The following is a 922,746-nucleotide window of genomic DNA, read 5'->3' on the forward strand; positions in this document are numbered from 1 at the left end:
ATGATCACCGCGGGGCGCTGGTGGCGGCGAACCTGGTGCGGGGCAGGGACCGCGACGAGAAGGTGGCCCGGCTCCTGGAGCGGTTCCGGGCCTACACCGGCAACCCGGACCTCGCCGTCGACGAGACGATCCTCTCCGAGCAGCTCGTCTCCAACGACCGCAACCTCGGCATCTCCTACCTGATGCGCAGCCTCGGCATGCTGCACGGCGACATCGAGGAGAACCTCGCCGTGTACCTCTCGGCGTGCTCGGTGACGGTGACGGCCGTCGAGCTCGGCGTGATGGGCGCCACGCTCGGGCACGGCGGCGTCAACCCGGTCACCGGCGAGCGGGCGCTGGCCCGCGAGCACACCCGCAGCGTGATCAGCGTGATGAACATGTGCGGCATGTACGACGCGGCCGGTGAGTGGGCCCACGACGTCGGGATCCCGGCCAAGAGCGGCGTCTCGGGCGGGATCATGGCGACGATCCCGGACTACTTCGGCCTGGGCGTCTACTCCCCCGGCCTGGACCGGCACGGCAACTCCGTGCGCGGCGTCGCGGTGTGCCGGGAGCTGTCCGCGCGGTTCGGACTGCACGTGTTCGCCGACCCGTCGGAGTCCCGGTTCGGGCGGGTCGCGCAGCCGGACTGACCCGCACGGACGCCCGCGCCCCGCGCCGGCTCTCGCAGCGGCCTGCCGCCCACCCCCACGCACCCCGCGCCGGCGTGTCGCACCGGCTGCGACGGGTGCGGCACGCCGGCACGGGGTGCGACACGCCGGCACAAGGCGCGGGACCGGGACCGGGACCGGTCAGGCGCGGGCGAGCGGGAGCTCCGCGACGGTCCGCCAGGACCCGGGTTCGTGGGATCCGGCGAGCAGGTGCAGGCGGTCGACCCGCGCGTCGACGGGCAGGAGCGGGCGGATGCGGTCGGCGGCGTCCCGCAGCGCCACCTCCGACGCGTGCCGGCGGTAGCCGACGGTCAGGTGCGGATGCGGTTCGTGCTCCCCGCCGTAGGGGGGATGTTCCGGGAACGCCCGCGCCACACGGGCCGTGAGCTCGTCGAACGGCTCCGACGGGTCCGGCGCGAGCCACACGTACTCCGTACCGAACCAGCCGACGTCGGCGAGCCGGAACCGGAACGCCGGCACGTCGGACACCGCGTCCCGCAGCCCGGCCACGGTCGCGTCGTCGATCCCGGACGGCGCCGCGAACGGGTACAGCACCGTCACGTGCGCCGGGACGCCCGCCGACGCCGTGGGGTCCAGCACCGCCCGCAGCTCCCCCACGACCGGCTCTGCGTCCGGCACGAGCGCGAGCACGGCACTGCGCGTCGCGCCGTCCGGAACGGTGATCGGCACGATGGTGATCCTCCCCTCCGACGGCACGACCCCTCCGACGGCACGACCGGGACATCCGAACGCATCACCGGAACGGACGTGGCAGGCGGACCGGTCACACGCCGAGACGACGGGCCTCGTCGGCGTCGACCCGTCGCTCGGTCCCGCAGCTCGGACACCGTGCCTCGAGGCGGCTGGGGAACGGCAGGACCGGCACGAAGAACAGCGTGAACCGGTTACGGCGGCGGACGAGCGACTGCGGGCCGGGATGCCCGCACCGCCCGCACGCCAGTGGGACGAGGCCGAGCGGCCACTCCCTGCGCGACAGCCCGACGATCACCAGCACCGGTCCACCCGCCTCCGCTCGGACGACTGTGGCATTCGTCCGTATCAACGACACGGATGCCGCATTCGTGCCCCGCCGGCGGGCGGAGGCGGGACGGAGCGGGGCTACAGGGACGCGATCAGCCGGTCCACCCGCTCGTCGACGGCGCGGAACGGGTCCTTGCACAGCACGGTGCGCTGGGCCTGGTCGTTCAGCTTCAGGTGCACCCAGTCGACGGTGAAGTCGCGCCCGGCCGTCTGGGCGGCGGCGATGAAGTCACCGCGCAGCTTGGCCCGCGTGCTCTGCGGCGGGGTGTCCTTCGCGGCCTCGATCTCGCCGTCGTCGGTGACCCGGTCCACGAGGTCCTTGCGCTGCAGCATGTCGAAGATGCCCCGGCCGCGGCGGATGTCGTGGTAGGCGAGGTCCAGCTGCGCGACGCGGGCGCTGGCCAGGTCCAGGTTGTGCTTGTCCTGGTAGCGCTGCACGAGCCGGCGCTTGATCGCCCAGTCGATCTCGCGGTCGATCAGCGACAGGTTCTGCGACTCGACGGCGTCCAGCGTGCGGCCCCAGAGCTCGACGATCCGCTCCATGGTCTTGTCGCCGGTGCCGCGCTGCTCCATGTACTCGACGGCCTTGGAGTGGTACTCGCGCTGGATGTCCAGCGCGGAGGCCTCCCGACCGCCCGCCATCCGGACCGTCCGGCGGCCGGTGAGGTCGTGGCTGATCTCGCGGATCGCGCGGATCGGGTTGTCCAGCGTGAAGTCCCTGAACTGGACGCCGGCCTCGATCATCTCCAGCACGAGCGTCGCCGACCCGACCTTGAGCAGCGTCGTGACCTCGGACATGTTCGAGTCGCCGACGATCACGTGCAGGCGCCGGTAGCGCTCGGCGTCGGCGTGCGGCTCGTCGCGCGTGTTGATGATCGGCCGCGACCGGGTGGTCGCCGACGAGACGCCCTCCCAGATGTGCTCGGCCCGCTGGGACAGGCAGTACACGGCGCCCCGCGGGGTCTGCAGGACCTTCCCGGCTCCGCAGATCAGCTGGCGGGTGACCAGGAACGGGAGGAGCACGTCGGCGATCCGGGAGAACTCGCCCTGGCGGGCCACGAGGTAGTTCTCGTGGCAGCCGTAGGAGTTGCCCGCCGAGTCGGTGTTGTTCTTGAACAGGTAGATGTCGCCGCCGATGCCCTCGTCGACCAGCCGGCGCTCGGCGTCGACGAGCAGGTCCTCGAGGATCCGCTCGCCCGCCTTGTCGTGCGCGACGAGCTGGGTCAGGGAGTCGCACTCGGCCGTCGCGTACTCGGGGTGCGACCCGACGTCCAGGTAGAGGCGGGCCCCGTTGCGGAGGAACACGTTCGACGAGCGGCCCCACGACACGACCCGTCGGAACAGGTAGCGCGCGACCTCGTCCGGCGAGAGGCGCCGCTGACCGTGGAAGGTGCACGTGACACCGAACTCGGTCTCGACCCCGAAGATCCGACGCTGCATGCCCTTCAGGGTAGGCGTTGATGCACCTCTACTGTCAGAGGTGTGAACGAGTGGTATCGGCGTGCCGCCGGAAAATCCCGGCATCTGCGGGGCGGGCTGGCGACCGTGTCGGCGACCGACCGGGCCGTGACCGCGGCCGTCGCGAACCGTCCGTACTCGGGACTGGACGTCGCGCTGCGCCGGCTCACCCGTACGGCCGACCACAGCATCCTGTGGGCCGGTATCGCGGCGATCCTGGCCGCCCGGAGAGGGGCGAGCCGCAAGGCCGCCCTGCGCGGCATGCTCTCGATCGCGCTCACCAGCGGTCTGGCCAACGCGGTGCTGAAGCCGTCGTTCCCCCGTCGCCGACCGGCGGCCGCCGAGCTGCCCGACTACCGACGGATCCCCGACCCGCCCACGTCGTCGTCGTTCCCGTCCGGGCACGCCGCGTCCGCCGCGGCGTTCGCGACGGCCGTGGCGCTGGAGAACCGCAAGGTCGCACCCGTCGTCGTGCCGCTGGCCGCCGCGGTGGCGTACTCGCGGGTGCACGTCGGCGTGCACTGGGCCTCCGACGTGCTCGTCGGCGCCGGGATCGGGTCGGCCGTCGCGCTCGCGACGCAGCGCTGGTGGCCGGTGCGCACCTCCGACGAGGCCCGCGCCCGCCCCGTCGACACGGTCCCGGAGCTGCCGCGGGGCGAGGGGCTCGTGATCGTCGCGAACCCGTACTCCGGCCCGCCGGACTACGACGCGTCCGATGACGTCGCCGAGCGCCTGCCCGCCGCGCACCACCTCGTCGTGCGCGAGGGCGTCGACCTCGTCGAGGAGCTGGAGAAGGCGGTCGCCGAGCGGGGCAGCTGGGTCCGGGCGCTCGGCGTGGCGGGCGGCGACGGGACCGTCGCGGCCGTCGCCTCGGTGGCCGACCGGCACGGGCTGCCGCTGGTCGTGGTACCGGCCGGGACGCTGAACCACTTCGCCCGCGACGTCGGCGTCTACGACACCCAGGAGGCCGTCGACGCCACGCAGGCGGGCGAGGCGGTCGCGGTCGACCTGGCGCTCGTCGAGGCCCACCCCGGCAAGGGCGACGACCCGGAGGACCCCGCGGTCACCGACACCCGCTACTTCCTGAACACGGCGAGCGTCGGCTCGTACCCGGAGCTGGTCCGGCTGCGCGAGCAGCTGCAGAACCGCTGGGGCAAGTGGCCGGCGTTCGCGTTCGCGCTGGTCACGGTGCTACACCGCTCGGAGCGGGTGAAGGTCAGGATCGCCGACGAGTGGCACGACGTCTGGTTCATCTTCGTCGGCAACGGCCCTTACTACCCGCGTGGCGCCGTCCCGGCATGGCGCCCCACGCTCGACTCCGGCCTGCTCGACGTGCGCTGGCTGGCCGCCGACGTCCGGTTCTCCCGCCTGCGCGTGCTCGGCGCGCTGCTGCTCGGCGCGCTCGGGCACAGCCGCGTCTACCACCAGATGGAGGTCGCCGAGCTCGACGTCGAGCTCGCCGAGCCGAGCATGCTGGCCACCGACGGCGAGATCGTCACCGAGGCCGGCCGGTACACGTTCCGCGTCGCCCCGAACCCGATCCCGGTCTACCGGCGCGACGAGGAGCGCTGGTCCGGCCGCTCGCGTCCGTTCCAGGGCTGAGGGTGTCCGCGCACCCGCTGCTGCTGCGCGGCGCGCGCCTGCTGGGCGGCCCGGACGGGTGGGCGCACCGCGGTGAGCCGGTGGACGTCCGGATCGACGACGGCCGGGTCACCGCGCTCGGCGACCGCCTGCCCGGGGAGGGCGCCGAGGTCGTCGACCTGGACGGTCGCACGGTCGTGCCGGGCCTGTGGGACAACCACGTCCACATGCAGCAGTGGGCGCTGGCCCGCCGCAGGCTCGACGTGTCGTCGGCCCGGTCCGCGGCCGGGGCCGCCGCGCTGGTGGCCGACCGGCTGCGCGACGAGCCGCCCGCGGCCGGCGAGACGCTGGTCGGCTACGGGTTCCGGGACGCGCTCTGGCCGGACGCCGCGCACCGCGACGTGCTGGACCCGGTGGCCGGGGACGTGCCCGTCGTGCTCGTGTCCGGGGACCTGCACTGCGGGTGGCTGTCCTCGGCCGCGCTGGACCGCTACGGGCACCGCGACCACCCGACCGGGCTGATCCGCGAGTCCGAGTGGTTCGCCGTGACCGTCGCGCTCCAGGACGTGCCCGCGGATCTGCTCGACGGGTTCGTCGACGAGGCCGCCGCGGCCGCGGCGGCACGTGGTGTCGTCGGGATCGTCGACTTCGAGGCGCCCTGGTGCCTGCCGGACTGGGAGCGGCGGATCGCCGCCGGGACGGACGCGCTGCGGGTCGTCGCGTCGGTGTGGCCGGAACGCCTGGACGACGCGATCACCCGCGGGCTGCGCACCGGGGACGCGGTCGGCGAGCTGCTCACGGCCGGCCCGCTGAAGGTGATCACCGACGGGTCGCTGAACACCCGCACCGCGTTCTGCGTCGACCCGTACCCGGGGACCGCGGAACACGGCCTGCTGCTCGTGCCGCCGGACGAGCTGCAGCCGCTCCTTCGCCGGGCCACCGGGAACGGCCTGGACGCCGCCCTGCACGCGATCGGCGACCGGGCGAACACGCTGGTCCTCGACGCGTTCGCGGCCACCGGCGCGCGCGGGCGGATCGAGCACGCCCAGCTGCTCTCCGACGGCGAGGCGCAGCGGTTCGCCGAGCTCGGGCTCGTCGCCAGCGTGCAGCCGGAGCACGCGCTGGACGACCGCGACGTCGCCGACCGGCTGTGGGCCGGGCGCACGCACCGCTCCTTCCCGATGGCGTCGCTGCACGCGGCAGGGGTGCTGCTGGCGCTCGGCTCGGACGCGCCGGTCGCGCCGCTGGACCCGTGGGTCGCGCTGGCCGCGGCCGTGCACCGGAGCTCCGACGGCCGGGAGCGCTGGCACCCGGAGCAGGAGATCGGCCGGGACGTCGCCCTGGAGGCGTCCGCAGGCCCGGACGGCCCGATCGCGCCCGGCCGGCGGGCGGACCTCGTCGTCGCGGACGGCGACCCGGTGGAGTGCGACCCGGCGACGCTGCGCGCCATGCCGGTCGCCGGGACGCTGCTCGGCGGTCGCTGGACGCACCGCGAGGGCCTCTGATGGACCGGGTCGCGGAGCTCGTCGCGCGCTTCGAGTCGGCGGCGGCCCGCGCCGTCCCGTGGGACCTCGGCCGCACCTCCCGGAGCCGGGACCCGGACGCCGACCCGCTGGACGAGCTCGTCGTCGCGACCGTCGAGCTGCCCGGCGGCCCGCTGTCGCTGCTGCGCCCGGCCGATCCGGACGCGCTGGCGTTCGAGCCGGTCGGCCGTGACGTCGGCGGGGACGGGACCGAATGGCACCCGCCGCACTGGGCCCGGCTGTGGCCGAGCGCGACCGTCCTGGCGAGCGCCCTCGCGAACGACGAGCTGGACGGCGCCCGCGTCCTGGAGCTGGGCTGCGGTCTCGGCCTGCCGTCGCTCGCCGCCGCGCGGGCCGGAGCCCACGTGCTCGCCACCGATCTCTCCCCCGCCGCGGTGGCCCTGACCTCGGTCAACGCAGCCCACAACGGGCTCGACGTGGACGTCGCCGTTGCCGACTGGACGGCGCCGCCGGACGTGGTGACCGCGGGCGCGCCGTGGGATCTGGTGGTGGCCGCCGACGTCCTCTACGGGCAGTGGGCCGACAACCTGCTGGCCGACCTGCTCCCCCGGCTCGTCGGGACCGAGGGCGCGGTGCTCGTGACCGATCCCGGCCGCGAGCCGGCCGACCGCTTCCTGCACGCCGCCGACGCATGGGACGTCCAGTCCCGGGACGCAGGAGGGGGCGGCGTCGCGTTGCATCTGCTCCGCCTTTCGGACAGGTGACCGCAGCCGGATCGTGTGATCATCGGGTACACATCACCGTTGCACGCCGAAAGGAGTAGTCCCGTTCCTCGCCTCTCGCAGGCCGCCGCGTTCGCGGGCCTCGCCGTCACGTTCACGGTGGTGATGCTCGGCGCCACCCTCCCGACCCCGATGTACGCGCTCTACCAGCAGGAGCTGCGCTTCTCCCCGATCACCCAGACGGTGATCTTCTCCGTGTACGCGGTCGGGGTGCTCGCCGCGCTGGTGCTCACCGGTCGCTGGTCCGATCTCGTCGGGCGCCGGCCCATGCTGCTGGCCGGGCTCGGGTTCGCGCTGGTCAGCAGCGTGGTGTTCCTGCTGGCCGGGCCGGTGTGGGTGCTGCTGCTCGGGCGGTTGCTGTCCGGGCTGTCGGCGGGGATCTTCGCCGGGACCGCGACGGCGGCGGTGGTCGAGGCGGCGCCGGAGTCCTGGCGCACCAGGGCGTCCGCGGTGGCGACGGCCGCGAACATCGGCGGTCTCGGCCTCGGCCCGCTGCTGGCCGGGATCTTCGTGCAGTACCTGCCCGCGCCGCTGCACCTGTCGTTCGCCGTGCACGCCGTCGCCGTCGCGCTGTGCGTGCTGATCGTGTGGTCCGCGCCGGAGACCGTGACACCGACGCCGGGTGTGCGGCTGCGCCCGCAGCCGGTGCGCGTCCCGGCCGCGGTCCGGCCGGTGTTCGTCAGCGCCGCGACGGCCGGGTTCGCCGGGTTCGCCGTGACCGGCCTGTTCGCCGCGATCTCCCCGCGGCTGGTGTCCGAGATCGTCGGGAACCCGAACCACGCCGTCGCGGGCCTCGTCGCGTTCCTGCTGCTCGGGTCGTCCGCCGCGTCCCAGCTGGTCGCGAACCGGTTCGACGCCGGTGTCATGCTCCGGCTCGGCTGCGTCGGCCTGGTGGTCGGGATGGCGCTGGTCGGGCTGTCCGTCGCGACCGGCTCGATGGCCCTGCTCGCGACCGGCGCGGTCGTCGCGGGCGTCGGGCAGGGCCCGACGCTGTCCAGCGGTCTGAAGACCGTGAACGCGCGCGTGGACCCGGACCAGCGGGCGGAGGTGACGTCGTCGTACTTCGTGGTGCTCTACGTCGCGCTCTCCCTGCCGGTGATCGGGCTCGGCGCGGCGTCGCAGTCCTGGGGTCTGCGGACGTCCGGGATCGCGTTCTGCGCCGGGGTCGCCGTGCTGGCCGTGGTGTCGCTCGTCGCGCTGACCCTGCTCGCCCGCCGGTCCGCCCGCAAGGAGGCGGCCGCCACGCCGCGGTGAGCGAGCGCTCCGGGGTCAGCCCTTCGGCAGGTTCTGCACGTGCTGGAAGCCGAAGCGGCCCTTGATGCACAGGTGGCCGTGGGTCACCGAATGGTCCGACGGGCTCGTCACGTTCACGATCTCGTTGTTCTGGACGTGCAGCTCCAGGTTGCAGCCCACCCCGCAGAACGAGCAGATCGTCGTCGTGACCGTCTCGTTCTCGCCGTCCCACTCGTCGGCCTCGCGGAGCTCGTACTCGCGTACCGACTTCAGCGCGCCCGTCGGGCAGACGCCGATGCAGTTGCCACAGTAGACGCACGCGGAGTCCGGGAGCTCGACGTCGAACTCGGTGGCGATCCGGGCGTCGAAGCCGCGGCCGGCCGCCGCGATCGCGAACGTGAACTGCGCGTCCTCGCCGCAGGCGTTGACGCACTTGTAGCACATGATGCAGCGCGAGTAGTCCCGCACGTAGAGGTCGTTGTCGACCTTGACCGGCTGGTGCACGTTCTGCGCGACCGACCCGTCCGGGGCGTGGTGGTGCCCGGCGTGGCGGCGGTCCCGCTCCCCCGCCTCCGCCGGTGGCGCCGGTGGGCCGTAGCGCTCGACGTCGACGTCGTAGTCGCCGATCCAGCGCTGGACGTCCGCGCTCGCCTCGGACATGTCCGCCGACGACGCGAGCAGCTCCAGCACCATCTTCCGGCTGTGCCGCACCCGCTCGGTGTCGGTCCGGACCTCCATCCCGTCCTCGACCTTGCGGGCGCAGGACGGCACGAGCACCCGGGAGCCCTCGACCTCGACGACGCACACGCGGCACGCGTTGATCGGGTCCATGTTCGGCGCCCAGCACAGCGTCGGCGTGTCCGCCTGCTCCGGGCTGCCCTCGCCGTGCAGCGCGTCCAGGATCGTCGAGCCCTCCGGGACGCGGACCTCGGTGCCGTCCAGGGTCAGCGTGACCATCCGGCGGATCTGACCGAGCATGACCGGGCCGCCGGACAGCCGTTCCTCGGCGTGCGGCGAGGCCCCCGCCGGGTCGGCGACGGTCGGGCCGACGGCGCCGTTCGGGCGGGTCAGCGTCGTCGTGCGCTCCCCCGGCGGCGGCCCGTCGCCGGCGTCGGCCTCGGGACCGCCGTCGACGGACGGCGCGCCCCTGGTCGAGCCCCCGTTCGTCGCCGGGCCCTTGCCGGCCTGGTCACGCCCGGAATCGGTGGTGGTCATCAGTGCGGCACCTTCCCGTTGCGCGACGGCCCCGGAGCGTCGAGCAGGTTCAGCTGTATCGCCGACGTGATCGCGGCGGGCGCCGTCTGTCCCAGACCGCAGATCGATGCGTCCCGCATCACCCGCGCCAGGTCCTCCAGCAGCGCCAGCTCCGTCTCCCGCGAGCCGATCGGCGCGTCCCGCTCCAGGCGGGCCAGCACCTCCTCCTGGCGCACCGTGCCGACCCGGCAGGGCACGCACTGCCCGCACGACTCGTCGCGGAAGAACGCGGCGATCCGGCGGAGTGTGCCGGTCAGGTCGGCCTCGGTGTCGAACACGAGCACGACGCCGGACCCGACCGTCGCCCCGATCTCCCGGGTGCCCTCCAGCGTGAGCGGCACGTCGAGCTGGTCGGGGTTCACGAACCCGCCGGCCGCGCCGCCGAGCAGCACCGTGCGCAGCTCGCCCCGGGCGCCCCCGGCCTGGTCGAGCAGCTCGCGCAGCGTCGTGCCGAAGTCGACCTCGTAGACACCGGGCGTGCCGACGGCGCCGGACACGCAGAACAGCTTCGGACCGGTCGAGCGGTCCCCGCCGACGGACGCGAACGCCGGCCCGCCGATGTTCAGGATCTCCAGGACGTTGTACAGCGTCTCCACGTTGTTGATCGCCGTGGGCTTGCCGAACAGGCCGTGGGTGGCCGGGAACGGCGGCTTGTTCCGCGGCTCGCCGCGGTAGCCCTCCAGGGACTCCAGCAGCGCCGTCTCCTCGCCGCAGATGTACGCCCCGGCGCCGCGACGCAGCTCGATGTCGAACGCGAAGCCCTCGCCCATCACGTCGTCGCCGAGATAGCCGCGGTTGCGGGCGGCGTCGATCGCGTCCTGCAGACGGCGGGTGGCCAGCGGGTACTCGCCGCGGATGTAGATGTAGCCCTGGGTCGCGCCGGTGACGTACCCACCGATCGTCATGGCCTCGACCAGCCCGTACGGGTCGCCCTCCATGAGCACGCGGTCCTTGAACGTGCCGGGCTCGGACTCGTCGGCGTTGCAGATCATGTAGTGCGGGCGTTCCGGTGCCGCGGACACGCCCTCCCACTTCACGCCGGTCGGGAACGCGGCGCCACCGCGGCCGGTGAGCGAGGAGTCCTTGAGCTCCTTCACCACCCGGGTCGGGCCGAGGTCGATCGCGCGGCGCAGCGCGGAGTAGCCGCCCTGCGAGCGGTAGTCGTCCAGGCTCGACGGATCGACGACACCGATCCGGCGCAGCAGCCGCAGGTTCTCGTACGCACGGGTCTGCGGGGCGGAGACGGTCGTGTCGGCGAACCGCGCGTCGGCGCGGTCCGCGACCGGGTCGCCCACCGGCACCCGGGTCGCGGCCAGGACGTCGTCCGGCGTGGCCGGGGCCTGACTGAAGTCCGGCTCCCCGGCGCGCTGGTGCATCACGGCCGGTGCGCGCTCGCACAGGCCAAGGCACGGGCTGCGCACCCAGCAGGACGTCCCCTCCGACGGGGCGCCGGGCGACGCGCCGTCGGGGTCCGGGCCCGGCGCGTGCCCACCGCCCTCCGGCCCCAGCTCCTTCTCCAGCAGGGCGGCGATGTCCTCGCCGCCGTTCGGGCCGCACGCCACGTCGTCGCAGACGTGGACGGTGCGCGGCGCGCGGGGCTCGACCGAGAACATCGCGTAGAACGTGGCCACGCCGTAGATCTCGGCGGGCGGCACGTTCAGCGTCTGCGCGACGTGGTTCAGCGCGCCCTCGGAGATCCAGCCGGCCGCGTCCTGCACGGCGTGCAGCACGGGCAGCAGCAGATGGCGCCGCGCCCGCGCCCCGTGCCCGCCGTGCACCGACCGCGTCGGAACGTCCGAGTGGACGGGAGCGGGGACGTGCGTCGCGAACGCGGTGTCGATCGCCTCCCGCTCGGCCGCGCTCGGCTCGGCCGCCGACAGATGAAGATCCATTACGCTCCTGCCGCCGGCAGCGCGCCGGCTCCGTCGTTCTCGATCTTCTCGATCCGGACCGCGGTGGCCTTGAACTCCGACGTCCCGGACTTCGGGTCCCACGCGTCGTTGGTCAGCACGTTCACGTCCACCTCCTCGGTGAAGTGCGGCGTGAACGACGCCAGCCCGGGCCGCAGCGACGGGTCCAGCGACACCGGCGCCTCGACCGCCCCGCGGCGCGACACCACCCGGATCCGCTCGCCGTCGGCGATGCCGAGCTTCGCCGCGTCCTCGGCGTCCATCCGCAGCGACTCCGGACGGCGCAGCGGCGAGGAGTAGCCACCGGTCTGCACGCCCGAGTTGTACGCGTCCAGCACGCGGACCGTGGTGAGCCGGATCGGGAAGTCCGCGTCCAGCACGTCCACCGGTGCGACGTGCTCGACGGGCGTGAACGGCGCGGGCGTCCCGAGCTTCTCCGGGTCGCGCTCCCAGAGCCGGGCGTGCATCAGCGGGGTGCCCGGGTGCTCGAGGTCCGGGCACGGCCACTGGAGGCCGCCGAGCTCGTCGAGCCGCTGGTAGCTCATGCCGTGATGCCAGTTCAACGACAGCGACCGCAGCTCGTCCCACACCTGCTCGGCCGTCGGCTCGCCGAAGGAGTGCCCGAGACGGTCGGCCAGGTTGCAGATGATGTGCGTGTCCGGGCGCGCCTGACCCGGCGGGTCGATCGCCTTGCGGACCCGCTGCACCCGGCGTTCGGAGTTCGTGACGGTGCCCTCGTACTCGCACCAGTCCGCCGCCGACGGGAACACGACGTCCGCGAGCTCCGCCGTCGCCGTCCGGAAGATGTCCTGGACGATCAGGCAGTCCAGGCCCTCCAGCAGGTGCCGGGCGTGCGTGGCGTTCGCCTCGGACTCGGCCGGGTTCTCGCCGATGCAGTACAGCGCGTTCAGCTCGCCGCGCTCCATCGCCTCGAACATCTCCGAGAGGTGCATGCCCTTCTGCGGCGAGATCTCGCAGTCCCACGCCGTCTCGAAGCGGTGGCGCGCCTGGTCGTCGCCGAGGTCGTAGCCACCGGGCAGCTTCGCCGGGATGGCGCCCATGTCGCCGCCGCCCTGCACGTTGTTCTGTCCGCGCAGCGGCACCAGCCCGGATCCGTAGCGGCCCACGTGCCCGGTCAGCAGCGCCAGGTTGATCAGCGCGAAGACGTAGTCGGCCGCGTTGTGGTGCTCGGTGATGCCGAGCGTCCAGCAGATCTGGGCGCGGTCGGCGCGGGCGTAGGCGTGCGCCAGCTCCTTGATCGTCGCCGCGGGCACGCCGGTGATCTCCTCACCGCGCTCGAGCGTGTAGGGCTCGACGGTCGCCGCGTAGTCGTCGAAACCGGTCGTGGCGCGGTCGACGAACGACCGGTTCACCAGCCCGGCGTGGATGATCTCCCGGCCGATCGCGTTGGCCAGCGCGATGTCGGTGCCCACGTCCAGGCCGAGCCACGCGTCCGCCCACTGCGCGGTCGACGTGCGCCTCGGGTCCACGGAGTACATCCGCGCCCCGTTCCGGATCCCTTGCAGCACATGGTGGAAGAAGATCGGGTGCGTCTCGCGGGCGTTGCTACCCCACAGGACGAGAAGGTCGGCGTTTTCCGCCTCGACGTAGGCGGAGGTGCCGCCGCCGGCACCGAACACAGCCGTCAGACCGACGACGCTGGGAGCGTGTCAAGTGCGGTTGCAGGAGTCCACGTTGTTGGACCCCATCACCGCCCTGGCGAACTTCTGCGAGGTGAAGTTCATCTCGTTGGTCGCCTTGGAGCAGCTGAACATGCCGAACCGGTCACCCGGCACGCCCCGCAGGCCGTCCGCGGCACGGTCCAGTGCCTCCTCCCAGGTCGCCGGGCGGAGCTCCCCGTTCTCACGGACGAGCGGCTCGGTGAGCCGGACGTGGCGGGGACGACGTCGGTTGCGTGCCATCGGCGAACCTCCTGGCGAACACGTGTTGCAGGCCGTCTCCCACTGTAGGTCATGTAGAGATCCACATCACAGGACGCTCCAGAAAAGGTCCTGAGAGCGGACCGACGCTCGGCTTTGCCGGTACGGCAACTTGTCTTGCAGTAGTCGCACGGCCGGGCACATGATCTCGGCATGGATGACAACGATGTTCAGTACGACGTGGTCGTGGTCGGTGGCGGAGCGGCCGGGCTCTCCGGGGCCTTGCTGCTGGCCCGCGCGCGCTACCGCGTCCTGGTGCTCGACGACGGCACCCCGCGCAACGCCCCGGCCGACGGCGTGCACAACTGGCTGACGCGCGACGGCCTGCCGCCCGCCGAGATCGGGCGGATCGGGCGCGCGGAGGTGACCGGCTACGGCGGCGTCGTGCGCGACGCGCGGGTGACCGGTGCGCGGACCGGCTCCGGTGTCGTCGTCGTGACCAGCGGGGACGGCACCGAGTACCGGGCGCGCCGGCTGCTCGTGACCACCGGGCTCACCGACGAGATCCCGCCGGTCGACGGCCTGACCGAACGGTGGGGTTCCGACGTGTTCGGCTGCCCGTTCTGCCACGCGTGGGAGCACCGCGACACCCGGATCGGCGTGCTGTCCACCGGCCCGCACGACCTGATGAAGGTGCACATCGCCCGACGCTGGTCGGACGACGTGACCCTGTTCCTGCACACCGGGCCCGAGCCCGACGACGAGCAGTGGGCCGGGTACGCGACGGCGGGCGTCACGGTCGTCGACGGCGAGGTGGCCGGCACCGTCGTCTCCGACGGCAGGCTCACCGGTCTGCGGCTGGGTTCCGGGACGGTCGTGCCGGTCGACGCGCTGACGATCTCGCCTCGCGCGGTGGCGCGGGCCGGGTTCCTGGCCGGGCTCGGCCTGGAGCCGGTGGAGCACCCGTCCGGGCTCGGCGCGGCCGTGCCCGCCGGGCCGGACGGGAGCACGTCGGTTCCCGGGATCTACGCGGCGGGGAACGTCGTCGACCCGATGGCGACCGTGCCCGCCGCCGTCGCCGCCGGGAGCGTGGCGGCCGCCGGGATCGCCCGCGACCTGATCATGTCCGACCTGGCGACCGCCACCGGCACCGCCGCCGACGCCCGTGCCGCGGCCGACCCGTTCTCGGCCGCGTCCGAGGCGGAGTGCGCGACCCGTGTCGCCGGGGACCGGGTGCACGGTCTCGATGTCCCGGTCCGATAGGCGGCCGCGCCGTCCCCGAGCCGCGCCGTCCCCGAGCCGCGCCGTCCCCGAGCCGCGCCGTCCCCGAGCCGCGCCGTCCCCGAGCCGCGCCGTCCCCGAGCCGCGCGGTCCGCTGTGCTCCCGCGCGCGCCGTGATGCGCGCGGCAGCCGATCCTCCGCGCAGGAGGTCCGCGTGATGCGTACACGTCAGGGCCTCGCCATCCCGATCGTCGACGGGGGGCGTCCGCACGCCGCCGACCACGACAACGTGCCTCCCGATCGGTTTCGCGGATCGAGAGGTGCGTTGCGGCGGTCGCGGCAGCGGAAACGTGCCTCTCGATCCCGCCGAGGCATCGGGAGGCACGTCCCGGTCGTCCGGTAGCCGAACGCCCACGCCACCCTGCCCGGACAGGACGGCCGTGACCGGCGACGGGCGGGCGTCAGACCGGTGGGTGCCGGTCGGCCCACGGGCGGGCCGCCTCCAGTTGTGTGGCTAGTGCGAGCATCCGCCCCTCCGCCCCGATCCCGCCGACGAGCTGGACGCCGAGCGGCAGGCCGCCGGGCGTGATGTACAGCGGGACGGACATCGCCGGACGGCCGGTGATGTTCGCGAGCTGGGTGTACGGCACCGGTCCGAGGTTGCGGTCGACGAGCGTGTCGACGACGTTCGTCCGGCCCAGCAGCCCGGCGACCCGGCCGGCGAGCACGGCGCGGGCGAGCCTGCGCATCGGCTCCGGGGTGGCCAGCTCCCCGATCCGCCACGGTGGGCGGGACAGCGTCGGGGTGAGCAGCAGGTCGTAGCGCTCGTGGAACGCGGCCAGGCGGCGGGTGTGCTCGTTCCACCGCGCGTACGCGGACAGGTAGGTGGGCGCCGAGGTGGCCCGCCCGAGCGCGGCCATCATGCGCGTCTCGAGCTCGAACGCGTCGTCGGCGGCCCCGGTGCGTGCGCGGGCGTCGGCGACCTGATGGGCCATCGACGCGAACCACATCGTGAGGAAGTCGCGCGAGAGCTGCCGCTCGTCGACGCCGCTGCTCGCCGGTTCGACGGCGTGGCCGAGCCCGGTGAGCACGTCCGTCGCCTCGCGGACGGCGGCCAGCGCCTCCGGGTCGACCGTCCCGCCGATCGGCGACGCGGTGCTGACGCCGATCCGCAGCACACCGGGTTCGCGACGTGCGGCCTCGGTGTACGGCTCGTCCGGTGCCGCGAGCCGGTAGGGGGCGCCCGGCTCGGGTCCGACGAGCACGTCGAGCATCGCGGCGGTGTCCCGCACCGTCCGGGAGAGCACGCCCTGCACGGCCGCGCCGTGCATCCGCTCGGACTGGTGCGGCCCGTCCGGGACCAGCCCGCGACCCGGCTTGAGCCCGAACAGCCCGCAGCAGGCGGCCGGGATGCGGATCGATCCCCCGCCGTCGCTCGCGCCGGCGACCGGCACGATCCCGGCCGCCACCGCCGCCGCGGACCCGCCGGACGAGCCGCCCGGCGTGCGGGTGAGGTCCCACGGGTTGCGGGCGGTCGGGCCGGCGACCGGCTCGGTGATCGCCTTCGCGCCGAACTCCGGCGTCGACGTCTTGCCGAACACCACCAGCCCGGCGTCCAGCCAGCGCCGCACGACCTCGGAGTGCCGCTCGGCGGGGACCGTCGCGAGCGGCCCGGTCCCGGCGGCCGTCGGGACGCCTGCGTAGTGCTGGCCGAGGTCCTTGATCAGGAACGGAACGCCGGCGAACGGGCCCGACAGCGTCTCCGAGAGCCTCGCGCGGGCCTGGGCGTGCATCGGCCGCGCGATCGCGCCGATGCGTCCGTCCACCTCGGCGGCGCGGGCGGTCGCGGCGTCCAGCAGCTCGGCCGCCGAGACCTCGCCCTTCTCGACCAGTGCGGCCAGCCCGACGGCGTCGTACGAGCGGTACTCGGCGTAGTCCATGCCAGGGATCCTTGCGGCGCAAGGGCGCCGTGTCGATGGCCGGACGTCCGCTCGGTACGCACCCTGATCCGCAGAAGGCGCACCGGTCCGGCAACCGCGCGCAGCACGACGCGCGCGAACACCGGATCACCGCGCGTGGCGCCGGATCCCGCGCGGGCGGGGCACGTCCGGCGGGCGGTGCGGTCGTCGGGTCAGCGGCCGGGGCGTTCGTCCCGGGCTCTCGCGTACTCCTCGGGTGTGTTCACGTTCGTCAGCGACGCCAGGCCGGGGTCGTCCGTGACGAGCGCGGCGCGCAGCTCGTCCTCGGTCAGGTGACGCACACGGCACCGGTCGAACAGCGACGGCGGGCGCCCGTCGCCGGTCGCGGTCAGGTCACGGATCAGTCCGGTCAGCGACGTCCGGTAGACCGCCGCGAGCGGCTGGTGATGGCCGTGCGCGACCGGCAGCGCGACGTCGTCGTCGGCCCCGAGCGCGTCGAGCACGCAGGTCACGAACGCCGGAACCAGCAGCGGCATGTCGACGGCCGCCACGAATGCCCGATCCACCGTGTCCCCGACGGCCTCCAGGCCGACCCCGATGGCGGGCAGTGGGCCGAGGTCCGGCACCGGGTCGTCGACGACCTCGACGCCGTCGGCCAGTGCGGGCAGGTCCTGTGCGGCCGCGCGGACCACGACGAGCGGGCCGTCGACCGCATCGCCGAGCACGGAGACCGTCCGGGCCAGCAGCGGCGTGCCGTGCCAGTCCAGCCACGCCTTCGGGGTTCCCATCCGGGAGCTGCGGCCACCGGCGAGGACGATCCCGGCGGCCGGTCGCGACGGTGTTGCGGCCACGCGACGAGCCTATTCTGGAGCACGTACCCGAACCGAGGAGGCGCCATGGGCCGGCTGACCGTCCGCCGATCTGTCCTGCGGCTGACCCCCGACGGCGGGACGCGCTCCCGCCCGGACACGCTCGTCGCCGAGGAGCCGCTGGAGATCCGGGTCGGCGGCAAGCCCCTGTCGGTCACCATGCGCACACCGGGGCACGACGTCGAGCTCGCGCACGGCTTCCTGCTCACCGAGGGCGTGATCGGGACCGGCGACGACGTCGCCGTCGCGCGGTACTGCAACAGCGTCGACGACGAGGGTCGCAACACCTACAACGTGCTCGACGTCGATCTGGCCCCCGGCGTCGCGCCACCGGACGCGTCACTGGAACGGAACTTCTACACGACGTCGTCGTGCGGTGTGTGCGGCAAGGCGTCCCTGGACGCGGTGCGGCTCAAGACCCGCCACTCCCCCGCCGCCGACCCGCTCACGCTGGACCGCGAGGTGCTCGTCTCGCTGCCGGACCGCCTGCGCGAGCACCAGAAGGTGTTCGGCTCGACCGGCGGCCTGCACGCGGCCGGCCTGTTCCGGGCGGACGGATCGCTGATCGTCGCCCGCGAGGACGTGGGGCGGCACAACGCCGTCGACAAGGTGCTCGGCCACGTCCTGATGAACGGCGGGGTCCCCGCGACCGGGACCGTCCTGATGGTGTCCGGACGGGCGTCGTTCGAGCTGGTGCAGAAGGCCGTGATGGCCGGGGTGCCCGCACTGACCGCGGTGTCGGCGCCGTCGTCGCTGGCCGTGGAACTGGCCGAGGAGTCCGGAATGACGCTCGTCGGGTTCCTGCGCGGCGAGACCGGGAACGTCTACACCGGCGCGGAGCGCATCCGGGTCTGAGCGTCCGCGGGCATCCCGGGGCAGGGCCGCTCCCGCTCCGGCACCGGGCGGCGCCGCGCCCCGCCGATCACGACGTCGCGGGCCGCCCGGACGCCACCGGCTCCGGCTCCTCGTCCGGCGCCGCGTCCCGCCGCGAGCCGCCCATCGTCGTGGCTGCGACCGTGAGCACCACCAGCACGCACCCGGCGAGCTGCCAGACCGTCGGGCGCTCCCCCATCACGACGGCGCCGAGCAGCACGGCCAGCACCGGCTGGACCAGCAGCAGGGCCGCTGACGTGCCGGGCGGCAGCCCCGCGGAGCCGCGGGTGATCAGCACCCACGCGACGACCTGCCCGGCCAGCGCCAGCACCGCCAGCCAGAACCAGGACGCGAGCGGCAGGTCCACCGCGATCCCCTGGGTCGCGCCGCCGACGATCCCGGTCGTGAGCGCCGCCGCCACGGTCGCGGCCGCGACGGGCGTCACGACGTGCCCGCGAGCCGCCCGCGCGCTGGAGCGGCTCAGGTACAGGTAGCCGGCGTAGGCCAGGCCCGCCGCAGCGCCGAGGGCGGCACCCCGCACCGGCGACGGCATCGTCGTGTCGCCGCCCAGTGCGCCACCGGCCAGGGCGATACCGGCCAGCAGCACCGGTGCGGCGATCACCTGCCGTCGCGGCACGACCGTGCCCGCGACGGCGAGCGCGATCAGCGGGAACGCGATCACCTGCACGTTCAGCACGACGTTCGCGATCCCGGACCCGGCGTCCAGCACACTCTGCGTCCAGAGCAGGAAGTCCGCACCCAGCAGCGCGCCGCCCGCCAGGCCCCACCCGATCTGGCGGGCGCCGGGCGTCCCGAACCGGCGGGCCTCCCACGCGGCCAGCGGCAGCAGCACGGCGAGCGCGATGATGCAGCGCCAGAACGACGCCGTCGCGGCGCCGACGTCGGCGAGCCGCACGAGAACGCCTGTCGACGCCAGCGTCGCGGCACCGGCGAGCAGGGTCCGGGCGGAGGAGCGCATCGGGGAGGTCACGGCCTCCACGTTGCCTCCGCGGACCACAAAGATCCAATGAGTAGATCTGCGGTGCACTGCGTAGAATCGCTGCGTGATCGAGTGGGGTCGTCTGCGAGTGTTCGGGGCCGTCGCGGAGCACGGGTCGGTCGGGGCCGCCGCGGCCGCGCTGCACATCACCGGCCCCGCCGTCACCCAGCAGCTGCGCAAGCTGGAACGCGAGACCGGGCACCGGCTCGTCGAGCCCGACGGGCGGGGCATCCGGCTGACCGCGGCCGGACATGTGCTGGCCGGATACGCCGGGTCGGTCGCGGAATCGGTCGCCGACGCGGGTCGTGACCTGGCCGCGCTGCGGGACGAGGCGGTCGGCCCGCTGCGGATCGGGGCCGTGGCCAGCGCGTTGCGCGCTCTGCTGCCCGCGGCGCTGCGGTCGCTGGCCGCCGAGCACCCGCGGCTCGTCCCGACGGTGCGCGACGGCGAGGTCGTCGACCTGCTGCCCGCACTGCGGTCCCGGGACCTGGACGCCGTGCTGCTGGAGAGCTGGGACGACCTACCCGCCCGGCTGCCACCGGGCGTGCGGACGTGGGACGTGGACACCGAGGAGGCGCTGCTGGCGGTGTCCGCCGGTCACGGGCTCGCCGGGTCCGACCGGGTTCAGCTCTCCGCCACCGACGGCGAGATCTGGGTGAGCTGCCCGTCGGGTACCGAGTCCTACGAGGCGCTCGTCCAGGTGCTGCGCGAGTCCGGTGTCGAGCCGGAGGTGCGGTACCGGGTGGCGGACTTCACCACGCATCTCCGCCTCGTCGCGGCCGGCATGGCCGTCGCGATCGTGCCCCGCGGCGCGCTGGACCCGATCCCCGAGGGCGTCGCGCTCCGGCCGTGCAGCCCGCCGGTACGCCGCACGCTGGCCGTCGCCGTGCGGGAGAACGACGACACACCGGGCCTGCGCGCGTTCCGCGACGCGGTCGTCCGGGCCGCGCGGGAGCGGAACCGGGCGCCCGGCCCGGCCGGGACCTGACGGCGGAGCGCCCTGACCGGCAGCGGCCGCGACCGGTGCCCGCCGAGCAGCGGCGAGTCCCCACCGTCGGCCGGCTCGGTGCGACGCCGGTCGGGCGACGACCTACCCGAGCATCTCGCGCACCATCGGGATCACGCGGGAACCGTACAGCTCGACCGCCTTCATGCGGGCCGACACCGGCTGCGGGCCGACCGTGTAGATCAGGTCGAAGCGTCCGGCGCCGATCGCGCGGACCGAGCCGGCGATCTTGCGAGCCACCGTCTCCGGGGACCCGACGTGCAGCGCGCCGCCCTCGACGTCGGCCTCGAACCGGCCCCGCGACATCGGAGGCCATCCGCGCAGGGCACCGATCCGGTCCATCTGCGCCTTGTAGGGCGCGTAGAAGATCTCGCGGGCCTCGTCGTCGGTGTCCGCGACGAAGCCGGGCGCGTGCATCCCGACCGGCTTCGGCTCGTGCCCGAACTGCTCGACGGCACGGTGGTACAGGTCGACGTACGGCGCGAACCGCGCGGGCGGACCACCGATGACCGCCAGCATCAGTCCGAGGTCGTGACGGGCGGTGCGCACCACCGACTCCGGGGACCCGCCGACGCCGACCCACACCGGGATCCGGTGCCCGGCCGTCGGGAACACCTCGGCGCCCTCCAGGGCCGCGCGGGTGGTCCCCTGCCAGCTCACCGGCTTCTCGTCGAGCAGCCGGACGAACAGGTCCAGCTTCTCCTCGAACAGCACCTCGTAGTCGGCCATGTCGTAGCCGAACAACGGGAACGACTCGGTGAACGACCCGCGACCGACGATCACCTCGGCCCGTCCGTCGGACAGCGCGTCGAGCGTCGCGAACCGCTGGTAGACGCGCACCGGGTCGTCCGAGCTGAGCACCGTGACGCCGGACGAGAGCCGGATGCGCGACGTCCGCGACGCGATCGCCGCCAGCACCGTCTCCGGTGTCGAGATCGAGTACTCGGGACGGTGGTGCTCCCCGAGCGCGACGACGTCGACGCCCGCCGAGTCGGCCACCACGACCTCCTCGACGACCTGCCGGATCGCCACCGGGTGCGGCAACGGCTCGCCGTCGTCGCCCGCCGGGACGTCGCCGAACGTGTCCAGACCGAAGATCATCGCTGTTTCGCCTTCAGGTGCTTGAGGAGGTTGGCGGAGAACCGGTCCCCTGTCACCGCCATCGTCGACCGCATCGTGCGCTCCACGACCGGGGCCGCGAGCCGGGACAGCGGCAGGTCGACGTCGAGGCGCAGCCCGATCTCCAGGTGCGTCCCGCCCGGGGTGTCGCTCAGCGTGTAGTGGCCCTCCGCGCCCGCCCACTCGGTCACGCCGGCGGGCGGCTCGTGGGTGAAGTCGATCCGGACGCCCTCGTCGAACGTCATCCGCTCGGTGAACACCGGCTTGATGCCGACACCCATGACCGCCAGCCGCACCATGTGCCACCGCCACAACGAGCCGTCGTCCTCGATCCTCGACAGCAGCGGCGTCAGCTTCGGCAGCAGCACCGGGTCGACCAGCACGTCCCAGACGGCCTTGCGCTCGGCCGTGACCGTCGCCTCGGACGCGACGTCCGCCGAGAAGCGCGTCATTCCGGCAGCGCACCACCGGCGGCGGGGGTGTCGTCCCCGCCGGCCACGTCGGGCTCCGGCTCGCTCGTGCCGCGGTTCGCGGCAGGCAGCAGGTCGGTCAGCGCCGCACCGGAGATCCGGCGGAACGTCCGGCGCTCCCTGGCGCGGTCCAGCACGGCGACCTCGAGCGCGTCGGCGCCGAGCACCCTGGCCTGCTGCGAGCTGCCGTTCGACGCGGACGGGTCGGCTCCCGGCACCTGCAGCCCGCCGAGCGCGACCTCGATCGCGGCGGACAGCTCCAGGCCGTGCTCGTAGGTCTCGCCGAGCTTCGTCGAGATCGGCTCCGTCTGGCCGCCCATCACGACGTAGCGGGGCTCGTCGGTGATCGAACCGTCGTAGGTGATCCGGAACAGCTGGTCACCGTCCGGGTTGTGCCCGACCTCGGCCACGCACAGCTCCACCTCGAACGGCTTCTGCTGCTCGACGAACGCCGTGCCCAACGCCTGCGCGTACGCGTTGGCCAGCATCCGGCCGCTCACGTCGCGACGGTCGTAGGTGAAGCCCCGGAAGTCGGCCATCCGGATGCCGCCGGTGCGCAGGTTCTCGAACTCGTTGTAGCGGCCGACGGCGGCGAAGCCGATCCGGTCGTAGATCTCCGAGACCTTGCGCAGCGACGTGCCGCGGTTCTCCGCGACGAACAGGACGCCTCCGGAGTAGGTCAGCACGACGACACTGCGGCCGCGCGCGATGCCCTTGCGGGCGAGCTCCGAGCGGTCGCGCAGCAGCTGGTCGACGGAGGAGTAGAACGGCATCGTCATGGCGGGAGCGCTCCAGGTCTGTCGTGCGAGTGCGGGGTTCGGGGCGACTTGTCAGCCGCCGGGACGCGCGCGGCGGCCCTCGATGACCTGGTCGACCACGGCGGAGATCTCGTCCTCCGGGCGGCGCACCGCGCCCTGGGCGGTGATGCTCACGACGATCGGGTAGATCCGGCGCACCGTGTCCGGTCCTCCGGTGGCGGTGTCGTCGTCGGCCGCGTCGTAGAGCCCTTCCAGGGCGGTGCGGACGGTCGCGGCCAGGTCGCCCTCCGGGTCGCGGAGCTTCTTGATCGACGACTTCGCGAACACCGAGCCGGAGCCGACGGCGTGGTAGCCGAGGTGCTCGTCGTAGCGCCCGCCGGTGGGGTCGTAGGTCACGATCCGGCCGGCCTTCGACGGGTCGGCTGCCTCGACGTCGTAGCCGGCGAACAGCGGGACCACGACGAAACCCTGCATCGCGGCGCCCAGGTTCTGCCGGATCATCCCGGCGAGCTTGTTGGCCTTGCCGTCCAGCGACAGCGGGACGCCCTCGAGCTTCTCGTAGTGCTCCAGGTCCACGCTGAACAGCCGGACCATCTCCAGCGCGATCCCGGCCGAGCCGGCGATCCCGACGGCCGAGTGCTCGTCGGTGACGAAGACCTTCTCGATGTCGCGCTGGGCGATCGTGTTGCCCGCCGTGGCGCGCCGGTCGCCGGCGATGACGACGCCGCCGGGGAACGTGAGCGCGACGATCGTCGTGCCGTGCGGCACGCCGAGGTCCGAGGCCGGCGACCCGGCGTGACCAGGGACCACACCGGCACCCGGCATCAGGTGCGGTGCGGCGGACCCGACGAAGTCGGAGAACGACTGCGCGCCGGTCATGTACGTACTGAGCTGACCCGTGTGCTGCCCGGGAAGAATCCCGGGGGCGGCCGGCGGCCGGAACTCCATGGTCGGGTTCGTGCCTCTCCTCGTTCGGTGTGGCTCACTGCCTGACGACGGGACCGCCCCCGGCGGACCGGGGGCGGGGGGAAGCCTACTGGCCGCCCTTCTGCACGTAGGACCGGACGAAGTCCTCCGCGTTCTCCTCGAGCACGTCGTCGATCTCGTCGAGGATGGTGTCGACGTCCTCGCCGAGCTTCTCCCTGCGCTCCTGGCCGCTGCCCTCGGCGCCGTCCGCGCCCTCGTCGTCGCCGTCGCCACCGCCCTGGCGCTTCGTCTGCTCCTGCGACATGACGCTTCCTCCTCGCACTAGGGCCCGGCCACCGCGCGTTCCTCGCGCGACGGACCGGGTCCGGTACTCCTCCACCCTACCCACCGGTTCGCCGACACGCCCTACGTCACGTGCGACGACGTTCGGCGTGCCCCCCGAATCAGGTCAGCCCTGGGTGAGCTTGTCGACGAGCTCCTCCGCCGTCGACGTGGCCTCGAACAGCTCCCCGACGTGCCGCCGCGTCCCGCGCAACGGCTCCAGCGTCGGGATGCGCACCAGCGACTCGCGGCCCAGGTCGAAGATGACCGAGTCCCAGGACGCGGCCGCGACCTCGATGGGGTAACGCTTCATGCAGCTGCCACGGAAATAGGCACGGGTGTCCTCCGGCGGCTCCGTCATCGCGGCCATGACCTGCTCCTCGGTCACCACCCTGCGCATCGAGCCGCGGGTGACGAGCCGGTTGTACAGGCCCTTGGCCAGCCGGACGTCGGAGTACTGCAGGTCGACCATGGCCAGCCGCCCCGCGCCCCACTCCAGGCTGTCGCGCTCCCGGTAGGCCTCGAGCAGCTTGAGCTTGGCCGTCCAGTCCAGGCGGTCGGCCGTGGACATCGGGTCGCGCTCCAGGTCGTCGAGCACGCCGCCCCAGGCTTCCAGCACCTCGGCGGTGTCGTCGTCCACCTCGGAACCCTGGGTCTTCTCGACGTGCGTCGCGGCGCGCTCGTAGTACTCGCGCTGGATCTGGACGCCGGTGAGCTTGCGCCCGTCGGCCAGCTCCACCGTCTGCCTCAACGACGGGTCGTGCGACAGCTGCGCGACGGCCCGGACCGGCTCGGACAGCCGCAGGTCGTCGAACCGGCCGCCGTGCTCGATCATGTCCAGGACCAGCGCCGTCGAGCCGACCTTGATCAGGGTCGCGTACTCGGACAGGTTCGCGTCACCGATGATGACGTGCAGGCGGCGGTACTTGTCGGCGTCCGCGTGCGGCTCGTCGCGGGTGTTGATGATCCCGCGCTTGAGCGTGGTCTCCAGACCGACCTCGACCTCGATGTAGTCCGAGCGCTGCGCGATCTGGTAGCCCGGCTCGTCGCCCTGCTGGCCCAGACCGACGCGGCCGGCCCCGCACACCACCTGCCGGGACACGAAGAACGGCGTGAGCCCGCCGACGATCGACGGGAACGTCGTCGTGCGCGCCATCAGGTAGTTCTCGTGCGAGCCGTAGCTCGCGCCCTTGCCGTCGACGTTGTTCTTGTAGAGCTGCAGCCGCGGCGAGTTCGGCACGGTGGCGGCCCGGTTCGCCGCCTCCAGCATCACCCGCTCGCCCGCCTTGTCCCAGATCACGACGTCGCGCGGGGTCAGCACCTCGGGCGTCGAGTACTCGGGGTGGGCGTGGTCGACGTACAGCCGGGCGCCGTTGGTGAGGATGACGTTCGCCGCGCCGAGGTCGTCGAGGTCCTGGTCGAGCTGCGGAGCGAGCGACGGGGCGGACAGGTCGAAGCCGCGCGCGTCGCGCAGCGGGGACTCGACCTCGTAGTCCCAGCGCGCGCGCCGGTTGCGCGGGACGTCCGCCGCGGCGGCGTAGGCGAGCACGACCTGGGTCGAGGTCACCACCGGGTTGGCGGCGGGGTCGCCGGGCACCGCGATCCCGTACTCGATCTCCGTGCCCATGATGCGACGAGCGGTCATGCGTGAACCCCGGTCCTCCGGCGAGAGTGCATTCGCCGAGCCTAACCGCCACCGGGTCGCGTGCGCGGTCGGCGGCCATGATGCGTCCATGACGGATCCGGCCCGGGAACGGGTGGCGCTCTACGACGCGGACGGTGTCGTGATCGGCGAGGCGGACCGCGGCGAGGTCTACGCGCACTCGTGGTGGCACGGCACGACGGCGGTCGCCCTGCGCAGCACCGACGGTCGCCGGGTGCTCGTGCACCGACGCACCGACGACAAGCTCGTGATGGCCGGTCTGGTCGACTGCTGGGCCGGCGGGGTGATCGACCCGGGTGAGACGCCGGACACGGCAGCGGCCCGCGAGCTCGGCGAGGAGCTCGGCGTCACGGGCGTCCCGCTGGAACCGCTGTTCCGGATGGCGTTCGACGCGTCGGCGCTGGGCGTCGACACCGGCCCCGGCACCGGACCGCACGGCCTGCGTGCCCACGTGTTCGCCTACCAGGCGTTCTCCGACGGGCCGGTGGTCGGCCAGGCGTCCGAGGTGGCGGAGCACTGGTGGATGGAGCTCGACGAGCTGCGCTCCCGGATCGAGGACCCTTCATGGGCGTTCGTGCCCGACGGGCGGGAGGTCGCCCGCCGTTGGCTCTCCGGTCACGTCGGAGGTACCGACCGGTAACATCGTCCGGCCCGATCCCGACACGCCCCGCGGGGCCACGAGGGGATTCCCCGGAACCTCCGTGGCAACATCCCCGCAACGCCGTCGTCATCCCGCAGCATCCCGGAGTTCGCCATGGTCAGCATCTCGGTCTCGGCCCGCTCGTTGGCCGCCGCACGGAAGATCGATCCGGACGTCTCGACGGCCGCGGTGCAGGCCGCCGTGGAAGCCGCGCTGGAGGCGGACCGGCGCGAGGCGCAGCGCCGCAGTCACGATGCGGACGCCGCCCCGCGCTAGTTCCGCCCTCCGCCCCGGGACCCGAGCGCCGTCCGCTCCGTCGCGCATCTCGGGGTGCTCGAGCGCCGGCCGGCCGGACCTCAGAGGTTGATCATGTGGCCGGCCAGGCCGTGGATCGCCTCCTGCAGGCCCTCGGACAGCGTCGGGTGGGCGTGCACGTTGCGCGCCAGCTCGAACGCCGTCAGGTCCCACTTCTGGGCCAGCGTCAGCTCCGGCAGGAGCTCCGTCGCCTCCGCGCCGATGATGTGCCCGCCGAGCAGCTCGCCGTAGGTGTCGTCGCTGATCAGCTTCACGAAACCGTTCGGCTCGGCCATGCCCTGCGCCTTGCCGTTCGCGGTGAACGGGAACTGCGCGACCTTGACCTTCCAGCCCTTCTCGTCGGCGAGCTCCTCGGCCTGGGCCTGCGTGTAGCCGAAGCTCGCGACCTGCGGCTGGCAGAACGTCGCGCGCGGCATCATCACGTACTCGAGCTCCTGGGTCTCCGCCCCGGCCAGCGTTTCCGCCGCCACGACGCCCTGCGCCTCCGCGACGTGCGCCAGCATCAGCTTCGCCGTCACGTCGCCGATCGCGTAGACGTGCTCGACGTTCGTCCGCATGTGGTCGTCGATCGCGATGGCGCCGCGCTCGGTCAGCTCGACGCCGAGCTTGTCCAGACCGAAGCCGTCGACCCGCGGGGCGAAGCCGATCGCCTGGATCACCTTGTCGGCCTTGATCTCCTCCTGCTTGTCGCCGGAGGAGACGGTGACCGTGACGCCGGAGCCGTCGTCGACGATGGACTCGACCTTCGTCGAGGTGCGCACCGTCACACCGAGCTTCTTGTAGCGCTTGGCCAGCTCCTTGGACACGTCCGCGTCCTCCAGCGGGAGCAGGCGGTCCAGGAACTCGACGATCGTCACGTCGACGCCGTAGTTGGCCAGCACGTAGGCGAACTCGACGCCGATCGCGCCGGCCCCGGCGATGACCACCGATCCGGGCAGCTCGCGGGTGAGGATCTGCTCCTCGTAGGTCACCACGCGCTCGGAGAGCTCGGTGCCGGGGAGCAGCTTCACGGTGGAGCCGCTGGCGATGATCACGTCGCCGTAGGTGAGCGTCTCCGACCCGCCGTCGGACAGGTCCACCTCGATCTCGCCGGGCTTCGTGAAGCGGCCGAACCCGTCGAACTCGGTGATCTTGTTCTTCTTCATCAGGAAGTGCACGCCCTTGACCCGGCCGTCGGCGACCGTGCGGCTGCGGTCGAACGCGGCGCCGAAGTCGAACGAGACGTCACCGGAGATGCCGAACGTCTTCTGCTCGGCGGTGAAGATGTGGGCGAGCTCGGCGTTGCGCAGCAGGGCCTTCGACGGGATGCAGCCGACGTTCAGGCACACCCCGCCCCAGTACTTCTCCTCGACGACGGCCACGCTGCGGCCGAGCTGGGCGGCACGGATGGCCGCGACGTATCCACCGGGGCCGGCACCGAGAACGACGACGTCGAAATGAGGCATGTGCCCAGCCTAGGACCCGTGCGCCACCCCGCGCCGGGCCGGGCGAGCGGCGTCACGCGCTCGCGCAGCCGTCGGCCTCCTCGCCGTCGCAGGACTCCCCGTCGACCAGCCACAGCGGACCGTCGGACAGGTGCGCGACGAGTGCCTCGGTCGCCTCGCGCAGCGCGTGCTGCTGATCACGGGTCAGCGCGTCGAACACCGTCGCGCGGACCGTCGTGACGTGACCGGGCGCGGCGCTCTCCAGGACGGACATGCCCTCGTCGGTGAGGGCGGCCATCTGCCCGCGGCGGTCGGTCGGGCACGACGTGCGGGCGATCCAGCCGGCCTCCTCCATCCGCGCGACCGCGTGCGAGACCCGGCTGCGCGAGGACAGCGACGACGTCGCCAGCTCGCTCATCCGCAACGTCCGGCCCGGCGCCTCGGACAGCCGGACCAGGATCTCGTAGTAGGCCTGCGGCATCTTCGACTCGGACTGCATCTGCCGCTCGACACGCTCGGACACCAGCCGGTTCGCGGCCAGGAAGGCGCGCCACGTCCGCTGCTCGTCATCGTCGAGCCAGGGTGTGTGACCCACGACACCTCCCGGTAATCATTGAACGCTCAACTCGTTGGTACTAGTATCGCTCTCAACAAGTGAGAGTTCAACCAATCTCCGGAGGTCTCCCCCGATGACTGCAGCGTCCACCACCAGCATCCCGAACTACACCGTCGGCACGTGGGACATCGACGCGTCGCACTCGGCCGTGTCGTTCGTCGTCCGGCACATGATGGTCAGCAAGGTCCGCGGCAAGTTCGACGTGTTCGCAGGCGAGTTCACCACCGGTGAGCGCTTCGAGGACTCCACCGTCTCCGCGACGATCGACGCCCGGTCCATCGACACCGGCACCGACCAGCGTGACCAGCACATCAAGTCGGCCGACTTCTTCGAGGTCGAGACGCACCCGGAGTGGACGTTCCGCTCCACCGGCATCACCGCCGACGGCGAGGACTTCGTGCTGGCGGGCGACCTGACGATCAAGGGCGTCACCAAGCCGGTCCAGCTCAAGCTCGAGGTCAACGGGTTCGGCCCGGACGCGTGGGGCGGCACCCGCGCCGGCTTCACCGCCACCACCTCGATCAACCGCAGCGACTTCGGCGTCGACATCTCGATGCCGCTCGACGGCGGCGGCGTCGTCGTGAGCGAGAAGATCGGCATCGAGCTGGAGATCGAGGGCGTCCTGCGCGCCTCCTGATCCCACACCTCCGCGACCTGCAGAGGCCCCGGACCGGCTCCCGGTCCGGGGCTCGGTCGTGTCCGGGGCGGCTCGTGTCCGGGCGGTCCGCGGTCGCGTGCGACGCTCCGACACCCGGCGGCGTCGGCACCCGCCGGCCGTCCGGTCGTCCGGCCGTTCGCGGTCCGCGCCGGTTCCTGCCGGGGGTCGGTCGTAGGCTCGGTCGCGTGACCTCGTACCGGGAGTGGCGGCCGGCGGGACCGGTCGGCACGCTGCTGGAGTGCGCCTGGCAGTCCCGGACCGGGCCGGAGGTGGCCCGCGAACAGCGCGTGCTCCCCGACGGGTGCATGGACCTGCTGGTGCTCGACGGGCGCCTCGTCGTGGCCGGACCGGACACGGCGGCGCACACGGCACGGCCGTCGCCCGGCGCGGTGACGACGGGCCTGCGGTTCCGGCCCGGAGTCCTGCCTACGCTGCTCGGTGTACCGGCGGCCGAGCTCGTGAACCAGCGTGTGTCGCTGTCGGACCTGCCGCTCTCCCCCGCCGACGTGGACGTGACGGTCGTCGGCGAGGCCCCCGACGACCGTGGTGTTCATCTCGACGCGGCCCTGCTCCTGGACACAGCGTCCCGGCTGGTCGCCGCGGACCGCCGACGTCCCCTTCCCCGCCCGCTCCCCCGCTGGGCGTTGCGCGCACTCGCCCGCGGCGCGGCGACCACCGACGTGGCGGACCGGCTCGGCGTCACCACCCGCACGCTGCACCGCACCTGCGTCGCGACGCTGGGCTACGGCCCGTCGGTGGCCCGTCGGGTGCTCCGGTTCCGTGCCGCGGCCGCGCTGCTGTACTCGGGAGCCGCTCCCGCCGACGTGGCCGCCCGCACCGGCTACGCGGACCAACCGCACCTGTCCCGCGAGGTCAGGGCTCTGGCCGGCGTCTCACCCACCGCCCTCGCCGCGGGCTGAGCCGAACGCGTCCCGGGCCGCCCGGTGGCGCCGTCGTCCCGGCTCGACGCCCAGCCGCTGCGGCCCGGCCGGACGAAGCTGCGGCCCGGCCGGACGAATGCGTCGTCCGTCAGGCGCATCGGCACCGGCGTCACGCCCGCGCCGGCTCGCACGCCCCGCCCGCGCCACCGCCCTGCTCCGAGTTCGGCTCGAACGTGAGGTCACCTCGGGCGCGACCCGGCCGGACACTCCGTCCGCGTCATCGGCTACCGACGCCACATCCGTTCCGGTCGATGCCGGAACGCCGACCCTCGGGATCGCCACGCCGCAACGGATCGCCACGCCACAGCGCCGCGGGACCGCCGAAACGTGCCTGCCGATCGGCGTTGCGAATCGGTTGCGACGTTCTGGCTGTCCCGACCGCCACAACCCGCCACTCGATCCCGTCGAGGCGTCGAGTGCGGCGTTCCGGTCACCTGAGCTTCCTCCCGGAGCGGTGCCGGCCGCCGGCGCACGACGACCGGCCGCGCTGCCCTGCCCGGCCACGCCCGCACCCGATCCGGATCCCGCTCGCCGGCCCGAACGAGCGTGACGTTCGGACACTCCCGGCACGGGGACGTCACCGTCGTTCGACGGGCCGGGGTCAGGCCCAGGCGAACAGGTCGAGGCTCGTGCCGTCCGGGTCGCGGACGGTGGCGTAGCGCTGGCCCCACGGAGCGTCGAACGGGACGAGCTCGCTCTCGTATCCCGCGTCGACGACACGGGCGTGCGCCGCGTCCACGGCGGCCGGGTCGGGGAGCAGGAACGCCACGCCGACGCGTCCTCCACCGGGCGGAGGGGGCGTGTAGTCGGCGTGGAACGAGGCGACGGTGGCGTCGGTGTCGAAGCCGAGTCGCAGACCGCCGCGCAGCGTCACCTCCACGTGCGGCTCCGTGTCGGCGGACGCGGGGATGTCCAGGCCTATCAGGCGGTAGAACGCGAGCGAGCGCGGCATGTCGGAGACGACGATCCCGATCATGTCCAGCTGCGCGCCGATGGTCGTGTCGGTCATGGCGAGGACGGTAGAGAGCCGCGTCGCACGCGTCGTGAACGGATCGGACAGCCGGAACGGACCCGCGGCCGATGCCGACGGATCGGACTCCCGTAACGAACCGGGACGGCAAGGAGCTGTCCGTGCGCTTCGCCGACTTCCTCGAGATCGGCGACGACGGCGTGCTCCGCTCGCAGTGGCTGACGGTCGACTTCGCGCCGCCGTTCGCCTGACGCGCCGCCCGCAGCGCCGCCCCGACGCGACCACGCCCTCACGCGTCGGGCCCCGCCACGGATGCGGCGGGGCCCGACGTGCGAGCTGCGTCTACAGGTACTGACCGGTGTTCGACGCGGTGTCGATGGCCCGGCCCGCGGCGTCGTTCTTGCCGGTGACCAGCGTGCGGATGTAGACGATCCGCTCGCCCTTCTTGCCCGAGATCCGCGCCCAGTCGTCCGGGTTGGTCGTGTTGGGCAGGTCCTCGTTCTCGGCGAACTCGTCCACGATCGCGTCCAGCAGGTGCTGCACGCGCATGCCCGGCTGACCGGACTCGAGCACCGACTTGATCGCGGTCTTCTTCGCCCTGTCCACGATGTTCTGGATCATGGCGCCGGAGTTGAAGTCCTTGAAGTACAGGGTCTCCTTGTCACCGTTGGCGTAGGTGACCTCGAGGAACCTGTTCTCCTCCGACTCGTCGTACATCCGCTCGACGATCCGCTGGATCATGCCGTCCACACACGCCTGGCGGCTGCCGGAGAACTCGGCGATGTCGTCGGCGTGGATGGGCAGCGTCTCGGTGATGTACTTCGAGAAGATGTCCTTCGCGCCCTCGGCGTCCGGACGCTCGATCTTGATCTTCACGTCCAGCCGGCCCGGCCGCAGGATCGCCGGGTCGATCATGTCCTCGCGGTTCGACGCGCCGATGACGATGACGTTCTCCAGGCCCTCGACACCGTCGATCTCGGAGAGCAGCTGGGGCACGATCGTCGTCTCGACGTCCGAGGAGACACCGGACCCGCGGGTCCGGAAGATCGAGTCCATCTCGTCGAAGAACACGATCACCGGCGTGCCCTCGGACGCCTTCTCGCGCGCCCGCTGGAAGATCAGCCGGATGTGCCGCTCCGTCTCGCCCACGAACTTGTTGAGCAGCTCGGGACCCTTGATGTTCAGGAAGAACGACTTCGCCGCGTCGGGCGCGTCGTCCCCGCGGAACTTCGCGACCTTCTTGGCCAGTGAGTTCGCCACCGCCTTGGCGATCAGCGTCTTCCCGCAGCCGGGCGGGCCGTAGAGCAGGACGCCCTTCGGCGGGCGCAGCTCGTACTCCCGGAACAGCTCGCCGTGCAGGAACGGCAGCTCGACCGCGTCGCGGATCATCTCGATCTGGCCGGTCAGGCCACCGATGTCCTCGTACGCGACGTCCGGGACCTCCTCCAGCACGAGGTCCTCGACCTCGGCCTTGGCGATCCGCTCGTACGCGTAGCCGGCCCTGGTGTCGACCATCAGCGAGTCACCCGGCTTGAGCGGTCCGCTCTCCCCGTCCTCGCCGAGCTCGAACAGCGGCGCGGCCAGCCAGACCACCCGCTCCTCGTCCGAGTTGCCGATGACCAGACCACGCCCGGCCTGCCCGTCCTCGGTCGGCTTGGACACGATCTCGCGCAGCGAGTGCAGGTCGCCGATCTTCTCGAAGCCCATGGCCTCGACGACCGTGAGCGCCTCGTTCAGCCGCACCGACTGACCCGGGCGGAGCGTCTCGTTCTCCACCGCTGGCGAGACCGGCACCCGCATCCGGCGGCCCGAGGTGAACACGTCGACGGTGGCGTCCTCGTCGTACCGACCGAGGAAGACGCCGTAGCCCGACGGCGGCTGCGCGAGCCGGTCGACCTCCTCGCGGAGTGCGACGAGCTGGCCGCGCGCCTCCTTGAGCGTCTCGGTGAGCTTCTCGTTGCGGGCGTTCAGGGCGGAGAGACGGCTGGTCGCCTCCGACAGTCGTTGTTCGAGCACGCGGGCGTGCCGGGGGGTCTCGGTGAGCCGCTGGCGCAGCGTCGCGATCTCGTTCTCGAGGTATCGGATGTGCTCGGCAGCCTCAGCCGGACTGAGATCACCGTTCACCTGGTCACGCCTGCCGGGACCATCGTCGTAAGGGTTCACGGCAGCCTCCCTCCGTGTTCCGTTTCACCACGGTACCCGTTGGTAGGGCCCCGTAGCGGTGCGTCGAACCGGTGATCCCGACCTCAGCCGGACGGCACCTTGACGACACTCTGCGGCTCCGTGGACGTCACGTCACCGTCCTACAGGACGGGATTGTGTAAACATCTCGTGCCACACCGGAAGTCCCCGATCGCTCAGCGGGCGGTCGGCCTTCTCTGGGGCCGGGGCGGCGACACCCCGTCGGCAAGCCTGCGGGTGGTCACCAGGAACGCCGTGTGGCCGATCATCCGGTGCTCGGGACGGACCGCGAGACCGACCACGTGCCACGGCCTGACCAGCGACTCCCATGCCTGCGGCTCGGTCCAGCACTGCATCTCACGGAGCTTCTCGGTGAGCGTCGACAGCTGTGTCGTGGTCGCGACGTAGCCGACCAGTACCCCGCCCGGAATCAGGGCCGACCGGACCGCGTCCAGCACGTCCCACGGCGAGAGCATGTCCAGCACCACACGATCCACTTCGCCGGCGTGGTCACGGACGTCTCCCACGCGCAAGGTCCAGTTGGGTGGCGTCCCCCCGAAGAACGTCGTCACGTTCCGCTCCGCGTGCGGCGCGTGGTCCTCCCGGATCTCGTAGGACACGACCTGTCCCGTGGGTCCCACGGCCTGTAGCAGCGAGCACGTCAGCGCCCCCGACCCTGCACCCGCCTCCAGCACCCGGGCGCCGGGGAACACGTCGCCCCACATGAGGATCTGGGCCGCGTCCTTGGGGTAGATGACCTGCGCACCGCGGGGCATCGACAGCACGTAGTCGGACAGCAGGGGGCGCAGCGCGAGGTACGGCGTGCCGGCCGCGGACGTGACGAGCGAGCCCTCGGGGAGGCCGATCAGGTCGTCGTGCTGCAGCCCGCCGCGGTGGGTGTGATACACGCCACCCTCTTCGAGGGTCAGCGTGTACCTGCGCCCCTTCGGGTCGGTCAACTGCACGCGGTCGCCCGCGCGGAACGGGCCGCCGCGGGTCACGGGCTCGGTCTCGGAGACGGGTGGGACGACGTCGGGCACGGGGCGGAACGCTATCCGTGCCCCCGCTCCGCGCCCGGCACCGGGGCGATCACGCCTTCCGTCGAGGGAGCAGCAGCATCAGCGCGACGACGAGCAGCGCGGCGCCCGCGGTCAGCAACAGGCCGGGGCCGGAGCGCACCTTCGAACCCCACTCCCCGACGAACGGGATCGCGTACCACTCGACGCCGCGGACCTGTGTCGCCTGCACGGGCGTGCGGTCCGGCGACGGGTTCGCGTCGCCCTTCGTCCTGAACAGCGGGCCGGGGTCCACGCCGATCACGCGGTGGGTGACGGTGCGGGTCGCGCCGGTGGCCGGGTCGCGGTCGGTGAACGAGACGACGTCGCCGATCCGGATCCCGTCGATCGGCCGCGGCCGGATCACGACGAGCGTGCCGACCGGGAACGTCGGGCTCATACTCGGCGACTCGATCGTCAGCGCGGATCCGCCCACCGCGGCGGGCACCACGGCCACGGCCAGTGCGAGCGCGACGGCGGCGAGCAGCACCAGCGAGCCGAGCCAGGCGAGGAACCGGCGCAGCACCGACGGCCGGGCGGGGGCGGCCGGGCCGTCGGCGACCGGGTCCGAACCGGCCGCGGCGCGGGCGGCGGCACGCTCCTCGGGGGTACGGGCCACCCGCGGACGGATCCGCAGGGTGGCGTCCGGGGCGTCCGCCGGGAGACCGCGTGCGCGGCCTTCTGATCCTCTCCGGTCCCGGTCGTCCCCTGGCGACGGGTCGGCGGCGGAGTGTCGTGCCACACTGCCACTATAAGTGGTTCTTCGGACACGTTGCGTACACGATCGTGCAGTGACGTGCGCCGATGCGTCGCGGCGCCGCTCGCAGCCGGGTGATCGGCGCGGGCGGCACCGGGCCCGGCCTCGACGACACGATCCGGCCGATCACGACGAATGCGGGAGCCGGGCGGACAGGACTGTCGGACCCCTCGCCTAACCTCGTGCACGTGACGCGGGACGACGACGGGCCGGGCGCGGAACCGGCCGTCCGCCGCCCGCCGGCGCTGTCGCCGTCCCGCGCGTCGGATTTCAGGCGGTGCCCGCTGATGTACCGGTTCCGGGCGATCGACCGGCTGCCGGAGCCGCCCGGGCGCGCCCAGGTCCGCGGCACGCTCGTGCACGCCGTTCTGGAGCAGCTCTACGGCCTCCCGGCGGCCGAGCGGACGCCGGAGGTCGCGCACGCGCTGCTCGGGCCGGCGTGGGACGGGCTGCTGGCCGTCGAGCCGGATCTGGTCGCCGCGTTGTTCGACGGCACCGACGACCCGGAGCTCGCGCTGTGGCTGGACTCGGCGTCGGCGCTGCTGGACACGTACTTCACGCTCGAGGACCCGCGCACGGTCGTGCCGTCCGCCGTCGAGGAGCCGGTGGAGGTGGTGCTGGACTCGGCGTCCCTGCCGGCCGGGCTGCCGCTGCGCGGGTTCGTGGACCGCCTCGACCGGATCGACGGGGGCGGTATCCGGGTGGTCGACTACAAGACCGGCTCCTCCCCCGGCGAGTTCTACGAGCTCGGGGCCCTGTTCCAGCTGAAGTTTTACGCCCTGGCCGTGCTGGCGACACGCGGTGTGGTGCCCGCCGAGCTGCGCCTGCTGTACCTCGCCGACGGCCAGATGCTGCGCTACTCGCCGGACGCCGACGAGCTCGGCCGCTTCACCCGGCTGCTGGAGGCGATCTGGGCGGCCGTGCTCCTCGCGGGCGAGTCGGGCGACTTCCGGCCCAACCCCGGGAGGGCCTGCAGGAACTGCGCGTTCACGGAGCTGTGCCCGGCGTGGGACGGAACGCCGCCGCCGTATCCGGGCTGGCCGTCGATCACCCTGGAGGAGCCCGTCGAGCAGGCCGGGGCATGATCGTCTCGTGACCGACCTGTCCCCGTTCTACCTCCCCCGCGGCTCCGACGACGACGGCGAACACTTCGAGGCCACGTTCTCCACGACCGGTCCGTGGTTCTCCGACGCCCAGCACATGGGCCCGCCGTCGGCGCTGCTCGTCCGGGCGCTGGAGCGCCTCGACGACGGCCGGGCGCCGGACGCACCGGGGCTGGTCACGGCACGGGTCACGGTGGAGATCCTCGGCAAGGTCCCGGCCGGTCCGGTCGTGGTGTCCGCCGAGGTCGAGCGTCCGGGCCGGTCGATCCAGATGGCCGGGGCGACGATGGTGGCGGGCGGGCGCCCGGTGCTGCGGGCTCGGTCCTGGCGACTGGCGCGCGAGGACACGTCCTCGGTGACGACGGGCCTCGCGCCGGACATCCCCGGACCGGACACGGCGACCGTGCGCGAGGAGCGTCCGGACGGCTGGCTGCCCGGCTACGTCGACGCGATGGAATGGGCCTGGGTCACCGGCTGGCTGACCGAACCCGGTCCCGGACGGGCGTGGATCCGCCAGCGGGTGCCGCTCGTCGACGGCGAGGAGCCGAGCCCGCTGCAGCGCCTGATGGCGGTGGCCGACTCGGCGAACGGGATCGCGGCGCCGCTGGACGTCCGGAGCTGGTTCTTCCTCAACACGGAGCTGACCGTCCACCTGCACCGGGACCCGGTGGGCGAACGGTTCGGGCTGGACGCCGCCACCGTCGTCGGGCCGTCCGGGCTCGGCACCGCGTCCGCGGAGATCCACGACCGGGACGGCCACGTCGGGCGGATCAGCCAGGCCCTGACGGTCCGGCCGCGCTGACGGGCGGGCGCTCAGCGCCTGCCGACGCCGTTCGTGCCGTTGGGCTTGCCCTCCATGGCGCGGCAGGACCGGATCTCCGAGGTCAGGATCGCCGTGGCGCCGAGGCGGGCCAGCTTGTCCATCACCCGGTTCGTCTCCTTCGCGGGCACCATCGTGCGGACGGCGAACCAGTCCGGCTTGGACAGCGGCGAGACCGTCGGCGCCTGGAGACCGGGTGCGACTTTCTCGGCCTCCTCGAGCAGGTGGCGCGGGCAGTCGTAGTCCATCATCAGGTACTCGCGGGCCAGCACGACGCCGCGCAGCCGCTCGGCGAAGATCTGCTTCACGGCCGTGACCTCCGGGTCCTCCGGACGGTCGCTGCGCGGCTCACGCTCGATCAGGGTCGCGACCGACCGGGCGATCGGGTCACCGATCGGGACGAGGTTGTGCTGGCGCAGCGTGCGACCGGACGACACGACGTCGGCGATGGCGTCCGCCAGCCCGAGCTGGATCGAGATCTCGACGGCGCCGTCCAGCTTCACGATCTCCGCGCCGATCCGCTTGCCGGACAGGTACGAGCGCACCAGCCGCGGGTAGGACGTGGCGATCTTCTTGCCGTCCAGGTCCTCCAGCTTCCAGTCCTCGTTGGCCGGGGCCGCGAACTGGAACCGGGAGCCACCGAACCCGAGTTCCAGCACGGTCTGCACCTGGCTGCCGGACTCTTCCATGAGGTCGAACCCGGTGACGCCGAGGTGCAGGTCGCCCTTGCCGACGTAGGTGGCGATGTCCTTCGGCCGCAGGTAGAAGAACTCGATCTGGTTCTCCTCGTCGACCATGCTGAGGTCACGCTGGTCGGAACGCTGGCGGTAGCCGGCCTCGCGCATCATCGTGGCGGCCGGGTCGGCGAGAGTGCCCTTGTTCGGGAGGGCGACGCGGAGCATTGGGATCTCCAGGGTTGAGCGTGGAACGGTGGCGGCGCTGCGGGCGGGTCAGAGGAACTTGTAGACGTCCTCCAGCGACAGCCCACGATGGATCATCAGCACCTGCACCCGGTAGAGAAGCTGGGAGATCTCCTCGGCGAGCGCGTCGTCCTTCTCGTGCTCGGCCGCGATCCACACCTCGCCCGCCTCCTCCAGCACCTTCTTGCCCTGGGCGTGAACCCCGGCGTCCAGTGCGGCGACGGTACCCGACCCCGGCGGCCGCTCGGCCGCCTTCGAGCTCAGTTCGGCGAACAGGTCGTCGAAAGTCTTCACGTTACTTGACCCCTTTCGCCCCAAGTCTGACCGCTGCGTTGCGTACTCATCCAGCGCATCCGGGGGTCTGAGTCCGATGGAACACCGGATGCGCCGGGTGGCACACCGTCGGTGACCGATTACCCCCTGCCGTCCGGGTGAGGACCGCTCGTCGCCGGGATATGGCCGCTCAGGCGTGACCGGAGAGGTCGGCGTGGATCCGCACCAGGTCGTCGACCCCGACACCCTCCAGTGTCGCCCGCTGCGCCCGTCGCGGGCCACCGGGTACCGGGAGCTCGCAGGGGACGACGAGCACCGGGCACCCGGCCGCCTCCGCCGCCGTCGCACCGGCGGGCGAGTCCTCCACGGCCAGGCACCGCGACGGGTCGGCCCCGACGAGCGCGGCCGCCGTGGCGTAGAGCTCGGGGTCGGGCTTCGGGCGGGACACCTCGTCTCCGCACAGGGTGGCGGCGAAGTGGGCCCGGCCGAGCGTGTCCAGCGCCGTCTCGGTCAGCGACCGGACGGTGTTCGTCACGAGCACGACCGGCACCGCCGCCGTGTGCAGCGCGGCCAGCAGCTCCGGCGCGCCTGGACGCCACGGCACGCCCTCGGCGAACAGCTCGCCCGCCCGCGCGAACAACCAGTCGCACGCCGCGACCAGCTCGTCCTCCGACGGCCCGGGACGGCCCGCCTCCCGGAAGCAGACCCCGGTGGAGAACCGCAGCGACCCGCCGACCGTCTCGTGCCGGGCCGGCTCGGAGAGCGGCCCGGCACCGAGGTGCGCCATCAGGTCGTCGAGCGCCCGGTCCCAGAGCTTCTCCGAGTCGGCCAGCGTGCCGTCCATGTCGACCAGGACGGCGTCCATGGACGTCAGCTCTTCTCCGGGTCGTAGCCGAGGTTCGGACGCAGCCACTTCTCGATCTCGGCGACGTCCGTGCCCTTGCGCTTGGCGTAGTCCTCGACCTGGTCGCGCCCGATCCGCCCGACCGTGAAGTACCGCGAGTCCGGATGCGCGAACAACATGCCGGACACGGCGGCGGCCGGGGTCATCGCGTAGGACTCGGTGAGCGCGATGTCCAGCGACTCCGCGTCGAGCAGGTCGAACAGCTTCCGCTTCTCCACGTGGTCCGGGCAGGCCGGGTAGCCGAACGCGGGACGGATGCCGCGGAACTTCTCGTTCAGCAGCTCCTCCATCGGCTGGTCGGCGTCCGGCTCGAACCACTCGCGGCGCGCTTGCAGGTGCGCGTACTCCGCGAACGCCTCGGCGAGCCGGTCGGCCAGGGCCTTGACCATGATCGACCGGTAGTCGTCGAGCTTGTCCTCGTAGTACTTCGAGTACTTCTCCGCGCCCTGGATGGCGACCGCGAACGCACCGAGGGAGTCCCCCTCGGGCGCGACGTAGTCGGCCAGGCACCGGTTGTGCCGGTTCAGCGGCTTCTTCGTCTGCTGGCGCAGCATCGGCAGCCGGACCTCGCCGTCGGACGTGTCCAGCACGATGTCGTCGCCCTCGCCGTGCGCCGGCCAGAAGCCGTACACGCCGTGGGCCGAGAAGTGGTCGCCGTCGATGATCTCGTCGAGCATCGCGTTGGCGTCGTCGTAGAGCTCCTTGGCCACCGGCTCGTCGAGGATCTGCGGGAACTTGCCCTTGAGCTCCCAGGCCAGGAACAGGAACTGCCAGTCGATGTACTCGCGCAGTTCCGCGATCGACGGGTTCAGCTTCTTCGTGCCCTCGAACGGCGCGGCGGGCAGGTCGTCGAACGTGACCTCCTCGCGGTTCGCGCGGGCGTCGGCGATCTCCAGCAACGGCTTCTGCTCGCGGCCCTCGTGCTGCTCGCGGAGCTGCTGCTGGTTCTCGGCGTTCTCCTTGGAGAGCACCTCGCGGCGGTTCTCGTCGAACAGGTCGGAGACCACGCCGACGACGCGCGACGCGTCGAGCACGTGCACCGTGTCGCCGCCGTAGGCCGGGGCGATCTTGACGGCGGTGTGCTGCTTCGACGTCGTCGCCCCGCCGATCAGCAGCGGCAGCTTGAGCCCGCGGCGCTCCATCTCGGCCGCCACGCCGACCATCTCGTCCAGCGACGGCGTGATCAGGCCGGACAGGCCGACCGCGTCCGCGTCCTCGGCGACGGCGGTGTCCAGGATCGTCTGCGCCGGGACCATCACGCCGAGGTCGATCACCTTGTAGCTGTTGCAGCCCAGCACGACGCCGACGATGTTCTTGCCGATGTCGTGCACGTCGCCCTTGACCGTGGCCATGACGACGGTGCCGTTGCCGCGCTCCGAGGTCAGCTCGCCGCGGGCCTTGGCCTCCTCCTTCTCCTTCTCCATGAAGGGTTCGAGGTAGGCCACGGCGCGCTTCATCACCCGCGCCGACTTCACGACCTGCGGCAGGAACATCTTGCCGTCGCCGAACAGGTCGCCGACGATCTTCATGCCGTCCATCAGCGGGCCCTCGATGACGTGCAGCGGCCGCTCGGCCTGCGCGCGCGCCTCCTCGGTGTCCTCCTCGACGTAGTCGACGATGCCGTGCACCAGCGCGTGCGCCAGGCGCTCGGAGACGTCGTTCTCCCGCCAGGACAGGTCCTGCTGGCGCTGGGTGCCCTCGCCCTTGAACCGGTCCGCGGCCTCGACCAGGCGGTCGGTGGCGTCCTCGCGCCGGTTGAACAGGACGTCCTCGACCATCTCGAGCAGCTCGGGCTCGATGTCCTGGTAGACGGCGAGCTGGCCGGCGTTGACGATGCCCATGTCCAGGCCGGCCTTGATCGCGTGGTAGAGGAACGCGGAGTCCATCGCCTCACGGACGACGTTGTTCCCGCGGAACGAGAACGACAGGTTCGAGATGCCGCCGGAGATGTGCACGCCCGGGCAGCGCTCCTTGATCTGCGGGCAGGCCTCGATGAAGTCCTTGGCGTAGTCGTTGTGCTCGGACATGCCGGTCGCGATCGCCAGCACGTTCGGGTCGAACACGATGTCCTCGGGCGGGAACCCGACCTCGTCGACGAGCAGCCGGTAGGCGCGCTCGCAGATCTCGACCTTGCGGTCGGCGCTGTCCGCCTGCCCGGTCTCGTCGAACGCCATCACGACGACGCCGGCGCCGTAGGACTGCACGGTGCGGGCGCGGTCGAGGAACTCCTCCTCACCCTCCTTGAGCGAGATCGAGTTGACGATCCCCTTGCCCTGCACGCACTTCAGACCGGCCTCGACGACCGACCAGCGCGAGCTGTCGATCATGATCGGCCACTTGGCGACCTCCGGCTCGGTGGCCAGGAGGTTCAGGAACGTGGTCATCTCCTGCTCGGACTCGAGCAGGTCGGCGTCCATGTTGACGTCGAGCATGTTCGCGCCGCCGCGGACCATGTCGAGCGCGACGTCCAGTGCGCCGGTGTAGTCCTTCGACTCGATCAGCCTGCGGAACCGCTTCGAGCCGGTGACGTTCGTCCGCTCACCGATCATCACGAACCCGGTGTCCGGGCCGATCTCGAAGCGCTCCAGACCGGAGAAGCGGGTGCGCTCCGGCGGCGCGGCGGGCGTGCGCGGCGCGAGACCCTTGACCGACTCGGCGATGGCCGCGATGTGGTCGTGCCCGGTCCCGCAGCAGCCGCCGACGAGGTTGACCAGGCCGGACTCGGCGAACTCCTTGAGCAGCGCCGCCGTCTGGTCCGGGGTCTCGTCGTAGCCGCCGAACGCGTTCGGCAGGCCGGCGTTCGGGTAGCTCGCGGTGAACGCGTCCGAGATCTCGGCGAGCTCGGCGACGTGCGGGCGCATCTCGTCGGCGCCCAGCGAGCAGTTCAGGCCGACGATCAACGGCCGCGCGTGCCGCACCGACGTCCAGAACGCGTCGACGGTCTGCCCGGACAGCGTCCGCCCGGAGCGGTCCACGATCGTCACCGAGATCCAGACCGGCAGGTGCGGCGCGACGTCGTGCGCGGCCTGCAGCGCGGCCTTCGAGTTCAGCGTGTCGAAGATCGTCTCGATCAGCAGGACGTCGACGCCGCCCTTGTCCAGCGCGGCGATCTGCTGCGCGTAGGTGTCGTAGACCTGCCGATAGGTGACCGCGCGGTAGGCCGGGTCCTCGACCTTCGGGCTCAGCGAGAGCGTCACGTTCAGCGGGCCGATCGACCCCGCGACGAACTTCGGGTCGCCGGTCTCGGCCTCGGCCTCGTCGGCCGCCTGGCGGGCCAGCCGCGCGGCCTCGGCGTTCATCTCGTCGACGTGGCCCTCGAGGCCGTAGTCGGCCTGGCCGATCGTCGTGGCCGTGAACGTGTTCGTCGTGGACAGGTCGGCGCCCGCGGCGAAGTACCGTTTGTGTACGTCGAAGATGAGGTCCGGACGGGTGAGGTTCAGCAGGTCCGGATCGCCGTTGGTGTCCGTCGGATGGTCGGACAGCCAGTCCGCCTGGTAGTCCTCGGGGGACAGGCCGAGGCCCTGGATGACGGTGCCCCACGCACCGTCGATGACGCCGATACGCTGCCCGAGAATCTCTTTCAGCTTCTCGGTGCGCGCACGCACGCTCTCGACCCGCTCGGGGTCGGCCCGACCGGTCGTGATGTCGCCGTCCGTAGAGGTGCTCACCGAGTGATCCGCTCCCGTCGTTGCTGACACGGGAACTGAGGTTACCTGCTGACGGGGTACGAGCCGGGTTCTGAGCCCCGGGACCCGTAGGCTGGGGCGATGACCGAGCACGACCAGAGCCCTGGATCCGGCGGAACGGACGGCGAGGTGCCGTCCCTGGTCGACCCGGTGCTGATCGCGGCGTTCGAGGGGTGGAACGACGCGGGCGAGGCCGCCAGTACGGCGCTGGAGCACCTGGAGCTGAGCTGGGACGCCCAGCCACTGACCTCGATCGATCCCGAGGAGTACTACGACTTCCAGGTCACGCGCCCGCACGTGAAGCTGGCGGGGGGTGTCACGCGGAAGATCGAGTGGCAGACGACACGGTTGTCCTGGGCCACACTCCCCGGCACCGACCGGCACGTCGTGCTCGTCAGCGGCATCGAACCGAACATGCGCTGGCGCGCGTTCTGCCGCGAGCTGATCGGTCACGTCGAGCGTCTCGGGGTGACGAAGGTCATCACGTTGGGTGCGCTCCTCACCGAGGTCCCGCACACGCGGCCGACGCCCGTGAACGGCACGTCGTGGGACGCCGAGTCGCTCAAGGCGATGGGCACGGAGCCGTCGAACTACGAGGGCCCGACCGGGATCGTCGCCGTGTTCCAGCAGGCGTGCGTGGAGGCGGGTGTGCCCGCGCTGTCCTACTGGGCCGAGGTGCCGCACTACGTGTCCCAGGCCCGGGTGCCGAAGGCCGCCGTGGCGCTGCTGCGGCGGATCGAGGAGGCGCTCGACGTCGAGGTCCCGCTCGGCGCGCTGCCCGAGCAGGCCGAGGAGTGGGAGCGCACGGTCTCCGAGATGGCCGACGCCGACGACGAGGTGCGCGAGTACGTCCGTCAGCTCGAGGAGCAGGCGACGGAGTCCGAGGCCGAGGAGGCACGCACCGAGCTGGAGGAGACCAGCGGCGACGCCATCGCCGCGGACTTCGAGCGCTACCTGCGCCGTCGCGGGTCGTCCGGCGGCGGAGCCTGAGCACGCCCACCCTCGTCCGCCGGGCGGCGCTCTACGCGGGGGCGTTCCTCGGGCCGTTCGGCGGCGGCGTCACCGCCGCGATGCTGCCCGAACTGGGCGTCCACTTTCGTGTCTCGACGGGCACGGCGTCGACGTCGATCACGGCGTACCTGCTGCCGTTCGCGGCTCTGATGCTGGTCTCCGGCACGCTCGGCGAGCGCTGGGGCAGGCGCCGGACCGTGCTGTGCGGATACGCCGCGTACGTGGTGGCGTCGGCCGTCTGCGTGCTGGCGCCGACGTGGACGCTGTTCCTGACCGGGCGGGCGCTGCAGGGCGCGGCGAACGCGTTCACCACGCCGCTGCTGCTCGCCGTGCTGGCCGGGGCCGTTGAGCCGGACCGGCTGGGCAGGGCGCTCGGCTGGTTCGGCTCGTTCCAGGCGGCCGGGCAGACGTCCGCACCACTGGTCGGCGGGCTCGCCGCGGAGGTCGACTTCCGGCTGGCGTTCGTCGGGGTCGGGGTCGTGGCGCTGCTGCTCGGGCTGGCCGGGTTGCCGCCGACCCCCGTCACCGCCTCGGCGGACGGGCGGCGGCCGTCCCTGCGCTCGGCGTGGCGACCCGTCGTGATCCGGGCCGGGCTGGTCGCCGCGCTCGGATGGGGGTGCCTGGCCGGGCTGAACTTCCTGCTGGCGCTGCGGCTGGAGGACACGTTCGCGATCGGCCCCGGCGCGCGTGGACTCGTGCTGACCGGCCTCGGCGTGGCCGGGATCCTCACCGCCCGGATGATCGGCGGGGCGGTCGACCGAGTGGGTGCGCGCCGGTGCGTGCTGGCCGGGGCCGTGTCCGGTGCGCTGTTGATCGCCGGCGTCGGGATCGTGCCGGTGCTCTGGATCGTGGTGGCGCTGTGGACGCTCGCCGGGGTGTCCAGCCAGCTCGTGCTCGTCGGCGTGAACGCGCTGGTGCTGGGCGACGTCGGTCCGGGCAACACCGGTGGCGCCATGTCCGTGGTGCAGGCCCTCCGCTTCGGAGGCGGGTCGTTCGCACCAGTCGGGATCACGCCGATCTACCACGCCGACCCGATCGCCGGGTTCCTCGTGCCGGCCGGACTCCTGGCCGCCGGGGTGCCCGCCCTGCTGGCGACCCGCCGCCACGCTCCCGCTCCGGAGACGATCAGGTGACGGCGTGCGAGCGCAGGTCGTCGAGATCCACCCACTCCAGCGTCCTGGCGTGCGTCGCCTCGAGCACGACCGGTGGCGCCACGCCCTCGCGTAGCGCCTCGACCCACCGGCTCGCGCACAGGCACCACCGGTCCCCCGGCACGAGCCCCGCGAAGCCGAACTCCGGGCGCGGGGTGCTCAGGTCGTTGCCCTGCTCCCGGGAGAAGTCCAGGAACTCGGCGGTGACCCGGGCGCACACGGTGTGCACGCCCATGTCCTCGCCGCCGGTGTCACAGCAGCCGTTGCGGTAGAAGCCGGTCAGCGGGTCGGTGCCGCAGGTCTCCAGATCCCCGCCGATCACGTTGCGCGCCATCCGATCAGACCTCGATCCCGAGCAGCGCGTCCACCGCCTCGCGGGCGCTGCCGGGCCCGAACCGGTCGTCGTGCCGACGCGTCAGCGCCTCCTCCACCCAGGCGTCGACGGCGGCCAGCGCACCCGGCGTGTCCAGGTCGTCGGCCAGGTGTGTGCGGAGCTTCGCGATCAGCTCGTCGGAGGCCGGTCCGCGGTCCAGCGTCAGCGCCTCCCGCCAGCGCGCCAGTCGGGCCTGGGCGGTGCGGTGCAGCTCGTCGGTCCAGGAGCGGTCGGTGCGGTAGTGGCCGGCCAGCAGCGCCAGCCGGATCACGTTCGGGTCCACACCGGACCCGCGCAGCTTGGACACGAACACGAGGTTGCCCTTGGACTTGGACATCTTCTGACCGTCCAGCCCGATCATCCCGGCGTGCACGTAGTGCCGGGCGAACGGGTGCTCTCCGGTCAGCGACTCGGCGTGCAGCGCGCCGCACTCGTGGTGCGGGAACCGCAGGTCCGATCCGCCGCCGTTGAGGTCGATCTGCGGGCCGAGCCGGTTCAGCGCGATCGCCGCGCACTCCACGTGCCAGCCGGGTCGGCCGCGGCCGAGATCGGACTCCCACGCCGGTTCCCCGGGCCGCTCCATCCGCCACAGCAGCGGGTCCAGCGGGTCGCGCTTGCCGGCGCGGTCCGGGTCTCCCCCGTTGTTCCGGGAGAGGTCGATCATCTCGTCGCGGCCGAAGTTCGACTCGTAGCCGAAGTGCCCGGTCGACGACACGTCGTGGTAGACGTCCGGGTACTCCGGGTCGTCCAGGCGGTAGGCGGCGCCGGAGGCCACGAGCTTGCCGACGAGCTCGGCGATCTCCGGGATCGCCTCGACGGCGCCGATGAACTGGCGCGGCGGCAGCACCCGCAGCGACTCCATGTCCTCGCGGAACAGGGCCGTCTCGCGCATCCCGAGCACGACCCAGTCGTCCTGGTCCCGGGCGGCGCGCTCGAGCAGCGGCTCGTCGATGTCGGTCACGTTCTGCACGTAGTGCACGTCGTGCCCGAGGTCGCGCCACAGGCGGTGCACGAGGTCGAACGTCACGTAGGTGGCCGCGTGCCCGAGGTGCGTCGCGTCGTACGGGGTGATCCCGCAGACGTACATCGTCGCCCGCTCGCCGGGGGCCGTCGGACGGATCCGCTCGGTCGCGGTGTCGTACAGCCGCAGCGGCGGGCCGGCACCGTCGAGGAGGGGGACGTCGGCAGAGGACCACGTGCGCATGCCCGTCAACCTACGCGTCGGGTGGGCGCGTGGTCAGCACTCGCCGGGCACGTCACGGCCGCGGGGCGACACCTCCGTCCGTCGCCGCCGCCCCGACCGTCCGACGCGGGCGTTACCGTCCGGACGTGGACAGCGCTCCCCCGGACGTCGTCGCGGCGGGCACGCTCGTGACCGGGGAGGGCGACGAGCCGGGGCCGGGTTGGGTCGCTGTGGCGGACGGGCGGGTGAGCGCCGTCGGGACCGGCCCGCCGCCGCACCCGCCGCGGGTGTCCGGCGCCGTCGTCGTACCCGGGTTCGTGGATCTGCACCAGCACGGCGGGAACGCCGGGTCGTTCCCGTCCGGCGATCCCGAGGAGGCCGTGCGCGCCGTCGCGTTCCACCGCGCGCACGGCACGACGACGAGCGTGGCGAGCCTCGTCACGGACACCCCGTCCGCGCTGGAGCGGACGGTGCACGCGCTGTCCGGTCTCGTCGACGACGGCGAGCTGGCCGGGCTGCACCTGGAGGGTCCCTGGCTGGCGGCGGCCCGCTGCGGTGCGCACTCCCCGTCGCTGCTGCGCGACCCGGACCCGGCCGAGCTGGACCGGTTGCTGGCGCGCGGAACGGTCGCGATGGTGACGCTCGCACCGGAGCGTGACGGAGCGCTGGACGCCGTCCGGCGGGTCGTCGGTGCCGGCGGCATGGCCGCCGTCGGGCACACCGACGCCGACCACGACACCGTCCGGCGGGCGATCGACGCCGGCGCGCGGGTCGGCACGCACCTGTTCAACGCGATGGCGCCGCTGGACCACCGCCGTCCCGGGCCGGCCGGCGCGCTGCTCGCCGACCCGCGCGTCGTCGTCGAGATCATCGCCGACGGCGTGCACCTGCACCCGGCCGTCGTCGATCTGGTGCTCGCGGCGGCGCCGGGCCGGGTCGCCGCCGTCACCGACGCGATCTCCGCGGCCGGGATGCCGGACGGACCTGCTCGTCTCGGGCCGCTACCGGTGACCGTCCGCGACGGGATCGCGCGGGTGACCGGGACGGAGACGCTTGCCGGGTCGACGGCGACGTCCGACGTGCTGTTCCGCACGCTCGCGGCATCCGGGTCGCTGGCACGGGCGGTCGCCGCGACCTCCACGACACCCGCCGCCGTGCTCGGCCTCGACGACGTCGGCGTGCTGCGGCCGGGGGCCCGCGCCGATCTCGTCGTGCTCGACGACGACCTCACCGTGCGGCACGTCCGGCGCCGCGGACGTCCGGTCTGATCACCACCACTCGGTGGACAGCCGGGCCTCGATGTCGCGGACGTGCTCGCGTGCGCAGTCCGGGCAGAGCCGGCTCTCGCGGCCGCGCTCGTCGCGCTCCGTGGCCCAGAGCAGCGTCGATCCCTCGGCCCGGGTGCCGCACAGGGAGCACACGGTGTCCATGGCGGTCAGGATGCCGTCGCCGGTTCCGACGCGCGAGCCGCGCGTCTCCGCGCGAGCCGGCCCGCGATCGTCGCGCACACCATGAGCTGGAACTGGTGGAACAGCATCACCGGCAGCACGACGAGCGCCACGGTGTGCCCGGCGAACAGCACCCCGGCCATCGGCAGCCCGCTGGCCAGGCTCTTCTTCGAGCCACAGAACAGGATCGTGGTGCGGTCGGCCTCGTCGAAGCGCAGCAGTCGCGCACCGAGCGCGGTGACGGTGAGGACGACGGCCAGCAGCACGGCGTCGACGACGACCAGACCGGCGATCGCGGCCGGCGTCAGCTCACCCCACGTGCCGGCGACCACGCCGGCCCCGAACGCCGAGTACACGACGAGCAGGATCGACCCCCTGTCCACGACGTGCAGGGCTCGCCGGTGCCGCTGCACCCACTCGCCGACCAACGGGCGGGCGAGCTGCCCGGCGACGAACGGCGCGAGCAGGCGCAGACCGATGTCGGCCAGCGTGGACGCGGAGAAGCCACCGGACGTGGACAGCAGCAGCGTCGCCAGCAGTGGCGTCAGCACCACGCCGAGCACGTTGGACACCGACGCCGCGACGACGGCGGCCGGCACGTTCCCGCCGGCCAGCGACGTGAACGCGATCGACGACTGCACGGTCGACGGCAGGCAGCACAGGAACAGCACCCCGGCGGCCAGCGGTGCCGGCAGCAACCACGCCGGGAGCAGGCCCGCGGCGAGCCCGAGCAGCGGGAACACCACGAACGTCGCGACCAGCACGGTCGTGTGCAGCCGCCAGTGCCGCAGGCCGCCGAGCACCTGGCCGGTGGACAGCCGCGCGCCGTAGAGGAAGAACAGCAGGCCGATCGCGACGGTCGTCGCCACGTCCACGATCCCGGTGGCCGCACCGCGCGGCGGTACCAGGACGGCGATCCCGACGCATGCCAGCAGGAGCACCAGGAACGGGTCGATCCGCAGGCGGCGCAGCACGTTCCCGATCGTGCGCCGCGACCCGACCCGTCCGCGACCGGGGGTGACTCACTCCTCCCGGGAGCCCGCACCCCGCGCCCGCACGTGGGCGCGCTCCCCCTGACGTCCGAACAGGATCAGGAGTTCGACGGGGTCGGTCGCGTCGGCGGTGGCGCCCATCCAGTGCGGGACGTGCGTGTCGAACTCGGCGGCCTCCCCCGGTGTGAGCTCGATGTCCCGGTCACCGAGCACGAGCCGCAGGCGGCCGTTCATCACGTAGAGCCACTCGTAGCCCTCGTGGCTCTGCGGGTCCGGTTCCCTCGTCTCGCCGCGACGCGTCGGCGGGATGATCATCTTGTACGCCTGCATGCCGCCCGGACGGCGGGTGAGCGGCACGAACGTCCGCCCCCCGCGCTGGACCGGACGCAGGTGCACGCGCGGGTCACCGGTCTGGGGCGCGCCGACGAGGTCGTCCAGCGGCACCCCGTACGTCCGGGCCAGCGGCAGCAGCAACTCCAGTGTGGCGCGCCGTCCTCCGCTCTCCAGGCGGGAGAGCGTGCTCTCCGAGATCCCGGTCGTGCCGGACACCTCGGCCAGCGTCAGCCCGCGCGTGCGGCGGCGAGCACGCAGGCGTGGTCCGACGGCGTCGAGGACCGCGTCGAGATCGTCCGTCACGACGTCGATCATGCCAGAACAGCACTACCGCTTGCCACTATCGCGATCTGATCCGCGCTGTGATCCGGCGCCCGCGTGGGTGGCGGAGAACGCGCTCCGATCCGGGAACGCGCACCGACGCCGGGAACGCGCTCTGATCCGGACCACGCGCACGCGACCGGAGTACGCCCACGCCCGGGCACGCGCGTCCGCCGAACAGGAGCGCGTTCGGCGGATCAGCGCGCGTCCGGGGGCCGGCATGCGTCCGCCGGGAACGTCTGACCCGAACCGCCGGCCCGACGCCGGAAACGCGCCCTGATCCGGACCACGCGCACCCGACCGGAGTACGCCCACGCCCGGGCACGCGCGTCCGCCCAACCAGAGCGCGTTCGGCAGGTCAGCGCGCGTTCGGCAGATCAGCGCGCGACGGCGGACCGGAAGGCGTCCGCCGCGATCCGCCGGCCCGGCGCCGGGCACGCGCCCTGATCCGGACCACGCGCACGCGACCGGAGTACGCCCACGCCCGGGCACGCGCGTCCGCCCAACCAGAGCGCGTTCGGCAGATCAGCGCGCGACGGCGGGCCGGAAGGCGTCCGCCGCGATCCGCCGGTCCAGCACCGAGAACGCGCTGTGATCCGGACGACGCGCACCCGACCGGAGTTCGCGCGCGTCCGGGCGCCTGCGTCCACCCAACCGATGCGCGTTCTCGCGATCAGTGCGCTTCCCGCCGGTCGGCTAGGGTCCGTCGGCATGCGGTGGTGGGGACCGGTGTTCGTGGCGGCCGCGTGCCTGCTCGCGGGGTGCGGCGCGGGTCCCTCGGTGCCGGACCGGATCAAGCTGGCCGACGAGCTGCGGATCTGTTCGACCGGCGACTACCGACCACTCACCTCCCGGGCGGCCGACGGCACGTGGTCCGGCATCGACGTCGACATGGCCCACGACCTGGCGCGCGATCTCGGCCTCCGGCCGGTGATGGTGCCGACGACGTGGTCGACGCTGCTCGACGACGTCACGGCCGGGCGCTGCGACATCGCCGTCGGCGGGGTGTCGGTGACGCCGGACCGTGCCGCGAGGGGCGCGTTCACGATGCCCTACCTGTCCGACGGCAAGTCGCCGATCGTGCGCTGCCCGGACGTCGCGCGGTACTCGACGGTCGAGGACATCGACCGGCCCGGGGTGCGCGCGGTCGTCAATCCGGGCGGGACGAACGAGCGGTTCGCGAAGGAGCGGCTGACCCGCTCCACGCTCGTCGAGTACCCGGACAACGCGACGATCCACGACACGCTCGTCGACGGCCGGGCGGACGTCATGGTCACCGACGCGATCGAGGCGCGCTGGCAGGCGGCGCAACGGCCCGGCGTGCTGTGCGCCGTGCACCCCGACCAGCCGTTCACCGAGTCCGAGAAGGCCTACCTGCTTCCCGCAGGGGACCCGGCATTCGTCGAGCGGGTGAACACGTGGCTGCGCCGCGCGCTCGACGACGGCACCTGGCAGAGGTTCGCGACGCCGTGGCTGGGGTGACCGACGGCGGCGACCGCGTGCTGCACGCGGCGGTCGAGGTCGCCCGGGACGTTCTCGGGGACCGGCTGGAGGCCGCGTTCGCGATCGGCAGCCTGGCGCACGGTGGCTTCGCACCGCTGGTCAGCGACGTCGACCTGGCTCTCGTCCTGGACCGCGTGGACGCCGGGACCGCCTCCTCGATCGCGACCGTGCGGGACCGGACGATCGCCCGGTCGCCCTCGGATCTCGCCGAACGACTGTCGATCTTCTGGTCGGATCCGCGTGGTGTCCGCGACGGCCCCGGCGAGCACGACCGGCTGCCCGCGATCGACCGGCTCGACCTCCTGGACAGTGGCGTCCTGCTGTTCGGCACGGACTCCCGCGAGCCGGCGCATCGCCCGACGGCGGCGGAGCTCGTGCGGGAGGGCGCGGAGTTCGCGTGCGAGAAGTTCGACGACGCCTACCTCGCCCGCCTTCGCCGCGCGGACCTGCTCGTGCGGGAGGGACCGCGCCCGGTGACGAAGGCCGTCCTGTTCCCGATCCGGTTCCTGTACACGCTGGCCACGGGCAGGATCGGCCGGAACGACGACGCGGCCGCCTGGTACGCCGACCACGGCGCGCACCCGGCGCTCGCGCGAGAGGCGACGCGGTGGCGGACGGCCGGGATCGACGACGGGTCCGCGGCCGCCGAGCTGCTCCGTCAGCACCTGGTCGGTGTGCACGTCGAGTTCTTCCGCCGGTACGCAGCGGAGATGGCCGACGGAGGGCTCCCGCAACTGGTGGAGACCCTCCGGATGCGCGAGCGGGCGCTGGCACCCGCTGATCCCGCGGCGTGATCGGCGAGTGCGGAGCAGGGCGGCCACCAGCGGCCGGGTTCCTCCTCAGTGGCCGATCACGGTCATGACCGTCGAGGCGTCACCACCCGCACGCTCTCCATGATCGGCGGAACCGGCACCGGAGCGACACCGATGGCGCGGTACAGCCGGTCCCGCCGATCATGGGCTCGCCTCGCCCGTACCCCGGGATCGACGCAGGTGGCGCCCCGGCGACACCGGTGGCGCGATCCGACCGATCCCGCCGATCACCCCCGGGCGAGAGCCAACGGGCGAGCGCCGCGGCGGGCCGAGAGTGTCGGGGGTCGGGTGCACACTCCGGACGAACCGCACCCGATGCGAGGAGGTCTTCGTGCGGATCGTCGTGACCACACCGACCGGACATGTGGGATCCCGGGTCCTGCACCTGCTGGTACAGGCCGGTGTCCGCCCGGTGGCGCTGTTGCGTGACCCGGCACGGCTGGACCCGGAGTTGCGAGACCGGGTCGAGACCGTGAGGGCCGACCAGACCGACGCGGGCGCCGTGCGGGAGGCGACACGCGGGGCGGACCGGTTGTTCTGGGTCAACCCACCCGCGCCGCCGGACGCGGATCCGATGGAACAGCATGCGCGGGCCGCCGCCGCCGTCGCGGAGGCGGTCACCGCGAACGGGATCGGGTTCACGGTGTTCCTGAGCAGCGTCGGAGCCGAGAAGCGGCACGGCGCGGGCGACATCGACGGGCTCGGCCGGACCGAGGAGGCGCTGGACGCGACCGGAGCGGACGTCCTGCACCTGCGCGCCGGCTTCTTCTTCACGAACCTGCTCCTGCAGGCCGACGACCTGCGGAACGCGACGCTGCCCACGCCGTGGCCGCTCGACCTGCCGATGGCGTGGGTGGACCCGCGTGACATCGGGGACGTCGCCGCCGCACGGCTGCTCGCCGGCCCCGGGCACGGACGGAGGGTGCAGGCGGTGCACGGCCCGGATGCCCTGACGTTCGCCGAGGCCGGGACGATCATCGGCGGGGCGACGGGCCGCACGGTCGAGGTCGTGCGGATCTCCGGTGCCGACTTCCGGGCGGGACTGAGCGCCGCGGGCCTGGCGCCGCCGCACGTCGACGCCGTGGCCGGGATGTGGGAGGGCCTGTCCGACGGGTTCGTCGCGGAGGACCCGCGGGACGTCACGACCACCACCCCGACGACGCTCGGCGCGTGGGCGCACGCGCATCTCGCCGCCCTGTGATCTGCGTCATTCGATGAGCAGCGCGCGCAGGCGGCTCCGTCCCCCGGCAGAACCCCACCGGTCGAGGAGCCCTCCATGAACCGGCAGGACGTCACCGCCGAGCTCGCCACGCCGATCGCCGTCGCGGACCTGGTCGCCGCGTACGGCGGCCCCCGATGACAGGGGGCCGCCGTACGGCGGGTCAGCGCCGGCGCTTGCGCAGGTAGTCCGACACGACCTCGGCGCCGAGACCGTCCAGGCTCGGGTTCACGACCCGCCCCCCGCACCGGCGGGCGACCCGGTCCATGAACGCCGCCAGGCCCGGGTCGTCGCCGAGCACGAAGAACGTGAACTGCGCGTCCATCCCGGTCAGGCGGTCGATGCCGTCGATCGTGTTGCGGATCGTGTGCGGGGCGGGCGGGTAGTCGAAGAACGCCTCCCCGTCGCGCTCCAGGTGCGCCGTCGGCTCCCCGTCGGTCACGACGAGCACGACGGGCATCGCGTCCGGCTGGCGGGCCAGGCGCTGCTGGGCCAGCAGCAGGGCGTGGTGCAGGTTCGTGCCCTGCATGTACACGCCCTCCATGCCGACCAGCTGCCCGAGCTCGACGGTCTGTGCGTGCCGCCCGAACGTGATCAGCGACAGGTCGTCGCCGCGGAACCGGGTCGAGATCAGCTGGTGCAGCGCGAGTGCGGTGCGCTTCATCGGCACCCACCGGCCCTCGGCCACCATCGACCACGACGTGTCCACCAGCAACGCCACCGCGGCGCGGGTGCGCTGCTCGGTCTCCACGATCTCGACGTCCGAGACGTCGAGCGCGCGTGCGTCACCCCCGGCCCGTCGCAGCTGGGCGTTGAGCAGCGTCCGCGGCACCGACCAGGCCTCGGTGTCCCCGAACTCCCACGGCCGGGTCGCCCCGTTCGCCTCCCCCGCCGCGCCGGCCCTCCGGGTCTCCCGCTCCCCCTGGCGACCGCCGATCCGGTCCGCGACGTCGCGCAGCACGGACTGCCCGAGCGTGCGCAGCGCCTTCGGCGAGAGCAGCAGCGATCCGTCGGCGGCCCGCTCGAACAGGCCCTGACGCTGCAGCTCCCGCTCCAGCTCGGCCAGCGTCCGGGCACTGGCCGCAGCCTCCGGGCCGAGCATCTCGGCGAGCGCGTCGAGGTCGATGTCCTCCATCCGCGCTCCGGGATAGCTCTGCGCGAGCTGCTCGGCCAGGTTGTCGAGCTGGCCGAGCTCCTCCATCGCCCGGGTGGCCTCACCCATGCCCATCGGGTTGTCACCGCGGAAGCGGCCCTGGCCCTGCCAGTCCTCGCCGGGGCGCAGACCCTGCAGCTGGGCGTCGAGCTGCTGCAGCGACTGCGCGAGGCGGGGGTCCCCGAACGCCTGCTGGGCGAGCTCCATCAGCTCGGCCCGCTGCTCGGCGGACATCGAGTTCATCATCCGCTGGGCGGCCGCGGCACGGGCCGCGAGCAGGTCGACCAGCTCCTCTGTGTTCTGCGGGTTCTCCGGGAAGTGCTCACCATGCTTGCGCATGAACTCGCCGAACTGCTCGGTCGTGTCCTGGCCCTGGGCGTGGTTCGCGAGCAGGTCGTTGAGGTCGTCGAGCATCTCCCTGATGCGCTCGACGTCCTCCGGCGAGGCGTTCTCCATCGCCTGCTTCATGCCCTCGAAACGCTGGTCGAGCATCTCCCGGCCGAGCAGGTCCCGGATCTCCTCGTAGGCCTCGCGGGCGTCCGAGGAGCGCCAGTCGTACTCGTTCAGCTCCCGGACCTGGCCGCCGGTGTCGTTCGGCAGCGCGTCGAGCTGCATCTCCCGGAACCGGGCGTCGTCGGAGTCCTCGTTGCGCAGCGCCTCCCGCTCGGCCTCCGTCGCACGTTCCAGCAGCTCGCGGACCTGCTGGAGCGTGCCGTCGAGACGGTTGTCGCGCTGCAGGTCCCGACGACGCTCCCACACCTGGCGGGTCAGCTCGTCGAGCCCGTTGCGGCCTTCCATCCCCCGGCGGAGCAGCTCCTGCAGCGCCTGGCGCGGCGAGGAGCCCTCCATCACGTCGCGGCCGATCTGGTCCATCGCCTCGCGGATGTCGTACGGCGGGGCGAGCGGATCCGGGCCGCCGGCGTACGGGCCGTACGCGTAGCGCAGCCTCCTGCGCCGGGGATCAGCCATAGGACACCGTGTCCCCGTCGTCGGAGGAGTCCTTCGCCAGCTTGCGCGTGAGGAACAGGTACTCCAGCGCGAGCTCGGCTGCCGAGGCCATCGGGCCAGGGTCCTCGGTGCCGGACGCTCCGAGCTTGGCGGCGATCTCGGTCAGTGCGGCCACCTTCGGCAGGCCTGCCACGACGTCCTTCGCCGGGATCCGCTCGCCGGTCCTCACCGGGTGCGTGCCGACCTTCTCGACGAGGTCGTCGAGGTCGACGCCGCGCAGCGCGAACCGCGCGGTGTCAGCGGTGGCACGGCGCAGCAGGTGCTCCAGCACCTCGTCCTCGCGCCCCTCCTCGCCGGAGGCGAACTCGAGCTTGCCGCGCAGCACCGACGGCACGGACTCCAGGTCGACCGGCCGTGCGAACGCCCGCTCCTCGCCCGTGATCGCGGCACGGCGCAACGCCGCGGCGGCGACGGTCTCGGCGGCGGCCACGGCGAACCGCGCGGACACGCCGGAGCCCTGGTCGATCGCCGACGACTCGCGCAGGTGCCGGGTGAAGCGGGCGACGACCTCGATCAGGTGCCGCGGGACCTCCGCGGCCAGGTCGGCCTCCTGCTGTACCAGCGCGACCTCGGGCGCGAGCTCCAGCGGGTAGTGCGTGCGGACCTCGGCGCCGAACCGGTCCTTGAGCGGCGTGATGATCCGCCCGCGGTTCGTGTAGTCCTCCGGGTTCGCGCTGGCGACGAGCAGCACGTCCAGCGGCAGCCGCAGCGTGTAGCCGCGGACCTGGATGTCGCGCTCCTCCATCACGTTGAGCAGCGCGACCTGGATGCGTTCGGCCAGGTCGGGCAGCTCGTTGATCGCGACGATCCCGCGGTGCGCCCGCGGGACCAGTCCGAAGTGGATCGTCTCGGGGTCGCCGAGGGACCGTCCCTCGGCGACCTTGACCGGGTCGACGTCGCCGATCAGGTCGGCGACCGCCGTGTCCGGCGTCGCCAGCTTCTCGGTGTAGCGCTCGGAGCGGTGCACCCAGCCGACCGGCAGGGCGCCACCGAGCTCGTCGGCCCGCCGGCGCGAGGCCGGGGTGATCGGCTCGTACGGGTGCTCGCCGATCTCGGAGCCCTCGATGACGGGGGCCCATTCGTCGAGCAGGTTGCCCAGGGAGCGCAGCAGGCGGGTCTTGCCCTGGCCGCGCTCGCCCAGCAGGACGACGTCGTGGCCGGCGATCAGGGCCCGCTCCAGCTGCGGGACGACGGTGTCGGAGAACCCGACGATGCCGGGCCAGGGGTCGCGGCCCTCGCGCAGGGCCGCCAGAAGGTTGTCGCGGATCTCGTGCTTCACGCCCCGCAGCTCGTGGCCGGACTCGCGCAGGGCGCCGAGGGTGCGGGGAAGTTCGGTAGGTGTGACGGGCACGACGACCACGCTACGCCCGAGGGATCGCACCGGCGCGCCGTCGAACCGACGCCGTCACACGGTGTTCACGCCCGCCGTGCCGTCAGGCGTCCCGCGGGATCGACCACAGCCGGTCCGCGTCGCCCTCGACGACCCGGCCGCGGTACTTGTCGATCTTGCGGTCGATCAGCCGGAGGTTCTCGGTGAGCGTCTCCAGCTGGGCGACCACGTCCGCGCGGTGCGACTCCAGCAGCTCGAGCCGCTCGTCCTCGTTGCCCTCGCCGGCACCGACGAGCTCCGCGTAGCGCCGGATGAGCCCGATCGACATCCCGGTCGCGCGCAGCTTGGTGATCACCCGGATCCAGTCGAGGTCCGCGTCGTGGTAGCGACGGGTGCCGCCGCCGGTCCGCGACGGCGCCGTCGGCATCAGCCCGGCCCGCTCGTAGTACCGCAGCGTGTCGACCGTGACGCCGCTGTACCGGGCCGCCTCGGCGATCGCGAGCCCGCGCTCGGGGGCGGGCACCCACTTCGGGGACCTCCCGGTGTCCAGCGTCACGACGGGACTCCTCGCGCTTGATCTGGAGTGCGCTCCGGATCGTAGCGTCCTGAGCATGACGACCACACGGAGCGATCCCGAGATCCTGATCGTCGGAGCGTCCCGGGGACTCGGCCACGCCATGGCCGCCGAGTTCCTGGAGAGGGGGTGGAACGTCGTCGGCACGGTCCGCGGTACCGCCCGAACCGCGCTGCACGACCTCGCCGACGCCCACCCGGGCCGGGTCGGCGTCGAGACGCTGGACATCACCGAGCCGGACCGGATCGCCGCCCTGCGCGAGCGCCTGTCCGGCAGGCGGTTCGAGATCCTGTTCGTGAACGCCGGGACCACCAACGACGAGAGCACCCTGATCGGCGACGTGTCCACCGAGGACTTCGTCACCGTCATGGTCACCAACGCGCTGGGCCCGATGCGCGTGATCGAGCGGCTGCAGGACCTCGTGACGCCGGCCGGCCTGATCGGCGCCATGTCGTCCGGGCAGGGCAGCATCACGAACAACACCACCGGGCAGCGCGAGGTCTACCGCGGCAGCAAGGCCGCACTGAACATGTACCTCCGCAGCTTCGCCGCACGACAGGCCGACACCGGACGCGCGTTCGCGCTGATGGCGCCCGGCTGGGTGCGCACGGAGCTGGGCGGGCCGGGCGCCCGGCTCACGATCGACGAGAGCATCCCGAAGCTGGTGGACGTCCTGCTCGCCAAGCGGGACCGGCCCGGCGTCGAGTACCTCGACTACCTCGGGCGCACCGTGCCGTGGTGACCCCGGCGGGTACGCCCCGCTGACGATCCCGGTGCCGCACCCCTTCTCGGCGTGCCGCACCGGTTGCGACGGGTGCGGCACGCCGGTGCGGGGTGCGGCACGTGACGGAGGGGTCAGGGCAGCAGCAGCGCGACGAGCGGGGCGGCGATCAGCACGATCGAGCCGGCGCGGACGAGCACCCGGGACGCCCTCGATGGCGACGACGGCGGCGCCGTGATCCGCGCGATCCGCGCGTCCAGGGCATCGGTGAACGAGCTCAGCGCCGCGGCCGGCGCGGACCCGCCGACCGTCTTCAGGGCCCGGACGAGCTCGGCGCCGTCGCAGCGGTCCCGCCCGACGTCGTCGGCGCGCATCTCGATCAGCCGTGCGACGGCGAGCTGGGCGCAGACCATCCCGCGCACGAACGGCGCCGTCGCGCCCCACGCCACGAACGGGAGCACCACGAGGTCGTGGCGCTCGGACAGATGGGCCCGCTCGTGGGCGAGCACGGCGCGCACCCCCGCCGTGTCGAGACGGTCCAGCACGCCGGCCGACACGACCAGCCGGGAGCCGCGACCGGGCAGGCAGTAGGCGACCGGCACCGGGTGGTCGAGCACGCGGGTACCGGGGGCGGCCGGCCACGGCGTGGCGAGCACGTCGAGCAGATCGCGGTGCCGACGGCGGGTGCGCAGCGTCCGCAGCGTCGTCGTGACCAGGACGAACAGCAGACGGCCGAGCATGACCAGAGCGACCACCAGCGCCAGCAGGTGCACCACGCCGAGTTCCGGGAACCGGCCGGCGCCCAGCTCGGTCAGGGCGACCCCGCCCGCCACCAGCACGTTCGTCCCGAGCGGCGCGAGACCGAACGCGAGACCGGCGCCGACGAGCGACATGCCGCCGGAGAGCCCGATCGCCTGCCACAGCAGCAGCGCACCGACGGGGTCGCGCGACGGCCAGTCCGCCCGCGCCATGGCACGGCTGACCGGCTCGGCGAGTGCCACGCCGAGCACCAGGAGGCCCAGCGCCGTCAGCTCCATCGCTGCATCATCGTCGCAGGCGGTCAGTCCAGCAGGTCGCGCAGGTTCTTCCGCTCGTCCTCGGACATCGACCCGAGGAACCGCGCCAGGGCCGCGCCGCGATCCGACGCGCCGTCGAGCGCGTCGCTCATCAGCTCGGCGACGTGATCCTCACGGCTGGCCACCGGCCGGTAGTGGTGCGCGCGTCCGTCCCGGATCCGTCGCACCAGCTGTTTGCGCTCCAGACGGCCGAGCACGGTCAGCACGGTCGTCGTCGCGAGCTCCCGGTCGGCCAGCGCGTCCTGGACGTCCCGCGCCGTCAGGTCGTGCGTGGCCTCCCACAGCACACCCATGACGGCACGTTCCAACTCCCCGAGGCTCGGCACGCCTCCATCGTACGCCACCATTCTACGTGGCGTAGAAACCCTAGTACCGTGTCGAGCCGGGTCGGTGCCGGAGGGCAGCCGATCCGGTGACGGAGTGCCGTGCCCGCCGCCCCGGCGCCGCGCCCTTCGAGCAGGTCCACCCGTGGCGAGGGGCGCCGCGGGTGGCCCGCATGATGATCAGCCGTTTCGGAGAGGAAGCGTCGTCAGGCGACCGTTCCGCTCCACCTCCGCCGATCACGACCGGGCGGAGCCGGTGAGCGGTCGTACCCGCGCTGGGGTGGCGGCTGTCCCATGATCGGCGGGTCGGGAGCAGAAGCGTCGCCCGGTGACCGTTCGGCTCCACGTCTGCCGATCATGGCTGCGGACGGGGTCGCCTGACACTCGGCGCGGCACTACTGCCCGGTGAACTGCGGAGACCGCTTCTCGGCGCGCGCCGTGCGGCCCTCCTGGATGTCCTGGCTGTCCCAGCACCGCTCGAACTCGGCCGTCAGCGCGGCGACCGCGCCGTCCGGGTCCTCCGCACGGCCGAACGCGTTCGTCGCGGACTTGTTGTACGCGAGCGTGAGCGGCGCCATCGTCGCGATGTCCGCGGCCAGCCCGAGCGCGTCGGCCCGCTCCCCCAGCGAGTCGGCGAGGCCCCGCGCGTGCGCGGTCGGGGCGTCCAGCTGGGCGCACGCCAGCAGCAGGCTGCGCGCCGTCCCGCCGCCCGCGACCTGGACGAGCCGCTGGATCGTCCACGGGTCCACGGCCAGGCCGAGCCGTGCCGTCGGGAGACCGAACACGGCCGTCGGGGCCGCCATCCGCAGGTCGGCCGCGATCGCGAGCTGGGTCCCGGCACCGATCGCCGGGCCGTTCACCGCGGCGAGCACCGGCATCGGCAGGTCGGCGACGGCGTGCAGGGCGGCGTAGAGCGCGTCCCGGAACCCGTCGGTGTAGACCTCGCCGAAGTCGGCGCCGGAGCAGAAGCTGGTCCCCGACCCGGTCAGCACGACGGCGCGGGCGCCGACGGTCCGGACCTGCTCGGTGGCGTCGACGAGCGCACGGCACGTCGCGATGTCCAGGGCGTTGCGGCGTTCCGGACGGTCCAGCTCGATCAGCCCGACGCCGTCCTCCATCGACACGGAGAGCACCGGCGGAGCCTATGTCAGCCCGCGCCGCCGTCGCCCCGGGGAGTGGCCGGTCCCACCGGGTTGCCCGCCGTACCGCCGCCGCGGGCGCCGCCCGCCGTGGCCGGCTCGTCCGGATCCGGTTCCGACCACGAGCCGCCGGTGAGCTCGCGGGCCAGCCCCCCGGCGAGCTGGTCGATCCGTCGCAGCATGCGGGCGACGGCGAGCAGCGCGGTCCGGTCGGCCTCCGCACCCGCGGAGGCGGCCGCCTCCGCGGCGTCGATCAGCTCCTCCGCGGACTCGACGCGCGGCTCCGGACCGTCGTCGCCGCCGGGCCGGGGGCCGTAGCCGCGCAGCAGGATCCGGCGCAGGCCGTCCAGGTTGTCCCGCACCCTGCGGGCGGCCGGGTCCAGTGTGGACGCCCAGGCCGGGTGGTTGACCGCGCGGACGGTGACCGCGAGGTTCCGCACGTAGTGGTCCATGCCGCCGACCACCCGCACGGTGTGCCGCACCCCGCGTCGCAGCGGACGCCGGGAGAGCGGGTGCTCCAACGGGCGGGCCCGCGTCCGGACGGTGCCGAGCTCGGTGTCGAGCCGGCGTGCGACCTCCAGCGGGTCCTCACCCGGCCGCCGCAGCACCCGGTCCACGACGGCGGCCACGCCGTCCGACGTCGTGGTCAGCGCGTCGTCGAGTGCCTCGCCGAACGCGGTGCGCGAGCGGGTCGGCAGCACCAGGTACGCGGCCAGGATGCCGAGCACACCGCCCGCCGCCGTCTCCTCCACGCGCAGCACGAGCGTGGCCACCGAGAACTGGCCGATCACGCCGTACAGCAGCGCGAGCACCGCGGTGATCCAGAACGCCATCATCGCCTGGGAGACCCGCACCAGGTACAGCGCCAGGAACACGCACGCGAACAGCAGCAGCAGGCTGGCGACGAGGTTGCCGTCGACGACGAACGCCAGCAGCATCCCGGCGACCAGCCCGCCCGCCGTTCCGATCACCCGCGCCCAGCCGCGGCTGAGCACGTCGCCCCGGCTGGACGTGCCGGCGAACACGACGAACGCCGCGATCACGGCCCAGTACCACCGCGCGGGCGAGATCAGTTCCCCGGCGACGATCGCGAGGCTGGTCGCGACGCCGACCTGCACGGCCTGGCGGTTGTAGAGCCCTGGCCCGCTCGCGACGTCGGCCGGTTCGTCGGGCCCGCGCTCCCCGGGAGTCGGCTCCCCGTCGTCCGGCCGCACCTCGTGCCGGCCGGGACCGTCGTCGACGAGCTCGTGGCGGCCCGGGTCGTGATCGATCTCGTGCCTGCCGTGCGCCGGGAGCGCCTCGCCGGCGGGGCGTGGCGGGCCCTGCTCGTCGAGCCGGTCCCGCACCTGCTCGACGGTCGTCTGCACGGCGTCGGCGAGCCGGAGCACGGCGAACGCGATCCGCTGGACACGGGCGGCGGCGTCCACCCCGCCGGGCCGTTGCACGAGCCCGTCCACGGCGCCGCGGGCCGCGTCGTACAGGCTGGCGGACATCGCGTGCGGCGTGCCGACGGCCGTCGCGGCCACCAGGGCCCGGACGCCGTCGGCCAGTGCCGCGCGGTCGTCGGCCTCGAGCGGGTCGTGGTGGTCCACCATCCGGCGGGTGGCCACGGCCAGACGCTCCGCGGCCAGCTCGGAGTCCACGATCCACTGCCGCAGCCCGGCCCCACCGCCCGCACCCTCGGGCTCCGTGTCGTCGGACGGTCGACCGTCCATCGCCGACGCGTCCGGCCGCCCGTCGGCGTCGATGTCGTCCAACCGGTCCGCGACGAGCAGTGCCGTCTCGTTCAGTCGCGCCTGCCGCTCGCGGACCTCGTCCAGCGGGGGCGACGGCTCGTCGGACTCCAGCACCTCGAGCACGGACAGCGTGAGCGCGTGCAGGCGCGCCTCGAACGCCCTGACGAGCCGGTCCACGACCTTCTCCGGCGGAGCGGTGAACACGAGGCAGCGCAGGACGAACGTCGACCCGATCCCGAGCACCGCGCCGAACAGCAGGTACGGCAGCTCGCCGGTCCCGGCCTGCAGGAACAGCACGAAGAAGAACGGCATGAACGCGGCCATGCCGAGCGCCATCCCTCGCGGCCCGTACCGCCGGATCGCCACCGCCACGACCATGACCAGCACGAACACGGCGTCGGCAAGGATCCGGTGCGGTGCGAGCAGCGTGCTCACGGTGGCCGCGGCCGCCGCCGGCAGCACCATCAGCGCGGTGGTCACGCGCCTGCGGGCCAGCTTCGGCTCGTTCACCGCCAGGTTGCTGATCATCGCCAGTACGACGGCGAACATCACGACGGTCACCGGCTGCCCGGTCGCCGTGCGCAGCACGCTCATCAGCCCGGCCGCGACGATCATCGACGCGGTCGCCACCGAGGCGAGGTGCAGCCGGGTCAGGCCGGGGTCGACGGACGCCGCCCACGTCCGCAGCTCGGCCCACCTCGTCCGCACGGGGAGGAGTCTGACAGGTAGGCCCGACGGGGAGCCCGGGATCAGCTCCCGGCGGGCGGCGCCACCGGCACCCCGACGACCTCGCCGAGCGCGGCGGCCATCGCCCGCTCGCCCTGGGCGTTCGGGTGCACCGGCGCGGCAGGCGACGTCGGGACCAGGCCCTCCACCCACTTGCGGGGCGGCAGCTGGCAGACGTCGTGACCGATCGTCGGCGTGTAGGTGTCGACGAAGTCGACGCCCGCGTCGGCCGCCTCCTTCTCGAGCATGCCGTTCAGCTGCTTCTCGACGCCGCGCAGGTAGGCGACGTCGCCGGCGCTGAACGGGACGATCGGGAAGCAGCCGGGGCCGGTGTCCGGGAGGATCGTCGGGTACCCGACGACGGCGACGCGCGCACCGGGGGCCCTGTCCCTGATCTCGTCCAGGGCGTCGGCCACCTTCGACGCGGTGCCGTCGATCCGCCCGGTGAGCTCGTCCTCGCCGTCCTTGGTGAACGAGTCCCGGCAGGCCGCTCCGGCCAGGTTCGTCGGCGAGACCGTCGCGCAGCGCTGGATGATGTCCGCGAAGCCGATGTCGTTGCCGCCGATGGTGAGCGTGACCAGCTTCTCCGAGCCGTCCAGCGCGTCGAACTGCGGCGGGTTCGGGCCCGGCTGCACCGGCTGCGGGTCGGTGAAGTCGTCGGTCTTCGCGCCGCTGCAGGACACGTCGACGACGTCGGCGCCCGCCGAGTTGGCCAGCACCGACGGGTAGTTCTGGTTCGAGCGCAGGCACCCGGCGGGCTGCCCGGTCTGCAACGGGATCAGCGGCCCGGCCGCGTAGGAGTCACCGAGCGCGACGTAGCGGCCGACGGACTCGGTGGCCGTGTCCAGGTTGCGCGCCGACGCCGACGTGGCCAGCGTCGTCGGGGCCTCGGCCTGGGCGGGCGCGAGCGCACCCGTCCCGGCGGACGCGAGCAGCGTCATCGCGGCCACGGCGAACCACTGGGCGGAACGGGGGCGTCGCACGGGACACGGACCTCCTGCGGCGGTGAGTCGATCACCGGTTCAACGAGGGGTCCGTCCCGCGGTTACGCCACCGGCTGGGTGATCATCGAGCGCGTCCTGAGCAGCACCGACACCGCGACGACGGTCTGTCCGGCCAGCCACGCGAACGCCGCGCCGAGCACCCCGACCACGGGCATCGACACCCACCCGAGGGCCAGCGCGACCACCAGCGCCACCGCCGGGAAGGCGAGCGCGGCGCCCTGCCTGCCCGCCACGGCGGCCGACCGGGACGCGATCGTCACGACCGCGAACGGCACCGTCGCCAGCGCCAGCAGCACGAGCGAGCCGACCCCGGTGTCGCGGGCGTGCCGCCCGAACGCGGTCAGGATCCAGGGCGAGCCGATCAGCACGACCACGACGAGCGGCACGGCCGGCAGCAGCGCACGTTCGAGGGCGGTCCGCAGATCCGACGTGGTCGTCCGGACCGAGCGCCACACGACGACCGCCACCAGTACACCGAGCACCACCGCGACCGACCACGCCGCGGCGAACACACCGCCGCCGTCGGAACCGAGGCGGGCGGCGACGGCCGCGGGCACGGCGACGAGCGCCAGCAGCGGGACGACCGCTGCCCTCACCCGGTGAGCCGGCGCAGCGACAACGGCGCGACGAGCCGGTGGCGAAGGCTCGTCTCGTCGATCGTCTCCGGGCGCGCGGGCATCGACGCGAGCCGGGTCGCGGCGACCTCGCCCGGCTCCCCCGGGTCGCTCGGCGTCCCGGCGAGGAACGCCCACTCGTGCTCCTCGCACCCGATGTAGACCGCGCGGCCGCCGGTCGCGCCGAACACGGCGTCGAACCGCGTCCAGGCCGACTTCAGGGTGGCGTCCCGCCAGACGGCCGGGCTCCCGGCCTGGAACACGACGACGCCGCCGTCGGTCACCCGGTCCGCGCACGCCTGCACGAACTCCTGCTCGTAGAGCCGGTTGATCTGCGCGTCCGGCTCGTCCGGACGCTCGTCGGGCAGGTCGACGATGATCAGGTCCCACCGCTCGTCGGAGTCCAGGACGAACTGCCTGCCGTCGGTGTAGGTCAGGTGCACCGGACCGTCGCCGCGCTCGGCCGCGGCCAGCGACGCCGGCGTGTAGCCGTAGGGCAGGTGCTCCGCGCAGATCCGGACGCATTCGGTGTCGATGTCGACATGGTCGACGTGCGTGGCGCCCGCCTCGACGGCCATCTCGCTCGCCACGCCCTCGCTGGACCCGATGATCAGCACCCGGTCCAGGCGCCTGGTCAGCAGCGCACCCGGCCAGACCAGGGCCTCGTGGTAGGTGAGCTGGGTCTGCTCGGTGCTCTGCCGCTCGTCGTCGCAGAACAGGGTGACGCCGTGCGCGGTGTCCGCGACGACGACGCGCTGGAATCCGGTGTCCGCGCTCGTGTGGACGGGGCCCAGGCGCCAGGTGCGGGTCAGGCCCTCCGAGATCGGCTCCGTGACCGTGCGCGGGATGCCGCCGCGGTCCACGACCTGCAGGGACGTCTCGGTCGCGCCCATCCGGCGGGCGAGGTCGTGCACGGCGGCGACCGGGTCGGCCGCGTCGCCGCAGGTGAACACGTCGACGTGCATGCCGCCCAGCTCCGGCCAGGTGTGTACGGACGCGTGCGACTCGGCGAGCACCGCCACGACGGTCGCGCCCTGCGGGCTGAACCGCTCGGTCACGATCTGGCGGACCTGCGCCCCGGCCCCGACCAGTGACTCGCTCAGCGCGGCCCGCAGCAGTTCCGCGTCGTCCAGCCGTTCCGGATCGATGCCGCCGAGCTCGGCCAGCACATGCCGTCCCACTGGATGGGAGGACAGCGGGAGCGCCTTCTCCGGGGACGGAGCGTCGGCGGGATGGCCCCCCGCGACCTGCGCGGGGTGACCCTCGGTGATCGGGGCGGAAGGAGACGGTGACACGTCTGAAACCGTAACCGTCGACGTCGGACGTGTCCCGTCGCCCGGCGATCAGTGATCAGCGGCTCCACCCGGCGACCTGTCCGGACCGCCGGGCGCTCCGGCGATCACGACCGGCAACGGCCCGAACCCGTTGAAGCCGACCGAGGCGTAACTCGACGTGTACGCCCCTGCGCACAGCAGGTCCACGACGTCGCCGGCGGCCAGGTCCAGCGGCAGCGCGCACGGGGTGCGGCGGTAGATCACGTCGTCACCGTCGCAGGTCGGACCGGCCAGCACGACCGGACCGGACGGGCCGGATCGCGCCGGGGTACGCAGCGGATAGCCGATCGCCTCTCCCTCGGTCTCGGCCAGGCCCTGGTAGCGCCCGACGTCGAGGTACACCCAGCGGCGGTGGTCGACGCCCGGTCGTCGGGACACCCGCAGCACCCGGGTCCGCAGCACGCCCGCCTCGGCGACCACTGCCCGTCCGGGCTCCAGGAGCAGGTCGACCCCGTCCACGGTGCCACGATGCACGGCGTCGTCGACGGCGCTCCGGACGGCGCCGACGAACTCGTGCGGACCGGGCACGGGTTCGCGGTAGGGCACCGGCCACCCGCCACCGAGGTCCAGCTCCGGGCGGGCGATCCCGGCCCGTCCGGCCACGGACAGCGCGACCGAGACGGCGTCGGCGTAGGTCTGCGGGCGCGTCTGCTGGGAGCCGGCGTGGAACGTCACCCCGGCCGCGTCCAGCCCGGCCGCCGCCGCTCGTTCCAGCAGTCGCACGGCCTCGCCGGGCCGGGCGCCGAACTTGCCGAAGAACGGCGTCGCGGACCCGGTGTCCGCCACCAGCAGCCGCACCAGCACGCGCGCGCCGGGCGCCTCGGCGGCCAGTGCATCGACGTCCTCGGCCGAATCGGTGACGAAGCGTCGCACCCCGGCGGCGTGGGCGCGCGAGGCGGAGCCGGGCCCACGGACCGGGTTCCCGTGGCACAACGACGACGGGTCGGCCCCCGCGGCCAGGCACAGGTCGATCTCGGCGTGGCTCGCGACGTCGAACCCGGCGCCCTCGGCGGCCAGCGCGCGCAGCACCGCCGGCTCCGGACAGGCCTTCACGGCGTAGAGCAGCCGCGCCCCGAACGCGTCCCGCATCGCGCGGTACCGGTCCAGGACGACGGACGGGTCGAGCGCGAGCACCGGCGTGACGCCTGCCGTGTCGAGGGCGTGCTCCAGGGCGGCGGTCGGTTCGTGCACGCCGGTGATCCTCCCTCCCCCGGTTCGCGGGAGCGGAACGGCGCCATGGCCGCGGGGCGACCGCGCTCCTACGGTCCCGGAACCATGCAGCGGAGCACCGAGCGGATCCTGACCACCCACGTCGGCAGCCTGGGCAGGCCGCACGACCTGCTCGAGATCATGCGGGAGCGCGAGCACGGCCGCCCCTACGACGCGGACGGCTACGCCAAGCGGGTCACCTCCGCGGTCGGCGACGTGGTGGCCGAGCAGGTCCGCGCCGGCATCGACGTCGTCACCGACGGCGAGATGAGCAAGGTCAGCTTCCTGACCTACGTCAAGGACCGGCTCGCCGGCTTCGAGCCCGGGGCAGGCGAGAAGCTGATGCCGCCGTCCTGGCAGGTCGAGATCGACCGGTTCCCCGAGTACTACGCCGACTACCTGGGCAAGTACAAGGACCAGGTCAGCCCCATGATGACCATGGTCTGCACCGGCCCGGTCACCTACGACGGGCACGACCAGCTCGCGATCGACGTCGCGAACCTGAAGGCGGCCCTGGCCGACCACCCGTCCGTCACCGAGGCGTTCCTGCCGTCGACGAGCCCGTCCGGGTTCGGACGCAACGAGTACTACGGCTCCTACACCGACTACCTGTCCGCCGTCGCCGAGGCGCTGCGCGAGGAGTACCTCGGGATCATCGACGCGGGGTTCCTGCTGCAGGTCGACGACCCGTGGCTGATCGAGTACCTCTCGGAGAACCCGGCCACCACGCCGGAACAGCGGCGCCGCGACGCGGAGGCGCACATCGAGATCCTCAACCACGCGCTGCGCGACATCCCGACCGAGAAGATCCGCCTGCACACCTGCTACGGCCTGAACCACGGTCCGCGCGTCCACGACCTCGACTTCCGCGACATCGCCCCGCTGATGCTGAAGGTGAACGCCGGCGCGTACTCGTTCGAGGTCGCGAACCCCCGCCACCAGCACGAGTGGAAGATCTGGAAGGACGTCACGCTGCCGGAGGGCAAGGTGCTCATCCCGGGTCTGCTGGGGCACGCGACGAACTACGTCGAGCACCCGGAGCTGATCGCGGACACGATCGAGCTGTACGCCGGGATCGTCGGCAGGGAGAACGTCATCGCGGGCGCGGACTGCGGGTTCTCCTCGCGCGCGTCGTTCCACCCGGAGGTGCACCCGACCGTCGTGTGGGAGAAGTTCGCGGCGCTGTCCGAGGGCGCCCGCATCGCGTCGTCGCGCCTGTGGTGACCTGACGGTGTGACCGCACCGAAGCAGCAACGCCGTTCCCGCAGGATCGCCATGACGCCGGACGAGGTGACGGCGTTCCTGGACTCCGAGCGGACCGTCCGTGTCGCGACGAACGGCACGAACGGCCCGCATGCGACGCCGCTCTGGTACCTCTGGGACGGCGAGTTCCTGTGGCTGACGTCGCTGTCGCGCAGCCAGCGCTGGACGGACCTGATGGCCGACCCGCGGATCGCCGCCGTCGTCGACGCCGGGCACGACGACTACTCCCAGCTCCGCGGCGTCGAGATCCGCGGGACGGTCGAGGTCGTCGGTGAGGTGCCGCGGACCGGCGAACCGAACCCCGACCTGGCGCGGGTGGAGCAGGCGTTCGCCGACCGCTACACGGCCGGGCACGTCGTGATCGACGGCCGGCACGCGTGGCTGCGCCTGCGCCCGGAGAAGATCAGCAGCTGGGACTTCCGGAAGATCCCACAGGGCTGAGCCCGGCGATCGCGCCCGGGTCGGGACCGGCCGGCGCGGCCATGGTCACCGGTTCGGTGCGCTCGAGGGCCACCAGCGGCGCCGATCGACACCCGACCGCCGATCTACGGCGAGCGATCGCCTCGCGCGCGGGGCCGGCTCCCCCGACCCACAACCCCGTGATCGGCGGTTCGGGGCGGATCGGCGTCGCCCGTGGCTCCGATCGACGCCGGACCGGCGATCAGGGGCTGCCGGTGACCAGGGGCCAGAGGCCGTACTCCCCCGCGTCCAGGGCGGCGGTGCCGACGCGGTCGTTCCAGTACGCGTCGTTGCCGTCCTCGTCGCGCCAGGCCCACAGGCGGGTCGTGACCACACGCAGGTCGTGCTCGCGGGTGAACCCGATGGCGCCGTGCACCTGGTGCGCGATCCGGGCGACGGCGGTGGCCGCCTCGCCGCAGCGGGCCTTGGCGGCGGCGACGGCGAACGCGGTGGACGACGCGGCGAACCCGTTCTCGGCCGCGGTACGGGCGGCGGCACCGGACGCGGCCGCCGCGGCGGCGACCTCGCTGCCGGCCTCGGCGAGCTGCTGCTGCACGGCCTGGAACTTCCCGATCGGCCGTCCGAACTGGACCCGTTCCCCCGCGTAGCCGATCGACCGGGCCAGCGCCCCACGCGCCGCACCGGCGAGCAGCAGCGACCGACCCAGGGCCGCCCGCAGCGCCAGCTCCTGCGCCGCTCCGGGCGGAGCGGACCCGGACGCGAGCGGCGTGGCGCCGGAGTACATCAGCGTGTCCCGCGGCTCCTCGGCGACGTTCGTCCCCTCGGTGATCTCCGCGACCGACGGATCGAGCACCACCACCCGCTCCCCCACCAGCGCCACGACGGCCGCGACGGACCGGCCCCACGGCACGCGGGCCAGCGTGCCCGACACGGTGCCGTCGTCGGCGCCGGACAGCGCGCTGTCCGGCGCGCCACCGCCCGCGGCTGCTCCGGCGCCGGTGGACGACGCGCCGTCCGTCGCCGCGACGCCGACCAGCGGCCCGTCCGGGACCTCCAGGCCCGCCGCGTGCGCGAGCCAGCCGCCCAGCAGGTCGGTCTCGACGAGCGGCACCCGCGCGCCGTACGCGCCCGCCACCTCGAGCAGTGTGGCGGCGTCGTCGAACGAGCCCTCGGAACCGCCGGCGGCCTCCGGCAGCGTCAGCCGGGCCAGACCGGACTTCTCCAGCGTGGCCCACAGGCCGTCGTCGAAACCGGTGGCGTCCGCGTCGTAGGCGTCGTCGACGATCGACTCGGCGAGCTCGTGCAGGTCGGAGGAAGCCATCAGCGCAGTCCCATCCCCCGCGCGACGATGCCGCGCAGAACTTCGTTCGTGCCCCCGCGCAGCGTGAAGCCCGGCGCGTGCAGGACGGAGTCGGCCAGCAGACGAGCGAATCCCGACGACGCCCCGGGGTCCGGCGGGATCGACACCAGCAGCCGCGCCGCGTCGACGATCTCGTTCTCGAACCGGGTGCCCAGGTCCTTCACCAGCGCCGCGGCCAGCTCCGGCGCCTGACCGGACTCGAGGGCGCCCGCCACGGCCAGCGACATCCGCCGCAGCGTCCAGAGTCGCGCCACGAGCGAGCCGACCTCCCGGCGGGTTCCGGCGTCGACGTCCCCGGACGCCGTCAGCGCGCCGACCAGCGACGCCAGCAGCGGGTACGTCGAGAGGAACCGCTCGGGTCCGGAGCGCTCGAACGCCAGCTCGCCGGTCACCTGCTTCCAGCCGGACCCCACCGAGCCGAACACGCGCTCGTCGGGGATGAACACGTCGTCGAAGACGACCTCGTTGAAGTGGTGCGCACCGGTGAGCAGCGGGATCGGGCGGATCGTGATGCCCGGCCGGTCCAGCTCGACCAGCAGCTGCGAGAGACCGGCGTGCCGGTTCTCGTCGTCGACGGGTTCGGTGCGCACGAGCGCGAAGAACGCGTGCGCGTGGTGCGCGCCGGACGTCCAGACCTTCGTCCCGGACAGCGACCACCCGCCGTCGACCTTCGTGGCGCGGGTGCGGACCGACGCGAGGTCGGAGCCGGAGTCCGGCTCGGACATCCCGATGCCGAAGTAGATCTCGCCGCGCGCGATGCCGGGCAGGAACGCCGTCCGCTGCTCCTCGGTGCCGAACCGCATCAGCGACGGGCCGATCTGCCGGTCCGCGACCCAGTGCGCGGCCACCGGCGCACCGGCCGCGAGCAGCTCCTCGGTGACGACGTAGCGGTCCAGCGCGCCACGCCCGTGCCCGCCGTACTCGGTGGGGATCGTCATGCCGAGCCAGCCGCGCTTCCCCAGCCGCCTGGAGAAGTCGGCGTCCCAGCCGGACAACCACACGTCGGCACCGGGCGTCCAGGCACCGGCGTCGCGCTCGGCGTCGAGGAACTCCCGGACCTCGGCACGCAGCTCCGCCAGGTGACCGGGCAGCTCCACGGGTTCCGGAACGAGCTCGGGCAGCTTCGTGAGGGTCACGTCGCCATCCTCACCCACGAGCCGCGATAGAGCACCGTGACCCGGGGTACGTTCCCGGTATGAGCTCTGCCGCTACGACAGCCGATCACGAACGCAAGGTCCTCGACGCCGTCCCGACCGGCCTGTTCATCGGCGGGCAGTGGCGCGCGTCGGGGAACGGTGCCACCACGAAGGTGGAGGACCCCGCCACCGGTGAGGTGCTGAAGGAGGTCGCCGACGCGACCCCCGAGGACGGTATGGACGCACTGGCCGCGGCGCACGCCGCCCAGCCCGGCATCGCCGCCATGGCCCCGCGCGAGCGCAGCGAGATCCTGCGCAGGGCCTACGACCTGCTGCACGAGCGGATCGACGATCTCGCCCTGCTGATGACGCTGGAGATGGGCAAGCCGTTCGCCGAGGCGAAGGGCGAGGTCGTCTACGCCAGCGAGTTCCTGCGCTGGTTCTCCGAGGAGGCCGTCCGGATCGACGGCGGCTACCAGGTCGCACCGAACGGCCAGACCCGGTTCCTGACGATCCGCCAGCCCGTCGGCGTGTGCGTGTTCGTGACGCCGTGGAACTTCCCGCTGGCCATGGGCACCCGCAAGATCGCCCCGGCGATCGCGGCCGGCTGCGCGTCGATCATCAAGCCGGCGCCGCAGACGCCGCTGACGATGCTTGCGTTCGCGCAGGTCCTCAGCGACGCCGGGTTGCCGGACGGCGTGCTGAACGTGATCACCGCGACGGACGCGGGCGGCGTGATGGAGCCGATCATCCGCGACGGCAGGGCGCGCAAGATCTCGTTCACCGGTTCCACCCCGGTCGGCAAGAAGCTGCTGGAGCAGGCCGCCGACAAGGTGCTGCGGGCCTCCCTGGAGCTGGGCGGCAACGCGTCGTTCGTCGTGCTCGACGACGCCGACGTGGACGCCGCGATCGAGGGCGCGATGGTCGCGAAGATGCGCAACATGGGCGAGGCGTGCACCGCAGCGAACCGCTTCTACGTGCAGCGGGGCGTCGTCGAGGAATTCTCCCGCAAGCTCGCCGAGCGGATGGGCGCGCTGAAGGTCGGGCGCGGCACCGAGGAGGGCGTGAACGTCGGCCCGCTGATCGACCGCAAGGGCCTGGACAAGGTCGTCGACCTCGTCGCGGACGCCGTCGCGAACGGGGCCAGCGTGACCGTCGGTGGGAAGGCCCAGGACGGCCCGGGCTACTTCTACCCGCCGACCGTGCTCACCGACGTGCCGGCGGACTCCCGGCTCAACCACGAGGAGATCTTCGGGCCGGTCGCGCCGATCACCGTGGTGGACTCCGAGCAGGAGGCACTGGACGCGGCCAACGCGACCGAGTTCGGGCTGGTCAACTACGTCTACACGCGCGACCTGAACCGCGCACTGCGGATCGCCGAGAACCTGGAGAGCGGCATGATCGGGCTGAACACGGGGCTCGTGTCCAACCCGGCGGCCCCGTTCGGCGGCGTGAAGGAGTCCGGTCTCGGCCGCGAGGGCGGCAACGTCGGGATCGACGAGTTCCTCGAGACCAAGTACGTCGCGATCGGCTTCTCCGGCTGACGGCGTCTCCCGGGCGTCCGCGGCACGGACGCCCGGGAGCCGGTCAGGGGTTCGCCGGTGCGGCGGGTGCCGCCGGAGCGGCCGGTGCCGGAGCGCCCGCGGCCGGGCCATTCTGCCCACCGCCGGCGACCTGCGCGCCGTCGGCAGGGGCCGTGGTGTTCGCCTCGCCGTTGATCAGCAGGTCGGTCAGCTCCACGCCGCCGTTGAACGTCAGCATCACGACCAGCAGCACGACCGACGCGCCCGCGGCGACGGTCATGCCGCGCTGCGCGGCGCCGCCGGTGGTGAACCGTCCCCGGTTCGTCTCGACCACCCAGGCCCTGGCCCCGAACACGGCCAGCACCAGGGCGAACGAGAGCCAGGTCAGCAGCGCTCCACTCATTGCACGTCCTCGCTGACGCTCGGCCGGCGCTTCGCGGGAGCGCTGTGTTGATGATTCGCTCGCTGACGCTCGCTCATCGTCCCGGCACCGTCCTCACGAGAATCGCGTCGAACCCGTTGTCGTAGGTCGCGCGGTAGGTCCCGGACGCGATCAGCTGGTCCTTGATCTTCAGGCTCCAGCCGGGCGGCTGGTTGTACAGCACGACGCCCTGCTTCTCGATGGACCCGTAGAACAGGATCGTCGTCGGCTGGATCTGGTCGATGCAGCGCAACGGGTCGTTCGTGCCGTCGTAGAGCGAGGTGCAGCCCTCGACGCCCGGAGCCTTGTTGTGCTCGCCGATCCCCTCGAGGCCGTAGGGGCCGACCGGCGACAACGGCAGCACCAACGAGTCGGGTGGCGCCTGGTCGTAGGCCTGGCGCGTCATCGTCACGTCCTCGGTCGTGACGTCCATGTACGCGTCGTTGCCGCCGCGGATGAGCACGAGCAACGGCATCAACAGCAGCATGCACGCGGCCATCGCCCACTCCCGGCGACGGTCCGAGCGCACGAACGCGCGCAGCGCGTCCACACCGAGGATCGTCAGGACCGGCAGGCCGTACAGCACGATGCGCAGCAGCAGCTCGCCGCCGTAGCTCTGCACGGCCGCCATGCCCATCGGCACCACGGCCAGCAGGATCGGCACCAGGTCGCGGCGACGCTTCCAGTAGACCCAGGCCCCCGCGATCGCCAGCAGCCAGGTCAGACCCGGCATCAGCGCGCGGAGCATCTTCACCGCGATCTGGCCGGGGTCGCCCTGCAGCCGCTCGAAGAAGCCGGCCTGGACCGCACCGCCCGAGTCGTCCCCGCCGGTGATCATGCTGATCTGGGTCAGCCAGAAGTCGCGCGCCGCGATCAGGATGTAGACGATCACCGCCAGCGTTGCGATGATCACCAGCCCGCGACCGCGGAACCGGCCGACGACGGCGAGCACGACGAGCTGGCCGATGATGGCGAACGGCGTCAGCTGGTGTGTCGGCGCGACCGCGATCAGGCAGAGCGACGCGCAGAAGTAGATCAGCAGCAGCTGCCTGGCAGGCAGCGTCGGCTGGTTCGGTGGCGTCATCGTCGCGACGAGCCAGCGCCGCCAGCGCGGCAGCGGGGCGGCGTCCCGGTGCGGGCGGGGCCATCCCGGCACGCCCGCGGTGTCGGTCCGACGGGTGGCGAGCGGCCCGAGCGCGAACGTCAGCACGGTCAGCAGCAGCACGATGCCGGTGGCCTGCGGCGAGAAGTAGTCCTGCTCGATCCAGTTCAGGCCCAGGAACAGCCAGGCCGCGACCCACGGCGCGCGGCTGCCACCCAGCATCGAGCGGGCGAGCGCGTACACGCCGATCGCCCAGAACGCGACGACCGCGACCGGGAACCAGCGGATGACCGAGTCCAGGTTGTCGGCACCCGCCGCGTCCCGGAAGAACGCCCACTGGGCGAAGAACGCCGGCCAGAAGAAGCGCGCGTCGATGCCGGTCGGGGGCACGCCCGTCCCGGCCAGCGAGTCGACGAACCCGCCGATCAGCCACGCGGTCGTGAACCGGGCCTGCGGCATGACCACCGACGGCATGCCGAACGTGCAGAGGATCAGCACGCCGGTGGCCGCACCGAGCATCGGGATCCGCGGGCGCGGCGACCACAGCTCGACGACGCAGCACGCGACCGCCAGCGCCAGCGCCAGCCAGCCGAACGGGGACAGCACGGCCGCAAGGCCCCAGCCGCCCAGCTGGCTCAGGTCGGTGGTCGCGGCGGCCAGCGGCAGCAGCACCACGGACAGCACGGCGAGAACCGGGGCGCCCCAGATCCAGAGCGGGGACAGCGGGGTACCCGACGGGCCGGAGCCGTCCGGTGGATGGGGCGACGGCGCGCGGACCGCGCGGGTCGCGTCGCCGACGCCGCCCTCTGCGGGGCTCAGGAACTGCGTCGACTCGGCGCCGCCCTGGGCCGGCCGGACGGCGCGGGTCGCCTCGGCGGGGTTCGCCGACGTGGCCTGCTCCCTTCCGCGCCCACGGGTCTCCGACGTCACGACTTCACCTCCGGGTTCGCCCGGCGCTTCAGCCAGGGACGCACGAGCAGGAACAGCGCGCAGAGCGCCTGCACCACGACATATCCGAGCACGATCGGCATCAGGAGCGTGTCCAGCGGCACCGAGCCGAACGTCGCCAGCGGGATGAACGCCGCCACCGCCAGAATCAGCCCGGTGTTCGTCAGCTGGACCTTCGCGAAGCCCATCCCGTCGCCCCGCGCCTGTCGCTGGGCCAGATCGAACACCACGATCAGCCGGAACGCGAGCCCGACCATCAGCAGGGCGAGCGCCGGAGCGGCCGCCGCGTAACCCTCGCCGAGGATGGACAGCACCGGATGGCCCAGCACGGCGCCGAGCGCGAGCACCGGCAGGAACAGGAGCAGCATCCGGCGGCGCGCGGCCCTGGCGAGCTCGGCGGCGCGGTGCGGCTCGCGCGCGGTGTGCACGGCCAGCGAGTTCATGAAGAACACGGCCGCGATGTCGACGACCGTCACCGCCTGCCAGCAGATGAAGAACGCGGCGCCCGCCTCGTTGCCCAGGCGCAGGTTCACCAGCAGCGGGACCTGGTTGTAGAGCAGGGCGTTGCCGAGCTGGGCGAGCGCGGTCGGCCCGAGGAACCGCGCCATGTCGGCCCGCGACGGCAGCGTCCCCCCGGTGTGCGCGTTCGCGTACCGGCGGGTCAGCCACCAGACGACACCGGACCCGATCGCGATCCAGATCACGATCGGGATCACCCAGGACAGGACCATGCCCTCCGCCGCGTAGGCGGAGCCGAGCAGCAGGAGCATGCCGATCCGCACGACGGCGAACGTGCCGTTGCGCCAGACGGCGATCCACGGTCGCCCGAGCGCCACGACGATGAAGTCGTGCACGACGAACACGCCCCATCCGGCGCACGCGAGCACGAGCAGCAGCAGGCCGAAGCCGAACGAGCGGTCGCCGGACGCGGTCTCGGCGATGCTCGGGACGACGATCCCGTACACGAGCCCGACCAGCCCGGACAGCGGCATGATCAGCAGAAGGCTGCCCCAGACGAGGCGGACCGACCGCCGTCCGGAGTTCGGCAGCCAGCGCAGCAGCCCGACGCCGAGGTTGAGCTGCGCGACGCCGCCGATCAGCTGGAACGCGGACACGAACTCGGTCGCCTTGCCGACCTGCTCCTGCGGCATGATCCACGCCGCGATCAGCCAGGTGAGCAGGCCCGCCACCGAGCCGAGCGCGGACGCGATCGACAGCGCCAGGCCGTCGCCGATGCCGCCGTTCTCGCGGTTCGTGCCGGGCGGTGACGCCGGCGGCGGCATGTCCGGCCGGCCGACCGGGGTGAGCTGCTGGGTGACCGCGTCGTCCGGCGGGCCGCTCGGCATGACCGGGCGGAACGGGGCGCCGGCGTGCCGACCGGGGACGGTGGGTGGATCGAACGACCGGGTCGGCATGCGCCGCTGGTCGACCGGCCTCACTGCGCGACCACGGCGTGCCTGAACAGGAACGGCACGCTGAGCAGCGTGATCAGGAACAGCGCGACGCTCGGGTACCAGGCACCGAGCGAGACCATCAGCTGACCGACGATCAGCGTCGTCGCGACCCCGACGCCCACGGTCAGCAGCCACACGTGGGCGGCGGGGGCGCGGCGCAGGAAGCCTGCGGCCGCCCAGCCGGGCCCGAGCAGCAGGAACCCGATGGTCAGGAGCAGGCGCACCTCGCCGAAGGCCCCGCCCGAGATGCCGACCAGGTTGAGCGCGCAGGCGAGCACGCCGGCGACGATCAGCGCGATCGCCACGTACCTCCGCGCCGTACGGGCGCGGGTCAGCTCACCCGTGGACGGCATGCTCACCGCAGTTGTCTCCTTCGTCGCGGTACCTCGGGACGTGGTCCGTCACCGGGGGGCGAGGCGTTCAGGACGCCTCTTCGCCCCATGCGTACCGCACGCCCACCGAGTCGTTGCGAGCCGCCCCGTCGTCGGCGGCCTGGCGGTGCGGCCTCGGTCCGGGGGCGGGCTGCCGCGTGCGCCCGGCGGCGGCCTCCTCCGGCAGGACCGGCGGGACCGGCGCGGCGGCGGGCAGTGTCGGTGCGTCGACCGGTCCCGGCTGGACGGGCGACGCCATCTCGTCGACCGTTCCGGCGACCGGCACCGTCGTGCCGGTGACGCGGTTCGCCCGCCTCCGCTCGGCGGCGAGCGTCCGCAGGACCCGCGTGCCGTCGGCGAACGTCCTCAGGTTCGTCTGCCCGAACATCCGCTCCCGCTCCATCGACGGGACCTCGGAGATCGACAGGCCTGCCACCGCCACCCGGCAGTTCAGCACGGTCTCGATCTCGAACCCGTCGCCCCAGAGCATCGTGCCGTCCTGGTTCGGCGGCTCGTCGACACCCGGCAGGTCGAGCAGCGGGAGGATGTCCGCCCAGAACGCGTTGTAGCCGTAGCAGAGGTCGGTGTAGCGGGTGCCGAACAGGCGGTTCGCGACGCCGTTCAGGCCGTAGTTGCCGGTCTTGCGCAGCGCCGTGATGTCGTCGCTGCCGCCGCCGCGGACGAACCGGCTGCCCTTGGCGAAGTCCGCGCCGTCCACGAGCGCCTGCACGAACCGCGGGATCTCCTGGGGGTCGGCCGACCCGTCGGCGTCGAACATGACGAGCACGTCGCCGGTGGCGGCGGCGAACCCGCACGCCATCGCGTTGCCCTTGCCCTTGCGCGTCTGCATCACGATCCGGACGTCCGGCAGCACCCGGGCGGCCGTCTCGACGGTGCCATCGACGGAGTTGCCGTCCACGACCAGGACCTCGTGCACGGCAGGCCGGACGGCTGCGACGGCGGGCAGGACCACCTCGAGGTTCCTGGCCTCGTTGCGGGTCGGCACGATCACCGACACGCGTGGTTCGCGCGGGCGGAACTGCGCGGGGCGCTGTGCTGGGCGCTGGGTCACCGGTCTCCCCGATCGATCGGTCGTTGGCGCGCACGAAGGCGGGCTCTCGGTCCGGCGGCTGCAGCGACACCGGCGGGCTGGAGTTGGGTCAACCCGTGTATCTCTCCGGACCTCGGTCGCGTTACGTGACCCCCGTCGTTCCCCCGAACGGCCACGTACACCATTCGGAGCATAGTTCCTACTCTGGTCGGCGGGGACACTGCGACCGTTGCGCCGTACTCTACGGACCGCTCCGCGGCTCCCTCGACGCGCCCCGAGGCCGTCGGACCCTCGGGTGATCGTGGCCACCGGGGCCGGCGGTACCGTGTGACGCCCCTCGACATCGGCCCGACGCACGGGCCCGGCAAGGATGAGGTGTCCATGCGTCCCGGCGGTTACCAGCCCAGCGTCTCGGTCTGCATCCCCGTGTACAACGGTGAGACGTTCCTCGCCGAGACGGTCCGCAGCGTCCTCGACCAGACGTTCCGGGACTTCGAGCTCGTGATCCTGGAGAACGCCAGCCGGGACCGCAGCGCCGAGATCGCGACGTCGTTCCGGGACCCGCGGATCCGGGTCGAGTTCAACCGGGAGACGCTCTCCCAGCCGGACAACTGGAACCGCGCCGTGCAGCTCTGCCGGGCGCCGCTGGTCAAGCTCCTGTGCGCGGACGACCTGCTGCACCCGCGGTGCCTGGAGCTGCAGGTCCCGCCGATGCGCGACGACCCGGCCATCGCCGTCGTCGCCTCCCGGCGGCACATGATCGACGAACAGAGCCGGGTGATCGTCCCGCGGCGGGGGCTCGGCGGCGGGCTGGTCGGGACGCACAGCGGCAGCGAGGTGGCGCGGCGGGTGATCCGCAACGGCGCCAACCCGATCGGCGAGCCCGGCGCCGTCCTGTTCCGGCTCGAGCAGTTCGTCACGTCCGGCGGCTGGCGGACCGACCGCCGGTTGATCATGGACCTGGACTGCTGGATGCGGCTGCTGCAGTACGGCGACTTCCTCGGCGTGCCGGAGACCCTGGCCGCGTTCCGAATCCAGCGCGGCTCGGTCTCGGCCGAGAACGAGCAGGGGATCTACGACGAGCAGCGCATGCTCACCGAGGAGCTCGCCGGGTCCGGCGCGTTCGAGGTCGGCGGCCTGGACCGGGCGATCGGCAAGGTCGCCGCCCCGCTCGGACGCGCCCGTCGCAAGGCGCTGTTCCGCGTGTCCCAGCTCGCCGCCCGCAAGGACGAGTCGGCCGAGAAGGCCGCCTGACCTGACCTTTTCGACGGGCCGTACCGCCCCGGTCGGGCAGGCTCGACGAATTGCCACCTGCCACCCCTTTGCGGGAGCCATCACACCGCGTTCAATGAGCGGGTCCCCGGACGACGGAGCCGGGCGACCCGTTCGCGTGGGAGGCAGGTGGCGATGGAGACGCATGCGGTCGCCATGCACATGAGCGACGGGCTGGTGAACGGCGGGACGGCCCTGTCGTTCGGGGTCGTCGCGATCGTGGCGCTGGCGGTGGCCCTGTGGCGGGCCAGGGCCGATCTCGACGACCGGACGGCCCCGATGGCGGGCCTGGTGACGGCGTTCGTGTTCGCCGTCCAGATGATCAATTTCCCGATCCTGCCGGGTGCCAGCGGGCACCTGCTGGGCGGGGCCCTCGTCGCGATCCTGGTCGGGCCGTGGGTCGGCATGATCTGCATCTCGATCGTGCTGGTCGTGCAGTGCCTGCTGTTCGCCGACGGCGGTATCACCGCGCTCGGGACGAACATCACGAACATGGCCGTGATCGGCGTGCTGACCGGGTTCCTGGTCGCGACCGCCCTGCGCCGGTTCGCGCAGCGCTCGCGCGCCGGCCTGATCACCACCGCGTTCGTCGCGGCGCTGGTGAACACGGTCGTCGCGTCGCTCGGCTTCGTGCTGGAGTACGCGATCGGCGGTGCGGGCGGTGCGACGCTCGGCACCGTGTTCGTGCTGATGGTCGGCCTGCACGTGCTGATCGGGATCGGTGAGGGCGTGATCACGGCGGCCACCGTCGGTGCCGTCGCGGCGATCCGGCCAGACCTTGTGTACCTGCTGCGCGGCAGCGCGACGCCACTGGAACGCCGGACCGCGACGGCGGGCGGCGCCGACTCGACCGGGAGGGTCCAGTGACCGAGCGAGGAGTCCGCTCCACGCGGAACCGCCGCCCGATCGCGTTCTTCGCCGGGTTCCTGCTGGTGGCACTCGTCATCGCCGGCGCCATCTCCTACTTCGCCTCCGGCGACCCCGACGGGCTGGACTCCGTGACGCTGAACGGCTGCCAGACCGTCGAGGTGGACGGCGAGGAGCAGCTCCGGGGCACCTGCATCGCGCAGAACGAGGGCGACCACGCGCTCGGCTCCGGTCCGTTCGCCGACTACACGGTCGGCGGCGCCGAGGGCACGAACGGCGTCGCGGGCGTCGTCGGCGTGGTGGTGACGGTTCTGCTCGCGGGCGGTCTGTTCTGGGTGCTGCGCCGACGTGGCGGGTCCGGCGGGCCGGAGTAGTGGGCGCGGGACACGCCCATCCGCTCTTCCTCGACCGGGACTCCCCCGTGCACCGGCTCCCGCCCGAGGTCAAGATCGTCACGGCGTTCCTGGTGGTGGTCTGCGTCGTCGCCACGCCGCGGGAGGCGTTCGGCGTGTTCGCCGGCTTCGCCGTGCTGCTGGCCGCCGTGTGGGCGACGGCCCGGATCCGGCCGGGCTGGATCCTGAAGCGGTCGGTGATCGAGGCGCCGTTCGTCGTGCTGGCCGTGCTGCTGCCGTTCACCGGCCCCGATCCGACCGTCGAGGTGCTGGGACGGACCCTGTCCGAGCCCGGACTGCTCGGCGCGTGGAACATCCTGATCAAGGGCACGCTGGGGGTGCTGACGTCGCTGACGCTGGCCGCGACCACCCCGATGCGCGACCTGCTGCTCGGGCTCGAGCGCCTGCGCGCACCGGCGATCGTCACGACGATCGCCACGCTGATGCTGCGCTACGCGGACGTGATCACCGGGGAGGCCCGGCGGATGCGCCTGTCGCGCATCTCCCGCGGGCACGACCCCCGGTTCCTCTGGCAGGCCGCCGCCACCGCCCGCGGCGTCGGGGCGCTGTTCGTCCGCTCCTACGAGCGCGGCGAGCGCGTCCATCTGGCGATGCTGTCCCGCGGCTGGACCGGTGCGATGCCGCCGATGGCCGACGACCCGGCGACGGCCCGGCAGTGGGCCACCGGTCTGTCCGCCGCCGCCGTCGCGCTCCTGCTGGCCGGCACCGGATGGGCCCTGACGTGACCGGCGTTGGCGTCCCGTCCCTGCACGTGCACGACCTCGCCTACGCCTACCCGGACGGACATCAGGCGCTCTACGGCGTGGACCTGCACATCGCGTCCGGCGAGCGGGTCGCACTCCTCGGGCCGAACGGCGCCGGGAAGACGACGCTCGTCCTGCACCTCAACGGGATCCTGACGGGCGGGGAGGGCACCGTCGAGGTCGGCGGGCTCCCGGTCGAGAAGCGGAACCTGCAGGAGATCCGCCGCCGCGTCGGCATCGTGTTCCAGGACCCCGACGACCAGCTGTTCATGCCGACCGTCGCCGAGGACGTCGCGTTCGGGCCTGCGAACTTCGGGCTGCGCGGCCCCGAGCTGCGCGCGCGGGTGCAGGAGGCACTGCACGCCGTCGGGATGGCCGAGCACGGCGACCGGTCGCCGCTGCACCTGTCCGGCGGGCAGCGGCGACGGGTGGCGCTCGCCACCGTGCTCGCCTGCGACCCGGAGATCCTCGTGCTCGACGAGCCGTCGTCGAACCTGGACCCGGTGGCCCGCCGCGAGCTGGCCGAGGTGCTGCTGCGGCTGGACCGCACGATGCTGATGGTCACCCACGACCTGCCGTACGCCCTGCAGCTCTGCCCGCGCAGCGTCGTGCTCGACGGCGGCACCGTCGTCGCGGACGGGCCGACCCGGGAGCTCCTGGCGGACGACGAGCTGCTCGCCCGCCACCGCCTGGAGCTCCCGTTCGGCTTCGTCCTGGCCTGAGCGAGCCCACCCCCCTTTCCGAACGAACGGCACCTTCGAGCAAGGTGATTGCCCGAAGGTGCCGTTCGTTCGGGTAGGGAGGACGGGTCGGGTCGGCGGTCCGTGCGCGGCTGGTGTGGTGTCAGCCGCTCTGGCCGTTGGGGTGCGGGTGCACCCCGGGCGGAGGAGCGGCCTCGATGCCGACCGGCTGCGTCCGTCCCCGGTCCTCGACCGGCTCGGACGGCTCGTTCGCGGCCGGCACCTCCTTCTGGGCCGCGGCCGTGGCCTCGGCGACCTGGCGGGCGATCTCCGGGTCGGTGGACGTGTCGAACCAGTCCTTCACCGACTCGTCGTCCTCCGCGGGCCTGGACGCGGGGCCGTCGTCCGGGCTCGGGGTGTAGCGGAACACCCCGTCCTCCCCCGGTGCGCCGAGCATCCGCGTGAAGCCCTCGAGCGCCTTGCCGAAGTCGCTCGGCACGACCCACATCTTGCTGGCCTCACCCTGCGCCATCTCCGGCAGCGTCTGCAGGTACTCGTAGGCGAGCAGCTCGGGCGTCGGCTTGCCGGCCTTGATCGCGGCGAACTTCTTCTCGATCGCCTTCGCCTCGCCCTGCGCCTCGAGGTACTGGGCGGCACGACGACCCTGCGCCCGCAGGATCTCGGCCTGCCGCTCCGCCTCGGCCGCCAGGATCGCGGCCTGCTTCGAGCCCTCCGCGGTGAGGATCGCGGACTGCTTCTGACCCTCGGCGCTGCGGATGGCCGACTCCCGCTGGCCCTCCGCGTTGAGGATCATCGCCCGCTTCTCGCGGTCGGCCTTCATCTGCCGCTCCATCGACTCCTGGATCGACGGCGGCGGGTCGATGGCCTTGATCTCGACGCGGCCGACCCGGATCCCCCACCGGTTCGTCGCCTCGTCCAGCTCGCCGCGCAGCACCGTGTTGATCCGGTCCCGCGAGGTGAGCGTCTGCTCCAGCGTCATGCCGCCGACGACGTTGCGCAGTGTCGTCGTGGTGATCTGCTCGACGCCCGCGATGTAGTTCGCGATCTCGTAGACGGCCGACTTCGCGTCGTTGACCTTGAAGTACACGACGGTGTCGATGTTGACCGTCAGGTTGTCCTGCGTGATCACCGGCTGCGGCGGGAACGACACGACCTGCTCACGCAGGTCGACCCGTTCCCGGGTGCGGTCCACGAACGGCACCAGGATCGCCGGTCCACCCTCACGCGTGCTGTGGTACCGACCCAGCCGCTCGATGATGTACGCCCATTCCTGGGGCACGATCACGATCGACTTCACGACGACCGTGATCACCAGGATGAGCAGGATCACGACGACGATCAGCGTTCCCGCTTCCATCGGACTCCCCCTCCACCTTCTTCGCGCCGTCACCGGCGCCCGGTACCACGACCCCGGACGGGACCGTGGAGGTCTATTCGCCGCCGGGGAGCTCGTCCCGGCCGGTGACCAGCGCGACGGCGCCGGACACCTCCATCACGGTGGCCGTGGCGCCGGCCTCGATCACCTCGTGCCCGTCGAGCGACCGGGCCGACCACAGCTCGCCGGCGATCCGCACCCGTCCGCTCTCGCCGTCCACGCGTTCGACGACCTCGGCCTCGCGACCGGCCATCGTCCGGTGGTGCGTGTCAAGGGACGGGCTGCTCGCCTCCATCCGCCGACGGATCACCGGGCGCACGGCCAGCAGCAGCGCCACCGACACGACCGCGAAGACGACGGCGCTGCCCAGCCAGCCCAGCCCGAACGCGGCACCGACCGCCGCGGCGAGCGCGCCTCCCCCGAGCATGAGCAGGAACAGCTCACCGGAGATCGTCTCCGCGCCGACCAGCACCACTCCGGCGAGCAGCCAGATCAGCCCTGGTGACATGCCTCCACACTGCCAGAACCGCTGCCGGAGGGGTCCCGGATCGCCGGATCGTTATCCCTCGTGGGCCGCCGTCACGAAATCGATCAACCGCTCGACCGCGCCGATCAACGGCGTCTCCAGGTCGCGGTAGCTCGTCACGGCACCCAGCACCCGTCGTGCACCGTCGGCGGGTTCACCCCATCCGAGCGCGTCGCACACCCCGGTCTTCCAGTCCGTCCCGCGGGGGACCTTCGGCCAGGCGCGGATGCCGACCGCGGACGGCTTCACGGCCTCCCACACGTCGACGTACGGGTGGCCGGTGACCAGCACGTGCTCGCTCGCGACGGCGGCCGCCTGCCGGGTCTCCTTCGAGCCGTCGACGAGGTGGTCGACGAGGATCCCGAGCCGCCTGGCCGGGCTCGGGCCGAACTCGCGCACCGCGGCGGCGAGGTCGTCGACACCGTGCAGCGGTTCGACGACGACGCCCTCGACCCGCAGGTCGTGGCCCCAGACCGTCTCCAGCAGCGCCGCGTCGTGGATGCCCTCCACCCAGATCCGCGCGGCACGTGCGGTGCGCGCCCTCAGGTTCGCGACGTGCACCGAGCCGGACGCGGATCGGGCCGGTCCGGCGGGCTTCGCGGTGCCACTGCCCGCTCCGCCCGCGCCGGGCGGGGAAGGCCGCACGAGCGTCGCCGGGGCCCCCTCGTACAGGAACGCGGCCGGGCGGAGCGGGAACACCCGTCGTCCTCCGTGCCGGTTCTCGAGCGTCACGTCCCGGGCGTCGATCGCGACGACGGCGCCGCAGAATCCGCTCGCCGGATCCTCGACGACGAGCCCGGGCTCCGCGGGGACCTCCGGGATCTCCCGCTTCCGCACGGTCCGGGTGCCGCCGGCGTCGAACGCGCCGCGGTAGTCGTGCGGACGCTCGTTCCGCACGCTGCTCTCGGGAGTACGGGCCATCTCCGGAGTATCGCGGTCGGGGCCCCGCCACCCGGGTGCACGACACGCGGGCGTCGGCCGTTCACACGCCGCGACCGGAAGTCACCGCGGAGGCCGGGCTGTGCCACGGCCGTGTGGTCGTTAGCCTGACGATCGTGCCCCGTGCCTCAGCGACCCTGGCGGTGTGGGCCTCGGCCTGGCTGGCCGGGACCGCCGCACCGGACGACGTGCTGGACGCGCTGGCGCCGTGGTCCGACGCGCACGACGCGCTCGCGGCCGACGACGCCACCGCGTCCGCGACCGGCCTGCCCGGGCCGGGTCGGTCACCGACGTCGCTGGCCATGCTGCTCGCGGCGTTGCGCCGCACCGCCCCGCGCGGCCAGGCCCGTGTCGTGCTGCCCGCGCCGGGCGACGTGCGCGGGCTGCCGGGGCCCGGGTGGTTCAGCCGGGAGGCGACGACGGCCGGTGAAGGTGTCCTGTTCGCCGACGCCGGTATGGGTCTCGTCCCCGGCGCGATCGCCGACGGCGTCGTGCGCTGGACGGTCTACCCGGTCCCGGATCCCGGCCCGGTGCCGGAGTACGTGCCGCTGAACCAGGCCGAGCGGGACCTGCGCGACCAGGTCCGCACGTCGGCGTCGGCGCTCACCGATCTCGGCGTGGCCCGCCACCGGCCGGGCGTGCGCGAGGAGATCGCCGCGTCACTGCGCGCCCGCCCGCAGGCGCTGTGGCCGTCCGGGATGCCGCCGCAGGCGTTGCGCGTGCTGCAGCAGGCCGACGAGGTGGACGCGATCCTCGCCGCCGCGGCGGGCGACGACCCGGGCGGCGCGCTGTCCGCCTCCGCGGCCGACGCCCGCCGGGAAGCGTTGCGCCCCATCGAGACCGCGGTGCGGATAGCCCGACGCGCCGCGGTCGCCGAGGCGGTCCGCGTGCTGGTGTCGTCGGTCCCGCGGACCTGAGGCGTCAGCTCGGCCGCAGACGGTCCACGAGCGCCCGTGCCGCGGGACCCGACCCCGAGCCGGCCCGCCAGACCAGCATCAGCCGGGTGCGCACCTCCGGTCGCAGCGGCACGACGACCGGCTGCCGGTCCAGTGCCTGCACGGCGGGCGCGGTCGGGGCGGGCTCCGGGGCGATCGCGACGCCGACCCCGCGCGCGGCGAGGCGGATCAGCAGCGACATCGCGCCCGCCTCGAACGCGACCCGCGGCGCGACGCCGGCCGCCTCGCAGGCCCGGTCGAACGACGCCCGCAGCCCGTGCCCGACCGGCAGGCAGATCAGTGCCCGGCCGGCCAGCTCGTCGAGCCCGACGGCGGGGTGCCCGGCCAGCGGATCGTCCGCGCCGACGACCGCGACCAGCCGCTCGTCCTGCACGACGACGCCGTCGAGCCCGTCCGGGAGGTCGCCGGACGACCCGAGGACGGCGACGTCCAGGTCGCCTCCGCGCAGTCCGTGCAGGAGCGCGTCGGCGGTGTCCTCGCGCAGGGACACCGTCACGCCGGGATGCTCCACGGCGAAGTCGGCGACCGTGTCGGCCAGCACGGTGTCCGGCAGCGACGACGCCATCCCGACGGCGACGCGTCCGCACAGGAGCCCCCGCAGCGCGGCGACGGCCTCCCGCGTCCCCTCGACGGCCGCCAGCGCGGCACGGGCGTGCGGCAGGACCGCCCGGCCGGCCTCGGTGAGCGTCGCGGCGCGCGGCCCGCGGTCGAACAGCTGCTCGCCGAGCTCCCGTTCGAGCCGGCGCAGCTGCGCGCTGACCCCGGGCTGTGCGACGTGCAGCTCTGCCGCGGCGGCCGTGACCGTGCCGGCCTCCGCGACGGCGACGAGGTAGCGCAGGTGGCGCAGTTCCATAACTGTGGATGCTAGCGCCCAGATGAGACAGCTCTTCGACTTCTGCCACCGGCTCACCCAGGCTGGATCCATGACCACGACACGGCGCACCGGCCTCGCCGACGACCTGACCGACCTGCAGCCCGACGCCGTCGGCGCGACGCCCGCGGCATCCGGCTTCCAGCTGGGCGTCCGGCACCGCCCGGACGTGACCGTCGTGCCGCGGACCACGTCCGAGGTCCGGACCGCTGTCCGGGCCGCATCCGACCGCGGCCTGCCGGTGACCGTGCTGGCGTCCGGCCACGGCACCCGGGACGGCGCCTGCGGCGGGGTGCTGATCGACACGCGGCGACTGGACAGCGTCGCGATCGACCCGGTCGCGCGGACCGCCCGAGTCGGGGCCGGGGTCCGCTGGGGTGCCGTCGTCGAGGCCGCCGAGGCGCACGGCCTGCGCCCGCCGTCGGGCAGCTTCCCCGGAGTCGGCGCGATCGGCTACACGTTCGGCGGCGGCATCGGGCTGGTCGCACGGTCCGACGGCTGGGCCACCGACCACGTCCGCGCGTTCGAGGTCGTCGACGCCTCGGGTTCCGGTTCGGTGACCGCCGACTCCGATCCGGCCGCGTTCGCCCGGTTGCGCGGGTCCGGTCCGGCGCCCGGTGAGGTCGTCACGGCGATGACGATCGGACTGCTGCCCGCCGGCCCGCTGACCGGGGGCGCGCTCGTGCACGACCTCGGTGCGGTCGGTGAGCCCGGCGACCCGGCGGCGCTGCACGCGTTCCACGAGTGGACGCGTGACCTGCCCGACGACGTGACGGCCGGGATGTCGGTCGTGCCCTACCCGGACCGGGACGTCATCCCGCCCGCGCTGCGCGGTCGTCGCGTCGCGCGGATCGCGATCGTCGTGCGCGGGGACGCGGCCGCGGCCGGGCGGCTCGTCGCGCCGCTGCGTTCCGCCGTGCGGCCGCGCCACGACACGGTCGGCCCGCTGCGACCCACCGACGGGCACCGCGTGCACGCCGAGCCCGCCGATCCGCACGCCTACACCGGCGACAACGTGCTCGTGGACGACCTCGCCGCGGACGGCCTGGACGCCGTCGCGACACTCGACGGGCCGATGACCGTGGTCGGGATCCGGCACCTGGGCGGTGCGCTCGCCCGCCCGGCCGACGTTCCGGACACGGTCGACGGCCGGAACGCCGGATACCTGGTCTCCGCGCTGGCCCCTCTCGATCCCGAGCAGGCGATCGACGACCCGGCCGGTGCCGTGGCCGCCGCCGACCCGACGCGGGCGCTGGGACCGTTCGCCTCGCGTCGGACCGGCACGAACCGCGCCTTCGCCTTCGGCCCGCGCCCGTCCTGAGCATTCCCGTCCCGCGACCGCCGAGCGTGGGCGGCGGCGTCGGTCCGCCACCGCTCGCGCCGTCGCCGACGGCCTCCCCGGCGCCCCGCCAACCCCGCCGCTCGGCCGACTGCACCGGCTCGTGGGCTGCCGGCTCGCGGCCTTCCGCCGTGTGGCCGGGCGGCGTATAGGGTCCGCGCATGGTGCACCCGCCGCACGCCGATGCGGCCGTCGACGAGTCGCGACTCGAGGCGTGGGAGCAGCGGACCGACATGCCGCTCACCGTCGTCGCGTCGGTGTTCCTGCTGGTCTACGCCGTACAGGTACTCGCCACCCGCCCGGGCTATACCTTGTGGACGGTGCTGGAGGTCGCGCTCTGGGTGGTCTGGGGCGTGTTCGTCGTCGACTACGTCGTCCGTCTCGCGAAAGCCCGCCGCAGGGTCCGGTTCGTGGTCACGCACCCGATCGACCTGCTCGTCGTGCTGGCACCGTTCTTCCGGTTCCTGCGCCTGCTCCGCCTGCTCGCCGCCGTCACCACGCTCGGCAGGGTCCTGCGCGACGACTTCCGCGGCCGGGTCGGGACGTCGCTGGTCGTGGCCGTGTCGCTGCTGTCGTTCGTGGCCGCGCTCGGCGTGTACGAGGCCGAGCGGGACGCCCCGGACTCATCGATCACGACGTTCGGCGACGCGCTCTGGTGGGTCCTGACCACGATCACGACGGTCCGCTACGGCGACAGATACCCGGTCACCACCGAGGGTCGCCTCGTCGCGGCCGGGCTGATGCTGGCCGGCATCGCCGTACTGGGAACTGTGACGGCCGGGATCGCCAGCTGGTTCCTGGAACGCATCGGAGCCGAGGCGGCCGAGCAGTCCGCTCCCACCACACCGCCGGTCGGCCCGGGCCCTGCCGACTGGGACGCCGTACTCACCGAGCTGCGCGCCCTCCGCCGCCGCGTCGACGAGCTGGAGTGGTCGGCGCCGGAACGCCCCGGCCACCCTGCTCCCCCGCCGCACTGACCGTCCCCCTTTTTCGGCCAGCCCATGATCGGCGAGTGCGGAGCGGAGCGGCCACCGGTGGCCGTCTTCCTCCACTGTGACTGATCACGGTCGACCGTGACGTTCTTGCTGTGCGGATCCGTCACGGCTCGCGAGCGGCGACACCCTGCCGAGTCCGGCACCGGCCGAGCCGGCCCGCATCGGCGAACGCGCGCACAGCCGGAGAACGCACCCGGCCGGTCGCGCGCGTTCTCCGAATCGGTGCGCGTTCTCCGGATCAGCGCGCAAGCGCCGCACGGCCCTCCGGCCCCGAACCGCGACCGACGGGGTCGGAGAGGACCCGGCGCGCTACCGGCGGTACCGGGCTGTGATCAGGCGTCGCCGCCAACATCCCGGGCCGACGCGCGGAGGGCTCTGGCCAGGGCGCGGAGATCGTCCGGGTGGAGGCGCCCGGACGACCGTCCGCCGTCGACGTCCCGGACCTGAGTCGCGACCTCGGCGCGAAGACGTTCGATCTCGCGGGCCCCGATGTCCGCTTCCTCGCGGAGCCGTTCGACCTCGCGTGCGCGATCGTCCGACTCGACGCGGAGCCTTTCGACCTCGCGCCCCCGGTCGTCCGTCTCGGCGCTGAGCCGCTCGACCTCCTGGGTCCGGGCGTCGAGCTCGGTGCGGAGCCGGTCGGTCTCCCGCACAGAGGACTCGTGCTCGATCCGGAGGCGGTCGGCGTCCCTGGCGAGAGCGTCGCGTTCGGCCACGACCTCGTCGACGCGGGCGAGGGCCGAGGCGAGGGATGCATCGGCCGCATCGGCGCGACGGCGGTCCTCGGCCGCGCCGGCGTGAGCCGTTGCCAGGTCGACGCGCAGGGCGTCGGTGTCGGCCCGGGCCCGGCGCAACTCGTCGGTCACCTCGCTCGAGCGGCCCACGGCCGCGGTCCGCTCGGCGTCGGACCGCTGCGCGGCGGCGACGGCGTCGGACCGGTCCCGCTCGGCCTCCGCGGCCCGCTGCGACGCGCGGTCGGCCGCGTCACGGGCGCGTGCGGTCTCGGCGGTCGCCTCCTCCGTGCGGGCCCGCGCGGCGCCGAGCTCCTCGGTGGCGCGCATCGCCTGCTCGGCCGCGGCGCGGGCACGGGCGTCCGCCTCGTCGCGTTCGACGACGGCGGCGCGGGCCTTCTCGACCGCCTCCCGTGCCCGTGCGTCGGCCCGGTCCCGCTCCTCCTCGGCCCGCACGCGTTCCTGCTCGGCCTGCGCGGTCCGGCCGCGCGCCGTCTCCACGGCGTCGACGGCGTCGCGCTGCACCTCGTCGAGTCGGGCACCGGTGGCCTCCAGCGCGTCGACGAGACCCCGCACCGGCTCGGCGACGGCCGTCACGTGCTCGCGCAGCCGGTCCGCGTCCAGCGCGAAGGCGCCCGCACCGGAGTCCAGCCCGAGTGCACCGAGCGCCTCACGCTCGGCGCGGGCCATCTGCGCGCAGGTCTTCCCGCCCGGCCAGCGGGTCTCCTTGCAGAACGCGCGCGGCCTGCCACCGCGCGACCCCGGCGGGGGCAGTTCGGCCCGGCATCGGCTGTATCCGCAGCGCACGGCCCCGTCGTCCACGGGATCGACGCTACCAGTTCGAGGTTACAAAACATCAAACCAGATACACCCGCACTGAACCGTGTTCGGCGAACCAACAGAACCTGCATTTCGTTCGACACAAACATGCCTTGACACGTATATATCGAGTGCGGCATGTTCGTCGCCGTGGACGACGCCGTGTGGACCGCACTGGCCGACCCGCACCGCCGGGCGGTGCTGGAGCGCCTGCGCACCCGACCGCGGTCGGTCGGCGAGCTGGTGACCGAGCTCGGCCAGAGCCAGCCGGCCACGTCGAAGCATCTCCGGGTGCTCCGGTCCGCCGGTCTCGTCCGCGTCCGCGCCGAGGCCCAGCGGCGGATCTACGCGATCGACCCCGGACCGATGGCCGAGCTCGACGCCTGGATCGCGCCGTACCGCCGCCTCTGGAACGACAGCCTCGACGCCCTCGAACGCCACCTCGCCGACAACCCCGACGGTCCCGGACGCACCGGCGAGGACGACCGATGACGCCGCAGCACTACCCCGGCCGCTCCGTCGACGTCGACCGCGGCCCCGCCGATCAGGAGGACCGATGACCCCACACCACGACCTCGGCCGCTACGTCGAGATCGACGGACGCCCCGCCGTCCGTCTCGTCCGCCGCCTCCCCCACCCGCCGGAACGCGTGTGGGCGGCCGTGACCGACCCGTCGGAGATGAGGCACTGGTTCCCGTCGGCCGTCACGATCGACCCGCGCCCCGGCGGGGAGATGACGTTCGCCGACGACCCGAACACGCCCCCGAGCTCCGGCACGGTGCTCGAGTACGACCCGCCGCGGCGCTGCGCGTTCACCTGGGGCGACGACGAGGTCCACATCGACGTCGAGCCCACTGACGGCGGCAGCGTCCTCACCCTGACCAACGTGCTCGACGCCCGGGACGCCGCGTCGCGCAACGCCGCAGGCTGGGTCGTCTGCCTCGACGAGCTGGCCGGGTCCCTGGACGGCACCGGCTCCGGTGGCCCGCACTCCGACGGCGCCGAGCCGTGGCGCCCGCTCTACGACGCGCACGTCGAGGCCGGGCTGCCGTACGGCGCCGCGATCCCGGGCTGAGCCCGTCCTCCACCGGTGATCGACTCGTCGGCAGTGCGAGCGGACAGCGTTGTCCGTCCGCACTGCCGGACAGGTGATCACCCGTCGTGGCCGATGGGGGCCGGGTGTCAGACCGCCGGATCCGTCGTCCTCCAGCGACGTAGTGACGGGTTCAGCACGGCCTGCACGCCGACGACCACGGCGCAGGCCAGCCCGCCGCTGACCGCCGCGAGCGACGGCCCGACGAGCGCCGCGACGAGCCCGGCGCGCGCGTTCCCGATACCGGGACCGCCCGCACCGACCACGGTCTCCAGCGCCGTCACCCGCCCCAGGTACTCCCCGGGCGTCGCGAGCTGCACGAGCCCGCCGCGGGCGATCACCGACACGGTGTCCGCGGCACCGGCGACGGCGAGGCACGCGAGCGTCGCGGCGAAGCCGCCCACGACACCGAACGCGGCCAGCGCGAGACCCCACACGGCGGCGGCGGCGATCATCACCCGCCCGGGCCGGACCGCACGGGCGACCGACCCGGAGGCGAGACCCGCCGCCATCCCGCCGACCCCGACGGCCGAGTACAGGAGCCCGAGCGTGCGCGGGTCGTCGCCGAAGCGCTCCGCATTGACCAGCGGGAACAAGGCCACCGGCATGGACAGCACGACGGCGGCCGCATCCGTCGTCATCGCGCCACCCAGCACCGGACGGCCGACGACGAACCGGCAGCCGTCGACGAGTGCCCGCAGACCGGCGCGCGCCGCAGGCGCGGCCGGGTCCGACGCGGGCAGGCGGGCGACGCCGTAGAGCGAGACCAGCGTGCACACCGCGTCCAGCGCGTACGCCCAGGCCAGGCCGCCGGACGCCAGCACCAGCCCGCCGACGGCCGGCCCGCCGAGCAGCGCGACCTGGAACCCGAGATGGCTCAGCGCCACCCCGGCCGTCACCAGGTCGCGCGGCAGCACCCGGGAGACGAACGTGCGCCGCGCCGCCATGCCGATGGCGATCGCCGCCGTCTGCACCCCGACGAGCAGCAGCACGACGCCGGGAGGCCCTGGCCCGAGTGCGGCCTGCAGGACCAGCAGGCCCGCGGCGGCCGCGGACAGCGAGCTGGAGACCAGCACCAGCCGCTTGCGGTCGACGGCGTCCGCCAGGGTCCCGCCGACCAGCCCGAACACGACCATCGCGACGCCCGCCACCAGCCCGTGCGCGCCCACCCAGAGCGCGCTGCCGGTGGCCTGCCAGATCTGGAACGGCGCCGCGACGATGCCGACCTGGCTGCCGAACAGCGCCGACGACGACCCGAGCCACAGCCGCCGGAACGCCGCCGACGCCCGCAGCGGCCGGACGTCGAGCAGCCGGATCACGGCGACTCCAGGTGCCCGACGATCCGGTCCCGGAACGACTTGCGCCGCAGCGCCTCGGCGATGTCGGACACGACCCGGCCGAGCGGGTACGGCACCTCCGCCTCCAGGTCGGCCATCGAGGCCTCGGTGGCGCGCCACTCCGCCTCGAGGAACGGCACCGTCTCCCGCCCGCGGTCGGTGAGCGACACGGTCCGGGTCCGCGCGTCGGAGCCCGGCGCCGTCGCGACCATCCCCTGACGGCGCAGCGCGGCGACGGTCTGGCTCATCGCCGAGTGCGTCACGTCGATCTCGCGGGCGAGCTCGCGCACCGTCAGTGGCCCGAGGTGGTGCAGGCGGATGAGGACGATGGAGAACCGCGTCCGCACCGTGACGCCGCGCTCGGCGTAGAGCGAGGCGATGTCGTCGTCCATGTGCCGCAACAGATCCATCAACGGCTTGATGTGGCTCTGCCGGGTCGGGTCGTCGGCCGGGATCGTCACAGCGCTAATATAACAGCACTGTCAGAACAGGCCCTTGACCTCGATCCGGGTTCAGGTCGCACGCTTGCCGCATGGATCTCACCGAACAGACCGCGCGCTTCGACCGCGGCTACCGCGAGGGCACCCCGCCGTGGGTGATCGACGAGCCGCAGCCAGCGGTCGTCGGGCTGGAGCGCGACGGCGGGTTCCGCGGCTCGGTGCTCGACATCGGCTGCGGGACCGGCGAGCACGCGGTGTTCCTGGCCAGCCGCGGCTACGACGTGCTCGGCGCCGACGCCTCCCCCGCCGCGCTCGCCTGGGCGCGCAGGCGGGCGGACGAACGCGGCGTCGCGACCCGGTTCACGCAGGTCGACGCGCTCGACCCGGCCGGGCTGGGCACGTTCGACACGATCCTGGACAGCGCGCTGTTCCACGTGTTCGGCGCCGACGACCGGGCCCGCTACGCGCAGGGCCTGCTCGGGCTGTGCGAGCCCGGCGCGGTGCTGCACGTGCTCGCGCTCGCCCGTACCGACGCACCGCCGTTCGGGCCGGTGATCCCGCAGTCGGCGATCCGGGCGGCGTTCGACCGGCCGGGCTGGAGTGTCGAGGCGATCTTCTCGACGACGTACGGCGGCGTCGTCGCCGAGCACCAGGCCGCGGACATCGGGAAGCCGGCGGGCACCCGCGTCGACGTCCCGGCGTGGCTCGCGAGGATCCACCGCGTGGCGGTCCGGCCCGGCGGCTGAGCCGGAAGGCACGATCGTCCGGTGACCACGCCGACCGGACCGTCCGCCGTGCTGGCGAGCCTGCCACCGCCCCAGGAACCCGGAGACGCGGACTGGCCGGGCGTCGACGACCCGGACGCGCTCCGCGCCCTCGTCGCACGCTGGCTGGCGGGGTACGGGTCGGCGGGGACCCGCCGGACCTACGCCTACGCGCTCGGGCTCCCGGTGTCGTGGGCGGACGCCGTGACCGGTGCCGAGCCGGGCGACACCGGCGGTGCGCGCCCGCCAGCGGCGCCCCGCGGCCGTCTGCACCACCTGGCCTGGTTCCGCTGGTGCGCCGCCCGCGCGCTGGACCCGCGGAGGGCGACCGGGGCGCACGTGACCGCATGGCTGCACGCGCTGGACGCGGCGGGCGCCCGGCCGCGCACCAGGGCACGGATGCTGTCCACGGTCGCCGCGCTGTACGCCGACCTCGTCGAGCAGGGCGCCGTCGCCGGCAACCCGGCCGCGCTCAACCGCTCCCGGCTCGGACTGTCCGGAGCGTCGCGCGAGCCGTCTCCGACGATCCGGCTCACGGCCGCGCAGGTCAGGGCGCTCGTCGACGCGGCGGCGACGCTGCCGGACCGCACCCGGCACGCGGAGCTCTATCGCCGGCGCGCGGTGGCCGTCGTCGCGCTGCTGACGCTCGGGCTGCGTGTCTCCGAGGTCACCACCCTCGACCGCGACGACGTCGTGGTCACCGGTGGCGAGCGCGTCCTGCGGGTTCTCGGCAAGGGCGGCAGGCGCCGCGAGGTCTACCTGCCGGCCCCGGCGGCCGCGGCCGTCGACGCGTACCTGGCGCACCGGAGCCCGGACACCCGACCGATCCACCGTGGACGGTCCGGGCCCGGGGAGCCGCTGATCACCCGCCGGGACGGCACCCGCTGCACCCGGTTCGGGCTCTACGCGCTGCTGCGCCGCGTGGCCGCGCACGCCGGCCCGGAGCTCGACGGTGTCGCGGACCGGGTGCACCCGCACGCACTGCGACACGCCTACGTGACGATCGCGCTGGAACACGACGCGCGACTGCAGCACGTGCAGGCCGACGTCGGGCACGCGAGCGTCGCGACCACCCAGCACTACGACCGCGGCCTGCGACGACGCGCGGCCAGCGCCGCGGACGTCGTGTCGGAGGCGATCCACGGTACGGACGCGCTACCCCGACGCGAGTGACACGACGCCGATCCCGTGCACGCCGCCGGACGGCTCCGAGGCGGCGGCCGCCGCGTGCCCGGTGGTCCACACGTCCGGCGACCGGGTCACGCGGATCGAGGGGTACCTGGACACGGCGCAGCTCGCGCCGATCCTGGCGGTGCTCGGCCGAGGGGACGCGCTACGGCCGCCGGGTCGCCGGCACCGGGTACATCCGGATCCAGTCCACCTGCTCCTCGGCCGGGCGCATGGGCGTCCCGGTCGGGGGGAACATGTCCAGCTGTGCCCCGCCGTTGCTGCTGTCCTCGTCGGAGATCACCACGTTCAGGCGGCAGCGCTGGATCCCGTCGACGAACCAGGTCACCGAGTCCGGCTCCCAGTCCACGGCGTAGTTGTGCCACGCCGTCGTGTCCACCGGGAACTGGCAGCCGGTCTGGGTGCCGTCGTGGTGGGCGTTGATCTCGACGACCTTCGCCCCGACGTCGCGCTCGGCGTAGTCGATCTCGGACCGGGTGTAGTCGGCGGAGACCGGGAACAGCAGCGGCACGGCGTGATAGTCCTTGCCGCCTCCCGCCTGCGTCGGGAACGCGCGTTCCCGCACCTCGACGCGGCCGTACCGGAACCCGCCGTGCGCCGACGACAGCCCGCCGGTGACGCCGTCGGCGGTCCCGGTGACGGTCAGGTGCCCGTCGCCCTCCGTGGTCTGGGACCCGCAGCGTTGCCCGTGGCCCGAGTAGCCGGACGAGCACCCGTCGGGCAGGCCGGGCTGGGTCCCGAACTTCTGCCACTTGCCGAGGTCGACGGTGTCGCCGTCGAACTCGTCGGTGTCGACGGGGTCGGGTGTCCCCCAGTTGTTGCGGACCGCCGCCTGGGTCAGGTCCGGCGGGCCGGGCGGAGGGACCGGGGTGCTCGTCGCACAGCCCGTGAGCACGAGGACCGCGGCGATCAGGACCAGCGTCGCGCGCCTCACCGGCCCGCCCCCGGTCGCTGCTGTCGCGCGTACGCCTCCGGTGTCTCCCCGATCGCGGCGTGGAACTCGCGGACCAGGTGCGCCTGGTCCGAGAAGCCGAGCTCGCCCGCGACGTCCGCCCAGTTCACGACCTCGCCGCCGCGGACCCGCTCGGCCGCGTCCAGCAGGCGGTAGCGGCGCAGCATCCACGTCGGGGACACGCCCGCGTACTCGCGGAACAGGCGCTGCAGCGTGCGTGTCCCGACGCCGGCCGCGTCGGCGAGCTGCTCGACCCGGCGCAGTCCGCGGTCGGTCTCGGCGATCCGGGCGACGGCGGCGACCTCGTGTGCCGCCTCGACGCGGCCCGCGGGCGCCCGGTGCAGCACGGACGTGAGCGCGTCCGCCAGCGCGGCCACCCGGGCCGTGTCGTCGTGGGGCGCGGTCACGGCGTCGATCAACGCGGGACCCTCCAGACCGAGCGTGTCCTCGGGGCGCAGCACGCGGTCCGTGCAGTCCTGCGCCGGGAACGTCAGGAACGCGCCGAGCCCGCCGGGCCACGTCGTCGCGGCGATCGTCCAGCCGCGGCGGCGCAGCACCCGTCGGAACAGGTCGCGGGTGACGCCGTACAACCGTGCTTCGACGGCGTCGGGGTCGGCCTCGGTGCTGCCGATCGACAGGTTCGCGCCGGGATGGCTGAGCACGTCCTGGGTGTGCTCGACACCGGACGGCAGCGCCCAGCGCAGCACCCAGAACTGCCGGACGAGCCCGGTCAGCGGCTCCGGCGCCGGGAACTTGTGCAGGCCCGCGACCTCCGCGAAGCGTGACGGCGAGACGATCCCGCGGCTGTCGCGCTCGACCGGTAGCGGGTCGCGGGCCGGGCCGGATCGCGTCACGGCGCCAGCGTAGGGCCGCGGCGCCGACGGACGATCAGCCGTACTGATCGGCAGTCGTGGAGTACACGGTTCGCGCACCGAACGTCCCGCTCCACAGCTGGTGACCACCGGTCGTCAGCGGTCGGGCCGACGGGCCGGGACGCAGCAGTCCGTCGCGCACGGCGCCCCGTTCGCGGTGCACCCGGCCATCGGCTGCGTGCCGAGCCGGCGCGCAGGCCGTCCCTCGGTGTGCTCCTCCACGAGCTCGATCACCATGTCCGCGAACCGCGGGTCCGGACCGGCCGTCGACGCCCTGGCCAGCGCCATGCCGAGCTCCCCTGCCCGTTCGGACGCCTCGTTGTCCAGGTCCCATACGACCTCGACGTGGTCCGAGACGAACCCGACCGGCACCACGACGACGGCGTCGACACCCTTGGCGTGCAACGTGTCCAGATGATCGACGATGTCCGGCTCCAGCCACGGCACCTGCGGCGGGCCGGAGCGGGACTGCCACACGACGTCGAACTCGTCGGTGTTGACGCTCGTTCGGCCCGCGCTCCTCTCGGCGGCCAGCTCGGCGGCGACGAGCGCGGCCGCCTCCCCCACCTGGCGCGAGTAGCGGTGCCCGCCCTCCTCGGGGCGGCCGGCGGAGGCGTCCGCCGAGGTCGGGATCGAGTGCGCGGTGAACACGAGCCGCGCGGAGTCCCGCTTGTCCTCGGGCAGGTCCTCGAGCGCGGCGCGGACGGCGTCGGCGTTGGCACGCACGAAGTCCGGGTGGTCGAAGAAGTGTCGCAGCTTGACCAGCTCCGGGGCGTCGTCGCCGGCCGCCTCCCTGGCCCGCGCGATGTCCTCGTGGTACTGGCGGCAGGCGGAGTAGCCGCCGTACGCGCTCGTCGCGAACACGAGCGCGCGTCGCACGCCCGCCTCGGCCATCTCGCGCACCGCGTCCTGGGCGAACGGGTACCAGTTGCGGTTGCCGAACCAGACCGGGAGCTCGGTGCGCGACGCGATCGCGGCGACCAGCTCCCGATTGCGGGCGTTGATCGGCGAGACACCGCCGAAGTGCCGGTAGTGCTCCTCGACGGCGTCCAGGCGCTCCGGCGGGACGCCGCGGCCGCGCGTCACGTTCTCCAGGAACGGGCGGACGTCTTCCGGGGCCTCCGGACCGCCGAACGACAGCAGGAGGATGGCGTCGTACGGATCGGAGTACTGATCGGGCACGACCCCGATTAGACACCGGTCCCGCCGGTGCCCGCCTACCAGGCGCCCGGCTCGAACTCGGCGGTCATCTCCCGCCAGGAGACCGGCTCGTCGCAGTGCGCGCAGGTCATCCGCGGTTCGGCGGCGTGCCCGCAGCCGCGGTGCACCAGCCGGACCGGCGGCACGTCGTTCTCGTACCGGTCGCCCCACGCCATCAGCGCGACGAGCACCGGGTACAGGTCGGCCCCCTTGGGGGTGAGCGGGTACTCGTGGCGCGTCGGCTGCTCCTGGTACGGAACCCGGTCCAGGATCCCCTCGTCGACGAGCACGCGGAGCCGGTCGTTGAGCACGCCGGAGCCGAGCCCGAGCTTGGCGCGGAAGTGGTCGTAGCGGCGCTCGCCGCGGAAGCACTCGCGCAGGATCATCATCGTCCAGCGCTCGCCGATCACCGACCAGGTCCGGGCGACCGAGCAGTAGACGTCCTGCAGCTCGTCGTGCTTCATGGCCCGAGTGTAGGACACTTTTCGAGTCCCACCAGGTTGCAGGCCTCCCATCGGCTCGTTACGGTCGCACTCGAATCGAGTCCCACCCCTGAAGCGGAGGCCGACGATGCCCTACTACCAGTTCACCGTCCCCACCGGCGGCGCGACGCTGGCGCACAAGCCGGAGATCGCGGCGGCGATGACGAAGGTGCACAGCGAGGTGACCGGCGCGCCCGCCGCGTACGTGCACTGCTCGTTCGTCGAGGTGCCGCCGGGCAGCCTGTTCTCCGCCGGTGAGCCCGTCGAGGGGCCGAAGATGGTCGGGCTGATCCGGGAGGGCAGGTCGGAACAGGTCCGCACGCAGCTGATCACCGAGATCGCCGACGCCTGGACCGAGATCACCGGGGACCGGAAGAAGGACATCGCGATCTTCATCCACGAGGTGCCCGGCGCGAACGTGATGGAGGACGGCGTGATCCTCCCGGACGCCAAGGACGACCCGGGCGCGATCCTCTGACGCCTGCGCCCCACCCTCTCTCCGAACGAACGGCACCATCGGGCAATCTCATTGCCCGATGGTGCCGTTCGTTGTGACGGGGGACGTCACACGCCGACCGCGTGCACCCCGCCGTCGGCCATCACCATCGAGCCGGTCGTCGTCGGCATCCAGTCCGACAGCACGGCGCAGACCGTCTTCGCGACCGGCACCGGGTCGTTCATGTCCCAGCCCAGCGGGGCGCGCTCGTCCCAGACGCCCTCGAACCGGGCGAAGCCGGGGATCGACTTGGCCGCCATCGTCCGCACCGGGCCGGCCGCGACGAGGTTGACGCGGATCCCGTCCGGGCCGAGGTCGCGCGCCAGGTAGCGGGTCACCGACTCCAGGGCCGACTTCGCGACGCCCATCCAGTCGTAGGCGGGCCAGGCCTGGCGGTTGTCGAAGTCCATCCCGACGATCGAGCCGCCCGGCCCCATCAACGGCTTGCACGCCATCGCCAGCGACTTCAACGAGTACGCGCTGACCTGGATGGTCTGCGCGACGTCCTCCCACGTCGCGGACAGGAACGCGCCCTCGCCGAGCGCCCCGGCGGGCGCGAAGCCGATCGAGTGCAGGACGCCGTCGAGCTTCGGGTCGTCACCGAGGTGCTCGGAGACGCGGTCGGCGAGCGAGTCCAGCTGCTCGGAGTCCGACACGTCGAGCTCGACGACGGGTGCGGGCTCCGGCAGGCGCTGCGCGATCCGCTCCACGAGGCGCATCCGGCCGAAGCCGGTGAGCACGACCTGCGCGCCCTGCTCCTGGGCGATCTTGGCGGAGTGGAAGGCCAGCGACGCGTCGGTGATCACACCGGTGATCAGCAGGCGCTTGCCGTCGAGCAGTCCCATGGTGTCCTTTCGGGGTGCGAGCGAAGAGTTAGTGGCCCATGCCGAGGCCGCCGTCGACCGGGATGACCGCCCCGGTGACGTAGCCGGCGCCGGGCGACCCGAGCCACGTGACGACGGACGCGACCTCGGCGGCGTCCGCGAGCCGGGCGAGCGGGATCTGCCCGAGGATCTCCTGGCGGCGCTTGTCCCCCAGCTCGCGGGTCATGTCCGTGTCCACGAACCCGGGCGCGACGACGTTCGCCGTGATCCCCCGGCTGCCCAGCTCGCGCGCGACCGAACGGGCGAGGCCGACCAGCCCGGACTTCGACGCGGCGTAGTTCACCTGCCCCGCGGAGCCGGTCAGGCCGACGACCGACGAGATGAAGATCATCCGGCCGCCCTTGGCCTTCAGCATGCCGCGCGACGCGCGCTTGGCGACGCGGTAGGCGGCCGTCAGGTTCGCGTCCAGCACGGAGGTGAACGAGTCCTCGCCCATCCGCATCAGCAGGCCGTCGTCGGTGATGCCCGCGTTCGACACGAGCACCTCGACCGGCCCGTGCCGGTCCTCGACCTCGGTGAACGCGGCGTCCACCGAGGCGGAGTCGGTCACGTCGCACTGCACGGGCAGGAGCGCGTCGCCGACCTCGTCCTTCCCGGAGCGGTACGTGACCGCCACCTGGTCGCCCTGCTCGGCGAACGCGTTCGCGATCGCGAGCCCGATCCCTCGGTTCCCACCGGTCACCAGCACACTGCGACTCACGGCGGAGAACCTAACGTACGGGCGGGATCCCCGACGGGCCTCACCAGCTCGTGAAGCCTCCCTCGGCGAGCAGGTCCATGCCGGTCAGGTACGCGGACGCGTCGCTGGCCAGGAAGATCGTCGGGCCGACCAGGTCGTCCGGGGTGCCGAGACGCCCCATCGGGGTCTGGTCGCGGAAGCCCTCGACCTTGGGCTTCCACTCCTCCCCGGCGATCATCGCGACGGAGTCCGGGTCGGTCACGTCGGCCGGGATCGAGACGGCCCGGCGCCCGAGCTCCCGGACGCGCGCCACCGTCGTCGCGGATCCCTCGTCCTGGGCGGGCAGGTCCACGACGGACACGTCGGCCCCGTACTCCGCGAGACCGGCCGCGAGGCGCTGTCCGATCCCGCTGCCCCCGCCGGTGACCAGTACCGACCGCCCGTCGAGGCGGAACAGGTCCGCGCTCACCGGAAGTTCGACCGGACGCGGTCGATCACGACGTCCGGCTTCTCGACCATCATGTAGTGTCCGGCGTCCGGCACGTACTCCATGGTGAAGTTCGTGTAGTACTTCGGGATGTGGCTCGAGACGTCCGGCGGGACGACCGTGTCGCCCATCCCCCACAGGAACGTGATCGGCACGTCGGACAGCGTGTTGTCCAGCTGGTTGAACGGCGCGCTGGTCACCGACAGGTTCGCCCGGTACCAGTTGAACCCGCCGTGGACGTTGCCCGGCAGCATGAAGTGGTCCACGTAGATCTCGAACTCCTCCTCCGAGAGCAGCGGGGCCCGGTACGCCCAGTGGTCCAGGAAGTGCCGGAAGTACGTGGCACACGCCTCGCGGCTGGACGAGACCAGCTCGACGGCCATGTCGAGCTGCTGGAACTGCGAGTACCAGGACTCCGCGACGTGCGGCGCGTTCAGGTAGAACGGCCCGAACTCCGGCGTCATCGGGTCGAACGTCATCGCCTTGATCACCCGGTGCCGGTACTTGCGCACCAGCTTGTGCATCATCAGCGCGGCCCAGTCGTGACCGACCAGGAAGGCCTGCTCGATGCCGAGTGCCTCCAGCAGGGCGTCGATGTCGTCGATCGCCTGCTCCAGGGTGTAGAGCGAGGGATCGTTCAGGTCCGGCTTCTCGGAGAGCCCGTAGCCGCGGTGGTCCGGGACGATCACGTCGTAGCTCTCGGCCAGTGGGCCGATCACCTTGTGCCATTCCCACCAGAAGCCGGGCCAGCCGTGCATGAGCACCAGCGGCGGGCCGGACCCCTCACGGACGTAGTGCAGCGTCACCCCCGGGATCTGCTGCTCGTGGTGCGTGAAGTCCTCCGGTCGCCGGATACTCATCGCTCTCCCTTGAGCGTGGATCAGTGTGGCCGGCGTCACACTACGGTAGGCGACGACCCAACGCGATTCCCGCGGCGAGCCCGAGCACGAGCAGCGCGACGCCGCCGATCAGCCACGGTTTGCTGGCGTCGACCTCGCGTTCCTCGTAACCGAGCTGCTCGGAGAGGTCCTCGTAGACGCGTCTCAACTCGTCCTCGCTGGCGGCGGTGAAGAACTGGCCGCCGGAGAGCGTTGCGATCTGCTCCATCGCCGCGTCGTCCACGGCGACGGGCGTGCGGCCGCCGTCGAGGTCGATCGTGCCGTAGTCGGTGCCGAACGAGATCGTGGACACCGGGATCTGCTTGGCCGCCGACTCCTTCGCCGCGGTGAACGACCCGCGCGGCTCGTTCTCACCGTCCGGGCCGGGCACGGTCTGGGTACCGTCCGAGAGCAGGACGATCCGCGCCGGCGGCGGACCGTCCGCGTCCGGTGCCCCGGCCAGCGAGCGCGAGAACGTGTCGATCGACTGCAGCGCCGTGAACACGGCCTCACCGGTGGCCGTCGACTCGGCCAGCTGCAGGTTGTCGACGGCGCGCTTGACGGCGTTCCGGTCGGTCGTCGGCGACACGAGCACGGCGGCGGTGCCGGCGAACGACACGAGGCCCAGGTTCACGCCGGGGGTCAGCTGGTCGGCGAACGACTTCGCGGCTGCCTGCGCGGCCGCGAGCCGGGTCGGTGCGACGTCGGTGGCCTTCATCGACAGCGACACGTCGATCACGAGCATCACGGTGGCCCGGTTGCGCGGCACCTTCGCCATCGCCTGCGGTGCGGCCAACGCGATCGTGAGCACGGCCAGCGCCGTGATCAGAGCGACGGCCGGGACGTGCCGGACCCATCCGGGGCGCCGGGGCGCGACCGTCTCCAGCAGCTCCAGGTTCGTGAACCGCACGACGTCGCGGCGCCGTCGTCGCAGCAGCCACCAGTAGCCGACGGCCAGCGCCGCCACCACGAGCAGCCCCAGCAGCCACCACGGGCTGGCGAACCGCATGGTTCACCGCCCGCCGGGCGTCGGGGACTGCTTGCGCGCCACGGCGAACCGGACGATGTCGGCGACCCAGTCCCGGTCCGTGCGCAACGTCAGGTGCGCGGCCCCGCACCGGCGCAGCGCGGCCGAGACCCGGTCCCGGTGCGCGGACGCGGCGGCGGCGAACTCGCGGCGCAACAGCGGCGTCGTCTCGACCTCGCGCTGCCGCCCGGTCTCCGGGTCGGCGAGCACGACGGTCCCGACGTCCGGCAGCTCCAGCTCGCGCGGGTCGACCACCTCGATCGCCAGCAGCTCGTGACGGGCCCGCAGCGCGCGCAGCGAGCGCTCCCAGACCGGCTCGCCGAGGAAGTCCGAGATCACCGTGACCAGCCCGCGACGGCGTGGCGGTCGGCGGAGCTGGTCCATGGCGTCCGTCAGCACCTCGCCGCGGACCGCGCCCTCCCCGGTCGCGCGCGGGGTCGCCGCGACCCGCCGGACCAGGCCGCGGGCGTGCGCCAGGCCACCACGGGCCGGGAGGCGCTCGGTGCGCTCCCCGGTCGCGACGACGGCGCCGATCCGGTTGCCGCCACCGGTCGTCAGGTGCGCGACGGCGGTGAGCCCCGCCAGCACCAGCTCCCGCTTGTCCCGCTCCGCGGTGCCGAAATCCAGGCTCGGTGACAGGTCGACCACGACCCACGTCTCCAGCTCTCGGTCGGCGATCGTCTCCCGCACGTGCGGCGCCGTGGTACGGGCCGTGACCGCCCAGTCCATCCGCCGGACGTCGTCGCCCGCCTGGTAGGGGCGGGCCTCCCCCGGCTCGCTGCCCGGACCGGGGAGCAGCCCGGTGTGGTTGCCCTGCAACAGGCCGTCGAGGCGGTGCCGGACGGTCAGCTCCATCGTGCGCAGGCCGGCCTCCAGCCGGTCGCGCTCGACGGATCCGACGTCGGTCACGCCGCTCCGCCCGGCGGGGGCGGCATCGCAGGAGCCGGCGCGGCCGACATCGACGGCTGGGCACCCGGACGGGCACTGACCTGCGGCAACGGCACGGTCTGCAGGATCCGGGACACGAGGTGGTCGACCGGGACCTGGTCGGCGACGGCGTCGTAGGACAGCACGAGCCGGTGCCGCAGCACGTCCGGAGCGACCTCCAGCACGTCCTGCGGCAGCACGTAGTCACGGCCGCGGACGAGCGCGAGCGCGCGGGCGGCGGCGACGATGCCGAGCGACGCCCGGGGTGATGCGCCGTAGGCGATCCAGCCGGCGAGGTCGGTCAGGCCGTGCTCGCCGGGCGTGCGGGTGGCGACCACGAGCCGCACGACGTAGTCGACGAGCGCGTGGTGCACGAACACGTTCTCCGCCGACGTCTGCAGCCGGACCAGGTCGGACGGGTTGAGGACGCGCTGGGCGACCGGGGGCTCGGCGCCCATCCGGTAGATAATCTCGCGCTCCTCCTCGATGCCCGGGTACTCGATGAGCAGCTTGAACAGGAAGCGGTCACGCTGCGCCTCGGGCAGCGGGTAGACGCCCTCGTTCTCGATCGGGTTCTGGGTGGCCAGCACGAGGAACGGGTCCGGCATCGGGAACGTCTTGCCGCCCAGCGAGAGCTTGCGCTCGGCCATCACCTCGAGCATCGCCGACTGGACCTTGGCGGGCGCGCGGTTGATCTCGTCGGCGAGCACGAAGTTCGCCACGACGGGACCGAGCTCGATGTCGAACTCCTCGCGGCCCTGGCGATAGATGCGGGTGCCGAGGATGTCCGCGGGGACCAGGTCGGGCGTGAACTGCAGCCGGGAGAACGTGCCGCCGACGACGGTCGCGATCGTCTCCACGGCCAGTGTCTTCGCGACGCCGGGCACGCCCTCCAGCAGCAGGTGCCCGCGCGCGAGCAGGCCGACGAGCATGCGCTCGACCAACCGGTCCTGACCGACGATGACGCGCTTGACCTCGAACACCGCGCGTTCGAGCTGCTCGGCGTCGTGGGCGGGGGTGCTCGCCGGGGTCTCGGCCCCGCCTGGGTCGGATCCGCCGGCGGGCGTGGGAGTGCTCACCGTCGCATTGCACCGTGCACCGCGTGTAGCGGCGGTGAAGATCGCGGGACTCCTCCCGGCGTCACCGGATCACTCGAGGATCAGGATCGCCACCGCGACGAGCCCGACGACGACGATCACGCCCCGCAACACCGTCGGCGACAGCCTCTTCCCGATCTTCGCCCCGAGCAGGCCACCCACCGTCGAGCTGACCGCGAGGACCAGGATCACCCACCAGTCCACCGGCGCGACCACGGCGTAGATCGCGCCCGCGACGAGGTTCACGACGGCGGCCAGCACGTTCTTGAACGCGTTGAGGCGCTGGAGCGAGTCGGCCACCAGCAGGCCCATCGCGGCCACCAGCATGATCCCCTGCGCGGCCGTGAAGTACCCGCCGTAGACGCCGATCAGGAAGATCAGGAAATAGAGCAGCGGCGACGACTCACGCGTCACCGTGCGCTGCTTGAGCCGCGTGGTCAGCAGCGGCTGCACGGCCACCAGCACGATCGCCAGCAGCACGAGGACCGGCACGATCGTCTCGAACGCGTCCTGCGGGAGCGAGAGCAGCAGCACCGTGCCGCCGATCGCGCCGAGGAACGACGCGATCCCGTACCGGATCAGCCGCGACCGCTGGCCTTCCAGCTCCGAGCGGTACCCGAACGCCCCGGCGATCGTGCCCGGCGTCAGTCCGACGGCGTTCGACGTGGTCGCGACGAGTGGTGGGTAGCCGAGTGCGACCAGCACCGGGAACGTCACCAGCGTCCCGGACCCGACCACCGTGTTGATCGTCCCGGCCCACAGCCCGGCGAGCGCGATCACGACCGCGTGCCACCACTCCACCTGCCGCACATTACGAACCGCAACGGCGCGCGCGCTCGGTGGAGAGACGAGCGCCGCACCACGCGGGGGTGACTCAGACCATCCGTGTGACGGCCGAGAGGTGCTTGTACCGCACCGGGGAGACCTTCACCTCGGAGCCGGAGTACGGCGCCTCCAGCATCTTGCCGTCGCCCAGGTAGATCGCGATGTGGTACGTCCGGCCGTTCTCCGCCCAGGACAGCATGTCCCCGCGCTTCATCTGGTCGACCGGCACCTTCTCGCCGGCATTGGCCTGGTTCCCGCTGTAGCGCGGCAGGTCGATGCCGATCCCGGCGAACGCGTAGAGCATCAGGCCGGAGCAGTCGAAGCCCTCGTTCTTGTAGTCGCCGTGCGCGTCGCCCTCGCCACCGTCGCGGATGCCGACCGTCGGGCCCTTCTTGTTGCCGCCGCCCCACGAGTAACGCACGCCGATCTGCGACATCGCCCGGTCGATCACGGTCTCGACCGCGCCGGACCCGGTCTTGCGCGGTGCCGGGCCGGATGGCGCCGACTCCTCGCGCGCGGCCTCCCGGCTGCGGGCCGCGTCCCGGTCGCGACGGGCCTGCTCGGCCTCGGCGGCGGCCTGCTGGGCCTGGTACTGCAGGTAACGCTGGCGCTGGCCGCGCAGGGTGGCGTCCGAGTTCTGCGCCGCGTCCAGCTGCTGCTGCACGCTCGCCTGCTCGGCCGTGACGGCGTCGAGGCGCTGCCGCTGGTCGTCGGCGGCCTTCTCGGCGGCGGTCAGGGCCGCGTCGGCTGCGGCACTGGCCTCCTCGGCGGCGGCCTTGCGCCGGTCGGCCTCCTCCTGGGCGGCCCTGGCCTTCGAGTCCGCGTTCGCCTGCGTGACCTGCGCCCGCTGCAGCTGGTCCAGCGCGTCGGCCTGGTCCCGGCTGACCTCGTCGGTCAGCCGCGCGCGGTCCATCAGGTCCTGCGGGTCGGTGGCCCGGCTGAGCAGCCCGAGCGGTCCGAGGTCGAGCCCGTGGCCGTAGACGCCGGCGACGAACGCGTCCAGGCGGTCGCGGGCCGTGTTCACGTCGGCCGCGGCCTTCTCGGTCGCGGTCCGGGCGGCAGCGGCGGCGTCGGCGGCCGCGGCGGCCTCGCGGCCCGCCTGGTCGGACACGTCCCGCGCCTGGTTCGCGGACTCGTGCTGCGTGGCGACCTGGATCTGCAGGTCGTCCTGCTCGTCCGCGAGCTCGCCGAGCCGCGCGGTCAGGCGCCCGACCTCGGCGGACCGGGCGGCGACGTCGTCGCGGCTGCGCTGCAGGTCCTGGTCGTTCGGATTGGGCGGCGGCGTCGGCGGCGGGGGCTGCGCAGGGACGGCGTACGCGGCGGGCGACGCGACCGCACCGGTGCCGGGCGACCCCACCAGGACCGCGACCAACAGGGCGAGCACGACCGGAGCGCCCCTGCGTGTCACGTCACTCCCCCTCGGGTATGCGGCCCGGCAGGCCCTGTCGATCTCCACGAGCGATGCGCACCATGCCACCGAAAGCTCCCTGGTCCCCTGCGACACACCCGGCACGGGGATCGACTTCCACCACACGGGCGAGGCGGATGCGTCACATCCGGGCCGGTAGCGGTCGCATGCCTAAATAGGACGGGCGTACTATTTGGGCGTGAGGGGCCGCGCTGCCGCCCTCGGGGCGGTGCGCGAGACTCCCGGCAGACCCGAACACGCACCCGCTCCACCACCACGGGAGGAAGCCAGTGGCCAGCACCGACAGCTTCGGCGCTCGCGGACAGCTCGACGTCGGCGGCACCGGTTACGAGATCTTCCGACTGTCCGCCGTCGACGGCGCCGAGCGGCTGCCGTTCAGCCTCAAGGTCCTGCTGGAGAACCTGCTGCGGACCGAGGACGGCGCCAACGTCACGGCCGACCACATCCGTGCGCTCGCCGGTTGGGACCCGACCGCCGCGCCGGACACCGAGATCCAGTTCAGCCCCGGCCGCGTGATCATGCAGGACTTCACCGGCGTGCCCTGCGTCGTCGACCTCGCGACCATGCGCGAGGCCGTCACCGAGCTGGGCGGCGACCCGGCCAAGGTGAACCCGCTCGCGCCCGCCGAGCTCGTGATCGACCACTCGGTGATCATCGACGTGTTCGGCACGCCGGACGCGTTCGAGCGCAACGTCGACTTCGAGTACGGCCGCAACAAGGAGCGCTACCAGTTCCTGCGCTGGGGCCAGGGCGCGTTCGACGAGTTCAAGGTCGTCCCGCCGGGAACCGGCATCGTGCACCAGGTCAACATCGAGCACCTGGCCCGCGTCGTGATGACCCGGGGCGGGCAGGCCTACCCGGACACGCTCGTCGGCACCGACTCGCACACCACGATGGTCAACGGCCTCGGCGTGCTGGGCTGGGGCGTCGGCGGCATCGAGGCCGAGGCCGCGATGCTCGGCCAGCCGGTCTCGATGCTCATCCCGCAGGTGCTCGGCTTCAAGCTGACCGGCGAGATCCCGGCAGGCGCGACCGCCACCGACGTCGTCCTGACGATCACGGAGATGCTGCGGCGCAAGGGCGTCGTCGGCAAGTTCGTGGAGTTCTACGGCGAGGGCGTCGGCGCGGTGCCGCTGGCCAACCGCGCCACGATCGGCAACATGAGCCCGGAGTTCGGCTCCACCGCGGCGATCTTCCCGATCGACGAGGAGACGGTCCGGTACCTGAAGCTGACCGGGCGCTCCGAGGAGCAGATCGCGCTCGTCGAGGCGTACGCCAAGGAGCAGGGCCTCTGGCACGACCCGTCGAACGAGCCGGTCTACTCGGACACGCTCGAGCTGGACCTGTCCACCGTGGTCCCGTCGATCGCCGGGCCGAAGCGCCCGCAGGACCGGATCGAGCTCACCCAGGCCAAGGAGGCGTTCCGCTCCTCGCTGGGCGACTACGCGGTCGAGTCGACGTCCAGTGTGGACGAGTCCGAGAAGGAGAGCTTCCCGGCGAGCGACGCCCCCGCGCACAGCGGCGGCAACGGCGACGGCGCGCCGCGCCCCGCGGTCTCGGCCGCGGCGGGCGCGGGCGGGCGCACCAGCAAGCCCACCACGGTCTCGCTGAACGGCGCCGAGTTCGAGATCGACCACGGCGCCGTGGTGATCGCGTCGATCACGAGCTGCACGAACACGTCGAACCCGTCGGTGATGCTCGGCGCCGCGCTGCTCGCCAAGAACGCCGTGGACAAGGGCCTGGCCGTCAAGCCGTGGGTGAAGACGTCGATGGCGCCCGGCTCCCAGGTCGTCACGAACTACTACGACAAGGCCGGCCTCTGGCCGTACCTGGAGAAGCTCGGCTACCACCTGGTCGGCTACGGCTGCACGACCTGCATCGGCAACTCCGGCCCGCTGCCCGAGGAGATCTCGCAGGCGGTCAACGACGCCGACCTCGCCGTCGTCTCCGTGCTGTCCGGCAACCGGAACTTCGAGGGCCGGATCAACCCGGACGTCAAGATGAACTACCTGGCCAGCCCGCCGCTGGTGATCAGCTACGCGCTGGCCGGGACGATGGACTTCGACTTCGACGCCCAGCCGCTCGGGCAGGACACCGCCGGGAACGACGTGTTCCTGCGCGACATCTGGCCTGCGCCGGAGGACATCCAGAAGGTGATCGACGAGACGATCACCCAGAAGATGTTCACCGAGGACTACGCGGACGTGTTCGCCGGCGACGAGCGGTGGACCTCGCTGCCCACGCCGGAGGGCCGGACGTTCGAGTGGGACCCGCAGTCCACCTACGTCCGCAAGCCCCCGTACTTCGAGGGCATGGCCGACGAGCCGGCTCCGGTCGCCGACGTGTCCGGGGCCCGCGTGCTGGCGCTGCTGGGTGACTCGGTCACCACCGACCACATCTCCCCCGCCGGTGCGATCAAGCCGGGAACTCCCGCGGCCCAGTACCTCAACGAGAACGGTGTGGAGAAGGCCGACTTCAACTCCTACGGCTCCCGGCGCGGGAACCACGAGGTGATGATCCGCGGCACGTTCGCGAACATCCGGCTGCGCAACCTGCTGCTCGACGACGTCTCCGGCGGCTACACCCGGGACTTCACCAACGGCGGCGAGCAGGCGTTCATCTACGACGCCGCGCAGAACTACGCCGCGCAGGACACCCCGCTGGTCGTCCTGGGCGGCAAGGAGTACGGCTCCGGCTCGTCGCGTGACTGGGCGGCCAAGGGCACGGCACTGCTCGGCGTGAAGGCCGTGATCACCGAGTCGTTCGAGCGGATCCACCGCTCCAACCTGATCGGCATGGGCGTGCTGCCGCTGCAGTTCCCGCAGGGCGAGACGGCGTCGTCGCTCGGGCTGGACGGCACCGAGACGTTCGACATCAGCGGCATCACGGCGCTGAACGACGGATCGACGCCGAAGACCGTGCACGTGACGGCCACGAAGGACGGCGGCGAGACGGTCGAGTTCGAGGCCGACGTCCGGATCGACACCCCCGGTGAGGCGGACTACTACCGCAACGGCGGGATCATGCAGTACGTGCTGCGGGGCATGCTGGCGTCCTGACGCGCGCCGGTCGCCGTCCCGGCCCGCGGGGTCACCGCGGGCCGGGACGGCAGGCTCACGGCCGGTCGACCCACATCGAGCCGTAGAACATGTCCCGGGACAGGTAGCGCTGGACCCCCCGCACCTGCGGCACGGCGACCGTGGCGAGGTACCCGCGGGAGATCCAGGCGAGAGGGAGGTCGGCGTTCACCAGGCGCTCGACCTCCTGGTAGGCCCGGGTGCGCTCGGCGGGGTCCGACGTTCCCGCGGCGCGGTCCACCAGGGCGTCCACCTGCGGGTTGGAGTAGTCGCCGTAGTTGACGTTCCCGCCGGTCCGCACGAGGTTCCCGACGTACGGGAACGCGTTGTCGAACGACGCGACGTTGCTGGCCAGCCCGAACTGCCCGCTCTGCACGACCTGGGACGAGTACTGGGCCAGGTCGTAGAGCCGCACCTCCACTGTGATGCCGACGGCGGCGAGCTGGGCCTGGATGGCCTCGCCGAGCTGGCGGCGTGGCTGGGTGAGCGTCAGCACCACCGTCGGGTCCCCGCCGCCCGCGCGGTACTCGTCGACCAGCTGACGCGCCCGTCCCGGGTCGGGCGCGGGCCACTCCCGCGTGGCCGTGTCCGTGTGCAGCGGGCTCTCCTCGTCGAACAGGCTGCTCGCCGGGACGAGGTTGCCGCTGTAGAGGCTCGCGCTCAGGCCGCCCAGGTTGATCGCGCGTACGACGGCCTCGCGCATCCGGCGGTCGTCGAACGGCGGCCGGGTGGTGTTGAAGTGCAGCACCTCGCCCCCGTTGCCGGGCCCGTAGTAGACCTTCAGGCCGGGGTCGCGGAACGCGCGCACGAGCTCCTGGTTGTAGGCGCCGAAGATCAGGTCGACGTCCCGGTTCTGGATCGAGGCGTAGCGGGACTCGTTGTCCGGCAGCGGCCGGAACTCCAGGCGGTCCAGGTACGGCTGCCCCTGGCGCCAGTACGTCGGGTTGCGCTCGAGCACCATGCGGGAGTCCCGGGTCCACTCGACGAGCCGGAACGGGCCCGCGCCGACCGGATGGCGGCCGACGTCGGCGCCGTACGTCGCGATCGCCGCCGGCGAGACGACGACCCCGAGCGCGCCGAAGAACGTGGACTGCCCGAACAGGACCGGGAACGAGCCGAGCGGCGAGTCGAGCACGAACTCGACGGTCGACGGGTCGACGGCCCGCAGCCCGGTGATCCGCTTGGCGAACCGGTTCGCCGGCGAGGACGGCGTGTCGATGTGCCGGCGCACGTTCGTCACCACGGCGTCCGCGTCCAGCGGCGTGCCGTCGCTGAACCGCACCCCGGGACGCAGGCCCATGCGCCAGGTCCGGCCACCGTCCCCGGTGTCCATCGACCGGGCCAGGTACGGCTCCGCCGTGCCGTCCGGCGTCAGCCGCATCAGCGAGTCGTACACCGCGAACGCCGCCTGGTTCGTGTTCTGCACGACCGGGTCGAAGCTCACCGCCTCGCGGTCGGTGGCCAGCGTCAGCGATCCGCCGCGCTTCGGCGGGCCGTCGGCGGCCGGGTCGTCGCCGAACGCGTTGACCGCGCGCAGCTCGGTCGTCTGCTGGGCGGGCTGGGCCGCGCCGCAGGCCGCGAGCAGCCCGAGCAGGATCGCCGACACCACCGCCGCCGCGACCCTCCGGCCGCGCGATCGCCACCGCATCTCGTCCCCTTCCTCGTCGCTGAAGAACGGTCGTGCTCGGGCGCTCGCTGTCAGGTCGCGGCGGCCACCGTGCTGACACCGACCCCGCCCGGGGTGCGTGCGCCGTAGCGGGCCTTCTCCCGGTCCAGGTCCAGCGGCGTGCCCCGGCGCGTGCGCTGCTCGAACGCCGCGTCGTCGAGCAGCGCGGCCGGCACCAGCCAGGCCACCTCGAACTCCAGCCCGTCCGGGTCGCGGGCGTAGACGCTCTTGGTGGTGCCGTGGTCGGTGGCCCCGACGTAGGCGCCCTCCGCGGACAGCCGCGCCGACAGCGCCCCGAGCTCGTCGAGCGTGCCGACCTCCCACCCGAGGTGGTAGAGGCCGACGTGGCCGCGACCGGCCGGGTTGTCCGCGGCGTCGCCGATCGCGAACAGCCCGATGTCGTGGTCGTTAGACGATCCCGGCGCCTGCAGGAAGGCCGCGCGGCCCGGACGTTCCATCTGCACCCGGAAGCCGAGCACGTCGCGGTAGAACGCCACGCTGCGGTCCACCTCGCGCACGTAGACGACGGCGTGGTTGAGCGAGCGGATCACCGGTTCAGTCCCCGGCCGACGGCTGCGGTTCCGGCAGCGGTGGCGGCACCGCGCCGGCCTCCCGGATCGCCGGGTCGTCGTCGGTACCGAGCAACCGCCAGTCCTCGCCGTCCTCGAGGATCTTGTCGGTGCCCCGCAACGAGCGGAAGTCGTGACCGGGACCCGGCAGCGCCGGCAGCGGCGCCGACGGATCGTCGGCGAGCGCCTTCGCGGCGCGCAGCAACCCCTGACGCATCCGGATGATCGCCTTGTCGATCGTGCCGAGCCGTTCCTGGCTGCGGTCGTAGATCGGGCCCATCGACTCGGTGACCATGAGGTCCTGGCTGACGAAGTCCGCGACGCCGCTGAACGTGGTGGTGCGCTGCACCTCGCGGTCGATGTTGTAGTCGGCCTCGGCCAGGTAGTTGCGGGGCGTGATCCCGCCCGGCCGCCGTCCGCCGGGCCGGGCGAACGGACCGAAGCTGAACAGCGGGTCACCGCCGTGCCCGGCCGGGTTCGGCATCCGGCTCGACTCGAACGTGAACCGCCAGCAGTTGTGGTCGTCGATCGGCACCACCATGAGGTGGCTCGTGTTGTACGGCACGGCGGCGATGATCGTGCTGTACGGGAAGATGTACTCGGTGATCCGCACGTTGGTGTGCCCGTTCGGGGTCTCGCGCACGCCCGCGTAGCGGAACCCGTACCAGGTGTCGTGCACCTCCAACCGGGGCGCGCGGTCGTGGGCCCAGAACTTCCACGTGAGCCGGTTCGACGGGTAGCCGGGCTTGTCGCTGCCGTCGTCGGTGATGTCGTTCGCGCCCGGCCACGAGTGCAGCCACGAGATGTGCGCGGTGTCGACGTTGCCCTCCATCGTCTGCAGCCAGCTGCAGTAGCACTGCAGCTTGGCCGCCACGCGGAGGTCCTCGGGCAGCGACTCGGTGCCGAAGTCCCGGAACGGGGTCATGGTGTCCGGCGGGCCCATGTAGGTCCACACGATCCCGCCGGACTCGTGGGTCGGGTACGTCCGTGCGGTCACCCGTTCCTTGAAACTGCTCGTCGGCGGCTCCGACGGCATGTCGATGCAGCGGCCGTCGGCGTCGAACTGCCAGCCGTGGTACGGGCAGCGCAGCCCGCAGGTACCGCCGGGGCCGTCCTCGTTGCGTCCGAAGTAGAGCGACGCGCCGCGGTGCGGGCAGTTCTCCTGGATCAGGCCGACCCGGCCGGTCCGGTCGCGGAACGCGACCAGGTCCTCGCCCAGCAGCCGCACCCGGACCGGGACACCGGCCGGCTCGGGCAGCTCGTCGGACAGCAGTGCCGGGGTCCAGTAGCGCCGCAGCACGGCGCCCATCGGCGTACCCGGCCCGACCCGTGTCAGGATCTCGTTGTCGTTGGTGGACAGCATCGTCGGGCTCCCTCCCGCATCGGGGCCGAGGTGGTGGGGCCCACGGTGGTCGCGGTGCGACGACGGTAGGCAGGACGGGGCCGCGACCGGAAACAACGGGTGCTGCTGCGGCGTCATCACCACGGCTGATGATCCGGTCGGGCCCGGGTCTGGCGGCCGGCGCATCGCCGGCCGTCCAATGGGCGGGTGAAGAACGCGACGGCGCGGCTCGCGGGCCTCGACCTGAACCTGCTCGTCGTGCTGCGCGAGCTGCTGCGCCAGCGGCACGTCACACGCGCGGCCGACCGCGTCGGGGTGTCCCAGCCCGCCGCCAGCGCCGCGCTCGCCCGGCTGCGCCGGCACTTCGACGACGAGCTGCTCGTCCGGCGCGGCGGCCGATACGAGCTGTCGCCGGTCGGCGAGCAGCTCGCCGAGCAGGTCGAGACCGTCTGCGACGGCATCGAGGCGCTGTTCGCGACCGGCGGCGGGTTCGAGCCGGCCACCACCCGCAGGGAGTTCCGGATGGTGCTCCCGGACCACACGATCGCCCTGATGGGCGGGGAGCTGGCGGCCGCGCTGCACGGCGGGGCGCCACACGCCCGCCTGCACCTGATGCTGGCCAGGGCGGCACTCACGTCGACCATCGAGGACACGATCCACACCGTGGACGGTGTCGTGTCCCAGCCGACCGCGCGGTTCCGGATGCCGGAGATGCGGTCGGCGCGCCTCTACCGGGACCGGTGGGTGTGCGTGGCCGCCGCGGACAACGAGCGGTTCGGCAGGGACGTCGTCGACCTGGACGCCCTCGCCGGGGCGACGTGGGTGGTGCCGTACCACGACGACACGGACTTCCCGTCCGTCGTCCCGGTGAGCCGCGAGCTGGCCCGGCTCGGCCTGCGGCCGAGAGTGACCGTCCGTGTGGACAGCTTCCAGGCCGTGCCGCATCTCGTGGCCGCGTCCGGCCACGTCGCGCTCGTGCAGGAGCGGCTCGCCCTGGCGTGCGGCCTGCCGCTCCGCCTCCTGGACTGCCCGGGCCCGGGCGGCCGCTTCGAGGCACGGCTGTGGTGGCACGCCCGCAACGACGACGATCCGGCCCACCGGTGGTTCCGGGAGCTCGTCGTGCGGGTGGCCCGCGGCACGGTGCCCGACCGCGGCGGGTCGGCGCCCGGGTGACGCGACCGGCCGTGTCCGGTCCGTCCCCGTGTCACGGTTTGCCTCGTTCGTCCGCCCCACCTACCGTCCGGCGGAACCGAGCGAGGAGGCGACGTGGCCGTCCAGATCGTGGCGCTGCTGGTGTTCGCGGCCGTGTTCGTGATCGCCGAGGTGCGCCGCAGCCACATCGGCATCGTCATGTTCGCCGCGGCGTGCGGGATCGGCCTGCTGGTCGCCGGGCAGGGCCTGGACGAGATCCTCGAAGGATTCCCCGTCGACATCCTGATCCTGCTGGTCGGCGTCACGTTCTTCTTCGGGATCGCGAAGTCCAACGGCACGATCGGGCGGCTGCTCGACCTGGCGCTCGCCCGCGTCGGGGACAACGTGGCCGTGCTGCCACTCGTGTTCTTCGCGATCACCGGCCTGATCGCGTCGATGGGCTCGCCGCTCGGCGGGCTCGTGACGGCACCGATCGGCATGTCGGTCGCGGCCCGGCGCGGGATCGACCCGATGCTGATGGGCATCGCGATGGCGTGCGGCATCTCCGCCGGCGGGTTCGCGCCGATCAGCCTGTTCGGACTCGTCACGACCGGGACCGCGGCCTCGGCCGGCGTCCCGCTGAACCCGCTGGTGCTGTTCGCCGTCGCGATCGTGTCGAACGTGCTGCTGCTCGCGCTGGCCTACGCGCTGTTCGGGACCCGGGCAGCCGAGCGGCGCCGGACCCGTTCCGGCGCGACCGTCGCCGCCGGCAGCCCCGGGCTCGACGACCGCGAGCCGGCCGCGGCGGGGACCGTCACGACGCCCGGCGACGGCACCGGCGACGGCACCGGCGACGGCCGCGACGCCGCCGGTGCCGGGTCGTCCGGCGACGGGCCACCCCGGGAGCCCGGCTCGGGTCCCGAGGACGCCGACGGCGTCCCGCAGCCCCGGCCGTTCCGCCCGATCCACGTGGTCACGGTCGTCGCGATGGTCGGGCTGCTGGCGTCCGTCGTCGCGATCGCGCTGACCGGCGCCGAGCCGGACATCGGCGTGCTGGCGTTCGTGTTCGGCGCGGCGCTCACGCTGATCGACCCGCCGTCCGGGCGCAGCGCGCTCGCCGAGATCGACTGGTCGACCGTGCTGCTGGTCGGCGGGATCATCACCTACGTCGGCGTGCTGCAGGAGGCGGGCACGGTCGACATGCTCGGCGAGCTGGCCGCCGGACTGGCCGTGCCGCTGCTGGCCGCGTTCCTGGTCTGCGTCGTGTGCGCGCTCGTGTCCGCGTTCGCGTCGACGACCGGCATCCTGGCCGCGCTCGTGCCGCTCGCGATCCCGCTCGTGCAGCAGGGCGGCGTGCCCGGCTGGGCGCTGCTCTGCGCGCTCGGGGTGTGCTCGTCGCTGGTCGACGTGTCCCCGTTCTCGACGGTCGGCGCGACGATGGTGGCCAGCGCGACCGACCCGTCCGAGCGCCCGCGGATGACGTCGCTCCTCACCCGCTGGGGACTGTCCATGGTCGTCGTCGGACCGATCGCGCTGCTCGGCGCGCTGATGCTGCCGGCGATGGCGTTCTGACCCGCGCAGCCGCGTCCTCAGTGGAGGAGCGTCAGCAGCCCGTCGACGCCGCGGTGGAAGGCGGACCGGACGTCCTCGACGCCGTCGAGGTGGGCACCGGTCATGGCCCCGTCGCGCATCATGACGAAGTGCTGCGCGGCGTGCTCCGGCCTGCCACGCCGCGGTGAGTTGCCGAAGACGTCCGCGAACAGCCCGGTGAGCGTGGAGACGTACCAGGTGCGGTGATCGAGGATCACCCGGCGCACCGGATCGTCGGGATCGGGGTACTCGGCGGCCGCCTTGAGGAACGCGCAGCCGCGGAAGTCGGGCCGGACGAGGTCGTCGGCGACGACGGCCCCGATCGCGCGCACCGCGTCCGCCGGTGGCCCCGCGGCCCGGACGGCGGCGTCCACCACGTCCCGGGTGTGGGCGTCGACCCCACGCAGGTAGGCGAGGACCAGGTCCTCCTTCGACGGGAAGTGCCGGTAGAACGTCGCCCGTGTCGCCGGGGCCTCGGCCAGGATCCGCTCGACCCCGACCGCCCGGATCCCCTCCCGGTAGAACAGCCCGCTGGCCGTCGCCACCAGTCGTTCCCTGGCCTCGGACCGCGCTCGTCCGGCCGGGCCGTCGGCCGTGGTCCGCGTCGGCGTCGTCATGCGGGAAGGCTAACAGAAAGAACGATCGGTCTTGCATCGGCCGAACGGCCGTGCCAGCCTCACCGAGTGCAGAGAGAACGGTCTTTCTTCCTACGGAGGCGAACCCCATGACCACCACGACTCCCCCGCTCGTCGGCGCCACCACGACACCACTGCGCAGGCTCTACCTCATCCGTTTCGGCTTCGCACTGGTGTGGGCCGTGGCGTTGTTCCTCGTCGCGTCCCGCTCCGGCCCGGTGACCGCGGTCCTGCTCGTGCTCTACCCGCTGTTCGACGTCGGCGCCGCCCTCGTGGACGCGCGCTCGTCCCGGGATGGCCGTTCCGTGCCGGGACTCCGCGTGAACGTCGCGGTCAGCCTGGTCGCCGCCATCGGTCTGGCCGTCGCCGCCACCTCGGGCGACCCGGCCGTCCTGCGGGTGTGGGGGACGTGGGCCGTGGTCTCGGGCCTGGTCCAGCTCGTCGTCGCGCTGCGGCGACGCTCGCTCGGCGGCCAGTGGGCGATGATCGCGAGTGGTTCCCTGTCCACGCTGGCCGGAGCCGCGTTCGTCGTGCAGGCCTCCGCTCCCGACCCGGCACTGACCGGACTGGCCGGCTACGCCCTGCTCGGCGGGGTGTTCTTCCTCGTCTCAGCCCTGCGCCTCGGCTCGCGCTGACGACACTGACCGCCGTGACGTGCCGCTCGATCCGGTCGGAGAAATCGACCGGCACGGTACGGCGCCGACCACCGCCACAACGTGCCGACCGATCTCCGCAGGTTGTCGACCGGCACGTTCCGGTGGTGCACGGCCGCGCGAGGCGAGCTGCCGACGTCGGACAACGGGTGTGCGCCGCCCGCCGCCGGTTTCACGGCCCCGGTGAACCCGCACCCGTCGTGAAACCACGGCGCAACCGGGCGGGCGCACGCTCTGCGCCATGACCACAGTGCTGACGCCCCCACAGGGGGCCGCGCCCACCGGGACCCGGACCGCGGTGCGGACCGAGGGGCTCGTGAAGACCTTCGGCGAGCACCGCGCCGTCGACGGTATCGACCTCGAGGTTCGCCCCGGCGAGATCGTCGGCGTGCTCGGACCGAACGGCGCAGGCAAGACCACCATGCTGCGGATGCTCGCCACGCTGCTCAAGATCGACTCCGGCCACGCCGAGATCTTCGGTGTGAACGTCGCCGAGCAGCCGCACGTCGTGCGCCAGCTGATCGGCGTGACCGGCCAGTACGCGTCCGTCGACGAGAACCTGACCGGCTCGGAGAACCTGCGCCTGTTCGGACGGCTGCAGGGCCTGCGGGCGCCGAAGGCCAGGGAGACCGCCGCGACGCTGCTCGAGCGCTTCGACCTCACCGAGGCCGCGCACAAGCCGATCTCCCAGTTCTCCGGCGGCATGCGACGCCGCCTCGACCTGGCCGCGAGCCTGATCACGCGCCCGCCGCTGATCTTCCTCGACGAGCCGACCACCGGCCTCGACCCGCGCACCCGTGGCCAGATGTGGGACACGATCCGCTCCCTGGTCACCGACGGCGCGACCGTCCTGCTCACCACCCAGTATCTCGACGAGGCCGACCAGCTCGCCGACCGGATCGCCGTCATCGACCGCGGTCGCAAGGTCGCCGAAGGCACCCCGGACCAGCTGAAGTCCTCGGTGGGCCTGTCCACCCTGCAGCTGGTCACCGCACCCGAGGACGTCGTTCGCGCGGCGGGCGTCGTGCGCGAGTTCCGTGGCGTCGAACCGGCCACCGTCCCGGACGCGGGCCGCGTCTCGGTCCCGCTGGAGAGCGCCGACGAGGCCGCCGACATCCTGATCGCGCTGCGCGGCGCGGGTGTGGCGGTCTCCTCGGTGAGCGTGCAGAAGCCCAGCCTCGACGAGGTCTTCCTGGCCATCACCGGCCAGCCCACCGACACCGACGCAGAGGAGGAGGTCCGATGACCGCGCTCGCGACGCCCGTCACCACCCTCGACCGGCCCGACCCGGTCGCGGCCACCCGCCCGCATATCACGCTCGCCGAGACCGTCGAGCAGACCCTGTCCATGGCCTGGCGTGCCCTGATGAAGATGCGCCGCAACGCGGAGCAGTTCTTCGACGTCACGCTGCAGCCGATCCTGTTCACCGCGATGTTCGCCTACATCTTCGGCGGGGCGATCACCGGCAGCGTCGGCAGCTACCTGCCGCTGATCATCCCCGGCATCCTCGCCCAGACCGCGCTGACCGCCTGCATGGCGACCGGCGTGCAGCTGCGTGAGGACATGGACAAGGGCGTGTTCGACCGCTTCAAGTCCCTGCCGATGGCCCGGATCGCGCCGCTGGCCGGCCCGATGATCGCCGACCTGCTGCGCTACACGATCGCCGCCGTGATCACGTTCGGCGTCGGTCTCGCGATCGGCTACCGCCCCGAGGGCGGCGTGCTCGGCGTCCTCGGCGCGATCCTGCTGGTCGTCGTCTCCGGATGGTCGCTGGCCTGGGCGTTCACGTTCGTCGGCACGATCGCTCGCTCGGCCCAGGCCGTCCAGGGCATCTCGATGATGATCATGTTCCCGCTGACGTTCCTGTCCAACGCGTTCGTGCCGGTCGAGACCCTGCCGTCCGCGCTCCGCGCGTTCGTCAACGTCAACCCCGTCTCGCACGTCGTGTCGGCGACGCGCGACCTCGCCAACAACGGCGCGGTCACCGCGGAGGTCGGCTGGGCGCTGCTGGGATGCGCCATCGTCATCGCGATCTTCGCGCCGCTGTCGGTGTGGAGCTACCAGCGCAAGATCTGACTCACGAGAGGTTCACCAGGACGGCGCGTGCCCCGGCCAACAGGTCGGGGCCGCGCCGTTCCCCGTACTCCGCCTGGACCCGCGCGATCAGCCCGGGCGCAAGGCGTTCCGCGGTGTCGGCGGCGTTCGCCCAGGCCAGGGTCGGCGCCGACCGGCTGTAGGAGAACCGGTCGGCGAGCACGACGAGGCGCACGGCCGGCTCGACCGGCAGCGCGTCCCGTCGCAGACCCCAGAGGCCGATCCCGAACAGCAAGGTCCCGAGCACCGGGTAGTCCAGGTGCGGACGGGCCAGGTCGAACGCGTCCGGTGCCTTGGCGCGCAACTGCTCCCAGTACTCGGTGCCCTCGTCGCCGACACCGTGCACGGCGAACACGGCGACCCCGAGCGCGTCGCCGATCAGCACCCACGGCGCGAACGACGCCATGTCGATCGCGACGTCCGGGACGGCCAGGCGGCGCATCTTCTCGATCGCCCCGCGATAGCGCTCCAGCCCCGTGGCGCGTTCCCCGCCGGCCAGCGCGAGCTCCGCGGCGACCAGCTCCCAGCTGACCCTGCTCCGCAGCCCGGAGCGGCCCCGGCGGACCTGCTCGGCCTCGTCGAGCATCCGCTGCACGCCGGTGAGGTCACCGCGGACCAGCAGGTCCAGCGCGACCGTCGTCCGGCACTGGATCGCGTCGTCGGTGGCGTCCAGGCGGTCCAGGACCGGGATCGCCTCGCGGGCGTGGCGCGCGGCCAGCGCGTGCTCTCCGAGCTGCGCGTACATCTCCGCGAGCATCGAGTGCCTGCTGGCCCGGGTCCACGGGCCCTCGTCGTCGCGGGTCAGCTCCAGGGCACGGACGGCGGCCGGGATCGCGCCGGCCAGGTCGCCGTCGTTCTCCAGGGTGTGCGCCAGGAACTGCAGCGCCGTGCCGGCCACCCGGGGCTCGGGGCGCTCGCCGAGGCGTCGCAGCGCGTCCGGCGAGCCGTGCAGCCCGTCCTCGGTCGCCGCGACGAGCTCGAACCACGCCGTCGCCGACGGGCCCCGGACGTCCGGCCCGATCCGGGCCAGCAGCGCCCGGCTGTGCGGGAGCCCCTTGAGCGACATCATCCGGGCGTTGAGCAGCAGCATCGCGAGACCGGCCCCGACCTGCTCGGTCAGCTCCGACGGCGGCGTCCATCCCTCGACGGCGCACTCCACGGCGTCGGCCAGCCCGAGCACGCGGGTGTGGTCGCCGATGATCGACCAGTACGTGGCCAGCGCCGCCAGCAGGGCGAGCCCGGTGGCCGGTTCGGGCTCGGCCAGCGCGCGCCGCAGCACGTCGGCGAGGTTCGCCTCCTCGGCGCGCAGGACGTCCATGGCCGCGTACTGGCCGGGACCGTCCAGCTCGTCGAACTGCTCGACGGCGAGCCGGCGCGCCCAGGACCGCTGGGCCCGTTCGGCGTCGTCGCGCTCACCGGCGGCGTCCAGGCGCATCCGGCCGAACTCCCGCACGGTCTCCAGCATCCGGTACCGCACACCCCCGGCCTCGACGACCGTGAGCAGGGACTGCTCGACGAGCTCGCCGAGCAGGTCCCAGGCGTCCGGACCGAGCATCTCGGTCGCCGCGCCGCCGGTGAACCCGTCGTGGAAGACCGACAGCCAGGTGAGCGCCCGCCGGGTCGGCGCGTCGAGCAGGTTCCAGGACCACTCGATCACCGCCAGCAGCGTCCGGTGCCGGTCCGGTGCGGAGCGGTCGCCACCGCGCAGCAGCACGAACCGGTCGTCGAGACGGCTCCGGACGTCCTCGACGGACATCACCCGGACCCTGGCCGCGGCCAGCTCGATCGCCAGCGGCAGCCCGTCGAGGTGCGTGACCACGTCGGCGACGACGTCGTCGTCGAGCACGACGGACGGTCGCGCGGCCTCGGCCCGCTGCCGGAACAGCGCGACCCCGTCGGACCTACCGAGCTGCGCCAGGGGGTAGACGCGTTCCGCGGCGATCGCGAGCGGTGCCCGCGTCGTCGTCAGCACCCGCAGGTCCCGCACGCCCGCCACGAGGAACGCGACGAGCTCGGCGACGGCGTCGACGACGTGTTCGCAGTTGTCCAGGATCAGTAGCGTCGGCGCGCCGGCCAGGTGCCGCGCGATCCGGGCCCGCACGTCGGCCCGCTGCTCCCGGGTCAGCGTGCGCTGCTCGATGACCGAGTCGCGCACGCCGATCGCGGAGGCGACCTCGCCGACCACGTCCTCGGCGGCCCCGACACCGGCCAGCTCCACGAACCGCACGACCGGAAGGTCGGTCTCGCGACCCATGACGTGCGCGAGCCGGGTCTTGCCGAGACCGCCCGCACCGAGGATCGACACGACCCGGTTCCCGCCGAGCAGGCTCCGCAGGGCGCGGACGTCGGCGTCGCGGCCGAGCAGCGGCGCGGCGTCGAAGCGGACGCCGTCGTGCACCGGGCGGTCCGCGGCCAGCAGCTCGCGGTGCACGTCCTGCAGGAGGGGTCCGGGGTCGCTGCCGAGCCGTTCGGCGAGCTCGGTGCGGTGGCGCTCGTAGCGCTCCAGCGCCACCGCGGGCCCGCGCACGGCGGCCTCGCTGCGCAGGAGCTGGGCGAGGACGGCGTCGTCGTGCGCGCGTTCCTCCAGCAGCGGCAGCGCCTCGGCGTGCTGCCCGGCGCGTCCGAGGCCCATGGCCAGCACCCGGGCCGCGACGTCCGAGGGCGCCAGCGTCAGCGCGTCGCGGGCGGCGGCGACGGCGGCGTCCAGACGACCGTCCTCGTACGCGGAGCGGGCGGCCTCGACGAGGTCGGCGTGCGCGAGGACGTCGACCTCGTCGCGACCCAGCCCGAGCCGGTAGCCACGGGCGGTCCGCTCGATCACGCGCGCGTCCGTCGTGGCGCGCACGCGGGACACGAGGACCTGCAGCGCCTTCGTCGGGTTCGCGGGCGGGTCGTCGCCCCAGACGGCCTCGATCAGCGACTCGGCGGAGCGCCCGGCCGGACCGGCCTCCACCAGTGCCTCCAGCAGCGCACCCGGACGGTCGCCGACGACGGGTTCGCCGTTCCAGCGGACGTCGTCGAGCAGGGTCAGCGCGCGGGGCACCCGGCAAGCCTACGGGCGCCGACGACCGGGTTACCGGGTACGGACGCGAACCCGTCCCCGGCGATGATCGGCGGTTCGGTCCGGATCGGTGCGTGACCCCGCCCGGATCGGACGCCACCGCCGATCATGGGGTCGGGAAACGGGTTACCCCCGCAGGACGCCGTGCTCTAGGGTCGACACTGCGCCCCCGATGGGCCGACCGGGAAGGAGCTCGTCGCACCACCGCTCGGCCCGGCGGCGCTGTTCCTCTCCGGTACCCCTCGTGGCGTGACGTGCTGCTCTCCGGTGACTTCGCACCGAAGGAGCACCATGACCTGCACGTTCAACCACACGATCGTCGCCGCGCGCGACCGCGAGACGTCGGCACGGTTCTTCCGGGAGATCCTCGAGGCGTCCGAGGCGCCGTCCTGGGGCCCGTTCACGAACGTCGTGCTCGACGGCGGCGTGATGATCCAGTTCGCGGACCTGCCGGAGGACGCCTACCCGGAGATCCAGAACCAGCACTACGCGTTCCTCGTCGACGACGCGCTGTTCGACCGCGCGCTCGGCCGCATCCGGGAGCACGGCCTCGACCACTGGGCCGACCCGCAGCGCACCCGGCCCGGCGAGACGAACACCGAGCACGGCGGGCGCGGCGTGTACTTCCTGGACCCGGCCGGGCACTACCTCGAGATGATCACGCAGCCGTACCTCTAGGCCGGGTGCGTGGGATCGACCCACGGCGTGTGCGCCGGCTCGGCCACGGCGTCGATCTCCAGGTTCACGACGATCGGCTCCTGGCCGCTGCGGGTGAGCACGCACTCGAGCGGCTCGTCGTCGAGCGCGTTGATCTCCTGGTGCGGCACGAACGGCGGCACGAAGATGAACCCACCGGGACCGGCCTCGGCCGTGAACTCCAGGTTCTCGCCCCAGCGCATCCTGGCCCGGCCGCGGACCACGTAGATCACGCTCTCGAGCTCGCCGTGGTGGTGGGCTCCGGTCTTCGCTCCCGGGTGGATCGTGACCGTGCCGGCCCAGAGCTTCTCGGAGCCGGCGCGGGCGCCGTTCACCGCGGCCGCCCGGTTCATGCCGGGCGTCTGCGGGGTGTTCGTGTCCAGCGCGTCGCCGGGAATGACGCGGACGCCGTCGTGCCGCCAGTCGGTACTCACGCCTGCACGCTATCCGCGGTCCGCCCGGAACCGGAACGAGCGCTGCCCGACCTCCGTGTCCGGCGCGTCGAGGCCTGCGGTCCGGAGCCGCTCCGGCAGACCACCGGGGTCCACGCCGGTCATCGTGTCGCCGATGTGGATGATCCGGAACCGGAGGGTCACCAGGCTGTCGATGCCGGCGAACGTCCCGCCCGGTCGCAGCACCCGGGCGGCCTCGGCGAACAGCTTGTCCTGCAACGCGGGCGTCGGGACGTGGTGCAGCATCGTGAAGCAGACGACGGCGTCGAACGACCCGTCGGCGAACGGGAGCCGGGCGCCGTCGCCGTGCCGGACGTCCACGTCGGAGAACTCCCGGGCCAGGTCGGCGGCCATCGTGCCGTCCACCTCGACGGCGGTGAGCGACCCGGAGCGCGGGGCGAGCCACCGCGTCGTGACGCCGTAGCCGGGGCCGATCTCCAGCACGTCGCCGCCGAGATCGACGTCGTTCGTCGCCCACGGGAGCACGGAGCCGTGCATCCGCGCGGACCAGTCGTCCGACCGGCAGATCCGCCGGTGGATCACGTTCATCGCCATGACCAGCACGCTAGAGACCCGGAGACGGTGACCGGTAGCCGCTAGACTGCCGCATCGTGTCGCGTTCCGGTCATCCCGTCGGACTGACCGAGCGCGCCGACGGCGTCGCGCTCGTCGGGATGTTCCCGCTGGCCCGCGGGCACACGCTCCCGGAGCACCGCCACCCCACGCACCAGCTGGCGTGGGCGGCGACCGGCGTGCTGCGCGTCGAGATCCCGGACGAGCACGTCACCTGGGTACTCACGCCGACGCGGGCGCTGTGGATCCCGGCCGAGGTCGCGCACCGGACCGGCGCGACCGAGACCGCAGCCATGCGTGGCGTGTACCTGCGTCCGGCCCGCTGCCCGGTCGCGTGGAGCGAACCGACGGTGATCGGTGTCGCCCCGCTGCTCGCCGCGTTGATCGACCACCTCGCCCGCTCGGACCTCTCCCCGGACGCCAGGACCCGGGCCGAGGCCGTCCTGTTCGACGAGCTCAGCCCGGCGGCCCCACCCGGCGCGGGACCGGTGCGCCTGGCCTGGCCGCGCGACCGGCGGGCCCGGACCGTCGCGGACGCGCTGGCCGCCGACCCGGCCGACGACCGCGACCTCGCCGCGTGGAGCCGGATCACCGGCGCGTCGGAGCGCACGCTGGCCCGTCTGTTCACGGCCGAGACCGGCCTCGGCCCCGGCCGGTGGCGGGCCGTCGTACGGGTGCGCGCGGCGCTGGAGCTGCTGGCCGCGGGCGAGCCGGTCGGCACCGTCGCGCACCGGGTGGGATACCGGACCCCGAGCGCGTTCGTCGCCGCGTTCCGCCGTGAGGTCGGCTGCACCCCGGGCCAGGCCTTCGCCGCACCGTGACGGTCGAGATCGCACGCACGGTGGTGACACCGGCCGTCGAACAGCCACCAGTGCGATCTCGACGGGATCCGGCGTCCTCCCGCCGATCGTCGTCGAGCCGAACGGGCATGATCGCCGGAATCGGTCGGGACGCGCCGCCGGTGGCGCTCCACGTCCCGTTCCGCCGATCACGAGCCGGGCCCGCGACTACACGGCCGTGACCAGGCTCAGCGCGAACCGCTCGTCCTCGTCGACCCAGCGCCGGGTCGGCTCGAACCCCGCCGCGCCGACCATCGCGTCGATCGACTCGTGCCGGAACTTCGCCGAGATCTCGGTGCACATCAGCTCACCGGCCTCGAACGCGACGTCCAGGTCGAGCGCGGCGACCCGCACGGTCATGTCCCGCTCCGCGCGCAGCCGCATCTCGATCCACTCGTTCTCGGCGTCCCAGTACGCGACGTGCGAGAACGCGTCGACGTCGAAGTCGGCGCCCAGCTCGCGGTTGAGCACGTGCAGGACGTTGCGGTTGAACTCGGCCGTCACACCCTGTGCGTCGTCGTAGGCGGGGACCATCACGGCCGGGTCGGTGACCAGGCCGGTGCCCAGCAGCAGCTGCTCCCCCGGCGCCAGCACCGACCGCACGTGCGCGAGGAACTCGTGGCGCGGACCGGGCAGCAGGTTCCCGATCGTCCCGCCGAGGAACGCGATCATCCGCCGCCCGCCCGGCGTCGGTGCGCCGGGGAGCTTGTCCAGGTCACGGGTGAAGTCCCCGACCACGCCGTGCAGGTCCAGGTCCGGGTACCGCTCGGCGAGCTCGTCCAGGGCACCGCGCAGCGCCGACTCGCTGACGTCCTGCGGCACGTAGCTGCGCAGCGTCCCCTCGGCACGGAACGCGTCGAGCAGCAGGCGGGTCTTCGTCGAGGACCCCGACCCCAGTTCGACGACGGTCTCGGCGCCGGACGTGCGCGCGATGTCGGCCACCGAGTCGGTCAGCAGCGACCGCTCGGTCCGGAACGGGTAGTACTCCGCAAGATCGGTGATCCGCTCGAACAGATCGGAGCCCCTGGCGTCGTAGAACCATTTCGGTGGCAGTTCCTTGGGCCGTGCGGTCAGCCCGCGACGGGCGTCGTCGCGCAGCGCCGCATCGGCGTCGCCTTCGGTGAGGTGGACGTCGAGCCGGACAAGAGCGGTACCGGACGGTCCCGCGCTCTCGGTGGTCATCGTGCTCCCTCTGTTCCGCGCCCGCTCGCGGCCACCGGGTGCTCCGGTGTGTCGAGCGGGTACAGCTCGTGGTGACCCGGCCGGGCCACCACCAGGTGGCGGTCGGGCACCTGGGTCCAGTCGAGGTGCGCGTCCGTCGGTTCGGACGCCACCGTCACGGACGGCGCGTTCCCGTCGGCTGCGCTGACCGTGTGCACCGCCAGCGCGTGCCGCCAGGCCGTCGCCCAGATCGTCGTGCCGTCGGTGAGCAGCAGGTTCAGTCGCGAGCCCGGTGAGGCCTCGTCGACCGCGCGCACGGTTCCGGCGAGGACGTCCGCCGGGTCGTGCCCGGCGCGCAGGCGGTGCCGGACCAGCGCCCAGATCAGCGCCGCGTCGGTCGGCGCATCCAGCGTCATCAGGTCCAGCACCGGCAGCGTCGCCCCCAGCGCTTCCAGCGCGTCCGGCCAGCCGAACACCATCCCGTTGTGACTGAACAGCCACCGGTCCTCGGTGAACGGCGCGTTCGCCGTCGACACCACCGGCATGCCGGGGCTGGCCGCCCGGACCGCGCCGAGCACGCCGGTCGCGACGGTCACCCGCGCGACGGCCGCGAACGACGTGTCCGACCAGATCGGCTGGACGCTGCGCATCCGCACCGGCACACCCGCCGACCCGGCACGGACGGCCCGCGACGACACGTCGTCACCGGTCACGGCCGCGACCGGGTCACTCACACCGTCCCCGGACGCGAGGGGTGGGTACCAGCCCGCGCCGAACCCGTCGACGTTGATCGTGCCGCCGCCCCGCATGTCCGACGGCGCCCATGCCTGTTCGAGCAGCCCGTGCGGCGGTTCGAGCAGCACCTGCGAGAGCGTGCGCGGCGGACCCAGGTAGGCCAGGTGACGGCACACGCCTAGAGACCCGCGTCCGCGGGTCCGGCGTCGCGGGCCAGGCGGAAGCCCGAGAAGATCTGCCGCCGCACCGGGTGGTCCCAGTTGCGGAACGTCGACCGGATCGCGGACGCGTCGGTGCCGAACGAGCCTCCTCGCAGCACGGCGTAGTCACCGCCGAAGAACACCTCGCTGTACTCCGGGTACGGGAACATCGTGAAGCCCGGGTACGGGTGCCAGCCGGAGTCGCACCACTCCCAGACGTCGCCGATCATCTGGTGCACGCCGAGTGCGGACGCCCCGGCCGGATAGGAGCCGACCGGTGCCGGCTGCAGGTGGCGCTGGCCGAGGTTCGCGTGCTCGGCGCCCGGCTCGTCGTCGCCCCACGGGTAGCGCCGCGACCGGCCGGTCGCCGGGTCGAAGCGGGCCGCCTTCTCCCACTCGGCCTCGGTCGGCAGCCGCTTGCCGGCCCACCGGGCGTAGGCACGGGCCTCGTGGAACGACACGTGCACGACCGGCTCGTCGCCCGGTACCGGCTCGACCACGCCGAACCGCCGCCGCCACCATGTGCCGTCGGCGTCGCGGGTCCAGAACCGCGGGGCCTCCAGGCCCACCTCGATCCGGTGCGCCCAGCCCACGTCGGTCCACAGACGACGGTCGTCGTAGCCGCCCGCCTCGACGAACGCCGCGTACTGCGCGTTCGTCACCGGGTACGCATCGATCACGAACGCCGGCAGGTCGACGGTGTGCGCGGGCCGCTCGTTGTCCAGGGCCCACGGCTCGGTCGAGGTTCCCTGCACGAACGGCCCGCCGGGGACCAGCACCTCGGCCGGGCCGAGTGGCGTGGCCGGCCGCGGCGGGGCGGGCGCGTCGAGCAGCGGGCCGCCGTCGCGCAGCTGGTGCGTGGCGAGCATCGTCTCGTCGTGCTGCTGCTCGTGCTGCACGATCATCCCGAACGCGAACGCGTCGTGCTCCAGCCGCCGTCCGCGCAGCGGGCTCGCGCCGAGCGCGTCGAGCGCCTTCTCCCGCACCTCGCCGACGTACTGCCGCGCCTCCGACGGGGTGAGCAGCGGGAGCTCGACGCGGCTGGAGCGGGTGTGCTGGAACGCGTCGTACAGGCCGTCGATCTCGGGGCGCAGCGGGGCCCGACCACCGACGTCGCGGACCAGCCAGAGCTCCTCCTGGCTGCCGATGTGCGCCAGGTCCCAGACCAGCGGCGACATCAGTGGCGAGTGCTGGGTCACGAGCTCGGTGTCGTCGATGTCGGTCAGCACGGAGCTGCGGGCGCGGGAGCGTTCCAGCAGGTCGGCGGCCTTCGTCCGGAGCCTCTCGACCTGCTCCGTGCTCGCGTCGAGCCCGGTGCCCTGTGGGGTCACGGAGTCCGTCACGTCTCTCCTTCGTGCCTGGGTCAGGCGGGTGGTGTCGGACGTGCCCCGCGGCGCAGGGGCACGGACGTGGATCAGCGGGATTCGGACCGGTACAGGCCGGGCGGGAACGGGGTGTCCGGCCCGCCCGCCTCCAGATCGGTCTCGTGGGCGTCCGGCTCGTCGGCCGGGCAGAGGCCGCGCAGCACCCGCTGCTCGGTCACCTGCTCCAGCCGGTCGACGACGTCGGCCGGTCCCCACTCGAGCCCGTCGCCCGCCGTGGCGCCCCGCAGCACGTCACAGGCCAGCGGGAATAGCTCGGCCGCTGCACGGGCGAGCGGCGGGTCGGCGAGCGCGTCCCGCGCGGCGGGGACCCACCGGTCACGGGTCGGCTCGCAGATCTCCCGCACCCGGGACTCGATCTCCGGCGACGACGTCAGCGCCAGCAGGACCGCCGTGGGCAGCGCCCAGTCCCGGCCGGCCTGCCCGTCGACGTAGCGGACCTCGAGGTGCCCGTGCGGCCGGACCGGCGGGAACAGCGTCGAGATGTGGTAGTCCAGGTCGGCCGTCGTCGGGTCTCGCCCGAGCGAGCCGTCACGACGACGTCCGTCCACCCACTCGGCGAACGTCACCGCGGGCGGGACGTCCCAGTCGTCGGTACCGCGCACGCACAACAGCGGTGTGTCGACGACGCGCCCGGCCCAGGCCTGGGCCGGATCCGGTACGTCGAGGGGCGGCGGGGCGGTCCGGCCCGGGTCGAGGCTCAGCCAGCAGGCCATCCGCGTGGACTTCCAGCCGGTCCGGCGGCGGTGCTGGACGGGCGAGTTCGCGAACGCGGCGACGAGCGCCGGGCCCATCTCGTGCAGCGCGGCCCACCGGCCGGCGACCCGCTCCGCGGGACCGGAGTCCAGGCAGACCTGCACCGCCGACGTCGAGCACATGCCGCTGCGCCCGTGCGGACCCACGCGGTCGAACACGCACTCCATGGCGCGGTAGCGGGGAAGGTCCAGGATCCGGCGGGCGGGCCGCTGTGGATCGGCGGCACGGGGATGGACCTGCAGGCCGGCGTTGGCGAGCAGGGTGCGCAGGTGGCGCGCGTCCGCGTCGACGATGCGGGTGAGGGACCCGAGGTCCGGCAGCGGGGGGCTCGCGATCTCGACCTGGCCGCCGGGCTCGACGGTGACGTCGCATCCGGCCGGCAGGGGCGCCGCGGGCGAGGAGGGATCCAGGGAGACGGGGGCGTGCGGGCCGAGAGCGGCGCGCAGCGCGACGGGGTCGATCAGTGCCCGAGGGTCGTCCGGGCGGTGGGCCATCCATTCCAGCTCTACACCGACGAGCCGCGGTGGCCCGTGCTTGAAACAGACCGACGCGACGTACGCCTCGGCCTCGGCACGGCTGCCGAGCGGGCGCGAGACCGCGTCGTGTCGGGCGGCCGGAACGACGGCGCCCGCCGCCTCCCGCCGCATCTCCCCGGTCATGGAAAGGACGCTACCCCCGACCCCCGACAATCGCAGGAGCGTCGGGGAGGCGGTGAGACATCTCGCGACGTGACGGCACGGAGTACGGCCGTACGGAATACTGCCCCCATGCCCCGGGTCAGCTCGGACCAGCTCGCCGCGCGGCGACAGCAGATCCTCGACGGGGCCCGCACCTGCTTCGCCGACCACGGATACGAGGGCGCCACCGTGCGCCGCCTGGAGCAGTCGACCGGCCTGTCCCGTGGCGCGATCTTCCACTACTTCCGGGACAAGGAGGCGCTGTTCCTGGCGCTCGCCGAGGAGGACGCGCAGCGGATGGCCGACGTCGTCGCCGAGCAGGGCCTGGTGCAGGTGATGCGCGACCTGCTGCGCGCCGCGGAGGCGGGTGATGCGGACCGGAGCTGGCTCGGCACCCGGCTCGAGGTCTCCCGGCGGCTGCGCACCGACCCGGACTTCCGCGGCCGCTGGCAGGCCCAGTCGGCCGCGCTCACGGCGGCCACCCGGGAGCGCCTGGAACGGCAGGCGGCGACCGGCTCGCTGCGCGACGACGTGCCGGCCCCGGTGCTCGCCCGCTACCTGGAGCTCGTGTTCGAGGGCCTCATCTCGCACCTCGCCATGGGCCTGCCGGCCGACGACCTGGACGCGGTGCTCGACGTCGTCGAACACGGCGTGCGCGCCGCCGCCCGCCAGCAGGCCTGAGCACGCCCGGTCACTTCCGTCACCGGGTGGGCAGCACCACCGGGTCGTCGACGAGCCGGACGCGCTCCGCGGTCGCCCGCGCCCAGCGCCCCGTCGTCGCGGCCCCGAGCACGACGATCAGCAGGCCGCAGCCGAGCATCACCAGCCAGGAGGGCAGCGCCGCGTCGGTGAGCGACACTCCCCCGCCTGCTCCCGCCGTGGCGATCGTGCCGAGCACGGCGACGCCGAGCGTCGCGCCGACCTGACGGCTCGTGGACGCGACGGCGGCGGCCACGCCGGCCCGCGAGTCCGGCATGCCGGACACCGCCGACGTGGTGATCGGCGCGTTCACGAACCCGAACCCGACGCCGAACACGGCGAACGAGACGACCAGGTACCAGACCGGCGTGGCCGGACCGAGCCCGGTGAACAGCGCGCCCGCCGCGGCGATGCCGGTGCCGCCGATCAGCAGCGGCAGCCGGGTGCCCCGGGATCCGACGAGCCGGCCGGACACCGGTGGCAGCACGGCCGTCATGGCGGCCATCGGCAGGGTCAGCAGGCCGGCGTGCAGCGCCGACCAGCCGCGCACCTGCTGCAGGTAGAGCGCGGACAGGAACAGGAAGCCACCCATCGACGCGAACGCCGCGACGGCGACGACCGTCGCCCCGGTGAACGGGGCGCTGGCGAAGAAGCGCAGGTCGATCAACGGTTCCGGGTGCCGGCGCGCGTGCACGGCGTATCCGGCACCGGACGCGAGCGCGACCGCCACCACGCCGAGGATCAGCGGCGACGTCGGACCGTGCGCGGGCGACTCGATGATCGCGAACGTGACGCCGGCGAGCACGAGCGCCACCAGCACCTGCCCGAGCGGATCGATCCGGCGGGGCCGCTCGGCCCGCGACTCCGGCACGAAGCGGGCCGCGGCCAGGAAGGCCGCCACCACCACCGGCACGTTGATCCAGAAGATGGCCCGCCACCCGGCCGTCGCGACCAGGACGCCACCCAGCAGCGGACCGAGCGCCATCGACAGCCCGATGACCGCGCCCCAGACACCGATCGCCGACGCCCGTTCACGGCGCTCCGTGAACGTGTTCGTGATGATCGACATGGCGACCGGGTTGAGCATCGACCCGCCGACCGCCTGCAGCACGCGCGCCGCGATCAGCGTGCCGGTGCCGGTGGCCACGCTGCACAGCAGCGACCCGAGACCGAACAGCAGCAGCCCGGTGCGGAACACACGCCTGCGACCGATCCGGTCGGCGACCGAACCGGCCAGCATCAGCAGCGCGGCGAGCACCAGCGTGTAGGCGTCGACGGTCCACTGCAGTCCCGTGTAGCCGGCGTGCAGGTCGGTCGCGATCGCCGGCAGCGCCAGGTTGACGATGGTGTTGTCCAGCCCGACCACGAACAGGCTGCAGCAGCAGACGGCCAGGACCCGCAGCCGTCCCCGGCGGTCCAGGTCGTGCATGCGATCCTCCTCGGGCCCGGTCGGAGCGAGCGAACCCTTAGCATGCATCAACTTTCCGCCGGCGTCGGCGTGATGTCCTGCACCCCCGTGTGCTCAGACGGCCGCCGGACGGGCGGTGGTCTCGGCGAACTGCGTCCGGTGCAACGTGGCGTACCGGCCGCCGGCCGCCAGCAGCTCCTCGTGCGTCCCGGTCTCGACGACGACGCCCGCCTCGACGACGGCGATCCGGTCGGCCGCGCGCACGGTGGACAGGCGGTGCGCGATCACGATCGCCGTCCGGCCGACGAGCGCCTCGGCCAGCGCCTCCTGCACCGCGGCCTCGGACTCGGAGTCGAGGTGCGCGGTCGCCTCGTCCAGGATCACCACCCGCGGGCGGGCCAGCAGCAGCCGGGCGATCGTGAGCCGCTGACGTTCCCCGCCGGACAGCCGGTAGCCGCGCTCGCCGACGACCGTGTCCAGACCGTCCGGCAGCGAGTCCAGCAGGTCGCCGAGCCGTGCCCGTCGCAGCGCGTCGACCATCTCGGCCTCGGTCGCGCCCCACGACGCGTAGCGCAGGTTCTCCGCGATCGTCTCGTGGAACAGGTGCCCGTCCTGGGTGACCATGCCGACGTCCCGGCGGATCGCCGAGAACCGCAGGTCACGGACGTCGATGCCGGCCAGTTCGATCGCTCCGGAGTCGACGTCGTACAGGCGCGGGACGAGCGAGGCGATCGTCGACTTGCCCGCGCCGGACGACCCGACGAGTGCCAGCAGCCCGCCACCGGAGATCTCCAGGTCGACCCCGTGCAGCACCTCGCTGTGCACCCGCTGGTCGAGCACCGCGACCTCCTCCAGCGACGCCAGCGACACGTCCTCGGCGCGCGGGTAGGTGAACCGGACATCGCGCAGCCGCACGCCGACCGGTCCGTCCGGCAGGTCGCGCGCGTCGGGCCGCTCGGTGATCGTCGGGCGCAGGTCGAGCACCTCGAAGACCCGCTCGAACGCGACCAACGCCGTCATGATGTCGACGCGCGCGTTCGCCAGCTGGGTCATCGGCGTGTACAGCCGGGTGAGCAACAGCCCGAGCGCGACGACGGTGCCCGCCTGGATCGCGCCGGTCACCGCCAGGTAGCCGCCCAGCCCGTAGATCAGGGCCTGGGCCAGCGCGGACACCAGCGACAGCGCCGTCACGAACAGGCGCGAGACCATGGCCGACCGGACACCGATCGTCCGGACCCTGGCGACCTGCTCGCGGAACTCGTCCGCCTCCCGCTCGGGGTCGCCGAACAGCTTGACCAGCGTCGCGCCCGGCGCGGAGAACCGCTCGGTCATGGTGTTGCCCATCGCGGCGTTGAGGTCCGCGGCCTCACGGCGCAGCTCGGCGATCCAGTTCCCCATCCGCCGGGCGGGCAGCACGAACACCGGCAGCAGCAGGATCGACAGCACGGTGACCTGCCACGCCAGCGTGATCATCACGGCGACGGCCAGCACCAGCTGGATCGAGTTAGCGACGATCACCGACAACGTGGAGGTGATCGCGCTCTGGGCGCCGATCACGTCGTTGTTCAGGCGGCTGACCAGCGCTCCGGTCCGGGTGCGGGCGAAGAACGCGAGCGGCATGGACTGCACGTGGGTGAACACCGCCGACCGCAGGTCCGCGATCAGCCCCTCCCCCACCCGCGAGGAGAACCAGCGCCCGGCCAGGCCGACGATCGCCTCCAGCAGCGCCATGCCCGCGATGCCGACGGCCAGCAGGATCACCGTGCGGGTCGCGTCCGGCAGCTGGTTCGCCGCGACGATCGCGTTCACCACGCGCCCGGCGAGCAGCGGCGTCGCCACGCCGATCACGGCGGTCACCGTCGTCAGCAGCAGGAAGCAGGCCAGCCAGCGCTTGTAGGGGCGGACGAAACCCCAGATCCGGCGCCACGTCCCGGGTGCGATGGGCTTCGGCGCGTCGGCCGACCGGATCACGCCCTGCAGCATCGTCAGCCTGCGGTCCATCGCACTCCCCTCGCCGGTGGTGGTCGGCGACTCACGACGGTACGGCGCGGGACGTAGATCGGCGCGGGATCCGATCGGGGACGACGGACGACGGCGCCGCCGCCACGGGTGGTGGGAACACCCGTGACGGCGGCGCCGTGCGTTTCGACGACCCCGGGGTCGTTACTTCTTCTTGGTGCGCGTGGCTCCGCCGCGACCGCGCAGCGTCACCCCGGTCTCGGTCAGGACCCGGTGCACGAATCCGTACGACCGCCCGGTCTGCTCCGCGAGCGAACGGATGCTCGCACCCTTCTCGTACTTCTTCTTCAGATCGGCGGCGAGCTTGCCCCGCTGGGTACCGGTGATCCGGGCACCCTTCTTCAGATCGGCCATCGGCCCTCCTCATCCCCTCCGCGGATGCCCCCGCGGATCGCCGCCGTGGGCAGCGGCGATCCGGCCATGATGATCCAGAACCCGAGTTCTGGCCAGAACGCCGAGAACGGGATCGGTGAACGGTTACCCCATATGGATCACGTGGAGTTGTGCATCTGCATAGTCGATATCACGATCATGGTCGAGATCAGCTCGACCCGGTCCTGATCGGACCAGCGGATGATCGATTACCGGGGGGTCGGCGCGGCCCAGGAACTCGATTGCTGGTCCGATCAGGTGATTCGTCGAACCGGCCGCTCCCGACGGCCGAGCGAGCCCACTCAGGCCAGCTGCACGAGCTCCAGGTAGTCCTCGGTCCAGTGGTCCTCTGTCCCGTCCGGCAGGACGATCACGCGGTCCGGCTCGAGCGCCTCCACGGCCCCCGGGTCGTGCGTCACGAGCACCACCGCTCCGGCGAAGCGCCGCAACGCGTCCAGCACCTGCTCGCGGCTGGCCGGGTCGAGGTTGTTCGTCGGCTCGTCGAGGAGCAGGACGTTCGCCGCCGACGACACCAGCCCGGCCATCGCCAGCCGGGTGCGCTCACCGCCGGACAGCGTGCCCGCGGGCTGCTCGAGCTGCTCGCCCGAGAACATGAACGTGCCGAGGACGGTGCGCAGGCGCTGCGCGTCGGTGTCCGGCGATGCGTGCCGGATGTTCTCCCAGACCGTCGCGTCCATGTCGAGCGTGTCGTGCTCCTGGGCGAAGTAGCCGGTGCGCAGGCCGTGGCCGGGCACCACCTCGCCGGCGTCCGCGTCCTCGGTGCCGGCGAGCAGGCGCAGCAACGTCGTCTTCCCGGCGCCGTTCAGCCCGAGCACGACGACCTTCGACCCGCGGTCGACGGCGAGGTCGACACCGCTGAAGACCTCCAGCGAGCCGTACGCCTTGGACAGTCCTTCTGCCGTCATCGGCGTACGCCCGCACGGCGCAGGGTCCGGGAACCGGATCTTCGCGACGCGGTCGGCCTGCTGCTCCGGCTCCAGGTTCGCGAGCAGCTCGTCGGCCCGGCGGGCCATGTTCTTCGCCGCGACGGCCTTCGTGGCCTTCGCGCCCATCTTCGCGGCCTGGGTGTGCAGGACGGACGCCTTCTTCTCAGCGTTCGCCCGCTCGCGACGACGGCGCTTCTCGTCCGTCGCGCGCGCCTCCAGGTACCGCTTCCAGTCCATGTTGTACTGATCGGCCTCGCCGCGGGTGGCGTCCAGGAACCAGACCTTGTTCACGACGGCGGCGAGCAGGTCGGTGTCGTGGCTGATCACCACGAGCCCGCCCTCGTGGGCCTGCAGGAACCCGCGCAGCCAGGTGATCGAGTCGGCGTCCAGGTGGTTCGTGGGCTCGTCGAGCAGCAGCGTCGTGGCGCTCTGCGAGCCGCCGTCGGAGGCGGCGAACAGGATCCGGGCCAGCTCGACGCGGCGGCGCTGGCCGCCGGACAGCGTGCGCATGGCCTGGGCGAGCACGCGGGCGGGCAGGCCGAGGTTGGTACAGATCCGGGCCGCCTCGCTCTCCGCCGCGTAGCCGCCGAGGCTCGAGAAGCGCTCCTCCAGCCGTCCGTACTCGCGGACGAGCTTGTCGTTCTCCGTGTCGTCGACGACCTCGGCCATCGCCGTCTGGACCTTCTCCAGCTTGGACAGCAGCGTGTCCAGCCCGCGGGCGGAGAGCACGCGATCCTTGGCGGTGACCGACAGGTCGCCCTCACGCGGGTCCTGGGGCAGGTAGCCGACGGGCGAGTTCGAGCCGACCTGGCCGCTGTAGGGCTCACCCTGGCCGGCCAGCACGCGCATGGTGGTGGTCTTGCCGGCGCCGTTGCGCCCGACGAGACCGATCCGGTCGCCGGGCTGCACGCGCAGCGTGGCGCCGGAGAGCAGGATGCGGGATCCGGCGCGCAGTTCGAGGTCCGATGCGGTGATCACGAGAGAACAGGGCTCCAGAGACGGAGTGCGGTGGGGTGCAGAGAGGACGGGGGCGCACGCGCCTACTCGATCTGGACCACGCATCCAGGGTAGCGGCCGGTTCGACCGGTTTCGCGCCGTAGGGTCCGGCGCATGACCGACCTCACGCTCGCCGGCCGCTCCGCACTCGTCACCGGCGCCAGCCGGGGCATCGGGTACGGGGTCGCCGCCGAACTGCTCGCCCGCGGTGCGTCGGTCACGATCACCGGGCGCAAGCAGCCGGATCTCGACGACGCCGTGGCCTCGCTCGGTTCCCCGGACCGGGTGCTCGCCGTCGCGGGGAACGCCGGCGACGCCGCCCACCGCGCCGACGCCGTCGACCGGGCCGTCGCGCGGTTCGGGTCGCTGGACGTGCTGGTCAACAACGCGGGCATCAACCCGCAGTACGGCCCGCTCGTGGAGGCCGACCTGGGTGCGGTGAGCAAGACGTTCGAGGTCAACGTCGTCGCGGTGCTGGGCTGGGTCCAGGAGGCCTGGCGGGCGTGGATGGCGGCGCACGGCGGCTCGATCGTCAACGTCGCGTCCGTCGCCGGGCTGCGTTCGACGGGCGTGATCGGCGCGTACGGGGCGTCCAAGGCGGCGTTGATCCGCCTCACCGAGGAGCTGGCCGGTCAGATGGGCCCGACGGTCCGGGTGAACGCCGTGGCACCCGCCGTGGTGAAGACCCGCTTCGCGGAGAAGCTCTACGCGCACGACGAGGAGGGGGTGGCGGCCGGCTATCCCCTCAAGCGCCTGGGTGAGCCGTCCGACGTCGCCGCGGCCGTCGCGTTCCTCGCCTCCGCCCAGTCGGGCTGGATCACCGGCGACACCATCCGGGTCGACGGCGGCACGGTCGCCGCGGGCGCCTACCGGAGCGGCTGACCATGATCGGCGGGAGTGGCACCGGCGCGACACGGGTGGCGCGATCCGACCACTCCTGCTGATCACTGCGTCGGGGCCCGGCCACCGGCCCGCCATGATCGACGGAACGGGCACCGGCGCGCCATCGATGGCGTGGTTCGACCGATCGCGCCGATCATGCCGGCGGAGGCTGACCAGTGCCGTGTCGCGCAACGTCGGTGCCGGAATCGGCGGATCCGGGCGTTCGCAGGCACGGCGCCGCCCGCAGCTCCTACCGGGCGTCTTCGCACGGGCGGCAACGCCGCCTGCGGGCGCCCGGGCCTCCGAGATCGGTGCCGGACGTTTCGCGATGCGGCACTAGCCTCGCCGTGTGCCGCCGTCCTCCGCCAACGCCGACGTGCTGGTGCTCGGCGGCGGACCGGCCGGGCGGGCGCTGGCCGGGGAGTGCGCGGCGAGGGGGTTGCGCACGACGCTCGTCGACCCGGCGCCGGACCGGCCGTGGCGGGCCACCTACGGGGCGTGGGACGACGACCTGCCCGGCTCGCTGCCGGACGCGGTCATCGGATCGCGAGCGAGGGCACGGGCGTTCGGCACCGGGCCACACCTGCTCGGTCGCCGGTACGCCGTGCTCGACACGCGGGCACTCCGATCCGTTCTGGACGCGCGGATGGACGGGGTCCACGTCGTCGCGGCGCGTGGCGTCGCCCGCGGGGAAGGAGCGGACACCACGGCCGGACGGATGACGGCGGACGTCGTCGTCGACGCCACCGGCGCGCCACGGCGCGGGAACGTCGCCGAGCAGACCGCGTACGGCGTCGTCGCGCCCGAGGACGCCGCCGCGGAGCTGGTCGCGCCCGGCGAGGCGCTGTTCATGGACTGGCGTCCGGACCACGGGCACGACCGGTGGCCGACGTTCCTCTATGCCGTCCCCTACGGCGACGGGACGGTGCTGCTGGAGGAGACGTCGCTGGCCCGACGGCCCGGACTCGGGCTGCCCGAGCTCCGGGCACGGCTGCGCACCCGCTTGCGACGGTGGGGCATCGAGCCGGGCGAGGACGCGACGGAGGAGCGCGTCCGCTTCCCGGTCGACACACCCCGGGCCCCGGCGGATCCGATCGCGTTCGGTGCCGCCACTCCCCTGGTGCACCCGGCCAGCGGGTTCAGCGTGGCGACGGCCCTGACGCTCGCGCCCCGGGTCGCCGAGGCGCTGAAGGACGGTCTCGACGCCGGCGTCACGGCGAGCGGATCCGGCGCGCACCTGAGCACCGGCGGACCCGGCGTCGACGACGGATCCGGGCCCGTTCCGGGCGCGAGATCGACCGGCGCGGCGGGCCGGTCGAGAACCTCCGGCCGCGACCGAGCCGTCGCGGCGGCACGGGCCGTGCTGTGGTCCCCCGCCGCCGTCGCGGTCCACCAGCTGCGTCGGCACGGGCTGCGGACCGTGCTCGGCCTGCCGCCCGAACTGGTCCCGTCGTTCTTCGAGGCGTTCTTCCGCCTGCCGGAACACCGGTCCCGGGCGTTCCTGTCCGGCCGCGACGATCTCCCCGGGACGGTGGCCGCGATGGCCGGCTTGTTCCGCCATGCGGACCCTGCGGTCCGCGCTCGACTACTGCGATCGGCGGTGTGGCCCGTGGTATCCGGCACAACGCCCGCGGGTGACGTTCCGCGTGCCGGTGCGCGGGACCAGGGCTACCGGTAGTAGCGTCCGGGTACTCGGTACCGGGTACGGCCGGTACCGGGCGGCGCCCGGCTCCCCCTCGACGGGCGCGACCCCGGTCTCGGAGGAGGATTCCGATGTCCGCATACCGCACCATCGTCGTCGGCACCGACGGCTCGGCGACCTCGTTCGCCGCCGTCGAGCGCGCCGCGGGCGTGGCCGCCGACAGCGGCGCCCAGCTCGTCATCGTCTCGGCGTACACCCCGGCCAGCCGCGAGGACACCTCGGCGGCCGAGGACGCGCTGAAGGACGAGGCGTACCTCGTGACCGGCTGGACGCCGGCCGAGGAGGCGCTGCGCGAGGCGTCCGACCGGGCCCAGAGGGTCGGCGCGCCGAAGGTCAGCACGCACGCCGAGGACGGCGCCCCCGTCGACGTGCTGCGCAAGGCCGTCAAGGACCACAACGCCGACCTGCTCGTCGTCGGCAACAAGGGCCTGAACACGTTCTCCGGGCGGCTGCTCGGCTCGGTGCCGTCGGACGCGACCCGGCGCGCCGGGATCGACGTGCTCGTCGTCCACACCAGCTGAGCGTGTCGTCGGGAGGCCCCGAGCCGGACCCGGTCGACTGGTCCGGCATCGACTGGTCGGACCTCGACGGGTCGGTGCTCGACGAGTACATCCTCGGCGCGCCCCGCGAGTTCACCCAGACCGACCTCGTCGAACGCACCGGCCAGGACGGCGAGGAGGCGCACCGGCTGTGGCGGGCGCTGGGGTTCCCGGACCCCGACCCCGGGGAGCGGGTCTTCACCCGCTTCGACGTGGAGGCCGCGCAGGCGGTCGCCCGCCTGAGCGAGCAGTGGCTGCCGGACGCCGCCGTGCGCGAGGCGGTCGCCCGCGCCGTCGCCCAGTCGATGTCCCGGCTGGCCGAGTGGCAGGTCGGGATGCTGGCCCAGATCGTCGCCGCGCGCGTCGGCGAGCTGCGCCCGCGGGAGGCGGCCCGGCTCGCCGCGGACGTGCTGCCGGACCTGGAGCGCCTGCAGTCCTACGTGTGGCGCCGCCACATGGCCGCCGTCGCGTCGCGCTGGATCGCCGGGGCGGCCGACGCGAACCCGGACGAGGTCCGGGCGGACACCTGGCCGATGTCGGTCGGGTTCGCGGACATGGTCGGGTTCACCCGCACCACGCGACGGCGCTCGATGGGCGAGCTGTCCGAGATGATCGAGCGCTTCGGCGCCGTGACCGGCGAGGTGATCGCCGACGGGCGCGGGCGGATCGTCAAGACCGTCGGCGACGAGGTGCTGTTCGTGACCGAGCACCCCGCCGACGCCGCCGCGATCGCGCTCGGCCTGCGCGACCGGGTGGCCGCGGAGCCGTCGCTGCCCCAGCTGCGGATCGGCCTGGCGCACGGCATGGTGCTCACCCGCTACGGCGACGTCTACGGGGAGGTCGTGAACATCGCCGCACGGCTGACGTCGGAGGCCCGGCCGGACACCGCGCTCGTCGACGAGGAGATGCACGACGTGCTGCGCGACGACCCCCGCTTCGACCTGCGCCGCATCTCGCCGCGGACCACGCGCGGCTACTCGCACCTCAAGGCGTGGGTGCTGCGCGCGAACGCTTGACCTGAACCGGGGTCGAGCGTGTTCGGTGTACCCATGTCCGACGTACGGCCCGCCGAGGCCCTGCTGCCCGACACCGACGCGTCCCCGCTCGATCCGCCGTCGCTCGCGTCGTACCTGGACCGGATCGGCGTGACCGGACCGGTGCGGCCGGACCTGGCGACACTGCACCGCATCGTCACCGGCCACACGACGTCGATCCCGTTCGAGGCACTCGACGCCTACACCGGACGCACACCCGATCTGACCGCCGGCGGCCTGACGGCCAAGCTCGTCCGCGGTAGCCGCGGCGGATGGTGCTTCGAGCACAACGGGCTGCTCCGACGGGCGCTGGACGCGGTCGGGTTCCGCACCACCGGCCTGGCCGCGCGCGTGCGGTGGGGCGAGGCCGACACCGCGCCGCCGACCGTCCGCACCCACATGGCGCTGCTCGTCGATCTGCCGGAGGGCACCCACGTCGCCGACGCCGGATTCGGCGGCATGGTCGCCACCGGACCGCTACGACTGGAGCACGGGACGGAGCAGAAGACGCCGCTGGAGCCGTACCGGCTGCTGCGCGGCCCCGCCGAGGTCCCGGGGATCGACGGGGCCGTCACGTGGACCACTCAGGCCCTCGTCGGGGACGCCTGGCGGACGCTGTACACGTTCGAGCTGTCCGCGGCCGCCCAGATCGACTACGAGATGAGCAACTTCTATCTCGTGGCGCACCCGCGATCGCTGTTCCGCGCCAACCTGATCGCGGCGCGGCCGGGAGCGGACCGGCGGACGAACCTGTCGAACCGGACGCTCGCCGTGCACCACCTCGGCGGCCCGAGCGAGCAGACCGATCTCGACTCACCGTCGGCCGTCCGGGACGCGCTGGAGGAGCGCCTCGGGATCGACACGTCGGGCGTCGACGGTCTCGACGCCCGACTGGCCGGACTGTTCTAGACGCGGAAGCCGAGGGCGCGCAGCTGCTCGCGGCCGTCCTCGGTGATCTTCTCCGGGCCCCACGGCGGCATCCAGACCCAGTTGATCCGGACGTCGTCGACGAGCCCGCCGTCCGGGCCGGACGTCAGCGCGGAGCGGGTCTGCTCCTCGATCACGTCCGTCAGCGGGCAGGCCGCCGACGTCAGCGTCATGTCGACGACGGCCGTCGAGCCGTCCTTGTCGATGCCGTAGACCAGCCCGAGGTCGACGACGTTGATCCCCAGCTCGGGGTCGACGACGTCCTTCATGGCCTCGGTGAGGTCCTCGATCACCGAGTCGTCGCCGCCGGCGGCGGCAGGCGGCTCCGGCATCCCGGCCGCGCCGCGCACGACCTCGTCCTCGGTGCTCTGCTCGGTCGTCTCGCTCATGCCGGAGATCCCTCCGTCGCTATCGTCGCGTCGGTCCTGCTCACCGCGTCCTTGAACGCCATCCAGCCCAACAGCGCGCACTTCACGCGCGACGGGTACTTCGAGACGCCGGCGAACGCGATGCCGTCGCCGATCACGTCCTCGTCGCCCTCGACCTGCCCGCGGCTCTGCGCCATCTCCTGGAACGCGGCCATGATCTTCCAGGCCTCGCCGACCGGCTTGCCGGCGACGAGATCGTGCAGCACCGACACCGACGCCTGGCTGATCGAGCAGCCGAGCGTCTCGTAGGACACGTCGGTGACGACGTCCCCGTCCACCTTCACGCGCAACGTCACCTCGTCGCCGCACGTCGGGTTCACGTGGTGCGTCTCGGCGTCGTACGGGTCGCGCAGCCCGGACCCGTGCGGGTCGCGGTAGTGGTCCAGGATGATCTCCTGGTACATCTGCTGCAGCTGCATCTACCTCGCCACCCCGAAGAAGTCCTGGGCTGCGCGGATGCTGTCGGCCAGCTGCGCGGCCTCCTCCACGGTGTTGTACACCGCGAACGACGCGCGCGCCGTGGCCACGATCCCGAACCGCCGGTGCAGGGGCCACGCGCAGTGGTGACCGACGCGGATCGCGATGCCACGGTCGTCGAGCACCTGGCCCAGGTCGTGCGCGTGCACCCCGTCCACCACGAACGACACGGCACCGCCGCGCCCGTCCGTCGTGTCCGGCCCGACCAGCCGCACGCCCGGCACCTCACGGATGCCGTCCAGCGCCACCCGGGTCAGCTCGGCCTCGTGCGCCGCGACGGCGTCCATCCCGATGGCGGACAGGTAGTCCACGGCGGCGCCCAGACCGACGGCCTGCGACGTCATCGGCACGCCGGCCTCGAACTTCTGCGGCGGGGGTGCGTACGTCGACCCCTCCATGTGCACCATCTCGATCATCGAGCCGCCGGTGAGGAACGGCGGCAGCGCCTGGAGCAGCTCGGAGCGGCCCCAGAGCACGCCGACACCGGACGGCCCGAGCATCTTGTGCCCGGAGAACACGGCGAAGTCGACGCCGAGCGCGTGCACGTCCACCGACGAGTGCGGCACCGACTGGCAGGCGTCGAGCACGACGAGCGCGCCGACGTCCTTCGCCTTGCGCACCAGCTGTTCCACCGGCGCGACCGCACCGGTCACATTGGACTGGTGGGTGAACGCGACGACCTTCGTGCGCTCGGAGAGCTCCAGCGAGTCCGCGTCGATCCGACCTTCGTCGGTGACCGAGAACCAGCGCAGCGTGGCACCGGTGCGGCGGCACAGCTCCTGCCAGGGCACGAGGTTCGCGTGGTGCTCCAGCTCGGTGACCACGACCTCGTCCCCCGGCCCGAGCGCGAAGCGTTCGGAGGCGGGGTTGAGACCGTCCCGGATCGAGGCGTTGGACAGCCCGTAGGCGACGAGGTTGATCCCCTCGGTCGCGTTCTTCACGAACACGATCTCGTCCGGACCGGCGCCGACGAACGTGGCGATCCGGGACCGGGCGGACTCGTACTCGTCGGTGGCCTCCTCGGCCAGCTGGTGTGCCCCGCGGTGCACGGCCGCGTTGTGGTTCTCCAGGAACCGGCGCTCCGCGTCCAGCACCTGGCGAGGCCGCTGCGACGTGGCACCGGAGTCCAGGTAGACCAGCGGCTTGTCCTCGCGCACGGTGCGCCCGAGGATCGGGAAGTCCGCCCGGATCCGGGCGACGTCCAGTGTGGACGCCCCCGTCTCGGACAGTGCCGTCATGCCGGGGTCGCCGCCTTCGTGAAGCGCTGGTACCCGTCGCGCTCCAGCTCGTCGGCCAGCTCGGGCCCGCCGGACTCGACGACCCGGCCGTTCGCGAACACGTGCACGTGGTCCGGCGTGATGTGGTTCAGGATCCGCGTGTAGTGCGTGATCAGCAGGACGCCGTTCTCGCCGCTCTCGCGGTACCGGTTCACGCCCTCGGACACGACGCGCAGGGCGTCGACGTCCAGGCCGGAGTCGGTCTCGTCGAGCACCGCGATCTTCGGGTTCAGCAGGCCGAGCTGCAGCACCTCGTGGCGCTTCTTCTCACCGCCGGAGAAGCCCTCGTTCACCGAGCGGTCCGCGAACTCCTGGTCGATGTCGAGGTCGTTCATCGCGTTCTTGACCTCCTTGACCCAGGTCCGCAGCTTCGGCGCCTCGCCACGCACGGCCGTCGCGGCGCTGCGCAGGAAGTTCGCCATCGACACGCCGGGCACCTCGACCGGGTACTGCATGGCCAGGAACAGCCCGGCCCGCGCCCGCTCGTCGACGGTCATCCCGAGCACGTCCTCGCCGTCGAGCAGGACCTGCCCGGACGTGACCTCGTACTTGGGGTGGCCGGCGATCGCGTAGGCCAGAGTGGACTTGCCGGACCCGTTGGGGCCCATGATCGCGTGCGTCTCGCCCGCGCGGATGGTGAGGTTCACCCCGCGCAGGATCTCCTTCGGACCGTCCTCGGTGGTCACCGAGGCGTGCAGGTCCTTGATCTCCAGAGTGGACATCTGTGGTGGTGGCTCCGTCTCTCGGTCAGTATCAGGCGCCCGTCAGGGCGAGCTCGGCCTCGATGGCCTCGTCCAGCCGCTCACGCAGCTCGGGGACGGGGATCCGGTGCAGGATCTCGCGGAAGAACGCGCGCACGACGAGCCGACGGGCGTCGGCCTCGGAGATGCCGCGGCTCTGCAGGTAGAACAGCTGCTCGTCGTCGAACTTGCCGGTGGTGCTGGCGTGCCCGGCGCTGACGATCTCGCCGGTCTCGATCTCCAGGTTCGGGACCGAGTCGGCGCGGGCGTGCTCGGTGAGCACCAGGTTCCGGTTCAGCTCGAACGTCTCGGTGTTCTCGGCCGCCGCGCGGATCAGGACGTCGCCGATCCAGACCGTGTGCGCCGAGTCGCGTGACGTGCTCTGCAGCGCGTTCTTGTAGAACACGTTGGACGTGCAGTTCGGCACCGCGTGGTCGACGAGCAGGCGCTGCTCCAGGTGTTGCCCGGCGTCGGCGAAACCGAGCCCGAGCAGCTCGGCGTCGCCGCCGGGGCCGGAGTACCGGATCGTCGAGCTGACCCGCACCAGGTCGCCACCGAGCTGGACGGCCGTGGCGCGCAGCGTCGCGTCCCGGCCGACCGCGTAGTGCTCCATGCCGACGTGCACGGCGTCGTCCGCCCACTCCTCGGTGACGACGAGCGTCAGCCTCGAGGCGTCGGCGACCACGACCTCCAGGTTGTCGGCGAGCGCGCCGGAACCCCGGTGCTCGAGGACGACCGTCGCCTCGGTGTGCGGCGTCGTGCGGATCTGCAGATGGCCGGCGGCGGTGGCCCCCTGACCCGGGCCGTCCACGGTCACCGTGACCGCGTCGAGCTTCTGGTCGGGGGCGTCCAGCGTGACGATCGTGGCCTCGGCGAACGCCGACCACGCCGCGGCCGCGACCCGGTCGGCGGGAATCCCGCCCTCACCGAGCCGCGAGTCGTCGCGGCCGACGGTCTCGACGGTCACACCGGCGGTCTCCGTGACCGAGACCGGCGCCTTCCCGTCGTACGCCGCCGTGCCGTCGTGCAGGCCCTTGAGCCGGCGCATCGGAGTGAAGCGCCAGTTCTCCTCACGACCGCCGGGGACCTCGAACGCCTCCACGTCGAACGACTGGAACCGCTCCCCCGCGGAGGCGATCGGGACCTCGCCCTGGCCTTCCTTGGCGCCCTTCAGTTCCGGCGCGAGGCCGGCAACGTCCTGGGTCATCCGACGGAGCCCTCCATCTGCAGCTCGATCAGCCGGTTCAGTTCCAGCGCGTACTCCATCGGCAGCTCGCGCGCGATCGGCTCGACGAACCCGCGCACCACCATGGCCATCGCCTCGTCCTCGGTCAGACCACGGCTCATCAGGTAGAAGAGCTGGTCCTCCGAGACCTTCGAGACGGTCGCCTCGTGACCCATCGACACGTCGTCGTTGCGGATGTCGACGTACGGATAGGTGTCCGAGCGTGAGATCGTGTCGACGAGCAGCGCGTCGCACTTCACCGTCGAGCGCGAGTTCTTCGCACGCGGGTTGACCTGGATCAGGCCGCGGTAGGACGTCCGTCCGCCACCGCGCGCCACCGACTTCGAGATGATCGTCGACGACGTGTTCGGCGCCATGTGGACCATCTTCGCGCCGGCGTCCTGGTGCTGGTCCTCGCCCGCGAACGCGATCGAGAGCACCTCGCCCTTGGCGTGCTCGCCCATCAGCCAGACGGCCGGGTACTTCATGGTCACCTTGGAGCCGAGGTTGCCGTCGACCCACTCCATGGTCGCGCCCTCTTCGGCCTTGGCGCGCTTGGTGACGAGGTTGTACACGTTGTTCGACCAGTTCTGGATCGTCGTGTAGCGGCAGCGGCCGCCCTTCTTCACGACGATCTCGACGACGGCCGAGTGCAGCGAGTCGGTCTTGTAGATCGGCGCCGTGCAGCCCTCGACGTAGTGCACGTAGGCACCCTCGTCGACGATGATCAGCGTCCGCTCGAACTGGCCCATGTTCTCGGTGTTGATCCGGAAGTAGGCCTGCAGCGGGATGTCCACGTGCACGCCCGGCGGCACGTAGATGAACGACCCGCCGGACCAGACGGCCGAGTTCAGCGCGGAGAACTTGTTGTCACCGGCCGGGATCACCGAGCCGAAGTACTCCCGGAACAGCTCCGGGTGCTCCTTGAGCCCCGTGTCGGTGTCCAGGAAGATGACGCCCTGCTCCTCGAGGTCCTCACGGATCGAGTGGTAGACGACCTCGGACTCGTACTGCGCCGCGACACCGGCGACCAGGCGGGCCTTCTCCGCCTCCGGGATGCCCAGCTTGTCGTACGTGTTCTTGATGTCCTCGGGCAGGTCCTCCCAGCTGGCGGCCTGCTTCTCCGAGGAGCGCACGAAGTACTTGATGTTGTCGAAGTCGATCCCGGACAGGTCGGAGCCCCACCGCGGCATCGGCTTCGACCCGAAGATGTCCAGCGCCTTCTGCCGGAACTCGAGCATCCATTCGGGCTCGCTCTTCAGGCGGGAGATGTCGGCGACGACGTCCGACGAGAGCCCGCGGCGCGCACTCGCGCCGGCCTCGTCGGAGTCCGCCCAGCCGAAGTCGTACCGGCCGAGCGACGCGATCGTCTCCTCCTGGGTGAGCTCGTCGCGCACATCAGGAGTGGTCGTCATGGAGACTGCCTCCCTTTCGGGACCGTGGGGTCAGGACCCGCCTTCGGCGGGGCCGGCTTCTTCTTCCACCTACCGGGCCTGCATAGGTGGTCGCCGACTCCTCGCACGAGCGGACTCATCCCCATCGTGGTGGTGTCGTGCCGTCCGTCCGAGGAGTTCGGGATCCTCGAGCGGGACGTGTGTGGTGCACGCGGCGTCGCCGCGCGCGATGGTGGCCAGGCGCTGCACGTGGGTCCCCAGGAGCTCGGAGAACGCCTTCGTCTCCGCCTCGCACAGCTCCGGGAACTCGGCCGCCACGTGGGCCACCGGGCAGTGGTGCTGGCAGAGCTGCACGCCGAGCCCGGCCTGCCGGGTCTGGGCGGCGTAGCCGCGGGCGGTCAGCACCCTGGCCAGTGCGTCGGCGCGGTCGTCAGCACCGGTGATCTCGTCGCGGGCGCCGCCGATCAGGTCCAGCACTCGCTTGCGCGCGAACGCGTCCACGGCCTCGGTGCCGGCCCGCTCGGCCAGGAACCGCAGTGCGGAGGACGCCAGGTCGTCGTAGCCGTGCCCGAACCGGACGCGGCCCGCGTCGGTGAGCACGTACTCCTTGGCCGGGCGCCCCCGGCCACGCGGGCGGGCGCTCGGCTGCCGCCTGGCCTCCGCCTCGCCGTCGGTGATCAACGCGTCGAGGTGGCGGCGCACGGCGGGCTCGGTCAGCTCCAGCTCGGACGCGACGACGGCGGCCGTCACCGGCCCCTGCTCCATCAGCAGGCGGGCGACCGCGAGCCGGGTCCGGCCGTCGCCGGCCGCGACGGACGGAACCGGCAGGACGGCGTCCGGCCCGTGCCCGGAGGCAGGGTCGGCAGGCGCCGCGCGGCGGGTCCCGTTCGTTTTCACAACATCAGTGTTGCGGATATCCGCCCGTGAGGCAAAAGCACCCCCCTCGTCGTGACCCGACTCACCCGTACGGCCGGTACGGGGTGCAGGTCCGGACGGTCACCGACGGCCGATAACCTCGGGTGCATGGTGACGCCCGAGATCGCCCCGTCGGGGCGGGAGGACCTGCCCGTCGTCCGGGCGCGGTCGTGGGCGTCGCTGAAGGACCAGGCGAAGATCGCCAGGCGGCTCGGCCTGACCGGGGCGCTGCTGATGGGCGTCAGCGCACTCGGCTCCGGCGCGTTCCCGGTGCCGAACCCGCTGAACGGGCTGCGCGTGCTCGGCCTGCCGAGCCGCAACGTCACCGCCGCGATCGCGGTCACCTACGCCGGGCTCGGCATGGTCGTGCTCGCCTGGCTCTGGATCGCCCGGATGCTCAGCTCGCGCGGGGCCGTCGCGCCCGCCCCGGAGCGTCGCGAGCTCACTCGCACGGCGGTGCTCTGGGCCGTCCCGCTGGCGCTCGCGCCGCCGATGTTCTCCAAGGACATCTACAGCTATCTCGCGCAGTCCGCGACGCTCGCCCGCGGCATCGACCCGTACACGATCGGGCCGGCCCAGGCGCTCGGCATCGGCGATCCGCTGGTCGGCGGCATCCCGACGATCTGGCGGGACACCCCCGCCCCCTACGGCCCGCTCTTCCTCGGACTCGGCCGCGTGATCACGGCCTTGAGCGGGGAGAACGCCGTCCTCGGTGTCTACGAGCACCGGATACTCGCGCTGCTCGGCGTCGCGCTGCTGGTCTGGGTGCTCCCCCGGCTCGCCGAGCGGGCCAACCTGGAGCCGGGGCTCGTCCTCTGGCTGGGCGTGGCGAACCCGCTCGTGCTGTTCCACCTCGTCTCCGGCATCCACAACGAGTCGATCATGGTCAGCCTGATGCTGACCGGCCTGTACGTGGCGCTCGGCAAGGACGACTCGCCGCAACCCTGGTGGAAGATCACGCTCGGCTCGGTCCTGATCGTGTCCGCGGCCGCGGTGAAGCTGCCCGCGCTGCTCGCGCTCGGCTTCGTCGGCGTCTACCTGGTGCGCAAGCGCGGCATGCACGTCCGCGACTGGCTGGTCGTGGGCAGCGGGCTGACCGTCGTGGCGGCCGCCGTGCTCGGCGTGTTCAGCGCGGCCACCGGGCTCGGGTTCAACTGGCTCAAGGGCCTGTCCGCTCCGGGCGAGATCCGCAGCTGGATGTCCGTGTCGACCGACCTGGGGCTGCTGTCGGGCCAGATCGGGCGGCTGCTCGGGCTCGGCGACAGCACCGACGCGACGCTCACGCTGGGTCGCGGGATCGGCGGCGTCGCGATCGGGCTGGTCTGCCTGTACCTGCTGCTGAAATGCCTGCGCGGCACGCTCGACCCGGTGACCGGCACCGGTGCCGGACTGGGCGCCGTGGTGCTGCTCGGACCGGTCGTGCATCCCTGGTACCTGCTGTGGGCGCTGATCCCGCTGACCGCGACGCGGGCGATGCCGCACTACCGACGCGCGATCCTGGCGGTGTCCGTGCTGCTCGCGCTTGTCGTGCCGCCGACCGGTGCCGACTTCATCTTCCGCGCCTACCAGCTGCCGATGTCGATCATCGCCGGGATCGCGATGTTCGCCGTGATGCTGGTCTACGTCCGTCACCAGCTGCGCGCCGCGTCCCGGCAGACGGAGTTCCTGCTGTGACCGCACTGTCCGCCCGTGGCCTGACCAAGAGCTACGGTTCGACGACGGCGCTCGACGGCGTCGACCTGGAGCTCCCGTCCGCCGGGGTGCTGGCACTGCTTGGGCCGAACGGCGCCGGCAAGACGACGACCGTCGAGATCTGCGCCGGCCTGATGCGCCCGGACGCGGGGTCGGTGTCGGTGCTGGGCAGCGACCCGTCGTCGGAGTCGGTGCGCGCGCGGATCGGGACCATGCCGCAGGGCGGCGGCGCCTACCCGGGCGTGCGGGCCGGGGAGATGCTGCGGGTGGTCGCGGCCTGCGCCGCCCGTCCGCTGGACCCGGACTGGCTGCTCGACGTGCTCGGCCTCTCCGGACGGACGCGCATCCCGTACAAGCGGCTGTCCGGTGGCGAGCAGCAGCGGCTGGCGCTGGCGTGCGCCGTCGTCGGACGCCCGGAGCTGGTGTTCCTCGACGAGCCGACGGCCGGGATGGACCCGCAGGCCCGGCACCTGGTGTGGCAGCTCGTCGCGGCCCTGCGCCGGGACGGTGTGGCGGTGCTGCTGACCACGCATCTGATGGAGGAGGCGGAGGCACTCGCCGACGACGTCGTGATCATCGACCACGGCCGGGTCGTCGCGCAGGGCTCCCCCGCCGAGCTGACCGCCGGTGACCAGCAGGAACTCCGTTTCAAGGCCAGGGCCGGGATGGACCTGGAACCGCTGGACCGGAAGCTCCCGGACGGGTACGCGACGTCCGAGACGCTTCCCGGCCGCTACCGGGTGCAGGGCCGGATCGACCCGGCCGCGCTGTCCGCGATCACGTCGTGGTGCGCGGACCAGGGCGTCACCGCCGACGACGTGAAGGTCCACCGCCGAAGCCTCGAGGATGTCTACCTCGACCTGACCGGGCGGGAGCTGCGCTCGTGACCTCGTCCCCCACGTTCGCCGAGGGCACGTTCACGCCCGACCCGGGCCGCGGCTCGCTGCTCGGGATGCTGCGCGCCCAGGCGGGCATCGAGACCCGTCTGGCGCTGCGCAACGGCGAGCAGGTGCTGCTGACGATCCTCATCCCGCTCGTGCTGCTGGTGGGTCTCTCGCTCATCCCGCTGCTCCCGGTGCCCGTGCCCCGGGTGCAGACCGTGCTGCCGTCGATCCTGGCGCTGGCCGTGATGTCGTCGGCGTTCACCAGCCAGGCGATCGCGCTCGGCTTCGACCGGCGCTACGGCGTGCTGCGACGACTGGCCGCGACCGCCCTTCCCCGCTGGCTGCTGGTGTGCGGGCGGCTCGCCGCGGTGCTCGCCGTCGTGGTGCTGCAGGTGATCCTGCTGTGCCTGGTCGGGCTCGTGCTGGGCTGGCGGCCCGGCTCGACCGACCTGGCCGTCGCCGTGCCCGCCGTGCTGCTCGGTGCGGCGGCGTTCGGCGCGCTGGGCATCCTGCTCGGCGGGACGCTGCGTGCGGAGATCACTCTCGCGGTGGCGAACCTGGTCTGGTTCGTGCTGCTCCTGGCCGGCGGCATCGTCATCCCGCTGTCCGTGCTGCCCGGCCCGATGGCCGCGCTCGCGGCGGTGCTGCCGTCCGGTGCCCTGGCCGAGTCCCTCCGCGGGGCGATGGGTGCCGGCCCGTCCGCCGGCGCCGGACCGCTGGTGGTCCTCCTGGTCTGGGCCGTCGTCGCCGGGCTGGTGGCCGCCCGCACCGTCCGCTGGCGCTGACGCACGACGCGGAGCCGGGCACGACGTCTCGAGGCCTGTGATCCCACGGGCTGCGTGCGACGTCGGCCGCGATCGGGCCCTGTGCATCGCGGGTCACGGTGGCAGGACCACGACAGCGTTCCACTCGACGGATCGTGCCGATCGAGTGGAACGTTCGCGTGGCCGTCACGGCCGGAACGTTCCCGCCGATCCTGCCGGCCCGCCGAGCGGAACGTTCGCGCGGACCGGAGCCCCCTGCCCGGTCGCCGGCGCCGCGGGTCGAGAGCGACGCCGTGGTGGGACGGACGACCACAACATCGTGGCGCGCGGACGTGCATACCCGTCGACAGGCACGCAGCGGTCGATGCGACGACGCCATGGTGACGGCCGATAGGACACCGCCCGCCCATCCGGTCCGCTCCTGGTGGTGGCGGACGGTCGCCGGAGCGGCACGACCTACGATGGGGACGTGGCGCGACCCTCCTCGACCTCACGCATCCCGGCGACGCCGCACCCGGTGATGATCGCCCTCGCGATCGCGAACGTGGTGGCGCAGATCGGGATCGCGGTGACCGGGTCGGTGGTCCGGGTGACCGGGTCCGGGCTCGGCTGTCCGACGTGGCCGAACTGCAACCCGGGCAGCCTGATCCCGGTCGCGCACCCCGAGCTGCAGCCGCTGCACCAGTGGATCGAGTTCGGCAATCGGCTGCTCGGCGTGGTGGTGGTGGTCGTCGCGATCGCCTGCCTGCTCGGCGCGCTGACCACCCGGCCCCGACGGCGACGGCTCACCGTGCTCGCGGCGCTCATGCCGGCGGGGGTCCTGGCGCAGGGGGTGATCGGCGGCATCACCGTGCTCGCCGGGCTGTCGTGGTGGAGTGTGATGCCGCACTTCCTCGCGTCGATGGTGCTGGTCTGGCTCTCCGTCCTGCTCGTCTCCGCCGCACGGGAGGGTGACGCCCCGGCCACGCCCGCCGTGCCCGGAGCCGTGCGCGGCCTGGTCGCGGTCAGCACGGCCGTCCTCGCGGCGCTGCTGATCGCCGGAACGCTCGTCACGGCCGCAGGCCCGCACGCGGGGGACGCGGCCACCCCACGACTGGACGTCGCCGTGCCGGGGCTCGCGTCACTGCACGCCGACGTGCTGTTCCTGTACCTGGGCACGCTCGTCGGGCTCGGGTTCGCACTCCGCGCGGTCGGCGCCCCGGCCACACTCGGTCGCCGGTTCGGGGTACTCGTCGCCGTCGTGCTGGCGCAGGGAGCGCTCGGCGGGATCCAGTACGCGCTCGGCGTCCCGGAGCTGCTGGTGTCCCTGCACGTACTGGGCGCCGGCCTGGTGACCGCGGCCGCCTCGTCGGTCTGGTCCGGCACGACGACCCGCCCCGTCCCCGCGACGTCGACGACGCCCACCACCACAACCGACGCCGACCAGCGCCCCCTCGCCGACGCCACCGCCGACCGCCCGTAGCCCGCGCCACCGGATCGCGGGACCGAGACCGGCCCGTGCGCCGACTGGTGATCGACGGCTCCGGAGCGAAGCGTTCGCCCGCCGAACGCCCCGCTCCGCGAACGCGGATCACGGCGATGGCGCGGTCGCGGGCCAGCGCACCTCCAGACGTGCGCCACCGGTGGGCGCAGCAGCGGCCGCGACCGTCCCGCCCCGGCCCCGGACAGCGGCGTCCACCAGGGCCAGGCCCAGGCCGGAGCCGCGGCCCGACTCCGGCTCGAGGCGGGTGAACCGGTCGAACACGCGGGCGCGGTCGGGCCCGGGGATGCCGGGGCCGTCGTCGTCGACGACCAGCCGCACCCACCGCCCGGCCGGCAGGACCGCGATCCGGACCAGACCGCGCGCGTGCCGGGTGCCGTTCTCCAGCAGGTTGTCCAGCACCAGATCGACCTCGGCGGCACCCGCCGCGACGACGGCCGGGCCGGGGGTGATCAGCTCGATCGCCGGTCCGTCAGGGGTCCGCGCCCGCTCCACGGCCGAGCGGGCGGCCGCGACGACGTCCACCGGGCGGGCCTCCGGGCGACGGCCCGCGTCGGCACGGGCGAGCGCCATCAGGCCGTCGAGCAGCACGCTCAGCCGTCGCGCCTCGTGGGCGACCGACCGGAGCGTGTCCTCGGCCATGGCCGGGTCCGGGTGTGCGACGGCGACCTCGGCCTGCGCGCGCAGCGACGCGACCGGCGACCGCAGCTCGTGCGCCGCGTCTCCGGTGAAGCGCTCCAGACGGGAGGCGGCCTCGTCGCGACGGGCGAGCAGCGCGTTGATCTCCCCGGCGAGCGCCTGCAGCTCGTCCCGCGCCGGCGGCACCGGCAGCCGCTCCCCCGGCGCCAGCTCCGCCGCGGCACGGCGCATCCGGTCCACGGGCACCAGCGCGGCCCGCCCGGCCAGCCACGCCGTCAGGGTCACCAGCAGCGCCACAGCGACGGCGGCGAGCAGGAACCCGAGCACCGCCCGTGCCGCGACCACCGGCCCGCCGGCGAACAGGTCCGCGGAGGCCAGCACGAACCACGTCGAACCGTCGGCCGTGACGACCGGCGCCGCCGCCCAGCGGACCGGGCCGACGGGCCCGAGCGTCGTCGCGGGCTCGCCCGCGGACAGCGAGCGCATGGCGTCCTCCCGCACCGGCAGCGGCGGGCCGCCGTCGACGGGGTCACCGGCACGATCGACCACGCGCAGGGACGGACCCACCCGGTCCGCCGTCGCCGAACCCCCGAGCCGCTCCGCCCCGGCGGTGGCGCGGGCGGTCAGGTCGGCGTCGAAGCCGTCGAGCAGCACGTCGAGGGCGAGCCCGGCGCCGAGCCGCCCGAGCGCCAGCAGCGCGACCAGCGCCACCCCGCCGACGGCGAGCGTGATCCGCATGCGCAGCGGGCGGTGGGACCACCAGCGGCGCAGGCGGTTCATGGCGCACCGATCCGGTACCCGCGGCCGCGTTCGGTGTGCACCAGGTCCCCGGCTCCGGCGGCGGCCAGCTTCCGCCGCACGTAGCCGACGTAGACCTCGACGACGTTCAGGCTGACGGCATCGCCGTCGCCCCACACCTGTTCGCGCAGTGCGTCCTTCCCGACCACCGGCCCCGGAAGCGTCACCAGCGCGTGCAGCACCGCGAACTCGCGCGGGGACAACTCGACCGGTGCCCCACCCCACGCGACCGCACCGCTGCCCGGATCCAGCTCCAGCGCACCGACCCGGACCCGCGGAGCCGCACCGGGCGCGTCGCGACGGCGCAGCATCGCCCGCAGCTGCGCGACGAGCACGACGAACGAGAACGGTTTGACCAGGTACCCGTCCGCCCCCAGGTCCAGGCCGTCCGCCTGGTCGATCTCGCCGTCCTTGGCCGAGAGCAGCAGGACCGGGGTGTGCACACCGGCCGCCCGCAGGTGCTCGAGGACCCGGTACCCGGACAGGCCGGGCAGGATGATGTCCAGCACGATCGCGTCGAACGCGCCGGTCAGCGCCGCCTCCAGGCCGGACCGGCCGTCGGCGCACGCCACCACCGTCATGCCCTCGGCGGCCAGCCCGCGCTCCAGCGCGGCACGCACGCCGGGCTCGTCGTCCACCACCAGTACCCGGGTCACGAGCACGACGGTAGGACCTCGCACCGACAAAGACGGCGACGCCGCTCTGAGACCGTCTCAGCCGTCATACGTCAGGCTGTGCGTCATGGGGATGCGAGGACGCCGCCGCGCGGCGTGGACCGGGGGGATCGGGGCGGCCGTCGCCGCGCTCGTCGGGATCGGTGTGGCCGTGGCGCCCGGCGCCACCGCCGCGCAGGCGTTGCCGCCCGTGACGCCGGAGCAGCTCGTCGAGTCCGTCATGACCGCGCCGGACCCGGGGCCGCTGAACGGCACCGTGACCGTCGACAACGCGCTCGGTCTGCCCGCGCTGCCGGGCCTGCCGCAGGCCGCGAACGGCACCAGCACGGCGCGCGTGTGGTCCGGCGGGGACGGCAAGGCCCGCGCGTCGCTGCCGACGGCGCAGGGCGAGAAGACGTTCGTGTCGGACGGCACCACCCGCTGGGCCTACGACTCCGAGGACCGCACCGCGACGAGGAGCCCGCAGCGCGCAGGCGAGAAGCCGGGGCCCGACGCCACGGGACGGGGCGGTGCGGACGCCACCGATCCGGCGGCCGCGTCGCGGACCCTGATCGGCGACCTGCAGAAGACCAGCAACGTCGCCGTCGACGGCACCGGTGAGGTCGCCGGACGCGCCGTCTACCAGCTCGTGCTGACCCCGAAGCCGGGTGAGCGCACGCTGCTGCGCGAGGTGCGGGTCGCGGTGGACGGCGAGAAGCGGATCCCGCTCCAGCTCTCCGTCCTGACCAACGGGTCCGCGGACCCGGCGCTGCAGGCCGGCTTCAGCGACGTGACGTTCGGCCCGCAGGACCCGTCGCTGTTCACGTTCACGCCGCCGCCCGGCACGAAGGTCGAGGACGCGCCGGACCGTGGCGGGGCACCCGACCAGCGACGCGGACCCGGGCAGAAGCCGGACGCGAACACGCCCGGTGGCCCGAAGGTCGTCGGCGACGGCTGGGACACCGTGATCGTCGCGCAGCGGCCAGCCGGGAAGGACCAGCCACAGGGTCAGCAGGAACAGCGGCCGGGACCGGGCGGCCCCGACGGCGGGGTGGACCTGAACTCGCTCGGCACGCCGGTCAGCGGGGCATGGGGCACGGGCCGCCAGATCACGACGGCGGTCGGCTCGGCGATCATCACCGACGACGGCCGGGTCGCCGCCGGTGCGGTGCCGCCGCAGGTGCTCGTCGAGGCACTCGGCACGTGACCGATCAGCACGTGACCGGGATGTCGACGGAACGTCCCACGGAGGCCGGTGATCGTGCGACGAGCGCGGTCCCGGCCTCCGGGCCCGTCGCGGCCCGGGTGCGTGGCGTGCGGAAGACGTTCGGGCGCACGGTCGCCGTGGACGGGATCGACCTCGACGTCCCGGCCGGCTCGGTGTTCGGGATGCTCGGTCCGAACGGGTCCGGCAAGACGACGCTCATCCGCATGCTGCTCGGGCTGACGAGGCCCACGACCGGGTCGGTCGAGCTGCTCGGCCGCCGGGTTCCCGACGGGCTCGCGGCGACGCTGCCGGACGTCGGTGCCCTGGTCGAGGGGCCGGGCTTCCACCCGTTCCTGTCCGGACGGGAGAACCTGCGCCGGGTCGCCGCCACCGAGCCGCGGCTGGCGCCGTCGGGGATCCGCGGTGCCGTCGACGACGCCCTGGAGCGCGTCGGCCTGTCCGACGCGGCGGACCGCCGCTTCCGCGGCTACTCGCTCGGCATGAAGCAACGCCTCGGACTCGGTGCGGCGTTGCTGGTCCCCCGTCGGCTCGTCGTCCTCGACGAGCCGACGAACGGGCTCGACCCGGCCGGCACCCGCGAGGTGCGGACGATCGTCGCGGAGCTGCGCGCGGCGGGCGCGACCGTCCTGCTGTCGTCGCACCTGCTGGCCGAGGTCGAGGCGGTGTGCACGCACGTCGCCGTGCTGCAGTCCGGGTCGCTCGTCGTGTCCGGCGAGCTCGGCACGCTGCTCGACGCGGGCGGCGGCGGTCTGGAGATCGCCACCCCCGATGTGGACGCCGCACTCGCGACGCTGCGCGCGACCGGGGCGACGGCGTTCGCGCGGGGGCCGGAGACCGGCGGAGCCGGCGGGGCGGGGACGGCACAGCATCCCGGCGTGGTCGTCGGCGACGGCGGGCCCCCACCGCCCGTGCTGTTCGCCGCGCTCGTCCGCGACGGGATCGACGTGTACGAGGTGCGACGCCGCCGTCCGCACCTGGAGGAGCTGTTCGCCCGCCTGACCGAACAGGAGAGCTCGTGACCGCCGTCGCGGACGCCACGCCGACCGCCGATCCCCGTCCCGTTCCGCTGTGGCGGCTCTGCGCGGCCGAGATGCGGTGGGTGCTGCGCCGCCCCCGCACGCTGGTCATGTTCGGGCTGTTCGCCGTCGTGCCGATCCTGATCGCGATCGGTGTCGTGGTCGCCGACGGTGAGGGCGGACGCGGGCTGATCGGCTCCGTCGCCGGCAACGGGCTCGTGCTGCCGGTCGCGGCGATGACCGTCTCGTTGGCCCTGCTGCTGCCGTTGGCCGTCTCCACCGCGGCGGCGGACGCGATCGCGGGCGAGTCCCAGCACGGCACGCTGCGCGGACTGCTGCTGTCCCCCGTCGGTCGACTGCGACTGGCGGCGATGAAGGCGTTCGGTGTGCTCGTCGTCGCGGCGATCTGCGTGCTCGTGCTGGCCGTCGTCGGGGTGCTGGCCGGGTGGGTCGTGGTCGGGACGCCGGGTGCCGCCGCGGTCACGTTGTCCGGCACGACGTTGGGAGCAGGCGAAGCGCTGTGGCGGGTCGCGCTCGTTGCACTGTGGACGGTCGGTCAGCTGGCCGCCGTCGGGGCCGTGGCACTGGCGATCTCGGCGTGCACCGAGCACCCGCTCGTGGTGCTCGCGTCGGTGCTCGGCGGCGTGATCGCGTTCGGCGTGGCCGGGGCGATCCCGGCGCTCGACTGGTTGCAGCCGTACCTGCTGACGTCGGGCTGGTCGGCGAGCGCGGACGTGATCCGCGACCCGCTCCCCCTGGACGGACTGGGCCAGAGCTCGCTCGTCGCGCTCGTGTACCTGCTCGTCGGCGCCGCGCTCCTGGTGTTCCGGATGCTCCGCCGCGACGCCTGACCGGGCCGGGCCGCGACCTACCTGCCGCTCCGGACAGCCGAGGCGGTCCACCGGGCAGTGCGTCCGCCGCCCAGGTCCATGATCGGCAGAAGTGGACAGAGCGCGCCGCCGATGGCGCGATCCAGCCACTCCCGCCGATCATGGCCGGGCCCGGGCGACGGGGGCGGCTCACCTCCACCTCCGTGATCGGCGGAAGCGGTCACAGCGCGCCACCCGTGGCGCGATCCGGCCACTCCCGGTGATCATGGCCGGCCCAGGCGACGGAGGCGGCTCACCTCCGCCGTCCATGATCGGCGGAATCGGCACCAGCGCGCCACCAGTGGCGCGTTCCAGCCACTCCCGCTGATCATGGCCGGGCCAGAGCGGTGCCGGCTCGTTGCTCGGCGACGCGGCACCGGTCCATCTCGGGAGCGTCGCCCACCTCTTCGAGCGCCGTGATCAGCGGAACCGGCAGCGGCGCGCCACCAGCGGCGCGATCCGACCAGTTCCGCCGATCACGACGCGCCGCGGGGCGACATCAGGCCGGATCCCGTGGCGCGGGACCGGAAGTCGCCGACCGTCCGGGCGGCACGGCATGATCTGACGCCATGCGTGCGGTACAGGTGACGAAGGCGGGCGGTCCGGACGTGCTCGAGGTCGTCGACCTCCAGGATCCGACCCCCGGTCCCGGTGAGGTGCTGGTCGACGTCGCGGCGGCCGGGATCAACTACATCGACACCTACCAGCGCGAGGGCATCTACCCGATGGAGACGCCCTACGTCGCCGGGTTGGAGGGCTCCGGGAAGGTGACCGCGCTCGGCGAGGGCGTGCACGGCGTGTCGGTCGGCGACCGCATCGCGTGGGCCGAGACGTTCGGCAGCTACGCGCAGAAGATCGTCGTCCCGTGGGAGAAGGCCGTCCCGGTCCCCGACGGCGTCGACGACGAGCAAGCCGTCGGCGCGCTCCTGCAGGGCATGACGGCGCACTTCCTGGTGAACGACACCTACCCGGTGCAGCGGGGCGACACCGTCCTCGTGCACGCCGCGGCGGGTGGCGTCGGGCTGCTGCTCGTGCAGTTGGCCGCGGCCAAGGGTGCGCGGGTGATCGCCACCGTCTCCACCCCCGAGAAGGAGGAGCTCGCCCGCGGTGCGGGTGCGGCCGAGGTGATCCGGTACACCGAGGTCGACGACCTGGCCGCCGCGGTGCGCGCGTTCACCGACGACGAGGGCGTCGCCGCCGCGTTCGACAGCGTCGGGAAGACGACGTTCGACGCCAGCCTGGCCAGCCTCCGTCGTCGCGGCATGCTCGTGCTGTTCGGGGCGGCCAGCGGCCCGGTCCCGCCGGTCGACCCGCAGCGGCTGAACAGTGCCGGGTCGGTGTTCCTGACCCGTCCGAAGCTGTTCGACTTCGTCATCACCACCGGCGAGCTGCGCGACCGCGCCGCGGGCGTCTACGCCGCCGTCGCCGACGGGACGCTGGACGTGCGGATCGGGCACCGCTACCCGCTGGACCAGGCCCGGAACGCGCACGAGGACCTCCAGGCGCGACGCACGACGGGCAAGCTGATCCTGACGCCCTGAGGCCGACGCGGCGGCGCGGCGGGGCGTGCTAGGAAACGGTGTGCCCCCGCAGACGCCGTTCCACGATCTCCAGGCCTACATCGAGGTGCCCCGCCTGGCCGGGCTCGCGCTGTCCCCCGACGGTGAGCGCCTGATCACGACGGTCGCCGAGCTCGACCCCGACCGCACACGGATGGTCAGCGCGCTCTGGGAGGTCGATCCGCACGGTTCGACGCCGGCGCGGCGGCTGACCCGTAGCGCCGCGGGCGAGTCGAACCCGGTGCTCACCCCGGACGGCGACGTGCTGTTCCTGTCCGCCCGCCCGGACCCGGACACCTCCGGCGACGGCGGCGACGGCCCGGCCGCACTGTGGTCGCTGCCCGCCGGAGGCGGCGAGGCCCGGATCGTCGGCAGCCGCCCCGGCGGCGTCTCCGACCCGGTCGTCGCCCGCGACGCGGGCACGGTCCTGGCGACGTCCGCGACGCTGCCCGGCAGCATCACCGCCGAGGACGACGAGCGCAGGCGCGCGGCCCGGGGCGACGCCAAGGTGACCGCGGTGCTGCACACGGGTGACCCGGTCCGGCACTGGGACCACGACCTCGGTCCCGCAGAGCCCCGCCTGGTCGTCGCAGCGCCGGGAGCGGAGAGTCTGGAGTGGACGGACCTGACCCCGGCACCGGGCCGGGCACTGGACGAGACCGGGCACGACATCGCGCCGGACGGGCGCACCGTCGTCACCGCGTGGGACACCTCGTCGTCCGGGGAGCACCGGGCGGTGATCGTCGCGCTGGACACCGCCACCGGGCACCGCCGGATCCTGCTCGACGAGCCCGGCCACGACCTGCAGGCGCCGCGGATCAGCCCGGACGGCACGCAGGTCGCCGTCGTCCGCGAGGTGCTGCCGTCGGCCGACCACGCGCCGGAGATCGACCTCGTCGTGGTGCCGATCGAGGGCGGGGCCGCGCGGGAGGCGGCGCCCGGGTGGGATCGCTGGCCGTCCGCCGTGCGGTGGAGTGCCGACTCCGCGCACCTGATCGTCACCGCCGACGAGCGGGGACGCGCACCGCTGTTCCGGATCGACGTCGCGGCCGGCACGGTCACGCGGCTGACCGGCGACCACGGCGCCTACGCCGAGCCGTGCCCGTCGCCGGACGGACGCTGGGTGTACGCGCTGCGCCACGCCGTCGACGCCCCGCCCGCCCCGGTCCGGGTGGACGCGCACACCGCGGACGGCGAGCCGGAAGCACTGCTCGGACCGGCCGCCGATCCGGAACTGCCGGGACGGCTGACCGAGATCGAGACGACGGCCCCGGACGGCAGCCCGTTGCGCGCGTGGCTCGTGCTCCCCGAGTCCACGACACCCGCTCCGCTCCTCCTCTGGGTGCACGGCGGGCCGCTGTCCAGCTGGAACGGCTGGATGTGGCGCTGGAACCCGTGGCTGATGGCGGCCCGCGGGTACGCCGTTCTGCTCCCCGACCCGGCGCTGTCCACCGGGTACGGGCACGCCTTCGTCCAGCGTGGCTGGGGCGCCTGGGGCGATGCGCCGTACACCGACGTCCTGGCGCTCACCGACGCCGCCGAGCAGCGCGACGACATCGACGAGACCCGCACGGCCGCCATGGGCGGCTCGTTCGGCGGCTACATGGCGAACTGGATCGCCGGGCACACCGACCGCTTCCGCGCGATCGTCACCCACGCCAGCCTGTGGGCGCTGGACCGGTTCGTCCCGACCACCGACCACCCCGGCTACTGGCACCACGAGCTGAACGCCCGGATGGTCGCCGAGCACAGCCCGCACCGGTTCGCCGACGCGATCCGGACGCCGATGCTGGTGATCCACGGCGACCGGGACTTCCGGGTCCCGATCACCGAGGCGCTCGCGCTGTGGTGGGACCTGACCTCGCGTCAGGAGGACCCGGACGCGAACCCGCACCGGTTCCTGCACTTCCCGGACGAGAACCACTGGGTACTGGCTCCCCAGCACGCGGTGCTCTGGTACGAGACGGTGCACGCGTTCCTGGCCACGCACGTCCTCGGCGAACCGTGGGAGACGCCGGACCTGCTGCGGTAAGGAGTGCCCTACCCTCTGGGCATGTACCTGCCGGTCGACATGGATCGTGTGAACGAGGTGTTGCGCGAGCACGGCGTGGTCTTCGCGTTGGTCTTCGGCAGCCACGCGACCGGTACCGCAGGTGATCGCTCCGATGTGGACCTGGCCGTGTGGTCCGACCGGCCGATCGACGACTGGGCTCTTCGGGGCGCACTTCCGGACATCGTGGATCTCCTCGACCTGCGCCGGGCACCCGATGGGCTGGCCGGTCGGGTGGCGATGGAAGGCATCGTCGTGCTTGACGACCAGCCCACGGCCCGGATCCGTTGGCAGGCGGAGACCCGCAAGCGTCACCTCGACGAGGCGTTTCGGCGCGAGCGGTTCCGCCAGGACTTCGTCCGAGCCCATGGTTGATCGAGAGAGGCTGCTCGGGCTCGTGGCGCGGATCACGGCCCGGCTCGCGATCCTCGACGAGTACGCCACGCAGGATCGCGAGCCGCTCCTAGGCGACCGGGTCCGGATGGGTGACCTCAAATACACGTTCCAGACCGCCATCGAGGCCGGCATCGACGCCGCTCAGCACGTCGTGGCCGACCGTGGTCTCGGTGTCCCGCCGACCAATGCGGCCGCGTTCCGCTCGCTCGCTGACGCGGCACTCCTCGACGGCGAGCTGGCCGGCCGGTTGAGTGGTGCGGTGGGATTCCGCAACGTGCTCGTGCACGGCTACGCCGAGGTCGACGACCGGATGGTCATCGACCACCTTGACGACCTCCGCGATCTGCGGGAGTTCGTCGCCGCGATGACCCGGCTGTTGGACTGACCCTCAGACCAGGACCGGGAGTCCCACCGCCGCGTCCACGGCGATCGCCGCGAACAGCACGCACAGGTAGATGTTCGAGAGGTGGAACAACGGCATCGGCGAGACCTCGCGGCCCGCCTTGACGTTCGCGTGCAGCCGGTGCGCGCGGAACACGAAGTACGCGCCACCGGCAAGGGCTACCCCGACGTAGATCCACGACGTCGCGGGCAGGAGCAGCAGGCTCCACGCCGCCATCACCCAGCTGTAGATCACGATGCGCACCGACACCTGCCGCGGTGTTGCGACGACCGGGAGCATCGGCACTTCCGCCGCGGCGTAGTCCTCGCGGTAGCGCATCGCGAGCGCCCAGAAGTGTGGCGGCGTCCAGAAGAAGATCACGCCGAACATCACCAGCGCCGGCCAGCCGACGTCACCGGTCACGGCCGCCCAGCCGATCACCACCGGCATGCAGCCCGCCGCGCCACCCCAGACGATGTTCTGCGATGTCCGGCGCTTGAGCAGCAGCGTGTAGACGAGCACGTAGAACGCGATCGCGGCGACCGAGAGCCCGGCGGCCAGCCAGTTCGTCGTGAACCCGAGCCAGAGCGAGCTGATCGCCCCCAGCACCAGGCCGAAGACCAGCGCGTGCCCGGCGGGGACCTGGCCGCGGGCCAGCGGGCGCCGCGACGTCCGCTTCATCTTCTGGTCGATGTCCGCGTCGACCACGCAGTTCAACGCGTGCGCGCTGGCCGCCGCCATGGCGCCGCCGAACAGCGTCGCCACGATCAGCCAGATCGACGGGATCCCGCGCTGCGCGAGGAACATCGCGGGCACCGTGACCACCAGCAGCTGCTCGATGATCCGCGTCTTGGTGAGGCCGAGGTAGGCCTTGACGGTGTCCGTGATGCGCTGCCACCGACCGCGCGACGGGTCCGCCTGCGGTGACGTCTCCCGTCCCGGACGGGACACGGGTGCGCTCACGCGTTCACTACCTCGCTGTCGGATCGGTGGTGGTGCCGCCGGACGTTCGGGCTCCGGACTTCTACAGCGCGTCGATGCTAACCGGTGGTATGCCCGTCGCGCCCACCGGGTAGACCCCCCGTGTCGGGGATGTCGCGGGGGGTTCACCGTGGAGGTACCTGCTGGCAGAGGCCTTGAGCGATAGGGTGGCCGCGAGGACGGGACCGGCAGCGCGGGCGGCGTGATCCGCGTCGCCCGGCCGCCGTGTGCGGCCGCGCCGGACCCGACAACGAGCATCGACCAGAGCCGTCGACACAGAGCGTAGGAGTCATCGACTTGTCCAGCCCCGAAGGCACCACCCACGCCAACGCGGTCACCGCCGACTCCCCGCACGCCGGGCCGGCCGCCGTCGAAGCGCTCGTCACGCCCCACGTGCCCGACGACTGGACCGACCTGGACCGCCGCGCCGTGGACACGATCCGGGTGCTGGCCGCGGACGCGGTCCAGAAGTGCGGCAGCGGGCACCCTGGTACGGCGATGAGCCTGGCTCCCCTGGCCTACACCCTGTTCCAGCGCGTGATGCGGCACGACCCGTCGGACCCGGACTGGATGGGGCGCGACCGGTTCGTGCTGTCCGCCGGGCACTCCAGCCTCACCCTCTACATCCAGCTCTACCTGGCCGGTTACGGGCTGGAGCGCGAGGACCTGGAGAAGCTGCGCACCTGGGAGTCGCTCACCCCGGGCCACCCGGAGTACGGGCACACCCGCGGCGTCGAGATGACGACCGGTCCGCTGGGCCAGGGGCTCGCGTCCGCCGTCGGGATGGCGATGGCCGCCCGTCGCGAGCGCGGCCTGTTCGACCCGGACACGCCGGAGGGCGCCAGCCCGTTCGACCACCAGATCTACGTGATCGCCTCGGACGGTGACATCGAGGAGGGCGTCACCAGCGAGGCGTCGTCCCTGGCCGGGCGCCAGGAGCTCGGCAACCTCACGGTGATCTACGACGCGAACGAGATCTCGATCGAGGACGACACCACGATCGCGCTGTCCGAGGACACCGCGGCACGCTACGAGGCGTACGGCTGGCACGTCCAGACCGTCGACGGCGGCGAGAACGTCAGCGGCATCCTGGCCGCGCTGTCGGCGGCGCGCGCGGAGACGAGCAGGCCGTCGTTCATCCGCCTGCGCACGGTGATCGGCTACCCGGCGCCGAACAAGATGAACACCGGTGCGGCGCACGGCTCCGCTCTCGGCGACCCGGAGGTCCGTGCCGTCAAGGAGAAGCTCGGCTTCGACCCGGACCGGGACTTCGAGGTCGACGAGGACGTCCTCAAGCACACCCGGGCCGTCGGTGAGCGCTCGCGCGAGGCGCACGACACCTGGCAGGGCACGTTCGACGAGTGGGCGGAGCGCGAGCCGCACCGCAAGCAGCTGCTCGACCGCCTGCTCGCCGGCAGGCTGCCGGAGGGGTGGACGGACGCGCTGCCGCACTGGGACGCCGACGAGAAGGGCATCGCGACCCGCAAGGCGGGCGGCGAGGTGCTCAGCGCCATCGCCGACGTGCTGCCGGAGCTGTGGGGCGGCTCCGCCGACCTCGCCGAGAGCAACAACACGACGATGAAGGGCGCCGACTCGTTCGGCCCGAAGTCCGCGGCCACGACCATGTGGGCGGCGAACCCGTTCGGCCGCACGATGCACTTCGGCATCCGCGAGCACGCGATGGGCGCGATCCTGTCCGGCATCGCGCTGCACGGGCCGACCCGTCCCTACGGCGGCACGTTCCTGCAGTTCTCGGACTACATGCGCCCGTCGGTGCGCCTGGCCGCGCTGATGGACATCGACCCGATCTACGTGTGGACGCACGACTCGATCGGGCTCGGCGAGGACGGCCCGACCCACCAGCCGATCGAGCACCTGGCGGCGTTGCGGGCCATCCCGAACCTCGCCGTCGTGCGCCCCGGCGACGCGAACGAGACGGCCTACGCCTGGCGCGCGGCGCTGGAGCGGGTCGGCGGCGGCCCGACCGGGTTCGCGCTGACCCGCCAGAACGTGCCGACGTTGACCGGCACGAACTACGAGGGCGTCAACCGCGGTGGCTACGTGCTCGACGAGGCGTCCTCCGGCATCCCGCAGGTCGTGATCATCGCCACCGGCTCCGAGCTGCACCTGGCGACGGCCGCGCGGAAGATCCTGGAGGGCGAGGGCGTCGGTACCCGTGTGGTGTCGATGCCGTGCATGGAGTGGTTCGAGGCCCAGGACGACGGGTACCGCGAGTCGGTGCTGCCGTCCGCGCTGAAGGCTCGGGTCGCCGTGGAGGCCGGGATCGCCATGCCCTGGTACCGCTGGGTCGGCGACGCGGGCCGGATCGTCTCCATCGAGCACTACGGCGCGAGCGCCGACGCCGCCACGCTGTTCGAGAAGTTCGGTTTCACACCCGAGACCGTCGCCGACGCCGCGCGGCGGTCCGTCGCCGCGGCGTCGTAGAACCTCCTGATCGCCACGAGCAAGGGAGAGATGATGAGCAACGAGCGACTGGCCGCCCTCTCGGCGGCCGGCGTGTCCATCTGGCTGGACGACCTGTCCCGCGAGCGGATCAAGTCCGGCAACCTCGCGACGCTGATCACCGAGGACTCGGTCGTCGGCGTCACGACCAACCCGACGATCTTCGCAGGCGCGCTGTCCGACGGGTCCGCCTACGACGACCAGGTCCGCGAGCTCGCCGCACGCGGTGCGGACGTCGACTCGGCGATCCGCGAGATCACCGTCGCCGACGTCCAGCACGCCTGCGACGTGTTCTCCGGGACGTGGGAGAACACCGGCGGCGTCGACGGGCGCGTCTCGCTGGAGGTCGACCCCCGGCTGGCGCACGACACGCAGAGGACGGTCGCGCAGGCCGTCGACCTGTGGAAGGCCGTCGACCGGCCGAACCTGCTGGTCAAGATCCCGGCCACGGAGGAGGGTCTGCCCGCGATCACCCAGGCGATCTCCGAGGGCGTCAGCGTGAACGTCACGCTGATCTTCTCGGTCGAGCGCTACAAGCTGGTGATGGAGGCCTACGTCGCCGGCCTGGAGAAGGCCCAGCAGAACGGCCAGGACATCGCCGGGATCCACTCCGTCGGGTCGTTCTTCGTGTCCCGTGTGGACTCCGAGATCGACTCGCGGCTGGAGAAGATCGGCACCGACGAGGCGCTGGCGCTGCGCGGCAAGGCGGGCGTCGCGAACTCGCGGCTCGCGTTCGCCGCGTACGAGGAGGCGTTCAGCGGCGGCCGGTGGGACAACCTGGCCCAGCTCGGCGCGAACGCCCAGCGTCCACTGTGGGCGTCGACCGGCGTGAAGAACCCGGACTACCCGGACACGCTCTACGTCACGGAGCTGACCGTGGCGAACACGGTGAACACGATGCCGGAGAAGACCCTGCAGGCGTTCGCCGACCACGGCGAGGTCACCGGCGACACGGTGACCGGGACGGCGGGCGAGGCACAGAAGGTCTTCGACGACCTCGAGCGGGTCGGCATCGACCTCGCCGACGTGTTCGTGGTGCTGGAGGACGAGGGCGTCGAGAAGTTCGAGAAGTCCTGGACCGAGCTGCAGGACTCGGTCCGCGGGCAGCTCGACGCCGCGAAGTAGGGCGCCGGTGACCGACGGCGGTTCCGGGGACGGGTCGTCCGCTCCGGTGCGGGTGCACCTGGACGGCGACCCGTTCGCCGGTGCCGCCCGGCGGATCGCGGCGGAACTGGCCGACGAGACCGTCGCGTCCCGGCTCGCCGACGGCGACCCGTCCGCCGTCCCCGACGGCCACGCCGCCGACCACGCCGCCGACCCGAGCGTCTGGGGTCCGACGGCGGTCGGCAGGCTCGGGTGGGTCGACCTCCCCCGCGGGTCGCGGGCGCTCGTCGGGCAGATCGAGGCGCTCCGGTCGTCGTTCACGGCGGCCGGTGCGCACCGGGTGCTGCTGGTCGCCGGGCCCGCCGTCGCCGCGGGTGCCAGGGCGCTGGCCGAACGTACCGGCGCGCGGCTGACCGTCCTCGACGGGCCGGACCCGGTCCAGGTGGGCGAGGCGCTGGCCGGCGAGCTGGCCGAGACCGTGCTCGTGGTCGCCGACGCGGGCGGGGACGACGCGGTCGTCGCGGCCGTGCACCGGGTGGTCGCCGAGGCGCTGGCCGACGACCTGGCCAGCACGGACGGCGCCGACGACGACCCGGCCGCCCGCGCGACGCTCGCCGGGCGGACCGTCTACCTGACCGAGCCGGGCTCGCCGCTGGACGAGCGCGGGCGGGCGGACGGCTCCGTCGTGGTCACCGTGGACTCCGACGTGCCGCAGCGGTTCTCCGCGCTCGGCCCGTTCGGGCTGGTCCCGGCCGGGCTCGCGGGTGCGGACACCGGGCGGATCGTGGCGTCCGCGCTGGCCGCGCAGCCCGACCTGACCGACGACACGCCGGACAACCCGGCGCTGCTGCTGGCCGGCGCGCTCGTCGCGGCCCGCGGGTCGGTGCTCGTACTGCGCGGCGCCGAGGACGAGCCGGGCGCCGCCGCGTGGATCGCGCAGCTGGTCTCCGGTGCGGGCGGCCCGCTCGTCCTGACCACCGACGACGACGATCTCGACGACCTCGTCGCGCCTGCCGACCGGGTCGCCGTCGACGGCCCGGGGACCGACCGCGGCGACCCGCACGACACCGTCCCCGCCGTCGTCGAGGTGCAGGGCACGGGCGGCGGTCCCGGTGTGCGCGTCACGGCGGACCCGGGCGCCAGGACGTTGCTGTGGCAGGTGGCCGTCGCGGTCGCCGCACGGCGGCTGGGGACCGACCCCTACCCGGAGCCCCCGGACGTGGCCGACCCCGGACCGTCGGAACCCGTGGTGCGCGACGGCGGCGTGGAGGTCCACGCGAACGGATGGCTCCCCGAGGTCGGCACGGTCGGCGAGGCGCTCGCCGAGCTCGTGCGCCGGGCACCGGTCGGCGGCCACCTGGCCGTCGCGGCGTGGCTCGACCCGGAGTCCGACGCGTCGGTGGCCGTCCTGCGCGGCCTGCTCGCCGAACGCACCGGGCTGCCGACGACGTTCGGCTGGGCGCCGCGGTGCTGGCCCGGCGACGGGCAGCGGCACCTCGCCGGCAGCACGCGACCCGCTGTCCACTGTCACCTGTCCGGCGACGCACCCGACGCCGTCGAGGCGCCCGCGCTCGCGGAACTGGATAGCCTGCACGCGGCGCAGGCGCGGTCGGCGGTGGCCGCGCTGGACGAACGGGGACAACCGGTGCTGCGGCTGCACCTGACCGACCGCGTGGCCGGGCTGGTGACGCTGGCCAGGGCGGTGCAGGACCTGCCGGCGGACACCCGACGGCACTGATCGAGATCTGCTCGACACCGATCGACGAGAGCGTACGAGAGGAACACCGATGACCGGCGTGAACGGGGATCGGAACAACCCGCTGCGCGACCACCGGGACAAGCGGCTCCCCCGGATCGCGGGACCCTGCGGGCTGGTGATCTTCGGGGTGACCGGCGACCTGTCCCGCAAGAAGCTGATGCCCGCGATCTACGACCTGGCCAACCGCGGCCTGCTCCCGCCGGGCTTCGCGCTCACCGGCTTCGCCCGACGCGACTGGGACTCGGAGGACTTCGGCAAGGTCGTCTACGACGCGGTCCGCGAGCACGCCCGAACGCCGTTCCGCCAGGAGGTATGGGACCGGCTGGCCGAGGGTTTCCGCTTCGTGCAGGGCTCGTTCGACGACGACAACGCGTTCGACGAGCTGGAGCGCACCGTGCGCGAGCTCGACGAGCAGCGCGGCACCGGCGGCAACCACGCGTTCTACCTGTCGGTGCCGCCGTCGGCGTTCCCGGTCGTGTGCAAGCAGCTCGCCCGCTCCGGGCTGTCCCACGACGAGGGCGGCTGGCGCCGCGTCGTGATCGAGAAGCCGTTCGGGCACGACCTGCGCTCCGCCAAGGAGCTCAACGGCATCGTCAACGACGTCTTCCCCGAGGAGTCGGTCTTCCGGATCGACCACTACCTCGGCAAGGAGACCGTGCAGAACGTGCTGGCGCTGCGCTTCGCCAACCAGCTGTTCGAGCCGATCTGGAACGCCAACTACGTCGACCACGTCCAGATCACGATGGCCGAGGACATCGGCCTCGGCGGGCGCGCCGGCTACTACGACGGCATCGGCGCCGCCCGCGACGTGATCCAGAACCACCTGCTGCAGCTGCTCGCGTTCACCGCGCTGGAGGAGCCGACGTCGTTCTCATCGGACGAGCTGCGCGCCGAGAAGATCAAGGTGCTGAAGGCGGTCCGGCTGGCCCACCCGCTGAGCGAGACGACGGCGCGGGGGCAGTACTCCGGCGGATGGCAGGGCGGGGAGAAGGTCCCCGGCCTGAAGGAGGAGGAGGGGTTCAACCCCGAGTCCACCACCGAGACGTTCGCCGCGATCACCTGCGAGGTCGAGACCCGCCGCTGGGCCGGGGTGCCGTTCTACCTGCGCACCGGCAAGCGGCTGGGCCGTCGCGTCACCGAGATCGCGGTCGTGTTCAAGCGGGCGCCGCACCTGCCGTTCGACGCGACGATGACCGAGGAGCTCGGCCAGAACGCGTTCGTCATCCGTGTGCAGCCGGACGAGGGCGTGACGATGCGCTTCGGCTCCAAGGTGCCGGGCAACCAGATGGAGGTCCGCGACGTCACGATGGACTTCGGGTACGGCAGCGCGTTCACCGAGGCGTCCCCGGAGGCCTACGAGCGCCTGATCCTGGACGTGCTGCTCGGCGAGCCGTCGCTGTTCCCGGTCAACGAGGAGGTCGAGCGGTCCTGGGAGATCCTCGACCCGGTGATCGAGGACTGGGCCTCCCGCAAGGAGGGTCCCGACTCCTACGCCGCGGGTACCTGGGGCCCCGACTCGTCGACCCGCATGCTCGCGCGCACCGGCCGCCACTGGCGCCGGCCGTGACGTCCATGATCTCCACTCCGAACTCCGAGGGGCACACGTGATCATCGATCTGCCGTCGAGCAACACCTCGGCGGTCAACCGCAAGCTGGTCGAGCTGCGCGAGAGCGGCGGCGTGTTCGCGCTCGGGCGGGTGCTCACGCTCGTCGTGGTCACCGACGACGGGCCGGATCTCGAGAAGTCCATCGACGCGGCCAACCAGGCCAGCCGCGAGCACCCGTGCCGCGTGATCGTGCTCGCCCGCGGGCAGCGCAAGGCCGCGGCGCGGCTGGACGCGCAGATCCGGGTCGGCGGCGACGCGGGCGCCAGCGAGGTCATCGTGCTGCGCGGCTACGGCGCGCTCGCCGAGGGCGACGCCGGGGCCGGCATGGTGATGCCGCTGCTGCTGCCGGACGCGCCGGTCGTCGCGTGGTGGCCGGGCGAGGCGCCGGCGTCTCCCGCCGAGGACGCGGTCGGACAGCTGGCCCAGCGCCGGATCACGGACGCGCTGGCCGCGAAGAACCCGACGAAGGCGTTCGAGCAGCGCCGCAAGGACCACCACGAAGGCGACACGGACCTGGTCTGGACGCGCCTGACGCACTGGAGGGCGCAGCTCGCCGCCGCGATGGACGTCCCGCCGTTCGAGGACGTCACGGCGGCCGTCGTGGCCGGAGAGGCGGTGTCGCCGTCCAGCGAGCTGATGGCCGGCTGGCTGTCCGCGGCGCTCGGGATCAAGGTGAAGCGGTCCACCGTGGAGGGCAAGGCGGCCCAGGGGCTCGCACTGGTCCGGCTGACCCGGCCGTCCGGGACGATCGAGCTCGTCCGCCCGGACGGGAAGACCGCGAAGCTCACGCAGCCCGGCCAGCCGGAGCGCCGGATCGCGCTCGCCCGGCGCGAGGTGCCGGACTGCCTGGCCGAGGAGCTGCGCAGGCTGGACCCGGACGAGGTCTACCACGAGGCGCTGACCGGCGTCGGCCAGATCACCCGCGGCCGCACGCCGGTGAAGGTGGACGGATGACCGGCGCCGCGACCGCGCGGGCCGGCACCGAGGTCGCCGTCCACCCGGACGCCGAGGTGCTCGCGTCGGCCGTCGCGGCCCGGCTGGTCACGACGCTGATCGACGTCCAGGCCGCAGGCCGGGTCCCGCACGTCGTGCTCACCGGCGGCGGGGTCGGCATCGACCTCCTGCGCAGGCTGCGCGACCTGCCCGCCCAGCGGGCCGTGGACTGGTCGCGAGTGGAGCTGTTCTGGGGCGACGAGCGGTTCGTCGCGCCGGACGACGACGAGCGCAACGACAGGCAGGCCCGCGAGGCCCTGCTCGACCACGTCGGCGTCGACCCGGACCGCGTGCACCCGATGGGCGCCGACGACGGCTCGACCACCGCGGAACAGGCCGCCGCCGAGTACGCGACGCTGCTGGGCAGGCTCGGCAACCCGCGCTTCGACGTCGTCCTGCTCGGCATGGGCGGCGAGGGCCACACGCTGTCGGTGTTCCCGGACTCCCCCGCCGTGCACGCCACGTCGGACACCGTGGTCGCGGTGCACGACTGCCCGAAGCCGCCGCCGGACCGGGTGTCGCTGACGCTGCCGGTGCTCGACCGGGCGGACGAGGCGTGGGTCGTGGCCGCGGGCGACGCGAAGGCCGAGGCCGTCGCGGGTGCCGTCGGCGGGGCGCCGGAGGAGCGGTTCCCGGTGGGCGGAGCGCGCCGCGCCCGCACGACGCGCTGGCTGCTGGACACCGGGTCGGCGTCGCAGCTGCCGGGATCCTGACCGCCCGTCACGAACGGGCGGTTACCGCCCGGTAGCGGTGTGACATGATCCGCGATCCCGGGCGCCGCGGGAGTCCCGGCTCCTAGGGTCCGGTCGCATGCGCATCGGTACGCCCCTGACCCCGACGGCGACCCGCGTCCTGCTGCTCGGCTCCGGTGAGCTGGGCAAGGAGGTGGCGATCGCGTTCCAGCGGCTCGGCGTCGAGGTCGTCGCCGTGGACCGGTACCCGGGTGCCCCGGCGCACCAGGTCGCGCACCGCTGGCACGCGATCGACATGACCTGCGCGGTGTCGCTGACCACGCTGATCGAGCAGGAGCAGCCGGACTTCGTGATCCCGGAGATCGAGGCGATCGCGACGGCCGCGCTGGCCGACGTCGAAGCCGGTGGCACGACCGTCGTCCCGACCGCCCGGGCCACCCGGCTCACGATGGACCGGGAGGGGATCCGCCGCCTGGCCGCCGAGGAGCTGGGCCTGCCGACGTCGCCCTACGCGTTCGCCGACTCCCTGGACGAGGTGCGCGCGGCCGTCGCGCGGATCGGGACACCGTGCGTGCTCAAGCCGGTGATGTCGTCGTCCGGCAAGGGGCAGTCGACGATCCGGACCGAGGCGGACGTCGACGCGGCCTGGGACCACGCCCTCGCCGGGGCCCGCGTGCCGGACCCGCGCGTGATCGTCGAGGGCTACGTGGACTTCGACTACGAGATCACCCAGCTGACCGTGCGCGGCGCGGAGGGCACGGCGTTCTGCGAGCCGATCGGGCACCGGCAGGAGAACGGCGACTACGTCGAGTCCTGGCAGCCGCACCCGATGAGCGAGGCCGCCGCGGCCGCCGGCCGGGACGTCGCACAGAGGATCACCGACGCGCTCGGCGGACGCGGGATCTTCGGCGTCGAGCTGTTCGTGCGCGGCGACGACGTCCTGTTCTCCGAGGTCAGCCCCCGCCCGCACGACACCGGCCTGGTCACGATGGCCACCCAGCGGCTCTCCGAGTTCGAGCTGCACGCCCGTGCCGTGCTCGGGCTGCCGCTGGACGTCTCGCTGCGCTCGCCCGGCGCGTCGGCCGTGATCTACGGCGGCACCGAGACGAAGTCCCTGGTCTTCGACGGCGTCGGTGAGGCCCTCGCGGTTCCCGGTTCCGATCTGCGGTTGTTCGGCAAGCCGGACAGCCACCCGCGTCGCCGGATGGGCGTCGCCGTCGCGTCCGCCGACGACGTCGACACCGCCCGCGAGCGGGCCACCCGCGCGGCGTCGCTCGTCCGTCCGTCCGCCGCCGACGGGTCACCGGATCCGGGCTGACATGGCGCTCACGGCTGTCCGGTGCCCGCCGGAGCAGCCGTGGGTGCCATGTCGACGGTACCGGCCGTCGGTGTGCTGCCTGCGCACGTGCGTGTCACGCGCATCTCGCGGACACGCACGGCAAGCTGGCCGGGGTGAGGGCAGTCCCGGACCGAGCACGGAGGTGGCATGACGGACCGCACGGGCCTGGTGGTCGCCGGAGCGGGCGCACGCGGCGCCTACGAGGCGGGCGCGCTCTCGGTCCTGCTCCCCCGGCTGCACGACCTGTGGTCGGCGCCGTCGGTGTTCGTCGGCACCAGCGCGGGCGCGGTGAACGTGGCCGGCCTGGCCGGGCTCGCCCACCGCTCCCCCACGGACGCGACCGACGAGCTGGTCCAGCGCTGGCGCTCCGTGGACCTGTCCGGTGTGCTCGACCTGGCGCACTCGCTGCTCGGCGCCCTGTCCGGCTACGGCAGCCAGGTGGTACCGCTGGCCGGCCCGGCGCTCGCTCCGCTGCTCGGGTTCCTGGGCCTGCCGGACCGGCTCACGAGCCTTCTGGACACCGGCCCGCTCGAGGAGACGCTCAAGCCGCTCGTGGACTGGGACGCGCTGCACGCCAACGTCGACGCCGGGCTGGTCGACGCCGTCGCGGTCGTCGCCACCTCGGTGTCCACCGGCGGGACCGTCGTGTTCGTCGAGCACGCGGACGGCATGGTGCTTCCCGACGACGACGCGTTGCGCGACATCAGCTACGTCCGCACCCGGCTGACCGTCCGGCACCTGCTCGCCTCGGCCGCCGTCCCTGGCCTGTTCGAGCCGGTGTGGCTGAACCACCCGCCCGGCTGGTACGTCGACGGCGGCCTGCGGATGAACACGCCGCTCAAGCCGGCGCTGCGCCTGGGTGCCACCCGGCTCGGCGTGGTGGCGACGACGCCGGCCAGCGCGGTACCGGACGCGCCGGGGACGCCGGACCGGATGCCGGACGTCTTCGCCGTCGCCGCGATGGGTCTGCGCGTGGTGCTCGGCTCCGGTGTCACCGAGGACCTGCGCTCGCTGCTCGCGGTCAACGAGATGGTGCGCAGCCACCCGGGTTCCGACCCCCGGATCGAGATCCCCGCCTGGTTCGCCGGACCGCCCGCGGACCGCTCCGACGACCTCGCGCACCTCGCCGCCGACGTCCTCGGGCGGGTCCGCCCGCGCCTGCGTGATCCGGCGGTCTGGCTGCTGGACCGGTTCGTCGGCGGTGGCGCCGTCGACCACGGCGAGCTGATCTCCTTCCTGCTGTTCGACCCCGAGTTCGCCGCGGCGGCCGCCGAGCTCGGCGCCGAGCACGCCCGCACGGCCGACCGGCACCTCGCCTGATCCCGACTCCTCCGGGAAACACGCCGGAAACCGGGAGGTGATCTGGGCCGGTTGGAATGCGCCCATGCACCTGAGCCCCCAGGAGCGGGACAAGCTGCTCGTCCACCTCGCCGCCGACGTCGCCCGGGCCCGACGGGCGCGCGGTCTGCGGATGAACCATCCGGAGTCCGTCGCGCTGATCACCGACCACGTGCTCGAAGGAGCCCGCGACGGGCGCACCGTCAGCGAGCTGATGGCCTCCGGTCGTGAGGTTCTGGGTCGCGACGACGTGCTCGACGGCGTCCCCGAGATGCTGGACTCGGTGCAGGTCGAGGCCACGTTCCCGGACGGCACGAAGCTGGTCACCGTGCACGGGCCGATCGCATGATCCCGGGCGAGTTCCTGGTCGGCGACGAGCCGGTGGAGATCAACCCCGGTCGGGAGCGTGTGACGCTGGTCGTCGTGAACGCCGCGGACCGGCCGGTGCAGGTCGGGTCGCACTACCACTTCGCGGCCGCGAACCCGGGCCTCGACTTCGACCGCGCCGCCGCATGGGGTCACCGGCTCGACGTGCCCGCCGGGACGTCGGTCCGGTTCGAGCCGGGCGTCGAGCGGGAGGTGACGCTCGTACCGCTGGCCGGGGCGCGGCGGGTGCCGGGCCTGCGCCCGGAGGCGGCCGGGGACCTGGACGGTGACCGGTGAACGACCTGGACAGGGGCCGGTACGCCGACCTCTACGGCCCGACCGTCGGCGACCGGATCCGGTTGGCGGACACGAACCTGCTGATCGAGGTCACCGAGGACCGCAGCCGGGGTGCCGCGGCGGGCGACGAGGTGCTGTTCGGTGGCGGCAAGGTGATCCGCGAGTCGATGGGCCAGGCCGCCGTGACGTCGGCGCACTGCCCGGACCTGGTGATCACCGGAGCGGTCGTGCTGGACCACTGGGGCGTGGTCAAGGCCGACGTCGGCGTGAAGGACGGCCGGATCGTCGGCATCGGCAAGGCCGGCAACCCGGACACGATGGACGGCGTCGACGCAGGCCTGGTGATCGGGCCGGCCACGGAGGTGCTGTCCGGCAACGGACGGATCCTCACCGCGGGCGGCGTCGACGTCCACGTCCACTTCGTCTGCCCGCAGCTCGTGGACACCGCGCTCGCGTCCGGCGTCACGACGCTGGCAGGCGGCGGGACCGGCCCGGCCGATGGCACGAAGGCCACGACCGTCACGCCCGGCCCGTGGAACATCGCCCGGATGCTGTCCGCGATGGACCACCAGCCGGTCAACGTGCTGCTGATGGGCAAGGGCAACACCGTCTCCTCCGACGCGCTGCACGAGCAGCTGCGCGCCGGGGCCGGCGGGTTCAAGCTGCACGAGGACTGGGGCACCACCCCGTCCGCGATCGACGCCTGCCTGCGCGTGTGCGAGGAGACCGGCGTCCAGGCCGCGATCCACACCGACACGCTGAACGAGGCGGGCTTCCTGCAGTCCACGTTGGACGCGATCGGCGGCCGGTCGATCAACGCGTTCCACACCGAGGGCGCTGGCGGCGGGCACGCCCCGGACATCATCGAGGTGGTGTCGACACCGCACGTGCTGCCGTCGTCGACGAACCCGACGCGACCGCACACGGTGAACACGTTGGACGAGCACCTGGACATGCTCATGGTGTGCCATCACCTGAACCCGTCCGTGCCGGAGGACCTGGCGTTCGCCGAGTCCCGGATCCGGCCGACGACGATCGCCGCCGAGGACGTGCTGCACGACCTCGGGGCGATCTCGATGATGAGCTCGGACTCGCAGGCGATGGGCCGGATCGGCGAGGTGATCGTCCGGACCTGGCAGACCGCTCACGTGATGAAGGCGGCCCGCGGCGCACTGCCCGGCGACGGCGCGGCGGACAACGTCCGAGCACAGCGCTACGTCGCGAAGTACACGATCAACCCGGCCCGCGCGCACGGGATGGGCGACGAGATCGGGTCGGTCGAGATCGGCAAGCTCGCCGACCTCGTGCTGTGGGAACCGAAGTTCTTCGGCGTGCGCCCGGAGGTCGTGCTCAAGGCCGGGTTCGCGGTCTGGGCGCAGATGGGCGACGCGAACGCGTCCATCCCGACCCCGCAACCCGTGTTCGGACGGCCGATGTTCGGCCACGCGCCGTCCGTCGCCGCGCTCGGGTCGGTGGCGTTCCTGGCCCCGTCCGCGCTGGCCGACGGGCTGCCGGAACGGCTCGGGCTGGCGACGCCGTGCGTGCCGGTGGCGGACACGCGCTCGGTACGCAAGGCGGACATGATCGGCAACGACGCGACGCCGGACGTGCGGGTCGACCCGGACTCGTTCGAGGTGCGGATCGACGGCGACGTCGTCGAGCCCGCGCCGGTGTCCGAACTGCCGATGGCCCAGCGCTACTTCCTGTTCTGATGGGGCTGCGCTGATGGGTCTCGCGACGCTCGTCCTCGCCGACGCGCGATTCCCCGGCGGCGGGCACGTCCACTCCGGCGGGCTGGAGGAGGCGGTCGCCCGCGGCCTGGTCACCGGCGTCGACGACCTGGCGAGCTTCCTCCACGGCCGCCTGCGCACGGCGGGGCTGCTGACCGCGACGTTCGCGGCCGCGGCATCCCACCGGACCACGCCGTACGAGAGCTCCGCTCGCCCGGCCACCTCGGACGAGGGCTCCGCCGGGGCGATCGGGTCGGGCCCGGGGGCCGCAGCCACCGGGTCGGGCGAGCGCTCCGCTCGTCTCGCGGGGCCGGACGGGAGCTCCGCTCGTGCAACCGGCGCGCGGGCGCCGTGGAGCGTCCTCGACGCCGAGCTGGACGCGCGGACACCCTCGCCGGCCCAGCGCGACGCGTCCCGGGCGCAGGGGCGGGCGACGTTGCGGGCGGCCCGGGCGGCATGGCCGTCGCCGGTCCTCGACGCGCTCGTCGCCGTGCACCCGCGGCCGCACCATCCGTTGCTGGTCGGGGCGGTGACCGGGATCGCAGGTGAGCCGCCCGCCGAGGCCGCACGGTGCGTCGCCTACCTCGCCGTCAGCGGCCCCGCGTCGGCGGCGATCCGGCTGCTCGGGCTCGACCCGTTCGCGGTCAACGCGGCGCTCGTCGCGCTGGGCCCCGATATGGAGCGGGTCGTCGACGACGCCGTCGCGGCCGCGGACGGGCCGGTCACCGACCTGCCGGCGCCCGGGTCCCCGATGCTCGACCTCATGGCCGAGACCCACGTCCACCACCACACGGAACGGATGTCGCTCTTTGTCTCCTGATCACGGCCACGGCCATCTCGTCAGCTTCGACCCGACCGAGTCCGAACCCGACCGCCATCGTCCGACCCCGGGGCCCGGCCGGGCGTTCCGGATCGGGATCGGCGGACCGGTCGGCTCCGGCAAGACGGCGCTGGTCGCGGCGCTGGCCCGCTCGCTCGCCGGCACCGTCCGCCTCGCCGTCGTCACCAACGACATCTACACGACCGAGGACGCCGACTTCCTGCGGCGGGCCGGCGTGCTGGATCCATCGCGGGTCGAGGCGGTGCAGACCGGCTGCTGCCCGCACACGGCGATCCGCGACGACATCACGGCCAACCTCGACGCGATCGAGACGTTGGAGGAGCGCTTCGGCGACCTCGAGCTGGTGCTCGTGGAGAGCGGCGGCGACAACCTCACCGCCGTGTTCAGCCGGGGCCTGGTGGACGCGCAGATCTTCGTCGTCGACGTCGCGGGCGGGGACAAGGTGCCGCGCAAGGGTGGTCCGGGGGTCACCACGGCCGACCTGCTGGTGATCAACAAGACGGACCTCGCCCCGCTCGTCGGAGCCGACCTCACGATCATGCGCGACGACGCGGAGCGGATCCGCGGCGATCTGCCGGTGATCGCGCAGTCGCTGACAGAGGACCCGGCCGCCACGGAGGTCGGCGCCTGGGTCCGGTTCCGGCTCGCCGCGACCGCACCGGTGGCCGGATAGTGCCCCGTCGCGGAACGTCGGTCCCGGCATCGGCGGGTCCCGGTGTCGGCCGGTCGTCGCACCGGGCGTACCCGGTCCGGCCGCCGACGCCGCAGGCGGGCGTCCGCACCGCGGAGTTCCGGACCGCCGAGTCCCGGGCCGCCGAGTCCCGGACCGCCGAGTCCCGGGCCGCCGAGTCCCGGACCGCCGAGTCCCGGGCCGCCGAGTCCCGGACCGCCGAGTCCCGGGCCGCCGAGTCCCGGACCGCCGAGTCCCGGGCCGCCGAGTCCCGGGCCGCCGAGTCCCGGGCCGCCGAGTCCCGGGCCGCCGAGTCCCGGGCCGACCGTTCGCGGACGGGGCGCTAGGTGCGGGCACGGGCCGTCCTGGCCGTCGAACGCGGGCCGGACGGGCGGACCCGCGTCGCGGAGCTGCGCACCGGATCGCCACTGGCGCTGCTGCCGCGCCGGGGCACGGCCGCGGCACGCGAGACGGCGCTGACCGTGCACGTCGTGGGGTCCGCGAGCACGCCGCTGGCCGGCGACGACGTCGAGCTCGACGTGCACGTCGGCGACGGCGCGCACCTGGAGCTGACCGGCGTTGCCGCCGCCATCGCACTTCCCGGGCGGGACCGGCCGAGCTCGCTCACGATTCGGCTCACGGTCGGCGCCGACGCCTCGGTGCGGCACCGGCCGGAGTCGACGGTCGTCACGGCGCGCGCCGACCACCGCACCCGGTTCGAGGCGACGCTGCATCCGACGGCGTCGTTGTCCGCGAGGGAGACCGTGGTGCTGGGCCGCATCGGCGAGCGAGCCGGCCGCCTGACCACGTCGACCCGGATCCGGGAGGAGGGGCTCACCCTGTTCGCCCAGGACCTCGAGCTGGGCGACGCGCGGCTCCAGCGGTCGCCGGCCCACCTCGCCGGCCACCGGGTGCTCGCCCAGGAGGTCGTGATCGCGGCCATCGACCCGGACCGGACGTCCTGCGGCGACAACTGGTCGTTGGTGCCCCTCGGACGCCGCGGGAGTGTGGCCGCCGCCGTCGGCCGGGACGCGGTCACCGCGGCTCACGGGCTGGAGGCGGCACTCGCGAACCATCCCGCGGCCGAGGCGCGACGGCGTGGACCGGGCGATCGTGACGCCGGCGGGCACGCGTCCGGGCTGCACGCGTCTCCCCCGGACCTCGCAGAGCCCTCCCTGACGTCACACGCCGTGTAACCCCTGCGTGGCCGCCCGATGCCCTGCGACGTGCGCTCGGGCGGCCGCCGTTTCCGTCGCGGGTCGAGCGTGTGAAGAGTCGTGTGTGCACGGTCCGTGACGACCGGTCGTCCGCCTACCGTCGTTTCACCACGAACGGGCGGGAGGCGGGCATGACGGACACGGTCGACTCGGGAGCGGGCGGGAACGCGCCGGTCGCGACCAGCGGGGTCGCGGGCGAGATCAAGACGAGCTACGACGAGCGGCTCACGAACGCCGACCTCGCCCCGGTGCGCGAGCGCACCTGGGGTTCCTACAACTTCTTCGCGTTCTGGATGTCCGACGTGCACTCCGTCGGCGGGTACGTGACGGCGGGCAGCCTGTTCGCGCTCGGGCTCGCGGCCTGGCAGGTGTTCGTCGCGCTGATCGTCGGCATCGTGATCGTCTACCTGCTGTGCAACCTCGTCGCCCGGCCCAGCCAGACCACCGGGACGCCGTACCCGGTGATCTGCCGGTCGTCGTTCGGTGTGCTCGGGGCGAACGTGCCCGCCGTGATCCGGGGCCTGATCGCCGTCGCCTGGTACGGCATCCAGACCTACCTGGCGTCGCAGTCGCTGGTCGTCGTGATGCTGAAGCTGTGGCCGGGGATGGCGCCGCTGGCCGACGACGCGGGCGGCTTCGCCGGACTGTCCACACTGGGCTGGATCGCGTTCCTGGTGATGTGGGTGCTGCAGGCCGCCGTGTTCTGGCGCGGCATGGAGGCGATCCGCCGGTTCATCGACTTCTGCGGTCCGGCCGTCTACGTCGTGATGTTCCTGCTGGCCGGGTACCTGCTGATCGCGGCGGACGGGAACATCGACCTGAACCTGTCCGAGGACCTGGTCACCGGCTGGGCCTCGATCCCGATCATGCTCGGGGCGATCGCGCTGGTCGTGTCGTACTTCTCCGGCCCGATGCTCAACTACGGCGACTTCACCCGGTACGGGAAGACGTTCGGCGCCGTGAAGCGGGGCAACCTGCTCGGGCTCCCGCTGAACTTCGTCGTGTTCTCGGTGCTCGTCGTCGTCACGGCGGCGGCGACGGTCCCGGTGTTCGGACGGCTGATCGACGACCCTGTGGAGACGGTCGCGCAGCTGGACTCGACGTTCGCCGTGGTGCTCGGCGCGCTCACGTTCATGGTCGCGACGATCGGCATCAACATCGTGGCGAACTTCGTCTCGCCTGCGTTCGACTTCTCCAACGTCAACCCGCAGAAGATCAGCTGGCGGACCGGCGGGATGATCGCCGCCGTCGGCTCCGTCGTGATCACCCCGTGGAACCTGTACTCCTCGCCGGAGGTCATCCACTACACGCTGGACACGCTCGGCGCGTTCATCGGACCGCTCTACGGCGTGCTGATCGCGGACTACTACCTGGTCCGCAAGCGCCAGGTGGACGTCGACGACCTGTACACGCTGCGCCCGGACGGCCGGTACCACTTCCGGCGCGGCTACAACCCGGTCGCGATCGGTGCGACGGCGCTCGGTGCGGTCGCGGCCCTGCTCGTCGTGCTGCTCGGGTCGTCCGACGCGGCCGCCTACAGCTGGTTCATCGGGGCGATCCTCGCGTTCGTCGCGCACTGGCTGGTCTCCCGCCGCACGCACCCCGCGCCCGCACCGACCCCCTGACCACCACCCCCGGCCCACCCGCCGCCACCCGCAGCCGCCCGCCACCCGCCGCCCCACCGAACGAACGGCACCTTCGAGCAGTCACATTGCTCGAAGGTGCCGTTCGTTCCTGGTCGGGAGGGTCGAGGAGGGTGACGAGACCCGCGGCGGCGCGGCTACCGCTGCGCGGGCAGTACGTGCTCCCCGGTGCGGTCGGTGCTCAGGCAGAGCGAGCAGACGTGCGCGTCGTGCGCGACGCACGCCGTCATGTCCGGACGCTCCAGGTCCTGACCGCAGACGTGGCAGTGCAGGACCTCACCGGACGGGTTGCCGAGCTCGTCGTCCATCGGGACGTCGATGCCGTCGTCGGTGCGGCGCAGGTAGTACCGGCCGCGCGTGGCCACCGCGAGCACGGGCGGCAGTACCACCGCGAGCACGATCGCCACCAGCGGGGAGAACGGCTGCAGCCCCGACCCGAGCCCGCCGAAGAAGCAGACGATCGACAGCCCGGCCGCGACGATCATCGAGCCGAACCCGACCGGGTTGATCGCGTAGAGCATCCCGCGGCGGAACTCCGGGCGCATCGGCGAGAGCTTCAGCAGGTACTTGTTCACCGCGATGTCCGTGGCCACCACGACGATCCACGCCATGCCGCAGTTCGCGTAGAAGCCGAGGATGGTGTTCAGGAAGTCGAACATGTTCGCTTCCATCAGGATCAGCGCGATCAGCAGGTTCACGCCGAGGAACACGAGCCGGCCGGGGTAGCGACGGGTGACCCGGGTGAACGAGTTCGTCCAGGCCAGCGAGCCGGAGTAGGCGTTCGTGACGTTGATCTTGATCTGGCTGATCACGACGAGGATCACGGCCAGGGTCAGCGCCAGCCACGCCGGCATGATGTCGGTGTAGATCTGGACGAACTGGCGCACCGGCTCGTTCGCCGTCTCGGCGCCGCCGGCCACGTTCGCGATCAGGTACACGGCCAGGAACAGCCCGATCACCTGCTTGATCGCCCCGAAGATCACCCAGCCGGGACCGGCGAGCAGCGTCGCGGCCCACCAGCGCCGCTTGTTCTCCGGCGTCTTGGGTGGCATGAACCGCAGGTAGTCGATCTGCTCGGCGATCTGCGCGATCAGTGACAAGCACACGCCCGCGGCGAGCATCGTCGCGCCGAGGCTGGGCGTGCCGTTGCCCTCCTCGCCCTGGTAGGCGAAGAACTGTCCGACCGAGTCCGGATGGCTGACCAGCAGGTACACGAACGGCGCGACCATCAGCAGCAGCCACAGCGGCGTCGTCCACAGCTGCAGCTTGGACAGCAGCGACATCCCGTACACGACGAGCGGGAAGATGATCAGAGTCGAGACGGCGTAGCCGAGCCAGAGCGGGATGCCGAGCCCCAGCTCAAGGCCCTGGGCCATGATCGAGCCCTCGAGCGCGAAGAAGATGAACGTGAACGTCGCGTAGATGACGTTCGTGACCACCGAGCCGTAGTAGCCGAAGCCGCTGCCGCGGGTGATCAGGTCCAGGTCCATGTTGTAGCGGGCCGCGTAGTAGGCGACCGGGATCCCGGTCAGGAAGATCACGACGGCGAACACGAGGATGCCCCAGAGCGCGTTGGTCGTGCCGTAGGAGATGCCGATGTTCGCGCCGATCGCGAAGTCCGCGAGGTAGGCGATGCCGCCGAGCGCGGTCACGCCGACCACGCCCGGCGACCACTTGCGGTAGCTGCGCGGCGCGAACCGGAGGGTGTAGTCCTCCAGCGTCTCGTTCGCCGCGCCGACGGCGGCCGGCTGACCGCCGACCGGTGGTTCCGTACCGATCTGCGACGACTGGATGTCCTGGGACATACCCCACCTCCCGGGACGGCTGATGGGTTCCGTCCCTGGGAGGTGATGGTCGGTAGACGGTCACACGATCGGGTTTCCGCGGCGAAACGGCTGCGTGAACCGTTCCGTCCCCGAACGAACGGCACCTTCGAGCAATGTCATTGCTCGAAGGTGCCGTTCGTTCGGAAAAGGGGGTGGGCTGCGGCCCGTCGGCGGGGGTGAGCCGGTCAGCCCTGCTCGAGGCGGCCGTGCGTGTAGTCGTCGTACGCGGCGAGGTCGAGGAAGCCGTGGCCGGAGAAGTTGAACAGCACGACCCTCTCCTCGCCGGTCTCCTTGGCGGCCAGTGCCTCGTCGATCGCGCCACGGATGGCGTGCGCCGTCTCCGGGGCGGGGATCTTGCCCTCGGTGCGCGCGAACTGCACCGCCGCCTCGAACACCTTGCCCTGGGGGTAGGCGATCGCCTCCATGCGCTCGTCGCGGACCAGCGCGGACACCAGCGGCGAGTCACCGTGGTAGCGCAGGCCGCCCGCGTGGATCGACGGCGGCACGAAGTCGTGTCCGAGCGTGTACATCGGCATCAGCGGCGTCATGCCCGCGACGTCGCCGAAGTCGTAGTCGAAGCGGCCCTGGGTCAGCGTCGGGCAGGACGTCGGTTCGACGGCGAGCAGCCGCACCGTCTCGTCCGGCACGAACGGGAACGCGATCCCGCCCAGGTTGGAACCGCCACCGCAGGACGCGACGACGACGTCCGGAAGCCGCTCCCCCGCCAGCTCCAGCTGCTCCTTGGCCTCCAGGCCGATCACGGTCTGGTGCAGCAACACGTGGTTGAGCACCGAGCCGAGCGAGTAGTGCGTGTCCTCGCGGCCGACGCAGTCGCGGACGGCGTCCGAGATCGCGCTGCCCAGCGAACCGGGGTGGTCCGGCTCGTCCACCGGGGACGGCACCACCTCGGCTCCCCAGGTCTCCATCGCGATCTTGCGGTAGGGCTTCTGCTGGTAGGACGCCCGGACCATGTAGACCTTGAGGTCCAGGTCGAACTGGCTGCAGGCGAAGGAGAGCGCCGTCCCCCACTGGCCGGCCCCGGTCTCCGTCGAGAGCCGGGTGATGCCCTCCTGCTTGTTGTAGAACGCCTGCGCGACGGCCGTGTTCGTCTTGTGGCTGCCGGACGGCGAGACCGACTCGTCCTTGAAGTAGATCCGGGCCGGGGTGCCGAGCGCCTGCTCCAGACGGGTCGCCCGGACCAGCGGCGTCGGGCGCCACAGCCGCAGGATGTCGAGCACCTCGCCGGGGATGTCGATCCACGGCATGGCGCTCACCTCCTGCCCGATGCACGCCATCGGGAACAGCGGCGCCAGGTCGTCCGGCCCGACGGGCTCGCGGGTGCCGGGGTGCAGCGGCGGCTGCGGCGGTGTCGGCAGGTGCGGCGCCACGTTGAACCATGCCGACGGGATCTGGTCCGGAGAGAGCGTCCATCGACTCATCGGCGCAGCGTAACGGCACACTCGTCCACGTGAGTGTCTCGACGGACGATCCCGTCCGGTTGCCGTCCCCGTGCCTGGTCGTGCTCGTCGGGCCCGGAGCCTCCGGCAAGTCGACGTGGGCGGCCGCGGCCGTGCCTCCCGACCAGGTCGTGTCCAGCGACCGGCTGCGCGCGCTGGTCGGGGCCGGCGATGACGACATGGCGGCGAGCGAGGACGCGTTCGCCGTGCTCGATGACGTCGTGCGCCGCAGGCTGGCCCGCGGGCTGACGACGGTGGTGGACACGCTCGGCCTGGACGCGGGCCGGCGCCGGGGCTGGCTGGCGGCGGCCCGCGAGCACGGGACGGCGGCCGTCGTCGTCGCGTTCGACGTCCCGGCGGCCGAGTGCCGGGCGCGCAACCGGGGCCGGGAGCACCCGATCCCGGCCGCCGTGCTGTCCCGTCAGCTGTCCGGCTGGCCCGCCGTCCGCGCCGCGCTCGACGACGAGGGCTGGGACCGGGTCCTCACGCCGCGACCGGCCAGGGTGGTCCCGGACGCGTTCGCCGGTGCGGGCGAGGCCGTCGCGCGCCAGCGGTCCGACCCCACGCGGTTGCGGATCGGACTGCACGTCAGCCGGTTCGACCTGGGCCGGGACACCACGGGCCCCCGCCTGCGGCAGATCGCCTCGCACGCCGAGGCCGTCGGGGTGGACGCGATCTGGGTGATGGACCACTTCCGGCAGATCCCGCAGGTGGGCCGCGCCTGGGAGGACATGCTGGAGAGCTGGACGACGCTCGCGCACCTCGCGGCCTGCACCGAGCGCGTCGAGCTCGGGACGCTCGTCACCGGCGTGACGTACCGCAACGTCGCGCACCTGGCGAAGATCGTCGCCACGCTGGACGTGCTCAGCGGCGGGCGGGCCCGCTGCGGGATCGGCCTGGGATGGTTCCGGGCCGAGCACGACGCGTACGGCTGGGAGTTCCCGACGGTCGCGCAGCGGTACCGGCTGCTGGAGGACGCCTGCGAGCTGCTGCCGCGGATGTGGGGCCCGGGTGGGAAGCCGTACCAGGGGCGCGTGCTCGCCGTGCCGGACACGTCCTGCTACCCGCGGCCGCTGCAGGAACGCGTGCCGCTGCTCGTCGGTGGCGGCGGCGAGCGTCGCACGCTGCGCCTGGCCGCCCGGCACGCCGACGCCGCGAACGTCACCGGTGACCTCGCGACCGCGCGCCGCAAGGCGTCCGTCCTGCGCGAGCACTGCGCGGCCGAGGGCAGGGACCCGGCGGACGTGACGCTCACGCACCTGCACACCGCACTCGTCGGGAACGACGGTCCGGACCTCGACGAGCGCGTCCGCCGCCTGCGGCCCCGCAACTCCGACCCGGCGCGCTTCGCCGCGCAGGTGAACGCGGGCACCGTGGACGACCACATCGGACGCCTGCGGGAGCTGGCCGACGCGGGCGTCGGGGAGGTCATGATCGCGCTCCCGGACGTCGGCGACCCGGATGCGCTCGACCGCCTCGGACGGGTCGTCGCCGCGTTCCGGTAGGCCGGACGCCTACTCGACCCGGACGGCGACCTGCTCGTTGTCCAGCGTGTAGCAGACGTAGGAGTAGCCGAGCTCGTGCTTGGCCGTGTACTCCCACCAGGCGCGGGCCTCGTGCTCCTCCCACTCCGGGAAGTTGAGGAACTCGTCGAACAGCACGATGCTGCCCGGACGCAGGCGGGGCCCGACCTGGTCCAGCACGGTCACCGCGGACGAGTACAGGTCCGAGTCGACGTGCAGGAAGTCCACCGGGCCGGGATGCGACGACAGGAAGTCCGGCAACGTGTCCGCGAACAGCCCGACGACCAGGTCCGCGCCCGGCACCTCCGGCAGGCCCTCGACGGAGAACGCGCCGGTGCCGAACCCGGAGCGCCAGTGCTCCGGAAGACCCTGGAACGAGTCGAAGCCCCACACCCGGCCGTCGCCGCGCTGCGCGGCGATCGCGGTGAGCGTGCCGCCGGTGTAGACGCCGAACTCGAGCGCCATCCCGCCGGTCGGGGCCAGCGACAGCGCGTGCGCCAGCGTCTCCGACGGCGTCGGCAGCATCGTCGCGTCCGGCATGGACGCCCGCACGAAACGGGCGCTGGACGTGACCGCCTCCCGCTCCCCCGCCGCGATCATGCAGCGACGGTCGCGGATCTCGGCGGCCCGCACCTCGGCGACCGCACGGTCGACCTCGTGACGCAGGCGCTCGTCGAACGTGTCGCGCAACGCCGCCAGCTCGGTCCGCAGCGCCGCGGTCTGCGCGGCCGTGTGGCGGGCCAGCGCGTCGTCCACCAGGCGCCCGGCCGTGCGCCGCGCCCGCCGCAGCAGACGCAGGTCGGACAACGAGAGCGTCACAGCTCGCGCGAGGCGCGCAGCCGGGTCAACGCCTCCTCGAGGATCGCGGCGCCGTCGGCGTCCGAGCGCCGCTCCTTCACGTAGGCCAGGTGCGTCTTGTACGGCTCGGTGCGCGGCGGCGCGGGCGGCGCCTGCTCGTCACGGCCACCGGGGAGGCCGCAGCGCGGGCAGTCCCAGGTGTCCGGGATCTCGGCGTCGGCCGCGAACCAGGTGTCGTTCACGTGGCCGTTGGCGCAGTAGAACGGGACGCGCTCACGGGGAGCGGTCTCACCCCGCTCGGACTCGCCCATCGGGCCGGCGCCCACCCGGGTGCCGCGGATCGCATTGCCACCGGACATCGCCATGTCTGCCTCGACTCTCTCGACGCCAGTACGGGGTCAGCTCGTGGAGACGAGCAGACCGTTGCCGATGACCGCGATCAGCCAGATCAGGGCCACGAAAACGGTGTACCGGGAGATGTTGCGGTCCGCGGCGGCCGAGCCGGAGATGCTCGACTGCACGCCGCCGCCGAAGAGGCTGGTCAGCCCGCCGCCCTTGCTGCGCTGCAGCAGGATCATCACCACCAGCAGCAGGCTGGTGATGATCAGAATGATCTGCAGGGTCAGGAGCACGGGCCGCGGTTCCTCTCGATCGCTCACCGGAGTGGCCGAGGATACCCGCGCCGACCGGTGGTGTGACGCGGGCCCCTCGACACGGGGCCGGACGTGCTGCTAGGGCAGCGGGCCGCCTGCGGCGATCGCGCACAGCTTGGAGAACTCGTCGCCGTCCAGGCTCGCGCCGCCGACCAGGGCGCCGTCGACGTCCGCCTGCGCCACGATCTCCCCCACGTTCGACGACTTCACCGAGCCGCCGTAGAGGATGCGCACGCCCGCGGCCGCCGCGTCGCCCGCCAGCTCGCGCAGCGTCGTGCGCAGCGCTGAGCACACCTCCTGCGCGTCCTCCGGACCGGCCACCCGTCCGGTGCCGATGGCCCACACCGGCTCGTAGGCCAGCACGATCCCCGGCGTCCCGGCGATCTGCTCGGCGGACACGCCCTTCAGGTCCGCGCGCAGCTGGTCGGTGCAGTGCTGAACGTGGTTGCCGGCCTCGCGCACGTCCAGCCCCTCGCCCACGCAGAGGATCGGGGTCAGTCCGTTCGCCAGCGCGGCACGCACCTTCGCGTTGACCGTCTCGTCGGTCTCGCCGTGGATCTCCCGGCGCTCCGAGTGCCCGACGATCACGTACGTGCACCCGAGCTTGGCCAGCATCGCTCCGGACACGTCACCGGTGTAGGCCCCGGACTCGTGCGGCGAGAGGTCCTGCGCGCCGTGCACCATCCTGAGATCGTCGCCGTCGATCATCGTCTGGATGCTGCGGATGTGCGTGAACGGCGGGATCACCGCCACGTCGACGGCCTTGTAGTACTTCTCCGGCAGCGCGAACGCGAGCTTCTGGACCAGCCCGATGCCCTCGAGATGGTTGAGGTTCATCTTCCAGTTGCCGGCGATCAGCGGCCTGCGTCCGCCGTTGTCGTTAGCCACGTCAGCCTTCCTCCAGGACCGCCACACCGGGAAGCGTCGCCCCTTCCAGGAACTCGAGGGACGCCCCACCACCGGTGGAGATGTGCGAGAAACCGTCCTCGTCGAGCCCGAGCGCCCGCACCGCGGCCGCCGAGTCCCCGCCGCCGACGACGCTGAACGCACCGGCCGACGTCGCCGCGATGATCGCCTCCGCGACGCCGCGGGTGCCCTCGGCGAACGGTGCCATCTCGAACACGCCCATCGGGCCGTTCCAGAACACCGTCTTCGACGCGCGCAGCAGCGACGAGAACGTCGAGACCGAGTCCGGGCCGATGTCCAGGCCGGTCCAGCCGTCCTCGATCGACTCCACGCCGACGGTGCGGGTGTTCGCGTCCGCGGAGAACGCGTCGGCGACGACGACGTCCGTCGGCAGGACGATCTTGCCGGAGTCCAGCAGCCGCCTGCAGTCGTCGATCCGGTCCGGCTCCAGCAGCGACGACCCGACGGAGTGGCCCTGCGCGGCCAGGAACGTGAAGCACATCCCGCCGCCGACGAGCAGCTGGTCGACCTGCGGCAGCACCGACTCGATCACGGCCAGCTTGTCCGAGACCTTCGAGCCGCCGAGCACGACGGTGTACGGCCGGTCCGGTGACCCGGTCAGCGTGCGCAGCACCTCGACCTCGGACAGCACGAGCCCGCCGGCGTACGGCTCGAGCCGCTCCGCGACGTCGTACACCGATGCCTGCTTGCGGTGCACCACACCGAACCCGTCGGAGACGAACGCGGCGTCGTCGCCCCCGACGAGCGCGACGAGCTCGTCGGCCAGCGCGGCCCGCTCGGCGTCGTCCTTGGACGTCTCGCGCGGGTCGAACCGGATGTTCTCCAGCATCACGACCTTGCCCGCGGAGAGCTCCGGCTGCCCGGCCTCGAGCCTGACCACGCGGACCGGGACGTTCAGCAGGTCGCCCAGCCGTGCGGCGACCGGCGCCAGCGACAGGGACGGGTCGTCGCCCTTCGGCCGGCCCAGGTGCGCCGTGACGACGACCTTCGCGCCCGCCTCGGCGAGCGCCTGGATCGTCGGCGCGGACGCGCGGATCCGGCCGTCGTCGGTGATGTTCCCGTCGCCGTCCAGCGGGACGTTGAGGTCCGAGCGGACGAGGACGTAGCGCTCCCGCGGGTCCTCGTCGATGAGGTCGTCCAGCGTCCTCACAGCTTCGACGCCACCAGCGACGTGATGTCGACGATGCGGTTCGAGTAGCCCCACTCGTTGTCGTACCAGCCGACGATCTTGACCTGGTTGCCGATGACCTTGGTCAACGGCGCGTCGAAGATGCAGGACGACGGGTCGGTCACGATGTCCGAGGAGACGATCGGGTCCTCGGAGTAGCGCAGGACGCCCTTGAGCGGGCCCTCGGCGGCCGCCTTCATCGCGGCGTTGACCTCGTCGGCCGTCGTCTCCCGCTTGGCCTCGACGGTGAGGTCGGTGGCCGAGCCGGTGGGGATCGGCACACGCAGCGCGTAGCCGTCGAGCTTGCCCTTGAGGTGCGGCATGACCAGCGAGATCGCCTTCGCCGCACCGGTCGACGTCGGCACGATGTTGACCGCGGCGGCACGGGCGCGGCGCAGGTCCTTGTGCGGGCCGTCCTGCAGGTTCTGGTCCTGCGTGTACGCGTGGATCGTGGTCATCAGGCCCTTCTCGATGCCGACGAGGTCGTCGAGGACCTTCGCCATCGGGGCCAGACAGTTCGTGGTGCAGGACGCGTTCGAGATGATCGTCTGCGAACCGTCGTAGTCGGAGTCGTTGACGCCCTTGACGATCGTGACGTCCTCGTCGGTCGCCGGGGCCGAGATGACGACCTTCTTCGCGCCCGCGTCGAGGTGCTTCGCCGCGGCGTCGCGCTTGGTGAAGATGCCGGTGGACTCGACGACGACGTCCACGCCGAGGTCCTTCCACGGCAGCTCGGCGGGGTCGCGCACGGCGAGACCCTTGAAGCCCTTGCCGTCCACGACGATCTCGTCGTCGTTCGACGAGACCTCGTAGGGCAGGCGACCGAGGATCGAGTCGTACTTCAGCAGGTGCGCCAGCGTGGCGTTGTCGGTGATGTCGTTCACCGCGACGATCTCGATGTCGCTCGTGCCGGCGACGCGCTGGGCGTCCACCGCCCGCCAGAAGTTCCGGCCGATCCGGCCGAACCCGTTGACTCCTACGCGGACCGTCACTCTCGCCTCCAGGCCTGTCGTGCTCTACGGGTCGTACAACCGCCGACCCTAACGTCTGAATCGATCCTTCATGCCCGTCCGCGACCCGTGACCTGCGCCGCGCGACCCCGCGCCGCATGATGCCCGACCCGGACGACTCGGGCACCGCGGGGTGGCGGGCGCGTCACGATCGACGACCGTTCCGCTTGTCCTGTTTCACCGAGCGAGCCATTATCGATGTACAGGGCAGCCCGTCGAGACGGCGCGGGCGACCATCGACCTCGGCCACGGCCGTCGATCATCCGGAGTTGCTGCCCGTGCCTCGTCCCACGCGATCGTGGTGGAACGACCTGCCGGAACCCGACCGGCCCGACGAAGGGCTGCCCGTCGAGCTGAAGGTCCTGCTCACCGTCGACAGCCGGCGCGTCGTCCACGATGCCGCCGACGGGCTGCTGCCGGGCCGCTCGGTCCACTACTTCGACACCCCGCGGCTCGACCTCTCCCGCCGTGGCGTCGTCGTCCGGCTGCGGTCGGTCGGCGAGCACCGCGGAGACGCGACCGTCAAGATCCGCCGAGGTGCACCCGCCCGGCTGCCGAAGCCGTTGCGCCGCCACCGCGACCTCGCCGTCGAGATCGACACGTTGCCGGACGCGCGGCACTGGTCGGCGGCGCTGCGCAAGGAGATCCCGGCGGACGCCCTGCAGGACGTGCTGCGCGGCCGTCGCGAGCTCGGTGACGTGCTGTCCGGGTCGCAGCGGATGCTCTACGGCGCCTTGCCACGAGGCGGTCCGGACCTGTGCCGGCTGCGCCGCGTCGGCCCGGTGCGGGTGCGCCGCCTGAGGCTCGCGACGCTGGACTGCGGCTCGCGGGTGGTGGCCGAGACGTGCCGCTACCCGGACGGGAGCCGGCTGGTCGAGGTGTCCGCGAAGTGCCCCGCCGCGATGGCCGCCGTCGCCGCCACCGAGTTCACCGCGCTGCTGCGCGCCCTGCACGTGGACACGGCACCCGAGCAGCGCACGAAGACCAGCACCGCGCTGGACCTGCTCGCCCGGGCCCGCTGACACCGGTTGACGTCGGACCCGCCGGAGCGCACACTCTTCTTATTCAACGGGCGTTGAAAGAGAGGTGATCCCGATGGAGCGCACGACCTGCTGCATCGTCGGGGGCGGACCGGCCGGCATGGTGATGGGACTGCTGCTGGCCAGGGCAGGCGTCGAGGTGACCGTGCTGGAGAAGCACGGCGACTTCCTGCGCGACTTCCGCGGCGACACGGTGCATCCGAGCACGCTCGCCCTGCTCGACGACCTGGGGCTCGACGACCGGTTCGCGTCGCTGCCGCAGAGTCGGCTCGAGGAGGTGGCCCTGCCGGTCGACGAGCGGCAGACGATGCTGCGGATCGCCGACTTCCGGCGGCTCGCGCGGCTCGGCGTGCGGCACCCGTACATCGCGATGGTCCCGCAGTGGGACCTGCTGAACCTGCTCGCCGAGGCGGGCGAGCAGGAGCCGACGTTCACGCTGCGGATGAACACCGAGGCCACGGAGCTGATCCACGAGCCGGGCGGCCGCATCGGCGGCGTCCGCTACCGCACGGCCGACGGGACGACCGGTGAGCTGCACGCGGACCTGACCGTCGCGTGCGACGGCCGCACGTCGATGGCGCGCGCGGGCGCCGGCATGGACGTGACCGAGTACCCGGTCTCGTTCGACGCCTGGTGGTTCCGCCTGCCCCGCCACGACGGCGACGACCTGGCGGCGCTCTCGCCGCGGCTCGGCCGCGGCCGGGTCTGCGTCGTGATCCCGCGCGAGGGCTACTTCCAGATCGCCTACCTCGGACCGAAGGGTACCGACGCCGAGCTGCGCGCCGCGGGCGTCGAGGCGTTCCGGCGCGACGTCGCCGAGGTCGTGCCGGTGCTCGCCGACCGCGTCGACACGATCGCCTCGATGGACGACGTGAAGCACCTCGACGTCCGGCTGAACCTGCTGCACGACTGGCACACCGACGGGCTGCTCTGCATCGGCGACGCGGCGCACGCGATGTCGCCGATGGGTGGCGTCGGCATCAACCTGGCCGTCCAGGACGCCGTCGCCGCGGCGACCCTGCTCGCCGAGCCCTTGCGCGAGCACCGCGTGACCGGCCGCGACCTGGCCGCCGTCCGCCGCCGCAGGCTGCTCCCGACCCGGCTCGTGCAGGGCCTGCAGCGGTTCATGCACCGCAACACGGTCGACCGCGTCCTCACCGGCGACCAGGTCGAGCCGCCGAAGGCGTTGCTGCGCATCATGAACACCGTCCCGCAGGCCTCGGTCCTGCCGGCTCTGTTCATCGGCGTCGGCGTCCGGCCGGAGCGTGCTCCGGCGTTCGCCCGCAGGCCGGCGACACCGGTGGCCGCCCGGGACACCGAACCGGTCGAGAAGGGCTGATCCACCCCGGCGCGTTCGGCTGGACGCGCGTGGCGGGGCGCGCCATCATGGCGCCTTCCCGCGCGTCTCCTCCCCGCACGCGCGACCGGCCGGGCCCGCGCCCGGGAAGGAGCCCACCGGTGAGCACCGTCCCGCAGGAGGGTCGTCCGGACGCCGCAGGCGCGCCCGCGCCCCGCAACGGCCTCGGCCTGTCCGCCCTGATCCTGGGCATCATCGCGATCCTCACCTGCTGGCTCGTGATCGGCGGCCTGTTCGGCCTGATCGCGATCGTGCTGGGCGTGCTCGGCGCCGGCCGGGCCCGCCGCGGCCGGGCGACGAACCGGGGCGTGGCGATCACCGGCATCGTCACCGGTGCGCTCGGCCTGGTGGTCGCCATCGTGATCGTGGTGATCGGCGGAACCGCGTTCTTCAGCTTCGGCGGCGGCCAGGCCGTGGACTGCGTGAACCAGGCGGGCGGCGACCAGGCGAAGATCCAGCAGTGCGCCCAGCAGATGCAGCAGCAGATCCAGCAGCAGGGCGGCAGCGGTTCGGGCTACTGAGCTCGCCCAGCTCGCCGCGGCGCCGGTGATCGGCCGGTCTCCAGCTCCGCCCCCGCCCATGCCCGGTCGAGCAGGTCGGCGATCTGCCCCTCGTCGGTCGGACGCGGGTTCCCGTACGGGCTCGCCGCCGCCGTGGCCGCGACCCCCGCCATGTCCTCGCGGGCCGCACCCAGCTCGCGCAGCGACGTCGGTGCACCGAGCGACACCGCCAGGTCCCGGACGGCACCGGGCGCCGGCCGGCCCAGGGCCCGTCCGAGCGCCGCCATCGCGTCCGGCGCACGTCCGGCGTTGAACGCCAGGACGTACGGGAGGACGACGGTGTGTGTCGGCGCGTGCGGCAGGTTCAGCGCCCCGCCGAGCGTGTGACACAGCTTGTGGTGCAAGCCCATCGTCGTCGCGCCGAGGCACGCACCCGCCAGCCAGGCGCCGTACAGCGTGTCCGAGCGGCCGTCGACGTCCGTGGGGTCCTTCACGACCCGTGGCAGACCCGCGGCGAGCGCCGACTCCTCGGCCATCACCGACACGATCGGCGACCCGTCCGGCGCGTACAGCGCCTCCGCCGAGTGCGCCAGCGCGTTGATCGCGCTGACCACGGACAGCTCCGGCGGCATGGTCAGCGTCAGCTCCGGGTCGTAGACCACCGAGACCGGAAGCACCCGCGGGTCCCGCCCGGTGCGCTTGACGCCGCCCTCGGTCGTGCCCCAGACCGGGGTCATCTCCGAGCCCGCGTACGTGGTCGGCACGGCGACCACCGGCAGGCCGTCGGCCAGCGCCACGGCCTTCGCCAGCCCGACCGTCGATCCGCCGCCGACGGCGACGCAGCAGTCCGCCTCCGCCTCTCGGGCCGCGGTCACGGCCGCATCGGCCACCTCGGACGGGACGTGCATCACGGCGCGGGCGTGCACCCCGGCGGCGCGGTCGCCGATCAGGGCGGCGACGCGGTCGCCGAGCTCCCGGTGCCCCGGCGTGGACACCACGAGCGCCCGGCTCAGGCCCAGCTCGTCCAGCTCGGCCGGCAGCTCGGCCAGCCGGCCGGGCCCGAACAGGACCCGCATCGGCAGGGCGCGGTAGCGGAAGGCGGTCACGCCGGAATACTGCCCCACATCCCGGTCATCCGTTCCAGCGTGCGCCGGTGCGCGTCCTCCTCCTCGGCGGTCAGCTCCAGGGTGTCGTCGTCCGCGGAGCGCATGCGGCGCACGAGGAGCACCGTGTCGTCGGTGTCCACGAGGTCCAGCAGGCCGAGCACCCTGGCCAGCGACTCGACGAGCTCGACGGCCGACGGCGGGCCACCCGGCGGATCCGCCGCGTCCTGGGCGGCCGCGACCAGCGCCCGGGCCAGACCGCCGTCCGGGCGCAGCGCCAGCTCGTAGCCCAGCGAGGTGGCCGTGCGGCTGAGCACGGTCAGGTCGGCCGGCTCGACCTCGGCCAGCCCCAGCGGACGCAACCGCCTGCCGTCCGCGCCGACCCACCGCCGGCGGGTCGCCCGGGGCGCGTCGGCCGGGGTCGCCGTGACGCTCTCGCCGTTCTGCGTCGGGAGGAGCGCGGCGTGCACCCGGCCGAGCGCCTCCAGCGCGCGCCCTCCGGACACGACAGGGGGCAGGCGCAGCGGTCGTCGCGGATCGTTCTCCGCCGCGGCCAGCGTGAGCAGCAGCTCCTCGACGCGCACGAGCGCCCACAGCAGGTCGCCGTCCAGGTCCGGCACCAGGTGAGAACTCACACGGCCCCCTCGTTCCCCTCGATCATGTCGTGGTCCGGTTCCGGCGGTTCGCGCGGGGGCGCAGAATTTTCCCAGGCTTCACATCGCGGTCGGGTGCAGCCGGGGCCGGTATCCGGCCCGGAGCACCGCCAGCGTCGACGGCGGGGTCAGCACGGTGACGACGTCCTGCAGCGGTCGCGCGGAGCCGTACCCCTCGTGCGACCACGGGCGAGCGACGCCCGCGACGACGACGTGCGGGCCGCCGGGCAGCCGCACGAACGTCCCGTCCGGCAGCGTCGCGGCGGGCTCCTCCCTGGTCCGGCGCTGCCCGGACTCCAGCGCGCGCTCGACGTGCAGCACGTCGTCGATCCCCTCGGCCCGGGGCGGCGACACCAACCCGAGCTCGGCCGTCCAGATCCGTCGGAACTCCCGGTAGGCGGCGTACCGGCACTCGGCGCACGGCCGGTGACCCGCGGCCAGCGCCACGGCCTCGTCGAGGAAGAACAGCTCGGTGTAGCGCCCTGGGCGCAGCAGCGGGCGGCGCCGTCCGCGGAACGACAGCTCGCACACCAGCCAGCGGCGCACCTGCCCGCGGCGCACGATCCGGCCGTCGGCGTCGTGCAGCACGCCGCGGTTGCCGTACATCGTGCCGCGGGCCGCGACGGCGACCAGCTCGCCATCGGGGGTGACCCGGTTGCGGTACGGGCGGGTCGCGCTCAGCGCGGGTCCGGCACGGAGAACAGGGCCCGTGCCGGTGCGTCGGACTCCTCGGGGATCCGGTCGACGACGTCGAACAGCTCCATCGTGCCGGTCACCTGCAGCGCCCGGCGCACGGCCCGCGACGACCCGCACCGCAGCTGGAACCGGGTGCCGTCCTCGATCATGTCGCGGGTCTCGAGCAGGACCGACAGCCCTGCCGACCCGAGGAACGTGACACCGGACAGGTCGAGCAGCACCTGCGGCGCGGTGTCGCACCAGACACCGACCTCCGCACCCAGCTCGGGAGCGGTATCGGTGTCGATCTCGCCGACGGCGTGCAGCACGACCGCGCCGGTCGGGTGCTCGACCTGGTCGAGCCGCAACGCGCTCGACCGGCGTTCGACGACCTCCGGCACCACGTCCGGCTTCTCGTCGGACGGTTCTGTCATGCCGTTCCCCTCCTGACGACGGACGGCCCCCGACCCGATACCCGTGCAGAGTGGCAGGACGGCGGCCGCCGCGCAGCGCGAGCGGCCCTGCGAGACTCGACGGGTGACCGCCCTCCCCCCTCCGGTGAGCGCGTCGGACGTCGTCGCCGCCCGCGACCTGCTCGACGGCGTCGTCCGCACCACCCCGATGGCCGGCGCCAGGGCGCTGTCCGCCCTGACCGGAACGGCCGTGCACCTCAAGTGCGAGAACCTGCAGCGCACCGGCTCCTTCAAGATCCGCGGCGCGTACACCCGGATCGCCCGGCTGTCCGAGCGGGAACGGGCGGGAGGCGTCGTCGCGGCCAGCGCGGGCAACCACGCGCAGGGCGTCGCGCTCGCCGCGCAGCTGCTGGGCGTGCGGGCGACGGTGTTCATGCCGGAGCGGGCTGCGCTGCCGAAGGTGGACGCCACCCGCGGCTACGGCGCCGAGGTCGTGCTCGGCGGTGACACGGTCGACGACGCCGTCGTCGCGGCCGGCGAGGCGTCCGAGCGGACCGGTGCGGTGCTGGTGCATCCGTTCGACCACCCGGACGTCGTGGCCGGGCAGGGCACGGTCGGGCTGGAGATCCTCGAGCAGGTGCCGGACGTCGGGACGGTCCTCGTCTCGGCGGGCGGCGGCGGTCTGCTCGGGGGCGTCGCGGCGGTGCTGCGCGAGCGCAGGCCGGGCGTCCGGATCGTCGGGGTGCAGGCCGCCGGTGCCGCGGCGTGGCCGGGCTCGCTGGCGGCCGGGCACCCGGTCCGCGCGGGCGGGATGCGCACGATCGCCGACGGGATCGCGGTCGGACGGCCAGGCGACGTCACGTTCCCGCAGGTCTCAGCACTGATCGACGAGATGGTGACGGTCGACGAGGACATGATCGCCCGTGCGCTGGTGCACTGCCTGGAGCGGGCCAAGCTCGTCGTCGAACCGGCGGGTGCGGCCGCGGTCGCGGCGCTGATGGAGAACGCCGACCGGTTCGGTGCCACCGAGGGCCCGGTCGTCGCGGTGCTCTCCGGCGGCAACGTGGACCCGCTCGTGCTGCTGCAGGTGATCCGGCACGGCCTGGTCGCGTCGTCGCGCTACCTCGCGCTGCACGTCCGGGTGCAGGACCGCCCCGGCGCGCTGGCCGAGCTGCTCACCCAGGTCGGCACGCTCGGCGCGAACGTCACCGACGTCGCGCACTCCCGGATCGTCGGGGCGCTGCCGGTCGGGGACGTCGACGTCGAGCTCAGCCTGGAGACGCGCGGCCCGGACCACCGCGACGCGATCGTCGCCGGTCTGCGGGCCGCCGGGCACACCGTGGGCGGCTGATCAGGAACCGAATCCCTCGCGCTCGACGACCACCCGGTCGATCTCGCCGTCCCCGACGACCGTGCCGTCGCCGTCACGGGCGCTGACCGTGAACCCGAGCCGCCCGCCGGACGGCTCCTCGCGCAGCGACGCCTCGACGGTCACGAGGCCGCCCACCGGCGTCGGCCGCTTGTGCCGGATCCGCACCGCCGTCCCGACCGACGTCTGCCCGTCGCCGAGGTGCGGGCGCGCCGCCTGGACCGTCGCGGCCTCCATCCAGGCCAGCAGCCGCGGGGTGCCGAGGACCTCGACGTCGCCGCTGCCCAGCGCGACGGCCGTGTCGTCCACCGTAACCTCGTGGCTGGTGCTCATCGTCCCCTCCCTGGTTGCCTGTGATCACAGTGGAACACACCCGAGGAGGGGTCACCCGTGCGGATCGTCGACGTGATCGCGTTCCCGACGTCGTTCCGGCTCGCCCCTGACGAGCAGGTCACGCTCGGCATCGGGACGACCGTCAAGCGGGACGCGGTGATCGTCAAGGTGGTCACCGACGAGGGCGTGGTCGGCTGGGGCGAGGCCCATCACGGCCGTGCGCCGGGCACGGTCGCGCACCTGGTCTCGACGACGGTCCGGGAGCTGGTCGTCGGCCGCGACCCGCTGGACGTCGTCGGCGCGTGGGACGCCGTGTACCGGTCGCAGCTGGCCAGCCACGGCACCGGGGCCGCGGCGGCGATGGCGCTGTCCGGTGTGGACATGGCGCTGTGGGACATCCGGGGCAGGGCGGCCGGGATGCCGTTGTGCGCGTTGCTCGGCGGGGCGCGGCGGCCGGTCCCGGCGTACGCGGGTGGCGTCGCCATGGGGCACCAGCCGCCCGGTGACCTCGTCGCCGAGGCCGTCCCGCTCGTCGAGCAGGGCTACCGCGCGCTGAAGCTGCGGGTCGGCGACCGGCCGGACCGCGACCTGGAGCGGGTGCGGGCCGTCCGCGACGCCGTCGGCGACGACGTCGTGCTGCTCACCGACGCGAACACCGGCTACGACCTCGCCGACGTCCGCGCCGTCACGCCGGAGCTGGAACGCCTGGACGTGGGCTGGCTGGAGGAGCCGTTCCCCGCTCACGACCACCGGTCCTACGCCGCGGCCGCCCGCCTGACCCGGATCCCGCTGGCCGCGGGCGAGAACCACTACACGCGCTTCGAGTTCCACCGGCTCGTCGAGGACGGGGTCCTGTCGGTGCTGCAGCCGGACCTGTCCAAGGCGGGCGGGGTCACCGAGGTCGCCCGGATCGCGGCGATGGCGTCGGCGTGGAAGGTGCCGGTCCACCCGCACTCGTCGATGACCGGACTGAACATGGCCGCGACCATCCATCTGCTCGCCGCGATCGACAACGCCGGATACTTCGAGGCGGACGTGTCCCGTCCGAACCGGTTCCGCGACGAGCTGGTGTCCACGCCGTGGGAGCTCGCGCCGGACGGGACGGTCACCCCGCTGCCGGGGCCGGGCATCGGCGTCGAGGTGGACGAGGACTTCCTGCGCGCCCACCCGGTGATCGACGGGCCGAGCTACGTCCGGTGAGTGGTACGGATCACCCGGACACCTCACCGGGGTACCCTCGCCGGATGGGCGACGGAGCAGTCCGGGTGCAGCTCATCGGCCGCATGGCGGTCGAGGGCGCCCCGCACGGCCCGGTCCCGAGCGGACGGGCCAGCCGTCTGCTCGCCATGCTCGCGGTCCGGCACGGCGAGTTCGTCCCGGCGAGCACCCTGGCCGACCAGCTGTGGCCGGAGCGCCCCCCGGACCGGCCGGACCGCAACGTCGCGGCGCTCGTCAGCCGCCTGCGGCGCTCGCTGGGCCGGAACGCGATCGACGGCGGCCCGCGCGCCTACCGCCTCGTCCGCGGCCCGACGACGGTCGACCTCACCGAGGCGACCGATCTCGTGGCCGCCGCCGAGAGGGAGATGGCGACCCGGCCCGCCGTCGCGCTCGACGACGCCGGCCGTGCCGTCGAGCTGCTCGTGACCGGGACACCGCTGGCAGGTGAACCCGACGACGAGTGGGCCGACCAGGTTCGACGACGGGTGGAGACGGCACTGCGGCGCGCTCGCCGGTGCCGGTGGTCGGGTGCGCTGGCGGTCGGCGACCCGGACGTCGCGATCGACGAGGCGGGCCGCGCGCTGGACGCCGACCCGCTGGACGAGGACGCCTGTCGCGCGCTGATGCGCGCCCACATGCAGCGCGGGTCGACGGCCGCGGCGCTGGGGGCGTTCGACACGCTCCGCGAGGCGCTGTCCGCGCGGCTCGGCGTGGACCCGAGCGCCGAGACCCGCCAGGTCCACCTGGACGTCCTGCGCGGCGACGGCGTCCCGCCCGCCCGTTCCGGGGGAACCGCGCCACGGACGCCGGCCCCGGTCGGGCGGGAGGACGAGTTCGCCCGGCTCGTCGACATGTGGGCGGGCGCCGGGCAGGGACGGCGCTCGATCGCCCTGCTGCACGGCGAGTCCGGGATCGGCAAGAGCACGCTCTGCGAGGCGCTGTGCCGCGAGGCCGCCTCGACCGGCGCGGTCACCGTGACCGCGCGCTGCGCGGAGGCCGAGCGCTCGCTGTACCTGCAGCCGTTCGCGCAGTGCGTGCGCGAGATCGTCGCCCGGCACGCGCCCGGCGCCGCGGACCGGCTCTCCGGCGCCGAGCGCCGCGCGCTCGCCGCGCTCGTTCCGGAGCTGGACCCGGCGGCCGACTCGCCGTCCGGATCCGAGCTGCGGCACCGGCGCACGGTCGAGGCGCTCACGGCGTTCCTGGCGCACGTCGCGCGGTCGAGGCCGCTGCTGCTCGCCGTCGAGGACCTGGAGCACGCCGGGGAGACCACGCTCGAGGTGCTGCACCACCTCGCCGACCGGCTCACCGAGGTGCCGGTGCTGCTCGTGGTCACCGAGAACACGTCGGAGAACCGGCGGAGGGCGGTGGCGCTGGACGACGTCGCCGTCGACGTCGAGGTCGGGCCGCTCTCCCGGGACGCGGTCGCGCGACTGCTGCGCGAGGCCGGGTCGCAGCACGACCTGGACCGGTTCTTCACCTGGACCGGAGGGTCGCCGCTGCTGGTCAGCGAGCTGCTGCGGCACCCGGCGCCGTCCGGAGGCACGGGCCGTGACAGCGGAGCGCCCGACATCCCTGACACGCTGCACGACGCGCTGGCCCGCCGCCTGGCCGGTACCGCGGAGGACGTGCGGGAGCTGCTCGCCCAGGCGGCCGTGTTCGGCCGCGCGTTCACCGTCGACGACGTCGCCGCGCTCGCCCGGATCCCGGTCGAGGAGTGCGCGCACCGCTGCGAGCGGGCGCTGCGCGCCGGGCTCGTCGTCGCCCAGGAGCAGAGCTTCCGGTTCGCGAACGACATCCTGCGCGAGATCATCCACCAGGACACTCCCGCTCCGGTGCGGGTCAGCAGGCACCGCCGCGCCGCTCGCCTGTTCCCGGACCGGCCGGAGATCGCGGCCCGCCACCACGCCGAGGCCGGCGACCACATCGACGCCGCCAGGGCGTGGGGTGACGCCGCGGAGGCCGCGCACCGCGCGTTCGCGCACACCGAGGCCGAGCGGATGCTCAGCCGCGCCGTCGAGCAGGCCGACCTCGGCGGCGACCGCGCACAGGCCGCGCAGATGCGGCTGCGCCGCGGCACGGTCCGCTGCGACCTGGCCCGCCACGAGGACGCCCGCGACGACCACGAGCGCGCCCTGGACCTGGCCCGCGCGCTCGGCGACGAGAGCCTGGAGGCCCGCGCACTGGAGGGTCTCGGCTGGACGGCGCTCTACGCCAGGGACGCGATGGCCGCCGTCGACCTGGCCGAGCGGGCCGGGCACCTGGCCGAGTCCGCCGCCGCGGCGCCGGGGGCACGGCGCAGCTCGCTGCTGCTGCTCGGACGGGTCCGGCACTGGGACGGCGACTACGACGGCGCCACCCGCTCCTACGACGAGGTGCTCGAGGTCGGCCCCGCGGACACCCTGGCCGCGACGGCGACCGCCTACCGCGGTGCGCTGCTGCAGCACATGGACCGGTTCGCCGAGGCGAGGGCCGTGCTGGAACGCGCCGTCGTGCTGTGCGCGCGCACCGGCGAGTTCCGGACACTGCTGCAGAGCCTGTTCTTCTGCGCGCTGGCCCGCGGTGACGTCGGCGACTTCTCCGGCGCCCTGCGCTCGCTCGGCAGGGCCCGCACGTTGATCGACGAGGCGGGCGTCGACTACTACCGCGCCGGCATCGAGACGACGACGTCGTGGGTGTGGCAGGAGCTCGGCGAGATCGGGAGGGCCCGCGAGCACGCCGGGATCGCCGTCGGTCTGGCCCGCCGCGGTGGCGGCGCGCTCGAGCTGGAGCAGGAGCTGCACGCGCTGCTCGCGCTCGCCGACTGCGACCTGCTCGAGGGCCGCGACGACGACGCGGGCGCCGGCGTCGAGGCCGCCGCCCCGCTGCTCAAGGTGTCACTGCCGTTCCGGCCGCGCGCCGAGATGCGGCTGATCGAGATGCAGGCCCGGTGGGAACCGGAGCGGGCCGAGGAGCTGCTCGCCTACGCGCGGCGGTTCCGGTCGGCGAAGTACGAGGCGCTGGCGCTCACCCACCTCGGGCGTGACGAGGAGGCCGCGACGGCGGCCGCCCGGACCGGATCCGATCTCGTCGTGGCGTCCGTCGGCGCGTCGGCGACCCGCGCCGCGGCGCGCGACCGGATCTGCGCGGGCCTGCCGGCCGAGCTGCGGACGGCGTTCGCCGCGAGGGGGCGGCTGGGGACGCCGTCACCCGTCCTGCACTGAGCCCCGCACCGAGCCCGGCAGCTCGATCGTCATCGCGACGTGCGGCAGGCCCGCGTACGTCTCGGTCCCGACGGCGGTCCAGCCGAGGCGCTCGAAGAACCGCCGGTTCGGCACCTGGACGTGGGCCAGCATCCGGCTCCCGCCGAGCGCGCCCGCCGTGGCCACGGCGAACCGCACGAGCGGCCCGCCCGCGCCTGCCGAGCGCCGGTCGGACAGCACCGCCAGCCGGTCGCCCTGCCAGAGGCCGGCCTCGTCGGAGGAGCCCAGCGGGTAGAGGCGCACCGTTCCCACCGCGGCGTCGTCGGCGAACGCCAGCACGTGCAACACGTCCGGCCGCGCGTCCACCGCGTCCACATCGGACTCCGGGAACACCCCCTGTTCCCCGACGAACACGGAGTGCCGGATCCGGTGATGCTCGGCCAGCTCGTCCGCACCGGCGACCACCCGGCAGGTGATCTCCCTCGTCGACGGGCGCTCGGTCGCGCGGGTCACGACAGCCCCGCCGGGCGGGGCCCGATCTGCAGCAGCGTCTTGCCGCCGACCTGGCCGCCCCGCTGCACGGCGTCGATCGCCGAGCAGGCCTGGCAGCGCGCGCAGCCGGCCACGGCGTCGTCGGAGCTCATGCCGCGCAACGTCATGTGGTCCGCGACCCGCTCATAGACGTCCGCGCTGTACTCCGCCGACGGCGCCGGCACGTGTTCCATGAGAGAGCCCGCGACCGGGCGCAGCGGCACGACGAACGGGTACACGCCGATGTCCACCGCGCGACGGCAGCCCTCGACGGTGACGTCCGGGTCCTCGCCCATCCCGAGGATGACGTAGGTCGACACGCGGCCGCGGCCCCACAGCGCGACGGCCCGCTCCCACGTCCGGAAGTACGTGTCGATCCCGGTGCGCGCCTTGCCAGGAGCCACCCGCGCCAGCACGTCGGGATCGAACGACTCGATGTGGATGCCGACGGCGTCGGCCCCGCCCGTCGCGTGCACCTCGTCCAGGATCGCGAGGTCTCGCGGCGGCTCGAACTGGATCTCCACCGGAAGGCCGCTGGCGTCCTTCACGGCACGCCCGCAGCGGGCCACGTAGCGGGCGCCGCGGTCCGGGGCGGTGGAGCTGCCGGTGGTCAGCGTGACGTCGACGGCACCGTCCAGATCCCGTGCCGCCACGGCGACCTCGGCGAGCTGCTCGGGCGTCTTCTTCGCGATCGTCGCGCCGGAGGCGAGCGACAGCCCGATCCCGCAGAACCCGCACTGGTCGGACGTGTTCCAGTAGTTGCAGGCCTGCACGACCGTGCTGGCCAGCGAGTCCAGGTGCAGCAGCGCGATCTTCGAGTACGGCGTGCCGTCGGCCGTGGTGAGGTCGTAGAACCGCGGGCGACGCGACCGGGAGACGCCGGCCAGGCGCTCACCGTCGCGGTAGACGCCGTTGCCGCCGCCGTCCTCGAGCTTGAGCACGTACGGCGAGCGCGCGTCCGTCGGCACCGTGACCGGACGACCGTCCAGCCAGATCATCCCCGAGTCGGTCGGCCCCGCGCCGCCGGTCCGGGTCTCGACCGCGGTCTCCACCCGCAGGCCGTGGCTCTGCAGGGCGGCGACGAGCTCGCCGAGGTCGTCCGTCATGTGTCCTCCGCCGATCCGACATTCACCTTAGGATACGTTCATCAGCTATCGGAACCGTCGCGGTCGCGCGTGTCAAGACGCTCCGAGATCTCGCGGCGGCGGCGCTCCCGGTCGGCCTCCCACTCGGCCGTCGTCGCGAACGCGGTGTCGACGCCGTCCGGACCGGCCAGCGGCTCACCGGACACCGTGTCGAGCACCATCTCGGAGATGCGGAACGGCTCGTCGCCGAGGTACGGATCGGCCGTCGCGACGATCGTCGTGCCGGTCGCGAGGTGCATCTCGGCCACCCGCGTCGCCGACCGGTCCACCTCGACCCACGTGAGCCCGTCGGCACGCGCGGCGGCGATCCGCTCGGCGCGCCGCCACCGGGCCCGCGCGGCCGCCAGCTCGTCGCCGCGCAGCGAGCACGCGGCGGCCAGCAGCTCCGGCTGGACCACCGCGCGCTCCCCCGTCGCGCCGAGTCCGGACAGGAGCGCCGACGGCGCCGCCTCGAGCGCGACGAGCTCCTCCAGCGAGCCGGCGTGCTCCCGCAGGGCGTCGACGATCTCCCCGACGGCCTGCGCGGCGAGCTCGTAGGAGGCGCCGTCGGACAGCGCGATCGGCCACAACCGGTCCCCGGCGGCCCGCCATCGACGGCGCGCGTCGGCGATCCGTGGGTCCTCGTCGGTCACGCCGAACGCCGCGGGCAGCTGCACCGTGTCCTCCTGGTTCCCGAACCGCACATCCGTCCACTATAGTAAATGGGGTGGCGGATCGTGGATACCCGGTGAGCGGCTGATGCCGAAGACAGCAGTCGTGGCGCTGGGCGGCAATGCCATCACCCGGAGCGGCCAGTCGGGCACGTACGAGGAACAGGCGGAGAACGCGCGCGCGATGGCCCGCGCCGTCTGCGCGTTGCGGGACGCGGGCTGGAACGTCGTGCTCGTGCACGGCAACGGTCCGCAGGTCGGCAACCTGGCGATCCAGCAGGAGGAGGCGGCAGGCATCGTCCCCGGCCTGCCGCTGCACTGCGTCAACTCGATGACCCAGGGCCAGCTCGGCAGCATCATCTCGCTGGCGCTGCTTGCCGAGGGGCGCGGGCGCCTGACCGGCGTCGTCTCCGTGGTCACGCACGTGATCGTCGACCCGGACGACCCGGCGTTCGGGAAGCCGACGAAGCCGGTCGGGCCGTTCTTCACCGAGGAGCAGGCGAACGCGCTCGCGGCCGACCGCGGCTGGCAGATCGTGCGCGACGGCGACCGCGGGCACCGGCGGGTCGTGCCGTCGCCGAAGCCGGTCGGCATCGTGGAGGTGGACGCGATCCGCGCGCTGATCGACCAGCACATGATCGTCGTTGCGGGCGGTGGCGGCGGGATCCCGGTGATCGCCGGGGACCGCGGCCTGGAGGGCATCGACGCGGTGATCGACAAGGACTTCACGGCGCAGCGGATCGCGACGTCGGTGAACGCGGAGGCGCTGGTGCTGGTCACCGAGGTGCCGAAGGTGCAGCTGGACTTCGGCAAACAGACCCAGCGGGCGCTCACGGAGATGACCGTGAACGACGCGCTGCGCCACCTCGACGACGGGCAGTTCCCGGAGGGCAGCATGGGCCCGAAGGTCCGGGCCGCGGTCCGGTTCGTCCGGGAGGGCGGCACCACCGCCGTGATCACCACGGCGGAACGGGCCGGTCCGTCGCTGGACGCCGGGGACGTGCTCCCCGACACCGAGGTCGGCACCCGGATCGTCGCGACGGCGCGCCGGTGACCGCCGTCGTGCGGCTCGTCCGCGACACCTACCTGGACTCCGTCGTCCAGCTCTCCGGAACCCGGGCGATGAATGCCGTCGACGGCGTCGACTGGGCGGCCGCGGCGATGGCGACCGAGGCGAACCTGGCGACACTGACCGAGCAGGGCTTCGACCCGTCCGACTGGTCCGGCGCGACGGCAGGCGACCTGGTCCTGGCCGTCCGCGCGGACACCGACGACACGGCGGCCGCGGCCGAGCAGGCCGGGCGGGACGCGATGTTCGCCGCCCGCCCGTCGACGACCGGCGATCAGGTCGAGGCCGACCCGCCGTCGGTGCAGGACGCCGTCGGCCGGCTGCCGGGCAGCTCCGTGGCCGTCATCTCGGTGCCCGGCGACTACGCGGCGCTGGAGACGCACAAGGCGCTCTCCGCCGGCCTGCAGGTGCTGCTGTTCAGCGACAACGTCCCGATCGACGACGAGGTGGAGCTCAAGGAGCGCGCGACCGAGCTCGGCCTGCTCGTGATGGGCCCCGGCGCCGGCACGGCGATGCTGGGCGGCACGTGCCTCGGGTTCGCGAACGTCATGAACGACCCGGCGCAGCGCGAGCACACGGTCGCCGTCGTCGCCGCGGCGGGCACCGGCGCGCAGGAGGCAGCCGCACTGCTGGACCGTTTCGGCGTCGGTGTGACCGACGTGATCGGCCTCGGCGGGCGCGACCTGTCGAAGGCCGTCGGTGGTCCGATGGGACGGCTGGCGGTGCGGTCGCTGGCCGCGGCGGGCGACGTGGACGCGATCCTGCTCGTGTCCAAGCCGCCGGACCCCGACGTCGCACGCTCGGTGCTGGCCGAGACCGGGTCCACTCCCCTGGTCGCGTCCCTGATCGGGCTGTCGGACGCCGGCTCCGCCGACGAGGACCCACCGTCCGTGAGCCGTGCGTCCACCCTGGAGGGTGGCGTGCTGGAGACGCTCCGCCGCCTCGGGCGTCCGGTGCCGGACACGTCGGCCGGGCTCGCCGCCCGCGTCGACGAGGTGGTGCGCGACCTCCCCGCCGGGCGCACGCTCGTGCGCGGCCTGTTCTCCGGCGGCACGCTCTGCTACGAGTCGCTGGTCCTGCTCGAGCGCGCGCTCGGGCCGGTGTACTCGAACACGCCGATCGACAAGTCGCACGGGCTGCCCGCCCCGGAGGGCGCGCACGTCTGCCTCGACCTCGGCGAGGAGGAGTACACCCAGGGCCGCCCGCACCCGATGATCGACCCGGAGGCGCGCGTCGAGCACCTGCGGGCCCAGGGCGCGGAGCCGGACGTGGCGGTGATCCTGCTGGACGTCGTGCTCGGCTACGGCGCGCACCCGGACCCGGCGGCCGAGCTCGGTCCGGTCTGCCGGGACATCATCGCGGGCGGCGGGCCGCGGATCGTCGTCTACGTGCTGGGCACCGACAAGGACCCGCAGGGCTTCGAGCGCCAGCGCGCCGCCTTCACCGACGCCGGGTGCGTGGTCGCCGAGACGGCCGCACGGGCATCGCTCGCGGCGGCAGCGATCGCCTTGCGGGACAGCTCGATCGTCGGGCAGCAGCTGTGAGCGGCGACGGTCTCGCGCTCGTCACGCACTCGACGTCGCCGCGCGGCGGGATGCTGCACACGATGGCGCTCGCCGAGGCGCTGCACGCGGCCGGGCGCCCGGTGCACCTGGTCACCCAGGGCGAGCGACTGCACCGTCCGCTCGCCGTCCCGCACACGGTGCTGCCCGCGCCGGACCGGTCCGGGACGCTGTCCGACCGCGTGTTCGCCTCGATCGACGCGCTGGCCGGGGCGCTGAGCGGGCTCGCAGGGGAGTTCTCGGTGCTGCACGCGCAGGACTGCATCGCCGCCCGCGCGGCCGCCCGTGTCCGCGACGCCGGCGCGCCGGTCTCGGTCGTGCGCACCGTCCACCACGTCGACGACTTCACGACGCCCGCGCTCGTGCACTGCCAGCGCGCCGCGATCGAGGAGCCGGACCGCGTGCTCGTGGTCTCCCGGCAGTGGCGGCGGATCCTGCGCGACGAGTACGGCGTCGACGCCGACGTCGTCCCGAACGGCGTGGACACCACCCGGTTCGCGCCGGTCACGCCGCGGCGGCGGTCCTCGCTGCGGGCGTCGGTGGGCGCCGACGACCGGTTCCTGTTCCTGTCCGTGGGCGGGATCGAGCCGCGCAAGGGCACCCGCTTCGCGTTCGAGGCGCTGGCGCGCATGGACCCGCGCCCGGTGCTCGCCGTCGTCGGCGGCCACTCGTTCCAGGACTACGCCGCCTACCGCGAGGAGACGCTGGCCGCGCTGCCGTCGCTCGGGCTCGAGCTGGGTCGCGACGTGATCCTCCTCGGCACCCTGTCCGAGCAGGACCTCGGCGACTGGTACGGCAGTGCGGACGCGCTGGTGTTCCCGTCGGTCAAGGAGGGCTGGGGGCTGGCCGTGCTGGAGGCGATGGCGGCGGGCCTGCCCGTCGTGGCCTCCGACCTGCCGGTCTTCCACGAGTACCTGACCGACGGGCGGAACGCGCTGCTGCCCGCCGTCGCGGACCCGGAAGCGCTGGCCGCGGCCATGACGGCCGTGGCGGGCGACGAGTTGCTGCGTGGCCGGCTGCGGGCCGGCGGCCGGGCGACGGTGCCGCGTTTCACCTGGGAACGCAGCGCCCGGCGCCATCTGGAGATCTACGACGAGCTGACGACCGCCGCGGTCGGCTGACCTCGCGGTTACCGTGGAGCGATGGACCTGCTGGCCTGGTGGGTCGTCGCGACCGTCGGCGACTCCGTGTCCCGGCCGTTCCCGGCCGGGGAGAAGCTCTGGGTGCTCCCGCCGCAGTGGGGCGACGGCCGCTCGGACACCGTGCTCGTCGTCGGCAGGCGGGCCGGGGCCCCGGCGAACGGCCTGATCCGGACGGTCGTCCCGCGGCAGGACCTGGCCGCGTTCCGGGTCGGCGGCGTCTACAGCACGGACGTGCTGGACCGCCTGACCCAGCCGATCACGCTCGGCTGGCCCGCCCGCATGTGGGAGAGCCGCGACCAGGCGGCACGCGCCGCAGCCCTCTGGAACTCCTCGGCCGCCTGAGCTCAGTGGCCGTGACCGTGCCCGTGCTCGTCGTCGCGGTGGTCGTGCCCCGCGGGGCGGTCGGCGAGCGCCGACGAGCGCGACGCGACGTCGTCGGAACCGAGGCTGCCGGATCCGACGAGCACGTCCTCCAGCGCGGCCAGCCAGTGGTCGTAGTAGCGGAAACCCGGGTCGTCGATCCCGTGCTCGGCCTCCCACCGTCCGATCCGCGCGATCAGCCGGTCCCGGAACGCGTCCCAGGTGAACGCGCCCGCGTCGGACAGCGTGACGGCCATGCCGAACGCGCGGCTCTCCCACGGCTCGGCGAACACGAGCTCGCCGTTGCTGCGCGGCGGCGCGGCGGCACCCTCGACGTCCAGTGCCACGCTCACGCCTGCACCTCTGCCACGCCCACCATCGCGTCGCGCGTGACGATCCCGGCCAGGCGCTCGGCGTCCCAGTCCTCGGTCCCGGCGGGGCGCTGCGGCAGGATCAGGTAGCGGACCTCCGCGCTGGAGTCCCACACCTCGATCCGCTTGCCGTCGGGCACGTCGAGGCCCATCTCGTGCAGCACGGCACGCGGCTCGCGCACCACCCGCGAGCGGTAGGCCGGGTCCTTGTACCAGCTCGGCGGCAGCCCCAGCACCGGCCACGGGTAGCAGGAGCAGAGCGTGCAGACGACGACGTGGTGCACCTCGTCGGTCTGCTCCAGCACGACGATGTACTCGCCCTGTGGACCGGAGAAGCCCATCTCCTTGATCGCCGCGGTGCCGTCGGCCAGCAGCTGCGCCTTGTAGTCGGGGTCGGTCCACGCACGTGCGACGACCTTCGCCCCGTTCATCGGGCCGACGTCGTTCTCGTAGTTCGAGATGAACTTGTCCATCACAGCGGGGTCGATCATCTCCCGCTCGACGAGCAGTTGTTCCAGCGCCTCCGTGCGCAGGGCCGGAGAGATGCGGTCGGTCATGCGGCGTTCTCCAGGTAGGACTCGAACAGCTCGACGTTCAGGGTGAAGTCCTCGGCGTCGTCGCCCCACAGCTCGCGCGAGGAGAACGCGACGGTGTAGACGTGCTGGGCGTTCTCGCCCTCGAACACCGCGTGCGTGTCCGGCAGCACGTGGGCCGGGCGGATCGCCGTGACCGTCCCGGTGCGGCGCCGGGCGTAGCCCACGAGCTTCGTCGGCCCCGCCGGGTGCAGGTCCTTCGTGCGCACGGTGTCCCCGACGGCGAACGCGGGCGGGTCCTCGATCTCGCGCAGCGAGCCCGCGGCGGTCGGCTTGTAGTCCGGCTTCTGCGGCTCCGGGAACGCCGGTTCGGTGACGTCCTCTCCGCTGTTGCGCCGGACGCGGGCGTCGACGGCGCCGGGCTCGAGGATCCTCGAGTCGGTGAGCATCAGCTCGGCGGCGTTCAGCCAGCGGCCGTAGTAGCCGTCGGCGAGGTAGTCCAGCGGGTGCAGGCGCCCGAGCGCGTACCGGAAGGCGTCCAGGTTCTGCCCGGAGATCCGGCCCATCGTCAGGACCGTCATCGCGAACGCGCGGCCCTCCCACGGCTCGGCGAACGGTGGCTCACCGGCCTCCGGTGGCGACGCCGTGCCGAACCCCTGCATGCCGCCCATGTCGGCGATCGAATCCACCGTGTGCGTCCCCTCCGCGGGAAGTGTGCGGCCGGGCGGCGGGGAGCATCCCGCCGCCCGGCCGCGGGTCGTCGGCTCAGACGGTCCAGGTCTGCATGACCAGCGCGCCCTCGCGGCGGGCCGTCAGCTGCGCGTCCAGGACGTCCAGCGGGTTGATCGGCTTGACGCCCTCCATCATGTCGACCTCCCGCATGCCGTAGAGCATGGCAGCGGAGAACCGACAGGCGTAGACCTTGCCGCCCTCACCCATGAACGTGGTGAGCTGCTTGTTGTAGCCCAGGGCGCCGGGGAACGCCTCGTCGCCGACGGTCGGAAAGCCGCGGGACGCCGACGCCATCAGCGACCCGGGTCCGAACAGGACGATGCTGGTCTCGAAGCCCTTCCGGTTGATCCGGGTGGCGGTCAGCATGTTGACCAGACCGACCGAGCCCTCGAACGGCACGGTGTGCATGAAGATGTAGGCCTTCTCGCCGGACTCCGCCTGGATGTCCTCGAAGACCTTGTCCTCGTAGTCGACGATCGCGTCGCCCTTCTTGACCCGCTCGCCTACGACCTGAACCACGGTGGTTCTCCTTCGTCTCGGGTGTCACTGCACTTCAGGTGAGCGGGTGCCCACCACGTCATACGGCCGGGCCCTTGGCCTTCGGCGGATCCGCCCACGTCTGGCGGTGGCTGCCGGGCATGGCGCGCAGGATCCTGTGGCGCAGCGGCCACGGCAGCGCGCGGTAGACCGGTCCGAACACCCGCCGCCAGAACAGCTCGACCGGCCCGTGCGGCGGCGCCGGCCGCCGGGTGCCCGGGTAGCGCCTGGCCAACTGCTCGTGCGCGCCGACCATCAGGTAGTGCTGCGAGTTCTCGCGCAGCCACTTCGAGAACGCCATCTCAGAGCTTCCCGGCCTTGCGGAGCTCGTCGAGGCCGTTGGTGGCGGCGACGACGATCGGCTCGTTCAGCGCGCCGATGGCGGGCGAGTAGACGTTCTCCATGGCGGCCAGGTCGTGGAACGTGAAGCCGAACTTGACGGCCATCGCCAGGAAGTCCGCCCGCTCCTTGATCCCCTCCTGGCCGACCATCTGGGCGCCGATCAACCGCAGCGAGCCGGGCTCGGCGAGCAGCTTGACCTTCACCGGCTTCACGCCCGGGTAGTAGCGGGCCCGGGAGATGCCCTGTGCCTGCCCGACGACGTACGGGATGCCCAGCGCCGTCGCCGTCGTCTCGCCGAACGACGCGCCGCCGATCACCCACTTCCCGGCCGGCGTCCCCCACGGCACGTAGACCGCCTTGTACGTGCGCGACCCGCCGCCCGCGTTGTTCCCGCCCGCCTTGCCCTGGGCGTACGCGTGGCTGCCGGTCAGCCCCTGCAGCGGGACCCTGGTCAGGCCGTGCGGGATCTCGGTGCAGTCTCCGACGGCGAACACGCCGGGCGCCGAGGTGGCCATCCGCTCGTCGACGATGATCCCGCCGGTCGAGCCGATCTTGAGGCCGGCGTCCGCGGCGAGGCGCGCGTTGGGGACCTTGTGCGTCGCGACGACGACCAGGTCGCACGGGATCTCGCCGTCGCTCGTGTCGACGGCGGAGACCTTTCCCTGGCCGAGGAAGCCCTTGAGCGTCGTGTTGAAGTGGGCCTTCACGCCCATCTCGGTCCACGACTCCTCGACCGGCGCCATGATGTCCGGGTCGGCCATCTCGGCCAGCGGCCACGGGTTCGGGTCGACCAGGTGGGTCTCGATGCCACGGTGCGCCAGCGAGGTGGTCATCTCGGTGCCGAGCGGGCTCGCCTCGATCACCACGGCCGTCTTCACGGAGTCCAGGACCTTGTCCCACTCCATGGCCTTGCGGATGTTCTTGACGTAGTAGAGGTTCTCCAGGTCGCCGCCCGGCACGCCGGGGTCGGCGTAGTCGAACCCGGTGGCCAGGATCAGCGTGTCGTAGGAGACCCGGCCCTCGCCCTCGACGGTGACCGTCTTCCCCTTCGGGTCGATCGCCGTCACGGTCGTCTCGTAGTGGACGTCGATGCCGGCCTTGACGTACTGCTCCTTGGTGGCCAGGAACAGCTTCTCGAAGTCCGAGATCTCCTTGCCGTGCACGTACGGGATTCCGCACGGGCTGTAGGCGACGTCCTCGAACTCGGTGTAGACGACGACCTCGGCCTCCGGGTTCGCCGCCTTCACTCCACCGGCGGCGCCCAGGCCACCGGCCCCGCCACCCACGATCACCGTCTTGTGCGGCACGAAGACCCCTTGTCAGTCGCCGACTACGATGGGCCGGCTGTCAGCCGGTGTTGCACGCCTCGCCCGAGGTCGCTCACCATAGATGATGGTCGTTTACGATACTAATCGACATTGGCGTGTCAAGGAGATCCGATGGCCGGAGCGGCGACCCTGCCGGATGACGGCGCCCCTGCGGTCGGGGGCGAGGCGGAGCGCGACGCGATCGTGCGCGCGATCGGCCCCAAGGTCCGGCAGCTCCGCCAGGACAACGGGCTGTCCCTGCAGCAGCTCGCGCGACGTGCCGACGTCTCCGCCGCGGCGATCCACAAGGTCGAGCGCGGGGACATGGTCCCGACGGTCACGACGCTGCTGAAGCTCGCGTCGGCGCTCGGGCGGCCGATGGGGCATTTCGTCGACGGCGACGGGGAACCTCCCGCCGTCGCGCATCACGTGCACGCCGACGACCGCCCGGCCGCGCCGTCGCTGCCCGGCGTGGCGGAGTCCGTCGTGTCCGGCCCGCCGGAGCGGTTCACCGTGCGCGGCAGGATCACCGACGTCGAACCGGGCGCGGGGCTGGAACCGGACCGGCACGGCGGCGAGGACCTGCTGCTGGTGCTCGACGGCGCGCTGGACGTCTCCGTCGGCGACGAGCGGTACACCTTGTCCGAGGGCGACTCGCTGCACTTCCCGGCCGACCACCGCGTCCGGGTTCACAACGCGACGTCCGACCCGGCCCGCGTGCTCCGGGTGTCCAGCCGGGGCAACTGAGCCACCCCGATCCGCAGCCCGGCGAGCAGGCACGCCCCGGAGCTCGCCCCGATCGCGCTCAACCGGCTCTCCGCCCGTTCGTCCGCGCGTCCCGCGGCGAGCGAGACCAGGACGTCGTGGGCCGGGGCGAGGCTGTGACCGCGCGCGGCCCAGTGCAGGAACGCCGCCGCCGCTCCGGTCGTCCGGACACCGGCAACCGCTGCGTCCAGCCGGGCCTCCGCCGCCGTCCCCCACCGTGCCCGCGCGACGAGGACGATCCCGGCCAGCAGGTCGTCGCCCGCCGGGGTGAGCCCGGGCCCCCGACCCCCGAGCAACCCGGCCAGCTCCTCGACCGCCCCGCGCCGTGTCGCGACGTGAACGGGCCCCGGATCGGCCGGAACGTCCCCCGGGATCGCCGTCTCCCACGGCCGGGGCGTTGCCGCTACCGCCGGTCCGTCCGGACCGACACCGTCCGGTCGAGCCACGTGACCGGCGCTGTCGCGCGACCACGACGCCGGAAGCGCGCCCTGCCACGTCGGCACGTCGCAGCGCACGGCCCAGGTCCGCGCCGCGATCCGGCTCCCGTCGCAGGCCACCCGCTCCCCCGCGACCGCGGGCGGCAGCGGTCCGGAGCAAAGGTGCAGCGGACCGGGTTCGACGTCCGCCGACACGAGCGCGACCAACGCCCCGTCCAGCTCGAGGTAGACGGCCTTGCGGTGCACCGACTCCACGTGTCCCCGAGCCCCGGCCCGCGCCGCCTCACGCACCGCCACACCGCGAACCGCCGCACCCCGGATCGGCTGCGCTACCCCGCCCGCCCCGCTCACGGCCCGGCCCGCCATCGGGCTCGGCCGCCGAACCGAGTGGCGTGTTCGGGCGGTCCGGACGACCGGAACCCGCCACTCGATCCCGTCGAACCGGTCGAGTGGTGGGTTCGGGCTGGCCCGACCGCCGGAACGTCACACTCGACGCCCGGGATCCGCCGGCGGACACGGTCGCGCGGCATCGCTCAGCCTCGGGCCAGGTCCTTCAGCGCCTCGGCGAAGCAGGCGATCGGGGCCGTGGCGACGCCCGCCCCGACCTGGCCGGTGCCGCCGTGGGCCGCGAGGATGCCCGTCGTCACCTTCGGCGTGACACCCGACTCGACGACCCGACGAAGATCGACTCCCACCGGGGTGCCGGTGAACCCCATGGCGGGCAACAGGAACCGGCTCGACGTCCCGGCGCAGATCCGCCGGAAGCCCTCCGTCGCGGCTGCCGCGTCGGCCATCGTGCCACCCAGGAACGCGGCCACCGACGGCGAGTTGCCCGCCGCGGGCCCGCCCAGACCGGTCAGTTCCAGCACGGCGCTGTCGCCGATGTCCGGGGCGGCGTCGTCCGGGCCGTAGCCCGAGTAGTAGAGCGCCTCCCCCACCGGCGGCGCGTCCGTGACGTACCACCGCTCCGATCCGGACAGCCGGATGCCGAACGTGGTCCCGTTGCGCGCCATCGTCGTCACGATCGACGAGCCGGTCACCTCGCCCGCCCATGCGGTGAGCGAGCGGGACGCCGCCATCGCGAGCGTCAGGTAGAACAGGTGGTTCCCGCCGAGGAAGCGGGCGAACGGCTCGCGCTGGTCGTCGGGCAGCACGGCGATGTGCGGCAGCCAGGTGCGGGTGATCAGGTTCGTCGCGGCCTGGGTGCGCATGTGCAGGTCGTCGCCCATCGCGACGCCCTGCGCGGCCATGCCCATCACGTCCAGCGGCCCGGCCGCCTCCAGGATCCGGGCGATCGCGGGCCCGGCCACGTCGCGCAGCAGCCGCAGGCGCTCGACGGCGGCGTCGGTGTCCCGGCCGAACCAGGCCGTCTCGCCGGGGCCCTGGTTGATCGGCGCGAACGCCCGCCACGTCCCGGAGCCGTCGCCGGTGTGCTCCACGACCAGCACCGGAGCGGTGGGGCCGATCGCCGTCGCCATCGGCACCACCGTGTCGTGGTGGTTCGCCGGCTCCAGCGCGACGTCGCCCGCGGCCAGCATCGCGTCCGCGGCCGCGACGTCCGGTGCCCACCCCTCCGCGACGGCGGCGGCACGCATCGAGCGGCGCAGCGGGTCGCACACCCGGTCGTAGGTGATCGCCGGACCGCAGTGCAGCAGCGTCCGGTCCGCCATCCCTGGCACGACGTCGGACGCGGGCGCGACCGTCACCAGCGACGGCACACCGGTGTCCAGCCGCCGCACGACCTCGGCGTTCGCCGCGTCGATCTCGGCCGACCGCCTGCCGTACAGCGTGGTCAGCGCCCGGACGAGCTCCGGGTCGCCGCCGGCGGGCGGCCGCCAGTCCACGTGCACGACGGGCACGTCCTGGTCGCGCAGCGCGTCGGCGAACATCGGCAGCCCGACGTTGACGACCTCGACCTCCCGCGGCAGCGACGTGACCGGGGCAGTGCTCATGTCTCCTCCTGGGGGAATGCGACGGCGCGGGCCGCGGCGAGCAGGCGTTCGTCGGCGGCCGAGAACGCCTCTAGCCGCTGGCGCGCGGTGGTGGCGAGCGTGGCGGCCTGCTCCTCGGTGAGGGAGGCCATCCGCGTGACCTCCTGCGGGGCGGCCCCGCCGCGGGCGTCGCGGGACAGCACGATCGCCCACGGGTCGAGCAGGGCCGACAGGTCGTGCCCGGTCGTCCCGAGCGGGCGGCCGAGATGCTCGACGGCGGCCGCGTCGACCATCTCGCCGGTGATCGCGGCGCCCGGAATCCGTTCCCGGCTCGCCGCCCGCACCACCTTCCCGACGATCAGGTAGGCGGTGCGGTAGTCGATGTCGCAGGTCTGCACGAGGTGTTCGGCCAGGTCGGTCGCCTGGCTGTAGCCACGACGGACCTCCTCGGCCATCCGGTCGCGGTTCACCCGCAGCGTGCCGACGACACCGGTGGCCAGCTTCGTGATCCGCAACGCGAGATCGAGGGCGCGAGGCACCTCGCCGTAGGCGTAGATCAGGTTGTCGCTGCGCGCGGACGGGCTCTTGGACACCGCGAGGAACCCGCTGATCCGTCCGATCAGGACACCGCAGGCGCCGCGGATGATCGACAACGAGTACGGGTTCCGCTTCTGCGGCATGAGAACGCTGGCGCGCGTGAACCCGTCGGCCAGATCCACGAAGTCGAACTCGGCCGACGACCAGATCTCCAGGTCCTCGGCCAGCTTGGACAGTGTGGACACGAGGCTGGCGGCCGTCGCGAGGACGTGCACGAACCCGTCGACCTGCCACATGGCGTCGCGGGTGTGCTCGATGACGCCGGAGAAGCCGAGCGTGTCGGAGATGCCCTGGCGGTCGTCGAGCAGGCGGGTGCCGTTCACGCAGCCCGCGCCGCCGGGCGAGCAGTCCACCTCGTCCAGCTCGTCGACCAGCCGGCGCGCGTCGCGCAGGACCGGGTAGACGAAGGACAGCAGGTAGTGCCCGAACGTCGACGGCTGGGCCTGCTGCAGGTAGGTCTGGTCCGGCATGACGGTCTGCACGTGCTCGACGGACCGCTCGGTGGCCACCGACGCGAACCGCGCGGCCTCCGCGGCGAGCTCGGCGATCTGTTGCCGCACATGGAGACGCAGCGCGATCCGCACGGCCTCGCGCCGCGGGCGACCGGCGTGCAGCCAGCCGGCGACGTCGCCGATGCGGGACACGAAGTGCGCCTCGCGGGAGTTGTACGGCTCGCCGAGCGCGGGGTCGTACGGGAACTGGTCCGCCGGCGTCGCGTCCGCCTCCAGCAGCAGCCGCATCAGCTCCCGTTCGGCGTCCGGCGGCACCAGCCCGCGCCGGGCCAGGTCCAGCACGTGTGCCATGTCGGCCAGGTTCAGGCCGCGGTGCAGGAACGGCGCGTCCGCGTTCTCCAGATGGAACCCGGACTCGATCAGCTCCGGGGCTGCGCTCATCGACGTGCTCCTTCGGGGTCGGCCGGACCGGCGGGCGCGGGGATCCGCACCGGCTCCGGCACGAGGTGGGCGAGCGCCGACGAGACGCCGCCGGTGTGCCAGTACAGGACCGGCCCCGGCTCGCCGCCGCGCAGGCGGTCCAGCGCGACGGCGAACGCCTTGGCGCCGTACGTGTCGTCGAGCAGCAGGCCCTCGGTGTGCAGCGCGAACTCGGCCGCCGCCCGGTCCCGCGCGGACGCGACGCCGAATCCCGGCCCGCGCGCGTCGACGATCTCGAGTCGCGACGCGTCCGGTTCCGGTGTCCCGCACAGCTCGGCGCATCCGTCGGCTAGCGAGCGGACCGTCGCCTCGATCTCGTCGCGCGGCCTGGAGACCGACACCGCGAGCAGCCGCCAGCCCGCCGCGACGGCGGCCGCCCCGGCCAGCAGGCCGGCCGCGCTGCCACCCGAGCCGACGGCGATCACGACGAGCGCGGGCTCCGGCAACCGGCCCGTCGCGACCTGGTCGGTCAGCTCGGAGACGGCGCGCGCGAACCCGACGGCACCGAGCGCCGTCGAACCGCCGCGGGGCAGCGCCACCGGGTGCCTGCCGTCCGCCCGCAGCTGCGCCGCCCGCTCCTCGACGGCGGCGTCGACCAGATCGCGTCGCCCCTCGCCCGACGCGACGATCCGCGCACCGGCGGCGCGGGCCAGCGCGATGTTCGGGCTCGTTGCCGCGCACTCGGCGGTCGCGACGACGAGCTCGCAGTCCATCCCGGCCACCCGTGCAGCCAGCGCCGCCGCGGCGACGAAGTTCGAGTCCGGCCCGCCGCCGGTGACCAGCACGTCGCAGCCGCGGGCGACGGCGTCGCCGACCAGGAACTCCAGTGCACGGGCCTTGTTGCCAGCCACGCCGAATCCGGTCAGGTCGTCGCGCTTGATCCACAACGGCGCGCAGCCGAGCGCCGCGCGCACACCCCGCGCCTCGGCGACCGGTGTCGGCAGCAGGGCGAGCCGGGTCCGTGTGAGGCTCACGGGCCGGGCTCCGTGGAACGGGCCGAGGCCGCGCGCGCGAGCACGTCGTCGACCATCGCGGCCGCCACCCGCACCGGTGACCGTCCCGCCCACTCCCGGACCTCGTCGTCGGTGGCCACCCCGCGTGCCACCAGCTGTCCGGCCGCATCGGACCCGCCGTGGACCGACGGAGCGAGCACGTCGTGCATCAGCTCCTGTGCCGCGTTCCGGCCGAGCCGAGCGGTCAGGGCGGCGAGCAGGCGTTCCGAGCCGAGGTCGCCGTGCCGGTCGAGGTTGGCGCGCATGGCATCCGGGTGCACCTCCAGCCCGTCGACGAGCGTGCGCGCCACCGACAGCGCCGTCCCGGTCAGCAGGCACACCTCGGGCAGCGCGACCCACTCCGCCTTCCAGCCACGCCCGTCGCGTTCGTGCAGCGCCACCATGCCCTCCAGCAGCACACCGGACGACGAACGGGCGAGCCGGGCGAGCGTGTCCAGGTGCTCGCCGGCCTCCGGGTTGCGCTTGTGCGGCATGGTGATGCTGCCGACGGCGGCCGGGCTCGTCGGCTCGGACAGCTCGCCGATCTCCGGGCGCTGCAGCTCGACGACCTCGCCGCCGATCCGCGCGAGCGATCCGGCGACGGCGGCCAGCACGAACCCGAACTCGGCCACCCGGTCCCGGCTGGTCAGCCACGACATGCCCGGATCACCGAGCCCCAGCTCGTCGCAGAACGCCGTCCGGAGCGTGAGGGGGTCGGTGATCCCGTCGTGGAACGCCAGCGCCCCGACCGCACCCGCCAGCTGCCCGACGCTCCAGCGCGGCTCCCCGGAGCGGAGCCGGTCGAGGTGGCGACGTAGCTCGTCGGCCCAGGACGCCGCCTTGAACCCGAACGTCACCGGCGCGCCGGGCTGCCCGTGCGTTCGTCCGGCCATCGGCGTGTCCCGGTGGGTCCGCGCCAGCGCCAGCACGGACTCCTCGAGGGCGCACAGATCGGCGCGGACCTGCGCTCCGACGTCGTGCATCACGAGGCCGAACCAGGTGTCGGTGACGTCCTGCACGGTCGCACCGACGTAGACGTGCTCGCGCGCGGACTCCGGCAGTACGGCCCGCAGCCCGCGGATCAGCCCGAGCGTGGAGTGCGACGTCAGCCGTGTCTGCTCCGCGACGAACTCCAGGTCCAGGTTCTCGACGCGGGCGTGGTCGGTGATCGCCGACGCGGCGGCGGTCGGGACGATCCCGGCCCGCGCCTGCACCCGCGCCAGCGCGGCGATCACGTCGAGCCAGCGCTGCCAGCGGGCGCGCTCGTCGAATATCGCCTCCATCGCGGGCGTCGACCACAGGTGCGCGTAGACCGGGGAGTCGGTCAGGCGGGTGACCACGTCGGATACGCCTCCTTCACCAGCAGGTCGAGCGCGTCCCGGACGACCTCCAGCGACGACCCCCACGGCACGGCCACCCACGGTGCGCCGGCCTCGACGCCGTGCGTCAGCTCCTCCTGCTGCAGGCAGCACTTCGTCAGCAGCGGCCCGGAGGCGGGCGACGTGCGCGGGCAGAGGTCCACCCGGGGCGCGTCGGTGCCGTAGAACGCGTGGTGGATCTGTCGCGACCGTTCGCAACCCAGCTGTGTCCAGTCCGCACGGTCCGGATGCTCGTCCAGATACGACAGCCGCGCGCCCGGGATCTCCGCCCCGCCCCCGCGGCACGGCAGCAGGTAGTGCTCGGCCGGGTGCCGGGCGGCGAGCCCGGGCAGGTCGACGACCTCGGGCTCCAGCCGGATCGGCGGCCACGACTCGGTCACCGCGATCATCCGGCGCGCCTGGTCGATCAGCTTCGCCGGGTGCGGCGGAACCACCTCGCGGACGGTGATCGCCAGCGGGCGCGGGTCGAGGATGAAGTTGACGTGCTCGTAGCGCCCCTGCACGACGACGGCGCGCGCACCCGGCGCGTGCTCGCCGGCCGCGCGGGCGAGGTCGGACGGGATGGCCGTGTCGCACTCCGGGTCGTGGACGAGCGCGCACTCGTCGGGGCCCGCCAGCAGCCGCACGCCCGTGATCGGCGCGAACAGCGCGTCCGGCTCGTCCCGGTCCACCCCGACCAGCGCGACCGACCCGTCGCCCGGCAACACCGCGACGAACCGGGTCTTCCAGTACGCGTCGCGGCCGAGGAAGTGCGCGCGCAGCGACACCTCGTCGAGTCCGGTGGCGACGCGGGCGACCGACACGCCGCGATACCGCCCGGGGACGACGTTCGGGCCCGTCGTCGTCGCGCTCACGGGCACGTCCCCACGGGGCAGACGGCCGTGTCCGAGCGCAGCCCGAGCCGCAGCGTCTCCACCCCGAGCAGGTCACCGGTCGCGATGTTGCCGAGGTTCACGTCCGGACCGAACCGCCGCACCAGCCAGGCCTGCTGGGCCGTGCGCGGGGCCTCGAACACGACACGATCGACCCCGATGCCCTCCACCAGGGCCTCGACGACCGCGTCGCGCGGCCGGCCGTGCGTGTCGTAGATCCCGACGGTGCCGCTCGCCCGCCCCTCCGCGACGACGAGTGCCGCACCGGCGTCCCGGTCCGCCACGGCCTCGTCGCGCCAGGCGCCGGGGTCGGGCAGGTCGTCCGGGTCCTTCGTGCCGACCTCGGTGAGCACCGTGAACTGCCTGCTCGCGCGACGCACGAGGTCGCGCTTGTCGTCCGCTCCGATCGGCATCGTGCCCCGCGAGACCTCGACGTGTGTGAACCCGGCGCCCGCGGCCCAGTCCAGGCACGCGTCCACAACGCCCTGGCTCCACGCGATCTCCAGCATCGTGCCGCCCAGGCAGGTCGCGACGTGATGGCGACGCAGCACGGCCAGCTTCTCGACGACGGCGGCGTCCACATAGGCCGTCCCCCACCCGGTCTTCCAGATGTCGACGTACGGACCGGACCCGGCCAGCACGTCCGCCGCGCCGGCCGCCGTCACGCCGGTGTCGAGGACGTGGGTGAGGCCCCGGTCGCGCGGCTTGGACGCGCGTTCCGGCACGGACAGGAAGTTCGGCATGGCCACGCGTTCACCTTAGGTCAGATAGTGGATGAAGAACTACTATGGGAAACGTGCCGACCCTGGACGATCTCGCGAACTCCCTCCGCGCCCATCCCGGCTGGACCTCGAAGTCCACGATCGGGCTGGTCTCGGAGGTGCTCGGGCCCAGCGACTGGCAGGAGGGCCCCGGTGACGACGGGGCCGTCGTGCCGACCGCCGGCGGTCGTGTCGTGGCCTGCGGCGAGGCGCTGCTGCCCGCGTTCGTGGCCCGCGATCCCCGTGGCGCAGGCTTCGCCGCCGTGCTCACCAACGTCAACGACCTGGCCGCCATGGGCGCGGTCCCGCGCGGCATCGTGGACACCGTCGTCGCCGACGAGATGACCGCCCGCGCCGTCCTGGAGGGCATCCGGCACGCGTGCACGTTGTACGACGTCGAGGTGCTCGGCGGGCACCTGACCCGCCACGACGGCGAGCCGGCCGTGTCCGCGTTCGGCGTCGGCGAGGTCGACGTGCCGTTGTCGGTGACGCGGGCCAGGCCCGGCCAGAGCCTCGTCGTCGCCGCGGCGACGGACGGACGCATGCGCGCCGACTTCCCGTTCTTCCCGGCGTTCGAGCAGCGCGCCGAGCGCTCCGCGGGCGACGTCCGGACGCTCGCCCGGCTGGCGTCGACCGGAGCGGCCGTGGCGGCCAAGGACATCAGCATGGCGGGACTGGTCGGGTCGCTGGCGATGCTGCTCGAGTGGGGACCGCTCGGCGTGACGCTCGACCTGGACGCCGTGCCCGCCCCCGCCGGGGTGGCCCCGCTCGCGTGGCTGACCTGCTTCCCGAGCTTCGGCTTCCTGCTGTGCGTCCGGCCCGGCCGGGAGGGCGAGGCGCTGGCGGCGTTCCACGAGCGCGGGATCGCGGCCGCGGTCGTCGGAGAGCTGGACGACACGGGCCTGCTCGACCTGCGCCGCGGGACCGAGACCGCGACCGTGGTCGACCTGCGGACCGAACCGGTCACCCGTCTGGTGCGCCGGTGACCGCTCGCCTACCGTGCCACCAGCTCGAGCAGCTGCGCGCCGCCGACGGCGCCGGACGCGGCACGCAGCGCGACGTCCGTGGCGAGGCCGAACAGCCGTTCCATGCGGTCCTGGTCGCGCCAGACGTGCGTCATGGCGAAGTCGTTCCAGCGCTCCGGCGGGACGACGGCCGCGTCGCTGTAGTCCAGCTCCTGCCACGTGACGGCGAGCTCGAGAAGCTCCAGCAGCTCGTCGAAATCGGTCTCGACGAGCAGCAGCCGGTCGTGGTGGTGCGCGTGCCGGCGACGGTCCGCGCAGCGGCACCACGCGGCGTCGAGCGACAGGGTCGCCGTCAGGGGTTCCATCTGGGTCGTCATCGCGACACCTCCTCCTCTCGGGACGCGACGGGCGTGACGCGAAGCACGATGTCCGACGATGTTGCACGGTTGTTGCAGGGGAACGAGGAGGTCGTACGTGGAACGCACCGTCACCGCCGTCCGCGAGGAGGGCCTGCGCTGCCGGGTCCGCGCCGGCGCGTTCGATCTGGTGGTCGACGAACCGGAGTCGGTCGGCGGGACCGACAGGGGCCCGCAGCCGACCGAGCTGTTCCTCGCGTCCGTGGCGTCCTGTTTCACGCTGGCGCTGTCCTGGAGCGCGCGCAAACGCGACCTCGACCCGTCGTCGATCGAGGTCGAGACGACCGGGATCTACGACGGGCCGCGCTTCTCCACCGTGCGGATCGTCGCGAAGGTCGGGGGGCTGGAGGCGGAGGAGGTCGCGACGCTGGTCACGGCGGCCGAGCGGGTCTGCTACGTGACGAACACCCTGCGCAGGGCGCCCGAGATCGAGATCGACTGGGAGTGACGGTCGTGCTCCACGCGGGCACCGGACTCGTCGGCGACATCGCGCGCGCGGCGCGGCGGGCCGCGTCTTTCCGTGACCCGTTCCGCGGGGCCCGCGGTGATCAGCGGCGCGATCGCCGGACGGCTCGATGATCGGCTGGGTGGACGCGTCGGCGGGGGCGTCCGGGGACATGCTGCTCGGTGCGCTGGTCGGCGCCGGGGTGCCGGTTCGGGTGCTGCAGTCGGCGGTGGACTCCGTCGCGCCGGTGCCGCTGTCGGTCTCGTCGGTGGTGCGCGGCGGTCTGGCCGCGCTGCGCTGCTCTCCCTCGCTTCCGGACGCGCCCCCGGACTCGGCTCCGCACCCGGCTCCGCACCCGGCTCCGCACCCGGCTCCGCACCCGGCTCCGGACGGGCCGCACCCGCACCGGACGTGGGCCGACGTGTCCGCTCTGCTCGCCGCGTCGTCGCTGGCGCCGCCGGTGCGGTCCCGTGCCGAGGCCGCGTTCGGGGCGCTGGCGCGGGCCGAGGGGGCGGTGCACGGCATCCCGCCGGAGCAGGTCACGTTCCACGAGGTCGGGGCGCTGGACGCGATCGCCGACGTGGTCGGGGTGTGCGCCGGGCTCGTGCACCTCGGGCTCGAGCGGCTCGTCGTGTCTCCGGTGGCCGTCGGGTCGGGCCGGGTCGACTCCGGGCACGGGTCGCTGCCGGTGCCCGCACCCGCCGTCGTCGAACTGCTGCGCGGGGTCCCGACGCTCGCCGGCCCGGGTGATCGCGAGTCCTGCACGCCGACCGGAGCGGCGCTGCTGCGGACCTGGGCCTCCGACTTCGGTCCGCAACCGGCGATGGCCGTGTCGGACATCGGGATCGGAGCGGGCTCGCGCGATCCGGCCGGGCACCCGAACGTGCTCCGGCTGCTCGTCGGGCACCCGCCGGACGATTCCCCCGGGACGATCACGCTCCTGGAGGCCAATGTGGACGACCAGGACCCCCGCGTCTGGCCGACCGTACTGGCCGACCTCCTCGCCGCCGGAGCGGTGGACGCCTGGCTCGTGCCGATCACGATGAAGAAGGGCCGCCCGGCGCACACGGTCTGTGCGCTCGTACCGCCCGCTGCGGTCGCCGCGGCGCGCTCCGTGCTGTTCACCGCGACGTCGACGATCGGCATCCGGGAGTCGACGCGCTCCCGCACCGTCCTCGACCGGGAGATCCGCACGATCACCGTCCACGGCCACGCGATCCGGGTGAAGATCGCCCGCAACGCCGGGACGGTGGTCGACGCCCAGCCCGAGTTCGACGACGTCGAGTCCGCCGCCCGCGCCCTCGGCCTCCCCGTCCGCGTGGTGCTCACCGACGCCGTCCGCGCCGTCCCCGAGTCGTGGCACACCGAGCCACCTCACTGAGGGTACTGACGCCTCCGCCACGCTCATGATCAGCGGAACCGGCAGCAACGCGCCACCACTGGCGCGCCTCGACCACTCCCGCCGATCATCACCGACCCGCCGCTCATCCCGCAACCCATGATCGGCAGAACCGGCGACAACGCGCCACCAGTGGCGCACTTCAGCCACTCCCGCGGATCATCGCCGGCCGGCCCGCTCATCCCGCAACCCATGATCGACAGAACCGGCAGCAACGCGCCACCAGTGGCGCACCACGACCACTCCCGCCGATCATCACCGACCCGCCCGCTCATCCCGCAACCCATGATCAGCGGAACCGGCAACAACGCGCCACCAGTGGCGCACTTCAGCCACTCCCGCGGATCATCGCCGGCCGGCCCGCCCATCCCGCAACCCATGATCAGCGGAACCGGCAGTAACGCGCCACCAGTGGCGCGCCACGACCACTCCCGCCGATCACGACCCGGCCGACGCCCCTCAGACGCAGGGGCAGGCCGCGGCCACCCGCTGACATGGCACTCATGGCTGTCACGCATGCCGGTCGACAGCCACCAGTGCCATCTCAACCGGATTGCGCTCTCCGAGCCGGCGCACGGCGCGGCCACCCGCTCGTAGCTCGCCGTCGCAGGTCGCGGCGCACGGTGCAACGCCAGCCGGGCCCCGCCGGTCCGGTCTACGCCGGGTCACCGCGCCCCGCCCGACCCGGCGCCAGCTGGCGGGTCCGTGATCAGCGGAAATGGTCGGAAGGCGCCACCGGTGGCGCATCTCGACCAGTTCCCCCGATCACCGCCGACCCGCCGGACCCGCCCACTCACCCGGCAACCCCATGATCGGCGGAACCGGCAACACCGCGCCACACACGGCGCACCTCGACCAGTCCCGCCGATCATCGGGGCAGGGCGGCGACCCCGCAGCCCAGGCGCCGAGGAGCCCGCGAATCGTGGCGTGTCCCGACGTCCGCACCGCCCGTGCGCGTCAGGCGTCCCCGCTCCCGAGCTCACCGTGCGTCCTGCGCAGATCGATCGGAACCGTGGGAGGGTCTTGAACTCCACCGGGTGGGAGCGCCATCAGACCGTCGCGACGGCGTTGGTAGTCGATGATCCGACGTCGCCGCCGTTCTCGTTCGTGCTTGACCCAGTCGCCACCTTCCGACGCAATAGCCTCGAGAATACGTAGGGCAGCATTGATTCCGGACGAGTCGCGCGCGAGCTCGAGAAGTGTCCGCGGATCTTCCCTCAGCCGATCGATCAGTCCTTCGTCATAGTTTCCCACGACGACCCGGAGCCACTGCTGATTGTTCAACGTCAGGCGGAGCTCCTGGGAGAGGACCAGCTTGCCGGACGTCGATTCCTCGCTCTCGCGAGGTTGCGGAATCGAGCGCGAGGACGGTCCACTGCCGATTCGGATGCCCGCTTCCTCGACCTTCGCCGACGAGATCGCTTCGTAGCGGAACGAACTCCGGTTCTCATTGCTCATGATCCCCGATCCAAAGTCGAGATCGACGACTGCATGCCGGATTCCGCTCTCGCTCAGCAAGAATACCTGAAGAATGTACCGCGAATGACGTAGAGGGCCGAACAGAACCCTCGCTCGACAACCGGAAGAAGCACCTTCTACGAGGATCACACTACCGATCAGATCTCTGTTGGCGAATCCGCTCTGCCTCATCACCATCGCCTTGAGATAGGCTTTGTCGTAGTCGAGCCAGATGGCCATCTCCGCGTCTGTCGGCCGGTCTTCCATGCTCTTCCACCAGTCCGCGTACGCCTTCCGCTCCTCGCGTAGGCGCGCGGCAGCTTCTTCAGCGCGATGCGTCGCCGCCAACGTCCGCCGGACAAGCCGTGACCCGCCGATGATGATCATCACGGAGGCGCCGCCGAGTCCGAATGTGGTCGCGACTCCGGAGAAGGCCGACTGGGCTACCAGGTTACCGGCGAACACGACGAACCCTGTCATACAGGTCGCGATACCGGCGACGGTCGCCGCGATGACCCCGGGCAGGTGCCGGTGGTCCGCCGAAGAAGTGCGTAACCGTCCTTTTCGCCACTGCTCGGCGACACGATCGCACCGCCACCGGATCAACCATTCCACCTCGGCGACGCGGGGGACCGGATCGACCTCTCCGAACTGCGCTGCGATGTCGTGGGCAATCCATGCGCCGGCCACACGCGTGTCGTGGTTCCAGCGCCTCAGCCCCTCGGGATCCTCGGGCGCGTGCTTCGCGATCCAGAACTGGACGCGGCGCAACAACGCATCCGAGAACCCGGACCCGGTCGCAGGGTTGTATCGCCACTGCCGCTCCACACGGGGATGCGTGGTCTGCCGGGCGTCCAGGACCGATCTGCGTACCCGACCACGAACGACGTCGAGGCCGAAGGTGACCGCCACTCCCGATCCGACGGCGATCAGCAGGATCGCCAGGGCGAACAACCACGAACTCGCGCCCAGCAGGAGCGGGCCGCCCAGATACACACAGAGCAGGAGGAGGGCGGTGCCTCCTACGACCATCCACACCGCACCCGAGCTCTCATCCCGGTTCTCGGGCGGGGTGATGCGAGGCGGGATCGGCTTGTCCTCGAAGAACTTCCACACCCGATCGGTACGATCGTTGCCCATGCGCCGTCGCTCGACCTCGGCCGCGTCGTGCGCCTCCATCTGGTCCTGGAGGCCACCGGCAAGGATCATCTCCAGGTGACGTCGAAGTTCTTCGCGTCGCGCGGCCGGGAGCCTCGAGTATCGGTCGAGCGCCCGTGCGAAGGCCGCCGGATCTGGATCGACCTGCTGCTCCTGAGCGGTCAACGCCGACACCAGTTCGGCGACTACGTCGACCGCGACGGCCCAGCCGTCCGACGGCCGGTCCCGGACGACCGCGAACGCCTGCGCCAACTGATCGAACTCATCTCCGGAGAGATGGTCGAACGGTCTGTTACTCAGAACCGCCAGCGCCCAGTAGTACGCTACCTCATTTGACTTGTAGCCAGCCATGAAGGCCTCGCGGATCATTCCCTCCGCCTGGCGAGGCATATTGCCTTCGAGGTAGTTTCGTCCGACCCGGTACTTCTCTTCCCGCGTGGCACCAGAAAGCTGATAGAAGTTGGCGTCGCCGTGGACCACTCCTATCTGCGTATCGACGTGAGCATCACCCTCGGCGACGTTCGTATAAGCATTCTCCGCCGTCGTCGATGTCTCGGTCATTGAATCCCGCGCACGGCGTTGATCGCTTCGACGACCTTGACGGTCAGAGTCGACAGGCCCTCGACCAGCCCTTTGGCTCGCCTCATCATGATGATGAAGCGGCCCCGTTGCTGTTCATCGTCCAGCGGAAGGCACTCCGCGGCAGCGTCCACTTCTGCCCGGATCGCATCAGCGGTCGGCTCGTCGATCTCGTCCCGACTGCGGGCCCTCCGCAGCTCCACCTGAATCTCGTCGAGGAGCGCAGCCACGACGCGCGTCCCGGCGGACTGTGAGTAGGTGTCGCCGTCGGCATGATTGGCAGCTCTACCTTCCAACCGACCGATCTGGGCACCTACGCGTGCGTTGCCCTTCGCCACGTTCTTGTACGTGTCGCCCATACCGATCTGTGCCTCCCGACGCACGACCACGGCGTCCGACTCCATCCGACCGGTCGGACCGTGAAGGTGGTCGCTGTCCGGAGTCGACGCGTTACCGAGCAGACGGTCGCCGCGAGGCCGGGGCGGTGGATGGCGAACTCATTCGTCGTCGTCATCGTCGTCGGCGGCGGCGTCCTCCTCCATCCACCGCACGGCGAACGCGCAGATCTCCGCCGCGTCGGCGACGAACGAGACGGCGTCCCCGGCGAACCCCGTCCGGCCGCCGCCGGACTCCACGAAGTCGGACACGATCGTCGCGAACGTGCTCCGCGTGTCCCGGCCGGTGATCTCGGCGCCGGTGTCGAACTCCTCGATCAGGCGCCACACGACACCCTCCGGCGTCGCGAACGGCACCTCCCAGTGCACGACCGACTTGTACTCGAGGTCGGCCATGTGCTCGGCGTGGCGCAGCAGCGTCATCGTCTCGACGGGCGCGCCGAGCATCGCCACCTTCCCGCCCACCTCGACGAGCTTCGCGAACGGCGACCCGGGTCCGTAGCCAGGGTTCACCGGGTGGTCGGCGGTGAACCACTCGGCCCTGGCCCCGATCGCGGCGACCGACGCCCGTGGCGAGGCGCTCCGGACCGCGCCCGGCCAGGTGCGCACGAACTCCGGCAGCACGCCGTGCGCCCGGTCGGCGCGGCTGGACCGCGCGTCGAACGGGGGGATGTGCTTGCGCCACCGCCGGGGCACGCGCCCGTCGACGTCGAGGACCACCTCGTAGAGCGCGTTCCAGCCGGTGTGGGCCAGCACCGTGCCGCTGGACGAGACGACGTCGAGCAGGGCGCCGACGAGCGTGTCCGGGCCGTCGATCATCGGCCCGATCTTGGTCAGGGAGCTGTGCACGAGCACCGAGTCACCCCGGCGCAGACCCAGCGAACGCAGGTCGGAGGCGAGGTCGGCGCGCGTGGCGAAGGGCTTCCCGGACGCGGACACGATCCGGAACCGTAGCCGTGTCCGGTCGCGAACGGGCCGCGTCCCGACGGGGTGAACGCCATGGACGGACCACACCGGGCCGGGCACAGTGCCGTCCATGATCAATGATCAGGGCGCCGCACCGACCACGCGGGTCACCGGACGCCGGATCGTCCAGTACGTCCTGGACCTGTTCCTGGCGGGGATCGTGCTGTCGGTGCTCGGCCTGATCGGCAACCTGATCGCTCCGGGCGCGGGCTTCGACCAGCTGAGTACCGGCATGACCTCGCTGAGCAGGCTCACCGCGAGCGGCGGCTGGCCGTCCGCGGCGGCCTCCCTGCTGACGATCCTGGTGTGGCTGGCCGTCTTCGTCGGCGTGCCGATCTGGAGGGGCCGCACCCCCGCGATGGCGCTGCTCGGCCTGCGGATCGTGCGGACCGACGGCACGCGCCCCTCCGGCGGTCAGCACCTCGGGCGGGCGCTCCTGCTCGTCGTCGACGGGTTCGCCGCAGGACTCGTCGGCTGGATCGTGATGCTGTGTTCGCGGCGGCGGCAGCGGATCGGCGACCACGCCGCTGGCACGATCGTCGTCCGGGCCTGAGCCCGGACACGCGCCGGGCGCCGGCCGGGCGCCGACGGCTGCGACGGCGCCCGGCCTGACGGGCGTGCTGGCCGGCCGCGGTGCGGCCGGTTGACGATCCAACGACCGAACTGCGGTCCGGAGAACTGTCGCGGATCACGTTTCACCCCATCGGGTCGGGCGCGTCGCGGCACGGTCACACCCCGATCAGGTCGGCGAGCCGCGCACGGCTCCGAGCGGGTGAGCCGAACAGCAGCTCGTCGGTCTTCGCGCGCTTGTAGTGCAGGTGCGCGTCGTGCTCCCAGGTGTAGCCGACGCCGCCGTGGTAGCGGACCATCCCGTCGGCGACGGCGAACGCGGCCGGTCCGACCTGGACCCTGGCGACGGCGGCGGCCAGCGGCAGCCCGTCCGGGTCGTGGTCGGCGGCCCACGCCGCGGCGCGGGCGACCGGCGTCGCGAGCTCCGTCGCCGCGTACATGTCGGCCAGCCCGTGCTTGACGGCCTGGTACGAGCCGATCTGCCGTCCGAACTGTTCCCGCTCGGTGACGTAGCCGACGGTCTGCTCGACGGCGTGTCGCATCACGCCGACCTGCTCGGCGGCCACCGCGACGGCGGCCAGGTCGGCGACGCGGGCGAGCGCGGCCGTCGCGTCCCCCTCGAGCGGGACGGCCTGCGCGCCGTCGAGGTCGATCCGCGCCAGGCGCCGGGTCGGGTCGAGCGAGCGCAACGGCGTGCGGCGCACCCCGTCGGCTCCGGCGTCGACGCGGAAGAACCGCGGTCCGTCCCCGGTCTCGGCGAGCACGAGCAGCACGTCGGCGGCTGCACCGTCGAGCACCGGAGCGGCCCGGCCGGTGAGCCGGTCGCCGTCGGCCTTCACGGCGCCGCCCGGGTGGAGGATCCCGCCCGGTCCGGGTGCACCGGCCACGGCGACGGCACCGATCCGCTCACCGGACGCCAGGTCCGGGAGCAGCGACGTCTCTCCCGACGCCGACAGCAGGTCCACGGCCAGCACGGACGACCCGAGGAACGGCGACGGCACGAGGGCGCGCCCCAGTTCTTCCGCGACGACGGCACGATCGACGTGCCCCGCACCGGCGCCGCCCGCCGACTCGGGCACGGCCAGCCCGAGCACGCCGAGGTCGCGACCGAGCCGCCGCCACAGGTCCGCGTCGTACCCGGTCTCGGAGCCGAACGCCTCGCGCACCGAGGAGGAGCTCGCGTGGTCGGCCAGCAGGTCCCGCACCGCGGTGCGGAGATCCTCCTGCTCAGCGGTCGGAACGAGCTGCACGGCGTGCCTCCACGGTCGGTTCGCGCGGCAGGCCGAGTACGCGCTCGGCGATGATGTTGCGCTGGATCTCGTTCGTCCCGCCGGCGATGCTGCTCGCCGGCGCCGAGGTCATGCCGAGTTCCAGGCCCCCGCCGTCGACGTCGTCCTCCTCGTGCACGAGCGCACCGGCACCCGCCACGACCCCTGCAGCGTGCACCCCCCGGTAGGCCAGCAGCGCCCCGGCGAGCTTGCCGACCGACCCGCGCGCGCCGGGCGGGCTGCCCGCGGCCGTCTCCTGGTTCAGCAGCACGTTGTAGAGCTCCAGCGCGCGCTCGCTCGCGTACAGCGCGGCGAGCTCGTCGCGCACGGCCGGGTCGTCGGCGGTCCCGTACCGGCGGGCCGTCTCGGTCAGTGCGGCCGAGGTGACGCCGCGGCCGCGGCGCTGGCGCAGCCCGCTGATCGACACCCGCTCGTGGCCGAGCATCGTGCGCGCGGCGTGCCAGCCGCCGTCGACCTCGCCGAGCACCTCGTCGCCCGGCACCCACGCGTCGTCGAGGAAGACCTCGTTGAACGGCGCGTTCCCGGTCATGTCGACGAGCGGGCGGACCGTGACGCCGGGCTGGTCCATGTCCAGCACGAACATGGTCAGGCCCGCGTGCTTGGGCTTGTCCGGGCTGGTGCGCGCCAGCACGGCGGCGTGGTCGGCCCACTGTGCGTTCGACGTCCAGACCTTCTGCCCGGTCAGCCGCCACCCGTCACCGTCGCGGACGGCGCGGGTGGACAGACCGGCGACGTCGGACCCGGCGCCCGGCTCGGAGAACAGCTGGCACCAGATCTCCTCGCCGCGCAGCAGCGGCGTCAAATAGCGGCGGCGCTGCTCGTCGGACCCGAGGTCGACGATCGTGGGCCCGACCATGCCCATCCCGATCAGGAACGGGCGCCCCGGCATGTCGTACGAGGCGGACTCCTCGGCGAACGCCACCGACTCGGCCGCGCCGAGACCCTGCCCACCCCACTCGGCGGGCCAGGTCAGCCCGGCGTACCCGGCCTCGTAGAGCCGCACCTGGTAGTCGCGGGCGGCCGCCACGTCGGTGTGCGCCTCGGCGGGCGGCTCGTTCTCGGTCAGCCAGGCGCGCAGACGCTCCCGCCACCCGTCGTCGGTCATCGGGTCTCCTCCCACTGCTCCCGCAGCCGTCGCTTCGCCGACCTTGCCCGCCGGCGAGACGGGCAGCGGGTCACGCCGCAGCTCCACGGTCTTCGGGAGCTTGTACCGCGACAGCGTCCGGGCCGCATGCTCGACACCGCGTCGGCGTCCAGGTCCGCGCCCGTCGAGAGCTCGACGACGGCGTGCACCACGGTCTCCAGCTCGGGGAGCGACGACCGCAGCGCGGAGAACCGGTCGCCGGGACGCAGGCCGAGGCGGTCGTGCAGCGCCCCGCACAGCCGGGCGACCCGCGTGTGGTGCTCCGCGAACGACGTCCGGGTGCCGGTCCCGTGATCGACGACCGCGCTCCGGTCGGCGCGCCACCGCGCGACCCGGGTGAACTCGCGCGGGAAGACCAGTTCGTCCACTGTGCCCTCCCCGGCGTCGCGGATCCTCGGCCCGAGACTGCGCGCCGGGCGGCGATCATGTCAACGGTATCGGTCAGACCTTTCGCCGGTTAGTGTCGGCGACGGCGAGGGAGGGAGCACGCGATGGGTGAGCTGGACGGGCGGACCGCGATCGTCACCGGCGGTGCGCGCGGGATCGGGGCGTCGATCTCGCGGCGCTTCGCCGCCGAGGGCGCGGCCGTGGTGATCAACGACCTGGGTGGCGGTACCGACGGCAGCGGCAGCGACGCGAGCGCCGCCGAGCAGCTCGCCGAACAGATCCGCGCCGCGGGTGGCCGTGCCGTTGCCGACGGTGGCGACGTCGCGGACACCGCGACCGGAGCCCGGCTCGTCGACACCGCGGTGGAGCAGTTCGGCGGTCTGGACATCCTGATCAACTCCGCGGGCGTGCTGCGCGACCGGATGATCTTCAACATGTCCGACGACGAGTGGGACACCGTGATCCGCGTCCACCTGCGCGGGCACTTCTCGACCAGCCGCGCGGCGGCCGCGCACTTCCGGCAGCAGCGCAACCCGGACGGGCACTACCGGATCGTCAACTTCACGTCGCACTCCGGCCTGGAGGGCTCCCCCGGCCAGGCGAACTACGCGGCCGCGAAGATGGGCATCGTCGGGCTGACGTACTCGCTGGCGCAGGGCCTGGCCCGCTACGGCGTCACCGCGAACGCGATCGCCCCGGCCGCCGCCACCCGGCTCGTCGCGACCGTCGACCCGTCGAAGCGCGCCGTCCGGGACCGCCCCGCCGACGACGACCCCGCCCGCTCCCCGGACAACATCGCCGAACTCGCGCTCTACGTGGCCAGCCCTCGCGCGGACTGGCTGTCCGGGCGGGTGCTCGGCTCGTGGGGGTTCCGGGTCGACCTCTACGAGAACCCGACGGTCGTCGCCAGCGCCACGTCCGACGGTCCGTGGTCGTTCGAGGACCTCGCCGCGCAGCTCGAGGATCAGGCCCGTCCGCTGGCGGACGGCTTGCCGCGCAGCCTGTTCGCCGACCAGGCGGCCCGGAGCTCCTAGGTGGAGTACCCCACCGCTCACGCCCGGACGGCACCCGGCCGGGCGGCGGTGATCGACGAGCGCACCGGCACGACACTGACCTACGGCGCGCTGGAGGAGCGGTCGCGGGCCGTCGCGCACCGGCTCTGGGACGCCGGCCTGCGTCCGGGTGACCAAGTGGCGCTCGCCGTCGCCAACGCCCCCGAGTTCTACGAGTTCTGCTGGGCCGCCCACCGGATCGGGCTCTACTACACGGCGGTGAACACGCACCTCACGCCCGGCGAGGCCCGTCACGTGCTCACCGACTGCGGTGCGGAGGTCCTGCTCACCGACGGCACGCTCCCCGAACTCGACCTCCCGGACATCCGCCTGCGGCTGGCGCTCGGCGAGCCGCGCGCCGGGCACGAACCCTACGAGGACGTCGCGTCCGGGTCGACCGGCCCGCTCCCGCACGAGGGTGAGGGCGAGAAGATGCTCTACACGTCGGGCACCACCGGCGTACCGAAGGGCGTCGCCCGGCCGCTCACCGACGGCCCACCCGGCTCGGTGTTCCTGATCCGCCCGCTGATGCTGCGGATGGGGTTCGGACCGGAGTCGGTGCTGGTCAACCCGGCGCCGCTCTACCACTCGGCGCCACTGGGCTACGGCATGGGCGTGCACCGGCTCGGCGGCACGGTCGTGATCGACGGGCGCTTCGACGCGGCCCGGTGCCTGTCCGCCATGGAGCGGCACGCGGCGACCCACGGACTGTTCGTCCCGACGATGTTCTCCCGCATGCTCGCACTGCCCGACCACGAGCGCTACGACGTCTCCCACCTGGTCACGGCCGCGCACGGCGCCGCGCCGTGCCCGGTACCGGTGAAACGGCGGATGATCGACTGGTGGGGCCCGCGGATCGTCGAGTACTACGCGGGCACCGAGGGCGCGGGCATGACCATGATCGATTCCGACGAGTGGCTGGCCCACCAGGGCTCGGTCGGTCGCCCGGTGTCCGGGGCCGTGCACATCGTCGACCCGGAGACCGGCGACGAGCTCGGACCGGGCGAGACCGGGACCGTCTCGTTCACCGGTGGCGCGCAGTTCCGCTACCACGGCGACGACGCGAAGACCGCCGCCGCGTACGACGACGCCGGCCGGAACACGTTGGGCGACATCGGCCACGTCGACCACGACGGCTACCTCTACCTGACCGACCGCGCGTCGTTCACGGTGATCAGCGGCGGGGTCAACATCTACCCGCGGGAAGCGGAGAACGTGCTGCTCGAACATCCGCTCGTCGACGACGTGGCCGCGTTCGGCGTCCCGGACGACGACCTCGGCGAGGCCCTCGTCGCCGTCGTCGTGCTGGCGGACCCGGCGGCGGACGGGGAGGAGACGGTCCGCTCCCTCGCCGGGTGGTGCACCGACCGCCTGGCCAGGCAGAAGTGCCCGCGGCGCATCACGTTCACCGAGCGGCTGCCCCGCACCGAGACCGGCAAGCTCGCCAAGCGGACGCTGCGCGAGCACTACACCCGCTGACCACCCCCGCCCGCCACGACTGGTTCCCTGGGGAGCCCGGCGCACGGACCGGGTCCCCAGAGGAGGCGGCGGAAGCAGTGACGGACACGCACACCGATGTGGACCGGGTCGCGATCGTCGAGCGGGCGGTCGACGCGTACAACGCGAAGAACTGGGGCCGCTACGTCCTGTTCTTCCGCGAGGACGTGCGGTACTGCCACCACAACCGCGGCGTCGAGTTCTCCGACCGCGCCACGTTCCTGGCCGCGATGCGCGTGTTCGCCGGGGACCTCGCGCCGAACCGCACGCTCGGGCCTGCGGTCCGCTGTGTCCAGTCCGGTGACGTCGTCGTCCGTGAGCAGGTCTGGAGCGGCAAGGCGATCGCCGACTTCCCCGGCGTCGCGGGCGCAGGCGAGGACTTCCGGTTCGAGATCTGCACGGTGTTCGTGTTCGACGGCGACCTGATCGCCGAGTACCACGAGTACGGCTGACACCTCGGGCGGCGCGGTGCGAGATCGCGTCCGACGTCGATCTCGCACTGCGCCCGCGGACGCGACCTGCCCGACCATCCGACCGCCCTTCTCCCGGCAGCGACGAGCACGGCGTTACGCGCACGTGAAGCCGCGCCGTCCCGCGGGCGATTACGGAGCGAGGTAGGGTCCGCGCAGGACACCGGCGAACAGAATACGTGAATTCGCGATAACAGGGGGCATTCTCCATGCCAGGGTCGGACGCGACCAGCCGTAATCCCGACAAGGGATATGTAGCACTTCTCGGATGGAGCCTGAACGCCGTCGAGGCGCTCGACAGGTTCGACCGGCGCTATGTCGTCGTCGCTCCGGACTGGGCCGAGGAGTACTGCTCAGAGCACGAGATCCCCTACGTGCCATGGAACTTCGAGCGGCTCAACGACCGTTCGATGGAGATCGCCGAGACGCTCCAGCAGATGGGCGTCGACGTCGCGATCCCACTGTACGAGGAGACCGTCGAGTGGGCGGGCGCGATCAACTCGGTGCTGCTCGACAACCCTCGTCTGTTCGGCCAGTCGCTGCTGCTGCGCGACAAGTCGCTGATGAAGCGCCGTGCGCAGCTCGGAGGCATCCGGGTCGGGATCTTCGAGGAGGCCCACGACCGCGACGACGTGATCCGTTTCCTGAAGCGGGTCAACCAGACGCTGCTCAAGCTCGACGGCGACCCGAACGACCCGATCCACATCAAGGCGTTCGACAAGGCGGGCACGCTCGGGCACCGCGTCATCCGTACTCCCGACGAGATCGACACGATCCCGGACGAGGAGTTCCCGGTCCTCATGGAGTCGCATCTGGACGGCTGGGAGTTCGCCGTCGAGGCGTGGATCCACAACGGGAAGATCCGGTTCCTCAACATTTCCGAATATGTGCGTCTCGGCTATTCGGTGTTCGTTCCGGCCACGCCCGAACTGGAGCGTTATCGCGAGCAGATCACGCGCCAGATCGAGAAGCTCATCAAGACGTTCGACATCGAGTTCGGGTTCATCCACCCCGAGTACTTCGTCACCAGCGACGGCGAGATGTACTTCGGCGAGGTCGCCTACCGCCCGCCGGGCTTCAAGGTTTTCGAGCTCCTGGAGCGGGCATACGGGTTCAACGCCTACCAGGGACTGGTGCTGGCGTTCGACCCGAAGACGACCGAGGAGGAGATCGAGGCCTTCTTCCCGCGCGAGGTCGTCGACGCGACCGGACACGCCGGCTGCTTCGGTGTCTACCCGCGGCGGCGCGTGGTCAACGAGCTCGTCATCCCGGAGGAGACCGAGGACGACGACTACTACGAGTCGCACGACCTCACGGCCCCGCTGGAGGAGACTGTCACCAAGAGGACCGCGTTCGGCACCCACTGGGGCCTGCTGTACTTCTTCGGTGACGACCCGTACCGGATGCGGGAGCTGTTGAGCAAACAGGAAGAGCTCGACTTCTACGTCTGAGGTCCCCGGGACCGAGGACACTGGAGGAAGTGCGTGATCCCGAGCGCTCAGAGTGAGGACCAGGCGCTGGCCAAGCGTCTGGCCTCGCTCGACGACGCCACCCGCTCCCTGGCCGAGACCCGCGACTTCGGCAAGCACACCAAGATCCGCCGGATGTTGGAGGCGTTGCGCCGCACGTTGTCCCAGCCGGGTGGGCTGGCCGCCGTCCAGTCCCGCGCGCAGGCGCTGGACGAGGCTGGCCTGTTCCAGGGCACCGACTGGGCGTCGCCGGAGATCCTGATCCCGGCACTGGCCGGAACCGGGCTGCGCAACGGCGGCGCGGACACCGTCGTGCTGGAGACGGTCAGCGAGCTGCGGATGCTGGCGATCGCCTCCGGCGACTACGCGCACCCCGCGGTCTCGGCCGAGGAGGCACGACTGTTCGTCTCCCAGGTACTGGCGACGAACCTGTCCATGCTGTTCACGCCGCCCAGCGAGGCCGAGCGGGTGCGACAGGGACGGACCGCACAGCTCGTCCGTGACCTGTTCAGGTACCTGGCCGAGCAGGTCGGCTACGAGAGCGTCCTGGACAAGCTGGTCGAGGAGATCTGGCGGATCCTGCGGCAGCGGCCGATCCAGGTCGACCAGGTCCAGGCGATGATCACCCAGGTCGCGGTCTACCGGGAGGACCCGTCGATCGACATCGGGTCCGCGGGGCAGGGCATCGACCGGTTGATCTCGAGCCTGTTCGGGACGACCGAGGCCAGTCGCGAGGACCCGGGGATCGACGTGTACCGGTCCCGACTCGAGGCGCTGGACACGGCGGGCCTGCAGTACGAGGCCACCGGCTTCGCCCGGGCGATGCACGACACCGGGCTCGTCTCGCCGTACCACGCCGCGCTGCTGCGGTTCCTGGTCACCGAGAGCGACGGTCTGCTCGCCGAAGCGCTCGGGCTGTCCGACACCGGACGGAACTGCCTGCTGCGCTACCACAAGCTGGTCCACGCGCTGATCGACGCGGCCGTGCACCCGCAGACCGCGCAGTGCATCTACGGCCTGGCGCTCCTGCTGGACCGCGGCATCCTCTACGAGCCGCCGGTCGTCCCCGGCCTGTGGCGCCAGCTGACGTTGCAGATGTCGGACTGGGCCCGCGAGCGACTCCTGCTGGCGTTCGGCGACGCACCGTCCCCGGAGGCCCGGCTCCTGGCCGGGGTGCTGTCCATGCTGGGCCTCCCCCTCGGTGTCGGCCAGGGCGACAACCCGACGTGCCAGTCCGCGCGGGCGCTGTCCATGTGGGCCTACAACGACCCGGACTACCTCCTGCAGATGGTCACCTGGGCCGCCCGCGACGACGAGATCGTCATGCACTTCGAGGGGCAGCCGATCTCCTCCCGGGAGAGCACGGGCGGTGTCGCGGCGATGCTGCCGGTCGACCTGGACCCGGTGTCGCTGCTGGTGGTACCGCTGCTGGACCGGATCTACGCGGAGATGGGCCGTCGCTGCGAGGGCAGGCCCGGCGACCCGCACCGCTGGGTCAACCCGGAGTTCCACGGGTGGTGGGCGAGCCGCGGCTTCCACATCAACGTCGACGTCGCGACCGGCCAGCTGATCGATCTCGACGCGTTCGTCCGCGACTTCTACGCCGGCTACCACCCGCTGTACAACGGGAACCAGCCGCTGGTGCACCCGCAGCCGGCGGGCGTCGCGGTCACGGACAGCGCGGCACGCTACATCGGCTGGCACGCGATCACGATCCTGCGGGCCGCGCCCGACCCGGACGGCGTGATGCGGGTGTACTTCTACAACCCGAACAACGACAGCGGACAGGACTGGGGCGACGGCGTCGTGGTCGGGACCGCGGGCAACGGCGAGCGGTTCGGCGAGGGCTCACTGCCGTTCGACCAGTTCGTCTCGCGGCTGTACATCTACCACGTGGATCCGTTCGAGCGGGGTGCTCCGGAGCTGGTGCCGCAGGACGAGATCGATCGTGTGATCGGCTACGTCCGACGCTCCTGGGGTGCCGACCGTCTGCCGTCCGGGGTGCTGCAGGCGTCCCTCGACCAGGCCGCGGAGCGGGCCGAGGGGTAGGCCCGCACGGTCCGTCCGGTGCGTACCTACACCGGGCGGACGCCGCGACGCCGCGTCGGCAGCGTCGCGACCGCGACACCGGCCACGCACAGCGCGCCACCGGCCAGCGCCAGAGGCACCGGCACCTCGGCGAGCAGCAGCCAGGACAGCAGAACGACGATCGCCGGGACGGCGTACGTCGTGGCCGCCAGCCGGCCCGCGCTGGTGCGCGACAGCGCGTAGCCCCAGCACAGGAACGCCACGGCGGTCGGGAACAGGCCGAGGTAGAGCACGGTCAGCGTGGCCGACGACGGGGCCGTCGCGACGGCCGTCACGAGCGACGGCGCCCACGGCAGCGTCGCGGCCGTCCCGGCCACGCAGCCCATCCACGTCATGGTCAGCGCGTCCACCCGGCTCAGCAGCCGCTTCTGCCCGGTCGCGCTGGACGCGTAGAGCACGGCGGCGAGCAGGCCGAGCAGCACGCCCGTCGCATCCGCCCGGCCGGTGGACGTGGCCACCGTGATCACCACGACACCGGCCAGCGCCACCGCGACGCCGATCAGCAGCCGTCGCGGGAACCCCTCTCCCAGCAGCAGGCCGGCCAGCACGGCGACGAGCACCGGTGCGACGTTGACGAGCAGCGCCGTCGTCCCGGCGTCGAGGTGCGTCTCGGCCGCGTTCAGCGAGATGTTGTAGGCGCCGAACCAGGCCGCGCCCCAGACCAGAACCCCGACCAGCACCCGGCCGCGCGGGATCGACGGCGCCCGTCGCTGCCGGAACGCCCGCAGCCCGACCACGATCGTCAGCGCGACCGACGCGGCGACCTGACGACCGAGCGCGAGTGTGCCCGCGTCGTAGAAGTGCCCGGCGGCGCGGACGCCCACGAACGCCGACGCCCACAGCAGCACGGTCACGCCCGCGGCGATCGCGGGTCCGCGGACGGCAGCGGCGGTGGGGGTGGCGGTGATCGTCATGGGTCCAGCGTGACGCGCGCGACGATTCAGTACCAGCGACTTCTCCTGCCGCTGGATTCAGTTCCGCTGTACGGTCGCGGCATGCTCGACGCCCACCGGTTGCGCGTGTTCCGCTCCGTCGTGGCCAGCGGCTCGGTCGCCGCGGCGGCGGACAACCTCGGCTACACGCCGTCGGCGGTGAGCCAGCACGTGACGGCCCTGGCCCGGGAGACCGGGCTGACGCTGTTCGAGCGCTCCGGGCGCGGCCTGCGCCCGACGGCCGCCGGGTTCGTGCTCGCCGAGCAGGCCGACGCCGTGCTGGCGCGGCTCGGTGAGGCGGAGGCGGTCGTCGCGGACCTGCGCGCCGGGCGGACGGGAGCGATGTCGCTGGCCTACTTCCCGTCCGTCGGCGCGGCCTGGCTCCCGCACGTCGTGCGCAGGCTGACCGGCGAGTTCCCCGGTGTGCGGCTCGACCTCGCGCTGCGCGAGTTCCTGCCGGACGACCCGGCGCAGCGCGTGGACGTGCAGGTCGCCGTGGAGCGGCCCGGCTTCGACCCCGGGTCGGGATTCGCCGCCCACCACCTGCTCGACGACCCGTACGTCGCCGTCCTGCAGGACGACCATCCGCTCGCCGTGCGGGACGAGGTCGAGCTCGCCGAGCTGGCCGGGGAACGCTGGGTGGACAACGACGCGTACGACGGCTGGTGCCGCCGCAACCTGATCGAGGCCTGCTCGGCGGCCGGGTTCAGCCCGCCGTTCCACGTCGAGGCGCACGACTACCCGACGGCGCTGTCGTTCGTCGCGGCCGGGATCGGCCTGACGGTCCTCCCGGAGCTCGGCGCGATCCAGCTCCCGGCCGGGCTGCGCGCCGTGCCGATCGTCCGCCCGACGCCGGTGCGCACGATCCTCGCCGTCGTCCGCGACGCCGTCGCGGTGTCGCCGCCCGTTCTGGCCGCGCTGGACGCGCTGCGCGCCGTCGCACGCCCGGTCGTCAGCGCCGCGCCGGGGTAGCGACCCGGGTCGTGGTGCGCTGAGCGGACCGCCCGGCGGCCTCCACGAGGCCCATCCCGAGGACAAGCAGGACCGTGCACCCCACGGCGACGCCCAGCACGTCCGGTGTGGACGCGACCCGCTCACCGAACCAGACCAGGCCCGCGACGAGACCGACGAGCGGGTCCAGCACGAGGATCGGTGTCACGACGGCGACGGCGCCGCAACCCTGCTGCAGCGCGTTCTGGCTGAGCAGCACCGACCAGGCCCCGAGTGCGACCGTGGCGTAGAGCGCCGGGTGCGCGAACGGGGCGGTGAGCCCGCCTGCGAGCTGCAGCCCGACCTGCTTGAGCAGCACCGCGACGACGCCGTACCCGACCCCCGTGCAGGCGGCGACCGCCCACGCCCGACGAGGGGACCGTCGCGCCCAGACCACCGTGGCCACCATGACGGCCGCGCACGCGCCGGCGAGCGTGAGCACCTCGGGTCCGGACGGTCCGGTCCCGCCCCCACCGGTCGGAGCGAGCGCGGTGAGCATCCCGACCAGCCCCAGCAACGTGAGCGCGACACCCGCGAGTACCCACCGCGTTGGCCTGCGACCGAGCAGCAGGCGCTCGCACGCCGTCGTCGCCACCACACTGCCGATCAGCAGGCCCTGGACCAGCAACAACGGCCCGGTGGCCAGCGCCAGTACCTGGAGGCAGAGCCCGGCGACCGCCGCCGCGGTCCCGATCCACCACCAGCGCGCCCGCGCCAGCGTCCGCAGCAGGCGGGGGTCACCCGCCGCGAACGACGGGGCGGCGAGCGCGGCCCGGCGCTGTGCCACGCCGGACGCGCCGATCATCGTCGCCGCCAGCACGGCGGAGACCGGTGCGACGACGGACGCGTCGACCGTCACAGCCCGACGACCGACCGCTCGTCCGGGTCCGGCGGTCCGAGCACGGCCCGGACGGCGTCGACCGGGTCGGCCCCCGCGGGCCACAGCGACAGCGCACCCGGTCCCGCGCCGACCACCCGCGTCCGGTGCGCCCGGTCGATCGCGGCGGCGAGGGCGGCCGGGTCGCGGGGCCACGGCGCGAGGCCGGACTCCTGCAGCACCGTGGCGTTCGCCCGCCCGTGGCCGGGGATCGGCAGGTAGGTCACGGCGGGCAGCCCCGCGACGAGCGCCTCGGTCAGCGACAGGCCGCCCGCGTTGTGCACCAGCACGTCCGCAGCGGTCATCAGGTCCGGCACGTCGTCCCGCCAGCCCAGTGCCGTGACGCGCGGGTCCCCGCCGAGCCGCCGCCGCAGCACGTCATTGCGTCCACAGAGGACGAGGACGCACGCGGTCGGGTGGTGCAGGATCGCGTCGATCGTCCGCGGGACGTCCCCCATCCCGAGCGACCCGGCGCTCAGCAGCGCGACCGGGACGTCCGGTGGGAGCGCCAGGTCGGCCCGCACGCCGGGCCGGGCGCCCGCGCGGTCGACCTGCTCCCGGAACCCGGGCGCGCACAGCGGGCCGGAAGCGACGGCGTGCACCCCGTAGCGGCCGGCGTCGCGCGCGGTCGCCCGGGTGACCGTCAGGTGCAGGTCGACGTCCGGGTGGCACCAGAGGGCGTGCGCCGCAGGGTCGGTGAGGTACGTGACGGCGGTGGCGCCGAGCCGGCCGGACCGGCGCAGCTCCCCCAGCGTGCGACCGCCGAGCGGGTAGGTCGACACGACGACGTCGGCCCCGGCGGACCAGCGCAGGATCGCCGGCTCGGCGGACGTGCAGATCCCCTCGGTCACCCGCCGCACGGTGCCCGGGTGCTCCAGAGCGCGGAACACGCCGTCGAACACGGCGGGTGCGTGCTGCACGGTCGGCGCGTAGAGGTCGCGGAGCACGCGCCGGGCGGCGGCCGGGACGGCGTCCAGGTAGTCGTACGTCGCGACGTCGACACCGTGCAGGCTCAGCCGCCTGCTCAGCTCCCGCGCGGCGCCCTCGTGGCCCTGGCCGACCGTCGCGCCGATCACGACGACCCTCCCGGACCCGGTCGGCGGGCCGGCCTGCGCTCCCCCGTCGCGGGTGCCCCGCGCCACCCGCAGGTAGCGCCGCCGCAGGCGGCGGGCGTTCGGACTCCGGTCGGCCCGTCGTTCGGCCATGCTGGGGCCCACTCCCGTCTCCGCCGGACGTCGTCCGGCGACTGGCACGATCACGTGCGCCGAGACTGTCGACGCCAGGTGACGCCCGGACGTACGGCGGGTGGGAATCGGGTGAGAACCATGCGGACACCCGGCGGGGGTACTAGTACCCGCGGACGATGTCGCGGAGGCCGCTCCGACCTACCGTTCCCGGCGTGGACCACCACGACACCGGCGACGACCCGCGCGGACGTCCGGTCGTGCTGCACACGGCCCCGCTACCGGTCGCGACCGGTCCTGGACGCAGGCGGTCGTCCGTCGCCCGTGCCGCGGCCGCCGCGGCGGTGATGGCGACGCTCGCGGCCGGCACGACGGTCCTCGTCACCCAGGTCCTGACGCCCGCGGTGCCGGACGGTGAGCGCGCCCCACTGTGGTTCCAGCCGCCGTCGGTGTCCACCGCCGACGCCGGCCCCTCTCCGGCTCCGGTGCCGGGGCCCGGACGCCCGGTCGCGTTCGACGAGGGGACGCCTCCGGCGACGGCCGGCTCGAGCGCGCGACCGGCCGGCTCCGCACGCCGCGCGGAGCCGGACCACGACCACCGCGGCCCGGCGGCCCCGTACACGAAGCACGCCGTCGGCGACGACCGCTCCGGCCACGGCTCGGGCAGGTCGGGCTCCGGTTCGAGCTCCGGCAGCTCCGGTTCCGGGGGCCCTGGCCCAGGCGGTTCCGGCGGTTCCGGGACGAGTGGCGGCGGCTCGGGGACCGGTGGGTCCGCATCGGGCGGATCTGGCGGCCCGGGACCGGGCGGCGCGGGACCGGGCAGCTCCGGACCGGGGGGTGGGCGGCCGGAAAGCGCGCAGGTGAGCAACTCGGGACCGGGCGGCTCGGGCGGCGGGCGGCGGGCGGAGAGCGCACGGGTGAGCAACTCGGGACCAGGCAGCTCCGGCTCGGGCAGCTCCGGCTCGGGCAGCTCCGGTGGCTCGGGCTCAGGAAGCTCCGGCTCGGGCGGCTCCGGCCACTCCGGCAAGGACTGACCGGAGCCCCTGCGGTCGGCGCGCCCTCGCCCGTCCCCACATGATCAGCGGAACCGGTCCGAACGCGCCACCACTGGCGCGCCGGCGCCACTCCCGCCGATCATGACCGGCCGGGCGGCGCGTAGTCGGCCGGGGCCATCGCTCCAGGCGCTGCACCGCCCACCGGGCCACCGGGTCCGGTCGGCCACCCGAGCACGGGCCGACCGGGGCCACCCGGCAGTCGGCGCGCCCGTCCCGTCCCGTCCCGTCCCGTCCCGTCCCGTCCCGTCCCGTCCCGTCCCGTCCCGTCCCGTCCCGTACGGCATGATCAGCGGAACTGGTCGCAACACGCCACCAGTGGCGCGCTGACTCCACTCCCGCCGATCATCGCCGAGGCGGTCGGCCATGATCAGCGGAACCGGCCAGAACGCGCCACCAGTGGCGCGCCGGCGCCACTCCCGCCGATCATGACCGGCCGGGCGTCACTGCTCCAGGTGCCGTTGCGCCCACAGGGCGGCTTGGGTCCGGTCGGTCACGCCGAGGCGTTGGAAGACATGCGTCAGATGCGCCTTCACGGTCCGTTCGGCGATGTCCAGGCGACGGCCGATCTGCTTGTTGGACAGTCCTTTCCCCAGCAGCTCCAGCACGTCGCGCTCGCGGCCGGTGAGCCCGTCGTCGGACACGAGGGGGCGGGCCTGGGCTCCGCGGTCGATCAGCACCCGGGCCGCCTTCGCGTCCAGCGGCACGCCGCCGTCGACGACCTGGCGCACGCCGTCCAGGATCGCCTCCGGCTCGGCGTGTTTGAGCAGGTAGCCGTCGGCCCCCGCGTCCAGCGCGGCGAGCACACGCGCCTGCTCGGAGAACGACGTCAGCACGAGCACCCGCGCACCGGACGGACCGGTCTTGATCGCCTTCGTGGCGTCGACGCCGTCGGTGCCCGGCATGGACAGGTCCATCAGCACGACGTCCGGCTCCAGGTCCGCGGCGACGCGGACGGCCTCCGTGCCGTCGCGGGCGTCGCCGACCACCTCGATGTCGTCGGCCGTACCGAGCAGCTGGGCGAGCCCGTGGCGCACGACGGCGTGGTCGTCGGCGATCACGACACGGATCGTCGGGCGGCTCATGCGGCGGGCACCCGGACCTCCACGCGGGTGCCGGCCCCGGCTGCGGCCCGCACGGTCAGGCTGCCGCCCGCGTCGGCGAGCAGGTCGCCGAGGCTGCGCAGGCCGAGGTGCCCGTCGTCCTCGCGCTCGGCGTGCGTGCCGGCGTCGAAACCGCGCCCGTCGTCGTCGACCGTCAAGTGCCAGGACCCGCCGTCGCGGCGCAGCTCGATCTCCACGCGCTCCGCGCCGCTGTGGCTCACGACGTTGCGCAGCGCCTCCTGCGCGGCGCGGTAGAGCAGCGCGGCCTCGTCGTCGCGGGCCGAGCCGGCGTCGTCGAGGTCGAGGTCGATCGCGACGCCCCGGCGCTCCAGGCCGCCCGCCAGTTCCCGCAACGCGGGCTCCAGACCCTCGTCGGCCAGGTTCGGCGGGTAGATGTCGACGAGCAGCGTGCGCAGCGTCCCGACGCTGGCCCGCAGCCGCGCCGCCGAGTCCGTGACGACGGCGCCCGCCCGGTCGTCGGCACCGGGCTGCAGCCGGTAGGCGTCCAGCGAGTACGTGATCCCGGACAGCTCCTGGACGACGCCGTCGTGCAGGTCACCCGCGATCCTGCGGCGCTCGGCCGTGGACGCGTCGACGGCGTGGCGCAGCAGCCGCTCGCGCTGCGCCTCCCGCTGCTGCAGCCGCCTGGCCAGCACGTACGCAAGCGGCACCTGCACGAGCTGGAGCAGAAGCAGCGCCCCGATCGAGATCGGCGCGTACGTCCGCCAGGCCGCCCACCCGGCGTCGACGACCGAGTCGTAGCGGAAGTAGGACTCGAACAGCATCGGCCGCCCGTCCGTGTCGGTGATCCCGACGTGCACCTCCAGCAGCCGTCCGAACTGGACCTCGCGGGCGTTCTCCGGACGGGTCAGGTCGCTGACGTCGGCGTCCCGCCCGCCGGTCCGCAGCGTCCGCAGCTCCTCGTCCTCGAGCTCGTAGCGCTGCCCGATCAGTGCCGGCTCGTCGGAGTAGACGATCCGCCCGCTCGCGTCCCAGATCTTCGTGCGCACCAGCGAGCCGGACAGCACGAAGCGGTGGACGGCGGAGTTCAGCCGCGCCAGCGCGGCGGGGTCACCGCGCTCGACGTCGGCGGACAGCAGCGGTTCGACGACGCCCTTGCCGGTGAACCACGTGATGTCGCCGGCCTGGTCGGTCGCCGTGGCCGTGGCGTTCGCCCTGGCGAGCAACGCGATCCCGACGGCGAGGGCGAGCGTGACCAGCAGCCCGATGGCCGTGAAGCGGGCCACGAGACGCACCGGCGGCGCGGCCGGCCGCTCCCGTGACGGGGCGAGCGGCAGGGTGGTCGGACCCCGCTCCAGCACGTCGCGCCCGGTCATAGGCGGATCCTAGGTCGGACCTCGTCACCCGGACAGCTGTCCGGCGGTACTAGCCCGAAGGTCCGCTGTCGGTTGCGACCCCCTTCCGCCCACCGTTGTCGCCATGACCGGAGCAGCGTGGAACGGCGGCGTCGCAGCCGTCGTCCGTGGACACCGGCGACCGCTGGTGCTCGCGGCCGGTGCCGCGACGCTCACCCCGCTGCTGGAGCTGACCTACCCGTGGCCGCTCGCGCTCGCCGTCGACCACGTGCTCGACGGGCGGCCGTTCACCGGCGCACTCGCCACACTGGACGGCGTCGGTCCGATCGCCGTGCTCGGGGTGTGCGCGGCGGCCGTGCTCGTGCTGGCCGGCGTCGGCGCGCTCGCCGACCGGGCGGCCGTCGCCCGCTCGGAGCGCGCGGCCGAGCGCATCGGCTCCGATCTTCGACGGGCGGTGTTCGACCGTGCGGTCGCGCTGCCGGTCCGCTTCCACGACCGGCACCACAGCGGCGAGCTCGTCTCCCGCCTGACCACCGACGTCGGACGCGTCCAGGACGCGGTCACCGCGGCCACGCTCGTCGTGCTCGCCGACGGGCTGCTGGTCGGCGGCACGCTCGTCGTGCTGTCACTCGTCGCCCCCGACCTGGCGCTCGTCGCGCTGCTCGTGGTGCCGCCGCTCGCGGTCGTGGCCGTCGTGCACCGACGACGGGTGCGCGCCGCGGAGAGCCGTGCCCGCGCGGCGGCCGGTGGGCTGGCGGCGCTGGCCACCGACCTGATCGGCGCCGTCCGGATCGTGCAGGTGTTCAACCGCCGCGGCGCCGTGCAGGCCCGCTTCCGCGCGACCGACTCCGCCGTGCTCGACGCCCGCCTGGACGCCGTCCGGGTGCAGGCCGGCTGGGCGCCGCGGGCCGATCTCGTGCTGGCCGCCGGGACCGCGCTGACGCTGGTCGTCGGCGTCCTCGACGCCCGCGCCGGCGTGATCAGCACCGGCACCCTGCTGCTCGCGCTCGCCTACGTCCGCGACCTGTACGGCCCGATCCGGTCACTGGCCAAGCTCGCCGGGACGTTCGCGAAGGCCGGTGCCAGTGCCGCGCGGATCGGCGCGGTGCTCGACTCCACCGAGGTCGTCGCCGACGACCCGTCCGCACCCGCCGCTCCCCCGGTCACCACCGGCGTCGGGTTCCACGGCGTGCGGTTCGGGCACGACCCGGCCCGGCCGGTGCTCGACGACGTCGACCTCCGTCTCCCGGCCCGTTCCCTGACCGCGGTCACCGGACCCAGCGGGTGCGGCAAGACGACGCTGCTCCAGCTGGTGCTGCGCCTGCACGACCCGGACGAGGGTGCCGTGACCGTCGACGGCGTCGACGTCCGCGCCTGCTCGCTGGAGTCGCTGCGCTCCCGCATCGGCTACGTGCCCCAGGACCCGTCGCTGGTCACCGGCTCGATCGCGGACAACGTCGCGTTCGGCGGGCGCGACCTGTCCCGCGCGGCCGTCGTCGCCGCGGCCCGCGACGCCGGCGTGCTGGAGTTCGCCAACCAGCTGCAGTCCGGTGTGGACGCCGGGGTCGGCGAGGGTGGGCGGCGGCTGTCCGGTGGGCAGCAGCGCCGGGTCGCGATCGCCAGGGCCGTCGCCGGTGCGCCGCCGGTGCTGCTCGTCGACGAGCCGACGGCAGGGCTGGACCGGGCCGCCGCGGACACCGTGCTCGACGCGCTCGTCCGCGCCGGCCGCGGGCGCACCACCGTCGTCGTCACCCACGACCCGGCCGTGCTGGCCGTCGCCGACCGGGTCATCGAGCTCACCGCCCCGACGACCGTACGGAAGGAGGTGACCACGCGATGATGATCAAGTCTGCCGTCCTGGCCGCGACGTCCGTCCGTTCCCACGGCCGCCGCCGCACGCGGACCCGCAGCCGCACGCGTAGCCGCGGCTGATCCCGGTGACCGGGGACCGGGGGCATCCGGTCCCCGGTCCCCTCCGTTCGGAGACACCATGACCCTGCTCGACGCCCGCCCCGTCCACCGCACCCGCGTGGGCGCGCCGCTGGTGCCCGGCCTGCTCGCCTGGCGCCGGTTCGGCATCGGGTACCGGTGCGAGACGTGGCTGGCCTGGTCGGTCGCGCACGGCTCACCGGTCGTCGTGAAGCTGCCGCGGCCGGACCAGACCGAGCACCCGCGCGCCCGTCGTGCCCTGGACCGCGAGGCCGCCGTCCTGCGCGCGTACCCGCACCCCGACCTGCCCCGCCTGCTCGCCGACGAGCGCGACGCGGCCGTGCCGCACCTCGTCGTCGAACACGTGGACGGACCTGCGCTCGACGAGTTGCTCGACGAGACCGGCCCTGCGGACGACCACACGGTCCTGACGCTCGCCGCCCGACTGCTCGCGCCGCTGCGCTGGCTGCACCGCCACGGCGTCGTGCACCTCGACGTGAAGCCGGCGAACGTACTGGTCCGCGACGCGCACCCGATGCTGATCGACCTCGGCTCGGCACGACCGGCGGGACGGCCCCAGCCGCCGGGGCGCCCGATCGGCTCCCCCGGCTACGCCGCACCCGAGCTGGAGGCGGGCGACCCGGTCACACCGGGAATGGATCTCTACTCGCTCGGAGTCACCGTTGCCGAGGCGCACCGCGGCGAGCTCGTGTTCGACCCGGACACGCCGGCCGGGCTCCGTCCGGACCCCGCGTTCCCGGACGGCCCCGTCGGCGATCTGCTGCGGACCCTGCTGGCCCGCGACCCGGCCGACCGGCCGGTGGACTGCGACGCCGCCCTCGACCTCGTCCGCAGCGCGGCGGACGCCACGGGATGCCCACCCGTGACCCCCTCGTTCGTCCACCGCACCGGAGGAGCCCGATGACGACGACCACGACCCCCACCGGCCTGTCCGCGCCGGTCCGCGCGCTGCAGGCCACGACGACGCTCGTGCTGCTCGTGCTGGCCTGGCAGTTCGTCACGGCCGGGCAGATGATCCCGCGGGGCGGGCCGGAGGAGCTGCACGCCGCGGGCGCGATCGTGCTGCACGTGGCGTCCGGCCTGGCCGTGGTCGCCGCGTTCCTGCTGAACCGCACGGCCCGCGGGCCGTGGTGGCCGACGGTCCTGACGGCCGTCGTGTTCGTGCTGACGTTCGTGCAGGCCTACACCGGCAGCCACGGCGTCCTGGCCGTGCACGTGCCCTGCGCGATCGTGCTGACCGTCGGCTCGGTGTGGGTCGCCGCGTGGTCGTGGCTGGGGTCTACCGCTTCGGCTCGACGACGGTGACGGCGTTCCCGTCCGGATCGCGGGTCGTCGCGAACCGGACGAACTCCGATACCTCGGTGATCTCGTCGAACTCGGCGGCGGTGCTCGCCATGGCGCCCTCGAGATTCTCGACGGACAGCGTCAGCTGCCCCTGACCGGCCGTGACGTGCGCGTTCTGCGCGACCTGCAGCGTGACGTCGGTGCCGAGCGTCCACTCGTGGCAGCTCGGCATCGGCACCGAGTCCGCCGGGCGGCCGAGCAGGTCGGCGTACCAGGCGACGGCGCGGTCGATGTCCGAGACGGCGAGCCCGGCGAGTACGTGGGTCGGCTGCATGAGGTGGTCCTTCCGGTCGTGTCGGTCGTTCCACCAGTGCCGACCCACACCGCAGGCTCAACTCATCGGTGCGACCGTCAGAGATCCAGTCGCAGTCTCGGGCACCCCTTCTCCGCGCGCGACACGCAGATCATCATCGTGGCCTGCTCCTCGCGCTCGTCGTCGGTGAGCAGCGAGTCGCGGTGCTCCGCCCGGCCGTCCACGATCGTCGTCTCGCACGTCCCGCACGTGCCCTCGCGGCAGGACCAGTCCGGCAGCAGACCGTTCTCCTCGGCGACGGTCAGCACGCTGACGCCCACCGGCACGACGGCGGTGACCCCGGACGTCGCGAACTCGACCTCGAACGCCGCGTCCGGCCCGTCGGTCTCGATCGTCTTCGGCGTGAACCGCTCGACCCGCAGCGCCCCGGACGGCCACGCCGACATCCGGTCCGCGACGGCGTCGAGCAGCGGCTCCGGACCGCACGCGTAGACGAGCGTCCCCGGCTGCGGCGTGCCGAGCAGAGCGTCCAGATCGAGCAGCCCGGTCTCGTCCTGCGGTGCGACGGTCACACGGTCTCCGTGCGCGGTGAGCTCCCCGGTGAACGCCATCGACGACCGGCTGCGCCCGCCGTAGAGCAGCGTCCACTCCGCACCGGCCCGCTCCGCCGCGTCGATCATCGGCAGGATCGGGGTGATCCCGATACCACCGGCCACGAACACGTAGCGCGCTGCCTCGTCGAGCGCGAAGTTGTTGCGCGGCAGTCCGACCTCGACGACGTCGCCGCCGTGCAGCTTGTCGTGGACGTACTCCGACCCGCCACGGCCAGCCTGCTCGCGCAGCACCCCGATCCGCCAGCGGCGCTCGTCGCCGGGCTCGGAGCACAGCGAGTACTGGCGGACGATCCCGCCCGCCATCGTCACGTCCACGTGCGCGCCGGGCGTCCATGCCGGGAGCACGCTCCCGTCGGCGGGCACCAGGGAGAGAGACACGACGCCGTCGGCCTCGTCGCGGCGCTCCTCGACGATCATGTCCATGGTTGGCTCCCCCCGATGCGGGCGACGACGGTCTTGCTCGTGGTGTAGCTGTCCAGCGCGACGAGGCCGCGTTCCCGGCCGGTGCCGCTGAGCTTCGTCCCGCCGAACGGGACGGCGGTGGTGCCGCCGAAGTACTCGTTGATCATCACGTAACCGGCGTCGACGCGACCGGCCAGGCGCAGCGCCCGGTCGACGTCACGGGTGTGGATACCGGCGCCCAGCCCGTAGTCGGTGTCGTTCGCGAGCGCGACGGCCTCGTCCTCGCCGTCGAACGGCAGCACGGTGAGCACCGGGCCGAAGATCTCCTCACGGGCGATCCGCATGTCCGGCAGCACGTCCGTGAAGACGGTCGGCGCGAGGAAGTACCCGCGCTCCGGCAGGTCCCGTGCCGGGGTCGCGACCGTCGCGCCCTCGGACCGTCCGATCTCGACGTACCGGGCGACCCGGCGGTGGTGCTCGGCGGACACGAGCGGGCCGAGGTCCGGATCGTCGATCCCGGCGCCCAGCGTCAGCGCGCCGGCGCGCGCGACGATCCGCTCCACGAGCTCGTCGTGCACCGCGCGGTCGACGAGGAGCCGGGAGCCGGCATCGCAGTACTGCCCGGTGTTCGCCGTGAAGCCCACGACGATCTGGCGTGCGACGTCGTCGAGGTCGGCATCGGCGAACACCATCTGCGGGGACTTGCCACCGAGCTCGGTCACCACCGGCGTGACGTGCTCGGCGGCGGCACGCAGCACGGCGCGGCCGGTGGCGACCGAGCCGGTGAACGTGAGCGAACCGATCCCGGGGTGCGCGGCGAGCGCGGCGCCCGCCTCCGCCCCGAGTCCGGTCACGACGGTCACCGACCCGGTCGGCCAGCCCGACCCCTCGACGAGCTCCGCGAACCGCAGCGCGGTCAGCGGTGTCTGCTCGGCCGGCTTCACCACGGCCGTGTTCCCGGTGGCCAGGGCCGGGGCGACGCTGCGGCACAGCATCGACAGCGGCGCGTTCCACGGCACGATGTGCGCCGTGACGCCGACCGGCTCGCGCACGGTGTAGGCGAGCGCCCCGGGACCGACCGGGATCGTCTCGCCCTGCACCTTGTCCGCCGCGCCGGCGTAGTAGTCGAGGTAGCCGACGCATCCGGCGATCTCGCTGCGGGACAGCGAGAGCGGCTTGCCCGTGTCACGGGTCTCCAGCCGGGCGAACTCCTCGCGGTCCGCGTCCAGGGCGGCGGCGAGAGAGCGCAGCGCCCGGCCGCGGTCGGCCGGCGTCGTGGACCGCGTGCTCTCGAAGGCACGCCGGGCCGCCCCGACCGCCCGGTCGACGTCGGCCGCACCGCCGCGCGCGACGTGCGCGATCGTCTCCCCCGTTGACGGGTCCTCGACGGCCAGAACACCCGGTCCGCCGGTGCCGCACCCCGCGTCGGCGTGTCGCACCGGCTGCGACGGGTGCGGCACGCCGGGACGAGGTGCGGACGGCGGCAGCGTGGCCGTCATGCCGGGTCCGGGAACATACGCGTCATGTCGCCCTCGACGGCGTCGCCCGCCGGCACGCGGTCCACGCCGACCATCTTGTCGATCACCATGTTCTGGAACCGGTGCAGCGGTTCCTCGAACCGGAAGCACATCCGCCCGCCCCGGTAGGCCGGGTTGGACAGTCCTTCCTGGACCCGCTCGACGATCTCCAGGTCCTGGCGGTTGACCAGGTCCCAGAACTTCTCCAGCTGGTCGAGCCCCTCCGCATCGGCGGGCGACTCCGGGTGCGTGAGCAGCACCGCCGTCTCCACCGTCCGGTCCGGTGCGACCGGCTTGTTCAGCAGCACGAACGCGTGGTTGGGCAGCACGACGATCGCGCAGCTCGGGAACAGCCAGACGAACCGGCCGCTGTCCGCGTCGGTGCCGCTCAGCGAGCTCAGCGGCGCGAGACCGTCCCAGCCGCCCGCGTCGCCGTTGCTCGACACCGGCGTCGTGCACATGCCCGTGTACATCCCGGGGCCCTGCCAGCGGTAGTGGTCGGAGAACTTGGACACCTGGTTGAGCTCCGGGTGCACCCAGGGCAGGTGGTAGTACTCCATGAAGTTCTCGCCGACGAGCTTGTAGTTCGCGGAGACCTCGTAGGTGTTGCGGCGTTGCGGCATCCAGCTCTCGAGCCGGTAGTCGGCGAAGCGCTCCGGCAGGTCGCCGAGCTGGGTGGACAGCGGGCCGGCCCCCGGGTCGAGGTTGACGAACAGCAGGAAGCCCCACTCGTCGACGGAGACCTGGAGCAGCCCGTAGTCGGCCCGGTCGAAGTTGCGCGCGACGGACGTGTCGAACACGGCCTCCTCGCCCGCCGGCACGTCGGAGCCCTCGAACAGCGGCGTGCCCAGGCACGTTCCGTCCGTGTCGTAGGTCCAGTTGTGGTACGGGCAGCGGATGCGCCCGCGGTGCCCGACCTCGCGCGCGTCGGCGTCGAGCAGCTTCGTGGCGCGGTGGCGGCAGACGTTGTGGAATCCGCGCAGCTCGCCGTGCCGGTTACGGGTGACGATCACCGAGCGGCCGGCGACGTCGACGACGACGCACCGACCGGGCTTGTCGACGTCCGCGGTGAACCCGACGGCGACCCAGCCGCTGGTGAACACGCGCTCCTGCTCGAGCGCGAAGAACTCCGGCGAGGTGTACGCGTCCGGGATCAGGGTCGACGCGAGCTCGACCGGCAGCCGGGTCTGCCGGTAGATCTCCTCGTCGGTGAAGAGAGCCGGATCGATCGGCCGAGCGGGCAGGACGGAGTTCGGGTCGGTCGTCATCTCGGTGTCTCCCTTCGGTGTCAGACGTGGAACGAGCGGGGGAACGACGGGTCGGTCAGCGCCGGGCGCGTGACCCGGAACGCGTCGATCGGGTGCGACGGCGTGCGGTCCAGCGTCAGGTCGGCGAGCAGCTGCCCGATGAGCGCGGCGAACTTGAACGCGTGCCCCGCGCCGTTGGCGACGATCACCTGCGGGTGTTCCGGCAGGGCGTCGAGCACGAAGTTCTGGTCCGGCGGGACGGTGTAGAGGCAGGTCTTCGTGTACAGCTCCGGCCCGCCGAAGCGCGGGAGGTTCGCGTCGACGAAGGCGTCGTACCGCCTGCGCCGCACCGGGTCCGGGTCGAAGGTGCGGTCGTCGGCCGTGGTCTCGTGGCCGCCCATGTGCTGGCCGAGCTTCGTGGCGACCTCGCCGTAGACCGGGAAGCCGTAGAAGTTGTGCTCGCCGTGCCACATGAACACCGGGAACCGGGCAGGCGAGAACTCCGCCAGGTGCGGGGTCGCGTAGTAGGTGACCTGCTCCTGCAGGACGGTCAGCGGCAGCGACGCACCCGTCCCGGCGAGCACCCGGTTCGTCCAGGCGTCGCTGGCCACGACGACGCGGTCGGCGTAGAGGACCTCGTCGTCGGTCACGACGGCGACGCCGTCTCCGTCCGGTCGGACGTCGCGGACCGGCGTCCGCGCGCGGACCTCGGCGCCGTGCGCGCGGGCCAGTGCGATGTGGACGGCGTTGGACCGCGCGGCGTCGACGATGCCGGAGTCGGCCTGGTAGAGCGCCAGCAGGTCGCCGGACGCCCGGAACTGCGGCCATCGGGCCGTGAGCCCGTCGGCGTCGAGCAGCTCGTAGCCGACGCCGAAGCGGTCGAACATCGCGGTGTAGCCCTCGATGTTGCGGGCCCCGGTGTCGATGCCGCGCCGGGCGACGCGGTCCTCGATCACGAGCCCGCCGGTCTTGGTGACGATCTGCTGGCCGGACTCGGCCTCGACCTCGTCCCACGCCTTGTAGGCGGGCGCGGCGAGGGCGGCGTACTGCTCCTGGTGCTGGGCGAGCCGGATGATCCGGGAGTGGTCCTGGGACGCACCCCGCTGGTGGCCGAGCTCGAACTGCTCGATCCCGAGAACTCCCGGGCCGATCTCGGCGGCGAGCCGGTACAGAGCCGCCGACCCCAGTCCCCCGAGGCCGACGACGATGGCGCGGTAACTCACGTTCTCTCCTGCGCTGCCGGGGGTCTCCCGGCTCGGTGGTGGCGTACTGCCCGAAGTGTCGGCGGCGCCCACTGTTCGCGTCCATCGAAGGATTTCGTCGATGATCTTGTACTGTTCGTACATGATTGACCGGCGTCTCCAGGTGCTCCAGGCGATCGCCCGGCACGGCACCGTCACGGCGGCGGCGGAGGTGTGCCGGCTGACCCCGTCGGCGGTGTCGCACCAGATCCAGGCGCTGTCACGCGAACTCGGTGTCGGGCTGCTCGAGCCGGTCGGGCGGGGGGTGCGGCTCACGCCCGCCGCGCGCACGCTGCTCGATCACGGTCAGGCGCTGACCGCCCGGTGGGAGCAGGCGCGGGCCGACCTGGCCGCGCACCGGGCGGGCAGCGTCGGCGGGACGTTGCGGTTCTGCGGGTTCTCGACGGCCGCCGCTGCCGTCGTGCCGCAGGCGATGGAGCGGGTGCGGCTGCAGTACCCGTCGTTGCGGCTGCACCTGCGCGAGACGGAGCCCGCGCGCTCGTTCGACCTGCTGGCCGCGAACGAGGCGGACATCGCCGTGGTGGTCGTGACGACGAGCATCCCGCCGGTCTCGGACGAGGCGTTCTCCCAGCGGGCGCTCTACGACGAGCCGCTGGACCTGCTCGTCGGGCCGGAGCACCCACTGGTCGGGCACGACGAGGTGGGGCTCGCGGACGTTGCGGGCGACCCCTGGATCGGCAGCAACCCCGGACGGGCCTACCACCAGCTGGTCCTGCTGGCGTGCAACGCCGCGGGCTTCTCCCCCGACGTCGCGCACTACGCCGACGAGTGGGACACCGGCGCCGCGCTCGTCGCACGCGGGTTCGGTGTGGCGCTCGTCCCCCGGCTCGCGGACCTGCCCGCGCGCCACGACACCCGGCGGATCCCGATCAGCGTGGCGCCGGTCCCGATCCGGCGGGTGATCGCGGCCGTGCGGGCCGGGTCCGCCGAGCAGCCGACGATCGCGGCGGGGCTGGAGGCGCTCCGGCAGTCGACCGAGGCGCTCTTCCTGACCCTCGACGGGTCCTAGTGCCGTGTCGCGCAACGTTGGTGCCGGAATCGGCGGATCCAGGCGTTCGCAGGCAAGGCGCCGCCCGCAGCTCATACCGGGCGTCTTCGCAAAGGCGGCAACGCCGCCTGCGCGCGCCTGGGCCTCCGAGATCGGTGCCGGACGTTTCGCGATGCGGCACTAGGATCACGGCCGTGTCCGTTCCGGAGCTGACGTGGGACCAGGTGCTGTCCTGGCGGATGGAGCGGCACCTGCTCGACCGTCCCGCCGGCCTCGACCCGGCCGCCGTCGCCTGCCGTCTGGCCGGGATCCAGGCGCAGGTCGCCTCCAGTGCCGCACAGGCGGTCGCCGTCCGGCGCGCGGAGCGCACGGACGGGGTCGACGACGCGCTGGGCTCCCGCACGCTGATCCGGACGTGGGCGATGCGCGGCACGCTGCACCTGCTGCGACCTGCCGACGCGGCCGCGTTCCTGCCGCTGATCGCCTCGGCCCGCAGCTGGCTGACCCCGCCGTGGCAGCGGGAGTTCGCGACGGCCGGGCAGATGGACGCGATCGCCGAGGCCGTGTCGGCCGTGCTGCCCGGCGCCGAGCTGACCCGCGAGGAGCTCGCCTCGGCAGTCGTCGAGCACAGCGGGGACGCGTCGCTCGGCGAGAAGCTCACGTCCGGATGGGGTGCGCTGCTGAAGCCGATGGCCTGGCAGGGGCTGCTGTGCAACGGCACGTCCCGTGGCGGCCGGGTCACGTTCACGACGCCGTCGACGTGGACGGCCGACTGGATCGCACCGTCCGAACCGGACGTCGCCGTCCGGACCGCGCTGCCCGCCTACCTCGCGGCACACGGCCCGGCCGCACCCGAGACGTTCGGGCAGTGGCTGCTGCGCGGCGCGTTGCGCAGGTCCGTCACCAGGGGCTGGTTCACCTCGCTCGTCGACGACGGGTCGATCGCCCCGGTCCGGGTGGACGGCGAGACGCTGCACGCCCGCACCGAGGACCTCGACGCGCTGGCCGCGGCCGAGCCGTCGAGCCGCGTGCGACTCCTGCCGGCCTTCGACCAGTACGTCCTCGGCCCGGGCACGGGTGACACGCGGATCCTCGCGCCGGAGCGCCGCAAGCTGGTCAGCCGTGCGGGCGGCTGGATCGCCCCGGTCGTCGTCGTGGGCGGGCGGGTCGCCGGGACGTGGAAGGTCGACGGTGGGTCCCTGGACGTCGAGCTGTTCTCCGAGTCCGACCTCGTCGACCGGGACGCTCTCGACGCCGAGGCCGACGTGCTGGGCGACGTGCTGGGAGTGCGCCTGACCCCGTCGATCACCAGGGTCTGACGCCGGCCACCGGACCCCTCAGCGGACCGGGCTGCCGCCCAGGCGTCTGCTGATCTCGGACGACGTGCGCCGCACCCGTCCGGCCAGTTCCGGCCAGCTCTGTCCGCACGGCGGGTCGCACAGGTGGCGGAACGTGACGCTCACCGACGCGACGGCGGTCCCGTCCGGGCCGTGCACGGCGTGCGCGACGGACGCGAACCCGGGGCTGACCTCCCCGTCCTCGCAGGCCCAGCCGCGGCGGCGCTCCGCGGCCAGCACGGTGTGCAACGCGCTCAGCGACGCCGGGCCCCGGCCCGTCCGGCGTTCCAGCGGCGCACCGGTCGACAGCAGTGCGCGCAGCTGGTCGCGCGGGGTGCCGGCGAGCACGGCCCGCCCGGACGCCGTGAGGTGCGCCGGGAGCCGCACCCCGACGGCCGTGACCAGCCCCTCCGGTCGGCCGGGGCGTTCGCGCAGCAGGTAGAGCAGCTCGCGGCCGTGCAGGACGCCCAGGTGCGCGTCGTGACCGACGCGCTCGACCAGCCGTCGCAGCAACGGTCCGGCCAGCTTCTCCAACGGGTCGTGGCGCAGGTACGCCGACCCGATCTCGAACGCGCTCATCCCGAGCCCGTAGCGCTGCTGGTCCGGGAGGTGCACGACGAACCCGGCGGTCTCCAGCTCGGTGAGCAGGTGGTAGACGGTCGAACGCGGCAGGTCCAGCGCCGTCGCGATCGTCGTCGCGGGCATCGGACCGGGATGCGCGGCGAGCAGGCGCAGCACGGCGAGCCCGCGACGCAACGCCGGGACCGGCACGGGACACCCCCGAAGAGTCTGGAATCCGAGACACCAGCAGTCTGCACCCCCTCGTACCGGAGCCGGAAACGCGCTCAACTGGGCACATGCGACAGATGGCGGCACGCAGCTGGGCGACCGAGGCGGCACTGCGGATGCTGGACAACAACCTCGACCCCGCGGTGGCCGAGCGGCCCGAGGATCTCGTCGTCTACGGCGGCACCGGCAGGGCCGCACGCGACCACGCGAGCCTGGCCGCGATCCGCCGCTGCCTCGTCGACCTCGAGTCCGACGAGACGCTGCTCGTGCAGTCCGGTCGCCCGGTCGGCGTGTTCACCACGCACGAGTGGGCGCCGCGGGTGCTGCTGGCGAACTCGAACCTGGTCCCCGACTGGGCGACCTGGCCGGAGTTCCGGCGCCTGGAGGCGCTCGGTCTGACCATGTACGGCCAGATGACGGCCGGCTCGTGGATCTACATCGGCAGCCAGGGCATCCTGCAGGGCACGTACGAGACGTTCGCCGCCGTCGCCCGCACGAGGTTCGACGGGTCGCTGGCCGGCACGCTGACGCTGACCGCGGGTCTCGGCGGGATGGGCGGGGCGCAGCCACTGGCGGTGACCATGAACGGCGGCACCGCGCTCGTCGTCGAGTGCGACCCGTCCCGTGCGCACCGCCGTGTCGAGTCCGGCTACCTGGACGAGGTCGCGTCCGATCTGGACTCCGCCCTGGAGCGGGTGAGCGCGGCGCGGGCGAACCGGGAGGCGGTGTCCGTCGCGGTGATCGGCAACGCGGCCGAGCTGCTGCCGGAGATCCACCGCCGCGGCGCCCCTGTCGACGTCGTCACCGACCAGACGTCCGCGCACGACCCGCTGTCCTACCTGCCCGTCGGCGTCGAGCTGGAGGACTGGGCGGACTACGCGCGGACCAAGCCGGAGGAGTTCACCGACCGGGCGCGCGAGTCGATGGCGCAGCACGTCGACGCCATGATCGCCTTCAAGGACGACGGCGCCGAGGTGTTCGACTACGGCAACTCGATCCGCGGTGAGGCCGTCCTCGCCGGCTGCGCGCGGGCGTTCGAGATCCCCGGGTTCGTCCCGGCCTACATCCGGCCGCTGTTCTGCGAGGGCAAGGGCCCGTTCCGCTGGGCGGCGCTGTCCGGCGACCCGGCCGACATCGCGGCCACCGACCGCGCCGTGCTGGAGCTGTTCGGCGACGACGAGCCACTGGCCCGCTGGATGCGCCTGGCCGGTGACCGGGTCAAGCACCAGGGACTGCCGGCGCGGATCTGCTGGCTCGGCTACGGCGAGCGGGCGAAGGCCGGCGAGCGGTTCAACGACATGGTCGCGTCCGGCGAGCTGTCCGCGCCGGTCGTGATCGGGCGCGACCACCTGGACTCGGGCAGCGTCGCGTCGCCCTACCGGGAGACCGAGGGCATGGCCGACGGTTCGGACGCGATCGCCGACTGGCCGTTGCTGAACGCGATGCTGAACACGGCGTCCGGCGCGACATGGGTGTCGATCCACCACGGCGGCGGCGTCGGGATGGGCCGCTCGATCCACGCCGGCCAGGTGTGCGTCGCGGACGGGACCGACCTGGGCCGCCAGAAGCTCACCCGCGTGCTGACGAACGATCCGGGCAGCGGCGTCATGCGCCACGTCGACGCCGGGTATCCGCGCGCGGTCGAGGTGGCCGACGAGCGTGGCGTGCGGATCCCGATGCGGGAACGGGCGTGACGGCCACGGAGCTTCTCTCCGAGATCGCCGACGTCGGCCGGGACCCGGTGCGCGGCGGGTGGTCCCGGCACGTCGCGACGCCCGCCGAGTCGGACCTGACGGAGTGGTTCGTCGAGCGGGCCGGTCGCCGCGGGCTCGACGTCGAGCGCGACGGCAACGGCAACACGTGGGCCTGGTGGGGCGCACCGGGACCGGACGCGGTCGTCACCGGCAGCCACCTGGACTCCGTTCCCGGCGGCGGCCAGTTCGACGGTCCGCTCGGTGTCGCGAGCGCGCTGTCCGCCGTGGACACACTGTCGGACAGGGGGTTCCGGCCGTCGCGCCCGTTCGCCGTCGTCGTGTTCGCCGAGGAGGAGGGCGGGCGCTTCGGCCTGCCGTGCCTCGGATCACGGCTGCTGACCGGCTCGTTCGACGCCGACCGGGCCCGCGCGCTGCGGGACGCGGACGGGGTCACGCTGGCCGAGGCACTGACCACGCGCGGCGACGACCCGGCCCGGCTCGGGGCCGACCCGGACCGGCTCGCGCGGATCGGGACCTTCGTCGAGCTGCACGTCGAACAGGGTCGTGCGCTGGAGGTACCGGTCGGTGTCGGTTCGACGATCGTCGCGCACGGGCGGTGGCGGCTGCGGTTCACCGGCCAGGGCAACCATGCCGGGACGACGGCGACCGCGGACCGTCGCGACCCGATGATCCCGGCCGCCGAGACCGTACTGGCCGTGCGGCGGGCGGCCCGGGAGACGGACGCCCGCGCGACCGTCGGGCGTCTCGTACCACGGCCGGGCGGCACGAACGTGATCGCGTCCACGGTGGACCTGTGGCTGGACGTCCGGACGTTCACCGGGAGCCCGGAGCCGGTCGTCGACACGGTGCTGGCTGCCGCCCGGTGCGCCGCCCGGGCCGAGGGCTGCGCGGTCGAGTCCACGACGGAGTCGCTGGGCGGGGCCGTCACGCTGGACGAGGCGCTGGCGGCGCGGATGGCCGCTGCGATCCCCGGCGCCCCGTCGTTGCCTACCGCCGCCGGGCACGACGCGGGCATCCTCGCCGCGCACGTCCCGTCGGGGATGCTGCACGTGCGCAACCCGACCGGCGTCAGCCACGCCCCCGGCGAACACGCCGAGGACGACGACGTCGAGGAAGGAGTCCGCGCACTGGCCGACGTACTGGAGGAACTCGCCCGATGAGCGAGCGTCAGCGAGCGAATCATCGACCCAGCGCCCGCGCGAAGCGCCGGCCGAGCCCCGCCGAGGGCGGGCAATGAGCACGTACTGGTGCGAACACGCCTGGCTGCCGGAGGGCCCGGCGCGCGGCGTCGCGATCGACGTCGCGGACGGGCGCATCGCCGCCGTCCGGACCGGCGCGTCACGCACCGGCCCTGTCCTCGAGGGCGTCACGCTGCCCGGCTTCGCGAACGCCCACTCGCACGCGTTCCACCGCGCGCTGCGCGGCCACCCGTCGCCGGACGCGCGGTCGTTCTGGAGCTGGCGCGACGACATGTACCGGGTCGCGGGCCGCCTCGACCCGGACTCCTACCGGCGACTGGCCACGGCCGTGTACGCGGAGATGGCGCTGGCCGGGTACACGTCGGTCACCGAGTTCCACTACCTGCACCACGGCCCGGACGGGCGGCCCTACGACGACCCGAACGCGATGGGCCACGCGCTCGTCGACGCCGCGGCGGCCGCCGGGATCCGGCTGACGCTGCTCGACACCTGCTATCTCTCCGGCGGGTTCGGCGAGCCGCTCGGGCCGGTGCAGCGCCGGTTCGGTGACGCGCACGCCGACGCGTGGGTCGAACGCGTCGAACCGCTCGTCAAGATCGACGACGGCGACATGGTCCGGCTGGGCGCGGCTGTGCACTCGGTGCGCGCCGTCCCCGAGTCCGAGCTGCCCGTCCTGGTCGAGTGGGCGGCCGGGTGGCCATTGCACGTCCACCTGTCCGAACAGCCGGCCGAGAACGAGGCGTGCCTCGCCGCGTACGGGCGCACCCCGACGGCCGTGCTGGACTACGCGGGCGTGCTCGGCCCGAACACGGTGGCCGTGCACGCGACCCACCTGACCCCGGACGACGTCAACCGGCTCTCCGCGTCCGGTACCCGGGTGTGCCTGTGCCCCACCACCGAGCGCGACCTCGGCGACGGGATCGGGCCGGCGTCGGAGCTCCACGAGGCGGGAGTGGGGTTGTGCCTCGGCAGCGACAGCCACGCCGTCGTCGACCCGTTCGAGGAGGCCCGCGGCACGGAGATGCACGAGCGGCTCGCGCACCGGATCCGGTCGCGCTTCTCCCCCGCCGAGCTGCTCGGGTTCGCCACCGGGGACGCCGCGATCGCGGTCGGCGAACCCGCGGACCTGGTCACGGTCGCGCTGGACTCGGTCCGGACGGCCGGGATCGCCCCGGACGGCGTCCTGCACGCGGCGGGCGGCGCGGACGTCCGCCGGGTGATCGTCGGCGGGCGTGAGGTCGTGCGCGACGGCGTGCACCAGCTCGTCGACCGCCCGCAGGCAATGCTGGCCGAGGAGGTCGCCGCATGTCGACGCTGATCACCGGTATCGCCGAGCTCACCACGCACGACCCGGACGGCCCCGGGGGTGACGGGCCGTTCGCCGTCGTGCTCGACGACGGCCGGGTGGCCTGGACCGGACGCGCGGCGGACGCACCGGCCGCCGACGAGCGTGTCGACGTCGGCGGGCGCGCCGTCCTGCCCGGCTGGGTGGACAGCCACACGCACCTCGTGTTCGCCGGGGACCGCGGCGCCGAGTTCGCCGCCCGGATGGCCGGGCAGGCCTACGCCGCGTCCGGGATCCGCACGACGGTCGCCGCCACCCGCGCCGCGACCGACGACGCGCTGGCCGAAGGCCTGCGACGGCACGCCGACGAGGCCGCCCGCCAGGGCACGACGTGCCTGGAGACGAAGACCGGCTACGGCCTGACCGACGTCGACGAGGCCCGTGCCGCCCGGCTGGCCGCCGCCGTCGTGGACGAGGTGACCTTCCTCGGTGCGCACGTCGTGCCCGCCGACGTCGACCCCGCGTCCTATCTGGACGACGTGTGCGGGCCGATGCTGGAGGCCGTCGCACCACACGTCGGGTGGATCGACGTGTTCTGCGAGGACGGCGCGTTCGACGAGATCGCATCGGCCCGGGTGCTGACGGCCGGTGCGGAACGAGGACTCGGCCTGCGCGTGCACGGCAACCAGCTCGGACCGGGACCCGGGGTGCGGCTCGCCGTCGCGCACGGTGCCGCCGCCGTCGACCACTGCACGCACCTGACCGACGACGACGTCGAGGCGCTGGCCGCGTCGGACACCGTCGCCACGCTGCTCCCGGCCTGCGACCTGTCCACCCGCCAGCCACCCGCCCCCGCACGCAGGCTCGCCGACGCCGGCGCGACGGTCGCGCTGGCCAGCAACGCGAACCCCGGCAGCTCGTACACGACGTCGATGCCGCTGTGTGTCGCGCTGGCCGTGCTGCAGGGCGGGCTGACCGTCGAGGAGGCCGTGCGCGCCGCCACGCTCGGCGGAGCAACGGCGTTGCGCCGCAACGACGTCGGTACCCTCGCCGTCGGGGCCCGCGCCGACGTGCAGGTCCTCGACGCGCCGTCGGTCGCGCACCTCGCCTACCGCCCCGGCGTCCCGCTGACCCTCGCCGTGTGGAAAGCCGGACGCCGCCTCCCCCGCCCCGACGACCTTCTGCGAGAAGCATGAGCACGCTGGCCGACCCCGCCCCCTCGTCCGCCGACGCACCCGCCCCCTTGATCCTGGACGGTGCTTCGCTCACCGCACGCACGGTCGGCGAGGTGGCGCGCCGTCCCACCCCGCCCTCACTGCAGCTCGACGACGACGCCGTCGCCCGGGTCGGGCTCGCGTCGGCGCTGGCCGCCGACCTGAGCACGCGACGGGTCGTCTACGGGCGCACCACCGGCGTCGGAGCGAACCGGGTCGAGCAGACCGCGGGCGCCGACCTGACCGGCCACGGGCTGCGCCTGCTGCGCAGCCACGCGGGCGGTACCGGCAACCGGCTGTCCCCGCGGCAGGTGCGCGCGACCATGCTGGTCCGCCTGAACCAGCTGCTGAACGGGCACAGCGGGGTGTCGCCGGAGGTCGTCGGCGGGCTGGCCGAGGCGGTGCGGACGGGCGCGCGACCGGTCGTGCACCGGCTCGGCGCGATCGGGACCGGGGACCTCGCACCGCTGGCGCAGATCGCGCTGGCGCTCGCCGGCGAGGGGGCGTGGGAGGTCGGGCCTGCCCCGGACCCGGTCGCGTTCGGTGCCGGTGACGCGCTCGGATTCCTGTCCAGCAACGCCGCCACGCTCGCCGTGGCGTCGATCGCCGCGACCCGACTCGACGTCATCCTGGCCGCGAGCCACGTCGTCGCCGCGCTGTCCTACCTGGCGCTGGAGGGCAGCCCGGAGGCCTACGCGGAGCCGGTGCACCGCGCCCGCCCGCACCCCGGGCAGGTCCGCTGCGCCGAGCGGATGCGGGACCTGCTCGGCATGCGGGACACGCCGCCGAAGGGCCGCCGCATCCAGGACCCGTTCGGTCTGCGCGCGTTCCCGCAGGTCAACGGTCCCGCGCTGGACGCCCTGGAGTACCTGCACGCGGTGCTGGACATCGAGATGAACGCCGGCTCGGAGAACCCGCTGATCTCCGTCGAGCACGGGGACGCCTACCACCACGCGCACTTCCACACGGCGTACGTGGCGACGGCGCTGGACCAGGCCCGGGCCACCGTGCACCAGGTGGCGGAGCTGTCCGCGGCGCGGCTCGGTGATCTCGTCGAGCCCGACCAAAGCGGCCTGCGAGCGTTCCTCGCCGACGGCCCGCCGGGCAGTTCCGGCGTCATGATCCTGGAGTACGTGTCGCACGACGCCCTCGCGGCACTGCGCCAGGCGGCGCTGCCCGCGACGCTCGGCACCGCCGTCGTGTCCCGGGGGCTGGAGGACCACGCGAGCTTCGCGACCCAGGCGGCGCGAGCAGCGGGAGACGTCGCCGACGCCTACACCCGGGTGCTGGCCTGCGAGCTCGTCGCGGCCGTCCGTGCGCTGCGCCTGCGCGGCGACGACCTGTCCCACCTGCCGCTGGCACCGGCGTTCCGGCGGGCGCTGGACGCGCTCGACGACCGCACCGAGGACCGTCCGCTGACCCCGGACCTGGCCGCCGCCGCGGCCTTAATCACCGATCCGGGCTGGTCGGCAGTCTGACGGAGGCGGGTGGTCCCGCCGGCCGCGAGGGGGTACGACCGGCGGGACCCGACCGGTCGGCCTCCTCGCACTCTCCGGCGACCGGTTCGTCGTTGGCGTACCCGCTCTGCGCGGATCCACACATGCCGTCGGGCGATCCCCTCGGGCCCGCCGACGACACCGACCCGTTCCGAGACATCCCGCTGACATGGCACTGGTGGTTGTTCGATCATGGTCGGAACAGCCCTGAGCACCATGTCAGCCGGAGTCGATCATCCGAGAGGCGGGCGGGCGGCGACGGAGCGCTTCCTCGCGCACGTCCCGGTCAGGGAGAGCCGACTCTCAGGCGGGCACGCCACCGATCCCGACCTCGTTGCCGTCCGGGTCCCGGAACAGAGCCTTGTGCACGCCGTTGTCGTAGACCTCCTCGTCGGCCGGGGTGAGGCCGCGCTCCGCGGCGGCCGCGAGGAACCCGTCGAAGTCCGAGACGAACAGCGTCAGCTTCGCGTGGCCCGCGTCCCGCGGCAGGAGCTCCACGTAGACGTGCCGGTGCCCGGCGAGCGTCCAGACGTGCTCGGTGTCGTTGGGCTCGAACGCCTCGACGTCGCCGAACAGCCGGTCACCCCAGGCGACGGCGCGCGAGAGGTCGGTCACCGGGAGGCAGGCGAACACATCGATGTCCATGGAGGTCCGACCGCGGGCGGCGCCGGGACTCATCGCTCAGTCGTCGAGCCCGCCGCGCTTGACGAGCTGGGAGGCGATGACGTTGCGCTGGATCTCGTTCGTGCCCTCACCGACGATCATCAGCGGGGCGTCCCGGAAGTAGCGCTCGACGTCGAACTCCGTGGAGTAGCCGTACCCGCCGTGGATCCGCACCGCGTTCAGCGCGATCTCCATCGCGATCTCGGACGTGAACAGCTTCGCCATCCCCGCCTCCATGTCGCAGCGCTCCCCCGCGTCGTACTTCTCGGCCGCGAAGAGGATCAGCTGACGCGCCGCGGTGAACTTCGTGGCCATGTCCGCCAGGTAGTTCCCGATCGACTGGTGCTGCCAGATCGGCTTGCCGAACGACTCCCGCTCCTGGGCGTAGCGCAGGGAGTCGTCCAGCGCGGCCCGCCCGATCCCGAGCGCGCGGGACGCGACCTGGATCCGGCCGGTCTCCAGGCCCTTCATCATCTGCGCGAAGCCCCTCCCCTCGACGCCGCCGAGCAGCGCGTCGGCGGGCACCCGCATGTCGTCGAACGACAGCTCGCAGGACTCGACGCCCTTGTAGCCGAGCTTCGGCAGGTCGCGGGACACGGTCAGGCCGGGCCCGTGCTCGACGAGCAGGATCGACACGCCTCGGTGCTTCGGCTCGGCGGCCGGGTCGGTCTTGCACATCAGCGCGATCAGCTGCGAGCGCCGCGAGTTCGTGATCCACGTCTTCGCGCCGTTCACGACGTAGCCGTCGTCGGTCGGGGTGGCGTGCGTGCTCATGTTCTGCAGGTCGGAACCACCGCCGGGCTCGGTCAGCGCCATCGTCGCCCGGATCTCGCCGGTCGCCATCCGCGGCAGGTAGCGGTCCTGCTGCTCGCGCGTGCCGAACTCGACGAGCAGCTTGGAGACGACGGTGTGCCCGCCCATCGCGCCGGCCAGGCTCATCCAGCCGCGCGCCAGCTCGGCCGTGACCAGCGCGTAGCAGGGCATCGACACCGGCGCCTCACCCCACGGCTCCGGGATCGCCAGCCCGAAGATGCCCATCTCCTTCATCGCCTCGATGAGCTTCTCGGGGTACTCGTTCGCGTGCTCCATCTCGCGCACGACCGGGCGAACCTCGTGGTCGACCCACTCCCGGACCGTGTCCACCACGGCCCGCTCCTCGGTGGACAGCTGCGGCATGGGGTCCTCGCTTCCGTCGTCGGCTCGCGCTCCCCCGACCGTAGGTCATGTACGGCCAAATCACCATATGTATGGCCCGAATCAGATTTGTACGGTTCAATTGCGGCCATGGACAGGGTGGCCGTCTCCCTGCCGGCCTACCGCCGGCTGACCGAGCAGCTCCGCGGCGAGCTCGCCGACGGCGTCTACGACGACGGGACCCGCCTGCCCACCGAGGCCGAGCTGGCCCGCGACCACGCGGTGAGCCGCCAGACCGTGCGGCGGGCGATGCAGGATCTGGTGGCCGACGGCGCCGTCTACCGGGTGCCGGGGCGTGGCACGTTCGCGACGACCGACGGCGGGGACCGCTACCTGCGACGTCTCGGCTCGGTCGACGACCTGCTCGGGCTCGCGATCGACACCGAGCTCGAGATCCTCACGCCGCTGGAGCGCGCCGTCGACGTCGACGTGGCGAGCCGGTTGCGCCGCGACGACGACGCCGTCTACCGCCTGACGTTCCGCAGGCTGCACCGCGGCGACCCGATCAGCCACACCGCGATGTTCCTGATCCCGGAGATCGGCGAGGAGCTCACCGACGTCCCGGAGCTGACCACGCGGGGCGCGACCTCGGACACGACGGTGATCGGCCTGATCGAGCGCAGGCACCCGGGGATCATCGGCAGCGCCGACCAGAGCATCACGGTCGGCACGCCTCCCCCGGCCGCCGCGGCCGCGATCGGTACCCGGCCGGACGAGCCGGTGCTGCGGATCGACCGGATCTACCACGACACCCGCGACGTGCCGGTCGAGCTGGCGGTGAACTGGTACCACCCGTCGCGCTACACGTACCGGGTCAAGCTGCGCCGCAGCTGAACCCGCCGATCACCGCACCCGGAGCTCCCGTGCGGCCAGCGACGCGGCGAGGTCCGCGCGTGCGGCGATGCCGAGCTTGCGGTAGCAGCGGGTCAGATGCCCCTCCACCGCGCGCCTGCTGACGCCGAGCTCGTCGGCGATCTCCTGGTTCCCGACGCCACGTGCGGCCAGCCGCGCGACGTCCAGCTCGGCAGGGGTCAGCACGTCGCCCGCCCCGCGCCGGGGCCGCCCACCGGCGCCGACGAGCTCGGTGCGGGCGCGGTCGGCCAGCACACGGGCACCGCACTCGTCGGCGACGTCGAGCGCGCGGCGCAGCAGGTCGCGTGCCTCGGCGACGCGTTCCGCGGAGCCCTCGGCGATGAGCAGCACGGCCAGGTCGACGTCGCAGCTCGCACGGTCGAACAACCGGGGCGACGACGCGAGCTCGGCCTGCGCCTCCCGCAGCGTCGCCATCCCCTCCGGTCCGCCCTGCACCGCGCCGAGCACCCGCAACGCCACCCCGACGTGTCCGTGGGTTCCCCAGCGACGACACAGCGCGAGGTGCTCGCGCGCGACGACGAGCGCCTCGTCGCGCTCACCGAGGTCGTGCAGGAACCGGGCCGTGCGGCGGCGCCAGTCCAGCGTGGCCGGATTCACGACGCCGAGTTCGGTCAGGCGCCTCCCGGACTCCCGGGACGTCTCCAGTGCCTCGCGGCTCCGGCCGGTCGCGCCGAGCACCACGGCGCGGGCGTCGACCACCCAGTTCCACCGCCAGCTCCGCTGCGCCGACTCCGGTGCGCCCGGCCACAGGAGCCCGGCCGCCTCCTCCGGCTCCCCGAGCTCGACGAGCGCCAGCGCGGCGGCGTGCAGGACCATCAGCCGGGCCTCGCCGCTGACGGCCCCGGTGAGCACCGTCAGCGCGGCGCGGGCCTCCTCGAGTGCCTCGCGCATGCGCCCGCAGCGCAGGTTCACCATGGCGCGCAACGCGGACACGAACGCCCGGACGTCCGGCCGGTGCCGGAGCTGGGAGGACTCCATCAGCCGGTCCAGGATCGCGGCGACCTCGGCGTCGGACTCCGTCCAGGCCAGCAGGCCGAGCGCACCCATCCGGATCGGCTGGACGTGCTCGTTGTCCTCCATGCCCCCGGCGAGCACCTCGCGGACACGGCCGACGACCGCGGCAGCGTCGGTCCGCAGCCCGAGGGCGGAGAAGAACAGGTGAGCGCCACGCAGGGCGTCCGCCCCCGGCCCTGCGCCCAGCGTCTCCGGGTCGGTCCGGTCGACCCACTCCCAGACCCGACGGACCTCCCCGACGTCCTCGGAGGCCGCGTAGATCAGCAAGGCCTCCAGCACCCGTCGCAGCTCCCGGTCCTGCGGCGACTCCGCGTCCGGATCCCCGACGTCCGAGGCCAGGTCGGCGAGGCCGCGCTCGAGCAGCCGGACGAGTCCCGCGGCGTCCACACCGGACAGCAGCGGGACGGTCTGGGCCAGCACGCCCGCCCTCTCCCGGCCGGAGTCCAGAAGGGACAGCGCCTCGATGAGGTGGCCGTACGCCCGGGCAGGCGCGACGACGCGCTCGGCGACCCCGAGGTCCACCAGCAGCTCCGCGCGGCGCCGCCGGGCGGCCGGACCGGTGAGCGCACGCTCCAGGAACGAGACGGCGAGCGCGGGGTCGCCGCCCCGCAGCGCTCGGGACGCGGCGGCGTGCAGCAGCTCCACCACGCCTCCGTCGGCGGGCGGACCGGCGTGCAGGTACTGCAGGGCGACGCGCTCGGCGGGCGCCGCCCGGGAGTCCAGCACCCGGCCGGCGCGCGCGTGGGCGCGCTCGCGGCGTTCGGGATCGGTGGCGTCCAGCAGTGCGGTGCGGACGCCGGGCAGCCGGAAGCGCAGGACATCCGCCTCGAGAACGCCCACGTCGGCGAGCCGCGCTACGGCGCGCGACGTCGTCCCCCCGTCCAACCCGGCCACCTCGGCACACGTGGCGGGCGACGCGTCGTCGTCGAGCACCGCGACGGCGCGCGCCGTGTCGGCGACGTCGTCCGGCAGCTCGCTCAGGAGCGCGACGGCCGCCGCGCCCGCGAGTGCGGCGCCCGCCTCGCGGACGTGCGCGACGACGTCGTCCCCCGGTGCCGCCGCGAGCCGCACCAGGACGCCCCGCACCAGGCCTGCGATCCCGCCCGTCGCCTCCACGCATGCGGAGGCCACGTCCGGGGCCTGCGACACGCCGGGCGTCGACCGGGCCCAGCTCTCCACAGCCCGCACCGGGAGCGGCGCGGCGTCCACGACGGACGCACCGGGCGCGGTGCGGATCTCGTCCAGTGTGGTCGCGACCGGCCCGTCGGCCATCCCGTCCGGCACGGACACGACCACGAGCAGCGGAAGGCCCGCGGCCCTGCCGGCCATGCCGGACAGCCAGGCCACGGACTCCGCGTCGGCGCGGTGCGCGTCGTCGAGCAGCAGCGCCAGCGGGGCCGTCGCGGTGAGCTCGTCGACGAGCCGGTCCGCGGCGTCGGCGTCCGCGGTCCCGTCGTCGGCGAACAGTGCGCGGATCGCGCCGTACGGTTCGGTCCGTCCGGAGGGGGCGGCACGCCGGACGTCCACGCCACGGGCCTCGGCGTCCGCGGCGGCGACTCTCAGCAGCCGGGTCCGGCCCGCACCGGGCGCACCGGAGACGAGCACGACTCGGCCGCGTCCGGCCGCGGCGTCGGAGACGGCGCCGGAGAGCGCACGGGTCTCGGCGTCGCGCCCGACCAGCGGAGCCGTGGTGTCCGAGGCGGGCACGTCAGGCGGGTTGATGGGGCTCCGCCTCCCACATCCGGCACAGCGCGGACCGCCCGCTGACCCCGAGCTTGCGGTACACGGCCGTGAGGTGCTTCTCGACCGCGCGCACGCTGACCTCCAGATCGGACGCGATCTGCTGGTTGGTGCGCCCGGCCGCGGCCCGCGTCGCGACGCGGCGCTCGGAGCGGGTGAGCACGGCCGAGCTCCCACCAGCGGACGGCGGGCCGGGCGGGGCGACCTCCTGGGGAGCCGGGACGGCGGTGCTTCCGCGGTGCTCCGCGAGCGCCCGGCTCGCGCGCTCCCGCTCGCACCGGTCACCGGCGCCGGTCAGCACCGCGACCGCCTCGGCCAGCAGCTCCCCGGCCCGGTCCCGGTCCGGTCCGCCGAGCTCGCCCAGCGTGCGCAGGGCCCGGCCGAGCGACGTCGGCGCGCCCCAGGCCCTGGCGTGGGCGAGCTCGCGCTCGGCCATCGCGCGGGCCTCGGTCAGCCGGCCGCGGCTGCGCAGGATCTCGACGGCCCACAGCCGCCACGGCACCACGGTGCCCACCCAGCCGGCGCGCTCGAAGCGGCGGCCGGCGTCCAGGCAGTACTCGAGCGCGGAGACCGGCTCGCCCGCGTCGAGCGCGCCGCGGGCGCGGAGCATCTGCAGGCAGGCGCCGAACCCGGGAGGTACGGACGGCACCGACCCGTAGCGGGCCAGGATCCGCCGGGCGATCTCCGGGTCGTGCACGGCCGTCACGACCGGGGCGAGGACCAGCCCGGGAAGCAGCGAGTCGTCGACCAGCCCGTCCGCGAGCTCCATCGAGCGGCCGACCTGGTCACGAGCCTCCGCACCGCGCCCGGCGCAGGCGAGCACGGCGGCGAGCTCGGCACGGACGACGGCCTCGTCGACCCCTGCGCGCTCGGCACAGGCGTGGTCGGCCGCGACCGCCAGCCACGCGGGCAGCTCGTCCACGGCGTCCGCCATGCACAGGCAGCTGATCAGCGTCCCGACGGTGCTGTGCACGTGGTCGGGCGACGCGGGCTCGCGGGCCAGTGCGGCGCGCGCCACCTCGGCCACCCGGGCAGCGCCCCGGCGCCCGGCCACGGCGGCGGCGTGCAGCAGCACCGAGACGAGCTCACGCTCGCCTGGCGTGTCCAGCGTCAGCCCCTGCGGGCGCCGTTCCAGCTCGCCGAGCCGCCCGGCGGCCGCGTCCAGACCGGCCCTCGTACTCGTCTCGACGTAGCGCAGCCGGGCCTCCAGGCGCAGGGCGAGCTCGGTGTCGGGCTCCGGCCCGAGCTCCTCGGCGACGGCCCGGACCAGCGCGACGACCGACGGCGCCGCACCGTCCAGCGCGAGCGGGGTCACCCGGCACAGCGCGTCGGCTCGTGCGGTCGCGGAGTCCAGCAGCGGGACGGCCTGCACGATGCGCCGCAGCGCGAGCCCCGGATCCAGCCGGCGCTCCAGCGTGGCGAGCTCGACGAGCACGCGGGCCCGATCGGCGTCCGCGGGCTCGGCCAGCAGGGCGTGCCGCAGGTAGTGCACGGCCTCCATCGGCTCACCGCGGCGGCCTGCGGAACGGGCCGCCTCGCGCAGCACGTCGACCGTCCACTCCGGGGTGCTGCCGGTCAGCGCGAGCAGGTGCACCGCGATCCGGTCGGACGGGACGCCGTAGTCGCGCAACAGCGAGGCGGCACGCAGGTGGGTGTCCCGGCGCTCCGCGGCCGACCGCGCGGCGTCCAGCGCGTCGCCGACCGACCGGTGGCGCAGGTGCGGCTGCTCCCCCGGACCGACGAGCCCGGAGCGGCGGGCCGCGCGGTGCGCCGTCGCGGTGTCCGACGGGTCGAGACCGGACAGCCGACCGAGCATCCCGTCGTCCGCGACGTCGCCGACGGCCGCGACGGCGGCGAGGTAGGCCCGCACCGGCGCGGGGGCGTGTCGCACGGCGGACGCCATGCGGTCGCGCAGGCGGGAGGGAGAGCACTCCCGCACCCGCTGTTCGAGCTGCCCCTCCGGCCCGGCCGCGATCTCGTCGACGACCGCGTCCAGGAACAGCGGGTTGCCGCCGGACACCTCCGTGAGCGCGCCGAGCACGGACGGGTCGGCCCGGTCGCCGATCCGGGTCCTGGCGACGACGGAGATGCCCTCGAACGTCAGCGGGCGCAGGCGCCGGACGGTGTCCGCCCGGTCGACCAGCTCGGCCACGGCCGCGGCGGCCCGGTCGTCGTCGCCGGTGCCGGTGTCGCCGTCGAGCGCGGTGAGCACCATCGACAGCCGCAGGCCGGGCAGCCGCCGGGCGACCGACGACAGCCAGCGCGCCGACGGGACGTCGCACCGGGTCACGTCGTCGAGCAGCAGCAGCGCGGGCGCGTCCGCGGTGACGCCGGCGAGCGTGGCGTGCCGGGAGGCGAACCCGTCGCCGTCGCCGGGCGCGGCGGCCCGCGGCCGCACCGGTCCGGCGCCGAGAAGCCGGTCGGCGACGGCGAGTGCGGCGCCGAGACCGTCGTTCCCCCGCGCGCGCAGCACCCGCAGACCGCGCCCGGTGCCGCGTCGCGCGCACTCGTCGAGCAGCGCGGTGCGGCCGGACCCGATCGGGCCGGTGAACACGACCAGGCTCCCGGAGCCGTCGACCGCGCGGTCGACGGCGGCGTCCATCGCGGCGATCTCGTCGTCGCGGTCCTGCAGGGTGCGCGCCGACCGGTGCTCGCGGCGCGGCGCGGCCGACGAGCCCGTCGCACCCGCGTGAGCCCGGCCGGTCGCGTGGACACGACGGACCGCTCCCACGACACCCTCGGCGCTCATGCGACCCCCGGCACGGACGTGAACGAGTCGATCATGACCTTACCCTCTCTGCCGGGTCGGGATCTGAGACGGTCTCAGGCCACCGGACTACACGGCGGACCGGGAAAACACGTGTTTCCGGGATCCGGGAGATCACCGGGAGTCGCACGTTTCATCGGATACTGGTGGTATCCGGGGTCCGGCCCGGACAAGGTGCCGACATGCGCACCACCGAACGGGTAGACCATCACGGACACCGACCCCTGGGAAAGGGCGGCGGCAGTGAACTGTCGCGGACCGGAACGTGAACGGGAACCCGGATCGAGGGAGAGCGACGTGGAACCGGTCGCCGGTCTGATCGTGCGGATCTTCGACACCGGGTGGATGGAGCTGGGCCACCCGGATCGGCCGGACCGTCTGCTCTGCGACGAGTCCGGCACCGCCATGTGGATCGCGCTCTGTCAGACCGACTGGTCCGTCGGCGACGCCGCCGTCCATCTCGCCCGGCTGTGGGACGCCGACCCGTGGTGGGTCCGGGACATGATGCAGCAGTGGATCAACGACCTGCTGGAAGCCGGGATCGTCGAGCCCTGACCGATGTCGGTGGGGTTACGGTTCGGCGTCGGCGAATCGCACCTCCACCCCCACCGAAGTGGTCCAGGTCACACACCGCACCGCACCCCACCGAACCCCCGAACCCCCCGACCCACAGTGTTAGGCGGGTGACCATGGCCACGGTTTGCGGGGCTCGTCGCGTCCTCCATACGGTCGAATTCGCTCACGACGACGGGCCCCGGGCACAGGGACCTGATTCGTCGGGCGACAGGTTCCGTGAATGTTGGGGGAAGGAATTCCATGAGAGTCCTGTCCTATGACGCATCAGATCGCGATCGATTCCCTACGGATTCCACCAGCGCCTGCATGGTATCCCTCGATCGTGGACTCCGAGTCGTCGCGGCGAATCAGGAGATGTTCCGCCGACTCGGTGACATCGGTTCGAAGGAGGTGTGCGGCTCCTCTTTCTGCGAACTGCTCGACGCCAGCATCCGCACCAAGGTCCGCAGCCAGATGGAGCGCCTGCTGGACGGTCAGCAGGCCCGTTTCCGGGAGCGGTCGGTGGCCTTCACCGGGCCGGAGTCCTCCCTGCGTGGCGACCTGATGGCGACGGCCGTCGCCCGCGGGGCGGGCCGCGTCGAGGGGGTCGTCGCGACGCTGCGGACCGACGCGCACAAGGCGGAGGCCCCACGCTCCGCACCGCGGAAGATCCTGTCCGACATGGACGCCCGCATCCTCGAGGGAGTGGCGTCCGGCGCCTCGACCGTCCAGCTCGCCTCGACGCTCTATCTGAGCCGGGGCGGCGTCGAGTACCACGTCACCGCGCTGCTCCGGAAGATGAAGGTGAAGAACCGGCCGGCGCTGATCTCGAAGGCCTACTCGATGGGCTTCTTCGACCTGGGGTCGTGGCCCCCCCAGGTCGTTCCCGACCACGTGAAGTGACGACCGACCCCCGGACGGCGTGGGCACGCGTGCCCGGGGAGAAGGCGAGGGGAACTTCCATGACCGCTACCGAGAACCGACCCGACACGGCCGACCTGCGGTCGCGGGTGACCGAGCTGCACGCCACCCGTGAGGGCGCCCGGTCCGGACCGTCGGCGACGGCGACCGAGCAACAGCACGCCAGGGGCAAGCTGACCGTGCACGAGCGGCTGGAGATGCTGCTCGACGAGGGGTCCTTCCGCGAGATCGAGCAGCTCCGGCGGCACCGGGCCACCGGCTTCGGGCTCGAGGACCGCCGCCCGCACACCGACGGCGTCGTCACCGGCTGGGGCAAGATCGACGGACGGACCGTGTTCGTCTACGCCCACGACTTCCGCATCTTCGGCGGCTCGCTCGGGGAGGCGCACGCCGCGAAGATCCACAAGGTGATGGACCTGGCCGAGTCGGCGGGCGCTCCGCTGATCAGCCTCAGCGACGGCGCGGGCGCCCGGATCCAGGAGGGTGTCACGGCACTGGCCGGCTACGGCGGCATCTTCAAGCGCAACGTGCGCGCCTCCGGCGTCGTCCCGCAGATCAGCGTCATGCTCGGGCCGTGCGCGGGCGGCGCGACCTACTCCCCCGCGCTGACCGACTTCGTGTTCATGGTCCGGGACATCGCCCAGATGTACATCACCGGACCGGACGTCGTCACCGCGGTCACCGGCGAGTCCGTCACGCACGAGGAGCTCGGCGGGGCGGAGGTGCACGCCACCGAGTCCGGTGCGGGCGCCTTCGTCTACGACGACGAGGAGTCCTGTTTCGCCGACGTGCGTCACCTGGTCTCGCTGCTGCCGTCGAACAACCGCGAGCAGCCGCCGGTGGCGGCCTCCGCCGACCCGGCCGACCGCAGCACGGCCGCGCTGCTGGACATGGTGCCCGCCGACACCAACCGCGCCTACGACATGCGCGCGGTCGTCTCCGAGATCGTCGACGACGGCGACCTGTTCGAGGTCCACGCGAACTGGGCCACGAACATCGTCTGCGCGTTCGCGCGACTGGACGGGCACACCGTCGGGATCGTCGCCAACCAGCCGTCGTCGCTGGCCGGGGTACTGGACATCCACGCGTCGGAGAAGGCAGCGCGCTTCGTGTCCACATGCGACGCGTTCAGCATCCCGCTGGTCACGCTCGTCGACGTCCCCGGCTTCCTGCCGGGGACCGACCAGGAGCACGACGGGATCATCCGGCACGGCGCGAAGCTGCTCTACGCCTACTGCGCCGCCACCGTCCCGCGCGTGCAGCTGATCCTGCGCAAGGCCTACGGCGGCGCCTACATCGTGATGGACTCGCGGTCGATCGGCGCCGACCTGTCGCTGGCGTGGCCGAGCAACGAGATCGCGGTGATGGGTGCCGAGGCGGCGGCCAACGTCGTGTTCCGACGCGAGATCGCCGCCTCACCCGACCCGGAGGAGACCCGCGCGCAGAAGATCAAGGAGTACCGCAACGACCTGATGCACCCGTACCACGCGGCCGAGCACGGTCTGGTGGACGACGTCATCGACCCCGCGGAGACCCGCTCGGCACTCGTCGAGGCACTGGCCGTCCTGCGCGCCAAGCGCACCGACCTGCCGGTGCGCAAGCACGGCAACCCGCCGACGTGACGGTCGAGGCGGCCGAGTCGACGGAGCCGGCCGAGTCGACGGAGCCGGCCGAGTCGGCGGAGGCGGCCGTCCCCGCGCCGCGGATCCGGGTCACCTCGGGGAACCCGGGACCGGACGAGATCGCCGCCGTGACCGTCGCGCTGCTGGCGCTCGCGGCCGGCTCCGGGAACGGGCCGGACGGGTCCGACGACCTGCCGGTCGCGTGGCAGGCGCCGGACGTGTTCCAGTCACCCTGGAGCTGGGCGGGCTGACGGCGCGTCAGCCGGTCCCGGTCAGTGCACCGCGGCCGCTGACGCCCAGCTTGCGGTAGGCGCTGGTCAGCCGTTTCTCCACGGCACGGCGGCTGACCCCGAGCTCCTCGGCGATCATCTGGTTCGTCGCCCCGGCCACGACCCGCTCGACGACCTGGCGTTCGGCGTCGGTCAGCGGGTCGTCCGGGATGTCCGGGACGTCGGAGGACGGTGCACCGGGGACGGGACCGGCCGGTGGCTCGACGGTGCCGGGGAACGCGGACGGCGGACCGGACGACGACGGTCCCGGGCGCCGAGCGGCGACCGGGACCCGTTCGGTCCGCGACCGCTCGGCCAGCTCGCCCGCCGCCGACGCGGGGGCCGGGTCGAACGTGCCCGCGCCGGTGCCGCCCGCCTCGGCGACGCGGCGGCCGCCCCGGCGCAGCAGGTCCTCGCCCGCCGGGTCGCCCATGCCGTTCAGGTGCCTGCCGAGCGCGATCTCCGCGCGTCCCAGCTCGCCGGGGTCGGCGACATCGCCGAGCACCTCGATCGCCGCCCGCATCTGCTCGCCGCCGCCCGCCCCGCCGACCAGCGTCCCGCGCACCCGCAACGCCCGCCCCAGTGCGGGCGCGGCGCCCCACAGCTCGGCGAGCGCGAGATCCTCCTCGGCGTGCGCGATGGCCGCGGCACGCTCCCCGCGGCGGCGCAGCAGGCGTGCCGCCCAGCTCCGCCACGGGAACAGCGCGGGATTGGTCCATCCCAGGTGGTCCAGATGGCGCCCGCAGTCCAGGAAGCACTCCAGCGCCAGGTCGCACTCCCCGGCCAGCACGGCCGCCGCGCCGCGCGTCATCTGGTGGATCGTGTGGGCGACGAGCCCTCCGCCCGGTGGGCGGTCGTCCACGTACCGCCCCGGTGTCATCGCCCTGGTCCCGATCGCGGCCGCCACGATCGCGGCCTGCAGCGCCGTCGCGGGCGGACCCTCCGGGTCGCGCAGCACGGTGCCGGGCAGTGCCCGCGCTGCCGCGGTCCTGCCCTGCGCGAGACGCACGAGCGCCAGCTCGTCGGGCGACGACGACGGGCCCGGCGCATCGCGCGGCGGCTCCAGCCAGGTCTCGAGCGGCTCCGGTCGTCCGGCGGCCACCATGGCGAGGACCAGCAGGCTGCGCGGTCCGTCCCCGGAGGGCACGCCGCGCGCCGGGCGGAGCTCCCAGGCCGGCGTGATCCGCAGCAGGCGGTCGCCGAGGCGCGCGACGTCGCGGGCGGGCACCTTCCCGGACAGCGCGGCCGCGTGCACCAGCACGCCCGCCAGCTCGCGACCGGCCGACGTGTCCATCAGCGTCTCCGGCACGTCCAGCGCGGCGCGCAGCAGCTCGCAGGACGCGGCCAGGCCGGACGGGCTGTGCTCCTGCATCCGGCGGGCGCGGGCCCGGATCCGCAGACCGGTCGCGCGGTCGCCCTCGTCGGACAGGTCCGGGCCGGGCGGCCCGGCGGCGGGTGCGGCGTCGGCGTGGCGGATCGCGTCCCGCACCGCGGTCGGCGCGTCCCGGGCCAGCGCCGGGTCGACGAGCGTCAGCGCCCATGAGCGATCCCGGTCGGTGGCCAGGAGCGGGAGGGCCTGCGAGACGTGCCGCAGGGCCGTCGTCGGCTCGGTGGTCCGTTCCGCCGCCGCGAGCTCGACGAGCAGCACGCCACGCTCGTGCCCGGTCACGTCGCTGTCCAGCAGGGCACGTCGCAGGAGGCGCACTGACGTCTCGCCGCCCGCCTGCCCGCCGGGTCCGCCGCTCTCGGCGGTCACCATCTCCCCCGCGGCCGAGCGCAGCACCTCCACGGCCCAGCCGCCGAGCGGTGCGGCGACGGCCATCAGGTGCGGCGCCACCTCCCCGACCGGACGGCCGAGCTCGTGCAGCAGCGCCGCGGCCCGCAGGTGCAGCTCCTCGCGGTGGGCCGGGTCGACGGCGACGTCGTCCACCAGCGGGTGAGCCGTCCGGGTCGGGTCGTCGGCGCGGAGCAGACCCTGCGTGGCCAGCACGGCCGGGACGGTGCGCAGCTCCCGCGGGTCGAGGTCGGCGAGCCTGCGCAGCGCCTCGTGGTCGGTACCGGGACCGAGCACGGCCACCGCGCGCAGGTACCGGGCGGCCGGCCCGTCCTGACCGCGCAACGACTGCAGGAACCGGTCCCGCACCGCAGCGGGCCAGGTGTCGCGCACGTCGGCGACGCGGGCGGCCACCGGCCGCGCGCCCGCCGCGCGCAGCTCGCCCAGCACGGCGTGCAGGATCGCGGGTGAGCCGCCGGTCACGTCCCGGCACGCCGCGGCGAACTCCGGTTCCCCCGGCTGCCCGAACGTCTCGGCGACGACGGCGCGCACGGCGTCCGGGCCGAGCGCCCGAGTCCGCAGCTCCTCGGCCGCCCCGGCGAGCTGCCGGAACGGTGGCCGGGCCGTACCGGGGTCCCCGTCGACCGCGGTGACGACCAGCGCCACCGGCCGGTCCGGCGCGCGCACGGCCAGGTGGGCGAGCCAGCGCACGGACGGCTCGTCGGCCCACTGCAGGTCGTCGACGAGCACGGCGAGCGGCCGCTCCGCCGCGACGGTCTCCACCAGCTCCTGCAGGTCGCGGACCCGCGCGTGGGCATCTCCAGGATCGACCGGATCGACCGGCACCGCGCCCAGCGGGGGCGGAGGCTCGCCGCCCCATCCGGTGAGCCAGCGGTCGGAGTCCGGGCGGTCCGCCGTGGCCAGCAGCGGGTCGAGCAGCTGGTGGGCGACGCCGTAGGCGAAGTCGCGTTCCACCGGGTCGGCCCCCGCACGCAGCACGGTCAGCCCGGCCGCCGACGCGATCCCGGCGGCGGCGTCGGCCAGAGCGCTCCGGCCGGACCCGAGCGGCCCGGAGACCAGGATCGCGCCGCCCCGTCCGCCCGCCGCTCCGGCCGCCAGGGCGCGGAGCCTACGCAGTGCGGGCTCACGGTCGTGCAGCACGCGCCACCCCGACCGGCTCCGCGGGCTCGCCGAGCGACCGGAGCGCCCCGTCCGCCACCGCGAGCGGGCCCGGTGCGCCCCACTGGACGGCCAGCCGGTGCTCGTCGGCGGCCATCCGCCGTGCCGCGGCGTGCTCGCCGCAGGCCAGCAGCGCGGTCGCGGCCGCGGACCGCCACGGCATCATCGCCGGATTCACCCGCCCCCGGTCCAGCAGCAGCCTCCCGCACCGCATGAACAGCTCGCGCGCCTCCGTGATCCGGTACTCGCCGAGTCGCACCCTGCCACGGGCGTACTCCAGCAGTGCCGACCCGGGTCGGTCGCGGCCGATCGCGGTGTGCGCGAACGCCGTCGCGGCCGCCGCGATCCGGTCGCCGTCCTCGAGGTGCAGCAGCACCTGCACGGCCTCGACGAGCGGGGCGGCCGCGGCGGGCGGCGCCGCGGCGGCGCCGGCCGCGCGCAGGTCGAGCCGGGCGGCCTCGCGGTCCCCGCGGCGCAGACACACCAGCGCCGTCAGCGCGAGCACGGCGGGCGGGACATAGCGCTGCTGTGCGATCTCCATCAGCAGTTCGCGCAGCGCGGCGGCCGCCTCCTCCGGGTGGCCCGCCGTCTCCAGTGTGAACGCCGCCATCACGCGCGGCATCACCGGCTCGTCCCCGTCCGGCGGCGCCAGCACGCCCCTGGCCAGGCGGACCGCCTTCTCCCGGTCCCGTCCGCGGACGGTCAGCGCCCATGCCGCGCTCCCGCGGGAGGCGGGCGACGGCACGGAGCGGTCGTCCGGTCCGGTCCCGGCACCGGTCCGCTCGCGGGGCATGGTGCGCTGCTCGAACCCCAGGTCGTCGCACAGCCGGGACAGCGCGAGGAGATCATCGCGCGCCGGGTCGTCCGGCGGGCTCCGGCGCAGGGCGACGTCCAGCGCCCTGCGGGCGGCGGCGACGTCGCCGTCGGCGAGCAGCATGTCCACCGCACGGACGCCGTGCGGGCCGCCCGCCGTGTCGGATCCGGTCGCCGCCCTGGCCAGCACCCGGTGCGCGGCCCGCGGACCACGCCGGGCCCTGGCCAGTGCGAAGTCGACGAGCAGGGGTCCGCGCAACCGCTCCGGGACGGGCTCGGTCAGCGCGCGGGCGGCGACGGCGGCCGCCTCGTCGTGGCGGTGGGCGGCGCGGTGCCGGGCGGCGACCCGGCGCAGCAGCTCCGCGGCCCACGCCTCGCCGAGCACAGGGGCCGGGAGCAGGGCGCGGGCGACGTCCTCGTCGGGAAGCCCCGACCGCACGGCGAGACCGGCCGCCGTCGCGAACAGCGCGCGGCGGGTACCCGGTTCCAGACCGGCCAGCACCACGTCGGCGACGAGCTCGTCGGCTGGCACCGGGCGGTCCGGATCGGGCACCACCCGGACCAGCCCGGTCGCGACGAGCCGGGCCAGGGTCCTGGCGCAGCCGCCCGGACCGCCGATCCGCTCCGCGACCGGCCAGATGTCCGCCCCGCAGACGGCGACCGCACGCAGCGCGTCCACCAGCCGGGCGGGCAGACCGTCCAGAACGGACACGACCTGGACGCGGCGCGCGTCCGCGGCGCACCGCAGCAGCGTCGGCACGAGGCGGGCGGACGGCGGCTCGTCCGGGTCGAGCCGCCCCAGCGCCGCGACCAGAACGGCCGGGTTGCCCCCGGTCGCCCGGCGCGCGAGGACGGCGAACGCCCGCTCCGGGAGCCGCCCGTAGGAGTCGACGACGACGGCGCGCACCGCGTCCGCGGACAGCGCCCCCGTCCGCAGCACGACGTCGGACGGCCCAGCCGCGGCGACCGCCCAGTCGGCGTCGTCGTGGGTGCCGTTCACCGACACCATCAGGCCAACCGGTGCAGAGTGCCTGCGCCGCAGCATCATCCGCAGCCACTGCACGGACGCGTCGTCGGCCCGGTGCACGTCGTCGACGACGACCAGCACCGGTGCCGCCCTGGCCGCGTCGTGGACCACGCGGCACCATCCGTGCAGCACGGCGGGCCCGGTCCCGTCGATCCCCCGCAGGGCCTGTGCGCCGTCCAGCCGGCCGGCCAGGTCCCGGGTCACGCCGAGCGGGTAGCCGCTCTCGTCGGGCAGCGCGCGGGTGGAGAGCACCCGCACCCCGCGCGCCGCGGCACGCTCGGCGGCCCGCCGCAGCAGCGACGTCCGGCCGGTCCCCGGCTGACCCGTGACCGCGACGAACGGCGACGACCCCGCCACGAGCGCGTCCAGTGCACGGTCGAGTGCCCCGGTCTCGGCGTCGCGTTCGCGGAGCACCTGCCCGGTCACCGGGTCCGGACCCGCGCTCCGTCGACGATCGCCGCCAGCTGCGAGCGGTCGGTGACGCCCAGCTTGCGGAACGAGCTGGTCAGGTGCACCTCGACGGTGCGCAGCGTGACGAACAGCGCCTCCGCGATCTCGCGGTTGCGGGCTCCCTCCGCGGCCAACGCCACCACCCTGCGCTCGGCGCTGGTCAGCGGGTCCAGCGGCGATCCGGTCGGCGGGCGCATCCGGCCGCCCGCCTGCACGAGCATCGTGCGGGCGAGCGCCGCGGACGGCAGGGCGCCGCACTGCGCGGCGAGCGTCGCGGCGAGCCGCAGCTCCTCGCGCGCGACGTCGGTGTGGTCGGCGGCCAGCATCGCGTAGCCGAGACGCAGGTGGGCGAGTATCAGCTCCATCCGCGCGGGTGACCGGTCCAGCACCGAGACCGACTCGCGCAGCAGCTCGAGACCGGGCTCCCCCGGGGTGATCGCGCCGCGGGCGAGCAGTGCGAGTCCCCGGCTGCGGTTGGTGCCCCAGCGCAGTGCACCGGGCTCGCCGCGCTCCACCACCTCGGCCGCCTCCCGCTCACGGCCGGTGTCGTGGAGCAGCACGGCACAGTGCACCCACCACGGCGCCAGCACCGGGTTCGCGATCCCGGCCGCGTCCAGGCTGTCGCCGCACCGCCGGTAGACGGCGATCGCGCCGTCGGTATCGCCGGCGTCGTGGCTCGCCCCGGCCCGCGCCATCAGGTAGTGGTGGTACTCCCAGGCGAAGTCCTCCAGCCGGGGCCGGGAGATCCCGTCCAGCAGCGTGAGCGCGCCCGCCGCGTCACCGCGCAGGTGGCGGACGGTGGCCAGCGCGATCGTCGGGACCACCGTGTTGCTCTTCCACGCCTCCTGGGCCGCGACGTCCAGCGCGGTCTGCGCGTCGATCTCGGCCTCCACCAGCTCGGCCGCGACGAGGTGGTTGGCCGACCGCGTGCCGACGGCGAGGCTGTAGGTCCAGGCCGACGCCTGCTCCCGGCTCTGGGCGACGAGCCGGTCCAGGACGGCGGTGGACTCGTCGACCTCGTCGGCCAGCCGCAGCACCAGCGACGACGCCAGCACCGCCCATCCGCCGAGCGTCGCCTCGTCGACCAGCAGGACCTTCCTGGCGAGCTCGACGGCGTCGTCGGGCCGGTCGCCCTCCATCGCCATCGTCACCGTCATCATGGCCAGCTTCTGGCGCTCGGCGGGCGTACGACCGTCCGGAGTGGACATCCGGCCCATTCGGGCGATCGTGTCCGCGACGGTGCGCTTCTCGTCCAGCCCGACGACGAGCAGCGCGGCCTCGACGTGCGTGCGCAGCTCGGTGAGCTCCGGGCCGGGATCCGGCGGGAGCTCGGCGTCCATCGTGTCCAGCACGTCGCGCAGCACGCGCGCGGCGCGCGGGGCCTGCTGCACGGCGAGCGAGGTCATCGCCAGCTGGACCGCGACCTGCCCGCGGGTCGGCAGGTCCGGCGCGCGGCCGAGCGCCTCACGCAGGTGCGCGACGGCGCGGTGCGGGTCGTGCTGGCCGAGTGCCGCGGCCAGCCGGGAGCGCACGGCCACGTCGTCCGGCCGGTACGCGACGACCGGATCCAGGTAGCGCGCGACGGCCCGCCGGTCACCCCGCCGCCCGGCCGCGTCGGCCGCCTCCAGCAGCACGTCGGCCATCCACGGCTCGTCCGCGCCCGGCAGGACCAGCAGGACGGCGGCGACCACCTCGGCGGGCCGCCCGGCGTCGCTGAGCGCGCGGGCGCCGCGCCGCCGGAGGTCGTCGAGCGTGTCCGCGGGCAGGCGCCGCAGCACGGCCGTGCGCAGCAGGTCGTGGCGGAAGTCGGGCCGGTCCGGCGCGAAGACCTCGGTCCGGGTGAGCGTGGCGATCGCGTCGCGCACGGCGGCGGCCGGCACGCCGGACAGCGACCCGAGGACGGCGGAGTCGTCGGCCCCGACGACGGCGACCGCCGACGCCACGGCCCGCACGGCGTCCGGCGCGTCGAACACGTGCCGCTCCACCAGCCCGTCGAGCACCTGCCGTCCGAGCCTGCGGACGGTCGCGGTGGCGCGCTCCAGGTCGGTCGGCCCGACGCCGGCGACGAGCTGCTCGACGAGCAGCGGGTTCCCGCCGGACGCCTCGGCCAGCGCGTCCAGGAGAGGGCCGCCCGGGTGGTCGGTGTCCCCCGCGACGAGCAGGAGGCCTCGCGCCGCGGCCAGCCGCCCGACGTCGTCGCGGTCGAGCGGGCCGACCTCGACGACGTCGTCGCCGATCTGGGCGCCGATCGCGGACAGCCGCGACGGCAGCCCGCCCGCCTCGTCGGTGCGGGACGCGAGCACGACGGCCACACCGAGCCCGGCCGTCCGCCGCAGCAGGAACGCCAGGAACGCCACCGACGCGTCGTCCGCCCACTGCAGGTCGTCGACGACGAGCACGACGGGCGATCGGGCGGCGAGGTTGGCGGTGAGCCAGTACAGCCCGTGCAGGACCGGGTAGAGGTTCTCCGGCTCGGCCTGGCCGGATCCCTCCTCCAGCGCCGACCTGCTCCACCGCGCCCCGGCCTCGAGGAGCGTGGCGTCCTCGGCCGCGACGCCGGCGTACAGCCCGCGCACGACGGCGAAGGAGATGTCCGTGGCCTGCTCGCTGCCGCGGGCGGTCAGCAGCCGCACGCCGTCGGACACCGCGGCGCGGACCCCGGCGAGCAACGCCGACTTGCCGATGCCGGGCGGGCCGAGCAGCAGCCGCTGCGCAGGCCCGCCCGCCGCCGCGTCGGCGACCGCCGCCGCGAGACGTTCCGACTCCGTACCGCGTCCGATCAGACGGTCCCGATCACCGGACACGGCGGACATCCTCGGTTTACCTCCACGAGCGAACGGGCCCGAACCGGTTCGGGTTGCCCGAGGATCATGACCCTAGGCAATTGTGCCGTCCGTCGTGCGCCGGGTACACCGCTTCGGACTCGGCGACCGGGTCTCGCGCGCGAGATCACCCGAGTGCGGTCAGTCTCTCGCGCAGCATCGCGATGATCGCGGGCGCGTCGGAGGCGAGGAAGAAGTGTCCGCCGGGCCGCACGTGCAGGTCGAACGCGCCGGTCGTGTGGCCGCGCCACGCCCGCGCCTCCTCCTCGGTCGTCTTCGGATCGGCATCGCCGGTGAGCACGGTCAGCGGCGTCCGGACGGTGACGTCCGGCGCGCACCGGTAGGTCTCGATGGCGGTGTAGTCGCTGCGGATCGCCGGCAGCACCATCCGCAGGATCTCCTCGTCGCCGAGCAGCGACGTGTCCGTCCCGGCGAGCAGCTTGAGCTCGGAGACCATGCGGTCGTCGGACTGCTCGTGGACGTGCTCGTCGCGGGTCGTCGACGGGGCGCGCCGCCCGGAGGCGAACAGGTGGGCGGGCCCGTCGCCGTCGGCCTCGAGCCGCCGTGTCACCTCGAACGCCAGCGTGGCGCCCATGCTGTGCCCGAAGAACACCGTCGGGCGCCGCCGCACGGTGTCCCGCACGGCCGCGTGGACCTGGTCGGCCAGCACGTGCAGGTCGTCCGGGCTGGTCTCCCTGCGCCGGTCCTGGCGGCCCGGGTACTGGACGGCGAACACCTCGGCGACCGGTGACAGCTGTTCGGACACCGGGAAGTAGAACGAGGCCGAGCCACCGGCGTGCGGGAAGCAGACGAGCTGGACCGGCCGGTCCGGTGCCGGGTGGAAGCACCGGACCCACTGGCCCTGCTCGGTGGCGGTCGTCATGGGTCCTCCTCGTGACGGAACGTGCTCCCATTGCACCGGGCCGGACGCCGGTGAATCCCTAGTCCTGCCGGCTCAGTCCTGCCGGCTCCCGGCACCGTCCTCGCCGGTCCCGAGCTCGTCGTCGAGCATCGCGAACATGTCGTCGTCGGAGACCTCGCCGATGTCGTCGGACCCCGAGGTGTCCGCGGAGCCGTCCCGGTCGCGCAGACCGGCCCACTTCGTGCGCAGGACCTCGATCCGCCCGGCGACCTTGCGGTGGCCCGCCTCCTGGGCGCCGCTCCCGAGACCCGCGATCGCCCGCTCCAGCCCGTCGAGCGCGGCCAGCACGGCGTCCGCCCCGGTCGCCGGGGCGACGCCGAGCCGTTCCCGCAGGTGCGCGACGACGTCGGCAGGCGTCGGGAAGTCGAACATCAGCGTGGCCGGCAGCCGCAGCCCGGTGGCCGTGTTCAGCCGGTTCCGGTACTCGACGGCGGTCAGCGAGTCGAAGCCCAGCTCCTGGAACTGCTGCCGGGTCCCGACGGCGGAGGAGTCCGCGTGCCCGAGGACGTCGGCGGCCTGGCCGCGCACGAGCGTCAGCAGGACCTCGTCCTGCTCGGCGGCGCCGAGACCGGCGAGCGTCGAGGTGAGCGCGTCCGGGGACGGCGTCGATCCGGTGGCGGCGGCCCGACGGGCCGGGGTCCGGACCAGCCCGCGCAGCAGGGCGGGGACGTCGCCGGGACCGCGCAGCGCGGCCAGGTCGAGATCGACCGGCAGCACCAGCGCGCGCCCGGCCGCCGGACCGGCGTCGAACAGTGCGAGGCCCGACCCGACGGTCAGCGGGGCCATGCCGGAGCGCGCCATCCGCTCGGTCTCGGCGTCGCCGAGCGAGCCGGTCATGCCGCTGCCCTGCTCCCACGGCCCCCACGCCAGCGACAGGCCCGGCAGACCCGCGGCCCTGCGGTGCGCGGCCAGCGCGTCCAGGAACGCGTTGCCGGCCGCGTAGTTCGCCTGCCCGGCGCCGCCGAACACGCCGGCGACGGAGGAGAACAGCACGAACGCGTCGAGATCGCGGTCGCGGGTGGCCTCGTGCAGGTGCCACGCGGCGTCCGCCTTCGGCCGGAGCACCGTGTCCAGACGGTCCGCGTCCAGCGAGCCGAGCACGCCGTCGTCGAGCACGCCGGCGGTGTGGATCACGGCGGTCGGCTCGTGCGCGGCGACCAGGTCGGCGACCGCGCCGGCGTCGGCGACGTCGCAGGCCGCGACGGTGACCGTGGCGCCGTGCGACTCGAGGTCGGCCACCAGCTCGACCGCGCCGTCCGCGTCAACCCCGCGGCGGCTGACCAGGACGAGGTTCCGCACGTCGCGCTCAGTGACGAGGTGCCGGGCGACGATCCCGCCGAGCCCGCCGGTGCCGCCGGTGACCAGCACCGTGCCGTCCGGGCGGAACTCCGGGACCCGCTCCGGGTCCACATCGGCGTGGACGACGCGCGGGGCCAGCAGCGCTCCGCCCCGGACGGCGATCTGGGGCTCCGACGCGGTCGCGGCCACCGCCGCGGTCAGCGATCCCGTGCCCTCCCGGTCGAGGTCGACGAGCGCGACGACGCCCGGGTTCTCGCTCTGCGCCGAGCGCACCAGGCCCCAGACCGCGGAGGCGGCGAGGTCCGTGACGTCACCGCCATCGTCACCGTCATCGTCGCCGACGGCGGCGGCTCCGCGGGTGACGACGACCAGGCGGGACGCGGCGAGGGTCTCGTCGGCGAGCCACCGCTGGAGCAGGTCCAGCACCCGGCCGGTGTGCTCCCGCACCGCGGCCGTCGGGTCGGTCGCGACCGGGTCGGTCGCGACCGGGACGAGCACGACGTCCGGGACGGGGTCGAGCCCGGCGAGGCTCTCCACGTGCGCGGCGTCCAGGCCGAACGGGTCCTCGCCCAGCACGGCGACACTCGCCGCGTCCGCCGTGGTCGCCGTGTCCGGAGTGGACACCTCGACCCAGTCGACGGCGAACAGCGGGTCGCGGGACGGCCCTGCGGCGCGCATCTGCTCGGCGCTGACGGCCCGGGAGTGCAGCGCGTCGACGACGACGACGGGTGCGCCGCCCGCGTCCACGGCGTGCACGGACGTCGCGCCGTCGGCCGTCGGGGCCAGCCGCACCCGCAGCGCGGCGGCGCCGGACGCGTGCAGCGTCACGCCCTCCCACGAGAACGGAAGGGCCGCTCCCCCGCCGTCTCCACCGCCGTCGCCGAGCGAGGCGAGCAGCAGGGCGTGCAGGGCGGAGTCCAGCAGCGCCGGGTGCACCCCGAACCCGTCGGTCGCGTCGTCCGGGACCGTGACCTCGGCGAACAGCTCGTCCCCCTTCCGCCACGCGCCTCGCAGCCCCTGGAACAGCGGGCCGTAGTCGAACCCGGCGTCGGCGAGCGTGGTGTAGCAGGCGTCGGCCTCCAGCGGCTCGGCGTCCTGCGGCGGCCAGACGGCCGGGTCGAAGCCCGGTCCGGCCGTCGCGGCGGCCGGGACCACGGCGCCGGTCGCGTGCTGCGCCCAGTCACCGTCCTCCGGCCGCGACCGGACACCGATCGCACGGCGCCCGGCGTCGTCCGGCGCGTCGACCGTGACCTGGACCTGCAGCGAGCCGCGCTCCGGCAGGACGAGCGGATCGGCCAGCGTCAGCTCCTCGACGTGACCGCACCCGGCCTCGTCGGCGGCGCGGATCGCCATGTCCAGCACCGCCGTCCCTGGCACGATCACCTGACCGAACACCGTGTGCTCGACGAGCCAGGGGTGCGTGGAGCGCGCGATGCGGCCACTCAGCACGACCCCGCCGGAGGCGAGCTCGACGGACGCGCCGAGCAGCGGGTGCTCGGCCGCACCGAGACCGGCGGCGCGCACGTCGCCGCCCGCGGTACGACCGGACGGCCAGAACCACTGCCGCGCGAACGGGTAGGTCGGCAGGTCGACGCGCACGGCACCGGTGCCGTCGAACACGTCGTCCCAGCCGCCAGCCCGCCCGGCCGCGTACAGCCGGGCCCGCGCGGCGAGGGCCGCGTCGTGCTCGTCCTGGTCGCGGCGCAGGACGGGGACCACGAGCGCGTCCGTGACGGTCTGCGCGGCCATCGCCGCGAGCACCGCGTCCGGGCCGACCTCGAGGAACGTCGTGACGCCGTCGGCCTCGAGCGCCGCGACGCCGTCGGCGAACCGGACGGCCTCGCGGACGTGGCGCACCCAGTACTCCGGGTCGCACAGCTGTCCGGGCTCGGCGAGCGCGCCGGTCAGGTTGGACACGACCGGGATCTCCGGCTCGGCGTAGGTCAGCTTCTCGGCCAGCGTGCGGAAGTCGTCGAGCATGTCGTCCATCAGCGGCGAGTGGAACGCGTGGCTGACCTGCAGCCGCGTCGTCCGCCTGCCCTCGTCGCGGAACGCCGACCCGATCTCCGCCACGGCCGGCTCCGCACCGGACACGACCACGGACGCCGGGCCGTTCACGGCCGCGACCGCGACGTCGCCGGTCAGGTGCGGTGTGATCTCGTCCTCGCCTGCCGCGACGGCGAGCATCGCGCCGCCCGCCGGCAGCGCCTGCATCAGCGAGGCCCGCGCCGCGACGAGCCGGGCGGCGTCGTCCAGGGACAGCACGCCGGCCACGTGCGCGGCCGTGATCTCGCCCACGGAGTGCCCGCCGAGCCGGTCCGGGCGCACGCCCCACGACTCGACGAGCCGGTACAGCGCGACCTCGACCGCGAACAGCGCGGGCTGCGTCCAGCCGGTCTCGTCGAGCCGGTCACCGCCGTCCCACACGATGTCGCGCAACGACTCCCCAGGATCCAGCTCGGCGTCCAGCTCCGCGTCCAGTGCCGCCACGACGGTGTCGAACGCCTCGGCGAACACCGTGGACCGGTCGTACAGCTCCCGGCCCATGCCCGCGCGCTGCGACCCCTGCCCGGAGAACAGCGCCGCGAGGCCGCCGTCGTCGACGGTCCCGGTCACCACCCCCGGGTGCGACGTGCCGTCGGCCAGCGCCGCGAGCGCGTCCGGACCGGTGACGACGGCGCGGTGCGCGAACGCCGACCGCGTCGTCAGCAGCGAGTGCGCGACGTCGACGGGACGCAGCTCCGGGTGCCCGGCCAGGTGCTCGCGCAGGCGCGACGCCATGGCGCGCACCGTCTCCGGGGAGCGGCCGGACAGCACCCACGGGATCGGCCCGTCGGCCTCACCCGCGGGCGGGTCGGCAGCCGGGACGCCCTGCTCGAGGATCACGTGCGCGTTCGTCCCGGAGATCCCGAACGAGCTGACGCCCGCCCGGCGCGCGTGCCCGGTCTCCGGCCACGCCGTGTCGGCGGTGAGCAGCTCCACCGTCCCGTCCGACCAGTCCACGTGCGACGACGCGGTGTCCGCATGCAGCGTGCGCGGCAGCACCCCGTGCCGCATCGCCTCGACCATCTTGATCACACCGGCGACACCGGCCGCGGCCTGGGTGTGCCCGATGTTGGACTTCACCGACCCGAGCAGCAGCGGCTGTTCGCGCTCCGCGCCGTACGTGGCGATCAGGGCCTGGGCCTCGATCGGGTCGCCCAGCGTGGTGCCGGTGCCGTGCGCCTCGATCGCGTCGACGTCCGAGGTGGACAGTCCCGCGTTCGCGAGCGCCTGGCGGATCACCCGCTGCTGCGACGGGCCGTTCGGCGCCGTCAGGCCGTTGGACGCGCCGTCCTGGTTGACGGCGGACCCGCGGACGACGGCCAGGATCTCGTGACCGTTCCGCTCGGCGTCCGAGCGGCGTTCCAGCACGAGCATGCCGACGCCCTCGGCCCAGCCGACACCGTCCGCGTCGTCGGAGAACGCCTTGCAGCGCCCGTCCGGCGAGAGGCCGCGCTGGCGGGAGAACTCGACGAACGTGCCGGGCGTGGCCATCACGGTGACACCACCGGCCAAGGCGAGCGAGCACTCACCGGAGCGCAGCGCCTGTGCCGCCAGGTGCAGCGACACCAGCGACGACGAGCACGCCGTGTCCACCGTGACGGCGGGGCCCTCGAAGCCGAACGTGTAGGAGACCCGGCCGGAGGCGACGCTCGGCGAGCTGCCCTGGCCCTGGAAGCCCTCGAACTCGCCGCCGCCGAGGATCGAGCCGTAGTCGGAGTACATGACGCCGGCGAAGACGCCGGTGCTGCTGCCGCGCAACGACACCGGGTCGATCCCGGCCCGCTCCACGGCCTCCCACGTGGACTGCAGGAGCAGCCGCTGCTGGGCGTCGGTCGCGACGGCCTCGCGCGGGCTCATGCCGAAGAACGCGGCGTCGAACTCGCCCGCGTCGTGCAGGAACCCGCCGCGGCGGGTGTAGCTGGTGCCGGTGTGCTCCGGGTCCGGGTCGTAGAGCGCGTCCAGGTCCCAGTTGCGGTTCGCCGGGAAGTCGCCGATCGCGTCCGTGCCGTCGCCGAGCAGGCGCCACAGGTCCTCAGGGGAGGACACGCCGCCGGGGTACCGGCAGGCCATGCCCACGACGACGACCGGGTCGTCCGCCGTGGACGCCGCCACGGTGGCCGGGACGATCGCGTCCGCGCCGCCGAACAGCTCGTCGAGCACGTGGTCGGCGAGCGCGGTCGCGGTCGGGTGGTCGAACACGAGCGTCGCGGTCAGGCGCAGCCCGGTGGCGGCGGACAGGCGGTTCCGCAGCTCGACGGCGGTGAGCGAGTCGAAGCCGAGGTCGCGGAACGGGGTCGTGGCGTCCACACCCGCCGGGTCCGCGTGACCGAGCACGACGGCGATCTGCGTCCGCACCAGGTCGAGCAGCTCGTGACGGCGCTCGTCGGGGCCGAGCGGGCCGAGCCGGTCGGCCAGCCCGGCGACGGTCGCCGCTCCCCCGGCCGCCGCGCGGCGGGTCCGGTTGCGGACGAGCCCGCGCAGCACGGCCGGGACCTCGCCGAGCGCGGACAGCGCCGCGACGTCGAGCCGGACCGGGGCGATCAGCGCCGCGTCGGCGCAGAGCGCCGCGTCGAACAGGGCGGTGCCCTCCTGGGCGGACAGCGGCGGCATCCCGGAGCGGGCCAGGCGTTCGGCCTCGGCCTGTCCCAGCTCGCCGGTCATGCCGCTGCCCTGCTCCCACGGCCCCCACGCCAGGGACACCCCGGGCAGGCCGTCGGCGCGGCGGCGGGCCGCCAGCGCGTCGGTGAACGCGTTGGCGGCGGCGTAGTTCGCCTGCCCTGCGGCGCCGAGCAGGCCGGCGACCGACGAGAACGCGACGAACGCGGTCAGGTCGAGGTCGCGGGTGGCCTCGTGCAGGTGCCACGCCGCGTCCACCTTGGGCCGCAGCACGGTCGCGACGCGGTCGGCGTCCAGCGAGGCGAGCACGCCGTCGTCGAGTACGCCCGCGGTGTGCACGACGGCCGTCAGCGTGTCGCGGACGTCGTCGACGAGTGCGGCGACGGCGTCCGGGTCGGTCACGTCGCAGGCCCGCACGGTCGCCGTGGCGCCCATCGACGTGAGCTCGTCGACCAGGTCGGTCGCGCCGGGGGCGTCCGTACCCCGGCGGCTGACGAGCAGCAGGTGCCGGACGCCGTGGTTCGCGGCGAGGTGGCGGGCGAACCGCGCGCCGAGCCCTCCGGTCCCGCCGGTGATCAGCACCGTGCCGTCGGCGTCCCACGTGACGGGGTCGCCGTCGGCGGTATGCCGGGCCAGCCGGGCGGCGTGGATCTCGCCGCCGGACAGCGACAGCCAGGTCTCGTCCGAGCCGAGCGCCGTGGCCAGCACGTCCGATGACGGCTCGTCGTCGATCTCGACGAGCGCGAACGCGCCGGGGTTCTCGGTCGCGGCCGTGCGCACCATGCCCCCGACTGCGGCGGACGCGAGGTCCCCGGCGCGGGTGACGACGACGAGCCGGGACGGCTCGCAGCGCTCGGTCCACTCCTGCAGCAGCGCGAGGACGTCGGCGGTGCGGCGGTGGGTGTCCGCGACCGGGTCGTCGCCGGTCGGGGCGATCCCGACGACCGCGACGTCCGGGACGGCACCGCCGTCGGCGAGCGCGGCCGGACCGGCGTGGGCACTGACGGTGACTCCGGCCCCGCCCAGCACGTCGGCCAGTCCGAGCGCGTCGTCGCCGAGCAGCGCGACCTCCTGCGGCGCGGTGCCTCCCGTGACCGTCTGCCAGGTGAGGCCGAACAGCGCGTCGCGGGTGTCGGTGCCGGTCGGCTCGTCGCCGCGGACGGCGCGGGTGAGCAGCGACCCGACGGTCGCCACCGGGGCACCGGTGGGGTCGGCCACCTGCACGGTGACCGCGTCCGGTCCGGCCGGGGCGAGCCGCACGCGCAGCGCGGACGCGCCGGCGGCGTGCAGGGACACGTCCTGCCACGAGAACGGCAGAGCGGCCGTCCCCCCGTTCGCGAGCAGCATCGGGTGCAGCGCCGCGTCCAGCAGCGCCGGGTGCAGGCCGAACCGGCCCGCCTCCTCCGCGGTGTCGTCGGCGAGCGCGACCTCGGCGAACAGTTCGGTCCCGTCGCCGGAGTCCCGCCGCCAGGCCGCGGTCAGGCCCTGGAACGTGGGCCCGTAGGCGAATCCGGCGTCGGCGAACGCGTCGTAGCAGCCGTCGACGTCGATGCTCTCGGCACCGGACGGCGGCCACTCGGTCAGCCCGCCCGCGCCCGGCGCGGCGCCCTCGGACACCGCGCCGGTCGCGTGCTCGGTCCAGGCGTCGTCGCCGGCTCCCTCCGGACGGGACCAGATCCCGAGATCGCGACGGCTGCCGTCCGGAGCCCGGACGACGACCTGCACCTGCAGCGATCCGCTGTCCGGCAACACCATCGGCGCGCCGAGCGTGAGCTCGTCGACGCGGTCGCAGCCGATCTCGTCGCCGGCCCGCACGGCCATCTCCAGCAGCGCGGTGCCGGGCACGACGGTCCGGCCGAACACGGTGTGGTCCGCCAGCCAGGCGTGCGACCGCAGCGACAGCCGCCCGGTGACGACGAGCCCGTCGCCGGACGCGAGCCCGACGGCCGCGCCGAGCAGCGGGTGGTCGGCCGCGTCGAGCCCGGCGGCGCGGAGGTCGCCGGTGCCGCCGAGCGGCCCGGACGGCCAGAAGCGCTGCCGCTGGAACGCGTACGTCGGCAGCTCCACCGGCCGAGCGGCGGGCAGCAGAGCCGTCCAGTCCACGCCGACGCCGGCCGTGTGCAGGCGTGCCAGCGCCGTCAGTGCGGCGTCCGGCTCCGGGGAGTCCTTGCGCAGCAACGGTTCGACGACGGCGTCCCGGTCGAGCGTCTCGCGGGCCATCGCGGACAGCGTGCCGTCCGGCCCCAGCTCCACGAACCGGGTGACGCCCTCGGCCTCCAGCGCCGCGACGCCGTCGGCGAACCGGACGGCCTCGCGGACGTGGCGCACCCAGTACGCAGGGTCGCACAGCTCCCCCGACCCGGTCGGGGCGCCGGTCAGCGTCGAGACGACCGCGACCGTCGGGTCGGCGTAGGACAGACCCTCCGCGACAGCGCGGAACTCGTCGAGCATCGGGTCCATCAGCGGCGAGTGGAACGCGTGGCTGACCGGCAGCCGCGTCGTGCGGCGCCCCTGTCCGCGGAACGCCGACTCGATCTCGGCGACGGCGTCCCCGGCTCCGGACACCACCACCGACGACGGGCCGTTCACCGCCGCGACCGACACGTCGCCGGTCAGGTGCGGGGCGACCTCGTCCTCGGTCGCCTGCACCGCGAGCATCGCGCCACCGGTGGGCAGCGCCTGCATCAGCCGGCCGCGCGCGACCACCAGCCGGACCGCGTCCTGGAGCGGGAACACCCCGGCCACGTGGGCCGCGGCGATCTCGCCGATCGAGTGGCCGGCCACGACGTCCGGTCGCACGCCCCACGACTCGACGAGCCGGTACTGCGCGACCTCGACCGCGAACAGCGCGGGCTGCGTCCAGCCGGTCTCGCCCAGACGGCCGGCATCGACGCTCGTTCCGCCGACGCTCCTCTCGGAGTCGTCGCCCCACATCACGTCGCGCAGTGACGCGCCGTCCGGCGCCCCACCGGCGAGCTCGGCGTCCACGGCCGCGGCCACGGCGTCGAACGCCCCGGCGAACGCCGGGAACCGCGCGTACAGCTCCCGGCCCATCCCGAGCCGCTGCGACCCCTGACCCGCGAACAGCATCGCGGTACGGCCGGCGACGGTCGAGCCGGTAACGACCCGCGGGTGCGGATCACCGGCGATCAGCGCGGAGAGCGCGGCAGCGGGGTCGGCGGCCGTGTCGCTTCCGGCGGCCGGGTCCGCGGCGCCATCGGGCCCCGCGAGCACGACGGCCCGGTGGTCGAAGCGCGAACGCCCGGTGGCCAGCGACAGGCCGATGTCGGCGGGCCGCAGCTCCGGCCGGGCCCGCAGCATCGCGGACAGCTTGGCCGCCTGGCCGCGCACCGCGTCCGCGGAGCGACCGGACAGCACCCACGGGACGGGACCGGTCGCCTCGGCCGGCTCGCCGAGCTCCGGCTCGATCGCCGGCGTCGCGATCTCCGCCGACGCGGCCTGCTCCAGGATCACGTGCGCGTTCGTGCCGGAGATCCCGAACGAGCTGACCCCGGCCCGGCGGGCGCGCCCGGTCTCCGGCCACGCGGCCGGCGCGGTGAGCAGCTCCACGGTCCCGTCGGACCAGTCCACGTGCGACGACGCGGTGTCCGCGTGCAGCGTGCGCGGCAACGTCCCGTGCCGCATCGCCTGCACCATCTTGATCACGCCCGCGACACCGGCCGCGGCCTGGGTGTGCCCGATGTTCGACTTCACCGAGCCGAGCAGCAGCGGGCGTTCCCGCTCCGTGCCGTAGGTGGCGATCAGGGCCTGGGCCTCGATCGGGTCGCCCAGGGTCGTGCCGGTGCCGTGCGCCTCGACGGCGTCCACGTCGTCGGTCGACAGCCCGGCGCTGGCCAGCGCCTGCCGGATCACGCGCTGCTGCGACGGCCCGTTCGGCGCCGTCAGCCCGTTCGACGCGCCGTCCTGGTTGACCGCGGAACCCCGGACGACGGCCAGGACCCGGTGACCGAGACGCTCGGCGTCGGACTGCCGCTCCAGCAGCAGCATGCCGGCGCCCTCGGCCCAGCCCACACCGTCCGCGTCGTCGGAGAACGCCTTGCAGCGCCCGTCCGGGGACAGGCCGCGCTGGCGGGCGAAGTCCACGAACACGCCGGGCGTCGCCATCACCGTCACGCCGCCCGCGAGCGCGCGGTCGCACTCGCCGGAGCGCAGCGCCTGCATCGCCCAGTGCATCGCCACCAGCGACGACGAGCACGCCGTGTCCACCGTGACCGCGGGCCCCTCCAGGCCCAGCGTGTAGGCGACCCGGCCGGACGCGACGCTCGGCGAGCTCCCCGCACCCTGGAAGCCCTCGAACTCCGGGCCCGCCGTGGTCGCGCTGTAGTCGGAGTACATGACACCGGCGAACACACCGGTCGCGCTGCCGCGCAACGACACCGGGTCGATCCCGGCCCGCTCCACGGCCTCCCAGGAGGACTCCAGCAGCAGCCGCTGCTGCGCGTCCGTGGCCAACGCCTCGCGCGGGCTCATGCCGAAGAACGCGGCGTCGAACTCGGCGGCGTCGTGCAGGAAGCCCCCCTCGCGGGTGTACGACGTGCCGAGGTGGTCGGCGTCCGGGTGGTACAGCGCGTCCAGGTCCCAGCCGCGGTCGGTGGGGAACCCGGAGACGGCGTCCACGCCGTCCGAGACGAGCGTCCACAGGTCGTCCGGTGTGGACACACCACCCGGGTAGCGGGCGGCCATGCCGACGATCACGATCGGGTCGTCCGCGACGGCGGCGGTGCGGGTCGCCGTGACGGCCGGACCGTCGTCGGCACCCAGGAGGTCGTCGCGGATCACGGCGACGAGCTGCTCGACGGTCGGGTGGTCGAACACCATCGTGGCGGGCAGTCGCAGCCCGGTGACCGTGTTCAGGCGGTTGCGGAGCTCGACCGAGGTCAGCGAGTCGAACCCGAGGTCGCGGAACGCGCGGTCGGCCTCGACGTCGGCGGCGCCCGCGTGGCCGAGCACGAGGGCGACCTGGGAGCGGACCAGGTCGAGCAGCACGTCGCGGCGCTCGTCGGCGGTCAGGCCGGACAGGCGCTCGCGCAGCCCGGTGGCGGCCGCCGACGACGCGCCGGCGGCCCGGCGCGAGCGGCCCCGGATCAGCGAGCGCAGCAGCGGCGGCACCTCGCCCTGCGCGCGCAGGGCGGGGAGGTCGAGGCGGACCGGTGCGACGGCGGCGTCGCCGGTGCCCAGCGCGGCGTCGAACAGCGCGAGGCCGTCCTGTTCGGACAGCGGAGTGACACCGGAACGTGCGAGGCGCTCCGCCCCGGCGTCGCCGAGCGACCCGGTCATGCCCCGGTCCCACGGCCCCCACTGCAGCGACGTGCCGGGCAGGCCCGCGGCGCGGCGGTGCGCGACGAGCGCGTCGGTGAACGCGTTGGCGGCGGCGTAGTTCGCCTGGCCCGGGTTGCCGAACACGGCCGCCGCCGAGGAGAACACGACGAACGCGTCCAGCTCGCGGTCGCGGGTCGCCTCGTGCAGCGTCCACGCGGCGTCGACCTTCGGTCGCAGCACCGTCTCCAGCCGCTCCGGGGTCAGGGAGGCGACCAGGCCGTCGTCGAGCACACCGGCGGCGTGCACGACCGACGACACCGGGTGGGCGTCGAGCAGCGCGGTCACGGCGTCGGGGTCGGTGACGTCGCACGCGACGGCCGCGGCCGTGGCCCCGGCGTCGGCCAGCTCGGCGACCAGCGCGTCGGCGCCGTCGGCGTCCGGGCCGCGGCGGCTGACCAGCAGCAGGTCCCGCACGCCGTACGCGGACACCAGGTGGCGGGCCAGCACGGCGCCCAGGCCGCCGGTGCCACCGGTGACGAGCACGGTGCCGTCGCCGGGCGGGACGGTCGCGACGTCGTCCTCGGCCGGGGTCCGGCGGACGAGCCGGGCGGCCTGCACGGCGCCGTCGCGGACCCGCAGCTGCGGCTCCTCGCCGTCGAGCGCGGCGGGCGGAACCTCGGCCGGCGCGTCGGGATCGAGGTCGACGAGCGCGAAGCAGCCGGGGCTCTCCGACTGGGCGGACCGCACGAGCCCCCGGACGGCGGCGGCCGCCGGGTCCTCGCCGGATGTGGCACCGCGGGTGACGACAACGAACCGGACGCCGGCGTACCGGTCGTCGGTGATCCGGGTCCGGACGAGGTCCAGAGCGCGGCGGGTGAGCTCGTGCGTGTCGGCGACGACGTCGGTCCCCGTGCCGGCGAACGGCAGCACGACCGGTCCGGCGTGCTCCTCGGGCAACGCGCCGGCGTGCGGGCCCGCCAGCCCGAACGGGTCGTCGCCGACGACGACGGCCTCCACGTCCGGGGTGACCTGGTCTCCCGGAACCGGAACCCAGTCCAGGCGGAACAGGGCGTCCCGCACGACCGAGCCGGTCGTCCCACCCGCGACGGGAGCGGCACTCATGGCGAGCGACCGGACGTCGGCGACGGGCGCCCCCGCCGGATCGGCCGCGGCCAGGGTGAGCGCGCCGTCGTCGTCGCGGGACAGGCGCACCCGCAGCGCGGACGCCCCGGTCGCGGCCAGCGTGACGCCGTTCCAGGAGAACGGGACGCCGCCCGCCGTGTCGCCGGTCAGCAGCCATCCGGCGTGCAGCGCGGCGTCCAGGAGGGCCGGGTGCAGGGCGAACGCCCCGCCGTCGGCCTCCTCGTCGAGGGCGATGTCAGCGAAGATCTCGCCGTCGCGGCGCCAGGCCGCCCGCAGTCCGCGGAACGCCGGGCCGTAGGCGAAGCCCTCGTCGTCGCGGGCGTCGTAGAAGCCGGTGAGGTCGACGGCGTCGGTGCCGGACGGCGGCCAGACGGTGGCGTCGAACCCGGCGGCGGGGGCCGCGGGCACGAGCACCCCCGCGGCGTGCGGCGTCCACGGCGCGTCGACGTCAGGCGCGGCGTCGTTGCCGGCGTCCCCGTCGGCGCGGGCGTGCACGGTGACCGGACGGCGCCCGTCCGGGTCGGCGACGCCGGCCCGGACCTGGATCCGCACCGCGCCACGCTCCGGGATCTCCAGCGGCGCGGCGAGCGTCAGCTCCTCCACGCCGTCGCAGCCGACCTCCTCGCCCGCGCGCAGCGCGAGCTCCAGGAACGCGGTGCCGGGCAACAGGACCCGGCCGGCGACGACGTGGTCGGCCAGCCACGGCTGCGACCGCAGCGACAGCCTGCCGGTGAGCAGCAGGCCCTCCTCGTCGGCGAGCGCGACGACACCGGTGACGAGCGGGTGCCCGGTCGTGGCCAGTCCGAGCGCGCCGGCGTCGGCACCGCCGCGGGCGCCGGACGGCCAGAACGGGCGGTGCTGGAACGCGTACGTCGGCAGGTCGACGACGCGGGTGCCGGACGGCAGCACGGCCGTCCAGTCGACGTCGACTCCCCGGGTGTGCAGCGCGGCGACGGCGGCGAGTGCGGTGCGCTCCTCGGCGGTGTCGCGGCGCAGGGCGGGCACGGTCGCGACGTCCTCGGCGAGCGTCTCGCGGGCCATCGCGGACAGCGTGCCGTCCGGGCCGAGCTCCAGGAACGTGGTGACGCCGCGCTGCTCGAGCGCCGCGACGCCGTCGGCGAACCGGACCGGCTCGCGGACATGGCGCACCCAGTACTCCGGGTCGCCCAGCTCGCCGCCCTCGGCGAGCGCGCCGGTCACGTTCGAGACGACCGGGAGCGACGACTCGGCGTAGGCCAGGGACCCGGCGACCGTGCGGAACTCGTCGAGCATCGGGTCCATCAGGGGTGAGTGGAACGCGTGCGACACATCCAGCCGGCGGACCCGGCGGCCCGCGAACTCCGCCTCGATCGCGGCGACCGCCTCGGACGTGCCGGACACCACCACGGAGGTGGGCCCGTTGACCGCGGCGATCGACACGGCGCCGGTCAGGTGCGGGGTGACCTCGTCCTCGGTCGCCTGCACCGCCAGCATGGCGCCACCAGCGGGGAGCGCCTGCATCAGCCGGGCACGCGCCGCCACCAGACGGGCCGCGTCCTCCAACGAGAACACGCCCGCCACGTGCGCCGCCACGATCTCACCGATCGAGTGCCCACCCACGAACTCCGGCGTGACACCCCACGACTCGACCAGCCGGTACAGCGCCACCTCCAGCGCGAACAGCGCGGGCTGCGTCCACCCGGTCTCGTCCAGGTGCGTCCCGTCCTCGATCACGCCGGGCAGGTCCGGCAGGCACAGCGCCGCGACGGCCGCGTCGAACGCCGAGGCGAACACCGGGAACCGCGCGTACAGCTCGCGGCCCATCCCGGCACGCTGCGCACCCTGGCCGGTGAACAGCACCGCCGTGCGCCCGACCGTGGCCCGGCCGGTCACCGCCGACGGGTGCGGCTCGCCGCCGGCCAGCGCCGCGAGCGCGTCCCCGGCGTCCGGGCCGCCGAGCACGACGGCCCGGTGGGCGAACGGTGACCGCGCCGTGACCAGCGAGAACGCGACGTCGGCCGGGTCCTGCTCCGGGTTGCGGTCGAGGTGCTCGCGCAGTCGGGCGGCCTGGCCGCGCAGCCCCTCCGGCGACTTCGCGGACAGCACCCACGGCAGGACGCCCGGTTCCGGGTCCGCCACGTTCCCGGTCTCGACGACGGCGGGTGCCTGCTCGAGCACGACGTGCGCGTTCGTGCCGCTGATCCCGAACGACGACACGCCGGCCCGGCGGGCGTGCCCGGTCCGCGGCCACGGCGTCGCCTCGGTCAGCAGGGACACCGCCCCGGCCGACCAGTCGACGTGCGACGACGGCTCGGTCACGTTCAGCGTGCGCGGCAGCGTCCCGTGCCGCATGGCCATGATCATCTTGATCACGCCGGCCACACCGGCGGCGGCCTGCGTGTGGCCCATGTTCGACTTGACGGAGCCGAGCAGCAGCGGCTGCTCGCGGTCCCGCCCGTAGGTGGCGATCAGGGCCTGCGCCTCGATCGGGTCACCCAGCGTGGTGCCCGTGCCGTGCGCCTCGACGGCGTCCACATCGGACGGCGACAGGCCGCCCGCGGTCAGCGCCTGGCGGATCACCCGCTGCTGCGACGGGCCGTTCGGCGCCGTCAGGCCGTTCGACGCACCGTCCTGGTTCACCGCGGAGCCGCGGACGACGGCCAGGATCCGGTGGCCGTTGCGCTCCGCGTCGGACTGTCGCTCCAGCACGAGCATGCCCACGCCCTCGGCCCAGCCGACGCCGTCCGCGGACTCGGAGAACGGCTTGGACCGCCCGTCCGGCGCCAGGCCGCGCTGGCGGGAGAACTCGACGAACGTGCCGGGGCCGGGCATCACGGTGACGCCGCCGGCCAGCGCCAGCGTGCACTCCCCGCCGCGCAGCGCCTGCGCCGCGAGGTGCAGCGCGACCAGCGACGACGAGCACGCCGTGTCCACGGTCATGGCCGGGCCCTCGAAGCCGAACGTGTACGACACCCGCCCGGACGCGACGGACAGCGCGCTCCCCTGTCCGGAGAAGCCCTCGAACTCGGTGCCGTCGAGATGGGTCCCGTACCCGTTGTGCATGACGCCGGCGAACACGCCGGTCGCGCTGCCGCGCAACGACACCGGGTCGATCCCGGCGCGTTCCACGGCCTCCCACGACGACTCCAGCAGCAACCGCTGCTGGGCGTCCGTGGCGGTCGCCTCGCGCGGGCTCATCCCGAAGAAGTCGGCGTCGAACCCGGCGACGTCGTCCAGGAAACCGCCCGCACTGGCGTACGACGTGCCGTGGTGGTCGGGGTCGTCGTCGAACAGGCCGTCGAGCTCCCAGCCGCGGTCGGTCGGGAAGTCGCCGATCACGTCGGTGCCCTCGTCGAGCATCCGCCAGAGGTCCTCCGGCGACGTGATGCCGCCAGGGAAGCGGCAGCTCATGCCGACGACGACGATCGGGGCGTCACCGGCCCGCACACCGGGCACCGCCACGTCGGAGGTGGCCGCGTCGTCGCCGACGAGCTCGGCCAGCAGGTGCTCGGCCAGCGCGGTGACCGTCGGGTAGTCGAAGACGGCCGTGGCGGGCAGTCGCAGGCCGGTGGCCGCGCCGAGGCGGTTGCGGAGCTCGACGGCGGTGAGCGAGTCGAACCCGAGGTCGCGGAACGCGAGCGACGGGTCGATGCCGTCGCCGGACGCGTGGCCGAGCACGAGCGCGGCCTCGCCGCGGACGAGGTCGAGCACGGTCCGCTGCCGCTCGACGGGCTCGGTGCGGGCCAGGCGGGCGGCCAGACCCGTGGTGTCGTCGCCGCCGGTCGCGGCCGAGCGCCGGTTCCGGACCAGGCCGCGCAGCAGCGGCGGGACGTTCCCGCGGCGGCGCAGGGTCGCGAGGTCGAGACGGACCGGGACGAGCGCGGCGTCACCGGTCGCGAGGGACGCGTCGAACAGCGCGAGGCCCTCGTCGGCGCCGATCATCGGCATGCCGGACTCGGCGGCGCGACGCACGTCGCGCTCGTCGAGACCCGCCGTCATGCCGGCGCCCTGGTCCCAGGCACCCCACGCCAGCGACGTGCCCGGCAGCCCCTCGGCCCGACGGGCCGCGGCGAGCGCGTCGAGGAACGCGTTGCCCGCCGCGTAGTTCGCCTGCCCGGCGCCGCCGAACACACCGGCGACGGAGGAGAACAGCACGAACGCGTCCAGGTCCCGGTCGCGGGTGGCGGCGTGCAGGTTCCACGCACCGTCCACCTTGGGCGCCAGCACGGTGTCCAGGCGGTCCGGGGTGAGCGAGGCGAGCACACCGTCGTCGAGCACTCCGGCGGTGTGGATCACCGCGGTCGGCTCGTGCTCGGCGACCAGCTCGGTGACGGCGGCGGCGTCGGCGACGTCGCACGCGGCGACCGTGACGTCGGCGCCGAGCTCCTCCAGCTCGGCGACGAGCTCGGCCGCGCCGGACGCGGCGGCACCGGAGCGGCTGGTCAGCAGCAGGTTCCGGACGCCGTGCGCGGTGACCAGGTGCCGGGCGACGACCCCGCCGAGGCCACCGGTACCGCCGGTGACCAGCACCGTCCCGTCGGTGCTCCACGGGCGCGGCAGCGTGAGCACGATCTTGCCGACGTGGCGCGCCATGCTCATGAAGCGGAACGCGTCGCGGGCGTGCCGGACGTCCCACGTCCGGACGGGCAGCGGGGTCAGGGCGCCGTCGTCGAACAGGCCCATGAGCGTGGACAGCATCGCGCCGACCGCGTCCGGCTCCACCCAGGCGAGGTCGAACGCCTGGTAGGCGACGCCGTCCGGGGTGTCGTCGGCGTCGCGGATGTCGGTCTTGCCCATCTCCAGGAACCGGCCGTGCCCGTCGAGCAGCCGCATCGACGCGTCGACGAAGTCGCCCGCCAGCGAGTTCAGCACGACGTCCAGGGGGCCGTGGGCCGCGAACGTCTCCTCGAAGTCGAGCGTGCGCGACGACGCGATGTGGTCGTCGGCGACGCCGAGCCCGCGCAGGACGTCCCACTTGGCATCGCTCGCCGTCGCGAACACCTCGGCGCCGAGGTGGCGCGCGATCTGGATCGCGGCCATGCCGACGCCGCCGGCACCGGCGTGCACCAGCACCTTCTCGCCGGGCCGCACGTCGCCGAGCTCGCGCAGCGCGTGCCACGCGGTGAGGAACACGAGCGGGATCGACGCCGCGGTCTCCCAGTCCCAGCCGTCGGGCAGGTGGGCCAGGCGGCGGGCGTCGTCGACGGCGAGGTCACCGAGGCTGCCGGACACCATGCCGAACACGCGGTCACCGGGGGCGAGACCGGTGACGTCCGGTCCGACGTCGACGACGACGCCCGCGCCCTCGTGCCCGAACCGCCCGGCGTCGCCGGGGTACATGTCGAGCGCCTTGAGCACGTCGCGGAAGTTGAGGCCCGCGGCGCGGATCGCGACGCGCACCTGGTGGCCGGTCAGCGGTGCGCCGGCCTCCGGGTACGGGACGGCGGCGAGCCCGTCGAGGCTGCCGGGCGTGGTGGCGTCGATCCGCCACGGCGTGCCGGCCGGCGGGACGATCGCGGTGGACGCGTCGACGCGGGCGAGCCGGGCGGCGAGCACGGCTCCGTCGCGCAGCGCGACCTGCGGCTCGCCGGTGTGCGGTGCGGAGTGCAGCGCGGAGTGCAGGAGGTGCCCGCGCGCGGCCGACTCCGGGTCACCGCCGTCCGCCGCGGCGGGGGCCGGGGCGGCCGGGTCGGTGCCGGCCGGGTCGCGGTCGACGAGCACGATCGTGCCCGGGAACTCGGACTGCGCGGAGCGGACGAGGCCGTGCACGGCCGCGGCCGCGACGTCGGTGACCGGGTGGTCGGCCGCCGCGACGGCGCCACGGGTCACGACGGCGAGCCGCGTCCCGTCGAGGTCGTCGCGGGAGGTCCAGTCCTGCAGCAGCTCCAGCACGCTCGCGGTGAGCGTGCGTGCCGCGGCGGCAGGGTCGGGCGCGGCGGCCGGACCGTCGCCCGGGGCCCGGCGGAGGTCGGTGGGGTCGTCGCCGCACAGCGGGACGACGACGACGGCCGGGAGGCCGGCCGCGACCACCGCGTCCAGGTCGGACGGCCGGGTGACGGCGGCACCGGCCGCGGTGAGGTCGGCCGCGACACCGGTCGGGTCGTCGCCGAGCACGGCGACCGTCGCGTCGTCCGGCACGTCCGGCATCTCCGTGACGGGGGTCCAGTCGACCCGGAACAGCGCATCGCCGGCACCTCCGGCGGAACGTGCGGCGCCCAGCTGCTCGCCGGACACCGGGCGGACGGCGAGCGTGTCGACGGAGGCGACCGGGCGGCCGGCGGTGTCCGCGGCGGCGATGGCGACGGAGCCGTCGGCGGCCCGGGTGAGCCGGACGCGCAGTGCGGTGGCGCCGGTCGCGTGCAGCGTGGCGCCCTCCCAGGAGAACGGGAGACCGCTGTCGTCGCCGGTCAGCATCGCGGCGTGCAGCGACGCGTCCAGCAGGGCCGGGTGCAGGCCGAACGCGGCGGCGTCCTCGCCCGCGCCCTGCGGCAGGACGACCTCGGCGTAGAGGACGTCGCCGTCCTGCCAGGCCGAACGCAGCCCGCGGAACACCGTGCCGTACGCGAAGCCGGCGTCGGCGAAGCGGTCGTAGCAGCCGTCGGTGTCCAGCTCGCGGGCACCGGGCGGCGGCCACGCCGTCGCGTCGAACTCCGGGGCCGGGATGTCCTGCGTGGACAGCAGGCCGGTGGCGTGCTGCGTCCAGGACGCGTCGGTCCCGCCGTCGGCACGGGAGTGGATCGTGACCGTGCGTCGCCCGTCGTCGCCTGCGACGCCGACCCGGACCTGGGTGCGGACGGCCCCGTGGTCCGGCACGACGAGCGGCGCGGCCAGCGTGAGCTCCTCGACGCGGTCGCAGCCGACCTCGTCGCCTGCGCGGAACGCCATCTCCAGCAGCGCCGTGCCGGGGACGAGCACGGTGCCGTGCACGGCGTGGTCGGCCAGCCACGGGTGCGTGGCGAGCGACAGCCGTCCGGTGCAGACGACGCCCTCGCCCTCGGCGAGCTCGACGGCACCGTGCAGGATCGGGTGGCCGGTGGCGGCGAGGCCGAGCGCAGCCGCCCCGGCGCCGGGCCGGGCGCCGGTGGGCCAGTACGTGGAGTGCCGGAACGCGTACGTGGGCAGCGCGATCCGGCGCCCGCCCGCGTGGAACGAGGACCAGTCGACGTGCACGCCGGAGACGTGCATCCGGCCCAGTGCGGTCAGCGCCGCGGTGGGCTCGTCGCGGTCCGCGCGCAGCAGCGGGATCGTCTCCGCATCGGGCGCCGTCTCGCGGGCCATCGCGGACAGCGTGCCGTCCGGCCCGAGCTCCAGGAACGTCGAGACGCCATCGGCCTCCAGCGCGGCGACGCCGTCGCCGAACCGGACGGCCTCGCGGACATGGCGCACCCAGTACCCCGGGTCGGACAGCTCACCGTGCCCGGCGATCGCACCGGTCACGTTGGACACCACCGGGATCACCGGGTCCGCATAGGACAGACCGTCGGCGACGGCGCGGAACTCGTCGAGCATCGGGTCCATCAGCGGCGAGTGGAACGCGTGCGACACCGCCAGCTGCCGGGTCCGCCTGCCCTGCTCACGGAACTCGGACTCGACGCCCGCGACGGCGTCCGCGGCACCGGACACGACGACCGACGCCGGCCCGTTGACCGCCGCGACCGACACCTCGCCCGTGAGATGGGGGGTGACCTCGTCCTCGGTCGCCTGGACGGCCAGCATCGCGCCGCCGGCGGGCAGCGCCTGCATCAGGCGGGCGCGGGCCGCGACCAGGCGGGCCGCGTCCTGCAGGTCCAGCACGCCGGCCACGTGGGCCGCGGAGATCTCGCCGATCGAGTGGCCGCCCACGACGTCGGGCGTGACACCCCACGACTCGACGAGCCGGTAGAGCGCGACCTCGAGCGCGAACAGCGCGGGCTGGGTCCACCCGGTCTCGTCGAGGCGGCCGGAGCCGTCCTCGATCACCTCGACCAGGTCCGGCAGCCCCAGCGCCGCCACGGCCGCGTCGAACGCGGACGCGAACACCGGGAACCGCGCGTACAGCTCGCGGCCCATCCCGGTGCGCTGCGAGCCCTGGCCGGTGAACAGCACGGCCCGCTTGCCGGGCCTGGTGCGGCCCGTGACGATCCCGACGTCCGGCTCGCCGGCGGCGAGAGCGGTCAGGGCGCGGTCGATCCCGGCGCGGTCGTCGGCGAGCACGACGGCGCGGTGGTCGAACGCGGAGCGCGTCGTGGCCAGCGAGTGGCCGACGTCGGCCGTCCCGAGCTCGGGCCGCTCGTCCAGGAACTCCCGCAGCCGGGCGGCCTGGGCCCGGAGCGCGTCGGACGACCTGCCGGACAGCACCCACGCCGCCGGGCCGTCGTCCTCCGCCACGGAGGCGGCGGCGGCCGGGACGCCCTGCTCCAGGATCACGTGGGCGTTCGTGCCGGAGATCCCGAACGAGCTCACGCCCGCCCGGCGGGCCCGTCCGGTCTCCGGCCAGTCGGCCTGCCCGGTGAGCAGCTCGACCGTGCCGTCCGACCAGTCCACGTGCGACGACGGCGCGTCCACATGCAAGGTCCGCGGCAGCGTCCCGCGCCGCATCGCCTCGACCATCTTGATCACACCCGCCACACCGGCGGCAGCCTGCGTGTGCCCGATGTTCGACTTCACCGACCCCAGCAGCAGCGGCCGCTCCCGGTCCACGCCATACGTCGCGATCAGGGCCTGAGCCTCGATCGGGTCACCCAGCGTCGTACCGGTGCCATGCGCCTCCACCGCGTCGACGTCCGCCGTGGACAGACCCGCGGCGGCCAGAGCCTGGCGGATCACCCGCTGCTGCGACGGGCCGTTCGGCGCCGTCAGCCCGTTCGACGCACCATCCTGGTTCACCGCGGACCCGCGCAGCACGGCCAGGATCTCGTGCCCGTTCCGCTCGGCGTCCGAGCGGCGCTCCAGCACGAGCATGCCGACGCCCTCGGCCCAGCCGACACCGTCCGCGCCGTCCGCGAACGGCTTCGACCGGCCGTCGGCGGCGAGGCCGCCCTGCCGGGAGAACTCGACGAACGTGGCGGGCGTGGCCATCACCGTGACGCCGCCGGCCAGTGCCAGCGAGCACTCCCCGGAGCGCAGCGCCTGCACGGCCCAGTGCATCGCGACCAGCGACGACGAGCACGCCGTGTCCACCGTGACGGCCGGCCCCTCCAGGCCCAGCGTGTAGGCGACCCGGCCGGACGCGACGCTGCCGGCGCTGCCCTGGCCGGAGAAGCCCTCGTACGCGTCGTCGCCGTCCAGCAGCGACGAGTAGTCCCCGTACATTACGCCGGCGAACACACCGGTCGCGCTGCCGCGCAACGACACCGGATCGATCCCGGCCCGCTCCACCGCCTCCCACGACGACTCCAGCAGCAACCGCTGCTGCGCGTCCGTGGCGGTCGCCTCCCGGGGGCTCATCCCGAAGAACGCGGCGTCGAACTCGCCCGCGTCGTGCAGGAACCCGCCGTGGCGCGTGTAGCTGGTTCCGACGTGCTCCGGGTCCGGGTCGTAGAGCGCGTCGACGTCCCAGCCACGGCCGGTCGGGAACTCGGTGATCGCGTCGGCGCCGTCGTCGACGAGGCGCCACAGGTCCTCCGGGGACGCGACGCCGCCCGGGTAGCGGCAGGCCATGCCGACGATCACGATCGGGTCGTCCGTCGACGGCGTCGGTCCGGCGGGGACGATCACCTCGGAGTCCGCGCCGAACAGCTCGTCGCGCAGGTGGCCGGCCAATGCGGACAGCGTCGGGTGGTCGAAGATCATCGTCGCGGACAGGCGCAGGCCGGTCGCGGCGGAGAGCTTGTTGCGCAGCTCGACGGCGGTCAGCGAGTCGAACCCGAGGTCGCCGAACGCGCGGTCGGCGTCGATGTCGGCACCGGACGCGTGCCCGAGCACGAGCGCGGCGCTCCCCCGCACGACGTCCACCAACGCGTCGTGACGGGCGGCGCCGTCGAGCCCACCGAGGCGGGCGACGAGATCCGGATCGGCCGTCGCGGCACCGGCCGCCGCGCGGCGCGGCGCCGTGACCAGGCCACGCAGCAGCGCGGGCAGCGGATCGTGGCCACGCAGCGCGGCGAGGTCGAGACGCGCCGGGACCAGCGCGGCCCGGCCTGCCGACAGGGCCGCGTCGAACAGCGCCAGGCCCTGCTCGACGGTCAGCAGCGGCATCCCGGACCCGGCGGCACGGCGGACGTCGCGCTCGTCGAGACCGGCCGTCATGCCGGCACCCTGGTCCCAGGCGCCCCAGGCCAGCGACACGCCGGGCAGGCCGTCGGCCCGCCGGGCGGCGGCGAGCGCGTCCAGGAACGCGTTGCCGGCCGCGTAGTTGGACTGGCCAGCGCTGCCGAACACGCCGGCCGCGGAGGAGAACAGGACGAACGCGTCCAGGTCGCGGTCGCGGGTGGCGGCGTGCAGGTTCGCGGCGCCGTCCACCTTGGGCCGCAGCACGGCGTCCAGGCGGTCCGGCGTGAGCGAGCCGACCACGCCGTCGTCGAGGACGCCTGCGGTGTGGATCACGGCGGTCGGCTCGTGCTCGGTGACCACGGTGGCGACGGCCTCGGAGTCGGTGACGTCGCAGGCCGCGGCCGTGACGGTGGCGCCGAGCCCCTCGAGCTCCGTGACGAGCTCGGTGGCGCCGGGGGCCTCGGCTCCGGAGCGGCTGGTGAGGACCAGGTTCCGCACGCCGTGCGCGACGACGAGGTGCCGGGCGACGACCCCACCCAGCCCGCCGGTGCCGCCGGTGATCAGCACGGTGCCGTCGGCCGTCCACGGCGACGTCGTCCCCGTGGCGCGGTCTGAGCCGGCGCAGTCGTCGTGATCGGCTCCGCGGGTGCGGCCGGTGCCGTCGGCGTCCTCGGCGCGGTCGGCCGTGGTTGCGGTCGGGATGCGGCCCGCCTGGTCGACCGCGGCGCGGGCGAGGCGGGCCGCGCGGACCTGCCCGCCGCGCAGGACGAGCTGCGGTTCGTCGAGCGTGACCGCGCCGGCGAGCATCTCGGGGGACGCGGTCCCGGAGCCCAGGTCGATCAGCCCGAACGCACCGGGGTGCTCGGTCTGCGCGGAGCGGACCAGGCCCCACACCGCAGCGGCGCCGGGGTCGGTGACCGCGTCGTCGTCCACCGCGACCGCTCCGCTCGTGACGAACACGAGCCGCGAGCCGGCCGGACGGTCGTCGGCGAGCCACTGCTGCACCAGCGACAGCGCGCCGGCGGCGCGGGTGCGGACACCCTCCGGGGTGCCGTCGCCTCCGGCGGCCGGCACCAGGACGACGGCCGGGTTCACGTCGATGCCCGGCATGGCGTCGATCCGGCGGATCTCCCCCGGCAGCGCGGCGACCAGGCCGTCCGCACCGTCTGCGCCGTCTGCGCCGTCTGCGCCGGCGAGCACGACGAGCTCGGGGGCATCCCCGGAAACCGTGTCCGGCAGGGCGACCGGGGTCCAGGTCAGCTCGAACAGGGCGTCCCGGGTGATCGCGCCGACGGTGTCGGGGCCCGCCGGGTCCACGGGCCGGGCGAGCAGTCGTCGTACCGTCGCGACCGGGTGGCCGGACGGGTCGGCGGCCGTGACGGCGAGGCCATCCCCGTCCGGGCCGTCCGGGGCGATCCGCACCCGCAGCGCGGTGGCGCCGGTGGCGTGCAGCGTGACGTCCTCCCACGAGAACGGGAGGCCGGAGCCGAGCCCGGCGAGCAGCGCGGCGTGCAGGGCGGCGTCGAGCAGCGCCGGGTGCAGGCCGAAACCGGTGGCGTCGGCGTCCTCCGGCAGGGCGACGTCGGCGTACACGGTGTCGCCGTCCCGCCACGCGGCGGTCAGGCCCTGGAACGCGGGGCCGTAGCCGAGCCCGTCGGCGGAGAAGCGGTCGTAGCAGCCGTCGGTGTCCAGCGCCTCGGCGCCGGACGGCGGCCAGGTGGTCGTGTCGAACGCGGGCGCATCCGGTGCGACCGTGGCCAGGGTTCCGGTGGCGTGCAGCGTCCACGGCGCGTCGGCGAGGTCGCCGTCGGGTCGCGAGTGGATGGTGATCGGCCGACGCCCGGTCCCGTCGGCGGCACCGGCCCGGACCTGCACGGCCACCGCGTCCCGCCCGGCCGGCACGAGCGGTGCGGCCAGCGTGAGCTCCTCGACGTGCGCGCAGCCCACCTCGTCACCGACGCGGACGGCGAGTTCGAGGAGCGCGGTGCCGGGCAGCACGACGGTGCCGTGCACGGTGTGGTCGGCCAGCCATGGCTGGGCCGCGACGCTCAGCCGTCCGGTGCACAGCGCGCCCTCGCCGTCCGGGAACGTGACGGCGGCGCCGAGCAGCGGGTGCCCGGCGGCGCCCAGGCCGGCGGAGCGGACGTCCCCGTCGCTCGCGGTCCGGGCAGCCGGCCAGAACCAGCGGTGCTGGAACGCGTAGGTGGGCAGGTCGACGCGAACGGCACCGGTGCCGTCGAACACGGCGGTCCAGTCGACGTCCACGCCGCGGACGTGCACGGCGGCGATCGCGGCCACGACGGCCTGGCCCTCGGGGCGGTCGCCGCGCAGCAGCGGGATCGTGGTCGCGGCGCCGGTGAGCGACTCCGGTGCCATGGCGGACAGCACGCCGCGCGGTCCCAGCTCCAGGAACGTGGTGACGCCGCGCTGCTCGAGCGCGGCGACGCCGTCGCCGAACCGGACCGCCTCCCGGACGTGCCGCACCCAGTACTCCGGGTCGCCCAGCTGCCCGGCCTCCGCGACCGCACCGGTCACGTTGGACACGACCGGGATCGACGGCTCGGCGTAGCTCAGGGACCCGGCGACCGCGCGGAACCCGTCGAGCATCGGGTCCATCAGCGGCGAGTGGAACGCGTGGGACACGTCGAGGCGCCGGGTCCGCCTGCCCGAGAAGCACTCCTCGATCGCGGCGACGGCGTCCTCGGTGCCGGACACCACGACCGAGCCCGGTCCGTTGACCGCGGCGATCGACACCTCGCCCGTCAGGTGCAGTGCGATCTCCTCCTCGGTCGCCTGCACCGCGAGCATCGCGCCGCCCGACGGCAGCGCCTGCATCAGCCGGGCACGCGCCGCCACCAGACGGGCCGCGTCCTCCAGCGAGAACACGCCCGCCACGTGCGCCGCCACGATCTCCCCGATCGAGTGCCCACCCACGAACTCCGGCCTGACCCCCCACGACTCCACCAGCCGGAACAGCGCCACCTCCAGCGCGAACAGCGCGGGCTGGGTCCACCCGGTCTCGTCGAGACGGCCCGAGCCTTCCTCGATCACCTCGACCAGATCCGGCAGCTCCAGCGCCGCGACGACCTCGTCGAACGCCGACGCGAACACCGGGAACCGCGCGTACAGCTCCCGGCCCATCCCGGTCCGCTGGGAACCCTGACCGGAGAACAGGAACGCCGTCCGGCCGGGGACGACCGTGCCCGTGACGGCCGCCGGGTCGGTCTCGCCCGCGGCCAGTGCCGCGAGGGCGCGCAGCCGGTCCTCCGGCCCGTCGCCGACGACTGCGGTGCGGTGCTCGAACGCGGCGCGCGACGTGAGCAGCGACCAGCCGACGTCGGCCGGGCGCAGCGCGGTGTCCTGCTCGGTGCGGGCGAGCAGGCGGGCGGCCTGGTCGCGCAGCGCGGCAGGGGATCCCGCGGACAGCACCCACGGGACGACCGGCAGCTCGACGCGGACCTCGGCCGCGTCCGGGGCCGGCTCGCCCTGCTCGATCACGACGTGCGCGTTCGTCCCGCTGATCCCGAACGACGACACGGCGGCACGACGGGCGCGCCCGACCTCCGGCCACGCGGTCGCCCCGGTCAGCAGCTCGACGGTGCCGTCCGACCAGTCCACGTGCGACGACGGCGCGTCCACGTGCAGCGTGGCCGGCAGCACGCCGTGCTCCATCGCCATGATCATCTTGATCACGCCGGCCACACCGGCCGCGGCCTGCGTGTGCCCCATGTTCGACTTCACCGAGCCGAGCAGCAGCGGCCGCTCACGGTCCCGGCCGTACGTCGCGATCAGCGCCTGGGCCTCGATCGGGTCGCCCAGCGTCGTGCCGGTGCCGTGCGCCTCGACGGCGTCGACGTCCGACGTGGACAGTCCGGCGCTGGCCAGCGCCTGGCGGATCACGCGCTGCTGCGACGGGCCGTTCGGCGCCGTCAGCCCGTTGGACGCGCCGTCGGAGTTGATCGCCGACCCGCGCAGCGTCGCGACGATGCGGTGGCCGTGGCGCAGCGCGTCCGAGCGGCGTTCCAGCACGAGCACCCCGACGCCCTCGGACCACGCGACGCCGTCGGCGGCCTCCGCGAACGCCTTCGACCGGCCGTCCGGGGCCAGCCCGCGCTGGCGGGAGAACTCGACGAACGTGCTGGGCGTGGACATCACGGTCACGCCACCGGCCAGCGCCAGCGAGCACTCCCCCGCCCGCAGCGCCTGAGCGGCGAGGTGCATCGAGACCAGCGACGACGAGCACGCCGTGTCCACCGTGACGGCGGGGCCCTCCAGCCCGAGCGTGTAGGCGACCCGGCCGGACGCGACGCTGGGCGCGCTCCCGTTGCCGCGCAACGGCTCGTACTCGTCGCCGGCGACGGTCGGGCCGTAGTCGTTGTACATGACGCCGGCGAACACGCCGGTGCTGCTGCCGCGCAACGACACCGGGTCGATCCCGGCGCGCTCGAAGGCCTCCCACGACGTCTCCAGGAGCAGCCGTTGCTGGGAGTCGGTGGCCAGCGCCTCGCGGGGGCTCATGCCGAAGAAGTCCGCGTCGAACCAGCCGGCGCCGTGCAGGAACCCGCCGGACGTCACGTGCGTGTGGCCGGGGCGGTCGGGGTCCGGGTCGTAGATGCCGTCGAGGTCCCAGCCGCGGTCGGTCGGGAACGGGCCGGTGGCGTCGACGCCGTCGGAGACCATGCGCCACAGGTCTTCCGGCGAGGACACGCCACCCGGGTACCGGCAGGCCATGCCGACGACGACGATCGGGTCGTCCCCGGTCCGGGCCGTCGCGGGGACGGCGGTGGCCGGGACGATCCCGGCCGCGTCACCTCCGAGCAGCTCGTCGCGCAGGTGCTCGGCGAGCGCGTTCGGGGTCGGGTAGTCGAACACCATGGTCGCCGGCAGCCGCAGGCCGGTCGCCGCGTTCAGGCCGTTGCGCAGCTCGACGGCGGTCAGCGAGTCGAAGCCGAGGTCCTGGAACTGGCGCCCGGCCTCCACCTGGGCCGGGTCGGCGAACCCGAGCACGGTCGCGATCCGCTCGCGCACGAGGTCGAGCAGGGCCTCGCGACGGGCGTCGGCGTCGAGTCCGGCGAGACGGCCCGCGAGCCCGTCGGCGGTCTCGGTGACCTGCGCCGCCGCGCGGCGGGCGGGGGTGCGGATCAGACCGCGCAGCAGCGGTGCGACGTCGCCGCGGGCGCGCAGGGCGGCCAGGTCCAGGCGGACGGTCGCGAGCGCCGGCGGGCCGGCAGCGAGCGCGGCGTCGAACAGCGCGACGCCCTGCTCGGCGGACAGCGGCGGCATCCCGGAGCGGGCGACCCGCTCGGCGTCCACGTCGGACAGCGAGCCGGTCATGCCGGCGTCGCTGCTCCACGGGCCCCACGCCATCGACGTCGCGGGCAGGCCCGCGGCGTGGCGGTGCGCGGCCAGTGCGTCCAGGAACGCGTTGCCGGCGGCGTAGTTGGCCTGGCCGGGGCTGCCGAACGTCGCGGCGACGGAGGAGAACAGGACGAACGCGTCCAGCTCGCGGTCGCGGGTGAGCTCGTGCAGGTGCCACGCGGCGTCCGCCTTGGGCCGCAGCACGGTGTCGAGCCGCTCCGGGGTGATCGAGCCGACCACGCCGTCGTCGACGACGCCCGCCGTGTGCACGACGGCGGTCAGGTCCGGCACGCCGTCCAGGAGGGTCGCCAGCGCATCCCGGTCGGCGACGTCGCAGGCCGCGACGGTGACGTCGGCTCCGGCTCCGGTCAGCTCGTCGCGCAGCTCAGCGGCGCCGGGCGCGTCGGGGCCCCGACGGCTGGTGAGCAGCAGGTTCCGCACGCCGTGGTCGACGACGAGGTGGCGGGCCAGCACACCGCCGAGCCCTCCGGTGCCGCCGGTGATCAGGACCGTGCCGTCGGGGTTCCAGGTGACCGGCCCGGCGTCGGGCCGGACGCGGGTCAGGCGCGGGACGAGCACGTCGCCGCCGCGGATCGCCAGGTCGGGCTCGTCGGAGCAGGCGGCCAGCGCGGTGAGCAGCGCGTCGGCGGTGATCCCGGCGGCATCGGCCCCGGCGGCGTCCTCGGCGGCGGCGCCGGCCGCAGCGGCACCGGTTCGGGCAGCGTCGGTCGCGGTCCGGTCGGGCGCCGCTCCCGCATCCGCACCGGAAGATCGACGGTCCGGTCCGGATGAGGGCGGGAACTCGCCTCGATCCGGATCCGTCTGCTGATCATCGCCGGACCCGGACCCGGACCCGGTGAGACGAGCGCTGGTCGGGCCGTCGGAGCCCTTTCCGGTCGGGACCGCATCCCCGGGGGTCGCGCCCTCCGACGAGGCGCCGCCCGGAGCCGAACCGGCCCCAGCGCCCGAAGATCGACGGTCGTGTCCGGATCGGGGCGGGAACTCGCCTCGATCCGGACCCGTCTGCTGATCATCAGCGGACGCGGCGCCGGACCCGGAGCCCGTAGCGGTGGCCGGGCCGGCGCCTCCCGGCAGGTCCAGCAGCACCAGGCGGCCGGGGTTCTCCGTGCGGGCGGTGCGGACGAGGCCGTGGGTGGCGGCGCCGACCGGGTCGGTGCCGTCGGTGGCGCCACGGGTGACGAGCACCAGCCGGGACGCGGCGAACCGGTCGTCGGCCAGCCACTGCTGGACGAGCTCCAGAGTCCGGGCCGTGGTCGCACCCGGCAGCGGCCCGTCGGTCGGCACCTCGGCCAGGACCAGTTCGGGGACCGGCTGGTCGCCGTCGGCCAGAGTGGTCAGGTCGTCGTGGTGGGTCACGGCCACAGCCGAGTCGCGCAGGGCGTCGGCCGGCGCGGTGAGGTGGTCCCGTCGACCCGCCGCCGTCGCGACACCCTGCCGGATACCGGTGCCGACGTCGCCGATCACGGCGACCGCGTCGGGAACGCCGGTCGGGCGCTCCCCCAGCGCGACCCAGTCCTGGCGGAACAACGAGTCGCGGTGCGCGGCCGCTGTCTCGGCGACACCGGCGGGGACCTCGCGGGAGACCAACGACTCCACGGTCAGCACCGGGCCGCCGGCCGGGTCGTAGACACCGATGGCGACCGTGTCGTCGCCGGTCGCCGCGATCCGCGCGCGGACGGTCGTGGCGCCGGACGCGGCCAGGCGCACGCCCTCCCAGGCGAACGGCAGACCGCCGCGGCTGATCGCACCGAGGTCGGCGTAGGCGGCGGCGTGCTGCGCGGCGTCGAGCAGTGCGGGGTGCAGCCCGAACTCGGCCGGCTCGGTCCCGCAGTCGGGAGGGAGCGCGACCTCGGCGAACACCTCGGCCCCGTCGGAGCCCTCGCCCCGCCACGCCGCGCGCAGCCCGCGGAACACCGGGCCGTAGTCGAAACCGATGCCGGACAGGCGGTCGTAGCAGCCGTCCAGATCGACCGGCTCCGCACCGACGGGCGGCCACACCGTGGCATCGAACGTGTCCGCGGTGGACGGACCGGAGCCGAGGATGCCGGTGGCGTGCTGCGCCCATGGCAGGCCGTCGCCGTCGTCGGGCCGCGACCAGATGCCCAGCGTCCGCCGGCCGCGCTCATCGGCGGCACCGACCCGGACCTGCAGCCGCACGCCACCGCGCTCCGGTAGCACGAGCGGCGCGGCGAGCGTCAGCTCCTCGACGCGGTCGCAGTCCACCTCGTCACCGGCACGCACGGCCAGCTCGACGAACGCGGTGCCGGGCAACAGGACCCGGCCCTGCACGCCGTGGTCGGCGAGCCACGGGTGCGAGCGCACGGACAGGCGGCTGGTGAACAGCGCACCACCGTCGTCGGCGAGGTCGACAGCGGCGCCGAGCAGCGGGTGGTCGGCCGCGGCGAGACCGGCGGCGGCCACGTCGCGTCCGGCCCCGGCCGGGGTGGGCCAGTAGCGCCGGTGCTCGAACGGGTAGGTCGGCAGGTAGACGCGACGCGCTCCGGTGTCGTCGAACAGTCGGGCCCAGGTGACGGTGGCGCCGCGCACGTGCGCCTGCGCCAGCCCGGTGAGCAGCGACTGCTCCTCGTCGCGGTCCTTGCGCAGCACCGGGATCGCCGCGACGTCGCCGGTCAGCGACTCCTGCGCCATGCCGGACAGCACGCCGTCCGGGCCGAGCTCGACGAGAGTCGTGACGCCCCGCCCGACGAGCGCGGCGACGCCGTCGGCGAACCGGACGGTGCCGCGCACGTGCCGCACCCAGTAGTCGGCGGAGCACAGGTCCGCGACGTCGGCGACGGCGCCGGTCAGGTTGGAGATCACCGGGACGGTCGGCTCGGCGTACGTGAGGCCCTCGGCGACGGACCGGAACTCGTCGAGCATCGGGTCCATCAACGGCGAGTGGAACGCGTGCGACACCGACAGCCGCCGCGTCCGGCGGTCGGAGAGGCGCGACCCGATCGCGGCGACGGCGTCCTCGGACCCGGACACCACGACCGACGACGGGCCGTTCACGGCCGCGATCGCGACGTCGCCGGTCAGGTGCGGGGTGACCTCGTCCTCGCCTGCCGCGACCGCGAGCATGGCGCCGCCGCGCGGCAGCGCCTGCATCAGCCGGGCACGGGCCGCGACGAGCGCGCAGGCGTCCTCGAGGGACAGCACGCCGGCGACGTGGGCGGCGGCGATCTCGCCGATCGAGTGCCCGCCGACCATGTCCGGCACGAGCCCGAGCGAGGCGACCAGCCGGTACAGCGCGACCTCGACGGCGAACAGCGCGGGCTGCGCCCAGCCCGTCTCGTCCAGGAGCGCGGCGTCGTCGCCCCAGAGCACGTCGGCCAGCGGGGTGTCGGTGTGCGCGTCGAGCAGTGCGGCGACCTCGTCGAACGCCGAGGCGAACGCCGGGAACCGGGCGTGCAGCTCCCGTCCGGCGCCGAGTCGTTGGGAACCCTGCCCGGAGAACAGCAGCGCCGTCAGGCCCTCCCCGGCGACACCACGGGCCACCTCGACGGGCTCGTCCCCGTTCTCGCACAACAGGACCGCGCGGTGCTCGAACGTCGCCCGCCCGGTCGCGAGCGAGTACCCGACGTCCAGCGCGGAGCCGTCGGGCGCGAGGCGCTCCCGCAGCCCGTCCAGCGCCGTGGCCGTGCGGGCGGACAGCGCCCACGGGATCACGGCCGGGGGCTGCGGCGCGGTCTCCGACGGGGCGGCGACCGGCGCCTGCTCGACGATCACGTGCGCGTTCGTGCCGCTGACGCCGAACGACGAGACCGCCGACCGCCGGGGGCGGCCGGTGTCCGGCCAGGTGGCACCCGAGGTGAGCAGCTCGACCGACCCGGCGCTCCAGTCGACGTCGGTGGACGGGACGTCGGCGTGCAGGGTCGGTGGCAGCACGCCGTGCCGCATCGCCATGATCATCTTGATCACGCCGCCGACGCCGGACGCGGCCTGCGCGTGGCCCATGTTGGACTTGATCGACCCGAGCAGCAGCGGGCGCTCGCGGTCCTGCCCGTACGTGGCGAGCAGGGCCTGCGCCTCGATCGGGTCACCGAGGCTGGTGCCGGTGCCGTGCGCCTCGACGGCGTCGACGTCGCCGGTGGTCAGGTGCGCGTTCCGCAGTGCGGCGCGGATGACGCGCTGCTGGGCGGGGCCGTTGGGTGCGGTGAGCCCGTTGGACGCGCCGTCGGAGTTGATCGCGGTGCCGCGGAGCACGGCGAGCACGTCGCGGCCGTCGCGCTGCGCGTCGGACAGCCGCATCAGCACGAGCAGGCCGGCGCCTTCCGCCCAGCCGGTGCCGTCGGCGTCGTCGGAGAAGGACTTGCTGCGGCCGTCCGCGGCAAGGCCGCTCTGCGCGGTGAACGCCGTGAACGGGCCGGGCGTGGCCATCACGGACACGCCGCCGGACAGCGCCATCGAGCACTCGCCGCCGCGCAGCGCCTGCACCGCCTGGTGCAGCGCGACCAGCGACGACGAGCACGCCGTGTCCACCGAGACGGCGGGGCCCTCCAGCCCGAGCAGGTAGGACACCCGTCCGGACAGCACGCTGGCGGCGTGCCCGGTCGTCGCGTAGACCTCGACGTCGTCGGAGGCGTCCCGGATGACGTCGCCGTAGTTCTGCCCCGCGGTGCCGACGAACACGCCGGTGTCCCCGCCGCGCAGCGTCGTCGGGTCGATCCCGGCCCGCTCGAGCGCCTCCCAGGTGACCTCCAGCAGGATCCGCTGCTGCGGGTCCATCGCGACGGCCTCGCGCGGGGAGATGCCGAAGAACCCGGCGTCGAACCCGGCGACGTCGTCGACGAACCCGCCCTCCCGGGCGAGGCTCTCCCCGGCGGCGAGCCGCTCCAGGTCCCAGCCGCGGTCGGTCGGGAACGGCCCGACGACGTCGCGACCGGACGCGATGAGCTCCCACAGGTCCTCGGCGGAGCCGACCCCGCCGGGGTACCGGCAGCCGATCCCGACGACGGCGATCGGCTCCGCCGTGCCGGCGACCAGCTGCTCGTTCTGCTTGCGGAGCCGGTCGATCTCCTTGAGGGACGACCGCAGCGCCTCGACGTACTTCTCCGGGGACTCGCTCATCGCTCTCTCCGCTTCCGTTCTCAGTTCGCCGAGGTGCCGCCGGCGAGGCGCAGCAGCGCGTCGGCGTCCATGTCGTCGAGGGACTCGCCACCGCCGTCGGACGACGGTTCCGGCTGTGCCGCATCGGGAGCCGCGGCCGATCCGTTCTCCGGCTCCGCACCGGCGAGCGTCAGGACCATGTCCAGCAGGCCTGCCTTGCGCAGCCGTCCGATGGGGACGGATGCGATGGCCTCACGCAGGTGCGCGTCCGGGTCGTCGGCCGGTGCCGCCGCGTCCGCGTCGCCGAACAGGAGCGTGCCGACGTGGCGGGCCAGGTCGGCGGGCGTCGGGTGGTCGAACACGAGCGCCGCGGGCAGGGCGAGCCCGAGGGCCGCGCGCAGCCGGTTGCGCAGTTCGACGGCGGTCGCCGAGTCGAACCCGACGTCGCGGAACGCGCGCCCGGCCGGGATCGCGCCCGCGCCGTCGTGACCGAGGACGGCGGCCGCCTCGGTGCGGACGGCGTCGACCAGGGCACGGGACCGCTCGGAGGTCGGCAGGGCCTCGAGCGTCCGTCGCAGCGGGGGCGCTCCCGGTTCACCGGCCTCCGTCTCCTCGACCGGTCCGGCGAGCGCCGCGACGGCCTCGGGCAGCGACGAGAGCAGCGGGCTCGGGCGGGTCGCGGTGAAGTTGGGCGCGAACACGTCCCAGTCCATCCGCGTGATCGCCAGTGCCGCGTCGCCGTCGGCGACCATCTGCTCCAGCGCGGACAGCGCGTCGTCCGGGTCCATGGCCGGGACGCCCTGCCGGTGCAGCCGCTCGTGCACCTCCGGGTCGGTCGCCATGCCGACCTCGCCGAACGTGCCCCACGCGACCGACGACGCCGGCAGGCCCCGTGCGCGCCGGTGCGCGGCGAGCGCGTCGAGGTAGGCGTTGGCGGCGGCGTAGCCGGGCTGGCCGCCGCTGCCCCAGACGGCGGCGCCGGAGGAGAACACGACGAACGCGTCCAGGTCGAGGTCCGCGGTGAGCTCGTCGAGGTTCCGGGCGGCGGTCAGCTTCGAGCGCAGCAGCGCGGACATCTGGTCGAGCGTCAGCTCGGCGACCGGCGCGTCCCCGTCGGCGACGCCGGCGGAGTGCACGACGGCGGAAAGCGGCCGGTCGGACGGGACGTCCGCCAGCAGCGCGGCCAGGCCGTCCCGGTCGGCGGCGTCGCAGGCCGCGATCGTGACACCCGCGCCGAGCGCCTCCAGCTCGGCGCGCAGGTCCGCCGCACCGGGGGCGTCCTCGCCGCGACGACTGGTCAGCAGCAGGTGCGCCGCACCGTGCTCCGCGGCCCGGCGCGCGACCCGCCCACCGATGCCACCGGTCCCGCCGGTGACCAGCACCGTTCCGCGCCACGCCGGCGCGGGTCGCGGTGCCGCCGGTGCCGCGTGCACGAGCCTGCGGGCGAGCACGCCCTGCGCCCGGATCGCCAGCTGGTCCTCGCCGCCCGCGCCGGCCAGCAGGCCGCTCAGGCGGCCCGTCGCGCCGGGGTCCGGTGTGGACGGCAGGTCGACGAGCCCGCCCCAGCGGTCCGGGTGCTCCAGCGCGACGACGCGGCCGAGACCCCACAGCGTGCCCTGTTCCGGGTCGTCGACGGCGTCGTCCGGCCCGGCCGCGACGGCGCCGCGGGTCAGGCACCAGAGCGGCGCCGTGACGCCGGCGTCGCCGAGCGCCTGGACGAGCAGCAGCGTGCGACCCAGACCGGCGGGGACGCCGTCGTGCAGGGGTGCGGTGTCGCCGGCCAGCAGCGACACGACGCGGTCGACGGGGCCGTGGTCGGCGACGATCTTCTCCAGCTCGGTGGCCCACGCGGCGCGGTCGTCGCCGCCCGCCTCGAACCGGACGGTGTCGGCACCGAGCGCGTCCAGCACGTCGGACCACCGGTCGTCGGGCTCCGTCGGGACGACCACGAGCAGCCGCCCGGGGTCGGCGGCCGAGGGATCGGCGACGCGCGTCCAGTCGACGCGGTGGCGCAGCGCGTTCATCCGGGCGCGGGCCTGCGAGCCGGACCGCCACGCGGACAGCGCGGGAAGGACGGTGTCCAGCCCCTCGCGGATGCCCAGCGTCTCGGCGAAGGCGTCGGGATCCTGGACCAGCTCCCAGAACGCCGAGTCCTCCCCGGCGACGGTGACCGGCTTCGGCTCCGGCCAGAAGTCCGTGCGCTGGAACGCGTACGTGGGCAGCGTGACCGGCGCGTGGGCGCCGTCGAACGCCTCGGTCCAGTCGACGCGGGCGCCGTGCACGTGCGCCTCGGCAAGGGAGGTGAGCACGCGGGCGGGCCCGCCGTCGTCGCGGCGCAGCGTGCCGAGCACGACGGCGTCCGCGGTGCCGTCCGGGTCGGCGTCCTCCTGCGTCTCCCCGACCGGCCCGGCCAGCACCGGGTGCGGGCTGACCTCGACGAACACGCGGTGGCCCGCGTCGAGCAGGGCACGGGTCGCGTCCTGCATGCGGACGGTCTGCCGGAGGTTCGTGTACCAGTAGCCCGCGTCGGTCGCGGCGTCGGTGAGCCGCTCGCCGGTGACGGTCGAGTAGAACGCGACGTCCGGGACCTGCGGGGTGATCGGCGCGAGGACGTCGGCGAGCTCGTCGCGCACGGCCTCGACGTGCCGCCCGTGCGAGGCGTAGTCCACCGACACGCGCTTCGCCCGCACGCCCTGCTCCTCGGCGGCCGGCAGCAGCGCGTCCAGCGCGTCCGTGTCACCGGACACGACGACCGACGACGGGCCGTTCACGGCGGCGACCGAGATGGCGTCGCCCCACGGCTCGATCAGCGCGGTGACCCGCTCCACCGGGGCGGACACCGACACCATGCCGCCGAGCCCGGACAGGCGCGGCAACGCCCTGCTGCGCAACGCGACCACCCGGGCCGCGTCGTCCAGCGACAGCGCACCGGACACGCAGGCCGCGGCGATCTCGCCCTGCGAGTGCCCGACGACGGCGGCCGGCTGGACACCGTAGGAGCGCCAGACGGCGGCGAGGCCGACCATCATCGCGAACAGCGCGGGCTGCACGACGTCGACGCGCTCGAACAGCGCCTCGTCGCCGTCGCCGGACAACACGTCGTGCAGCGACCAGTCGACGTGCGGCTCCAGCGCGGCCGCGCAGTCGTCGACGGACGAGCGGAAGACCTCCGACGTGGCGAGCAGCTCGCGGCCCATCCCCCACCACTGGGCGCCCTGGCCGGGGAACACGAACACCGGTCCGGCCGGGTCCCCGATCGCCGTTCCGGTCACCAGCCCGGCCGCCGACGTGCCGTCGGCGAGCGCGGTCAGCCCGCGCTCGAGGGCCTCCCGGGTCTCGCCGACGACGACGGCGCGGTGGTCGAACGTGCTGCGTGCCGTGGCGAGGGCCCAGCCGACGTCCCCGGGCGACCCGCCGGCGCCGATCAGGTTGCGCGCCTGGGCCCGCAACGCCTCCGCCGAGCGGGCCGAGACGAGCCACGGCACGGGCCCCGCGGCGGCGTCCTGATCGGCTTCGGGCGACGACGGGACCGGCGCCTGCTCCAGCAGCAGGTGCGCGTTCGTCCCGCTGATCCCGAACGACGAGACGCCGGCCCGGCGCGGGCGGCCGGTGTCCGGCCACGCGGTGGTCGAGTCGAGCAGGCCGACGGCGCCGGACGACCAGTCCACGTGCGACGACGGCGCGTCCAGGTGCTGGATGCCGGGCAGCTCCCCGGCGTGCATGGCGGACACCATGGTGATCACGCCGGCCACCCCGGCCGCGGCCTGGGTGTGCCCGATCGCCGACTTCACGGACCCGAGCAGCAGCGACCGCTCCCGGTCCTGCCCGTAGGTGGCCAGCAGCGCCTGGGCCTCGATCGGGTCGCCGAGCGCGGTGCCGGTGCCGTGCGCCTCGACGACGTCGACCTCGGAGGCGGACAGGCCCGCGTTCGCCAGCGCCTGGCGGATCACCCGTTGCTGCGACGGCCCGTTCGGCGCCGTCAGGCCGTTCGACGCACCGTCGGAGTTCATCGCCGACCCGCGCACGACGGCGAGCACCGGGTGCCCGTTCGCCCGCGCGTCGGACAGCCGCTCCAGCACCACGACGCCGACGCCCTCGGCGAGCGTCATGCCGTCGGCGGCGTCCGAGAACGGCTTGCAGCGGCCGTCGGCGGCGAGCGCGCGCTGGCGGCTGAACCCGACGAACGCGTCCGGCGTGGCCATCACGGCCGTGCCGCCGGCCAGCGCCAGCGAGCTCTCCCCGCCGCGCAGCGACTGGCAGGCCAGGTGCATCGCGACCAGCGACGACGAGCACGCCGTGTCGATCGTGACGGCCGGGCCCTCCAGCCCGAGCAGGTAGGACACCCGGCCGGACAGCACGCTGGCCGCCGTGCCGGTGACCATGTGCGTCTCGGCCGTGTCCGCGCCGTTCGCGACGGTCTGCGCGTAGTCCTGGTAGGTGGCGCCGAAGAACGCGCCGGTCGTGCTGCCGCGCAACGACTCCGGGTCGATCCCGGCCCGCTCGAACGCCTCCCACGACGTCTCCAGCAGCATCCGGTGCTGCGGGTCCATGGACAGCGCCTCGCGCGGCGAGATGCCGAAGAAGCCGGGGTCGAACGCGGCCGCGTCGTGCAGGAACCCGCCCTGCACCGAGTACGTGTGGCCGGAGCGGTCCGGGTCCGGGTCGTAGAGCGCGTCGGCGTCCCAGCCGCGGCCGGACGGGAACCCGGTGATCGCGTCCACCCCGTCCAGCGCCAGCCGCAGCAGGGCGTCCGGGCTCGTGGCCCCGCCCGGGTAGCGGCACGCCATGCCGACGATCGCGATCGGCTCGCCCGCGCCGACGACGGCGGCCGTCGCCTGCGCACCGCCACCGCCGGTGCCGAGCGCGCGCTCCTTCAGTGCGGCGGCCAGCGCGGCCGGGTCCGGATGGTCGAACACGGCCGTCGACGGCAGGAGGAGCCCGGTCGCGGCGCCGAGCCGGTTGCGCAGGTCGACGGCGGTCACCGAGTCGAAGCCTGCGTCGCGGAACGCGCGGTGCTCGCCGAACGCGTCCGCGGAGGCGTGCCCGAGGACGGCGGCCGCCTCGGTGCGCACGAGTGTGAGCAGGTGCCGGTCCTGCTCGGCGTCGCTCATCGGAACCAGGCGCTCGGCCAGGTCGCCGCCGCCCGACGACGACGCCGTGGCACGGGCGTGCACCTCCGGGATCTCGTCGAACAGGTGCGAGGGCCGTCCGGCCGTGAACACGTCGTGGTAGACGTCCCAGTCGATGTCCATCAGCCCGACGACGGTCTCGTCGTCGTCGAGGACGCAGCGCAGGGCCGTCATCGCCCGGTCCGGGTCGAGGTACTCCAGGCCGGTGCGGCGGATGCCGTGCGGGTCGGACTCGGTGCGCTCCGGGTCGGCGTCCGGCCACTTGCCCCAGTGCACCGACGTGGCCCGCAGCCCGCGGGCGCGGCGCTGCTCGGCCAGAGCGGACAGGAACGCGTTGCCGGCCGCGTAGGCGGCGTGCGCGCCGCTGCCCCACATGCCGGCCGTCGACGAGTACAGGACGAGGTCGGTCTCCGGGTCGTCGACGAGCTCGTCGAGGATCCGGGCGCCGGTCACCTTGGCGTGCACGACGCGGGCGAACCCGTCGACGGTCGTCGAGTCCAGATCGGACAGTTCGATGACGGCGGCGGTGTGCACGACCGTGCCGACCGTCCGTCCCTCGTCGGCGAGGCGGGCGAACAGGGCGGCGACGGCGTCGCGGTCGGTGACGTCGACGGCCTCTGCGGACACCTGGGTGCCGGAGCCGGTCATCTCGTCGACCAGCTCGGCCGTGCCGGGCGCGTCGGCGCCGCGGCGGGACAGCAGGACGACGTGCTCGGCGCCCTGCGCGGCCAGCCACCGGGTCAGGCCCGGCGCCAGCGTGCCGGACCCGCCGGTCACGACGGTCGTGCCGCGCGGTGTCCAGGAGCGGGACGTGCCGGAGCCGGTGGCCCGCACGATGCGGCGGGCCAGCACGCCCGCGCCGCGGACGGCGAGCTGGTCCTCGCCGTCCAGCCGGCCGGACAGGACGGCGGCGAGCCGCTGCCCGGACCGGTCGTCGAGCCTCTCCGGGAGGTCGACGGTCCCACCCGGGCGCTGCGGGTGCTCGACGGCGGCCGTCCACCCGACGGCGGCGACCTGGCTCTGCAACGGGTGCGCGACGGTCTCGCCGGGTGTCGCGGCGACGGCGCCGCGGGTGAGCATCCAGCACGGCGCGTCGACGCCGGCGTCGCCGAGCGCCTGGACGAGCGCGACGGTCAGCGCCAGGCCGCGGGTCAGGCCGGCGTGGTGCGGGCTGTCCTGTTCGGCCGCGGCGAGCACGGACACGACGCCGGCGATCTCCGCGGGCAGCCGGTCGCGCAGCGCGGTCCGGTCCGTGCACGCGTCGTCGAGCACGAGGCGGTGCACGTCGGCGCCGTGGGCCTGGAGCGCGGCAGCCACGTCTGCGCCGTCATGGGCGCCGTCGGACGCGCCCTCGGACCCGTCGGCGGTCCCGTTCGCGGACACCAGGAGCCACGTCCCGGTGAGCGACGGGCGGCCGGGTTGCGCGGTGGCCGTCCACTCCACGCGGTAGCGCCATGCGTCGACACCCGCGCGGTCGGCACGGGCCCGTCGCCACGCGGACAGGCCGGGCAGGATCGCGGCGACCGAGTCCTCGTCGGTGCCGAGCGCGGCCGTCAGCGTCGGCAGGTCGGCCTGCTCGACGGCGTCCCAGAACTCGGCGTCGATCGCGTCCGGGGCCGCCTCGGCCTTCGCGGCCGACCCCGCCGTCCAGAACCGCTCGTGCTGGAACGCGTACGTCGGCAGGTCCACCCGGGACCCGCCGTGGACGACCGCGGAGAGGTCCACGTCCACGCCGCGGACGAACACCTCGGCCGCGGACAGCAGGAACCGGTCGTAACCACCCTGGTCACGGCGCAGCGAGCCGCCCGCCACGCCGGGCACACCGGCCGCGTCGACCACGTCCTGCACGGCCATCGACAGCACCGGGTGCGAGCTGGACTCGACGAACGCCCGAAACTCCCCCGCGACGAGCGCCTCGATCGCCCCGGCGAACCGGACGCGGCCGCGCAGGTTCTCGTACCAGTACGACGCGTCCATCGTGGACGTGTCCAGCCAGTCGCCGGTCAGCGTCGAGAACAACGGGACGTCGGAGGTGTGCGGGGTGATCGGTCCGAGCACGTCCAGCAGCTCGTCGTGCAGGTCCTCCACCTGGTGCGAGTGCGACGCGTAGTTCACCGGGATCCGCCGGACCCGCACGCCGTCGGCCTCCAGTGCCGCGCCGAGCTCGTCGAGCGCGTCCGGCTCGCCAGACACGACCACGGAGCGGGGGCCGTTCACGGCGGCGACCGAGACCCGCCCGTCATAGCGCGCCAGGTGGGCCTCGACCTCGTCGACCGGCATCGCCAGCGACGTCATGCCGCCGCGACCGGCCAGCGATCCGGCGATCGCCCTGCTGCGCAACGCCACCACCCGGGCGCCGTCGCGCAGCGACAGCGCACCGGACACGACGGCGGCCGCGATCTCACCCTGGGAGTGACCCACCACGGCGTCGGGCTCGACGCCGTGCGCCCGCCAGAGCGCGGCCAACCCGACCATCACGGCGAACGACGCGGGCTGCACCACGTCCACGCGGTCCAGCGACGGCGCGGTCTCGGTGTCGCGCAGCACGTCGGTTACCGACCAGTCGACGAACTCGCCCAGCGCCGCGTCGCAGTCCGCGATCCGGTCGGCGAAGACCCGCGACTCGTCCAGCAGCCGCGCGCCCATCCCGGCCCACTGCGAGCCCTGGCCGGGGAACACGAACACGGTCCGGCCCTCGACGTCCGCCACGCCGCGGGCGACCAGCGGCGACGACTCGCCTGCCGCCACCGCGCCCAGACCGTCGCGGGGATCGGCACCGGACGGCGCGACGACGACGGCACGGTGGTCGAACCGGGCGCGGGTGGTGAGCAGGGCGTGCGCGACGTCGCGCGGGCGCGCGCCGTCGGTCCACGGGACCAGCGCGGCGGCCTGGTCGCGCAGGGCCGCCGCGCTGTGCCCGGAGAGCACCCACGGCACGACGGCGGGCCCGCAGCTCGCGTCGCCGGTGCGCTCCGGCTCGTCGGACTCCGCGGGCGCCTGCTCCAGCACGGCGTGCGCGTTCGTGCCGCTGATGCCGAACGAGGACACCCCGGCGCGGCGGGGGCGGCCGGTGTCCGGCCAGTCGACCGGCTCGGTGAGCAGCCGCACCGACCCGGACGCCCAGTCGACGTGCGAGCTCGGCGCGCCCACGTGCAGCGTGCGCGGCAGGACGCCGTGCCGCAGCGCCAGCACCGTCTTGATCACGCCGGCGACCCCGGCGGCGGCCTGCGTGTGCCCGATGTTGGACTTCAACGAGCCGAGCCACAGTGGACGGTCGTCGTCCCGGCCGCGGCCGTAGGTGTCCAGGATCGCCTGCGCCTCGATCGGGTCGCCCAGCGTCGTGCCGGTGCCGTGCGCCTCGACGGCGTCGACGTCGGTGACGGCCAGCCCGGCCTGCTCCAGCGCCGCGCCGATCACCCGCTCCTGCGACGGGCCGTGCGGCGCGGTCAGTCCGTTCGAGGCACCGTCGGAGTTGACCGCGGACCCGCGCAGCACGGCCAGCACCGGGTGGCCGTTGCGCTGCGCGTCGGAGAGCTTCTCGACGACCAGGACGCCGACGCCCTCGGCCCACCCGGTGCCGTCGGCGTCGTCGGAGAACGCCTTGCAGCGGCCGTCCGGCGACAGCCCGCCCTGCGCGCTGAACTCCACGAACACCGACGGCTCGGCCATGATCGTGACGCCGCCGACGACGGCCAGCGACGACTCCCCGCTGCGCAGCGAGTGCGCGGCGAGGTGCAGTGCCACCAGCGACGACGAGCACGCCGTGTCGATCGTGACGGCGGGGCCCTCCAGCCCGAGCGTGTAGGCCAGCCGTCCGGACAGGACGCTCGCGGCCGTGCCGGTCATCGTGTGGCCGCCGAGCTCGACCTCGCCCTCGACCGCGGGCGAGCCCCAGTGGTACGAGCCGACGAACACCCCGGTCCGGTCGCCGCGCAGCGACGTCGGGTCGATGCCGGCCCGCTCCAGCGCCTCCCATGACACCTCGAGCAGGTGGCGCTGCTGCGGGTCCATCGCGGCCGCCTCGCGGGGCGAGATGCCGAAGAACCCGGCGTCGAACCCGGGCGCGTCGTCCAGGAACCCGCCGTGGTGGGTGGTGCTGCCGCCCTCGCCGGTCAGCGCGTCCAGGTCCCAGCCGCGGTCGACCGGGAACGTCGAGACGGCGTCCGTCCCGGAGTCCAGCAGTTCCCACAACCGTTCCGGGGAATCGACGCCGCCGGGCAGCCGGCAGCCCATTCCGACGATCGCGACCGGTTCGTTCCCTTGCGATTCCAGCTCGCCGATCCGGCGCCGGGCGCGTCGGAGATCCGCGGTGACCCGGCGGAGCGACTCGACGATTCTCTCCTGCTGGTCCTGCGATTCCCGCTGGGTGTCGTGTGGATCCTGCATCGCGGTGTCCTCATTCGTTCGCGCGGTGGGGCGGCGAATTCTCAGGCGGTTTCGAACTCTTCGTCGATGAGATCGAGCAGCTGGTCGACCGGGACCGAGTCGAGGTCGTCGTCGGACCGCTCCGGGTCCCGATCGGGTCCGCGTCGCAGTGCGGCGACGAGCGCGTCGAGACGGTCCGCGACGGCACGGCGCTCGGGACCGGACGGCGGCAGCGACCGCACGGCGGCCTCGAGCCCGGCCAGCTCGCTCTCGCAGGCCTCCTGCTCGCCCTCGGCGGCGACGAGCTCGGCGATCCGGCGGGCGGCCAGCTCCGGTGTGGGGAAGTTGAAGACGAGCGTGCTCTGCAGCGCGAGGCCGGTGTCGCGGGCAAGCCGGTCGCACAGCTCGACGCCGGCCAGCGAGTCGAACCCGAGTTCCTTGAACACGCTGCGCGCCCCGACGGTGTCCGTGCCGGAGTGGCCGAGCACCGCGGCCGCCCGCTCCCGCACGAGGTCGACCAGGTAGCGCTCCCGCTCGGCGGGGGCCATCGCGGCGATCCGCGGCGCGGACACGCTCGGACCCGGCTCGCCGACCGCGGCGACCGTGTCCACCGCGGGCGCGGTGGGAACGCCGTCCGGCGGCGGGGTCGGCCAGTACCGCTGGTGCCGGAACGCGTACGTCGGCAGGTCGACGCGCCGGGCGCCGGTACCGCGGTAGAACTCCGTCCAGTCGACCGGCACGCCGAGCGCGTGCAGCCGCCCGAGCGCGGCGGCGAACGCCTGCTCCTCCTCGCGGTCCTTGCGCAGCACCGGCACCACGTCGGCGGCCGGTCCCCCGGCCAGCGTGTCGCGGACCAGCGCGGACAGCGTGCTGCTCGGGCCGAGCTCGACGAGCACGTCGATCCCGTCGATCCTCAGCGCCCGGACGCCGTCGGCGAACCGGACGGGCTCGCGGACGTGCCGCACCCAGTACCCGGGATCGGCCGCCACGGCGCCGCCGAGCCGGCCGGTCACGTTGGACACCAGCGGCGTCGTCGGGCGGTGGAACGTCAGCCCCTCCACCGTCGTGCGGAAGTCCTGCAGCATCGGGTCCATCCGCGGCGAGTGGAACGCGTGCGAGACGGCCAGCCTGCTGGTCCGGCGGCCCTGCTCGGCCAGGTGCGTCGCGACGGCGGCGACGGCGTGCTCGTCGCCCGCGACGACGACGGACGCCGGCCCGTTCAGCGCGGCGATCGACACGTCCCCGTCGAGCAGCGGCCAGACCTCGTCCTCGGTCGCCTCGACGGCGACCATCGCGCCGCCGGCGGGCAGCGCCTCCATCAGCGTGGCGCGCGCGGCGACCAGGCGGACCGCGTCGTCCAGCGACAGCACGCCCGCCACGTGTGCCGCGGTGATCTCGCCGACCGAGTGGCCGCCGACGGCCGCCGGGCGCAGACCCAGCGACTCGACCAGCCGGTACAGCGCGACACCGACGGCGAACAGCGCGGGCTGGGTCGCGACGGTCCGGTCCAGCCGGCCGGCGTCGTCGCCCCAGAGCACGTCCCGGACCGGGTGTTCGAGCAGCGGGTCGAGCCGGTCGGTGACGGCGTCCAGCGCGTCGGAGAACACCGGGAAACGGGCGGCGAGCGCGCGGCCGGCGCCGAGCCGCTGGCTGCCCTGCCCGGAGAACAGCACGGCCGGCCGGCAGGCACGCGCCAGCGCCCTGTACTGCTCGACGGGGCCGTCGCCGGCGTCCAGCAGGACGGCGCGGTGGCGCATCGGGGTACGGGCCGTGGCCAGCGACCACCCGACGTCGCACGGGTCCGGCCCGCGCTCGTGCACGTGGGTCGTGAGCCGCTCGATCTGGGCCTCCAGCGCCTGCTCGGTGGAGCCGCTGACGACCCACGGCACGGCCGCGGGCCGGATGTCCCCCGGCGCGGGGTCGTCGACGGCGGGCGGCTCCTCGACGATCACGTGGGCGTTCGTGCCGCTGATCCCGAACGACGAGATCCCGGCGCGGCGGGGCCGGTCGGAGCGCGGCCACGGAACGGCGTCCGTCGGGAGCTCGACCTCGCCGAGCGACCAGTCGACCTGGCGGTTCGGGGTGCCGACGTGCCGGGTGCCCGGCAGCCGGCCGTACCGCATCGACTGGATGATCGTGATCAGGCCGGCCATGCCGGACGCGGCCTGCGTGTGGCCGATCACCGACTTGACCGACCGGAGCCACAGCGGCCGTCCGGGCGGACGGTCCTGGCTGTACGTCGCGAGCACCGCCTCGGCCTCGACCGGGTCGCCGAGCGCCGTGCCGGTGCCGTGCGCCTCGACGACGTCGATGTCGGACGGGGTGAGGCCGGCGTCGGAGAGCGCGTTCCAGATCAGCTCCTCCTGGGCGGGACCGCTCGGCGTGGTCAGGCCGTCGGAGGCGCCGTCGGAGTTCAGGGCGGAGCCCCGGAGCACGGCCAGCACGGTGTCGCCCGCCTTGCGCGCGTCGGACAGCCGCTTGAGCACGACGACGCCGACGCCCTCGGACCACGCGGTGCCGTCGGCGTCGTCGGAGAAGACCTTGCAGCGGGCGTCCGGGGCGAGCCCGCCCTGGCGGGAGTGCCCGACGAAACCGGCGGGCGTCGACATCACGCAGACGCCGCCGGCGAGCGCGACGCCACACTCGCCCGCGCGCAGCGACCCGGCGGCCAGGTGCATCGCCACCATCGCCGACGACGACGCCGCGTCGACGGTCAGGACCGGCCCCTCCAGGCCGAGGACGTGGGCGAGCCGCCCGGACAGCAGGCCCGGGGAGAGCCCGGTCAGCGCGTGTCCGGCCGTGTCGTCCGGCGAGGCGTGGGTGACCGCGATGTAGTCCGAGCCGCTGGCGCCGACGAACACGCCGGTCCGGGTGCCGCGCAACGACGCCGGGGCGACGCCCGACTGCTCGACGGCCTCCCACGCCGTCTCCAGCATCAGGCGCTGCTGGGGGTCTGTGGACAGCGCCTCGCGGGGGGACATGCCGAAGAAGTCCGCATCGAACCCGGCGGCGTCGACGAACCCGCCGCCGGTGGACTCGACGTGCCCCGGGCCGTCACCGGCGAGCGCGTCGAGGTCCCAGCCGCGGTCGTCCGGGAAGCCGGTCATCGCCTCCCGGTCGGACAGGAGCAGGTCCCACAGGTCGTCGGCGCCGCGCACGCCTCCGGGGTAGCGACAGGCCATCCCGACGACCACCACGGTCGCGGCGTCGGCTTCCCACGTCACGCCTCGCTCACCTCCTGGAGAGACTCCGAACACGACCCACCAGTGGTCCGTGCCCGGCGACCGTAGGGTCGCGGCCGCTGTGGTTTTCCCGAGGAATCCACTCACCGATCCGGCCAGGACTAGGGATTCCCCGGCGCCCGCCGTGGGATCAACTACGTGCTCGCTCGGGCCACGTGTCATTTCGGAGGGTGGTGCCCATGGGCACGCACGGACGACCGATCCTGTTCGTCAGCTACGCCGAGGCCGGTCTGCTCAATCCGCTTCTCGTTCTCGCCGGAGAACTGTCACGCCGGCAGATCCCGGATCTGTATTTCGCGGCCGACGACAAGGCGCGCGACGACGTCGAGGCAGCCGGTTCCGGCAGTCCGGTCGGGTTCATCCCGCTCGGCGACACCGAGTCGGCGATGTCCGCGGTCACCTGGGACGACGAGACCTACGCCGCGGTGACCCAGCGGGACCGGTTCGCGGCCCACCGCGCGGTGATCGAGCACTCGTTCGACCCGGAGTCCCGGTTCGCGAAGTACCGGGCGCTGGAGCGGGCCGTCGACGAGCTGCGGCCGGCCCTGATGGTGATCGAGAGCATGTGCCAGTACGGGTACGAGCTGGCGATCACGAAGGGCATCCCGTTCGTGCTGAGCGTGCCGTTCGTGCCGAGCAACGTCCTGACCTCGCACGTCCCGTTCGCGAGGTCGTACACGCCGGCCGGCTTCCCGGTGCCGCACTCCGGCCTGCCCGGCGCGATGACGCTCCGCCAGAAGATCACCAACCAGCTGTTCCGGCTCCGCACGCTCGCGATGTTCACCCGGCGCGGGACCCGGGAGGTGGTGGCGCGCGACAACCACGTCCGCGAGCAGCTCGGCATCGCGCCCGAGGCCCGGCAGATGATGGCCCGGATCGACCACGCGGAGCAGGTGCTCTGCTGGTCGGTGTCCGAGCTGGACTATCCGTTCCCGTTGCCGGACAAGCTCCGCCTGGTCGGCACGATGGTGCCGCCGCTGCCCCAGGCACCGGACGACGACGAGCTCGCCCCCTGGCTGTCCGCGCAGAAGTCGGTCGTCTACATGGGATTCGGGACGATCACCCGGTTGACCCGGCCGCAGGTCGCGTCGCTGGTGGAGGTGGCCCGCAGGCTCGACGCGGAGGGCCACCAGGTGCTGTGGAAGCTGCCCGCGACGCAGCAGGACCTGCTGCCGCCCGCCGAGGAGCTGCCGGAGAACCTGCGGATCGAGAGCTGGGTGCCGTCGCAGCTCGACGTGCTGGCCCACCCCAACGTCAAGGTGTTCTTCACCCACGCCGGCGGCAACGGGTACCACGAGGGCCTGTACTTCGGAAAGCCGCTGGTCGTGCGCCCGCTCTGGGTCGACTGCGACGACCAGGCGGTCCGCGGCCAGGACTTCGGCGTCAGCCTGACCGTCGACCGCCCCGAGACGGTGGACACCGACGACGTCCTGGACAAGATCCTTCGGGTGCTCGACGGGCCGTCGTTCACCGCGCGGGCCGAGCACTACGCCGGCCTGCTCCGCGACGCCGGCGGGCGCGCGGCCGCCGCCGACCTCCTGCTCGACCTGCCCGCACTGGCAACCGACTGACGGAGAACCCGATGTCCTTCACGCACCCGGTATCCAAGCCGTGGCTCGGCGGCAACGAGCTCGAGTACGTCACCGAGGCCGTCTCCGGTGGCTGGATCTCCTCGCAGGGCCCGTACGTGCGGCGCTTCGAGGAGGCGTTCGCCGACTACAACGGCGTGCCGCACGGCGTCGCCTGCTCGTCCGGCACGACAGCGCTGACGCTCGCGCTGCGCGCGCTGGACATCGGCCCCGGCGACGAGGTGATCGTCCCGGAGTTCACGATGATCGCGTCCGCGTGGGCGGTCACCTACACCGGTGCCACGCCGGTGTTCGTCGACTGCGGCGACGACCTGAACATCGACGTCACGCTGATCGAGGACCGGATCACGCCGCGTACGAAGGCGATCATGCCGGTGCACGTCTACGGCCGCCGGTGCGCGATGGAGCCGATCCTGGAGCTCGCCTACGAGTACAACCTGCGGGTCGTCGAGGACTCCGCCGAGGCGCACGGCGTGCGGCCGACCGGCGACGTCGCCTGCTACTCGCTGTTCGCCAACAAGATCATCACGGCCGGCGAGGGCGGCATCTGCGTGACCCGCGACGCGCACCTGGCCGAGCAGATGGAGCACCTGCGGGCGATGGCGTTCACCCGCGACCACAGCTTCCTGCACAAGAAGCTCGCCTACAACTTCCGCATGACGAACATGCAGGCCGCCGTCGCGCTGGCACAGACCGAGCAGCTCGACACGATCCTGGCCACCCGTCGCGACATCGAGAAGCGCTACGACGAGGCACTTCACGACGTCCCCGGCATCACGCTGATGCCGCCGCGCGACGTGCTCTGGATGTACGACGTGCGTGCCGAGGGCCGCGACGACCTGCTCGCCCACCTCAGGGAGCACGGCATCGACACCCGCGTGTTCTTCAAGCCGATGAGCCGCCAGCCCGGCTACCACGACCCCGGCTGGCCGTCGCTGAACGCGTCCCGGCTGAGCGAGGACGGCTTCTACCTGCCGACCCACACCGGTCTGACCGAGCAGGACCAGCAGACGATCACCGGCACGATCCGGGAGTACTACGGGGTGGCCGCATGACCGCCGAGGCGCAGGCGCCGACCACCGGCTGCCCGGTCGCGTTCCCGCTGCGCGAACCCGGGAAGCCGTTCCCGCCACCGGAGTACGGGCAGTGGCGCGACGGCGGCGAGCCGGTCCGTTCCGAGCTGCCCAGCGGCCCGGTCTGGCTGGTCACCCGCCACGAGGACGTCCGCGCCGTGCTCACCGACAGGCGGATCAGCGCGGACCCGTCGAAGCCGGGGTTCCCGAAGGCGTCCCGGACCGGCGGCGCGCCGTCGCAGGACGAGATCCCCGGCTGGTTCGTCTCCGCCGACCCGCCGGAGCACGACCGGTTCCGCAAGACGCTGATCCCCGAGTTCAGCGTCCGCACGATCCGCGAGCTGCGCCCGGAGATCCAGCAGATCGTCGACGAGCGCATCGACACCATGCTCGCCGCGGGCGACTCGGCCGACCTGGTCGAGGCGTTCGCGCTGCCGGTGCCGTCGCTGGTGATCGCCGGCATGCTCGGCGTGCCGCGGGCCGACCGGGACTTCTTCGAGGCGAAGACGCGGGTCCTGGTCACGCTCAGCTCGTCGGACTCCGAGCGCGACGCCGCGTCCGCCGCGCTGATGCGCTACCTCGGCCGGCTCATCCGGATCAAGGAGAAGCGCCCCGGTACGGACCTGATCAGCCGGCTCGTCGCGACCGGCAGGCTGACCCGCCAGGAGCTCGCCGGCGTGTCGATGCTGCTGCTGATCGCCGGGCACGAGACGACGGCGAACAACATCGGGCTCGGCATCGTCCAGCTGCTGGAGAACCCGGAGTGGATCGGCGACGAGCGCGTCGTCGAGGAGCTGCTGCGGTTCTACTCCGTGGCCGACCTGGTGGCGTTCCGGGTGGCGCTCGAGGACCTGGAGATCGGCGGTCGCACGATCAGGGCCGGTGAGGGCATCGTGCCGCTGCTGGCCGCGGCGAACCACGACGGCACCGCGTTCGACGACGCGTCGCGCTTCTGTCCCGAGCGCTCGGCCCGCTCGCACGTCGCGTTCGGGTACGGCGTGCACCAGTGCCTGGGCCAGAACCTCGTGCGGCTGGAGATGGAGATCGCCTACACGACGCTGTTCGAGCGGATCCCGGACCTGCGCCTGGCCGTCCCGGCCGACGAGCTCCCGGTGAAGTACGACGGCGTCCTCATCGGACTGCACGAGCTCCCGGTCACCTGGGCCTGAGCTCCGGACCGGCTGTCCCCACCCCGGCCACGTCCTGTGGTGGCCGGGGTGGAACCGATGATCCGCGATGCTGGAGCCCGTCGTTCGCCGGATGAACGATCCGCGCCGGAACCGGTGATCATGGCGCGCAGCGGCGGCGTCGCGGGACCGGGACGCCTACCAGGTCACCGGGAGTTCCGTCAGGCCGGCGGAGAGCTTGTCCGAGTGCACCTGCAGCTCGTCGACCGGCTTCGTCGGGGCCAGGCCGGGCAACTGCGTGAACAGCAGCGTGTACGCGATGCGCAGCTGCATGCGGGCCAGGGGCGCGCCGATGCAGTGCCACATGCCGTGGCCGAACGTCAGGTGCGGGTTCGACGGGCGGGCGATGTCGAAGACCTCCGGCTCGTCGAAGACACCGGTGTCGAAGTTGACGAGCGTGAAGTCGAGCAGCACCAGGTCGCCGGTGCCGATCACGACGTCGCCGACCGGCACGTCGGCCGTCGCGTAGCGCGGCAGCACCGATCCGCCGGCCTTGGCCGAGCGCAGGATCTCCTCGACACCGCCGCGCATCGCCTTCTCGTCGGCAAGAGCTGCCTCGAGCTGGTCGCGGTGGTTCGCGAACAGGACGACGCCGAGGTCGACGTGGCTCGCGACGCTGTCCAGGCCGGCGAACAGCAGGCCTGACGCGATCGGGCCGATCTGATCGTCGGGCATCTGCTCGGTCAGGCGGGAGATCACGTCGTCGCCGGGCTCGGTGCGCTTGCGCCGGGCGACGTCGCCGAGCAGACCGAACAGCCCGGACTGCGTCTCACGGACCCGGTCCGGGTCCATCTCACCCATCGCGGACAGGACCTCCACCAACCGCATCTGGTCGGCGGGCGGGATCCCGATCAGTGCACACAGGACGGTCAGCGAGAACGGCATGGAGAAACCGCCGTGCAGGTCGGCAGGGCTGCCCGCGGCGGCGAAGCGCTCCAGGCACTGCTCGGCGATGCCCTGCACGACCGGCTCCAGGTTCAGCACCCGCCGCGCCGAGAACTGCGGGGTCAGCAGCCTGCGCATCTGGCGGTGCTGCTCGCGGGCCGCGTCGACGTCGTCGGTGACGAGAAGGTCCAGGAACGGGTTGTCCACGTACCGCGGGGCGTTCGGCGGGTCGGCGTGCGCCCGGGCCAGACGCTCGTCGTGCAGCAGCTCCTTGAGCTGGTCGTGCCGGGTGACGAGCCACGCCTGGTCACCCGCCGGGGTGCGGACCCGGCAGACCGGGGCGCGCCGCTGCAGGTCGGCCAGCAGCGGGCTCAGCTTCAGTACCGACTGCGGCTCGCCGGCCAGAGAGGGAACGTCGGTGTCCGCCGTCGGAGGTGTCGTCAGGGTCATCGGTGGATCTCCTCGGTGTCCGGGGCCGGCAGGGACGCCAGCCAGTCCTCGATGGCGGTCGCCGTCAGCGACGAGTGCTCCATCGCCAGCGACAGGTGGTCCGCGTCGATGTCGCGGACCTCGTCGGCGGGCACGGCGGAGGTGTCGAGGATGAACCCGTCGACGTCCTTCGCGGCGCGCACCAGCAAGGTCGGCGCGGTCGTGGGCGGTGCCTGGATGTCGGTCATCGCCATGAACCAGTGCGCCATGGCCGACATGCGCGCGCTGTTCAGCGTCACCGACGGCGAGTCGATGTCGGCCAGGTAGAAGCGGGTGGTGCGGTCCAGGTCGTTGTTCTCGCCCGGGTCGTAGCGGATGGATGCGGTGTCCAGCAGGATCACGGCCTCCGGGCGCACGCCCCAGACGGACTCGAGCATCCCGGCGGCCAGGTAGGCCAGCGACCCGCCGGTGGAGTGCCCGACCATGACGAACGGGTCACCGTCGCTGGCCAGCAGCACGCTCTCGGCGACGATCCGGGCCGCGGCCTCGCTGGAGCCGGGCAGCAGCTCGCCGGGTGCGAAGCCCATCAGCGGCAGCGCGGAGACGTTCCGGCTGCCGCGGAAGTGCGCCGCGATCCGGGCGTACTGGTGCACGCCGCCGGTCGCGCCGGGGGCGCTGACGAAGATCAGCCGCGGGTCGGTGGCCCCCTCGGCGAGCGTCACCGGCTCGGAGAGCTCCTCCAGCTCGGCGGGCGAGTCGAACATCGGCCGCGTGTTCGCGACGGCCTTGAGCATCCGCATCGCCTCGACGAGCTTGCCCCCGCTGACGGCCGAGTGGAACAGGCCGACGAGCGTCTCGTCGCCGTGCTGGTCCGGTCGCGCCGTCACGGTCGCCTGGCCCGCACCGGCCGACGACGACCCCGGGTCCTCGTCGACGAGCTCGTGCAGCCTGCGGGCCAGCTTGACCGGCGTCGTGTTGTCGAACACGACCGAGCCGGGCAGCCGCAGGTCGAGCACCTCGCCGAGTTGGTTGCGCAGCCCGACCGAGGTCAGCGAGTCGAAGCCGAGCTCGAGGAACCCGCGCTCCGGGTCCACGTCGGACGGGTCGGAGTGCCCGAGCAGCCCGGCCGTGTAGCCGGTGACGAGCTCGACGAGCAGGCGCTCCCGGCCGGCGTCGTCGAGGTCGCGGAGCGTGTCGCGCACGGACCCGGTCGGGCGGCCCGCGGCCGCGGCGGAACGCCGGGTGCGCGGCACCAGGTCGCGCCAGAGCGCCGGCAGGCCCTCCTGGACCTGCAGCCCGGCGACGTTGATCCGGGTCGGGACGACGACCGGCTCCGGGCGGGCCAGCGCCGCGTCGAACAGCGCGAGGCCGTCGTCGGTGTCCAGCGCGGGCAGCCCGCCGCGGGCCATCCGCTCCAGGTCGGCCTCGCCGATGCCCTCGGTCATGCCGGCGCCGCCGCCCCACGGCCCCCACGCCAGCGACGTCGCGGGCAGCCCGAGCGCGTGGCGGTGGCGGGCCAGCGCGTCCTGCGCGGTGTTCGCGGCGGCATAGTTGGCCTGGCCGGCGCTGCCGAGGATGCCGGAGACGGACGAGTACAGGACGAACGCGGCCAGTCCCAGCTCGCGGGTCGCCTCATGCAGGTGCCACGCCGCGTCCGACTTCGGGCGCAGCACGGCGGCCATGCGCTCCGGCGTGAGCGAGCCGACCAGCCCGTCGTCGAGCACGCCGGCGGTGTGCACGACGGCGGTCAAGGGGTGCGCGTCCGGCACGGACCCGACCAGCGATGCGACGGCGTCGCGGTCGCCGACGTCGCAGGCCGCGACCGTGACCTCGGCGCCGAGCGACTCCAGCTCGACGCGAAGCTCGTCCGCACCCGGGGCGTCCGGGCCCCGACGACCGGCGAGCAGCAGGTGCCGCACCCCGCGGGTCGCGACGAGGTGGCGGGCCAGCAGCCCACCCAACCCGCCGGTGCCGCCGGTGACCAGCACGGTCCCGTCCGGATCCCACTCCCTGGCCGCGGCGTCCGCGGCGTCGGGCACGGCAGGCAGCCGCCCCAGCCGGGCGGCGCGCACGGCGTGGTCGCGCACGAGCAGCTCCTGCTCGTCGAGCAGGAGCACCTCGGGCAGCACGCCTGCCGAGCGGAACGTGTCGTCGATGTCGACGAGCAGGATGCGACCGGGGTTCTCGGTCTGCGCCGAGCGCACCAGACCCCACACGGCGGCCGCGGCCGGGTCGGCGACGGTCTCGCCCTCGTCGGCGACGGCGCCGCGCGTGACGAACACGAGCCGCGCGTCGGCGAGCCGCGGTTCCTCCAGCCACTCCTGCAGCAGCCCGAGCACGCGTGCGGTCACCGCGTGCACGGCGTCCGGACCGGGCTCGGCCGGGCCGACGACCGGGATCAGGAACACGTCCGGCGCGCGTCCACCGTCCCCGACGGCACCGCCGAGCGACTCCGCGTACGCGCCCACGGTCTCGTCGGCGCGGTGCATCGCGTAGCCGAGGTCCAGCTCGTCGTCGCCGACGACGGCCCAGCGCGTCCCCGAGGCACGCCCGGCCGGCTCCACCGGCGTCCAGTGCAGGCCGAACAGGTCACCCTGCCCGGCACGGGCCGGGGCCTCGCCCGGCTCGCCGAGGTGCACGGCGTCGGCGGTCAGGACGGGCGCCCCGCCGGTGTCGGCGACCGTGAGGGCGACGGCTCCGCCGCCGAGGTCGGTGATCCGTGCCCGGAGCGTGGTCGCTCCGGTGGCGTGCAGCGACAGCCCGGAGAACCGCGTCGGCTCGCCGGAGGCGCCCGGCACGGTCGCCACCCGCAGCGCCGACGCCAACAGCGCGGGATGGATCCCGAACCCGCGGTCGGCACCGGTCGGGGACGGCATTCCGACCTCGGCCAGCACCTCGCCGTCGCGGTGCCAGACGCGCCCCTCGGTGTCGCCGGTCGCCTCCGTCGCGTCCCGGGGCGGCCACGGTGAGCCGTCGGTCTCCGGAGCGGCGTCGTCCGCGGTGAGTACGCCCCGGGCGTGCTCGGTCCAGGCGGCGTCGTCGGAGTCCGGGCCGGAGGCGGGGCGCGCGTGCACGGTGACCGGCCGCCGACCGTCGGAGTCCACGGCACCGACGGACACCTGCAGCGCGACGGCGTCCCGGTCGCCGAGCACGAGCGGCGCGAGCACGTCGAGCTCGTCGACCCGAGGGAGGCCGCACTGGTCGCCGGCCCGGATCGCCATCTCGGCGAACGCCGTGCCGGGCACGGTGATCCGCCCGTCCACGCGGTGCGCGCCGAGCCAGGGGTGGGTGCGCGCGGACAACCGTCCGGTGAGGACGGTCCGGTCGGCGTCAGCGAGCACGACGGCGGCGCCGAGCAACGGGTGCCCGGCCGCGGTGAGGCCGAGCCCGTCCGGGTCGCCGGTGGTGGCGCGCAGCGTCGGCCAGTACCGCTCGCGGGCGAACGCGGTGGGCGGCAGCGCGACCGGGGTGGCGTCCGGGGTGAGCGTGCCGTCGAACACGGCGTCCCAGTCGACGCTGGTCCCGCGGGTCCACAGTGTCCCGAGCGCGGCGAGGACGGCCTCGTCCTCCGGGACGTCCTTGCGCAGCGCGGGGACGGCGGCCGCGTCCTGGGCGGTCTCGGCGACCAGCGCGGACAGCACGCCGTCCGGTCCGAGCTCCAGGAACGTCCGGACGCCGTCGGCGGCCAGCGTGGCGACGGCGTCGCCGAAGCGGACGGCGCGGCGGGCGTGCTCCACCCAGTACCGCGCGGAGCACAGCACCTCGGCCGGGGCGACGGTGCCGGTCACGTCGGACACGACCGGGATCTGCGGCGCGCCGAACGTGAGTCCGGAGACCACCCGCTCGAACTCGTCGAGCATCGGGTCGATCAGCGGCGAGTGGAACGCGTGGCTGACCGCCAGCCGCGACGTGCTCCGCCCCTCGCCGGAGAACCGGTCGCGCAGCGCGAGCACGGTGTCCTCGGCGCCGGAGACCACGACGGCGTCCGGCGCGTTCACCGCAGCGATCGCGGTGCGGTCGTCGAGCAGCGACACCACCTCGTCCTCGGTGGCGCGCAGCGCGACCATCGCCCCGCCCTCGGGCAGCTCCTGCATCAGCCGGGCCCTGGCCACCACCATGCGGCAGGCGTCGGCCAGGGACAGCACGCCGGACACGTGCGCGGCGGTGATCTCCCCGACGGAGTGGCCCGCCAGGTGGCCGGGTCGCACGCCCCACGACTCCACGAGCCGGTAGAGCGCGACCTCGACCGCGAACAGCGCGGGTTGGGTGAAGCGGGTCGCGTTCAGCTCGTCCTGATCGTCTCCCCAGACCACGTCCCTCAGCGACGTGCCCAGCTCGGCGTCGAGCAGGGCGACGATCTCGTCGAACGCGTCCGCGAACACCGGGTACCGGGCGTGCAGCTCGCGACCGGCGCCGAGGCGTTGCGACCCCTGCCCGGAGAACAGCACGGCGAGCCCGCCGGGACCGGCCGTGGGCACGGTGTCCCTGGTCGCCTCGGTCAGCTCGCCGTCGGCGTGGACCAGCAGCGCGCGGTGCGCGAACGCGCCGCGGCTCGTGGCCAGCGCGTGCCCGACGTCGGACGGCGAGCCGGTCGCGATCCCGTGGACGCGGTCCAGCTGCAGGTCCAGCGCCGCGGCGCTGCGCGCGGAGACCGGCCACGGCACGGCCCGCGGCCGCACCGCCGGCTCTCCGCTCTCCGGCGGCTCGGCCGGGGGGGCCTGCTCCAGGATCACGTGCGCGTTCGTGCCGCTGATGCCGAACGACGACACGCCCGCCCGTCGCGGACGGTCCACGTCGGGCCACGCGGCCGGCTCGGTCAGCAGCCGGACGGCGCCCGCCTCCCAGTCCACGTGCGACGACGGCGCAGCGACCCCGAGCGTGCGCGGCAGCCGCGCGTGCCGCAGCGCCAGGATCGTGCGGATCACGCCGGCCGCTCCCGCGGCGGCCTGGGTGTGGCCGAGGTTGGACTTCACGGAGCCGAGCAGCAGGGGGCGGTCCGGATCGCGGTCCTGCCCGTACGTCGCCAGCAGCGCCTGCGCCTCGATCGGGTCGCCGAGCGCGGTGCCGGTGCCGTGCGCCTCGACGGCGTCCACATCGGACGTTCCGAGGCCCGCTCCGGCCAGTGCCTGGCGGATGACGCGCTGCTGGGCAGGGCCGTTCGGGGCGCTCAGGCCGTTGGACGCGCCGTCCTGGTTGACCGCGGAGCCGCTGAGCACGGCCAGTACCGGGTGTCCGTTGCGGGTCGCGTCGGACAGCTTCTCGACGACGAGCAGCCCGATGCCCTCCGACCAGCCGGTGCCGTCGGCGTCGTCGGAGAACGCCTTGCAGTGCCCGTCCGGTGCGAGCCCGCCGTGCAGGCTGAACCCGGCGAAGTTCGACGGCGTCGCCATCACGGTGACCCCGCCCGCGACGGCGAGCCCGCACTCCCCCACGCGTACGGACTGCGCGGCCAGGTGCAGCGCGACCAGCGACGACGAGCACGCCGTGTCCAGCGTGACGGCGGGTCCCTGCAGGCCGAGCGCGAACGACACGCGACCGGACAGGACGCTCGCGGCCAGCCCGTTGCCCGCGTAGCCGCCCATGTCGTCGTCGGAGGCGAGCACGAGGTGCGCGTAGTCCTGGCCGTTCGTGCCGACGAACACGCCGGTCCTGGTGCCGCGCAGCGCGGACGGGTCGACGCCGGCACGCTCGAACGCCTCCCACGCCGTCTCCAGCAGGATCCGCTGCTGCGGGTCCATCGCCAGCGCCTCGCGCGGGGAGATGTCGAAGAAGCCGGGGTCGAACGCGCCCGCGTCGTCCAGGAACCCGCCGAGCTGCGTGGCGCTCGCGCCCGGCCCGTCGCCGGCCAGCGCGTCGAGGTCCCAGCCGCGGTCGTCCGGGAACGGGCCGATGCCGTCGCGGCCCTCGTCGAGCATCGCCCACAGCTCCTCCGGCGAGGACACCCCGCCGGGGAACCGGCACGCCATCCCGACGATCGCGACCGGTTCACCGCGTCCGGCCTCGGCGTCGGAGAGCCGCCTGCGCGTCTCGTGCAGGTCGGCCGTGACCCACTTCAGGTAGTCGACGAGCTTCTGCTCGTCCGGCCTCTGTCCGTCGGACATCGTGAACCTTCCTGACGATCGTGTCGGGCGCGTGTCGGGCGGCGAGTCAGGTCGCCTGCGACCGTCCGAGCTCGTTGTCGATGAAGGCGAGAACCTGCTCGGTGCTCGCCTCGTCCAGGCGCTCGCCGACCCCGCCGGTCGTGTCGGCGCCGTCGCTCGCGGGCTCGTCCCAGCGCGCCAGCAGCCTGCGCAGCCGTGCCGCGACCCCGGCCCTGGTGTCCTCGTCGACGCCGCCCGGGTCGAGCGCGTTCTCGAGACGGTCCAGTTCGGACAGTCCCGGAGCCGTACCGGCACCGGCAGAGCCGAGCACGGTCTGGGCCAGGTGGGCGGCGACCTCGTCCGGCGTCGGGTGGTCGAACACGAGCGTGGCCGGCAGGCGGGCGCCGGTCGCCTCGGACAGGCGCATCCGCAGCTCGACGGCGGTGAGCGAGTCGAAGCCCATGCGGCTGAAGTCCCGGTCGGCGGGCACGCCGTCGGTACCGGAGTGCCCGAGCACGGCCGCGGTCGCGCCGCGGACCAGCTCCCGCAGCTCCGCACGCTGGGCGTCGGCGTCGAGCCCGGAGAGGCGGCGCAGCAGGCCGTCGCTGCCCTCGGTCGCGGCCGCCGTGCGGCGACGGGCCCGCACCAGCGCGCGCAGCACGGCCGGGACGTCCCCGGTGGCCGGCGCGGCGGCGGCGAACCGGGCCGCTACGACGAACCGGTCGTCGCGGGCGGTCGCCACGTCGAACAGCGCGAGACCCTGCTCCGGGTCCAGCGGCGGCATCCCGGAGCGCTCGGTGCGCTCGCGCTCCGCGTCGCCGAGCGCCGCGGTCATCCCGGACTCCTGCGACCACGGCCCCCACGCCAGTGCCAGCGCCGGGAGCCCCTGCGCCGCACGGTGTGCGGCCAGCGCGTCCAGGAACGCGTTCGCGGCCGAGTAGTTGCCCTGGCCCGGGCCGCCGGTCACGCCGGCGACCGAGGAGTACGCGACGAACGCGGCCAGCGGCAGCTCCCGGGTGGCCTCGTGCAGGTGCCACGCCGCGTCCGCCTTCGGGCGCAGCACGGTGTGCACGGCCTCGGCGGACAGCGAGCCGATCGTCGCGTCGTCGAGCACGCCCGCTGTGTGCACGACGGCGGTCAGCGGGTGCTCATCGGGCACCGACCCGACCAGGTCGTCCACCGCACCGCGGTCGGCGACGTCGCAGGCCGTGATCGTGACCTCGGCCCCGAGCTCCTCGAGCTCCGTGCGCAGCTCGGCCGCACCCGGCGCGGCCGCGCCGCGGCGGCTGGTGAGCAGCAGGTGCCGCACCTTGTGGTGCGCGACGAGGTGCCGGGCGAGCAGCCCGCCGAGCCCGCCGGTGCCGCCGGTGACCAGCACCGTGCCCTGCGGGTCCCAGCTGCGGTCCGGCGTCTCCTGCTCCTGCGCCGCGACCAGCCGCGCGACGGTCAGCGCACCGTCGCGCACGGCGGCCTGCGTCTCCCCCACGTCCATCAGCCCGGTCACGGCGGACAGACCGTCCGTCCCGCCCGCCGGGTCCAGGTCGAGCAGCGCGACGCTGCCCGGGTCCTCGGTCTGGGCGGACCGGACGAGGCCCCACACCGGGGCGGCGCCGAGGTCGTGCACGTGGTCGTCCCGTCCGGCGGCGACGGCCCCCCGGGTCACGACGACGAGGCGGGACGCGGCCGTCCGGGCGTCACCGGACCAGGTCTGCAGCAGCTCCAGCACGGCGGTCGTGGTGTCGTGCGCGGCGTCCGGCAGCGCGCCCTCGCGCCCGTCCACCGGTGCGACGACGACCGGCGGCAGCGCCTCGCCCGCCTCCAGCAGCTCGGTCAGGGTGCCGGCCCGGGTCACGCCGTCGAGCTCCGGCAGGCCGGCGCCGAGCACGGCCCACCGCCCGGTGTCGTCGGTCGCCACGTCGGGCGCCGCGATCCAGTCGAGGACCAGCAGCGCGCCGTCGCCGGTCGCGTCGGGGCCCTCCTGCGGTGCGGCGGTCTCGCCCGGCGTGAGCGCACCGGCGGTCAGCACCGGAGCACCCTGCGCGTCCGTCGCGGTGAGCTCCCGGGTCCCGTCCCCGCGGTCGACGGCGCGGACCCGCAGCACCGCGGCGTCCGCGGCGTGCACCGCGAGGTCCCGCCAGGTGACCACGTCGGCTCCGTCGAGGCCGGAGCGGACGGCGGCGTCGAGCAGCGCGGGATGCAGCGTGAACGGCGCTCCTGCCGGGCGGTCGGCCGTCTCCAGCTCGACGAGCAGCGCGTCACCCGCGGTCCAGGCGCCGCGGACGGTGACCGGACCGAACGGGCCGGGCAGGTCGGTCGGCTGCGCACCCTCCGCCGGCCACACCGGGTCCGCGGCGGGCGGGGTCGTTCCGGTCGCGGCCAGCGCGCCGGTCGCGTGCCGGGTCCATCGCTCGTCGGTGCCGGACTCCGGGCGGCTGTGCACGTCGAGCGTGCGGCGGCCGTCGTCGTCCGGTGCGCCGACGCGCACCTGCAGCAGGCGGGCCTGCTCGCCGGACAGCGCGAGCGGCTCGGTGACGGTCAGCTCCTCGACGGTCGCGGCGTCCGCCTGGTCGCCGGCGTGCACGGCGATCTCGGCCAGGACGGCGGCGGGCAGCACCGCGTGCTCGCGCAGCCACGGCTGCGCCGCGGTCGAGACCCGGCCGGTCAGCAGCAGCTCGTCCGACCCGGCGACCGTCGTCGCGGCGCCGAGCAGCGGGTGACCACCGGCCCGCAGTCCGAGACCGCCCGCGTCTGCGGGCGCGACGGCCGCGGTGGGCCAGAACCGCTCCCGCTGGAACGGGTAGGTGGGCAGCGTGACCCGGCGCCCGCCGGGCAGCACAGCCGTCCAGTCCACGTCGACGCCGGCCACGTACAGCCCGCCGAGCGCCGTGAGAAGGGCACGCTCCTCGTCGGCGTCGCGGCGCAGGGCGGGGACGACGACGGCGTCGGGCTCCAGGCACGAGCGCGCCATCGCGGACAGCGCGCCGTCCGGTCCGACCTCCAGGAACGCGGTCACACCGCGCCCGGCCAGCTCCGCGACGCCGTCGGCGAACCGCACGGCCTCACGGACGTGGCGCACCCAGTGCTCCGGGTTCGACGGGTTCGGGTCGGCCGACAGGGACACCAGCGGCAGCCGCGGCTCGGCGTAGGTCAGGGACTCCGCGACGGCCCGGAACTCGTCGAGCACCGGGTCCATCAGCGGCGAGTGGAACGCGTGACTGACCCGCAGCCGGGTCGTCCGCCGGTCGGCCAGCTGCTCCTCGACGGCCGCGACGGCCGCCTCCGCGCCGGACACGACGACCGATGTCGGCCCGTTCACGGCGGCGATCGCCACGTCGTCGCCCAGCAGCGGCGTGACCTCGTCCTCGGTCGCCTCCACGGCCAGCATCGCGCCACCGGCGGGCAGCGCGGACATCAGCCGCGCCCGGGCCGCGACGAGCCGGCACGCGTCGGCGAGCGGGAGCACCCCGGCGACGTGCGCGGCCGCGATCTCGCCGACCGAGTGGCCCGCCACCGCCGCCGGGCGCACGCCCCACGACTCCAGCAGCCGGTACAGCGCCACCTCGACGGCGAACAGTGCCGGCTGGGTGAACCGGGTGTCGTCCAGTGTCTCCTGCTCGTCGCCCCACACGACCTCGCGCAGCGACGTGCCGAGCTCGGTGTCGAGCAGTGCCACGGTCTCGTCGAACGCCGCGGCGAACGCCGGGTACCGGGCGTGCAGCACCCGGCCCATGCCGACCCGCTGGGAGCCCTGCCCGGAGAACAGGAACGCGGTGTGGCACTCGGCCGCCTGCCCGCGCGCGACCTCGGCGGTTCCGTCGGCGTCGGCGAGCAGCACCGCACGGTGCTCGAACGGGGAACGGCCCGCCACCAGGGAGTACGCGACGTCGGCGATCGGTTCGTCCATCTCGGACAGACCGGCCGCGCCGGCGTCGAGCGCCGCCGCCGAGCGGGCCGACACGACCCACGGCACGACGGCGGGCGCCTCGCCCGCGTCCTGTGGCGCGCGGTCCGGCCCCTGCTCGAGCACGACGTGCGCGTTCGTGCCGCTGATCCCGAACGAGCTGATCCCGGCCCGGCGCGGGCGTCCGGTCTCCGGCCACGGCGTCGGCTCGGTCAGCAGCTCCACCGCTCCGGACGACCAGTCCACCCGCGACGACGGCTCGCCCACGTTCAGCGTCTGCGGCAGCGTGCCGTGGCGCATCGCCATGATCATCTTGATCAGACCGGCGGCGCCGGCGGCGGCCTGGGTGTGGCCGATGTTCGACTTGACCGAGCCGAGCAGCAGCGGGTGCTCGCGGTCCCGGCCGTACGTCGCGATCAGCGCCTGCGCCTCGATCGGGTCCCCGAGGACGGTGCCGGTGCCGTGCGCCTCCACGGCGTCCACGTCGGACGGTGCGAGACCGCCCGCCGCGAGCGCCTGGCGGATGACGCGCTGCTGGGACGGGCCGTTCGGTGCGGTCAGCCCGTTGGACGCGCCGTCGGAGTTGACGGCGGAGCCGCGGACGACGGCGAGGATCTCGTGCCCCTCGCGCTCGGCGACCGACTGCCGCTCCAGCACGAGCAGGCCGACCCCCTCGGACCAGCCGGTGCCGTCGGCGCCCTCGGCGAAGGACTTGCACCGCCCGTCCGGGGCGAGCCCGCCCTGCCGCGTGAAGCCGGCGAAGCTCGTCGACGTCGCCATCACGGTGACGCCGCCGGCCAGCGCCCGGTCGCACTCACCGGCCCGCAGCGCCTTCGCGGCCCAGTGCAGCGCGACGAGCGACGACGAGCAGGCCGTGTCGACGGTCGCCGACGGGCCCTCGAACCCGAACACGTAGGACAGCCGCCCGGACAGCACGCTGGCCGCCAGCCCGGTGCCCGCGTGTCCCTCGACGTCGTCCGGCGAGCGCATCAGCAGCCCGGCGTAGTCCTGCCCGTTCGTCCCGACGAACACGCCGGTCCGGCTGCCGCGCAACGCGTTCGGGTCGGATCCGGAGCGCTCCAGCGCCTCCCACGCGGTCTCCAGCAGCAGGCGCTGCTGCGGGTCCATCGCCAGCGCCTCACGCGGCGAGATGTCGAAGAACGCGGCGTCGAAGTCGGCGGCGTCGTAGAGGAACCCGCCCTCGCGGGTGGCGCTGCGGCCCTGGCCGTCGCCGGCGAGGACGCCGAGGTCCCAGCCGCGGTCGTCCGGGAACGGTCCGATCCCGTCGCGGCCCTCGGCCAGCATCCGCCACAGGTCCTCCGGCGACCCGACGTCGCCGGGCAGCCGGCAGGCCGTGCCGACGACGACGATCGGGTCGTCGTCGAGCTCGGCCGCCGCCGGCGTGACGGTCCGGGGAGCGTCGTCGCCGAGCAGCTCCGCGACGAGGTGCTCGGCCAGCGCGCGCGGGGTCGGGTGGTCGAACACGAGGCTCGGCGGCAGCGACAGCCCGGTGGCGCCGGCCAGCCCTCCGGACAGCTCGACGGCCGTCAGCGAGTCGACGCCGAGATCGCGGAACGCCCTGCCGGGCGTGATCGCGTCCGGGCCGGAGTGCCCGAGCACGGACGCCACCGTGCCACGCACGAGCTCCAGGGCGACGGCCGTTCGCTCGTCCGGGGACGCCTCGGCGAGCCGGGCCCGCAGCCCGGCGGCGGCGTCCGCGCGCTCGGCGCGGCTCCGGTCGGCCGCCTTCGCGATCTCGTGGGCCGCCGGCAGGTCGGCGAGCAGCGGGGACGGCCGCAGCCAGAGCAGCTCCTCCAGGTGCCGGGCGTCGGCCAGGTCGGCGACGACGACCGTCGGGTGCGGGTCGGCCGCGGCGCGGGCCAGCGCCCGCACGCCGACCTCCGGCGTGATCCGGCCGGCGCCACCGTCGTGCCCGTCCGCGGCCATTCCGCGGCCGGCCCAGCCGCCCCAGGCGATCGCGGTCGCCGGGTACCCATCGTCGGTGCGGCGCCGGGCGATCGCCTCCAGCCCGGCGTTGGCTGCCGCGTAGGTGGCCTGGCCCGGGTTGCCGACGGCGCCGGCGACGGAGCTGAACAGGACGAACGCGTCCAGCCGCCGCTCACGGGTGAGCTCGTCGAGCAGCAGCGCGGGCGCGACCTTCGCGTGGAACACGCCGTCGAACCGGTCCGGGGTGAGCCCGGTGAGCACGCCGTCGTCGAGGACGCCCGCCGCGTGCACGACGCCGGTGAGGTCGTCCCCGATGGCGTCGAGCACCGCGGTCAGCTGCGCGCGGTCGGCCGTGTCGCAGGCCGTGATGGTGACGCGGGCGCCGAGCTCCTCCAGCTCGGCGCGCAGCTCGGGAGCGCCGGGCGCGTCCTCCCCACGGCGGCCGAGCAGCACGACGTGGCCGGCGCCGCCCGCGGCGAGCCAGCGGGCGATGTGCCCGCCGAGCGCGCCGGTGCCGCCGGTGACCAGCACGGTGCCGGTCGGGGTCCACGGGTCGGTCTCGCCGTCGGCCACCGGGACCGGGGTGATCCGGCGGCCGTGGGCGCCGGTCGGGCGAAGGGCGACCTGGTCCTCGTCCCCGGCCAGCACGGCGCCGAGCCCGCCGGCCGTCGCGTCGTCCGGATCGGGCGGCAGGTCGACCAGACCGCCCCAGGTGAGCGGCAGCTCCAGCGCCGCGACCCGTCCCAGACCCCAGACGGAGGCCTGCGCGGGATCGGCGAGCGTCTCGCCGGGCAGCGCGACGGCGCCGCGCGTCACGGCATGGAGCGGCGCCTCGACCCCGGTGTCGGCCATCGCCGCGACGAGCGCCGCCGTGGCGGCGAGCCCGGCCGGCACGGCGTCGGCGTTCGGAGTGGTGTCGAGAGCGAGCAGGGAGACCACGCCGGTCAGCCCGGTGTCGGCGTGCTCGGTGAGCAGCGCGGACAGGGCGGCCCGGCCGGTCGACTCCGGCGCGACGTCGATCCGCAGGGCGTCCGGATCGAGTGCGGCGACGACGACGTCGACCCAGGGATCGGCGGCCGCCGGCTCCGGGACGAGTACGAGCCGGGCACCGGCGGCGGGCGCCGCCGCGGGCGCGGGCAGCGGCCGCCAGGTCTCGCGGTGCAGCAGGCGGGCGACGTCGGCGTCCGCGCGGCGCCGGGTGCGCCATGCCGCGAGCGCGGGCAGTATCGCGCCGAGGTGCTCGCCGTCGACGCCGAGGCGAACGGCCAGCGAGGCGACGTCGTCGCTCTCGACGGCGGACCAGAACTCGGCGTCCGCGCCGTCGCCGGCGGGAGCCGGATCGGCGAGCCGCGGCCAGAACCGCTCGCGCTGGAACGGGTAGGTCGGCAGGTCCGCGCCACGGGTGTCGCCGCTCAGGGTCGCCGTCCAGTCGACGTCGACGCCCGCGACGTGCAGCCGGGCCGCCGCGGTGAGCAGCGCGACCTCCTCGTCGCGGTCGGCACGCAGTGCCGGGGTGACGACCGTCCCGGCCGGGACCGTCGCCGCGGCGGGTGCGGACAGCACGCCGTCGGGCCCGATCTCCAGGAACGCGGTGACGCCGCGCCCGGCCAGCTCGGTCACGCCGTCGGCGAACCGGACGGGCTCGCGGGCGTGCCGCACCCAGTGCTCCGGGGTCGACGGGTCGGGGTCGGCCAGCAGCGACACCAGCGGCAGCTGCGGCTCGGCGAACGTCAGGAACTGCGCGACGGACCGGAGCTCGTCGAGCACCGGATCCATCAGCGGCGAGTGGAACGCGTGGCTGACCGCCAGCCGGGTGGTCCGCCGCCCCAGGTCGGCGACGTGCGCCACGATCCGCTCGACGGCGTCGGACGCCCCGGACACGACGACCGACGACGGACCGTTCACGGCCGCGATCGCCACGTGGTCGTCGAGCAGCGGGGTGATCTCGTGCTCGGTGGCCTCCACGGCGGCCATGGCGCCGCCGCCCGGCAGCGTGTCCATCAGGCGGGCACGGGCCGCGACCAGGCGGCACGCGTCGGCGAGATCCAGGACGCCGGCGACGTGCGCGGCCGCGATCTCGCCGACCGAGTGCCCGGCGACGGCGGAGGGCCGCACGCCCCAGGACGTGACGAGCCGGTACAGCGCGATCTCGACGGCGAACAGCGCGGGCTGCGTGACGCCGGTGCGCTCCAGCGCCCGGCGTCCGGTGTCGGTCTCGTCGCCCCACACGACCTCGCGCAGCGACGTGCCGAGCTCGGTGTCGAGCAGCGCGACGGTCTCGTCGAACGCGGACGCGAACACCGGGTACCGGGCGTGCAGCGCGCGGCCCATGCCGAGCCGCTGGGCGCCCTGCCCGGAGAACAGGAACGCCGCCGTCCGCGGCTCGGCCGTGCCGCGGGCGGCCTCGACCGTCCCGTCCGCGGTGGCGAGCAGGACGGCGCGATGCTCGAAGCGCGCGCGACCGGTCACCAGTGTGCGGGCGACGGCCGTGGCGGGCAGGCCGTCCGCGACCGACCGCACGCGCTCGACCTGCGCGTCCAGCGCGGCGTCCGTCTGCGCGGACACCGGCCAGGCCACGACGGCCGGCTCGTCGGCCGGTTCCGGTGCCGGGTCCTCGGCAGGCGCCTGCTCCAGCACGACGTGCGCGTTCGTGCCGCTGATCCCGAACGAGCTGACGCCGACCCGGCGGGCGCGGTCGGTCTCCGGCCACGGCGTCGGCTCGGTGAGCAGCGCGACGGTGCCGTCCGACCAGTCCACGTGCGACGACGGCTCGGTGACGTGCAGCGTGCGCGGCAGCGTCGCGTGCCGCATCGCCATGATCATCTTGATCAGCCCGGCGGCGCCCGCCGCGGACTGGGTGTGGCCGAGATTGGACTTCACCGAGCCGAGCAGCAGCGGGCGCTCCGGGTCGCGGTCCCGGCCGTACGTGGCCATCAGCGCCTGGGCCTCGATCGGGTCGCCGAGCGAGGTGCCGGTGCCGTGCGCCTCGACCGCGTCGACGTCCGACGTGGACAGTCCGGCGTCGGCCAGCGCCTGGCGGATCACGCGCTGCTGGGCGGGGCCGTTGGGCGCGGTCAGGCCGTTCGAGGCGCCGTCCTGGTTCACGGCGGAGCCGCGGACCACGGCGAGCACGCGGTGCCCGTTCGCCCGGGCGTCGGACAGCCGCTCCAGCGCCAGCACGGCGGCGCCTTCCGACCAGCCCGTGCCGTCGGCGGAGTCGGAGAACGCCTTGCAGCGCCCGTCCTGCGCGAGCCCGCCCATCCGGGAGAAGCCGGTGAAGTTCGCCGCCGTCGTCATCACTGTGACGCCGCCGGCCAGTGCCATCGTGCACTCGCCGGTCCGCAGCGCCTGCGCGGCGAGATGCACCGACACCAGCGACGACGAGCACGCCGTGTCCACCGAGAGCGCCGGGCCCTCCAGCCCGAGCGTGTAGGCGAGCCTGCCGGACGCGACGCTGACCGCGAGACCGGTGGTGGCGTGGCTCGCGATGTCGTCGGCCGAGCGCATGACCAGCCCGGAGTAGTCCTGGCCGCTGATCCCGAGGAACACCCCGGTGCTGCTGCCGCGCAACGAGTGCGGGTCGATGCCGGCGCGCTCGGCGGCCTCCCAGGCGACCTCCAGCACGACCCGCTGCTGCGGGTCCATGGCCAGGGCCTCGCGGGGCGAGATGCCGAAGAACGCGGCGTCGAACGCGGCGACGTCGTCCAGGAACCCGCCCTGTCCGCTGATCTCGGCGGCCTCGCCGCCGCCGATCGGCGGGTGCCTGTCCCACTCGCGGTCCGGCGGGAATCCGGTGATCGCGTCGGCGCCGGCGTCGAGGAGGTTCCACAGGTCCTCCGGCGAGGCGACCCCGCCCGGGAACCGGCAGCCCATGCCGACGACGACGATCGGGTCGTCGGCGTCCGCGGTCGCCGTGGGGGCCGGCGCGGCGCCGGCGGCGACGTCCACACCGGACAGTTCCTCGAGCAGGTAGGCGGCGAGCCGTTCCGGCGTCGGGTAGTCGAAGATCAGCGTGGCGGGCAGCGTCAGCCCGGACGCGGTGCCGAGCCGGTTGCGCAGCTCGATCGCGGTGAGCGAGTCGAAGCCGAGCCGGCGGAACTCCAGCCGGGCGTCGACGCCGTCGGCGGAGCCGTGGCCGAGCACGGTCGCGGCCTCGGTGCGGACGAGGTCGACGAGGAACGGCGCGCGCCCGTCGTCGGGCAGCGTGGCCAGCCGCTCGGCCAGCCCGGCCTTCGCGACGCCCGCCTGACCGGCGCGCCGGCGACCGCCGGACCGGACCAGGCCGCGCAGCACGGCGGGCACGGTGTCCGCCGAACCGGGCACGGTCGCGCCGGTGAGCCCGAGCGGCAGGATCAGCGGCTCGTCGGCGACGGTCGCGGCGTCGTAGAGCGCCAGGCCACGCTCGACGGACAGCAGCGGCATCCCGCTGCCCTCGCCGACCCGGTCGACGTCGCGGTCGGCGAGGTCGGTCGTCATGCCGGCGCCCTGCTCCCAGGCGCCCCACGCGAGCGACGTGGCCGGCAGGCCGAGCGCGCGGCGGTGCGCGGCGAGCGCGTCGAGGAACGTGTTGCCGGCCGCGTAGTTGCCCTGGCCGGGGCCGCCCATGACGCCGGCCGTCGACGAGTACAGGACGAACGCGGCGAGGTCGCGGTCCCGGGTCAGGTCGTGCAGGTGCCAGGCCGCGTCGAGCTTCGGCCGCAGCACGGCGTCCAGGCCGTCGGCGGTCAGCGACGCGACGGTGCCGTCGTCGAGCACGCCCGCGGTGTGCACGACGGCGGTCAGGGTCGGCACAGCGTCCAGCAGCGCGGCGAGCGCGTCCCGGTCGGCGACGTCGCAGGCCGCGACGGTCACGTCCGCGCCGGCCTCGAGGAGCTCGTCGCGCAGGTCCCCGGCGCCCGGGGCGTCGAGGCCGCGTCGGCTCGTCAGCAGCAGGTTCCGGACACCGTGCTCGGCGACGAGGTGGCGGGCCAGCGTGGCGGCCAGCCCGCCGGTGCCGCCGGTGACCAGCACGGTGCCGTCCGGGTCGAGCGCGGGCGGCACCGTGAGCACGATCTTGCCGACGTGCCGGGCGGAGCTCATGAACCGGAACGCGTCGACCGAGCGGCGCACGTCCCAGCTGCGGATCGGCAGCGGCTCCAGCGCTCCGGCGTCGAACAGGTCGACGAGCTCGCGCAGCATCGACCGGAGCCGGTCCGGGTCGACGGCGCCGAGGTCGAAGAACCGGTAGGTGAAGCCGTCCGGGAGGCCGTCGCCGTCGCGGATGTCGGTCTTGCCCATCTCCAGGAACCGGCCGCCGTCGCCGAGCAGCCCCAGCGACGCGTCGACGAAGTCCCCGGACAGCGCGTTCAGCACGACGTCCAGGCCGGCCGGGAACCGCTCGGCGAAGTCCAGGGTGCGCGACGACGCGATGTGGTCGTCGGCGACACCGAGCGACCGGAGCACGTCCCACTTCGGCTCGCTCGCCGTCGCGAACACCTCGGCACCGAGGTGGCGGGCGATCTGCACCGCGGCCATGCCGACGCCGCCGGCACCGGCGTGGACCAGCACCCTCTCCCCCGCCCGCAGCCCGGCCAGGTCGACCAGCGCGTGGTAGGCGGTGAGGAACACCAGCGGCATCGACGCGGCCGTCTCCCAGTCCCAGCCGTCCGGGACGGGCGTGAGCATCCGCTCGTCGGTGACGCCGAGCGGGCCGAAGCCGCCGAACAGCATCCCGGTGACGCGGTCGCCCGCGGCGAGGTCGGTGACGTCCGGCCCGACCTCGGTGACGACGCCTGCCGCCTCGGAGCCGAACAGGCCCGCGTCGCCGGGGTACATGCCGAGCGCGTTCAGCACGTCGCGGAAGTTCAGGCCGGCAGCGCGGATGCCGACGCGGACCTCGCGGCCGGTCAGCGGGGCGAGCGCGTCCGGGTGGGCCTCCAGTTCCAGGCCGTCGAGGCTGCCCGTGTTCCGGCAGCCGAGCCGCCACGGCGTCCCGGCGGGCGGGACGAGCGCCGGGCCGGACTCCAGGCCGGCCAGCCGGCCGACCCGCACCTCGCCGCCGCGGACGACGGCCTGGGGCTCGCCGTCGTCGACGAGCGCGGGCAGGGTCGGGAGCGCGGCGAGGGTCTCATCCGTGTCGTCGATGTCGGCCAGCAGGATCCGGCCGGGGTTCTCGGACTGGGCGCTGCGCACGAGACCCCAGACCGGGGCGACGGCCAGGTCCAGCTCGCTGCCGCTCCCGTCGGCGACGGCGCCCCGGGTGAGGAACACCAGGCGTGCCCGGGCGAGATCGTCGGTGGCGAGCCATTCCTGGAGGAGCTTCAGCACGTCTCGGGTGAGCGCGTGCGCGGCGTCCGGGCCGGTGCCGGTGGCGGTCAGGGGAACCGCGATGACGTCCGGGATCGAAGCGGTGGCGGTCGGGTCGGCGGAGTCAGCCGCCGTCGTCGGCGTCGTGGCGGCGGTCTCGCCCGTCGTGGTCGACCCCGCGGGCGGCGGCCCCGTGAGCTCGGCGAGGTCGGCGATCGTGGCCGGCCCGCCGACGGCCTCGGCGCCGGTGAGAGCATCCGTCGCGCCCAGCCGGTCCTCGCCGAGCACGACCCAGGTCAGCGGTTCGGACGGGGCGACGAGCTCGTGCGCCGTCCAGGTCATCCGGAACAGCGAGCCGCTCTCCCGGCGACCGGGGTCGCCGGTGTCCGGGCCGGCGGCGCGCAGCGTCAGCGAGTCCACGGAGATCACCGGCTCGCCCTGCGGGTCGGTCGCGGTGATCCGGACGGCGTCCTCGCCCGCGCTCGTGACCCGCACCCGCAGCGCCGTCGCGCCGGACGCGTGCAGGGACACGCCGTTCCAGGCGAACGGCAGCAGGCTGCGGTCGTCGCCGTCGGCGGAGGCGAACACGGTGCTGTGCAGGACGGCGTCGAACAGCGCGGGATGCAGGCCGAACTCGCCGGCGTCCGGGACGTCGTCCGGGAGCGCGACCTCGGCGAAGATCTGGTCGCCGTGGCGCCACACGGCCTGCAACCCGCGGAACACCGGGCCGTAGACCAGGCCGTTGCCGGCGTAGCGGTCGTAGAGGCCGTCGATGTCGACCGGCTCGGCGTCCGGCGGCGGCCACTGCGTCGTGTCCAGCGGGATGGTCCGCTCGCCGGATCCGAGCCGGCCGGTCGCGTGCTGTGTCCAGTCCGCGTCCTCGCCGGCCGGGTCACCGCCCGCCGGACGACTGAACACGCGCACGTCGCGGCCGCCGTCGTCGTCCGCGGCACCGACGGCGATCTGCACGGCCACGCCGCCGGACGCGGGGAGGATCAGCGGCGCGGCCAGCATCAGCTCGTCGACCCGGTCGCAGCCGGCCTGGTCGCCGGCGCGCACGGCCAGCTCCAGGAAGCCGGTGCCGGGGAAGAACACCATGCCGCCGACGCGGTGGTCGGCCAGCCACGGGTGCGTGGACAGCGACAGCGTGCCGGTGAGCAGCAGCTCGTCGGAGCCGGCGACGGACATGGCGGCGCCGAGCAGCGGGTGCTCGGCCGGGGCGAGGCCCAGCCCCGCGGCGTCGGCGGCCGCGTGCCGCCCGACCTCCGGCCAGTAGCGGTCGGTGCGGAACCGGTAGGTCGGCAGGTCGGTGCGTGTGGCGCCGGTGCCGTCGAAGAACGCGGCCCAGTCCACCCGCACGCCCGCGGTGTGCAGGTGCGCGAGCGCCGCGACGGCCGCGCGCTCCTCGTCGTGGTCGCCGTCGGGAGTGCTGCGCTGCACCGGGATCGCGACGGCGTCCGGTGCGGTCTGCGCGGCGAGCGCGGTCAGGACACCGTCCGGGCCGAGCTCCAGGAACACGCCCGCACCCGCGTCGCGCAGCGCGGCCACGCCGTCGGCGAACCGGACCGCCTCGCGGACGTGACGCACCCAGTAGTCCGGGGTGGACAGCTCCGTGCCCGCGGGGGCGCCGGTGAGCGTGGAGACGAACGGGATCTCCGGCTCGGCGAACGTCAGCGTCTCGACGACGGCGCGGAAGTCCTCGAGCATCGGGTCCATCAGCGGCGAGTGGAACGCGTGGCTCACCGACAGCCGCGAGGTCCGCCGCTCCCGGGACCGGAACTCCGACTCGATCCCCGCGACGGCATCCTCGGCCCCGGACACCACGACCGACGACGGCCCGTTCACCGCCGCGACCGACACCCCGTCGGTCAGCAACGGCGTGACCTCGTCCTCGGTCGCCTCGACGGCAAGCATCGCGCCGCCCGCGGGCAGAGCCTGCATGAGCGACGCCCTGGCCGAGACCAGCGCGCAGGCGTCCTGGAGCGACAGCACCCCGGCCACGTGCGCGGCCGCGATCTCGCCGATCGAGTGCCCGGCCAGCACGTCGGGCACGACGCCCCACGACTCCAGCAGCCGGTACAGCGCGACCTCGACCGCGAACAGCGCGGGCTGCGTCGCGCCGGTCTCGTTCAGCGCGTCGGCGTCCTCGCCCCAGACGACGTCGCGCAGCGACGGGTCCAGGTGCTCCAGCGCGGCGTCGAACGCGCCGGCGAACACCGGGAACGCGGCGTGCAGCGCCCGGCCCATGCCGAGCCGCTGCGCACCCTGCCCGGAGAACAGGAACGCGACCCGCGCGCGGGCGGCCGCATGGCCCTCGACGACGCCGGGGCCGCCGCCGTTCTCCAGCCATGCGGCCAGCGCGTCCCGGGCGTCCGACCCGTCCGGCCCGGACACGACCGCCAGGCGGTGCTCCAGCGCCGCACGCGTCGTGGCCAGCGAGTACCCGACGTCGAGCGCGGAGGCGGGGTCCCGATCCAGCAGCGCCGCGACCTGGTCGCGCAGCGCGTCCGCGGTCCGGGCGGAGACCACCCACGGCGCGGCCTGCGGGGCGCGCTCCGGCGACGGCTCCTCGGCCTGCTCGACGGCCGGCGCCTGCTCGACGATCACGTGCGCGTTCGTGCCGCTGACCCCGAACGACGACACACCAGCGCGGTGCGGGCGGTCGGTCGACGGCCACGGGCGCGGCTCGGTGAGCAGCTCGACGGCCCCGGACGTCCAGTCCACGTGCGTCGACGGCCGGTCCGCGTGCAGCGTGCGGGGCAGCTCGCCGTGCCGCATCGCCATGATCATCTTGATCACGCCGGCGACGCCTGCCGCGGCCTGGGTGTGGCCCAGGTTCGACTTGATCGACCCGAGCAGCAGCGGATGCTCGCGCTCGCGGCCGTACGTGGCGAGGATGCTCTGCGCCTCGATCGGGTCGCCGAGCGGCGTGCCTGTGCCGTGCGCCTCGACGGCGTCCACATCGGACGTCGACAGGTCCGCCGCGGCGAGCGCGGCGCGGATCACGCGCTGCTGGGACGGCCCGTTCGGCGCGGTGAACCCGTTGGACGCGCCGTCCTGGTTGACCGCCGAGCCGCGGACGACGCCGAGCACCGGGTGCCCGTGGCGGCGGGCGTCGGACAGCCGCTCCAGCAGCAGCACGCCTGCGCCCTCGGACCAGCCGGTGCCGTCGGCGTCGTCGGAGAACGCCTTGCAACGGCCGTCGCGGGCCAGTCCGCCCTGGCGGCTGAACTCCACGAGCGAGCCGGGCGTGGCCATGACGTTCACGCCGCCGGCCAGCGCGAGCCCGCACTCACCGCTGCGCAGTGACTGCACGGCCAGGTGCAGCGCGACCAGCGACGACGAGCACGCGGTGTCGACGGTGACGGCCGGGCCCTCCAGGCCGAGCGTGTAGGACAGCCGCCCGGACACGGCGCTGGCGGCGATGCCGGTTCCGACGTCGCCGGTCGCGTCGTCCAGTGAGCGGACGACCAGGTAGGCGTAGTCCTGCCCGTTCGTGCCGACGAACGCGCCGGTCTTCGTGCCGCGCAACGTCGTCGCGTCGATCCCGGCGCGCTCGACCGCCTCCCACGCGGTGGTCAGCAGCAGCCGCTGCTGCGGGTCCATCGAGACGGCCTCACGGGGCGAGATGCCGAAGAAGCCGGGGTCGAACTCGGCGACGCCGTCCAGGAAGCCGCCCCTCTGGCTCACCTCGTTGCCGCGGTCGTCGGTGGTGCCGCCGGCGAGCGCGTCGAGGTCCCAGCCGCGGTCGGTCGGGAAGCCGCCGATCACGTCCGTGCCGGAGGCGACCATGTCCCACAACGCCTCTGGCGTGTCCACGCCACCCGGGTAGCGGCAGCCGATGCCGACGACGGCGATCGGCTCGGTGGCCGAGGCCTGCAGCATCCGGTTCTGCCTGCGCAGCCGGTCGGTCTCCTTGACGGCCGCCCGCAGTGCCTTGACGACGTCGTTGTCGGGCGCGTTGCTCTGGGTCATCGCCTTCTCCATCACTCGCGCTCCCGGTCGTCGTCGCCGTCGAGGGCGGCGCGGACCAGGTCGTCCACGGACAGGTCGTCAACGGCACGGCCGGCGTCGCCGCCGGAGTCATCGCCGGAGTCGCCGGCGTCCCCGCCGTGCCCGGCGAGCTGCAGCAGCGGCTCCAGCACGCCGATCTCGCGCAGCCGGTCCAGCGGGACCGAGGCCAGTACCGCCCGGATCTCGGCCTCCCGCGGGTCTCCCCCGTCGTCCGGTTCGTCGCCGACGATCTGGTCGACGACGAACCGCGCGACGGCCGCCGGGGTCGGGTGGTCGAACACGAGCGTCGCGGGCAGGCCGAGTCCGGTCGCGGCGCCGAGCTGGTTGCGCAGCTCGACCGCGCCGAGCGAGTCGATGCCGAGGTCGCGGAACGACCGTTCGGCGCCGACGTCGTCGGTGTCCGGGTAGCCGAGCACCTGCGCGGCGCGTGTGCGCACCAGCTCGGTGACCGTGTCCAGCCGCCGGCCGGCCGGCATCGCGGCGAGCCGCTCGGCCATCCCGTCGTCGGAGGCCGCGGGCGCCGACCGGGCCGCGACCAGCTCGTCGTAGCCGGGGAACTCGCGCAGCAGCGCGCTGGGCCGGGCACCGCCGAACGCCTCGGCGAAGCGCTCCAGTGCCACCTCGGCGACGACGGCCGTCGGCGCGGACTCCCGCACGAGCCGCATCAGCGTCTCGACAGCGAGCGCCGGGTCCATCAGCGCGATCCCGGCACGGCGGGCGGCCTCGTCGGCGGCGCCGCCGTCCCCGGCCATGCCGCCGCCGCCCCATGCGCCCCAGGCGATCGACGTCGCCGCCGCGCCGCGGGCCCTGCGCTGCTCGGCCAGCGCGTCCAGCACGGCGTTGGCCGCCGCGTAGTTCGCCTGGCCAGGGTTCCCGACCGCGGAGGCCGCGGACGAGAACAGCACGAACGCGTCCAGGTCCACATCGGACGCGAGCTCGTCGAGCAGCAGCGCGGTGGTCACCTTGGCGTGGAACACGTCCCGGAAGCGTTCCGGGGTGAGCCGCTCCAGGATCCCGTCGTCCAGGACGCCGGCGGCGTGCACGACGCCGGTCAGCGGCCGGTCGTCCGGGATCGCGTCCAGCACGGCGGAGAGCTGCGCTCGGTCGGCGGCGTCGCACGCGGCGACGGTGACGCCGGCGCCGAGCTTCTCCAGTTCCTCGCGCAGCTCGGGTGCGCCGGGCGCGTCCTCGCCGCGGCGCCCGACGAGCACGAGGTGCTGCGCGCCGTCCGTGGCCAGCCGGCGGGCGACGTGGGCACCCAGCGCGCCGGTGCCGCCGGTGACCAGCACGGTGCCGGTCGGGCGCCACGTCTCGGGCGTGCCGCGGGCCGGGGCGGGCACCAGCCTGCGCCCGAACAGCGTGGCGCCGCGGACGGCGACCTGGTCCTCCCCGTCGAGACCGGCGAGCACGGCGGCGAGGCCGGTCGCGGCGCGCGGGTCGGGCTCCTCCGGCAGGTCGACCAGGCCGCCCCAGCGCTGCGGGTACTCCAGCGCCGCGACCCGGCCGAGCCCCCAGATTGCCGCCTGCCGCGGCCGCTGCGGGTGGTCGGTGCCTGAGGTGGAGACGGCGCTGCGGGTGACGCACCACAGGGGGGCGTCGACGCCGGCGTCGCCGAGTGCCTGCAGCAGCACGGTGGTGAGCCCGACGCCGTCCGGCACGTCGCCGCCGGTGGCACTGTCGTCGGTGGCGCTGCCGTCGGTCGCGCTGTCGTCACTTGTGTTGTCGCGCAGGGCGAGCAGCGAGACCACGCCGTCGACGTCGGCGTGTGCGGCCAGCGTCCGGGCCAGCTCCTCGCGGTCCGGCGCTCCGACCTCGACGACCGTGGCGCCGAGCCCGTCGAGCGCCGCGGTCACCCACGGGTCGCCGCCCGCGCCGTCCGGGACGACGGCCAGCCAGTCCGCCTCGGGCGCCGGGCGGGTGGACCCGCTCAGTCGCTTCCAGGCGATCCGGTGCCGCCAGCCCGCCATCTGCGACTCGCCTGCCCGGCGGTCGCGCCAGTCCATCAGCGCGGGCAGCACCTCGGACAAGGCGTCGCCGCCGACGTCGAGCTGGGACTCCAACGTGGAGAAGTCCTCCTGCGCGACGGCGTCCCAGAACGCGGCGTCCACATCGGATCCCACACGGTCGGCGGTGGGCGCCTGACCGGGCACCGCGTCCGGCCAGAACCGGCCGTGCTGGAACGGGTACGTCGGGAGGTCGACACGCCGTGCGGGCGCCGCCCGGAAGTACCGGTCCCACCGCGGGCCGGCACCGAGCACGTGCAGCCGGGCCAGCGCGCCGACCAGCGTCGCGTGCTCCTCGCGGTCACGGCGCAGTACCGGGACCGCGGCCATGTCCGCGGCGCTCTGCGGCACCAGCCCGGACAGGACGGCGTCCGGCCCGAGCTCGACGGCGACGGTGACCCCGCGCCCGGCCAGCGCCCGCACGCCGTCGGCGAACCGGACGGCGCCGCGGACGTGGCGGACCCAGTACTCGGGGTCGCACAGCTCGTCGTCGGCGGCGATCTCGCCGGTCAGGTTGGACACGACCGGGATCCGCGGCGGGTGGTACTCCAGCGTCGCGGCGACGGCGCGGAACTCGTCGAGCATCGGGTCCATCAGCGGCGAGTGGAACGCGTGGCTCACCGACAGCCGCGAGGTCCGCCGCTCCCGGGACCGGAACTCCGACTCGATCCCCGCGACGGCATCCTCGGCCCCGGACACCACGACCGACGACGGCCCGTTCACCGCGGCAACCGACACCCCGCCGGTCAGCAACGGCGTGACCTCGTCCTCGGTCGCCTCCACGGCCATCATCGCGCCACCGGCGGGGAGTGCCTGCATCAGCGACGCCCTGGCCGAGACCAGCCGGGACGCGTCGTGCAGGGACAGCACGCCGGCCACGTGCGCGGCCGCGATCTCGCCGATCGAGTGGCCGCCGACGACGTCCGGCCGCACACCCCAACTCTCGACGAGCCGGTACAGCGCGACCTCGACGGCGAACAGCGCCGGCTGGGTCCACCCGGTCTCGTCGAGCCGGTGGTCGCCCTCCCAGATGATCTCCCGGAGGTCCGGGACGTCGAGGGCGGCGAGCACGGCGTCGAACGCCTCGGCGAACACCGGGTGGCGCTCGTGCAGATCGCGGCCCATCCCGGCCCGCTGGGCGCCCTGCCCGGAGAACAGGACGGCGCTGCGGCCGGACCTCTCCAGGCGGTGCGTCGCGACGTGGGCGGCGGTGTCGCCGTGGGCGATCGCGGTCAGGCCGCCGACGAGGTCGTCGCGACCGGTGGCGGTCACGGCGGCCCGGTGCTCGAACGTCGCACGGGTGGTGGCGAGCGCGCGGGCCAGGTCGGCCGGGTGCTCGTCCGGGTGCCGGTCGAGGTGGTCGAGCAGCCGCTGCGCCTGCTCGCGCAGGGCGTCGGCGGAGCGGGCGGACAGCAGGACCGGGGCGGCACCCTCGTCGGGTGCCCCCGGCTCGTCGGTACCGGCGGGCGCCTGCTCCAGCACGGCGTGCGCGTTCGTGCCGCTCGCACCGAACGAGGAGACGGCGGCGCGGCGCGGGCGCCCGGTCTCCGGCCAGTCGGTGGGCACGGTGAGCAGCGCCGCGCTGCCCGCCGTCCAGTCCACGTGCGACGACGGGTTCTCCGCGTACAGCGAGCGCGGCAGCACGCCGTGCTGCATGGCCAGCACCATCTTGATCACGCCGCCGACGCCGGACGCGGCCTGCGTGTGACCGGTGTTCGACTTCAGCGAGCCGAGCAGCACCGGCCGCTCACGGTCCTGCCCGTAGGTGGCGAGCACGGCCTGCGCCTCGATCGGGTCGCCGAGCGTCGTGCCGGTGCCGTGGGCCTCGACGGCGTCCACCTCGGACGGCTCCAGGCGCGCGTTGGCCAGCGCCTGCCGGATGACGCGTTCCTGCGACGGGCCGTTCGGCGCGGTCAGGCCGTTGGAGGCGCCGTCGGAGTTGATCGCCGAGCCGCGCAGCGTGGCGAGCACGCGGTGGCCGCGGCGGCGCGCGGCGGAGAGCCGTTCGACGACGAGCACGCCGACGCCCTCGGACCAGCCGGTGCCGTTCGCGTCGTCGGAGAATGCGCGACAGCGCCCGTCCGGGGACAGCGCGCCCTGCGCGGTGAACTCGACGAACCCGGTCGGGGTGGCCATCACGGTCACACCGCCCGCCACGGCGATCGAGCACTCCCCCGACCGCAGCGACTGCGCCGCCAGGTGCAGCGCGACCAGCGACGACGAGCACGCCGTGTCCACCGAGACGGTCGGGCCCTGGACGCCGAACGTGTACGCGACACGACCCGACAGCAGGCTCGCGGCCTGGGCGGTGGACCACTGCCCGGCCTCGGCCGGCGGCCGGTAGTCACCGGACCCGCCGCCGACGAACACGCCGTACTCGGCGCTGCCGCGCAGCGTGGTCGGGTCGATCCCGGTGCGCTCCAACGCCTCCCACGTGGTCTCGAGCAGGATCCGCTGCTGCGGGTCCATCACCAGCGCCTCGCGGGGCGAGACGCCGAACGGTGCGGGGTCGAAGTCCGGGGCGTCGTAGAGGAAGCCGCCCTGGCCGGTGGCGCTGCGGCCGGGGCCGTCGGCGGCGAGCGTGTCGAGGTCCCAGCCGCGGTCGTCCGGGAACGCGCCGACGGCGTCGACACCGTCGGCCATCAGCTGCCACAGGTCCTCCGGCGACGCGACGCCACCCGGGTAGCGGCAGGCCATCCCGACGATCACGACGGGGTCGTCGCCGGTGTCCGCGCGAGCCGCCACCGGAGCGGTGGTCGCCCCGGCTCCCCTGTCACCGCCGATCAGCTGGTCGAGCAGGTGCGCGGCGAGCGCGGCCGGGTTCGGGTGGTCGAACACGAGCGTCGCGGACAGCGTCACACCGGTCGCGGCGGTGAGCTGGTTGCGCAGGTCGACGGCCGTGAGCGAGTCGAAGCCGAGGTCGCGGAACGGCAGGTCGCGCTCCAGCGGCTCGTCGGAGGGCAGGCCGAGCACGGCCGCCGCCTTCTCCGTGACGAGCGCGAGCAGGATCGGCTCCCGCTCGGCGTCCGGCTGCTCGGCGAGCCACTGCGCGTACCCGCTGTCGGCAGGCTCCCGGACGGCGTCCCGCTCGGCGGCGGCCGTCGCGGCGCGGGCGTCGGGCAGCGCGTCGAACAGCGACGACGGGTGCAGCGTCGCGAACGTCTCCCACCGCACGTCGGCGACGGTCTCGGCGACGGCTCCGTCGGCGACGGCACCGGCGAGCGCCGTCATCGCGGCGTCCGTGTCGAGCGCCGGCAGGCCGCTGTTGCGCAGGTGCGTGGCGGTCGAGCGGTCGGTCGCCTCCGCCCACGCGCCCCACGCCACGGCCAGCGCCGGGACGCCGCGGTCGCGGCAGCGCCGGGCGACGGCGTCGAGGTAGGCGCCAGCGGCCGCCTCGACCGGCCTGCCCTGCGAGCCCCACGTGGTGGTCATCGAACCGAACAGGACGAACACGTCCAGCTCGCAGCCGTCCACGGCGGCGGCCAGTGCGTCCAGCGGGGCGAGCACCGTCGCGAGATCGGCAGTCTCCTCGTCGAGCGCACCGCCCGCGTAGACGACGGCCGTCGCGGAGCTCACGAGGGCGGCCGGGTCGTCGTCGGAGATCGTGACCGTGGCGCCGAGGCCGTCCAGTTCGGACGTCACGGCGTCCCGGTCGCCCGCGCCGGTCGGCGGGTCGGTCAGCACGACGTGCTCGGCTCCCTCGCGGGCGAGCCACGTCGCGGCGCGACGGCCCAGGTCACCGGTCCCGCCGACGACGAGCACGGTGCCGTGCGGACGCCAGCTGCCGGAGCCCCCGGTCTCGCCGGTCTCGCCGGTCTCGGAGCGGACCAGCCGACGGGCGTACGCCGCGTCGCCCCGGACGGCGAGCTCCGTCTCGCGACCGGCTCCTGCCAGCACGGCGGCGAGCGCCGCGGCGGCGGCTCGATCGGTGGTCGCTGCGCCGTCGGCGCCTGCCTTGACGCCGGACGCCGTGGCGTCGGTGCCGGGCAGGCCGTTGGCCCCGGCGGCGCCGTCGGCGGCAGAATCACCCGCGGCCGGATCGCCGGCGGCAGATCCGGCAGCCGGCAGGTCCACGGTGCCGGCGAACCGGTCCGGGTGCTCCGTCGCGGCGACGCGGGCCAGGCCCCAGAGGGCAGCCTGCCCCGGCACCGGGACGGTGCCGTCCGCCGCGACGGCGCCGCGGGTGACGCACCACAGCGGCGCGTCGATCCCCTGCTCGGCCAGCGCGTCGAGCAGCGGGCCCGGGCGGGCGACCGCGGACGGCAGGGCGCCGGTTCCCGCGGCCAGCAACGAGACGATGCGGCTCGCCACGCCGGTCTCGTCGGCCGAGCCGATCCCGGCGAGGACCGCCAGGTCGTCGTCGACGGTCACGGTGTCCGCGTCCAGCGCGGCGACGACGGCGTCCACCCAGTCCGCACCCTCGTGCGCTGCCGGGACGAGCACCAGCGTGCGCCCCTCCGGAGCGGCGTCCGGTGTGGACGGCGTGGCCAGTGGCGTCCAGGTCTCGTGGTAGCGCCACGACGCCGGTCCCGTGTCCGTCCCGCCCGTGGGCGTGGCGAGCGTGGGCCAGTAGCGCTCGTGCTCGAACGGGTAGGTCGGCAGCTCGACGCGGCGTCCGCCGCCGGTCGCCGCCCAGGCGACCCGGTCCGGGCCGGCGCCGCGCACGTGCAGCGTGGCGAGGCCCTCGGCCAGCGTGGCGGCCTCGGACCGGTCCCGGCGCTGCAGCGCGACGACGACCGGCGCGACGTCGTCGGAGCCGTCGGACAGGGTGTCGAGCGTCTGCAGCGCGGGTGCGGTGAGCGCCGCGTCCGGCCCGATCTCGACGAACGCGGTCGCGCCGTCCTCGTGCAGCGCGCGGACGCCGTCGGCGAACCGGACGGTCCCGCGGACGTGGCGCACCCAGTAGTCGGGGTCGGTCAGCTCGGTGGACGCGAGTGCGCCGGTGAGCGTGGAGACCAGCGGGATGCGCGGCTCGGCGAGTTCCAGCGTCGCGACGACGGCCCGGAACCCGTCGAGCATCGGGTCCATCAGCGGCGAGTGGAACGCGTGGGAGACGGAGAGCCTGCGGCTCCGACGGTCGGCGAACCGGGCCTCGACCGCGGCGACCGCCTCCGCGGCGCCGGACACGACGACCGACCGCGGACCGTTGACGGCGGCGACCGACACGTCGTCGGACAGCAGCGGTGTCACCTCGTCCTCGGTCGCCTCGACGGCGACCATCGCCCCGCCGGTCGGCAGCGCCTGCATCAGGCGCCCCCGGGCCGCGACGAGCGCGCACGCGTCGGGCAGCGACAGCACGCCGGCCACGTGCGCGGCGGCGATCTCGCCGATCGAGTGCCCCGCCACCAGGTCCGGGGTCATGCCCCACGTCTCGAGCAGCCGGAACAGCGCCACCTCGACCGCGAACAGCGCGGGCTGGGTGTACGCGGTCCGGTCGAGCAGCTCCGCGTCGTCGCCCCACAGCACGTCGCGCAGCGGCGCGTCCAGCACGGTGTCGAACCGGGCCAGCACGGCGTCCAGCGCCTCGGCGTAGGCCGGGTGCCGCTCGGCGAGCTCCCGGCCCATCGCGACGCGCTGGGCGCCCTGGCCGGAGAACAGGAACGCGGTGCGCCGCGACGTGCGCGGCGCGACACCGCGGGCGGCCTCCCGCACGCCGTCCGGACCGGCGAGCAGCACGGCGCGCTGGGCGAACGGGCTCCGGCCGGTGGCCAGCGTCGTCGCGACCTCGCGCGCGTCGAGCCCCTCGGTACCGGCGAGCAGCCCGTCGACCTGCTGCTGCAGCGCGCCTGCGGAGCGGGCCGAGACGAGCCACGGCACCTCGCCGGACGGCTCGGCCGCCGGAACGTCCTCGACGGCGGGCGGCTGCTCCACGATCACGTGCGCGTTCGTGCCGCTGACACCGAACGCGGACACACCGGCCCGGCGCGGGTGACCGTTCTGCGGCCACGGGCGCGCGTCGTCGAGCAGCGCGATCGTGCCGTCGCTCCAGTCCACGTGCGACGACGGCGTGCCGACGTGCAGCGTGCGCGGCAGCACCTCGTGCCGCATCGCCATCAGCATCTTGATCACCCCGGCGACACCGGCGGCGGCCTGCGTGTGGCCGATGTTGGACTTGACCGTGCCGACCATCAGCGGCCGCTCGGGATCCCGGTCGCGGCCGTACGTGGCCAGCAGCGCGTGCGCCTCGATCGGGTCGCCGAGCGTCGTGCCGGTGCCGTGGGCCTCGACGGCGTCCACGTCGGACGTCGTCAGGCCCGCGTCGGCGAGCGCCTGCCGGATCACCCGCTGCTGCGACGGGCCGTTCGGTGCGGTCAGCCCGTTGGACGCGCCGTCGGAGTTGACGGCCGTGCCCCCGACGATGCCGTGCACGCGGTGGCCGTTCGCGACGGCGTCGGAGAGCCGCTCCAGCACGAGCATGCCGACGCCCTCGGACCACGCCGTGCCGTCCGCGTCGTCGGAGAACGGCTTGCAGCGCCCGTCCGGGGCGAGACCGCCCTGGGTGGAGAACTCGACGAACGAGTCCGGCCCGGACATCACCGAGACTCCGCCCGCGACGACGAGGTCGCTCTCCCCCACCGCCAGCGCGCGTCGCGCCCAGTGCAGCGCCACCAGCGACGACGAGCACGCCGTGTCGACGGTGACGGCAGGCCCCTCGAGGCCGAGCGTGTAGGCGAGCCGCCCGGACATCACGCTGGCCGAGTTGCCGGTGGCCGCGTAGCCGGACACGTCGTCGGTGCTGCGGCGCAACAGGGTCGCGTAGTCCTGGCCGTTCGTGCCGACGAACACGCCGGTGGTCGAGCCGCGCAGCCCGGACGGGTCGATGCCGGCCCGCTCGAGCGCCTCCCACGTGGTCTCCAGCAGCAGCCGCTGCTGCGGGTCCATCGCGAGCGCCTCGCGCGGGGAGATGCCGAAGAAGCGGGCGTCGAAGTCGGCGACGCCGTCCAGGAAGCCGCCCTCCAGCGTCGCGGACGCACCGGCGCCGAGTGCCGTGAGGTCCCAGCCGCGGTCGTCCGGGAACGGCACGATGCCGTCGCCGCCGGACTCGACGAGCCGCCACAGGTCCTCGGGTGTGCGGACGCCGCCGGGGAGCCGGCAGGCCATGCCGACGACGGCGATCGGGTCGTCGACCACGGCCGTCCGTGCAACCGTCGCGGATCCGGTGTCCGGCAGCGTGCCGAGCAGCTCGGCCAGCAGGTGGTCGCCCATCTCGCGCGGCGTCGGCTGGTCGTAGACGAGCGTGGCGGGCAGCGACAGCCCGGTCGCGGCGTTCAGCGCGTTGCGCAGCTCCAGCACGGTCAGCGAGTCGAAGCCGAGGTCGCGGAACGCGCGGTCGTCCTCCACGGTGCGCGGGTCGGAGATCCCGAGCACGGCCGCGACCTGCGTCCGCACCAGGGCACGGACGGCGGCCGGTCGCTCGTCGGCGGACAGCTCGGCGAGCTGCTGGCGCAGCCCGGTGTCCGCGGTGCTGCCGGTGCTGCCGGACCCGCGCTCGGCGGCGCGGACGACCTCGGGCAGGTCGCCGACGAACGGCATCGGGCGGGCCGCGGCGAAGCCGTTCCGGAACCGCTCCCAGTCGACGTCGGCCACGGTCAGCGTCGTGTCACCGTTCCCGACGGCGCGCAGCAGTGCCCGCACGGCCGGTTCCGGCGTGAGCGGCTCGTAGCCGCCGCGGCGCACCCGGGCGGCGATCTCGGCCGCGTCGGCCGCCATGCCGGAGCCGCCCCACGGGCCCCACGCCACGGCCAGCGCCGGGCGGCCGCCGTCGCGGCGGACCTCGGCCAGGGCGTCCAGGTAGGCGTTGGCGGCCGCGTAGTTGCCCTGCCCGGGTGCGCCGACGACGCCGGCCACCGAGGAGAACAGCACGAACGCGTCGAGATCGGTGTCCTGGGTCAGCTCGTGCAGGTAGTGCGCGGCGATCGTCTTGGCGCGCAGCACGTTGCCGTAGCTCTCCGGGGTGAGCTGGTCGAACACCCTGTCCTCGAGCACGCCGGCGGTGTGGAACACGGCGCGCAACGGGGTGTCGGAGGGGACGTCGTCGAGCAGTGCGGCGAGCGCGTCGCGGTCGGCGACGTCGCACGCGGCGATCGTGACCCGCGCGCCGAGCTCCTCGAGCTCGGCGCGCAGCTCGTCGGCGCCGGGCGCGTCCGGGCCGCGGCGCCCGGCGAGCAGCAGGTGCGCGGCACCGTCGCCGGCCAGGCGGCGCGCGAGATGGCGGCCGATCCCGCCGGTACCACCGGTGATCAGCACGGTGCCCGACGACGCGTCGAACCCGGCGCCCCTGGTCTCGGCGGGAGCCGGGGCGTGGGCGAGACGGCGCAGGAACGTGCCGGAGGCCCGGACCGCCACGCCGTCCTCGCCGTCGGAGCCGGCGAGCGCGGCGCGCAGCCGGCGCCCGGCCTGGGCGTCGAGGGTGTCCGGCAGGTCGACGCAGCCGCCGATCCGCTTGGGCAGCTCCAGCACGGCCGAGCGGATCAGGCCCCAGACGGCGGCCTGGTCCAGGTCGGCGATCCGCTCGGAGCGCCCGATGGCGACGGCGCCGCGGGTCAGGTTCCACAGCGGGGCGTCGATGCCGGCGTCGCCGAGCGCCTGCACGGCGGACGTGGTCAGGGTCAGCGCGGCGGGGACGCCGGGGTGGCCGGCGTCGCCGTCGGCGAGCGGCAGCAGCGAGACGACACCGGTGAGGTCGTCGTCGATCCCGTCGTCGATCTCGGTGATCCGCCGGGCCAGGTCGGCCCGGTCCGATCCGGCGACGGCCAGCCGCACGGTCGCCGCGTCCAGCGCGGCCTCGACGTCGTCGGCCCAGCTGGCGGTCGCGTCGTCCGGCCACTGCGACGGGACGAGCACGAGCCACGTGCCGTCGAGCGTGTCGGCGGGCGCGGAGCCGCTGCGCGGCGTCCAGGTGACGCGGTAGCGCCAGGCGTCCAGCTCGGCCTGCTCGCCGCGGCGGTGCCGCCACGCGCTCAGGGCCGGGACCATCGCCGAGACGACTCCGTCGTCCAGGCCGAGGTCGAGGCTCGCGACGTCGTCGCGCTCAACGGCGGCCCAGAACTCGGCGTCCGCGCCGGTCGGGGCCGTGCCCGTCGGCGCAGCGGCGGCCGTCGTGTCCGGCCAGAACCGCTCGCGCTGGAACGCGTAGGTGGGCAGCGCGATCCGGCGGCCACCGGACCCGGCCAGCAACGCGGCGCGGTCCACGGCGGTGCCGTGCGCGTGGGCTCCGACGACGGCGGCGAGCAGCGTCCGCTCCTCCGGCCGGTCGGCGCGCAAGGCGGGCAGCACGGTGGCCTCGTCGGCGAGCGTCTGCCGGGCCATGCCGGACAGCACGGCGTCCGGGCCGATCTCCAGGAACGTGGTGACGCCGTGCTCGCCGGCCAGGCGCTCGACGCCGTCGGCGAACCGGACGGTGGCGCGGACGTGCTCCACCCAGTACGCGGCGTCGCTGATCGGCCCGGTGCCGCCGGTCGGCACGACCGGGACCGACGGCGCGCGGTAGGTGAGCCCGTTCGCCACCGTGGCGAACGCGTCGAGCATCGGCTCCATCAGCGGCGAGTGGAACGCGTGGCTCACCGACAGCCGGTTCGTGCGCCGCCCGTCCTGTCGGAACCGCGCCTCGATCTCCTCGACGGCGGGCTGCGACCCGGACACGACGACCGACGACGGCCCGTTGACCGCGGCGACCGACACGTCGTCGGACAGCAGGGGTGTGATCTCGTCCTCGGCCGCCTCGACGGCGAGCATCGCGCCGCCGGACGGCAGCGCCTGCATGAGCCGGGCCCTGGCCGCGACGAGCGTGCACGCGTCGTCGAGGTCCAGGACGCCCGCGACGTGCGCGGCCGCGATCTCGCCGATCGAGTGCCCGGCCAGCACGTCGGGCACGACGCCCCACGACTCCAGCAGGCGGAACAGCGAGACCTCGACGGCGAACAGCGCAGGCTGCGCGTAGCCGGTGCGGTCCAGCAACGCGGCCTCGTCCGACTCCGGCTCGGCGAACAGCGCGACGCGCAGCGGCACGGGTCCGACGCCGTTGCCGAGCTCGCCCTCGACGCGGGCCAGCACGTCGTCGAGCGCGTCGGCGAACACCGGGTGGCGGGCGTAGAGCTCGCGGCCCATGCCGGCGCGCTGACTGCCCTGGCCGGTGAACAGGAACGCGGTCCGCCCGCGGCCGGTGGTGCCGCGCACGACGGACGGGTCGGCGCCTCCGTCGCGCAGCGCGGTCAGGCCGCGGACGAGCTCGTCGCGGTCGCCGGCCAGCACGGCGCCGCGGTGCTCGAGCGCGGCACGCGTCGTGGCCAGCGAGAACGCGACGTCGGCGGGGTGTGTGTCCGGCCGGTCGTCGAGCATCCCGAGCAGGTGGGACGCCTGCTCACGCAACGCGACCTCGGTGCGTCCGGACACGAGCACCGGCACGAGCACGTCGTCCGGCTCCGGGGTATCCTCGACGACCTCGACGGTGGGCGCCTGCTCCAGCACGGCGTGCACGTTCGTGCCGCTGATCCCGAACGACGACACGGCGGCGCGGCGCGGGCGACCGGTCTCCGGCCACGGCGTCCGCTCGGTGAGCAGGTCGATCGTGCCGCCCGACCAGTCGACGTGCGTGGACGGCGCGTCGATGTGCAGCGAGGCGGGCACGACCCCGTCCTGCAGCGCCCGCACGAGCTTGATCACGCTGGCGACGCCGGACGCCATCTGGGTGTGGCCGATGTTGGACTTCACGGAGCCGAGCAGCAGCGGCCGCTCCGGGTCACGCTCGGTGCCGTACGTGGCGAACAGCGCCTGGGCCTCGATCGGGTCGCCGAGCGCGGTGCCGGTGCCGTGGCCCTCCAGGACGTCGACGTCGTTCGGGCCGACGCCGGACTCGGCCAGCGCGGCGCGGATCACCCGCTGCTGCGACGGGCCGTTCGGCGCGGTCAGGCCGTTCGACGCGCCGTCGGAGTTGACGGCGGACCCGCGGACGACGGCGAGCACGTCGTGCCCGTTCGCCCGCGCGTCGGACAGGCGCTCCAGCAGCACGACGCCGACGCCCTCGGCGAGCGTCATGCCGTCGGCGCCGTCGGCGTAGGCCTTGCAGCGGCCGTCCTCGGCCAGCGCGCGCTGGCGGCTGAAGCCGACGAACGCCTGCGGGGTGGACATGATGCTGACCCCCGCGGCGATCGCGCGGTCGCTCTCCCCGCCCCGCAGCGACTCGCAGGCCAGGTGCATCGCGACCAGCGACGACGAGCACGCCGTGTCCAGCGTGACGGCCGGGCCCTCGAACCCGAACAGGTAGGACACCCGCCCGGACAGCACGCTCGGCAGCGAGCCGGTGATCAGATGACCCTCCGCGCCGTCCGCGGCCGGGGCGTTCGCCGCGTAGTCCTGGTAGCTGGCACCGACGAACGTGCCGGTGCGGCTGCCGCGCTCGCCGACCGGGTCGATGCCGGCGTGCTCGAACGCCTCCCACGTCGTCTCCAGCAGCAGGCGCTGCTGCGGGTCCATGGACAGTGCCTCGCGGGGGGCGATGCCGAAGAACGCGGGGTCGAAGTCCGCGACGGCGTCCAGGAAGCCGCCCTGCACGGAGTAGGTGTGCCCGGAGCGGTCCGGGTCCGGGTCGTACAGCGCGTCCGCGTCCCAGCCGCGGTCGGCCGGGAAGCCGGAGATCGCGTCGACCTCGTCCAGCGCGACCCGCCACAGGTCGTCGGCGGAGCGCACCCCGCCCGGGTAGCGACAGCTCATGCCGACGACGACGATCGGGTCGTCCTCGACCGCCTTCGTCGCGGCCGGCGTCGCCGAGACCGGGCGCGCGCCTGCCATCTCGCCGTGCACGAACCCGGCGAGCGCGGCGGGCGTCGGGTGGTCGAACACCATCGTCGACGGCAGCGTCAGCCCGGTGACCGACGCGAGCCGGTTCCGGAGCGCGACGGCGGTCAGCGAGTCGAAGCCGACGTCGCGGAACGCCCGCTGGTCGGTGAGGTCGTCGGCCGACGACAGCCCGAGCACGGTCGCGGCCTCGGCGCGGACGGTGTCCAGGATCGTGCGCAGCGCGTCGGCGTCGGACAGCTCGCGCAGCGCGGCGGCGAACTCGCCCTCGGCGACGGTGCCGGCGGTCCGCTCGGCCTCCGCGGTGAGGGCCCGGACGGCGGGCACCTCGTCGTAGAGCGGGGTGGGACGCCCGGAGGTGAACACCGGGTGGTAGGTGGCCCAGTCGACGTCGGCGACCGCGATCACGGTCTCCCGGTCGTCCAGTGCCCGCTTCAGGCCGGCGAGCGCCAGCTGCGGGTCCATGAACTCCAGGCCGCTGCCCCGGATCGCCTCCGGGTCGACGCGGCCGAGCTTCAGGTCGTCGGCCCAGATGCCCCAGGACACGGACGTGGCCGGCAGGCCGCGCGAGCGGCGGTTCTCGGCGAGCGCGGCGAGGTAGGCGTTGCCGGCGACGTAGGCGGCGTGCGCGCCGCTGCCCCACATGCCCGCGGTGGAGGAGAACAGGACGAGATCGACGTCGTCGCCGCAGAGCTCGTCGAGCACCCGGGCGCCGGTGACCTTGGCGTGCAGGACGCGTGCGACGTCGTCCTGTCCGGTGGCGTCCAGTGTGGCCAGCTCGATCGTGGCGGCGGTGTGGATCACCGTCCGGGCCGGGCGGCCCTCGCCGTCGAGGCGCTCCAGCAGGGCCGCGACGGCGTCGCGGTCGGTGACGTCGCAGGCCTCGGCGGCCACCGACGTCCCGGCCCCGGTGATCTCCGCGACGAGCTCGGCCTGTCCGGGCGCGTCGATGCCGCGGCGGGACAGCAGTACGACGTGCTCGGCGCCGCGCTCGGCGAGCCACCGCGCCAGGTGCGGGGCGAGCGTTCCGGAGCCGCCGGTGACGATCGTCGTGCCGGACGGTGTCCAGTCGCGGTCCGGCGTGCCCGCGGGCCCGGCCGTCACCACGCGGCGGACGAACACGCCGTTGGGGCGCAGCGCGAGCTGGTCCTCGGTGTCCAGCGCGCCGGACAGGACGGTGGCGAGCCGGGCGCCCGCCCGGTCGTCGAGCGTCTCGGGCAGGTCGACGGTGCCGCCCCAACGCTGCGGGTGCTCCAGCGCCGCGGTCCAGCCGATGCCGAGCACCTGCGCCTGGACCGGTGCGGTGACCTCGTCGGCGCGCCCGGTGGCCACGGCGCCGCGGGTCAGCGCCCACAGCGGGGCCTCGACGCCGGTGTCTCCCAACGCCTGCACGAGCGCGACGGTCAGCGCGACGCCGGTGACCAGGCCGGTCTGGGGAACCGTCGTGGAGTCGGCCTCGGCGAGCACGGAGACCACACCGGCGACGGCCCCGCCACCACGACTCTCCGAACGAACGGCACCTTCGGGCAATGCCACTGCTCGAAGGTGCCGTTCGTTCGGATCTGGGGTGGGGAGAAGTGCGGTGGCCAGGCGCTCGCTCAGCACGGCGCGGTCGGTGCACGTGTCGTCGAGCTCCACGCGGCGGACGTCGGCGCCGTGCGCGGTCAGCGTGTCGCTCACGTCGGAGTCGTCGACGCCATCGGCCGTGACGAGCAGCCACGTGCCGGACAGCGTGCCCTGCGGCAGTTGCCCGGCCGGGTTCCAGGCGACGCGGTAGCGCCAGGAGTCCACGGTGGTGCGGTCCCTGCGTCCGCGGCGCCAGGACGACAGCGCGGGCAGCACGGCGGCGACGGAGTCCTCGTCGGCCCCGAGCGTCGTGGTCAGCGCCGAGACGTCACCGTCCTCGACGGCGCTCCAGAACGCCTCGTCCTCCGGGTCCGCCGCGGTGGCCGACGCCGACGGCGGCACGGCCCACAGCTGCTCGTGCTGGAACGCGTAGGTCGGCAGGTCGACGGTGGACACACCGGTCCCGTCGAACAGGACGGACCAGTCCACGTCCACGCCGCGGACGAACACCTCGGCCGCGGACAGCAGGAACCGGTCGTAACCACCCTGGTCGCGGCGCAGCGAGCCGCCCGCGACACCGGCGACCCCGGCCGCGTCGACCACGTCCTGCACGGCCATCGACAGCACCGGGTGCGGGCTGGACTCGACGAACGCCCGGTACTCCCCGGTCGCCAGCGCCTCGATCGCCTCGGCGAACCGGACGCGGCCGCGCAGGTTCTCGTACCAGTACGAGGCGTCCATCGTGGACGTGTCCAGCCAGTCACCGGTGACCGTGGAGAACAGCGGCACCTCGGACGCGCGGGGCGAGAGCTCGGCCAGCACGTCGAGCAGCTCGTCGTGGATGTCCTCGACATGGTGCGAGTGCGACGCGTAGTCCACCGGGATGCGCCGCGCCCGGATCTCCTCGGACTCGAACAGGGCGAGCAGCTCGTCCAGCGCGTCCGGCTCGCCGGCCAGCACGGCCGAGCGGGGGCCGTTCACGGCGGCGACCGAGACCCGGCCCTCGTAGCCCTCCAGGCGCGCCTCGGCGTCGTCGACCGGCAGCGCGACGGACATCATCCCGCCGCGCCCGGCCAGTGACCGGGCGATCGCCTGGCTGCGCAGCGCGACCACCCGCGCACCGTCCTGGAGGGACAGTGCCCCGGACACGACGGCGGCGGCGATCTCGCCCTGCGAGTGCCCGACGACGGCGTCCGGCGAGACGCCGTGTGCCTGCCACAGTGCGGCCAGGCCGACCATCACGGCGAACGACGCCGGCTGCACGACGTCCACGCGCTCCGGCGACGGCGCACCGTCGGCGTCGCGCAGCACGTCGATCAGCGACCAGTCGAGGAACCCGGACAGCGCGGTGGCGCACTCGGCGATCCGCGCGGCGAACACCGGCGACTCGTCGAGCAGCCGGGCACCCATGCCGACCCACTGCGACCCCTGCCCGGGGAACACGAAGACGGTCCGGCCGTCGACGTCCGCGACGCCGCGGGCGACCTCGGCGGACGGGCCGTCCGCGGCCACCGCCTGCAGTGCCTCCAGAGGGTCGGACCCGACCGGCGGCACGACGACGGCGCGGTGCTCGAACGGCTCACGCGTCGTGACCAGCGAGAACCCGACGTCGAGCGGTGAAGGCTCGCGCTCGGCGACGTGGGCGAGCAGGCGCTCGGCCTGCCCGCGCAGCGCGGCGGAGCTGCGAGCGGACAGCACCCACGGCACGACGGCGTCCGGTCGCTGCGCCCCGGCCGGGCCGGACAGCCCGGCGTCCGGCAGCTCGGCACCCGACGGCTCCGCGCCGGACAGCTCGGCGGGCGACGGCTCGGCGTTCACCGGCGCGTCGGCCGGCCGGTCCGTGAACGGCGCGCCGGCCGGCTCCGCGGCGACCGGCGCCTGCTCCAGGAGCGTGTGCGCGTTCGTGCCGCTGATCCCGAACGACGACACGGCGGCCCGGCGCGGGCGACCGGTCTCCGGCCAGGTGGTCTGCTCGCCGAGCAGCCGCACGGACCCGGTCGACCAGTCCACGTGCGACGACGGCTCGTCGGCGTGCAGCGTGCGCGGCAGCACCCCGTGCCGCAGCGCCATCACCATCTTGATCACCGACGCGACGCCGGCCGCGGACTGCGTGTGCCCGATGTTCGACTTCACCGAGCCCAGCAGCAGCGCCTGCGACGGGTCGCGGTCGCGCCCGTAGGTGCTCTGCAGCGCCTGCGCCTCGATCGGGTCGCCGAGCGGGGTGCCGGTGCCGTGCGCCTCCAGCGCGTCGACGTCGCCGGGCTCGAGCCGGGCGTTGGCCAGCGCCTGGCGGATGACGCGCTGCTGCGACGGGCCGTTCGGCGCCGTCAGGCCGTTCGAGGCACCGTCCTGGTTGATCGCGGAGCCGCGGATCACGGCCAGCACGGGGTGGCCGTTGCGCTGCGCGTCGGAGAGCCGCTCGACGAGCACGACGCCGACGCCCTCGGCGAGCGTCATGCCGTCGGCGTCGTCGGAGAACGCCTTGCAGCGGCCGTCGCGGGCCAGCGCCCTCTGGCGGCTGAACGCGACGAACGGGTTCGGCGTCGTCATGATCGTCGCGCCGCCGGCGACAGCCATCGTGCTCTCGCCGCTCAGCAGCGACCGGCAGGCCAGGTGCAGCGCGACCAGCGACGACGAGCACGCCGTGTCGACCGTGACGGCCGGGCCCTCCAGGCCGAACACGTAGGCCAGCCGCCCGGACAGCACGCTCGGGCTGGATCCGGTGACCATGTGGCCCTCGGAGCCCTCTCCGCCGCCGAGGCCGTACTCCTGGTAGCTGGAGCCGACGAACGTGCCGGTCAGGCTGCCGCGCACGGAGTCCGGCCGGATCCCGGCCCGCTCGAACGACTCCCACGTGGTCTCCAGCAGCAGCCGCTGCTGCGGGTCCATGACCAGGGCCTCGCGTGGCGAGATGCCGAAGAACGCCGGGTCGAACTCGTCGGCGGTGTGCAGGAAGCCGCCCTGGGTGGAGTAGGTGGTGCCGGGCTTGTCCGCGTCCCGGTCGAACAGCGACGCCGTGTTCCAGCCGCGGTTGACCGGGAAGTCGGAGATCGCGTCGGTGCCGGACGCGACGAGGTCCCACAGCGCCTCGGGCGAGGAGACGCCGCCGGGGAACCGGCAGGCCATGCCGATGATCGCGATCGGCTCGTCGTCTCCCGTGCCGGTGGCGACCGGGGCGTTCACGTCGATGGCGCTGCCGAGGATCTCGGCGCGCAGGTACTGCGCGAGCGCGGCGGGCGTCGGGTGGTCGAACACGATCGTCGACGGCAGCGGCAGGCCGGTGGCGGCGGACAGCCGCTGGCGCAGCTCGACGCCGGTCAGCGAGTCGAACCCGAGGTCGGAGAACGCGCGGGTCTCGCCGACGGCGTCGGCCGAGGCGTGCCCGAGCACGGTCGCGGCCTCGGTGCGGACGAGCTCGCCGAGCATCCGGAGCTGCTCCGGCTCCTCCATCGAGCGGACCCGGGTGACGATCTCGGAGGCGTCCACGTCCGGCTCGGCCGCGGCGAGCGCGCGGACCTCGGGCAGGTCGCCGAGCAGCGCGCTGGGCCGGGCGGACGTGAACAGCGGCGCGTAGCGGGTCCAGTCGACGTCGGCGACGGTCACGGCGACGTCCTGGTCGACGACGGCGCGGCGCAGCTCGGCCATCGCCGGTTCCGGGTCGAGCAGGCCGAGACCCTGACGCTGCATCGACTCGGCGAAGCCGCCCTCGGCGGCCATCCCGGCGCCGTCCCACGGTCCGAACGCGACGGACGTGCCCGCGAGGCCACGGGCGCGGCGCGCGGCGGCGAGCGCGTCGAGGTAGGCGTTGGCGGCGCCGTAGGCGCTCTGGCCGCCGCTCCCCCACACGCCGGCGATGGAGCCGAACAGCACGAACAGGTCCAGCTCGCGGTCGCCGAGCAGCGCGTCCAGGTGTGCGGCGCCGGCGGTCTTCGCGGCGGCGCGCTCGGCGAACCCGGCGACGTCGAGGTCGTCGAGCGCGTCGTAGTGCGCGACGCCCGCCGTGTGCACGACGCCGGTCAGGTCGTCGGGCAACCCGTCGAGCACGGCCGCGACGGCGTCGCGGTCGGTGACGTCGCAGGCCTCGATCGCGACGGACGCGCCGAGGTCGACGAGCTCGTCGCGCAGCTCGGCCGCGCCGGGGGCGTCGGCGCCGCGGCGGCTGGTCAGGACGAGGTGCCGGGCGCCGGAGCGGGCCAGCCAGCGGGCGACCTCGGCGCCGAGTCCGCCGGTCCCTCCGGTGACCAGCACCGTGCCGGACGCGGTGAACGTGTCCGGGAGCGCGTCGACGGGGTGCCGGACGAGGCGGCGGCCGTGCACGCCGTCGGTGCGCAGCGCGACCTGGTCCTCCCCGTCGGGCACGTCCCTGTCGGCGAGGACCCCGGCCAGGCGCTGCCCGGTCCGCCCGTCGAGCTCGGGCGGCAGGTCGACCAGGCCGCCCCAGCGCCGCGGGTGCTCCAGGGCGACGGTGCGCCCCAGGCCCCACGCGGTGGCCTGCAGCGGGTTGGTCAGCGGGTCACCTGCGCCGACGGTGACGGCGCCGCGGGTGGCGGTCCACAGTCGGGCGTCGGACCCGTTGTCGGACAGGGCCTGCACGAGCGCGACGGTCAGCGCGGTCCCGCGGGTCAGTGCCTCTGCGCCCGGTTCGGGGCGCTCGTCCAGCGGCAGGAGCGACAGCACGTTGCCGGCGAGACCGACTGCGGCGGCGCCGCCATCCGCAGCGGCATCGCGGTCGGCGTCAGTGGTGGCGCCGTCCCCGTCGGCGGTGGTGTCGGCGGCAGCGATCCGCGACGCGACGGTGGCACGGTCGACGCAGGTGTCGTCCAGGACGAGTCGCCGGACACGGGCACCGTGCGCCCCGAGCATCTCGGCGAGGGCGTCGACGAGGTCGGTGTCGATCGCGTCCGTGCTGACCAGCGTCCAGGTGCCGTCCAGCACCGGGGCGGCGGGCCGGGACAGGCGCGTCCACTCGACGCGGTAGCGCAGCGTGTCCAGCAGCGACTTCTCGCGGTTGCCGCGGCGCCACGACGCGAGCGCGGGCATCAGCGTGTCCAGCGGTGTGATGTCGTGGCTGCCGAGGCCGAGGATCCCGGCCAGCTCGCCGGCGTCGCCGCGCTCCACGGCGGCCCACAGTCGCTGGTCGGCCGGGTCGGCGGCGCCGCCCGCGGACGGGGCGGGCAGCTGCGGCCAGTAGTGCTCGTGCTGGAACGCGTACGTCGGCAGCGCGACGCGGCGGGCGCCGGTCCCGGCGAGGAGGGCGGTCCAGTCCAGGTCGATGCCGTGCACCTGCAGGCGCGCGGCGGCCGTTGCGGCGGCCGTCTCCTCGGGACGGTCGGCGCGCAGGAACGGGACGAGCAGCGCGTCGTCGTCGCCCAGCGTCTCCTGCGCCATCGTGGTGAGCGGCCCGTCAGGGCCCAGCTCCAGGAACGTGGTGGTCCCGTTGTCGCGCAACGTCTGCACGCAGTCCGCGAACCGGACGGCCTCGCGGACGTGGCGGACCCAGTACTCGGGGTCGCGCAGCTCGTCGGCGGCGCGACCGCCGGTCAGGTTCGAGACGACCGGGATCGACGGCTCGGAGAACGTCAGGTCCGTGACGACGGCGCGGAACGCGTCGAGCATCGGGTCCATCAGCGGCGAGTGGAACGCGTGCGAGACCGGGAGCCTGCGCGTCCGACGGTCGGCGAACCGCGACTCGATCGCCGCGACGGCGTCCTCGGAGCCGGACACGACGACCGACGACGGGCTGTTCACCGCCGCGACCGCGACGTCGTCGGTCAGGTGCGGGGTGACCTCGTCCTCGGCCGCGTTCACGGCGAGCATCGCGCCCCCGGCCGGGAGCGCGTCCATCAGCGACGCGCGGGCGGCGACCAGGCGGCAGGCGTCGGGCAGCGACAGCACACCCGCGACGTGCGCGGCGGTGATCTCGCCGATCGAGTGCCCTGCGACGGCGTCGGCGCGCACGCCCCAGCTGCGCACGAGCGCGAACAGCGCGATCTCGAGCGCGAACAGGGCGGGCTGCGTCCAGCCGGTGCGGTCGAGGAGCTCGGTGTCGGAGTCCCACATCACGTCGCGCAGCGGGCGGTCCAGGTGCGGATCCATCTCGGCGCAGACCTCGTCGAACGCCTCGGCGAACACCGGCCAGGCCGCGTACAGCTCGCGCCCCATCCCGGCCCGCTGGCTGCCCTGCCCGGAGAACAGGACGGCGGTCCGGCCGCGACCGGCGGCCTCGCCGTCGACGACGTGCGGGTCGGGACGCCCCGCGGCGAGCGCGGTCAGCGAGGCGAGCAGCCCGTCGCGGCCGGCGGCGAGCACGGCGGCCCGCTGCTCGAACCGGGCACGGGTGGTGGCCAGCGAGTGGGCCAGGTCGACGACGGAGGTGTCCGGGCGCTCACGCAGGTCGGCGAGCAGCCGGGCGGCCTGGGCGCGCAGCGCGGTGCCGGTGCGGCCGCTGAGCAGCAGCGGCACGACGGCCGGGGTGCGCTCCGGCTCGTCCGTGGCGGGGGCCGGGGCGGCGGGCCCCTGCTCCAGCACGGTGTGCACGTTCGTGCCGCTGATCCCGAACGACGACACGGCGGCGCGGCGCGGCCGCCCGCCGGTCTCCGGCCATTCGGCGGCGTCGGACAGCAGCGCGACGGCGCCGTCGGTCCAGTCCACGTGCGACGACGGGGTGCCCGCGTGCAGCGTGCGGGGCAGCGCCCCGTGCCGCATCGCCTGCACCATCTTGATCACGCCGGCCACACCGGCGGCGGCCTGGGTGTGGCCGATGTTCGACTTCAGCGACCCGAGCCGCAGCGGGCGCTCCGGGTCGCGGTCGCGCCCGTACGTCGCGAGCAGCGCCTGGGCCTCGATCGGGTCGCCCAGCGAGGTGCCGGTGCCGTGCGCCTCGACGGCGTCCACGTCGTCGGTGGACAGGCCGGCGGACGCCAGCGCCTGGCGGATCACCCGCTGCTGCGACGGGCCGTTCGGCGCGGTCAGGCCGTTGGACGCGCCGTCCTGGTTGACCGCGGAGCCGCGGACGACGGCCAGGATCTCGTGGCCGTGGCGGCGGGCGTCCGACTCGCGCTCCAGCACGAGCATGCCGACGCCCTCGGACCAGCCGACGCCGTCCGCGTCGTCGGAGAACGCCTTGCAGCGCCCGTCCGGGGACAGGCCGCGCTGGCGGGCGAAGTCGACGAACGCCGACGGCGTGGACATGACCGTGACGCCGCCGGCCAGCGCGAGCGAGCACTCACCCGAGCGCAGCGCCTGCATCGCCCAGTGCATCGCCACCAGCGACGACGAGCACGCCGTGTCCACCGTGACCGCGGGGCCCTCGAGCCCGAGCGTGTAGGCGACGCGGCCGGACGCGACGCTCGGCGAGCTGCCGACGCCCTGGAAGCCCTCGAACTCACCGGTCGCGAGCACGCCGCTGTAGTCGGAGTACATGACGCCGGCGAACACGCCGGTGCTGCTGCCGCGCAACGACGTCGGGTCGATCCCGGCGCGCTCGACGGCCTCCCACGACGACTCCAGCAGGAGCCGCTGCTGGGAGTCGGTGGCCAGCGCCTCGCGCGGGCTCATCCCGAAGAAGCCGGGGTCGAACTCGCCGGCGTCGTGCAGGAACCCGCCGGACCGGGTGTACGACGTGCCGGGGTGGTCCGGGTCGGCGTGGTAGAGCGCGTCCAGGTCCCAGTTCCGGTTCGTCGGGAAGCCGGTGATCGCGTCGGTACCGTCGGTGACCAGGCGCCACAGGTCCTCCGGCGAGGACACGCCGCCCGGGTACCGGCAGGCCATGCCGACGATCACGATCGGGTCGTCGGCGACGGCAGCGGCCGCCGTCGTGGTGATCACGTCGTCGGTGCCGAGCAGCTCGTCGAGCACGTGGGTCGCGAGGTCGCGGACGGTGGGGTGGTCGAACACGAGCGTGGCGGGCAGCCGCAGGCCGGTCGCGGCGCCGAGCCGGTTGCGCAGCTCGACGGCGGTCAGCGAGTCGAACCCGAGGTCGCGGAACGCGCGGCCGGCGTCGACGTCGTTCGCCCCGCCGTGGCCGAGCACGAGCGCGACCTGGCCGCGGACGAGGTCGAGCACCGTCTCCTCGCGGCTCTCGGCGTCCAGGCGGGACAGGCGCTGGGCCAGGCCACCGGCCGTCGCGGACCCGGTCGCGGCCGTGCGACGGGCCCGGGTGCGGATCAGCGAGCGCAGCAGCGGCGGGACGTCGCCCTGCGCGCGCAGCACGGACAGGTCGAGGCGGGCCGTGACGAGCGCGGGGTCGTCCGGTGTGGACAGTGCGGCGTCGAGCAGCGCGAGCCCCTGCTCGACGGGCAGTGCGGGCGTGCCGGCGCGGGCCATCCGGGCCAGGTCGTCGTCGGAGACCTCGCCGGTCATGCCGCCGGCCTGCTCCCACGGGCCCCAGGCCAGCGACAGGCCGGGCAGCCCGGCCGCGCGGCGGTGCGCGGCGAGCGCGTCCAGGAACGCGTTGCCCGCCGCGTAGTTCGCCTGGCCGGGGCTGCCGACGACACCGGCCAGCGAGGAGAACAGCACGAACGCGGACAGCTCCAGCCCGGCCGCGTCGGCGGCGGCGTGCAGGTTCCAGGCCGCGTCGGCCTTGGGGCGCAGCACCGTCGCCAGCCGCTCCGGCGTCAGGGAGGCGACCATGCCGTCGTCGAGCACGCCCGCCGCGTGCACCACGGCGGACACCCGGTGGGCGGCCAGCAGCGCGTCGACGGCGTCCCGGTCGGTGACGTCGCATGCCGCGATCTGGACGTGCGCACCGGCCGAGGTCAGCTCGGCCGCGAGCTCGGAGGCCCCCTCCGCCTCCGAGCCGCGCCTGCTCACCAGCAGCAGGTCCGCCACCCCGTGTGCCGCGACGAGGTGCCGGGCCACGACGGCGCCCAGGCCGCCGGTGCCGCCGGTGACGAGCACCGCATCCGCGCCGAACGACGGCGTGCCCACCGTGTCCGGCGCGGTGCGGCGCACGAGCCGCGCGGCGCGCAGCCCGTCGCCGACGACGGCGAGCTGCGGCTCGTCGCCGGTCAGTGCGGCGTGGGGCGGGAGGTCCGCACCCGGCTCGAGGTCGAGGAGCACGAACCGGCCAGGGTTCTCCGACTGCGCGGACCGCACGAGCCCCCACACGGCGGCGGCCGCCGGGCTCTGCCCGGTGGTGGCGCCGCGGGTGACGAGCACGAGCCGGGAGCCGTCGAGGTCGGCCTCCAGCCATGTCCGGACGGCGTCGAGTGCCTGCGCGGCAAGCACATGAGCGCCCTCGGAGCCGCTCGAGCCCTCCGGACCGGACGGCTCGACCACCACGAGGGCCGGCACCGCGTCCGCGGCGAGCACCGACGCCAGGTCCCCGTCGCCGACGACCGCGACCGACTCCGGCTCCGGACCGGACGGCGTGACCGGTATCCACTCCAGACCGAACAGGGCGTCCCGCAGGACGTCCTGCGTGGTGTCCGGCGCGGCGACGGCGCGCAGCACGAGCGAGTCGACGGACAGCACCGGTGCCCCGGTCCCGTCCGCGACGGAGACGGCGAGCGCGTCGTCGGCGACCGGCGCGAGCCGGACCCGCAGGGCACCCGCGCCGCTCGCGTGCAGCGTGACGCCCTCCCAGGAGAACGGCACTCCCCCGCGCGCCTGCTCGCCGAGGTCGACGAACCCGGCGGCGTGCAGCGCCGCGTCCAGCGCGGCCGGATGCAGGTCGAACGACGCGGCGTCCCCGGCCGCGACGTCCGGCAGCTCGATCTCGGCGTACACGGCGCCGTCGGCGCCTGCGGAACGCCACGCCGCGGTCAGGCCGCGGAACGCGGGGCCGTAGGCGAACCCGGCGTCGGCGAGCCGGTCGTAGACGTCGTCGACGGCGATCGGCTCGGCGCCCGCGGGCGGCCACCCGGTCGCGTCGTACCCCTCGGCGGACGTGTCGGGGGCGAGCACACCGGTGGCGTGCGGCGTCCAGGGCTCGTCGCCGTCCGCGTCGTCGATGCCGCTGTCCGGTCGCGCGTGGACGGTCAGCGCGCGGCGGCCGTCGGCGTCCGGGGCGCCGATCCCCAGCTGGACCTGCACGCCGCCGTCCTCCGGCAGCACGAGCGGGGCGGCCAGCGTGAGGTCCTCGACGCGGTCGCAGCCGACCTCGTCGCCGGCCCGGACGGCCAGCTCCAGGAACGCGGTGCCGGGCAGCAGGGTCGTGCCGCGCACGACGTGGTCGGCCAGCCACGGGTGGGTCTGCCGGGACAGGCGGCCGGTGAGCAGCGCGCCGTCGGAGTCGGCGAGCGAGACGGCGGCGGACAGCAGCGGGTGGCGGGCCGCGCCGAGACCGGCCGAGCGCAGGTCGGACGTGCTGCTCGCCGCGGCGCGCGGCCAGAACCGGCGGCGGCGGAACGCGTAGGTGGGCAGCGCGACGCGGGTGGCGCCGGTGCCGTCGAACCAGCGGGCCCAGTCGACGGCGACACCGCGGACGTGCAGCGCGGCCAGCGCGGCGGCGAGCGTGTGCTCCTCCGGGCGGTCGGCGCGCAGCGCCGGGACGGCCGGCGCGTCGGACCCGGTGGCGTCCAGGCACTCCCGGGCCATCGCGGACAGCGCGGCGTCCGGGCCGAGCTCCAGGAACGCGGTGACGTCGTGGCGGACGAGACGGTCGACGCCGTCGGCGAAGCGCACGGCGCGCCGGACGTGCTCGACCCAGTAGCCGGCGGACGTGAGCTGGTCGACGGTCGCCGGCTCCCCGGTGACGTCGGAGACGATCGGCAGCAGCGGTGCGTGCAGGTCGAGGGTCGCGACGACGCCGCGGAACTCGTCGAGCATCGGCTCCATCAGCGGGGAGTGGAACGCGTGGCTCACCGCCAGCCTGCGGGTCCGGCGGCCCTGCCCGGCGAACGCCGTCTCGATCGCGGCGACCGCGTCCGCGGCACCGGACACGACGACCGACGACGGCCCGTTCACCGCGGCGATCGCCACGTCGTCGGTCAGGTGCGGCGTGACCTCGTCCTCGGTCGCCGCGACGGCGAGCATCGCGCCGCCGGACGGCAGCGCCTGCATGAGACGGCCGCGTGCGGCGACGAGCGTTGCCGTGTCCTCCAGCGACAGCACGCCCGCGACGTGCGCGGCGGCGATCTCGCCGACGGAGTGGCCGAGCAACTGGTCCGGGGTGACGCCGAGCGAGGTGACGAGCCGGTACAGCGCGATCTCGACGGCGACGATCGCGGGCTGGGCGTACTCGGTGCGGTCGAGAAGATCCTGCTCCTCGCCCCACAGCACGTCGCGCAGCGGCCGGTCCAGGTGCGGCGTGAACGCGTCCATGGCCTCGTCCAGCGCCGCCCGGAACGCCGGGAAGCGGGCGGCCAGCTCACGACCGGCGCCAATACGCTGCGAGCCCTGGCCGGTGAACAGCACGGCCAGGCGGTTCTCCGGACGGGCGGTGCCGGTGACGCCGTCCCGGACGGACGTGGGGTCGTCGGCGAGCGCGGCCAGGTCGGCCTTGTCGCCGAGCAGGACGGCGCGGTGCTCGAACGCCGTCCGCGTGGTGGCCGACGAGTACGCGGCGTCGAGCAGGGAGGGGGCGCCGCCGGCCTCCAGCGCGGAGCGCAGGGCGTCGGCCTGCGCGGACAGTGCCTCCGGCGTGCGGCCGCTGACCAGCAGCGGGAGGACGCCCGCCTCGACCGGCGCTGGGATGTCGGAGGAGTCCTCGCCGTCTGCGGCGTCCGGCGACGACGGGTCCGGCGCCTGCTCGACGATCGTGTGCGCGTTCGTGCCGCTGATGCCGAACGAGGAGACACCGGCGCGGCGTGGCGCGCCGGTGGCCGGCCAGTCGGTGTTCCCGGTGAGGATCCGGACGGTGTCGGCCGACCAGTCGACATGGCTGCTGGGCTCGTCGGCGAGCAGCGTGCGGGGCAGCACCCCGTGCCGCATCGCCATCACCATCTTGATCACGCCGGCGACGCCTGCCGCGGCCTGGGTGTGGCTGAGGTTGGACTTCACCGACCCGAGCAGCAGCGGGCGGCCGGTGTCGCGGTCCCTGCCGTACGTGGCGAGCAGCGCCTGCGCCTCGACCGGGTCGCCGAGCGTGGTGCCGGTGCCGTGCGCCTCGACGGCGTCCACGTCGTCGGCCGAGAGCCGGGCGTTGACCAGCGCCTGCTCGATGACGGCCTGCTGGGACGGGCCGTTCGGCGCGGTCAGGCCGTTGGAGGCGCCGTCCTGGTTCACGGCGGAGCCGCGGACGACGGCGAGGATCTCGTGCCCGTTGCGCTGCGCCTCGGACAGCCGCTCCAGGACCAGCAGGCCCACGCCCTCGGCCCAGCCGGTGCCGTCGGCGGAGTCGCCGAACGCGCGGCAGCGCCCGTCCGCGGACAGCCCGCCATGGCGGCCCATCTCCACGAACGTGCCGGGGCCGGAAATGATCGTGACGCCGCCGGCGAGCGCGAGCGTGCACTCCTGCGCGCGCAGAGCCTGCGTGGCCAGGTGGATCGCGACCAGCGACGACGAGCAGGCCGTGTCCACCGTGACCGCGGGCCCGACGGTGCCCAGCGTGTAGGAGATCCGGCCGGACAGGACGCTGCCGGTGTTGCCGGTCAGCTGGAACCCCTCGGCGCCGTCGGCGGGGCCGACCCGGTACTCCTGCGCCATCGCACCGATGAACACGCCGGTCCGGCTGCCACGGACCGTCGACGGGTCGATGCCGGCGCGCTCGAACGCCTCCCATGCCGCCTCGAGCACGACCCGCTGCTGCGGGTCCATCGCGACCGCCTCGCGCGGGGAGATGCCGAAGAACTCGGCGTCGAACTCGGTCGCGTCGTCCAGGAAGCCGCCGGAGGCGGTCGGGGTGCCGGCGAGCGCCGCGGTGTCCCAGCCGCGGTCGGTGGGGAAGCCGGTGATGCCGTTCTCCCCCGACTCGACCATCCGCCACAGGTCCTCGGGGCTACGGACGCCGCCCGGGTAGCGGCACGTCATACCGACGACGGCGATCGGCTCCCGGGCGGCCGACTCCAGCTCGTCGACGCGGCGGCGCGTGCGTCGCAGATCTGTCGTCGCGCGCTTGAGGTAATCCCGGAGCTTCTGCTCGTTGTCCATCTTCCACACTTCCCGTCTCGGCAGCAGACGACCGCACAGGAATCGCATGACGCAATTCCTGCGCGCCGGAGGAAACGAATCGCCGCGCCGCTGACGATGCCGACGATCCGGGTGGGAAATCCCTAGAGGTGCACGGGGCTCACCAGTTGGCCGCGGCCATCAGGTCCCCGTACTCCTCCTCGCGGGCGACGCACTCCAGGTCGGAGTCGACCATCATCCGCATCAGGCCGCCGAAGTCGACCTCGGGCTTCCAGCCGAGCGTCTCCTGGGCCTTCGAGCTGTCCGCGCAGAGGATCTCGACCTCGGCAGGGCGCACCAGGTCCTGGTCGATCACCACGTGGTCGCGCCAGTCCAGGTCGACGTGGTCGAACGCGACCTCGACGGCCTCGCGAACCGAGTGCATCTCGCCGGTGCCGATCACGTAGTCGTCGCCGTCGGGCTGCTGCAGCATGAGGTGCATCGCCCGGACGTAGTCACCGGCGAATCCCCAGTCGCGCAACGCGTCCAGGTTCCCGAGCGCCAGCGTGTCCTGCAGGCCGAGCTTGATCCGGGCGACCGCGAGGGTGATCTTGCGGGTGACGAACTCGCTGCCCCGGCGCGGGGACTCGTGGTTGAACAGCATGCCGGAGACCGCGTACATGCCGAACGACTCGCGGTAGTTGCGGGTGATGTAGTGGCCGTAGGCCTTCGCGGCGCCGTAGGGGCTGCGCGGGTGGAACAGCGTCGTCTCGCGCTGCGGCGTCTCGGCCGCCTTGCCGAACATCTCCGACGACGACGCCTGGTAGAAGCGGATCTGGCCGCTCGCCGTCTGCGCGGCCCGGTTCGGGGACAGGCCGGACACGATCCGGATCGCCTCCAGCATGCGCAACACGCCCGCGGCGTTGACCTCGGTGACGAGCTCGGCCTGCTGCCAGGACATCGGCACGAACGAGATCGCGCCCAGGTTGTAGACCTCGTCCGGCTGGACGCTGTCCACTGCGGACACCAGGCTGCCCTGGTCCATCAGGTCGCCGTCGACGAACTCCAGCTCGGAGGCCAGCCTGCTGACCCGGACCTTGCGCGGGTTGGACTGGCCGCGGGTCAGCCCGAACACCCGGTAGCCCTGCGCGAGCAGGTGCTCGGCCAGGTAGGAACCGTCCTGCCCGGTGATTCCGGTGATGAGTGCACGCTTGGACATGGTTCACCCTTCTCGGCCACTTCTGCAGCCCGGCACAATTTCGGTGCCAGAACGCTCGCAAGGCCCGGAAGACGGTGTCAACGAATGGCGAGAGGTGTGGGGAATCCACGAGTGCGGCGTGAACTGGTGTTTTCCGGGTCGGTGATCGGGTCGACTGTGCGGTGCCGGTCCGCCCGCCGGCCACCGCGAACCCGGGGGTGTTCCCGACGTGCTGCTGAGACTCGCACGCAGCAGGCTCCGCGACTACGCCCGACCCGTCGGCGTCGTCGTCGTGCTCCAGATCCTGCAGATCCTCGGGACGCTCCTGCTCCCGACGTTCGGCGCCGCGATCATCGACGAGGGCGTGGTCCGCGGCGACGCCGACCGGATCACCGAGCTCGGGACGATCATGGTGGCCGTCGCGGTCGCCCAGATCGCCGCCGCGCTCGCGGCCACCGCGCTCGGTGCGCGGACGTCGTCGGCGATGGGCCGCGACCTGCGCTCCGCGCTGTTCCGGCGGGTGCTCGACTTCTCCGAACGCGAGGTCGGCCGCTTCGGCACGGCGAGCCTGCTGACCCGCACCGTCAACGACGTCCAGCAGGTGCAGAACCTCGCCCGCTCCGGATTCGGCGTCGTCGTCTCGGCGCCGCTGATGTGCGTCGGCGCCGTCGTGCTCGCGCTGCAACAGGACGTGCCGCTGGCGCTTCTGCTGGTCCTGCTCGTGGTCGTCGTGGGCGGCGCATTCGGTCTGCTGCTGGCCCGGATGGGCACGCTCTACGGGCGCATGCAGCTCACGCTCGACCGGCTCGGCAGGCTGCTGCGCGAGGTGATCACCGGGGTGCGGGTGGTGCGCTCGTTCGTCCGCGACGAGCACGAGCGCGAGCGCTTCGCCCGGACGAACGACGAGTTCCTGGACGTCTCCCAGCGGGTCGGCCGGCTGATCGCGACGATGCTGCCGCTGATCCTCGTGCTGATGAACGTGTTCACCGTCGCGCTGATGTGGATCGGCGCGCAGCGGATCGACTCCGGCAGCATGCAGATCGGCGCGCTCGGCGCGTTCCTGTTCTACATGTCGCTGATCCTGATGTCGGTGGTCATGGTCGCGTTCGTGTTCCTGCAGGTCCCGCGGGCGCGGGTCGGCGCGGGCCGCATCCTGGAGGTCCTGGACACCGAACCGGGCGTCGCCGCACCGGAGCACCCGACGCCGGCCGACGGCCCGCGGGGCGCGGTCGAGCTGCGCGGCGCGGAGTTCCGCCACCCCGGCGCCGAGCAGGCCGTGCTGCACGACGTCGACCTGGCCGTGCACCCCGGCGAGCGGGTCGCCGTGCTCGGCAGCACCGGCAGCGGCAAGACCACGCTGCTGAACCTCGTGCTGCGGCTGATCGACCCGACCGCGGGCGAGGTCCGCGTCGGCGGCACCGACGCGCGGCGTCTCGACCCGGCCGAGCTCGCCGCGACCGTCGGGTTCGTCCCGCAGAAGCCCTACCTGTTCGCCGGCACCGTCGCGAGCAACCTGCGCTTCGGGCGCCCGGACGCGACCGACGACGACCTCTGGGAGGCGCTCGCCGTCGCGCAGGCCGACGACTTCGTCCGCGGGATGCCGGGCGGTCTCGACGCCGAGGTCGCCCAGGGCGGCACCACCGTCTCCGGTGGTCAGCGCCAGCGTCTGTGCATCGCCCGCACGCTGCTGCGGCGCCCGGACGTCTACCTGTTCGACGACTGCTTCTCCGCGCTCGACCAGGCCACCGACGCCGCTCTGCGGGCGGCGCTGGAACCGTGGACGGCGGGCGCCACCGTGATCACGGTGACGCAGCGGGTCGCCGCCGCGCGGCACGCCGACCGCGTCGTCGTCCTGGACGCGGGCCGGGTCGTCGCCGACGGCACGCACGAGGACGCGTTGCGCGACAGCGCGACCTACCGCGAGATCGCGCACTCCCAGCTCACCGAGGAGGACTCCGACCATGAGCTCGCCGGACGTCGCTGAGGAACGGGAGGCGACCGGGTCGACGCGGCGGCTCGTCCGCCTCCTGCGCCCGCACCGCGGCGCGGTCGCCACCGCCCTCGGGCTGGGCGTGGCCGGGATCGCGCTGAACGCGGCCGGACCGCTGCTGCTGGGCCGGGTGACCGACCTGATCGCGGCCGGCGTGCTGGGGCAGGCGTCCGGAGTGGACTTCGGCGCCGTCGGCACGCTGCTGGCGGTCCTGCTCGCCATCTACCTGGCGTCGGCGCTGTTCACGCTCGTGCAGGGCAGGCTCGTCGCCTCCGTGGTGTGGCAGGTGATCCACGATCTGCGACGGCGGGCGCAGGCCAAGCTGGCCCGTCTCCCGTTGCGCTACTTCGACCGGCACCGCGCGGGCGAGGTGCTGGGACGCACCACGAACGACATCGACAACCTGCAGCAGACGATGCAGCAGACGCTCGCCGAGCTGATCACCTCGACGCTGTCGCTGATCGCGATGCTCACGCTGATGATCTGGATCTCGCCGTCGCTGGCGGTCGTGATGCTGCTCAGCGTGCCGGTCTCCGGCCTGCTCGCGGCATGGCTCGCCCGCCGCGCGCACCCCCAGTTCACGGCGCAGTGGTCGGCGAACGGCCAGCTCAACGCGCACGTCGAGGAGGTCTGCACCGGGCATGCGCTGATCCGCGGCCACCACCGCCGCGAGGACGCAGAGCGCCTGTTCGACGAGCGCAACGACGCCGTCCACCGCACCGGCGCGAAGGCGCAGACGTCGTCCGGCGCGATGGAGCCGGTGATGATGCTGGTCGGGAACCTGGGCTACGTCGTGGTCGCGGTCGTCGGCGGCTGGAAGGTCCTGGACGGGACGCTGACGATCGGCGACGTGCAGGCGTTCATCCTCTACGCCCGCCAGTTCAGCCAGCCGATCGTCGAGATCGCGTCGGTGGCCGGGCGGCTGCAGTCCGGCATCGCGTCCGCGCAGCGGGTCTTCACGCTGCTCGACGTGCCGGAGCAGGCACCGGACCGGCCCCGTCCGGACACGCCGTCGACGACGCGCGGGAAGATCGAGTTCCGCGGCGTGTCGTTCCGCTACGTCCCGGACACGCCGTTGATCGACAACCTGTCACTGACCGTCGAACCGGGCAGCACGGTGGCGATCGTCGGCCCGACCGGCGCGGGCAAGACGACGCTGGGCAACCTGCTGACCCGCTTCTACGAGGTCGACTCCGGCGCGATCTACCTGGACGGCACGGACATCGCCCGGATGCACCGCGGCGACCTGCGTTCCCGGTTCGGCCTGGTGCTGCAGGACACCTGGCTGTTCGGCGGCACGATCGCGGACAACATCGCCTACGGCGCGCCCGACGCCACCCGTGACGACGTCGTCGAGGCCGCGAGGGCGACGTGCGTCGACGCGTTCGTCCGCACGCTGCCGGACGGCTACGACACCGTGCTCGACGACGACTCGGCAGGCGCCAGCGCCGGCGAGAAGCAGCTGATCACGGTGGCCAGGGCGTTCCTCGCCCGCCCGGCCGTGCTGGTGCTCGACGAGGCGACCAGCTCGGTGGACACCCGGACCGAGGTGCTGATCCAGAAGGCGATGAGCACGCTGCGCGCGGGCCGGACGAGCTTCGTGATCGCCCACCGGCTGTCCACGATCCGCGACGCCGACATGATCGTCGTGATGGAGGCCGGCCGGATCGTGGAACGCGGCACGCACGACGAGCTGCTCGCCGCGGGCGGGACCTACGCCCGGCTGCACGGCGCGCACCTGACCGCCACGCGGCCCTACGAGGCGCCCGACGTCGAGATGGAGCCGGACGAGGACCCGCCGGACGACGACCACCCCGGACCCGGCCTGCCCGACGTGCGGCTGCACCCCACGCCGCGCACCGACCGGATGATCGTGGTCGCGCCGTGATCGCCGACGTGCTGCCGGACGGGGTCGTCACCGAGTGCGCGTACGGCGACGAGCCGGGCGCCGAGCTGCTCGGGCCGGAGCGCGACCTGGTCGCGCGCGCCGTCGAGTCCCGCAGGAGCGAGGTCGCCACCGTGCGCCACCTGGCCCGCCGCGCGCTGGGCCGGATCGGGCAGGCCCCGGTGCCGATCCCGGTGAACCGCCGCGGCGCTCCACGGTGGCCGGACGGCGTCGTCGGGAGCATGACGCACTGCGCCGGCTACCGGGCCGCGGCCGTGGCGCAGGCCTGCGCCACGGCCTCGCTCGGCGTGGACGCGGAGACGGACGCCGCGCTCTCGGACGGCGTGCTGGACACGGTGACGCTCCCGTCCGAGCGGTCCCGGATCGCCCGCCTGGCCGCCCGCCACCCGGACGTGCACTGGGACCGGCTGTGGTTCAGCGCCAAGGAGAGCGTGTTCAAGGCCTGGTACCCGCTCACCGGGCTGGAACTCGACTTCGACGAGGCCGACATCTCCGTCGACCCCTCCGACGGGCGGTTCTCGGCCCGCCTGCTCGTCCCCGGTCCCGAGATCGGCGGCACGCGCGTGGACGTGTTCTCCGGCCGCTGGAGCGCGGGGCACGGCCTGATCGTCACGGCCGTGCACCTGGCCGCGCCGTCGGGCCTCGCCGCTCAGGAGTCGCGGTGGGCGGCACCGATCTCGAACGCGGGCAGGCAGACCGCGACGTACTCGGCGCCGTCCGGGCCGGGCGAGCTGTAGCGCACCCACTCCCCGGCAGCGGTGTGCACGGCCTGTCCGGCCGGCACGGTCAGCTCGCCGCCGGCGTGCTCGACGCGCAGCTCACCGCGCAGGACGAGCGTGTACTCGTCGAACTCGGGGGTCTGGCCGGGCTCCGACCAGCCGGACGGGCTGCGCATGTGGGCCACCGACACGGCGCCGTCGCCGGTGTTCACCCGGCCCACGTACTCGTCGATGGTCTTCGGCGGGGTCCCGGCCGCCGTCACCCGGCTGGCCTTCTCGATCAGTCGCGGCACGGCCTCATCGTGCCGTACCGACCACCGAGCGGTACGGCGGCAGCACCCCGGACGCGGCAGCCTGCGCCAGCGTCGGCGCTCCCGCGTCCTTGTCCGACCGGATCGGCTCGCCGTCCAGCGGCCAGTCGATGCCGATCTCCGGGTCCAGCGCCTGGATGTCGATCATCGAGCCGGGCACGTACTCCTCGCCGCACAGGTAGTTCATCACCGTGTCGTCGGTGAGCGCGAGGAACGCGTGCCCGAGCCCGTCGCCGAGGTACACGCCGATCCCGGAGCCCGCCTCCTGCAGCGTCGTGTCGTGGGCGCCGAACGTCGGGGATCCGACCCGCAGGTCGACGACGACGTCCAGCGCGGCGCCCCGCACGCAGGTCACCAGCTTCGTCTGGCCCGGCGGCTCGGTCGTGCCGTGGATGCCCCGCAGGGTGCCCTTGCGGGAGACCGAGTAGTTCGTCTGGGCCACCCGGAACGGGTGGCCGATCGTCTCCTCGAGGGCGCTGCGGCGCCACGCCTCGAAGAAGCTGCCGCGCCGGTCGGCCAGGGGCTCCGGGACGATCCGGAACGCGCCGGGGACCGCGGTCTCGATGATGCGCATGGTGATCCGCTCGCTCGGGTGGGCCCGGCCGGGCCGGGCGGCTCGTCGCGTCAACGCTAGGGCGGCGGCGCACCCATCGGGGCGGTCTCGGCGCAGGTGTGGGGAAACCCCGAGGAGTGCGCCGAACCAGGTAATCCCCGAGATCGGCGCTGGTATCACCGACGCTGACCCACACGCGCACGACCGCACCCCGCCGGAGGGAAACGCCGTGAAGGGGATCGTCCTCGCGGGCGGCCACGGGAGCCGCCTGTACCCGCTCACCCAGGCCGTGTCCAAGCAGCTGATGCCGGTCTACGACAAGCCGATGATCTACTACCCGCTGTCGGTGCTGATGCTGGCAGGCGTCACCGAGATCCTGGTCGTGACCACCCCGCGCGACCTGCCCGCGTTCCGCCGGCTGCTCGGCGACGGGTCGCGGCTCGGGATCTCGCTGACCTACGCCGAGCAGTCCGAGCCGCGCGGGCTCGCCGACGCGTTCGTGATCGGCGCCGACCACATCGGCGACGACAGCGTCGCGCTCGTGCTGGGCGACAACATCTTCCACGGCCCTGGCCTGGCCCCGCTGCTGCAGCGGGCGGTGCTGGAGGTCAAGGGCGCCACGCTGTTCGGCTACCCGGTGTCCGATCCGCACCGCTACGGCATCGCCGAGACCGACGACGACGGCCGGATCGTCTCCCTGGAGGAGAAGCCCGAGCACCCGCGCTCGGACCTGGCCGTGACCGGGCTGTACCTGTACGACAACGACGTCGTCGACATCGCGCGCGGGCTGACCCCGTCACCACGCGGCGAGCTCGAGATCACCGACGTGAACCGGGCGTACCTGGAGATGGACCGGGCCCGCATCGTCGATCTGGGCCGCGGGTTCGCCTGGCTGGACACCGGCACCTACCCGTCGCTGCTGGACGCGGGTCACTTCGTGCGCACGCTCGAGGAGCGCCAGGGCACGAACATCGCCTGCATCGAGGAGGTCGCGCTCCGGATGGGGTTCGTCGGCCTCGACCGCGGCCGCGAGCTGGCCCGCGAGATGGCCGGGTCCGGGTACGGCCGCTACGTCGGGGACCTGGTGGAGCGGCTCGAGCGGGGCCCGTTCCGGCCCGGCCCCCGCCCGCTCCCGTCCCTGGAGCCGCAGGCACCGGCCGCGGCGTTCTGACCGACATCACGACCGAGGGGATCCACCGTGCGCATCCTGTTCTCCGTGTCCTCGTGGACCGGCCACTACTACGCGATGTTCCCGCTGGGCTGGGCGCTGCGCGCCGCCGGCCACGAGGTCCGCGTGCTCTGCCGCCCCGGCGACCGCGACGACGTCGTGCGGGCCGGCCTGGTCCCGGTGCCCGTGCTGGACGGGCCGGACATGCTGACCGGGGCCCGCCTGCTGAACGTGCTCAGCTCGTTCTCCGGCACATGGCCCTACCCGACCCCGCCGCCGCACCCGGACAGCGGCGAGCCCGTCGACGACGCGTTCGACCTGCAGTCCTGGCTGGCCGGCTACTGGGCGCGGGCGACCGAGTCCTCGCGCGCCGGCACCGACGCGGCGGTGCGGTACGCGCGGGACTGGCAGCCGGACCTCGTGGTGCACGACCAGCTCAGCCTCGACGGCCCGCTCGTCGCCGCGGTTCTCGGGGTCCCGCAGGTGATGCACCTGTGGGGTCCGGTCGGCCCCGCGGACTCGTTCGGACCCGTCGGCGGCGAGGAGGCCGGCCGTCCCGCCGACCCGAGCGACGCGTTCGGCCGCCACGGCGCCGGCGAGTTCGACCACGGTCGCGCCGACCTGATCCTCGACCCGTGCCCCGGCCCGCTGGCCGCCGGGCTCGGCAAGCGCGTCCTGCCGATCCGCTACGTGCCCTACAACGGGCCGGGCGACGACCCGGGCCCCGGCGCGCTGCCCGCACCGACCGGGCGCAGGCGGGTCTGCGTCGTCTGGGGCCGCTCCGCGACGCGGACGTTCGGTCCGGTGGCGAACAAGCTGCCCGAGGTGGTGCGGGCGGCCACCGACCACGGCGCCGACGTGCTGCTGCTGGCCCGCCCGGACGACGCGGCGGCCGCAGGCGAGCTGCCGGAGAACGTGACCGCGATGTGCGAGGTGCCGATGAGTCTCGTGCTCGACGGGTGCGACGCCGTCGTGCACTACGGCGGTGCCGGGTCGGCGATGACGGCGCTCGTGGCCGGCCTGCCGCAGCTGTCCGTGCCGATCGGGCTCGACCAGGATCTGGTGGCCGCGCGACTCGCCGCCACCGGCGCCGCCTGTACCGTGCCGGGCCCGATCGCCGACGTGGAGTCGATCGGCAACGCGCTGGCCGCCGTGCTGGAGGGGCCGCAGCACGCGGAGGCCGCCGAGAAGCTCGCCGCCGCCGTCGCCGCGATGCCGCCGCCCGCGGCCGTCGTCGCCGATCTGGAGTCGCTCGTGGCCAGTCGCGCCCGCGCTGCCTGACATCGCACGGGACGAGGGCCGCCCGGCCCTCGTCCCGACGTCTCAGCCCTTGTGCTGCACCGCGAACCGGCGGACGTCGTCGAGCAGCCGCGCGGTCTCGACGGCCGCGTCGAGCCACCGGGACTCCTCCTCCGGACCGCGGAGCACGGCCCGTGCGAAGTCCTCGACGGACTCCCGGAACTGGTCGCAGGCCGGGAGCACGACGTCCTGCGACGAGTCCTGCTCGTCGATCGTCACGACGGCGCGGGCCCCCGCAGGCGGCGTGAACGCCCGCTCCAGCTCCAGCCACGCGGTGGACGTCCACAGCGCGTAGCGGTTGCGATAACGGTGCCGGAAGCCGAAGTCGAGGTCGGCGACCACACCCGCCGGGTTCCGGAGCAGGACGTGTCCGGCGACGTCCACCCCGCTCGCCGGGTCCGTCCACGACGTCGCCCCCACGACCTGCAGCGGGCCGGGGAGCAGGGCCTGGGCCAGCCGCAGCGGGTAGACGCCGACGTCGTTCAGCGCTCCCCCGCCGAGTGCGGGGTCGAGCCGGATGTCGCCCGCGGGGACGTGCGGGATGCCGAACGTCGCGGACAGCGTGCGCAGGTCGCCGAGGCGTCCGTCGTCCAGCAGGCCGGTGAGCACCCGGTGGCGGGGATGGTGCAGGAACGTGAAGTTCTCGCGCAGCACCAGCCCGGACGCGCGGGCGGCGCCGACGAGCTCCCCGGTCGATCCGGGCTCGCCGGTCAACGGCTTCTCGCACAGCACGTGCTTGCCCGCCCGCAGCGCCTCCCCGGCCCAGACGCCGTGCAGCGCCAGCGGCGTCGAGACGTACACGGCGCCGACGTCCGGATCCTTGATCACGTCCTCGTACGTGCCGGGCCGTCCGCCGTGCCGGTCGGCGAACGCGCGCGCCCGCTCCGGGTCGCGGCTCGCCACGGCGGCCGTCTCGACCAGCGGCGACGCGGCCACGGCGGGCAGTGCCCTGCGGTCGGCGATCTCGGAGCACCCCAGCACCCCGAGCCGAACGACTCCGCTCACGCGAGTCCCCGCAGGCAGGCCACCAGGCTGCGGGCCTGCACGTTGACGTAGTTGTTGTGCTGCAGCAGCCCGGTGAGCTGCCCGATCGTCATCCACTGGTGGTCGGGGGTCGTGCGGTCGTCGACCGGGTTCGCGACCTCGACGATCTGGTAGCGGTTGCGCGCGTGCAGGAACCGGCCGCCCTCCTCGGAGAGCTCCGCGTCGAACAGGACGCGGTCGGTCCCCTCCGCGGCCGTCACGACGTCGAGGAACTCCGGCGGCTCCAGTCCCAGGCTGGAGTAGGCCCGCGGCGTCCACTGGACGGTCGGCGCGAGCTCGACGGCCTCCAGGTAGCCGGGCTCGACGCGGGCGTGCATCAACGCGTGCAGCACGCCGTCGAAGCGGGCCACGACCATCGCGACCCGGCCGATCCCGTGCGGTTCCAGCAGCGGCTGCGTCCAGGCCGACACCTCCCGCCCCGGCGAGGCCACGTCGACGGCGACGACGCTGAAGAAGGCCTCGTCGTCGCGGTGCACGCGGTCCGGGGCACGTCGCCAGTCGTCGACGTCGTCGAGCGGGATGAGCGACGTCCGCACCTCCGGCTCGGTCTGCCGGTCGGTGATCCAGCTCAGCAGCTCCCCGGTGGTGTGCAGACCGCCGATGGCGGTGTCCGCGGAGCGGGCGAGCGCGTCGGCCAGGCCGCGGTCGGACGTGCCGGCCGCGCCCTCGAACCCGCCCGGCATGCCGGCCAGGACCGTCCGGGTGTCCATGTTGACCAGGTTGTCGACGGCGCACAGCTCGTGCAGCTGGCCGAGCGTCACCCAGCGGAAGTCCTCGCCGACCGGCAGCGGGCCGTCCACCTCGACGATCATGTTGCGGTTGCGCTTGCGGTAGAACCAGGCCGCCTGCTCGGACTGCAGCACGTCGGACAGCACCCGTCCGTCACCGGGGCTGCGGAAGTACTCGATGAACGGGACGGACTTCCCGGCGTGGACGCCGGTGTAGTTGCTGCGCGTCGCCTGCACGGTCGGGCTGAGCTGGACGCCGTTGACGTTGCCCGGCTCGGACTTGGCCTGGAGCAGGCAGTGCAGGACGCCGTCGTGCTCGGCCACCAGGATGCCCAGGATGCCGATCTCGGGCTGGTTGATGATCGGCTGGTTCCACGACCGGACCGGTCCGGTGTCCGTCTCCACCCGCAGTCCCTCGACGCTGAAGAACCGGCCGGTGTCGTGCCGCAGGTTGCCGGTCCGGGTGTCGAAGCCCCAGCGGTCGAGCTCCTCGAACGTGACCCGGCTGACGGTGTGCGCGCGGGCGGTGTTGCGGTCGGCGATCCACTCGCGGACCCGGGCCGCGCCGACGGGGTCACGCTGGGCGGAGCGGGCGAGGCGGTGCGGGATCATCCGGTCCGCGGTGCGCAGCACCGGTGGGACGGGCGGGGCGGCCGTCGGACGCATGGGACGGACCTCTCTGCTGGGGTGTCGCGACGCCTCCGTTTGTCGCAGCCCGCGGGCCGGGGAAACCCCAGATGCGCCGGGCGGCCCCGCGAGGTCGTCAGCTGTGCCGGTTCACCGGCGACCACGAGCGGGTCCGGGCGGTCACGTTCGTCGACGAGATCCCGCGCCTGCCGGCCGGCACGGTCCTCCGGCGCCTGCTGCCGCCGCAGGAGTCATCGCGCCCGGTGCCGCAGGCCGTCCACCAGCAGGGCGACCATCCGCGCGGACTGGCCGGGCCGCTCCGGATCCTCGGACATCGACAGTCCGGAGATGGCGTTCAGGAGCTCGCGCGCGTCCACGTCCGCACGGATCGCGCCCGCGGCCGCCGCCGCGTCGAGCAGCGCGTCGAGCGCGGGCAGAAACCGGGACTCGAAGTACTGCGGCAGCGAGTCGAACGTCGGGTCGCCGGAGTGCAGCGCCGAGGCGAGTCCGCGTTTGGTCGCGATGAACCCGGTGAAGCGCTGCAGCCACAGGCTCAGCGCCTCGTCCGGGTCGTGCTCGGCGGCGAACACCGGGGCGGCGTCCGCGCAGGCGTCCACCTCGTGCCGGAACACGGCGGCCACCAGGTCGGCCCGCTGCGGGAAGTGCCGGTACAGCGTGCCGACACCGACGCCCGCCTTCGCGGCGATCTCACGCACCGGCGCGTCCACGCCGTGCGCGGCGAACACGGCCTTCGCCGCCTCCAGCACCGCGTCGATGTTGCGACGGGCGTCGGCCCGCACCCGGCGGGGCGGGGCCTGCGCCGCGTCGGGACCCGGGTCGGTCACGGCGATCCTCCCTTCCGGTTGCACAGCCGGAACCATGTTCCGTATATTACTGGAGCGTCGTTCCGTTTCATCGGAATGTAGTGCACCCGACTCCGATCCCACCACCCTCGCCTACGTCGAGAACGAGGAGACACGATCGTCGTGGACGCGACCATCTCACTGACCGTCGACGGGAAGCGGCACGCGCTGACCGTCGACACCCGGACCACGGTGCTCGACGCGCTGCGCGAGCGACTGGACGTCACGAACCCGAAGAAGGGCTGCGACCACGGCCAGTGCGGGGCCTGCACGGTCCTGCTCTCCGACGGCGACAGCGACGGCGACGGGGCCGGTGGCCGCCGTCGCGTCCTGTCCTGCCTGGCCCTGGCCGTCGCCCACGACGGCGACTCGATCACCACGGCGGGCGGGCTCGCCCCTGAGGGCGAGCTGCACCCGGTCGCCGAGGCGTTCCTGGACCACGACGCCTACCAGTGCGGCTACTGCACGCCCGGCCAGATCTGCTCGGCCGTCGGGGTCCTGGACGAGATCGCCGCCGGGCATCCCAGCGCCGCGTCGGCCGACCTCACCGGCCCGGCCACGGTGGACCGCGAGGAGATCGCGGAGCGGATGAGCGGCAACCTCTGCCGCTGCGCCGCCTACGGCAACATCGTCTCGGCCATCGCGGAGGTTGCCCGATGACACCGTTCTCCTACCTCCGTCCTGCCGATGCGGACACCGCCGTGGCCACCGTCGCCGCCGACCCCGGCGCCGCGTTCCTGGCCGGCGGCACCAACCTCGTCGACCACCTGAAGCTCGGCATCGCCGACCCGACCACGCTGGTCGACGTCACGCGGCTCACGTCGAGGGCGATCACCGACCTCGACGACGGGGGCGTGCGGATCGGTGCCGGCGTGCGCAACTCCGACCTCGCGGCGCACCCGCGCGTGCGCGCCGAGTTCCCGGCGCTCGCGCAGGCCGTGCTCGCCGGGGCGTCCGGCCAGCTGCGCAACATGGCCACGACCGGCGGGAACCTGTTGCAGCGCACGCGCTGCGCGTACTTCGCCGACCCGACCACGCCGTGCACGAAGCGCTCGGCCGGCGAGGTGTGTTCCGCGCGGACCGGGTGGGCCCGGTACCACGCGATCCTCGGGGCCGACGGCTCCGCGTGCGTCGCGACGCACCCCTCGGACATGGCGGTGGCGCTGCTGGCGCTCGACGCGCGGGTCCACGTGCTCGGCCCGGACGGCGAGCGCACGATTCCGCTGGCCGACCTGCACCGGCTGCCGGGCGACGACCCGACCCGCGACACCGTGCTGGAGCACGGCGAGCTGATCACCGCCGTCGACGTCCCGGCCGCGCCGATCGCGGCGAACTCTGCGTACCGCAAGGTGCGCGACCGGGCGTCGTACGCGTTCGCGCTGGTCTCGGTGGCGGCCGCGCTCGACGTCTCCGACGGCGTCGTGCGCGACGTACGGATCGCGCTCGGCGGCGTCGCGCACAAGCCGTGGCGCGCCACGGCCGCCGAGCAGGCGCTGCGCGGCCGTCCCGCCACCGACGAGGAGTTCCGGGCCGCCGCGCAGGTGGAGCTCGCCGCGGCGGCCGCGGTGGACTCCCCCGTCGCCGGCAACGCGTTCAAGATCCCGCTGGTGGCCGCGACCGTCACCACCACGCTCCGGCAGCTGGCCGGGAAGGAGGCGGCATGACCGTCGTCGAACCCCGGGCCATGGGGACCGACCTGCACCGGATCGAGGGTCCGGCCAAGGTCACCGGCACGGCCCGGTACTCCTACGAACAGCACACCGACGCCCCGCTGTACCTGATCGGTGTGCCCGCCACGATCGCCCGCGGCACGGTGACCGATGTGGACACCGTCGCTGCGGAGGCGGTGCCCGGTGTGGTCGGGGTGCTCACCGCGGACTCGGCGCCGCGCCTGGCCGACACCTCCGACCCGGAGCTCGCGGTGCTGCAGTCCCGCGAGATCCGCTACCGCGGCCAGTACGTCGCCGCCGTGATCGCCGAGAGCCAGGAGGCGGCCCGCGAGGCGGCCGACCTGGTGGCCGTCTCCTACGACGAGCAGCCCGCGACGACCGCGTTCGACGAGCGCTCCCCCGAGACGTACGCCCCGGCTCGGGTGCTGTTCTTCCCGACCGACACCGTCACCGGCGACCCGGACGCCGCGCTGGCGGCCGCGGACGTCTCGGTCCGCGCGACGTACCGGACCCCGGCCCAGCACCACAACCCGATGGAGCCGCACGCGACGGTCGCCTGCTGGGCGGGTGACGAGGTGACGGTCTTCGAGTCGACCCAGTCGGTGGCCGCGTCGCAGGAGGCCATCGCCGGGCTGTTCGGGCTCGAGCCGGGTGCCGTCGCGGTGCTGTCGCCGCACGTCGGGGGCGGGTTCGGGTCCAAGGGCACGCGGCATCCCGGCGCCGTGCTCGCCGTCATGGCGGCCCGGACCGTGCCCGGCCGCGCGGTGAAGCTGGCGCTGTCCCGTCGCGAGATGTTCGAGACCACCGGCTACCGCCCGGCGACCGTCCAGCACATGGCGCTCGGTGCCTCGGCCGACGGGCGGATCGAGGCGCTGGTGCACGACGCCGTCGAACCGACGGCCCGCACCCGCGAGTTCACCGAGCCGGCCGCCGTCGTCAGCCGGCACCTCTACACCGCGGCGAACCGGCGCACGACGCACCGCCTGGTGCCGATGGACGTGTCCGGCCCGACGTTCATGCGCGCACCCGGTGAGGCTCCGGGCAGCTTCGCCGCGGAGTGCGCGATGGACGAGCTCGCCGTCGCTCTGGGCATGGACCCGATCGAGCTGCGGGTGCGCAACGAGCCGGAGACCGACCCCGAGCACGGGCTGCCGTTCTCCAGCCGCAACCTGGTCGCCTGCCTGCGCCGCGGCGCCGAGCGGTTCGGCTGGGCCGACCGCGACCCCACCCCGCGCGCCCGGCTCGTCGACGGGTGGTGGCGCGGCACCGGCGTCGCGGCGTCGTTCTTCCCGACGTTCCGGATGCCGGGTTCGACGGCGGTCGTGCGGTTCCGTGCCGACGGGGGCCGCTACGAGGTGCTGATCGGCGCCGCGGACATCGGGCAGGGCGCCCGCACCGTGCTCACCCAGATCGCCGCCGACGCGCTCGGCGTCCCGGCGAGCCGGGTGGACGTCGCGATCGGGGACACGGCACTGCCGCACGCCACGATCGCGGGCGGGTCGACCGGCACGAGCTCGTGGGGCACGGCCGTGGTGGACGCCGCCGAACGGTTCCGCGACAAGTACGGCGAGGATCCGGACGACGGCGACGAGGCCGACGGCATGGCGCCCGACAACCCGTGGGCCGCGGAGCGGGCGATGGGCGCCTACGGCGCGCAGTTCGCCGAGGTCGCCGTGCACGCCGACACCGGGGAGGTCCGGGTGCCGCGCATGCTCGGCGTGTTCGCGGCCGGGCGGATCATCAACCCGCAGACGGCGCGCTCGCAGTTCCTCGGCGGCATGGTCTGGGGCCTGTCGATGGCCCTGCACGAGGAGAGCGTGCTCGACCCGCGTACCGGGCACTGGGTCAACCACGACCTGGCCGGTTACCACGTCGCCGTGCACGCCGACGTCGGCGAGATGGACGCGGAGTGGGTCGACGAGGACGACCCCTACGTGAACCCGATGGGCGCCAAGGGAATCGGCGAGATCGGCATCGTGGGGGCGGCGGCCGCGATCGCGAACGCCGCCCACCACGCCACCGGTGTGCGGGTGCGGTCCCTGCCGATCACGCTCGACGCGTTCCTGACGTGAGTCAGGCCGGCTGGAGGACGAAGTCGTAGCGCGCCTCCAGCCACGGCACGTCGGACGTCCCGCCGTCCGGCGTCGGGCCGGGCTCGCGCTCCTCGAACGAGACGACGAGCTCGCGCTTGACGCCGAACACGACGTCGGAGTCGAGGTACTCGGCGCCCTCGCGGAACAGGTGCGTGATCAGCGGCTCGTAGCCGGGCACGGTGATCATGAAGTGGACGTGCGCCGGCCGGTAGTGGCTGATGTCGGTCCGGTGGATCAGCGAGCCGACCGGGCCGTCCATCGGGATCGCGTAGCCCAGCGGGGCGATCGTGCGCAGGCAGTACGCGCCGTCGGACCCGCTGTGGTACTTCGCCCGCAGCCGCGCCTCGTCCACCGGGAGCTGCGACTCGTAGTAGCCGTCGGCGTCGGACTGCCACACGTCGAGCAGGGCGTTCCCGACCGGCGTCCCGTCCAGCGAGCGGACGGTGCCGTGCACGTAGAGCGGATCGCCGGGCAGGCCGTCGGACATGTCCTCGCCGAACGCCTTCTCCGGCGAGCCCTCGATGTGGAACGGGCCGAGGACGGTGGCCGGGGTGGCGGACGCGTCGAACCGGTGGTTCTGCTGCACGACGAGCATCGACAGGCCCAGCACGTCGGAGGCGAGGATGAACTCCTCGCGCTTGTCGTCACTGATCTGGCCGGTGTCGGTGAGCCAGCGGATCGCGGCCATCCACTCGGGTTCGGTCAGCTTCGTCTCGCGGGCGAAGTCGTGCAGGTGGCGTACGAGCGCGGTCATCAGCTCGGCCGTGCGCGGGTCGTGCGCCGTCGCCCAGCGGGACGCCGCGACGTCGGTGATGGTGTCCTCGGTGACGGTGGTGGGTTGCGTCACTGCAGCTCCTCGGCGGTCGGGACAGGGCGGTACGGAACGGGGTCGACGGGCCGATTGTGCAGGTCCACCGAGTCGTAGATCTGGCGCGCGACGGGGTTTCGGAGCTCCTCGGCGAGTTGTCCGATCAGTCCGGCCGTCCGCGCGAGCAGCGCGAACCCGCGCAGCAGCTCCAACGGTAGGCCGAGGTCGGCCAGTGCCGCACCGCAGACGCCCGCGCCGTTCAGCGGCAGCGTCCGCCCGAGCACCTCGGGGTGCACCCGGCCGATCGCCGCGAACAGCTGCAGGTGGGGTCCGACGAGCGACTCCTGCCCGGCGATCGCATAGAGCCTCCGGGTGCGCGGGTCGCCGTCCTTGTGCACCGGGTGGCCGAGGCCGGGGACGAACCGCTTCGCCTCGCGCTGCGCGCGGACCACCTCGAGCGCGAGCGCGTCCCACCCGGCGTCGTCGGTCGGCACCGTTCCCGGGAGGTGCGCGTGCAGGAACTGCCCGCAGTCCTCGGTCACTCCGAGGAACCGCGACCCGCCGCCCAGTAGCCCCGCCGCGAGCGCGCCCTGCACGGAGTCCGGGGCGGACAGGTGCGTGAGGCGGGTGACGATCGCCGTCGGGGTGAAGCCGTGGTCGGCCAGCGCGGCCAGCACGGCCTCGAACACGCGGGTCTCCCCGGGCGTCGGCCTCCGCTGGGTGGCGAGCCAGAACGCCAGCTCGCCGAACCCGACCTCGCCCATCACGTCGTCCGCGAGGTCGTGGCCGAGCAGCGTGATCGTGTCCTTCGTGGACGAGCCGAGTGCGGTGGGGTAGGTCATGCGTCGAGCCACTTCCGTACGTCGTCGCCGTGCTCGTCGAGCCGCGGCGGGGGCAGGTGGTAGGCGGCGGGCGTCGCGGAGAACCGGATCGGGTGCCGCGTGGTCGGCAGCGCCCGGTCGCCCTCCCCCACGACGACGACCGGTTCCAGCCCGAACCGCTCGGCCGTCGCGAACCCGCCGTCGATCGTCTGGATCGGGCCGCAGGGCACGCCGGCCGCGGTGAGCAGCTCGAACCACTCCACGGCCCGGCGCGTGGTCAGGCGCTCCACGAGCAGCGGGCGGAGCTCGTCGCGGTTCGCCGTGCGGTCCGCGTTGCGCGCGAACCGCGGGTCGTCGGCGACGCCGTCCAGCCCGAGCACGTCGCAGAGCTTGCGGAACTGGCCGTCGTTGCCCGCGGTGACGATCAGGTCGTCGTCCGCGGTCGGGAACGGCTCGTACGGGAACACGCTGGGGTGCGCGTTGCCCATCCGGTACGGCACGGTGCCGGACGCGACCCACGCCGAGCTGTGGTTGACCAGGCCGGACAGCGCCGAGGACAGCAGGTTGACCTCGACGTGCTGGCCCTCGCCGGTCTGCTCGCGATGGCGCAGCGCGGCCAGGATGCCGATCGTCGCGTGGTTGCCGGCCATCACGTCGAACACCGAGATGCCGGCCCGGTAGGCGGGCCCGTCCGGGTCGCCGGTGAGGCTCATCAGGCCGGAGATCGCCTGGACCATGAGGTCGTAGCCGGGCACGTGCGCGCCGTCGCCGGACCCGAACCCGCTGATCGACGCGTAGACGACGCCCGGGTTCGCCTCCTTCACGCATCCGAAGTCGAGGCCGAACCGGGTCATCCCGCCCGGCCGGAGGTTCTCGATCACGACGTCGGCGCGGGCGACGAGATCGCGGGCGACGGCCAGGTCGTCGGCGTCCCGCAGGTCCAGCGCGATCGAGCGCTTCCCGCGGTTGATCCCGAGGTAGTAGGTGGACTCGCCGTCGCGCTCCGGCGGCATCCAGGTGCGGGTGTCGTCGCCCGCGGGGCCCTCGACCTTGACGACGTCGGCTCCCATGTCGGCGAGCAGCATCGTCGCGTACGGCCCGGCCAGGATGCGGGAGAAGTCCGCCACCAGCACACCGTCCAGGGGACCCATATCCGTCCTTCCGTCCGCTCCACGGACAGCTGTCCGCTCCACGGATGGTTGCGCGCTCACGCTCGTCCCGTCAACCCGCTCCGAGCGTGACGTGCGGCAACGTCTCGCGACGCGCGAGGTCGGCACTCATCTCCCCCGCCGCCCGCAGCAGCAACGGCAGGTGGTGGTCGACGAGGTACTCGACGGACGTCTCCGCGGCGTGGCAGTTCACGTTCATCCCGGCCACGACCCGCCCCTGCCCGTCGCGCAGCGGTGCGGCCACCGATCGGATGCCGAGCGTCAGCTGCTCGTCGGTGAGCGCCCATCCCCGGGCCCGGACCCCGGCCAGCTCGGCGTCGCGCTCCTCGCGGGTCGGTCGCCAGCGCGGGACCAGCCCGGACCGCGTCGGCTCGGCCAGCACCCGGTCGAGCTCGTCCGACGGCAGCGCGGCCAGCTGGACCTTGCCCAGCGACGTCGGCAGCGCCGGGAACCGGGTCCCGATCTGCACGGCCAGCGAGACGATCTTCGGGACCGACACCCGGGACACGTAGACGATGTCCGAGCCGTCGAGCTGGGCGATCGAGCAGGACTCCCCGGTCTGCCGGACGAGCCGTTCGAGGTGCGGCCGGGCGATGTCCCACAGGCCCATCGACCCGATGTAGGCGGCGCCGAGGTCGAGCACGCGGGGGGTCAGGACGTACCCGGCGCGCGCGGGGCGCACGTACCCGAGGTCGATCAGCGTCAGCAGGATCCGCCGCGCCGTCGGGCGGGCGAGCCCGGTCGCGGACGCCACCTCGGCGAGCGTCATCTCCGGCCGTTCCGGGCCGAACGCCGCGACGACCTCCAGGCCGCGAGCCAGCGCTTCGATGAAGTCGGGTCCCGCACCCTCGCGTGGCATCGCCCACCGTCCTGTCCGCATCCCGGAATATCGACCGCTGAGCGTACGCGACAGCCCACCGTGACTCCAGACGGACGCTTGACGCCGCACCTACCTGTTCAGCAAGCTCGCGTATCCGGCATCGGACCGTCGAGCGGACGGTCGTCCGGAACTACTGCGGCGCGAAGGAGCGACGATCATGACCAGCTCGACGGAGGGCCCCGTCGTCCTGCGCGGTGGCCTCGTACTGACGATGGACGACGGGCACCGGGTGCTGCCGGGCCACGACGTGCTCGTCGTCGACGGGCGGATCGCGGAGATCGGTCAGGGGCTCGCCGTGCCGGAGGGCACGACCGAGGTCGACGCGGCCGGCGGCATCGTGATGCCCGGCATGATCGACACGCACCGGCACATGTGGCAGACCGCGATGCGCGGCTACGGCGCCGACTGGACGCTCACGCAGTACTTCGTCTGGTACTACCTGGAGTGGGGCACGATCTTCCGCCCAGAGGACGTGCACGCCGGGAACCTGCTCAGCGCGATCGAGGGCCTCGACGCGGGCGTCACGACCACGGTGGACTGGTCGCACGGGCTGCAGACCCCGCAGCACGCCGACGCTGCCGTCGACGCCCTGACCTCGACCCGGGGCCGGTTCGTGCTCGCCTACGGCAACATCCAGGACGCGCCGGCGAGCTGGACGGCCGACCCCGGCTTCCGCGACTTCGTGACGCGGCGGATCACCCCCGGCGACGACATGCTCGGCTTCCAGCTCGCGTTCGACGTGACCGGCGACCCGGCGTTCCCGGAGAAGCCCGCGTTCGAGGTGGCCCGCGAGCTCGGCGTGCCGGTGAGCACGCACGCGGGCGTCTGGGGCGCGACGAACGACGACGGCATCCGGCTCATGCACGAGCACGGCTTCATGGGCCCGGACACGGTCTACGTGCACGCCGCGACCCTGTCCGAGGACTCCTACCAGCGGATCGCCGCGACCGGCGGCTCCGTCTCGGTGTCCACGGAGAGCGAGCAGAGTGCCGGCCAGGGCTACCCGCCCACCTGGGCGCTGCGCTCGCACGGGATCCCGGTGTCGCTGTCGATGGACACGTCGGTCTGGTGGAGCGCGGACCTGTTCTCCGCCATGCGCACCACGCTCGGTGCCGACCGCTCCCGCGAGCACCTGGAGGCGCACGCCCGCGGGGAGACGGTCACGCAGGCGGCGCTGCGCGCGGAGCAGGTCGTCGACTGGGCCACCCGGGGCGGCGCCCGTGCGATCGGCCGCTCGGACCTGGGCAGCCTGGAGCCGGGTAAGCGCGCCGACGTCGTCCTGATCAAGAACGACCACTCGCCGGTCTCGTTCCCGCTGCTCAACCCGTACGGACACGTCGCGTTCCAGGCGCAGCGCGGCGACGTGCACACGGTGCTGGTGAACGGCCGGTTCGCCAAGCGCGACGGGCGGCTCGTCGACGTGGACCTGGCCGCGACCCGCGCGGAGGTGGAGCGGACCGTCGAGCACCTGCGGTCCACGCTGGGCGAACAGGCCTGGCAGGCGGGCATGAACCCGGAGATCCCGGAGACCAAGATCCTCGACAACCCGTACCAGTACACGGAGTACCAGAGCGCGACGACGCACGAACGGCGGTGATCCCTCCCGCCGTAACTACCGTATAGCGCATCCCGGGGCTTGCCACAAGACCCGGGTGCGGGCGCAGAATTCCCGACCGTTGCCGGTGGACTGCGGAAACGGGGGCACGTGAGCGATCACGGGTACGACGGGGAACTGCACTCGGAACGGGAGTACGTCGCCGGACTCTACGCGCGGCTGGACGCCGATCGCGCGCAGGCGCAGGGCGAGTACGACGCGGCGCTGGCCGGGACCGGCGGGTCGCCGATGGAGCGCGACGTGCAGGTGCGCGCGTCCGCGAAGCGGGTGAAGCGTCTGCACGTCGCGGACGACGGGCTGTGCTTCGGCCGGCTGGACGGGCTCGACGGCGCCCGGTCCTACGTCGGCCGGATCGGGCTGTTCGACGAGCAGGACGAGTTCGCACCGGTACTGCTGGACTGGCGCGCGCCCGCGGCGCGGCCGTTCTACACGGCCACGGCGGTCACGACGGAGGGGATGCGACGGCGGCGCCAGTTCCACACCCGCGGGCGCCGGGTGCTCGACTTCACCGACGAGGTGTTCGGACGGCCGGCGGCCGGCGAGCGGGGCGACGCGGCGCTGCTCGCGGCCGTGAACGCCCCGCGCGGCGAGGGGATGCGCGACATCGTCGCGACGATCCAGGCCGAGCAGGACGAGATCATCCGGTCCGAGCACGCCGGCGTCATGGTGATCGAGGGCGGCCCGGGCACCGGGAAGACGGTGGTGGCGCTGCACCGCGTCGCCTACCTGCTCTACACCCAGCGGGAACGGATGGAGCGGCACGGCGCACTCGTCGTCGGGCCGAACCCGGCGTTCCTGGACCACATCGGACGGGTGCTGCCGTCGCTCGGCGAGACCGACGTCGTGTTCATGACCCCCGGCAGCCTCCTGCCCGGCCTGCGGGCCACGGCCGAGGACGCGCCGGACGTCGCGCGGACCAAGGGCTCGCTCGGAATGCTCGACGTGCTGGCGGCCGCGATCGCCGACCGGCAGGCCGTGCCGTCGGACCCGATCCCGATCGAGCTGGAGGACGTCACCGGACGGATCGACGCCGGCACGGCCGGATGGGCGCGGGACGAGGCCCGGGCGACCGGGCTGCCGCACAACGAGGCACGGCCGACGTTCGACGAGATCGTCACCTACGTCGTCGTCGAACGGGCGGTGTCGCGGATCGGGCGGGGCTGGCTGTCCCGTTCGGACACCGCGGCCCGCGACGACCTGCGTGACCAGGTGCGCCGGGAACTCGAGGAGCACAAGGCGTTCCACGCCGCGCTCGACGAGCTGTGGCCGATCCTCACGCCGGAGTCGCTCCTCGGCACGCTGTACTCGTCGGTGGACCGGCTGAGCGCGGCGGGTGCCGACGCGTCGCTGTGGCGAGCCGACGGCGAGGCTTGGACCGTGTCCGACGTCCCGCTGCTCGACGAGCTGGTCGACCTGCTGGGCCGGGACACGGTCGCCGCCGCGGCGTCCGACGCCGCGACCGCCCGGGAGCGCGCCGCGGAACGGGAGTACGCCGAGGGCGTGCTCGACATCCTCACGCTCGACCGCGAGGAGATGGACGAGGACCTGCTGTTCGGCGCCGGGGACCTGACCCACGGCGGGACGATCGCCGAGCGGTTCGAGGAACGGGACCACCGCGAGCTCGCCGAACGTGCCGCCGCCGACCGGGACTGGACGTACCGGCACGTCGTCGTCGACGAGGCACAGGAACTGTCCGAGATGGACTGGCGGGTGCTGATGCGTCGCTGTCCAGGGCGGTCGTTCACGGTCGTCGGGGACCTCGCGCAGCGCCGCTCGGCCGCCGGGGCGCGGTCGTGGGCGACGATGCTGGAGCCGTACGTCCCGGGGCGCTGGGAGTACCGGTCGTTGACGGTCAACTACCGGACACCGTCGGAGATCATGACCGTTGCGGCGTCGCTGCTCGCGGCGTTCGCGCCGGACGTCCGCCCGCCGGACTCGGTGCGGTCGTCCGGGACGCGGCCGTGGTCGCTCCGGACGCGGGACCTCGCTCCGGCGATCGCGGACTTCGTCGCCGCGGAGGCCGACCGGGACGGCACGAGCGTCGTGATCGGACCACCCGGTGTGCCGGGCACGGTGCCGCCGTCCGAGACGAAGGGCCTGGAGTTCGACGCCGTACTCGTCGTCGAGCCGGACCGGATCCTGGCCGAGGGCCCGCAGGGGGCGGCGGACCTCTACGTCGCGCTCACCCGCGCCACCCAACGTCTCGGGGTGGTGCACGCGGGTCGGCTTCCGGAGTCCCTGCGTGGGTTGGAGGAGGTGAGTCCCGCGGCGCGAGGTCTCTGAGCGGCGGGTACCGGATCCGGCGGGGCGGCTTCGTCGGGATCGTGCGCGAGCGCGCCGCAGTGCACCGAGATGCAGCCCAGCAGGGCGAAATGATCACTATGGCCCGCTGAACCGCATCTCCGCACGGGTTCCTACGGGCATCACTCGTCCGGCTGGGAGTTCCTGCTGCGTCAGGCCGGATTCAGGTCCACGAGCAGCATGTCCCGGACCGTCCGGCCGGCGTACGGGTCGAGCGGGACGATCGGAGACACCGCGTGCCGCACCGCCGTGTCGTCGACCAGGACCGAGTCCAGAGGAGACCCGAGGGTGAACACCACGTCGGGGCGTCCGGTGCGGTGGATCCGTGACTCGCCGCCCCGGGCGTTCTCACGGCGGACGAGATGCATGCCGACGAACGAGTGACCGTCACGGTGCACGCCCTCCGGCGTCGGCAGGCCCGACTCCCCCGCCCGGGCGACCACGCGGATCGCGTGCAGCCCGACCACCCACTCCCGGCTCGGGCGGACCTGCCCGGCGACGGTCAGATCGAACGCGACGAGAGCGCCAAGGCAGGGGTCGGCCAGCGTCGACGACGACAGGGGTGCGAAGTGCCGCTCGGCGTCCCGCCACATCGGGATGACGTCCTGGCGGAACCCGCGGTGCGGCAGCGGCTCCGTCGCGAACCCGTCCGGCGTGGACACGGCCCGCACCAGGCCGTAGCGACGGAACCGGTAGGCGCCGCCGTCGGCCAGGTCCGCGTCCGGCTCGAGGTCCTCCCAGACGGCGCGGAACGCGTCGAACTCCGGCCGGGTCGTGCCGGGGGACAGCTCCCGCGCCGTGAACCGGGCGAACCCGTCCCCGGCCACGGAATCCGCCACGGACGCGGCCGTTCCGGTCGTGACGGTCTCACGGACGTCGTGCGGCATCAGGTCCCCAACCGGTCGGCCACGACTCCACATTTCCGTCACCGACCGTGCACGGGCAAGCCTTCCGTGGCCGGTCCCACCGGGTTGTCGTAGAGCGCGCCGGTGGAGCGGGCGAGTCCGGCGACGCGTTCGCGGAGCTCGGGCGGGTGCACGACCTCGATCCGTCGAGGCGTCGGGCCGGGCCGACGACAACCCGGTCGGCGGCTGGTACGGCACGAAGAACGGCCTGCGCGGCCGGTTCGGCAACTACGTGCCGCCCGTCCTGGAGGCGCTCGGACTCGTCGAGCTGGAGCACAACGCCCGCAACAACCGGGTCCGGGCCGTCAGAGGAAGCTGACGTTCTGGGCGAGCGTCAGCCGGTCGTCGTAGTTCACCGTGTTCGTGGCCCGGCGCATGTAGCCGCGCCAGGCGTCCGATCCGGACTCGCGTCCGCCGCCGGTCTCCTTCTCCCCGCCGAACGCACCGCCGATCTCGGCGCCCGACGTGCCGACGTTGACGTTCGCGATGCCGCAGTCCGACCCGTCGGCGGCCAGGAACCGCTCCGCCTCCTGCTGGTCGCGGGTGAACACCGACGACGAGAACCCGTGCGGCACAGCGTTGTTCAGGGCGATGGCCTCGTCGAAGTCGTCGTAGGTCAGCACGTGCAGGACCGGCGCGAACGTCTCCTCCCGCACGACGTCCGTCTGCTCCGGCATCCGGACGATCGACGGCTCCACGTACGCCGCGTCCGGGGCGACGTCGGCGAACCGCCTGCCGCCGCCGACGAGCGCGGTGCCGCCGTCGTCGCGGGCCCTGGCGAGCGCCCGGTCCATGGTGTCCGCCGCGGACCTGGTGATCAGCGGCCCGACGAGCGTGCCGTCGGAGAACGGATCGCCGATCGGCAGCGTCCGGTACGCGGTCGTGAGGCGGTCGAGCAGCTCGTCGGCGACGTCCCGGTGCACGATCAACCTGCGCAGCGTCGTGCACCGCTGCCCGGCCGTGCCGGCGGCCGCGAACACGATCCCCGGCAACGCGAGCTCGAGGTCGGCGGACCGGCCGACGACCGACGCGTTGTTGCCGCCCAGCTCCAGCAGGCTGCGCCCGAACCGGGCGGCGACCCGCGGCCCGACCTCCCGGCCCATGCGCGTCGAACCGGTGGCACTGACCAGCGCGACCCGGGGGTCGTCGACCAGCCGCTCCCCCACCTCGCGGTCGCCGAGCAGCAGCCGGTGCACGGCGGTCGGCGCGCCGACGTCGGACGCCGCGCGCTCGAGCAGGTGCGACGCGGCCAGCGACACGAGCGGCGTCAGCTCGGACGGCTTCCAGACGACGGTGTCGCCGCAGACCAGCGCGATCGCGGTGTTCCACGACCACACGGCCGCGGGGAAGTTGAACGCCGAGATCACCCCGACGACGCCGAGCGGGTGCCACGTCTCGGCGAGCCGGTGCCCCGGCCGCTCGGAGGCGATCGTGCGCCCGTAGAGCTGGCGGGACTGACCGACCGCGAAGTCGCAGATGTCGACCATCTCCTGGACCTCGCCGAGCGACTCCGAGTGGATCTTCCCGGCCTCGGCGGTGATCAGGTCGGCGAGGTCCTCCCGGTGCTCCCGCAGCAGGTCACCGAGGCGGCGCACCAGCTCACCGCGCCGGGGTGCGGGCGTCGTGCGCCAGATGCGGAAGGCGTCGTGTGCCTCGGCGACGGCCCGGTCGGCCGCGTCCGGGGTCGTCACCGGGACGTCGACGAGCTTGCCACCGGTGATCGGCGTGCGGGCGCGCAGCCCGTCCCCGACGGGCCGGTCGAGACCGATCCGGCCGAGTGCCCGCAGTGCCCGGGCCTGGATGTCGTCAGTGCCCGGCAGGGTGTCCGCCATCGGTCGCTCTCCCGTCCTCGCCCGCGACCCAGCGTCGCACGCCCCGGGTCAGCGACCTCCTCCGAGCACCTCCACGGCGCGGGCGGCGAGGCGGAACTTCTGCACCTTGCCGGTCGGCGTCGTCGGCAGCCGGTCGGCCGTGGTCAGCAGCGCGTGCTTGGGCACCTTGAACCGGGCCAGCTTCTCCCGGCAGACGGCGAGCACGTCGTCCGGCGTGACCGTCGCCCCCGGCTCCGGGACGACCCAGACGCACCCGACCTCGCCCCACCGGTCGTCGGGGACCCCGACGGCGTACGCCTGGCTGATCCCGGCCAGTCCGGTCAGCAGCTCCTCGATCTCCTTCGGCATCACCAGCTCGCCGCCCGACTTGTAGAGCTCCTTGCTGCGCCCGGTGATCTGGAGGTACCCGTCGGCGCGGATCCGCCCGAGGTCCCCGGAGTGCACCCACCCGTCGCGCAGGGTCGCCGCCGTCTCCTCCGGCTTCTCCCAGTACCCCAGCATGTGGGTCGGGCCCCGGGAGACGAGCTCGCCCTCGACGTCGTCCGGGAGCCGCTCGCCGGTCAGCGGGTCGGACGTGCCGTAGACGCACAGGTCGCCGTCGCGCTCCGGGATGCCGGCCACGCCCGCCATCTTGACCCGGCCGACGGTCGCCGAGTGGCGTTCGAGGTCGTCCTCGGGCAGCGACATCGTCATCGCACCACCGCACTCGGTCATCCCGTAGCCGGTGGTGATCTCGGTGATGCCCAGCTCGGAGATCACCTTCTCCCACAACCAGACCGGGCCCGGTGCGGCTCCGGACAGGAGCGCGACCACGGAGGACAGATCGCGGGTCCGACGGTCCGGGTGCTCGAGCAGCGCGACCGTCATCGTCGGCACGCAGAGGATCTCGGTGGCCCGGTGCCGCTCGATCCCGGCGAAGTAGTCACCCGGCGAGAACTGCAGCCGGGGCACGATGGCGCCGCCGACCGTCATGGCCGCGAGCAGGCCCTCGACGTAGCCGAACATGTGGTAGCAGGGCAACGAGAACAGGACCCGCCGCCCGTCCTCGAACGCCCTGGTCAGCGCGGACGCGTACCCGGTGCGCAGCACGGCGTCGTGGGTGACCGTGACGCCCTTCGGCGACCCGGTCGTGCCGGACGTGTAGAGGATGTCGCCCGGATCGTGCGGGCGTCGTTCGACGGCCTCGGTGCCGCCGGGGGAGCCGTCGCCCAGCACCGCGAGGTCCTCGACGGTCCGGACGCCGGCCCTGGCGGGGCGCTCGGTCGGCAGCTGCACGACGGCGCGCAGGTCCGGCAGCTCCGCCACGGGGCCCGCATCCCAGCCGGGCGCGATCTCGTCGAGCATCGCGGGGTAGTCGAGATCGCCGAAGCCGGTCATGGTCACGAGCACCTCGCACCGCGACTGCCGCAGCACGTAGGCGAGCTCCGCTGCGCGGTAGAGGAAGTTGAACGGGATCGCCGCCGCCCCGGCCCGCGCGATCGCGAACTTCACGGCCGCGAACTCGGCATGGTTCGCCATGACCATCCCGACCCGGTCACCGGGCCGCACCCCGAGCGCGACGAGGCCGTCGGCCAGCCGGCGGGACTCGCGGGCGACGTCGGCGTAGGTCAGGGTGACGTCGTCGGTGAGCACGAGCGGGCGGTCGCCGAACTCGTCGGCGCAGCGGTCCAGGAAACCGTCCAACGTGGTCGGTTCCCACGTCGGGTGGCGGCTCTCCAGCCGGGCCCGACGGTCCGCGATCGACTCCATGCTCACTCCCCTGTGAAGACGGGTGCGCGACGTTCCAGGACGGCGGCCAGGCCCTCGCGGGCGTCGGCCGTCCCGGACAGCTCGGAGACCGTGCGGGCCTCCTCCGGCAGCTGGGCCTCGACGCGGCCGCCCAGCCCGGACCAGACGAGGCGCTTCGTCGCACCGAGCGCGCGCGGCGCACCGGCGGCGAGCGTCCGTGCGATCGACTCCGCCTCGTCGTGCAGCGCGTCGTCGGCGACGACGCGGGTCACCAGCCCGATCTCGCACGCCTGGGTCGCCGAGAGGGTCGGGTTGAGCAGCAGGATCTCCATCGCCTTCCGCACGCCGACGAGCTGCGGCAGCGTCACCGACGAGCCGCCGTCGGGCGCCATCCCGACGCGCACGGCACCGGACATGAACCGCGCCGACTCGGCCGCGACCACGATGTCGCTGGCGCACACCAGGCCCAGCCCTCCCCCGCCCGCCGCGAACCCGTGCACGGCGGCGACCACCGGCACCGGCAGCGCGAGCAGGCCCTGCGCGACGTTCTGCAGCCACGCGGTGGCCTCGCGCAGGTAGTCCGGCAGCGCCTCGCCCTTGCCCGCGAACGTCTTCACGTCGCCGCCCGCGCAGAAGTTCGGCCCCTCGCCGGTGAGCAGCAGCACCCGCAGCTCCGGGCGGCCGGTCGCGGTCATCACGGCGTCGTAGAGCGCGCGCAGGAACTCGACGCTCATGCCGTTCGACGCCTCGGGCCGGTTCAGCCGCAGCCGGGCGACGCCGTCGTCGTCGAGGTCCAGCAGCACCGGACCGGAGTCGATCAGCTTCACGTGCCGTTCCTTCCGCCGTGGCGCGCGAGGCCCGGTCCGGCCCGCTCCTCGCCGAGATGGGCGATGATCTCGTCGGTCTCCATGGCGAGGCCGTCGGTCAGCGGACCGCGCAGCCCGGCCCGGACCAGGTGCTTGATCCGTGTGAGCGCGGCCGGGTCCTTGGCCAGCAGGTTCGCCACGACGCCGTCCACGGTGGACTCGAACCGCTCGGCAGGCGCGGCGGAGTGCACGAGACCCCACTGCGCGGCAACGGCTCCGGAGATCCGCTCGCCGAGCAGGATGTGCCCGAGTGCCCGCTGTGGCCCGACGAGCCGTGGCAGGCGTTGCGACCCGCCTCCGCCCGGGATCATGCCGAGGTTCGCGTGGTTGTCGGCGAGCACCGCGTCCTCGCGCACGACGGCGACGTCCACCGACTGGATCAGCTCGAACCCGCCCGCCATCGCGTACCCCTCGACGGCGGCGACGACCGGGACGGGCAGCTCCGCGATCAGCTCGCAGGCCCCGACGAACGTCTCGAACAGCGGCCGCATCGCCTCCGGGCCCTGCGCCCGCAGCCGGGCGACCTCGTCGAAATCGCCGCCGGCGCAGAAGTGCCCGCCCGCCCCACGCACGACGATCACCCGGGCCCGTTCGGCCGCGTCGAGCAACGCGTCGTGCAACGCGGACGCCAGCTCGACGGTGATCGCGTTGCGCGCGTGCGGGCGGTTCAGCGTCAGGTGCGCGACACCACCGTCCACACGGGACAGGATCGGCGCGGTCATGCGTCCTCCCGCCACCGGTCGGCCGCGGGGTCGAGCAGCCGCCGCAGGTTGCCCTCCGGTAGCCACACCAGCGTCTCCAGCTCCAGCGCGTCCAGGAACCGCACCCGACCGGTGCGCAGGTCCTCCAGGCGCACCCGACGGCTGTTCGCGTCGGCGTCGATGCGCACGGAGACCTCCGCGAACTCGTTGCCGACGACGTCGGGCGGAATCTCCACGGCTGTCGTCCCTCAGATCAGGAACGACAGGGTCGGGAGCGGGCGGTCGTTGTCCACGAGCTCGACCTTCTTGGCGGACATGGCGATCTCACCGTCGACGACGCGCAGCCGGTAGGTGTAGCGACCGGCCCAGATCTCCTTGCCGCGCTCGCGGGACTCGACGAGCACGAAGTTCGCCCCGACGACCGTGTCCGCGCCCTCGACGCCGAGGACCTCCACGTTGGACACCACGCGCCGCAGCCGCGACCGCGGGGTCTGCGAGTGGCGCTTCCCGGTCCGGTACTGCCGGATCCGGGTGGCGATCCGGTTCCGGTTGTCGTGGATGATCGACATCTGGGACATGCGGTCCGCGTCGTCGTCGCCGGCCGGCACCCAGTACACGGCGTCCGGCGTCCAGAGCGCCTCCCACTCCTCGTAGCGGTGCTCGTCGGCGAGGCGGGCCTCGCGGAACAGGAACCGTTCCACCACGCGGACGTCGAGCTCATGGTCGACGGACGAACTCATGCCGTCATCAGCTCCCGGTAGTGCGCCCAGAAGCCGCGCATGGCCGTCTCGTCGGTGGCGCCGCCGATCGCGAGCCCGCGCTCGTCGACGGTCTCGCGCTCGGCGCCACGGCGGATGTCGACCCACTCCGGGCGCAGCTCCCCGAGGCCGGCCTGGTTGCGCTCGTACATCTCGGTGTCGTCGGCGAGCAGCATCCCGGCCGGGCCGACCGATCCGATGCACTGCTGCACCATCCGCCGGTTCATCTCCGGTGCGCCCTTGAGCTGCACCGCGGTGACGTGCTGCACGGTCAGGTCGGCGGCCAGCGGCTGGATCGTGAACAGCTGGATCTCCGCCACGAACAGGTTCGGGAAGATCATCACGTGCGGGGCGCCCTCGACGAGGATGTCCTCGGCCGCCGGGCCGTAGGTCTCCCGCATCCGGGCCGCGTAGTCCGGGACCTTCTCCTCGGTCGTGCCGAACCACCCGAGCGGTGTACCCAGCCTGCGGAACTCCGGGCGAAGGTCGTTCTCGCTGTGCCCGCCGCCGAGCGCGCGGGTGACGGCGGTGGACTTCTCACCGTAGAGGGCACCGATCCCGCTGTCCGCCACGCTGAAGATCGACTGGTGCACGAACTGCGGGTGGTAGCCGTCGGTCTCGTTCTCCACCAGCAGCTTCCAGTTCGCGCGCGCACGGTGGTGCAGGAAGCCGGCGGTGATCTCGACCTCTCCGTCCGGCGACAGCCGTGCCAGCCGGTCCAGCTCGCCGCGGGCCTCGCCGAGGTGCTCCTCCAGCGACGGCCCCTCGGCGGCGAAGCTGCCGAACACGAAACCCCGGTAGATCCCGACGCGCGGTACCCGGCCGAGCGCCAGGTCGCCCAGCTTCCCGCGCCCGCCGTAGCCCTGCGGGAACGGGTAGCCGATCAGCTCGCCGTCGTTGCGGTAGGTCCAGCCGTGGTAGGCGCAGCGTAGCGAGCTGGAGTTCCCCCGGGCCGCCTCGCAGACCAGGTTGCCGCGGTGCGCGCACCGGTTGAGCAGCAGGTGGACCTCGCCGTCCGCGGAGCGCGTCATGATCACGTCCTGCGGGCCGATCGCCTTGCGCACGTAGTCGTTCGGCTCCGCGATCTCGCTGACGTGCCCGACGTAGACCCACGTGGCGTACCAGATCCTCGCCAGCTCGTCGGCGAAGATCTCCGGAGACGTGTAGAGCGACCCGTGCACCCGCCGCGGCTCGATCAGCTCGTCGTACGGCAGCGTGTCGTGCGGCAGAGTCACGGCCACCCCTCCCGCACATTTTTAATCCGAGTTAAGGTCCGCCGAAGAACACCACCGGCGACCGTCCGGTGTCAAGGACGGGAGGACGCGATCCATGGACCTCGGTCTCGCCGGCGCGCGGGCGGTCGTCACCGGTGCGGGCGCCAACATCGGGCGGGGCATCGCGCACGTGCTCGCCGGTGAGGGAGCCCGGGTTCTCGTCGTCGACATCGATGCGGGCCAGGCGGAACGGGTCGCGGCCGAGGTTCGCGACCTCGGCGCACCGGACGCCGGCCACCTCGCGCTGGACCTCACCGGAGACGGCGCGGGCGCCCGGGTCGTGGACGCCGCCGAACAGGCGTGGGGCGGCGTCGACATGCTGGTCAACAACGCCGGATGGAGCCGCCCGGGCTGGTTCACCGAGCAGACCGACCGGGCACTGTGGATGCGGACGGTCGAGGTGAACCTGCTCGCCGCCGTCGACTGCACGCAGGCCGCGCTCGGACCGATGCGCCGCGACGGGCGGGGCGCGGTCGTGTTCCTGTCCAGCGACGCCGCGTTCGGCGCCGTCCGCCAGGGGATCTACGGCAGCACGAAGGCCGGACTGATCTCGCTGGCGCGCACCGTGGCCCGGGAGAACGGGCGCTACGGGATCCGGTCCAACGTGGTCGCCCCCGGCCTCGTCACGCCGCCGGACGACGCCCCGGTCGGCGAGCACAGCGTGTGGGCGGACGGCACCGACGCGCTGTTCACGCCGGAACAGCGGGAGTCGGTGCTCCGCACGCAGGCACTGCGCCGCCCGACGACACCGGAGGACGTCGGGAACGCCGTCGCCTGGCTCTGCTCGGAGACGGCTGCGCGGCAGGTCACCGGCCAGGTCGTCGCCGTCGGCGGCGGGTCGTCGATGCCCTGACCGTCGGATGGCCCCTCCCGTCGCGGCCCCCGCGGCATGATCAGCAGACCGGTCCGGACCGATGCCGTGAGCGGCGCCCATCCGGACCGAACCGCCGATCATGGACCGAACGCGCGGCCCCGACGGCGGTTGACGGCCACCAGATCCCTTCCTATTTTAATCCGGAATCGAAACAAGGGACGGAAGGCGGTGGGACCGTGGAGCACGCCATCGCCGGAACGCCGTCGGCGAACCCGGCGCCGTACCGCACGCTGACACTCGACGTCGTCGACGGGCTGGCGCGCCTGCGGCTCGACCGCCCTGCGCAGCGCAACGCGATCGACGCGTGCATGGCCGCCGACCTCGCGCGGGCGACGGCCGCGCTCGCCGCCGACCGGTCGGTCCGCGCGGTCCTGCTGTCCGGCAACGGGCCGACGTTCAGCGCCGGCGGCGACATCGGCGACTTCGTCGAGGCTGGCTCCGGCCTCCCGGACCGGCTCCACGCCATGATCGACGACTTCCACCTCGCCGTGGAACGGCTGGCCGCGCTCGACGTGCCGGTCGTGGCCGCGGTGACCGGCGCCTGCGCGGGCGGCGGGCTCGGGCTGGTGTGCGCCGCGGACGTCGTCGTCGCGGCCCCGGACGCCGTGTTCGCCGCCGGCTACCCGGCGCTCGGCCTGACCGCGGACGGCGGCAGCACGTGGTTCCTGCCCCGCCTGATCGGTCAGCGTCGCACCCGGGAGCTGTTCCTCACCGGCCGGCGGGTCGGCGCACCGGAGGCGCGCGAGTGGGGCCTGGTGACCACGGTCGCCGACGATGCCCCGGCCGAGGCCGAGCGGGTCGCCGCGACGCTCGCGACCGGCCCGACACGGGCGTTCGCCGCCGTTCGGGACCTGTTGCGGCACAGCAGCCAGGCGACCCTGCACGACCAGCTCGCGGCCGAACAGCGCTCCGTCGTCGACGCCGCACGGACCGATGACGCACGCGAGGGCGTCGCCGCGTTCGCCGCCCGCCGGCCGCCGCTGTTCAGGGGCCGGTGACCGGCGTGGACCTGACCACGGCCCGGTCCCGCGCCACCGCGAACCGCGTCGGACGACCGCGACCCGCGCCACCGGTCCGCACCGCCGGGGCCCACGACCGCGCCCGTCACGCGGCTCCGGCCGCACCGGAAGGGGACACCATGACCGCCGCCTCGAGCATCGTCGGCGACACCGAGGAGCGGGCCGCGCTGCGCGACGCCGTCGCGAAGCTGGCCGGCCGGTACGGCCACGACTACTTCCGCCGGTGCTCGGACACGCACACCGAGCCGGCCGAGCTGTGGGCCGAGCTCGGCGCCGCGGGCTTCCTCGGCGTGCACCTCCCCGAGCAGTACGGAGGTGGGGGTGGGGGCATGACCGACCTCGCCGTCGTCGTCGAAGAGATGTCCGCGCAGGGACTCCCGCTGCTGATGACGGTCATCTCCCCCGCCATCTGCGGGTCGATCATCGCCCGGCACGGGAGCGACGAGCTGAAGCGGCGCTGGCTGCCCGGCATCGCCGACGGCAGCCTCACGATGGCGTTCGCGATCACCGAGCCGGAGGCCGGCTCGAACAGCCACGAGATCACCACTACCGCGCACCCCGACGGCGAGGGCTGGCGGCTGCGCGGCACGAAGTACTGGACGTCCGGAATCGACGAGGCGGACGCGGTACTCGTCGTGGCCCGTGACGCCGAGAGGAGCGCCGGCGGGGCGGGCATCGACACCGATCCGGGCGCTGGCGGGCGGCGACCGCTGTCGCTGTTCGTCGTCCCGACCGACTCGCCCGGCCTGACCTGGCAGCTCATCCCGGCCGCGCTGCGCCAGCCCGAGCAGCAGTTCACGGTGTTCCTCGACGACGTGCCGGTCGGCCAGGAGGCGCTGATCGGCGAGGCGGGGCACGGGCTGCGGCAGGTGTTCGCCGGCCTCAACCCGGAGCGGATCACGGCGGCCTGCATCTCGAACGGCATCGCCCGCTACGCGCTGGACAAGGCAGCAGGCTACGCGCGGGACCGGACGGTGTGGAGGGGCGTGCCGATCGGCGCGCACCAGGGCGTCGCGCACCCGCTGGCCGAGGCGTGGATCGGCACCCAGTCCGCGCGGCTGATGGCGTTCCGCGCCGCCGAGATGTTCGACGCCGGCGAGGACGCGGCCGAGGCGTCGAACGTCGCGAAGTTCGTCGCCGCGGACACGTCGCTGCGTGCGCTGGACCAGGCCATGCAGACGCACGGCGGCAACGGGATGGCGCTCGAGTACGGGCTCGCCGACCTCTGGTTCGTCGCCCGGATGCTCAAGACCGCCCCGGTCAGCCGGGAGATGGTGCTCAACTTCGTCGCGCAGCGCAGCCTCGGCCTGCCGGCGTCCTACTAGGAGCCCGGGATGACGACCACCACGCGATCGCGGTCGGAGTGGACCGCGGAGCGCACGCCGGAGATCGCCGAGGAGACCGTCGGCGCCGTGCTGCGACGGCAGGCCGCGGACCGCCCGGACACGACGGCGCTCGTCGCGACCCGGCACGACGGCACGTCCGGCCGCTGGACCTACGCCGAGCTGCTGGACGCGGCCGAACGGGCCGCGGGCGGGCTGCTGGAGCTGGCCGAACCCGGCGAGCGGGTGGCGCTGTGGGCGCCGAACGTCGCCGAGTGGCCGATCGTGCAGTACGGGGCGGCGCTGGCCGGGATGGTGCTCGTCGCGCCGAACCCGGCGCTGCGGCCGCCGGAGCTGGAGCACGCGCTGCGGCTCTCCGGCGCCACGGTGCTCGTGCACGCCGACCGGGTCGGCGGCTACGACATGGCGGCGGTGGCGGCGGAGGTCACCCCCGCGCTGCCCGGCCTGCGGCACGTCCGGTCGCTGTCCGAGCCGCTCGACGGTGCCCCGCCGGCGCCTGAGGAGCGCAGCCGTCCGGACGACCCGGCGATGATCCAGTTCACGTCCGGTACCACCGGGCACCCGAAGGGCGTGCTGCTGGCGCACCGCTCGCTGGTCAACAACGCGCGGTTCACCATGCTGGCCGCCGAGATCGGCGACGCCCCGGTGGCGATCGCCCCGCTGCCGATGTTCCACACGGCGGGCTGCGTGATCTCCACGCTCGGCCCGGCGTTCCTCGGCGGCACGATGGTGCTGATCGAGCGGTTCGAGCCGGTCGCCGTGCTGGAGACGATGCGCGCCGAGGGCGCGACCGTGCTGATGAGCGTCCCGACCGTGCTCGGCGCCCTCGTCGCGACGGCCGGGAAGCAGGACGGCCCGGCACCGCAGCTGGAGACCGTGCTGGTCGGCGCCGCGACCGCACCCGGCCCGATGATCGAGGCCGCGCACGCGACGTTCGGTGCGCACGTGCACAACCTCTACGGGCAGACCGAGCTCTCCCCCGTGCTCTGCCTGACCCGGCGCACGGACTCGCACGCCGACCTGACGACGAGCGTCGGGCGCCCGCTGCCGCACACCGACGCCCGCGTCGTCGACCCCGCGACCCGCGAGGTCGTCGCGCTCGGGGAGGTCGGCGAGGTGTGCGCCCGCGGCTACAACCAGATGATCCACTACGTGGACGACCCGGAGGCCACGGCGGCAGGAGTGGACCGCGACGGGTTCCTGCACACCGGCGACCTCGGCTCGATGGACGAGCGCGGCATGATCACGCTCACCGGCCGACTGAAGGAGCTGATCATCCGGGGTGGCGAGAACGTGTCCCCGGCCGAGGTGGAGATCGCCCTCGCCGCGCACCCGGCCGTCGCCGAGTCCGCCGTGCTGGGCCTGCCCGACGAGCAGTGGGGCGAGATCGTCGCCGCGGCCGTGCGCACCCACGAACCCGCTCCCGACGGGCTCGACGAGGAGCTGGCCGCGCACTGCATGTCCCGCCTCACGCCGTCGAAGGTGCCGGTGCGCTGGTTCTTCGTCGACGACCTGCCGCACACCCCGTCCGGAAAGGTGCAGAAGTACGTGCTCCGAGAGCAGCTGATCCCGTGACCCGCACGTTCGACGCCCTGGTGGTGGGCGCGGGGGCGGGCGGCCTGTTCGCCGCCGCGCGCCTGGCCCACGCCGGGTACCGCACGCTCGTCGTGGAGCGCATGGACAAGGTGGGCGGTCGCGCGTCGAGCACCGACGTCGACGGCTTCACGGTCAACGACGGCGCCATCGTGATCGAGGTCGGCGGGATCACCGAGGAGACGTTCGCCGAGGTCGGCGCCGAGTTCGACGTGCGCACCCCGTCGGTCCCGGTGCTCTACCGGGTCGGCGGCCGCAACCTCGACGTCACCCGCGGCGGCTGGGGCGTGCTGCTGTCCACGCTGACCCGGCAGGGGGCGAAGCTGCTCAGCGGCATCGGCGCCGCCCGCACCGACGACGACGCGTTACCCGGTGAGGAGCTGTCCACGGCGGACTGGGTCGCGCGCTACTCGCGCAGCGAGGCCGTGCAGGGCGTGTTCCGCAACATGTGCGCGTCGGTGTTCGCGGTCGGTTCCGACGAGCTCCCGGCGCGCGTGTTCCTCACCTACTTCACCCGCCGCTCGGCGTTCAAGCGCTTCGGCTTCTGTCCACAGGGGACGATCGGGATCTGGCGCTCGCTCGCCGAGACGATCACCGCCCGGGGCGGCGAGGTGTGGCTGTCCAGCGAGGTCTCGGCGCTGCACGTCTCCGACGGCCGGGTGACCGGCGCGACCGTCGAGCGCGACGGCGGGCCGGTCGAGATCACCTGCACGGTCGCGGTGAGCGACACCGGCCCGGCCGCCACCGCGGCACTGCTCGGAGACGGCGACCTGCCCGCCGACTACCGCGAGCGCGTCCGGGCCGCGGACCGGCCGTGCGCCATGCTCGCCGTCAACTTCGCCAGCCGGGAGCGGCTGCTCGACGTGCCGGGCCTGCTGCTGTTCTCCACGACCGACCGGCTCTGCTACGTCGCGTCGTTCACCGAGACGTGCCCGGAGATGGCGCCGCCCGGGTGGCACCTCTACGTCGGCGCGTCCGTCCCGACGCCGTCGGTGGGCGCGTTCGACGCCGACGACGAGACCGAACGGCTCCTGGCCGACCTACGGAAGGAGGTGCCGGGCTTCGACGAGGCACGCGTCCTGTCCACGGCTGTGATGCGCGACGGGTGGCCGCCGCAGCGCGCCGTGGCCGGCTACGACCTGCCGCCGGACACGCCGGTCCCGAACCTCTGGAACGTCGGCGACGGCGTGAAGGAGTACGCCAACGGCGGCACGACGGCCTGCGCGGAGACCGCCAAGCTCGTCGTCGACCGGATCCGGGCCGCGTACCCGCTGCCCGCGCGCGCCTGACAGGCTCAGGTGGTGACGCGCAGAACCGTGGAGCCGGTGGACGCCGAGGACACGGGCACCACGGAGACCAAGTCCGCGCGCACCCACGCCCGGCTCCTCGACGCGGCCGCGGCCGTCCTCGCCGAGAAGGGGTTCGCCGGGACCCGGCTGTCGGATATCGCCGAGCGGGCCCAGGTCCAGGCACCGGCGATCTACTACTACTACCCGTCGCGCGAGCACCTGATCGAGGCCGTGATCAGCTCCGGCGCCGCGTCCATGCGTGCCTTCCTGGAACGGACGCTCGCCGAGCTGCCGGACACGGCGACGCCGACGGACCGGATCGCGGCCGCCGTCGAGGCCCACCTGCGCCACGAACTGGAGCTCTCGGACTACGCCCGCGCCGTCGTCCGCAACGCCAACCAGATCCCGGAGGAGTTCCGCCGCGCCGCGATCACCGAGATCGGCGGCTACTACGAGATCTGGCGCGGGCTGGTCGAGGACCTGCGCGCCGCCGGCCAGCTGCGCGCCGACGTCGACCCGTCGGTCGGGCGCATGATCGTGCTCGGTTCGCTGAACTGGACCGTCGAGTGGTGGGACGCGCAGCGCGGCCCGATCGAGGGCGTCATCGCCGTCGCCCAGTCGATGGTGCTGCACGCGCTGCGTCCCTGACACCGTCCTGCCTGCGGCGCTCGACGCGGACGACGTGACACCCGGCCGTTCCACGGATCACTCGTCCCAGACGATCCCCACCGCGTCCAGGCGCGGACGGTCGAAGCCCCACAGGAACTCGAGCGTCTCGCCGGTGTCGTTGTGGATCCGGTGGGGTGTCGACCTCGGGATCCATAGAGCCGAGCCGGGCTCGCCGCGGATCACCTCGTCACCGACGACGAACTCCGCCGAGCCGCCGACGATGTAGTACCACTCGTCGGCGTGCGGGTGGTGGTGCAGCAGGTGCACCTCACCGGGACCGAGCCACGCCAGCCCGACCATGAGCCGCTCGGAGCCCACGAGCGACGAGTTGACGAGCTCGACGAGCCGTCCGCGGTCGCGCGGGTCGCCGCCGGCCGCCATCCACGCCGCGTCGCCCGCGTCGCCCTGGTCGACGACGGGCTGGTCCTGCGCGCGGACGTGGAAGGTCATGTGCCGGAGTCTCGGCGGTCCCGACCGTGCGCGTCCATCAAAGAAAACCGCGCCGGACCGTGTATCCGACATACACGATCCGGCGCGGCAGCCCGCGGCGTCAGCCCGGCGTGATCACGACCTTGAGCGCCTGGTTGGCGGCGGCGTTCTTGAACACGTCGTACGCCTCGTCGATCTGGGAGAACGTGAACGAGTGCGTGCCCATCTTCTCCGACGGGATCCGCCCGCTGGCCACCATCTTCAGCAGCGTCGGGATCGAGACGGTGTCCACCAGGCCCATCGTCAGCGTCACGTTCGAGATCCACATGTCCTGCATCGGGATCTCGACGGGCGTGCCGTGCACACCGACGTTGGCGATCGTCCCGCCCGGCCGCACCAGCGAGGCGGCGGTCAGCAGCGTCTCCGGGTAGCCGACGGCCTCGATCGCGACGTCGACGCCGAGCCCGTCGGTGAGCGCCGTGACGTCGCCGACCGTGCCGGGCCCGACCTCGACGGCGTCGGTGGCCCCGAACTCGAGCGCCTTCTCCAGCCGGAACTTGTTCGAGTCGATCGCGATCACCTTGGACGCGCCCCACAGGCCGGTGGTCAGCACCGCGGACAGCCCGACCGCACCGGCGCCGACGACGGCGACCGTGTTGCCCGGCCGGACACCGCCGGCCAGCACGCCGACCTCGTAGCCGGTCGGCAGCGAGTCCGCGAGGAAGATCGCCTGCTCGTCGGTGACGCCTTCCGGGACGGCGTAGAGCGACGTGTCCGCGTACGGCACGCGCACCGACTCGGCCTGCGTGCCGTCGATCAGGTGCCCGAAGATCCAGCCGATCCCGCCGACCGTCTGGCAGTGCGACGGCATGCCGCGCTGGCAGTACTCGCAACGCCCGCACTTCGTGATCGCCGGGACGAGCACGCGGTCGCCGACGGAGAACCCGCGGACCGCCTCGCCGACCTCGGTGATCGTGCCGACCGCCTCGTGGCCGAGGATGCGGCCGTCGGTGACGGCCGGGACGTCGCCCTGCAGGATGTGCAGGTCGGTACCGCAGATCGTGGTCGTGTCGACCTTCACGACGACGTCCGTGGGTTCCTGGATCGCCGCGTCCGGGACGTCTTCCCAGGCCTTGCTGTCCGGGCCGTGGTAGACGAGTGCCTTCATCTGGGACCTCCGTGGGGGTGAGCGTCGGCCCGACCGACGCTAGTTACCCCGCTCACAGGTGACTGTCCCGTTCTGGGACTGTCCGGCCCCGCCGCGTCGTCGAGAAGTCGATCACTGACCCGGGTACGGGACACTCAACCGATGTAGCTGATCCCGAACGCGTCGATCTTGCGGTAGAGCGACGATCGCGCGATGCCCAGCATCGCAGCCGCCTTGTAGCGGTTCCCGCGGGACTCGTACAGCGCCTGGATGATGGCGTCGCACTGCGCGGTCTCGAGCATCGACATCCGCGGGGCACGGCTCGCGAAGCACGACGACGGCAGGTCGGGCGCCTGGATCTCCCCCACCGGCTTGCGGGCGACGACGTAGCGCAGCACGTCCTCGAGCTCGCGCACGTTCCCCGGCCACGCGTAGCCCTCCAGCACGCGGATGACCTGCAGGCTCAGCCGCAGCGACCGGCCACCGGACAGCCCGTGCAGGATCCGCATCGCGATGTCGCCCAGCTCGTCGGCACGGTAGCGCAGCGCGGGCACCCGGACGGTCTCGTGGAAGTGGCGCAGCAGTAGGCCGTAGGGCCGGGTCGCGTCCACCGACGCGCTGTCCACGCACCCGACGACCATCAGCCCGTTCGGCATCGCGACGAGCGTGCGCAGCGACTCGTCGAGCCGCCGGGCGGCGACCGGGCTGAGCAGGTTCATCTGGCGCAGCACCAGCAGGCGCGGCCGGTCCTCCGGTTCCCGCGCGACCGTGGCCAGCGGGTCGGGCGCGCCCGCCGAGTCGCCGATCGCCGAGCAGTCCACGTCGCGGACCACGCCGGTCGGGAACGCGCGCCGGAACTGCTCGGCGGCCAGCGTCCGCTTCCCCACCCCGGTCTCGCCGATCAGCAGCTGGTGACGGCGCTGCCCGACGCCGGCCGCGACCTCGTGCCGCGCCCGCAGGTACGGGCTGAGCAGCTCGCGGTTCGCCCGCATCCGGGCCTCGGCGTGCGCGCGGTCCGTGCCGCCGGACGAGCGCAGGTCGGCGGCGTAGTCGCGGCGCGCGGTCGGCGCGACGTGCGAGCCCTGGCGGCGCACCGCCTCCGGCACGACACTGACCCGGCGCTCGGCGGCCGCGGTCGCCGACACGAGGCAGCCCACCGCCTCGTCGTCGAGCACGATCGGGCTGACCGCGACGTCCGCGCACCGCCCGGACGGCAGGTCGACGTGCCGTTCGGCGTCCCGGCGCTCGGACAGCACGACGCTCGCCAGCGCCAGGTCGGTCAGGCTCTGCTGATCCGGGGTCGGCAGCCGGCGCACGCCCGGGCTGGTCAGTACGAACGCGCCGTCGGTCGCGACGACCCACTCCGCGCCGTCGTCGCACAGGGTGGAGAAGCGCTCGTGGACCAGGCGCGCCCGGCGGTGCCGTCGCGACCGCACCCGTTCGGCGACGCGCTCGGCGAGCATCCGGGCGAGCGGCAGCCCGAGCGACTCCGCGGCCGACGCGTGGGCGAGCACGACGACCGCGTCCGGCGGGCCGCCGTCGTCGCGGACGACGGCTGCGGCGCAGCCGGACAGCCCGGTCAGCTCGGGGTGGTAGTGCTCCGGTCCGTCCACCCGCGACGGGCGCCCGGTCCGCGCGACGAGCGCCACCGCCGTCGTGCCGACGTGGTCCTCGCCGACGCAGTAACCGGGCGTGAACAGCACGGCGTCCAGCAGCCCGGCCAGCACGGGGTCGCCGTCGTGGCGCAGCCGCACGACGTCGTCCGCCCCGACCAGCGCCAGCGAGCACCGGGCGTCCGGGTTCAGCGCGGCGAACGCGGCGAACTCGAGGTCCGCCTCGGCGACGGCCGACGGGTGCGCCCCGTGACCGACGAAGCGCGCGGCGACCCTCCGCAGGTCGACCCCGGCCGTGGCCGAGCGCTCCCATGAGGCGAACACGTCCGGGCGGACGTGGGCGGCGAGCCCTCCGAGATCGTCGCCGGTACACCGGAACCGGCGACGTGCGGCCTCGACACCGAGAGCGTCCACGCGCTCCAGGCTAGGGCGGTCCCCGGCTTCCCAGAAGGTCCGAGCGGGCGCCGGGGAATAGTTGACACATCACCTAGGTTCGATGAGTGACACGTCACCGACTCCGAACGAGGACGGCAGCCATGACCGAGACGACGCCCTTCCCCGACCTGCCGTACGACTCGTGGACACCGACCCGCGAGACGCTGCACCGGTTCGCGCAGATCGTCGGCAAGGTGCGCCTGGCCGCGAGCCACCGGCGCAACCACTGGTGGAACGTGCCGCTGCACCTGACCGGACGGGGCCTCACCACCCGCCCGATGAGCGCGGGTGACGGCCGGATCTTCACGATCGACCTGGATCTGCTGGACCACCGCCTGGACCTGACGACGGCGGACGGGCCACGCTGGTCGTTCCCGCTCGTCGGGCTCTCGGTGGCCGGGTTCTTCACCTCGCTCACCGACGGCATCGAGGCGCTCGGGCTCGACGTGCGCATCGACCGTCCGTACCCGTTCGACCTGCCCGACGCCGGCAGGCCGTTCGCCGAGGACACCGAGCACGCGACGTACGACGCGGAGGCGGTGACCCGGTACTGGCGGCTGCTCGGGCAGGTCAACCTGCTGCTCGAGGAGTTCGCGGCCCGGTACTCCGGCAAGACCAGCCCGGTGCACCACTTCTGGCACACGTTCGACCTGGCCGTCACGCGCTTCGGCGACCGCACGGTCGACTTCACCGCCGCCACCGACCCGGTGACGCGGGAGGCGTACTCGCAGGAGGTGATCAGCTTCGGGTTCTGGTTCGGCGACCCGGACACCCAGGAACCCGCGTTCTACTCCTACACCGCGCCCGAGCCCGACGGCCTCGCCGACGACCCGCTGACACCGGCCGGGGCGTCGTGGGTCCCGGCCCGCGGAGCCCATCTGGCCGTGCTGCGGCTGTCCGACGCCCGCGCGACCGGCGACGTCCGCGCGGCCGCACTGGACTTCTACGAGAGCGCCTACCGCGCCGGGGCGACCCGCGCGGGGTGGGACGTCGACCGACTGGACTGCGGGGCGGGTCGCACGGACCCGCTCGGAGAGGGAGGCACACGGTGAACACGACGATCGACCAGGTCCGTCTCGCCGAGGGTTACCTCGACGTCGGCAACCCGCTGCTCGCCGTCGGGCTCCTGGAGGCCGTGCGGCCGCAGCTCGACGGCGACCGCGCCGCTGAGCTGCTGCTGGCCCGTGGCTACTTCCACTCCGCCCAGCTGTCCCGTGCCCGGGACGTGCTGGAGCCGCTGGTCGAGCAGGAGCCCACGGACGTCTGGACGCGGTTCCTGCTGGCCCGCACGCTGGAACGGCAGAGCGAGACCGGCCGGGCGCTGAGCCATCTGCGGCTCGTCACCGCGATGTCCGACCGGCCCGAGTACCGCGAGCGCCTCGACGCGCTCGAGGCCCGGATCGCCGCCTGACCGACGGCGGTCCCCGCCCCGGTGCGCGAGCGACGCTGCTCGCACACCGGGGCGGGTGGTCAGCGGTAGGTCAGGCCGTCGTCCAGGTCGGCCTCCGGCAGCACGGCGCGCTCGTGGTCGTGCTCGTGCATGTGGGTCCACGGGTCGCGGTCGCCCTGGCGGAACATCTTGTCCCGGCCGCGCATCACGTAGCCGGCGTTGAAGTTGTCCTCGGCGACCCACGGCAGCAGCGGCATGTCCTCGTCGCCGGGACGCAGCTGCGGCTCGACGACCGACGCGCCGCGCTCGGCCATCCGTCCGAAGATCCGCTCGACGACGTCGTTGACGAGGTCGACGCGCAGCGTCCAGCTGTGCCGGAAGTAGCCGAACGCGTAGGCCATGTTCGGCACGCCGGAGATCATCAGCCCACGCCAGGTGACGCGCTGGGAGAAGTCGACGGCCTCGCCGTCGACGGTGAACGGGATGTCGCCGAGCACGGCCAGGTTGAAGCCGGTGGCGGTGACGATGACGTCGGCCTCGAGCACCTCGCCGGAGGAGATCTGGACCCCCTTCTCGGTGAACTCGGAGATCGTGTCGGTCACCACCGAGACCGTCCCGTCGCGCATGGACTCGAAGAAGTCGCCGTCCGGGACGATCACGATGCGCTGCTGCCACGGGCGGTAGGACGGCGTGAAGTGCCTCTCGACGTCGGTGCCCTCCGGCAGCAGCGGCTTGATCGTCTCCATCAGGAACTCGTGGGCCTCGGCCGGCGTGTCCCGCGACGCGGAGGCGAGCCAGTCGTACTGGGTGATGTACTGGCGGCGCAGGATCTCGTGCGTCCACTCGTCGGGCAGATCCAGCGGCTCCAGCATCGCGGCGAGCTCGTGCGTCGTCGGCGACGGGAACCAGTACGACGGCGAGCGCTGCAGCATCGTGACGTGCGACGCGGAGCGCGCCATCGCCGGGACGACGGTCGCCGCCGTCGCGCCGGAGCCGATGACGAGCACCTTCTTGCCCTCGTAGTCGAGGTCGGCCGGGAACGCCTGCGTGTGCACGATCGTGCCCTCGAAGCGCTCCGTGCCAGGCCACTCGGGTGTGTAGGGGTCGTCGTGGTTGTAGTAGCCCTGGCACATCCACAGGAACGTCGCGGTGACCTGCAGGCGCTCACCGGTGTCGGTGCGCTCCACGTCGGCCGTCCACCGGTTCTCCCCGGACGACCAGCTCAGCGCCGTGACGCGGTGGTGGTAGCGGATCCGGTCGGCGAACCCGTCCTCGTCGATGACCTCGTCGAGGTACTCCATGATCGCGCCGCCCGCGGCGATGGACTTCCCGCGCCACGGCTTGTGCCGGTAGCCGTAGGTGAACAGGTCGCTGTCCGAGCGGGCGCCGGGGTACTGGTGGGTCCACCACGTCCCGCCGCGGGCCTCCTGGGCCTCCAGCATGAGGAACGTGCGGTCCGGGAACTGCGTCCGGAGGCGGTGCGCGGCGCCGATCCCGGAGACCCCGGCCCCGATGATCAGGACGTCGACGTGCTCGGTCATGGCGGGTTCTCCTGAGGTCGACGACGACGGTTCGTCGGTGACCGTAGGTCGGCCGCCGGTCACCGTTCCTGTCCGATGTTCGGACGGTTCCGTCCTTGACGGGCGTCACCTAGTGTGAGTGGGGCCACAGGGAGGTGCCGCATGGGTGATGTGCTTGCTCGTCGGAAGCTCCTGACGACGGCCAGGGCCCGGTTGCTGGACCGTCCGGACGCGGACCTGCCGGGAATCCCGCGGATCGTCGCGGCCTCGTGGCGGCGCAGCATCGCCCGCGGTGTCGTCCCGGAGACCGTCACCAACCGGTTCCACCCCGACCTGGACACCGACTCGCGGCTGGTGCGCTGCGCCCGTCCGGTGATCGAGCAGCTGGCCGAGCAGACCGCGGGCGCGCCGGTGTGCGTCGTACTCACCGACGACCGGGCCCGCCTGCTCGTCCGCCTGGACACGTCGGCGGAGATCGGTAGGGCCGCGGACGAGAACCGGTTCGCCGCCGGGTTCGGCTACGACGAGGGCGAGGTCGGCACGAACGGTGTCGGCACCGTGCTGGAGTCCGGCGGGTCGATCCACGTCGTCGGCGCCGAGCACTTCGTCGAGGCGCTGCAGCCCTACGCGTGCGCGGGGGCCCCGGTGCGCGACCCGCTGACCGGGCGGATCGAGGGCGTGCTGGACGTCAGCTGCCGGGTCGAGCACTCGTCGCCGATCCTGGGATCGCTGGTCCGCTCGGCCGCGGAACGGATCCAGGACGCGCTGCTGCGCGACCGGGACACCGGGCAGCAGGCCGTGTTCGACCTCTACACCCGGGTCGACGCCCGGTCCCGGCGCGCCGTGCTCGCCGTCGGGCGGCGGGCGGTGCTGGCGAACACCGTGCTGCAGACGCTGCTGGACCCCGGTGACCTCGCCGCGCTGCAGGAGCACGCCCGGTTCCGGATGGCGCGCGGACCCGGCGTCGACGACCGGGTCGACCTGCCGTCCGGGGTGCGCGTCCGGATGCGTGGCACCACAGTCGCGGCCGGGAGCTCGGTCGACGGGCTCGTCGCGGTGGTCACCGTGCTGCGGGAGGCCGACGGGTTCGCCCTCCCGGAGCCGACGAGCGGGAGCCCCGCGTGGCGGTCGGCCAGGACGGCTGCGGGCGATGCGCTGCGGGCGGGCACTCCCCTGCTGGTCGTCGGCGAACCGGGCAGCGGACGTCGGCGGCTGCTCCGTGACCTGCACACCGGCGGCCCGGTCGTCGAGATCGGCTCCGGTGATCCGGTGGGGTCGTTCGCCCCGTCGGCGCTCGTCGTCCTGACCGACGCGGACCGCTGGGACCGTGCGCCCGCCGGCCTGACCGCGGCGTTGCGCTCCTCGCGGGCCCGGCTGGCGGCGACCGTCACCGACGCCGCGCGGAGCGGTCCGTGGCTCGCCGACCTGCTTCCCCGTCTACGCCGGTCGGTGACGGTACCGCCGCTGCGGAACCGGTCGGGCGACCTGCCGTCGCTGGTCACGGACCTGCTGTCCGAGCTCGCCCCCGGCCGGGACGCCCGGCTGTCGGCGGACGCGATGCGCACCATGGCCCGGCACCGCTGGCCCGGCAACGTCGCCGAGCTGCGCGACGCGCTGGAGGTCGCGCTGCGACGGCGTCCGGTCGGCGTGCTCGACGTCGGTGACCTGCCGGAGTCGTGCCAGAGCGCGCCGCGCGGTGCGCTTCGTCCGGTCGAGGCGGCCGAGCGCGACGCGATCGTCGCGGCGCTGCGTGACACCGGCGGGAACAGGGCCGCGGCGGCCGCGGCGGTGGGCCTGGCCCGCTCCACGCTCTACCGCAAGATCGCGCAGTACGGCATCACGGGCTGAAATCCGGCGGGTCTGGATCACCGGATCGGCGACGACGTGCGTATGATGAGAGGCGAGATCCGACCCCCGTCGTGCACGGCAGTGTGATGAGGGCCTGGACCGGTGGCACGTCCCGAGTCCGAGACGTCCGGCCCTCCGCGGGTGGGATCTCATGTAGACCCCCGAGGGTCGGGTCGCACGCGCGACCGGCCGTCGACCCGTGTGCGACGGGGCCGCCTGTGCGGCGAGCCTCCGCGGTCGGTGAGAAGGAGTAGTACGTGGCTCGACGAGGCAGGCCCCAGACGCGGGCTCGCCGCGGCGCCCCCCGGGACCGTCGTCCCGCCGACGATGTGATGTCGGTACTCGGGCGCACCGTCCAGGAGATCCAGTCCGCCCTGCGCAACGGCCGGGTGACGGGCACGACCCGGACCAAGTTCCAGGCCGCCGCCCTCATGCTGCGCGAGGAACGCGTGCGCGTCCGGGCGGACGACGCCATCGGCGAGCGGCAGCGCACCGAGCGGCTCAAACGCCTCGACGAGACGGCACGGAGCCTGGCCATGGCCTCGGTCCGTGACCAGGGGCTCCTGGCGCTGCTGGACGACGACGCCGTCGTCTCCGACGCGGCCCGCTCGATGCGCCGCGACATGCTGCGCAAGGCCGGGGTCGAGGCCCCGGTCGAGGAGGAAGCGGCGCCGGCGCCGGTCGAGACGCCGTTCGCGACCCCGTCGAAACCGCAGGTGGTGCCGCAGTCGGTGGTGTCCCGGCAGATGGCCAACCCGTTCCTCGCCCCCGACTTCTCGGCGCCCCGGCCGGCCGGGCCGCGCCCGACGCCGCTGACCGGGTGGGAGCTGCTCGGCCCGCTGCTCCGGTCGTTCGAGCGCGCCGCCCCCGGCGCGTCGGCCTGCATGACGCTCCCCGAACCAGCGGGTCGCACGACGAGGGCCGGCCAGGAGCTCATGCCGCACCAGGCCGGGCTGGTCGCCTCCGCCTCGGCCGGGCACCGGACGTTCCTGCTCGCCGACGAGCCGGGGCTGGGTAAGACCGCGCAGGCACTGCTGGCCGCGGAGGCGGCGAACGCCTACCCGCTGCTCGTCGTCGTGCCGAACGTGGTGAAGACGAACTGGGTCCGCGAGGCCGGGATCTGGACTCCCCGCCGCAAGGCGACCGCCATCCACGGCGACGGGAACACGGTCGACGGCTTCGCCGACATCGTCGTGATCAACTACGAGGTGCTCGACCGCCACCAGGGCTGGCTCGGCGACTTCGGGTTCCGCGGGATGGTCGTCGACGAGGCGCACTTCATCAAGAACAAGTCCTCGCAGCGCTCCCGGCACGTGCTGGAGCTGGCCGACCGCATCCGGGCGTTCACCGCGCGGCCGCTGATGATGGCGCTGACCGGTACCCCGCTGATCAACGACATCGAGGACTTCCTCGCGATCTGGCAGTTCCTCGGCTGGATCGACGGGAAGAAGCCGCGCGCCGACCTGATGGACGCGCTCACCGAGACCGGCCTGAACCCGGCCGACGCCGGCTTCGACGCGGCCGCCCGCCGCAGCGTCGTGAACCAGGGCATCGTGCGCCGCCGCAAGGTCGACGTGGCCGCGGACATCCCGGCACGCCGGATCGCCGACCTCCCTGTCGAGCTGGACGGGCCGGACGGTCGCTCGATCCGGGCCGCCGAGCGCGAGCTCGCCCACCGGATGGTGCAGCGCTACACCGACGCCCTCGTCGCGCGCGGCTCCGGATCGCTCGACGGGATCGACCACGACCTCGTCCGCCAGGTCGCCCGGTGGGAGCAGAAGGACGCCGAGTCGTCCCCGAACGGCGACAACGTGTTCGCCATGATGCGCCGCATCGGGCGGGCCAAGGCCGAGCTGGCCGCCGACTACGCCGTGCAGCTCGCGCGCAGCGCGGGAAAGGTCGTGTTCTTCGCCAAGCACGTCGACGTGATGGACGCCGCCGAGGAGCTGTTCACCGCCAAGGGCGTCCGGTTCTCCTCGATCCGCGGCGACCAGACGAACGCCGTCCGCCAGCGGAACATCGACGCGTTCACGGGCGACCCGGACGTCGCGGTCGCGGTCTGTTCGCTGACCGCGGCGGGTGTCGGCATCAACCTGCAGGTCGCGTCGAACATCGTGCTCGCCGAGCTGTCCTGGACGGCGGCGGAGCAGACCCAGGCGATCGACCGCAGCCACCGGATCGGGCAGTCCGAACCCGTCACGGCCTGGCGCATCCTCGCGGCGCAGACGATCGACGCCCGGATCGCGGGCCTGATCGACGCCAAGGCCGGCCTCGCCGCCCAGGCCCTCGACGGGTCCGGCGAGCAGGTCGGCTCGTCCGCGGACGTGCAGCACGAGGCACTCGTCGCGCTGTTGACCGAGGCGCTCACCGACGATCAGGGGTGACGGTCGCCTGCGGGGCCCGGCCATGATCAGCGGGACTGGTCGAGACGTGCCACCCGTGGCGTGGTGGTGCCGCTCGCGCCGATCTCGACCGGGCAGCGCGCCTCCCATGCGATCATGATCAGCGGGACCGGCTGGAACGCGCCACCTGTGGCATGTCGGTGCCACTTCCGCTGATCATGGTGGGCCGGTCGGACCCGCCGGCCTGTCCGGACTGCCACTGCCGACGCTCTCACCAGGCAGGACGTGGCCGCGGAACTCTTGGGCCGGGTGAGCGTGCGGGTTACGGTCGCCGGGTGATCGGCCCGACGTCGCTGACCACGCGCGGGCACATCGACCTCGCGCGTGTCGCCTCCGCCCTCTGTCGCTGACCCGTTCTCCCCTGCCGACGCCGCGACCGTCGCGGGCGCTTCGGCCTGCGCCGTTCGCGATCGAAAGGACGTCCCATGACCACGACCGTCACGCCTGACACCACCCACGGCTCCACCGCGCACGGCTGGTCCGACGCGCAGCTCGACGAGGTGTTCGCACCCGTCTTCGCGCGAATCGCCGGGGGCGCGGTGCAGCGCGAGCAGGACCGTTCGCTGGCCCACGACGAGGTCGCCCAGCTGAACGCGGCGCGCTTCGGAGCGCTCCGGCTACCGGTCGAGCTCGGCGGCTACGGCGCATCGGTGCGCCAGCTGTTCCGGCTGCTCGTCGACCTGGCTGCCGCCGAGTCCAACCTGCCGCAGGCGTTGCGGGTGCACTGGTGGTTCGTCGAGGACCAGCTGCTCGCCGCCCCCGGCCCGGAGCGGGACCGCTGGCTGCGGACGATCGCCGACGGCAAGCTCGTCGGGAACGCGATCTCCGAGCCGGGTGTCGGGGCGATCGAGCGCTACGCGACGACGGTGACGCCGGACGGGAACGACTTCCGGCTGTCCGGCACGAAGTACTACAGCACCGGCAGCCTCTACGCCGACCACATCGTCGTGGCCGCCGACCGGGACGGCGAGCGGATCCACGTCCTCGTCGACGCCGACGCCGACGGCGTCACCCAGCACGACGACTGGGACGGCTTCGGGCAACGGCTCACCGCGAGCGGCACCACCGAGTTCGACGACGTCGCCGTCCCCGCCGACCGACACCTCGGCGCCGGCTACGGGACACCGGGACGGACCTACGGCACGTCGTACCTGCAGCTGGTGCAGCTCGCCGTGCTCGCCGGCATCGCCCAGCGCGCCACCGACGACGTGTCCGCCTGGGTCCGCGACCGCACCCGTTCGTTCACCCACGCCGCCGCGGATCTCCCCCGGCATGACCCGCTCGTCCAGCAGGTGATCGGCCGACTCTCGGCCGCCGCGTACGCCGCGCGCACGCTCGTGCTGGACGTCGCCGACCAGCTCGACCATCTGCTCGCCACCGACAGCGAGGACCCCGGCCTGCTCGACCGCGTGGAGTTCGACGTCGCCCGCGCCCAGGCCGTGGTGATCCCGTCGGTGCTCGACGCGACGACGCAGCTGTTCGAGGTCGGCGGCGCGTCGATCACCTCGGAGACGCTGCGCCTGGACCGGCACTGGCGCAACGCCCGCACGATCTCGGTGCACAACCCGCTGATCTACAAGCTGCGCTCGGTCGGCGACACGCTGCTCAACGGCACCGAGCTCCCCTACGCATGGTCCGCCGGCCGCCGCTGACCGGGCCTCGCGGGCGTCGGCCCCGGAAATCCGGCTGACATGGCGCTCACGGCTGCCCGGGCCATGATCGAACAGCCATGAGCGCCATGTCAGCGGGATCGGGCGGCCCTCAGCCCGCGGACCTCGGAACGCCCTGGCCCGGGTCGACCTGGTGCGGGCCGTTCTTGCCAGGGCGGACGTCGAAGTCGAAGATCTCGGTCGGGATGTAGACCGTCGAGCACGAGTTCGGGATGTCGACGACGCCGGAGAGCCTGCCCTCGATCGGCGCCGCCCCGAGGATCATGTACGCCTGGATCGCGCTGTAGCCGAACTGCGTCAGGTAGTCGATGGCGTGCAGGCAGGCGCGCTGGTAGCTCAGGTGCGAGTCGAGGTAGCGCTGCTCGCCGCCGAGCGTGACCGACGTGCCGGAGAACGCCAGCCACTCGCTGTACTGCGGGTCCGTGCGGCCGGGCATGAAGATCGCGTTCTCGGTGACGCCGTAGGTCTGCATGCCGCCCTTGATGACGTCGACGTGCAGGTCCATGAACCCGCCCATCTCGATCGCACCGCAGAACGTGATCTCGCCGTCGCCCTGGGAGAAGTGCAGGTCGCCCATGGACAGCTTCGCGCCGTCGACGAACACCGGGTAGAACACGCGGGTCCCGCGGGTGAGGTTCTTGATGTCCTGGTTGCCGCCGTTCTCCCGCGGAGGCGCGGTCCGGGCAGCCTCGGCGGCGGCGCGCTCGAAGTCGGCGCCGGACAGGCTGCCGAGGATCGCCGAGTCCGGCTGCGGCGGGAGTGCGAGCGGCGGGACGCGGTTCGGGTCGGTCGCGATCAGGGCGCCCTCGCGGGAGTTCCACGTGGCGAGCAGGTCGGCCGACGGCGCCGTGCCCATCAGTCCGGGGTGGACGATGCCGGTGAACGACACCCCCGGCACGTGCCGGGACGTCGCGACGCCGCCCTGGAAGTCCCAGATCACCTTGTACGCGTCCGGGAACTGCTCGGTGAGGAAGCCGCCGCCGTTGCTGGTGGCGAACACGCCGGTGTAGCCCCAGCCCTGGCCGGCCAGCGGACCGGAGTCCTCCTGCGGGATCGGGCCGACGTCGAGGATGTCGACGATCAGCAGGTCGCCCGGCTGCGCGCCCTCGACGGCGATCGGGCCGGACAGCACGTGCACGCCGTTCAGAGGGGCGTTCAGGATGTCGTCGGCGGAGTCGTCGTTGTGGATGGCGCCGTCGAACCACTCACGGCAGTGCACGCGGAACGAGTCGCCCGGCTTCACGTGCACCTGGGCCGGGATGTCCGGGTGCCAGCGGTTGTGGCCGACGATCCGCTGGTCGGTGAAGGACTTCGTGGAGTCGAGCGGGAACACGACCTCGGGCATGGGTCACTCCAGTGTGGACAGCACCGGCACCGGCGCCGGGGCCGGCGTCGGACGGGCGGGAACGGGATCAGGGCCGGGGCAGCAGACGGGTCCTCGGATCGGCCTGGCCTGCAGGGCGTCCCGCCGGGCGGCGGGGCAACGAGGAGACGACGGCCGGCTCGGACCGGGTCGCCTCCGTGCGGTCGATCAGGGCGGTGCGCGACGGGTCGGCCAGGCCGAGCATCGGCGCGGTGATCACCCGCCGGCTCGTGCCACCACACGTCGGACACGGGACGGACGACGGCGCGGTGCCGATCGGGCGGCCGACCTCGACGTCGCCGTCGGCCGGGCAGCGGTACGCGTACCTCGCCATCGTCCGCACCTCGTTCTCGGAAATGATTTCCAGGGAAAGTACTAACGGCCCGCGCATGTGTCAACGCCACCTCAGAGCTGCTGGATCACGTCCCAGACCAGCCCGTCGGCCGCGGCGAGGAACACCTGCTGACGCAGGTGGCGGTCCCGTACCTCGACGGTCCCCCGCGGCGTCTCGTAGGCCAGCCCCTCCGCCACCGACGTCATCGGGCGCACCTCGGCCGAGCCCGCGCGGCGCATCAGCTCGGTCAGCATCCGCACGCCCTCGTAGCACGACTCGCCCAGGCTGTTCAGCACCGGAGCGTCGGCGCCGAAGCGGCGGAAGTAGGACGCCGCGAAGTCCAGCCCGGACGCCGTCGCGAGGTCCTCGAAGTAGCCGGCCGACGTCATCAGGCCCCGCGTCCCGTCCGCTCCGGACGCGAGCAGCACGTTCTCGTCGATCAGCGAGCTGAAGCGCAGCATCTCCCGGTCCAGACCGGCTTCACCGAACGACCGGTTGAACGCGACCGCGTCGTCGCCGATCAGCAGCATCAGCACGGCGTCGCAGCCGCTGGCCTCCACCCGTCGCAGCACGCCGGAGAAGTCGGTGGTGCCCAGCGGCACGTACATCTCGTCGCAGACGGTCCCGCCCATGCGCCGCAGGTACTCCCGTGCGGTGCGCGCCGAGCGCCGGGGCCAGACGTAGTCGTCGCCGACGATCGTCCAGCGCCGCACGCCGGCCGAGTCGGCGAACCAGTCGAGCGCCGGCCCCAGCTGCAGGTCCGGCGTCTCGCCGGTGAGGAACACCCCGGGGCGGTGCTCGCCGCCCTCGTAGAGCGCGGTGTAGGCGTACGGCACGCGACCGGCGATGGCCGGGGCGACACTCTCCCGCACGGCCGAGATGTGCCAGCCGGTCACGGCGTCCACCGCTCCGGCGCCGACCAGCGCGTCGACGTCGACGGCGACCCGCTCCGGCGACGCCCCGCCGTCCACCGGCACCAGGCGCAGCTCGCGACCGAGCACCCCGCCCGCCGCGTTGATCTCCTCCATGGCCAGCAGCGCGCAGCTCTCGCAGGACGGCCCGAAGATCCCGGCCGGCCCCTGCAGCGGCACGACGAGCGCCATCGTCAGCACGTCCGGGTCGCGCGCAGGTGGCACGGCCAGCCGCTGCGCTGCCGCCGCCGGAGACATGCGGCTACGCTATCGACGCGGTCGGGGACCGCATCAGCGCCGAACGGACGGATGAGGCTGTCGATGACGGCAGAGACGCCGGACCGGATGCGTCCGGACACCGACGAGTCGCTCCGTCTGCTGTCCGCGGTGGAGCGCACGCTCACCCAGCTCCTCGACGACGCCCTGCGCGCCGAGGGCTCCGACATCGACCAGTGGCGGATCCTTCACCTGCTCGCGGAGCGTGGCGGATGCCCGATGACCGTCGTCGCGGAGCACACGCTGATGCTGGCGCCGCGCCTGAGCAAGCTCGTCGACCGGATGGTGTCCGCGAACCTGGTCATCCGGCGGCCGGACGAGCAGGATCGTCGACGGGTCCTGATCGCCGTGTCCGCCAGAGGCCGTCAGGTTCTCGACGGGTGGAACGCGGCCACCGAGGCGGCGCAGCGGGACGTCCGGGACGTCCTCGGACCGGACGCCGAGGTCCTCGACGACGCCCTGCGCCGGATCTCCGCGCGCCTGTCCGGTGTGGCCGACCCGGTCTGAGCCGTGTCACGCCCGATCTGACTGAAACGTAACGACCTCGATCACCGAGTTCCCGGCCGACGCGAGCAGGACCGAAGACCCTGCCGCCATCCGAGGAGCGCCATGACCGAGCAGCCCGGTGCCGACGGCCGCCGTCCCGACGGGTCGTACCCGGCCCCGCCGCAGGGAGGCCGGTATCCGGCCGGGCCGCAGCAGGGACCTCCCGGCTACGGCCCGCCGCAGGGGCCTCCGGGATACGGGCCTCCGGGGTACGGGCCGCCGCACCACGGCAGCGCTCCCCCGCACGGCGACCCGCGGTACGCAGCGCCGCAGTACGGCAACCAGCAGTACGGTGCGCCGCCGCAGGGAGCCGGATACGGGCAGGGCACCCCGGGGCAGGTCCCGCCCCGTGGGGCGAGCGGTCCGGCCGGCCCCCACCAGGGCGCGCGGGCCGACGCACCCGCTCCCGGCCAGGCGCCGCCGTCCGGTGGGTTCGCGTACGGCCCGCCGCCCGGGCAGGCCCCGCCCAACGCCGCCGGATCGCCTCCCCCGCCGCTGCAGAAGCCGCCGAAGAAGAAGGGCAAGGGCGGCCGGATCGCTCTGATCGTCGTCGGCGTCGTGCTGGTCGTGCTCGTCGGTGGCGGCTATCTCGCGTACCGCGCGCTGTCCGGTTTCGTGAGCGACGTGACCGGCGGCACCTCGCTGGCCGGCGCGGGCGCGGGTTGCTCGTTCGTCACGGCCGACGACGTCAACGGCACCCTCGGCGGGAACTACGACCTGGTGGAGCTCGGCGGCCTCGGTGGGCTGGCCGGCGCCGCCCTCGACTCCCGGGTACTGGCCGATGCCCCGACGTGCTGGGGTTCCGACTCCTCCGACGGCAAACTCGTCCGGATCGCCCGCTACGAGGGCGGTGACGCCGCCCAGCGGTTCGCCGCCGAGAAGCAGACCGCCCAGGGCAGCAGCCAGGACCAGGGCAACGGCGTCTCGGTGTCCACCGAGGGCTACCTCGGCGAGGAGATCCAGGCGGGCGACGAGGCGTTCTGCACGACGGGCGACGGCACGGCGTCGGCCGGCGCGCTGGTCCGTACCGGGGACAAGCTCGTCTACGTCTCGACGACGGCCGCGGGCCAGGGGGCCGAGTCGGTCCCGCAGATCGACCTGTCCGGCGACAAGCCCGGCTTCGCCACCGACGGCGAGAACTGCCGGTTGTCCGCGGCGGTCGCGGCGACGGTGAACTGACGGCCGGTCACGTTCCGGCCGGGGTCCATCCCGGGTCGCGGCCGAGGCGCGACAGCATCTCGGTCCAGGGGTCGGCGCCGTCAGGCACCGGCAGGCCGTGGCCGAACGACGAACCCTCCTGCCCGCGGGCGTCGCCGTCGGGCACGGCACGGGCCACCTCGAGCGCCGCGACGACCGCGTCGTCGTCCACCTTCGGCTCGTCGCCCAGCGAGCGGGCGGCGTCCCAGGCGTGCACGACGTTGTCGACGAGATGGAACCCGACCACCATCCCGGCCGGGATCGGCTCGTCGCGGATCTCCGGCAGCAGGACCGGCGCGTCCGGGTCGACCCGCGTGTCCAGCACGTCCAGCACCACGGCGCAGGACTCGCGGTAGGCACCGAGCGGGTCGTCGTGCACGACCGGTTCCCAATCGGCGAGCATGGTCCGCTCACCGGCGAGAGCGCGGGCGAACCCGCGCTGCTGGACGGTCATGTGGGCGACGAGGTCGGTGAGCCGCCATCCGGCGCACGGCGTCGGCGGGTCGTTCTCCGACGGCCGCCACGAGGCGAGCGCGTCGATCGACGCCCGCACGGCACGTCGATCCCGGTCGAGCAGGGTCTGCAGCGAATCAGTAGGCATATGCTTACTGTCTACGCGTGCAGACGTTCTGTCAACGGATATGATCCACCGGTGACCGACCGCCCCGACCTGGCCGCGATGGTGGTCCCCCTCGGCCGTGACCTGCTGGCCATGGAGGCCCCGATCCTGGACGAGCACGGCATCTCGATGTGGGCCTACATCGTGCTGAGCCGGCTCGCCGACGAGCCGGTCCGCGGCCAGTCCGTGCTCGCCGACGCCATCGGTGCCGACAAGACGCGCCTGATCCCCGTCCTCGACGACCTGCAGCACCGCGGCCTGATCGGGCGCGATCCGGACCCGGCCGACCGTCGCGCTCGCGTCCTCACCCTCACCGAGGAGGGCAGGCAGGTGCGCGAGCGGGTGCGGACGGCGATCCGGCGCGAGGAGCAGAGGCGGCTCGCCGTTCTGACCGCGGAGGAACGGGCCGTGCTGCTCGGTGCGCTGCAGCGACTGACCGGCCGGGCCTAGGCTGCCCGCGTGCCGCACGATCTCAGGTTCGGATGGCTGTCGCCCGCGGTCGGCAACCGTCACAGCGACCATCAGCCGATCGCCCAGTTCCAGGACCGCCACATCCTGCCGACCGCGCTGCCGCACTTCGACTCGCTGTGGCTCGCCGACCACTTCTACGGCTTCGACGAGAAGACCGACCCGTTCCTCGAGGCCTGGACGACGCTGACCTGGCTGGCCGCCCGGCACGAGAACGTGCTGCTCTGCCACCACGTGCTCGGCCACGGGTACCGCCCGCCGGCGCTGACCGCGAAGATGGCGGCGACCCTGCAGGTGCTCTCCGGCGGCCGGTTCGTCCTCGGTATCGGAGCAGGCTGGCGCGAGGCCGAGTACGCCGCGTACGGCTACGACTTCCCGAAGCCATCGGTGCGTTTCGCACAGCTCGAGGAGGTCGTCCGGATCTGCCGTCTGATGTGGACCGAGCCGGATCCCTCGTTCGAGGGCCGGTACTACCGCATCGACGGGGCCGCCGCACCACCGCTGCCGGACACCGTCCCGCCGGTGTGCATCGGCGCGGCGGGCGAGAAGGTCGGGCTGCCGCTCGTCGGACGACTCGCCGACATGTGGAACGCCCCGGCCCGCGGCACCGACGAGGACTGGCGGCGCCGGATGGACATCGTCCACCGCTCGGCCGAGCAGGCGGGCCGGGACCCGGCGTCGATCGAGGTGTCGGTGACGCTCGAGCGGGCGCTGCCGGGGTCCGACGAGGACTCGGAGAAGCTCGTCGACGAGCTCGCCGGGCAGGCCGCGCGCGGCGTGCGGCACGTGGTGATGGACTTCGGGCACCCGACGTCGACCGAGCCCGTGCTGCGCTTCGCCGAACAGGTCATCGCGCCGCTGCGGAGCTGAGCCGATCGGTCTCGATGTCCAGGCGCATGAGGCGGGTGTTGTACTCGCCCCACTGGCTCATCTGGAAGTACGGCGACGCGGAGGTGGCCGAGCTCGGGTGGAAGAACGCCCCGTACGGCTGCGGGAAGTCGCGGTCGGTCACGACCGCGCGAGGCCGCGACCAGGGTCCGGTGAGGGCCGGGGCGGTGTGCACGACGATCGCGCGCAGAGCCTCGTTGAAGTGGGCGGCGAGCCACTGCGCCGTGGGCTCGTGGAAGATCACCGACAGCTCGGAGGCCGGCGCCGGGATCACCGGCACGGCCCGCGCCTGGTCGCGGGTCCAGCCCTTCCCGGTCCACTGCTCGTAGGCGGCGAGGTCGAGCGCGTCGTCCTCCCGGACGCGGGACAGCCGGACCGGGCCCCACCGGCCGTTCGGGGTGCCGAACACGTAGAGCCGGCCGCGCTCGCGGGCGAACGCGCACATCTGCCAGCCCTGGCCACCGTCCGGCGTGTTGGCCCACTGCGCCGACTCCGGCTTGTGCCAGGTCGCGCCGCGGTCGTCGGAGTAGGCGATGCCCGCGTAGTTCGTGTCCCAGCGGCCGCCCTCGTCGTGCCAGCGCCGCACGGACATGTAGGACATCAGGTTCCGGGTACCGATCGCGATGCCCGACGTCGGGATGACGGTGTACTCGCGGACGCCCGGCCGGTGGTCGCGCGGGATCACCTGGCGGGCGTGCCCCGGCACGTCGGTGATCCAGGAGTCGAGCGTGAGGCCCTTCGACAGGTCGGTCGTCGTGGAGCGGGCGAGCACGTTGCTGCGCCAGTCCGCCTGCTCGCGCGTCCAGCCGGGCCACGCCTCGCCGCCGTGGCCCGCCCATCCCCGCCCGAACGTGTCGCCGTACGCGACCAGGACGTCGCCGGTGCCGTCGTCCCACATGATGCCCAGGTCGGTGCCCGCCACCCCGGCCTGCGCCGTGCGGTTGGCCGACCCGGCGCCGGTCACCCAGCCGACGTGCTCGGCGCGCATCGCCCTGATCGGTGCCGGCGGGCGGTCCGCGGTCGGCCGCCCCACGACGTCGACGTCCACCGGCAGAACGTTCCCGGCGAGCAGGCCCACCGCACCGAGACCCAGCGCGCCGAGCACCGCCCGGCGGGTTACACGCGACACCCGAGGCGCCGGGACGACGACGGGATCGACGGTTCCGTACACGCACACCCTCCGACTCCGGCCCGGGCCGATCCCGGACCCGCCGGGGGAAGTCGATCGACGAGTGGATGGCGTTAGCCGCTCGCCGGTAACGGAGGGATGAACAGAATCACATCGCTGTTACGCTGCGCTTTTACTGGCGCGCAACAACTCTGCTAGCCGCGCCACCGGTCGTCGAGACCCTGCGCGAGACGGTCGAACACCTCGCCGACGATGTCGTGCAACGGGTGCCGGTCCCGGTCGTCGGTCCAGCGCTGCATGGCCACGCGGACCGCGGCGATCGTCGTGGCGGCCACGAGGGAGGGGTACAGGCCGACGTCGCGGCCCTCGTCGGACTCCCCGGCGTCCGGGTCGCCGGACGGGAGATCGCCGGTGCGCTCCGCGATCGCGACGGCCAGTGCCCGCTCCCCCGCGGCGTAGGCGGCGAGCTGGTGCGGCAGCAGCGACGGGCTGCGCCGCATCATCCGCAGCTCGTCGAGCCTTCCGTCGCCCGTCACGTCGTCGACGTGCGCGAGGACGGCGACCCGCAGCGCGGTGAGCACGCTCTCCGACGCCGGCCGCGAGCGGAAACGCTCGACGAGGACCTCGCCGCGCGCCGCGTCGCCCGCGACGACGGCCTCCTCCTTGCCGGAGAAGTAGTTGAAGAACGTGCGCAGCGAGACGTCGGCGGCGTCGGCGATCTGCTCGGCGGTCACGTTCTCGACGCCGTGCTCGAGCGAGAGGCGGACGGCCGCGCCGCTGAGCGCGGCGCGGGTCGCCTGCTTCTTGCGCTCCCGCCGCCCGACGACCACGGGGCCATTCTGCCCCGCGCACCTCGTCGCGGTGGTCATCACCGCACCGTGGTCTCGGCGGCGCGGTGCCGCCCGTGCGGCCGGTGCACGACGACGTCGTCCCGGCGCTCGAGCACCGCGACCGACGTCCGGCCGTCGGGCTCCACGGCGTCGACAATGGCGTCGGATCCGGCCTCGTGCCGCCCGTGCGTGGCGCGGTCGTCGGTGCCGGGACGCCCGTCCGAGGTCGGGGAGCCGGACGTCGGGATGTCGGCCGACCCGGCGTCGCCGGACGCGTCGGACGACGCGGCGTCGTCCGCGATGTCGATCGTGGTACGCAGCGGGACCTCGCGCAGGAACAGGATCGCGACGAGGGCGATCAGTGCGAGCGGGGCAGCGACCAGGAACACCAGGGCGACCGAGTCACCGTAGGCGTTCTCGATGATCGACCGGAGCGCCTCGGGCAGCGTCGCCAGGTTCGGGATCTGCCCACTCGACGACGACGTCGCCGCGGCCGGGATCCCGGCCGCCGTCAGCCCGGACGTGATGCCGGACGAGACGTGGCTGGACAGCAGTGCGCCGAGTGCGGCGACACCGGCCGCACCGCCCAACGAACGGAAGAACGCCACCGTCGAGCTGGCCGCGCCCATGTCGCGCAGCGCGACCTGGTTCTGCACGGCGAGCACGAGGTTCTGCTGCGTGGACCCGACACCGACGCCGACCATCACCATCGCGACGGCGAGCTCCCAGTACGGCGTGCCGGCCCCCATCACCAGCCCCTGCATCAGCAGCCCGGCCACCAGCAGCACGCCACCGCCGACCAGGTACGGCTTCCAGCGGCCGTAGCGCGAGATCAGCTGGCCGACGATCGTCGAGGCCAGGAACAGCCCGGCGATCATGGGCAGGGTCAGCAGGCCGGCCTCTGTGGCGGTGGCACCGCGGGCGAGCTGGAAGAATTGGCTCAGGAAGACCGAGGAGCCGAACATCGCGACGCCGACGAACAGGCCGGCGACCGTGGCGAGCGTGACCGTGCGGTTGCGGAACAGCGTCAACGGCACGATCGGTTCCGTAGCCCGCGACTCGACGAGTACGGCCATGGCGAGGGCCACCACACCGGCGGCCAGGATCGCGAGTGACGTCCAGGAGATCCACGGGAACGTCGAGCCGCCGAGCGAGGTCCAGATCAGGATCGCGGAGACACCGCCGGCGATCAGGATCGCGCCCGGATAGTCGATGTGCACCTCACGCTTGACCGTCGGGACGGTCAGGGTGCGCTGCAGCACGACGAGCGCGATCAGCGCGATCGGCACCGTCACGTAGAAGCACCAGCGCCAGCCGATGGTGTCGACGATGACGCCGCCGATCAACGGGCCACCGACCGTCGCCACGGCCATGATCGCGCCGAGGTAGCCGGAGTACCGGCCGCGCTCGCGGGGCGGGATGATCGCGGCGATCACGACCTGGGCCAGCGCCGTCAGGCCACCCATGCCCAGTCCCTGCAGGACGCGGAAGCCGATCAGCTCGGGCGTCGAGGTGGACAGGCCGGCGAGCATCGTGCCGACGACGAAGACGCCGATCGCGAGCTGCACGAGCAGCTTCTTCGAGAACAGGTCGGCGAGCTTGCCCCAGATCGGGGTGGACGCGGTCATAGCCAGCAGCGACGCCGTCACCACCCACGTGTACTGGGCCTGCGTCCCGCCCAGGTCACCGATGATGCGCGGCAGGGCGTTGGACACGATCGTCGACGACAGGATCGCGACGAACAGGGCCATCAACAGGCCGGACAGCGGCACCAGCACGGCGCGACGGGAGGTCGGCGTCGGCGCTGCCGGTGTGGCGGGCGGACTGGACACGGGCGCGGTCATGGACACGGCTTTCACGAGGAGGAGGACGCGGCAGACGTCGTCGCGACCAGTCCACGATAAGCCCGTACATGCACGCCGTGCAACTTTGCACGCCGTGCACTACATCACCCCAGCAGCCGCCAGCCGTGCGGCTCCAGCAGCAGCGGGTCGTCGCCGCCGCCCGACTCGGCGAGCACCGTGCCGCCCAGCGCGTCCGGGAAACGGCGCGGCTCGTCGTCGACCGAGAGCAGGAGCGTCACCGCTCCCCCGGACCCCGTGCTGCGCAACGCGATCGTCGTGTTGTCGAGGTGTTCGACGGTGGTGCGGGCGTGCGCCAGCCAGTCGTGTCTGCGGCGCACGCCGATCAGACGCTGGTGCACCTCGCGGACCGGCTCACCGAACGGCGCGAGCCCGGACGGGTCGTCCGGGAACGGCGGACGGACGGCGTCGTCGCCGAACTCGCGCTCCTCCTTGACGCCGGTGAACGCCTGCTCGTCGCCCGCGTAGATCGACGGGATGCCGCCGAGCGTCATCAGCACGGCGACGGCGTGACCGACGTGATCGGGGTGCTCCAGCGTGCTGGCCAGGCGCGTGACGTCGTGGTTCCCGAGGAACGTGAGCGGGACGAACGACTCCATCATCTCCGAGTGGCGTTCGACGGCGTGGGCGAGCTCCCAGAGGTTGCGGTCGTTGAACGCGCTCCAGACGGCCTTCCACAGCTCGTACTGGGTGACCGAGTCCAGCCCGGAGTCGTCGACGATCGCGGCGTAGTCGCCGTGGATCACCTCGCCGACGAACCAGGCGTCCGGGAACTCGGCGCGCACCGACGGCAGGACGGCTCGCCAGAACGAGGACGGCACCTGGTAGGCGGCGTCCAGGCGCCACCCGTCGGCGCCGCGGGAGAGCCAGTGGCGCATGACGTCCCCGACGTGCTGCCGCACGGCGGGCTCGTCGTGGTCGAGTGCGACGAGCAGGTCGTGGCCCTCGAAGTCGTCCGGGCTGCCGTCCTCGCGCCACCGGAACCAGCGCCGGGCGTCGGCGTCACCCTGCTCGGCGGCCCTGAACCGCTCGAAGTCCCGTCCGACGTGGTTGAACACTCCGTCGAGCAGCACCCGGATGCCCCGCTCCCGGCAGGCGTCGACGAGCCGGTCGACGTCCGCGTCGTCACCGAGGCGCGGGTCGATCCGGAAGAAGTCCGTCGTGTCGTAGCCGTGCGAGCCGGAGGCGAACACCGGCCCGAGCGCGAGCCCGGAACAGCCGAGCTCGAGCAGGTAGTCCAGCCACGGGACCAGCCGGTCCAGCCGGTGCACCGGCTGCGTGCCCGGTGGCAGCGCCTCCCGCTCCGCGTCCACGAACCCGAGCGGATAGACCTGCCACCAGATCGCATGTTCGACCCACGACGTCATCCCAGTGACCCTCTCACCACGTCACTCGTCGACGAACTCCAGGATGTCGCCGGGCCGGCAGTCGAGCGCCCGGCAGATCGCGTCCAGCGTGGAGAAGCGGATCGCCCGCGCCTTCCCGGTCTTCAGAACCGAGACGTTCGCGATCGTGATCCCGACGGTCTCGGAGAGCTCGGTGACGGTCATCTTCCGCTTCGCGAGCATGACGTCGAGCGTGACGACGATGGCCATCAGACGGTCAGGTCGTTCTCGGACTTCATGTCCACCGCGGTCTGCAGCACCCGCTCGAACACGGCGGCGGCCGCGGCGGCGACCACGCAGAGGAACATCATGACCAGGCCGAGCGCGACGCCACCCGCGATGTCGTCCCTCCCCCGCACGACGACGAACGCGTAGACCTCCTCGGCTCCGATGAACACGATGAGCGCGAGGGCGCAGTACCGGATGATGCGCAGTGCCCGGACGGCCACCGGGGTGAACATCCGCCCCTGCCCGGCGTACCCGAGCAGCCGGAACGCCTGGTAGAGCGCCACGAACAGCGCGATCGACGCAACGTAGGCGTAGGCCAGGAACGGGTCGTTGAAGTAGATCTGGAACGTCGTGGCGTGCGCGTTCCGACCTTCGACGTGCGGTTCCCACAGCATCAGCGCCGCCGCACCGAGTGCCACGAGGACGACGACCACCTGGAGGAACACCCGCGACGCCCTCCGGATGGACGGGACAGCGGGATCGGTCATGCGGTGAGGCTGGCCCGGCGTTTATCGTTTGTCAATATCTTCTCATCGTTGCTCGATAACCGGCTCGGCCACCTCTCGCCGAGATGCAGCCCAGCGGGGCGGAGCGACCGGCAACTCCCGCTCAGGTGCAACTCGGCGACGCGAGCGTTGCGCCGCCGCGGCCTGCGGACGACGGCCATGATCGGCGGTTCAGGAGCAGATCGGCCGCCACGCGCACGTTCCGCTCCACAGACGGCGATCATGTCGGGTACCGCTCACGTGCCGGACAGCCGCTCCACCAGCGGAGCGAACTCCTCGAGGAACGAGCCGTTCACGCTGACATAGGAGACGCCCAGCTCCGCGCGACGGCGTTCCAGCTCCGCGGCCATGTCGTCGACGCTGCCGCGGAGGATGGTCAACGAGTCGTGCTCGATCAGCGTCTCCGCGTCGACGCCGATGAAGCCGCGGATCCACGGCGGGACGTGGTCCCCGACCACGAAGATGTTCATCGCGATCTCGATCTCACGGCCGTCGGCGTGCGAGCGGATCTCCTCGACCTGTGCGGCGAACTCGTCGCGCGTCGCCAGCGGGCCGCCGGCCAGCGTCACGATGTCGGCCTTCTCCGCGGCGAGCCGTCGTGCGCGCGGACCACCCGCGGCCAGCATCACCGGCGTGTGCGCGTCGCCGTCGAGCCGCCGGACGTGGTCGATCGTCGCGGAGATCGAGTCGAGCCGTTCCCGTCCGTCGCCGTAGGGCAGGCCCAGCTCCTCGGCCTGCTCGCGCATCGACGGCAGCCCGGTCCCGAGACCGAGCTCGAACCGGCCGTCGGTGACGGTGGTCAGGCTGTGCGCCTCCCACGCCGCCGCCCGGGCCGTCCGCAGCGGACTGGCGAACACGAACGAGCCGACGCGCAGCCGCGTCGTGACCGCTGCGGCCGTGGCCAGCGACGCCGTCGGGGTCGGCAGGTGCAGGTTGTCCGGACTGAGCAGCGTCGAGTATCCGAGCTCCTCCGCCCGGCGAGCCGTCTCCCGCCACCTCGCGCCGCCCTCGCCTGCCGCCGCCACCACGCCGAAACGGAACGCCCTCATCGGATCAACCCCCACGCCGGATCGAAGTTCGCCTCCCCGGTTCTACGCCTGGCGGCCGTCCGGCGTGATCCCGGCCCGGCGACCCCGGCGTCGCGCGACGGCCGCACCGACGCGGCGGCCCGCGTACCGCAGCCACGCGGACACGGCGCCGGGCACCCACCCGCCGGCGCGTCCTTCGCCGGCGACCCGACACCAGGTGGGCGTGCCGGACCCCGCACCCGGCACATCCCCGAGATCACCCCCAGCCGATCCCCGACCCGGCGGCCCCCCGCAGATCCGCCGCGGCGACGGCGCGCGCGGCCGCCCGGAACACCGTCACCGCCTCGCGCCGGTCGCTCGGGCGGCTCGCGACCGAGATCGTCGCGGCCGGACCCTCCAACGGCACGTACCGCACCTCGGGATGCGGGAAGAACCGGCGGGCGGGCTCGGCGTGCAGGCCGAGCCAGCCACTCGTCGCGACCGCCGTCGGGATCCCGGACGGAGACCGGACGGCCACACCACCACGCAGTCCACTGTGGTCCCGCCACTCGGCGAGTCCCGGGAACGACCCGACCGGCGACACCCACCGGTACCTCTCGATGTCGGCCCCGGTGAGGGTCTCCGCCCCGGCGAGCTCCGACCGCACCGGGACGACGGCGTAGCGCTCGAGCTCGAGCGTCCGATCCAGCGCGAGATCGTCCGCGCCACCGACGTCGTGGACCAGGGCGACGTCGACCTCGCCGGTCCGTACGGCGTCGTACTGTCCCTCCCAGTCCAGCTCGACGGCGGTCAGGACGAGGTCCGGGCAGCGTGCCTCGACGAGGTCACGGACGCCCGGCCAGAGGTCGGCCAGCCCGAAGCCGAGCACCCCGATCCGCAGCACACCCGAGTCCTCGCGCGGTCCGTCGGCCTGCGCCACCAGCCCGTCGAGCTGCGCGAGGACCCGCCGGGCCCGTGGCAGGAACCGTTCCCCGGCCGGGGTGAGCACCACCCGCCTGCTGGTCCGGGCGAACAACGGCGTGCCGACCTCGCGCTCGAGTGCCCGGATGTGACGGCCGAACGGCTGGGCCGCGATGTAGTGCGCCCTCGCGGCGCGTCCGAAGTGGAGGGTCTCGGCGAGCGTGACCGCGTAGCGCAGCGACCGGACGTCCACGTCCTCACCACCTCGTGTCCGCGCGCGATGCTACGACGCCTCCGTCGCCGTGGGGAGTGGTGACCGCAACCGGATCGGCACATGTTCGACGGCCGGTGGTCCGTCAGGCTCTCGGTCGATCCGACCCCTTCCTCCGGAGGCAGACACCATGGCGCGCACCCTGATCCGCGGCGGTCACGTCCTGACGATGGACGACGCCGTCGGCGACCTCCCGACCGGTGACGTTCTCGTCGAGGACGGCGTGATCGCGGCCGTCGCACCGTCGCTCGACGTCACCGACGCCGAGGTGATCGACGCGAGCGGGCACCTCGTGCTGCCCGGTCTCGTCGACACCCACCGCCACACCTGGCAGTCCCTGGTCCGCGGCATCTGCGGCGACTGGACGCTCGGCGACTACTACTTCGGCATCCGGCTCGCGATCTCCCCCGCCTACACGGCCGACGACGTGCGGCTGGGCAACCGGGTCGGCGCGCTCGACGCGCTGAACGCCGGCGTGACGACGCTGCTCGACTTCTCGCACTGCAACAACACCCCCGACCACAGTGACGGGGCCGTCCTCGGCCTGCGCGACACCGGGATCCGGGCCGCGTTCTGCTACGGCTTCTTCGAGAGCTCCCCCGAGGCGTCCCTGTTCGGCGGGCACGACGCGCGACTGAAGGACTTCCACCGGATCGCCGACACGTACTTCCCGACGAACGACGGGCTCCTGACCCTCGGTGTCTCGCTGTCCGAGCTGTTCGGCCTGCCGTGGGAGCGGACGGTCGCCGAGCTCGCCGCCGCACGCGAGCGCCGGGCGCTGATCGTGAACCACACCGGCTGCGTCTGGGGCAGCGTGCTGACCGGCGGGATCCGCGAGCTCGACGCGCTGGGGCTGCTCGGCCCGGACATGGTCCACGTGCACTGCAACGCGCTCGACGACGGCGAGTGGGACGCGCTCGTGGCCAGCGGCGGGAAGGTGTCGATCTCGGTGGAGACCGAGCTGAACATGGGCATGGGACGGCCGGTGTTCGAGCGGTGCCGCCGGCACGGGCCGGCCCCGACGCTGTCCGCCGACGTCATCTCGCTCAACTCCGGCGACCTCTGGCACGAGATGCGCTTCGGCCTCGGGTTCACGCGATGGGAGGCCACCGAGGCGACGAACCTCGCGAACGCCATGCCGGAGACGGTCACCACGACGGCGCGCGAGGCGCTGCGCTGGACCACCGTGAACGCCGCCGACGCGCTGGGCCTGGGCGACCGGATCGGGTCGCTGACCCCGGGCAAGCGCGCGGACCTGCAGCTCGTCGGCGGTCCGGCGATCGAGCAGCACCCGCGCATCGACCCCTACGCGACGCTCGTGTTCCAGACGACGGCCGCGGACGTCCGCACCGTGCTCGTCGACGGCCGGGTCGTGAAGCGCGACGGGGCGCTGACCGGCGTCGACACCGCCGGCCTGGCCGCCGAGGCGGACACCGCAGCCGACGCGATCCTCGGCCGGGTCCGGGACGCGGGCCGCGCACTGCCCGGCACGCCGCCCGGCGCGTTCGAGGCGCTGGAGCCGATCGCCCGCGGATGGCACCAGGAGGCACGGCGGGCCGCAGGTATTGAGTGAGTACTCACTCATGGCGTAGGGTCGCGCCATGCCGCCCGGCGACCTGCGCTCCCGGATCCTCGAGTCGACGACGAAGCTCCTGAGGGAAGAGGGGCTCGCCGCGGCGACGTCGCGCCGGATCGCGCGGGGTGCCGACTGCTCGGAGGGCTCGATCTACGTGCACTTCGGCGACAAGGGCTCGCTGCTCGCCGCCGTGCTGTCCTCCGGGCTGCCGGAGGCCGCGGCGCTGTGGGAGACGGCCGACCGGGGTGCCTCGGTCGACCTCCGGGAGGGTCTGGCCGCCGTCCTGGAGGCGGTCCGTGCCTACTACGCCGCGAGCTACCGGCTCGTCGGGATCGTGCTCGTCGACCGTGAGCTGTTCGCGCAGTACAGCCGCAGCCACCGCGAGGGCGGGACCGGGCCGCAGCAGGTGTGGCGGGCCGTGCACCGGTTCCTCGACGCACACCGCGGCGGCCTGCCCGGCGACCTGGATCTCGAGGTCGAGGCCGTGAAGCTGGCCGGTGCCTGCCAGAACTCCGTGTGGGTGGAGATGGTCAGCGGCCCCGGCGAGCTGCCGCGCGGCGACCCACGACTGCTCATCGACGACCTCGTCGGGTCGCTGACCCGCTGAGACGGAAACGGAGACGACACGTGCGCTGGAGCACCTACCTCGACGACGATGGCGTCGCGCGGCCCGCCGTGTGGGAGGCCGACCGCCTCCATCCGGTACCCGGCGACACCTCGCTCCTCGAACTGATCGCCGACGACCGGACGGCCGACGCGGCGGACGCCGCCCGCCGCGAGCCCGGCGTCGATCCCGCGGGTGTGCGGCTGCTCGCCCCGATCCCCCGGCCGCCGTCGATCCGGGACTTCATGGCGTTCGAGGAGCACGTCGTGACGGCGAGCGCCGCGATCGGGCTGACCGTCGATCCACTGTGGTACTCCCAGCCGGTCTTCTACTTCACGAACCCGGCGTCGCTGCTCGGGCCGCACGACGACGTCCCGGTCCCGCCGGGCAGCGAGGCGCTGGACTACGAGCTGGAGATCGCCGCCGTGATCGGTCGCGAGGGATCCGACCTCACGCCGGAGGCGGCCGTCGACGCGATCGCGGGTTACGTGCTGTTCTGCGACTGGAGCGCGCGCGACCTGCAGGGCGCCGAGATGCGCCTGAACCTGGGGCCGGCCAAGGGCAAGGACTTCCGGTCCAGCTGCGGTCCGTGGATGCTCACGCCCGACGAGCTCGACGGGGCCGCGGCGATGTCCGCGTCGGTGAACGGGAAACCCTGCAGCGCAGGCACTCTCGACGCCCTGTACTGGTCGTTCGGCCAGATGATCGCCTACGCGTCGCGCGGCACCCGCGTGCTGCCCGGCGACCTGATCGGGTCCGGCACGGTCGGCACCGGCTGCCTGCTGGAGCTCTCCCGCGTGCACGGTGCCGAGGCCTACCCGTGGCTGCAGCCCGGCGACCGCGTGCACCTCGACGCCGACGGGCTCGGCGCGATCGACGCCGCCGTCGTGCCAGGACCCGCCGTCGTCCCGCTCCGCCAAGGGAGCTCGTCGTGAGCAGCCGCACCGACGACGTCACCGTCCCCGGACCGCCGCGTCGCGAGGAGGTCTCCGACGGCATCCACGCCTACGTCCAGCCGGACGGCACCTGGTGGATCAACAACACCGGGTTCGTGGTCGGCCCGCAGGGCGTCCTCGCGATCGACGCCTGCTCCACCGAGCGTCGCACCCGGGCGTTCCTGGACACGATCGCCGGGGTCACCGACCGGCCCGTCCGCACGCTCGTGAACACCCACCACCACGGCGACCACACGTTCGGCAACGTGCTGTTCGACGGCGCCGCGATCGTCGCGCACGAGAACGCGCGGTCCGAGGCGATCGCGTTCGGCCCGGCCCGCGAGCTCCCCTACTGGCAGAACCCGGAGTGGGGCGACCTGCCCCTCGACCCGCCGTTCGTCACGTTCACCGACCGGGTCACCGTCCACTCAGGAGACCTGCGCGCCGAGGTCGTGCACGTCGGCACCCCGGCGCACACGACCAACGACTCGATCGTCTGGTTCCCGGAGCGCTCCACGCTGTTCTGCGGCGACCTCGTCTTCAACGGCGGCACGCCGTTCCTGCTCATGGGTTCCGTCGCGGGGGCGATCGACGTCGTCGAGAACGTGCTCGCCCCGCTCGGTGCGGCCACGACCGTCCCCGGTCACGGCCCGGTGTTCCACGACGCCGCGCCGCTGGAGGCCACGGTGGACTACCTGCGCTTCGTCCTGGACGTCGCCGAACGCGGCCGCGCGGCGGGCGTCACGCCCCTGCAGGCCGCCCGCGACACCGACCTCGGCCGGTTCGCCGACTGGCCGGATGCCGAGCGCATCGTCGGCAACCTGCACCGCGCCTACGCCGAGCTCGACGGCCTCGAGCGAGGCGGACGGATCGACGTGTTCGCCGCCCTCGACGACATGGTCACCTACCACGGTGGCCCGCTGACCTGCTTCGCCTGACCCTGGAGCCACCATGCAGATCGATCGCGACGTCGCGGTCCCCACCCGTGACGGCTCGGCCGTCGTCGTCGACGTGTTCCGCCCGGACGGCGACGGGCCGTTCCCGGTGATCACCTCGATCAGCCCGTACGGCAAGGACGTGCACTGGCCGGACCGCTTCCCGCTCTACGACAGGGTGCCGAACAACGAACACATGGTCTGGGAGACACCGGATCCCGAGTGGTGGGTGCCGCGCGGCTACGCGCTGCTGCGCGCCGACACCCGCGGAACCGGCAAGTCGCCGGGCCGGCTCGACCTCTACGGCCCTCAGGACGCCGAGGACTACTACGACGTCATCGAGTGGGCCGCCGTCCAGCCGTGGAGCACCGGACGGGTCGGCACCAGCGGCATCTCGTGGCTGGCCATGATGGGGTGGCGGGTCGCGGCCCTGCAGCCGCCGCACCTGGCCGCCGTCGTCGCGTGGGAGGGCTGCACCGACTTCTACCGCGAGACGACCTACCAGGGCGGGCTGTACGCGAACGGGTTCATCGACTTCTGGTGGGGCCTGCAGATCGAGCCGCAGCGCACCGGCACCGACGGCGACGACTGGCGCGAGGAGCTCCCGCGGCACCCGCTCGTCGACGACTACCACCGGGTGCGGACGACCGACCTGGACCGGGTCACCGTCCCGGTGCTCTCGGCGGGCAACTGGGGCGCGCTGCACCTCCACCTGCGCGGCAACGTCGAGGGGTGGCGGCGGGCCGCGTCGCAGGACAAGTGGCTGGTCCTGCACAGCGGGACGCACATCGACCCGTACTACGCCGACTGGGCGCTGGAGCTCCAGCTGCGGTTCCTGGACCGGTTCCTGAAGGACCAGCCGGACCGGATGGACGGCGTCCCGCCGGTGCAGATGATGGTCCGCCACGGCCGCGAGGTGGCCTGGCGGGAGGCGCCCGACTTCCCGCTGCCGCAGACGCAGTGGCGTGAGCTCTACCTGCATTCGTCGACCCTGGACTGGGATCGGCCCGCGCCCGCGTCGGTGGGCTACCCGGCTTCGTTCGAGACCGCCCCCGCGGACGAGCCCCTGGAACTGACCGGACCGGTCGCCCTCCGGCTCTGGCTCTCGGCGGACACGGACGACCTCGACGTGCTCGCCCGCCTCCAGCACGTCGACGCCGACGGGAACGTGATCCCCGGGATCGGTCCGCAGGGTGGACCGGTCCCGATGGCGATCGGCTGGCTGCGCGCGGCGCACCGGGAGACCGACCCGGAGCTCTCGGAGCCGCACCGCCCGTGGCACCCGCACGACCGCGACGTGCCGCTCCCGCACGGAGAGCCGACGCTGCTCGAGGTCGAGATCTGGCCGACGAGCATCACGCTCGCCCCGGGCGAGCGCCTGCGGCTGGAGCTGGTGAGCGGTGACGACGACCTGGCGCCGCTGATCGCGCACACCCACCCGGAGCTGCACCGCCCCGCCGACGGGGCGACGATCCACGTCGGTGGGGAGCACGCGTCGCACCTGCTGGTGCCCGTGGTGCCTCGCTAGCGCGGCCGCGCCTCCGGGGCTCACGATCGCGAGGTCCATCGGGGTACCGGCCGCGGCGCGCCCGAGGAGGCCGGCGGAACAGGTACCGCTCCCACACGCCGCGCCGGGCACGAACCACGTCCTCGACGTGTTCCACGAGCGCACGACCCGATGGGCGGAGTCCCGGTCCGGCGATCACACTCGACGGGTGACCGGTCGCCGCATGGGAGTCGAGGAGGAGCTTCTGCTGGTGGACCCGGACTCGGGCGAGCCACGCGGGGTCGCCGGTCGGGTCGTGGACGCGGCACGGTGGGGCGCACCACCGGACCTCGGCGCCGACGCGGTCGACCAGGAGCTGCAGAACGAGCAGATCGAGACGGCCACCGCGCCGTGCACGTCGGGCCGGGAGCTGGACGCCGACCTGCGGCGCCGCCGCTCGGTGGCCGCCGACCTGGCCCGCCGCTCCGGTGTGGCGACCGCCCCGATGGCCCTGTCGCCGTTGGGTACCGAGACCACCGTCAGCCGCAGCGACCGCTACGAGCGGATGCGCGAGCAGTACGGCCTCCTCGCCGCCGACCAGCTCAGCTGCGGCTGTCATGTGCACGTCGAGGTCGACACCCTCGACGAGGGCGTCGGTGTGCTGGACCGCATCGGGCCGTGGCTGCCTGTCCTGCGCGCGGTGTCGGCCAACTCGCCGTTCTGGCAGGGCGCCGACACGGGGTACGCGAGCTACCGGACGACGGTGTGGAACCGCTGGCCGTCGGCGGGCCCGACCGGCCCGTTCGAGTCGGTGGCGGGCTACGACGACGCGGTGGCCGCGATGCTCGACACCGGCGCCCTCCTGGACACCGGCATGATCTACTTCGACGCCCGGCTCGCCCACGAGCTGGGCACCGTGGAGCTGCGGGCGGCCGACGTGTGCCTGGACGTCGACGACGCGGTGCTGCTCGCGGCACTGTCCCGGGCGCTCGTCGAGACCGCCGCCCGGCAGTGGCGGGACGGCGGGCCGCCGTCGTCGGCGCGGCACGAGGTCCTCAAGCTCGCGCACTGGCGCGCGTCCCGTTCCGGGCTGGGTGGGCAGCTGGTCAACCCGTGGACCGGCCGGCCCGGTCCGGCGCACGCCGTGCTCGACGCGCTGTGTGCGTTCGTCCGGGACGCCGTCCACGACGCCGGCGACGACGATGTCGTCCGCCGCGGCGTGGCGCGCCTGCGCGAGCGCGGTACCGGTGCCGACGTGCAGCGGGCGATCCGCGACCGGACCGGCAGTCTGCGTGGCCTCGTCCGGGACGTCGTGGGCCGCGAGGATCACGCGGCGGCGGGCGGCGGCTGACCGGCGTCCCGTCCGGGCGCCGGTCGGCACCTTTCGCCCGGTCGATCAGTTCCCGCCGGTCGGCACGTCCGAACGCAGGTCGGGCAGGATCTCCGCGACGCGGTGTGCGGCGCCCGCCGGGTCGTCGCCCGCGACGATCAGGATGATCTCGGTGACGCCGACCTCGGTGTAGGCGGCGATCTGCGCGGGAAGGGCCGCGACGTCGTCGGGCACCCGGACCTGCACCGACCGCCGGATCTCGGCCGGATCGCGCCCGACGGCCGCACAGTGCCCGTCGAGCACGCCCGAGAGCTCGGCGACGAGCTCCGGTTCCCCGCCGGGGGCGTTCCACACGGCGGCGTGCTCGGCGGCCGTCCGCAGCGTGCGCCGACGACCCGTGCCGCCGATCCAGATCGGCGGGTGCGGGCGCTGCACGGGCTTCGGCTCCGCGACGGCGTCCGTGAGGTCGTAGTGCGTGCCGTGGGCCGTGGTGCGATCCTCGGTCCAGAGCGACCGCAGGATCGGCAGGGCCTCGGCCAGCCGGTCGGCGCGATCGCCGACGGTGCCGAACGGCAGCCCCATCATCGTGTGCTCGTTCTCCGCCCACCCGGCGCCGATACCGAACTCCAGGCGACCGCCCGACAGGTGGTCGACGGTGACCGCGGCCTTGGCCAGCAACCCGGGATGCCGGTAGGTGTTGCCGGTCACCGAGCACCCGATGCGGACCCGGGTCGTCGCGACCGCCATACCGGCCAGCAGCGTCCAGGCCTCGAAGATGTCGACGCTGTCGTCGCCCCCGAGGCCGGCGAGGTGGTCCATGTTCCAGCAGTGGTCGAAGCCGCCGTCGTCGGCGATGCGCCAGACGTCCCGCAGGACGTCGATCGTCGCGGCCTGACTGAGCTTGAGCCCGAAGCGCAGCGGGTGCATGTCCCCGTCCTACTCCGGGGAGGTGACGGCCGCATCTCCCTGCCGGGCCGGTCGCGGCGGGTCCCCTGGTGTCCCGCTCCTCCGGCCGGCGCCGGGGCCGTCGGCCGGACCTCTTCCGGTCACTCCGCGGGCAGCTGGTGACGCCGGCGCGGGACGGCGGGGCGCACCGCGGCGGTCCGGATCAGCTCCCGCGCCGTCCCGGAGTCGGCGACGAGCGTGTGGACGAGCCCTGACCGGAGGACGGCGTCGACGGCGTCGGCCCGTTCCGGCTCGCGGACCAGGGCGACGACCTCGGAGGTCGACCGGAGCTGGTCCTCCCCGACGGCGACCACGTGGTGCGCGAGCTCGGTGTCCAGGACGCGTCCGTCACGGTCGAACAGCAGCCCGACGACCTCACCGCAGGCCCCGCGCGCGCCCAGCGCGCGACGCCGGTGCTCGGTGAGCACGTCGTGCACCGTGGAGTGCCCGGCGCGCCATGCCCCGACGGCCAGTACCGCGACGTCGAGGCGCGAGTGCAGGGCGAGCGCGTCGGCGACCCCGACCTGGCCGCGCAGCGCGAGCACGGTGTCCCGGTCCGGCAGCACGAGTGGCGCGTAGATCGGGTACCCGGCTCCGCCGCAGAGCGCCGCCGCGCGGGACACGGCGACCGCCGAGCTGTCCCGCCGCCACGGCAGCGAGTAGGCGCCGCACAGCTGCACCACGGTGCACCGGGGCAACCCGTCCAGCCGCTCCACCATGTCGTTCACCGTGCGCGACCAGGCCAGTCCGAGGACGTCGCCGGCCCCGGTGATCTCCCGCACGAGGTCCGCGGCCAGTGTCGCGACCCCCGCCGAGCTCGCCGGACCGGGCGGGACGACCAGGACGCGGCGCAGGCCGTAGGCCTCCCGCACGTTCGTGGACAGCGCCGTGTCGACGTCAGGGCCTGCGGTGATCTCGACCCGGACGATGCCGCGCTGCCCGGCCGCGTCCAGGATCCGCGCCACCTGGAAGCGGCTCAGGCCGAGGTCGGCGGCGATCCGGACCTTCGTGTGCTGCCGCACGAAGTAGCGGTCCGCGACGTCGGCGGCCTGCAGCCTGCGGGTCGGGCCCCAGGAGTCGACTCCCCGCCCCTCGCTCATATGAGCACTCTAGCCCGGAAGTTCCGGCAGCTCTCTTGTCCATATCGGTGATGCGATCTCTACTGGCTGTGCTGGAGACGCTCAGATGATGGGCGCCGACCCGCCCACGACGAAAGGCTGCCATGACCGTCCCCACCGTCGGCGGCGTCGCGGTCGCGGACCGCGGAGATCACCGGGCGAGGCACCACCTGCTGGTCGGCCCGGACGACGGGTACGGGGAGATCTCGCTGGAACGCGTCTCCGTGCCGTCCGGTGCGCCGGCGTGGCAGGCACCGTACTGCGACGACGACCGGCTGGTCGTCGTGCTCGCCGGGTACGCCCGGGTCGGCCGGGACCACGACGGCTTCTCCGTCACGCTCGGCCCGGACGAGGTCGTGCAGATCGGCGGCACGCTGCGGTACACCGTGGAGCTGGTGTCGGCGGGCGCGGCCGGGTCGCTCGAGCTGCTCCTCGTGTCGCGCAGGCCGGGAACCCGCTGCTGACCGACGTGCCGGCGCCAGGGCCTCACAGCACGAGCTCCGGCGTGAGCCTGCCCGGTGTCCAGACGCGGTGCCTGCGGGCTGCACACGCCGCGACGAGGACCGCCGCGACGAACCACGCCAGCAGGACCCCGCCGTCGAGGACGAGGCCGTCGAGCGCGCCACCGTAGATCAGGTGCCGCAGACCGTCGACGGCGTAGCTCATCGGGAGGGCGTGGTGCAGGGGGCGGAGCGGTCCGGGGATGGTCTGCCAGGGGAACGTCCCGCCCGCGGAGACGAGCTGGAGCACCATCAGCACGAGCCCCACGAACTGCCCGACCGCACCGAACGCGGCGTTGAGCGCGTGCACGATCGCGGTGAAGCACAACGAGATCGCGCAGAGGAAAGCGAACGTGCCGAGCGGGTGTTCCGGCCTGATCCCGAGACCGAACACCACGATCAGGTACATCCCGGTCATCTGCACCACGCCCAGCACCGCGGCCGGGAGCCACCCGCCGAGCGCGACCCGCAGCGGCGCCTGGCCGGCGGCCACCGCGCGCCGGGACAGGGGCGCCACGAGCAGGAACAGGACGTAGCCACCGATCCAGGCGGCCAGCGCCATGAAGAACGGGGCGAGCCCGGCGCCGTAGGTGCCGGCCGTGGTCTGGGCGACGTCACGGACCGCGACCGGGTCACCGATGGTCGACGCCGTGGCGCGGCGGGTCGGGTCGTCGGGGTCCGGGATCTGGTCCGCCCCCTCCCGGAGTCCGTCGCGGAGCTGCGCGGCGCCGCCGGCGAGCTGTCCCGCGCCGTCGTCGAGCCGCTCGATGCCACCCGTGAGGCGGTGCGCGCCGCCGGAGAGGGCGTCGGCCCCGTCGGCCGCCCGCGAGATCCCGCCGCTCAGCTGAGACGCCCCCGCGGCGAGTCCCTCGGCGCCGTCGGCGACCTGCGCCGATCCGCCACCGAGGCGGCCGAGCTGGTCGTTCAGCGTCTGGACGCGCGCGTTGCTCGCGTCCAGAGGGCCCCGCGCCGAGCTGACCGCGGACATCGCCTGCCGGACCTGCTGGTCGGTGAAACCCTGCGCGCGCAACGCGGAGGCGATCCGGCCGTCGTCGGCGGAGGCGTCGTCGTCCAGCCGCTGCGCGGCGTCCGCGACCTGCTCGCCAGCGGCCGCGAGCTCGGCGTTGCCGTCGGCGACCCGGCGGGCGCCGTCGGCCAGCTGCCGGCTCTGGGCAGGCAGCGCTGCGGTGCGGTCGCGCAGCGTGTCCAGGCCCCCGGCGAGGGTGTCGGCGCCGTCGGAGAGCCTCCTGGCGCCGTCCGCCGCGCTGCCCGTACCGGCCTCGAGCTGCGACGCGCCGTCGGCCAGCTGCGAGGCCCCGTCGGCCGCCGTGACGGTCCGGTCGTGGATCGTGGAGAACCCGGCCAGCATGCGGTCCGCGGCCTCGGTGCCGACCCGCTGGGACACGGCGTCACGGACCCGGGTCGTGACCGTGTCGGCGATCGTGTGGACCAGGTAGTTGTTGGCGTCGTTGGTGGTCAGTACGAGCGAGGCCCTGCGTGGGGTGAGGTCGCCGGAGGACTGCAGTGCCGCGGTGAAGTCGGCGGGCAGCGTGAGGGCGAACGCGTAGCGGTTGTCGCGCACCCCCGAGTCCGCCTCGGCGGCGTCCACCCGGTGCCATTGGAAGGCACCGGAGTCCACCAGCTCGTCGGCCACCTGGTCGCCGGCACGCGAGAACGTGCCGTCCGGCCCGACCGCGCCGGTGTCCTCCACGACCAGCGCCGCCGGCACGGCGTCCAGGTTCCGGTAGGGGTCGCCGTTCGCGTAGAGGTAGAACCCGGCGTACAGCACCGGGACCAGCACCAGCGCGCCGACGGCCAGCCGGGGCAACCGCCCGGCGGTGATCCGCCGCAGCTCGCTGATCGCCAGCCTGATCGCGCTCACGACCGTCCTCCGACCGTGCTCTCGTCGTCCGGCCCGTCCCCGCCGGCCGGGGCCTCCGCGATGCCGTCGTGTCCCGGACCGCCCTCCGCGGTGCCGGCGCCGATCCGGAAGCACGGCACGTCGAGCACGGCCGCCGACGTGTCGGCGCACGTCACGACGACGGCGTAGCCGGTGCTCGCGCAGTTGCGCGCCATCCGCCACCACGTGTGCGGCGAGCCGCCGTGCCGGTCGGGCCCGGTGAGCACCACGACGTCCACCGCGGGGCGCGTGGCGGCGAGGGCGAGCATCAGGTCGATCCGCACGTCGGCGGGCACGTCCTCGAATCGCCGTCCGGACCATTCCCCGGCCGCGCGCTGACCGAGCCAGTCCGCGACCTGGCGTCGCCAGGCACGCCGCCCGGCCATCGCCAGCTCCTCGCCGACGACCGTGCCCAGTGTCAGCGCCGGTTCGGGTTCGCTGACCCCGGGTGTGTCGACGACCGCGACCCGCCTGCGCAGCGCGGCCGGATCGTCGGCGCCGTCGACCAGGACCCGGCCGCGGTGCGGCGCCATCCGCCCACCGAGCGCCAGTGCGAGTGCGGTGTGCCCGGTACCGGGCATCCCGGCCACAAGCACCGCGTCACCGCGGGCCACGTCGACGTCCGTGGGTTCGAGCAGGGTGCCGTGCGGTCCGTCGACACCCACCCCCCGAGCGGTCAGCCGCATGCCGCACCGCCGTTCCCGGCCGGCCGGGACGCCCCGAGCAACAGCTCACGGAGCGCCGCGGCGGCCCGCTCGTCCTGGACCGCCCTGGTCGCGTCGGGCTCGCCGAGGCGCTGTGCCTGCCAGCCCAGGAACCACGACATCACCGACCAGGCGAGGATCGTCAGCGGGGTGACCGGTTCGCGCCCTGCCGCGTCGAACGTCGCGGCCATCACGCGGGCCACCAGCTCCCGGGTCCGCTCCCGGGCCGCCGCCAGCCGCAGGGCGGCCGACTCGTCACGCGCGCCGAGCGCGGTGAACTCCGAGGTCACCAGGAACCACTGCTGGTAGGCGTCCCCGCCGAAGTCCATCACCCGGCGCACCACCTCCCCGACCGGGTCGTCGACCGCGCCGAGCGCGCCCAGGCCCTCGTCCACGACGGCGACGAGCGTCTCGTGGCGGCGCTCGTACAGCAGGTAGAGCACCTCCTCCTTCGTCGCGAAGTTCGAGTAGAACGCGCCGCGGGTGAAGCCCGCCGCGTCGCAGAGCTGCGCGATCGAGGTGCCACGAACACCCTGCTCTGCGAACAACCGCTCCGCTGCGTCCAGCAGGCTCACCACCGTCGCCGGCCGCCGTCTCGTCATCCGTGCTGACATCACGCCTCCCGATACACAACTGTATCCGATACAGATGTGTATCGGTCGCTGCTGTGCCACAGGCGACACCGGAGCCCGGTCCGCAGGGCCGGACGTATTTCCGTCGCCCCGGCGGCGGCCCGGGTCAAGGATGGGCGGTATGCCCGACCCCTCCGCCCCGCTCACGGACGTGACGCCGGCCGACGCCACCGTCGCGGCGTTCGACACGCTCGGTCTCGACTACGAACGCGCGTTCCGCGACCTCCCCGCGCTCGACTCCGCCGTCGAGCGTCTGGACGCGACACTCCCCCGCGGCGCCGCCGTGCTCGACGTCGGCTCCGGGACCGGACGGCCGGTCGCCGAACGCCTCACCGCCGCCGGCCACCGCGTCACCGGCATCGACGTCTCGCCGCGCATGGTGGAGATCGCGCGGGAGCAGGTGCCGGGTGCGACGTTCGAGGTCGCCGACGTCCGCACCTGGGCGTCCCCGGCGGCGTCGTGGGATGCGGTGTGCGCGTACTTCTCCGTGCTGACCATGCCGCGGCCGGAGCTCGACGCCACGCTCGCCCGGATCACCGCCTGGCTCGTGCCCGGGGGGCGGCTCTCGCTCGCGACCGTGCCGGTCGACGCCGACGGGCTCGACGTCCCGTTCCTCGGACAGCCCGTCCGGGCCTACAGCTACGACGCGGAGACGTTCGTCGACCGCGTCCGCGCCACCGGACTGGTCGTCGACGGTCACGAGGTCTCGACGTTCCGGCCGGACTTCCCCGGTGCGACGCCGGAACCGCACCTGTTCCTCGAGGCTCACCGGTGACGCACGATCACCGGATCCGAGCACGTGGCGTCGCCCCGGACGGCCGGGTTCAGGCACCGGCCTCGCCGGACGCCGACGGATGGCGGCGGTGGGCGTTGCCGTCCTCGACCGGCACCACCCAGGAGCACACGCGCGCTGCGGAATCGGCGCTCAGGACCGGACGCCGTCAGACCTTTCAGTCTGTTGCCACCATCCAGGCGTCCGGACCGGCGTCCGTCATGGCGTGTCCGTCGGGTCGTGCTCGAGTGCGGTCGGGCTCGGTGACGAGCGGCCGCAACACGCGATCGGACAACCGGCCCAGGCAGGTGAGGTTGGGGAACCCGGGCCCCTGGGCGTAGCCGGCGAGCATCGGGAGCACCAGGCGCGGCCGCAGACCGTCGACGGCGATGTGCCGATCGATCCGCTCCTCGATCAGGGCGAACGTCGGCTCCGCGGCGCCGACCGTCGCGGCGAGCCGCTCGCGGGCCGTCGGACCGAGCGCGGACAGGAACCAGTGCCGGTTCGACGCCGCCCCGTCGACGACGGCGTCGAACCGGACGGTCGTCGCGACGCCGTGGCCGTCGAGCAGCGTGAGCGCGACCCCGTCGTCGCCGCGAACGCAGCCGACGACGCGACCCTGCCGGTGCCCGACACCGGGTTCGGCGGCCAGCCGCTCCAGCGCGTCGGTGGAGTAGACCCCCCTGTCGATCCGCTGGATCAGGGCGCGCCGGTCGTCGGCGCTCAGCGACGCCCACAGCTCCGGCGCGTTGAACAGGCGGTTCTCGACGAACCCCTCGCCGCGGCTGAACACGACCGGGTCCGGCGTGATCACCGTGATCGACTCGAAGCGGTCGGCGACGAGCTCCTCCACGATGGACGCCGACGTCTCCCCGCCGCCGATCACCGCGACGTGACCGTCGCGGCGCACGTCGCCCGGTCCGTCGACGAAGAACGCGTGCGTGTCGACGACGACGTCGCGCGGGAACCGGCTCTCCGCGGGCCCCGGCCCGGTGAGCATGAGCGTCTCCCCGCGCACCTCGGTGCGCCTCCCGCCGCTCTCGACGGCGACCCGCCAGCCGTCGCCGGAGACGTCGAGCTCGGTCGCCCGGCCGTGCACGAGCCGGTGGTCGACCCGCGCGGCGACCCAGCGCAGGTAGGCCGCCCACTCGCGGTGCCGGGGCTGCGGCCTGCCGCGGTCGACCCAGCCGGCGTACTCCCGCCGCTCGATCATGTAGGTGACCCAGCTGTAGCGGTACAGACGGCGGTCGATCTCCGCGTTGTCCGTGCCGAACTCGTCGGACTCATAGGGGTAGCCGACGTCCTTCTCCGGATAGCTGCCGAGGCGCTGACGCCCGGTCGTCCGGCCGCCGGCGAACGTCCAGTTCGACGCGACCGAGCGCTGCTCGACGATCGTGACGTCCGGGACCCGGTAGCCGAGCTCGCGCAGGACCGTGGCACGCGCCGCGACGGCCATCGCCTTCGGCCCGGCACCGACCACGACGATGTCCCCGTTCACGCGGACCCCAGACGGCTGCCCGGGCGGAGCACGTCGGCCGGGGTGTCGACGACCGTCCCGTCCGCGGTCCGGATCCGGTTCACCCGCACGCCGTGCTCGCGGCCGGTCCGGGCCTCCGGACCGGCGACGACGACCACGTCGTCGCCGTCGCGGACGACCCGCCCGGCCGTCCCGCCGAACCGGCGCCCGGTGACGCTGACGTCGAGGAACGCGATCGGGGTGTCCCCGACCGTGCTGTGCGCGTTCGGGAACGGGTCGCACTGCGCGCGGACGAGGTTGCGGATCGCGCGGGCGGGGCGGGTCCAGTCGATGCGGTTGTCCTCGTGGCGGCGGCGGTGGAAGTAGGTGGCCTCCGCGGGGTCCTGCGGGACGGTCGGGCGGCCGCGCAGGAGCGCGTCCAGCGACTCGTCCAGCAGCGGTGCAACGACGTCGAGCGACCGTTCCACGAGCGTGAGCGCCGTGTCCTCGTCGGACACCGGCAGGACGCGCCGGGCGACGATGTCGCCGGTGTCGAACCCGTCGTCCATCATGTGCGCCGTCACGCCGACCTCGGACTCGTCGTTGATCAGCGCCCAGTTCGGGGCGCCGAACCCCGCATAGCGCGGCAGCAGCGAGTCGTGGACGTTCAGCGTGCCGAGCCGCGGTGCCCCGAACACCGGCTTCTCGATCCGGCTGGGCCAGTTCGCCACGACCATGAGGTCGGCGTCCGCGGCGACGACGGCGTCGGCCGCCTCGCCGTTCAGCCGGTGCGCGTGCATCGTCGGGACGCCGAGGTCGCCGGCCAGCGCGCCGACGTCCTCGTTGAGGTAGGCGTAGTACGGGTCGTCGATGGGTGGCTGGGTCACGGCGAGGACCACCTCGTGTCCGGATCGCGCGAGTGCGGAGAGGGCACGGTGCCCCCAGGTGGCGAATCCGACGAAGACGATGCGCATGGGTCTCCCGGGGTCAGGGTCGGGCTCGGGGTCGGTGGTCACGGGGCGCCGGACGTGGCGCGTGCGACGACGTCGCCGAGCGACGCGCCGCGCAGGATGTCGGCGACGGAGAGTCCCGGCACCGGCATGCGGGCCATCGCCTTGTGCAGCTCGAGAGCCTGCAACGAGTCCAGTCCGAGCGCCACGAGCGAGGTGTCGGGGTCGAGCGCGTCGGTACCGGCCAGCCCCATCACGCCGGCGACGACCGCGCGGATGCCGTCCGGCGTGACGGCGTGCCCCGGCGCGGGGTCGCCGGCCGGGTCCGGCGCGGGGTCACCGGCCGGGCCGGCTGCGGGCGCGACGACGAGTGCCGGGTCGAGCAGCTCCGGCGTCCCGAGCACCTCGGTGACGGAGCGCAGGACGGTCCAGTCCGCGGACAGCACCAGGCTGTTTCCCGGGCTGGCGGTGAGCCCCGCGTCCAGCGCGGCTCCGGCGTCCATCGGGGTGATCCCGGCCGCGTCCGACCCGGCCAGGATGCGTCCGTGGTCGGTGTCGGTGTCGGTGTCGGTGTCGGAGCCGGTGGCGGCGTCGGTCTCGGGTCCGCGCCACACGCCCCATTGCACGGAGCGGGTATCGATGCCGATGCGCCGCAACCGGTCCGCCGCCGTGTCGAGCATGCGGTTGGTCGCCGCGTAGACCGAGAGCCCCGGCCCGCCGAACGTCGCCGCCACCGAGGAGCAGCACACGACCCGGGCGTGCGGGTCCAGCGGCAGCGCGTGGACGAGGTGCTCGAACCCGGTCACCTTCGCCGCGGCGGCCCGTGCGAGCCCGGCCGCGGCCGTCGCCGGGTCGGCGGCGTGCACGTAGTCGACGGCGGCGTGCAGCAGCAGCGTGACCGGTCGCTCTCGGGCGCGGGCGAACGCGTCGACGGCGTCCGGGTCGGTGAGGTCGCAGGCCACGACATCGACCGTCGCCGCCGACCGTCGCATCGGCTCAAGGACCGGGCGGAGCACGGGGTGCTCTCCGGAGCGGTTGAGCAGCGTGACGTGCCTGGCGCCGCGGCGGACGAGCTCGGCCGCACAGGCCAGGCCGAGCCGCCCGGTCCCCCCGGTGACGACGACCTCGCCCAGGTCGCCGTCGTCCGTGGTCTCGTCGGCGCGGGCCAGCCGTTTCGCGTGCGGCACACCGTCTCGCAGCGCCAGCTCGGCCTCTCCCGCCGTGTGCACGGCGGCGAGAGCCCCGTCGGCGGTGCCGCCGTCCAGGTCGAGGTGGGCGAGCCGGGCGCCGTGGTCGGCCGCCGTACAGCGTGCGGCGACCGCCGCGGCCGCCGCGAACGGTTCCGGCGCGTCGTCGTCGCGCACGCGCTCGCCGCCGGTCGTGACGATCCAGGCGCGGGTGGCCGCACGGACGGCGGGCAGCCAGCGGTCCGCGGCCGCGAGGAACCCGGCCAGCTCGTCGGTCGCCTCGCCGGTCACCGCCGGGAGCAGGACGAGGACGGTGTCGGCGGTCGGATCGCAGCCGGGGTCGCCGAGCCTGTCGTGGACACGGACCTCGGAGCCGTGCCGCGGGCCCTGAGCGGCGATCGCGGACGCGAGGTCAGCACACCGGCCGGTCGGGTCGACGAGCGTCACGCGCGTCGGGGTGGTCATGGTCCTGCGCCGCAGCGGCACCCACGTCTCGACGAGCCGGCGCGGCCGATCACCGGGGGCCGGGGCAGGTGCCGGCGGAGCGGCCGCGGGAACGGGCGCCGGACCGCGCACCGCCCACATCGGACGCTCGTCGAGCACGGTGTGCGGGAAGTCCTCCAGCGGCAGCGGGGGCGGGCCGGGCGGCGGCGTCCGCAGCAGCCCCCAGTCGAAACCGGAGTCCGCGACGGCGATCTCGGCGAGCGCGCGGGTCACGCCGGACATCCCGTCGGCCGTGCGCGACGAGGTGGCCACGACGTCGGCCGGCACGCCCGCTGCCGCGGCGTTGTCGGCGATCGGGCCGGCGAGCGTCGGGTGCGCGGAGGCCTCGACGAACAGGTCGACGCCCGCGTCGAGCGCCGCCCCGACGGCCCGGTCGAAGCGGACGACGTTGCGCAGGTTGAGGAACCAGTAGCGGCCCGGCTCGATGTCGACCGGCAACGGATCCCCGGCCAGCGCCGACGTGAAGCAGTCGATCACCGGCTTCTCGAACCGCGCCGCCGTGCACCCGGCCTGCAGGCCCGCGATCAGGTCGTCGCGCAGCGCGTGCATCCGGGACGTGTGCGCCGGGTAGGTCACCGCGATCTCGCGGGCGAACGTGCCGTCCGCGGCCGCCCCGGCGACCAGTCCCGCGACGGCGGCCCGGTCCCCGGACACGCAGACCGCCTGCGGCGAGTTGACGACGGTCAGCTCGGCCCACGCGTCCGTGCGCGCCAGCAGGGCCGCGCACCGCGACGGCGACGTGGCGAGGAACGCCATCCGGTGCTCGTCGCGACCGAACACGGACGCGAGACGCGCGCGGACCACGACGGCGCGCAGCGCGTCCTCCAGCGTGATCGCGCCGGCGAGGTGCGCGGCGGCGATCTCGCCCTGGGAGTGCCCGAGCACGGCGTCCGGTGCGACGCCCAGCGACCGCCACGTCGCGGCGACCCCGACCATCTGGGTCAGCAGCGCGGGCTGCACGGTCACCACGTCACCCGCCTCCGGACCGTCCGGGTCGACGTCGCCGAGCAGGTAGCCGCGCACCGACACGCCGTGCTCGCGGCGCAGGATCTCCTCGCACTCGTCGACGACCTGCCGGTAGGCCGCCGAGCCGGCGAGGAACGCGCGGCCCATCCCGGGCCACTGGGCGCCCTGGCCGGGACAGACCAGCCCGATCCGGCGCGGTCCGGCCGCCCGCGCGCCGGTGACGACCCGCTCGTGCGGCACGCCGTCGGCGACGGCGTCGAGAGCGGACACCAGCTCCGCGGACGTCGTCGCGGACACGAGCACGCGCCACGGCCGCACCGGGCGGGTGCGCGCGAGCGTCGCCGCGACGTCGACGGGCGACACCGACGGCCGGTCCCGGAGGTAGCAGGCGATCGCCCGCGCCTCGGCCCGCAGCGCCGCCTCGCTCCCGGCGCCGACCGGCACCGCGACCGAGCCGTCGGGCAGCCGGTACGCCTCACCCATGATCGTCCCCCTCCCGCATCCCGACGATCGCGTGCGTGTTGCTGCCGCCGATCCCGAACGCCGACACGGCCGCCCGCCGCCAGCCGTCGACCGGGTCCCACGGCGCCGTCCGGTCCGGCAGCTCCAGTCCGGAGCCGTCGATCCCGTCCGCCGGCTCGTCGTCGAACAGCGTCGGGACGATCCGCCCGTGCCGGCCGCACAGCAGCGCCTTGACCAGCCCCATCACTCCGGCGGCGGCCTGCGTGTGCCCGAGGTTCGACTTCACCGACCCCAACGACGTGCGACGGCCATGGCCGGCCGCGGCGGCCCCGTACGTGGCGGCCAGCGCGGACAGCTCGATCGGGTCGCCGACGCGGGTGCCGGTCCCGTGCCCCTCGACCAGCCCGACGGCCTCCGGCGCGACCCCCGCAGCGGCCAGCGTCCGCCCGACGAGCTGCCGCTGCCCCGCCTCGCCGGGCACGGTCATCGCGGAGCCGCCGCCGTTGTGGTTCGTGGTCACGGCCAGTACGTGGCCGAGCACGCGGTGCCCGTGCTCGGCCGCGCGCGACTCCCGCTCCAGCACGACGACGCCCGCGCCCTCGGACCACACGGTCCCGGTCGAGCACGCGGAGTACGGCCTGCACCGGCCGGTGGCCGACAGCGCGCCGTTGCGGGCGAACTCGACGAACATCATCTCCGAGCCCATCACCGTCACGCCGCCGGCCAGCGCCAGCTCGCACTCGCCGAGCCGCAGCGCGTTGACGGCGAGGTGTACGGCCGTCAGCGACGCCGCGCAGCCGGTGTCGACGGTCATCGACGGGCCGGTCGCGCCGAGGCAGTGCGAGACCCGCCCGGCGATCGCGGACAGCGACGTGCCGCCGAGCAGGTAGCCGTTGTGCTCGTTCGGCACGGCCATGGACGGCCCGTAGTCGTTGATCAGCGCACCCAGGAAGCACGCCGTGCCGGGCCCGCCGGCCCTGGCGGGGTCGATACCGGCGTGCTCCAGCGCCCGCCAGGCGACACGCAGCGCGACCCGCTGCTGCGGGTCCATCGCGACCGCCTCCCGCGGCGTGATGCCGAAGAACGCCGGGTCGAACAGCGCGGCGCCGTCGAGGAACCCGCCGGCGTCCGGCACCGCGCCCCAGCCGTCGCGCTCGCCGAGCGTGCGGAGCAGCTCCAGGTCCCAGCCGCGGTCGTCGGGCATCGGGCCGACCATGTCGGCGCCGTCGGTGAGCGCGGACCACAGCCCGGCCGGGGTGGTGATCCCACCGGGTGCCTCCACGCCGATCCCGACCACGACGACCCGGTCCGCGGCGGTCACCGAGCCGGTCACCGCACGGCCGGGACGGCGTCGGCGACCGCGCCCGCGACGAGGTCGACGTCGTCGTTCAGGTAGAAGTGGCCGCCGGCGAACAGCGTCACCGACAGGCCGCCCGTCGTGTGGGCGGCCCAGCCGTACAGGTCTCCCGGGGTGACGATCGGGTCCGCGTCCCCGCCGAGCGCGAGGATCGGGGCGTCGACCGTCGCCGTGGCCGGGCAGGAGTACGCGTCGACGGCGGCGTAGTCGGCCTTGAGCGCGGGAAGCGCCATGCGCATGATGTCGCGGCTCGCGAGCACCTCGGCGCTCGTGCCGTTCAGCGCGACGAGCCGGTCGACGATCGCGTCGTCGTCGCTGGGGTGTTCCGGCTGGTCGGCGACCCGGCCGGCCGGGACGACGGCGGAGACGACGAGCAAGGCCACCGGGATGCCCGCGGCCTCGGCGGCGCGGGCGAACTCGAACGCCACGACGCCACCCATGCTGTGCCCGAACACGGTCACCGGACGGTCGGCGGTGCCCGGCGCGGCGGCGTAGGCGTCCAGCGCGCGGCCGGCGAGCTCCGGCACGGTCGTGGCGGCGGCCTCGTCGGCGCGGTCCTGACGGCCGGGGTACTGCAGCACGGTCACGGCGTGCGTCGCGCCGAACGCCCGGGAGAACGGCTGGTAGGCCGACGCGCCGGTGCCCGCGTGCGGGCAGATCACCAGCGGCGGTGCTGACGCCCGCCGCGGGGTGTGGAACCGGCGGAGCCAGCGCTCGTCATCGGTGCGCACGGAACACCTCGTCCAGGGTCGTCTTGTCGTGGCGTTCCGACTCGGCGAGCCGCTTCACGACCAGCAGGCAGGACATGCCGAAGTCGCCACCGGGGAACGACCGGATCCTGGTGCCGGACACACACACCGACCATGCGGGCGCCTCCCCGCGGGGCAGCTCCTCGCCGGTCTCGACGTCGTACACGCGGGTGCTGGCGGTCAGCACGACCCCGGCTCCGAGCTTGGCGCCGCACCGCACCCGCGCCCCTTCGACGACGAGCGCGCGGGACCCGACGAACGCGTCGTCCTCCACGACGACGGGCGTCGCGCCGATCGGTTCGAGCACCCCGCCGATGCCGGAGCCGCCGGACAGGTGCACCCGCTTGCCGATCTGGGCGCAGGACCCGACGGTCGCCCAGGTGTCGATCATCGTGCCCTCGTCGACGAACGCGCCGATGTTCGTGAACGACGGCATCACGGTCACCCCGGGCGCCAGGTGGGCGCCCCACCGGACGATGCCGCCCGGCACGATCCGCACGCCGGCCGCGGGCGCCTTGAGCGGGAGCCGGTCGACGTAGCGGAACTCCCCCGCGTGCGACTCGGCCATCGGGAACAACCGGAACGCCAGCAGGATCGCGCGCTTGACGCGTTCGTCGACGACCACGTCGCCCGCCTCGTCGACCCGGGCGCTGCGCGCGACCCCCGAGTCCACCAGTTCGATCATCGCGCGCACCCGCTCGGTGGCCGTGCCGGGCAGGGCGTCCCGGCGCTCCCACAGCTCGTCGGCCTCGTCCAGGAGTGCCGTGGCGGCAGCGGTCATCGGAGAACCTCCACACTGTCCGAAAGGGACTGACATCGCGCCATGCGCGCGGCGACCCGGCCCGGTGCCGCGACGGCGGCCAGCCGCACGTGTCCGCGGCCGGCGTCGCCGAACCCGGAGCCCGGCGCGGCGACGATCCCGGCGCCGGTCGCGAGCCTGCGCGCGAACGCGTCGCCGTCGCCGTCGGGTGCGGCAACCCAGGCGAACATCCCACCCGGCGGGTCAGGGCAGCCGATGCCGTTGTCCCGCAGCGCCGACACCAGGTCTCCCAGCCGGGCTCCGACGAGCTCGCGGCGCTGCGCCCTTGCCGCGGCGCCCGCCGTCAGCACCGCCACCGCGTGCGCCTGCGACGGCGCCGACGCGATCAGCCCGGTCTCCCTCCGGGCGGCCACCAGCTGGGCGACGATCCCCGGGTCGCCGGCGAACCAGCCGAGGCGGGCACCCGGGTGCCCGAACGACTTGGACAGGCTCTGCACGGCGACGACGCCGTCCGGCCCGTACCGCAGCACCGATCCCGGTTCGCCGCTCCAGACCAGGTCCACATAGGCCTCGTCGACGAACACCGGGACCCCGCGTGCCCGGCCCCAGGCGACGACGGCCCTGAGGTCCTCGACGACGCCCGTCGGGTTCCCCGGCGACGTCACCCACAGCATCAGTGCCCGCGCGGCGACCTCCTCCGGGACCGCGGCGAGGTCCATCCGCCCGTCCGGACCGGTCGGCACCGCGTGCTCGACCAGCCCGGCCAGCCGTACGCCGTGCCGGTACGGCGGATAGGCGAGCTGCGGCACGAGGACCGTGTCGCGCGGTTCCCGGCCGCGCAGGAGCAGCGGCGTCGTCGCGATGAACTCCTTGACCCCGGCGCACGCCGCGACGTCGCCGGCGTCGACCAGGAGATCGAGGTCACGGCGGAACATCGCGGCGACGGCGTGCCGCAGCTCCTCGCTGCCGCGGCACAGCGGGTATCCGCCCAGGTCGGCAGAGCCCTCGACGGGCGCCCGGTCGCCTGCGTTGCCGAGCGACAGGTCGATCGGTGCCCACCCCGACCGGTCGGCCCGGTCGAGCAGCTCCGCGCGGCCCGGCGCGGTCGTCGCGGCGGTCACGGGGCCGGGACCGCGGGACGCGGACGGATGCGGTCGGAGGCGCAGTCGAGCGTGGCCAGGTAGTCGTCCACCGTCTCCGCGCGCCGGACCCTGCTCACCGACCCGTCGCGGTGCAGCAGCAGCTCCTGCGGGCGCAGCCTGCCGTTGTAGGTGAACGCCATCGACCACCCGTGCGCGCCGGTGTCGTGCGCGATCACCAGGTCGCCGACGTCGGCGCGCGGGATCGGCCGGTCGACGGCCAGCTTGTCGTTGTTCTCGCACAGCGACCCGACGACGTCGGCCCGTTCGACCGGCCGGTCCTCTCCCCCGTGCACGGAGACGTGGTGGTAGGCGCCGTACATGCCGGGCCGGATCAGGCAGTTCATGCCGCCGTCGACGCCGATCACCGTGCGCGTCTTGTGCATCCGGTGCAGGACACGGGTGACGAGCACGCCGTGCGGTCCGGTCACCTGGCGGCCGCACTCCATCTGCAGTCGCGGTCGGCGCAGCCCGGTGACCCGTTCCCACTCCGCGAGCCGGTCGGTGGCCGCCCGGCCGAGCCCGGCGAGGTCGAACGGCGGCTCGTCCGGGTGGTAGGCCACGCCGACCCCGCCGCCGAGGTTCACGGACGCGACCTCGACGCCGGTGTCGCGGCGGATCTCGTCGGCGACGTCGAGCAGGACGTCCAGCGTGCGCAGGAACGGCTCGGTCGACATCAGGCCGGAGCCGAGCATCATGTGCAGGCCGATCCGCGCGGTCCCGGTCGCCATGGCCAGCCGCACGGCCTCGCCGACGTCGGCGCGCACGATGCCGAACTTCGAGGACTCCGCCGACCCGAGCCGCGACTCGACGTCGGTGCCCGCCGCCGACGGGTGGATCCGCAGGGCCAGGTGGCCCGGCGTAACCGGCTGCCGCGCGAGCGCGCGCAGCACCGACAGGTCGTCGGCGGTGACGATCGCCCCGCGTTCCAGCGCGGCCGCGAGCTCGGCGTCGGACGTGTTGTTCGAGGTGAAGCAGATCCCGTCGCCGCTCACGCCGGTGCGGTCGGCGATCTCCAGCTCGGTCGGCGAGCTGGCGTCGAGCCCGAAGCCGTGCCGGGTCACCAGGCGCAGCAGCGTCGGGTTCGGCAGGCCCTTCACGGCGAAGTACTCGCGGAAGTCGGTGCCCGCGAAGGCGTCCAGATAGGACCGGCAGTTCTCGTCGATGCCGGTCTCGTCGTACACGTGGAACGGGGTGCCGAACCGCTCGACGATCTCGTCGAGGACCGGCAGCAGCCGTCCGGCGAACTCCTCGCTCATCGGCATCCGGGATCAGGCCGCCCGTGCGACGACGATGGCGCGCGTGCGCGGTCCGGACACCGGACGTTCGTAGACGAACTCGGTGCACTCGATCCCGACGAAGCCCGCCTCTTCGGCGGCGTCGCGGATGCAGTGCGTGGACAGCCAGTGGAAACCGGGCACGCCTCCGGCGGGCACGGACGGGTCGTCGGTCGGCGGCCGGTCGTTGGACAGCACCAGCGCACCACCGGGCCGCAGCCAGGAACGCACGTGCCCGAGCACCGGGGCGAGCCCCTGCGCGGGGTCGTACACGTGGCCCAGCAGCCCGTCCGCGTACACGACCGACCACTGCTCGGCGGGCCGCCATTCGCGCACGTCGCCGACCTCGGCCTCGAGCCCCTTGCTGCGCGCCAGGTCCACCGCCTCGGCGATCACGTCGACGGCCATCACCCGGTGCCCGGCCGCGAGCACGTCGACCTCGATCGCCGCGTTGCCCGCGCCGACGCTCAGCAGGCCCTCCTCCGGGCCGGCGAGCAGCTCGCCGAGACGGCGGCGCATCCAGCGCCGGTAGCCCTCGTCGCAGGTGGCCGGCGTGATCGAGTCACCGCGCGCGTCGCCGGACTCCCAGATCTCGAACAGGTTCCGTCCCGAAGCGTCCCGGGACAGGTAGAACTCCGTCAGGCGCCGCATCCGCCGGTCCTCGGCCTTGGTGCGCTCTCCCCCGCTCACGGTCACGGTCGTCCCCCTCGATCGTCGGTGTTCGGTTCGTCTGTGGACAGATCCCGGAGGAAGTCCAGGATCAGGGCGTTCACGTCGTCGGGTCGTTCCAGGTAGCCGAGGTGCCCGGCCGCGGCCACGGTGCGGAACCGCGCACGGCCGATCGCGTCCGCGACCTCGCGGCACAGTCGCGGCGGGCACACGGCGTCGTCGGCGAACGCGACGACGGTCGTCGGGCACCGCGGGGCACCGGCCGGGAAGTCGGCCATCGCGACCCGGAACTGGGCCACCGCACCGTCCGGCATCGGCCACGGGGCCATGTCGAGCATGTCGAACCAGTCCTCGGCGTCCCGGTCGTCGGCGAGGCTCTCCGGCGACAGCCCGGCCGCCCCGAGCGCCGCCCGCGCGGAGCGCGACGGGCGGTCCGGGCCGGTCCCGAGGTCGATCTGGGCCATGGCGTGGACGGTGGACACGGCGGCGGCCCGCATCTGGACGGCGAGCAGGCACAGCCCGGTGACGAGGTCGGGCCTGCGCAGCGCGACCTCCCAGGCCACTCGCGCGCCCAGCGAGGTCCCGACCAGAGCGGCCGGACCGCCGACGCGGTCCTCGATCACCGCGACGACGTCGTCGGCGAGCTCGGCCAGTCCGGACGCGTCCGCGCCGGCGCTCCCACCGACGCCGCGCAGGTCGGGCAGCAGCACGCGGTACCCGTCCGGGACGAGGGCCGGCACCTGGTAGGCCTGCCAGACCCGCCCCGGCGAGCCCGCGCCCATGAGCATCACGACCGGGGAACCCGCCCCGGCCTCCTCCACGGCGAGGGACACGGTCCCCCGCTCCACCGTCACGCCGATGACCGCTCACCTCCCGCGGCCGTGACCGCCGCGGCGGTCCCTCCGGACAGCGCCACCAGCGCCTCGTCGAAGGCACCGGCCAGCCGGGACACGACGTCCGCGGCCAGGCGCGCCGGGACATGGCGCCAGTACGACTCCAGGACGGATCCCTCCGGTGCGGCCTGGACGCCGACGGACAGCTCCAGCGCGAACGGGCAGGACATGTCCGGTTCGGTCACGATCGGCACCTCACCGACGACGCCCGGGTCGGTGACGGCCGTCCACGGCCGGGCGTCCACCGCCCTGGCCGAGGAGATCCGGTCCACGCGCCCGAGGTAGGTGACCAGCACCTCCGGGACCCCGTAGCCGCCGGGGACCGGGACGTGCCCGAGCAGTCCGGCGTCGGCGCCGCCTGCCGGCACGGCGGCCAGCGCATCCGCCACCGTCCCCAGCCAGGCCTCCGCCGCGCCGGGGAGGCGCAGCTCGTCGACCGTCGGTGCCGTCGCGTCCGGCCCTCCGACCACCGTCGGGAACGTGGTGGTGAACCAGCCCAGGGTGCGGCTGGTGTCGATCGGGGTGCCGGCGTCGCGTTCGACGAGCTCGTCGACCCGGCCGTGGCCCTCCAGGGCGACCGGTGGTCCGTGCCCTGGCGGCCCGCCCGCGGCGGAGAGCGCGGTCGCCCACGCCGCGCCGAGGGCGGCGAGCACCAGGACCTCGACGGTGCAGGATCCGGAGTCCGGGACCGGGCTCCGCTGCCGGTGCACCCGCATGTCCCGGTAGGTCGCCGACGCCGTGCTCCCGAGCCGCGGCGCACGGTCGACCCTGTCCGCCACGCCGGTCCAGTACGGCCGCTGCGCGGCCACCTCCGCGGACCCGGCCCGCACGTCCAACGCACGCGACCACGCGGCCAGCGGCGTCGTCTCGCCGGGCAGGCGGACCGGCTCGTCCCACTCCACGGACCGCCAGGCCGCCGCCATGTCGGCGAGCAGGACGTGCCAGGAGACGACGTCGCACACGACGTGGTGCAGGGCGAGCACCAGCAGTGGGCGGGCGAGGCCCGCGCCGCGGACGTGGGTCGCCGCCAGCATCCGGCCCTCGTCCGGATCGAGGCGGTCCCACGCCTGCCCGGCGAGCCGGGCGACGGCGCGTGCGACGGGTGCGTGGACGTCGTAGCGGGCCACGGGCACCGACGGGTCGGGGTCGGCGGGCACGTCCAGTGTCAGACGGTCCCCGTCCCGGACCAGCGTGCCCGCGAGCTGCGGGTGCGCGGCGACGACGGCGCGCAGCACGGTCTCGACCCGGTCCGGCCGGGCGTCCGACGGCAGCGCGACGACCAGGGTCATCGCGTAGCGGCGCACCGCGCCCAGTACGCCGAGCCAGTCCAGGGCGGGCATCCGGACCGGACCCGCGGCGGCCTCCGGGACGTCGTCCGGCTCCGGTGCGCGGTCGGCGTGCAGCGCGAGCTCGGCGATCGAGCCAGCGGACAGCACGGTCCTGGCGGACACCGCGATCCCCTCGTGCCGCAGTCCGGCCACGATCCCGATCACGGTGATGCTGTCGATACCCGCGTCGGCGAGGTCGGCGACGACGTCGACGGCCGGGACGTCCAGCGCCTGCGCGACGACGTCGTGCACCCGGCGTTCGGTGGGCGTGCGCGGTCCGGCGACGTCGGCCGCGGAGTCGGCGTCGAACGCGGCCAGCGCCCGGAAGTCGGTCTTGCCGTTCACGTCGGTCGGGATCGCGGGTACCGCGACGACGCGGGCCGGGACCATGTAGCCGGGCAGCCGGGTGGTCGCCGATGCCCGGACGTCCGCGGTGTCCAGCCCGTCGTGGGCCGCGACGAGGTAGGCGACGAGCACCGTGGACGCGCCGCGGGCCCTGGTCGTGACGACGGCGTCGCGCACGCCGGGGTGCGCGCGCAGCGCCGCGACCACCTCGCCGGTCTCGACGCGGTAGCCGCGGATCTTGACCTGGTCGTCGGCCCGCCCGACGAACACGAGCGATCCGGCGGCGTCGCGGCGCACCAGGTCACCGGTGCGGTACATCCGCCCGCCGCCGCCCGCCACGTCGGGCAGGTAGCGCGCCGCGGTGCGGGCCGGCTGCCCGTCGTAGCCGCGGGTGACCTGCGGACCGGCGAGGTAGAGCTCGCCGACGAACCCGGCGGGCACCGGTGTCAGGTCCGGGCCGAGCACGTGCCCGGTCGTCCCGCGCGCCGGGAGCCCGACGCTGGGCGAGGACCCGGGCGCGATCCGCGCGGAGAACACCTCGACGGTGGTCTCGGTCGGGCCGTAGAAGTTGTGCGCCTGCAGCTCCGGCCGGTCGGCGAGGTCGCGCCACACGTCGGCCGCGATGTCCTCGCTGCCCAGAGCCAGCACCGACAGCCCGCCGTGGTCGAGCAGCCCGGCGGCGCGAAGAGGTCGCAGCAGCGACGGTGACGTGTCGAGCATGTCGACACCGTGGCGGCGCAGCACCCGGATCAACCGGTCCGGCTCGCGGCGGTCGTCCTCGTCGAGCAGGACGAGCTCGTGACCGGCGAGCAGCGCCAGCTGGGGCTGCCACGCCGCGTCGAACGCGAACGACCAGCCGTGCGCGACGCGCAGCCGCCGGTCGTCGCCGCCCGCGGGCCGGTAGATGGCCTCGACGTGGTTGCGCAGCAACGCGAGCACGCCGTCGTGGGTGGCGACGACGCCCTTCGGGACCCCGGTCGACCCGGACGTGAACACGACGTAGGCGCCCTGGCCGGGCAGCGCAGGGAGCGGCTCGAACCGGACCGGCTCGGACGGGTCCGGGCGCGGCGGCACGGTCATCCGGGTCACCGCCGGGCCTGCGGCCGGCTCGATGCCGGGAGACGTGAGCAGCACCGCGGCCGAGGCGTGGTCGAGGATGAGCGCGTTCCGCTCGGCAGGGGCGGTCACGTCGAGAGGGACGACGACGCCGCCCGCGCCGAGCACGCCGAACACGGCGGCCAGGTAGCCGGCCGTGCGGTCCATCGCGACGGCGACCCGGCCCTCCCGCCGCACACCCGCCGCGGCGAGGTCGGCCGAGATCCGGCGGGCCCATGCGTCGAGCTCGCCGTAGGTCAGCGACCCGAGCGCGTCGGTGGCGGCGACGTCGTCCGGCTGCCGGGCGGCGACGGCGGCGAACACCTCGTGGATGCCGGCCGGTGGGACGGCCCGCCCGGTGTCGGGCACCGGCGCCTCGTGCCGCCTGCCGATCGCCCGGAACTCGCGGGAGGGCGCGGCGGCGATCTCCGTGACGGTCCGCAGGAACGTCTCCCCCAGCTCTCCGGGGTCGACGCCGTCCGGCAGCGCACCGGCCCGGGTGTCGACGTTGACGTAGAGCCTGCCGTCCAGCTCGAACGGCGCGACGACGAGCGGGTAGTGCGTGTACCCGTCCATGAAGACCGGTCGCATCACCAGCCCGTCGCCGAGCTCGCGTGCGCCGCCGGACGCGTCCTTGGGCACGTTGTGATAGCTGAGGATCGTGTCGAACAGCTCGCCCCGGCCGGCCTGTCGTTGCAGCTCGCCGAGCTGCAGGTAGCCGTGGGTCCTGGCCAGCGCGCCCTCGCGCTGCACCCGGTGGCACAGCTCCCCGACCGGCTCGCCCGCGACGAGCCGGACCCGGGTCGGCACGGTGTTCGTGAACAGCCCGACCATCTCGCCGATCCGCGGCACCTGCTCGGGGCGCCCGGACACGCTGCCGCCGAACGTCACGTCCGTCCGGCCGGTGATGCGGTGCAACAGGATCGCCCAGGCGACCTGGGCCAGCGTGTTGATCGTGACGCCGAGCGCGGCGGCGTCGCGGTGCAGCGCGGCCAGCGGCTCGCCGTCCAGGTAGCGCATGGTCAGCGACGGGTGGCCCGCGTCGCCCGCCGTCGGGATCCCGACCTTCGTCGGACCATCCACATCGGAGAGAACGGCGCGCCAGTGATCGCGCGCCGCGTCGGTGTCCTGTCCCTGCAGCCAGGCGATGTAGTCGCGGTAGGGCGCCGGCTCCGGCAGCGACGACGGGTCGTCGGCCCGGTAGGCGGCCGCGAGGTCGTCCCACAGCAGCGGGATCGACCACCCGTCGACGACGATGTGGTGGAACGTCCACACCAGACGGTGCCGGTCCGGGCCGAGCCGGCCCAGCACGGCCCGGCAGGCCGGGGCCGACTCGAGCGCGAACGCGGTCCGCAGCTCGTGCTCGAGCAGCGCGGCGAACTCGTCGGGCGTCGCGTCGACCTCGCGCCACGGCACGTCCGGCTCGGCCGGGACGAGCGCGACCGGGTGCGGGAGCCCCTCCGAGCGAAACGTCGCGGCCAGGTTCGGGTGGCGCCGCAGCACGGTCGTCACGGCGCGTCGCAGGCGGGCCACGTCGAGCGTGCCGTCCAGGTCGAGTACCAGCTCGACGGTGTAGATCTCGCTCTCGCCCGCCTCCGCGGACACCAGGTGCAGCGCGTGCATCCCGCGCTGCAGCGGGGTGAGCGCGAGAACGTCCGCGATCCCGGTCACCGGTGATCGACCTCCGCGGCCATCGCCTCCCGCAGGCTGCGCGGGCGCATGTCGGTCCAGGTCCGTTCGATGTGGTCGAGCACCTCCCCGCGCGGTGCGGGCCCGTGCACGACCGTCCAGCCGGACGGCAGCTCGGCGAACGTCGGCAGGAGCGCGTACTGGTCCTCGTCGTTCACGACGGCGTAGAACGTGCCGGACTCGTCGTCGAACGGATTCATGTCGGGTCCCCCGTGCGGTCGGTGCTGTCGGTGCTGTCGGTGCTGTCGGTGCGGTCGGAGTGGTCGTCGGACGCGTGCTGCAGGACCGGGTCGCCGGACGCGCCGGCCCCGCGGAAGGCGTAGAGGAGCAGGAGCAGGCCGGTCGCGCAGGCGACGGCGGTGACCAGCGGCAGCAGCAGCACCGCGCCCATGTCGAGGACGACGCCGCCGATCGCGGCACCGACCGCGACGCCGAGCGTGCCGAGGCTGGAGTTCATGGCCAGTGCCTGCGCGGTCATCGGGCCGGCGAGCGCGTGCAGCCGGACCTGGACGGCGGTGGCGCTCCAGTAGGCGAGCGCGCCCCACACGACCACCAGCGGGACGAACGCGAGCAGCGGGATCGGCGCGGCGAACCCGAGCAGCGTCAGCCCGGCCATCAGGACGATGAACGCGGCCATCCCGCCGACCAGCGTGCGGTTCGCGCCGAAGCGGTCGACCGACCAGCCGCCGCCGAACACGCCGACGGTCGCGGCGACGCCGAATACGGCGAACACCGGCGCGCGGACGTCGTCGCGTCCGAGCAGCGCGACCAGGTACGGCGCCAGGTAGGTGATCATCAGGATCCCACCCATGACCGCCGCGGCGCCCCCGACGAGCGCCGCGGAGATCTGCCGCGAGGCCAGCACCCGCACCTGGTCGCGGAACGGGGTCGGCGGGTGCGCCTCGACGCGCGGGAACGTCGCGCCGACCGTGGCCAGCGCGACGACGCCCGCGACGGCCATGAACGCGAACGTCGCGTTCCAGCTCCAGGTGACGGCGATCCACGCGCCGAGCGGCACGCCGACGGCGACGGCACCGGTGACGGCCACCGAGAGCGACCCGAGGTAGCGGCCTCGGCGGTCGTCCGGGGCCAGGTCCGCGGCCGCGGCGAAGATCGCCGGCAGGGCGGCGGCCGCGGCCAGCGCGGCCAGCACCCGCAGGCCGACGAGCACGGCGTAGCCGTCGGCGACGGCGGCCAGCGCGTTGGCGACGACGAACAGCGCGATCGCGCTGAGCACCAGCCTCCGCCGGTCGGTCCGCGCGAACACGAACCCGGCGACCGGCGTCGCGACGGCAACGGTCAGCGAGAACACGGTCACCAGCTGTCCGGCGACCGGCTCGCTGACGTCGAGCCCCGCGGCGACGTCCGGCAGGATCCCGGCGATGATGTAGTCGTCGGTGAAGAAGCTGAAGATCGCCAGGAACAGCCCGACGAGCCACCAGGGGAAGCTCCGGGGTGCGGACGTCATGGTCGGGTTCCTTTCCTCGTCAGGTCGTCGCGTAGAGGGAGGCGACCCGGGCGAAGTCCGCGGAGCGCTCGTGGTCGCGCAGGGTCGCGACGAACTCGGCGACGGTCCGGGACTCGAGCAGGGTCCGGATCGAGACCGGGACCTCGTCGCCGAACACCTCCCGCAGCGCGACGATCAGCTTGAAGCCGGTCATCGAGTCGCCCCCGAGCTCGAAGAACGAGTCCTCCGGTCCGACGTCGGCGAGGTCGAGCTCCTCGGCCCAGATGTCGCGGACCAGCCGGGCGAGCGGGTCGGTGTCCGGCTCCGTGACGTCCGGTGCGCGTGTCGCGGCACGGTCGGTGAGCAGCGTCCGGTCGACCTTCCCGGCCCGGTTGCGCGGCAGCTCGCCGACGACGTCGATGCGGTTCGGGACCAGATGGCGGGGCAGGCGCTCGGCCAGCCAGCGGATCAGGGCGTCGACGGGCGCCGTTGCGGTGACGAACGCGGCCAGCCCGTGGGCCCTGCCGTCGTGGACGATCGGCACCACAGCGGCCGCGGACACGGCGTCGTGCTCGCGCAGCACCGACTCGACCTCACCCGGCTCGATGCGCCTGCCGCGGATCTCCAGCTGCCGGTCGGCCCGGCCGTGGAACTCGACCAGGCCGTCGCGGAACGCGCCGAGGTCACCGGTGCGGTAGAACACCTCTCCGGTGGCCGGGTCGGTGACCAGCGGCGACGGGCCGGAGTTCTCCCCCAGGTACCCCGCCATGACACCCGGCCCGGACACGATCAGCTCGCCGACGGCACGCTCCGGGCGGTCGTCGAGGCGGGCGTCGACGACCCGGTAGCAGGTGCCGGGCAGCGGCCGTCCATAGGGGACGGTCGTCCAGCCGGGCGGGACGCCGTCGTCGGAGATCCGGTGGGCGATGTTCCACGCGGTCGTCTCGGTGGGCCCGCCGATGCTCCAGACCCGCACCGCCGGCGCGGCCCGGCGCAGCCGCGCGACCAGCTCCGGCGGCACCCAGTCGCCGCCGGTGAGGACGGTCCGCAACGACGTGAGGCAGGCACCGGTGGCGGCGGCGCCGTCCAGCAGCATCTCCACGGCCGCGGGCACCGCGCACACGGCCGTCACCCGGTGCCTGCTCACCAGCTCGGCCCACCGTGCGGGGTCGCGCTGCGCCCCCGGGAACACCACACCGCCGCCGGCGGCGGGCACGACGAGCAGGTCGAAGAAGGACAGGTCGTGGTGCGGCCGGGCCAGCGCGAGGCTGCGGTCCGACGTGGACAGCCCGGTCATCCGGATCGTCTCCGCGACGCAGACCTCCAGGCCGCGCATCGGGACCGGCACCGCCTTCGGCGTGCCGGTGGAGCCGGACGTGAACAGCACGGCCGCCGTGTCCGGGGTGGCGTCCGCGGCGAGCGGGACCGCCGCGGGGCCGTGCACGGGGACGACCGGGCACGTCCACGACGGCTCGGCGAGGTCGGTCACCACGGCCGCGACGGGCGTCCGCCGCAGCAGCGTCGCGATCCGCGCCGGCGGGTCCTCGACGTCCACCGGGAGGTAGGGGCGCCCGGTCGCCAGCACGCCGAGCACGGCGGCGGCCCCGTCCTGGCCCGGCGGGACGGCCACGGCGACCGGGCGGAGGTCCTCGTCGGCGACGACGGCGCGGATCCCGGCCGCGACGGCGCCCGCGGCTCCGAGCAGCTCGGCCCGGCTGCGGACGCCGCCGTCCCGCCCGTCCAGGACGGCGACCCGGGCCGGGTCGTGCACGGCGATCCGGTCGAGCACCCGGCCGGGAGCGCCCGCCGGCGCGGCACGGCCGCGGTCGGCGGCACGGTCCCCGGACACCGCCCGCAACGGTGGCTCGACCCACGCCGCGCCGTCGGCCAGCGCGTGCACCTGGGTGACCAGCAGCCAGAAGATCCCGTCGACGACCGCGTCCGGGAACCGGTCCTCCACGACGTCCCAGCGCACGACGAGTGCGCCGTCCTCCTCGCCGACCAGCAGGTCCATCCACACCTGCGGGGTCTGGCTCAGCGCGTAGACCTGGCGCAGCCGCCCGTCGAACAGCGTGCCGATCCCGTCGCCGACGCCGAGCTCGCTGGTGAACACGACCGGGGCGGCGGCCGCGCCGAGCGCGCCGTGGTGGCGCAGCAGCTCCCGCAGCACCTCCATGCCGGACAGCTCGCCGTGGTCGAGGTCCTCGGTGAGCCTGCGCTGGACGCGGGCGGCGAGACCGGCGAACGACGGGTTCCCGGTGGTGTCGACGTCGAGCAGGTCGAACGACGCGAACTCGCCGACGATCTCGTCGACGCGCGGGTGGACGTCCTCGCGGCCGAAGCGGGGCACGTTGAGCAGGAACCGTCCGTGGGTGGCCCACTGCGCCAGCGCGGCCGCGTACGCGGCGAGCAGCACGCCGCTCGGGGTGAGGCCGTACCCACCGGCGTGCGCCTTGACCGCCGACCACCGCCGGGCGTCGACGACGTGACGGCGGTTGACGAACCGGGGCGGGCCGTTGCCGTCGGTCGTCGGGAGCCGGGGCGGCGCGGGCAGCTCCGGCACCCGGCGCTGCCAGTACTCGCGGGCCCGCCGGTAGCGGGCCGCGCCGTCGCCCGCCCGCCAGCGGGTGACGGTGTCGACGTAGTCGCGGAACGTCGGCCGCGACGGGTCCGGCTCCAGCGTGCCGGCGTAGGCGCGTTCCCAGTCCCGCACGATCTGGCGGACGCTGCGCGCGTCGACGAGCAGCGCGTCCAGGCTCAGGCAGAGCCACACGCGGCCGTCGCCGCGCACGACCACGGCCGTGAACAGCGGGAACTCGTCGAACGCGCGCTGCTCGTGCGAGATCCGGTCGCGGATGCGGGCGAGCGCCTCGCGGCCGCCGTCGACGACCTCGATCCGCACCGGCGGCACGTCGGACAGCACGCGCTGGGTGAACGTCGCGGTGTCGAACACCGTGCGCAGCATCGGGTGGTGCGCGACGACCTGCTGCAGCGCGCGCTCCAGGCGGGCCACATCGATCGTCTGCCCCGCGTACTCCAGGTACAGATGGCAGGCGACGTCGCCGCCGTCGAACTCGGGATCGCGGCCGATCAGGTACGCCTGCTGCTGGTCGAGCAGCCCGAACGGAGCGTGCGCCTGCTCCGGGTCGTCGCGAAGGACGGCGCGGTCCCCGTCGCGGCCGCCGTCCTCGGCGGCGCGTTCCGCGAGGAGCGCGCCGAGGTCGTCGAGCCGGGGGTGGGCGACGACGTCGGCGACCCCGATCCGCACGCCGGTCTCGTCGTGCAGCCGCCGGGCCAGGTGCATCGCGGTGATCGACGACCCGCCGAGCGCGAAGAAGTCGTCGTCCGGGCCGGCAGGCCCGCCGAGCAGGTCGGTCCACGCGCGACGGACCGGGTCGGCCGGCGTCTCCGGGGCGTCCGGTGTGGACTCCCGTGGCGCGTCGTCCGCGACGAGTGCCGCGCGGTCGATCTTGCCGGTGGCCGTCCGTGCGATCGCGTCGACCACCGCCAGCGACGACGGCACGAGGTAGTCCGGCAGGTGCGCGCGAAGGTGGTCGAGCGCGCGCTCGCGCAGTCCGGCGGGGGCCGAGCCACCTGCGACGACGCTCTCCAGCCGGTTCTCCCCCGCCTCGGAGCGGGTCACGAACGTCGCCGCGTTGTCGACGCCGGGCACCTCCAGCAGCCGGGCGGTGACCTCCTCCGGCTCCACCCGGTGGCCGCGGATCTTGGTCTGGAAGTCGGACCGGCCGACGAACGCGAGGGCACCGTGGCCGTCGTCGACGACCAGGTCGCCGGTGCGGTACATCCGCCCGCCGCCGCCCGCCGGGTCCGGCACGAACCGCGCGGCGGTCAGCCGCGGGTCGGCCACGTAGCCGCGGGCGACCTGTGGCTCGGTGGCGTACAGCTCGCCGACCTCGCCGCCGGTGACCGGCCGCAGGTCCGCCCCGAGGACGTGGCCGCCGCTGCCGGTGGCCAGCGGACCCAGATCGACGGGTCCGGGACGCCGACCGCGCCGGGGCAGCGGCCACGCGGTGATCACGTGGGTCTCGGTCGGCCCGTAGTGGTTGTGCAGCGTGACGGCCGGGTTCGCGGTGAGGAACCGTTCCAGCCACGTGTTCATCACCAGCGGCTCGCCGGACTGGTAGACGTGGCGCAGCGCGGGCAGGCGGACGCCCTCGCGCAACGCGGCGCGGCACACCTCCTGCAGCAGCACCTGCGGGCAGAAGAACTCGGTCACGGCGTCGTCGCGCAGCACGGCGACCAGCGCGGACGGGTCGAGGCGCGCCGCGGGCGGGGTGACGACGATCCGGCTGCCCGCCGCGAGCCCGGTCAGGATCTCCTGGCTCGCGACGTCGAAGTTGAGCGTCGCGAACTGCAGGACCGCGCCCGGTCCGCTGCGGATCGACAGGTGGTACGCGACCAGCCTGCTGATCGCCCCGACCGTGTGCAGGACGCCCTTCGGCCGCCCGGTCGAGCCGGACGTGAACAGCACGTAGAGGCCGTCGAGGTCGCCGACGGGTTCCCACGGCACGGACGCCGGGTCGACGTCCCGGCATCCGCGGACGTCAACACCGGGCGCGTCGGACCACGCGAACGGCGTCCCGGCCCGCACGACCGCGCGCAGCGCCGTCCGGTCCGCGACGTCGCGCAGCCGGGCCTCCGGGAAGTCCGGGTCCAGGGGTACGTACGTCGCGCCGACGCGCAGGATCGCGACGATCGCGACGACGGCGTCCGCCGAGCGCGGCAGGTGCAGCCCGACGGCGTCACCGCGGCCGCACCCGGCCGCGCGCAGCGCCGCGGCGACGGCGGCGGAGCGGCGGTCCAGGTCGGCGTAGGTCAGGACGGTGGCGCCGTCGTGCACGGCCGTGCGGTCCGCATCGGCGGTCAGGCGTGCGGCGATCACGTCGTGCAGCGGGCGCGGACGGGTGGGCGGCGAGGCCGGGGCGGTCCCGGACTCCAGCCGCTCGCGCAGGCACGCGACGTCGGCGGGGTCGACGACGCCCGCGGCGTGCTCGATCCACCAGGTCCCGTCCGGGTCCGGGCGCAGGGCCAGCGGGTAGTGGCCCGCCGGGTCGTCGGTGTGCTCCAGCACCCGCACACCGGGCGGGTCGGGCAGCGCCCACGGCCGGTGCAGCAGCGCGGAGCCGCCGTCCTCGTCGGGGCCGTGGAGCAGGGCCGGGTCCGGGATCCGCTCCCCGGGGAACTCCCGCAGCCGTCCGGGCGACGCGTGCGCGACCAGCTCCTCGAGCCGGTCGGCGAACCGCCGCGGGTCGACGGCGAGCCGGGTGCGGTGCCGGGGCGTGAACCGCTCGCGCACCGCCGCCGCCGGGCGGGACCCGGGTGCGTCGCCGCCGGCCAGCCGGACGAGGACGCGGTAGGCGTCCAGCTCGGTACCCGGGCTCCGCGGCGCCACGACGGTGACCGTCCGGTCCAGCCCACCGACGACGGCCGCGGCCCACCTCCCGGTCTCCAGCACGCGCATCTCGAGCTCGGCGCGGACGGCGTCGACGGTGTATCGAGGCGTCTCACCGTCGACGCGGACCAGCTCACCGCCGGGCACGTCCGCGGCGGCGGCCCGCCATGCGGCGGTCGGCCGCGGTGCGGTCACCGCGGCCGAGATGACCGCGAGCGGGGGGCCGTAGCGCACCGTCGTCTCCTTCGTCTCGTGTGGTCGGGGCCGTGGTCGCAGGTCAGAACACGTCGGCGTCGAACTCGGCGCCGGTGAACCAGCCCGCCAGGGCGGGCGCACTGCGGGCCCGGTGCGGCGGGTGGAACGCGAGTGCGCGGGTCACGGACAGCAGGTACTGCGGGTCCGGGTCGGTCGCGAACGTCCCGCCGCCGAGCAGCGCGACGGCGCGCGCTGCGATGTCCGGCGCCCGGGTCTCGACCGCCGTGCGGGCCAGCAGCGCGACGGCCAGCCCGTCGTTCCCGGTCTGCCCGCGGTCGAACTCGTCGGCCGCGCGGTCGACGGCCGCGCGGCACGCGAACAGGTCCGCGACCAGGTCGCCCGCACCGCGCGAGTCCGGGCCGGCCGCCGCCCGGCGCACGAGGCCGGCCGCGACACCCAGGTAGGTCGCCGCCGCGAGCACCTCGAACCAGGACCAGGCCCGCAGGCCGAGCTCGTCCATCGCGTGCGTCACCGGGCCGCCGGCGAGCACCATCGCCCGCGGCACCGCGACGTCGTCGAGCACGATCTCGTCGCTCTCGGCACCGGCCAGGACCGGGGAGCCCCAGAACGGCTCGACCCGGATCCCCGGCATCGACGCGGGCACGACGGCCAGGCCGACGGTCCCGTCGTCGGGCCCGTCGGAGCGGACGACGACGGTGCAGGTCAGCAGGTCCATCGACCGGGAGAGGCTGCACGGCTTCTTGCTGCCGCCGAGCACGTAGCCGTCCGCGGTGCGCTGCGCCGTGGCCCTGGGCACCAGCGCACCCGGACCGGTGCGGGCCTCCGACGAGGCTGACCCGACGAGGTAGCGCCGCGTCGCGATCGCCCGCACGAGCGCCCAGGCAGGCGCGTCCTCGCCGTGGCGTGTCCCGATGTGCTCGACGAGGGAGACGACGGCGAGGTGGTGCATCATCGTCGCCACCGCGACCGAGGGCGCCACGGCCGCGACCGCGGCGTGCACGCGCACCGCCTCGCGGCAGGTCAGACCCAGTCCGCCCGCCGAGCGCGGGATCAGCAGGCCCGGCCCTCCGGACTGCCGGAACAGGCCGAGCGCCCAGCCGTCCGGGCGCTCCCGGTCGGCCAGCGGGCGGGTGACCAGCTCGTCGACGAGCTTGTCGAGCAGCTCGTTCGTGAACGCCGCATCGCCGTCGAACCCGTCCGGGCGCGCTGCCGCGCTCACCGCCCGCTCCTCGCGTCCGGGGTCTCGCCGAGAAGCGCGAGCAGCGTGTCCGCGTCCAGCCCGGACGCGCTCATCGGGGCCGACGGGGCCGTCACGAGCTCCGCCCCGGAGTCGGCGGCCTCCACGGCCGCCACGGCGAGCGCCTCCACCGTCGGGTTCCGGAACACGAGCTGGGCGGAGATCGGGTAGCCCCGGCCCCTGGCCCGGCTGGCGATCTGGATGGACATGATGCTGTCCCCGCCGAGCGCGAAGAAGCTGTCCCCGCGCCCCACGTTGTCCACGCCGAGCACCGATCCGAACAGCTCGGCCAGCGCCCGTTCGGCGTCGGTCCCCGGCGGGTCGAACGTGCCCGTCGTGATCTTCGCGGGCGGCGGCAGGTCCGCCGTGTCGACGTCGCCGGACGCGGTGCGCGGCAGCTCGTCGAGCACCGCGACCGCACCGGGCACCAGCTGCGCGGGCAGCCGCTGCGCCGCAGCGCGCCGCACTGCGGCCTCGACCTCGGCGGGGTCCGGGGTGGACGGATCGGAGGGCGTCACATACGCCACGAGCCCCCTGGCCCGCCCGCCGTCCACGGCGACCACCACGACGTCGTCCACCTCGGACAGCTCCCGCAACGCCTCCGCGATCGCGTCGGTGTCCACGCCGGACACGTCGTCGACCCACGGGGCCTCGGCGCCGGCGCCGCTGTCCACACCGGACCCGTCCGCCGCGGCGTCGATCGCCTCCGCCAGCGGCGCATCGGGATCGGCGACGGCCGCGGTGACGACCGCGCACAGCGACTCCGCGAGACCGGTGACGGTGCGTTCGTCGTAGAGGTCACGGCGGAACACCACCTCGCCGCGGTAGCCGCCGTCGGGGTCCGGTTCGAGGTCCCAGGCCAGGTCGTACTTCGCGGTGGCGCCGACCTGCGGCCGCACCGCCCAGGAGGCACCGCCCCGCACGACCGTGCCCGCCGGTTCCTCCCGCAGCTGGACGATCTGGCCGAACAGCGGGTGCGCGGTGCCGGAGCGGTCCACGCCGGCCGCGTCGAGGATGCGCTCGAACGACAGGTCCGCGTGCTCGTAGGCACCGGCCGCGAACTCCCGCGCCCTACCCAGCGCCGTCCGGAACGTCGGCGCCCCGGACAGGTCGGTCCGCAGGACGATCATGTTGACGAACAGTCCCGGCGTCCGGTCCCCCGGCGGCCGGGTGGAGCACGGCGTCCCCAGCAGCACGTCCGGGCCGGCGCCGCGGCCGGCCAGCAGCGTCGCGAGCGCCGTCTGCAGCACGAGGAACGCGGTCGAGTCCGTCGCGGCGGCGAGCCGCTCGACGCCGCCGCGCAGCTCGCGATCGAGCCGGAACGTCACCAGCCCGCCGTCGTCGGTCGGCTCCGCCGGGCGGGACCGGTCGGCGGACACGGCCGTCACCGCGGGTGGGTCGGCGAGCGCGTCCCGCCAGAACGCGGCCTGGCGCGCGCGGCGCTCGACCGTGGACGGCAGTTCGGCGACCGCGCGTTCGGCCAGTGCGAGGTCGACGAGCTGCGCCTCCGGAGATGCGGGGGAAGCCGAGCCGTCGACGCGCGCCGCGTACAGCTCGGCGAGCTCGTCGACCAGGATCCGCGCCGTCCGGTCGTCGCAGGCGATGTGGTGCACGACCAGGACCAGCACGTGGTGCTCGGCGCCGACGCGCAGCAGCGTCACGCGCACCGGCACGTCCCGGGTCAGGTCGAACACGACCGACCCGAGGCGCGCCACGGTCTCGTCCAGCCGGTCCGGCGTCACGTCGAGGCGCTCCACGACCGGCGGCCCGGCCGTCACGTCCTGCCAACCGACGCCGTCGCGCTCGGGGTAGCGGGTGCGCAGGACCTCGTGCCGGTCGCAGAGGTCGGCGACGGCGCCGGCCAGCCGGTCGGCGTCCAGCGGCCCGGTGAGCTCGACGGCGAGCGGCACGTCGTATGTCGCGCTCGGCCCGCTCATCTGGTCGATCACCCAGATCCGGCGCTGGGCCGCGGTCAGCGGCGGGTGCTCGGGCCGCGTCGCCGGCACGTCCGGCGCCACGGGCTCCTCCGGAACGGCCGACGACCCCGCGATCCGCGCGGCGAGCCCGGCAGGCGTCGGCGCGTCGAACAGGTCGCGCACCGAGATCCGGACGCCGAGCCGGTCCCGGACCGCCGCGACCACCTTCATGATCAGCAGCGAGTGCCCGCCGAGCGCGAAGAACGAGTCGCGTGCCGTCACGTCGTCGCGGCCCAGCACGTCGGTGAAGATCGCGGTGACCGCCCGCTGGTCCTCCGGCTCGTCCGGGCCCTCCGGAGCGGCCGGGCGCAGCGGCGCGGGCAGCGCGCTCCGGTCGATCTTCCCGTGTGCCGTGGCCGGGAACGCGTCGAGCACCGTGACGTGGGCGGGGACCAGCGCACCGGGGAGCGTCTCGGCGACGCCGCGCCGGATCCGTTCGCCCGCATCGGGATCCGTGCCGCCGCCCTGCAGCGTCACGTATCCGGCGATCTCGTCCCCGGCGATCACGACGGCGGCCTGCCGCACCTCGGGACGCTCCCGCAGCGCTGCCTCGATCTCGCCCGGCTCGACACGGATGCCGCGGATCTTGACCTGGTCGTCGACACGGCCGACGAACTCGATACCGGAACGGCTCCGCCGGACCAGGTCGCCGGTCCGGTAGCGGCGCGTCCCGCCCGCGGCGGGGACGAACCGCTCGGCCGTCGCGGCCGGACGGCCGTGGTAGCCGCGCGCGACCGAGTCGCCGCGCACGTAGAGCTCGCCGACGGCGCCGTCCGGCACCGGTTCCAGCCTTTCGTCGAGGACGTGCAGGTCGGTGCCGGTCTTCGGGCCGCCGAGCCCGACCGTCCGGTCGCCCTGGCGGCCGTGGATGCGGGTGCCGGTGACGCAGATCGTGGTCTCGGTCGGACCGTAGAAGTTGGACAGTCCGATCCCGCCGAACGCCGCGGTGAACCGGTCGGCGAGCCCACCGGGGAACGGCTCCCCACCGACCGGGATCCAGCTGAGCATGCCGAGCTCCGGCAGGGCCTTGTCCTGCGCGGACCGCAGTACGTGCTCGAGCAGCGTCGGCACGGCGTGCACGATGTTCGCGTCCGAGTCCTCGATCGCGTCGACGAACGCGTCCGGGTCGCGCTCCACGCCGGGCGGCGCCACGATCACCTCGCCGCCCGCGGCCAGCGTGCAGAGCACCTCGCCGAGCGCGATGTCGAAGCCCGGCGCGGACGTCTGCAGCCAGCGGGGCGTGCCGCTGTCGAAGTGCGTCGGGAGGAACCACCGCAGGTGGTCGCCCAGCGCGGCGTGGCTCAGCGCGACCGGCTTCGGCGTGCCGGTCGACCCCGACGTGTGGATCACGCAGGCGATCGCGTCCGGGTGCGGCGCAGGCAGGTCCCCCTCCGCCGCGCCGGTCAGCGCGTCGACGACCAGATGGTCGTCGCCGATCACCGCCGCGTGCTCGTCGCGCACGGCGCGGTCGGTCAGCACGAGCGCGGCGCCCGCGGACGCGAGCAGGCGCCCGACCCTGGCGGTCGGCAGGTCCGGGTTGACCTCGGTCACGGCGGCTCCCGAGCGGAGCACGCCGAGCGTCGCGGCGACCGCGTCCGGGGAGCGTCGCAGCACGGTCGCGACGACGCTCTCGGTCCCGACGCCACGCGCCCGCAGCGCCGCGGCGACGGCTCCGGCGGACGCCCACAGCTCGGCGTGGGTCCGGGTGCGCCCGCCCGCGGTGACGGCCGGGGCGTCCGGGACGCGAGCCACCTGCGCGGCGATCAGGTCCACGGCGGTCGGCCGGTCGGAGGGGGCGGCGTCCCGGCGGCGGGCGGTCGCGACGAGGACGGCGTCCGGGTCGGACACGATCGCGTCCACGTAGGACACGGTCGCCTCGGCCAGCCCGGCGACCGTGCGGGCGTCGACCAGCTCGGCGAGGTGCTCGAACCGCAGCGTCCAGCGGGCGTCGCCGTCGTCGCGTGCGATGAGCATCAGCGGGAAGTGCGAGATCCCGCTGCGGACCGGGAGGAACTCGGCGGGTACGCCGCCGAGCGACAGCGTGACGTCGGTGCTCTCGACCGTCGCGCCGACCTCGACGCCGCCGCCTGCGCCGGTGCGGCCCGCCATGCGGATCTGCTCGGCGAAGTCGAGGTCGGCGTGCGCGAGCGCGCCGAGCAGGTCGTCGGCGACGGCGCGCACGGCCTCCCTCCCGGTCGCATCGGCCGGGAGACGGCACGGGAACGCGAGCGTGTTGCCGAGGTAGGCGACGCAGTCGCGGGCGGCCTGCTGGTCGCGGCGCAGCACCGGCACGGCGACGACGAGCGGTCCCGGCGTGGACCGCAGCGCCGCCCGGAACGCGGTCAGCAGCACGGCGAACGGGCTCGCCCGCAGCCGGGCGGCGGCCTCGGCGAGTCCCGTGCCGACGGGCTCCGGCAGGGCGATCTCGTGGGCGGCGTTCGGTCCGGGCGGGGCGCCGTCGACGGCACCGGGCAGCGCCCGCATCCGCGCGTCCCGCAGCGCCTCCCGCCAGTACGCCCGCTGACGGTCGCGTTCGGTGCCGGACGGCGCGATCCGGGCCGCGACGACGGCCGGATCGGGTCCGGGGGCGAGCGCGCGGCCCTCGTAGGCGGCGGCGAGGTCGTCGAAGAACGGCTGCCAGCAGCCGTCGTCCCACGCCAGGTGGTGGACGGCGAGCACGAAGCCGGTGACCTCGCCGTCGCGCTCCTGGACGACGACGCGCAGCGGGTGCTCGGCCGCGACGTCGATCGGGGTGCGTACGGCCCGCTCACCGGCGGCGACCAGGTCCTCCTCCGCCCCGGCGACCGTCACCGGACAGTGCGCCGGCAGGTCGGCCGTGGCGCGCAGGTCCCCGTCGTCGGTCGCCTGGACGCGCGTCCGCAGCGCCGGGTGCCTCGCGACGACCGCGTCCAGCGCCGCCCGGAAGCGCGCGACCGGCACGCCGGCGCCGACACGGGCCGCGAGCGCGACGTTCAGCGCGGCGCCGGTCGGGTCCGTCTCGTGCACCAGCCAGAGCCGTAGCTGCGCGGCCGTCGCCTCGCCCGTTCCCTCGCTCGTTCCCTCTGCCCCGGCAGGCGCGGCGGGATCGCCGGAGGCCAGCCGGGACCGCAGCGCCGCCAGCCGCTCGGAGCGTGCGGTCCGACCGGCCTCCGACCCGGTCACGGAGGTCACCGCGCACCGTCCGCGGCGACCGCGTCCCAGGCGTTGAGCGTGAACCGCTCGCCCAGCGTCCGGGTGCCGATCATGAACTCGCGCAGCCGGGCCGACTTCTCGATCAGCGCCGGGTCCCCGCAGCGCTGCGCGAGCTCGTCGAGCAGGTCGTAGGTGCGGCCGGCCGGGATGTCGTAGACGAAGTGCAGCTTCGAGACGAGGAAGACCAGCTCCTTGAAGTTGCCCCGGTTCAGCGTCCCCGCGATGCGGTGCACCACGGACAGCGCCTCGTCGGTGAACGCGGCCCGCTCCGGTGTGCACGGCTCCAGGAACGGCCGGTGGAACGCCGTGTCCCGGAACACCTCCGACTCGTCGTACGGGCCGTCGAACGTGAAGTCGAGGCACAGCAGCTGGCGGCTGTCGAGCGAGAAGTTCACCGCCGAGTGGACCTGCGACGCGTCGAGGTACCAGATCTCGCCGGTTCGCATCGAGACCACACCGGACTCCTCGGAGTGGAACGCGCCGGGGTTGCCCTGCAGGCAGATCAGGATGCGGAAGTACAGCGACGAGTCCCGCTCGAGCTCGACGAAGTCGCGGTGCGGCACGACGATGCCGTCGACCAGGTTCCGGGTCCGGGCCATCGTGAGCCGGGAGGTGTCGAACACCCGCTCCACGAGCTCGGTCAGGTAGGCCGTGCGCTCGCCGTGCACGGTGACCCGCGCCGGGCCGTCGACGTCGCGGAACAGACCGTCGTCCACGCTGCCGGTCGCGTTGCGCAGCTGGACGTTCTGCCAGATCCCGTTGCTGAACTCGTCGTAGTCCTCCGCGCCGCGCGGGACCGCGGCGAGATAGGCGAGATCGGCCGCGAGGCGGTCGGTGTCGAAATCGATCAGACCCAGCATGTGGGAACGCACGGTCCTACCCCCAGTTGGTCGACACTTTGCGTTGTCAGTAGTTTATGAACTTAGGCTTGCCTTATCTGACGGGCAAGGTCGTCGTGACATTGCTCCTACGGCTACCGGTCGCCCGGTGGTCCGACCCCGACCAGCGACCAGTCCGCGGCGGCCCGCCTGCTCCGGACGAACCGGCGGTACACGCCGGGGCGGCCCACGAGCTCGTCGTGGTCGCCGACGTCGACGACCCGGCCGCCGTCGACGACCACGATGCGGTCCGCCGAGCGCACCGTCTGCAACCGGTGCGCCACGACGATCACCACCCGGTCGCGGGCCAGCTCGGTGACCGCCTCGCCGACCAGTTGCTCGTTCGTCGGGTCCAACGAGGACGTGACCTCGTCGAGCAGCACGACGGGGCTGTCGCGCAACAGCGCCCGCGCGATCGCGACGCGTTGGCGCTCGCCCCGCGAGAGCGTCCCGCCGCCCTCTCCGACCGGGGTCTCCCAGCCCTGCGGCAGGCGTTCCACGATCTCGTCCACCCGCGACGCCGCGGCGACCCGGTCGAGCCCCGCGGCCGCCACGGCGTCCGTCGCGCCCATCCGGACGTTGTCCTCCAGCGTGCCTGCGAACAGGTACGGGTCCTGGTCCACGACCGACACCAGCCGCAGTACGGCCGCCGTCCCGAGGTCGCGCAGGTCGGTGCCGCCGATCCGGACCGAGCCGGACCACGGGTCGTCGCCGCGGGCGACGAGGCGCAGCAGCGTGGACTTCCCGGCGCCGGACGGGCCGACCACCGCCGTCGGGGACCCGGGCTCAGCGGTGAACGAGAAGCCGTGCAGCACCGGCCGTCCGGGCTCGTAGCCGTATCCGACGTCGCGCAGCTCGACCCGGATCCGTCCGGGTTCGGCGAGCGCGGACGGGTCGTCCGGTTCGGGCAGCGTGGGTGTCGCGAGGAACCGCTCGACCCGTCGCACGCCGACGGCCGCCATCCGCAGGCCCGCGGCGACGTCGGCGACCGCGGTGAGCGGTTCGGAGAACCGCACGGCCAGCACCAGCAGCCCGACCAGCACGCCGGCGTCGACGGACCCGCCGACGGCCAGCAGCGCGCCGACCGCGAGCGTCGCGGCCAGCACCGCCTGGATCGCGACCACCAGCGGGATCGACGCGCCCGCCGCGCCGAGCACGACGCCGCGCATCGCGGTCCGCTGCCCGGCCAGGGCGTCGGCCAGCGGGCGGTGGACGGACCCGCCGTGCGCGCCGGTCCCGGCGAACGCCCGTAGCACCGGCTGCTGGTCGGCGAACTCGAGCACCCGCCCGGTGGTCCGCGTCGTGGCCTCCGCGTAGACGCGCTCGTCGCGCTCGACGATCCGCTGGTGCACGCGGTAGCCGAGCGCGAACAGCGGCGCGCCGGCGATCAGCACGAGCCCGAGCCGCCAGTCGAGCGCCAGTGCGATCAGCGCGACCGTCGCGGGCGTGACGAACGCGGACACGACGGGTCCGAGCAGGTGCACCGGGGCGTTCGCGACGTCCAGCGCGGTCTTCGTGGTCAGCGTCGCGACCTCGGCCGGACGGGCCGGGCCGAACCAGCCGCCGGGCAGCGTCACGAGCTTGGCGCCGACCGCGTCGTGCACGCGGGTGAGCAGCGCCGTGGACACCTCGCGGGCCCGCGCGTGCTCGACGGTGACGACGACGTGGTGCGCCCCTGCGGCGACGGCGAGCGCGAGCAGCCACCACGCGGCCGTCCCGAGCTGTCCCCGCAGCAGGGCCGCGAGCAGGCCGATCAGCGCGCCGCCGACGACGCCGTGCAGGACGGCCGCGACGACGAGCCCGGCCGTCAGACGGTCCAGGCGCCGCCGGTCGGCGGCGTCCAGCAGCCTGCGGAGGTCGGTGATCACGACGGCCTCCCCGCGTCGACGGTGTCCCGCGTGTCGGCGGCCCACAGCGCCGGGTAGAGATCGCCCGTGTCGAGCAGCTCGTCGTGCGTGCCGGACTCGACGACGCGCCCGTCGTCGAGCACGACGATCCGGTCGGCGCCGATGACGGTGTGCAGCCGGTGGGCGATCACCAGGACCGTGCGGCCCGCCACGAGCGTGCGCAGCGCCTCGCCGATCTCCGCCTCGTTCTCCAGGTCGGTCGCCGAGGTCGCCTCGTCGAGCACGAGCACCGGCCGGTCGGCCAGCAGCGCCCTGGCGATCGTGACCCGCTGGCGTTCGCCGCCGGACAGCGTCGCGTCCTCGCCGATCACGGAGTCCGTCCCGCGCGGGAGCGCGTCCACCACGTCCAGTACCCGCGCCGCGACGAGCGCGGACCGGACGTCGTCATCGGTCGCCGACGGGCGGCCCAGCGCGACGTTGTCCCGCACCGACATGCCGATCAGGCCGGTGTCCTGGAAGACGAACGCGACCTGCCCGTAGAGGGTCGCCCGGTCCATCGCGCGCAGGTCGGTGCCGCCGATCGTGACCGCGCCGCGCACCGGGTCGTCGAAGCGGGCCAGCAGCCTCGCGAGCGTCGACTTCCCGGCCCCGGACGGCCCGACGAGTGCGGTCACCGAGCCCGGCTCCAGCGTCAGGGAGACCGCGCGCAACGCGGTGTGCTCGCCGTGGTCGACGCCGACCCCGTCGAACACGACACGGGAGCCGTCCGGCCGCGCGCCGTCGTCGGGTACCGGCAGTTCCGGCTCGCCGAGCACCGCGGCGATCCGCCCGGCCGCACCCCGCGCGGCCAGCAGGCTCTGCCAGCCGAAGCCGACGGCCAGCACCGGGGTCGGGATGGCGAGGCCGAGGACCACGAACGGGAGCACGTCGGCGCCGCCCGCGAGCCACCCGGACGCGACGAGCGCGGTCCCGGCCCCGGCCGTCACCACGATCACCGTCACCGGCGACGTGGCCAGCTCCAGTGCGGCGGACGCCCGCGAGGTGGCCCGACCCCACTCCCGGTGCGCCGCACCGAACCGTCGGGTCGCGGTCCGGTAGGTCGGGTACCCGCCGTCCGGGTGCGCGGCGCGGACCTCGCGGATGCCCCGCACGAACTCGACGACGACGGCGTCCAGCGCCGTCATCGCACCGCCGAACTCGACCAGCCGCTCACCGGTCCCCCGGGACGCGGCGCGCATCGCGAGCGCCCCGGCGACCGCGGGAAGCACGGTCACGACCGTCATCAGCGGGTCCTCGGTGAGCAGCCAGGCCACGACCGTGACCGGGACGACGACGGCCGTGGTCACCTCGTGCACGGCGTGACCGACGAGGTGGTGCAGGGCGCCGACGTCGTCCTGGACGGCGGCCTTGACCCGCGCCGAGTTGGCCGTGCCGAACCAGGACAGCGGGACCCGCCCCAGCCGGTCGACCACCCGTCGTCGCAGATCGGCGCCGAGGCGGACGTCGGCGAGATGGGCCACGAGCGACGAGACGGGCACCAGCACGGCCCGCGCGACGAGCGCCGCGACCGCGACCAGCACCGGCGTCCACAGCGCTGCGGGATCGACCGGGCCGTCGACCACGACGGCCCGTCCCGCCTCGACGACCGCGACCAGTGGCACGACACCCAGCACGGCCGCGATCCCGGACAGCGCCACCACCGCCGCGATCGGCCACCGGACCGGGCGCAGCAGCGCCCCGAGCGTCCCTGTCACGGCCGGCTCACGCCGCGGACTCCGCCGTGAACTCGCGCCACAGCTGCGGCACCGCGGCTGCGTCGCTCAGCGTGCCCTGCCCGGTGGCCAGCGTGCGCAGGTCGCCAGCCGAGACGAAGAACGCGAACGGCGTGGTCCCGAACCAGGCCTCGGCCAGCGGCCGGGAGGCTTTCGGGGCGAACGCCTTCGCGGTCGGGATGGCGAGCAGCGCGTCGGCGTCGTAGAACGTCCCCGCCGGGACGACGACCAGGTCACCGCCGTGCTCGGAGAGCTGCTCGGCGGACAGGACGATCGAGTAGCCCTCGACGGTCTGCTGCTGCGGAGCCGGCCGCGTGAAGCCCGCCTCGCGGATCAGTGCGGAGATCGGCGCGTTCTGCGGCATCGTGAAGTTGTTGGTGCCGAACGAGTTGCCCAGCAACGAGAGCGTCCGGCCGTTCGAGGCGCCGGCGGCCTGCCGCAGCCGCGCCTCGACCGCGGTCACCTGGCGGGCGGCGTTCTCCGGGTTGCCCAGCAGCTCGCCGACCTTCGTGGTCATCTGCCGCCACTCGCCGGACACCGGCAGCACGATCGTCGGCGCGACCTTCGACACGTCGGCGTACGACGTGCCGATGGCGCCCTGCGCGCCGGTCCCGATCACCAGGTCCGGTGCGCGGCGGACCAGCTCCTCGGTCGGCGGCAGCTCGGCGACCTGGACCGGGGCGAGCTCGACGCCCGCCTCGCGCAGGACGGCCTGGGCTCCCTCGTCGCCCGCCGATGTGTAGACGACGCGCGGCGTGATCCCGTGCGACAGGGCCGCCAGGCCGGCCAGCTCGTCCACCGCGACGACGTTCTGCGGCCGGGTCGGCACCTCGACCGAGCCGAGCTCGTGCGTGACCGGTCGCGTCCCGGCCGCGGCCTGCGGATCGGCGGTCCCCCCGCCGCCGCACCCCGCGACGAGCATCGCACCCACGACCGCCAGCGCGGCCGGCCACCACCGTCGAGACACCCGGACCTCCCCCCATGTCCGGTCCGCCGTGGACCGGACGTTTCGTCCGGTGCGTGATGATTAGGCTTACCTTGCTCTGAAGTCAATACCCCTGACATGAGCGTCGCCTAGACTTCGGCCGTGACTCCGGACACGGACCGCACCGCCCGCCCGGTCGGTGGACGAGGACTGCGCAAGCGCCCTCGGCAACGGGCGGGCCGACCCGTCCTCGACCCCGATGTCGTTGCGGAGCAAGCACTGGCGCTGCTCACCGGGTCCGGGATCGAGACCGTGACGATGGCCCGCGTGGCCCGCGAGCTCGGCGTCACCGTCCGGGCGATCTACCACTGGGTCCCGTCCCGCGCGGCGCTGCTGGAGGCGGCGACGCTGCGGGCCCAGGAGTCACTCCCGGTACCCGCCCGCACCGGCGACTGGCGGGCCGACCTGCGCCGCTACCGCGACGCGATGTTCGAGTGGCTCGACACCCATCCCGGTGTGCTCGACGTGCAGCTCGTCGAAGGCATCGCCGCCGTCGGACCGCGGGTGCTGACGGCCCACGAGGAGGGCCTCGCCCTGTTCGCGGACATCGGGTTCGCGCCGCGCCGGGCCCGCCTGCTCTACGCCGAGTACGCGAACTGGGTCGCCGCCACGTACCACTTCCACATCCGCCCCCACCGGCGCACGGCGGGCGGGCCGGACGTCTTCGAGCAGGTCGTGACGGACACCCACGCCGCCGCACGACCGGATGCCCAGCCCCTCACCGCGGCGGCCGGCGTGATGACACTCGACGACCGCGTCGAGTCCGGATTCGAGTGGCTGCTCGACAGCATCGAGGCGACCCTGTCCAGACCCGACCCCGACGCCGCCGACGTCCGAGCACACGACGCTCGGCCGTAGAGCCTCCGGGCGATGTCGCGCAGCAAGATCACCGGCTCAAGCGTCGACGACGAGCCGGCGAGCGACCGCTCGCTAATGTCCGGCGCCCACCTGGCGAGAAGGCACACTCGTCGCGATGCGCTCCGCGCCAGAGCTCGACGGCAGGGCCGACATCGATCGCACCATCACAGTGTGTAAACGTGGGTGGCGGCCATCCCATCAGGGTGCTGCTGCAGCTGGAAGCGGACACGTTCACCTTCGCGCAGGCTCTGACCGCCGCCACCATCGATGTCTCCGCGGCTGACGGTGACGGTGGTGCCGTCGTCCATGGCGATCTTGCCCACGCCAGCCTGAGCGTTGAAGCTGGTCACGGTTCCGGTGTGCATGGCGATACGATCTCATTCTGATCGTCGGAGGTGCGGACCCACTCGGCGCACGCCTGCTGACTGGATCGGTGGCGCCCGGGGGCCCGGGTGGTAACGCCGCCTGTGCGGGCCCTCCTCGCTCTTGTTGTCGAGTCGGGGTAGGGCACCCGTCCGATCTCCTCCCCGTCCTCGATGCCGCCACGGCCCGTGCGGTCAGCTCGTGGTGTTGTCGCGGCGGGCGATCGGCGCTCCGGCCAGGTCCTCCTCGTTGCAGAGCAACTTCAGCTCGTAGTAGCTCGCGTCCGGGCCGTCGTCGTAGTCGAGGTGGACAGCGATCACGTCGACCGGCTCTCCCAACCAGTCCTGCGTGTCACGCAGCCAGCGCGCAGCCCGTTCCAAGGCCGTGGGCAGGTCGTTGTCGCAGAACTGGACCGGACGGAACGGGACCTCCCCGACCGCGTCGCGGCGATCGGCAGGGCGGGGCAGGTCCGCGGCCAGCCCCGAGTCGTCGAGATCAAGCGCTACCGGGTTCTCACTCACCCGACCAGGATCTCGCCTCCTGCTCAGGGATGCAGCACTGCCCCCTGCCGGACGTGCGATCTCACGGTCCGGCGCGACCGAGGAAGGGTCTTGACACCACCCGCAGTGACCGGATACTTCTGTGCGCCACAAGAGAGGGCAGTCGTGAACGCCACAGGGACGGCGACCGGATCGAGACGAGCCGGAGGGTGATCTATCAGAACAGCCTTCGAACATCTGGATCATTGACGAGACGACAGTCCGAAGACGGGGCCCGGCCGACTACGCTGGGCCCCGTCATTACGTCCACGGTCGCCCCCGCCCCCTGGGGTAGGGTCGTCGCTGCGGTCAGCACCGAACCTGTCGGAAAGTCCGTGGGACCACCGAGCGTTGCCGCCGGTGTGCAGCGGGCTCCGATCCGAGAGAGTTGTCACCTGCACTGAACGCTTGTCTGCGCAGGAGTAGACGGCATGCCGGACAGAGTCTCGGCCTCGGCTGCCCGGACGGAAGGACGGCACCTCGATGCCCAACATCGAACGCTGCGGCAGATGCGGTCGAGTTGTCGACTCCGACTCGGCCGCGTACGGCAACTGGCAGACGGATGAGGGTGAGACCGTATGTCCCGGATGCCTCACCCCGTCCGACCATCAAGACGGCGAGAGTGCCCTGCTGACCGAGGGCAAAGACGACGCAATTCTTCGCCGTCTCGATCCCGATAACGACGACGGCTGATCCGACTCTTGCGGGTCCGGTAGTACCGGACCACGAGAACCTGGGACTCGGTTGCCGGGCTGATCGTAGCCACCATGGCTCGGCTGGCCACGATCCCGACCCCCGCACGGGATATCGCCCGCATATCGAAAAACGGATACGCGCCGGCAACAGCGGACTCGTTTGACTCCCCGCATGACCGATCGCGAACCGGACGGCGCCGCCCGGCGTGCGGCGCATTGCGTGGCTCCGGACCGTCGGCCGTGCGCCACTCCACCCGACCGCGTCCGCACGCAGCCGATCGCGGTCGGCCGTCGCCGAGTAGGACCTGTGCCGGCCCCGCGCAGCCCGGCCCCGCCCCGACAACGAGGACCGGACCCGGCACTGCGCCGCCCGGCCTCCCCCACCCCGGGCAGACAGGCCGCGCCGGCACGGCACGGTCCGGTCGCGCCCGCACCGCACAGATGGCCGGCCCGACACGGTCAGCACGTCCCGCCCCGGCAGGTGCGGCCCGTCGCGCAGGCGCTCCCCGCGGGGCGCCCGAACCGCCGGCTGTCGGCGCGGCGGGCCCGGACGGCGCTGCTCGCGGCGGTCGCAGCCGTCGTCGTCGCGCTGCTGGTGGCACTGATCCCACACCTCTCCCCGGTGACGGAGAGCGGCGGGCCGGCCGACCGGGCCGCCCCGGCGCCGAGGACGGCGGCAGGTGGTGCTGCTCTGCCCGGCGTGGCCGACGGCGTCGTGACCGGCAGCGTCGGTGTGTCCGACGACGTGCCGGCCGTGACCGGGCTGGATCCCGACCTGCGCTCGGCGCTCCGCCGGGCGGCAACGGACGCGGCGCGCAGCGGGGTCACGGTCCGCGTGACCAGCGGCTGGCGCTCCGCCCGCTACCAGGAGCAGTTGCTCGAGGAGGCGGTCGCGCGGTACGGCTCGAAGGCCGAGGCCGCGCGGTGGGTCGCCACCGCCGACACCTCACTGCACGTCTCCGGCGAGGCCGTCGACATCGGACACTCCGACGCCATCGCCTGGATGTCCCGGCACGGCGACACGTACGGGCTGTGCCGGATCTACCGCAACGAGCCGTGGCACTACGAGCTGCGCCCCGACGCCGCCGACGACGGCTGCCCGACCCCGTACGCCGATCCGACCCACGACCCGAGGATGCAGCCGTGACCAGCACGTTCCGCTCGCTGTCCGATCCCGACCGGCACACGACGGCCGCCGGTGCGCGGTCGCTCACCCGGACCTACGGCCGGGGCGGCGGGCAGGTGCACGCCCTGCGCGGCGTGGACCTCGACCTCCCGCGTGGCCGCTTCACCGCGGTCATGGGCGCCAGCGGCTGCGGCAAGTCCACGCTGATGCACTGCATGGCCGGCCTCGACCGGCCGGACGGCGGCGCGGTCACGGTGGCGGGCACCGATCTCGCCACGCTCGACGACGACGCGCTGTCCGAGTTCCGCCGGACGCACGTCGGGTTCGTGTTCCAGGCGTTCAACCTGCTCCCGATGCTCACCGCACGGCAGAACATCGTCCTCCCGCTGGAGCTGGGCGGCGCACGGGTCGACGACGCCCGTGTGGACGAGCTCGCCGACGCGCTCGGTGTGGCCGACCGGCTCGCCCACCGGCCCGCCGAGCTGTCCGGTGGCCAGCAGCAGAGGGTGGCGATCGCCAGGGCACTGGTCACCGAGCCGGACCTGGTGTTCGCCGACGAGCCGACCGGCAACCTGGACAGCCGCGCGTCAGCGGGTGTGCTGGCGCAGCTGCGCCGGTCGGCCCACGAGCTCGGCCGGACCGTCGTGATGGTCACCCACGACGGGGACGCGGCAGGCTACGCCGACGGGGTGGTCACGATGCGCGACGGGCGGATCGTGTGATGCGCACGGTGGTGCTCGCCTCACTGCGCACCTACGCCCGCCGCTACGTCGCCGCCGGCGTGGCCGTCGCCGTGTCCGTGGCGTTCGTCGCGGTGGTCGGCGTGCTCGTGTCCGGGGCGCTGGCCGGGATCATGCAGACCGACGGGTCGCCGTTCCGTGCGGCCGACGTCGTCGTCGAGGCCGATCCGGACGTCCCCCACCGCAGCCCGGCGTGCTGCCCCGAGCTGATGGACCCGGCCGTCGCGATCGGGCTGGTCGACCGCCTCGGGAACGACGCCGGTGCGACGGGCCGGGTCCAGGTGCCCGCCGAGACCGGCAGCGGGACTCCCCTCGGCACAGGCGACGGCCGGGGCGAGACGACCGTGGGGCCGATCGCCGACGCGCCGGACATGCGCTGGCAGAAACTCGTCGCGGGCCGGTTCCCGGCGGGCCCCGGTGAGGCGGTGATGCACGTCTGGGACGCGCAGTCGCAGAAGATCGCGGTCGGCGACCGCGTCCGGGTCGGCGTCGGTGGTGGCGCAGGCGGTGCAGGCACGACCGACCTCGCCGTCGTCGGGCTCGTGGAGTCGCCGTCCACCTGGACCCAGGCGTCGCTGTACGTCACGTGGGCGCAGTACGCACAGTGGCGCGGCCACCCGTCGTTCCACGTCGGCGAGATCGCCGTGCGCGGCAACCCCGGGCCGCTCCCGCCTGGCACCGTCGCGATCCCGGCGATGCGCTACGTCACCGACTCCCTGACCCGGCTCAACAACGGCACCGACGCGTTCGCCGTGATGGGGGTCGTGTTCACCGGCGCCGCGCTGCTGGTCTCGGCGCTGGTCATCGCGAACACGTTCGCCGTACTGTTCGCCCGGCGCGAGCGCGAGTTCGCGCTGCTGCGCTGCGTCGGCGCGACCCGTCGCCAGGTGACGGGGTCGGTCCGTCACGAGGCGGCCGCCGTCGGCGCCCTCGCGTCGCTGGCCGGGACGCTGGCCGGTGTCGGGCTCGGCTACGGGCTGGTCGCCGTCCTCGGCGCCCCGCTGGCTGTGCCCGCGCTGCCGGTGCCGTGGCTCGCGGGCGCGTTCGCGCTGGGCCTGCTGGTCACGCTCGGCGCGTCATGGCTGCCCACCCGGCTCGTGGTCCGCGTGCACCCGCTGGCGGCCCTGCGCCCGCAACCCGTTCTCGACGCCCGCACCGCCACCGGCCGCGTCCGGCTCGCCACGGCCGCGCTGCTGCTCGTCGCCGGGCTCGCACTGCTCGCGGCCGCGGTGCTCCGCCACGACCGGGTCCTGATGCTCACGGGTGGCGCAACGCTGTTCATCGGCGTGCTGCTGGTCGGCCCGCGGCTCGTCCCGCCCCTGGTCCGCGTCGCCGGGACGCTGCTCGGTCCCGGTGCCCGCCCGGCGACCCGGAACGCCGTGCGCAACCCGCGCCGGACCGCGACCACCACCGCGGCCCTGATGGTCGGCGTCACGCTGGCCGTCGCCGTGCTCACCGGGATGGCGACGTGGCGCACCGCGATGGACGACCACCGCGACACCCGCCTCCCGATCGACGCCACGCTCGCCTCGCTGGACCGGCCGCTGCCCGCGGAGCTGCCCGACGAGGTGCGGAGCATCCCCGGCGTCGAACAGACCCTCGTCGTCGACGGGGCGGTCGCCCGGATCAGCGCGTGGGACGCGCCGATCGCCGTCGTCGCCGCACCCGACGCCGGGAAGGTCGCCCGCGACGGCGGCGAGTTCACCCACGTTCAGCCCGGCACGATCGTCCTCGACCACGAGGCGTTCCGCGGCCCACACTCCGAACTGCGCATCCCACCGGGCGGCCGGGTCACCGTCCGGGCAGGCGACCGACAGGTCGAGCTGACGGTCGTCCGCCTCGGCGGCTGGGGCCGGGCGGGCGTCGTCGCGCCGCAGACGCTGGCGCAGCTCACCGACACGCCCCGGCCGCACGTCCTCTGGGTCCGCACCGCGGACGACGCCGACCGGCTCCGCCTCACCGGTGCTCTGAACGACCTGGCCGGCACCGTCGACGCGCAGTTCTCGGACCGCCTGCAGGTGCGCGCCGTCAGCGACCGGCAGCTGGACGTCCTCACCTGGTCGCTGCTGGCGTTCATCGGGGTCTCGCTGGCCGTCGCCGTGGTCGGGATCGCGAACACGCTCGGCCTGTCCGCGCTCGAACGCGCCCACGAGCACGCCCTACTCAGAGCGCTCGGGCTCACCCGGCGCGGGTTGCGACGGCTGCTGGCCACCGAGGCCCTGTTACTGGCCGTGGTGGCCACCGCACTCGGCACGGTGCTCGGCATCGGGTTCGCGTGGGCCGCCTACCGGGCGGTCGTGCGACCGGCGCTCACCGAGGCGGCCATCGTCGTCCCGTGGATGTCGCTGGGCGCCGTCCTGGTCGGCGCCGTCCTGGTCGGCCCCCTCGCCGCGATCCTGCCGGCCCACCGTGCCGCACGCGTCGCACCCGCAGCAGGGCTGTCGCCGGACTGAGTCGGCGCCGAGCAGTCCTGGGGCTCCGCTCAGTCGCGCTCGGGTGCACCGACCGCTCCTGTCCTGTGGAACGACAGTCCCCCAGGCGCGAACGGGTCGAGGTCGAGCCGCTCAGTTCGTGAGTCGGGCGTTGCGGCTGGTGATGACTGCCACGGGTATGTGTCCTGTCGCGAGGACGAGGGCGGAGACCGCGATCCAGAGATTGCCGAGCCATGCTGCTGTGGCGAGGAACGTCACGACCGGCAGGATCGCCATCGGGACCGGGATCAGCCACACGCGGTCGTACAGCAGTGAGACCCGGCATCCCCCGACGAGGTACCGGGTCCATAGCGCGTAGTACGCGACGAGCGCGCCAGCCGCCGGGAGCGCCCACCACCAGACGATGTTCCCTGGTTCTGTGATCGCGGGAACAACCAGGCACAGCGCTTGCCCCGCACGTTCCAGCCACTCCAGTGCCCGCGGCACGTGAGCGGGGCCCCTCCGGCCGCGGGGCGGGAACCGGAGAAGAAGGAGGTTGGGGGCGAGCACCGCGATGCTCACGACCAGCCCGAGCGACGAGAACCCCACGATCGAGACGCTACTGAAGGATGCGCCTGCCACGACGCCATTGGTGCGGGTGTCCTCACGGGGAGTGTCAGATCAACGGTGTGACCGGCATTGATCGGACAGACCCGTGCGCCGGACGCCGAGCCGGAGGCAGCGGTGCCGCCCGAGCGGCGCTGTCAGCCCTCCTCGACATGGAACTGAACGCTGTGTGCGGACTTGATGTGATCCCGAGGCACCGCGACGTGAGCGGGGTGGGTGAGGTACTTCCGGAAGTCGTCTGCGTCAGCGAACTCGCTGACGACGGCGTAGTCGGCGTTCGTCTCACGCTCTCCTAGGTCGGGCCCCTGCCGGGTGCGCAGGGGGAAGTCGACCTGGGCCGGTATCCGCGCGACCGCGTCCCGGAACGCCTCGACGTCGGCCGCAGTGGCCGACTCCGCGAACCCGATCGTGAGGCAGTGCACGAGCATGACGAGACCTCCGACTCTCTGGGTGAACGATGATGGACATCGTGCTCTTGAACAGGCCTATAGGTCAACTATCAAGTTAGCAGCTATTGACACACGGGCCTGGGGGCTCCTAACTTCCAGCTCCCGAACCCTTCGACCGGGAGACCCGACAATGAAGCTGGGATGCTCGTTCGCCACGTCGCTGGAGACGCCGGAGCACGTCCGCATCGCCGAGGAGCTCGGCTACGAGAGAGCGCTCTGCTACGACTCGCCGGCCCTGTACCCGGACGTCTGGATGATCCTCAACCAGGCCGCGGAACGGACCGACCGGATCGTGCTCGGGCCCGGGGTGCTGATCCCGAGCCTGCGTCATCCGATGGTCACCGCGGCGGCGATCACCACGCTGGTGTACGCGGCAGGTCCGGACCGGGTGATGATCGGGGTCGGGAGCGGCTTCACCGGCCGGCTGGCCATGGGCAGGCCGCCGGTGCCGTGGGCCGACGTCAAGCACTACACCGAGATCGTGCGGGCCCTGCTGCGCGGCGAGCAGGTCGAGTGGGACGGCGCGATCATGCAGCTGATCCAGCCCGACGAGCGCTTCGGCCCGACCCTCCCCGTCACGGTTGCATGGGGAGTCGCGGGCGAGGGACCGAAAGGCACCCGGGTCGCGAAGGAACTGGGTGCGGAGCTGATGCGGATCACGGCCCCCGAGCCGGACTTCGGCCCCCAGATGATGATGGTCATCGGCACGGTGCTCGACGAGGGCGAGGACCCGGGCTCCGAGCGCGTGATCGACGCCGCCGGCCACGGCGCCGGGCTGTTCCTGCACTGGGCAGTCGAACACGGTGTGATCGACGAGCTGCTCGGCGAGGGCGGCCATGTCTGGGCCGCCGCCTACGACCGCATCCCCGAGAACGTCCGGCACATCGCGTTGCACGACCGGCACGTCGTGGGTGTCAACGACGTCGACCGCCCGTTCGTGACCGGGGACGTGATCACCACAGCCGGGCTCGCGCTGAGCCGTGACCAGTGGCGGGACCGGTTCGCCGAGCTCGAGAAGGCCGGCTGCGACTGGGTGCACTTCCAGCCAGCAGGCCACGACATCCCACGCGAGCTCGAGGCGGTCGCCGCCGCCTACCACCGCTGACGTGAAGGAGAACCCGACCACGATGCCGGACCTGCACTTCCTCGACTGGCGCTCGGACGGCCCGATCGCCACGGTGTGGCTGGACCGACCGCCGGTCAACGCGACGGACCACCAGCTCTACAGCGAGATCCGCACCTTCTTCCGCAACGTGCCCGAGCACCTTCCCGACGCGCGGGTCGTGGTGCTGGCGGGCCGCGGGAAGCACTTCTGCGCGGGCAACGATCTCTCCGAGTTCCAGACCCTCGACCCCGACAACGCACCGGAGCGGCTGCAGCTGGCGCGCGAGGCGTTCTGGGCGATCTACGACTCGCCCTACCCGGTGATCGCGGCGGTCCACGGCGTCGCAGTGGGGTCCGGACTGGCGATCGCCGCCTCGTGTGACCTCGTCATCGCCGCTGAGGGGGCCAGGTTCGCCACCCCCGAGGTGAATGTCGGAGTCCTGGGTGGCGCGAAGCACCTCTCGCGGCTGGTGCCGGAGGGGATGGTGCGGTTGATGCACTACACCGGCGATCTCTACACCGCCGAGCAGCTCCTGCCCTACGGCGGCATCGCCGAGATCGTCCCCGAGGATCGTCTGCTCGAGGCCGCCGGAGACGTCGCGCGCTCGATCGCGCGGCACAGCCCGGTCACGCTCCGGCTCGCGAAGCGCAGCCTCAACGGCATCGAGTACCGGGACCTCAAGTCCGGCTACGAGTTCGAGCAAGCCCTCACCCGTGAGCTCTCCGGTTACGAGGACTCCAAGGAAGCGGTCAACGCGTTCCTGGAGCGCCGCACGCCGGTCTACACCGGACGATGACCGTGGAGTCACTCGAAGACTTCCGCACCCGTGCCCGAAGCTGGCTCTCGGACGCCGAGCCACCCGAGGTCCCCCTCGACCTCGACGAGCGCTTCGCGGTGCTCCGGCGCTGGCAACAGACGTTGTTCGAGGCCGGCTGGGTCGGCCTCGCCTGGTCGCCGGAGGCGGGTGGCGGCGGCCTCACCCATGCCCATCAGCTGGTGTTCGTCGAGGAACTCGTACGAGCCAGGGCCCCGCAACCCGTCGGGCTGATCGGCCTCGAGGTCGTCGGGCCGTCGATCGACCGGTACGGGACAGACTGGCAACGCCGGGAGCTGTTGCCCCGCATGCTGTCCGGAGAGGACATCTGGTGCCAGGGCTTCTCCGAGCCGGGCGCCGGGTCCGACCTGGCGTCCCTGCGCACCCGAGCGGTCGCCGACGGGGACGACTACCTGGTCAGCGGGCAGAAGATCTGGACGAGCTGGGCCCACGAGGCGCAGTGGTGTGCCCTGCTGGTCCGCACCGACCCGTCCGTCCGCAAGCAGGCCGGCATCAGCTACCTGCTCGTCGACATGACGAGCCCCGGGATCACAGCCCGCCCGATCCGGCAGATGACCGGCGACCGCGAATTCTGCGAGGTCTTCTTCGACGAGGTCCGGGTACCCCGCCGGAACCTGCTGGGCGCCGAGAACGAGGGCTGGGCGATCGCGACGCACACCCTGGGCAGCGAGCGTGGCGCCGCCACGCTGCGGCGCCGGGTCGAGCTGGACGTCGCCCTCGAGGACGCGATCGACGAGCTCCGAGGGAGCCGCACCCCGAGCGACCGGGTCCTGGCCGCCATCGGCCGAGCACACGTCGCGATGCGGGTGCTGGACGCACAGACCCGCCAGACCACGGCCCGGCTCCTCGCCGACACCGGCCCGACACCCCTGGACTCGGTCGACAAGCTCGTGCTCAACCACGTGGAGCAGACCGTGTTCGCCGAGATCGCGGGGCTGCTGGGTCCGCTGCGCGCGGTGCCCGGCTCCCGTCCCGCCGGCCTGCGGGCCGACCGGTGGGCGCACGAGCACCTGTACTCGCGGGCCGCCTCCATCTACGGCGGCTCCGCGCAGATCCAGCGCACGATCGTGGCGCAACGACTCCTGGGGCTGCCCCGTGGCTGAGCACGACGACCTCACGTCCGCGGTGGACGACTACCTGACCCGCCACTACGCGGACGACCGGCGCCGCAAGTTCCTCGACGGCGGAGGTTGGGACCCGGGACTCGCCGCCGAGCTCGCCGATCTCGGGTGGTACTCGCTGGCCGTGTCCGAGGACCGCGGCGGGATCGGAGCGTCGACCGCCGATCTCGGTCGCGTCTTCCTGGAGTACGGACGCCACCTGGTCATCGGCCCGCAGATGGAGAACAGCCTGCTGCCGGCGCTCATCGGTGACCTCGACCCGGACCCCGCCGGGACACCCCCCGCGCTCGTCGACCCGGGCGTCACGCACGACTGGGCGGCGGACTACGGCTCGGTGTCGCTGAACGGGCAGGAGCTCACCGGCACCGTCGGAGCGGTGCGTTTCGCCGCGCAGGCGGGCGTGCTCGTCGTCGTCGCCGGCGCGTCGGTGTGCCTGGTCGACCCTACGGCGCCCGGTGTGCACATCGAGTCGGTCGGCAGCGCAGACCCCGGGACCGTCTTCGCCCGCGTCGAGTTCGACGCAGCCACCGCCGACACGGTCGTCGTCGACGGGGACCTCGTCACCCGCCTCAGGGCCTGGGCCCGGCTCCTGCTCGCCTGCGAGCTCAGCGGCATCGCGCAGGGCGCCCTCGAACACACGGTGACCTACGTCGGGCAGCGCGAGCAGTTCGATCGGCCGATCGGCGGGTTCCAGGCCGTGCAGCACCTCGCCGCCGACATGGCGGCCCGGTCGACCGGCCTGCGCAACCTCTGCCTGGCCACCCTCGAGGACGCCCGCGACGCATCGCCGACCCATCTGGCGCTCCTGTCCTCGACGGCGAAGGCACACGCCGCGGCCACCACGGTCGGGGTCTGCGAGGACGCCATCCAGCTGCACGGCGGGATGGGCTTCACCACCGAGACCGACGTGAGCTGGTTCTACCGGCGAGCCATGGCGCTACGGGGCTGGTACGGCGACGAGACCGAACTGCAGCACGTCATCGGCTCCACGATCCTGACCACCGAGAGGCAGATGTGAAAGCGACCAGGCTCGACGACGAGCACGCCCGCCGCACCATCGACGCCGGTTTCTGGGCGGGCAACCTGATCGACGGCTACCTCGCCGCGGCCGCCGCGCGGACACCGGCGGCGGTGGCGGTCGTCGACCGTGGACGGTCCTGGACCTACGGCGAGCTCGACGGCGCGGTCAACCGGTTCGCCTCAGCGTTGCGGTCACGCGGCGTCGTACCAGGAGACGTCGTGTCCTGGATGCTGCCGAACTGGGCCGAGGCGATCATCGTGCACCTGGCCACGATCCGGCTCGGCGCCGTCAGCAACCCGATCATCCCCATCTACCGGCACCAGGAGACGGCGTTCATCCTGCGCCAGGCCGCGTCCAAAGTGGCCGTCGTCCCGCACCTGTTCCGCAACTTCGACTACCCGGCCATGGTCGACGACCTCCGCGCCGAAGTCCCCGCGCTGGAGACCGTCGTCGTGGTCGGCGGCGAGCCCGGCCGTCCGAGTTTCGGCGACCTGCTGGCCGAGGGCCGCGAGGACCCGATCGACGTCGGACGGACGTCGCAGGACATCGCCCTGCTGCTGTACACCTCCGGCACGACCTCGGTGCCGAAGGGCGCGCTGCACAGCCACGACACGCTCGACCACGAGAACCGCAGCATCATCGAGTTCTTCGGCCTCTCCGCGGCCGATGTCGTGTTCATGCCGTCCCCGGTCGGCCACATCATCGGTGTGCTCTACGGCCTGCAGCTGCCGTTCATGCTGGGCAGCACCGTCGTCCTGCTCGACGTGTGGGAACCGGGCCGAGCGCTGGAGCTCATCGAGCAGCACGCGTGCACGTTCACCGTGGCGGCCACGCCGTTCCTGCACGGGCTCGTCCATCACGCGTCACTGCCGGAGCGCGACGTCAGCTCGCTGCGTGTCTTCGCCTGCGGCGGCGCCGACGTGCCACCGGAGCTGATCAGAACCGCGACCATGGCGCTCGGCTGCACCGTCAGCCGGGGATACGGCTCCACCGAGTACCCGACCGCGACGGCCTGCAATGTCTCGGACCCCGTCGACAAACGGGCACGGACCGACGGACGGCCGATCGGTCCCGCCGAGGTCCGGCTCACCACCGACGGCGAACTCGAGATCCGTGGTCCGGAACTGTTCCTCGGCTACCTCGACCCCGAACTCAACGCCGCCGCCTTCACCGACGACGGCTGGCTCCGCACCGGCGACCTCGCCCGCATCGACGCCGACGGCTACGTCGAGATCATCGGACGGCAGAAGGACATCATCATCCGCGGCGGCGAGAACATCAGCGCCAAGGAGATCGAGGACCACCTCGTCGAACACCCGGCGATCACCGACGCAGCCGTCGTGTCCTCCCCCGACCCGATCCTCGGCGAACGGGTCTGCGCGGTCGTCGTCAGCCGGCCGGGCACGGAGGTCGTGACCCTGCCCGAGATCGTCGACTGGCTGACGGCCCGGCGGATGGCCCGCCAGAAACTCCCCGAGCGCCTGATCCTGCTCGACGAACTGCCCCGCAACGCCAGCGGCAAGGTCCAGAAGTTCCGCCTGCGCGACCTCGCGCGCGACGACGCATCCCGCGAACCGACCTCGACAACCGACATGGAAGTGACGCGATGAAGCAGCACACCCTGACCGAGTTCGCCTCCGGCCACCGGTTCCTCGAAGGCCTGCGCTGGCACGACGGCACCCTGTGGGCCAGCGACTTCTTCGCCGGCACAGTGATGACCTTCGGCTCCGACGGTCACGCGACCACGGTCGCCGAGGTGCAGGGAGCGCCCTCGGGATTGGGCTTCCTGCCCGACGGCACCGCACTCGTCGTGTCCCAGACCGACGCCACCGTCCAACGGATCGGCCCGGACGGCTCGCTGAGCACGTACGCCGACTTCAGCCACGTCGCAGGCGGCCCCGGCAACGACATGCTCGTCACCGCAGGCGGACACGCCTACGTCGGAAACTTCGGATTCGCCGTCGGCACCGAGGACCCGAAACCGACCGCACTGGCCCACATCGACCCGTCGGGCACCGTCCACCGCGTCGACGGAGACGTCCTGTTCCCCAACGGGATGGCGCTCACCCGAGACCGGGTCCTGCTGCTCGCCGAGACCTTCCGCGCCAGGATCACCGCCTACGACGTCCGGCCCGACGGATCCCTGACCGGCCAACGGGTCTGGGCACAGCTGCCGCCCACGTTCACCCCGGACGGGATCGCCCTCGACGCCGACGGCGGCGTGTGGTTCGGCAACGCCCTCACACCCGGCGAGGACTCCGGCTTCTTCAGGGTGGTCGAGGGCGGCGAGCTCACCGACAAGGTGCCGGTGACCGGCGCACAGGCCGTGGCCTGCGCGTTCGGCGGCGACCACCTCGACACCCTCTACCTGGCCTGCAACACCACCTCGCTCGAGGAGTTCATCCAGGGACAGTCGAAGGGCGCCATCGCCACCGCGACGGTCGGGCAGGTGGGCGCGCCCCCCGCTTGACACACCCGCCGTGGGCTCCTCCCGCCGAGATCTAGGATCTACACGGCGGGAGGAGACCACGGCATGGACGCAGCGAGGACCCCGACGCGCTCCCGATCCGGGATCCGGCGCGCCGAGATCGCCCGCAACGCCGGCGAGCTGTTCAGCGTCCGCGGCTTCCACGCCGTCCGCATGGACGACATCGCCGAGGCCAGCGGCATCACCGCCCGGGCCCTCTACCGCCACTACGACAACAAACAGGCGCTGCTCTCCCACGTCGTGCTCGAAGACCAACAACACGTCGTCGACACGATCACAGCGCTGACCGAGCAACCAACCGCCCAGCGCGACCTCGACGCCACGCTCACCACCCTCACCGAAGCCGCCCTCGACAGCCGCCGGCTCTCCCTGCTGTGGCAGCGCGAAGCACGCCACCTCGACGCCGACGACTTCCGGCTGGTCCGCAGCCGCACCCAATGGATCGCGGCGCGCCTCAACGAGCTCCTCGTGACGCCACCCCGCAGCGACCTGCCCGCCGACGTCGCCGACATCCGCAGCTGGGTGATCGTCAGCATCATCTCCGGAGCCGGCTTCTACGACACCTCGCTCCCCCGGCCGCGCCTCGCCCACGAGCTCATCGGAGCGAGCAAGCGGGTGATCGCCGCTCCCGCAGCGCACACCGGCAGCACCGCCACGGCCGACGCGGCGGACGCCCCGGCCGTCGCCCGTCGGACACCACTCGCCCGGCGCGAACAGCTCGTCAACGCAGCGGCGCGAGAGTTCCGCGCCAAGGGATTCGCCACCGTCGGCATCGACGACATCGGCGGCCGGGTCGGCATCGTCGGCCCGGGCCTCTACCGGTACTTCGACACCAAAGCCGACATCCTCGTCGCCGCCGTCACCCGCCTGCACGAGTGGCTGGCGCTGGAGATGACCCGCGCCCTGCACACCTCGACCTCCGACGACGTCATCATCCGCCTGCTCGTCGACGGGTACGTCCGCGTCGCACTCGACGCCCCCGATCTCCTCGCCGTCTGGCTCACCGAACGGCTCTACCTCCCCGACGCCGCCCGGGAGCGCGTCGACCGCACCCAGGCCGACTACATCGCCGAATGGCAGCGATGGCTGACCGTCGCCCGCCCCGACCTCCCCGACGCAACCGCCGCGACACTGGTCAGAACCGCGAAGACGATCGTCGACGACTGCGCACGAATCCCGCACTTCAACCGGTACCCGACCACCGCACGTGAGCTGTCGGCCGCAGCGCTCGCAACCCTCGGTCTGTCACACCCCGCATAGACGAATCCGACGGTCCCGACCGCCGAGGAGCGCGATCACTCCGGATCATCCGGCAGCGGTGGGCCTCGGTCGCGCCCGCGGCCCGTCGGAGATCTCGCCAACGACGGCGCCGGCGGCCGCAGCCGTCGTCGTGCCGGAAGGTCGACGACTCGCTCCTCCGCGACCCACGCGGTAGCAGCGCAATGACCCCGGGCGGCGTTCCCAAGCCCATGAGCCTGGCTCCAGCATCAAGCGACAAGGCTCACCACCCGTTGACAGAACGACAAGTGGTCCACGCTCGAACGAGGTGCCGATGCTGGAGAAGTTCAGCAGCACGCACGACGTGTGGTCCCCAGATGGTCCCCAGCGCCGACCCGCTCCGACGATCAGTTCATCTCGGGATCGACCCAACCGCGATCTTGCTGTTTGCGCAGTTCGCCGCGGAAGTCACAGCCGGGGCATGCGTCCTCGCCTTGGATGTGGCCCTCGTACCAGCCGTGCACCGCAGCATGAAGGATCGCACCGCGCGCATCGGTCTCGCCGCTCTCCATGGCGTTGACAGCATTCGTGATGATCAGGCGCAAGATCTCGGAATCCGGGTCCGGGAACGGTGGCGAGGGCATGGCCGACATGTCGGCCACCGTAGACCGCCCGCGGAGTCGGCCGGGGGCAAACGACGACACGACCTCTTCGGCGTGAAAGGCGCTCCCCCGTGCCGAGCAGTGCCGATAGCTCGCGGCGAGACGCTTTTGACCAGCGGCGGTGTGACAACCCGTACCGGCTCAGATCGCTGCTCGGGTGTGCGCAGGCCGGAGCAGGTCGACCGGGGTTACTGTCAAGACTTGCTGTCAGAAGGTCTTCTGGCTCCATGCCATCAGAGACTCCGAGACCCGGATCGGCTCACCCTTGGTGAATCTTAGAGTCGCTGTCGCATTCAGGCTAGACCTCTAAGTCGAACCCTACCTTCAGGACGGACCGGACAACCAACCGCTCCAGGAGGCTGCATATGTCTAGTTCCAGTAACCGGCGCCGCGAACCTCAGGAAAAAGAAGGAGGCAAAGCATTCCGAGAAAGCTGCGGACTACAAAGGCAAGGCGACTCCAGTTGCGCCGGGCGATACAGAGGGCAGCCGAAGAGCCAAGACATATGGCCAGAGTGTCGCCGCACTCGGTTGCGAGCGGCGCCACTTTCTGTGATCAATGGGAAAGAATGCGTCCCACCCATTCGTTGCGGGCGGCGTACATGGCCTGGGTGATCGCGGCCTGCGGGGCCATGAGATCGCACCCGTGGAAACCACCCGGCCACACGTGCAGCTCCGCTTGCACGCCCGCCGCCCACAGGGCGGAGGCGTACGCGACGTCCTCGTCCCGGAACACCTCGGCCGTTCCGCAGTCGATGAAGGTCGGGGGGAGACCAGCCAGGTCCACCGCCCGCGCGGGTGCAGCGTAGATCGAGACGTCGTCGGTCCCCCTGCGGTCGCCGAGCAGAGCCGACCAACCGGTGATGTTGCTCGTCCGGTCCCACACGCCGACGCCGTCGATCTGAGTGGTCGAGACGGTCGCGTCACGATCGTCGAGCATCGGGTACAGCAGGGCCTGCCCGGCCAGTGCGGGACCGCCGCGGTCTCGGGCGAGCAGCGCCGCTCCGGCCGCCAGCCCACCGCCCGCGCTCGGCCCGGCGATGATGAGACGGTCGGGATCGATACCGAGTGCTGCCGCGTTCTCGGTAGCCCAGACGAGTGCGCCGTAGCAGTCCTCGACCGGATGGGGATCCGGGTACTCAGGTGCCAGTCGGTACTCGATCGTGACCACCGTCGCGTCGAGGTCGAGGACCCACGGCACGACGTGCGGCAGGCCCACCCACCGGTCGCCGCTGATCATTCCTCCGCCGTGGACGTAGAGCACGCCCGGCCCCGACCCCGAACGGCCCTCGCGCGTCAGCACCGAGGCTTCCAGGCTGGCGCCCTCGTGTCCGGGAAAGCGGAAATCCGTGCGCGAGATTCCGGCCTGCCGCAGCATCTCGTCGGGTGTGACCGAGAACGGGGTCGCCTCGCGGAGCTGCGGAATCATGTCCGGTGTGATAGTGGGGGGAAGCTGCTTGGTCACCACTGCGAGCGCAACTTCCAGCTCCGGATCGAATGGTGGCCGACTGATGTTCGTCGTCACTTTGACTCCATCATCGAACGGTCCGCTAACGAACTGTCAGATCATCGTCCAATTCTCGTCGTGCGATTGTGTATAGTCCTGGTGGAACCACTGGAAATCGTGCAACAGTGCACCACCGTCGATCATCACCGAATGCCCGTTGATGTAGCGGGCGTCCGAGGAGGCGAGGAATGCGACGAGTGCGCCGACGTCGTCGGGGGTACCCAGGTGCCCTACCGGCGTTCCCGCGATCAGGCGTGCCTTGGAGGTGGAGCTCAGGTCGAAGATCGGCGACACCATTCCGGTCTCGATCAGTCCCGGCATGATTCCATTCACCCGGATCCGGTGTGGCCCGAGTTCGGAGGCCAGCCCCTCGGTGAGCATCTTGACCCCGGCCTTGCTCACCGAGTAGGCCGAGGCCTGGTCGACGTGCTGGACCGCGGCCCCGGAGGAGACGATCACGATCGCCCCACCGCTCTTTCGCTCGACCATGTTCCGCGCCACGCCCTGGGCTAGCAGCATGGTTCCGGTGAGGTTGACCGCGAGGTGCTTGTTCCACTCCTCTAGCGGCTGATCGAGCAGGGTGGACAGGGCGCAGTAGCCGGCGTTGGCGGACAGGATGTCGACGCCACCGTAGTGCTCGACCGTCCGGTCGATACCCTGCTGGACGGACGCGGAATCGGTCTGGTCGACACGCGCTGTGAGCACCTCCGCCCCCGCGGCGCGGCACTTCTCGGCGGTCGGTTCGATCGCGGACTCGTCGAGGTCGAACAGCGCGAGGTCCGCTCCCCCTTCGGCTAGACGCAGTGCCGCGCCGCCGCCGATTCCGCCGGCCGCCCCGCTCACGATTGCAGTTTTTCCACTGAAAGTAGGCATGACAGTTCTCCCTCACGATAATATTGATCGGGGAAATCGTCCGGCACGCGTCGCGCCGGCCCCGTTTCACCGCATCCGGGCTATGCGGTTCTCCGGAGTCGTTATTCGGATCAGTTGTCGTCGCGCCGGTGCTTGTCGCTGCGGCGCCGGAAGGCCGCCGGTGTCGTTCCCGTCCACCGTTTGAATGCGTAGGTGAACGCGGGTGTCGCGCTGTAGCCCAGATCGCGGCTGATCTGGTCGATCGACAGATCCGTCCCCTCCAGCAGGTTCACCGCACGCGCGAGCCCGACCTGCCCCTCGAGGCTGCGGAACGACGTCTCCTCCGCGAGCAACGCCCGCCGCAGCGATCGCGGGGACATCGCCAGCTCGTCGGCGACGAGCCCGAGCCCGGCGCGGCCCTCGTGCCGTTCGAGCTGGTCAAGGACCGCCCCGGCCACGCCGACGCGCGCGTGCCTGCGTAGCAAGAGTCGCTGACAGCCGTCCTTCAGCTGCGGGACCGCGGTCTCCGCGGCCGACGCCAGCGGCTCGTCGAACGGTGTCGCATCGAGGACGAGCTGGTTGCTCACCGCCCCGAACATCGGCGTCTTCCCGAATATCTCGCCGTACCGGGCCGTATGCGGCCGCGGCGATCCGGTCAGGTTCAGCGCCAGCACCCGTGCGGGTCGGGACGCACTCAGCTCGTCCCACACCCTCGCGATGGCCGCGATCTGATAGTCGACCACGACCTCGTGCAGCTCCGCCGGCAACAGATCAGGCTCCATCTCGATGACCAGCTGCTTCCCGACCCGGCGCTGCCTGCTCAGTGGGAGCGGATGACACAGGTCCTGGAAACGGATGGACTCGGTAAGCCCCTCGGAGAAGTTCCGGCTCGACCGGATCAGCAGGCCGACGAGCCCGAAGTCCGCCACCCGGCACCGGTTCCCTGCGTCCAGGCCGATGTCGGAGTACTCCGGACGCGCACGGATGATGTTGGCGACGAGCACAAGCTCGTCCCGCGGCCGGATCTCACCGCGGGCATCCAGGACGTCCTCGGCGGAGACCCGGGTGCCCCGCACCGCCTCGGCGGGGCTCAGCCCGCTGGTCGCGATCAGGTCGCGGATGGCGGCAGTGCCGCGCGGTACCCGTAGATCCCACATAACGAAACCCGGGCCCGCTCAGCTCTCCGCCGCGCCCGCGCGCGACCGGTGAGATCGTCCGCAATACACGTACATGGACCAGCGACAGATCATCTGCATGGTCATCCGCTCCTACGCTCAACCCTGAGGCGGGATAGAATCGACATAGATCAGCATCGCAGCAAACTCCCGGCGGGGACACTCCACGGACGGCCGGTCCGGAACCGAGCGGCGTTGTCTACTCGACGACGGCGGCTAGGACCAGATCCGAGAGCTTCTGGCACCGCACGATGTGGTCGGTGTCCTCCAGGATCCCCGTTGTGAGCATCGCGAAGGTGAGGTCGCGCTCGGGGTCGACCCAGAAGATCGTGCTGCCCGCGCCCCACCCGCCGTAGCTGCGCGAGCTCGCCAGGTTCGGCAGCGGACCTGGGGTGAGCGCCTCGCCCCGGACGAAGAACCCCAGCCCCACCGTCGCCGGCCAGGGCTGCCAGTTCCGGATGTCGACGGCGTAGTTGAACAGCGAGTTCACCTTGTCACCGGTCCAGTTCCGGGTGGCCAGGTCGATGGTGGCCGGGGAGAGGATCCGGTTCTCACCGGCGACTCCGCCGGCCCGCAGCATCTCCGCGAACCGCCACAGGTCGTGGATCGACGTGATGCCGCCGCCACCGGGCATCTCGGTGCCCTCGGCAGTGATGAGGCCACCGACGGCCTCGATCTCGGCGGCGTGGAATATGCCCGACGGCCGCGAGTAGCGCTGCACGACCGGGGCGATCGGGCGGCCGTCGCCCGACGGGCCGAGCGACGTGTCAGCCATGCCGACCGGGTCGAACAGCTCGTCCTGCAGGACCTGGCGCAGCGTGCGCTTGTCCGGGTCCACCGCGACGAGCACCGACGCAAGCACCGCGTGCGCGCCGAGCAGCGAGTAGATAACCTGCGTGCCCGGTTCGGACTCCGGGGCCGTGCCCGAGACGTACTCCGCCCACTTCTGGTACTGGGCCAGATCCTCCGGAGGCAGCGGCGCCACCCCGGAGAAGACGCCGCTGGTGTGGGTCAGCACGTGCCAGAGCGCGACCCGGTTCTTGCCGCGCTGCCCGAACTCCGGGAGCACCTCGACGATCGGCTGGGTGAGCTGCAGCAGCCCCCGTTCGACGAAGCTCAGCGCGACGACGTTGAGAAACTGCTTGTTGACCGACATCGTCAGCAGAAGGTCGGTCTGCTTGATCGGCTGCTGTGTCTGCCGGTCGAAGTACCCGACCTCCTCCAGCGCAGCCAGTTGGCCGTTGCGGCCGACGGCGACGAGTGCTCCGTCGTAGGTCCCCTCGGTGACGTCGGCGTCCAGCGCGTCGTGCAGACGCTGCAGACGGGTCGGGTCGAACCCCACAGACTCAGGTGCGGCCACCTGCATGATCGCTTCCCTCCTGCTCAGCTCTGAGCGGGCGTGGCATCTGACGACGTCAGAATCACCACGAGCGGCCGGCGAAGGTATCCCGCGACCGGCCAGACTCTTACGAGTTGTGGCCGCGCGAGTCCTCGCCGTGGCACACCCGTCCGACTCCGACCCTGCCGGCCGGGCACGAACCCAGCTGGTCTACAGCAACGCCATCGCCAGGCACCGAGTCTGGCCGGCCAACCGCCACCTCTGCGGGCACCCAGCTCGTGATCACCGGGCAGTAGCGCGGGAGGCCGTGTCCGTCGCTGTCGCTGGCGACCAGGCCCGGCGGACGCGTGAAGGGTCGTGGGCGTGGAACGACGGTCGAGTGACAGTGCTCGACATCGCGGCAGCCAGGCGTGATCACCGGCTCGGCCGGGAGGCAGTTTGGTCGCCGTGCGTGTCGAGCGCGACCCGGGCCAGGAACCGACCCGAGCCACGAGCCGCCCGCGCAGATCCGGTCACGAGCGGTCGATCGTGGTGGGTAGCGGCAGCCCGGACCTCCCGGGCAGCTGGGTGGCGTCGTCGGCGGCGAGCGCCTCGGCCTGCACCGTGCGGATCAGCGCGGCGCGGCCGCCTCCGTCAGGGCGTAATTCGGGAACGTGCTTGTACAGCGTCGTACGCGGCACCCCCCAACAGCCGCGCGATCGACGCCACCGGGCGATTCAGCAGCAGCCGGGCCTGCCGGGCCTGGTCGACGTCACTCAGCGAGCGCCCCAGCCGGGACAGCTCGGTGACCACGACCAGGTCCCCGGGCCGGACGTAGTCCATACAGGCGAGCAGCTCCGGGCGGGCCCCATCCCGGCCGGAGAGCTTGTCGTGAAGATCCGCTCGCAGCCGCCGTCCGCAGCTGGGTGATCTGCCGGTCGAGGCGCTGCCCGTGGGTCGAGGCCCGCCCGTAGCCGACAAGCACCCCCGACGTCATGACCGGCTCGGGTGTGACCAGCGACCGCTGCTCACTCCCGGGGTCCTCAGGCACAAATCGAACCGTACGGTAAACGGCGAACCGCAGAGTAGTTGGACACACGAGTCGTGCCGACCGGTGAGGTCGGGGATCAGATACTGATGGCGCGGACGGACCGCTCGTGGCGCAGCTGCAGCAGCAGCGACCCGACCATGGCGACGCTCACGACGCCCGCGACACCGAGCTGGAACCAGAAGAACCCCGACCCCAGCTCCCCAGCCGCAGTGGTGGTCACCTGCGACCAGGCGACTGCGGGCATGAGCGCGAGGAAGAAGAGCGCCCGGCGGTTCGCGGCGGTCGCCGCGACCGCGTACGGCCGGTGCTCGGGATCGATCGAATCGCCACGGCGCAGTGCTCGCCCGACGGCCCGCCGCTCGGCCGGGGTGAGCGCCCACGCCAGCTCATTCACCCGCGTTCGGTTCCGCGGGTGCGGCTTGGACGTGAACCGCCACGCCAGCACCGCCGGCGACACGGTGAACAAGACCGTCGCCACGGCCACGGCGCCCTGCCCGAAGGAGATCGAGCCGGCGCTGCGTACGGCCACGACCAGGTCGCCGACCGAGAACCCCGCCAACGCGAGACCGAACACGAGATACGCCCGCGGCAGCCACCTCCACAGCGGACCCGGCCCCGTCAGCTCCACCCGCTCCGACGGCGGGGGCGACTCACTGGTCATCGCCGGCTCCTTCGGCGTTGCTGCGCTCACGGTGGGCCCTGACCCGGATCGTCCTCCGGTCGGCGCGGCCGATCCGGGGTCGACGTGCCCGTCGTGAGGCTGGCCAGGTGCTCGAGCCGTGGCACGGCCGCGACGATCTGAACCTGCGATCGGAGCAACGCGATCCCCGCAGCGAGGTAGACCACCACGAACCCGGCCGTGCCCCACGGGGACGTGCCGCCCACGAGCCACCCGGCCCCGAGCAGCACCACCGCCAGGACCACGACCACCGCGGTGAACCACCGCCGTCGACGGGCCGCGGCGACGTGCCGAGCGGTGCGCAACGCCAACCGCTCCTGCCCGGCCGGGATCGGATCACCACGGCGGATCGCCCGCACCAGATCCCTCCGCGCGACAGCACTGTCGAGCTCCCACAGCGGCGAACGCGCCAGCATCGGCCAACCGCGACGCCGCAGCCGCACGAACCCCCACACCAGGACCGCCGCCGCCACCGCGGTCACCAGCAACCACACGACCACTACCCCGCCCAGCGCCACGAGCTTGGTCGCCAGATCAGCCTCGGGGTCGACCTGCGCCAGGACCAGCACCGCGCCGCTCATGAACGCCGCCAGCAGGACCACCACCCCGGCGAGGGCGGACGGCCGCAGCAGCTCGCGTCGTTCCCGCGCGGCGGCCGCCCGCTCGACCTCAGCGACGTCGACCGCGGCGTCGGACACGCCGTAGCCTCTCGACCGATCACCCATCCGCCCAGTGTCACCGATCTTCCCGGTTTGTGTCACCTGCTCCCGTCGGTGCGGGTTACGGTCCCGGGTGATGGATGCGTTCCGCATGGGCCGCCGCGGCCGGTCTCGACGGCACAGGTAGCCGGCGATGGCCAACTCTCCCGAGAACGCGCAGCCGGCCCGAGTCGAGTCGGGCTGGTTTCGCTGGCTATGGCGGTGGACGCCGCTCCAGTTCGGTGTGGCGGTGACGGTCTTCGGGGCGCTGCGGCTGGTACCGGCGGCCCTGGTCGATCCGCTGCTGTGGGTCGTGCTCGGGGTGGTCGCACTGATCATTGTCGTGGGTTTCGTGCTCGTGTTCGGGGCGCTGTTCTCCGGCAGGCCGGCGAGCGGGTCGCCGCCGGTGGATTCCGCGTGGGAACGGTTGAGCCACACCCAGCGGCGCGGTATCTCGCGAGCACTACGGCGGGGCGATCCCATCGAGCCGGAGCATCACGCGGTCGCGGCCCGGGTTGCCGAGCGCTCCATCCGCGCCGCGCTGCCCCAGGCGACCGCCCAGGGTGCGCTCGGCGCGCTGTGGCTGGTCAACGGCGGCCACGAGGACTGGTGGGCCAACCCCCAGACCATCGCCGGCCTGGTGTTCACGGCGCTCGGAGCGGGCTTCGCATGGTGGGTGTCTCGGCTGCGACGGTCACTGACCCGTCTACAGGCCCAACAGCCAATCGAGAACGGCAGTCACCACCTCGACGACGACACCGGAAACCTCTAGAACGCTGGTCGAGTGACAGTGATCGACTAGTGGAGTCGTCCCTACGGCGCTGGTCGGGCACACCCCTCAGCGGTAGCCGGTGGTATCGGCCGGTTTGCCCGGCCTGGAGACCTCGTCGATGTAGCGCCACGCGTCCGGGTAGGAGCCGTCGAGGTCGGTTCGGCCGTTGATCCGCCCAGGCTCGCCGGAGGAGGTAGACGCGGCGTTCCAGCGGTGTTGTTGCGATCACGGGGCTCCGAGCAGCGATACCAGTACAGGGAGCGCGTTGAGAGCGCCGTGCACGGTGAGCAGTGGCCACATGCGTCGGTAGCGGCTCCACAGCAGCCCGAGCAGGACGCCCGTGGCCGCGTGGGCGACCAGTACCGAGGCGAGATCGAGGTCGAGGCGACCGACACCCTGGATCGCCGCGTGCCACGCGGACCACAGCAACGTGGCGAGAACGATTCCTGGCCAGCGTCCCAGAAGCCATTCGATCCGGCTTTGCAACCACCGACGGTAGAAGTACTCCTCCACCACCGCGTTCAGGATGAATCCGCCGATGAGCGCTATCACCAATTGGGCTCCAGGAACGGCGGGCGCAGGAGAGCTTGCCCATGTCGGCCCGTTGACCAGCAGCGCGATCATCATCCAGACCGTCACCGCGGCTGTGGCCGCCAGGGCGGCTGTGGGGCCTGCGGCGGGCAGTGGCGGCCGTGTGCTCAGGGCGCTGCGGAACCAGCGAAATGTCAGGAGCGGCAGGATGACCAGGAGCAGGACCTTGCCGCCGGTGTGGGCGGCTTCGGCGCCACCCGCGGCGATCAAGGCGGCTGTGAAGGCGACGGCGGAGGCCGCGAGAATCAGCGTCTCGCCCCGCACGGCTAAGCGCAGCTCACCGGTGGAGACGTCGGAGGGTATGGGGTCGCGTCTCCACGGCATCATCGCCACGACCAGGCTCGCGGCGAGGGCGGGCAGCCAGCGCCACCACACCGGCTCGGTGTCCGCCCGGTCCGCGCTGACCCGGACTCCGGTGATGCCGTGTATCAGCAGCCACGCCATGGCGAGCGCGACGATCACGACACCGGCGACCGCGGCGACGACTCCGTACCTGCGCCGCACGGCGCGGTTCAGAACGATCTCTCCGGCCTCTCTGCTCATCGGCTCTCCGCGTCCCCTTTCTTGCAGATGCCGCGGTGTTCGCCGAGTACCTGGGCAGGGTGAGGTTGACGCACTCTGCGGTGGGTTCGATCACGGTCGGGTTCGGTGTCGATGCCCCAGTGCTGGGTCGCCTGTGTGGATTCGCCGGTGCTGGGCATGCGATCAGGTGAGCCGGGCCGCGACGTAGGTGGCGTCGCGGCCGACTCCGAGCAGGGTCGCCGACAGGAAGGTGCGCTGGTTGTCCAGCCCGACGAAGCCGAGACCGGGGTGGTCGAGCGACACCCCTGCGCGGTGGGCGGGAACCCCCGGTCGGCGATGGCGGTACCTGAGCCCGAGCGGGGCGAGATAGTCGAGGGCCGGGCGGTATCCCGTGGCGAGCAGCACCAGATCCACGGCCTCCACGCTGCCGTCCGGCCAGTACAGCGCGCGCCCCTCGGCGCGGACCGGTAGATCCCGTCGATCCGGGCGACCGGCGTCGATCCTCGCCCGGTAGCCCATGGTGTCGATCACCGGGACGGTGGCGGCGCCGAACCATCGTCCGGCCGGCACCCGCCCGGCCAGCGAGAGCACCGTCCAGAAGCGGCTGTCGCCGGGGACCGGATCCTCGGTCGCGTACCGGATCGGCGCCCGGGAGGCGATGCTCACTCGGGCGTGCTCGGCCAGCTCGCTCGCGATCTGGACCGCGGAGTTGCCCGAACCGACGACGACGATCCGCCGGCCGGCGTACCCGTGGGGCTCGCGATAGTCGGCAGCGTGGAGCACCGGGCCGGTGTAGCCACGCAAGCCGGGGATGTCGGGACGATGGGGGTTGTCGAACTGGCCGGTGGCGGCGACCACCATCCCCGCGCCGAGCTCGTCGCCCCGGTCGGTGCGTACGACGAACCGGCTGCCGTGGCGGGTCACCGCTTCGACCCGGGTTCGGGTGCGTACCTCGCAGTCGAGCGTGGCGGCGTAGTCGCGCAGGTAGCCGGCCATCTCGTCACGTGACGGGAAGTAGGCGTCGTCGGCGGGAAACGGCCGGCCGGGCAGAGCGTTGAGCCCGGCAGGGGTGAACAACCGCAGACTCTCGTAGTAGCGACTCCACGAGCCGGTCGGATCGACGTGGGCCTCGATCAGCACCGGGCGGACGCCGCGCCGTGCGAGCGCGCCCGCTGCCGCGAGCCCGGACTGGCCACCACCGACGACGACCGCCCCCACTGACATGCGAGCTATTTACCCATAGCACCTAAAATCGACATAACGGATATGGGATTCCTGCTAGCTCGCGGTCCACCGCCTGGGCAGCGCGTCGCACCGCCCGCGGCCAACTTGGCGTCGTGTCGTAATGGACGCGACGAAGGCCTGCGCATGACTCTGCCCGCGCTGGAGCACGACACCCGGCTGCCCGGTCGCCTCGGTGAGTGTCGTCAAGCCGATTGGCCCACTGTCGTCAGTGAGGATGACCCCGCTGACGGAGGCGGGGAGGCGCTGACGAAAGGGACTTGATGGGGTCTGGTGCTAGGGACCTCCTGGTCGAGTAGATCTCGCTGCGGCTCACCGAGCTGGGTCAGCCGGCGTTCGTTAACGCTCGTGTCGGCGTTGGGACGCGGTTCGATGAGGTCCCAGCGGTTGCCGGAGATGTCGAGAAAGACCGCGAAGCGACCATAGGGCTCGGCCCGGGGCTCAGTGACGAACTCGACGCCGAGCGATCGCATGCGCTCGTAGTGGGCGTCGAAGTCGTCGACCTCAAGGGAGAAGCCGACACGGCCGGCGTGCTGGTCACCAAGTACTGACAGCTGGCGACCACCATCGACCTGGGCGAGCAGGAGTCCGGTCTGTGCGCTCGCAGGGCGGACGACCACCCATCGCTTCGTGCGGCCGTCGTTGGTGAAGGCAGCAGAATCCTCGATGAGCTCGAACCCCAGTAGTCCAGTGAAGAATCTGATCGTCGCGTCGTAGTCCCTGATCATGATCGTGGTGAGCTGCAGGAATGCCATGCTGGCCATGGTGTCTCGCCGCGGGCTCGAGCGCCGACGTGGACGGCGGAGGCTTCGGTCAGCTCGCTCGGGCGCTTCGAGCGTGGGCGAGGCGGTAGAGCGTTTCCCGCTGCCAGCAAAGCGACGCTCCACAGAGACGCAGACGATCCTGTGCAGCAAACGAGTGCGAACGTCTTGTTGGACAGTCAACGCTATTGGACAACTTATGGACAGGTCGCAGATCCGCTGACGACGAGAACCGCCAAGTCGCCGACCGTGTTCAACTAACGACCGATTTCTGAACATCCACTATTCGAGCACGTCCCGGGAGCACGGGCTTCCGATCCGCCGACTGCGCCCGCCGTGTCCCACGAAGATCACAGATTCGGGTCGCGTTTGCCCTGTCCGGCTGCCCCCGGTAACAGATATTGTGTCCGGTTACTCGTTGGTACGCCGCTTGCTCGATGCTTGCTCTAGCATGCGCCGGATGCGGTCGGTGACCGCCGCAGTGACGCCCCTGACGACCGGTGACGAGCGGACCGATCGAGTGGTTGCGGCGGCGAGGTCGCGAAGGCGTCGGCGCGCACGGTGCGGTGGGTCCGCCGCCGGTGCCGCCGGTACCATCGACGCGGTGGGCCGCAGTCTATGGGTCAGCGGGCGGGCGGCCGCGCGCCGCGCCTGGCGGATCAAGTCGTTGTAGGCGGACTGGTGGCGCGGGTTGAACTCGGGCGCGTGGCGCCACAGTTGCTCGTAGACCCGGATGGTGGCCGCGACGGCCGTGTCGTGGTCGAGCAGGGCGTCGAGCAGTCCCAGCACGGTCGACACGGTGTGGTCGTAGAACGTGACGAACGCGGCCTGGTCACCGCGACCCGCCGCGTGCAGCAGCCTGTCCAGGGGCGGGCCGTCGAGCTCGGCCCGGCCGGGCGCGAGACCCGGCGGGCGCGCCGACCTCTGGGCCGGGCCCGGTTGGTGCTCCGGTGTGTCCTGTCCTGACGCCACGGCACCCCCAGAAGGTCGCGGCCAGCGTCGCGACGATCTCCTACCCGTGTGCGCGGCGCGCACACCTCGCCGCGTGGTGAACACTGTCGGGTCGGGTTATATGGGTGGCTCGTCGGCCAGCTGGGCGGTGTAGCGGACGGGGTGGTCCTGGCCGTCGTCGAGGAAGGTGTCGTTGAGCGCTTGGGCGATGACGTCGTGCTGGTGGGCGGTGCGGGCCTGGCTGTCGTCGAGAACCGCGGCCAGCCAGGGCATCGCCGGGAACTCCTCGAGCGCCACGCACCGCGACCACAGGGCGTCGAGGTCGAGCCCGCTCAGCGCCAGCCCCGTGCGCAGGGCGCGCGAGGACAGCTGCTGCTCGTCGGCGGTCAGCCACCGGGTCGGATCCATGGTGTACGGATCACCGCGTTCTGCCTGCTCGAAACCGGTCCGCCGTGATCGAGACTGGACCGGGACCACGCCGGTGGCGCCGCTGCCCGGATGCGGCCTACCCCGCCCCACCGGCCTTTGAGCCGGGGCTGGCTTACTGGTCCGGGGCTTCCTGGGCGTAGCGCTCGCGGGACTCGCGGACCATCCATTCGGCGACGTCGTGCAGTTTCAGGTTCGTGTCTTGGGAGGCGGACACGAGCATCTCAAACGCTTGGGGGTCGTCGAGCCGGAACCGTTCCATCAGGATGCCCTTGGCCTGGCCGATCACGTCACGGGTGCGCAGGGCCTGACTGAGGTGGTCGACGCGTCGGGCGCCGGCCAGGGCGACCGCGGCCTGGTCGGCGAACAGGCCCCCGATCAGGTGGTCGGCCGGGGCGAACCCGTGCGCGGTGGTGGAGTAGAGATTCAGCGCGCCGGCGGAGCTGCCGGTGACCAGTTGGAAGGACAGCACCGCGTGCATCCCGGCGGCGAGGGCCTTCTCAGCGAAGCGCGGCCACGGCGGATCAGTGGCCAGGTCGTCGGCGTCGGTGACGCCGGACTGCGGGCCCTCCTCGTCGCGGGCGGCGTCGATACACGGACCTTCCCCGATCTGGGCCTGGACCTGGTCGATCTCGGCGACTAGCTCGGTGGAGGGGGCGTGGGTGGTGATCGCGCCGCGCCGGTCGAGCAGGGTGATGCTGGCCCCGGCCGCCGCCGGGATCGCCTGCAGCGCCCCGACGACGATCGACTGCAGTGCGGCGTCCTCGCCACCGCTGCCCGCCAGTGTGCGGGTCAGGCGGCTCGCTGTCTGGGCCATCGCCGCCCGCAACGCGTCCGCATCGACTCCGGTCTCCGGGCCGGTCATCTGTACTCACTTGCTCCCGTCGAGATCTCGCTCGGCCGAGGCAGCAGCGGGGCCGAACGTCCCGCCGCCTGCACCTCGGACCGTACCCCCGGCTGGCCTTATACGCAGCAGCTAACAGCGTGTAGCGGCGCCTGCGGATCGCGAGTTCCTGTTCGTAGGACAGGGCCGCGTAGGTGATCAGTACGGGCCGGTCGTCGGCTGGGCGGTGCGCCGCAGCGGCGGTGTGCGGAATCATGTCTCCACCTCTCCGTCGAGATGGCGGGCTTTCCGTGGGGAATGCCGGGCCTTCGGTGTGATCCGGGTGCAGGCCCCGGCAGGTGTGACGCCGACGGCGAGGTTTCGACGTCCCGCTACGAGCACCGGTGCCCGGTGGGCTGTGTCACGAGTCCGTTCAGCCACGGGTGGACCCGCCCGCGGTGGTTCGGCAGGAGCGGCGCAACCGTCTGCGGGGTTCGGCTCTAGGGGGTGAGGGTGTTGGTGATCCGGGCGATGTCGTCGGGGGTGGCGCGGTACTGGATCAGCACTTGGCGCAGTTTCTGCTCGCCGGTAGGCCCGGCGGGGTAGGGCCGGGAGTCGGTCACGATCTGAGCCCAGTGTTCGGGGTCGTCGACGTCGTTGGCGCGCAGCGCGGCTTGGAGGTCCTTGATGGAGGTGGTGGCGATCGAGGTGCGTTGAGTGTTGCCGGCCGGGCCGGGCGCCACGCTGGAGGGCCCTTGGACGCCGGGTTGGTCGGTGCCGCTTCGGCCGCCGTTGGCGCATCCGGCGATCGCGATGGTGGCGGCGATCAGCGCCGCGGTCGCGGTGCTCGCTCGTCTCATGGTCGGCTCTCTGGTCAGCTGTGGGCCGGTTCGCGTTCGGGCGCGGTCGAGCAATGTGCGCAGCAGTAGAACCGTCCGCCGGATTCCACGCCGTGTCCGATCATGCGGCAGCCGCAGTGCGCGCAACTCGGGGCGAGCTGGTGGATGGCGCATTCGAAGCTGTCGAACACGTGGACGCCTTTCTCCGGGGTGTGGATCTCGAACGCGTGCGCGTAGTCGTTTCCGCAGACCTCGCATGTGGCCATGGCGGTCCTTCTCGGTACTGATGGGCTGGTCAGCTCGCTCAGGTGGTGGGGCGGTCGGTGTCGTGTCGGGCGGGCCGGGTGCGCAGCCCGTGGACGCCGTGCTCGGCGGTGTCGTAGTCGGGCGGGGTGAGGGCCCGCGGCTGGTCGTGGCTGTCCTCGGGGACGATGGTGGAGTCGCTGTCCGGGTCGAGGCCCTCGACCAGCTCGGCGCGGTGCTGCTCGGCACCGGTCAGCCGCTCCATCAGCTGCCGCGCCCAGCCGACCGAGGTGTCGTTGCTGCTGTGCTGGTCGCCGGCGTCGGTACTCACCGCTGCGGGGTACCCGGTCGCGCGGGGGCCATGCCGGGGCGCCAGCCCCTACCCGCGCCCGCCGCCGATGGTGTCCTCCACGACATGTCGCGGGCTGCCAGTCAGGGGCCCGCCCGGGCGGGAAGCCCTCTAGTAGGCTGCTCCACGGTGGACAGTCGAGACGAGCGTGTGAGCAGCCAGGCGGGCCAGACCAGCGAGCAGCGGGTCGGCGCACAACTGGCCCGCGTTCTCGACGAAGCGGCCCATGAGCTGCTGGCTCGCCGCGACAGCGGCGACGCTGTCGAGGACATCGTGCAGCTGATCGTGGCCGGGGCGATCGCGTCGATCCCGCACGTCGACCGGGCTGGCATCTCGTTGATCGAGCCCGATGACACGATCACGTCGCGCGCGCCCAGTGACCCTGTCGTCGCCGAGCTGGACCGGTTGCAGAACGAGCTAGGGGAAGGGCCGTGTCGGGAGTCCATCCGCACCCAGGAGCGGACCCTGATCGAGGACATGGCGGCTGCCGGGCTGGGTCGGTGGCCGCGCTTCGCGCCGACCGCGATCGAGCGCGGGGTGGCCACGATGTGCTCGTTTCAGCTGTTCGCCCGCGACGACGGCACCGCCGGCGCGTTGAACCTCTACGCCGGGCAGGCCGGTGTGTTCGACGAGTCGTCGTTGGACATCGCGGCGCTGTTCGCCTCGCACGCGGCGCTCGCGCTGCACGGCGCCCAGCGTGCGGCCGGGCTGGACGAGGCGTTGCGGACCCGGGACGTGATCGGCCAGGCCAAAGGCATCCTGATCGAGCGGTTCACCCTGTCTGAGGATCAGGCGTTCGTGATGCTGGTGCGCAGCTCGCAGGACACCAACATCAAGTTGCGCGACGTGGCCACCTGGCTGCTCACCGACGCCACGGCCCGGGCCGGGCCGTCGGCCCCGCCGACACGGTGAGCCGCGGGGGACGGGACGGGGTGTTGAGGCGGCCCCGCGCGCTGCGTGGGTGAACACGCGGGGCCTACGCAGACGGCCCGCCCGGGCGAGCCGGCCCCGTACCGCGCGGGTTACCCCGCCCGGCGGCGGGCATCCACCGCAAGCTGCGCCCGGTCAGAGCCGACCGTTCAGGCCGGCCGGTTCAGGGGCAGGCCGGTTCGGTGAGGGCGAGGATGCAGCGGTGGTCGGTCCACCAGTCCAGTCCGGCTCGGGCGTCGGGTAGGTGCTCGGGGTCGTGGCCGTGGAGGTGGTGTTCGTAGCGGCGGCGCCGGTTCTGGTCGGGCCCGGTGTCGGTGTGGGTCCAGCGCAGGAAACGCTCCGCGGCGTCGCGGTGGCGACGGCGGCCGGGTTCGTCGATGTCCTGGGTGGCCAGCCACGCCACGAACGGGGCGAGCAGCTCACTGAGCCGCCACTCCCACCGCGACGGCTCGCCCCGGTCCGGCTCGGCCCGGTCAGGTTCGGGGCCGTTGAGTTCGAGTCCGTCGAGTTCAGATGCGGCGGCTCCTGCTCCGTCCGGTTCGGATCCGGGCAGACCGACTCGCAGGTGAGCGAGTCGGATCCCGCCGTGCCGGTCGTCGTAGTGCTCGGGTCGTGGTGGCCTGGTGCGGGCCAGGTCCGTGCTACCAGTCCTGCCGACGCTGTAGGTGCTGTGGGTGCCTTCAGTGGTCGCGGTCATCGCCGCTCCCGTCGTTGTTGGTTCCCTCGTCTGGTGACGCCGGGTCGTACTGATCGGGCTGTGTGCCGGGTCGTGTGCGGTGGTCAGGTCGCGGCTCTGGACTGCTGGGCAGGAGGTGGTTCACGCAGCGGTCGGCGGCGGGAGCCAGGCGCAGGCGTCGATTGGAGATCTGTACTCCGCACACGTCGCAGCGGGCGAAGGTGCCCGCGGCGAGCCGGTCCAGGGCGGCGAGCACCTGGTCGCGTTGCCGGGTGAACTCGTGCGGGTCGGAGGTGTCGCCGGTCGGGGTGGTCATGTCGGCTCAGGGCCCGGCGCCGGGGCAGCCAGCGCCGCGGTCAGCGTCGAGTAGATGAGCAGGGCCGCCTCGGCGGGGAGGAACCGTAGCGTGGCCGCTGCGGGCGCGACCTCGTCGACGACCAGGACCACGGATCCGCCGCTGCGGCGGGCGTGGTCGTGGGTGGCGAGGACGGCGGCGAGTCCGTGCGCGGCTAGGAAGCCCACGCGGTTGAGTTCGAGCACGATCCGCCCGCCCGGGTCCGCGGTCACCGCGCCCGCGGCCGCGGTGGCGAACACGTCGGTGGTGGCGATGTCCATGTCCCCGGCCAGGGTGAGCACGGTGCAGCCCGGGCCGGTCCGGGTGATCTGAGCTCGGAACCCTCCCGGCGCATCGCCTGCGTCCTCCGCGGCTCGGCGCCGCCGCTGGGTGGCCGTCGCGGGGGACGGAGACGTCGGCGCGGCCAGCCGCGCGGGGGGATCAGGTATAGCCGTTCCGGTCATCACGCCGGAGCCCTTCGGGTGGGACCCCGCGCACAGCACGCGCGGGTCGCGGAAGCCCGGGACTCGTGGGTGAACCTCTGGCCGCTGGCAGCGCCGGCGACGATCTCGACCGCCGCGCGGTGCGTGAGCGCCGTCACCTGACGGCGCAGGCTTCACCGTACCCGCTCGGCGGTCGGTGTGGCGATATCAAGGTTGATCGGCCCCGGGAGGGCGGCGTAAGTCGGCCCCACTTGGAGCGTCGAGTCGGAGATCCTCGCCGGGGCTATCGACGCTCAAGCCGGGAGCGCAGGTGGCGGGTCGGCGACCGCGAGAGGGCTACGGTCGTGTCGTGCCCAGCTCTGCAGCGGTGCTGACCTTCGTTGTAGGAACGCTCGTGTTCTTGGTGGTCCCCGGGCCGGGCATGTTGTTCATCCTCGGCCGTGCGATCGCGCTAGGAGCTCGGGCTGCTCTGGCTACTGCGGTGGGCAACTACGTCGGCGTGCTCGTCTTGCTGGCCGGCGTCTCCGCCGGTGTCGGGTTGCTCGTCGAGCGCGTGGCGGTCGTGTTGGTCGTCCTCAAGTTTGTCGGTGCCGCCTATCTGGTCTGGCTCGGCGTGCAGGCCTACCGTCACCGCGGTCAGCTCGCGGCCTCGTTGAGTGCGCCAGCGGACAGCGCATCCCGGCCCACTCGGGCGTTCCTCGAAGGCTCGGTGGTCGGGCTGACCAACCCCAAGGCCATCGTCTTCTTCGCAACGGTCTTGCCCCAGTTCACTGACCCGGCCCAGGGATCGGTCGGTGTCCAGGTCGCGGTCTTCGGGTTGGCGTTCTGCACCCTCGCCGCTGTCTTGGACGCAGTATGGGCTCTGGGCGCCGGCTCAGCCCGCGACTGGTTCGCCACCTCGCCTCGTCGGCTGAGACGCCTCGGCGGCGCGGGCGGGCTGACGATGATCGGACTCGGCATCGGCGTCGCCGCGACCGGAAGACATCCCTGAAGCCAGGAAGCGGTATAGCCGGGCGGAGTCGGCAGCTGAGGTCATGGGCGCGTAGCGAGCTGTGCTCTCGCGTGCGCCAGCCGATATGACTGGCTGCCGGTTTCGATGATCAGGCCGGCGAAGGTGAGTCGGGGTCGATGATCGCGGCGCAGAGCCGTGGGTCGGTGAAGGTATTGGTCCAGCCGGAGAAGGCCTGGTTGGAGTCGATGGCGATAGAGTTGGTCTCCTCGCGCTCGGTGAGCACCTGGAAGAGCATCTCGGCGCCGCGACGGTCGAGTTGCTTGTAGCCGAGCTCGTCGATGCAGAGCAGGTCGACCCGCCCGTAGTGGGCGATCGTCCCGACGGCGCCGGCGATCGTGCCCATCACGGGGCTCATCAGGGCGACATGCACGTGGTCGAGCGGTCCGACCGGATGCCCAGCACCGACGCCACGTACTCCGGGTTGATGACGAGCAGGCTCGCCGCCCAGGTCACGACGAACAGCTGCGCGGTGAACACGACGATGCCGAACCCCACGGTCAGCACCGACGTCGCGTTGCGGAGCATGACGCTCGGGCGGTCCCTCCGTACCGAGCGCAGCCCACGCTCCCACAGACCGTGCCCGAGGACGCTCCAGGTCACGTGCACCGCGACCGCGCAGGCCGCGACGGCGAGCAGCCGCGACGTCGGCAGCGAGTCGGCCAGGCTCCGGATGTTGAAGTAGAGGACCCCGAACGAACCGCCCGCCAGCTCGCCCCCCATCGCACCGGAGCGCCCACACAATGCGCCACGGACGGTTCGCCCGGACCATGCCGGCGACCAGGCGGACGAGCCCGATCGGCCCGGTCACCGACACCGAGCTCACCGACACCGAGCTGCTCACGCCTGGCTCCCCGGAGGGCACCACCCGCAGGCCGTACCCGCCCCACCGGGTGAGGCGCAGCGGCGGCCGGTCGCCGTCCGGGAGAACGATCTCCGGCACGAGGTGCTCGACGAGCACGGACACCAGCCGGTGCGTCCGACGCACCGGCGCGACCCCGCCCAGCGCAGGCAGCGAGACGACCACGATCGGATCGCCGAGGCCGACCTGCGCCGCAATCACGTCGCGCCCGTCGCGCAGCGGCGTGTCGGTCACGCCCACGGCGATGTCCGAACATGCCGAGACGACGCGCTGCGGGCCTTGTCCAGCATGCGTTCGTGGTCCGGCACAGCACCTCGAACGGGTCACGGGCGACCGTCACCCGCGACGTGACGGGGCGGCCGGCGACCTCGTCGGGTAACGCCCCGCCGAGCCGGTCGGCGAGCACGTCGGCGACGGCCGCGGGGAGACTGGGGTCGGCGAACAGCCCGACCGTGATCTCCCGGCCGGACTCACCGGAGGGGATCGTGGCCCCGGTTCAGCAGCTCGTTGCGCCAGGCCAACGAGCGGACGTCGCCCGTGGGCGGCGGGTGCGCGCGCCGCCGGTGCACGAACCCGACGACCTCCCCCATGGCGTCGAGGTCCTCGTCGGTCAGGTCGTCCGCGCTCGTGCGCTGCAGCGCGACGATCCGTTCCCCCGTCACGTGACCGTCGGCGGCGCTGGCCTCAGCCCGGCATCGTCTCGCCACCGACGGGTGCGAGCACCTCACCCGTGTAGTACGACGACAGCTGCTCGGACGCGAAGAAGACATAGGACGGCGCGATCTCGTCCGGTTCCGCGGCCCGGCCCATCGGCGTCTGCGCGCCGAACTCCTCCACCTTGGAGTCGGGCATGGTCGCCGGGATCAGCGGCGTCCACACCGGACCGGGTGCGACGCAGTTGACCCGGATCCCGCGGCCGGTCAGCGACTGTGCCAGCGAGTACGTCAACGACTGCACGGCACCCTTCGTCGCGGAGTAGTCGATGAGCGACTTGTTGCCGCGCAACCCGTTCACCGAGCCGGTATTGATCACGGCGGACCCGGCCGACAGATGCGGGAGCGCCGCCTTCGTGACCCGGAAGAAGCTGTGCACGTTGACCTCGAACGTGCGCAGCCACTGGTCGTCGCCGATGTCCTCGGGCATGTCGTAGGACTCCTGCGTGGCCACGTTGTTGACGACCACGTCGAGACCTCCGAACTCGTCGACGGTCCGGGCGACGACGTCGTCGCAGTGCTTCGCGTCGCCGAGGTCGCCGCCGATCGCCACGCAGCGGTGCCCCTGCGCCCGCACGAGCGACGCGGTGTGCTCCGCGTCGCCGTCCTCGGACAGGTAGGCGAACGCCACGTCGGCGCCCTCCTTGGCGAACGCGACACAGACCGCGCGCCCGATCCCGGAGTCGCCGCCGGTCACCAGCGCGACCTTGCCCGCGAGCAGGTCGCGGCCGGTCCAGTCCCGCATCTCGTCGCGCGGCTGCGGGTCGAGCCCGTCGGTGCCACCGGGCGGGTCCTGCTGTTGCGCAGGCGGAGAGGGATTCGTGCTCACGACCTGGTCACCTCCGGACGGAAGAGGACCTTCACAGCCCCGTCGTGCTTCTGCTGGAACATCGAGTACGCCTCGGGTGCGCTCTCGAGCGGCACGTGGTGGGTCGCGAAGTCCTCGGTGCCGAGAGGGTCACCGTCGGAGAGCAGCGGCAGGATCTCCGGCACCCAGTGCCAGACGTTCGCCTGCCCCATCCGCATCTGGATCTGCTTGTCGAACAACGTGAGCATCGGCATCGGGTCGGCCGTCCCGCCGTACACGCCGGACAGCGAGATCGTCCCTCCGCGACGGACGAGCCGGATGGCCAGGAGCAGCGCGGCCATCCGGTCGGTGCCGGCGTTGGACATGACCTTCTCCCCCACCGACTTCGGCAGAAGCCCGACCGCCTCGTGGGCGATCTTCCCGAGCGGCGAGCCGTGGGCCTCCATGCCGACGGCGTCGATCACGGCGTCGGCCCCGCGCCCGTCGGTCGCCGCGCGGACGGCCTCGGCGACCTCGTCCTCGCCCCGGCCCAGGTCGAGCGCGGTCACGCCACGGCGTTCGACGCGGGTCAGGCGCTCCGGGACCAGGTCGATCCCGATCACCTGCTCGACGCCGTGCCGGCGGGCGATCCGGGTGGCCATGTCCCCGATCGGCCCGAGCCCGAGCACGACGAGCGTGCCGTCCTTCGGTGTCGCGGCGTACTGGACGGCCTGCCACGCGGTGGGCAGCACGTCGGACAGGAACACGAACCGGTCGTCCGGCGGGCCGTCCGGGACCTTGATCGGCAGCGTGTTGCCGAACGGCACCCGCAGGTACTCGGCCTGCCCGCCGGGCACCTGCCCGTAGAGCTTCGTGAAGCCGAACAGCGACGCACCCATCCCCTGATCGCGGTTCTGGGTCGTCTCGCACTGCGACTGCAGCCCGCGGTCGCACATCCAGCAGCTGCCGCACGACACGTTGAACGGGATCACGACCCGGTTGCCGACCTGCAGCTCGGTGACGCCGCTGCCCTTCTCCACGACGACGCCCATCGGCTCGTGGCCGAGGATGTCGCCCTCGGCCAGGAACGGGCCCATCACCTCGTACAGGTGCAGGTCGGAGCCGCACAGACCGCTGGACGTGATCTTCACGATCACGTCGGTGGGATCGGCGATCGCCGGGTCCGGAACGGTGTCGACACGGACGTCGTGGCGTCCGTGGTAAGTCAACGCTCGCATGGAGCAGTCCTCTCGGTCGAGTTCGACAGACCGCGTACCCGTCGAGATCCGGTCCACGCGTGCGTGACGACGGCCACGGGCGTGGTTCGTGGGGCTACCCGCGGGTAAGCGGGCCGTCGACCGCACCATGTCGACCGCACCACGAGGAGGCGAGTGCTCTCGTCGATGATCGTCGGTGGCCTGCACGGGTTCGCCAGGGCGACCGCGCTCGGGCTCGACCGGAACCGCGGCGAGCCGCCGGAGCACCTCGCGGCCCGCCCCGGGACCCACTCGGCGCTGCTCATCGGGGGTTTCGCCACCACGACGCCGTTGCTCGGGCCGCTCGAGCACTGGCTGATCGCACTGGGCTACGACGTGGTCCCGACGGCCGTCGGAGCGGGTCTGGCCTGTGGCAGGCGGACCGTCGACGCGCTCGAGTCGATCGTGCGCGACGAGACCGATCACAGCGGACGGCGCGTACAACTCGTCGGGCACAGCCGTGGCGGGCAGTTCGCCCGCTCGCTCGCCCACCGGGTGCCGGACCGCGTGTCCGGCGTCGTGACCGTCGCGACCCCGTTCGACCTCGCGAAACTGTCCTGGCCGATGCGGGCGCTCCTCGGCGCGGTCGCCGGGGCGCGGGCCACCGGGGTCGAGGGCGTCGCCGGTGTCGGATGCCTCGTCGGGAACTGCTGCCGCACGTTCCGGACGCAGATGCACGGCCCGTTGCCCGATGGGGTCGCGTTCACGAGCATCTGGTCGCCCGACGACCGCGTCGCGCCACCTGCGGCCTGCCGGGAACCCGAGGCCGAGAACGTCGAGGTCCGAGGCGGTCACAACGCGTTGCTCACCGGCACGCATGCGCGGCGGGCCGTCGCCGAGGCTCTCCTGCGCGGTACCCGCCGCAGGTCACGCCCCCGCTCACGCTCGTCGCGTAGCACGCACGACCGCCGTCGGGGGCCGGCCGTGCCGGCCAGCGTACCTCCGATCCAGGCGACCACACCTCCGTCAGGCGTCGCCCGGGCGGCAGGCGCGTGATTGGAGGCACTGGCAGCGGATAGAGGCGGCAGCGCCCAGTTCTACCCCGTTGCCGGGAGGACCGCGACGACCGCGACGGAACCCCGCTCCGCCCCGTCGTCAGAACGTCCGCACCCGGCACCCGGCCAGGCAAGGGATCCCGTCTGGTGCACATGCTGAGCACCACGGATCCGAAGGGCATCGCGATCCTGTACCTGGTCACGTCGTTCGGGTTCTTCCTGGCCGGCGGCGCGATGGCGCTGCTGATGCGCGCCGAGCTCGCCCGCCCGGAGCTGCAGTTCCTCTCCACCGAGCAGTACAACCAGCTGTTCACCATGCACGGCACGATCATGCTGCTGCTGAACGCGACGCCGATCCTGTTCGGCTTCGCGAACTACATCATGCCGCTGCAGATCGGCGCCCCGGAACCGTCGCGGCTCATCGTGTCCGGGCTCGGCGCGATCCTCGGCGCGGTGAACTTCGTGACGACGACGGCGTGCATGCGCGCCCCCCGGCATGACGATGTTCCGGATGCCGATCTTCAGCTGGAACATCTTCATCACGGCGCTGCTGATCCTGATCGCGTTCCCGATCCTCACCGCAGGCCTGCTGGGCCTCGCCGCGGACCGCCACCTCGGCGCGCACGTGTTCGACCCGGCCAACGGCGGCGTGATCCTCTGGCAGCACCTGTTCTGGTTCTTCGGCCATCCCGAGGTCTACATCGTCGCGCTGCCGTTCTTCGGCATCGTGTCCGAGGTCTTCCCGGTGTTCTCCCGCAAGCCGGTGTTCGGCTACAAGGGCCTGATCTACGCGAACATCGCGATCGCGTCGCTGTCCGTGGCGGTGTGGGCGCACCACATGCACGCCACCGGCGGGGTGCTGCTCGCGTTCTTCTCGCCGACGGCGGCGTGTCCGTCCTGGTGATCTCCGGTGACGTCACGGCGGAGGCGGCGGCGCACCCGACCGGCCCGCCGGACCCGCGCCACCCGCCTGAGACGCAGGCTCGGTGTCCGACGATGGACGCCAAGAAGATCTGGCCCGACGGCTGGCAGTCGCCGCGGCCGTACATCCGCATCGTTTCGCAGCCGCAGAACAGCTGATCCACGCCCCGTCGGACACGTGAGCTCAGAGGTTCGGGGTCAGCCCGATGTGGCGCAGGTAGCGCTGCGCGGAGCGCACGACGGCGTCGTGCGCGTCGCCCTGCACGACGTGTCCCCACCAGGCGCCGAACAGCGACGCGTAGCGGACACCGGACAGGATCCGGACGGCGCGACGGACGGTGTCCGGGTGCGCCGGGATCAGGTTCGGGTAGCTGTACATGAAGCCGACCCACCGGCGGTCCGGAACGACCGTGACGATGTCGCCCGCGCAGAGCGCGCCGCGCCCGTCTACACCGTCGGCCCAGTGCAGGACGGTCCCGCCTGCGAAGTGCACGCCGAGGTGCAGCAGCATCCGGCCGGGCAGCACCTCGAGCGCGTCGCCGTCCCACGGCGCGACCTCGACGCCGCGCGGGACCCAGTCGCGGTCGGCGGCGTGCACGTGGATCGGGGCGTCGAACTCGCGACCCCACGCCGCCATCGTCGAGTAGTAGTGCGGGTGCGAGATCGCGATCGCGGCGACGCCGCCGAGCTCGTGCACCCGGGCCACCGTGTCGTCGTCGAGCAGGGCGGTGCAGTCCCACAGCACGTTCCCGCCCTCCCCCGGCACGAGCAGCGCGCGTTGCGCGATCCCGAGGTCCGGGGTCGTTCCGACGCCCCACAGGCCGCGAACCTCCTCCCGGACCTCGCCGCGGAACCCGTCGGCCCGCAGGCGCGCGACCGTCGTCCAGCGCTGGCCGCCCCAGTCGACGTACTCCCGCTCGTCGGTGCAGACCGGGCATTCCGCCGGGTCGACGGCCTGCGGGTACTGGACACCACACCGCGGGCACAGCGGCACGTCCTGCAATGACATCGCGACCTCCGATCGCACCGTTCGAGTGGTGGGCGCACGGGTTTAGCCGCCCGACTGGCGGGCACAGATTCCGCCGTAAGCGCTTGTTCATCCAGAGGGGAGTGACGGTGTCCGAACCGGCCGACGTGTTCGTTCTCGGGCTCGACGACCACAACCGTGAGATCCTCGAGCAGCTACCGGACGCCGGGCGACGTTACCGGTTCCACCCACTGCTGACGATCGAGGAGCTGCAGTACCGGGACGAGATCCCGCTGGCCGAGCTGCTGGACCAGGCGAGACGCGGGCTCGACGCGTTCGACGGCACGGTCGCGGCCGTGATCGGGTTCTGGGACTTCCCGGTGAGCACGATGGTTCCGCTGCTCTGCAAGCACGTGCAGAGGAACTGCGCAAGCCTCGAGGCAGTGGTCAAGTGCGAACACAAGTACTGGAGCCGGCTCGAGCAGTCCTCCGTGACCGAGGACTACCCCGCGTTCGGGCTGGTCGACCCGGACAACGACACCGAGCCGCCGGACGGCGTCGGCTTCCCGATGTGGGTCAAGCCGGTGAAGTCGTTCTCCTCGGCGCTCGCGTTCGGTGTCGATGACGTCGACGGGTTCCGTGACGCCCTCACCCACATCCGGGGCGGCATCGGGTTCGTCGGCGAGCCGTTCGAGGTCGTCCTCGACGAGCTCGACCTGCCCGACGAGATCGCCGCGCTGGGCGGGCGCGCGTGCCTGGCCGAGGAGACCGCCACGGGCAGGCAGGTGACGCTGGAGGGCTACGCCCGCGGCGAGGACGTGCACGTGTTCGGCGTCGTCGACACGATCAACCGCGACGACGTGGCGAGCCAGGACCGGTTTCGCTACCCCTCGACGTTGCCCGACGCGGTGGCCGAGCGGATGGCCGACATCGCGCGTCGGATCGTCCGGCGGGTCGGTCTCGACTCCACCACGTTCAACATCGAGTTCTTCTGGGATCCCGAGGCCGACCGGATCCGGGTGCTCGAGGTGAACCCGCGGCACTCGCAGTCGCACGCGGAGCTGTTCGCCGACGTCGACGGCGTCGCCAACCACTACGCGATGGTGGAGCTCGCGCTGGGCCACGACCCGTCGATGCCGTCCCGACAGGGCCGGTACGCGACGGCGTCCAAGTGGTTCCTGCGTCACCTGTCCGACGGTGTGGTGCGCCGGGTGCCGACCGCCGACGAGATCGCCGAGGTCGAGCGCGAGGTCGGCGGCACGACCATCGACGTCATCGTCACCGAGGGCGACCGGCTCTCCGAGCTGCCCGACCAGGACAGCTACAGCTACAAGATCGCGAATGTCTACGTGGGCGGGGCCGACGACTCCGAGGTGCGCAAGCGCTTCGAGCGCTGCGCCGAGCTGCTCCACTTCGAGTTCGACAGCTGATCCCGAACGGAAGGAGCGCCGCAGGAGTGCGCACGGTGACGTCGCTGCCCTACGAGGTCCACGAGACCGAGCACACGCTGATCCCGCTGTCCGACGGCACCCGGCTGGCGGCGCGGATCTGGCGTCCGGACGCCGATGAGGCCGGGCCGGTGCCGGCGATCCTGGAGCTCGTCCCGTACCGCAAGCGTGACCACACCGCACCCCGCGACGCTGTGCACCACCCCTACCTGGCCGGGCGCGGCTATGCGGGGGTCCGAGTGGACCTGCGGGGCAGCGGCGACTCCGACGGCGTGCTCACCGACGAGTACACCGACCAGGAGCTGTGCGACGCCGAGGAGGTGCTGGCCTGGCTGGCCGCCCAGCCGTGGTGCAGCGGACGGACCGGGATGATGGGTATCTCCTGGGGCGGGTTCAACGCGCTGCAGGTCGCCGCCCGCCGTCCGGAGAGCCTCGGCGCGATCGCGGCCGTCGCGTTCTCCGACGACCGCTACGCCGACGACGTGCACTACATGGGCGGCTGCCTGCTCGGCGACAACCTGTCCTGGGCATCCACGATGTTCTCGTTCAACTCCCTGCCACCGGACCCCGAGCTCGTCGGCGACCGGTGGCGCGACCTCTGGCACGGGCGTCTCGAGGGCAGCGGCCTGTGGGTGGACACGTGGCTGCGCCACCAGCGCCGCGACGCGTATTGGCGCCGCGGCTCGGTCTGCGAGGACTACTCGGCGGTCGCGTGCCCGGTGCTCGCCGTCAGCGGCTGGGCCGACGGCTACTCGAACGCCGTGTTCCGGGTGCTGGAGCACCTCGACGTACCCCGGCAGGGCCTGATCGGGCCGTGGTCGCACAAGTACCCGCACCTCGGCAGCCCCGGACCAGCCGTCGGGTTCCTGCAGGAGCTCGTGCGCTGGTGGGACCGCTGGCTCAAGGACGACACCACCAACGGCGTCGACGACCAGCCGATGCTGCGCACGTTCATGCAGGACACCGTGCCGCCGTCGACGTCCTACGGCGACCGGCCCGGGCGGTGGGTCGGTGAACCGTCCTGGCCGTCCCCGCACGTGGACCGTGTCCGGTACGCGCTCGAACCGCGCCGGATCGCCGCGCGCGACGAGACCGCGGCCACGGCCGAGATGCCGGTCAGCTCGCCGCTGTCGGTAGGCCAGTTCGCCGGCAAGTGGTGCTCCTACAGCGCTCCGCCGGACCTGCCCTACGACCAGCGCGAGGAGGACGGCGGCTCGCTCGTGTTCGACTCCGACGTCCTCGACGAGCCGTACGAGATCCTCGGCGCGCCCGAGCTGGACCTCGTGGTCGCCTCCGACCGGCCGGTCGCGATGGTCGCCGCCCGCATCTCCGACGTCGCCCCGGACGGCGCCGCCACCCGCGTCACCTACGGACTGCTCAACCTCACCCACCGCGACTCGCACGCCGAGCCCCAGCCGCTGGAGCCGGGCAGGCGCTACCGTGTCCGGCTCACGTTGAACGGTGTCGCGCAACGCTTCCCGGCCGGCCACCGGATCCGGCTGTCGCTGTCCACGTCGTACTGGCCGCTGGCCTGGACGCCGCCGGAACCGGTCCGGCTGACCGTCGTCACCGGATCGTCGGGGCTCACGCTGCCGCTGCGCCGCACCGGCGACCCGGACGAGGTGACGGTCCGGCCGTTCGACCCGCCCGAGGGCACGCCGCCACCCGCGACCACCCGGACCCGAGACGGCGACCAGCGATGGGAACTGACCCGCAACCTCGTCGACGACCGGTCCCAGCTGCACGTCGTCAACGACTCCGGCGGCTACCGGCTCGACGACATCGGACTCGTGGTCGACGAACGCGTCGAGGAGCGCTACTCGTTCCGGGCCGACGACACCGACTCGGTTCGCGGCGAAGTCACCGCCCGGGTGTCGCTGTCCCGAGACGACTGGCGAGTACGCACCGAGACACGCACAGTCATGACCTCCGACGGTTCGCACTTCCACCTGCACGCCCAGCTCGACGCCTACGAGAACGACGAGCGCGTGGTGTCGCGCAACTGGAACACCTCGGTTCCCCGCGACGGCGTGTGAAGATCAGCGCCCCGGCAGGCGTGGGATCGCCGACCGCAGGTCGTCGAGCGAGGCGTCCACGTCCACGGCGGCCTCGCGCAGCTCGTCCTCGCCGCGCCCGCCCACTGCGCACGGAATGGGCCGGATGACCTGCGGCGGCCGGGCCCTGACGTCCCACGGCGAGTCGCGACCGGGGCCGTGCGCGGCGAACGCCCGCGAATGGGCCACCGCGTGGTGGTAGACGGAGTCGACCAGCGTGCCGTCGACGTCGGTCACCGCGGTCCGTCGTGCTCGTCATGACGGTGCATCGCCGCTGCCCGGTGGTCCCACGGGTCGCCGGGCACAACGGTCGGGAAACCCCTGTCACCGATGCATGGGCGCCTCGCTCCCGGGTAGGCGGTCGACATGTCGACCGCTACGCCCACCACTGACACCCGGTCCGGTCTCGCCACGGCGTCCGTCGCGGATACGGCGGCCGTCGTCGGCGGGGCGATCGCCCCGATCCTCGCCCAGGGTGTCATCGCCCGCCGCCCTCCGGTCGTCCGGCTGGCCGGGCTGCTCGGCACCGACGACCGCAGCGTCCGCCTGCTCCAGCAGATCCAGGAGCGCTACGGCACCGGCCCGGTGCGGCTCCCCGTGCCCGGCCGCTCGGTCGCGCTCGTCCTGGGAGCCGACGACGTGCACCGCGTCCTCGACGGCACCCCCGAGCCGTTCGCAGCGGCGACCTGGGAGAAGCGCGGCGCCCTCGGCCAGTTCCAGCCGCACGGCGTCCTCGTCTCGCACGGCGCCGCCCGCGACGAACGCCGTCGCTTCACCGAGTCGGTGCTCGACACCGGGTCCCCGCTGCACGCGCAGGCCGGGTCCATCACCCGCGTCGTGCGCGATGAGTCGCTTCACCTGCGAGAACGCTCCGAACAGGCGGGTGTGCTCGACTGGGACGCGTTCGTCACCGCATGGTGGCGGATCGTGCGCCGCATCGTGCTCGGCGACACCGCTCGCTCCGACCACCGGCTCACCGACCTGCTGACCCGGATGCGCCGTCGAGGCAACCTCTCCGTCCTCGCCCCGAAGCGCGACGACCTGCGCGAGCGGTGGCGGCGCGGCGTGCGCGGCTACCTGGACGATCCGCAGCCGGGCAGCCTGGCCGAGATGGTCACCGGCGCCGAGCAGGCCGGCGACGCACCCGAGGACCAGATCGGGCACTGGCTGTTCGCGTTCGACCCGGGCGGCGCGGTGACCCTGCGCGCGCTCGCCCTGCTCGCCACCGACCCGCAGCTGCGCGGACGGGCCCGTGCGGAGACCGCCGGTCGGGACCTGGACGGTCCGCAGGAGCTGCCGCTGCTGCGCTCGACGGTGCTGGAGTCGGCCCGCCTGTGGCCGACGACGCCGCTGCTGCTCCGCGAGACCACAGAGCCCACCGAATGGGCAGGCGGCGAGCTGCCGTCGCACACCGCGTTGCTCGTTCCGGCCTGGTTCCTGCATCGCGACGCGTCCACCCGCGACGACGCTGACCGCGCCGACCCGGACCAGTGGCTCGACGGCCACGCCCGCGAGGACTGGATGCTCACACCGTTCTCCGGGGGACCGGGTGTGTGCCCGGGACGCGAGCTCGTGCTGTTCGTCGCAAGCTCGGTGCTCGCGACTCTGCTCGAGGACCACCACCACGTGCTCCTGCCGCCGGAGCGATTCCGCGCCGATGCACCGCTTCCCCGCGGCCTCAACCCGTACGCCCTGCGGTTCGGCGTGTCCCGCTCGACAGTGTGAGATGGCCGAGTAAGAACACGATGCACCCGTCCACGACGAGTTGGCACTGCCCGACGGCACCGCGATCGTTGTACGATCGGTCCAACCTGACGACGCCGGGGAGATCAAGGCCAAGTACCGGCAGCTCAGCGGCACCAGCGCCTACCGCCGGTTCTTCACCGACGCGCCTGAGCTGTCCGACCGACAGGTGCAGTACTTCACCGACCTGGACCATCTGCGCGGCGGCACGCCTTCCAGATGCCGGCCCGGTCCTCTCAGGACACGAAATGTGACTCGTCGCCGTCGCCCGCCGACTCACCACCGCCGTGGTCCGCCGGCCGCCCGGAACTTCGGCGCCCGGACCGCATGGGCCGGGATGGAGCGGGTTCGGCGATCCCGATCGGGGTAGCCGACGGCATGACCTCACGACGTGACCAGCGCTCCAGCCGTGGCACGAACGGCTCGTTCGGAACGGGTTTGGTGGCCGGGATCGCCGCCGCGGCAGGTCTCGCCCTTGGGCGCAAGGCCGTGTCGGCCACGACGGTAGGGCGCGGGCACCCGCTCAAGCACCGGGCCCTCGACCTGGCGTCCGGACTGGTCCAGCCGAAGTACCCGCTCGATGCGATGAGCACCTACCTCAACGGCTTCCACATGTACGCCGACGACAGAGGCCGGCAGGTCGAGGCGTCACACTTCTGCATCCACCTGCAGCACGACCTGCACCAGTGCGTGATCTTCGACCGCAATGCACCCGACGCCCGCCTCATCGGCATCGAGTACATCATCAGCGAGAACCGCTTTCGCGCGCTCCCCGACGAGGAGAAGCGGCTCTGGCACAGCCACCACTACGAGGTGAAGTCCGGCATCCTCGTCGCACCCGGCATCCCGGACCTCGCCGAGAAGGCCTACTTCACCGACCTGGTCACGACGTACGGCAAGACGTTCCACACCTGGCAGTACGACCGCGACGACTTTCCGTACGGCGCCCCGCAGCTGATGATGGCCATGACCGGCGACGGTCAGGCGCGGACCGACCTCGTCGACTCCCGGGACCGCAGGCTCGGCGTGTCCACCGAGCACAAGCGGTCCCACCGGTCGGACATTCCGACACCGGTACCGGCTCCCGGCGCCAACTCGTGGGAGAGCGGACGGACCGTCCAGACCCGTCTGCACGACGTCGACGTCCAGCCGTAGCGGCGGGGAGCCGGACTGTCGCGAGCGCCGCGCGAGACCAGGCCGGCTCCGGGTGGCCGACCCAGGCCGGGTGCGGACACGATGGCCGGGTGGCCCCGCAGACGACCCGCCCGACGCCGGACGCGCCACCGCTGATGACGTCTCCGTGCACGAACGGGTGATGTTGACCGACGGCACGACGATCGTCGTGCGCTCGATCGAGCCCGACGACGCCGGCGAGATCGCGGGCAAGTATCGGCAGCTCAGCGCCACGAGCGCATACCGCCGGTTCTTCACCGACGCGCCGGAGCTGTCGGACCGGCAGGTGCGGTACTTCACCGACCTGGACCACCACGACCACGAGGCGGTCGGAGCGTTCCTCGCCGCCACCGGGGACGGCATCGGAGTCGCCCGCTACATCCGCGAGGACGAGCCGCACACCGCGGAGTTCGCGATCGTCATCCTCGACGACTGGCAGGGCCGCGGCGTCGGCCGGTCGCTGCTACGGGTGCTGATCGACCGGGCGCGCCACGAGGGGGTCACGTCGTTCCGTGCCGAGTTCCTGGCCGAGAACGTCGCGCTTCCCGCCCTCCTGCGGTGCTTCGGGACCGTCCGCACCCGTTCCGACGGGGCCACGACGCACGCGAGCCTCGACCTGACCGGCTGATCACCGCCCCGGTAGGTCCCGCAGGAACGCGCCGATCACCGCCCGCCGACAGCCCCGGCCCGGCCCCGGAGGCGCGACGCAGGAGAGGCGGACCCGATCCGGAAGGCGCACGCCGCCCTGTACAGGCCGGCGGCACCGGTTTCGGGCGATCAGAGCCGGGGACCCTCCGAGAACCGCGCCCGGCAAGCCGGTTCACGCCACGACGCCGCGATCGGGACGAACGTCCACGAAGGGAGTCCGGTGAAGGGACTCGTCTACAACGGCCCGTACGACGTCTCGGTCGAGGACGTCGCGGACGCCCGGATCGAGGCGCCGACCGACGCGCTGGTCCGGATCACCACGACCAACATCTGCGGCTCCGACCTGCACATGTACGAGGGCCGGACGAACGTCGAGCAGGGCAAGGTGCTCGGTCACGAGAACATGGGCATCGTCGAGGAGGTCGGCGACGCGGTCGGCAAGGTGCGGGTCGGCGACCGTGTCTCGCTGCCGTTCAACATCGGCTGCGGCACCTGCGACAACTGCGAGAAGGGCCTGACCGCGTTCTGCCTGCGCGCGAACCCCGGCCAGGCCGGCGCCGCCTACGGCTACGCCGGCATGGGCCCCTACAACGGTGGCCAGGCCGAGTACCTGCGCGTGCCGTGGGCCGACTTCAACTGCCTCCAGCTCCCGCAGGGCACCGAGCACGAGAGCGACTACACGATGCTCTCGGACATCTTCCCGACCGGATGGCACGGCGTGGAGCTGGCGAAGATGCGTCCCGGCGAGTCGATCGCGATCTGGGGTGCGGGCCCGGTCGGGCTGCTCGCGGCACACAGCGCCCGGATCATGGGCGCGTCCGAGGTCTACCTCGTCGACAACCAGCAGACCGATCGCCTCGAGCTGGCGAAGAAGGCCGGCGCCACGCCGATCGACCGCAGCAAGGGCGACCCGATCCAGCAGATCACCGACCTGCACGGCGGCGAGGTCGACCGCGGCGTCGACGCCGTCGGCTACCAGGCGCACAACCCGGACGGTGACGAGCAGCCCGAGATCGTGCTCAACGAGCTCGTGCACGCGGTCAAGGCGACCGGTGGCATCGGCGTTGTCGGTGTCTACCTGCCCGAGGACCCAGGCGCGGCGAACGAGCTGGCCAAGCAGGGCAAGCTCGCGTTCGACTACGGCACGTTCTTCTTCAAGGGCCAGTCCATGGGTACCGGCCAGTGCAACACGAAGAACTACAACGCCCGACAGCGTGACCTGATCACCGCGGGCCACGCGAACCCCGGCTTCCTCGTCTCGCACGAGCTGCCGCTCGACCAGGCCGCGCACGGCTACGACCAGTTCGACAAGCGCGTCGACGGCTGGACCAAGGTCCTGCTGCACCCCGGCCAGGCCGCCTGACCCACCCCGACCCGACTCGGCGGCGGGACGCGGACTCCCCCTTTCGCGCCCCGCCGTCGTCCCCCGACCGGAGGAGTACCGCATGCCTGCCGAGACCAGGAACGGCGCCGACCTGCACCCGATGGCCGAGAAGCTCGCGACGGGGCGGAACTTCGCGTCCGTCGCCACCGTGCTGCCGAGCGGCGCGATACAGAACCAGACGATCTGGGTACACGCCGAGGACGGCAAGATCGTCCTCAACACCGAGACGCACCGGGTCAAGCACCGCAACATCGAGCGCGACCCGCACGTCACCGTGCTCATCCGCGACGAGGACGACCCGTACCGCTACGCCGAGATCCGCGGCCGCATCGTGGCGACCACCGGCGGCCAGCGGGCTCGCGACCACGTCGACGAGCTGGCGCGGAAGTACCTCGGCACGGACTACCCGCCGGACGCCATCAAGTCCGAGCGGGTCATCTGGTGGATCACGCCCGAGCGCCAGACCGTGATCGACCAGACCAACGGCATCGCCGACTGAGCTGGTCGCGGGCACCGGCAGGTCTTCTGTCTCCGGCCTCTCACGGTTGTCGGTGCACCATGGGGGAGCTACCGTTGAGATCGGTTGCCGCGTCGCCGTCGCGACCCTCAACCGTTCGCCTGGACGCGTTCACACGTGCAGCGCCTCCGGTCCTTCACCACAGCGAGCGCAGCTCGTGTGCGACCGGGAGAACGATGCGCAGCACTTCCCCGCCCGTCGTCGACGGCTCCGGAACCGCAAGTCCGACCCGCGGCCGACCGGGCCGACCGTGCCCCACACGCTCCCGATCGGACTGCGTTGGCCCGACGGCGGCTCTAACGCCCGTGCCGTCGCCGATGCCCGACCCCGGGCCACGGCAGCGGACCGGGATCCACGCGTACGACGACCTCGAACCGGAGCTGCGCCGGCACGTGGACGCGGACCCCGGTGACCGCGGCTACCACGACCGGCGCGAGCGGCTGATCCGCGAGTTCCTGCCGCTCGTGCGCAACCTCGCCCGGCGCTACTCGGGCCCGCATTCCGCCGAGGACATCGAGCAGGTCGGCACGGTCGGACTGATCAAGGCCATCGACCGCTACGACCCGGACTCGGCGACCGGAGGGGCACTCGCCTACCTCGTGCCCAGTGTCCGCGGCGAGATGCTGCGCCACCTGCGTGACCACACGTGGTCCCTCCGGGTCCCGAGAGGCCTGAAGGACATGTCGGTCAGCGTGAACCGGGCGACGATCGCGCTCACCCAGCGGCTGGGACGTTCACCGCGACCGAGCGAGCTCGCCGAGGAGCTGGGCGTGGACGTATCGGATGTCGTGGAGACTCTCGGCGCCCTCGAGTCCTACCGGACCGAGTCCCTGGACATGCCGGATCAGGAGAGCGGCCAGCCGCTGGCCGAGCGGGTCGGGGACCACGACCCGGCCCTGGATCTCGTCGAACACCAGGGCGATCTCCGACGGGTGATCGATGAACTTCCCGAGCGGGAACGCACCATCCTGCTGCTCCGGTTCTACGGCGAGTACACCCAGATCCAGATCGCGGAACGGATAGGCGTCTCGCAGATGCACGTGTCCCGCCTGCTCAGCCGCACTCTGGAGCGACTCCGCACCCGGCTGAGCGCCGAGGAGGCCTGAAACGGGCGGTCAGCGACCTTGCGCAGCTGATGGAGAGGACTTGATGGCGGGCCGGTTGATCGTCTGGTGGTACGGACCTGCCAGACAGCTCGGGCTCGTGTCAACCGGCCTGATCGCGGTCGTCGGGAACACGTTCTGGCAGGTAACGTGGCTGATCGGCATCGCAGGCGCGATGACGTTTCATGTCGTCCGCGGACCTTCGATCATGCACCGCGGCGGGAGTACCGGGATCGGGTGATCGACTGCCTGCGTCGGTTCATCGGCTGCACCGTCGATCACAGCCGGCGAGCCGGTGGATCCGGTGAGCGCCACACCGACTTCGTATGTACGGCCAGGCGCTGGTAGACCGCCTCCTGAACTCTGTGAGCGTGCAGTCCGCCTCGGGTTCATCGGGCGATCGCGAGAGCCCGCCGCGCGTCCGCTTCCCGGTTCACGCCGGCGCATCCTCGGAACCCCGGCTCGACCCCAGCCTGTTTCGAGCCGATCTTGCCGGGAACGCGTCCCGTGAACCGGTAGCCCGGGCATCGCTCGTGCGCCATCCCAGCCAGGCCGCCTCAACAGCGTTCAGCGACATCGACGCTCGCGCCGACTGAGCCAGATCCCCACTAGAGAGGAACACTCCGTGACCCGGATTTCCGTGGGCAACGAGAACAGCAAGCCGATCCAGCTGCACTACGAGGACCACGGCACGGGACGACCGGTCGTCCTGATCCACGGATGGCCGTTGTCCGAGCGCTCGTGGGAGAAACAGGTTCCGGCACTCGTCGACGCCGGATACCGCGTGATCACCTACGACCGCCGCGGTTTCGGCGAGTCGTCACAGCCCTGGGTCGGGTACGACTACGACACGCTCGCCGAGGATCTGAACGCGCTGCTGACCTCGCTGGACCTGACGGACGTCACACTCGTCGGGTTCTCGATGGGCGGAGGCGAGGTCGTCCGGTACCTCAACCGGCACGGCTCCGGCCGGGTGGCGCAGGCCGTGCTGGCCGCCGCCGTCCCGCCCTACCTCTACAAGAGCGACGACAATCCGGACGGCGGCCTCGACGACGACGCGATCAGGCAGTTCGAGGACGGGGTACGCGGCGACCGGATCGCGTTCCTGGACGAGTTCACGACGACGTTCTTCTCGTCCGACCGGCTCCTGGTCAGCGAGCCCACCCGGCTCTACCACCGGTCGATGGCCGAGTTCGCCTCACCGAAGGCCACGTTGGACTGCATCGCCGCGTTCGGCCGGACCGACTTCCGTGCGGACCTGTCCACGATCGACGTTCCGACGTTGGTCATTCACGGCAACGCGGACGCGACCGTCCCGTTCGAGGTCAGCGGCAAACGCTCGCACGAGATCATCGCGAACAGCCGGCTCGAGCTGATCGAGGGCGGTCCGCACGGTCTGAACACGACGCACGCCGAGCAGTTCAACAACGCCCTACTCGACTTCCTGAAGAGCTGATCGCACCCGGCATCAGGGCGCTACCCCGGCTACGCGGCGGCATGGCCGACGGCTGTGCCTCGGCACGATGGGCGCCTCCCGGACGTCGACCACCGGCGGCCGTCTCCTCGTTCGACTCCGCGCGCGGCTCGGCGGCCCGGCCGCGCGAGTCTGAGGTGTGTCCGCCCCGCCGGCGGCGGGTAGGCGACGGACATGGATCAAGAACAACTCGTCAAGGCCGTCGCCGACAGCGCCCACATCGCCGATCGTGACTCGGCCGACCGGGCCGTGCGTTCCACACTGCGGGTACTCGGATACCGCCTGAAGGGCGGCCAGTCCGCCAACCTCGCGGCGCAGCTGCCCGGTGACCTGGGATCGCTGTTGCCCGCGGACGCCCCTGGACAGGGGTTCGACCTCGAGGACTTCTATCGGCGCGTCGCCGACGACGAGGGCGTCCCGCACTCCCGCGCACGCCAGCACGCGCGGGCCACCATGGCCGCCGTGGCCGTGGCGGTCACCGACGGCGAGTTCACGAAGTTCACGTCCCAGCTTCCCGCCGACTACGACGACCTGGTGCAGACCGAGCCGGTCCAGCACCGCTGAGTGAAAGCCGGCGGTGGAACACGTCACCCGGGGTGTGGCGGCGCCGCCGGACGGCAACCCGCGGCGGGATGATCGCTTCCGCATCGACGAACCGACCGTCCCGCCTCGCGGGGATCGACATCGCCCGCGGCGTCGCGCTGCTCGGCATGATCGCCGCCCACGCGCTGCTGATGACCACCGACGACGGCGTCACCAACCCGGTGTACTACATCGTCGGCGGAAGAGCAGCGGCGTTGTTCGCGGTGCTCGCAGGCGTCGCGATCGCGTTCATGACCGGCCGTGCGCCGGTCCGTGATCGGCCGGACCGGAGGGCCGCGGCGGCGACGCTGCTCACCCGGGCCGGGCTCCTGCTGCTGATCGGGTTCGCGCTCGGGGGCTGGACGGACTCCGACATCGCCTCGGTGATCCTCGCCTACTACGCGGTCATGTTCGCGCTGGCCGTCCCGCTCGTGCGCCTGTCCGCGCGGGCGCTGACCGGGACCGCCGCCGCGGTCGTCGTCGCGATGCCGGTCCTGTCCCACCTGCTTCGCTCGGTTCTGCCGGAAGGGATCAGCGGCAACCCGTCGTTCGCCGACGCGGTGCAGCACCCGGCCGGGCTGCTCGAGCAGCTGACGTTGACCGGCACCTACCCGGCGCTGCCCTGGATGGCCTACCTGAGCGTGGGCATCGCGGTCGGGCGGCTGCGCCTGGACGCGGTCCGCACGGCGACGCGCCTGCTCGCGGGCGGCGTCGCACTCGCCGTCGTCGCGACCGGCGCCTCGCTGCTGCTGCTCCTGCCCGGCGGCGGGATGGACGCCATCGGGCGGGTCACCCCGCCGGAGAACCTGTCCGACTACGCGTCGTTGTGGGACTACGTGTACACCGACCCGTCGGGCACCTCGCCGACGACGACGTGGTGGTGGCTCACCGCCGTGTCCCCGCACTCCGGGACGCCGTTCGACCTGCTCGTGACGATCGGCTCCGCGCTGGCCGTGATCGGTGCGGCCGTCCTGCTGGGTCGTACGGTCCTCCGGTCCGTGCTGTCCCCGCTCGCCGCGGCCGGGTCGATGACGCTGACGATCTACACGGCGTCGATCCTGTTCATGAACTCCCCGCTCGACGACTTCGACCCGTGGCCGGGCTACCTGGTGCAGGTCGTCGTCGCGCTCGTCCTCGGTCACGTCTGGCGCCGGTTCGTCGGGCGAGGCCCGCTGGAGTCCGTGGTCACCGCCGTCACGCACCGCGCCCGGGACGCCGCCCGCGGCCCGGCGGCGGACCGATTCACCATTCACCCGATGACACGTTCGTAACGGCGCGGCGATCGGTTCGGGGGGACCGCCGGTGATCGTTGCCACCTGCCGATCCGTGCATGCGTCCCGCATATCGACGGGTAGCCCGCCTGCATGACGGACTTGTCGAGCACGCCGCGGACCGGGGAGGACACGGGATCGTCACCCGCAGTGGACGACCCAACCGCGCCGGTCAGCGCCTGGAGCGGTTCACAACCGGACATGTCGCGGGTGCTCGTCGCGGGTGACGACCTCGAGCTGCCCCGGACGTTTCCGGGTGAGCGCCTGGAGCACCTGTGGGAGCAGGCGTGCGACCGGTGGCCCGAGTCGGTCGCCGTGGACCTCGGCGAGATCGAGCTGACCTACGCCGAGATCGACGGCTGGGCGAACCGGATGGCGCGGCTGCTGCGCGACCAGGGCATCCGCGCCGGAGACCGGGTCGGGCTGCTGTTCGACCAGCCGACCGGCGGTCTCGTGTCGATGCTGTCCACGCTGAAGATCGGGGCGTCGTTCGTCCCGATGGACGTGGGCTTCCCGGCCGATCGCATCGAGTACATCCTCGACGACGCCGGCGCGACGGCGCTGCTGACACGGGACGCGGCGCTCGGGGCGGTCGAGGGACTGGCCGCGCGAGCGGCGGACCACGGCGTCACCGTGCTGTCCTGCGACGACCTCGAGGACGTACGCGACCAGGACCCGGCTCGCCTGCGCGACGACGAGCGCGGCAGCGGCGCGGCCGACGACCTCGCCTACGTCATCTACACGTCGGGGTCGACCGGGCGCCCGAAGGGCGTCGCGATCGAGCACCCGGCAATCTGCAACTTCGTGCGGGTCGCCGCCGACGAGTACGGCGTCCGGCCGGACGACCGGATGTACCAGGGCCTGACCCTGGCGTTCGACTTCTCCGTCGAGGAGATCTGGACGACGTGGCTGTCCGGCGCGACGCTCGTCCCGAAGCCGACCGGCGTCACGCTCGTGGGCGACGACCTGCAGGACTTCCTGACCGAACGCCGGATCACCGCGATGTGCTGCGTGCCGACACTGCTCGCGACGCTCACACCGGACCTGCCCGACCTGCGGTTCCTACTCGTCTCGGGCGAGGCGTGCCCGCAGCACCTGGTCCGGCGCTGGTACCGCGACGACCGCCGGTTCCTCAACGTCTACGGGCCGACCGAGGCGACCGTGACGGCCACCTGGACGTCACTGCACCCGGACCGCCCGGTGACGATCGGCAGGCCGCTGCCCACGTACGCGATCGTCGTGCTCGACCGCGACGACCCAACACGTGCGCTGCCGCACGGCCGGACCGGCGAGATCGCGATCGCCGGCATCGGCCTGGCCCGCGGTTACCTGAACAACGACGAGAAGACGGCCGCGTCGTTCGTCCCGGACTTCCTCGACCTGCCGTCGAACCCGTCCGGGCGGCTCTACCGCACCGGAGACCTGGGCCGCGTCGACGACCGCGGCGAGATCGAGTACCGGGGCCGGGTCGACCTGCAGGTCAAGATCCGCGGGTACCGCATCGAGCTCACCGAGATCGAGTCCGTGCTGCTCGGTGCGGACGGGGTGACGCAGGCCGTGGTGGACACCTACGAGGCACCGCCGGGGAACCCGGAGCTCGTCGGCTACTACAGTGCCCGCCCGGGCGAGCCAGCCCCGGACCGGGACGCGATCCGCAGCCGGCTGCGCGAACAGCTCCCGGCCTACATGGTGCCGAGCTACCTCGAGCAGCTCGACGTCATCCCGATGACCACCCAGGACAAGGCGGACCGCACGAACCTGCCCGCTCCGACGACCCGCGTCGGCGCCCCGACCGAACACGTCGAGCCGGACAACGACGTCGAGCGTGGCATGGCCGAGGCGCTGGCCGAGGCACTGGGCGTCGAGGAGGTCTCGGTCACCGCCGACTTCTTCGACGAGCTCGGCGCCACGTCGCTCCTGATGGCCGGGTTCACGGCGGCGGTGCGGCGGCGCGACGACCTCCCGACGGTCTCCGCGCGCGACGTCTACCAGCACCCGACCGTCCGGGACCTGGCCGAGAACCTCGGTCCCGTCGCCGGATCGTCGGCCCCGGTCGAGGACGCCGGGCCGGTACGCCGGACCGGCTCGCTCGCGCACGCGCTCACCGGGCTGGGCCAAGCCGTGCTGCTGGTCACCGGTGGGTTCGCCGTGGCGCTGGTACTGACCCAGGCCTACGCCTGGATGGGTGCCGCCGAGGGCTGGACGACACTCGCCGGCCGCGCCGCCGCCGTCGCGTCCGGTGTGCTCGTCGGTCTCTCGCTGCTCCCGGTCGTGGTGAAGTGGTTGTTCGTCGGCCGCTTCCACGAGTCGACCCATCCACTGTGGAGCGAGCGCTACCTGCGATTCTGGTCGCTCAGGCTGCTCGTCCGGGCCAGCCCGATGCGGCTGGCCGCCGGCACGCCGCTCTACACGCTCTACCTGCGCATGCTGGGCGCGCACGTCGGCCGTGGCGCGGTCGTGTTCACGCGCGAGGTGCCGGTCGCCGCCGACCTCGTCCACATCGGCGAGCGTGCCGTGATCCATCCCGAGGTCGTCCTCAACGGCTACCGGGTGGTCCCCGGCTCGTTCGAGCTGGGCCGGGTCGACGTCGGCGCGGACGCCGTCGTCGGGCAGGCATCGGTGCTCGACGTCGGCACCTCGGTCGGTGACGGCGCGCAGCTGGGGCACAGCTCGGCGCTGCACCCGGGCGGTGCCGTCCCGGCGGGCGAGGTCTGGCACGGGTCGCCCGCACGGAAGGCCTCCGGCGCGGACTACCGCCCGGTCGCACCGGTGGGCTCCGGACGAGCCCGCCGGGCCGTGTTCGGTCTGGTCACCGCGCTGTTCGGGCTCGTCGCGGGCACCGTGGTGCTGGGTGGTGCGACCGCGCTCTACGGCTGGGTGGCACCGCGGGTGCCCGCGCTGTTCGGCCGCACCGGCGGCGACATCGCGTCGAGCTGGCAGTTCTACGCGGCCGGTCTGGCGACCGTCGTCGTCGGCTACACGGTCCTGGTGACCCTGCTGCTGGCGGCAGTGCTGGTGCTGCCGCGGCTGCTCGCCCTGCTCGTCGTGCCGGGGCGGACGTACCCGCTCTACGGCGCGCACGACGTCGCGCAACGCCTGATCACCACGATCGGAAACTCGCGGTTCCTGGTGCTGCTGCTCGGCGACAGCTCGTTCGTCACCTCCTACGCCCGCGGGCTGGGTTACGACCTGCGGCCGCTGAAACAGACCGGCTCGAACTTCGGCACCCAGCTGCGGCAGGACTCACCGACGCTGACCTCGGTCGGCACTGGGACGATGGTCTCCGACGGTCTGCGCGTGATGAACGTCGAGTTCTCGCACGACTCGTTCGCCGCGCGCGAGGTCCGGATCGGCGAGCGCAACTTCGTGGGGAACGACGTGCACATGCCCGCCGGCGCGCGGACCGGCGACAACGTGCTGCTCGCGACGAAGGTGATGGTCCCCGTCGACGGGCCGGTGCGGGAGGACACGGGGCTGCTCGGCTCCCCGCCGATGGAGATCCCGCGCAGCAGTACCGACCGCGACTCCGGTGCCCCGGAGTCCCCCGAGGGGCTGGCCGCGGCGCTGCGGCGCAAGAACCGCTACAACGCGGGCACCGTCGCCACAGTGCTCGGTCTGCGCGGCCTCGGCGTCGCGCTCGGCCTGGTGCCGACGGCGATCTCGATCGGGCTGTGGCCCACGTTCGGCGTGCTCGCACTCGGCCCGGCCGTACTGGTCGGCGCCGTGGTCCTGACCGGGTACTCGGCCCTGCTGGAGCGGGCCGTGCTGGGCTTCCGGCGCCTGCGCCCGCGGTCCTGCTCGATCTACGACCGCTACTTCTGGTTCCACGAGCGCCTGTGGAAGTTCTACGTCCGGCCGATCCTGCCGGGCACGCCGTTCGCGGTGTGGAGCAACCGGCTGGCCGGGCTGCGCGTCGGACGCCGGGTGTTCGACGACGGCGCCAGCTTCCCGGAGAAGTCGCTCGTCGAGATCGGCGACGAGGCCGTGCTGAACGCCGGCAGCGTCGTCCAGTGCCACTCGCTGGAGGACGGGCGCTTCGAGAGCGACCGCGTCCGCGTCGGCGACGGCGTCACCCTCGGCGTGCGGGCGTTCGTGCACTACGGCACGTCGCTCGGCGACGGGGCCCGGCTGGCCGCCGACTCGTTCCTACTCAAGGGCGAGCAGATCGGCGCCCGGGAGAGCTGGGCCGGCAACCCGGCCGAGCCCGTCCGCACCGCCACCCCCGCAGACCGCACAACGACACCGGATGGAGTCACCACACGATGAGCCACCCGACAGACGAGGCATTCCTGACCCGCGTGCAGCGCGAGCTGCGGCTACCGGACACCGGACGCGCGACCGAGGCCTCGGTCGCGGTGCTGCGGTCGATGGCCGAGAACCTCTCCCCCGACGAAGCCCGCACGTTCTCCGACATCCTGCCGCCGAGTTTGCGTAGCCAGGTCACACCGCAGCCGCCCCGCGGCGGTGGACAGCACTCCGTCGCGCCGGGGGACTAGAGCGTGTTTATGAAGTCGATCTTTGGTCTCGGAGTCGCGTGTCGGTGACCTGAGACAGGTGAGGTCTCCGGTAGATGGATCAACGACCAAGAAGACCATCCACCCGGAGACCTCGTGGGGACCGTACCCGCGGGCGGACGCAAGGACCTCACCGACGCGCAGTGGCGGCTGCTGGAGCCGTTGTTGCCGCCGGTGAGCGCGCTCGGGCGACCCCCGATCTGGACCCGCCGCCAGCTGATCGACGGGATCTGCTGGCGGATCCGCACCGGCGCCCCATGGCGCGACGTGCCTGAACGCTACGGCTCCTGGCAGTCGGTGTACGGGCTGTTCCGTCGCTGGCAGCGCGACCAGACCTGGGCCGGGGTGTGGGCGGCGCTGCAGCGGCTCGCCGACGGTCTCGGGCTGATCACCTGGGACCTGTCGGTCGACTCCACGATCGCGCGAGCCCACCAGCACGCTGCCGGCGCCCGCCGACAACCCGAGCTCCAGCGGGAGCCGCCCGGCGGACACGGCGCCCCCGAACCCGACGATCATGGACTCGGACGCTCCCGTGGCGGCCTGTCCACGAAGATCCATCTCGCCTGTGAACAAGGCCGCAAAGCACTCTCGCTGATCGTGACGGCTGGTCAGGCCGGGGACAGCCCGCAGTTCGGCCCGGTGCTCGACCGGGTCCGGGTCGCCCGCTTCGGGCCCGGCCGTCCGCGGGTGCGCCCGGATCGGGTGCTGGCCGACAAGGCCTACAGCTCCCGGGCCAACCGGGCCTACCTACGACGACGCGGGATCGCCGCCACCATCCCCGAACCCGCCGACCAGATCGGGCACCGCCAGCGCCGCGGCAGCCGAGGAGGCCGTCCACCGATGTTCTGCGCCGAGACCTACAAGCAGCGCCACGCCGTCGAGTGCGGCATCAACCAGCTCAAACAACACCGCGCCGTCGCCAGCCGCTACGACAAACTCGCCGTCCGCTACGAAGCCACGGTCCACATCGCCACCATCAACACCTGGCTCCGCAACTTATCAAACAGGCTCTAGACCGACCACATCGGATCTCCTCGCTCCTCAGGGAGTCCGTCGCCGCAGGCGTTCCCGCTGCGGGACCATGGTGTAGGCGGGGTCGCGAGCGGTATGTATCCCGGCCTCGAAGACCCCGAACCGGGTCAGCGTCGACCCAGCGTTGAGCAGCAGCCCGGCCGCGGCGTCCAGGATGCGTCGCCGGGAACGGCGACGACCCCGGCTCCGCTCGGCCAGCGGCCCGGTCGCGCACCGCGGTCGCGGCGAGCAGCCGCACGGTGGGCGTTGCACGAGTTCGGGAAGTCCGTTCTAAACGTGGTCGTGGTCGTGGTCGGCGTTGATGCGGGCCAGCCGTAGCAGCGGCGGGAAACGGCCGCTAGCGGCCAGCGCGCGGAACTGTGCCTCCAGCGGGCCAGCCGGGTCCTCGACCATCCGGATCCGGACCGGACGGCCGGCGGGGCGTTCCAGGCTCATGCACGATCTCCTGTCGCTGACATAACTTGTGGTGTCCCACTGATGTCCTCGCTCGGCGACATCAGGAGCGGGTGCTGGCGCACGTGTTCACTGTGAGGTCGCGGTGTTCACCCGTCGGCGCCACGCCCGGAGGTGGCGGGACGCTCGGCTGTGCCGCTCTCGACCGCGGTAACGCGGTTGCCGAACCAGCCCACCCAGGCGAGGAACAGCCCAACCAAGGCCAGCGCGCCGAAGAACGCACGGAACGCCAGGATCGCCGATGGCGAGGCCATCACCGAGTCCACACTGGCCTGGACGGTGCCCGGTGTGGCGATGAGCAAGACGCCCCTCAGGGTGACGAACCATCCGAACAGCGACACGACAACCGCGGCGGGGCCGCGCCAATTGCAGTGACCGCCCACGATCACCAGCCCGCCGCCCAGCAGAAGCACCCCAAGGGCGAACACTCCGACCGGCCGGGCGAGGACGTCGGTAATCATCGCGTTGAGCTCGGGTAGCCGAATCGCGTATACGGTGGCGTAGGGGCCGATGACGCGCGAACGCCCGGGTCCGCTGGCGGGCGTCGGCACCGGCGCGATGCCGGGGATAGCAGCGGTAGTGGTACCGGCGGTGCTCACGTCTGGTCCTCCTCGTCCTTGTCGTCCTGCTCGGGTGGTCGCGCTCGGTTCGGCCGGTACCCGGCCGGGGTTGGCCTCGCTCGGTGTGCTGGTGTCCGGGTTCGCGGGACCAAGGTCTCGACCTGCCGCGGCCGACCCGCCCCCACCCGGCCACCGACACAACCGCTGATCCGCGGCTCCCTGATCGCATGGCTGATTTCGGCCGGGGTAATCCGAGGGCTGCGCCGGCTGCGCGTGGATGACCGGCTTACTGCGGCCGATGGGGGTCGGCGGGAGGTAGTGAGGAGGACGAATGAATGACCTCGAGCAGCAAACAGCATCTGACTCGACCACCGAGGATGAACAGCGCACTCTCGTCGTGGGCTTGCTCGCCGACCCCGACACGCCCGCGGAGATCGCCGAGAAGCTGGTCGACGACCTCCCCGACATACTGGCTGCGCAGATCGACAGCAGCATCGTGTGGGACCTGCGAACGATGACCCACCCGGTGACCGCCTCGGTGCAGGCTCCGGGGGAGGTACTCGACGCGGTAGCCGACAAGACCGCGCACACCGAGTGGGACATCGGCATCTACATCACCGATCTCCCGATGCAGCACGACGACCAACCGATCCTCGCCGACCTCGACCACAATCGCCGAATCGCCGGCCTCTCGCTCCCCGGCTTCGGACCGTTCCTGCAGCACCAGAAGATCCGCAACGCCGTCGTCCGCCTGGTCGCCGACCTCACCGAAACCTCCGACGCCGGCCTCAACCACGGGGAACACCACCCGAGCCGCATCGGGCGCGCGACCGCACGACACCTGCAACCGGTCCGCGTCGTCCACACCGAGGACTACCGGCACACCCGGCGCTACGTGACGACCCCATGGCGTGGCCGGGCTCGTCTGCTCGCCGGCATGGTGCGCACCAATCAGCCCTGGCGCCTCATCGTGGGCATGCGCTCCGCCCTGGCCGCCGTACTGGGCACCAGCGCCTACCTGACGATCACCTCGACGATCTGGCTGCTGTCCACCCGACTCGGGGTGGGCAAGCTCGTCCTGACCACCGTGGTGTCGGTCGCGCTGATGGTCGCCTGGATCGTCGGCGCCCACCACCTCTGGGAACGCGCCCGCGACAACAGCGAGCGGGAGGAGACGTGGCTGTACAACGCCTCCACCGTGCTGACCTTGAGCATCGGCGTCCTGGTCATGGCCGCGGCCGTGTACGTGCTCATCCTGCTCGGGTCGCTGTTCCTGCTCGAACCCTCGGTCCTCGCCTCCAGCCTGGGCCGCCCACCAGAACTCGCCGACCACCTGATGCTCGCCTGGCTGGCCACCGGCCTGGCCACCGTCGCCGGCGCGCTGGGATCCGGCCTCGACAGCGAGGATGCCGTCCGGCGGGCCGCGTACGGCTACCGCGAGCGCCAGCGCCGCGACAAGATCGGCCAGAACGACGAAACCGGCGGAACTCCGTCCTCGTCGTCCTGACTGAGCCCGTGTCGGGATACGTCTCGGAGCGCCATCTCGCCTCGCCCCGACCCGATCAGGACGCCGACGAGAAATCACGGATCGCTGTAACCCCGGCACCCGACGCCCGGACGGGCCGGGCCGCAGGTCGCCGCCGCCACCTTGCTGGTGCTGCCCGGCGGCCGGTGGCTGGTCGCGGCGCTGGCCGCGTTCGTGATCGCGGTGGCCGTGACGATGATCTTCACCGGTGCGGCTCGTACGTTCCTCGGCGATCTCGTCGACGGCGTGCCCCGCCGCGTCCGTGCGGTCGCGGCCGTGCTCGGCGCCTACGGGAACCTCGCCAGGGCGGTCGTGTTCGGGGCGGTCGGCGTGCTTCTTTTCGCGGAGGCGGCCCTGCACGGCGACCCCGTCCGGACGGGAGGCGTCAACGAGGCGCTGCGGGGCGTCGCCGTGGCGGGCCGGGGCGTACTCCCCCTGCTCGTCGTGTCCGCCGGGCTGGCCGCGTACGGCGTGTACTGCCTGGTCGACGCCCGCTACCGGCGGGCGTGACTGTCGTCGGTGCGGGACGAGAACCTCGCGGAGCGTCCAGGCTCATCGACGGCGACGAGCCCGCTTTCGGCGCAGGCCCGCAGCACGCCGTGGACGGTCTGCGGCGCGATCCGCCGCCCGGCCCGCCTCGGGCGCCGGCGTGGATGTCCGCCGCGGTGGTGTCCGGGCACCGACGCGACGCCGGAGACCAGCACGGCGCGGCTCCGGTCGCGGCCGGGTCAAAACGGCGATCAGCGGGGCCGGGCGGGGTGTGAGGGACCGGCGGCCGGGTAACCGCCGGACCATGCGCCGACCGATCACCCCGCGACTGCACGGGGCACTCGACTACGGGTTCCTCGCCCTGAACCTCACCATTCTGCGGCTGCTCCGGCTCCCGCGCCGGGCCCGCACGATCTTCGGGGCATTCGGGCTCGTGCAGGGCGGGCTGAACGCCCTGCACGACCAGCCCCTGGCGGTTCGCCGCGCGGTCCCGTTCGCCACCCACGGCACGGTCGAGCGCAACAGCCTCCCCGTGTTCGTCGGGCTGCCCCTGCTGGCCGGCAGCCTGCACGAACGCCGGACGCTCCGCTACTTCCTCGCGGCGGGCGCCACGCTGGTGACGGTGTACTCCCTGACCGACTGGTCGGCCCGGAGGTGACCGGGTGGACGCGGCGGACACGGCGGGGGACGGCGGCACGGCCGGACGCGCGGACGAGCCGGTGACCGTGGCCGGGACGCGGGAAGTCGAGGTCTGCCTGCTGGCCGACCCCGACCTCCCGGCCACGGTCGCGCACCGACTCGCGGGCCACCTGCCGGACCTGCTGCCCGACCGGCTCGGCGACACCGCGGTGCGATGGCGGATCGACGTCGTCCAGGACCCGTTCGAGGCACTGGTGCCGGACTACGAACGCATGGTCGACAAGGCCCGCCATCGGGTCAGGGACAACGACTGCCTGGCGATCTGCCTCACCGACGCGCCGCTGCGGGACGGCAACGGCGTCGTGCTCGCCGAGGTGGGCGCCGACGACGCGCTGGCCGTGGTGTCGCTGCCCGCACTGGGCGCGACTAGGGTGGTCCGGCGGGCCATGCGCCTGGTCGCGACGCTCGTCGAGCATCTGGCCCCTCCCCTGGTCTGCGACGGGGACCGGACGCCGATGCGGCGGTCCCGGTCGCTGCACCGGCTGCGTGACGTCGCCGTCCGCGACCCCGCCGAGTACGACACCGACCTGAGCTGCGAGATCATCGCGCCCCGGGCGACCGGCCTCGTCCGGCTGGTAGCCGGGATGGTGCGGGCCAACCGGCCGTGGCGGCTGGTGTGGGGGCTCTCCGCAGCGATGGGCGGCGCGCTCGCCGGCAGCGCGTTCGGCATCTTCTACTCGAGCATCTGGCTGCTGGCCGACTCGCTGCCACCGGTCCGGCTGGCGTTCGTCGTCGTGGGCGCCTTCGTCGTGCACGTGACCTGGGTGATCACCGGCCACCGGCTGTGGGAGCTCGGGAGCGCGTCCGGGCGCCGGGACCGGCCCAGCACCGTGCTGCGCAACATCGGGACGACGCTCACCGTCACGCTGGGGACCCTGGTGTTCTCGACGGCGCTGTTCGTGCTCGCCGTGTGCGCCGCCCTGTCAGTGATCACCCCGGCGTTCCTGCAGGCCACACTCGGCCACCCGGTCGGCGTCTCCGACTACCTGCGCGTGGCGTTGATGAGCGCGGTCATGGGCACCGTCGCCGGTGCGGTCGGTTCCGGGCTCGAGGACACCGCGGCGGTGCGGGAGGCCACCTACGGGCACCGCGAGCGCGAGCGCCGCGCGTGGAGCTGAGCCCGGTGCCGGGCCCCGCACCGTCGCGGCGGGTCAGCGGTCGCCTAGTGCCTTCTTGAGCTGGTCCTTCGTCATCGACGACCGTCCGGAGATGCCCGCCCGCTTGGCGTCGTCGTAGAGCTGTTGCTTCGTCTCGCCCTGCGGCCCCTCGCGCTTGCCGGAGCGCTTCCCGCCCCGGTGCTCCGGCGGGACGTCCCGCGTCGACGTCTTGCTCGCCTGCCGGGACTCGCCGGTCTGGGCGCGGTCCTTGTTCACCGTGCGCGCGGCGATCTCCTCGGCGCGGGCCTCGCTGCTGCCGCGCTCCTTCGTCGACTCCTTGATGTGCTCGTACTGCCGTTCACGCCTGTCGTTCCACGCCTGCTGGGGCACGGGGTCTCCTCTCATCGGGATCTGCGTCGGACGATCGGTCGCTCAGCGCGTGCGCCTGCGGGTCCAGCCACTCGTAGGCCGCGGACGTCGCCACCGCGCACACGACGTGGTGCAGCGCGTCGGTGGCCGGCGCGACGGCGCCGTACCGGGGCGTCGGGAAGCCGGCGCCGGTGGCCGGTAGGACCACCTGCTCACCACCCCACACCAGGGCGAAGTGGGCGGTGGCCGCAGCCGGTCCGCACAGGCCGGTGGCCGCGACGAGCCGCCGCACGGCGCCCCACGCGGTGCCGTAGCCCCAGTGCACGAGCGTGCCGTACCGCTGCTCGCCTCGCCGGCGGGTTCGACGCCCAGCACGGTGCCGGCCGCGTCCTCCGGGGTCGAGCTTCCGCTCATGGGCGACGGGTACCCGCAGGCGCGGCGTCGACACGGGGAGACGGTTCCTCCGGGTCGCCGTCAGTGCCCCTCGACGGTCAGGGTCCGCGACCGGAGCCGGCAGTAATCCCCGGTAGCAGTCCAGGGCGGTGCGTGTCCCCGCGGAACGCTCCGGGCGATGCCGGGGAGGTGCTCCTCGTAGCGCTGGCGGCGGCCCTCGGCCGGGCCGCCGTCGGTGTGACCCCAGTTCAGGAACGCCTCCACCGCCTCCCGGTGGCTGCGCCGGACGTGCTCGGCGAGCTCCTGGGTGGCCATCCAGGCCACGAACGGCGCGAGCAGATCGCCTGTGTGCGCCGCCGGGCGCGGACGGTCGTGACTCCGCGCAGGAGAACCCGAACGCCCTGGTGGGTCCGTCGACGGTCGCGTACGGAGTCGGCGTCGTCGCCGAGATCGACAACACGACCAGGATCCGGCCGTGGCCCGGGACAAGCATGGCGCGGGTTACCCGCTTGGCTGTGTGCGCGAGCCCGGTGCAGTTGATCGCGATCATGTGCAGCTCGTTGGCAAGGTCGGTGTGCGCGAACGCAGCACCGCCGACGCCGACGTCGAGGCAGGCGACCGCGACCGGTCGACCGAGATCGGTAACGAAACGTCCAGAACGCCTCCACACCCTCGAAGGTGGAGGGGCGCGCATAGCATGTCTCAAGACATCCGCATAGCCGTGGTGGCCACTGTGGATGATGTCGAAGGCCCGGCTGGTGATCACCGCCGTTGTGCTCGAGGGGCGCTCGCAGAGCGAGGTCGCCCGCGCCTACGGCGTCTCGCAGCCGTGGATCAGCCGGCTGGTCGCCCGCTACCGCGCCGAGGGCGACGCCGCCGAGTTCGCGCCGCGTTCGCGCCGCGCTCGAAACGCCCACACCATTCACCGGCCGCCGCGGGTGAGCGAGTCGTCGAGCGCGTGCTGGAGCTCCGTAAGACCCTGGCCGAGCAGGGCCTGGATGCCGGCGCGCAGACGATCTGCTGGCACCTCCACCAGCACGACCAGATCGTGGTGTCGGCGGCGACGGTGTGGCGGATCCTGCGCCGCCACACCCAGATCACCCCGCAACCACGAAAACGCCCGCGGTCGTCGTATCTGCGGTTCGAGGCCGCGATGCCGAACCAGATGTGGCAGACCTCGTGATGGCTTCCAAGACCATGCGCCACTCGACGCTCTCCACCACCACGGAGGTCTACGGCCACCTGCTGCGTCATGTCGCCCACCAAGCCGTGGACGCCATCGACGCCGCACCCACGCTCGCTGAACGCGACCTCGAAGGAACGGACGCCACCGGCGACCACGCTGCGATCACCACCACCCCAGCTGACCGGGATCTCGCGGCAGCTACTTCCGCACAGCGTCGGCGACTTACGACCACACTGCGACCACATGTGGCCAGGAGGCCACGTGGGAGCCTGTCGCCGCTCGGAGGCAGGACCGGGCGGTAGATCAACAGCGCGCGCGTTTGTGCAGACCAGAGACACAGAACGGGCGGTGTCTCCGTCTGAGACACCGCCCGATGCGCCGTGTCGGGACGACAGGATTTGAACCTGCGACCCCTTGACCCCCAGTCAAGTGCGCTACCAAGCTGCGCCACGTCCCGATGCCCCTCGCGGGGCATGACCACAGTACCGCACCCCGCGTCCGACCCGATCGCGGGTTCACCACCGTCCCGGCCGGGAGAAGCGCTGGGCAGACCGGGCCACCGATCGCCCTGACGTGCCACTCGACCAGGTAACGAGGATCGAGCGGCACGTTGTGGCGCTCGCGACCGCCGTACCGTGCCACTCGGTCGCGCCGAGATGGTCGGGTGGCACGTTGTGGTCGCGGGGCCACCGCCGGAACGCCGCGACCGACTCCGGAACGCCGGGGCGGCTGCCCGAACGTCGTCGCCCCCGCCCGGACGTCGCGAACGCCGCCGGAGGTGGCAGTCACCCGGCCCGTCGGTACAGAGCCACGGCCTCGAGTTGCGAGCTGACCTCCAGCTTGCCGAGTACGGCGCGGACCTGCGTCCGGACCGTCGGCAACGAGACCACGAAGTGCTCCGCGATCGCCTGTGCGCGCTTGCCCGCGGCGAGGAGGCCCAGGACCTCGCGCTCGCGCGGGGTCAGGCGGTCCAGCTTCTCCTGGACCTCACGGCGTTCCTTCTCGTGGTTCAGGTACAGGTCGATCAGCTGCTGGCGGCGGGCCGCCGGGAGCACCGAACGGCCGGCCACGGTCTCGCGGATCGCGCCCAGCAGGACCGGGAACGGCGCGTTCTTCGAGACCCAGACGAAGCCGCCCGCGGCCAGGGACTCGCCGATCCGGGTCGGGTTGGAGCTGCCGGACAGGACCAGGATCCGCCAGCCGTCGTTGCGCAGCCGAGGGATCAGGTCGACGCCGTCGATCCGCTGTCCCTGCCGGTCGCGCCCGAGGTCCAGGTCGAGGATCAGCAGGCCCGGCTCGAACCGGCCGAGCGTGTCGACGACGTCCTGGAACGCAGGAGCCGGCGTGTAGTGGGCGTCCTCGCCCTCGCCGCGCAGGCTGGAGGCCAGTGACCAACCGACGAGCTCGTGGTCGTCGACGATCACGATCGTCTTGGTCGTCAGGGGGTTGTTCTCGTCCATCGCGCTGTCCGCCACTCCTCTAGAGCCGGTAGCGATGTGCGTGATCATTGATGGCATGACGCCCGCCCGTCGAAGATTCGAGGTGTTTCGTTCCGGGCGGGCGTCAGAGCGCCCCGATGGACAGGACCCCCCGGCCCATCATCGCGGCACGCCAGTCGATGGCCTCACACTCACGGTCGTACTCCGCCGGACGGCTGCGCAGGCCCCACAGGTGCTCGGCACAACGCCATGCGGCGTCCCGCGCGACCACCACCGTGAGGCTCGGCGCCCCGTCCAGCAGCCTCTCCAGGTACGTTCCGCCGATCTCACGTCCGAGCCGGGCCCCGAGGTGCTCCGCCAGGCGGCACAGGTGCGAGGTGAACACGGCGCCGAGCTCCTGGAAGTCGTGGTGCTCCGTGCTGCCGAGTCCCCGGCGGCCGAGCACCGTGCAGGTCCGGACGACCGCCGGTGCCAGGTCGAGGTTCACGTGCGCGTTGACGCCGCACACCGCGAACTCCAGCGGACCGACGGCCGCGTCCCTGCGCCCGTCGAACAGCACCGCCCACGCCCGTGGCGGCCGGCCGCCGGTCACGAAGGTGCGCAGCGCCGCGAAGTAGCGCCGCGCGAGCTCCACCGCGAGCCGGGAGACGAACTCCGGGTCCCGGAACCGGTCCGGGTCCTGGACCTGCTCGTGCACGTCGGTGGCGATCCGCTCGTAGAGCACGGTGAAGCACGCGACGCTGTCCTCGGTCCCGCGGGGACCGCTCTCCAGCACCGGCTGGAGCCTGCGCAGGAGATCGACGACGCCGGGCACGTCGTCCGGAGTGATCGCCAGCAGCTGCGCAAGGGAGCGCGCCCGCTGCGACACCGGAGCCTTGTCGGTCATCACCGTCATGGCCGCCTCCCGTGAGTCCGTAACGTGACGGGAGCAACTCTGACGGGTGAGACCTACCTACGGCGTCCGGACAACGCCCTATACGTGCCGGGCCGAGCACCCTATTCCGGCGTCGTCTGCTCCACGTCCGGCCGGAAGCGGTGCAGTACGCCGCTGGCCTGCACGCGGCTCCGGACACCGAGCTTGCCGAAGATCCGGCTCAGGTGGACCCCGACCGTCTTCTCGCTGATGAACAGCCGTCCGGCGATCTCACGGTTCGTGAGGCCCTCGGCCATCACGACCAGGACCTCCAGCTCACGGCGGGTGAGCTCGCCCAGAGGGCCGGAGGCGGCCGGCGCCGTGTCCGAAGAGGACGGAGTGGACGACGCCGGGGACTCGTCGAGCTCCAGCGTCACCCGGGCACGGGCGGCCAGGTCCCGGATCTGGACGAGCAGCGGCTCGGCCCGCATCGCGGATGCGATCCGGAAGGCGCGCACCAGGTCCGCGGTCCCGTCGGTGGAGCGCTGGTGGATCCCGAGGCGCACCTCGGCCGACCGCAGGCGCGAGTAGGCCTCCGGGTACGGCTGGCGCAGCCCGGCCAGCCGGGCGGCGACGTCGGCCCAGGTGTCCGGCGCCGCGGTCCCGGCGGCGCGGTCGTCCTCGGCGGCGCACATCGCCACGAAGCTCGCCAGCACGACGCGCACGGCAGGCACCGAGCGTTCGGCCCGTCGTTCCAGCTCCCGGACGTGCTGACGCAGCCGCCGCACCTCGCTGTCCGCCACCGGTTCCCCGGCCAGGAGCGCCTCGGCGTGCGCCCGCGCGCCGTGCCAGAGCAGTGGCGCGACGGCCCAGAAGTCGTCGATCCCGGACTCGACGACGTCGAGCCCCCGCCGCACGTGCTCGAACGCCAGCGCGGGCCGGTCCCGCCACATCTCCAGACCGGCGCGCAGGATCAGCAGCGGCAACGTGTGCCGCGGGCCCGCCGTCGCGGGTGCGACGAGCTCGGCGGCGGTCAGGTCCGCCTCCGAGGACGTGAAGTCGCCGCGCGCCATGGTCAACCGTGCGCGGGAGAGCCGCACGTCGATCGCCTGCGCCCCGGTCGGTGCCGCTGCCCAGGCCCTGGCGACCTCGTCGTCGGCCTCGTCCCAGCGGCCGAGCCGGAACAACCCGTTCGCGGCGATCGCCAGCAGCGCCACCCCGGACGTCCGGGACAGGCCCACCTCGCCCATCCGCGCAGCGCCCGCGCGGGCCGCCGCGACGCCGTCGTCGAGCGCGTTGAGCGGGCCGCACAACAGATCCGCCCGACGGGACAGGCAGAGGCCGAGCGCCACCGGGTCGTCCGCACGCTCGGCGACGGCGATCGCCTCGTCCAGCGCGGCGAGACCGGCCTCGGCGTCCTCCAGGTAGGCGGCGCCGGAGCCGAGGATGGCGAGGACCCTGGCCAGCACGGCGGGCTCGCCGATCCTGCGGGCCGGCTCGAGCGCCTGCCGGGCGACGTCCCGCGCCGCCGAGTAGTCGCCGAGCTGCAGCAACGCGGCCGCGTGCCCGGCCAGCACGTCGACCCGCTCGGCCTCGGAGACGTCCGCGTCGTCGACGGGGTAGTCCGGGTCGGGAAGCACCGTGACGGCCCTGCGGTAGGCCTCCTCGGCCTCCGCCGCCTGGCCGGACGACATCAGGTACCGCCCGAGGTGGGCGCGCAGCACCGCCTCCCGCCCGCCGGTCGGCGCGTCCGGGTCGGACAGCCGGGCCGCCAGCAGCGCGACGGCCTCGGCCGGGTCGCCGGCGAGCTCCGCGGACTCGGCGGCCCGCTCCAGGTACTGCCCCCGTGACCGGGGCGAGTCCGGCGAGGAGACCTGCAGCGACGCCGCCCGCAGCCAGTGCCGGTAGGCCTCGGCGTAGCCGCGGACGCGCTCGGCCTCCTCGGCCGCGGCGATCGTCGCGGCCAGCGCATTCTCCGGTTCGGCCGCGAGCTGCCAGTGGTGCGCCAGCTGTGCCGCGACGCCCGGGCGCGTCGGCCAGGCGGCCAGCGCCCGCGCGAAGCGACCGTGCAGCTCGACCCGCTCCCCCGGCATCAGGTCGGCGGCCACCACCTCCACCATCAGCCCGTGCCGCAGGCGGTAGCCCTCGCCGTCGGCGCCGACGACCACGAGCCCCGCCTCCGCCGCCTCCCGCACGGCCGCGGACAGCTCGTCGCCGAGGCGGGCGAGCACCTCGGTCAGCAACGCGTGGGACGTCTCCCCGATCCCGGCCGCGAGCGCCCGCACGACCCACTGCGCCGGCGTCGTGAGACCGGAGACACCGGCGCGCACGAGATCCCGCACCGTGGCGGGCAGCCCCCGCGGATCACCGCCGAGCACCGCCCGCACGGTCTCCTCCGCGAGGAACACGTTGCCCAGCGAGTGCCGCCACACCAGCGGTTCGAGGTCGGGACGGTCCGGTACCCATCCGCCGAGCAGCTCGGCGAGGTCGTCCCGCGCCAGCGGGCGGACCTGCCGGAACGACACCCGGTTGTGCCGTCGCAGCTCCCCGACCATCGGGGCGAGCCGTCCGGGCACCCCGCCGGTCGCCTCGTCGCGGTAGGTGCCGACGAGCAGCACCGGCTCGTCGGTCAGGCTCGCGACGAGATAGACGATCAGGTCGCGGGTGGAGCGATCGGCCCAGTGCAGGTCGTCGAGCACGAGGACGACCGGCGCGAAGCGGGTGATCTCGACGAGGATGTGCCGCAACGCCTCCAGCATCTCCACGCGGGTCCGGACGTCCGGCCCGTCGATCCGCTCGAGCGCCGACGACAGGTGGTCGGCGACGGCGCCGTCGTGCGTGCGGACGTGCGCGCGCAGGGCGGAGACCACCGGCCAGAACGACGGGCCGTCGTCGAGATCCAGCGCCCGCCCGGTCAGCGCGACCGCGCCCGCATCACCCGCCTCGACACAGAACTCCCCGACGAGCCGGGACTTCCCGACCCCGGCCTCCCCGCCGAGCAGCACCGCCGTCGCGCCCGACGTGCGCGCCTGCTCCATGGCGGTGCGCAGGTGGTCCAGCTCGGCCGTCCGTCCACGGAACGGAGCCAGAGCCGGGAGGTCGCTCACGCGGCAAGGCTAGTCGCGTGGCCGACACCCATCCAGAGGCTTCCGATCACGTCGGGCGATCCTGGCGCGCACCGCGAGAATGCTCATCCAGGCGTTCACACGAGCGGCGGGCTCGCTGCCCGTCCGGTCCCACGGATGGTGCAGATCGGCGTACCAGGACGCCTCCGTACGGGCGTCCTCCAGCAGCGGTTCGCCACCACAGCACACGAGCTCAACCTCGAACGCCGCGCGCAGGCGCCGCATCCAGAGCAGGTCGAGTGGTCCCATGACGGCGCACTCGTCACGACCACGGGTTTGGTTACCGCCGTGTCCGGATCGTGGCCTCCGGCGTCACTTCTTGCGCGGACGCTTCTCCCGGACCCGCACCGACAGCCGGATCGGGGAGCCGGCGAACCCGAACTCCTCGCGCAACCGCCGCTCCACGAACCGGCGGTAGCCCGCCTCCAGGAACCCGGAGGTGAACAGCACGAACGTCGGCGGACGCGTCTGCGCCTGGGTCGCGAAGAGGATCTTCGGCTGCTTGCCGCCGCGGACCGGCGGCGGGGTCGCGGCGACCAGGTCGGACAGCCAGCCGTTGAGCCTGCCGGTCGGGATCCGGGTGTCCCAGGACTCCAGCGCGCGGCGCATCGCCGGGGCGACCCGCCGGGTCGCACGTCCGGTCAGGGCGGAGACGTTCACGCGCTCGGCCCATCGGACGCTCTGCAGCTCGCCGCGGTCCAGCTCGCGCTCGAGCTCGTGGCGACGGTCCTCGTCGACCAGGTCCCACTTGTTGAACAGGATCACCAGTGCCCGGCCGGACTCGACGATCTGGTTGATCACCCGCTGGTCCTGCTCGGTGATCGGCTCGCTCGCGTCGATCAGCATCAGCGCGACCTCGGCGGCGTCGATCGCCGACGACGTCCGCAGGCTGGCGTAGTACTCGGTGCCGCTGGCCGTCCGTACCCGGCGGCGCAGGCCTGCCGTGTCGACGAAGCGCCACACGTCGCCGTCGAGCTCGACGAGCGAGTCGACCGGGTCGACGGTCGTGCCGGCCACCTCGTGCACGACCGACCGGGTCTCCCCGGACAGCTTGTTGATCAGGCTGGACTTGCCGACGTTCGGCTTCCCGACGAGCGCGACGCGCCGCGGGCCGGACCCGCCCGCGCCGAACGTGTCCCGCGGCGTCTCCGGCAGCACGTCCAGGATCGCGTCCAGCAGGTCGCCGGAGCCGCGGCCGTGCAGACCGCTGACCGGGTGCGGCTCACCGAGCCCGAGACGCCACAGCTCGGTCGTGTCCGAGTTCAGCCGGTCGTCGTCGACCTTCGTCGCGGCCAGCAGGACCGGCACGTCGGAGCGGCGCAGGACGCGCGCGACGGCCTGGTCGGTCGCGGTGGCACCGACCGAGGCGTCCACGACGAGCATCACGGCGTCCGCCGTACGCATCGCCGTCTCGGCCTGCTGCGCGACGACGGCCTGCAGCCCGTTCGCGTCCGGCTCCCAGCCCCCGGTGTCCATCAGCTTGAACCGGCGGCCGTTCCACAGCCCGTCGTAGACGACGCGGTCCCTGGTCACGCCCGGCACGTCCTGCACGACCGCCTCACGGCGCCCGAGCATGCGGTTGACCAGCGTCGACTTGCCGACGTTCGGCCGGCCGACGACGGCCAGCACGGGCGTCGCGACGACCTGGTCCGGATCCAGCCCGGCGATCGCGCGGCCTTCGTCGTCGGTCGCGACGAACTCGGTCGGGTCGAGCCCGAGCCGATCCATCTCGGCCCGGTCGGAGAACTCTGTGCTACTCACTGTCCACTCACTCTGATCTCGTCGACGTCGGCCACCAGTGTGACCAGCGCCGTCCGGATGCCTTCGGTCGCCTCCGCCAGCTCCGCCCGTCCGCGCCCGGTCGGCGTCGGCAGCGGATCACCGACCAGTACGTCCACCCGCGGGCGGAGGCGCCGTTTCCCGCCCGACGGGCGCGCCGTCCCCCGGCACGCGACCGGCAGCAGCGGCGCCTGCGCCTGCCGGGCCAGCCACGCCGCGCCATGGCGGGCCGCCGCGACCTCACCCGTGCCCCGCGTCCCCTCCGGGAACACGACGACCATCCCGTTGCCGCGCAGCACGTCCAGCGCCGCCATGAGGGGCCGCCGGTCGACCGTGCCCCGTCGCACGGCCAGCTGGCCCATCCGCGGCAGCACGTACCCGAGCGGGCCGCGGAACATCTCGTCCTTCACCAGGAACACCGCGCGGCGCCCCAGTAGTCCGTAGAGCAGCGGACCGTCGACGAACGCCGAGTGGTTCGCGACGACCACCACCGGCCCGGTCCGCGGCACCCGCTCGCGCCGGTGCACCCGCAGCCGGAAGAACGGCACGAAGCACCAGGTCCCGATCCACCGGGCCAGGTCGTTCAGCCAGCCCCACGCGCCCTCGGGCAGGCCCGGCGACGACCTCACGCACCCTCCTCGCCGGCGCTCGTCGGCCGCGTTCGGAGACCTGCGGTGCCGGATGGTGAGCTCGCAGGCTCGCTCACGAGTCGAGCCCCCGCTCCGCGACGAGCGCCCGCAGCCGGTCCAGCACGGCGTCCGCGGACAGGTCGTCGGTGTCCAGCACCAGCGCGTCCGCCGCCGCGTACAGCGGGGAGATCCGGCGCGAGGAGTCCAGACGGTCGCGGCGCTCGACGTCGGCGAGCGTGACGTGCAGGTTCGACGTCCTCCCCGCCCTCGCGTCCTGACGACCGCGGCGCGCGGCACGTACCGCGGGCGACGCCGTCAGGTAGACCTTCAGCGGCGCGTCCGGCACGACCACGGTGCCGATGTCGCGTCCCTCGACGACGATCCCGCCGCCGTCGCGCACGGCCTCCTCGATCAGGGCGTGCTGGCGGGCGACCATCGTGTTGCGCACCTCCGGCAGCGCGGACACGGCGCTGACCAGCGCGGTCACCTCCGGCCCCCGGATCTCGGCGCTGATGTCCTCGCCGTCCAGCGTGATCGTCGGGGCCGACGGGTCGGTGCCGGACTCCTGGACGCCGTGCGTCGCGGCCGAGGCGACCTCGTCGGACGGTGCGTCCGCGTCCAGCCCGGCGCGCAGCACGGCGAGCGTCGCTGCCCGGTACATCGCGCCGGTGTCCAGATAGGCCGCGCCGCAGGACGACGCGAGCCGCCGGGACACCGTCGACTTCCCCGTACCGGACGGTCCGTCCATCGCGACGACGCCCCGCAAGGCCACCTCGTACCACCCTTCCGGCCCACCGACCGTCGTCCGAACTCCGCCGGACATTGTGGCCGGTCGGCCTCCGGTACCCGGCAGCCGGGGTCGGGCTCGCGCGGGCCGTCCGACCCGCTTCAACGAGGCAGGTCGGACCGCAGCGCCGCCGCGCCGTGCAGGTAGACGTGCCGCATCTCGCTGCGCGGCTTCGGGGTGTCCACGTGCGCCAGCAGGCGCAGCACCCGCGGCATCGCTCCCGGCACGGCCATCTCGACCGAGCACATCAGTGGCACGTCGGTCAGCCCGACCATCTGCCGGGCGGCGTAGGCGGGGAACTCCGCCGTGACGTCCGGGGTGGCCGTGAACCACACCGAGATGATGTCCTCGGAGGTCAGGGCGTTGCGCTCCAGCACGGCCCAGACCAGCTCCGCGGACTTGTCCAGGATCTCCTGACGCTCGTCGACGTCGACCTGGGTCGCACCCCGCAGCGCGCGGACCGCCATCAGAGACCCACCGCCTTGTACAACGAGCCGACCTCGGTCGTGTTCAGCGGGCGCAGCTTGCCCGGTTTCTGGTTGCCGAGACGTACCTCGCCCACGGCCGTGCGGGTCAGCCGCTGCACCGGGTGCCCGACGGAGTCGAGCAGGCGGCGCACGACGTGCTTGCGGCCCTCGTGCAGCACCAGCTCGACGATCGAGCGGCCCGGCAGCGAGTCGACGAGCTTGAACGAGTGCACGACGACGGCGCCGTCGTCCAGGTCGACGCCGGCCCGCAGCCGCTTGCCGACGTCGCGGGCCGGCATGCCCATCACCTCGGCGAGGTAGGTCTTCGGCACCTCGAACGACGGGTGCATCAGGCGGTGCCCGAGCTCGCCGTCGTTCGTGAGCAGCAGCAGGCCCTCGGTGTCCGCGTCCAGGCGTCCGACGTGGAACAGTCGCCCGGCCTGGTCCATCAGGTCGAACTTGTCGGCCAGCAGGTCACCGACGCACGGGCGGCCGCGGTCGTCGGCCATCGTGGACAGCATGCCGCGCGGTTTGTTCAGGGACAGGTAGACCTGGTCCTCGCGCAGCGCGATCCGCGCGCCGTCGACGTGCACGACGGCCGTCGCCGGATCCACCCGGCGGCCCATCTCGCGCACGGTCTCGCCGTCCACGTCGACCCGGCCGGCCGCGATCAGCTCCTCCGCGGCGCGCCGGGACGCCACGCCCGCCTGCGCGAGCACCTTCTGCAGGCGGATGCCCTCTCGGGCGTTGTCACTCATTCGCTTGTCCTACACGTCGTCGATCGCATCGATGTCGGGCAGCAGTGGCGCCAGCGGCGGCAGCTCCTGCACCGACGAGAGCCCGAGCCGTTCCAGGAACAGCTCGGTCGTCCGGAACAGTGTCCCCTGTGTCTGTTCCTCGACGCCCGCCTCCTCCACGAGCCCGCGGGTGAGCAGGGTACGCAGCACGCCGTCGCAGTTCACACCGCGTACGGCGGACACGCGCGCACGGGTCACCGGCTGCCGGTACGCGACGACGGCGAGCGTCTCCAGCGCCGCCCGCGTCAGCCGGGCACGCTGGCCGTCGAGCAGCATCCGTTCGACGTAGGGGGCGTAGCGGTCGCGCGTGTAGAAGCGCCAGCCCTCCCCCGCGCGTCGCAGGTCGATGCCGCGGCCGTCGGCGGTGTAGTCGGCGGACATCCGGTTCAGGACCGTCCGCACGCGTCCGGCGTCCTGCCCGAGCGCGGACGCCAGCGACGCCTCGTCCACCGGCGCGTCGACGACCAGCAGCAACGCCTCCAGTGCCGACTCCAGCGCCGCGTCGTCGGCGAGGTCCTCGCCGACCTGCTCCTCGATCGGCTCCTCGGCCGGACCGTCCTCCTCCGCGATGGGCCGGCCCGGCGTCGCGTACTCCGGCTCGGGGTAGTCCCAGCCCTGGTCCGGGGCGTCCTCGCAGGGCTCGTCGGCACCTCGCAGGGCCTGCTCGGGCTGCGAGGACGGCACATCCTCTGCGACGTCCGCGGCGCCGGGTACGGGGGGTCGGTCCGGCTCGGCGCCGGTGGGCTGCGGCGGGTCGTCCACCGCGGCGCGCGGGGCGGCCTCGCCGGTCGGCTCCGGGGCGGCGGGAGGGGCCGGCGCGTGCACGGCGTGCGGGCTGCGCGGCACCGTCCGGCCGATCAGGCGCTCGAGATCGGCCTCCGGGTCGTCGCTGCCCGGCGTGTCACTCATCGGCCGCCATCTCCGCGACCGGGTCGTCGGCACGATCAGCGGTCCAGGTCACGGTGAGCTCGCCGAACACCTCGGGCTGCTCCAGCATCACCGAGCGCTCGCGGTAGAGCTCCAGCAGCGCCAGGAAGCGCGCCACCACCTCCAGGGGGGCCACGCAATCGGCGGTGAGCGTCGCGAAGTTCGCCACCCGCATCTCGGCGAGCCGCTCACGCAGCAGCTGCGCGTGCGCGGGCACGGACACCTCGTGGCTGTGCAGGTGGTCGAGCCCGACCTCGTCCGGCGGCTTCGGCCGGAACACCGTGGCGGCCAGCTCGGCGAACGCCTGCGCGTCCATCCCGAGCAGGACCTCCGGCAGCAGCTCCGCGTACCGCTCCTCCAGCGCGACCGAGCGCGGGAAGCGCCGCATCGCGCCGGCCTCCAGCTCGACGAACAGCGCCGCCGCCTCCTTGTAGGCGCGGTACTGCAGCAGTCGGGCGAACAGGAGGTCCCTGGCCTCGAGCAGGGCCAGGTCCTCCTCGTCGTCGACCTCGGCGCCGGGCACCAGGCGGGCGGCCTTGAGGTCGAGCAGGGTCGCCGCGACGACGAGGAACTCGGTGGTCTCGTCCAGATCGGCGTCGTCACCGAGATCGGTGAGGTGCGCGATGAAGTCGTCGGTGACCTTGTGCAACGCCATCTCGGTGACGTCGAGCTCGTGCTTGCCGATCAGCTGCAGGAGCAGGTCGAACGGACCCTCGAAGTTGTGCAGGCGGACGGTGAACCGCCGGGTGCCCGGGGAGGCGATGTCGCCGTCGTCGAGCCCCTCGGGACCCGCGCCGGGACCGTCGGCGAGCAGCGTCACCGGGCGAGGACCTCGCGGGCCAGCATCCGGTACGCGTCGGCGCCACCGGACGTCGGCGCCCATGTCGTGATCGGCTCGCCGGCGACCGTCGTCTCCGGGAACTTGATCGTGCGGTTGATGACCGACTCGAACACGAGGTCGCCGAACGCCTCGACGACGCGGTCGTGCACCTCGCGGGTGTGCAGCGTCCGCTGGTCGAACATCGTGGCCAGGATGCCGAGCATCTGCAGGTCCGGGTTCAGCCGGTCCTTGACCTTGTCGATCGTGTCCATCAGCAGCGCCACCCCGCGCAGGCTGAAGAACTCGCAGGCCAGCGGGATCAGCACGGCGTCGGCGCAGGCCAGGGCATTGATCGTGAGCAGGCCGAGCGACGGCTGGCAGTCGATCAGGATCACGTCGTAGTCGGAGAGGCTGCGCTTGAGCGCCCGGCCGAGCGCCTGCTCGCGCCCGACCTCCGTGACGAGCTGGACCTCGGCCGCCGACAGGTCGATGTTCGACGGCAGCAGGTCCATGTTCTCGACGCCGCTGGGCCGGATGACCTCGTCGGGCTCGACGCCCTTCTCCATCAGGAGGTTGTAGATCGTCGACTCGAGCTGGTGCGGCTGGACGCCGAGCCCGACGGACAGCGCGCCCTGCGGGTCGAAGTCGACGAGCAGCACCTTGCGCCCGTACTCGGCGAGCGCGGCGCCCAGGTTGATCGTCGAGGTGGTCTTGCCCACCCCGCCCTTCTGGTTCGCCACGGCGATCACCCGCGCGGGGCCGTGGCTGGTCAGCGGGGCGGGCTCGGGGGCGCTCAACCGATGTCTTCCTCTCCCGGGCTGATTCGGACCGGCTCCGTCGGTCGGTCCGGCGGTGTCGGTCGCGACATCGCTGTCCGGTCGCTCCTGCGGGGCGGGAGGCGTCGGCTCCATACGGGTCTCCGGTCTCCTGGTGGGGTGCCGTACCGGGTGTCGATCCCACTCTGCAATGTAGGAAACCGGCCCCTCACCGCGGGGCGCGACTCGCCGTGCAGGTCGCAAACAGTTCGAACACGGTACTCCGGACGCCCTACCGGACCTGTCGCCGGGTCAGCCGGGGATCACCGAGACGTTCCCGGCCGAGCTCCGCGCCGAGATCCGGTGGTCGGCGCCCGGCGTGTCCGGAACCTCGACCCGGACGTTCCCGACCGTCGACCCGGTGTCCACCTCGTAGACCGGCCCGGTCGGCACCCGCACGGTGACGTTGCCCGCCGACGACTGCGCGTCGACCGTGGGCGGCGCCGCGGCGAACGAGAGATCGACGTTGCCCGCGGGCGTCGTCGCCTTCACCGGCGCCGCGCCGAGGTTCACGCCGCCGACGTTGCCCGCCCCGCTGGACAGCTCCTGCTCCCCGGTCAGGCCGGTGACGGCGACGTTGCCCGCGCCGAGGTCGGCCTTCACGGCGGTCGCGGCCGGGACGGTGATCACGAGCTCGACGTTGCAGTCGTCGGAGCCGTCCGGGCAGTCCGCGACGACGTGCAGGGTGTCACCGCGCACCTCCTGGGTGAGCGTCGGCTTCACGTCCCCGCTCCACTCGAGGACCCGGTCGACGCGCGACGAGCCGTCCGCACCGGGGCGGACCTGGATCGTGCCCGACCGGGACTCGACCTCGACGCGCTTCACGGCAGCGACGTCGTCGCCACCGCGTTCGGACTGGTCGGGGCTGCCCGGCACCAGCGAGACGCTGCCGCATCCGGCGAGCAGGAGACCCGCCGCGGCGAGCGTCGCGACGGTGGCCGGGAGACGGGTCCTCGGAGCGGTCATGGCGGTCACCGTAGGGCGATCGGCGGGGCGGGCTCCCCCGGGACGACCCGGAGAACTGCCCCTACGCTCACCCCCGAGCGCGGGGGTGAGCGGTCGCGTACACCTCACGCAGCGTGTCCACGGTGACGTGGGTGTAGATCTGCGTCGTGGTCACCGACGCGTGCCCGAGCAGCTCCTGCACGACGCGCACGTCGGCGCCGCCGGCCAGCAGGTGGGTCGCGAAGCAGTGCCGCAACGTGTGCGGCGAGACCGACGCGGTGAGCCCGGACGCCTCGGCAGCCGCCCGCAGCGCGTGCCAGGCGCTCTGCCGGGACAGTCGTGCGCCCCGCGCGTTGAGCAGCAGTGCGGCGCTGCCGGCGCCCCGCTCGGCGAGCGCCGGGCGGGCCCGCACGAGGTAGGCGTCGACAGCGGCCAGCGCGGGCCGCCCGACCGGCACGATCCGCTGCTTGTTTCCCTTGCCGCGCAACAGGACCGTCCGGGATCCGGGGTCCAGGTCGTCGCGGTCGATGCCGACCGCCTCGGAGATCCGCGCGCCCGTCGAGTACAGGAGCTCCAGCAGCGCGCGGTCGCGCAGCGCCGTCGGCCCGTCGCCGACGCAGCCGGCCAGCAGCTGGTCGACCTGGTCGACGTCGAGCGTGCGCGGCAGCCGCGCCGGACGCGACGGCGGGCTCACCCCGGCCGACACGTCCGCGCGCACGACGCCCTCCCGCACGGCGAACCGGTGCAGCCCGCGCACGGCGGCGAGCGCCCGCGCCGTCGAACTCGCGGCCAGGGGCGTCTCGCCACTGCGCAGCGCCGAGACGAACGCCGTCACGTCGCGCTCCGTCACGTTGCCCAGGTCGTCGATCCCGGCGCCGGCCAGGTGCGCGGTGTAGCGCCCGAGGTCGTTCGTGTACGAGCGCAGCGTGTTCACCGCCCGCCCGCGTTCGACGGACAGGTGGTCCAGGTAGTCGGTGACGACTTGGGGCACGGAGCTTGCGGAGTTGCCCATTGACGCTGTCGGGGCGGCGGCCACGGCTCAGCCCGCCAGAGCCGGGATCACCTCGCGCTCGAACAGCTCGAGGCCGGAGCGGTCGTAGGCCAGCTCGGGGAAGTAGAAGATCGCGTAGGTCATGCCACTGCGCTGCAGCGCGGACAGGTTCTCGACGATCTGCTCCGGCGTGCCGACGGCCGGCAGCCCGCGGAACGCACCGAGCGCGTTCTCCGCCCGCTCCTCGCCGACGATCGGCAGCAACCGGTTCTTCAGGTTTGCCAAGCGCTGCTCGACCTCGGCCTCGTCGCGGCCGATCGCCACGTTGTAGTTGGCCGAACGGGTGATCGCGTCGAAGTCGGTGCCGACGTCGGCGCAGTGGCCGCGCAGGATCTCGGACTTGTGCGCGAAGCCCTCCGGGGTGCCGTCGAAGTTCGTGTACCGCGCGTACTTGGCGGCGATCTTCAACGTGACCTTCTCACCGCCGCCCGCGATCCACAGGGGAATGCCGCCGTCCTGGATCGGCGTGGGCGTCACGATCGCGCGGTCGACCTGGTAGTGCTTGCCGTCCAGCGACACGTGGCCGTCCGCCCAGGCCTGCCGGAAGATCTGCACGCCCTCGTCGAGCATGCCGAGGCGCTCGCCGGGCGGCGGGAAGCCGTAGCCGTAGGCGCGCCACTCGTTCTCGTACCAGCCGCCGCCGATGCCCATCTCGATGCGGCCCTTGGAGATGATGTCGCAGGTCGCGGCCACCTTGGCCAGGTAGACCGGATTCCGGTAGGCCATGCAGGTGCACATCTGGCCGAGCCGGACGCGGCTCGTCGTCGCGGCGTAGGCGGCCATCAGGCTCCACGCCTCGTGACAGGCTTCCTCGGTCGGCTTCGGCACGGTGTGGAAGTGGTCGTAGACCCACACCGACTCGAAGGCGCTGTCGTCGGCGTGCTCGACGATGCCGCGCATGACGTCCCACTGGTCGGCCTTGTCGATGCCGACGAGGTCGAGACGCCATCCCTGGGGTACGAACAGTCCGAAGCGCATAGCCGCGACCTTATCCACCGCGACACCACCGCATGTGCGGACGCGCGGTGGCGTCGGCCGGCTTGCGGCGCGATACGGTCACGACATGACCGCCGAGCAGCCGGGCCCTCGCGTCGGCAACCAGGACCGCGAGCAGGCCGTCGCCGCCCTGGCCGACCACTACTCGAGCGGACGGCTCGACGGCGACGAGTACTCCCGGCGCGTGGCGCGGGCCTGGGAGGCCCGGACGATGCCGGAGCTGACCGCGCTGTTCTCCGATCTGCCGGACCCGCACCCGTGGAGCCAGGGGGCGCCCGCCCCGGCCCCCTATCCGCAGCAGCAGTGGCAGCAGCCGCAGCAGTGGGCCGGGCCGATGCCGCCCGGGATGCCGCCGGGGATGATGGACCCGTCGGCGCCGTGGGGCCGCGAGCCGTACACGGGACGTCCGTACTCGGACAAGTCCAAGGTCGTCGCCGGTGTGCTGCAGCTGTTCCTGCCGTTCGGCGTCGGACGGTTCTACACCGGACACACCGGGATCGCCGTCGCGCAGCTGCTCGTCACGTTCCTGACGTTCGGCATCGGCGGGCTCTGGGGGTTCATCGACGGGATCGTGATCCTCGCCGGACAGCCCGACGACCCGTACGGGCGGCCCCTGCGCAACTAGTGCCCCGTCAAGGAACGTCGGTGCCGAAATCGGCGGATCCAGGCGTTCGCCGGCAAGGCGCCGGCCGGGCCTCGTACCGGGCGTACTCGGCCCGGTCGGCAACGCCGCCGGCGGGCGCCTGGGCCGCCGAGTTCCGTGCCGAACGTTTCTGGACGGGGCACTAGTACTCAGTCGTCGCCGTCGCGGCGGCGGGCGAACCGCTCCGGGCGGTCCGGCCAGTCCGCGTCGACCGGGCGCGTCTCCGCGTCCCCGGCCAGGACCGCCTGCGCAGCAAGCAGTCCGGCCACCGAGACGGCGTTCACGACCTCGCCGGTGAACACCATCTCGACGGCGTCGGCGAGCGGGAACCAGCGCAGCTCGAGGTCGGCCTCCTCGTCGTCGCCCATGTCCGGGCGCTCGACCTCGGTGAGGTCACGGGCGAGGTAGACGCGCACCGACTCGTCGGAGAACCCGGGCGAGGGCACGAGGTCCAGCAGCACGCCCCAGGTGTCCGCGGAGAGGCCTGCCTCCTCGGTCAGCTCGCGGTTCGCCGTCACGGCCGGGTTCTCCCCCGCCACGTCGAGCAGGCCGGCCGGGAGCTCCCACAGCCTGCGGCGCACCGCGTGCCGGTACTGGTGCAGCATGCGCACGCGCCCGCCGTCGTCGACCGCGACGACCGCGACCGCCCCCGGATGCTCGAGGATCTCGCGGGTCGCCACCCGGCCACCGGGCATCACGACGCGGTCCGACCGCAGCGCCATGACGCGCCCCGAGTAGATGTCGGTGGCCGACCGGACCGGGAAGTCGTGCTCGCCCACCTGCGTCATCGCGACGGCTCCTCCTCCGCGACCTTCTCGCCGGTCGCGTTCTCCGCGCTGTTCTCGGCGCGGGCCGCGGTGCCGTTGCGGGTGGCCCGCCCGGGCAGTTCGACCGGGAGCCACTCCTCGGCGCGGTAGCGCAGCGCGGCCTTCACGAACGCCGCGAACAGCGGGTGCGGACGGGTCGGACGGCTCTTGAGCTCCGGGTGCGCCTGGGTGCCGACGAAGAACGGGTGCGACGACGGCGGCAGCTCGACGAACTCGACGAGCGTCCCGTCCGGCGACGTGCCGAACACCAGGCCGGCCTCGGCGAGCCGGTCCCGGTAGGCGTTGTTCACCTCGTAGCGGTGCCGGTGGCGCTCGGACACCTCGTCGCGGCCGTAGATCGTCCGCACCAGGCTGCCGGCGGCGAGCACGGCCGGGTAGGCGCCCAGGCGCATCGTGCCGCCCATGTCCCGCTCGCCGGCGACGACGTCACGCTGCTCGGCCATCGTCGAGATCACCGGGTGCGGGGTGGTCGGCTCGAACTCGGTCGAGCTCGCGCCCTGCAGCCCGGCGACGTCGCGGGCCACCTCGATCACCATGCACTGCAGGCCGAGGCACAGCCCGAGCGTCGGGATCCCGCGGGTGCGGGCGTGCTTGATCGCACCCAGCTTGCCCTCGATGCCGCGGATCCCGAACCCGCCCGGCACGAGCACGCCGTCGACGCCGTCGAGCGCCTCAGCGGCACCGGCCGGGGTCTCGCACGTGTCCGACGGGACCCAGCGGACCGCGACCTTCGCATGGTGGGCGAACCCGCCCGCCCGCAGTGCCTCGGTCACCGACAGGTAGGCGTCCGGCAGGTCGACGTACTTGCCGACGAGCGCGATCGTCGCCGTCTCGTCCGGGTGGTGCACGCGGTCGAGCAGGTCACCCCACACCGTCCAGTCGACGTCCCGGAACGGCAGTCCGAGCCGGCGCACGACGTAGGCGTCGAGGCCCTCGCGGTGCAGCACCTTCGGGATGTCGTAGATCGACGGCGCGTCCGGGGCGGCGGCGACGCCGTCCAGGTCGACGTCGCACATCAGGGAGATCTTGCGCTTCATCGCGTCCGGGATCTCCCGGTCCGCGCGCAGCACCAGCGCGTCCGGCTGGATACCGATGTTGCGCAACGCCGCGACGGAGTGCTGCGTCGGCTTCGTCTTCAGCTCACCGGACGGCGCCAGGTACGGGACGAGCGACACGTGCAGGAAGAAGCAGTTGTCCCGCCCGACCTCGTGCCGGACCTGCCGGACCGCCTCCACGAACGGCAGCGACTCGATGTCGCCGATCGTGCCGCCGACCTCGGTGATCACGACGTCCGGCGCCGAGTCGTCCGGGTCCTCGGCGTCCGGCTCCGCCATCGCGAGGATGCGGTCCTTGATCTCGTTCGTGATGTGCGGGATGACCTGGACGGTGTCGCCGAGGTACTCGCCGCGGCGCTCCTTCGCGATGACCTCGGAGTACACCTGGCCGGTCGTCACGTTGGCGCGGCCGGCGAGGTCCCGGTCCAGGAACCGCTCGTAGTGGCCGACGTCGAGGTCGGTCTCCGCCCCGTCCTCGGTGACGAAGACCTCACCGTGCTGGAATGGGTTCATCGTCCCGGGGTCGACGTTGAGGTAGGGGTCGAGCTTCTGCATCGTCACGCGCAGGCCGCGGGAGGTGAGCAACTGGCCGAGGCTCGACGCGGTCAGTCCCTTGCCCAGCGAGGACGCGACCCCGCCGGTGACGAACAGATGACGGGTCGGTCGGGTCTGCACGGAGCTTCAGCCTACGCGTGGCCGGCTCGGCGTCCCGCAGCGGCCCTGCGGCGGCTGTACCGCGCGTCCCGGATGTGACGTTCGTTCGCGTCATCGGCACGACCGTCACAGCCGTGCTCGCGTCAGGGCTGCGCAGCCGGGAGCGGAGCCGTCGCGCCGTCGCCGGAGCCGTAGGCCCCCGCGCGGCCGGTGAGCTGCTCGCGCAGGGCGAGAACGGTGGCGACCCGGCCGGCTCCGGCGCCGACGTCGTCGACGGTGGACAGGCCGCCTGCCAGCGCCGGGTCGGCACGCACCGCGCCGACGGCACCGGTGGCCGTCGGACCGGCCAGGACCCCGCCACTGCCGCGCCGGTCGAGCTCGGCGGCCAGACGCGCCGCCGTCGACGATCGGCTCTGTGCGTCCACGCCCTCCGCCGGCGTTCCGGTGAGCACGACGACGAGCTGCGCCGGGCCGGGCGCGGGGCCCTGCTCCGCGAACCCTGCGCCGGCGAGCCCGGCGAGCACCGACTGCGTCTGGTCCGCCGCCGGTGGCGGCACGTTCGGCATCGTCAGCAGGGCGCTCCCGAGCAGGCCGCCCGCGACGGTGCCGGGGTCGGGCGACGTCGGGAGCTGGGCCCCGGCGGGCAGCAGCCGGGTGGCGAGGTCGCGCAGCTGGTCGGCCCGTGCCGGATCGGTGACGGCGTCGGTGAGCTGCACCCGTCCGGCCATCGTCCCGCCCGCCTGCCCGACCATCTGCCCGATCGCGTCCGCGTCGGCTGGAGCTCCGCCGACCGAGACGATCGTGACGGCGGAGCCCTGGAGCGACCCGCGCAGCGCGACCGGCGCGATCCCCGCCGCGAACCCGTCCGCGGCACGTTCCCCGGCGGCCAGCTGGTCGCGCTCGGCCTGCAGGCGGGTCACGTCCTCGCCGCGGTCGGCGGCCAGGTCGGACACGGCCGTGACCATCCGGCCGGGCGCGGTCGACGAGCCGATGATCAGGCCCAGCACCACGCCGAGGACCAGGAACCCGATCCCGACGCCGACGACCCGGTAGCGCCGTGCGATCACTGCGTCCAGCCGCGGATCAGATCGGCCACCGACCGGTAGGCCTGTCCCAGCCAGGCCAGGACGTCGTCACCCGCGCCGGACACGAGCACCGCAACGACGACGGCGACGATCGCGGCCAGCACGAGCAGCAGGATCGGGCCGACCATGGTCCGGCCCCGGTACATCGACGCGATCAGCTCGCCGTCCACGACGGACCCGCCGGTCTGCAGCCGGGTCAGGAACGTGGACGCGTTGCTGCCGGAGCGCCCGCGGTCCAGGAACTCGCCCATCGTGGCGGACAGGCCGACCGTGACGATCATCTGCGCGCCGTGGTGGTGCGCGAGCAGCAGCGCGAGGTCCTCGGGGTTCGCCATCGACGGGAACGTCACGGCACTGGCGCCGAGGTCCTGCACCCGGTGCAGCCCCGGCGCGTGGCCGTCCGCGAACGCCGGGACGACGACGTCGGCGCCGCTCGTCAGCGCCTCGTTCGACACCTCGGAGGGGTCGGCGAGCACCAGGTCCGGGCGGTACTTCGCGGCGACCAGCGTGTCCGCGCCCGCCCCGACGCCGACCAGCACCGGCCGGTACTCCCGGATGAACGTCCTGAGCCGCTTGAGGAGCGCGGCCGTCTCGCCGCCCGGCCCGACGATCACGACCTGCCGTCCGGCCAGGTCGACCTCGACCTCGGGCACGCCGTTGCCGTCGAGCAGCAGCGACCGCTCCCGGCGCATGAACTCGATCGTGTTGGCGGCGAACGCCTCCAGCTGGTGCGTGAGGCCGGACTTGGCCTCGGCCAGTGCGTCCGCGACGGTGTCGTCGGTCTGCTCGCGGCCCTCGCCCAGCGGCTGCTCGCCGGAGTAGAGGACGCCGTCGTGCAGCCGGACCTCCGCGCCGTCCTTGACCGAGCGCAACAGGTCGGTGCCGGCGTCGTCGACGAGCGGGACGCCCGCCTCGACGAGGATCTGCGGCCCCAGGTTGGGGAACCGCCCTGAGATCGACGGCGACGCGTTGACCACGGCCGCGACGTCGGCCGCGACGAGCGCCTCCGCCGTCGGACGGTCCAGGTCGATCTGGTCCAGGACGGCGATCTCCCCCGGCCGCACGCGGCGCAGCAACGCGTCGGTGCGCCGGTCGACCCGCGCGGTCCCGACGACGCCGGGTAGCTCGGGGCGCGAGCGATGCAACAGGCCGGGCAACCTCATGCACGCACTGTGACACCTGGTGCGCGTGGTGCGGCGCAGGCACGCCGAGCAGGCCACGGCCTTGCGCCCACCTGCGTCACCCGGTCGCGCCACGCCCCGCCCGGCTCCCGACCGTCACAGCGCGTACCGGGGACGCCCTCCGGTCGGGATCCCGCCGGTCTCCGGCGCGCCGACCCGGTCCCACCGCGCGCTGCGCTGCGCGAAAGCTGCTCCGGTCCGGCCGGTTCCCGCGAACGGAGCCGTCGTCCAACTCGGCTGCGGGTCCCGGGGCCGCCGCTCACCCTTGCGCCGAGATGCAGCTCAGCGGGGTTTGTCGATCTCCCCGGCCCGCTGAGCCGCATCTCGGCGGGATCGACGCCCCGCCGCCGTCGGCCGGCCGCGTCCGTCCCGCGCCGGACTGTTTTCCGCGACGGGTGTGGCCCGTGCGGGAACCCGGCGCGTCGCACGGGGATGACCTGCCGCCCGCTGACGGCCGTCCCGCGCGCTGTACTCGGTCCCGCGATCGTCGGGGACCGCGCGGGAACCCGGGGCGGCGGGCGGGACGGTCGGTTATCCGCCCGTCGAGTTCTTCGCGGTGCGGCGGCGCTTCGGTGTGCTCTTCGGGGTAGCGGCCCCCGCCGGCTCGGCGCGGTCGGACTCGCGGTGTGCCGCTGCGGCGGCGAGCAGCTCCTCGGCATGGGCTCGGCCGGTGTCCGTATCGTCCAGGCCGGCCAGCATCCGGGCGAGCTCGGCGATCCGCTCCGCGTCGTCCAGGCGCCGGACGCTGGACCGGGTCACCGCGGCCGTGCCGTCGGTCCCCTTCTGCACGACGAGGTGCCGGTCCGCGTACGCCGCGACCTGCGGCAGGTGCGTCACGACGACGACCTGGTGGCTGGCCGCCAGCTTCGCCAGCCGCCGACCGATCTCCACCGCCGCGCGGCCGCCGACGCCGGCGTCGACCTCGTCGAAGACCATGGTCGGCACCGGGTCCGAGCCGGCCAGCGCGACCTCCAACGCCAGCATCACCCGGGACAGCTCACCGCCGGACGCGCCCTTGTGCAGCGGCTGCGCGGACGCGCCGGCGTGCGGGACGAGCCGGAGCTCCACCTCGTCCACACCGCTCGAGCCGGCGTGGCACCGGCAGCCGGACACGGTCAGCGCGTCCGCGTCGGCACCCGCCTCCCGCGGCGACACGGTGACCTGCAGAGACGCGTCCTTCATCGCGAGCCCGGCGAGCTCGGCGGTGGTGGCGGTCGCCAGCCGGGCCGCTGCCTCGGTGCGCGCGGTCGAGAGCTCCTCGGCGTGCCCCGCAAGATCGACGGCGAGCGCGTCCCGTCGGGCGGCCAGCGCGGCAAGGGCCTCGTCCGAGGTGTCCAACCCGGACAGTCGCTGCCGGGCGTTCTCGGCCCACTCGATCACGCCGTCGGTGTCCGCGGCGTACTTGCGGGTCAGCGCCTTGAGCTCGGCCTGGCGGGCGAGCACGGTCTCCAGCCGCGTCGGGTCCGCGTCGAGGCGCTCGAGGTAGCCGGCCAGCTCGGCGGAGACGTCCCCGAGCACGGCCAGCACCTCGTCGAGCCGCCCGGACAGTCCTTCCAGCTCGCCGTCGCCGGACGACGCGACGAGGTGCCGCGCCTCGCCGGACAGTCCGGTGGCGCCCGGGTGCTCGCCGTCCTCCGAACCGGACAGAGCCAGCCGCGCCGCGTCGGCGGCGGCCCGCAGATCGTCCGCCGCGGTGAGCCGGCGGGCCTCGTCGACGAGCTCGCGGTCCTCACCCGGCTGCGGGTCGACGGCCTCGATCTCGGTCAGCCCGTGGCGGAGCATGTCCGCCTCCTGGGCCATCCGGCGCGCCCCGTCCCGCCGCTCGACCAGCTCGGCGCCCACCTCCTGCCACTCCGCCCGGACCTCCCGGTAGGCGGCCAGCGGCTTGGCCACCGAGTCGCCCGCGAACCGGTCCAGCAGCGCCCGTTGATCGGCCGGGCGCAGCAGACGCAGCTGGTCGTTCTGCCCGTGCACGGCGAGCTGCGCCTCGGCCAGCCTCCCCAGCACGCCGACCGGCACCGAACGCCCACCCAGGTGAGCGCGGGAGCGGCCGTCGGCGGACACGGTGCGTGCGGCGATCAAGGTCCCGTCGTCGTCGGGCTCCGCCCCGACCTCCTCGGCGAGCCCGAGCGCGCCGTGCGACGCGGCGAAGCGGCCCTCGACCACGGCCTTCGCGACGCCCTCCGACACCCGGGACGACTCGGCCCGCCCGCCACCGAGCAGGGACAGCCCGGTGACCACCATCGTCTTGCCCGCGCCGGTCTCCCCGGTGAGCACGGTCAGCCCGGGGTCCAGCTCCAGGGTCGCGTCGGAGATCACGCCGAGGCCCTGGATGCGCATCTCGGCCAGCATGCTGCGCACCATACGGCGCGGGTCCGACAGCAACGGACACGGACACACCCTCGATACGAACAATTGTTCGCATCCCCGGGAACGGATCAGTGACGGGCGGCGTCCGGACGCGGGTTCCGGTTCCGGGGCGCGCCGCGCCATCCCCGCACCGGCAGGTCGAACTTGCGCACCAGCCGGTCGGCGAACGGGTTCGCGGCCAGCCGGATCATCCGGACCGGCTCCGGCGCCCTGGCCAGCTCGACGCGACCGCCGGGCGGCACGGAGACCGTTCGCCGCCCGTCGCAGTCCAGGACGGCCGCAGGCCCGGTCGCCGCGACCTCGATCGCCACCCTGCTCTCCGGCGCGATCACCATCGGGCGGGCGAACAGCGCGTGCGCGTTGCTGGGGACGACGAGCAGCGCCTGCACCTCCGGCCACACGAGCGGGCCGCCCGCGGAGAACGCGTAGGCGGTGGAGCCGGTCGGGGTGGCGCAGAGGACGCCGTCGCAGCCGAAGCTCGACACCGGCCGTCCGTCGACCTCCAGCACCACCTCGAGGATCCGCTCGCGGGTCACCTTCTCCACGACGGCCTCGTTCAGCGCCCACGTCCGGCCGAGCACGGTGCCGTTGGAGCGGACGGTCGCGTCGATCGTCATCCGTTCCTCGACGGCGTACGTCCCGGCCGCGAGCGCGTCGAGCGCGTCGTCCAGCGACTCCTCCTCGGCCTCGGCGAGGAAGCCGACGTGCCCGAGGTTCACGCCGAGCAGCGGGACGCCCGCCGGGCGGGCCAGGTCCGCCGCGCGCAGCAGGGTGCCGTCGCCGCCGAGGACGAGCACGGCCTCCGCGTCGCGCGCACAGTCCGGTGACCCGGGCACCTCGAGCGGTGCGCGCTCCGGCGGCAGCCCGTGGTCGAGGCCGACCTCCCGCCACTCCTCGGCGAGCACGCGGGTGCGCACCCCGCGCTCGTCGAGCGAGCGGACGACCTCGACGGCCGTCTCCAGGTTCGTCTTGCGGCCCGTGTGCAGGACGAGCAGGACCTCTCTCACGCGGGACCGTCCTCGACGGCGGCGGCCAGCATCCCGTCGCGGTCCGAAGGTCCCTCGCCGGAGTCGCGGACCAGGTGCAGGAAGTACTCGACGTTTCCGGACGGGCCGGGCAGCGGGCTCGCGACCGCACCGGCCACCCGCAGCCCGAGCGCCTCGGCGGCGGCCGCGACGTCGGCGAGCGCCTCCCGTCGCAGGCCCGGGTCGCGCACGACGCCGCCGGATCCGAGCCGGGACCTCCCCACCTCGAACTGCGGCTTGACCATCGGCAGCAGCGTGCCGCCGGGCGCGGTGCAGGCGACCAGCGCCGGCAGCACCGTGCGCAGCGAGATGAACGACAGGTCCGCGACGGTCAGCTCCACCGGTCCGCCGATCGCCTCGGCTTCGAGTGCGCGGACGTTCGTGCGGTCGTGGACGACGACCCGGTCGTCGGTGCGCAGCCGCCAGTCCAGCTGGCCGTAGCCGACGTCGACGGCGACGACCTCGGCCGCACCCCGGTCCAGCAGCACGTCGGTGAACCCGCCGGTGGACGCGCCCGCGTCCAGGCACCGCCGCCCGTCGACCACGACGTCGTCGAATGCGTCCAGCGCGCCCAGCAGCTTCTTCGCGCCGCGCGATGCCCACTCCGGCTCGTCGCTCTCCCGGACGACGACGGGCGCGTCGCGCTCGATCATCGTTGCCGCCTTGGACGCGGGCATCCCGTTCACGGTGACGTGACCGTCGGCGATCAGCTCAGCGGCCTGCCCGCGGGAGCGCGCGAGCTTGCGCCGCACCAGCTCCGCGTCGAGCCGGGCACGGGTGGCGGCCACCCTCACGCCCGGTCCGGCCCGGCGGACAGCGCGTCGCCGAGAACCGTGTGCAGCCGCTCGTAGACGGCGACGTGCTCGGCGACCGGACGGTCCTCGAGCCCGTCCAGCGCACCGACCGCGTCGGCGACGTCGGCCCGCAGGCTCTCGAGCGGCCGCTCGCCGGGGTCGTCCGGCGGCGGGGTGCTGGTCATCGCGGTGCTCCGGGTACGGGGTCGATGCCGTTCACGGTATCCGACGTGTGCGGCGCCGGACCGCAGGACGCGGGCCGGGTCACGCTCGTCACGCGAGTCCCAGCCGGGCGAGCGCGTCGGCGGCCGCGGAGCCGTCGGCGCGCACCGGCCCGTCGAACTCGCCGTCGCCCGCCGCGCCCCAGGCCACCGGGCACAGGGTGCGCAGGGCGTCCAGGTCGGCGCCGTTCCCGGTCAGGACGAGCGCACCCTCGTCGAGGCGCACGGTCCAGCCGTCCTTCTCCCCCGGCGTGAGCTCGTCGACCGGCCGGGTCAGGGCGGACGTGTCCGCTCCGACGTAGGTCGGCCGCCGGACCGCGGCGGCCCGGACCAGGTCGCGAGCGGTGCTGACGCCGGTCATCACGAGCAGCGACGGCGCACCGGCCGCGACGGCGCCCTCGATGTCGGTGTCGAGACGGTCGCCGACGACGAGGGGTCGGCTCGACGACACGGCCGCCTGTGCCTCGGTGAGCAGCCGCGCGGCCGGCTTGCCCGCGATCCGCGGCTCCGCCCCCGTGGCGACCTTCACGACGCCGACCATCGACCCGTTGCCGGGCATCGTGCCGCGCTCGGTGGGCAGCGTGAGGTCGACGTTCGTCGCGACCCAGACCGCCCCGCCCCGCACGGCGACGGTCGCCTCCGCGAGCAGCCGCCAGCCGGTGTCCGGGGAGTGCCCCTGGATCACGGCGTCGGCGTCGTCGCCGGACGTGACCGGCTCCAGCCCACGTTCGCGCACCAGGTCGACGAGGGACGCGGTTCCGACGACGAGCACCGCCGCCCCGGCGGGGACGAGCTCGGCGAGCATCGCGGCGCCCGCCTGCGCGCTGGTGCGCACGTCCTGCTCGCGGGCGGGGAACCCGAGACCGGCCAGCTGCGCCGCGACGTCCGCCGGGCTGCGCGACGCGTTGTTCGTGACGTAGACCGTCGGGACACCGCGGTCGGTCGCACCGCGTACGGCGTCCGCCGCTCCGGGGACCGCGACGGGTCCGCGGTACAGCGTTCCGTCGAGGTCCGCGAGCAGGGCGTCGTGGCGACCCAGCAGGTCGTCGCTCATCGCGGAGCCGAATCGTCGTCCGACGGCTCGGTGTCGGCCGCACCGGACGGGTCACCGTCCGCCGTTGCCGAACCGTCCGTGGCGTCATCGGCGTGCGCATCCGCGCCTGCTTCCGCGTCGGGACCGGCATCGACGGTCGCGTCGGTCTCGACGTCGGGGGCGGTGACGTCGTCGACGTCGGCACCGTCGGGGTCGGCTCGAACGGTGCCGGCATCCGTGCCGAGGTCGGTGTCACCCGCGGTGGTCGCCTCCGCCGTGTCGGCCTCCCGGACCGTGCTCGGTTCGACGGCGGTGCCTGCCTCGACGGCGGTGCCTGCCTCGACGGCGGTGCCTGCCTCGACGGCGGTGTCACCCCGAGCAGCGGTGTCGCCCGACGCGCCGGCGTCTGCCTCGCCGTCGGAATCGAGCACCGTGATCGACGTGTCGTCGGGCTCGGCGGTGTCGTCGGGCTCGGCGGTGTCGTCGGGCTCGGCAGTGTCGTCGGGCTCGGCAGTGTCGTCGGGCTCGGCAGTGTCGTCGGGCTCGGCAGTGTCGTCGGGCTCGGCAGTGTCGTCGGGCTCGGCAGTGTCGTCGGGCTCGGCAGTGTCGTCGGGCTCGGCAGTGTCGTGTCGGCTCGGCAGTGTCGTCGGGCTCGGCAGTGTCGTCGGGCTCGGCAGTGTCGTCGGGCTCGGCAGTGTCGTCGGGCTCGGCAGTGTCGTCGGGCTCGGCAGTGTCGTCGGGCTCGGCAGTGTCGTCGGGCTCGGCAGTGTCGTCGGGCTCGGCAGTGTCGTCGGGCTCGGCGGTGTCGTCGGGCTCGGCGGTGTCGTCGCCGCGAGCCACGTCGTCCTCGGCAGCGGAAGCCGCCCCGTCAGGGATGACGACGTCGTCGGCGACCCGGCCCATGTCCGCCGCCCGATCGCTCGGCGGCGCCGGCAGGTCCTCGTAGCCCACGACGAAATCGTCGTCGTCGGACTCGGCTCCTGGCGGAGCCTCGCCGGTCAGCTCCGCGATGCGGTCCGCGGCGTCGGTTCCCCGCTCGGTGTCGGCGTCGAACGCGTGCACGAACCACTGCACGGCCTCGGCACGGCGGCCCGCGGCGAGCAGGTTGTCGGCGTAGGCGTAGAACAGCCGAGGGCTCCACGGGTCCCGACGAGACGGGTCCAGTTCGGGCAGCTGCAGTCCGACGACGGCGGCGTCCACCTCGCCCATGTCCCGCCGGGCGCCGGCGGCGACGATCAGGAGCTCGATCCGTTCCGCCTGGTCGAGGCCCCGCGCCTCCGGGCCGCGCGTCAGGTCGAGGGCGCGCTCGGGCCGACCGAGCGCCCGCTCGATGTCGGCCATGACCGGCATGTAGCCGGACCCGCCGCCCATCCGCCGTGCCGCGCGGAGATCACCGAGCGCCTCGGTCCACTCGCCGGCGTGGTACGCGACGATGCCGGCCGCCTCACGGACGACCGCGATCCGCGCCGCCCTGCGCCGTGCGTACCGCGCGTGTTCCAGCGCCCGCGCCGGGTCCTCGTCGACCAGCAGACCGGCCGCGACGAGGTGCCGCGCGACGCTCTCCGCCGTCTCCTTCTGCAGACCGCGCAGGTCGCGTCGAACCTCGGGATCCAGCTCGGCGGGCGTCACCGAGTCCGGCAGCTCCGGCTCCGCGACGAATGTCCGCTCGGCAGACTCCGGGACCCGGCGCGGTCGGGCCTGGTCGCTTCCCCGCGACCGGTCGTCACGGTCCCGGAACGACCCGCCACGGCCACCACGGTCATCGCGAGCCCCGTCCCGCGCACCGCCACGCCGTCCTGCGTCCGGACCACGATCCGGTCGCCCGCCACCAGGGCGACCACCCCGGTCGGCCGACGCACGGTCGTCGCCACGGTCTCCGCGCCGGTCCGGGCGCCGGTCGTCGTACCGGGCCGGTCGATCCCCGCCGCGGTTGTCCCGCCCGCGGTTCTCGCGGGCGTCGCCCCCCGGTCGACGGTCGTTCGCGACGCGGTCAGTCCCGGCACCGCCGGGTCGGCTGTCCCTGCCGCCGTGGGACGCCCCGCGGGAGTCCGCACCGCGGTCGTTCCGGGCGTCGCCGGATCGGCTGTCCCTGCCGCCGTGGGACGCCCCGCGGGAGTCCGCACCGCGGTCGTTCCGGGCGTCGCCGCCCCGATCACGGGTGTTCCGACTGTCGTCGGGCGACCGCCGGTCGTCCCAGCGCCGGTCGTTCGCGCCCCGATCATGTGCGCGATCGTCGCGGCCCCGGTCGTCGCGGCCCCGGTCGTTCACGCCCCGGTCGTCGCGGCCCCGGTCGTCGCGAGCACCGTCCTGCCGGCGATCCGCGTACGAGGTCCGGCCTCGACCACGGTCGTCTCCGCCGCGATCGTCGCGGTGCCGGCCGAACCGACCGTCCGCCCGGTCGTTCCCGCCCGCGCTCCGACGATCCTGGGCACGGCCGTCCCGGCCTCGGTCGTTCCACGTCCGGTCCTCACGACCGCGGTCGCCGGGCCGGTCGTCGCGGCGGCCGGGGCCCTCGCTCGCCCGGTAGCCCGAGCCACGGTCCTGACGGGGCCGACCGTCGCCACTGCGATCCAGGCCACCGCCGTCCCGGAACCGTCCAGCACGATCGACGCCGCCGCGGTTCCGGTCATTCCCACGGGGACCGTTGTTCGTCCGGTCCCGGTTGCCGTGTCCACCGTCGCCGCCCGACCGGTTCCGGTCTCCACCGCCTGTGGGACGGCCGCCGTCGCGCGGACCGCGCCGGTCCCCGTCATCGCGGCGGTGTCCGCCCTCGGACCCGCGTCCGCCGCCGCGCGGCCCGTCGGTCCGGCCGCCACCCGGACGACCACCTCCGCGCGACCCGGCACCGCTGTCGCGGCGGTCGTCGCCGGATCGGTCCGACCAGTTCGTGCGTCCCGCGCCGGGTCGACGCCGGTCCTGGCGGTCTCCGCCGGGGCGCCCCTCACCGCTGCGGGCGCGATCGCCCTCGCCGTAGCGGGCCCCGCCGCCGGATCCTCCGCCGTCGCGAGAACGGTCACCTGCGGGCGGACGGCCGCCACGGCCGCGGTCCGGCCCGCCGTCACGGGAGCTCCGCCGACCGTCGTCACGCCAGGAGGGCCGCGCGCCGGTGGACGAGGACCGCCCGCCGTCGCGGCCACCGCGGGAGTCGCCACCGGACCGCGACGACGCATCCCGTGCGCCCCAGCCCGATCCGGTGCGGCCCGCCCCTCCCCGGTCGTCCTTGCGGGCGTCCCGACCACGGCTGCCGCCCCGGGACCCCGCGGCGTCCCGACGCGAGCGCTCGCGGCCGGCGTCCTCCGGTTCCGTCACATCTCCAGAATACAAAGCTCCACCGACACTTCCGAAGGTCACCGGGGCCGTTCACAGAGACGGCCGGCCCGAGCGGGCACGAAAAAAGGGATCCGTACGAGCCAACAAAATGCTCGTACGGATCCCTTCTTTTCACGTTGAATGTCGGCGGCGACCTACTCTCCCACACCCTGTCGAGTGCAGTACCATCGGCGCAGGAAGGCTTAGCTACCGGGTTCGGAATGGGACCGGGCGTTCCCCTACCGCCATAACCACCGACAACACTATCCAATTCTTACTTTCACCTGAAACAAACCACCACACAGCGGTGGTGGTGTGCTCAGGGTCACACAGTGGATGCGAACAACACGTTGTGGCAAGCCCTCGGCCTATTAGTACCGGTCAACTCCACCCCTCACAGGGCTTCCATCTCCGGCCTATCAACCCAGTCATCTACTGGGAGCCTTAACCACTCAAGGTGGTGGGAGACCTCATCTTGGAACGAGCTTCCCGCTTAGATGCCTTCAGCGGTTATCCCTTCCGAACATAGCCAACCAGCCGTGCCCCTGGCGGGACAACTGGCACACCAGAGGTTCGTCCGTCCCGGTCCTCTCGTACTAGGGACAGCCTTCCTCAAGTCTCCAACGCGCGCGGCGGATAGGGACCGAACTGTCTCACGACGTTCTAAACCCAGCTCGCGTACCGCTTTAATGGGCGAACAGCCCAACCCTTGGGACCTACTCCAGCCCCAGGATGCGACGAGCCGACATCGAGGTGCCAAACCATGCCGTCGATATGGACTCTTGGGCAAGATCAGCCTGTTATCCCCGGGGTACCTTTTATCCGTTGAGCGACACCCCTTCCACCAGGAGGTGCCGGATCACTAGTCCCGACTTTCGTCCCTGCTCGACCCGTCAGTCTCACAGTCAAGCTCCCTTGTGCACTTACACTCACCACCTGATTACCAACCAGGCTGAGGGAACCTTTGGGCGCCTCCGTTACCCTTTAGGAGGCAACCGCCCCAGTTAAACTACCCACCAGGCACTGTCCCTGAACCAGATCATGGCCCGAGGTTCAGACACCCAGTCCGACCAGAGTGGTATTTCAACAACGACTCCACCACCACTAGCGTGGCCGCTTCACAGTCTCCCACCTATCCTACACAAGCCGAACCGAGCACCAATACCAAGCTGTAGTAAAGGTCCCGGGGTCTTTCCGTCCTGCCGCGCGTAACGAGCATCTTTACTCGTAATGCAATTTCGCCGAGTCTGTGGTCGAGACAGCGCCCAAGTCGTTACGCCATTCGTGCAGGTCGGAACTTACCCGACAAGGAATTTCGCTACCTTAGGATGGTTATAGTTACCACCGCCGTTTACTGGCGCTTAAATTCTCCGCTTCACCCCCCGAAAGGAGTTAACAGGTCCTCTTAACGTTCCAGCACCGGGCAGGCGTCAGTCCGTATACATCGTCTTGCGACTTCGCACGGACCTGTGTTTTTAGTAAACAGTCGCTTGGGCCTGGTCTCTGCGACCACCCACCCCTAGCCCGCAAAGGGGCTTCAAGGCGAATGGCCCTCCTTCTCCCGAAGTTACGGAGGCATTTTGCCGAATTCCTTAACCACAGTTCACTCGATCGCCTCGGTATTCTCTACCTGACCACCTGTGTCGGTTTAGGGTACGGGCCGCAACAGCACTCACTAGAGGCTTTTCTCGACAGCACGGGATCACTCTACTTCGCCTCAATCGGCTACGCATCACCTCTCACCCTTCACAACGCCCGGATTTCCCTGGACGTCGGGCTACAGGCTTACACCACGACAACCACCGCGTGGCGGAGCTACCCTCCTGCGTCACCCCATCGCTTGCCTACTACCGGATCGGATCCCACGCTCCCCCACCCAGACACACCCCGAAGGGCGCTAGAGGATGGGTTCGGATGGTTAGCATCACCGGCCCCAGCATGGACGCACTATCACGAGCACGGGAATATCAACCCGTTGTCCATCGACTACGCCTGACGGCCTCGCCTTAGGTCCCGGCTCACCCTGGGCGGAACAACCTGGCCCAGGAACCCTTGGTCATACGGCGGCAGAGATTCTCACTCTGCATTCGCTACTCATGCCTGCATTCTCACTCCCACACACTCCACCCGACGATCACTCACGGGCTTCACCACATGCAGGACGCTCCCCTACCCAACACCGGACGAACCGGCATTGCCACGGCTTCGGCGGTACGCTTGAGCCCCGCTACATTGTCGGCGCAGGACCACTTGACCAGTGAGCTATTACGCACTCTTTCAAGGATGGCTGCTTCTAAGCCAACCTCCTGGTTGTCTCGGCGATCCCACATCCTTTCCCACTTAGCGCACGCTTAGGGGCCTTAGCCGGTGATCTGGGCTGTTTCCCTCTCGACCACGAAGCTTATCCCCCGCAGTCTCACTGCCGCGCTCTCACTCACCGGCATTCGGAGTTTGGCTGACTTCAGTAAGCTTGTCGGCCCCCTAGGCCATCCAGTGCTCTACCTCCGGTGAGAAACACACGACGCTGCACCTAAATGCATTTCGGGGAGAACCAGCTATCACGAAGTTTGATTGGCCTTTCACCCCTACCCACAGCTCATCCCCCAGGTTTTCAACCCTGGTGGGTTCGGGCCTCCACGACGTCTTACCGACGCTTCACCCTGGCCATGGGTAGATCACTCCGCTTCGGGTCTACACCCCGCGACTATATTGCGCCCTATTCGGACTCGCTTTCGCTACGGCTACCCCACACAGGTTAACCTCGCCACGAAGCATAACTCGCAGGCTCATTCTTCAAAAGGCACGCCATCACCCCGTCCGAAGACTCAAGGCTCTGACGGCTTGTAAGCACACGGTTTCAGGTACTCTTTCACTCCCCTCCCGGGGTACTTTTCACCTTTCCCTCACGGTACTCGTCCGCTATCGGTCACCAGGTAGTATTCAGGCTTGACGGGTGGTCCCGCCAGATTCACAACGAATTCCACGAGCTCGCTGCTACTCGGGAACAACGCCCATGACGTGCACAGTGTTTTCGCGTACGGGGCTCTCACCCACTACGGCCATCCATCCCAGAGATGTTCCACTAACACCACACAACACTCATCCAGCTCTCGGCAGAGAACTAACGGCGAAATCCCACAACCCCGCACCCGCAACACCTGCCGGCTTGACACGGACACGGTTTAGCCACCATCCGCTTTCGCTCGCCACTACTCACGGAATCACTATTGTTTTCTCTTCCTGTGGGTACTGAGATGTTTCACTTCCCCACGTTCCCTCCCGCACCCTATGAATTCAGATACGGGTAACGCCCCATGACGGGCGCTGGGTTACCCCATTCGGACACCCTCGGATCACAGCTCGGTTGACAACTCCCCGAGGACTATCGCGGCCTCCCACGTCCTTCATCGGCTCCTGATGCCCAGGCATCCACCATGTGCTCTTAACAACTTGACCACAACAAGATGCTCGCATCCACTATGCAACACTCAACACACCACCACACACCCCCGCACCAGAACCACCACCCACACACGCGGGCATTAGGAACCAGACGAAAGCGATGGCCGAAAGAAGACGGTGTCTTCTCAGGACCCAACAGTGTGCGAGCTCATCCATTCGGCACTATCAACTTGGTATTGCGTTCCACCCAGCCACCACCCGGACCAACCGGCCCAAACAGTGGATCAATGAAAGGAGAACCACCCCACCAAAACAGGGCGGTCTACCCTCACCACATGGTGAGCTCCTTAGAAAGGAGGTGATCCAGCCGCACCTTCCGGTACGGCTACCTTGTTACGACTTCGTCCCAATCGCCAGTCCCACCTTCGACGACTCCCTCCACAAGGGTTGGGCCGCCGGCTTCGGGTGTTACCAACTTTCGTGACGTGACGGGCGGTGTGTACAAGGCCCGGGAACGTATTCACCGCAGCAATGCTGATCTGCGATTACTAGCGACTCCAACTTCACGGGGTCGAGTTGCAGACCCCGATCCGAACTGAGACTCACTTTAAGGGATTCGCTCCACCTCACGGTCTCGCAGCCCTCTGTATGAGCCATTGTAGCATGTGTGAAGCCCTGGACATAAGGGGCATGATGACTTGACGTCATCCCCACCTTCCTCCGAGTTGACCCCGGCAGTCTCCCATGAGTCCCCGGCATAACCCGCTGGCAACATGGAACAAGGGTTGCGCTCGTTGCGGGACTTAACCCAACATCTCACGACACGAGCTGACGACAGCCATGCACCACCTGCACACAGGCCACAAGGGAAACGACATCTCTGCCGCAATCCTGTGCATGTCAAACCCAGGTAAGGTTCTTCGCGTTGCATCGAATTAATCCACATGCTCCGCCGCTTGTGCGGGCCCCCGTCAATTCCTTTGAGTTTTAGCCTTGCGGCCGTACTCCCCAGGCGGGGCGCTTAATGCGTTAGCTGCGGCACAGAAACCGTGGAATGGTCCCCACACCTAGCGCCCAACGTTTACGGCATGGACTACCAGGGTATCTAATCCTGTTCGCTCCCCATGCTTTCGCTCCTCAGCGTCAGTATCGGCCCAGAGACCCGCCTTCGCCACCGGTGTTCCTCCTGATATCTGCGCATTTCACCGCTACACCAGGAATTCCAGTCTCCCCTGCCGAACTCAAGTGATGCCCGTATCGACCGCACGCTCAGAGTTAAGCCCCAAGTTTTCACGGCCGACGCGACACACCGCCTACGAGCTCTTTACGCCCAATAATTCCGGACAACGCTCGCACCCTACGTGTTACCGCGGCTGCTGGCACGTAGTTGGCCGGTGCTTCTTCTCCAGGTACCGTCACAAAAGCTTCGTCCCTGGCGAAAGAGGTTTACAACCCGAAGGCCGTCATCCCCCACGCGGCGTCGCTGCGTCAGGCTTCCGCCCATTGCGCAATATTCCCCACTGCTGCCTCCCGTAGGAGTCTGGGCCGTGTCTCAGTCCCAGTGTGGCCGGTCGCCCTCTCAGGCCGGCTACCCGTCACCGCCTTGGTAGGCCATCACCCCACCAACAAGCTGATAGGCCGCGGGCCCATCCCCAGCCGAAAAACTTTCCACCACAGGACATGCATCCCATAGTCCTATCCGGTATTAGACCCAGTTTCCCAGGCTTATCCCAGAGCTGAGGGCAGGTCACCCACGTGTTACTCACCCGTTCGCCGCTCGTGTACCCCGAAAGGCCTTACCGCTCGACTTGCATGTGTTAAGCACGCCGCCAGCGTTCGTCCTGAGCCAGGATCAAACTCTCCAACAAAACCCTGACCAACAAACGCACTACCACCACAGACGGGATCCGCAGCAGCAGCACAAAACAATCTGGCACAAAAACCAAAGCGCCAAACAAAAAAGCTCGACACACTGTTGAGTTCTCAAAAGACACCCGCACAGGGACACCGATCGCATGATCGGCGGTCCAGGGCGTCGGAGTGCTACCGAGTCGGAACCTGTCCGACGGCAACTCTCTCATGCTACTTGTACCGGAGCGCAGAATCAACCCTTGCTCCGGGCGCCTCTGATGCCTGGCCCTGAGGCCGGACTTCCGGGGCTTGCCGCCTGGTCTCGGGAACCGCCTGCGGGCCGGTGTTCCGTCCCGCTTGCCTCGTTCCGTCCCGTCCTGGCGACGAAGAGAAAGTTACAGGGTGGGGTCGGGCCCTCTGACAGCGGGGGGTCACTTCGATCATCACCGCAGGTCAGAGGGACCGGACACGCATCACCGTCCGACACGCACCCCGGCGAGGTTGCGCTTGCCCCGTCGCAGCACGAGCCACCCGCCGTCGAGGAGGTCGTCGTTCCCGGGTGTCCACCCCTCGTCGGAGACCTTCGTGTTGTTCACGTAGGCACCGCCCTCGTTGATCGCCCGGCGGGCCGCGCCCTTGCTCTCCACGAGCCCGGTCGACACGAGCAGGTCCACGATCGTGTCCGCGCCCCCGCTCTCGGCCGTCGGCACCTCGGCGAGCGCGGCGTCGAGCGTCGCGGCGTCCAGGTCGCCGAGGTCAGCGCGACCGAACAGGGCCTGGCTCGCCGTCGTCACCTGACGGGTCTGCTGCTCCCCGTGCACGAGCGTGGTGAGCTCGTCGGCCAGCCGGCGTTGCGCCGCACGCAGATGCGGGCGCTCCTCGGTGTCGCGGGCGAGCTCGTCGATCTCCTCCCGGCCCAGGAACGTGAACAGGCGCAGGTAGTTGACGACGTCGGCGTCGGCGACGTTCACGAAGTACTGGTACCAGGCGTACGGCGACGTACGGTCCGGGTCGAGCCAGACGTTCCCGCCCCCGGTGGACTTCCCGAACTTGCGCCCCTCGGAGTCGGTGACCAGCGGCGTCGTCAACGCGTGCACCTGCCCGGAGTCCACCCGCCGGATCAGGTCGACCCCGCCGACGATGTTCCCCCACTGGTCGGACCCACCGATCTGCAGCCGGCAGCCGTGCCGGCGGTACAGCTCGAGGTAGTCCTGGGACTGCAGGAGCAGGTAGCTGAACTCGGTGTAGGACATGCCGTCCGCGGCCAGCCGCCGCTTCACCGTCTCCCGATTGATCATCATGTTCACCGGGAAGTGCTTGCCGAGGTCGCGCAGGAACGCCAGGACCGTCTGCCCGCCCGTCCAGTCCAGGTTGTTCACCGTGAGCGCGCCGGTCGGCGAGTCGTCGAACGAGACGAAGCGCTCCAGCTGCCCGCGGATCAAGCCCGTCCACTCGGCGACCGTCGCCTCGTCGTGGAGGTTGCGCTCGCCGACGTCGCGGGGGTCGCCGATCATCCCCGTCGCTCCGCCGGCCAGGACGATCGGGCGGTGCCCGGCCTCCTGGAACCGGCGGAGCGTGAGCATCTGGACGAGGTGCCCGGCGTGCAGGCTGGGCGCGGTCGGGTCGAAGCCCGCATAGAGCGTGACCGGATCGGGGCCGGCCAGCTCACGGGCCAGCGCCTCCCGGTCGGTGCTCTGCGCGATCAGCCCGCGCCATTCCAGCTCGTCGAGGATCTCCTTCGCCACGGTGTCCATCTTCGTCGTTCGACGAGCACCGTCGCGCGCGGGTTCCCGCCCGGTCAGCCCGCGGCGCCCGCGAGCTGCTTCGGCACCGTGTCGAGCACGGACGGCAGGCTCAGCACGCTCGAGAACGTCAGCGCGGCCGCCGTCTCGCCCTGGAACGTCTGGGCCTTGCCCGCCTTCACCGCGTTCAGGTTCTGCCAGCCCGGCTGCGCGGTGAACGGCGCCACCTGCGACGGGCTCGACGGGATCAGCGCGAGGATGTTCGCCTGGTTCAGCTGGCCGAGCTGCTCGGCACTGAACTGACCGTAGAACTTGTCGCCCGCGACCTGGTCGAGAGCGGGCACACCCTTCAGGCCGAGCGACGCGAAGAACCGTGACCGCAGGTCCTGCGGGCCGTACACGAAGAACCCGCCGCCCGCATCGGTGCTCGGGAGCACGCTCGCGATCGTCTTGCCCTCCAGCTGGGGGTTCTGCTGGCGGGTCTGCGCGATACGCGCCTCCAGGTCGGACACGAGCTTGTCCGCCTCGGCGGTCCTGCCGACGGCCTGGCCGGTCAGCTTCGTCGCGTCCTGCCACGGGACGCCGTAGTCGGCGAACCCGGTCGGCGACGCGATCACCGGGGCGATCCGGGAGTAGTCGTCGTACTGGGCCTGGGTCAGGCCTGCCGAGATCCCGACGATCAGGTCCGGCTGCAGCGCGGCCAGCGACTCGGTCGTCGGGCCGGCGAGCGGGATCACCTGGGGCTGCGCGCCGCCCAGCTTGTCCCGCGCCCACGGCCACGTCGCCGACGGCTGCTCACCGGTGAACTCGCGGATGGCGACCGGGACGACGCCGAGCGCCAGGAGCGCGTCCTGGTCGGTGTAGCCGAGCGACACGACGCGCTGCGGTGCGGCGGGCACCGTCGTGCTGCCGTACTTGTGCTGCACCGTGACCGGGAACGCGCCGCCCTCACCGGACGGGGCGGAGCCCTGCGGCGACTCCGAACCGGAACCGCACGCGGCCAGGACACCCGCACCGAGCGCGAGGACGGACAGAAGTAGGAGTAACCGGACCAACCGGTGAGGGAGCGTTCGCACGCGCTGAGGTTAGGCTGTCCTGCAACGCCCGTCGAGAGGTGATCCCGGGACGGGCGTCACGCCGCTCCGCCGCGTCGGGTCCTGACCTTCCCCGGGCGGTAGGGACTGACGGCCTCCGACCCGTCGACCCAGTACCGCCACGGCAGCTCGGCCGCCGCCGCGACGCCGACCCGCGGCCCGGTGCGCACGAGGTCCGCGGCGACCGGATCGTCGGCCAGGAGACGGACACGGGACGACGGGTCGGTCAGGTCCAGCCCGTTGTCCTCGCGGGTCAGCCCCAGCAACGACGCCAGCCGGGCCGGGCCGCGGGCGAGGTCGGCGTCCCGGCGCGCGGTCGGCCGGCGGACGCGCGCCGGGCCAGGATCGGTGAGCAGCTCCCCCGCCCGCATCAGTACCGCTCCGGCGACGCCGTCGGTCAGGCACGTCACGTTCGCGCAGAAGTGCATGCCGTAGACGAAGTACACGTACAGGAACCCGGCCGGGCCGAACATGACGGCGTTGCGCGGCGTTCTCCCCCGGTAGCTGTGCGACGCCGGGTCGTCGGCACCCCGATAGGCCTCGACCTCGACGAGCCGGACGGCGACGGTCCCGTCGTCGGTGTCCGCCTCGAGCGTGCAGCCGAGCAGCCGGCGGGCGGCCGGGAGGACGTCCACCGCCAGCTCGGAGCGGTCGAGCATCGCCGGCGACGGCTCCCCCGGCCCGAACGAACGGCCCGTTCGGGCAGTCCCACTGCTCGAGGGTGCCGTTCGTTCGGCGGAGGTGGTCTCGTGCTCGGAGGAGCCTGCGTCCCTCACCTAGCGGCGGGCGAGCGCGAGCTGCACGCAGGTGACGACGCCGGCCATCGCGCGCTCGATCTCGTCGAGCGGCGGCAGCGTCGGTGCCAGGCGGATCACCGCGTCCTGCGGGTCCTTGCCGTACGGGTGGGTCGCCCCCGCCGGGGTGAGCGCGATCCCGGCCTCCTTGGCCAGGCGCACCACCTCGGACGCGAGCCCGTCCGGCACGACCAGCGAGACGAAGTACCCGCCCTTCGGCTCGGTCCAGGTGACGCCCTCGGTGTCGGAGAACGCGTCCGACAGCAGGCGCTGGACCATCGCGAACTTCGGCGCGATCAGCTCACGGTGCGCGGCCATGTGCGCACGCACCCCGGCGGCGTCGCGCAGGAACAGTGCGTGCCGCAGGTGGTTCACCTTGTCCGGGCCGATCGTGCGCTTCGAGGTCAGCGCCAGCCACCAGTCGACGTTGGCCTGCGACGCACCGAGGAACGCGACACCGGACCCGGCGAGCGTGATCTTCGACGTCGACCCGAACACGAACGGCCGGTCCGGGTTCCCCGCCTCGGCGGCCAGCGCCAGCACGTCGGCGATCTCGATCTCGTCGGAGGTCAGGTGGTGCACCGCGTAGGCGTTGTCCCACATGATCCGGAAGTCCGGCGCGGCCGTCTCCATGGACGCGAGGCGGCGCACGGTCTCGTCGGAGTACACGACGCCGTCCGGGTTCGAGTACTTCGGCACGCACCAGATGCCCTTGATCGACGGGTCGCCCGCCACCAGGCGCTCGACCTCGTCCATGTCCGGGCCGGACTCCGTCATCGGCACCGGGAGCAGCTCGATGCCGAGGCGCTCGCAGACGCCGTAGTGCCGGTCGTAACCGGGCACCGGGGCCAGGAACGCGACCCGCCCGGCGTCCACCCAGCGCGTCGGGGCGCCCGGGAGCGGGGACAGCAGCGCGTGCACGAGCGTGTCGTGCATCAGCTCCAGGCTGGAGTTGTTCGACGCGATCAGCTGCTCGACCGGCACCTGCACCAGCGGCGCGAAGATCTCGCGCAGCTCGGGGAGGCCCTGGCCGCCGCCGTAGTTGCGGGTGTCGGTGCCCTTCGGCGAGACGTGGTGACCGGCGCCCGGCAGGTCCAGCATCGGAGCGGCCAGATCGAGCTGCTCCGACGACGGCTTGCCCCGCGTCAGGTCGAGCTTCAGCCCCTGGGCCTTGAGCTCCTCGTAGGCGGCTGCCGGGTCGGTCATGCGTGTCCTCCGGTGAACTGTCGGATCTCGGTCGCGGCCGCGTCCAGGGCCTCGAGCTGTTCGACGACCCGGACGCCCGCGGTCCCGCCGCGCGCGTTCCGCGACGCGATGGAGCCTTCCACGCTCAGGACCGAGCGCACATCCGGGTTCAGGGCCGGGTGGACGGCGACGAGCTCGTCGTCGGTCAGGTCCTCCAGGCCGACGCCGCGGTCCTCGGCCGCGCGCACGCAGCCGCCCGCCGCCTCGTGCGCGACCCGGAACGGGACACCCTGGCGCACCAGCCACTCCGCGACGTCGGTCGCGAGCGTGAACCCGGCCGGGGCCAGCTCGGCGAGCCGGTCGGTGTGGAACGTCAGCGTCGCGACCATCCCGGCGACGGCCGGGAGCAGGAGCTCCAGCTGCGCGACGGAGTCGAACAGCGGTTCCTTGTCCTCCTGCAGGTCGCGGTTGTAGGCGAGCGGGAGGCCCTTCAGCGTGGTCATCAGGCCGGCCAGGTTGCCGACCAGCCGTCCGGACTTGCCGCGCGCCAGCTCCGCGACGTCCGGGTTCTTCTTCTGCGGCATGATCGAGCTGCCGGTGGAGAACGCGTCGTCGAGCGTCACGTAGCCGAACTCCGCGGTCGCCCAGACGATCACTTCCTCGGACAGCCGGGACAGGTCCACGCCGATCATGGCCAACACGAACGCGGCCTCGGCCGCGAAGTCGCGCGACGCCGTCCCGTCGATCGAGTTCGCCGACGACGTGGCGAAACCCAGCTCGGCGGCGACCGCCCCCGGGTCCAGGCCGAGCGACGATCCGGCCAGCGCGCCCGAGCCGTACGGCGACACGGCGGTCCGGCGGTCCCAGTCGCGCAGCCGGTCCACGTCGCGCAGCAGCGCCTGCGCGTGCGCGGCCAGGTGGTGGCCGAGCAGCACCGGCTGGGCGTGCTGCAGGTGGGTGCGCCCGGGCATCGCCGCGTCCGGGTGCGCGCGGGCCTGCGCCACCAGCGCGTCGACGACGTCGAGCACGCCGGCACCGACCCGGCGGGTCGCGTCGCGCAGCCACATCCGGAACTGCGTCGCGACCTGGTCGTTGCGGCTACGCCCGGCGCGCAGCTTGCCGCCCAGGTCGGGGCCGGCCCGCTCGATCAGCCCGCGCTCCAGCGCGCTGTGCACGTCCTCGTCGTCCGGAGCCGGGCCGAACGCGCCGGACGCGACGTCGGCGTCCAGCTTGTCCAGCGCCGCGAGCATGTCGCCCAGCTCGTCGTCGGTGAGCAGGCCCGCCCGCGCCAGCACCCTGGCGTGCGCCTTCGAGCCGCGGATGTCGTACGGCGCCAGCGCCCAGTCGAACTGCGTGGACTTGCTCAGCGCGGCCAGCGCGTCGGCCGGTCCGGACGCGAACCGCCCACCCCACAGGGCCATCAGTCGTTGCCCGCTTCGAGAGCGGCCTCGTCGAGGGCCGCTTCGTGGTCGTCGTCGTCGCTCGCCGCGGCGATCCGGTCGAACCCGCCGGAGGGCAGCTCCCCGAACAGAGTTCCGTGCTCGACGAGCACCGTCCCCTGCTCCTGCGGCTGGACCGCGTAGGCCTCGAGCTTGGCGCGGGAGTCGGCGATGTCCAGGTTGCGCATGGTGAGCTGGCCGATCCGGTCCGTCGGACCGAACGCGGCGTTCTCGACGCGCTCCATCGACAGCCGGTCCGGGTGGTAGGAGAAGCCGGTGCCCCAGGTGTCCATGATCGAGTAGTCGTCGCCGCGCCGGAGCCGCAACGTGACGGTGCCGGTCACGAGCGACGCGATCCAGCGCTGGATGGACTCGCGCACCATCAGCGCCTGCGGGTCGAGCCAGCGGCCCTCGTAGAGCAGCCGTCCGAGCTTGCGGCCCTGTGCGTGGTAGTTCTCGACCGTGTCCTCGTTGTGGATCGCGTTCACCAGCCGCTCGTAGGCGATGAACAGCAGCGCCATGCCGGGCGCCTCGTAGATGCCGCGCGACTTGGCCTCGATGATCCGGTTCTCGATCTGGTCGGACATCCCGAGGCCGTGGCGTCCGCCGATGGCGTTGGCCTCCAGCACGAGGTCGACGGGCGTCGCGAACCGCTTCCCGTCGATCGCCACCGGGTAGCCGCCCTCGAACGTGATCGCGACGTCCTCCGTCGGGATCTCGACGGACGGGTCCCAGAACTTCACGCCCATGATCGGCTCGACGGTCTCCAGGGACACGTCCAGGTGCTCGAGCGTCTTCGCCTCGTGCGTCGCGCCCCAGATGTTGGCGTCGGTGGAGTACGCCTTCTCCGCGGAGTCGCGGTAGGGCAGGTCGTGCGCCGTCAGCCACCTGCTCATCTCGTCGCGCCCGCCGAGCTCGGAGACGAAGGCGTCGTCGAGCCACGGCTTGTAGATCCGCAGCTCCGGGTTGGCGAGCAGGCCGTAGCGGTAGAACCGCTCGATGTCGTTGCCCTTGAACGTCGAGCCGTCGCCCCAGATGTTGACGTCGTCGGCCTGCATGGCCCGGACCAGCAGCGTCCCGGTGACGACGCGGCCGAGCGGCGTCGTGTTGAAGTACGTCCGACCGCCGGACCGCAGGTGGAACGCGCCGCACGCCAGCGCCGCCAGGCCCTCGTCGACGAGCTGGGGCTTGATGTCGACCGCACGCGCGATCTCCGCGCCGTACTCCTTCGCCCGCGGGGGCACGCCGGCGATGTCCGACTCGTCGTACTGGCCGAGGTCGGCGGTGTAGGTGCAGGGGATCCCGCCCTTGTCGCGCATCCAGGCGACCGCGACGGAGGTGTCGAGGCCTCCGGAGAACGCGATGCCGATGCGCTCGCCCTTGGGCAGCTCGCTGAGGACCTTGCTCACGGTTCTCCTTCTCGGTTTCACAGATCGCGCAGCAGTGCGACGAGCTCGGCGCCGGACAGCGGCTCGCGGGCCACCACCATGAGGGTGTCGTCGCCGGCGATCGTGCCGACGACGTCGTGCAGTGCGGCCCGGTCCAGCGCGCTGGCCAGGTAGTGCGCGGCACCGGGCGGGGTCCGCAGCACGGCCAGGTTCCCACTCGCGTCCGCGGACACCAGCAGCTCCCCCAGCAACCGGGACAGCCTCCCGGTCCCGCCCTCGACGCCGGGCAGCGGGTTGCCGTCCTCCGGGATGCGGTAGACCGGCGTGCCGCCGTCGGCACCGCGCAGCTTCACGGCGCCGAGCTCGTCGAGATCCCGGGAGAGCGTGGCCTGGGTGGTCTCGATCCCGCTGGTGCGCAACAACGCCAGCAGCTCACCCTGGCTGCGCACGGCGCGCTGGGTGACGAGCTCGACGATCCGGGCCTGCCGCGCGACCCGGGTCGCCGTGCCGTTGCCGGCGTTCATTTCCCCAGCAGCCAGGTCAGCAGCGCCTTCTGCGCGTGCAGCCTGTTCTCCGCCTCGTCCCACACGGCGCTGGACGGGCCGTCGAGGACCTCGTCGGTGATCTCGTCGCCGCGGTGGGCGGGCAGGCAGTGCAGGACGATCGCGCCGTCCGCGGCGTGCGCGAGCAGCTCGGCGTTGACCTGGTAACGGCGGAACGGGCCGATCCGGTCCATGCCGTCGCCCTCCTGCCCCATCGACACCCAGGTGTCGGCCACCAGCACGTCGGAGCCCTCGACGGCCGCGTGCGGGTCCGCGATCAGCGTCACCGAGCCGCCGGTCTCCTCCGCCCGCGCCTTCGCGTCGCGCAGGACGTCGGGATCGGGCACGAAGCCGGTCGGCGCGGCGATCCGGACGTGCATCCCGGCGGTGACACCACCCAGCAGCAGCGAGTGCGCCATGTTGTTCGCGCCGTCGCCCAGGTAGGTCAGCGTCACGCCGGCCAGGCGGCCGAACCGTTCCCGCACCGTCTGCAGGTCGGCCAGCACCTGGCACGGGTGGAACGAGTCGGTCAGCGCGTTCACGACCGGGACGCGGGCGACCGAGGCCATCGCCTCGATCCGCTGCTGCCCGGACGTCCGCCACACGATCGCGTCGACGTAGCGGGACAGCACCCGCGAGGTGTCCTCGATCGTCTCGCCGCGCCCGAGCTGGCTGGTCGCGCCGTCCAGGATGATCGCGTTGCCGCCGAGCTCGGCGATCCCGGCCTCGAACGACACGCGGGTGCGGGTCGAGGACTTGTCGAACACCACGGCCACCGACCGGGGCCCCGCGAGCGGGCGCGCGCCGAACCGGTCGGCCTTGGCGCGGTCGGCGAGGTCCAGGATCTCGGCCTGTTCGGCCGGGGTCAGGTCGTCGTCGCGCAGGAAGTGGCGGACCATCAGGCCTCCTCGGCCCGATCCAGGATCGCCGGGAACGCCCCGAGGAACTCGCGCGCCTGGTCGTCGGACAGCGTCAGCGCGGGAGCGAGCCGGATACGGTCCGGCACAGCGTTGTTGACGAGGTACCCGGCGTCCCGCGCCGCGGCCGCGACCTGCGCGGACAGCGGCTCGGTGAGACCGACACCGACGTGCAGACCGGCACCGCTGACGTCGGAGACCAGGGGGTGGCCGAGTGCCTCGATCCCGGAACGCAGCTCCTTGCCCAGCCGGGACACGTGCTCCAGCAGGCCCTGCGACGCGACCGTGTCCAGTACCGCGAGCGCCGCCGCGCAGGAGATCGGGTTGCCGCCGAACGTCGTGCCGTGCTGGCCCGGCTCCAGCAGCGCGGCCGCGTCGCCGATGCCGACGCACGCGCCGATCGGCAGGCCGCCGCCGAGCCCCTTGGCCAGCGTGACGACGTCCGGGGTGATGCCGAGCGGCTGGTGGGCGAACCAGGCGCCGGTGCGGCCGATGCCGGTCTGCACCTCGTCCAGCACGAGCAGCGCACCGCGCTCCGCGGTGATCCGGCGCGCCTCGGCCAGGTAGCCCTCGGGCGGGACGATCACGCCCGCCTCGCCGAGGATCGGCTCCAGGAACACGGCCGCCGTCCGGTCGGTGACGGCCTTGTCGAGCGCGTCGACGTCGCCGAACGGGATGTGCGAGACGCCACCGGGCATCGGCTCGAACGGCTCCCGCTTGGCCGGCTGCCCGGTGAGCGCGAGCGCGCCCATCGTGCGGCCGTGGAACGCGTTCTCGCAGGCGATGATCTCCGGACGGCCGGTCCGGCGGGCGATCTTGAAGGCCGCCTCGTTGGCCTCGGTGCCGGAGTTGCACAGCAGGATCCGCGCCGACGGCTGGGCCAGCAGCTCCTTGAGCCGCTCGGCCAGCGCGAGTGCGGGCTCGGTGATGAAGAAGTTCGACGTGTGCCCGAGCGTCGACACCTGCTTCGTGACGGCCTCGACGACGGCGGGGTGCGCGTGGCCGAGCACGTTCACCGCGATCCCGGCGTACAGGTCGAGGTAGCGCTTGCCGGTGTCGTCCCACACCTCGGCGCCCTCGCCGCGGACCAGCGTCAGCGGCGGGGTGCCGTAGTTGTTCATCAGCGCGTCGGCCCAGCGCTCCTGGTACGTGCTGGTCATGACGGCAGCACCATCGTTCCCACTCCCTCACTGGTGAAGACCTCGAGCAGCACCGAGTGCGGCACGCGACCGTCGATCACGTGTGCCTGGCCGACCCCCTCGCGCACCGCCCGCAGGCAGGCCTCCATCTTCGGCGCCATGCCGGACTCGAGCCGGGGCAGCATGGGCTCCAGCTCGTCCGCGGTGAGCGAGGTGATGATCGACTCGGGGTCCGGGTAGTTCCGGTACAGGCCCTGGACGTCGGTGAGCACGACGAGCTTCGCCGCGTCCAGCGCGCCCGCCAGCGCGGCGGCCGCGCTGTCGGCGTTGATGTTGTGGACCTGGCCGTCGGCGTCCGGCGCGATGCCGGCGACGACCGGGATGCGGCCGGCCGCGACGATGTCCAGCACGGCGTCCGGGTTCACCTCGGTGACGTCGCCGACGAGTCCGATGTCGACCTTCTCGCCGCCGACCGACGCGGTGCGCCGCTCAGCGGTGAACAGGCCGGCGTCCTCACCGGACAGTCCGACGGCCAGCGGTCCGTGCTGGTTGATCAGGCCGACGAGCTCGCGCCCGACCTGCCCGAACAGCACCATCCGGACGATCTCCATGGTCTCCGGCGTGGTCACCCGCAGGCCACCGCGGAACTCGCCGGAGATCCCGACGCGCTTGAGCATCGCGGTGATCTGCGGACCGCCCCCGTGCACGACGACCGGGCGGATCCCCGCCAGCCGCAGGAACACCATGTCCAGGGCGAACGCCTGCTTGAGCTCCTCGTCGACCATCGCGTTGCCGCCGTACTTGACGACGACGATCCGGCCGTGGAAGCGCTGGAGCCACGGCAGGGCCTCGGCCAGGACCTCCGCCTTCTCCTTCGCCCGCTTGATCCGCGCCGGAACGGGTGGCAGGTCGGTCGCGTCGTCAGGAGGAGTAGGCACTGTTCTCCTCCACGTACGCGTGGCTGAGATCGGTCGTGCGGATCTCCGCCGTGCCGTCGCCGAGCCCGAGCCCGACCTCGACCAGCACGTCCTTGCCGGACAGGTCGGCGGCCGCGCGGTCACCCGCGACGACGGCGCCCCGGCAGAGCAGCACACCGTTGATCGTCACGTCGAGCGTCTCCGGCTCGACGGCGGCGTCCGCGTACCCGGCCGCGGCCGCGATCCGGCCCCAGTTCGGGTCCGACCCGAAGATCGCCGTCTTGACCAGCGAGTCGCGCGCGATCGTCCGGGCGACGACGACGGCGTCGTCCTCGCTCGCGGCGCCGGTGACCCGCACCGTGATCCGCTTCGTGACGCCCTCGGCGTCGGCCTGCATGCGGGCCGCGAGGTCCTGGCAGACGCGCGTGAGCGCCGTGGTGAACTCCGCGGGGTCCGCCTCGACCCCGGACGCGCCGGAGGACAGCAGCAGCACGGTGTCGTTCGTGGACATCGAGCCGTCGATGTCGAGCCGGTCGAAGCTCAGCCGCACGGCCTCGTGCAGCGCGGCGTCCAGCGCGGGCTGCTCCAGCACGGCGTCGGTGGTGATCACCGACAGCATCGTGGCCATCGAGGGTGCGATCATCCCCGCGCCCTTGGTGGTGCCGCCGACCGTCCAGCCGGCCGGGTCCGTCACGGCATCCTGTTTGGACACCGTGTCGGTGGTCATGATCGCGGTCGCGACCGCGGACCCTCCGTCCGCCGTGGCCGCCAGCTCCCCGGCCGCTTTGTCCACACCGGACAGCACGTTCGGCAGCGGCAGCTGCTCGCCGATCAGGCCGGTCGAGCAGACGGCCACCTCGACGGCACCGCATCCCAGCAGCTCCGCGACCCGCTCGGCCGTGCTGTGCGTGGCCTGGAAGCCCTCCGGTCCGGTGCAGGCGTTCGCGCCGCCGGAGTTCAGGACGACGGCCCGCAGCCGTCCGGCGGTGAGCACCTGCTCGGTCCAGAGGACGGGGGCGGCCTTGACCTTGTTGCGGGTCAGGACACCGGCCGCCGCGAAGCGAGGGCCGTCGTTGACGACGAGCGCGAGGTCCAGCTTTCCGGGTTTGGCGCTGATCCCGGCCGGGACGCCCGCGGCGCGGAATCCCTGTGCGGCAGTCACACCCCGTGCCATCTGTTCGCTCGCGGGCTCGCTCACGGCGCGATCCCCGTCGTCGACAGGCCGGCCGTCTCCGGGATCCCGAGGGCGAGGTTCATGCACTGGATCGCGCCGCCTGCGGTGCCCTTCGTCAGGTTGTCGATCGCGGCGACGGCGACCAGCCGGTTCGCATCCCGGTCCACCGTGACGCCGACGGCCACCGTGTTCGCGCCGAGCGTCGACGAGGTGGCGGGCCAGGTGCCCTCCGGGAGCAGGTGGACGAACGGCTCCCCCGCGTAGGCCTTCGCGTAGGCCTCGTGGACCGACGACGGATCGACGCCCTCCGCGAGCGGCGCCGAGCAGGACGCGAGGATGCCGCGCGGCAGCGGCGCCAGCACCGGGGTGAAGCTCACCGAGACCCGGCGGCCGCACGCGTTCGTCAGGTTCTGGATGATCTCCGGCGTGTGCCGGTGGGTACCGCCGACGCCGTAGGCGGACAGCGAGCCCATCACCTCGGCGCCGAGCAGGTGCGGCTTGAGCGACTTGCCCGCGCCGGACGTCCCGGTCACCGCCGTGATCACGACGTCGGGAGCGACGAGGCCCGCGACCAGCGCGGGAGCCATGGCCAGGCTCGTCACCGTCGGGTAGCAGCCGGGGACGGCGATCCGGCTGGTGCCGCGCAGCGCGTCCCGTCCGCCGGGGAGCTCCGGCAGGCCGTACGGCCAGTGCCCGGCGTGCTCTCCGCCGTACCAGCGGTCCCACGCGTCGGCGTCGGAGAGCCGGTGGTCGGCGCCGCAGTCGATGACCAGGGTGTCGTCGCCGAGCTGGGCGGCGAGGGTCGCGGAGCGCCCGTGCGGCAGGGCGAGGAACACGACGTCGTGCCCCGCCAGTTCCTCCGGCGTGCTCTCCGCGAGCACCCGGTCGGCCAGGGGCAGCAGGTGCGGCTGGTGCTCACCCAGTCGCGATCCCGCGTTCCCGCCCGCCGTCAACGTCCCGATCTCCACGTCCGGGTGCGCCAGCAGCAGCCGGAGGAGCTCTCCCCCGGCGTACCCGCTGGCACCCGCCACCGCGATGCGAACCACGTGGATGATTATGCAGTGAGCTGGAATCCGATGCAAATCGGCGATCGTGACGGATTCCGCGGAACGGCCACGGGGACCGTGGGCACGACCGTAGCGTCCCGCGCGTGCGGACGACGGTGGGCTCGCGGGGCGCTCGACGAGCGGGTGTGCTGGCCTGTGGCCTGCTCCTGACCGCGCTCGCCGCCGGGTGCGCGCAGGCCGTGCCCGGCACGCCGCATGCCGAGGGTGAGGGTCCGACGACGTCGAGCGGCTCGAGTGCGGAGGCGGCACCTCCGACGGATGTCCGGGAACCGTCCGGGCGACCGACCGTCACCGTCGAGCCCGACGAGACGGAGCCGCTGATCCCGGGGCCGTTGAGCACCGCGCCGTCTCCGCCCGCCACGCCGGCTCCGACGTCGGCGCCGACCCCGGCTCCGGCTGCACCGGACGGGTCGTCGGGTGCCGGTAGTCCGCTCGCGGCCGGTCCGACCGGAACGGAGCGGTCCGGCTCCGGGTCGGCCGGGTCCGGTTCCGGCGGGTCCGGATCCGGAGGCTCCGGGCCGGGTGCCGCGGGGTCCGGCCCGCAGTCAGGTGGATCCGGCTCCGGTCCGGGTGGGTCCAGGTCGGGCGGGTCCGGGTCAGGGTCTGCCGGCTCCGCCTCCGGGTCCGGGTCCGGGTCCGGCGGGCCGGGGTCGGGTGGGTCGGGGTCGGGTGGGTCCGGGTCGGGTGGGTCCGGGTCGGGCGGGTCCGGGTCGGGTGGGTCCGGGTCGGCTGGGTCCGGGTCGGGCGGGTCCGGGTCGGGCGGGTCCGGGTCGGGTTCTGCCGGCTCCGCGTCCGGGTCCGGGACGGGCGGGGGCTCCGGCGGATCGGGTGGGGCCGGATCCGGGGGCTCCGGGTCCGGCGGCTCCGGATCCGGCGGGGCGCCCGACCAGAACCGGTCTCCTGCGTCGGCCGCACCCGCAGCCCCGGCCCCGCAGCCCGCACTGCTGACGGCCGACGTCCTCGACGACGAGTGCCTCCTCGATGCGTCGGGCTTCGCGGCCCTGCTCGGTGGTCCGGTCGGGAAGCCGGCCGAGGCCGCGGTGATCCGCCCGGACGGATCCACGACCCGCAGCTGCTACGCCGCCTCCCGCTCCGGCGACCCCACCCCCACCGCCGCGATCAACGTGTACCGCGTGAACAGCGGCACCCCGGCCGCGTTCGTCCGCGCGACGGCCGGCGGACGACCGCTCCCGGGGGTCGGCGAGGCCGCGGTACTGCTCGACACGGTCGGTGGCACGACGCTCCAGGTCGCGACGGCCAGGTACCTGATCACCGTCAACGTCGTCGACGCGGCGCCGTCCGCCGAGCGGTGGACCACAGCGGGACGGGCCGTCGCAGCCGTCGCCACCCGTCCCTGAGCGGGGGCCACCGCACACGACGCGGACGACTGTGACAGTCGTCCCCATGATGCGCACGGACGTCACATCCGCTCGGACGGGACAGCGGCGGCCGAGCGCTGAGCAACTGGGCGGCCCGGGCGGTGGGCCGCGAGATGCGATCGGCCCGGAGGGGTACCGGTCGCGATCGGTCCGCGGAGAACGACGACCGGAACGTTCCGCCCGATGCCTCGACGGGATCGAGAGGAACGTTGCGGCGGTGGCGGCAGCCGGAACGTTCCACTCGATCCCGGAACCCGATCGGGAGGAACGTTGTGGTGGTCGACGCCGCCGTGAGGTGGCGGTCGATTCCCGACGCGGCACGCATCGTGCGTACCCGCCGCACCGTGCCGCCCGGCGAACGGATGTGGCATCCGTTCCGAGGATGCGTGCGGATGTCGCATCCGTCAGGGCGGGAGCAGTGGCGCGGCCGGACGCCGCGCAGCCGGGCGCCGCGCAGCGCGGCCGGGCGCAGCGCGGTCGGGCGCAGCGCGGCCGGGTGCAGCGCGATCGGGTGCAGCGCGGCCGGGTGCAGCGCAGCCCGCCGGGTCAGCGCAGGACCGCTCCGTGGCGGCGGGAGGCCTCGGCGACGGCGGCGTCGCGCGCGGTGTTCGCCTCCTCGTTCGTCAGCGTCCGGTCCGGGGCACGCAGGCGCAGCGAGAACGCGAGCGACCGGCGCCCGTCGCCGACCTGAGCTCCCGAGTACACGTCGAACAGGCGGACGGCCTCCAGGAGCGAGCCGCCGCCGTCGGTGAGCGCGTCGGCGAGGTCGGCCGCCGGCACGTCGTCCGCGGCGACCAGCGCCACGTCCACCGCGACCGGCGGGTACGCGGACACCGACGGCACCGGCAGCGTCTCGACCAGCGGGATCGCGTCCAGGTCGAGCTCCATCGCCGCGGTGCGCGGCGCCAGCCCGAGCGCTTCGACGACCTTCGGGTGCAGCTCCCCCGCGTGCCCGACGAGCGTGTCCCCGGCGAACAGCGCGGCGCACCGGCCCGGGTGCCACGGCGCGTACTCGGCCCGGGCGGAGCGCAACGTCACGCCGGCCGCCGCACCGACCAGGCGGGCCGCTTCGACGGCGTCGGACCAGGCCGCCGCGCGCCCCTGACCCCACCAACCGCGGGGCTCGCGGTTCCCGGACAGCACGACGGCCACGTGCGTCGGCTGGGCGGGCAGCGCGGCCCGGATCCGCTCGTACACCTCGTCCGACGGGCGCTCGGTCACCGGCGGGTCGGGGATCTCGGTCGGCGCGGCGCCCGGCTGGGCGATCTGGCCCACGGTGTAGAGCGCCAGGTCGTCGAAGCCGCGGGAACGGTTGCGCACCAGCATGTCCAGCAGGCCGGGCAGCAGCGTCGTCGCGATCCGGGACCGGTCCGCGTCGAGCGGGTTGGACACCGCGACGGTGCGGCGGCGCTCGTCGTCGGCGGGCAGGCCCAGCTGGTCCCACACGCCGTCGGAGACGAACGGGAACGGCAGTACCTCGACGTGCCCGGCCTCCGCGAGCGCGCGCGAGACCGCCCGGCGGCGGAGCTGCTCTCGCGTGAGCCCGCGTCCGGGCGGTGCGGGCGGCACGAGGGACGGGATGGCGTCGTAGCCCTCCAGCCGCAGCACCTCCTCCACCAGATCGGCCGGCTGACGCAGGTCCGGACGCCAGGTCGGCGGCGTGGCGACGACGACACCGTGGCCGTCGGTACCGGTCTCGATGTCCGTCCGGCACCCGACCTGGTTGAGACGGCGGACGGTGGCGCCGCGCCGGTAGGCGACGCCGGCGGTGCGGTCCGGCAGGTTCAGCGCCATCCGCACGGACGGCACGGCGGGCACGCCGCCCTCGTCGGTGCGTCCGTCGGCGTACGTGCCACCGCCGAGGTCGACGAGCAGCTTCGCCGCGCGCTCGGCCGCGTACGGCGGTAGCGCCGGGTCGACGACGCGCTCGAACCGCTTCGACGCCTCGCTCGGCAGCTTGTGTCTGCGCGCCGTGCGGGCGACGCCGGCGGGGTCGAAGTGCGCGGCCTCCAGCAGCACGTCGACGCGCGCGCCGTCGGGCAGGTCGGCGGCCAGCGGGATCTCGGTGCTCTCCCCGCCCATCACGCCGGCCAGCCCGATCGGGCCACTGTCGTCGGTGATCAGCAGGTCGTCCGGGTCGAGCTTCCGCACGACGCCGTCGAGCGTCGTCAGTGTCTCCCCGGGCTGCGCCGGGCGCACGACGATCTCACCGGACGTCCGGCCCGCGTCGAACGCGTGCAGCGGCTGGCCGAGATCGAGCATCACGTAGTTCGTGACGTCGACGGTCAGCGAGATCGGGCGCATCCCCGCGGTGATCAGCCGTCGCTGCATCCACCACGGTGTCGGCGCCTTCGGGTCGACGCCGTTCACCCGGCGCGCGACGTAGCGCGGGGCACGCGCGGTGTCCTCGATCCGGACCGGCCACGCGTCGCCGTCGGTGTCCGGCAGGGCGATCCGCACGACCGGGTCGGTGTAGTCCGCGTCGGTCGAGGTGGCGAGCTCCCGGGCAAGGCCGCGCAGCGAGAAGCAGTAGCCGCGGTCCGGCGTGACGGCCAGCTCGATCACCGGCTCGTCGAGGCCGAGGACGGCCTTCGCGTCGTCGCCGGGCTCCGCCGTACCGGGCGGCAGCACGAGGATGCCGGAGTGGTCGGCGCCGAGCCCGAGCTCGCGGGCCGAGGCGATCATGCCGTCGGACGTGTGCCCGTAGGTCTGCCGCGACGCGATCGCGAACCCGCCGGGCAGCACGGAGCCGGGCTCCGCGACGACGACCAGGTCGCCCACGGCGAAGTTCGTCGCGCCGCAGACGATCCCGCGCGTCAGGTCGCCGAGCGCCACCTGGCAGTAGCGGATCGGCTTCTTGAACTCGGTGAGCTCCTCGATCTCCTCGACGCGGCCGACCGTCAGCGGGCCGGTCACGTCCGGAGCCGGATGGATCTCCTCGACCTCCAGCCCGACGCGGACGAACGCGTCGCCGACCTCGTCGGCCGTGGCCGGAAGGGCGGCGGCGTCCAGGTGCTCACCGAGCCAGGACACGGACACTCGCACGTTGCTGCTCCCTGCGAAAGAACGACTGCGAAGAAGGACTGCCTCAGACGCCGAACGCGGTGCTGAACCGCACGTCGCCCTCGACCATGTCGCGCATGTCGGGGATGCCGTTGCGGAACATCAGCGTCCGCTCGATGCCCATGCCGAACGCGAATCCGGTGTGGACGTCCGGGTCGACACCGCAGGCACGCAGCACGTTCGGGTTGACCATGCCGCAGCCGCCCCACTCGACCCAGCCCGCCCCGCCCTTGCGCTGCGGGAACCAGAGGTCCACCTCGGCGGACGGCTCGGTGAACGGGAAGAACGACGGCCGCATCCGGGTCCCGGCGTCCGGCCCGAAGATCGCGCGGGCGAACGCGTCGAGCGTGCCCTTGAGGTGCGCCATCGTCAGACCCTCGTCCACGGCCAGCCCCTCGACCTGGTGGAACACCGGGGTGTGCGTCGCGTCGAGCTCGTCGGTGCGGAACGTGCGGCCCGGGCAGACGACGTAGACCGGGAGCTCGCGGTCCAGCAGCGAGCGGACCTGCACCGGCGACGTGTGGGTTCTGAGTACGAGGCCGGAGTCCTGGCCGCCCGCTGCGCCGCCCTGGGACAGGTAGAACGTGTCCTGCATGGTCCGGGCCGGGTGGTCCTTGCCGAAGTTGAGCGCGTCGAAGTTCAGCCAGGACGCCTCGACCTCGGGGCCCTCGGCGACCTCCCAGCCCATCGCGACGAAGATGTCGGCGATCCGCTCGGAGAGCTGGGTGATCGGGTGCCGGGCACCGCGCGGGCGCCGGTCCCACGGCAGCGTGACGTCGACCGACTCCTCGGCGAGCACGCGCGCGTCGCGCTCCTCCAGGAGAACCGCGCGGCGCTCGTCGAACGCGGCCTGTGCCTCCTGGCGAGCCGCGTTCACGCGCTTGCCCGCGTCCGCACGCTCGGGCCCGGGCAGCTCGCCCAGCGACCGGCGGGCCAGCGGGATCGGGGCGCGGTCACCCAGGTGCGCCGGCTTCACGGCGGCCAGCGCGTCCAGGTCGACGGCGGCGTCGAACGCGGAGCGCGCGGCCTCGACGGCCGCCTTCAGCGCGTCCGGGTCCAGCGGGTTCGCAGCGTCGTCACTCATGGTGCCCTCGATCGTAGTCACGTGATGCCACCGGGTTACCCGCAGGTCACGGGAGTGCGCGCGGCCACCGTGGCGTACAGGCAGACGGCCGCCGCGGTGGCCAGGTTGAGCGACTCGGCCCGGCCGAGGACGGGCACCCGCACCCGGTGGTCGGCCGCGTCGAGGACCTCGCGTCCGGCCCCGTGCGCCTCGCTGCCGAACACCCACGCGACGGGACCCGCGAGCACGTCGGCGAGGCCGCCGTCGTAGAGACCGGTCTCGCCGCGACCGTCCGCGACGAGCGTGGCCAGACCGGCGTCCCGGCACGCGTCGAGCACGCCGGGCACGTCCCGGTCCCTGGTCACCGGCAGGTGGAACAGGCTCCCGGTGGACGCGCGGACGGCCTTTCCGTTGTGCGGGTCGACCGTGTCCCCGGCCAGCACGACCCCGCCGCACCCGGCGGCGTCGGCGACCCGGACGACGGTCCCGACGTTGCCCGGGTCCGAGATCCCGGCGCAGACGGCGACGAACGTCGCTCCGTCCACGACGTCGGCGAGCGGCACGTCCACGAGATCGCAGACCGCGACCAGCCCCTGCGGGGTCACCGTCTCGGACAGCGCCGCGGCGGCCTCGTCCGTGACCGGGCCGATCCGCACACCGCGGGCGGCGGCCCGGTCCAGCAGGTCCGGGTTCCGGTCCGCGGCGGTCGCCGTCACGAACACCTCGTGCACGGTGACGTCGCCGTCCAGCGCCTCGCGGACGGCCTGGGCGCCCTCCACGAGAAAACGCCCGGCCCGGTCGCGCCCCGCGCGTCGCAGCAGCTTGCGTGCGGCGACGACGCGGGGGGTGCGGACGGACGCGGGCGTACCCGAAGCCCGGCTGGTCAGGCCGCCTTCTCCTGCGCCGGCAGGTTGTCCTTGGCGACCGTGACCAGTGCGGTGAACGCGGCCGGGTCGCTGACGGCGATCTCGGCCAGGTTCTTGCGGTCGACCTCGACCCCGGCGGCCTTCAGGCCCTGGATGAACCGGTTGTAGGTCATGTCGTTGGCCCGCGCCGCGGCGTTGATGCGGGTGATCCACAGCTGCCGGAAGTCGCCCTTGCGCGCGCGACGGTCCCGGTAGGCGTAGTTCATGGAGTGGAGCATCTGCTCCTTGGCCTTGCGGTAGAGCCGCGAGCGCTGCCCGCGGTAGCCGCTGGCCGACTCCAGCGTGGTGCGGCGCTTCTTCTGGGCGTTCTCCGCGCGCTTCACGCGTGCCATGGGTCTGTCCTGTCTCTCGGGGTGCCGCGGTCCGGGGGGTCCGTCGTGCGGATCGCCTCGCCCGGGCGGCGGGGTCTGCGGGGTGGAGCGGAGGGCCGGCCTGCGCGGCCCGGCCGGTCAGCGGCCGAGCAGCTTCTTGATGCGCTTCTGGTCCGGCTTGGCGACATCGACGACGCCGGACAGGTCCCGCTTCTCCTTGCGGGACTTGACCTCCAGCCGGTGCCGCAGGCCGGTCTGCTGGCGCTGGAGCTTGCCGCTCCCGGTGGTGCGGATCCGCTTCGCGGTTCCCTTGTGCGTCTTGTTCTTGGGCATGAGAGATCCGTTCCGTGTGACACCCGCGAGGGGCGTCGGTCCGTACTGCGTCGTCCCGGCCGGGGGCGACCGGGTGTTCGTGGCCGCCGGGCGCCTGCGCGCCCGGCGGTCGGGCTGCTCAGCCCTCTGCGGCTGCGGCCTCGGCCGGCGCGGCCTCGGCAGCGGCGGGCTTCTTGCCCGGCTTCTTCGTCGGCGCGAGCACCATGGTCATGTTCCGGCCGTCCTGCTTCGGAGCGGCCTCGACGACGGCGATGTCACCGATGTCCTCGGCGAGGCGCTGCAGCAGCCGGTAGCCGAGCTCCGGGCGCGACTGCTCGCGACCACGGAACATGATCGTGACCTTGACCTTGTTGCCGCCCTCGAGGAAGCGCCGGACGTGGCCGCGCTTCGTCTCGTAGTCGTGCTTGTCGATCTTCGGCCGGAGCTTCTGCTCCTTGATCACGGTCAGCTGCTGGTTGCGCCGGGACTCCCGGGCCTTCTGCGCACTCTCGTACTTGAACTTGCCGTAGTCCATGAGCTTGCAGACCGGCGGGCGGGCCTGGGCCGCGACCTCGACCAGGTCGAGGTCGGACTCCTGGGCCAGCCGCAGGGCGTCCTCGATACGCACGATGCCGACCTGCTCCCCGTTCGGCCCGACGAGTCGGACCTCAGGAACGCGGATGCGGTCGTTGATGCGTGTCTCTGTGGTGATGGGGTCTCCCGTGTGTCGGCGGTATCGACTGGTGTCGGCGACGACAAGCAAAGACCCGATGATCGGTCGACGACGGATCACGCCCGCCGGCGGCCGGACCAGGAACCCGGACGCCGGAGGCGGGCGGGTGGGAGCGGGGCTCCACTTGACGCCCTGACACGTGCGAGAACGCGCGCCAGGGTGGTCGCATTCCCGAGAGTAGCAGGGATGCGAGCCGCACGGGTGCGGGGCCCGCACCGGACACCTGCATCGATCCCGCACGACGAACCGGACGTTCCACGTGGACGTCGTCAAATTACCCTATGTAGGCGCAACGGCTATTGCAAAACCGATCAGGTGTCGCTAGAAAGCGGAACGTCGTGCATGAGGTCACGTCACGCCCGCCTCGTACGCCGATCGGAGCAGTACACGATGTGGAAGTACGCCGCCGTCGCCGCGGCATCCCGCGCATTCTCGCTCAACTCCTCGACGCGGTGGGTGTACCGCAGGCTCGGCAACGTCGCGCTGACCCGCATGCGCGTGGCCGACGGCCTGCCGGAACGCTACGTCGACCGTGCCCGGCGCCTGCTCGCGGCCTGCGAGACGAACCGGATCCTCCGCCCAGGGGACGCCGTGCTGGAGCTCGGGACCGGCTGGGTGCACTGGGAGGCGCTGGTCCTGCGCCTGTTCCACGACGTGGAGATCACGCTCTACGACGTGTGGGACAACCGGCTGTTCACCGCGTTCCGGTGCTACGCCGACCAGCTCGATGACCACCTGGACGATCTCGGTGAGGAGCTCGGGTTCGACCCGGCCCGCGTGCGGACGGCACACGAACGTCTCGGCGCGGCGCGGTCGGCCCGCACGTTCGACGAGCTCTACGACACGCTCGGCATGCGCTACGTCGTGGAGCCCAGCGGCATGCTCGAGGAGCTGCCGGAGAGCCACTATGCGCTCGTCGTGAGTGCGGACGTGCTCGAGCACGTGGACGCCGCGACGCTGCCCGCGTATCTGGCGCGGACCACGGCGCTGCTGCGGCCGGGCGGATGGTCCCTGCACCAGATCGACCTGGTCGACCACTTCCACTACTTCGACCCGAGCTGCTCGCCGAAGCACTTCTACCGCTACGACACCGCGACGTGGCGGCGGCGCTGGGACAGCTCGGTGCAGTACGTGAACCGCGTCCAGCGTCCGGAGTGGCTCGACCTGTTCGAGGCGGCCGGCCTGCAGCTGCGCCGCGAGGAGCGGGTGTCCGAGCCGATGGGCGACGTCCCGCTGGCGGGCGCGTTCCGCGGTCTCGCCCAGGAGGACGTCGACTGCCTGCAGACCATCCTGCTGCACCGCAGGCCGGAGCCGGCCGTCCCACACCAGGGCACCTCCACCGAGAACCCGGCCGCCGCCACCATCGCCCCGGCGAGTCGCCACTGACGACCCGGGTCGGACCAGTCGGTCATTCTAACGTTCTCGTCACATGATTTGACGATTCCGACATCTGTGCCGTTGTCGCAGGTACCGGCGCCAACCCTATGATCTCACCGTCCCACCGCTGTCCGTGCGACGGCAGGTCGGGCGGCCCCGTACCGCCCGTCATCCGGCGTCCCCACCCGGGCCTGTCGCAAGCACGGCGACCCGACCCCAGGGAGCCTGCGTGACGGTCAGACCGTCGTCGACGATGGAGGAGCCGGCCGGTGCGGCCGAGCACCTGCCGGACCCGACCCCGGCGGTGTCGATCTGCATCCCGGTCTACCAGGGCGCCGCGTTCGTGGGGCGTGCCGTGCACAGCGCGCTCGCGCAGACGTTCGAGGACGTCGAGATCGTCGTCCGGGACAACGGCAGCACGGACGGCACGAGCGACGTCGTGCGCGAGTTCACCGACCCGCGGATCCGCCTGGAACGCAGCGACGACACGGTGCCGCTGCCGGAGAACTGGAACCGGGCGGTGGCGCTCTGCCGCGCGCCGCTGGTCAAGGTCGTCTGCGCGGACGACGTGCTCGCACCGGACTGCCTCGCCCGTCAGGTCCCGGCGATGGACGACCCGGACATCGCTCTGTCCGCCGGCCGGATCGACATGCTCGACGAGGACGGCCGTGTGATCGTCGGGAACTGCGGCGTGCGCGGGCTGGTCGGCACGCACGACGGCCAGGACGCCGTCCGCGCGATCGTGCAGCACGGAGGCAACCCGATCGGCCCGCCGATCTCGGGCCTGTTCCGCCGCTCCGCGTTCGACGCGGTCGGTGGCTTCGACGCGGACCGCGTGTTCCTGATGGATCTCGATCTCTGGGCCAGGCTGCTCGACCACGGCCGGTTCCACGGGGTCGGCGAGACCGTCGCCGGCTACCGGATCAGCGCGTCCACGGTGTCCGGGCAGGCCGGCCGTGAGGAGTTCCGCGGGCAGCGGACGTTCACCACCGAGCTGGCCGACCGCTGGGACCTCCCGCGCCAGGACGTCGTCCGTGGGACCGTCGGGGCCTACACGGCGCTGGCCCGGCGGCTCGGGCTGGTCGTGGTGAGCCGGTGGCGCCGGCAGCGGGCGGATCCCGCCGCCTGACCTGCCGGCCCTCACCGTCAGCTTGCTGCGGCCGCGCGCCGCCTGCGCGCCGGGCGCTTGGCGGCGGGCTCCTCGGGTTCGACGAGCGGGCGCAGGAACCGGCCGGTGTGGCTCTCCGGGTTCGCCGCGATCTGCTCGGGCGTGCCCTCGGCGACCACCGTGCCACCTCCCGAGCCGCCCTCCGGGCCCATGTCGATGACCCAGTCCGACGTCTTGATCACGTCCAGGTTGTGCTCGATCACGATCACCGAGTTGCCCTTGTCCACCAGGCCCTGGATCACGGCGAGCAGCTTGCGGATGTCCTCGAAGTGCAGCCCCGTGGTCGGCTCGTCGAGGATGTAGATGTTCTTGCCGTTGGTGCGCTTCTGCAGCTCGCTGGACAGCTTCACGCGCTGCGCCTCGCCGCCGGACAGCGTCGGGGCCGGCTGGCCGAGCCGGACGTAGCCGAGCCCGACGTCGACGAGCGTGCGCAGGTACCGGCTGATCGACGTGATCGGCGCGAAGAACTCCGCCGCCTCCTCGATCGGCATGTCCAGCACGTCCGCGACGGTCTTGCCCTTGTAGTGCACCTCGAGCGTCTCCCGGTTGTACCGGGCGCCCTTGCAGACCTCGCACGGCACGTAGACGTCCGGCAGGAAGTTCATCTCGATCTTGATCGTGCCGTCGCCGGTGCACGCCTCGCAGCGTCCGCCCTTGACGTTGAACGAGAAGCGGCCCTCCTGGTAGCCGCGCACCTTCGCCTCGGTGGTCGCGGCGAACAGCTTGCGGATCTTGTCCCACACGCCGGTGTAGGTGGCCGGGTTGGACCGCGGAGTCCGCCCGATCGGCGACTGGTCCACCCGCACCAGCTTGTCCAGCTGGTCCACGCCGTTGATCCGGGTGTGCCGCCCCGGCACCTGTCGGGCGCCGTTCAGCCGGTTCGCCAGGACCGTGGCCAGGATGTCGTTCACCAGGGTCGACTTGCCGGACCCGGACACGCCGGTGACCGACACCAGACCGCCCAGCGGGATGTCCACGTCGATGCCGTGCAGGTTGTGCTCGCGGGCGCCGACGACCGTCAGCTTCCGCTTCGCGTCCAGCGCGCGGCGCTTCTCCGGCACCGGGATCGACCGGCGACCGGACAGGTACGCCCCGGTCAGCGACGTGTCGTGCGACTCGAGGCCCTCGACGCTCCCGCTGTGCACGATGTGGCCACCGTGCTCCCCGGCGCCGGGGCCGATGTCCACGGCCCAGTCGCTGGAGCGGATCGTGTCCTCGTCGTGCTCGACGACGATCAACGTGTTGCCCAGGTCCCGCAGCCGGGTCAGCGTGTCGATCAGCCTGCGGTTGTCCCGCTGGTGCAGGCCGATCGACGGCTCGTCCAGCACGTAGAGCACGCCGACCAGCCCGGACCCGATCTGCGTCGCCAGCCGGATCCGCTGTGCCTCACCACCGGACAGGGTGCCCGCCGCGCGGTCCAGCGACAGGTACTCGAGGCCCACGTCGAGCAGGAACCCGAGACGCGCCTGGATCTCCTTCAGCACCCGTCCGGCGATCATGGCCTGGCGCTCGTCGAGCACCATGCCGTTCAGGAACTCCGCGCAGTGGGCCACCGACATCGCCGAGACCTCGGCGATCGAGCGTTCGCCCTGCGTCTCGTGCCCGAGCGTGACGGACAGGACCTCCGGCCGCAGGCGTGCCCCGTGACAGGCCGGGCAGGGCACGTCCCGCATGTAGCCCTCGTAGCGCTCCCGCTGCGACTCCGACTCGGTCTGGTCCAGCCGGCGGTCGAGGAACGGGATGACGCCCTCGAAGTTCGCGTAGTAGGCGCGCTCCCGGCCGTACCGGTTCCGGTACCGGACGTGCACCTGGTCGTCGCTGCCGTGCAGCACGGCCTTCTGCGCCGCCGCGGGCAGCGTGCGCCACGGGGCGTCCATCCGGAAGCCGATCGCCGTCGACAGACCGGTGAGCAGCCGCCCGAAGTACTCGGCGTTGTGCCCGCCGGACCACGGTGCGATCGCGCCGTCGGCCAGGCTGAGATCGGGGTCCGGGACGACGAGCTCCGGGTCGACCTCCTTCTTGATCCCGATGCCGGTGCACTGCGGGCACGCGCCGTAGGGCGAGTTGAACGAGAACGTCCGGGGCTCGAGGTCGTCCAGCGACAGCGGGTGCCCGTTCGGGCAGGCCATCCGCTCGGAGAACCGGCGCTCGCGCTCCGGGTCCCCCTCGTCGAGGTCGACGAACTCGAGCACGACCAGCCCGTCGGCCAGCCGCAGCGCCGTCTCGACCGAGTCGGTCAGCCGCTGCTTGGCCGTCGCCTTGACCGAGAGCCGGTCCACCACGACGGAGATGTCGTGCTTCTCCTGCTTCTTCAGCGTCGGCGGCTCGGACAGCGGATACACCGTGCCGTCCACCAGCACGCGCGAGTAGCCCTGGCCCTGCAGCGTCGAGAACAGGTCCACGAACTCGCCCTTGCGGGTGCGCACGACCGGGGCAAGCACCTGGAACCGGGAGCCCTGCTCCATGTCCAGCACCTGGTCCACGATCTGCTGCGGCGTCTGCTTCTCGATCACGTGCCCGCAGGTGGGGCAGTGCGGCACGCCGGCCCGTGCGTAGAGGAGCCGCAGGTAGTCGTACACCTCGGTGATCGTGCCGACGGTCGAGCGCGGGTTCCGGTTCGTCGACTTCTGGTCGATCGACACCGCGGGCGAGAGGCCCTCGATGAAGTCGACGTCCGGCTTGTCCATCTGCCCGAGGAACTGCCGTGCGTACGCCGACAGCGACTCGACGTACCGGCGCTGCCCCTCGGCGAAGATCGTGTCGAACGCGAGGCTGGACTTGCCGGACCCGGACAGCCCGGTGAAGACGATCATGCTGTCGCGCGGGAGGTCCAGGTCGACGCCCTGGAGGTTGTGCTCCCGGGCGCCGCGCACGACCAGCCGCGGACCCCCCGGCGCGCCCGGCGTCGGCACGGCCGAGCGGACGTCGGTGAGGGGGGCCTCGGTGAGGTGGTCGGTCACGGTGCGCGCCTCCTGAGCTGCCGGCGGACGAAGGACCTGCGACGGATCGGACGGGATCCGGTCGGCCCGTGGACGATGCTAGGACGGACCCCCGACAAGAACGCGTCGAGAACCCGCTCGCGGAGTCCCGAGCGGCGGACGACCGTCGGGACGCGCCGGACGTCGTCCCGGCGCGGTGCTGCGCTGTACAACGCCGGACGGACCGTTCGCCTTCCCGGCCGCGACCGCCGATCGTCCGGGAACGAGGATCGCACACGCGTTCGACTCGCTCCGGAGCAACCCTGGGGTACGGACACGAGCACGGTGGAGCTCCACTACGTTGTGTCACTCGACCGGGTGACACGAGGGGGCGCGGTGGAGACGAGCACGGCCGGGACCGGTCTTCCGGACACCGTCCTCGGTGGTCGCTACGAGCTCGGGGACGCGATCGGCAGGGGCGGGTCCGCGACCGTGTACCGGGGCCGGGACCGCACGACCGGACGCGCCGTCGCGGTGAAGATGTTCGGCCCTGCGGTCGACGGCGTGCCGGCACGGCGCCGCGAGCGGGAGATGGAGCTGCTCTCCCGGCTGGACCATCCCGGCCTGGTCGGCGTCCTCGACGCGGGCGTCGCGGACCACGAGCGCCCGTTCCTGGTGATGGAGCTCGTCGACGGCCTCACGCTGGCCGCGTGCCGGGGCCGGGGCCCGCTGCCGGCGCCGCAGGTCGCGCGCATCGGTCGCGAGCTGGCGCGCGCGCTCGCGCACGTGCACTCCCACGGGATCACCCACCGCGACGTCACCCCGGCCAACGTCCTCCTCGACGGCACCGGACGCGCCCGCCTGACCGACTTCGGGATCGCGCTGCTCGTCGACCAGACCCGGATCACCACCACCGGCGCCGTGATCGGGACGGCCGCCTACATGTCGCCCGAGCAGGTGTGCGGGGAGCCGGTCGGCCCGCCGACCGACGTCTACGCACTGGGGCTGGTGCTGCTCGAGGCCGTGACCGGCCGGGTGGCGTACTCCGGCACCGGGAAGGAGGTGGCGATCGCGCGCCTCGCCCGCAGGCCGGAGATCCCGGCGGATCTGCCCGGTCCGCTCGCCGCCCTGCTCCCGGAGATGACCGCGGACCGCCCGGACGACCGCCCGACGGCGGCCGAGGTCGCGTCCGCGCTCGACGACGGAGACCCCCGCACGATGATGGTGATCGTCCCGTCGCAGCGTTCCCCGGAGCCCCTGCCGGAGGGACGCCGGACCGCGGTCGGGCCACCGGTGGCCGTCCCGCCAGGAGGCCGGACCGCCGCCGGGCCTCCGGCGCCGACCGGATCGCCGGGGTCCCCGCTCCGACGGCGGCCGGTGCTGATCGCGGCCGGCCTCCTCGTTGCGGCCGGTCTGGCCGGGGCCGGGGCGTGGTCGCTCACCGGGTCCGCACCGGAGGACGGCCGCACCCTCTCGCCGGTCGCGACGCCGCCGGTGGGCTCCGTGCTCCCTGCGCCGTCGTCCGCGCCCGTGCCGGTGCGCGCGATGGTTCCGACGTCCGTTCCCGCGGCTCGGGAGGCCGCCACCGGCCCGACGGCGACCGGCGATGCGTCCCGGACAGCCACCGTCCCGTCCACGCGCGAGGCCGCGGCGCCCGGGAACCGGGCCGCGGGCGCCCGCGGCGCGGAGAAGGGCGACAGGAAGGGCGACCGCGGCCGGGGCGGGTCGCACACCGGGAAGCGCGACGGCCACGGCGACGCCGGGAGGGGTCGCGGTCACGACTGATCCGCGTCCGCACCGTCACCATTCGGGCGCGTGCCCCCGCTCGCCCGATAGCCTGCCGGAATGGACGTCCTGGCGAACTACAGCGGCCACACCGACCCGGGCGGCGCGGCCATCCGGCGCGATCTCGGCGGCCTGAGCATCACGAAGGTGTCGGTCGGCGACATGGACAACAACGCCTACCTCCTCGTCTGCTCGGCGACGAACGAGGCGCTGCTGATCGACGCCGCGGCCCAGCCGGACCGCCTGGCCGACCTGATCGGTTCCGCGGACGACCGCCCGGACCTCCGGCACGTCGTGACCACCCACCGCCACGCCGACCACTGGCAGGCGCTGAGCGCCGTGGCCGGGATGTTCGAGCCGCGCCTGATCGCGCACCCGGTGGACGCGCCGGAGCTCCCGATCCCGATGGACGAGACCGTCGACGACGGCGACACGATCCGCTTCGGTGAGGTGGAGCTCGAGGTGATCCACCTGCGCGGGCACACGCCCGGCTCGATCGCCCTGCTCTACCGCGGCGACGACCGTCCGCACCTGTTCACCGGCGACTCGCTGTTCCCCGGTGGGCCCGGCAAGACCTGGTCCGAGCCCGACTTCCACCAGCTCGTCGGAGACCTGGAGACCCGGGTGTTCGACAAGCTGCCCGACGACACCTGGTTCTACCCGGGCCACGGCGACGACTCGACGATCGGCGACGAGCGCCCGAAGCTGCCCGAGTGGAAGGACCGCGGCTGGTAGGCCGCCCGCACCAGGTCGGCGCCTCAGCCGTCGTCAGTCGTCGTCGTCCTCCTCGCAGACCTCCTCCAGACCGCGACGGACGACGAGCACGGCGGCGCACGCGACGGTCGTCGCGTCCCCCATCCTGGACAGGAGATCCGCGACGGCGGCCGGGTCCGGTTCGTCGCCGAGGCGATCCGGGGCGTCCGCGTCGCGGAGACGCTGTCCCATCTCGGGCAGCTTCCAGCTGAACCACTGTTCCCCGAACGCCCGGGCACGGTCGTCCGTTCCGGGCTCCGCCCGCAGCAGGGCGGCGCCGAGGCGCTCGTACACCTCGCTCTCCTTCAACGCGGCGACGTCCTGCACGGAGAGCTGGTCGGTCATGCGGGCGATTCTCCCGTGATGGTCAACCCGCACGGCCGACCAGCGGGTACGGCCCGAGCACCGGGTCCGCGGCGTCGAACCGGACGAGCCGATCCGTCGGCCTCGCCCGCCCACGCGGTTCCGCACCGGCGCGGTGATCGTCGGACCGAGATCGCACTCATGGTCGTCCCGCCGCACCCCGGACAGCCATGAGTGCCATGTCGACGGAGAACCGTCAGGAGCAGGGGCCGGCCGATCGTCGTCGGCTGACACCGGCCGTCGGACCCGCCCGTCAGACCCCGGCGCGGTCGCGGGTGTAGGCGCCGGCGGCGATGTCCTCGAGCAGGGTCGGACCGGTCGGGCGCCAGTCGAACCGCTCCCGGGTGAGCGCGCTCGACGCGGACAGGTCCATCCCGAAGAACCCGCCGATGAACCCGAAGTGCTCGATCGCGTCGTCGCGGGCCACGGACGTGACCGGGACGTCGAGCGCGGCACCGATGGCCTCGGCGATCGCCCGGCTCGGGATCGACTCCTCGGCGACCGCATGCACCCGCGACCCGGCCGGGGCGCCTTCCAGCGCGAGCCGGACGAGCCGTGCCGCGTCCGAGCGGTGCACGGCCGACCAGGTCGTCACGCCGTCGTCGACGTAGGCGGACACGCCGTGCGTCCGGGCCGCGGCGGTGATCAGCGAGACGAACCCGTGGTCCCCGTCGCCGTGCGTGGTCGGCGCGAACCGGACGGCCACCGCCCGCACCCCCTGGTCGACGAAGTCGAACGCCCGGTTCTCGCTGCCGCCGCGCGGCGAGTCGGGCCCGACGTTGCGCGACGGGTCGTCCTCGGTCCCCGGACGCCCCTCCGCCAGCATCGCCACCCCGGACGCGACGAGCAGCGGCCGGTCGGACCCGACGAGCTCGCCGGCCAGCGTCTCGACGGCGACCCGCTCCGCCCGGTTCGACTCGGCCGGGTTCGCCCAGTCGTGCTTGTTGGCCAGGTGCACGACGCCCTCGGACTCCCGCGCGCCGCGTCGCAGCGCGTCGAGGTCGTCGAGGTCGCCGCGCAGGACGGTGGCGCCCTTGGCCTCCAGCGCGGCGGCGGACCCGTCGGAGCGCGCGAGGCCGACGACCTCGTGCCCGCCCGCGATCAGCTCGTCGACGCTCGCGGACCCGATCCACCCACTGGCTCCGGTGACGAACACCCGCATCGCACTCACTCCTTCATCGATGTCAGCGACTGACATCAGCGTACGCTTCGATGTCAGTAGCTGTCATCACTAGGATGGAACCCATGGTGCGATGGCGTCCCGGGGCACGCGAGCGGCTGCAGGCGGCGGCCCTCGAACGGTTCGCCGAGCACGGGTTCGACGGGACGACCGTCGCCGAGATCGCGGAGGCGGCCGGGCTGACCGAGCGGACGTTCTTCCGGTACTTCGCGGACAAGCGCGAGGTGATCTTCGCCGGCCAGGAGCAGTTCGAGCAGGTCTTCCTCAGCGGGCTGGAGGGCGCGGGCGACGATCACCCGATGCAGGCCGTCGCGGCGGCACTGGATGCCGCGGCGACGAACTTCTTCCCGGACCGCGGCTGGTCACGGACGCGTCAGGCGGTGATCGACAAGGACCCGGGCCTGCAGGAGCGGGAGCTGCTCAAGCTCGCCTCGCTCGCGACCGCGATGACCGAGGCCCTGCGACGGCGCGGGGTCGAGGAGACGGCCGCGTCGCTGACCGCGCAGAGCGGCGTGGCGGTGTTCCGGGTCGCATTCGGGGCGTGGATCGCCGACGGCGAGACCCGGTCGTTGGCCGACATCCAGCGCGCGGTGCTCGCGGAGCTGCGGGGACTCGTCGGCGACACCGGGGAGTGACACACGACGACGGCCGCCGTCGAACCCCGGCTGCGGGGGATTCGACGGCGGCCGTCGTGCGGCTGTGCGTGACGGTCGTGCGACCGATCAGCCGACGGGCAGCTGCGGGATGCTCGGCACGCCGCCCGGGAGCGGCAGATCCGGCACGGACGGCGCCGGGAGCTCCTTGCCGTTGAGCGTGTTGCCCAGGCCGTTGCCCTCGCCGTTGTTGTTGTTGAACGTGCTGCACTCGCCGAAGTGACCGACGTTGTCGCCCTCGGACGAGACCTGCGGCACGACGTTCACCGGGACCGGCAGAGCGGGGAGCGCGGGCGGCTCGACGGCCGGGCCACCGTTCGCGCTGAACGAGCAGTTCTCCGGGGCCTGCTGCGACGGTCCGACCGCCCACGCCAGCGGCGAGGCGGCGACCAGAGCGGTCAGGACGCCCGCAGAGACCAGACCGGCCTTCTTCTTGTTCATCCGCGTGTTCCTCTCCATGCCGTCATACGACGGCGACTCCTCGCGTACGGCCGAACGCGATTCGGCCTTCGTGGAGGGAAACGACACCGGGGGAATTCGGGAACGGCTCGACGGCGGGTTTTCACCCGGTGAGGCGTCGAGGGACCGGACGACCGGGACGGAGCACCGCGATGCGGTGCTCGGCGTCCCGTCGGTCATCCGATCAGGGCGCGACGACCGGACCGCTGAGCACGCCGATGGCGTTGCCGCTGGCGTTGCCGTTCAGGTTGTCGTTCAGGAAGTTGCTGCAGTTGCCGATGTTCGCGATGTTGTTGCCCGCGACCGGTGCCTGCACGACGGCGTTGGCCAGGCTGCCGCCGGGGATCAGGCTGAGGGCGCCGCCGTCGCCACCATTGGTGACGCAGACCTGGTCGGGGCCGCCCTTGTGCCAGTCCTTGTCGTGGCCACCCTCGGTGGCGAACGCCAGCGGGGACGCGGCGACCAGAGCGGTGACGACACCAGCGGTGATGAAGCCGGCCTTCTTCTTGTTCATGGACTTCTCCGTTCGACGAGCCGTACTCCGACGGCGATTTCCGCTGCCGACCGGACTGCTGTCCGGCCACGGTGAGTGAACGAGCCGTCACGGCTCACGGTCATGGGTGACCCCGAACCACTACCCGAGCGTGTTGCGACGATCACCGTCCGCTCATGGAGTGCAGCACCGCGCTAGCGCGGTGAGCGCAACGCGGGGCCGACGGGTCACCGGGATGCCAGCGATCCGGCTCCGCCGCGTGGTCGGGTGACGGGCGGGGCTCCCCGGATCCGGCCGTCGCCGGAACCCCGGACGGTGCGCCACCGTGTCCGTGGCCGGACCACGCGTCGTCGCGCCGGGACCGATCGGCTTGCGCCCCATACCGAGCGACCGCGCAACCGGAACCCGTGCCGCCCGGCGAGAGAACGGGTCCGCTCACCCGATCGTGCGCCGTGGCGATCACGCCGTTCACCGACCGGACGTGAACAGCGGGCAGGACTGGGCCGAACGGACGTCGTCGCCGGGCCTGCGACTACCTAGCGTGCCGCGCGATGAACGCTCACGACCCGGATACCCCCGAGACCGATCCCGGCCGCATGTCGTCACCGCTCCCCCGCCCGACGGCCGCACTGGACGCGCTCGGCCCGGTGCCCGCTCCCCGCACCCCCGGCGACGGACCGATCCGGCCGCGGCCCGCACCCGCTCCCCCGCAGGCGGCGCCGATCCCCACGGCCCGCATCGATGCGCACCCGCGCACCCCGCCGATGCCGTGGTCCGCCGTCGCCGCGCCGCCGGAGCCGCCGCCGGTCGGACCGCCCCTGGAAGCGCCGACGACCCGAGCCCGGTGGACGGTGCCGTCGGCCACGTCGTCACTGCCGTCGTCGCTGGCGCCGGCCTCGTGGTGGCCGGACGTCCGGCGGTTCCTGGCTCGCCCGGCCGAGCGGCGGGTCGCCGTGGGCCTGGTGGTGACGGTCGTGCTGGTCGGAGCCGCCGTGCTCGCGGTGAGCCTGACGACCGGCTCGGGCGACGAGGCGCCACCGGTGGCGCAGACCCAGGCCGGCGCGCCGGTGCCCGGTGATGTCGCGGACGGGGCGACGGTCGTGGACGGCGCCCCGTTCGGTGGCGCCGACGCGTGGTCGTTCCGGTCCCCGACCGGCAACATCGAGTGCCGGATGGCCGACGACGGGTCCCGGTGCACGATCGGGAAGCGGAACTGGCAGCTCCCGGCGGGCGCACCGGACTGCCCGCCCGCGAACGGGACGGCCGTGCTCGCCGGCTCCGGGCCTGCGTTCGTGAGCTGCGAGCCGTCCAGCGCGCGGTCGGCGCAGGCGCTCGACTACGACCAGGCACTGCGTCGCGGCGACGTCACGTGCGTCAGCAAGCGCGACGGCGTGGAGTGCCGGGACGCCTCCACCGGGCACGGGTTCGCCGTCGCCCGTGCCGACCACCGCGTCTACTGAACGCGGAACGGCGGCCCCGGCGGTGTCCGCCAGGGGCCGCCGTCGCGTGCGGTGCCAGAGCTCAGGGGAGCGGCAGCAGATCCGGGACGCCGCCGAGGACGTCCACGTCGTTGCCGCTGAGGTTCCCGTTCAGGTTGTTGTTCAGGAAGTCGCTGCAGTTGCCGACGTTGGCCGCGTTGTTGCCACCGACCGGGGCCTGCGCCACGGCGTTGGCGAGGCTGTCGCCGGTGATCGACGAGTCGGCCCCTGACGAACCCGCCACGAACGAGCACTGCTTGCCGTCGTGCCCGTGGGGCGCCTCGGTCGCCGATGCGATCGGCGTCAGCGCGATCATCGCGGCGACGACGCCGGCGACGACACAGCCCGCCTTCTTCACGGTCATTCACGTCTCCTCTCGTGCGACCGAACATGTTCCGGCCCGGGACACATCTATCCAGCCCGGCCCGAATCCGGCCCACGAACGGCGGAACCTTCACCCGAAGGATTGCGCGACAACGATTTCCCGAATCGGACGGGCGTCACCCGGAAGAAAGCGGATCCGCTCGGTGACCGAGCCCGGAGTCCCTGCCGTCGCGACGGCACGTCTCGGCGTGGTGGTCAGTAGCGCCGCGCGTACCAGCCGGGCGGCTCGCCGAACAGTGCGGTGAAGTCACGGGACAGGTGGGACTGGTCGGCGTAGCCCAGCTCGCCGGCCAGGTCCGCCCACCGGATCGTCGCGCCCGTCGCGAGACGCTCGGTCACCTCGTGCAGGCGGTAGCGGCGGATCACCCACTTCGGACCGAGCCCGACGTGCTCGCGGAACAGCCGCTGCAGCCCGCGGACACCGGTCCCGGCGACGGCGGCCAGCTCGTCGACGCGGGTGATCGTCCGGTCCGACGCCACGCGTTCGACGAGTGCGGCGGCGTCGCGCCCGGTCGGATCCGGCGCAGGCGGCAGCACGGCACGCAGCCAGTCGGCCATCTCGGCGGCGTCGGCCGGATCCTCCGGGCGGGAGCCGAACACGGGCAGGTCGCGGGCCGGCCGCCACCGGTCGGTGAGCTCGTGCACCGGGCGCCCGAGCAGGGCACGGAACACCCCGGGCCGGAACGCGACACCGACGACGCTCCCGTTGCCGGCCAGCTCCTTCACGACGTGGCGGCTCGGCGGACCGTGCACCTCGGCGGCCGCGACGCCCGGCCGGACGGTCAGGTGGGCCTGCGGATACGGGACGATCTTCTGCCGGTACGGCTCCTGGTAGTCCCACCGGACCGTCCAGAACCGGTCCACCCACGGGGCCAGATCGGCGTCCGGCGCATCGAACGCGTGCCGTTGCGAACGGGTCCACGCCCCACCCAGCTCGCGCACGTCCCGGGACACGGAGACGAGTATGTCGCGTTCGTCCAAGACCGCGGCGGCGCGACCTCCTACCGTCGCGGCCATGACCTCCCCCGCCCTCCTGATCGGCACGGCGGCCGCCCCGCACGCCGCCCTCGTCCGCGCGGCGGCCCACGCCCCGCTGGACGCACCGACCCCGTGCGGCTCCTGGGACCTGCACGCCCTGCTCGCCCACCTGCTGCACTGGACACCGATGCTCGCCGACGCCGGACGCGGCGACCCGGTGACACCGCCCGACGAGACCGCGGACCCGGTCGTCGGGGACTGGCCGGATCTGCTGAACGCCGCGCGCGACCGGCTCGCCGGGACGTGGTCGAACCCGGCGGCCTGGGACGGCACGGTCTCGCTCGGCGGCCCGGAGCCGCTGCCCGCCCCGATGATCGGCGGCATGGTGCTCGGCGAGATCGTGCTGCACGGCTGGGACCTGGGCCGCGCGCTCGACCTGGAGCCGCACTGGCCGGAGGACGTGCTCGCCGCCGCGCTCGGCGCCGTCGAGGGCATGGCGCCACAGGGCCGCGAGATGGGCGTGTTCGGTCCGGAGGTCCCGGTCGGCGACGACGCGACGACGCTGGACCGGATCGTCGCCGTGTCGGGCCGCGACCCGGGGTGGTCGGCTCGGTAGATTCCCGCCCGTGCCGGCCGTCGTCGAGATCTTCACCGACGGCGCGTGCCGTCCGAACCCCGGTCCCGGCGGGTGGGGCGTCGTGTTGCGGTACGGCGCGCACGAGCGGGAGCTGTCCGGCGGCGAGGCGGGCGTCACGACGAACAACCGGATGGAGCTCACCGCCACGATCCGGGCGCTGGAGACGCTGACCCGGCGGTCGGTCGTGCACCTGCACACGGACAGCACCTACGTGCGCAACGGGATCACACGCTGGATGGACGGCTGGAAGCGGCGCGGCTGGCGCACCGGCAGCGACCAGCCGGTGAAGAACGAGGATCTCTGGCGGGAGCTCGACGCGGCGGCCGCCCGGCACGACGTCGAGTGGTTCTGGGTGCGCGGGCACGCCGGGCACCCGGAGAACGAGCGGGCGGACAAGCTGGCCGAACGGGGTCTGGAAGAGGCACGCGCGAGCTGACATGCGACCGAACGGTCGATGCCCGGTTCGTGCGGTTGCCGCTAGCCTCCGGCCGTGCGGCAACCACCGGGCCCGGACGACCCGACGACGGTCGGCCGCTTCCGCGTCGTCGGCCTGCTCGGGGCCGGCGGGATGGGCCGGGTACTGCTCGGCGAGGATCCCGACGGTCGGCTCGCCGCGATCAAGCTCGTGCACGCCGAGCTCGCCGACGACGACGGGTTCCGCGCCCGCTTCCGCCGCGAGATCCGCCTGGCCGCGCAGGCACCCCCCGGCTGGACGGCCCCGTTCCTGGACGCCGATCCGGATGCGCCGCGTCCCTGGCTGGCGACGGCGTTCCTGGACGCGCCGTCGCTGCTCGAGCAGCTGACCACGCGCGGGTTCTACGACCCGGTCGGCGCGGCCGCGCTCGGGTCCGGGCTGGCTGCCGCGCTGTCCGCGCTGCACTCGGCCGGGCTGGTCCACCGCGACCTGAAGCCGTCCAACGTGCTACTCACCGACGGCGGCCCGCGACTGATCGACTTCGGGATCTCGCGCGCCGTCGACGGCACCGGGATCACGGCGACCGGGCAGAGCGTCGGGACGCCCGAGTACATGTCGCCGGAGCAGGTGCTCGGTGCCGACGCGGAACCGCCGTCGGACGTGTTCTCGCTCGGCTCGCTGCTGACGTTCGCGGTGGTCGGCCGGACCCCGTTCCACGCCGGTTCCCCGACCGGGGCGCTGTACCGCGTCGTGCACGACGAGCCGCACCTGCCGAAGCAGCTCGGGCCACTGCTCCCGGTGCTGCGCGCGTGCCTGGCCAAGGACCCGGGAGCCCGGCCGACGGCGCCGGAGGTGCGGGACCGGCTGGCGGCGATCACGGCAGGCGACGGTGGGGCGGCGACACCGGAGCCGGTGGGTCGCGGCGCGACACCGGGCGGCACGCTCGTCGCGCCGGTGCCGGGTGGCTCGGACACACGCGCGGACCCCGCGCAGGGCGGCACCCCGGGCGGGCTGTGGCCGCCCGTGCCGACGACCGAGGATCCGACGGTCCGCGCCACCGGGTACGGCGGGTGGTCCGCTCCCCCGCCGCAGACCCGTGTCGCTCCCCCGCCGCCGCGTCCCGCATCGGGCGGGACGCCCGGCAACCGGCGCCTGCTGGTGATTGCCGGCGCCGTACTGCTCGCCGTGCTCGTCGGCGTCGGCGGCACGCTCGGCGTGCTCGCGCTGCGCCCCGACCCGTCCGCCCCGACCACCCCGGTCGCGGCCGGGACCACGACCAACCCGTTCGCCCCGCCCACCGCGGGTCCGCCGTCGTCGCAGCCCGCGGACGTCACGGCCGGGGCGACGGTCGTCGACACCTCGCAGGACGTCCGCTACGGCAGCGCGTCCGACCAGCTCCGGTTCGCCAGCCCGAGCGGCAACATCGCCTGCCTGCAGGGACCGTTCGAGGTCCGCTGCGACGTGCTGGAGCGGACCTGGCAGGTGCCGCCGCGGCCGGTCTCGTGCCCGCTGGCCTACGGCACCGGCGCGGAGCTCGCCGGGTCCGCCGCCGCGACGCTGACCTGCGCCGGGGACACCGTCGCCGACCCCGGCCTGCCCGCGCTCGACTACGGGCGGGCCCTGACGTCCCGCGAGGTGACGTGCGTCAGCCGCGAGGGCGGTGTGGAGTGCCGCAACACCTCCACCGGCCACGGCTTCACCGTGTCCCGAGGTGCCTACAGGCTCTACTGAGGCCGTCTCTACCGGGGCGCCGTGAACGTCCGCACGGTGTCGCCGACGACGACGGAGAGCACCCGGCCGTCCGGGGACACGGCCAGGTCCTCGGCCTCCTGCGGCACGCTCACCCGGCCGGCCACGCGCGGGCCGGTCGTGTCGATCACCGTGACGGTCCCGCCGGACGGGTCGAGCGCGTAGAGCCAGCGACCGCCGGGACCGGTGACGAGCCGGGTGGCCGGCCCGACGTCGTCGAGCACGGAGCGCGCGCGCCCGTCGCCGGTGCCGAGCACCCGTACCCCGGGCTGCTCCGGCGTCGCCGACACCGACTGCCCGCTCGCCGACAGGAACGCCCGGTCCCCGTCCGCGGCGAGGGCCAGCGCGTCCTCGACGCCCGGTGCCCGCGCCACCGGTGACAGCCCGGGCAGCGCCAGCACGTCGACGCCCGTGGTGTCGCCCGGCGTACCGCAGGCCACCAGGACACGCCCCGGTACGACGGCGAGGGCGCGCGGCACCGCGTCCAGCCGGCGCTCGGCCGTGGGGCGCAACGACACCGGGTCCACAGTGATCGCCCGTGAGCTGCGCGGGTCCGCGACGACCACGCTGCCGCCGTCCGGTGTCACGGCCAGGTCGGCGGGCAGCACGACGTCCGCTCCCCCGGACCCCGGCGCGAGATCCACGGTCCCGGCGACCCGGAACGTGGCCGTGTCCACGGCGACCAGCCGGGTCGGCGTCGTGTTCAGCGTGAGGAACAGGCGCGTGCCGTCCGGGGACAGGGCGAGCGCGGTCGGGAAGCGGCCCGCGTCGACCCGTCCGAGCTGCTGTCCCCCGGCGTCCAGCACGGTGACCGCTCCGGTGTCGGCGTCGGTCACGTACGTCCGCCCGGCGCCGGCCACCACGCGTCCCGCCCGGTGTCCGAGCCGGACGGTCGATCCGTCCACCGTGGCCGGTACGGCCGGAGGCGTGCTGACGGCGGGTCCGCCGCCGGGGATCGACGCGTCGGTCGTCGGCCCCGCTCGGGCCGTCGTCGGTGTCGGCGTCGGGGTGGTCCCGCCCCCACCCACGGTCTGGAACAGGATGCCGCCCAGCACGATCAGCGCGACGAGCGCGACCGCTGCGACGACCGCGCGGCGCACCGGGCGCCTCGCCTCGGACAGCAACCGCTCCGCGTCCGGACGGTCGGCCGGGTCGCGCGCCAGGCACCGCGCCGCCCATCCGCGCTCGGGCTCCGGCGTCACCCCGAGCTCCGGCTCGCCGTGCAGCTTGCGGTACAGCACGGCGGCCGCCGACGTCGCCGGATACGGCGGGGCGCCGGTCGCGGCGAACACGAGGATCGCGCCCGCGGCGTGCACGTCGGCCGCCCGCCCGACCTCGGAGTCGCCGATCGCCTGCTCCGGTGCCATGTACGCCGGGGTCCCGACGAGCGCGCCGGTCGACGTCATCCGCGTCTCGTCCGCGGCCCGCGCGATCCCGAAGTCCACGACGCGCGGGCGGCCCGGCCTGCCGCCGTCGAGCAGCACGTTGGACGGTTTGAGGTCGCGGTGCACCAGACCGGCCTGCCCGAGCGCGACGAGCGCGCGGAACAGGCCGACCGACAGCCGACGCAGGTCCCGGCCCCCGAGCGGGCCGCGGGCGAGGACGTGGGCCTCCAGCGACGGCCCGGACACGTACTCGGTCGCCACCCACGGCCGGGCGGCGTCCGGGTCCGCGTCGAGCACCCGGGCCGTGTGCCGGTCCGGGACCAGCCGCGCGGCCTCGATCTCCCGGCGGAACCGGGTGCGGAAGACGTCGTCGGACGCCAGGTCGGAGCGGATCACCTTGACCGCGACCCGGCGACCGTCCACTCCGGACGCCAGGTAGACCCGGCCCATCCCGCCGCGGCCGAGCAGCCCGAGCACCGTGTACGGGCCGACGACGGCGGGGTCGTCGGCGTCGAGCGCGGTCACCGCGGCGTCGTCACGTCGATCCACGCGGCAGGCCGCACGCGGGATCCGGCACGTCGGTCACGGCGCAAGCCTGGCACGGCCGGTCCTGTCGGTGACGTCGGATAGGTTCCGCAGCCGTGAACGACTCGTTCCCCCGCCTGCACGCCCGCACCCGCCGCTTCACGCTCGGCACGCCCCGCGGGTTCACCGTCGCGCCCGACGGGTCGCGCGCCGTGTTCCTGCGCAGCCGCGGCGGCACCGACCCGGTGACCTGCCTGTGGAGCATCGACGCCGCGACCGGCGAGGAGCGGCTGCTGGTCGACCCGGCGGCGCTATCGCCGGACGGCGAGGAGAACCTCCCGGCCGCCGAGCGGGCGCGGCGTGAGCGGGTCCGCGAGCAGGCGGGCGGCGTGGTCGGCTACGCGTGCGACGCGGACGCCCGCCACGCCGTGTTCGCGCTGTCCGGGCGGCTGTACCTGGTCGCACTCACCGGCGACCCGGCGCCGCGCGCGTTGGACATCGGAGACGTCGAGGCGGTCGTCGACCCCCGGCTGGACCCGACCGGGTCGCGCGTCGCGTTCGTCGCGGACCGCGCGCTGTACGTGCACGAGATCGCCACCGGCGCGACGACGGTGCTGCGGGCTCCGGACGGCGAGCACGTGAGCCACGGGCTGGCGGACTTCGCGGCCGCCGAGGAGATGAACCGCACCCGCGGCTACTGGTGGTCGCCGGACGGTGCGGCGCTGCTCGTCGCGCGCGTCGACGAGTCGCCGGTGCCGCGCTGGCACATCGCCGACCCGGCGAACCCGGACCGCACGCCCACCCCGGTCGCCTACCCGGCCGCGGGCACGGCCAACGCGCTCGTCGGGCTGGAGATCGTGCGCCTCGACGGGGCACACACGCCGGTGGCCTGGGAGGCGCAGACCTACGAGTACCTCGTCACGGTCCGCTGGGACTCCCGCGGAGCGCTCGTCGTCGTGCAGCCGCGGGACCAGACGGAGCTGCGGACGCTGGGCGTCGACGTCGGGACCGGCGCGACGTCGGTGCTGCACTCCGACGTCGATCCGGTGTGGACCGAGATCGTGCCGGGGACGCCCGCGACCACGGCGGACGGCACGCTCGTGCGCGCCGTGGACCGGGACGGCGCACGACGTCTGGTCGCCGGCGACACGGCGCTCACGCCGGCGTCGATGCAGGTCCGGGACGTGCTCGGGACCGACGGCGACGCGGTCCTGTTCCGCGCGTCCACCGACCCGGTGTCGATCCGCCTGTTCACGGTCACGCCGGGATCGGATCCGGTCCCGGTGTCCCCGGAGCACGGCGTGCACACCGGAACGCTGAGCGGCGGCACGCTCGTCCGCACCTCGACCGACCTCGAGCACGCGTCGCGGACGGTGCTGGTGTGCGCCGACGGCACGGAGGTCCCGGTCGCGAGCCACGCCGCCGATCCCGGTCTCGTCCCGCGGGTCGCCCTGCACGTGCTGGGCGGGCGGGAGCTGCGGACGGCCGTGCTGCTGCCCACCGGCCACGAGCCGGGCACCCGCCTGCCCGTACTGCTCGACCCGTACGGAGGCCCGCACTCCCAGCGCGTGCTCGCCGCCCGCAACGGCCATCTCACCAGCCAGTGGTTCGCCGACCAGGGCTTCGCCGTCGTCGTCGCGGACGGGCGGGGCACGCCGGGCCGCGGTCCGGAGTTCGAGCGGGCCGTGCACCTCGACCTGGCCTCCCCCGTGCTCGAGGATCAGGTGGACGCGCTGCACACGGCCGCGGCCGAGTACCCCGACCTGGACATCGGGCGGGTCGGCATCCGCGGGTGGTCGTTCGGCGGGTACCTCGCGGCGCTGGCCGTCCTCCGCCGCCCGGACGTGTTCCACGCGGCGGTCGCCGGCGCGCCGGTCACCGACTGGGCGCTCTACGACACGCACTACACCGAGCGCTACCTGGGCCGGGACACGTCCGCCGAGTCCTACCGGCGCTCGTCGCTGATCGACGACGCCGGCACCCCGGGGACCGCCCGGCCGCTGATGATCGTCCACGGCCTCGCGGACGACAACGTCGTCGCCGCGCACACGCTGCGGCTGTCCTCCGCGCTGCTCGCGGCCGGGCGTGCGCACCAGGTGCTGCCGCTGTCCGGCGTCACGCACATGACTCCGCAGGAGGTCGTCGCGGAGAACCTGCTGCTCCTGCAGGTGCAGTTCCTGAAGGAGGCCCTCGGGGACTGAGCGACGCGTGCGGAGCGAGCATCGGGACGGCTCCGTCGGCTTGCGAACGCTCGATCGGTGTGGCCTCCTGAGGATGCCGACGTGAGGTGACCCACACACGGCCGGTCCGGGTTCGCCGCTGATCGCGATGCACCGGTCGTGGTCGGTGGGTCGCGAAGGAGTCGTGGGAGGCACATGACGACGATCGAGAAGCCGGTCGGGCGGGGCTGCGCATGAGCGTCGGAACCGCGGAGACGGAGACCGAGACCCCGCGGTGGATGTGCGAGGCGTGCGGCTGGATCTACGACCCGGCCGAGGGTGACCCGGACAGCGGCATCGAGCCGGGCACGCCGTTCGAGGACATCCCCGACGACTGGATGTGCCCGATCTGTGCTGCCACGAAGGCGGACTTCCGCCAGCTGGAGCCGGGAGAGTTCCCGGAGGACTGAGGACGCCATGATCAGCGGATACGACCACTTCGTGCAGCTCGCCGAGACGCTGCAGTGGGACGAGACGGAACTCGACTTCTCCGCCGACCGCGAGGCGTGGCCGAAGCTCGAGGAGACCGAGCAGGCGAGGGTCCTGGGGCTGCTGGCCGGTTTCGTGATCGCCGAAACGGCCGTGGCCGGCAACCTCGGCAACTACCAGGTCGCGGCGTCGGCCACGGACGAGAAGTCGATGGCGCAGGCGTTCCAGTCCCAGGCACGCGACGAGGCCCGGCACGCCCGGTTCTTCGACCTGGTCGCCTCGTCCGTCGCAGGCATCCCCGGCGACGACACCGCGCAGCGCCGTGACCACCTGCGCGACCACGTCGCCGACGAGCTCGTCGCCCTGTTCGAGGAGACCCTCCCGGCCACCGCGCAGCGCCTGGCCGACGAGCACGAGGGCCTGACCGACGCCGTCGGGCTCTATCACATGGTCATCGAGGGCGTGGTGCTGCTGGCCGGGCAGCACGCGATGCTCGAGGCGCTGGAGGGACTGTCGGTCAAGCTTCCGGGCCTGCACAAGGGCATGGAGCTCGTGCTGCGCGACGAGCGGTGGCACATCGGGTTCGGCTCGCGGGTCATCCAGAACGCCAACGTCTCCGACGAGAAGGCCGCCGAGATGCTCGAGCGCGGCGAGTCCGCGACGAAGGCGTGGGGCGACCTGATCACCGCCGACGCGATCGCGACGGCGATGCGGCAGCACAAGCGCAGGCTGAACGCGCTCGGCATCAAGTTCTGGTCGGACGCCTGAGCCGGTCGGTCATCCGCGGATCGCGTCGATCGCGGTGATCACGGCGAGGACGACGAGGATCCCCGCCGTCACGATCGTCACCCACCGCACGGGGACGAAGCGCTGGATGCGGTCGCCGAAGTAGACGGCGAGCGCGGACGCCGCCCAGAGCGCGAGCAGCGAGCCGACCCCGACGGCGATCGGCGCCGAGTACCGCGCGGCGAGCGTGGCGACGACGAGCTGCGACGGGTCGGCGAACTCGGAGAGCACGGTGATCCCGAAGGCCGTCGCCACCACGCTCCAGCGGGTGACCGGCGTCGTCGTGACCTCGTCGTCGTCATCGTCGTCCTCCCCGCGTACGAGCAGGAACGCGCCCACCAGGAACGCGACGACGAGGACGCCCTCGAGCAGCCGTTGCGGGAGCAGCGTCAGGAGGCTCCCGGCCACGATCGCCACCACCACATGCACGGCCATCCCGGCGCCGACGCCGAGGAGCACCCACCGGGGGCCGAACCGGGCACTGAGCGCCAGCGTGACCAGGCCGCTGGTGTCGATGAGCTCGGCGAGGAACACGATCCCGAACGCGATGGCTGCTTCGCTCACGCCGGACAACTACTCGCTCGGCGAGGGTGAATGCAACACCTGTTACAGAACGGCAGCCCCGGGTGTGCCTGTCAGTCGTGGGAGATGTGTCCGTCGTGCGGGTCGTCGGCGACGTCGCTGCGGGCACGACGCAGGTCCACCAGCGCGATCAGAAGCGCGACGAGCGTCGTCCCGACGGTGGCCAGGAACGTGAACGCGACCGCGGCCTGCGTGTCGCGGCCGGTGGCGGACAGGAACGCGTAGTAGAGCCCGGCCAGGCCGGCCGTCCCGATCGCGGCGCCGACACGCTGCGCCGTCTGCAGTGCACCGCCCGCCGAACCCGCCATCCGCACGGGCACCGCACGCAGGGTCATGGTCAGGTTCGGCGACAGGACGAACCCACCGCCCATGCCGGCCACCAGGAGCGCGGGCGCGGCGGCGATCCCGACCGTCGACGGGTCGACGACGGCGAACAGCAGCGCGACCGCCGAGAAGCCGACGATCACCACGACGAGCCCGAAGACCGTGAGGCGGCGCCCGTACCGCACGACCAACCGGCCGCCCCACGTCGCGGCCACGGCCGAGCCGAGCGCGAACGGCATCGTCGCCAGCCCGGACTCGAGCGGCGTGTAGCCGAGCCCGCCCTGGAAGAACTGCGCGGTCACGATCCACACGCCGGAGAACCCGACGACGTACACCGCGCCGAGCGCCGTCCCCCAGCCGTAGCCGGACGTGGAGGACAGCAGCCGGACGTCGAGCAGCGGCACCGCCCCGGTCCTGGCCACGCGACGCTCCCAGACGGTGAACACGACACCGAGGGCGGCGGCCACCCCGAAGAGCCACCACAGGCGCCGGATCCCTCCCGACTCGGCCTGGGCGAGCGGGAGCAGCACGGCCAGCACGGCGCCGCCGAGCAGCACCGCGCCGGTCCAGTCGATGTCCCTGCGGTCGAGCCCGCTACCCGGCACGCGGGGGATCAGACGGGCCGCCAGTATCAGTGCCACTAACCCAATGGGTAGGTTCACGAAGAAGATCCATCGCCAGCCGTCCGGACCTCCGGCGGCACCCAGGATCAGGCCGCCGACGAGCGGACCGGACGCCGTCGAGAGCCCGACCGTCGTGCCGAACATCCCGAACGCCCGCGCCCGCTCGGCCCCGGTGAACAGGTTCTGGATCAGCCCGGAGTTCTGCGGCGCCAGCATGCCCGCGGCCAGCCCCTGGGCCAGACGGGCCGCGACCAGCAGCTCGATCGTCGGGGCCGCGCCGACGGCCGCGCTGCACACGACGAACGTGCTCAGCGCGATCAGGAACATCCGCCTGCGTCCGAACGCGTCGCCCAGCCGACCGGCCGGTACCAGTGCCAGCCCGAACGTCAGCGCGTACCCGGACACCACCCATTGCACGCCGGACGGCCCGGTCTCCAGCCCGCGCTGCAGCGACGGCAGCGCCACCGCGACGATGCTGACGTCGAGCAGCGACATGAAGCCCGCGACCAGCGTGACCCACAGGGCCCGCCAGCGGCGCGGATCGGGTGCCTCGGCGGCATCGGGTGGGCTCTGCGCCGACGTGGGGCCGCCGCTCACGACTCGGGGGTCGGTTGCCGGCGTAGCCGACGGGGCGGGGACAACGCCCTCACGGGCCGGCCGGTCGTCGCGTCACGCACCGGCCGATCGTCGCACGACCTGCGTCGTGACGCCCTCGGACCGATCTTCGTCGGACTCCCGCGCGGTCCGGGTTCGACAGCGATCCGACGTCGCGGGAAACACATGTTTCATCCGGAGTCGCCATGCCGGTCGGCGGCGGAGAATGCCGCACGGCGTCGATAAGCGGTACGACGAACGGCAGGCCGATGCAGTATCCACACTGGACGTGACGGCCGTCACGTGATCGGCGACACCCGTCGTCATCGCACGTCACGGCGCCGTAACGACCGGTGAGGGACTTCCCCGCCGCTCGAACCGAACCCCGCACGCTTCCGGACGACAGCCGATACACGAGAGCGATGAATCGCTGGTCCACAAGGGACAGAGCATGATTTCCGGATCCCACTCAATGTCACCATGAATTGCGTGACGAGCCAGCCGAAAATCGCGCAAGAAATGGGTTCGAGCACCCGGTCGACCACTACGCGTGGCGCGCTTCGACGCCATCGGACCCGGTGCGGAGTGCCTCCGCACCGCAGGGGCCGGGCAGCGCGCGAACGCGGCGACATCCGGTTCCGCGCCGCCCCCGGGCGGACCGTCGACGCCGCTTCCCCGCGTCGCGTCGTGGATCCGCCACATGCGCCCTGACCAGCAGTGAGTCGATCAGGCGAGCCGGTGTCCCGCGGCACGGGACACCGTCGACCGCAGCAACGGCCATCGCGAATCCGCATCGGGACGGCGACTCGCAGAGCGGATGACACGTGCGTTCGCCGTACAGGCTCCGCAGACCGGCGGTCCGACCTCTACCGTCCACAGTCGCCAATTCGGTCGCCCGCCGGAAGATTGTTGATCGACTTCTCGAAATGACACGCTGCCGGACTTGACGCCCACTCCGGGCGGTGTGAAGGTGATCACGCACCCCGCCGACAATTGTGCTCGGGAGGATATGTCAATGACGACCACTGGTGACAGGTCGGGCTTGGAAGAGGGCCTCAGGAAGCAGAACACCACCGGCCTGGGCAAGCTGCTCGGCTCCGGGAACGTCGGGCACGCGGAGGAGCAGGCCGACGGCTCGATGACCGCTGAGGTGCGGATCCCGGAGGACGAACTCTGCTACGAGCCCGGGACGATCATCCTGCCGCACGGCGGCAAGCTCGTGCTCACGCTCAAGAACGACGACAAGAACACCCACTGCGCGGTGCTCCCCAGCAACGGTGACCCGAAGATCATCTGGCTGGTGAACCACTCGAAGGGGACGGCCACCCTCTACCTGGACGGCCCCGGCACGTACTACTACGGCTCCACGACCGGGAACGACGAGGGTCGCGGCCTGACCGGAGCGATCGTCATCGGCGGAGAGGTGCCGGACGACGCCAAGGAAGACCGTCCGCCGCAGCCGCGTCCCTGACCCGTCCCTGATCCCAGGAAGGAGCCCCTCATGACCGATTACGTTGACGCTGGCGAAGCCGTCGACATGCGGAACCTCAGCGACGTCAAGGGCAGCGCCCCGGCGACGGGGAACGTCGACTACGACCGCATCCGCAACGCCCGTTCGGAGCCGCAGAACTGGCTCACGTACTACGGCACCTACGACGGACAGCGCTACAGCGACCTGAACCAGATCAACAAGGAGAACGTCAAGCGCCTCTCCCCGGCCTGGGTGTTCCAGGCCGGTGCGGTGGGCATGCAGTCCGGCGCGTCGACCTACTCCTTCGAGGCGTCCCCGCTCGTCGTCGAGGGCGTCATGTACTGCTCCGGCCCGGACGGCCGGGTGTGGGCGATCGACGCCGCGACCGGCACGGAGCTGTGGCGCTACAAGCACGCTTCTCCCTACGACGTCTCGCTGTGCTGCGGGAACGTGAACCGTGGAGTGGCCGTCGGGCACGGCAAGGTCTACCTCGCCACGCTGAACGCGCACCTCGTCGCGCTCGACGCGCAGACCGGCCAGGTCGTGTGGGACAAGACGATCGGTGACGTGCGTGCCGGCGAGAGCCGGACCGTCGCGCCGCTGATCGTCAAGGACATGGTCATCGTCGGCAGCTCCGGCGGCGAGTTCGGCAGCCGCGGTCACCTGGACGCGTTCGACGCGCAGAGCGGCGAGCGGCGCTGGCGGCGCTACATGGTGCCGAAGCCGGGCGAGCCCGGTTCGGAGACCTGGCCGGACGACGGCGAGGCGTGGCAGCGCGGCGGTGCGAACTGCTGGGTCACCCCGACCTACGACCCGGACCTCGAGCTGCTGTTCCAGGGCACCGGCAACCCGGCGCCGGACTTCGACGGCGGCGTCCGCGAGGGCGACAACCTGTTCACCGACAGCGTCGTCGCGGTCGACGTGAACACCGGCGAGATCCGGTGGCACTACCAGTTCACGCCGCACGACCTGTGGGACTACGACTCCACGATGGAGAACCTCGTCTTCGAGAAGGACGGGAAGAAGTACGTCTCGCACGCGGACAAGAACGGCTACTTCTTCACGCTCGACGCCGCGACCGGCGAGCTGGTCAAGGTCTTCCCGTTCGTCGACCGGATCACCTGGGGCGAGATCAGCCCCGAGGGCAAGGTCACGGCGAAGGTCTACCCGGACGAGGAAGGCGTCCCCGTGCACTTCTGGCCCGGCCCGGCCGGCGGCAAGGAGTGGACGCACATGGCGTACTCCCGCAACACGGGCCTGATCTACATCCCGGTCCAGGAGGTCGGGGCGACGGCCACCCGCCGTCGTCGCGAGTTCAAGGAGAGCATCCCGTACTGGGGCGCGGGCGTCGCCGTCGACCTCGAGGACTTCTACGGCTACGTCGCCGCCGTCGACCCGCTCACGGGCGAGGAGAAGTGGCGCTGGCGCAACGAGTACCCGATGTGCGCGTCGACCCTGTGCACGGCGGGTGGCCTGGTGTTCCAGGGCACGCCGACCGGCGAGTTCGTCGCGCTCGACGAGGAGACCGGCGAGAAGCTGTGGTCGTTCCAGTGCGGTAGCGGGCACCACTCGAGCCCGAGCACGTACGAGGTGAACGGCCGTCAGTACATCGCCGTGCCGACCGGCTGGGGCGGCTGGATCGAGGGCTTCCTGCCCGGCCTGCTCGGCGCGGCCGCCGGCGACGCGATGTTCGCCTTCGCCCTGCCCGAGGCCTAGGTCTCACGCACACTGGAAGGGCCTGCCATCTGCACGACGACGAGGAGGTGAGCAAGTGGAGACCACGACGCGTACCGAGTGGGTCGCGCCCGAGTTCGAGGAGATCGGGTGCGCACCTGAGGTGACGATGTACATCGCGCGCACCAGCTGACGCGCGACGCAGCGACGGAGGGGCGCCGGACCCGAGGGTCCGGCGCCCCTCCCTCATGGCAGGGGATCTCCATGTGGGTGCGGGTGCTGGGATCGGCCGCGGGCGGCGGGTTCCCGCAGTGGAACTGCGGCTGTCCGGGATGCCGGGCGGTCCGCGACGGACGCCGGCCGACGACCGCGCGCACGCAGTCGTCGATCGCGGTCAGTGCGGACCGGAAGCGGTGGGTCGTGATCAACGCGTCGCCGGACGTGCGGCAGCAGTTCGCCGCGTTCCCCGGCATGCACCCCGGCGACGGCCGGGTGACGCCGCTGGAGGCGGTGCTGCTCACCGACGCCGAGATCGACCACACGCTCGGGCTGATGCTGCTGCGTGAGGGCCGGGGTGTGGACCTGCACTGCACGGCCGCGAGCCACGACGTCCTGCGCGACGGCACCGGCCTGCTGACCGCGCTGGAGAAGTACTGCCCGGTGCGGTGGTCGGAGGTCGTACCCGGCACGCCGTTCTCCCTGGGCGACTGTGAGTTCCGCGCGTTCGACGTGCCCACGGCCAAGCACGACCGGTTCGGCACCGGCGGGGACTCCGGACGCGTCGTCGGCTACCGGATCACCGACCCGGACTCCGGCCGGTCTGCGGTCTACCTGCCCGGCGTGCAGGAGCTGACGCCGTCGGTGCGCGACGAGCTCGACGGCATCGACGCGCTGTTCGTCGACGGCACGACATGGGTCGACGACGAGATGATCCAGCTGGGCCTGGCGCAGAAGACGGCCCGCGACATGGGCCACCTTGCGGTCGGCGGCCCGGGTGGCAGCCTCGAGCTGTTGTCACCGCTGCCGATCGGGCGCAAGGTCTACGTACACGTCAACAACACGAACCCGATGCTGCTCGACGACTCGCCGGAACGCGGGCAGGTCGTCGACGCCGGCATGGAAGTGGCCGAGGACGGCCTCGAGGTGGAGGTATGACAGCGGTGTCAGCGGCGCAGTCGCAGCAGGTGGACCCGGACGAGCTGGTCGCGCGGTTGCGGACACACGCCCGCAGCTATCACAGCCTGCACCCGTTCCACATCGCGATGAACGAGGGGACGCTGACCCCGGACCAGATCCGCGGGTGGGTCGCGAACCGCTTCTACTACCAGGAGAACATCCCGATCAAGGACGCGGCGATCCTGTCCAACTGCCCGGACACGACCGTCCGGCGCCGCTGGATCAAGCGGATCGTCGACCACGACGGCCTGGAGGGGACCGAGGGCGGCATCGAGGCCTGGCTGCGGCTCGGCGAGGCGTGCGGGCTCACCCGCGACGAGATCGTCGACCACACCCATCTCGTGCCCGGCGTGCGGTTCGCCTGCGACGCGTACGTGACGTTCGCGCGCACGCAGCCGTGGACGATCGCCGTCGCCTCGTCGCTGACCGAGCTGTTCGCGCCGGACCTGATGGCCGAGCGCCTGGCCGCGTTCGAGAAGTACTACACGTGGATCGAGCCGGACGGCCTGGAGTACTTCCGCAACCGCCTGTTCCAGGCGCCGCGGGACTCCGAGCACGCGCTGGAGGTCGTCACGGAGCACTGCACGACACCGGAGCTCGCCGACGCCGCGGAGGCCGCGCTGTCGTTCAAGTGCGACGTCCTGTGGTCCATGATGGACGCGATCGAGGGCGCTTACGGTGGCTGACGCCCCGGTGACACTGTCCGGCACGACGGTCCCGAAGCTCGGCCGGTTCGTGAAGATGCGCTTCGACGCCTCGCGGGAGAAGCACGTGCTGCTCGGGCCGGAGTCGGTCGTCGTACTGAACACGACCGGCACGGACATCCTGGAGCTGTGCGACGGCCGGACCGTCGACGAGATCGTGTCCGAACTGGAGCGTCGGTACGAGACGTCCGGTGTCGGGGACCAGGTGCGCGCGTTTCTGACCGGGCTGGCCGCGCGCAACTGCGTCAGGTTCGACACCGTGAGCGAGCTTGCGAGCTCACCATCGGACACAGCAGCACCGCGAACGCGACCGACGAGCTCCGGCGAGGAGGGCTCGTGAGCGCGCCGGAGGCCCCGTTCGGGCTGCTCGCGGAGCTGACGTACCGCTGCCCGCTGGCGTGCGCGTACTGCTCGAACCCCCTGGAGATGGCCGCCTACAACGACGAGCTGTCCACATCCGACTGGCAACGGGTGTTCGCCGAGGCCGCGGAGCTCGGCGTGCTGCAGTGCCACCTGTCCGGCGGGGAGCCGCTGCTGCGCCGCGACCTGACCGACCTGGTGCGCACCGCGTCGGAGCTCGGCATGTACACGAACCTCGTGACGAGCGCGATGGGCCTGTCGCGCTCGCGGGCCACGGTCCTGCGCGAGGCCGGGCTGGACCACGTCCAGATCTCCGTGCAGGCCGACGAACCGACCACGTCGGACCGGATCGCCGGCATCCCGTCGTTCGAGCGCAAGCTCGAGGCGTGCCGGCTGGTGCGCGAGCTGGACTGGCCGCTGACCGTGAACGTGGTGATCCACCGGCAGAACATCGACCGGATCGGGGCGATCCTCGCGCTCGTCGAGGAGCTGCAGGCCGACCGCGTGGAGCTGGCGAACACGCAGTACTACGGGTGGGCGTGGAAGAACCGGTCCGCTCTGCTGCCGAGCAAGGAGCAGCTGGACCGCTCCGAGGAGGTCGTCTCGGCGGCGCGGGAGCGGCTGGCCGGGCGGATGGAGATCGTGCACGTCCTGCCGGACTACTACAGCGACTACCCGAAGCCGTGCATGGGTGGCTGGGCGGCGCGGCAGCTGACCGTCGCGCCGAACGGCGACGCGCTCCCCTGCCCGGCCGCGCAGACGCTGCCACTGCCGCGGGCGTCGGTGCGCGACGCGTCGGTGGAGGAGATCTGGACGTCGGCGCCGCTGTTCACGGCGTTCCGCGGCACGGACTGGATGCAGGAACCGTGCCGCACCTGCGACCGTCGTGAGGTGGACTTCGGCGGGTGCCGGTGCCAGGCGTTCCAGCTGACCGGGGACGCGACGCGCACGGACCCGGTGTGCTTCAAGTCCCCCGACCACCACCTCGTCGAGCAGGCGGTGGACGGGGCGAACGCGCCGGACCGGCGGGTGGACCTGGAGCTGGTGCCCCGCCCGCACCGGGCCTGAAACTCACTCAGCCGTCGTCGTCATCGTCGCCGTCGTTGTCGCCCCCCGGGGCGGCGGGCGCCGGTGCACCGGACTTGGCGCTCGGAGCCCCCGGAGCGGTCGGCGCCGCCGGAGCGCCCGGCTGGACGCTGCTCCTGCCGGCGTCGTCATCGTCGTCATCGTCCGGCTGGCCGGGGACGGCGGGCGCCGTGGCGACGGGGCCGTCGTCATCGTCGTCGGAGTCGCCGCCTCCCTGCGTGGTGAACACCAGCACGAGCCCGACGACGGCGGCCACGACCACCAGGGCGGTCGCCACCCGGTCTTTCGTCAACACATGCGTCTCCTAGTCCGAAGGTCCGGGCGGTCAGTCGGCGTCGAGCGGGACGCCGTTGAAGAACACCAGGCTGAGCACGAAGTAGGCGACGTACAGGACGAGCAGCACGATGCCGTGCCAGCGGCGTAGTCGCCCGGTCGCCAGGAAGCCCGCCGCGATCACGGTCATCGCGATGAGCACCGGTAGGTGCCAGGTCAGGACCTCGGAGTCGACCGCGATCGCCCCGCCCACCAGCAGGATGATCCCGAGCTTGCCGGTCACCGAGAACACGACGCTGCCGATGACGTTGGCGACGCCGATCTCCGGCGCGCCCCGGCGGGCGGGCTCGACGGTGAGGAAGATGTCCTCGAGCGACAGCGCCAGCGTCGCGATCGTGACGCCGAAGACGGTGCCGTCGATGCCGAACGTGTCGAGGATCCCGCCCGTTCCCTCACCGGCGATCACGGCGCCGGTGATCAGGCCGATCAACGCGATCACGGCGTACAGGATCGTGACGCCGGCCGGCCGCTGCCGGGCGGTGAGGAAGCCCTGGTCGACGCGCAGGTCCGGCGGGAGATCGAAGCCGCCCGGACGGCCGCCGGTGCCGGTCGCGGAGTCCGTGCCGGAGCCGCCGCCGCCACGGGTCAGGACCGCGGTCGCCGTACCACCGCTGCTCACGCCGGCCTTCTCGAGCTGCTCGTAGACCTCCGCGTTGCGCCAGACCGGACGTCCGCTGGTTCGTTCGCGGTAGGCGATCCAGCCGACGAACGCGACGAAGAGGAGCACGAGCACGATGCCGGTGACGAGCGTCAGGGACCCGGTGAACGCGAGCGCGAACATGATCACCGGCGCGAGGACGAACAGGACCAGGTAGCTCCGCGGCACGTCCACGCGACAGGGCGCGATGATCGCCGCGAGCGCGAGCACGATGCCGGTCATCGCCACCGTCGTGCCGATGACGGTGCCGAGCGCCACGTTGCTCAGTTCGTCGGAGTTCAGGACGATCCCGAACGTGAGGTCGTCGAACTCGATCCCGGTGAAGACGACCGCGATGAGGAACAGCGAGATCGCCCACCGGCTGGCGACGCCGACCAGGTAACCGATCAACTTCTCGGCGCTGTAGACGAGCACCACGATGCCGAGGACGAACTCGATGATCGGGATCACGAACGGCTCCCGGTCATATGGGGGATAAACGACGTTATCGAGTCCATTTTCGTGGCGCTCCTCCTCGAGCAGAACTGCATCACCGCATGCCGGGGTCGATGAAGCACGTGCCTATGCAACACGTGTTTCACCAGGCCACGGGCGGCTCAGCGATCAGTCGGGGAATCGTCGCAAACGAAACCCCGATCGGGCCAGTCCCAATTGTGTTGCGATTCATCCGTCAGTGCGGCACGGCAGCACCGAGTGACCGGCGCACCCGGCAGAGCGGCCCGGACGGGCTCTGGCACGGTGGGACCGGTCCGCCCCACCCGCGAGAAGAGGACTCCCATGGCCGCAGCGAAGCCCGTCGTCGACCCGGTCGACGGCCCCCTGCCCGACGACCTGCTCGCCCAGGACATCACCGTCGGCGACGGCGCCGAGGCGAAGCCGGGCGACCGGGTCGCCGTCCACTACGTCGGCGTCTCGCACTCGACCGGCGAGGAGTTCGACGCGTCCTACAACCGCGGCCAGCCGCTGCAGTTCGCGCTCGGCGCCGGCCAGGTCATCTCCGGGTGGGACACCGGCGTGACCGGCATGAAGATCGGCGGGCGCCGCCGTCTGGTGATCCCGCCGCACCTGGGCTACGGCGAGCGTGGCGCGGGCGGTGTGATCGCGCCGAACGAGACGCTGATCTTCGTCGTGGACCTGGTCGGGGTGAACTGATCGTCCACGTACTGCTGATCTCCGACACGCACGTGCCGACCCGGGCCTCCGATCTGCCCGACGTCGTGTGGGAGGCCGTGGACGTCGCGGACGTCGTCGTGCACGCCGGGGACTGGATGGATCCGGCGCTGCTCGACCGGCTGGAGGCACGCGCGCCGCGGCTCGTCGCCTGCTGGGGCAACAACGACGGCGACGCGCTGCGCGCCCGCCTGCCGGAGACCGCCCGCGTCGAACTCGGCGGTGTGCGGGTGGCAGTGACCCACGAGGCGGGTGCGGCACAGGGACGGGAGCGCCGCGCCGTTCGAGCCCACCCGGACACCGATCTGCTCGTGTTCGGACACAGCCACATCCCGTGGGACTCGGCCGCCGCGCGTCCGGACGGCGGAGAGCTGCGGCTGCTGAACCCGGGCTCGCCCACCGACCGTCGCCGGCAGCCGACGTTCACCTGGATGACCGTGACGCTCGAGGGCGGCCGGATCGACGACGTCGTCCTGCACCACCGCGCGCCCTGAGCTACCGCTCGTAGGTCGGGCTCTTGGCGTGCTCCGCCTCGTCGGCCTCGACGATGCGGGCCGCCTCCTCCTTGTTCCTCGCCAGCGGCGGGGCGGTGATGGCACCACCCTGCTCGGCCAGCTCCGGCTTGATCCGCACCGCGATCAGGCTGGCGATCGTCGTGACCGCGAGGACTCCGACGATCACGATCAGCGAGACGGCGATGCCGATCTCGGGCACCGGGAGCGGCTCACCGCCGTTGATGAACGGCACCTCGTTCTCGTGCAGCGCGTGCAGGGCCAGCTTCACGCCGATGAACGCGAGCAGCACGGCCAGGCCGTAGGACAGGAACACGAGCTTCTTCAGCAGGCCACCGAGCAGGAAGTACAGCTGGCGCAGGCCCATCAGCGCGAACGCGTTGGCCGCGAACACCAGGTAGGTCTCCTGGGTCAGTCCGAAGATGGCCGGGATCGAGTCCAGCGCGAACAGGATGTCGGTGAGCCCGATCGCGACCATCACGACGAGCATCGGCGTCAGCCAGCGCTTGCCGTCGATCTTCACGGTCGTCTTCGCGCCGTGGTAGTCGTCGGTGACCGGGAAGGCCTTGCGGAGCCAGCGCAGCGCCCGGCCTTCCTTCCACTCCTCCTCCTCGTGCCCGATCGCCTGCTTGACGAGGCTGATCGCGGTGTACACGAGGAACGCGGCGAACAGGTAGAAGACCCAGCTGAACTGCTCGATCGCGGCCGCGCCGACGGCGATGAACAGGCCACGCATGATCAGCGCGATCACGATGCCGACGAGCAGCACCCGGTGCTGGTGGACCACCGGCACCTTGAACGACGACATGATGATCAAGAAGATGAACAGGTTGTCCACCGAGAGCGAGTACTCGGTGATGTACCCCGCGAAGAACTCGCCCGCGTACTGGCCGCCCTGGAAGAACCACACGCCGACGCCGAACGCGACGGCGAGCGCGATGTAGAACAGCACCCACCGCGTGACCTCGCCGATCGTCACCGCGTGCGGCTTGTGGTCGACGAGGAACAGGTCGGCCAGGATGATCGCGACGAATACGCCGATCGTCACCAGCCAGATCCACAGTGGGACGGACACGACGGCCTCCAGGAGACTCGGGCAGCAGAAGCAGGCCCGAGGTCTCTCCCACCACGACCGTGGCCGATGATGCCGGGTTCCGCCCGGCCGTGCTGGCCGGACCTCGCCGTGCTGACGACATCACCGCTCGCGGGATACTCCCCTGCGGTTACTCGGACAGTCTGCTCTGTCCGTTTCGTCGGCGCGAGGGCGGGTGACCGAACGCACGGTCGCGTCACCCGATCCGGCGCCTCAACAGGGCTTTCACACCCCGACGGCGCCCGGAACGGACAGGCCGGACGAGTGCGACGTCCACCCCGCCGGGTGCGCCTGCGAGCCGTGCCGCGGGACGTCGCGGACGAGGTCCACCCGGTCGATCTCGGTGCCGAGGTCGGTGATCGTCCGCAGACGAAGGCGGGACGTGCCGCCCGGACGACCCGGCCGGACCTCGCAGCGCAGATACGCGTAGCCGAGGTAGCGCGCCTGGGACCAGTCCACCGTCTCCGGGGACTTGGCGCCGTCCGGACCGGCCTGGAAGCTCGTCACCGTCGTGCCGCTGTCCGGCCCCTGCCGTCCCCGGTAGCGGTCGGTCTCCCCGGGCTGCCACGTGTAGCGGGGGCGCCCGCCGGAGCCGACGCAGACGTAGGTCGTGCCGTCCCGGGCAGGGTGGACGGTGGCGCCGTCCGGAGCCGGGGTGCTCCTCCCGTTCCGGATCGGGTTCGTGCGCTCGTACTGGTGGTTGTGGCCCTGGACGACGAGGTCGACCCGGTAGCGGTCGAACAGCGGCGCCAGCGCCGCGCGGACGCCCGCGTCGGAGGCGTGCGAGCCGGACGTCGCGAACGCGCAGTGGTGGAAGAACGCGATCACGAAGTCGACGCCGGGGTCGTTGCGCAGCCCGGCCAGCGTGCGCTCCAGCCAGCGCAGCTGCTCACCGCCGCTGTAGCCGGCGTTCGTCGGGATCTCGGCGGACAGGTCGTTGGCGTCCACGCTGACCACGCCGACGGTCCCGTGCGTGAACGTGTACACCGACGGGCAGCCCTTCGGGCCGTTCCCCGGGAGGTCGAGGCGGGCCCGGTGGCCGCCGTAGCCGTGGGTGGCGCCGCCCGGGGAGCGGTTGTCGTCGTAGAGCGCCTCCATGTCGTGGTTGCCGGTGGCGAACATCCACGGCGTGGACGCGGCCGAGCGCTCGATCGCGCCGAGGTAGGCGGTCCAGACGGTCGGGTCGAACTTGTCGAAGCCCGCAGGCGGGTCCGCAGGCCCTGAGCTCTTCACGGGGCGCCCGTAGCCGCTCGGGTCCGCGTAGCAGATGTCGCCCGCCAGCAGGTGGAACGCCGGCCGGTCCGCGGCGACCCGCTGGATCAGGGTGTCCGACGGCGCGGGCGTGCGCAGCGTGTCGTCGGGCTTGTAGTAGTTGTCGCTGAAGCCTTGCTGCCCGTCCGGCGCGTCCACGTTGACGCCCTGGTCGGCGAACGCGGTGAACACGAACGGGTCGCGGTGCCCGCGGGGCGGCGCGGTGCGGAACGTGGCGTCCGGCGTGACCGTGCCGTCCGGCATCCGGAACCGGTAGTGGTAGGTCGCGCCGGGGTGCAGATGCGCCGCGTGCGCGTGCACGAACCACTGCTCCGCGCCGCGGATCGACCCGTCGACCTGCGGGACCTGGCTGACCAGGTGCCGGACCTCGACCGGCAGCCTCTGCCCGTAGCGGGTGTCCACACCGAGGTCGACGACCATGTCCCCGGCTCCGGGCTGCGCCGTCAGCTCGCCACCGATCGCCATCTGGCCGCACGCGTCGGCACCGAACGAGAGGTGCCGGCCGATCACGCTCACCGGTGCCGTCGCGGCGAGCGCCCGGCTCGCCTGCGCCCACGGCGCCGTGGCCAGGCCCAACGCGGCCAGCGCACCCGCGCCGCCGCGCAGGGCGGTGCGGCGGCTGACGACGTGCCGTCGTAGGAACCCGCTGATCCACTCGTGCTGCTCGGCGACGGTCATGTGCTCGGCGACGGCCACCGGGACTCCGACGTCCGGAGTCTCCCCCCGCGGGTTCACGCTCATGGCGCGCACGCTTCTCGATCGGGGCAGCCGCCCGCCGGGACTGCGTCGAACGGCGGATGAACACCGGCGGACACACCAGTGACCTCGGGGTGCTTCTCACCCGATCGTCCGGTTCCTCCCGACGGCTGAGGACGTCTCAGCGGAGCGGCGGCAGGCTGTCGGGGCCCTGACATAAGTTCGACGCGTGCCGTCCCCGTCGCTCCCGCGCTCCCGCCGTGCCCCGGCGCTCGTCGTCGTGCTCGCGCTGGCGCTGGTCGCCGTCCTGCCGGGGGTGGCGAACGCGGCTCCGTCCGACCCGGTGTCGGTGACCGAGGAGAGGGTGACGGTCCCGGGCGGGCCCGGCGAGGCGGCCACGATCGCGCTGGACACCAGCCTCTACGTGCCGTCCACGGCGACGGCCGCCACGCCCGCCCCGGCCGTGCTCGTCGCGCACGGGTTCGGGGCGGACAAGAACAGCGTGGACGGTGACGCCCGCGAGTTCGCCGCCCGCGGGTACGTCGTGCAGACGTGGACGGCACGCGGGTTCGGCGCGAGCGGCGGGCGGAGCGCGCTCGACTCGCCCGACCACGAGGTGGCCGACGCGAGCCGCCTGATCGACCGGCTGGCCGCCCGTCCGGACGTGCAGAAGGACGGGCCGGACGACCCGCGGGTCGGGGTCACCGGCGGCTCCTACGGCGGCGGGCTGTCCCTGCTGCTGGCCGGGTACGACCGGCGGGTCGACGCGATCGCCCCGGTGATCACCTGGAACGACCTGGGGCAGGCGCTGTTCCCGAACGACGCGGCCACCGCGGCGGTCCCGGTGGACACCCCGGCCCGCGGCGCGTTCACCGGCGGCGCCAACGGCGTGTTCAAGCGCGGATGGGCCGGCGTGTTCTTCGGCACCCCCGGCGGCGCCCCGTCCACGCCCGGGACGCCGCTGACCTGCGGGCGCTTTACCCCGGCGGTGTGCGCGGCCTACACCGAGGCGGCGACCACCGGGCGCGCCTCGGCGGCCACGGACGCGCTGCTGGAGCGCTCCTCCCCCGCCTCCGTGACGAACCGGATCACGGCGCCGACGCTGCTCGTGCAGGGCGAGCAGGACACGCTGTTCGGGCTCGACCAGTCGGACGCGAACGCCCGCCAGATCGCCGCGAACGGCACGCCGGTGTCGGTGCTGTGGTTCGCGGGCGGGCACGACGGCGGGGCTCCCGACGCGGCCGTGCGCGGCCGGATCGGAGACTGGTTCGACCAGCACCTGCGCGGTGCGGCTCCGACCGGTGACTCGGCCGTCCCGCCGTTCTCCTACCAGCTGCAGAGCAACGTGCGCACGCGCGGGGACACGCCGACCGGGCGCACGATCGTCGCGGACTCGTACCCGGGGCTGTCCGCCCCGCCGGTGCAGACGCAGCAGGTGGCGCTCTCCGGCGGGCCGCAGGTCGTGCTGCACCCGGCCGGTGGGAACCCGTCGGCGGTGACGTCCCTTCCCGGTGCGGGTGCGGCCCTGAGCAGCGCCTCCGGCGCGCTCGGTGGGCTCGGCGCGCTGTCGTCCCCGCCGGGACAGGCCGCCCGGTTCACCTCGGAGCCCCTTCCGGCGGCCACGCAGATCACCGGCACGCCACGCGTCGACGTCGAGGTGTCCGGCGTGCCGGGCCAGGCGAGCGGGTCCGGGGCGGTGCTGTTCGGCTCGCTGTCCGTGCGCACGTCCGACGGCCGCACCCAGCTGCTGGGCAACGCCGTCGCGCCGGTCCGGGTCGCGCTGCCGCCGGGCGGCGGTCCGGTCCGGGTGACCGTGACGCTGCCCGGCGTGACCGCCCCGCTGAACGCCGGGAGCCGGCTCGTCGTGTCGCTCGCGACCACCGACCAGGGCTTCGACTCGGGTGCCGCGCCCGCGAGCTGGCGGGTGTCGCTGGCCGACGGGTCCGGGCTGACCGTGCCGCAGGTGCCTGGTCGGACGGAGACCGCCAGCACGGTCCCGTGGTGGGCCGTGATCGGGATCGCCGTGGTGCTGGCCGCCGCGCTGGCGGCGTGGATCGTGGCGCGGCTGCGTCGCCGGGGTCGGGACCGCGAGGAGCCCGATCCGACCGCTCCCCCGCTGCAGGTCACCGACCTCGCGAAGACCTACCGCGGCGGGTTCCGCGCCGTGCAGGACGTGTCGTTCACCGTCGAGCGCGGCATGGTGCTGGGCCTGCTCGGGCCGAACGGCGCCGGCAAGACGACCGTCCTGCGGATGCTCATGGGGCTGATCGCTCCGACGTCCGGTGAGCTGCGGGCGTTCGGCGTCCCGATCCGGGCGGGCGGCCGGGTACTGAGCCGGATCGGCGCGTTCGTCGAGGGGCCCGGGTTCCTGCCGCACCTCTCCGGCGCGGAGAACCTCCGGCTGTACTGGGCGGCGACCGGGCGTCCCGCGGACCAGGCACGGATGCCGGAGGCGCTGGAGATCGCCGGGTTGGGCGACTCGGTGCACCGCCGCGTCGGCACGTACTCGCAGGGCATGCGGCAGCGGCTGGCGATCGCCCAGGCCATGCTCGGCCTTCCGGAGCTGCTCGTGCTCGACGAGCCGACCAACGGGCTCGACCCGCCGCAGATCCACGCGATGCGCGAGCTGCTGCGCCGTTACGCGGAGGGCGGTCGCACCGTGCTCGTGTCCAGCCACCTGCTGGCCGAGGTGGAGCAGACGTGCACGCACGTCGTCGTCATGCACCGCGGCACCGTGGTCGCCGACGGCACCGTCGACGACATCATCGCCGGCGACGGCGGGGCGTCGTTCGGCGTGGACGCGCCGGACCGCGCGGCCACCGTGCTGGGCGACCTGAACGGCGTGCACGGGGTCTCGGTCAACGGGTCCACGGTGGTCGCGGAGCTGAACGGAACTCCGCGGGCGGACGCGGTCGCGGCGCTGGTGCGGGCGGGGGTCTCGGTGCGGACGGTCGGTCCGCGTGGACGTCTGGAGGACGCGTTCCTGCAGCTGGTGGGAGAGGACGGACGCCGTGAGTGACACGGATCCCTCGGGTGAGCCCTCGACACGTCCCTCCGGGGAGCCGTCGGCACGTCCCTCCGGGGAGCCCTCGACACGTCCCTCCGGGCAGCCCTCGACACGTCCCTCCGGGCAGCCCTCGACACGTCCCTCCGGGGAGCCCTCGGCACGTCCCTCTGGCGAGCCGTCGACGCGGCACGAGCCGCTGACGCTCTCGACCGTCCGGGGCCGGGTCGGCGACCTGGTCGACGCCGGGGCGGCCGACCCGGCCGTGCCCGGCCGGACGCTGCCACTGCGCGTCGAGATGGCCCGCCAGCTGCGGCGGCGCCGCACGCAGGTCGCGTACGCGCTGGTCGTCGCGCTCCCGGTGATCCTCTGGATCGCGTTCTCGCTGGGCGGCGAGGAGGACGGCCCCACCCAGGGACCGAGCCTCGTCGACCTGGCCAGCTCCGGCGGTGGCAACTTCACCGTGTTCGCGATGTTCGCGTCCGCCAGCTTCCTGCTCGTCGTGCTCGTGGCGCTGTTCTTCGGGGACACGGTGGCGTCCGAGGCGTCCTGGTCCTCGCTGCGCTACCTGCTCGCCGTCCCGGTGCCGCGGGCCCGGCTGCTGCGGCAGAAGGCCGTCGTGGCCGGGGCGCTGTCGCTCGCCGCGCTCGTGCTGCTCCCGCTGGTCTCCCTGCTCGTCGGGTCGCTCGCCTACGGCACCGGCGACCTGGTGAGCCCGACCGGGGAGTCCCTGACGTTCGGTGCCGCCGTACCCCGGATCCTTCTGGGCACGCTGTACCTGGCCGTGCACCTGAGCTGGGTCGCGGGTCTCGCGCTGCTGCTGTCGGTGTTCACCGACGCCCCGCTCGGCGCCGTCGGAGGGGCCGTGATGGCGTCGATCGTGTCCCAGATCCTGGACCAGATCACCGCCCTCGGCACGATCCGCGACTTCCTGCCGACGCACTACGCCGACGCGTGGTCGGCCCTCCTCGCCGTCGACGTCGACTGGGGCGACATCACGAGAGGCGCCTTCTCCGCCGTCTGCTACGCGGCGATCTTCACCACGGCCGCGGCCTGGCATTTCACCCGCAAGGACATCACGAGCTGACCACCGCGCGGCGGCGCTCATCACGCCGCGCGCAACTGCACCGGCCACACCACACCGCGCCCGCCCGCTCGCGCCCGACCCGCCCGCGCCCGGCCAGCTCGCGCCCGACCACCCGTGCCGCGCGCCCCGGCCCAGCCGTGCCGCGCCCCCACCCAGCTCCGAACGAACGGCACCTTCGTCCGGACAGGGGGGGTGGGGTGGGCGGGCCGTGGGGCGGTCAGGGAGCGGTGAGGGCGCGGATGCCGGGGGCGGTGGAGGTGCGCACGACGCGGCTGGTGATCAGGTCCGGGGCGTCGACGTCGACCTCGGAGGCGATGCGGTACGGGCGCGCCTGCAGCAGGCCGCCGAGGGAGCGGCGCAGGCGCGACATCTCCGCGCGCACCGTGACGAGGTGCTCGGCGTCGCCGTAGAGGGCGCGGGACAGGGCCGCCGCGTCGAGTCCGGCGGCGCCGGCGCGGGCCAGCAGCACCAGCACCTCGGCGTGCCGGGTGGACAGCGGGTGCACCCAGCGGTTCGTGCCCTCCACGACGGCGCGGGGCGGGCGCGCGTCGAGCTCCAGCGTGAGGCGCATCCGGCGGTCCGTGTCGCCTGCCGGACGCAGGAGCCACCCGCCCGGGACGGGCTCCGGCAGGCACAACCCGACGCCGTGCACGGCGAGCGGGTGATCCGCCGACGGGACGCCGACCCGTTCCACGCCCGGCATGCCGGTGACAGCGGCGACCCAGCCGTGGTCGTCGACCACCAGGCCGGGGCCGTTCACGGCGGCCAGCATCGGGGCGCCGACCGACCGCAGCGCGTCCAGCCTGCCCTCGTGCTGGCGCCACAGGCTCGCCTCGGCCAGCCGCACGGCCGTGTCGACGAGCGCGACGGTCGTCGGGTGGATCGTCTCGGCGGGCCCGCTGACGTCGACGACGCCGAGCAGCTCGCCGCTGCGCGGGTCGTGCATCGGCGATGCCGTGCAGGTCCAGACGTGGTGGCTGCGGACGTAGTGCTCGGCGGAGAAGATCTGCACCGGCCCGTCCTCGGCGAGCGCGGTGCCGATCGCGTTCGTGCCGACACAGTCCTCGGACCAGCGGGCGCCCTCGGTGAACCCGAGCGCGTCGGCCCGGCGACGCACCGGCGTCGATCCCTCGCGCCACAACAGCACGCCGTCCGCGTCGGTCACGACCATGACGTGCCGGGCGTCGTCGGCCACCGACGTCAGCGCGGCACGCAGCTCGGGCAGCACCTGGGCCAGCGGCGACACGGCCCGGCGGCGCTCCACCTCGTCGGCCGCGATCGGGCCGGGCGGGTCGCCCAGGTCGGGGTTCACGCCCTGCGCGCGGACCCGGGTCCAAGAGCGGGCCACCAGGCCGCGCGGGTCGGCCGGCGGCCGGTCACCGGAGAGCAGCGCGTCGTGGACGCGGGCGAGCATGCGGGCGTGGCGGCCCAGGTCGGTACCCGGCCGGATCGCGCAGACGCCCTTGTCCAGCGTGCCCACTCGCACCTCCCCCGACGAGGTTAGGTGTCCGCTGTGGCAGGCGCCATAGCCGGGCGCCGCGTGTACCACCAGCGCCCCAGCCCCAGCAGCACGACCGCGACGATCACGTAGCTGGCACCGAGCGTCTGCTCCCAGAGGCTCCAGCGCATCTGGACGCCCCACACGTTCGGCATCCAGCGGAACGGGGCGAGGTAGAAGATCACGGCCGTCACCGCGGCGGCGGCCGCCCACCCCCACGAGCGCAGCCGCACCGCGTGCGTGCCCAGCGCGATCAGCGCGGGCACCACGAACACCCAGTGGTGCGACCAGGACGTCGGCGACGCCATCAGCACGACCGCCGCCGTCGCGGCCAGCGCGACCGCGCGGTCGGCCCGCCGGATGATCGGGGCGCCCAGCACCAGGATCACCGCGACGCCGGCGAGCCAGATCAGTGTGAACCACGGCTCACCGACCTCCTGCCGTGCCAGGATCGCCTGGATCGTCTCGTTCGAGAAGAACGTGGAGCCGGAGACGCTGGCCGCCGGCCCTCCGAACCAGTAGCGGGCCGACTCCTCGGGCGCCACGAGGAACCCGATCCCGGTGGCCACGACGCCGGTGGCCGCCGCGACGGCGACGGCCCGGTAGTCCCGGCGCAGCAGCAGGAACAGCACGAACCCGGCAGGGGTCAGCTTGATCGCGGCGGCCAGCCCGATCATCAGCCCGCGCGGCCAGCGGGTCCGGGGCGCGAGGCAGTCGACCACCACCATGACCATGAGCAGCAGGTTGATCTGGCCGAACGCGAGCGTCTGCGAGACCGGTTCGATCAGCAGCGCGGCCGGGACCGCCAGCATCGTCGCCGAGACGGCACCCGGTCGGCCGCCCGCAGGCCACGCGACCCGCGCCGTCAGGAAGATCACGACGGTCAGTGCCGCCACGGACAGCACGAACACCAGGAGCAACGACACCCAGTACGGCACGACCGACAGCGGGATCATCATGATCGCCGCGAAGACCGGGTAGATGAACGGCAGCACCGGCCCGTTCATCGGCGGCGGCAGCGTGCCGTACATGTCCTGACCGGACAGCCACATCTGCACGCCGAGGCGGTAGATGTCCAGGTCGAGCGCGTAGTTGCCGAGCCGGATCCAGGACCAGGTCAGGGACGCGACCAGCAGCGGCACCGCCACCCACGCGACGATCCGTGGGGTCGCGAGGGCCGAGCGCAGCCGGGGGACGACCGCGTCGGGCTCCGGCGCGGTGCGGGTGACGGTCACGCGGGTTCCTTCTGCTCGCCCTGCGGATACGGAGCGTCCACGGTAGCGGGACGCACCCGGCCGCCGGTCGCGAGGTGTCGCGACCGGCGTGTCACCACCGCCGCCGGGGCCGGCGCGCGGCACCCGCACGCCGCCGTCACCGCACCCCGGCCGCGTCCATCCCCCGGAGCTCCTTCTTGAGGTCCGCGATCTCGTCCCGGAGCCGGGCGGCGAGCTCGAACTGGAGGTCGCGCGCCGCGGCGAGCATCTGGTCGTTCATCTGCTGGATCAGGTCGGCCAGCTCGGCCCGCGGCATGCCCTTCGTGTCGTGCGGCACCACACCCGAGCTCGCGGACGACGACGAGGCCCTCCCGGCCTCACCGGCGGCCCGCTTGCCCCGCGACTGGTTGCGACCGGACCCGCCGACCGGCACCGCGCCCTCGGTGTCGTCCGCCTCCCGGTACACCTGGTCCAGGATGTCCGCGATCTTGCGACGCAGCGGTTGCGGGTCGATCCCGTGCTCGGTGTTGTAGGCGACCTGCTTGGCCCGGCGCCGGTCGGTCTCGTCGATCGCGTACTGCATCGACTCGGTGACCGTGTCCGCATACATGTGCACCTGGCCGGACACGTTGCGGGCCGCGCGGCCGATCGTCTGGATCAGCGACCTCTCGGAGCGCAGGAAGCCCTCCTTGTCCGCGTCCAGGATCGCGACCAGCGACACCTCCGGCAGGTCGAGTCCCTCCCGGAGCAGGTTGATGCCGACCAGCACGTCGTACTCGCCGGAGCGCAGCTGGCGCAGCAGCTCGACCCGCCGCAGGGTGTCCACCTCGGAGTGCAGGTACCGGACCCGGATGCCCAGCTCGAGCAGGTAGTCCGTGAGGTCCTCGGCCATCTTCTTGGTCAGCGTGGTGACCAGGACCCGCTCGTCGCGCTCGGTCCGCTGCCGGATCTCGTGCACCAGGTCGTCGATCTGGCCCTTCGTCGGCTTCACGACGATCTCCGGGTCCACCAGGCCGGTCGGGCGGATGACCTGCTCGACGAACTCGCCGCCGGTCCGGGACAGCTCGTACGGGCCGGGCGTCGCGGACAGGTAGACCGTCTGCCCGATCCGGTCCGCGAACTCCTCCCAGGTCAGCGGCCGGTTGTCCACCGCGGACGGGAGCCGGAACCCGTACTCGACGAGGTTCCGCTTGCGGGACATGTCGCCCTCGTACATGCCGCCGATCTGCGGCACCGTCACGTGCGACTCGTCGATGACCAGCAGGAAGTCGTCCGGGAAGTAGTCGATCAGCGTCGCCGGGGCGGTGCCCGCGCCGCGGCCGTCGATGTGCCGGGAGTAGTTCTCGATACCGGAGCAGAACCCGACCTGGCGGATCATCTCGATGTCGTACTGCGTCCGCATCCGCAGCCGCTGCGCCTCCAGCAGCTTGCCCTGGTTCTCCAGCTCGGCCAGCCGCGTCTCGAGCTCGGCCTCGATGTCCCGGACCGCGCGCTCCATGCGGTCGGGGCCCGCGACGTAGTGCGTCGCCGGGAAGATCCGGATCGAGTCGACCTGCTCGACCTCGTCCCCGGTCAGCGGGTTCAGGTGGTGCAGCGCCTCGATCTCGTCGCCGAAGAACTCGATCCGCAGCGCCAGCTCCTGGTACGCCGGGATGATCTCCACCGTGTCCCCGCGCACCCGGAACGTGCCGCGGGTGAACGACATGTCGTTGCGCGTGTACTGGACGTCGACCAGCAGCCGCAGCAGCTGGTCACGGTCCACCTCCTCGCCGACCGAGAGCTGCACCGAGCGGTCCAGGTACGACTGCGGCGTGCCGAGGCCGTAGATGCAGGACACGGACGCGACCACGACGACGTCACGCCGGGACAGCAGGTTCATCGTCGCGGAGTGGCGCAGACGCTCCACGTCGTCGTTGATCGAGCTGTCCTTCTCGATGTAGGTGTCCGTCTGGGCGATGTACGCCTCGGGCTGGTAGTAGTCGTAGTACGAGACGAAGTACTCGACGGCGTTGTGCGGCAACATCTCCCGCAGCTCGTTGGCCAGCTGCGCGGCGAGCGTCTTGTTCGGCGCCATCACCAGCGTCGGCCGCTGCTGCTGCTCGATCAGCCACGCCGTGGTCGCCGACTTGCCGGTGCCCGTGGCTCCCATGAGGACGATGTCCTCCTCGCCCCTGCGCAGCCGCGTGTCCAGCTCCGCGATGGCACCCGGCTGGTCACCGGCGGGCTGGTGCTCGCTGACCACCTGAAACGTGCCGCCGGTGCGTGCGATCTCCCCGACCGGACGGTGCTCGGAGTGCGCCCGCGGCGCATCCTCCGGCGTGGAGCCGGCGTCCGGGTGCGCGTGCGGGTCCTGCCGGATCTGGTGACCCTGGCCGCTGATGTCCGCCGCGCTGCCCGGAACCTCTGTCGCGAATGCCACGGGAACCAGGGTACGAGCACCCACCGACAGTTTCCGGTGCCCCGGCACCGCCCCGGGTGGAAGGATCATGCCGGTGCACCCGCCGAAGATCCAGACGTTCGATCCCGTCGCCGGCACGAACACCGACACCAAGGGCAACCGGCGGGAGATCGACACCCTGCGCGAGCACGACTGGGGCCTCTACCTGAGCAGGCCGATCGTGGGCAGGCCGAACGCGTGGTGGATGGAGGTCTGGGTGCTGCCGGACCTCGGGATCTGCCTGTCCGACTGGCTGTGGAACCCCGGCTACGAGCGCGACCAGGACTTCTACGTCGACATCGCGGAGATCACGCGCGACGGCCGGGTGTTGCGGATGACCGACCTCTACCTGGACCTCGTCGTCCGCACCGGACGCGAGGTCGAGGTGCTGGACGTCGACGAGTACGTGGCCGCCGTCGCCGAGGGCCTGCTCACGCCGGCGCAGGCGGAGTACGCGCTGCACCGCTCGCACGCCGTCGTCGACACGATCGCCCGCCACGGCCACGACGTCGAGGCGTGGCTGGCGGGCGAGGGCATCCTGCTCGGACCGCGTGTGCGGCCGGATCGCCCCTGACGTGGCCGGCCCGGGTGTCAGCCCGCGGGCTTCGACTTCGTCGTCGTGGTCGTCGTGGGCGGGTCGGTCGTGGTCGGCGGAGGCTCCTCCGATGTGGGAGGGGGGTCCTCGCTCGTCGTCGGCGGAGGCGTCGTCGGATCCGGGGTTCCTTCGCCACCGCCGCCGTTGCCGCCGCCGTTGCCGCCACCACCGGAGGGCGGCGGGGTGCTGCCGCCGCCACCGGGCGGCGGGACGGCGGGGCCGGCCGGGGGCGGCACCACCGGACCCGGCCGAGGACCGGCCGCGGGAGTGCCGGGCCGGGCCGGGGTGATCACGGCACCGGTCGTCGGGTCCACCTGCGGCGCCGTCGCGGTGGCCGGGTCGAACGCCGGCGGCAGGTCGGCTGCCCCCTGCATCGGGATCTGCGGAGCGGCGGGCGTCACCGGGCTCGCCGGGAAGCCGGTGGCGGGCGACGCGATCGCCGACGGCGGCGCCACCGGGGAGTCCTGCGGCGCGGCGGCCGTCGCGACGGCGGTGATCCCGCCCAGCGAGCCGACCGTCAGCACCGCGGCGGCGGCCGCCGAGCTCGCACGGCGCACGCTCGGCGCGCGGCCGATGACCTCGTCCACGGCCGGCAGCGGGACCGACCCGGCCAGCAGGTCGTCCAGCCGGGCGAACGCCCGGTCGATCTCGCGGTCCTCACCGAACCCGTTCATCCCTGATCCCCCCGTCGGCCGTGCCGTCCGCCGCGACGGTGCCCGTGCTCCGGGGCACCGGCCGCGTCGACGACGCGTCCCAGCATCTCGTCCATCCCGTCGTGGACCGCGTCCCGGCCGCGCCGCAGCCGCTCGCGCACCACGGGCTCACCGACCCGCTCCAGCTCCGCGATCTCGGCCTCGCCGAGGCCCACCATGTGGCGCAGCACCACGGCCCGCCGCACGGCGACCGGCAGCCCGGCCAGCGCCTCCAGCAGGGCACCGGTCTGCGGATCCAGCGACTCGGCGGCGGGCAGGCGGTTGCGACGCAGCCCGGCGCGGGTCAGGCCCGGACGCCAGCCGCGCATCGACGTGCGGATCGCGACCCGGCGTATCCAGCCGACGACGTCGGTGTCACGCAGGTCCGCCCAGCGGCGCCACGCACGCGAGTAGGCGTCCTGGACGGCTTCGTGCGCGTCGCCGGGGTGAAGGGTGATCGCGTACAGCTGCGCCACCAGCCGCGGGTAGTGCGTCTCGAGGTGGGCACCGAAGTCCGCGCGCAGCTCACCGTGCGGCACCACCCGGTGCTGCGCGACGACGGCGCCGCTCGGCGGCTCCGGCTCGAGGTGGACGCCGCCGGAGTCGAGCAGCGTGCGCTCGAAGCCGTCCGACACGGGGTCGCGGTACGGGTCGCGCTCGTCGTCCCAACCGGGATCGCCGTAGTAGGCGGGATCATAGGCCGGACGGCCGACATCGCGGTCGTCGTCCGCGCCGTGACGTTCCGCCACCGTGCTCAACCCCGCGTCCTCTCGTCGCCGTACGCCCGCCTGTCCGCGAGAGGAGCACCGATCCGGCCCGTCGCCGGAACCCGCCGGTCACGACGGCGACGACGGCGGCGCTCCCTCCGCCTTTCGAACAACGAGCACGCGCCGTTACAGATTCGCCCGATCTCGGGAATCAGGCCGTTCGGGTCAGGCCGACCACTGCACCATTCGGGTGGCGACGGCGTCGAACCACGGCTCCTTGTGGCCGACGTACCGGGCGGCGTCCGGATCCGCGCCGTAGAGCCGCTCCGCCTCCCGCTTGAGCGCCGCGTACTCGTCGCGGGCGGCGGGGTCCGCCCGCAGCCAGTCCCGCATCGCCACCGCGTACCGCCAGCCGGGCCCGGACCGCGGACGGACGTGCAGGTTGACCCGCCGCCCGGGGTCGGCGGAGCCGTGCAGCCGCTTCCGCCACCGGCCCGGATCGGGGTCGTCGGGCTTGGGGTTGTCCGCGACGACGCCCTCGCGCCGGGGGAAGCCGGCCGCGGCCAGCGCGTCCTCGACCGCATCCGCGTCGTCCAGCGAGTCCACGCCGAGCTGCAGGTCGAGCACGTCCTTGGCGACCAGGCCGGGGACGGCGGTCGACCCGATGTGCTCGACCCCGCGCCCGCGCTCCCCCACCGCGGCGGCGACCCGGTCGGCGACCCGGCGCGCCTGCTCCGGCCACGACGGGTCCGGGTCGACCAGCACCGGCGGCCCGCCCGGAGCGACGCGTCCCGCCCGCATGTTCTCCTCGAACGGGACGAGCCGCTGCTCCCACAGCGCATCCACCCGCTCCCGGGTGTCCTGCTCGGACCCGGAGTTGTCCAGCCAGACGTCGGCGACGGCGCGGCGCCGCTCGTCGTCGGCCTGCGCGGCGATCCGCGCGCGGGCGTCCTGCTCGCCCATCCCCCTGGCCTCGACGAGGCGGTGGACCCGGAGCTCCGCGTCCACCCCGACGACGACCACGAGCGGAAACGACGACGCCATCCCGCCCTCGACGAGCAACGGGATGTCCTGCACGACGATCGCGTCCACCGCGGCCCCGGCGACCAGCTCGTCGGACAGCTCCCGCACGCGGGGGTGCACGATGGCGTTCAGCCGGGCGAGCGCATCCGGGTCGCCGAACACGATCGCCCCCACGGCAGGCCGGTCCATCTCACCGTCCGGTCCGATGACCTCAGGGCCGAACTCGCGGGCGACCGCGGCGAGTCCCTCCGACCCGGCCGCCACCGCCTTCCGGGCGAGGACGTCCGAGTCGACCAGGACGGCACCCAGCTCGACGAGCCTGCGGGCCACTGTGGACTTGCCCGCGCCGATCCCGCCGGTCAGCCCGATACGCAGCATCGGTCCACCGTACGTTCCGGCGGCCGAGGGTCAGGGACGGCCCTCCGCCGCGGCGGGTGTCGCCGAGGGCTGCGCGGGTGGTGCCGCGGGCGCGGCGGGCCTGCTGCCCGGCGGCTGGGTCGGCGCGAGCGCCGGGATGACCCGCTGGGCCAGGTCGGGCAACGTCTCCGCGGCCGACCGGTTCTGGCCGGGCGCCGCCTTCGGGAGCACGAACGTCAGGGTGTCCACGCCGTAGGACACGGCGAGCGTCGACTCGTCGGCCTGCTCGACGAACACCGCGGGCGCGCCGGCCACGGTCAGGTCCTTCGACGACATCGCGCCGCTGCGCTCGGCGTTCGTGTTCGACCGCCACTGCGCCGATGCCGCGGCGGCGTCCGAGTACCGGCCGATGTTCAGCTGGTAGAGCACCGGGCCGGTGTCGCCCTGACCGGTCGCGCGGTAGGTGCACGCGACACGCTCGGTGCGCTTGACCGCGGGCTCCGGGACACCGCGGACGGTCTTGACGTTCACCGCGCCGAGCGGCTGGCCGAACAGCGCACCGGCCTGCTCGACGGACATCAGCCGGGCGCAGTCGTCCGGCAGGGCGATCTTGATCGGCGCGGCGCCGGGAGCGGGACGGCTCGGGTCGGCGGCCGGGAACGTGGGCACGGCGATGCTCGGGTCGCCGGACGCCGTCGAACATCCGGTCAGGACACCGACCGCCAGGGCCGCGAGAGCGATCAGGGACAGAGATCCGGACCGCGTCCGGCGGGTCGAACGGCCGGCCATGCGTCAATCTTGGCGCGGGCCGGTGATCGAATCACGTGACCGTGCCGGATCGTGGCCGACCGGTGCCGAACTGTGACCTCACCACGGTGTGCCGTGCGGGACACGCCGGGGTCTGCGACACAGAGCCAGAGGCCGAACGGCCGAAGGGCCCGGCGACCTGTAGGTCACCGGGCCCTTGGCTGGACTACCTGTGCGCGATCACGCTCCGCCGGAGAGCTTCTCCCGCAGAGCCGCGAGCTGCTCGTCGCTGGCCAGCGAGCCGCCGCTCTCGGCCTGCTGCGGCTGGCTGTCGCCACCGCCGGTGCTCGAGGAGCCGCCGCCCGAGGAGTAGTTCGCCGCTGCAGCCTCGTCGCCGCCCTCCGCCTCGGCCTCTGCGGCCTTGCGGATCTGCGTCATGTGCTGCTCGTAGCGCTCGTGCGCCTCGGCGTACTGGCCCTCCCAGGCCGAGCGGGCCTCGTCGTAGCCTTCCTTCCACTCGCCGGTGTCGACGTCGAAGCCCTCGGGGTAGATGTAGTTCCCCTGGTCGTCGTACTCGGCGGCCATGCCGTAGCGCGTCGGGTCGAACTCGGTGTCGACCGTCATGCCCTCGTTGGCCTGCTTGAGCGACAGCGAGATCCGGCGACGGTCCAGGTCGATGTCGATGACCTTGACCATGCAGTCGTCGCCGACCTGGACGACCTGCTCCGGCACCTCGACGTGGCGCTCGGCCAGCTCGGAGATGTGCACCAGGCCCTCGATACCCTCCTCGACGCGGACGAACGCGCCGAACGGCACCAGCTTCGTGACCTTGCCCGGGACGATCTGGCCGATCGCGTGGGTCCGGGCGTACAGACGCCACGGGTCTTCCTGGGTCGCCTTGAGCGACAGGGAGACCCGCTCGCGGTCCAGGTCCACGTCGAGCACCTCGACGGTGACCTCCTGGCCCACCTCGACGACCTCGCTCGGGTGGTCGATGTGCTTCCAGGACAGCTCGGACACGTGCACCAGGCCGTCGACACCACCGAGGTCGACGAACGCACCGAAGTTGACCACCGACGAGACGACGCCCTTGCGGACCTGACCGCGCTGCAGCTGGTTGAGGAACTCGCTGCGGACCTCGGACTGGGTCTGCTCCAGCCAGGCGCGGCGGGACAGGACCACGTTGTTGCGGTTCTTGTCCAGCTCGATGATCTTGGCCTCGATCTTGCGGCCGACGTACGGCTGGAGGTCGCGCACGCGGCGCATCTCGACCAGCGAGGCCGGCAGGAAGCCGCGGAGCCCGATGTCCAGGATCAGGCCGCCCTTGACGACCTCGATGACGGTGCCCTCGACCGGCTCGTCGGCCTCCTTCAGCGCCTCGATCGTGCCCCAGGCGCGCTCGTACTGGGCGCGCTTCTTGGACAGGATCAGGCGGCCTTCCTTGTCCTCCTTCTGGAGGACAAGAGCCTCGACGAACTCGCCGACCTCGACGACCTCTGCGGGGTCGACGTCGTGCTTGATCGACAGCTCGCGCGAGGGGATGACGCCCTCGGTCTTGTAGCCGATGTCGAGCAGGACCTCGTCACGGTCGACCTTGACGATGGTGCCCTCGACGATGTCGCCATCGTTGAAGTACTTGATCGTCTGGTCGATGGCGGCGAGGAAGTCCTCCTCCGACCCGATGTCGTTGACGGCGACCTGCGGCGTGGTCGGGGCGGCGGTGGTGTCGGTGGACATGTAGTGGGGTGCTCCGGTGGTTTGCTGTGCGTAGGCGGTCCGGTCGGCCCGACCGGGGTGGTCGATCACTTGCTGCGACGTTGTAACAGTCACCTTCTGGCGTCGATTCCCGTGGTCGGAGAATCGTCATCGGCGTACGTTCGAGTGCGGTGCCCGTGCGGCGTCCGCGAACATCAGCCACGTTGACCACGAGTGTGTCCCATGCTACGCGGGGCCGGATCGGCGGGGCAACGCGGGTCCCCGGGTCGAGCTGCGGAGATGCACCCGGCACGCTGGTCGTCGATGAACGCCGAGGAGATCGTCGGGACGGCGGGCGTCGCCCGCCGCGCGGTGTCGTCCGCGGAGTCCGAGCGGGCCAGCCGCGCGTGGTGGGACGCCGACGCCGACGACTACCTCGACGAGCACGCCCGCGACATCGGCGAGACGGCGTTCGTGTGGTGTCCGGAGAACCTGCGTGAGGACGACGCGCAGCTGCTCGGCGCCCCGGACGAGCTGCGCGGGAAGCGCGTGCTGGAGGTGGGCTGCGGCTCGGCCCCGTGCAGCCGCTGGCTGGCCGCGCACGGTGCGCGCCCGGTCGGTCTCGACCTGTCGTCGTCGATGCTGCGACACGCCACCGCGGCGAACCGGCGCGCCGGGATCGAGGTCCCGCTCGTGCAGGCCGGCGCCGAACACCTGCCGTTCGCCGACGCGTCGTTCGACGTGGCCTGTTCGGCGTTCGGGGCGATCCCGTTCGTGGCCGAGCCCGGGCTCGTGATGCGGGAAGTGGCCCGGGTGCTGCGCCCCGGCGGACGGTTCGTGTTCGCCGTCAACCACCCGGTGCGCTGGGTCTTCCCGGACGACCCCGGGCCGGCCGGGCTGACCGTCGGACAGTCCTACTTCGACCGGACGCCCTACCTCGAGGTCGACGCCCACGGCGCGGCGACCTACGTCGAGCACCACCGCACGCTCGGCGACCGGGTGCGCGACGTCGTCGGCGCCGGTCTGGTGCTCGAGGACCTGGTGGAGCCGGAGTGGCCGGAGGGCCACGAGCGGATCTGGGGCCAGTGGTCGCCGCTGCGCGGCCGCCTGCTCCCCGGCACCGCGATCTTCGTGACCCGCAGGCCCTGACCGGCCCTCAGACCGGTACGACCGCGCCGGACTCCAGGTCGTAGCGCATCCCGACGATCGTCAGCCGGCCGTTGCAGATCGCGCCGGACAGTGACGGGTCGGCGGTCAGCTGCGCGACCACCCGTCGCACGTTGGCGTCCACCGCCGTCGCGACGTCGGCGTCCGGGTCGGAGCCGTCGCCGACGCACACCGGCACGATGTCGCCGACGAGTGCGCCCAGCGTCGCGGGAGCGGGCAGGGGCTCGCCGCCCGCGACCGAGACCGCCGCCTTGACCGCGCCGCATCGCGAGTGACCGAGCACCACGAGCAGCGAGATGCCCAGTGCACCGGCTCCGAACGCGAGCGTGCCCCGCACGGCGTCGTCGACCACCTGCCCCGCGGTGCGGACCACGAACAGGTCGCCGAGTCCGAGGTCGAACACCAGCTCGGCAGGGACCCGGGAGTCCGCGCAGCAGAGGACCATCGCCATCGGCTCCTGGCCGGAGACGACCGACGCCCGCACCTCGGCGGACCTCCTCGGGTCGTCACGCTCGTCGCGCTGCCAGCGCTCGTTGCCCTCCCGCAGCATCCGCAACGCCTGCTCGGCACCGTCCTGCACCGCACCCACCTCTCGCCGACCCGTCCAGGATGATCGACACGCTAGGGAGCGGCGTCCGGCGCGGCAAGGAAGGCGGCCGTGATCTGGTCCGTGCGCGACCATCGCCGGGAGGGGTCGGGTGCCCGTCGGCGACGTGCTCACCCGAGCGCTGCCGGATCGTGCGCCGCATCCCTCGGCCTCGACGGCGGGATGACCGACGTCCGACCGGTGGGCCGAGGCCCGGGTCGGGCGCGGATAGGGTTCGCCGGTGCCGATCGATCCCTCGCAGCTCCCCGAGATGTCGCCGGACATGGCGGCCGAACAGCTCGCCACCCGGATGGGCCTCGAGCTCGTCACGCTCGAGCTCGACCGCGTCGTCGGGCAGATGCCGGTGGCCGGGAACCGGCAGCCGTACGGGCTGCTGCACGGCGGTGCCAGCGCGGTACTGGCCGAGACGCTCGGATCCGTTCTGGCCGCACTGAACGCGTTACCGGAGCGCTTTCCGGTCGGTCTGGAACTGGCCTGCACACATCATCGGTCGGCCACCGAGGGACGGGTGATCGGGACCGCACGTCCGTTGCACGTGGGCCGCTCGACGTCGACGTCCGAAATCGTGATCGTCGACGAGCAGGATCGCCGCATCTGCACCGCGAAGCTCACCTGCCTGCACCGGGACACCCGCCCGCAGATCTGATGTTACGAATCGGAATCGTCGCAGCTAACCGGTAACGAACGGGCGGCCTCCGGCGACATCCGACCGTCAGCAACCCCTCTGACACACATCCGGCGCTCCGTCACGATGTGGATACAAGAACAATCCGGGAACTGTTCGCGGACCGATCCCGCGGCTAGTTTCCGGCTCGGACTCCGGCCCGGGGGCGGAGGAGGGGCCCGCCACTGGAGCGGGGAACGGTCTTCTATGGAGGAGAACTTGTTCAGATCACGGCGTGCTGCCGTCCTGGCCGGCGGGGTCGCGCTGACCCTCGCCCTCGCCGGATGCGCGGCCAACTCGGGCGGCGGCGGCGATCAGGGGGGCGGCCAGGGTAACCGGCCGGACATTCCCGCCGTCACGTCACTGCCGGTGCCGGCGAACGCCGCCAATCCGGCCGGCAACGGCCAGGCGACCTGCGCACCCACCACGACGATCGCCTACGCGGGCGCCAAGACGGGCAGCAACGCGCAGCTCGGCGTCAACATCGTCAACGGCGTCCAGCTCGCCGTGAACCAGCACAACCAGGCGAACCCCAACTGCCAGGTGCAGCTCAAGCAGTTCGACACCGAGGGCACGCCGGACAGGGCGCCCGGCATCGTCACCCAGGTCGCCAGCGAGCAGGGCATCATCGGTGTCGTCGGTCTGCCGTTCTCCGGTGAGTCGAAGGCGACCGGCGCGATCTTCCAGCAGGCCGGTCTCGCGCACCTGACCCCGTCCGCGACCAACCCGGCGCTGACCAAGAACGGCTGGACGACGTTCTTCCGCGCGCTGGCCAACGACAACGTGCAGGGTCCGGCCGCCGCAAAGTTCATGTCCGGCAAGCTCGGCGCCAAGAAGGTCTGCGTCATCCAGGACGACTCGGACTACGGCACCGGTCTCGCCAAGGCGACGAACGACGCGCTCGCGTCGTCCGGTGTGGACGCCAGCTGCCAGGACAAGGTGACCACCGGGCAGAAGGACTTCGCCGCGGTCGTCTCCAAGGTCGTCGCCGCGCAGCCGCAGGTCGTGTTCTACTCCGGCTACTACGCCGAGGGCGCCCCGCTGGACCAGCAGCTGTCCAACCGTGGCTTCAACGGCACGTTCCTCGGGCCGGACGGCGTGAAGGACGCGGAGTTCATCAAGCTGGCGGGCGACGCGTCGAACAACGCGTTCTTCACCTGCCCGTGCACGCCGGGTGAGCTCGTCCCGCAGTTCGCCGACGCGTACAAGGGCGTCTCGGGCGGCAGCGCGCCGGGCACGTACTCGCTGGAGGGCTACGACTCCACGACGATCCTGCTCAAGGCGATCGACTCCGGTGCCAAGGACCGGGCGGCCGTCCTGAACTACGTGAAGAACTACAACGGCGCCGGGTACTCCAAGGAGTTCAAGTGGGACGCCACCGGCGAGCTGGCCACCACCAAGGTCTTCGGATACAAGGTGGACAACGGCCAGATCGTCCCCATCGGCGAGATCAGCTGATCCTCCCCATCCGGTAGTCGAACCACGGGCATGTCCGCTCCGGACCACGACGGTCCGGAGCGGGCATGCCCGTCGCACGTGAGGAACACCCGTGCTCCTGACCCACCTCCTCGCCGACACCACCGTGCTCGCGCAGGACTCGAACTGGATCACCTTCGACGTCGACGGCTTCCTGTCGCAGTTCTGGTCCAACACGTTCGACGGCCTCGCCTACGGCGCCATCTACGCGCTGATCGCGATGGGCTACACGATGGTCTACGGCGTTCTCCAACTGATCAATTTCGCGCATTCCGAGGTCTTCATCGTCGGGGCGTACGCGCTGTTCTTCACACTCGCCGCGCTCGGCTTCGGCCCGTCCCAGCCGGACCTCCCGCTGATCGCGCTGGTCGGTGACCTGGTGCTGGCGATGCTCGTGGCGATGCTCGCCGCGGGCGCGATCGCCGTCCTGCTGGAGCGCGTCGCCTACCGACCACTGCGACGCCGCAACGCCCCACGGCTGGCGTTCCTGATCACCGCGATCGGCGCCTCGTTCGCGCTCCAGTACCTGATCTTCGCCTGGCGCGGCCCGAACCCGGAGGCGGCGCTGATCATGTTCCGCCCGGAGCCGGTGTTCGACGTGTTCGGCGCGATCATCGACAGCCAGCAGATCGTGATCTTCGTGGCGGCGATCGTGATGTTCGTGATCGTCGACCAGTTCGTGAACCGGACCCGGCTCGGCCGCGGCCTGCGCGCCGTCGCCCAGGACCCGGACACCGCGACGCTGATGGGCGTCAACCGTGAGCGGGTCATCGTGCTGACGTTCCTGATCGGCGGCATCCTCGCCGGCGCGGCCGCCCTGTTCTACGTCATGAAGGTGCCGGGCGGCGTGCAGTACAACGGCGGGTTCATCCTGGGCATCAAGGCGTTCGCCGCGGCCGTCCTCGGCGGCATCGGCAACATCCGGGGGGCGCTGCTCGGGGGCCTGATGCTCGGTGTGATCGGCAACTACGGGCAGACGTTGCTCGGCAACGCGCAGTGGACCGACGTCGTCGCGTTCGTCGTGCTGGTCGCGATCCTGATGATCAGGCCGACCGGCATCCTCGGCGAGTCGCTCGGAAAGGCACGGGTATGACGGGCATCCGCGGACTGCGGGACAGGTGGAACTCGCTGCCCCGCGCGCAGCAGTGGCTGTGGCTGATCCCGCTGGTGGTGCTGATCTACGCGCTGCCGGTGCTGAACCCGCCGCTGATCACCACCGAGCCGGGGACGAACTTCCCGATCGCGATGTTCGACGCGGCGCGGTTCGCGCTGCTGGCGATCGGCCTGAACGTCGTCGTCGGCCAGGCGGGCCTGCTGGACCTCGGCTACGTCGGCTTCTTCGCCGTCGGCGCGTACTCAGCAGCGCTGCTGACCAGCCAGGACTCGGCGCTCACGCACATCCCGTACCTGTGGACGCTGCCGGTCGCGATGGCCGTGACGATGCTGGCCGGGCTGCTGCTCGGCGGGCCGACGCTGCGGTTGCGCGGGGACTATCTGGCGATCGTCACGCTCGGGTTCGGTGAGATCATCCGGCTGCTGGCGACGATCGTCGGGCCGCTCAAGGGCCAGGTCGGGTTCCAGGGCGTCGGCCGCCCGCCGGGCACCGGCTCCGACGGGGAGCCGCTGTTCTCGAACGCGAACGGCACCACGTGGTACTGGCTGGTCGTCACGATCACGATCATCGTGCTGCTGGCGATGGGCAACCTGGAGCGCAGCCGCGTCGGCCGGGCCTGGATCGCGATCCGCGAGGACGAGGACGCCGCGCAGATCATGGGCGTGCCGACGGTCCGGTTCAAGCTGTGGGCGTTCGTCATCGGCGCCGCGATCGGCGGGCTGTCCGGCGCGCTGTTCGCCGGCCAGGTCGGCTTCGTCAACAACCAGAAGTTCGACGTGCCGACGTCCGTGCTGTTCCTCGCCGCCGTCATCCTCGGCGGGTCCGGCAACAAGGTCGGCGCGCTCGTCGGGGCGTTCCTGGTGTCCTACATCCCCAACCGGTTCGTCGAGCTGGCCGGGTACAAGTACCTGATCTTCGGCGTGGCGCTGATCGTGCTGATGGCGTTCCGCCCGCAGGGCCTGCTCGGTGCCCGCCAGCGTCTGCTGGCCTACGGACGACAGGCCTACCAACGGCTGATCGGCAAGCCCGAGCAACTGGCGGCGGACAATCCGATGACCACGGAACCGTCCCAGACGGTCGAGGGAGGGACTCGATGAGCGAGCCGCTCCAGGCGGGCGACCCGGACGCACCGGAGGGCAGCATCGTCGCCGAGCTCGCCCAGATGACCGACGCGGAGCGCGCCGAGCGCGAGTCCGAGGTCGCCGACGCCGTCGCGCCGGACCGGGAGATCGCCGTCGACGTCGGCGACACGCTCCTGCGGATGGAGAACGTGACCATGCGCTTCGGCGGCCTGGTCGCGCTCGACGACGTCTCGTTCGACATCCGCCGCGGCGAGATCCTCGGCCTGATTGGGCCGAACGGTGCGGGCAAGACGACGTGCTTCAACGCGCTCACCGGCGTGTACCGGCCGACGTCCGGCCGGGTGCTGCTCGAGGGCGCCTCGCTCGGACGTCGTCAACGATTCCAGATCACCCAGCTCGGCATCGCCAGGACGTTCCAGAACATCCGGCTGTTCGGCGAGATGACGGCGCTGGAGAACGTCGTCGTCGGTGCGGACGCGCGGCACAAGACGTCGGTGCTCGGTGCGCTGTTGCGGCTCCCCCGGCACGTGCGGGAGGAGAAGGAGGCCGTCGAGCGGGCGATGGCGCTGCTCGAGTTCGTCGGCATCGCCGACCGCGCCGCGGACAAGGCTCGCAACCTGCCCTACGGCTACCAGCGCCGCCTGGAGATCGCCAGGGCGCTGGCCACCGAGCCGAAGCTGCTGTGCCTCGACGAGCCGGCGGCGGGCTTCAACCCCGCGGAGAAGGACAACCTCATGGGGTTGATCCGCAAGATCCGCGACGACGGCTACACCGTCCTGCTCATCGAGCACGACATGCGGCTGGTCATGGGCGTGACCGACCGGATCGTCGTTCTGGAGTTCGGCAAGAAGATCGCCGACGGCCTGCCAGCCGAGATCCGGGAGGATCCGGCGGTGGTCGCCGCCTACCTGGGGGTTCCCGACGATGACACCACTGCTTGAGCTGTCCGGCGTCAACGCGGCGTACGGGCGGATCCAGGCGCTCTCCGACGTCTCGCTGACCGTCGAGCAGGGCGAGATCGTCACGCTGATCGGCGCGAACGGCGCCGGGAAGACGACGACGATGCGGGTCGTCTCCGGCGTCCGCCCGCTGTCCGGCGGGTCGATCACGTTCGACGGCGACGACATCAGCACGCTGCGCGCCGACCTGCGCGTGGTGCGCGGGATCAGCCAGGCACCCGAGGGCCGCGGGATCTTCCCCGGCATGACGGTCCTGGAGAACCTCGACATGGGCGCCTACAGCCGCAGGGACCGCAAGAACCTGCCCGCCGAGATGGACGCGGTGTTCGAGCTGTTCCCGCGGCTGGCCGAACGCCGCACCCAGGTCGGCGGCACGCTGTCCGGCGGCGAGCAGCAGATGCTGGCGATCGGGCGCGCGCTGATGGCCAAGCCCCGCCTGCTCCTGCTCGATGAGCCGTCGATGGGGCTCGCGCCGCAGTTCATCGCACAGATCTTCAAGATCATCTCGGAGATCAACCGGCAGCAGGGCGTCACGGTGTTGCTGGTCGAGCAGAACGCTCAGCAGGCCCTGTCCCGTGCGCACCGGGCGTACGTCATGGAGACCGGCCGGATCACCCGCGCCGGGACCGGCGCCGAGCTCCTCGCCGATCCGGCGATCAAGGACGCCTACCTCGGCGTGGCCTGAGCCCGGCTGCCGGCGGCCGCGGTCGCCGGCGGCCGGGGTCGGCTCGGCCTTCCGGGTGACGCAGGCCGGTCCGGACGGCGCCGGTGTCCGACGCCGTCCGGCCGGACCGTCAGGCCTTGGCCGGGGCGAGACCGTCGATCACGGCGTCCGCGACGGCCTTCATCGTCGTGCGCCGGTCCATCGCGGTGCGCTGGATCCAGCGGAACGCCTCCGGCTCGGACATCTTCTGGTGCGTCATCAGCAGGCCCTTGGCCCGGTCGACCACCTTGCGGGTCTCGAAGCGCTCGTTCAGCGACGCGACCTCGTCCTCCAGCGCGCGCTTCTCGGCGAACCGGGACACGGCCAGCTCGATCGCCGGCACCAGCTCGTGCCGGGCGAACGGCTTGACCAGGTAGGCCATCGCGCCCGCGTCGCGGGCGCGCTCGATCAGGTCACGCTGGCTGAACGCGGTGAGCATCACGACCGGCGCGATCTTCTCGCCGACCACGGTCGCGGCCGCCTCGATGCCGTCCTTCTTGGGCATCTTCACGTCCATGATGACCAGGTCCGGCTTCAGCTCGCGGGCCTGCTCGATCGCCGCCTCGCCGTCGGCCGCCTCACCGGCGACGACGTAGCCCTCCTCGGAGAGCATCTCGGCGAGGTCCATGCGGATCAGCGCCTCGTCCTCGACGACCAGGACCCGCCACCCGGGGCGCGGACCGTCGCCGTCGACCTGCGGCGTGTCGGCAACTGCGGGAACGTCCTGGGACAACTCGTCTCTCCTTCGAGGAACCGTGTGTGTACGGCGGGATCTGACAGCATCCAGGTTACCGGTCCCGACCCGCGGTCGGCCCCCACTTCGGCACTTCGTGTGCCGAAACACGTCGGTGTCCGGCGTGGTGGGTCCGTCCGGGCGGGTAGTCATGGACGGTGATGAGTGCATCCACCGGCGCCGCCGCCCGGACGAGGCGGAACGGCACCCGTCCGACGTCCGGCGTGGCCGCCGTTCCGGTGACCCGCCGCGACATCGTGCTGCACGGGAACGTCGTGAGCTTCCTGGAGGCCGGCGCGACGAGCGGCGGTCCGGTGGTCGTGCTGCTGCACGGGCTGGCCAGCAGCGCGCTCACCTGGGAGGCGGTGCTGCCGCTGCTCGGCAGGCACTGCCACGTGATCGCGCCGGACCTGCTCGGGCACGGCCGGTCGGCCAAGCCGGGCAGCGGGGACTACTCGCTCGGCGCCTACGCGGCCGAGGTCCGCGACCTGCTGCTCGTGCTCGGCCTGGACCGGGCGACGGTGATCGGCCACTCGTTCGGCGGTGGCGTCGCGATGCAGTACGCCCACCAGTTCCCCGAGCTCGTCGAGCGGGTCGGGCTCGTGTCCAGCGGCGGGCTCGGCTCGGACGTCACCCCCGCGCTGCGTGCCGCCACGCTGCCGGGCGCGAACACCGTCCTGCGGGCGGTCTCGGCGATCACCCCGGCGTGGCTCGGCCGTCTCGGCCACCGGTTGGCGCGGCTCCTGCCGGGCGCGGACGTCGACGGCGTGCTCAGCGCGTTCGACACGTTCGCCGACTCCGGCGCCCGCGGCGCCTTCGTCCACACCGTGCGCGGCTCGCTCGACGGTGCGGGGCAGCGGTTGGCCGGGACGGACCGGCTCTACCTGCTCGACCGGATCCCGGTACTGCTCGTCGGCGGCTCCCGCGACCCGGTCATCCCGGTCGAGCACACCCGCGCCGCACACGTCGCGCTCCCGGACAGCCGTCTGGAGATCTTCGACGGCGGCGGCCACTTCCCGCACATCGAACGCGCACGGCGCTTCGCCGACCTCGTCGAGGAGTTCGTGACCACGACGACGCCGGCCCGCGCCGACCTGGAGACGCTCCGCCGCCGGCTGCGGGAGGCCAGCCACGAGGTGCCCGCGGCGGACTGACCGCTCACGTCTTCGGTCCGACGACGCGGTCCATCAGTTCGACGGCGTCGCGCCGGGCCACGGAGATGGTGTCGGCCCTTGACCGACGGTGAGCGATACCGAGCCGGTCCAGTGCCGCCGCACACAACCGGTGGATGTCCTCGGACCTGTTGGAGAACATCCACCGCGGATACTTGTAGGCCTTCTCGACGCCGTCCACGGTCGCCCGCGTTCGATTGACCGTGCGGCAGCCGTCCGAATGGAACAGGCCGCGCAAGAACGGACCGGGATGCTCGCGAACGATCTCGTCCTGCCACGGTTCCAGCTCGATCCGCCGCGTGTACTTCATTCCGGGTCCGTGTTGCGGAAACAGGCAGACCCAGTGTTTCGAGTGGCTCACGACGGCGACACATCCGGTTCGTTGGACGATGCTCACCGCGGACGACGTGAGCACGTCGCCGACGGCTTGCACGACGTCTGCGACGACTCCCGGCCCAGGCATCGGCGCAGAAGATCCACAGGCGGTGGGTCCGCATGGACCGGGTGATGTGCCCATCACCCAGATACATGCCCAGCAGATACGAATATCGCTCACGATTCAGCGGAGCGTTCGTGCACCGCGGACACGTCGACGAATCGCGACGATCCCGACCCGTACGGCGAGTGCCGCGACACCAATGACGAACCGTGCGTTGCGGGAGCCCCATTCGCCGAGCGACGTCCTGCACGCACAAACCGGACTCGTACAGCCGCCGCGCTTCAGCGACCGTCTCGGGTGGATGCACGGGCGAACCGTCTCATCACCCACCGACAATTATGAGTGCCCCCGGTGGGATTCGAACCCACACTGTATGCATTTTGAGTGCATCATCTCTGCCGATTGGATTACAGGGGCTTACCCTTTTCGGAGCATCTCCGATTCAGCCTCTGTATCGTAGCGGATCCCGGGCTCAGTGCCGCGGACCGCCCCCGCCGCGGAAGCGCTTCAGCATGTCCTGCGCCTTGGCGCGGTTCTTCGGGTCCGAGGCGTAGCGCTTCGCCTGGTCGGTCATCTTCCGGCCCTGCGGGCTGCGGAGGAACTGCTGGATCTTCTGGACGATGCCCGGCATGGCTGGTCTCCCGATGTGTCGCCGACCGCCGACACGATACGGACATTGAGGACGTACGGCTCGGTCGGGTGCACCGTGATCCGCGGTTCGCGCGCGGATCAGGCGGACGCGTGCGTCCGGGCACACGCGTTCTCCCGCCCCGTGCGCAGTCTCCGGATCAGCGCGCGTTCACCCCGGCCGGCCGTGCGGTCGGGCCGCTCACGCGGGCGTGCGGAACACCGTCAGCGGGGGGCTCCCGGGAGCCAGCCTGTGCAACGCCAGACCGGGCTCCGACGGGTCCCGCACCGGCCCCTCCCCCGGCTCCTCCGGCGACCGCAGCGTCGACGCCACACCGGGCGCCACCACGAGCGGATGGCCGGCGAACGTCGTGACGATCGGCATGTGCAGGTGCCCGCACAGCACGAGCGTCGGTCCGGACCGCCTGCGCAGCACCGCCTCGAGCGACGCCGGGTCGCGCAGGGAGATCCGGTCCATCGTCGGGTGCCCGACCGGCATCGGCGGGTGGTGCAGCGCCACCACGACCGGGCCCGGCTCGTCGGCGATCCCGGCCACCAGCCGCAGCGCGCCGTCGGACAGTTCTCCGTGCCCCTGTCCGGGCACGAGGGTGTCCAGGAGCGCCACGGAGAGGCCGTCGGTACGAGACACCCGGTCGGTCGGTCCGAACGCGGCGGTCAGCGCGTCGCGGTCGTCGTGGTTCCCGGGCACGACGAGTGGCGCCAGCCCGTCGAGCACGTCGCGGGCCTCGTCGTACTCGGCCGGGAGGCCGTGGTCCGCGACGTCGCCGGTGACCACCACGACGTCCGGAGCGGGGTTCAGCGCCCGGAGGTGGTCGCCGACCCGGACGGCCCGTGCGCGACGGGGCCCGGTGCCGTCCAGGTGCAGGTCGGAGACGTGCGCGACGATCACGTCCGCTCCAGCAGCGCGACGGCCTCCATGTGGTGGGTCATCGGGAACGCGTCGAACGCCCGCAGACCGCCGAGGCGGTAGCCGTGCTCGTCGAACAGTCCGAGGTCGCGGGCCAGCGAGGCCGGGTCACACGCCACGTGGACCACCCGCTCCGGCCCGCGCGCGGCCAGCGCCCGCACGGTCGCGCGCCCCAGCCCAGCCCGCGGCGGGTCCGTGACGACGACGTCCGGGTCCGGCGCCAGCGTCGCGATCTCCCGTTCGACCCGGGCCGCGCGGAACCGCACCTGCCCGAGGTCGGGGAGCGCCCGCCGTCCGTCGTCGACGGCGTCGCGCGACGACTCCACGACCATCACCGTCCCGGACGGCCCGACCTGCCCGGCCAGCACCGACGCGAGCACACCGACGCCGCCGTAGAGGTCCCACGCGACGCCGCCCTCCGGCGCACGGGCCCACGAGGCGACGACCCCGGCCAGCGTGTCCGCCAGCGCCGGGTGCACCTGCCAGAACACGCCCGGCGAGAGCTCCCACGCCCGTCCCGCGGCGTGCGCGACGACCGCGACGTCCACGCGCGCGACGCCGACGTCGTCGACCGTCACCTCGATCTCCGAACCCGGTCGGTGCGCCCGCCCGAGCACCGGCGGCAGCGTCCCGGCCGGGGCCAGCAGGCAGTCCGCGACCGGGCACACGTCGTGGCTGCGGTGGGCGCGCAGGCCCGCCGTCCCGGCCGCGTCGACGGCCAGCCGGACCCGGGTGCGCCAGCCGAGCGCGCCACCCGGCAGCTCCTCGACGACGACGTCCCCGTCGACGCCCGCCACCCGGGAGAGCTGCTCGCGCAGGACGGCCGTCTTCAGCGCGCGCTGCGCCGCCGGATCGGCGTGCTGGAAGTCGCAGCCCCCGCAGCCACCGGGGCGCGCCCACTCGCACGGTGCGGTCACCCGGTCCGCGGAGGCCCGCAGCACGGCGACGGCGTCGGCCCGGCAGAACGCGCCACCGCCGTCCTCGGTCACCACGGCGCGCACCCGCTCGCCGGGCAGCGCGTGCCTCACGAACACGACCCGCCCGTGCGGGTCCGGCTCCCCGTCGTCGCCGACGCGCCCGACGCAGTGGCCGCCGTGCGCGACCGGACCGACCTCGAGCTCGAGCATCCGGTCGGTCCAGTCGGCCACCGGGACGGTCACCGTCTCTTCTCCGGGGTCCGCTTCTGCGGGGACCGCCGGTCCGGGGTGCGCGCGGCGTCCGGTGTGGACGCGGGGCCGACGCTCCCACCGGTCTTCCGCTCGCCGGGCAGCTGCGCCTGGGTCGGGTACCCGCGCCGGGACGCGCCGGGGGCGGTCAGCGGGCTCAGCGCGCGGGCCCGGTCGGAGGACCGCAGCTGCCACGGCACGCTGGTGACCATCACGCCGGGCTGGAACAGCAGCCGGGTCTTGAGCCGCAGCGCGCTCTGGTTGTGCAGCACCTGCTCCCACCAGTGCCCGACGACGTACTCCGGAATGTAGACGGTGACCACGTTGCGCGGGTTCTCCGAGCGGATCCGCTTCACGTAGTCCAGCACCGGCTTCGTGATCTCCCGGTACGGCGACTCGACGACCTTGAGCGGCACCGGGATCTTCCGCTCGTCCCATTCCGAGACGAGCCGCTTGGTGTCCGCGTCGTCGACGTTGACCGACACGGCCTCCAGGATGTCCGGCCGGGTGGCCCGCGCGTAGGCCAGTGCCCGCAACGTCGGCTTGTGGATCTTGGAGACGAGCACGACGGCGTGGTTGCGCGACGGCAGAACGTCGTCCGACTCGTCGGCCTCGAGCTCGGCCGCGACCCGGTCGTAGTGCTTCTGGATGGCCAGCATCAGCACGTAGAACCCGATCATCGCGACGATCGCGATCCAGGCCCCGAGCGTGAACTTCGTGATCAGCACGGTGAGCAGCACGACGCCGGTCATCGCCGCGCCGAACCCGTTGATCGCCTGGCTGCGCCGCATCCGGCGCCGTTCCGGTGGCTCCGGTCCGTCGGCGAGCGCGCGCTGCCAGTGCTTGACCATGCCGACCTGGGACAGCGTGAACGACACGAACACACCGACCGTGTACAGCGGGATCAGCTTCGTGACCTCGGCCTGGAACCCGAGGACAAGCAGGATCGCGAAGAACGCGAGCGCGAGGATGCCGTTGGAGTAGGCCAGCCGGTCCCCTCGGGTGTGCAGCTGCCGGGGCAGGTAGCGGTCCTGGCTCAGGATCGACCCGAGCACGGGGAACCCGTTGAACGCGGTGTTGGCGGCCAGCACCAGGATCAGCGCCGTCATGATGATGACGAAGAAGAACCCGGGCCGGAAGCCGGAGAACACGGCGTCGGCGAGCTGGGCGACCATCGTCTGCTGCCGGTAGCCGGGCGGCGCCGTCGGGAACTGCCGCACGGGGTCCTCGGCGATCTGCGCGCCGGTCGACTGGGCCAGCGCGATCAGGCCCATGAACATCGTCACGGACAGCGTTCCGAGCATGAGCAGCGTGGTGGCCGCGTTGCGCGACTTGGGCTTGCGGAACGCCGGCACGCCGTTGCTGATCGCCTCGACACCGGTCAGCGCGGCGGCGCCCTGGGTGAACGAGCGCAGCACAAGCAGCACCAGCGCCAGCCCGGTGAACTGGTCCCCCTCGGAGATCAGCTGCAGGTCGGCACTGGCCGCGCGCACCTCGTCGCCGAAGATCAGGATCCGGGTGAAGCCCCAGATCAGCATGGCGGCGATGCCGAAGATGAACGCGTAGACCGGGACCGCGAACGCCGTACCGGACTCACGGATCCCGCGCAGGTTGATCGCCGTCAGGACGACGATCGCGGACACCGCGAACAGCACCTTGTGCTCGGCCACGAACGGGACGAGCGCGCCGATGTTCGCGGCCGCCGACGAGATCGAGACGGCCACGGTCAGCGTGTAGTCGACGAGCAGTGCGCTGGCGACCGTGAGACCGGCGGGCTTGCCGAGGTTGACGGTCGCGACCTCGTAGTCGCCCCCGCCGGACGGGTAGGCGTGCACGTTCTGCCGGTAGCTGGCCACCACCGTGAGCAGGACCACGACGACGGCGAGACCGATCCACGGCGACATCGCGTACGACGCGACGCCGGCCACGGACAGCGTCAGGAAGATCTCCTCCGGCGCGTAGGCCACCGAGGACATGGCGTCCGACGCGAACACCGGGAGCGCGATCCGCTTCGGGAGCAACGTGCTGGTCAGGCGGTCGCTGCGCTGCGGTCGGCCGACGACCAGCCGCTTCAGGGCGACGGCGAGCTTGGGCACGGTGCGCAGCCTATGCTCCGGGGCGCGCGAACTCGCGATAGCGTCTGCCCACCGGCCTCCCCGAACCGCCGAAGGAACCTCCCACCATGCACGTCGTGATCATGGGCTGCGGCCGGGTCGGCGCCTCGCTGGCCGCCGGGCTCGAACGGCTGGGCCACGAGGTGGCGGTCATCGACCGCGACCCGCAGGCGTTCCGCCGCCTCGGCCCGGACTTCCGCGGCCGGCAGGTCGTCGGCTTCGGTTTCCACCGCGCCGTCCTCGACGAGGCCGGTGTCGAGTCCGCCGACGCGTTCGCCGCCGTCTCCAGCGGCGACAACTCGAACATCATCGCCGCGCGTGTGGCGCGGGAGCGCTACGGCGTGGAGAAGGTCGTCGCCCGGATCTACGACGCCAAGCGCGCGGCCGTCTACGAGCGGCTCGGCATCCCGACCGTCGCCACCGTGCCGTGGACGACGGACCGCTTCCTGCGGATGCTGCTCCCGGACGGCGTCGCGACGGCGTGGCGGGAGCCGACCGGGACGGTCGCGGTGCTGCCGCTGCCGCTGCACGAGGGGTGGGCCGGCCACCCGGTGCGGATGCTGGAGGAGGCCACCGGGGCTCGGGTCGCGTTCATCGTCCGGTTCGGCACCGGCGTGCTCCCGGACCGCGACACGACCGTGCAGGCCGACGACACGGTCTACGTGGCGGCGAAGTCCGGCACCGTCAGCGACGTCACGGCGGCGGCCTCCGTGCCGCCCGAGGAGGGATGAGCGGCATGCGCGTCGCGATCGCGGGGGCCGGCGCCGTGGGCCGGTCCATCGCGCTGGAGCTCGTCGAGTCCGAGCACCAGGTGATGCTGATCGAGCGGGAGCTGTCGAACATCGACCCGTCCGCCGTCGAGGCCGCCGAGTGGGTGCACGCCGACGCCTGTGAGCTGGCCTCGCTGGAGGAGGCCGGCATCGAGGGCTGCGACGTCGTGATCGCCGCGACCGGTGACGACAAGGTCAACCTCGTGGTGTCGCTGCTGGCGAAGACCGAGTTCGGGGTCCGACGGGTCGTGGCCCGGGTGAACGACCCCCGCAACGAGTGGCTGTTCGGCGAGAACTGGGGCGTCGACGTCGCGGTCTCCACGCCGCGGCTGCTGGCCGCGCTCGTCGAGGAGGCGGTGGCCGTCGGCGACCTGGTGCGGTTGCTGACGCTCCGCCAGGGGCAGGCGAACCTGATGGAGGTCACGCTGCCGGACCCGACGCCGCTCGCCGGGCGGCCGGTCCGGAGCCTCGACCTGCCGCCGGACTCGGCACTCGTCGTGATCCTGCGCGGCGGGCGGGTCATCGTCCCCCAGCCCGACGACGCGCTGGAGGCCGGCGACGAGCTGCTGTTCGTCGCGACGGCGGCCGTCGAGGACGAGATCCGCGCGGCGCTCGACTAGCTCCCGGCCGCGGCCGCGCCCGCCGCCGCCTGGCCGAAGCGCTCGCGGCCGTCGATGCGGAGCTCGCACCGCTCGCCGTCGACCGTGACCTCCTGTGGTCGACGCCCGCCCGTCCAGTTGACGCCGACGTGCCAGCTCGCGACCTCACGGCCGTCCAGGTGGGCGACGAAGTCGGCACCGGCGAGACCGCGACGCTTCTGATCCACACGGAGCATGCGACACCCTCGTCACGGGCCGGGGCCCGGGTCAAACGCCGGGTGCTCAGGCCGTGGCGGCGCGGGAGCGTTCCGCGCGGCGCACGATCAGGACCGTGGCCAGGATCGCGACGCCGAGCAGCGGGTAGCCCATCGCGAGCCGCGCGATGCCCAGCAGGGTCTCGGCGTTCTCGCCGTAGAGCAGGCCCTGCACGACGACGCGGGCCGCGAACACGAACGCCCAGATGCTCGTCGCCCACGTGTAGGCGCGCAGCAGGACGGGGTCCTGGCGCCAGCCCTGCCCGTGGCCGTTGATGCCGTGCCAGATGACGCCGGCCAGCGGCCAGCGGACGACCACCGACACCAGCGCGACGACCCCCAGGAACGCACTGTAGAGCAGTCCTGGCAGGTAGAAGCCGCGCGCCTCACCGGTCTGGTTCGCCACGAGCGCGCACACGCCGACCCCGATCAGACCGGAGATCGCCGGCTGGATCGGGTCCTTGCGGACCAGCCGCCAGACCAGGACGAGCACACCGGCCCCGATCGCCGCCCACAGCGCGGGCGTGAGCGACGTGATCACGTTGACCACGACGAACACGAGCACCGGGACGGTGGACGCGACGATGCCGGGCACGCCGCCCATCTGCTCCAGCAGCGTCGGCGTGCGCTCGGTCGTGTCACCCTCGGGGGCCTGCTCCGGCCGCGCCGCGTGCCTCGGCCCGTCCTCGACGCGCGGGAAGCGGGTGGTCGGGGTGTCGTCCGGTGGGGGTGGGGTCACTGGGCCTGGCAGATCTCGTAGTACGGGTTGTAGAGCACCTTCTGACCGTCCCGGACGGACAGCCGACCGCGTACCCGCATGGTCTTGCCCGCCTCGATGCCGGGGATCCGGCGGCGGCCCATCCAGACCAGCGTCACGCCGTCGGTCCCGTCGAACAGCTCGGCCCGCAGCGTCGCGTCCGCGCTCTGCGGGCACAGCTCGACGCTCCGGATCCGGCCGAGCATGATGATCTCTTCGCCGCACGCGCAGTCCCGCGCCTTCTGGGCGCCGGAGTCCTCGGCGTCCTCGGCCAGGTCGCGCGCGTCCAGCTCGTCGACGTCGCTGGTGAGCTTGCGGAGCATCTTGCGGAACGCCCCGCTGTCGCTTGCGCCCATCTCTCTCCTCGGCCCCGCGGAGGTCCGACCCGTGTCGGAGCCTGTCGCTCGTGTCGCGATCCGACTCGTGCTCGTGTCGTGCTCTCGCGACATCAGGGTAACGCGCGCGACGCGCGCCGTGTGCCCGTGTGCGACCGGCATCGCCACCCCCGAGGGTGAGACACCACTCACAGTCCGGACGCCGCCGGGAACCGCTGTCACCGTCGGTGCCGCCCCGGGTCCCGCGGCGCGCTGAACAGGGACAACGGGTCGTTCCCGGACGGTCGGCCGTCCGTTCCGGTGCGGTCGCGTTCCCGACGCCGCCGGGGTCGGCCCTCCCCCGCGTCGGTGGCGCGGTGGCCGGAGCGGCGGTCGCCGTCCGGTCCGTCGGTCGTCCCACTTTCCGAGGAACGGAACAGCGCATCGCCGGATGCCGCCCGATCGGCCCCGGGCCGCTCGGAGAGGGGTCGTACGGCGGCACCGTTCGCACGGTCGTGCCCGCCCGGCTCGGCGTGCCGTCCGGAGGGACGGTGCGCGATCTCCGCGGACATCCAGTCGGAGAGCGCCTCCTCCTCCGGGTCGCGGCGGCGCATCCCTCGGCCGTCCGTGGCGGACACGTCCCGGCGACGGCCGCCTCCGGACGGCCGCCTCCGGGGCAGCTCCTGCGGTGCAGGCGGCGGTGCAACGGGGGCGACGGGCGCGCTGTCCAGCGTCGCCTCCTCGAGCGGGACGTCCGCGAGCGGGATGTCCTCGATCGCCAGCGGTCCGGCCGGCGCCGGCTCGACGTCCGGGCGCGCGCGCCACGACGGCTCGTCGTGCGGGAATCCGTCGTCCGGGTCCCGCGCCACCGTGCCGCTGCCACGGGACGGGGTCTCGGGCTCGTCCCACAGCGACCGGTCGGGGCAGTACCGGCGGTCGCCGGCGTCGAACCCGTCGCCGAGACCACCCGGAGGTGTCCGGTCGGTCTCGGGCGCGAAGGACGACACCGCGGTGATCGCGGGGTCGCGGCGCTCGGGGAGCTCGTCGTCGACGGGATCGGGCCGGACGTCGCCCACGACACCCCGGTCGGCGGGGGTCCACAGCAGACCGTCCCGTCGTGGGGGCGGGGCGAGCAGGTCGTCGTCGGCCTGCATCCGGGCGACGGCCGGACGGTCGTCGCGCGGGTCGACGACGTCGCGGCGGGGCCTTCGGGCGCCGCTGTCCCCGGCGGTGCGGCGGGCCCGTCCGGTCCCGTCGACCGGGCGGGCCCGGCCGGCGCCGCCGTACCGGCCGGCGTCCTCGTCCCGGGCGGTCTCGTCGTACCGGTCGTCGTACCGGTCGTCGCCGTACCGGTCGTCGTATTCGGCGTCCGTCCGGTCGTACCGGCCGGTGCCGCCGGGCCCGGCGGCGGGCCGGTCGGCGCGGTCGTAGCGACCGGTGCCGGGTCGCGCGGACCCGTACCGGTCGGCGCGGCCGTACCGGCCCGTGCCCTCGTACCGGTCGTCGTCGTACCGGTCGTCGTGCCGGTCGTCGTGCCGGGCGTCCTGGTACCCGGCGTCCTGGTACCCGGCGTCCTGGTACCCGGCGTCGTCGTACCGGTCGTCGTGGTATCCGGCGTCCTGGTACCGGTCGTCGTACCGGTCCCCGTCGAACCGATCGTCGTCGTACGGTCCGGCGCCGTCGTAGCGACCGGTGGGTACGTCGGTGCGGGATCGGTTGCGGCCGGTGTCGCCCGCCGGGGCCCGGGTCCGACCGGTCCCCGTGGTGCGGCCGGTCTCCCCGGACGGTGTCGCACGTTCCCGCTGGTCGGGGGTCAGGGCGGCGGCCGCCCCGGTCTGCTCCCCGCGAGCCGGTCGTCCGGCGTCGTGGGGCGGGGTGCCCGGCGCGACCGCGCCGAGCGGGCGCAGGATGCCGGTCTCCTCCACCGGGGACGGTGCACGGCGTGCGCCGGTCGCCTCCGGACCGCGCCGGCCGCGGGCCGGCTCCTCCCGCGGTGCGGCGTCGGCCGGTCGCCCGCGGGCCGGGGGCCGGGGGCCGTTCGCGGCCGTGCGCTCGACCGGGGCGGAACCGTCGGGTCCGTCCGGACTCCTGCCCGCGGGTGGGGCGCCCGGCCGCCGGGGCGGCTGCTGCGCTCCGGCGGGCCCACCACGGTCCGCCATCTGCGGAGCCGGAGCGGGTCCCGCGGTGCCGTTGCGCGGCGCGGCGTTCGCCGGACCACCGTTCGCCGGACCACCGTTCGCCGGGCCACCGTTCGCCGGGCCACCGTTCGCCGGGCCACCGTTCGCCGGGGCGCCGTTCGCCGGGGCGCCGTTGCGCGGCGCGCCGTTCGCCGGGGCACCGTTCGGGATGCCTCCCCGGGCCGCGCCGTTCCGGGCGGACGCGCCGCGGGCGTCGGGACGACCGGTTCCGTCCGGTGTGGCACCGGTCTGCGACGCACCACCCCGCGCCGCGCCGTTCCGCGCGGCAGCGTTGCGACCGGTCGAACCGGCCTGCGGGGCACCGTTGCGACCGGTGGCGCCTGCCTGCGCGGCGTTACGGCCGGTCCCGCCGGCCTGGACGCCGTTGCGGCCGGTCCCGCCGGCCTGCGCCGCAACGTTGCGGGCGCCTCCGGCGGCAGGCGTGCGGGTCGTGGCGCCGTTCGCCGCCGCCGGGGTGCGGGTCGTCGCGCCGTCCCCGGAACCACCCGCCGCACCGGCGGGACCGTCCTCGGGGCGGGCGACGGGCACGGACACGGTGATGCTGGCCGTGCGCGGCTTGTCCGCGTTCTCGGCATCGGCGCGGTCCTCGGCGCGCTCCAGCGGGAGCACGGTCCGCGGCGGGTACGGCAGCTTGCCGCGCACGACGATGATGCCGCGCATCACCCGTCGCAGCTCGACGTCGAGTGCCTCGACGGTGTCCATCGCGGCCGTCGCCACGCCGTAGACCATCCACCGCGGCCCGTCCGCGCCGATGAACACCGACGCCGCGTTCTCGGTGCGGGCGTGCAGCTCGCGTCCCCAGTCGCCGTGCTCGGTCCGCACGCGCGCGCCACCGCCGCGCAGGGACTCCTCGATCTCGTCGGCGAGATCCGGCCAGAGGTTCGACGTGCGCGGCGCGGCCAGCGCGCTGACCGCGATCCGGCCCTCCGGCAACATCAGGTGCACGGCCTGCGGGCGCCCGCCGTCGGCGCCCTCGAGCTTCATCTCCGCGCCGAACGGCACCGGTACCTGCATCGACCCGAGGTCGATGCGGGCCAGCGCGTCCGTCATCGACGGATCGAGCTCCTCGACGTCGGCCGGTCCGAGTGGACGTCCGTCGCGGCCGGGCGGCGGGACGGCGAGTGGTCCGTCGCCGACCCCGTAGGCGTCGTCGTCGTAGTCCTCGTCGTCCTCGTAGCCGTCGTCGTACCGGTCGTCGTCCTCGATGTCGTCGGCCGGGTAGCCGTCGCGGTCGTACCCGTCCTCGTCGAACCCGTCGCGGTCGAAGCCCTCCTGGTCGAACCCGTCGCGGTCGAAACCCTCGCGGTCGAACCCGTCCCGGTCGAAACCCTCGCGGTCGTAGCCGGTGCGACCGCGGGCGGGCTTGCCGTTCGTGCGCCGTCCGGACCGGTCGTCCCCGCCCCCGCCGTGGGTGAGCAGCGGCGGGCCGTCCGGGGGGTCGTCCGGGTCGCCCCCGTCGTAGCCGAGCGGCGTGTGGTCCCGCGCGTAGAGCGGCTCGTGGTCGTCGTCCGCGGGACCGGACGGGCCCCGCCCGTTGCGGCCGCCGTGCCCGTTGCGTCCCGCAGGGATGTCGTCGTACCCGTCGTCGTGGTCGTGGTAGCCGTCGTGGCCCGGACCGTCGTCCGGGTGGCCCCCGTACCCCGGGTATCCCGGGTAGGAGGTCTCGGCATCGCGGCGGCCGGCTGCTGCCGTGCGGCCGCGGGAACGACCGGGCATCAGGTCCCCCCTCCGCCGTCGTCGACGGATCTCACACCGGTCGAACCGTGCCCGCCGGAGCCGCGTGCGGAGTCGGGCAGCGCGTCGACCTCCCGGAAACGGGCGTGCTCGACGCGCTGGACGACGAGCTGGGCGATCCGGTCGCCACGGCGCAGCGTGAGCGCCTCGGTGCGGTCGAGGTTGACCAGGCAGACCCGGATCTCGCCGCGGTAGCCGGCGTCGACCGTGCCGGGCGCGTTCACCACGGACAGGCCGTGCCGGGCGGCGAGCCCGGAGCGCGGGTGCACGAAACCGGCGAAACCGGGCGGCAGCGCGACCGCGACACCGGTGCCGACCAGCGCCCGGTCACCCGGCGCGAGCACGACGTCCTCGGTCGTCACGAGGTCGGCGCCCGCGTCGCCGGCGTGCGCGTACGCGGGCAGCGGCACGCCGGGATCCAGCCGGGTCAGCAACACGTCGACAGACGGGGCGAACCGGGCCTCATCCTGGGGAGCTGCGAGAGGTTCGTCGACGGAACGAGCCTCGGCAGGGACGGAACCTGGCACGGCGACCGACGCTACCCTGGCCGGGTGAGCGAACAGGTCGCACCGACGAGTTCTGCGACGTCCGGCCCCACTGCGTTCGACGAGCGGTTGTCGGTGCCGCTGTGGTGGTACGTACCGGCCGCCGGTCTGGGACTGCTGCTCGGCGCAGAGGTGCACATGGGCTATCCGGGGTTCCGGTCCTGGATCGGCTACCTCGTGCTGATCCCGCTGTGCGTGGCCGCGCTGTGGTGGCTGGGCCGATCCCGGGTTCGCGTGGAGGGCGACACGCTGGGCGCCGGCGACCGGTCGGTGGCGCTGCGCCACGTCGGCCGCACCGACGTCGTCGAACGCGGGGACAAGCAGGAGGCGCTCGGGCCGGACCTCGATCCCACCGCGTTCCTGCTGCACAGGGCGTGGATCGGCCGGCTCGTGCGGATCGAGATCACCGATCCGGACGCGCCGGAGCCCTACTGGGTGCTGAGCAGCCGGGACCCGGAGCGTCTCGTCGCGGCACTGGAGAAGGGCCGCAAGGGCCGGTGAGAACGGAGCGCGCCCGGACCCGTGACCGGGGCCGGGCGCGATCGGTCATGCCGCGCAGTCGCGGCAGATGAACTGCCCACCGCTGGAGCTCGCCAGGCGGCTCCGGTGGTGGACCAGGAAACAGCTGGCACAGGTGAACTCGTCCGCCTGCTTCGGCAGGACGTTCACCGTCAGCTCCTCGCCGGACAGGTCGGCACCAGGGAGCTCGAAGCTCTCCGCCGTGTCCGTCTCGTCGACGTCCACCACCGCGGACTGCGCCTCGTTCCGCCGTGCCTTCAGCTCGTCCAGCGAGTCCTCGGCCAGCTCGTCGGCCTCGTTGCGTCGTGGGGCGTCGTAGTCGGTCGCCATTGTCCACCCTTGCTTCGTCACGTCCGTGCAGCTCACCGGCGCGGGCAAGCTGCGGTCCTCTCGCACTTCACGTTCGCCCGTGCCGCAGGGGAACGTCGCGGACGCGGGGATTGTGCCCGGTGCTGGAGTGACGCCGGTCTCACCCCGTCGATGGGGTCAGACCGCCGATCGTTCTCCCCCTCGCCGCGGCCGCCGGGCGGCCGTGGCCGGGCGGCTGGTCCTCCACCGGCGGCGGGGAGGGTAACCCGACGCCTCCCGGCCCGTCGCTGCGGGCCCGGGATGCGAGCTCCGGTTAGGGTTCCGCACCGTGACGGCGGGGAGCGCGGACGGCGCGAACGACACGGACGACACCACTCCCGGAGCGGACCCCGGGCGGGTCGGCGCCTGGCTCGCCGGCGAGCTCGGGGACGACCGATGGCGGGACTCGCGGCTGTCCACCGTCGGCGCCGGGCGGTCCAACCTCACGTACCGCGTGCAGAGCCGGGCGGGGTCGGTCGTGCTCCGCAGGCCGCCGGTCGGATCGGTGGCCGAGACGGCCCACGACATGGGCCGCGAGCGCCGTGTGATGGCGGCGCTGGCCGGCACGTCCGTCCCGGTGCCCGCGATCCTCGCGCACCACGACGGGAGCGACGGCGGCCCGGTCGACGCCGACTGCTTCGTGATGGAGATGGTCGAGGGCGTCGTGCCGGTGAGCCGCGACCTGCCGGACGGATGGGCCTGCGACGAGTCCGGGCGTGCGCGCGCCGGGCAGGCGCTGGTGGACGTGCTGGGCGAGCTGCACGGGGTCGACCCGGAGTCGGTCGGGCTCGGCGACTTCGGACGGCCGGACGGGTTCATGGAGCGCCAGATCCGCCGCTGGGGCAAGCAGTGGGCGGCGGCCAGGGACGACTCCTCGGCGCCGTCGGCCACCGACGAGCGCACCGAACAGGAGCTCACCCGGCTCTCCGAGCGCCTCGCCGCCGAGGTCCCGTCGACCCAGCGGCACACGATCGTGCACGGCGACTACCGCATCGACAACTGCCTCTACGCCGCGGACGACCCCGGCCGGATCCGTGCCGTGCTCGACTGGGAGATGTCCACGCTCGGCGACCCGATGGCCGACCTCGGCCTGCTGCTCGTCTACTGGGAGCAGGACGGCGACGGAGCGGTCTGGTCGGACGCGCAGCAGCTGCCGAGCCCGACCGGGCTGCCCGGGTTCCCGACCCGCGCCGAGGTGGCGATGGCCTACCGGGACCGCACGGGTCTCGATCTCGCCCCGCTGCCCTGGTACGCCGGGTTCGGCGCGTTCAAGCTCGCCGTGGTGCTCGCCGGCATCCTGTCCCGGGTCCGGGCGGGCGCCGTGCCTGCCGAGATGGCCGAGGGCCTGGAGGACGCGGTCGGGCCGCTCGTCGGGCTCGGTCACCACCTCCTGGACTCCGGCACCGACGCGTTCCCGGGGCTCCGGTGAGGTCGGTGCGGCTGCCCGAGTCCCCGTTCCCGACGCGCCAGCGGCCCTACCAGCGCAGGCGCACCCGCCCGATCGTGATCACGTCGATCGTGCTCGCCGTGCTGATGGTGGTCATCTGGGTCCCGGTGATCATCGTGTCGTCCGGCGGGCCGTCGGACATCAGCTGCAGCCCGCCGTCGCAGGGTCCGGAGATCGGTACCGTCGTCGACCGCTCGGAGTTCCAGGACGTCACCCCGACCGCGCCGCGCGACGTGCGGTTCACCGTGCTCAACGCCGGCGACCAGCGCGGACAGGCCAACCTGGTGTCCGCGCAGCTGGGCGACCTGGAGTTCAGCGAGGCCCGGCCGCCGCTGAACGACTCCCGCTACCCGCAGGGCGACCTCGACTGCGTCGGGCAGCTGCGGTTCGGCCCGACCGGGGAGGGCGCCGCGTCCACACTGGCGCTCGTCCTGCCGTGTGTCGAGCTGGTACGGGACAACCGCCCGGGTGCCAACGTCGACGTCGTCATCGGCGCCTCGTTCACCGACGTCTCCCCCGGACGGGCCGCCCGCGACGTGCTCGACCAGCTCTCGCAGCCCGCAGGGGCGAACGGACGCCCGGCCGTGGCCGACCCGAACCTGCTCGCGCAGGCCCGCGAGTCGGGCTGCTGAGGAGTCCCTCAGACCTCGCCCGCGCCGTTCTCCCGGGCGAGGTCGACGAGTGCGGCCGCGACGCCGGGTGCCGCGGCGAACGCCACGTCCGCACCCAGCCCGCCGGGACCCGCGCCGCCCGGCGCAGGGCCCAGGTCGTCCGGTCCGCCCGCGATGCCGAGCACGGCGCCCGCCTCGGCCGCGACGAGCGACGCGGCCGCCCAGTCCCACCAGTGGCAGCCGTGCTCCACGTACCCGTCCAGCCACCCGGCACCGACCGCGCACAGGTCGAGCGCGGCCGAACCGGCCCTGCGGACGTCGCGGACCCTCGGGAGCAGGCCGGCCACCATCCGCGCCTGCCGCTCCCGCCGCTCGGACCGGTACGAGAACCCGGTCCCGACGAGCGCCTGCGACGGGTCGGTGGTCGTGGACACGCGCAACGGGACACCGTCGCGGGTGGCCCCCGAGCCGAGCGCCGCGCTCCACAGCCGACCGGACGCCGGCTCCGCCACCGCGCCCGCGAGCGTGCGGCCGTCGCGCACGGCGGCGACCGAGATCGCGTACCAGGGCAGGCCGTAGAGGTAGTTCACGGTGCCGTCGATCGGGTCGAGCACCCAGCGGGCCTCGGACTCGTTCCCCGCGCCCTCCTCACCGAACACCGGCTCGCCGGGCCGCAGCACGGCCAGCCGGTCGCGCAGGAACCGCTCCACCGAGGCGTCGGACTCGGTGACGACGTCGGTCGGCGAGCTCTTCGTCCACACCGCACCGTCGCCCACCTGCGCGGACGCGTGCGGTGCCGGCAGGGAGCGCAGGTGCTCCGCAGCCTCGCGGGCGACCCGTTCGGCCGTGTCGCGCAGGACATCGGGGGTGTCCGGGAGCGGTGCGGTCATGGCACCATCCGACCATTCGCGGCCGTTCCCGCCACGCGCGGGAGCGGAGGTGCACCCCGGCTGCGTGCACGCAGTTACAATGGAGCGGCATCCCTCCTCCGGGACGCGCGGCGACCACCCACTAACGCCGGCGACCGAGGCGGCGACGACACAACAGACACGCGAGATCGCCGGACGCACGCCATGGCGCGACACGGCCGCCCACGGGTGGACCGCGGTCCGGTGTACCACTCCAGCGCACGTAGCGAGAGGGCCCAGGTGGCAGCCGCAAACTCCGCAGCACGCAGCGACTCGACCGTCGAGACGCCGAGCACCGCAACCCGCCCCCGCCGCAGTGGGGCGGCGACCAAGTCGGCCACCAAGACCGGCACGCGGCCGGGCGCGAAGAAACCCGCCGCGAAGAAGGGCGTCGCGACGGACGGCGAGGCGACCGACGTCGTCGAGACCGCTGAGGGCGTCGAGGAGGTCGACCTCGACGAGGCCGCTCCGGACGAGGGCGAGCTCGCGGTCGACGAGGTGGCCGCGGACGACATCGAGGCCGATCTCGCCGAGGCCGCCGGTACGCCCGACGCCGCCGTCGAGGCGGACGACGATGACGACGATGACGACGACACGAACACCGGCGCCAACCGTCAGGCGCCGACGACGCGTGCGTCGCAGCAGAAGTCGGCCGACTTCGTCTGGGACGAGGAGGAGTCCGAGGCGCTGCGCCAGGCGCGCAAGGACGCCGAGCTCACCGCCTCGGCCGACTCGGTCCGCGCCTACCTCAAGCAGATCGGCAAGGTGGCGCTGCTCAACGCCGAGGAGGAGGTCGAGCTCGCCAAGCGGATCGAGGCCGGCCTCTACGGCGCCGAGCGGCTGCGCAAGGTGTTCGAGGCCGGCGAGAAGGTCTCCCCGCAGATGCGCCGGGACCTGCGCTGGATCGTCCGGGACGGCGAGCGCGCGAAGAACCACCTGCTGGAGGCGAACCTCCGGCTCGTGGTCTCGCTGGCCAAGCGCTACACCGGCCGCGGCATGGCGTTCCTGGACCTGATCCAGGAGGGCAACCTGGGCCTCATCCGTGCGGTCGAGAAGTTCGACTACACGAAGGGGTACAAGTTCTCCACGTACGCCACGTGGTGGATCCGCCAGGCGATCACCCGCGCGATGGCCGACCAGGCCCGCACCATCCGCATCCCGGTGCACATGGTCGAGGTCATCAACAAGCTCGGCCGCATCCAGCGCGAGCTGCTCCAGGACCTGGGCCGCGAGCCCACCCCGGAGGAGCTCGCCAAGGAGATGGACATCACCCCGGAGAAGGTGCTGGAGATCCAGCAGTACGCCCGGGAGCCCATCTCGCTGGACCAGACCATCGGCGACGAGGGCGACTCGCAGCTCGGTGACTTCATCGAGGACTCCGAGGCGGTCGTCGCGGTCGACGCGGTGAGCTTCACGCTGCTGCAGGACCAGCTGCAGTCGGTGCTCGCGACGCTGTCCGAGCGCGAGGCGGGCGTCGTGCGCCTGCGGTTCGGTCTCACCGACGGCCAGCCGCGCACGCTGGACGAGATCGGCCAGGTCTACGGCGTCACGCGTGAGCGGATCCGGCAGATCGAGTCCAAGACGATGTCGAAGCTGCGGCACCCGTCCCGGTCCCAGGTCCTGAGGGACTACCTGGACTGAGCTCCACCGGCGAACGCTCCCGGACCGAACGGTCCGGGGGCGTTCGTGGTTCACGCGGGCGAAACGCGGCCCGTCCCTCGCACGAGGTGGCTGTCGACGGTGCGACCAGCCGGCGTGGCGGCCGCACATCGCGTTCGGTGACCACTGCGAGGGACCCATGACATCGCGGACGACGGTGACGGGAGCCGCCCGGCGGCTCGTGCTGGCCGGCATGACCGTCGCGAACGCGATGATCCTCGTCGACCAGACCGCGGTGCCGCTCGTGCTGCCGGACATCGCCGACGACTTCGGCGTGAGCTCTCTGCTCGTCCAGTGGGTGCTCAACGCGAGCCTGCTGCCGCTGGCCGGGCTGCTGGTCCTGGGTGGACGGCTCGGGGACGTCCTGGGCAGGCGGAAGGTCTTCCTGGTCGGGGCCGTCCTGTTCGCCGGGGCGTCGGCCGTCGGCGGGCTGGCACCGTCGTTCGCGGTGCTGCTCGGCGCCCGCGTCTGCCAGGGCGTGGGCGGAGCGCTGATGCTGCCCGCCACGATCGCGATCGTCGGGGCGGCGTTCGACCGCAACGAGCGGGGCCGGGCGCTGGGCACGATGGGCGGGATCGCCGCCACCGCGGGTGCGCTCGGGCCGACGATCGGTGGTGCGCTCACGTCGCTGATCAGCTGGCGCGCGGTTCTGCTGATCAACCTCCCGCTCCTGGTCGTCACGGTGTGGGCGACGCTGCGCGCGGTGCCGCGCGACGAGCCGGGTGACGGGAACCGGTCGGTCGACGTGGCGGGCGCGGTGCTGGCCTGCATCGCGCTGATGGGCCTGGTGTTCGGCCTGGCCCAGACGACGACGTGGAGCTGGACGTCGCCCGGCGTGCTCGTGCCGCTCGCGCTGGCCGTCGTGGCCGGGGTGCTGTTCGTCGTGCGCGAGCGCCGCGCCGCCCAGCCGCTGATGGATCCCCGCCTACTGCGGTCCCGCCGCAACTACCTCGGCGCGACGATCAGCCAGGGCGTCGCCGGGATGGCGGAGATGGGCCTCGGCCTGATCTTCCCCCTGCTGCTGATCCTCAACCTGCGGATGAACCCGGGGCTGGCCGGGATCGCCCTGCTGGCGACGACGGTGCCGATGGTCGTCGTCGCCCCGCTCGTCGGGCGCTGGTACGACCGCGGCGGCGGGCGCCCCCCGCTCGTGGTCGGCTTCGCCGTGCTGGCCCTGGCCGGCCTGCTGCTCGCCGCGGGAGTGGGCCCGCAGAACTTCTGGTGGCTGCTGCCCGGGCTGCTCGCCTACGGCGTCGGCCTCGCGATCGTGCTCACCGTGAACGACCCGGTCAGCCTCGACATGGTCCCCGACCGCGACCAGGGCCAGGTCTCCGGCGTGTCGGCGACGGCCGAGCAGGGTGGCGGCGCCGTCGGGATCGCGCTGCTCTACGCCGTGTTCCACTCGACGTACGTCGCGGTGCTGAACGACCAGGTCGCCGAGAAGGGTCTGCCCGCCCTCACCCCGGAGCGGGGCGCCGCGCTACGGGACGCGATCGAGAACGCCGAGCAGGTCGGCCTCGATCCGAGAACGTTCGACCCCCGGCTCGCGGAGTACCTGCTGGCGACCAGGGCGGCGTCGACCGCCGGGTACACCGTCGTCTTCCTCGTCTCCAGCGTCCTTGCCCTCGCCGGGCTGGTGGCCACCGCGTTCCTCGTCAGGCGCCCGCCACCTGACGACTCCGGACCCGACGGCGCCGAACCGGTCGGGGAGGACACGCGCTCCGCGTGAATCACCCGCCGAGATGGCGCTCATGGCTGTTCGACGGCGCCCCCGACAGCCATGAGTGACATCTCGACGCGAGTCGATCATGACGGGTGAACCGCTCGGCTCCCGGGCGCTCAGCCGCAGTGGTCCTCGTGCGCCACGTGCGCGACGTGCTCCACCTGCAGGGTCGTGTGCGCCAGCCCGAAGCGCTCCCGCAGCAGGTGCCCCGCACGGTCCAGCACCGACGCGTCCCCGCAGTGCATCTCCGACTCCTCGTGCACGACGAGGTGCGCGGACATCGCGGGCGTCCGATCGTTGATCACCCAGACGTGCAGGTCGTGCACCTCGTCGACGTCCGCCAGCTCCAGCAGCGCGGCCTGCACCTCCGCGGGGTCGACATCGCGCGGGGCACCCTCCAGCAGGACGTGCACGACTTCGCGCAGCAGCGACACCGCCCGCGGCAGGATCAGCGCGACGATCAGCAGCGACGCGATCGTGTCCGCGTACGGCCACCCGGTGGTCAGCAGCACGACGGCCGCCGCGAGCACGCCGACCGACCCGAGCGCGTCGCCGAGCACGTGCAGCATCGCGCCGCGCATGTTCATGTTCCGGCGGTCCCCACCGGACAGCACGACGAGCGACACGACGTTCCCGGCGAGTCCCAGCGCACCGATGACCAGCAGCGGCAGGCCCGGGATCTCGACCGGGTCGAACAACCGGGACACGCCTTCGATCGCGACCCAGACGACGACGGCGACCAGCGTCAACGCGTTCGCGCCCGCCACGAGGACCTCGGCGCGGCCGAAGCCGTAGGTGCGGCGCATCGTCGACGGCCGCGTGGCCAGGGCCGCGGCGAGCACGGCGGCGGCGAGCGCGCCCGCGTCAGTGAGCAGATGACCGAGGTCCGCCAGCAGCGCCAGCGACCCGGTGAGCAGCGCCCCCACGGCACCGAGCACGGCCGTGGCCAGCGTGACCAGCAGCGCGATCGTGAGCCGCCGCCGGTCGGCGTCCGCGCCGCCGTGTCCGTGCCCGTGTCCCATGCGCCCTCCCCGTCGTTCTCAGGGCGACCTTACCCATGCATGTATTCGCATGTCTATGTGATCCCCCACGGTCGAGCCGGTGCCGTGTCGCGCAACGGTGGTGCCGGAATCGGCGGATCCAGGCGTTCGCAGGCACGGCGCCGCCCCGCCGGGCTGACACACGACCGCGCCCGCCCCGGCGAACCGGGAACGGGCGCGGTGCGGGACGGGATCAGACGCCGACGGGCTCGCGATCCGCGGGCGAGATCCGCAGCTCGCCGTCGACGACGTCGACGCGGACGGTGCTGCCCTCCCCGAGGTCTCCGTCGAGCAGCAGCGTGGACAGCGGGTTGTCCAGCTCCCGGCGGATCGTGCGACGCAGCGGTCGGGCACCGAACTCCGGCTGGTAGCCGTGTCCGGCGAGCAGGCGCACCGCCTCCGGTGTCACGTCCAGCGTGATGCCACGGGCCTCCAGGCGCGAACGGGTCTCGCGCAGCAGCAGCTCGGTGATCGTCTCGAGCTGCTCGGCGTCCAGGCGCCGGAACACGATCGTCTCGTCGATCCGGTTCAGGAACTCCGGACGGAACACCTCGCGCAGCCGCGGCATCAACCGCTCGGACAGCACGGCGTCCTCGCGCTCGGCGGCGGACCCGCTCTGCTGGGCGGCCGAGCCGAAGCCCAGCGTCATGCCGTGCCCGGTGATCAGCTCGGACCCCACGTTCGAGGTCATGATGATCACCGTGTGCCGGAAGTCGACGGTGCGGCCCTGACCGTCGGTCAGCCGGCCGTCGTCGAGCACCTGCAGCAGCGTGTTGAACACGTCCGGGTGCGCCTTCTCGATCTCGTCGAGCAGCAGCACGGAGTACGGACGGCGGCGCACGGCCTCGGTCAGCTCCCCGGACTCGCCGTAGCCGACGTAGCCGGGAGGCGCCCCGATCATCCGGGCGACCGTGTGCTTCTCGCCGTACTCGCTCATGTCGAGCCGGACCATCCGGTCCTCGTCGCCGAACAGCGACACGGCCAACGCCCGCGCCAGCTCGGTCTTGCCGACTCCGGTCGGGCCGAGGAACAGGAAGCTGCCGACCGGACGGTCGGAGTCGCCGAGGCCGGACCGCGAGCGGCGGATCGCCTCCGCGACGGCCGTGACCGCCGCGTCCTGCCCGACGACGCGCCCGTGCAGCTCGTCCTCCAGCTTGAGCAGGCGATCCTTCTCGGCCTGTGTCAGCTGGGAGACGGGGATGCCGGTCGACCGGGACACGACGTCGGCGATCTCGTGCACGCCGACCTCGGGTGCCTTCGCGTCCGGCTTGTCACCGGGGGCGCCGCTCAGCTCGGCGCGGGCCGCGCCGATCTCGTCACGGAGCTGCGACGCGCGCTCGTACTCCTCGTGCGCGACGGCCTGGTCCTTGTCCCGCTCCAGCTGCTCGATGCGCTGTTCGATCTCGCGGCGGTCCACGGTGGGCGTGCGGGTGCGCAGCCGCACCCGGGCACCGGCCTGGTCGAGCAGGTCGATCGCCTTGTCCGGCAGGAACCGGTCGGTCACGTAGCGGTCGGACAGCTCCACCGCCGCCCGCAGCGCCTCCGGCGTGTAGCGGACCTGGTGGTGCGCCTCGTAGCGGTCGGCCAGGCCGCGCAGGATGGCGACCGTGTCCTCCACCGTCGGCTCCGGCACCAGCACCGGCTGGAACCGGCGGGCCAGCGCCGCGTCGGACTCGATGTGCTTGCGGTACTCGGCCAGCGTGGTCGCACCGATCACGTGCAACTCGCCGCGGGCGAGTGCGGGCTTGAGCATGTTGCCGGCGTCCATCGAACCGCCGCCCTCGCCCCCTCCACCGCCACCGGCGCCGACCATCGTGTGCAGCTCGTCGATGAACACGATCACGTCGTCGGCGTGCTGGCGGATCTCGTCGATCAGCGCACGCACGCGCTCCTCGAAGTCACCGCGGTAGCGGGTGCCCGCGACCACGCCGGACAGGTCCAGCTGGACGACGCGACGGCCGCGCAGCGTGTCCGGCACCTCGCCGTCGGCGACGCGCTGGGCGATGCCCTCGACGACGGCCGTCTTGCCGACGCCCGCCTCGCCGATCAGCACCGGGTTGTTCTTGGTGCGCCGGGACAGCACCTCGATCGTCTGCTCGATCTCGTCGCCGCGCCCGATCACCGGGTCGAGCTCCCCGGACCGTGCGGCGGACGTGAGGTCCTGGCCGTACTGGTCCAGCGTCGGGGTCCGGCTCTCCTGCTCGGGGATCTGCGGCCCGGCCGCAGACGGTGCAGCGCCGCCCTGCTGACCGCCGGGAGCCACCGAGCCGGGGGTGAAGCGGGCCCGGGCGAGGAGCCGGCCGGCCGCGGACTCCTCGTTGCCGGCGAGCGCCAGCAGCAGGTGCTCCGGCCCGATGTAGCTGGAGCCCAGCGAGCGGGAGATCTGGTGGCTGTCGAGGAGCGCGCGCTTGGCGGACGGGGTCAGCGACGGCATGCGGCCGTCGGACTCCTGCCGCGGGAGGCGCTCCTCCAGCGTCCGGGCGATCACGTCCGGATCCGCGCCTGCGCGCGCGATCCAGCGGCGCGTCGCGTCCGTACGCGCGCAGGACAGGAGGATGTGCGCGGCGTCCAGGTCGGTGTCGCCACGGTCGGACGCCTCCTGGGCGGCGCCCGCCATGATCTCCCGCGCACCCGCGCTCATCAGGCGGGTCAGGTCCACTCGCCTGCCCGGGCCGCTGGGGTCGCCGGGACCGCCCTGCGAGGGGTCGCCCGGCCCGAAGAAGCCGGTCATCGTCGTCTCGTCACCTTTCGTGGGGGTGTGTCGGAGCGTTCCCACTCCGCCTCTCCCCCGTCCCAACACGTGGGACGCCCCGTGGGATTCCCGGTCTATCGAGCGATCCGTATCTCGCCGGCCGCTCCGTCCACGGTGACCGTCGCGCCGGTCGTGATCGTGCTGGTCGCGGCCGGTACGCCGACGACGGCGGGGATGCCGTACTCGCGGGCGACGACGGCGCCGTGCGAGTTCGAGCCGCCCATCTCCATCACGAGTCCGCCCGCCGTGAGGAACAGCGGCGTCCAGCCGGGGTCGGTGGACGGGCAGACCAGGATCTCCCCCGGTTCCAGATGCGCACCGGCCGGATCGAGTACGACGCGTGCGGGTCCGGTCGCGACGCCTGCGGACGCGGCCGACCCGGTGAGCGCTCCCGGCGTCGGCGTCCCGGCCGCGAGTGCTTCCGGCTCGGTGCCGTCGGAGAGCAACACCCGCGGGACGTGCCGTCGCAGGGCTTCACGGGCGTGCTCGGCCTTCCGGTCGGCGACGGTCGCGCGGTGGTCGGCACCGTCCAGGGCGGTCCGGACCTCGGTCAGCTCGAGGGAGAACACGTCCTCGGCGTCGTCGAGCAGGCCGCGGGCGGCGAGATCGGTCCCGACCGAGGCGAGCTCGCGACGGGCGTGGGCGAGCCTCCGCACGAGCAGGTCCTTGTGCTCCTCGCGCAGGCCGGCCAGCCGCCGTGTCCGGCCGAGCGCGAACCGGACGGCGGCCGCGCGGAGCCGGGACCGTCGTCGTACCGCGGCCACGACCGACCGCACGGCATCCTCGGCGGCCCGCGCGCCACGGGCGAACCGGACGTCCGGAGCGGCGTCCGGGTCGTCGGTGCGCAGGTACCCGGCCAGCACCCCGAGCAGGTACGACGGGTCGTCGCTCCAGCGGAGCACGCCGAGGTCGATCTCGGCGACGGCGCGGTGGCCGTGCTCGGCCAGGAACCGGTGCAGCTGGGTGTCGAGCACCGGCGGCAGCGCACCCTGGCGGTACGCGATCGCGAGGTCGGGGGCGGGCCGCTCGGACAGGGCGGCCGCCGACGCCGCGTCGGCACGGACCCGGGTCGCGACGTCCCAGAGCTCGAGATCCATCTCGGTCGTGCAGTTGTGCGGCAGGGAGCGCAGCACCTCGTGCACTCCTGCGGCGTCCAGGTCCGGGCCGGCCAGCTTCCGTGCGGCGCCGAGCGCGACGAACCCCGCCGCCGCCACCGGCGCGACGGCCGGGATCGCCGTGAACACCTCACCCATCGTGTCGACGGCGTGGTCGACGCGCTCGTGCGGTCCGGCACCCGGCCGGGAGGGCGCGAGCCCGCGGGTCCGCCGCCGGGCCCCCTCCACGTGCCGCAGCCCGGCGGCCGGGCTGAGAAGCGACATCACGACGACCGGCGGGATCCGGAAGTGGGCCAGCGCGCGGAGGAGCCGGGTCGCGAACGGCCGCCACGACGTCGTGCGCAGGGAGAACTCCGGCCGGTCGAACAGCCCGCGCAGCACGACGGCCGACCGGGCCTCCATCACGTCCAGCACCATCGGCACCAGCCGCCGCCCCGCCGCGCTGCGCAGCACGGGTGTCGCGTCGACGAACACGCGCCCGCCCGCGACGCCGAGCGCGGGCGGGCCGGTGAGCCGGTCGGCGACCGGGAAGCCGAACACCGCCCCGGCCACCGAGGAGGCGACCACCCTGATCGCCGAGATGCCCATCGGCGTCAACGGGCCCGTCAGGCCCTGGGCCAGGCTCACGCACACGTGCACGCGCAGTCCCGGCCCGCCGGGCGGCGGGAGCGGGTGCAGTGTCGTGATCGGACGGGACTGGGTCGTCCACAGTGTCCCGTCGGGGGCGATCGCCCACTCGATGTCCTGCGGCGCACCGAAGTCCGCCTCGACCCGCCGACCGAGCGCGACCAGCTCGGCGATCTGCGCATCGTCCAGGCAGCGCACCGGATCACCGTCCGAGGCCACGGTGGACACGCCACCGCCGGCGACCGGGCGGACGGCGACGCCCTTGTCCCCCACGCGGTACCCGGCCACGGAGCCGTCGGCCTCGACCGTCACGTGGTCCGGGTTCACCGCGCCGGACACGACGGCCTCCCCCAGGCCCGGCGCGGCGTCGATCACGGTGCGGGTCCGGCGCCCGCTGACCGGGTCCGCGGTGAACAGCACCCCGGCCACGGCGACCTCGACCATCCGCTGCACGACAACCGCGAGCGCCACGGTGGACGGATCGATCCCGTTGCGCGCCCGGTACTCCACCGCCCGGTCCGTCCACAGTGACGCCCAGCAGTGCCGCACGGCGTCCAGCAGTGCCGTCTCCCCGACGACGTTCAGGTACGTGTCCTGCTGACCGGCGAAGCTCGCCGTCGGGAGGTCCTCGGCCGTGGCGGACGAGCGCACGGCGACCGGGACGTCGTCCCCGAGCTTCCGGTAGGCGGCGAGAACGGCCGCGGCGACGTCGTCGGGCATCGCGCCGTCCAGCAACGCCTCTCGCGCGGACCGGGCGTCCGGCGCCGCCTCCGGGCAGGCGACCGCCGCGACCCGGCGGTACGCGTCGGTGCGCACGCAGAAGCCGTCCGGCACACGGACACCGGCCCGGAGCAGCACACCGAGGTTGGCCGCCTTGCCGCCGACGTCCGCCAGATCGTCCGGCCCGACCTCGTCCAGGCCCACCGTCGTGTCCATGAACCACGGTAGTCCCGCACGTGGCCGGAACTCAACAGACGATGAAAAAATCAGACGTCGCGCGTCGCGGACAGCACGTCGTCGGCGACGTCCCGGCAGACCTGCCACCCGAACTCCTCGGGACGGTCGCCGGGGAACCGGGTCAGCACGGAGAGCGCGTAGTCGTCCGAGGCGACGACGCAGTTGACGTTCCACCCGGTCGCGGAGTGGTAGGTCCAGCCGTTCTTCTCGGCCACCCGCTCCCCCGGCAGCAGCGCCGCGATGCCGGACCGGCCGTCGTCGTCGATGGAGCGCAGGTCACCGATCAGCTCCGCGCCGCCCGGCCAGCGCGGCGCGAGCCGCAGCACGCAGTCCAGCGTGCGCGTCGCGTCCACGGCGGTGATCTGGGTGAGCGCCCAGTAGCCGCGCTGCTCGGTCGAGACCGCGACCCCGCACGTCTGGCGCAGGTGGGTGAGCGAGGCGTCGCCGCCGAGGCGCCGGTAGAGACCCTCGGCCGCGTCGTCGTCGCTGCTGCGCACGGCCCTGCGGATCAGGTCGCGCTCGGTCGCGGTCACCGCGCGGCGGTCCTCGTGGGCGTCGCGCAGCGTGTCCGCCGCGATCCATGCCTTGATCGCCGACTCGGAGTTGGTGCGCTCGGTCGTGGCGTTCGCGGAGCCGACGCGACGGTCGGTGTCCCGCTCGAGCAACGACCAGGCCAGCCACAGCCCGTCCTCGCCGTCGCGGCTCACCCGCACTCCGGTGGTGAACACGTCCGGCCGCGGTGTCGGGACGACCGGCGCGGGCACCACGGCCACAGTGGACGGCGGTCCGGCGGACGGCAGGGTGGACGGTCCCGCCGCCCGGACCGCGCCATAGGCGGCCCCCGATCCGCACAGGACGACCGCGCCGAGCGCGAGCGCCACCGCGACCACGACCGACCGCGCGCGCCCAGGCGCCACCGAGTGCTCCCCCGTCCGATGTGCAGGCCACCCCGCCCGCACGTCCCTGTGCCACCGATAGTGCCCGTTTGCGCCGATCGAGGGGGATCAGCGCGGCGGAGTTCACCTCGACGTCACGGTCCGGGCACCGTCGCCGTGTCCGGGGTGACGGACCGCCACGACCGAACTACGGTGCGCCGATGTCGGTCACTCGGACGCTGCCGGTCGAGCGCATCCTGCGCCGCACCGCCGACTCGTCGCTCAGCAAGACCCTGAAGGCGCGCGACCTCGTCGGCTTCGGCGTCGGGATCATCATCGGGACCGGGATCTTCACGCTCGCCGGCGTGGAGGCGAAGGACAACGCCGGCCCGGCCGTGACGGTCTCGTTCGCGATCGGCGCGGTCGTGGCCGCACTGGCCGCGCTCTGCTACGCCGAGCTCGCGTCGTCCGTACCGACCGCGGGGTCCGCGTACACGTACACGTTCGCCACGCTCGGCGAGGTCTTCGCCTGGATCATCGGCTGGGACCTGTTGCTGGAGTTCGGGCTCGGGCTGGCGACCGTGTCGCGCAGCTGGTCCGGCTACCTGGCCGACCTGTTCGGTCTGCCGTCGCAGTGGTTCGGGGAGGACGCGACGGTCAACGTGGGCGCCGTCGTGATCATCGCGCTGCTCACCGTCGTCGCGGTCACCGGCATCCGGCAGTCCGCACGGCTGACGAACGTGCTGGTGCTCGTGAAGGTCGCGGTGGCCGTTCTGGTGATCGTCGCCGGGCTGTTCTTCTTCAACGCGGACAACCTGACCCCGTTCGTGCCGCCGGCTCAGGCGCCGGAGGGCGGCTCGCTGCTCACCTCGCCGGTGCTGTCCGGCGTGTTCGGCCTGGAGCCGTCGACGTACGGCATCGGCGGCATGCTCACCGCCGCGGCCGTCGTGTTCTTCGCCTACACCGGCTTCGAGGCGCTGGCCAACCTCGGCGAGGAGACCCGCCGCCCGGACCGCGACCTCAAGATCGGCCTTCTCGGCGCGCTCGCGCTGTGCGCCGTGCTCTACGTGCTGGTGTCGCTCGTGCTGACCGCGATGGTCCCCTACGACCGGATCGACGACGGCGCGCCGCTCTCGGCCGCGTTCTCCTCCGTCGGGCTGTCCTGGGTCGGCGCGCTGATCGCGATCGGCGCGGTGACGGGTCTGACGTCGGTGATGATGGTCGAGCTGGTGACGATCGGCCGGATCGGCTACGCGATGGGTCGCGACGGGCTGCTGCCGAAGCCGATCGGCACGGCGCACCCGAAGTTCGGCACGCCGCACCGGATGACGATCATCGGTGCCGTGGTGTGCGCGGTGATCGCCGCGTTCACCCCGATCACCGCGCTGTCGGACATGGTCTCGATCGGCGCGCTGGCCGCGATGATCCTGGTGGCGGTCGCCGTGCCGGTGCTGCGGCGCAGCCGTCCGGACCTCGAGCGGCCGTTCACGGTCCCGTTCTCGCCGATCGTTCCGGGACTCACGGCCGTCGCCTGCCTGTTCCTGATGCTCAACCTCGACCTGGCCACCTGGCTGCGGTTCGTCGGCTGGCTCGTCCTCGGCCTGATCGTCTACGCCGTCTACGGACGGACGCACTCGTTCCTGGCGGACGGGAAGCCCGGCGCGGACACCGAATGAGCCGGGCCGGCGCGGGTGGTCCGCAAGGGTGCGACTGACGAAGGCGGTTCCCTACCGTCACGGCATCACCCGCCGTCGGCGCGGCCGGGGCTGGAGCTACACCGGCGCCGACGGGACGGCGGTCACCGACGCGAGCGTCCGGGCCCGGATCGACGGGCTGGTGATCCCGCCCGCGTGGCGGAAGGTGTGGATCTCCATGGCACGCAGCTCCTCTGTGGACCCGCGGGGGATCGGCGCGTTCGGTGACGGCGTCACGATCGCCGACGGGCTGCGGCGGGCCCGCGCGCGGGCACGGACCGAGACCGAGATGCGGGCGTCGCTCGAACGTGCCGTGATCCGGCTGCCGGACCGCAGCGGCCGAGCGGACCCGATCGACATCATGGCGGACCGTCGTGCATGCTTGTTCCGTGGCGGAACAAACTCTGGCGAGCGGTCCGGGACGCACGGAACGGCGTGCCAGGGCCGGCGTCGCGCTGGTGTTCGCCACGAACGGCCTGGTGTTCTCGAACGTCCTCCCCCGCTATCCGGAGATCAAGGACTCGCTGGGCCTGACGAACGCGTGGTTCGGCGTCGCGGTCGCCGCGTTCCCGTTCGGTGCGCTGGTCGCCGGCCTGGCCGCCGGAGCACTGGTCGCGCGGTTCCGGTCGTCGCGGGTGGCGACGTTCGGCATGGCGGCCATCGGCGCGGGCATCGTGCTGATCTCGTTCGCGCCGAACGGGGCGCTGCTGGCCGCCGCGATGTTCCTGGCCGGCGCGTCCGACGCGATCGTCGACGTCGCGCAGAACGCGCACGGCCTGCGCGTGCAGCGCCGCTACGGCCGCTCGATCCTCAACTCGTTCCACGCCGCCTGGAGCGTCGGCGCCGTCCTCGGTGGGCTGATGGGAGCGGCCGCCGCCGGGCTGGCCGTCCCGCTGTCGCTGCACCTCGGGGTGTCGTCGGTGACCTCGGCGGCCGTCGCGATCGCCGTGTACCGGTTGCTGCTGCCCGGCCCCGAGGACGCCGAGCGCTCCCCGGCGGCCGACACCCCGTCGTCGCGACGACCGTGGGCCGGCCTGGCCCCGCGCGTGCTGCTGCTCCTGCTCGCGTTCGGCGTGATCGCGAACTCCGGCACGCTCGTCGAGGACTCCGGGCAGACGTGGGCCGCGATCTACCTGCAGGGGTCGCTCGGCGCCGCGGCCGCGACGGCCGGTCTGGGCTTCGTCGCGCTGCAGGGCCTGCAGTTCGTGGGGCGGCTGACCGGTGACCGGCTCGTCGACCGGTTCGGGCAGCGGGCCGTCGCGCGGGTCGGCGGCCTGCTCGTCGCCGGCGGGATGGGACTGGCGCTGGCGTTCCCCTCGGTACCCGGCACGATCGCCGGGTTCGGGCTGGCCGGGCTCGGCGTCGCCACGCTCGTCCCGGCCGCGATGTCCGCAGCCGACGCGTTGCCCGGCCTGGCCGCCGGCACCGGGCTGACGATCGTCACCTGGCTGATGCGGGTCGGGTTCCTGGTGTCGCCGCCGGTGGTGGGCGTGATCGCGGACGCGACGAGCCTGCGGGTGGGGCTGCTCGTGGTACCGCTGTGCGGGATCGTCGTGCTGGCCCTGGCCGGCGTGCTCGCCGGTCGCCGTGTCAGCCGCTGACCGCGCGGTCCATCAGCAGGCCCTCGAGCTCGACGCCGTCCGGGTGCACGATCGGGACCGTCTCGCGTCCGGCGAACCCGAACGCGCGGTAGAGCGGCACACCGGCCAGCGTCGCGACCAGGACCAGCGATCCGAACCCGGCGCGCGCCGCGTCGTCGGCGCTGCGCTGCAGGATCTCCCGCGCCAGTCCGCGTCGAGCCCAGCCCTCGCGGACGAACATCGCGCGGATCCGGGCCGGCTCGGTGGCCGGGTCGATGGTCCGGACCGGGTCGTCGCCCTCCGCGTCCGCCGGACCGGCGAACAACTTCGCCCTGCGGCTCCACCCTCCACAGGAGACGATCTCACCGTCCACCTCGTGCACGAGGTAGGTGCCGTCGTCGACGAGCATCGGGTCCAGACGTGCGGTGAAGCGGGCGGCCGATGCGGTCTGGCGCTCGTCGTAGTACGCCGGGAAGTGCGTGAGCACCGACCGGCGCATCACCTCCTCGATCGTCGCGGCGTCCTCGGGGCGGGCGGTGCGCAGGACCGGCGGCATCCGCGGATCGTCACACGTGGGGCTCCGCCGGTCACGCGGGTTGGAACTGCAGGATCGCGGCGCCGTCCCGGACGTCGAGCACGCGGTAGGCGAGGCCGTTGATCTGCCCGGAGCCACCGGACCCGGTGGTGGTGCTCCCGCTGCCGCCGTTCGGGTTCCGCGTCGCCATGCTGATCCGGTCGCCGTCGATCGCGACGATCCGGAACGAGCTGACGCGCAACGACTCGTCGAACGCGATCGTGGTGCCGGGGCGGGCCTCCACCGTGCAGCTGCCGTCGCGGCAGGCGGCGTAGTCGGTGCCGTCGGCGGCCGTCGGCGGGGCGCCTCCGGTCGTGACCGGGGCGCCCGCCGGTTGCGGCGCCACTGCCGTCGACGGCGACGACGGCGCCGCGGCGGGCGCCGAGCCGCATCCGGCCAGCACGAGGCATGCGGCGAGCGGGACGGTCAGCGCGGCGAGGGGACGGAACGCGACGATGCGAGCGGTCACGATCTCACTCTCGTCCCAGGGGCACCGAATGTCACAGTCCCCCGGCGCGACGTTCCGCCGACGTGGAGTGTCCACTGGGGGCATGACGACCGCGCACCGTATCGCCCTGATCCCCGGCGACGGGATCGGCACCGAGGTGATCCCACCCGCCACCGCCGTCCTCGACGCCGTCGGGCGCAGGCACGGCGTCTCGTTCGGCTACGACGAGTTCGACTGGTCCTGTCAGCGCTACGCCGCCGAGGGCGCGATGATGCCGGACGACGGCCTGGACCGGATCCGCGACCACGACGCGATCCTGCTCGGCGCCGTCGGCTGGGCCGGCGTGCCGGACCACGTCTCGCTGTGGGGACTGCTGATCCCGATCCGCCGCGCGTTCCGGCAGTACGTGAACCTCCGCCCGATCACGGTCTTCGACGGCGTCCGTTCACCCCTGTCCGGCGCCCGGCCCGGCGACACCGACGGCGGCGTGGACCTCGTCGTCGTCCGGGAGAACACCGAGGGCGAGTACTCCGAGGTGGGCGGCCGGTTCGGTCGCGGCACGGACGGCGAGCTCGCCGTGCAGGAGGCGGTGTTCACGCGCACCGGCGTCGCGCGGATCGCGGACTACGCGTTCGACCTGGCCACCCGCCGGCGCAACCACGTCACCTCGGCCACGAAGTCGAACGGGATCGTGCACACGATGCCGTTCTGGGATTCCATCGTGGACGAGCGGGCGTCGGCGTTCCCGGGCGTGACCTGGCGTTCCGAGCACATCGACGCGCTCGCCGCGAAGGTGGTCCTGGACCCGTCGTCGTTCGACGTGATCGTGGCCTCGAACCTGTTCGGGGACATCCTGTCCGATCTCGCCGCCGCCGTCGCCGGGTCGATCGGGATCGCGCCGTCCGGCAACCTCAACCCGGAGCGCGAGTTCCCGTCGATGTTCGAGCCGGTGCACGGTTCGGCACCGGACATCGCCGGCCGGGGCGTGGCGAACCCGCTGGGCGCCATCTGGTCGGCGTCGCTGATGCTCGACCACCTCGGCCACCCGGAAGCGGGCGCCGAGGTACTGACCGCGATCCGCGAGACGCTCCGCACCGGCGAGACGCTCACCCGCGACCTCGGCGGCACCGCGACCACCGACGACCTCACCCGCGCCGTACTGGACCGCCTGGCGTAGACCGCCATACGCACGCTGATCCGGCATACGCACGCCGATCCGGCGCACACACGCGTCCGGGCGAACGCCTTCTCCGGATCACCACGCATCGGCCGGATCACCGCGCGCGGAGCGGAGCCGGATCGCGGCGCGAGCCGGCCACGGCGCGCAGCCGATGATCGGCCGTTGTGGAGCTGTCCGGTCGCGCGACGATCGGACAGCTCCTCGGACGGCGATCACCGGTGCGGGCGGAGCGCGCTCAGAGGGTCAGGAGCCGGTCGAAGAACGAGCGGTAGCGGTTCAGCGCCAGGCGCAGGTCCTCGGTGGACGCGTCCTGGTCGTCGAGATCGCGCTCGAGGCGTTCGCGCTGACGGCGGAACAGGGCCTCGATGTCGTCGAGTACCTCCCCCCGACCAGACCGTTCGCGTCCTTCACGGCACGGCGCGGCTCGTCGACGAAGTCGCCCTTGAGCGCCTGCCACCGGTCCTGGTAGCCACGGGCCCGTTCCGGCTCGATCAGCGTGGCGCCCGTGTCGGTTCCGGTCCGGCCGTCGCCGTCGTCCCCGGCCATCCGTTGCTGCCGGTCGCCCGCGGGCCGCTCGTCATCGCCGGTCCGCGGGTCTCCCGCGAGGTCCGCCGTGCCGCCGTCCCCGGGCCGGTCCGTCGTGGTCATGTCGTGGTCTCCCGTCGCGGGTCGTCCTCGGTCCGGAACGCGTGCCTGCCGCGCTCCCACGCCTGCCCGTCACCGGCCCCGCCGGATCCACGGGCGTCACGCTCGGGGTCGGTACCGGTGACCTTGTCCCGTACGACGTCGCGAAGACGCCGGCCGCCACCGTCGCGCTCGTCCGCCCGGTCACGGTCGTCCGGGCGCGGGTCCCGGTCGGCCACGCCGTCGTCGTCGGGATCGCGGTCCCGGCCCGTCCCGCCGTCGCGCCGCGGCTCGTCGTCCCGGCCGGTGACCTTGTCCCGCACGACGTCGCGCACGCTGCGCCCGTCCCGGTCGTGGTCACCGTCCCGGTCGTCGAGGCGGTCCCGATCACGGTCCCGGTTGTCCCGGGCCCGATCGTCGACGCGGTCGTCCCGGGCGCGGTCGTCGTCACGGTCCCGGTCCCGATCACGGGCCCGATCGTCGACACGGTCGTCCCGGGCCCGATCGTCGACGCGGTCGCGGTCCCGATCGCGATCCCGGGCGTCCCGGGCGCGGTCGGCGTCACGGTCCCGGTCGCGATCACGGTCCCGATCGTCCCGGGCCCGATCGTCGACACGGTCGTCCCGGGCCCGATCGTCGACGCGGTCGCGGTCGCGGTCGCGGTCCCGGTCGTCCCGGGCCCGATCGTCGATGCGCTCGTCCCGGGCGCGGTCGTCGTCACGGGACGGGCGGTCGTCGCGCACCCCGCGGTCGTCGTCCACACGATCACGGGCGCGGTCGGCGGCCCGCTCCTCGTGCCGGTCGTCCCGCGGGAGCTCGCGACGGTCGTCGCCGGGGAGCACGCCGTTGCGCTCCGCCTGCCCGTCCCGGCGGTCGCCGTCCCGCACCGCTCCCCCACGGTCCTCCGCGGAACCGCCCGACCCGCCGTCGTCGAGCAGCGCATGCACCAGCTCGCGGTAGGACGTCACCGCACCCCGCAGGTCCTCGGTGTCCGCCCGGCCCGACTCGTGCTTCCGGGAGACGTCGCGCGCCTCGCGGTAGCGCTGGGTGATCACCGGGTAGTCGACGGACAGGTCGTCGGCCCTGCGGTCGACGTCCTCGGCCGGGTAACCGCGCGCCGACATCACGTCGACGACGAGCCGGTCCGCCTGCTCGACGGCCCGGCCCGGGTCGTCCACGAACCCGCCCTGGATCGTGTCCCAGCGTTGCCGGTACTCCGCGCGCTCGCGCTCGTCGAGATCCCGGAGCTGGATCTTCTGCCGTTGCTTCTCGCGGCGGCGCAGGTCAGCCTCGGCCGCGTTCGGATCGTCGGACTCCTGCAGGGTCCGCTCGTACTCGGGTCCGAACTCCTCGCGCAGCCGCTCCGAGCGGCGCTTGCGCAACATCACCGACGCGGCCACCGCGAGCACGGCGACCACCACCACGACGACCACGATGACGATCAACAGTGTGACGGTGCTCATACGGGCTGGTACCCCGGTCGAGCGACGGCAAACACCGGGTGTGCACGGAACGATCACCCCTGGTGATCAACATCCGGCTTGACCTGGACCGTGGTTCAGGTCGCATGCTCGCGGGGTGCCCCCGAAGACGACGACGTCCGAGTTGTGGACCCCGAGCCGCCGGGCCACCACGATCGGCATCCTGCTGCTGATCAGCCTGATCGCGTTCGAGGCGATGGGCGTCGGCACCGCGATGCCCGCCGTGATGGCCGACCTGGGCGAGGTCAGGGCCTACGCGTGGCCGTTCGTGGCGTTCCTGGCGTCGGCCGTGTTCGGCACCGCGCTCGGCGGACAGTGGTGCGACGCGCGCGGCCCGCGTATGGCGCTGATCGCCGCTCCCGCCGCGTTCGGGCTCGGGCTGATCGCGGCCGGGACGGCGGACACGCTGGCTCAACTGCTGGTCGGGCGCGTGCTGCAGGGGCTCGGCGCCGGGGTCCAGGGTGTCGCCGTGTACGTGCTGGTCGCCGCCGTGTACCCGGAGCGGTCGCGGCCAGCCGTGTTCGGGCTGATCTCCTCGGCGTGGGTGGTGCCGTCGCTGGCCGGCCCGCCGCTCGCCGGCGTCGTCACCGAGCTGTGGTCGTGGCACTGGGTGTTCCTCGGGCTGGTGCCGCTGGTCGCGCTGGCGCTCCTGCTGGTGCTGCCGGCCGCACGTGCCGCGGGCCGGCCGGAGGGCGCTGCCGGCGAACGGAGCCCGGTCCTCGTGCCGGCCGCCGCCGGAGCGGCCGCCGGCGTCGCGGGGCTGAGCTGGGCGTTGGAGCACGTCGACGTCACCGGGCTCGTCGTCGGGCTGGTCGCCCTCGCCGTTCTGGCGCCCTCGCTGGCGCGGCTGCTGCCGTCGGGCGTGCTGCGGCTTCGACGCGGGGTCGCGGCCGTCGTCGGCGCCCGCGGTCTGGTGGCCGCGGCGTTCTTCACCGTGACCGCGTTCCTGCCGCTGCTCCTGACCAGCGTGCACGGCTGGTCGCTCGCGGCGGCGGGCATCCCGCTGATCGTCGGCTCGCTGGGCTGGTCGGCGGCCGCGGCCTGGCAGGGCAGGCGCCCGGACGCGAGCCGTCCCCGGCTGCTGCGCGCCGGGTTCGCCATGATCGCCGCCGCGGAGCTGGCGTTGCTCCCGGTCGCCGCCGGGTGGCTGCCCGGCTGGCTCGCGGTGCCGCTGTGGGCGGTGGCGGGCACCGGGATGGGGCTGGCGTTCTCCTCGATCGCCTACCTGACGCTCGCCCACTCGTCGGCGGGCGACGTCGGGTCGCACTCGTCGTCGGCACAGCTGCTCGACCAGCTCGCGAACGCGGCGTTCACCGGTGTCGGTGGTGCGCTGCTGGTCCTGTTCGCGGCGGCGACCGTCGCGTTGCCGGTGCTGCTCGTGGTCCTCGCCGTCCTGGCGCTCGCCGGGGCCGTCACCGCGGGACGTACCGCGGTGACGGCCGGCTGAGCGGATCTCTCAGCGCTCGTACTCGGCGACGATCGTGGCCCGCGCGAGCGTGTGGCTGAACAGCAGGAACCCGAGGTACGACGCGCCCGCGTCGCGCGGGATGCCGATCCGCGGCACGTCCACCGCGTGCACCACGAAGTAGTAGTGGTGCACGCCGTGGCCCTCCGGCGGAGCCGCGCCGAGGTACCGGTGCAGCCCGGCGTCGTTGCGCAGGGCCAGCGCGCCCTCCGGCAGGAGCCAGCCGTCGTCGGAGCCCGCCCCGGCGGCGAGCCCGGTGACCGAGGCCGGGATGTCGGCCACGGCCCAGTGCCAGAACCCGGCGGCCGTCGGCGCGTTCGGGTCGTAGCACGTGACCGCGAAGCTCCGGGTCGCCGTCGGGTGCCCGGTCCAGCTCAGCTCCGGTGAGCGGTCCTCCCCTCCCGCGCCCATGATGCCGCTGACCTGCGGCGACGCCAGCGGCGTGCCGTCGGCGACGTCGGTGCTGGTGAGGGTGAACGTCGGGACCTCGGGCAGGAAGCCGTACGGGTCGGGCGGTGCGATGGTCGGTGCGCTCATGCCACGAGCTCCTTGTTCAGCTCGGTCGCGATGAACTCGGCCTGGCGGATGGCCAGCGCGACGATCGTCAGGGTCGGGTTCGCCGCCGCTCCGGTGGTGAACACGCTGCCGTCGGAGACGAACAGGTTCGGCACGTCGTGCGTGCGCCCGAACCGGTCCACGACGCCGTCGCGGGGCCGCTGGCTCATCCGGCACGTCCCGAGGTTGTGCGTCGACGGGTACGGCGGCGTCTCGATCGTGCGCACGGCGCCGACCGCGTTGTAGACCGCGGCACCCTGCGTCTGGCCGTGCCTGCGCATGGCGACGTCGTTCGGATGGTCGTCGAAGTGCACGTTCGCGACCGGCAGCTGGTGCGCGTCGACCGTGTCGCCCGACAGCGTGACCCGGTTGTCGGCCTGCGGCATGTCCTCGCCGACGATCCACATGCCCGCCGTGTTCCGGTAGCCGTCCAGCAGCTCGGTGAGCTGCGAGCCCCACTTGCCGGGCGCGACGAACTTGGCCAGGAACGCCGGGCCGAGCGAGATCGTCTCCATGTAGTAGCCGCCGGTGAACCCGCGTCCGGTGTCCAGGCGGGACTCGTCGGCGATCACGCCGGCCATCGTCTCCCCGCGGTACATGCGGACCGGCTTGTCGAACTGGCCCCACACCGTTCCGGTCGTGTGCCGCATGTAGTTGCGACCGACCTGCCCCGACGAGTTCGCGAGGCCGTCCGGGTGCTGCGGGGACTCGGAGAGCAGCAGCAGCCGGGCCGACTCGATCGAGTTGCCGGCCACGCAGACGACGGCCGCGCGCTGGCGGCGCAGCGCACCGTTGCGGTCGACGTAGAGCACGCCGGTGGCGCGGCCGGTGACCTCGTCGTGCAGGATCTGGACGGCGTGCGAGTCGGCGCGCAGGTCCAGGTTGCCGGTCGCCTCGGCCTTCGGCAGCTCCGCGACGAGCGTGGACCACTTCGAGCCCTGCTTGTCGCCCTGGAAGTTGAAGCCGTCCTGCGCGGTGGCCGGGCGGCCGTCGTACGGCGTGGCGTTCGTGGCGTAAGGGCCGGTCGAGACGTACTTGTAGCCGAGCTTCGTCGCGCCGTTCGCGAACACCTTGTAGTTGTTGTTCGCGGGCAGCGGGGGCCTGCCGTGCCGGTGCGTGACCCCCATCTTGATCTCGGCCTTGTCGTAGTACGGCTCCAGCTCACCGAGCGCGATCGGCCAGTCGAGCAGGCTGGCGCCCTCGACGTCACCGTAGACGCTGCGCGCGGCGAGCTCGTGCGGCTTGAACCGCGGGCACGCGCCTGCCCAGTGCGTTGTGGTGCCGCCGACGGCCTTGACCAGCCAGGCAGGCAGGTTCGGGAAGTCCGTGGCGACCTGCCACGAGCCGGACGTGGTCCGCGGGTCGCCCCATGCCATCTGCGCGAACGCCGGCCACTCGTCCTGGTGGTAGTCCGGGCCGGTCAGGTGCGGCCCGGCCTCCAGCACGACGGTCTTGAACCCGCGCTGGCACAGCTCGTTGGCGACCGTCCCGCCACCGGCACCGGATCCGACGACCACGACGACGTCGGAATCGTCATAGGAGAATCGCGTCATCGCTGGATCTGCCCTTCGTACTCGATCTGCGGGTCCGGGAGCCAGTCGAGGTCGTCGAATCCGCGGTCGACGTATCCGCCCTTGTCGAACGACGGGCCCTCGTACCCGAGCAGGTCCCACACCTCGGGGTCCGAGTAGATCGTCACGATCGCGCTGTCCACGATGGACGTGACGAACGGGCTGCCGTCGGCGCCGCGCAGCACGGCGGCTGCGGTCGCCACGTCCAGCTCGGCGAACGGCACGTCACGCTGGGTGTCGAGCTCGGCGATGCCCTGCACGAGCTGGGCCAGCATCCGGGGGTTCGTGGCCGCCTGTTCGACGACGGCGTCGGCGGCCCGCTGGTAGGGCCCCTGGGGGAACGTGCGGTGCGGGAACGCCGCGTAGATCACCTTCGTCAACGTCTGATGGTCCTGTCTGGACAGCAGATACGTCATTCTCGTGAATTCCTTTCTGCGGGAAATCGGGACACACGTGTCCCGGGACGCGAATGCGGAATTGCTTTCTACTGGTCGTCGTTCGGGAGACGGATCCCGTAGTGCGCGATGCGCCGGTAGATCGTCGCCCGGCTCATGCCCAGCTCCTCGGCGGCGTGCGCCGGCGTCGCGCCCGGGTCGGACAGGCAGCGCACGATGGCGTCGCGCTCGAGCGCCTCGATCCGGGTCAGCTTGCGCCCGGGCCCGCTGAAGATCTCCGGCGACAGGTCCCGCACGGTCACGAACGTGCTGCGTGCGGCCGCCGCGCGCACGACCTCGCGCAGCTGCTCGACGTTGCCCGGCCAGTGGTAGCCCTGCAGGGCGTGCTCCGCGGCCGGGTGGAACCGGACCTCGCGCCCGCGCTGCCTGCGGGCGAGGTGGCGGGCCAGCGGGACGACGTCGTCCAGGCGGTGGCGCAGGGCCGGGATCTCGACGACGGTGTCCACCCGCTCGGCCAGACCGGCCGGGATCGCGGAGGCGTCGGACGCGGTGAGGGCCAGCGGCGGCGGGGCGTCCGCGTCGGCGTCCAGCCGGGCGGCGAGCTCGGCGGCCGCCCACACCGGCAACCGGTCGACGTCGCCGAGCACGACCGCCGTGTGCGGTTTGCCCAGCTCAGGGGCCCACGACGAGAGCCAGGCATCGACGTCGGCGGGTTCCGGCGGCCGGGTGACCAGCACCCGCCAGCCCGGACGGCTCTGGGCCAGCGCCGCGCCGAGCAGCGTCGCCCGGCCGGTTCCCGGCTCGCCGACCACGGCGGTGCCGCGCCCGTCGACCGAGGCGGCGACGGCGTCGTCGAACGCGGTGCGCCAGTCCGCCGACAGGTCCTTCTCCACGGCGTCGCCGGTCTCCGGGACGCGGAACCGGGTGACGTGACCGCGCCGGCTCGGCCGCGGCGCGCGTCCGTGGTGGGCGCGGGCGAGCATCAGCGCCTCGGTGTTGCGGGCGGCGGTCTCGGCGAGCGCCAGCAGCAGGCCGTAGGACTGCTGCGACCACGTCGTGAGGTTGACCGCGCCGATCACCTCGCCGGTGTCCGGGTCCTCGACGGGCGCCGCGGCGCACGTGTAGCCCCAGAGCCCGGTGCAGTAGTGCTCCTCGCCACGCACGAGCGACGCCGTGCGGTCGGCGAGCGCGAGCCCGAGACCCGTCGTCCCGGCCTGCGACTCGGAGTAGTCGAAACCCGGGGCGAGAAACACGTCGTCCAACGCGGCCAACAGGATGCGCTCGCCGCACACCCGGCTGAGCACGAGCCCGTCGGAGTCGGTGAGCATGAGGCTGACCGGCTCGTCGGCGAGCGTGCGCTGCAGGCCGGTCAGCACATGGCGTCCGGACTCGTAGAACAGCGACTCGTCGTCGACCGATCCGACGAACGTCGGCGTGACCGCGTCCAGGGAGACGCGGAAGTCCTCGCTGCGCCGCCACGACGCCACCAGGCGCCGCGAACCGGCGACCTGGTGGCGTGACAGGGCCAGGCGTTCCCGCTGCGACGGCTGCACATCGGTCATCGGGCCACCTCCCACGCTGCTCTGCGCTGTCACGACGCCGACTGTGACACCCAGATGTAGCTTAGGTCACCCTATCTTCGTCTCAACCTGAGACTCAAGATCAACTCAGATCCCCGACGGCTGAGCCAGCAGCTCCCCCACGGCGCGGTCGATGAACGTCGTGTCGGCGTTGTCGGCCGGACGCCCCGGCGCACCGCCGCCCGCGAAGTGCCCCCACACGCCCGGGATCACCCGGTGCTCGGCGTTCGGCATGTGCGACACCGCCCACGCCTCGTCCTCCGGCGGGAAGTACAGGTCCTTCTCGGCCGGCATGACGATCGCCCGCGCCCGGATCGACGCGAGCGCCTGCTCCGTCGAGGAGAACCCCGGCGTCGCGCCGACGTCGCCGTTCCACCACGTGTCGAGCATCGTGAGCAGGTTGTTCGGGTCCCGACCGTCGAGGAAGAAGCCCTCCCAGAAGTCGACGACGAAGTCCTCCAGCGACGTGTGCCCGAGCTCGCGCCAGCACTCGGACCGGTAGAACGCCTGCGAGAAGCCCCAGCCGGCGTAGATCCGGGCGAACGCCCGCAGGCCCTGGACGGGCGGCGTCGTGTAGTGGCCGCCGTCGAAGCCGACGGACGCGGTCAGGGCGGCGCGCAGCGAGTCCAGGAACACCTGGTTGTGCGGGGCGGTACGCGGCGACCCGCAGAACGGCAGGATCCGCTGGACCATCTCCGGGTGCGAGACGGCCCACTGGTAGGACTGCCCGGCGCCCATCGACCATCCGAGCACGAGCGGCAGCGTCGTGATGCCGAACCTCTCGGTGACGAGCCGGTACTGCGCCTCGACGTTGTCCCGCACCCGGATCGCCGGGAACCGCGGCCCGTCGTGCGGTGCCGGCGTGTTCGACGGCGACGACGACAGCCCGTTGCCGAGCATGTTCGGCACGATGACGAACCAGCGCGACGGGTCGAGCGCCATCCCGTCGCCGATCAGCCACTCGTTGTCCCAGTGCCGCCCGGAGTACCAGGTCGGGTAGACGATCGCGTTGCTCTTGTCCGCGTTCAGCTCCCCGTAGGTGCGGTACGCGATCCGCGCCGGGCGCAGCGTGCGGCCGCAGTCCAGCGTGAAGTCCGGGATCTCGAAGACCTCGTAGGGGACGTCGCGACCGAACTCGGTCACGAGCTCACCGCGCAGCTGCCGCGGTCCTTCCGGACCGGGCCCGACGCGGACGGCCGGATGTCGTCGTCGAAGATCGCGGTGGGCAGGTACAGCGAGCAGCAGGCGTTCGGGATGTCGACGACGCCGGACACCCGGCCCTCGATCGGCGCCGAGCCGAGCAGCAGGTAGGCCTGCGGGCCGGAGTACCCGAACTTCTCCAGGTAGGTGACGGCGTTCAGGCAGGCGTTGCGGTAGGCGACGGTGGCGTCGTTGTAGAGCTGGGTGTCGGTGGTGTGGTCGACGCCGATGCCGATGAACGTGACGAACTCCGAGTAGCGCGGCTCGACGTTGCCGGGCATCAGGATCGGGTTCGTGGTGACCCCGTAGGTCTCCATGCCACCCTTGATCAGGTCGACGTGGAAGTCGATGAACCCGCCCATCTCGATCGCACCGCAGAACGTGATCTCGCCGTCGCCCTGGGAGAAGTGCAGGTCGCCGCCGGAGAACAGCGCACCGGGCACGTGCACCGGGTAGAACACGCGCGAGCCGCGGGTGAAGTTCTTGATGTCGTGGTTGCCGCCGTTCTCGCGGGCGGGCACGGTGCGCGCGCCGTCGCGGGCGATGCCGGCCAGCGCCTCGCCGGACGCCGTGCCGCCGAGCACCTCGTCCTCGAGCGGCGGAAGGGCCAGCGCGGGCACCCGGTCCGGGTCGGTCGCGATCAGGGCGCGCTCGCGGGAGTTCCAGCGCGACAACAGCTCCGGCGACGGAGCGGTGCCGAACAGGCCGGGGTGCGTGATGCCGGTGTAGGAGACGCCGGGGATGTGCCGCGAGGTGCACGCCTGGCCCGAGAAGTCCCAGATCGCCTTGTACGCGTCCGGGAACGTGTCGGTGAGGAAGCCGCCGCCGTTCTGCTTGGAGAAGATCCCGGTGTAGCCCCAGCCCTGGCCCGGCGCGGGGCCGGTCTCCTGCGGGACCGGGCCGAGATCGAGGATGTCGACGACGAGCAGGTCGCCCGGTTCGGCGCCCTCGATCGCGATCGGGCCGGAGAGCATGTGCGCTCCGCGCAGGTCGACGTCGCGGACGTCGTTCGCGGAGTCGTTGTTGCCGATCTGCCCGTCGGTCCACTCGCGACACTCGACCCGGATCGAGGTGTCCGGGCGGACGGTGACCGCGGGCGGGATGTCCGGGTGCCAGCGGTTGTGGCCGGGCACGGCCTGGTCGCGCATGGACTTCGCCTGGTCGACGGTGAACACGACGTCGGGCACGGGACGCTCCTTCACGGATACGGGTGGACGGGGACGGGACGGATCAGGGCCGGGGCAGGCGGGCGTGGCGCGGGTCCCGGGTCACCGGGGTCGCGCGGCGGTTCGTGCCCGGGACGGACGCGACGACCTCGGGTGCGTCCGCGCTGCGCGCGGAGGCGTCCAGCGCGCGCCGCACCCCGGGGTCGAGCCCGCGCAACGACGGCGCACCGAACACCCGGGGCGCCGCCGCGCCACAGTCCGGGCACGCCGCCGCCGAGCCGGCGGCGGACATCGGACGCACCTGGTCGAACTCGCCGCACACCGGGCAGCGATGGGTGTAGGTCGGCACGGCGCCTCCGTCGGCGTACGAAATACTGTCATATGGAACTATGTCGATGGACAGTAGCCGGGTCAAGAAGCAGAGTCGGCATGCGGCGACGTGGGCGGTGGTGGAGCTACGGTCCCTGCTCGCCGGGGCGCCGGCGGACGGGTGGGGGCCGCTCACCGCGTCGAGGGCGACGACGTCCCGGTGAGCCCGAGGTAGCGGCCGGCCGCGTGATGGAAGCGTTCGAGGCGTTCGTCCTTGTCGAGGACCGGGCAGGTGCCGCAGTAGCTCCGCGCAGCGGGATCTCCGGACGCGAGGCAACAGGCCGTGCGCCACGCCACCATCCACGGCCGGCCCTCGTGCTCGACCGCCTCGAGGGAGACCAGGCCGCGCAGCCGGGGATCGGACTCGACGGCATCGAGCGCGACCGGCAGGTGGCGGTCCCGTGGCGGGTGCATCCAGGACAGCGCGAGGAACCCGCCGGCCAGTGCGGACGCGATGTCGCCCAGGACGGTCCGACGGCCGATGCGCACGTGTCGACTGAGCGCGTCGCCCAGTCGTTCCAGATGGTCGACGAGGCCGGTGACGACGTCGTCCAGCTCACCGGGCACGGCCGGGGCGTCCTCGCGGGTCGCGTCGGGGTCGCGCGAGGTTCGCCGTGTGGTCGGGCCCCGGCGGAACGCCAACGCTCCGCGCTCGAGGTCACCGGGGCGTAGCGCGACGTTCGCGGGACTCGGGTCGAGGTCGGCTCCGTCCCGCAGTCGCGCGGCGAGCACCGGCCAGCTGAGAAGGCGGGCGTACTCCAGCAGGAGCAGCGAGCCCGCCGCGGTGTCGGTGCGGGCCCGGCTGCTGCGTCGCGGACCGGCCAGCATGGCCTCGATCCGCGTCGGCTCGCCCGAGGACAGCACGCTCTCCGCGTCGACCCAGCCGGGCTCGTCGGTGACGACGACCGGAGCGAAGCGCTCGGCGATCCGGGCGTCGGCCGACGCGGAGGTCATGCGGGGCTGCCTCGTGGGACGAGGCCGAGGTCGGCGAGCACGACGGCGCACAGGTTGGGTACGCGGGAACAGTCCGTCGTCACCTGGGGCCCGCCCGCGTAGTGGCGGCGCAGCAGCTCGGCGAGCTCGAGACCGGTCACCGCCCCGGCCTCGTGAAGGATCGTCACGGCCGTCGCGAACTCGTCCGGCGTCAGGCACGCCCGCCACAGCAGCTGCCGCACGCAGAGCGCGGTGTCGTCGACGGCGTCGACGGTCATCACCGAGGAGCCGACCAGTGGGGGCAGCACGTCACCGGTGCGGTAGCGAGCGACCACGTCGGTCCATTCCGGGTGTGTCGTGTTCATCGTCCTCCCTGCCGGCACCAGTCCTCGGTGCTGCGGAACCTGTCGAGGCCGGCGACGAGGAACCCGTCGCGTCGACCGCGGGCCATCACGCCGAGGGCCCGGAGCGCGACGGCGATCGGGGCGTCCCTGGCGACGAACTGCTCGGTGGGGCCGAGCAACAGCGGCCCGGTGACCAGCCGCCCCTCGCGCCACACCGCGGAGCTCTGCCGCCCGTCACGGGCCATGTAGTCGGCCTCGACGTAGGCGAGGCGGTCCGGGACGGATGCGGCCTCGACCAGGGCGGCCAGTCCCGGGGTCATCCGGTCGAAGCCGGACTCCGGCCCCGACAACAGCGCCACCCGCCGGACCACGGCGCCGGCCGACCCGCCGGGCAGCGGGTCCGGACCGCTCGGCGCGAACGCGCACATCGCCGCGGCGGTGGCGGCGCGAGCGACGTCGGCGGTGATCGGCAACAGCCCGATGCCGACGGCCTCCAGCGGGACGACGGTCCCCCGACCGAGCGCGCGGGCCAGCGTCTGCAGGACCGCGGGCCGCCCGAGCACCGCCGCGAGCTCGTACCTCAGACCGTGGTCCACCGCCGTCACTCCAGGAACCCGAGGTCTTTGAGCACGTGGGCCGCGGACGTGCCGCGGACGTCGGCGACCATGGCCCGGTACTCCTCGACGAACAGGCCCGCGTGGCGCGTCATCTGGTTGCTCTCGACGAGCTCGACCGCCTTCTCGAGGTGCGGTCGCGCCAGGGTGTCGCTCCACAGGGCGGTCCGGATGTGCACGCCGGCGTCGTCGGCGCCGACGATCTCGAGCGTCTTCCCGCCGGCGACCGTCGGAATGCGGGTGCCGGCGCCGTAGCGGTCCAGCACCACGTCCCAGTCCAGTGGCACCGTCTATCCCTCCTCGTCCGGGGTGGACGTCAGGTTCCCGGCGACGACGTCCCGCATGTAGCCGACGAGCGCGGTGCGCCTGCGCGTCGCCTCGTCCGTCCCGCAGGCGAGCTTGGCGGCCAGGGTGTCGATGTCGTCGCCGTTCAGACACACCGACACGAGCACCGACCGATGGTGGTCGGGGATCGACAGCACGCGGTCCTCGAGTGCCGACCAGTCGGCCGGTGCCGGCGGGTTCCCGGCCTCGGCGTCGGCGATCAGGTTCTCGGCCAGCGAGGCGATCCGGCCGGAGAACGGCAGCCCGAAGTACCGGAAGACGGTGGGCCGAGCGAGCAGGCCCGCGACGACGCGCACGGCCAGCGGACCGGCGTGCGCCGGCTCCGACAGGCGGTGCTGGCAGGTGAACGCGACCGCCCGGTAGGTGCTCCGAAGGCGCTGCACCCACTCGGCGAACTCGGCGTCGGCGGTCCGGTCCACGGCCACCGGTCGGTGGAGCGACGTGTCCGCCGGCGCGGGACGGCCGGCCACATCCGCCGACCGTCCCGGCCGCCCGGTCACGGCGTCTGCACCACCGTCTTCACCATCGGTGCGATGTGCTCGCCCTGCACCACGGTGAGGTCCTTCGACGCCGTCGCGTCGCCCCGGATGGCCTCGTGCGGCACGACCACCCAGCAGGCACAGCCCCAGATGCACTCGCCGGCCATGCCGTCGAAGCGGATCGACTGCTCGGACAGGATCACGCCGAGGTCGAGCAACCAGGAGTGCATCATCAGCTTCTCCTCCCAGTCCTCGATCGCGTCGTAGGCGTCGCGGGCCGCGAAGAACGCCGTGAAGTCGCTCTTGGCCACGCCCGGGATGATGATGTTCGAGTACGCGGTGAGCTCGTCGAAGAACTCGCCGACGGTCGTGTTGACCGTGCCGTCCTCTCCGTCGAGCACGTACTGCCCGAGCACGGCCTCCAGGCGCTTCTGGAGCGTGTCGTTCCACAGCTCCCGCGGCGACACCGTGTGCGCCTCGACGTAGTCGGTCTTGAAACCCTCCCGGAGGCCGGCGAACGTCGGCACGTAGTCGATCCACTTCCCGACGACCTCGCGCCACTTGCTGCGCGGCTCACCGGGAAGCACCTCGACGCCGGGGTGGGTGAACTTGGCGACGTCGAACAGCGTCCACGTGCGGTCGCCGGAGATGTTGCGCTCGTGCGGGGCCCCGGTGAACCCGGCCGGCCGGAGCATCTTGAACAGCAGCCGTCCGTAGTCCTGCACCACGAACCGCGTGAACGAGTCGTCGACGAACTTGCGGGTGACCCCCTTGCGGAGGCCGTCGCGGATCGCCGGCTTCCCGGTCTTGGTGTAGCTCCCGAGGCGCTGCCAGGAGTGCTCCTGCGGCAGCGCGAAGAAACCGCCGGTGAACGGGTTCTTGTAGAGGTCGCCCCAGACCGCCATCACGCCCTGGTTCTTGGCGTCGTCGAGCATGCAGTCGATCTCGTTCATGGTCGGGTAGAGCGCGGCGGCGCCGCCCACGTGCTCCTCGTCCCCGCTGAAGGGCATCGACGCCACGCCGACGACCGGGAGCCGGCGACCGAGCTTGACGTTGGACAGGTGCCGGGCGAGGTCCACCACGATGCCGGAGCCGGTACCTCCGGACAGCGAGAAGAACACCAGCACGATCGACGGGAGCTTCGTCGCGTTGATCGAGGCGACGAAGTCGTCCAGCTCCTTCTCGAGCGACTTGTCCTCGCCGTAGTAGTAGTGCCCGTAGATGGCCTTGGACAACGCCCGCGGGATCGAGTCGCCCGCCTTCGGCATCTCCATGTCGGCGGGCAGCCACGGCTCGTAGTTCGGGTTCCAGTAGTACCTCGGGTACTCCATCTTCAGGTACTCACGCCAGCGGTTGAGGCTGGTCATGAGGTCCTTCTTCTCCGGGACGTCCAGGGACACGGTCCTGATCTGGGCCCGGTCGGTCGGGATGCCACGCTCGGTGAGCCGCTCGTCGAACCCGGCGGCGTACTCCTTGAGCTCGTGCTGGTCCTGGTCGCCGATGTCGATCGACAGGCCGGTGAACCGCGCCCGCGGGTCCTCGAGCATGTCCTCGATCTCCCCCGTGCGCAGCAGCGCCTCGACCATGTAGGCACCGGTCTTCCCGATGCCGATCGCGTGGATGCAGTGCGGGGCCTGGTTTCCGGTGGCGCTGTGGTAGAGCGACATAGCCATGGTGCGTTTCCTCCTGTGTCGGGGTGCGCGGCATCGCCGCACGTCCGTCGGTGCCGTTGACGCGCGTGGTTCCCGGACGGGATCAGTCCAGGTAGCCGAGGTCCTTCAGAACGGTCGCCGCGGTGGTCGGGCGTTCGTCGGCGATGTAGGTGCGGTAGTGATCGACGACGTCGCCGTAGTTGCGGGTCATCTTCCCCTCGTCCAGCAGCGTCATCGCCTTCTCGAGGTACGCCCGGGTGAGCTTGTCGCTCCACAGCCGGTGCGAGACGTAGATGTACTCGTCGTCCGCCCCGGTGACCTGCAGGGTGCGGGCCCCCGGCATGGACGGCAGCTCGGCCCCGTTCTCGTAGCGCCGACGAATCTCGGCCCACTCCATGTCCGGCCCCTCCCTCAGACGGCCGGCGCGGTGCTCTCCGGCACCGCCACCAGGTTCTCGACCTCGCCACGGATGGCGGCGTGCGGGACGACCACCCAGCACGCACACCCCCAGATGCACTCCCCGCCCATGCCGTCGAAGCGGATCGACGGCTCGCAGAGCATGACCCCGAGGTCGAGCAGCCAGGCGTGCAGCAGCAGCTTCTCCTCCCAGTCGTCGATGCCGTCGTAACGCTCCCGGGACGGGAGGAACAGCTCGAGGTCGAGCTTGGAGGCGCGCGGGAGCACGACGCTGACGAAGTCGGCGCCCGCCTTGGTCTCCACGACGGGCTCGACCCGGGTGGTGGCGACGTCGGAGATCGCCGCGGCGACCGCCGTCCCGGCGGCCGTCGCGTCCTTGCCCGTCCCGAAGACCCGTGCCTCCGCGTACTCCGTGCCGAAGCCCTTGGTGAGCCCCAGACCTGTCGCCAGTGAACCGGCGTCGTCGAGCGACCTGGTGGTCAGCACGTTCACCCAGCGGTCGCTCTGCTCCCCGCGGATCGCGGGATGCCACTGGTCGCCTGGCACCGCGAGCCAGTTCAGTGCCTTGAGCGTCTCGTAGAGGTCCGTGCCGCCGTCGGCGGCGATGAACGAGGCGAGCCCGGGGACCGGGTCCCCGTCACCGGGGGGAACGGCGAAGAACCCGCCGGTGAACGGGTTCTTGTAGAGATCGCCCCACACGGCCATGACGCCGTTGTTCTTCTCGGTGTCGATCATGCAGTCGAGCTCGTTGATCACGGGGAAGAACGAGGCGTCCGGCTCCGTCGGCAGCAGGCCCATCCCGATCACCCACGGCCGCCGGCCCAGCTTGATCGACGACAGGTGCCGGGCGATCTCCACGACGATGCCGCTGCCGACCGGGTCGGCCATCGAGAACGCCACGACCACCAGTGGTGTCCGCTCCGAGGACAGGACACCGTCGGCGAACGCGGTGAGCGCACCGGTGATCTCGCCGTCCTGGTAGTACTCGATGCCGTAGACGGCCTTGGCCATCGCCCGCGACATCTCCCGACCCGACGAGGGGATCGCCAGGTCGCTCGGCAGCCACGGCTCGTAGTTCGGGTTCCAGTAGTAGCGCGGGTACTCCATCTTCAGGAACTCGCGGTACCGGTTGAGCCCCGTGGACAGCGTCTCGCGACTCGGGATCGGCAGCTCGACCGCCGCGACCGGACCGCCGGCCACGCCCGACGCGGTGCCGGGCCCGATGTCGACGGCGAGGGCGGTGAACCCGTTCGCGGTGACCGCCTCGTCCCCGGACAGCTGTCGGATGAGCTGGGCGCCGCTCGGGCCGAGGCCCAGCACGTGCACGGAGAACGGTCCCTCGTGCTCTCCGGCGTGGTGGACCTTCTCCCCGCTCAGCGCCTCGATGCGGGACAGCGCCGTCTCCGATCCGTGGCCGTGACCATGGCCGTGATCGTGATCGTGATCGTGATCGGTCGACATGAGTGATGGATCTCCGTTTCAGCGAGTCGAGCAGTGTGCGGTCAGCGCGAGGGATGTCGAAGGCGGCGCAGGGCGGTGTGCAGGTCGACGCCGGAACGGTTCCGTCGTCGGCGAGCGCTGCGGAGCGCGCCGGGGTGGAGGTCGGCCACGGCCAGCTCGCACTCCTCCTCCTCGCACGAGGCGAGGACCTGGCCGTCGAACCCGGCGATCAGGGACCAGCCCGCCCAGCGGTGCCCGCGGACGGTTCCGCAGGCGTTCGCGGTGGCGACGAAGCACGACTGGGTCCACGCGAGTGCACGTGTCGGGCGTTGGACGGCCGACGGGCCAGGGGTCGGGTCGACCCGGAGGGCCACGACGAGCTCCGCCCCGCGCAGCCCGGGGTCGCTCACCAGGGCGCCGGCGGACCCGACGAACGCCAACGCCGTCCGGAGCCCCCCTGGACCGTCGACGATCCGTGGTTCGCGCGTCCCGCCGGGGACGCCGGTGTGCCGGCTGACCACGTGGCCGTCCCGGTCGAACAGCGCCATCGACGGAACCGGGCCGCCGGTGCGGACCGCCGCCCAGACCCTGGCCCTCCGGCAGGCGGCACCGATGATCTCCAGGTGGTCCGGGCCGCCGTGCCATGGCCCGTGTCCGGACAGAACCAGCAGGTCGAGGCCCGGCTCGCCGGCCGTGATGCCGGTGATCAAGGCTTCCGACTGGAGCCAGGACCGGCGGACGTCGGTCCTGGATGCGGCGAGCTCGAGGGGTTGGTTGAGCACTGCCACCCGGACGGCAGGCGGATCGTCGCCCGCGTCCGGGTCGTCCGGGGCGCGGGGGCTGTCGCGCTCGAGTGTCGTCGTCCGCATCTCCACCACCTGAGCTCGTCGCTGTGGCCTCGGAGGCACAACATACGGGAACACTGTCGGATGGCAATAGAGTCATCGTAAAATATTCGCGGATGACAGGCTGTAGGGCAAAGGGCTTACGATGCCGGGTGTGAACAGGCGGCCGACCAGGTCGCCCGCTGAGCGTCTTGGGGGACGACAGATGGCGGTGACCGCGAGCGAAGGCGCCGGGCCACTCAATCGCGTGCTGGCCCAGGCGGAACGACAGGTGGCCCGCCAGCTGGAGCCGGTGCTGGCGGAGGACCAGCTGACGGTCGACCGGTGGCGGGTGCTGGACCTGCTCGCCGACGGCGAGGGCCATGCGATGTTCGCCGTCGCCACGGCGATCGCGGTCCCCGGGCCGTCGCTGACCAAGATCGTGGACCGGCTCGTGGACGCCGCCCTGGTCTACCGGCTCGTCGACGACAGGGACCGGCGGCGGGTGCTCGCGTTCGCCTCGTCGCACGGGCTCGAGACCCATGCCCGACTGGCCCCCCGGGTCGCGGCCGTCGAGAACGCGATACTCGAGACGCTCGGCGCGGACGCCGACATGCTCCGGCAGCTGCTCGGCCAGCTCACCGGCGTCCAGGACCTCCAGCCGAGCGTCGAGCCCGTGGCCTAGCGGACGGCCCGGTCAGATCCCGCTGTTGATCTCGTGCAGCACGTCGAACTCCAGCCCGTCGGCGCGGGCCATGTAGATGCGCTGCTGCAGGTGGCGGTCCTGCACCCGCACGGCTCCGCGCGGCCCCTCGTAGGTCAGCGACTCGGAGGCCCGCACCAGTGACCCGACCTCCATGCTGCCGGCCGCCGCCGCGAGCCTCTCGAGCAGCGTGATCCCCTCGTAGCAGGACTCCCCGGGCGACGTGATCGCCGGGGCGCTCTGCCCCAGATGAGCCTGGTAGCGACGTCCGTAGTCGAGGCTGTAGGCGTCGCCGAGGGTCTCGAAGAACCCGGCCGCCGAGTACAGCTCGTGGGTGTTCGCCGCTCCCGTGGCGAACAGCATGTTCTCGTCCATCAGCGGGCTCAGCCGCACGCAGCGTTCGTGCAGGCACATCTCGGTGAACGCACGGTTGAAGCGCACGGCGTCCGAGCCGAGCAGGAACATGAGCACGCCGTGCGGTCGTGCGTGCTCGATCCGCCGCAGCACGCCCCCGAAGTCCTCGGTGCCGAGCTCGACGAACACCTCGTCGGCGATCTCGGCGTCGACCTGATCGGCGAACTCGCGCGCCGAGCGGGCCGACTCCCGTGGCCACACGTAGTCGCTCCCGAGGACGAACCAGCGGCGGACCCCCATCTCCGTCGACATCCACCGCATCGCCGGCAGGAGCTGGGTGACCGGCGTCTCCCCGGTCAGGAACACCCCCGGGGCGTGCTCGCCGCCCTCGTACACCGCGGTGTAGAGGTAGGGCACCCGGCCGGCCACCCGCGCCGCGATCTCCTCGCGAACCGCGGACGTGTGCCAGCCGGCGATGCCGGTGACGTCGCCCGCCCGGACCATGCGGTCGACCTCGGACGCCACCTGACGTGGTGGCGCGCCACCGTCCACGAGGTGGAGCTGCACCTCCCGGCCGAGGATGCCGCCACCGTTGTTGATCTCGCTGACCGCGAGTCGGGCACTGGCCTCGCACGACGGCCCGTAGATGCCGGACGGTCCGCTCTGCGGCACGACCAGCGCGATGTTGATGTCGCCGCTGCGACAGCCCTGGAGAAGGGCGTTCGGGACGCTCATACGTCCTCCCTGCGAATCCGGCGCTGGAGTCGCGAGTCTGCACCCTCGGTGTTACCGGCAGGTTGTCCGTGGATGCGCCGTCCGAGGGAATCTCAGCGTACTTGCCGATCTGGCGGCGGTGTAGTACTTCTTCTGGGAACATCTTCATCTGGAATAGATTCAGATACTACCGTCCCGCAGCCAGCCGCCGACGCGCTGGCCCGTCCAGGAGGTAATCGTCGTGCGCCACGGAGACATCTCGTCGAGCCCGGACACGGTCGGCGTCGCCGTCGTCAACTACAAGATGCCGCGCCTGCACACGAAGGCCGAGGTACTCGACAACGCTCGGGCGATCGCCGAGATGGTGGTCGGGATGAAGACCGGACTGCCCGGCATGGACCTGGTCGTGTTCCCCGAGTACTCGACCATGGGGATCATGTACGACCAGGACGAGATGTACGCGACGGCCGCCACCGTCCCCGGCGAGGAGACCGAGATCTTCTCCGACGCGTGTCGCCGGGCCCGCACCTGGGGCGTCTTCTCGATCACCGGTGAGCGGCACGAGGACCACCCGAACAAGCCGCCCTACAACACCCTGGTGCTGATCAACTCCGACGGCGACGTCGTGCAGAAGTACCGCAAGGTGCTGCCGTGGACGCCGATCGAGGGCTGGTACCCGGGCGAGACGACCTACGTCACCGACGGCCCGAAGGGCCTGAAGATCTCGCTGATCATCTGCGACGACGGCAACTACCCCGAGATCTGGCGCGACTGCGCGATGAAGGGCGCCGAGCTCGTCGTGCGGCCGCAGGGCTACATGTACCCGGCCAAGGATCAGCAGGTTCTGATGGCCAAGGCCATGGCCTGGGCGAACAACTGCTATGTCGCCGTCGCCAACGCCAGCGGCTTCGACGGCGTCTACTCCTACTTCGGGCACTCGGCGATCATCGGGTTCGACGGGCGCAGCCTGGGCGAGTGCGGCGAGGAGGAGAACGGCATCCAGTACGCCCAGCTGTCGCTGTCGACGATCCGCGACGCCCGCGCCAACGACCAGTCCCAGAACCACCTGTTCAAGCTCCTGCACCGCGGCTACACCGGCGTGCACGCCGCCGGCGACGGGGACAAGGGCGTCGCCGACTGCCCGTTCGACTTCTACAAGCTGTGGGTCACCGACGCGCAGAAGGCGGCCGAGGCCGTCGAGTCGATCACCCGTACCACGATCGGCGTGGCCGACTGCCCGGTCGGGGACCTCCCGTACGAGCGGACCAGGCAGGCCTGACGGTCGACGTGCCCTTCCTCAGCGACCGCTTCCACGAACAGAACGGATCGGCGCCGGCCCCGCCCACGACGACGAACCGGACCGGGACGTTCGACGCCGCGGCCGCCGTCCGCGCCGTCGAGGACCGGGTGCGCGGCCAGCCGGACGCGATCGAGGCGCTCCACCGGGCCCTCGTCGTCGCCCAGGCGGGTTTCGGTGACCGCGAGCGGCCGCTCGCGTCGCTGCTGCTGGTCGGCCCCACCGGGGTCGGGAAGACCGAGGTGGTGCGCCGGCTGGCCGCGACGCTGCGGTCCGGGCCGGACGACCTGTGCCGGGTCGACATGGGTCAACTCGCCCAGGAGCACTACGCAGCGGCGATCTCCGGGTCGCCACCCGGCTACGCGGGAAGCCGCGAGGAGTCCACGGTGCTCGACCGGTCCCGGATCGAGGGCACCCCGCTGACCCCGGGGATCGTCCTGTTCGACGAGGTCGAGAAGGCCCACTCGGTGGTCCTGCGAGCGCTCCTCGCCGCGCTCGACCGCGGGGTCCTGCAGCCCGCCAACGGAGGGCGCCCGTTCTCCTTCCGCAACACCCTGGTGTTCCTCACGTCCAACCTCGGGTCCGGGACGGTGGCCCGGCAACGGTCGGCCGCCTGGCGGCGAGCGCTGGACCGGACCGCGTCCGTGCCCGGCGTCCGCGCGGCGGCGGGGAACGCGGTGCGAGCGCTGGCCCGGCGGGACTCCGGGGCCGTCGACCGTGCGGTGCGGGACTTCTTCGATCCCGAGTTCCTCAACCGGCTCGACGAGGTCGTGCACTTCGCGGAGATCACCGCCGACGTCGCACGCGAGATCGTCGAGCTACGCCTCGGCGACGTCGCGGAGCGCCTCGCACGACGTGACGTGTCGCTGGAGGTCGACCCGGACGTCGTCGACCACCTCGCCCGGACCGGCCTCGACCCGGCACACGGGGCGCGGAGCCTGAGCCGGCTGGTGCACCGCGAGGTCGTCGCCCCCGCGGCGGTCGCGCTCGTGCACGCGCGTGGCACGTCGGACGCCCCGCCGGCACTACGGGTACGGCTGGACCGGAACGGGCATCCCGCCGTCACGGTCGCCGCGGCGCGACCGTAGCCGACGTCGCACCGGAAGGGGCCATCGATGCCGAACCGTCTCGCGCGGGCGACGAGCCCGTACCTGCTGCAGCACGCCGGTAATCCGGTGGAGTGGTGGGAGTGGTCGCCGGAGGCGTTCGCCGAGGCGCGGCGCCGGGATGTGCCGGTGTTGTTGTCCGTGGGGTACGCGGCCTGTCACTGGTGTCACGTGATGGCGCACGAGTCGTTCGAGGACCCGGCGACCGCGGGGCAGATCAACGCGGAGTTCGTGGCGGTGAAGGTGGACCGGGAGGAACGCCCGGACGTCGATGCCGTCTACATGGCCGCGACCCAGGCGATGACCGGTCGGGGCGGCTGGCCGATGACGTGTTTCCTGACCCCGGCCGGCGAGCCGTTCCAGTGCGGCACCTACTACCCGCCGCGGCCGCGGCCGGGGATGCCGTCGTTGCGGCAGCTGATGGACGCCGTCACGCAGGCCTGGACCGGTGACGGGGACCGGGTGCGCGAGGGCGCGGCCCGGATCGCCCGGCAGCTGGCCGAGCGGGCGGCGGCGACCCCGGAACCGGACGCCGTGAACGCCGCGCGCCTGGACGAGGCGGTGCGGGTGCTGGGCGGGGAGTTCGACCCGGACCACGGCGGGTTCGGTGGTGCGCCGAAGTTCCCGCCGTCGATGGTGTGCGAGTTCCTGTTGCGCCACCACGAGCGCACCGGCTCGCCGCACGCGCTGCAGATGGTGACCCGGACCTGCGAGGCGATGGCCCGCGGCGGGATGCACGACCAGCTCGCGGGCGGGTTCGCCCGCTACGGTGTGGACGCGGCGTGGGCGGTGCCGCACTTCGAGAAGATGCTCTACGACAACGCGCTGCTGCTGCGGGTCTACGCGCACCTGGCCCGCCGCACCGGGTCACCGCTCGCGCGCCGGGTCGCCGAGTCGACGGCCGAGTTCCTGCTGCGTGACCTGCGCACGCCCGAGGGCGGGTTCGCCTCGGCGCTGGACGCCGACACCGACGGTGTCGAGGGGCTGACCTACGTCTGGACGCCCGCGCAGCTGGCCGAGGTGCTCGGCCAGCACGACGGCGCGTGGGCGGCCGAGCTGCTCGTCGTGACCGGGCGGGGCACGTTCGAGCACGGCACCTCGACGCTGCAGCTGCCCCACGACCCGCACGACCCGGCACGCTGGGAACGGGTCCGCGCCGCCCTGCTCGACGCCCGCGCCACGCGCCCGCAACCCGCCCGCGACGACAAGGTCGTCACCGCCTGGAACGCGATGGCCGTCCTCGCGCTCGCCGAAGCCGGCCCGGCGCTCGGACACCCGCACTGGGTCACCGCGGCCGAACGGACCGCGCGGCTACTCACCGACCGGCACGTCGTCGACGGGCGGCTGCGACGCTCCTCGCGCGGCGGCGTCGTCGGGGCACCACAGGCGGTGCTCGACGACCACGCCCTGCTCGCCGAGGCACTGCTCGCGCTGCACCAGGCGACCGGCTCCCCGCAGTGGCTGCACCAGGCCCGCCCGCTGCTGGACACGACCCTGGAACGCTTCGCCGACCCCGCACGGCCCGGCATCTTCCGCGACACCCCACACGGCGAGGACGGCCCCGACGACGGCGGCAGCGACGGCGAGCTGCCGCACCGGCCCCGTGAGCTCACCGACAACGCCACCCCCGCCGGCTCGTCGTCACTGACCAACGCGCTGCTCACCGCCTCGGCACTGGTCGGGCCCGAGGACTCGGCCCGCTACCGGCAGGCCGCCGAACAGGCACTGGCAACCATCGGCGCGCTCGTGCCCCGCGCACCCCGCTTCCTCGGACACTGGCTCTCGGCCGCCGAGGCAATGGCCACCGGCCCGGTCCAGGTCGCCGTCGTCGGCGACGGCCCGGACGCCGACGCACTGGTGAACCGCGCACGCACGGAGGCGACCGGCGGGACCGTCGTCGTCGCCGGACCGCCCGAGGCCGCCGCGTCGGTACCCCTGCTGGCCGGCCGCGACCTCGTCGACGGCCACGCCGCCGCCTACGTCTGCCACGGCTTCGTCTGCGACCGGCCGGTCACCAGCACCGACGAGCTCGCCGCCCTGCTGGACGGGAGGGCCGTGCGGCACTCCGCGCCCGGGTCGACCTGAACGGGTCGACCCGCGGCGCGCCGTGACCGTGCTCGCGAGGACGGCCGCCTCCTCCCCCGGCCGACCGCCTGCCGGGCCGTCCCCGCCGCCGAGGCGTCACCGCCAAGCCGTCACCCACCCCCCGCGCGGCCCCGCCCGCCGGTCCCACGCCGCCCTGCCCGGCGCCTACGGTCGGCCCGTGCGCCGTCCGATCATGGTCCTGGTCCTCGTGGCCGTCGCGGCGTCCGGCGCCGGGTGCGCGGACGCCCCTCCGCCCGCATCCCCGGCGCCCGCCGCCTCCGGCCCGGTCCCGTGCTCGCCGTCGGTCGACCTCGACGGCTTCTCGGACACGCTCGAGACGGCGGCGATCGACGGCCGGCCGGTGGCGAACCTGTCCGCGCTCGCCGCCCGGCCGGACGGCACCGTGCTCGCGCTGTCCGATCGGTCGGTGCTGTTCACCCTCGACGCGGCGGCCGGGCGGCCGCTGGCGGCGCGACCGCTCGCCGGCCGCGACGGCGGGCCGCTCGACTCCGAGGCGCTCGTCGTCGACACCGACCGGACGCTGCTCGTCACGTCCGAGACCGGACCGTCGGTCGGCCGCCACACGCCGGACGGCCGGTGGCTGGAGGACCTGCCGGTCCCGGCTCCGCTGCGGGTCGCGCCCGCCGGGCGTGCCACCGGGAACCAGACGTTCGAGGGCCTGGCCCTGCAGCCGGACGGCCGCACGCTCGTCGCGTCGATGGAGGGGCCGCTGGCCGGCGACGACCCCGGCCTGGTCCGGCTCGCGACGTGGACCCGGGAACGGCCGGGCGCACCGTTCGTCCCGTCCGCGCAGTACGCACTGCGTCCGGACCCCGGGCTCGGCGTCTCCGACCTCGTCGCGACCGGCGACGGGCGGCTGCTCGTCCTCGAGCGCGGCTTCGCCCCCGGTGCCGGGAGCACCGTCCATCTGGCCGTCGCCGATCCGGCCGGGGCTCCCGACGTCGCCGGCGTCGACCGGCTCCCGGCGGACTCCCCCACCGTGCGCACGACGACGCTCGCGAACGTCGGCGACTGCCCCTCGCTCGGCGCGATCACCCACCAGCCGCAGGCGAACCCGTTGCTCGACAACATCGAGGGCATGACGATCACCGGCCGGACGCCGGACGGCGCGTGGACGCTCCTGCTGGTCAGTGACGACAACGAGAACGCGAACCAGGTCACCCGCACCTACCGCCTGACCGCCCGGCTCGGCCCCCGGTGAGGCCGGGTCGGCACCCGGCCCACCTGGAAAGGTGCGGCCCCGTCCGCGCAGGACACAGCGACGTCGACGTGGCTGGTCAACGGTCCTCGAGATCGCCCTCGGTCTCCAGGTACGCCTGCCGGAGGGCGTCCAACGTGGACTGTTCCGGGGACTCCCATAGTCCGCGGTCGACGGCTTCCAGCAGCCGCTCGGCCATGCCGTGCAGCGCCCACGGGTTCGAGTCGGACAGGAACTTGCGGTTGTCCGGGTCCAGCACGTAGCTCTCGGTCAGCGTCTCGTACTGCCAGTCCGCGATCACGCCGGTCGTGGCGTCCCAGCCGAACAGGTAGTCGACGGTCGCCGCCATCTCGAACGCGCCCTTGTAGCCGTGCCGGCGCATCGCCGAGATCCAGCGCGGGTTGACGACGCGGGCGCGGAACACCCGGGCCGTCTCCTCGTGCAGCGTGCGGGTACGGACGGACTCGGGTCGCGTCGAGTCCCCGACGTACGCGGCGGGGGCGGAGCCGGTCAGCGCGCGGACCGTGGCGACCATACCGCCGTGGTACTGGTAGTAGTCGTCGGAGTCCGCGATGTCGTGCTCGCGCGTGTCGATGTTCTTGGCCGCCACGGCGATCCGGCGGTACGCGCCCTCCATGTCCTCGCGGGCGGGAACGCCGTCGAGGCCGCGGCCGTAGGCGTACCCGCCCCAGGTCGTGTAGACCTCGGCGAGGTCGGCGTCGCCGCGCCAGTCCCGGGAGTCGACGAGCTGCAGGAGCCCCGCCCCGTACGTACCGGGCTTCGAGCCGAAGATCCGGGTGCGGGCCCGACGGTCGTCGCCGTGGCGCTCCCGGTCGGCGTCGACGTGCCCGCGGACGAAGTTCTGCTCCGGCGTCTCGTCCAGTTCGGACACGAGCTTCACCGCGTCGTCGAGCAGCGCCAGGACGTGCGGGAACGCGTCCCGGAAGAAGCCGGAGATGCGCACGGTGACGTCGACGCGTGGGCGGCCGAGCTCGTCGAGGTCGATCACCTCGAGGTCGCGCACGCGGCGCGACGCGTCGTCCCACACCGGACGCACACCGAGCAGCGCGAACACCTCGGCGACGTCGTCACCGGACGTGCGCATGGCGCTCGTGCCCCACACCGACAGGCCGACGCTCCTCGGGTACGAGCCGTGGTCGGCCCGGTAGCGCTCGACCAGCGACTCGGCCATCGCCCAGCCGGTCTCCCAGGCCAGTTTCGACGGCACCGCCTTCGGGTCGACGGAGTAGAAGTTCCGCCCGGTCGGCAGCACGTTGACCAGTCCGCGCAGCGGCGAGCCGGACGGCCCGGCCGGGATGAACCCGCCGTCGAGGGCATGCAGCACACGGTCCAGCTCGTGCGCGGTGGCGTCGAGCCGGGGCACCACCTCCTCGGCCGCGAACCGCAGCACCCGCTCGACGACCGCCGGGTCCACCGCCCCACTCTCCGAACGAACGGCACCTTCGGGCAGTCCGGTTGCCCGAACGGCACCGTCGTTCGGGAGGGCGGGGAGGTGCTCGGCGACCACGCGGGGTGCGGCGGACGGGTCCCATCCCGCCTGCTCCATGCCGGCGACCAGTGCGCGGGCCAGGTGCTCCACCTCGTCGGTCCGGGCGCCGGTCTCGCTGCCGTCCTCGGTCAGGCCGAGTGCCTGGCGCAGGCCAGGGACGGACTGCTCCCCGCCCCACATCTGGCGCGCCCGGAGCACGGCCAGCACCAGGTCGACGCGCTGCTCACCGGCGGGCGCCTGCGCGAGCACATGCAGCCCGTCGCGGATCTGCACGTCCTTGATCTCGCACAGCCAGCCGTCGACGTTCATCAGCATGTCGTCGAAGACGTCCTCGTCAGGGCGCTCGTCGAGGCCGAGGTCGTGGTCCATCTTCGCCGCGGTCATCAGCGTCCAGATCTGCTGGCGGACGGCGGGCAGCTTGGCCGGGTCGAGCGCCGAGATGTTGGCGTGCTCGTCGAGCAGCTGCTCCAGGCGGGCGATGTCGCCGTAGCTCTCGGCGCGGGCCATCGGCGGGATCAGGTGGTCGACGAGCGTGGCGTGCGCCCGGCGCTTGGCCTGCGTGCCCTCGCCCGGGTCGTTGACCAGGAACGGGTAGATCAGCGGCAGGTCGCCGAGCGTCGCGTCGGTGCCGCAGGAGGCGGACATGCCGAGTGTCTTGCCGGGCAGCCACTCCAGGTTGCCGTGCTTTCCGATGTGGACGATCGCGTGCGCACCGAACCCGCCGTCGGCCTCCGGCGCGGCCAGCCACCGGTAGGCGGCCAGGTAGTGGTGCGACGGCGGCAGGTCCGGATCGTGGTAGATCGCCACCGGGTTCTCGCCGAAGCCGCGCGGCGGCTGGACGATCAACGTCACGTTCCCGCTGCGCAGCGCCGCGACGACGATGTCGCCGTCGTCGACGTACTGCTCGCCCGGTGCGGCGCCCCAGTGCTCCTCGACGCCGGAGCGGAAGTCGTCGGGCAGCGTCTCGAACCACCGGCGGTAGGCCGCGCCGGAGATGCGGATCGGGTTGCCGGACAGCTGGGTCTCGGACAGCCAGTCCGGGTCCTGCCCACCGGCCTCGATCAGCGCGTGCATCAGCGCGTCGCCGTCCCCGGCCTCGACGCCGGGGAAGTCACCGGTGTCGTAGCCCGCGGCAGCCATCGTGCACAACAGCGCGACGGCGGACGCCGGCGTGTCCAGCCCGACGGCGTTCCCGATCCGGGCGTGCTTCGTCGGGTAGGCCGACAGCATCAGCACGATCTTCTTGTCCGCGTTGGGAACCCGGCGGAGCTGGGCGTGCTTCGTCGCGATCCCGGCGACCCGCGACGCCCGCTCGAGGTCCGGGACGTAGACCGACAGGCCGTCGTCGTCGACCTCCTTGAACGAGAACGGCACCGTGATCAGCCGGCCGTCGAACTCCGGGACGGCGACCTGGGTGGCGACGTCCAACGGGGACAGACCGTCGTCGTTGGACTCCCAGGTCGCGCGGGAGCCGGTCAGGCACAGGCCCTGCAGGATCGGCACGTCGAGCGCGGCCAGCTCGGCGACGTCCCACTCCTCGTCCTCGCCGCCGGCCTGCGCGGACGCCGGCTTCGTGCCACCCGCGGCGAGCACGGTGACGACCATCGCGTCGGCCTGCCGCAGCTCGGTGAGCAGCTCGTCCGGTGCCTGTCGCAGCGAGGCGCACCAGATCGGGAGCGGGCGCGCGCCCTTCTCCACGATCGCGTCACAGAGTGCGGTGATGTAGCGGGTGTTCCCGGCCAGGTACTGGGCCCGGTAGAACAGCACCGCGACGGTCGGGCCGTCGTTCTCCGGCATCGGGTGGGCGAGCACACCCCACTCCGGCAGCTCGACCGGCGGGGAGAACCCCTCCCCGGTGAGCAGCACGGTGTCGGACAGGAACCGGTGCAGCTGCGCCAGGTTCTCGGTACCGCCCTGGGCGAGGTAGGTGTGCGCCTCGGCGGCGATGCCCGCGGTCGTCGAGGACAGCTCCATCATCTCGGCGTCCGGCGCCATCTCCCCGCCCAGGCAGACGAGCGGGGTGGCGTGTGCCCGGAGCAGGTCCAGGCCCTCCTCGAAGTACCGGTACCCGCCGAGCACCCGGACGACGACGACGTCCGCCTCGTCCGCCATCGCGCCCAGGTCGCCCGTCGGGACGCGATTCGGGTTGGCGAGACGCCAGTCGGCGCCGGAGGCCCGTGCCGAGAGCAGATCGGTGTCCGACGTGGACAGGAGCAGGATCACCGGACAGTCCCGGTACGCGCGCGCGACATCGCTGGACCTTCCTCGGGATCCTCGTCCCGGGTGGAGGCGGCCCGCGAACCGGGCGGTCCACGGGTCGGGCGGGCGGTGCAGTGTCTGGCTGCCCGGGGGAACCCCGGGTCACAGTGGCGGGACCGCGCCGGACTCGCACCGGCTTCCTGCGCCCCACCCGCCGTATGGAGATGTCCTGCCACTGTCCGCAACCGCCCGTCGCCCCGTCAAGCTCGGGGCAGCCGCGTCACACCGGAAGCCGGTCGCGCCCGGTCTCCCGCAGGGTCAGCACGGTGACGACGCCGACCAGCGCCACGCCGAACACCCAGAACGCCGGCGACATCGCGTTGCCGGTGCTCTGCACGAGCTGCGCGGACACGTACGGGGCGGTGCCGCCCGCGACGATCGTGCCGATGTTGAAGCCGAGCGCGACGCCGGTGTACCGGATCCGGCGCGGGAACAGCTCCGTGAACTGGGGGAACGCCGGAACCTGCGCGAGCCCGTTGACCGCCATGTAGACGACGTAGACCAGCGTCACCACGAGGATGCTCGACGTCGCCCCGAGCAGCGCGAACGCCGGCCACGCGATCAGCAGGTAGAGCACGTACGCGGACAGCAGCACCGGACGTCGTCCGAACCGGTCGGTGAGCATGCCCGCCAGCGGGTAGGTGGCGCACGCGATCGCGATGCCGATCGCCGACGCCCAGTACACGGACTGCTTGTCGAAGCCCTCGGTCTGGATCAGGTAGGTGCTGAAGTAGGTGAGCCCGACGTACCCGGTGCCGTTCATGGCGATCGCGATGCCGACGACCCGCAGCACGGCGCCCGGCCGCTCGCGCACGACGCTGAGCAGGGGGCTGCGGACGACCTCGTTGCGCTGCGCCATCGACTCGAACTCGGCCGTGTCCTCCAGCTTCACCCGCACCCACAGGCAGACCAGCGCCAGCGGCACGGCGATCAGGAACGGGATCCGCCAGCCCCACGACGACATCTGCTCGGCCGTCGTGAACGCGGTGACGAGGCCGACGACCGCCGCGGCGACGGAGAAGCCGAGCGTCGAGCCGACGGGGGTGAGCGAGCCGTAGAAGCCCCGCTTCCCGGCCGGCGCCGACTCCGCGACGTAGGTCGCGGCGCCACCGATCTCGCCGCCCGCGGAGAAGCCCTGCGCGAGCCGGACCAGCACCAGCAGGAGCGGAGCCAGCCAGCCGGCCGTCGAGAAGTCCGGGAGCAGGCCGAGCAGGCCGGAGAAGGCGCCCATCGTGACGACCGTGACGACGAGCGCGCGCTTGCGGCCCCGCCGGTCACCGAGCCGTCCGAAGAACCAGCCGCCGAGCGGGCGCATGACGTAGGCCGACCCGAACACGGCGAGCGTGAGCAGGATCGACACGCCGGGCTCGTCGCTGGGGAAGAACAGCGGCCCGAGCGTGACGGCGAGGAACGCGTAGACGCTGAAGTCGTAGTACTCGATCAGCGTCCCGACACCGCCGGCGATCGCGGCACGGCGGGCGGAGAGGGTGGAGACCGGGGCGGCCGCGGTGTCGGTGCCGGGCGGCGAGGTCGTCTCGGACACGGATGCTCCTGATCAGCGGTGATCGGTGTGGTGGGGAGTGCCGGGGGGTATTACGACGTGCGGGCGTGCTCGGCGAGCAGCAGCTTCAACGAGCCGCCCGCCTCGAGCACGCGGGTGACGCGCTCGCTGGGTGGGGTGCCGCGCAGCGTCCGGCCGTCGTCGAGCGTGACCTCGGCGGCGCGCCAGTCGAGGCGCAGGCCGTCTCCGGACGCGACGGCGGACGTGATGCCTCCGACGGCGATCAGTGGCATGCCGTTGTACGTCTCGCCCCGCCAGAACCCGGGCGAGAACGACTCGGCGAGCACCGCGGCGATGCCGAGGTCGCGCAGCGCCACCATGGGCGGGTAGTGCGGGTGGCCGTAGCCGAAGTTCCGGCCGCCGACGATCACGTCGCCGGGGCGGACGCGGTCGGCGAAGCCGGGGTCGTAGGCCTGCATGACCTTGCTGCGCAGGAACTCCGCGTCGTAGGACTTGATGTTCTCGACGCCGATCACGAGATCGATGTCGAAGTCGTCGCCGAACACCCACGCGACCCGGCCGGTGATCACGTCCGGGGGCGGCGGGTAGTCGCGGGCGGCGCTCATCGGCCGGTCACCTCCCCCGCGGCGGTGATCGTGCCGGCCACGGCGCTGGCCGCGACGGTCGACGCGGATCCCATGTAGATGTTGGCGGCCGTGCTGCCCATCCGCCCGGAGATGTTGAGCACTCCCGTGGAGATGCAGTTCTCGTCGGGCTGCAACGGCTTCTGGTAGCCGAAGCAGAAGTCGCAGCTCGACCGCGCGATCTGCGCGCCGGCCGTGCGCAGGACGTCGAGCAGTCCCTCCTGCTCGGCCTGCCGGTGCACAGCGTCCGAGGTCGGGACGACGTTGAGCTCGACGCCAGGGGCGACCCGGCGCCCGTCGAGCACCAGGGCGGCCGCCCGGATGTCCTCGATCCGCCCGGAGGCGCAGGACCCGATGAACGCCTTCGTGACGGCCGTACCGTCCAGGTCGGTGGCGGCGCGGGTGTTCGCCGAGCGGGCCGACCCCGGCAGGACGACCTGCGGGACGATCTCGGCGAGGTCGTAGTGGTGGACTGCGCGGTACTCGGCGTCCGGGTCGGGCGACTGCGCGACGAAGCCGTCGCCGCCCACGTGGCGTGCGTGCCCGATCGAGGTGTCGTCCGGCTCGAACACGGCCGAGACGGCACCGGTGAACATCGCCATCCCGCACAGACCCTGCCGGTGGTCGATCGACATCGACCGCGCGCCGGGACCGCCGAACTCCATCACCTGGTGGGCGCAGCCGTCGGCGCCGTGGTCGCCGATGATCCGGTGCACCAGGTCGCGGCTGTCGACGCCCTGCCGGAACTCGCCGGTCAACTCGAACCGGGTGCTGGCCGGCACGTCGAGGTAGATCTCGCCGGACACCCACGCCTCGAGCAGGTCCCGTCGCACCCCCCAGCCCAGGGCGCCGAACGCGCCCGCGCCGGAGATGTGCCCGTCGAAGTGGATGAGGAAGTTTCCGGGTTGCGCGTAGCCCAGCTCGGCCATCACCTGGTGCCCGATCCCGCGGGCCTCGTGCAGCGCGATCCGGTAGAACTCGCACCAGTCCCGGGTGACCTGGTGGACCTCCTGCTCGCGGTCGTCGCCGCGGGTCAGCATGTGGTCGATGAACACGACGTAGCGCTCCGGCTCGGTGAGCTCACGGATGCCGAAGTCGTCGTGCATCTGCCGGAACATCACGTCGGTGTAGCCGGGGAAGTCGTAGGCGATCATGTAGTCCGGACGGACCGGCAGGTTGTCCCCCGCCCGCACCGAGTCGACGCCCGCCGCCCTGGCGAGGATCTTCTCCGCGACCGTCGCGCCCACGTCAGCCCACCGCCGCGGGCAGGTAGGCGTGCTGCTGGCGCTCGATCTCGTCCATCCCGATCATGTCGACGAACGCGTGGTGGTCCATGCCGTCGGCGCTGACCGACGCGGGCGGCTCACCGGCGGCCAGGCGCTGCAGGCAGCCCTGCGCAGCGCCGGACACGGCCATCAGGAGCTGGGTCGGCAGCAGCGCGATCCGGACGCCGATCTGATCCATGACCTCGGGCGTGAACTCGCGCTCGGTCCACGCGGACGCCGTCAGCGTCGCCATCAGCGGGACGCCCGCCACCTCGCGGCACTTCGCCCACTCGTCGACCGTGGAGAACGTCTTCGTGACCGGCATGATCATGTCGGCGCCCGCGCCCACGTAGGCCTCGGCCCGTCGGAGCGCGTCGTCGCCCTTCGCGTCGGTGCGCGCGATGACGATCATGTCGCCGGCCGCGTCCTTCACGGCGCGAACCTTGCCCGCCGCCTCGACCTCGTCGACGAGGTCGACCTCGGCACCGGGGATCAGCGGGCAGCGCTTCGGGGAGCGCTGGTCCTCCATGAACACGGCGGCCACCCCTGCGTCGGCGAACCGGCGCGCGGTGCGGGCGGCGTTGATCGCGTTGCCGTAGCCGGTGTCGATGTCGGCGATCACCGGCAGCGTGCTGGCCTCCCGCACGGTGCGGACGGCCTGCAGGTTCTCCGACATCGTGTACAGCTCCGCGTCCGGGTAGCCGAGCGCGGCGGAGATCGCGAAGCCGGACGCGCACAGCGCGCCGAATCCGGCCTGCTCGGCCAGCCGTGCGGTCAGTCCGTCCCAGACCCCGGGCGCCCGGACCAGCCCCGCGGAGATCATCTCGTGCAGTCCCACCGGCTCTCCTCGTCGTATATCGTTATGCGAAACGCGTTCCGAAAATGTGACGGTCGAGGAGGCGGTGTGTCAAGACGTCGGGTGCGTCCGGTCGTTAGCCTGGCCCGGCACGAGGCGACGAATGAGGTGACCGTGGGCGGTGCGTCCCCCGTCGAGGACACCGACGGGACGAGCCGGGAGACCGTCGGGTCGGTGCTGCGCGCGTGCCGGCTGCTGGAGCAGTTCGGCGCCGACCGGCCGGTGATCACGCTGGCCGAGCTGACCGCGGCGAGCGGGCTGAACAAGCCGACCGTGCACCGCCTGATGACGTCGTTCGTCGAGGCCGGCTGGGTGCACCGGGACGGGGCGGGCGCCTACCGGATCCGGATGCCGGTGTTCGCCGTCGGCGCCGCGGCACTGGCCGAGTTCGACCTGCGCACCGAGGCCCGCCCGGCGCTGGAGGACCTCGCAGCCCGCTTCGGCGACACCGCGTTCCTGATGGTGCCCGCGGACGCCGGTGCGGTCTGCATCGACCGCGTCGAGGGCGGGAAACCCCTGGTGGTGGCCGGGATCGGGATCGGGACCGTGCTCCCCTATCACGCGGCCGCCGCGCCGGTGGTCATGGCGGCGTTCGATCCGGCCGTCCGGCAGCGCGTGCTGGCAGGCGACCTGGAGGCGTTCACCGAGGCCACCCACGTCGACCGGGCGGAGCTCGCCGCGCATCTCGACGAGGTGCGCGCCACCGGGATCGCGTTCAGCCGCGACGACTACCTCGGGGGCGTGTCCGCCGTCGCCGCCGCCGTGCTCGGGCGCGACGGCGCGCTGGAGGCCACGATCAGCCTCGGCGGGCGCAGCGAGGACTTCACCGGCGCGGAGGGCGACCAGCGCGCCGCGGCGGTGGCCGAGGCCGCGAGGCTGCTCAGCACGACGGTCGGGACGCGACCGGCCTGAGCCTCACCCGCCGACCGACGTCGTGATCCGCACGTGCGACGGCGTCGCGGGCGCCGAGCCGAACCCGAACCGGACGGGAGGACGTACCGGCGCGAGCCGGCCGAGATCGTCACCGTCCCAGCGCACGACGGCGCCGTCGATCCGGTGCACGTCGCGGGCGCCGTAGAACTCGCGCCGACCGTTGCCGGCCGTCCCCGCAGTCCGCACCCCGGGCAGGATCCGGCGGGCGACCGGGTCCAGCGCGGCGAGCCAGCGCGGGTCGGTTCCGACGACCGGTGGCACCGCCCGCAGCAGCAGGCCCAGCGACGGCCGCGGTCCGACGCTCCACGCACACTCCAACGGGCCTGCGACGACCTGCCGCCTGCCGTCGCGGGCCGTGTGCGCCACGGACGTCACGACGACCTCGTCGAACGTGTACGTCGTGGACACGTAGTCCGCGATCTCCGGGCCGGGCGCGAGCAACGTGCGGTGGCCCGCCGCATCCTCGGTCATGACGTCGGTGAACGGACCGAGCGGGGAGTGCAGCCAGTGCCCGACCACGACCCGCCTGCCGGACGTCGTGCCCAGGCCGGAGATCCAGCCGTCGAAGCGATCGGTCATCGTGGGCGGGTACCCGCTCAGACCGTGCCCAGCACCGGTTCGAACGCCAGTTCCGCGGCGCCGACGAGCTTGCCGTCCCGGCCCAGCGGGGACAGCGCGATGCGGGTGCCGCCGATCGCGCGGCTGACCAGGCTGCGGCGCTGCACCTCGTCGCGGATCCGGTCGACGACGGTCGGCGGCAGCGCCGCGAACAGGTCCCCGAGCACGACGAGCGCCGGGGCGAGCATGTTCACGACCGTGACCAGGCCGGCCGCCATCCAGCCCGCGTAGTCCGACAGCAGCAGGTCCGCGCGTCCCGGCACGGCCGCCAGCCCGCGCAGCTCGGCGACGAGCACGCCGCGCGGCCCGTCCTCGGGCAGTCCGAGCGCACGGCACAGCGCGGGCTCGCCGACCTCGGTCTCCCAGCATCCCTGAGCGCCGCAGAAGCAGTCGCGCCCGCCGGGACGCACGAGGATGTGCCCGAGCTCGCCGACGTAGCCGCCGGTGCCACGCAACGGCCGCCCGCCCGCGACCACTCCACCGCCGACCCCGACGTCGGCCGACAGGTAGACGAGGTCCGAGTCGTCGCGGGCGACGCCCCGCACGTGCTCGGCCAGCGCACCCAGCTCGGCGTCGTTCCCGACCTGGGTCGGCCGTCCGAGCACGGCGGCGAGCCGCTCGCCGAGCGCGACCTCCCGCCACCCGAGGTTCGGGGCCTCGTGCACGAGCCCGTCGCGGCGCCGGACCACGCCCGGCACCGAGACCCCGACGCCCAGCTCGGAGACGGCGAGCTCGTCACGCAGCAGCTGCGCCGACTCGGCGACGTGCGTGATCACCTCACCGGCCAGCCGGGTGGTGCGGTGCAAGTTCCAGCTGTGCCTGCCCAGGATCTGTCCTCCGATCCCGACCATCGCCATCGCCACCTGGTCCACCCGGATGTCGACGGCCAGCACGACGGCCGACTGCGGTTCCGGCAGGACGAGAAGCGACGGCCGCCCGGCGCCGGACCGCAGCGTCGGCACCGCCTCGGTCACCACCCCGGACTCGGTCAGCCCGTCCACCACCGCCTTGATCGTGCTGCGATTCAGGCCCAGCTCGGAGGCCAGCGTGGCGCGGGTGCAGGGCCCGTCGACGTGCAACCGGCGCAGCAGGACCGCACGGTTGTGCCGTCGGGCGTCGTCCGGGCGGGTGCCCGAGGTGGAGGTCGTCACGCGGGAGTCACCGTCCGGTGGCCACCGACCGCCGCCGGGAGACCACGTCGACCGCGGCGGCCAGCAGCAGCACCAGCCCGGTCACCACGAACACCACGGCCGCGGGCTGTTTGAGCAGGCCGAGCCCGTTCTGCACGGTCGCCAGCACGGTGCCGCCGATGACGGCGTTGCTGATCCGCCCCCGCCCGCCGAACAGCGACGTCCCGCCGATCACCGCGGCGCCCACGGCGAACAGCAGCGTGTTGCCACCGCCTGCCGCCGGGTTCACCGACCCGATCTTCGACGAGTAGACGATCGCCCCGACCGCCGCGAACGCCGTCGAGATCACGAACACCGACGCGCGGATCCGGACGACGTCGATACCGGCCCGTCGCGCCGCCTCACGGTTGCCGCCGACGGCGTAGACGTGCCTGCCGAACCGCGTCCGGTCCAGCACGTAGGTCCCGGCCACGAGCAGCACGAGCACGATCGGCACCACGTACGGCACACCGGAGATCGAGATCACGCCCGGCGAGCGGTCCTGGGTCAGCGCGAACGTGGCCAGCGCGCCGAGCACGACGACGGCGGCGATCTTGATCAGCACCAGGCCGTTCGGCTGGGCGACCAGGCCGGTCCGCAGCCGGGACCGCTGGCGCACCAGCATCACGGCGGCGTACCCGCCCGCCACGACGACGAACAGGATCCAGGACCCGAGCGTCGACAGGTTGCCGTTGGCCACCGCGATGATCACCGGGTCGCGCAGGGCGAGCGTGCCGCCGTCGCCGATCAGCTGCAGGATCACGCCCTGCCAGGTGATGAACAGCGCCAGCGTCACGACGAACGACGGCATCCCGATGCGCGCCACCAGGAAGCCGGTCAGGCACCCGATCACGACGCCGACGCATACGGCGAGCAGCATCTCCAGCCACGGGTTCGGCGCGAACCCGACGGCCACCAGTACGACGGCCACCAGGCTGATCCCGGCGCCCGCCCACACCCGGACCAGCGCCGCGAGACCGGCCGCGAGCAGCATGACGACCACCAGGATCACGAACACGACGGTGCCCGCGGCGCCGAGCATGTTCCCGCCGTTCACGAGGTGCAGCGCCATCAGCGCGGCGGCGAGCCCGGACGCCGTGCCGGCCGCCAGGTCGATCTCGCCGGTGAGCAGCACGAACACGAGGCCCATCGCGATGATCGTCGGGCCCGCGCCCTGCTGCAGGAGGTTGGCCAGGTTCAGCAGGCTGGGGAACGTGCCGCCGGAGTCCAGGATCGTGAACAGCACGAACAGCGCGGCGAGGCCGAGCAGCGCGGGCAGCGAGCCGAGCTCGCCGTTGCGCAGGCGGCGGCCGTAGTCGCCGATCGCCTCGCCGGTCGTGCGGGCCGTCGTGTCGATGCCGAAGTCGGCCGCCCGGCTGCCGGGGTTCGCCCGCTCCGCGGCGCTCGTCGGCTCGCTCCTCGTCTCGCTCACCGGAGGACCTCCGCCTCGGGGCGGGCCAGTCCGAGGTCACCGGACCGTCCCGCCGTGATCAGTTCGACGACCTGGCCGTGCGTGACGTCGCGGGTCGCGACCTCGGCGACCATGCGGCCCAGGTAGAGCGTCGCGATCCGGTCCGACACCTCGAACACGTCGGCCATGTTGTGGCTGATCAGCACGACCGCGAGACCCTGCTCGGCGAGCCTGCGGACCAGGTCGAGCACCTGCCGGGTCTGGGCCACGCCGAGTGCCGCGGTGGGCTCGTCGAGCAGCACCACCCGCGAGTCCCAGAGCACGGCCTTCGCGATCGCGACGGTCTGGCGCTGCCCGCCGGACAGCGACGCGACCGGCGTGCGCACGGACGTCACGGTCCGCACCGACAGTGACGCCAGCGTCCGCCGCGCCGCCTGCTCCATGTCGCCCTCGTCGAGCATCCAGGGGCGGCCGCGCTCCCGGCCGAGGAACATGTTCTGGACGATGTCGAGATTGTCGGCCAGCGCGAGGTCCTGGTAGACGACCTCGATGCCGAGCCGGGCGGCGTCGGACGGCGTGTTCAGGGAGACCGGCTGGCCGTCGAACAGGACCTCGCCGCCGTCGATCGGGTGGATCCCGGCGACGCACTTGACCAGCGTGGACTTGCCTGCGCCGTTGTCTCCGACGAGCGCGGTGACCTCCCCGGCGCGCACCGTCATGTCCACGTCGTGCAGCACCTGGACCGCGCCGAAGCTCTTGGTCACCCCGCGCAGCGCGAGGATCGGTTCGGACATCCGTCTCTCCGTCCGGAGTGGACCGGTGCGCGGCCGGCGGATCGCGCCCGCCGCGCACCGGTGGTCGGTCACTTGATACCGAGCTGCCCGCAGGTCGCGGCGTTCGCCCCGGTGCAGATCTCGGACGCCTTGATGTAGCCGGCGTCCGTGACCACCTTGACGTTCTGCTTCGTGATCAGCTGCGGGGTCAGCAGCACGGACTTGACGGCCCGGTTGCCCTTCGGGTCCTGCACGGTCTGCTTCGCGACCTGGTCCGCGGCCGCCGTGTCCCCCTTCGCCAGGTCGGCGGCCAGCGTCGCCGCCGCGTCCGCCTCCTCCTGGATCGGCTTGAACACGGTCATGTACTGGTCGCCGCGCAGGATCGCGGCCAGGCCGTCGGCCGTCGCGTCCTGGCCGGTCACCGGCACCTTGCCGTTGAGGCCGTACTTCGTGAGCACGGTGATCACCGAGCCGGCCATGCCGTCGTTGGCGACCGCGACGCCGTCCACCTTGCCGCCGTTGCCGGTGAGGATCTGCTCGAACGTGGTGCCGGCGACCTGGTTGTCCCACTTGTCGATCGCCTGGTTCTGGACGAGCTTGTAGGCCCCCTGCTGGTACTTCGGCTGCAGCACCGACATCTGGCCGCGGGTGTAGAGCGTGGCGTTGTTGTCGGTCGGGGCGCCCTCGATCTGGATGATCTGCGCGCCCGGCTTGTTCCCCACGCCCTGCGCGAGTCCCTGCCCCTGCAGCGCGCCGACCTTCTCGTTGTCGAACGAGACGTAGTAGTCACTGGTGCCGCCGAGGTTGAGCCGGTCGTAGTCGATCACCGGGATGCCCTGGGCCTTCGCCTTGGCGGCGACGGCGCTGCCGCCGTCACCGCTGATCGACGCGATCACCAGGGCCTTGACACCGCTGGAGATCATCCCGTCGGCGAGGGTGGAGAACTTCTGCTCGTCGCCCTGGGCGTTCTGGATGTCCGGGTCGAGGCCCTTGGCCCGCATCGCCTTGTCCAGCATGGGCTTGTCGAAGCCCTCCCACCGGGCGGACGTGTCGGTCTCCGGGAGGATCACGCCGACCTTGATCCCGCCGCCCTGGGCCGGCTGCTCCCCTCCGCCCTGACCGCCGCCCGCGCTGTTCTGCCCGCAGGCCGAGAGCGTGAGCACGAGGCCCAGGCCCATCGCCATCGTGGCGCGCAGCACGGTGCTGCGCGATCGCCGCGTCTCCATCGGGGTCCCCTCCACGTCACTGTGGCACCGGTCCGGCGTCACCGGACCGCGTGAATGTTGCGAGCGACAACGTATGGGGTGTTCTCCGTCGCTCAGAAGCCTTCTGAATCGAGCAACGTCCGGATGGATCATCACGATTCGGTCACGGAGACCGCTGTTTGTTGCGCGTCCCGCCGCTCGCCGCGGTCCGGAGCCGTCCGGTGTGAGCCATCCCGCCGCCCCGGGGAGCCCCGGCCGGTCGGCGGCTGTGCCTACAGTGACCGGCGTGCGGACGACCGAGCGCAGCGTGGGCGGAGCGGGCATCGACGCCACCCGCACCCGCGCCGACGCCTGCCCCGGCGTCGTGTCGCCGCATCTCGCGGCGGACGGTGCGCTGGCCAGGGTGCGACTGCCCGGCGGGGCGATCTCCGCGACCGCGCTGCGTGCCGTGGCCGCGCTCGCCGAGGTCGCGGGCGACGGCGCGGTGCACCTGACCTCGCGCGGGAACCTGCAGCTCCGCGGCATGGACCCGGACGACCCGCGCCCGGTGCAGCGGCTCGACGCGGCCGGGCTGCTGCCGTCGCGGACGCACGAGCGGGTCCGGAACGTGCTGGCGTCCCCGCTGTCCGGGATCACCGGCGGAGTGGCCGACGTGCGCGGTCTGGCCGCCGCGCTCGACCGGGACCTGTGCGCCCGTCCGTCGTTGGCGTCACTGCCGGGACGGTTCCTGTTCGCGTTCGACGACGGCCGCGGCGACGTCGCGGCTGAACGTCCCGATGTCTGCTGGCTGGCGGTCTCCGACGACGACGGGGAGCTCCTCGTCGCCGGGGCGCCGACCGGTCTGTGGTGCTTCTCTGCCGACTCACCGTCCCTGCTGCTCGACGCGGCGGAGACGTTCCTGCTGCTGCGCGCCGAACACGCGGAGGACCCGGACGCCCGCGCATGGCGGGCTGTGGAACTCCCGGACGCGGCGATCCGGATCGGCGATGCGCTCGTGGCTCGCTGGGGCACGACCCGCGCCGCGGCGCCCACCGGCCCGGGCAGGGCTGCCGGCCCCAGCGCTCCGACGTTGGACGACAGCAGCTCTCGCGTGGAGGGGTTGGACGGGGGCAGCTCTCGCGCCACCGGACCGCGCGGGGCAACCCCTCCCCGGCGCACGCCTGCCGCCGCGGAACCCAGACGGTTGGGCGAGAGCAGCTGTCGTGCAGAGGGACTGGACGAGAGCAGCTTCCGCGCAACCGGGTCGGGCGGCGCTGCCTCGACGGCGCGCCGAACCGGGTCGGTCGGCAGCAGCTCTCGCCCCGAGGGGTCGGACCGGAGCAGCTCTCGCGTGGTCGGAGTGCTCGGGAGCGGAGCGGTGGGTGCCGCACCGGTCCTCGGCGAGCTGTCCGTCGCGCAACTGCGCGTGCTCGCGGAGCTCGCGCCGGACGTGATCGTCACGCCGTGGCGCACGCTCGTCGTGCCCGCCCCGCACGACCCGGGGACCGCACTCGACCGCCTGCGCGAGGCCGACCTCGTCGTCGACCCGCAGCACGCCGCGTTGCGGGTCAGCGCGTGCGCGGGCACTCCGGGCTGCGCGAAGTCGCTCGCCGACGTCCGTGCGCACGCCCGCTCGTTGGTCACGTCCGGGGCGGACGGCCCGGTGCACGTCTCCGGCTGCGCGCGACGGTGCGGCGCGCCGCACGGGACGCACACCGACCTCGTCGCGACCGGACCCCGGACCTATACGACCGAGGAGCACCGCTGAGCGACTACATCACCGACGGCGCCGAGATCTACCGGCGGTCGTTCGCGACGATCCGCGCCGAGGCGGACCTGACCGGCCTTCCCTCGGGGATGCCCGACGTCGCCGTGCGCATGATCCACGCCAGCGGGCAGGTCGACCTCGTCGAGGACATCGCCGCGTCCGACGGGCTCGTCGACGCCGCCCGTGGTGCGTTGCGGGCCGGGGCGCCGATCCTCTGCGACGCGATGATGGTCGCCTCGGGGGTCACCGCGGCCCGGCTGCCCGCGGACAACGAGGTGCTCTGCCTGCTGCGCGACCCGCGCGTCCCGGAGTACGCGACACGGATCGGCAACACCCGTTCGGCCGCCGCGCTCGAGCTGCTCGCCGACCGGTTCGACGGCGCGGTCGTCGCCGTCGGCAACGCACCGACGGCGTTGTTCCACCTGCTCGACCTGATCGACCGCGGGTTCGGCAGGCCGGCCGCGGTGCTCGGCATCCCGGTCGGGTTCGTCGGCGCCGTCGAGTCCAAGGTGGCGCTCGCCGCGCGTGACGATCTCGAGTACCTCGTGGTGCACGGGCGCCGCGGCGGGTCCGCGATCACCGCCGCCGCGCTGAACGCGCTGGCCCACGAGCAGGAGATCATCGCGTGAGCGAGCATGCGAGCTCGGCAACCGGCACGCTGTACGGCGTCGGCCTCGGACCCGGCGACCCGGAGCTGACCACGATCAAGGCCGCCCGCCTGGTCCGGGACGCGGACGTGATCGCCTACCACTCGGCGCGCCACGGCCGGTCGATCGCCCGGCGGATCGCGGAACCGCACATGTCCGGTGCGGCGATCGAGGAGGCGCTGGTCTACCCGGTCACGACGGAGACCACCGACCATCCCGGCGGCTACCGGGGTGCGATCGACGCGTTCTACGCCGAGGCCGCGGAACGCCTTGCGGCACATCTGGAAGCGGGACGCGACGTCGTCCTGCTCGCCGAGGGCGACCCGCTGTTCTACGGCTCCTACATGCACATGCACAAACGCCTCGCCGGCCGGTTCCGCACCGAGGTCGTGCCCGGCGTGACGTCGATCAGCGCCGCGTCGGCCGCGCTCGGACAGCCGCTCGTGGAGCGCGACGAGGTGCTCACCGTGCTGCCCGGCACGCTCCCCCGCGAGGAGCTCGCCCGCCGCCTGGCCGCCACGGACTCGGCCGCGATCATGAAGCTGGGCCGGACGTTCGGCACCGTCCGCGACGCGCTGGACGACGCCGGCACGCTGGACCGCGCCCGCTACGTGGAACGGGCCACGATGGACGGACAGCGCACCGGCGACGTGTCCGATGTAGACGCTGATTCGGTGCCCTACTTCGCGATCGCGCTGGTCCCCGGCGAGGTCGCCGCGTCGGTCCCCGGGCCGCCGTCCGGTGAGATCCCGGGGGCGCCGACCGGTGCAGGTGATCCACGGACGAGGAGCGGAGCGTTCGCGGGGCGAACGGATGGCTCCGCGAACGGTGATCTCGCCTCCGACGGCGGGGCGGGCGGCGACCGTGATCCACGGTTGCGGAGCAGAGCTGTCGGCGCGCGGACGGACAGCTCCGCATCCGGTGATCTCCCGGACGGAACGGGGCTGGGCGGACCAGCCCCGGCGTCGACCGCCGATGATCCACGTCTGCGGAGCGGATCGTTCACCACGCGAACGCAGGGCTCCTCGAACGGTGATCATGCCGGCGGGCCGGGCGAGGTCGTCGTCGTCGGCACCGGGCCGGCCGGACGGGACTGGCTGACCCCGCAGGTGGCGGCCGCGCTGTCGGTCGCCGACGACCTCGTCGGCTACGGGCCCTACCTGGACCGGATCCCGCCGAACCCGCGGCAGACCCGGCACGCGTCGGACAACCGGGTGGAGGCCGAGCGGGCCGCGCACGCGCTGGACATGGCCGCGTCCGGGCGACGGGTCGCGGTCGTGTCGGCCGGCGATCCCGGCGTGTTCGCGATGGCCGCGGCCGTGCTGGAGGTGGCCGCCGAGCCGAAGTATCGCGACGTGCCGGTGCGCGTCCTGCCCGGGCTGTCCGCGGCGCAGGCGGTCTCGGCGTCCGTCGGGGCGCCGCTCGGGCACGACCACGCGATGATCTCGTTGTCGGACAGGCTCAAGCCGTGGGACGTCGTCGAGGCCCGCCTTGAGGCCGTCGCCGCGGCGGATCTGGCGATCGCGATCTACAACCCGCGGTCGAGGGCGCGCCCGTGGCAGGTCGGCGCCGCGCGGGACGTGCTGCTGCGCCACCGGGCGCCGGAGACCCCGGTCGTGCTCGGGCGCGACGTCGGCGGCGCCGGTGAGCGGGTCACGATCACGACGCTGGGCGATCTCGACCCGGAGCAGGTCGACATGCGCACGCTGGTGATCGTCGGGTCGTCGACGACGCGGGTGGTCGAGCGCGGCGACGGCACGTCGGTGTTCACACCGCGGCACTACCGGCGCGACGAGGCCCGGTCGAGCTAGTGCCGCATCGCGAAACGTTCGGCACCGATCTCGGAGGCCCAGGCGCCCGCAGGCGGGCGTTGCCGCCCGTGCGAAGACGCCCGGTATGAGCTGCGGGCGGCGCCGTGCCTACGAACGCCTGGATCCGCCTATTCCGGTACCGACGTTGCGCGACACGGCACCAGCCGGCAGCCGCCGGTCGGCCCACCACAGCAGCAGGCCGACGACGACGGCCCCGACCACCACGAACCCGACGTTGCGCGCCGCGACGGCGGCCCCGAGCCTCCCGACGTCCAGGAACGGGTACGGGTACCAGCCGGTCACCGCGCCGTGCAGGAACGTCCACGCGATCCACGCGACCGGCCACACCGCGGCGCCGAGCAGGGCCGCCGGATCGACGCGCGGTCGCGGGCCGAACACGAGCCAGCCGAGCACGGCCGCGATCGGCGCGACGTAGTGGAAGGCGATCGTCGCCGCGTACGCGACGCCGGTCAGCTGCACGATCGGCGCCAGGATCGTCGCGAACACGACGCCGGTGACCGCGATCCCGAGCAGCGCGTCGATGTGCACGACCCGCCACCACCGCCCGTCGCGCTCCGGGTCCAGTGCGAGCGAGGTGGCAACGACCAGCACGAACACGTTGCTCTCGATCGTGAAGTAGCTGGCCAGGCGCAGCAGCCGGGTACCGAGGGACGCCACCGCGCCGCTCTCGCCGCTGTTCGCGTCGGCACCGCCCGCCGCGATGAGCACGACCTGCGCGACGAGCGCCGCGGCGACCAGCAGGGCGAGCACCGCGTACCAGGTGCGGACGACGCGAGGGGACACGGGCCGACCGTAGTGGTCAGGCTGTCGGGCGCGCCGCTGTCGCGTCGAACAGCGGCAGGAGATCGGACAGGCCGCGCAGCCGCAGGTCTCCGTCGAGGCCGCGCAGCGCGGCGGTCCGGGCCCCCGCGGCGCGTCCGGCGGCGAGCCCGGCGTCGGCGTCCTCCACGACGAGGCACTCCTGCGCCGCCACGCCGAGCGCGGCGGCGGCGGTCCGGTAGCCCTCCGGGTCGGGCTTGCCGCGGGCGACGTCGTCGCGGGCCACCAGGACCGGAGCCTCGATGCCCGCCACGCCGAGGCGGCGCCGGGCCAGCTCGCGATCGGCGCTGGTCACGATCGCCCATGGCACGGCGGCCGCGTCCAGCGCGGCGACCAGCTCGTGCGCGCCCGGCAGCGCGACGACCTCGTCGAGATCGGTGTACTGCAGCTCCATCTGGCGGACCGACGCCGCGGCGACACCGGCCTCGTCGAGATCCGGCCGCAGGATGCGGATGGTGCCGTCGGCCGGTACGCCGTGCGCGACGGCGCTCAACGCCTCCGGCGCGACGCCGTACTCGTCGGCCCACGCCGACCACGCACGGGCCACCGCCGCGTCCGACTCGACCAGCGTGCCGTCCATGTCGAACAGCACCGCGCGGATCCCGTCCACGTACCCTCCTTTTATTCGCCGGGCGAGGATATCGCAGGATGCGAGGATCGAGCAGTGCCCGTGAGCGAGGACCTCGACACACCGTTCCTGGCCGTCGACCCGACCGCCCTGGAGCGCAATCTCGCCGCCGGTGCCGCCCGCGCCGCGTCCCGCGGGCTGGCATGGCGTCCGCACGCGAAGACCCACAAGTGCGTCGAGATCGCCCGCCGCCAGCTCGCGCACGGCGCCGTCGGGCTGACGCTGGCGACCGTCGCCGAGGCCGAGGTGTTCGCCGACGCCGGGTTCGACGACCTGTTCCTCGCCTACCCGGTCTGGGCCGGCGGTCCGCGAGCGGACCGGTTGCGCGCGCTGGCCTCGCGGGTGCGGCTGCGGATCGGTGTGGACTCGGTGGAGGGTGCGACGGCGCTGGCCGCGGCACTGCGCGGCGCACCGGCCGAGGTGCTCGTCGAGGTCGACTCCGGGCACCACCGCACCGGAGTCGCCCCACCGGAGGCTGGTGCGGTGGCCGCCGCGTGCACCGGCCTGGACGTCGTCGGGGTGTTCACGTTCCCGGGGCACTCGTACTCCCCCTCCCCCGGCGGGCGCGGCGCGGCCGCCGACGACGAGGCCGAGGCCCTCTCCGACGCCGCGGCGTCGTTGGCCGCCATCGGAATCGAGCCGCGCGTCCGCAGCGGCGGGTCCAGCCCGACCGAGCCGCTTCCTCCCGGGCCGGCGACCTACCCGGCGACCGAGACCCGGCCCGGCGTGTCCGTGTTCGGTGACGCGCAGCAGGTCGAGCTCGGCGCCGCCGGCTTCGACGACGTCGCGCTCGTCGCCGTCGCCACCGTCGTCAGCGTGCGGGACGGGCACGCCGTGCTGGACGCGGGCAGCAAGACTCTCGGCGCGGACCGTCCACCATGGACGTCCGGGTTCGGTCGGTTGCTCGACCATCCACATGCGACGATCGTGGCGCTGTCCGAGCACCACGCGACGGTGGCGTTCGGCTCCGCGCACGTCCCGCCGGTCGGGAGCCGGGTGCGGGTGGTGCCGAACCACGTCTGCGCCGCGGCCAACCTGGCGTCCTCGCTCGTGGTGCTCGACGGCGACCGGGTCGTCGACCGCTGGGCCGTCGCGGCCCGCGGGGCGAACACGTGAGGGGAGAACCGTGCGCGCGGTCCTGATCAGCGAGTTCGGTGTCGAGCCGACGGTCGTCGAGGTCCCGGATCCGTCGCCGCGGCCGGACGGGGTCGTCGTGCGGGTCGAGGCGACCGGTGTGTGCGCGAGCGACCGGCACGCCTGGCTCGGGCACGACGACGGCGTCGCGCTCCCGCACGTGCCGGGTCACGAGTTGGTCGGGACGGTCGTCGCCACCGGTCGGCTGGTGACCCGCGCCGCGGTCGGCGACCGGGTGACCACACCGTTCGTCTGCGGCTGCGGTGTCTGCGACGAGTGCCGCTCCGGTCAGGCGCAGGTGTGCCCCGACCAGGAGCAGCCGGGTTTCACGCACCGGGGGTCGTTCGCCGAGTACGTCGAGGTGCGGCACGCGGACGCGAACCTGGTCGCCGTCGCCCCGGATGCCGACGCCGGCGGCGCGGCACTGCTGGGCTGCCGGTTCGCGACGGCGTTCCGGGCGCTGGCCGACCGCGGTGGCGTCCGGTCCGGGGACCGCGTGCTGGTGCTCGGCGCGGGCGGGGTGGGGTTGTCCGCGGTGCTGGTCGCCGGTGCGCTCGGCGCCGAGGTCGTGGTCGCCGACCCGTCTCCGGAAGCGCGGGACCTCGCGATGTCGCTCGGCGCGGTCGCGGCCGTGGACCCGTCCGGTGTGGACGGTCTCGACCGGGTGCGCGACGCGCTGGGCGGTGGCGCGCGGATCGCGCTCGAGGCGGCCGGACGTGCCGAGTCGCTGGCCCTGGGAGTGCGGGCGCTGCGACGGCAGGGGGTGCTCGTCCAGGTCGGGCTGCTCGCTGCCGAGCCGGTCGTCCCGGTGCCGGACGTGATCGCCCGGGAGCTGACGGTGACCGGGAGCCACGGCATGGCCGCTGCCGACTACCCACGTCTGATGCGGCTCGTCGAGGTCGGGCGCCTCGACCCGTCGCGCCTGGTCACGAGCCGCATCACGCTCGACGAGGCCCCCTCTGCCCTGACTCGTCCCACCGGTCCGGGCGTGACGGTCGTCGAGCCGTGACTCGACCTCGACCGGCCCGGCCCGGCCCGGCCCGCGACGGCTCTGGCACCGGTATCGATGAGGCGATCGGGTGTCGCGCTCGTGCTGCCTGTGGCGCGTCGCGCATGTACCAACCCGGCGTCGCATGATCGGCGGAACCGGTCGAGGCGCGCCGACGGTGTCGCGTCGGTGCCACTTCCGCCGATCACGGCCGCCGCACCGGACGGCCCGGCGCCGCCCCCACCGCAGTGATCCACTCCGGCTGAGATGGCAGTGGTGGTTCCGCACCGGCGTCCGGCACAGCCATGAGTGCCATCTCGACCGGCGTGACGCGGTGACCGGCCACGGCACGCGGAGCGGACGGCGGGAATCGCGGCCGGTGTCAGGCCGGGGAGAGGCCGAGCCGGGCCAGGGCCTCCTCCACCGTGGAGGCGGTGGCGACGCCGTCCGGGAGCGGTGGACGGTCCACGACGAGGACGAGGACCTCGGCCTCGCGGGCGGCGGCGAGCTTCGGTGCGGTCGCGGTGCCGCCGGAGTCCTTCGTGACCAGCACGTGCGGACGGATCTCCGCCAGCAGGGCGCGTTCGGCGTCGAGCGTGAACGGTCCGCGGTCGAGCAGCAACGTGTGCCGGGAGGGAAGCGGCGCAGGAGGCGGGTCGACGGCCCGGATCCAGAACGCGGCGTCGACGCCGGCGAACGCGGACAGGCCTCCGCGCCCGGTCGTCAGCAGCACGCGGCCTCTGGCGGCCGATCCGGACCCGGTGGCGGCCCGGCCGTCCCTCCCCTCGGAGCCGGGAAGCAGCCCGGGCAGCGCAGCCGCGGCAGCGGGGACCGTCGGGACGCGGATCCACCGGTCGTCCGGCCCCGCGATCCAGCCGGGACGGCGGAGCACGACCAGTGGGACCCCGGTCGCGGAGCACGCCGCGGCGGCGTTCGCGGTCATCCCGCGGGCGAACGGGTGCGTCGCGTCCAGCACGGCGTCGATCCGCTCGTCGCAGAGGTGGGTGACCAGGCCGGAGACGCCGCCGAACCCGCCGACCCGCACCTCTCCGTCCGGCAGCGACGGCGACCGCACGGCCCCGGCCAGCGACGACACCACCCGCAGTCCCGGCCGCCCGGCCAGCGCCGCCGCGGCCGCACGCCCCTCGGTGGTACCGCCGAGCACCAGAACCGTGCGCGGGGCGTCCACACCGGCCAGGGTAGGCCCCGTCCCCGACGCGAGGAGCGAGACCGTGCCGATCACGACCGTCGTGTTCGACGTGAACGAGACCCTGTCCGACCTGAGCCCGCTCTCCCGGCGGTTCTCCGACCTGGGCGCGCCCGAGTGGTACGGCCCCTACTGGTTCGCCTCCACCCTGCGCGAGGGGATCGCGCTGGCCGCCTGCGGGGACTACCGGCCGTTCGCCGAGATCGGCCGGGAGACCGCAGCGCAGTTGTTGCGCCGCAGCGGGATCAGCGACCCGGACGGCGGTGCGGGGCACGTGCTGCAGGCCTTCCTGGACCTGCCGCTGCACCCGGACGTCGCCGACGGCGTCCGTGCTCTGGCCGACGCCGGGTACCGGCTGGTCACGCTGTCCAACGGCGCGACCGGCGTCGCCGAGAAGCTGCTCGGCGACCACGGGATCCGGGACCGGTTCGAGGCGGTCCTGTCGGTGGACGACGCCGGCGTCTGGAAACCGGTCCGGGCCGTGTACGAGCACGCGGTGCGGCACTGCGGGATCGCGGCGGACGAGGCCGTGATGGTCGCCGTCCACCCGTGGGACCTGCACGGCGCGCACCGCGCCGGGATGCGCACCGCCTGGGTGAACCGGACCGGTGAGCCGTACCCGGGTCACGTCGCGGCGCCGGACCACACGGTCGCCGCGATCGGCGATCTGGTCACCCACCTGACCGGCTGACCTGCTCGCGACACGGTCGCCGGCCCCGTACCGTGATCATGTGCATCCGGACGATTCGGGCGACCGACCGTGAACCGCGTCCTGCGACGGCTGGCGGTCGGCTTCGCCTGCGCGGCGGTGCTCGGCTCGTGCGCCGCCGGCACCGCTCCCCCGCCAGGTCCGGACACGCAGGCGCCCGGCCCGTCGTCGACCCTCGAGCCGCTGAAGGCCGACGGCCGGTTCCTGTCCACCGTGTCCGGGACGCCGTTCTTCTGGCTCGGCGACACGGCGTGGGCGTTGCCGTCCGCATTGGACCGTGAGGAGACCGCCCGCTATCTCGACGTCCGCGAGGAGCAGGGTTACACGGTGATCCAGGTGGTCGCCGTGTTCCCGCACGTGGACGGCAAGGGCGCCAACGCCTACGGGGACGAGCCGCTCACGAACGGCCTGAACCCGGCGACCACGCCGGGAGCCGATCCGGACGACGAGCAGGCCTACGACTGGTGGGACAACCTGGACTCCGTCGTCGACGCGGCCGCGGCGCGCGGGATCCGGGTCGCGCTGCTGCCGGTGTGGGCCGACCAGCAGATCGGATCGTTGCTCACCGAGCGCAACGCGCGCACGTACGGCGAGTTCGTCGGGAACCGCTACGGCGACCGTGTCGTCTGGGTCCTCGGCGGCGACGAGGGCGCCGACGGCTCCGAGGACGTCTGGACACGACTGGCCGAGGGCATCGAGGCCGGCGCGGGACGTGACGTGCTGATGACCTACCACCCGATCGGCGACGCGAGCTCCGCGCAGTGGTTCTCCGGCGAGAAGTGGCTGGACATGAACATGATCCAGGGCGGGCACTGCCTGCGCTACGACGTGCGTGCCCGGCTCGTCGCGGACTCCGGGCGTGCGGGCCTGCCGTGGCTGGACGGCGAGCCGATCTACGAGGACCACCCGTACTGCTGGGACCGCCCGCCGGAGGGCTACGCGAGCGACCTCGACGTGCGCCGCGACGCGTACTGGGCCGTGTTCGGCGGCGCGCTCGGCCACACCTACGGCCACCACGCCGTGTGGCAGTTCCAGACGCCCGGCGGCGGGGCGGCGCTCGACGCGCGGCCCGGCGCGGACTGGCGGCAGGCGATCCAGGCTCCCGGCGGTGTCCAGATGGGACACCTGCGGGCCCTGATGGAGTCCCGGCCGTACACGACCGGACGTGCCGCGCCGCAGGTGGTGTCCGACGCCGGGAGCGGGGCCGACCGGATCCAGGCGACCCGCGCGACCGACGGCTCCTACCTGATGGCGTACGTCCCGAACGGCAGGGAGTTCGAAGTGGACCTCGGCGCGCTGCCCGGCCCGGCGCGCACGTGGTGGTTCGACCCGCGCACCGGCGAGGTCACCGAGGCCCGGACGACCGGCGGCGGCAGGCAGGCCGTCACGCCACCGGACGGCGGGGAGGACTGGGTGTTCGTCGCCGACGACGCGGCACGGAACTTCCCCGCTCCCGGCAGCGACTGAGCTCGCCCCCGCGAACGAGTGGAGAGCGGGTCAGCCGGCCGGCGCGCGCAACGTCTCCAGTAGCTCCGCCTCGGCTGCGGCGAAGCGGGGGTCGGTGAGCACGTCGGCGGTGCGCGGCCGGGGCAGCGGGATCGACACCTCCCGGCGGATCCGGCCGGGACGCGGCGAGAGCACCAGCACACGGTCGGAGAGGAACACGGCCTCGCGGACGTCGTGGGTGATCAGCAGGACGGTCCAGCCGTAGTCCGCGCGGACCGACTCCAGCCACTCCTGCATCCCGGTCCTGGTGAGCGCGTCCAGGGCGCCGAACGGCTCGTCCAGCAGCAGCACCGACCGGTCCGCGACGACCGTGCGCAGCAACGCCGCCCGCTGTCGCATCCCGCCGGACAGCTCGCCCGGCCGGACGTCCTCGAACCCGTCGAGACCGAACCGGGCGAACAGCGGCCGCGCACGCTCGCGCGCCGCCCGTCGCCCCACACCGGCGATCTCGAGAGCGAGCGTGGTGTTGTCCAGCACGGTCCGCCACGGGAACAGCAGGTCCTTCTGCGGCATGTAGCCGAACGCACCGCCGGTGGCGGGCTCGCCGTCCACCAGGACCCGCCCGTCGACCCGCGCGTCCTCGGAGGCGAGCCCGGCGAGGGCGGAGAACAACGTCGACTTCCCGCTGCCCGACGGCCCGACGACCGAGACGAACTCGCCCGCGGCGACCGAGAGCGACACGTCGTCGAGAACGGGGAGGTCGCCGAACGCGACCGACAGACCGTCGACCCCGACCTTGGGACGGCTCACCGGTGGTCCGCCCGGTACCACGGCGTGACCAGTCGCTGGACCACGTAGGTCAGGCCGAACAGCGCGACCGACAGCACAGCCGTGACGAGCACGGCGGCCAGGACGAGGTCGGTGCGGAACGAGTTCTTCTGCAGCTGCATGAAGATCCCCAGACCGGCCTTCGCGCCGACGTACTCGGCGAACACGGCGCCGGTGACGGCGTAGGTGATGCCGATCCGCAGCGCCGTGAAGAACGACGGCATCGCGCCGGGCAGGCGTACGTACCGGAAGCGCTGCCAGCGCGTCGCACCCATGCTGCGCAACAGGTTCGTCGCCTCCCGGTCGGTGGAGGCGAACCCCTCGACCAGCCCGACGGCGACCGGGAAGAACGTCACCAGCGCGATCACCAGCACCTTCGGCAGCAGGCCGAACCCGAACCAGATGATCAGCAGCGGGGCGATCGCGATGATCGGCAACGTCTGGGACGCGACGAGCAGCGGTGTCAGCGCCCGTCGCAGGAACGGCGAGAAGTCCACCATGATCGCCAGCGCCCACGCCACGACGAGCGACACCGCGAACCCGATCACGGTGACCTGCAGCGTCGGCACGGTGTTCGTCCAGAGCGCCTCGCGGAACGCCCAGCCCTGCTCGACGACCCGCAGCGGCGACGGCAGCACCTGCGGTCGCACCCCGGACACGGCGACGCCGACCTGCCACACGACGAGCAGCACGACGACGATCGAGAACGCGGGCCACACCCGTCGCAGCACTCCCGTACCCGCCGCCCGAGCGGGGCTCTCGTTCGGCCCCGCAGCACGTGCGGAGCTCTCGTCCAGCCGGGACGGGGACCGGCCCGCCCGCGTCGGGCCCGGCGCCGTGGTGCGAACGGGGCTGTCGTCCAGGCCGGTGCGCGTGTCCCGGGTCATCGCGCACCCGCCGGGGACAGGTAGTCGTTCGTGAACCACGTCGAGAAGTCCGGCTTCCGCGTCACCGGCTTCCCGTCCGGGCCCACGACGGAGCCGGAGTCATAGGCGAACCCGGAGTACCCGGCCCAGCGCTGGAGCGTCTGCGTGCCGACGCGCCCCCGCTCGTCCTTCAGATAACGCTGCGCGAGCATCGCCGACGACTGCTGGACCAGGCGCGGGTCGGTGAACGCGCCCGGGTTGGCGTCGGACAGCAGACGAGCGCCCTGCGCCGGGTCGTCGGCGGCGAGCTGGTAGCCGCGCTGGGCGGCTTGCACGAACGCCTTCGCCTCGTCCGGGTTGTCCCGCAGCCAGGTGGAGTTGCCGATGAGCAGGACGTTGTAGGCGTCCGGGAAGCCGTAGTCGGTGTAGCGGAACGTGCGCAGCGGCTCGCCGCGCAGCTGCGCCTCGATCCCCTCCCAGGCCACGAACGGCTCGGTGAAGTCGGCCTGCCCGGCGTACAGCGCCTCGTAGGCCGACGTGCCGAGCTGCACGGTCTGGAAGTCGCCGCGCCCGCCGGCGTCCTTGATCACCGCGGCCATCTTCGCCTGCTCGCCCGGCTCGCCGAACCCGGCGTACGTCTTGCTGTCCAGGTCGCGCGGGGTTCTGATGGCGGAGTTGTCGGCTCGAACCGCGATCTCGGTCGCCCAGTGCTGCAGGATCGCCATCACCGACGTGATGTCCGCGCCGGTCGCCTTCGAGTACGTGAACGAGTCCTGGAAGCTGATCCCGAAGTCGGCCGCCCCGTTCGCGACGAGCGTGTCCGGCGACGTCTGGTTGTACGGCAGGATCTCGACGTCCAGCCCGGCGTCCCGGAACCAGCCGAGCTGCTGGGCGACGTAGAGCCCGGTGTGGTTCGTGTTCGGCGTCCAGTCCAGCGCGACGCGGATCGTGCGCGGGTCGCCTGAGCCGCCGCCGTCCTGGGCGGACGAGCATCCCGCCAGCACGACGGCGACCACGGCCAGCAGAGCGGTGATCACGAGAGAACGGGTGCGCGACAAGGCAGCCTCCCTACGCCGGTCTGAACCGGATCAGGTTCGAACGGTCGACGGCCGCCTGCCGCCCTCTCAGCCTCGGATCGTGGGCTCCCGCGGTACGGCAGCGACCCTACGTGCGCCCGTGGAGCCCGGCCACCTCGAGGCGTTGCCTAGGCTCCGCGGCGTGAGCGCCGACGACCTGCCCCGGATCCCCCTTGCCGAGTACCTCGCGGTGGGCGGGCGAGCGCTGACCCGGCTCGGGGCGCCGGAGGCGGTCGCCCGCACGCAGGTCGCCTGGCTCACCGAGGGCGACCTGCGCGGCCACCCCTCCCACGGTCTGCGACGGCTGGAGGTGCTGGTCGGGCGCGTGCGCTCCGGTCTGATCGTCCCGGACGCGCCGCCGGAGCTCGTCCGGTCCGCGGCGGCGGTGCTGCGGGTCGACGGGCACGACGGGTTCGGCCCGCCGACGGCCGTGCGCGCGCTCGAGGACCTGGTGACGATCGCGCGGGAGAACGGCGTGGCCGTCGCCGCGATCCGGCGCGCCGGACATCTCGGCATGCTCGCCCCGTACGTCGAGCGCCTGGCCGGCGAGGGACTGGTCGGCCTGGCGACGACGACGAGCGAGGCTCTCGTGCACCCGTGGGGCGCCGCCCCGGCGATGCTCGGCACGAACCCGCTGGCCGTCGCCGTCCCGACGGCGACCGACCCCGTCGTGCTGGACATGGCGACCGGGCAGATCTCCCGTGGCAAGGTCCTCGACCACGCCGCGCGCGGCGAACCGCTGCCGGAGGGATCCGTCGTCGACGCCGACGGCCGCGCCACGACGGACCCGCAGGCGGCGCTGGACGGCGCGATCAGCCCGTTCGGCGGGCCGAAGGGGTACGCGCTGGCGCTGGTGCTGGAGGTGCTCGTCGCGACGCTGACCGGTACCGCGCTGGGTACCGACGTCCGCGGCACGCTCGACACGACCGACCCGGTGACCAAGGGCGACCTGCTGCTGGCGATGGACCCGGCCGCGTTCGGCGGCGGGACGCCGCAGGCGCTCACCGCGTTCCTGGACATCCTGCGCGGCCTCGAGCCCGCGCCGGGCTCGCCCGGCGTCACCGTCCCGGGTGACCGGGCCCGCGCCCACCGTGCCCGACACGCCGACGCCGGCGTGCCGGTTCACCCGGACACGTGGTCGGCCGCGGTCGCGCTGTCCGGGGGCTGAGCGGAGAGTGATCGTCGGCCTTCGCTACTGTCCGAGAGGACACGGCGGCGCCCGCTCGGGGGCCGGCGCCGGACGATCCGGCCCGGACAGGCGAGAGGACGACGATGGCCGCCCCGCTCCCCAGCTCCCGCCCCGACGCGTCCACCGCGGTCATGCGGATCGCGTTGCAGGTCGGCGCCACTCCCGTCGCGCACGTCGACATCGGGACGATGCTGACCGGCGTCTGCTCGGCGCTGCCGCCCGCCGTCGGCGTCGCCGCAGCGGTCCTGGTGCTCACCGATCCCGCCGACCCGCGCGATCCGGAGGGCCAGCAGGTCTTCGCCTCGGACGACGCCGCGAACCGGCTGGGGCTGATCCAGCAGCGCGCCGGGCGCGGTCCGGTGCCGGCCGCGGTGCGGGGCGACCGCCCGCTTGCGGTACCCGACCTCACGGTCAGCGGCCCGCCCGAGCTGGCCGCGGCGGCCGCGGACTGCGGGCTGGTCCGATCGCTGGTCGTGCCGCTGTCGGAGTCCGGGCAGCCGGCCGGCGGGCTGCAGCTCCTGGCCGGGTCGGACGCGTCGCTGGACGAACGGTCGGCGTCGATGCTGTCGCCGCTGATGGGAGCGCTCTCCGCGCGCCTGGCCGACGCCCGGGAGCTGGCCAGGGTCAGCGCCCGTGTCACGCCGGACGTCGAGCAGGACGAGGACCCCGAGTTCCCGCCGGAGACCACGGCCGTGCCCACGCTCGTCGAACAGGGCCCGGAGCCGGACCCCGAGTCGGCGGACCCCGACACGAACGACGCCGAGGACGGCGACGGGTACGCCGCGGAGAGCGACGACGTGGCGCACGAGGAGACGCTCCCGCTGGTCCCGGTCACGCCGCACCCGGTCGTCTTCGGGGAGACCCCGCCGGTCACCGAGCGTGATCCGGTGACCGACCTGTTCGCTGCCGGCGAAACGGTCGAGGAGACCCCGCCGACCGGTCAGGCCCGGCTCGGCTGGGAGGGCCCTGAGCACACCCCGCCGCCGACGGCCGTGCCGCCGAGGGCGCTCCCGGCGCGGGTCCCGTCGCTCGGCCGCGTCGCGCGTCCGACGCCGCACCCCGTGCCGCGTCCGGTCCCCCGGCCCGTCCCGGCCGCCGTGCCCGAGCAGCGTTCCGAGGCGGTCCCGATGGCCGACCCGACGGCGGCCCCGGAGCCCGCAGGCCCCGCCCCCGTCGCCGCCGGACCCGTCCCGGCGCCGGAGGACGCGACGAACGGCACGGACGACCCCACATGGCGGGTGCCGCGCCACCGCCTGCGCGACGAGATCTGAGCCCGGCCCCCGAACAGACGACGGGGGCGGAACCCGCAGGTCCCGCCCCCGTCGTGGAAGCCTCGTTCGCGTCCGGCGTCCGGCCGGACGCGCTCACTCGCCGCCCTGCTGCACCTCCACACCGCTCTCGCGCAGCTTCTCGGCGTGAGCGCGGCCGTGGTGGCCGCAGAAGAGCAGCTCCCCACCGGAGGGAAGCACCGCACGTACCTTCGCCGCCGCACCGCAGCGGTCACAGCGGTCGGCGAGGGTCAGTTCGGGCCGGGTCAGCGTTTCGGGCTGCATAGCGGTCTCCCTCCATGTCGGTCCCGGGAGTGATCCCGGAGCCGTATCACTGTGACGACCGCTCTCGCGGGTCGCCCACACTCTTGCAGACGTCTGGGACCCCTGCACGTGTTCCCGGGGCGAGTCGCGACGACCGTCACGTCCGGATCTTGAATGGACATCAGGTGGCGCCACGCCGTACCCGCGGTGACCGGATACCGATGAAGTTGTGTAGTCAGGATTGACTATCCGGAATCATGCGGTGCCGTCTGTCACCCGTGCAAGCGGACCGACTGTTAACTCCTCGTGTCGCGACTACCGTGAGCGACCGTGAGTGCCCGTCGGATTCCCGCACCGCTCCTCTTCCTCGTGGGCGGGACGTCGATGTACGTCGGGGCCGCACTGGCCGTCGGGCTGTTCGACCGGCTCGCGCCGCACGCCGTCGCCGAGCTGCGCCTGATCGGTGCGGCGCTCGTGCTGCTGGCCTGGCGGCGCCCCGGACGGGCCGCGTGGGCACCCCGCCGCCTGCTGCTCGCGACCGTGTTCGGACTGGCCACGGCACTGATGAACGTCGCCTACTACGAGGCGATCGCACGCCTGCCGCTCGGCACGGCGGTGGCGCTGGAGTTCTGCGGCCCGGTGCTCGTCGCGGCTCTCGCTTCGCGGCGGCCCAGAGACGTCGCGGCCGTCGTGCTGGCCGCGGGCGGTGTCGCCCTCATCGCCGATGTGCGCTGGTCAGGCAGCCCGTCGGGCGTGCTCTGGGCTCTCGCGGCGGCCGCGATGTGGGCGGCGTACGTACTGCTCGGCAAGCGCGTGGCGCGCGGCGGCAACGGCATCGACGAGCTGGCCGTGGGTTTCACGACGGCCGCGGTGATCCTCTCGCCGCTGCTGTTCACCGGCGGGGTGGGCGGCCTCGCCCCGCTCGCCGAGCCCTCGGTCCTGGCCCTGGCCGTCGGGCTGGGGGTGCTGTCGTCGGTGATCCCGTACGTGCTCGACCAGATCGTGCTGCGACGGGTGGGGCAGGCCCGGTTCGCCGTGCTGCTGGCGTTGCTGCCGGTCACCGGGACGATCGTCGGATTCGTCGTGCTCGGCCAGATCCCCGGCGCGCTGGAGGTCGGCGGGATCGCCGCGGTGATCGCGGCCGTCGCGCTGCGCTCGCGCGACGGTGACGAACCGCCTGCCACCGTGGACGTATCGCCATCACGCTCCGTCACCGATGACCGTCCGGCGCACGGCCGCCCCGGTGCGGCGTAGGTCACACCGGTGGATTCACCCGGCGTTCATCGCCACGACCGAAGGGTGGCGATCCGTTCCTCCAACTGCTCGATCGACGCCATCGCCACCGGCGGGCCTCCACAGTGGGCACGGAGCTCGTTGTGGATCTTGCCGTGGGGCTTTCGGGTCTTGTGGTTGTGCAGTGCGACGAGCGTGTTCAGCTCCTTGCGCAGCGTCGCCAGCCGCTCCCGCACGCTGACCGGCCCGCGCTCGGCCGGGGGCGGCGGCGTCGGTTCCGTCGCGGGCGTGGCGCGGGCCTGGGCGCCGGTACGGGGAGAACCTTTCGCGACCCACTCCTCCTGCCGCCTGCTCAGCAGCGTCCGCACCTGCTCGGGCTCGAGCAGGCCGGGCAGCCCGAGGTAGTCCTCCTCGTCGGCGGAGTACGTGGTGCCCTCGTAGATCAGGTGGTCCAGCTCCGCGTCGGCGCCCAGCGACGTGAAGCCCTTGTCCTGCTCGTCGGGCTCGTCGGACTGCCGGTTCGCCTCGTTCACCTCCTCGTCGTTCCACGTCTCGTCCGGGCGCTGCGGCTTGCCCAGCACGTGGTCGCGCTGGGCCTCCAGCTCGTTGGCCAGCTGCAGCAGTACCGGCACGCTGGGCAGGAACACCGACGCCGTCTCGCCCGGCCGCCGCGACCGCACGAATCGGCCGATCGCCTGCGCGAAGTACAGCGGAGTGGACGCCGACGTCGCGTACACCCCGACGGCCAGGCGCGGCACGTCGACGCCCTCGGAGACCATCCGGACGGCGACCATCCAGCGCTCCTGCGACCGGGCGAACTCGGCGATCCGGTCCGAGCTGCCCGCCTCGTCGGAGAGCACGACGACCGGCCGGTCCCCGGTCACCCGGTGCAGGATCGCGGCGTACGCGCGGGCCGTGGTCTGGTCGGAGGCGATCACCAGCCCGCCCGCGTCCGGCATCCCGCCGTCGCGGTGGCTCTGCAGCCGCTTGTCCGCGGCCGCCAGCACGGCCGGCATCCAGTCCCCGGCCGGGTCCAGCGCGGTCCGCCACGCCATCGCCGTCTGCTCGCGGGTCAGCGGCTCACCGAGGCGGGCGGAGATCTCCTCGCCGGCGCTCGTCCGCCAGTTCGACGTGCCGGAGTAGGCCAGGAACACGACCGGCCGGACGACGTTGTCGGCGAGCGCCTCGGCGTAGCCGTAGGAGTGGTCGGCACGGCTGCGCGGCGCGCCCTCGGCGTCCGGCACGTACTCGACGAACGGGATCGGGTTGTCGTCGGAACGGAACGGCGTGCCGGTCAGGGCCAGGCGCCGGGCGGCCGGGTCGAACGCCTCGGCCACCGCCTCACCCCAGGAACGGGCGTCGCCGGCGTGGTGGATCTCGTCGAGGATCACCAGCATGCGGCGGTTCTCGGTGCGGTTGCGGTGCAGCATCGGGTGCGCCGCGACGCCCGCGTAGGTCACCGCGATGCCGTGGAAGTCCCTCGACGTCCCGCCCGCCGCGTTCCGGAAGTCGGGGTCGAGCGCGATCCCCGCGCCCTGCGCGGACTCGGCCCACTGGTACTTCAGGTGCTCGGTCGGCGTGACCACCGTGAGGGCGTCGATCACGCGGTCGGCCAGCAGCTCGGAGGCCACCCGCAGCGCGAACGTGGTCTTGCCCGCGCCCGGCGTCGCGACGGCGAGGAAGTCCTGCGGCTGGGTGGCCAGGTAGCGGGCGAGCGCACTGCGCTGCCACGCGCGCAGTGGCCTGGCCTGCGGATCGGCGAGCTCGGCAGCGGAGGACACGATGAACCAGGTTAGGACGCTCCGGTGCGTTACCCCGCACCACCCGGTACCCGGGGGCGTCGTGCCAGGTAGACGAGTGCGGGCGGCAGGTTCGGCCAGACCGTGCGACTGGGCACGACCTCCTCGAACGCCTCGCGCAGCCACCGGTGCTGGCGCCGGGCGGGAGGTGCCCAGCGTGACCACACGTAGGTGAACTGGGTGAACGCGCCGTCCGGGCGCAGCGACCCGGCGATCACGTCGGTCAGGCGCGGACCGGTCACCGGGTAGGCGGCCCACGGCAGTCCGGAGACGATCACGTCGGCGCCGCCCAGGCCGCGCTCGGCCAGCAGCGCAGGCAGCTCCGCGGCACCGGCCACCGCCACGTCGAGCTCGGGGTGGCGGCGCCCGAGCAGCGCCGCGAGGCGCGGGTTCAGCTCGACGGCCACGTGGTGCCCGCGCCCGTCGAGGCGCTCGGCGATCAGGTCGGTGAACGCGCCCGTCCCCGGCCCCAGCTCGACGACGACAGGGTCGCCGGTCAGCGGCAGCGGCGCGCAGACCATCCCGGCCAGCGCCCGCGAGCTCGGCGCCGGTGCGGCCGTGCGGGCCGGGTCGCGCAGGAACTCGCGGACGAACGCGGCGGTCCCCGACTCGGTCGTGGTCATCGGTCCCCTTCCGGTGGAACGGAGCACCCACGCTCGCCGGACGGCCTGTCCGCCGGCCCACGCGGGGGTGAACGACACCGGTCGGTCGGGCGACGGAGAGAATGCCCGCGTGGACCTGGGGACCCGATGCGCGGCACTGCGCGCGGCACTGCGGGTGACCGCGTCGCTGGCCGTCCGGCCGGGAGCGCTGCTGCGGCGCGGCACCGGGCTCGTCGCCGAGCTCGGGACGATCGGTCTCGGCACCTCGACGGTCGCTCCGCACGGCGCCGACGGCCGGTTCGACGGGTGGTGGGACGACCCGGTCCGCAGGCGGGCCGTGCAGGCCTACCTCGCGACCACCGGGACGCTGTCCGGCCTGCTCGACGACGCCGCGCTCGACCCGGCCGACGACGGCCGCCTGCGGGGGGCGCTCGCCGCGCTGGCCGACCTGGCCCGCCCGGGTGGTGCCGGGCCCGGCGCCGTGTCCCCCGGCCCGCAGACCGCGGACCCCGATCCGGCCGGCCCGGTCCCGGGTCGCGACCTGGCGGCCACGCCGGGGGCGGTCGTGCTGCGCACGCCGGTGTTCGAGCTGATCCAGTACCTGCCGCGCACCGAGCGGGTGCACGACGTGCCGGTGCTCCTCGTGCCGCCGCTGGCCCACCGCTACTACCTCGCCGACCTCGCGCCGGGGCACTCGCTCGTCGAACACCTCGTCGGCGAGGGGCTGCAGGTGTTCGCGCTGTCCTGGTCGGACCCGGACGCGACCGACGGGCGTGACCTGGACACGCACGCGGCGGCCGTGCTGGACGCCGTCGAGGCCGCCACGCGGGTCACCCGCTGCCCGCGGGTCGCGCTCGCCGGGCTGCGCACCGGCGGCCTGCTCTCCGCCGCCGTGCAGTGCCACCTGGCCGCGACCGGGCGCGACGACCGGATCGCGGCCGCCGTCTACCTCGGGACCGTGCTGGACCAGGGCTGGGCGCTGCCCGGGTTCCGGCCGGACCCGGTACCGGCGGCCGGCGGCGTGCTGGACGGGGACGCGGCCGTCCGGTCGTGGTCCTGGCGCCGCGGCGGGGAGCAGGTCCGCCCGTTCGCCGTCGACCCGGCCGCGGCCGAGCGGGTGCCCCGTGGCCCGGTCCGGCGCGCGCTGCGGCACTGGGCGACCGACCTGCTGCACGTGCCGGCCGCGTTGCAGGCCGCCCTGCTCGCGCTCGCCACCGGCGACCCGGACGCGACCGTGCTCGGCACGCCCGTCGCGCCCGGCGGGCTGACCCGCGACGCCTACCTCGTGACGCCGGCCGACGACCCCGCCCAACCGTGGACGGCCGGGCTGCGGACCGCGCAGATGCTCGGTGGGGCGTGCCGGCTCGTGCGGGCCGACGGTGACCAGGCCGGAGCGCTCGTCGCACCGGACGGCTACGTGGCGGGTCCGGTCTCCGGCGACGGCGAGGCACCGGCCGGGTGGCAGGCCGCCGGCGAGCGCGTCGACGGGTCGTGGTGGCCGGACCTGGTGGCGTGGCTCACCGAGCGGGCCGGGCCGCAGCGCGAGGCCCCTCCGGAGCTGGGCGGGCGCCGGATGTATCCCGTCCACCCCGCACCGGGGATCTACCTGGGCGGATGACGCCCGAGGAGCCCACGGCGGATCCGCGGCGAACATCACCTTCGTCCCACGTGGACCGGCCCCGTCGACTACCGTTGCCCTCGATGGCCGCACCCGCCGAACGCCCGGACACCCCGACCGTCGAGAACCACGACCTGGTCGTCGGGGGCCGCACGCTCCGCGTCGTGGTCCGTCCCGCGTCCGGGCCGGGCCCGCGCCGCACGCCGCTGCTCATGTGCAACGGCATCGGCGCCGCGACCGACGTCCTCGACCCGCTCGTCGACGCCCTGCCGCGCAACCTGGACGTGATCCGCTTCGACCCGCCCGGCATCGGTGCGTCCGAGCTGCCGACCGTGCCGTACCACCTGACCTGGTTCGCGCACCGGATCGGCCAGGTGCTGACGCGCCTGGGCCTGCGCGAGGTCGACGTGTTCGGCTTCTCATGGGGCGGCATGCTGGCCCAGCAGATCGCGCTGTCCCGGCGCCGCCGGGTCCGCAGGCTCGTGCTGGCCGCGACCGGCACCGGCAACCTGATGATCCCGGCCGGACCGAGCGTGTTCGGCGCGATGGCGACGCCCCGGCGCCACCAGGACCCCGAGTTCGCCCGCTCCGTCGCGGACAGGCTCTACGGCGGCACGATGCGCGAGCACCCGGAACGCGCCGCCCAGGTGCTCGGCTCCGGCACGCGCCGCGGCCTGATGCGCGGCTACTACTTCCAGATGCTCGCGCTCACCGGCTGGTCGAGCCTGCCGCTGCTGCCGGCGATCTCGGCGCCGACGCTGATCCTGGCCGGCAACGACGACCCGATGATCCCGGCCGGGAACGCGCACCTGATGCACAAGGGCATCCGGAACTCGACGCTGGAGCTCTACGACGGCGGTCACCTGGACCTGCTCGTCGACCCGGAGTACTTCGGCGGCGTGATCGACCGGTTCCTGACCGGATGACCGCGGGCGGCCCGGTCGAGTTCCACCCGACCGGCGCCGAGGATGCCGACGTCGTCCTGGCCATGGAGGCGGACCCGGACACGCGTCCCTGGCTGGGCGAGTCGTCCCGAGCGTGGCACACGGCGGACGGCGTCGAGCACCTGCTCGCCCACCGGGACGGCGTACTCGTCGGCTTCGTCGTGCTGGCCGGTCCGCGCGGCACGGAGACCGGGACCGAGCTGCGACGGATCGTGGTTGCCGCCGAGCACCGCGGCCGCGGGCACGGGCGGGCGATGCTGCGCGCGGTTCTGGCCCACGTACCGACCGGGCGCGTCTGGCTCGACGTCAAGCCGGGCAACGAGCGCGCGCTCGCCCTCTACGCCGGCGAGGGCTTCGTCGTGGAACGCGAGCTGCCGGCCGACCCGAGGAACCCGGACGGGCCGGTCGCGCTGCTGGTGCTGGCCCGCGAGGTCTACTCGGCCGGCTCGTCCGGAAGTCCCTCGTAGATCTTCTTGCAGTCGGGGCAGACCGGCGACCCCGGCTTGGGCGACTTCGTCACCGAGAACGTGAAGCCGCACAGCGCCACCACCATGTTGCCCAGGACCGCGCTCTCGGCGATCTTGGACTTCCGCACGTAGTGGAACATGTCCGGCGTGTCGTCGCCGGTGGACTCGTCGCTCTCCGGCCGGGTGTCGACCTCGGGCAGCGTCTGGGTGGACATGGTCACAGTCTGCCAGGTCAGCTCTCGATGACCGGGTGGTCCTTCGCCTCGATCGCCTTGTGGTCGGACCTGTACCGGTTCGGCTTCTCCGCCTTGCGCGGCAGCCGGTCGTTGGCGACCAGGACCGCCATCCACGGCAGCGGGATCGAGATCACCAGCAGCGTCACCGCCAGCCACGGGATCTGGTAGCAGGCGGCGGCCGCGATCATGCACGGGATCCGCATCCCCATCATGACCTTGTACCGCCGCTTGCGGACCGCGAGCTCCTCTTCGTAGGACACCTGTGCATCGGTGATGAGCACGGGATCCTGCTCGCGCCGCTGGTCCGACACTGGCGACCACCTCCTCCCCCATCGTGTCACCGTGCATGGTTCGGCGCGCAGTGACCGGACGGTTCGATCGCAGGGAAATCGCTCAGAGGTCGGGCGGACCGCCGAGCAGCGGCTCGTCCAAGGACCGGACCTCGTGCGTGGGCAGGCCACCGGGGTGCTCGCTGCGCACCCGGTCCAGCGCGTCCAGCGCGATGCCGAGGTGCTGCCGCTTGGACGCCTCGTAGAACGCCCTGGCGCCCCCGGCGAGCTTCGGCGACGCGTGCAACGGCTTGTCCGACACGCAGAGCAGCGTCGCGTTCGGGATCCGGTAGCGGAACCCGTTCGCCGCGATCGTCGCGGACTCCATGTCCACCGCGACCGCCCGCGCCGCCCGCATCCGGGCCAGCGTCGCGGACTGGTTGAGCTCCCAGTCCCGGTTGTCGGTGGTGTGCACCACACCGAGCCGGTACGTCGCCCCCGCCGACTCCAGCGCGGCCAGAAGGTAGGTGTTGAGCCGGTGGTTCGGGATCACCGGGACGTCCGCGCCGAGCACCTCGTCGAGCACGTGGTCGGCGCGCTGGTAGGCGGTGGCCAGCACGAAGTCGCCGAGCTCCTGGTGGTTCCGCAGGCCGCCGCAGTGGCCGATCATCACCATCGCGTCCGGCCGCAGCACGGCGACGTGGTCGGTGATCGTCTTCGCGTTGGCCGGGCCCACGCCGATGTTCACCAGCGAGACGCCGTCCCCGTCCGCGCGGCGGTGGTGGAACGCCGGCATCTGCACGCCGTCGCGGTCCGGGCCCTCGCAGTCTCCGAACCGTTCCCGGAACGCCTCGACGTGCATGGCGTAGTTCGTGAACAGCACGTTCCGCCCGAACGACTCGGCGGGCGTGCCGGTGTAGTGCGAGAGCCGGTTCAGCGAGAGTGCCATCCGCTCCGGGCCGAACAGGAACAGCTTCTTCGTGCGCAGGTCGAACCGGTCCTCGTCGAGCGCGTCGAAGAACGCCGGGTCGTCGAACGCGACGGCGCGCCGCGAGGCCCGTACTGACGCGGTCGCCCCGGCCCGCACCAGCGACGCCAGCTCGCGGTGCAGGTAGCGGCGGATCGCCTGCGGGCGGGCGAACTCCCCGGTGATCCGCGGGTTGTAGTCCGACCACGGGCGATGGACGTCGACGGCCGGGTACCAGCCCGCGTCGTCGATCTCCTCCATGGCGTCGAGCAGCGTGGAGACCGCGGCGTCCACGTCGGGGGCCGACGCCGGACCCGCGGCGACGGCCGTGTCGCTCATGCCGTCTCGGGCTCGTCGGGGTGGCCGTCGGCGTGCAGCGGGCCGACCGAGACGGCGTCCGCGGAGACCACCTCGAGCAGGCGCCGCGGCAGGCCGTCGGCCAGGCGGTACCTGACCAGCCGGCCCTGGCGGTGCGCGGTGACCATCTGGTGGGCCCGCAGCAGCCGCAGCGCGTGCGAGACGGCGCTGTCACTCATCCCGACGGCGACGGCGAGGTCGGACACGCACAGGTCGCCCGCGTGCTGGAGCGCGAGCAGGATCGACAGGCGGTTGACCTCGCCGAGCACGTCGAGCACCTCGGCGGCACGGCCCAGCCGGTCGCCGTCGGCCAGTACGGCGACGGCGTCGCAGACCTGGTCCGGGTCGATCACACGAGCGCCGTTGAGAGCCTCCGGGACCTTGTGCACGCTCCTGATGCTAGACCGCGATCAGCCGGCGGCGGCCTTCGCCGCGGCCTTCGCTGCCTTCTTCGTGCTGCGGACCTCCTGGAGCGTGACGTCGTCGACGACGTCGGCGGCCGACAGCCGGGTGTTCGCCTTCCCGTAGTCACCGGCCGCCTTGCGCCAGCCGTACGGCGTGACGCCGTACTGCTTGCCCAGCAGCGCGACGAAGATCTTCGCCTTCTGCTCGCCATAACCGGGCAGCGCCTTGAGCCTGCGCAGCACCTCGGCGCCGGTCGGCTCGTCCCGCGTCCAGATCGCCGCGGCGTCGCCGTCGTAGGTCTCGACGAGGTACCGGCAGAGCGCCTGCACCCGCTTGGCCATCGACCCGCCGTAGCGGTGGATCGCGGGCGGGGTGGTGGCGAGCGTCGCGAACGCCTCCGGGTCGTAGTCGGCGATGGTGTGCGCGTCCAGGCCGCCGAGGCGCTCGTAGAGCTTCTGCGGGCCCTTGAACGCGATCTCCATCTGGATCTGCTGGTCGAGCAGCATCCCGATCAGCAGGGCGAGCGGCTCCCGCTCGAGCAGCGCGTCCGCCTCGGGATCCTGGGCGATGCAGATGCCGGTCATGGCGCACAGGATGGCACGGGATGATGGGCAGGTGCTCCCCCATCTCGACCCGGCCGACGTCGAGCGCGTCCGCGGCTGCTTCACCGACGCCGGCTACACCCCGGACGGCGTCCGCGCCCTGCTCGGCCGCTCCGCGCACGACGCGCTGACCCGCGGCGAGCCGGAGCCGGCCGCCCGCGCCAGCCGCGACGGCGGTGAGCTCGGCACGCTCGTGCGACTGTTCCTGCTCGACGGGTGCGAGCCGGAGCCCGCGGTCACCGCCGCGCTCGGCGACCTGGACCCGTTGCTAGCCGGACGGATCGTGCGGCGCACCCCGGACGGGATCGTGGCCGGGCTGGACGTGCGGCCCTACGGCGAGGCGGGCGGCGACGACCCCGGCTCCCCCGACGACGCGAACTGGTGGGTCGTGTCCGATCTGGACTCCCCGGCGTCGAGACAGGACAGGGAGCACGTGACCGGCGTCGGCGGCGCGTCGCTGTCGCTGGCCGCGGCGACGGTACGGCGACCGGTGGCGTCACTCCTGGACCTCGGCACCGGCTGCGGGGTGCAGGCGCTGCACGCGTCCCGGCACGCCGCCCGCGTGGTCGGCACCGACCTCGCACCACGGGCGCTGGCGCTGGCCCGGCTGTCCTGCGAGCTCTCCGGGGTGCCCGTCGAGCTGCGCGAGGGGCCGTGGCTGGAGCCGGTGGCCGGCGAGCGCTTCGACCAGATCGTGTCCAACCCGCCGTTCGTACCCGGACCGGCGCGCGTCGACTACGTCTACCGCGACTCCGGGCAGGCGGGCGACTCGGCGCTCGCCGCACTGGTCGCCGACCTGCCGGAGCTGCTCAACCCGGGCGGGATCGCGCAGCTGCTCGGCTCGTGGCTGAACGTCCGCGGCGAGAACTGGCCGGACCGGGTGCGCGCGTGGATCCCGGACGGCTGTGACGCGTGGATCCTGCAGCGCGAGGCCGTCGACCCGGCGATGCACGTCGGGACCTGGCAGCGCGACGCCGGGCTGGTCCCGTCGTCGCGGTCGGCCCGCGCGCAGGCCACGACGTGGCTGGACTGGATGGACGCCGAACGCGTCGAGGGCGTCGGGTTCGGTTTCCTGCTGCTGCGCCGCCACCACCGGGCCGATCTCGCGCCCCGGATCGTGGTGGAGGACCTGCCGGGCGAGCTGACCGACGGCCTCGGCCCGGAGATGGCGGGCTGGCTGGACCGGACCACCTGGCTGCGCGCGCACGAGAGCGACGCGGACCTGCTCGCGGCGACGCTGCGACTCGCGCCCGAGGTGATCCTGGAGCGCGCGTCCGGCGTCGGGGAACAGGGCTGGTCGGAGCTCTCGACGACGGTGCGCCGGTGGGGCACGCCGTCCTGGGAGCACGAGGTCGACGACGTCGCGGCGTCCCTGCTCGCGGGGTGCCGCGGTGACCTGCCGCTGTCCGAGCTGGTGGAGCTGCTCGCCGTCGCGCACGACCGGCCGGTGGACGCACTCGTGTCCGGCACGCTGGACCCGGTGCGTGAGCTGGTCCGGCACGGGCTGCTCGTCCCGGCCGACGGGTGGGACCCCGCATGAGGGCGGTCGCCGCGCGGGTGCGGCGGGCATCGGTGACGGTGAGCCGCGACGACGGGTCGCGCGACGTCACCGGTGCGATCGGCGAGGGCCTGCTGGTGCTGCTCGGCGTGCACCGCGACGACGTGGACGGCACGGCCGCGGCGAAGGCGGACACGATGGCGCGCAAGCTCCACGAGCTGCGGTTGCTGCGGGACGAACGCTCGTGCGCCGAGGCGGGCGCTCCGCTGCTGGTCGTCAGCCAGTTCACGCTCTACGGCGACGTCCGCAAGGGCCGCCGCCCCTCGTGGTCGGCCGCCGCCCGCCCGGAGGACGCCGCACCCGTCGTCGACCAGGTGGTGGCACGTCTGCGCGAGCGCGGAGCCACGGTGGAGACCGGCGAGTTCGGCGCCATGATGGAGGTCGAGTCGGTCAACGACGGCCCGTTCACGGTGCTCGTCGAGGTGTGACACGCGCCGAGATGCGGCTCACCGGGCTCCGATGATCGACGAATCCCGCTGCACCGCATCTCGACGGGCTCCGGCGCCTCGGACGTCGGGCGGCCGGCGTGTCCCGGCGGCGATCTACACGTGGCCGGTCGTGAATCCCATGATCTCGGTGCGCCAGTCCTGGTACTGCTTGGCCGTGACCGTCTCGGCCTGCTCGTGGGTCCGGCTGGCGGACGTCGCGCCGATCGCGTGGGCGACGACGTCGGCGTCGTTGCGGGCCCCGGAGATGATGCTGACCTCGACCTGGCGGTCGCCGGTCTCGGCGCGCACGGCGTGCGCCAGCACGTGCAGGAGCGCCAGGCGGGAGCTCCGGTCGTCCGGGAGTGCGAGGTCGCCGCGGACCGAGCTCCCGGAGACGATCACGACGTGCGCGCCGGGGTTCAGCGCGGGCAGCACGCGTTCGGTGAACGTGTACCGGCTGATCAGGCCGGCGGACAGGAACGAGCGCACGCGTCCGACGAGGTTGTCGCCCTCGGGCTCCACGAACACCGGGAGCTGGATGTAGTGGTCCAGGCCGGAGAGATCGGCGCCGTCGAGGTCCGTGACCACCGAGGCGGTGACCACGTCGATCCCCTGCTCGGCGAGTACGGCGGCCACCGCGACCACCCGGTCCTGCGATCCCGTCACCAGTGCGCGCGCCATGGCGGTCACCCTAGGCGACCGGCGGTGATCCGATACCCCCGAACAGGGAAACGGCCCCGCCCGAGATCGTCGGGCGGGGCCGTCGTCCGCTGCTGTGCCTCACCGGGGAGGCGGCGGCATCACTTGGAGGCGCTGCTCCGGGTGTTACGGACCTTCTCGGCGGCCGAGTCGGTCGCCTTCGCGGTGGCGTCACCGGCACGCTCGGCGTTGTGCACGGCGTTGTCGGTCACCTGCTCCGCGACCTTGGCGGCCTGGTCGGTCCAGGTGTCGACGGCGTGCTGGCCGGCACCGACGACGGTCTTGGCGAACTCACGCTGCTGGCCGAGGACCTGCTCGGCGAAGTCGAACACGCGGTCCACGGCGACACCGGAGTCCGGGAACTGCGGACGGCCGTGGCCGGTGAACTGGGAGGCGAGACCCTGCCAGGTCTCGGCCCAGCTGCGGACCGACTCGGCGAGCACGTCCTGCGAGCGCTTGGTGATGTCGACGAACTGGTCGGTGGACGAGGTCATCGTCTCTCCTCCTTCGTGGCGGACCGGGATCGCGATGTCTGTCGCGACGTCTGCCTGAAAAACTACGCGGCGTGCGTTAACTATGTCAAGCACGCGGCGGGAGGGAGCGGATGACCTGGCTCACGCCCCCGACGGGGCGCGGTCCACGAAGCTGCGGTACACGCCGATCAGCGCCTTCTTCTGCTCGTCCGAGAGACGCTCGTCGGCGCGGATGGCCGCTTCCGTCCCGCCCGGCCCCGTGGCCACCCGCTCCTCCGGGGCCGCGTGCCCGTCGTCCTCGCGGTCCGGCGACGCCCAGCCGGCCTGGCTGAGCATCTGGTCGGTGGACAGCTGCAGCGCGTCCGCGATGGACCGCAACACCTTCAACGACGGCTGGTGCAGCCCGCGCTCGACCTGGCTCAGATAGGCATTGGAGACGCTGGTCATCGACGCCATCTCGCGCAGCGACAGCTTGGCCATCTGCCGTTGCGCACGGATGAACCCGCCGAGCGCGTTCGACAACGCCGCCTCGGCCGGGTTCCGCCGCTCGGACCGGCCCGCGCCGGGCGCGGATCCGTTCCGCTCCGACCTACTCATGACGACCGCCCCGGCAGATCCGGGACGCACGGGAAGGTGCGCATCGCGCCATTGTCCACTCGCGGCAAGTCCCGTGCCGTGAGCAACCGGCCACGGCGTGCCGCAGCCGCGGCCGACCGGTCCCGCCCGGCGCGGTCCGGCGCGGTCCGTCCGGTCGGCGAGCCTCGCTCAGCGCGCGAACACGTACCGCCCCGGCGCGGGTTCCAGCGGCGGGTGGTTCGCACTGCCGACCTTCTTCGGCGCGGCGACCTGCTTGCCGGCGTGCTCACCGATCCACGGCGCCCAGTCCTCCCACCAGGAGGCCTTCTGCTCGTTCGCGTCGTCACGCCAGTCGTCGGCGTTCTCCGGGAGGTCGGCCGTCTCGGAGAACCAGTGCTTCGACTTCGGCGACGGCGGGTTCACCACGCCCGCGATGTGCCCGGAGTTCGAGAGCACGAAGCGGACCGTGCCGCCGATCTTCGACGCCCCCTTGTAGACACCCTTCCACGGCGCGATGTGGTCCGACTCGGCCGTGATCACGTAGGTGTCCTGGCGGATGTCGGCGACGTCGAGCCGCTCCCCCGCGAGCTCGAACTTGCCCTCGGCGAACCGGTTCTCCAGGTAGAGGGCCTGCAGGTACTCGACCTGCATCGCGGCTGGCATCCGGGTCGAGTCGGAGTTCCAGGTCAGCATGTCGAACGGCTTCGGGTCCTCGCCGAGCATCCAGTCGTTGACCACGTAGTTCCACACCAGGTCGGTGGAGCGCAGCAGGTCGAACGTGGTCTTCATGCTCTCCGCGGGCAGGTAGCCGTCCTTGCGCATGGACAGCTCCATCCGGTCCACCGTCTTCTCGTCGGTGAACACGCCGAGCTGACCGGGCGTGGAGAAGTCGAGCAGCGTGTTCATCAGCGTCAGCGAGTTGACCCGCTGGTCACCGCGGGCGTTCAGCCACGCGACCGTCGCCGAGGACAGCGTGCCGCCGAGGCAGAGCCCCGCCACGTTGACCTTCTCCGCGCCGGTGATCTCCTGGACCACGTCCAGCGCGGCGAGCGGGCCCTCCTGCATGTAGTCCGCGAACGTGACGTCGCGCAGGCTCGAGTCCGGGTTGCGGTAGCTGAGCATGAACACGGTGTGGCCGTGCTGCACCGCCCACTCCACCAGCGACTTCTCCGGCGCGAGATCCATGATGTAGTACTTGTTGATCCACGGCGGGCTCATCAGCAGCGGGATCTCGTGGACCTTGCCCGTCTGTGGCTCGTACTGGATGAGCTCGACCAGCCGGTTCCGGTAGACGACCTGACCGGGCGTCACGCCGAGGTCCTTGCCGACGACGAAGTCGCCCGGCGTCGTCTGGCGCGGCATGCCGTTGTTCTGGACGACGTCGCGCAGCATGTTCCGCGCGCCGCGCACGATGTTCAGCCCACCGGTCTCGACGATCTTCTTCGGCCACGCGGGGTTCGTCCAGATCGAGTTCGACGGGGCCAGCGCCTCGATCGTCTGGCCGACCAGGAAGTCCAGCTTGCGGCGCGCGACGTCGGAGACCTTCGCCGCCGCGGACAGCTCCTGCAGGCGGTCGGCCAGCAGCGCGTGCTCCTGGCGGGCGAGGTAGTACCAGGCGTTCCGCTCCCACGCCGGGTCGCTGTAGCGCTTGTCCTTCTCCGGGAGCGACGCCGGCCCGTTCGCGGTCGCGCCGACGGCCCGCTGGGCCGCCGCGGCCACGGCCCGTGCCGAGTCGGTGCCGAAGCCGAACCCGGCGCGCAGCACGGCCATCGGGTCGCCGGCCAGCGCGCGGGCCGCCTCGCCGAGCGCGTCACCGATGCCGAGCGGATCGCGCTTCGCGGTGGCGGTCTGCGGATCGGCGAGCTCGCGCAGGTCCTCGATCAGGCTGGTGGCCTGACGGCGGAGGACCTCGACGGGCGCGGCGCCGTCGCCGTCGTCGTTCGGGTCGGTGGTCGCTGCGGGCACGTCTCTACTCACTCCTGTGTCGGACGGATGGTGCCGGTCCGTGACGGGCGGGCCGCGTTGTGCGCGGGCCCGCGCATCGGTGAGGCCATGGTGACGGGGTACTCACCGGTAGGCAGCGTCTGAGAAAAAATCGGGCGTGTAACCCCTGCCACCTGCGCTTGGTGGAGCAAGCACTACCCGTGGGTAGGTTTCGACTTGCTTGGCATCCCGATCACGACCTACCGTTCGGTAACTCGGGTCGTCCCGGGTCATCAACGTCGATGGGAGATGCCATGAGCACGGCGATGCGATCACCCGCACGTCCCGCTCGTTCCGGTGGACCGCGCGTCGTCGCGGACGCACCCACCGTCGACCACACCCCCGGTCAGCCCGTCGGCACCACCGACGCCTGGCGGTACCTGCTCTCGTACAACGCCACCAACGCCTCGAAGGTCGCGAACGAGGTCTCCCGTGCCACGGGTGCGGCATGGCTCGACGCCGTCCAGCGGATCGGCCGCCCGTTCGACGCGGTGCGGCGCGGGATGCTCTGGTGGTCGACCATGGCCGACCGCAGGGAGCCGACATGGCACCTGCAGAACGAGGTCGTGCTGTCCACGCCGTTCGCGGCGCTGCGCGACTTCACCGAGGAGGCCCACCGCGACGACGACGTCGTCCCCACGATCGTCCTGCCCCCGCAGGCCGGGCACTCCTCGACGGTCGTCGACTACTCGCCGCAGCAGAGCCAGATCGCGATGATCCGGGCGTCCGGGCTCACGCGGGTCTACGCGCTCGAGTGGAAGCCGGCCACGGTCGCGTCGAAGAACACGACCGTCGACGACTACCTGACCGTGATCGACCGCTCGATCCGGCGGATGGGCGGCAAGGCCAACGTCGTCGGCGACTGCCAGGGCGGGTGGCTCGCCGCCATCTACGCGGCGCTGTACCCGGAGCGGGTCAACACGCTGACGCTCGCCGGGGCCCCGATCGACTTCCACGCCGGCGAGTCGGTGATCTCGGCGACGACGAAGGTCACCGCCGGGACGATGGGCATGGCGCCGTACAAGGCGCTGGTCGCGATGAACGGCGGCAACATGTCCGGCCGGGCGGTGCTGTCGAACTTCATCGGCATCCAGCCGCAGTCCGAGGTGTCCCGGCAGCTGCAGCTGCTCGAGAACATCGACGACCCGACGCACGTCGAGCGGTACCGGGTGTTCGAGGACTGGTTCAAGTACACCCAGGACGTCCCCGGCGCGTTCTACCTGTGGCTGGTCGAGAACCTGTTCTGGAAGAACAAGCTGATCACCGGTGAGCTGGAGATCGGCGGGCGCCGCGTGGACATGGGCGCCATCACCTGCCCGGTGCTGCTGCTGGCCGGCTCGACCGACCACATCACGCCGCCGCCGCAGATGTTCGCGGCAGCCGACGTGGTGGGCACTCCGGCGAAGGACATCACGACGCGGACCGCCACCGGAGGGCACCTCGGCCTGTTCATGGGCCGCGACGCGCTGCGCCACGACTGGCCGCCGCTGATGGAGATCGTCTACGGGCACTCGGGGCCGGCCGCGACCGAGGACCGGAGCGGCAAGGCGAGCCGCCGCCGGAACAGCGTCCGGGCCGTCGAGGACCCGCGGAACACGCCGCGCGTTCCCGCACCGTAGAGGGCCTGCGCCACCTCTCGTGACGAGTGTCACCCGGTTCGTCGGTGGTGAACGCCCCGACGGGCCGGGTCGGCGGGAACGATTCTCGAATCGTTCGCGTTGACCACTCATAGGGCCGAGCGGCCACGGGTACGCACCAGATACCCGCCGCGCCCGAGCAGGGGAGGAACGCACGCATGACGGTGACCATGACCGCCGCGGCCGTCGAGACGGTCGACACCCCGACCGGCGACGACGCCGTCGCACAGACCATCCCGGGTCCCCGCACCGGGAGCACCAGCCGTACCACCAGGAAGGCCCGCACCCGCCGCACGTCGCAGCCCGCTGCGGACACCGACGACGGTGACACTACCGACACCGACGCCTCCGGCGCCACGACCGATACCGGAGCGTTGTCCGCCGGGGCGGCCGCGGCCGTCGCGGAGGACCTGGACGCCCAGAGCCCGGCCGCGGACCTCGTCCGCGTCTACCTGAACGGGATCGGCAAGCGGGCGCTGCTGACCGCCGCGCAGGAGGTCGAGCTCGCCAGGCGCGTCGAGGCAGGCGTGTTCGCCCAGCACCGGCTGGACACCGCCGACGCCGAGGGCGACGAGCTGGACGCCCGGTACCGGCGCGACCTGCGCGCGGTCGTCCGGGACGGCGCGCTGGCCAAGAACCACCTGCTGGAGGCGAACCTCCGGCTCGTCGTGTCCCTGGCCAAGCGCTACACGGGCCGCGGGATGCCGCTGCTGGACCTGATCCAGGAGGGCAACCTGGGCCTGATCCGCGCGGTGGAGAAGTTCGACTACACCAAGGGCTTCAAGTTCTCCACGTACGCCACGTGGTGGATCCGCCAGGCCATCACGCGCGGCATGGCCGACCAGGCCCGCACGATCCGGCTGCCGGTCCATCTCGTCGAGCAGGTGAACAAGCTGGCCCGGATCAAGCGGGACATGCACCAGCGTCTCGGCCGCGAGCCGAACGACGCCGAGCTGGCCGAGGAGTCGGGCATCCCCGAGCACAAGATCTCGGACCTGCTCGACCACGCGCGTGACCCGGTGAGCCTGGACATGCCCGTCGGCTCCGAGGAGGAGGCCCCGCTCGGGGACTTCATCGAGGACGCCGAGGCGACCGACGCCGAGAACACGGTGATCTCGACGCTGCTGCACGACGACCTCCGCCGCGTGCTCGCCACGCTGGAGGACCGCGAGCAGGCCGTGATCCGGATGCGCTTCGGTCTCGACGACGGCCAGCCGCACACGCTCGACCAGATCGGCAAGCGCTACGGGCTGTCCCGCGAGCGCGTCCGCCAGATCGAGCGCGAGGTGATGGCGAAGCTGCGCGTCGGCGAGCGCGCGGACAAGCTGCGCGCCTACGCGAGCTGAGCACCGAGCCGTCGCGCACATCTCGTGATCACGGGGTGTGCGCGGCGGCTTGTTTGCCTAGGGTCGGGGCATGACCGGTTCCGTCGCGCACGACAACCCCACCCCCGGCCCGGTCCCCGCCGACCAGATGCGCCAGGTACTCGGCCAGTTCGCCTCCGGCGTGGTCGTGGTGACCGCGGTCGGGCCGGACGGGCCGGTCGGGTTCACGTGTCAGTCGTTCTCGTCGCTGTCCCTGGACCCGCCGCTGGTCAGCTTCTCGCCAGCGCGGACGTCGTCGACGTGGCCGAAGCTGCGTGACATCGGCGCGTTCTGCGTGAACGTGCTGGCCGAGGACCACGAGCACCACAGCAACGGGTTCGCCCGCTCCGGCGTGGACAAGTTCGCCGGGGTCGACTGGGATCCGTCCCGGACCGGGAAGCACCCGGTGCTGCCGGGCGTCCCGGCCTGGATCGACTGCGAGCTCTGGGCCGAGTACGACGGCGGCGACCACACGATCGTCGCCGGCCGCGTGCTCGACCTGGGCGCCGACCCGGCGCGGGTGCCGCTGCTGTTCCACCAGGGCAGCTACGGGCTGACCCGCCCCGAACCGGAGGAGGACTCGTGAGCGAGCTTGCGAGCTCAGCATCAGACACAGCAGTGCCGCGAACGCGGCCGACGAGCGCCAGCGAGGAGGACTCGTGAGTGAGCTGACCGTCGTCGGCGTCGTGGGTGGACCGGAGGCGGGCGGGCGCACGACGACCGCCGTCTCGGCCGTGCTCGACGGCACCGGCGCCAAGGCCACGCTGCTCGAGCTGAGCGAGACGTCGCACGCGGAGATCGTCGACGCGTTCTCCCACGCGGACGCCGTGGTGCTCGGCAGCCCGATCTACCGGGCCAGCCACACGGCGTCGCTGAAGGCCCTGCTGGAGGCGACCGAGCGCGGCAAGTGGGGCGAGAAGACCGCACCGCTGCAGGGCAAGGCCGCCGCGATCGTGCTCACCGGCGCGACCGGGCACCACTTCCTGGCCCAGAACGACCTCCGCAACGTGCTGGCCTCGTTCTTCGCCGTCCAGGTCCTGTCCCCCGGCCTGTACCTGGACCACGGCGGCTACGTCGACCGGAACACCCTGACCGACGAGTCGACGGCCATCGCCCACGCCCACGGCGCCGCCCTGGCCGACCTCACCACCGCCGTCCGCGGCTCGGAGGCTCTCCGCAATCTGGGTCCGGTCATCTGACCCGGTTTCCGTGATCGGCGCTTCGGCCCGGTTCGGTGCCGTGTTCGGCACCGGACCGGGCCGACCACGACACCACGAGATCAGCGCATCGGTCCGGATGAGGGCCGGTACCCGCCTCGAACCGGACCAGCCTGCTGATCATGGCTGGGGATGACCGGTCACGGCCGCCGCGGCGAGCTCGGCGTAGCGACGGGCGGTGGCCGCGTCCGGCGGGTCACCGAGCAGCAGGACCCGGTGGTAGACGGGCGCGGTCGCGGCGAGCAGCACCGTGTGCGCGTCCGTCCCCTCCACCGCGTCGCCGCGGGCGACCGCACGGTCGACCACCACGGCGGAGCGCTCGTAGCGGTCGGCGAGGAACCGGCGCATCGCCGCGGCCGCCGGCTCCGACCGGAACGACGCGGCGATCACCGCCGCCGTCACCGAGCGCGGTGCGACCAGTGCCTCCCGGACCTCCTCGTTGATCGCCGCCAGGTCGTCGTCGAGCGATCCGGTGTCCGGCGGTGTCCACCCCTCCCCCGCTGACGAGTCCAGCGCGTCCGCGAGCAGGCCGCCGACGTCGCCCCACCGCCGGTGCAGCGTCGCCCGGTGCACGCCGGACCGGGTCGCGACGGCGTCCACGGACAGGCCGTCGAAACCCTTGTCCGTCAACACCTCCAGCGTCGCGGCCAGCGCGGCCTCGCGCACTCTCGCCGTCCGCCCGCCCGGCCGCCGGGTCCCGGGAGCCGAGCGGCCGTCGATCCCGGTGCGAGCGCCTGCGTCCGGGCCGGAGCCGGTCGACGGGGTACCGCTCGAGCCCGACGGCGCCGAGGTACGTCCGGCCGGCCCGGCGCTCACGACCGCACCGCCTCGTCGGCGGTGATCCCCGGCTCCCGGCCGCCCTCGATCGTCCAGCGGCGGGTGACGCCGAGGTCGTCGAGCACCGTCTCGTCGTGGCTCACCACGAGCAGCGCACCGCGGAAGGCGGTGAGCGCGTCGACCAGGGCCGCGACGGAGTCCAGGTCGAGGTCGTTCGTCGGCTCGTCGAGCAGGAGCAGTTGCGGTGCCGGGTCGGCCAGCAGCAGCCGGGCGAGATGGACGCGGAGACGCTCACCACCGGACAGCGTCGACACCGGGCGGTCCACGGTGTCCCCGCGCAGGAGGAACCGGGCGAGCTCGGCCCGCACCTCCTGCGGGGTCGACGACGGGCCCGAGTCCCGGACCGTGTCCAGCACGCTGCGTCCGGGGTCGGCCAGCAGCCTGCGCTGGGTGAGGTGCCCGACCGGCACCGTCGCCGCGTCCTGCGCAGCCCGGAGCAGCGTCGACTTCCCCGCCCCGTTGCGGCCGGTGACGGCGATCCGCTCCGGCCCGCGCACGGTCGCGCCGGCGATCTCCAGCACCGTCCGACCGGCCGGGACGGCGGTGGCCGGCAGCTCGATCCGGATCCGGTCGTCGTCGCGGACGTGCTCCTCCGCCCGGTCCAGCGCGTCCCGCGCGTCGGACAGCCGGTCCGCGTGCAGGTTCCGGTAGGCACCCGCGGTGACCTGGGCTCGTCGTCGGAGCTCGTGCATGATCACCTTCGGGCGGCGCTTGCTCGCCTGGTCCTGCGCCGCGTAGCGACGGCGCCGGGCCAGCACGATCTGGGCGTCCGCCCACTCGCGCCGCTGCCGTCGCAGATGCTCGGAGGCCACACGAACGTCGCGCCGGGCGGCCTCCTGCTCCGCCTCGACGACGCGCACGAACTCCGGGTACGCCCCGCCCACGGTGCGGACCGCCCCGTCGCGCAGCTCGGTGGTCGAGTCCATGCGCTCCAGCAGCTCCCGGTCGTGCCCGGCGACGACGAGCGCGCCCGGCCAGTGCTCGACGGCGTCGTACAACCGTCGCCTCGCAACGCGGTCCAGGTCGTTCGTCGGCTCGTCGAGCAGCGCGATCCCGGGCGGGTCGACGAGCAGTCCGGCGAGTGCGGTGAGCACGGCCTCGCCGCCGGACAGCGTGCCGACCGGGCGGTCCAGGTCGTCCGGCAGACCGAGCGCGTCGAGCCGGGCGCGGGCACGTTCCTCGACGTCCCAGTCATCGCCGAGTGCGGTCCAGTCGTCCGGGTCCGCCGTGCCGCGTTCGATCGCGGCGAGCGCCCGGCGCCGGTCCGCGATCCCGAGCAGGTCGGACGCCGACGACGCGGTCCGTCGCCCGACGCCCTGGCGCACCAGGACCGGCGGCGACGTCGTCGTGACCGAGCCGGCGTCCTGCACCAGCTCCCCGGCAAGGATCGCGAGCAGCGTGGACTTGCCGGACCCGTTGGCGCCCACCAGACCGGTGCGGCCGGGACCGAACGACACGTCCAGACCGGACAGTGCCGGTGTGCCGTCCGGCCAGGTGAAGGACAGGCCCGCGACGGAGACGGCGGACCGGGTGAGGGTGGAGGACATGCGAGCTCCCGATGAGCAGGAGGTGCCCGTGCGGGAACGGATCGACCGCAGGCACCGAGCGGCGGGTCGGACGGTGCGTCGGCTCGCGGGAACGGCGAGCACTGCTCAGCGGCGGGTCAGCATGATGCCGGGGACACTAACACGACTCAAGTCGCATGAGGAAGGCTTCTTTACACCGCCCCGTCGGCGGCTCAGGCTGGCGGACGTGACGACGCAACCCACCACGCGTGCCGTCGACGTCGCCGCCTCCGACGAGGTTCCGGAGCGCGGACGGCTGATCGTCGAGGTCGGTACGGAGCCGCCGCTCGTGATCGGGATCTTCCGGTTCCGCGGCGAGCTGCGCGCCTACGAGAACGTCTGCGCCCACCAGGGCGGCCCGGCCTGCCAGGGCCGGATCGTGTCCCGCGTGCGCGAGCGGCTCGACGACGGCAAGGCCAGCCGCGGGCTGGTGTTCGACCCGGGCACGATGCACGTCGTGTGCCCGTGGCACGGCTTCGAGTACGACGTGACGACGGGCGCGCACCCCGGACGCGCGGACTTCGCGTTGCGCGCGTTCGCCGTCGAGGAGAGCGGGGGCCGGATCCGTGTCGCCGTCTGACCATCGCGACCGGGCGCGGCGCATCGATGAGCTGACGGCGGAGCTGGTGCGGGAGGTCGACGCCGGCCTCGGCGACGGCGCGATCGCCGCCCTGGACCCGGGCACGGCCCGCGCGCTCGCGTCGGTCGCGGCCCGGACCTACGCCGTCGCGGCCGAGGAGGGCGCCCGGCCGTTGTCCGGCGAGGACCTGACGCCCACCGACGCCGTCGTCCTCGCGACCGCGGCGCTGCGCGCCCACGACCTCAACCCGTTCGACCTCGCCCTCTGGTTCTCCCGGAGTGATCGATGAGGAGCAGCTGATGACCGCGACCGAACCGCGCTCCGATCTGCGCGTCACCCGTCCGTCCACCCAGGAGATCACCACCCGCACGGACAGCCGGGAGATCCTGGCCAACGCCCGTCGCGACACCGAGCGCCACCACCTGCAGGACTACTTCATCGTCGACGTCGACTCGCACCACGTGGAGCTCGACTCGTGGCCGGAGGTGCTGGAGCACCTGGACTCGCCGGTCCTCAAGGACACGGCCGCGCAGATGATGCGGAACTGGCCCCAGGCGTCGCACCTGGCGCTGCACAACCACCCGCCAGGGCTGACCATGCAGGACGTCTCCGGCCGGATCCCGCACCAGGCGGCGCTGGCCGAGGACACCCCGGGCACGACGAGCGGCGCGGACCGCGACGTCACGCTCGTGCGCAGGGCGATGGACGCGATGTCGATCGACGTCCAGGTCGTGTTCCCGCAGCCGATGCTGGAGACAGGGCTGCACCCGCAGCCGCACGTCGCGACGGCGCTGCTGCAGGCCTACAACCGCTGGTTCACCAGCGAGATCCTGCCGCGCGAGCCGCGGGTGAAGACGATGCTCGGGCTCCCGTTCGAGGACCCGGACGCGTGCCTGGCGACGATCGAGGAGTTCGCCGACCACCCGGGCGTCATCGGGTTCCTGGTCACCAGCCAGCGCCACGCAGGCGTGCACCGCAACGCCTACATGCCGGTCTACGCCGAGCTGGAGCGCCGCGGCCTGCCGATCGGGTTCCACGCCGGTCCGAACCAGGCCGACACGATGACGTCGACGATGAACAAGTTCCTCTCGGCGCACGCGATGAGCTTCGTGACCTGCAACATGACTCACCTGACGAACTGGGTGATCAACGGGATCCCGGAGCGCTTCCCCGGCCTGAAGACGATCTGGATCGAGTCCGGCCTGGCGTGGGTGCCGTTCATGATGCAGCGCCTGGACCACGAGTACTACATGCGCCAGTCGGACGCACCGCTGCTGACGAGGCCGCCGTCGCAGTACATGCGCGAGATGTTCTACACGAGCCAGCCCATGGAGTGGACCGACGACAAGCTGCTGGCGGCCACGCTGGAGGCGATCGACGCGCCGAACTCGCTGATGTACTCCTCGGACTGGCCGCACTGGGACTTCGACGTGCCGGGGCGGATCGCGTCGCTGCCGTTCCTGGACGACGCGGCCAAGCGCAACATCCTGGGCGAGACGGCGCGCCGGGTGTTCGACCTGGAGAAGGCATGACGACGGGTCCGACACCGTTCGAGGTCCACGAGTCCGGGAAGCTGCTGCACGGGACGAGGGCCGATCTCGCCGTCGGCGATCTGCTGGTCCCCGGCCGGATCTCGAACTACGAGGAGAACCGGGTGATGAACCACGTGTACGTCACGGCGACCCTCGACGCCGCGGCGTGGGGCGCCGAGATGGCACTCGGCGACGGGCCAGCGCGCATCTACGTCGTGGAGCCCACCGGGGAGATCGAGGACGACCCGAACGTCACCGACAAGAAGATGCCCGGCAACCCGACCCGGTCCTACCGGACCCGAGAGCCCGTCCGGGTCGTCGGCGAGCTCGAGGGCTGGGTGGGCCACACCGCCGAGCAGCTGCAGTCGATGCGCGACGGGCTCGCCGGCCTGCGGGAACGCGGCGAGGCGGTGATCTACGACTGACCCGGGTCTACGCCGCCGCCAGCTGCCGGGCGGCGGCGTCCGCGCTGTCCTCGCCGCTGGTGTTGAACGCGATCCGGGCCTGCGGGGCGTGCCGGCGCACGAGGTTGACGACGTGCTCGAACAGCTCGAGCGCCTCCGGCGGCTTGCGGATCCCGCCGCCGATCACCACGCAGTCCCACGGCCTCGACCCCAGCGCCGCGACGATGTCGGCCTCGATCCGGTCGTCGACCCCGACGAGGCACTGGCCGGCGTCCATGCCGAGGTCGGCGAAGCGGTCGAACCCGCGCCGGATCGACGCGGCCAGCGCGTCGGCGTCCGGGATCGGGAGGCGGTGCGGGTCGAAGCCGATCAGCAGGACGGTCGGTGCGGTCGGTGCGGTCATGGTCGTTCCCCCTCTGCCGGGCCCGGCACGCGCCGGGCCAGTCCGTCCACGAGCGCGGTCAGCCCGTGGGAGAACGAGCGCTCGCCCTCCGGGGCGCCGCCCTTCTCCAGCGCCGCCGACAGCAGCGGGAACGCCTCCCCCGCCGTGCCGGCGTCGGCGATCTCCCGCTGCGCGGCGGCCTGCTCCTCGAGCACGAAGCCGGTCACGAAGTGCGCCACCGCGATCAGCGTGTGCAGGGCGGACGCCGGGTCGAGCCCGGCCGCGACCAGCTCGGCGATCCCGTCCTCGGCCTGACGTGCCGCGTCCGGGCCGGGGCGGGTGCCCGCGACGAGCCGGGCGCCGTCGCGCCGGGACAGCAGTCGTCGACGACGGTCGCGTGCCCCCTCGGCGAGGTCGGCCCGCCAGTCGCTCGTGGTCGTCGACGACGTGGGCCGCAACAGCTCCTGGGCCATCAGGTCCAGCAGCTCCGCCTTGTCCCGGAAGTGCCAGTAGAGCGCGGGCGACTTCACGCCGAGCCGGTCGGCGAGCCTGCGCGTGGACAGCGCGTCCAGCCCGATCTCGTCGACCAGGTCCAGCGCGGCCAGGACGACGGTGTCCCTGTCCAGCCCGGCGCGCGTCATGCGCTGACCTTATCACTGATAAGGAGAACCGCGTCTAGCTCGGTAACCCCAACAGGGACGGGAGGTCGGCGACCGAGTCGATGACGGCGTCGGCGCCCGCCGCGCGCAGCCGGGACTCCGAATGCGCGCCTCCCCGGACGGCGACCGTCAGCGCCACCCCTGCCCGGACCGCACCCTCGATGTCGGCGGTCGCGTCCCCGGCGAGCGCGACGTGCTCGGCGGCGAGATCGCAGCGCTTCAGCGCCGCCTGCAGCAGGGCGGGGTCGGGCAGGCCGCGGCCGCCGACGTCGGTGGGCGAGAACAGCGCGTCGACCCGGGCCGTCCAGCCCAGCGCCTCGATCAGCACGTCGCGCAACGACGAGGGGAAGCCGGTCACGATCACGACCGGCAGACCGGCATCGCGCAGCGCGTCCACGGCCTCCCCCGCGCCGTCGACCTCGTGCACCCGTCCCTCGGCCGCGGCGTCCGCGAGGAACCGGGCGAACGCACCCTCCGCGCGACGGGCGCGATACATGTCACCGTCGAGCAGCTCGCCGAACACGGTCAGCGTGCTGCGGTCCATCGTCGCGCGGGCCTGCCGGTCCAGCGCCGGGTAGCGGGGTCCGTCCAGGCGGACACGGGCCGCGCGCAGCCCGACGCGGACCGCGTCGAGCACGAGCCCGTCGTCGGCCATGGTGGTCCCGGCCAGGTCGAGGATCGCCGCCCGCACACCGGGAACTTCAATCCGTCACGATGATCGAGCGGATACGGGAGGGTGTCGGCCGGGTGAACCCGCAGGGACGGTCAGGTCGTCGTCGCAGGTATCCGCCCGGGCGCGCAGGTCCTGCACGGTCTGCGCGGTCCGGCGACGCCCTGCGAGGTCAGCCCGCGCCGGGCACGGTCAGGACGGTGCGCGCCGTCCGGTGTCCGTTCCGGCACGCTTCGACCGGTTCCGCCCCGCCGACGACGGCCTGCAGGTAGCCGGCCGCGAACGCGTCACCCGCGCCGGTCGTGTCCCGGACGGAGCCGACCGGCGGGACCGGGACCACGACGGCGGGCCGACCCGGAGCGGTGACCCGGGCCGGCCGCGGGCCGTCCTTGACCACGACGACCGTCCCGGCAGGCGCCGAACCGGGCAGCCCGAGCAGGTCGGCCTCCGCGAGCGTGGCCAGCACGTGCGCGGGCCGCAGCTCTCGCAGGAGCGCCGCGAACCGTTCGACCCCGCAGGCACGCACGGCGCCGGTGGACGCGACGTCGACCGACACCGACCCGACCCGCGCGGCGACCGCGAGCGCAGCACCCCGGACCGGCTCTGCGACCAGCGAGTACGCCGGGAGGTGCAGGTGGGTCAGGCCGTCCGCCCACGCCGCGGGCGGATCGCACAGCTCGGCCGCCGCGCCGCGGTCGGGCAGCATCGTCCGCTCCCCGTCCGCGTCGACCAGCACGACGACGGTCCCGGTGCGGCCCGCGCGCCGCACGCGCACGTCGACGCCGTCGTCGGCGAGCGACGCGGTGAGCGCGCGGCCGGCGTCGTCGTCGCCGACCTGTCCGAGGAAGCGCACCGGGGCGATCCGCGCGGCGTGGGCGGCGACGTTCGCGGCGCTCCCGCCCCGGCGCCGGAACACCTGTGCCGCGGTGTCGGTGCCCGGCGCGACCGGGCCGGACGGCCACACGACGACGTCCTCGACGAGGTCCCCCAGCACGCCGAGCATTGGCTACAGCGCGGCGACGGCGACGGCGATCCGGGCGCCCAGGTCGACGTTGTTGCGGTAGACGGCGACGTTGACCTCCAGGCTCGCTCCACCGGTCGCGGTCCGGATGTGGTCCAGGAGGAACGGCGTCGCGTCCTGGCCGCCGACCCCCTGCTCGTCCAGGGCGGCGAGGGCGCTCGCGAGGACCGCGTCGTGCTCGGCGGGCGGCAGCTGCGAGGCGACCGGTACCGGGTTCGCCACCAGCAGCGCCGCGTCCAGCCCGAGCGCGCGGCCCGCCGCCCACGCCGCGGCGGCCTGCTCCGGCGAGTCCAGGACGTGCCCGACCCGGTGTCCGGAGTCGGCGACGTAGAAGTTCGGGAACCGGTCCGTGCGGTAGCCGGCCACCGAGATCCCGAGCGTCTCGAGGCGCTCCAGCGTGGCGCCGACGTCCAGCACGGACTTCACCCCCGCACTGACCACGACGACCGGCAGGCGCGCGAGCGCGGGGAGATCGGCGGACTCGTCGAACGTCTCCGACGCGCCCCGGTGGACCCCGCCCAGCCCCCCGGTCGCGAACACCCGGATCCCGGCGCGGTGGGCGAGGTGCGCGGTGGCGGCGACCGTCGTGCCACCGGACGCCCCGGTCGCGACGGCCGGTGGCAGGTCACGGGTGCTCAGCTTGACCACGTCCGGATCGGACGCCAGCCGCTCCAGACCGGTGGCGGACAGCCCGATCCGCACGACGCCGTCGAGCACGCCGATCGTGGCCGGGACGGCGCCGGCCGCACGGACGCGCTCCTCCGCGTCCCGCGCGACGTCGAGGTTGCGCGGCCGCGGCAGCCCGTGGGTGAGGATCGTCGACTCGAGCGCCAGCACGGGCCGTCCGACGGCGAGCGCGTCCGTCACCTCCGGCGCGACGGACATCGAGGTCACGGTCACGTTTCTCCCTGCAATCGATAGGACACTGTCGTTTCCGGTAGCGTCGTGGGCACCACCCGGAGTCACGGAGGACGCTGCCATGAGCCAGTCGACCGTCCAGAACGAGGGAACCCGGATGCCGCTGCACATGCGGCGCGACGGGATCGACCCGGTCCCCGAGCTCGGGGCCCACCGGTCCGACGACGAGATCCCGGTCATCACCACGACGTTCGGCACGCAGGCCTACCTCGTGACCCGCTACGAGGACGTCCGTGAGGTGCTCGGCGACGCCGCCACGTTCGGCAACACGGCCGACCTCCGCAGGCGACAGGGCGGTGCGATGGCCGAGATCAGCGACGAGGAGGCGGCCCGGATGCGGGCCGGCCAGCTCCTCGCCCAGGACCCGCCGGACCACACCCGGCTGCGCCGCATGCTGACCCGCGAGTTCACCCAGAAGCGGATGCGCATGCTGGAACCGCGGATCACCGAGATCGTCGACGCGCGCCTGGACGCGATGGAGCAGGCCGGCCCGCCGGCCGACCTCGTCGCGGACTTCGCGCTGCCGATCCCGTCGCTGGTGATCTGCGAGCTGCTCGGCGTCCCGTACGCCGACCGCGCCGAGTTCCAGTCCCGCTCGAACCGGCTGCTCGACCTGTCCCGTGACCCCGAGGACCGGCTCGCCGCCGGCCGGGAGAACCGGGCGTACATGTCGCAGCTCTGCGCGGACGCCAGGGCGAACCCCGGCGACGACATCCTCGGTGCGCTCGTCCGCGACCACGGCGACGACCTCACCCACGACGAGCTGACCGGCATCGCCGGGCTGTTGCTGATCGCCGGGCACGAGACGACGTCGAACATGCTGGGGCTCGGCACGCTCGCGCTGCTGCAGCGCCCCGAGCAGGCCGCGCTCGTGCGCGACGACCCGGACATGACCAGGGCGGGCGTCGAGGAGCTGATGCGGTTCCTGTCCATCGTGCACTCCGGCGTGCCGCGGCTGGTCATGCGGGACACCGAGATCCGCGGGACGGCGATCCCGAAGGACTCGCTCGTGCTGTGCTCGCTGCCCGCGGCGAACCGGGACCCGGAGCAGATCGACCGCCCGGACGAGCTGGACGTGTCGCGCGGCGCGGCAGGACACGTCGCGTTCGGGCACGGCGTGCACCACTGCCTCGGCGCGCCGCTGGCCCGGATGGAGATGGAGACTGCGTTCCCGGCGCTGCTGCGCCGCTTCCCGGCGCTGGCTCCCGCGGTGTCCGATGAGGACGTCGAGTTCCGCTCCTTCCACTTCATCTACGGGCTCAGGTCCCTGCCGGTCACCTGGTAACGGCCGCTACTCTGCGGCGGTGGACCCGTCCCCTCCGGGGGCGGCGACGCCCCTGCGGGCCGACGCCGCCCGCAACCATCGCCGGATCGTCGAGGCGGCGGCGGAGGCGTTCGAGTCCGACGGGCCGGACGTCCCGCTCGAGGAGATCGCGCGTCGGGCCGGACTCGGTGTGGCCACGCTCTACCGGCGGTTCCGGACCCGCGAGGCGCTGGTCCGGGCCGTCGTGGAGGAGCTGTTCGCCGCCGAGGTGGAGCCGACAGCGGACGTCGACACCGGCGATCCGTGGGCGGACCTCGTCGGCGCGCTGAGCCGGGCGCTGGACGTGATCGCGGGGCGGACCGTGATCCTCAAGCTCGCGCGCGACTCCGCCGCGTACGACGTGGACACGGTGCACCGCTACGGACGGGCGCTGGGCAGGCTGCTCGACCGCGCGCGTGACGCCGGGGTGGTCCGGCCGGAGCTCACCGTGCGGGACCTCTCCGCAGTGCTGATCATGGCCATCACGATCGCGCGCCACGGCGATCCCGGCGGCGCGGACCGGCGCCGCTACCTGGGGCTGCTGACCGACGGGTTGCGTCCGGCGCCGGAGCCGTTGCCGCCCGCCGGGCCGGAGTCCTCGTGAGCCCGTCGTGAGCCCCGAAGCCCTCGCGCTCGGGTTGCTGAGCGCCGTGCGGGCGACCCCGCTGGCGATCGTCTACGCGCTGCTGGCCTCCGACCGGCCCCGACGGCTGCTGTCCGGCTACGTCGCCGCGGGCCTCGTCGTCAGCCTGGCGGCCGGGCTGGTGATCGTCACGACGTTCGACGGCACGGCACGCGACCCGGAGGCGCGGTCCGGCCGGTACGCGATCGACGCCGCGCTGGGCGTCGCGGCGCTGCTCTACGCCGTGCTGTACGCGACCGGCCGGATCGGGAACCGGACCCCCGACTCTCCCCCGGTGCCGCTCGAGGAGCGGCTGCCGTGGGGCATCGGCCGACGGCTCCGCCACCCGACCGTCCCGCTCGCCGCGCTGGCCGGGGCGGCCACGAACCTGCCGGGGCTGTTCTACGTGGCCGCGCTCGTCGCCGTCCTGGAGACGCAGCCGACGCCGGCGAACGGGGTGTTCCAGGTCGTCGTCTACAACGTGCTGCGGTTCGCGGTGCCACTCGCCGGCCTGGTGCTCGTCGTGCTCGGCCCGGACCGCACGCGCGCCGTGATCGACGGCGTCCAGGACTGGGCACGACGGCGTCGGCGCGTGCTGCTGATCGGTGTGTCCGTCGTGGTGGGCGTGTACCTGACCGTGAAGGGCGTGCTCGGCCTGCTCGGCTGACGCCACTAGGGCGCGACGCGCACGACCGTGAGCTCGACCAGGTCGGTGACGTAGCGACCGCCCCGGCCGTCGCCGGGCACGACCAGGCGCGGCCTCGCGAGCGGCTTCCCGTCCTGGACGGTCGCGACGAGGACCTGGGTGTTCGCGAAGTCCGGCGCGAACTCGCCGTAGGCGACCAGTGCCTGGTAGCCGTCGGTCGCCCTGCCGAGCACGGCGAACGACAGGAACGGGTTCTTGCCGGGCGCCGGGGCCAGCGCCGACGTCGGCAGGATGTCGGAGAGCAGGGCGCCGCGGAACGTGTGTGCCTCGAGTGCCGTGCCGCTCCGGAACGTCGCCGGCACGGTCTTCTGCGGGTAGCTCGCGAGCTTCGCGGGCGTCAACGTGAACGGCGTCGCGACGTCACCGGTGACCGCGACGTCGCCCGGCGCGAGCGCCTGCGGCGAGGCCGTCTGCGCGACGGGCGCGACGGCCGTCACCACCGGAGCCGAGCCGCAGCCGGCGAGCAGGGCGCAGAGCAGGACCGGTAGCAGGAGGAACCAGCGCAGACGCGGCATGAGCCGGGATCATGCACCGCTCCTGCGGAGACGGCAAGAGCCCGGTGTCAGCGGCCGAACCGGTCCGGGTGCAGCACGCGAGCCAGGGTCGCGACGGCGTCCGCGTTCCGGATCCCCGGGCTGATCTCGGCGAACGTGATCGGCACGAGCCGGCCGTCGCGCACGGCGGGCACCTGCGCCAGTGCCGGGTCGGCGCGCAGCTCGGCGATCGTCCTCGTCGCCGCTCCGAGCTCCTCGTCGGCCCCGCAGCACGACGGCACGACGATCACGTCCGGACGCGCCGCGATCAACGCCTCGGTGTCGACCCGCTTCATCCGCCCGTCGATCTCCGGGAACGCCTGCGTCCCACCGGCCGTCTCGATGATCGTCGTCGCGACGTCACCGGTGCCGAACACGCGCATCGGCCCGCTGCCGCCCGGACGGTTCACCATCGCCACCCGCGGGCGCTCCGCGACTCCGGCCAGACGCTCCTGCGTGGACGCGACCGTGGCGCGCATGCGCTCCACGATCCCGGTGGCGCGGTCCGGTTCGCCGAGCAGCCGCCCGAGGTCGGACAGGTCGGCGTAGACGGACTCGAGCGAGGCGTCGTTCGCGGCGAGCGACGTCTGTCCGGCGCCGTCGACGCTCGGGCAGAACGAGCGGAACACGTAGGCGTTGGCGCCAAGGGCCGCCAGTTCGGCGCGCGTGCCGAGCCCCTCCCTGCTGACCGCGCCGGTGAACCCGGAGACGACCAGGTCCGGGGCGAGCCGCAGCACCTCCTCGCGGCTCGGGTACTCCTCCGGGAAGTACTCCTGCGGATGGAACCGGGAGGCGATGTCCTGCGGGAGCCGGTTGTCCAGGTACGCCGCACCGACGACCCGGTCCCCCGCCCCGAGCGCGTAGACCGCCTCGATGCCGTTCTGGAACGCCGCGAAGATCCGTTCCGGTGGGACGAGCGGGACGTCGGCTCCACAGTTGCGCAACGCCTCGGCGGCCTTCGGCGGGGCGGCTGCCGGGGCGCCGCACCCGGCGATCACCGCCGCCCCCGCCAGCAGCAGGGCCAGCGCGACACCCGGCCGCCGTCGTCGATCATTCACCACGCGACCAACCTACGTCATCTCATCTGAACAGACAGACATGTGTGACGGATCGCCCGGATGCCGGATTTGCCGGACCCGGACGGCGGCTACGTTGTGCGACAGCCGCATCGGCAACGACGCCTGCGCGGCACCGCCACCGGAGGTCGCGATGACGGACGTGGGAACGGCACCATCCGAGAGCACCCTGCGCCGCGTCGCGGTCGCGGCACTCTCGGCCAGCACGCTGGAATGGTTCGACTTCTACATCTACGGCACCGCCGCGGCGCTGGTGTTCAACGAGGTGTTCTTCCCCGACGTCGACCCGACGCTCGGCACGCTGGCCGCGTTCGCGACGTTCGGCGTCGGCTTCCTGTTCCGCCCGGTCGGCGGTGTCCTGTTCGGACACTTCGGGGACCGGTTGGGCCGCAAGCGGCTCCTGGTCATCGCGATGGTGATGATGGGTGCGTCGACGATGCTGATCGGGGCGCTGCCGACGTACGCGACCGTCGGGATCCTCGCGCCGATCCTGCTCGTCGTGCTGCGCAGCGTCCAGGGCATCGCGGTCGGCGGGCAGTACGGTGGCGCGCTGCTGATGGTCACCGAGAACGCACCGCCGCACCGACGCGGCTTCTACGGGTCGTTCGCCCAGATCGGCCCGACGCTCGCCGTGATCCTGTCCAACCTGGTCTTCCTCGTGCTGGTCGCCGTGATGCCGGACGAGACGTTCGCGGCATGGGGCTGGCGGATCCCGTTCCTGCTCAGCGTCGTGGTGATCGCGCTCGGCATGTGGGTGCAGGTCCGGCTGGAGGACACGCCCGCGTTCCGCGAGCTCGAGCAGAAGGCCGCCAGGACGCCGTCCGCGCCCCGGAAGCGGTCGCCGATCATCGAGGCGGTCCGCACGCATCCCGGCCCGATCCTCAAGACCGCGGGCATGCTGCTCGTCATCCAGGTCTACTTCTACATCCAGATCGTGTTCATGGTGTCGCACATGCCGACGCTCGGGGTCCCGCGCCAGACGATCCTGACCATCATCATGATCTCCAGCGCGGTGGTGGTGATCGCGTTCCCGTTCTTCTCCGGGCTCTCGGACCGGGTGGGGCGCAAGAAGGTCGTGCTGCCCGCCGCGATCGCGACGCTGCTCTCGGCGTTCCCGTTCTTCCTGCTGATGGAGACGGCGACGATCCCCGGGATGATGATCGCGGCACTGATCGGCGGGCTCTCGCTGGGCGCGCTGTACGGCCCGCTGGCGGCCTACATGACCGAGATGTTCGCGGCCGACATCCGCTACTCCGGCGCGTCGATCGGCTACCAGCTCGCGGCCGTCGTCGGTGGCGGGTTCGCGCCGCTGATCGCGGCGTCACTGCTGGCCGCGACCGGGACGATCCTGTCCGTCGCCGTCTACGTGACGGTCGCGGCGCTGATCACGCTCGGCGCCGTGCTGGCCACGAAGGAGACGTACCGGCCCGGGGAGGTCACACCGGTCTGAGACCGACCACCCCGGGCCGGGACCTCACAGGCTGCGCTCGAGGCGTCCGGCCAGCAGCGACACGAACCGTGACGGGTCGTCCAGGTCGCCACCCTCGGCGAGCAGGGCCATGCCGTAGAGCAGCTCGGCGGTCTCCGCCGACTCGTCCGCGGCGTCGGCGTACCGACCCTGCAGCGCCGTGACCAGCGGGTGCGACGGGTTCAGCTCCAGGATCCGCTTCACGTGCGGCATCTCCTGGCCCATCGCCCGGTACATCTTCTCCAGCGCCGGGCTCATGTCGTGCTCGTCGTTGACCAGGCAGGCCGCCGACGTCGTCAGCCGGCTGGACAGCCGCACGTCCTTGACCTGCTCGGACAGCGCGCCGGTGATCCACTCCAGGAAGCCGGAGAACTCTTCGTTGCGCTTCTGGGCCTCCTGCTTCTGCTCCTCGGTCTCCAGGTCCACCTGGCCCTTGGCGATCGAGCGGAGCTCCTTGCCGTCGAACTCCGGCACCTGGTCGACCCAGACCTCGTCGATCGGGTCGGTGAGCAGCAGGACCTCGTAGCCGCGGTCGCGCAGCGCCTCCATGTGCGGCGACGCCTCGATCGACGACCGGGACTCGCCCGTCATGTAGTAGACGTGCTCCTGGCCGTCGCGCATGCGGGACACGTAGTCCGCCAACGTGGTCGGCTTCTCGGTGTCGTGTGTGGACGCGAACGACGCGATCTCGAGGATCCCGTCGCGGTTGTCCGGGTCCTCGAGCAGGCCCTCCTTGACCGCGCGTCCGAACTGCTCCCAGAACGTCGCGTACTTGTCCGCGTCCTCGGTCATCATCGTCTTGACCGTCGAGAGAACCTTCTTCACCAGACGACGGCGGATCGCCGTGATCTGCCGGTCCTGCTGCAGGATCTCGCGGGACACGTTGAGCGACAGGTCGGCCGCGTCGACGACGCCCTTCACGAACCGCAGGTACTCCGGGACGAGCGCCTCGCAGTCGTCCATGATGAACACCCGGCGCACGTAGAGCTGCACGCCGCGGCGGCGTTCGCGCATGTAGAGGTCCATCGGGGCGTGCTGCGGGAGGAACAGCAGCGCCTGGTACTCGAACGTGCCCTCTGCGGAGAGCCGGATCGTCTCCAGCGGCTCCTGCCAGTCGTGGCTGACGTGCCGGTAGAACTCGGCGTACTCCTCGTCGGACACGTCCTTCTGCGGACGCGCCCAGAGGGCCTTCATCGAGTTGAGCGTCTCGACCTCGGGCCCGGCGTCGTCGGTCTCCTCGGCGCCGTCCTTCTTCTCCCCCGCCATCCGGACGGGCCAGGTGATGAAGTCCGAGTACTTCTTCACGATCCGGCGCACGGTGGCCGGGTTCGCGTAGTCGTGCAGGCTGTCCTCGGCGTCCTCCGCCTTGAGGTGCAGCGTCACCGACGTGCCCTGCGGCGCGTCCGGCACCGGCTCGATCGTGTACGAGCCCTCGCCCGTCGACTCCCAGTGCACGCCCTCGGTCTCGCCGGCCTTGCGGGTCACCAGCTCGACCCGGTCGGCGACCATGAAGCTGGAGTAGAAACCGACGCCGAACTGCCCGATCAGCGCCTGCGACTCGACCGAGTCCGACTCCTTGAGCTGGGCCAGCAGCTCGGCCGTGCCGGACTTCGCGATCGTGCCGATGAGGTCGACGACGTCGTCGCGGCTCATGCCGATGCCGTTGTCCCGGACGGTGAGCGTCCGGTTCTCCGCGTCCGGGACGAGCTCGACGTGCAGGTCCGACGTGTCGACGTCGAGGTCCTTCTCCTGGTAGCCGGCGAGCCGGACCTTGTCCAACGCGTCGGACGCGTTGGAGATCAGCTCGCGCAGGAAGATGTCCTTGTTCGAGTAGATCGAGTGGATCATCAGCTGGAGCAGCTGACGCGCCTCGGCCTGGAACTCGATCGTCTCGGTCGGGGTGCTCACGTGCGTCCTCTTCCGGGGTGGCCGTCGCCTGACCCGTCGATTCTGCCGTATCCCCGACGCCGGCCGGTCAGGGTGCCGTCGGCTCCAGGTCGTAGGTCCTCGAACCCACGTGGATCAGGTCGACGGCGGCCACGAGACCGCCGTCGCCCCCACCCTGGTTGACGCCCGCGGCGATCGCCGAGACGCCGGGGTGCTCCCGCACGATCTGCGCGATCGTCCGGCGCTCACTGCTCGGGCAGCCGGCGCGGTAGGCGTCGAGACCGCCGTCCTGGCGGGTCACGCACCAGGTCCCGGACCCGGCGTCCTGCTTCGTCCACTCCTCGCCACCGCGGGACGGGACGAACGTCAGCAGGTACAGCTCCTGGGGCTGCAGCGTGCCGCCGTTGATGTCGACGGCGATCTGGAACGACGGCAGCGCGGTCGGGTCGTCCCCGGCCGCCGGGTCGCGGCGGGTCCAGTAGCTCGTGTCCGCGAACGTCCCGAGCGGCCCGGACAGCTCCCCCGTGATGAACTGGATCTTGTCCTCGTCCGACGGCGTGCTCAGCAGGAGGGCTCCCGTGCCGCCGCCGGGCGGGGCCCCGAGACGGTCGGAGAACTCGCGCGAACCCGCGCCGCGGTCGTAGGTGCCGGCGAACTGGCCGGAGTGCTCCGGAGTGACCACGGTCGTCCCCCCGCCGACCAGGTCCGCGGCGGACGCCCCGGTCGCACCGGCGACCAGCACCGTCACCACGGCCGCGAGGAGCCACCACCGCCCACTGTTCATGACCTGCCCAACGAGCGCGCCGCGCCCGGGATGCTGGTCCCGACGGTCACCGACGGTGCGCCGCGACCGCGTCGGCTCCCCGGTGGTCGCCGACGGCGTGCAGGCCCGCGATCACGCCGTCGACGTCGGCGGGAGGGCGGTTCTGGCTGAGCTTCGCCTTGGCCTGCACGCGCTCGATGGCGACCTCGACGCCGACGATCGCCCGCAGCTGCCCGGCGACGAACCTCTCCGGTGCGTCCTCCATGGTCCAACGGCCGCCCTCGTGCAGGTCGGTCAGGCGACGCACGACGTCGGCGGTCGCGTCGACGTCGTCGTGCACGGTGACCGTGCCGTGGACGTGCACGGTGACGTAGTTCCAGGTCGGGACGACGCGGCCGTGCTCGGCCTTCGACGCGTACCAGGTCGGGCTGATGTAGGAGTCCGGACCGCGGACGATCACCAGGGCGGTCTGCCCGTCCACCCGGGTCCAGTGGCCGTTGTTCCGGGCGAAGTGGCCGAGCAGCACGTTGCGTTCCCGGTCGCGGACGAACGGGAGGAGCGTGGCCTCCGGGCCGTCCTCCCCGATGGTGACCAGCTCGGCGGCACCGGGGTGGTCGAGCAGGGCGTCGACGGCGTCGTCGTCGAGGGCGAAGTGGGCGGGGACGTACACGCCATCCATTCTCCGACGACCGGTGGCCACCCGGAACGGCCGATCCGCGACGTGTTCCGGATGCCATTCGCGCGCCCCTGCCGGTCGATCCCCCGTGAGATGCTCCTCATCGCTCCGCCGGGCCGTCCGCAGAGCCACTGACGTCATCTCGCCCGGGCTCACGGAGCATCTGCTCGCGCAGCATGTCGGCGTGCCCGGCGTGGTGGGCGTACTCGCGCAGGCACTGCAGGTGGATCCACCGCAGCGTCATCGGGCCGAACCTGTGGCCGGTCACGACGTCGTCCAGCGCCAGCCCGGCGGCGATCTCCCGGGAGGCCGCACACGCCGTTCCGTGCGCCGCGCGGACCGTCTCGATCGTGTCGGTCTCGGCGAGCAGGAACGAGTCCTCGGAGGACTCCGGCATCCCGAACTCGGTGCGGGGCGTCCCGGCGACCGCCTCACCGAACCACACGCGTTCGACGAACGTCAGGTGCGTGACCAGGCCGAGCACGGTCGTGCGGGACGGGACCAGCCGTCGTCGCGCCTGATCGTCGGTGAGCCCGTCGAGCGAGGCACGTGCCCGCTCCCGGTACTCGTCGAGGAACGCCTCGAGCTGGGAGCGCTCGTCGGAGGTGAGGACGGCGAAGGACCCGGTCACGTGCGGAGCGTAGGGCGGACGAGCCGGTCTGTAAGCCGGATCCTGTTCCCGGACACCTCGCGGTGTTCCGTTCGGCGACCATCCATCTCGGCCTGCCGTCGCCGGCAGGCTCCAGCGGTCTACCCGCAGGCTCGGGCGGGCCGCCCTCGAACACCTGCGCAGCCGCGCTCTCGCACGGCCTCTTGACCTTGCTCCGGGTGGGGTTTACCGAGCCACCCCGGTCACCCGGGGTGCTGGTGGTCTCTTACACCACCGTTTCACCCTTACCCCCGGCTCGCGCCGGAGGCGGTCTGTTCTCTGTGGCACTGTCCCGCGGGTCTCCCCGGGTTGCCGTTGACAACCACCCTGCCCTGTGGAGTCCGGACTTTCCTCGGCGGAGCCCGGAGGCCCCGACGCGGCCGCCCGACCGACTCGTCCGCAGACCGGAGTCTAGCGACCCCGGCGCACGGCTCCCACCACGGCCATGATCACCAGCCGCGGAGCGGAACGGTTGCTGGGCGAACGGCTCGCTCCACGACGGTCGATCATCGACGCCGGCGGGTGCCCGATCCAGGGGCCTCGTCGGCAGTCCCGCGGCGGGCCCGGGACGGCCGCGGCGCGGCGTGATCGGGGTCTGGGGAGGAGTCCGGCCAGGAGCGGCCGGATCGCTCCGGAGTGGCCGATCATGAACGGGACGGGCTGTGCACCTCCACAACGGCGTCCGCCACCGCTCGTTGACGCGACACCGTGACGCTTCTCATACTCGGTGCTCAGCTGCGCCGGGGGGCGGGGTCGTCGTACGGCGTTGTCGCGCAGCGTCTGCCGGTGTACCGGCGATCGTCCGATGACTCGATGAGGAGCGTCCATGACCGACGTGATGAGCACCGCCGTGCCCCCGGGCCGTCTCGGTGACCCGGCGATGAGCCTCGGCACCGACCCGAGGGCCGATCCGCGCATGATGGCCGTGTTCTCGCAGCTCGGGCTCGACGCGCTCGCCGAGGCCGACCCGGTCGACCTGTCCGTCGGGATCGACCAGCTCCGCGCCATGATCACGGAGATCGAGGTCGGGTTCGAGGGCCTGTTCACGGTTCTCGCCGAGAACGCCCCGCGCCCGGACGGCGTGACGTCCGAGGTCCGCACGATCGACGGGCCGGACGGCAACCAGATCGCGCTGCACATCCACCGCCCGACCGGCGTCGACGGCCCGCTCCCCTGCATCTACCAGGTGCACGGCGGCGGCATGGTCATGCTGTCCACCGAGGGCCCGATCTACCGCAACTGGCGCGACGAGCTCGCCGCGGGCGGGGCGGTCGTCGTCGGCGTGCAGTACCGCAACGGTGCCGGTGCGCTGGGCTCGCACCCGTTCCCGGCCGGCATCAACGACTGCGCCGCCGGCCTGCGCTGGGTCTCCGACCACCGTGACGAGCTCGGCGTCACGAACATCGTCGTGACCGGTGACTCGGGTGGCGCGAACCTGGCGTGCGCGCTGGCGATCAAGGCCAAGCGGGAGGGCTGGCTCGAGATCATCTCGGGCGTCTACGCGATGTCGCCGTTCGTGTACGGCGACTGGGCGAACGTGCCCGCCGACCTGCGCTCGCTCGTCGAGAACGACGGCTACTGGCTGAACCGCCAGCTGTTCCCGCTGATCACGAAGGTCTACGACCCGGACGGCGCCAACGCCGACGACGCGACGGCGTGGCCCTCCAAGGCGACCGACGCCGACCTGCAGGGACTCCCGCCGCACATCATCACGGTCAACGAGTGCGACCCCCTGCGCGACGAGGGTCTCGACTACCACCGGAAGCTGTCCCGGGCCGGCGTGCAGTCGCTCGGGCGGGTCAACGCGGGGCTCTGCCACGTCGGGGAGATCCTGTTCCGGGCCGCGATGCCGGACGTCTACGCGGCGGCCGTCCGCGACGTGACCGGGTTCGCCCGCGCGCTGGCCTGATCCGGGCGCCGTAGGGTCGCGGCGTGATCGACACGTCGCGGCCGGGGGCGCTGGTGTTCCTGCTCGTCGCCGGTCTGCTCGCGGGCGCGGTGAACGCGGTCGCGGGCGGCGGGTCGCTGCTGGTGTTCCCGGCGCTGCTGGCGGTGGGGTTCCCGCCGCTGGCAGCGAACGTGACGAACTCCGTCGCGCAGTGGCCCGGCTACGTCGGGCAGGTGATCGGCAACCGCAGGGAGTTGCCGGGCCAGGGCCGCCGGATCCTGCTGACGTCGATCGTCGCCGTGCTCGGCGCCGGCGTCGGGGCCGGGTTGCTGCTCGTCCTTCCCGGCCAGGTCTTCGACGCGATCGTGCCCGTCCTGGTCATCCTGGCCAGCCTCACGATGGCGATCGGGCCGTGGCTCAAGCGGACGATCGGCAATCCGGAGAACGCCGCACGGGACCGGACGGGCCCGCTGCTCGTCGCGATGTTCCTGGCGGCGGTCTACGGCGGCTACTTCGGCGGCGCGCTCGGCGTCATCCTGATCTCCACGCTGAGCCTGTTCGCGCACGACGAGCTGCGACGGCTGAACGCGCTCAAGGGCGTGCTGTCGGTGGTCGTCGCGTCCGTGACGGTCGTCGTGTTCGCGATCAGCGCGCCGGTGGACTGGCTGGCGGTCGCGCTGCTGGCTCCGACGACGCTGATCGGCGGCCTGCTCGGCGCGCAGGTCGCGCGGCGGATGCCGGAGAACGTGCTGCGCTGGGCCGTGGTGCTGCTCGGCCTCGCGGTCGGTGTCTACCTCTTCCTGACATGATCTCGCTCCTCGGCGCCGTCGCGCTCCTGGCGGCGGTGCTGGTCGCGGTGACGGTGCGGCCGTTCGGCCTGCCGGAGGTGCTGGTCGCCGTGCCTGCCGCGGCGATCGCGGTGGCGACCGGGCTGCTGACCGTGGACGACGCGTGGACGCAGGTCCGCGAGCTCGGCCCGACCGTCGGGTTCCTCGCCGCGATCCTGCTGCTCGGGCATCTCGCCGACGCCGAGGGCGTGTTCACGTGGCTCGGAGCCCGGTTGGCGACGGCGTCGCACTCCCGCCCGCGACGACTGCTCGGCCTCGTGTTCGCGGCCGCGGCGGGGACGACGGCCGTGCTCAGCCTGGACGCGACCGTCGTGCTCCTGACGCCGGTGGTGCTCGCGACGGCGACCCGCCTCCGGCTCCCGGCCCGCCCGCACAGCTACGCCTGCGCGCACCTGTCGAACTCCGCGTCCGGGCTGCTGCCGGTGTCCAACCTGACGAACCTGCTCGTGTTCTCCGCGTCCGGGCTGACGTTCCTCGGGTTCGCCGGGCTGATGGCCCTGCCGTGGGTGGCCGTGATCGCCGTCGAGTACCTGGTGCTGCGGCGGTTCTTCGCGTCCGACCTGCGCGTCGAGCCGTCCGATCCCCCGCCGGTCCCCCTGGCCGAACCCGCGGTCCCGCGGTTCGCGCTCGTCGTGCTGGCCGCGACGCTGGCCGGGTTCGGGGCGTCGTCCGGGCTCGGGGTCGAACCGGTCTGGGTCGCGGCGGTCGGCGCGGCCGTCCTGGCCGTGCGCGCGCTCGTTCGACGCAGGAGTGGACCGGTCGCGCTCGTGCGCGCGGCGTCGCCAGGGTTCTGCCTGTTCGTGCTGGCGCTCGGGATCGTCGTGGCCGCGGTCAGCGCACGCGGGCTCGCCGACGGGCTGGGCGCGCTGCTGCCGTCCTCCACCTCGCTCGTGGCGCTGCTGACCACGGCCGGGATCGCCGCCGTGCTCGCGAACCTGGTGAACAACCTGCCCGCGACGCTCGCGCTGCTGGCCGCGCTCGGCCCGTCACCGCAGCCCGCACTGGTCCTGGCCGTGCTGCTCGGTGTGAACATCGGGCCGAACCTGACCTGGACCGGCTCGCTCGCGACGCTGCTGTGGCGCCGGGTCGCGACCGAGCGCGGCGAGGCACCGTCGCTGGGCCGGTTCGTGGCGCTGGGCGCGCTCACCGTTCCGCTCGGGCTGGCCGCGGCCACCGTCGCGCTGTGGTTCTCGCTGTACCTGGCCGGATGAGCGCAGCTCTCGCGCCCCGGGGCTGGACGAGAGCTCCGCTCGCGCATGCCCGCTGACCCGGACAGCCGACGTCGCACCCACCGGAGCGATGGGTGCGATGCCGGCCGGGGAACGTCGGGTCAGACCTCGTGCGCGCAGTCGTGGCCGAGGTCGGTGTCCGGGTCCAGCTCGCGCGGGGCGGCGCCGGTGCCGAGCGGGCGGGCCGAGCCGCGGCGCTGCTGGGGAAGACGCGCGATCGTCTTCATCTCGTGCGCCATGTCGTACGTGTAGTCGTGACCGTGTTCGCCCGCCATCGCCCGCTCCCCACAACGCCGATAGGACACGCACAGTGGTCGGGATGACCCGCACGGTGCCCATCGATCATCGCCTGGGCGGGGACGGCGGACAAGGAACGTCCACCGTCCGGAGCCGCAGCTCCCCGAACAGCGGAGAGGGAGATCGATTCAGAGGTAGCTGGTGTCGTTGACCAACCGCACGGACGATCCGCCGTCCGGGTAGAAGTCGGCCACGTTCGTCGACGCCAGGTCCAGGTGCAGACGGAACAGGATCGAGTCACCGGCACCGAGCGCGTCGCGCAGCACCATCTTGATCGGCGTCACGTGGCTGACGACGACGACCGTCTCGCCCGGGAACTCGGACACGATCCACTCCCGCTCGGCGGCGACCCGCTCCCCCACGGCACGGAAGCTCTCGCCGCCCGGCGGCGCGACGTCGGCGGAGCTGAGCCACGACGCGTGCAGCTCCGGGTCACGGTCGCGGGCCTCGGCGAACGTCAGACCCTCCCAGCCGCCGAAGTCGGTCTCGATCAGCCTGTCGCGCACCTGCAACGGCGCCTCGGTGATCTCCGCGACGGCGGCCGCGGTCTGTCGCGCCCGGCGCAGCGGCGAGGAGAGGATCACGGCCGGCTCGATCTCCTGGTGCTCCATCCGGGCACCGATCTCGCGGGCCGCCCGCGCCGCCTGGGTCTGGCCGAGCTCGGTCAGCTCGGGATCGCCGTGCCCGGAGTAGCGCCGGTGCACCGACAGCTCGGTCTGGCCGTGCCGCAACAGGATCAACCGGGTCGGACGCCCGGTCTGGCCGGTCCACGCCGTCGTCGCGGCGGCCGTCTCCTCGGCGGTCGCGTCCGGGTTCGCCACGGGCCCGACGACCGCCTGGGCGATCCGGCGCCCGCTCAGCGCCTCCGTCGACGCACCGGACGGGTCGGCCGTCTCGACCGCGCCGCCGACGGCCGACGGGCTGGACCCGCCGTCCATCGCCTTGTTCGCCAACGCGTCCGCCCGTGAGTTCTCCGCACGCGGGATCCACGCGAACCCGACGTCGTCGAACTCGGCGACCAGCTCACGCGCCTGCTCCGCGAGCGGCTGCAGCGACGGGTGCTTGACCTTCCAGCGCCCGCTCATCTGCTCGACGACGAGCTTGGAGTCCATCCGGACGTCGACCTCGGTGGCGTCGAGCTCGCCCGCGGCCTCCAGGCCGGCGATCAGGCCGCGGTACTCCGCGACGTTGTTCGTGGCCGTGCCGATGCCGTCGAACACCTCGGCGAGGACGGTCTCGCCCGACGCGTCCAGCACGACGGCGCCGTACCCGGCCGGGCCGGGGTTGCCGCGCGATCCCCCGTCCGCCTCGACGATCAGCTTCACCTGGCACGCACCAGGATCGCGCCGCACTCCTCGCAGTGCACGACCTCCTCGGCGTCGAGCCCGCGGATGCGCGACAGGAACGTGCGGTCGAGCTCGAGACGGCATGCGCCGCAGCGCGATCCGTCCAGCGCGCCGGCCGCGACCCGGCCCTTGCCGCGCAGGCGCTCGTAGTCGGCCAGGAGGTCGTCGGGCAGCGCTCCGACGGCGGTGGTGCGATCGCGGTCCCGGCCGGCCTGGGCGGCGTCGAGATCGGCGACGGCGGAGTCGCGGCGCTCGGTCACGGCCGTCAGGGACTTCTCGGCCTCGGACAGCGTGGCCCGCGCGTGGTCGAGCTCGCCGCCGACGGCCTCCCGCTCCTCCATGATCTCGAGCTGCTCGTCCTCCAGCACGCCCTGGCGACGGGCCAGCGTGTCCAGCTCGTGCTGCAGCTCGGTCGCCTGCTTGGCGCCGACGCCGGAGCCGGCCAGCAGGCCCTTGTCCTTCTCGGTGCGGGCCCGCACGCCCTCGACGTCACGCTCGATCCGGGCGATGTCGCGGTCGAGGTCGCCCGCGCGGGTCTCGGCGCGCACGACGGCGTCCTTCGCCTCCTGCACGGCCGACTCCGCCGACTCCAGCTCGGCGTGCTCGGACAGCGTGCGCCGCTGGTGGTTCAGCCGGCCGATCTCGGCGTCGATCCCGGCCAGCTCCAGCGTCCCGGCCTGCGCCTTCGGGTCGGCTCTCATCGGGGCGGCCTCCGGGTCTCGGGATGGGTGGCTGCGGTCGTCCACGGATCGGTGCGGGTCCGGGAGACGCGGACCTCGACGCTACCGCCCAGCGCCGCCGTCAGTACCTCGGAGGCCTGCACACACCACGGCCACTCGGACGCCCAGTGCGCGACGTCGACCAGTGCGGGTGTCGCGGCGTTCGGCCCGGTCCCGGCCAGCACGTGTTCGGACGCCGGGTGGTGCCGCAGGTCGGCCGTCACGTAGGCGTCCACACCGGACGCGACGGCGGCCCCGAGCGCCGAGTCCCCCGCCCCTCCCTGTACGGCGACGCGGCGGATCTCCCGCTCCGGGTCGCCTGCGCCGCGCACGCCCCACGCGGTGGCCGGGAGCGCGGCCGCCACCCGGTCGGTGAAGCGGGCGAACGACTCGGGCTCCGGAAGCGACCCGATCCGCCCCAGCCCGTGCGACGACGGGATGGCGGCCATCTCCAGCAGGTCGAACGCAGGCTCCTCGTACGGGTGGGCGGCCCGCAGTGCCTCGACGACGGCGCGTCGGCGTCCCCTCGGCAGCACCATCTCCAGCCGGGTCTCGGCGACCCGCTCCAGCTTCCCGACCTGCCCGATCGCCGGGTTCGCGCCGGCGTGCGGCAGGAACTGCCCGGTGCCGGCGGTGGCGAACGAGCAGTGGCTGTAGTCGCCGATCTCGCCGGCGCCCGCCGCGGACAGCGCCTCGTGCACGGCTCCGATCGCGGGCCCCACCGGCACGAACGTGACGATCTTGTCCAGCGCCGGGCCCGGGGCGGGCGACAACGGGCCTTCCACCGTGATGCCGATCGCGTCGGCGAGCGCGTCCGAGACGCCGGGGTCGGCGGAGTCGGCGTTCGTGTGCGCCGTGAACAGACCGGCGCCGCCGCGGATCAGCCGGTGCAGCAGCGCGCCCTTGGGCGTGTCCGCCCCGACGCCGTGCACGCCGCGCAGCAGCAGCGGGTGGTGCGTGACGAGCAGATCCGCTCCGATCTGCAGCGCCTCGTCGACGGTCTCCACGACCGGGTCGACCGCGAACAGCACGGTCGAGACCGGCTCGTCCGGGTCACCGCAGACGAGCCCGACGGCGTCCCAGCTCTCGGCCAGTCCGGGCGGGTAGGCGGTCTCGAGCGCCGCGACGACGTCGCGCAGGCTCGCCACAGTGCTCAATGCCGGCTCGCAAGCTCGCCGGATGCGCCGACCAGCGAGCACAGGGCGTCGTCGAGCGCGGCCGCGAGCACACGGGCCGTCTCCGGTGGGCGCACGGCGACCCGGACGTGGTCCGCGCCGAGCCCGGGGAACGTGTCCGCACGCCGGACCGCGATCCCACGCTCGCGCAGCCGGGCCCTGACCAGTTCCCCGGTCCCGTCCGGCAGGTGCAGCAACAGGTACGGCGCGACGCCCTGCTGCACCTCAACGCCCTCGATCGCGGACAGCGCCGCGGACTGGGACACCCGGTTGCCCGCCATCTCCCGTGCCCGCTGGTCGCCTGCGGACACCGCGTCCGGCTCGCAGCAGGCGACGATCGCCTCCAGCGCGAGCGACGACACCGGCCAGTGCGGGCGCGGTGCGGCCAGCCGTTCCAGCAACACCGGGTCGCCGAGTGCGTAGCCGGCCCGCAGACCGGCCAGCGCCCACGTCTTGGTCAGCGAGCGCAGCACGAGAAGCCCTGGCACCGTCGGGTCGCCGGCCAGTGACTCGGGCTCGCCGGGCACGGCGTCGGCGAACGCCTCGTCGACGACGAGCACGCGTCCGGGTCGGGCCAGCTCCCGCAGCGACGCGGCCGGGTGCAGCACGCCGGTCGGGTTCGTCGGGTTGCCGATCACGACGAGGTCGGCGTCGGCGGGGACGGCCGACGGGTCGAGCCGGTGGCCGTGGGCCGGGTCGGTGAGCACGCGCGTCACGGCGACTCCCGCCTCGCGCAACGCGGCCTCCGGCTCGGTGAAACCCGGGTGCACGACGACCGCGTGGCGCGGCCCGAGCGCCGGGAGCAGCGCGAACCCCTCCGCTGCCCCGGCCAGCGGGAGCACCTGTTCCGGCGGGCGACCGTGCCGCTCCCCGACGGTCGCGCGGGCACGGTCCTCGAGCACGGCGCCGGGGTAGCGACCCAGCTCGTCGATCGCGAGGACGAGCCGGTCGCGCAACCAGGCCGGCGGGCCGTCTCCCTGGACGTTCACGGCGAAGTCGATCAGGCCCGGTTCGGCGTCGAGGTCACCGTGATGATGCAGGTCGTGCCCGGTGGGCGGTTCGGACGCCATCGGGCCACCCTACGGCGGGCGGATCGTGCCGCCCGGACCCGTGTCGGCGAGGCATCCGACCACGTGGTCGACTAACCTCGAGCGGTGGATGTGGGCGTACCCGAGGCGAGGACCATGCTGTCCGAGCTGCTGCGTCGCGTCGAGAGCATCACCGCAGCCGGCTGACGCGCTGGCGGGATGCGAGTTCCCCGTGTCGATCCCGTCCTCCGCCGACGACTACGGTGGCGTCGTGCATGTCTGTTTCGTCTGCACCGGAAACATCTGTCGCTCCCCCATCGCCGAGAAGATCCTCGTCGCGGAGCTGGCCGACGCCGGGTTGTCCGATCGGGTGCGCGTGACCAGTGCCGGGACGGGCGCGTGGCACGTCGGCCAGCCGATGGACGAGCGCTCCGCCGGGGTGCTCGCCGCGCACGGCTACGACACGACGCACGTCGCGCGCCAGGTCGACTCCGAGGCGCTCGGGGCGGACCTGATCGTCGCCCTCGACCACGGCCACCTCGACACGCTGCGCCGCACGGTCCCCGAGCCGGAGCGGGTCCGACTGCTGCGCTCGTTCGACCCGGAGGCGGGCGAGGACGACGAGGTGCCCGACCCGTACTACGGAGGACCGGACGGGTTCACCGAGGTCGTCGACATGGTCCGATCCGCGATGCCGGGACTCGTGGAGTACGTGCGGGACACCGCGTGACCGGTGGTGCCGCCGAGACGGTCGAGCGGCTGCTCGGCGTCGGTGTGCATCGCGTGTCCGGCAGGTCCCCGGCGCGGGTCGAGCTCGACGACGGCCGCACCGTCGTCGCGAAGAACGGGGCCGCAGACCCCGGTTCGGTCCCGGCCGAGGCCGCCGGGCTGCGCTGGCTCGCCGTACCCGACGGACCGCCGGTCCCGGACGTCCTCGCCGACCACGACGAGTGGCTGGTGACGACTCTGGTCCCGTCCGGTAGCCCGTCCTCGGACGCGGCCGCTGACCTGGGCCGGCGGTTGGCCGCCCTGCACGCGAACGGCGCCGACGCGTTCGGCTCCGCTCCACCGGGTGGACCGGAGCTCGCGTGGATCGGTCGCGCCCGGATGCGCAACGTCCCGACCGACCGGACGTGGGCCGAGTGGTACGCGACCGACCGGATCGAGCCGTACGTCCGCGCCGCAGGCGGGCAGCTCGACACCGCCGTGTTCGACGACGTCATGAACCGGCTCCCGGAGCTGGCCGGCCCCGACGAGCCACCCGCCCGGCTGCACGGTGATCTCTGGTCCGGCAACGTGCTGTGGTCGCCGGACGGGGCGTGGCTGGTCGACCCGGCCGCGCACGGCGGGCACCGCGAGACCGACCTGGCCATGCTCGACCTGTTCGGCCTCCCGCACCTCGCGACCGTGCTCGCCGCCTACGACGAGACCGCCCCGCTCGCCGACGGATGGCGCACCCGCGTCCCGCTGCACCAGCTGTTCCCGCTCCTGGTGCACACCGTCCTGTTCGGAGGCGGCTACGCCGGGCAGGCCGACGCCGCGGCCCGCGCCGCCCTCCGCACCTGACCACCTCGCGCGTGGCCCGCAACCCGAGCCGCATGATCGGGCACTTCGGAGCTCTCCGGCCGTGCGTGGCCGGAGAGCTCCGCACTCGCCGATCACCGGGTGTCGCCAGGACGGACGGAGCTCGTTCAGAACGCCCCGTGCTTGCCCCGCAGCGGGAACGCCGAGTGCCCGTGGTCGCCCAGCTTCGCGCCGAGGACCTGGTGGAGCTGGATGTTGTCCATGTCGAACCCGAGCCGGGACGCGGCCATGTAGAGGCGCCACACCCGCGCCCGTCCGACCCCGACCTCGGCGACGGCGGACTCCCAGTGCCGCTCCAGGTTCGCGCCCCAGTCGCGCAGCGTCAGCGCGTAGTGCTCGCGCAGGTTCTCCTCGTGCCGGATCTCGAAGCCGGCGTCGTTCATCTCGGAGACCAGCAGGCCGATCGGCTCCAGCTCGCCGTCCGGGAACACGTACCGGGTGATGAACGGGTCGGTGTGCCGCTTGCGCTCCTTGTACGGCTTGGTGATGCAGTGGTTCAGCATCCGACCCTCGGGACGGAGCTTCGCGTACATCGCCGAGAAGTACGAGGACAGGTTGGAGCTGCCGATGTGTTCGGTGAGCCCGATCGAGCTGACCGCGTCGTAGGTGCCGTCCGGCACGTCGCGGTAGTCCAGGTGCCGGACCTCGGCCAGGTGCCCGAGCCCGCGGCGTTCGATCTCGGCCTGCGCCCATGCCGCCTGCTCGGCGGACAACGTCACGCCCAGCGCCGTCACACCGTGCTCGGCGGCCGCGTGCATGACCATGCCGCCCCAGCCGCAGCCGACGTCGAGGAGCTTCATGCCGGACGTCAGGTCCAGCTTCTGCGACACCAGCTCGTACTTGTTCTTCTGGGCCTCCTCCAGCGTCGCGTCCGGACGCGGGTAGCAGGCGCAGGTGTAGGTCATCGACGGACCCAGCACCCACTCGTAGAAGCGGTTCGAGACGTCGTAGTGGTGCGAGATCGCCGACGAGTCGCGTCGCTTCGAGTGCAGCAGCCCGCGCGGACGCGCCTCCAGGTCCGGCGGCGGCACGCGGTGCTCACGCCAGTACGGCAGCAGCTTGCGCGCCAGCCGCACCTGCTCGAGGCGCGGGATGGAGTGCAGCGTGACCTCGGCCAGCGCCCGCAGCGCCGTGTAGAGGTCGCCGTCGACATCGATCTCCTCGGTGACGTACGCGCGGGCCAGGCCCAGTGACCCCGGCGCCGACGCCAGCCGGGCCAGCGCCCGCGGCGACCTGACGTGCAGCGTGACGTCGGCGTCCTCGGGGCCGGTGACCGACCCGTCGAACGCCTCCACCCGCACCGGCGCCGACGCGCCCAACACCCCGGCCAGGATGCCGGCCACCGGCTCCGCCGACACGTGTGTCCGCTCGATCAACCCGGTCATCTTCTCGGGTCCCTTCCCTTCCGCTCCTAGCGTCGCGTCACCTTCGTGAACAGGTCGGGTGCCCGTCCCGCCGGGTCGTAACGCTGCTTGACCGCCCGATAGGCCGCGCCGTTGTAGCGCGACCAGAACTCCTCCTCGCCGTAGTGCACGGTCGAGTACAGCGACTTGTGGCCGTCGAGGGAGGCGACCAGCTCCTCGACGATCCGGTTGTGGGCCTCTGGATCGCCGGGCCGCTCGGGCACCGACGACCAGAAGCCGACGTTCACGTACAGCTCGCCCGGCTGCATCGGGTACAGCGGCCACGTCCGCTCCCCGCGCAGCCGGATCGGGCACAGCCACACCGGCTCGATCGGCACCTCGCGGTGGAACACCTCGAGGAACTCCGGCAGCCGCGCCACCGGGATCTCCACGTCCTGCACGACCATCTCCTCGCTGGGATGGCCGAACGCGTTCCGCACCCGGTTGCTGGCCTGGTACCGCTGGTCCAGCGCGACGAGCCGCCGGTACACATCGGACCGGCGCCTGCTGCGTGGCCAGGCGCGGCGGATCAGCGGCTGCTGCGCGCCGAACGCCCGCGAGCACCAGAACCAGTCGGTGTCCCAGCGCCAGATGTAGTCGTGCGTGGTCAGGTGGTCGACCGGGCGCCGCTGCAGGGAGCGGTAGAACACCTCCTGGCCCGTGTAGTCGGACACGCGGGCGCCGGGCATCGGCTCGTCGACGAACTCGCCGACGGTCAGGTACTGCTCGGACGGCGAGAACACGGTGCCGTCGAGGAACTCGACGTGATCGGGGCGGTCCAGGTCGGCGAGGTCGACGATCGCGTCGGTCGCCGCCTTCGCGTCCGGGTAGCGGTGGTGGGTCAGGCGCACGTACCGCCCGACCGGCATCAGCTCGATCACCAGCCGGACGACGTACCCGAGCGTGCCGTAGGAGTTCGGGAACGTGCGGAACAGGTCCGCATGCTCGCCCTCCGGCTGCGCCGTGACCAGCTCGCCCTCCGGCGTGAGCACGTCCATCTCGAGCACCGACTCGTGCGGCAGCCCGTGCCGGAACGACGTCGACTCGATGCCGAGCCCTGTCACCGCCCCGCCGAGCGTGATCGTCTTGAGCTGCGGCACCACGAGCGGCATCAGCCCGTGCCGCAGCGTCGCGTCCACGATGGTCTCGTAGGTGGCGACGCCCTGGACCTCGGCCGTCCGGGCGTCCGGGTCGACGCCGATCACACCGTCCAGTGCGGACGTGTCCAGACGGGTCGTGCCGGTCTGGCCCCGGTCCCGGTCGCCGAACCGGAACAGGTTCGACGTCCGTTTGCCCAGCTGGACGGACCCGGAACCGGCACGGGCCCTCCGTAGTGCGTCGACCGCCGCGTCGTGCGCGGCGCGGGGACCGGACGGGGCGAACGCGGTCATGATTGGGACGGTAGGCCGATATCGTTCGTGACGCTAACCCCTTCTTCGGAGGTCACGGAGTCGTGGCCGTCACACTCCCCGGACGACCGAACGGCCACCGCGCGGGTGTGCACGCACCGTGGTCTGCTCGGCCGCGAGGTCGGACGACCAGAACCCCCTGCAGAACGTCACGTTCCCGTCGAACGGCGGCACCGCCCACGGCTACCCGACGCTCCCCGGGTCGGGCTCGGTGCCGGGCGTCGACGCCGTCACGTCGCAGGCGGTCGGCGCCGTCGGCTTCTGCACCCTGAACGTCCTGCGCGACCACATCCACCGAGGACTCAGATCGGCAGCTTGTCCCGGACCAGGCTCGGGAGCGCCGGGACGCCGGTGCGCGGGCGGTAGGCCCGTGCCGCGGCGGTCAGGGCGGCGTGCTCGTCCTCGGCCAGCCGGATCTCTGCCGCGGCCGCGTTGCTCTCCACCTGCGCGACGCTGGACGCGCCAGGGATCGCGACGACGCCTGCGTGCGTGACCACCCAGGCGAGCGCGATCTGCGCCGGCGTCGCGTCGTGCCCGGTCGCCACCTCGCGCAGCAGGTCCAGCAGCGGCTTCGCCGCGTCCAGGTTCTCCGGCAGCCAGACGGCGGTCTGCCGCAGCGCGTTCGACGGGCGGTGCGACGCGTCGTAGCGCCCGGTCAGCAGACCCTGGGCCAGCGGGCTCCAGGCGAGCACGACGTGGCCGGTCTCCTGTGCCCAGGACACGAGCCCGTCCAACGGGTCCTGGTGCACGAGGCTGAACTGCACCTGGTTGGACAGCACCCGAGACCCGTACGCGCGCTCGGCGCCCTGCCAGCGCTCGAGCGAGTAGTTCGAGACTCCGACGTCGTCGACGAGCCCGACGTCGTGCAGCGCCCGCATGCCGCGCATCGTCGTCGGATCCTTGACCAGCGGGTTCGGCTGGTGCACCTGGTAGAGGTCGATCCGGCGCACGCCGAGCCGCTGTGCCGACGCGATCCCCCGCTGCTGCACGACCGGCGCCAGCGGCAGGACCGGGAGGATCTTCGTGGCGACGACGACGTCGTCGGTCCCGCCGGAGGACGCGAGCGCCTCGCCGAGGATCCGCTCGCTGCGACCGAACCCGTACAGCTCGGCCGTGTCGAACACCGTGATGCCGAGCTCGCGGGCCCGGCGCACGATCGCCGCCGACTCGCCGGACGCGTAGGCGTCGCCGTAGCCCCACTCCCGGGACCCGAACTGCCACGTCCCGAGGCCGATCACCGAGTACTTCCGAGCCGTGTCCAGGCCGTCGACATAGCGCATGGACCCAGTGTGCCCGTGCGCGATCCGGCTACGCCGCCCCGGCGCCGTCGTCGGTCAGGTCGTCGAGGAACCGGTCCAGCTCGACCCACGTGGTGTCCCGTGCCCGACGACCGGTGAGGACGCCGAGGTGCCCACCGGGCGCCGTCGCGAACCGGACGTCCGGTGATCCGGTGAGCAGGCCGACGGCCTTGCGGACGGCCTTCAGCGGGGCGATCACGTCGTCCTTGCCGCCGACGACGAGCACCGGCACGTCCACGGCGGACAGCTCGATCCGGCGCCCGTCCAGGACCAGGCCCCCGCCCGCGAGGTCGTTGCTGCGCAACAGGAGATGGAACAGCTGGCCGAACACCCGGCCCGGGTAGCCGCGCATGTTGTTCATCAGGTGGTCGACGGCCTCGATCTGGGCGAGGCAGTCCCGGTCATCCAGGCGGGAGAGCACGGCCAGCGGCTTCGTGACGAGCTTGTCGACGGCCGTCAGATGGAACGCCCAGCTGACCATCGGCGCCGGGAAGCTGCCGATCGCCTTGTAGATCGACGACACGGCGCGGCCGCCGGTGATCTGCGCCAGCGGGCGGATCGGGGCCACCAGCGGCACGGCCGAGATGTCCACCGGCGTGGCGATCGCGCTGACCGAGCGGACCGGGAGCGGGTCGCCCGCCTGCGCCGCGGCGGCGACCGCGAGCAGCGTGAAGATCCCGCCGAGCGACCACGCGACGAGGTGCGCGTCCGCGCCCTCGTCGGCCGCCACCCGTCGCACCGCACGGGGCACGACGTCGTCGACCCAGTCCTCGATCCCGAGCGTGCGCTCGGTGAACGTCATCGGGCCGTAGTCGACGAGGTAGACGGTCCGCCCGGCGAGCAGCAGGTGTTCGACGAGCGAGCAGCCGCGACGCAGGTCGTAGGCGAAGTCCGGAGCGCCGAGCGGCGGCACCAGCAGCACCGGAGGGCCGTCGACCGGGTCGACCCCGGACAGCGGGCGGTAGCGGTAGAGGATCGCCGACGGCGAGCCGACTCTCGCCTCCCGCGGCATGCGGTGCAGATCCGCGACGTGGCCGGTCACGGTCTTGTCCCACACGTTCGCGGCGGCGTCGATCAGCTTCACGGGCGCACCCTACCGGCCCACGCGGGTCGATCACGGCCCTCGCGGCCACTCCAAGTTACCGGCCGGTATGTGACACTCCTCGCCATGCAGCGCGACATCTTCACCGACGAGCACGACGCGTTCCGGGACCTCTGCCGCACGTTCATGGCCAAGGAGGTCGTGCCCTTCCACGACGGGTGGGAGAAAGACGGTCAGGTCAGCCGCGAGGTGTGGAAGGCGGCCGGCGCGGCGGGCCTGCTCGGCACCGACGTCCCCGAGCAGTACGGCGGCGGTGGCGTGCAGGACTTCCGCTACAACGCCGTGCTCACCGAGGAGATCGTCGCCGCGGGCGCCAGCGGGCTCGGCTTCCCGCTGCAGAACGACGTCGTCGCCCCCTACCTGCTGCGACTGGCCACCGACGAGCAGAAACAGCGCTGGCTGCCCGGCTTCTGCTCCGGCGAGATCATCACGGCGATCGCCATGACCGAGCCCGGCACCGGCTCGGACCTGCAGGGCATCGCGACGACCGCGCGCCGCGACGGCGACGACTGGATCCTCAACGGCTCCAAGACGTTCATCACCAACGGGATCATGGCCGACCTGGTGATCGTCGTCGCGAAGACCGACCCTGACGCCGGGCACCAGGGCTTCTCGCTGCTCGTCGTCGAGCGCGGGATGGAGGGCTTCGAGCGCGGCCGCCGGCTGGAGAAGGTCGGGATGAAGGCCCAGGACACGGCCGAGCTGTCGTTCACGGACGTGCGCGTCCCGTCGTCGAACGTGCTCGGCGAGCTGGGCCAGGGCTTCATCTACCTGATGCAGAACCTGGCGCAGGAGCGGCTCTCGATCGCCGTCGGATCGACGGCGGGCGCGCAGGCCGCGCTGGACACGACGCTCGCGTACACCAAGGAGCGCACGGCGTTCGGCAAGCCGATCTCGAAGTTCCAGAACACCCGCTTCGAGCTGGCCGAGATGGACACCGAGATCACGATCGCCCGCGTGTTCACCGACCGCTGCATCCGCGAGCACGTCGAGGGCGAGCTGTCCGTCCCGGACGCCGCGAAGGCCAAGTGGTGGACCTCGGACCTGCAGAAGCGCGTCGTCGACCGCTGCGTGCAGCTGCACGGCGGTTACGGCTACATGCTGGAGTACCCGATCGCGAAGGCGTTCGTCGACTCCCGTGTGCAGGCCATCTACGGCGGCACCAACGAGATCATGAAGGAGATCGTCGGGCGCGCGCTGATCGGCTGACCCGCCTCCGGCGAACGGAGGGCGAACGGGTAGAACGGCCGGATGGCATTCCGGTTGCGGCCGAGTGAACGCGGCTTCTACCCGCTGTTCACGCAGGCGGCGGAGAACATCGTCGTGGCCGCGGACGAGCTGGCCAGGCTCGTCGACGCCGAGGCCCCCGACCGGCCGACCATCGCCAGGCGGGTGAAGGCGGCCGAGGACGAGGGCGACCGGCTCACCCACGAGATCCTCACGAAGCTGAACAGCGTGTTCGTCACGCCCTTCGACCGCGAGGACATCCACCGCCTCGCCTCGGCGCTCGACGACGTCTGCGACATGATCGAGGAGGCGGCCGACCGGATCGTGCTCTACCGGCTCGGCGACCTCCCGGCGGGCATCGCGGTCCAGGTCGACGTGCTGTGCCGCGCGGCCATCCGGACCGCCGCGGCCATGCCCGGGCTGGAGAAGGTCTCCGAGCTGCACCAGTTCACGATCGACGTGAACTCCCTGGAGGACGAGGGCGACGCGGCCTACCACGCGACGCTCGCCGGCATCCTCTCCCCGACCGAGCCGATCACCGACCCGGCCGCCGTGCTGGAGGCGATCAAGCTCAAGGAGGTCGTGGACACGCTCGAGGACGCCGCCGACGCGTTCGAGGCGGTCGCCAACACCGTCGAGTCGATCGCGGTCAAGGAGTCCTGAGGTGGTCCTGACCGCCGTCCTGGTCGTGATCGCGGTCGCGCTCGTGTTCGACTACACGAACGGCTTCCACGACGCCGCGAACGCGATCGCAACCTCGGTCTCCACCCGGGCGCTCTCCCCGCGGGCCGCGCTGCTCATGGCCGCCGTGATGAACCTGGTCGGCGCGTTCCTCGGCACCGAGGTCGCGTCCACCGTCGGCAGCGGGATCATCGGCGCGCCGACCGGGATCTCCGGTCTCGTCGTCGTGCTCGCGGCGCTGATCGGCGCGATCGGCTGGAACCTGGTCACGTGGTGGTTCGGGCTGCCGTCCTCGTCGTCGCACGCGCTGATCGGCGGCCTGGTCGGCGCCGCGCTGGCCTCCGCCGGCACCGTGCAGTGGTCCGGGGTGGTCGAGAAGGTGATCGTGCCGATGGTCGTCTCGCCGATCGTCGGGTTCCTACTGGCGGGCGCCGTGATGATCGCGCTGCTGTGGCTGTTCCGCCGAGGGCGCCCGTCGCGGCTCAACCGCGGCTTCCGACACGCCCAGACCGTCTCGGCCGCCGCGATGGCGCTCGGGCACGGGCTGCAGGACGCGCAGAAGACGATGGGCGTGATCGTGCTGGCACTCGTGGTCGGCGGCTACCACCAGGGTTTCGACGTGCCGTGGTGGGTGATCCTGCTGTCCGCCGGTGCCCTGTCGGCCGGCACGTACTCCGGCGGCTGGCGGATCATGCGCACGCTCGGGCGCCGGATCATCGACCTCGACCCGCCGCGCGGGTTCGCTGCCGAGCTGACCGCGTCGGCCGTGCTCTACACGACCGCGTTCGCGTTCGCCGCGCCGATCTCGACGACCCAGACGATCACCGCGTCGATCCTCGGTGTCGGCGCGACGAAGCGGATCTCCGCCGTGCGGTGGGGCGTGGCCGGCAACATCGCCGTCGCCTGGGTCCTCACGATCCCGGCCGCGGCGGCGTTCGCGGCCGTTGCCTTCTGGGTGATCCACCCGTTGGTGGGCTGACGCGCGACGCAGGAAACCGCGTGCCGTTCCGGAGAACGCGCGCCGGTGCGGAGAGCGCGCGCCGGGACGCGTGCGAACTCCTGGGAGGAGCGCGCACACCGGATCACCGCGCACGGGTGCGCTGACCGGGTCGGCGTCAGGCCCTCCGGCCCCCCACCGGTACGACGAGGGGGGTGCCGGTGATCGGGTCCGGGATCACCTGCGCGCGAAGGCCGAACACGTCGGCGAGCAACGACTCGGTGATCACGTCCGTCGGGTCCCCCGCCGCGATGATCCGGCCGGCGCGCATCGCGATCAGGCAGTCCGAGTAGCGCGCGGCCAGGTTCAGGTCGTGCAGCACCATCACGACCGTGCGGCCGGCCTCGGTGTTCAGCCTGCAGACGAGCTCCAGCACGTCGACCTGGTGGGCCAGGTCGAGGAACGTGGTCGGCTCGTCGAGCAGCAGCAGGTCGGTCTCCTGGGCCAGCGCCATCGAGATCCACGCCCGCTGGCGCTGCCCGCCGGACAGCTGGTCCACCGGCCGCTCGGCGAGGTCCCCGATGCCGGTCCAGTCCAACGCCTCGGCCACGGCGTCCTCGTCGTCCGAGGACCACTGCCGGTACCAGGCCTGGTGCGGGTGGCGGCCGCGGGCGACCAGGTCGCCGACGGTCAGCCCCTCCGGTGCCGTCGGCGCCTGCGGGAGGATGCCGAGCTCCTTGGCCACCTGGCGGGTCGGGGTCTTGTCGATCCGCTTGCCGTCCAGCAGTACCTGACCCGCCTGCGGCGCCAGCAGCCGGCCCAGCGCGCGCAGCACGGTGGACTTGCCGCACCCGTTCGGGCCGATCACCGCGGTCACCGCGCCGGGCAGCACGTCGAGGTCGAGCCCGTCCACGACGACGTGCGAGCCGTACCCGAGCCGCACTCCCTCCGCGCGCAGACGGACCTGTGCCGGGTCCGGCGCCCGGACGCGCCCGGCGGGGGCGTCGGCGTTGACGTCGGCGGGCTCGACGTCGGGGATGCTGGTCACTGGCGGGCCTCCCGGCGGTAACGGGCGAGCAGGTAGAGCAGGTACGGGGCGCCGAGCACGGACGTGACGATGCCGACCGGCATCTCGGCACCGGGCAGCGCGGTGCGCGCGATCAGGTCGGCGACGACGGTCAGCGCGGCGCCGATCATGGCCGACGTCGCGATCGGCGGAGTGGGCGTGCGGCACAGCCGCTGCGCGATCTGCGGGCAGACCAGCGCGACGAACGCGATCGGCCCGGCCGCGGCCGTCGCCACCGACGCCAGACCGACGGCCACGAGCAGCAGCGCGGTGCGCCCGCCGTCGACCCGGATGCCGAGCCCGCGGGCGGTGTCGTCGCCGTACTGCAGCCCGCCGAGCAGGTGCGCCAGTGCCAGCGCCGCGGGCAGGAGCACGACGAGCGCGATCGCCACCGGGACGACCTCGTCCCAGCCCCGCGCGTTGAGGCTGCCGTTCAGCCACACCTGCGCCTGCGCCGCCTGGTAGATCTGCGCGACGGTCAGCAGCCAGTTGACGGCGGCGATCAGCACGGCGTTGACGCCGATGCCGATCAGCACGAGGCGGTAGCCCTGGATGCCCTGCCGCCAGGCCAGCACGTAGATCAGGGTCGCGGTGACGAGCCCGCCGGCGAGTGCGGACAGCGGCACCCCGACCGCGGCGAACGTCCCGCCGACGGCGCTCACGCCGCCGCCGAGCACGATCACGAACACGGCGGCCGCACTGGCACCCCACTGGATGCCGATGATGTCCGGGCTGGCCAGCGGGTTGCGGGCGATCGCCTGCAGGATCGCACCGGACACGGCGAGCGCGGCGCCGACCAGCGCCCCGGTCAGCGACCGCGGCAGCCGCAGCTCCAGCACGACGAACTGCTGGGCGCGGCTCCCGGCACCGACCAGTGTGGACAGCACGTCCTGGATCGGGATCGGGAAGTCGCCGCGGCCCAGGTTCAGCGCGGCGGCCAGCACGAGCACGACGGCCGCGCCCACGAGCACGGCGAGCGTGCGGGGCCGCCGGACGCCGGACATGCCGCGGAACCGCCACGGCGCGCGGCCGGCGACGCGCGGGGTGGCGACGGAGGTCCGCTCCTCCTGGAGGGTCATATCTCGCTCAGCTTCCGACGCCGGACCAGTGCGATGAAGAACGGCGCCCCGAGCAACGCGACGACGACGCCCACCTGGAGCTCGCCGGGCCGGGCCAGCACGCGCCCGAGCACGTCGGCGGCCAGCAGCAGCACGGCGCCCGCCAGCGCGGACGCCGGCAGCAGCCAGCGATGATCCGGGCCGGTGAACGCGCGCACCACGTGCGGGACGACCAGGCCGACGAACAGGATCGGCCCGCAGGCCGCCGTCGCGGCACCGGCCAGCAGCGTGATCGCCAGGATGCCGAGGAAGCGCGTGCGGGCGACCGAGTGCCCGAGCGAGCGGGCGACGTCCTCACCGAGCGACAGCGCGTTCAGCGCGGGCGCCAGCGCGAGCGCCAGCACCGCCCCGATCACGATGAACCAGACGACCTGCCCGGCCACCGACGCGTCCCGGCCGGCGAGCGCGCCGACGTTCCAGAACCGGTAGGCGTCGAGCGTGTCGGAGTCGGACAGCACGACCGACGACGTCAGCGCCCCCAGCAGGAAGGACACCGCGGCCCCGGCGAGGGCCAGTGTCACCGGCGTCGCGCCCGCACGGCCGCGTGAGCCGATCGAGAACACGATCACGCTGGCCACCAGCGCCCCGGCGAACGCGAACCACACGTAGCCGAACAGGCTGGTGATCCCGAAGACGAAGATGCCGAGCACGACGAAGAACGCTGCTCCCGCGTTGACGCCGAGCAGTCCCGGGTCGCCGAGCGGGTTGCGGGTGAAGCCCTGCACCAGTGCCCCGGCCAGGCCGAGCGCCATGCCGACGAGCGCACCGAGGATCGTGCGCGGGATCCGCAGGGACTGGACGACGATGTCGTTCTCGGTGCCGGTCGGGCTCGTCAGGGCACCCCACACCTCGCCGATCGGGATCACCTTGGTCCCGATCGCGATGCTGGCCAGCACGGCCAGCACGAGCGCGCCGAACAGCGCGAGCAGCCCGAGCAGCCGCCGACGACGCAGCGGGTGCCGATGGCGGGCGCCGCCCGGTTGCTCCGGCGTCCGGGACGCCGGGCCGACGGTCGCGGTCACGTCAGCCTCTCCCCCTGTCGTGGTTGGTGGTGCTCACCATAAGTGAGGCAACCCTGTCGTGGCACCGGGCCCGTCGGAGATCCTCGGCGCACCACCTGGTGGGATCGGGCGATGGAGGACGACGAGATCGCGCGTCGGTACGCCTGGCCGGAGACGGACCGCCCGTGGGTGCGGGCGGTCATGGTGAGCTCGCTGGACGGCGCCGTCGAGGCGGGCGGACGCTCCGCGGGCGTCGCGACCGCGGCCGACCGGCGGGTCTTCGTCCGCCTGCGGCGCTCGGCCGATGTCGTGCTCGTCGGGGCGGGCACGGTGCGCGCCGAGGACTACCGGGGCGTCCGGGCCGGCGCCGACGCCGTCGCGCCACCGATCGCCGTGGTGAGCGGATCGGCCGCGCTGGACCCGTCGTCGCGCCTGTTCTCCGACACCCGGACGCCGCCGATCGTGCTGACCACGGCCGCGGCGCCACGCTCCCGGCGCGACGCGATCGCGGCGGCCGGGGGCGACGTCGTCGTCCTGGACGACCTGGGAGCCGCATCGCTGCTGGGTGAGCTCGGGCGACGGGGCCTGCGACGGGTGGCCTGCGAGGGCGGGCCGCGACTGCTCGGGTCCCTGCTCGACGACGACGCCGTGGACGAGCTGTGCCTGACGCTCAGCCCGGTGCTGGTCGGCGGGACCGCAGGTCGGATCGCGGTGTCGGACGCCCCGACGACGCGGGTCATGACGGTGGCGAGCCTGGTCGAGGAGGACGGCACGCTGCTGCTCCGGTACGTGCGCGAGTCCGGTGCGAGTGGCATCACACCACCGAACGGGTGATCATGCGTGAGGAATCGGCGGCTCGTGGCATCTCACGTGTGTAGGTCCGCGAAACACGACGGAGAAGGAGCGGAACGTCATGACCGCCAGCACTCCCAGCACCACCCCGGCCACCCCGGCGCACGGCGGCGGCTCGCCGGCCCGCCTCGGCGACGAGACCACGCAGGGCCGCACGACGATCGCCGCATCGGTCGTCCAGAAGATCTCCGGCATCGCCGCCCGCGAGGTCTCCGGCGTCTACTCGATGGGCAGCGGCGCGTCCCGCGCGTTCGGCGCGATCCGTGAGCGGATCCCCGGCGGCAGCTCCAGCGGTGCCGGCAGCGTCGCCGGCGTCGCGGTCGAGGTCGGCGAGAAGCAGGCCGCGATCGACCTGGACGTCGTCGTCGAGTACGGCGCTTCCATCGTGGAGCTCGCGCGTGCCGTGCGCCGCAACGTGATCGGTGCCGTCGAGCGGATGACCGGGCTCGAGGTCATCGAGGTCAACATCTCGGTCAACGACATCCACTTCGCCGAGGACGACGACCCGGCCGAGGAGACCCCCGCGCCGGCCGCCGCCGCCCGGGTCGAGTGACCGGCACGATCTCCACCGACCCGGCCGTGCTCGCCGAGCTGGTCGCGGACGCCGTCACCGCACATCCGTCCGTGGCCCGGCTGGACGGCGGCACGTTCGGCACGGTGGCCACGTTCCTGCCGACCCGCAAGCTGGTCGGTGTGCACGTCGGCCGGCCGGGCGAGCCGGTCGAGATCGCCGTGGTGCTCCGGCTGGACCGCCCGATCCCGGACACCGTCGCGTCACTGCGCACGTCGGTACGGGCGCTGTGCGACGGCTCACCGGTGGATGTCACCGTGTCCGACATCGAGCTGCCGGGAGACCCCGATCCGGACGACGCCGACACCCCGCCCGGGAAGGCGGGGGTACGGCGCCCGGTCGGTGTCACCCCGGGAACGTCGGTCGAGATCGGGCCCTGAGGGGGCCGGCCACGGGACACGGGAACGGGTGAACGCGGATGGACGAGCAGGTCACCGGCGCACTGACCGACGAGCAGCGCGCGGCGTACCGCTCGTTCGTCCGTACCCACCACCCCGACCGCGGCGGCGACCCCGCCGTGTTCGTGGCCGGGCTGCAGCACTACCGCGAGCTGGCCCGCACCGGCCGGAAGGCCGACGGGCCCGCCGCACCCGACCGCTACGACGCACCGATCCACATCGTCCGCGACCTGCCCCTCCCGACCCGGGTGGCGGTCGCGCTGATCCGCACCATCCGCCGCAAGCGCCGCACGCGCGTGGACCGGCCCACCTGAACTTCCTCCGAGGCATCGAGGAGAACATCGTGAACTCCACCCAGATCGGCCTGCTGGCAGGTCTCCTGCTCGGCGTCGCAGGCGCCGTGGGCGGCTTCGTCGCCTTCATCATCACGCTCGTGCTCGGCGCGGCCGGGCTGATCGTCGGCCGGGTGCTCGACGGCGAGCTCGACGTCAGCGGCGTGCTCGGCCGGGGCAAGGACCGGTGACCGTCACCGCGGTCGACGAGCCCGCTCCGAGCTCGCTCGCCGAACCCGAGTCCCGCGGCACGCTCGAGATCGACCCCGGGGTGCTCCGCAAGATCGTCGAGCACGCGGCCGACCAGGCGCCGGGCACCCGGCACCGGACACGGACCGTCGCGGGCCTCGGCGTCGGCGAGTCCCGCCCGACGGCGCGGATCAGCGCGTTCCCGGACGGCATCGACGTCCAGCTGCGCGTCACGCTCGCCTACCCCGCCCCGATCCGGGAGACGGTGGCCGACGTCCGTGAACGGATCGCCCGCGACCTGGACCGGATCGCCGGCCAGACGGTCCGCTCGCTGACCGTCGACGTCGGCGCGCTGCAGAGCGACCGCGAGCCGGACGAGCCCCGGGTCCGCTGAGACCTGTCCCCCTTCCCTCGAGAACCCCGGAGGTACCCCGATGAGGGTCCTGCTCCGCGTGCTCGCCCCCCTGCTCAGCCTCGCCGTGGCGGCGCTCGGCGTACTCGTCGTGGTCGAGGTCGTGGCGGCCTGGGTGACACCCGGCTCGACCGGCCTGCTCGTGCCGTGGTCGTCATGGCGCGCCGTGCTCGAGCAGACACAGTGGACGGCCACCGCCGTGCTCTGGGTCGCGATCGGCGTCGGCGTCGTCGGGCTGATCCTGGTGCTGGTCGGGCTGCTGGCGCGGCGGCACGACGTCGCGCTCCGCTCGCCGTCGGACGGCATCACCGTCACGACCGCGCCGCGGGTGCTCGCCCGCCTCGTCGGCCGCCGGGTCCGCGGGTCCGACCAGGTGTCGGGCGCCACCGTGACCGCCTCCGCGAAGAAGATCACCGTGCGGGCGCAGGGCCGGGCGTCCGGCACGTCCGAGGGCTCCGACGTGCGCTCCGGCGTGCGCGAGCGCGTCGACGAGCTGCTCGGTGAGCTGCCGCTGGCCCGCACGCCCCGGGTCTCCGTCTCCGTCGCCCCCGGCCCGAAGGGACCCCAGTGAGCACCGCGACCACGACCACCACCACCGATCCCGCACCGGCGCCCGCGCCGCGCGGGGCGGCCCGCAGCGCCCGTCGCGCCGTCGCCCGCTCTGCGGGGGGCAGCCGCTGGGGCATCACCCTGCTCGGGCTCGTCCTGCTCGCGGCCGGTGTGCTGACCGTCCTGCTCGGACTCGGGGTGTTCGGCACGAACCGCCCGCAGCGCCCGCTGCTCGACCCGATGGTCACCGAGTTCCTCGGCGCGAACCAGACCGCCGCGCGCGTGGTCGCGATCGTGGCGGGCGTGCTGCTGCTCGTGCTCGGGCTCGTGTGGGCGGTCCGGTCGCTGCGCCCGGAGCGCAGGCCCGACCTCGTGCTCGACGGCGGCCCCGGCACCGACATCCGGGTCTCGGCATCGGCCGCGGCGGACGCGGTCGCCGGGGGCGCCTCCGAGCTGCCCGGCGTCACCCGCGCCCGTGCCCGGATGGTCGGCAGCGCGACCGCGCCCGCCGTCCGCGCGACCGTCTGGATCGACGACGACGCGGACGTCGCGGACATCTGCAGGCGCCTGGACGGCGAGGTGCTCGTCCAGGTCCGGGACGCGCTCGGGCTGGCCGCGCTCCCGGTGGCCGTCCGGCTCGAGCTGGACGCGTCCGGGAAGCAGTCCCGGGTGGCCTGACCTGCGACCCGCGTCACAGTGTCCGCGGCAGGTCCACGCGTACCGTCGCGCCCATGTCGCTCCTGGAGGGTAGGACCGCGCTGGTCACCGGCGCGGGCAGCGGGATCGGCGCGGCGGTGGCCCGCCGCCTCGCCGCGGACGGCGCGAAGGTGCACGCCGTGGACATCGCGCGCGACCGGGTCGCCGCGCTCGCCGACGAGCACCCCGGGGTGGTCCCGGTCGAGTGCGACCTGTCCGACCTGGACGCCGTCGACCGGCTGCCCGCCGACGTCGACGTCCTGGTGAACAACGCGGGGCGCCAGCACGTGAGCCCGCTGCAGGACTTCGACCCGGACACGTTCTCGCAGATCCTGCGGATCATGCTGGAGGCGCCGTTCCGGCTGATCCGTCGCACGCTGCCGCACATGTACGGTCGCGACTGGGGTCGGGTGATCAACATCTCCAGCGCGCACGGGCTGCGGGCCAGCCCGTTCAAGTCCGCCTACGTCAGCGCCAAGCACGGGCTGGAGGGGCTGTCCAAGGTGACCGCCCTGGAGGGCGCGCCGCACGGTGTCACCAGCAACTGCATCAACCCGGCCTACGTGCGCACCCCGCTGGTCGAGGCGCAGATCGCCGACCAGGCGCGCACGCACGGGATCGGCGAGGACGAGGTGATCGAGAAGATCATGCTCACGCCGGTCGCGGTGAAACGGCTGATCGAGCCGGACGAGGTGGCCGAGCTGGCCGCGGTGCTGTGGGGACCGGCGTCGGCGTCGATCACCGGGAGCTCGCTGAGCCAGGACGGCGGCTGGACGGCCCGCTAACCGGGTCCTCACCCGGCGGCGGGCAGACTGCGTGGCGGATCGCCGCACGAGGGGAAGGACGTCCGGGTGGCTCGTGCTCTCCTCGTGCTGGCCGCCGTGCTCGCCGTCGTGACGCTGGCCGGGTGCACGGTCGGGCCGTCCGAGCGTCCGCCGGTCGCCGTGCGCGGGGACGCGCTCACGTCGGCGCCGCCACCCGCCCCCGGTGCGCCCCCGCCCGCCTCCGACCCGAACGCCTTGCCCGCGCCCGACCCGGCCAGGGACCTGCCCGGTCTGTCCGACTGCACGGCGGACACGCTCGCGACGCTCACCGCGGACGGTCGCGGCCCCCGCGCCGGTCGCGCACTCCAGGTGGCCTGCGGCCAGCTCTCGGTGCCGGTCGATCCGGCACAACCGGCACTCGGGCCGACGCGCGTCGGCCTCACCCGGGTCACGACGCCGGGGGCACGGGCGGGGCGTCCGCCGCTGGTGGTCGTCGGCGACGTCGGGACGGACGGCGCCGCCCGGGAGGCCGCCGCGCTGGCGGGCCAGGTGTCCGACCGGGTGCTGTCCACCTACCAGGTGATCGGCATGGACCGGCGCGGCACCGGAGCGAACCTGCTGGACTGCTCGCCGCCGGACGCCCGCGCGTCCCTCGTCGACCTGAACCCGGACCGCACCGACGAGGGCTCCCTCACAGCGCTGCTGGACAAGTCCAGGGCGATCGTCCAGGACTGCTACCTGCTGCTGTCCGGGGCGCTGAGCAGCTACCGGGCCTCCGTCACCGCGGACGACCTGGAGACGGTGCGCCGCCAGCTCGGCGTGCAACGCCTCAACGTCGTCGGCGTCGGGGACGGTGCGGACGCGGTCGCGGCGTGGGCGACGGCGCATGCCGACTCGGTCGGTCGCGTGGTGCTGGACGGCCCGTCCGACCCGACCCGGCAGGACCCGGACAGCACGGAGGACGCGACGAGGGCGGCGGAGGCGGCGTTCGACCAGTTCGCCCTCAGCTGCCGGTCCGGACCGTCCTGCCCGCTCGGGCCGGATCCGCGGGCCACGGTGACCGCACTGGTCGGGCGCGTCGCGGCGCGCCCGCTGCCCACGCCGGACGGGGACCGGGTGACCGCGGGGGCCGTCCTGCTGGCCGTGCGGTCCGGGCTCGCCGAGCCTCGGCGGTGGCCGCAGCTCAGCGCGGCGCTGGCCGCGGCGGGCAGCGGGAACCCTGCGGGGCTGCTGGGTCTGCTGCTCCCGGAGGCCGGCCCGCAGGGCCGGTTCGACGCCGCGCTGGCCACGAGATGCAACGACGACCCGACCCGCCTCACGCCGCCGGAGGCCGCCGACCTCGCGGCCCGCTGGAAGGGCTCCTACCCGCTGTTCGGTGCACAGGCCGCGCAGCAGCTCGTGACCTGTGCCCCATGGCCTGCGCCCGCCCCGTCCCCCGCCGCGGGCCCGCTTCCGGCGGACGCGCCACCGGTCCTGGTCCTCGGCACGACGCACGACCCGCGAGCGCCGCTGACCGGAGCCCAGCGCCTCGCCGAGCTCACCGGGGCGGGCCGCCTGGTCCGCTGGGAGGGCTCCGGCACCGGCGCCTACCCCCGGACGCCGTGCGTCAGTGGTGCGGTGGACCGCGCCCTCGTCGACGGCGTCGCGCCGGCACAGGACGTGGTCTGCCCTCCCTGAGCGGGACCCACCGGGGCCGCAGGTCACGATTCCGTCTCCGTGCCGGACGCCCCCTCAGCGGATCCGGATCACACAGAACAGTGCCCTGAGCTGGGAGGACAGCGGAGCGCGAAGGGTGGGGAAACCGGCATCGAGTCTGCGGAATTGAGCGTGATCGAGGTGCCAATCCCTTAACAGCCCCATCGGGTGGGGCTACGCTTCCAAGAGCGATTCAGCCGAACGGGAGGGCGCTCCCACCGCCTGTGCCGCAGATCGGTAACGACGCCGCGAGCCGTGTAACGCACGCTACCTCCCGGAGCGAGAGAGGACGAAGGGGGATCGCCCGGTGGGCCTCTCGCCTGGCACGAGAGACCTGCGGGGAGGGCGTGGGAGGGCCCGACAGCCGCATCGGAACGCACTTCGACATCCCCATTGTCGAGCGGATCCCAGCATTTCGAGCGACGATTCCATCAGCGCAGTCGAAGATCGGCTGCGCTCGCGGCACCCGCCGCACGGAACGAACAACCGACTGACCGACAGACCAGCCCGCACGCTGCGGGCGTGAGAACGACAGGGGACGAGATGACCGAGGGATCGAGCAAACGCCCCGGCGTCGAGATCGAGTTCCGTGGTGTCACCAAGACCTACCCGGGCCAGACGACTCCGGCGATCGACAACCTTTCGCTGACCGTCCCGGCCGGCGACATCTGTTGCATGGTCGGCCCGTCCGGTGGTGGCAAGACGACGGCGATGAAGCTGGTCAACCGGCTCATCGACTTCCACGAGGGCGACATCCTGATCGGCGGCGACAGCGTGCGCGCGGTCGACGTCACGACGCTGCGCCGGGACATCGGCTACGTGATCCAGCAGGTCGGCCTGTTCCCGCACATGACGATCGAGGCGAACATCGGCGTCGTACCGCGGCTGCTGGGCTGGTCGAGCGACCGGATCAAGCCGCGCGCCGCGGAGCTGCTCGACCTCGTCCGGCTGGACCGCGAGTTCGCGAAGCGCTACCCGTCGCAGCTCTCCGGCGGCCAGCAGCAGCGCGTCGGCCTGGCCCGCGCCCTCGCCGTCGACCCGCCCGTCATGCTGATGGACGAGCCGTTCGGCGCCCTGGACCCGATCACGCGCAACGAGATCCAGGACGAGTTCCTCAAGCTGCAGGCCGACATCGCCAAGACGGTCATCTTCGTCACGCACGACATCGACGAGGCGATCAAGATGGGGAACAAGATCGCGGTCCTGCGCCAGGGCGGTGTGCTCGCCCAGTACGGCACTGCCGACGAGCTGCTCGGCTCCCCCGCCGACGAGTACGTCGCCGACTTCGTCGGTGCCGACCGCGGCCTCAAGCGGCTGTCCCTGCGCCTGATGCGCGACCTGGTCAAGGTCGCCGAGGACGTGACGCCGCCCGCGGACGCGCCCACCGTGAAGGGCAACGCGACGTTGCGCGTCGGCCTGTCCGTGCTGTTCGCCTCGGGCTCCCGGGCCTGCACCGTGGTGCACGAGGACGACGCCGCCACGGTCATCGGACACGTCACGCTCGACCAGCTGCAGGACGCGGTGTACGAGACCGCACCGAAGGCCCCGGCCGACGTCGTCGCGGGCGAGGCGTGATGTCGCTTCCCGGTCAGGTCATCCCGAACTTCTCCGGGCCGAACTGCGCGGGCCAGTTCTTCTGCTGGGACTGGGTGGGCGCCAACTGGGCCGAGGTCCTGCAGCCCGCCCTGATCCAGCACATCTGGATCAGTGTCCTCGCGGTGCTCTTCGGTCTGGTCATCTCGATCGCCGCCGCCCTGTACGCGGTGCGCAACAGCTGGTTCGAGCGCGGCTTCTCGGCGCTGGCGACGTTCCTCTACACCGTCCCGGCGCTGGCGTTCTTCCTGCTGATGGTGCCGATCACCGGCCTGACCATCACCACGGTCCTGATCGGTCTGACCAGCTACACGCTGCTGCTGCTGTTCGCGAACGCGGTCACCGGCCTGCGGTCGGCCCCTCCGGAGACGCTCGCGGCCGCGGACGGGATGGGACTGACCCGCAACCAGGTGCTGTTCAAGGTCCAGCTCCCGCTGGCCCTGCCGTCGATCATGGCCGGGGTCCGGATCGCGGTGGTCACCGTGATCTCGCTCGAGACGGTCGCGGCCCAGGTGGTCCAGGCGGGCCTCGGCACGCCGCTGTTCAACGCGCAACGCAACGTGTTCACGACCGGCCTGATCGTGACCGGTGTCCTCGCGATCGCACTGGCCCTCGTCGCGGACGGTCTGGTCGTGCTGTTGCAGCGGGCGGTCACGCCCTGGGTCCAGGCGCGCCGGTGAGGGAGAGAGAACAACGATGATCCAGTACCTCACGGACAACTTCGGCAGGCTGCTGCTGCTGACGCTCGGGCACGCGATCCTGGCGCTCGTCGCGCTGGTCATCTCGGTGGTCGTCGGCGTCGCGGTCGGCGCCTACGTCGGGCACCTGCACAAGTACGCGTTCCTGGCGATCAACCTCGGCAACGTGCTCCGCGCGCTCCCGACGCTGGCCCTGATCGCGGTCATGATCGCGCTGATCGGCTTCGGATTCGTGAACATCACGATCGCGCTCGTCGTCCTCGCGCTGCCGCTGATCCTGACCAACGCCTACACGGCCGTCGCGGGAGTCGACCGCGGCATGGTCGAGGCCGCGCGCGGCATGGGCATGGCGGACAACCAGATCCTGTTCCAGGTCGAGCTTCCGAACGCCATCCCGCTGATCATGACCGGCGTCCGGACGGCCTGGGTGTACACGGTCGCGACGGCCTACCTCGCGATCTTCGCCGGGTACGCCACGCGGCCGGGCCAGCTCGGCACGCTCGGCGACATCATCGGCAACCCCTCCGGCGAGAGCACGCAGGGCATCCTCGTCGCCGCCGTGTTCGCGATCGTCCTCGCGTTCGTCGGCGCCGGGCTGCTGACGCTGGCCGAGCGCGCGATGACCCCCACCGGGATCAAGCTCGCCCGGGCGGCCGCGATGGCGCCGGCCTGAGGCCGGTCGCTCCCACCACGTTCGAAGCACGTCACGAGAAAGGGAAGTGCCCATGCGCAAGTCAACCACCGGGACGGTGAGGTCCTGGACGCGTCGGGGAGCCCTCGGAGGCTTCCTCGCCGCGACACTGCTCGCAGCCGCCTGTGGTGGCGGAGGTGGGGGCGGCGGCGCCGCCCCGTCCTCCGGCGGTGGCGCTCCCGAGGGCGGCGGCATCCCGGCCGACGCCGTCTCGATCACGGCGACCCCGCAGACCGACCCGCTCCCGCAGGGCACCCCGGGTACCGGCAAGCCGGCGGTCGTCATCGGGTCGAAGAACTTCGCCGAGCAGACCGTGCTCGGTGAGCTCTACACCCAGGCGCTGAAGGCCAAGGGGTACAACGTCTCGCTGAAGGCCAGCATCGGCGGCTCCGAGCTGATCGACAAGTCGCTCGAGTCGAACCAGATCCAGCTGTTCCCCGAGTACCTGGGTGAGACCGTCACCAGCGTCGCGAAGCTGCCGGCGCCGACCTCGGCCTCGGACACGTACAACAAGGCCAAGCAGTGGCTGGAGCAGAACCGCCAGTCCACGGTCCTGAAGCAGACGGCGTTCGAGGACACCGACGGCATCATCGTCACGACCCAGTACGCGCAGGAGAAGGGCCTCGAGACCATCTCCGACCTCAACAAGGTCGGCCCCGGCGGCCAGGGCGTCACCGTCTCCGGCCCGCCGGAGTTCCAGAACCGCGAGACCGGTCTCGTCGGCATGAAGAAGGCCTACAACCTGCCGAACGTCGGCTACCTGCCCGCCCCGGCCGGTAGCCAGTACACGGCGGTCGACCAGGGTTCCGCCCAGGCCGCCAACGCGTTCACCACGGACTACCAGCTCACGACCGGCAAGTACAAGCTGCTGACCGACCCGCAGGCCGTGTTCGGTTTCCAGTACGTCGCACCGATCGTCAAGCAGAGCGTGATCCAGCAGCAGGGCCCGGAGTTCTCGGCCACGCTGAACTGGGTGAGCGGTCTGCTGACCGAGCAGGCGATCCAGGCCCTCAACCAGCAGGTGCAGGGCAACAACCAGCCGGCCCCGGACGTCGCGAAGCAGTTCCTCGCGGCCAACGGTCTGCAGTAGCCGTACAGCATCACCGCCGACGGGCGGGGTGGGGATCCGGTTCCCCGCCCCGCCCGTTCGTCGTTCGCCACTTCTCGATCTTCACCCGGGCGAGGCGTGTTGCGTCCGGCCCCCGTCCGTGATCCCGTAGCGGCAGTACATGCATCTGCAACTGCACGCGACGACGGAAGGGCCGACGTGATCCTCAGAGCGGTCCGCCCGGCCGTCCTGTGGTCCGTGCTGGCCGCGGTCGCGCTGCTGCTCGCGGGCTGCAGCGGGTCGCCGCGCACCTCGGCGACGGCGGCGGAGGGATCGCTCGCCGCGGCCGCGGACCTGCGTGGCCAGACGTACGTCGTCGGTGGCGGGAACTCCGACCAGGAACGGGCGCTGTGCGAGGTGACGGTGGCGGCGCTGGAGTCGGCACGCGCCGGCGTCACGGATCGCTGCTCCGGTGACGACGACCCGCGCCGGGCCCTGATGTCCGGCGAGATCAACGTGTACTGGGAGGACGCGGGCACCGCGTGGACGAGCTACCTGCGCGGCGGCGAGGAGCGCGTCCCCCCGGACGCCCGGTACCGCCAGGTCGCCGACCGGGACCTCGCCGAGAACGGCGTCGTCTGGCTGGCCGCCGCCGGGTTCGAGGACTCGTCGGAGTTCGTCGTCGCCGGTCCGGAGGCCGCCCGGCTGCGGCTGCGCACGCTCTCCGACATGACCGGCTACCTGCGGTCCGGCCAGCCGGCCACGGTGTGCGTGGACCGGGAGTACGCGGACCGCGAGGACGGCCTGCGCGCCGTCGAACGGACCTACGGCGTCACCGTCGGACCGCAGCAGGTCCAGGTGCTCGACGACGGGCTGGTCCCGCAGTCCACCGCGGACGGGGTCTGCACGTTCGGCGAGGTGTCCACGACCGACGGCCGGGTCCCCGGGCTCGGGCTCACCGTGCTCGACGACGACCGCGGAGCCGAGGTCGCGTCGATCCTCGCGCCGACGCTGCGCAAGGACGCCTACGACCGTGCCCCCGCGGTCGCCCGCGTGCTCGACCCGATCTCGGGCGCACTGGACCCACCGACCGTCGTCGCGCTCACCAGGCGGGTCTCCGTCGACGGGGCGACCCCGCGCGACGCGGCACGCGAGTGGCTCTCCGGTCGCGGCTTCATCGGCGCGTCCTGACACGGGAGGGCTCCCGCGACCGGGTCGGTAGACAGTCCGCGGGAGGCCGGTCCGCCGGTACCGTCACGGGTACCGGGGAGCCCGTGACCGGCACCGACGAGAGGGGAACCGATGCCCGCCACGACCTCCGGCCGGTCGCCGGTCGAGCTGCTCCCGCCCGGCGTCAGCAGCCTCGCCCGCGGGATACCGGACGCGCCGGCCGGGACGCTGTTCCTGCTGTCCGACCGGGGCGGCATCAAGGTGTCCGGGTCGGCACAGGGGTTCACCGTCGTCTTCGGGCGCAACCGGCCGGACGTGCACGTCTGCGTCGGTGAGGACGACCCGCGGATGAGTCGCCGACACGGCAGCCTGAAGGCCGACCGCGGGCGGTGGACGCTGACCAACACCGGCGGCGTGCCGATCCGGCTGCCGGAGTCCCGGCTGCTGCTGACCGGTCAGGAGACCGGCCTGACCCCGGCGTACACGCCGATGTTCATCCGGACCGAGCCCGGCCGCGAGCACCTCGTCGAGGTGCGGGTGGCGGGCCACGAGCGCCCGCGCAGCCGCGCGGCGCACGAGGACGTGACCGGGCAGCCGGCCGTCTGGCGGCTCTCCGACCGCGAACGGCTCGTGCTCACCGCGCTCGGCCAGCGCTACCTGCGCCACGAGGCGCACCCGCAGCCGCTGTCGTGGACGAACGTCCAGCAGGAGCTCGACGAGCTGCAGCCCGGCGAGGGCTGGACGGCCAAGCAGGCCGAGTGGGTCGTGAAGAAGGTCCGGGAGCGGCTGCACGACGGGTCGGTGCCCGGTCTCACGCGCGACGAGGTCGGCGAGCCGATCGGCAACGCGCTCAACCACAACCTGCTCGTGGAGCTGCTGCAGACCACCACGCTGGTGCCGCCGGACCTGCGACTGCTCGACGAGGACGCCTGACCTGGTAGGAAGGGCACCGTGCCCCGCCGACCGGCTGACGACGAGCGCGACGGCGTCGAGCTGACCAACCTCGACCAGCCGGTGTTCGACGGCGCGGGCGCCACGAAGCGTGACCTCGTCGACTATCTGGACGCCGTGTCCGTCCGGATGCTGCCCGGGCTGTCCGCCCGCCCGCTGTCGGTGATCCGCGCCCGTCCCGGATCGGCACCGTTCATGCAGAAGAACCTGCCGAAGCACGCTCCGGACTGGATCGCGCGCGTCGAGACGTGGGCGGAGACGTCGCAGCGCACGGTCACCTACGCGCTGTGCGAGGACCGCCGGACGCTGCTCTGGTTCGCGAACCAGCGGGCCATCGAGTACCACCCGACGCTGATCCCGACGGAGACGACCGAGACACGCGAGATCGTGCTCGACCTCGACCCTCCGGAGGGTGGCGAGTTCGCGCAGGTCGTGGCCGCGGCCCGGCTGGTCCGTTCCGCGCTGTCCGGCGTGGGCCTCGAGGCGGCGGTGAAGACGTCCGGCGCGAAGGGGCTGCACATCGTCGCGCCGCTGGCCGTACCGCTGGGCATCGACGACGCGTTCGCCGTCACCCGCGCGATCGCCGCCCGCGCCGCCGCGCTCGACCCCGACGTCGCGACCACGGCGTTCATCCGCGACGACCGCGGCGGCCGGGTGTTCCTGGACCCGACGAGGGCCGGGTACGCGACGCTGGTCGCCGCGTACAGTCCGCGCGCTCGTCCCGGACTGCCGGTGTCCTTCCCGCTGGGGTGGGACGCGCTGGACGACGTGACGCCGTCGGAGATCACCGTGCACACCGCGCTGGAACGCCTCGGCGACGCCGACCCGTGGCACGACCTGCGCCCGGAGCCGGGCGTGCTCGCCGACGGTCTCGTCGCGGAGGGGAAGGAGATCCCGGTCCCGCGGGTGCAGGCGATGCACGAGGGCAAGCGCCGCAAGCGGGCCAGGCAGCGTCAGGAGTCCTGACCCGCCACGTCCCCCCGGACCAGGCGGAAGATCCACCACTCGTCGTTGTGGTGCGGGCCGCGCAGCTCGTACACCCGGGGCAGGCCGTCCGGATCGGCCAGCACGAACTCCCGCGGAGGCTTGCCGTCGGCCTCCGGGTCGATGCGCACCGTCTCCCCCGCGTGCGGGCCGTCGTCGAGGAACGCGTACACGGCCGACGAGTCTGCCACCAGATCCACCTCGCCGACCCCTTTCTCGCGGCGAGGATCAGCCGACCAGCTCGGCCACCGCGTCGGCGAGGTCGGACGGATGGGTGTGGGACAGCAGATGCCCTCCCCCCGGTACGACGACGGGTGTGCCGCCGAGCAGCGTGCGGACCGGCGGCGCCATGCGCCGGTGCGGGAACAGCGGGTCCCGCTCGCCGAGCAGCACGATGGTCGGTGTGGTCCGCCACTCCCGCAGCACCGCGTTCGGCAGTGGCGGCGGCAGCAGGCTGCTGCTGCGCGCGTGCCGCGCCACCAGCGTCATCCACTCGATGACGCGTTCGTGGTCGTCCATCGACGGCTCGCCGTCCATCGACGCGAGCACCCGTGCCGACCGGGCCGACGACGGGCGGAGGTGCCACGGCACCGACGCCCACACCATCGCAGGCGTGGTCCGCGCCCCGATCAGCCCGGCGGGCGAGGAGAGCACCAGACCCGCGATCCCCGGTCCGGGCGTGGCACACAGGGCGGCGGCCGCGCCGCCGGACTCCCCGAGCAGGACCACGGGGCCGTCGCCCTCCGCCACGACGGAGTCCAGGACATGGTCCACCCAGGACCGGAACCGTCCGATGAGATCGTCAGGGGGCCGGGTCGCGCAGCTGAGGCCGGGCTGCCCCGGCACGTCGGCGACGGTCACCCGGCAGCTCCCGGCCAGCGACGCGATGAGCGGACGGGACGTCGCGGCGTTGAGCGGGGCCCCCGGCACGACGACGACGCGCGCCGGTCCGGCGCCCGCCGACGTCAGGTGGGTCGGCCCGAGCGGCGAGTCGACGATCCCGCACACGACCCCAGGGCGGCACCGGGCCAGCTCGTCCCGGCACCAGTCCTGGAGCTCCCGTCGTCCGGCCTCCGTGCGGTAGGTGTCCATCAGGGCTCGACCAGTCCCGCCCGGATCGCGTACCGGGTCAGGTCGAGCCGGTCGCGCATCCCGAGCTTCTGCAGGGCGTTGGCGCGGTGCCGGTCCACGGTCTTCACGCTGATCACGAGCGTGGCGGCGATCTCCTTGGCGGAGTTGCCCTCCGCGATGAGCTTCACGATCTCCTCCTCGCGCGGCGTGAGGATCGTCGGCGGCAACGCGTCGCCGTCGCGGGTGCGCTGCAGGTAGCTGCGGATCAGGGTGGTCACCGCACCCGGGTACAGGAACGGCTCGCCGCGCATCGCCGCCCGGCACGCCTCCAGCAGGTCGCGGTCGGCCACCGACTTGAGCACGTAGCCGGACGCGCCGGCCTTCAGCGACTCGAACAGGTATTGCTCGTTGTCGTACATCGACAGCATCAGGACCCGCACCGTCGGTGCCCGCCGGGTGATCTCCCGGGCCGCCTGGATGCCGGTCATCCGTGGCATGGCGATGTCCAGCACGGCCAGGTCGACGTCCCGGCCGGACGCCGCGGCGTCGACGGCCTGCGCGCCGTCCGATGCGACGGCGACGACCTGCAGGTCCGGTTCCGCGTCGATGATCAGCTTGAGGCCCTGGCGGACGAGGGCGTGGTCGTCGGCCAGCAGGATGCGGGTCGGGTCGCTCACGCCGTCGTCCCCTCGCCGAGCGGGACGGTCAGGGTGACCGCGGTGCCGCCGGACCGCGGGTGCGCCACGTCCAGGTCGCCCCCGACGAGCAGGGCACGCTCGCGCATCCCGCGGATGCCCGCGCCCTCCGCGGACGTGCCGCCGCGGCCGTCGTCGGACACGCGCACGGTCAGCTCGCCCCGCGTGAGGACCACCGCGAGACGGACGGCCGTCGCCCCGGCGTGCCGGGCCACGTTCGTCAGGCTCTCCTGGACGATCCGGTACACGACGAGCTCGACCTCCTTGCTGAGCGCGGGCATCTCGGCCGGAACGCTCCGGGACACCGGTACGCCGCTGACCTCGGAAAACTCCCCGGTCAAGGCACTGAGCGCGCTGGTGAGGCCGAGCTCGTCGAGGACGTCCGGCCGCAGGCGGCGGGCGACACCCCGGACCTCGTCGAGCCCGGAGCGCACGGTCTCGGTGACCGTGAGCAGATCCGCGCGGAGCTCGTCGGGGGCCCGGTCGGTCACCGAGCGCAGGCCGAGCAGGACAGCCGTCAGGCTCTGGCCGACCTCGTCGTGCAGCTCGCGGGCGATCCGCCTGCGCTCGCCCTCCTGCGCCGCGAGCGCGTCGGCGCTGGTGGCGGTCCGCTCGGCCTCGAGCCGGTCGAGCATGGCGTTGAACGTCGCGATCAGCCGCGTGAGGTCGCCGTTGCCGCGGTCGGCGAGCCGGTCCCGCGACCGCAGCAGGTCGACGCGTTCCATCAGCGCGGTCAGCGCGTCCAGCGGCGCGAGGCTGCGCCGCAGCAGCAGCGCGTGCGCCCCGACGATCACCAGCAGCCCGACGAGGAGCACCGGGACCTCGGTGACCAGGATCGGCGACGACACGGTGGCCGGGGAGAGGGCGAGCACAGCCGTGCCCACGGCGTACACCAGGCCGTTGAGGGCGACCAGTCGCGCGAACAGTGCGGGAGCCGGCGTCCGACCCGAACGACCCGGACGACCCGCGCGTCGCGGGGGCACGACCTCCATCGCGGCAGCCTCCCGAATCCGCACGCCCGCGTCCACGCCTGCTGCGCCGCAACCGGGTCCGTCACGCCCGGGACGTACGGGCCACACCCCACCCCGCATGGGTGTCCGGCCCGATGGTCGCCACGGCCGGCGCCCGACAGGGTCGACCCCGTCGGAGCCCGCGGACCGCGACCGGTCGGCGGGCGACCTCGCGCGGTGCACCCGGCACCCGCGACACTGTCGGGGCGGGTGATCGGAGTGGCGGTGCCACCCGGGTGCGCGAGGGAGCGAGACCATGAGGGCGCACGACGTCGTCGACGAGGTGGACCTGGTCGGGCTGAGCGATCCGGTCGTCGTGGCCGTGCGGGTGATGGCCACGTCCGGGCTCCCCGGCCTGATCGTGGTCGACGACCACAGGCGCCCGGTCGCGGTGCTGCCGGGCACGCAGGTCCTCCGCCTCACGGTTCCCCGTGCGCACCAGGAGGACCCGTTGCTGGCGCGCACGATCGACGAGTCACACGCGGACCTGTTCTGGCAGGAGGTCGGCACGCTCACGGTCGGCGACCTGTTGCCGCCTGCGCCGCGGCACCCGGCGACGATCGGCCGGGACGCGACGCTGCTCGAGGTCGCCGCCCTGATGGCACGCCTGCACAGCCCGCTGCTGGCGGTGGTCGACGGCGCGGGGACGGTCGTCGGCGGGATCACGCTGGCGCGCGTCCTGTCCACGCTCACGCGGTAGCGGGCGTTCCCCCGCCGCGGGGGTCCCGGTGCTGAGCCCCGCGCTGGCCCTGGGCATCTTCGTCGTGGCGTTCGGGTTCATCGCGACGGAGAAGGCCGACAAGGTCAAGACCGCGCTGGTCGCGGCCGGCCTGATGACCGCCATCGGGTTGAACGCCGGGTCCGAGATCTTCTTCTCCGAGCGCGGCGGCATCGACTGGAACGTCATCTTCCTGCTGCTCGGGATGATGATCATCGTCGGTGTCATCAAGCAGACCGGGGTGTTCGACTACCTGGCGATCTGGGCGGCCAAGCGCTCCCGTGGCCACCCCTACCGGCTCATGGTCATGCTGATGGTGATCACCGGGATCGCGTCGCCGTTCCTGGACAACGTCACGATCATCATGCTGATCGTGCCGGTGACGGTCGTCGTGTGCAGGCGGCTCCAGGTGCCCGCGCAGCCGTACATCATCGCCGAGGTGCTCGCCTCGAACATCGGGGGCGCGGCGACCCTGATCGGCGACCCGCCGAACATCATCATCGGCAGCCGGGCCGGCCTGTCGTTCAACGACTTCCTCGTGCACATGGCTCCGGTGGTCACGATCGTCTTCGTGCTGTTCGTCGGGCTCACGCGGTGGTTGTTCCGCAAGGACTTCGTCCACAACCCGGACAAGGTCGGCGAGGTGCTCGCCCTCGACGAGCGGCGGGCGATCACCGACATGCGACTGCTCGTCCGCTGCCTGTGCGTGCTCGCCCTCGTCATCGCCGGGTTCGCCCTGCACAGCGTGCTGCACCTGGAGCCGTCGATCGTCGCCCTGCTCGGGGCGGGCGTGATGCTGCTGGTGTCGCGGGCCGACGTCGGCGAGACGATGGAGGAGGTCGAGTGGCCGACGCTCGTGTTCTTCATCGGGTTGTTCGTGATGGTCGCGGGCCTCGAGCACACCGGCGTCATCTCCGCCATCGGGACCTGGGCGGTGGGCGTCGTCGGGGACGACATGTTCGCCGCGGCCACCGCGCTGATCTTCGGTTCCGCCGTGCTGGGCGCGTTCTTCGACAACATCCCCTACGCCGCGACGATGGCGCCGATCGTCGAGGACCTGGTCGCCGGGTCGTCCGACCCGGCAGGGGCGGGCGCGCTGTGGTGGGCGTTCGCGCTCGGCGCCGACTTCGGCGGGAATGGGACGGCCGTCGCGGCCAGCGCGAACGTCGTCGCGATCGGGATGGCCGCGCGCACCGGCAACCACATCTCGTTCTGGCAGTTCACCCGGTACGGGATCATCGTGACCGTCGTCAGCTGTGTCCTGGCCTGGATCTACGTGGCACTGCGGTACTTCTAGGCCGGCGCCCACGGCGTCGCCGCAGGCAGCCGCAAACCGGCACGAACTCCCGCGCCACCTGCGGGTTCTACACTGGGTCGAATGGTTCACGGCGTCGCGGTGCTCCCTCCCCTGACCCTGCTGCGGGTCGCGACGGCGTGGCGGTTCTCGCCCGGTGCCGCCGCCGCGATGGCGGCGCTGGCCGGCCCGTACGCGGCCGGGGTGCGCCGGCTCGGGCGTCCCTGGGAACGACGGCGGGTGGCCGCCTTCGCCATCGGCGTCGGGCTGGTCGGGGTGGTCGGGATGTCGTTCGTCGGCGTCTACGACGACACGCTGTTCTGGGTCCGGGCGCTGCAGAACCTCCTGCTCGTGATGGTCGTGCCGCTGTTCCTGGCGCTCGGCGCGCCCGTCACGCTGCTCGCCGCCGCCGTCCCGCACCGGTTCCGGCCCACCGCGCGTCGCTGGTTCCACTCCCGGGCCGCCCAGGTGGCGACGTTCCCGCTGGTGGTCACGCTCGTCCTGGTGCTACCGCTGCTGGTGCTCTATCTCAGCCCGCTCTACGAGCAGACGTTGCGGAACGCGGTCGTCTCCGGTGTCGTGGCCGTCGTCCTGGCGGTGTGCGGGTTCCTCTACTTCTGGAGCCGCATCCGGGTCGACCCCACGCCCCGGGCCGGATCGCACCTGGTCACGCTGTGGATCACGATCGTCGAGATGGTCGCCGACGCCGTGCTCGGCGTCGTGCTCTGGCTGGGTCCGCTCGTCGCCACGGCCTGGTACGTCGCGCTGCACCGGGACTGGGGCCCGTCGCTGCGCACCGACCAGCTGCTCGGGGCGGGCGTGCTCTGGGTCGGCGGCGACGTCGTCGGGCTGCCGTTCATCGGGATCGTCCTGCACCGGTTCTCCACCGAGGACGCGCAGGCGGCACAGGAGATCGACGCCGAGCTCGATCGCGCCGAACAGGCCTCGGCGGACGGTTCCGGCGAGGACACGCCCACCGCGAGGCTGTGGTGGGAGGACGACCCGCAGATCGCCGACCGCTTCCGCCGAGGCTGATCACCGGCCGGGCGCACAGGAGCCCCACAGCCGGGCGTCCTACGCTGCGGTCATGGGTCCGAGCCCGCGACGCGTCCCCCGGAGGGTCGTCACGGTCGCGCTCGTGATCCTGGCGGTCACCGCCATGGCCACGACGTCGGTCGGCATCCGGGCGGACCGGGCGCGGGCCACGGCCGTGCCGGCGGCCCCGGTCTCCCCGTCGGCCCCTGCGGCGCCTGCCGACGCGCAGACGGCGGCCGCCCGGTATCCGGCCGTCGGCGCGCTGTTCTCCGGCACCGCCGACGACCCGGGCGACCACTTCTGCACCGCGTCCGTGGTGTCGTCCCCGGCCCGGAACATGCTCATGACCGCGGCGCACTGTGTCTCCGACGGCGACGGGTCACCACCCCGGACCGGCATCGTGTTCGCCCCGGGGTACCAGGCGGGCGACGCGCCGCACGGGTACTGGACGGTCACCTCCGCCGTCGTCGACACCGCGTGGCTCGACGACGGCGACCCGGACGACGACGTCGCGTTCCTCACCGTGGACCGGGCAGGCTCGCCGCCGATCCAGCAGGTCACGGGCGCCTACGGCGTGGACTTCGACGGCGACGGCGCGCCCGTCGGCGTGATCGCCGTCGGCTACAACCTCGACGACGAGGAGGCGACGACGGTGTCCGGCACCGCGGTCCCGTGGTCGCCGACGCAGTGGCAGGTCGCCGCGCCCGGCCTGTCCGACGGCACCAGCGGCGGACCGCTGCTCAGCGGCCCCGGCGACACCGAGATCGTCGGCGTGATCGGCGGCTACGAGCAGGGTGGGGACACCTCCGACGTGTCCTACGCCGCGGCACTGGGGTCGTCGTTGCAGTCGCTGCACGACCAGGTGGGAGGCACGGACTGACCGGACGGCCGTGCGACGGGTCGTTCCCGGTCGAACGGTCCCGTGGCGCCCACGTGCCGCGTCCGATGATCGGCCGTAACGCCGGCACCCGTGGCCGGGATACCACCTCGGAGTGTTCGACCGCTCATCGCGGACCGACGACGAGGACGGACGTACGTGGACCTCAGCGACACCGTGCAGATCGTGATCGGGGTGCTGGCCATCGTCGCATCCGTGTACGTCGCCAGGGTCGTGTACCGGCTCGAACGCCGTGACAAGGCGGCCGAACGGGCCGAGCAACAGGCCAGGGACCAGGAGGCCGAGATCCGGCGACGGTCCGAGGTCGCGGCACAGGAGTCGCGGGTCGTCCGGCGTGAACAGCACGGTGAGGACTACCGTCGGGCGGCCCGCGCTCTCGACTCCCTCCAGCACGTCTTCGATGCGGTCCGACGCGGGCCCCTGAACAAGGCGGAGCTCCGGGAGCTCGGCATCGACGCGGCGCTGGCCGAGGTCAAGGGCATCAGCACCCGGATCGACGGGTTGGGGGAGACGCTCGGGGCGGTCTGGTCGGCCGGGGCGACGGTGCGAACGGAGTTCTTTCCCGGAGCGGCGGAGTTCCGCTACGCGTTGTCCGCGGACCCGTCCCGCCAGGCCGAGACGCTGCTGGCGCAGATCCACCACGCGGTACGGGCCGGCAGTCCGCAGCCGCGGAGTCGGGGTCTCGCTCCGTCGTCGTCGCGAGAGCGGCCATAGACCAGGACTGGGCGGGCCCGCCCGGTCCGGCGTGAGCGGCGTGCGGTCAGCCGTCGCGCTGCCGTCCGGTGAGCCGCTGCCACCACGGGGTATTCCGCAGCCGCCCGTTGGCGGCGGCGCGCGGAGCGTTCCCGGATCGCGCGGTGCGCAGCTGGCCCTCGAGCTCGTCGACGAGTGCCCGTAACGCACGGATCTGTTCCTCGCCGCGTTCGTAGCGGCGACGCTCGAACTCGGCCCGCTCGTAGTGCAGGTCGACCAGATCCTGCGTGCTCGTGTTGATCTCTTCGAGACTGGTGACCTGCTCCTTCAGGCGGTCCCGCTCGCGTTCCGCGCCCGTCAGCCGTTCCCGGACCGCGTGCAGTTCCTCTCGCAGGCGCTCGACCGTCTCGTCCGCGGCGATGATCTGTGGTGACGAGAGCGCCTGCGCGGCGGCCCGGTCGTCGCCCGAATCCCGGGAGGCGCTCTCGCGCAGCATCTCGCGGTGCCGGACCTCCTGGGCGAGACGGTGCCGGAGCCGATCCTCTTCGGCCTGCAGGTGGCGGATCTCGGCCCCGAGCTCGGTCTGACGGTGCCGGAGATCGTCGATGTACGCCTTGAGCTGCGGCGAAGCGGGAAGGTTCGAGCCTGTGTCGTCAGTGCCCACGTCCCGGCTCCTCCTCGTGCCGCCGCGCCCGGGACGGCTGCACGCGCAGCGGCTCGTCGGGCATCTTGGGATACTCCGGCGGGTAGGGCATCTCGCCGATCCCCTTGTCCTCCAGGTCCTTCGCGTACCACTCGAGCGCCGTCGTGCACTCCCCCACGTGCGCGTCCATGTCCGCGTGCGCGTCGCCGTGGCGCTCCAGCAGGCCGGGCACCGTGCGCAACGTGAACTCGTCGGGATCGACGTCGGTGAGCGCGTCCCACGTGACCGGCATCGAGACCGTCGCGGCGGGCAGGCCGCGCACCGACCAGGCCGAGGCGATCGTGCGGTCCCGCGCCGCCTGGTTGAAGTCCAGGAACACGCGCTCGCCGCGCTGCTCCTTCCACCAGTCCACGGTGGCGCGGTCCGGGATCCGCTCGCACACCCGGCGGGCGATCGCGATCACCGCGCGCCGGACGTGCACGAAGTCCCACTGCGGGTGGATCCGGCAGGCCACGTGGATGCCGCGCCCACCGGACGTCTTCGGCCAGCCCGTCAGGCCGGCCTCCTCGAGCACCTCACGGAGCACACCGGCCACCGCGACGGCGTCGTGGAAGTCGGTGCCCGGCTGCGGGTCCAGGTCGATCCGCAGCTCGTCCGGGTGGTCGGTGTCCGCGCAGCGCACCGGCCACGGGTGGAAGTCGAGCGTGTTCAGGTTCGCCGCCCACGCGATCGTCGCCGGCTCGGTGATCGACACCGACTCGGCCTTGCGGCCGCTGGGAAACGTGACCGTGCACGTCCGGACCCAGTCCGGCGCACCCTTCGGCACGCGCTTGACGAAGAACGGGTCGCCGTCCACGCCGTCGTTGAAGCGCTTGAGGTTCGTCGGCCGGTCGCGCAGCGCGCGGGCCATCGGCTCGCCGACCGCCACGTAGTACTCGACGACCTCCCGCTTCGTGATCCCCTGAGCGGGGAACGCGACCTTGTCCGGGCTGGTCAGCCGCACGTCGCGGACCCCGTCCGGACCCGGAACCTGCAGCATCACGACGTCACGGCTCGCCACGGCTGGGAAACCTACCGCTCGCGGACTCCGAACCGGCATGTCACGCGGAACGGATACGCTGGGCGGCATGGGTCACGGGCCGCAGGACCGCTCGCCGCGGTTCGACGACGATCTCGTCGGGCTGGACCCGGACGACCCGGAGGCCCGCGCGTTCGCCGCGCACCTGGACCGGATGCAGCGGGTGCCGTCGTGCACGGTCGAGGGCTACATCCGCGACGTCGGCCACTTCGCCGAGGAGGCGAGCCGGGCCCGCGGCAGCCGCGGCATGGCCGGGAAGGCGTTCGTCGCGCTGCTCCTGCTGATCGCGTTCTGGGTGATCGGGAACGCGCTCTACTTCGTGGTCACCACCTGGTTGTGAGCGCAAGCGGCCCCGGAAGGGTTAGCGTGGTCGCATGGGTCTGTTCAGCCGCAAGTCCGACTCCGGATCGAACACCGCCGACACCGCTACCGAGCCGGAGCCGACCGTCGTCAAGTCCGACGACGAGTGGCGGGCCCAGCTGAGCCCCGCCGAGTACCAGGTGCTGCGCAAGGCGGGCACCGAGCGCCCGTTCACCGGCGAGTACACCGACACGAAGACGACCGGCGTCTACCGCTGCCGCGCCTGCAACGCGGAGCTGTTCCGGTCGGACTCGAAGTTCGAGTCGCACTGCGGGTGGCCGTCGTTCTTCACGCCGCTGGCCGGTGAGGCCGTGATCGAGCGCGTGGACAACTCGCTCGGCATGCGCCGGGTCGAGGTGCTGTGCGCGACGTGCCACAGCCACCTCGGGCACGTGTTCGAGGGCGAGGGGTACGACACCCCCACCGACCTGCGCTACTGCATCAACTCGGTGTCGCTCTCGTTGGAGCCGGCGGAGAGCTGACCACCGCCGCACCCCTTCTCGGCGTGTCGCACCGGTTGCGACGGGTGCGGCACGCCGAAGCGGGGTGCGCGGGCTACGGCAGGGTCGCGACGAGATCGCCCGGCTCGACCCGCGGGCCGGTGAAGAACGGGATCTCCTCGCGCACGTGCAGGCGGGCCTCGGTGCCGCGCAGGTGACGCATGAGGTCGACGATCCGGTGCAGCTCGTCGGCCTCGAACGCGAGGATCCACTCGTAGTCGCCGAGCGCGAACGCCGGCACGGTGTTGGCCCGGACGTCCGGGTAGTCGCGGGCCTCCTTGCCGTGGTCGGCGAGCATCTTCCGGCGCTCGTCGTCCGGCAGCAGGTACCACTCGTAGGAGCGCACGAACGGGTAGACGCAGACGTAGCGCTTCGGGTCCTCGCCCGCCATGAACGCCGGCACGTGGCTCTTGTTGAACTCCGCGGGGCGGTGCAGCGCCGTCTGGCTCCACACCGGCACGGACGCCCGGCCGAGCGCGGTCGTGCGGCGCAGATCGGCGTAGGCGGCCTGGAGCGCCTCGATCGTCTCCGCGTGCCACCAGATCATGTAGTCGGCGTCGTGGCGGACACCGGCGAGGTCATACACGCCGCGGACGGTGACGCCCTTGTTCTCCAGGCCGTCCAGGTACTCCTGGGCCTGGCGGGCCGCCTCGGCCCGGTCCTCACCGAGCCGTCCGGGCTCCACCCGGAACACGGACCACATGGTGTAGCGGATGGTGTCGTTGATTGCCTTGTGGTCGACGCGGGCCATGCGTCCATGCTGCCACGCGGCCCCGGACGGGGACCGCACCACCGTGGCCGTCGCCACGCTTCGTCCGTGATCACCCGGGGATGCCCGGCCGGGCCGCCACCGGACCCGACCTCCGGTCGCCCCCGGCACCCACATGATCGGCGACTCAGGCGGATCACGGCCATGTACGGCCGCCTTCCTCCCGAGTCGCCGATCATGGCCGCCGGCCTGTGCTCGACTGCCGGCCGTGTCGTCGGCCCTCGGGCCGGGTGCCGGACCGTCAGCTCCGCCGCGATCCGCCGGGCCGCAGCCCGGACCGACCCAGGCCGAGCCGACCCAGGCCGAGCCGACCCAGCCCGAGCCGACCCAGCCCGAGCCGACCCAGCCCGAGCCCAACCAGCCCGAGCCCAACCAGCCCGAGCCCAACCAGCCCGAGCCCACCCCGGCCCGAGCCAAGCCCACCCCGGCCCGAGCCCACCCCGAGCCGAGCCCACCTAGGCCGAGCCCACCCAGGCCGAGCCCACCCAGGCCGAGCCCACCCAGCCCGAGCCCACCCCGAGCCAAGCCCACCCAGCCCGAGCCACCCCGAGCCGAGCGACGCAGGCCGAGCCGAGCAACGCAGGCCGGGACACCGGCGCCGTTGCAAGGCCGAGCCCGCCTACTGGCCAATCTCATGATCGGGAGTTCGGCACGGACGACGGCCGTGGGTGGCCGGGATCGACTCCGAATCGCCGATCATCGCGGTCGGGACCGGCCGATACCGACCACGGTGTACCGGCCGGGTCACCACCAGCCGTCGTCCGAACCGCATCACCGACCGGAACCACCGTGATCAGCGGTTCCGCGCGGAACGGGGCCTCCAGCGCCCACGATCACGACCAATCCGCCGATCATGGCCGGTGGCCGGTGGCCACCGGGAAGATCGGTGCTCCGGTAGGGAACGCCGCTACCGGTGGCCGGGACCGGCACCAGATCGCCGATCACCACAACGGGCGCCAGGCCGGCTGTCCGCTGCCGACCCCGCAGTGGGCCGGCCGACGTCGGGCCCGACCGCTGACAGCGGTCCGGCACAGCATGATCGGCGACTCGGGCGGATCGCGGCCACCCACGGCCGACATCCCCGGAGCCACCGATCATGGCCGCCGAGCCGCGTCGAGATCGTCAGTCGGGCACGGATCGGCGCCGCTGACGGCCGCTGACGGCCGTTGACGGCCGCGATCGACGCCGGCCGGCACGAGTGATCAGATGCCAGGCCGGGTGGCCGAGCCCGTCAGGCCCGCCGGCCGGCGGTCAGGCCCGCCGCGACCCGTTCGGCGGCCGCGCGGGCCGTGCCGACGCAGGCCGGGACGCCGACACCGTGCAGAGCGGCCCCGGCGACGGCCAGGCCCGCCTCCCCCGCCACGGCCGACTCCAGCGCGGCCACACGGTCCAGATGTCCGACGGCGTACTGCGGCAGCCCGCCGCCCCAGCGTCGAACGTGCACGTCGACGGGCTCGGCGTCGATGCCGTCCAGCTCGCGCAGGTCGGCGCGGGCACGGGCGACGAGCTCGTCGTCGTCGATCTGCAGCGCGGCCGCCTCGCCGAAGCGGCCCGCCGACATCCGGAGCCGGACGACGCCGTCGTCGCCGAGGTGCGTCCACTTCGTCGACGAGTGCGTCAGGCCCTTGATCGACAGCGGCTCGTCGGAGGCGATCAGGCAGCCCGACGTCGACGGCGCGGCGACGTCGGTCCCGCGGAAGGCCAGGGCGACGACGGCCGACGACGCGAGCTCGATCCCGGACGCCGCCTCCGATCCGGCGGGCACCACGCCGTCGAGCAGCCGGCGGACGGCGGGCGCGGGGACGGCCAGCACGACGGCGTCGGCGTCCAGCGTCTCGGGTGCGGGGACCGGGCCGAGGACCAGCCGCCAGCCGTGCGGCGTGCGCTCGAGCGAGCGGACCGTCGTCCCGGTCCGGACGGTCGCCGCGGAGGCCGCAGCCAGTGCGTCCAGCACGACCCGGTATCCCCCGCGGACGGCCCCGAACACCGGTCCCGCGGCGGCAGGCGGAGGTGCGGCACCTCCGGAGGCGTGCTCCCGGTCGGGGGCTCCGGCGCCGCGACCGTCGCGCACCGCCTCACGGGACCCGTGTGCTCCCGCGGCCGGTTGCCCGACGGGCGATCCCGGTGCGGGACGCGGGCCCGCCGCGAGTGTCCCGCCGGACGGCCCTGTGTGCCCGCCCGGCGCCGGCGTGGCACGCGATGCGGCCTCCGACGACCCGGACGAGCGGCTCGCGGCGAGTGTGCCGCCCGACGAACTCTCCGTGCCGCGCGGAGCAGCACCCGACGGACCCTCCGTGCCGCGCGGAGCTGCGGACAACGTCCCGCCCGGCGCACCTGACGTCGTCATCCCGGCCGTCGCGGCGGCCGTGACCGACGGAGCACCCGCGTCCAGCGCCGCGGCCAGGGCGGGCACGGTGGCGCGCACGCCGAGCCCGTCGACCCTTCCGGCGTAGACGCCGCCGAGCAGAGGGTCGGCGATCCGGTCGGCCACCTCGTCGCCGAAGCGGTCGCGCAGCAGCGCGCCGAGGGCGACGTCGGAGCCCGCGTCCCAGTGCAGCGGGCGCGAGGGCTCCAGCTCGACGGCGGCGAGCCCGGCGGAGGACAGGACCTCGTCCAGCGTGGCCCCGGCCCCCGGAACCCCCATCAGCGTGCCGCGCGGCAGGCCGACGGTCCGGCTGCCTGCCCGGATCGTCGCGGTGGCCGCCGTCGGGTGGACGATCGCGGAAGCCAGGCCGAGCTCGTCGAGCAGCGCGGGCATCTCGGGACGGCGGGCCAGGAACGCCTCCGCGCCGACGTCGAACGGCACGCCGGCCAGATCGACCGTGCGCAGCACGCCACCGAGCCGGTCCCGCTGCTCGAGCACGACGATCTCCGCCGACGGCCCGAGGAGCGTTCGCAGCCGGTGCGCGGCGGCGAGCCCGGAGATCCCGCCGCCGACGACCGCGACCCGCGTCATACCGGCTGGGCGTGCACCGTCTCGACGGTGCGGCTGATCACGTCCGGGTCGGTGTCCGGAAGCACGCCGTGCCCGAGGTTGAACACGTGCCCCGCGGTGCGGGTTCCCTCGGCGGCGATCCGCGCGACCTCGGCGTCGATCGCGTCCTGACCGGCGAACAGGACGGCCGGGTCGAGGTTGCCCTGCACCGGCGTCGCACCCCCGGCACGCACGGCGGCGACGTCCAGTGGCGTCCGCCAGTCGACGCCGATCACGTCCGCCCCCGCGGAGGTCATCGCGCCGAGCAGCTCGGCCGTCCCGACCCCGAAGTGGATCCGCGGCACACCCGCGTCCGCGAGCGACCCCAGCACGGCGGCCGAGTGCGGCAGCACGAACTCCCGGTAGTCCCGCTCGGACAGCGCGCCCGCCCACGAGTCGAACAGCTGCACGGCGTCCACGCCGGCCTCGACCTGGCGACGCAGGAACAACCCGGTCAGCTCGGCGAGCCGGCCGAGAAGCCGGTGCCACAGGGCCGGCTCGGAGCGCATCAGCGCCTTCGTCCGCTCGTGGTTGCGGCTCGGACCGCCCTCGATCAGGTAGGAGGCCAGCGTGAACGGCGCACCGGCGAACCCGATCAACGGGGTGGCGTCGAGCTCGGGCAGCAGCAGACCGATCGCGTCGGCCACCGGCTCGACCCGGTCCGGCGTCAGCTCCGGCAGCGCGTCCACGTCGGCCGACGTGCGCACCGGGTGGTCCACGACAGGGCCGGTGCCCGGCACGATGTCCACCCCGACGCCGGCCAGGTGGAGCGGGACCACGATGTCGGAGAACAGGATCGCGGCGTCCACCCCGTGCCTGCGGACCGGCTGGAGCGTGATCTCGCAGGTCAGGTCCGGCGTCAGGCAGGCCTGCAGCATGCCGCTGCCCGCCCGCAGCGCCCGGTACTCGGGCAGCGAGCGACCGGCCTGGCGCATGAACCACACCGGCAGGCGCGACGGCCGGCGCCCGCGCGCGGCCTCCAGGAACGGCGACCCGGCCAGCTCGCGACGCGCGGGAGCGTCGGCGACGGAAGGGGCAGGTGCGGTCGTGCCGTTCTGAGCTGCCATGACGTCGACAGTCTCCCACGCCTGTTCACCCCGACGCGCGCCGCCCCGGCGCGCCTGACAACCGTGCAGGAGCCGAACGCCTAGAGTCCCCGCCCGTGCCGGATTCGCCCACCTCACCGCCGCTGTTCCTCCGTGCGGTGCGGTCGCTCGCGGCGGTGAAACCCCGCTCCGAGCTGGTCGTCCGCGATCTCGACGCCCCACCGCGACTCGCACCCCACACGTGGGCGACGAGCGTGGAGGCCGACATCGGCCACCGCGGCGACGGGACCGACGACCTCGACGAGCCGGACACGTCCGGCCGCCTGATCCTGCTGTACGACCCGGACGGCCAGGACGCCTGGCACGGCGAGTTCCGTCTCGTGTGCTTCGTGCAGGCCCGCCTGGAGCCGGAGCAGCTCGGCGACGAGATGCTGCCGCAGGTCGGCTGGTCCTGGCTGACCGAGGCGCTCGAGTCGTCCGGGGCGGGCTTCACGGCACTCACCGGAACGGTGACGCAGACGGCCTCGGTGCGCTTCGGTGACGGTGGAGGCGGCCCCCGCGAGGACGACGTCGAGCTTCGCGCGTCCTGGTCGCCTACGGAGAGCGACGCCGACCTGTCACGACACGCCGTGGCGTTCGCCGCTCTCGTCGCGTCGGCGGCGGGTCTGCCGCCGCTCGGCGTACCGTCACTCCACCGAACGACGGGCTGAATACGCGCTGGTCACAGCGCTACGCACAGAGTCGATCACCCACTGGAGTGGAATCCACCCCACATCGCTGTAACTTTCGGGCGGTGAAGTTCGAATGGATACAGGACGTTAGGCCGCATGGAGGGATACCATCTCCCGCATGACACCCCCACGGGCGGCCGAGCGCCACTCTCCGTCCGCCGGGTTCCGGTGTTGGTCGGGGGCTAGCGACCGACTCCAGAGAGGTTGAGGACGTGGCTGTTGTAGGCCAGGGCGCACCGGCGCAGGGTGCCACCAGCGGGGGGCCGGTCGGCGGAGCAGTGCTCTCGCCGTCGATGGTCCCGCACCCGCGGGAAGAGTTGTTCACCGTACTGGTGGTCGATGATCACCCTCTGTTGCGTGAGGCCATCGCCGGTCGCCTCCGCGCGATGGGGGCCGGCACCGTGCACGAGGCCGCGTCGGTCACCGAGGCCAGGGCACGCGCCCACGCCGCCGGTCCGTGCGATCTCGCGATCCTCGACCTGACGTTGCCCGACGGCAGCGGTCTCGACCTGGTCAGCGAGCTCCGCTCGCTCGGGTGGAACCGGCTCGTCGTGCTGGCGAGCTCGGACGACCCGTACGCCGTGCGGTCCGCGTTCCAGGCCGGCGCGCAGGCGTACCTGCTGAAGTCCGCATCGCCGTCCGTCGTGACCGACGGCGTGAAGCGGGTGCTCGACGGCGGCGTGTACGCCGACCCGACGGTCGCTCCGCTGCTCGCCACCGGGTCCCGCGTTCCGGGCACCGACAACACGCCGCGCGAGCTGTCCGCGCGTGAGGTCGAGGTGCTCCAGCTCGTCGCGGACGGGCAGTCCAACAAGGAGATCGGCGAGGCTCTGAGCCTGTCGGCGCTGACCGTGAAGAGCCACCTGTCCCGGATCGGGCGCAAGCTCGGCACCGGTGACCGTGCCCAGATGGTCGCTCTCGCCATGCGCGCGGGAGTCATTCGCTGAGCACGGGGGACGTCGGGGGGACCGGGCAGGCCGATACCGAGCTGGTACCGCTGCTGCGCCCGGCCGACGGGCTGCCCGAGGTCACCCAGACCGACGACGCCCTGGCGCGTGTGGCCGCGCTCGTCGCGGGCGGGTCGGGACCGGTCGCGGTGGACGCCGAGCGGGCGTCCGGTTTCCGCTACTCGCAGCGCGCCTACCTGGTGCAGCTGCGGCGCGAGGGATCTGGGACCGCGCTCGTCGACCCGATCCCGCTGAGCGACCTCACCCCGCTGGCCGAGGTGCTCGCCGGCCCGGAGTGGGTACTGCACGCCGCCTCCCAGGACCTGCCGTGCCTCGACGAGATCGGGCTGCGCCCGGCCCGGCTGTTCGACACCGAGCTGGCCGGCCGGCTGGCCGGGCTGCCGCGGGTCGGGCTCGGCCCGATGGTCGAGAACCTGCTCGGCCTCACGCTGGAGAAGGGTCACGGCGCCGCGGACTGGTCACGGCGCCCGTTGCCGGAGGACTGGCTCGTCTACGCCGCGCTCGACGTCGAGGTGCTCGTCGAGCTGCGGGACCGGTTGTCCGCCATGCTCGCCGAGCAGGGAAAGGCCGAGTGGGCCGAGCAGGAGTTCGAAGCCGTCCGGCTGGCTCCGCCGCCCGCACCGCGCGCCGAGCCGTGGCGGCGGACGTCGGGCATCCACAAGGTGCGCAAGCCCCGGCCGCTGGCCGCGGTCCGCGCGCTCTGGCAGGCGCGGGACGCACTTGCCGCCGAACGCGACATCGCGCCCGGCCGGGTGCTCCCGGACGCCGCCATCGTGGACGCCGCGATGCGCAACCCGGCCTCCGCGGAGGACCTGACCGCGCTCCCGGTGTTCCGCGGCCGTGCGCAACGACGTCTGGGCGGCTACTGGTTCGACGCCCTGCGCGCGGCGGGCGAGCTGGCCGACGACGAGCTGCCCCGCAGCTCGGCGCCCGGCGACGGTCCTCCCCCGGTGTCCCGCTGGGCCGACCGGTCCCCGGAGGCCGCCACCCGGCTGTCCGCGGCACGGGCCGCCGTCGCGGAGATCGGCGAGGCGTGGACGGTGCCGACCGAGAACCTGCTGCAGCCGGACCTGTTGCGCCGCATCTGCTGGGAGCCACCGGCCGACGGTGACGTCGCGGGCGCGCTCGCTGCGGGCGGCGCCCGTCCGTGGCAGGTGGAGCTGCTCAGCCCGGCCCTGGAGCGGGCGCTGGCACCGGGGGCATCGGAGGCATCGGCGGGCTGACCCGTCCGGCGCCCTGCGGCCCGAACCGGACCCGTACGTCCAGTCCGCCGCCCGGTACCGCCGTCCCCTCCACCGTGCCGCCGTGCGCGACCGCCACCGCCCGCACGATGGACAGCCCCAGACCCGAACCGCGGGTGCGCGCCGTGCGCGCGACCGGGCCGCGCCGGAACGGCTCGAACAGCTCGGCGACGCGCTCCGGGTCCAGCTCCGCGCCGCTCGAGGCCACCCGCAGCACCGGCCCGCCGCCGTCGGACCCGGTGGACGCCTCGATCCAGCCGCCGTCGCGGTTGTGCAGCACGGCGTTCTCCAGCAGGTTGCCGACGAGCGTGCGCAGCAGCGTCGCGTCGCCGGACGCCGGTGCGGGCGCGGGATCGGCGCGCACGGACAGACCGTGGTCGACGACCGGTCCGGACAGCGCGTCCAGCTCGCGGGCCAGCACCTCCCCCAGATCGACCGGGCCACGCTCGCCGGGCGCCAGCGCCGCCTCGGTGCGTGCGAGCAGCAGCAGGCCGGTGACCAGCTCGTCGCAGCGCCTGCCCGCGTCGCGCACCACCTCGCCCATCCGCCGCAGCTCGGCGACGTCCGCGTCCGGGTCCTCCAGCGTCACGTCGATCTCGGTGCGCAGCACGGCCAGCGGCGTCCGCAGCTCGTGCCCGGCGTTCGCCACGAAGCGGCTCTGCGCGTCGAACGCGGCCTGCAGGCGGTCCAGCATCGCGTCGAACGCGGCGGCGAGCTCCGCCACCTCGCCGCGCGCTGTGTCCAGCGCGAGCCGCTCGTCCAGGGAGCGCGCGGACAGCCGCCCGGCCGTCGCGATCACCTGGTGCAGCGGCGCGAGCACCCGGCCGACGAGGATCCACGCGACGATCCCGGCCGCGAGCACCACCAGCGGGAACGCGACCAGCCCTGCGCGCAGCACCTGGTCGCGGGCCGACGAGGCGACCGCGTCGCGGGCCACGTCCGCGGGCACCGCCACCCCGCCGACGACGACGGTCGCCCCCGGCGGCAGCCCCGGCGTCCCGACCACCACGGTCCCGACGAGCGCCCACCCGAGCCACAGCAGCAACCCGCTGACGAGCGCCACCAGCGCCGTCGCCAGCAGCGTGAGGCGGGGACGCAGTCCCATGATCAGCCCGGTCAGCCCGCGCCCGGCACCCGGTACCCGGCCCCCACCACGGTCTCGATCACGCCGGGGTCCCCGAGCTTCTTGCGCAGCGTCATGACCGTGACCCGCACGGTCGTGGTGAACGGGTCGGCGTTCTCGTCCCACACCCGTTCCAGCAGCTCCTCGCTGCTGACCACGGCGCCGCCCGCGCTCATCAGGACCTCCAGGACGCCGAACTCCTTGCGCGTGAGGTCCACCGGCCGGCCGTCGCGGTCCACGGTGCGCCGTGCCGGGTCCACCCGCACGCCGTCCGCGACGAGCGTCGGTGGCGTCGCGGGCGTGGCCCTGCGCCCGAGTGCGCGGACGCGGGCGACCAGCTCCGGGAAGTCGAACGGCTTGGCCAGGTAGTCGTCGGCCCCGCGGGACAGGCCGTCCACCTTGTCCGCGAGCGTGCTGCTGGCGGTCAGCATCAGCACGCGCGTCGTCGCGCCCGCGGCGAGCACCTCGTCGCAGAGCTCGTCGCCGGAGCGGCCGGGCAGGTCACGGTCGAGGACGGCCACGTCGTAGCGCGTGAACGACAGCTTCTCCGAGCCCGAGTCGCCGTCGTAGGCGACGTCGACGGCCATCCCGTCGCGGCGCAGGCCGCGGGCGACGGCGTCGGCCATCGCGACCTCGTCCTCGACGACGATCACCCGCATCAGCGCGTCTGCTCCCGGCCGGCCCGGTCGGCGGGGTTCTCGGTGGAGTCCGCGGAGTCGGCCGGGATCTGCGGCACCGGCGGCGCGACCGCGGCAGCCCACTCGGTGACCCGGCGCGCGATGTCCTGCTCGGTCAGCCCCGCCGCGGCCAGCACGTCGTCGCGGCTGCCGTGGTCCAGGTACTGCTGCGGCAGCGCCAGGTCGCGCTGGCGGACGTCGATCTCCGCGGCACGCAGCGCGTCGGACAGTGCGGAGCCGAAGCCGCCGTGCCGCCCGCAGTCGGACACCGTCACGACGAGCTCGGAATCCGCCGCCATCGCGGTCAGCTCGGCGGGCACCGGCAGGATCCAGCGCGGGTCCACGACGGTCACGTCGACGCCCTGGTCGGCCAGCCGCCGGGCCACGGCGACGCCGAGCTCGCCGAACGCGCCGACGCACGCCAGCAGCACCTGCGAACGGCCGTCCTGTGGCTCGTGCAGCACGTCCACCGGGCCGACACGGCGCACCGCGGGCACCGAGGCGATCACCGAGCCCTTCGGGTAGCGCAGCGCCGTCGGACCGTCGGAGACGGCGACGGCCTCGGCCAGCTCCTCGCGCATCGTCTCCTCGTCGCGCGGCGCGGCGACGCGCAGGCCGGGCACCATGCCGAGGATCGACAGGTCCCACATCCCGTTGTGCGACGGGCCGTCGTTGCCGGTCACGCCGGAGCGGTCCAGCACCAGCGTGACGGCCTCGCGGTGCAGGCCGACGTCCATCAGCAGCTGGTCGAACGCACGGTTGAGGAACGTCGAGTACAGCGCCACGACCGGGTGCAACCCGCCACGGGCGAGGCCGGCCGCCGAGGCCAGCGCGTGCTGCTCGGCGATCCCGACGTCGATCACCCGGTCCGGGTGGGCGCGGGAGAACGGCTCCAGCCCGACCGGCCCGAGCATCGCCGCCGTGATCGCGACGACGTCCGCGCGCCGGTTCCCGAGCTCGACCATCTCCTCGGCGAACACGTCGGTCCAGCCGGTCGACGGGGCCTTCGTCGGGGCGCCGGTCTCCGGGTCGAACGCCCCGGGGCCGTGCATCTGGTCGGCCTCGTCGTTCTCCGCGGGCGGGTAGCCGTGCCCCTTCTTCGTCACCGCGTGCACGATCACCGGCCCGCCGAACCGCTTGGCCCGCGCGAGCGCCGACTCCATGGCCGCGACGTCGTGCCCGTCGACCGGTCCGAAGTACTTGAGCCCCAGGTCGGAGAACAGCTCCTGCGGGCTGACGGCGTCCTTGACGCCCACCTTGAGCGCGTGCAGGCCGGCGTAGAGCGCGTGCCCGACGACCGGGGTGCCACGCAGCGTGTGCTTGCCGGCCTCGAGCACCTTCTCGTAGCCGGGCTGCAGGCGCAGCGACGCGAGCCGGTCGGCCAGCCCGCCGATCGTCGGGGAGTAGGAGCGGCCGTTGTCGTTGACGACGATCACGACGTTGCGGTCCTGGGCGGCCGCGATGTTGTTCAGCGCCTCCCACGCCATGCCGCCGGTCAGCGCGCCGTCCCCGATCACGGCGACGACGTGCCGGTTCCGACCGGTCAGCGACTGGGCGCGGGCGATGCCGTCGGCCCAGGACAGCGACGACGACGCGTGGCTGGACTCGACGTGGTCGTGCTCGCTCTCGGCGCGGCTCGGGTAGCCGGACAGCCCGCCGGTCTTCTTCAGCTCGTCCCAGCCGGTGTGCCGTCCGGTGAGCAGCTTGTGCACGTACGCCTGGTGGCCGGTGTCCCAGATCAGGGTGTCCCGCGGCGAGTCGAACACACGGTGCAGAGCGATGGTCAGCTCGACCACCCCGAGGTTCGGGCCGAGATGGCCACCGGTCCGGGACACCGCCCTGATCAGGAAGCCGCGGATCTCCGCAGCCAGCTTGTCGATCTCGGCACGGTCGAGGCCGCGCAGGTCGGCCGGACGCCGGACGGCCGCCAGGCCGCGGGTCGTGGACACGGATCGCCTCCTCACCGCCGGCGCCGCCGCAGGGCCTGCCGGCTCGCTGTCGGGCCCGGTCCCACTCTACGGAGCGGCCGCGTGGCGCGACGGGGAGTCCACCCGCACGGAGGTGACCGCAGTCGGTCACCTCCGTGCGCGGAGGCGTAGTGGTAGGGGTGGTGGGCGTCGTCACCAGGTCCAGTTGCGCACGACGATCTCCTTTCGAGGTCGCGATCTCCGAGGTCGTGGTGCGGTCACCAGGTCCAGTTGCGCACGTCGTCTCCTTCGTGTGATGTGGTCTCCGGACGGCATGATCGAATTACCAGGTCCAGTTGCGCACGGGCTCTCCCCTTTTCGATATCGGGACGCAGAGAAGGCCGGCCGACCATCGGATCGGCTGATCCCGGGTACGCGTACATTATAAATTTCGGCCCGGACGACCCATGGTCAAATCAACGGCCGTGACACCGATGGCCCAGAACGCGCGAGGATCGAATTCTCGTCGTTTTGACCACACGCGGTGAAACGCCATTGCTCCATCGGAGCCGGCCTCCGGTCGGACCCGGCTGGGATCCGTGACCGGCCGGGTGGACGGTCACGCCGAGCCACATCGCGGCTAGCATCTCGGTGAACCGCACCGCCGGGGCCGCGGTCGGCGACGGCGTGAGGAGGAGGGGCGCGCACCGATGCAGTCCCCCCGAGCGTCGCTACGGCACGTCACCCGCTGGCCCGTGTGGGCGATACCTCCCCGTCTACTGCTCTCCGTCCTGGTCGTGGAGTTGCTCGCGATCGGTCTCGTCACCGCCGACGCGCTCAGCCTCGTGCCGGTGACCTGGACGGACGCCCAGGCCGGCCTGCTGCTGTGCGGGGCGGCGGTGCTGCACGTCGAGGCCGTGCTCGGGGTGGAGCGGATCCGGCGGGGATCCCAGGAGAGCCACCACGTCGACCTCAACTCGGTCTGGACGTTCGCCGGGGCCCTGCTGCTGCCGCCCGTGCTCGCGTCGGCCGCCGTCGTGGTGATCTACGCGTACCTGTTCGCGAGGGTGCAGCGCCCGACCGGCATCCCGGCCTACAAGCAGGTCTACAGCGCCGCCACGGTCGTGATCGCCGTGCACGCGGCCGGGGTGGTCCTCCTGCTCACCGCGCCCGGCCAGCTCTACGGCACGGTCGGCGGCACGTTCGCCCTGCTGCTGGCGCTGCTCGCGTACACGGTCGTGAACACCTGCCTGGTGCTCGGCGTCGTCGCGATGGCCAGTCCGAACGTGCGGATCCTGCGTGTGCTCGGATCCGGCGACGAGGTGATCCTGGAGATCGCCACGCTGTCACTCGGCGCGCTCGTCGCGGCGGCACTGACCACGACCACGCCGCTGGCCGTGTTGCTCGTCATACCGCCAATTCTTGTCCTGCACCGGACAATTCTGGTCAAGAAGCTCCAGGAACGCGCGGACACCGACGCGAAGACGGGCCTGCTGAATTCCGCCGCGTGGCACTCGCAATCGCGGTCCGCCCTGCGTGCGGCGGAGCGGTCGGAAACCACGGCAGGCGTACTGGTCCTCGATCTCGACCATTTCAAGATTGTCAACGACCGGCACGGGCACCTCGCGGGCGACGAGGTTCTCCGAGTGGTCGCGAACACACTGCGCGAGGAAGTGCGCGATCACGATCTGGTCGGCCGGTTCGGCGGCGAGGAGTTCGTGGTGCTCCTCTCCCGGCTCGCCGACACGGACCAGACGCCGGAGGACGCCGCGGTCGAGGTCGGACGGATCGGCGACCGGATCCGGCGGCGCGTGCGCGAGCTGCGGGTCAGCTCCTCGGCCGTGGACGGCTCCGACGCGACGATCGAGGGCGTCACGGTGTCCGTCGGGGGCGCCGTGTTCCCGAGCGACGGGCACTCGCTCACGACGCTCGTCGCCACGGCCGACGCCGCCCTCTACGCGGCCAAGCGGGCCGGGCGGGACACCGTGCGCGTCGGCCCGGACCTGGCCCGCAGTCGCGACGAGAGCCCTGGCGGCGACCCGCTGGCCGGCTGAGCGGACGCGTCAGGGGGCAGGGCGGCCGGGGCGGCCGATCCGGACCTGGTTCCGGCCCGCCCTCTTGGCCGCGTACAGCGCGAAGTCCGCGACCTGCATCAGCTCGTCGACCGTGTGGCCGTCGCTCTCGGACAGCGCCGCTCCGACCGACACGCTGAGGTCACCGATCCGCAGCGGGCCCGCCGGGGTGTCGATCTCCACCTCGAGCATCCGCACGGTGCGCCGGATCCGTTCCGCGGCCGCGTGCGACTGCACCCGCCCGGCCTCGGCGAGCGGGAGGCCGCCGAGCAGTACGACGAACTCCTCGCCGCCGAACCGGCCGACGAGGTCCCCGTCGCGGACCTCGCGGAGCAACGTGCCCGCCACCGCGCTGAGGACCTCGTCCCCCGCCAGGTGGCCGTGGTTGTCGTTGACGGTCTTGAAGTGGTCGAGGTCGAGGATCAGGACGGCCACCGACGTCCGCGTCCGCGCGGCCCGCTGCAGCGCCCGGTTCGCCCTCCCCCGCCACGCCGACGACGTCAGCAGCCCGGTCTTGGCGTCGGTGTCCGCCCGCTCCTCGAGCTGGCGGATCAGCACGGCGCGGTGCAGCACGAGCAGCGGTGGGAGCACGAGCAGGACGAGCGCGGGCTGCCGGAGCACGACGACCGACGCCAGCACGCCGAGGCACAGCGTCGCGCCCTCCAGGATGTGGTCGTCCCAGTCCCCGACCAGATCGGACCAGCTCGTACGGCGGTCCGCCGTCAGCCCCAGCGCCAGCGTCACGAGCAACTGGTTCACCAGCACGTAGACGACCATCGCCAGCGCGAGCATCCCGTAGTCGCGCAGGGCCGTCAGGCGCTCCGGGTCGACGAGCGCGCCCGCGGCCTGGCAGGCCAGCACGACCGTCGCCGTCGTGTAGACGTGCCGGTACAGCGGCGCGCCGGCGGGCCGCCACACGCGCGCCCACAGGTGCGCGTAGATGACGACCACCACGAGGGACGCCGCGGCCGGCGGGAGCAGGACCGCCCCGGCGAACGTCCAGACGGAGCTGAGGTCGAAGTACGAGCTGTGCGCGACCCGGCGCCGGACCCGCTCGATGCCGGTGGCGAGCTCGGTGTGCACCACACCGAGGAACGCCAGCCCGAGCGCGCCGAGCCAGACCGCGGCCGCCGGCGGTTCCGTGACGAGCCCGACGACGGACAGGCCGGCCGCCGCCAGCTCGACCACGGAGAGCAACGCGATGATCCGGCCGGGCTGCGACCACACCGGCCAGCTGCGCGGGCCGCGCCGGCGCCGGGGGATCACCGGGGTGCCGTCGTCGCCGGTCGTCGGCGTGTCGGTCACCTGAGTCTCTCCGTGACGATGCAACTACCATCTGTCACACCACCGGGTACAATAGTAAACGCTCGATCGCTCCGCGTGACCGGAGAGTGAGGTGTCGTCGTGCGCAATCGCGGCTGGTGAGAACCGTGCCTGAAACCCGACGTCCGGAACGGAGGTGTCGCCGTGCGCAACCGAGGCTGGTGACCCGACCCTGTCACGCCGGTACACCGCTCGCCGGAGGAGCGGACGTCCCCGTGGCCCCACGCGTCCGTGCCAGGAGCAGGACGCCACACGCGAGCAGCAGACCACCCGCGCCGCAGGCGGCGAGCGCGACCGGCGGGCTCGTGCGTTCCGCGACGAGTCCGCCCAGCAGGATCGCGACGCCCTGTGCCGCGACCAGGCCGGACGCGGCCACGCCGGTCGCGGTTCCGCGGACGTCGGCGGGGGTGGCCCGCACGAACCCGGCCTGCGCCTGGACGAGTGCGGCCGTCGCGCACGCGCCGGACACGGCCCACAGCGCGAACGAGGCCGGGAGCGTCGCGGTCAGCGGCGCGACCAGCAACGGCACCGCGGCCCCTACGGCGAGCGGCACGAGCGCCCGGTCCCGCCACGCGACCGGGACGAGCCGGGCGAACAGCAGCGCCCCGACGACGCTACCGACCGGGTCGGCGGACATCAGGATCCCGGTTCCGACCGCGCCCACCCCGATGGCCTGCGCGTACGACGCGGCCAGCGCCTCGGGCAGCACGAAGATCCCGACGAGCCACGCGATGCAGACGAGGTAGCGCCTGCGCGGATGGCGCAGGACGAGCCGGAGCCCTGCCCGCACGCCGTGCGCGCCGGCCGTCGGGGAACCGGATGCGGGCCCGGCGTCCGCGCGCGACGGCTCGCCGCGCCGCACGAGCGTGCCGACGACGAGCGCCGACAGGCCGAACGTCGCGGCGTCGATCAGCAGCGCGGCGGACGGGGTGAGCACGGCGACGACGAGCCCGCCGACCGCGAACCCGGCCACCTGGGCCACCTGCCCGGTGATCTGGCGGACGGCGATCCCGCGCTGCAGCAGGTCGCCGTCGAGCACGTCCGGCAGCAGGGCGCCCTGCGCCGCCGTGTGCGGGGCACCGGCCAGCACGACGAGCACGACGAGCGTCGCGAGCACCCACAGCGGGACGCCGGGGACGGCCATCACGGCGACCATGCCGAGCCGCACCAGGTCCGCGACCACCATGACGGTGCGCCGCGGGAACCGGTCGGCCAGCGGGCCCAGCAGCAGCCCGCCGGCCAGAGCGGGGAGGAAGGTGAGCGCGTAGACCACGGCCGACCATGCCGGTGACCCGGTGCGCTGCAGGACGACGACGGTCAGCGCGAGCCGCGCGAGCTGGTCGCCCGCCACCGAGAGGACCTCCGCGAACCAGAGTGCGCGGAACTCCGCCACCCGGAACACCGCGGTCAGACGCGGAGAGCCGGTCCCCTGCTGGACGCGCCCCATCCTACCGAGGGTAGGTACTCGGGCGCGGAACGTCATGTCCGGCGGCCGGACGGTCGGACCAACGGGCTCCCGGCGGCGGCGAGCGGGTGCGTCCGTCGAGGTCATCACCCGGCCGGGGGTCCGTCGCCGAGCAGGTCCGCGACGTGCGCGACCTCGTTGACGGTGCGCACCCGTCGCCGGCCGGAGCGGCTGCACAGCACCCGGGTCACGCCGACGTAGTCCAGCGGGAACGGCAACGGCACCGGGATCCCGAGCGCGGCGGAGAGGTAGGCGTTGACGACGCCGGCGTGCGCGACGACGACGGCCGTGGCGTGCCCGGGGTGTGCCGCGACGACGCCGTCGACGGCGGCCACCGCGCGGGCGGTGAACGCCTCCGCGTCCACGTGCGCGGGCAGGTGCCCGGCCCGCATCCGTTCCCAGTCGTCGGGCCGCTCGGCGGCCATCGCGGACACCGGCACGTAGGAGTCCCGGTCGGCGTCGTACTCCCGCAGGTCGTCGACCACGTCCGGCTCGACCCCCCGCGCCGCCGCGAGCGGGGCCGCCGTGTCCTTCGCCCGCCGCATCGAGCTGGTGACCAGCGCGTCGATCGCCACGCCGTCCAACGCGTCGACCAGCCGCACGGCCTGTTCCCCACCGCGCGTGGTCAGGCCGGGATCGGCCCGGCCGTCCGGGGCGTCGACGAGCCGTTCCGGTTCGGCGTGCCGGACGAGGATCAGCAGCACGGAGGGACCCCGCCCGTGCTCCTCACGCCGCCGGGACGGACGCGCCGTGCCCGGCGCCGCGCAACGTCTCCCGCAGACGCTCTGCGTACCCGTCCTGCTCCGCACCGTCGACCGACGCGGCCGCGTTCGCGAAGTCGAACGCGGTCATGTCCGGCGCCGGGAACACGTGCACGTGCAGGTGCGGCACCTCGAACCCGGCGACCATCAGCCCCACCCGCGGCGGCGCCCAGATATCGCGGACCGCGACGCCGATCGCGTGCGCGACCCGGGTCAGGTGCTCCACCAGCGCGGGCGGTGCGTCCAGCCACTGGTCGATCTCGGCGCGCGGGACCACCAGCGTGTGCCCCGGACCGAGCGGGTTGATCGAGAGGAAGCCGACGCAGTGCTCGTCGGACCAGACGAACCGGCCCGGCAGCTCACCGTCGATGATCTTCGTGAAGACGCTGCTCATCGTCATGGACCCTAGCGTGGGCGGGCAGCGGACACGCGGGGATCCTAGGCTTCGACCATGCCTCGCACGATCGCCACGAACACCTCCGTCGGCCGCGACGAGCTGACCGAGTTCCTGCGCCACCGCCACCACATGGTCCTGCTCACCACGCGCTCCGACGGCGGTGTGCAGGGCTCCCCGGTCACCGGTGGGGTGGACGACGACGGCCGGATCGTGATCGCCACCTACCCGGAGCGCGCGAAAGCGCGGAACGTCGCCCGGGCGGGCAGGGGGTCGGCAGCCGGCGGGGCGGGGACAGCGCAAGCGTCCGTCGTCGTGCTCTCCGACGAGTTCAACGGGGCCTGGGTCCAGGTCGACGGCGATGCGGAACTCCTCACACTCCCGGACGCGCTGGAGCCGCTCGTGGACTACTTCCGGGCGATCTCCGGCGAGCACTCGGACTGGGACGAGTACCGCCAGGCCATGCGTGACCAGGGAAAGGCCCTGATCCGGATCACCCCGACCCGCTGGAGCCCGATCGCCACCGGCGGGTTCCCGCCGCGGCTCGCGGACACCTGAGCGACCCGGCGCCCCGACGGCTGTCGGTGCCCCCCTCCATACTGGGCCGCGTTCGAGACGAAAGGGATCGCCAATGCAGCCCTGGCCGGGGCACGCCTACCCGCTCGGCGCCAGCTACGACGGCGCCGGCACGAACTTCGCGCTGTTCTCCGAGGCGGCGGACAAGGTGGAGCTCTGCCTGTTCGACGCCGACGGCACCGAGACGCAGATCCCGCTGACCGAGGTGGACGGCTTCGTCTGGCACGGCTATCTGCCCGGCGTCGAGCCGGGCCAGCGCTACGGGTACCGGGTGGACGGCCCGTACGACCCGTCGCAGGGCCAGCGGTGCAACCCGACCAAGCTGCTGATCGACCCGTACGCCAAGGCCGTTGACGGCCCGGTGCACTGGGACGAGGCCGTGTTCGGCTACCCGTTCGGTGACCCGGACGGCCGCAACGACACCGACTCGGCGCCGTACGTGCCGAAGTCGGTCGTCGTGAACCCGTTCTTCGACTGGGGGTCGGACCGCCCGCCGAAGACGCCGTACAACGAGACCGTCGTGTACGAGGCGCACGTGCGGGGCCTCACGATCCGGCACCCGGAGATCCCGGAGGAGCTGCGCGGCACCTACTCCGGCATCGCACACCCGGCGATGATCGAGCACCTGCAGCGACTCGGGGTGACCGCGATCGAGCTCATGCCCTGCCACGAGTTCGTGAACGACCACCACCTCGAGGAGAAGGGCCTCTCGAACTACTGGGGCTACAACACGATCGGCTTCCTGGCCCCGCACCACGGCTACGCCGCAGAGGGGCACCGTCCGGGGGCCCAGGTCCCCGAGTTCAAGGCGATGGTCCGGGACCTGCACGCCGCCGGCATCGAGGTGATCCTCGACGTCGTCTACAACCACACGGCCGAGGGCTCCGACATGGGCCCGACGCTGTCCATGCGCGGCATCGACAACCACGCCTACTACCGCCTGGTCTCCGACGACCCGCGGTACTACATGGACTACACGGGCACCGGGAACTCGCTGAACGTCCGCAACCCGCACACCCTGCAGCTGATCATGGACTCGCTGCGGTACTGGGTCACCGAGATGCACGTCGACGGCTTCCGGTTCGACCTCGCGTCCACGCTGGCCCGCGAGTTCTACGACGTGGACCGGCTCTCCACGTTCTTCGACCTGGTCCAGCAGGACCCGGTGATCTCGCAGGTCAAGCTCATCGCCGAGCCATGGGACGTCGGCCCGGGCGGGTACCAGGTCGGCAACTTCCCACCGCTGTGGACGGAATGGAACGGCAAGTACCGGGACACCGTGCGCGACTTCTGGCGCGGCGAGGCAGGCACGCTCGGCGAGTTCGCGTCCCGGATCACCGGCAGCTCGGACCTCTACCAGGAGGACGGCCGCCGCCCGTACGCATCGATCAACTTCGTGACCGCGCACGACGGGTTCACGCTGGCCGATCTCGTGTCATACAACGAGAAGCACAACGACGCCAACGGCGAGGGCGGCAACGACGGCGAGAGCCACAACCGCTCGTGGAACTGCGGCGTCGAGGGCCCCACCGACGACGAGGCCGTGCTCGCGCTGCGCGCCTCGCAGCAGCGGAACTTCCTGGCCACGCTGATGTTCAGCCAGGGCACGCCGATGCTGGCGCACGGCGACGAGCTGGGCCGCACGCAGGGCGGCAACAACAACGTCTACTGCCAGGACAACGAGATCTCCTGGCAGGACTGGTCGCAGGCGTCCAAGCACGCCGACCTGATCACGTTCACGTCCGGCGTGTCCGCGCTGCGCGCCGCACACCCGGTGTTCCGCAGGCGCCGGTTCTTCGCGGGCCGTCCGATCGGCCGGGTCCGCCGCCCGGCCGGCTCGCCGCGGGCCGCCGCGGCCACCCCGTCCGGTGCGCTGCTGCCGGACATCGGCTGGTTTTCCCCGTCCGGTGAGGAGATGACCGAGGAGAACTGGGACTCCGACCTGAGCCGCTGCATCGGGGTGTTCCTCAACGGCGAGGGCATCGCCGACGTCGACGCCCGCGGCGAGCGGGTGGTCGACGACTCGTTCCTGCTGTGGTTCAACAGCTACTGGGAGGGCATCGAGGCCACGCTGCCGCCGTCGGAGTTCGGGGTGGCGTGGGAGACGGTCGTGGACACCGCCTCCGGCGTGGTGCACCCACCCACCTGGAACGGTGAGGCGACGGACATCCCGCCGGTCGCGGCAGGGACCGTCCTGACCGTCCCGCCCCGCGCCCTGCTCGTGCTGCGGCGGAAGGCGGCCACGCGATGACCCCGGGCTCCACCTACCGGCTGCAGTTCTCCAAGGACCGGACGTTCGCCGACGCGGTCGCCGCGCTCGGGTACCTGGACCGGCTCGGTGTCGGTGCGCTCTACGCGTCGCCGCTGCTGGCGTCCGGAACCGGGTCGAACCACGGGTACGACGTCGTCGACCCGACCCGTGTGTCCGACGAGCGCGGCGGCGAGTCCGGGCGCACCGCGCTGCTGGCCGCGCTGCGCGAGCACGGGATGGGGCTGCTGCTCGACGTCGTGCCGAACCACCTCGGTGTCGCCGTACCGAAGGAGAACCCCTGGTGGTGGGACGTGCTCACGCACGGGGAGGCGTCCCGCTGGGCGCGGCACTTCGACATCGACTGGGGCGCGGGCCCGCTGCTGATCCCGGTCCTGGACGCCGACGAGGAGGGAGCGCTCGCCCGGCTCGAGCTCTCCCCCGACCGTGACGAGCTGCGCTACTACGAGCACGTGTTCCCGGTCGCGCCGGGCAGCGGTGACGACGGGACGGCCCGTGCCGTGCACGAGCGCCAGCACTACCGGCTCGTCTCCTGGAAGCGCGGCGCCGCGGAGCTGACCTACCGGCGCTTCTTCGACGTGTCCGACCTGGCCGCCGTCCGCGTCGAGGACGACGAGGTCTTCGCGGACACGCACCGCGAGGTCCTGCGCTGGCTGCGCGACGGGACCGACGGCGCCACGATCGTCGGCCTGCGGGTCGACCACCCGGACGGGCTGAGCGACCCGGGCGGCTACCTGCGCAGGCTGCGCGAGGAGATCGGCGCGGACCGCTGGCTGCTGGTGGAGAAGATCCTCGGCGTCGGCGAGAGCCTGCCGGTGTCCTGGCCGGTCGACGGCACGACGGGCTACGAGGCGCTGCGCGAGGTGTGCGGCCTGTTCGTCGACCCGGACGGCGCGGGCCTGCTCACCCAGTTCGCCGCGGAGCACACCGGCACCCGGTCGTCCGTCCACGCCGTCGAGTCCGACGGCAGGCACCTCGTGGCCCGCGAGATCCTGGTCGCCGAGGTGCTCCGGATCGCCGACGCCTACCGCGCAGGCCCCGGCGCGGGTACGGCCGAGCCGGACGAGTACACGGCGCAGGACGTCAACGACGCGGTCACCGAGCTGCTGTGCGGTTTCCCGGTCTACCGGTCCTATCTCCCGGAGGGACGCGCGGACGCGGACACGGCCGTGTCGGTGGCGCGCACCCGCCGCCCGGATCTCGGACCGCTGATGGCCGCGATGCACACCGCGCTCGTCGACGACCCGGGGTCGGAGTTCGCCCGCCGCGTGCAGCAGACGTCCGGCATGGTGATGGCCAAGGGCGTCGAGGACACGGCGTTCTACCGGTACAACCGGCTCGTCGCGCTGAACGAGGTGGGCGGGGCGCCGGACCGGTTCGGCGTGACCCCGCACGAGTTCCACACCGCGGCCGCCGCCCGCGAGGCAGCGACCCCGCACACCATGACCACACTGTCCACACACGACACGAAGCGCTCCGAGGACGTCCGGGCCCGGCTGGCCGTGCTGTCCGAGCGCCCGGCCGAGTGGGCGGACCGGCTGCGGACGTGGTCGGTGCGCCACCCGCTTCCGGACCGGTCGCTGGAGCTGCTGGCCTGGCAGTCGCTGGTCGGCGCGTGGCCGATCGACGCCGACCGGATGGCCGCCTACCTGGGCAAGGCGTCCAAGGAGGCGAAGCTCGTCACCAGCCACACCGAGCCGGTGTCCGAGGTGGACGACGCGATCGCGGCATGGCCCCGGCAGGTGCTGGGTGACCCGGAGACGGTCGCCGAGGTCGCCACGCTCGTCGCGGAGATCGCCGGCCCCGGCCGGTCGAACTCGCTGGGCCAGAAGCTGCTGCAGATGGCCGGGCCGGGCGTCCCGGACGTCTACCAGGGCACCGAGCTGTTCGAGTACTCGCTCGTGGACCCGGACAACCGCCGCCCCGTCGACCTCGGGCAGCGCGAGGCGATGCTGGCCCGGATCGACGACGGCGAGCTGCCGCCCGTGGACGCGGACGGCGCCGCGAAGCTGCTGGTCACCGCGGCCGCCGCGCGGTTGCGGCGCTACCGTCCCGAGCTGTTCACCGGGTACCGGCCGGTCCCGGCCGACGGGCCGGCGGCCGACCACGCCGTCGCCTTCAGCCGGGGCGGTGGGAACCTCGTCGCGGTCGCGACCCGGCTGCCGGAGGGGCTGGCCCGCCGCGGCGGATGGGCGGACACGGTGCTGCCGTTGCCCGGCGGAGCCACCGACTGGCACGACATGATCTCGGACCGCCCGGTCGACGGGGCCTCCCCGCGCCTGGACGCCCTGCTCGAGCGGTACCCGGTGGCCCTGCTGGTGCGCCCCGCGTGACCGGGTTCGGCGTCTGGGCACCGGACCGGCGGCAGGTCTCGGTGCTCGTGGAGGGCACGCAGCACCCGATGCGGCGCGGGCCGGACGGGTGGTGGCGGGCCGACGTCGAGAACGGCGGTCACGCGGTCTCCTACGGGTTCCTGCTCGACGACGACGCGAACCCGCTGCCCGACCCGCGGTCGCAGTGGCAGCCGTTCGGTGTGCACGGCGCGTCCCGCTACTACGACCAGGACGCGTTCTGGTGGACCGACGACGCCTGGACCGGGCGGGCGCTGGCCGGGTCGGTGCTCTACGAGTGCCACATCGGCACGTTCACGCAGGACGGCACGTTCGACGCGGCCGTCGGCCGTCTGGACCACCTCGTCGCGCTCGGCGTGGACATGGTCGAGGTGCTGCCGGTGAACGCCGTCGACGGCCCGCGGAACTGGGGCTACGACGGCGTCGGCTGGTACGCCGTCACGGACAACTACGGGGGCCCGGACGCGTTCAAGCGGTTCGTCGACGCCTGCCACGCCCGCGGGCTCGGCGTCGTGCTGGACGTGGTCTACAACCACCTCGGCCCGTCCGGCGCCTACCTGGACCGCTTCGGGCCGTACTTCGCCGGCTCGAACATCTGGGGCCCGTCGCTGAACCTGGACGGACCCGGGTCGGACGAGGTCCGCCGGTACATGATCGACAACGCGTTGATGTGGCTGCGCGACTTCCACGTGGACGGCCTGCGCATCGACGCCGTGCACGCGTTGCGGGACACGCGCGCGCAGCATGTGCTCGAGCAGCTCGCCGTCGAGGTGACCGCGCTCCAGGTGCACGTCGGCCGCCCGCTGTCGCTGATCGCCGAGTCCGACCTGAACGACCCGCGGATGGTCACCGCCCGCGAGGGCGGCGGCTACGGGCTCGACGGCCAGTGGTGCGACGACGTGCACCACAGCCTGCACTGTGTCCTCACCGGCGAGTCCCAGGGCTACTACGCGGACTTCGCCGAGGCCGGGCTGAACGGCCTCGCGCACGTCCTGACGCGCGCGTTCCTGCACGAGGGCACGTGGTCGTCATTCCGGCAACGCAGCCACGGCGCCCCGGTGGACACCGCCCGGATCCCGGGCAGCCGGTTCGTCACGTACCTGCAGAACCACGACCAGATCGGCAACCGCGCCACCGGCGACCGGCTCACCCGGACGCTCACGCCGGGCCTGCTGGCGTGCGGGGCCGCGTTGCTGTTCACGTCCGGGTTCACGCCGATGCTGTTCATGGGCGAGGAGTGGGGCGCCCGTACGCCGTGGCAGTTCTTCTCGCACTTCCCCGACGCAGGCCTGCGCGAGGCCGTCCGAACAGGACGGACGTCGGAGTTCGCCGAGCACGGCTGGGACTCCATCGGCGGTGGAGCCGACGTCCCCGACCCGAACGACGAGCAGACGTTCCTGGACTCGAAGCTGGACTGGTCCGAGCCGGAGCAGGAGCCGCACGCGTCGTTGCTGCGCACGCACCAGGAGCTGATCGCGCTGCGCAGGCGACACCCGGAGCTCTCCGACCCGTGGCTGGACCAGGTCGGCGTGGACGTGCACGAGAACGCGCGCACGCTCGTCGTGCACCGGGGCGGCCTGCGCGTGGTGGTGAACCTCGGCCCGGAGCCGGTGACGCTCTCGCTCGGTGCGCGGATCACCCGGATCCTGCTCGCCTCGGAACCCACCCGGAGCCGCGAGGACGAGGTCACCGTCCCCGCCGAGGCGTTCGCGATCGCCGAGATCGCGGGCTGACCCACCGCACCGACCGCGCCGCCCCCTCCCGCCTTTCACGAACGAACGGCACCTTCGAGCAATGTCATTGCTCGAAGGTGCCGTTCGTTGGGCGGGTGAGGCGACAGCCCCGACCGGGAGGGCTCAGATCAGGCCGAGCTTCTTCACCGTGTCGCGCTCCTCGACCAGCTCCGCGACGGAGGCGTCGATCTTGCCGCGGGAGAAGTCGTCGATCTCCAGGCCCTGGACGATCTCCCACCGACCGTTCTTCGACGTGACCGGGAAGCTGGAGATGATCCCCTCGGCGACGCCGTAGGAGCCGTCCGACGGGATGGCGGCGGAGACCCAGTCGCCGTCCTGGGTGCCGTTGACCCAGTCGTAGACGTGGTCGATCGCGGCGTTCGCGGCCGACGCGGCCGAGGACGCGCCCCGGGCCTCGATGATCGCCGCACCGCGCTTGGCGACGGTCGGGATGAAGTCGTTCTCCAGCCAGTCCCGGTCCACCTGGTCGGCAGCGATCTTGTCGCCCACCTCGGCGTGGAACAGGTCGGGGTACTGGGTGGCGGAGTGGTTGCCCCAGATCGTGAGCTTCTTGATGTCGTCGAGCTGCACGTCCAGCTTCTTCGACAGCTGGGCCAGCGCCCGGTTGTGGTCCAGGCGGGTCATCGCGGTGAACCGCTCGGCGGGCACGTCCGGCGCGGAGGCCTGGGCGATCAGGGCGTTCGTGTTGGCCGGGTTGCCGACCGCGAGCACGCGGATGTCGTCCGCCGCGCCGTCGTTGATCGCCTTGCCCTGCGGGCCGAAGATGCCGCCGTTGGCCTCGAGCAGGTCGCCGCGCTCCATGCCCTTCGTGCGCGGGCGGGCGCCGACGAGCAGTGCGACGTTGGCACCGGAGAACGCGGCGGCCGGGTCGTCGTGGATGTCGATGCCGCGCAGCAGCGGGAACGCGCAGTCGTCGAGCTCCATCGCGGTGCCCTCGGCGGCCTTGACGGCCTGCGGGATCTCCAGCAGGTTCAGCTTCACCGGGGTGTCGGACCCCAGGAGCTGCCCGGAGGCGATCCGGAAGAGCAGCGCGTAACCGATCTGGCCAGCGGCTCCGGTGACGGTGACGGTGACGGGGGTGTTGGACACGCAGCGGACCCTAGTCCCGCCGCGACGACCGCGCCGCGACGGGGAGCACACCACGCCCCGACCGTGGCCAGTGCCACAACCGCGCGCCGCTCCCGCGCGTGCCACGACGCGAGCGGGAGCCCGACGACGCGAGCCGGATCACGACGCGGCCGGGCTCAGGCGATGCCGCCGTTGGCGAACAGCACCTGCCCGTTGACCCACCGGGCGGGACCGGCCAGGAACGCGACGGACTCGGCGATGTCGGCCGGCTCGCCGAGGCGCTCCAGCGGCGCCTGCGCGGCCATCCGCTCGATCGTCGCCTGGTCCTTGCCGTCCAGGAACAGCGGCGTCGCCGTCGGCCCGGGTGCGACGGCGTTGACCGTCACGTCGCGCCCGCGCATCTCCCGTGCCAGCACCGGGACGAGCGCCTCGACCGCGCCCTTGCTCGCGACGTACCCGCCGTAGGTCGGCAAGGATAGGCGCGTCACCGACGTCGAGAACAGGATGACGGCCCCGCCGGAGCGCACCCGACGTGCCGCCTGCTGGGCGACGACGACCGTGCCGCGGATGTTCGTGCGGTGCATGCGGTCCAGGTCGTCGAGGTCGATCTCGGTGACCGGCGCCAGCAGCATCACCCCGGCCGTGTGGACGACGACGTCGATCCCGCCGAACGCGGTCTCGACGGCGGCGAACGCCTCGGACATCGCGTCCGGGTCGGCGACGTCGCCACCCACGGCGATCGCCCGGCCTCCCGCCCGCTCGATCGCGGCCACGGCCTCGAGCGCCCGGTCTTTGTTACCTGCGTAGTGCACGCCGACGGCCGTGCCGTCCGCGGCGAGCCGCTCGGCGGTGGCCCGTCCGATCCCGCCGGAGCCGCCGGTCACCAGTGCCACGCGATCCGTCATGGCGATCCTCCTCGGTTCGATGTGAACGCTTCGTTCATATAACCATACTTGTGAACACTCCGTCCATATACGAGGCTGTGATCCATGACCCGAGGACGCGGACGGCGGCCGGCACACGAGGTGCGCGGCGAGGTGCTCGACGCCGCGGGGCGCCTGCTGCTCGGCGAGGGGATGCCGGCGGTGACGTTCGAGCGCGTCGCGGCCGAGGCGGGCGCCAGCAGGACGACGCTCTACAAGTGGTGGCCGTCGCGGGGTGCGCTCGCGCTGGAGGGCTACTTCCACGCCGTCGAGTCCACGCTCGCCTTCCCGGACACCGGAGACATCGAGGCGGACCTGACGTCCCAGCTCACGGCGTTCGTGCGGCTTGTCGGCACGACGCGTGCGGGGCAGGTCGTGGCGGAGCTGATCGGCCAGGCACAGACCGACCCGGACCTCGCCGAGGCCTACCGCACCGGCTACTCGCGACCCCGGCGCGACCTCGCCGTCGAAGCGCTGCACCGGGCCCGTGACCGCGGGCAGCTGCGCGCCGACGTCGACGCCGAGGCCGTCGTCGACCAGCTCTGGGGTGCCTGCTACCACCGGCTCCTGATCCGCGACGAGCCGCTGACCGACGCGTTCGCCACCACCCTGGTCCGCCAGCTCCTGGGTGGCCTGCGCCCCTGACACACCGTCCACCGGCCGCGTCTCCTGCGCCCGCCCCCGCGACGGTCGTCACGCCGTGCGGCACCCCGAGGTCCGACGCGGGCGGCCCGGCTCGCGCCCCACGGCGCGGACGTGTCCCCACCCGACGTACCGGTGCGCGCGGAAATCCGGCTCCCGCGCGCATCCGGGACCGCGCGGGAGCACCACGACGCGCGCGGATGCGGGCGCCGCTACCCGCCGGACGCGCGTGGGAGCACCGGGATCCGCGCGGGACCGGGGTGCGTGTCCTACGGTCGGACCGTGCCGCGCGAGGAGCCCGACGAGCCGCCGTTCCCCTGGCAGGGCGCGCCCGGGTACTCGGGCTTCGACCCGGACCGGTTCCCGCCGCACGCGCCGATGCCCGGCGCCCCGCCGTACCCGGCCGGAACCGAGCCGGAACGCGGACCCGTCGCGAACCGGACGCCCGGCGCCCCATCGGTCCCGGCGGTCCTCCCCCGCTGCCTGGTCGCCGCCGGGCTCTGGGTCCTGGTGGCGCTCGTGCTCGCGGTGGTCACCGGCGTCGTGTCCTGGCCGCTGCGGGCCGCCGCGCTCGCGCTGCCGTTCGTGATCACCACGGCGGTCCTGGTGGTCCCGGCGCGACGCGGTGCCCGCCCGGGGATGCTGGTGCTCGTCGCGTTCGCGATCTTCTGGGTGCTGCACGCGGTGGCCGTCGCCCTGCTGGGGTGATCAGCGCACCGGGTTCCGCGCGAGCGCCTCGTCGCCGACCGGGGTGAACAGGTTGACCAGGTTGCCGTCCGGGTCCCGGACGAGAGCGGAGCGGTTGCCCCACGGCATCGTCGCCGGCTCCATCACGACGTCGGCGCAGGACGGCGAGCCGGACAGGGCGTCGAATGCCGCGTCCACGTCGTCGGACCGGAACTCGATGATCACGCTGTGGTTGTCGGCCGGGCCGGCGGCGCCGTCGCCGAACAGCCCGACGGTGCGGCTGCTCGCGATCGCGAGCGTGCCGGCCGACGTGCGGAGCTCGGCGAACAGCTCGTTGCCCCACCGTGCGGTGACGCCCGCGATCGGCTCGTAGAACGCGACGAGGCGCGCGACGTCGTCGGTGATGATCCGGATCGAGACGAAGTTCATGGGTCCTCCCCAGCCGAAGTGGTCGATGGCCACGACGCTAGGAGCGATACCGGGCGGAATCGGCCCGGTACCCGGAAGAATCTCGACGCGTGTCCCGACCGACCGCGCGCGTGCTGACCCTGCTGGAGGCTCTGCAGTCCGGCGGTACCCGCACCGTCGCCGACCTGGCCGCCCGTCTCGACGTCGACGAGCGCACCGTCCGCCGCTACGTCGACCACCTCCGCGATCTCGACGTACCGGTGCGCACGGTCCGCGGGCGGTACGGCGGCTACCGGCTCGCGCCCGGCTTCCGGATGCCGCCGCTCATGCTCACCGACGACGAGGCGGTCGCCGTCCTGCTCGGGCTCGTCACCGGTCGCCACGAGGACCCGGATGCGGCGGGCGTCGCGGCGGAGAAGGTCCGACGGGTGCTGCCACGGGCCCTGCGGGACAGGGTGGACGCCCTGTTCGAGACGGCGGAGTTCACGGCTCCGGACCGTCCGGTCGTCGTGCACGAGGCGCGGGTGCTCCTGCTCCTGGCCGGGGCCGCCAGGGACCGCAGACCGGTCGCGATCAGCTACACCGACCGGGACGGCAGATCCAGCGAGCGGACCGTGGAGCCGTACGGGCTCGTCGCGCACTCCGGTCGCTGGTACGTCACCGGCGCGGACTCGGCGAGCGGCGACGTCCGCACGTTCCGGCTCGACCGGATCACCGCCCCGGCCGTGCGGTCCGGCACGTTCGACGTCCCCGACGGCTTCGACCCGTCCGCTCACGTGACCGCGGGCCTCGCCGGTACACCGTGGCGCCACCAGGTGTCCGTGCTGGTGGACGGCCCGGTCGAGCAGGTCCGTACTCGCCTGCCCGTCGGGCTGGCGATCCTGGAGGACGTGGACGGACGGGTCCGGCTGCGGCTGCGTGCCGAGCGGCTGGACTGGGTCCCGGCACTGCTCGCCGGGCTGGATCTCCCGTTCGTCGTCGAGGAACCGGACGCGCTCCGCGACGGCGTCCGCGCGCTGGCCAGACGCCTCGACGCGGCCACCAACCAGCCGTGACCCTCCGCCCCGGCCACCCGCCCCCGGCCCCGGCTCTGCCCCGGTCCGGCCGCCGGCACCCGGCACCCGGCGCCCGCTCCAGCCCCCGGCCCCGGCTCCGGCCCACGGCCCCCGCTCCAGCCCCCGGCCCCGAACGAACGGCACCTTCGAGCAATGCGATTGCTCGAAGGTGCCGTTCGTTCGGTCTGTATGGGGTGAGGGCTGGGCTGGGTGGGGCTGGGCGGGGTGGGGCTGAGCGGGAGTGGGGGCTGGGTGGGTCAGGGTGCCGGGAGGATGTTCGCGTTGCGGTGGAACACGTTCTCCGGGTCGACCTCGGCCTTGATCCGCGCGAGTCGCTCGTACTTGCGCCCGTACAGCGCGGACACCCCGTGGCCGTCGCCGGAGCCCATCGCGTTCACGTAGATCGCGTCGGTGATCGCGAGCGGCATCAGCGCCGTGTGGAACGCCCGCACCCAGTCGCGTTCGGCCTCGAACCCGACGCCGTCCGGGAGCGTCAGGCCGATGATGAACACCAGGAGCCGCGGCGTGCGCTCCCCGCCGAACGACGTCGCGTCACCGTCGGCGTCGCAGTAGGCCCCGTCAGCCGTCAGCACGTTCACCACCGACAACGGCGACTGCTTGCGCGCGACGTGCTCGGTCACGACCTCGATGATCGGGTCGCTCAGCTCCGTGAGGAAGCAGCTCTTGTCGTAGCAGTGCACACCCCACGCGTTCGGTTCGTCGATCATCTGCTGCAGCGCGACGTACGGCATCGGGGACCGGAAGTCGAACAACGGCGGCGGCCCGCCGGCACGCAGCGACTCGCACACCGCGTCGGCGTCGGTGTCGGCACCACCCGGGTCACCCATCCCGATCACGACCAGCGCGTATCCGGGCCGGAAGCGCACCGCCTCCGGGACGAACGGCTCCGGGGGCGCGTTCATCGCGATCACCTGGAACGTCACCGACGGGGGCAGCGTCGGCACCGTCTCCCTGGCGAGGCGCAGGACCGCGGCGGCGTCGTCGAGACCGTAGAACAGCATCCCGATCGACACCATCGGCCCGACCGGGTAGCACTCGAACTCGAACTCGGTCACGACGCCGAAGTTCCCGCCGCCACCGCGCAGGGCCCAGAACAGGTCCGGGTTCTCGTCGGCCGACGCGTGGACGGTCCGCCCGTCGGCCAGCACCACCTCGGCACCGCGCATCGCGTCGACGCTCAGCCCGGCCATGCGGGTCAGCCAGCCGAAACCGCCGCCGAGTGTCAGCCCGCCGACCCCGGTGTGCCCGATCTGCCCGCACGGGACCGCCAGGCCGTACTCCTGCGTGGCGGCGTCCATCTCGCTCAGCAGGGCTCCGCCCCCGACGCGGGCCCGGCGGGTGGCCGGGTCGACCTGCACGGAGTTCATCGCACTCAGGTCGACCACCAGGCCGTCGTCGACGACGGAGTGGCCCGGGATGCTGTGCCCTCCGCCGCGGACCGCGATCTCCAGTCCTTCGCTGCGGGCGTAGGTGATCGCGGCGGCGACGTCGGCGGCGTCGCGGCAGCGCGCGATCACGGCCGGTCGGCGGTCGACGGTGCCGTTCCAGCGGCGACGGGCGTCGTCGTAGTCGGCGTCGCCGGGCAGGACGACGTCGCCGGTCATCCGTCCACTGAGCCCGGAACTGTGGTCGATGGTGGCGGTCATGGCGGCTCTCCCTGAAGAACGACGTCGCCCGGGGCGGCCGGGCTGCTCGTCGTCCACGTCGGGCGTAACCGGTTTCCCGTCAGGGTCCCGCCCGCCATTTCGTCACAACACGGTAGGCCGCGTGGCGACCGGTGGAGCCGGACTGGGCCGTCCGCCGGTCCGGCTACGCCGTGCGCCGCTTCGAGGAGATGACGCCGGTGTTGAACCCGGCCAGGTGCAGTCCACCGTGGAACCGGGCGTGCTCGACCTTGAGGCAGCGGTCCATCACCACCTCGAGTCCGGCGGCCTCCGCGCGGCGGGCCAGGTCGGAGTCGAACAGTCCGAACTGGAGCCAGAACGTGCTCGGGCGCGGGTCCAGCGCGAGCGCCTCGTCCAGCACCGACGACAGGTCCTCCGGCCTGCGGAACACGTCCACCAGGTCCGGTGCCACCGGGAGCGCGGCCAGCGACGGGTACACCGGCTTCCCGAGGATCTCGGTCGCGTTCGGGTTCACGAAGTAGACGTCGTAGTCGGTCGAGGCCAGCAGGTACGTCGCGACGAAGTTGCTGGCGCGCGACGGGTTCGCGGACGCCCCGACCATCGCGACGGTCCTGGTGGCGCGCAGGATCTGCTGGCGGCGGACGGCGGGCGGGTTCTGCCAGTTCGCGGTCGTCACGGGCTCTGTGTCTCCTTGGTCGCCGCCGCCAGGGCCTGGTCCAGGTCCCAGACGATGTCCTCCGGGTCCTCCAGTCCAACGCTGATCCGGATCAGATCTTCCGGGACCCCGGCCGCGACGAGCTGGTCGTCGGTGAGCTGCTGGTGCGTCGTCGAACCCGGGTGCAGGACGAGCGTGCGCGCGTCGCCGACGTTGGCCAGGTGGCTGCACAGCTGCACGTTCTCGATGAAGCGGGCGCCGGCGTCGCGGCCGCCGACGACGCCGAACGCGAACACGGCGCCGGGCCCCTGCGGCAGGTACTGCCGCGCGCGCTCGTGGTGCGGGTGCGACGCCAGGCCGGGGTAGCGGACGTAGGCCACGCGCGGGTCCGCCTCCAGCCACTCGGCCACGTACTGCGCGTTCGCGACGTGCGCCTCCATCCGCTGCGGCAGCGTCTCCACGCCCTGGAGCAGCAGGAACGCCGAGTGCGCCGACAGCGTCGCGCCGACGTCGCGCAGCTGCTCGGCCCGCAGCTTCGTCAGGAACCCGAGCTCCTGGAAGTTGCCCCACCACGTCAGCCCGCCGTACGACGGCACCGGCTCGGTCATGCCGGGGAAGTTCCCGTTGCCCCAGTCGAACGTGCCGGCCTCGACGACGACGCCGCCCAGCGTCGTGCCGTGCCCGCCGAGGAACTTCGTCACCGAGTGGATCACGATGTCCGCGCCGTGCTCGATCGGCCGGCACAGGTACGGCGTGCCGAGCGTGTTGTCGACGATCAGCGGGATGCCGCGGGCGTGGGCGACCTCGGCCAGCCCGGCGATGTCCTGGACCTCGCCGCCCGGGTTCGCGATCAGCTCGGCGAACACGAACTTCGTGCGGTCGGTGATCGCGGCGGCGAAGTCGGCCGGATCGGTGCCCCGCACGAACGTCGTGTCGATCCCGAAGCGGCGCAACGTGACGTCGAGCTGCGTGATCGTGCCGCCGTACAGCGCGGACGCGGCGACGGCGTGGTCCCCCGCCCCGGCGAGCGCGGCGAACGTGAGGAACTCGGCGGACTGGCCACTTGCCGTCGCGACCGCACCGATGCCGCCGTCCAGGCTGGCGAGCCGCTCCTCGAGCACCGAGACCGTCGGGTTCGCGATCCGCGAGTAGATCAGCCCGTACTTCTGCAGCGCGAACAGCGACGCCGCGTCCTGCGCGTCGGAGAACACGTAGCTCGTCGACTGGTAGATCGGCACCGCCCGCGACCCGGTGGCCGCGTCCGGCACCGCTCCGGCGTGCACCGCGCGGGTGCGGAAACCCCAGTTCCGGTCCTCGTGCGGTCCCGATGGTTCGCTCGCAGGCTCGCTCACGTCACCATCCTGCCTCGTTGCGCTCCGGTGGGCCCCGGCGGCAGCCTGACACCGTGAAGATCGACGCACGGCTGCGGGACGCCTGGGAGACGGTCACCGACGACGTCCGGGTCGCCGAGGAGGTCGGCTACGACGGGGCCTGGAACGCCGAGAACACGACCGACCCGTTCCCCGGGCTCGCACTGGCCGCCGAGCACTCGTCGCGGATCGAGGTCGGGCCGTCAGTGGCGATCGCGTTCGCGCGCACGCCGATGACGGTCGCGAACCCGGCGTGGAACCTGCAGCGGTTCTCCGGCGGGCGGCTCGTGCTCGGGCTCGGCAGCCAGATCCGCCCGCACGTCACCCGGCGGTTCTCGATGCCGTGGTCACGCCCCGCGGCGCGGATGCACGAGTTCGTGACGGCGCTGCGGGCGATCTGGCACGCGTGGGAGACCGGCGGGACGCTGGAGCACCGCGGCGAGTTCTACGACCACTCGCTGATGACGCCGAACTTCGTCCCGCCGCCGAACCCGTACGGGCCGCCTGCGGTGTTCCTCGCCGCCGTCGGGCCGCACATGCTGCGCACGACGGCGCAGGTCGCGGACGGGCTGTTCGCGCACCCGTTCCTCACCGAGCGGTACCTGCGCGAGGTGATGGTCCCGGAGATCGCCGCGCACCGGCCGGACGGCGCGGAGCCGCTGGAGATCGCGCTGTCCCCGTTCGTCGCGCTGGACGAGGCCGACCGCGAGGCCGTGCGCAGGCAGATCTCGTTCTACGGCTCGACGCCCGCGTACAAGCCGGTGCTCGACCTGCACGGCTGGGGCGACCTGCAGACCGACCTCAACGCACTGTCCAAACAGGGCAGGTGGGACGAGATGGTCCCGCTCGTCGACGACGAGATCCTGGACGCCATGTGCGCGTCCGGCACCGAGACCGAGGTGGCCGCGACGCTGCGGGAGCGCTACGGCGACGTCGCGCACCGGGTGCGGTTCAACCGCCCCGGCGAGACGCCGTCGCCGTCGCGCTTCGCGGGGCTGGTGGAGGCGCTGCGCGGCTGACCGCTCACAGGTGCTCGCGGAAGAACGCGAGCATCCGCGCCATCGCGTCCGTGGCGCTCGCCTCGTGGTACTCGGCGTGGATCGGCGTGCGGGACACGACCTGCCCCATGACGCCCTCCGTGCGCGTCATGAACGAGTGCCCGGCGTCCGGGTAGGTCTTCACGTCGTGCGGGACGCCGAGCGCCTGCAGGTTCTCGGCCAGGCGGTCCGGGTAGGCGGACGGTGTCCCCGCGTCCCGGCCGCCGAAGCTCGCGACGACGGGGCAGGCCCGCTCCAGGGGCAGCGTCGTCTGCCCGTAGAACGGTGCGCTGACCTTGTACAGCCCGGTGTCCGCCAGCATCAGCGCGAACCCGCCGCCCATGCAGAACCCGAGCGTGCCGATCCGGTCGGCGTCCACGGTGGGCTGCGCGGCGAGCCACCGGCGGGCGGACTCCAGGTCGCCGAGCGCCGCGCCCTTGCCGGTCAGCATCGTGCGCATGGTCGCCGCCACGCACAGCGCCTTGATCTTCCCGCGGGCGAACAGGTCCGGCACGAGCACCGTGTAGCCCTCGGCGGCGAGCTCGCGGGCGATCCGGCGCATCTCGGCCGTCATGCCGAACGCTTCGTAGATCATCAGCAGCGCGGGGAACGGGCCGTCCCCCTCCGGGCGCACCAGGAAACCCGGAAGATGCCCGCCGTTGAGGCTGGGCATCGAGACGTCGGACTCGACCATCACTCTCCCGTCCGGGACGGGTCCGGCAGCCGGACCAGCCCCTCCTGCATCGTGCTGGCGATCAGCCTGCCGTCCTCGGTGAAGATCTGCCCCTGGGCCAGCCCGCGGCCACCGGACGCGGCCGGCGAGTAGCAGCTGTAGAGGAACCACTCGTCGGCCCGGAACGGCTGGTGGAACCACATCGCGTGGTCCAGGCTCGCCATCTGCGGGCGGGTCGCGGGCGGCTCGTGGCGGGCCAGCACCGAGCCGAGCAGCGTCAGGTCGCTGGCGAACGTGAGCAGGCAGACGTGCAGCAGCTGGTCGTCGGGCAGGACGCCGTCGGCGCGCATCCAGACCCGCATCGGGTCGTCCGAGCGGCCGGTGCGGTGCGGTGACCACACGGGCTCGTCGACGAGCCGGATGTCCAGCGGGCGCGGGACCCCGGCCATCCAGCCGGCGCTGCCGTCGCGCGCGGCCCGCTCCCCCAGGTCCGGCACCGTCTCCGGCGCCGGGACGTCGCGCGGCATCGGCTCGGTGTGCTCGAGGCCGCGCTGGTGGGTCTGGAACGACGCGGACAGCGAGAAGATCGCCTCCCCGCGCTGGATGCCGAGCACGCGGCGGGTGGTGAACGACCGGCCGTCGCGGACCCGCTCGGTCTCGTAGACGATCGGGATGTGCGGGTCACCGGGCCGGATGAAGTACGCGTGCAACGAGTGCACGTGCCGGTCCTCGGGGACGGTCCGTCCGGCCGCGACGAGGGCCTGACCGGCGACCTGACCTCCGTAGACCCGGGGCAGCGACTCCTCGGGGCTGACGCCGCGGAACAGGTTCCACTCCAGCTGCTCGAGGTCGAGCAGGCGGACCAGGTCGTCGAGCACCGCCTGCCCGCGGGGCCTGCCGTCGGCCGCGATCTCCGGCTGCTGCGTCTCGGTCACGGGCGGAGAGTCTGCCAAACCGGGCTCAGCCGTGGTCGTCCTCGCCGAGGCGGTGCACGCGGATCAGGTTCGTCGACCCGACCGTGGACGGCGGCGACCCGGCCACGACGACCACCAGGTCGCCCGGCTTGAACCGCCCGATCGACAGGATCGCCTGGTCCACCTGCCGCACCATCGCGTCCGTCGTGGTGACCTTGTCCACCAGGAACGTCTCGACGCCCCAGGTCATGGCCAGCTGGCTACGCACCGCGGGTTCCGGCGTGAACGCCAACAACGGCAACCGCGTGTGCAGGCGGGCGAGCCGGCGCACCGTGTCCCCGGACTGGGAGAACGCGACCAGCGCCCGCGCCGAGAGCCGCTCCCCGATGTCACGGGCTGCGTAGGAGAGCACCCCACGCTTCGTGCGCGGCACGTGGTTCAACGGCGGCGCGGTCGCCGGACCGGCCTCCACCGCCTCGATGATCTCGGCCATCGTGCGCACCGTCTTGATCGGGTACCGCCCGACACTCGTCTCACCGGAGAGCATCACCGCGTCCGTGCCGTCCAGCACGGCGTTCGCGACATCCGAGGCCTCGGCCCGGGTCGGCCGCGAGCTGGTGATCATCGAGTCCAGCATCTGGGTCGCGACGATCACCGGCTTCGCGTTCTCCCGAGCGATCTGGATGGCCCGCTTCTGCACCAGCGGCACGTTCTGCAGCGGCAGCTCGACACCCAGGTCGCCGCGGGCGACCATCACGCCGTCGAACGCCAGCACGACCGCCTCGAGATTGTCGACGGCCTCCGGCTTCTCGATCTTGGCGACGACCGGCAACCGCCCGCGACCGGACGAGTCCATGACCTTGTGCACGAGATCGACGTCGGCCGGGCTGCGCACGAACGACAACGCGATCACGTCCACCCGCAGCCCGACCGCGAACTCCAGATCCTCCATGTCCTTGTCGGACAGGGCCGGCACCGAGATGTTCATGCCCGGCATGTTCAGGCCCTTGTTGTCGCTGACCGGGCCCCCCTCGGTCACCCGGCAGACGACGTCGTCGCCCTCGATGCCGACCACGCGCAGGCCGACCTTGCCGTCGTCGACCAGCAGGCGGTCGTCGACCCGCGCGTCCTGGGCGAGGCCCTTGTACGTCGTGGAGACGCGGTCGTGCGTGCCGACGCAGTCCTCGACGGTGATCCGCACCTCCTCGCCGGTGGCCCACTCGGTGGGACCGTCGGCGAAACGGCCGAGACGGATCTTCGGGCCCTGCAGGTCGGCGAGGATCCCGACCGCCTTGCCCGCCTCGTCACTGGCCTCCCGGATCATCGTGTAGACACGCTCGTGGTCACTACGGTCGCCGTGGCTGAAGTTCAGCCGCGCCACGTCCATCCCGGCGTCGATGAGGTCCCGGATGCGATCAGGGGTCGCAGTCGCCGGGCCGATGGTGCAGACGATCTTCGTACGCCGTGTCACGGGACCTACCCTAGCGCGCGTCTGAAACGATCGAGGAAACGGAAGGAGGACAGGTGCGCAGCGTCCCCTTCGCCGTCGCGGTCCTGCTGAGCCTCGTCGTGCTGTTCACGCCGGAGTCCGGCGTGCCGACGGCGCCGGCCGGCACGGACAAGGTGGTCCACCTGCTGCTGTTCGCTCTGCTCGCGTTCACCGGACGGCGCGCCGGGATGCACTGGGCGGCGCTGCTCGCGGGCCTCGTGGCCTACGCGGGCGTGTCCGAGGTTCTGCAGGCCACGCTCCCGATCGGGCGCGACGGCGACCTGGGCGACGCGCTCACCGACGTCACCGGAGCAGCGTTCGGACTGGCGGCGTTCGCGCTGGTCGCGATCCGTAACCGGACCCGATCATGAACGAACAACCGGGTCGCGCGCCGCGAAGCCAGGTCCTCAGCGCACGACCCGATTCCCCCTCACTGCTGCACGAGCGACCAGAGCCGTTCGTGGGTGATCCACACTAACGCCGTCGGGGACGCACGAGCCCGTACTTGAGTGAATCTTGAGGTTCGCCGTTCACGTCTGCATCTGCACCTCGCCCATCGGCGCCCACCCGTCGCCGTCGAGCTCGCGGTAGACGATCGTCGGCTGCTCCGCCAGCACCGACGGCAGCCACCCGAAGAACCACCGCGCGTGCTCCGACCCGACGTGCGCCTCGCCCGCGGCCGGATCCTCGTACGACGCGAGGATCGCGAACCGGTTCGGCTCCTCGACGCTCTCGAAGCACCGGAACTCGAGGTTGCCGGGCTCGTCACGGACCTGGCGGGAGTACCGGACGACACCGTCCAGGAACTCGTCCCGCTTGTCCGGACGGGCCTCGGCCCGGATCGACACGAAGATCACGATGCGCCTCCTTGCGGCGTGACTGCGGACCACCGATCCTTCCAGCCGCTCGGCCCGGACGGGAGTCCCGTGATCAGCGAAAGCCCGTTGCCACTCATCGAGCACGGCCCCTAGCGTCGATCACCTCGCCACCGGGTCCGCCGCTTCCTCCGGCCGACAACACACCCGGTCCCGTCGTCGTCCGCCCCGCCGGAGGTCCCGCCCGTGCTCCCTGCTCTCTTCCCCGCCGTCCTCACCGCACTGGCCGCGATCGCCGGCGTCGTCATCGGCCGGTTCTGGGAGACGCGCAGCGAGATCGGCAGGCACAAGCGGGACCGACGGGTGGCGGCCTACGAGAACGTGTGCGGCCACTACTTCGAGATCCGCGAGCGGATCCGCAAGCTCAGCACGACCGTGCCGTCCAGCGTCGAGTCGTACTCCGCGCGGACCGAGGTCCTGGAGATGGGCGCGAAGTGGAACAAGGCCGTCGCGACGGTGTGGCTGCACTCCACCGCCGACGTCTGCCGGAGCCTCGGCGAGCTCGACCACCGGCTCACCGAGAGCGTCCACCGAGCCCTCGACCGTCGCTACAGCTGGGACGAGTGGCGGGTCGAGCGCCAGTTCGCCGAGGAGGGGCTGGAGGCGTTCCTGGAGGCCGTCCGCGTCGAGCTCCGGCGCCCGCCGGTGCCGGTGCGCCTGCGCACGTTCTCCGTCGAGGACCTGGAGAGCCGGATCCGCGACGAGCAGGCGCGCCGCTGATTCTCAGCGGCGCCGGTACACGGCAAGGACGACGTCGACGGCGTGGTCGGCCGCGGCGTCGACGTCCACCAGGACCTCCCCGGCCGGACGGAACATGCCTTCGTCGAGCGGCCGCCCCACCAGCAGGAACGCGAAGTCCGACGCCGCAGTGGCCGGATCCGGGACGTCCAGGAACCCGCGCTCGCCGAGCCGGGCGAACTGGCCGGCGATGGCGTCGAGGACCCGGGCAGGCGCACGGTCGTGGTAGCCGGCGGCGAGGTCGGGGAACCGCGCCGCCTCGCTGATCACCAGTCGTCGCAACGCCATGACGTCCGGGGAGATCACGGCGGAGAGGTACCGGCGAGCGAGACTCCGCAGCGTCGGCTCCAGGTCCGCGGCCGTCTCGACACCCTCGAGCGTCTCGACCAGGTCGACGGTGAACGCCTCCGCGGTCGCGGTGACCCCGAGGACGATCTGCTCGAACAGCGCCTTCTTGTCACCGAACTGGTTGTAGACCGTCTGTTTCGACACCGCGGCGGCGGTGGCGATCTGCTCGGTGCTGGTCGCCTGGAAGCCGCCCCGCAGGAACAGCGTCGTCGCCGCCCGGACGATCGCCGCCCGCTTGCCGCCGGGTTCCTCCGGTTCTCGTGCGCTGATCCGCACGAGGAGGCCGTCCTCGGTCACGGTCACCTCCTGTCTCTGGACCGAACGGTACCGACCTGAGTACCGTACGGTCCATGTCCGGTACTGATCAGTCCAGTCACGGTACCGACGGGTCCACGGCACGTCCGACGGGTCCGTCCGGGAGTCCGCTGGTCGGGCGCGGCGACGCCGACCGGACGGCCGCGATCACCCGGTCGCTGCTGGGCTACGGCGTGGTCGCCGGCCCGTTCTACGTCGTGGTCGGCCTGGTACAGGCCCTCACCCGCGACGGGTTCGACCTGACCCGCCACGACCTGAGCCTGCTCGCCAACGGCTCGTGGGGCTGGGTACAGATCGTGAACTTCGTCGTCACCGGGCTGATGGTGATCGCCGCGGCGGTCGGGATCCGCCGGAGCCTGCGCACGCTCGGCGGCGGCCCCGGCTCGGTCTGGGGCCCACGGCTGCTCGGCGTCTACGGCGTCGGGCTGATCGGCTCCGGCGTGTTCGTCGCGGACCCGATGAACGGCTTCCCGCCCGGCACCCCGGACGGCCCGGCGACGACGGTCGGTGTCGGCGGGATCGGACACGTCCTGTTCGGTGCGATCGGGTTCATCGGGCTGATCGCCGCGACGATCGTGCTGTCCCGCCACCACGCCGCCCTCGGGAAGGCCGGTACGGCCTGGTTCTCCCGCGTCACGGGCGTCGTGTTCCTGCTCGCGTTCGTCGGGATCGCGAGCGGGTCCTCCGCACCGGCGATCGTGCTCGGATTCTGGGTGGCCGTGATCCTCGCCTGGGTCTGGCTCGCCGTGACCTCGCTCGACCTCTACCACCGGACGCCGCTGCTGACGCCGGCCGGCTGAGCGCCCACCCGACGCATGATCACCCGTTGTGGAGGAGAACGGCCTCTCAGTGACCGTCCCGCTCCTCAGCCGGTGATCAAGCGCGCCGGATGCTCGGGGGCGGGCCGAACCTGCGCGCGTGCACGGCTGTGCCGTTCGTGCAGGCGCGTCAGCGCCGCGGCTGCTCCGACGGGCCGACGTGGTCGTCCAGCCACTCCGCCAGTGGTGTCGCCGCGCGCCACACCTTCCGGACACGGTCCCGGGCCTTCGGGCCGTGCAGCACGTCGTCCGGCGGCCACCGGCGCGACACGTGAATACCCTTGTGGCGCAGCAGGTCCAGCCGCGGGTGCTCCGGGTCGGTGCCCTTCGGGCGGGTTTTGAGCTTCTCCCCGCCCACCGTCAGACCGGCGTCCTCTGCGGCGGAGAGGCGCGAGCGCAGGTCCTCGCCGCGACGCTCGTCGTCGACGGCCGTGCGGAACCGGGTCACCTGGTCCGGCGCCATCATGTAGTAGCCGCCCGCGGCCATCAGACCGTTCGGGCCCACCTCGACGTAGTACGGCGCCGCGTACCCGCCGCAGTGCGTCTTGTACGGCGTCTTGTCGTGCGAGAACCGCACGTCACGGTGCGGGCGGAACACCTTGCCCGCGCCGAACTCCGGCTCCAGATCGGCCAGGAGCGACTCCATCGGGCCGCGGACGTCGCGCTCGTAGACCTCGCGGTTGTCGGTCCAGTAGGCCTTCGAGTTGTCCGCGATCAGGCCGTCGTAGAACTCGACGGCCGCGTCGCCGAAGCCTGCGAAGGCGCCCATCAGGCAGGGCCGCCGAACACGGAGAACGTGCTCACGGGGAGCGCTCGCCCGCGGACCTCGCGGCGGAGTCGGACCCGGCGGACTCGGGCTCCTCGTCGGGCTCCCCGGCCGAGACCGGGGCATCCTGTGGCGGATACCCGTCGGGATCCGGGCGCACGATCTCCTCGCGGCCGCGTTTCGCGAGCGCCACGTACGCGACGGCACCGAGGAACACGATCGCCGAGACCAGCACGTTGATCCGCACCCCGAACACCGTCGTCGCCGGGTCGGTGCGCATCAGCTCGATGAAGAACCGGCCGAGCGTGTAGCCGGCGACGTACACGGCGAACGCGCGCCCGTGCCCGAGCCGGAAGCGACGGTCCGCCAGCACGACGACGAGGGCCACCAGCAGGTTCCAGATCAGCTCGTACAGGAACGTGGGGTGCACGACCTCGATCGGCGTGTGGTTCAGCGCGACGCCGCCGATCGGGTCCGGCGTCCCGGTCGAGGGGTCGACCCGCTGGTAGATCTCCAGGCCCCACGGCAGCGTCGTCGGGCCGCCGTAGAGCTCCTGGTTGAACCAGTTGCCCAGCCGTCCGACCGCCTGCGCGGCCACGATCCCGGGCGCGACGGCGTCGGCGAACAGCGGCAGCGGGACGCCGCGGCGACGGCAGCCGATCCAGGCGCCGACCCCGCCGAGCGCGATCGCGCCCCAGATGCCCAGCCCGCCGTTCCAGATCTCCAGCGCGCCGAGCGGGTTGCCGCCGGGCCCGAAGTACTTCGGCCAGTCCGTCGCGATGTGGTAGAGGCGCCCGCCGACCAGCCCGAACGGGACGGCCCACACGGCGACGTCGAGCACCGTACCGGGCTCTCCGCCGCGGGCGACCAACCGGCGCTCGCCCCACCAGAGCGCGAGCCCGATGCCGGCGATGATGCACAGCGCGTAGGCCCGCAGCGGGATCGGGCCGATGTACCAGACGCCCCGGTCGGGACTGGGGATGGTGGCCGGGAGGACGGCCGCCAGCAGCGTGGGGGTCACTCCCGGACCATACGGCTGCACGACGGGTGGAAGCCCGCGGCCACGAGCCCGCGCACCGCGACGGCCGGGTCGCCGCTGGTGACCAGGCCCTCGCCGACGAGCACGGCGTCCGCGCCCCACCCGGCGTAGGTGAGCAGGTCGCCCGGGCTGCGCACGCCGGACTCGGCGACCCGCATCACGTCGTTCGGCAGGCCCGGCGCGATCTCACCGAAGATCGAGCGGTTCACCTCGAGCGTGTGCAGGTTGCGGGAGTTCACGCCGATCAGCTTCGCGCCGGCCTCGAGTGCGCGGTCGCACTCCTCCTCGGTGTGCACCTCGACCAGCGGGGTCATGCCGAGCGACTCGACGCGGTCCAGCAGGGACTCCAGGACGTTCTGCTCCAGCGCCGCGACGATCAGCAGCACCATGTCCGCCCCGTGCGCCCTGGCCTCGTGGACCATGTACGGCGAGACGACGAAGTCCTTGCGCAGCACCGGCACGTCCACCCGCTCGCGGACGGCGTCCAGGTCGGCGAGCGACCCGCCGAACCGGCGTTGCTCGGTCAGCACGCTGATCACCCGCGCGCCGTTCGACGCGTACTGCTCGGCCAGCTCGGCGGGGTCCGGGATCGCCGCCAGGTCGCCCTTCGACGGGCTGCGGCGCTTCACCTCGGCGATCACGCCGACGCCGGGCTCGCGCAGGGCGGCCATCGCGTCGCGCGGGGGTGGGGCGGCCGCGGCACGGCGCTTCATCTCGGCGAACTCGACGGTGGCCTCGCGCACGGCGAGGTCCTCGCGGACCCCGGCGACGATGGCGTCCAGAACGCTCCCGCCGCCGGTCGCGGACGTGCCGTTCGCGGCGGCACCGTTGGTACCGCCGTGCGGTCCGGACCCGTTCTGCTCGCCCACCGCGCTGAGTCCCCCTTCGGATCCGCGGCCCTGGTCGTCTCCGGACATGCTAGAGGTCGTGCCCCCGGCCCTCCCGGCTCGGGTCGGCCGCCGGGCCGACCGGGTGGTCGACGTCGGGATCCGCCATCCGGTCGACCGTGGGGTCATCGCCGTCGTCGAGCTGCTCCCACGCCGCACGGTCCGGGTCGGACGGGGTGGTCGCCGAACCGGGGGCGGCGTAGCGCGCGCCGAGCCGGGCCATCCGCCGTTCCTTCACGACGAGCAGCACCCCCGCCGCCACCGCCAGCACGGCGGCCGCGACCGCCACCCAGGCCCCCGCCCCGGTGGAGACCGGGGACGTCCCGATCGGCTGGCCCGCGGTGTTCAGGCCGGCCCTGGCGGAGACGATCTCGGCGGGCGTCGGCGGCGTGACGAGCCGCGCGACCGTCGTCCAGCCCGCCGCGACCCCGGCCAGCACCACCAGCACGCCCAGCACCCGGCGGGCGATCCCGGACAGCGCGACGGTCGCCGCGACGGCCGCGAGCAGCACCGCGGCGACGGCGGTGACCGTCGGCTGGATCTGCGACCCGGTCACCGACGCCGCACCGGCGCCTCCGGTAGCCGAGGGCACCTGCACCGAGAACCAGGTCACGGTGCCGGACAGCCACGCCGTCCCGGCACCGACGAGCAACAGGACGCAGGCGACGGCGAGCGAGCGGCGGTCGTCGCGCTCCGGGGCCGTCATGCGCGGACCTCCGGCGGTCGCAGGGACCCGGCTGCCGCGACGGCGGACAGCACCGCCCGTGCCTTGTTCAGGGTCTCGGTGTCCTCGGCCTCCGGGTCGGAGTCGGCGACGATGCCGCCGCCGGCCTGGACGTACGCCGTCCCGTTGCGGATCAGCCCGGTGCGGATGGCGATGGCGGTGTCCGCGTTCCCGGCGAAGTCCAGGTAGCCGACGATGCCGCCGTACAGGCCGCGACGGGTCGGCTCGAGTCGGTCGATGACCTGCATCGCGCGGACCTTGGGCGCACCGGACAGCGTCCCGGCCGGGAAGCAGGCCAGCACCGCGTCGAACGCCGTCCGGTCGCCGCGCAGCAGCCCCGTCACCGTCGAGACCAGGTGCATGACGTGCGAGTACCGCTCGACGGAGAAGAAGTTGTGCACCTTCACCGAACCCGGCTCGCAGACCCGGCCGAGGTCGTTGCGCCCGAGGTCGACGAGCATCAGGTGCTCGGCGCGCTCCTTGTCGTCGGAGCGCAGGTCCTTCTCCAGCTGCTGGTCCTCCTCGTCGGTGGCGCCGCGCCAGCGGGTCCCGGCGATCGGGTGCGTCGTCGCGCGCCCGTCGTACACGTTGACCAGCGCCTCCGGGCTGGATCCGACGATCGCGAACGGCTCGCCGGTGGCGGGGTCCTCGAGGTGCAGCAGGTACATGTACGGGCTCGGGTTCGTGGTGCGCAGCACCCGGTAGACCTCGAGCGGGTCGGCGTCGCAACGCGCCTCGAACCGCTGGGAGACGACGATCTGGAACGCCTCACCGGCCCGGATCTCCTCCTTCGCGACCTCGATGGCGGCGTGATGCTCCGCGGGGGTGCGGCGCCGGACGAACTCGGGCTCGCCCGGGAGGTACACCGCGACCGTCGACGGAGCCGGGGCGGCCAGCTCGGCGGTCATCCGGTCCAGGCGGGTGACGGCGTCGTCGTAGGCCTGGTCGACGCGCTCGTCGGTGGCGTCCCAGTTGATCGCGTTCGCGATCAGCGTGACCGTGCCCTCGTGGTGGTCGAGCGCGGCGAGGTCGGTGGCCAGCAGCATGCCGAGCTCGGGCAGCCGCAGGTCGTCGACGGGTGGGTCGTCCGGGTCCGCGATGTGTTCCAGGCGGCGCACCGTGTCGTAGCCGAGGTAGCCGACCATCCCGCCGGTCAGCGGCGGCAGGCCGGGCAGCGGCTCGGAGTGCAGCTCGGTCAGGACGGTGCGCAACGCGTCCAGCGGGTCGCCGTCGGTCGGCAGCCGGTCCGGCACGTCCCCTGTCCAGCGCAGACCGCCGCCCTGCGGCGCGGACAGCATCGCCGCGCTGCGCGCCCCGACGAACGACCACCGCGACCACGACCGCCCGTTCTCCGCGGACTCCAGCAGGAACGTGCCCGGCCTGTACCGATGCCCGTTCCGCGTGCGCTCCTCTCCGGCACCGGCCAGCTTGCGGTACACCCCGACCGGCGTCTCGTCGTCGGCCAGAAGGCGGCGCGTCACCGGGATCACCCGGTGGCCGCGGGCCAGCTCGTGGAACTCCTCACGGGACGGGGTGACCGCGCCGAGGCCGGCCGTGCGGGTGCTGCTCGCGGTCATGCGTTCCATTGTCAATGATGGAGGGGTGAGTTCCGCGACCGGACCGGACGGGTCCGCCCCCCGCCGACGCGGGCGGCGGGGCACCGGGGAGGACACGAAGGCCCAGCTGCTCGTCGCCGCCCGTGCGGAGTTCTCGGCCCACGGCTACGACGGCGCCACCGTGCGGCGCATCGCGGAGCGGGCCGGCGTCGACGCGGCGATGGTCAACCACTGGTTCGGCGGCAAGGACTCGCTGTTCACCGCGTCGCTGCAGGTGCCGGTCGATCCCGCGATGATCCGGGAGAAGGTGCTGCCGGGTGATCCGGAGCGCCTCGGTGAGCGGATCGTGCGGATGTTCCTGTGGATCTGGGACGAGTCCGGGCCGGACCCGTTCGTGGCGTTGCTGCGCTCGGTCGCCGCCTATCCTCCCGCGGCCCGGATGATGCGGGAGTTCGTCGGCCGGGTGGTGATCGCGCCGGTCGTCGGAGCGGTCTCTCCCGACCGGCACGCCGAGCGGGGTGCGCTCCTCGCGTCCCAGATCGTCGGGCTGGGCATGGTGCGCTACGTCGTGCAGCTCGAACCGCTGGCCACGGCCGGCCACGACGACGTCGTCGCCGCGATCGCCCCGACGCTGCAGCGCTATCTGACCGGCGACCTCGGGTCGATGAACCCGGACTCGTAGGCCCGCACGACGGCCTGGGTCCGGTCCCGGGCACCGAGCTTGGCCAGCACGTTCCCGACGTGGGTCTTCACCGTCTCGACGCCGACAACGAGCTCGGCCGCGATCTCGGCGTTGGACAGTCCCCTGGCCATCAGCCGCAGCACCCCGGACTCCCGCTCGGTCAGACCGACGCCGGCGAGCCGGTCCCCGTCGACCGGCCCGAACCCGGCGAGCAGCTCCCGCACGGCGGCCGGGAACAGCAGCGACTCGCCGGTCGCGACGGTGCGCACCGCCTGCACGATCTCCGCCGGACGGGTGCGCTTGAGCAGGAACCCGGCGGCCCCGGCGCGCAGCGCGTCGTAGACGTGGCCGTCGTTGCCGAACGTGGTCAGCACCAGCACGCGCGGCGGGTCGGCGCGGCGCAGCAGGTCGCGGGTCGCCGTGATCCCGTCCACGGCCGGCATCCGGACGTCCATCAGCACGACGTCCGGGTGCAGTCGCGCGACGAGCCCCGGCACCTCGGCACCGTCCGAGGCCTCGCCGAGGACGTGCAGGTCGGGCTGGGCGTCCAGGACGGCGCGCAGGCCGGTCCGGACGAGCTCCTCGTCGTCGACGATCAGGATGCCGGTCACCGCACCTCCCCCGGTTCGACGACCGGTCCGCCGCAGGGCAGCCGCGCGGCGAGCCGCCACACGCCGTCGTCGGGTCCCGCGGTGAGCTGCCCGCCGAGCAGCGCAGCGCGTTCGGCCATGCCCCGCAGCCCGCGGCCGCCACGGCCGGTGCGCGTCCCGTCCGACGGGAGCGGGTTGTCGACGGTCAGCTCCAGACCGGTCCGCGCGGCCGACAGGCGCACCGTCACCGGCACCGGACCGGCGTGGCGCAGCGCGTTCGTCAGTGCCTCCTGGACGAGCCGGTACCCCTCCCGGGACACGACGGCGGGCAGGCCGGCCAGCTCGCCGTCGCGGTACACCTCCACCTCGACGCCCGCGGTCCGGGCGCCGTCCACGAGCGTGTCGAGCGCGTCGAGGTCGCGAGGCGCCTCCACGGCACCGTCGTCCTCCCGCAGGACGCCGAGCACGTGGTCGAGGTCGTCCAGCGCCCTCCGGCCGGTCTCCTCGATCGCGGCCAGCGCACGCCGCGCGAACGCCGGGTCGGAGTCGAGCAGCTCGGACGCGGCTCCGGCCTGCAGCGTGGTGACGGTGAGCGCGTGACCCACCGAGTCGTGCAGCTCGCGGGCGATCCGGGCGCGTTCGGCCTGGCGGGTGGCCCGCCGCTGTGCGACGACGAGCTCCGCGGCGAGCCGTTCCGACGGCGTCGGCCCGAGCAGACGCGGCGCCGCGCGGGCGAGCAGCGCACCGGCCGCCACGACGACGGCGACCGACGCGACGACGGTCAGCACGCCGACCACCGGCGCCCACCACGCGTCGGCGCCGGTGGGCAGTGGCGGCTGCGGCAGCCACGGCGCGATCAGGAACCCGACCGCCGTCGGCAACCCGAGCAGCAGCAGGAGCGCGCCGAGCCCACCGAGCACCATGCAGAGCAACAGCCACAGCGCCCCCCGACGCCGGACCGACCAGTCCCGCTCGGTCGACGGATCGGGCTCCGGCAGCGTCACCCCGAGCAGGGACCGCGCAGCCGTGACCTCCAGCGCCCGCACCCCCGGCACGACGGCCACGGCGACACCGACCACCACCGTCAGCGCGAGCAGCGGGACCAGCGCCGCAGGTGTCATCCCGGTGGACACGGCCAGCGTGAACAGCCAGCCGAACGCGACGTACGGCAGCAGCACGACGGCGCCGAGCAGCACGTGCACGACGCGGCGGCCGGCCGTCCCGACCGCCGCACGCACCCGGACCGGGTTCACGAGGTGATCCTGGCAGACGGCACCGACAACCCTGCTCCCTCGCGCGGGGGAGCCGGTCCCCCCGCGGTCGGGAGGGCACGGACGCCGTCGCGGACCAGGCTCGTTCCCATGACCCGCTCACTGACGACGAACACCCGGCCGCTCGCCGTGGCCGCCGCCCTCGGAACCCTCCCCTACCTGCTGCTCAAGGTGTTCTGGCTGACCGGGAACCCGGTCGGCGTCACCGATCCGGCACTGATCTCGTCGACGTCGATGGTCGCGCTGAACGCGGCCACGGCCGTGCTCGACGCCGCCGTCGTGGCGCTCGCGTTCACGCTCACGTCGGCGTGGGGACGGCGGCTCCCGGCGGTGGCCGTGCTGCTGCCCGCGTGGGTGGCGACCGGGCTGCTCGGGCCGATCGCGCTGGCCGGCCTGCCTGCGGCGCTCGTCGTCGCGGCGTCCGGCAACGGTTCCGGAGACGCCCTCGGGCTGGCCGGCTGGGTCCGGCCGATGGTCTACGGCGGGTTCACCTGGCAGGCGGTGTTCCTGCTGGCCGCGTTCGCCGTGTACGCACGCGGCCGCTGGTCCAGCGCCGTACGGCGGCCGGCGCCGGTGGACGGGCCGGTCGCGACGCTGCTGCGGGCGTGCGTCGGCGGCGGGGTCGTGACGGCGGTGCTCGGCGCGGTGCTCGCGCTGCTCGGCGGGATACTCGACGGCGGGTGGGTCCCGATCGTCGGTGCGGTCGCGAACGGCGCGTTCCCGCTGGCCGGAGCCGTGGGTGTACTGGCGCTGGCCCGCGGACGGGCGTCGGGGCGGGCACGGACGGCCGCCGTGGTCGCGGCGTGGTGCGGATCGGCGGCCGCGTTCTCCGGCGGGCTCTGGGTCGCGGTCACGACGCTCGGCACGACGGACCTGGCCGCGGCGGGCAACCCGGCGGCGGGTCTGGCCCAGCTGTGCTGCCTGCTCGCCGGGTTCGCCATGGCCGTCGCCGGCCTCCTGGCCGTGTCCGGGGCGGGCTCCCCCACCGGCGCGGCCTCTCCCACCGACGCGGCCTCCCCCACCGGGGCGGCATCCCCCACCGGCGCGGCCTCCCCCACCGGCGCGGCATCCCCCACCGGCGCGGCCTCCCCCACCGGCGCGGCCCCCTCCGGCACGGCCCACGGACCGGAGCGTCGAACCGTGCCGGCCGGGCAGTGATCAACTCCCGCCGAGATGTGGTTCAGCGGGCCTTCCCGATCCCGGGAGCCCGCTGGGCCGCATCTCGGCGTCGCACGCTGGTCGGCTGGCCGGGTCGTCGAGGTGGACGCATCATGGAACGCATGGTCGATCTGTCGGAGTCCGTGGGCGCGGGGCTCTCCGCGCTGCGCTCGCGGATCGGCGGAGCCGTGTTCGCGAAGGTCGCCGGACCGGAGGGATCCGGCCGGCGGGACCGCATCCACGCCACCGAGGGCCCGCGATGGTTCGCCGAGGACCGTCCGATCCGGCGGGTGCACGGCGACGCGTCGATGTTCGTCGGCGGCGTCCGGGCGCTGCTGCTGCAGTCGCTGCACCCGCTGGCGATGGCCGGGGTCGCCGGCCACTCCGGCTTCCGCGGCGACCCGTGGGGCCGGCTGCAGCGCACCAGCTACTTCCTGGCCGCGACGACGTTCGGCCCGGCCGAGGAGGCCGACCGCGTGATCGCGACGATCAAGCGCGCGCACACGTTCGTGCACGGCACCGCCCCGGACGGGCGGCCCTACTCGGCACAGGACCCGCACCTGTTGCGCTGGGTGCACATCGCGGAGATCGACAGCTTCCTGCGCGCGCACCAGCGCTACGGCCACCGCCCGTTGGACCAGGACGGCCGCGACGGCTACGTCGCCGACACCGCCCGTGTCGCCCGTGAACTCGACGTGCCGGACCCGCCGGAGACCGAGGCGGAGCTGGACGCGCAGATCGCGGCGTACCGCCCGGAGCTGGAAGGCACGCCGGACGCCCGGGCCGCGGCACGGTTCCTGCTGCTCAACCCGCCGTTACCGCTCGCGGCCCGCGTCCCGTACGGCGCGCTGGCGGCCGCGTCGGTGGGTCTGATGCCGCGCTGGGCGCGGGTGCCGCTGCGGCTGCCGTACCTGCCGCTGGCCGAGGCGACGGTCGTCCGCGCCGGTGGGCAGGCGATCACCGCCGGCATCCGGTGGGTGACCACGGCACCGACCCCTCCGATGCCGCCGGTGCATCCGTAGGCGGCCGATCACTCCCTGATACGGCGGGCGACCGGGAGGCGAGCGGACGGGATCAGGAGCCGTCGTCGGCGAGGAGCACGTCGGTGTCGAAGCACGTGCGGGTGCCGGTGTGGCACGCCGGACCCTCCTGGTCCACGACGACGAGGACGGCGTCGCCGTCGCAGTCCAGCCGCACCTCGTGCACGTGCTGGACGTGCCCGGAGGTGTCGCCCTTGACCCAGTACTCCTGGCGCGAACGCGACCAGTACGTCCCGCGGCCGGTGGTGAGCGTGCGGTGCAGGGCCTCGTCGTCCATCCAGCCGACCATGAGCACCTCGCCGGCGCGGGACTGCACGACGGCGCAGACCAGCCCGTCGGCGTCCCGCTTGAGGCGCGCGGCGATCGACGGGTCGAGCATCGAGTCCGTCGCGCGGACGCGCTGCGCCGACGGTTCGCTCGCGAGCTCGCTCACCGCACCTCCACCTCCGCGCCCCGCAGAGCGTCCTTGACCTCGGCGATCCGCAGCGTCCCGAAGTGGAACACGCTGGCCGCCAGCACGGCGTCGGCCCCGGCGCGCACGGCGGGCGGGAAGTGCGCGACCTCGCCCGCCCCGCCGGACGCGATCACCGGCACCTCGACGACCGCGCGCACCGCAGAGATCATCTCCAGGTCGAAGCCGTTGCGGGTGCCGTCGGCGTCCATCGAGTTCAGCAGGATCTCCCCGACACCGAGGTCCTGGCCACGACGGGCCCACTCGACGGCGTCGACGCCCGCACTGCGGCGGCCCCCGTGCGTCGTGACCTCCCAGCCCGACGGCTGCGGCTCACCACCGTCGGGCACGCGTCGCGCGTCGACGGAGAGCACGATGCACTGCGACCCGAACCGCCGTGACATCTCGTGCAGCAGCTCAGGGCGGGCGATCGCGGCCGTGTTCACGCTGACCTTGTCCGCCCCTGCACGCAGCATCAGGTCGACGTCGTCCGGGGTGCGGATCCCGCCGCCCACGGTGAGCGGGATGAACACCTGCTCCGCGGTGCGGCGCACGACGTCCACCATCGTCCCCCGCTCCGACGACGACGCCGTCACGTCCAGGAACGTCAGCTCGTCGGCGCCCTCGGCGTCGTACACGCGGGCCATCTCGACGGGGTCGCCCGCGTCGCGCAGCTCCCGGAAGTTGACGCCCTTCACCACGCGCCCGGCGTCGACGTCCAGGCACGGGATCACGCGCACCGCGACGCCCACTAGCCGACCTTCCGGACCGCGTCCAGCGCCTCGGGCAGCGTGAACCGCTGCGCGTAGAGCGCCTTGCCGACGATCGAGCCCTCGATGTTCACGCCGGACGCGGCCACCTCGGCGAGCCGCACCAGGTCCTTCACCTCGGAGATCCCGCCGGACGCGATCACCGGCGCCGTGGTCGCGTTCGCCACGTCGGTCAGCAGCTCGACGTTCGGTCCCTGCAGCGTCCCGTCCTTCGAGACGTCGGTGACGACGTAGCGGGCGACGCCGTCGCGGTCCATGCGCGCCAACGTCTCCCAGAGGTCGCCGCCGTCGGTGGTCCAGCCGCGCGCGGCCAGCCGGTGCCGCTCATCGATGATCTTGACGTCCAGCCCGACGGCGATCCGGTCGCCGTGCTCCGCGACGACGCGGGCGCACCACGCGGGGTCCTCCAGCGCGGCGGTGCCGAGGTTGACCCGGCGGCAGCCGGTGGACAGCGCACGCTCCAGCGACGCGTCGTCGCGGATGCCGCCGGACAGCTCGACGGCCACGTCCAGCCTGCCGACGACGTCGGCGAGCAGCTCGGCGTTCGACCCGCGCCCGAACGCGGCGTCGAGGTCGACCAGGTGGATCCACTCCGCGCCGTCGCGTTGCCAGGTCAACGCCGCCTCGAGCGGCTCGCCGTAGCCGGTCTCGGTACCGGCCTCGCCCTGTACGAGACGGACGGCCTGACCGTCGGCGACGTCGACGGCCGGTAGCAACGTGAAACTCACCCGGCCAGCCTACTTCCGCGCGCCGACCGTTCCCGGACAGGCCGAGGGGACCGCATCGCGCGGCCGGCGGCCCGCCCGCACGCCCGGACCGCGGGCGCGGTCGTGCGCCGCAGCGACATCCGCCCGCGGCACGTCGTCCACGGCCCCGCTCCGCGGCCCTGCCGGCGATGCGGCACGGCGGTCGCGTTCGCGCCGGCGGCGCGGACCCCGCACGGCCGGGGGACGTGGCGGTGCCCGCAGTGTCCGGTCCGACGGCTCTGGGAGATCCGTCCTTTCCGGACTAACATCCCGCCATGCCGACGCCCCGCACGCGCGCCAGGGACGCCGACCGCACGGCGGCCTGCGACGCACTCGACGCGGCGTACGCCGACGGACAGATCGACGGCGTCGAGCACCGGGAGCGCACGGCCACGGCACTGCAGGCGACGACGCTCGGTGAGCTGCACGCCGTCGTCGAGGACCTGCAGGTGGCCGTCCCACCGGCTGCGGCCCCACGACTGCAGCCCGCCCGGCGACGACGGGCGTGGCCGGTCGTGGTCGCGGCCGTCACGGTGCCGGCGGTCGTCGTCGCCGGGGTCGCGTGGAGCGTCGCCGACCGGCCGGTCGCGAACGGCGTGGACCGTCCGCAGGTGGAGGCCGTCACGCCCCGGGTGGTCGGGCCGACGAACGTCCAGACGCCGGAGGGGTACCGGGCGTTCGTCGACGCCGTCCGGGCGGAGCTGGGGACGACGGTCGTCGACCAGGCGACGCTCTACCCGGACTACGCGATCGTGCAGGCGCTGGTCCCGGGCGAGCCGCGCCGGATCCGGATGTACATCTTCCGCGGCGGGATGGACTCCTCGCCGACGACCGGCAGCACGCGGGATGCCGACGACCCGACCGTCGACCTCGCGTCGTTCGACCCGCAGCCGATGCTCGCTCTGCTGGCCGGGGCGCCGCAGAGCCTGAACGTCCGGGACGCCTCGATGCGCTACGTGATCGTCGACGGCGGCGACGGCGCGGGACCGCGGCTCGCCGTGCACGCGTCGAACTCGTTCGGCGAGTCCGGGTACCTGCAGGCGAAGCCGGACGGGACGGTCACGACGAGGTTCCCGTTCGAGTGAGGATCGGGCGCGTTCCCACGGTGAGCACCGCCGCGACCATGGCCACGCCGGCGAGCAGCGCGAACACCTCCGGGTAGCCGCCGAACAGCGCGGCCAGACCGGATCCGGCGGCGGGCCCGAGGGCGATCGCGATCGTCGCCGGGGCCTGCAGGATGCCGTTCAGGCGGCCGTACACCTCCGGCGACCAGCGGTCGGACAGCGCGGTCGCCTGGAGCAGCGTGAAGATCCCGCGGGCCAGTCCGGCGCCGACCGCGGCGAGCACGAGCAACCACGCCGGGCCGGGCAGCACGGCCAGCAGCCCGGTCGCGACGCCGAGCGCCCCGAGCACCAGCGCCGCCCGGCCGCGGACCCCGGTGCGCGCGACCAGGCGCGGGTAGAACAGGCGACCGGTGACCTGCCCGAGCCCGCCCAGGCCCAGTGCCCACGCGGCGAGCCCGGTGGACAGCCCGCGTTCGAGCAGCAACGGGACCTGGTTCACGGTCACCGCGAACGACGTGAACGCGCCGAGGCAGATCGCGCCCGTGAGCAGCAGGAACGGGCGGCTGCGGGCGATCGCCGCCGGGCCGCTCGCGTCCCCGGTCACGCGGTCGGCCGGCAACGCATCGGGCCACGCGCCGCGCAGGCCGAACAGGTGCGCCGGGACCGTGACGGCCAACAGCACCGCGGCCAGCACCAGGTAGGTGCCCCGCCATCCGAACGTCGTCAGCAACGCGGCCGTCAGGGGCGCGAACACCGTGCTCGCCAGGCCTCCGACCAGCGTGAGCGACGTCAGCGCCCGCACCCGGTCGTCGCCCCACCAGCGGGTCAGCGCCGCGAACGCGGGCGGGTACAGCGTCCCGGCCTGCGCCACGCCGACGACCAGCCACGCGGCCGTGAACAGCCAGAACGACCCGGCCGTCGCCACCGCGGCGACCGCGGGCACACCGAGCACCGACGCCCCGGTCATCAGCCACCGCGGACCGTGCCGGTCGAGGATCCGGCCCACCGGGACACCGACCAGCGCCGAGACGACCAGGCCGGCGGAGAACGCGGCCGTGACGGCGCTGACCGGCCAGCCGGTGTCGCCGGAGATCGACGGGGCGAGCACCGGGAACGCGTAGTACAGGACGCCCCAGCTGGTGATCTCGGTCAGGCAGAGGACCAGCAGCACCCGCCGCCGCCCCGCACGACCGAGCTCCGGAGTCACCCGGACACGATCACACTCGGCGCCGAGATCCGCTCCGCACGCTCCGCTCGGCCTCGAGATCCGCTCCGCACGGCCTCGAGGTTCGCGCCGCTCAGCGGACGACGTCGCGCAGCCAGTTCTCCAGGACGGTGGCCCCCGCGTCGCCGGACTTCTCCGGGTGGAACTGGGTGGCGGCCAACGCCCCGTTCTCGACGGCGGCGACGACGTCCTCGCCGTGGTGCGTCCAGGTCACCAGCGGCGGGCGCATCGCGTGCGACTCCGCCAGCTCCCACCGGGTCACGCCGAAGGAGTGCACGAAGTAGAACCGCGTGCCGGCGTCCAGCCCGGCGAACAGCGTGCTGCCGTCGGGCACGGTGACGGTGTTCCAGCCCATGTGCGGCAACACGTCCGCCGTGATCCGCTCGACCGTGCCGGGCCACTCGCCGCAGCCCTCGGTGTCCTCGCCGAACTCGACACCGCGGTCGAACAGCACCTGCATGCCGACGCAGATCCCGAGCACCGGACGCCCACCGGCGAGCCTGCGGCCGATGATCCGCGGACCGCGCACGGCGTTGAGACCCTTCATGCACGCCGCGAACGCGCCGACGCCAGGGACCACCAGGCCGTCGGCGTTCAGGGCGGCGTCGAAGTCGTCGGTGACGGTGACGTCGGCGCCCACCCGCTCCAGCGCTCGCTCCGCGGAGCGGAGGTTCCCCGACCCGTAGTCCAGCACGACGACGTTCGACACCCGCCCAGGATAAACGCCCACGTCACGCCCGTTCGGGCGATGCCGGGCACCGGCCGTGCCCGCGACACCGCGAAGCACGTCGCCGCCGCGTCCGGAGTGGACACGACGTCCTAGGTGGACAGTCGCACGGTCAACCGTGGCAGGAACCACTGGATCAGCGGTCCGACGAGCAGGGCGTAGGCCACGGTGATCACACCGAACGTGCCGCCCAGCAGCCAGCCGGTGAGCACGACGACCACCTCGATCGTCGTGCGCACCAGCCGGACCGAGAACCGGGTGCGGGCGGCGAGCCCGGTCATCAGCCCGTCGCGCGGGCCGGGGCCGAGGCCGACGCCGATGTAGGCCGCCGTCGCCGCCGCGTTCAGCACGATCCCGGCGACGGCGAACGCGATCCGCACCCCCAGCACGTCGACGACCGGGATCAGGGCGAGCGCGAGATCGACGGTCAGCCCGATGACGACGACGTTCGCGACCGTCCCGATCCCCGGCCGTTCCCGCAGCGGGACCCACAGCAGCAGGACGACGACACCGGTCACGACGGTCGTCGCGCCGATCGACAGCCCGGTGTGCCGCGCGAGGCCCTGGTGCAGCACGTCCCACGGCATCGAGCCGAGCCCGGCACGCATCATCAGCGCCATCGACACGGCGTAGGCCGCCAGCCCGACGACGAGCTGCGTCAGCCGCCGTCCCCGCCGCGGCATCCGGGTCAGCGACCAGCGGGTGGTACTTCTGTCGACCGTCACGAAATGGCATGCTTCCTTCTCGACTGGCCTGGTGTCATCGAGCCAATCGGAGGGAAGTGGACTGGATTGGACGGCATCGGCGCGACGCAGCTGGCCGAGCTCTGCGGCGACGTCCACACCGGACGCGATCCGGCGTACCGCACGCTGACCGACGCGATCCGGGTGCTCGTGTCCGACGGCCGGCTGCCCGCCGGGACCCGGCTGCCCGCCGAACGCGCGCTCGCCGAGCGGCTGCGGGTCAGCCGGGTGACCGTCACCCGCGCCTACCGCGACCTGCGTGAGGACGGCTGGGCGGACGCCCGGCAGGGCGCCGGGACGTGGGTGCGGCTCCCGGGCGGGCGGGTCGACGGCGTCTGGGCACCCGGGCCGAGGCGCAGCGGGGTGATCGACCTAGCGCACGGCGCGCCCGCCGCCCCGGACGTGCTGTCCACACTGGTCCGCCGGGCCGCCGACCGGCTCGACGCGGAGCTCACCGGGCACGGCTACGGGCCGGAGGGCCTGCTCGCGCTGCGCGAGCGGATCGCCGCCCGGTACACCGCCCGCGGCGTGCCCACCGAGCCGGACGCGATCGTCGTCACCGGCGGTGCACTGCACGCGATCCACCTCGCCGTCGCCGAGCTGGCCTTGGCGGGTGACCGGGTGCTCGTCGAACACCCCACGTATCCGTCCGCTGTGGACGTGCTCGCCGACGCGGGAGTGCAGGCAGTCCCGGTGGCCGTCGAGGGCGCCGACGTCGAGACCGTGCTGCCGCGGGCCGCGCGGCAGACCGCCGCCAGGGCCGCGTACGTGATGACCGACTTCCAGAACCCGACCGGCGTCCTCCTCGACGACGACGCCCGCGCCCGCCTGCTGCACCGTCTGGCCCGGCAGGGCACGGTGACGATCGTCGACGAGACGTTCGCCGAGCTGGACCTGCGGTCGTCCGGACCGGCGTTCCTGCCGTGCGCGGCACACGCGCCGCGCGAGGCCGACGTGGTGACCGTCGGCGGATTGAGCAAGATCGCCTGGGGCGGGTTGCGGCTCGGCTGGGTCCGTGCCGGGTCCGAGCACGCGGCCCGGATCCGGCGGCGGCTGGCCCGCTCCCAGATCGCGCCGCCGGTGATGGAACAGCTGATCGCCGTCGAGGTGCTGGACGCGATCGACGGGATCCGCGCCGAGCGGGTAGCGGCGCTGCGGGCGCGGAGGGACCACCTGGTCCGCGAGCTGCGACGGGAGCTGCCGGACTGGACGTTCACCGTGCCGGACGGCGGGCTGATGCTGTGGTGCGACCTGGGCGCCGAGGTGTCCACCGCGCTGACCGCGCACGCCGCACGGCACGGGCTGGTGCTCGCCCCGGGACCGCGGTTCGGGGCCGGACACGCGTTCACCGACCGGCTACGGCTCCCGTTCACCCATCCCGAGCCGGTGCTCACCGAGGCCGTGCGGCGGCTGCGGCGCGTGTCCGACGAGGTCGTCGGCGGCGCCGTCACGCGCGCCACGCCCCCGGTCGGGGAGCTCGTCGTCTGATCGGTCGCGCGGACCGGCTACAACGCGCCCTTCGTGGACGGGACGCCGGTGACCCGCGGGTCCGGCTCGGTCGCGGCACGCAGGGCACGGGCGACGGCTTTGAACTCGGCCTCCGTGACGTGGTGCGGGTCCCGGCCGTCGAGCACGCGCACGTGCAGCGCGAGGTGCCCGTGGAACGCCAGCGACTCGAACACGTGGCGGTTCAGCACCGTCGGGTAGTGCCCACCGACGACGAAGCCCTGCATCACGTCGGGCTCGCCGGTGCACACCGTGTACGGGCGGCCGGACACGTCGACGACGGCCTGCGCCAGCGCCTCGTCCATCGGGACCCAGGCGTCGCCGAAGCGGCGGATGCCCACCTTGGCGCCCAACGCCTTCCGCACGGCCTGGCCGAGCACGATCGCGACGTCCTCGACGGTGTGGTGCGCGTCGATCCCGGTGTCGCCCTCGGCGCGCACGGACAGGTCGAACGACCCGTGCTTGCCGAACGCGTCGAGCATGTGGTCGTAGAACGGGACCCCGGTCTCGATCCCGGTCCGCCCGGTGCCGTCGAGGTCGATCTCGACGGTGATCCGGGTCTCCTTCGTGACGCGCTCGACGCGGCCGATCCTGCTCGGTGCCGATGACTCGCTCGCGCTCATGCAAGCTCCTTCGTGGACAGATCCGTCGCGACCTGCAGGAACGTGTCGTTCTCCTCCGGCGTGCCGACCGTGACCCGCAGCCGCCCGTCGATCCCGACGTCGCGGATCAGCACGCCCTGCTCCAGGAAGCCCTTCCAGGCGCGCGGGGCGTCGGCGAACCGTCCGAAGAGGATGAAGTTGGCGTCCGACGGGACGACGTCGTAGCCGGCGGCGGCCAGCTCGGAGGACACGCGGTCCCGCTCGGCCGCGAGCAGCGCGACCGAGCCGAGGGTCGCGTCCGCGTGCCGCAGCGCCGCCCGGGACGCGGCCTGGGACAGCACCGACAGGTGGTAGGGCAGCCGGACCAGCTGCAGCGCGTCCACCACGGCCGGCGCGGCGGCCAGGTAGCCCAGCCGGCCGCCGGCGAACGCGAACGCCTTCGACATGGTCCGGGACACGACCAGCCTGTGCCCGTGCGTGGCCAGGAGGGTGGCGGCGCTGGGGTGGGCGGAGAACTCGGCGTAGGCCTCGTCGACCACCACCATCCCCGGTGCGGCGTCGATCAGCGCTGCCAGGTCGTCCGGCGCGATCGACTGGCCCGTCGGGTTGTTCGGGCTGGTCAGGAACGTGATGTCCGGTGCCTTCTCGCGCAGCTCCGCGACGGCGGCGGGCACGTCGATCGCGAAGTCCTCCCGTCGGGGCGCGGCGATCCACTCCGTGCGCGTGCCGGAGGAGATGATCGGGTGCATCGAGTAGCTCGGCACGAACCCGAGCGCGCTGCGGCCCGGGCCGCCGAACGCCTGCAGGAGCTGCTGGAGGATCTCGTTGGATCCGTTGGCCGCCCACAGGTTCGCCGTCTCCAGCTCGACGCCGGTCTGGCGGGTCAGGTAGGCGGCGAGGTCGGCCCGCAGCGCGACGGCGTCCCGGTCCGGGTAGCGGTGCAACTCGCGGGCCGCCTCCCCGGTGGCCGCGGCGACGTCCGCGACGAGCTCCGGCGGTGGCGGGTACGGGTTCTCGTTCGTGTTCAGCCGCACCGCGACGTCGAGCTGCGGCGCTCCGTAGGGGCTCGTGCCGCGCAGGTCGTCGCGCAGCGGCAGGTCGTCCAGGCGGACGGTGTCGCCGATCGTCACGTCGCTCCCCCGAACCGGGCCGTCACGGCCTGGCCGTGCGCCGGCAGATCCTCCGCGTTCGCGAGCGCGACCACCCGGTCGCTCACCTCGCGCAGCGCGTCCTCGGTGTACTCGACGACGTGCACGCCGCGCAGGAACGTCGACGTGGACAGCCCGCCGGAGTGGCGCGCGCACCCGCCGGTCGGCAGCACGTGGTTCGAGCCCGCACAGTAGTCGCCGAGCGAGACCGGCGCGTACGGGCCGATGAAGATCGCCCCGGCGTTGCGCACCCGGGCCGCGTCCGCTCGCGCGTCCGCCGTCTGGATCTCCAGGTGCTCGGCGGCGTAGGCGTCGACGACGGCGATCCCGTCGTGGATCGACGCCACCAGGATCACGCCGGACTGCGGGCCGGACAGCGCCGTGCGGATCCGCTCGGTGTGCTTGGTGGCCGAGACCTGGCGCTCCAGCTCGACCTCGACGGCCGCCGCCAGCTCGTCGGACGTCGTGACCAGCACGGACGCGGCGTTCGGGTCGTGCTCGGCCTGCGAGATCAGGTCGGACGCGACGTGCACCGGGTCGGCGCCGGCGTCGGCCAGGATCGCGATCTCGGTGGTCCCGGCCTCGGCGTCGATCCCGACCGTGCCGCGCACGATCCGCTTCGCCGCCGTCAGGTAGACGTTGCCGGGCCCGGTGACGACGTCCACCGGCTCCAGGTCCGAGCCGTCGGTGTCGGTCGCGCCGTAGGCGAGCAGCGCCACGCCCTGCGCTCCGCCGACCGCCCAGACCTCGTCGACGCCGAGCAGCGCGGCCGCGGCCAGCACCGTCGGGTGCGGGCGCCCGCCGAACTCGGCCTGCGGCGGCGACACGACGACGAGCGACTCGACGCCCGCCGCCTGGGCCGGCACCACGTTCATGATCACGCTGGACGGGTAGACGGCCAGCCCGCCGGGGGCGTAGAGCCCGACCCGGCGCACCGGCACGAACCGCTCCGTGACGGTCCCACCGGGCACGACCTGGGTCACGACGTCCTCGCGCCGCTGCGCCTCGTGCACCGTGCGGGCACGATCGATCGAGGTCTCCAGCGCGACGCGCACGTCCGGGTCCAGCCCGTCCAGCGCCTCGGCCAGCGCCGACGCCGGCACCCGCACCGTCGCCGGGCGCACCTTGTCGAACCGCTCGGTCGCCTCCATCGCGGCCTCGAGGCCCCGCTCGCGAACGCCGTCGACGATCGGCCGGACGGCCGCGATCGCGCCGTCCACGTCCAGCTCGGCGCGGGGGACCATCCCGCGCAGGACGGCCGGGCGCGGGAGGGGGTCGGCACGCAGGTCGAGGCGGCGGAGCATGGCCTCCAGGGTACGGCGGCGTGCCGGCGCGACCGCGCGCGGCGGGTGGCAGGCTGGCGCCGTGACGGTCCGTTCCCTCAGCGACGAGCAGCGGCGCGCGCGCCTGGTCACCCGGCACCGGCTGGCGCCCACCCACCGGACCGACGACGTCGTCGCGATCACCGACGGGCTCGTCGGGCTGCACTCGACCGACCCGGTCACCGTCTACCTGTCCGCCGCCGCACGGATGGCGAGCCCGGACCTGGGCGCCGTGGACCGGGCGCTCTACGAGGACCGGACACTGCTGCGCCACCACGCGATGCGGCGCACGCTCTGGGTGTTCGGCCGCGAGACCGCCCGGCTGGCCCATCACGCGGCCACCGCCGACGTCGCCGCGGTGCAGCGACGCAAGCTGTTCGCCCAGCTCACGGCCGGCGGCGTGGCCGACCCGCCCGCCTGGCTGGAGAAGGCCCGTTCGGCGATCTCGGACGTGCTGCGCGACGGCGGCCCGCTCCCCGCCCGCGAGGTCGGGCCGCGCGTGCCGGACGTCGCCGCCACCGAGATCCCGATCGAGCGGGGCGTGCACCCGGGCCACACCCGGGCGCTGCTCGTCATGGGCTTCGACGGGCAGGTGCTGCGCGCCCGGCCGACGGGTAGCTGGATCAACGGCCAGTACCGGTGGGCGGACGCCGAGGACTGGGTGCCCGGCGGGCTCGGTCCGGAGCTGTCCCGGCGCGAGGCGGCGGAGGGTCTGGCCCGCGCGTACCTGCGCGCGTTCGGCCCGGCCACCCGCGACGACCTGCGCTGGTGGGCGGGATGGACGGTCGCGACGATGACGGCCGCGCTCGCCGACACCGGCGCCGTCGAGGTCGCCCTGGACGGTGGCACGACCGGATTCGTGCTGCCGGACGACGTCGACGACGTCCCGGATCCCGGACCGTCGGTCGCCCTGCTGCCCGGCCTGGACCCGACGACGATGGGCTGGAAGGCCCGCGACTGGCACCTCGACCCGGCGCACGTGAGCGAGCTGTTCGACCGCAACGGCAACGGCGGCCCCGCGATCTGGGTGGACGGCCAGATCGCGGGCGGCTGGGTCCAGCGGCCGGACGGGGAGATCGCGGTGCGACTGCTCGCCGACATCGGCTCCGCGGCGCGCGACGCCGTCGACGCCGCCGCGCACGAGCTGTCCACGCTGCTCGGCGACGTCCGGTTCTCGGTCCGGTTCCCCGCGCCGATGCAGCCCGCCCTGCTGGCCGGGCCGTGACCGTCGCCCATCCCTCGGAGCTCGCCATGGTCGAGGACCTGCACACCGTGTGGACCGGGGCGCCGGAGCTCGACGGCCTGCTCGACCCGTTCCGCTTCGACCACCGGATGGCCGCGTACCGGACGATGATCGACCGCACGAACCGCGACGGGCTGTTCGGCGCCGACAACCGGCGAAACCCGTTGTGGGGCCTGATGTTCCAGCACCAGTGGCAGTTCCGGACCGGCCGGCTGGGCGCCACCGCACAGCAGGACGGCCGCATCGACCCCGACGCACCGTGGGGCTACGGCAACTACGTGCTCTCGGTGGTCCCGTGGCTGGGCGCTGCGGAGGCCGGGACCGTGCCGGAGCTGGAGCCGGCCGGCCCCCCGGGGCCCACCCGGTTCCGCTACGCGCACTCGGCCCGCGAGGTGCCGCCCGAGCTCGCAGCCGGCGTCGCCGACTGGCGGACGTACTTCGCGCTGGTGGCCCGCACTCCGCCGGGCGGCGACGACGAACCACTGCGCTCCGCGCTGTGGAAGGCGCACAAGACGTGCCTCGACGTCGTCGCCCGCGACGTCGCGACCCTGTCCGGGACCGCGTACCCCGACCACTCCGACACGGAGATCACGTTCCTGCGCGGCTGGTGCCGCATGGTCGACTTCCTCTGGGCGGCGGCCTGGCGGACCGACTTCGACTCGATGACCGGCGACGGGCTGGACGTGCTGCCGGAACGGCTCCTCGGACCGGGCGACGACGAACCGGGCGGGGCCCGCGACCTTCCACGATCGATCCGTCGCAACGTGCGCACGGTGATCGGCCTGGCACGCACGCCGGACCGGCGGTACGCGCTGGACCTGTGGCTCTGGACCAGGGTGATGCGCACCAGGGCGGCCCGCGACCGGGTGCTGCCGTTGCTCGACGGCGTGTTCCACCCGCGGCCGGACAACCGCTCCGAGCGGCTCCGGGCACTCGGGTACCTGCTGCGACCGTGACGGTGATCGCGGCTCGTCGGGTCCCCACCGCGCCGCATCCCTCGGATAGGTTGTGCCGATGGCAGACAGTGCGCCGCTGCACGTCGTGCGCGACGGTCGGAAGGTCCGCATCCGGCTGGGTGCGCCGATCGAGCGCGCGGACGTGACGGTGGCGAGCCGGATCCGCCGGGCGATCTCCCGCGGCGAGCTGGTGGCGGGCGACAAGCTGCCGAGCGAGAACCAGATGGCCCGCGCCCTCGACGTGAGCCGCGACCCGATCCGGCGCGGCCTCCAGCTCCTGGCCGCCGACGATCTCGTGGAGGGCAGGCAGGGCTCCGGATGGTTCGTGCGCGAGGGCGTCACGACCGACTCGGTCTGACGCCGGCGACGGCGCCGCATCAGAAGAACTGCCCGTCCGACCCGCGCACCACGTAGACCAGCCCCTTCCCCTCCGGACCGGTCGGGGACCCGGCCCGTTTCAGGGCACCGTTGCGCAGCAACGACTTCGCCCGGCCCAGGTGGTCCTCGGTCCCGACCACCGCGATCCGGTTCTCGAGCGTCGACACGACGGCCCACACCGCCCCGGCGGCGTGCGCGGCCTCGACGCCGGCACGCCGGACGGGCTCGTGCCAGCGGGCCGCGGAGGCGCAGGCCGACGGCAGGCAACGGCGATGGTCGCCGAGGCCGCACTGGATCTCGATCATGGCGGCGCAGCGGTCGTCCAGCCGACCGAGCGCCTCGGAGCACAGATCCGGCCACATACCGTCCTCGGCGCACCAGGCGCACGGGTAACGGCGGGTTCGCGGGTCACGGGCAGGCACCGGACCACCCTCCCACAGCTTGTCATCTCGTATCCATGTAGGGCACAGTTGTCTTCCATGCCCGACGCACCGGAGACCGGCCGCCCCACGCTGGTCAGCACCCTGGCCGAGATGCCGGACTTGTTAGCCCGGCTACAGGCCGACCATCGCGACGACGGCCGCGGCCTGTGTACGGGTTGCCGGACACCGGGCTACGGAACGCCCGGCGAGCGCTGGCCCTGCACGCCGGCCCGGCTCGCACGAGCGGCACAGGAGATCCTCGACCGGCAGCGGGGCCCGGAGTGAGCACGATCCCCGGCCTGCCAACGCTGGCGTGGCGGACGAGCGACTTCCGACTCTTGTCGAACATACGTTCGATACTAGCGGTCGAGCCGACAATTCCGGTCCGGCGACCGCCCGCCGGGCAGGAGCGGCTCGAGCTCGTGTCGGCCACCGACGGACGGACCCACCGGGTGACGGAGTGGGCCTACGGCTCCGCCCTGGCCGCCCGCACCGGACACTGCGCCGCGGTCTGCGGCCACGTCGTCGTCCTGTGCGCGCTGGTCACGCCTCCGGGGCCGCCGTGCAGGCGATGCACGCTCCTGCCGTGAGCACGGTCAGGTCCGGTCCGGCTCCAGGTCGAGGCCGAGGTCAAGGGCCGTGACCGAGTGCGTCAGGCCTCCGACCGAGATGAAGTCGACACCGGTCGCGGCGAACTCGGCCGCGTTCGCCAGCACCAGCCCTCCCGAGGACTCCAGCAGGGTGGGGCGGTCGCCCCTGCGCCGGACCGCCTCGGCCGTCTCGGCCGGGGTGAAGTTGTCCAGCAGCACCAGCTCGGCGTCCAGGCCCAGCACGTCGTCGAACTGCTCGAGCGAGTCGACCTCGATCTCGCACGGCAGGTCCGGGGCGGTCGCGCGGGCGGCGGCCAGCGCCGCGGCGACCGATCCGGCCGCGGCCACGTGGTTGTCCTTGATCAGGACGGCGTCGCCGAGGCCGAGCCGGTGGTTCATCCCGCCGCCGCAGCGCACGGCGTACTTCTCCAGCAGCCGCAGCCCGGGCAGCGTCTTGCGGGTGTCCCTGATGGCGGGGCTCGCGGCTCCGACGACCGTGACGGCGTCCACCCAGGCCCGCGTCGCCGTCGCGACACCGGACAGGTGGCAGAGCAGGTTCAACGCCGTCCGTTCCGCGGTGAGCAGACCGCGGACCGGTGCCCGGACCACGAGGGCAGGCTCGCCGGGGACCAGCGGACGGCCGTCGTCGAGCGCGGAGAGGACCTCGTAGCCGGACCCGAGCACCTCGTCCAGCACCGCGATCGCGACCGGCACCCCGGCCAGCACGCCTGCCGCCCGCGGCGTGAACGCGCCGACCCCGACGGCGTCCGCGGGGACGGTCGCCGCCGTCGTCGCGTCCGGGCCGTACCGCAGGTCCTCCTGCAGCGCGGTACGGACGACGCGGAGCAGGTCCTCGCGATCCGGCTCCCCGATCCCGGACACGCCGCCGA

Annotated in this window: 781 protein-coding genes, 2 tRNA genes, 3 rRNA genes, 1 other RNA gene, 5 pseudogenes and 2 riboswitches; of the genes and pseudogenes, 331 read left to right on the plus strand and 461 right to left on the minus strand. The window is 73.3% G+C overall.

Annotated features, from left to right (window positions below; translation table 11 throughout):
• Window positions 1-632: glutaminase (locus EV378_RS00005; RefSeq protein WP_165922075.1), on the plus strand; the 632-nt coding region annotated here is incomplete at its 5' end.
• A 159-nt stretch (window positions 633-791) separates the two neighbouring features.
• On the opposite strand, the gene EV378_RS00010 is transcribed toward EV378_RS00005, so the two are convergent.
• From EV378_RS00010 to pafA, 3 genes are all read right to left on the minus strand, one after another.
• Window positions 792-1,340: a 2'-5' RNA ligase family protein gene (locus EV378_RS00010; RefSeq protein WP_243653185.1), complete on the minus strand. Its 549-nt coding sequence runs from the start codon at window positions 1,338-1,340 to the stop codon at window positions 792-794.
• Window positions 1,341-1,434: 94 nt separating this feature from the next.
• Window positions 1,435-1,665 carry a zinc ribbon domain-containing protein gene (locus EV378_RS00015; protein ID WP_132420603.1) on the minus strand — a complete coding sequence of 77 codons (231 nt, stop codon included), beginning with the start codon at window positions 1,663-1,665 and terminating at the stop codon, window positions 1,435-1,437.
• Window positions 1,666-1,769: 104 nt separating this feature from the next.
• Complete coding sequence (gene pafA / locus EV378_RS00020) at window positions 1,770-3,131, minus strand: Pup--protein ligase (protein WP_132420605.1); 1,362 nt, start codon at window positions 3,129-3,131, stop codon at window positions 1,770-1,772.
• Window positions 3,132-3,173: 42 nt separating this feature from the next.
• Between pafA and EV378_RS00025 the strand changes: the two genes are divergently transcribed.
• From EV378_RS00025 to EV378_RS00040, 4 genes are read left to right on the plus strand one after another with little or no spacing between them, the layout of a single operon-like run.
• The gene (locus EV378_RS00025) at window positions 3,174-4,751 is read left to right on the plus strand and encodes a bifunctional phosphatase PAP2/diacylglycerol kinase family protein (protein ID WP_243653186.1); all 1,578 of its coding nucleotides are present in this window, start codon (window positions 3,174-3,176) and stop codon (window positions 4,749-4,751) included.
• 2 nt (window positions 4,752-4,753) lie between these two features.
• Window positions 4,754-6,235 (plus strand): amidohydrolase, encoded by a 1,482-nt coding sequence (locus tag EV378_RS00030; protein WP_243653187.1) that lies wholly within the window; start codon window positions 4,754-4,756, stop codon window positions 6,233-6,235.
• A complete protein-coding gene (locus EV378_RS00035; RefSeq protein WP_132420607.1) occupies window positions 6,235-6,978 on the plus strand; it encodes a class I SAM-dependent methyltransferase in 744 nt (247 codons plus the stop codon). The genes EV378_RS00030 and EV378_RS00035 overlap by 1 nt, the downstream gene beginning before the upstream one ends.
• A 39-nt stretch (window positions 6,979-7,017) precedes the next feature.
• The gene (locus EV378_RS00040) at window positions 7,018-8,250 is read left to right on the plus strand and encodes an MFS transporter (RefSeq protein ID WP_243653188.1); all 1,233 of its coding nucleotides are present in this window, start codon (window positions 7,018-7,020) and stop codon (window positions 8,248-8,250) included.
• A 15-nt stretch (window positions 8,251-8,265) separates the two neighbouring features.
• Here EV378_RS00040 and EV378_RS00045 read toward each other — a convergent pair whose 3' ends face one another.
• From EV378_RS00045 to EV378_RS00055, 3 genes are read right to left on the minus strand one after another with little or no spacing between them, the layout of a single operon-like run.
• Window positions 8,266-9,444, minus strand: a complete 1,179-nt coding sequence (locus tag EV378_RS00045; protein ID WP_243653189.1) for a 2Fe-2S iron-sulfur cluster-binding protein — start codon at window positions 9,442-9,444, stop codon at window positions 8,266-8,268.
• Window positions 9,444-11,375, minus strand: coding sequence for an NAD(P)H-dependent oxidoreductase subunit E (locus EV378_RS00050; protein WP_132420609.1), 1,932 nt, complete (start codon window positions 11,373-11,375; stop codon window positions 9,444-9,446). The genes EV378_RS00045 and EV378_RS00050 overlap by 1 nt, the downstream gene beginning before the upstream one ends.
• Window positions 11,375-13,315 carry a molybdopterin oxidoreductase family protein gene (locus EV378_RS00055; RefSeq protein ID WP_132420611.1) on the minus strand — a complete coding sequence of 647 codons (1,941 nt, stop codon included), beginning with the start codon at window positions 13,313-13,315 and terminating at the stop codon, window positions 11,375-11,377. The genes EV378_RS00050 and EV378_RS00055 overlap by 1 nt, the downstream gene beginning before the upstream one ends.
• Window positions 13,316-13,486: 171 nt before the next feature.
• On the opposite strand from EV378_RS00055, the gene EV378_RS00060 reads away from it, so the two are divergent.
• On the plus strand, window positions 13,487-14,536 hold the full coding sequence (locus EV378_RS00060; protein WP_132420613.1) for an NAD(P)/FAD-dependent oxidoreductase: 1,050 nt from the start codon (window positions 13,487-13,489) through the stop codon (window positions 14,534-14,536).
• 419 nt (window positions 14,537-14,955) lie between these two features.
• Here EV378_RS00060 and EV378_RS00065 read toward each other — a convergent pair whose 3' ends face one another.
• Both EV378_RS00065 and mobA read right to left on the minus strand, forming a co-directional pair.
• Window positions 14,956-16,434 carry an amidase gene (locus EV378_RS00065; protein ID WP_132420615.1) on the minus strand — a complete coding sequence of 493 codons (1,479 nt, stop codon included), beginning with the start codon at window positions 16,432-16,434 and terminating at the stop codon, window positions 14,956-14,958.
• 191 nt (window positions 16,435-16,625) lie between these two features.
• The gene (gene mobA, locus EV378_RS00070) at window positions 16,626-17,264 is read right to left on the minus strand and encodes a molybdenum cofactor guanylyltransferase (RefSeq protein ID WP_207908530.1); all 639 of its coding nucleotides are present in this window, start codon (window positions 17,262-17,264) and stop codon (window positions 16,626-16,628) included.
• A 45-nt stretch (window positions 17,265-17,309) separates the two neighbouring features.
• Between mobA and fdhD the strand changes: the two genes are divergently transcribed.
• Complete coding sequence (fdhD, locus tag EV378_RS00075; RefSeq protein WP_132420617.1) at window positions 17,310-18,137, plus strand: formate dehydrogenase accessory sulfurtransferase FdhD; 828 nt, start codon at window positions 17,310-17,312, stop codon at window positions 18,135-18,137.
• 67 nt (window positions 18,138-18,204) lie between these two features.
• On the opposite strand, the gene EV378_RS00080 is transcribed toward fdhD, so the two are convergent.
• Complete coding sequence (locus EV378_RS00080) at window positions 18,205-19,146, minus strand: DMT family transporter (protein ID WP_165922076.1); 942 nt, start codon at window positions 19,144-19,146, stop codon at window positions 18,205-18,207.
• Window positions 19,147-19,219: 73 nt separating this feature from the next.
• Here EV378_RS00080 and EV378_RS00085 point away from each other — a divergent pair, with 73 nt between their 5' ends.
• Window positions 19,220-20,143 (plus strand): LysR family transcriptional regulator, encoded by a 924-nt coding sequence (locus tag EV378_RS00085; RefSeq protein WP_132420621.1) that lies wholly within the window; start codon window positions 19,220-19,222, stop codon window positions 20,141-20,143.
• A gap of 102 nt (window positions 20,144-20,245) precedes the next feature.
• Here the strand turns inward: EV378_RS00085 and EV378_RS00090 are convergent, their stop codons facing one another.
• The 6 genes from EV378_RS00090 to dop all read right to left on the minus strand — a co-directional run bounded on the left by EV378_RS00090 (window position 20,246) and on the right by dop (window position 25,401).
• Entirely contained in the window at window positions 20,246-21,262 is a 1,017-nt protein-coding gene (locus EV378_RS00090) for an LLM class flavin-dependent oxidoreductase (protein ID WP_132420623.1), read from the minus strand.
• Window positions 21,259-21,732, minus strand: a complete 474-nt coding sequence (locus tag EV378_RS00095) for an SRPBCC family protein (protein WP_132420625.1) — start codon at window positions 21,730-21,732, stop codon at window positions 21,259-21,261. Before EV378_RS00095 ends, EV378_RS00090 begins: the two co-directional genes overlap by 4 nt.
• A complete protein-coding gene (prcA, locus tag EV378_RS00100; RefSeq protein ID WP_132420627.1) occupies window positions 21,729-22,529 on the minus strand; it encodes a proteasome subunit alpha in 801 nt (266 codons plus the stop codon). The genes EV378_RS00095 and prcA overlap by 4 nt, the downstream gene beginning before the upstream one ends.
• A gap of 51 nt (window positions 22,530-22,580) precedes the next feature.
• A complete protein-coding gene (prcB, locus tag EV378_RS00105; protein WP_132420629.1) occupies window positions 22,581-23,456 on the minus strand; it encodes a proteasome subunit beta in 876 nt (291 codons plus the stop codon).
• 85 nt (window positions 23,457-23,541) lie between these two features.
• Window positions 23,542-23,739, minus strand: coding sequence for a ubiquitin-like protein Pup (locus EV378_RS00110; RefSeq protein ID WP_132420631.1), 198 nt, complete (start codon window positions 23,737-23,739; stop codon window positions 23,542-23,544).
• 144 nt (window positions 23,740-23,883) lie between these two features.
• Window positions 23,884-25,401 carry a depupylase/deamidase Dop gene (gene dop, locus EV378_RS00115; protein ID WP_132420633.1) on the minus strand — a complete coding sequence of 506 codons (1,518 nt, stop codon included), beginning with the start codon at window positions 25,399-25,401 and terminating at the stop codon, window positions 23,884-23,886.
• A gap of 88 nt (window positions 25,402-25,489) precedes the next feature.
• Here dop and EV378_RS00120 point away from each other — a divergent pair, with 88 nt between their 5' ends.
• Together EV378_RS00120 and EV378_RS35105 are read left to right on the plus strand one after the other, a co-directional pair.
• Window positions 25,490-26,059, plus strand: a complete 570-nt coding sequence (locus EV378_RS00120) for an NUDIX domain-containing protein (protein WP_132420635.1) — start codon at window positions 25,490-25,492, stop codon at window positions 26,057-26,059.
• Window positions 26,060-26,173: 114 nt separating this feature from the next.
• On the plus strand, window positions 26,174-26,335 hold the full coding sequence (locus EV378_RS35105; RefSeq protein WP_165922077.1) for a hypothetical protein: 162 nt from the start codon (window positions 26,174-26,176) through the stop codon (window positions 26,333-26,335).
• Between the two features lie 80 nt (window positions 26,336-26,415).
• Here the strand turns inward: EV378_RS35105 and lpdA are convergent, their stop codons facing one another.
• Window positions 26,416-27,819 carry a dihydrolipoyl dehydrogenase gene (gene lpdA / locus EV378_RS00125; RefSeq protein ID WP_132420637.1) on the minus strand — a complete coding sequence of 468 codons (1,404 nt, stop codon included), beginning with the start codon at window positions 27,817-27,819 and terminating at the stop codon, window positions 26,416-26,418.
• A 52-nt stretch (window positions 27,820-27,871) separates the two neighbouring features.
• A complete protein-coding gene (locus EV378_RS00130) occupies window positions 27,872-28,393 on the minus strand; it encodes a MarR family winged helix-turn-helix transcriptional regulator (RefSeq protein ID WP_132420639.1) in 522 nt (173 codons plus the stop codon).
• Between the two features lie 94 nt (window positions 28,394-28,487).
• On the opposite strand from EV378_RS00130, the gene EV378_RS00135 reads away from it, so the two are divergent.
• Both EV378_RS00135 and EV378_RS00140 read left to right on the plus strand, forming a co-directional pair.
• Entirely contained in the window at window positions 28,488-29,051 is a 564-nt protein-coding gene (locus EV378_RS00135; RefSeq protein WP_132420641.1) for a YceI family protein, read from the plus strand.
• Between the two features lie 206 nt (window positions 29,052-29,257).
• Complete coding sequence (locus EV378_RS00140; RefSeq protein WP_132420643.1) at window positions 29,258-29,992, plus strand: helix-turn-helix domain-containing protein; 735 nt, start codon at window positions 29,258-29,260, stop codon at window positions 29,990-29,992.
• A 622-nt stretch (window positions 29,993-30,614) separates the two neighbouring features.
• Here EV378_RS00140 and EV378_RS00145 read toward each other — a convergent pair.
• The 4 genes from EV378_RS00145 to EV378_RS00160 all read right to left on the minus strand — a co-directional run bounded on the left by EV378_RS00145 (window position 30,615) and on the right by EV378_RS00160 (window position 34,961).
• Window positions 30,615-31,022, minus strand: a complete 408-nt coding sequence (locus EV378_RS00145; RefSeq protein ID WP_132420645.1) for a VOC family protein — start codon at window positions 31,020-31,022, stop codon at window positions 30,615-30,617.
• A gap of 303 nt (window positions 31,023-31,325) precedes the next feature.
• Window positions 31,326-33,107 (minus strand): proteasome ATPase, encoded by a 1,782-nt coding sequence (gene arc / locus EV378_RS00150; RefSeq protein WP_243653545.1) that lies wholly within the window; start codon window positions 33,105-33,107, stop codon window positions 31,326-31,328.
• A 233-nt stretch (window positions 33,108-33,340) separates the two neighbouring features.
• Window positions 33,341-34,204 (minus strand): tRNA (adenine-N1)-methyltransferase, encoded by an 864-nt coding sequence (locus EV378_RS00155; protein WP_424511196.1) that lies wholly within the window; start codon window positions 34,202-34,204, stop codon window positions 33,341-33,343.
• Between the two features lie 49 nt (window positions 34,205-34,253).
• On the minus strand, window positions 34,254-34,961 hold the full coding sequence (locus EV378_RS00160; protein ID WP_132420649.1) for a signal peptidase I: 708 nt from the start codon (window positions 34,959-34,961) through the stop codon (window positions 34,254-34,256).
• Between the two features lie 203 nt (window positions 34,962-35,164).
• Here EV378_RS00160 and EV378_RS00165 point away from each other — a divergent pair, with 203 nt between their 5' ends.
• On the plus strand, window positions 35,165-36,061 hold the full coding sequence (locus EV378_RS00165) for a RecB family exonuclease (RefSeq protein ID WP_243653191.1): 897 nt from the start codon (window positions 35,165-35,167) through the stop codon (window positions 36,059-36,061).
• Between the two features lie 7 nt (window positions 36,062-36,068).
• On the plus strand, window positions 36,069-36,881 hold the full coding sequence (locus tag EV378_RS00170) for a thioesterase family protein (protein ID WP_132420653.1): 813 nt from the start codon (window positions 36,069-36,071) through the stop codon (window positions 36,879-36,881).
• Between the two features lie 11 nt (window positions 36,882-36,892).
• Here the strand turns inward: EV378_RS00170 and hisG are convergent, their stop codons facing one another.
• From hisG to metH, 4 genes are all read right to left on the minus strand, one after another.
• On the minus strand, window positions 36,893-37,801 hold the full coding sequence (gene hisG, locus EV378_RS00175; protein WP_132420655.1) for an ATP phosphoribosyltransferase: 909 nt from the start codon (window positions 37,799-37,801) through the stop codon (window positions 36,893-36,895).
• 48 nt (window positions 37,802-37,849) lie between these two features.
• Window positions 37,850-38,113: a phosphoribosyl-ATP diphosphatase gene (locus EV378_RS00180; RefSeq protein ID WP_132420657.1), complete on the minus strand. Its 264-nt coding sequence runs from the start codon at window positions 38,111-38,113 to the stop codon at window positions 37,850-37,852.
• Window positions 38,114-38,282: 169 nt separating this feature from the next.
• Entirely contained in the window at window positions 38,283-38,957 is a 675-nt protein-coding gene (locus tag EV378_RS00185) for an HAD family hydrolase (protein ID WP_132420659.1), read from the minus strand.
• Between the two features lie 5 nt (window positions 38,958-38,962).
• On the minus strand, window positions 38,963-42,601 hold the full coding sequence (metH, locus tag EV378_RS00190; RefSeq protein ID WP_165922337.1) for a methionine synthase: 3,639 nt from the start codon (window positions 42,599-42,601) through the stop codon (window positions 38,963-38,965).
• Between the two features lie 162 nt (window positions 42,602-42,763).
• Here metH and EV378_RS00195 point away from each other — a divergent pair, with 162 nt between their 5' ends.
• The gene (locus EV378_RS00195) at window positions 42,764-43,672 is read left to right on the plus strand and encodes a PAC2 family protein (protein ID WP_132420663.1); all 909 of its coding nucleotides are present in this window, start codon (window positions 42,764-42,766) and stop codon (window positions 43,670-43,672) included.
• Window positions 43,669-44,826 carry an MFS transporter gene (locus EV378_RS00200; protein ID WP_132427162.1) on the plus strand — a complete coding sequence of 386 codons (1,158 nt, stop codon included), beginning with the start codon at window positions 43,669-43,671 and terminating at the stop codon, window positions 44,824-44,826. Before EV378_RS00195 ends, EV378_RS00200 begins: the two co-directional genes overlap by 4 nt.
• Here EV378_RS00200 and EV378_RS00205 read toward each other — a convergent pair.
• Together EV378_RS00205 and mshC are read right to left on the minus strand one after the other, a co-directional pair.
• The gene (locus tag EV378_RS00205; RefSeq protein WP_132420665.1) at window positions 44,819-45,178 is read right to left on the minus strand and encodes a DUF2237 family protein; all 360 of its coding nucleotides are present in this window, start codon (window positions 45,176-45,178) and stop codon (window positions 44,819-44,821) included. The two genes, EV378_RS00200 and EV378_RS00205, sit on opposite strands and share 8 nt — an antisense overlap.
• Before the next feature lie 4 nt (window positions 45,179-45,182).
• Window positions 45,183-46,421: a cysteine--1-D-myo-inosityl 2-amino-2-deoxy-alpha-D-glucopyranoside ligase gene (gene mshC / locus EV378_RS00210; protein ID WP_132420667.1), complete on the minus strand. Its 1,239-nt coding sequence runs from the start codon at window positions 46,419-46,421 to the stop codon at window positions 45,183-45,185.
• A 125-nt stretch (window positions 46,422-46,546) separates the two neighbouring features.
• Here mshC and EV378_RS00215 point away from each other — a divergent pair, with 125 nt between their 5' ends.
• Window positions 46,547-47,668: an N-acetylglucosamine-6-phosphate deacetylase gene (locus EV378_RS00215; RefSeq protein WP_132420669.1), complete on the plus strand. Its 1,122-nt coding sequence runs from the start codon at window positions 46,547-46,549 to the stop codon at window positions 47,666-47,668.
• Here the strand turns inward: EV378_RS00215 and EV378_RS00220 are convergent, their stop codons facing one another.
• Genes EV378_RS00220 through EV378_RS00230 form a run of 3 tightly spaced genes read right to left on the minus strand, consistent with a single transcriptional unit; the run spans window position 47,669 to window position 49,488 of the window.
• Complete coding sequence (locus EV378_RS00220) at window positions 47,669-47,830, minus strand: hypothetical protein (protein WP_165922073.1); 162 nt, start codon at window positions 47,828-47,830, stop codon at window positions 47,669-47,671. It lies immediately after the preceding gene.
• 5 nt (window positions 47,831-47,835) lie between these two features.
• A complete protein-coding gene (locus tag EV378_RS00225) occupies window positions 47,836-48,819 on the minus strand; it encodes a bile acid:sodium symporter family protein (protein ID WP_132427164.1) in 984 nt (327 codons plus the stop codon).
• Between the two features lie 51 nt (window positions 48,820-48,870).
• Entirely contained in the window at window positions 48,871-49,488 is a 618-nt protein-coding gene (locus EV378_RS00230) for a helix-turn-helix domain-containing protein (protein WP_132420673.1), read from the minus strand.
• Between the two features lie 717 nt (window positions 49,489-50,205).
• Between EV378_RS00230 and EV378_RS00235 the strand changes: the two genes are divergently transcribed.
• The 3 genes from EV378_RS00235 to EV378_RS00245 all read left to right on the plus strand — a co-directional run bounded on the left by EV378_RS00235 (window position 50,206) and on the right by EV378_RS00245 (window position 53,010).
• Entirely contained in the window at window positions 50,206-50,976 is a 771-nt protein-coding gene (locus EV378_RS00235; RefSeq protein ID WP_132420675.1) for a transporter substrate-binding domain-containing protein, read from the plus strand.
• Entirely contained in the window at window positions 50,964-51,791 is an 828-nt protein-coding gene (locus EV378_RS00240; RefSeq protein WP_132420677.1) for a hypothetical protein, read from the plus strand. Before EV378_RS00235 ends, EV378_RS00240 begins: the two co-directional genes overlap by 13 nt.
• 349 nt (window positions 51,792-52,140) lie before the next feature.
• A complete protein-coding gene (locus EV378_RS00245) occupies window positions 52,141-53,010 on the plus strand; it encodes an NAD(P)H-binding protein (RefSeq protein WP_132420679.1) in 870 nt (289 codons plus the stop codon).
• Window positions 53,011-53,191: 181 nt separating this feature from the next.
• Here EV378_RS00245 and EV378_RS00250 read toward each other — a convergent pair whose 3' ends face one another.
• The 3 genes from EV378_RS00250 to EV378_RS00260 form a co-directional block, all read right to left on the minus strand.
• The gene (locus EV378_RS00250) at window positions 53,192-55,150 is read right to left on the minus strand and encodes a vWA domain-containing protein (protein WP_132420681.1); all 1,959 of its coding nucleotides are present in this window, start codon (window positions 55,148-55,150) and stop codon (window positions 53,192-53,194) included.
• Entirely contained in the window at window positions 55,143-56,540 is a 1,398-nt protein-coding gene (locus tag EV378_RS00255; RefSeq protein WP_132420683.1) for an ATP-binding protein, read from the minus strand. Before EV378_RS00255 ends, EV378_RS00250 begins: the two co-directional genes overlap by 8 nt.
• A gap of 82 nt (window positions 56,541-56,622) precedes the next feature.
• Window positions 56,623-57,075 carry a MerR family transcriptional regulator gene (locus EV378_RS00260; protein WP_243653194.1) on the minus strand — a complete coding sequence of 151 codons (453 nt, stop codon included), beginning with the start codon at window positions 57,073-57,075 and terminating at the stop codon, window positions 56,623-56,625.
• A gap of 55 nt (window positions 57,076-57,130) precedes the next feature.
• Between EV378_RS00260 and EV378_RS00265 the strand changes: the two genes are divergently transcribed.
• Window positions 57,131-57,835, plus strand: a complete 705-nt coding sequence (locus EV378_RS00265; RefSeq protein WP_132420685.1) for an SDR family oxidoreductase — start codon at window positions 57,131-57,133, stop codon at window positions 57,833-57,835.
• Between the two features lie 113 nt (window positions 57,836-57,948).
• Here the strand turns inward: EV378_RS00265 and EV378_RS00270 are convergent, their stop codons facing one another.
• The 8 genes from EV378_RS00270 to EV378_RS00305 all read right to left on the minus strand — a co-directional run bounded on the left by EV378_RS00270 (window position 57,949) and on the right by EV378_RS00305 (window position 66,957).
• Complete coding sequence (locus EV378_RS00270) at window positions 57,949-58,851, minus strand: M56 family metallopeptidase (RefSeq protein ID WP_132420687.1); 903 nt, start codon at window positions 58,849-58,851, stop codon at window positions 57,949-57,951.
• Between the two features lie 23 nt (window positions 58,852-58,874).
• Window positions 58,875-59,216, minus strand: coding sequence for a BlaI/MecI/CopY family transcriptional regulator (locus tag EV378_RS00275; RefSeq protein WP_132420689.1), 342 nt, complete (start codon window positions 59,214-59,216; stop codon window positions 58,875-58,877).
• Window positions 59,217-59,608: 392 nt separating this feature from the next.
• Complete coding sequence (locus tag EV378_RS00280; protein ID WP_132420691.1) at window positions 59,609-60,346, minus strand: enoyl-CoA hydratase; 738 nt, start codon at window positions 60,344-60,346, stop codon at window positions 59,609-59,611.
• Window positions 60,347-60,360: 14 nt separating this feature from the next.
• Window positions 60,361-62,796 carry an FUSC family protein gene (locus tag EV378_RS00285; RefSeq protein WP_132420693.1) on the minus strand — a complete coding sequence of 812 codons (2,436 nt, stop codon included), beginning with the start codon at window positions 62,794-62,796 and terminating at the stop codon, window positions 60,361-60,363.
• Between the two features lie 41 nt (window positions 62,797-62,837).
• Window positions 62,838-63,797 (minus strand): SGNH/GDSL hydrolase family protein, encoded by a 960-nt coding sequence (locus EV378_RS00290; protein WP_132420695.1) that lies wholly within the window; start codon window positions 63,795-63,797, stop codon window positions 62,838-62,840.
• 62 nt (window positions 63,798-63,859) lie between these two features.
• Entirely contained in the window at window positions 63,860-64,414 is a 555-nt protein-coding gene (locus EV378_RS00295; RefSeq protein WP_132420697.1) for a hypothetical protein, read from the minus strand.
• Window positions 64,411-65,727, minus strand: a complete 1,317-nt coding sequence (gene speD / locus EV378_RS00300; protein WP_341540402.1) for an adenosylmethionine decarboxylase — start codon at window positions 65,725-65,727, stop codon at window positions 64,411-64,413. Before speD ends, EV378_RS00295 begins: the two co-directional genes overlap by 4 nt.
• A gap of 48 nt (window positions 65,728-65,775) precedes the next feature.
• The gene (locus EV378_RS00305) at window positions 65,776-66,957 is read right to left on the minus strand and encodes a type III PLP-dependent enzyme (protein ID WP_243653195.1); all 1,182 of its coding nucleotides are present in this window, start codon (window positions 66,955-66,957) and stop codon (window positions 65,776-65,778) included.
• An 84-nt stretch (window positions 66,958-67,041) separates the two neighbouring features.
• Here EV378_RS00305 and EV378_RS00310 point away from each other — a divergent pair, with 84 nt between their 5' ends.
• Window positions 67,042-68,199, plus strand: a complete 1,158-nt coding sequence (locus EV378_RS00310; protein ID WP_132420699.1) for a cobalamin-independent methionine synthase II family protein — start codon at window positions 67,042-67,044, stop codon at window positions 68,197-68,199.
• A gap of 9 nt (window positions 68,200-68,208) precedes the next feature.
• The gene (locus EV378_RS00315) at window positions 68,209-68,679 is read left to right on the plus strand and encodes a pyridoxamine 5'-phosphate oxidase family protein (protein WP_243653196.1); all 471 of its coding nucleotides are present in this window, start codon (window positions 68,209-68,211) and stop codon (window positions 68,677-68,679) included.
• A gap of 220 nt (window positions 68,680-68,899) precedes the next feature.
• On the opposite strand, the gene EV378_RS00320 is transcribed toward EV378_RS00315, so the two are convergent.
• A complete protein-coding gene (locus tag EV378_RS00320) occupies window positions 68,900-69,979 on the minus strand; it encodes an acyl-CoA dehydrogenase family protein (RefSeq protein ID WP_132420701.1) in 1,080 nt (359 codons plus the stop codon).
• Window positions 69,979-71,154, minus strand: coding sequence for an acyl-CoA dehydrogenase family protein (locus EV378_RS00325; RefSeq protein WP_132420703.1), 1,176 nt, complete (start codon window positions 71,152-71,154; stop codon window positions 69,979-69,981). Before EV378_RS00325 ends, EV378_RS00320 begins: the two co-directional genes overlap by 1 nt.
• A gap of 59 nt (window positions 71,155-71,213) precedes the next feature.
• Here EV378_RS00325 and EV378_RS00330 point away from each other — a divergent pair, with 59 nt between their 5' ends.
• Complete coding sequence (locus EV378_RS00330) at window positions 71,214-72,698, plus strand: NAD-dependent succinate-semialdehyde dehydrogenase (protein WP_132420705.1); 1,485 nt, start codon at window positions 71,214-71,216, stop codon at window positions 72,696-72,698.
• Between the two features lie 43 nt (window positions 72,699-72,741).
• Here EV378_RS00330 and EV378_RS00335 read toward each other — a convergent pair whose 3' ends face one another.
• From EV378_RS00335 to EV378_RS00355, 5 genes are all read right to left on the minus strand, one after another.
• Window positions 72,742-73,080 (minus strand): hypothetical protein, encoded by a 339-nt coding sequence (locus EV378_RS00335; protein ID WP_132420707.1) that lies wholly within the window; start codon window positions 73,078-73,080, stop codon window positions 72,742-72,744.
• Window positions 73,081-73,153: 73 nt separating this feature from the next.
• Window positions 73,154-75,130, minus strand: a complete 1,977-nt coding sequence (locus EV378_RS00340; protein WP_132420709.1) for a hypothetical protein — start codon at window positions 75,128-75,130, stop codon at window positions 73,154-73,156.
• Window positions 75,127-76,563 carry a lipopolysaccharide biosynthesis protein gene (locus EV378_RS00345; RefSeq protein WP_132420711.1) on the minus strand — a complete coding sequence of 479 codons (1,437 nt, stop codon included), beginning with the start codon at window positions 76,561-76,563 and terminating at the stop codon, window positions 75,127-75,129. The genes EV378_RS00340 and EV378_RS00345 overlap by 4 nt, the downstream gene beginning before the upstream one ends.
• Before the next feature lie 20 nt (window positions 76,564-76,583).
• On the minus strand, window positions 76,584-76,961 hold the full coding sequence (locus EV378_RS00350) for a hypothetical protein (protein WP_132420713.1): 378 nt from the start codon (window positions 76,959-76,961) through the stop codon (window positions 76,584-76,586).
• 61 nt (window positions 76,962-77,022) lie between these two features.
• The gene (locus EV378_RS00355) at window positions 77,023-78,045 is read right to left on the minus strand and encodes a glycosyltransferase family 2 protein (protein WP_243653197.1); all 1,023 of its coding nucleotides are present in this window, start codon (window positions 78,043-78,045) and stop codon (window positions 77,023-77,025) included.
• Window positions 78,046-78,405: 360 nt separating this feature from the next.
• On the opposite strand from EV378_RS00355, the gene EV378_RS00360 reads away from it, so the two are divergent.
• From EV378_RS00360 to EV378_RS00380, 5 genes are all read left to right on the plus strand, one after another.
• Window positions 78,406-79,278, plus strand: coding sequence for a glycosyltransferase family 2 protein (locus tag EV378_RS00360; RefSeq protein WP_243653547.1), 873 nt, complete (start codon window positions 78,406-78,408; stop codon window positions 79,276-79,278).
• 153 nt (window positions 79,279-79,431) lie between these two features.
• A complete protein-coding gene (locus EV378_RS00365) occupies window positions 79,432-80,163 on the plus strand; it encodes an energy-coupling factor ABC transporter permease (protein WP_207908531.1) in 732 nt (243 codons plus the stop codon).
• Window positions 80,160-80,537 (plus strand): PDGLE domain-containing protein, encoded by a 378-nt coding sequence (locus EV378_RS00370; RefSeq protein WP_132420717.1) that lies wholly within the window; start codon window positions 80,160-80,162, stop codon window positions 80,535-80,537. Before EV378_RS00365 ends, EV378_RS00370 begins: the two co-directional genes overlap by 4 nt.
• Entirely contained in the window at window positions 80,537-81,301 is a 765-nt protein-coding gene (gene cbiQ / locus EV378_RS00375) for a cobalt ECF transporter T component CbiQ (RefSeq protein WP_132420719.1), read from the plus strand. The genes EV378_RS00370 and cbiQ overlap by 1 nt, the downstream gene beginning before the upstream one ends.
• Window positions 81,286-82,041 (plus strand): energy-coupling factor ABC transporter ATP-binding protein, encoded by a 756-nt coding sequence (locus tag EV378_RS00380; RefSeq protein ID WP_132420721.1) that lies wholly within the window; start codon window positions 81,286-81,288, stop codon window positions 82,039-82,041. The genes cbiQ and EV378_RS00380 overlap by 16 nt, the downstream gene beginning before the upstream one ends.
• Window positions 82,042-82,162: 121 nt before the next feature.
• Here the strand turns inward: EV378_RS00380 and EV378_RS00385 are convergent, their stop codons facing one another.
• The 3 genes from EV378_RS00385 to EV378_RS00395 form a co-directional block, all read right to left on the minus strand.
• Window positions 82,163-83,377, minus strand: coding sequence for an SPFH domain-containing protein (locus EV378_RS00385; protein ID WP_132420723.1), 1,215 nt, complete (start codon window positions 83,375-83,377; stop codon window positions 82,163-82,165).
• Between the two features lie 73 nt (window positions 83,378-83,450).
• The gene (locus EV378_RS00390) at window positions 83,451-83,903 is read right to left on the minus strand and encodes an NfeD family protein (protein WP_132420725.1); all 453 of its coding nucleotides are present in this window, start codon (window positions 83,901-83,903) and stop codon (window positions 83,451-83,453) included.
• 51 nt (window positions 83,904-83,954) lie between these two features.
• Window positions 83,955-84,842 carry a DUF3097 domain-containing protein gene (locus EV378_RS00395; RefSeq protein WP_132420727.1) on the minus strand — a complete coding sequence of 296 codons (888 nt, stop codon included), beginning with the start codon at window positions 84,840-84,842 and terminating at the stop codon, window positions 83,955-83,957.
• 134 nt (window positions 84,843-84,976) lie between these two features.
• On the opposite strand from EV378_RS00395, the gene EV378_RS00400 reads away from it, so the two are divergent.
• Window positions 84,977-85,777, plus strand: a complete 801-nt coding sequence (locus tag EV378_RS00400) for a hypothetical protein (protein WP_132420729.1) — start codon at window positions 84,977-84,979, stop codon at window positions 85,775-85,777.
• Window positions 85,778-85,781: 4 nt separating this feature from the next.
• Here the strand turns inward: EV378_RS00400 and EV378_RS00405 are convergent, their stop codons facing one another.
• Window positions 85,782-86,669, minus strand: a complete 888-nt coding sequence (locus EV378_RS00405) for a LysR family transcriptional regulator (protein WP_132420731.1) — start codon at window positions 86,667-86,669, stop codon at window positions 85,782-85,784.
• A 70-nt stretch (window positions 86,670-86,739) separates the two neighbouring features.
• Between EV378_RS00405 and EV378_RS00410 the strand changes: the two genes are divergently transcribed.
• Both EV378_RS00410 and EV378_RS00415 read left to right on the plus strand, forming a co-directional pair.
• On the plus strand, window positions 86,740-88,008 hold the full coding sequence (locus tag EV378_RS00410) for an FAD-binding oxidoreductase (protein ID WP_165922079.1): 1,269 nt from the start codon (window positions 86,740-86,742) through the stop codon (window positions 88,006-88,008).
• Window positions 88,009-88,187: 179 nt separating this feature from the next.
• A complete protein-coding gene (locus tag EV378_RS00415) occupies window positions 88,188-89,003 on the plus strand; it encodes a potassium channel family protein (RefSeq protein ID WP_132420735.1) in 816 nt (271 codons plus the stop codon).
• 350 nt (window positions 89,004-89,353) lie between these two features.
• Here EV378_RS00415 and EV378_RS00420 read toward each other — a convergent pair whose 3' ends face one another.
• A complete protein-coding gene (locus tag EV378_RS00420) occupies window positions 89,354-90,574 on the minus strand; it encodes a coiled-coil domain-containing protein (RefSeq protein WP_165922080.1) in 1,221 nt (406 codons plus the stop codon).
• 135 nt (window positions 90,575-90,709) lie between these two features.
• On the opposite strand from EV378_RS00420, the gene EV378_RS00430 reads away from it, so the two are divergent.
• Entirely contained in the window at window positions 90,710-91,063 is a 354-nt protein-coding gene (locus EV378_RS00430; RefSeq protein ID WP_132420741.1) for an ArsR/SmtB family transcription factor, read from the plus strand.
• A 64-nt stretch (window positions 91,064-91,127) separates the two neighbouring features.
• Entirely contained in the window at window positions 91,128-91,646 is a 519-nt protein-coding gene (locus EV378_RS00435) for an SRPBCC family protein (RefSeq protein WP_132420743.1), read from the plus strand.
• A gap of 107 nt (window positions 91,647-91,753) precedes the next feature.
• Here EV378_RS00435 and EV378_RS00440 read toward each other — a convergent pair whose 3' ends face one another.
• Window positions 91,754-92,983: an MFS transporter gene (locus EV378_RS00440; protein WP_132420745.1), complete on the minus strand. Its 1,230-nt coding sequence runs from the start codon at window positions 92,981-92,983 to the stop codon at window positions 91,754-91,756.
• Window positions 92,980-93,462 (minus strand): MarR family winged helix-turn-helix transcriptional regulator, encoded by a 483-nt coding sequence (locus EV378_RS00445; protein WP_424511197.1) that lies wholly within the window; start codon window positions 93,460-93,462, stop codon window positions 92,980-92,982. Before EV378_RS00445 ends, EV378_RS00440 begins: the two co-directional genes overlap by 4 nt.
• A gap of 71 nt (window positions 93,463-93,533) precedes the next feature.
• Between EV378_RS00445 and EV378_RS00450 the strand changes: the two genes are divergently transcribed.
• A complete protein-coding gene (locus tag EV378_RS00450; RefSeq protein ID WP_132420747.1) occupies window positions 93,534-94,187 on the plus strand; it encodes a class I SAM-dependent methyltransferase in 654 nt (217 codons plus the stop codon).
• Window positions 94,188-94,208: 21 nt separating this feature from the next.
• Window positions 94,209-95,378, plus strand: a complete 1,170-nt coding sequence (locus EV378_RS00455) for a tyrosine-type recombinase/integrase (protein ID WP_132420749.1) — start codon at window positions 94,209-94,211, stop codon at window positions 95,376-95,378.
• Window positions 95,379-95,538: 160 nt separating this feature from the next.
• Here the strand turns inward: EV378_RS00455 and EV378_RS00460 are convergent, their stop codons facing one another.
• The 4 genes from EV378_RS00460 to EV378_RS00475 all read right to left on the minus strand — a co-directional run bounded on the left by EV378_RS00460 (window position 95,539) and on the right by EV378_RS00475 (window position 98,881).
• Window positions 95,539-96,327: a glycoside hydrolase family 16 protein gene (locus tag EV378_RS00460; RefSeq protein ID WP_165922081.1), complete on the minus strand. Its 789-nt coding sequence runs from the start codon at window positions 96,325-96,327 to the stop codon at window positions 95,539-95,541.
• On the minus strand, window positions 96,324-97,199 hold the full coding sequence (locus EV378_RS00465; RefSeq protein WP_165922082.1) for a helix-turn-helix domain-containing protein: 876 nt from the start codon (window positions 97,197-97,199) through the stop codon (window positions 96,324-96,326). Before EV378_RS00465 ends, EV378_RS00460 begins: the two co-directional genes overlap by 4 nt.
• A gap of 114 nt (window positions 97,200-97,313) precedes the next feature.
• Complete coding sequence (locus EV378_RS00470) at window positions 97,314-98,399, minus strand: ferrochelatase (protein WP_132420755.1); 1,086 nt, start codon at window positions 98,397-98,399, stop codon at window positions 97,314-97,316.
• 35 nt (window positions 98,400-98,434) lie between these two features.
• On the minus strand, window positions 98,435-98,881 hold the full coding sequence (locus EV378_RS00475; RefSeq protein WP_132420757.1) for a winged helix-turn-helix transcriptional regulator: 447 nt from the start codon (window positions 98,879-98,881) through the stop codon (window positions 98,435-98,437).
• A 106-nt stretch (window positions 98,882-98,987) separates the two neighbouring features.
• Between EV378_RS00475 and EV378_RS00480 the strand changes: the two genes are divergently transcribed.
• The gene (locus tag EV378_RS00480) at window positions 98,988-99,377 is read left to right on the plus strand and encodes a tautomerase family protein (protein WP_132420759.1); all 390 of its coding nucleotides are present in this window, start codon (window positions 98,988-98,990) and stop codon (window positions 99,375-99,377) included.
• Window positions 99,378-99,463: 86 nt separating this feature from the next.
• Here the strand turns inward: EV378_RS00480 and fabI are convergent, their stop codons facing one another.
• From fabI to EV378_RS00525, 9 genes are all read right to left on the minus strand, one after another.
• Window positions 99,464-100,240 carry an enoyl-ACP reductase FabI gene (gene fabI, locus EV378_RS00485; protein ID WP_132420761.1) on the minus strand — a complete coding sequence of 259 codons (777 nt, stop codon included), beginning with the start codon at window positions 100,238-100,240 and terminating at the stop codon, window positions 99,464-99,466.
• A gap of 28 nt (window positions 100,241-100,268) precedes the next feature.
• On the minus strand, window positions 100,269-100,979 hold the full coding sequence (fabG, locus tag EV378_RS00490) for a 3-oxoacyl-ACP reductase FabG (RefSeq protein WP_132420763.1): 711 nt from the start codon (window positions 100,977-100,979) through the stop codon (window positions 100,269-100,271).
• A gap of 40 nt (window positions 100,980-101,019) precedes the next feature.
• Window positions 101,020-101,427, minus strand: a complete 408-nt coding sequence (locus EV378_RS36665; protein WP_132420765.1) for an SDR family oxidoreductase — start codon at window positions 101,425-101,427, stop codon at window positions 101,020-101,022.
• Window positions 101,424-102,305, minus strand: a complete 882-nt coding sequence (locus EV378_RS00500) for an alpha/beta fold hydrolase (protein ID WP_132420767.1) — start codon at window positions 102,303-102,305, stop codon at window positions 101,424-101,426. Before EV378_RS00500 ends, EV378_RS36665 begins: the two co-directional genes overlap by 4 nt.
• Before the next feature lie 40 nt (window positions 102,306-102,345).
• Window positions 102,346-103,332 (minus strand): VWA domain-containing protein, encoded by a 987-nt coding sequence (locus tag EV378_RS00505; protein ID WP_132420769.1) that lies wholly within the window; start codon window positions 103,330-103,332, stop codon window positions 102,346-102,348.
• A 3-nt stretch (window positions 103,333-103,335) separates the two neighbouring features.
• Window positions 103,336-104,205, minus strand: coding sequence for a DUF58 domain-containing protein (locus EV378_RS00510; protein ID WP_132427180.1), 870 nt, complete (start codon window positions 104,203-104,205; stop codon window positions 103,336-103,338).
• Window positions 104,206-104,255: 50 nt separating this feature from the next.
• A complete protein-coding gene (locus EV378_RS00515) occupies window positions 104,256-105,356 on the minus strand; it encodes an AAA family ATPase (RefSeq protein WP_132420771.1) in 1,101 nt (366 codons plus the stop codon).
• Between the two features lie 69 nt (window positions 105,357-105,425).
• Entirely contained in the window at window positions 105,426-106,175 is a 750-nt protein-coding gene (locus tag EV378_RS00520; RefSeq protein ID WP_132420773.1) for a sulfite exporter TauE/SafE family protein, read from the minus strand.
• Between the two features lie 73 nt (window positions 106,176-106,248).
• Window positions 106,249-107,607 (minus strand): NlpC/P60 family protein, encoded by a 1,359-nt coding sequence (locus tag EV378_RS00525; RefSeq protein WP_132420775.1) that lies wholly within the window; start codon window positions 107,605-107,607, stop codon window positions 106,249-106,251.
• Between the two features lie 290 nt (window positions 107,608-107,897).
• Here EV378_RS00525 and EV378_RS00530 point away from each other — a divergent pair, with 290 nt between their 5' ends.
• A complete protein-coding gene (locus EV378_RS00530) occupies window positions 107,898-110,687 on the plus strand; it encodes an aconitate hydratase (RefSeq protein ID WP_132420777.1) in 2,790 nt (929 codons plus the stop codon).
• Between the two features lie 55 nt (window positions 110,688-110,742).
• On the opposite strand, the gene EV378_RS00535 is transcribed toward EV378_RS00530, so the two are convergent.
• Genes EV378_RS00535 through EV378_RS00545 form a run of 3 tightly spaced genes read right to left on the minus strand, consistent with a single transcriptional unit; the run spans window position 110,743 to window position 114,303 of the window.
• Window positions 110,743-112,353: an ABC transporter substrate-binding protein gene (locus EV378_RS00535; RefSeq protein WP_132420779.1), complete on the minus strand. Its 1,611-nt coding sequence runs from the start codon at window positions 112,351-112,353 to the stop codon at window positions 110,743-110,745.
• A gap of 50 nt (window positions 112,354-112,403) precedes the next feature.
• On the minus strand, window positions 112,404-112,922 hold the full coding sequence (locus EV378_RS00540) for a VOC family protein (RefSeq protein WP_132420781.1): 519 nt from the start codon (window positions 112,920-112,922) through the stop codon (window positions 112,404-112,406).
• A gap of 4 nt (window positions 112,923-112,926) precedes the next feature.
• Window positions 112,927-114,303, minus strand: coding sequence for a Rieske 2Fe-2S domain-containing protein (locus EV378_RS00545; RefSeq protein ID WP_132420783.1), 1,377 nt, complete (start codon window positions 114,301-114,303; stop codon window positions 112,927-112,929).
• A 186-nt stretch (window positions 114,304-114,489) separates the two neighbouring features.
• On the opposite strand from EV378_RS00545, the gene EV378_RS00550 reads away from it, so the two are divergent.
• Window positions 114,490-115,455, plus strand: coding sequence for a LysR family transcriptional regulator (locus EV378_RS00550; protein WP_132420785.1), 966 nt, complete (start codon window positions 114,490-114,492; stop codon window positions 115,453-115,455).
• A 93-nt stretch (window positions 115,456-115,548) separates the two neighbouring features.
• On the plus strand, window positions 115,549-116,985 hold the full coding sequence (locus EV378_RS00555) for an SLC13 family permease (protein ID WP_132420787.1): 1,437 nt from the start codon (window positions 115,549-115,551) through the stop codon (window positions 116,983-116,985).
• 17 nt (window positions 116,986-117,002) lie between these two features.
• Here the strand turns inward: EV378_RS00555 and EV378_RS00560 are convergent, their stop codons facing one another.
• Complete coding sequence (locus tag EV378_RS00560) at window positions 117,003-117,620, minus strand: TetR/AcrR family transcriptional regulator (RefSeq protein ID WP_132420789.1); 618 nt, start codon at window positions 117,618-117,620, stop codon at window positions 117,003-117,005.
• A gap of 107 nt (window positions 117,621-117,727) precedes the next feature.
• On the opposite strand from EV378_RS00560, the gene EV378_RS00565 reads away from it, so the two are divergent.
• The 3 genes from EV378_RS00565 (at window position 117,728) to EV378_RS00575 (ending at window position 120,367) form a co-directional block, all read left to right on the plus strand.
• Window positions 117,728-118,273 carry a hypothetical protein gene (locus EV378_RS00565; RefSeq protein WP_132420791.1) on the plus strand — a complete coding sequence of 182 codons (546 nt, stop codon included), beginning with the start codon at window positions 117,728-117,730 and terminating at the stop codon, window positions 118,271-118,273.
• A 259-nt stretch (window positions 118,274-118,532) separates the two neighbouring features.
• Window positions 118,533-119,537, plus strand: coding sequence for an ATP-binding cassette domain-containing protein (locus tag EV378_RS00570; RefSeq protein WP_132420793.1), 1,005 nt, complete (start codon window positions 118,533-118,535; stop codon window positions 119,535-119,537).
• Window positions 119,534-120,367, plus strand: coding sequence for an ABC transporter permease (locus tag EV378_RS00575; RefSeq protein WP_132420795.1), 834 nt, complete (start codon window positions 119,534-119,536; stop codon window positions 120,365-120,367). Before EV378_RS00570 ends, EV378_RS00575 begins: the two co-directional genes overlap by 4 nt.
• 1 nt (window position 120,368) lies before the next feature.
• Here the strand turns inward: EV378_RS00575 and EV378_RS00580 are convergent, their stop codons facing one another.
• Window positions 120,369-123,428: an AfsR/SARP family transcriptional regulator gene (locus EV378_RS00580; RefSeq protein WP_132420797.1), complete on the minus strand. Its 3,060-nt coding sequence runs from the start codon at window positions 123,426-123,428 to the stop codon at window positions 120,369-120,371.
• Between the two features lie 309 nt (window positions 123,429-123,737).
• On the opposite strand from EV378_RS00580, the gene EV378_RS00585 reads away from it, so the two are divergent.
• Window positions 123,738-124,124, plus strand: a complete 387-nt coding sequence (locus tag EV378_RS00585; RefSeq protein WP_132420799.1) for a VOC family protein — start codon at window positions 123,738-123,740, stop codon at window positions 124,122-124,124.
• Here EV378_RS00585 and EV378_RS00590 read toward each other — a convergent pair.
• Together EV378_RS00590 and EV378_RS00595 are read right to left on the minus strand one after the other, a co-directional pair.
• Entirely contained in the window at window positions 124,121-124,576 is a 456-nt protein-coding gene (locus tag EV378_RS00590) for a cupin domain-containing protein (protein ID WP_132420801.1), read from the minus strand. The genes EV378_RS00585 and EV378_RS00590 overlap by 4 nt on opposite strands.
• 9 nt (window positions 124,577-124,585) lie before the next feature.
• Window positions 124,586-125,149, minus strand: a complete 564-nt coding sequence (locus tag EV378_RS00595) for a class I SAM-dependent methyltransferase (RefSeq protein WP_132420803.1) — start codon at window positions 125,147-125,149, stop codon at window positions 124,586-124,588.
• Between the two features lie 56 nt (window positions 125,150-125,205).
• On the opposite strand from EV378_RS00595, the gene EV378_RS00600 reads away from it, so the two are divergent.
• Window positions 125,206-125,988: an AraC family transcriptional regulator gene (locus EV378_RS00600; RefSeq protein WP_243653199.1), complete on the plus strand. Its 783-nt coding sequence runs from the start codon at window positions 125,206-125,208 to the stop codon at window positions 125,986-125,988.
• 186 nt (window positions 125,989-126,174) lie between these two features.
• Here EV378_RS00600 and egtD read toward each other — a convergent pair whose 3' ends face one another.
• The 4 genes from egtD to egtA form a co-directional block, all read right to left on the minus strand.
• Window positions 126,175-127,188, minus strand: coding sequence for an L-histidine N(alpha)-methyltransferase (gene egtD, locus EV378_RS00605; RefSeq protein ID WP_132420805.1), 1,014 nt, complete (start codon window positions 127,186-127,188; stop codon window positions 126,175-126,177).
• Entirely contained in the window at window positions 127,185-128,078 is an 894-nt protein-coding gene (locus tag EV378_RS00610) for a class II glutamine amidotransferase domain-containing protein (RefSeq protein ID WP_132420807.1), read from the minus strand. Before EV378_RS00610 ends, egtD begins: the two co-directional genes overlap by 4 nt.
• 2 nt (window positions 128,079-128,080) lie before the next feature.
• Window positions 128,081-129,433: an ergothioneine biosynthesis protein EgtB gene (gene egtB, locus EV378_RS00615; protein WP_132427183.1), complete on the minus strand. Its 1,353-nt coding sequence runs from the start codon at window positions 129,431-129,433 to the stop codon at window positions 128,081-128,083.
• Between the two features lie 83 nt (window positions 129,434-129,516).
• Complete coding sequence (gene egtA / locus EV378_RS00620; protein ID WP_243653200.1) at window positions 129,517-130,899, minus strand: ergothioneine biosynthesis glutamate--cysteine ligase EgtA; 1,383 nt, start codon at window positions 130,897-130,899, stop codon at window positions 129,517-129,519.
• A gap of 108 nt (window positions 130,900-131,007) precedes the next feature.
• Between egtA and EV378_RS00625 the strand changes: the two genes are divergently transcribed.
• Window positions 131,008-131,598 carry a TetR/AcrR family transcriptional regulator gene (locus tag EV378_RS00625; RefSeq protein WP_132420809.1) on the plus strand — a complete coding sequence of 197 codons (591 nt, stop codon included), beginning with the start codon at window positions 131,008-131,010 and terminating at the stop codon, window positions 131,596-131,598.
• Between the two features lie 19 nt (window positions 131,599-131,617).
• Here the strand turns inward: EV378_RS00625 and EV378_RS00630 are convergent, their stop codons facing one another.
• The 3 genes from EV378_RS00630 to EV378_RS00640 all read right to left on the minus strand — a co-directional run bounded on the left by EV378_RS00630 (window position 131,618) and on the right by EV378_RS00640 (window position 135,397).
• Entirely contained in the window at window positions 131,618-133,045 is a 1,428-nt protein-coding gene (locus EV378_RS00630; protein WP_132420811.1) for an MFS transporter, read from the minus strand.
• Between the two features lie 93 nt (window positions 133,046-133,138).
• Window positions 133,139-135,025: an ABC transporter ATP-binding protein gene (locus tag EV378_RS00635; protein WP_132420813.1), complete on the minus strand. Its 1,887-nt coding sequence runs from the start codon at window positions 135,023-135,025 to the stop codon at window positions 133,139-133,141.
• Between the two features lie 162 nt (window positions 135,026-135,187).
• Complete coding sequence (locus EV378_RS00640; RefSeq protein WP_132420815.1) at window positions 135,188-135,397, minus strand: helix-turn-helix domain-containing protein; 210 nt, start codon at window positions 135,395-135,397, stop codon at window positions 135,188-135,190.
• 24 nt (window positions 135,398-135,421) lie between these two features.
• Between EV378_RS00640 and EV378_RS00645 the strand changes: the two genes are divergently transcribed.
• Complete coding sequence (locus EV378_RS00645) at window positions 135,422-135,604, plus strand: hypothetical protein (RefSeq protein ID WP_132420817.1); 183 nt, start codon at window positions 135,422-135,424, stop codon at window positions 135,602-135,604.
• Between the two features lie 113 nt (window positions 135,605-135,717).
• Here the strand turns inward: EV378_RS00645 and EV378_RS00650 are convergent, their stop codons facing one another.
• Window positions 135,718-137,340: an ABC-F family ATP-binding cassette domain-containing protein gene (locus EV378_RS00650; protein WP_132420819.1), complete on the minus strand. Its 1,623-nt coding sequence runs from the start codon at window positions 137,338-137,340 to the stop codon at window positions 135,718-135,720.
• Window positions 137,341-137,472: 132 nt separating this feature from the next.
• On the opposite strand from EV378_RS00650, the gene EV378_RS00655 reads away from it, so the two are divergent.
• From EV378_RS00655 to EV378_RS00675, 5 genes are all read left to right on the plus strand, one after another.
• Window positions 137,473-138,240, plus strand: coding sequence for an SDR family oxidoreductase (locus EV378_RS00655; protein ID WP_132420820.1), 768 nt, complete (start codon window positions 137,473-137,475; stop codon window positions 138,238-138,240).
• A gap of 349 nt (window positions 138,241-138,589) precedes the next feature.
• Complete coding sequence (locus tag EV378_RS00660; RefSeq protein WP_132420821.1) at window positions 138,590-139,918, plus strand: lycopene cyclase family protein; 1,329 nt, start codon at window positions 138,590-138,592, stop codon at window positions 139,916-139,918.
• 95 nt (window positions 139,919-140,013) lie between these two features.
• On the plus strand, window positions 140,014-140,463 hold the full coding sequence (locus EV378_RS00665; protein WP_132420822.1) for a universal stress protein: 450 nt from the start codon (window positions 140,014-140,016) through the stop codon (window positions 140,461-140,463).
• Window positions 140,464-140,465: 2 nt separating this feature from the next.
• The gene (locus tag EV378_RS00670) at window positions 140,466-141,497 is read left to right on the plus strand and encodes an adenylate/guanylate cyclase domain-containing protein (RefSeq protein ID WP_243653201.1); all 1,032 of its coding nucleotides are present in this window, start codon (window positions 140,466-140,468) and stop codon (window positions 141,495-141,497) included.
• Window positions 141,498-141,530: 33 nt separating this feature from the next.
• Window positions 141,531-142,424 (plus strand): arylamine N-acetyltransferase family protein, encoded by an 894-nt coding sequence (locus tag EV378_RS00675; protein WP_132420823.1) that lies wholly within the window; start codon window positions 141,531-141,533, stop codon window positions 142,422-142,424.
• On the opposite strand, the gene EV378_RS00680 is transcribed toward EV378_RS00675, so the two are convergent.
• The 7 genes from EV378_RS00680 to EV378_RS00710 all read right to left on the minus strand — a co-directional run bounded on the left by EV378_RS00680 (window position 142,421) and on the right by EV378_RS00710 (window position 148,880).
• On the minus strand, window positions 142,421-142,831 hold the full coding sequence (locus EV378_RS00680; RefSeq protein WP_132420824.1) for a metal-sulfur cluster assembly factor: 411 nt from the start codon (window positions 142,829-142,831) through the stop codon (window positions 142,421-142,423). The genes EV378_RS00675 and EV378_RS00680 overlap by 4 nt on opposite strands.
• Entirely contained in the window at window positions 142,828-143,289 is a 462-nt protein-coding gene (gene sufU / locus EV378_RS00685; protein WP_132420825.1) for a Fe-S cluster assembly sulfur transfer protein SufU, read from the minus strand. The genes EV378_RS00680 and sufU overlap by 4 nt, the downstream gene beginning before the upstream one ends.
• Window positions 143,290-144,585: a cysteine desulfurase gene (locus EV378_RS00690; protein ID WP_132420826.1), complete on the minus strand. Its 1,296-nt coding sequence runs from the start codon at window positions 144,583-144,585 to the stop codon at window positions 143,290-143,292. It abuts the gene before it with no gap.
• The gene (gene sufC, locus EV378_RS00695; protein WP_132420827.1) at window positions 144,582-145,346 is read right to left on the minus strand and encodes a Fe-S cluster assembly ATPase SufC; all 765 of its coding nucleotides are present in this window, start codon (window positions 145,344-145,346) and stop codon (window positions 144,582-144,584) included. The genes EV378_RS00690 and sufC overlap by 4 nt, the downstream gene beginning before the upstream one ends.
• Window positions 145,347-145,377: 31 nt before the next feature.
• Window positions 145,378-146,571, minus strand: coding sequence for a Fe-S cluster assembly protein SufD (gene sufD / locus EV378_RS00700; RefSeq protein WP_132420828.1), 1,194 nt, complete (start codon window positions 146,569-146,571; stop codon window positions 145,378-145,380).
• A complete protein-coding gene (gene sufB / locus EV378_RS00705) occupies window positions 146,568-148,004 on the minus strand; it encodes a Fe-S cluster assembly protein SufB (RefSeq protein ID WP_132420829.1) in 1,437 nt (478 codons plus the stop codon). The genes sufD and sufB overlap by 4 nt, the downstream gene beginning before the upstream one ends.
• A 69-nt stretch (window positions 148,005-148,073) precedes the next feature.
• Entirely contained in the window at window positions 148,074-148,880 is an 807-nt protein-coding gene (locus tag EV378_RS00710) for a helix-turn-helix transcriptional regulator (protein WP_424511198.1), read from the minus strand.
• Between the two features lie 126 nt (window positions 148,881-149,006).
• Between EV378_RS00710 and mptB the strand changes: the two genes are divergently transcribed.
• The 4 genes from mptB (at window position 149,007) to EV378_RS00730 (ending at window position 153,700) form a co-directional block, all read left to right on the plus strand.
• A complete protein-coding gene (mptB, locus tag EV378_RS35735) occupies window positions 149,007-150,572 on the plus strand; it encodes a polyprenol phosphomannose-dependent alpha 1,6 mannosyltransferase MptB (RefSeq protein WP_132420830.1) in 1,566 nt (521 codons plus the stop codon).
• A 5-nt stretch (window positions 150,573-150,577) separates the two neighbouring features.
• Entirely contained in the window at window positions 150,578-151,477 is a 900-nt protein-coding gene (locus EV378_RS00720; RefSeq protein ID WP_132427191.1) for an ABC transporter ATP-binding protein, read from the plus strand.
• Entirely contained in the window at window positions 151,474-152,259 is a 786-nt protein-coding gene (locus EV378_RS00725; protein ID WP_243653202.1) for an ABC transporter permease, read from the plus strand. The genes EV378_RS00720 and EV378_RS00725 overlap by 4 nt, the downstream gene beginning before the upstream one ends.
• 448 nt (window positions 152,260-152,707) lie before the next feature.
• The gene (locus tag EV378_RS00730) at window positions 152,708-153,700 is read left to right on the plus strand and encodes a COX15/CtaA family protein (protein WP_243653203.1); all 993 of its coding nucleotides are present in this window, start codon (window positions 152,708-152,710) and stop codon (window positions 153,698-153,700) included.
• A gap of 108 nt (window positions 153,701-153,808) precedes the next feature.
• Here the strand turns inward: EV378_RS00730 and EV378_RS00735 are convergent, their stop codons facing one another.
• Together EV378_RS00735 and EV378_RS00740 are read right to left on the minus strand one after the other, a co-directional pair.
• Window positions 153,809-155,137, minus strand: a complete 1,329-nt coding sequence (locus tag EV378_RS00735) for a sensor histidine kinase (RefSeq protein ID WP_132420831.1) — start codon at window positions 155,135-155,137, stop codon at window positions 153,809-153,811.
• The gene (locus tag EV378_RS00740) at window positions 155,134-155,811 is read right to left on the minus strand and encodes a response regulator transcription factor (RefSeq protein WP_132420832.1); all 678 of its coding nucleotides are present in this window, start codon (window positions 155,809-155,811) and stop codon (window positions 155,134-155,136) included. The genes EV378_RS00735 and EV378_RS00740 overlap by 4 nt, the downstream gene beginning before the upstream one ends.
• A gap of 85 nt (window positions 155,812-155,896) precedes the next feature.
• On the opposite strand from EV378_RS00740, the gene EV378_RS00745 reads away from it, so the two are divergent.
• The 7 genes from EV378_RS00745 to hepT all read left to right on the plus strand — a co-directional run bounded on the left by EV378_RS00745 (window position 155,897) and on the right by hepT (window position 163,311).
• Complete coding sequence (locus EV378_RS00745; protein WP_243653204.1) at window positions 155,897-157,015, plus strand: LolA family protein; 1,119 nt, start codon at window positions 155,897-155,899, stop codon at window positions 157,013-157,015.
• Between the two features lie 20 nt (window positions 157,016-157,035).
• Window positions 157,036-158,055: an ABC transporter ATP-binding protein gene (locus EV378_RS00750; protein ID WP_132427196.1), complete on the plus strand. Its 1,020-nt coding sequence runs from the start codon at window positions 157,036-157,038 to the stop codon at window positions 158,053-158,055.
• On the plus strand, window positions 158,052-158,903 hold the full coding sequence (locus EV378_RS00755) for an ABC transporter permease (RefSeq protein ID WP_279389585.1): 852 nt from the start codon (window positions 158,052-158,054) through the stop codon (window positions 158,901-158,903). The genes EV378_RS00750 and EV378_RS00755 overlap by 4 nt, the downstream gene beginning before the upstream one ends.
• A 587-nt stretch (window positions 158,904-159,490) precedes the next feature.
• On the plus strand, window positions 159,491-160,462 hold the full coding sequence (locus EV378_RS00760; RefSeq protein WP_132420833.1) for a quinone oxidoreductase family protein: 972 nt from the start codon (window positions 159,491-159,493) through the stop codon (window positions 160,460-160,462).
• A gap of 40 nt (window positions 160,463-160,502) precedes the next feature.
• Window positions 160,503-162,512 carry a S9 family peptidase gene (locus tag EV378_RS00765; protein ID WP_132420834.1) on the plus strand — a complete coding sequence of 670 codons (2,010 nt, stop codon included), beginning with the start codon at window positions 160,503-160,505 and terminating at the stop codon, window positions 162,510-162,512.
• 21 nt (window positions 162,513-162,533) lie between these two features.
• Window positions 162,534-162,905: a type VII toxin-antitoxin system MntA family adenylyltransferase antitoxin gene (mntA, locus tag EV378_RS00770; protein ID WP_132420835.1), complete on the plus strand. Its 372-nt coding sequence runs from the start codon at window positions 162,534-162,536 to the stop codon at window positions 162,903-162,905.
• Entirely contained in the window at window positions 162,898-163,311 is a 414-nt protein-coding gene (gene hepT, locus EV378_RS35110; RefSeq protein ID WP_165922084.1) for a type VII toxin-antitoxin system HepT family RNase toxin, read from the plus strand. Before mntA ends, hepT begins: the two co-directional genes overlap by 8 nt.
• Window positions 163,312-163,314: 3 nt before the next feature.
• Here hepT and EV378_RS00780 read toward each other — a convergent pair whose 3' ends face one another.
• Window positions 163,315-164,271 (minus strand): heme o synthase, encoded by a 957-nt coding sequence (locus EV378_RS00780; RefSeq protein ID WP_132420837.1) that lies wholly within the window; start codon window positions 164,269-164,271, stop codon window positions 163,315-163,317.
• Between the two features lie 411 nt (window positions 164,272-164,682).
• Between EV378_RS00780 and tkt the strand changes: the two genes are divergently transcribed.
• From tkt to EV378_RS00860, 16 genes are all read left to right on the plus strand, one after another.
• Entirely contained in the window at window positions 164,683-166,734 is a 2,052-nt protein-coding gene (gene tkt, locus EV378_RS00785; protein WP_132427200.1) for a transketolase, read from the plus strand.
• A gap of 30 nt (window positions 166,735-166,764) precedes the next feature.
• Window positions 166,765-167,877: a transaldolase gene (gene tal / locus EV378_RS00790; RefSeq protein ID WP_132420838.1), complete on the plus strand. Its 1,113-nt coding sequence runs from the start codon at window positions 166,765-166,767 to the stop codon at window positions 167,875-167,877.
• Between the two features lie 7 nt (window positions 167,878-167,884).
• Window positions 167,885-169,594 carry a hypothetical protein gene (locus EV378_RS00795; protein WP_132420839.1) on the plus strand — a complete coding sequence of 570 codons (1,710 nt, stop codon included), beginning with the start codon at window positions 167,885-167,887 and terminating at the stop codon, window positions 169,592-169,594.
• 49 nt (window positions 169,595-169,643) lie between these two features.
• On the plus strand, window positions 169,644-171,182 hold the full coding sequence (gene zwf / locus EV378_RS00800) for a glucose-6-phosphate dehydrogenase (protein ID WP_132420840.1): 1,539 nt from the start codon (window positions 169,644-169,646) through the stop codon (window positions 171,180-171,182).
• A gap of 37 nt (window positions 171,183-171,219) precedes the next feature.
• Window positions 171,220-172,176, plus strand: a complete 957-nt coding sequence (locus EV378_RS00805) for a glucose-6-phosphate dehydrogenase assembly protein OpcA (protein ID WP_132420841.1) — start codon at window positions 171,220-171,222, stop codon at window positions 172,174-172,176.
• Window positions 172,173-172,928 (plus strand): 6-phosphogluconolactonase, encoded by a 756-nt coding sequence (gene pgl, locus EV378_RS00810; RefSeq protein ID WP_132420842.1) that lies wholly within the window; start codon window positions 172,173-172,175, stop codon window positions 172,926-172,928. Before EV378_RS00805 ends, pgl begins: the two co-directional genes overlap by 4 nt.
• Window positions 172,929-173,025: 97 nt before the next feature.
• Window positions 173,026-174,225, plus strand: a complete 1,200-nt coding sequence (gene purT / locus EV378_RS00815; RefSeq protein WP_132420843.1) for a formate-dependent phosphoribosylglycinamide formyltransferase — start codon at window positions 173,026-173,028, stop codon at window positions 174,223-174,225.
• Window positions 174,226-174,393: 168 nt separating this feature from the next.
• On the plus strand, window positions 174,394-175,566 hold the full coding sequence (locus tag EV378_RS00820) for a patatin-like phospholipase family protein (RefSeq protein ID WP_132420844.1): 1,173 nt from the start codon (window positions 174,394-174,396) through the stop codon (window positions 175,564-175,566).
• A 64-nt stretch (window positions 175,567-175,630) separates the two neighbouring features.
• On the plus strand, window positions 175,631-175,933 hold the full coding sequence (locus EV378_RS00825; RefSeq protein WP_132420845.1) for an urease subunit gamma: 303 nt from the start codon (window positions 175,631-175,633) through the stop codon (window positions 175,931-175,933).
• Window positions 175,930-176,247: an urease subunit beta gene (locus EV378_RS00830; RefSeq protein WP_132420846.1), complete on the plus strand. Its 318-nt coding sequence runs from the start codon at window positions 175,930-175,932 to the stop codon at window positions 176,245-176,247. The genes EV378_RS00825 and EV378_RS00830 overlap by 4 nt, the downstream gene beginning before the upstream one ends.
• Window positions 176,244-177,959, plus strand: a complete 1,716-nt coding sequence (locus EV378_RS00835) for an urease subunit alpha (RefSeq protein WP_132420847.1) — start codon at window positions 176,244-176,246, stop codon at window positions 177,957-177,959. The genes EV378_RS00830 and EV378_RS00835 overlap by 4 nt, the downstream gene beginning before the upstream one ends.
• 13 nt (window positions 177,960-177,972) lie before the next feature.
• Window positions 177,973-178,797 carry an urease accessory protein UreF gene (locus EV378_RS00840; protein ID WP_132420848.1) on the plus strand — a complete coding sequence of 275 codons (825 nt, stop codon included), beginning with the start codon at window positions 177,973-177,975 and terminating at the stop codon, window positions 178,795-178,797.
• A complete protein-coding gene (ureG, locus tag EV378_RS00845) occupies window positions 178,787-179,491 on the plus strand; it encodes an urease accessory protein UreG (RefSeq protein WP_132420849.1) in 705 nt (234 codons plus the stop codon). Before EV378_RS00840 ends, ureG begins: the two co-directional genes overlap by 11 nt.
• Window positions 179,491-179,835 carry a hypothetical protein gene (locus tag EV378_RS00850; protein ID WP_132420850.1) on the plus strand — a complete coding sequence of 115 codons (345 nt, stop codon included), beginning with the start codon at window positions 179,491-179,493 and terminating at the stop codon, window positions 179,833-179,835. The genes ureG and EV378_RS00850 overlap by 1 nt, the downstream gene beginning before the upstream one ends.
• Window positions 179,836-180,684: an urease accessory protein UreD gene (locus EV378_RS00855; RefSeq protein ID WP_132420851.1), complete on the plus strand. Its 849-nt coding sequence runs from the start codon at window positions 179,836-179,838 to the stop codon at window positions 180,682-180,684.
• Between the two features lie 152 nt (window positions 180,685-180,836).
• Complete coding sequence (locus EV378_RS00860; RefSeq protein WP_132420852.1) at window positions 180,837-182,330, plus strand: NCS1 family nucleobase:cation symporter-1; 1,494 nt, start codon at window positions 180,837-180,839, stop codon at window positions 182,328-182,330.
• 155 nt (window positions 182,331-182,485) lie between these two features.
• Here the strand turns inward: EV378_RS00860 and EV378_RS00865 are convergent, their stop codons facing one another.
• Together EV378_RS00865 and EV378_RS00870 are read right to left on the minus strand one after the other, a co-directional pair.
• On the minus strand, window positions 182,486-184,153 hold the full coding sequence (locus tag EV378_RS00865; protein WP_132420853.1) for a purine-cytosine permease family protein: 1,668 nt from the start codon (window positions 184,151-184,153) through the stop codon (window positions 182,486-182,488).
• Between the two features lie 206 nt (window positions 184,154-184,359).
• Window positions 184,360-185,613 (minus strand): TrpB-like pyridoxal phosphate-dependent enzyme, encoded by a 1,254-nt coding sequence (locus EV378_RS00870; protein ID WP_132420854.1) that lies wholly within the window; start codon window positions 185,611-185,613, stop codon window positions 184,360-184,362.
• Between the two features lie 29 nt (window positions 185,614-185,642).
• On the opposite strand from EV378_RS00870, the gene EV378_RS00875 reads away from it, so the two are divergent.
• Entirely contained in the window at window positions 185,643-187,136 is a 1,494-nt protein-coding gene (locus tag EV378_RS00875) for a TIGR03560 family F420-dependent LLM class oxidoreductase (protein ID WP_207908533.1), read from the plus strand.
• Window positions 187,137-187,145: 9 nt separating this feature from the next.
• On the opposite strand, the gene EV378_RS00880 is transcribed toward EV378_RS00875, so the two are convergent.
• The 6 genes from EV378_RS00880 to gap all read right to left on the minus strand — a co-directional run bounded on the left by EV378_RS00880 (window position 187,146) and on the right by gap (window position 191,692).
• Window positions 187,146-187,961, minus strand: a complete 816-nt coding sequence (locus EV378_RS00880) for a class I SAM-dependent methyltransferase (RefSeq protein ID WP_243653205.1) — start codon at window positions 187,959-187,961, stop codon at window positions 187,146-187,148.
• A gap of 8 nt (window positions 187,962-187,969) precedes the next feature.
• On the minus strand, window positions 187,970-188,311 hold the full coding sequence (locus tag EV378_RS00885) for an RNA polymerase-binding protein RbpA (protein ID WP_132427204.1): 342 nt from the start codon (window positions 188,309-188,311) through the stop codon (window positions 187,970-187,972).
• Window positions 188,312-188,350: 39 nt separating this feature from the next.
• A complete protein-coding gene (secG, locus tag EV378_RS00890) occupies window positions 188,351-188,584 on the minus strand; it encodes a preprotein translocase subunit SecG (protein ID WP_132420856.1) in 234 nt (77 codons plus the stop codon).
• 99 nt (window positions 188,585-188,683) lie between these two features.
• Window positions 188,684-189,493 (minus strand): triose-phosphate isomerase, encoded by an 810-nt coding sequence (gene tpiA / locus EV378_RS00895; protein WP_279389586.1) that lies wholly within the window; start codon window positions 189,491-189,493, stop codon window positions 188,684-188,686.
• 1 nt (window position 189,494) lies between these two features.
• Entirely contained in the window at window positions 189,495-190,682 is a 1,188-nt protein-coding gene (locus EV378_RS00900) for a phosphoglycerate kinase (protein WP_132420857.1), read from the minus strand.
• On the minus strand, window positions 190,679-191,692 hold the full coding sequence (gene gap, locus EV378_RS00905; protein ID WP_132420858.1) for a type I glyceraldehyde-3-phosphate dehydrogenase: 1,014 nt from the start codon (window positions 191,690-191,692) through the stop codon (window positions 190,679-190,681). The genes EV378_RS00900 and gap overlap by 4 nt, the downstream gene beginning before the upstream one ends.
• Window positions 191,693-191,988: 296 nt before the next feature.
• Here gap and EV378_RS00910 point away from each other — a divergent pair, with 296 nt between their 5' ends.
• From EV378_RS00910 to EV378_RS00920, 3 genes are all read left to right on the plus strand, one after another.
• On the plus strand, window positions 191,989-192,732 hold the full coding sequence (locus tag EV378_RS00910) for a CYTH domain-containing protein (RefSeq protein WP_132420859.1): 744 nt from the start codon (window positions 191,989-191,991) through the stop codon (window positions 192,730-192,732).
• A 73-nt stretch (window positions 192,733-192,805) separates the two neighbouring features.
• Entirely contained in the window at window positions 192,806-194,089 is a 1,284-nt protein-coding gene (locus tag EV378_RS00915; protein WP_132420860.1) for an FAD-dependent oxidoreductase, read from the plus strand.
• A gap of 119 nt (window positions 194,090-194,208) precedes the next feature.
• Window positions 194,209-194,628 (plus strand): DUF4190 domain-containing protein, encoded by a 420-nt coding sequence (locus EV378_RS00920; protein ID WP_132420861.1) that lies wholly within the window; start codon window positions 194,209-194,211, stop codon window positions 194,626-194,628.
• Here the strand turns inward: EV378_RS00920 and EV378_RS00925 are convergent.
• The 4 genes from EV378_RS00925 to EV378_RS00940 form a co-directional block, all read right to left on the minus strand.
• Complete coding sequence (locus tag EV378_RS00925; protein ID WP_165922085.1) at window positions 194,622-195,713, minus strand: maleylacetate reductase; 1,092 nt, start codon at window positions 195,711-195,713, stop codon at window positions 194,622-194,624. The genes EV378_RS00920 and EV378_RS00925 overlap by 7 nt on opposite strands.
• Window positions 195,710-196,345 carry a hypothetical protein gene (locus EV378_RS00930; RefSeq protein ID WP_132420862.1) on the minus strand — a complete coding sequence of 212 codons (636 nt, stop codon included), beginning with the start codon at window positions 196,343-196,345 and terminating at the stop codon, window positions 195,710-195,712. Before EV378_RS00930 ends, EV378_RS00925 begins: the two co-directional genes overlap by 4 nt.
• A gap of 78 nt (window positions 196,346-196,423) precedes the next feature.
• On the minus strand, window positions 196,424-196,969 hold the full coding sequence (locus tag EV378_RS00935) for a hypothetical protein (protein WP_207908534.1): 546 nt from the start codon (window positions 196,967-196,969) through the stop codon (window positions 196,424-196,426).
• A 71-nt stretch (window positions 196,970-197,040) separates the two neighbouring features.
• Window positions 197,041-197,472 (minus strand): STAS domain-containing protein, encoded by a 432-nt coding sequence (locus EV378_RS00940; RefSeq protein ID WP_132420863.1) that lies wholly within the window; start codon window positions 197,470-197,472, stop codon window positions 197,041-197,043.
• A gap of 103 nt (window positions 197,473-197,575) precedes the next feature.
• On the opposite strand from EV378_RS00940, the gene ilvA reads away from it, so the two are divergent.
• Window positions 197,576-198,802, plus strand: coding sequence for a threonine ammonia-lyase (gene ilvA, locus EV378_RS00945; protein WP_207908535.1), 1,227 nt, complete (start codon window positions 197,576-197,578; stop codon window positions 198,800-198,802).
• Here ilvA and EV378_RS00950 read toward each other — a convergent pair whose 3' ends face one another.
• Entirely contained in the window at window positions 198,803-199,153 is a 351-nt protein-coding gene (locus tag EV378_RS00950) for a thioesterase family protein (RefSeq protein WP_132420864.1), read from the minus strand. It abuts the gene before it with no gap.
• A 57-nt stretch (window positions 199,154-199,210) separates the two neighbouring features.
• On the opposite strand from EV378_RS00950, the gene EV378_RS00955 reads away from it, so the two are divergent.
• Both EV378_RS00955 and EV378_RS00960 read left to right on the plus strand, forming a co-directional pair.
• Complete coding sequence (locus tag EV378_RS00955) at window positions 199,211-200,353, plus strand: mandelate racemase/muconate lactonizing enzyme family protein (RefSeq protein ID WP_132420865.1); 1,143 nt, start codon at window positions 199,211-199,213, stop codon at window positions 200,351-200,353.
• A gap of 44 nt (window positions 200,354-200,397) precedes the next feature.
• Entirely contained in the window at window positions 200,398-203,571 is a 3,174-nt protein-coding gene (locus tag EV378_RS00960; RefSeq protein ID WP_132420866.1) for an ATP-binding protein, read from the plus strand.
• Here the strand turns inward: EV378_RS00960 and EV378_RS00965 are convergent.
• From EV378_RS00965 to EV378_RS00975, 3 genes are read right to left on the minus strand one after another with little or no spacing between them, the layout of a single operon-like run.
• The gene (locus tag EV378_RS00965; RefSeq protein WP_165922086.1) at window positions 203,554-204,063 is read right to left on the minus strand and encodes an MSMEG_0567/Sll0786 family nitrogen starvation N-acetyltransferase; all 510 of its coding nucleotides are present in this window, start codon (window positions 204,061-204,063) and stop codon (window positions 203,554-203,556) included. The genes EV378_RS00960 and EV378_RS00965 overlap by 18 nt on opposite strands.
• Window positions 204,060-205,187 carry an MSMEG_0568 family radical SAM protein gene (locus EV378_RS00970; protein WP_132420868.1) on the minus strand — a complete coding sequence of 376 codons (1,128 nt, stop codon included), beginning with the start codon at window positions 205,185-205,187 and terminating at the stop codon, window positions 204,060-204,062. Before EV378_RS00970 ends, EV378_RS00965 begins: the two co-directional genes overlap by 4 nt.
• Window positions 205,188-205,228: 41 nt before the next feature.
• Window positions 205,229-205,909: a hypothetical protein gene (locus EV378_RS00975; RefSeq protein ID WP_132420869.1), complete on the minus strand. Its 681-nt coding sequence runs from the start codon at window positions 205,907-205,909 to the stop codon at window positions 205,229-205,231.
• Window positions 205,910-205,964: 55 nt separating this feature from the next.
• On the opposite strand from EV378_RS00975, the gene EV378_RS00980 reads away from it, so the two are divergent.
• From EV378_RS00980 to EV378_RS00995, 4 genes are read left to right on the plus strand one after another with little or no spacing between them, the layout of a single operon-like run.
• Window positions 205,965-206,930 (plus strand): carbamate kinase, encoded by a 966-nt coding sequence (locus EV378_RS00980; protein WP_132420870.1) that lies wholly within the window; start codon window positions 205,965-205,967, stop codon window positions 206,928-206,930.
• Window positions 206,927-208,489, plus strand: coding sequence for a protein FdrA (locus tag EV378_RS00985; protein WP_243653206.1), 1,563 nt, complete (start codon window positions 206,927-206,929; stop codon window positions 208,487-208,489). The genes EV378_RS00980 and EV378_RS00985 overlap by 4 nt, the downstream gene beginning before the upstream one ends.
• Complete coding sequence (locus tag EV378_RS00990) at window positions 208,486-209,628, plus strand: MSMEG_0565 family glycosyltransferase (RefSeq protein WP_132420871.1); 1,143 nt, start codon at window positions 208,486-208,488, stop codon at window positions 209,626-209,628. The genes EV378_RS00985 and EV378_RS00990 overlap by 4 nt, the downstream gene beginning before the upstream one ends.
• Window positions 209,629-209,649: 21 nt before the next feature.
• Window positions 209,650-209,991: a hypothetical protein gene (locus tag EV378_RS00995; RefSeq protein WP_132420872.1), complete on the plus strand. Its 342-nt coding sequence runs from the start codon at window positions 209,650-209,652 to the stop codon at window positions 209,989-209,991.
• A gap of 2 nt (window positions 209,992-209,993) precedes the next feature.
• On the opposite strand, the gene EV378_RS01000 is transcribed toward EV378_RS00995, so the two are convergent.
• From EV378_RS01000 to EV378_RS01025, 6 genes are all read right to left on the minus strand, one after another.
• Window positions 209,994-210,362, minus strand: a complete 369-nt coding sequence (locus tag EV378_RS01000) for a nitrile hydratase accessory protein (protein WP_132420873.1) — start codon at window positions 210,360-210,362, stop codon at window positions 209,994-209,996.
• Window positions 210,359-210,937 (minus strand): nitrile hydratase subunit alpha, encoded by a 579-nt coding sequence (nthA, locus tag EV378_RS01005; RefSeq protein ID WP_132420874.1) that lies wholly within the window; start codon window positions 210,935-210,937, stop codon window positions 210,359-210,361. The genes EV378_RS01000 and nthA overlap by 4 nt, the downstream gene beginning before the upstream one ends.
• Complete coding sequence (gene nthB, locus EV378_RS01010; protein WP_132420875.1) at window positions 210,934-211,602, minus strand: nitrile hydratase subunit beta; 669 nt, start codon at window positions 211,600-211,602, stop codon at window positions 210,934-210,936. The genes nthA and nthB overlap by 4 nt, the downstream gene beginning before the upstream one ends.
• A gap of 76 nt (window positions 211,603-211,678) precedes the next feature.
• Window positions 211,679-212,164, minus strand: coding sequence for an MSMEG_0572/Sll0783 family nitrogen starvation response protein (locus EV378_RS01015; protein WP_132420876.1), 486 nt, complete (start codon window positions 212,162-212,164; stop codon window positions 211,679-211,681).
• A 58-nt stretch (window positions 212,165-212,222) separates the two neighbouring features.
• On the minus strand, window positions 212,223-212,483 hold the full coding sequence (locus EV378_RS01020) for a hypothetical protein (RefSeq protein WP_132420877.1): 261 nt from the start codon (window positions 212,481-212,483) through the stop codon (window positions 212,223-212,225).
• 1 nt (window position 212,484) lies between these two features.
• Window positions 212,485-213,831, minus strand: a complete 1,347-nt coding sequence (locus tag EV378_RS01025) for an FAD-dependent oxidoreductase (RefSeq protein WP_132420878.1) — start codon at window positions 213,829-213,831, stop codon at window positions 212,485-212,487.
• 132 nt (window positions 213,832-213,963) lie between these two features.
• Between EV378_RS01025 and EV378_RS01030 the strand changes: the two genes are divergently transcribed.
• On the plus strand, window positions 213,964-214,578 hold the full coding sequence (locus tag EV378_RS01030; RefSeq protein WP_132420879.1) for a helix-turn-helix domain-containing protein: 615 nt from the start codon (window positions 213,964-213,966) through the stop codon (window positions 214,576-214,578).
• Here the strand turns inward: EV378_RS01030 and EV378_RS01035 are convergent.
• The 7 genes from EV378_RS01035 to EV378_RS01065 all read right to left on the minus strand — a co-directional run bounded on the left by EV378_RS01035 (window position 214,521) and on the right by EV378_RS01065 (window position 222,479).
• Window positions 214,521-215,330, minus strand: coding sequence for an oxamate carbamoyltransferase subunit AllH family protein (locus EV378_RS01035; RefSeq protein ID WP_165922087.1), 810 nt, complete (start codon window positions 215,328-215,330; stop codon window positions 214,521-214,523). The genes EV378_RS01030 and EV378_RS01035 overlap by 58 nt on opposite strands.
• 236 nt (window positions 215,331-215,566) lie before the next feature.
• Complete coding sequence (locus tag EV378_RS01040; RefSeq protein WP_132420881.1) at window positions 215,567-216,985, minus strand: YlbE family protein; 1,419 nt, start codon at window positions 216,983-216,985, stop codon at window positions 215,567-215,569.
• Window positions 216,982-218,454 carry an argininosuccinate lyase gene (gene argH, locus EV378_RS01045; protein WP_132420882.1) on the minus strand — a complete coding sequence of 491 codons (1,473 nt, stop codon included), beginning with the start codon at window positions 218,452-218,454 and terminating at the stop codon, window positions 216,982-216,984. The genes EV378_RS01040 and argH (EV378_RS01045) overlap by 4 nt, the downstream gene beginning before the upstream one ends.
• Entirely contained in the window at window positions 218,451-219,467 is a 1,017-nt protein-coding gene (locus EV378_RS01050) for a 1-aminocyclopropane-1-carboxylate deaminase/D-cysteine desulfhydrase (protein WP_165922088.1), read from the minus strand. The genes argH (EV378_RS01045) and EV378_RS01050 overlap by 4 nt, the downstream gene beginning before the upstream one ends.
• A complete protein-coding gene (locus EV378_RS01055) occupies window positions 219,464-220,825 on the minus strand; it encodes a class-II fumarase/aspartase family protein (RefSeq protein WP_132420884.1) in 1,362 nt (453 codons plus the stop codon). Before EV378_RS01055 ends, EV378_RS01050 begins: the two co-directional genes overlap by 4 nt.
• A complete protein-coding gene (locus EV378_RS01060) occupies window positions 220,810-221,718 on the minus strand; it encodes a DUF7714 family protein (protein ID WP_132420885.1) in 909 nt (302 codons plus the stop codon). The genes EV378_RS01055 and EV378_RS01060 overlap by 16 nt, the downstream gene beginning before the upstream one ends.
• On the minus strand, window positions 221,715-222,479 hold the full coding sequence (locus EV378_RS01065) for a phosphosulfolactate synthase (RefSeq protein WP_132427215.1): 765 nt from the start codon (window positions 222,477-222,479) through the stop codon (window positions 221,715-221,717). Before EV378_RS01065 ends, EV378_RS01060 begins: the two co-directional genes overlap by 4 nt.
• Window positions 222,480-222,532: 53 nt before the next feature.
• Between EV378_RS01065 and EV378_RS01070 the strand changes: the two genes are divergently transcribed.
• Window positions 222,533-223,483 (plus strand): AIR synthase related protein, encoded by a 951-nt coding sequence (locus EV378_RS01070; protein ID WP_165922089.1) that lies wholly within the window; start codon window positions 222,533-222,535, stop codon window positions 223,481-223,483.
• Between the two features lie 8 nt (window positions 223,484-223,491).
• Here EV378_RS01070 and EV378_RS01075 read toward each other — a convergent pair whose 3' ends face one another.
• Window positions 223,492-223,839 carry a hypothetical protein gene (locus tag EV378_RS01075; RefSeq protein ID WP_132420887.1) on the minus strand — a complete coding sequence of 116 codons (348 nt, stop codon included), beginning with the start codon at window positions 223,837-223,839 and terminating at the stop codon, window positions 223,492-223,494.
• A 97-nt stretch (window positions 223,840-223,936) separates the two neighbouring features.
• Here EV378_RS01075 and EV378_RS01080 point away from each other — a divergent pair, with 97 nt between their 5' ends.
• Window positions 223,937-224,326 carry an OsmC family protein gene (locus tag EV378_RS01080; RefSeq protein ID WP_165922090.1) on the plus strand — a complete coding sequence of 130 codons (390 nt, stop codon included), beginning with the start codon at window positions 223,937-223,939 and terminating at the stop codon, window positions 224,324-224,326.
• A 127-nt stretch (window positions 224,327-224,453) separates the two neighbouring features.
• Entirely contained in the window at window positions 224,454-225,704 is a 1,251-nt protein-coding gene (larC, locus tag EV378_RS01085; protein WP_132420889.1) for a nickel pincer cofactor biosynthesis protein LarC, read from the plus strand.
• A gap of 29 nt (window positions 225,705-225,733) precedes the next feature.
• Here larC and EV378_RS01090 read toward each other — a convergent pair whose 3' ends face one another.
• The 4 genes from EV378_RS01090 to aac(3) form a co-directional block, all read right to left on the minus strand.
• Window positions 225,734-226,090, minus strand: a complete 357-nt coding sequence (locus EV378_RS01090; RefSeq protein WP_132420890.1) for a hypothetical protein — start codon at window positions 226,088-226,090, stop codon at window positions 225,734-225,736.
• Window positions 226,091-226,679: 589 nt separating this feature from the next.
• Window positions 226,680-228,899, minus strand: a complete 2,220-nt coding sequence (locus EV378_RS01095) for a hypothetical protein (protein ID WP_132420891.1) — start codon at window positions 228,897-228,899, stop codon at window positions 226,680-226,682.
• Window positions 228,896-229,321 carry a hypothetical protein gene (locus EV378_RS01100; protein WP_132420892.1) on the minus strand — a complete coding sequence of 142 codons (426 nt, stop codon included), beginning with the start codon at window positions 229,319-229,321 and terminating at the stop codon, window positions 228,896-228,898. The genes EV378_RS01095 and EV378_RS01100 overlap by 4 nt, the downstream gene beginning before the upstream one ends.
• A gap of 93 nt (window positions 229,322-229,414) precedes the next feature.
• A complete protein-coding gene (gene aac(3) / locus EV378_RS01105; RefSeq protein WP_207908537.1) occupies window positions 229,415-230,251 on the minus strand; it encodes an aminoglycoside 3-N-acetyltransferase in 837 nt (278 codons plus the stop codon).
• 97 nt (window positions 230,252-230,348) lie between these two features.
• Here aac(3) and EV378_RS01110 point away from each other — a divergent pair, with 97 nt between their 5' ends.
• Window positions 230,349-230,831 (plus strand): RDD family protein, encoded by a 483-nt coding sequence (locus EV378_RS01110; protein ID WP_132420894.1) that lies wholly within the window; start codon window positions 230,349-230,351, stop codon window positions 230,829-230,831.
• A gap of 175 nt (window positions 230,832-231,006) precedes the next feature.
• Here the strand turns inward: EV378_RS01110 and EV378_RS01115 are convergent, their stop codons facing one another.
• Genes EV378_RS01115 through EV378_RS01125 form a run of 3 tightly spaced genes read right to left on the minus strand, consistent with a single transcriptional unit; the run spans window position 231,007 to window position 233,649 of the window.
• Entirely contained in the window at window positions 231,007-232,098 is a 1,092-nt protein-coding gene (locus EV378_RS01115; RefSeq protein WP_132420895.1) for an acyl-CoA dehydrogenase family protein, read from the minus strand.
• Entirely contained in the window at window positions 232,076-233,242 is a 1,167-nt protein-coding gene (locus tag EV378_RS01120) for an acyl-CoA dehydrogenase family protein (protein WP_132420896.1), read from the minus strand. The genes EV378_RS01115 and EV378_RS01120 overlap by 23 nt, the downstream gene beginning before the upstream one ends.
• A complete protein-coding gene (locus tag EV378_RS01125) occupies window positions 233,239-233,649 on the minus strand; it encodes a hypothetical protein (RefSeq protein WP_165922091.1) in 411 nt (136 codons plus the stop codon). The genes EV378_RS01120 and EV378_RS01125 overlap by 4 nt, the downstream gene beginning before the upstream one ends.
• Before the next feature lie 123 nt (window positions 233,650-233,772).
• Between EV378_RS01125 and EV378_RS01130 the strand changes: the two genes are divergently transcribed.
• The 5 genes from EV378_RS01130 to EV378_RS01150 all read left to right on the plus strand — a co-directional run bounded on the left by EV378_RS01130 (window position 233,773) and on the right by EV378_RS01150 (window position 240,205).
• Entirely contained in the window at window positions 233,773-234,702 is a 930-nt protein-coding gene (locus EV378_RS01130) for an SDR family NAD(P)-dependent oxidoreductase (protein ID WP_132420898.1), read from the plus strand.
• Window positions 234,703-236,199, plus strand: coding sequence for an AMP-binding protein (locus tag EV378_RS01135; protein ID WP_132420899.1), 1,497 nt, complete (start codon window positions 234,703-234,705; stop codon window positions 236,197-236,199). It begins immediately after the preceding gene.
• A gap of 77 nt (window positions 236,200-236,276) precedes the next feature.
• Window positions 236,277-236,669, plus strand: a complete 393-nt coding sequence (locus EV378_RS01140) for a nuclear transport factor 2 family protein (protein WP_165922092.1) — start codon at window positions 236,277-236,279, stop codon at window positions 236,667-236,669.
• A gap of 227 nt (window positions 236,670-236,896) precedes the next feature.
• Window positions 236,897-238,138 (plus strand): ATP-grasp domain-containing protein, encoded by a 1,242-nt coding sequence (locus EV378_RS01145; RefSeq protein ID WP_132420901.1) that lies wholly within the window; start codon window positions 236,897-236,899, stop codon window positions 238,136-238,138.
• 33 nt (window positions 238,139-238,171) lie between these two features.
• Window positions 238,172-240,205 (plus strand): hypothetical protein, encoded by a 2,034-nt coding sequence (locus EV378_RS01150; protein ID WP_207908538.1) that lies wholly within the window; start codon window positions 238,172-238,174, stop codon window positions 240,203-240,205.
• A gap of 26 nt (window positions 240,206-240,231) precedes the next feature.
• On the opposite strand, the gene EV378_RS01155 is transcribed toward EV378_RS01150, so the two are convergent.
• Window positions 240,232-241,158, minus strand: coding sequence for a DMT family transporter (locus tag EV378_RS01155; RefSeq protein ID WP_132420902.1), 927 nt, complete (start codon window positions 241,156-241,158; stop codon window positions 240,232-240,234).
• A gap of 81 nt (window positions 241,159-241,239) precedes the next feature.
• Between EV378_RS01155 and EV378_RS01160 the strand changes: the two genes are divergently transcribed.
• Entirely contained in the window at window positions 241,240-242,148 is a 909-nt protein-coding gene (locus EV378_RS01160; RefSeq protein ID WP_132420903.1) for a LysR substrate-binding domain-containing protein, read from the plus strand.
• On the opposite strand, the gene EV378_RS01165 is transcribed toward EV378_RS01160, so the two are convergent.
• Both EV378_RS01165 and EV378_RS01170 read right to left on the minus strand, forming a co-directional pair.
• Window positions 242,129-243,025, minus strand: coding sequence for a DMT family transporter (locus EV378_RS01165; RefSeq protein WP_132420904.1), 897 nt, complete (start codon window positions 243,023-243,025; stop codon window positions 242,129-242,131). The genes EV378_RS01160 and EV378_RS01165 overlap by 20 nt on opposite strands.
• Complete coding sequence (locus tag EV378_RS01170; RefSeq protein WP_132420905.1) at window positions 243,022-244,248, minus strand: glycosyltransferase; 1,227 nt, start codon at window positions 244,246-244,248, stop codon at window positions 243,022-243,024. Before EV378_RS01170 ends, EV378_RS01165 begins: the two co-directional genes overlap by 4 nt.
• Window positions 244,249-244,442: 194 nt before the next feature.
• Here EV378_RS01170 and EV378_RS01175 point away from each other — a divergent pair, with 194 nt between their 5' ends.
• Window positions 244,443-245,261, plus strand: a complete 819-nt coding sequence (locus tag EV378_RS01175) for a hypothetical protein (protein ID WP_132420906.1) — start codon at window positions 244,443-244,445, stop codon at window positions 245,259-245,261.
• A 461-nt stretch (window positions 245,262-245,722) separates the two neighbouring features.
• Here the strand turns inward: EV378_RS01175 and EV378_RS01180 are convergent, their stop codons facing one another.
• Together EV378_RS01180 and EV378_RS01185 are read right to left on the minus strand one after the other, a co-directional pair.
• Window positions 245,723-246,364 (minus strand): response regulator, encoded by a 642-nt coding sequence (locus tag EV378_RS01180; RefSeq protein WP_132420907.1) that lies wholly within the window; start codon window positions 246,362-246,364, stop codon window positions 245,723-245,725.
• On the minus strand, window positions 246,361-247,719 hold the full coding sequence (locus EV378_RS01185) for a sensor histidine kinase (RefSeq protein WP_132420908.1): 1,359 nt from the start codon (window positions 247,717-247,719) through the stop codon (window positions 246,361-246,363). Before EV378_RS01185 ends, EV378_RS01180 begins: the two co-directional genes overlap by 4 nt.
• 103 nt (window positions 247,720-247,822) lie before the next feature.
• On the opposite strand from EV378_RS01185, the gene EV378_RS01190 reads away from it, so the two are divergent.
• The 3 genes from EV378_RS01190 to EV378_RS01200 all read left to right on the plus strand — a co-directional run bounded on the left by EV378_RS01190 (window position 247,823) and on the right by EV378_RS01200 (window position 250,953).
• Complete coding sequence (locus EV378_RS01190; protein ID WP_132420909.1) at window positions 247,823-249,538, plus strand: ABC transporter ATP-binding protein; 1,716 nt, start codon at window positions 247,823-247,825, stop codon at window positions 249,536-249,538.
• Window positions 249,539-249,688: 150 nt separating this feature from the next.
• Window positions 249,689-250,552 (plus strand): serine/threonine-protein kinase, encoded by an 864-nt coding sequence (locus tag EV378_RS01195; protein ID WP_132420910.1) that lies wholly within the window; start codon window positions 249,689-249,691, stop codon window positions 250,550-250,552.
• On the plus strand, window positions 250,549-250,953 hold the full coding sequence (locus EV378_RS01200) for a hypothetical protein (protein ID WP_132420911.1): 405 nt from the start codon (window positions 250,549-250,551) through the stop codon (window positions 250,951-250,953). The genes EV378_RS01195 and EV378_RS01200 overlap by 4 nt, the downstream gene beginning before the upstream one ends.
• Here EV378_RS01200 and EV378_RS01205 read toward each other — a convergent pair.
• From EV378_RS01205 to solA, 5 genes are all read right to left on the minus strand, one after another.
• Window positions 250,928-251,266: a VOC family protein gene (locus EV378_RS01205; protein WP_132420912.1), complete on the minus strand. Its 339-nt coding sequence runs from the start codon at window positions 251,264-251,266 to the stop codon at window positions 250,928-250,930. The genes EV378_RS01200 and EV378_RS01205 overlap by 26 nt on opposite strands.
• 77 nt (window positions 251,267-251,343) lie before the next feature.
• Window positions 251,344-252,282 carry a PDR/VanB family oxidoreductase gene (locus EV378_RS01210; RefSeq protein ID WP_132420913.1) on the minus strand — a complete coding sequence of 313 codons (939 nt, stop codon included), beginning with the start codon at window positions 252,280-252,282 and terminating at the stop codon, window positions 251,344-251,346.
• The gene (locus EV378_RS01215; RefSeq protein WP_132420914.1) at window positions 252,273-253,760 is read right to left on the minus strand and encodes an aldehyde dehydrogenase family protein; all 1,488 of its coding nucleotides are present in this window, start codon (window positions 253,758-253,760) and stop codon (window positions 252,273-252,275) included. Before EV378_RS01215 ends, EV378_RS01210 begins: the two co-directional genes overlap by 10 nt.
• On the minus strand, window positions 253,757-255,046 hold the full coding sequence (locus EV378_RS01220) for an aromatic ring-hydroxylating oxygenase subunit alpha (protein WP_132420915.1): 1,290 nt from the start codon (window positions 255,044-255,046) through the stop codon (window positions 253,757-253,759). The genes EV378_RS01215 and EV378_RS01220 overlap by 4 nt, the downstream gene beginning before the upstream one ends.
• A gap of 20 nt (window positions 255,047-255,066) precedes the next feature.
• Entirely contained in the window at window positions 255,067-256,248 is a 1,182-nt protein-coding gene (gene solA, locus EV378_RS01225; protein ID WP_243653207.1) for an N-methyl-L-tryptophan oxidase, read from the minus strand.
• A 121-nt stretch (window positions 256,249-256,369) separates the two neighbouring features.
• Here solA and EV378_RS01230 point away from each other — a divergent pair, with 121 nt between their 5' ends.
• Both EV378_RS01230 and EV378_RS01235 read left to right on the plus strand, forming a co-directional pair.
• Complete coding sequence (locus tag EV378_RS01230) at window positions 256,370-257,296, plus strand: LysR family transcriptional regulator (RefSeq protein ID WP_132420917.1); 927 nt, start codon at window positions 256,370-256,372, stop codon at window positions 257,294-257,296.
• Window positions 257,297-257,469: 173 nt separating this feature from the next.
• Entirely contained in the window at window positions 257,470-258,594 is a 1,125-nt protein-coding gene (locus EV378_RS01235; protein ID WP_132420918.1) for a DNA glycosylase AlkZ-like family protein, read from the plus strand.
• An 18-nt stretch (window positions 258,595-258,612) separates the two neighbouring features.
• Here EV378_RS01235 and EV378_RS01240 read toward each other — a convergent pair whose 3' ends face one another.
• Window positions 258,613-259,383 carry an IclR family transcriptional regulator gene (locus EV378_RS01240; RefSeq protein ID WP_279389587.1) on the minus strand — a complete coding sequence of 257 codons (771 nt, stop codon included), beginning with the start codon at window positions 259,381-259,383 and terminating at the stop codon, window positions 258,613-258,615.
• Between the two features lie 86 nt (window positions 259,384-259,469).
• Between EV378_RS01240 and EV378_RS01245 the strand changes: the two genes are divergently transcribed.
• The 5 genes from EV378_RS01245 to EV378_RS01265 all read left to right on the plus strand — a co-directional run bounded on the left by EV378_RS01245 (window position 259,470) and on the right by EV378_RS01265 (window position 266,292).
• On the plus strand, window positions 259,470-261,095 hold the full coding sequence (locus EV378_RS01245; protein WP_132420919.1) for a urocanate hydratase: 1,626 nt from the start codon (window positions 259,470-259,472) through the stop codon (window positions 261,093-261,095).
• Complete coding sequence (locus tag EV378_RS01250) at window positions 261,092-262,276, plus strand: allantoate amidohydrolase (protein WP_132420920.1); 1,185 nt, start codon at window positions 261,092-261,094, stop codon at window positions 262,274-262,276. Before EV378_RS01245 ends, EV378_RS01250 begins: the two co-directional genes overlap by 4 nt.
• A 73-nt stretch (window positions 262,277-262,349) precedes the next feature.
• Window positions 262,350-263,633, plus strand: coding sequence for a formimidoylglutamate deiminase (locus EV378_RS01255; protein WP_132420921.1), 1,284 nt, complete (start codon window positions 262,350-262,352; stop codon window positions 263,631-263,633).
• On the plus strand, window positions 263,621-264,796 hold the full coding sequence (gene hutI, locus EV378_RS01260) for an imidazolonepropionase (RefSeq protein ID WP_132420922.1): 1,176 nt from the start codon (window positions 263,621-263,623) through the stop codon (window positions 264,794-264,796). Before EV378_RS01255 ends, hutI begins: the two co-directional genes overlap by 13 nt.
• Window positions 264,793-266,292 carry an aromatic amino acid ammonia-lyase gene (locus tag EV378_RS01265; protein WP_132420923.1) on the plus strand — a complete coding sequence of 500 codons (1,500 nt, stop codon included), beginning with the start codon at window positions 264,793-264,795 and terminating at the stop codon, window positions 266,290-266,292. The genes hutI and EV378_RS01265 overlap by 4 nt, the downstream gene beginning before the upstream one ends.
• A gap of 321 nt (window positions 266,293-266,613) precedes the next feature.
• Here EV378_RS01265 and EV378_RS01270 read toward each other — a convergent pair whose 3' ends face one another.
• On the minus strand, window positions 266,614-266,955 hold the full coding sequence (locus tag EV378_RS01270) for a VOC family protein (protein ID WP_132420924.1): 342 nt from the start codon (window positions 266,953-266,955) through the stop codon (window positions 266,614-266,616).
• A gap of 36 nt (window positions 266,956-266,991) precedes the next feature.
• Window positions 266,992-268,149 carry an acyl-CoA dehydrogenase family protein gene (locus tag EV378_RS01275; RefSeq protein ID WP_132420925.1) on the minus strand — a complete coding sequence of 386 codons (1,158 nt, stop codon included), beginning with the start codon at window positions 268,147-268,149 and terminating at the stop codon, window positions 266,992-266,994.
• Window positions 268,150-268,257: 108 nt separating this feature from the next.
• Between EV378_RS01275 and EV378_RS01280 the strand changes: the two genes are divergently transcribed.
• On the plus strand, window positions 268,258-269,001 hold the full coding sequence (locus EV378_RS01280) for a GntR family transcriptional regulator (RefSeq protein ID WP_132420926.1): 744 nt from the start codon (window positions 268,258-268,260) through the stop codon (window positions 268,999-269,001).
• A 9-nt stretch (window positions 269,002-269,010) separates the two neighbouring features.
• Here the strand turns inward: EV378_RS01280 and EV378_RS01285 are convergent, their stop codons facing one another.
• A complete protein-coding gene (locus EV378_RS01285; RefSeq protein WP_165922093.1) occupies window positions 269,011-271,761 on the minus strand; it encodes an AAA family ATPase in 2,751 nt (916 codons plus the stop codon).
• A 1-nt stretch (window position 271,762) separates the two neighbouring features.
• A complete protein-coding gene (locus tag EV378_RS01290; protein ID WP_132420928.1) occupies window positions 271,763-274,543 on the minus strand; it encodes a LuxR C-terminal-related transcriptional regulator in 2,781 nt (926 codons plus the stop codon).
• Window positions 274,544-274,858: 315 nt separating this feature from the next.
• On the opposite strand from EV378_RS01290, the gene EV378_RS01295 reads away from it, so the two are divergent.
• From EV378_RS01295 to EV378_RS01310, 4 genes are all read left to right on the plus strand, one after another.
• The gene (locus EV378_RS01295) at window positions 274,859-275,116 is read left to right on the plus strand and encodes a hypothetical protein (RefSeq protein ID WP_132420929.1); all 258 of its coding nucleotides are present in this window, start codon (window positions 274,859-274,861) and stop codon (window positions 275,114-275,116) included.
• A 261-nt stretch (window positions 275,117-275,377) separates the two neighbouring features.
• Window positions 275,378-276,019 (plus strand): helix-turn-helix transcriptional regulator, encoded by a 642-nt coding sequence (locus EV378_RS01300; RefSeq protein WP_132420930.1) that lies wholly within the window; start codon window positions 275,378-275,380, stop codon window positions 276,017-276,019.
• 59 nt (window positions 276,020-276,078) lie between these two features.
• Window positions 276,079-277,659, plus strand: coding sequence for an acyl-CoA carboxylase subunit beta (locus tag EV378_RS01305; protein ID WP_132420931.1), 1,581 nt, complete (start codon window positions 276,079-276,081; stop codon window positions 277,657-277,659).
• The gene (locus EV378_RS01310) at window positions 277,656-277,910 is read left to right on the plus strand and encodes an acyl-CoA carboxylase subunit epsilon (RefSeq protein WP_132420932.1); all 255 of its coding nucleotides are present in this window, start codon (window positions 277,656-277,658) and stop codon (window positions 277,908-277,910) included. The genes EV378_RS01305 and EV378_RS01310 overlap by 4 nt, the downstream gene beginning before the upstream one ends.
• Before the next feature lie 7 nt (window positions 277,911-277,917).
• On the opposite strand, the gene EV378_RS01315 is transcribed toward EV378_RS01310, so the two are convergent.
• The 7 genes from EV378_RS01315 to EV378_RS01345 form a co-directional block, all read right to left on the minus strand.
• Entirely contained in the window at window positions 277,918-280,863 is a 2,946-nt protein-coding gene (locus tag EV378_RS01315) for a helix-turn-helix transcriptional regulator (RefSeq protein WP_132420933.1), read from the minus strand.
• Entirely contained in the window at window positions 280,847-283,147 is a 2,301-nt protein-coding gene (locus tag EV378_RS01320) for an ATP-binding protein (protein ID WP_132420934.1), read from the minus strand. Before EV378_RS01320 ends, EV378_RS01315 begins: the two co-directional genes overlap by 17 nt.
• Entirely contained in the window at window positions 283,144-285,975 is a 2,832-nt protein-coding gene (locus EV378_RS01325; protein ID WP_165922094.1) for an AAA family ATPase, read from the minus strand. Before EV378_RS01325 ends, EV378_RS01320 begins: the two co-directional genes overlap by 4 nt.
• Before the next feature lie 145 nt (window positions 285,976-286,120).
• A complete protein-coding gene (locus EV378_RS01330; RefSeq protein WP_132420936.1) occupies window positions 286,121-286,876 on the minus strand; it encodes a thioesterase II family protein in 756 nt (251 codons plus the stop codon).
• Between the two features lie 72 nt (window positions 286,877-286,948).
• Window positions 286,949-319,918: a type I polyketide synthase gene (locus tag EV378_RS01335; protein ID WP_132420937.1), complete on the minus strand. Its 32,970-nt coding sequence runs from the start codon at window positions 319,916-319,918 to the stop codon at window positions 286,949-286,951.
• 20 nt (window positions 319,919-319,938) lie between these two features.
• Complete coding sequence (locus tag EV378_RS01340) at window positions 319,939-329,412, minus strand: type I polyketide synthase (RefSeq protein WP_132420938.1); 9,474 nt, start codon at window positions 329,410-329,412, stop codon at window positions 319,939-319,941.
• 41 nt (window positions 329,413-329,453) lie between these two features.
• Window positions 329,454-332,615 (minus strand): type I polyketide synthase, encoded by a 3,162-nt coding sequence (locus EV378_RS01345; protein ID WP_243653209.1) that lies wholly within the window; start codon window positions 332,613-332,615, stop codon window positions 329,454-329,456.
• 197 nt (window positions 332,616-332,812) lie between these two features.
• On the opposite strand from EV378_RS01345, the gene EV378_RS01350 reads away from it, so the two are divergent.
• Genes EV378_RS01350 through EV378_RS01360 form a run of 3 tightly spaced genes read left to right on the plus strand, consistent with a single transcriptional unit; the run spans window position 332,813 to window position 336,464 of the window.
• Window positions 332,813-334,204: a glycosyltransferase gene (locus EV378_RS01350; RefSeq protein ID WP_132420940.1), complete on the plus strand. Its 1,392-nt coding sequence runs from the start codon at window positions 332,813-332,815 to the stop codon at window positions 334,202-334,204.
• Window positions 334,205-334,215: 11 nt separating this feature from the next.
• Entirely contained in the window at window positions 334,216-335,277 is a 1,062-nt protein-coding gene (locus tag EV378_RS01355; protein WP_132420941.1) for a DegT/DnrJ/EryC1/StrS family aminotransferase, read from the plus strand.
• The gene (locus tag EV378_RS01360) at window positions 335,274-336,464 is read left to right on the plus strand and encodes a cytochrome P450 (RefSeq protein WP_132420942.1); all 1,191 of its coding nucleotides are present in this window, start codon (window positions 335,274-335,276) and stop codon (window positions 336,462-336,464) included. Before EV378_RS01355 ends, EV378_RS01360 begins: the two co-directional genes overlap by 4 nt.
• A gap of 156 nt (window positions 336,465-336,620) precedes the next feature.
• On the opposite strand, the gene EV378_RS01365 is transcribed toward EV378_RS01360, so the two are convergent.
• The 5 genes and pseudogenes from EV378_RS01365 to EV378_RS01390 form a co-directional block, all read right to left on the minus strand.
• A complete protein-coding gene (locus tag EV378_RS01365; protein ID WP_132420943.1) occupies window positions 336,621-337,817 on the minus strand; it encodes a cytochrome P450 in 1,197 nt (398 codons plus the stop codon).
• A pseudogene (locus EV378_RS01370) lies at window positions 337,814-343,879 on the minus strand (SDR family NAD(P)-dependent oxidoreductase); the annotation flags it as partial. The gene EV378_RS01365 and the pseudogene EV378_RS01370, both read right to left, overlap by 4 nt.
• A gap of 64 nt (window positions 343,880-343,943) precedes the next feature.
• Entirely contained in the window at window positions 343,944-359,984 is a 16,041-nt protein-coding gene (locus EV378_RS36130; protein ID WP_243653210.1) for a type I polyketide synthase, read from the minus strand.
• Window positions 359,985-359,995: 11 nt separating this feature from the next.
• Complete coding sequence (locus tag EV378_RS01385; protein WP_132420945.1) at window positions 359,996-388,417, minus strand: type I polyketide synthase; 28,422 nt, start codon at window positions 388,415-388,417, stop codon at window positions 359,996-359,998.
• Between the two features lie 139 nt (window positions 388,418-388,556).
• Window positions 388,557-389,594: a GDP-mannose 4,6-dehydratase gene (locus EV378_RS01390; protein ID WP_132420946.1), complete on the minus strand. Its 1,038-nt coding sequence runs from the start codon at window positions 389,592-389,594 to the stop codon at window positions 388,557-388,559.
• 208 nt (window positions 389,595-389,802) lie between these two features.
• Between EV378_RS01390 and EV378_RS01395 the strand changes: the two genes are divergently transcribed.
• From EV378_RS01395 to EV378_RS01405, 3 genes are read left to right on the plus strand one after another with little or no spacing between them, the layout of a single operon-like run.
• Window positions 389,803-391,557 (plus strand): ABC transporter ATP-binding protein, encoded by a 1,755-nt coding sequence (locus EV378_RS01395; RefSeq protein WP_132420947.1) that lies wholly within the window; start codon window positions 389,803-389,805, stop codon window positions 391,555-391,557.
• Window positions 391,535-393,451 carry an ABC transporter ATP-binding protein gene (locus tag EV378_RS01400; RefSeq protein WP_132420948.1) on the plus strand — a complete coding sequence of 639 codons (1,917 nt, stop codon included), beginning with the start codon at window positions 391,535-391,537 and terminating at the stop codon, window positions 393,449-393,451. Before EV378_RS01395 ends, EV378_RS01400 begins: the two co-directional genes overlap by 23 nt.
• Window positions 393,448-394,206 (plus strand): 4'-phosphopantetheinyl transferase family protein, encoded by a 759-nt coding sequence (locus tag EV378_RS01405; RefSeq protein ID WP_132420949.1) that lies wholly within the window; start codon window positions 393,448-393,450, stop codon window positions 394,204-394,206. Before EV378_RS01400 ends, EV378_RS01405 begins: the two co-directional genes overlap by 4 nt.
• On the opposite strand, the gene EV378_RS01410 is transcribed toward EV378_RS01405, so the two are convergent.
• Together EV378_RS01410 and EV378_RS01415 are read right to left on the minus strand one after the other, a co-directional pair.
• Complete coding sequence (locus EV378_RS01410) at window positions 394,119-394,481, minus strand: cupin domain-containing protein (protein ID WP_132420950.1); 363 nt, start codon at window positions 394,479-394,481, stop codon at window positions 394,119-394,121. The genes EV378_RS01405 and EV378_RS01410 overlap by 88 nt on opposite strands.
• A gap of 4 nt (window positions 394,482-394,485) precedes the next feature.
• Entirely contained in the window at window positions 394,486-395,073 is a 588-nt protein-coding gene (locus EV378_RS01415) for a dTDP-4-dehydrorhamnose 3,5-epimerase family protein (RefSeq protein ID WP_132420951.1), read from the minus strand.
• Window positions 395,074-395,281: 208 nt separating this feature from the next.
• Between EV378_RS01415 and rfbA the strand changes: the two genes are divergently transcribed.
• A complete protein-coding gene (gene rfbA, locus EV378_RS01420; protein ID WP_132420952.1) occupies window positions 395,282-396,223 on the plus strand; it encodes a glucose-1-phosphate thymidylyltransferase RfbA in 942 nt (313 codons plus the stop codon).
• A 27-nt stretch (window positions 396,224-396,250) separates the two neighbouring features.
• Complete coding sequence (locus EV378_RS01425; protein WP_165922095.1) at window positions 396,251-397,501, plus strand: nucleotide disphospho-sugar-binding domain-containing protein; 1,251 nt, start codon at window positions 396,251-396,253, stop codon at window positions 397,499-397,501.
• A 42-nt stretch (window positions 397,502-397,543) separates the two neighbouring features.
• Here the strand turns inward: EV378_RS01425 and EV378_RS01430 are convergent, their stop codons facing one another.
• The 3 genes from EV378_RS01430 to EV378_RS01440 form a co-directional block, all read right to left on the minus strand.
• On the minus strand, window positions 397,544-398,524 hold the full coding sequence (locus EV378_RS01430) for a Gfo/Idh/MocA family protein (protein WP_207908540.1): 981 nt from the start codon (window positions 398,522-398,524) through the stop codon (window positions 397,544-397,546).
• Entirely contained in the window at window positions 398,521-399,957 is a 1,437-nt protein-coding gene (locus EV378_RS01435; protein ID WP_132420954.1) for an NDP-hexose 2,3-dehydratase family protein, read from the minus strand. The genes EV378_RS01430 and EV378_RS01435 overlap by 4 nt, the downstream gene beginning before the upstream one ends.
• A 212-nt stretch (window positions 399,958-400,169) precedes the next feature.
• On the minus strand, window positions 400,170-400,763 hold the full coding sequence (locus tag EV378_RS01440; RefSeq protein ID WP_243653211.1) for a TetR/AcrR family transcriptional regulator: 594 nt from the start codon (window positions 400,761-400,763) through the stop codon (window positions 400,170-400,172).
• Between the two features lie 141 nt (window positions 400,764-400,904).
• Here EV378_RS01440 and EV378_RS01445 point away from each other — a divergent pair, with 141 nt between their 5' ends.
• The 3 genes from EV378_RS01445 to EV378_RS01455 are packed head-to-tail and all read left to right on the plus strand — an operon-like array spanning window position 400,905 to window position 404,523.
• Window positions 400,905-401,441, plus strand: a complete 537-nt coding sequence (locus EV378_RS01445) for a 2Fe-2S iron-sulfur cluster-binding protein (RefSeq protein ID WP_132420956.1) — start codon at window positions 400,905-400,907, stop codon at window positions 401,439-401,441.
• Window positions 401,438-402,445, plus strand: coding sequence for an FAD binding domain-containing protein (locus EV378_RS01450; protein ID WP_132420957.1), 1,008 nt, complete (start codon window positions 401,438-401,440; stop codon window positions 402,443-402,445). Before EV378_RS01445 ends, EV378_RS01450 begins: the two co-directional genes overlap by 4 nt.
• Window positions 402,442-404,523 carry a xanthine dehydrogenase family protein molybdopterin-binding subunit gene (locus tag EV378_RS01455; RefSeq protein WP_132420958.1) on the plus strand — a complete coding sequence of 694 codons (2,082 nt, stop codon included), beginning with the start codon at window positions 402,442-402,444 and terminating at the stop codon, window positions 404,521-404,523. The genes EV378_RS01450 and EV378_RS01455 overlap by 4 nt, the downstream gene beginning before the upstream one ends.
• A 1-nt stretch (window position 404,524) precedes the next feature.
• Here EV378_RS01455 and EV378_RS01460 read toward each other — a convergent pair whose 3' ends face one another.
• The 4 genes from EV378_RS01460 to EV378_RS01475 all read right to left on the minus strand — a co-directional run bounded on the left by EV378_RS01460 (window position 404,525) and on the right by EV378_RS01475 (window position 408,201).
• A complete protein-coding gene (locus EV378_RS01460) occupies window positions 404,525-405,391 on the minus strand; it encodes a dioxygenase family protein (protein WP_243653212.1) in 867 nt (288 codons plus the stop codon).
• Entirely contained in the window at window positions 405,388-406,194 is an 807-nt protein-coding gene (locus tag EV378_RS01465; protein WP_132420959.1) for a citryl-CoA lyase, read from the minus strand. The genes EV378_RS01460 and EV378_RS01465 overlap by 4 nt, the downstream gene beginning before the upstream one ends.
• Window positions 406,191-407,324: a CaiB/BaiF CoA transferase family protein gene (locus EV378_RS01470; RefSeq protein WP_132420960.1), complete on the minus strand. Its 1,134-nt coding sequence runs from the start codon at window positions 407,322-407,324 to the stop codon at window positions 406,191-406,193. Before EV378_RS01470 ends, EV378_RS01465 begins: the two co-directional genes overlap by 4 nt.
• Window positions 407,325-407,394: 70 nt before the next feature.
• The gene (locus EV378_RS01475) at window positions 407,395-408,201 is read right to left on the minus strand and encodes an IclR family transcriptional regulator domain-containing protein (RefSeq protein WP_132420961.1); all 807 of its coding nucleotides are present in this window, start codon (window positions 408,199-408,201) and stop codon (window positions 407,395-407,397) included.
• 178 nt (window positions 408,202-408,379) lie between these two features.
• Between EV378_RS01475 and EV378_RS01480 the strand changes: the two genes are divergently transcribed.
• Together EV378_RS01480 and helR are read left to right on the plus strand one after the other, a co-directional pair.
• Entirely contained in the window at window positions 408,380-409,819 is a 1,440-nt protein-coding gene (locus EV378_RS01480; protein WP_132420962.1) for an amidohydrolase family protein, read from the plus strand.
• Between the two features lie 108 nt (window positions 409,820-409,927).
• Complete coding sequence (helR, locus tag EV378_RS01485; protein ID WP_207908541.1) at window positions 409,928-412,120, plus strand: RNA polymerase recycling motor ATPase HelR; 2,193 nt, start codon at window positions 409,928-409,930, stop codon at window positions 412,118-412,120.
• Window positions 412,121-412,290: 170 nt separating this feature from the next.
• Here helR and EV378_RS01490 read toward each other — a convergent pair whose 3' ends face one another.
• Entirely contained in the window at window positions 412,291-412,977 is a 687-nt protein-coding gene (locus EV378_RS01490) for a 2OG-Fe dioxygenase family protein (protein ID WP_165922096.1), read from the minus strand.
• Between the two features lie 19 nt (window positions 412,978-412,996).
• On the opposite strand from EV378_RS01490, the gene EV378_RS36865 reads away from it, so the two are divergent.
• Window positions 412,997-413,362, plus strand: a complete 366-nt coding sequence (locus tag EV378_RS36865; protein WP_341540403.1) for a DUF6855 family protein — start codon at window positions 412,997-412,999, stop codon at window positions 413,360-413,362.
• Here the strand turns inward: EV378_RS36865 and amaB are convergent.
• From amaB to EV378_RS01530, 7 genes are read right to left on the minus strand one after another with little or no spacing between them, the layout of a single operon-like run.
• Window positions 413,349-414,875, minus strand: coding sequence for an L-piperidine-6-carboxylate dehydrogenase (gene amaB / locus EV378_RS01500; RefSeq protein ID WP_132420964.1), 1,527 nt, complete (start codon window positions 414,873-414,875; stop codon window positions 413,349-413,351). The two genes, EV378_RS36865 and amaB, sit on opposite strands and share 14 nt — an antisense overlap.
• A gap of 48 nt (window positions 414,876-414,923) precedes the next feature.
• Complete coding sequence (locus tag EV378_RS01505) at window positions 414,924-416,624, minus strand: AMP-binding protein (RefSeq protein WP_132420965.1); 1,701 nt, start codon at window positions 416,622-416,624, stop codon at window positions 414,924-414,926.
• A 2-nt stretch (window positions 416,625-416,626) separates the two neighbouring features.
• Window positions 416,627-417,430 carry an enoyl-CoA hydratase/isomerase family protein gene (locus tag EV378_RS01510; protein WP_132420966.1) on the minus strand — a complete coding sequence of 268 codons (804 nt, stop codon included), beginning with the start codon at window positions 417,428-417,430 and terminating at the stop codon, window positions 416,627-416,629.
• A complete protein-coding gene (locus tag EV378_RS01515) occupies window positions 417,427-418,191 on the minus strand; it encodes an enoyl-CoA hydratase/isomerase family protein (protein ID WP_132420967.1) in 765 nt (254 codons plus the stop codon). Before EV378_RS01515 ends, EV378_RS01510 begins: the two co-directional genes overlap by 4 nt.
• Window positions 418,188-418,406 (minus strand): hypothetical protein, encoded by a 219-nt coding sequence (locus tag EV378_RS01520; RefSeq protein WP_207908542.1) that lies wholly within the window; start codon window positions 418,404-418,406, stop codon window positions 418,188-418,190. The genes EV378_RS01515 and EV378_RS01520 overlap by 4 nt, the downstream gene beginning before the upstream one ends.
• Window positions 418,407-418,418: 12 nt before the next feature.
• A complete protein-coding gene (locus EV378_RS01525; protein ID WP_132420968.1) occupies window positions 418,419-418,910 on the minus strand; it encodes an aromatic-ring-hydroxylating dioxygenase subunit beta in 492 nt (163 codons plus the stop codon).
• Window positions 418,907-420,163 carry an aromatic ring-hydroxylating oxygenase subunit alpha gene (locus EV378_RS01530; protein WP_243653213.1) on the minus strand — a complete coding sequence of 419 codons (1,257 nt, stop codon included), beginning with the start codon at window positions 420,161-420,163 and terminating at the stop codon, window positions 418,907-418,909. The genes EV378_RS01525 and EV378_RS01530 overlap by 4 nt, the downstream gene beginning before the upstream one ends.
• 94 nt (window positions 420,164-420,257) lie before the next feature.
• Here EV378_RS01530 and EV378_RS01535 point away from each other — a divergent pair, with 94 nt between their 5' ends.
• The 6 genes from EV378_RS01535 to EV378_RS01560 all read left to right on the plus strand — a co-directional run bounded on the left by EV378_RS01535 (window position 420,258) and on the right by EV378_RS01560 (window position 426,968).
• Entirely contained in the window at window positions 420,258-421,055 is a 798-nt protein-coding gene (locus tag EV378_RS01535; RefSeq protein WP_132420970.1) for an SDR family NAD(P)-dependent oxidoreductase, read from the plus strand.
• Window positions 421,056-421,252: 197 nt separating this feature from the next.
• Window positions 421,253-422,074 (plus strand): enoyl-CoA hydratase/isomerase family protein, encoded by an 822-nt coding sequence (locus EV378_RS01540; protein WP_165922097.1) that lies wholly within the window; start codon window positions 421,253-421,255, stop codon window positions 422,072-422,074.
• A gap of 140 nt (window positions 422,075-422,214) precedes the next feature.
• Window positions 422,215-423,420, plus strand: coding sequence for an acyl-CoA dehydrogenase family protein (locus EV378_RS01545; RefSeq protein ID WP_132420972.1), 1,206 nt, complete (start codon window positions 422,215-422,217; stop codon window positions 423,418-423,420).
• A gap of 9 nt (window positions 423,421-423,429) precedes the next feature.
• Window positions 423,430-425,013, plus strand: a complete 1,584-nt coding sequence (locus tag EV378_RS01550; protein WP_132420973.1) for a class I adenylate-forming enzyme family protein — start codon at window positions 423,430-423,432, stop codon at window positions 425,011-425,013.
• Window positions 425,010-426,320, plus strand: a complete 1,311-nt coding sequence (locus tag EV378_RS01555; protein ID WP_132420974.1) for a phytoene desaturase family protein — start codon at window positions 425,010-425,012, stop codon at window positions 426,318-426,320. The genes EV378_RS01550 and EV378_RS01555 overlap by 4 nt, the downstream gene beginning before the upstream one ends.
• A 12-nt stretch (window positions 426,321-426,332) precedes the next feature.
• Window positions 426,333-426,968 carry a TetR/AcrR family transcriptional regulator gene (locus EV378_RS01560; protein ID WP_132420975.1) on the plus strand — a complete coding sequence of 212 codons (636 nt, stop codon included), beginning with the start codon at window positions 426,333-426,335 and terminating at the stop codon, window positions 426,966-426,968.
• 57 nt (window positions 426,969-427,025) lie between these two features.
• Here the strand turns inward: EV378_RS01560 and EV378_RS01565 are convergent, their stop codons facing one another.
• From EV378_RS01565 to EV378_RS01575, 3 genes are all read right to left on the minus strand, one after another.
• On the minus strand, window positions 427,026-427,439 hold the full coding sequence (locus EV378_RS01565) for a cupin domain-containing protein (protein WP_165922098.1): 414 nt from the start codon (window positions 427,437-427,439) through the stop codon (window positions 427,026-427,028).
• Window positions 427,440-427,539: 100 nt separating this feature from the next.
• Window positions 427,540-428,586: an alcohol dehydrogenase catalytic domain-containing protein gene (locus EV378_RS01570; protein ID WP_132420977.1), complete on the minus strand. Its 1,047-nt coding sequence runs from the start codon at window positions 428,584-428,586 to the stop codon at window positions 427,540-427,542.
• A 134-nt stretch (window positions 428,587-428,720) separates the two neighbouring features.
• Complete coding sequence (locus tag EV378_RS01575; RefSeq protein ID WP_132420978.1) at window positions 428,721-430,592, minus strand: AAA-type ATPase lid domain-containing protein; 1,872 nt, start codon at window positions 430,590-430,592, stop codon at window positions 428,721-428,723.
• 122 nt (window positions 430,593-430,714) lie between these two features.
• On the opposite strand from EV378_RS01575, the gene EV378_RS01580 reads away from it, so the two are divergent.
• Both EV378_RS01580 and EV378_RS01585 read left to right on the plus strand, forming a co-directional pair.
• Window positions 430,715-431,665, plus strand: coding sequence for a DUF5996 family protein (locus EV378_RS01580; RefSeq protein WP_132420979.1), 951 nt, complete (start codon window positions 430,715-430,717; stop codon window positions 431,663-431,665).
• The gene (locus EV378_RS01585) at window positions 431,662-432,024 is read left to right on the plus strand and encodes a tetratricopeptide repeat protein (RefSeq protein ID WP_132420980.1); all 363 of its coding nucleotides are present in this window, start codon (window positions 431,662-431,664) and stop codon (window positions 432,022-432,024) included. Before EV378_RS01580 ends, EV378_RS01585 begins: the two co-directional genes overlap by 4 nt.
• A gap of 59 nt (window positions 432,025-432,083) precedes the next feature.
• Here the strand turns inward: EV378_RS01585 and EV378_RS01590 are convergent, their stop codons facing one another.
• Window positions 432,084-433,544, minus strand: a complete 1,461-nt coding sequence (locus tag EV378_RS01590) for a flavin-containing monooxygenase (protein ID WP_132420981.1) — start codon at window positions 433,542-433,544, stop codon at window positions 432,084-432,086.
• 141 nt (window positions 433,545-433,685) lie between these two features.
• Here EV378_RS01590 and EV378_RS01595 point away from each other — a divergent pair, with 141 nt between their 5' ends.
• The 4 genes from EV378_RS01595 to EV378_RS01605 all read left to right on the plus strand — a co-directional run bounded on the left by EV378_RS01595 (window position 433,686) and on the right by EV378_RS01605 (window position 439,425).
• On the plus strand, window positions 433,686-435,371 hold the full coding sequence (locus EV378_RS01595) for a sigma-54-dependent Fis family transcriptional regulator (RefSeq protein WP_132420982.1): 1,686 nt from the start codon (window positions 433,686-433,688) through the stop codon (window positions 435,369-435,371).
• 332 nt (window positions 435,372-435,703) lie between these two features.
• Window positions 435,704-437,755, plus strand: a complete 2,052-nt coding sequence (locus EV378_RS01600; RefSeq protein ID WP_132420983.1) for a DEAD/DEAH box helicase — start codon at window positions 435,704-435,706, stop codon at window positions 437,753-437,755.
• A gap of 176 nt (window positions 437,756-437,931) precedes the next feature.
• Window positions 437,932-438,123, plus strand: a complete 192-nt coding sequence (locus EV378_RS36985; protein WP_424511228.1) for a putative leader peptide — start codon at window positions 437,932-437,934, stop codon at window positions 438,121-438,123.
• 75 nt (window positions 438,124-438,198) lie between these two features.
• Complete coding sequence (locus EV378_RS01605; RefSeq protein ID WP_132420984.1) at window positions 438,199-439,425, plus strand: acyl-CoA dehydrogenase family protein; 1,227 nt, start codon at window positions 438,199-438,201, stop codon at window positions 439,423-439,425.
• A 109-nt stretch (window positions 439,426-439,534) separates the two neighbouring features.
• Here the strand turns inward: EV378_RS01605 and fmdA (EV378_RS01610) are convergent, their stop codons facing one another.
• The 3 genes from fmdA (EV378_RS01610) to EV378_RS01620 all read right to left on the minus strand — a co-directional run bounded on the left by fmdA (EV378_RS01610) (window position 439,535) and on the right by EV378_RS01620 (window position 442,243).
• Window positions 439,535-440,788: a formamidase gene (fmdA, locus tag EV378_RS01610; protein ID WP_132420985.1), complete on the minus strand. Its 1,254-nt coding sequence runs from the start codon at window positions 440,786-440,788 to the stop codon at window positions 439,535-439,537.
• Between the two features lie 67 nt (window positions 440,789-440,855).
• Window positions 440,856-441,140 carry an FmdB family zinc ribbon protein gene (locus EV378_RS01615; protein WP_132420986.1) on the minus strand — a complete coding sequence of 95 codons (285 nt, stop codon included), beginning with the start codon at window positions 441,138-441,140 and terminating at the stop codon, window positions 440,856-440,858.
• Between the two features lie 71 nt (window positions 441,141-441,211).
• Entirely contained in the window at window positions 441,212-442,243 is a 1,032-nt protein-coding gene (locus EV378_RS01620) for a substrate-binding domain-containing protein (protein ID WP_132427227.1), read from the minus strand.
• A gap of 129 nt (window positions 442,244-442,372) precedes the next feature.
• Between EV378_RS01620 and EV378_RS01625 the strand changes: the two genes are divergently transcribed.
• Complete coding sequence (locus EV378_RS01625; protein ID WP_165922099.1) at window positions 442,373-442,834, plus strand: MarR family winged helix-turn-helix transcriptional regulator; 462 nt, start codon at window positions 442,373-442,375, stop codon at window positions 442,832-442,834.
• A 102-nt stretch (window positions 442,835-442,936) separates the two neighbouring features.
• A complete protein-coding gene (locus tag EV378_RS01630; RefSeq protein ID WP_132420988.1) occupies window positions 442,937-444,052 on the plus strand; it encodes a hypothetical protein in 1,116 nt (371 codons plus the stop codon).
• Between the two features lie 7 nt (window positions 444,053-444,059).
• On the opposite strand, the gene EV378_RS01635 is transcribed toward EV378_RS01630, so the two are convergent.
• The gene (locus EV378_RS01635) at window positions 444,060-444,671 is read right to left on the minus strand and encodes a TIGR03086 family metal-binding protein (RefSeq protein ID WP_132420989.1); all 612 of its coding nucleotides are present in this window, start codon (window positions 444,669-444,671) and stop codon (window positions 444,060-444,062) included.
• Window positions 444,672-444,722: 51 nt separating this feature from the next.
• On the opposite strand from EV378_RS01635, the gene EV378_RS01640 reads away from it, so the two are divergent.
• Both EV378_RS01640 and EV378_RS01645 read left to right on the plus strand, forming a co-directional pair.
• Window positions 444,723-445,139 (plus strand): MarR family winged helix-turn-helix transcriptional regulator, encoded by a 417-nt coding sequence (locus EV378_RS01640; RefSeq protein ID WP_243653214.1) that lies wholly within the window; start codon window positions 444,723-444,725, stop codon window positions 445,137-445,139.
• 9 nt (window positions 445,140-445,148) lie between these two features.
• Window positions 445,149-446,027, plus strand: a complete 879-nt coding sequence (locus EV378_RS01645; protein WP_132420991.1) for an LLM class flavin-dependent oxidoreductase — start codon at window positions 445,149-445,151, stop codon at window positions 446,025-446,027.
• Here EV378_RS01645 and EV378_RS01650 read toward each other — a convergent pair.
• The 8 genes from EV378_RS01650 to EV378_RS01685 form a co-directional block, all read right to left on the minus strand.
• Window positions 446,005-447,174: a DUF4185 domain-containing protein gene (locus EV378_RS01650; RefSeq protein ID WP_243653215.1), complete on the minus strand. Its 1,170-nt coding sequence runs from the start codon at window positions 447,172-447,174 to the stop codon at window positions 446,005-446,007. The two genes, EV378_RS01645 and EV378_RS01650, sit on opposite strands and share 23 nt — an antisense overlap.
• Window positions 447,175-447,368: 194 nt before the next feature.
• Entirely contained in the window at window positions 447,369-448,043 is a 675-nt protein-coding gene (locus EV378_RS01655; RefSeq protein WP_132420992.1) for a TetR/AcrR family transcriptional regulator, read from the minus strand.
• A complete protein-coding gene (locus EV378_RS01660; protein WP_243653216.1) occupies window positions 448,043-449,836 on the minus strand; it encodes an MDR family MFS transporter in 1,794 nt (597 codons plus the stop codon). The genes EV378_RS01655 and EV378_RS01660 overlap by 1 nt, the downstream gene beginning before the upstream one ends.
• Window positions 449,837-449,952: 116 nt before the next feature.
• Window positions 449,953-451,233 (minus strand): alpha-amylase family glycosyl hydrolase, encoded by a 1,281-nt coding sequence (locus EV378_RS01665; protein WP_132420994.1) that lies wholly within the window; start codon window positions 451,231-451,233, stop codon window positions 449,953-449,955.
• A 21-nt stretch (window positions 451,234-451,254) separates the two neighbouring features.
• Window positions 451,255-451,461 carry a helix-turn-helix domain-containing protein gene (locus tag EV378_RS01670; protein ID WP_132420995.1) on the minus strand — a complete coding sequence of 69 codons (207 nt, stop codon included), beginning with the start codon at window positions 451,459-451,461 and terminating at the stop codon, window positions 451,255-451,257.
• Window positions 451,461-451,967: a DUF2975 domain-containing protein gene (locus tag EV378_RS01675; protein WP_207908544.1), complete on the minus strand. Its 507-nt coding sequence runs from the start codon at window positions 451,965-451,967 to the stop codon at window positions 451,461-451,463. The genes EV378_RS01670 and EV378_RS01675 overlap by 1 nt, the downstream gene beginning before the upstream one ends.
• 254 nt (window positions 451,968-452,221) lie before the next feature.
• A complete protein-coding gene (locus EV378_RS01680) occupies window positions 452,222-453,034 on the minus strand; it encodes an LLM class flavin-dependent oxidoreductase (RefSeq protein ID WP_132420996.1) in 813 nt (270 codons plus the stop codon).
• A 235-nt stretch (window positions 453,035-453,269) separates the two neighbouring features.
• The gene (locus tag EV378_RS01685) at window positions 453,270-454,166 is read right to left on the minus strand and encodes a LysR family transcriptional regulator (RefSeq protein ID WP_132420997.1); all 897 of its coding nucleotides are present in this window, start codon (window positions 454,164-454,166) and stop codon (window positions 453,270-453,272) included.
• Between the two features lie 148 nt (window positions 454,167-454,314).
• Here EV378_RS01685 and EV378_RS01690 point away from each other — a divergent pair, with 148 nt between their 5' ends.
• The 6 genes from EV378_RS01690 to EV378_RS01715 all read left to right on the plus strand — a co-directional run bounded on the left by EV378_RS01690 (window position 454,315) and on the right by EV378_RS01715 (window position 461,071).
• Window positions 454,315-455,757 (plus strand): amidohydrolase family protein, encoded by a 1,443-nt coding sequence (locus tag EV378_RS01690; RefSeq protein WP_132420998.1) that lies wholly within the window; start codon window positions 454,315-454,317, stop codon window positions 455,755-455,757.
• A 28-nt stretch (window positions 455,758-455,785) separates the two neighbouring features.
• A complete protein-coding gene (locus tag EV378_RS01695) occupies window positions 455,786-456,367 on the plus strand; it encodes a TetR/AcrR family transcriptional regulator (RefSeq protein WP_132420999.1) in 582 nt (193 codons plus the stop codon).
• Window positions 456,368-456,387: 20 nt separating this feature from the next.
• Window positions 456,388-457,299 (plus strand): fumarylacetoacetate hydrolase family protein, encoded by a 912-nt coding sequence (locus tag EV378_RS01700; RefSeq protein WP_132421000.1) that lies wholly within the window; start codon window positions 456,388-456,390, stop codon window positions 457,297-457,299.
• The gene (locus tag EV378_RS01705) at window positions 457,296-458,237 is read left to right on the plus strand and encodes an MBL fold metallo-hydrolase (RefSeq protein ID WP_132421001.1); all 942 of its coding nucleotides are present in this window, start codon (window positions 457,296-457,298) and stop codon (window positions 458,235-458,237) included. Before EV378_RS01700 ends, EV378_RS01705 begins: the two co-directional genes overlap by 4 nt.
• A 13-nt stretch (window positions 458,238-458,250) precedes the next feature.
• On the plus strand, window positions 458,251-459,762 hold the full coding sequence (locus EV378_RS01710) for a CocE/NonD family hydrolase (protein ID WP_132421002.1): 1,512 nt from the start codon (window positions 458,251-458,253) through the stop codon (window positions 459,760-459,762).
• 187 nt (window positions 459,763-459,949) lie between these two features.
• Window positions 459,950-461,071 (plus strand): carboxylate-amine ligase, encoded by a 1,122-nt coding sequence (locus tag EV378_RS01715; protein WP_243653217.1) that lies wholly within the window; start codon window positions 459,950-459,952, stop codon window positions 461,069-461,071.
• A 45-nt stretch (window positions 461,072-461,116) separates the two neighbouring features.
• Here EV378_RS01715 and EV378_RS01720 read toward each other — a convergent pair whose 3' ends face one another.
• Together EV378_RS01720 and EV378_RS01725 are read right to left on the minus strand one after the other, a co-directional pair.
• The gene (locus EV378_RS01720) at window positions 461,117-461,977 is read right to left on the minus strand and encodes a TIGR03560 family F420-dependent LLM class oxidoreductase (protein ID WP_132421003.1); all 861 of its coding nucleotides are present in this window, start codon (window positions 461,975-461,977) and stop codon (window positions 461,117-461,119) included.
• Between the two features lie 119 nt (window positions 461,978-462,096).
• Complete coding sequence (locus tag EV378_RS01725; protein ID WP_132421004.1) at window positions 462,097-463,095, minus strand: sugar-binding transcriptional regulator; 999 nt, start codon at window positions 463,093-463,095, stop codon at window positions 462,097-462,099.
• A 122-nt stretch (window positions 463,096-463,217) separates the two neighbouring features.
• On the opposite strand from EV378_RS01725, the gene EV378_RS01730 reads away from it, so the two are divergent.
• Window positions 463,218-463,577 carry a hypothetical protein gene (locus EV378_RS01730; protein ID WP_132421005.1) on the plus strand — a complete coding sequence of 120 codons (360 nt, stop codon included), beginning with the start codon at window positions 463,218-463,220 and terminating at the stop codon, window positions 463,575-463,577.
• 22 nt (window positions 463,578-463,599) lie between these two features.
• Here the strand turns inward: EV378_RS01730 and EV378_RS01735 are convergent, their stop codons facing one another.
• From EV378_RS01735 to EV378_RS01745, 3 genes are read right to left on the minus strand one after another with little or no spacing between them, the layout of a single operon-like run.
• Window positions 463,600-465,495, minus strand: a complete 1,896-nt coding sequence (locus tag EV378_RS01735) for a YhgE/Pip domain-containing protein (RefSeq protein ID WP_132421006.1) — start codon at window positions 465,493-465,495, stop codon at window positions 463,600-463,602.
• Window positions 465,492-466,199: a hypothetical protein gene (locus EV378_RS01740; RefSeq protein ID WP_207908545.1), complete on the minus strand. Its 708-nt coding sequence runs from the start codon at window positions 466,197-466,199 to the stop codon at window positions 465,492-465,494. Before EV378_RS01740 ends, EV378_RS01735 begins: the two co-directional genes overlap by 4 nt.
• The gene (locus tag EV378_RS01745; RefSeq protein WP_165922100.1) at window positions 466,190-466,819 is read right to left on the minus strand and encodes a TetR/AcrR family transcriptional regulator; all 630 of its coding nucleotides are present in this window, start codon (window positions 466,817-466,819) and stop codon (window positions 466,190-466,192) included. Before EV378_RS01745 ends, EV378_RS01740 begins: the two co-directional genes overlap by 10 nt.
• A 151-nt stretch (window positions 466,820-466,970) precedes the next feature.
• Here EV378_RS01745 and EV378_RS01750 point away from each other — a divergent pair, with 151 nt between their 5' ends.
• A complete protein-coding gene (locus tag EV378_RS01750) occupies window positions 466,971-467,624 on the plus strand; it encodes a class I SAM-dependent methyltransferase (protein WP_132421008.1) in 654 nt (217 codons plus the stop codon).
• 175 nt (window positions 467,625-467,799) lie between these two features.
• Here the strand turns inward: EV378_RS01750 and EV378_RS01755 are convergent, their stop codons facing one another.
• The 20 genes from EV378_RS01755 to EV378_RS01850 all read right to left on the minus strand — a co-directional run bounded on the left by EV378_RS01755 (window position 467,800) and on the right by EV378_RS01850 (window position 503,392).
• The gene (locus EV378_RS01755) at window positions 467,800-469,119 is read right to left on the minus strand and encodes a SidA/IucD/PvdA family monooxygenase (RefSeq protein WP_132421009.1); all 1,320 of its coding nucleotides are present in this window, start codon (window positions 469,117-469,119) and stop codon (window positions 467,800-467,802) included.
• Window positions 469,116-470,051 carry a methionyl-tRNA formyltransferase gene (locus EV378_RS01760; RefSeq protein ID WP_132421010.1) on the minus strand — a complete coding sequence of 312 codons (936 nt, stop codon included), beginning with the start codon at window positions 470,049-470,051 and terminating at the stop codon, window positions 469,116-469,118. The genes EV378_RS01755 and EV378_RS01760 overlap by 4 nt, the downstream gene beginning before the upstream one ends.
• Window positions 470,052-470,089: 38 nt before the next feature.
• A complete protein-coding gene (locus EV378_RS01765; protein ID WP_132421011.1) occupies window positions 470,090-473,167 on the minus strand; it encodes an SDR family NAD(P)-dependent oxidoreductase in 3,078 nt (1,025 codons plus the stop codon).
• The gene (locus tag EV378_RS01770; RefSeq protein ID WP_207908546.1) at window positions 473,160-474,467 is read right to left on the minus strand and encodes a beta-ketoacyl [acyl carrier protein] synthase domain-containing protein; all 1,308 of its coding nucleotides are present in this window, start codon (window positions 474,465-474,467) and stop codon (window positions 473,160-473,162) included. Before EV378_RS01770 ends, EV378_RS01765 begins: the two co-directional genes overlap by 8 nt.
• A gap of 8 nt (window positions 474,468-474,475) precedes the next feature.
• Window positions 474,476-475,234: a thioesterase II family protein gene (locus EV378_RS01775; RefSeq protein WP_132421013.1), complete on the minus strand. Its 759-nt coding sequence runs from the start codon at window positions 475,232-475,234 to the stop codon at window positions 474,476-474,478.
• Window positions 475,221-476,033 (minus strand): 2,3,4,5-tetrahydropyridine-2,6-dicarboxylate N-succinyltransferase, encoded by an 813-nt coding sequence (locus tag EV378_RS01780; RefSeq protein ID WP_132421014.1) that lies wholly within the window; start codon window positions 476,031-476,033, stop codon window positions 475,221-475,223. Before EV378_RS01780 ends, EV378_RS01775 begins: the two co-directional genes overlap by 14 nt.
• Window positions 476,030-477,133, minus strand: coding sequence for a pyridoxal phosphate-dependent aminotransferase (locus EV378_RS01785; protein ID WP_165922101.1), 1,104 nt, complete (start codon window positions 477,131-477,133; stop codon window positions 476,030-476,032). The genes EV378_RS01780 and EV378_RS01785 overlap by 4 nt, the downstream gene beginning before the upstream one ends.
• Window positions 477,130-478,410, minus strand: a complete 1,281-nt coding sequence (locus EV378_RS01790) for a diaminopimelate decarboxylase (RefSeq protein WP_132421016.1) — start codon at window positions 478,408-478,410, stop codon at window positions 477,130-477,132. Before EV378_RS01790 ends, EV378_RS01785 begins: the two co-directional genes overlap by 4 nt.
• A 12-nt stretch (window positions 478,411-478,422) precedes the next feature.
• Window positions 478,423-479,118: a class I SAM-dependent methyltransferase gene (locus tag EV378_RS01795; protein ID WP_243653218.1), complete on the minus strand. Its 696-nt coding sequence runs from the start codon at window positions 479,116-479,118 to the stop codon at window positions 478,423-478,425.
• A 2-nt stretch (window positions 479,119-479,120) separates the two neighbouring features.
• On the minus strand, window positions 479,121-479,951 hold the full coding sequence (locus tag EV378_RS01800) for an alpha/beta fold hydrolase (RefSeq protein ID WP_132421017.1): 831 nt from the start codon (window positions 479,949-479,951) through the stop codon (window positions 479,121-479,123).
• Complete coding sequence (locus EV378_RS01805) at window positions 479,948-484,429, minus strand: non-ribosomal peptide synthetase (protein ID WP_132421018.1); 4,482 nt, start codon at window positions 484,427-484,429, stop codon at window positions 479,948-479,950. The genes EV378_RS01800 and EV378_RS01805 overlap by 4 nt, the downstream gene beginning before the upstream one ends.
• On the minus strand, window positions 484,426-484,647 hold the full coding sequence (locus tag EV378_RS01810) for an MbtH family protein (protein WP_132421019.1): 222 nt from the start codon (window positions 484,645-484,647) through the stop codon (window positions 484,426-484,428). Before EV378_RS01810 ends, EV378_RS01805 begins: the two co-directional genes overlap by 4 nt.
• Entirely contained in the window at window positions 484,644-485,915 is a 1,272-nt protein-coding gene (locus tag EV378_RS01815; protein WP_132421020.1) for an MFS transporter, read from the minus strand. The genes EV378_RS01810 and EV378_RS01815 overlap by 4 nt, the downstream gene beginning before the upstream one ends.
• A 19-nt stretch (window positions 485,916-485,934) precedes the next feature.
• Window positions 485,935-491,541 carry an AMP-binding protein gene (locus EV378_RS01820; protein ID WP_132421021.1) on the minus strand — a complete coding sequence of 1,869 codons (5,607 nt, stop codon included), beginning with the start codon at window positions 491,539-491,541 and terminating at the stop codon, window positions 485,935-485,937.
• Between the two features lie 43 nt (window positions 491,542-491,584).
• A complete protein-coding gene (locus EV378_RS01825) occupies window positions 491,585-492,742 on the minus strand; it encodes an acyl-CoA dehydrogenase family protein (RefSeq protein ID WP_132421022.1) in 1,158 nt (385 codons plus the stop codon).
• The gene (locus tag EV378_RS01830) at window positions 492,739-497,898 is read right to left on the minus strand and encodes a non-ribosomal peptide synthetase (protein WP_132421023.1); all 5,160 of its coding nucleotides are present in this window, start codon (window positions 497,896-497,898) and stop codon (window positions 492,739-492,741) included. Before EV378_RS01830 ends, EV378_RS01825 begins: the two co-directional genes overlap by 4 nt.
• 5 nt (window positions 497,899-497,903) lie before the next feature.
• Entirely contained in the window at window positions 497,904-498,788 is an 885-nt protein-coding gene (locus EV378_RS01835; RefSeq protein WP_207908547.1) for an aspartyl/asparaginyl beta-hydroxylase domain-containing protein, read from the minus strand.
• 113 nt (window positions 498,789-498,901) lie between these two features.
• A complete protein-coding gene (locus tag EV378_RS01840; RefSeq protein ID WP_132421025.1) occupies window positions 498,902-500,674 on the minus strand; it encodes an ABC transporter ATP-binding protein in 1,773 nt (590 codons plus the stop codon).
• Window positions 500,671-502,407, minus strand: a complete 1,737-nt coding sequence (locus tag EV378_RS01845; protein WP_132421026.1) for an ABC transporter ATP-binding protein — start codon at window positions 502,405-502,407, stop codon at window positions 500,671-500,673. The genes EV378_RS01840 and EV378_RS01845 overlap by 4 nt, the downstream gene beginning before the upstream one ends.
• 7 nt (window positions 502,408-502,414) lie before the next feature.
• Window positions 502,415-503,392, minus strand: a complete 978-nt coding sequence (locus EV378_RS01850) for an ABC transporter substrate-binding protein (protein WP_132421027.1) — start codon at window positions 503,390-503,392, stop codon at window positions 502,415-502,417.
• 120 nt (window positions 503,393-503,512) lie between these two features.
• Here EV378_RS01850 and EV378_RS01855 point away from each other — a divergent pair, with 120 nt between their 5' ends.
• Window positions 503,513-504,268: a TetR/AcrR family transcriptional regulator gene (locus EV378_RS01855; protein WP_132421028.1), complete on the plus strand. Its 756-nt coding sequence runs from the start codon at window positions 503,513-503,515 to the stop codon at window positions 504,266-504,268.
• Window positions 504,269-504,432: 164 nt separating this feature from the next.
• Here EV378_RS01855 and EV378_RS01860 read toward each other — a convergent pair whose 3' ends face one another.
• Both EV378_RS01860 and EV378_RS01865 read right to left on the minus strand, forming a co-directional pair.
• Complete coding sequence (locus EV378_RS01860) at window positions 504,433-504,633, minus strand: cold-shock protein (RefSeq protein WP_132421029.1); 201 nt, start codon at window positions 504,631-504,633, stop codon at window positions 504,433-504,435.
• Window positions 504,634-504,825: 192 nt separating this feature from the next.
• Window positions 504,826-505,152 carry a hypothetical protein gene (locus tag EV378_RS01865; RefSeq protein ID WP_132421030.1) on the minus strand — a complete coding sequence of 109 codons (327 nt, stop codon included), beginning with the start codon at window positions 505,150-505,152 and terminating at the stop codon, window positions 504,826-504,828.
• 501 nt (window positions 505,153-505,653) lie between these two features.
• On the opposite strand from EV378_RS01865, the gene EV378_RS01870 reads away from it, so the two are divergent.
• From EV378_RS01870 to EV378_RS01885, 4 genes are all read left to right on the plus strand, one after another.
• Complete coding sequence (locus EV378_RS01870) at window positions 505,654-505,863, plus strand: hypothetical protein (RefSeq protein ID WP_132421031.1); 210 nt, start codon at window positions 505,654-505,656, stop codon at window positions 505,861-505,863.
• A 483-nt stretch (window positions 505,864-506,346) separates the two neighbouring features.
• Complete coding sequence (locus EV378_RS35750) at window positions 506,347-507,012, plus strand: M15 family metallopeptidase (RefSeq protein WP_243653219.1); 666 nt, start codon at window positions 506,347-506,349, stop codon at window positions 507,010-507,012.
• Window positions 507,009-507,713 (plus strand): ABC transporter ATP-binding protein, encoded by a 705-nt coding sequence (locus tag EV378_RS01880; protein ID WP_243653220.1) that lies wholly within the window; start codon window positions 507,009-507,011, stop codon window positions 507,711-507,713. The genes EV378_RS35750 and EV378_RS01880 overlap by 4 nt, the downstream gene beginning before the upstream one ends.
• Window positions 507,713-510,184, plus strand: a complete 2,472-nt coding sequence (locus EV378_RS01885) for an FtsX-like permease family protein (RefSeq protein WP_132421033.1) — start codon at window positions 507,713-507,715, stop codon at window positions 510,182-510,184. The genes EV378_RS01880 and EV378_RS01885 overlap by 1 nt, the downstream gene beginning before the upstream one ends.
• Window positions 510,185-510,295: 111 nt before the next feature.
• Here the strand turns inward: EV378_RS01885 and EV378_RS01890 are convergent, their stop codons facing one another.
• Window positions 510,296-510,751 (minus strand): hypothetical protein, encoded by a 456-nt coding sequence (locus EV378_RS01890; protein WP_132421034.1) that lies wholly within the window; start codon window positions 510,749-510,751, stop codon window positions 510,296-510,298.
• A 155-nt stretch (window positions 510,752-510,906) separates the two neighbouring features.
• Entirely contained in the window at window positions 510,907-511,197 is a 291-nt protein-coding gene (locus EV378_RS01895) for a Dabb family protein (protein WP_132421035.1), read from the minus strand.
• Between the two features lie 151 nt (window positions 511,198-511,348).
• Between EV378_RS01895 and EV378_RS01900 the strand changes: the two genes are divergently transcribed.
• The 7 genes from EV378_RS01900 to EV378_RS01930 all read left to right on the plus strand — a co-directional run bounded on the left by EV378_RS01900 (window position 511,349) and on the right by EV378_RS01930 (window position 519,048).
• Complete coding sequence (locus EV378_RS01900) at window positions 511,349-512,323, plus strand: LLM class flavin-dependent oxidoreductase (protein ID WP_165922102.1); 975 nt, start codon at window positions 511,349-511,351, stop codon at window positions 512,321-512,323.
• Between the two features lies 1 nt (window position 512,324).
• A complete protein-coding gene (locus EV378_RS01905) occupies window positions 512,325-513,119 on the plus strand; it encodes an enoyl-CoA hydratase-related protein (protein WP_243653221.1) in 795 nt (264 codons plus the stop codon).
• A 2-nt stretch (window positions 513,120-513,121) separates the two neighbouring features.
• Entirely contained in the window at window positions 513,122-514,261 is a 1,140-nt protein-coding gene (locus EV378_RS01910; protein WP_207908548.1) for an acyl-CoA dehydrogenase family protein, read from the plus strand.
• Window positions 514,254-515,297 (plus strand): acyl-CoA dehydrogenase family protein, encoded by a 1,044-nt coding sequence (locus EV378_RS01915; protein WP_132421038.1) that lies wholly within the window; start codon window positions 514,254-514,256, stop codon window positions 515,295-515,297. Before EV378_RS01910 ends, EV378_RS01915 begins: the two co-directional genes overlap by 8 nt.
• The gene (locus tag EV378_RS01920) at window positions 515,294-516,910 is read left to right on the plus strand and encodes an AMP-binding protein (RefSeq protein WP_132421039.1); all 1,617 of its coding nucleotides are present in this window, start codon (window positions 515,294-515,296) and stop codon (window positions 516,908-516,910) included. Before EV378_RS01915 ends, EV378_RS01920 begins: the two co-directional genes overlap by 4 nt.
• On the plus strand, window positions 516,907-517,770 hold the full coding sequence (locus EV378_RS01925) for an SMP-30/gluconolactonase/LRE family protein (protein WP_132421040.1): 864 nt from the start codon (window positions 516,907-516,909) through the stop codon (window positions 517,768-517,770). Before EV378_RS01920 ends, EV378_RS01925 begins: the two co-directional genes overlap by 4 nt.
• A 63-nt stretch (window positions 517,771-517,833) precedes the next feature.
• Window positions 517,834-519,048, plus strand: coding sequence for a TetR/AcrR family transcriptional regulator (locus EV378_RS01930; protein WP_132421041.1), 1,215 nt, complete (start codon window positions 517,834-517,836; stop codon window positions 519,046-519,048).
• 365 nt (window positions 519,049-519,413) lie between these two features.
• On the opposite strand, the gene EV378_RS01935 is transcribed toward EV378_RS01930, so the two are convergent.
• The 9 genes from EV378_RS01935 to EV378_RS01970 all read right to left on the minus strand — a co-directional run bounded on the left by EV378_RS01935 (window position 519,414) and on the right by EV378_RS01970 (window position 527,109).
• Complete coding sequence (locus EV378_RS01935) at window positions 519,414-519,659, minus strand: hypothetical protein (RefSeq protein ID WP_207908549.1); 246 nt, start codon at window positions 519,657-519,659, stop codon at window positions 519,414-519,416.
• A gap of 564 nt (window positions 519,660-520,223) precedes the next feature.
• Entirely contained in the window at window positions 520,224-521,192 is a 969-nt protein-coding gene (locus EV378_RS01940; protein WP_132421043.1) for an alpha/beta hydrolase, read from the minus strand.
• Window positions 521,193-521,228: 36 nt separating this feature from the next.
• Complete coding sequence (locus tag EV378_RS01945; protein WP_132421044.1) at window positions 521,229-522,047, minus strand: SDR family NAD(P)-dependent oxidoreductase; 819 nt, start codon at window positions 522,045-522,047, stop codon at window positions 521,229-521,231.
• 110 nt (window positions 522,048-522,157) lie between these two features.
• The gene (locus EV378_RS01950) at window positions 522,158-523,183 is read right to left on the minus strand and encodes an AraC family transcriptional regulator (protein ID WP_132421045.1); all 1,026 of its coding nucleotides are present in this window, start codon (window positions 523,181-523,183) and stop codon (window positions 522,158-522,160) included.
• Between the two features lie 217 nt (window positions 523,184-523,400).
• A complete protein-coding gene (locus EV378_RS01955; protein WP_165922104.1) occupies window positions 523,401-524,561 on the minus strand; it encodes a serine hydrolase domain-containing protein in 1,161 nt (386 codons plus the stop codon).
• A gap of 491 nt (window positions 524,562-525,052) precedes the next feature.
• Window positions 525,053-525,220: a hypothetical protein gene (locus tag EV378_RS35755; protein WP_207908798.1), complete on the minus strand. Its 168-nt coding sequence runs from the start codon at window positions 525,218-525,220 to the stop codon at window positions 525,053-525,055.
• On the minus strand, window positions 525,174-525,362 hold the full coding sequence (locus EV378_RS36990) for a hypothetical protein (protein ID WP_424511200.1): 189 nt from the start codon (window positions 525,360-525,362) through the stop codon (window positions 525,174-525,176). The genes EV378_RS35755 and EV378_RS36990 overlap by 47 nt, the downstream gene beginning before the upstream one ends.
• Window positions 525,363-525,646: 284 nt before the next feature.
• Entirely contained in the window at window positions 525,647-526,231 is a 585-nt protein-coding gene (locus tag EV378_RS01965) for a hypothetical protein (protein ID WP_132421047.1), read from the minus strand.
• 26 nt (window positions 526,232-526,257) lie between these two features.
• On the minus strand, window positions 526,258-527,109 hold the full coding sequence (locus EV378_RS01970; RefSeq protein ID WP_165922105.1) for a hypothetical protein: 852 nt from the start codon (window positions 527,107-527,109) through the stop codon (window positions 526,258-526,260).
• Here EV378_RS01970 and EV378_RS01975 point away from each other — a divergent pair.
• Window positions 527,102-527,719 carry a hypothetical protein gene (locus tag EV378_RS01975; RefSeq protein WP_132421049.1) on the plus strand — a complete coding sequence of 206 codons (618 nt, stop codon included), beginning with the start codon at window positions 527,102-527,104 and terminating at the stop codon, window positions 527,717-527,719. The two genes, EV378_RS01970 and EV378_RS01975, sit on opposite strands and share 8 nt — an antisense overlap.
• A gap of 225 nt (window positions 527,720-527,944) precedes the next feature.
• On the opposite strand, the gene EV378_RS01980 is transcribed toward EV378_RS01975, so the two are convergent.
• The 9 genes from EV378_RS01980 to EV378_RS02020 all read right to left on the minus strand — a co-directional run bounded on the left by EV378_RS01980 (window position 527,945) and on the right by EV378_RS02020 (window position 534,448).
• Complete coding sequence (locus EV378_RS01980) at window positions 527,945-528,853, minus strand: CPBP family intramembrane glutamic endopeptidase (RefSeq protein ID WP_132421050.1); 909 nt, start codon at window positions 528,851-528,853, stop codon at window positions 527,945-527,947.
• Between the two features lie 162 nt (window positions 528,854-529,015).
• Window positions 529,016-530,056: a flavin-containing monooxygenase gene (locus tag EV378_RS01985; protein WP_132421051.1), complete on the minus strand. Its 1,041-nt coding sequence runs from the start codon at window positions 530,054-530,056 to the stop codon at window positions 529,016-529,018.
• A 203-nt stretch (window positions 530,057-530,259) separates the two neighbouring features.
• Complete coding sequence (locus tag EV378_RS01990; RefSeq protein WP_132421052.1) at window positions 530,260-530,829, minus strand: VOC family protein; 570 nt, start codon at window positions 530,827-530,829, stop codon at window positions 530,260-530,262.
• A 417-nt stretch (window positions 530,830-531,246) separates the two neighbouring features.
• Window positions 531,247-531,633, minus strand: coding sequence for a hypothetical protein (locus EV378_RS01995; protein WP_132421053.1), 387 nt, complete (start codon window positions 531,631-531,633; stop codon window positions 531,247-531,249).
• A 270-nt stretch (window positions 531,634-531,903) separates the two neighbouring features.
• Complete coding sequence (locus tag EV378_RS02000) at window positions 531,904-532,194, minus strand: hypothetical protein (protein WP_132421054.1); 291 nt, start codon at window positions 532,192-532,194, stop codon at window positions 531,904-531,906.
• A 133-nt stretch (window positions 532,195-532,327) separates the two neighbouring features.
• Window positions 532,328-533,077 carry a GAF and ANTAR domain-containing protein gene (locus tag EV378_RS02005; RefSeq protein WP_132421055.1) on the minus strand — a complete coding sequence of 250 codons (750 nt, stop codon included), beginning with the start codon at window positions 533,075-533,077 and terminating at the stop codon, window positions 532,328-532,330.
• 458 nt (window positions 533,078-533,535) lie between these two features.
• A complete protein-coding gene (locus tag EV378_RS02010) occupies window positions 533,536-533,895 on the minus strand; it encodes a hypothetical protein (protein ID WP_132421056.1) in 360 nt (119 codons plus the stop codon).
• Window positions 533,896-533,909: 14 nt separating this feature from the next.
• The gene (locus EV378_RS02015) at window positions 533,910-534,140 is read right to left on the minus strand and encodes a hypothetical protein (protein WP_132421057.1); all 231 of its coding nucleotides are present in this window, start codon (window positions 534,138-534,140) and stop codon (window positions 533,910-533,912) included.
• Window positions 534,141-534,178: 38 nt separating this feature from the next.
• Window positions 534,179-534,448 (minus strand): hypothetical protein, encoded by a 270-nt coding sequence (locus tag EV378_RS02020; protein ID WP_132421058.1) that lies wholly within the window; start codon window positions 534,446-534,448, stop codon window positions 534,179-534,181.
• 84 nt (window positions 534,449-534,532) lie between these two features.
• Here EV378_RS02020 and EV378_RS02025 point away from each other — a divergent pair, with 84 nt between their 5' ends.
• Entirely contained in the window at window positions 534,533-535,378 is an 846-nt protein-coding gene (locus tag EV378_RS02025) for a GAF and ANTAR domain-containing protein (RefSeq protein ID WP_132421059.1), read from the plus strand.
• A 181-nt stretch (window positions 535,379-535,559) separates the two neighbouring features.
• On the opposite strand, the gene EV378_RS35150 is transcribed toward EV378_RS02025, so the two are convergent.
• From EV378_RS35150 to EV378_RS02040, 3 genes are read right to left on the minus strand one after another with little or no spacing between them, the layout of a single operon-like run.
• Window positions 535,560-536,093: a hypothetical protein gene (locus EV378_RS35150; RefSeq protein WP_165922106.1), complete on the minus strand. Its 534-nt coding sequence runs from the start codon at window positions 536,091-536,093 to the stop codon at window positions 535,560-535,562.
• The gene (locus EV378_RS02035) at window positions 536,077-536,388 is read right to left on the minus strand and encodes a TraR/DksA family transcriptional regulator (RefSeq protein ID WP_132421060.1); all 312 of its coding nucleotides are present in this window, start codon (window positions 536,386-536,388) and stop codon (window positions 536,077-536,079) included. Before EV378_RS02035 ends, EV378_RS35150 begins: the two co-directional genes overlap by 17 nt.
• Window positions 536,385-536,870, minus strand: a complete 486-nt coding sequence (locus EV378_RS02040) for an STAS domain-containing protein (RefSeq protein ID WP_341540404.1) — start codon at window positions 536,868-536,870, stop codon at window positions 536,385-536,387. Before EV378_RS02040 ends, EV378_RS02035 begins: the two co-directional genes overlap by 4 nt.
• A gap of 328 nt (window positions 536,871-537,198) precedes the next feature.
• On the opposite strand from EV378_RS02040, the gene EV378_RS02045 reads away from it, so the two are divergent.
• Window positions 537,199-537,840, plus strand: a complete 642-nt coding sequence (locus tag EV378_RS02045; protein ID WP_132421062.1) for a LysE family translocator — start codon at window positions 537,199-537,201, stop codon at window positions 537,838-537,840.
• 109 nt (window positions 537,841-537,949) lie between these two features.
• On the opposite strand, the gene EV378_RS02050 is transcribed toward EV378_RS02045, so the two are convergent.
• From EV378_RS02050 to EV378_RS02070, 5 genes are all read right to left on the minus strand, one after another.
• Entirely contained in the window at window positions 537,950-538,204 is a 255-nt protein-coding gene (locus EV378_RS02050; RefSeq protein WP_279389588.1) for an ATP-binding protein, read from the minus strand.
• A gap of 11 nt (window positions 538,205-538,215) precedes the next feature.
• Entirely contained in the window at window positions 538,216-538,581 is a 366-nt protein-coding gene (locus EV378_RS02055) for a hypothetical protein (protein WP_132421063.1), read from the minus strand.
• A gap of 609 nt (window positions 538,582-539,190) precedes the next feature.
• Window positions 539,191-539,490 (minus strand): DUF3140 domain-containing protein, encoded by a 300-nt coding sequence (locus tag EV378_RS36670; RefSeq protein ID WP_132421064.1) that lies wholly within the window; start codon window positions 539,488-539,490, stop codon window positions 539,191-539,193.
• Window positions 539,405-540,262 carry an SDR family oxidoreductase gene (locus tag EV378_RS02065; RefSeq protein ID WP_243653222.1) on the minus strand — a complete coding sequence of 286 codons (858 nt, stop codon included), beginning with the start codon at window positions 540,260-540,262 and terminating at the stop codon, window positions 539,405-539,407. The genes EV378_RS36670 and EV378_RS02065 overlap by 86 nt, the downstream gene beginning before the upstream one ends.
• On the minus strand, window positions 540,259-541,458 hold the full coding sequence (locus tag EV378_RS02070; protein WP_132421065.1) for an alcohol dehydrogenase catalytic domain-containing protein: 1,200 nt from the start codon (window positions 541,456-541,458) through the stop codon (window positions 540,259-540,261). Before EV378_RS02070 ends, EV378_RS02065 begins: the two co-directional genes overlap by 4 nt.
• Window positions 541,459-541,611: 153 nt before the next feature.
• Between EV378_RS02070 and EV378_RS02075 the strand changes: the two genes are divergently transcribed.
• From EV378_RS02075 to EV378_RS02085, 3 genes and pseudogenes are all read left to right on the plus strand, one after another.
• Window positions 541,612-542,472 carry an alpha/beta fold hydrolase gene (locus tag EV378_RS02075; protein ID WP_132421066.1) on the plus strand — a complete coding sequence of 287 codons (861 nt, stop codon included), beginning with the start codon at window positions 541,612-541,614 and terminating at the stop codon, window positions 542,470-542,472.
• An 89-nt stretch (window positions 542,473-542,561) separates the two neighbouring features.
• Window positions 542,562-543,354, plus strand: a pseudogene (locus EV378_RS02080) (cbb3-type cytochrome c oxidase subunit I); the annotation flags it as partial.
• 5 nt (window positions 543,355-543,359) lie between these two features.
• Window positions 543,360-543,551, plus strand: a complete 192-nt coding sequence (locus tag EV378_RS02085) for a hypothetical protein (protein ID WP_132421067.1) — start codon at window positions 543,360-543,362, stop codon at window positions 543,549-543,551.
• A gap of 25 nt (window positions 543,552-543,576) precedes the next feature.
• Here the strand turns inward: EV378_RS02085 and EV378_RS02090 are convergent, their stop codons facing one another.
• A complete protein-coding gene (locus EV378_RS02090; RefSeq protein ID WP_132421068.1) occupies window positions 543,577-544,401 on the minus strand; it encodes an MBL fold metallo-hydrolase in 825 nt (274 codons plus the stop codon).
• Window positions 544,402-544,508: 107 nt separating this feature from the next.
• Here EV378_RS02090 and EV378_RS02095 point away from each other — a divergent pair, with 107 nt between their 5' ends.
• A complete protein-coding gene (locus EV378_RS02095; RefSeq protein ID WP_243653223.1) occupies window positions 544,509-545,789 on the plus strand; it encodes an ATP-grasp domain-containing protein in 1,281 nt (426 codons plus the stop codon).
• A gap of 26 nt (window positions 545,790-545,815) precedes the next feature.
• Window positions 545,816-547,843 (plus strand): CocE/NonD family hydrolase, encoded by a 2,028-nt coding sequence (locus tag EV378_RS02100; protein ID WP_132421070.1) that lies wholly within the window; start codon window positions 545,816-545,818, stop codon window positions 547,841-547,843.
• A 3-nt stretch (window positions 547,844-547,846) separates the two neighbouring features.
• Here EV378_RS02100 and EV378_RS35760 read toward each other — a convergent pair whose 3' ends face one another.
• Window positions 547,847-548,098 carry a hypothetical protein gene (locus EV378_RS35760; RefSeq protein WP_207908551.1) on the minus strand — a complete coding sequence of 84 codons (252 nt, stop codon included), beginning with the start codon at window positions 548,096-548,098 and terminating at the stop codon, window positions 547,847-547,849.
• A gap of 129 nt (window positions 548,099-548,227) precedes the next feature.
• On the opposite strand from EV378_RS35760, the gene EV378_RS02110 reads away from it, so the two are divergent.
• The 12 genes from EV378_RS02110 to EV378_RS02165 all read left to right on the plus strand — a co-directional run bounded on the left by EV378_RS02110 (window position 548,228) and on the right by EV378_RS02165 (window position 563,284).
• Entirely contained in the window at window positions 548,228-549,586 is a 1,359-nt protein-coding gene (locus EV378_RS02110; protein WP_132421071.1) for a cytochrome P450, read from the plus strand.
• Window positions 549,587-549,982: 396 nt separating this feature from the next.
• Window positions 549,983-550,759, plus strand: coding sequence for an OBAP family protein (locus EV378_RS02115; RefSeq protein ID WP_132421072.1), 777 nt, complete (start codon window positions 549,983-549,985; stop codon window positions 550,757-550,759).
• Window positions 550,760-550,904: 145 nt separating this feature from the next.
• Entirely contained in the window at window positions 550,905-551,405 is a 501-nt protein-coding gene (locus EV378_RS02120; protein WP_132421073.1) for a GNAT family N-acetyltransferase, read from the plus strand.
• Window positions 551,406-551,645: 240 nt separating this feature from the next.
• Window positions 551,646-552,788 (plus strand): glutathione-independent formaldehyde dehydrogenase, encoded by a 1,143-nt coding sequence (locus tag EV378_RS02125; RefSeq protein WP_132421074.1) that lies wholly within the window; start codon window positions 551,646-551,648, stop codon window positions 552,786-552,788.
• An 82-nt stretch (window positions 552,789-552,870) separates the two neighbouring features.
• Window positions 552,871-553,308 carry a PPOX class F420-dependent oxidoreductase gene (locus EV378_RS02130; RefSeq protein ID WP_132421075.1) on the plus strand — a complete coding sequence of 146 codons (438 nt, stop codon included), beginning with the start codon at window positions 552,871-552,873 and terminating at the stop codon, window positions 553,306-553,308.
• A gap of 335 nt (window positions 553,309-553,643) precedes the next feature.
• Window positions 553,644-554,432 carry a SigB/SigF/SigG family RNA polymerase sigma factor gene (locus EV378_RS02135; protein WP_243653224.1) on the plus strand — a complete coding sequence of 263 codons (789 nt, stop codon included), beginning with the start codon at window positions 553,644-553,646 and terminating at the stop codon, window positions 554,430-554,432.
• Between the two features lie 622 nt (window positions 554,433-555,054).
• Entirely contained in the window at window positions 555,055-555,885 is an 831-nt protein-coding gene (locus EV378_RS02140; RefSeq protein ID WP_132421077.1) for an alpha/beta fold hydrolase, read from the plus strand.
• A gap of 192 nt (window positions 555,886-556,077) precedes the next feature.
• A complete protein-coding gene (locus EV378_RS02145; RefSeq protein WP_132421078.1) occupies window positions 556,078-556,467 on the plus strand; it encodes a DUF2267 domain-containing protein in 390 nt (129 codons plus the stop codon).
• A gap of 68 nt (window positions 556,468-556,535) precedes the next feature.
• Window positions 556,536-557,756 (plus strand): heparan-alpha-glucosaminide N-acetyltransferase domain-containing protein, encoded by a 1,221-nt coding sequence (locus tag EV378_RS02150; RefSeq protein WP_132421079.1) that lies wholly within the window; start codon window positions 556,536-556,538, stop codon window positions 557,754-557,756.
• 150 nt (window positions 557,757-557,906) lie between these two features.
• Window positions 557,907-562,022, plus strand: a complete 4,116-nt coding sequence (locus tag EV378_RS02155; RefSeq protein WP_207908552.1) for a Pls/PosA family non-ribosomal peptide synthetase — start codon at window positions 557,907-557,909, stop codon at window positions 562,020-562,022.
• Entirely contained in the window at window positions 562,019-562,252 is a 234-nt protein-coding gene (locus EV378_RS02160) for a DUF2267 domain-containing protein (protein ID WP_132421080.1), read from the plus strand. Before EV378_RS02155 ends, EV378_RS02160 begins: the two co-directional genes overlap by 4 nt.
• Window positions 562,253-562,366: 114 nt before the next feature.
• Window positions 562,367-563,284: an IS5 family transposase gene (locus EV378_RS02165; RefSeq protein WP_132421081.1), complete on the plus strand. Its 918-nt coding sequence runs from the start codon at window positions 562,367-562,369 to the stop codon at window positions 563,282-563,284.
• Between the two features lie 288 nt (window positions 563,285-563,572).
• On the opposite strand, the gene EV378_RS35160 is transcribed toward EV378_RS02165, so the two are convergent.
• The gene (locus tag EV378_RS35160; RefSeq protein WP_165922108.1) at window positions 563,573-563,737 is read right to left on the minus strand and encodes a hypothetical protein; all 165 of its coding nucleotides are present in this window, start codon (window positions 563,735-563,737) and stop codon (window positions 563,573-563,575) included.
• Between the two features lie 107 nt (window positions 563,738-563,844).
• A complete protein-coding gene (locus EV378_RS02175; RefSeq protein ID WP_132421082.1) occupies window positions 563,845-564,354 on the minus strand; it encodes a hypothetical protein in 510 nt (169 codons plus the stop codon).
• 292 nt (window positions 564,355-564,646) lie between these two features.
• On the opposite strand from EV378_RS02175, the gene EV378_RS02180 reads away from it, so the two are divergent.
• The 5 genes and pseudogenes from EV378_RS02180 to EV378_RS02195 all read left to right on the plus strand — a co-directional run bounded on the left by EV378_RS02180 (window position 564,647) and on the right by EV378_RS02195 (window position 568,146).
• Window positions 564,647-565,822 (plus strand): hypothetical protein, encoded by a 1,176-nt coding sequence (locus tag EV378_RS02180; RefSeq protein WP_132421083.1) that lies wholly within the window; start codon window positions 564,647-564,649, stop codon window positions 565,820-565,822.
• A gap of 117 nt (window positions 565,823-565,939) precedes the next feature.
• Window positions 565,940-566,044: pseudogene (locus EV378_RS36675) on the plus strand (hypothetical protein); the annotation flags it as partial.
• Window positions 566,036-566,350 carry a DUF1206 domain-containing protein gene (locus EV378_RS02185; protein ID WP_279389640.1) on the plus strand — a complete coding sequence of 105 codons (315 nt, stop codon included), beginning with the start codon at window positions 566,036-566,038 and terminating at the stop codon, window positions 566,348-566,350. The pseudogene EV378_RS36675 and the gene EV378_RS02185, both read left to right, overlap by 9 nt.
• Window positions 566,351-566,633: 283 nt before the next feature.
• The gene (locus EV378_RS02190) at window positions 566,634-566,987 is read left to right on the plus strand and encodes a hypothetical protein (RefSeq protein WP_132421085.1); all 354 of its coding nucleotides are present in this window, start codon (window positions 566,634-566,636) and stop codon (window positions 566,985-566,987) included.
• Between the two features lie 4 nt (window positions 566,988-566,991).
• Window positions 566,992-568,146, plus strand: a complete 1,155-nt coding sequence (locus EV378_RS02195; RefSeq protein WP_132421086.1) for a 5,10-methylene-tetrahydrofolate dehydrogenase — start codon at window positions 566,992-566,994, stop codon at window positions 568,144-568,146.
• A gap of 33 nt (window positions 568,147-568,179) precedes the next feature.
• On the opposite strand, the gene EV378_RS02200 is transcribed toward EV378_RS02195, so the two are convergent.
• The 3 genes from EV378_RS02200 to EV378_RS02210 are packed head-to-tail and all read right to left on the minus strand — an operon-like array spanning window position 568,180 to window position 569,202.
• On the minus strand, window positions 568,180-568,515 hold the full coding sequence (locus tag EV378_RS02200) for a plasmid stabilization protein (RefSeq protein ID WP_132421087.1): 336 nt from the start codon (window positions 568,513-568,515) through the stop codon (window positions 568,180-568,182).
• Entirely contained in the window at window positions 568,484-568,942 is a 459-nt protein-coding gene (locus EV378_RS02205; RefSeq protein ID WP_132421088.1) for a hypothetical protein, read from the minus strand. The genes EV378_RS02200 and EV378_RS02205 overlap by 32 nt, the downstream gene beginning before the upstream one ends.
• 26 nt (window positions 568,943-568,968) lie before the next feature.
• The gene (locus tag EV378_RS02210) at window positions 568,969-569,202 is read right to left on the minus strand and encodes a hypothetical protein (RefSeq protein WP_132421089.1); all 234 of its coding nucleotides are present in this window, start codon (window positions 569,200-569,202) and stop codon (window positions 568,969-568,971) included.
• Window positions 569,203-569,627: 425 nt separating this feature from the next.
• Between EV378_RS02210 and EV378_RS36995 the strand changes: the two are divergent.
• Both EV378_RS36995 and EV378_RS36140 read left to right on the plus strand, forming a co-directional pair.
• Window positions 569,628-569,780: pseudogene (locus EV378_RS36995) on the plus strand (helix-turn-helix domain-containing protein); the annotation flags it as partial.
• 65 nt (window positions 569,781-569,845) lie between these two features.
• Window positions 569,846-570,070, plus strand: a complete 225-nt coding sequence (locus EV378_RS36140; protein WP_243653225.1) for a hypothetical protein — start codon at window positions 569,846-569,848, stop codon at window positions 570,068-570,070.
• Between the two features lie 386 nt (window positions 570,071-570,456).
• Here the strand turns inward: EV378_RS36140 and EV378_RS02220 are convergent.
• The 16 genes from EV378_RS02220 to EV378_RS02295 form a co-directional block, all read right to left on the minus strand.
• Window positions 570,457-570,530: transfer RNA gene (locus EV378_RS02220), tRNA-Pro, on the minus strand.
• A gap of 328 nt (window positions 570,531-570,858) precedes the next feature.
• Window positions 570,859-571,533 carry a LuxR C-terminal-related transcriptional regulator gene (locus EV378_RS02225; RefSeq protein WP_132421091.1) on the minus strand — a complete coding sequence of 225 codons (675 nt, stop codon included), beginning with the start codon at window positions 571,531-571,533 and terminating at the stop codon, window positions 570,859-570,861.
• 103 nt (window positions 571,534-571,636) lie between these two features.
• The gene (locus tag EV378_RS02230) at window positions 571,637-572,407 is read right to left on the minus strand and encodes a DUF5995 family protein (protein WP_132421092.1); all 771 of its coding nucleotides are present in this window, start codon (window positions 572,405-572,407) and stop codon (window positions 571,637-571,639) included.
• 101 nt (window positions 572,408-572,508) lie between these two features.
• Window positions 572,509-575,472: a helix-turn-helix transcriptional regulator gene (locus EV378_RS02235; protein WP_132421093.1), complete on the minus strand. Its 2,964-nt coding sequence runs from the start codon at window positions 575,470-575,472 to the stop codon at window positions 572,509-572,511.
• A gap of 9 nt (window positions 575,473-575,481) precedes the next feature.
• Window positions 575,482-575,739 carry a hypothetical protein gene (locus tag EV378_RS02240; RefSeq protein ID WP_132421094.1) on the minus strand — a complete coding sequence of 86 codons (258 nt, stop codon included), beginning with the start codon at window positions 575,737-575,739 and terminating at the stop codon, window positions 575,482-575,484.
• Between the two features lie 63 nt (window positions 575,740-575,802).
• On the minus strand, window positions 575,803-577,218 hold the full coding sequence (gene der, locus EV378_RS02245; protein WP_132427245.1) for a ribosome biogenesis GTPase Der: 1,416 nt from the start codon (window positions 577,216-577,218) through the stop codon (window positions 575,803-575,805).
• Between the two features lie 29 nt (window positions 577,219-577,247).
• A complete protein-coding gene (locus EV378_RS02250; RefSeq protein ID WP_132421095.1) occupies window positions 577,248-577,898 on the minus strand; it encodes a lysophospholipid acyltransferase family protein in 651 nt (216 codons plus the stop codon).
• A 73-nt stretch (window positions 577,899-577,971) separates the two neighbouring features.
• Window positions 577,972-578,646, minus strand: a complete 675-nt coding sequence (cmk, locus tag EV378_RS02255) for a (d)CMP kinase (RefSeq protein ID WP_243653554.1) — start codon at window positions 578,644-578,646, stop codon at window positions 577,972-577,974.
• 140 nt (window positions 578,647-578,786) lie between these two features.
• Complete coding sequence (gene aroH, locus EV378_RS02260) at window positions 578,787-579,152, minus strand: chorismate mutase (protein ID WP_132421097.1); 366 nt, start codon at window positions 579,150-579,152, stop codon at window positions 578,787-578,789.
• Complete coding sequence (locus EV378_RS02265; protein ID WP_132421098.1) at window positions 579,152-579,910, minus strand: pseudouridine synthase; 759 nt, start codon at window positions 579,908-579,910, stop codon at window positions 579,152-579,154. Before EV378_RS02265 ends, aroH begins: the two co-directional genes overlap by 1 nt.
• Before the next feature lie 9 nt (window positions 579,911-579,919).
• Window positions 579,920-580,858 (minus strand): SMC-Scp complex subunit ScpB, encoded by a 939-nt coding sequence (gene scpB, locus EV378_RS02270; protein WP_132421099.1) that lies wholly within the window; start codon window positions 580,856-580,858, stop codon window positions 579,920-579,922.
• Window positions 580,851-581,759, minus strand: coding sequence for a segregation and condensation protein A (locus EV378_RS02275; protein WP_132421100.1), 909 nt, complete (start codon window positions 581,757-581,759; stop codon window positions 580,851-580,853). The genes scpB and EV378_RS02275 overlap by 8 nt, the downstream gene beginning before the upstream one ends.
• Entirely contained in the window at window positions 581,693-582,607 is a 915-nt protein-coding gene (locus EV378_RS02280) for a ParA family protein (RefSeq protein WP_132421101.1), read from the minus strand. The genes EV378_RS02275 and EV378_RS02280 overlap by 67 nt, the downstream gene beginning before the upstream one ends.
• A 156-nt stretch (window positions 582,608-582,763) precedes the next feature.
• Window positions 582,764-583,477, minus strand: coding sequence for a DUF4097 family beta strand repeat-containing protein (locus tag EV378_RS02285; RefSeq protein ID WP_132421102.1), 714 nt, complete (start codon window positions 583,475-583,477; stop codon window positions 582,764-582,766).
• A 67-nt stretch (window positions 583,478-583,544) separates the two neighbouring features.
• Complete coding sequence (gene xerD, locus EV378_RS02290; RefSeq protein ID WP_132421103.1) at window positions 583,545-584,468, minus strand: site-specific tyrosine recombinase XerD; 924 nt, start codon at window positions 584,466-584,468, stop codon at window positions 583,545-583,547.
• Window positions 584,469-584,495: 27 nt separating this feature from the next.
• Window positions 584,496-585,485: an LLM class F420-dependent oxidoreductase gene (locus EV378_RS02295; protein WP_132421104.1), complete on the minus strand. Its 990-nt coding sequence runs from the start codon at window positions 585,483-585,485 to the stop codon at window positions 584,496-584,498.
• Window positions 585,486-585,570: 85 nt separating this feature from the next.
• Between EV378_RS02295 and EV378_RS02300 the strand changes: the two genes are divergently transcribed.
• Window positions 585,571-586,128 carry a DUF1707 domain-containing protein gene (locus EV378_RS02300; RefSeq protein ID WP_132421105.1) on the plus strand — a complete coding sequence of 186 codons (558 nt, stop codon included), beginning with the start codon at window positions 585,571-585,573 and terminating at the stop codon, window positions 586,126-586,128.
• Between the two features lie 167 nt (window positions 586,129-586,295).
• Here the strand turns inward: EV378_RS02300 and EV378_RS02305 are convergent, their stop codons facing one another.
• The 10 genes from EV378_RS02305 to EV378_RS02350 all read right to left on the minus strand — a co-directional run bounded on the left by EV378_RS02305 (window position 586,296) and on the right by EV378_RS02350 (window position 596,822).
• On the minus strand, window positions 586,296-586,934 hold the full coding sequence (locus EV378_RS02305; RefSeq protein WP_132421106.1) for an NUDIX domain-containing protein: 639 nt from the start codon (window positions 586,932-586,934) through the stop codon (window positions 586,296-586,298).
• Window positions 586,931-588,703 (minus strand): CTP synthase, encoded by a 1,773-nt coding sequence (locus EV378_RS02310; RefSeq protein ID WP_132421107.1) that lies wholly within the window; start codon window positions 588,701-588,703, stop codon window positions 586,931-586,933. The genes EV378_RS02305 and EV378_RS02310 overlap by 4 nt, the downstream gene beginning before the upstream one ends.
• Window positions 588,704-588,825: 122 nt before the next feature.
• Window positions 588,826-589,749 carry a copper transporter gene (locus EV378_RS02315; RefSeq protein WP_132421108.1) on the minus strand — a complete coding sequence of 308 codons (924 nt, stop codon included), beginning with the start codon at window positions 589,747-589,749 and terminating at the stop codon, window positions 588,826-588,828.
• Window positions 589,746-590,930, minus strand: coding sequence for a putative cytokinetic ring protein SteA (gene steA, locus EV378_RS02320; RefSeq protein WP_132421109.1), 1,185 nt, complete (start codon window positions 590,928-590,930; stop codon window positions 589,746-589,748). Before steA ends, EV378_RS02315 begins: the two co-directional genes overlap by 4 nt.
• A gap of 549 nt (window positions 590,931-591,479) precedes the next feature.
• A complete protein-coding gene (gene recN / locus EV378_RS02325; protein WP_132421110.1) occupies window positions 591,480-593,300 on the minus strand; it encodes a DNA repair protein RecN in 1,821 nt (606 codons plus the stop codon).
• An 86-nt stretch (window positions 593,301-593,386) separates the two neighbouring features.
• Window positions 593,387-594,325 (minus strand): NAD kinase, encoded by a 939-nt coding sequence (locus EV378_RS02330; RefSeq protein WP_132421111.1) that lies wholly within the window; start codon window positions 594,323-594,325, stop codon window positions 593,387-593,389.
• A complete protein-coding gene (locus tag EV378_RS02335; protein ID WP_132427247.1) occupies window positions 594,322-595,131 on the minus strand; it encodes a TlyA family RNA methyltransferase in 810 nt (269 codons plus the stop codon). The genes EV378_RS02330 and EV378_RS02335 overlap by 4 nt, the downstream gene beginning before the upstream one ends.
• A gap of 2 nt (window positions 595,132-595,133) precedes the next feature.
• Complete coding sequence (locus EV378_RS02340; RefSeq protein ID WP_132421112.1) at window positions 595,134-595,322, minus strand: hypothetical protein; 189 nt, start codon at window positions 595,320-595,322, stop codon at window positions 595,134-595,136.
• 88 nt (window positions 595,323-595,410) lie between these two features.
• Window positions 595,411-596,412: an HAD-IIA family hydrolase gene (locus EV378_RS02345; protein WP_132421113.1), complete on the minus strand. Its 1,002-nt coding sequence runs from the start codon at window positions 596,410-596,412 to the stop codon at window positions 595,411-595,413.
• Window positions 596,409-596,822, minus strand: coding sequence for a hypothetical protein (locus EV378_RS02350; RefSeq protein ID WP_132421114.1), 414 nt, complete (start codon window positions 596,820-596,822; stop codon window positions 596,409-596,411). Before EV378_RS02350 ends, EV378_RS02345 begins: the two co-directional genes overlap by 4 nt.
• A 1-nt stretch (window position 596,823) precedes the next feature.
• Here EV378_RS02350 and EV378_RS35165 point away from each other — a divergent pair, with 1 nt between their 5' ends.
• On the plus strand, window positions 596,824-599,841 hold the full coding sequence (locus EV378_RS35165; RefSeq protein WP_165922110.1) for a hypothetical protein: 3,018 nt from the start codon (window positions 596,824-596,826) through the stop codon (window positions 599,839-599,841).
• A 1-nt stretch (window position 599,842) separates the two neighbouring features.
• Here the strand turns inward: EV378_RS35165 and rrf are convergent.
• The 15 genes from rrf to argC all read right to left on the minus strand — a co-directional run bounded on the left by rrf (window position 599,843) and on the right by argC (window position 618,336).
• Window positions 599,843-599,959, minus strand: a 5S ribosomal RNA gene (gene rrf / locus EV378_RS02360).
• A gap of 92 nt (window positions 599,960-600,051) precedes the next feature.
• A 23S ribosomal RNA gene (locus EV378_RS02365) occupies window positions 600,052-603,156 on the minus strand.
• Window positions 603,157-603,453: 297 nt separating this feature from the next.
• Window positions 603,454-604,970: ribosomal RNA gene (locus EV378_RS02370) — 16S ribosomal RNA — on the minus strand.
• Together the 16S, 23S and 5S rRNA genes form the textbook arrangement of a ribosomal RNA operon.
• 456 nt (window positions 604,971-605,426) lie before the next feature.
• Window positions 605,427-606,698, minus strand: a complete 1,272-nt coding sequence (gene tyrS, locus EV378_RS02375; protein ID WP_132427249.1) for a tyrosine--tRNA ligase — start codon at window positions 606,696-606,698, stop codon at window positions 605,427-605,429.
• 53 nt (window positions 606,699-606,751) lie between these two features.
• Window positions 606,752-607,771: an ABC transporter substrate-binding protein gene (locus EV378_RS02380; protein ID WP_132421115.1), complete on the minus strand. Its 1,020-nt coding sequence runs from the start codon at window positions 607,769-607,771 to the stop codon at window positions 606,752-606,754.
• Between the two features lie 56 nt (window positions 607,772-607,827).
• Complete coding sequence (locus EV378_RS02385; protein WP_132421116.1) at window positions 607,828-608,448, minus strand: DNA-3-methyladenine glycosylase; 621 nt, start codon at window positions 608,446-608,448, stop codon at window positions 607,828-607,830.
• 117 nt (window positions 608,449-608,565) lie between these two features.
• Window positions 608,566-609,789, minus strand: a complete 1,224-nt coding sequence (locus EV378_RS02390; RefSeq protein WP_132421117.1) for an aspartate aminotransferase type Ic — start codon at window positions 609,787-609,789, stop codon at window positions 608,566-608,568.
• Window positions 609,786-611,189, minus strand: coding sequence for an argininosuccinate lyase (gene argH / locus EV378_RS02395; RefSeq protein ID WP_132421118.1), 1,404 nt, complete (start codon window positions 611,187-611,189; stop codon window positions 609,786-609,788). The genes EV378_RS02390 and argH (EV378_RS02395) overlap by 4 nt, the downstream gene beginning before the upstream one ends.
• Complete coding sequence (argG, locus tag EV378_RS02400; protein ID WP_132421119.1) at window positions 611,189-612,616, minus strand: argininosuccinate synthase; 1,428 nt, start codon at window positions 612,614-612,616, stop codon at window positions 611,189-611,191. Before argG ends, argH (EV378_RS02395) begins: the two co-directional genes overlap by 1 nt.
• A gap of 17 nt (window positions 612,617-612,633) precedes the next feature.
• Entirely contained in the window at window positions 612,634-613,119 is a 486-nt protein-coding gene (locus EV378_RS02405) for an arginine repressor (RefSeq protein ID WP_132421120.1), read from the minus strand.
• On the minus strand, window positions 613,116-614,036 hold the full coding sequence (argF, locus tag EV378_RS02410; protein ID WP_132421121.1) for an ornithine carbamoyltransferase: 921 nt from the start codon (window positions 614,034-614,036) through the stop codon (window positions 613,116-613,118). Before argF ends, EV378_RS02405 begins: the two co-directional genes overlap by 4 nt.
• Complete coding sequence (locus EV378_RS02415; RefSeq protein WP_132421122.1) at window positions 614,036-615,214, minus strand: acetylornithine transaminase; 1,179 nt, start codon at window positions 615,212-615,214, stop codon at window positions 614,036-614,038. Before EV378_RS02415 ends, argF begins: the two co-directional genes overlap by 1 nt.
• Complete coding sequence (gene argB, locus EV378_RS02420; RefSeq protein WP_132427251.1) at window positions 615,211-616,101, minus strand: acetylglutamate kinase; 891 nt, start codon at window positions 616,099-616,101, stop codon at window positions 615,211-615,213. Before argB ends, EV378_RS02415 begins: the two co-directional genes overlap by 4 nt.
• Before the next feature lie 13 nt (window positions 616,102-616,114).
• Window positions 616,115-617,284 (minus strand): bifunctional glutamate N-acetyltransferase/amino-acid acetyltransferase ArgJ, encoded by a 1,170-nt coding sequence (gene argJ / locus EV378_RS02425; protein WP_132427253.1) that lies wholly within the window; start codon window positions 617,282-617,284, stop codon window positions 616,115-616,117.
• A gap of 20 nt (window positions 617,285-617,304) precedes the next feature.
• A complete protein-coding gene (gene argC, locus EV378_RS02430; RefSeq protein WP_132427255.1) occupies window positions 617,305-618,336 on the minus strand; it encodes an N-acetyl-gamma-glutamyl-phosphate reductase in 1,032 nt (343 codons plus the stop codon).
• Window positions 618,337-619,391: 1,055 nt separating this feature from the next.
• On the opposite strand from argC, the gene EV378_RS35170 reads away from it, so the two are divergent.
• The gene (locus EV378_RS35170; RefSeq protein WP_165922111.1) at window positions 619,392-619,709 is read left to right on the plus strand and encodes a hypothetical protein; all 318 of its coding nucleotides are present in this window, start codon (window positions 619,392-619,394) and stop codon (window positions 619,707-619,709) included.
• Window positions 619,710-620,276: 567 nt separating this feature from the next.
• On the opposite strand, the gene pheT is transcribed toward EV378_RS35170, so the two are convergent.
• The 6 genes from pheT to infC form a co-directional block, all read right to left on the minus strand.
• Window positions 620,277-622,775: a phenylalanine--tRNA ligase subunit beta gene (pheT, locus tag EV378_RS02440; RefSeq protein WP_132421123.1), complete on the minus strand. Its 2,499-nt coding sequence runs from the start codon at window positions 622,773-622,775 to the stop codon at window positions 620,277-620,279.
• A gap of 43 nt (window positions 622,776-622,818) precedes the next feature.
• The gene (gene pheS / locus EV378_RS02445; RefSeq protein WP_132421124.1) at window positions 622,819-623,877 is read right to left on the minus strand and encodes a phenylalanine--tRNA ligase subunit alpha; all 1,059 of its coding nucleotides are present in this window, start codon (window positions 623,875-623,877) and stop codon (window positions 622,819-622,821) included.
• 35 nt (window positions 623,878-623,912) lie between these two features.
• Complete coding sequence (locus EV378_RS02450; RefSeq protein ID WP_207908717.1) at window positions 623,913-624,743, minus strand: TrmH family RNA methyltransferase; 831 nt, start codon at window positions 624,741-624,743, stop codon at window positions 623,913-623,915.
• Window positions 624,740-625,114: a 50S ribosomal protein L20 gene (gene rplT, locus EV378_RS02455; RefSeq protein ID WP_132421125.1), complete on the minus strand. Its 375-nt coding sequence runs from the start codon at window positions 625,112-625,114 to the stop codon at window positions 624,740-624,742. The genes EV378_RS02450 and rplT overlap by 4 nt, the downstream gene beginning before the upstream one ends.
• Before the next feature lie 117 nt (window positions 625,115-625,231).
• The gene (gene rpmI / locus EV378_RS02460) at window positions 625,232-625,426 is read right to left on the minus strand and encodes a 50S ribosomal protein L35 (RefSeq protein WP_132421126.1); all 195 of its coding nucleotides are present in this window, start codon (window positions 625,424-625,426) and stop codon (window positions 625,232-625,234) included.
• A 118-nt stretch (window positions 625,427-625,544) separates the two neighbouring features.
• The gene (infC, locus tag EV378_RS02465; protein WP_132421127.1) at window positions 625,545-626,168 is read right to left on the minus strand and encodes a translation initiation factor IF-3; all 624 of its coding nucleotides are present in this window, start codon (window positions 626,166-626,168) and stop codon (window positions 625,545-625,547) included.
• Between the two features lie 312 nt (window positions 626,169-626,480).
• Between infC and EV378_RS02470 the strand changes: the two genes are divergently transcribed.
• A complete protein-coding gene (locus tag EV378_RS02470) occupies window positions 626,481-627,524 on the plus strand; it encodes a class I SAM-dependent methyltransferase (protein WP_165922112.1) in 1,044 nt (347 codons plus the stop codon).
• A 220-nt stretch (window positions 627,525-627,744) separates the two neighbouring features.
• Complete coding sequence (locus EV378_RS02475) at window positions 627,745-628,644, plus strand: glycosyltransferase family 2 protein (RefSeq protein WP_132421129.1); 900 nt, start codon at window positions 627,745-627,747, stop codon at window positions 628,642-628,644.
• Window positions 628,645-628,661: 17 nt separating this feature from the next.
• Here the strand turns inward: EV378_RS02475 and uvrA are convergent, their stop codons facing one another.
• Complete coding sequence (gene uvrA / locus EV378_RS02480; protein ID WP_132427259.1) at window positions 628,662-631,595, minus strand: excinuclease ABC subunit UvrA; 2,934 nt, start codon at window positions 631,593-631,595, stop codon at window positions 628,662-628,664.
• A gap of 402 nt (window positions 631,596-631,997) precedes the next feature.
• Here uvrA and EV378_RS02485 point away from each other — a divergent pair, with 402 nt between their 5' ends.
• Window positions 631,998-633,386 carry a serine/threonine-protein kinase gene (locus tag EV378_RS02485; RefSeq protein ID WP_165922113.1) on the plus strand — a complete coding sequence of 463 codons (1,389 nt, stop codon included), beginning with the start codon at window positions 631,998-632,000 and terminating at the stop codon, window positions 633,384-633,386.
• A 60-nt stretch (window positions 633,387-633,446) separates the two neighbouring features.
• Complete coding sequence (locus tag EV378_RS02490) at window positions 633,447-634,121, plus strand: MBL fold metallo-hydrolase (RefSeq protein WP_132421131.1); 675 nt, start codon at window positions 633,447-633,449, stop codon at window positions 634,119-634,121.
• Window positions 634,122-634,154: 33 nt separating this feature from the next.
• Here the strand turns inward: EV378_RS02490 and EV378_RS02495 are convergent, their stop codons facing one another.
• Together EV378_RS02495 and EV378_RS02500 are read right to left on the minus strand one after the other, a co-directional pair.
• Complete coding sequence (locus EV378_RS02495; RefSeq protein WP_132421132.1) at window positions 634,155-634,484, minus strand: hypothetical protein; 330 nt, start codon at window positions 634,482-634,484, stop codon at window positions 634,155-634,157.
• A gap of 271 nt (window positions 634,485-634,755) precedes the next feature.
• Window positions 634,756-635,664, minus strand: a complete 909-nt coding sequence (locus EV378_RS02500) for an SDR family oxidoreductase (RefSeq protein WP_132421133.1) — start codon at window positions 635,662-635,664, stop codon at window positions 634,756-634,758.
• Between the two features lie 83 nt (window positions 635,665-635,747).
• Between EV378_RS02500 and EV378_RS02505 the strand changes: the two genes are divergently transcribed.
• The gene (locus EV378_RS02505; protein ID WP_132421134.1) at window positions 635,748-636,317 is read left to right on the plus strand and encodes a TetR family transcriptional regulator; all 570 of its coding nucleotides are present in this window, start codon (window positions 635,748-635,750) and stop codon (window positions 636,315-636,317) included.
• An 87-nt stretch (window positions 636,318-636,404) separates the two neighbouring features.
• Here EV378_RS02505 and EV378_RS02510 read toward each other — a convergent pair whose 3' ends face one another.
• Together EV378_RS02510 and EV378_RS02515 are read right to left on the minus strand one after the other, a co-directional pair.
• Window positions 636,405-636,794, minus strand: coding sequence for a hypothetical protein (locus tag EV378_RS02510; protein WP_132421135.1), 390 nt, complete (start codon window positions 636,792-636,794; stop codon window positions 636,405-636,407).
• A 184-nt stretch (window positions 636,795-636,978) separates the two neighbouring features.
• Window positions 636,979-637,308: a hypothetical protein gene (locus EV378_RS02515; protein ID WP_132421136.1), complete on the minus strand. Its 330-nt coding sequence runs from the start codon at window positions 637,306-637,308 to the stop codon at window positions 636,979-636,981.
• 530 nt (window positions 637,309-637,838) lie between these two features.
• Between EV378_RS02515 and EV378_RS02520 the strand changes: the two genes are divergently transcribed.
• The gene (locus EV378_RS02520) at window positions 637,839-638,747 is read left to right on the plus strand and encodes a hypothetical protein (protein ID WP_132421137.1); all 909 of its coding nucleotides are present in this window, start codon (window positions 637,839-637,841) and stop codon (window positions 638,745-638,747) included.
• A 61-nt stretch (window positions 638,748-638,808) separates the two neighbouring features.
• Here EV378_RS02520 and EV378_RS02525 read toward each other — a convergent pair whose 3' ends face one another.
• Window positions 638,809-639,129 carry a hypothetical protein gene (locus EV378_RS02525; protein WP_132421138.1) on the minus strand — a complete coding sequence of 107 codons (321 nt, stop codon included), beginning with the start codon at window positions 639,127-639,129 and terminating at the stop codon, window positions 638,809-638,811.
• A 215-nt stretch (window positions 639,130-639,344) separates the two neighbouring features.
• On the minus strand, window positions 639,345-640,103 hold the full coding sequence (locus EV378_RS02530) for a helix-turn-helix domain-containing protein (protein ID WP_243653226.1): 759 nt from the start codon (window positions 640,101-640,103) through the stop codon (window positions 639,345-639,347).
• Window positions 640,104-640,164: 61 nt separating this feature from the next.
• Between EV378_RS02530 and EV378_RS02535 the strand changes: the two genes are divergently transcribed.
• From EV378_RS02535 to EV378_RS02545, 3 genes are read left to right on the plus strand one after another with little or no spacing between them, the layout of a single operon-like run.
• Complete coding sequence (locus EV378_RS02535) at window positions 640,165-640,743, plus strand: TIGR03086 family metal-binding protein (RefSeq protein ID WP_165922114.1); 579 nt, start codon at window positions 640,165-640,167, stop codon at window positions 640,741-640,743.
• Between the two features lie 10 nt (window positions 640,744-640,753).
• The gene (rnhA, locus tag EV378_RS02540; protein ID WP_132421141.1) at window positions 640,754-641,200 is read left to right on the plus strand and encodes a ribonuclease HI; all 447 of its coding nucleotides are present in this window, start codon (window positions 640,754-640,756) and stop codon (window positions 641,198-641,200) included.
• A gap of 54 nt (window positions 641,201-641,254) precedes the next feature.
• Window positions 641,255-642,910: a serine/threonine-protein kinase gene (locus tag EV378_RS02545; RefSeq protein WP_132421142.1), complete on the plus strand. Its 1,656-nt coding sequence runs from the start codon at window positions 641,255-641,257 to the stop codon at window positions 642,908-642,910.
• Window positions 642,911-642,918: 8 nt separating this feature from the next.
• Here the strand turns inward: EV378_RS02545 and EV378_RS02550 are convergent, their stop codons facing one another.
• Window positions 642,919-644,838: a protein kinase domain-containing protein gene (locus tag EV378_RS02550; protein ID WP_132421143.1), complete on the minus strand. Its 1,920-nt coding sequence runs from the start codon at window positions 644,836-644,838 to the stop codon at window positions 642,919-642,921.
• A 116-nt stretch (window positions 644,839-644,954) separates the two neighbouring features.
• Here EV378_RS02550 and EV378_RS02555 point away from each other — a divergent pair, with 116 nt between their 5' ends.
• The 3 genes from EV378_RS02555 to EV378_RS02565 all read left to right on the plus strand — a co-directional run bounded on the left by EV378_RS02555 (window position 644,955) and on the right by EV378_RS02565 (window position 648,254).
• Window positions 644,955-647,039, plus strand: a complete 2,085-nt coding sequence (locus EV378_RS02555) for a prolyl oligopeptidase family serine peptidase (RefSeq protein WP_132421144.1) — start codon at window positions 644,955-644,957, stop codon at window positions 647,037-647,039.
• A 212-nt stretch (window positions 647,040-647,251) separates the two neighbouring features.
• Window positions 647,252-647,467 carry a rubredoxin gene (gene rd / locus EV378_RS02560; protein WP_243653227.1) on the plus strand — a complete coding sequence of 72 codons (216 nt, stop codon included), beginning with the start codon at window positions 647,252-647,254 and terminating at the stop codon, window positions 647,465-647,467.
• Window positions 647,468-647,474: 7 nt separating this feature from the next.
• Window positions 647,475-648,254 carry a ribonucleotide-diphosphate reductase subunit beta gene (locus EV378_RS02565; RefSeq protein WP_132421146.1) on the plus strand — a complete coding sequence of 260 codons (780 nt, stop codon included), beginning with the start codon at window positions 647,475-647,477 and terminating at the stop codon, window positions 648,252-648,254.
• Between the two features lie 9 nt (window positions 648,255-648,263).
• On the opposite strand, the gene EV378_RS02570 is transcribed toward EV378_RS02565, so the two are convergent.
• Together EV378_RS02570 and EV378_RS02575 are read right to left on the minus strand one after the other, a co-directional pair.
• Window positions 648,264-648,836 (minus strand): TMEM165/GDT1 family protein, encoded by a 573-nt coding sequence (locus tag EV378_RS02570; RefSeq protein WP_165922115.1) that lies wholly within the window; start codon window positions 648,834-648,836, stop codon window positions 648,264-648,266.
• 71 nt (window positions 648,837-648,907) lie between these two features.
• A complete protein-coding gene (locus EV378_RS02575) occupies window positions 648,908-650,398 on the minus strand; it encodes an MFS transporter (RefSeq protein ID WP_243653228.1) in 1,491 nt (496 codons plus the stop codon).
• A gap of 1,012 nt (window positions 650,399-651,410) precedes the next feature.
• On the opposite strand from EV378_RS02575, the gene EV378_RS02580 reads away from it, so the two are divergent.
• From EV378_RS02580 to pqqE, 7 genes are all read left to right on the plus strand, one after another.
• The gene (locus EV378_RS02580; protein WP_132421148.1) at window positions 651,411-651,866 is read left to right on the plus strand and encodes an MSMEG_3727 family PQQ-associated protein; all 456 of its coding nucleotides are present in this window, start codon (window positions 651,411-651,413) and stop codon (window positions 651,864-651,866) included.
• 30 nt (window positions 651,867-651,896) lie between these two features.
• On the plus strand, window positions 651,897-653,582 hold the full coding sequence (locus tag EV378_RS02585; RefSeq protein ID WP_132421149.1) for a PQQ-dependent dehydrogenase, methanol/ethanol family: 1,686 nt from the start codon (window positions 651,897-651,899) through the stop codon (window positions 653,580-653,582).
• Window positions 653,583-653,637: 55 nt separating this feature from the next.
• Window positions 653,638-653,733 carry a pyrroloquinoline quinone precursor peptide PqqA gene (gene pqqA / locus EV378_RS02590; protein WP_132421150.1) on the plus strand — a complete coding sequence of 32 codons (96 nt, stop codon included), beginning with the start codon at window positions 653,638-653,640 and terminating at the stop codon, window positions 653,731-653,733.
• 71 nt (window positions 653,734-653,804) lie between these two features.
• The gene (pqqB, locus tag EV378_RS02595; protein WP_132421151.1) at window positions 653,805-654,695 is read left to right on the plus strand and encodes a pyrroloquinoline quinone biosynthesis protein PqqB; all 891 of its coding nucleotides are present in this window, start codon (window positions 653,805-653,807) and stop codon (window positions 654,693-654,695) included.
• Entirely contained in the window at window positions 654,692-655,402 is a 711-nt protein-coding gene (pqqC, locus tag EV378_RS02600; RefSeq protein ID WP_132421152.1) for a pyrroloquinoline-quinone synthase PqqC, read from the plus strand. Before pqqB ends, pqqC begins: the two co-directional genes overlap by 4 nt.
• A complete protein-coding gene (pqqD, locus tag EV378_RS02605) occupies window positions 655,395-655,760 on the plus strand; it encodes a pyrroloquinoline quinone biosynthesis peptide chaperone PqqD (protein ID WP_243653229.1) in 366 nt (121 codons plus the stop codon). Before pqqC ends, pqqD begins: the two co-directional genes overlap by 8 nt.
• Window positions 655,757-656,848 (plus strand): pyrroloquinoline quinone biosynthesis protein PqqE, encoded by a 1,092-nt coding sequence (gene pqqE / locus EV378_RS02610; protein ID WP_132421153.1) that lies wholly within the window; start codon window positions 655,757-655,759, stop codon window positions 656,846-656,848. The genes pqqD and pqqE overlap by 4 nt, the downstream gene beginning before the upstream one ends.
• 7 nt (window positions 656,849-656,855) lie before the next feature.
• On the opposite strand, the gene EV378_RS35175 is transcribed toward pqqE, so the two are convergent.
• Both EV378_RS35175 and EV378_RS02620 read right to left on the minus strand, forming a co-directional pair.
• The gene (locus EV378_RS35175) at window positions 656,856-657,143 is read right to left on the minus strand and encodes a hypothetical protein (protein ID WP_165922116.1); all 288 of its coding nucleotides are present in this window, start codon (window positions 657,141-657,143) and stop codon (window positions 656,856-656,858) included.
• Window positions 657,144-657,191: 48 nt separating this feature from the next.
• A complete protein-coding gene (locus EV378_RS02620) occupies window positions 657,192-658,307 on the minus strand; it encodes a sodium:calcium antiporter (RefSeq protein WP_132421155.1) in 1,116 nt (371 codons plus the stop codon).
• A 327-nt stretch (window positions 658,308-658,634) separates the two neighbouring features.
• Between EV378_RS02620 and EV378_RS02625 the strand changes: the two genes are divergently transcribed.
• Both EV378_RS02625 and EV378_RS02630 read left to right on the plus strand, forming a co-directional pair.
• The gene (locus tag EV378_RS02625) at window positions 658,635-659,009 is read left to right on the plus strand and encodes an FKBP-type peptidyl-prolyl cis-trans isomerase (RefSeq protein ID WP_132421156.1); all 375 of its coding nucleotides are present in this window, start codon (window positions 658,635-658,637) and stop codon (window positions 659,007-659,009) included.
• Window positions 659,006-659,521, plus strand: coding sequence for a metallophosphoesterase family protein (locus tag EV378_RS02630; protein WP_424511229.1), 516 nt, complete (start codon window positions 659,006-659,008; stop codon window positions 659,519-659,521). The genes EV378_RS02625 and EV378_RS02630 overlap by 4 nt, the downstream gene beginning before the upstream one ends.
• A 1-nt stretch (window position 659,522) precedes the next feature.
• Here the strand turns inward: EV378_RS02630 and EV378_RS02635 are convergent, their stop codons facing one another.
• A complete protein-coding gene (locus EV378_RS02635) occupies window positions 659,523-660,614 on the minus strand; it encodes a TerC family protein (RefSeq protein WP_132421157.1) in 1,092 nt (363 codons plus the stop codon).
• Between the two features lie 243 nt (window positions 660,615-660,857).
• Window positions 660,858-662,645 (minus strand): metallophosphoesterase, encoded by a 1,788-nt coding sequence (locus tag EV378_RS02640; RefSeq protein WP_132421158.1) that lies wholly within the window; start codon window positions 662,643-662,645, stop codon window positions 660,858-660,860.
• A 184-nt stretch (window positions 662,646-662,829) separates the two neighbouring features.
• Between EV378_RS02640 and EV378_RS02645 the strand changes: the two genes are divergently transcribed.
• A complete protein-coding gene (locus tag EV378_RS02645) occupies window positions 662,830-665,619 on the plus strand; it encodes an ATP-binding cassette domain-containing protein (RefSeq protein ID WP_132421159.1) in 2,790 nt (929 codons plus the stop codon).
• Between the two features lie 220 nt (window positions 665,620-665,839).
• Window positions 665,840-666,691 carry an ABC transporter permease gene (locus EV378_RS02650; RefSeq protein ID WP_243653556.1) on the plus strand — a complete coding sequence of 284 codons (852 nt, stop codon included), beginning with the start codon at window positions 665,840-665,842 and terminating at the stop codon, window positions 666,689-666,691.
• A 217-nt stretch (window positions 666,692-666,908) separates the two neighbouring features.
• Here EV378_RS02650 and EV378_RS02655 read toward each other — a convergent pair whose 3' ends face one another.
• The 3 genes from EV378_RS02655 to uvrB form a co-directional block, all read right to left on the minus strand.
• A complete protein-coding gene (locus EV378_RS02655) occupies window positions 666,909-668,105 on the minus strand; it encodes a GAF domain-containing protein (RefSeq protein WP_132427269.1) in 1,197 nt (398 codons plus the stop codon).
• Window positions 668,106-668,191: 86 nt separating this feature from the next.
• Window positions 668,192-669,424, minus strand: a complete 1,233-nt coding sequence (locus EV378_RS02660; RefSeq protein WP_132421160.1) for a glycosyltransferase 87 family protein — start codon at window positions 669,422-669,424, stop codon at window positions 668,192-668,194.
• A gap of 136 nt (window positions 669,425-669,560) precedes the next feature.
• Window positions 669,561-671,822, minus strand: a complete 2,262-nt coding sequence (uvrB, locus tag EV378_RS02665) for an excinuclease ABC subunit UvrB (protein WP_424511201.1) — start codon at window positions 671,820-671,822, stop codon at window positions 669,561-669,563.
• A 67-nt stretch (window positions 671,823-671,889) separates the two neighbouring features.
• Here uvrB and EV378_RS02670 point away from each other — a divergent pair, with 67 nt between their 5' ends.
• Window positions 671,890-672,414: a ribonuclease FAU-1 family protein gene (locus EV378_RS02670; RefSeq protein ID WP_207908554.1), complete on the plus strand. Its 525-nt coding sequence runs from the start codon at window positions 671,890-671,892 to the stop codon at window positions 672,412-672,414.
• A 17-nt stretch (window positions 672,415-672,431) separates the two neighbouring features.
• Here the strand turns inward: EV378_RS02670 and EV378_RS02675 are convergent, their stop codons facing one another.
• The 5 genes from EV378_RS02675 to rpsA all read right to left on the minus strand — a co-directional run bounded on the left by EV378_RS02675 (window position 672,432) and on the right by rpsA (window position 677,698).
• Window positions 672,432-673,109, minus strand: a complete 678-nt coding sequence (locus EV378_RS02675) for a hypothetical protein (RefSeq protein ID WP_132421161.1) — start codon at window positions 673,107-673,109, stop codon at window positions 672,432-672,434.
• Window positions 673,106-673,876: an RNA polymerase sigma factor gene (locus EV378_RS02680; RefSeq protein WP_243653558.1), complete on the minus strand. Its 771-nt coding sequence runs from the start codon at window positions 673,874-673,876 to the stop codon at window positions 673,106-673,108. The genes EV378_RS02675 and EV378_RS02680 overlap by 4 nt, the downstream gene beginning before the upstream one ends.
• A 183-nt stretch (window positions 673,877-674,059) precedes the next feature.
• Entirely contained in the window at window positions 674,060-675,235 is a 1,176-nt protein-coding gene (coaE, locus tag EV378_RS02685; RefSeq protein ID WP_132421163.1) for a dephospho-CoA kinase, read from the minus strand.
• Between the two features lie 30 nt (window positions 675,236-675,265).
• On the minus strand, window positions 675,266-676,003 hold the full coding sequence (locus EV378_RS02690) for a hypothetical protein (protein ID WP_132421164.1): 738 nt from the start codon (window positions 676,001-676,003) through the stop codon (window positions 675,266-675,268).
• A gap of 198 nt (window positions 676,004-676,201) precedes the next feature.
• Window positions 676,202-677,698, minus strand: a complete 1,497-nt coding sequence (rpsA, locus tag EV378_RS02695; protein ID WP_132421165.1) for a 30S ribosomal protein S1 — start codon at window positions 677,696-677,698, stop codon at window positions 676,202-676,204.
• A 282-nt stretch (window positions 677,699-677,980) separates the two neighbouring features.
• Between rpsA and EV378_RS02700 the strand changes: the two genes are divergently transcribed.
• Window positions 677,981-678,805, plus strand: coding sequence for a class I SAM-dependent methyltransferase (locus tag EV378_RS02700; protein ID WP_243653231.1), 825 nt, complete (start codon window positions 677,981-677,983; stop codon window positions 678,803-678,805).
• A gap of 7 nt (window positions 678,806-678,812) precedes the next feature.
• Here the strand turns inward: EV378_RS02700 and EV378_RS02705 are convergent, their stop codons facing one another.
• Window positions 678,813-679,403 (minus strand): carbonic anhydrase, encoded by a 591-nt coding sequence (locus EV378_RS02705; RefSeq protein ID WP_165922117.1) that lies wholly within the window; start codon window positions 679,401-679,403, stop codon window positions 678,813-678,815.
• 247 nt (window positions 679,404-679,650) lie between these two features.
• Between EV378_RS02705 and EV378_RS02710 the strand changes: the two genes are divergently transcribed.
• From EV378_RS02710 to EV378_RS02735, 6 genes are all read left to right on the plus strand, one after another.
• The gene (locus tag EV378_RS02710) at window positions 679,651-680,076 is read left to right on the plus strand and encodes a hotdog fold thioesterase (protein ID WP_424511202.1); all 426 of its coding nucleotides are present in this window, start codon (window positions 679,651-679,653) and stop codon (window positions 680,074-680,076) included.
• A 237-nt stretch (window positions 680,077-680,313) separates the two neighbouring features.
• Window positions 680,314-681,552 (plus strand): branched-chain amino acid ABC transporter substrate-binding protein, encoded by a 1,239-nt coding sequence (locus EV378_RS02715; protein WP_243653232.1) that lies wholly within the window; start codon window positions 680,314-680,316, stop codon window positions 681,550-681,552.
• Between the two features lie 91 nt (window positions 681,553-681,643).
• Window positions 681,644-682,663: a branched-chain amino acid ABC transporter permease gene (locus EV378_RS02720; RefSeq protein WP_207908555.1), complete on the plus strand. Its 1,020-nt coding sequence runs from the start codon at window positions 681,644-681,646 to the stop codon at window positions 682,661-682,663.
• Window positions 682,660-683,781, plus strand: a complete 1,122-nt coding sequence (locus tag EV378_RS02725) for a branched-chain amino acid ABC transporter permease (RefSeq protein WP_132421169.1) — start codon at window positions 682,660-682,662, stop codon at window positions 683,779-683,781. The genes EV378_RS02720 and EV378_RS02725 overlap by 4 nt, the downstream gene beginning before the upstream one ends.
• Window positions 683,778-684,707 carry an ABC transporter ATP-binding protein gene (locus EV378_RS02730; RefSeq protein ID WP_132421170.1) on the plus strand — a complete coding sequence of 310 codons (930 nt, stop codon included), beginning with the start codon at window positions 683,778-683,780 and terminating at the stop codon, window positions 684,705-684,707. Before EV378_RS02725 ends, EV378_RS02730 begins: the two co-directional genes overlap by 4 nt.
• Window positions 684,691-685,410 carry an ABC transporter ATP-binding protein gene (locus EV378_RS02735; RefSeq protein ID WP_132421171.1) on the plus strand — a complete coding sequence of 240 codons (720 nt, stop codon included), beginning with the start codon at window positions 684,691-684,693 and terminating at the stop codon, window positions 685,408-685,410. The genes EV378_RS02730 and EV378_RS02735 overlap by 17 nt, the downstream gene beginning before the upstream one ends.
• 109 nt (window positions 685,411-685,519) lie before the next feature.
• Here the strand turns inward: EV378_RS02735 and EV378_RS02740 are convergent, their stop codons facing one another.
• Window positions 685,520-686,161 (minus strand): ANTAR domain-containing response regulator, encoded by a 642-nt coding sequence (locus tag EV378_RS02740; RefSeq protein ID WP_424511203.1) that lies wholly within the window; start codon window positions 686,159-686,161, stop codon window positions 685,520-685,522.
• A gap of 161 nt (window positions 686,162-686,322) precedes the next feature.
• Between EV378_RS02740 and EV378_RS02745 the strand changes: the two genes are divergently transcribed.
• Window positions 686,323-687,315, plus strand: coding sequence for an alpha/beta fold hydrolase (locus EV378_RS02745; RefSeq protein ID WP_132421172.1), 993 nt, complete (start codon window positions 686,323-686,325; stop codon window positions 687,313-687,315).
• Between the two features lie 4 nt (window positions 687,316-687,319).
• Here the strand turns inward: EV378_RS02745 and EV378_RS35765 are convergent, their stop codons facing one another.
• The 6 genes from EV378_RS35765 to EV378_RS02770 form a co-directional block, all read right to left on the minus strand.
• Window positions 687,320-687,766, minus strand: a complete 447-nt coding sequence (locus EV378_RS35765; protein WP_207908556.1) for a hypothetical protein — start codon at window positions 687,764-687,766, stop codon at window positions 687,320-687,322.
• A gap of 349 nt (window positions 687,767-688,115) precedes the next feature.
• Window positions 688,116-688,189: transfer RNA gene (locus EV378_RS02755), tRNA-Leu, on the minus strand.
• Between the two features lie 55 nt (window positions 688,190-688,244).
• Window positions 688,245-688,403, minus strand: coding sequence for a hypothetical protein (locus tag EV378_RS35180; RefSeq protein ID WP_165922118.1), 159 nt, complete (start codon window positions 688,401-688,403; stop codon window positions 688,245-688,247).
• A 198-nt stretch (window positions 688,404-688,601) separates the two neighbouring features.
• Window positions 688,602-689,309, minus strand: coding sequence for a metallophosphoesterase (locus EV378_RS02760; protein ID WP_132421173.1), 708 nt, complete (start codon window positions 689,307-689,309; stop codon window positions 688,602-688,604).
• A complete protein-coding gene (locus EV378_RS02765; RefSeq protein WP_132427290.1) occupies window positions 689,306-690,454 on the minus strand; it encodes a class I SAM-dependent RNA methyltransferase in 1,149 nt (382 codons plus the stop codon). The genes EV378_RS02760 and EV378_RS02765 overlap by 4 nt, the downstream gene beginning before the upstream one ends.
• A 29-nt stretch (window positions 690,455-690,483) precedes the next feature.
• The gene (locus EV378_RS02770) at window positions 690,484-692,589 is read right to left on the minus strand and encodes an APC family permease (RefSeq protein ID WP_132421174.1); all 2,106 of its coding nucleotides are present in this window, start codon (window positions 692,587-692,589) and stop codon (window positions 690,484-690,486) included.
• Between the two features lie 86 nt (window positions 692,590-692,675).
• Here EV378_RS02770 and EV378_RS02775 point away from each other — a divergent pair, with 86 nt between their 5' ends.
• Together EV378_RS02775 and EV378_RS02780 are read left to right on the plus strand one after the other, a co-directional pair.
• A complete protein-coding gene (locus EV378_RS02775; RefSeq protein WP_132421175.1) occupies window positions 692,676-693,338 on the plus strand; it encodes a potassium channel family protein in 663 nt (220 codons plus the stop codon).
• 5 nt (window positions 693,339-693,343) lie between these two features.
• A complete protein-coding gene (locus tag EV378_RS02780) occupies window positions 693,344-693,997 on the plus strand; it encodes a potassium channel family protein (RefSeq protein ID WP_132427292.1) in 654 nt (217 codons plus the stop codon).
• Here the strand turns inward: EV378_RS02780 and EV378_RS02785 are convergent.
• From EV378_RS02785 to dut, 5 genes are all read right to left on the minus strand, one after another.
• Complete coding sequence (locus EV378_RS02785; protein ID WP_132421176.1) at window positions 693,994-694,212, minus strand: hypothetical protein; 219 nt, start codon at window positions 694,210-694,212, stop codon at window positions 693,994-693,996. The genes EV378_RS02780 and EV378_RS02785 overlap by 4 nt on opposite strands.
• A 46-nt stretch (window positions 694,213-694,258) precedes the next feature.
• Window positions 694,259-694,969: a DUF3159 domain-containing protein gene (locus EV378_RS02790; RefSeq protein ID WP_132421177.1), complete on the minus strand. Its 711-nt coding sequence runs from the start codon at window positions 694,967-694,969 to the stop codon at window positions 694,259-694,261.
• Window positions 694,966-695,343: an OB-fold nucleic acid binding domain-containing protein gene (locus tag EV378_RS02795; protein ID WP_132421178.1), complete on the minus strand. Its 378-nt coding sequence runs from the start codon at window positions 695,341-695,343 to the stop codon at window positions 694,966-694,968. Before EV378_RS02795 ends, EV378_RS02790 begins: the two co-directional genes overlap by 4 nt.
• A gap of 197 nt (window positions 695,344-695,540) precedes the next feature.
• A complete protein-coding gene (locus tag EV378_RS02800) occupies window positions 695,541-699,215 on the minus strand; it encodes a DUF3710 domain-containing protein (protein ID WP_132421179.1) in 3,675 nt (1,224 codons plus the stop codon).
• The gene (gene dut, locus EV378_RS02805) at window positions 699,215-699,670 is read right to left on the minus strand and encodes a dUTP diphosphatase (protein WP_243653233.1); all 456 of its coding nucleotides are present in this window, start codon (window positions 699,668-699,670) and stop codon (window positions 699,215-699,217) included. Before dut ends, EV378_RS02800 begins: the two co-directional genes overlap by 1 nt.
• Window positions 699,671-699,784: 114 nt before the next feature.
• Between dut and EV378_RS02810 the strand changes: the two genes are divergently transcribed.
• Window positions 699,785-700,279, plus strand: coding sequence for a DUF3093 domain-containing protein (locus EV378_RS02810; protein WP_132421181.1), 495 nt, complete (start codon window positions 699,785-699,787; stop codon window positions 700,277-700,279).
• Between the two features lie 45 nt (window positions 700,280-700,324).
• Here EV378_RS02810 and EV378_RS02815 read toward each other — a convergent pair whose 3' ends face one another.
• Window positions 700,325-700,627, minus strand: coding sequence for a DUF4193 domain-containing protein (locus EV378_RS02815; protein ID WP_132421182.1), 303 nt, complete (start codon window positions 700,625-700,627; stop codon window positions 700,325-700,327).
• 307 nt (window positions 700,628-700,934) lie between these two features.
• On the opposite strand from EV378_RS02815, the gene EV378_RS02820 reads away from it, so the two are divergent.
• Window positions 700,935-702,074: a phosphotransferase family protein gene (locus EV378_RS02820; RefSeq protein ID WP_132421183.1), complete on the plus strand. Its 1,140-nt coding sequence runs from the start codon at window positions 700,935-700,937 to the stop codon at window positions 702,072-702,074.
• A 5-nt stretch (window positions 702,075-702,079) separates the two neighbouring features.
• Window positions 702,080-702,724 (plus strand): envelope integrity protein Cei, encoded by a 645-nt coding sequence (gene cei, locus EV378_RS02825; protein ID WP_243653234.1) that lies wholly within the window; start codon window positions 702,080-702,082, stop codon window positions 702,722-702,724.
• Window positions 702,725-702,732: 8 nt separating this feature from the next.
• Here the strand turns inward: cei and EV378_RS02830 are convergent, their stop codons facing one another.
• Window positions 702,733-703,593 (minus strand): inositol monophosphatase family protein, encoded by an 861-nt coding sequence (locus tag EV378_RS02830; protein ID WP_132421184.1) that lies wholly within the window; start codon window positions 703,591-703,593, stop codon window positions 702,733-702,735.
• A gap of 183 nt (window positions 703,594-703,776) precedes the next feature.
• Here EV378_RS02830 and EV378_RS02835 point away from each other — a divergent pair, with 183 nt between their 5' ends.
• Together EV378_RS02835 and EV378_RS02840 are read left to right on the plus strand one after the other, a co-directional pair.
• Window positions 703,777-705,252: an RNA polymerase sigma factor gene (locus tag EV378_RS02835; RefSeq protein ID WP_132421185.1), complete on the plus strand. Its 1,476-nt coding sequence runs from the start codon at window positions 703,777-703,779 to the stop codon at window positions 705,250-705,252.
• 157 nt (window positions 705,253-705,409) lie between these two features.
• Entirely contained in the window at window positions 705,410-706,999 is a 1,590-nt protein-coding gene (locus EV378_RS02840; protein ID WP_132421186.1) for an MFS transporter, read from the plus strand.
• A 110-nt stretch (window positions 707,000-707,109) separates the two neighbouring features.
• Here EV378_RS02840 and EV378_RS02845 read toward each other — a convergent pair whose 3' ends face one another.
• The 4 genes from EV378_RS02845 to EV378_RS02860 form a co-directional block, all read right to left on the minus strand.
• The gene (locus tag EV378_RS02845) at window positions 707,110-708,015 is read right to left on the minus strand and encodes a cation diffusion facilitator family transporter (RefSeq protein ID WP_132421187.1); all 906 of its coding nucleotides are present in this window, start codon (window positions 708,013-708,015) and stop codon (window positions 707,110-707,112) included.
• Window positions 708,016-708,226: 211 nt separating this feature from the next.
• Window positions 708,227-710,764: an ATP-dependent Clp protease ATP-binding subunit gene (locus tag EV378_RS02850; RefSeq protein WP_132421188.1), complete on the minus strand. Its 2,538-nt coding sequence runs from the start codon at window positions 710,762-710,764 to the stop codon at window positions 708,227-708,229.
• 95 nt (window positions 710,765-710,859) lie between these two features.
• A complete protein-coding gene (locus EV378_RS02855; RefSeq protein WP_132421189.1) occupies window positions 710,860-713,463 on the minus strand; it encodes a PEP/pyruvate-binding domain-containing protein in 2,604 nt (867 codons plus the stop codon).
• Between the two features lie 50 nt (window positions 713,464-713,513).
• Window positions 713,514-714,401 carry a serine hydrolase gene (locus EV378_RS02860; protein WP_132421190.1) on the minus strand — a complete coding sequence of 296 codons (888 nt, stop codon included), beginning with the start codon at window positions 714,399-714,401 and terminating at the stop codon, window positions 713,514-713,516.
• 179 nt (window positions 714,402-714,580) lie between these two features.
• Between EV378_RS02860 and EV378_RS02865 the strand changes: the two genes are divergently transcribed.
• Together EV378_RS02865 and EV378_RS36870 are read left to right on the plus strand one after the other, a co-directional pair.
• The gene (locus EV378_RS02865) at window positions 714,581-716,035 is read left to right on the plus strand and encodes an APC family permease (RefSeq protein ID WP_132421191.1); all 1,455 of its coding nucleotides are present in this window, start codon (window positions 714,581-714,583) and stop codon (window positions 716,033-716,035) included.
• 28 nt (window positions 716,036-716,063) lie between these two features.
• A pseudogene (locus EV378_RS36870) lies at window positions 716,064-716,186 on the plus strand (DNA topoisomerase IB); the annotation flags it as partial.
• Here EV378_RS36870 and EV378_RS02870 read toward each other — a convergent pair.
• The gene (locus EV378_RS02870) at window positions 716,132-716,413 is read right to left on the minus strand and encodes a hypothetical protein (protein ID WP_132421192.1); all 282 of its coding nucleotides are present in this window, start codon (window positions 716,411-716,413) and stop codon (window positions 716,132-716,134) included. The pseudogene EV378_RS36870 and the gene EV378_RS02870 overlap by 55 nt on opposite strands.
• Before the next feature lie 29 nt (window positions 716,414-716,442).
• Here EV378_RS02870 and EV378_RS02875 point away from each other — a divergent pair, with 29 nt between their 5' ends.
• Window positions 716,443-717,654, plus strand: coding sequence for an MFS transporter (locus EV378_RS02875; RefSeq protein WP_132421193.1), 1,212 nt, complete (start codon window positions 716,443-716,445; stop codon window positions 717,652-717,654).
• Here the strand turns inward: EV378_RS02875 and EV378_RS02880 are convergent.
• A complete protein-coding gene (locus EV378_RS02880) occupies window positions 717,644-718,189 on the minus strand; it encodes a GNAT family N-acetyltransferase (protein ID WP_132421194.1) in 546 nt (181 codons plus the stop codon). The genes EV378_RS02875 and EV378_RS02880 overlap by 11 nt on opposite strands.
• Before the next feature lie 31 nt (window positions 718,190-718,220).
• Entirely contained in the window at window positions 718,221-718,676 is a 456-nt protein-coding gene (locus EV378_RS02885; RefSeq protein ID WP_132421195.1) for a hypothetical protein, read from the minus strand.
• 82 nt (window positions 718,677-718,758) lie between these two features.
• Here EV378_RS02885 and EV378_RS02890 point away from each other — a divergent pair, with 82 nt between their 5' ends.
• The gene (locus EV378_RS02890) at window positions 718,759-719,832 is read left to right on the plus strand and encodes a tartrate dehydrogenase (protein WP_132421196.1); all 1,074 of its coding nucleotides are present in this window, start codon (window positions 718,759-718,761) and stop codon (window positions 719,830-719,832) included.
• A 279-nt stretch (window positions 719,833-720,111) separates the two neighbouring features.
• Here the strand turns inward: EV378_RS02890 and EV378_RS02895 are convergent, their stop codons facing one another.
• Both EV378_RS02895 and EV378_RS35770 read right to left on the minus strand, forming a co-directional pair.
• The gene (locus EV378_RS02895; protein ID WP_132421197.1) at window positions 720,112-720,483 is read right to left on the minus strand and encodes a hypothetical protein; all 372 of its coding nucleotides are present in this window, start codon (window positions 720,481-720,483) and stop codon (window positions 720,112-720,114) included.
• Window positions 720,480-721,904 carry a hypothetical protein gene (locus EV378_RS35770; RefSeq protein ID WP_207908557.1) on the minus strand — a complete coding sequence of 475 codons (1,425 nt, stop codon included), beginning with the start codon at window positions 721,902-721,904 and terminating at the stop codon, window positions 720,480-720,482. Before EV378_RS35770 ends, EV378_RS02895 begins: the two co-directional genes overlap by 4 nt.
• 133 nt (window positions 721,905-722,037) lie before the next feature.
• Here EV378_RS35770 and EV378_RS02905 point away from each other — a divergent pair, with 133 nt between their 5' ends.
• Complete coding sequence (locus EV378_RS02905; protein ID WP_243653235.1) at window positions 722,038-723,387, plus strand: MFS transporter; 1,350 nt, start codon at window positions 722,038-722,040, stop codon at window positions 723,385-723,387.
• A gap of 9 nt (window positions 723,388-723,396) precedes the next feature.
• Here the strand turns inward: EV378_RS02905 and EV378_RS02910 are convergent, their stop codons facing one another.
• The 16 genes from EV378_RS02910 to EV378_RS02985 all read right to left on the minus strand — a co-directional run bounded on the left by EV378_RS02910 (window position 723,397) and on the right by EV378_RS02985 (window position 737,334).
• The gene (locus EV378_RS02910) at window positions 723,397-723,942 is read right to left on the minus strand and encodes a YbhB/YbcL family Raf kinase inhibitor-like protein (RefSeq protein WP_132421198.1); all 546 of its coding nucleotides are present in this window, start codon (window positions 723,940-723,942) and stop codon (window positions 723,397-723,399) included.
• Entirely contained in the window at window positions 723,939-725,513 is a 1,575-nt protein-coding gene (locus EV378_RS02915; protein ID WP_132421199.1) for a GMC family oxidoreductase, read from the minus strand. Before EV378_RS02915 ends, EV378_RS02910 begins: the two co-directional genes overlap by 4 nt.
• On the minus strand, window positions 725,510-725,947 hold the full coding sequence (locus tag EV378_RS02920; protein ID WP_243653236.1) for a hypothetical protein: 438 nt from the start codon (window positions 725,945-725,947) through the stop codon (window positions 725,510-725,512). Before EV378_RS02920 ends, EV378_RS02915 begins: the two co-directional genes overlap by 4 nt.
• 68 nt (window positions 725,948-726,015) lie before the next feature.
• Window positions 726,016-727,488, minus strand: a complete 1,473-nt coding sequence (locus EV378_RS02925; protein ID WP_132421200.1) for an AAA-type ATPase lid domain-containing protein — start codon at window positions 727,486-727,488, stop codon at window positions 726,016-726,018.
• 105 nt (window positions 727,489-727,593) lie between these two features.
• Entirely contained in the window at window positions 727,594-728,649 is a 1,056-nt protein-coding gene (locus tag EV378_RS02930; protein ID WP_132421201.1) for an alpha/beta fold hydrolase, read from the minus strand.
• Window positions 728,646-729,893 (minus strand): formamidase, encoded by a 1,248-nt coding sequence (gene fmdA, locus EV378_RS02935; RefSeq protein WP_132421202.1) that lies wholly within the window; start codon window positions 729,891-729,893, stop codon window positions 728,646-728,648. The genes EV378_RS02930 and fmdA (EV378_RS02935) overlap by 4 nt, the downstream gene beginning before the upstream one ends.
• A 43-nt stretch (window positions 729,894-729,936) precedes the next feature.
• On the minus strand, window positions 729,937-730,221 hold the full coding sequence (locus EV378_RS02940) for an FmdB family zinc ribbon protein (RefSeq protein WP_132421203.1): 285 nt from the start codon (window positions 730,219-730,221) through the stop codon (window positions 729,937-729,939).
• 152 nt (window positions 730,222-730,373) lie between these two features.
• Window positions 730,374-731,195: a hypothetical protein gene (locus tag EV378_RS02945; RefSeq protein ID WP_132421204.1), complete on the minus strand. Its 822-nt coding sequence runs from the start codon at window positions 731,193-731,195 to the stop codon at window positions 730,374-730,376.
• Complete coding sequence (locus EV378_RS02950) at window positions 731,192-731,539, minus strand: hypothetical protein (RefSeq protein ID WP_132421205.1); 348 nt, start codon at window positions 731,537-731,539, stop codon at window positions 731,192-731,194. Before EV378_RS02950 ends, EV378_RS02945 begins: the two co-directional genes overlap by 4 nt.
• Window positions 731,536-732,114, minus strand: a complete 579-nt coding sequence (locus EV378_RS02955; protein WP_132421206.1) for a hypothetical protein — start codon at window positions 732,112-732,114, stop codon at window positions 731,536-731,538. The genes EV378_RS02950 and EV378_RS02955 overlap by 4 nt, the downstream gene beginning before the upstream one ends.
• A gap of 5 nt (window positions 732,115-732,119) precedes the next feature.
• Window positions 732,120-732,419 carry a hypothetical protein gene (locus tag EV378_RS02960; RefSeq protein WP_132421207.1) on the minus strand — a complete coding sequence of 100 codons (300 nt, stop codon included), beginning with the start codon at window positions 732,417-732,419 and terminating at the stop codon, window positions 732,120-732,122.
• Between the two features lie 3 nt (window positions 732,420-732,422).
• Entirely contained in the window at window positions 732,423-732,896 is a 474-nt protein-coding gene (locus tag EV378_RS02965) for a hypothetical protein (RefSeq protein WP_132421208.1), read from the minus strand.
• 77 nt (window positions 732,897-732,973) lie between these two features.
• Window positions 732,974-734,629 carry an FtsZ/tubulin family protein gene (locus EV378_RS02970; protein WP_132421209.1) on the minus strand — a complete coding sequence of 552 codons (1,656 nt, stop codon included), beginning with the start codon at window positions 734,627-734,629 and terminating at the stop codon, window positions 732,974-732,976.
• An 82-nt stretch (window positions 734,630-734,711) separates the two neighbouring features.
• Complete coding sequence (locus EV378_RS02975; RefSeq protein WP_132421210.1) at window positions 734,712-735,005, minus strand: hypothetical protein; 294 nt, start codon at window positions 735,003-735,005, stop codon at window positions 734,712-734,714.
• A 14-nt stretch (window positions 735,006-735,019) separates the two neighbouring features.
• Window positions 735,020-736,486 carry a hypothetical protein gene (locus EV378_RS02980; protein WP_132421211.1) on the minus strand — a complete coding sequence of 489 codons (1,467 nt, stop codon included), beginning with the start codon at window positions 736,484-736,486 and terminating at the stop codon, window positions 735,020-735,022.
• Window positions 736,487-736,527: 41 nt separating this feature from the next.
• The gene (locus tag EV378_RS02985; RefSeq protein ID WP_132421212.1) at window positions 736,528-737,334 is read right to left on the minus strand and encodes a nitrilase-related carbon-nitrogen hydrolase; all 807 of its coding nucleotides are present in this window, start codon (window positions 737,332-737,334) and stop codon (window positions 736,528-736,530) included.
• Between the two features lie 187 nt (window positions 737,335-737,521).
• On the opposite strand from EV378_RS02985, the gene EV378_RS02990 reads away from it, so the two are divergent.
• On the plus strand, window positions 737,522-737,974 hold the full coding sequence (locus tag EV378_RS02990; protein WP_165922119.1) for a MarR family winged helix-turn-helix transcriptional regulator: 453 nt from the start codon (window positions 737,522-737,524) through the stop codon (window positions 737,972-737,974).
• Window positions 737,975-737,986: 12 nt separating this feature from the next.
• Here the strand turns inward: EV378_RS02990 and EV378_RS02995 are convergent, their stop codons facing one another.
• A complete protein-coding gene (locus EV378_RS02995) occupies window positions 737,987-739,081 on the minus strand; it encodes a substrate-binding domain-containing protein (RefSeq protein WP_132421214.1) in 1,095 nt (364 codons plus the stop codon).
• 220 nt (window positions 739,082-739,301) lie between these two features.
• Between EV378_RS02995 and EV378_RS03000 the strand changes: the two genes are divergently transcribed.
• From EV378_RS03000 to EV378_RS03015, 4 genes are all read left to right on the plus strand, one after another.
• Window positions 739,302-740,339 (plus strand): aliphatic amidase, encoded by a 1,038-nt coding sequence (locus EV378_RS03000; protein WP_132421215.1) that lies wholly within the window; start codon window positions 739,302-739,304, stop codon window positions 740,337-740,339.
• An 8-nt stretch (window positions 740,340-740,347) separates the two neighbouring features.
• Entirely contained in the window at window positions 740,348-741,445 is a 1,098-nt protein-coding gene (locus EV378_RS03005) for an AAA family ATPase (RefSeq protein ID WP_165922120.1), read from the plus strand.
• 27 nt (window positions 741,446-741,472) lie between these two features.
• On the plus strand, window positions 741,473-743,548 hold the full coding sequence (locus EV378_RS03010; protein WP_132421217.1) for a thioredoxin domain-containing protein: 2,076 nt from the start codon (window positions 741,473-741,475) through the stop codon (window positions 743,546-743,548).
• A 178-nt stretch (window positions 743,549-743,726) separates the two neighbouring features.
• Window positions 743,727-744,770: an esterase-like activity of phytase family protein gene (locus EV378_RS03015; RefSeq protein ID WP_243653237.1), complete on the plus strand. Its 1,044-nt coding sequence runs from the start codon at window positions 743,727-743,729 to the stop codon at window positions 744,768-744,770.
• Between the two features lie 76 nt (window positions 744,771-744,846).
• On the opposite strand, the gene cobN is transcribed toward EV378_RS03015, so the two are convergent.
• The 5 genes from cobN to EV378_RS03040 form a co-directional block, all read right to left on the minus strand.
• Complete coding sequence (gene cobN, locus EV378_RS03020) at window positions 744,847-748,500, minus strand: cobaltochelatase subunit CobN (RefSeq protein WP_132421218.1); 3,654 nt, start codon at window positions 748,498-748,500, stop codon at window positions 744,847-744,849.
• A gap of 108 nt (window positions 748,501-748,608) precedes the next feature.
• Window positions 748,609-748,679, minus strand: a riboswitch (cobalamin riboswitch).
• Between the two features lie 77 nt (window positions 748,680-748,756).
• Window positions 748,757-750,079, minus strand: a complete 1,323-nt coding sequence (locus EV378_RS03025) for an MFS transporter (protein ID WP_132421219.1) — start codon at window positions 750,077-750,079, stop codon at window positions 748,757-748,759.
• A 50-nt stretch (window positions 750,080-750,129) separates the two neighbouring features.
• On the minus strand, window positions 750,130-750,663 hold the full coding sequence (locus EV378_RS03030) for a 3-isopropylmalate dehydratase small subunit (protein WP_132421220.1): 534 nt from the start codon (window positions 750,661-750,663) through the stop codon (window positions 750,130-750,132).
• Window positions 750,660-751,928: an aconitase family protein gene (locus tag EV378_RS03035; protein ID WP_132421221.1), complete on the minus strand. Its 1,269-nt coding sequence runs from the start codon at window positions 751,926-751,928 to the stop codon at window positions 750,660-750,662. Before EV378_RS03035 ends, EV378_RS03030 begins: the two co-directional genes overlap by 4 nt.
• A 1-nt stretch (window position 751,929) precedes the next feature.
• Window positions 751,930-752,784, minus strand: coding sequence for an isocitrate lyase/PEP mutase family protein (locus EV378_RS03040; protein ID WP_207908558.1), 855 nt, complete (start codon window positions 752,782-752,784; stop codon window positions 751,930-751,932).
• 132 nt (window positions 752,785-752,916) lie between these two features.
• On the opposite strand from EV378_RS03040, the gene EV378_RS03045 reads away from it, so the two are divergent.
• Entirely contained in the window at window positions 752,917-753,714 is a 798-nt protein-coding gene (locus tag EV378_RS03045; protein WP_243653238.1) for an IclR family transcriptional regulator, read from the plus strand.
• A gap of 3 nt (window positions 753,715-753,717) precedes the next feature.
• On the opposite strand, the gene EV378_RS03050 is transcribed toward EV378_RS03045, so the two are convergent.
• From EV378_RS03050 to EV378_RS03070, 5 genes are all read right to left on the minus strand, one after another.
• The gene (locus EV378_RS03050; protein ID WP_132421222.1) at window positions 753,718-754,314 is read right to left on the minus strand and encodes a hypothetical protein; all 597 of its coding nucleotides are present in this window, start codon (window positions 754,312-754,314) and stop codon (window positions 753,718-753,720) included.
• Between the two features lie 17 nt (window positions 754,315-754,331).
• Window positions 754,332-755,504 (minus strand): ROK family protein, encoded by a 1,173-nt coding sequence (locus tag EV378_RS03055; RefSeq protein WP_132421223.1) that lies wholly within the window; start codon window positions 755,502-755,504, stop codon window positions 754,332-754,334.
• Between the two features lie 7 nt (window positions 755,505-755,511).
• Window positions 755,512-756,954, minus strand: coding sequence for a sugar ABC transporter permease (locus tag EV378_RS03060; protein WP_132421224.1), 1,443 nt, complete (start codon window positions 756,952-756,954; stop codon window positions 755,512-755,514).
• On the minus strand, window positions 756,951-757,727 hold the full coding sequence (locus EV378_RS03065) for an ATP-binding cassette domain-containing protein (protein WP_132421225.1): 777 nt from the start codon (window positions 757,725-757,727) through the stop codon (window positions 756,951-756,953). Before EV378_RS03065 ends, EV378_RS03060 begins: the two co-directional genes overlap by 4 nt.
• A 68-nt stretch (window positions 757,728-757,795) precedes the next feature.
• Window positions 757,796-758,932 carry a sugar ABC transporter substrate-binding protein gene (locus EV378_RS03070; RefSeq protein ID WP_132421226.1) on the minus strand — a complete coding sequence of 379 codons (1,137 nt, stop codon included), beginning with the start codon at window positions 758,930-758,932 and terminating at the stop codon, window positions 757,796-757,798.
• A 265-nt stretch (window positions 758,933-759,197) separates the two neighbouring features.
• Here EV378_RS03070 and EV378_RS35775 point away from each other — a divergent pair, with 265 nt between their 5' ends.
• The 3 genes from EV378_RS35775 to EV378_RS36145 are packed head-to-tail and all read left to right on the plus strand — an operon-like array spanning window position 759,198 to window position 763,116.
• Complete coding sequence (locus tag EV378_RS35775; protein WP_243653239.1) at window positions 759,198-760,658, plus strand: hypothetical protein; 1,461 nt, start codon at window positions 759,198-759,200, stop codon at window positions 760,656-760,658.
• Window positions 760,655-761,287: a precorrin-8X methylmutase gene (locus tag EV378_RS03080; protein WP_132427308.1), complete on the plus strand. Its 633-nt coding sequence runs from the start codon at window positions 760,655-760,657 to the stop codon at window positions 761,285-761,287. The genes EV378_RS35775 and EV378_RS03080 overlap by 4 nt, the downstream gene beginning before the upstream one ends.
• Window positions 761,284-763,116 (plus strand): precorrin-2 C(20)-methyltransferase, encoded by a 1,833-nt coding sequence (locus tag EV378_RS36145; RefSeq protein WP_132421227.1) that lies wholly within the window; start codon window positions 761,284-761,286, stop codon window positions 763,114-763,116. The genes EV378_RS03080 and EV378_RS36145 overlap by 4 nt, the downstream gene beginning before the upstream one ends.
• A gap of 108 nt (window positions 763,117-763,224) precedes the next feature.
• On the opposite strand, the gene EV378_RS03090 is transcribed toward EV378_RS36145, so the two are convergent.
• Window positions 763,225-763,920 carry a Pr6Pr family membrane protein gene (locus tag EV378_RS03090; RefSeq protein WP_132421228.1) on the minus strand — a complete coding sequence of 232 codons (696 nt, stop codon included), beginning with the start codon at window positions 763,918-763,920 and terminating at the stop codon, window positions 763,225-763,227.
• A gap of 16 nt (window positions 763,921-763,936) precedes the next feature.
• Window positions 763,937-764,566, minus strand: coding sequence for an HAD-IA family hydrolase (locus EV378_RS03095; RefSeq protein ID WP_243653240.1), 630 nt, complete (start codon window positions 764,564-764,566; stop codon window positions 763,937-763,939).
• 60 nt (window positions 764,567-764,626) lie between these two features.
• Here EV378_RS03095 and EV378_RS03100 point away from each other — a divergent pair, with 60 nt between their 5' ends.
• Window positions 764,627-765,700 (plus strand): alanine racemase, encoded by a 1,074-nt coding sequence (locus EV378_RS03100; protein WP_243653241.1) that lies wholly within the window; start codon window positions 764,627-764,629, stop codon window positions 765,698-765,700.
• A 10-nt stretch (window positions 765,701-765,710) separates the two neighbouring features.
• Entirely contained in the window at window positions 765,711-766,727 is a 1,017-nt protein-coding gene (locus EV378_RS03105; RefSeq protein WP_132421230.1) for a zinc-binding dehydrogenase, read from the plus strand.
• A gap of 361 nt (window positions 766,728-767,088) precedes the next feature.
• Here EV378_RS03105 and EV378_RS03110 read toward each other — a convergent pair whose 3' ends face one another.
• Entirely contained in the window at window positions 767,089-767,895 is an 807-nt protein-coding gene (locus EV378_RS03110; RefSeq protein ID WP_207908559.1) for a cobalt-precorrin-6A reductase, read from the minus strand.
• A gap of 43 nt (window positions 767,896-767,938) precedes the next feature.
• Here EV378_RS03110 and EV378_RS03115 point away from each other — a divergent pair, with 43 nt between their 5' ends.
• Both EV378_RS03115 and EV378_RS03120 read left to right on the plus strand, forming a co-directional pair.
• Window positions 767,939-768,604 carry a haloacid dehalogenase type II gene (locus tag EV378_RS03115; protein ID WP_132421231.1) on the plus strand — a complete coding sequence of 222 codons (666 nt, stop codon included), beginning with the start codon at window positions 767,939-767,941 and terminating at the stop codon, window positions 768,602-768,604.
• Window positions 768,605-768,673: 69 nt separating this feature from the next.
• Window positions 768,674-770,089, plus strand: coding sequence for a glycoside hydrolase family 140 protein (locus tag EV378_RS03120; protein WP_132421232.1), 1,416 nt, complete (start codon window positions 768,674-768,676; stop codon window positions 770,087-770,089).
• A gap of 30 nt (window positions 770,090-770,119) precedes the next feature.
• Here the strand turns inward: EV378_RS03120 and EV378_RS03125 are convergent, their stop codons facing one another.
• From EV378_RS03125 to EV378_RS03135, 3 genes are all read right to left on the minus strand, one after another.
• Entirely contained in the window at window positions 770,120-770,878 is a 759-nt protein-coding gene (locus EV378_RS03125; protein WP_132421233.1) for an ABC transporter ATP-binding protein, read from the minus strand.
• The gene (locus EV378_RS03130; protein ID WP_132421234.1) at window positions 770,875-771,783 is read right to left on the minus strand and encodes an ABC transporter permease; all 909 of its coding nucleotides are present in this window, start codon (window positions 771,781-771,783) and stop codon (window positions 770,875-770,877) included. Before EV378_RS03130 ends, EV378_RS03125 begins: the two co-directional genes overlap by 4 nt.
• Window positions 771,780-772,820 carry an ABC transporter substrate-binding protein gene (locus EV378_RS03135; protein ID WP_132421235.1) on the minus strand — a complete coding sequence of 347 codons (1,041 nt, stop codon included), beginning with the start codon at window positions 772,818-772,820 and terminating at the stop codon, window positions 771,780-771,782. Before EV378_RS03135 ends, EV378_RS03130 begins: the two co-directional genes overlap by 4 nt.
• A riboswitch (TPP riboswitch) is annotated at window positions 772,810-772,921 on the minus strand. It overlaps the preceding gene by 11 nt.
• Before the next feature lie 59 nt (window positions 772,922-772,980).
• Here EV378_RS03135 and EV378_RS03140 point away from each other — a divergent pair.
• Together EV378_RS03140 and EV378_RS03145 are read left to right on the plus strand one after the other, a co-directional pair.
• Window positions 772,981-774,006: an Ldh family oxidoreductase gene (locus EV378_RS03140; protein WP_165922121.1), complete on the plus strand. Its 1,026-nt coding sequence runs from the start codon at window positions 772,981-772,983 to the stop codon at window positions 774,004-774,006.
• Between the two features lie 104 nt (window positions 774,007-774,110).
• Window positions 774,111-775,298, plus strand: a complete 1,188-nt coding sequence (locus EV378_RS03145) for a GAF domain-containing protein (RefSeq protein WP_132421237.1) — start codon at window positions 774,111-774,113, stop codon at window positions 775,296-775,298.
• A 93-nt stretch (window positions 775,299-775,391) separates the two neighbouring features.
• Here EV378_RS03145 and EV378_RS03150 read toward each other — a convergent pair whose 3' ends face one another.
• Window positions 775,392-775,580: a DUF7455 domain-containing protein gene (locus EV378_RS03150; RefSeq protein ID WP_130289842.1), complete on the minus strand. Its 189-nt coding sequence runs from the start codon at window positions 775,578-775,580 to the stop codon at window positions 775,392-775,394.
• A 363-nt stretch (window positions 775,581-775,943) separates the two neighbouring features.
• Here EV378_RS03150 and EV378_RS03155 point away from each other — a divergent pair, with 363 nt between their 5' ends.
• Window positions 775,944-776,813, plus strand: coding sequence for an EamA family transporter (locus EV378_RS03155; protein ID WP_132427314.1), 870 nt, complete (start codon window positions 775,944-775,946; stop codon window positions 776,811-776,813).
• Window positions 776,814-776,839: 26 nt separating this feature from the next.
• On the opposite strand, the gene EV378_RS03160 is transcribed toward EV378_RS03155, so the two are convergent.
• Both EV378_RS03160 and EV378_RS03165 read right to left on the minus strand, forming a co-directional pair.
• Window positions 776,840-778,573: a DEAD/DEAH box helicase gene (locus EV378_RS03160; protein WP_243653242.1), complete on the minus strand. Its 1,734-nt coding sequence runs from the start codon at window positions 778,571-778,573 to the stop codon at window positions 776,840-776,842.
• 29 nt (window positions 778,574-778,602) lie between these two features.
• Window positions 778,603-779,214, minus strand: coding sequence for a class I SAM-dependent methyltransferase (locus EV378_RS03165; protein ID WP_132421238.1), 612 nt, complete (start codon window positions 779,212-779,214; stop codon window positions 778,603-778,605).
• A gap of 109 nt (window positions 779,215-779,323) precedes the next feature.
• Here EV378_RS03165 and EV378_RS03170 point away from each other — a divergent pair, with 109 nt between their 5' ends.
• The 3 genes from EV378_RS03170 to EV378_RS03180 all read left to right on the plus strand — a co-directional run bounded on the left by EV378_RS03170 (window position 779,324) and on the right by EV378_RS03180 (window position 782,222).
• Window positions 779,324-780,811, plus strand: a complete 1,488-nt coding sequence (locus EV378_RS03170; protein ID WP_165922122.1) for a class I poly(R)-hydroxyalkanoic acid synthase — start codon at window positions 779,324-779,326, stop codon at window positions 780,809-780,811.
• A gap of 83 nt (window positions 780,812-780,894) precedes the next feature.
• A complete protein-coding gene (locus EV378_RS03175; protein WP_243653243.1) occupies window positions 780,895-781,737 on the plus strand; it encodes an alpha/beta fold hydrolase in 843 nt (280 codons plus the stop codon).
• Window positions 781,734-782,222, plus strand: a complete 489-nt coding sequence (locus tag EV378_RS03180) for a GNAT family N-acetyltransferase (RefSeq protein WP_132421240.1) — start codon at window positions 781,734-781,736, stop codon at window positions 782,220-782,222. The genes EV378_RS03175 and EV378_RS03180 overlap by 4 nt, the downstream gene beginning before the upstream one ends.
• Here EV378_RS03180 and EV378_RS03185 read toward each other — a convergent pair.
• From EV378_RS03185 to EV378_RS03205, 5 genes are all read right to left on the minus strand, one after another.
• Window positions 782,189-782,437, minus strand: a complete 249-nt coding sequence (locus EV378_RS03185) for a DUF3039 domain-containing protein (RefSeq protein ID WP_132421241.1) — start codon at window positions 782,435-782,437, stop codon at window positions 782,189-782,191. The genes EV378_RS03180 and EV378_RS03185 overlap by 34 nt on opposite strands.
• A gap of 17 nt (window positions 782,438-782,454) precedes the next feature.
• Window positions 782,455-782,739, minus strand: a complete 285-nt coding sequence (locus tag EV378_RS03190) for a DUF3099 domain-containing protein (RefSeq protein WP_243653244.1) — start codon at window positions 782,737-782,739, stop codon at window positions 782,455-782,457.
• Between the two features lie 112 nt (window positions 782,740-782,851).
• Complete coding sequence (locus tag EV378_RS03195) at window positions 782,852-784,033, minus strand: phosphorylase family protein (protein ID WP_132421243.1); 1,182 nt, start codon at window positions 784,031-784,033, stop codon at window positions 782,852-782,854.
• On the minus strand, window positions 784,030-784,440 hold the full coding sequence (locus EV378_RS03200) for an ArsR/SmtB family transcription factor (RefSeq protein WP_132421244.1): 411 nt from the start codon (window positions 784,438-784,440) through the stop codon (window positions 784,030-784,032). The genes EV378_RS03195 and EV378_RS03200 overlap by 4 nt, the downstream gene beginning before the upstream one ends.
• Window positions 784,441-784,461: 21 nt before the next feature.
• The gene (locus EV378_RS03205; RefSeq protein ID WP_132421245.1) at window positions 784,462-785,040 is read right to left on the minus strand and encodes an HhH-GPD-type base excision DNA repair protein; all 579 of its coding nucleotides are present in this window, start codon (window positions 785,038-785,040) and stop codon (window positions 784,462-784,464) included.
• 10 nt (window positions 785,041-785,050) lie between these two features.
• Between EV378_RS03205 and EV378_RS03210 the strand changes: the two genes are divergently transcribed.
• Complete coding sequence (locus EV378_RS03210; protein ID WP_132421246.1) at window positions 785,051-786,598, plus strand: DUF7782 domain-containing protein; 1,548 nt, start codon at window positions 785,051-785,053, stop codon at window positions 786,596-786,598.
• Window positions 786,595-787,044 carry a D-aminoacyl-tRNA deacylase gene (gene dtd, locus EV378_RS03215; RefSeq protein WP_132421247.1) on the plus strand — a complete coding sequence of 150 codons (450 nt, stop codon included), beginning with the start codon at window positions 786,595-786,597 and terminating at the stop codon, window positions 787,042-787,044. The genes EV378_RS03210 and dtd overlap by 4 nt, the downstream gene beginning before the upstream one ends.
• A gap of 114 nt (window positions 787,045-787,158) precedes the next feature.
• Here the strand turns inward: dtd and EV378_RS03220 are convergent, their stop codons facing one another.
• The 4 genes from EV378_RS03220 to EV378_RS03235 form a co-directional block, all read right to left on the minus strand.
• Entirely contained in the window at window positions 787,159-787,725 is a 567-nt protein-coding gene (locus EV378_RS03220) for a hypothetical protein (protein WP_132421248.1), read from the minus strand.
• A gap of 119 nt (window positions 787,726-787,844) precedes the next feature.
• Entirely contained in the window at window positions 787,845-788,237 is a 393-nt protein-coding gene (locus EV378_RS03225) for a hypothetical protein (protein WP_132421249.1), read from the minus strand.
• 120 nt (window positions 788,238-788,357) lie between these two features.
• A complete protein-coding gene (locus tag EV378_RS03230) occupies window positions 788,358-788,813 on the minus strand; it encodes a helix-turn-helix domain-containing protein (RefSeq protein WP_132421250.1) in 456 nt (151 codons plus the stop codon).
• A 168-nt stretch (window positions 788,814-788,981) separates the two neighbouring features.
• Entirely contained in the window at window positions 788,982-790,757 is a 1,776-nt protein-coding gene (locus EV378_RS03235; protein WP_243653245.1) for a PHA/PHB synthase family protein, read from the minus strand.
• Window positions 790,758-791,029: 272 nt separating this feature from the next.
• Between EV378_RS03235 and EV378_RS03240 the strand changes: the two genes are divergently transcribed.
• The 4 genes from EV378_RS03240 (at window position 791,030) to EV378_RS03255 (ending at window position 794,975) form a co-directional block, all read left to right on the plus strand.
• Complete coding sequence (locus EV378_RS03240) at window positions 791,030-792,394, plus strand: alpha/beta fold hydrolase (protein ID WP_165922123.1); 1,365 nt, start codon at window positions 791,030-791,032, stop codon at window positions 792,392-792,394.
• 176 nt (window positions 792,395-792,570) lie between these two features.
• Entirely contained in the window at window positions 792,571-793,758 is a 1,188-nt protein-coding gene (locus tag EV378_RS03245) for a sigma-70 family RNA polymerase sigma factor (RefSeq protein WP_243653246.1), read from the plus strand.
• A gap of 70 nt (window positions 793,759-793,828) precedes the next feature.
• On the plus strand, window positions 793,829-794,362 hold the full coding sequence (locus EV378_RS03250) for a flavin reductase family protein (protein ID WP_132421253.1): 534 nt from the start codon (window positions 793,829-793,831) through the stop codon (window positions 794,360-794,362).
• Between the two features lie 73 nt (window positions 794,363-794,435).
• Window positions 794,436-794,975, plus strand: coding sequence for an NAD(P)H-dependent oxidoreductase (locus EV378_RS03255; protein ID WP_243653247.1), 540 nt, complete (start codon window positions 794,436-794,438; stop codon window positions 794,973-794,975).
• A 138-nt stretch (window positions 794,976-795,113) separates the two neighbouring features.
• Here EV378_RS03255 and EV378_RS03260 read toward each other — a convergent pair whose 3' ends face one another.
• Window positions 795,114-795,809: a TetR-like C-terminal domain-containing protein gene (locus EV378_RS03260; RefSeq protein WP_243653248.1), complete on the minus strand. Its 696-nt coding sequence runs from the start codon at window positions 795,807-795,809 to the stop codon at window positions 795,114-795,116.
• Complete coding sequence (locus EV378_RS03265; RefSeq protein ID WP_132421254.1) at window positions 795,806-797,377, minus strand: ABC-F family ATP-binding cassette domain-containing protein; 1,572 nt, start codon at window positions 797,375-797,377, stop codon at window positions 795,806-795,808. The genes EV378_RS03260 and EV378_RS03265 overlap by 4 nt, the downstream gene beginning before the upstream one ends.
• A gap of 205 nt (window positions 797,378-797,582) precedes the next feature.
• On the opposite strand from EV378_RS03265, the gene EV378_RS03270 reads away from it, so the two are divergent.
• From EV378_RS03270 to arr, 4 genes are read left to right on the plus strand one after another with little or no spacing between them, the layout of a single operon-like run.
• Window positions 797,583-797,975: a Rieske (2Fe-2S) protein gene (locus tag EV378_RS03270; RefSeq protein ID WP_243653249.1), complete on the plus strand. Its 393-nt coding sequence runs from the start codon at window positions 797,583-797,585 to the stop codon at window positions 797,973-797,975.
• A 46-nt stretch (window positions 797,976-798,021) separates the two neighbouring features.
• A complete protein-coding gene (locus tag EV378_RS03275; RefSeq protein ID WP_132421255.1) occupies window positions 798,022-798,264 on the plus strand; it encodes a hypothetical protein in 243 nt (80 codons plus the stop codon).
• A gap of 10 nt (window positions 798,265-798,274) precedes the next feature.
• Window positions 798,275-799,507 carry an amidohydrolase family protein gene (locus tag EV378_RS03280; RefSeq protein WP_132421256.1) on the plus strand — a complete coding sequence of 411 codons (1,233 nt, stop codon included), beginning with the start codon at window positions 798,275-798,277 and terminating at the stop codon, window positions 799,505-799,507.
• Entirely contained in the window at window positions 799,504-799,932 is a 429-nt protein-coding gene (arr, locus tag EV378_RS03285) for an NAD(+)--rifampin ADP-ribosyltransferase (RefSeq protein WP_132421257.1), read from the plus strand. Before EV378_RS03280 ends, arr begins: the two co-directional genes overlap by 4 nt.
• A gap of 7 nt (window positions 799,933-799,939) precedes the next feature.
• Here arr and EV378_RS03290 read toward each other — a convergent pair whose 3' ends face one another.
• The 5 genes from EV378_RS03290 to EV378_RS03310 form a co-directional block, all read right to left on the minus strand.
• A complete protein-coding gene (locus EV378_RS03290) occupies window positions 799,940-800,314 on the minus strand; it encodes a hypothetical protein (RefSeq protein ID WP_132421258.1) in 375 nt (124 codons plus the stop codon).
• The gene (locus tag EV378_RS03295) at window positions 800,311-800,934 is read right to left on the minus strand and encodes a TetR/AcrR family transcriptional regulator C-terminal domain-containing protein (protein ID WP_132421259.1); all 624 of its coding nucleotides are present in this window, start codon (window positions 800,932-800,934) and stop codon (window positions 800,311-800,313) included. The genes EV378_RS03290 and EV378_RS03295 overlap by 4 nt, the downstream gene beginning before the upstream one ends.
• Window positions 800,935-800,968: 34 nt before the next feature.
• Window positions 800,969-801,643 (minus strand): HAD family hydrolase, encoded by a 675-nt coding sequence (locus tag EV378_RS03300; protein ID WP_132421260.1) that lies wholly within the window; start codon window positions 801,641-801,643, stop codon window positions 800,969-800,971.
• Window positions 801,644-801,794: 151 nt separating this feature from the next.
• On the minus strand, window positions 801,795-802,625 hold the full coding sequence (locus EV378_RS03305) for a carbohydrate kinase family protein (protein WP_132421261.1): 831 nt from the start codon (window positions 802,623-802,625) through the stop codon (window positions 801,795-801,797).
• A gap of 3 nt (window positions 802,626-802,628) precedes the next feature.
• Window positions 802,629-803,528 (minus strand): pseudouridine-5'-phosphate glycosidase, encoded by a 900-nt coding sequence (locus tag EV378_RS03310; protein ID WP_132427328.1) that lies wholly within the window; start codon window positions 803,526-803,528, stop codon window positions 802,629-802,631.
• 94 nt (window positions 803,529-803,622) lie between these two features.
• Here EV378_RS03310 and EV378_RS03315 point away from each other — a divergent pair, with 94 nt between their 5' ends.
• From EV378_RS03315 to EV378_RS03325, 3 genes are read left to right on the plus strand one after another with little or no spacing between them, the layout of a single operon-like run.
• On the plus strand, window positions 803,623-804,846 hold the full coding sequence (locus EV378_RS03315; protein ID WP_132421262.1) for a cytochrome P450: 1,224 nt from the start codon (window positions 803,623-803,625) through the stop codon (window positions 804,844-804,846).
• Between the two features lie 19 nt (window positions 804,847-804,865).
• Entirely contained in the window at window positions 804,866-805,468 is a 603-nt protein-coding gene (locus tag EV378_RS03320) for a TetR/AcrR family transcriptional regulator (RefSeq protein WP_243653250.1), read from the plus strand.
• A 7-nt stretch (window positions 805,469-805,475) separates the two neighbouring features.
• Window positions 805,476-806,153, plus strand: coding sequence for a GAP family protein (locus EV378_RS03325; RefSeq protein ID WP_132421264.1), 678 nt, complete (start codon window positions 805,476-805,478; stop codon window positions 806,151-806,153).
• A gap of 5 nt (window positions 806,154-806,158) precedes the next feature.
• Here the strand turns inward: EV378_RS03325 and EV378_RS03330 are convergent, their stop codons facing one another.
• Complete coding sequence (locus EV378_RS03330; RefSeq protein ID WP_132421265.1) at window positions 806,159-806,707, minus strand: molybdopterin-binding protein; 549 nt, start codon at window positions 806,705-806,707, stop codon at window positions 806,159-806,161.
• A gap of 47 nt (window positions 806,708-806,754) precedes the next feature.
• Window positions 806,755-807,786 (minus strand): ABC transporter substrate-binding protein, encoded by a 1,032-nt coding sequence (locus EV378_RS03335; RefSeq protein WP_132421266.1) that lies wholly within the window; start codon window positions 807,784-807,786, stop codon window positions 806,755-806,757.
• A 148-nt stretch (window positions 807,787-807,934) separates the two neighbouring features.
• Here EV378_RS03335 and EV378_RS03340 point away from each other — a divergent pair, with 148 nt between their 5' ends.
• The gene (locus EV378_RS03340; protein WP_132421267.1) at window positions 807,935-809,251 is read left to right on the plus strand and encodes an MFS transporter; all 1,317 of its coding nucleotides are present in this window, start codon (window positions 807,935-807,937) and stop codon (window positions 809,249-809,251) included.
• 24 nt (window positions 809,252-809,275) lie between these two features.
• Here EV378_RS03340 and htpG read toward each other — a convergent pair whose 3' ends face one another.
• The 5 genes from htpG to rnpB all read right to left on the minus strand — a co-directional run bounded on the left by htpG (window position 809,276) and on the right by rnpB (window position 813,640).
• A complete protein-coding gene (htpG, locus tag EV378_RS03345; RefSeq protein WP_132421268.1) occupies window positions 809,276-811,177 on the minus strand; it encodes a molecular chaperone HtpG in 1,902 nt (633 codons plus the stop codon).
• Between the two features lie 67 nt (window positions 811,178-811,244).
• A complete protein-coding gene (locus EV378_RS03350; RefSeq protein WP_132421269.1) occupies window positions 811,245-811,940 on the minus strand; it encodes a hypothetical protein in 696 nt (231 codons plus the stop codon).
• Window positions 811,941-811,986: 46 nt separating this feature from the next.
• Window positions 811,987-812,589 carry an FMN-binding negative transcriptional regulator gene (locus tag EV378_RS03355; RefSeq protein WP_132421270.1) on the minus strand — a complete coding sequence of 201 codons (603 nt, stop codon included), beginning with the start codon at window positions 812,587-812,589 and terminating at the stop codon, window positions 811,987-811,989.
• Window positions 812,590-812,695: 106 nt separating this feature from the next.
• Window positions 812,696-813,226, minus strand: coding sequence for a DinB family protein (locus EV378_RS03360; protein WP_132421271.1), 531 nt, complete (start codon window positions 813,224-813,226; stop codon window positions 812,696-812,698).
• 15 nt (window positions 813,227-813,241) lie between these two features.
• Window positions 813,242-813,640: RNase P RNA component class A (gene rnpB / locus EV378_RS03365), an RNA gene on the minus strand.
• Between the two features lie 430 nt (window positions 813,641-814,070).
• On the opposite strand from rnpB, the gene EV378_RS03370 reads away from it, so the two are divergent.
• From EV378_RS03370 to EV378_RS03380, 3 genes are read left to right on the plus strand one after another with little or no spacing between them, the layout of a single operon-like run.
• Window positions 814,071-815,153 (plus strand): alpha/beta hydrolase fold domain-containing protein, encoded by a 1,083-nt coding sequence (locus EV378_RS03370; protein ID WP_243653251.1) that lies wholly within the window; start codon window positions 814,071-814,073, stop codon window positions 815,151-815,153.
• 23 nt (window positions 815,154-815,176) lie between these two features.
• Window positions 815,177-815,941 (plus strand): sulfite exporter TauE/SafE family protein, encoded by a 765-nt coding sequence (locus EV378_RS03375; protein WP_132421272.1) that lies wholly within the window; start codon window positions 815,177-815,179, stop codon window positions 815,939-815,941.
• Window positions 815,938-817,191: an SLC13 family permease gene (locus tag EV378_RS03380; RefSeq protein ID WP_132421273.1), complete on the plus strand. Its 1,254-nt coding sequence runs from the start codon at window positions 815,938-815,940 to the stop codon at window positions 817,189-817,191. The genes EV378_RS03375 and EV378_RS03380 overlap by 4 nt, the downstream gene beginning before the upstream one ends.
• Before the next feature lie 119 nt (window positions 817,192-817,310).
• Here EV378_RS03380 and EV378_RS35190 read toward each other — a convergent pair whose 3' ends face one another.
• From EV378_RS35190 to cobC, 5 genes are all read right to left on the minus strand, one after another.
• Window positions 817,311-817,484 carry a hypothetical protein gene (locus tag EV378_RS35190; protein WP_165922124.1) on the minus strand — a complete coding sequence of 58 codons (174 nt, stop codon included), beginning with the start codon at window positions 817,482-817,484 and terminating at the stop codon, window positions 817,311-817,313.
• Window positions 817,485-817,634: 150 nt separating this feature from the next.
• Window positions 817,635-818,825: a bifunctional RNase H/acid phosphatase gene (locus EV378_RS03385; RefSeq protein WP_243653560.1), complete on the minus strand. Its 1,191-nt coding sequence runs from the start codon at window positions 818,823-818,825 to the stop codon at window positions 817,635-817,637.
• Window positions 818,826-818,827: 2 nt separating this feature from the next.
• Window positions 818,828-819,553, minus strand: coding sequence for a zinc ribbon domain-containing protein (locus tag EV378_RS03390; RefSeq protein WP_132421275.1), 726 nt, complete (start codon window positions 819,551-819,553; stop codon window positions 818,828-818,830).
• Entirely contained in the window at window positions 819,550-820,719 is a 1,170-nt protein-coding gene (locus tag EV378_RS03395; RefSeq protein WP_132427332.1) for a Nif3-like dinuclear metal center hexameric protein, read from the minus strand. The genes EV378_RS03390 and EV378_RS03395 overlap by 4 nt, the downstream gene beginning before the upstream one ends.
• Before the next feature lie 5 nt (window positions 820,720-820,724).
• The gene (gene cobC, locus EV378_RS03400; protein WP_132421276.1) at window positions 820,725-821,816 is read right to left on the minus strand and encodes an Rv2231c family histidinol phosphate aminotransferase CobC; all 1,092 of its coding nucleotides are present in this window, start codon (window positions 821,814-821,816) and stop codon (window positions 820,725-820,727) included.
• A gap of 190 nt (window positions 821,817-822,006) precedes the next feature.
• Here cobC and EV378_RS35790 point away from each other — a divergent pair, with 190 nt between their 5' ends.
• Both EV378_RS35790 and EV378_RS35795 read left to right on the plus strand, forming a co-directional pair.
• Entirely contained in the window at window positions 822,007-822,504 is a 498-nt protein-coding gene (locus tag EV378_RS35790) for a low molecular weight protein-tyrosine-phosphatase (protein ID WP_279389589.1), read from the plus strand.
• Window positions 822,501-823,340 carry a fructosamine kinase family protein gene (locus EV378_RS35795; RefSeq protein ID WP_207908561.1) on the plus strand — a complete coding sequence of 280 codons (840 nt, stop codon included), beginning with the start codon at window positions 822,501-822,503 and terminating at the stop codon, window positions 823,338-823,340. The genes EV378_RS35790 and EV378_RS35795 overlap by 4 nt, the downstream gene beginning before the upstream one ends.
• Window positions 823,341-823,465: 125 nt before the next feature.
• On the opposite strand, the gene EV378_RS03410 is transcribed toward EV378_RS35795, so the two are convergent.
• The 4 genes from EV378_RS03410 to EV378_RS03430 form a co-directional block, all read right to left on the minus strand.
• Entirely contained in the window at window positions 823,466-824,743 is a 1,278-nt protein-coding gene (locus EV378_RS03410; RefSeq protein WP_132421278.1) for an SAM-dependent methyltransferase, read from the minus strand.
• 26 nt (window positions 824,744-824,769) lie between these two features.
• Complete coding sequence (locus tag EV378_RS03415) at window positions 824,770-826,152, minus strand: FAD-binding oxidoreductase (protein ID WP_132421279.1); 1,383 nt, start codon at window positions 826,150-826,152, stop codon at window positions 824,770-824,772.
• A gap of 320 nt (window positions 826,153-826,472) precedes the next feature.
• Window positions 826,473-827,450 (minus strand): aldo/keto reductase, encoded by a 978-nt coding sequence (locus EV378_RS03425; RefSeq protein WP_132421280.1) that lies wholly within the window; start codon window positions 827,448-827,450, stop codon window positions 826,473-826,475.
• Window positions 827,451-827,478: 28 nt separating this feature from the next.
• Complete coding sequence (locus EV378_RS03430) at window positions 827,479-828,552, minus strand: alpha/beta fold hydrolase (protein WP_132421281.1); 1,074 nt, start codon at window positions 828,550-828,552, stop codon at window positions 827,479-827,481.
• Window positions 828,553-828,636: 84 nt separating this feature from the next.
• Between EV378_RS03430 and EV378_RS03435 the strand changes: the two genes are divergently transcribed.
• Genes EV378_RS03435 through EV378_RS03445 form a run of 3 tightly spaced genes read left to right on the plus strand, consistent with a single transcriptional unit; the run spans window position 828,637 to window position 831,457 of the window.
• Window positions 828,637-829,779 (plus strand): acyl-CoA dehydrogenase family protein, encoded by a 1,143-nt coding sequence (locus EV378_RS03435; protein WP_132421282.1) that lies wholly within the window; start codon window positions 828,637-828,639, stop codon window positions 829,777-829,779.
• 42 nt (window positions 829,780-829,821) lie between these two features.
• Window positions 829,822-830,460, plus strand: coding sequence for a DUF47 domain-containing protein (locus EV378_RS03440; RefSeq protein WP_132421283.1), 639 nt, complete (start codon window positions 829,822-829,824; stop codon window positions 830,458-830,460).
• A gap of 1 nt (window position 830,461) precedes the next feature.
• Window positions 830,462-831,457 (plus strand): inorganic phosphate transporter, encoded by a 996-nt coding sequence (locus tag EV378_RS03445; protein ID WP_132421284.1) that lies wholly within the window; start codon window positions 830,462-830,464, stop codon window positions 831,455-831,457.
• Between the two features lie 136 nt (window positions 831,458-831,593).
• Here EV378_RS03445 and EV378_RS03450 read toward each other — a convergent pair whose 3' ends face one another.
• The 3 genes from EV378_RS03450 to EV378_RS03460 form a co-directional block, all read right to left on the minus strand.
• Window positions 831,594-832,373 (minus strand): ABC transporter ATP-binding protein, encoded by a 780-nt coding sequence (locus tag EV378_RS03450; protein ID WP_243653563.1) that lies wholly within the window; start codon window positions 832,371-832,373, stop codon window positions 831,594-831,596.
• An 86-nt stretch (window positions 832,374-832,459) separates the two neighbouring features.
• Window positions 832,460-833,560: a FecCD family ABC transporter permease gene (locus EV378_RS03455; protein WP_132421285.1), complete on the minus strand. Its 1,101-nt coding sequence runs from the start codon at window positions 833,558-833,560 to the stop codon at window positions 832,460-832,462.
• Window positions 833,557-834,621, minus strand: a complete 1,065-nt coding sequence (locus EV378_RS03460) for a FecCD family ABC transporter permease (protein ID WP_132421286.1) — start codon at window positions 834,619-834,621, stop codon at window positions 833,557-833,559. Before EV378_RS03460 ends, EV378_RS03455 begins: the two co-directional genes overlap by 4 nt.
• 111 nt (window positions 834,622-834,732) lie before the next feature.
• On the opposite strand from EV378_RS03460, the gene EV378_RS03465 reads away from it, so the two are divergent.
• From EV378_RS03465 to EV378_RS03545, 17 genes are all read left to right on the plus strand, one after another.
• Window positions 834,733-835,434, plus strand: a complete 702-nt coding sequence (locus tag EV378_RS03465) for a pyrimidine reductase family protein (protein WP_132421287.1) — start codon at window positions 834,733-834,735, stop codon at window positions 835,432-835,434.
• Window positions 835,435-835,513: 79 nt separating this feature from the next.
• Window positions 835,514-836,005, plus strand: coding sequence for an Asp23/Gls24 family envelope stress response protein (locus EV378_RS03470; RefSeq protein WP_132421288.1), 492 nt, complete (start codon window positions 835,514-835,516; stop codon window positions 836,003-836,005).
• Window positions 836,002-836,403, plus strand: a complete 402-nt coding sequence (locus tag EV378_RS03475) for a hypothetical protein (protein ID WP_207908562.1) — start codon at window positions 836,002-836,004, stop codon at window positions 836,401-836,403. The genes EV378_RS03470 and EV378_RS03475 overlap by 4 nt, the downstream gene beginning before the upstream one ends.
• A 38-nt stretch (window positions 836,404-836,441) precedes the next feature.
• Window positions 836,442-836,735: a hypothetical protein gene (locus tag EV378_RS03480; protein WP_132421289.1), complete on the plus strand. Its 294-nt coding sequence runs from the start codon at window positions 836,442-836,444 to the stop codon at window positions 836,733-836,735.
• 29 nt (window positions 836,736-836,764) lie between these two features.
• Window positions 836,765-836,944, plus strand: coding sequence for a hypothetical protein (locus EV378_RS03485; protein ID WP_132421290.1), 180 nt, complete (start codon window positions 836,765-836,767; stop codon window positions 836,942-836,944).
• Entirely contained in the window at window positions 836,941-837,336 is a 396-nt protein-coding gene (locus tag EV378_RS03490) for an Asp23/Gls24 family envelope stress response protein (RefSeq protein WP_132421291.1), read from the plus strand. The genes EV378_RS03485 and EV378_RS03490 overlap by 4 nt, the downstream gene beginning before the upstream one ends.
• Before the next feature lie 40 nt (window positions 837,337-837,376).
• Window positions 837,377-837,925, plus strand: coding sequence for a DUF6286 domain-containing protein (locus EV378_RS03495; protein ID WP_132421292.1), 549 nt, complete (start codon window positions 837,377-837,379; stop codon window positions 837,923-837,925).
• Complete coding sequence (locus EV378_RS03500; protein ID WP_243653253.1) at window positions 837,922-838,581, plus strand: alkaline shock response membrane anchor protein AmaP; 660 nt, start codon at window positions 837,922-837,924, stop codon at window positions 838,579-838,581. Before EV378_RS03495 ends, EV378_RS03500 begins: the two co-directional genes overlap by 4 nt.
• Before the next feature lie 53 nt (window positions 838,582-838,634).
• Window positions 838,635-839,384 carry a 3-hydroxybutyrate dehydrogenase gene (locus EV378_RS03505; protein ID WP_132421293.1) on the plus strand — a complete coding sequence of 250 codons (750 nt, stop codon included), beginning with the start codon at window positions 838,635-838,637 and terminating at the stop codon, window positions 839,382-839,384.
• A 66-nt stretch (window positions 839,385-839,450) separates the two neighbouring features.
• Window positions 839,451-841,040, plus strand: a complete 1,590-nt coding sequence (locus tag EV378_RS03510; protein ID WP_132421294.1) for an alpha/beta fold hydrolase — start codon at window positions 839,451-839,453, stop codon at window positions 841,038-841,040.
• Between the two features lie 540 nt (window positions 841,041-841,580).
• A complete protein-coding gene (locus EV378_RS03515) occupies window positions 841,581-842,633 on the plus strand; it encodes an ABC transporter ATP-binding protein (protein ID WP_279389590.1) in 1,053 nt (350 codons plus the stop codon).
• On the plus strand, window positions 842,633-843,331 hold the full coding sequence (locus EV378_RS03520; RefSeq protein ID WP_243653254.1) for an ABC transporter permease: 699 nt from the start codon (window positions 842,633-842,635) through the stop codon (window positions 843,329-843,331). The genes EV378_RS03515 and EV378_RS03520 overlap by 1 nt, the downstream gene beginning before the upstream one ends.
• Before the next feature lie 16 nt (window positions 843,332-843,347).
• Complete coding sequence (locus EV378_RS03525) at window positions 843,348-844,022, plus strand: ABC transporter permease (RefSeq protein ID WP_132421296.1); 675 nt, start codon at window positions 843,348-843,350, stop codon at window positions 844,020-844,022.
• 52 nt (window positions 844,023-844,074) lie between these two features.
• Window positions 844,075-845,130 carry an ABC transporter substrate-binding protein gene (locus tag EV378_RS03530; RefSeq protein ID WP_132421297.1) on the plus strand — a complete coding sequence of 352 codons (1,056 nt, stop codon included), beginning with the start codon at window positions 844,075-844,077 and terminating at the stop codon, window positions 845,128-845,130.
• Window positions 845,131-845,307: 177 nt separating this feature from the next.
• Complete coding sequence (locus EV378_RS03535) at window positions 845,308-846,279, plus strand: glycine betaine ABC transporter substrate-binding protein (RefSeq protein WP_132421298.1); 972 nt, start codon at window positions 845,308-845,310, stop codon at window positions 846,277-846,279.
• Window positions 846,280-846,390: 111 nt separating this feature from the next.
• The gene (locus EV378_RS03540) at window positions 846,391-847,191 is read left to right on the plus strand and encodes an FHA domain-containing protein (RefSeq protein WP_132421299.1); all 801 of its coding nucleotides are present in this window, start codon (window positions 846,391-846,393) and stop codon (window positions 847,189-847,191) included.
• 18 nt (window positions 847,192-847,209) lie between these two features.
• Window positions 847,210-848,175 (plus strand): DNA polymerase domain-containing protein, encoded by a 966-nt coding sequence (locus EV378_RS03545; protein WP_132421300.1) that lies wholly within the window; start codon window positions 847,210-847,212, stop codon window positions 848,173-848,175.
• On the opposite strand, the gene EV378_RS03550 is transcribed toward EV378_RS03545, so the two are convergent.
• The 4 genes from EV378_RS03550 to EV378_RS03565 are packed head-to-tail and all read right to left on the minus strand — an operon-like array spanning window position 848,163 to window position 850,843.
• Entirely contained in the window at window positions 848,163-848,384 is a 222-nt protein-coding gene (locus EV378_RS03550; RefSeq protein ID WP_132421301.1) for a hypothetical protein, read from the minus strand. The genes EV378_RS03545 and EV378_RS03550 overlap by 13 nt on opposite strands.
• Window positions 848,385-848,421: 37 nt before the next feature.
• Window positions 848,422-849,285, minus strand: a complete 864-nt coding sequence (locus EV378_RS03555; RefSeq protein WP_132421302.1) for an alpha/beta fold hydrolase — start codon at window positions 849,283-849,285, stop codon at window positions 848,422-848,424.
• Window positions 849,285-849,941, minus strand: coding sequence for a response regulator (locus tag EV378_RS03560; protein WP_132421303.1), 657 nt, complete (start codon window positions 849,939-849,941; stop codon window positions 849,285-849,287). The genes EV378_RS03555 and EV378_RS03560 overlap by 1 nt, the downstream gene beginning before the upstream one ends.
• Window positions 849,938-850,843 carry a HAMP domain-containing sensor histidine kinase gene (locus EV378_RS03565; RefSeq protein WP_207908563.1) on the minus strand — a complete coding sequence of 302 codons (906 nt, stop codon included), beginning with the start codon at window positions 850,841-850,843 and terminating at the stop codon, window positions 849,938-849,940. The genes EV378_RS03560 and EV378_RS03565 overlap by 4 nt, the downstream gene beginning before the upstream one ends.
• Window positions 850,844-851,225: 382 nt before the next feature.
• Between EV378_RS03565 and EV378_RS03570 the strand changes: the two genes are divergently transcribed.
• The 5 genes from EV378_RS03570 (at window position 851,226) to EV378_RS03590 (ending at window position 855,628) form a co-directional block, all read left to right on the plus strand.
• Window positions 851,226-851,669, plus strand: a complete 444-nt coding sequence (locus EV378_RS03570; protein WP_132421305.1) for a CBS domain-containing protein — start codon at window positions 851,226-851,228, stop codon at window positions 851,667-851,669.
• A 31-nt stretch (window positions 851,670-851,700) separates the two neighbouring features.
• The gene (locus EV378_RS03575) at window positions 851,701-852,984 is read left to right on the plus strand and encodes an ArsB/NhaD family transporter (RefSeq protein WP_132427342.1); all 1,284 of its coding nucleotides are present in this window, start codon (window positions 851,701-851,703) and stop codon (window positions 852,982-852,984) included.
• An 81-nt stretch (window positions 852,985-853,065) separates the two neighbouring features.
• Window positions 853,066-854,016 (plus strand): cytochrome c oxidase assembly protein, encoded by a 951-nt coding sequence (locus EV378_RS03580; protein WP_132421306.1) that lies wholly within the window; start codon window positions 853,066-853,068, stop codon window positions 854,014-854,016.
• 52 nt (window positions 854,017-854,068) lie between these two features.
• On the plus strand, window positions 854,069-854,896 hold the full coding sequence (locus EV378_RS03585; protein ID WP_132421307.1) for a trypsin-like serine peptidase: 828 nt from the start codon (window positions 854,069-854,071) through the stop codon (window positions 854,894-854,896).
• Window positions 854,897-855,052: 156 nt separating this feature from the next.
• Entirely contained in the window at window positions 855,053-855,628 is a 576-nt protein-coding gene (locus EV378_RS03590) for a hypothetical protein (RefSeq protein ID WP_132421308.1), read from the plus strand.
• Between the two features lie 46 nt (window positions 855,629-855,674).
• Here EV378_RS03590 and EV378_RS03595 read toward each other — a convergent pair whose 3' ends face one another.
• Window positions 855,675-856,271, minus strand: a complete 597-nt coding sequence (locus tag EV378_RS03595; protein ID WP_132421309.1) for a hypothetical protein — start codon at window positions 856,269-856,271, stop codon at window positions 855,675-855,677.
• Entirely contained in the window at window positions 856,261-857,289 is a 1,029-nt protein-coding gene (ligD, locus tag EV378_RS03600) for a non-homologous end-joining DNA ligase (protein ID WP_132427344.1), read from the minus strand. The genes EV378_RS03595 and ligD overlap by 11 nt, the downstream gene beginning before the upstream one ends.
• Before the next feature lie 88 nt (window positions 857,290-857,377).
• On the opposite strand from ligD, the gene EV378_RS03605 reads away from it, so the two are divergent.
• On the plus strand, window positions 857,378-857,668 hold the full coding sequence (locus EV378_RS03605; RefSeq protein ID WP_132421310.1) for a hypothetical protein: 291 nt from the start codon (window positions 857,378-857,380) through the stop codon (window positions 857,666-857,668).
• A 34-nt stretch (window positions 857,669-857,702) separates the two neighbouring features.
• Window positions 857,703-858,170 carry a peptide-methionine (R)-S-oxide reductase MsrB gene (msrB, locus tag EV378_RS03610; protein ID WP_132421311.1) on the plus strand — a complete coding sequence of 156 codons (468 nt, stop codon included), beginning with the start codon at window positions 857,703-857,705 and terminating at the stop codon, window positions 858,168-858,170.
• 73 nt (window positions 858,171-858,243) lie between these two features.
• Here msrB and hemQ read toward each other — a convergent pair whose 3' ends face one another.
• The 3 genes from hemQ to hemE all read right to left on the minus strand — a co-directional run bounded on the left by hemQ (window position 858,244) and on the right by hemE (window position 862,998).
• On the minus strand, window positions 858,244-858,939 hold the full coding sequence (hemQ, locus tag EV378_RS03615) for a hydrogen peroxide-dependent heme synthase (protein WP_132427346.1): 696 nt from the start codon (window positions 858,937-858,939) through the stop codon (window positions 858,244-858,246).
• 1,249 nt (window positions 858,940-860,188) lie between these two features.
• The gene (gene hemG / locus EV378_RS03620) at window positions 860,189-861,913 is read right to left on the minus strand and encodes a protoporphyrinogen oxidase (RefSeq protein ID WP_132421312.1); all 1,725 of its coding nucleotides are present in this window, start codon (window positions 861,911-861,913) and stop codon (window positions 860,189-860,191) included.
• Window positions 861,910-862,998 (minus strand): uroporphyrinogen decarboxylase, encoded by a 1,089-nt coding sequence (gene hemE / locus EV378_RS03625; protein WP_132421313.1) that lies wholly within the window; start codon window positions 862,996-862,998, stop codon window positions 861,910-861,912. The genes hemG and hemE overlap by 4 nt, the downstream gene beginning before the upstream one ends.
• 95 nt (window positions 862,999-863,093) lie before the next feature.
• On the opposite strand from hemE, the gene EV378_RS03630 reads away from it, so the two are divergent.
• The 3 genes from EV378_RS03630 to EV378_RS03640 all read left to right on the plus strand — a co-directional run bounded on the left by EV378_RS03630 (window position 863,094) and on the right by EV378_RS03640 (window position 865,899).
• Window positions 863,094-863,687, plus strand: coding sequence for a DUF3000 domain-containing protein (locus EV378_RS03630; protein ID WP_132421314.1), 594 nt, complete (start codon window positions 863,094-863,096; stop codon window positions 863,685-863,687).
• 314 nt (window positions 863,688-864,001) lie between these two features.
• Window positions 864,002-864,655 carry a LuxR C-terminal-related transcriptional regulator gene (locus EV378_RS03635; RefSeq protein ID WP_165922347.1) on the plus strand — a complete coding sequence of 218 codons (654 nt, stop codon included), beginning with the start codon at window positions 864,002-864,004 and terminating at the stop codon, window positions 864,653-864,655.
• A complete protein-coding gene (locus EV378_RS03640) occupies window positions 864,652-865,899 on the plus strand; it encodes an HRDC domain-containing protein (protein WP_132421315.1) in 1,248 nt (415 codons plus the stop codon). The genes EV378_RS03635 and EV378_RS03640 overlap by 4 nt, the downstream gene beginning before the upstream one ends.
• Here EV378_RS03640 and EV378_RS03645 read toward each other — a convergent pair.
• From EV378_RS03645 to dxs, 3 genes are read right to left on the minus strand one after another with little or no spacing between them, the layout of a single operon-like run.
• Window positions 865,841-867,022 (minus strand): sensor histidine kinase, encoded by a 1,182-nt coding sequence (locus tag EV378_RS03645; RefSeq protein WP_132421316.1) that lies wholly within the window; start codon window positions 867,020-867,022, stop codon window positions 865,841-865,843. The genes EV378_RS03640 and EV378_RS03645 overlap by 59 nt on opposite strands.
• A gap of 11 nt (window positions 867,023-867,033) precedes the next feature.
• A complete protein-coding gene (locus tag EV378_RS03650; protein ID WP_132421317.1) occupies window positions 867,034-867,699 on the minus strand; it encodes a response regulator transcription factor in 666 nt (221 codons plus the stop codon).
• Complete coding sequence (gene dxs, locus EV378_RS03655; protein ID WP_132421318.1) at window positions 867,699-869,666, minus strand: 1-deoxy-D-xylulose-5-phosphate synthase; 1,968 nt, start codon at window positions 869,664-869,666, stop codon at window positions 867,699-867,701. Before dxs ends, EV378_RS03650 begins: the two co-directional genes overlap by 1 nt.
• 668 nt (window positions 869,667-870,334) lie before the next feature.
• Between dxs and EV378_RS03660 the strand changes: the two genes are divergently transcribed.
• Entirely contained in the window at window positions 870,335-871,678 is a 1,344-nt protein-coding gene (locus tag EV378_RS03660) for a GGDEF domain-containing protein (RefSeq protein WP_132421319.1), read from the plus strand.
• A gap of 9 nt (window positions 871,679-871,687) precedes the next feature.
• Here the strand turns inward: EV378_RS03660 and EV378_RS03665 are convergent, their stop codons facing one another.
• The 4 genes from EV378_RS03665 to EV378_RS03680 all read right to left on the minus strand — a co-directional run bounded on the left by EV378_RS03665 (window position 871,688) and on the right by EV378_RS03680 (window position 875,639).
• Entirely contained in the window at window positions 871,688-873,001 is a 1,314-nt protein-coding gene (locus EV378_RS03665; RefSeq protein WP_132421320.1) for a GGDEF domain-containing protein, read from the minus strand.
• A 193-nt stretch (window positions 873,002-873,194) separates the two neighbouring features.
• Window positions 873,195-874,466: an MFS transporter gene (locus EV378_RS03670; protein ID WP_165922127.1), complete on the minus strand. Its 1,272-nt coding sequence runs from the start codon at window positions 874,464-874,466 to the stop codon at window positions 873,195-873,197.
• Window positions 874,467-874,570: 104 nt separating this feature from the next.
• The gene (locus tag EV378_RS03675) at window positions 874,571-875,188 is read right to left on the minus strand and encodes a histidine phosphatase family protein (protein ID WP_132421322.1); all 618 of its coding nucleotides are present in this window, start codon (window positions 875,186-875,188) and stop codon (window positions 874,571-874,573) included.
• Between the two features lie 22 nt (window positions 875,189-875,210).
• Window positions 875,211-875,639, minus strand: coding sequence for an HIT family protein (locus tag EV378_RS03680; protein ID WP_132421323.1), 429 nt, complete (start codon window positions 875,637-875,639; stop codon window positions 875,211-875,213).
• A gap of 57 nt (window positions 875,640-875,696) precedes the next feature.
• Between EV378_RS03680 and EV378_RS03685 the strand changes: the two genes are divergently transcribed.
• The 4 genes from EV378_RS03685 (at window position 875,697) to treZ (ending at window position 882,568) form a co-directional block, all read left to right on the plus strand.
• Window positions 875,697-876,197: a PPOX class F420-dependent oxidoreductase gene (locus EV378_RS03685; protein ID WP_132421324.1), complete on the plus strand. Its 501-nt coding sequence runs from the start codon at window positions 875,697-875,699 to the stop codon at window positions 876,195-876,197.
• 73 nt (window positions 876,198-876,270) lie between these two features.
• Entirely contained in the window at window positions 876,271-878,466 is a 2,196-nt protein-coding gene (glgX, locus tag EV378_RS03690; RefSeq protein WP_132421325.1) for a glycogen debranching protein GlgX, read from the plus strand.
• The gene (gene treY / locus EV378_RS03695; protein ID WP_132421326.1) at window positions 878,463-880,817 is read left to right on the plus strand and encodes a malto-oligosyltrehalose synthase; all 2,355 of its coding nucleotides are present in this window, start codon (window positions 878,463-878,465) and stop codon (window positions 880,815-880,817) included. Before glgX ends, treY begins: the two co-directional genes overlap by 4 nt.
• Entirely contained in the window at window positions 880,814-882,568 is a 1,755-nt protein-coding gene (gene treZ, locus EV378_RS03700; protein WP_132421327.1) for a malto-oligosyltrehalose trehalohydrolase, read from the plus strand. The genes treY and treZ overlap by 4 nt, the downstream gene beginning before the upstream one ends.
• A 123-nt stretch (window positions 882,569-882,691) precedes the next feature.
• Here the strand turns inward: treZ and EV378_RS03705 are convergent, their stop codons facing one another.
• Together EV378_RS03705 and EV378_RS03710 are read right to left on the minus strand one after the other, a co-directional pair.
• Window positions 882,692-883,678 (minus strand): malate dehydrogenase, encoded by a 987-nt coding sequence (locus EV378_RS03705; protein WP_132421328.1) that lies wholly within the window; start codon window positions 883,676-883,678, stop codon window positions 882,692-882,694.
• Between the two features lie 155 nt (window positions 883,679-883,833).
• Window positions 883,834-884,562, minus strand: a complete 729-nt coding sequence (locus EV378_RS03710; protein WP_132421329.1) for an SDR family oxidoreductase — start codon at window positions 884,560-884,562, stop codon at window positions 883,834-883,836.
• A gap of 84 nt (window positions 884,563-884,646) precedes the next feature.
• Here EV378_RS03710 and EV378_RS03715 point away from each other — a divergent pair, with 84 nt between their 5' ends.
• Complete coding sequence (locus EV378_RS03715; RefSeq protein WP_132421330.1) at window positions 884,647-885,225, plus strand: TetR/AcrR family transcriptional regulator; 579 nt, start codon at window positions 884,647-884,649, stop codon at window positions 885,223-885,225.
• A 279-nt stretch (window positions 885,226-885,504) separates the two neighbouring features.
• Entirely contained in the window at window positions 885,505-885,930 is a 426-nt protein-coding gene (locus EV378_RS03720; RefSeq protein WP_132421331.1) for a hypothetical protein, read from the plus strand.
• Here the strand turns inward: EV378_RS03720 and EV378_RS03725 are convergent, their stop codons facing one another.
• The gene (locus EV378_RS03725; RefSeq protein ID WP_132421332.1) at window positions 885,931-886,338 is read right to left on the minus strand and encodes a VOC family protein; all 408 of its coding nucleotides are present in this window, start codon (window positions 886,336-886,338) and stop codon (window positions 885,931-885,933) included.
• Between the two features lie 89 nt (window positions 886,339-886,427).
• Between EV378_RS03725 and EV378_RS03730 the strand changes: the two genes are divergently transcribed.
• Complete coding sequence (locus tag EV378_RS03730; protein ID WP_132421333.1) at window positions 886,428-887,372, plus strand: helix-turn-helix transcriptional regulator; 945 nt, start codon at window positions 886,428-886,430, stop codon at window positions 887,370-887,372.
• Window positions 887,373-887,629: 257 nt separating this feature from the next.
• Here the strand turns inward: EV378_RS03730 and EV378_RS03735 are convergent, their stop codons facing one another.
• The 3 genes from EV378_RS03735 to EV378_RS03745 form a co-directional block, all read right to left on the minus strand.
• A complete protein-coding gene (locus EV378_RS03735; RefSeq protein ID WP_132421334.1) occupies window positions 887,630-889,039 on the minus strand; it encodes an FAD-binding oxidoreductase in 1,410 nt (469 codons plus the stop codon).
• Between the two features lie 163 nt (window positions 889,040-889,202).
• Window positions 889,203-889,694, minus strand: a complete 492-nt coding sequence (locus EV378_RS03740) for a CoA-binding protein (RefSeq protein ID WP_243653255.1) — start codon at window positions 889,692-889,694, stop codon at window positions 889,203-889,205.
• Complete coding sequence (locus EV378_RS03745; protein ID WP_132421335.1) at window positions 889,691-891,025, minus strand: O-acetylhomoserine aminocarboxypropyltransferase/cysteine synthase family protein; 1,335 nt, start codon at window positions 891,023-891,025, stop codon at window positions 889,691-889,693. The genes EV378_RS03740 and EV378_RS03745 overlap by 4 nt, the downstream gene beginning before the upstream one ends.
• A 53-nt stretch (window positions 891,026-891,078) precedes the next feature.
• Here EV378_RS03745 and EV378_RS03750 point away from each other — a divergent pair, with 53 nt between their 5' ends.
• The gene (locus EV378_RS03750) at window positions 891,079-892,062 is read left to right on the plus strand and encodes a TIGR03617 family F420-dependent LLM class oxidoreductase (protein ID WP_207908564.1); all 984 of its coding nucleotides are present in this window, start codon (window positions 891,079-891,081) and stop codon (window positions 892,060-892,062) included.
• 4 nt (window positions 892,063-892,066) lie between these two features.
• Here the strand turns inward: EV378_RS03750 and EV378_RS03755 are convergent, their stop codons facing one another.
• From EV378_RS03755 to pyk, 3 genes are read right to left on the minus strand one after another with little or no spacing between them, the layout of a single operon-like run.
• Entirely contained in the window at window positions 892,067-892,774 is a 708-nt protein-coding gene (locus EV378_RS03755) for a dienelactone hydrolase family protein (protein ID WP_207908565.1), read from the minus strand.
• A complete protein-coding gene (locus tag EV378_RS03760) occupies window positions 892,774-893,688 on the minus strand; it encodes an acyl-CoA thioesterase (protein WP_132421337.1) in 915 nt (304 codons plus the stop codon). Before EV378_RS03760 ends, EV378_RS03755 begins: the two co-directional genes overlap by 1 nt.
• 25 nt (window positions 893,689-893,713) lie before the next feature.
• Window positions 893,714-895,138 (minus strand): pyruvate kinase, encoded by a 1,425-nt coding sequence (gene pyk, locus EV378_RS03765; protein ID WP_132421338.1) that lies wholly within the window; start codon window positions 895,136-895,138, stop codon window positions 893,714-893,716.
• A gap of 53 nt (window positions 895,139-895,191) precedes the next feature.
• Between pyk and EV378_RS03770 the strand changes: the two genes are divergently transcribed.
• Window positions 895,192-895,527, plus strand: coding sequence for a VanZ family protein (locus EV378_RS03770; protein WP_243653256.1), 336 nt, complete (start codon window positions 895,192-895,194; stop codon window positions 895,525-895,527).
• A 159-nt stretch (window positions 895,528-895,686) separates the two neighbouring features.
• Here the strand turns inward: EV378_RS03770 and EV378_RS03775 are convergent, their stop codons facing one another.
• Window positions 895,687-896,013 (minus strand): putative quinol monooxygenase, encoded by a 327-nt coding sequence (locus tag EV378_RS03775; RefSeq protein ID WP_132421340.1) that lies wholly within the window; start codon window positions 896,011-896,013, stop codon window positions 895,687-895,689.
• Window positions 896,014-896,217: 204 nt separating this feature from the next.
• Here EV378_RS03775 and EV378_RS03780 point away from each other — a divergent pair, with 204 nt between their 5' ends.
• Complete coding sequence (locus tag EV378_RS03780; RefSeq protein ID WP_132421341.1) at window positions 896,218-896,751, plus strand: hypothetical protein; 534 nt, start codon at window positions 896,218-896,220, stop codon at window positions 896,749-896,751.
• 3 nt (window positions 896,752-896,754) lie between these two features.
• On the opposite strand, the gene EV378_RS03785 is transcribed toward EV378_RS03780, so the two are convergent.
• The gene (locus EV378_RS03785) at window positions 896,755-897,414 is read right to left on the minus strand and encodes a TetR/AcrR family transcriptional regulator (RefSeq protein WP_165922128.1); all 660 of its coding nucleotides are present in this window, start codon (window positions 897,412-897,414) and stop codon (window positions 896,755-896,757) included.
• A gap of 53 nt (window positions 897,415-897,467) precedes the next feature.
• On the opposite strand from EV378_RS03785, the gene EV378_RS03790 reads away from it, so the two are divergent.
• Window positions 897,468-898,232: a DUF998 domain-containing protein gene (locus EV378_RS03790; RefSeq protein WP_132421343.1), complete on the plus strand. Its 765-nt coding sequence runs from the start codon at window positions 897,468-897,470 to the stop codon at window positions 898,230-898,232.
• A 148-nt stretch (window positions 898,233-898,380) separates the two neighbouring features.
• Here EV378_RS03790 and EV378_RS03795 read toward each other — a convergent pair whose 3' ends face one another.
• From EV378_RS03795 to EV378_RS03815, 5 genes are read right to left on the minus strand one after another with little or no spacing between them, the layout of a single operon-like run.
• Entirely contained in the window at window positions 898,381-899,019 is a 639-nt protein-coding gene (locus tag EV378_RS03795; protein ID WP_132421344.1) for a DUF2461 domain-containing protein, read from the minus strand.
• 31 nt (window positions 899,020-899,050) lie between these two features.
• Entirely contained in the window at window positions 899,051-900,037 is a 987-nt protein-coding gene (gene lgt, locus EV378_RS03800) for a prolipoprotein diacylglyceryl transferase (RefSeq protein ID WP_132421345.1), read from the minus strand.
• Complete coding sequence (trpC, locus tag EV378_RS03805; RefSeq protein ID WP_132421346.1) at window positions 900,034-900,972, minus strand: indole-3-glycerol phosphate synthase TrpC; 939 nt, start codon at window positions 900,970-900,972, stop codon at window positions 900,034-900,036. The genes lgt and trpC overlap by 4 nt, the downstream gene beginning before the upstream one ends.
• A gap of 1 nt (window position 900,973) precedes the next feature.
• Window positions 900,974-901,648 carry a Trp biosynthesis-associated membrane protein gene (locus EV378_RS03810; RefSeq protein ID WP_132421347.1) on the minus strand — a complete coding sequence of 225 codons (675 nt, stop codon included), beginning with the start codon at window positions 901,646-901,648 and terminating at the stop codon, window positions 900,974-900,976.
• Window positions 901,645-903,243, minus strand: coding sequence for an anthranilate synthase component I (locus EV378_RS03815; RefSeq protein ID WP_132421348.1), 1,599 nt, complete (start codon window positions 903,241-903,243; stop codon window positions 901,645-901,647). Before EV378_RS03815 ends, EV378_RS03810 begins: the two co-directional genes overlap by 4 nt.
• A 25-nt stretch (window positions 903,244-903,268) precedes the next feature.
• On the opposite strand from EV378_RS03815, the gene EV378_RS03820 reads away from it, so the two are divergent.
• Window positions 903,269-903,904 (plus strand): TetR/AcrR family transcriptional regulator, encoded by a 636-nt coding sequence (locus tag EV378_RS03820; protein ID WP_243653257.1) that lies wholly within the window; start codon window positions 903,269-903,271, stop codon window positions 903,902-903,904.
• Here EV378_RS03820 and EV378_RS03825 read toward each other — a convergent pair.
• Both EV378_RS03825 and EV378_RS03830 read right to left on the minus strand, forming a co-directional pair.
• Window positions 903,862-904,515, minus strand: a complete 654-nt coding sequence (locus EV378_RS03825) for a response regulator transcription factor (RefSeq protein WP_132421350.1) — start codon at window positions 904,513-904,515, stop codon at window positions 903,862-903,864. The genes EV378_RS03820 and EV378_RS03825 overlap by 43 nt on opposite strands.
• Window positions 904,512-905,747, minus strand: a complete 1,236-nt coding sequence (locus tag EV378_RS03830) for a sensor histidine kinase (protein ID WP_207908566.1) — start codon at window positions 905,745-905,747, stop codon at window positions 904,512-904,514. The genes EV378_RS03825 and EV378_RS03830 overlap by 4 nt, the downstream gene beginning before the upstream one ends.
• A gap of 108 nt (window positions 905,748-905,855) precedes the next feature.
• Between EV378_RS03830 and EV378_RS03835 the strand changes: the two genes are divergently transcribed.
• Together EV378_RS03835 and EV378_RS03840 are read left to right on the plus strand one after the other, a co-directional pair.
• Window positions 905,856-906,923: a hypothetical protein gene (locus EV378_RS03835; RefSeq protein ID WP_132421351.1), complete on the plus strand. Its 1,068-nt coding sequence runs from the start codon at window positions 905,856-905,858 to the stop codon at window positions 906,921-906,923.
• Between the two features lie 122 nt (window positions 906,924-907,045).
• The gene (locus EV378_RS03840; protein ID WP_132421352.1) at window positions 907,046-907,945 is read left to right on the plus strand and encodes an oxygenase MpaB family protein; all 900 of its coding nucleotides are present in this window, start codon (window positions 907,046-907,048) and stop codon (window positions 907,943-907,945) included.
• Between the two features lie 52 nt (window positions 907,946-907,997).
• Here EV378_RS03840 and hisI read toward each other — a convergent pair whose 3' ends face one another.
• The 3 genes from hisI to priA are packed head-to-tail and all read right to left on the minus strand — an operon-like array spanning window position 907,998 to window position 909,912.
• Window positions 907,998-908,342, minus strand: coding sequence for a phosphoribosyl-AMP cyclohydrolase (hisI, locus tag EV378_RS03845; RefSeq protein ID WP_132427356.1), 345 nt, complete (start codon window positions 908,340-908,342; stop codon window positions 907,998-908,000).
• Between the two features lie 50 nt (window positions 908,343-908,392).
• Entirely contained in the window at window positions 908,393-909,166 is a 774-nt protein-coding gene (gene hisF, locus EV378_RS03850) for an imidazole glycerol phosphate synthase subunit HisF (protein WP_132421353.1), read from the minus strand.
• Window positions 909,166-909,912: a bifunctional 1-(5-phosphoribosyl)-5-((5-phosphoribosylamino)methylideneamino)imidazole-4-carboxamide isomerase/phosphoribosylanthranilate isomerase PriA gene (gene priA, locus EV378_RS03855; protein WP_132421354.1), complete on the minus strand. Its 747-nt coding sequence runs from the start codon at window positions 909,910-909,912 to the stop codon at window positions 909,166-909,168. The genes hisF and priA overlap by 1 nt, the downstream gene beginning before the upstream one ends.
• Window positions 909,913-910,205: 293 nt before the next feature.
• Here priA and EV378_RS03860 point away from each other — a divergent pair, with 293 nt between their 5' ends.
• Window positions 910,206-911,015 carry a DUF1707 SHOCT-like domain-containing protein gene (locus tag EV378_RS03860; RefSeq protein ID WP_132421355.1) on the plus strand — a complete coding sequence of 270 codons (810 nt, stop codon included), beginning with the start codon at window positions 910,206-910,208 and terminating at the stop codon, window positions 911,013-911,015.
• Here the strand turns inward: EV378_RS03860 and EV378_RS03865 are convergent.
• From EV378_RS03865 to yczE, 3 genes are all read right to left on the minus strand, one after another.
• Window positions 910,990-912,201: an MFS transporter gene (locus EV378_RS03865; protein WP_243653258.1), complete on the minus strand. Its 1,212-nt coding sequence runs from the start codon at window positions 912,199-912,201 to the stop codon at window positions 910,990-910,992. The genes EV378_RS03860 and EV378_RS03865 overlap by 26 nt on opposite strands.
• A 91-nt stretch (window positions 912,202-912,292) precedes the next feature.
• The gene (gene hisH / locus EV378_RS03870; RefSeq protein ID WP_132421356.1) at window positions 912,293-912,928 is read right to left on the minus strand and encodes an imidazole glycerol phosphate synthase subunit HisH; all 636 of its coding nucleotides are present in this window, start codon (window positions 912,926-912,928) and stop codon (window positions 912,293-912,295) included.
• 110 nt (window positions 912,929-913,038) lie between these two features.
• A complete protein-coding gene (yczE, locus tag EV378_RS03875) occupies window positions 913,039-913,629 on the minus strand; it encodes a membrane protein YczE (protein WP_132427360.1) in 591 nt (196 codons plus the stop codon).
• A gap of 108 nt (window positions 913,630-913,737) precedes the next feature.
• Between yczE and yczR the strand changes: the two genes are divergently transcribed.
• Window positions 913,738-915,177, plus strand: coding sequence for a MocR-like transcription factor YczR (gene yczR / locus EV378_RS03880; protein WP_165922129.1), 1,440 nt, complete (start codon window positions 913,738-913,740; stop codon window positions 915,175-915,177).
• A gap of 17 nt (window positions 915,178-915,194) precedes the next feature.
• Here the strand turns inward: yczR and hisB are convergent, their stop codons facing one another.
• From hisB to hisD, 3 genes are read right to left on the minus strand one after another with little or no spacing between them, the layout of a single operon-like run.
• Window positions 915,195-915,818 (minus strand): imidazoleglycerol-phosphate dehydratase HisB, encoded by a 624-nt coding sequence (gene hisB / locus EV378_RS03885; RefSeq protein WP_132421358.1) that lies wholly within the window; start codon window positions 915,816-915,818, stop codon window positions 915,195-915,197.
• The gene (locus EV378_RS03890) at window positions 915,815-916,927 is read right to left on the minus strand and encodes a histidinol-phosphate transaminase (RefSeq protein ID WP_132421359.1); all 1,113 of its coding nucleotides are present in this window, start codon (window positions 916,925-916,927) and stop codon (window positions 915,815-915,817) included. The genes hisB and EV378_RS03890 overlap by 4 nt, the downstream gene beginning before the upstream one ends.
• The gene (gene hisD, locus EV378_RS03895; protein WP_132421360.1) at window positions 916,924-918,249 is read right to left on the minus strand and encodes a histidinol dehydrogenase; all 1,326 of its coding nucleotides are present in this window, start codon (window positions 918,247-918,249) and stop codon (window positions 916,924-916,926) included. The genes EV378_RS03890 and hisD overlap by 4 nt, the downstream gene beginning before the upstream one ends.
• Before the next feature lie 61 nt (window positions 918,250-918,310).
• Between hisD and EV378_RS03900 the strand changes: the two genes are divergently transcribed.
• The 3 genes from EV378_RS03900 to EV378_RS03910 are packed head-to-tail and all read left to right on the plus strand — an operon-like array spanning window position 918,311 to window position 920,824.
• Window positions 918,311-919,492, plus strand: a complete 1,182-nt coding sequence (locus EV378_RS03900; protein WP_243653259.1) for a winged helix DNA-binding domain-containing protein — start codon at window positions 918,311-918,313, stop codon at window positions 919,490-919,492.
• 26 nt (window positions 919,493-919,518) lie between these two features.
• Window positions 919,519-920,466 (plus strand): Leg1-related protein, encoded by a 948-nt coding sequence (locus EV378_RS03905; protein WP_165922130.1) that lies wholly within the window; start codon window positions 919,519-919,521, stop codon window positions 920,464-920,466.
• Between the two features lie 58 nt (window positions 920,467-920,524).
• The gene (locus tag EV378_RS03910) at window positions 920,525-920,824 is read left to right on the plus strand and encodes a winged helix-turn-helix domain-containing protein (RefSeq protein ID WP_132421363.1); all 300 of its coding nucleotides are present in this window, start codon (window positions 920,525-920,527) and stop codon (window positions 920,822-920,824) included.
• Between the two features lie 19 nt (window positions 920,825-920,843).
• Here EV378_RS03910 and EV378_RS03915 read toward each other — a convergent pair whose 3' ends face one another.
• Complete coding sequence (locus EV378_RS03915; protein ID WP_132421364.1) at window positions 920,844-921,206, minus strand: hypothetical protein; 363 nt, start codon at window positions 921,204-921,206, stop codon at window positions 920,844-920,846.
• A 117-nt stretch (window positions 921,207-921,323) separates the two neighbouring features.
• Here EV378_RS03915 and EV378_RS03920 point away from each other — a divergent pair, with 117 nt between their 5' ends.
• The gene (locus tag EV378_RS03920) at window positions 921,324-921,551 is read left to right on the plus strand and encodes a hypothetical protein (RefSeq protein ID WP_132421365.1); all 228 of its coding nucleotides are present in this window, start codon (window positions 921,324-921,326) and stop codon (window positions 921,549-921,551) included.
• A gap of 137 nt (window positions 921,552-921,688) precedes the next feature.
• Window positions 921,689-921,856 (plus strand): hypothetical protein, encoded by a 168-nt coding sequence (locus tag EV378_RS35195; RefSeq protein ID WP_165922131.1) that lies wholly within the window; start codon window positions 921,689-921,691, stop codon window positions 921,854-921,856.
• 6 nt (window positions 921,857-921,862) lie between these two features.
• Here the strand turns inward: EV378_RS35195 and nadC are convergent, their stop codons facing one another.
• Entirely contained in the window at window positions 921,863-922,738 is an 876-nt protein-coding gene (gene nadC, locus EV378_RS03925; protein WP_132427362.1) for a carboxylating nicotinate-nucleotide diphosphorylase, read from the minus strand.
• Window positions 922,739-922,746 lie beyond the last annotated feature (8 nt).

The sequence above is a fragment of the Pseudonocardia endophytica genome (assembly GCF_004339565.1).
Lineage (GTDB): Bacteria > Actinomycetota > Actinomycetes > Mycobacteriales > Pseudonocardiaceae > Pseudonocardia > Pseudonocardia endophytica.

Excerpts from the sequence above, each read along its gene's own strand:
- EV378_RS01160 (WP_132420903.1), top strand. The coding sequence starts at position 241,240 with ATGCTCGACGCCCACCGGTTGCGCGTGTTCCGCTCCGTCGTGGCCAGC.
- EV378_RS01665 (WP_132420994.1), bottom strand. The coding sequence starts at position 451,233 with ATGACGTCGTGGGTCGAACATGCGATCTGGTGGCAGGTCTATCCGCTC.
- EV378_RS03230 (WP_132421250.1), bottom strand. The coding sequence starts at position 788,813 with ATGAGTAGGTCGGAGCGGAACGGATCCGCGCCCGGCGCGGGCCGGTCC.
- EV378_RS02670 (WP_207908554.1), top strand. The coding sequence starts at position 671,890 with ATGCCGGTGCACCCGCCGAAGATCCAGACGTTCGATCCCGTCGCCGGC.
- EV378_RS01220 (WP_132420915.1), bottom strand. The coding sequence starts at position 255,046 with ATGACGACCGACCCGAACTCCGTCCTGCCCGCTCGGCCGATCGATCCG.
- EV378_RS02280 (WP_132421101.1), bottom strand. The coding sequence starts at position 582,607 with ATGGAGCCGACGCCTCCCGCCCCGCAGGAGCGACCGGACAGCGATGTC.
- EV378_RS03495 (WP_132421292.1), top strand. The coding sequence starts at position 837,377 with ATGAGGGTCCTGCTCCGCGTGCTCGCCCCCCTGCTCAGCCTCGCCGTG.
- EV378_RS01090 (WP_132420890.1), bottom strand. The coding sequence starts at position 226,090 with ATGGGCGGGCCGGCCGGCGATGATCCGCGGGAGTGGCTGAAGTGCGCC.
- EV378_RS01570 (WP_132420977.1), bottom strand. The coding sequence starts at position 428,586 with ATGAAGGCACTCGTCTACCACGGCCCGGACAGCAAGGCCTGGGAAGAC.
- aroH (WP_132421097.1), bottom strand. The coding sequence starts at position 579,152 with ATGGCGGTCCGCGCGCTGCGGGGTGCGACCCAGGTCGACGTCGACGAG.
- EV378_RS02945 (WP_132421204.1), bottom strand. The coding sequence starts at position 731,195 with ATGACCTCCGCGTCGGCCGACGCCCGGATCGCCGAGCGCTTCGCTCCG.
- EV378_RS00220 (WP_165922073.1), bottom strand. The coding sequence starts at position 47,830 with ATGGACACCGTGTGCTCCCTGTGCGGCACCCGGGCCGAGGGATCGACG.
- EV378_RS02040 (WP_341540404.1), bottom strand. The coding sequence starts at position 536,870 with ATGACCGGAACGGCTATACCTGATCCCCCCGCGCGGCTGGCCGCGCCG.
- EV378_RS03145 (WP_132421237.1), top strand. The coding sequence starts at position 774,111 with ATGGCCGCCCCGCTCCCCAGCTCCCGCCCCGACGCGTCCACCGCGGTC.
- EV378_RS02265 (WP_132421098.1), bottom strand. The coding sequence starts at position 579,910 with ATGAGTGACAACGCCCGAGAGGGCATCCGCCTGCAGAAGGTGCTCGCG.
- EV378_RS01255 (WP_132420921.1), top strand. The coding sequence starts at position 262,350 with ATGAGCACGTACTGGTGCGAACACGCCTGGCTGCCGGAGGGCCCGGCG.
- EV378_RS01945 (WP_132421044.1), bottom strand. The coding sequence starts at position 522,047 with ATGCCTACTTTCAGTGGAAAAACTGCAATCGTGAGCGGGGCGGCCGGC.
- nthA (WP_132420874.1), bottom strand. The coding sequence starts at position 210,937 with ATGACCGACCGCATCTCTCCGGCCCTGCGCACGGAGGCGCTGGAACAA.
- EV378_RS00565 (WP_132420791.1), top strand. The coding sequence starts at position 117,728 with ATGACCACCACGACTCCCCCGCTCGTCGGCGCCACCACGACACCACTG.
- EV378_RS03350 (WP_132421269.1), bottom strand. The coding sequence starts at position 811,940 with ATGAACAGTGGGCGGTGGTGGCTCCTCGCGGCCGTGGTGACGGTGCTG.
- EV378_RS01130 (WP_132420898.1), top strand. The coding sequence starts at position 233,773 with ATGGGTGAGCTGGACGGGCGGACCGCGATCGTCACCGGCGGTGCGCGC.
- EV378_RS02160 (WP_132421080.1), top strand. The coding sequence starts at position 562,019 with ATGAGCCACCCGACAGACGAGGCATTCCTGACCCGCGTGCAGCGCGAG.
- EV378_RS02870 (WP_132421192.1), bottom strand. The coding sequence starts at position 716,413 with ATGTCGATCGGGTCCGCTCGGCCGCTGCGGTCCGGCAGCCGGATCACG.
- EV378_RS03340 (WP_132421267.1), top strand. The coding sequence starts at position 807,935 with ATGACGGACGTGGGAACGGCACCATCCGAGAGCACCCTGCGCCGCGTC.
- EV378_RS02415 (WP_132421122.1), bottom strand. The coding sequence starts at position 615,214 with ATGACCAGCACGTACCAGGAGCGCTGGGCCGACGCGCTGATGAACAAC.
- EV378_RS03250 (WP_132421253.1), top strand. The coding sequence starts at position 793,829 with ATGACCGGTTCCGTCGCGCACGACAACCCCACCCCCGGCCCGGTCCCC.
- EV378_RS01230 (WP_132420917.1), top strand. The coding sequence starts at position 256,370 with ATGATTGACCGGCGTCTCCAGGTGCTCCAGGCGATCGCCCGGCACGGC.
- EV378_RS01390 (WP_132420946.1), bottom strand. The coding sequence starts at position 389,594 with ATGTCCAAGCGTGCACTCATCACCGGAATCACCGGGCAGGACGGTTCC.
- EV378_RS01180 (WP_132420907.1), bottom strand. The coding sequence starts at position 246,364 with ATGAGCCGCCCGACGATCCGTGTCGTGATCGCCGACGACCACGCCGTC.
- EV378_RS03585 (WP_132421307.1), top strand. The coding sequence starts at position 854,069 with ATGGGTCCGAGCCCGCGACGCGTCCCCCGGAGGGTCGTCACGGTCGCG.
- EV378_RS02275 (WP_132421100.1), bottom strand. The coding sequence starts at position 581,759 with ATGGGCGCCGACGTCCGGTGGCGCCGACGCGTACCGGATGCTGGCCCG.
- EV378_RS01040 (WP_132420881.1), bottom strand. The coding sequence starts at position 216,985 with ATGAGCACTGCCCCGGTCACGTCGCTGCCGCGGGAGGTCGAGGTCGTC.
- EV378_RS35150 (WP_165922106.1), bottom strand. The coding sequence starts at position 536,093 with ATGACCGCGACCACTGAAGGCACCCACAGCACCTACAGCGTCGGCAGG.
- EV378_RS03130 (WP_132421234.1), bottom strand. The coding sequence starts at position 771,783 with ATGACCCGGGACACGCGCACCGGCCTGGACGACAGCCCCGTTCGCACC.
- EV378_RS01535 (WP_132420970.1), top strand. The coding sequence starts at position 420,258 with ATGGACCTCGGTCTCGCCGGCGCGCGGGCGGTCGTCACCGGTGCGGGC.
- EV378_RS02300 (WP_132421105.1), top strand. The coding sequence starts at position 585,571 with ATGACCGCCGAGCAGCCGGGCCCTCGCGTCGGCAACCAGGACCGCGAG.
- EV378_RS03915 (WP_132421364.1), bottom strand. The coding sequence starts at position 921,206 with ATGTGGCCGGATCTGTGCTCCGAGGCGCTCGGTCGGCTGGACGACCGC.
- EV378_RS00970 (WP_132420868.1), bottom strand. The coding sequence starts at position 205,187 with ATGACGGACGACCTCGGCGAGCTCGTCGCCGCCCTGCAGAGCCACGGC.
- EV378_RS02535 (WP_165922114.1), top strand. The coding sequence starts at position 640,165 with ATGACCTCCCCCGCCCTCCTGATCGGCACGGCGGCCGCCCCGCACGCC.
- EV378_RS01870 (WP_132421031.1), top strand. The coding sequence starts at position 505,654 with ATGCCCAACATCGAACGCTGCGGCAGATGCGGTCGAGTTGTCGACTCC.
- EV378_RS00045 (WP_243653189.1), bottom strand. The coding sequence starts at position 9,444 with ATGACCACCACCGATTCCGGGCGTGACCAGGCCGGCAAGGGCCCGGCG.
- EV378_RS01860 (WP_132421029.1), bottom strand. The coding sequence starts at position 504,633 with ATGCACACCGGAACCGTGACCAGCTTCAACGCTCAGGCTGGCGTGGGC.
- EV378_RS03010 (WP_132421217.1), top strand. The coding sequence starts at position 741,473 with ATGCCGAACCGTCTCGCGCGGGCGACGAGCCCGTACCTGCTGCAGCAC.
- EV378_RS02470 (WP_165922112.1), top strand. The coding sequence starts at position 626,481 with ATGAGGTCACGTCACGCCCGCCTCGTACGCCGATCGGAGCAGTACACG.
- hutI (WP_132420922.1), top strand. The coding sequence starts at position 263,621 with ATGTCGACGCTGATCACCGGTATCGCCGAGCTCACCACGCACGACCCG.
- EV378_RS00940 (WP_132420863.1), bottom strand. The coding sequence starts at position 197,472 with ATGACAGAACCGTCCGACGAGAAGCCGGACGTGGTGCCGGAGGTCGTC.
- pqqB (WP_132421151.1), top strand. The coding sequence starts at position 653,805 with ATGTGGGTGCGGGTGCTGGGATCGGCCGCGGGCGGCGGGTTCCCGCAG.
- EV378_RS01990 (WP_132421052.1), bottom strand. The coding sequence starts at position 530,829 with ATGGCATTCCTGCAGCTCACCACGATCATGATCAGGGACTACGACGCG.
- EV378_RS02035 (WP_132421060.1), bottom strand. The coding sequence starts at position 536,388 with ATGACCACCCCGACCGGCGACACCTCCGACCCGCACGAGTTCACCCGG.
- EV378_RS01435 (WP_132420954.1), bottom strand. The coding sequence starts at position 399,957 with ATGCGTCCGACGGCCGCCCCGCCCGTCCCACCGGTGCTGCGCACCGCG.
- EV378_RS01120 (WP_132420896.1), bottom strand. The coding sequence starts at position 233,242 with ATGACCGACGACGGGTGGCGGGAGCGTCTGCGCGCCTGGCTGACCGAG.
- EV378_RS02515 (WP_132421136.1), bottom strand. The coding sequence starts at position 637,308 with ATGAACAAGAAGAAGGCCGGCTTCATCACCGCTGGTGTCGTCACCGCT.
- EV378_RS02495 (WP_132421132.1), bottom strand. The coding sequence starts at position 634,484 with ATGACCGACCAGCTCTCCGTGCAGGACGTCGCCGCGTTGAAGGAGAGC.
- EV378_RS03175 (WP_243653243.1), top strand. The coding sequence starts at position 780,895 with ATGGCCGCACCCGCCGAACGCCCGGACACCCCGACCGTCGAGAACCAC.
- EV378_RS01895 (WP_132421035.1), bottom strand. The coding sequence starts at position 511,197 with ATGCTCGTGCACTGCCTCACGATCGGGTTCGCGGAGTCGGCCACTGCG.
- EV378_RS02295 (WP_132421104.1), bottom strand. The coding sequence starts at position 585,485 with ATGCGCTTCGGACTGTTCGTACCCCAGGGATGGCGTCTCGACCTCGTC.
- EV378_RS02835 (WP_132421185.1), top strand. The coding sequence starts at position 703,777 with ATGGCGCGACACGGCCGCCCACGGGTGGACCGCGGTCCGGTGTACCAC.
- EV378_RS01360 (WP_132420942.1), top strand. The coding sequence starts at position 335,274 with ATGACCGCCGAGGCGCAGGCGCCGACCACCGGCTGCCCGGTCGCGTTC.
- EV378_RS01765 (WP_132421011.1), bottom strand. The coding sequence starts at position 473,167 with ATGGGTGAGGCGTACCGGCTGCCCGACGGCTCGGTCGCGGTGCCGGTC.
- EV378_RS03195 (WP_132421243.1), bottom strand. The coding sequence starts at position 784,033 with ATGAGCGACACGGCCGTCGCCGCGGGTCCGGCGTCGGCCCCCGACGTG.
- EV378_RS00820 (WP_132420844.1), top strand. The coding sequence starts at position 174,394 with ATGACGGACCGCACGGGCCTGGTGGTCGCCGGAGCGGGCGCACGCGGC.
- EV378_RS03480 (WP_132421289.1), top strand. The coding sequence starts at position 836,442 with ATGGACGAGCAGGTCACCGGCGCACTGACCGACGAGCAGCGCGCGGCG.
- EV378_RS02640 (WP_132421158.1), bottom strand. The coding sequence starts at position 662,645 with ATGAGCGTGAACCCGCGGGGGGAGACTCCGGACGTCGGAGTCCCGGTG.
- EV378_RS00095 (WP_132420625.1), bottom strand. The coding sequence starts at position 21,732 with ATGACGCGCTTCTCGGCGGACGTCGCGTCCGAGGCGACGGTCACGGCC.
- EV378_RS00505 (WP_132420769.1), bottom strand. The coding sequence starts at position 103,332 with ATGCGGTTCGCCAGCCCGTGGTGGCTGCTGGGGCTGCTCGTGGTGGCG.
- EV378_RS03645 (WP_132421316.1), bottom strand. The coding sequence starts at position 867,022 with ATGGGACTGCGTCCCCGCCTCACGCTGCTGGCGACGGCGCTGGTGGCG.
- trpC (WP_132421346.1), bottom strand. The coding sequence starts at position 900,972 with ATGTCCGGAGACGACCAGGGCCGCGGATCCGAAGGGGGACTCAGCGCG.
- EV378_RS00065 (WP_132420615.1), bottom strand. The coding sequence starts at position 16,434 with ATGGACTACGCCGAGTACCGCTCGTACGACGCCGTCGGGCTGGCCGCA.
- EV378_RS01675 (WP_207908544.1), bottom strand. The coding sequence starts at position 451,967 with ATGACCGATCCCGCTGTCCCGTCCATCCGGAGGGCGTCGCGGGTGTTC.
- EV378_RS02725 (WP_132421169.1), top strand. The coding sequence starts at position 682,660 with ATGACGGGCATCCGCGGACTGCGGGACAGGTGGAACTCGCTGCCCCGC.
- EV378_RS01550 (WP_132420973.1), top strand. The coding sequence starts at position 423,430 with ATGACGACCACCACGCGATCGCGGTCGGAGTGGACCGCGGAGCGCACG.
- EV378_RS03240 (WP_165922123.1), top strand. The coding sequence starts at position 791,030 with ATGAGCACGGCGATGCGATCACCCGCACGTCCCGCTCGTTCCGGTGGA.
- prcA (WP_132420627.1), bottom strand. The coding sequence starts at position 22,529 with ATGACGATGCCGTTCTACTCCTCCGTCGACCAGCTGCTGCGCGACCGC.
- mntA (WP_132420835.1), top strand. The coding sequence starts at position 162,534 with ATGTACCTGCCGGTCGACATGGATCGTGTGAACGAGGTGTTGCGCGAG.
- EV378_RS02505 (WP_132421134.1), top strand. The coding sequence starts at position 635,748 with ATGGTGCGATGGCGTCCCGGGGCACGCGAGCGGCTGCAGGCGGCGGCC.
- EV378_RS02115 (WP_132421072.1), top strand. The coding sequence starts at position 549,983 with ATGACCTCACGACGTGACCAGCGCTCCAGCCGTGGCACGAACGGCTCG.
- EV378_RS01965 (WP_132421047.1), bottom strand. The coding sequence starts at position 526,231 with ATGACCAGTGAGTCGCCCCCGCCGTCGGAGCGGGTGGAGCTGACGGGG.
- EV378_RS01290 (WP_132420928.1), bottom strand. The coding sequence starts at position 274,543 with ATGAGCGCCGAGGGTGTCGTGGGAGCGGTCCGTCGTGTCCACGCGACC.
- rpsA (WP_132421165.1), bottom strand. The coding sequence starts at position 677,698 with ATGTCCACCGACACCACCGCCGCCCCGACCACGCCGCAGGTCGCCGTC.
- fmdA (WP_132420985.1), bottom strand. The coding sequence starts at position 440,788 with ATGCCCGAGGTCGTGTTCCCGCTCGACTCCACGAAGTCCTTCACCGAC.
- EV378_RS00365 (WP_207908531.1), top strand. The coding sequence starts at position 79,432 with ATGGAGACGCATGCGGTCGCCATGCACATGAGCGACGGGCTGGTGAAC.
- EV378_RS00995 (WP_132420872.1), top strand. The coding sequence starts at position 209,650 with ATGGACCTGCTGGCCTGGTGGGTCGTCGCGACCGTCGGCGACTCCGTG.
- glgX (WP_132421325.1), top strand. The coding sequence starts at position 876,271 with ATGCAGCCCTGGCCGGGGCACGCCTACCCGCTCGGCGCCAGCTACGAC.
- EV378_RS01900 (WP_165922102.1), top strand. The coding sequence starts at position 511,349 with ATGAAGCTGGGATGCTCGTTCGCCACGTCGCTGGAGACGCCGGAGCAC.
- xerD (WP_132421103.1), bottom strand. The coding sequence starts at position 584,468 with ATGGGCAACTCCGCAAGCTCCGTGCCCCAAGTCGTCACCGACTACCTG.
- EV378_RS02845 (WP_132421187.1), bottom strand. The coding sequence starts at position 708,015 with ATGGGACACGGGCACGGACACGGCGGCGCGGACGCCGACCGGCGGCGG.
- EV378_RS01155 (WP_132420902.1), bottom strand. The coding sequence starts at position 241,158 with ATGACGATCACCGCCACCCCCACCGCCGCTGCCGTCCGCGGACCCGCG.
- EV378_RS00625 (WP_132420809.1), top strand. The coding sequence starts at position 131,008 with ATGCCCCGGGTCAGCTCGGACCAGCTCGCCGCGCGGCGACAGCAGATC.
- EV378_RS03530 (WP_132421297.1), top strand. The coding sequence starts at position 844,075 with ATGCGCAAGTCAACCACCGGGACGGTGAGGTCCTGGACGCGTCGGGGA.
- sufU (WP_132420825.1), bottom strand. The coding sequence starts at position 143,289 with ATGCAGCTGCAGCAGATGTACCAGGAGATCATCCTGGACCACTACCGC.
- hisB (WP_132421358.1), bottom strand. The coding sequence starts at position 915,818 with ATGAGCGCGAGCGAGTCATCGGCACCGAGCAGGATCGGCCGCGTCGAG.
- EV378_RS35160 (WP_165922108.1), bottom strand. The coding sequence starts at position 563,737 with ATGAGCCTGGAACGCCCCGCCGGCCGTCCGGTCCGGATCCGGATGGTC.
- EV378_RS01075 (WP_132420887.1), bottom strand. The coding sequence starts at position 223,839 with ATGACGACCCAGATGGAACCCCTGACGGCGACCCTGTCGCTCGACGCC.
- EV378_RS03330 (WP_132421265.1), bottom strand. The coding sequence starts at position 806,707 with ATGCCGCGTCTGCGCTGGTTCCTCCTGCTACCGGTCCTGCTCTGCGCC.
- hemQ (WP_132427346.1), bottom strand. The coding sequence starts at position 858,939 with ATGGCCCGCGTCGACCACAAGGCAATCAACGACACCATCCGCTACACC.
- EV378_RS00535 (WP_132420779.1), bottom strand. The coding sequence starts at position 112,353 with ATGCGGTGGCGATCGCGCGGCCGGAGGGTCGCGGCGGCGGTGGTGTCG.
- tal (WP_132420838.1), top strand. The coding sequence starts at position 166,765 with ATGATGAGCAACGAGCGACTGGCCGCCCTCTCGGCGGCCGGCGTGTCC.
- EV378_RS03710 (WP_132421329.1), bottom strand. The coding sequence starts at position 884,562 with ATGACGGATCGCGTGGCACTGGTGACCGGCGGCTCCGGCGGGATCGGA.
- EV378_RS02110 (WP_132421071.1), top strand. The coding sequence starts at position 548,228 with ATGTCGACCGCTACGCCCACCACTGACACCCGGTCCGGTCTCGCCACG.
- EV378_RS00345 (WP_132420711.1), bottom strand. The coding sequence starts at position 76,563 with ATGCCGACCCGGTCGTTCGATCCACCCACCGTCCCCGGTCGGCACGCC.
- EV378_RS01020 (WP_132420877.1), bottom strand. The coding sequence starts at position 212,483 with ATGGCGTTCTCGAAGTGGCTGCGCGAGAACTCGCAGCACTACCTGATG.
- EV378_RS01350 (WP_132420940.1), top strand. The coding sequence starts at position 332,813 with ATGGGCACGCACGGACGACCGATCCTGTTCGTCAGCTACGCCGAGGCC.
- EV378_RS02340 (WP_132421112.1), bottom strand. The coding sequence starts at position 595,322 with ATGACCAGCACCCCGCCGCCGGACGACCCCGGCGAGCGGCCGCTCGAG.
- arr (WP_132421257.1), top strand. The coding sequence starts at position 799,504 with ATGACGACGGGTCCGACACCGTTCGAGGTCCACGAGTCCGGGAAGCTG.
- EV378_RS03555 (WP_132421302.1), bottom strand. The coding sequence starts at position 849,285 with ATGGACACCTACCGCACGGAGGCCGGACGACGGGAGCTCCAGGACTGG.
- EV378_RS03245 (WP_243653246.1), top strand. The coding sequence starts at position 792,571 with ATGACGGTGACCATGACCGCCGCGGCCGTCGAGACGGTCGACACCCCG.
- EV378_RS02975 (WP_132421210.1), bottom strand. The coding sequence starts at position 735,005 with ATGGAGTGGGCCGAGATTCGTCGGCGCTACGAGAACGGGGCCGAGCTG.
- EV378_RS02840 (WP_132421186.1), top strand. The coding sequence starts at position 705,410 with ATGACATCGCGGACGACGGTGACGGGAGCCGCCCGGCGGCTCGTGCTG.
- EV378_RS01625 (WP_165922099.1), top strand. The coding sequence starts at position 442,373 with ATGACGGCAGAGACGCCGGACCGGATGCGTCCGGACACCGACGAGTCG.
- EV378_RS00675 (WP_132420823.1), top strand. The coding sequence starts at position 141,531 with ATGTCCGACGTACGGCCCGCCGAGGCCCTGCTGCCCGACACCGACGCG.
- EV378_RS03860 (WP_132421355.1), top strand. The coding sequence starts at position 910,206 with ATGCCGACGCCCCGCACGCGCGCCAGGGACGCCGACCGCACGGCGGCC.
- EV378_RS00750 (WP_132427196.1), top strand. The coding sequence starts at position 157,036 with ATGTCGACGGAACGTCCCACGGAGGCCGGTGATCGTGCGACGAGCGCG.
- EV378_RS03280 (WP_132421256.1), top strand. The coding sequence starts at position 798,275 with ATGACCGCGACCGAACCGCGCTCCGATCTGCGCGTCACCCGTCCGTCC.
- sufB (WP_132420829.1), bottom strand. The coding sequence starts at position 148,004 with ATGACGACCACTCCTGATGTGCGCGACGAGCTCACCCAGGAGGAGACG.
- EV378_RS01385 (WP_132420945.1), bottom strand. The coding sequence starts at position 388,417 with ATGGACAACGAGCAGAAGCTCCGGGATTACCTCAAGCGCGCGACGACA.
- EV378_RS02405 (WP_132421120.1), bottom strand. The coding sequence starts at position 613,119 with ATGAACGCCGGCAACGGCACGGCGACCCGGGTCGCGCGGCAGGCCCGG.
- EV378_RS02795 (WP_132421178.1), bottom strand. The coding sequence starts at position 695,343 with ATGGGCGCAAGCGACAGCGGGGCGTTCCGCAAGATGCTCCGCAAGCTC.
- EV378_RS03685 (WP_132421324.1), top strand. The coding sequence starts at position 875,697 with ATGCCTCGCACGATCGCCACGAACACCTCCGTCGGCCGCGACGAGCTG.
- EV378_RS03155 (WP_132427314.1), top strand. The coding sequence starts at position 775,944 with ATGTACGTCGGGGCCGCACTGGCCGTCGGGCTGTTCGACCGGCTCGCG.
- larC (WP_132420889.1), top strand. The coding sequence starts at position 224,454 with ATGATCGGCTGGGTGGACGCGTCGGCGGGGGCGTCCGGGGACATGCTG.
- EV378_RS03790 (WP_132421343.1), top strand. The coding sequence starts at position 897,468 with ATGTCCGGTACTGATCAGTCCAGTCACGGTACCGACGGGTCCACGGCA.
- EV378_RS02240 (WP_132421094.1), bottom strand. The coding sequence starts at position 575,739 with ATGGGACCACTCGACCTGCTCTGGATGCGGCGCCTGCGCGCGGCGTTC.
- EV378_RS00870 (WP_132420854.1), bottom strand. The coding sequence starts at position 185,613 with ATGAGTCGATGGACGCTCTCTCCGGACCAGATCCCGTCGGCATGGTTC.
- EV378_RS01725 (WP_132421004.1), bottom strand. The coding sequence starts at position 463,095 with ATGAGCGAGGGGCGGGGAGTCGACTCCTGGGGCCCGACCCGCAGGCTG.
- EV378_RS03660 (WP_132421319.1), top strand. The coding sequence starts at position 870,335 with ATGCAGTCCCCCCGAGCGTCGCTACGGCACGTCACCCGCTGGCCCGTG.
- EV378_RS03670 (WP_165922127.1), bottom strand. The coding sequence starts at position 874,466 with ATGGGGCGCGTCCAGCAGGGGACCGGCTCTCCGCGTCTGACCGCGGTG.
- EV378_RS00950 (WP_132420864.1), bottom strand. The coding sequence starts at position 199,153 with ATGAGCACCAGCCACGAGGTTACGGTGGACGACACGGCCGTCGCGCTG.
- steA (WP_132421109.1), bottom strand. The coding sequence starts at position 590,930 with ATGAGGTTGCCCGGCCTGTTGCATCGCTCGCGCCCCGAGCTACCCGGC.
- EV378_RS00395 (WP_132420727.1), bottom strand. The coding sequence starts at position 84,842 with ATGGCCCGTACTCCCGAGAGCAGCGTGCGGAACGAGCGTCCGCACGAC.
- EV378_RS00655 (WP_132420820.1), top strand. The coding sequence starts at position 137,473 with ATGACCGACCTCACGCTCGCCGGCCGCTCCGCACTCGTCACCGGCGCC.
- EV378_RS00640 (WP_132420815.1), bottom strand. The coding sequence starts at position 135,397 with ATGGCCGATCTGAAGAAGGGTGCCCGGATCACCGGTACCCAGCGGGGC.
- EV378_RS00205 (WP_132420665.1), bottom strand. The coding sequence starts at position 45,178 with ATGGCGCGCAACGTGATCGGCGGGGATCTGGAGACCTGCGGCACCGAC.
- EV378_RS02070 (WP_132421065.1), bottom strand. The coding sequence starts at position 541,458 with ATGCGAGCGTTGACTTACCACGGACGCCACGACGTCCGTGTCGACACC.
- EV378_RS02915 (WP_132421199.1), bottom strand. The coding sequence starts at position 725,513 with ATGACGCGATTCTCCTATGACGATTCCGACGTCGTCGTGGTCGTCGGA.
- EV378_RS00760 (WP_132420833.1), top strand. The coding sequence starts at position 159,491 with ATGCGTGCGGTACAGGTGACGAAGGCGGGCGGTCCGGACGTGCTCGAG.
- EV378_RS03305 (WP_132421261.1), bottom strand. The coding sequence starts at position 802,625 with ATGCTCGGCGTGCTGGGGGACCTCGTCGAGGACGTCGTCGTGTGGCCG.
- EV378_RS02700 (WP_243653231.1), top strand. The coding sequence starts at position 677,981 with ATGAACGCCGAGGAGATCGTCGGGACGGCGGGCGTCGCCCGCCGCGCG.
- pqqC (WP_132421152.1), top strand. The coding sequence starts at position 654,692 with ATGACAGCGGTGTCAGCGGCGCAGTCGCAGCAGGTGGACCCGGACGAG.
- EV378_RS03920 (WP_132421365.1), top strand. The coding sequence starts at position 921,324 with ATGCCCGACGCACCGGAGACCGGCCGCCCCACGCTGGTCAGCACCCTG.
- EV378_RS02565 (WP_132421146.1), top strand. The coding sequence starts at position 647,475 with ATGATCAGCGGATACGACCACTTCGTGCAGCTCGCCGAGACGCTGCAG.
- EV378_RS01515 (WP_132420967.1), bottom strand. The coding sequence starts at position 418,191 with ATGACCGCGCCGATCCTGTCCCGTGTGGACGGTGGTGTCGCGCACCTG.
- EV378_RS01545 (WP_132420972.1), top strand. The coding sequence starts at position 422,215 with ATGACCGCCGCCTCGAGCATCGTCGGCGACACCGAGGAGCGGGCCGCG.
- EV378_RS01195 (WP_132420910.1), top strand. The coding sequence starts at position 249,689 with ATGACCCTGCTCGACGCCCGCCCCGTCCACCGCACCCGCGTGGGCGCG.
- EV378_RS00110 (WP_132420631.1), bottom strand. The coding sequence starts at position 23,739 with ATGTCGCAGGAGCAGACGAAGCGCCAGGGCGGTGGCGACGGCGACGAC.
- EV378_RS00410 (WP_165922079.1), top strand. The coding sequence starts at position 86,740 with ATGACCACGACACGGCGCACCGGCCTCGCCGACGACCTGACCGACCTG.
- EV378_RS03520 (WP_243653254.1), top strand. The coding sequence starts at position 842,633 with ATGTCGCTTCCCGGTCAGGTCATCCCGAACTTCTCCGGGCCGAACTGC.
- rd (WP_243653227.1), top strand. The coding sequence starts at position 647,252 with ATGAGCGTCGGAACCGCGGAGACGGAGACCGAGACCCCGCGGTGGATG.
- EV378_RS01110 (WP_132420894.1), top strand. The coding sequence starts at position 230,349 with ATGATCAATGATCAGGGCGCCGCACCGACCACGCGGGTCACCGGACGC.
- EV378_RS03205 (WP_132421245.1), bottom strand. The coding sequence starts at position 785,040 with ATGACCGGCATCTGCATCGCCCAGGATCCCGAGGCGGACGCGCTGCTC.
- EV378_RS02025 (WP_132421059.1), top strand. The coding sequence starts at position 534,533 with ATGTCGCGGGCTGCCAGTCAGGGGCCCGCCCGGGCGGGAAGCCCTCTA.
- EV378_RS03795 (WP_132421344.1), bottom strand. The coding sequence starts at position 899,019 with ATGGGCGCCTTCGCAGGCTTCGGCGACGCGGCCGTCGAGTTCTACGAC.
- EV378_RS01780 (WP_132421014.1), bottom strand. The coding sequence starts at position 476,033 with ATGACCGCTGCCGCCACGGCACTCCTGGACGAGGCCGACGAGCTGTGG.
- EV378_RS02090 (WP_132421068.1), bottom strand. The coding sequence starts at position 544,401 with ATGTCATTGCAGGACGTGCCGCTGTGCCCGCGGTGTGGTGTCCAGTAC.
- EV378_RS02345 (WP_132421113.1), bottom strand. The coding sequence starts at position 596,412 with ATGAGCGACGACCTGCTGGGTCGCCACGACGCCCTGCTCGCGGACCTC.
- EV378_RS01935 (WP_207908549.1), bottom strand. The coding sequence starts at position 519,659 with ATGTCGGCCATGCCCTCGCCACCGTTCCCGGACCCGGATTCCGAGATC.
- prcB (WP_132420629.1), bottom strand. The coding sequence starts at position 23,456 with ATGGAGTTCCGGCCGCCGGCCGCCCCCGGGATTCTTCCCGGGCAGCAC.
- EV378_RS00935 (WP_207908534.1), bottom strand. The coding sequence starts at position 196,969 with ATGTACGGCAACCGCGGCGTGCTGCACGACGCCGACGGCCGGATCGTG.
- EV378_RS35105 (WP_165922077.1), top strand. The coding sequence starts at position 26,174 with ATGGTCAGCATCTCGGTCTCGGCCCGCTCGTTGGCCGCCGCACGGAAG.
- EV378_RS00430 (WP_132420741.1), top strand. The coding sequence starts at position 90,710 with ATGTTCGTCGCCGTGGACGACGCCGTGTGGACCGCACTGGCCGACCCG.
- dtd (WP_132421247.1), top strand. The coding sequence starts at position 786,595 with ATGAGGGCGGTCGCCGCGCGGGTGCGGCGGGCATCGGTGACGGTGAGC.
- EV378_RS02785 (WP_132421176.1), bottom strand. The coding sequence starts at position 694,212 with ATGCTCCGTGTGGATCAGAAGCGTCGCGGTCTCGCCGGTGCCGACTTC.
- EV378_RS36985 (WP_424511228.1), top strand. The coding sequence starts at position 437,932 with ATGGTGGGCCGGTCGGACCCGCCGGCCTGTCCGGACTGCCACTGCCGA.
- EV378_RS00390 (WP_132420725.1), bottom strand. The coding sequence starts at position 83,903 with ATGTCACCAGGGCTGATCTGGCTGCTCGCCGGAGTGGTGCTGGTCGGC.
- EV378_RS02865 (WP_132421191.1), top strand. The coding sequence starts at position 714,581 with ATGTCGGTCACTCGGACGCTGCCGGTCGAGCGCATCCTGCGCCGCACC.
- EV378_RS01730 (WP_132421005.1), top strand. The coding sequence starts at position 463,218 with ATGACCGTCCCCACCGTCGGCGGCGTCGCGGTCGCGGACCGCGGAGAT.
- EV378_RS01975 (WP_132421049.1), top strand. The coding sequence starts at position 527,102 with ATGGCCAACTCTCCCGAGAACGCGCAGCCGGCCCGAGTCGAGTCGGGC.
- EV378_RS02925 (WP_132421200.1), bottom strand. The coding sequence starts at position 727,488 with ATGACCGATGTGCAGCCGTCGCAGCGGGAACGCCTGGCCCTGTCACGC.
- EV378_RS01810 (WP_132421019.1), bottom strand. The coding sequence starts at position 484,647 with ATGAATCCGTTCGACGACGAGTCCGGCACGTTCTACGCCGTCGTGAAC.
- EV378_RS00885 (WP_132427204.1), bottom strand. The coding sequence starts at position 188,311 with ATGTCCGGTGGCAATGCGATCCGCGGCACCCGGGTGGGCGCCGGCCCG.
- EV378_RS02490 (WP_132421131.1), top strand. The coding sequence starts at position 633,447 with ATGGACGTCCTGGCGAACTACAGCGGCCACACCGACCCGGGCGGCGCG.
- EV378_RS00830 (WP_132420846.1), top strand. The coding sequence starts at position 175,930 with ATGATCCCGGGCGAGTTCCTGGTCGGCGACGAGCCGGTGGAGATCAAC.
- EV378_RS02675 (WP_132421161.1), bottom strand. The coding sequence starts at position 673,109 with ATGAACGGGTTCGGTGAGGACCGCGAGATCGACCGGGCGTTCGCCCGG.
- EV378_RS02970 (WP_132421209.1), bottom strand. The coding sequence starts at position 734,629 with ATGGCTATGTCGCTCTACCACAGCGCCACCGGAAACCAGGCCCCGCAC.
- EV378_RS00860 (WP_132420852.1), top strand. The coding sequence starts at position 180,837 with ATGACGGACACGGTCGACTCGGGAGCGGGCGGGAACGCGCCGGTCGCG.
- EV378_RS00120 (WP_132420635.1), top strand. The coding sequence starts at position 25,490 with ATGACGGATCCGGCCCGGGAACGGGTGGCGCTCTACGACGCGGACGGT.
- EV378_RS01580 (WP_132420979.1), top strand. The coding sequence starts at position 430,715 with ATGACCGAGACGACGCCCTTCCCCGACCTGCCGTACGACTCGTGGACA.
- EV378_RS01985 (WP_132421051.1), bottom strand. The coding sequence starts at position 530,056 with ATGTCAGTGGGGGCGGTCGTCGTCGGTGGTGGCCAGTCCGGGCTCGCG.
- rplT (WP_132421125.1), bottom strand. The coding sequence starts at position 625,114 with ATGGCACGCGTGAAGCGCGCGGAGAACGCCCAGAAGAAGCGCCGCACC.
- EV378_RS00185 (WP_132420659.1), bottom strand. The coding sequence starts at position 38,957 with ATGGACGCCGTCCTGGTCGACATGGACGGCACGCTGGCCGACTCGGAG.
- EV378_RS01355 (WP_132420941.1), top strand. The coding sequence starts at position 334,216 with ATGTCCTTCACGCACCCGGTATCCAAGCCGTGGCTCGGCGGCAACGAG.
- EV378_RS00500 (WP_132420767.1), bottom strand. The coding sequence starts at position 102,305 with ATGAGTATCCGGCGACCGGAGGACTTCACGCACCACGAGCAGCAGATC.
- hemG (WP_132421312.1), bottom strand. The coding sequence starts at position 861,913 with ATGACGCGGGTCGCGGTCGTCGGCGGCGGGATCTCCGGGCTCGCCGCC.
- argH (WP_132420882.1), bottom strand. The coding sequence starts at position 218,454 with ATGAGCGCAGCCCCGGAGCTGATCGAGTCCGGGTTCCATCTGGAGAAC.
- EV378_RS01565 (WP_165922098.1), bottom strand. The coding sequence starts at position 427,439 with ATGACCTTCCACGTCCGCGCGCAGGACCAGCCCGTCGTCGACCAGGGC.
- EV378_RS00235 (WP_132420675.1), top strand. The coding sequence starts at position 50,206 with ATGCGGTGGTGGGGACCGGTGTTCGTGGCGGCCGCGTGCCTGCTCGCG.
- EV378_RS02180 (WP_132421083.1), top strand. The coding sequence starts at position 564,647 with ATGAATGACCTCGAGCAGCAAACAGCATCTGACTCGACCACCGAGGAT.
- hemE (WP_132421313.1), bottom strand. The coding sequence starts at position 862,998 with ATGGCAGCTCAGAACGGCACGACCGCACCTGCCCCTTCCGTCGCCGAC.
- EV378_RS03050 (WP_132421222.1), bottom strand. The coding sequence starts at position 754,314 with ATGACCGATCGCTTCGACGGCTGGATCTCCGGCCTGGGCACGACGTCC.
- EV378_RS00230 (WP_132420673.1), bottom strand. The coding sequence starts at position 49,488 with ATGATCGACGTCGTGACGGACGATCTCGACGCGGTCCTCGACGCCGTC.
- EV378_RS03390 (WP_132421275.1), bottom strand. The coding sequence starts at position 819,553 with ATGAGAGCCGACCCGAAGGCGCAGGCCGGGACGCTGGAGCTGGCCGGG.
- coaE (WP_132421163.1), bottom strand. The coding sequence starts at position 675,235 with ATGCTGCGTATCGGGCTGACCGGCGGGATCGGCGCGGGCAAGTCCACA.
- EV378_RS02230 (WP_132421092.1), bottom strand. The coding sequence starts at position 572,407 with ATGACGGTGATGACCGACAAGGCTCCGGTGTCGCAGCGGGCGCGCTCC.
- EV378_RS01655 (WP_132420992.1), bottom strand. The coding sequence starts at position 448,043 with ATGACCACCGCGACGAGGTGCGCGGGGCAGAATGGCCCCGTGGTCGTC.
- EV378_RS01615 (WP_132420986.1), bottom strand. The coding sequence starts at position 441,140 with ATGGCGAGGTACGCGTACCGCTGCCCGGCCGACGGCGACGTCGAGGTC.
- EV378_RS01200 (WP_132420911.1), top strand. The coding sequence starts at position 250,549 with ATGACGACGACCACGACCCCCACCGGCCTGTCCGCGCCGGTCCGCGCG.
- EV378_RS01455 (WP_132420958.1), top strand. The coding sequence starts at position 402,442 with ATGACCGTCGTCGAACCCCGGGCCATGGGGACCGACCTGCACCGGATC.
- EV378_RS01095 (WP_132420891.1), bottom strand. The coding sequence starts at position 228,899 with ATGACCGAGACATCGACGACGGCGGAGAATGCTTATACGAACGTCGCC.
- EV378_RS03525 (WP_132421296.1), top strand. The coding sequence starts at position 843,348 with ATGATCCAGTACCTCACGGACAACTTCGGCAGGCTGCTGCTGCTGACG.
- EV378_RS02995 (WP_132421214.1), bottom strand. The coding sequence starts at position 739,081 with ATGAGCGTCCCGAACGCCCTTCTCCAGGGCTGTCGCAGCGGCGACATC.
- EV378_RS03635 (WP_165922347.1), top strand. The coding sequence starts at position 864,002 with ATGGTCCCGCACCCGCGGGAAGAGTTGTTCACCGTACTGGTGGTCGAT.
- EV378_RS01265 (WP_132420923.1), top strand. The coding sequence starts at position 264,793 with ATGAGCACGCTGGCCGACCCCGCCCCCTCGTCCGCCGACGCACCCGCC.
- EV378_RS03465 (WP_132421287.1), top strand. The coding sequence starts at position 834,733 with ATGGAGGACGACGAGATCGCGCGTCGGTACGCCTGGCCGGAGACGGAC.
- EV378_RS00195 (WP_132420663.1), top strand. The coding sequence starts at position 42,764 with ATGACCGAGCACGACCAGAGCCCTGGATCCGGCGGAACGGACGGCGAG.
- EV378_RS02285 (WP_132421102.1), bottom strand. The coding sequence starts at position 583,477 with ATGACCGCTCCGAGGACCCGTCTCCCGGCCACCGTCGCGACGCTCGCC.
- der (WP_132427245.1), bottom strand. The coding sequence starts at position 577,218 with ATGGATCGGCTCGGGCTCGACCCGACCGAGTTCGTCGCGACCGACGAC.
- EV378_RS02775 (WP_132421175.1), top strand. The coding sequence starts at position 692,676 with ATGCACGTCGTGATCATGGGCTGCGGCCGGGTCGGCGCCTCGCTGGCC.
- EV378_RS02135 (WP_243653224.1), top strand. The coding sequence starts at position 553,644 with ATGCCCGACCCCGGGCCACGGCAGCGGACCGGGATCCACGCGTACGAC.
- recN (WP_132421110.1), bottom strand. The coding sequence starts at position 593,300 with ATGCTGGCCGAGATGCGCATCCAGGGCCTCGGCGTGATCTCCGACGCG.
- EV378_RS03540 (WP_132421299.1), top strand. The coding sequence starts at position 846,391 with ATGCCCGCCACGACCTCCGGCCGGTCGCCGGTCGAGCTGCTCCCGCCC.
- EV378_RS03910 (WP_132421363.1), top strand. The coding sequence starts at position 920,525 with ATGGCAGACAGTGCGCCGCTGCACGTCGTGCGCGACGGTCGGAAGGTC.
- rpmI (WP_132421126.1), bottom strand. The coding sequence starts at position 625,426 with ATGCCCAAGAACAAGACGCACAAGGGAACCGCGAAGCGGATCCGCACC.
- zwf (WP_132420840.1), top strand. The coding sequence starts at position 169,644 with ATGACCGGCGTGAACGGGGATCGGAACAACCCGCTGCGCGACCACCGG.
- EV378_RS03180 (WP_132421240.1), top strand. The coding sequence starts at position 781,734 with ATGACCGCGGGCGGCCCGGTCGAGTTCCACCCGACCGGCGCCGAGGAT.
- EV378_RS03225 (WP_132421249.1), bottom strand. The coding sequence starts at position 788,237 with ATGACCTCGTCCACCGACCAGTTCGTCGACATCACCAAGCGCTCGCAG.
- EV378_RS03290 (WP_132421258.1), bottom strand. The coding sequence starts at position 800,314 with ATGACCGCACCGACCGCACCGACCGTCCTGCTGATCGGCTTCGACCCG.
- EV378_RS01300 (WP_132420930.1), top strand. The coding sequence starts at position 275,378 with ATGAGAGTCCTGTCCTATGACGCATCAGATCGCGATCGATTCCCTACG.
- EV378_RS00665 (WP_132420822.1), top strand. The coding sequence starts at position 140,014 with ATGTCCGCATACCGCACCATCGTCGTCGGCACCGACGGCTCGGCGACC.
- EV378_RS01400 (WP_132420948.1), top strand. The coding sequence starts at position 391,535 with ATGAGCTCGCCGGACGTCGCTGAGGAACGGGAGGCGACCGGGTCGACG.
- EV378_RS00545 (WP_132420783.1), bottom strand. The coding sequence starts at position 114,303 with ATGCTGTCCACCAACGACAACGAGATCCTGACACGGGTCGGGCCGGGT.
- EV378_RS02510 (WP_132421135.1), bottom strand. The coding sequence starts at position 636,794 with ATGGAGAGGAACACGCGGATGAACAAGAAGAAGGCCGGTCTGGTCTCT.
- EV378_RS00415 (WP_132420735.1), top strand. The coding sequence starts at position 88,188 with ATGGTGCACCCGCCGCACGCCGATGCGGCCGTCGACGAGTCGCGACTC.
- mshC (WP_132420667.1), bottom strand. The coding sequence starts at position 46,421 with ATGCGCACGTGGTCCTCTGCCGACGTCCCCCTCCTCGACGGTGCCGGC.
- EV378_RS02730 (WP_132421170.1), top strand. The coding sequence starts at position 683,778 with ATGAGCGAGCCGCTCCAGGCGGGCGACCCGGACGCACCGGAGGGCAGC.
- EV378_RS01205 (WP_132420912.1), bottom strand. The coding sequence starts at position 251,266 with ATGCAGCCGACCCACGTACTCGCCGGGCTCGCCGTCTCGGACATCGAC.
- EV378_RS01925 (WP_132421040.1), top strand. The coding sequence starts at position 516,907 with ATGAAGCAGCACACCCTGACCGAGTTCGCCTCCGGCCACCGGTTCCTC.
- EV378_RS00135 (WP_132420641.1), top strand. The coding sequence starts at position 28,488 with ATGACTGCAGCGTCCACCACCAGCATCCCGAACTACACCGTCGGCACG.
- EV378_RS01595 (WP_132420982.1), top strand. The coding sequence starts at position 433,686 with ATGGGTGATGTGCTTGCTCGTCGGAAGCTCCTGACGACGGCCAGGGCC.
- EV378_RS02520 (WP_132421137.1), top strand. The coding sequence starts at position 637,839 with ATGAACGCTCACGACCCGGATACCCCCGAGACCGATCCCGGCCGCATG.
- EV378_RS01710 (WP_132421002.1), top strand. The coding sequence starts at position 458,251 with ATGCAGATCGATCGCGACGTCGCGGTCCCCACCCGTGACGGCTCGGCC.
- EV378_RS00385 (WP_132420723.1), bottom strand. The coding sequence starts at position 83,377 with ATGGAAGCGGGAACGCTGATCGTCGTCGTGATCCTGCTCATCCTGGTG.
- EV378_RS02950 (WP_132421205.1), bottom strand. The coding sequence starts at position 731,539 with ATGAACACGACACACCCGGAATGGACCGACGTGGTCGCTCGCTACCGC.
- EV378_RS00570 (WP_132420793.1), top strand. The coding sequence starts at position 118,533 with ATGACCACAGTGCTGACGCCCCCACAGGGGGCCGCGCCCACCGGGACC.
- hisD (WP_132421360.1), bottom strand. The coding sequence starts at position 918,249 with ATGCTCCGCCGCCTCGACCTGCGTGCCGACCCCCTCCCGCGCCCGGCC.
- EV378_RS01170 (WP_132420905.1), bottom strand. The coding sequence starts at position 244,248 with ATGGCCGAACGACGGGCCGACCGGAGTCCGAACGCCCGCCGCCTGCGG.
- EV378_RS02015 (WP_132421057.1), bottom strand. The coding sequence starts at position 534,140 with ATGGCCACATGCGAGGTCTGCGGAAACGACTACGCGCACGCGTTCGAG.
- EV378_RS00980 (WP_132420870.1), top strand. The coding sequence starts at position 205,965 with ATGCCGAAGACAGCAGTCGTGGCGCTGGGCGGCAATGCCATCACCCGG.
- EV378_RS03810 (WP_132421347.1), bottom strand. The coding sequence starts at position 901,648 with ATGACGGCCCCGGAGCGCGACGACCGCCGCTCGCTCGCCGTCGCCTGC.
- EV378_RS01465 (WP_132420959.1), bottom strand. The coding sequence starts at position 406,194 with ATGACCTACCCCACCGCACTCGGCTCGTCCACGAAGGACACGATCACG.
- EV378_RS03295 (WP_132421259.1), bottom strand. The coding sequence starts at position 800,934 with ATGACGCGCGCCGGGCTGGACAGGGACACCGTCGTCCTGGCCGCGCTG.
- EV378_RS01670 (WP_132420995.1), bottom strand. The coding sequence starts at position 451,461 with ATGGCCATCGTCGTCACGCTCGACGTCATGCTCGCGAAGCGGAAGATG.
- EV378_RS03715 (WP_132421330.1), top strand. The coding sequence starts at position 884,647 with ATGACCCGAGGACGCGGACGGCGGCCGGCACACGAGGTGCGCGGCGAG.
- EV378_RS01190 (WP_132420909.1), top strand. The coding sequence starts at position 247,823 with ATGACCGGAGCAGCGTGGAACGGCGGCGTCGCAGCCGTCGTCCGTGGA.
- EV378_RS00635 (WP_132420813.1), bottom strand. The coding sequence starts at position 135,025 with ATGGACCGCAGGCTGACGATGCTGCAGGGCGTGATCCGGTCGGCCGAC.
- EV378_RS03440 (WP_132421283.1), top strand. The coding sequence starts at position 829,822 with ATGGCATTCCGGTTGCGGCCGAGTGAACGCGGCTTCTACCCGCTGTTC.
- EV378_RS01980 (WP_132421050.1), bottom strand. The coding sequence starts at position 528,853 with ATGAGCAGAGAGGCCGGAGAGATCGTTCTGAACCGCGCCGTGCGGCGC.
- EV378_RS03070 (WP_132421226.1), bottom strand. The coding sequence starts at position 758,932 with ATGGAGACGCGGCGATCGCGCAGCACCGTGCTGCGCGCCACGATGGCG.
- EV378_RS00330 (WP_132420705.1), top strand. The coding sequence starts at position 71,214 with ATGAGCTCTGCCGCTACGACAGCCGATCACGAACGCAAGGTCCTCGAC.
- EV378_RS02910 (WP_132421198.1), bottom strand. The coding sequence starts at position 723,942 with ATGAGCGCACCGACCATCGCACCGCCCGACCCGTACGGCTTCCTGCCC.
- EV378_RS00090 (WP_132420623.1), bottom strand. The coding sequence starts at position 21,262 with ATGATCTTCGGTCTGGACACGTTCGGCGACGTCCCGGCGGGCGACGAC.
- EV378_RS03310 (WP_132427328.1), bottom strand. The coding sequence starts at position 803,528 with ATGTCCGTCGCGCCGGAGGTGACGGACGCGCTCGCCGTCGGACGGCCC.
- hepT (WP_165922084.1), top strand. The coding sequence starts at position 162,898 with ATGGTTGATCGAGAGAGGCTGCTCGGGCTCGTGGCGCGGATCACGGCC.
- EV378_RS01305 (WP_132420931.1), top strand. The coding sequence starts at position 276,079 with ATGACCGCTACCGAGAACCGACCCGACACGGCCGACCTGCGGTCGCGG.
- EV378_RS03410 (WP_132421278.1), bottom strand. The coding sequence starts at position 824,743 with ATGACCGGGTTGATCGAGCGGACACACGTGTCGGCGGAGCCGGTGGCC.
- EV378_RS35180 (WP_165922118.1), bottom strand. The coding sequence starts at position 688,403 with ATGCCGGGCATCGTCCAGAAGATCCAGCAGTTCCTCCGCAGCCCGCAG.
- EV378_RS02920 (WP_243653236.1), bottom strand. The coding sequence starts at position 725,947 with ATGACGTATCTGCTGTCCAGACAGGACCATCAGACGTTGACGAAGGTG.
- EV378_RS03815 (WP_132421348.1), bottom strand. The coding sequence starts at position 903,243 with ATGACCGCGAGCAGCACCCGCACGGCCGGCCTCGGCGCGGTCACCCCG.
- EV378_RS02655 (WP_132427269.1), bottom strand. The coding sequence starts at position 668,105 with ATGCTCGCCCGCGTCCACGACGCGCTGCTCTCCGGTGACCGGCCGCCG.
- EV378_RS02780 (WP_132427292.1), top strand. The coding sequence starts at position 693,344 with ATGCGCGTCGCGATCGCGGGGGCCGGCGCCGTGGGCCGGTCCATCGCG.
- EV378_RS01760 (WP_132421010.1), bottom strand. The coding sequence starts at position 470,051 with ATGCGCATCGTCTTCGTCGGATTCGCCACCTGGGGGCACCGTGCCCTC.
- EV378_RS35190 (WP_165922124.1), bottom strand. The coding sequence starts at position 817,484 with ATGGCGGGCGAACACGGTCACGACTACACGTACGACATGGCGCACGAG.
- EV378_RS00735 (WP_132420831.1), bottom strand. The coding sequence starts at position 155,137 with ATGAACCGCCTGCGCCGCTGGTGGTCCCACCGCCCGCTGCGCATGCGG.
- EV378_RS01280 (WP_132420926.1), top strand. The coding sequence starts at position 268,258 with ATGGACAGGGTGGCCGTCTCCCTGCCGGCCTACCGCCGGCTGACCGAG.
- EV378_RS00840 (WP_132420848.1), top strand. The coding sequence starts at position 177,973 with ATGGGTCTCGCGACGCTCGTCCTCGCCGACGCGCGATTCCCCGGCGGC.
- dop (WP_132420633.1), bottom strand. The coding sequence starts at position 25,401 with ATGACCGCTCGTCGCATCATGGGCACGGAGATCGAGTACGGGATCGCG.
- EV378_RS02130 (WP_132421075.1), top strand. The coding sequence starts at position 552,871 with ATGCCTGCCGAGACCAGGAACGGCGCCGACCTGCACCCGATGGCCGAG.
- EV378_RS02580 (WP_132421148.1), top strand. The coding sequence starts at position 651,411 with ATGACGACCACTGGTGACAGGTCGGGCTTGGAAGAGGGCCTCAGGAAG.
- EV378_RS02800 (WP_132421179.1), bottom strand. The coding sequence starts at position 699,215 with ATGCCCGGTCGTTCCCGCGGCCGCACGGCAGCAGCCGGCCGCCGCGAT.
- EV378_RS00450 (WP_132420747.1), top strand. The coding sequence starts at position 93,534 with ATGGATCTCACCGAACAGACCGCGCGCTTCGACCGCGGCTACCGCGAG.
- EV378_RS00360 (WP_243653547.1), top strand. The coding sequence starts at position 78,406 with ATGCGTCCCGGCGGTTACCAGCCCAGCGTCTCGGTCTGCATCCCCGTG.
- EV378_RS02525 (WP_132421138.1), bottom strand. The coding sequence starts at position 639,129 with ATGACCGTGAAGAAGGCGGGCTGTGTCGTCGCCGGCGTCGTCGCCGCG.
- EV378_RS03030 (WP_132421220.1), bottom strand. The coding sequence starts at position 750,663 with ATGAGCGCCGCCCGCGACTACCCGCCGCCCCCGGACGTGATCACCGGC.
- EV378_RS03470 (WP_132421288.1), top strand. The coding sequence starts at position 835,514 with ATGACCGCCAGCACTCCCAGCACCACCCCGGCCACCCCGGCGCACGGC.
- argH (WP_132421118.1), bottom strand. The coding sequence starts at position 611,189 with ATGGCCCTGTGGGGTGGGCGGTTCGCGTCCGGACCGGCCGACGCGCTG.
- EV378_RS03840 (WP_132421352.1), top strand. The coding sequence starts at position 907,046 with ATGGTCGATCTGTCGGAGTCCGTGGGCGCGGGGCTCTCCGCGCTGCGC.
- argJ (WP_132427253.1), bottom strand. The coding sequence starts at position 617,284 with ATGGCACGGGGTGTGACTGCCGCACAGGGATTCCGCGCCGCGGGCGTC.
- EV378_RS02390 (WP_132421117.1), bottom strand. The coding sequence starts at position 609,789 with ATGACCGACCCGGCAGCCGCCTACGAGGAGCTCAAGGCCCAGGGGCTG.
- EV378_RS02880 (WP_132421194.1), bottom strand. The coding sequence starts at position 718,189 with ATGCCGCCGGTCCTGCGCACCGCCCGCCCCGAGGACGCCGCGACGATC.
- EV378_RS03415 (WP_132421279.1), bottom strand. The coding sequence starts at position 826,152 with ATGACCGCGTTCGCCCCGTCCGGTCCCCGCGCCGCGCACGACGCGGCG.
- EV378_RS00630 (WP_132420811.1), bottom strand. The coding sequence starts at position 133,045 with ATGCACGACCTGGACCGCCGGGGACGGCTGCGGGTCCTGGCCGTCTGC.
- EV378_RS01335 (WP_132420937.1), bottom strand. The coding sequence starts at position 319,918 with ATGAGCGAGTCCCCGGAGAAGTACGTCGAGGCGCTGCGGTCGTCCCTC.
- hisG (WP_132420655.1), bottom strand. The coding sequence starts at position 37,801 with ATGCTCCGCGTCGCCCTCCCGAACAAGGGCACTCTCGCCGACCCGGCC.
- EV378_RS01605 (WP_132420984.1), top strand. The coding sequence starts at position 438,199 with ATGACCACGACCGTCACGCCTGACACCACCCACGGCTCCACCGCGCAC.
- EV378_RS03065 (WP_132421225.1), bottom strand. The coding sequence starts at position 757,727 with ATGTCCGAACCGATCCTCGCGCTGCGCGGGGTGACCAAGAGCTTCGGC.
- EV378_RS02815 (WP_132421182.1), bottom strand. The coding sequence starts at position 700,627 with ATGGCGACCGACTACGACGCCCCACGACGCAACGAGGCCGACGAGCTG.
- EV378_RS00575 (WP_132420795.1), top strand. The coding sequence starts at position 119,534 with ATGACCGCGCTCGCGACGCCCGTCACCACCCTCGACCGGCCCGACCCG.
- EV378_RS02625 (WP_132421156.1), top strand. The coding sequence starts at position 658,635 with ATGGCCGCAGCGAAGCCCGTCGTCGACCCGGTCGACGGCCCCCTGCCC.
- EV378_RS02185 (WP_279389640.1), top strand. The coding sequence starts at position 566,036 with ATGATCTTCACCGGTGCGGCTCGTACGTTCCTCGGCGATCTCGTCGAC.
- cmk (WP_243653554.1), bottom strand. The coding sequence starts at position 578,646 with ATGGACGGACCGTCCGGTACGGGGAAGTCGACGGTGTCCCGGCGGCTC.
- msrB (WP_132421311.1), top strand. The coding sequence starts at position 857,703 with ATGGGTCTGTTCAGCCGCAAGTCCGACTCCGGATCGAACACCGCCGAC.
- EV378_RS03755 (WP_207908565.1), bottom strand. The coding sequence starts at position 892,774 with ATGGTCGAGTCCGACGTCTCGATGCCCAGCCTCAACGGCGGGCATCTT.
- EV378_RS01600 (WP_132420983.1), top strand. The coding sequence starts at position 435,704 with ATGTCGGTACTCGGGCGCACCGTCCAGGAGATCCAGTCCGCCCTGCGC.
- hisI (WP_132427356.1), bottom strand. The coding sequence starts at position 908,342 with ATGCTCGACCCGTCGATCGCCGCGCGCCTCAAGCGGGACGCCGACGGG.
- EV378_RS00645 (WP_132420817.1), top strand. The coding sequence starts at position 135,422 with ATGCCCCCGCGGATCGCCGCCGTGGGCAGCGGCGATCCGGCCATGATG.
- EV378_RS03185 (WP_132421241.1), bottom strand. The coding sequence starts at position 782,437 with ATGTCCACCCAGACGCTGCCCGAGGTCGACACCCGGCCGGAGAGCGAC.
- EV378_RS01690 (WP_132420998.1), top strand. The coding sequence starts at position 454,315 with ATGGCGCGCACCCTGATCCGCGGCGGTCACGTCCTGACGATGGACGAC.
- EV378_RS02830 (WP_132421184.1), bottom strand. The coding sequence starts at position 703,593 with ATGACCGCACCGCTCCCGGACACCCCCGATGTCCTGCGCGACACGGCC.
- EV378_RS02500 (WP_132421133.1), bottom strand. The coding sequence starts at position 635,664 with ATGCGGGTGTTCGTCACCGGAGCCAGTGGGTGGATCGGGTCCGCGAGC.
- EV378_RS02585 (WP_132421149.1), top strand. The coding sequence starts at position 651,897 with ATGACCGATTACGTTGACGCTGGCGAAGCCGTCGACATGCGGAACCTC.
- EV378_RS03435 (WP_132421282.1), top strand. The coding sequence starts at position 828,637 with ATGCAGCGCGACATCTTCACCGACGAGCACGACGCGTTCCGGGACCTC.
- EV378_RS01145 (WP_132420901.1), top strand. The coding sequence starts at position 236,897 with ATGCCAGGGTCGGACGCGACCAGCCGTAATCCCGACAAGGGATATGTA.
- purT (WP_132420843.1), top strand. The coding sequence starts at position 173,026 with ATGCGCATCGGTACGCCCCTGACCCCGACGGCGACCCGCGTCCTGCTG.
- EV378_RS01815 (WP_132421020.1), bottom strand. The coding sequence starts at position 485,915 with ATGACGTCCGCACCCCGGAGCTTCCCCTGGTGGCTCGTCGGGCTGTTC.
- pheS (WP_132421124.1), bottom strand. The coding sequence starts at position 623,877 with ATGAGTGACGACGCTGCGAACCCGCTGGACCCGGACGCGCTGAAGGCG.
- EV378_RS03905 (WP_165922130.1), top strand. The coding sequence starts at position 919,519 with ATGGTCGAGGACCTGCACACCGTGTGGACCGGGGCGCCGGAGCTCGAC.
- EV378_RS02190 (WP_132421085.1), top strand. The coding sequence starts at position 566,634 with ATGCGCCGACCGATCACCCCGCGACTGCACGGGGCACTCGACTACGGG.
- EV378_RS01365 (WP_132420943.1), bottom strand. The coding sequence starts at position 337,817 with ATGACCCTGACGACACCTCCGACGGCGGACACCGACGTTCCCTCTCTG.
- EV378_RS03220 (WP_132421248.1), bottom strand. The coding sequence starts at position 787,725 with ATGGCGCGCGCACTGGTGACGGGATCGCAGGACCGGGTGGTCGCGGTG.
- EV378_RS01885 (WP_132421033.1), top strand. The coding sequence starts at position 507,713 with ATGCGCACGGTGGTGCTCGCCTCACTGCGCACCTACGCCCGCCGCTAC.
- EV378_RS01470 (WP_132420960.1), bottom strand. The coding sequence starts at position 407,324 with ATGGGTCCCCTGGACGGTGTGCTGGTGGCGGACTTCTCCCGCATCCTG.
- sufC (WP_132420827.1), bottom strand. The coding sequence starts at position 145,346 with ATGTCCACTCTGGAGATCAAGGACCTGCACGCCTCGGTGACCACCGAG.
- EV378_RS01680 (WP_132420996.1), bottom strand. The coding sequence starts at position 453,034 with ATGAGGGCGTTCCGTTTCGGCGTGGTGGCGGCGGCAGGCGAGGGCGGC.
- EV378_RS00595 (WP_132420803.1), bottom strand. The coding sequence starts at position 125,149 with ATGGCGATGAACGTGATCCACCGGCGGATCTGCCGGTCGGACGACTGG.
- pgl (WP_132420842.1), top strand. The coding sequence starts at position 172,173 with ATGACCGGCGCCGCGACCGCGCGGGCCGGCACCGAGGTCGCCGTCCAC.
- EV378_RS00865 (WP_132420853.1), bottom strand. The coding sequence starts at position 184,153 with ATGTCCCAGGACATCCAGTCGTCGCAGATCGGTACGGAACCACCGGTC.
- EV378_RS00250 (WP_132420681.1), bottom strand. The coding sequence starts at position 55,150 with ATGGCTGATCCCCGGCGCAGGAGGCTGCGCTACGCGTACGGCCCGTAC.
- EV378_RS00435 (WP_132420743.1), top strand. The coding sequence starts at position 91,128 with ATGACCCCACACCACGACCTCGGCCGCTACGTCGAGATCGACGGACGC.
- EV378_RS01245 (WP_132420919.1), top strand. The coding sequence starts at position 259,470 with ATGCGACAGATGGCGGCACGCAGCTGGGCGACCGAGGCGGCACTGCGG.
- EV378_RS02985 (WP_132421212.1), bottom strand. The coding sequence starts at position 737,334 with ATGCGGACGACGACACTCGAGCGCGACAGCCCCCGCGCCCCGGACGAC.
- EV378_RS01635 (WP_132420989.1), bottom strand. The coding sequence starts at position 444,671 with ATGCCTACTGATTCGCTGCAGACCCTGCTCGACCGGGATCGACGTGCC.
- scpB (WP_132421099.1), bottom strand. The coding sequence starts at position 580,858 with ATGAGTGACACGCCGGGCAGCGACGACCCGGAGGCCGATCTCGAGCGC.
- ligD (WP_132427344.1), bottom strand. The coding sequence starts at position 857,289 with ATGCTGCAGGTTCCGGGTCCGGACGGGGTCCGCGACGTGCGGCTGACC.
- egtA (WP_243653200.1), bottom strand. The coding sequence starts at position 130,899 with ATGACCGGGGAGATGCGGCGGGAGGCGGCGGGCGCCGTCGTTCCGGCC.
- EV378_RS01330 (WP_132420936.1), bottom strand. The coding sequence starts at position 286,876 with ATGACGACCGCCACCGAGCAGGGCCAGTGGGTCCGGTGCTTCCACCCG.
- argF (WP_132421121.1), bottom strand. The coding sequence starts at position 614,036 with ATGGTCCGCCACTTCCTGCGCGACGACGACCTGACCCCGGCCGAACAG.
- EV378_RS01215 (WP_132420914.1), bottom strand. The coding sequence starts at position 253,760 with ATGACGGCCACGCTGCCGCCGTCCGCACCTCGTCCCGGCGTGCCGCAC.
- EV378_RS02690 (WP_132421164.1), bottom strand. The coding sequence starts at position 676,003 with ATGGCCGGCCGTTCGACCCGCCGGACGCGGTCCGGATCTCTGTCCCTG.
- EV378_RS03150 (WP_130289842.1), bottom strand. The coding sequence starts at position 775,580 with ATGCAGCCCGAAACGCTGACCCGGCCCGAACTGACCCTCGCCGACCGC.
- EV378_RS01620 (WP_132427227.1), bottom strand. The coding sequence starts at position 442,243 with ATGGCGCTCGTCGTGCCGCTGCAGGGGCCGGCCGGGATCTTCGGGCCG.
- EV378_RS03455 (WP_132421285.1), bottom strand. The coding sequence starts at position 833,560 with ATGACCCTCCAGGAGGAGCGGACCTCCGTCGCCACCCCGCGCGTCGCC.
- EV378_RS01950 (WP_132421045.1), bottom strand. The coding sequence starts at position 523,183 with ATGTGGGATCTACGGGTACCGCGCGGCACTGCCGCCATCCGCGACCTG.
- egtD (WP_132420805.1), bottom strand. The coding sequence starts at position 127,188 with ATGACCACCGAGAGCGCGGGACCGTCCGGTACCGCTCTTGTCCGGCTC.
- EV378_RS02980 (WP_132421211.1), bottom strand. The coding sequence starts at position 736,486 with ATGTCGACCGATCACGATCACGATCACGATCACGGCCATGGTCACGGC.
- EV378_RS00405 (WP_132420731.1), bottom strand. The coding sequence starts at position 86,669 with ATGGAACTGCGCCACCTGCGCTACCTCGTCGCCGTCGCGGAGGCCGGC.
- EV378_RS01790 (WP_132421016.1), bottom strand. The coding sequence starts at position 478,410 with ATGAGCGAGGAGTTCGCCGGACGGCTGCTGCCGGTCCTCGACGAGATC.
- EV378_RS02305 (WP_132421106.1), bottom strand. The coding sequence starts at position 586,934 with ATGACGCAGGTGGGCGAGCACGACTTCCCGGTCCGGTCGGCCACCGAC.
- EV378_RS02850 (WP_132421188.1), bottom strand. The coding sequence starts at position 710,764 with ATGACCGGCTTCTTCGGGCCGGGCGACCCCTCGCAGGGCGGTCCCGGC.
- EV378_RS01210 (WP_132420913.1), bottom strand. The coding sequence starts at position 252,282 with ATGGACATGATCGTCGAGGAGCGCCGCGACGAGGCCGACGGCGTCGTG.
- yczE (WP_132427360.1), bottom strand. The coding sequence starts at position 913,629 with ATGCCGCGGCGGGGACGGCGGCTGACGCAGCTCGTCGTCGGGCTGGCG.
- EV378_RS01630 (WP_132420988.1), top strand. The coding sequence starts at position 442,937 with ATGACCGAGCAGCCCGGTGCCGACGGCCGCCGTCCCGACGGGTCGTAC.
- EV378_RS02735 (WP_132421171.1), top strand. The coding sequence starts at position 684,691 with ATGACACCACTGCTTGAGCTGTCCGGCGTCAACGCGGCGTACGGGCGG.
- EV378_RS03505 (WP_132421293.1), top strand. The coding sequence starts at position 838,635 with ATGTCGCTCCTGGAGGGTAGGACCGCGCTGGTCACCGGCGCGGGCAGC.
- EV378_RS01835 (WP_207908547.1), bottom strand. The coding sequence starts at position 498,788 with ATGCTGGGTCTGATCGATTTCGACACCGACCGCCTCGCGGCCGATCTC.
- EV378_RS03650 (WP_132421317.1), bottom strand. The coding sequence starts at position 867,699 with ATGCGGGTGATCGTCGTCGAGGACGAGGTCGCGATGGCCGACGCCGTC.
- EV378_RS00680 (WP_132420824.1), bottom strand. The coding sequence starts at position 142,831 with ATGAGCGAGACGACCGAGCAGAGCACCGAGGACGAGGTCGTGCGCGGC.
- EV378_RS02055 (WP_132421063.1), bottom strand. The coding sequence starts at position 538,581 with ATGGGGGGCGAGCTGGCGGGCGGTTCGTTCGGGGTCCTCTACTTCAAC.
- EV378_RS03580 (WP_132421306.1), top strand. The coding sequence starts at position 853,066 with ATGGTTCACGGCGTCGCGGTGCTCCCTCCCCTGACCCTGCTGCGGGTC.
- EV378_RS02010 (WP_132421056.1), bottom strand. The coding sequence starts at position 533,895 with ATGAGACGAGCGAGCACCGCGACCGCGGCGCTGATCGCCGCCACCATC.
- EV378_RS02745 (WP_132421172.1), top strand. The coding sequence starts at position 686,323 with ATGAGTGCATCCACCGGCGCCGCCGCCCGGACGAGGCGGAACGGCACC.
- EV378_RS01740 (WP_207908545.1), bottom strand. The coding sequence starts at position 466,199 with ATGCGGCTGACCGCTCGGGGGGTGGGTGTCGACGGACCGCACGGCACC.
- EV378_RS00060 (WP_132420613.1), top strand. The coding sequence starts at position 13,487 with ATGGATGACAACGATGTTCAGTACGACGTGGTCGTGGTCGGTGGCGGA.
- EV378_RS00690 (WP_132420826.1), bottom strand. The coding sequence starts at position 144,585 with ATGACGGCACTGTCCGAGACGGGGGCGTCCACACTGGACGTCGCCCGG.
- EV378_RS03835 (WP_132421351.1), top strand. The coding sequence starts at position 905,856 with ATGACCCGCTCACTGACGACGAACACCCGGCCGCTCGCCGTGGCCGCC.
- sufD (WP_132420828.1), bottom strand. The coding sequence starts at position 146,571 with ATGACCCAGGACGTTGCCGGCCTCGCGCCGGAACTGAAGGGCGCCAAG.
- EV378_RS01030 (WP_132420879.1), top strand. The coding sequence starts at position 213,964 with ATGGCCGGAGCGGCGACCCTGCCGGATGACGGCGCCCCTGCGGTCGGG.
- EV378_RS03605 (WP_132421310.1), top strand. The coding sequence starts at position 857,378 with ATGGGTCACGGGCCGCAGGACCGCTCGCCGCGGTTCGACGACGATCTC.
- pafA (WP_132420605.1), bottom strand. The coding sequence starts at position 3,131 with ATGCAGCGTCGGATCTTCGGGGTCGAGACCGAGTTCGGTGTCACGTGC.
- EV378_RS00380 (WP_132420721.1), top strand. The coding sequence starts at position 81,286 with ATGGGCCCTGACGTGACCGGCGTTGGCGTCCCGTCCCTGCACGTGCAC.
- EV378_RS01065 (WP_132427215.1), bottom strand. The coding sequence starts at position 222,479 with ATGCCGAACTTCCTGTCCGTGCCGGAACGCGCGTCCAAGCCGCGCGAC.
- lpdA (WP_132420637.1), bottom strand. The coding sequence starts at position 27,819 with ATGCCTCATTTCGACGTCGTCGTTCTCGGTGCCGGCCCCGGTGGATAC.
- EV378_RS00510 (WP_132427180.1), bottom strand. The coding sequence starts at position 104,205 with ATGGAGCTGACCGTCCGGCACCGCCTCGACGGCCTGTTGCAGGGCAAC.
- EV378_RS00265 (WP_132420685.1), top strand. The coding sequence starts at position 57,131 with ATGACGACCACACGGAGCGATCCCGAGATCCTGATCGTCGGAGCGTCC.
- EV378_RS00335 (WP_132420707.1), bottom strand. The coding sequence starts at position 73,080 with ATGAGTGGAGCGCTGCTGACCTGGCTCTCGTTCGCCCTGGTGCTGGCC.
- mptB (WP_132420830.1), top strand. The coding sequence starts at position 149,007 with ATGGTGACGCCCGAGATCGCCCCGTCGGGGCGGGAGGACCTGCCCGTC.
- EV378_RS02005 (WP_132421055.1), bottom strand. The coding sequence starts at position 533,077 with ATGACCGGCCCGGAGACCGGAGTCGATGCGGACGCGTTGCGGGCGGCG.
- EV378_RS01185 (WP_132420908.1), bottom strand. The coding sequence starts at position 247,719 with ATGACCGGGCGCGACGTGCTGGAGCGGGGTCCGACCACCCTGCCGCTC.
- EV378_RS00560 (WP_132420789.1), bottom strand. The coding sequence starts at position 117,620 with ATGACGACGCCGACGCGGACCACGGCCGACGGCCCGGCCGGACGAGCG.
- EV378_RS00270 (WP_132420687.1), bottom strand. The coding sequence starts at position 58,851 with ATGGAGCTGACGGCGCTGGGCCTCCTGGTGCTCGGCGTGGCACTCGCC.
- amaB (WP_132420964.1), bottom strand. The coding sequence starts at position 414,875 with ATGGCGGACACCCTGCCGGGCACTGACGACATCCAGGCCCGGGCACTG.
- EV378_RS02050 (WP_279389588.1), bottom strand. The coding sequence starts at position 538,204 with ATGGGCACGATCGCCGGCGCCGTCGGGACGATCGCCCACTACGGGCGG.
- EV378_RS02895 (WP_132421197.1), bottom strand. The coding sequence starts at position 720,483 with ATGACCACGACGGACCGGCCCGGGGACGGCGGCACGGCGGACCTCGCG.
- EV378_RS03680 (WP_132421323.1), bottom strand. The coding sequence starts at position 875,639 with ATGAGCAGCGTCTTCACGAAGATCATCGACGGTGAGCTGCCGGGCCGG.
- EV378_RS03370 (WP_243653251.1), top strand. The coding sequence starts at position 814,071 with ATGACCGACGTGATGAGCACCGCCGTGCCCCCGGGCCGTCTCGGTGAC.
- fdhD (WP_132420617.1), top strand. The coding sequence starts at position 17,310 with ATGGGCCGGCTGACCGTCCGCCGATCTGTCCTGCGGCTGACCCCCGAC.
- EV378_RS00915 (WP_132420860.1), top strand. The coding sequence starts at position 192,806 with ATGGAGCGCACGACCTGCTGCATCGTCGGGGGCGGACCGGCCGGCATG.
- EV378_RS02855 (WP_132421189.1), bottom strand. The coding sequence starts at position 713,463 with ATGGACACGACGGTGGGCCTGGACGAGGTCGGGCCGGACGATCTGGCG.
- EV378_RS01475 (WP_132420961.1), bottom strand. The coding sequence starts at position 408,201 with ATGCCACGCGAGGGTGCGGGACCCGACTTCATCGAAGCGCTGGCTCGC.
- EV378_RS00035 (WP_132420607.1), top strand. The coding sequence starts at position 6,235 with ATGGACCGGGTCGCGGAGCTCGTCGCGCGCTTCGAGTCGGCGGCGGCC.
- treY (WP_132421326.1), top strand. The coding sequence starts at position 878,463 with ATGACCCCGGGCTCCACCTACCGGCTGCAGTTCTCCAAGGACCGGACG.
- EV378_RS00310 (WP_132420699.1), top strand. The coding sequence starts at position 67,042 with ATGCAGCGGAGCACCGAGCGGATCCTGACCACCCACGTCGGCAGCCTG.
- EV378_RS02765 (WP_132427290.1), bottom strand. The coding sequence starts at position 690,454 with ATGCTCGAGCTCGAGGTCGGTCCGGTCGCGCACGGCGGCCACTGCGTC.
- EV378_RS01525 (WP_132420968.1), bottom strand. The coding sequence starts at position 418,910 with ATGAGTTCGTCCGTCGACCATGAGCTCGACGTCCGCGTGGTGGAACGG.
- EV378_RS01930 (WP_132421041.1), top strand. The coding sequence starts at position 517,834 with ATGGACGCAGCGAGGACCCCGACGCGCTCCCGATCCGGGATCCGGCGC.
- EV378_RS03725 (WP_132421332.1), bottom strand. The coding sequence starts at position 886,338 with ATGAACTTCGTCTCGATCCGGATCATCACCGACGACGTCGCGCGCCTC.
- EV378_RS02210 (WP_132421089.1), bottom strand. The coding sequence starts at position 569,202 with ATGGCCACCCAGGAGCTCGCCGAGCACGTCCGGCGCAGCCACCGGGAG.
- EV378_RS00480 (WP_132420759.1), top strand. The coding sequence starts at position 98,988 with ATGCCCTACTACCAGTTCACCGTCCCCACCGGCGGCGCGACGCTGGCG.
- EV378_RS02385 (WP_132421116.1), bottom strand. The coding sequence starts at position 608,448 with ATGCTCGACCGCTCCGAGCTGGCGGTGGACGTCCTCCCGGCCGCCCGC.
- EV378_RS01415 (WP_132420951.1), bottom strand. The coding sequence starts at position 395,073 with ATGCGCATCATCGAGACCGCGGTCCCCGGCGCGTTCCGGATCGTCCCG.
- EV378_RS00960 (WP_132420866.1), top strand. The coding sequence starts at position 200,398 with ATGGGCGACGGAGCAGTCCGGGTGCAGCTCATCGGCCGCATGGCGGTC.
- EV378_RS03735 (WP_132421334.1), bottom strand. The coding sequence starts at position 889,039 with ATGACCGCCACCATCGACCACAGTTCCGGGCTCAGTGGACGGATGACC.
- EV378_RS01340 (WP_132420938.1), bottom strand. The coding sequence starts at position 329,412 with ATGCAGGATCCACACGACACCCAGCGGGAATCGCAGGACCAGCAGGAG.
- EV378_RS00320 (WP_132420701.1), bottom strand. The coding sequence starts at position 69,979 with ATGGCTTCCTCCGACCTGCACGAGCTCGCCGAGTCGATCGTCGACGAC.
- EV378_RS01270 (WP_132420924.1), bottom strand. The coding sequence starts at position 266,955 with ATGGACATCGATGTGTTCGCCTGCCTCCCGGTGACCGACCTCTCGCGC.
- EV378_RS00050 (WP_132420609.1), bottom strand. The coding sequence starts at position 11,375 with ATGGATCTTCATCTGTCGGCGGCCGAGCCGAGCGCGGCCGAGCGGGAG.
- EV378_RS01695 (WP_132420999.1), top strand. The coding sequence starts at position 455,786 with ATGCCGCCCGGCGACCTGCGCTCCCGGATCCTCGAGTCGACGACGAAG.
- EV378_RS01505 (WP_132420965.1), bottom strand. The coding sequence starts at position 416,624 with ATGGAGTCGATCGCGGACCGTCGGGCCCGGCTGGAGAGCCGCCACCCG.
- EV378_RS36670 (WP_132421064.1), bottom strand. The coding sequence starts at position 539,490 with ATGTCTTCTTCGCGTCCGAGCAGCTGTCGTCGTACTACACGGGTGAGG.
- EV378_RS00475 (WP_132420757.1), bottom strand. The coding sequence starts at position 98,881 with ATGAAGCACGACGAGCTGCAGGACGTCTACTGCTCGGTCGCCCGGACC.
- EV378_RS01720 (WP_132421003.1), bottom strand. The coding sequence starts at position 461,977 with ATGCACCCGCTGCGCTTCGGGCTCAAGCTCAGTCAGGCCGCGACGATC.
- cobC (WP_132421276.1), bottom strand. The coding sequence starts at position 821,816 with ATGGCGTCCGAACCGCCCACCGGGCACGACCTGCATCATCACGGTGAC.
- EV378_RS00825 (WP_132420845.1), top strand. The coding sequence starts at position 175,631 with ATGCACCTGAGCCCCCAGGAGCGGGACAAGCTGCTCGTCCACCTCGCC.
- EV378_RS03425 (WP_132421280.1), bottom strand. The coding sequence starts at position 827,450 with ATGCGCTATGTCGACGGCCTGGACACGGCTCGGAAGTACTCGGTGATC.
- EV378_RS03265 (WP_132421254.1), bottom strand. The coding sequence starts at position 797,377 with ATGTCCTCCACCCTCACCCGGTCCGCCGTCTCCGTCGCGGGCCTGTCC.
- EV378_RS01100 (WP_132420892.1), bottom strand. The coding sequence starts at position 229,321 with ATGGAGTCGGACGCCGTGGTCGTGCGTCGGGAGGCACAGATCGGTATG.
- EV378_RS01450 (WP_132420957.1), top strand. The coding sequence starts at position 401,438 with ATGACACCGTTCTCCTACCTCCGTCCTGCCGATGCGGACACCGCCGTG.
- EV378_RS03210 (WP_132421246.1), top strand. The coding sequence starts at position 785,051 with ATGGCACGGGATGATGGGCAGGTGCTCCCCCATCTCGACCCGGCCGAC.
- EV378_RS03380 (WP_132421273.1), top strand. The coding sequence starts at position 815,938 with ATGATCTCGCTCCTCGGCGCCGTCGCGCTCCTGGCGGCGGTGCTGGTC.
- EV378_RS01590 (WP_132420981.1), bottom strand. The coding sequence starts at position 433,544 with ATGACCGAGCACGTCGACGTCCTGATCATCGGGGCCGGGGTCTCCGGG.
- EV378_RS02000 (WP_132421054.1), bottom strand. The coding sequence starts at position 532,194 with ATGGATCCGACCCGGTGGCTGACCGCCGACGAGCAGCAGCTGTCCTCG.
- EV378_RS00585 (WP_132420799.1), top strand. The coding sequence starts at position 123,738 with ATGACCTGCACGTTCAACCACACGATCGTCGCCGCGCGCGACCGCGAG.
- EV378_RS00145 (WP_132420645.1), bottom strand. The coding sequence starts at position 31,022 with ATGACCGACACGACCATCGGCGCGCAGCTGGACATGATCGGGATCGTC.
- EV378_RS02225 (WP_132421091.1), bottom strand. The coding sequence starts at position 571,533 with ATGGACGAGAACAACCCCCTGACGACCAAGACGATCGTGATCGTCGAC.
- EV378_RS02145 (WP_132421078.1), top strand. The coding sequence starts at position 556,078 with ATGGATCAAGAACAACTCGTCAAGGCCGTCGCCGACAGCGCCCACATC.
- EV378_RS36990 (WP_424511200.1), bottom strand. The coding sequence starts at position 525,362 with ATGGACTACGTCCGGCCCGGGGACCTGGTCGTGGTCACCGAGCTGTCC.
- fabI (WP_132420761.1), bottom strand. The coding sequence starts at position 100,240 with ATGGGACTGCTCGACGGCAAGCGCCTGCTGATCACCGGTGTGATCACC.
- EV378_RS02150 (WP_132421079.1), top strand. The coding sequence starts at position 556,536 with ATGATCGCTTCCGCATCGACGAACCGACCGTCCCGCCTCGCGGGGATC.
- EV378_RS02890 (WP_132421196.1), top strand. The coding sequence starts at position 718,759 with ATGACGACCGCGCACCGTATCGCCCTGATCCCCGGCGACGGGATCGGC.
- EV378_RS01750 (WP_132421008.1), top strand. The coding sequence starts at position 466,971 with ATGCCCGACCCCTCCGCCCCGCTCACGGACGTGACGCCGGCCGACGCC.
- EV378_RS36130 (WP_243653210.1), bottom strand. The coding sequence starts at position 359,984 with ATGACCCAGAGCAACGCGCCCGACAACGACGTCGTCAAGGCACTGCGG.
- EV378_RS03315 (WP_132421262.1), top strand. The coding sequence starts at position 803,623 with ATGAGCCAGTCGACCGTCCAGAACGAGGGAACCCGGATGCCGCTGCAC.
- EV378_RS01275 (WP_132420925.1), bottom strand. The coding sequence starts at position 268,149 with ATGCCGCAGCTGTCCACCGAGGAGCGGGCCGTGGTGGACACGGTCCGG.
- EV378_RS03570 (WP_132421305.1), top strand. The coding sequence starts at position 851,226 with ATGAGGGCGCACGACGTCGTCGACGAGGTGGACCTGGTCGGGCTGAGC.
- EV378_RS00745 (WP_243653204.1), top strand. The coding sequence starts at position 155,897 with ATGGGGATGCGAGGACGCCGCCGCGCGGCGTGGACCGGGGGGATCGGG.
- EV378_RS01745 (WP_165922100.1), bottom strand. The coding sequence starts at position 466,819 with ATGACGAGACGGCGGCCGGCGACGGTGGTGAGCCTGCTGGACGCAGCG.
- EV378_RS01480 (WP_132420962.1), top strand. The coding sequence starts at position 408,380 with ATGACCAGCTCGACGGAGGGCCCCGTCGTCCTGCGCGGTGGCCTCGTA.
- EV378_RS03165 (WP_132421238.1), bottom strand. The coding sequence starts at position 779,214 with ATGACCACGACCGAGTCGGGGACCGCCGCGTTCGTCCGCGAGTTCCTG.